The sequence below is a fragment of the Stenotrophomonas africana genome, from assembly GCF_013004645.1.
GTDB classification, from domain to species: domain Bacteria; phylum Pseudomonadota; class Gammaproteobacteria; order Xanthomonadales; family Xanthomonadaceae; genus Stenotrophomonas; species Stenotrophomonas africana.
This window is the reverse complement of sequence record NZ_JABEME010000001.1, coordinates 54,223-860,717: the sequence shown is the minus strand read 5'-3', so window position 1 is coordinate 860,717 and position 806,495 is coordinate 54,223. Positions and strand designations below refer to the sequence as shown.

Sequence of the window (806,495 nt, the reverse complement as noted above, 5' to 3'; positions counted from 1 at the left end):
GGTCCGGTTGCGGGAGTGTCCGCGGCATGGATGCCGCGGCCAAGCCCCCATGGATGGGTTTACGGCGTCTCCCGCAACCGGACCCACCCCGCCATCCCACGGAATGCCCGCTTCTGCCGTTGCTGTTGCTTCGGATTCTGGCAGGTGCAGGGCTGCAAGCCCTGCCGACCAACACCCTGCTTACGAACGGCTGACGTGACGCTCATGCGCCATGCGCGAGGCTGTCCACCTGGTGGTTCGACTGGAGGTGGCAACGGTGCACTGGCAGAGCGCACAGGCCTACGCATGGCCGTTGGGATTGGCCGTGGTGGTGGGCGGCATCGGCGCGTGGCTGATCCTGTGGATCTATCACCGGCTGAAAGGGCGTGATCGCCGGCGTGCGCGCATCGGGCGCGTGCTCGGGCTGCCGATGGCCACCGCGTGGCCGCTGCTGCTCTTGATTCCCGCCTTGCAGGCGACGCCACTGCAGGATCCGTTGCTGGGCCATCTGCAGCACGGACTACACATTGCATTGATGGCCTGCTTCGTCTGGCTGCTGGTACGCGCGGTGGCGGCGGGCGAGCGCGCGATCCTGCGCAGCCATCCCATTGATGTCTCCGACAACCTGGAAGCGCGCCGCATCCAGACCCAGACGCGGGTGCTCAGCCGTGTGCTGATGGGCGGCATCATCGTGCTGGGCGCATCGCTGGTGCTGCTGACCTTCCCGATGGTGCAGAAGATCGGCACGGCGCTGCTGGCGTCGGCGGGCCTGATCGGACTGGTGGCGGGCATCGCCGCCAAGCCGGTGTTCGGCAACCTCATCGCCGGCCTGCAGATCGCACTGACGCAGCCGATCCGCCTGGACGACGTGGTGATCGTCGAGGGCGAGTGGGGACGCATCGAGGAGATCGGCAGCAGCTACGTGGTGGTGCGGATCTGGGATGAGCGGCGGATGGTGGTGCCGCTGACGTGGTTCATCGAGAACCCGTTCCAGAACTGGACGCGGCGCAGCGCCGACCTGCTCGGTACCGCATTCTTCTGGCTGGACTACCGCGCGCCCATTGCGGCGATCCGCGCCGAGCTGGAGCGCATCTGCCGGGGCGAAGCGCTGTGGGATGGCCGGGTCTGCGTGACCCAGGTGACCGAGACCAGCGAGCGTGCGATCCAGGTGCGCCTGCTGGTCAGCGCGCGCAGCTCCGGTGATGCCTTCGACCTGCGTTGCCTGGTGCGCGAACGCATGCTCGATTTCCTCGCACGTGAGCATCCGCAGTCGTTGCCGCAGGTGCGTGCGCGGCTGCAACACGAAGACGAGCTGGATATGCCGCGTGGCCCGAGGGCGCGCACTGCGGATGTGCGTTCGCCGGGTGCTGAAGATGGTGAGGCGGCGATCGTATCGGTGGAGCCCGACCAGCCGCTGTAGAGCCGAGCCATGCTCGGCTGCTTTCGATTTTCCGTTGAAGCCGAGCGTGGGCTCGGCTCTACAGAAACACGATCACGGCTCGCCGGCGTCGATCAGTGCATCGGTATCAAAGTGCGGCGGGCGCCGTGCGCGCGTGCGCTGTTCGTAGGCGTAGGCCATTTCGATCAGCTTCGGTTCGCTCCAGGCGGTACCCATGAACAGCAGGCCGACCGGCAGGCCATCGATCTGGCCCATCGGCACGGTCAGGCTGGGATAACCGGCCACGGCGGCGGCGCTGTAGCTCTCGCCGGGGAAGTCGTCGCCTTCGCTGCGGATCGGCCATGCCACGCCGGTGGTTGGCGCCACCAGAGCGTCAAGCTGATGGGCGGCGAGGGCGGCGTCGATGCCTTCCGGGCCGGCCAGGCGGCGCGCATCGCTGCGCGCGCGGATGTAGGCGGGGTCGGCCAGGCCGGCGGTGGCATCGGCCTCCACCAGCAGCTCCTGGCCGAACAGGCCCAGTTCCTGCTTGCTGTGCGCCTGGTTGAAGGCGATCAGCTCGGCCAGGGTGCGCAGTGGCGCGCGGTGGGTGCTGAGGTAGCGCTCCAGCCCGGCCTTGAATTCGTACAGCAGCAGCGTGCGCTCGGCCTCGGCCCAGGCGCCCTGGTTGGGCAGCTCCACCGGCACCACCACGGCGCCCGCTCGACGCAGCTCGGTCGCCGCCTGTTCGATCAGTGGCGGCATGCCGCGGTACTTCAGCAGCGGTGTCTGCAGCAGGCCGATGCGCTTGCCGCGCAGGCCCTGCGGGTCCAGGCGCGCGGTGTAGTCGTAGACCGCACGGCCGGGCATGGTCGCGGTGGCGGGGTCGGCATCGTCGCGGCCCGCGATCGCGGTCAGTACAGCGGCGGCGTCGGCGACACTGCGCGCCATCGGTCCAGCGGTGTCCTGGCTGAAGGAGATCGGGATGATGCCGTCGCGGCTGACCAGGCCGACCGTCGGTTTCAGGCCGACCACACCGTTGATCGCCGCCGGGCAGACGATGCTGCCGTCGGTCTCGGTGCCGATCGCCACGCTGGCCAGGTTGGCGGCCACGGCCACCGCGCTGCCGCTGCTGGAGCCACAGGGCGAATGGCTCAGCCGATAGGGATTGCGGGTCTGGCCGCCACGCGCGCTCCAACCGGAGATCGAATCATTGCCGCGGAAATTGGCCCATTCGCTCAGATTGGTCTTGCCCAGCACCACCGCACCGGCTTCGCGCAGACGCCGTACCAGGTATGCATCGTCCGGACGGAATCCCTGCAGCGCCAGCGAGCCGGCACTGGTGGCCATCGGCGCGGCGTTGATGTTGTCCTTCAACAGCAGCGGGATGCCATGCAGTGGGCCACGCAGGCGACCATTACGGCGCTCGCGGTCGCGCGCGGCGGCTTCCTTCAGGGCATCGGGGTTGAGCTCGATCACCGCGCGCAGGCGCGGCCCGGTGCGGTCCAGGGCAGCGATGCGCTGCAGGTAGGCCTGGGTCAGGGTGGTGCTGTCCAGTTCACCGGCGGTCATCCGCGCCTGCAGGTCGGTGACATCGGTTTCGGCGTACGGGAACGGCACGTTGCGGCTCGCAGGTTCGGCCGCATGCGCGCTGGGCGTGGCCGGGCTGCAGCCAGCCGAAAGCAGCGCAGGCAGCGCGGCGAGCAGGCAGGTCAGCAGAGGCGGCAAGGACGGGCGCATGGGGCGGCTTGGTCGGCTCCAATCCCCAGTGTAGCCGGTGCTCAGCGGTGGCGCTTGCGCAGGTCGCGGGCGAGGACGTAGACCACGATCAGGTTGATCGCCAGGATCGTCCACGACGGCCAGCCGGGGTGGCGGATGATCGCGAAGATATCGAAGGGCAGGTACAGCGAGGCGGTCAGGCAGCCCAGCCAGGAGGCCCAGGCCTTGGCCCGCCAAAGGCCCCAGGCTTCGACCAGGTGCAGCAGGCCGTAGCCGATCATCCCCGCCGCGGCCAGGTGGACCGCGTCGGGGCTGATCATGTGCAGCAGCGAGGGCAGGGTGCCATGGTCCGGGTCCAGGCTGAAACGCCGGATCAGGACCATGATGCCGTGCCGCAGCGGCTGCGGTCCGAGCACTTCCAGCCCGGTGGCGGCCAACAGTGCCAGCATCGCCTTGCTCGCTTCGAGCAGGGCGATGACATGGAGACCCGGATGCCGGTGTGGATCCGGGTTGTAGCCGCTCTGGTTCACGGGGTGCTGGCTCAGCCGCCGCGCGAAGCCTTCTTGCGGTCGCTTTCGGTCAGGAACTTCTTGCGCAGACGGATCTCCTTCGGGGTGATCTCGACCAGCTCGTCGTCTTCGATGAAGTCCAGGGCCTGTTCCAGCGAGTACTTGATCGCCGGGGTCAGCTGGATCGCATCGTCCTTGCCCGAAGCGCGCATGTTGGTCAGCGGCTTGGTCTTGATCGCGTTGACGGTCAGGTCGTTGTCCTTGGAGTGGATGCCGACCAGCTGACCTTCATACACGTTGTCGCCTTCAGCAGCGAACAGCTTGCCGCGCTCCTGCAGCGGGCCCAGCGAGTAGGCCGGCGTGGTGCCCGGCGCATTGGCGATCATCACGCCGTTGATGCGCTTGGCGATCGCGCCCTGTTCCTTCGGACCGTAGTGGTCGAACACGTGGAACAGCAGGCCCGAACCCTGGGTGAGGGTCTTGAACTCGTTCTGGAAACCGATCAGGCCACGGGCCGGGATCTGGTACTCCAGGCGCACACGGCCCTTGCCATCCGGTTCCATGTTCTTCAGCTGGCCCTTGCGGGTGCCGAGCTTTTCCATCACGCCGCCCTGGTGGATTTCTTCGATGTCCACCACCAGCTGCTCGATCGGCTCCATCATCTGGCCGTCGATTTCCTTGATGATCACTTCCGGGCGCGACACGGCCAGCTCGTAGCCTTCGCGACGCATGTTCTCGATCAGCACCGACAGGTGCAGTTCGCCACGGCCGGAGACCAGGAACTTGTCGGCGTCTTCCAGCTGTTCGACCTTCAGGGCCACGTTGTGGACCTGCTCGCGGTCCAGGCGGTCCTTGATCTGGCGGCTGGTCAGGAACTTGCCACCGGACAGGTCCTTGTTGCCGGCGAACGGCGAGTTGTTGACCTGGAAGGTCATCGAGATGGTCGGCTCGTCGACGGTCAGCGCCGGCAGCGCCTCCGGGGTATCCGGGTGGCACAGGGTGTCGGAGATGGTCAGCTCCGGAATGCCGGAGATGGCCACGATGTCACCGGCTTCGGCGGTGTCCTGCTCGATGCGCTCCAGGCCCAGGAAGCCCAGCACCTGGGCAACCTTGCCGTTGCGCTTCTTGCCTTCACGGTCGATGACCGCAACCTGCATGTTCTTCTTCAGGGTGCCGCGCTGGATGCGGCCGATGCCGATCACGCCCACGAAGTTGTTGTAGTCCAGCTGGCTGATGCGCATCTGGAACGGGCCTTCCGGGTCCACTTCCGGACGTGGGGCGTGCTGCATGATCGCTTCGTACAGCGGGGTCATGTCGCCGTCGCGCACGGTGTCTTCCAGGCCGGCGTAGCCGTTCAGGGCCGAGGCGTAGACGATCGGGAAGTCCAGCTGCTCATTGGTGGCGCCGAGCTTGTCGAACAGGTCGAAGACCTGGTCGATCACCCATTCCGGACGCGCGCCCGGACGGTCGATCTTGTTGACCACGACGATCGGCTTGAAGCCCATCGCGAAGGCCTTCTGGGTCACGAAGCGGGTCTGCGGCATCGGGCCGTCCATCGCATCGACCAGGATCAGCACGGTGTCGACCATCGACAGCACGCGCTCGACCTCACCGCCGAAGTCGGCGTGGCCGGGGGTGTCGACGATGTTGATCCGGTTCTTGATGCCGGTCTTCTTGTCTTCCCAGGTGATGGCGGTGTTCTTGGCCAGGATGGTGATGCCGCGTTCCTTTTCCTGGTCGTTGCTGTCCATCACGCGCTCGGCGAGGACGGTGCGCTCGGACAGGGTGCCGGACTGCTTCAGCAGCTGGTCGACCAGGGTGGTCTTGCCATGGTCGACGTGAGCGACGATGGCGATGTTGCGAAGATTTTCGATGGACATACGAAAGGGGGCCAGTCGGCGCCGGATTTGGAAAAAGAAGTCCAACATTATACGTCGAACTTGACGATTCGCGAAAAGATGGATTTCACGCCGGTCCGGGGCGCCATTCAGGTGGCTGTCCAGCGCTCCGGCCCAGGCCGCCAGGAGGGACAGGCGGCGCTGCCCGTCCGGTGGCTGAAGCCGGCGTCTCCACCGATGGTCGAAGCCGCCGCCGCCGCGAGGCAGGTGTAAACTAGGTGGCTAGACGCGTTCCCCTCTGCATCAAGGATCTTCATGTCCCTCATCGCCACTTTCGACACCACCCAGGGCCCGATCAAGGTCGAGCTGTTCGCCGACAAGGCGCCGCTGACCGTGGCCAACTTCGTGAACCTGGTCAAGCACGGCTTCTATGACGGCCTGATCTTCCACCGCGTGATTGCCGACTTCATGATCCAGGGCGGCTGCCCGCAGGGTCGTGGCACCGGCGGCCCGGGCTACAAGTTCGAAGACGAGAAGAATGGCGTGAAGCACGAGGTCGGCTCGCTGTCGATGGCCAACGCCGGCCCGAACACCAACGGCAGCCAGTTCTTCATCACCCACATCAAGACCGACTGGCTGGACGGCCGCCACACCGTCTTCGGCAAGGTCCTGGAAGGCCAGGCCATCGTCGATTCGGTCAAGCAGGGCGACGTGATCCATTCGATCACCCTGGAAGGCGACGTCGACGCCGTGCTGGCCGCCCAGGCCGACCGCGTCGCCGAGTGGAACAAGCACCTCGCCGCCTGATTCCCCTTCGAAACGGCCACCCACGGGTGGCCGTTTCCCTGTTCCCCGCCGCCCGCCCGGCCTGCGTGGCCATGCCTGCGGCGTCCCATCAAACGCTTGCAAGCAAGAGGAAACCCCCATGAAAGCACCCGTTCGTGTTGCCGTGACCGGCGCCGCCGGCCAGATCGGTTATGCCCTGCTGTTCCGCATCGCCTCCGGCGAAATGCTGGGCAAGGACCAGCCGGTCATCCTGCAGCTGCTGGAACTGCCGGTCGACAAGGCCCAGGCCGCCCTGAAGGGCGTGATGATGGAACTGGAAGACTGCGCCTTCCCGTTGCTGGCCGGCATGGTCGGCACCGATGATGCTGAAGTGGCGTTCAAGGACGCCGACATCGCCCTGCTGGTCGGCGCGCGTCCGCGTGGCCCGGGCATGGAGCGCAAGGACCTGCTGCTGGAAAACGCCAAGATCTTCACCGCCCAGGGCGCAGCGCTGAACAAGGTCGCCAGCCGTGACGTGAAGGTGCTGGTGGTCGGCAACCCGGCCAACACCAATGCCTACATCGCAATGAAGTCGGCTCCGGATCTGAAGCCGGAAAACTTCACCGCCATGCTGCGCCTGGATCACAACCGTGCCCTGAGCCAGCTGTCGACCAAGCTCGGCAAGCCGGTTGGTGGCATGGAGAAGCTGGTCGTGTGGGGCAACCACAGCCCGACCATGTACCCGGACTACCGTTTCGCCACCGCCGATGGTGCGTCGATCGCCGATGCGATCAACGACCAGGAGTGGAACGCCAACACCTTCATCCCGACCGTCGGCAAGCGCGGCGCGGCGATCATCGAGGCCCGTGGCTCGTCCTCGGCCGCTTCGGCTGCCAATGCAGCGATCGACCACGTGCGTGACTGGGTGCTGGGCAGCAACGGCAAGTGGGTCACCATGGGCGTGCCGTCCGACGGTTCCTACGGCATTCCGGAAGGCGTGATCTTCGGCTTCGCGGTGACCACCGAGAACGGCAAGTACACCCTGGTCAAGGATCTGCCGATCGACGACTTCAGCCAGAAGTACATCGACAAGACCCTGGCCGAGCTGGAAGAAGAGCGCGCCGGCGTCGCCCACCTGCTGGGCTGATGCAGGCGGTACCGGCTCCGGCCGGTACGTCTTCCATCAAGGTAGGTACCGACCGCTGGTCGGTACGCAGAAAACGGGGAGGCTTCGGCTTCCCCGTTTTCATTTGGAATTCCTGGAACCGCATGATCCACCTGCACTACATCGATGACGCACTGCTGGTGGCCGAGAAGCCGGCCGGCCTGCTGTCCGTGCCCGGCCGCAGCGCCGAGAACCAGGATTGCATGGTCGCGCGCCTGCAGGCGCTGTACCCGGACGCGTTGACCGTGCATCGCCTGGACCAGGTGACCTCCGGGCTGCTGCTGCATGCGCGTGGCAAGGACCTGCAGGCGGCGTTGTCGATGCAGTTCGAGCAGCGCCAGGTTGGCAAGCGGTATGAAGCGGTGGTGCAGGGGCTGCTCGAGGGTGATGCCGGCGAAGTGGACCTGCCGTTGATCGTGGACTGGCCGAACCGGCCGAAGCAGATGGTCGATCACGAACGCGGCAAGCCGGCGTTGACCCGCTGGCGCGTACTGGCGCGTGATGTAGAAGCGCGGCGCACCCGCGTGGCGTTGGAACCGATCACCGGCCGCAGCCATCAGCTGCGTCTGCACATGGCCAGTCTTGGCCATCCCATCGTCGGTGACGTGCTGTATGACGCCGCGCCGGCGCAGCGCGTGCATCTGCATGCGCGCAGCCTGCAGTTCACCCACCCGGTGACGGGCGCGGCGATCGCGTTCGAGTCAGCGGCTCCGTTCTAGGGGTTCGGCAGGGCTTGCAGCCCTGCACCTGCAGAATCAACGTCAACGTCAACGTCAAAAGCGGGCTATCCGTGAGTTGGCGGGACGGTGTCGGAGTGCGGGGACGCCGCAAGTACGTCCCTGTAGGCTTGGCAGCCGCATCCATGCGGCTGACACCCCGCACTCCGACACCGCCCCACCTTCGACAGGTTCACTCGGCTGTTGGTAACGGTGGCCGTTGTTCCGCGCAGCTGTTGGTAGGTGTCGACCTTGGTCGACACGATATTTCTGTCAGATATCGAATGAATCATCCACGCATGGCGTGGATCTACCGTGTCGACCAAGGTCGACACCTACCAGAGCAGTCGACCAAGGTCGACACCCACCAAGGCAGAACGTCGTTCCGACAGATCGCGGAAGTCTGTCGAAGGCGGGGTGGGTCCGGTTGCGGGGGCGTGAGCCGCATGGATGCGGCGACCGAGCCTCCATGGACGGATTCACGGCGTCCCCCGCAACCGGACCCACCCCGCCATCCCCCAGTAAGCCAGCTTCTGCTGTTGCTTCGGCTTCTGCAGGTGCAGGGCGCAGCCCTGCATGAAAAACCCACCCCCCTACCAAGGTAGGGCGGCCCGCGCGGCAGCGCCGGACTATCCTCGAACCCATGACTTTGTCTGGGAGGGCTGCGTCATGAACTACGAGGAAACCTACCGTCGCTCGATCGACGAGCCGGAGGCCTTCTGGGGCGAGGAAGCCAAGCGCATCCATTGGCACAAACCACCGCAGCAGGTGCTCGACTACAGCAACCCACCGTTCCGGCGCTGGTTCGTCGGCGGTGAAACCAATCTCTGCTACAACGCCGTCGACCGCCACCTGGCCGAGCGCGCCGACCAGCTCGCGCTGGTTGCCATTTCCACCGAGACCAACAGCACCCGCGAGATCACCTATCGCCAGCTGTATCGCGAAGTGAACGACTTCGCCGCCGTGCTCAGGCACCTCGGTGTCGGTCACGGTGACCGCGTGGTGATCTACATGCCGAACATGGCCGAAGCCGTGTTCGCGATGCTGGCCTGCGCGCGCATCGGTGCGGTGCACTCGGTGGTGTTCGGGGGCTTTGCCGCGCATAACCTGGCGCTGCGCATCGACGATGCGAAGCCGAAGCTGCTGATCGCCGCCGATGCCGGCATGCGCGGTGGCAAGCTGATTCCGTACAAGCCGATGGTTGACGCCGCCTGCGCCGAAGCGGCTTCGCCGCCACCGCATGTGCTGATCGTGTCGCGCGGGCTGGATGCCGCCGAACCACGCGTGCCGGGCCGTGATGTGGACTACGCCACGCTGCGTGCACAGATCGGGGAAGTGGATGTGCCGGTGCAGTGGCTGGAAGCGAGTGAGCCGAGCTACCTGCTGTACACCTCCGGCACCACCGGCAAGCCGAAGGGCGTGCAGCGCGACGTGGGTGGCTATGCGGTGGCAATGGCCCAGTCGATGGAGACCGTGTTCGACTGCAAGCCGGGCCAGGTGATGTTCTCCACCTCCGATGTCGGCTGGGCGGTGGGCCATTCCTACAACGTGTACGGCCCGCTGATCGGTGGCTGCACCTCGCTGCTGTACGAAGGGCTGCCGACGAATCCGGATCCGGGCATCTGGTGGGCGCTGTGCGAGCAGTACAACGTGCGCACGATGTTCTCGTCGCCCACCGCCATCCGCGTGCTGAAGAAGCACGACGCGGACTTCATCCACCGCCACGATCTGCGCGCGCTGAAGTACCTGTTCCTGGCCGGCGAGCCGCTGGACGAGCCGACCGCGCACTGGATCAGCGAAGCGCTCGGCAAGCCGATCATCGACAACTACTGGCAGACCGAAACCGGCTGGCCGGCGCTGACCCTGCTGCCGGGCCTGGAGATGAAGCCGGTGCGTTTCGGCTCGCCCGGGTTCCCCAATCTCGGTTACCGGATGAAGGTGATCGACGAGAACACCGGCGAGGAAGTCGCACCGGGGCAGAAGGGCGTGCTGGTGGTGTCGCCGCCGCTGCCGCCGGGCTGCATGAGCACGGTGTGGAACGACGACAGCCGTTTCCTGCAGAGCTACTTCAGCCACTTCAAGGAACTGCTGTACAGCTCGCTGGACTGGGCGATCCGCGACGATGATGGTTACACCTTCATCCTCGGTCGCACCGATGATGTGATCAATGTGGCCGGGCACCGCCTGGGCACGCGCGAGATCGAGGAGGCCATTTCCAGCCATCCGCGCGTGGCCGAGGCCGCCGTGATCGGGGTCAAGGATGAACTGAAGGGGCAGGTGCCGCTGGTGTTCGTCACCCTCAAGCAGGGGCTCGATGGCGAGGATCCGGCGCCGGTGGTGGCCGAGATGATGGCGACGGTGACGACTTCGCTTGGCGCGGTTGCGCGCCCGGCGCATGTGCATGTGGTCAATGCACTGCCCAAGACCCGTTCGGGCAAGCTGCTCCGGCGCTCGTTGCAGGCGCTGGCCGAACAGCGCGACCCGGGTGACCTGTCGACGCTGGATGATCCCAGTGCGCTGGAGGAGATCCGCCGCGCGCTGGGCCGTTGACCTGGTAGTGCCGGCCGCTGGCCGGCACCTCCATCAATCCCGAGGTTGCCGGCCAGCGGCCGGCACTACCCTCCGCGTCCAGTACTTGCGCTAAGCTCGGCCTGTCATCGACCTGCAATACGCGGCGCGCGCCGGGGAAGGCGCGTGCCGTCGGGGGATGGCACACAGGGGAGCGTGCCCGCCAGGGCGCGCCGGCATTGCGCATCGAGGGAGGGGGAGGCAATGGCATTGCTGCACGCCAAGACGGCTGCTGGCCGTCAGGAAATCGAAGACCGCGGCCGGCGCCTGCCGGCGGCACTGCGTTCGATCCTGCTGATGGTCGACGGCCATCGCGATGACACCGAACTGCGCGGCCTGTTCGAAGGGCTGCGCGCACCACCCGATGCACTGGAGCAGCTGGCCGCACAGGGCCTGATCGAAGTGATCGGTGGAAGCGCAGAGGTGACACCGCTGCGTGGCATCAGCACCGGGCGCGAACAGGATCCGGCGCTGTACCAGCAGTTGTACGACGCGATGAGCGAGGCGGTGCGCCGCCACCTGGGCCTGAAGGGCTATTTCATGCAGTTGAAGATCGAACGCTGCACCGATGCGCTGGCGCTGGAGCGCTTGTGCCCGGAACTGCTGGCGGCGGTGGGCAAAGCGCGCAGCCCGGCATTGGCGCAGCGCTGGTGGCAGGAAACCCGGTCGGCCGTGCTGAACGCAGGCGATGAGGTCGTGCAGGCCTGAGCCACCGCGTAAAGTGATCGGTTCACTTTCCCACAAGGAGTCCCGCGTGCAGGACGACCACGACGACACCGATACCCCCGGCTGGGACGCGATCAATGCGGCGCTGGCGCCGCTGTATGCCGGGCAGGAACCGCGTCACTTCGGCACCGCGCTGCCGTACACGCTCGGTGGCCAGGATCCGCTCGATGGCATCAGCGTGTACTGGGCAGACGCGCCGGTACCGCATTGGCACTACATCACCTACGGCTTCTCCGAGCTGTACGCCAAGGAGAGCAGCGATGCCGATGTCAGCGGCTATGGTTTCGAGCTGACCTTCCGCCTTGCTGCTGAAGCCGGTGAGCACGCCGGCAGCACACCGCCAGTGTGGCCGATGAACCTGCTGCAGAACCTGGCGCGCTACGTGTTCAGCAGTGGCAATGTGTTCGAGGATGGCCACCACCTCAATGCCAACGGCCCGATCGCGCTGGAGACCGACACGCGGCTGTGCCATCTGGCTTTCGTTGCCGACCCGCAGTTGCCGGCACGCGACACCACCAATGGCCACCTGCAGTTCCTGCAGCTGGTCGGGCTGACCGATGAAGAGATGGAAGCGGTCAAGCGCTGGTCGACGCGTGGCGTGCTGCAGGCGCTGCAACCGGCGATGCCGCTGTGGATCAGCGACCTGCATCGCGGCAATCTGCTGGAGGATCCGGCACTGGCGGCTCAGATGCAGGCCGGCAGCGAGCGTGAGGGCTCCAGTACCGGCATGTTGTTCATCGAGACACTGGATTGGCGGCAGGAGGCAGGCGTCACCACCCTGGTGCTCGGCGCCGGCCAGGTGGCCAGCGTGTGCGAGCTGCTGCCATTGCGCCTGCGCCACGGCAAATCGCTGGAACTGGTCAGCCGCGAGCGGCAGTGGGAGTTCGTTCCGGCCGGGCGCGGTGAAGTGGGTGACGTCTCCGCCGACAGCGCGCGCTGGGCACTGGACGAGGCGGGACTGCAGGCCCTGGCGGGCGTGCGTGCCGAGCGCGGCATCTACCCGGCGGCGGTGGCGCTGCGCATCGAAGTGGTGCCGACCTACCTGCGAGATGCCAAGGGCGAAGTGATCCGCCAGATCGGTTGATCACGCTGTTGGAACCGAGGGGGCCAGATCCGTTCGCCACGCGAGCGGCTCTGGCCCCAGGGCAGGATCAGGCCAAGCCTTCGGCCTTCAGCGCGGCCTGCACGCCGGCATCAGCATCCATGCGCGCCTTGTAGGCGGCCAGGTTGTCCAGGCCGGACAGGTCGACCTTGGTGCCGGCGGCCCAGCGCAGGGTGATGTAGAAGTACGGATCGGCGAAGCTGCGGAAGCCGGCCAGCCACGGCTTGTCGGCCAGCTGCCTGTCGGCGGTCTCGAACAGGCCACGCAGGCGCTTGTGCGCGGCGGCGCGGATCGCGTCGAACTGGCTCTCATCGGCGATGAACTTGCCCGGAGCGAACAGCGGCGAGAAGGCCGGGTGCACGTCGGAGTTGACGAAGGCCAGCCAGCGGGTGGCTTCGGCACGCTGGCGCGGGCTGCCGTCACCGCCGAGGCCGGCCTGCGGGTAGGTGTCGGCGATATAGCCCATGATCGCGGCGTTCTGCAGCAGCACGAAGTCGCCATCGACCAGTGCGGGGACGGCGCCGGCCGGATTGATCTTGAGGAATTCCGGGCCCTTCAGGGTGTCCTTGTTCAGCAGTTCAACCTCGAACGGCTGGCCGGTCCACTGCAGGGCGATGTGGTCGGCGGTGGAACAGGCACCGGGCTTGCTGTACAGCTTCATGGGAACTCCAGGTGATGCGGGCGGGAAGCGCCCACTATCCCAGAGCCTGGCGGCGGGCGGCAACGCTGCCGCCAGCACGGATCGTTACGACTGGCGCGGCTTGAGGTTCTGCACCTTATAGAAGGTGTGATCGCCGATGGTGGCCACCTGGTAGGCGTTGCGCCAGTTCGGGCTGGCAATGGACAGCGCGGCGAAGTGGCTGGCACCGGGCACGATCTCGCGGCGCTCGCCGGCCGGCAGCGCCCAGTTGCGCTCGGCGTCGAAGGCCACGTTCATCGCCTCGCTCCAGGCCGCGTCATTGCCCAGCTGGGTGCCGGGGGAGACGATGGTCGGCGCGAACTGCTTGCGTGCGGTGACCACCTGGCACATCGAGTCGCCCCACAGGCCACTGTCGAGGCGACGCAGGGCGACCTCGGCGACGGCTTGCTGGCCGCGCAGGGTCTGGTCGCGGGCTTCCAGGTAAACGGTGGTGCTCAAACACAATGAATCAGCGGCCGGCTGCGGCAACAACTGCGACAGCCAGAGAATCCAGGCCAGTTTCATATAACTCCTTGCTCCGTGTGGGCCGCACCCTCCAGTTCCAGCCGCGGGGGCGACAGGAGGCGGGGTACGACTTGGCGTCATGGGGAGGCGGCCATCGGGGCCGCCCCGTGGGCAACCCCAAAAGAAACGATCAATACCGATCGAGGGGGCTGCGCCGGCTCACCGGAAACTGGCTGGTGAGCGGAAAGATGGCGCAAGGTAGGGGGGCATAGCCGAACGCATCGTGAACCGTCCGGCTTGACATTCAGGTTCTGCAGGGGTGACGGAAATCACATTCCGCCCCCCATTCAGGCGCCCATCAGAGCGCGGCGGCGACCCGGCTGCCCTGGTCGATGGCCCGCTTGGCGTCCAGCTCGGCCGCTACATCGGCACCGCCGATCAGCTGCGCGTTGATGCCGGCGGCCTGCAGTTCGGCCTGCAATGCACGGTTCGGTTCCTGCCCGGCGCAGATCACCACATGATCGACCGGCAGCAGCTGTTCGCTGCCTTCCACGCGGATGCGCAGGCCTTCGTCGTCCACGCCCAGGTACTCGACGCCACCGAGCATGCGCACGCCCTTGGCCTTCAGCGTGGCGCGGTGGATCCAGCCGGTGGTCTTGCCCAGTCGTGCGCCGGGCTTGCCCGGGCTGCGCTGCAGCAGCCACAGTCGCCGCGGGGATGCCTCGACCTCGGGCCGGGCCAACGCACCACGGGCCTCGAAGCTGCTGTCCACGCCCCATTCGGCCATCCAGCGCTGCGGGTCCAGCGAGGGCGACTCGCCGGCATGGCTGAGGAACTCGCCGACGTCGAAGCCGATGCCGCCGGCGCCGATGATCGCCGCATTGGCGCCCACCGTGACCCGGCCCAGCAGCACGTCCAGGTAGCTGACCACCTTGGCGTGGTCCGCCCCGGGGAAGTCGACCTTGCGCGGGGTGATGCCGGTAGCTAGCACCACCTCGTCGAAGCCGGCCAGGGTGGCGGCATCGGCACGGGTGCCCAAGCGCAGCTGCACACCGGTTTCGGCCAGCTTGTGGCGGAAGTAGCGCAGGGTCTCGTGGAACTCTTCCTTGCCGGGGATGCGCTTGGCCACGTTGAACTGGCCGCCGATCTCGTCGCCGGCGTCGAACAGGGTGACCTGGTGGCCGCGCTCGGCGGCGACGGTGGCGCAGGCCAGGCCGGCGGGGCCGGCGCCGACCACGGCGACCTTCTTCGGGGCCTGGGTGGGGCGATAGACCAGCTCGGTCTCGTGTGCGGCGCGCGGATTGACCAGGCAGCTGGCCAGCTTGTTCTCGAATACGTGGTCCAGGCAGGCCTGGTTGCAGGCGATGCAGGTGTTGATCGCCTCGGCGCGGCCGGCGCGTGCCTTGTTCGGCCACTGCGGGTCGGCCAGCAGCGGGCGCGCCAGCGACACCATGTCGGCGCCGCCATCGGCCAGGATGCGCTCGGCGACCTCTGGCATGTTGATGCGGTTGGTTGCCACCAGCGGTACCTTCACATGCGGCTTGAGCTTGGCGGTGACACCGGCAAAGGCGGCGCGCGGCACCGACGTGGCAATCGTCGGGATACGCGCTTCGTGCCAGCCGATACCGGAATTGATGATCGTCGCGCCGGCGGCCTCGATGGCCTTCGCCTGCTGCACGATCTCTTCCCAGTTGCTGCCGTCCTCCACCAGGTCCACCAGTGACAGCCGGTAGATGATGATGAAGTCCGGGCCACAGGCCTCGCGGATGCGGCGCACGATCTCCACCGCGAAGCGCATGCGCTGACTGGCATCACCGCCCCAACGGTCGATGCGCTTGTTGGTGCGCGGGGCGATGAACTCGTTGATGAGGTAGCCCTCCGAGCCCATGACTTCGACGCCGTCGTAGCCAGCCTCGCGGGCCAGCTTCGCGCTGCGTGCGTAGTCGGCGATATGGCGTTCGACGCCACCGGCCGAGAGCGCGCGCGGGGTGAACGGGTTGATCGGTGCCTTCAGCTTCGACGGTGCCACTGACAACGGGTGGTAGGCATAGCGGCCGGCATGCAGCAGCTGCAGGCAGATCTTCGCGCCGTGCTGGTGCGCGGCGGCGGTGAGCTGGCGGTGCGGGCGCACTTCCCAGGGCCAGGACAGCTTGCCGCCGAACGGCTTCAACCAGCCCACCACGTTCGGTGCGAAGCCACCGGTGACGATCAGGCCGACGCCGCCCTCGGCGCGTTCGGCGAAATAGGCCGCCAGCCGTGGGAAATCACGGGCGCGATCTTCCAGGCCGGTGTGCATCGAGCCCATCAATACGCGGTTGCGCAGCTGGGTGAAGCCCAGGTCCAGCGGGGCGAACAGGTGGGGATAGGCGCTTTCGTTGGCTGGCGACATGGTCGATACGCTTGCGTACGGAAGCGCGAAGCGTGCCGCGAAACGGCGGCCGGGGCAAGGGCCAGCCTGCTGAGCAGTGCCGGCCGCAGTCTGACGGTCTGGTAGTGCCGGCCGCTGGCCGGAATCCCGATCAACTCACGGTGATTGCGGTTGCCGGCCAGCGGCCGGCACTACCGGAGCAGGCCGGCCGATCCCGAACCAGCCCAGCGTCACCCCGCACAGCGGGCCGATCAGCAGGGCGAAGGCGAGGGTGCCGAGGCCGACGTTGCCGCCCAGCCACCAGCCGAGCAACAGCACGCTGCCCTCGATCAGGCTGCGCACCTTCCAGATCGGCCAGCCGGTGCGGGCGTGCAGACCGGTCATCAGGCCATCGCGCGGGCCGGGGCCCAGCTTGGCGCCGATGTACAGGCCGGTGGCCAGCGCGACCAGCAGCATGCCGGTGCAGAACATCGCCACCTGCCAGCCGAGGCCGACGGCTGGCGGCAGCAGCCACAGGCCGAACTGCGCGGATGGGCCGATCAGCATCACGTTGAGCACGGTGCCGACGCCCGGCTTCTGGCGCAACGGCCACCACAGCAGCAGCACCAGCGCACCGATGACGTTGGTGGCCAGGCCGAAGGACAGCGGGGTCTGTGCGGCGATGCCCTGCGACAGCACATCCCACGGCGCCACGCCGATGGCTGCACGGATCATCAGCGATGCGCCGAAGCCGTAGAGGAACAGGCCGGTGATCAGCTGCAGCAGGCGCAGGGGCAGGGCGGTGGGCATGGCACGCTCGGGGGAGGGGAGGATCTGTTTCCACCGTAATCCCGATTCATCCGTCGCCATAGATACAGATGCCGGCCAATACGCTGCCACAGGCGGGATCTGTAGAGCCGAGCCCATGCCCGGCTGGCGGTGTCAGGCAAAGCAGCCGAGCATGGGCTCGGCTCTACGTCGGCGTTCCAGCCTGGCTCAATCGTCCCAGCCCGCCAGTGCCAGCTTGCCAAGCGTGCGCCCGCTGGCCAGACGCTGATGCGCGATGTCCAGGTTGGCCGCATTGATCGTGCCCAGTACCTCGCTGAGAGTGCCCCGCAGCTGGCCGGCGTCGATCATGCTGGCCGCGCGGCTGAGGATGCGGTGCTGTTCGATGCGGTCGGCGGTGGCGAAGCGTGCGCGCGCGAACATGAATTCCCAGTGGATACCGATGCACTTGGCCTTGTACGGATCTCCGATGCGCAGCGCACCGCGCGGTTCGACGATCAGGCCGACATGGCCCTGCGGCGCCAGCAGCTGGCCCAGTTCATCCCAGTAGTGGTCGGTGTCGGCCAGATTGAGCGCGACATGTACCGCATCGATGCCCAGCGCCTGCAACTGCGCCAGCAGCGGTCGGTTGTGGTCCACCACATGCTGCGCACCCATCTGCCGGCACCAGTCGGCCGAGGACGCACGGGAGGCGGTGGCGATCACCTCGAAGCCCGCATGGCGGGCCAGCTGGATCGCCATCGATCCGACGCCGCCCGCACCGCCGATCACCAACAGGTGCTGGCCGGCATGACGGCGGTCATCCAACTGCAACGGCATGCGCTGGAACAGCAGTTCCCAGGCGGTGAGCGTGGTCAGCGGCAGGGCGGCCGCTTCAGCGAAATCCAGCGTGGTCGGCTTGCGTGCGACCAGGCGTTCATCCACCCATTGGTACTGCGCATTGCAGCCCGGGCGGGTGACATCGCCGGCGTAATAGACCTCGTCGCCGGAGGCGAACAGGCTGGCCTCTTCGCCGATTGCTTCGACCACGCCGGACGCGTCCCAACCGAGCACGCGGGGCGCCTCGAGCGAGGCCGGATCAGTGGCCGCGCGCTGCTTGCCATCGACGGGGTTGACCGAGACTGCTTCGACGCGGATCAGCAGGTCACGACCGCGTGGAGGCAGGGGTGGGGGCAGCTGGACATCGCGCAGTGCGGGGGCGGATTCACGACTCAGGGCGACAGCTTTCATCTCGGCTCCGGCTGGGTTCGTGGCCTCATCATAAGGTTCCTCACGTTTCCGCAAGCGCGCTGAACTGTCTGAAGCACGCCGTTGCGGAATATGTCGCTTTTCCCGCCTAAACACCGTTAAACCCTTGCAGCGCGAAGGTCTTGCGGATTTTCATCATCCTGTATAGGGTTTCAACGTCGGACCGGTGGAGGGTCGGGCACAACACTTCACATGTTACGGGACTGTTAACATGACCTTCACCCGCCTGAGCATAATGTTCGCGGCGGTGGCGTGCTGAATCGGCTGTCGAACATCGACGCAGTAGTGCTGGCCCATGCCTCTACCGGTTTCATACCCCCGAAATAGGAGCTGTACTCAATGAACAAGAAGATCCTTACTGCCGCGCTGCTGGGTGGTCTGGCTTTCGCCCAGGCTGCCTCCGCGCAGGAGTTCGATGACCGCTGGTACCTGACCGGTTCGGCCGGCTTCAACTTCCAGGACAGCGACCGTCTGACCAATGACGCTCCGTTCGTGACCCTGGGCCTGGGTAAGTTCATCAGCCCGAACTGGTCGCTGGACGGTGAGCTGAACTATCAGAACCCGAACTTCGATTCGAACAAGGACCTGAACTGGTCGCAGTACGGCGTCTCGCTGGACCTGCGTCGCCACTTCATCAAGGAAGGCCGCGGCTGGAATCCGTACATCCTGGGTGGCCTGGGCTACCAGAAGTCGGAAGAGTCCTACCCGTTCGATGCCACCGGCCCGCGCAAGCGTAAGGACGGCAACGCTGCCGCCAAGGTCGGCGTCGGTCTGCAGACCACCTTCGAGAAGCGCGTTGCCGTGCGTGCCGAAGTCGCCTACCGCGCTGACTTCGACGACCAGAGCATTGCTGCACGTGACGAAAGCTGGTTCGGCGACGTGCTGGCTTCGGTCGGCGTCGTGATCCCGCTGGGCCCGGCTCCGGTCGCGGCTGCTCCGGCTCCGGCTCCGGTTGCCCCGAGCTGCGCCGACCTGGATGACGACGGTGACGGCGTCAACAACTGCGACGACAAGTGCCCGAACTCGCAGCCGGGTCAGACCATCGGTCCGGACGGTTGCCCGGTGCCGGTCTCCATCGACCTGAAGGGCGTCAACTTCGACTTCGACAAGTCGAACCTGCGTCCGGACGCCGTGGCGATCCTGAGCGAAGCCACCGAGATCCTGAAGCGTTACCCGGATCTGCGCGTTGAAGTCGCCGGTCACACCGACTCGAAGGGTACCGACGCTTACAACCAGAAGCTGTCGGAGCGTCGTGCGACTGCCGTGTACAACTACCTGACCAAGAACGGCGTTGACGCCGGTCGCCTGGTCGGCCCGATCGGCTACGGCGAGAGCCGTCCGATTGCTCCGAACACCAACCCGGATGGTTCGGACAACCCGGAAGGTCGCGCCAAGAACCGTCGTACCGAGCTGAACGTCCAGAACTAAGTTCTGACGCTCTGCCAGTAAGACACAGCAGGACCCGGCTTCGGCCGGGTCTTGTTGTTTCTGCGGCCGGGAATATCGAATTTCATGCGTGAGGACAACCGTTCGTCGGGATTTTGTCCGCAAAACCAATGAGTTGCCGTATTCATTGAAAGTGGCGCTTGAAAGCTGACGCGGCATTGCTAAACTCGCCGCGTCACTTCCTTCCGTGGATGTCCCTCATGCTGCGCTCTGCATCGGCCGCCGTTCTGGCGCTGGCCCTGGTTCCCGCCGCCCACGCTGCGGTCGATTGCTCGGTCAACACCAGCGCATCGCCGCTGCCGTTGCCGGCCACGACCATCGCGCCGGTGGCCGACGAGCTGTACATCCGTGGCAATCAGCTGGGCATGCCGGCCGGCGTGCTGAGCGGCAATTACGATCCGTCGCAGTCGCTGGACCAGGTGCTGCAGCGCCTGCGCATCGATGGCTGCCAGAACATCGCCAAGGCCATCCCGAGCGCGCCGGCAGTGAAGCCGAACGACCCGGCGGCCTACAAGCCGCAGACCGAATTCGACAACACGCCCTGGCGCTTCGACATGAGCCAGAACGGCAAGCGCATGACCGCCGAAGAGTTCGACGCCTGGATGAAGGCGCGTGGCGTGCGTGTGGTCAAGGCGCGTCCGGCTCCGGCCGCCACTCCGGCCCCGGCCGAAGCACCGGCTGAGACCAAGCCGGTCGACAAGAAGTAAGCGCCGCGGGGAGCAGAGGCTTGCGCACGCGCCGCCCACCTGCCGCCCCCGCCGCCCGCTCCCACGCATCGCGTGGGCGTGCGACTCCGAATGTCTCCAGTGGCGTGCGCCATGGCCTGGCGCGCGTGCTGTCCAAGGCCGGCGTGTGCTCGCGCAGCGAGGCCGCGCGCTGGATCGCCGAAGGGCGCGTGCGTGTCTCCGGCCGCATCGTGCGTGATCCTGAGTTCCCGATTGGCCAGCCGGCGCCGCCGATCGAGGTCGATGGCCAGCCTATGGGCGCGCCGCAGCGCCTGTACCTGATGCTCAACAAGCCGCGCGGCGTGGTGACCACGGCGCAGGACGAGCGTGGCCGCGACACCGTCTACCGCTGCTTTGATGGTGCCGGTCTGCCATGGATCGCGCCGGTCGGGCGCCTGGACAAGGCCAGCGAAGGGCTGTTGCTGTTCAGCAACGATCCGCAGTGGGCTGCGCGCCTGACCGACCCCCAGACCGGCCCGGACAAGACCTACCACGTGCAGGTGGATGGCCTGCCCGATGACACCACTCTGGCGGCACTGCAGGCCGGCGTGGAGGACGAGGGCGAGTTCCTCGTTGCCCAGGCCGTGCGCGTGCTACGCAGTGGCGACAAGACCGCATGGCTGGAGGTGGTCCTCGACGAGGGCCGCAACCGCCATATCCGCCGCCTGTTGGCGGCCTTCGACCTGCAGGTGCTGCGCCTGGTCCGGGTCGCGATCGGTGGGCTGGCGCTCGGCGATCTCGGCAAGGGCCAGTGGCGGATGCTGGAGGTCAGTGACCAGCAGCGGCTGGGGGCCGCTGCACCGGGCTGATCATCGCCCGCGGCCGGCGGGTGCCGGCCACCGTTCCAGGCGTAGGGGGCGCCTGGTTGCTGAATTTCCCGAACGGAGCCTGCCATGTACCACCCGACCCTCAACCAAACCCTGCGCTGCGCAGGCCTGCTGCTGCCGATGGTGCTGCTGACCGCCTGTGGTGGCCACAAGAAGGTGGCCAAGGCGGAAACGCCGGCCGAAACCCCGGTGGTGGAAGTGAAGACCCCGGAGCTGGATGGCCGCGGCAGCTACCGCTTCCTGATGAGCAACGGCGACAAGAAGATGACCGCCGACGAGTTCGATGCCTGGATGAAGGCCAACGGCATCCGCGTTGCCAAGGGCAACGGCCAGGACGCTGCCGCCAAGCCGGTGGTGGTGGTGGCCAGCAAGGACGAGCCGAAGGGCAAGAAGAAAAAGAAGTGATGCCGGCAGGTGCCGACTTCGGTCGGCACGCCATCAGGCCCGGTAGGTGCCGACCCTGGTCGGCACGCTTTGTCCGTTGGGATCAGCCCTTGATCACGCCCAGCTCGACACCGATGCGGGTGAACGCATCAATCGCGCGGTCCAGATGCTCGCGGCTGTGCGCGGCGCTGATCTGGGTGCGGATGCGGGCCTGGCCCTTGGGCACCACCGGGAAGAAGAAACCGATCGCGTAGATGCCTTCTTCGAGCAGGCGCTCGGCGAACTTCTGCGCCAGCGGTGCGTCGTACAGCATCACCGGGCTGATCGGGTGCACACCCGGCTTCACGTCGAAACCGGCTGCGATCATCTTTTCGCGGAAGTAGCGGGTGTTTTCCACCAGGGTGTCGCGCAGGTCGTCAGCGGCGGCCAGCATCTCGAACGCTTTGATGCCGGCGGCCACCACATGCGGCGGCAGCGAGTTGGAGAACAGGTACGGCCGCGAACGCTGGCGCAGCAGTTCGATCACCTCGGCGCTGGCGCAGGTGAAGCCGCCCAGTGCGCCGCCCATGGCTTTGCCCAGGGTGCCGGTGATGATGTCGATCTTCTCCAGCACACCCTTCACTTCGGCCGAACCACGGCCGGTGGCACCCAGGAAGCCGGTGGCGTGGCACTCATCGATGTGCACCAGCGCGTTGTACTTCTTCGCCAGTGCGGTGATTTCGTCCAGCGGCGCGATGAAGCCGTCCATCGAGAACACGCCGTCGGTGGTGATCAGCTTGGTCTTGCAGCCGGCGGCATCGGCGGCCTGCAGCTGGGCTTCCAGGTCGGCCATGTCGCAGTTGGCGTAGCGGAAACGCTTGGCTTTGCACAGGCGCACGCCGTCGATGATCGAAGCATGGTTCAGTGCATCGGAAATGATCGCGTCGTTCTCGCCGAGCAGCGGTTCGAACAGGCCGCCGTTGGCGTCGAAGCAGGCGGCGTACAGGATGGTGTCCTGCTTGCCGAAGAAGTCGGCGATCTGCTTCTCCAGCTGCTTGTGCAGGTCCTGGGTACCGCAGATGAAGCGTACCGAGGCCATGCCGAAGCCGTGGGTATCCAGCGCATCCTTGGCGGCCTGGATCAGGTCCGGATGGTCGGCCAGGCCCAGGTAGTTGTTGGCACAGAAATTCAGCACCGTGCGGCCGTCCTCGAGGGTGATCTCGGCCGACTGCGGGCTGGTGATGATCCGCTCGGACTTGAACAGGCCCTGGGCGCGGATGGCGTCCAGTTCCTCGGCGTAGTGGCGGGTCAGGGCGGAGGAGGCGTCGGTCATGGCGTGGGCACGGCTCTGAACGGGGAAACCGCTGATTCTACCGGGCATCACCGCTTGCCGACCGGCCTGATCGGGGCACCGCCATGGCCGGCACATGTTGCATCGCAATAGCAAACGGGTTAAAAATTCGTGAACCGGGGCTGTCTGGCTCCGGTCGCTGCGCCCCCGCTGCAGATCCCGCCTTCCACGCCACCGACCCCACCGGAGACGCTCATGAAGCACGCCCGTGCCTGCCTCGCCATTGCCGCTGCCCTGACCCTGGCCGCCCCGTTCGCCGCCAGCGCCCAGGAAAACGAATCGCCGTACAGCTGGAATGTCACCGCCGTTTCCGATTACCTGTTCCGTGGTGTGTCGCAGACCGATGAGGATCCGACCCTGCAGGCCGGCTTCACCTACACCAGCCCGGTCGGCCTGTATGCCGGCGTATGGGGCTCAGGCGTCGACTTCGGTGCCGGCGATCCGAAGACCGAGATCGACTACCTGATCGGCTACGGCGTGGACGTGACCGAGCGCGTCAACTTCGACGTGCTGTTGAACCGTTACACCTACCTCAAGTCCAGCCACCAGAACTACAACGAGCTGATCACCACCACTACGCTGGATGACACCTACAAGCTGACGGTGGCCTACACCAACGATGTCTGGAACAGCAGCACCGATGGCTGGTACTTCGGCCTGGGCGGCAGCTGGGGCCTGCCGAAGGACTTCACCCTGAATGCCAACGTCGGTCGTAGCACCTTCGAGGACGGCATCGCCAAGGACTACACCGACTGGAACGTCGGCGTCGCGCGCCAGTTCGGCCTGTTCAACGTCGGCCTGGGCTACTACGGCACCGACGGCAACGGCCGCGACAACTCCGGCAAGCTGGCCCACAGCCGGGTGATGCTGAGCGTCGCCGTAGGCAAGTAACGCCGCAGGCGTTACGGTAGGTGCCAGGCTTGCCTGGCACGCTTTACGAGAAAGGCGCCCCATGGGCGCCTTTTTCAATTCCAAGGCGTGCGGCGACGCCGGGCATGGCCCGGCGCTACCGTGGGCCGGATCAGTTCCAGCTCAACACGACCTTGCCGGCCTTGCCTTCTTCCATCAGGTCGAAGCCCTTCTGGAAGTCGTCGATCGGCAGCTGGTGGGTCATCACCTTGCCCAGCGGGAAACCGGACAGCACCAGCTGGGTCATCTTGTACCAGGTCTCGTACATCTTGCGGCCGTAGATGCCCTGCACGGTCAGGCCCTTGAAGATGATCTTGTCCCAGTCGCAGCCGGCGCCCTTGGGCATGATGCCGAGCATGGCGATCTTGCCGCCGTGGTACATGCAGTCGAGCATGTCGTTGAACGCACGCGGGTTGCCGCTCATTTCCAGGCCCACGTCGAAGCCCTCCATGTGCAGTTCCTTCATCACGTCCTTCAACGAGGTGTTGGCGACGTTGACCACGCGGGTGGCGCCCATGTCGGCGGCCAGCTTCAGGCGGAAATCGTTGACGTCGGTGACCACCACGTTGCGCGCACCGATGTGCTTGCAGATGCCGGCGGCGATGATGCCGATCGGGCCGGCACCGGTGATCAGCACGTCCTCGCCGATCACGTTGAACTCCAGCGCACAGTGCGCGGCGTTGCCGTACGGGTCGAAGAACGCAGCCAGCTCCGACGGGATCTGGTCCGGGATCGGCCACAGGTTGCTGGCCGGCATCACCATGTATTCGGCGAAGGCGCCGTTGACGTTGACGCCGATGCCGACGGTGTTCGGGCACAGGTGCGGGCGGCCGCCACGGCAGTTGCGGCAGTGGCCGCAGACGATGTGGCCTTCGGCCGAGACGCGCTGGCCGATCTCATAGCCGGTCACGCCCGGGCCGATTTCGGCGACGCGACCGACGAATTCATGGCCGATGGTCAGGCCCGGCTTGATGGTGCGCTGGCTCCACTCGTCCCACAGGTAGATGTGCAGGTCGGTACCGCAGATCGCGGTCTTCTCCAGCTTGATCAGGACCTCGTTCGGGCCCGGGGTCGGCACCGGAACTTCTTCCAGCCAGATGCCCTTGGCCGCTTCGCGCTTGACCAGGGCCTTCATCGTTTGCTGCGCCATCGGGGTGGAACTCATCAGGGGGAAAGCGCGGATTATAGGGTGCCGCGCGGATTTCCCATGTTGCGCTGCGGGTGCATTGGCGGAACGAAAGGCGTGCGCCGGCGGGCGTTTCGAACGTACTGCAAACAGCAGCGCCTCCTTGATTCCGAGGGAGGGGGCGTGGTCACCCTGGCCGGGACACGCAAAAGCCCATCCATGGTGCTCGATGGCGCCTTGCTCGTGCGCGCTGTCCTGCGCACACGGCAAGACCGGGGTTGGGCGTCCTGCCCAACCCGCCAGTCGCATGCGCCCGGCCCATGGCGCCAACGGTCCCGGCCAGGGTGACCACGCCCCCTCTGGACGATTCCATGTGCGCGGCCGACGCGCGCATGGCAGAGCAAGAAGTAGGCCCATGACTTCCGGGGTTCGGGCCGGGGCAGGGCCGCGGGCTACAATCGAGGGTTCCACTACCAGGGGCCGCTCCATGCGCTCGAACCTGCTTGCATTTTCCATCGTCGCCAGCCTCGGGCTGGCCCAGGTCGCCCATGCCGCTGAAGGCATGTGGGTGCCGCAGCAGCTGCCGGAAATCGCCGGCCCGCTGCAGAAGGCCGGCCTGAAGCTGTCTCCGGAACAGCTGTCCAACCTGACCGGCGACCCGATGGGCGCGGTTGTCGCCCTTGGCGGCTGCACCGCCAGCTTCGTCTCGCCGCAGGGCCTGGTGGTCACCAACCACCACTGCGCTTATGGCGCCATCCAGCTGAATTCGACCGCGCAGAAGAACCTGATCAAGGACGGCTTCAACGCGCCGACCCTGAAGGACGAACTGAGCGCCGGCCCGAACGCCCGCGTGTTCGTGCTCGACCAGATCACCGACGTCACCGCCCAGGCCAAGGCCGCCATTGCCGGCGCCGGCAACGACCCGCTGGCCCGCAGCCGCGCGCTGGACGCCTTCGACAAGGCCCAGGTGGCCGCCTGTGAAGCCGATGCCGGCTTCCGCTGCCGCCTGTACAGCTTCTCCGGCGGCAACACCTACCGCCTGTTCCGCAACATGGAAATCAAGGACGTGCGCCTGGTCTACGCGCCCCCGGGCAGCGTCGGCAAGTTCGGCGGCGACGTCGACAACTGGATGTGGCCGCGCCACACCGGCGATTTCTCGTTCTACCGCGCCTACGTGGGCAAGGACGGCAAGCCGGCCGCCTTCGCCGCCGACAATGTGCCGTACCAGCCCAAGCACTTCCTGAAGTTCGCCGACCAGCCGCTGGGCGCCGACGACTTCGTGATGGTGGCCGGCTACCCGGGCCGTACCAACCGTTATGCCCTGGCTGGTGAGTTCAACGAAACCGCCAGCTTCACCTACCCGACCATCGCCAAGCACTACAACGCGGTGCTGAAGATGATCGCCGACGCCGGCAAGGCCGACGCCGACGTCAAGGTGAAGTACGCCGCCACCGCCGCCAGCATGAACAACGTGGCCAAGAACTACCTGGGCCAGCTGGAAGGCTTCAAGCGCATCGACGCCGCTGGCCAGAAGCAGGCCGAGGAAGCCGCCGTGCTGGCGTGGCTGAAGAAGCAGGGCGCTGCCGGCAAGCCGGCCCTGGCCGCACACGCGCAGCTGCTCAAGCATCTGGATAGCAGCAAGTCGACCCGCGAACGCGACCTGTTCGTCGGTCAGTTCAACAACACCTCGGCCGTTGGCGCAGCGATCAGCCTGTACCGCCTGTCGATCGAGCGCAGCAAGCCGGATGCCGAACGCGAAGCCGGTTACCAGGAACGCGACCTGACCACCATCGAAGGTGGCCTGAAGCAGATGGACCGTCGCTACGTGGCGAAGATGGACCAGCAGCTGCAGACCTACTGGCTGGACCAGTACGTGGCTCTGCCGGCCGCACAGCGCGACAACGAAGTGCTGAACAAGTGGCTGGCCGGTAGCGATGCCAACGCAGTCAAGGCGCTGGTGAGCAAGCTGTCGGGCACCGAGCTGGGCAGCCTGGACAACCGGCTGAAGTGGTTCAAGGCCGACCGTGCCGCGTTTGAAGCCAGCAGCGATCCGGCCATCCAGTACGCCGTGGCCGTCATGCCGGCACTGCTGAAGCAGGAAGAGCAGAAGAAGATCCGCGAAGGCGAATCGCTTACCGCACGTCCGCTGTACCTGCAGGCCGTGGCCGACTACAAGAAGAGCCAGGGTGAGTTCGTCTACCCGGACGCCAACCTGTCGCTGCGCATCACCTTCGGCAACGTCATGGGCTATGGCAAGGACGGCGTGACGTACACCCCGTTCACTACCCTGGAAGGCGTGGCGGCGAAGGAAACCGGCGAAGATCCGTTCGATTCGCCGAAGGCGCTGCTCGATGCGGTCAAGGCCAAGCGTTACGGTGGCCTGGAAGACAAGCGCATTGGTTCGGTGCCGGTGAACTTCCTGTCCAACCTGGACATCACCGGCGGCAACTCCGGCTCGCCGGTGCTGGACGCCAACGGCAAGCTGGTTGGCCTGGCCTTCGATGGCAACTGGGAATCGGTCAGCTCCAACTGGGTGTTCGACCCGGTGATGACCCGCATGATCGCCGTCGACAGCCGCTACATGCAGTGGATCATGCAGGAAGTGGCGCCGGCGCCGCAGCTGCTGAAGGAACTGAACCTGGCGAAATAAACCAGTTGCGGTAGTGCCGGCCGCTGGCCGGCAACCTCGACCAGACAGCCGGAGTTTCCAAAACCCCGCGACGCACGTCGCGGGGTTTTTTCATGCCCGGCCCGGCCGGGTGCGCCGAACAGGTATCATCCCTGTTCCGCGGACTTCACAGGATGTGAACGAAACGCGGAAACTTCCTCCCCCCAGGACCCCTTGCACGCATGCGCATCCTGCTTGCCCGCCACGGCGAAACGCCGTGGAACGCCGAAGGCCGCTACCAGGGCCAGATCGATATTCCGCTTTCGCCGATCGGTGAAGCCCAGGCCCAGGCACTGGGTGCCCGCCTGGCCTCGGTGGACATCACCCGTGCCGTCGCCTCGCCGCTGTCGCGCGCGCAGCGCACCGCGCAGCTGGCGCTCGGCGCCGCCCGCGCCGACATGCTGCTGACCGAGCCGGAGCTGCAGGAAATCGCCCACGGCGAATGGGAAGGACTGCTGGCCAGCGAAATCAACGAAAAGGATCCTTCGCGGCTGCAGGCCTGGCGCGAGGAGCCGGATACGGTGCTGATGCCCGGCGGCGAATCGCTGCGCCTGGTGCTGGAGCGCAGCTGGCGCGGCCTGGCCCGCGCCACCGAAGGCCTCGGCGAGCACGACACTCTGCTGGTGGTTGCGCACGATGCGGTCAACCGCGTGATCCTGTGCAAGGTGCTGGGCCTGCCGATTTCCCGCCTGTGGACCTTCCGTCAGGCACCGACCACGCTCAACCTGCTCGAAGGCGCCGATCTGGACAGCCTGGAAGTGGTGCGCCTGAACGACTGCGCCCACCACACGCCGTTCTTCGGCGAAGCCAAGCACCGCGCACTCTGACCCGCCACACCGAACCACCTGTACCTGCTGGAAGCACTGCCGTGACGAACACCCCGACCACCCTGGCCGATTGGCTGGATTACATTGAACGCCAGCACCCGGCGACCATCGACATGGGCCTGGAGCGCGTGCGCGCCGTGGCCACGGCGATGGGTCTTGGCGCGCCGGCCGGGCGCACCATCGTGGTCGGTGGCACCAACGGCAAGGGCTCCACTGTCGCCTTCATCGAGGCCATCGGTCGTGCTGCCGGTTGGAAGGTCGGCGCGTACACGTCGCCGCACCTGCTGCGCTACAACGAGCGCGTGCGCATCGACGGGCAGGACGTGGACGATGCGGCGCTGGTCGCCGCGTTCAACGCCATCGAGGCCGCGCGTGGCGAGATCACGCTGACCTATTTCGAGTACGGCACGCTGGCTGCGCTGCAGCTGTTCGCCGACGCCGGGCTGGACCTGGCGGTACTGGAAGTGGGCCTGGGCGGGCGCCTCGATGCGGTCAACATCGTCGACGCCGACGTGGCGGTGATCACCACCGTCGACATCGACCATGCCGAGTGGCTGGGCGAGGACCGCGAAGCGATCGGCGCCGAGAAGGCCGGCATCATCCGTGGCTGGAAGCCGGTGATCCTGGGCGAGACCGATCCGCCGTCCAGCGTGCTGGCGCGTGCCTATCTGGTGGGTGCCAACGCGATCCGCGGCGGCAGCGACTATTTCTATGAACCGATCGATGCCCAGCGCTGGCGCTGGCGGGATGTCGGCCTGCGCATGGAGCTGCCGACCCCGGCGCTGGCCGGCCCGATCCAGCTGGCCAATGCGGGCGCCGCCATCGCCGCTCTGCGCGCGCTGGACAAGCCGGTGCCGCGTGCGGCGTGGGCCGCCGGGATCGCGGCAGCGCGCATTTCCGGCCGCATGCAGGCATTCGAACGGGATGGCGTGCAGATCCGTGTGGACGTGGGCCACAACCCGCAGGCGGCGGGCCAGCTGGCGCGTGCGCTGAAGGCCGAGGTGTCGGCCGGCCGCACCCTGGCGGTGTACGCCGCGCTGCAGGACAAGGACGCGGTGGGCGTGGTGCAGGCGCTGCAGGATGTGGTGGGCGAGTGGACCCTGGCCGGGCTGGATGGCGCGCGTGGGCAGAGCGCCGCCCAGCTGCAGGCGCGCCTGACCGGCACGGCGGCGGCCAAGGCGCCGCTGGCCGACACCGTCGAACAGGCACTGGCGCAGCTGCTGGCCCAGGCCGAGCGCGGCGACCGCGTGCTGGTATTCGGCTCGTTCCATACCGCCGCTGCAGCCCTGCAATGGCTGCAGGGCGACGCCTGATCCGCGTTCAGCCAACGCCGACGCCGTCCGGTCCGGCACCCGTATAATCGTCAGCAACCTCCGGACAGTTGCCTGCCTCACGTGGATACGCCTCTGAAACAGCGTCTGATTGGTGCCATCGTGCTGGTGGCGCTGGCCGTGATTTTCCTGCCGATGCTGGTCAAGGGACCCGCACCCGACAGCGGTGTGGCCAATGTGCCGATCGCCGCGCCGGATGCGCCCGCCGATGGCCAGTTCGAAACCCGCGAATTGCCGCTGGTCGCCCCGGCAGGCGGTGCCACCGGCCTGCAGACCGGTCAGGCCAAGCCGCTGCAGGACGCGGCCACGCCGGCCACCCCGCCGACCGTGGATACTTCGCCGGCAGTCGCTGCCGGCAACTATGCGGTCACCTTCGGTGCCTACGGCAGCAAGGCCGATGCCGATGCCGTGATCGCCTACCTGAAGCGCTCGCAGCTGGCGGGCTTCACCGAGACCGCCACCATCAACGGCCGTCAGGCATGGCGTGTGCGGGTCGGGCCGTATGCCGACCGCGCCCAGGCCGAGGCGGCCCGCCTGCAGGCGGTGAAGATCCGTGCGGATGTGAAGGCCGAAGTGATCACCCTGGATGCCGCGGCTGGCAGCAGTGCTCCCGTCGCGGCCACCCCGGCACCGGTTGCGCCGAGCGCCAGTACCCCGTCCGCAGCGACTGCGCCCTCGGCCAGCAGCAACCCGGTGCGCAGCGAAAGCCTGCCGCCGAGTACGCCGGTCGCGACCGCTCCGGCAGCCAAGCCCGAGCCGCCGAAGCCGGCGCCGAAGCCCGAAACCCCGAAGCCCGAGCCGAAGCCGGAGACCGCCGCCAGCAAGCCGGCAACGGCCCCGGCCACGCCGGCAGCGCCGGCTGCCAGCGGCGTCGGCTTTGCTGTGCAGCTGGGCGCGTTCGGTCAGGCCAACGATGCCAATGCCCTGCGCGACAAGGTCCGCGCTGCCGGCTTCAGCGCTTTCGTCGAACAGGTGCGCACCGAAAAGGGCACCCTGCATCGCGTCCGCGTCGGGCCGGTGGCCAACCGCGGCGATGCCGAGCAGCTGAAGGCGCAGGTCGCCGCCAAGGTCGGCGTGGCCGGCATGGTGCGACCGCACCCATGACCCACGCGCAGCCTCGTTGCCAGCGCCGCCGAAGGAGCGGGGCGCCATGATCGACGTGGTGCTGCTGATCGTGATCGCCGCCTCCACCCTGCTGGGGATGCTGCGCGGCTTCGTGGGAATCGTCATCGGCACCCTGTCGTGGCTGCTGGCTGCGTGGGCGGCCTTCGCCTTCGGCAATGATGCCGCCCATTGGTGGGCCGCCCCGGCGGCCCCCGGTGGCGAACACTTCGTCGGTGGCTACCTGGGGGTCGGTATCGGCGTGATGATCGTGGTCGCGGTGATCGGCATGGTCATCAAGGCCCTGGTCCACCGCAGCATGTTGACCAGCCTGGACCGCCTGCTGGGCGGGGTACTGGGCGCCGTGCGGGGCGGCCTGATCGCCGCGATCCTGCTGCTGCTGGGCAGCTTCACCCCGTTGACCGCCGAGCCCTCGTGGCAGCGCTCTGCGGTGCGCCCGCTGCTGAACCCCACGGTGGCCTGGATGAACAGCAAACTGCCGCACTGGGAGGTTCCCGGGGCCGATCTGCTGCCCAAGGCCTTGCCGACCGACGCCCTGTCCCCATCTGCATTGATGGAGTTGGGCAAGAACGCAGGCGGCGGGTTGGGAAAGCCGGGCGCGGCAGGCGATAATGGCATCCTCAACCAGGTAGTGGCAGGCAGCGGATGGCTGCGGCCTGCGAAAGCGGAACAGGGCGATTCCTACGATCCGGCCGAAGTGCGCCCGGACGCTCCTGCACTGCCGGACAGTATCGAGCCGGGCGATCCGGCCAACGTCGACCGCAGGCGCGGCGACCACTAAAGGCCAGGCACGGCCACCTTCCTTGTAACTGGGCACCGCCCAGCGGAGACCTCGCACCATGTGTGGCATCGTCGGAATCGTCGGCAACCAGAACGTCGCCGGGCAGTTGTATGACGGCTTGACCGTCCTCCAGCATCGCGGCCAGGACGCGGCAGGCATCGCCACCGTCAACGGCAGCCGCCTGCGGGTGCAGAAGGCCACCGGCCTGGTCCGCGATGTGTTCGATGCCCGCACCATGTCCACCCTGGAAGGCAGCGTCGGCATCGCCCATGTGCGCTACCCGACCGCCGGTTCGGAAGGCATGGACGAGGCGCAACCGTTCTACGTCAATTCGCCGTACGGCATCGCGCTGGCCCACAACGGCAACCTGATCAATACCGAAGCCCTGCGCCAGCAGGTGTTCGAGCAGGACCGCCGCAACGTCAACACCGATTCGGACAGCGAAGTGCTGCTGAACGTGTTCGCCTACGAACTGGAACAGCAGCGCCAGCTGAGCCCGGAAGCCGCGATCCGCGCGGTGGCCGGCGTGCACCGCCGCTGCAAGGGTGGCTATGCGGTGGTCAGCGTGGTGCTGGGCCTGGGCCTGGTCGCCTTCCGCGACCCGCACGGCATCCGTCCGCTGGTGCTGGGCAAGCGCAGCCACGCCGAGGGCGATGAGTACATCGTGGCCTCCGAGTCGGCCGCGCTGGACGTGCTGGGCTTCCAGCGCGTGCGTGACGTGCAGCCGGGCGAAGCGCTGGTGATCACCGCGCGTGGCGAGCTGTTCTCGGAGATCTGCGCCGAGCCGGCCGAGCACACCCCGTGCATCTTCGAGTACGTGTACTTCGCACGCCCGGACTCGATGATCGACAACGTGTCGGTGCACAAGGCGCGCATGCGCATGGGCATCAAGCTGGGCGAGAAGATCCTGCGCCTGCGCCCGGACCACGACATCGACACCATCATCCCGATCCCGGATACCTCGCGCGACGCCGCGCTTGAGATCTCCAACGTGCTTGGGGTGAAGTACCGCGAGGGCTTCATCAAGAACCGCTACATCGGCCGCACCTTCATCATGCCGGGGCAGGGCGAGCGCGTGAAGTCTGTGCGCCGCAAGCTCAACCCGATCCATCTGGAGTTCCGCAACCGTGTGGTGCTGCTGGTGGACGACTCGATCGTGCGCGGCACCACCAGCCAGCAGATCGTGCAGATGGCCCGTGATGCAGGCGCGCGCAAGGTCTACCTGGCCAGCGCGGCGCCGCCGGTGCGCTACCCGAACATCTACGGCATCGACATGCCGGCGGCCGAAGAGCTGGTCGCGCACAACCGCACCGTGGAAGAGATCGAAGCCCACCTGGGCTGCGACTGGCTGATCTACCAGGATCTGGAAGACATGGAAGCGGCGGTGAGCGAGGGCAATCCGGCGCTGCGCAACTTCGATTCGTCCTGCTTCAACGGCCACTACCCGACCGGTATCGAGCCGGGCTACTTCGAGCGCATCCAGCAGCTGCGTTCGGACGATGCCAAGCACAAGCGCCGCGCCTGAGGTCCAGGCGTGGTTGACGTGCCCGACGTTGGTGGCGACCTGCTGCGCGCTGCGCAGCAGTGCCTGGCCGAAGCCGACCCGCTGCGCAAGGTGGTGCTGACCCAGGCCTATGCCGCCGCGTTCCGTGCCGGCCGCCTGAAGGTGGCGGCCGATGCACCGCCGCCAGAGCCGATCCGCATGCCCGGCCGGCCGGCGCAGCTGGTGCTGGTGCATCCGCGTGAAGTGCCGCGGCGCGGACTGGGCGGCGTGGAAGGCCGTGCTGCCTTCATCCACGCCATCGCCCATATCGAGCTCAATGCGATCGACCTGGCCTGGGATGCGGTGTACCGCTTCCGTGGCCTGCCGTCGGCGTTCCATGCCGACTGGGTCAGCTGTGCGGACGACGAATCGCGGCACTTCATGCTGCTGCGGGAGCGCCTGCAGGCGCATGGCCACGACTACGCCGACTTCCCCGCGCACAACGGCCTGTGGGAGATGTGCGAAAAGACGGCGCATGACGGCCTGGCGCGCATGGCGCTGGTGCCGCGCGTGCTTGAAGCGCGCGGCCTGGACGTGACGCCGGGCATGATCGAGAAGCTGCGCAATGTCGGCGATGGCGAGACCGCCGACGTGCTGGAAGTGATCCTGCGCGAAGAAGTGGCGCACGTTGCCGCCGGCTCGCGCTGGTACCGCTGGTACTGCGATCGCGCCGGCGTCGAGCCGCGCGCGCGGTTCAAGGAACTGCTGGTGGAGTACGCCGGCGGCTACCTGCATGGACCGTTCAACATCGAAGCGCGCCTGCTGGCCGGCTTTGATGCGGATGAGCTCGCCAACCTGGTTGAACAGGCCGGTTGAAGAAAAGGGGACGGAGGGGATTAAGTCGTTTGTGCCACAAACGACTTAATCCCCTCCGTCCCCTTTTTTCAGGCGTTCGGCAACACCACGCGCTTGCCATCCACCGTCGGCCGGTTGATGTAGAACAGTCCGGGCCCCGGTCGGTACGGCAGTTCGCTGACACCGGCATCGGCGGCGTAGGTCAGTGCAGTATCGCCCAGTGCATCGAAGTTCCAGTGCGCCGACTGCATCAGGTAGCGCCGCCGCAGCAGCGCCTCCTGTGTCTGCGTCAGCGGCTGTCCGGCCACCAGGCGCCGGGCGATCGGCTGCAGGGTGGATGGCAGCTCCCAGCCGGGCACTTCGGTTGCGTTGGCAGTCCATTGCACGCCGGCATCGATGGCCTGCTGCTGCATCACCCGCAGTGCGATCAGCTGGTAACGCCAGTCGATGCGCCGACGCAGCACCACCGCGGCGGTCACATACAGCACCGGTGACAACAGCACGCTGCGGCTGCCGGCGCGACGTTGCTGTTGCCATTGGTGCCAGACATCCACCCAGACTTCCTTTTGGTCGACGCCCAACTGCTGGCGCCAGCGTTCGGCATCGGCCTGCGTTTCGGCGTAGGCCGTGGTGGCCTTCAGCATCGCCAGCGGCGGGATCTGGTAGTCGGCAAGGGCGGGGCGGCGCAGCTGCTGGCGGCGTGGGCGGCTGAGCAGCTTGGGGCCTTCTTCCAACTGGTTGTAGCCGCCCCCGATGTTGGCGTGCACACCGGGCAGGGCGATCTCGGTGAATGGCGGCGCCACGCTCGTCAGCGGATAGTGCTGGCGATGTTCATCGCGCGCGGTGAGCTGCACTACGCGGGCGGCGATGCCACTGCGCAGAGCCAGTTGTGGCTGTTCATCAGCGCGGCCGCCATTGACCGCGACCACGGTGTCGAACAGACCCATGAAGCGAAGCACCGGCGTGGCAGGTGCGAAGTCGGTTGCACAGCCAAGGCCTGAGGCCTGCAGCAGCTGGCGCCAGTGCGCGCTGTCCCAGTCCTGCAGCTGGTTGGCGATGTCACGTGCCGCGGCAGCGCCTCGCGAAAACCCGAACAAATCCAGCTGCACGCCACGCAGCGGCTGCCGCCAGCGCGTGGACAGTTCCGCCAGCGCGGCCGGCAACAGCAGCTGCAGCGCGCGCTGCACTTTCGCCCGCACGCCGCTGGCACCGATACCGAAGGCCAGCCCGATCAGATCGTCGTCGGCGTCATCGCGGGTACCCACGCCTTCCACGTAGATCGACAGCGAAGGCGTGGCCATCGCATCGCGGCGGCTGTCCGGATACAGCTGCTGCAGGCGGGCGATGTTGGTCAGGCCGTTGTCGTAGCTGCTGGTCAGCCGGCTCTGGTAGGTCGAATCGTCATCCGCGCGCAGCTGCGCTGGGCGTGGTTGCGGCAGCTGGGGTCGACCACGCGCCAGGTTGTGTGCGTTGTTGCGGGTGCCATCGAAGAACAGGCCGATCCGCAGCAAGCCGACATCTTCGTCCATGTCCTGCGATGGTGCCATGTGCATGTCCCGTCGTGGCTGTGTCACGGTAGCGCGAAAGCGGTGTATTGGCGAAGTGTAGTGACGCTTTTGACCTTACTTAACGCAGATGCGGTCGATCACAGTTCCTGATTTTCATTCCCATCCTCTATTGAATTCACAGGACCCGCGCAGGCCATATGGCCAAACCCGGCAAACCCCGGGCGTGCTGCATCAACGCTGTTCACATCATTCAAGGAGCGACGCAATGTTGTCCAGATCGATTGGCAAAGCGGCAGGTGGCCTGGTGTTGGGTTTGTCGGTGGCGGCGGCCGCGCACGCGGCACCGTTGTTCGAGCCGGTGACGGTCATCAGCCGGGCATCGGCCAACAGTGAGCCCGCGCTGGGCAAGCTGCTGGCCACCCCGTCCACGGCGACGGTACAGGAAGTGCGTGTCGATGCTGCTGCCACCGCGCAGCCGCAGCTGGAGTTCGAACTGCTTGGCCAGCGCGTGCAGGCGGTGCGCAGCAAGGTTGAAGCACTGCCTGATGGCGGCAGCATCTGGTACGGCCAGTTCCGCTCACCCTCGGACAAGCTGACCGCCGCCACGTCCAATGGCCAGGACGATCCGGGCAATTCGCTGATCCTGGTGCGCTCGGGCAACACCATCACCGGTTCGATCCGCAAGGACGGCAAGCTGTATCGCCTGCGCCCGCTGGGCAACCGCCATGTACTGGTGGAAGTGGATGAATCGCGGATGCCGGCCGATCATCCGGCCGACTACAACCAGCTGCCGAAAATCCCGATGGGCAACAACGATCGCATCGGCATCGCGCAGGCCTCGTCCGGTAGCCCGGCTACCATCCGCGTGCTGGTGGTGGCGACCAATGCAGCGGTAACGGCTTATGGCGGCAACATGCAGTCGCTGGTGCAGCTGGCGGTGGCCGAATCCAACCAGGGTTATGTCAACAGCAACGTCGGCATCACCATGGAACTGGCCCGCTACGAGACCACCAACTACACCGAATCGGGCAGCTTCGATACTGATCTCGCGCGCTTCCGTGGCACCAGCGACGGCTACATGGACAGCATCCACACCAGTCGAAACACCTACACGGCAGACGTGGGCGTGCTGCTGATCAACAACACGGCGTACTGCGGCCTGGCGTCGGGGATCGGCTCGACGGCGTCGACGGCGTTCGCTGCGGTGTACTGGGATTGCGCAACCGGCTACTACTCATTCGCGCACGAGATCGGCCATCTGCAGAGCGCGCGGCATGACATCGCCACCGACTCGAGCACCTCGCCCTACGCCTATGGCCACGGCTATCGCTACGAGCCAGCCACCGGCACCGGTTGGCGCACGATCATGGCCTACAACTGCACCCGTAGCTGCCCGCGCCTGAACTACTGGTCCAACCCGAACATCAGCTACAACGGCATCCCGATGGGCAATGCCAGTACCGCCGACAACCAGCGCGTGCTGGTCAATACCAAGGCCACCATCGCGGCCTTCCGCTGAGGCCAAGTGCCGACCAGCGGCGGCGTCTACCCGGGTGTGTGCACCTGCCCGGGTAGACGCCAACCTTGGTCGGCACCCTGCGATCCATCATTGGCGCGCGAGCGTATCCAGCGACCAGCCGCCGGCATCCACGCGCAGCACCGATCCCTGCTCGTACCAGTCGCCCAGCACGATGCGGTTGCAGGTGCGGCCACCGGCCTGCAGCGTGTGCACCGCCGGGCGATGGGTGTGGCCGTGGATCATGGTGTCCACGCCATGGCGCACGAAGGTGGCATCGACTTCGGCCGGGGCCACATCGGTCACGGTCTCGAACTGCGCACGATCGCCCTGCTTCATTTCCGACTGGCGAGCCTGGCTGGCGTCGCGTGCCTTCTGCGCGAAGGCGATGCGCGCGGCCAGCGGCTGCGACAGGAACTGCGCCTGAAACACCGGGTCGCGCGTCTGTGCACGAAACTGCTGGTAGGGGATGTCGTCCGTGCACAGCAGGTCACCGTGCTGCAGCAGCACCGGGCGACCGTACAGCTCGATCACGCATGGGTCGGGCAGGATGCGCAGGCCGGCACGGCGCGCATAGTCTTCACCGAGCAGGAAGTCGCGGTTGCCGCGGATGAAGTACACCGGCACGCCGCTGTCGGATAGTACCTTCAGTGCGTCGGCCACCGCATCGGCGGCAGGCGAGGGCGTGTCGTCGCCGATCCAGGCTTCGAACAGGTCGCCGAGGATGTACAGCGCATCGGCGCCGGGCGCCTGTTCGCGCAGGAAGCGCAGGAACAGGTCGGTGATCTCCGGACGGCTGGGGTCCAGATGCAGGTCGGAAATGAACAACGTCGTCATACGGGCATTCTAGGGCATCCACCGCCGGGCATGGCCCGGCGCTACCGGAGGGATCTGACCCCGGGGGTCACACCGGCAGCGGCAACCAGGCCAGGCTGGCCGACGCCAGCAGCACCGCGATGCCCGTCGCGGCCAATACGTCGCTGGGATAATGCAGGCCCAGCACCACGCGCGACAGTGCGACGCCGGCGGTGAACGGCACCAGCAGCGGAGCCAGCCACGGGTAGTAGGCCAGTGCCACGATGGTGAACGACACCGCGTGCAGAGTGTGCCCGGATGGGAAGCTGAACTCGTCCAGCGGTGCCACCCACGCGCGGATGCGCAGGTCGGCCGCATACGGGCGCGGGCGCCGGGTCCAGCGCTTGAGGCCCTTGTACAGCAGCAACGCGGCCAGGCCGGTGGCGGCCATGTGCACCGACGCGCGCAGGCCGTCGAAGCCATCGAGCAGCACCAGCGCGCCCATCAGCACATACCAGAACACGCCATCACCGAGCCGGCTGATGACAGCGAACAGGCGACGTACGCGGCGGCGGCGACAGTAGTGGTTGGCCCGCCGGCACAGGCGTGCTTCGCGGTCGGCCAGCAGTTCAAGCGGCGTGGTGCGCATGGCCGCTCCTCCGCGACTGCGCCAGTTCGGCCAGCAGGGCATCGAATTCCGCCACCACCTGCTGCGGATGCAGGCGCTTCATCGCGCGTGCGGCATTGCTGCCCAGCGTCTGGCGCTGCGCGTCATCCGCGGCCAGCTGCACGGCCGCTTCGATGAACTGCTCATCGTTGTCCACTGCCGCGCCATTTTCGCCATTGCGCAGGTACTCGCGGGCAGCGCCATAGTCGAAGGCCACGGTTGCCACGCCACTGGCCATGCTTTCGAGAGTCACGTTGCCGAAGGTCTCGCTGCGGCTGGGGAACAGGAACAGGTCGCCGCTGGCGAAATGCCGGGCAAGCGCGTCACCCCGCTGGATACCGCAGAAGATGAAGTCGGGGTTTTCATGCGCCAGTTTTTCGCGCGCAGGGCCATCACCCACCCACACGAAGCGGGCCTTGGGACGGATCTGCTGCAGGCGGCGGAATGCTTTCACCGCCAGGCCAAGGTTCTTCTCCGCGGCGATGCGGCCGACATAGATCGCCACCAGGCCGTTGCCGTCCACACCCCATTCCTCGCGCAGCGCTGGGTCGCGCCGACCCGGATCGAACTGCTGGCTGTCGACCGCACGTGCCAGCAGGCGTACGCGTTCGAAACCCTGTTCACCGAGGAACTGCTGCAGTTCGCGGGTGGGCACCAGGGTTGCATCGGCCTGGTTGTGGAAGCGACGCATCCAGCGCATCGCGGCCGCCTGCAGCCAGGCCACACCGTAGTCGGGCAGGTATTCGTCGAAGCGGGTGTGGAAGCCACTGGCCACCGGAATGCCGAGGCGCCGTGCAGTGCGCACGGCCGACCAGCCCAGCGGGCCTTCGGTGGCGACATAGACGGCATCCGGGCGTTGCTGCTGCCAATGGCGGCCGAGCCGGATCGGGGCCGGCAGCCCGAAGCGCAGGCCGGGGTAACGCGGCAGGGCGGCGCCGGGAACCAACAGGGTACCCGCTGCAGAGTCCAGCGCTTCACTGGCCTGTCGCGGGCGGATCAGGTCGATCTCGTGGCCGGAGTTGCGCAGTCCCTGTTCCAGCCCCTGCACGGTCAGGGCAACGCCGTTCACTTCCGGCGGGTAGGTCTCGGTGACGATGGCATAGCGCATGGCGGGCCTCCGGGTTTCCGGCATGCTCGGTGCTGGCGATGTAGCCGATATGACCGCTTTGCGACCGCCGGATGACGCGCCCCCGGGCCATGCGCCACCACGGCCCCGGAGGGCCGTGATGGGCAATGCTGGCAGGGCGGTGGATCAGAAGCGCTGCTGGTATTTCATGTAGATGAAACGGCCGATGTCGAAGCCGCCGTAGTAGGAGAAGTTGGAGCTCGGCTGGCTGTACATGACCGGTCCCTGGCGACCGAACACGTTGTTGGCGCCGATCGAGACGGTCGCATCCCACGGCAGGCTGTAACGCGCCTGCACGTCGTGGAAGGTGACCGATCCGCGACGGTTGTAATCACGCGTGCCGCTGAACCACGGTGCGCGCTGGTCGGGGTGCGAACACTCGTTCGGATACTCATCAACGCCCAGGCAGCGCTCCTTGACCGCAGAGAAGTAACGCAGGCCCCAGGTCAGACCGAGGTTGCCATGTTCCCAGCCCAGCGATGCGTTGGAGCGCACGCGGAAGCCGATGCCATCGTCGGTGGCGATGCCATTGCTGGGAACCGGCGGCACATCCGCCTCGTTGGTGGTGCGCTCCACCGCGGCAACCACATAGGTGGTTTTCCAGTCTGCGCTCAGCGTGCCCCAAGGCGTTTCGACCTTGTGGCCGACCTCCAGGTCATAGCCTTCGGCCTGGCGGAAGCCACTGTTGCGACTGCCGTACCTGAGCTTGTTGACGATGCCCAGCTCCGGGTCACGGGTGAAGCTGCTGCAGCGCTCGGCAATGCCCAGTTCGTAGCAGTCGCGGAGGATGGCGTTGGGATGGTCGGAGACGATGGTGTTCTCGATGCGGATCTTCCACCAGTCCAGCGCAATGTGCAGCCCTTCAGCGAACGTCGGGCTCCAGACCAGGCCCAGGGTGCGGCTGGTCGAGGTTTCCGGCTTCAGGTCGGGATTGGAGCCGTTGGTGAAGGGCACCGGCGTCTGCCCGCTGCTGCCGGTGATCGGTTCGTTGCCCTGGCCGAGCTGGCGGTAACTTTCCGCGTTGGTGATGTCGGCAGCGCAGCGGGCACGCACCTCCGGGCTGCTGGCGGCCGCGCCGTACACGCTGTCGCAGGGATCGCGGAAGCCGGTGGTGAAGGTTTCCGAGCCGCCGCCGTAGAGGTTGGAGATGGTCGGTGCACGGAAGCCCTGCGCCCAGGTACCACGGACCAGCAGCTGATCGATCGGCTTCCAGCTGAAGCCGAACTTGCTGTTGAGGGTTCCGCCGAAGGTGGAGTAGTCCGAGAAGCGCGTCGCTGCATTGAGCGTCAGCTCACGCGCACCGGCAAGGTCGCGCAGCACCGGCACGCTCAGCTCCAGATAGGCCTCGTCGACGCGGTAGCCACCGCCGGTGGGGCCTGCGGCGAGGTTGGTGGTGGCCCCGGTCTGCGCCAGCGCGTCGGGAATGAAGCGACCGTCCTCGCGGCGGCTCTCGGCGCCCACGGCAAAGCCCAGTTCCCCCGCGGGCAGTGTGGCGAGGCTTCCACTGAGACTGGCGAACAGGCTGCGGGTGGTGGTGCGGCCACGAGTGAGTTCTTCGGGGAACAACCAGTCCTGCAGTTCCTTGTTGCCGGTCAGGCCATAGGGATCATCCTGGCCATACGGCACCAGCGGATTCCACGGCTTGCAGCCGGCAATCGGTGCTCCCGGGGTGCCGCATTCAACCTTGCCGGTTTCCGGGTTGAAGAACGAGGGGCCAGTGGCATCGGCCACGCGCTGCTTGTGCAGGTTGCCGGTGGCACGCTGGGTCAGCTCGCTGCGGTTGTACTGGTAGCCGGTTTCCCAGTCGAAATCCCGGCCGCCGAGTTCGAAGCTGCCTTCAAAGGCAGCAACGCCCTGCCAAGTGGTCAGTTCGCTGGTGCTGACCCGCGGAACCTCCCAGGTGCGGCGGTTCCAGTGCACATCGCCGGGGTTGCCATAGCCGTGGTGGCTGCCGAACGGGTTGAACCAGCTGTCGGCGGACATCGGCGTGATGCCGGCTGCGCCGGACTGGAACGGATAGCCGGCGACCTGGCGCGTAGTGGTGCGCCGGTTGTAGGACAGCTGGGTATTGAAGCGGACCTGGTCGTTCAGATCCACGCGCGCGTCGACGAAGATCGAGTCACGCTTGATCGGCGTCTGCAGGTGCATCTGCTCGTTGCTGTTGCTGACATCACCGGTGAACGGCGTGTTGTCACTGAGGTGGAAACTGTCCGGCCCGCCCGGCTGGCTGCCGCGATCGAGCGAATAGCTGCAGCCACGGGCGCTGCTGCAGCCCGGGCCCTTGAAGCCGACGATGCGCCCCCACTGGCCGACCGTGGTCCAGCCATCGTCCGGATGGCGGTCGGTATAGGTGTAGGCGCTGAAGCCGCGGTCCTTCGCCCACACACCCTTTTCTTCGACGTGCTCGGCCGCGACGCTGATCGAGGCGCGGTCATTCGACCAGCCGGCAACCACGTCGTACTGGGTACGGGCGCCATCGCCTTTGCTGTACTGGCCGTGGTAGACGCTGGCGGTGACACCTTCAACGTTGCGGCGGGTGATGATGTTGACCACGCCAGCCATCGCGTCGGCGCCGTAGATGGCCGAGGCGCCGTCCTTAAGCACTTCCATGCGCTCGACGGCGGCTGCGGGAATGCTGGAAATGTCCTGGTACCCGCTGGTGGTCATGCCCAGGCGCTTGCCGTTGACCAGCACCAGGGTGCGCTGTGCACCGAGGCCGCGCATGTTCACATAGCTGCCGCCCGCGGCTTCGCCCGCACTGAGCGGGCTGGCACGGCTCAAGGCCGGGCTGCCGGTTGCGGTCAGGTTCTGCAGGATGTCGGCAACGGAGTTGAAGCCCTGCCGCTCGATGTCGGCGCGGCTGATGGTCAGCACCGGCTGTGCGGTTTCCAGATCGACCTGGCGGATGCGCGAGCCGGTGATCTCGATGCGGTCCAGCGTGGTGGCTTCCGGTGCCTGCTGGGCGAGTGCCGGTGTGGCCAGTGCTGCGGTTGCCGTTATCGTCAGTGCACGACGGATCGCCAACCCCAGTTCGGGAATACGGATGGTCATGGGTCTCTCTCTCGGTCTTCGAAGTCTTCGGAACACAGCCAGGCGGGGCTGCGTCAATCCCACCGCGATGGTGGACGTTCGAACCTAGTGAAGACCGGTGCGGAGACGTATGGGGAAACGACGAAAGCACCACAGACAGTCGTGACGCTTCTGCACAAAGCAGAAGTAAATCAATCGATTGCTCCAAGCAGTGGCAGTGCAGCAAAAGCAGCGCAGAGGACCGTGCCCCTGATTGAACGCCTCAAGGTCAATGTGGAAAGCGACAGTCTGCGCGGGGCAGAAAAAAACCACGGCCCCGAAGGGCCGTGGTCGTCGAGATTCCGCAGTGCGGATGGATCAGAAGCGCTGCTGGTACTTCATGTACATGAAACGACCGATGTCGTAGCCACCGTAGTAGGAGAACGACGAGTTCGGCTTGCTGTACATCACCGGAGCTTCCTTGCCGAACACATTGTTCGCGCCCACCGAAACGGTGGCATCCCACGGCAGGTTGTAGCGGAACTGCACGTCGTGGAAGGTCACCGCACCGCGCTCGTTGTAAGCGGTCGGCGACTTCAGCCACGGCGCCAGGAAGGTCGGATCGGAGCACTCGTCCGCATACCGCGAGGCGTTGAGGCAGCGCTCCTTCACACCGGAGTAGTAGCGTGCCGTCCAGCTGACGCCGAAGTCACCCACGTCCCAGCCCAGCACCAGGTTCGAGCGCACGCGGAACGCAAGGCTGGTGGCGGTGCCGATGGTGTTGGCAACGCCGTTGATCGGCGTGATCGCATCACGGACATCATTGGTGGAGCGGTAGACGTTCTTGCTCACATAGGTGCTGGTCCAGCCCGCGCTCAGCTTGCCGTAGCTGGTGTCGACGCGGTAGCTGACATCCAGGTCGTAACCTTCGGTCTCGGCGAAGCCGGCGTTGCGGTTGCCGAACTTCAGGCCGGTGACGATGCCGTTGGACGGATCACGGCTGAAGCGGCTGCAGCGCGATTCGATGCCCTGCTCATAGCAATCCTTCAGGATCTGGTTCGGGCTGTCACCGACGATGGTGTTGTCGATGCGGATCTTCCACCAGTCCAGCGCCACGTTGAAGTTGCTGATGAAGGTCGGGCTCCACACCAGGCCCAGCGTCTTGCTGGTCGAGGTTTCCGGAACCAGCAGCGGGTTCGAGCCGGACACGAACGGCGTCGGGGTCGCATCCTGCGCCGTCGTTACCGGCGTGTTGCCCTGCTTCAGCTGGCGGAAGTTGGCGGCATCGGCGATGTCACGCGCGCAGCGCGAGCGGACTTCGGCACTGCCCTTGGCCGAGCCGAACACGGTGTCGCACGGATCGCTGAACTGCGCGAAGGTTTCCGAACCGCCACCGTACAGATCGTTGATGGTCGGTGCGCGGAAGCCTTCCGCCCAGGTACCACGGACCAGCAACTGGTCGATCGGCTTCCACTTGAAGCCGAACTTGCTGTTGAGCGTGTTGCCGAAGGTGTTGTACTTGGAATAGCGGGTGGCGGCATTGAAGCTCAGCTCGCGCGCGCCGGGCAGGTCGGCCAGCACCGGCACGTTGAGCTCCAGATAGGCTTCCTTCACGTTGTAGCTGCCACCGGTCGGGCCCGCGGCCAGGTTGGTGGTGGCGCCGGTCTGGGCCAGGGCATCGGGCGTGTAGCGGCCGTCTTCCTTGCGGCTTTCCACGCCGAAAGCGAAGCCCAGGTCGCCGGCTGGCAGGGTCATGATGCTGCCGGACAGGTTGGCGAACGCGTTCTTGGTGGTGGTGCGGCCGGTGGTGTGCTCCGCCGGGAACAGCCAGGCCATCAGCGCTTCATTGCCGGTCAGTCCGTTGGGATCGGTCTTGCCGTAAGGCACCAGCGGATTCCACGGCATGCAGCCGTCGATCACCGCACCCGGACGGCCGCACACCACTTTGCCGGTGGCCGGATCCAGGAACGACGGACCCACGGCGTCACGCACGCGCTTCTTGTGCAGGTTTCCGGTAGCGGTGGCGGTCAGCTCGTTGCGGTTGTACTGGTAGCCCACGTCCCAATCGAAGTAGCGCTGACCGATCTCGAACGTGCCATCCAGCGACACTACCGCGCGGTAGGTCTTCAGTTCGCTGGTGCTCACGCGCGGGATTTCCCAGGTGCGGCGGTTCCAGGCCACGTCGGTTGGCTTGGCATAGCCGTGCTGGTTGCCGAACGGATTGAAGTAGCTGTCCTTGGACATCAGGCCGGTGGCGGTCGGGTCACCCGAGATCGACACCGAGCTGGACTGCAGCGGGTAGCCTGCAATCTGGCGCTCTGCCGAACGCTTGTTGTAGCCGAATTCGGTGCGCAGGTTGACCTGGTCGGTGATCTTGAAGCGACCGTCGAAGTACACCGAATCACGCTTGAGCGGATACATGACGTGCATCTGTTCGTTGGCGTTGCTGACGTCGCCGGTGAACGGAGTCGCGTCGGTCAGGTGGTAGTTGGCCGGGTTGGTCGGGTCGGCGCCGCGGTTGAGCGAGTAGCCGCAACCCTGGCTGGTGTTGGTGCAGCCGGGGCCACCCTTCAGGCCGGTCACCTGGCCCCACTGGCTCAGCGTGGTCCAGTTGGAGGCATCGTCCGGGTGGCGGTCGCTCACGCCGTACTTGCTGAACCAGCGGTCCTTGGCCCAGACGCTCTTTTCTTCGGAATGTTCCAGTGCCAGGGTCAGCGAAACGCGGTCATTGCTCCAGCCGCCGACCACGTCGAAGCGGTCACGGGCGCCGTCGCCTTCGCTGTACTGGCCGTGGTAGACGTTGGCGGTCACGCCGTTGACGTTGGAACGGGTGATGATGTTGATCACGCCCGCCATCGCGTCGGAGCCGTAGATGGCCGACGCGCCGTCCTTCAGCACTTCGATGCGCTCCACCGCCGACACCGGCAGCGAGGACACGTCCTGCAGGCCCGAGGTGCTGATGCCCAGGCGCTTGCCGTTGACCAGCACCAGGGTGCGCTGCGCACCCAAGTTGCGCATGTCGATGTAGGTGCCGCCGGTGTTTTCGCCCGAGCTCAGTGCGTTGGCGCGGCTGATCGCCGGGCTGCCCATGGCGGTGACGTTCTGCAGGATGTCGGCCACCGAGCTGAAGCCCTGGCGCTCGATGTCGACGCGGGTCATTGCCAGCACCGGCTGGGAGGTCTCCACATCGACCTGGCGGATGCGCGAACCGGTGATTTCGATGCGATCCAGATTGGTCGGCGATGCGCTGCCGCTGTCCTGGGCGAAGGCCGGCAGCGCGGCCAGGGCGGTGGTCGTCACCAGGGCGTGGGCAATGGCCTTGCCCAACACGGTACGTGAAGTCATTACGTTCTCTCTCTCAAAGACGTAGGGAGATGCCCAAAAAAGCACCCAATTGCCCAGCGGAAATGCGCCGGCGACCCAATACTAGTCTCGGTAGTTAAGAGTTTGTAAATAGACTATGTCGAAATAATTCACCACGTATCGTTGAGGTGGTGAAAATGTGAAGGAAATCGCGGGCTTGCAGATAACCTGGGTCTATAACGACGACGGGTTGATGCTGCGGTGCAGCGCGGATTGCGCGCGGGCCGGGCGTCGTCCCGGTCCGGATCAGGCCACGAACGGCCGGAACTGGATGCCCAACCCTGCAATTCCGTCGGTCTCGCCGATCAGGTCCGCGCGCAGCAGAGGGCGGGCATCGATGAAGGCCTGCGGCACAATCAGCGACAGACGGTTGTCGTCGGCGGTCAGTTCCAGCGCCGGCAGCGGGGCGTCCTCATGGGCGCGATTGAGCAGCACCGCCAGCCGCAGCAGGGCGGCCAACCGGCGTGCGGTCAGCAGCAGGCGCTCGGGCAGGGCGTCGAAGGCGGTCTTGGTCACGCTGCGACGGTGGCTGCGCACCAGGGCGGCCAGCATCTGCTGTTCCTGCCGCGAGAAGCCGGCGATATCCGAGTGCTCCAGCACATAGCTGCCATGCACGTGGTAGCCGCTGTGGGCAATCATCAGGCCCAGTTCGTGCAGGCGCGCGGCCCAGCCGAGCATGCGCGCGTCGTCGGCATCGAGTTTCCAGCGCTCCTGCACCTGCTCCAGCAGTGACAGGGCGGTGTCCTGGACGCGATCGGCCTGCACGGTATCGATGCCGTAGCGCTGGCTGAGCGCCGCCACCGATTCATCGCGCAGGTCGTTCTCGCCAGCGCGGCCGACGATGTCGTACAGGATGCCTTCGCGCATCGCTGCCTTGCTGACCAGCAGCTTCTGCAGGCCCAGGGCCTGGAAGGCGGCTTCCAGCACCAGGATGCCGCCGGCGATGATCGGACGACGGTCGCTGGACAGGCCCGGCAGCTGGATGTCGTCGATCTTCTTTGCCTTCAGCAGTTCGTCGCGCAGTTGCGGCAGCGCCTCGGCGGTGATCGCGCCCTTGCTCAGCTTCATCGTCGCGCAGATCTCGCTGATCGCCTTGTGCGTGCCCGATGAGCCCAGGGCTTCCTGCCAGCCCAGCGCGCGGTACTTGCTGGCGAAGGGCTGGAACTCGCGGCCGATCTCGGCCAGCGCATCCTTCCAGCGCTTCTTGCTCAGCTTGCCGCCGGGGAAGAAGCGTCGGGTGCTGGCGATGCAGCCGGCCTGAAGGCTTTCGCGCTCCAGGGTCTGCATGCCCATGCCGATGATGAATTCGGTGGAACCGCCGCCGATGTCGATGACCAGCCGGCGCTGGCCGGGCTTGGGCGGTTGCGCGTGGGCCACGCCCAGGTAGATCAGGCGCGCTTCCTCGCGACCGCTGACCACTTCGATGGCATGCCCCAGTGCGGTTTCGGCTGGAACCAGGAACGACTGCGGCGAGCGCAGCTGGCGCACGGTGTTGGTGGCCAGTGCGCGCACCCGGTGCGGCGGCACGTTGCGGATGCGCTGGCCGAAGCGGGCCAGGCATTCCAGCGCGCGCTGTCGCGCGGCGGAGGAGAGCCCACCTTTGCCATCCAGGCCATCGGCCATGCGCACGGTCTCGCGCAGGCGGTCGATCACCCGCAGCTGGCCGAGCGTGTAGCGCGCGATGACCATGTGGAAACTATTGGAGCCAAGGTCGATGGCGGCCAGCAGGTCGCCATCCTGCAATGCGGGCGGAGTCGTGGTGGTATGCGGCATGGACGAATGTTAGCCGAAGGGGCGGTGTGCTCGTCACCGCGCGGCCTTCACATTTTGGAAGAGGGGAGTGCGGCAGGGCTGCGCCCTGCACCTGCCGAATCAATGGCAACAGCAACAGCAACAGCAGGCTATCCGTGGGATGGCGGGGTGGGTCCGATGGCAGGGAGCGCCGTGAACCCGTCCATGGGGGCTTGGTCGCCGCATCCATGCGGCTCACACCCCTGCCACCGGACCCACCCCGCCTTCGACAGTTCTCTGCGATCTGCCGGACGGCGTTCTGCGCTGCTGTTGGTGGGTGTCGACCTTGGTCGACACAGTGCATGAATCTAAACGTGCCGACCAAGGTCGGCACCTACCGGGTCAGAGTCCCTGCATCAATGCCATCTGCGCAGAATGCGGGGCTTCGTCGTGCGCCGGGGCACGCTTGTGGTAAATGCCGTCGGCATCCAGTTCCCAGGCGTTGAGGTTGTCGTCCAGGTAGTTCTGCAGGACTTCGCGGTAAACCCGCTTGGCCAGCTCCGGGTCGAGGATCGGGAAGCAGGTCTCGACCCGGCGCAGCAGGTTGCGCTCCAGCCAGTCGGCGCTGGCGCAGTACATCTCCGGTGCGCCGTCGTTGCCGAACCAGTAGACGCGGCTGTGCTCCAGGAAGCGGCCGACGATCGAGCGCACGCGGATGTTGTCCGAGATGCCCGGCACACCCGGGCGCAGGGTGCAGGCGCCGCGGATGATCAGGTCGATCTGCACGCCGGCCTGCGAGGCGGCGTACAGCGCGCGCACCACCTGCGGTTCGTTCAACGCGTTCATCTTGGCGATGATCCGCGCGGGGCGGCCGGCGGCGGCGATGCGCGTTTCGCGCTCGATGCGGCCGAGGATGCCGGTGTGCAGGGTGAAGGGCGACTGCAGCAGGCGCTTGAGCTTCATCTTCGAGGCCAGCCCGGACAGCTGCTGGAACAGCAGGTGCACGTCGTTGCCGATGTCCGCATCGGCGGTGATCAGGCTGATGTCGGTGTACGCGCGGGCGGTGCCGCTGTGGTAGTTGCCGGTGCCCAGGTGTACATAGCGGCGCAGCTTGCGGCCCTCGCGTCGCACGATCAGCAGCATCTTGGCGTGGGTCTTGTAGCCGACCACGCCGTACACCACCTGTACGCCGGCTTCCTGCAGGCGATCGGCCAGGCCGAGGTTGGCTTCTTCGTCGAAGCGGGCGCGCAGCTCGACTACCACGGTCACGTCCTTGCCGTTGCGCGCGGCCTGGATCAGCGCATCGACGATCAGCGAATCCTTGCCGGTGCGGTACAGGGTCTGCTTGATCGCCAGCACGTTGGGGTCGATCGCCGCCTGCCGGATCAGGTCCAGCACCGCGGTGAACGCATCGAACGGGTGGTGCAGCAGCAGGTCCTGGCGCGCCGCGGTCTCGAAGATGCCGTCGCTGTCGCGCAGCGTGCGCGGGGTCATCGGCGGATATTTCAGGTCCGGCTGCGCGATCAGGTCGTACAGCTGGATGATGCGGTTGAGGTTGACCGGGCCGTCGATGCGGTACACCGCGTTTTCGGTCAGGCCGAAGTTCTGCAGCAGGGTGCGCACGATGTCGCGTGGCATGTCCTGCGCGATTTCCAGGCGCACCGCCGGCCGGTAGCCGCGGTCGACCAGTTCGTCGCGCAGCGCCAGCGCCAGGTTTTCCACTTCCTCCTCGTCCACCACCAGCTCGGAGTTGCGGGTGACGCGGAACTGGTAGGCACCCTGGACTTCCATGCCCGGGAACAGCTCATCGACAAAGGTCGACAGCACCGAGGACAGGAACACGAAGTTCTGCGGGCCGCCGAGCTTCTCCGGCAGCTGGATGATGCGCGGCAGCGAGCGCGGTGCACGCACGATCGCCAGATGGCCGGCGCGGCCGAACGCGTCGGTGCCCTTCAACACCACCACGATGTTCAGCGATTTGTTGAGGATCTTCGGGAACGGGTGCACCGGGTCCAGGCCCAGCGGCGACAGCACCGGCATGATCTCGTTGCGGAAGTAGGCACGCAGCCAGCGCCTCTGGCGGTCGGTCCAGGAATGGCGACCGAGCACGCCGATGCCGGCCTCCATCAGCGCCGGGCGCAGCGTCTCGTTCCAGCAGCGGTACTGCTGGTCCACCAGTTCGGCGGCGCGGTCGTGGATGGCATTGAGGATGGCCTGCGGGCTCATCCCGTCCGGCGCCGGCGGCAGGCCGAACTCCTGCGCGTGGCGCACGGCCGCGGCGCGGATCTCGAAGAACTCGTCGAGGTTGGTGCAGGAGATGCACATGAAGCGCAGGCGCTCCAGCAGCGGCACCTGCGGGTCCATCGCCTGCGCCAGCACGCGGAAGTTGAAATCCAGCTGCGACAGTTCGCGGTTGATGTAGAGCGCCGGGTCGCGCAACGGATCGTTGTCCGGGCTCACGGGGAGGGGGAGGGATCCGAGGCTGCTCATGGCGTCAATCTTCGATGGAAGTCAGGGGGGCGGACTCGCGCGGGCGCACGTGGTCGGCATCGAAATGGCAGGAGAACACCGAGCCCTTGCCGACCTCGCTTTCAATCTCCAGCCGCGCGTGGTGCAGGCCGAGGATGTGCTTGACGATGGACAGGCCCAGGCCGGTACCGCCGCTTTCGCGGGAGCGGCTGCTGGAGACACGGTAGAAACGTTCGGTCAGGCGTGGCAGGTGGGTGGCCGGGATGCCGTAGCCGGAATCGCGCACCGCCAGCACCGCGCCGTCGCCTTCGCGGCGGAACTCGACCGCGATGCGGCCGCCGGCGGGCGTGTAGCGCACCGCATTGGTGACCAGGTTGGAGAAGGCGCTGTGCAGCTCCTTGGTCGATCCCTGCAGGTCGACGCCGGCCAGGTCGTCGATGCTGATCTGGTGGCGGCCCTGGCTGTGCGCTTCGGCTTCGCGGCGCAGGGTGGCCAGCATCGGCTGCATGGCCACGGTCTCTTCTTCGCTGTGTTCCTGCGATTCGAGGCGTGACAGCGTCAGCAGGTCCTCCACCAGCTGGGCCATGCGCTGGCTCTGCTTGCGCATTTCTTCCAGCATTGGTCCGGTGCCCGGGAAATCCTCCGGGTCCATCATGTCCAGGTAGCCGTGGACCACGGTGAGTGGCGTACGCAGCTCGTGTGAAACGTTGGCCACGAAATCGCGGCGCACCTGTTCCAGGCGCAGCAGCTTGCTGACGTCGCGGGCGATCAGCAGCCAGTAGTCCGACGAATAGGGAATCAGGCGCAGGTTCAGGCGGATCGCCGGATCGACCGGCGAAGGCACATCAAGGATCGGCTCGGCATTGCGGCCACCGGCCAGCCAGTGCGCCAGCGGCATCGGCTGCAGGCGCTCGACTAGGGCTTCGCCAAGGTCGCCCGGATGATGCAGGCCAAGCAGGGCGGTGGCCGCTTCGTTGAACCACTGCACGCGCTGGCTGTTGCGGTCCAGCACCACCACGGCATCGGGCAGCGCGGCGGCGGCAGCGCGGTAGCTGCGCAGCATGTCCAGCAGGCGGCGCTTGCGCACGCGCATTTCCACCTGGTTGCGGTACAGCAGGCGGTCCAGCTCGTTCCAGACGCCGGTGCCTTCCTCGGCAGTGTCCCAGCGCTGGCGCGCGGTCAGCCGGCGCAGCACGCTGCGCAGCCGCCAGTAGTGCCAGGCCAGGGTGGCCAGCGCGCCCAGTGCAATGCACAGCCACAGATGCCCCGAGAGCCACCCCACCAGTCCGGCGAACAGCAGTACCGCGGCAACGGTGGCCAGGGTCTTCAACCAGGCAGAGCGGATGTGGCGGGGCATTGCGATCTCGTCGTTGAGGTGCGGCGGTTCACTGGGGTGAACCGAGGGTTATAGCAGAGTTGCCGGCGCCGGCACCCGCGGGTGCGCGGCGTCGGCACGACGAGACTCAGGTCGCGGTGGAGAAGCGGTAGCCGGCGCCGCGCACGGTCTGCACCATGTTCTCGGCGTTGAACGGTTCCAGCGTCTTGCGCAGGCGGCGGATGTGCACGTCGATGGTGCGCTCCTCCACGTACACGCTGCCGCCCCACACATGGTCCAGCAGCTGGGCGCGGGTGTAGACGCGCTCGGGGTGGGTCATGAAGAAGTGCAGCAGGCGGTACTCGGTCGGGCCGATCGGCACCGGCTGGTCGTTGGCGAACACGCGATGCGCGGCGCCGTCGATGCGGACCGGGCCGACCGCCACGCTGCCGTCCTCGTCGTCCTCGCGGGCGCGGCGCATCACCGCACGGATGCGGGCCAGCAGTTCGCGCGCCGAGAACGGCTTGACCACGTAATCGTCTACACCGGCCTCGAGGCCGCCGACGCGGTCGTTTTCCTCGCCACGGGCGGTCAGCATGATGATCGGCACTTCGCGGGTCAGGGTTTCCTTGCGCCAGCGGCGGGCCAGGTCCAGGCCGCTGGTGCCGGGCAGCATCCAGTCCAGCAGGATCAGATCGGGAACCCGGTCGGCGATCGCGGTCTGGGCCTCACGGGCATCGCCGGCGTGGACCGGTTCGTAATCGCCCTTGCGAAGGGCGAAGGCGACCATTTCACGGATCGCGGGCTCGTCATCGACGATCAGGATGCGTTTCTGCACGAGGACACCGTAGGGCTCGGTTACTGGAGTGGTGCCAGTAGACTACGGTTTGATGACATGTTTGTGACTACCGGGCCGGAACCGGCCTGGATTGCCATCGACCGGTCATGCAACGCTCAGCGGCGGTCCAGATCCGGGTCCTGCACGCCCTGGCGGCGCAGTTCCAGCACGGTGGGCGTGATCGCTTCGATGCGCGCGTCCACACGGGCCCGGCCGACATAGTCCAGTGCCGGGTTGCGCTTGAGCGCCTGCAGCTGCATCAGCGATTGTTCCGGGCGGCCGCTGAGGAAGGCCGCCTCGGCATAGGCTTCGCTGGCGCGCACGCTGTCACCGGCCAGTTCGCTGGCGCGGGCGTACCGCTGCTGGAAGACCGGATCGTTACCACTTTGCGACAACAGCGGCCGCAGCATCGCCTGCGCACGCTGGCCGGCCTCGCGGGTGCCCTGTTCGTTCAGGATCTCGGCATAGGTCAGTGCCACCGGACGGCTGTTGGGGTGCTCGCGCAGCAACTGTTCGAAACGGCTGTTGGCCTGCGCGCCCAGTCCGGCACGCGATTCGGCCTCGCCCAGCCCCAGTGCCAGCCACAGGTTGTCCGGTCGGGTCTGCAGCAGGCTGGCCAGGGTCTGCCGGGCCTGCGTGGCACCGCTGCGGCCGCCGCGCATGATCGCCAGGGCCTGGCCGTAGCGCTGGGCGTCGTTCAGGCCATCCTTCTGCCGCTTGGCCAGATCGGCATACTCGCGTTCCAGTTCAGGGGTGGAATCAGCGCTGAGCACACGCAGGCGCTCGCGCGCCCAGTCGAAGTCACCGCTGGCGCCGCGGGCGAGCTGGCCCATCGGAATGCGCAGCACGCTGCTGGGCAGCAGCGGGTTGTTTCCGCGCAGCATCGGCTCGGCCAGGCTCGGGTCGGCCGGATCGACCCGCTCCCTGCGCTCGCCACTGGGGGTGCTGGTGGTCAGCAGCACCGTGTCCTTCTTCATCTGCTCGGCGCGGGCCTTGGCCTCGCTGATGCGGGTGATGTTGACCGGATGGGTGCGCAGGAACTCGGGCACGCTGTAGCCGCCCTCGTTGCCGCGCATTGCCGAGGCCATCCGCTCGAAGAAGCCGGCCATGGCATCCACGTCGTAGCCGCTGCGCGAGAGGGTGCGGATGCCGAGGCGGTCGGCCTCGGACTCGTTGGAGCGGGTGTAGTTGATCTGCCGCTGCTGCATCAGACCCATGCCGGAGCTGATCGCGGCCATCGTCGCGTTGCCGGAGGAGGTGCTGTTGCTGGCCTGCGCGGCCACCACCGCCGCCAGCATGCCGAGCAGGATCGGGATCTGGTCGCGTTGGGCACGCTCGACCCCGCGCAGCACGTGCTGCTGGGTGACGTGGGCGATTTCGTGGGACAGCACCGCAGCCACCTCGTCCTCGCGCTCGGCGGTCAGCACCAGGCCGGCATTGACCCCGATGTAGCCGCCCAGCGTGGCGAAGGCGTTGATCTGGCGGTCCTTCATCACGAAGAAGGTGTAGGGCTGGCGCGGCTGGTCGCTGTTGGAGCCGAGGCGGGTGCCCATGGTCTGCAGCCAGTCGTTGACCAGCGGATCGTCCAGCAGGTAGCCATAGTTGCGCAGCTCGCGCAGCATCATCGCGCCGTATTCGGCCTGCCGGGCCGGAGTCAGCAGCTCGCCGGCCGACGAGCCGATGTCGGGCAGCTTCTCCTGGGCCTGGGCCAGCGGCATGGCCATGGCCAGGGTGACGGCGGTAGTCAGCAGCAGGGCTCGCAAGCAGGAGGTCCTCGGGCGGGGCGCGCCAAGCGTGGCAGGGCAGGGGGCAACCATTCGTTAATCCACAGTGTTGCGGCCGTGGCGTGGAATTTCCAGCGCACCGGTACCATATGTAGACCGTCGATCCATCGTGGAGTTTCCCGTGACAGCCCAGACCGCCGGCGGTGCCCCCGCCATCACCCTCTATTCCACCGCCGTCTGCCCGTACTGCGTGGCCGCCAAGAACTTCCTGAAGAGCAAGGGCCAGCAGTGGACCGAGGTCCGCATCGACCTGGACCCGGCCGAGCGCGAGAAGATGATCGCGCTGACCCGCCGCACCAGCGTGCCGCAGATCTTCGTCGGCGACGTCCATGTGGGCGGCTACGACGACATGATGGCCCTGCACCGTGAAGGCAAGCTCGAGCCGCTGCTGGCCGGGCAGGGCCAGGCATGAGCGCGGCCGACGACGGCAGCAAGGATCGCATTGCCGAGTTCACCGATTTCCGCAAGCGCATGAACGAGCGCATCCTGGGCGAGCCGAACCAGGTGGTGCGCCGCTTCTTCGCGCTGGATACGCAGACCTACCAGGCCGGCGCGCTGGACGTGAAGACCAAGGAACTGCTGGGGCTGGTGGCCTCGATGGTGCTGCGCTGCGACGACTGCATCAGCTACCACGTGGCCCAGTGCAAGGACGCCGGCGTGACCCGCGAGGAGTTCTTCGAGACCTTCTCGGTCGGCCTGGTGGTCGGTGGCTCGATTGTGATCCCGCACCTGCGCCGCGCGGTCGACTTCCTCGACCAGCTCGAGGGCGGCGCCGCCGCCCCGGCAGCGCACGAGCACTGAGGTGGCGCCGGCCGCTGGCCGGCATCCCCTGAACCTGACACGGCCGAGGTTGCCGGCCAGCGGCCGACACTACCGCACCCACGAGGGGCCTCCCCACGATCCAACAGCCCAGGAGCCCCCTTGTTGTTCAAGGGGGCGCGCCGACAGGCGCGGGGATAAGGTGGGATGCGCGGGCAATTCTGCCTGAGCCGGGAAGCGGGCCCTTGCTTGCCTTCCTGGCATTACCCGACCTGCGGGGGCCTTCCCCGTGATCCAACAGCCCAGGAGCCCCTTCTTGTTGAAGGGGCGCGCCGACAGGCGGGGGTAGAGGAGAAATGCGCGGGCAATTATGTCTTGGCCGGGGCCGGGACCATCGTCTACTTGGGCAGCCGCCCCCGGCTAAGGCATAATTGCCGGTGAAACTTCCTTTGCGCCGGCGTTTCCGGGCACGTCCGGACGGCGTTTTTCCCCCTGTTCGGAACATCGATCAATGACGCAGAAAATTACGGTCATCCGCGGCGACGGCATTGGCCCGGAAATCATGGACGCCACCCTGTTCGTGCTCGACCAGCTCAAGACTGGCCTGGAGTACGAAGACGCCGACGCCGGCCTGGTGGCCCTGGAAAAGCACGGCGACCTGATGCCGGCGGTGACCCTGGAATCGATCGCGCGCAACAAGGTTGCGCTGAAGAGCCCGCTGACCACGCCGGTCGGTGGTGGCTTCACCTCGATCAACGTCAGCCTGCGCCGCCACTTCGACCTGTACGCCAACGTGCGTCCGGCCCACACCTTCCCGAACACCAAGTCGCGTTTCGACAACGTCGACCTGATCACCGTTCGTGAGAACACCGAAGGTGCGTACCTGGCCGAGGGCCAGGAAGTGTCGGCCGACGGCGAGACCGCCTTCTCCGGCACCCGCATCACCCGCAAGGGCTCCGAGCGCATCGTGCGCTACGCCTTCGAGCTGGCCAAGAGCACCGGCCGCAAGAAGGTCACTGCCGTGCACAAGGCCAACATCATCAAGTCGACCTCGGGCCTGTTCCTGAACGTCGCCCGTGAAGTGGCCGCGCAGTACCCGGACATCGAATTCCAGGAAATGATCGTCGACAACTGCTGCATGCAGCTGGTGATGCGTCCGGAACAGTTCGACGTGATCGTCACCACCAACCTCTTCGGCGACATCATCTCCGACCTGTGCGCCGGCCTCGTCGGCGGCCTGGGCCTGGCCCCGGGTGCCAACATCGGCAAGGACGCGGCGATCTTCGAAGCCGTGCACGGCACCGCGCCGGACATCGCCGGCCAGGGCAAGGCCAATCCGTGCGCGCTGCTGCTGGCCGCCGCGCAGATGCTGGACCATGTCGGCCAGCCGGAAAACGCCGAGCGCCTGCGCAAGGCCATCGTGGCGACCATGGAAGCCAAGGATTCGCTGACCGGCGACCTGGGCGGTACCGGCACCACCATGAGCTTTGCCCAGGCCATCGCCAGCCGCCTGTAAGCGGCCGGCGTTCCGGCTGGAGATCGTCTCAGGCGATGTCCGTCCGGGCCTGCAAGCGTTGAAGACGGGCCGTCCTTGTACGGCCCGTCTGCGTTTTGAGCTGCGCGTTTTTCACCGAGAGAGTTTTATGGATGCCTGAGACGGCGGTGTGGATCCTGGTGGCTGCTGCCGTTTACGTTCTGGGCGTAGCCATCTACTTCGTCTTCTACTGGCCATGGTCCCGTTCGCAGCGCGCGCTGCGCCGCCTGCGCAGGGAGGGGGTACCCGTTCGCAGCATGCGGCGGTCCGAGGAGCGCGTACTGCAGTTGATCGAGTTTCCGGCAGGGGCGCCGGTTCTCCTGCTGGAAGGGGCCTGCGCGGAATTCGTTATCAGGAGCGTCAATGCGCCTGCCCGCCATGTCCAGACCTTGGCTGGCGTTCCGGTGAAGTATCCGGCCGGCCTGCAGCATGCCGTGCGCGCCGGTAGCAATACCGCCGAAGTCGTGCTCGGGCGCGAGTACGCGATGATCGTACGGCTCAATGGGGCAAAGCTGACCCAGTAGCGTCGAGCCATGCTCGACTGCGCTTTCACGGCCCCGGACGAAAAGCAAAAGCAGTCGAGCATGGCTCGACTCTACAGGAGCGGTCTGTGCAGAAATCGCACAGATCATGTGCTACTGAACGGCTGGTTCGTGCGCTTGCCGCTCCTCATCCTGTGCCCACTTTCCACTGCACAGGCGTCGCTCCATGAATCTCACCACCTTCGGCCTGGCCGGCTTGATCGGCATGGCCACCACCGTGCCGGTCACTGCTGCCGAGCCGGCCCATCCCACCATCCGCCATATGGCGGGCGCGCCGGTCGCGGCCTCGCTGGATGCGGCGAAGACCGCTGTGCTGGTGATCGACTTCCAGAACGAGTACTTCGATGCCAAGGCCGCACAGGGCTATGCCGGTGGCCGCATGGTCATTCCCGATGGCGTGGCCGCACTGCGCCAGGCCAAGCGGGTGGTCGAGTTCGCCGATGCCCACGGCATCCGCGTGATCCATGTGCAGCACGTGTTGCCGGCCGGCGCACCGCTGTTCGCGCAGGGCAGCGTCAATGCCGCTTTCCATCGCGATCTGCAGCCGCGCAAGGGTGAGACCGTGGTGCAGAAGGACAACGTCAGCGTGTTCGCTGGGAACTCGGCCGCGGTGCTCGACACGGTGCTGAAGGATGCCGGTATCGACACGCTGATCGTCACCGGCCTGCAGTCCCATGCCTGTGTGGTCGGTGCTGCGCGCGACGCGGCGGCGGCTCCGCGCGGCTACCGGGTGATCGTATCGTCCGATGCCAGCGCCAGCCGCGACCTGGACCTGGCCGGTGGCCAGCGCATCGCTCATCGCGCGCTGCATGACGCCTCGCTGGCGCAGATCGAAGACGCCTTCGGTGATGTCATGAGCACCGACGCGATCCTGGCGCTGCCGGTGCGCAAGGCCAGCGACGGCGCTTGATAAGCTGGTGGGGCCCGCATGCCGTGGGCCCCGCCACGTGGAGCCACTTGCCGATGGATCACTTCGCCGCCCTGCGTGCGCTGCGCGCCATCGTCGACGCAGGCAGCTTCACTGCGGCTGCCGAGCGCCTGGGTACCACCCACTCGGCGATGTCACGGCAGCTGCGGCAGCTGGAAGAGCATCTGCAGGTGCGGTTGCTCGATCGCAACAGCCGCCGGCTGTCACTGACCGAAGCCGGTCGCGATTACTACCGCGAGGCGGCAGCGCTGCTGGATCGCCTGCAGGAAGCAGATGATCGCGTGCGTGCCGGGCAGGCGCAGCCCAGTGGCATCGTACGCATCAGCGTGCCGCAGGTCGTGGCCAGCCAGGAGTTGTCGCATTGGCTGCCGTCGTTCCTGCAGCGCTACCCGCAGGTCGCGCTTGACCTGTCGGCCGATGATCAACTGGTCGATGTCGTCGGTGGTGGCTTCGACCTGGCCCTGCGCATCGCGCCTTCCTTGCCGGACAGCCAGCTGGTCGCACGCGAGCTGGCCAGCTGCCCGCGCATCCTGGTCGCTGCACCGGCGTATCTGGCACAGCACGGTCTGCCCCGGCAGGCGTCGGACCTCGCGCAGCACACGCTGCTGGGGTTCAGTCCTACAGCGGCGATGTCACCCTGGCAGCTGCAAGGGCCGCGCGGTGCCACCGCGAGCATCGAAGCGGGGCAGCGCCTGCGCGTGGGCGCCACGCCGGCGCTGTACGCCGCCGCGCTGGCCGGGATGGGCATCAGCCTGTTCACTGCGCTGACCGTGCAGGAGGACCTGCGCGCCGGCCGCCTGATCCGTGTGCTGCCCGCCTGGCACGCAGGACAGCGGCGTTACTTCGCGCTGTATCCGCATGCGCGGGCGCTGGCACCGAAGGTGCGTGCGCTGGTCGAGCACCTCGCGGCGCACTACGCTGCGCAGGTGGGCGCGGCAGGGTAGTCGCGCGACAGCAACCGAGGTGGTGATGGAGTCGGTGTATCTGCTGGTCGCGCTGGGCGCGATCGTCGCCGGATTCGTGCAGGGCCTGTCCGGCTTCGCCTTTGGCATGGTGGCGATGTCGTTCTGGGCGTGGGGACTGGAGCCACGGTTGGCGGCGACGTTGTCAGTGTTTGGTGCGCTGGTCGGGCAGCTGGTCGCGGTGGTCACCGTGCGCCGCGGATTCAACCTGCGCCTGCTGCTGCCGTTCGTGCTGGGCGGGCTGGCCGGCATTCCGCTGGGCGTGATGGTGTTGCCGCAGCTGGACATGGACTGGTTCAAGGCGCTGCTGGGCGGCTTCCTGGCGCTGTGGTGCCCGGTGATGCTGATGGCACGCTCGTTGCCGCCGATCACCATCGGAGGGCGCGTGGGTGACGCCATTGCCGGTATGGCCGGTGGCGTGCTCAGTGGCATCGGTGGCTTCGCCGGGCCGGTGCCGACGTTGTGGAGCACGCTGCGCGGCTTCGGCAAGGACGAGCAGCGCGCGGTCATCCAGAACTTCAATCTGGCGATGCTGGCGGTGACCATGGCCACCTATGTCGGCAGCGGCCTGGTGAGTCGGCAGATGTTGCCGTACTTCGCCATCGTGGCACCGGCCATGCTGGTGCCGACCCTGCTGGGCGCGCGGGTCTATATCGGTATCAGCGAGGCGCGCTTCCGGCAGGTTGTACTGAGCCTGCTGACCGCATCCGGCATCGCGTTGCTCGCCTCGTCGCTGCCGGTGCTGCTGGCGCGCTGAGGGAGGAACGACAAAGGGCGCCACGTGAGGCGCCCTTTGTCGTCTATGGCATGTTGCGACTCAGCGCTGCTGGATCTTTGACAGCAGGCGCAGGAACTCCACGTACAGCCAGACCAGGGTCACCATCAGGCCGAATGCGCCATACCACTCCATGTACTTCGGTGCACGCTGGGCGACACCGGTCTCGATGAAGTCGAAGTCCAGCACCAGATTCAGCGCGGCCACGACCACCACGAACAGGCTGAAGGCGATGCCCAGCCAGCCGGAGTCATGGATCACCGGCACGTTGATGTTGAAGAAGCCCAGCACGAACGACGCCAGGTAGAGCAGGGCGATGCCGCCGGTGGCCGCGATCACGCCCAGCTTGAAGTTCTCGGTGGCCTTGATCAGGCCACTGCGGTACGCGAACAACAGCGCGAACAGGGTGCCGAAGGTCAGCAGGACGGCCTGGAACACGATGCCCGGGAACTTGGCGTTGAACACGGCCGAGATGGCGCCGAGGAACAGGCCTTCCACCAGCGCGTACATCGGCGCGGTGACCGGCGACCATTCCTTCTTGAAGACGGTGATCAGCGCCAGCACCAGGCCGCCGATGGCGCCGCCCATGGCATACAGCTTGGCCCCGGCCATGACCTGGCCGTAGTCGTCGATGGTCTGGTTCCAGGCGAACGCGGCCGTCAGCACGGTCAACAACAGCAGGAAACCGGTCTTGTTGACGGTGCCGTTGAGGGTCATTGCCTGGTCGGGGCTGGTCACCACCGAGCCGCTGGCGAGGTCGAGGAAGGTCGACTCGGAAAGAGCCGGGTTGCCGCTGCGCATGCGTGTTCTCCGTGCGAATAAGGGGCTGGACGGCCATCCGGCCGATGACCGGGAGCATAGCCGATGGTTGCGCGTGGTGCCGTGTCAGGCGTTGGGTGCGAGTCGCCCGCGTTGACAGTTCATGATGCGCTTGGCCACAATGACCAGCTCCCCGGGCCTGGCCCGAGGGGATTGCAAGACCGGGGTATAGCGCAGTCTGGTAGCGCGCCTGCTTTGGGAGCAGGATGTCGGGGGTTCGAATCCCTCTACCCCGACCAATCCCACATCACGTCGGATTGGACGCCGTTCCGGTTCGGGCGCCCGTAGCTCAACTGGATAGAGCACCGGCCTTCTAAGCCGGCGGTTACAGGTTCGATTCCTGTCGGGCGCGCCATCGGCGAGCACCGGGATCGCATCGGCGGATGTGAAGAAGTGCTTGCAAAAGGGTAAAGACTCCACCAGAATATCGGACTCGCTTCGGCGGACCGGAACTTCGGTGACAGTCTCCCCAGGCAAAGGTTTGAAGTTCCAGTGCCGGTGGTCTTGGCGGTGGAGCGAAAGTTTCAGTGGTGGCTGTAGCTCAGTTGGTTAGAGTACCGGATTGTGATTCCGGTGGTCGGGGGTTCGAATCCCCTCAGCCACCCCACTGATTCAACCGCATCGGCGCAGCCGAAACGGTATTGCAATAAACAGAAAGCACGCTACAATGTGCGTCTGAGTTTCACGGGCCGTTAGCTCAGTTGGTAGAGCAGTTGACTCTTAATCAATAGGTCCAAGGTTCGAATCCTTGACGGCCCACCAAGACAGAAGCCACCTGGTACGCCAGGTGGCTTTTTTCTTATAAGTGTGACCCTTTGGTTTCATTGGATCACCGACTGCAGAAATCCCGCCTGGCGTGGGTCTGCAGTGGCAGCGGGATCGCGGTACTGGTTTCAACGACGTTGAAGAAAGTGCTTGCACCCTCCGAGCGGATCGGGTCATAATTCGCGCCCCGATTTCGGGCTGTTAGCTCAGTTGGTAGAGCAGTTGACTCTTAATCAATAGGTCCAAGGTTCGAATCCTTGACAGCCCACCAGACGAAAGCCACTTGGTCAGCCAAGTGGCTTTTTTCTTGCTTGTTTGCCGGGTTGCGCTTCAACCACGCATGGCGTGGATCTACTGAAGCGGCGCATGGCGCGGATCTACTGAAGCGATGCTGAAATCAGGGGCATACGCGTCATCAGTGTTTTCAATGCTGTGCGCTGCTTCTCACCGTGTCGCGTCCTGTATCGCACCCAATGGACCTTCCGCGCCGATGGCGCATGCACGAAGGAAGAAATTGATGGCCGATATCAATCGACTGTGCCGGACGGTGTGGGTTCTTTCCGCGTTGGTGGCGCTGACGGCCTGCGCGCCTGACAGTGATCCGGCGAAGACCGTCGACCGCGATGCGGGCGTAGATGCCGTTCCGGCGCGCCCGATCGCCGGAGTCGCGCAGCCGGCGTCGCTGGTGGAGGGTGGGGCCGCTCCCGAGGCTGTGGAGCTGCGTAGCACCGACGAGGGTGGCGTGGACATCCGCAAGGTGGATGTGGCGGCCGGGCAGGGCGCTGACGCACCTGCGCCCCCTGCCGAAGCGAAACACTGAGTCGTTGCCGTCCCGAACGGTCGCGCGACCTTCGGGATGGCCTTTGGCGCGGACGATGTGCCCGCCTGTCATGTTCAGTTTTGTGCAGGCCTTCCGATTCCAGCCGGCGCCTGCGACAATGAACGCCTGAGCCGGCCACGCGAAAGTGGCGGAATTGGTAGACGCCCTGGATTTAGGTTCCAGTGCCGCAAGGCGTGGGGGTTCGAGTCCCCCCTTTCGCACCAGTGCCGGCCTGTCCCCGCCCTGATCGGGCCATCTGCGCCCCCTTGACCGGCACGCGCTGGCAGTGCAGGCCGAATTGGGCGAAACTAAAGGGCTGCGGCAAGCAGGCGCGTCCCAGACGTCGTGTCCTTACAACCGTTTCATCCCAATCATCGAGCCGGGGGCGTGGGCCGCCGGTGGCAGGAGTCAACATGCAAGCTTCGATCGAATCCACCGGCAACCTGGAACGCCGCCTGAGCTTCTCGCTGCCGGAAGAGCGTCTGCAGAGCCACATCGTCGGCCGCCTGGGCGAAATCGCCCGCACCACCCGCATCAAGGGTTTCCGTCCGGGCAAGGTGCCGGCCAAGGTGATCGAGCAGCGCTTCGGCGCGCAGGTCCGTGGTGAGGCGCTGGACGGCCTGCTGCGCGAAACCTTCGATGCCGCCGTGCGTGAGCACGACCTGCGCATCGTGGGCAGCCCGCGCATCGACAAGGGCGACGAGGGTGAGTTCTCCTTCGTGGCCACCGTGGAAGTGGTGCCGGACTTCGGCGATATCGACGTCAGCAAGCTGACCGTCGTGCGCCACAGCGCCGAGATCACCGACGCCGACATCGACCAGATGATCGAGAACCTGCAGAACCAGCGTCGTACCTGGGCCCCGGTCAGCCGCGGCGCACAGGACGGTGACCTGGTCGCGGTGGAAACCTGGTCGCAGGCCGGCGAAGAGCGCCTGCCGGCCGAGGGCACCGAGAAGGGTTCGATCGTGCTGGGCCAGGGCATGATGTTCGAAACCATCGAAAAGGGCCTGGTCGGCCTGGCCAAGGGCGAAGAGAAGACCCTGGACGTCGAGTTCCCGGCTGACTGGCGCGTGCCGGTGCTGGCCGGCAAGACCGTGCAGGTCACCGTCAAGGTTGCCGAAGTGTCCGAGCCGGTCGTGCCGGCGGTCGACGAAGCCTTCATCAAGAGCTTCGGCGTGAAGGGTGGCGATGTGGAGCAGTTCCGCAGCGACATCCGCGCCAACCTGGAGCGCGAGCTGAAGGGCGCCCTGATGAACCGCCTGCGCCGCGAAGTGGGCGAGCAGCTGATCGCTGCTTACTCCTCGGTGGAAATGCCGCCGCGTCTGGTCGAGAACGAAGCCCGCGCCATGCTGGCCCAGCAGGTCGAGCAGATCCGCCGCAACGGCCAGAATGTCGGTGAGATCCCGGCCGATGCCCACGAAGGCTTCAAGGACGCCGCCGCCAAGCGCGTGCTGGTCGGCCTGCTGGTCGGTGAAGTGGCCCGCATCAACGACCTGCGCCTGGAAGCCAAGCGCCTGAACGAAACGATGCGCCTGATCGCTTCCACCTACGAAGAGCCGGAACAGGTCATTGAGATGTACCGCAACGACCCCCAGCTGATGTCTGGTCTGCAGAACCGTGTGATGGAAGAGCAGGTGATCGACTGGATCGCCGAGCGCGCCCAGCACACCGAAGAGAAGCTGTCGTTCCAGGACGCGATCCGCCAGTAAGCCCGGGCGGATCACCGGATGCCCCGCGCCTTTGCCGGCGCGGGGTTGTAGCCCCCCAAGATAGGTACCTCACGTAATGGACAACCGAACCAAAGCCCTGAACCTGGTTCCGATGGTGGTCGAGCAGACCAGCCGCGGCGAGCGTGCCTACGACATCTATTCGCGCCTGTTGAAGGAGCGCCTGATCTTCCTCGTGGGCCCGATCGACGATCACATGGCCAACGTGGTGGTGGCGCAGTTGCTGTTCCTGGAATCGGAAAACCCGGAAAAGGACATCAACATCTACATCAACTCGCCGGGTGGCGTGGTCACCGCCGGCATGGCGATCTACGACACCATGCAGTACATCAAGCCGAATGTGAGCACCACCTGCATCGGCCAGGCCGCCTCGATGGGCGCCCTGCTGCTGGCCGCGGGCGAAGCCGGCAAGCGCTATGCGCTGCCGAACTCGCGCGTGATGATCCACCAGCCGTTGGGCGGCTACCAGGGCCAGGCCACCGATATCGACATCCACGCACGTGAGATCCTGACCCTGCGTTCGCGCCTGAACGAGGTGCTGGCCAAGCACACCGGCCAGTCGCTGGAGACCATCGCGCGCGATACCGAGCGCGACAACTTCAAGAGCGCCTTCGAGGCGCAGGCCTACGGTCTGGTCGACCAGGTCCTGGAGCGTCGCCCGGATGAGTCGATCCAGGCCGGTTGACCGGCCTTCACGGGGCCATGGAGGCCCCGTTCCTGCAGGGTCGGGCGGGACTGGTGTCCCCTCGGCCCTGTGCTATTCTCGAATCGAACCCCCGTTCAGCGGGTGGGGTAACTGGGTAAGCGAAGCATGAGCGAAGACCGCCAAGGTCGTTCCACGGACACCGGCAAGATCCTCTACTGCTCTTTCTGCGGCAAGAGCCAGCATGAAGTGCGCAAGCTGATTGCGGGTCCGAGCGTGTTCATCTGTGATGAATGCGTGGAGCTGTGCAACGACATCATCCGTGAGGAACTTGAGGAAAAGGCGCAGTCGGCGCGCAGTTCGCTGCCGAAGCCGCGCGAGATCCTCGAAGTCCTCGACCAGTACGTGATCGGCCAGAACCGCGCCAAGCGCACCCTGGCCGTGGCCGTGTACAACCACTACAAGCGCATCGAGAGCCGGCAGAAGAACGACGACGTCGAACTGGCGAAGTCGAACATCCTGCTGGTCGGCCCGACCGGTTCGGGCAAGACGCTGCTGGCCGAGACCCTGGCCCGCCTGCTCAACGTGCCGTTCACCATGGCCGACGCCACCACGCTGACCGAAGCCGGTTACGTGGGCGAGGACGTGGAGAACATCATCCAGAAGCTGCTGCAGAAGTGCGACTACGACGTCGAGAAGGCGCAGCAGGGCATCGTCTACATCGATGAAATCGACAAGATCTCGCGCAAGAGCGAGAACCCGTCGATCACCCGCGATGTGTCCGGCGAAGGCGTGCAGCAGGCCCTGCTGAAGCTGATCGAAGGCACCGTGGCCAGCGTTCCGCCGCAGGGCGGCCGCAAGCACCCGCAGCAGGAATTCCTGCAGGTGGACACCAAGAACATCCTGTTCATCTGCGGCGGCGCGTTCGCCGGGCTGGACAAGGTGATCCAGGCCCGTTCCACCGACGTCGGCAGCATTGGCTTCGGCGCCAAGGTGAAGAGCAGCGAGCGCAAGCAGGAAGTGGGCAAGGTGCTGGCTGAAGTCGAGCCGGAAGACCTGATCAAGTTCGGCCTGATCCCCGAGTTCGTCGGCCGCCTGCCGGTGGTGGCGACCCTGGAGGAGCTGGACGAGCCGGCCCTGATCAGGATCCTGACCGAGCCGAAGAACGCCATCACCAAGCAGTTCAAGAAGCTGTTCGAGATGGAGAACGTCGAGCTGGAGTTCCGCCCGGACGCGTTGTCGGCCATTGCCCGCAAGGCGCTCAAGCGCAAGACCGGTGCCCGTGGCCTGCGCACCATCGTCGAATCAGTCCTGCTGGACACCATGTACGACCTGCCGTCGCAGGAAAACGTCAGCAAGGTGGTGGTGGACGAGTCGGTGATCGAGCACAAGTCCGAGCCGTACCTGATCTACCAGACCCCGGCGGCTCCTGAACAGAAGGCCGCAGGCGCCGAGTGATCCTTCCAGGTTGTTGATTGGAAAGGATTTTCAAGGAATGCCTTGCATCTGAAAGCCGATGGCCCCATAACGGGGCCATCGGCTTTTTTTGTCTCCGGAAGATGCCCTCCCGGAGGCGGTTTTCCCCTTCCCTGGAGCCCCCATGGCCCGTTCCCCAAGTGAAACCCTCGACCTGCCGGTCCTGCCGCTGCGCGACGTAGTGGTGTTCCCGCACATGGTCATCCCGCTGTTCGTCGGCCGTGACAAGTCCATGCACGCGCTCGAACAGGCAATGGAATCGGACAAGCGCATCCTGCTGCTGGCGCAGAAGTCGGCCGAGACCGATGACCCGCATGCGGCCGACCTCTACCAGGTCGGTACGCTGGCGCAGGTGCTGCAGCTGCTGAAGCTGCCCGACGGCACCATCAAGGTGCTGGTCGAAGGCCTGTCGCGCGTACAGGTCACCCACGTCGACGAGCGTAACGGCTCGCTGCACGGCCAGGCCGTGGAGATCGACGCCACCGACGAGCGCGAAGCACGTGAGGTCGAGGCGATCGCCCGCTCGCTGATGTCGCTGTTCGAGCAGTACGTGAAGACCAACCGCAAGCTGCCGCCGGAGCTGCTGCAGACGCTGTCGGGCATCGATGAGCCGGCGCGCCTGGCCGACACCATCGCCGCGCACATCAGCGTGCGCCTGGCTGACAAGCAGCGCCTGCTGGAAACGCTGGCCGTGGGCGACCGCCTGGAGATGCTGGTCGGCCTGGTCGATGGCGAGATCGACGTGCAGCAGATGGAGAAGCGCATCCGCGGCCGCGTGAAGTCGCAGATGGAGAAGAGCCAGCGCGAGTACTACCTCAACGAACAGATGAAGGCCATCCAGAAGGAACTGGGTGACCTGGACGACGCGCCGGGCGAGCTGGAAGAGCTGGCCCGCAAGATCGCCGAAGCCGGCATGCCGAAGGCCGTTGAAGCCAAGGCGCGCAACGAACTGAACAAGCTCAAGCAGATGTCGCCGATGTCGGCCGAAGCGGCGGTCGTGCGCAACTACCTGGAGTGGTTGCTGGGCGTGCCGTGGAAGAAGCGCAGCAAGGTGCGCAAGGACCTGAAGGTCGCGCAGGACACCCTCGATGCCGATCACTACGGCCTGGAGAAGGTCAAGGAACGCATCCTTGAATACCTGGCGGTGCAGTCGCGCGTGAAGCAGATGAAGGGCCCGATCCTGTGCCTGGTCGGACCGCCGGGCGTGGGCAAGACTTCGCTGGGCCAGTCCATCGCCAAGGCCACCAACCGCAAGTTCGTGCGCATGTCGCTGGGCGGCGTGCGCGACGAGGCCGAGATCCGTGGCCACCGCCGTACCTATGTCGGTTCGATGCCGGGCCGCATCGTGCAGAACCTCAACAAGGTCGGCAGCAAGAACCCGCTGTTCGTGCTGGACGAGATCGACAAGATGTCGATGGACTTCCGTGGCGATCCGTCTTCGGCGCTGCTGGAAGTGCTCGATCCGGAGCAGAACAACGCGTTCAACGACCACTACCTGGAAGTGGACCTGGACCTGTCCGAAGTGATGTTCGTGGCCACCTCGAACTCGCTCAACATTCCGGGCCCGCTGCTGGACCGCATGGAAGTGATCCGCATCCCTGGCTACACCGAGGATGAGAAGCTCAACATCGCCACCCGTTACCTGGTGCCGAAGCAGATCAAGGCCAACGGCCTGCAGCCGGAAGAACTGGAGATCGGCAGTGATGCGATCCAGGACATCGTGCGCTACTACACGCGCGAATCGGGCGTGCGCAACCTGGAACGCGAGATCGCCAAGATCTGCCGCAAGGTGGTGAAGGAGATCGCGCTGGCCGGCCCGCAGCCGGCGGCGAAGGCGAAGAAGGGTGCGAAGAAGAAGGCGCTGGTGAGCGTGTCCAGCAAGAACCTGGACAAGTACCTGGGCGTGCGTCGTTTCGACTTCGGCCGTGCCGAGGAAGAGAACGAGATCGGTCTGGTTACCGGCCTGGCCTGGACCGAAGTCGGTGGCGACCTGTTGCAGATCGAATCGACGCTGGTGCCGGGCAAGGGCCAGCTGATCCTGACCGGCCAGCTCGGCAACGTGATGAAGGAATCGGCATCGGCGGCGCTGTCGGTGGTGCGTTCGCGCGCGGTCGGCTTCGGCATCGACAGCGACTTCCTGCAGAAGCACGACGTGCACCTGCACGTGCCCGATGGTGCCACCCCGAAGGATGGCCCGAGTGCCGGCGCGGCGATGGTCACTTCGCTGGTGTCGATGCTGACCAAGGTGCCGGTGCGTGCCGATGTGGCCATGACCGGCGAAATCACCCTGCGCGGTCGTGTCACCGCCATCGGTGGCTTGAAGGAGAAGCTGCTGGCCGCACTGCGCGGCGGCATCCGCACGGTCATCATCCCGGAAGAGAACCGCAAGGATCTCGCCGACATTCCGGCAAATGTCACCCGCGATCTGAAGATCGTGCCGGTGAAGTACATCGAAGAAGTCCTCGACCTGGCGCTGGAGCGTCCGCTGGCACCGAAGAAGGCGCGCAAGAGTGCGCAGCGCGTCACGGTGCGCAGCAAGGCAAAACCGAGTGGAAGCGCGCGCGTCAAGCATTGACGCGCGCTGTCCAATGGCCCGAAACCCGCGTCGTTGCTGGCTTTTCACCTTGCGTGGGGGTAGGGCCGCTGGTATAAAAGCAGCACTCGCGAATGAGTGATCGCTGTCAGCGATGACTGAATCGGCGAACCGTTTCCACATGGCGGCCGCATGCAGAAGGCATGCGGTTGCTTCCCTGTCGAATAAGCGGAACCCACCGCCAAAGGAGTTGTAGAGAATGAACAAGACCGAATTGATCGATGCCGTTGCTGAAGCTGCAGACCTGACCAAGGCCGAGTCCAGCCGCGCCGTCGATGCCGTCGTTGCTGCCGTCACCAAGGCGCTGAAGGACGGCGATGCGGTCACCCTGGTTGGCTTCGGTACCTTCCAGGTCCGCGACCGTGCTGCACGCACCGGCCGCAACCCGAAGACCGGCGACACCATCAAGATCGCTGCTTCGAAGAATCCGTCGTTCAAGGCTGGTAAGGCCCTGAAGGATGCTGTAAACTAAGCGGCTCGCTGGGGTGCTTAGCTCAGCGGTAGAGCGTCTCCTTTACACGGAGAGGGTCGGGGGTTCGAAACCCTCAGCACCCACCACAGCACCGCGGTAAAAGTTTGAGTGTGGAGCGGTAGTTCAGCTGGTTAGAATGCTGGCCTGTCACGCCGGAGGTCGCGGGTTCGAGTCCCGTCCGCTCCGCCATTCAACGAGGCCTCCGGCCAAAAGCTGGAGGCTTTGTTTTCTTCCCGGTCCAGGCCGGCTGAAAGCAAAAAGGTAACAATGCGGAGCGGTAGTTCAGCTGGTTAGAATGCTGGCCTGTCACGCCGGAGGTCGCGGGTTCGAGTCCCGTCCGCTCCGCCATTACATCGAGGCCCCCGGCCGAAAGCTGGGGGCCTTGTCTTCTCACCGACGGGTTCGGAAAGAAGACGAACAGGTTTTTGCAAGAACGGAGCGGTAGTTCAGCTGGTTAGAATGCTGGCCTGTCACGCCGGAGGTCGCGGGTTCGAGTCCCGTCCGCTCCGCCATTGCAGAATTCTTAAGTCCCTGTGAAAAAACTTTGAAAAAAGTGTTCATCGGGCTGGGTTTCCAGAGAGTCTTCGGATATACTGGGCGCCTGCAAAGTTCAAGCGCGGAGCGGTAGTTCAGCTGGTTAGAATGCTGGCCTGTCACGCCGGAGGTCGCGGGTTCGAGTCCCGTCCGCTCCGCCAACTCTAAAAGCCCTCGGCGCAAGCCGGGGGCTTTTTCTTTGTGCCGTGCCGCAGGCCTGCCGATGTGCTGATGGCGCAGGTCCGCGAAGATCGGCGCAGGCCGCGCCGGTGCTGCTTTTGGTCCCTGCGGCGAAGCGGGTTACACTGCCGGGCTCGCCAATCAGGCCTTGTGATTCTCACCATGCTGCAGAAACTCCGCGACAAGACCTCAGGCTGGATCGTCACCGTGATCCTGGGGCTGCTGATGATTCCGTTCCTGTTCGTGATCGACAACAGCTACCTCGGTGGCGTTGGCGCACAGAACGTGGCCAAGGTTTCCGCGCCGCCGACCTGGTGGCGTTCGGCGCCGTCGTGGTGGCCGGTGCGCATGCTGTGGCAGCACCACGAGATCAGCGCGCAGGATTTCCGCACCCGTTTCGAGCAGGAGCGCATGCGTGAGCGCCAGCAGCAGGGTGAGAACTTCGACCCGCGCGCGTTCGAAAGCACTGAAAACAAGCTGGCCGTGCTCGACCAGCTGATCGACGAACAGGTCGTGCGCCTGGTCGGCGAGCAGGCCGGTGTCGTGGTCGGCGATGGCGCGGTGCGTGAGTACATCGCCACCATCCCCGCCTTCCTCGATTCGAATGGCAAGTTCAACGAGAACAACTACCGCCTGGCCCTGGCCGGTGGCAATCCGCCGCGCACCCCGACCCAGTTCCAGGAGCTGGTGCGCGAGAGCCTGCAGCAGTCGGTGATCCCGTCGGGCCTGCAGAACTCCGGCTTTGTCACCCAGTCCGAGACCGAGCGTCTGCTGAAGCTGCTGGGCGAAACCCGTGACGTCGAACTGGCTGCGCTGCCGGAAGTGCCGGCTGATACCGCGCCGGTCACCGACGCGCAGATCAAGCAGTGGTACGACAGCCACAGCAAGGATTTCCGTCAGGCCGAGAGCGTGTCGCTGGAGTACGTCGAGATCAACGGCGCCAACCTGCCGGCACCGACCGCGGCTGACGAAGCGACCCTGCGCAAGCGCTATGAAGACGAGAAGGCGAAGTTCACCTCGCCGGAACAGCGCCAGGCTGCCCATATCCTGATCACCGGTGACGGCGCTGAAGCCAAGGCGAACAAGATCGCTGCCGAAGCCAAGGCGGCGGGTGCCGACTTCGCGGCGCTGGCCAAGGCCAACTCGGAAGACCCGGGTTCGAAGAACCAGGGCGGTGATCTGGGCTGGGTCGAGCGTGGCGCGATGGTCAAGCCGTTCGAGGACGCTCTGTTCGCCGCCAAGGCGGGTGACGTGATCGGTCCGGTGAAGACCGACTTCGGCTACCACATCATCAAGGTCGCCGCGGTGCGTGGTGGCGAAGGCAAGTCGTTCGAGGAAGTGCGTGACACGCTGGCCGCAGAGCAGCTGAAGGCCGACGGCGAGCGTGGCTTCAACGAGCTGGCCGGCCGTCTGGTCGATGCCATCAACAAGAGCCCGAGCGACCTGGCCGCTGCCGCCAAGGAAGTGAACCTGCCGCTGCAGACCCTGGGCCCGATCACCCGTGCCACCGCCAGCGGTATTGCCACTGACCCGGCCGTGCTGCGTGCGGCCTTCTCTGAAGTGCTGGTGCAGGACGGTACCGCCAGCGACCCGATCGCCCTGGGCGGTGCCACCAACCACAGCGTGGTCATCCGCGTGGCCGCGCATACCCCGGAGCAGGCGATGCCGCTGGACAAGGCGCGTGAGCAGGTGATCGCCGCGATCCGCGCCGACCGCCAGCGTCAGGCCAGCGACAAGGCCGCCGACGCCGTGCTGGCCAAGCTGAAGGCGGGTGCCACCCTGCAGTCGCTGGCCGCCAGCGAGAAGCTGCAGGTGAGCCCGATGCCGGGCCTGCCGCGCAGCCAGCCGGTGCCGACCCCGGAAATCAACCGCGCGATCTTCAGCGCACCGGTCCCGGCCGAGGGCAAGCCGAGCTACGGCAAGGTCGACGTCAACGGTCACGCGCTGCTGTTCGCGGTGAACAAGGTCAACCCGGGCGACATCAAGGAAGTGACCGCCGAGCAGCAGAAGCAGCTGAAGGACCAGCTGAGCCAGATCGACGGCATGGCTGCGGCCAAGGCCTACATCGACGCGATGCGCAAGAAGTTCGTGGTCCAGACCACCGAAGCGAACCTGTAAGCCCACCGGCTGCAGGTACGAAAAAGGCCCGGCAATGCCGGGCCTTTTTTTGTGCGTTCGCCTCGTTTGTGGCGCGCTTGAGCTTTGGTAGTGGTCGAGCTTGCTCGACCGCCTTTTGTAGAGTCGAGCCGTGCTCGACTGCATCTGCCGGGCGCAGACATGAAAAAGCCGAGCATGGGCTCGGCTCTACACGGGAGGCACTTGGCCTGCGCGTCAGTCTTCGACGCGCAGTACCGCGCCCGGCTTCAGCACGCTGCTGCCACTCAGACCGTTCAGCGATAGCAGCGCCTTTACCGGCATGCCGTAGCGGCGGGCAATGGTCCAGGCCGATTCGCCATCACGCACGGTGTGGCGGCGGCTGCGCGGACGGTCGGCGATCGCGGCCACGGTCTTGGCCACCTGTGGCGTCGGTGCCGCCGTGGCGACTGGCGCAGCGCTGGCGACCAGGGCAGATGCAGTGTCCGCCACCGTCGCATTGGCAGCCGAGACAGGGGCCAGCACACGGGTGGTGCCGGAGGCGCGGCCACCCGAGGCCAACGCCGGGTTCAGGCGGGCGATCTTCGCCGGGTCCAGGGCGCGCTGTGCGGCCCACTGCTGGACGCTGGTGCCCGCGGGCAGGGTGTGGTCCTTCAGCACCGGCACGGTGCGGTCCAGCGAGGCCATCACGCCCGGCTGGTCTTCCACGTCTTCCAGCACGCAGGCCAGGGCGTGCAGCTTCTCGACGTAGGCATGAGTGACCGGCGACAGGCCCGGCAATGCCGAGGGCTTGGCGTTCTGCGCGTTCATGCCGGCCTTGCGCATGGACTGCAGCACCCGGTACTCGCCGGCGTTGTAGGCCATGGTGGCCAGTCGCCAGTCGCCGCCGAACATGCCGTGCAGGGTCTTCAGGTAGCGCACCGCGGCCTGGGTCGAATCAACCGCCGACAGGCGGCCGTCGTAGCCGTTGGCCATCGGCACGCGATGGTTGCGTGCGGTGGTGGCGATGAACTGCCACAGGCCGGTCGGGCCGCTGCCGTTGCGGGCATTGGGCCGATAGCCGCTTTCCACGAAGGGAATGAGCGCGAATTCGGTGGGCAGGTTGGCCTTGCGCAGCTCTTCGACCACATAGCCGAACAGCACCAGCGCATCGTCATCCTGGTTGGCCAGGCGCGAGGGGGCGTGGGCGAACTGCTTCTGCCAGCGGGGGCTGGTGGCCTCGGCATCGCAGCTGGGCTCGGCCAGGCCGTCGCGGAAGCTGGTGAAGATCTCCTGGCCGTTGCGCACCGAAGCGGCGGGCAGCGCTGAAGCGTCCAGCGGCAGGGCCGCAGCGGCGGTCAGGTTCTGGCTGATCCCAGCGCCCAGCGACTGCGCGCCCGCGGTTCCGGCCAACCCCAGGACAAGGCCCAGGGCCAGCGGCAGACTTCGGCGCATCATGCGCGGAAGCCGTCTTTCCAGTGCCGGAGACCGGCCATCACGTCGACGTCGTCCACGACGTCACGGCCCAGGTGTGCCGACACCGACGCACGGATAGGCGCCGCGTGCACACGCAGGAAGGGATTGCAGTCGAATTCGTTGGCCAGGGTTACCGGCAGGGTGGAACGGTCATCGCGGCGCATGGCCAAAGCCTCCTCTTGGCGCTGCCACAAGGCAGCGTTGGCGGGGTCGACATGCCGCGCGAAGACGGCATTTGACACGGTGTACTCATGAGCGCAACAAAGCAGCAGTTGCGCGGGCAGGGCACCCAGCTTGCGCATCGATGCCAGCAGCTGGGACGGCGTACCTTCGAACAGGCGTCCACAGCCCAGGCTGAACAACGAATCTCCGCTGAAAAGATGTTCAGCAGTGTGAAACGCGATGTGGCTGCGGGTATGCCCGGGCACGGATAGTACGTGGAACGTCCGGCCCAGTGCCTGAACGCGTTCACCTTCGCCGACCCGCTCGGTTGCGGTGGGAATGCGTTCTTCGACCGGCGCGACAACCCGCACGCCGGGGAAACGTGCCTGCAATGCCGGCACGCCACCGATGTGGTCGTCGTGGTGATGGGTAAGCAGGATCGTGTCCACGTGCAGGCCCTGATCGGCCAGCGCGAGCACCGGCGCGGCGTCACCGGGGTCAACGACCACGGCGGCGCCATCGTTGTCGATCAGCGTCCAGATGTAGTTATCCGCAAATGCGGGCAGGGCGGTCAGTCGCATAGAATTGGACCATGCCCGCGCTGCAGAGCACCCGTCAAGCGAGCCAGACCCCGTGGTTCGACACTGAGCCGGCGGAGGCCTTGCGCGTGCTGGAGCGGCAATTGCTGCTGCCGCAGCTGTCGGTGCTGCCGGCGCAGCCCTGGCTGTGGATCGCACCAAGTGCGGCCTGGCTGGACGACGCACAGCTGGGCGGGCGCGGTCTGCGCCTGTTCCGGCAGGGGCAGGGCTATGCCGGCGACACCCGTTGTGCGCTGCCATTGCCGCTGGCCAATGAAAGCGTCAATGCGATCGTGCTGCAGCATGTCACCGCGACCGATGCTGACCGGCTCCTCGACGAGTGCGAACGCGTTCTGATGCCGGGCGGCCATCTGTGGCTGAGCAGCCTCAATCCGTTCAGCCCGTATCGCACGCGCTGGCGCCAGCATGGGCTGGTGGTGCGCACGCCGCAGCGGATCCGCCTGCTGCTCAGCCGTCATGGGCTGGAGTGCGACGATATGCGTTACCTGGGCCCGCTCTGGCGCGGCGAGGGCAGTCGCCGGCCCGCAGGCTGGGCGCCGCTGCGCGCGGCCTGCCTGTTCCATGCGGAAAAACGCACGCTGGCCCTGCCTGGGCCGAAACCGCTGCCGGTGCGCTGGCACGGCACCGTAGCTACCTGATTCTGGAGTTGTATTGAAAACCATCGAAATCCACACCGACGGTTCCTGCCTTGGCAATCCCGGCCCCGGCGGCTGGGCTGCGCTGCTGCGCTACAAGGGCCACGAGCGCGAACTGAGCGGTGGCGAGGCCCACACCACCAACAACCGGATGGAACTGATGGCGGCCATTTCCGGGCTGGAGTCGCTGACCGAGCCGTGCAACATCGTGCTCTATACCGATTCGCAGTACGTGCGGCAGGGCCTGACCCAGTGGATGCCGGGCTGGATCCGCAAGAACTGGAAGACCGCCGGCGGCGATCCGGTGAAGAACCGTGAGCTGTGGGAGCGCCTGCAGGCGGCCACGCTGCGGCATCAGATCGACTGGCGGTGGGTGAAAGGCCACTCCGGCGATCCGGACAATGAGCGGGTGGACACCCTGGCCCGCAACGCGGCGATCCAGATCCGCGACGCCAGCCCGGTAAACTGAGCCCATGCGTCAGATCATCCTCGATACCGAAACCACCGGCCTGGAGTGGAAGAAGGGCAACCGCATCGTCGAAATCGGCTGCGTGGAGCTGTTCAAGCGCCGCCCGACCGGCAACAACTATCACCAGTACATCAAGCCCGACTGTGAGTTCGAACAGGGCGCGCAGGAAGTCACCGGCCTGACCCTGGAATTCCTCGATGACAAGCCGGACTTCGCGCAGATCGCCGACGAGTTCCTGGCCTTCATCGATGGCGCCGAGCTGATCATCCACAACGCGGCGTTCGACCTCGGCTTCCTCGACAACGAGCTGTCGCTGCTCGGGCCGCAGTACGGGAAGATCACCGACCGCTGCACCGTGATCGATACCCTGGTGATGGCGCGCGAGCGCTTCCCGGGCCAGCGCAATTCGCTGGATGCGCTGTGCAAGCGGCTGGGCGTGGACAACTCGCACCGTGCACTGCATGGCGGCCTGCTCGATGCGCAGATCCTGGGCGATGTCTATATCGCGCTGACCTCGGGCCAGGAGGAAATCGGTTTCGGCCTGGGCGATGACGATGGCGGTGGCGCCGGTGCGGCGCTGCATGCCTTCGATACCAGCAAGCTGCTGCCGCGCCCACGCGTGGTGGCCACGCCGTCGGAACTGGAAGCGCATGCCGCCCGACTGGAGCGGCTGCGCAAGAAGGCTGGCCACGCGCTGTGGGATGGCCCGAAGGTGGAAGAACCCGCCAGCACGTAATGCCCGGGATGGGGTGGTGCGCGCCGCGGGCCGGCAGTGCCGTATCCACGCATGGCGTGGATCTACCGGTTAATGGCAGCGCACCAGGATCACGCTGATGTTGTCGCGCCCGCCGCCGTCGAGCGCGGCCGCGACCAACGTGTCCACGCATTCCTGTGCGCTGGCATCCTCGAAGGCGAGGGTGCGGGCGATGCCGCGGTCGTCCACTTCCTCGGTGAGGCCGTCACTGCATAGCAGCAGCTGCATGCCGGGGCGCAGCTCACCACTGGTGGTGGCCACGTTCAGATGCGCCGGATCGGTCACGCCCAGTGCCTGGGTGACCACGTTGCGATGCGGATGCGCGCGCGCCTGTTCGGCGGTCAGGTTGCCCTGCGCGACCAGTTCCTGCACCACGCTGTGGTCCTGGCTGAGCTGGGCCAGTTGGCCGTCGCGCCAAAGGTAGGCGCGGCTGTCGCCGACCCACGCCACTTCATAGCGGTTGCCCTGCACGCGCGCAGCGACCACGGTGGTGCCCATCGGCAGTGTGTCATTGCGACGGCGCGAGGCGCGGATGATCTCTTCGTCCGCGGTGCGGATGGCCTGCGCCAGCGGCGCGCCGCGGCGGATTTCGCGCACGATGGTTTCGCGCGCCAGCGCGCTGGCCACTTCGCCGCAGGCGTGCCCGCCCATGCCATCGGCCACCAGCCACAGGGCCAGCTCGCTGTCACCGTAGTAGGTGTCCTCGTTGAGCTCGCGGCGCATGCCGGGGTGGGTGAGGTGTCCGAATTCGATCATGGGGGCTGGGGCGGGGTGTTGCTGGGGAGACAGGCATCATCGGGTGGCTGCACGCATCCGGCAAGGCATGCGCTCAGGAAATTTTCACTTCGTTGGCCGGAATGACTTGTCGTCGGCCTCACTTCCTCGTATGATGCGCGTCCCCGGTCCGCCGGGGACCACCCGGAGAGGTGGCAGAGTGGTTGAATGTACCTGACTCGAAATCAGGCAGGCGTTTATAGCGCCTCGGGGGTTCGAATCCCCCCCTCTCCGCCAGATTGAACGAAGCGCCCGCCAGTCAATGACTTGCGGGCGTTTCTGTTTTGGGGCTCTTGGGCACTCGCTTGGACACTCATGCGATTGCCGAACTATCTCGTTGTTTCATCCACTGGCGTGTATCACTTCCGCTGGAAGGTCCCTAAGCGCTTCCAAGGCCCATTGGGCCTGAAGGTGGTGAAGCGCTCGCTCGGAACGCGCGACGCCCGTGTGGCGCATCTGCAAGCCCTTGTGCTCGCCTCCCGCTATGCTGTGGCTGCACAAGGGGGCGATATGGCAAAGAGCGTGGACGAATTGCTGCGCAGCGCGCAGAAGGGGCGGGCCGACTTTGAAGTCGTCGCTGGGCCCCATGGCTACTCGGTCAAAACGGACGGATCGGCGCAGGACAACGCAGCGGCCGTCGAGGCCGTCCGTCTTTTGAACGCCAATGGCGTGACTGCTGTCGGCGGTGCGCCTCTGGCTCCCAGCCAGCGTATTGCGCTGGAGATGGCTGTTGAAAAATGGGCCAAGACCCTGACCAGCGGGGCACGCAAAACTCCAGGCCAGAAACTAGAAGCGGTGCAGGCGTTTGTGGCGTGGAAGAACTCCACGCGCAAGCGCTCTCCCGCGCGCGTGGCGCTCGGTGACCTGTCCAAGACTGATTGCGCTGAGTGGGTTATCCACCTCAAACAGACACCCGCCGAGCGAACCGGTAAGCCGCTGGCGGACAGTTACATTGAGACCAAGACGCGGTGGCTGTCGTTGTTCTTTGACTGGGCCATGGCGGCGGGCTACTACCCTAAGGGCGACAACATTGCCCGAGGTCACATCAAAATCAGCAAGAAGGCCAAACGCTTGCAATCCAAAAAGACCGGCTGGCAGCCCTTCGACCTGCCACAACTGAAGTTGATTTTTAGTTACACGGCGCTTAAGGCCATGCGGCGGCAGTCGTCGCGCTGGGTGGCGGTGATTGCGTTGTACACCGGGGCGCGCAGCAATGAGATCGCGCAGTTGGAATTGGAGGATTTCAAAGTGGTGGATGGCGTCAAGTGCATCCACATCACCACCGAGGGCCAAGACAAGAGCCTAAAGACCGAAGCAAGCGAACGCGTCATTCCAATTCATCCGGACCTGTTGGGACTGGGCCTGTGGGCGCTTGTGGAGCGTTTGCGGGGAAGGGGCGAAAGCAAGTTGTTCCCCAATCTCACGTTTGACGCAAAGAACGGCCCGGCCAACGGACCGCAGAAGGCGTTCAGTCATCTTCTGAGCGAAACGCTGAAAATTTCCGCGCGTGGGGAAGGGCGCATTGGCTTGCACAGTTTCCGCAAGACCGTCATCCAGCGGATGCAAGACGCATTGGTGGGGAAGGAGTACCGCGTTGCCTACGTTGGGCATGAGGGCGGGCGGGAAACTGATGACGACCATTCCGCCGTGTACGGCAAGAAGATTTGTCCGGCTGTACTGTCCGCGCAATGTTTTCCGGCGTTGAACTGGGCAGAAGCCGGGGTGGTAAATATCGCCGCGCTGGCCCCGCTGTTTGCTCCTGAATAAGGCGCGGATGCGTGCGGGGCTCTGTCCCCGCGTGTGAATACTCCACAAAGACCCGACAGCCCCCAAGGGTGGGGGCGTCGTCGGAAGGGGGTTGGCTTTGAAGCCTCCTCGCGGGACGAGCGCCCCCCTACGGGCTGGCCGCATGCACGCTGTACCCCGTTGCTGAACCGCGCTGGCTTACTTGCCTGCCGTGACAAGCGGGGGAGGGGAGCGTTCCCCTCCCCCCGCGCCTGGCGGCGCTCCCCCACCGCCGACACTGCGGGCTGGCGCCGCCGTGTCACCTTCGCTTTGCTTCGGGCCTACCGGCCTTATGCACAACGTCGGTTTGCGGGCGCGCTGCGGGTAATAGGTGCCCCTAGGCAAACCCAAAAAGAAGTTTGACGTGCTTGAGATACTGTCCCGATGGACTTACATCGGCCTGACGTGTTTCCACGCCTGGGGTGTTCATGCCACCAGTCACCCCACACGACTACAGGCGCCGTGCTCTTCTCTTGGACCGCGCTCAGGCCCGTCTAGCGCGCGTTGCCATTGTCACCCTAGTGGGGTGAAAAATGGCGATACCTATGACCGTGTTCTCAGAATTCCAATTCTTAGACCTTGTGCTTCCTCACGTGGGTTTTTCACCACTCACTACAAGGCGGGACGTATGTTCGGTATCCGCAGGCCTTGCAGGTGATCGACATAGAGGCGGGTAAGGTAATTGACTTTTTGCAATGTTTCGCTAAGTTGAATTAACAGGAGCGAACGCTTGGGTATTGCAAATTGCGCTTTGCTTTACTCGCCTCAAGGTCGGTAAAACCTTGGGGCCATATATTCAAAATAATAAACCTCGCTTGTTTGTCAAGTGGGGTTTATTGTTTTTTCTTTGGCCCTCATCAAGGGGCGAAGTAGGCTCCAACCATCTTGATGGACCACTCTGCGTTTATCGTAGTATTCTTCGAGCCACTGGGTGGGCATGCTTTGTCGCTGTCTTAGCAAAGCCCTCGCAGCCTATGTCTTCCTCGATCTATGCGGCACGATTGCGCCAGGCCCGCTTGGCGGCTGGGCTGTCACAGATCAAGTTGGGCGAAATGATCGGACTGGATCAAAGCGTGGGCTCGCCTCGAATTAGCCGCTATGAGAAGGGGCATCACACCCCGGACATTGAAAGCGCCAAACAGATCGCTGACACGCTCGGCGTGCCGCTGCCGTTTTTCTTTGCCGAGGACGACCGCATGGCGCGACTGATCCTCATGTACGCAAAATTGGACGATCCCAGCAAGGATCGGCTTCTGCGCCGTTTGCGACGGCTGGTGGGCCCAACCCTGATTGACTGACGGCTGTCAGGAAATACCTGACACATCGGCTGTGCGCACAACTCTGCGTTTATCGTAGACTCGGGTCTCCACAACGGCCCGAGAGGGGGCAGAAGATGAAACGGACTTTGTTGGCGGTGTGCCTGTTGCCGCTCACTGCAAGCGTGTTTGCGCAGGCGGCTGCTGAACGTGATGGCCCCAAACCCGGTGGGATTGGAGCGTTCCTCAAGGGCGTGAAAGACAAGTTGGGTCTTCGTATCGAGTACCCCGACGGTGGCGGAAGCCTTGCAGGGGGTGGGGGCCTGTACACGCCGATCAGTGGCGGGCAGACGTTTGCGACGCTGTTCCGCAACGAAGACCACGACCAAGCCATTCAAGGGCGTTTGCAGTGGCCCCGGGCGGCGCTCACGTTCGTGGAATACGGGCGGAACCTGCCGTGCTGGACGGTCAAGGCCACGATCTGGACCAGTCCTACGGCATCCCGGGAGGAGACGTTCAAGACCTGCGCTGACGCCAAACTGACCAAGGCCAACGACCTGGGGGAGACCAGCACCTTTGGCCGGTCAATCGGGTTCGTCGGACTGTTGAACGCGCAGCCGCGCTTCGGTGCCGTTCCCACTACGGGCGGCAGTCGCACGCTCGGCCCCAATCCGCCTCGACTGCTGTTCCAAGTCGATGTGGATAAGCCCATGCGCGACAAAATGCGCGAAATCGTCATCAACGCGGCGTGGGTTTCGGGCTTCTACGGGCAGGGCAACGACCTGTCGCACGCGTCCATCTTCTATGACTACCGCATGTGGATCGCTGGCTTTGAGCCCAGCGGCAACCGTGGCTAATCGCACACCAAGGAGCAGGTATGGGCTACAAAATTACGGGTGAACTCACATTGTTGGGCGATGCGCAGTTCGGGCCGAACGGCGTTCGCCAGTACTCGGTGATCGAAATCGGTGGCAACGTCTATTCGAAATTCCGCGCGCCTGCTGGGATCAACACGTTTCTTGAAAAAGCGGTCTACACGAACGGCCCGACAACGCTCTACGTCGAAGGAAACTTCATCTACGGCGTTACAACGCCTGAGGGGAAGACCTATTGCTGGAAGAAGGAACCGTTTGGGTCACTGTTCCTGCTGGTGTTGGGCATCATCGGTCTGCCGTTCATGGGGATTGGGCTGATCTTCATCATTGGGGCGATGAAAGAATTGTCCATCAACGGGGGCAGCAACTTCCTGCTCAAACATGGGGCTATGCGCGTTTGATCTCGCTTGCCCCCGCCTATGAAGGCGGGGGCAATTGGAGGCTTAGGAGACTGCCATAACCAAATTTTGAGAACTCAGGTGTCGTCCTGAAACGATCTCCGGATTCTGGGTAAGATTGGATCGCCTGCGCACCAGGGCGGCAGCCGTCTCATGCGCCTTATTGAAGGTGAGGAACGGCTCGGAACTGCTCATCGCTGTTCTAAACAGAGCCTGTGTGTAGTAGCCGCCATCTTCATCCTCGGACGATACTTCATTGGAAGCGCAGCCATAAAGCTTAAGCTGCTGCTCTGCGGCGTTCATGATCATTCTGTCGTACGTCGCACGTGTGTCTTTATACGCCTCAGTGACCGAGTCAAACGCAAGCGATTCAAGTGCGGGAGTGTCGCCAACCCGGCAGCAATCAAAGATTGAAACCTGACGCTTCGCTAGGTTGAAAAGAATGGAGCTTGAAATAGTCTCTTCTTTAGGGTTGATCTCAAGAATAAGGCTGTTAACTGCTTGGCCGCCATGGCCGCTGAAGTGAACGATAACAAAATCATAGTTATCCACCTTCGCCATGGCCAGCTTTACAATGAGATCGTCTTTTGATGGATTGATTAGATAATCAATTTCATCTTGACGCCAATGGCCGCCACGAGGCGAGGTGAGGAATGATCGAACTAGTTCGACATCTAAAATGGTGCCCTTGAGGTCGCCGTTGTTGGCGATTAGAAACGCTTTTCGCTTCACCTTTTAATTCCTTAAATGTAAGAGTTTACGATTTCAACGAACTTGGGATCATACTCATCCTTTGTTCCGTATGGGTCGGTTGGGTCCTTCCAGTAAAGTTTGTGGCAGCGAATCCAGGTCTTTATCGCCACATATGATTCGATTTTTTTCTTATTATATTTGTGGTATTTGCATACTCGTGAAAAATAATTGAATAGTAGCGTGCAGTAATGCTCGTAGCGCTCATGCTTCTCATCGCCATCATGCTTGCTGTTCCAAGTGCTCGTGTATGAGTCGCTTTCCAAATAAGGGTACTGAATTGAAATCTTGAGAAGGCCGTCTAGTTGGTCATCTAGACTTTTCTTTGCATTGCTTTTTGCGATCAGTAGTGTCACAGACGCAGAGGTTGCTGCGGAAACAATAGTTGCGATGGCAGCGGAGGTCACGTCCACATCTAAGTCCTTTGGGTGTGGCTGGGCGTTGGTAGCGGGCGAATGGCTAGCGTATTCCAAATTCTCGCAACTGTGAATAGGTTGTGAGTGTCTGCGCTACTTTTACCTTTTGCCTCCAAAACTCTGACCGAGTTCTGTGGATTTTTGCGCTGTGCCATCGCCGGCCCCTTCTGCGGAAGGGGGCAGCGACGCGACAATTTGATCCATGAGTTCGTCGGGCCACATGCAGCCCGCGTGCATCATGTAGCGGTTTACAAAATGGGCATGGTTACGCTCGATGATGGATCTAATAATGCTCAACTGATAGGGAGTGAGAGAGTGGTCCTGAGAAAGGGGCTGGCTCATTTCTTGGCCCTCGCTGCTTCGCGGGCTTCGAAGTGTGAAACTCCAATTTCCTTTAGTGCAGGCAATCTGTCCGGCGTGAGGTTGCGCAGGGCTACCAAGAGAAGTCCGCACAATTCAGCCGGATCCATCTGATCGGCGCCCGCTGCGATCACGACACCCCCAAGTTCGATCTTGCGGTGGGCGTCCTTCTGGCGGGTCCAATTCACGGCCTGAGCCAATCGTACTCGTTTCTGGGCATTGGCCTCCCGCGTCCGCTCGCGCTTGTTCTTTAGGTTTAACTGAGCCTTGAGTTGCCTTGCGCGCTTGTCGGCGTCCGCTGCTCGCTCCTCCAACGATTTCTTTTTCATAAATTTTCCTGATTTGGATGTTCTCTCAGATAAACAGAAAAATTGGATTCGACAAGTCCCGATTTCCTGTTTAAATAAATAAAGGCCGCGCTTCTGAGTGCGGGTTCTTTGAAAAGGTCCGACAGGGCCTATTAAAAGCGCAGTTATGTTTTCCCCCTTCGGGTGAAAACCTGCGGTCAGGGGCTCCGCCCCCGACACCCCAAGGAGCCAAAAGCGGCTTTGTTGGGTTTTTTGGGAAAAAGCGTCATGGCCATTTATCACTGTTCGATCAAAAGCATCAGCCGGGGCCAAGGAAGCAGCGTCACCGCCGCCGCTGCCTACCGGGCCGGCATTCGGATCGAGGACGACACCACGGGGCTCGTACACGACTACACCCGGAAGAAGGGCGTGGTGTCGGTGGACATGCTGGCCCCGGTCGGTGCCCCGACCTGGGTTGCTGATCCCAGCATGCTGTGGAACGCGGCCGAGGCCACTGAAACGCGAAAGAACGCGCGGGTGGGCCGGGAGATGATTGTGGCGTTGCCACACGAAATGAGCGACGCGCAGCGGCGTGAACTGGCGGTTGGGATTGGGCAAATGCTGGTGGACCGCTATAACGTGGCCGCCCAAGTTGCATTGCACGCGCCGGATAAAGAGGGCGACCAGCGCAACCACCACGCCCATATTCTTTTCACGTCCCGTCAGGTTGGGGCAGAGGGCTTGGGCGCGTACGCGTCCAAGGTCCTCGACGATTTCAAGCAGGGCAGGAAGGAAGTTACCGCGCTGCGCGCAGCAGTCGCTCAGATCGTGAACCGGCATTTAGAGCGTGGAGGCTACTTCGAACGCGTGGACGCCCGTTCTCTGGTAGACCAGAACCTAGACGCCATAAAGCAAGGGGATTGGGCGAAAGCCCGAGAAACAGATCGCCTGCCCACGGTTAAAGAGGGGCACGCCCCGGGGCAGAGGCGCGCTCGGCGCGCCATCAATGCCCGCATTCGCAACAGCAACGCCGCCACGCAGCGCAAGTGGGACATGTGGGAGCAGAAAGCCCGCAACGAAGGACGTTTGATGCCCGCTGCCAACGACACCCAAACCGAAATCAGGAGTAATAATGGAAAAAGCCACCAATCCCGAACCCGACCAAACAAGCAACGCGCTTGCCCCCCTCTCACCCGAGATCACGTCGATACTTGTCGATTGCGATCTGACAGCGATGGCGCCGAGCCGGTGCTTCGAGTGCCAGTTGGCAACCGTCTTGCAACTCTCAAGCCTCGATGGGGGGAACAACGCAGTGGTGGTCCACTGCGGGGCAATGAACCGCGACATAGAAGTGCTGGTGCGTCGCTGCACGGCGTTCCAGCCGCACACCTAGCCGTTGGTGGCGGTTCCGGTGGTGGGCGCGTCCGGCTGACCATCGACGGAGATGCAACCTCCCGGCAAGCACTGGTGCTTGTGCAAGAGCGTTTGGATTTAGAGGAGGAGGCACGCCAATCGATTAGACGTCAAGAACGTGAAACGGAGACATTGCTGGCGGCGTTTTCGAGTGCTGATGCTATTCGCTTAAGAGAAGCGCAGAGACAAATTGCTCGATGCCAGGCTTGGTTGGCGGACAACGAGCACGAGGAGCAGCGGCGGTTCCGGGAGCGGGAGAGGCGCAAGCGCGAAGTTGAGACGGTTGAAGCCTCGCTGCGCCATTGGAAGGTGGCCAATCCTGAGCCATGGCGCTACTGGCCTGCGCACAAGCGTTGGGTTGCGGACTTGGAAGAGCAGCGGGCTCCGCTGCGCGCGGCTCGGAAGCGCTACGAGGAGGCGAGGGCAGCCGCTGATCTGCCAGCCTTGGAGGCGTTGCACCAAGAGCGAAGTAGAATGCAGAGAGCGCTGGCGCGAGCCGAAGTTGTTCGCAGTGACCTTTTAGTGCGTGGTGCGCCCGCTTCCCCACAGAACTCAAATGTGCCGGCAGTGCCTGTTCCGTTCCGTAAAGGTCGAGATCTGTCGGACAAGGACGCGACGCGGCGCGTGCCAAGGGTTCTGTAGGGCGAGAGATTTCATCCGACTGATTGGTAAGATACGCCCAAACGGGGGGTGCCAATGAGCGTGATAAAAAAGGTCTGGAAAGATCCTGTCGGAAGCGCGGTAATCGCGGGGGCAATTCTGGCAGTCGCCGGAGCGGGTATTGCAACAATTCAAGGCTGGTGGCCGAAGATCGGCGTGGGCGTCTTTGATGCGGCGAAATGGCTTGTGCGGTCATCTTCCCATCCCAATTGGCTACTTATTGTTCTGTGGCTGTCGACACTGAGTGCAGCCTTCGCATTGGTAGCAATGGCCATAGAGCGTTGGCGTGGAGTAGATGAGCCACCTATTACTTGGCGGAGTTACTGTCGTGACAACTTTCGAGGAGTTGCTTGGCAATGGACTTACACTGGGGGAAGTCACGCGAAGATTGAGCGTCTGACACCCCTGTGTCCATCATGCGAATGCATACTGATGCGCAAGGATCATGACTATTACTCCGGAAACTTTGCATATGGCTTGTATTGCACACATTGCGAAAAGAGTGTTGCGGATTTCAATGAGGACTATTATCAACTGACCCAAAGTGTTGAGATACTGATTGATCGTAACGTGCGTAGCGGAGACTGGAGGAGGGGGGTTAGCGCAGCGTCATCGGCTGGCTGACGGCTTCGTTCTCCCCGGCCTGCGGGCAGGGCGGGCTTTCCCATGATACGGGGGACTGCTATCGTGGACACTTCCTTGGACACCTTGCGCGGGTGCCTCGGGCGCCAAGTCAAGCGTGGCAAGGGTTTCGGGGGAGTGTGTGGCTGAGACTCCCCCCCTCTCCGCCAGATAAAGAAAAAGGGCTGCCGAAAGGCGGCCCTTTTTCTTTATCTGGCGCGGGACGCGACGCGCTTTGCGCGTCGCCCCAAACGTTGCCGTGCAACGTTCGGGCCCCTCCCTTTGCCGGCCTCTCCCCGCCCCTGTCGGGGCAGCCCCTCAACAGAGGGGCTTGTTTCTCCAGATGCATCCGTAGATCCACGTCATGCGTGGATGGACAGCGCGAGTTGCGCTGTAGTGACCATGTCCTGATCTGGCGCGTCGCCCCAAACGTTGCCGTGCAACGTTCGGGCCCCTCCCTTTGCCGGCCTCTCCCCGCCCCTGTCGGGGCAGCCCCTCAACAGAGGGGCTTGTTCCTCCAGATGCATCCGTAGATCCACGTCATGCGTGGATGCTGTTCCTGCCGAGCTGGACCATCCACGCATGGCGTGGATGTACCCATTTCATCGCGAGCTGCGGGTTAAACTGCCTGCATCACCTGCTGGAGCTTTTTCCCATGACCGCTGAAATCCTCGTCCCCGTTTCATTCGGCGAGCTGCTGGACAAGATCTCGATCCTGCAGATCAAGTCCGAGCGCATCAGCGACGAGAGCAAGCTGGCCAATGTGCGCAAGGAGCTGTCGGCGCTCGAGCAGACCTGGATGGCGCACCCGGCGGCGGTGAAAGACATCGCCAAGCTGCGTGCCGAGCTGAAGGCGGTCAACGAGCAGCTGTGGGACATCGAGGACGACATCCGGCTGAAGGAGAAGGCGCAGGCGTTCGACCAGGGTTTCATCGACCTGGCGCGCAGCGTCTACCTGCGCAACGACGAACGCGCGCGCATCAAGAAGGCGATCAACCTGGCGCTGGGTTCGGCGTACGTGGAAGAGAAGTCCTACCAGGATTACGCGCAGCGCGCGTAATCCCGGCCAAAGAGTGGATCCACGCCATCCGTGGATGGGGTCTGCCGCTCACCCCAGGTGGTCGGCGACGTAGCGTTCGAACGCGGCGATACCGTCGTCGACGGTGATCAGTTCCATCACATCGTCGAACTCGATCTTGGTGCCCCACTTCAGATCCGCGGCCTGCTTGGCCAGGTACTTGCGCGCGGCATCATCGTAGCGGTCCACGCAGTAGCGGCGGTCGGAATAGGGGCCGCTGCGGTTCGGATTGCTGGCCGCATGCAGGCCCAGTACCTTGGCGCCCATCGCGTTGGCGATGTGCATCGGGCCCGAGTCCGGAGTCATCACCAGATTGGCGCGGGCCAGCAGCGCCGGCAGCTGCTTCAAGGTGTCCTTGCCGACCAGGTCCAGCGCCGGTGTGTGCAGCTGCGCCTGGATGGCATCGGCCATGCTGCGCTCCAGTTCGCTGCGGCCACCGCACAGCACCACCCGCCAGCCGCGCTGTGCGGCATGGTTGGCCACGGCTGCATAGCGGTCTGCATACCAGTTGCGGCGCACGTGGCTGGAACAGGGTGAGATCATCAGTACCGGTCGGCCATCGTCCTGCCATTGCGCGGCGGCCCACTCATACGCGGACTGCGGTACGGCCAGGTCCCAGCTGACCTCGGTCTGGCGCAGGCCAAGGGGTTCACAGAAGCTGCCGATGGCGTCCAGCACATGGATGCCGGGGCGGTCCGGGATGCGCTCGTTGATGAACAGGCCATGCAGATCCTTTGATCGGCTGCGGTCGTAGCCGATGCGACGCTCTGCGGGAATGAAGGCCGACAGCAGGTTGGCGCGGAACGCCACCTGCATCTGCAGCAGCGCTTCGAAGCGCCCGGGCGGCAGCTGCCTGCGCAGTTCCTTGACCCCGGCCATGCCGCTTTTCTTGTCGTAGGCATGGAAGGTGACGCCGGGCAGGCCGTCGAGCAGCTTGTGGCCGGCCTTGTCGATGATCCAGTGGATCGGCGTGTCCGGGCGTGCGGCCTGCAGGGTGCGCACGAGGGGCACCACGTGGGTGACATCGCCAAGTGCGGACAAGCGCAGGAGGCACAAGGAGGAGGACGCTGATGCCATGTGTTGTTAGACTCAATGAAATGGTCGCATTCGACGCCAATGAAGCGCTGACGCCATGCCGCGAGGGTCGCGGCATCGGGGCCATTCTGTTCGACCGCGAGCGGCTGCGGCAAGCCGAGATCGGCCTGTTCTCGCCCCAGCACTGGGGCAGCAAGGCCCGGCCGGTGGACGAGGGCGGGCGCGGCAGCGCCTGGTTCGTCGATGCGCCGTTCGGTGCCAGCGTGCTGCGCCATTACCTGCGCGGCGGCATGGCGGCCCGTATCAGCCACGACCAGTACCTCTGGCGTGGCGCGGACCGGACCCGCAGCTTCGCTGAATTCCGCTTGATGCGCGCACTGCGCGAGAAAAAGCTGCCGGTGCCACGGCCGATCGCTGCGTTCTACATGCGCGAGGGCCTTCGCTATCGGGCCGCGATCCTGATGGAGCGGCTCGAGGGCGTGCGCTCGCTGGCCGACCGGGCATTGGTCACCGGCCGGGGCGCCCCCTGGGAGGAGACCGGACGGCTGATCGCCCGTTTCCACCGTGCCGGCCTGGACCATGCCGACCTCAACGCGCACAACATCCTGTTTGATGGCAGTGGCCATGGCTGGCTGATCGACTTCGACCGTGGGGTGATCCGCATCCCGGCCACCGGCTGGCGCGAACGCAACCTCAAGCGCCTGCTGCGCTCGCTGATCAAGCTGCGCGGCGAGCGCAGCATGGAAGACGTACAGAAGGACTACGCGCGACTGCGCCGCGCCTATGACATGGCCTGGAACCGGGGCACCTGATGGACTGGTCGTTGCGTTTCCTCGGCGTCGGCAATGCGTCGGCGGTCGAGCTGGGATCGCCCATGTCGGTGATCGAGCGGGACGGGCGTCCGTGGCTGACCATCGACTGTGGCGGTGAAGGCCTGACCGCATTCAAGGCGCACTACGGCCACATGCCGCAGGCGTTGTTCGTCACCCATGTGCACCTGGACCACGTGGCGGGCTTTGAGCGGCTGTTCGTCGACACCTTCTTCAATTCCCACCGGCGCGGCAAGGTGCGCCTGTACGTGCCCGCCACGGTGGTGCCGCTGCTGCACAAGCGTATCGGTGACTATCCGAACGTGCTGGCCGAGGGCGGGGCGAACTTCTGGGATGCCTTCCAGCTGGTCGTGGTGGGCGAGGCGTTCTGGCATGAGGGGGTGCGCCTGGAGGTGTTTCCGGTGCGCCACCACTGGCCGGAGACGGCCTATGGCCTGCGCCTGCAGGGCGCGTTGACCTGGAGCGGTGATACCCGGCCGGTTCCGGAGATGCTGGCCCGCTTCGCCAATGACAACGAACTGATCGCGCACGACTGCGGCCTGCACGGCAACCCGTCGCATACCGGCGTGGACGATCTGGAGCGCGAGTACAGCGCGGAACTGCAGGCGCGGATGATGCTCTACCACTATGCGAGCGTGGCCGATGGCCAGGTGCTGGCCGCGCGGGGGCATCGCGTGGCGCAGCCGGGGCAGTGCGTGCCGCTGGCCACCCCCACTGCACCGCACGTGCTGGCGCAGGATCCGCCGTGAGCGGTGCTGGCCAGCACGCCGACGTGGCGCTCGCCGCCGAACTGGAGGCGCTGGAACGCGCGCTGCATGCGCCGCAGGTGCGGGGTGATCGCGAGTCCCTTGCGGCCCTGCTGGACGAGGATTTCAGCGAGATCGGCAGTTCCGGGCAATGCTACGGCCGTGATGCGGCGTTGCAGGAGATCCCGTTGGAGCGCGCGCAGGTGCTGATCGAATCGGAACGGTACGCGGTGTGGTTGTTGGCCGACGGTCTGGCCCAGGTGCGCTACCGCAGCCGCCATCACGTCGATGGGCAGGCGCAGCGCTGGGTGCTGCGCAGCTCGCTGTGGCGCCGGCAGGGGCAACGGTGGCGCATGGTGTTCCATCAGGGCACGCCCGAGGCACCGTAGCAACGGACCATGCCCGGCAAGGGGCGCCAACCAAGCTTGGTATCTATCAGAGGCGGGGCGTCGCCGCAAAAAGGCGATGGCCCCGCCGGCTGACCTCGGCGCCCGCGTCGATCGATACCGTTGCTGCCTTCCGGCCCTGGCGGGATTTTCGACCTAGCGTCGCGAGGGGCCGACGGGGCCACCATAGAGACGTTGGCCGCCCAGCAGGCGGCCGGTTCACGGATCAGGGGAAGCAGCGCGCGATGCGCCGGAGACCACAGCCGGACTGCACATCGGCTGGCCGATGGCAGACCGCAACTATAGCGCAGGCAGGTACATCGGCGCCAGCTTCACGCACTGAATCGGCTGTAACCCGTTCCCGGCAACGGCGGCCGGGGCTGGCCGCCGTTGCTAGAATGCCGGCCAGGAGGAACGACCTCCCCCGCATCGGGAATCAATGACCAGGACGGCCTGGCCCTACCAAGAGGAGGGCCGTCATGGCCTGGATCTATCTGTTGTTTGCCGGCCTGCTGGAAATCGTCTGGGCCGTGTCCATGAAGCAGTCCGAAGGCTTCACCAGGCTTACCCCCACCGTGGTCACGATCATCGGCATGATCGCCAGCTTCTGGCTGCTGGCGGTGGCCATGCGCAGCCTGCCGTTGGGCACTGCCTACACGATCTGGACCGGCATCGGCGCGGTCGGCGCGTTCGTGGTCGGCATCGTGTTTCTGGGTGAGCAGGTCAGCCCGATGCGGATCGGGGCCGCAGCGCTGATCGTTTCCGGCCTGGTGCTGATGAAACTCTCCAGTAGCTGAATTTATTTACTCATGGCGGGGAATGGATTCTCCGCCGCATGCAGCGATATGCATTTTCGGCAAAACTATTTTGTCCGCCCGTTTTATTTGACGCACGTCATAAAAATAGCGAGCGTGATTCACATGCCGCTGGCGCTGTCGGTCGCACAGTGCCGCCATTCGTCGGGCGAAATCGGGGAGTTTTCGCCTTGAGGGACACGCTGTCGTACCTGTCCCCGGGTGCGATCGCGTGAAGATGTGAAGATTTTCAGGAGTTAATGCCTTCAAACCTTGTTCCCGTATTGGGAGCCGGGGTGGGTCGCATTGTCTCCAAACAACCTGCCAGCTGTGCCATCCGGTCTTTTCATGGAGATTTACCGATGAACCGCATTTACCGTCTGGTTTTCAATCGTGCCCTTGGGGTAATGCAGGTTGCTTCGGAGGTCGCCCAGAATCCTGGCGGAAGTGCGGTCTGCGCGGCCCGGATGCCGCGATTGCGGGCGCACCAGTTGACGGTTGCGCTGGCGGCCACACTGGCCAGTGGCTCGGCATTCGCAGCGTGCACAGGCACCACCACCGTCGACTGCGACGGTACCACCAACATCAACAACTACTCCAACGCGACCAACGGCCTCACGCTGAACATCGCCTCGGGTGCGTTGCTGCGTACGCCACCGATCGTAGGTGGCGGCAACGCAGCAACGCTGACCGGCGACAACGTGACGGTCAACAACAATGGCACGATCGATCCAAGCTCGATCATCCTCGCCTCTCCCGGCCTGGTCATCGGCAATGGTTCTGCCAACAACAGCGCGATCGTCGTCAACAACAACGCCAGCGGACAGATCAAGGGTGTCGTCAACATCGCAACGCTGCTGGGCTTCGGTGGACAGGCGCTGGTGGCACAGAATGTCAACGGCACCACCACCATCAACAACGCTGGCCTGATCAGCACGTCATTGATCGGTGCAGGTAGCGTTTCCGACGCGACCACGGTGGTGACCTATGGTGGCGCGGCAGCCAACGTGACCAACACAGGCACCATTGACGGGCGCGTCGGCCTGGGTGCTTCTGGAGGCAACGCGTTCCTCAATGCGGGGGCGGTCAGCGGCAGCGTTCACCTGGGTGATTCAACCGGCGGAAATACCTTCACCGCAGTGTCCGGTTCCAGCGTTGTGGCCGGCGGCGGCACCGCCCTTGCCGGTGTGATTACCGGTGTTACCGGGGTGAAGGTTGCGGCTGCGGGATCGGTCGATGCCGGTATCGGCAGCGGTGCCACCAACAACACACTTGTGCTGCAGAACAGCGCTTCCGGTACGGGATCCGGCACCGGTGGAGCGGTGACAACGCTGGGGTGGAACCAGTACCTCAACTTCCGGAAGCTGACCGTCAACAGTGGTACCTGGAACCTGCAGGGCGCATGGACCGGAACCGGACCCACGACACTCAATGACGGTCTGGTCAATTTCAACAATGCCGGTTCCTTCGGCACGGGGCTGTTCACGGCCAACGGCGGCGCCATTGCCGCCTCCACGGCGGGCCTGAGCCTGACCAACGCCTTCAACCTTGGCGGCAACCTTTCTCTCGGCGGGACCAATGGGTTCGGGCTGGGGGGCGTCCTTACGGGCGTCGGTGGGCTGACGGTCAACAACACCGGCATCGTCACTCTCGGCGGTGCCAACCTGTTCTCGGGCGGGGTCAATCTCAATGCCGGTGGCCTGTTGCTGGGCAATGCGGGTGCTCTCGGCTCCGGCGCCCTCACCGTGGGTGGCACGGCGTCGCTGGACACCACCGCCGCGTTCAACCTGAGCAACAACCTGATCGTCAGCGGGGGCGGCACGCTCAACCTGCTCGGCAACAACAGCCTTGGCCTCAACGGTTCCATTTCCGGCGCCGGCAACCTGGTCAAGGCCGGTCCGGGTACGCTCACCTTGAATGGTGCCAACCTGCTCACGGGCTCCTTCTCGGTCACCGGGGGGGCGCTGGCATTGGGCGCCGGTGGCAGCCTGTCGCCGACGGGCGCGATCTCGGTGGGCGCGGGCACCAACCTGGATCTTTCGCTTGCCACCAACCAGACCATTGGTTCGCTTGCCGGCGCCGGTACGCTCAACCTCGGCGCGCGCAGCCTCACGCTGGGTGGCCTGAACACCAGCACCAGCTTCTCCGGCGTCATCGGCGGTGTCGGTGGCGCGCTCGTCAAGGTCGGTACGGGTACCCAGACCCTGTCTGGTGCCAATACCATCACCGGTGGCGTCGCGCTCAACGGCGGTGGGCTGCTGCTGGGCAATGCCGGCGCGCTGGGCACCGGCGCACTCAGTGTCGGCGGCAACGTCACCCTCGATGGCACGGGGGCGCTCGCTCTCGCCAACGCGGTCAATCTGGGCGCGGGCAGCATCCTCAATCTGTCCGGAAACCAGGCGCTGACCTTCAACGGCGCGATCGGTGGTACCGGCGGCCTGGTCAAGAACGGCGCGGCCACCCTGACCCTCAACAACGCCAACACGTTTGGTGGAGGGCTGTCGCTCACCGCCGGTGGGCTGGTGCTCGGCAACGGCGGCGCGTTGGGAACCGGCGCATTGAACGTCGGTGGTGCAGTGACGCTTGATGCCAGCTCGGCATTGACCGTGGGCAATGGCATCAACCTGGGGTTGGGTGGTTCGCTCAATGTGCTGGGGGGCAACGCGCTGACGCTGGGCGGCGTGATCGGTGGTACCGGCAGCCTGGTCAAGAACGGTGCCTCCACGCTGACGCTGGGCGGGGCCAACGCGTTCACCGGCGGCCTGAACGTGAACGCAGGCAAGGTGGCGCTGGCCAGTGGCGGCAGCCTGGCGGCAACCGGGGCGGTGAGTCTGGCCGGCGCGGGCGCCGACCTCGACATCTCGCTGGGCGGCAACCAGACCATCGGTGCGCTGTCCGGCGTCGTCGGCAGCACGGTGACATTGGGCAGCAGTACGCTCACCTTCGGTGATGCCACCAACCAGACCTTCGGCGGTGTGATCGGCGGCACCGGCGGCCTGGTCAAGCAGGGCACCGGCGTGCAGACGCTGACCGGCGCCAATACCTTCAGCGGTGGAGTGAATCTTGCGGCCGGTGGCCTGGTGCTGGGCAACGCCGGTGCGCTGGGAAGCGGTGCGCTGACGGTCAGTGGCAACGGTTCGCTGGATACCACTGCTGCGCTCAACCTGGGCAATGCGATCAACCTCGGTGCAGCGCTGACCCTGCCGGGCAGCCAGAACCTGACCCTGGGTGGCAACATCACCGGTACCGGCAGCCTGGTCAAGAACGGCGCATCCACACTGACCTTGAACGGTACCAACACCTTCAGTGGTGGACTGAACGCAAACGCCGGCGGTCTGCTGCTGGGCAACAGTGGAGCGCTGGGTACGGGGGCGCTGAGCGTCGGCGGGATTGTTTCGCTGGACGGCAGTGGCCCGCTGAACCTGGCCAATGATGTCGTGCTCGGCGGCGGTGCCTTGCTGACACTGCCGGGCACGCAGGCCATCACCCTGGGCGGCGTGGTGTCCGGCGCGGGTGGCCTGGTGAAGAACGGCGCCACCACGTTGACCCTCAATGGCGGCAACACCTTCGGTGGCGGGCTGACCGTCAACGGCGGCGGCGTGCTGCTGGGCAACGCCGGCGCGCTGGGCACCGGTGCATTGTCGGTGGGGGCCAACACCACGCTGGACAGTTCGGTGGCGCTGAACCTGGCCAACAGCGTGAACCTCGGGACCAGTGCCGTACTGAACCTGCTGGGCAGCCAGAACGTGTCGCTGGATGGGGTCATCAGCGGCACTGGCGGCCTGGTCAAGAACGGCGCGGCGACACTGGCATTGAATGGGCCCAACACCTTCAGCGGAGGTGTCGGCCTCAACGCAGGCGTACTGCAGCTGGGCAATGCGCAGGCGCTGGGTACCGGGCAGCTGGATGTGGGTGGCAACGCTTCGCTGGATGCAGCATCGGCGCTTACCGTAGGCAACAACATCGGCCTCGCTGCCGGTGCCAACCTCTCCGTGCTGGGCAGCAATGACCTGACGCTGACCGGTCCGGTATTCGGTGCGGGTGGGTTGATCAAGGACGGCCCAGCGCGCCTCACGCTGTCCGGCGCCAACACCTTCGGCGGTGGTACCACCGTCAACGCCGGCACGCTGGCGCTGGGAGCCGGCGGTAGCCTTGCCGCGGCCGGTGCGGTGGATCTTGCTGGCGCCGGTGCGACGCTGGACATCTCCGCAGCCGCCACAGCGCAGACCATCGGCGCGCTCAACGGCGTCGCAGGCAGCCAGCTGGCGCTGGGCGCGCAGTCGCTGACCTTTGGCGGCGCCAGCAACGGCAGCTTTGCCGGTGTGATCGGAGGCACCGGCGGCCTGGTCAAGACCGGTACGGGCGTGCAGACGCTGTCCGGTGCAAACACCTTCAGTGGCGGCCTTGCGCTCAATGCGGGTGGCCTGATTCTCGGCAACACCAGCGCGCTGGGTACGGGTGCGCTGGCCATCGGCGGAACCACCACGCTCGACAGCACCGTGGCGCTGAACCTGGCCAACGCGGTGAACTTCGGTGCCGGCACCCAGCTTACCCTGGGCGGGACCAATGACGTTGCGTTCGGAGGCGTGCTGAGCGGCAACGGCAGCCTGGTCAAGAACGGCACCGGCCTGCTGACGCTCAACAACACCAATACGTTTGGTGGCGGCCTGACCTTGAACGGTGGTGGCCTGGTGGTCGGTGCGGATGGTGCGCTTGGTACCGGCGCGCTGGCGGTGAATGCCAGTACCACGCTGGATGCCGGCGCTGCAGTGACGCTCGGCAATGCGGTCACGCTGGGCTCGGGCGTTGCACTGACGTTGCCGGGCAGCAATGCGTTGACGCTGTCGGGTGTGGTCGGAGGCAACGGCAGCCTGATCAAGAACGGCGCTACCACGCTGACCCTGTCCGGTGCCAACACCTACACCGGTGGTACCGCCATCAATGCCGGCACGCTGGCGCTGGGCACGGGCGGCAGCCTGGCTGCGGCGGGTGACGTCACGCTGGGCGCAGGCGCTGGCTTCGATATCTCCGGCGCCGGCAGCAACCAGACCATCGGTGCACTCAACGGAGCGGGTGGAAGCACGCTGACGCTGGGCGGCAATTCGTTGACCTTCGGTACCGCCGGCAACGCCGCGTTCGATGGCGTGATCAGCGGCGGTGGCGGTCTGGTCAAGGTGGGCGCGGGCGTACAGACATTGTCCGGCGCCAACACCTTTGCCGGCGGTGTGACACTGAACGCAGGTGGACTGGTACTCGGCAATGACGCAGCGCTGGGCTCCGGTGCGTTGACGGTCGGCGGTGTCGCCACACTGGATACCACCGGCCTGGCAACGCTGGCCAACAACATCGCGCTCAACGCCGGGCTGACCGTAATCGGGACCAATGCACTGACGCTCAACGGCGTCCTTTCCGGTACCGGCAGCCTCACCAAGAATGGCAGCGCAACGCTGACCTTGAATGGCATCAATACCTATACCGGTGGCACCAACATCAACGCCGGCACGCTGGCGCTGGGGGCCGGTGCCAGCCTGTCAGCGAGCGGTACCGTGAACCTCGCCACCGGTGCCACGCTGGATCTATCTGCCGGCAGTGGCACGCAGCAGTTCGGAACCCTGATCGGCAACGGTACGGTGAATCTCGGCGCCAACTCGATCGAGGTCGGCGGTGCCACCGATGGCACCTTCAGTGGCTCGATCGCAGGGACCGGTGGCCTGACCAAGGTCGGTGCCGGCATCGAGACGCTGACCGGTGCCAACACCTATACCGGCGGCACTTTCATCAATGCCGGTACCCTGGCGATCGGCCCCGGCGGCAGTCTGGCCGCGACCGGTGCGGTGACGCTCAATGCGGCGGGCACAGGCTTCGATATCTCCACTGCCGGCGCCAACCAGACCATCGGGGCGTTGAACGGTGTGGCGGGCTCGACGGTGAGCCTGGGGGCGCAGACGCTGACCCTGGGCGGCGTTGGCAACAGCACTTTCGATGGCGCGATCTCCGGCACAGGCGGCCTGGTCAAGAATGGCGCCGGCATCCTCACGCTCGGCGGCGCCAACCTGTTCAACGGCGGCGTGGCATTGAACGGCGGTGGGCTGGTGGTCGGCAACAACGCGGCGCTGGGTAGCGGCGCGTTGAACATCGGTGCCGATGCGACGCTGGACAGCAGCCTAGCGGTGACGCTTGGCAATGCCGTCAACCTCACTGCTGGTGCCAACCTCAACCTGCTCGGCAGCAACGCGCTCACGCTGGGTGGCGTCATCAGTGGTGGCGGTGGCTTGATCAAGAATGGTGCGGCCACGGTGACCCTGACCGGTGCCAACACCTACACCGGCGGTACCACCATCAACAGCGGCACGCTGGCCATCGGTGCCGGCGGCAGCCTGGCCTCCACCGGCGCAGTGAATCTTGCCGGTGCCGGCACGTTCGACATTTCGGCGGGCAACCAGGCCATCGGTTCGCTGGCTGGCGTCGCCGGCAGTACGGTGGCGCTGGGCGGCAGCACGCTGACCCTGGGCGGTGCCGTTGACAGCACCTTCAACGGTGCGATCAGTGGCAATGGCGGCCTGGTCAAGAACGGCGCGGGCGTGCAGACGCTCAACGGCGCCAGCACCTTCAGCGGCGGCGTCGCACTCAACGCCGGTGGCCTGGTGGTCGGCAACAACGACGCGCTCGGTACCGGTGCGGTGACCGTGGGCGGCAACGCCACACTGGATTCGAACACCGCGATCACGCTTGCCAACAACTTCACGCTCAATGCCGGACTGACTGTGCTGGGCAGCAACAACCTCACCCTCAACGGTATCCTCAGTGGTACCGGCTCACTGACCAAGGAGGGTGCCGCGACGCTGACCTTGAATGGTGCCAACACCTATACCGGCGGTACCTTCATCAACGCTGGCACCCTGGCACTGGGTGCTGGCGCCAGCCTGGCCTCCACGGGCATCGTCAACCTGGCCACGGGCGCGACCTTCGATCTGTCAGCGGGCAGCGGCACGCAGCAGTTCGGTACCCTGATCGGCAGCGGTACGGTGAACCTGGGCGCCAACACATTGACGATCGGAGGCCCTACCGATGGCACCTTCAGTGGTTCGGTGGCCGGCTCCGGTGGCCTGATCAAGGAAGGTTCGGGCACCCAGACGTTGACCGGCACCAACACCTTCACCGGTGGCACCACCATCAACGCTGGCACGCTGGCGATCGGTGCCGGCGGCAGCCTGGCTGCCACGGGTGCGGTGAACCTGGCCAATGCCGGCACCGCCTTTGACATCAGCGCGGGTGGTGCGCAGGCGATCGGTTCGCTGGCAGGCGTGGCGGGTTCGACAGTGGCGCTGGGCGGCAGCACGCTGACCCTCAATGGCGTGGGCAATACCACGTTCGCCGGCACTATCGGAGGGGCCGGTGGCCTGGTAAAGAACGGCGCAGGCATCCAGGGCTTGACGGGCGTCAACGTCTTCACCGGCGGCGTGACCCTCAATGCCGGTGGCCTGCTGCTGGGCAACGACGGTTCGCTGGGCACCGGCGCGCTGACCGTAGGCGGCAACGCCAGCCTGGACGGCACCGGCGCGCTGACACTGGCCAACACCGTGCAGCTGGCCGGCGGCACGCTGACCCTGGCCGGCAGTAATGCGCTGACCTTGAATGGCCCGATCAGCGGTGCCGGTGGCCTGCTGAAGGATGGCGCGGCGACGGTGACCCTGGGCGGTGCCAGCAGCTATACCGGCACCACCACCATCAACAGCGGCACGCTGGCGGTAGCAGCCGGCGGCAGCCTGTCCGGTGCCAGCACGGTGAACCTGGCCGGTGCTGGAACGCTGGATATCAGCGCCGGTGGCAACCAGAGCATCGGCGGCCTGGCCGGTGTGGCCGGCAGCACGGTGGCGCTGGGAGGTGCAACGCTGACTACCGGCGGCAACAACGCCAGCACCTTGTTCGCTGGCGTCCTCAGTGGCACCGGCGGCCTGGTGCAGGGAGGTACCGGTACGCTGACCCTGAGCGGCGACAACACCTACACCGGCGGTACCACCATCAACGGTGGCAGCACCCTGCAGATCGGCAACGGTGGCAGCACCGGTTCGGTGCTGGGTGACATCACCAACAACGGCAGCCTGGTCTACAACCTCGGCACCACGGCAACCGTGGGTGCGGTGGTCAGTGGCAATGGCGGTCTGACCCAGGCCGGCAGCGGCACGCTGGTGCTGACGGGCAACAACACCTACACCGGCGGTACCACCATCAATGCCGGTGGCACATTGCAGATCGGCAACGGCGGTGCGACCGGTGCGATCGTCGGTGACATCACTAACAACGGCGCGCTGGTGTCCAACGTGGCAGGCAACACCACGCTGGGCGGCACCATCAGCGGCAGTGGCGGCCTGACCCAGGCCGGTGCCGGCACGCTGACCCTGACCGGCAACAACACCTATACCGGCGGCACCACCATCAATGCCGGTGGCACCCTGCAGGTGGGCAATGGCGGTGCGACCGGTGCGATCACCGGCAACGTTGCCAACAACGGCAGCCTGATATTCAACGTGGGCGGCAACACCACGGTCGGTGGCGCGATCAGCGGCAGCGGTGGCCTGACCCAGGCCGGTACCGGCGTGCTGACCCTGGTCGGCAACAACACCTACACCGGTGGCACTACCATCAATACCGGCGGTACGCTGCAGGTCGGCAACGGCGGGGCAACCGGCGCTATCGCCGGTGACATCACCAACAATGGTGCGTTGATTTCCAACGTGGCCGGCAACACCGCGCTGGGCGGCACCATCAGTGGAAGTGGCGGCCTGACCCAGGCCGGCAGCGGTACGCTGCTGCTGACTGGCACCAACACCTACACCGGCGGTACCACCATCAACGCCGGCGGCACGCTGCAGCTGGGCAATGGCGGTGCGACGGGGTCGATCGTCGGTGACATCACCAACAACGGTTCGCTGGTGTCCAACGTGGCCGGTAACACCACGCTGGGCGGCACCATCAGCGGCAGCGGCGGCCTGACCCAGGCCGGCAGCGGCACACTGACCGTGACCGGCAACAACACCTACACCGGGCCGACCACGATCAACGCGGGCGGTACCCTGCAGGTGGGCAATGGCGGCGCGACCGGTGCGATCGGTGGCAGCGTCACCAACAACGGCAATCTGGTGTTCAACGTGGCCGGCAATACCACGGTCGGTGGCGCCATCAGCGGCAGCGGTGGCCTGACCCAGGCCGGTAGCGGCACGTTGATCCTGGGCGGCAACAACACCTATACCGGTGGCACCACCATCAACACCGGCGGCACGTTGCAGGTTGGCGCTGGCGGCGCCAGCGGTGCGATCGCCGGCAACGTCAGCAACAACGGCAGCCTGGTGTTCAACGTGGGTGGCAACACCACCGTCGCCGGCACCATCAGTGGCAGCGGTGGCCTGACCCAGGCCGGCAACGGCACCCTCACGCTGACCGGCAACAACACCTACACCGGCGGCACCACCATCAATGCGGGTGGCACGGTGCAGGTCGGCAACGGCGGCGCCAGCGGCTCGATCACAGGCAACATCACCAACAACGGTGGCCTGGTGATCAACACCGGTGGCACCACCACTCTGGGCGGCTCCATCAGCGGCGGCGGCAGCATCGTGCAGGCCGGTCCGGGCAGCCTGAACCTCGGCGGCAACAGCGGTGGTTTCAGCGGTACCGGCCAGGTCACCGGCGGTGGCCTGAATGTCACCGGCAACATCGGCGGCCAGTGGACCATCGGCAGCGGCACCACGCTGTCCGGCACCGGCACCATCGGGGGCACTGGCGGTGGTGTGACGGTATCCAGCGGTGGTGTGCTGTCGCCGGGGAATGGCCCGGGCAACGGCAGCGGTGCGGGCAATGGCACCGGCACGATCACAGTGGGCGGCAACCTGACCCTGTCGCCGGGCAGCACGCTGGGCATCGATCTGGGCGCTACCGGCAGCGATACGGTACAGGTGGGCGGCAGCGCGAACGTGGGTGGCAGCACCGTAAAGGTGAACACCATCTCGCCGAGCACCAGCTACCAGCAGGGACAGCAGTACACCGTGATCAATGCGGGTGGTGGCGTGAGCGGGCAGTTCGCCTCGGCGACCACACCGTCGGCCTTCCTGACCATCACCCCGGTCTATACCGCGAACACGGCCAACCTGCAGATCGACGTGGCGCAGACCGCGGCGTTCACCACGGTGGCCAACACGCGCAACCAGTACAACACGGCCGCGGCGCTGGACAGCCTGCCGCAGAGTGGACCGGCGCTGGGCCTGTACAACACGGTGCTGATGTATGACGCCGGTACCGCGCGTAGCGCATTCGACCAGCTGTCCGGTGAAGTGCATGCGGCCAGCCGCGCGGTGCTGCTGTATGACAACTATCTGGAAGAAGGCATCCGCCAACGTCTCGGCAGCGAACTGCCGACCGTGCGTGGCGAGCGTGCCTCGGCCTGGCTGGCCGGCAGTGGCAAGGTGTTCAAGCAGGATGGCGACGGCAACGGCGACGACATCCGCTCCAACCGCAATGCGCTGATGGCGGGTGTGGACTGGCAGCTGGGGGAACATGTGGTGCTGGGTGCGGCCGCAGGCAACGAGCGGCTGGATACGCGCCTTTACGATCGCAGCTCGAGGGCCCGCCTGCGCGGCAATACGTTCGGCCTGTATGCGCAGGGCCAATGGAACAACGGCTTTGCGGTGGGTGGCAGCGTGTCGCGCGGTGATTACCGCACGCGCACCACGCGTGAAGTGCCGCTGCTGGGGCAGACCCTGTACAGCCGCCAGGATTCGGATGTGACCATCGCGCAGGTGGAGGGCAGCTGGACCTGGACCCATGGCAAGACCCAACTGCAGCCGTATGTGCAGTTCACCAAGCACTGGGTCGACAGCGATCGTGCGGTGGAGCAGGGCGGCACTGCAGCGCTGGTGCTGGAAGGCGGCAAGGACACGCTCAATGTCAGCACCGTGGGCGTGCGCGGCCGTTGGGACGTGGGCAGCGGCGAGCGCTTCCCGGCGCAGCTGACGGTTGGCCTGGGCTGGCAGCATGCATCGGGTGATACCGATGTGGCCAGCCGCAACCGCTTCGCGGTGGGTGGCAATGCCTTCGACGTCTACAGCGCGGTGATGGCACGCAATGCGCTGGTCAGCCAGGTGGGCGTGGCGGTGGGCCTCGGCCGCAACAGCCAGCTGTCGATGTTCGTGCAGGGCCAGCATGGCGATGGCCGCCGCGACGTGGGCGGGCAGATCAACCTGCGCGTGGGCTTCTGAGGAGAGTGGGGCGACGTTGGATCCACGCCTGCGGATCCAGGGCGGGGCGGAGGGCTAGAACCTCCGCTCCATCTCCACGGCATCGATCCCGGCGCCGTGGCCATCGGGCACGATCCGCGTCACCTGGAAGCCCAGGCCGGCATAGAAGCCCTGGGTGTGCTGGCTGGTGCTGAGCGCGATGCGCTTGATCGAGGGATCCGCTTCAGCCTGGCGCAGGCGTGCCAGCGCCAGTTCCCGGCCAAGTCCATGCCGGTGCAGCGCGCGCTGCACCATGCCCCAGCAGAAACCCGCACTGCCGTCGCCGCGTCGCGACAGGCCGCCACAGGCCACGATGCTGCCATCTCGCTCGATGACCTGGAATGCACAGTGCAAGGCCTGTTCTTGCAGAAAGTGCTCAAAGTCGCTGCGCTCTTCGGGCGCGAAGTAGGTGGGCACGTTGCTGTCGAAAATCGACAGGCAGGCGCTGGCATCGGCGGGGCGGTAGAGGCGGAGGTTCATGGGAAATGCCATGGCGTTGCCCGGGCGCAGTTCAACCGTCCAGACGTTGTCCTTCTCGAGTGGGTATCGCACGACGAGGCCGTAGGGGGCGCCGAAGTGTTCCAAGGTGCGTGGAGCGGAGTCGATCTTCTCACGGATGATTTCGCCCAACTCGAATGACTGTGCGGAACACAGGCGCCTGTACCAGGCGGGTGCGTCAGTGGCGAGGCGCATGCGGCCGCGATGGCGTGCAGCGGGGCGCGGCGGCTTCTGGGCTATGCTTTCGACACGTGGGACTGACCGCGCGGCAGGATCCGCCGGCCCCATTCGTCTTCCTGCCTGCAACGGAGCTGCCGAGCGATGCCCGACCCTTCTCTTTCCCGGACCGCCCAGGTCATGCGCAGTCTGCTGTTTGGCGCGGTGGGGCTGTTGATCCTTGCCGTGGCCGCCTTCGAAGTGACACATCGCCTTGAGTTCCTGCAGATCGCGCAGGCCGTCGATGGCCAGGTCGAGCGCCTGAACGCGGGCGGATCGCATCCGCAGATCGCGTTCACCACCGCGAGCGGCCAACGCGTCTCTTACCCGCAGGGCGGCATGATCTTCGGCTATGAGCCTGGACAGCCGGTACGCGTGCTGTACGATCCGGCGCAACCGCGCCTGGAGCCGGTCCTGGATACGTTCGGTGCGCTGTGGGGAATGACGGTCGTGTGGATGCTGCTGGGGCTGGCGTTCGTCGGCGTCTGCGTGCGGGGACTGCTCCGGCACAGGTGACTCGCAGCGGATCGCGCGCTGTCGCCGGGCGGACCGTTGGAGCTGCCCCGGCGGCAGGGCCTGTTCAGTTCGGTAGTACCGCCAGCCAAATAAAAAAGCCGCCCATTGGGCGGCTTCTTCATTTATCTGGCGGAGAGAGGGGGATTCGAACCCCCGAAGCGCGGTTTAGACGCTTACACACTTTCCAGGCGTGCTCCTTCAACCACTCGGACACCTCTCCGGATCCCTGCCATCGGCAAACGCCTCAGCAGGGGCGCAGATTCTAGCGGGCTGCGCGGCACTTCACAAGCACCCCGGCCAGGAACCTGCGAAAGCTGTGCCGAAGGCGAGGGGGCTGGACAGGCATGGCACAATGGAACATCCGATGGAAAACGGTGGCCTGATGTCCTATCTCGTCCTTGCCCGCAAGTGGCGTCCGAAGCGTTTTGCCGAGCTGGTGGGCCAGGAACACGTGGTCCGTGCGCTCAGCAATGCGCTGGACAGCGGCCGGGTCCACCACGCGTTCCTGTTCACCGGCACCCGCGGCGTGGGCAAGACCACCATCGCGCGTATCTTCGCCAAGTCGCTGAACTGCGAGCAGGGCACCAGCGCCGACCCGTGCGGCCAGTGCGCGGCCTGCCTGGACATCGACGCCGGCCGCTACATCGACCTGCTGGAAATCGACGCCGCGTCCAACACCGGTGTGGATGACGTGCGTGAAGTGATCGAGAACGCGCAGTACATGCCCTCGCGTGGCAAGTACAAGGTCTACCTGATCGACGAAGTGCACATGCTGTCCAAGGCGGCGTTCAACGCACTGCTGAAGACGCTGGAAGAACCGCCGGAGCACGTGAAGTTCCTGCTGGCCACCACCGATCCGCAGAAGCTGCCGGTCACCGTGCTCAGCCGCTGCCTGCAGTTCAATCTCAAGCGCCTGGACGAAGACCAGATCCAGGGCCAGATGACCCGCATCCTGGCGGCCGAGGAGATCGAAGCCGACGGCAGCGCCATCGTGCAGCTGGCCAAGGCCGCTGACGGTAGCCTGCGCGACGGCCTGTCGCTGCTGGACCAGGCGATTGCCTATGCCGGCGGCGCGCTGCGCGAGGACGTGGTGCGCACCATGCTGGGCACGGTCGATCGCACCCAGGTGGCGGCGATGCTCGATGCGCTGGCTGACGGCGATGGCCCGCGCCTGCTGCAGGTGGTGGCCGCGCTGGCCGAATTCTCGCCGGACTGGAGTGGCGTGCTGGAAGCGCTGGCCGAAGGCCTGCACCGCATCCAGGTGCAGCAGCTGGTACCGGGTGCCGCGGCGGTTGCCGAAGGCCTGGATGCCGCAGCATTCGCCGAACGCCTGCGCCCGGAAGTGGTGCAGCTCTGGTACCAGATGGCCTTGAACGGCCGCCGTGACCTGCCGTTGGCGCCGAGCCCGCGCGCGGGCTTTGAAATGGCCGTGCTGCGCATGCTGGCTTTCCGTCCGGCCACGGCGGTCCCGGCGGTGCCAAAGTCGGTGGAGGGTGCAGGCAATGTGCCGGGCGGCCATGCTGCCGGTGATGGCAGCGGTGCGGGTACCCACGAAGCGACGCCGGCGACTGCCGCCGCTTCGGCAAGCCCGGCTGTGGCGGCGCAGGTGGCCGCTCCGGTGCAGGCCGCGCCGCGCGAACCTGAACCCGAACCTGAGCCGGTCCCGCAACCCGATCCTGAGCCGACGCCGGAGCCCGAGCCGGTTCCGGTGGAAGAGCCGGTGTCACCGCCGCCGGTGAAGGCCGGAGTCGCAGCGCCGCCGTCCGTTGAAGCAGAAGCGGGCGACGACCTGCCGCCGTGGGCCACTGACGAAGCAGAGGCGCGTGACCAGGCTCTAGCAGCCGAGATGGCTGGGCCGGACGCCGCCATGGTGGCGCCCTGGCATGAACCGCCAGCTCCCGTCGCGGCTCCCAGCGAGCCTGCACCGTCCGAGCGCCCGTTCCGCACCGAAGGCATTGCCATCGCGCCGGCCGAGCCCGCGCCAGTGCAGGAGACTGCGCCGCTGGAAGGTGTCAGCGATCTGGCCAGTGCCGAGGACTGGCTGGATCTGGTCGCCAACAGTGGCCTGAGCGGCCCGTCGCGGCAGCTGGCGGCCAACGCTGCCTTCATCAGTTGCCAGCACGGGACCTTGAAACTGGGCCTTTCGCCCGGATTTGAATACCTGCGCTCGGAGCGCGCGCTGGCCGCCCTGGGGGAGATGCTGGAGAAGGCCCTCGGCCAGGCGCCGAAGATCGTGGTCGAGACCGTGGAGACCGAGCACGTTCCGGCCGAGACCCTGCACCAGCGTGCCGATCGCCAGCGTGGCGAGCGGCAGCAGGTGGCAGAGGCTGTTTTCATGGACGATCCGGAAGTGCAGGTGCTGATCCAACAGCACGGTGCCCGGGTTGTTTCCGATTCCATCCGTTCTTTTGACGAGTAAGACACCATGCGCGGAAACATCGCCCAACTGATGCAGCAGGCCCAGAAGATGCAGGAAAACCTGCAGAAGGCCCAGGAAGAAATCGCCAGGATCGAAGTGACCGGCAGCGCCGGTGGCGGCATGGTCAGCGTGACCCTGACCGGCGCCAAGGAATGCCGCAAGGTGCGCATCGACCCGTCGCTGGCCAGCGACCCGGAGATGCTGGAAGACCTGATCGCCGCCGCTTTCAACGACGCCTCGAACAAGATCGATGCCGAGTCGAAGTCGAAGATGGGTTCGGCCACCGCCGGCATGCAGCTGCCGCCGGGCATGAAGCTGCCGTTCTGATGTTCGGCGGGGCGCCTGTTGCTGCAGGCGCCCGCTGCAACCCTCAGTCGAGCATGGCTCGACTCTACACGTAGCCGTCGAGCCTGCTCGACGCCATCAAAGCATGCCGCCGTGTCCGCACCCCTGCTTGAACAATTGATCGATGCACTGCGGGTGCTGCCTGGCGTAGGCCAGAAGACGGCGCAGCGCATGGCCTATCACCTGCTCGAGCGCGAGCGCGAAGGTGGCCAGCGCCTGGCCGAGGTGCTGGCGTTGGCGGTGGAGCGAATCGGCCACTGCGCGCAGTGCCGCGATTTCAGCGAAACCGAGCTGTGCCCGACCTGTGCCAACAGCAGTCGCGAGCGCAGCCAGCTGTGCGTGGTCGAATCGCCGGCCGACCGCCTGGCCATCGAAAACGCCACCGGTTTCCGCGGTGTCTACTTCGTGCTACAGGGCCGCCTGTCGCCGCTCGATGGCATTGGCCCGCGCGAACTGGGCCTGGAGCAGCTGGAGCGGCGCCTGGCCGAAGGCGAGGTGCAGGAACTGATCATCGCCACCAGTGCCACCGTCGAAGGTGAAGCCACCGCACATTACCTGGCGCAGCTGGCGCGTGCACGCAAGGTGCAGCCCAGCCGCCTGGCGCAGGGCCTGCCGCTCGGTGGAGAGCTGGAGTACGTCGATCGCGGCACGCTGTCGCACGCGTTCGGGACGCGCAGCGAATTCCGCGATTGAGCAACGGCCGGCATGTCCGGGTGTGCGCGGCCTACAATGCGGGAGACATCCCCGCCGAGGCCGACCATGAGCAACGAAACCCTCTTCAGCAAGATCATCCGTCGCGAGATCCCGGCCACCATCGTCTACGAGGATGACGAGGTGCTCGGCTTCAAGGACATCGCACCGCAGGCGCCGGTGCACGTGCTGTTCATTCCGAAGAACGAGATCATCCCGACCCTGGACGACCTGCAGCCGTCGCAGGCGCACCTTATCGGCAAGCTGGCGCTGGCTGCCGCCGAGTACGCGCGCCGCGAGGGCTTCGCTCAGGACGGCTACCGCATCGTGATGAACTGCCGCGAGGATGCCGGGCAGACCGTGTTCCATATCCACATGCACCTGCTGGCTGGTGCGTCGCTGGGGCACTTCGGTACCCCGGGGCGTTGAGCCTGCGCACCGCATGGATCCACAGGATGCAAAAAGGCCGCCCGAGGGCGGCCTTTTCCGTCACGCCTGTGCGGCGGTGATCACCACCAGCCCCAACGGCCGTAGCCGCCCCAGTACGGGCCATACGGGCCCGGGCCCCACGGGCCATAGGGGTAGGGCACCACGTCGACCTGGCGTTGTTCCGGCCACAGGTAGATCACATCGGCCGACAGCTTCGGCAGGCGGTAGTCGTACTCGCCGATGCGGGTGTTCTGGTAGCCGTCGATCTTGCCGATGAAGGTTACGTCGCGGCCGGCCTCAAACACGGCCGGGTCATAGAAGCCGGCACGGCATGCGATGAAGCGGCCGTCGCTGGCGTCGGACGAGGTGGTGTTCGGACGGCCACTGCCATTGAGCGGGCGCGAGATGATCTGGAAGCAGGTCTCGCCCTGGCCGGGCTTGGTTTCGATGATGCGACCGCCCCAACGGACCGGCGTACCGACCTGCTGGGTGGCGACCGAGTCGCGCGGGGAGACCAGGCTGAACTGTCCCTGCAGCGGCTTTGGGGCCGTGGCGCAGGCCGACAGGGCCAGCGTGGCCACAGCGGTGAGGAGGAACTTGGTGTTCATGGGGAGGCTCCGGAAGTCGGGCGATGCCTGCGCAGGTCCCGCAATAATGAAGCGAGGTCGGTGCAAGTTCCAGCGTAACGCGCATCAGCGAAACGCTGGCTGAGTGCGAGCAGGGTCGGGTCAGGGCGCTGCCGGTGCACGCGCTGGGCCCAGTCCTGTGCGGTTTCGTGCGGTTCACGGGCCAGGCCGAGGCGGGCGTAGCGCCGGCCCAGCCCATGCCAGGCACGCAGCAGCGGATCACGTTCGCGCTCGCCACGGGCCAACAGCCAGGCCATCCACGCCAGTGCCAGCAACGCGGCGATCACAAAGCCGGCGACCAGCTGTCCGGGCCCGAGGTCATCCAGCCCGAACGGCTTGAGCAGCTGTTGCTGGCGGCGCGCGTCGAAGGACAGCACCAGATCGTTCCAGCCGCGGCGCAGCCAGTCGCCCATCTGCCCCAGCTGCAGCCAGCGCTGCTGCAACGGGCTGTTGGTGCCGGCCTGCAAGCGGTCGTCGAGTGTGTCGAGGATGCGTTCCGGTGCCACGGCGGCGGTCGGGTCGACCCGTACCCAGCCGCGCTGTGGCAGCCACACCTCGGCCCAGGCGTGGGCATCCATCCGCCGCACCACCCAGTAGTCGCCAATACGGTTGCGGGTACCGCCGGCGAAACCGGTTACCACCCGCGCCGGGACGCCGGCGTTGCGCATCAGCACCACGAAGGCCGAGCTGAAGTGTTCACAGAAGCCGGCCTTGTAGCCGAACAGGAACTCGTCAACCGGATCGCGCCCTGCCGGCGGCGTTTCCAGCGTGTAGGAGAAATCGGTGGTGATCCATTGCAGCGCGCGGCGGACGATGGCCTCGTCATCGCCGCCGGCATCCTGCCGCCATTGCTGGGCCAGGGTTGCCGTACGTGGATTGAAGCCGGCGGGCAGCTGCAGCGTGGCGCGGCGCAGGTAGGGCGACAGCGCGCTGTCGAAGCGCTGCGGCGGCGCCGAATGCAGTCGCCAGCGGCTGAGCGAGGCCAGCGAGCGTTCACTGCTCAGGCTCATGTCCGCGTCCAGCGTGCTGCCTGCCGGGGCACGGCTGGGCAGGTCCAGCGCCACCAGCTGGCGGCGGTCTGTGGGCTCGTAGTCGATCTGGTAGTCCCAGCCCTGCGCACCGGCGTCGACCACTGCGGCGGGACGTCGCGCGCTGGCCCGGTCGCGCGTCCAGCGCCGGCCATCGAAGGCGGTCAGCACCGGCCCGCGCCAGTAGCGCTGTGCCGGCTCGGGCACAGCACCAAAGAACTGCACGCGCAGCGCCGGGGTGTCATCGGCCATCAGGTCCAGCCATTGGCCGGGTTCCATGCTGTCGGACAGCCCCGGCGTGCCGACGGCGCGCTCGGGAACACCCCACAGCGGCGTTGCCAGGCGTGGGAACAGCCAGAAGCAGGCCAATGCCAGCGGCAGGCCGATCGCCAGCAGGCGGCCGACACCGCGCAGCTGCCCGCGCAGCGGCAGGCGGCCGGCGTGGCCTTCATCCTGGGCCAGGCGTTGCAGGGCGAGCAATGCGCTGACCCCGGCCAGTGCGGCCAGTGCTGTTGTCAGCGGCCCCTGGTCGAGCAGAAACGCCGCAAACGGCGAGAACAGGGCGAAGCCGAGCAGGCTGCGGGCATCACGCAGGCTGCGCAGCTCGCTGGACTTGATCGCCAGCATCGCCGCCAGCAGCGCGCAACCGGTATCGCGCCCTGGGCGCACCATGCCCATCTGCCAGACGATGGCGGCAAGCATGGCCAGTACCAGCAGCAGGCGCACCGGCATTGGCAACTGCCTTCGCCACGACAGGGCGGCGGTGATGATTGCCGCCAGCGCGATCACGCCAGCCAGCAGTGGTGGCAGCTGCAGCAGCAATGGCAACAGCGCCAGCGCCGCGCTGGCCAGGGTCCAGGTGCGGGCAGTGCGGTCGAGCAGGAGAGGGGACTCAGTCATGCGGCATCAACGCCAGCGCGCGCAGGCACAGGTGATGGTGGCTGGCACCCTGGCCGGGGCCGAAGGGGGGATGTGCCGGCAGCAGCAGGGTGTAGCGGCGGCCCTCGCGCTCGGCCATATCCACCCAGCGCGCCAACCGCGCGATGCGTGCTTCATGGCCCAACGGCGCCAGCGTGCGCCAGTCCAGGATGACTTCGATGCCGATCGGCTTTTCGTACTCGCGCACCAGCAGGCTGTCGCGGCGCGCCGAGTGCTTCCACGAAATGCTGCGCGGTGCATCGCCTGCGCGGTACGGCCGCAGCTGGTGCAGTTCCTCGCCGCTGGCATGGGCGCGTGTATGCAGCGGATCGTTGCCACTCTCCGGTAGCGCAGGGCTCAGTGTTTCGGCCAGTGGATAGACCAGCAGCGGTTGTTCCGGCCATACCCATGACCATGCCCGCACCAGCCCCAGCGGCTGCGTAGTGGACAGGCGGATGCGTGGCAGTTCCAGCCAGCCGCGACGCTCGCTGGGCACCTCCAGCTCTACTTCGCCACGGCCGTGTGCAGGCAGTGAGGTCCAGGCCTCGCTGCCGCCCAGCTGCAGGTGCAGGCCGTGACGTGCGCGGGGATCGCGCAGTGACAGGTCCACGCGCAGCCGCAGCGGTTGCCCGGCGGGAACCGGCTCGGCGGAGATGGCGTCGATCTGCACGCCGGACAGTTGCAGGTGCGCGGCGATGGCACTGGCGATCGCTGCGGCCGCCAGCAGCAGGGCCAGCAGCAGGGCCGGGTTGTTGTTGTAGTTCAACGCGCCCAGCAGCATCGCTGCCAGCAGGGTGGCGACGAACAGCCCGAAGCGGGTGGGCAGTACGTAGATGCGGTGGCGGTCCAGCCGCTGCGGCAGCGCTTCGGGCCTGCGAGGGCGAGCCATCAGCTGCAGTCGTGCCCAGCGCGTGGCCACGCTCAGTCGACCGCAACGGTCTGCAGGATCGCGCGTGCCAGTGCCGGCCCCGAGCTGGATTCGGCCTCGGCCACCAGGCGATGGCCCGCTACCGCCACGAACAGGGTCTGCACATCCTCGGGCACCACATGGCCGCGCCCCAACAGCAGCGCGTGCGCCTTGGCCGCGCGCAGCAGGGCCAGACCGGCACGCGGCGACAGGCCCACGCGCACGCCGGCGTGCTGGCGGCTGCGGGTCAGCAGCGCCTGCACGTAGTCGATCAGCGCGTCGCTGGCATGCACGTGGTTCACTGCGTCGCGCAGCGCGCGCACCTGGGTGTCATCCAGCTTCGGTACGGCACGCGCGATCAGATCGCGGCGATCGGTGCCGCGCAGCAGTTCGCGCTCGGCCTGTGCGCTGGGGTAGCCCATCGCCAGCCGCAGCAGGAAGCGGTCCAGCTGCGAATCCGGCAGCGGGAACGTGCCGGACAGATCCACCGGGTTCTGCGTGGCGATCACGAAGAAGGGATCGGGCAGGGGATGGGTCTGCCCATCCAGGGTCACCTGCTGCTCGGCCATCGCCTCCAGCAGCGCGCTCTGCGTGCGCGGCGGCGCACGGTTGATCTCGTCGGCCAGCAGCACGTGGGTGAACACCGGCCCTGGATGGAACTGGAACTGGCGGCTGCCGGCTTCGTATACCGAGACGCCCAGTACATCGGCAGGCAGCAGGTCGGAGGTGAACTGCACGCGCTGGAAGCTGAGGCCGAGGCTGCTGGCCAGTGCGTGCGCCAGCGTGGTCTTGCCCAGACCGGGCAGATCCTCGATCAGCAGATGGCCGCCGGAAAGCAGGGCGACGAAAGCCAGCCTGACTTCCGGCACCTTGCCCAGTACCAGTGCATTTACCTGATCCTGTGCCTCCCGCAGGGCCTGACGCAGTTGATCGGTTAGCATGCTGGGATTGGGGGGCGAGGCTGTCATGATCGTCTCAGATCTGGAATCCACTCGATTATCCATAGAGCAATGCAAGGCGAACAGCGCGCACGAACGATATTTCTCTGGTTATGGACGCTGGTCACAGCGGCCAAACTGGTGGTGGCTGCGCGCCTGCCGCTGTTCGTCGATGAGGCGTTCTATTGGCAGGAAGGTCAGCACCTGGCGGCTGCGTATTCGGATCTGCCCGGGCTGACTGCATGGCTGGCCCGGCTGGGCGTGGAGATTGGTGGCCATCATGTACTCGCCCTGCGCTTGCCGTTCCTGGCCATCGGCGCGCTGCTGCCGTTGCTGGTGGTGCGCACCGCAACCCGCTGGTTCGGGAATGTGGCGGGTTGGCAGGCGGGCAGCCTCACGCTGCTGATGCCGTTGTCGGCGACGCTGGGCCTGCTGGCAGTGCCGGATGTGCCGATGGCCCTGGCAGCTGCGATCTGTCTGCATGCAGGTGCGCGGCTGTTGCACAACGTCGACGCATCATCGGCCATGAAGCTTGCGCTGGGCCTGGCGATCGGTGCGCTCAGCCACTATCGCTTCATTGGTGTCATCGGCGTCGGTTTCATTGCGCTGCTGGCGCTGCCGCAGGGGCGGCGCATGCTGGGTGACCCACGCGTTTGGGTTGCACTGGCGGTGGGCGTGCTGGCATGGCTGCCACTGCTGGCATGGAATGCAGACAACCACGATGCCGGCCTGAAGTTCCAGGTGGTCGAGCGCCATCCCTGGACATTCGAGTGGGGTGGGCTGTGGTTCCTGGTGATCCAGCCGATGCTGGTCACCCCGATCCTGTGCATGGCGATGTGGAAGGTGGCGCTGGCCGGTACCCGCAGCGGCGGCGGCGCGCGCGTGCAGTGGCGCTACTTCGGGCTGGTGGGGGGCGTATCCACCCTGGGCATCTTCCTGCTGGGCTTCTTCACCGACGTCGAGCGCATCAGTTTCCACTGGCCGCTGCCGGGCTACCTGGCGCTGCTGGTGGCGGTGCCGGTGGTGCTCAACGGGTGGCCGCGCTGGCTGCGGCGCACCGGTTGGTGGCTGGCGGGCGCAGGCATGGTGCTCGCGTTCGGCTACTACCTGATGGCGTCCACTCCCTCGTTGCGTGAAGAGTTGGCCGGCAGCAAGTACTACCCGCGCAATTTCGCCGGTTGGCAACCACTGGCTGTCGCGGTCCACGAAGAGCTGCGGCAGATGCCGGAAGGGACGCGCGTGCTGGCCGGCAACTTCAAGGTCGGTGCCGAACTCGGTTTCCAGCTGGGCAATGGCAACATCGAGGTGCTGCCGCATCCGCTCAATGACAAGCATGGGCGCACCGCGCAGCTGGCGCAGTGGGGCCTGCTGCATGAGGGCGAGCGTTCGGCACCGATGCTGCTGGTGCTGTCACCCAGTGACCAGCGCTACCGCGATCTGCTGGCGCGCTATCACGCCATCTGCGAACAGGTGGGGCCGTTGCCGGCGCCGCGGGTGGTCAGCAGTGACCATGGCTTCCAGCGCTTCCTGCTGTTCCGGCTGCCGGTGCAGCGCGCTCCCGGGCCATGCGTGACCCCGGCGATGGCCTGGCTGGATGCACCCGGTGCTGGCGAGAAGGTGTCCGGCACGCTTGCCATCAAGGGCTGGGCGTTCAAGGACGGTGTCGGGCTGGCACGGGTTGAAGTGCTGGTCGATGGCCGCTCGATCGGTGATGCGCGCTATGGGCGCGCCTTCGATGTGCGCCAGACCTGGCCGGACAGCACCGATCCGCAGCATCCCGCCGTCGGCTTCGATGCCTCATTGGACACGACGACGCTGGCACCTGGGAGGCATTGGCTGGGCCTGCGCCTGTTCGGCCGCGATGGCAGCGTAGAGGTGTGGCAGGAGCAGCCGTTCGAGGTTCGTTGAGTCCTCTGGTCCTGTAGAGCCGAGCCGAGCCGATGCTCGGCTGCTTCTGATTCAGATGGCAGGCAGCCTCGAGAAAAGCAGCCGAGCATGGGCTCGGCTCTACAGTTCACGGCACCGCGTACCCGGCCTGCCGCAGCAATCCGCACACCGCGATCAACGGCAGGCCGATCAGCGCGGTCGGGTCGCGGTTGTCGATCGCCTCGAACAGGCTGATGCCCAGGCCCTCGCACTTGAAGCTGCCGGCGCAGTCCAGCGGCTGTTCGGTGGCGACGTAACGGGCAATCTCATCCCGTTCCAATACGCGGAACCGTACTTCGGTCAGGTCCAGGGCCGTGAATGAATCTCCATTCCTGCTGAGACAGACGGCGGTATGGAAGCGCACGGTCTGCCCGGACATCGCTGCCAGCTGTGCGCAGGCGGCCTCGACCGTGCCGGGCTTGCCCAGCGACTGGCCGTTCAGGTCCGCCACCTGATCCGAGCCGATCACCCAGGCGCCCGGATACCGGGCAGCCACCTCGGCGGCCTTGGCGGCGGCCAGTCGCGTGGCCAGGGCCAGCGGCGCTTCGCCGTTCAACGGGGTTTCATCCACCTCCGGGCTGGCGCACTCGAAAGGCAGGCCCAGCCGTTGCAGCAGTTCGCGCCGGTAGCGGGAGGTGGAGGCCAGGACCAGTGACATGCGAGAATTCCGGGGCAGGGCGCGGCAGTCTGGCCCGTGCGCGGCGCCAGCAGCAAGTCCTGTATGGCGGGCATTTGACAGCTGCCGCCCCGATCCTTAGTATTCAGCGGCTTATGTCCGCGAACGTGCCCGAAACGCTGGATGCCTGGCGGATGGTTGTAGCGCGAAGGCGCTTCGACGGTCAGGTCTCCCTGGCTGAATTGACCCGCCTGCAGGGCTTGGTCGCCGATACCGAAGGTGAGTGCAATTACTCGCTTGAATTCGGTCGCGACGACGTCTTGCGGGTATCCTATGTGGAACTGACCATCGATACCGCGTTGCCGCTGACCTGTCAGCGCAGCATGCAGCGATTCCTGTTGCCGGTGAAGATGACCCAGAGGCTTGGCCTGATCCGCGACGAGGACGAGGAATCGTCCCTGCCGGAGGAGTACGAGGCGTTGCTGGTGCCGGAAGACGGCCAGCTGCGTCCACTGGATCTGGTCGAGGACGAGTTGGTGCTGGCAGTGCCGGTTGTGCCGCTGTCGCCCGATGGCGAAGCAGTCGACAAGGACTGGGCGCCGAGCGAAGAAGAAACGAAGCAGGCCAACCCGTTTGCGGCGTTGGCAGCACTGAAGAAACAATAGCAGCCGGATTGTCGTCGGCGGCTGCGGCGAAAGCGAAAGTGTGCTGGGCGCTGGCGTCCTGCGCGACGATACGACGAAGCAAAACGAACCGAGTTTGGAGCAATCCCATGGCTGTGCAGAAATCCCGTGTCACCCCGTCCCGCCGCGGCATGCGTCGTGCCCATGACGCCCTGAGCGCCAAGCAGCTGTCGACCGACCCGACCACCGGCGAAGTGCACCTGCGTCACCACATCACTGCCGATGGTTTCTACCGCGGCAAGAAGGTCATCCAGACCAAGACCTCGGCCGTCGAAGAAGATTGATGTGCCGGGAAGGCCGCTGCCCCCGGGCAGCGGCCTTTGCCTTCTTTCCCGGGCGTGCCGGTGATCGGCGGCCCGCGCAACAGGAAACATGATGAGCAAGCGGATCTATTCGAGGATCGCGGGCACCGGTAGCTATTTGCCGGAAAAAGTCCTGACCAATGCCGACCTGGAAAAAATGGTCGAAACCTCGGATGAGTGGATCCAGTCGCGCACCGGAATTCGTGAACGGCACATCGCGGCCGAAGGCGAAACCACCAGCGACCTTGGCTACAACGCCGCCCTGCGGGCGCTTGAAGCCGCAGGCATCGATGCCTCGCAGCTCGACATGATCGTGGTCGGCACGACCACTCCTGATCTCATTTTCCCGTCCACCGCGTGCCTGATCCAGGCCAAGCTCGGTGTGGCCGGGTGCCCCGCCTTCGACGTCAACGCAGCCTGTTCCGGCTTCGTGTTCGCGCTGGGCGTGGCCGACAAATTCATCCGCTCCGGCGACTGCAAGCACGTGCTGGTGATCGGCACTGAAACGTTGACCCGCATGGTCGACTGGAACGATCGCACCACCTGCGTGCTGTTCGGCGATGGCGCCGGCGCTGTCGTGCTCAAGGCCGACGAAGACACCGGCATCCTCAGCACCCACCTGCATGCCGACGGCAGCAAGAAGGAGCTGTTGTGGAACCCGGTCGGCGTCTCGACCGGTTTCAAGGACGGCGCCAACGGTGGTGGCACCATCAACATGAAGGGCAACGACGTGTTCAAGTACGCCGTCAAGGCGCTGGACTCGGTCGTGGACGAGACCCTGGCCGCCAACGGCCTGGACAAGTCCGACCTGGACTGGCTGATTCCGCACCAGGCCAACCTGCGCATCATCGAAGCCACCGCCAAGCGTCTGGAGATGTCGATGGACCAGGTGGTGGTGACGGTCGACAAGCATGGCAACACCTCGTCCGGCTCGGTGCCGCTGGCGCTGGATGCGGCCGTGCGGTCCGGCAAGGTCGAGCGTGGCCAGCTGCTGCTGCTGGAGGCCTTCGGCGGTGGCTTCACGTGGGGTTCGGCCCTACTGCGCTATTGATAGTGCAAGTTACGACAACGTGAAGTCTGTCGTTGCGGCCCCTCTGGGGCCGTAACGCGTTTTAAGGAGGACCTGTCATGGTTGAGCCCATCGTCATCGAAGGGCAACGTGCCTGGCTGAAGCAGTACGGCAAGGGAAGCCGAGCACTGGCCCTGGGCCTGCTCAATTTTGTTGCCCGCCGTTTCCATCTCGATGCCCTGCGCCCGCCACCGCACCGCGGCGGTGATGCGGCACGCGAAACCGAAGCCCGTCGCCTGGGGGAGCTGCAGGCGCAGGGCGTGAACGTGCCCGACGTGCTGGGCACCGGCCATGCCGCGCTGGTGATCGGCGACAACGGCAATTCGTTCAATACCTGCCTGCGCCAGGCCGATGAGGCCGGTCGCGACCGGCTGGTGATGGCGGCGATGCAGGCCATCGCCGAGGCGCATGGACGCGGCGCGTATTTCGGCCAGCCGCTGCCGCGCAACCTCACCTGGGATGGGCAGCAGGTGGGCTTCATCGACTTCGAGGAAGATCCGCTGGAAGTGATGGATCTGTCCGAAGCGCAGGCCCGCGACTGGCTGATGTTCGGCTACGGCGTGGCCAAGTACTACGCCGACCGCCCGGAGCAGCTGCAGGCGATGATGGCCGAGGCGATGGGCGATGCCCAGGCGCCGGTGCGCGAGCACGTGCACGCAGTCAGTGGCCGCCTGCGCAGCCTGGCCCGGGTGTGCATGAAGCTGGGCCGCTCAGCGCGCGCGCTGGCCCATTCCATCTTCATTGCCCACGGCGCCAGCACCGCTGGCTTGCTGCTGCTGGTCGGCCTGTGCGTGGATTTCCTCGCCGACGGCGACCTGGACGTCCTGCAACTGTTCTGCTGATGGCAGGTTCGTGCTGCGGTGGAGCCGACTGTTGGTCGACATCCGCGCGCAGCGCGGGTTTTCAGGGGCAGATCGAGGGGCGGTCGACCAACAGTCGACGCTACCTGGGCGGGGACACCGCGCCGGATGCCGGGTTGTCCCGCGGCCGCGCTCCATACGCGTGCATACGCGCACGTACAGACGACACGGCATGTTCCCCCTTATCATGGGCCGCTTCGATTGCAACAAGCGGATGACCGCGTGACCGTATCCACCCTCGCTTTTGTCTTCCCCGGCCAGGGCTCGCAGTCTGTGGGCATGGTGGCCGAGCTGGCCGAACTGCACCCGCAGGTGCGGGACGCCTTCACCGAGGCATCCGATGGTGCCGGCGTCGACCTGTGGGCGCTGTCCCAGGGCGGCCCGGAGGAAATGCTCAACCGTACCGAATACACCCAGCCGGCCCTGCTGGCCGCAAGCATCGGCGTGTGGCGCGCCTGGAACGCCGTCGGCGGTCCGCGTCCGTCGGTGCTGGCCGGTCACAGCCTGGGCGAATACACCGCACTGGTTGCCGCTGGCGCGCTGAGCCTGCATGACGGTGCGCACCTGGTGCGCCTGCGCGGCCAGCTGATGCAGGAAGCCGCTCCGGCTGGCGTCGGCGCCATGGCTGCGGTGCTTGGCGCCGAGGACCAGCTGGTGCTGGACGTCTGCGCCGAAGCCGCAGGCAGCCAGGTGGTGGTGCCGGCCAACTTCAACTCGCCCGGCCAGATCGTGATCGGTGGCGACGCCGATGCAGTCGACCGCGCGCTGGCGCTGCTGGCCGGGAAGGGCGTGCGCAAGGCGGTCAAGCTGGCCGTCAGCGTGCCCTCGCATACCCCGCTGATGCGCGAAGCCGCCAACCGCCTGGCCGAAGTGATGGCCGGCCTGAACTGGCACGCGCCGCAGCTGCCGGTGGTGCAGAACGTCGATGCCCAGGTCCATGACGGCATTGACGCGATCCGCACCGCACTGGTGCAGCAGTTGTACCAGCCGGTGCAGTGGACCGGTTGCGTGCAGGCGCTGGCCGCCCGTGGCATCACCCAGGTTGCCGAGTGCGGCCCGGGCAAGGTGCTGACTGGCTTGGTCAAGCGCATCGACAAGGCCATCGATGGCCGTTCACTGGCCACGCCGGGCGACTTCGAAGGCGCCCGCGAGGCATGGTCGGCCTGATACCCCCTGTTCTGCCGACCGTACCGGTGGCCGCTGCAAGCGGCACGGGTGCGGCGGCCGCCCCAGCCTGAGGAAAACATCATGAGCAAGCCCCTGCAGGGTGAAATCGCACTGGTCACCGGCGCCAGCCGTGGCATTGGTGCCGCCATCGCCGATCTTCTGGCCGCCCAGGGCGCCACCGTGATCGGTACCGCCACCACCGAATCCGGTGCCGCTGCGATCGGTGAACGCCTGGCCGCCCACGGTGGCCACGGCCGCGCACTGAACGTGACCGACGCTGCCGCGCTGGACGGCGTGCTGGACGGCATCGCCAAGGAATTCGGCCCGATCTCGATCCTGGTCAACAACGCCGGCATCACCCGCGACAATCTGCTGATGCGCATGAAGGATGAGGACTGGGCGTCGATCATCGACACCAACCTGACCAGCGTGTTCCGCACCAGCAAGGCGGTGATGCGCGGCATGATGAAGGCGCGCAAGGGCCGCATCATCAACATCGCATCGGTGGTGGGCGTGACCGGCAATGCCGGCCAGGCCAACTACGCGGCCGCCAAGGCCGGCATCATCGGCTTCAGCAAGTCGCTGGCCAAGGAAATCGGTTCGCGCGGTGTCACCGTCAATGTGGTCGCTCCTGGCTTCATCGACACCGACATGACCAAGGCGTTGCCGGAAGAAGCGCGTACCGCGCTGATCAACGACATCGCCCTCGAACGCCTGGGTTCGCCGGAAGACATCGCCCATGCGGTGGCCTTCCTGGCCAGCCCGGCTGCCGGTTACATCACCGGCGAAACCCTCCATGTGAACGGCGGCATGTACATGCCGTAAGCAAGGGGCGCAGGGATTGCGCCGCAAGTGGTTGATCTGCTGAGGTTTTTGCTGCAATGCAAGGCCGCGCCGGTTTCCACTACACTATCCCACGGCCATCGCCTTTGATGGCGACCACTTTTGAACCACAACTCCATCTGGAGCGAGATCCCATGAGCACCATCGAAGAACGCGTCAAGAAAATCGTCGTCGAACAGCTTGGCGTCAAGGAAGAAGAAGTCACCAACAGCGCATCGTTCGTCGATGACCTGGGCGCTGACTCGCTGGACACCGTCGAGCTGGTGATGGCCCTGGAAGAAGAATTCGAGTGCGAGATCCCGGACGAAGAAGCCGAGAAGATCAGCACCGTGCAGGCCGCCATCGACTACGTCAAGGCCCACGTCAAGGCCTGATGTCAGACGGCAGTGCGCGCGCGGGTTGATCCTCGCCGCGCACCGCACCCCATGGGGCCGCTGTTGCGGCCCCGTGTGTTTGGGCATCACATCGAAGCAAACCGAGTTACCCGCAGAAATCATCCGGGTCAGGAGAAACAGCAATGAAGCGTCGCGTCGTCGTAACCGGCCTGGGTATCGTCTCGCCGTTGGGCAATGATCTGGCCAGCAGCTGGGAAGGCATCACCCACGGTCGTTCGGGCATCGGTCCGCTGACCAACGTTTCTGATGCCTACCTGGATCGGTTCACCACCAAGATTGCAGGTGAGGTCAAGGGATTCGACATCACCGCCGACAATGAACTGTTCGGCAAATTCCGGGTCAGCGGCAAGGATGCCAAGAAGATGGACCCGTTCATCCATTACGGCCTCGGTGCCTCGTTCATGGCCCTGCACGACTCGGGCCTGGAGATCACCGACGCCAATGCCGAGCGCATCGGCGCCATCGTCGGCGCCGGCATCGGCGGCCTGCTTGGCATCGAAGAGCAGACCATCGAGTTCCACGAGGGCAAGAAGATCTCGCCCTTCTACGTGCCCAAGACCATCATCAACATGCTGCCGGGCCAGCTGAGCATCATCACCGGCCTGAAGGGTCCGTCGTTCTCGGCGGTCTCGGCGTGCGCGACCTCGAACCATTCGATCGGTACCGCGATGCGCATGATCCAGTACGGCGATGCCGACGTGATGGTGGTCGGTGGTGCCGAGCGTGGCTCGTCGCCGACCGCCGTGGGCGGCTTCTGCGCGATGAAGGCCATGAGCACCCGCAACGATGCTCCGGAACAGGCCTCGCGCCCGTGGGACAAGGACCGCGACGGCTTCGTGCTGGGCGACGGCGCCGGCATCCTGATCCTGGAAGAGTACGAGCACGCCAAGGCCCGTGGTGCGAAGATCTATTGCGAACTGGCCGGCTTCGGCGCCAGCTCCGACGCTTACCACATGACCGCGCCGAGCGAGAACGGCGAAGGCGCCGCGCGCTGCATGGTCATGGCCATGAAGGACGCCGGCGTGAGCCCGGAGCAGGTGGGCTACCTCAACGCGCACGGCACCTCCACGCCGCTGGGCGACCTGGGCGAGACCATGGCGATGAAGACCGCCTTCGGCGACCACGCCTACAAGATGATGGTCAGCTCCACCAAGTCGATGACCGGCCACCTGCTGGGCGCTGCCGGCGGCGTGGAAGCGATCTTCTCGGTGATGGCGCTGCAGGACAACGTCATCCCGCCGACCATCAACCTGCAGCAGCCGGGCGAAGGCTGCGACCTGGACTACGTGCCCAACGAAGCACGCCAGGCCAAGGTGGACGTGGTGATGTCCAATGGCTTCGGCTTCGGCGGCACCAACGGCACGCTGATCTTCAAGCGCGTCTGACCGGTGTTGCGACGTCGCGCCATGCTCGACGTCGCATTGGTAGAGTCGACTGTTAGTCGACTGCCTTTCGATCCGCCGCGGTGATCGTTGATGGGAAAGCAGTCGACTGACAGTCGACTCTACCTATCGGCAATCCGACAAACGGATCAACGCCGTGCACCACGGAGCCGCCGCAAGGCGGCTTCCGTGCATCTGAATCCCCGAACTGGCCGCCATGACCCACGCCCCGCTGATCCACCCGCTGCCGCACCCGATCGACCTGCTGGCCCTGCAGCAGCACGACCCGGCGCGCTTCCCGCTGCTGATGGAGTCCACCGCCTCGGGTACCGTCCAGGGCCGCTGGAGCCTGCTGCTGGCCGCGCAGGGCGATTGTCTGCGGCTGGATGCCGATGGCCGGGTGCGCGACCAGCACGATGCGGTCCACGCCGGCAGCTTCCTGCAGGTGCTGGACCGTGCCTGGCAGCGCGAACGCCTGCCGCATGATGGCAGCCACAGCCTGCCGTTCCGCGGCGGCTGGGCATTGATGCTGGATTACGAAGTGGCCAGCCAGATCGAACCGGTGCTGCCGGCGCGTGCGCGCGCGGACGGCCGCCCGACCGCGTTGGCGCTGCGCTGCCCGGCGGCGGTGCTGCATGACCACCACAACGATGCCAGCTTCGTCATCGCCGAAGCCGACGAGCAGGCGTTGCTGGATGCGCTGGTGGCACTGGCCTCGGCCGCGCTGCCCGAAGCCGGGCAGGGCTGGCAGCCGCCGCAGTTGGTGGGCGAGGATGCGCCGCAGCGCTTCACCGACGGCGTACGCCGGGTGATCGAGTACCTGCGTGCCGGCGACGTGTTCCAGGTGAACCTGTCGCGGCGCTGGAGCGCGCAGTTCGCTGCGCCGGTCAGCCCGCAGGCGCTGTACGCGCAGCTGCGCCGTGCCAACCCGGCACCGTTCGCCGGCCTGTTCAGCGCCCATGGCCGCCACGTGGTCAGTTCCTCGCCGGAGCGGCTGGTGTCGGTGCATGCCGGCCACGCGCAGACCCGTCCGATTGCCGGCACGCGTCCGCGCTTCGAGGGGGACGATGATGCCGCGCGCATCCAGGAGCTGGTCGGCCACCCGAAGGAGCGTGCCGAGCACGTGATGCTGATCGACCTGGAGCGCAACGACCTGGGCCGTATCTGCCTGCCCGGTACCGTGGTGGTCGATGAGCTGATGACCGTGGAGAGCTACGCGCATGTGCACCACATCGTCAGCAACGTCAGCGGCCACCTGCGCCCCGAGGTCACCCCGGGCGAGGTGATCGCCGCCACCTTCCCCGGCGGCACCATCACCGGCTGCCCCAAGGTGCGCTGCATGCAGATCATCAGCGAACTGGAGCAGGTGCCGCGTGGCGCCTACACCGGCGCGTTCGGCTGGCTGAACCGCGATGGCGACCTGGACCTGAACATCCTGATCCGCACCGCCGAAGTGGATGGCCACGAGGTGAGCTTCCGCACTGGCGCCGGCATCGTGGTTGATTCGGACCCGGACAAGGAACTGGACGAGACCCGCGCCAAGGCCCGCGGCCTGCTGCGCGCGCTGGGCCAGCAGGGCTAGGCGTGTTCCGGTAGGCCGGTGGGGGCCATTGTTGCGGTGGGTGCCGACCGTTGGTCGGCACGGGTGTGTGGCCCCGGTCATGACCCCAATCCACCGGCACGGTATCCTGCACGACGGAATCGAGTTCAGAGGTAGTCCATGGCGGGAGCCAAGCGCGGGTGTCTGTTCGTGGTAACGCTGGTGGTGGTGCTGGCCGCCGTCGTGGCCGGCGCGGGCGCGTGGTTCTTCTACCAGCAGACCCGGTTCGCCGACGCCCCGATCACCCCGTCCGCCGAGAGCATGGTCATCGCCAGAGGCGATGGCATGAACACGGTACTGCGCAAGCTGCGCGAGGCCGGCGTGGACGAGGGCCAGGACGCGCAGTGGCAGCTGCTGGCGCGCCAGCTTGATGCCGCCGGCAAGCTGAAAGTGGGCGAGTACGCGCTCAGTGGCGAGCTGACCCCGCGCGAGCTGCTGCTGCGCATGCGCGCCGGCAAGGTGCTGCAGCACCGGGTCACCATCGTGGAGGGTTGGAACATCCGCCAGCTGCGTGCCGCGCTCAAGCGCGCCGAGCCGTTGCTGCACACCACCGACAGCCTCGATGACGCCGCGCTCATGCAGCGTCTCGGGTTTGGTGGCCAGCATCCGGAAGGCCGCTTCCTGCCGGAGACCTACGTCTACCAGCGTGGCGACAGCGATCTGGACGTGCTCAAGCGCGCCCACGCCGCAATGGAAAAGGCGCTGGATGAAGCCTGGGAAAGCCGTGCGCCGGACCTGCCGATCAACACGCCGTACGAACTGCTGACGATGGCGTCGATCATCGAGAAGGAAACCGCGCTGGCCAGTGAGCGTCCGCAGATTGCCGGCGTGTTCATGCGCCGCCTGAAGATCGGCATGCGCCTGCAGACCGACCCGACCGTGATCTACGGCATCGGTGCGGCGTATGACGGCAACATCCGCCGCCGCGACCTGACCACCGATACGCCCTACAACACCTATACCCGTGCGGGCCTGACCCCGACCCCGATCGCCATGCCCAGCCGCGATGCGCTGATGGCGGCCGCGCAACCCGCAGCGGGCGACGCGCTGTACTTCGTCGCCGTGGGCGATGGCAGTGGCGCGCACGTGTTCTCGCCCAGCCTGGACCAGCACAACGCCGCAGTGGCCCGCTACCTGCAGCAGCTGCGCCAGCAACGTACCCAGGAGACCCCGGCGCAATGAGTCCCGCGCTGCTTCGCCACCCGCGTTTCGTCAGCCTGGAAGGCGGCGAGGGCGCGGGCAAGACCACCGCCATCAATGCCATCCGTGACTGCCTGCGCAGCCACGGTCATGAGGTGGTACTCACCCGCGAACCGGGCGGTACGCCGCTGGCCGAGCGTATCCGCGGCCTGGTGCTGAAGCCCGATGCCGAGATCGCCGCCGAACCGCTCAGCGCCGAAGCCGAGCTGCTGCTGGTGTTCGCTGCACGCGCGCAGCATGTGCGCCAGGTGATCCAGCCGGCGCTGCAGCGCGGCGCCTATGTGCTGAGCGATCGCTTCACCGATTCCAGCTACGCCTACCAGGGGGGGGGGCGTGGCCTTGATCCGCAGTGGATTGCCGACCTGGAACGCCGCGCGGTGGGCCTGCTGCCGGGCCTGACCCTGCTGCTGGACGTGGACGTGGCAGTAGGCCGCGCACGCGCCAATGGCCGTGACCTGTGGCCGGACCGCATCGAGAGCGAGCAGGACGATTTCTTCCAGCGCGTGCGCGAAGTGTTCCGCGGCCGCGCACAGCAGGACCCGCAGCGGTTCGCCCTGATCGACGCTGGCCAGGTGCAGGAACGCGTCGCCGCTGATGTGGTCGCGCGTGTCGAGCACTGGCTGCAGGACGGGGAGAGCGCATGAGCCGTTTCTCGCCGTGGCAGCAGCGCGCGTTCGATCAGACGGTCGCCGCGCTCGATGCCGGTCGGCTCGGTCATGGCCTGCTGATCTGCGGCCCGTCCGGGCTGGGAAAGCGCGACGTGGCGTTGGCCTTGGCCGACCACGTACTGGCGCGCGGCGATGCCGCGCATGCCACGCGCACGCGCCAGCTGATCGCCGCCGGCACCCATCCGGACCTGCAGCTGGTCAGCTTCATTCCGAACAAGAGCGGCGACAAGCTGCGCACCGAGATCGTCATCGAGCAGGTGCGTGAGATCACCGACAAGCTGGCGCTGACCCCGCAGTACGGCGTGGCGCAGGTGGTGATCGTCGACCCGGCCGATGCGATCAACCGCTCGGCGGCCAACGCGCTGCTGAAGACGCTGGAAGAGCCGCAGCCAGGCCGTTATCTGTGGCTGATCAGCAGCGACCCGGCACGCCTGCCACAGACCGTGCGAAGCCGCTGCCAGCGCCTGGAATTCAAGCTGCCGCCGCGCGATGAAGCGATGGCCTGGCTGCAGCAGCAGGGCCACAGCGAAGCATCGGCGCGCGAAGCGCTGGACGCGGCGCGCGGCCATCCCGGCCAGGCCGACAACTGGCTGCGTGAAGATGGCCTGAGCCTGCGCCGCGAAGTAGGGCGCGAGCTGGAACAGCTGGCCGCCGGCAAGACCGGTGCGGTGGAGCTGGCGCAGAAGTGGTGCGGTGACGACAACGCGGCGCTGCGCCTGCGCTTTGCTGCCGACCTGGCGCTGGCCCAGGCCAGCACCGATGCCTTGACCACGCCGGAGCGATTGCACAAGCTTGCAGCCTGGTTCGATGCGGCCAACCGCACCCGCGACCTGCTGCGCACCACGGTGCGTGCAGACCTTGCCGTGGTCGAGTTGCTGCTGGCCTGGAACAAGGTGAACGAGCGGCCTGCCGCAAGGGGAAATCGATGAGTGCCAGCAACGCCCGCCAGGGCATCCTGTCCCTGGCCGTGAAGGACAAAGCCGCGCTGTACAGCGCGTACATGCCGTTCGTGAAGAACGGCGGCATCTTCGTGCCCACGCCCAAGCGCTACTTCCTGGGCGACGAGGTGTTCCTGCTGCTGACCCTGCCCGATTCCAGCGAGCGCCTGCCGGTGGCCGGCAAGGTGATCTGGGTGACGCCGGCCGGCGCGCAGGGCAACCGCACCGCCGGTATCGGCGTGCAGCTGGCCGATGGTGCCGAAGGCGAGGGCGTGCGCCACAAGATCGAGACCCTGCTGGCCGGCCTGACCGGCTCGGACAAGCCGACCCATACGATGTGAGGCAGCGCCTCGCGGTCCTGTAGAGCCGAGCCATGCTCGGCTGCCGTTGCCCGAAGACAGCCGTGAACGCGAATGTGAAAAACTGTTGACGGCCTCTGAAAAGCCCCTATAATGAGCGGCTCAGCAACACACCGGGCGGTTAGCTCAGCGGTAGAGCATTGCCTTCACACGGCAAGGGTCACAGGTTCGATCCCTGTACCGCCCACCATGTTGCAGAACGAAAAAAGCCTCCAGCAATGGGGGCTTTTTTGTTGCCTGCGATCCAGCAGGATCAGCCGAATGCGCCCTCCGTCTCAGCCGTGTTCTTCCAGCGGCGCGCTTGATCTTCGCCGTGCGTCAATCAGGCCGTGCCCGCATCAACGTGCCTTCAGTCACCCGACGCATCGGGCCGATCAACGACGGGACCGACGAAGTCAATGATTTCTTCGATCTCAATGCCTCGTTGATTAGGTTCATCGTCAGGCCCCAAGCCGCTCTCTGATAGTTCTTCCAGCAACGCATCAATCAGCGACTCGCGATCACGCTCAACGAGGTATCTGACGCCATTCTCGGGTAGGAGCAAATTGTGCTTCGCTGCGATTTCAACCAACAGCGAGCGCAGGCTGGGTGAGATATCCTTCTTCATCTTTACTTTACCTTCGGGTCTCTCAGTCCTTCGCTATTCTTCGGGAAGGCCGTTATGACCTTCCCTTCGCCGTTCAAAACTACTTTCGCATCCTTCCCTGTGTACGCCGTCTTGCCGCCGGCCTGCTCGGCAACCTTCGCGGGTTCTTTCACTGCCGATAGTATGGCCTTTGCAGAGACCCCCCTGCCTCCATCGCGGGAGATTGCCTGATTCAAGCCGTGCTTGGTGTAGCCGGTGATCTTTCCCACCACTGCGCCAGAAGTGCCCGTGACACCGGCGGCTCCTGCGCCAATCTCTGCCGCAGTGGCTACCGCTCCTGGATTTGCCATTGCGGCCAGACCACCCTCTGCGAGTACTGGAGCCGCCAGAATTGCGGTTAACGCGACACCAATTGCCGGTCCGAGGCTATCGCTTGGATTTCTCGGCGGAGGAGTAATCGGTTGCCCATTCGTGGCGTCGTTGACTACCTTAAAGGCTGCACCACTCTCCCGCCCATCAGGATCCGTGAACTTGTAAGGGTTTCCGTTGGCATATCGATACCGGTTGAACTGTTCAACTGGCTTCTGATAGGCCGTTACCGGGTCCACCGATAGGAAAATCCCCAACTGTGGATCCATGTACCGCTGCTGCATGTAGCTCAGCCCGGTGGCCGAGTCGCTCACATGTCCCGTGTATCCCGGTCCGTCTGTGGCCTGACCACCTACCAAGGCCCCATAGGGCTCATAGTCGTAGCGCTTGATCACTTTCCCATTGGCATCTGTTTCGGCGACGACGGAGCCAAGGGCGTCAGTGTGGATGTAAGTGACTGTTTCCTGGCCTGCGGCGATGGCAGATGGTAATAGGCCAAGGCCAAACGGCAGCGCAAAGCACAACCAGGTGCCTATGGCAGCCAACTGGCGGAACTGAGATTCAAATCTCCTGAAGCGCGAAATTACACCACCTGCGGCATCCCTGGATCTACGCATTCTTCGCATCCCCGAAAACGCCTTCGAGTAAGGCTTGACCGGATATTACGATCATGAAGCTTGTTGTTCGATGCGGGCCACGCAGGGGATGGGGCGGAAAGTCCTGCGCTACAGCCGTTCCAGCCATTCTCTGAGTTCACTGCTGGCCTTCATTTACACAGGGGTTTTCTTCTGTGAATGGGAACAGGCCTTGTCTCAGCCGTGTTCGTCCAATAGCTCGCGCGCGATCATCGCCGTGGCATCCAGCAGGTCATGGCCGCTGCCGGCCTGCATCACCACCGCCAGCAGGCTACGGCCCACCTCGGCACTACCGCTGGTCAGTTCCATCTCGCCTTCAAAGCACAGATCGGCCAACCATTCATGGGCCTGCTGCAGCCCGCGCTTGTGGACGCGGCGGAACTCCGCGAGCAGCTTCGCCTGGCCGGCCTCCTGCTCGCCCTCGGCCAGCAGGCCGATGGCACCGCCGTGCGCCGCGCGCCAGATGGCCGGCAGCGGGCGACCGTTCGCGTCCACCACGTCCGCCGAGAACTGCGCGCAGTACATTTCGTAGCGCTTGCCCGCTGTGCTGCGGGGCACGATGCCGGCCTCGGCCAGCAGGCGTTCGGCTTCATCCAGTGTGCTGAACTTCAAGCGCAGCAGTGCAGGGCGGCTCAGTTGTTGTGCCAGCGCCTGCTGGTTGGCGGCGAACCAGACGTTCCAGCCCACGCTTGCGCGGCCTTCCAGTGCGGCCTTGAAGTACTCCAGGTGTTCGGCGTCCATCGCTGTCTCCTGTGCTCCCTGCGGGATTGTAGCGGGAGCACATCCGGGCCGGTCAGGCATCGCCGCTGGAGAGGCAATGATGTGCCTCGCGCACCAACTGTCGTGCGGCCACGATCAGTCCGTCGATATGGAAGGCGCCCAACTGTTCGTCAGGGCCGCCTTCGTTGCGCGCATGGTCGGCGGCCTGCAGCAGATCGAGCAATGCGCCGAGCCCAGATAGCGAGCGGCGCAACGAAGCGTGATTGCTGGCGCCGAGGGTGAGGCTGATGCACGGCTGTCCGTCATCACCGTCGGCATGGTTGATCGCATAGAGACGGGCGAAGAAAGTGGGCAGCTGCGCGGACAATTTCTGCGCGTTCAGGGCGCACTCGATCTCGCGTGCGAGGTCTTCCGGCACATCGCCGCCCCTGCCGACCGTGCACGAGATGACTCCAGAGCGGCGCCGCCACGGCAATCGCGTCACCCCGCGCGGCGGAGGCGGGACCATGCCACGCATGGAGCCAGAAGGTTCCATCCCTGCGCTGTCCCACCGCCCCGGGCAGGCGTAGTCTCAGCCCGTTGCCGTGCCCATCCACTCTGGAGTGCCACCATGCCGCTCGCCCGCATCGATCTTCGCAAAGGTAAATCCGCCGACTACCTGCAACGCGTCGGCGAAACCATCTACCAGGCCATGCGCGCGGTGGGCGTGCCGGAAAATGATCGCTTCCAGATCTTCCAGGAACACGCGCCCGGTACGTTGATCTACGATCCCGGCTACCTGGGCGTGGACCGCACCGACGATTTCATCTGCATCCAGATCACCTGGAACGAAGGGCGCACGCTGGAGCAGAAGAAGGCGCTGTTCGCCGGCATCGCCGATGGCCTGCACGCGGCGGTGGGCATCCGCCGCGAGGATGTATTCATCAACCTGGTGGAAGTGAAGAAGGAAAACTGGTCGTTCGGGAACGGCCAGGCGCAGTACGTGATCTGATACCGTGCCTGGACGCATGGGCCAGGCAAGCCAGCAGGGAGTGTCACATGGGGAACAGCATCTTCCGGACGTTGGGCATTACCTTGGCCCTGTGGGGCGTGCTGGCGCCCTGCAGAGGCTCGGCAGCCAACCCCATGCGAACCGCGCCGCCCATCGTGACGTCACAGATGAAGGCAGAGCAGATGCTGGACAGCATTCACAGGATGCCGCCGCCGGAGGGTGCTCAGAAGCAGGACATCAGTGGCTTTGCGAAACAGCAGCTGCCGCCCCGAATGGGCCTGTTGAACGTCAAGGCAGCCTTCGAAGATATTCCCACCGTGCGGATATCCCGACCGGCTGACGGTGTGCTGGTGGTGCGCGACGAAAGAAGACGCTGGCTGTGGTCCCGCACCAATGTCGTGGTGATGACCTATCGCTTCACCTACATGCCTGAGCAAGCCAAAGTGCACGCAGTCCGATACACGGAGTAGCATCGGCAGGTCGTAGCAGTGTTACAGCAATTGGATCGGGAGTGCAGCATCCGCACCCTGCCTGGATCTACACCTCGCTGCCAACCTGCACACTTTCGGTAGCTGCCGCACTGCTGGCCGCCTTCACTGCATCGGCACTGTTGGTTTGTTCGCACTCGATGCTGGTCATGTAGCCGTCGTGGCTGATGGTGTGCTCGGCGCGCTTGACCAGCCACTGCCCATCCACGCCATCGCGGAAGCCCTGCATCACCACCGTGGCTTCGGCCATGAGGGTCTCGCGGCCGGGCAGGGTGTAGCTGAGCGTACGCGTCTGTCGGGCTTGTTCCTGATGCTTGGCGCGCGCTGCAGCTTCGGCGGCTTCGCGGTCGGCGTAGGCCATGCGCAGGCGCACGATCGGTTCACCGCTGCCCACCTTCACCTCCTGGCGCTTGGCAACGCGTACATCACGGTAATAGGCGATGGTGGTGCCGGTCTTCTCGCGCGAGACGATGCTCACTTTGTAGCCACTGCCATCGGCGGGGGTAAGGGTAACGTCGGGAATACGCTCACCGCTGGCACTGGTGGATTCGCCGCGTTTGACGAACATCAGGCGGCCGCCGCCCGGCTTGGCGATGGCATCATGCTGCTTGGCCAGGCGCAGCAGCAGGTTCATGTCCGACTCCTGCGACTGCACCGTCAGCGGCAGCACGATCGACGCCAGCGGTCCACTCACGGCGGCGCTCAGTCCGTGCTCGGCGGCCATGCGCTGCACCATGCCACCGATCGTCGTGCCCTTCTTCCAGGTGCGCGTCTTCTGCGTCTGCAGATCGTTCTTGCCGCCCTTGCTGGCCTCGAACGGTGCGGCGCGCGCGCGCAGGGTCATGCTGCCCGGGAAGCCGGAAATCTCCACCTCATCGCAGATGTACAGGCCCATGCGCCGTACTTCGCCGTCGTAGCCGATGAAGGCTTCCAGCTCCGCGCCTGCCGGCGGCAGCTGGATCGGATCGGACGGATCATGGTCGGCCAGCTGCAGCTCCAGCATGTCCGAGTTGTTGTCGGTCTCGTCGGTGATGCGCAGCGACTTGAAGCGCGACATGATCTTGTCAGTGATGTCCTGGCTGTTGGCCACCACGCGGAATGCCGGTGTGATGTTCAGTCCCACAGTGCTATCCCCTTGCGTTCGCCGGCGGGGCGCTGCACTTCGGGCAGGGTGATCGCCAGGCCTGCGGCCAGCACCGGGCCACGTGCGGCGAGGCCCGGATTGGCATCGAACACCGCGCGCAGAATGGCCGGTGATTGCTCGCCATAGTGCGCATACGCGATGCGGTCAACGACGTCGCCGTCGCGGGTGTTATACGTTCGTGCCATCACTGTGCTTCCGCAGGGAGAGGGTGAATTCGTGCCGCTGGATTCCCGCATCGACGGTGAAGCCGGAGGCAGTGGCGTCGATCTTGTCGATGACCCAAAGCCCCAGGTTCCCGCCCTTGCCGGTCAGCAGCCGCTGGGGCTTGCCTTGCGCTGCCAGCTTGCGCAGCTGCGAGAGCTCATCGCCGGCGCCCCGGAACTGATAGTGGATGATGCCGGGCAGCGTCATGCTGGCCTTGCCGGGGCCGGTGTACTGCAGGGCGGCCATCTGGCCGATGCGCTCCTGCGCAGCCCAGCCATATTCGTTGCTCTGCTGGATCTCCTGGAACACCGCGGTGTTGAGGCTGAACTTGAAGCCACCCAGCATCAGCAGCACCGGGGCGTTGCCGGAGTCGTTGCTCTGGAAACTGGACAACAGCTTGTCGATGGATGCGGTTACGAACTCGCGCTTCATGCTTAGTTCCTGTCTGCCAGGCCACCACGGGCAGCAACCGCGTTGCGACGCTGCAGTTCATCGGCCGTGCGACGTGCCACCGATTCGCTGGACTCACCGGGTTGCTGGTGGATGGTGATGTTGTTGGTCTGCTGTTGCTGCACGGTGGTGACGCCGCGCGAAGAGGGCGATGGCATGTCGGGCGCGGTGCGACCGCGAGCGGCCTCGCTGATGCCTCCCCATCGCTTGCGCGCCCCCGCCGCGTCCAACGTGGCGACGTCTCCGACCAGGCCCACGGCGTCATTCAGGCCACCCCGGCCGCCGGCCCGCATGTTGGTATACCCGACCATGCCGTTGCCGACCGCTTCCGCGCCACCGGCAAGCACTTCCTTCCCGAAGTCCAGGCCCTTGCCGACCAGTGCACTGACCTTGCCCATGCCCCCTTCGACGAACCCCATCAGCTTCTCGACGTAGGGCATGAGGAAATCCAGCTTCTGGACAAGCCAGTCGAACAGGGATTCGGCACCGGACTTGATCGCGGTCCACATCATGCTCATCCCGCTACCGATCGCGCTGGCGACGGTCGTGTATACATTGCCCATCCAGACCACGTACTGCACCAGGCCGCTGATGAGCTGGATGTTCATTCTCAGGCCTTCCATCAGAACGGTACCGAGGAAGCTGCCAATCTGGGCAACCCGAGACAGCTCGTTGCCGGTGTACTGCGCAGGTGCAAGCATCTTCGACAGCCAATCCCAGGCCTGGCCGATCAACCCACTCATGACTTCCCAGGCGGGGCGCAGCGGTTCAATCGCACGCATCAGTTCACCCATTGCCGCAGTGCCTGCACCGCTGAGACCTTCCCAGACGCCGCCCAGGAATGCCTTGACCGGTTCCCAGTATTTGCGCACCAGGATGGCACCTGCGGTGATCGCTGCGATGGCGATCGTGATCGGCCCGCCACCGATGGCGGCCACGGCAGTGGCGACGATGCGGAAGCCCGATGCCAGGCGCATGGCCATTGGCCCGAAGCGCCCCATCTGGGCCAACAGGCTGCCACCCCGGAACAGCTGCAAGGCCTTCTGCACGCCCAGGATCGGGCCCTGCAGGAAGGTCCAGGCATAGCGAGCGCCGAGTACCGCCGTGCGCATGCCCAGCATGCCGACCACGATCTGCGTGGTGTTGGCGATCAGCTTCGGGTTTTCCTGCACGAACGAGGTGACCCCGTTCAACAGCTCGGTCAGCTTGACTGCGGCTTCGCCCACCGCGGGCAGCAGTGCCGCACCGAAGACCTTGGACAGGTTGTCCACGGCGATCTTGGCGCCTTCGATCTTCTGCGGATCGGTCTGCATCGCATCGGCATAGGCTGCATCGGTGGCACCCGCCGATCCATTCAACGCCGTGTCGCGGATGCGGATGTAGGTATCCCAGTTCTCGATCATCGGCTGGACGAAGTTCTTCGCCTGTGCATCGCTGAACAGGGCGCCAATCTTCTTCTGGTCGCCCGCAGTCGCCTGGATGATCCCCTGCATCGCGGCATCGAAGGGATTGCCGCCGCTGGTTTGTGCATCGCCGATGATCTTGCGCAGATCCAGGTTCAGGCTCTTCTTGGCCTTCTCCTGAATGTCCGGCGAGAGCACCTCGGACATGAAGCTCTTCATGTTGCTGGCGGCCTTGTCGGCGCCGCCGGCCGATTCCAGCGTCGCCTGCAGGGCGGCGCCGACGGTGGCGGCCGCCGAGGTGCCCTGCAGCTTCATCGCTTCGAACGACGAACCCAAGGTAGGCAGCACTTCGGCCATGTCCTTCAGGCCCAGGCCGCCCTGCCGGCTGTTGACGACCAGCACATCCAGTGCGCTCTGCATGCGCGAGGGATCGATATCGAAAGACTGCTGCAGGGCGGCCGCGGCCTGGGCAACATCATCGATGCTGGCACCGGTGACGGTAGTGGTTCGCCCGACAGCACCCAGGCTGGCCTGGGCCGACTGCGCATCCATGCCGGCAGCGACCATCAGCTTGATCGAGCGCTGCAGCGCATCGGCGCCCTGGTTGGTCGCACGCGATTGTTCCAGGATCGCCTGGCCAAGTGCGCTGACCTGGGCGCGGCTGAGGTTGGCCGCTACGCCGATCTGCTGGTTCTGGCGGGCGAATCCGGAAGCGTTCTCAACCGGCGTGGCCAACGCGGTGACGGCGGTGCCGAGTGTGCCGCGTGCGGCCTTGAACGAGGCGCCGAGCTTCTCGCGCTTCTCCAGGTTGGCGGTGCGCTTTGCCTCGATGCTCTCCAGTCCCTCCTGCGAGGCACGCAACGCGTCGACCTGCGCACGCATACGGGCGTATTCCTTGCTGGTCGTACTCATGCGGGCAAGCCTGCGGTCCAGCAATGTCAACTCGGTGCCGATGTGCTTGATGCCATCGTTGGCGAAGGACAATGCGTCCTTCAGCGACTTGGACACCGAGCCGCCGATCGTGATCGTTGTCGTTTGAACGTTATTGGCCATGTACCGGCAATCCCTGAATCCACCAGATGAACTTCGACACCCGCAGTGTCATGATCTCGCGCAGGCCCCAGCCGGTATGACCGGCCAGGGCGAGCACTCCCTGCCTGATCTGCGGCAGGGTCAGGTGGTAAAAAGCGCGACGCCTGCCTGCAGTCGGGCGTAGTCGCGCAACGGCATCTTGCGCACGTCGTCCGGCGAGATCTCGCACAGGTTGGCGATCATCCGTACTTCGCGCTGTGCATCACTGCCCTTGTCGTCCTGGTAGCGCTCCATGTCTTCCACGGTCGGTTCGCGCATGCGCAGCACGGCGGTCTCCATGCCATTGACCTGGCGCGGGCGGGTGAGGGTGATCTCGGCAAAGCCATCGCGCTCGATGACGGTGTCGGTGGGGGTCTTGGTCTTGCTGGACATGGGTGCGTTCCTGGAATTCGATGCGGTGCGATGGATGCGGGGGCGCGAGGCGCCCCCGGTTTTCTCGGTGAGGTGCGGGCTTAGATACCCAGCGCGCCGCGGATGCCGGCCAGCACGTCCACGCCACCCTGGCGGGCGATCATGTTGACCACGTCGATCTCCTGCACGACCTGGGCGCCATGGGTCAGCTTGTAGTAGCTCAGTGCCAGGCTGACCTTGATCGTGCCTTTCTCGCCGACCTTGGTTTCGCCGCGGTCCAGCAGCTTCACCTTGCCGCGCATGTTGTGCACGACCTGGGTCACTTCGCCGTCATCGCCTTCCAGGGCCTCGCGGGCCGTGAAGCCGTATTCCTTGCTTTCAACGACGTGGAACTTGCTCATGATCTCCGCGTCGTCCGAGGCAAACTCGACATCGGCAGTGAGCTTTTCATGGCCGAGCACGATCTCGGTCGGGGCGAGCATGCCGCCGGCCTGGAAGTCCTCGGTCTTCAGCGACAGCTTCGGTGCGGTGAAGGACATCACGCTGCCGGCATAGCCCTTGCCGTCGACGTAGAAGTTGAAGTTTTTACGGATCTTGCGCGCCATGCTTAGAAGATCTCCGAGACGTAGTTGTTGTTCATGTGCATGCGGAAGGTCAGCTGCTCACCCGGGTAGGTCGGGGTGAAGTCGAAGTCCCAGAAGAAGCGGCCCTGGGCCACGCTGTCCGCTGCGTTCAGTTCCGGGTCGATCCAGCAGTTGCCGCCGAGGATCGCGCCCTGGGTCTTCAGGCCGCGCAGGAAGGCATTGACACCCTCACGCACGTCGTCGACGTAGGTCTTGCTGATGCCGCGATCGACGGCCCACAGATGGGCAGCTTCGAGGCTGTCGGCAATGATGTCGGCAGTACGTACCACGCACAGGAACTGCCACTTCTGGTCACTGCTGGCGGTGCGGTTGCCCCACAGGCGGAAGCCTCCTTCGCGGATGACCGTGGCCACGTTCGACTGGTTGAGCAGGTTGGCGCGGCTGGTCGCGTCGGACAGGCCGAAGTCGATCGCACGCGCGGTACCGACCACGCCGTTGAGTTCCAGGTTCGATGGCGAAGCCCACCAGCCGCGTTCGTTGTCGCTGCGGGCGATGGCACCGGCCACTGCACCGGAGGCGTAGCGCGTGACGATGGCATCACCGGACTGCACCAGCAGCGCCGGGTCGACCACGTAGACGCGCTTGGAGCCGGTCAGGGCGGTGGTGCTCCTGGCAGCGTCGTCGGTGCTGTTCGGGCCATCCTTGATGATCACCGCGCGCAGCTTGTCGGCGATGCCGAGCAGTTCGGCCACGACCGGGTTGGCCAGCAGTTCGGTGTCGCGCTTTTCGTGGGTGTGGGTGAAGCCCGGCACCGCCAGGATGCGTGGCTTGATGCCCACTACCGACTTTGCCGCCAGCAGTGCATGCACGCCGGTGTAGGCACCGGTCTGCGCGTTCACGCCGCCCAGCACGTTGGCCAGGGTGTCGTTCTCGGTGGCGCCCTTCTCGACGCGGACAACGACGACGACCGCGTTGGACTGGTCGAAGATGGCGTCGAGCTGGCCCGGCAGGGTGCCCTCATCGACTTCGGTGGCGGTGCCGTCGAGCAGTTTGGCAGCCTGCGAACGCGAGGTCACCAGGACCGGGGTGTTGTATGGGAAGGCGATCTTGTCGGCCCGGGGCGCGGTGCCCACGATGCCGATGACGCTGGTCGAGGCAACAGCGATCGAGCGGGAACCACCATCGATGTTGACGACCTGCACGCCATGCAGAAATTCGGCCATGCGTTGTTTTTTCCTTGGTTGGGTGGGTGCTGCGGTCGCGATCTGCGCCGCATGGGTACATCTTCGTATCTGGCCGCGGCTGGCTTAATTGCAGCCGTGGCCCGATGTCACAGCTGCTGCGGAGTCGCTGGTTCGTCCCCGGGCGCAATCACACTCACCCAGGCTGCGCTGGCTTCGTCATAGGTGACTGGACCTTTACGCTCTGCGGGCGGTGCCTGGTCGATGACGCTGGCTGGGAGTGCCTGGCCGCGGGCCAGCGGTGCGGCGAGGCTGCCATCGGCACGATTCCACAGTGGACGGTTGCTGTAGTCGGGCTTCAACTCCCATCGACCTGCGTCAGCGTTCCAGGCGTTGAAGTACGCATCGCCTCCCGTAAGCGGATAGGGAGCGGACAGGGTCACGCCCGGCGGCAGCTTCTCGCCCAGCGCCAGTCGATTGGGCACCACCGAAGAAGTGACCGTGTCCCAGAGCATCCGGTTACGGAAGTCATCGACCAGCTCCCAGTGGCTGCCATCCTGGCTCAGGCGTAGTGATTGGTAGTCGCCAGCGGCGCGTTGAGGTGCGGCCTCAACGGTGTAGTCCGGAAGATGCCACCGTCCGTCTGGCGATGGCTGCAGCTTCACCGTGCCCATATAGGCCCTGGTCTGCGGATCGTAGGAGTACGCAAATCGTGGTTCAGTGGTCAATCGTGTGTCCTCAGTAGGCGATGCAATAGATCATTCGGAGGCCGGCGGGCAGGTTGGCGTCGCCACCGGTAGGCTTCACGTTCACGGCATGGCTGTGTTCGCCGTCGTTGGAGAGAGAGGCGGGATGGCTGTGGTCTCCGACCGCCGCGATCGAGATCGAGTGGGTGTGCCCACCGGCGCCGTTCATGCCGATGTTGTGCCCGTGATTGCCTGCGTCGTTGAGCCAGATACCCGTGCCGTTGTGGCTGGTGCCGGTGGGATTGGGGCGTGCACCGGTTGCCGCGGCCCAGCCACCGCTGCCGCCGGACGCTGGACCGTTCCATGTGTGGGAATGGCCGGGATCGTTTACGCCGTGGTTGTGATTCCCTTGCGCATCGGTCCAGGCACCATGGGCATGGTCCCCGACAGCGCTGGCGCTTGCGCCATGGGCATGGCTGCCGGCATTGCCGATGCTTACCGCGTGACCGTGCAGCCCGGCGTTCTCTGTCGTGCCTGTATGCGCGTGCGCGATGACTGCGCCGGCCGTGAATGTGCCGACGGATTGCGGATCAGTGGTGTGCGCGACCACCGTGCCTTCGCGCATCAGCGGTAGATTGAACGTGGTTGTGCCATCGCCGGAGCCATAGCGGGTGCCGATGGCAGCAAAAAGTGCTGGATACGAAGCGCGTGGAACGGCCGCGCCATTGCACAGAAGCATGCCGTTGGGGGCCGTCGCGCCGGCGAACAGGATCACCTGACCGGGAACATGAACGCTGGAAGGAACGCCGGTCATGTTGCGCCAGTCCAGGTAATGGTTACCGTGGCGACCGTCGAGAAGATCGGCATCAAGGCCCTTGTCGGCACCCTCATCCTTCAATGCTGCGGATTTGAGGCCCAGCGCGGAGCGGAACGCCGTATCCGTAGCGATCGACAGCAGCGTGCGAACGAACGTCGTCGGCGCAGTGCTGCCGAAACGCTTGTCGATGAATGCACGAAGGCCGCGTGGCGTGATCGCGCGCTGGGTGTCGCTACCGTCTTCGGCTTCGCTGCTGGTGGCCAGCTCGACCACGCCCTGCACCTCAGTGGTGGCGGGAGGGTAGATGAACTCCGCATTGCCGAACTGAATCTGCGTGGTATCGATCTCGGAAAAGCGCGTGTCGGTGGCCAGCAGCAGCATTGACTCTGCCGTCTTTTCCATGATCGGATCGGCCTGGCCAAAGGTGGCAAACAATGTGCCGTCTGCCAGATAGAGGCCGAAGCCTCGCAGGCTGTAGGCGGACGTACTGTCGTCGCGGATGGTGAGGTGCAGAGTGTCGTCACCCACGGCTTGTCCACCGAAGGTTGCGATCCGCTTGATCTCGCCAGGAAGTGTGGTCATGCCTGCCGATGGCGTGAATGCAGTGGAAGTCAGGCCGATCTGGGTCACGAGCACCGCGTTGGTACCGGTGTTCGGCGGATTGACCAGCTTGGCAAAGCCGGCATCAGTGATTTTCAAACGCATGCGGGGGTTACTCTCCGGTCAGTTGGATGCGGCGGAACGCCGTGGCGTGGGCGCCTGCAAGTACGCCGACAGCGGTGTCGGCCTGCATGCCCTGGGTGAAGGTGAAGTGCGAGCGCACAGGCTTTGTTCGGTTGATCTCGCCTATGACGTCATCGACGAACTTGCCTGTTGCGGTTTCGCCACCCTGGTTGGCGATGGTCATCACGGCTTCGAAGGTGTAGGGCGTACCTCTCGGTTGGATCTCCCACCATTCGCGGATCAGGATCGATCCGCCGAACGCTGCGACGACGTCGCGCACACTGCCCCATGTGCCCTTGCGGCGCTGGATGGCAATGGCCGTGCGCACCCGGGCGCGCTTCACGGCTTCGGGCCAGTACGCTTTCCATTCGTCAACCGACAGCGCCCAGGCCAGCCAGGGCAGCAACGCGGTCGGGCAGCGGTCGGCGTCCCACAGTGCGGTGATGTCCACCGGAAGCGGACGGGCGACGATGGCGCGGGTCAGTCCACGTTCGGCGTGGGTGGCATTGGGTGGCAGCAGGCTGGAGGCATGCGGAACCACGATCTGCGCGTCACCCTCGATCAGCGTGCCGGGTGCCGGGGCGACCGACAGGGTGACCGTGGCGCCGCTGATGGCAACATCGCGCAACCGCTGCCGTCCTTGCTGGTCGGTACGGTACACCGCCTGCAAGGTCGCCAGTGCACCACCCGGATGACGGAAGGTACGGTTTCGCCCATCGATGGCACCGCGCAGACGCGCGCCGATCAGGCGGGTGGCAGCGTCACTCATCGTTGCCGCCATGGGTCAGCGTGACACTGGTGCAGTGCGTGGCCTGGGTACGATCGACCACGATGTCTTTCGCCGGGCTGCTGATCTCCACGCGCTGCACACCCTCGGCATGCAGTGCGGCGAACAGTCCCGAACGGGTGACGTCACGACCGAGCCGATGCGATTCGCTGATGTAGCGGTCAAGGCGGGTGCGCGCTTCGGCCAGCACAACTTGGGAATCCGGGCCTGCAAAGGTGAAAAGTGCAGCGTCAACCGAGTAGTTGACGATGGCAGCGGGTTTCACCACTACGTGATCGGTCAGCGGACGCACGTCATCCGCACTCAGCTTCGCCTCGACGATATCGAGCAGGCCCTGGGTGGCGGTTCCATCCGCCTCGCGCGACAGCACCGAGACCACGACCTCGCCCGGCGTGGGGCTGGTGGCGCTTGCGTCGAGTACCCGAGGATCGGCGCTTAGTGCATGGAAGACATACGCGCCCTCCGGTCCGGCCACGCTGAAACCTTCAGGCCCCAGCTGGATACGGCGTCGGAAATCCTCGTCACTTTCGTAGCGCGGTGGGACGCCCTGCTGTGGCTTGCCCGGGTCAAGCACTTGGCGGGCGATGCCGAAGATCGCGGCGAGATGATCCAGGTCGCTGCCGACCGCATATGCCAACATCACGCCACGTGCTGCGTCGTTGACGCGCTGGCGATCGAGCAGGCGCAGGTAGGTGCAGACCTCGAGGATCTTGAATGCCGGGTCCGACGGCAACAGCGCGTCGAAGGTGGGATCCAGGGCCTGGAGCGCAGTCAGCGACTCATCGAACATGGCTTCGAAATCGAGCACTTCGATGACCGCCGGTGCAGGCAGCTGGGAGAGATTGACACTGGTGAACGAGCCGGATGCCACGGTTAGCGAACCTCGATTCCTTCGATGGTGATGGCCTCGCCGTCGGGCAGATGGATTCCGGTCACTGCCAGGATCATCACGCCGGGGGCGGGGAGGGAGACGTCGACGTTCTCGACGTGGAGACGCGGTTCCCATCGCGCGAGCGCGTCGACGGTGGCCGCGATCAGGTCCATGCGCAACGAGCGGTTGGTCGGCGCATCGATCAGTTCGAACACGCGCGAGCCGTATTCGCGGCGCAGTACGCGGGAGCCAAGGGGCGTGGTGAGAATGTCACGCACGGACTGGTGCAGATGGGCGAGCCCATCCAATGATTTGCCGGTGTTGGCGTCGATTCCTCGCATGGCCTCTATCGTCGTGAAGTGCGGTTTTTCAGGGCATTGCAGGCGTGGCCGATCAGGCCTGCGCCGGCGTGGTCGGAGCGGTCGGCCCCTGCGCGGTGTGCTTGTGTGCCTTCAGCCCGATGGCACCTGCCTTGATCTCGGCGGGTGTGCTGATGTCCTTGCCCGCATTGATCGCGCCGCTGACGTCCAGGTTGCCGGTCGCCTTGATCGACGGTGTATCGAGCACGATCGATTCGCTGGCGATCACCTGTGCATTCGCGCAGGTGACGATGACCTTGCCGCTGCCGACATGGACGTTGAGGGTGGTGGTTTCCTGGTCGTATTCGATGGTGCTGCCGTCGGCGAATTCGGTGCGTTGCCGCAGGCGCGAGTCGGCCGGTGGCGGAAAGCGGTCCTGGTACAGGCTGCCGAGTACCAGCGCCTGGCCGGGGTCACCATAGGGGCACGCCAGTACGACCTGCTCGCCCGGCTCGGGCGCGCACCAGCTGCGCACGCCGGGTCCGGCCCGGCGTTCCAGCCAGGGAATCCAGTCGGTGAGCATGCCATCGGCATCTACGCGCACGCGGCCGCCTGCTTCGTCCAGCTCGCGCACGACACCGATCATCAGCAGATTGCCGATCAAACGTGCGTGTTCGGCGCTCATGGCGCGCGCTCCGGCAGGGGCTGGTAGCGCGTCGCATGGTCAAGGCCGATCTCTGGCGCGAAGCTATAGGATGCCTGCGGCACTGGGCCCCTTTCATCGTCCCAGGCGTTGTCGCCCAGCGCGACCGGCAGTGACCATTCGACGATCCAGCTGTGCAGGCCGGGCTGTGCGGTTGCGGTGTCTTCGGGCAGGGCAGCGATCACGTCGATCGCGCCGCTGGAGGCGCCGTGGAAGCGGCCTATCTGGTGCAGCCAGGTGGCCAGTGCAATCGCGGCATTGCGCAGGTGCAGCGCGCCTGCGGTGCTATCGGCCGCTACGACGACGCGTGCCTCGAAACGCAGCACCGCCTGCAGCAGTCCGCTGCCGTCATTGCCTTCCCGGCTGCGGTCACAGCGGGTCAGTGCCAGCAGGCAGGCCGGTGTGGGCATGCCTTCGGTGCTGGTCTCGCGATAGAACTCGACGGTTGCGAAGTCCGGAAAGCGTTCGCGGATGGCAGTTTCGATGGCGCCGTGCAGTGTGTCGAGCGTCGGGGAGGGGGAGTCAGTCGCCATATCAGCTCATGTAGTGAATGGTGGAAGCACGTGGCCTTGTGGCACGCGCGGTCTGCAGCCAGTGTTGCCATCACCTGAGCGGCACGGCATTGCAGGCGTGGCCGCCCGCGGCGGAATCAGAAGGCCGGCACAGCGCCGTGGTTGTGGCCGGCAGCGACGCCGCAGCCTGGAGGCGTTACCGGAACCGCGCCGTTGAGGGTGATGCCGCGCTGACTGCCGAGGCTGCACAGCAGCGCTCGTAGTTGATCGGCCAGCGCGTGGTACTGCCGCGCGACCGCAACGTGGTTGCGCAGCAGTGCATCATCGGTGGCAGCCTGCAGGTCCGGCAGCTCGTCCGGCGCACGCAACTGCGCCGGTGCGATGCTGAGATCAACGAGGCAGGGCGCGGCCGGCGTTGGCTTCGCGCCAGATGCGCACGAACTCAGCATCAGCGTCGCCGCGATCACGGCCAGGCGTCTTGGCATGGGTCTCGATGTCCTGTTGCAGGTTGGTGAATTGCCGGGTGCGTTCGGCCTGCGTGGCCAGGCGCCGTGATTCGGCCTGAGCGCTGGTACGGAGATTGGCGAGGTTCTGCTGGTGTGCGGCCTGCACCGAGTCAGCGCGCGATGCCTGCTGTGCGGCCTGGGCGCTGGCATCGGCGAGGTCTGCGCTGCGGTCCCGTAGCGTCCACCCCAGCCAGGCGCAGCCTGCGTGGCTTCCGGCAAGGACCAGCAGGCCGATTCGGAACCGCAGGGCGAGGGGTGTCACTGCAGGGCTCCACCGGCGGTGCGGTAGGCCACGCGCAGTGTTTCCAGCGCATGTTCCTTCTGCCCATAGCCGGCGCCGGGCAGCGACGCCCAGATGCGCCGGGCCGCGGTGACGGCGGCATCGAAACGTCCCAGTCGGATCAGCTCGTAGGCACCGCACTGCTTGAGCAGCGCAACCGCTGCGCGATCCTGCGAAACCGGGCCGAAGTCGGGCAGGTCCAGCCGTGCACGCAGGTCATCCCAGGTACTGCGCAGGAACTGGTAGCGACCGGCGGCGCTGGATTTGATGCCATAGCGCGGCAGCGACACCAGCACCCGGGGATGGTCGCGGTAGTCGCTGAACAGCTGGCCACCGACGATCACGTCGTAGCCACGGTCACGCGAGCGCTGGCCGGGAAAGTCGGTGCCTTCGGACACGGCCAGCATGTCCAGGAATGCGGCGACATTGGCGCCGCCGAGGGCGATGGCTGTGGCGGCGGTCATGCAGCGGCTCCCGGCTGTTTGCGCACCAGCGCCAGCAGCGCGTCTATCTGCACGCTCTGCTGGACGATCTGTGCGCGCAGGGCGCTGACCTCGCCGCGCAGCTGGCCGATCTCCTGCGCCATTGCCTCGCGTTCGTGCATCAGGCCGTCGGCGCGGGTGCGTTCGGCGGCCAGCTGCTCCTGCAGGGTGCGCAGCGTGTTGCTGGTGGCTTCGTCGGCGGTACGGTCGACTTTGGCTGACGACAACCATTGGCGCAGCCACAGCGATACCGCGATCAGCACGCCCGAGGTTCCCCCCAGGTACTTGGCCCAGTCCGGTACACCGGCCAGCAGGTCACTTTCGTTCATGCGCGCGCGTAACCCTTGAGCAGGGCCGGATGGACCGCCGGTGGTGGCGCGGAGCGGGCACCGCGCAGGGCGCGCTTGATGGTGGTCTGCGAGACACCGAACTCACGTGCCACATGTTCGCGCGGCATGCCGCTGGCGACCGCGCGGGCGATCTGCTCACGGCGTTCGTGCGCGCCGGCAGCGAAGCAGGACGCCAGGAACAACAGTTCGCCGCCGAAGTGCGCGACCAGCCGCCGGGCGACGTCGTGGCCAAGGATGTCGATCAGCCGATGCTGGTCGGGCAGGGTGGAGGGGACGTAGACGATGACGCGGTGACGGCCGGTGGTGCTGGAGGTGGTCGGCGGCCACGCACGCACCAGCGTGAGGGCTGCGGATTCGCCGATGACCTCGGCCAGGGTCTGGATGCTGTCGGGCAGGGCGTTCATGAAGGGTGTCGTCAGTGGCATTGATCTCCACTGTTGCCATCCCGTCACTTAGGTCAACACCTTTCATCTACTTGCGATTATTTGTGCTGAAGGCATTCATCGGCGCCGCGAGGACGGGTGAGGAGTGCAGCAGGCCGCGGTGTGATGCCTCGCGACTGCTGGCCGTCGCCACCGATGTTTCCCTGTCCTTTCGTACTCGTGGTCCTCACAGGGTGGAAGGAAGGGCAGATCAAGGAGATGCGGCAGGTACAGGGTGAGGACGACGCCCCGTTGGCCATCCTCATGCAGGCGAGCGGGCCCTGAAACGAAAAAGCCCCGGACGATGCCGGGGCTTCAGGACTGCAGGAGGCGCTGGATCAAAGATCGAATACCAGATTGCCGCCGGTCTTGCGCGGGATGTAACCCGCGTCGCGCAGCCAGCGGGCTGCGTTGACCTGGTCCATGCGCTTGACCGGGAAGCGGTTGGCGAACATCAGAAAGCGCGCCACGGTGATCGACTCGCCCTTGCCCTTCAAGGCAGCGAGGGTTTCGGTGAACCACGGTGCGGGCGGTTGTTGGTTGCCAGGGCGTGCGGCGGTCCGCACCTGCCTGGCACCGCCGGCGTCGGCCTGGACATTGGCCTGCGAGCACAGCGAGATGAAGATCGCGTCCAGGCTCACGGTGTCCTTGCTGCCCTTGGGCTGGGACTTGAACAACTCGATGGCCTTCAGGCGCATCGACGTGAACTGTTCGACCTCCATGGCGTTTCCTCTCTGCGAAATGGGTTGGGGATGCAGGGTGACGACAGGTGTCGTCGGTGATGGGGGACGACCTTACATCATTTTCGCCGATGATGGGCCGGAACCTGCGATCGAGTCAGTGGAAGAGACGGGGCAGCGCGGCCCTGAGACAGGCTCAGATCAAGCCGCGCGACAGCAGCTGGTCCAGCGTCCTGCGTACCAGATCGGCCTGGCTGCCGTTGTTGCTCACCTCGATGTCGACCAGTTCATCGGGCAGTGACTGCTCGCTGGCGCGGGTGTCATGGGCTCCATGGCCCGGGCGGTTGACGCGGATCACGACACCGCCGCGGCGGTGGATCGCATGGGCTTCATTGGCGAAGCGGACATCAGGTACCAGGCCGCCCGCCGGGAGGCGCGCGAACAGCGAACGGACCCACAGCTCGGGGTGAATGCGATCGCGCCCCCATTCGCTGCCGGCGGTCTGCATCAGGTGACGCGGCGTGAGCTCGGCCAGCCAGTCGATGGCGTCCTCCTTGCGGCTGTCCAGTTCACGCAGCGACAGCCCGAGGAGGGAGGCGACGAACTGCCGCAGCGGGGCGGCGAAGCTGTCGCAGGGCAGCGCCAGTGCCGAGGCCAGTCCGTTGGCGAGGGTGTCCTTGCCCGCCCGCCTGCTGCCGGCGATGCCGATATAGAGCGGAGGACGCGCTTGCGGCGCCGCCCGTAGCGCGATGCTGCCCAGAGCGGGGCCGGCACGGAACGCGGCCAGCGTGTCGGCAATCATGCGATGGCCGCTGTCGAGGGAGGCGGGAATCATGCGGAATCTACTCCTGGAGGAATTCGGCAGTGCGGGCGGGTCAGGAATCGCGGCCGGCGGTGTTGCGCGCGCGCAGGATGCGCTGGGTGATGCGGCCACCGCGAGCAGCCGCCGCGACCGGGTCGAAGCACAGCATGGCGGAACGTGTACGGCGGCCGGCAGCGAGGTGGTCGCGGATGGTGCGTTCTGAAAGCACCGGTACCCGCTGGTGGATCTGCTGCACGGTCAGCTGCTCACCTTCGAAGGCATGCAGTTGGGGACGAGGCATGGCGGAAGCGCTCCTGGAAGGTGGCGAAGCCGATACGGATATCTTGCCTCTGCAGACCTCTCAAGTCAACACCTTTCATCTACTATCATCCCGACGGGTTGGGGTGACACTCAGAGCTGTCGCCGCTGATCTGATGGCCATCATGGAGTCATGGCATCAGAACGGACCGGCTGCGTGCCCGGCGAGGCTGAGCTTTCGCGGTGGCATCAACCAGACCTTGGCCCGCTCCTTGCCGACCACCTTCGTACGCACATCATGGCGCTTGACCACATAGGCCGCGGCCTCGTTGACCTCGCGGCGGTTCGGCTTGTCGATGCCTACTGCGATGACGATCTCGGTGGCACGGTACTGTGCGCTCCACTGCGCGGCGGGGACGGACCAGTCGAAATGGCGGTCGATCAGCTCGGCGATCGGCGAGATCGGTTCGTGCTCACCGTTGGTGGCGTTCAGCGCATCCAGTTCCTCGCTGGACAGGTGCCAGGTCTCGCCGTCGCAGTAGAGCGCATGGGCTTCGGCCCACACCTGCTGCATGTCGATCCGTGCCGGTTCGCCCAGGCCCACGGCATGCACGGTCCACCAGCGGGTGTTGCCGGTGGCGTCGCGCAGGAAGCGCTCGTCATTCACGCTGGCGAACAGGATGGTGCGCCGCGCATAGCGGGATTCCGTGCGCGCATACGGGCGGCGGATCTCGTCGTGGCTGCGCGAGATGAACGACTTCAGCGCAGCGATGTCGGTGCGACGGAACGTGGCGTCGACTTCGCCCAGCTCCACGATCCACTTGGAGATGACCTGTTTGACGCTGTCCTTGTTGGCCGGATCGAGCACCACGCCATCGGCGATCAGCTGCAGCTCGGCCGGTGCCAGTTGCCGTGCCCAGCGTGTCTTGCCCAGGTTCTGCTTCGAAACGAAGGTCAGCACACCGCGCGCCACTACGCCGTCCGGTTCAAACGCAGCAGCCACACCGGAGATCAGCCATCGCCGCATCAGCACTTCCTTCAGGATGCGTCCGTCGCCCATGCGCGTGGGTTGGGCCTCCTGCACGGTGTCGAAGAACGCCTGCAGGCGGGACTGGCCATCCCAGGGCCGTGAGGTGATCCAGCTTGCGACGGGGTTGTACGGATTGGCCTCGGCTACCTGGCACAGGTTGGTCTCGAAGCTGGTGATGGCCATGCCGGCGCGGTGCATGCAGTCCATCACTTCGCCGGCGGCCACCTCCTTGGCGTTGTCGACCGTGCTCTGCAGCCCCGGGACCAGGATCTCCAGATCCTTGCGGATGACGTTGTAGCGCACGGTGACGCCGGTGCGCCGGCACAGCTCGGCCAGATTGCGCGCGGTCGGCAGCGGCCGTCCGCGTGCGCTGGTGTCTGGAAACGGAGTAAAGGCATCGAATGCGGACAGGTTGCCGGGCACCTGGTAGCGTGCGTTGGACGACGATGGCGCATCCTCTTCCGCAGTGTCTTCTTCGGCTATGGCAGGCGGCCGAGGGAGCAGCTGGGTGCGCACTGCCTCCAGTCCTTCGCGCAGGTGCAGATCGTTGAAGTCGGTCGGGCGGTCATCGTCGTCATGCAGCGCGGCGAACTCGGGCCACACCACACGTGCGTCGATCTCTGCGGCGGCGCGAGTGGCGTGGGTGACACCAGGATTGTCCAACGGTTGCCGGGTCCATTGGTCGTTGTCGGCACAGATGACGAAGGAGGCATCGGGAACCGCGCTGCGCCAGGTACGGGCGACCGCAGCGAGATTGCCTGCGTCCCAGGCCACCACCACGCACCCGCCCGTGGCCTGGTGGATTGACGCCGCCGTGGCGTAACCCTCCGCAATGGCAATCGGCTGTCCAGGCAGCGGCTTGCCGATGACGTGGAAGCAACCCTGTTTGCGGCCTCCGCTGAGAAAGTCCTTGTCGCGGCCGAGGGCTGGATCGGTGCGCGGAAAGATCGCCTGCAGCGAGACGATCCGGCCCGTGGCGTTCATCACCGGCACCAGCAGGGCATTGTCGATGTAGCGGAAGACCAGGCCGTCGCTGTTGCGCACGGGCCATGCCGCCACACGCAGCGCATGCGCGTGGATGCCCTTGCGTACCAGGTAGGGATGGTGCGCATCTGCGGGAAGGGCGCGGTTCCACAATACATTGGCGGCCTTGGCTGCGGCCTCCTCACGTTCGCGCTGCTGCCGTTCCCGTTCGGTACGGGCGACTTCCTGGCGTTGCCGGATCGTGCGCTGTTCGGCAGCACTCAGTGTGGTTTCCGGCTTCGCACACCAGGCATGGCGGCTGCCGGTGCGCCAGCTGCCGAACTCACCGGCCGGCACGTGGTCTCCGAACAATACGGCCCAGCCATTGCGCGTGCCACGACGGTCGCCTTCCACATGGAAGCGCACCAGCGCGCCATCGGCGTTGATCGCGTCGCGGCCGCGTGCATCCGGCACGATGCCGTGCGCGTGCATGGCCTGCAGGAACGCCGGAACGATGTCCTGCGCTGGGTGCGGTGCGTGCATTGGACAGGGCCCCTTTGAAACGTGGATCGGTCCACCGCAGCGGGTAGTGGCCAATGCGCGGTGCAATGCCTGCCGTATGCAGCCCACGCGACGGCGGACCGACGTGGCGTGGCCAGGGCAAGGTGGAGGGAGATGACGTGACCATGGTGTCGGAAATGGATGCTTTCTGCAACACCTTCCAGCACCTTGCATCCCTGATCCCGATGAAGGCGATCGGCAAGCGATGGATCTGCGATGACGTCCGCAGATCTCGCCTGCGCGACGTTGCGTCGCAGTTGGCGAGAACCGTTTTTCCGATCATGCGATCGCCGTCAGAGACGGCCCCTCGTTTCAGTTCATCGCCCCTCGGGGCACCCATGCACAAGGAGCCTGCATGCCTGAAGTCCATTGCAACTGCGAATGCCGATCCGATGCCGAGCCCGCGTTTTTCACTGACGTCGCGGCGTTCTCAATCGGTGCGATCAACCCCCGATAAAATACAGCTGGCATGACGGACACCATCGACGAGGCGCAGGAACTGGAAGCGCGCCATCTGCAACGCGCATTGGCCCGGCACGCAACGCGGGCCAGCAACGTTGCTCCACCCATTGGGGAATGCCACAACCCGGACTGCAGCGAAGACTTTGACAGCGATCCGGCCAGGCTGTTTTGTGGACCTGCCTGCGCCGAGCGTTTCGAAGCCATCCATCAACACCGCAACGCATAGGAACAGGGGACATGTCTCTGAACAGCAACGACGCTGGCTTCACCGAACGCATCGCCGGATTGTCGGCCGAGCTCGCCGTGCTGGTGAGCCTGGTGGAGAACCACATCCATCTGCAGTTGGCCGACCTGGCCGACTCGGGTGATGTGGATGCACAGGAGCGATTTGCGGTGGCCGATCCGGAGCGCTGGTTGGAGAACGCCCGCAACAGCCTGCAGGCGGGCGTCATGTTCCTGGAACGTGCGGTGCAGCAGCCCGCGCGGTTCTAGCAATGCGATGTGGGGACGGAAGGGGCTGTAAGGTCGCCTTCCGTCCCCTTTGGGGCCGTGGAGAGCGCCTGCGTCCGCGGCTGCGTCATAACGTCGCACCACCTTTCTGGAAACCCTGAACGCGGTCCAAGGTTGGCCATCGCCCCGTAGAATGGTGGCGTGCGTCGTTCTGTCCTCCACCGCCGGTTCCAGGTCCTGGCATGGCTTGCCATGCTGCTGGTGCTGCTCGCCCCGCTGGTGAGCCGCTGGCTGGCGCATGACCACGTTGCGGCCACCGCACCGGTGGCAGCCTTGAATCACGCGATGCACGCAGAGCATGCACAGCACGCGATGGAAGCGCACCATGACCATCACGCGATGGCAATGCAGAACGGGGAATCGACACCGAAGCCGGCTGCCGATCCACACGCCGACCATGAGATGGGTGTGGACTGCGATTACTGCCTGATCGCTGCGCGGCTGATCACCCTGCTGGTGGCGGCAGTGTTGCTGTTGGCGCCGATGGCACCGCTGTGCCGCGCACTGCGCGGTGCGGTGCAGACGTTGCCGCAACGGATCAGCGGCACATTGGGAGCGCGTGGGCCACCGGCCTTGATGGCCGTCTGAGCCGCACGCGCGTTGCACTGAACGTTCTTCCATGAGGTTGCCGGCCACGGCCGGTGCCCGCACGCGCGTGTTTGCCCCTTTCTGATTGCTGCCCTGCCATTGCGGGGTGGCCTTGCATGCCGTGAACAAATGAAAACCAACCCCAACTCCGCGCGCCTGCGCAGGGCGACACTGCCTGCGCTGTGCATGTCCCTGCTGTACGCCGTGCCCGCCCTTGCTGCCGATGCGGCACCTCCGACCACGCTGGATACCGTGCGCGTGGTCGACACCCGCAGCGGTGAACTGTCTTCCACCGCCAGCGCCGGGTCTGCGCTGGGACTGAGCGTGCTGCAGACACCGGCCAGCCTGACCGTCATCTCGCGCGAACAGCTGGAACAACGGGGGGACACCAACCTCAACGATGCGATCAGCCGCGCCGGTGCGATCAGTGCCATGCCGCATCCAGGCAACGGCCTGAGTGCACTGTCCAGCCGTGGCTTCACCGATGGCGCCTCGGTGATGCGGCTGTACGACGGGCTGCGCCAGTACGGTGGCGTGGGCATCACCTTCCCGTTCGATACCTGGTCGATCGAACGCATCGAAGTACTGCGTGGACCGGCCTCGGTGATCCATGGCGATGGTGCGATCGGCGGCGTGATCAACATCGTGCCGAAGAGGCCCACGCGTGGGGCGATCGAGAACGAGATCAGCGTGACCGTGGGCAGCGAGGACACTGCGCGCCTGGGCTTCGGCAGTGGTGGCGCGCTGACGCCCGAGCTGGCCTACCGGCTGGATGTGAGTGGCAACTACAGCGGTGGCTGGGTTGACCGTGGCCGAAACAGTGACGCGACCTTCTCCGGTGCGTTGCTGTGGCAGCCGCGTACGGACCTGCAGCTGACCCTCACCCATGCGCAGGGCTACCAGCAACCGATGCGCTACTTCGGCACGCCGCTAATAGATGGCCGCCAGCTGGAGGCGCTGCGCCATCGCAACTACAACGTGGAAGACAGCGAGATCCGCTACCGTGATCGCTGGACCCAGTTCGACGCGCAGTGGACACCCAATGCGAACGTGGAATGGCGAACCCGCGTCTACCAGATCGACAGCCAGCGCGATTGGCGCAACGCCGAGGCCTATGTCTACAACCGCGCTACCGGCTTGATCGATCGTTCGGGCAACACCCAGATCACCCACAACCAGGACCAGACCGGACTGACCTCGAGGCTGCGGGTACAAGGGAACATCGGGGGCCTGGCCAACAGCTTCGCCGTCGGGCTGGATGCCAACCGCGCGCACTTCAAGCATACCAACAACACCTATGCCGGCAGCTCGGGTCCGGTCGACCCGTTCGATCCGGTGCCAGGCCAGTTCGCCAGCGATGCACCGAACCTGCCGCGCTATCGCAACCGCGCTGAGCAGTACGCGCTGTTCGTGGAGGACAGGCTGGTGTTGAGTGAACGCTGGTCGGTACTGGGTGGGCTGCGTCACGACCGCGCGCGCATCGATCGCACCGATCTGATCAGTGGCCAGAACGCGTTCTCGAAGACCTACAGCAGCACCGGCTGGCGTGCAGGCACGGTATTCGCGCTGCAGCCGACGCTGAGCCTGTATGCGCAGTACTCGCAGGCGGCGGACCCGGTCAGTGGCCTGTTGATGATCAGCCCGGCCAACGGTGCCTTCGACCTGGCCAAGGGGCGGCAGATCGAGGTGGGCCTGAAGCAGGCCTTCGATGGCGGCGAGTGGACGCTGGCGGCGTATCGCATCCGCAAGACCGGGCTGCTCAGCCGCGACCCGCTGGTGCCGGATCGCAGGGTGCAGGTGGGGGCCCAGACCTCGCGTGGTATTGAAGCGTCGTTGAACTGGAACTTCGCGCCGCACTGGTCGCTGGATGCCAATGCGACGGTGCTGAAGGCCGAGTTCGAGGACTTCCTGGAAACCACCGGTTCGCCGGCGGTGCTGGTGTCGCGCGATGGCAACGTGCCGCCGAACGTGGCCGAGCGCCTGGCCAATGTGTGGCTGAGCTGGCGGTTTGCACCGGACTGGAGTGCGGCGGCTGGCGTGCGTTACGTCGGCAAGCGCTACGCCGACAACGCCAACACCTTGGAGCTGCCCGGCTACAGCACCACCGACCTGGCACTGACCTGGCAGGCGGCACCGCGCACGCGACTGTCCGCGCGGCTGTTCAACGTGTTCGACAAGGCGTACTACGCCACCGCGTACTACACCAGCACGCAGTGGCTGCTGGGTGCGGACCGGCGCGTCGAATTCTCCGTCGACCATCGCTTCTGAGGGCGCTGGCGATGACGCTGCGATCCACCGCCAAGCGCTGGACCTACCTGGTGCACCGCTGGCTGGGCATCGGTGGGTGCCTGCTGATGCTGCTGTGGTTTGTCAGCGGCATGGTGATGCTGTTCATCGGCTACCCGAAGCTGACCCCCGGTGAGCGGCTGGCGGCGTTGCCGGTGCTGGGTGAGGCCCGCGACCTGCAGGGACTGTCGGTACTGCCAGCCGCCGTGCAGGCCGAGCCGGAGGCCGTGGCGCTGACCACGCTGCGTGGCGAGCCAGCGTATGTGGTGCGAAGTGGCAGCAACGTGGGCGCCTGGTCTGCCGTGACCGGCCAGGCCCTGCTGCCGGTGTCGGCACAGCGCGCTGAAGCATCCGCTGCGCAGTTCGCCGGCGGCCAGGCCTTCGTGGGTGCGATGCGCGTGGATGAGGACCGCTGGACGCATTCGCGTGCACTGGACGCGCATCGACCGCTGTACCGGGTCGAGGTGGGCGGCGCGCAGCCGGGCGACCTGTATGTGTCCTCGCGTACCGGCGAAGTGGTGCTGGATGCCCCGCATGTGCAGCAACGATGGAACTATGTGGGCGCCTGGCTGCACTGGCTGTACTTCCTGCGCATGCACTCGGTGGACCCGGTGTGGACGTGGGTGGTGATCGTGTTGTCCGCGCTGTGCACGGTGGCGGCAGTCAGCGGCATCGTGGTCGGTGTGTGGCGCTGGCGCTTCCGTGGGCACTACCGTTCGGGAGCGAAGACGCCATACGTTGAACCATGGATGCGCTGGCACCACCTGATCGGGCTGGTGGCTGCCGCCTTCGTGTTTACCTGGATCTTCAGCGGGCTGATGTCGATGAACCCGTTGGGCGTCTTCGGCAGCATGCGCGAGGCGATCGACAGCGGACGCTATCGCGGTGGTCCGGCCGCGGTGGATGGCGCACTGGGCGAGCCGGCGGCGCTGCTGACGGCCGTCGACGCCGAGCGGTTCAAGCCGGTGGAGATCCAGTGGCGACGCATCGGTGGTGAGCTGTTTGCGGTGCTGCTGGACGGGCAGGGCGATACCCGCATTGTGTCCGGCAGTGATGGCCATCTGCAGGTTGCGCGGTTGCTGCCGGCCGCGTGGCTGCAGCAGAAGGTTCAGGCGCTGTCGGATGCGCCGATGCAGGGTTTCGTGGTGCAGCAGGCAGCGGATGCCTACTTCTATCCGCGTGCGCCCGAGGCCATGAACGGCGCAGCGGTACGCCGCTTCCCGGTGGCAGTGGTGGATTTCGGCGATGCCGAGGCGACGCGCGTCTACCTCGATCTGGCCACCGGCGATCCGTTGCTGACGATGGGGCATCGCGAGCGGGTGGGGCGCTGGCTGTTCTACTTCCTGCACAGCTGGGACCTGCCGGCGATGCTGCGTCAGGACACCACCCGGCTGGCTGTGTTGCTGCTGCTGAGCCTGGCGGGCACCGCGCTGTGCGCGACGGCCACGGTGATCGGCTACCGCCGGTTGCGGATGAAGCTGCGGCGCAGGCGGCGCTGATGCCCTGGACTACACCCGCAGCCAGCGCGTGGACACGGCCACCAGCAACAAGGCCGTGGCCACGCCGATGAATGCGGCGATCAGGCCGAAGTGGTTGGCAGCAAAACCGATCAGCGCCGGTCCGGCAAGGATGCCAGCAAAGCCCAGCGTGGAAACGGCGGTGATTGCCAGGGCCCCGGGCATGCGGGTCTGGTGGCCGGCCAGCGAGAACAGCGCGGGTGCGATGTTGGCGCAACCGAGGCCGACCAGCACATAGCCGATCAGCGACGCCTGCCACGGCGTGACCAGGGTCAGCACCAGCACGCCAGCGGCGGCAAGCAGAGCACCGAACACGATCGCGCGTTGGCGACCCACGCGTGCCACCAGTGCATCGCCGAACAGCCGCGCGACGGTCATGGTCAGGGTGAAGGTCACATAGCCGATACCGGCGAGGCTGGCGTCGACGCGACGCACATCGCTGAGAAACACCGCGCTCCAGTCCAGCATCGCGCCTTCGCCGAGGAAGGCAACGAAGGCCAGCACGCCGATGAACAGCACGATGCCATGTGGCAGGGCCAGCATCGGTGTGTCGTGCGGCATGCGTTCGCTGTGCCAGTACGTCGCCGACAACAGCATCACCAGCAGCATGGCGCCGACACCGATCAGCACCGATGCCAAGGGCGGCAACTGTGCGGACAGCAGCACGGTCATGGTGGCCGCACCGAGGAAGCCGCCGATGCTGAAGAAGGCATGGAAGCCGGACATCATCACGCGCCGTGCTTCGCGCTCGACGATGACGGCCTGCACGTTCATCGTGCAGTCCATCGCACCCACGGCCGCACCGAACACGAACAGCACCACGCCCAGCGTCCAGGCTGATCCGGCCAGTGCCAGGCCGGGCACGGTCAGGCAGATCAGCAGGCTGCTGGCCACCATCACCCGGCGGCAACCGAGGCGCGCGGCCAGCACGCCGGACAACGGCATCGCCAGCAGCGAACCGGCACCGAGGCAGAGCAGCACCAGCCCCAGCGTGGCGTCGTTGATGTCGGTGCGCGTCTTGGCGAATGGCACCAGGGTGGCCCACAGCGCGGTGGCGAAACCGGGGATGAAGAACGCAGCGCGGGTCGCGTGCTGTTCGGCACGCGCGCGGTTGGCAAGGGACATGAGCGGTACGGTCAGGGGGGCGTGGGGTGCACCGCGATACCGGCGGCGCGGAAGCGTGCTGCCAGGGCGGGCGGTGCGGTGGTGGTCAGCACCAGGTCGTCAATCTCGTCCAGGCTGGCGATCTGCCAGTTGCCGCGGGCACCGAGCTTTTCAGTGGTAGCGGCAACGATGACGCGGCTGCTGCACGCTACCATCGCGCGCTTCAGCGTGGCTTCTTCCGCATCCATCGCCCACACACCCGTATCGCTGTCCACCGCGCAGGGGCCGGGCAGGTACACATCGGCACGCAGGCGCTGCACCTGGGCCATCGCTTCGGCACCGACCGCACCGCCACCGCTGGCCAGGCGGCCGCCGATCAGCTGCACAGAGGTGCCTTCAAGCAGGCTGGCGGCGGTGGCGATCTGCGGGGCATTGGTGATCACCGTCAGCCCGAGTGCGGCCGGCAACTGCTGGGCGATCGCCAGATTGGTCGACCCGGCGTCGAGCAGTACGACCTGGCCGGGGTGCAGCAGCGCGCAGACGCGGGCGGCGAGCTCGGCCTTGTCGCCGCGGTCGCGGGTCAGGCGTTCGCGCAGCGGGCGTTCCTTGGGTGGCGGCAGCACAGCGCCGCCGTAGACACGCTGGCACAGGCCCTGCGCAGCCAGCTCGCGCAGGTCGCGGCGGATCGAATCTTCAGAGACGGCATAGCGGCGGGCCAGTTCGGCGGCGACCACGCGGCCCTGCTCGCGCAGTTCCTCCAGGATCTGCCGGGTGCGCTGGGCGGGAAGGGGGCTGGGATCGGAGCTCATGACGCAAGTCTGCACATCCGTGCATAAACATGCAAGAACGTGCATTGGGCCGAAGCGGGCACAGGGCGGCTGGACTGCCGGTGAACCCGCCAGCGCCCGGGGTCTATGGATCGCCCTCGCGGCCCGGCATCATGGCGGGGTACCTGGCATGGAATCCCTGATGTCCCCCACCGTTCACCGCAAGCTGCGCATCGGCGCGGACCAGTACACCGGCCAGAAGGTGGTCGATCAGCAGTTCCACGAGTGCGATTTCTCCGGCGCGGACCTGACCGCCACCGAGTTCATCAACTGCAGCTTCTACGATGCCGACAGCCGCGCCGGCTGTCGCTTCAACGGCGCCACGCTGAAGGAAGCCAGCTTCCGCAGCTGCGACATCAGCATGTGCCACTTCAATTTCATCAAGGCGCTGGGCCTGGAGATCAGCGAATGCCGTGCGCAGGGCGCGGATTTCAGCAACGCCAGCTTCATGAACCAGATCACCACGCGCAGCTGGTTCTGCAGTGCCTTCATCAAGAAGTCGAACCTGCGTTATGCCAATTTCTCGCGGGTGACGCTGGAAAAGTGCGAGCTATGGGAAAACCGCTGGGATGGCGCGAATGTGAGTGGCGCCAGCTTCGCCGGCTCGGACCTGTCCGGCGGCCAGTTCGAGGGCATCGACTGGAACAGCGCCAACTTCACCGACTGCGACCTGACCAACTCCGAGTTGGGCGAGCTGGACCTGCGCAGCACCAACCTGCGTGGCGCCACGCTGGATGTGCAGCAGGTGGCGCTGTTGATGCAGCGCATCGGCATCACCGTGGTGCCTTAGGCATCACCCGGCGTACGCCACCCAGCCCTTGAAGCTGAAGCCTGCGTAGAACAGCTCCACGCCGTCGAAGCCGGCCTCCTGCAGCAGCGCCACTTCCTGTTCGGGGGCCAGCAGCGGCAGCCGCTCGGCAATGGCCTCGATCGCTCGCTGTGCATCGGCGTGGGCAACGCCCGAGGCTTCGGCGAACGCTGCGTAGCGCTGCAACCAGCGCAGCTTGCCGGCCGGTTCCTGCGGCACGCTGTGGTGGGCCACAACCAGCGGCGCGCCGGGTTGCAGGCGCCGGTGCAGCTCGCGCAACGTGTGCCGCCGCTGCGCGGCGTCGAGGAAGTGCAGGGTCAGCAGGCAGCTGGCACCATCGAAGCGCAGATCGGGCGCATCGTCGATATAGCCTTCCAGCAGCTGCACGCGCGACATCAGCGGACCCAGTGTCTGCTCGGCCAGGGCCAGCATCGGCGCGGCCGGGTCCACGCCCAGCAACTGCCAGCCCGGCTGCGCCTCGGCAAAGGCCTTCAGCTCCAGCCCACCACCGGCACCCAGCACCAGCACGCGGCCCTGCGCGGGAACACGTTCGGCCAGCAGCAGCCGGCTCATCTGCTGCAGGGCGAGGAAACCCGGCACCTGGCGCAGCGGCGCTTCGGCATAGCGGGCCACGGCCTGCGGATCGGAGAACGTGGACATGCGCGGATTCCTGCGGCGGGGGACATACCACTGTAGCGCGGCGCGCAAGAGGCATTGCGCGCCGCTGCCGCGCGGGCAGGACAGGACTCAGGCCGCTGTGGCCTCAAGCACGTCTTCCAGCCGCACTTCGCCGAGGAAGCCACCGCTGCTGGTTGCCGGCTGCTGCGCTTCGATGGCGTGGGCGAACTGCACGCCGGCGTCGTCCTGCAGGCGCTCGAACAGCTGCTGCACCCTGGGGAACCCGCGACGATCGACCACCTGGTGATAGTCGTTCCAGCGCGCGATGCCTGCGAAGTAGGCATCGGCAAAGCTGCGCTGTTCGCCCAGCAGCCACGGACCCGTGCCGATCATCTGCTCCAGCGCCTGGTGGGCGTGGCGCACCTTGGTCGTGCCATAGGCACGCAGCGCCTCGCCTTCATCGCCTTCCGCATGCTCCAGTGCGTGCCAGAGCGGCGCGTAGGCACCGAAGAAACTGGTGTTGAGATAGGCCAGCCGATGGTTGAGGCGATCGAAGCTGGAGGTGCCCTGTGCGAAGCCCAGTCCCTGCGCGATACCCAGCGCGGCCAGGTGGTTGAGGATGGCCAGGCTCTCGCTGAGCAGCTCGCCCTGCGCGGTTCGCAGCGTCGGGGTTTCGCCTAGTGGATTGAGGCGGCGGTAGTCCTCGCCCTGCACCTGGCCGGGCATGTCGATGCGGCACAGGTGATACGGCTGGCGCAGCCATTCCAGGGCGACGATGGAGCCGAACGAGCAGCCCGAGGGCACGCCGTAGAAGAGGATCGGGGTCATGGCAGGTTTCCGGTTCAAGCCGCGATGCGGCGGGTGAGGAAAGCGTGCCTGCGTGGACATTGCCCCGGAAGCCGCTTGAATGGCATCCTGAAGTCCACATCTGTGGACGTTGCGCATGCTCAACCTCAACGATCTGGCCCTGTTCGTGACCGCGGTGGAGCAGGGCGGGTTCGCTGCAGGCGGGCGCCATCTGGGCCTGCCGCGCTCGACCCTGAGTAAGCGCGTGGCGCTGCTGGAAGAACAGCTCCAGGTGCGGCTGCTGCAGCGCAGTTCGCGCCGCTTCGCATTGACCGAGGTCGGTCAGGAGTTCTTCGAGCGCGCACGCGCAGCGTTGTCCGAGGTTGAGGCCGCCGAGGCCATTGTCCGCGACCGCCAGGCCGAACCCAGCGGCACCGTGCGGATCAGCGCTTCGATTCCGGTGGTGCAGGGGGAGCTCGCCGCGTGCCTGCCCGCGTTGGCCCGCCGCTATCCACGGCTGCGTATCGAAGTTGAAGTGAGTGATCGTTTCATCGACCTGGCGCAGGAAGGCATCGACATCGCCCTGCGCAGCCACTTCGGTCCGCTGCCGGATTCCGGGTTGGTGCAGCGCATGCTCGGTAGCGAACGCATCGTGCTGGTGGCGTCCCCTGGTTATCTGGCAGCCGCGCCGGCAGTGGACACGCCCGAACAGCTACGCGCGCATGCCGGCCTGCTGACCGCGCGCCATGCAACGCGCTGGACGCTGCACGGCGCCGACGCCCACACCGTGCAGGTGGAGCCGCAGGTGGCGCTGGTCGGCAATGAATCGCAGCTGCTGATCGCGGCGGCAGAAGCGGGTCTTGGCATCACCGTGCTGCCACACAGCCTGTGTGCTGCGGCCATCGCCGCCGGCCGCCTGCAGCAGGTGCTGCCGGCGTGGCATGCCGGCGAAGTCACCACCAGCGTGTTGCTGCCGCATCGTCGCGGCCAGTTGCCGGGCGTCCGCGTGGTGGTGGATGCGCTGGTCGCGCATTACCAACTCAACGCAGCGCGCGCGCCAGCACCTGCCAGATCCTCGGGTCCTGGCACTGCGAAACGTTGAAACGTGCATAGTCGGCCGCGCGCTGCGACTGGCTGAACGCGTTGCCCGGCGCCAGCACGATGCCCTCGCGCAGGCATTGCCGCGCCAGTGCGGCGGCGTCGCGGCCATCGGGCAGCTGGCACCACAGGAACAGGCCGGCTTCCGGCTGCAGCCACGGGGTGATGCCCAGCGTCTGCAGTTTCCGCAGTGTGTGCCGGCGTGCATCGGCCAGGCGCGAACGTATCGACTGCATGTGGCGGCGGTAACCGCTGTCGGTCAGCGCGATGTGCATCAACTGCGCGGCCAGATGGCCACCACCGAAGCTGGTCGCCAGCTTCAGGTCGGTCAATGCCTCTATCCAGTCGTGGCGTGCAGCGATATAGCCACAGCGCGAAGCCGCCGACAGCGTCTTGGAGAAGCTGCCGACGTGGATCACCCGCGACAGCCCATCGAGCGCGGCCAGCCGCGGTGCAGGCTGCAGTTCGAAGTCGGCGAAGATGTCGTCCTCGACGATGATCAGTTCATTGCGTTCGGCCAGGCCCAGCAGGCGGTGCGCGGTGCTGGCGGAAAGCACCGCGCCGGTCGGGTTTTGCAGGCCGGAGTTGGTGATGTACAGCCGCGGCGTATGCGCTTGCAGGGCTTGGGCGAATGCGTCCAGGTCGGGACCGGTATGTGTGTACGGCACGCCCACTGCCTGCACCTGGTGTGCCTTCAGCAACGCGTGGTAGTTGAAGTAACTGGGGTCATCCACCAGCACGCAGTCGCCGGGTTTGAGCAGGAAGCGGCAGATCAGGTCGACCGCGTGCGTCCCGGATTCGGTCAACAGGATCTGCTCCATCGGCGTATCGATGCCCAGCCCGGCAGCGCGTCGCTGCAGCAGCTGGCGCAGCGGCGGCAGGCCCAGCGGGCCGGCATAGTCGACCAGATGCGCTGCGCCGACGCGTGCCAGCCGACGCAGGCCACGGCGCATGCCGTCCTGGTACAGCCAGTCGCTGGGCATCCAGCCGCAGCCTGGCTTGAGATGGCCGGCCGGTGTTTCCAGCGATTGCCGCGACACCCACAGCGGGTCCACCGCGCGATCCAGCCGAGGTCCCATTTCGGCCAACGCGAGCGGTGCGACCGGCCCGCTGACGTAGAAGCCCGAGCCCGCGCGTGCGCTGATCACACCCTCGGCGGCCAGGCGCTCGTAGGCCTCGACCACGGTGGAGACTGAAACTCCCATCGTCGCCGCCTGCGCACGTACCGAAGGCAGGCGCGAGCCGGGGCCATCGACCCGCGCATTGATGCGGGTGTGTACCGCCTGGATGACGGATTCGATGCGGGTCAGGGGGCGTGGCATAGCGGACTGTAGTGGAAGTGTGGGCAGTACAGTTACTTATGACTGTACTGGATTGTAGCTGGGGTGGCGGGGGCTCAGGTGCTCTCATGGAAATCCCGCCGGGACCGCCCGGCATTGCAGGAGTGCAGGCGTGGAACGGTCGGCGAGTGGTTGGATCAATGGCTTCATCGGTGTGGTGATTTTCGCGGGCTCGTTACCGGCCACCCGACTGGCGGTGCTTGAACTGGATGCCGGGTTCGTCACCGCCGCACGCGCCACCATCGCCGCTGTGCTCGGCCTGGGGCTGTTGTTGCTGCTGCGCCAGCCGTGGCCGCGCCGCAGTGACCTGCCAGGCCTGGCAGTGGTCAGCCTCGGCGTGGTGGTCGGCTTTCCAATGCTGACCGCGCTCGCCCTGCGTCACGCCTCATCCGCGCACACCATCGTGTTTGTCGGCCTGCTGCCACTGAGCACCGCGGTATTCGGCGTGCTGCGCGGCGGCGAGCGGCCGCGTCCTGCCTTCTGGCTGTTCTCGTTGCTGGGCAGTGCCTGCGTGGTCGGCTATGCGGTGCGCAACGGCATCGAGGCCTCGCTGCAGGCCGACCTGCTGATGCTGGCGGCGATCGTGGTGTGCGGGCTGGGCTATGCCGAGGGCGGTCGGCTCGCCCGTCATCTGGGCGGCTGGCAGGTGATCAGCTGGGCGCTGCTGCTGGCGTTGCCGGTGATGCTGCCGCTGACAGTGCTGATGCGCCCGGCCTCGTTCACCGCCGTCGGTGCGTCGGCGTGGTGGGCACTGGGCTACGTGGCAGTGTTCAGCATGCTGGTCGGCTTCCTGTTCTGGTACCGCGGTCTGGCCCAGGGCGGTATCGCCGCCGTCGGACAGCTGCAGCTCCTGCAGCCCTTCTTCGGCCTGGCCCTGGCCGCGCTGCTGCTGCACGAATCGGTCAGCCTCAGCATGGTGCTGGTGACCGTGGTCGCGGTGATCTGCGTGGCAGGCGCCCGCCGCTTCAGCCGCTGAACGAAAAAGGGGACGGAGGGGATTAAGTCGTAATCGGCCCTACTGTGCCTGAAACGACTTAATCCCCTCCGTCCCCCTTTTCCGGGGCGCCCTGGAACAGATGCGCAACGGCATAGTCGATGAACACCCGCAGGCGTGCACTGGGATGGCGCCCACCGGGCCATAGCAGCGAGAACTGCCCCGGGTGCGTGGGCAGTGCAGGCAGCACCTGTTGCAGACGGCCATCGGCCAGCGCGTCGGCTGCGAGGAAGTCCGGCATCCACGCCAGGCCCATGCAACCGATCGCAGCGGCCAGCACGGCTTCCATGTTGTTGCAGGTCATCGCCGTGGGAAGGCGCGCTCCGGCATCGCCTTCGATGCCCGGCAGCTGCCACGGGTGCAGTTTTCCGGTGGTGGGGTAACGGAAGCGCAGCGCGGTATGCAGGCGCAGGTCGCCCACATCGCCGGGAGTACCGTGCGCCTGCAGGTAACCAGGCGCCGCACAGAGCACGAAACGAAACCCGCCCAGCCGCCGTGCGGTGAGGCTGGAATCGGCCAGTTCACCGCTGCGTATCACCGCATCCAGGCCTTCGCTGACCACATCAACGATGCGGTCGTTGAAGTCCAGTTCCAGCTGCACCTGCGGGTAGCGCTGCTGGAACCCCGGCAGTACCGGCAACAGGAAGCGGTAGCCGATGGTGGGCAGGCCGATACGCAGCAGTCCACTGGGTGCGTGCTGGCGCTGCGCCAGGTCGGCCTGAGCTTCGGAAAGCTCATCCAGCGCACGCCGGCAGCGCTGCAGCAGCAGTTCGCCTTCGTCGGTGAGGTGCACGCGGCGGGTGGTGCGCTGGAACAGGCGCGTGCCGAGTTCCTGTTCAAGGCGGGCGATGCGCTTGCCGACCGCCGACGCGGACAGGCCGAGTACACGTGCAGCACCAACGATGCTGCCGGCCTCCGCGGTGCGGACGAAGGCGAGCAGGGCAGAGATGGAGTCCATGTAGGCATGATTGCGGAACAACTGGCTGTAATCAACGTCCATCCAGCCTGTTTTTCAGGAATAGCGGCCTGCCCATCATCAATACCCCTGATGGATGGAGGCCCGCATGGCCCCGGTTTCGATGCTCCCCTTACCTGTCAAGACGCAGCAGCGCTGGACCCTGCTTGCCGTCTGCCTGGCCGCACTTGCGCTGCCGTTGTCCTTCTCGGCCGGTGCGGTCGCGGTGCCCGCGCTGGCCCGTTCCGCGGCGTCGTCGCCAACGGCGCTAGCCTGGGTGACCAACGCCTTCATGCTCACCTTCGGCAGCTTGTTGCTTGCTGCCGGTGGCCTGGCCGACCGCTATGGTCGACGACGATTGTTCCTGCTGGGCACGGCGGGTTTCACCATCGCCACGGTTGTCGTCTGCCTTGCTCCCACGCTGCTCTGGCTGGATCTGGCGCGCGGGTTGCAGGGCGTTGCCGCCGCAGCGGCGTTGGCATCCGGCACGGCGCTGCTGGCACAAGCCTGGCAGGGGCCGGCGCGTGCCCGGGTCTTTGCGCTGCTGGGCACGACGTTCGGCACAGGGCTGGCGCTGGGGCCGCTGCTCGCGGGCCTGCTGCTGCAGGCGTTGGGAGGGCGCAGTGTGTTCGCCGCGGGCGGCGTGCTGACGTTGGCCGCCTTCGCACTGGGCGCGCGCGCGTTGCCTGAAAGCCATGGCGAACGCGGGCGGCTGGATGTCGGCGGCATGCTGGGCTTCAGCCTGATGCTGGCGGCGTTGACCCTGGCTCTGCTGTGGCTGGGTGAATTTGGCCTGCATGCCATGCGCGTGCAACTGGCGCTGCTGGCGACGCTGTTGCTGGGCGGGGTGTTCGTCTGCATCGAACGACGGCACCGCTCACCGTTGCTGGACCTCTCGTTGTTCGCACAACAGGCGTTCCTGGGTGTCCAGCTGCTGCCGGTCGCGACTTGTTTCGGCTACGTGGTGCTGCTGGTGGTACTGCCTCTGCAGTTGCTGGGCGTGCATGGACAGAGCGCGACCCTGGTGGGACTTCAGATGCTGGCCCTGTCTGCGCCGATGCTGGCGCTGCCCTTGCTGGCCGCGCGCTGGGCGGAGCGCGTGGGAAGTGCGCGGATTTGCACGCTGGGACTGCTGGTCTGTGCCTCTGGCCTGTACCTGCTGTCGCGGCAGGCATCGCACCCGTCGCCGTCTCAGTGGGTACCGTTGCTGATGCTGGTCGGCGCCGGGACGGCGTTGCCGTGGGGGCTGATGGATGGGCTTTCGGTGAGCGTGGTACCGGTGCAGCGTGCGGGCATGGCCGCCGGCATCTTCGGAACCGTGCGGGTGGCGGGCGAGGGCATTGCACTGGCCGCGGTGACGGCCTTGCTTGCGCTGTTGATCGGTCATCAGCTGCAGGGAGCATCGCCGGCATCGCTGGCGCGTGCCGGTGCCTATCTGGCCACGGGGGCACGGGAACAGGCGCAGGCACTGCTACCGGCGATGAGCCGCATGCAGCTGCAGCACGCCAGTAGTGAGGCGCTGGCAACACTGCTGCGTGTACTGGCGCTGCTGACCGCCGCATGTGCTGTGTTGTTGCACCTGTTGCTGCGGAAACGTAAAGACGCGTTGGTCGGGCGTACTGCGTAGCAGGCTCATCGCCCGCCTTCGCCGTCATCCCGTTGTCGTGTCCCGCTCACGCAGCCTATGCCCACCCGGGTCTAGGCTTGGTCGTCCCCGTCCCCCACGGAGACCTGCCATGTGGCTGCTCGATCATCTCTGGCCTGGCCGTAGACCTCTGCCTCCCCCGGTCACGGTCCAGCCGCAGGCCACACCGCGCCGGCCGTGGCTGAAGCGGCCCGCGCGGGCTGGCCGCAGTGGCATGGCACCGTGGCAGAAGGTTGCCGCACCACCACGGCGCACGCGTCACTAGGCTAGTCGGTCGGCGGGGTGGTTGACCCCGTCGTTCACCGGAATGATGCCCAGTGCAAACGGGTCGATGCCTTCCAGGCAGGCCACGTTGTAGCCGTACTGGTCAGGGTTGGAGCGGCGCCGGTGGTGGGTGTAGATGCCACACACACCGCAGAAGTAGTGCTCGGCCACATGGGTGTTGAACTGGTACTTCTGCAGGTGATGCTGCCCGCGTACCACCTGCAGGCCCTGGCGGGTGACGCTGGCGGCAATGGCGCCACGGCGCCGGCACATCGAGCAGTCGCAGCGGCGGGGATCGACGATGCCGTCCGGCAGGTCCAGCAGCAGCTCGACCGTGCCGCAGTGGCAGGTCGCACGGTGCTGGGGTTGGACCGGAACGCCGGCCACGGAAGTGATGCCCATCGTTGCTCCTGTGAGGTGAACCTGGCCGCAGAGGCCGCCGCCGACGGTGCGCCGGCCTGCCTGAACGGGCCGTAGATGCCACGGTGAACCCGCTTGTGGCTAACTATGCGGCTTCAAGACCGCGACAGGATGCCAGTGAAAGCCGCAGGACGATGGGTGACAGGAAGTGTCATGGCGCTGCTGGCGCTGTGGGTGACCGGGCTGCTGGCCTATCAGTTGCCGGGGCCGGGCTGGCTGGCCACCGGCGTCGCCGGGCTGTGGCTGCTGGTTGCGCTGTGGGCGTCGTGGCGGGTCGCGCGGGGCCGTGCCTCGCGCCGCCTGGGTCTGGCGTTCGGGGCATCGCTGGCACTGGCCGGCTTGTGGTGGCTGCTGCTGACTCCGCGCCAGGACCGGTTGTGGGCCGATGACGTGGCCCAGCGCCTGCACGTGGTGTCCTTCGATGGCCGCCACGTCGTCCTGGACAACGTGCGTGACTTCAGCTGGCGGACCGAAACCGACTACGACGCACACTGGGTACGCCGCGAGTACGACCTGGACCAGCTGCGCTCGGCCGATCTGGTGCTGTCGTACTGGATGGGCCCGGCCATCGCCCACACCCTGATCTCGTTCGGCTTCGAGGACGGTCGCCACGTGGTGTTCTCGCTGGAAATCCGCAAGGAGCGCGGTGAGTCGTTCTCGGCGCTGGGTGGCTTCTTCCGCAAGTTCGAGATGACCCTGGTGGCTTCGGAGGAGACCGACATCATCCGCACCCGCACCAACGCGCGTGGCGAGGACGTCTACCTGTACCGTCTGCATGGCATGGACCGCGCGCAGCTGAAGGAGCTGTTTGCTGCGTACATCGCGCAGGCCCGCGAACTCGATGCGAAGCCCGGCTTCTACAACACGTTGACCAGCAACTGCACCACGATCGTCTTCGACCTGGCCCGCCACATCGCACCGCGCCTTCCGCTGGATTACCGCCTGCTGCTGTCCGGTTACCTGGCCGAGTACGCGCAGGAAGTCGGTGCGCTCACTCCGGGCGTGCCGTACACCGAACTGCATGCCAAGGGCCGCATCACACAGCGCGCGCTGGATCTCGCTGATGGCGCCAATTTCTCCACCGTGATCCGCCAGGGCGTGCCCGGCACCGAGCAGGACCCGCAGTAATGAACCAACTCTTTCTGACCCGCTGGCAGCGGCTGCTGCCGGTGTTGTTCGCCGCCTTCCTGCTGCTGGGCAGCAGCGGCTGTGCGATGGTTACCGTCAAGCAGGTCAAATCCAGCGATTCGCTGGTCAACAAGCGCGCGGATGTGCTCAACACCGGCAAGCTCAGCCCGGCCGCGCGCGAAACGCTCAGCGCAGCGGGCCTGGACGAATCACAGTGCGAGAAGGACTTCCTGGTCTGCCGCAGCACGCTGTTGATGACCGATGACCTCAATGTCGAACAGCGGTTGTCGGCGCTGTCCGAACTGTGGGTGAAGGCAGCGCTGGCGCTGACCCCGAAGAAGACCGCTGCCGGCGATCCGCCGATGAGTGATGCGGCATTGGATGCCTGGCTGGAAGCCGCGCGTTACGCCTATGCGTACCTGTTCTACAGCGGCCGCTCGCCGTCCGACCGTGCCTTCGAGGACCGCCAGACGCAGGTGCGCGACTACTACAACTACGCCGCCGAGAAGGCGGCGGTGGTGCTGTTCGTCCGCGCACGCGCGGCTGCGCTGGCCGGCGAGGACTACACGAAGCCGCTTACGGTCGGTAGCTGGTCGCTGGCCTCCAACTACCAGCAGCTGAACCTGAAGAGCATTCCCGCGCAGCTGGTGCCGGCGGGAACGGTCAGCTTTGTCGGCCTGCGCAGCACCTATCGCCGCGATGGCTTCGGTGCCGAACTGGTGATGGTGATGGACCCGCCGAAGCTGGTTGCGCCGGTGATCGCAGCGGATGGCCCGAAGGCCGAAACGGCATCGGACGATGGGGATGACGAGCGGCGCGGCCGTCGTCATCGCCATGACGATTCGGTGCCCGAGTTCAGTGAGATGTCCTCGATCAACGTCACCGCACTGCTGCGTTTCGAGGGCAGCAGCCTGGAAGACGTGATGCGCACGCGCCGGGTCGAGCTGGATGCCTATTCGCCGGAAGCCACCGAGCGCATCACCCTGCACGGCGAACAGGTGCCGCTGGCCGGCAACTTCACTGCCGCCTACGGCCTGTGGCTGGCACAGAGTGGCTTCGCCAGGCAGTCGCTGCGCACCCTGTTCGGCATGAGCGAGGGCATCGGCGAACCGCACATCTACCTGATGCAGCCGTGGGACCCCAACCGCCGCATCATCTTCATGCTGCACGGCCTGGCCAGCAGCCCGGAAGCCTGGGTGAACCTGGCCAACGAGATCATGGGCGACCCCGAGCTGCGCCAGCAGTTCCAGGTGTGGCAGGTCTATTACCCGACCAATGCACCGATCGCACTGAACCGCTACGAGATCGCCAATGCGTTCAACGACACGCTGAAGCACTTCGATCCCAACGGCAGTACGCCTGCATCGAAGGACATGGTCTACATCGGCCACAGCATGGGCGGCGTACTGGCCCGGCTGCTGGTGAGCGATTCGGGCGACGTACTGTGGAACGACCTGTTGGCCAACTACGATCTGAAGGGTGAACGGCTGAAGCGGGTGCAGAACAAGCTGGGGCCACTGCTGCATTTCAAGGCGCAGCCGAACGTGGAACGCGCGATCTTCATCGCCGCGCCGCACCAGGGCACGGATATCGCCGGCAACAAGGTCGGGCGCCTGATCGGGCGCCTGGTACGCCTGCCGCTGACCATCCTCGGCAAGTTCGAGGATGTATTCATGGCGCTGGCACAGGCCGAGCAGCAGGTCGACGGCACCGCCAAGCCGAAGATCCCGAACAGCATCGACAACCTCAAGGCCAGCGATCCGTTCGTGAAGGCCGCCGCACAGTTGCCGATCGAAGCCGGCCTGAAGTACCACTCGATCATCGCCCAGCGCAAACCGGAGCTGCCGGTGGAGAAGTCCGATGACGGGCTGGTGCCGTACTGGAGCGCGCACCTGCCGGGTGCGTTGTCGGAGAAGGTGATCATTTCCGGCCACAGTGTGCAGGAGACCCCGCAGGCAGTGCTGGAAGTGCGGCGCATCCTGCACCGGGACATTGATGATGTGGGAGCCGACAGAACACCCTGACCGCTGCGTTCGCCGGGCGTGGCCCGGCGGAATCCCTCCGGCGGCGCTACACCCGTCGCGCGATCACCGTGGCCAACACCGCCAGGCCGAAGGTGATGGCCAGGCACAGCAGGTAGCCGGTGTGCGGGGCGCTTTCCACGAACAATGCGAACAATGCACCGGAGACCGCCAGCGCGGTGGTCACCGACAGGGCCTCGCTCAACTGCAGTGCCGAGGTGTTGGCACCCTGCTCCTGCGGCGCCGACAGCGACAGCGTCAGCACCGACAGGCTTGCATAGATCATGCCCATGCCGAAGCCGGTCACGGCCCAGCCGAGCAGCGACACCGGCAGTGGCACCACGTTGAACAGCACTGCCAGCGTGGCGGCGATGCCGACTGTCATCATCGTCGTGCCGGCCTGCAGCAGTTGCTGGCGTGACCAGCCACGCTGCTGGTGGCCCTGCAGCCACGAGCCGGCGAACCAGCCCAGTGCGCCAAGACTGAGCACGGCACCGGCCCCACTGGGCGAAAGGCCACGTTCGCGCTGCAGCAGCAACGGCAGGTAGGCCTCGCAGGCAAAGAACGCGGCCGCCGCGATGCCACGCAGCGCGATCACGCTGGGCAGGCCACGACGCAGGACCAGTGTGCCGGCCGGCAGCAGTCGATGTACGCAGAACAGCAGCGCCAGCATCGCCACACCGATGCAGAGCAGGGCGGGCAGGCCCTGTTGCTGACCGCCGAAGTACAGCAGCAACGCGGCCAGCGAGGCGCCGCTGGCCCAGCGCACCACCTTGCCGCGTCCATCGTCGGCGGTGCTGGCGGGACTGCGCTGCATGCGCGCCAGCGCGGGGCGCAGCAGCAGGGCCGCCGGAACCGCCAGCAATGGCACCGCCAGGAACACCCAGCGCCAGCCCAGGTGCTGCACGATCAGGCCGCTCAACGCCGGGCCGACCATCGAGGGCACCACCCAGCCGGCCGAGAACGCGGCGAATACCTTCGGGCGCAGGTGTTCGGGATAGCTGCGCCCGACCATCACGTACAGCGAAACCGAGATCGCGCCCGCACCCAGGCCCTGCAGCAGGCGCCCGGCCACCAGCATGCCCATGCGCATCGCAAAGCCGGCCAGCAGCAGGCCCAGCACGAAGCAGGCCAGGCCGTACCATAGCGGCCTGGCGGGCCCATGGCGGTCGGCCCAGCGTCCGGCCAGGGTCATGCCGATCACGCTGGTGGCCAGGGTACCGCCGAACGCCAGCGCATACAGGCGCAGGCCGTCCAGCGCTTCGGCCACGGTGGGCATGGCGGCGGCCACCGCCAGGGCCTCGAAGGCATGCAGCGCGACCAGCGCCACCATGCCGATGGTGGTGGCGCGGTAGCGCGGGGACAGGATCGACGTATCGGACGGCGCGATGGCGTCGGCGGGCGAGAGGGTCGGGGTCATACGGGTCAGATGCGGGCCGCGCTTGTCAACTGGCGGCGAAGATAGCAGCATGACACCTCAACAGCAGTTGAGGTCAAGCAATGGTGTCCCAGGAACTGAGCGTGGGCGAAGTCGCCCAGCGCAGTGGCGTGGCGGTTTCCGCGCTGCATTTCTACGAGCGCAAGGGGCTGATCAGCAGCCTGCGCACCTCGGGCAACCAGCGCCGCTACAGCCGCGACGTGCTGCGCCGGCTGGCCGTGATCCGCGTCGCGCAGCGCGTGGGCATGCCGCTCGAAGCGGTCGGCCGTGCCTTCGAAAGCCTGCCCGAGGGCCGCGCACCGACCAAGGCCGATTGGGCCAGGCTGTCCGCGCGCTGGCGCACCGAGCTGGAAGAACGCATCCACATGCTGCAACTGCTGCGCGACGAGCTGACCGGCTGCATCGGCTGCGGCTGCCTGTCGCTGCAGCGCTGCCGCCTGGCCAACCCCGAAGACGTCCTCGGCGAACGCGGCGACGGTCCGATGCGCTGGGAATGACCCCCGAAAAGGGGACGGAGGGGATTAAGTCGTTAATGCACAAACGACTTAATCCCCTCCGTCCCCTTTTTTCTTACCAGACCGTGATCGTTTCGCCGCTCTGGATGCCTTCCACTGCGCGCTGGAAGGCCAGTGCGGCGCGTTGCGCGCTTACCGCTTCGAAGCCAGGGAAGTAGGGGCCGTAGGCGGCCATCGATTCGATCAGCACGTTCGGGCTGACCACGTTGATGCGCAGGCCGCGTGGCAGCAGCTCCAGTGCGGCGGCGCGCACGAAGCCTTCCAGCGCGGCATTCACTGCAGTGGCGTTGACGCCATCGCGGATCGGCTGTGCGCTGACGATGCCGCTGGTCAGGGTGATCGAACCGCCGGCGTTGAGGTGGTGCTGCGCGGCCAGTGCCAGCCGCACCTGGCCCAGCAGCTTGTCCTGCAGGCCGATGTTGAACTGCTCGGGCGTCATCTCCTGCAGCGGGCCGAAGTGCAGCTTGCCAGCGGTTGAGATCACCGCATCGACCGGGCCGGTACGCGCGAACAGTTCGGCGACGCTGGCGTCGTCGGTCAGGTCGACGCGCAGCTCACCGCTGTTGCGGCCGGCGGCGAGAATCTGATGCTGTTGGCCGAGCTGGTGGGCGACTGCCTGGCCGAGGGTGCCGCTGGCACCGACGAGGAGGATCTTCATGGCCGTTCCTTGCGTGAGGGAGTGAGCGCAGTCTGCGCCGTCATAGTGGGGTTAGGTAAGCGGCGTATGCTTCGCAGATTCCTAACTCTGGATTAGCAATGGATACTCTTCGCTGCATGCAGGCTTTCGTCGCCGTGGCCGAGCGTGGCAGCTTTGCAGCGGCCGCCGAACAGCTGCAGGTGTCGGCAGTGATGGTCGGCAAGTACATCCAGCAGCTGGAGGCGCACCTGGGCACTGCGTTGCTGCAACGGAACACCCGCCGCCAGCGCCTGACCGAAGCCGGCAGTGCCTACCTGGCCGGGTGCCGGCAGGTGCTGGAGCAGGTGCAGCAGGCCGAAGCCGACGTGGCCGGCCTGCAGGTTCAACCGCGCGGGCTGCTGCGGGTCAGCGCACCCACCACCTGGGGCAGCTGCGTGCTGGCGCCACAACTGGCCAGCCTGCTGCGCGCGCAGCCGCAGCTGAACGTCGAACTGGATCTGAGCAACCGCCGTGTGGATCTGATCGAGGACGGCTTCGACGTGGCGATCCGGGTCGGGCCACTGCCGTCGCAGGAGGTGGTGGCGCGGCCGCTGCCACCGTATGCGATGAGCCTGTGTGCGGCGCCGTCCTACCTGCGCCGGCGCGGCATGCCGCGTACGCCCGCGGATCTGCAGGGGCATGACTGCCTGAGCCATCTGGCCTGGCGTGGTGGCCATGGTTGGCAGCTGGCCAACGGCGAACAGGTGGATTGGGAGGCGCGCCTGACCTGCAACGATGGGTTGGCGCTACGCGAAGCGGCGGTGGCCGGAGCAGGGCTGGTGCTGCAGCCGACCGCGCTGCTGGCGGGGGAGATTGCAGCAGGGCGGTTGAAGCCGCTGCTGCGCGACTACCTGCCCGAACCGCGGCCGATGCACCTGATCTACCTGCCCGACCGCAGGCCGCGCCCGCGGTTGCAGTGCTTCGTCGATTTCGTCATGACCACATTGGGGCGATGAACATCTGCGCCATGCGTGGATGACGGTGTGTGCCGACCGTGGGTCGGCACACCTCGGGATCAATCATTCGCCGCAGACAACTCCTGTCCACGCACCTGCGCGGCGCGCAGTGCGGTATCCACCAGCGCCTCGAAGCCACCGGCCTGGAAGCTCTCGATCGCGGCCTGGGTGGTTCCGTTCGGCGAGGTCACGCGGCGACGCAGTTCCGCCGGGCTCTCACCAGCCTCATCGAGCATGCGCGAGGCGCCCAGCAGGGTCTGCACCACCAGCGTGCGCGCGGCGTCGGCCGGCAGGCCCTGGGCGATCCCCGCCGCTTCCATCGCTTCGGCCAGCAGGAACACATAGGCCGGGCCGCTGCCGGATACGGCGGTGACCGAATCCATCAGCGACTCGCTGTCGATCCACACCGTGCGCCCGGCACTGGCCAGCACCTGTTCGGCCTGCGCGTGCTGCTGCGCATCCACCGAGGGCGTGGCGTACAGGCCGGTCACGCCGGCGCCAAGCAGGGCGGGGGTGTTGGGCATCGCGCGCACCACCGGCAGGTTGCCGCCCAGCCAGCGTTCCAGCTGCGCGCTGGTGATGCCGGCGGCGATCGATACCACCAGCGGGCGCTTCGCCTGCGCCAGTGCCTGCAGCGACTGGCAGACCTCACGCAGCACCTGCGGCTTCACCGCCAGCAGCCAGGTGCGGCCCTGCGCGGCGGCATCGGCGGCGTTGTCATGCACCTGCACGCCGAAGTCGGCGGCCAGTGACTGGCGCAGTGCGGCCACCGGTTCGGCCACGTGGATGTGCGCCGCCGGCACGCCCTGGCGGATCAGGCCGGCGATCAGGCTGTGCGCCATGTTGCCGCCGCCGATGAAGGTGATGGAATCAGCTGCCATGGAAATCTCCTTGGTAAATCAGGCCGGGCGCGGTCGCGCGCCGAACAGGGCGGTGCCGATGCGCACCAGGGTGGCGCCCTCGGCGATGGCTTCGGCGTAGTCGCTGCTCATGCCCATCGACAGCGTGTCGATCTGCGCGTGCTGGGCAGCCAGCGATTGGAAAAGTGTGCGCATGCGCACGAATGCATCCCGACGGCGCTCGGCCTCGGGCCATGGCGCGGGAATCGCCATCAGTCCGCGCAGGCGCAGGGTGGGTTCGGCGGCAATTGCGGCGGCCAGTGCATCCACTTCTTCCGGTGCACAGCCATGCTTGCTGGATTCGTCGTCGATGTTGACCTGGACCAGTACGTTCAGTGGGCCGCGCGCGGTCGGGCGATGGCGTGCCAGCGCGGTCACCAGCTTGGGCCGGTCCACGCTCTGTACCCAGTCGAAGTGGCTGGCCACGGCCTCGGCCTTGTTCGACTGCAGGTGGCCGATCAGGTGCCACTCCAGCGCCAGGTGCTGCAGCGTCTGCATCTTGGCCAGCGCTTCCTGCACGTAGTTCTCGCCGAAGGCGTGCTGGCCCTGTGCGGCCAGCGCGGCCACGGCCTCGGCCGGCTGGGTCTTGGACACCGCCAGCAGGCGTGGATCGGGCCTGCCAGCGGCCTCGGCGGCGGCATGCAGGTTGCTCAGGATCTGGGGCAGGGGAGTGACCACGTAACGCGTTCCGTTGAATCAGGAGGCTATACTGCCGCCCGGGGAAAGATCCTTCCAGTCGAAGCCGTTATTGGGGAGTAGCCGCTCATGGATATCGCCGAACTGTTGGCGTTTTCCGTTAAGAACAAAGCGTCCGACCTGCATCTGTCCGCAGGCCTGCCGCCGATGATCCGCGTGGACGGCGACGTTCGCCGGATCAACATCCCGGCCCTGGACCACAAGCAGGTCCATGCGCTGGTGTACGACATCATGTCCGACAAGCAGCGCCGCGATTACGAGGAATTCCTCGAAGTGGACTTCTCCTTCGAGATTCCGTCGCTGGCGCGCTTCCGTGTGAACGCGTTCAACCAGAACCGCGGTGCCGGTGCGGTGTTCCGTACCATTCCGTCCGAGGTGCTCACCCTCGAGGACCTGGCCTGCCCGCCGCTGTTCCGCGAGGTGATCCAGCAGCCGCAGGGCCTGATCCTGGTGACCGGCCCGACCGGCTCGGGCAAGTCGACCACGCTGGCGGCGATGATCGACTACATCAACAAGAACGAATACGGCCACATCCTCACCGTCGAGGATCCGATCGAATTCGTGCACACCTCGCAGAAGTGCCTGATCAACCAGCGCGAAGTGCACCGCGATACGCATGGCTTCAATGAAGCACTGCGCTCGGCGCTGCGTGAGGACCCGGACATCATCCTGGTGGGCGAACTTCGTGACCTGGAAACGATCCGCCTGGCACTGACCGCCGCGGAAACCGGCCACCTGGTGTTCGGCACCCTGCACACCAGCTCGGCGGCCAAGACCATCGACCGCATCATCGACGTGTTCCCGGCCGGCGAAAAGCCGATGGTGCGCTCGATGCTGTCTGAATCGCTGCGTGCGGTGATCTCGCAGGCGCTGCTGAAGAAGGTCGGCGGCGGTCGTACCGCTGCGTGGGAAATCATGGTCGGCACCCCGGCCATCCGCAACCTGATCCGCGAAGACAAGGTGGCGCAGATGTATTCGGCCATCCAGACCGGCCAGCAGTACGGCATGATGACCCTGGACCAGCACCTGCAGGACCTGGTCAAGCGCAGCCTGATCACCCGCAACCAGGCCCGCGACTACGCCAAGGACAAGCGCCTGTTCGAGTAAGGCAGGGCCGCAACGGGGCGGCGTGCGCCAGTGCGCCGCCGTTCCCGCGCTGTTTCCTCCACCGACCGTTTCCTGGTACATGCCCCATTGGGAGCCCGCCGTGAACACCACCGCGACCACCATCGATTTCACTTCGTTCCTCAAACTGATGGCGCACCAGCGCGCCTCGGACCTGTTCATCACCGCCGGCATGCCGCCGGCGATGAAGGTCAACGGCAAGATCTCGCCGATCACCCAGACCCCGCTCACGCCGCAGCAGAGCCGCGACCTGGTCCTCAATGTGATGACCCCGGCGCAGCGCGAGGAATTCGAGAAGACCCACGAATGCAACTTCGCCATCGGCCTGTCCGGTGTCGGCCGCTTCCGCGTGAGCTGCTTCTACCAGCGCAACCAGGTCGGCATGGTGCTGCGTCGCATCGAGACGCGCATCCCGACCGTGGAAGAACTGAGCCTGCCGCCGATCATCAAGACGCTGGCGATGACCAAGCGCGGCATCATCCTGTTCGTCGGCGCCACCGGCACCGGTAAATCGACGTCGCTGGCGGCGATGATCGGTTACCGCAACCAGAACTCGACCGGCCACATCATCACCATCGAAGACCCGATTGAATTCGTGCACAAGCACGAGGGCTGCATCATCACCCAGCGCGAAGTCGGCATTGATACCGACAGCTGGGAAGCCGCGCTGAAGAACACCCTGCGCCAGGCGCCGGACGTGATCATGATCGGCGAGGTGCGTACCCGCGAAGGCATGGACCACGCCATCGCGTTCGCCGAAACCGGCCACCTGGTGCTGTGCACCCTGCATGCCAACAACGCGAACCAGGCGATGGACCGCATCGTCAACTTCTTCCCGGAAGACCGCCGCAACCAGCTGCTGATGGACCTTTCGCTGAATCTGAAGGGCGTGGTTGCGCAGCAGCTGATTCCTTCGCCCGATGGCCGCTCGCGCAAGGTGGCGATGGAGATCCTGCTGGGCACGCCGCTGGTGCAGGACTACATCCGCGACGGCGAGATTCACAAGCTGAAGGAAGTGATGAAGGACTCGGTCCAGCTGGGCATGAAGACCTTCGACCAGAGCCTGTTCGAGCTGTACCAGGCCGGTGAGATCAGTTACGAGGACGCGCTGCGCTACGCCGATTCGCAGAACGAGGTGCGCCTGCGCATCAAGCTCAGCCAGGGCGGCGACGCGCGCACCCTGTCGCAGGGGCTGGACGGCGTGGAGATCTCCGAGATCCGGTGACCTGCAGATCGGTAGAGTCGACTGTCAGTCGACTGCTCTTTCGAGGGTCAGGGAAATGCCGCGCTGCGCGCGATAGTCGACTGACAGTCGACTCTACCGCGCGCGCGGGCGATTGATGAATTCCAATCATGACCAACTGCAACGCTGCCCATTCAATCGGCAGCCCAAGCAGGCGTATCGTCAGTGCTCCCCCTCTGGAGCACGACGATGCAGACACGTGAACTCGGCCGCAGCGGCCTGAAGGTTTCCGCCCTGGGCCTGGGTTGCATGGGCCTGACCCATGCCTATGGCCAGCCGGTCGAGCGCAGCCAGGGCATCGCCCTGCTGCACGCGGCCGTTGAACGCGGCGTGACCTTCTTCGACACCGCCGAAGTGTACGGCCCGTACACCAATGAAGACCTGCTCGGCGAGGCCCTGGCGCCTTACCGCGACAAGCGGGTGATCGCCACCAAGTTCGGCTTCAAGGATGCGCGCACCGATGCCGGCCTGGACAGCCGCCCCGAGAACATCCGCGCCGTGGCCGAAGCCAGTCTCAAGCGCCTGCGCACCGACCATATCGACCTGTTCTACCAGCACCGCGTCGACCCGAACGTGCCGATCGAGGACGTGGCCGGCACCGTGCGCGACCTGATCGCCGAGGGCAAGGTCGGCCACTTCGGCCTGTCCGAGGCCAGTGCCGCCACCGTGCGCCGCGCGCATGCGGTGCAGCCGGTCACCGCCGTGCAGAGCGAGTACTCACTGTGGTGGCGCGAACCGGAGCGCGAGCTGCTGCCGACCCTGCAGGAGCTGGGCATCGGCTTCGTGCCGTTCAGCCCGCTCGGTCGCGGCTTCCTGACCGGCACGATCAATGCCGACACTACCTTCGACGCCAACGATTTCCGCAACAGCGTGCCGCGCTTCGAAGTGGAGGCACGCCGCGCCAACCAGGCGCTGGTGGATCGCATCAGTACGATTGCTGCAGCACGGGGTGCGACGCCGGCGCAGGTGGCGCTGGCCTGGCTGCTGGCGCAGGCGCCGTGGATCGTGCCGATTCCGGGCACCACCAAGGTCCATCGCCTGGAAGAAAACCTGGCCGCGGCCGACCTGCAGCTGGCACCGGAAGAGCTGCAGCGCATCGCGCAGGCGCTGGATGAAGTATCGATTGTTGGTGAGCGCTACAACGCCCAGCGTGCGGCGCAAGCCAAGGGCTGATCACCAAGTGGGTGCGGACCGTTGGTGGTGGGTGCGGACCGTTGGTCCGCACTCCTCAACCCTCACCCCTTCATCGGCCCGCGCAGCGCATCAAGCACCGTGCGCATCGCCACAGTGACGTGGCGGCGCGACGGGTAGTACGCGTAGTAGCCATCGAAATGCGGGCACCAGTCGTCCAGCACCGACTGCAGGCGGCCATCGCCCAGCATCGGCTGCACCTGGTCTTCCGGCAGCCAGGCCAATCCGCTGCCGGCCAGCGCAGCGGCGCGGGTCATGCCCATGGTGTTGAAGGTCCATTGGCCGGTGACGCGCACACTGAGTTCGTTGCCGTCCTGGCCGAAATCCCACGGCATCAGCCCGCCATGCGTGGGCAGGCGCAGGGTCACGCAGTTGTGGTCGGCCAGTTCGTCCGGATGCCGTGGCACCACGTGCTGGCGGAAGTAGCTGGGCGCGCCGACCACGCGCATGCGTAGCGGCGGGCTGATCGGCACCGCGACCATGTCGCGGGCCAAGCGCTCGCCGAGGCGAATGCCGATGTCGTAGCGCTCGGCCACGATGTCTGCCAGCCCGTAGTCGGCGGCCAGTTCCACCTTCAAATCCGGATACTGCTGCAGCAGCGGCGCCAGCCGTGGCCACGCGATGTACTCGGCGGCATGGCCGGTGGCATTGATGCGGATGGTCCCGGCCGGGCGTTCGCGGTATTCGGCCAATGCGGCCAGCCCGTCCTCGATCTCGGCCAAGCGCGGGCCCAGGGTGTCGAGCAGGCGGGCACCGGCTTCGGTGGTGGACACGCTGCGGGTGGTGCGCGTCAGCAGGCGCACGCCGAGGCGCTGTTCCAGCCCGCGCATGGCATGGCTGAGCGCGGACTGGGAGACACCCAGCTGGGCGGCGGCCTTGGTGAAGCTGCCCTCGCGGGCAACGTGGACGAAGGCCTGCAGGTCGTTGAGGTTTTCGCGGGGCATGAGGGGATGATACGGCCGGGCTGCGCCCGGCACCTGCCGAATCAACGTCAACGGCAACGTCAAAAGCTGGCTTCCCGTGGGAGGCGGGGTGGCTGAGGTTGCGGGGGACGGCGCAAGTACGTCCATGTAGGCTCGGTCGCCGCATCCATGCGGCTCACGCCCCCTCAACCGGACCCACCCCGCCTTCGACAGTTTCCCGTGAGCTGTTGGAACGGCATTCTGCTTTGGTGGGTGCCGACCGTTGGTCGGCACTGGGTCGGACGTGTGGGTATGTCGATTTCTGCGTCTGTGGTTCGTCGAATGAATGACTTCAACGGGAGCTGCACATGAGCACTGACACCAAACCCAAGGGCCCGGCCTCGTACTTCCCCTCCATCGAGAAGACCTATGGGCAGCCGGTCGCCCACTGGCTCGGGCTGCTGGCAGGGAAGAAGGGCCTGAAACACATGGAACTGGTCAGCTTCCTGAAGAGTGAGCATGGGCTGGGCCATGGCCATGCCAACGCGCTGGTGGCGCACCATCTGACCGGCAAGGGCTGATCAGCGGCGGGCCCGGGGCAGGGCGGGGCGCATTCAGCTGAACGATTTCATCTGCAACTGTCATGCAGATCGTGTCTAATACCGCTCCCCACCCGCTGTTGCCCACCCGTATGTCCCTTCCCTCCCATGGCCCCGCGCCGTGCGACGACGCTGACGGCCACCTGGTCACCGCCGGTCCGCTGACTCCGCCGCCCGACAGCGCCGGCACCACCGCCGACGAGAAAGCGCTGCGTCACTCGATCGCCGAGGATGTGCAGGGCATGGTGCTGGCCACGATGGTGGCCTCGCTGGGCCTGGCCATCTTCGCCAAGGGCGGGCTGATGATCGGCGGCATGGCCGGCATGGCCTTCCTGCTGCACTACGCGATGGGCTGGAACTTCGGCCTGGTGTTCGTGCTGGTCAACCTGCCGTTCTACTGGGTGGCGCTGCGCCGCATGGGCTGGGAATTCACCCTGAAGACCTTCGCTGCGGTCACCGCCTGTGGCGTGCTGACCGACCTGCTGCCGCGCTGGATCGACTTCTCGCACATCAACCCGCTGTATTCGGCGATCGTGGGTGGCGCGTTGTCCGGCCTGGGCATCCTGTTCTTCATCCGCCACCGTGCCAGCCTCGGCGGCATCGGCATCCTGGCGGTGTACCTGCAACGCACCCGTGGCTGGAGCGCGGGCAAGGTGCAGATGTCCTACGACGCCTGCCTGATGGTGGCAGCGTTCTTCGTGCTGTCGCCGTCGAAGGTGCTGTACTCGGCCATCGGTGCGGTGGTGCTCAGCCTGGTGCTGATGTTCAACCACCGCCCCGGTCGCTACATGGGCGTGTGACGACTCGACGGTAGTGCCGGCCGCTGGCCGGCAGCACCTGCGGCATTCCGAGGCTGCCGGCCAGCGGCCGGCACTACCTGGAGACCTGCAACCACGGCGGCGACAGCGTCAGCAGCCGCGCATGCACCGGGCAATCCTCGGCGTGCGCCCCCGGCAGGTAGCCCAGGCTCATCAGAAACTCGCCGGTGATCTCGCCGCCGGTGAAGCGGAAGGTCTTCTTGAACAGCTTCACCCAGTCGGCCTTGCTGCGCGGGTGATGCGCATCCAGCCACGCCGCGAAGCTGCCATGACTGGCCCGCAGCTGCTGGATCACCTGCGCGTTATGGATGGCCGCCAGTACCTTCAGCCGGTTGCGGATGATGCCCGCGTCCGAAAGCAGCCGCTCGATGTCCTGCTCGGCATACGCCGCCACCCGGTCCACATCGAAGCCGTCATAGGCCGCGCGGAAGCCCTCGCGCTTCTTCAGTATCGTTTCCCAGCTCAGGCCGGCCTGGTTGATTTCCAGCACCAGCCGCTCGAACAGCTCGCGCTCCTCACGCTGCGGAAAGCCGTACTCGTTGGCGTGGTAGTAGTCGTGCACCGGATGGCCCGGGGCGATGAGGCAGTAGCCGCTCATGGGGAAGACTCGTTGGATTCGGGTTCGGGATCGATGGCCACTGCGGGGTGCCCACCGATGGACAGCATCGGCCAGCGCGGCGGTTCGAGAGTGAGTTTGCCATCACGCAGGGCCTGGTTGATTGCCTCGGCCTGGCCGCTGACGGTGCCGAACAGCGAACCGGCCCGGCGCCACTGGGAATCCCTGCCACGTGCGTACAGCACGCAGTCCGGCCCACGGATGGTGTACAGCTCGCATAGCAGCACGTCGGTGTTGCCGTCGCCATCCAGGTCGCGATGCGCGATCAGGCAGTCGCGCTCGCTCTGAGCGCAGGATTCGCCATCGATCGCGCGCGTGGCCAGTGCCTGCCACCAGTCGTCCGGTGGCGAGCTGGATCCCTTGGCCAGCTTCAGCGCGCGCTGCAGGGCGGCGACGTCCTGTGGGCCCTTGTCCAGGCGCTGTCCGTCGTCCCAGCGTGACGTGCGTGCCAGCGCTGCCGCGATCACCTGTGGCGCGTTGGCATCGGCGGTGATGGCCGGATCACGCTGCAGGTCGCGCAGCGCCTGCACGCCACGGCGCCCAAGATCGAAGCGCAGCACATTGACGTCACTGCTGGTGATCGCCGGCGGGTCGGCACGCAGGCGCGCCAGCTGGCTGGGCAGGGTCAGCCGCACCGGGTCCAGCAGCGGCGAGTTGCCCAGCAATGCCAGTGCCAGCACCGCCCAGCACATCCAGCGGTTGACCGGTTCCAGTGTCTGCAACCAGCGGCTCTGCCGGCGCAGCACCGCCACTGCATAGCCCACGGCATAGCCGGCCACGGCCAGCGCGATCAGCACCGCCCAGAACCGGTCCACGGTCCAGCCGTACTGCGCCACGCGCAGGGCCAGTGCATACAGCGCCAACCCCGCGTAGACCGGCAGCGCCAGCAGGCTGGCTTCAACCAGACGGCGCAGCAGCAGGGGGTAGGGCGCGGTGTCGTCCCCCTGCTGGTAGACCGCATTGGTGAACGTCACCAGCAACAGCGACAGCACCAGCAGCAGGCTGGCGGCCGAGCGGGTCTTCCACAGCGGTTCCAGCCCGGTAAGGGGCAGGCTCAGTACGAACAGCACCGCGATGAACGACAGCAGCGGCAGCAGCCCGCGGCAGATCGCGAACAGCACCTGGCGGGTGATCTGGATCGCGCGGTGCTGGGTGCGCCCGATCAGCACACCGAACCCGACCAGGCTGCCGGTGGCCAGGGCGATGAAGGCATCCTGGCGGAACAGGTCGCGGAAGACCGTGACCTCCAGCAGCTGGAACAGGGCCGCCCACAGCCACAGCAGCAGCCAGGTCAGCCCGGTGAACAGTGCGGCGAGGGCCAGGGTCAATCCGTTCTGCCAGGCACGCTCGAACAGTTCCGGGTAGCTGGCGCGCCAATGCCCGTGCTGCAGCTGGAACTGCCACCAGGGCAGGGCCACGAATACCGCCACGGCCATGCCCAGGGTCAGCGGGATCTGCAGCGCGCCCGAGTCCAGTGCGGTCTCGCCATTGAGGTTCCAGCCGGTCCAGGCGGCCAGCGCCAGCACCACCGCCGAACCGAGCGCGGCCTGCAGCCACAGGCGGCGCTGGCCCAGCTCGACCAGGCTCAGCGCCACCGCGCTGGGAATGGCCAGCACCCAGGCGTACCAGCAGTAGCGCCAGCCGATATCGCGGAACGGCCACGCATCGGACAGTTCCTGCGCGGAATACAGCATCAGACCCTGCAGCAGGGCAATCAGGACGATGGCGCTGCGTGCCGGCAGGGTCAGGGGCGATGAAGACGGCATCGACGACCTTCCATGGCAAAGCGCCATCCTAGCCCATCGCTGTTCGCCGCCATCGCGCGACCATCCCGCCCCCAGCAGGTAGAATGGGACCATGCCTGTAACGCCGACCTCCCTTGCCGATCACCTGCTCGTCGCGCTGCCGTCGCTGCTCGACGCGACCTTTGCCCGCAGCGTCGCGCTGATCTGCCAGCACGACGAGAACGGGGCGATGGGCGTGCTGGTCAACCAGCCTTCCGAGTACACGCTGGGTGAAGTGCTTGCACAGATGGACATCACCACCGGTGATGGCGACCTGCAGGCGCGCATGGTGCTCAACGGCGGTCCGGTGCATCCCGAACGCGGCTTCGTCATCCATGACGACGCGCGGGCGTGGGATTCCAGCCTGATCGTGGGCGACGGCCTGTACCTGACCACCTCGCGCGACATCCTCGAAGCGATGGCGCGCGGCGAAGGTCCTGCCAACGCCGTGGTCACCCTCGGCTGTGCCGGTTGGGGCGCGGGGCAGCTGGAAAGCGAGCTGTCCGAGAACAGCTGGCTGACCGTGCCGGCCGATGCCGAACTGGTGTTCCAGGTGCCGCTTGAGCAGCGCTGGCAGGGTGCCGCCTCGCGCATCGGTGTGGACCTGTTCCGGCTGACCGACTACAGCGGCCATGTCTGAGCCCATCACGCCCGCGCCGGATTCTGCTGCCCCGGCGATTCGCCGTGATGGCACCGTTCTGGGTTTCGATGTCGGCTCGCGCCGTATTGGTGTAGCCATCGGCAGTGCCTTCGCCGCGCATGCGCGTGCGGTGGCCGTGGTCGATGTGCACGGCAACGGCCCGGACTGGACCGCGATCGAACGCCTGCTCAAGGAATGGAAGCCTGACGGCCTGGTGGTCGGCGACCCGCTGACCCTGGACGGCCAGGACCAGCCCAACCGCAAGCGTGCGCAGGGCTTCGCCCGCCAGCTGCGGGAACGTTTCAAGCTGCCGGTGGTGATGATCGACGAGCGTTCCAGCTCGGTCGAGGCCGCCCGCCGCTTCGCCGTCGAGCGCGCCGAAGGGCGCAAGCGCCGCCGTGATGCGGCTGCTCTCGATGCCGTGGCCGCGGCGGTGATCATCGACCGCTGGCTGTCGTCCCCCGACGACGCCACCCCCATTCCCTGACTGCCCGACTCCCGCCATGACTGCCCAGCAAATCGATGCCTCCGGACGCCTGCGCCACCTGCTGACCCTGGAGGGCCTGCCGCGCGAGACCCTGCTGCAGCTGCTTGACCGGGCAGGTCAGATCCGCGATGCCGCAGTCGGCCGCGTCGGCAACAAGCGCCACGTGCTGGCCGGTTCGGCGGTGTGCACACTGTTCTTCGAACCCTCCACGCGCACCCGCAGCTCGTTCCAGCTGGCCGCGCAGCGCCTGGGCGCCGATGTGCTCAACTTCGATGCCTCGACCTCGTCCACGCGCAAGGGCGAAACCGCCAGCGACACGCTGCGCAACCTGGAAGCGATGGGCGTGCGCGGCTTCGTGGTGCGCCACCCCGATGATGGCGCCGTGGCCGCACTGGCCGAAGCGGCGGGCGAGGGCACTGCACTGATCAACGCCGGTGACGGTCGCAGCGCGCACCCGACCCAGGGCCTGCTGGATATGCTGACCCTGCGCCAGGCCAAGGGCCCGGATTTCTCGAAGATGAAAGTGGTGATCGTCGGCGACGTGAAGCACTCGCGCGTGGCCCGTACCGACCTGCATGCGCTGCGCACGCTGGGCGTGGGCGAGATCCGCGTGTGTGGCCCGCAGTCGCTGCTGCCGGACGACGAGACCCTGAAGGGCTGCGTGGTCGGCGATGATTTCGACGCGATGCTGGAAGGCGTCGATGCGCTGATGATGCTGCGCCTGCAGCGCGAGCGCATGGAAGAAGGCCTGGTGCCGTCGCTGGAGCAGTACCATGCGCAGTACGGCCTGAATGCTGCACGCCTGGCGCGGGCCGGCAAGGATGCAGCGGTGCTGCACCCGGGCCCGATCAACCGCGGCGTGGAAGTGACCGACGAGGTGGCCGACGGCCCGCAGTCGTGGGTGCTGCGCCAGGTCGCCAACGGCGTCGCCGTGCGCCTGGCCGTGCTGGAAACCCTGCTGGGCTGATCGCTCTGGTGGGTACCAACCTTGGTTGGTATTGCTGGTGTGGTAGGTGCCAACCTGGTTGGTATTGCTGCTGTGGTGGGTGCCAACCTTGGTTGGCACTGGCCTACTCGGGCGAAGGTGATTTCCCTATGTTCAGGGAACATGCGCCCCCCCATGCTCTTCTGCATGAACAGCACCCGCCTCCTGCTAGGCCGTCATTCCAGTATCGGCCAGAGCTACATCCTCACGACGAACGTGCATGGCCGGGCGGCACTGTTCGCCAATGACACCGTTGCGGTTACCGCCATGCAGGAGTTCCAGCGTCTGGATCTGGGAGGTCTGACCCATTCGATCGCCTACGTGGTCATGCCGGATCACGTCCACTGGTTGATGCAACTGCGCGCGGCATCGCTCGATGTTGTCATGAAGCGCTTCAAGTCGCGTACGGCCGTGCACGCAAACCGGGTACTGGGCAGGGTGGGGCGCTTCTGGCAGTCCTGTTACCACGATCACGCGATCCGCTCTGATGAATCGCTGTTCCGGCACGCAATGTATGTGATGGCGAATCCGATCAGGGCAGGGCTGGCAACGCAGCTTGGCGAGTACCCGCATGCGTGGTGTGAGTGGGAACTCGAAGGTTCCTGTGACAAGGTGGAGTTCATGGGGGCGGATAGATAGTGCCAACCAAGGTTGGCACCCACCGAAAGCAGGCTCCAACCTTGGTGGTCAACTACCAGAAGCTGTGGCTCAGCGCTTCTGCGCGAACAGCCATTCCCACATTGCGGGGTCGGCGTAGGTGGCGTCCCAGGCGTTGTGGTTGCCTTCCGGGTATTCGGTGTAGCGCACGTCGCGTGCAGCGGCGCTCTGGAATGCGGCGTGCAGCCTGCGGTCGTCTTCCGGTGGTACCACGTCGTCCAGTGCGCCGTGGAAGATCCAGATCGGCGTGTGCTGCAGTCGCTTGGCGATCACTGTATACGGGTCGGCCTCCTGAGCGACCTGCTCGACGAACAGGGTCGGGCGCTTCGCGCGTGGTGCAAGTACCGCGCCGCACACGGGGACAATCGCGGCAAAGCGGTGCGGATCATCCAGCGCGATGTTCCAGCTGCCATAGCCGCCCATCGACATGCCGGTCAGGTACTGCCGTGCCGGATCGGCGCCGAATTCGGCGATGGTCGCGTCCAGCGCGGCTACTGCCGCACGGTTGTTGCGGCCGCTCCATTCCTCGTGGCCCGGCACCTGCGGGAACACCACCAGGGCGGGGAAATCGGGATGCGCGCGCAGGTAAGGCCCCAGCCCGGCGTGGGTCTGCTTGACGCCATCGGCGCCGCGTTCGCCGGAGCCGTGCAGGAACAGGATGACCGGGAGTTTGGTGGGAGCGGTGGCCTCAACGCCGGCCGGAATGAACACCTGGTAGTAGGCAGTCTCCCCCTCCACCTTCACCGCGCGGGCTTCGAAGCGCCCGCGCGCGCTGTCCGGCAGCGAGGTGCAACCGGTCATCATCAGAAAGGCCAGCAGCGGCAGCCAGCGCGACATCGAACGGACCATGGGATTTCCTGGGGCGGCAGGGTCACCTGCATCCTAGTCCGCCGCGGGTCAACACGGCATCATGCGCTGCGTCACTGCGGGCGCGGAAAACTGGCGATGATGTCCAACTGCTCCTGCGCCTCGGCGTTGCCTTCGGCCGCAGCTGCCTGCACCTGCGTCATGTCCGGATGCAGAACCACCAGCATCGGGTTCTCACAGACCGGGCAGTCGTACTCGGTGGCATCCTCGTCCAGCTCCATCACCATGGCGCGCGAGCAGCCCTTCCATTCGCAGGCCGGGCAGGTGTGCTGCTGGTCGCGCCAGCCGGGCTGGAAGTAGTTTTCGATCGTTGTTGCCATGGGATGTTCTAGGAATAAAGGTGGGTCGGAGCCCTGCGTCGCAGGAATCCGACCCCGCAGCAATCAGTGCAGCAGGACCAGGGTGGCCAGGCCGAGGAAAGTGAAGAAGCCCATCGAGTCGGTTACGGCGGTCAGGAAGATGCCACTGGCCAGTGCCGGGTCGAAGCCGAAGCGTTTCAGTGTGAGCGGCACCAGCACGCCGGCCAGTGCTGCGAACAGCAGATTGCAGGTCAGCGCGATGGCGATCACCGCCGACAGCCCGGGCGAGTGGAACCAGGCCAGCACGATCAGCCCCAGCACGGAACCGAGCATCACGCCGTTCAACAAGGCGACCCGAACTTCCTTCCACAGCAGCGTGCGCGCGTTGGACGCGCCCACCTGGCCCAGTGCCAGGCCGCGCACCATCAGCGCCAGCACCTGGGTGCCCGCATTGCCGCCGAGGCCGGCGACGATCGGCATCAGCACGGCCAGCGCGACCAGCTTGTCGATGGTGCCTTCGAAGTGGCCGACCACGCTGGAGGCCAGGAAGGCGGTGCACAGGTTCACCGACAGCCACATCAGGCGCCGGCGCATGGCGCGCCAGACCGGGCTGAACAGATCCTCGTCCTCGTCCAGGCCGGCGGCGCCCAGCGCCTGGTGCTCGGCCTGGCCGCGGATGATGTCCACCACGTCATCGATGGTGATGCGGCCGATCAGGATGTTGTTGTCGTCCACCACCGGCGCGGAGATCCAGTCGTGGTCGGAGAACTGCCGCGCCACTTCCTGGTCGCTCTCGCCCACGTCGATGGCCGGCTGCTCGTCGTCGATCAGGCGGTTGATCGGCGTGGTGTCTTCATGGGTGACCAGCGCGGCCAGCGAGACGCGGCCCAGGTACTGGTGGCGGCGGCTGACCACGAACAGGTGGTCGGTGTGGTCCGGAAGTTCGCCGCGCAGGCGCAGGTAGCGCAGCACCACGTCGACGTTGACGTCGGCGCGCACGGTCACCACGTCCGGGTTCATCAGGCGGCCGGCACTGTCCTCGGGATAGGACAGTACCTGTTCGAGGCGCTCGCGGTTCTCGCGGTCCATCGACTTGAGGACTTCGTCGATGACCGTATCCGGCAGGTCTTCGACCAGGTCGGCCAGATCGTCGATGTCCAGGTCTTCGACCGCGGCGATGATCTCGTCCGGGTCCATGTCGGCCAGCAGGCTTTCGCGCACTTCCTCGCCGACGTGGACCAGCACTTCGCCGTCGTCTTCCGGGTCGACCAAGCCCCACACGATGGCACGCTTGCCCGGCGGCAGCGATTCGAGCAGGTTGCCGATTTCGGCCGGCGCCAGGGTGTTGACCAGGCGACGCACCGGGCCCAGCCGACCGCTGTCCAGTGCATCGGACAGCATCCGCAGTTGGCGCGCAGTCTTGTCGTGGCGTACAGCTTCAGCCATCGCAGCTCCCGCGGGATAAGAAAAGCCGCGATCCCGGCAAGGATGCGGCAACAGGGGTGTTCAGCGCGTCATTATCGCAAGGGGATGTTTCAACGCATAGCCGCCGGGTGGCGGCCGGCACCACCCTTGGCGCTCAGGGCGTATCCGCCACCAGCGCCAGCCAGCGCTCGATGGCGCGGCGGTCGCGTGCGGCCAGCAGCTTCGGTGCGCGGGCGCGCAGGGCACCCAGGTCGGCGTCGCGGACGGCCCGGCGCACTTCCAGCAGCGTGCCCGGGTGCAGGCTGAACTCGGTCAGGCCCAGCGCCAGCAGCAGCGGGGTCATCCTTGCGTCACCCGCGATTTCGCCGCAGACCGCCACCGGGATGCGATGACGTGCGCCGGTCTCGATCACCATCTGCAGCAGGCGCAGCACGGCCGGGTGCAGTGGCGAATACAGTTCGCCCAGTGCTTCGTTGTTGCGATCGGCGGCCAGCAGGTACTGCACCAGGTCGTTGGTGCCGATCGACAGGAAGTCGACCAGGTCGATGAAGCTCTCCAGCGCCAGCGCGGCGGCCGGAACCTCGATCATCGCGCCCAGTGGCACGTGGTCGGACACCATGTGGCCTTCGCCGCGCAGCTGTTCGGTCAACTTGAGCATGCGCCGACGCACCGCCAGCAACTCTTCGCGGGTGCTGACCATCGGCACCAGCACGCGCAGTTTGCCGTAGGCCGAGGCACGCAGGATCGCGCGCAGCTGGGTGTCAGCCACTTTCGGCCGCGCCAGCGACAGGCGTACACCGCGCAGGCCCAGCGCCGGGTTCTCTTCGTTGCTCAGGGTCAGGCCGGTACGGTCGGCCTTGTCCGCGCCCAGATCGAGCGTGCGGATGGTGACCGGCCGCCCGCTCATGCCCAACGCGGCATCGCGGTAGGTCTGGAACTGTTCTTCTTCGTCCGGCAGCTCGTTGCGCTGCAGGAACAGGAATTCGGTGCGGTACAGGCCCAGTCCCTGCGCGCCCAGCGCATGCGCCTGGGTGACGTCCTCCAGCGATTCGGCATTGGCCAGCAGGGCGATGTCGACCTGGTCGCGGGTGCGGCTGGGTTTGCTGCGCAGGCGGCCGAGCTCGCGCTGCTCGCGCGCATGCTCTTTCAGGCGCGCGCGGTAGTCACGCAGGTTGTCAGCCTGCGGGTTGGCGGTGATGCTGCCGTCGGCGCCGTCGATGATCAGCACGTCGCCATCGGCGATGCGGCTGAGCAGCTGCGGCACGTTGACGATCAAGGGCAGGTGCAGGCTGCGCGCCAGGATCGCGCTGTGCGACAGCGCGCTGCCAGCAGCGGTGACGATGCCGACCACCCCCTGCGTCTGCAGTTGCGCCAGTTCGGAGGGCGCGATGTTGTCGCAGACCAGGATTTCGCCCGCCAGGCCTTTCACGGCTGGCGGCCGCTCGGGCTGCAGGAAGGCGTGGATGCGGCCGATCACATGATCGAGATCGTCCATGCGGCTCTTCAGATAGGCATCGTCCATGCCATCGAAGACCTTGGCCAGGCGGTCACGCTGCAGACGCAGTGCATAGCCGGCACTGTAGGGGCCACTGCGGATCAGCTCGTCCAGCCCGAACAGCAGTTCGGGATCGTCCAGCAGCAGCGCATGCAGGTCGAGGAACTCGCCCACTTCCTGGTTCAGTGCACCCTGCAGGCGTTGTCGCAGCTCGTGCATTTCCATGCGTGCGGCATCCACCGCTCGATGCAGGCGGGCCAGTTCGGCTTCGACCTGGTGCGCAGCGACGCGTTGTTCGGCGACTTCAAGCGCATGTGGCAGGCGTACGCGGGCCCGGCCCATCGCGGTGCCACGGGCCGCACCATGGCCGGCCAGCAGCTGTACCGGCCGTTGGCCGGAACTGACCTGGCCGGCGCGTGCGCGTGGCACGCTCAGTTGTCCTCGTCGAAGCGGCGCTCGAACAGGCCGACCACCGCCTCCATCGCGGCAGCTTCGTCCTCGCCGTTGATACGCACCGTGACCGGAGTACCCTGGCCCGCGGCCAGCAGCATCACGCCCATGATGCTCTTGGCGTTGATCTCACGGCCCTTGGCGGCCATGGTCACGTTGCAGCGGAACGGCGCCAGGGTCTGCACCAGCTTGGCGGTGGCCCGGGCATGCAGGCCCAGGCGGTTGCTGACGGTGAGTTCTCGTTCAAGCATCGTCGACTATCGCTCCATTACGGGTACCCGCCGCGGCTGTGGCGGGCAGTTGATCCAGTCCCTGTTCCGGATAATTCATCACCCGCAGCAACATCGGCAGGCTCAGCGCCGACACCCGGCGAACCGGGGTCCCCAGCCGGGCCAGCTGCCCGGCAAGGTTGGCGGGGCTGGCACCGTACAGGTCGGTCAGGATCAGCACGCCTTCCCCGCCATCGACCCGCCGCAGGGCGGCCGAGGCGAGCGGAAGCAGGGCGTCCAGGTCTGCGTCGAACGGTACTTCGAAAGCTTCTGTTTTCAGCGGCAACTGCCGCAGGAGCCGGGTCGCCACGTCAAGCAGGGCGGTCCCGACCCCAGGATGTGTTACGAGGAGAATGCCACAGGTCATTACTGCACGTTAACAGGTCAAGGTGAATTGGCGATAGCAGCAGATGAGGGGTACTGTGTCCCGTATTCAGTGTTGCTCGCGTGGGAGCCCTTTTCCGTTGGAGAAGAGATTCGACCCCATCCGTTTTTCGATGCCTGGCAGAGATTCATCCACGCATGGCGTGGATCGTGTCGACCAAGGTCGACACCCACCAACAGCACACGGAATCTGTCAGAGGCGGGGCGGTGTGGGTAGGCAGGACCGTTGGCGCCATGGATGGCGCCATCGAGCCCCCAGGGAGGGGTTCACGGCGTGTCCTGCCTGCCCACATCGCCCCGCCATCCCACGTAATGCCGCTTTTGCTGTTGCTGTTGCTGTTGCTGTTGCCGGCCAGCGGCCGGCACTACCGGCGGGTGCCGGGCGCAGCCCGGCGCCGACTCTCTCAATCCTGTTCGCGGTGATACGTCGCCACGTCTTCCCAGCCCATCTCGCGGGCATGCCGGGCCATGCGCTCGGCCAGGAACACCGAGCGATGCTTGCCGCCGGTGCAGCCAAAGGCCACGGTCACGTAGCTGCGGGTGCCATCACCCAGCTTCGGCAGCCAGGTATCGAGGAAATCCATCAGCTGGGCCAGGTAGCGCTGCACGTCCGGTTGCGCTTCCAGGTAATCGCGCACGCCGGGCTCACGGCCGCTCAGCGCGCGCAGGTCCGGGTCCCAGTGCGGATTGGGCAGCACGCGCGCATCGAACACGAAGTCCGCCTCGGCCGGCACGCCCCGCTTGTACGCGAACGATTCGAACAGCAGCGAAAGGCGCGTGGCGTGGTCCAACGCGAACTCGGTGATGATCCGTCGCCGCAACTGGTGCACGTTGAGGTTGCTGGTATCGATCACCGCATCGGCCTCGCGGCGCAGCGGAGCGGTCAGCTCGCGCTCGCGGGCGATCGCTTCGGGCAGTGACAGCCCCAGCTGGCTCAGCGGATGGCGGCGACGGGTATCGGCGTAGCGCTTGAGCACGGCCTCGTCGCTGGCTTCGAAGAACAGCACCTTCACTTCCACGCCGGCATCGGTGGCCAGCTGCCGCCAGTTGCCCAGCTGGCTCAGGTCGGACTGGCCGCGAACGTCGATGCCTACGGCCAGGCGGCGTGGTGCGCTGCCGTCATGGTTGGCCAGCAGGCTGCGCACGAAGTCGGGCAGCAGATTGATCGGCAGGTTGTCCGAGCAGTAGTAGTCCTGGTCCTCGAAGGTCTTCAGGGCGACGGATTTACCCGAGCCGGACAGGCCGCTGACGATGATCAGGGTCGGGGCGGAGGGGGTTGCGGTGCTCATGGACAGGCTCTTCGGGGGACAGGGGAATCAGGGCGTTCGCCGTTCCAGCAGGTTGCTGTGACGGGCGATGAACATCGCCGCCGGGTCGATCCCCTTGGTGCGCAGGATATGCAGGCGCGTGGCGGCTTCGGTCAGCACGGCCAGGTTGCGGCCAGGCATCACCGGCAGGGTGATCAGCGGAACATCCAGGTCCAGCACATGGCGGGTGCCCGAGTCGCCGGTCAGGCGCTCATAGCCATGCGGGGTGGGTTCGGTCATCGGCTTGGTCAGGTGGACGATCAGCCGAAGGTACTTGTTCTTCTTTACAGCCGTGTCGCCAAACATCTCGCGCACGTTCAGCACGCCCAGGCCGCGCACTTCCAGCAGGTCCTGCAGCAGCTCGGGGCAGGTGCCGTCGAGTACGTCGGGTGCGATCTGGGTGAATTCGGGGGCATCGTCTGCGACCAGGCGATGGCCGCGGCTGAGCAGCTCCAGCGCCAGTTCGCTCTTGCCCGATCCGGCCTCGCCGGTGATCAGCACGCCGATGGAATAGATCTCCATGAACACGCCATGCAGGATGACCCGCGGCGCCAGCGTACGGGCCAGGTGGTAGGACAGATGGTTGAGCAGTTCGTGGCCGCGCTTGGGTGACAGCCACAGCGGCGTGCCGGATTCATCCGCGGCGGCGCGCAGGTCTTCCGGGCAGGCCTGGTTGCGGGTCAGTACCAGCGCCAGCGGGTGCGACTGCATGATCTTTTCGATGGTCTCCCAACGCTGGCGTGGTTCCAGCGCATCCAGCCAGGACAGCTCTTCGGTGCCCAGGATCTGCACCTTGTTGGGATAGATCGCATTGAGATAGCCGGCCAGCGACGGACGCCGCGAGACTGTGTTGCCGGCCTCCAGTTCGCGCTTCTCGCCGGACTTGCCGGCAGCCCAGCGCAGCCCCAGCCGCTCGCGCTGCTGTTCGAACAGTTCACGGGCGGTGATGCTGGTATTCATGCGGCACTCGCAGGTGGGGTCATGTCCAGCGCCTCGCGCAGCGCCCGGGCATCGCCGGCTGCGCGCAGTGCCTGGCGGATGTCCGGCGCGGAAAACAGCTCGGCCAGTTCGGACAGCAGCATCAGGTGCTGGTGGGTGTAGTGGGCGGGGACGGCCATTGCGAACACCAGGTCCACCGGCTCGTCGCCACCGAAGTCGACCGGGGTGGCCAACCGCAGCAGGGCACCACGCGGGCGGTCCAGGGCTGGCGCGCGGCCGTGGGGAATGGCGATGCCGTGACCGATCGCGGTGCTGCCCAGCGCTTCGCGCTGGCACAGGTTCAGATAGATCTGTTCGGCGTTGGCCTGGCGGCAGGCCAGCAACCCGGCGGCGGCCTGCAGGACGCTGTCGCGGTCGGTGGCCGTGCAGAGCTGGGTCTGCACGGCCGCCAGGAGGTCAGTCAGGGGCATGTCTGCGGGGAACGGTGGCGATCAGCCACCATTGTCGCCCACCGGCAGCGGCGCGTGCTGCTGTTTTTTCTCCTTGTGCTTGATCACCAGGCGGTCAAGCTTGTCCGCAAGCAGGTCGATCGCGGCATACATGGTCTGGGCATTGGCCTCGGCGTGCAGGGTCTGGCCGGGGATGTTGAGGCTGGCGTCGACGTGGTGTTCGGTCTTCTGCAGCTTGAGGGTCACCCGCGCTTCGCAGTGCTGGTCGAAGTGCTTTCCGATCCGGGCCAGCTTCTCCTCTACATAGGACTGCAGGGCCGGGGTGACTTCGACATCTTTGCCAAACGTTTCGATGCGCATCGGGTTTCTCCTGTGTTCGGATGTGCCAATGAACCTCTCCGCCGGGCGCGGCGGCGCGTCAAGCGATTCTGACCCTTTCGTGCGAGGCGGAAATGTTCATGGCTTCACGATACTTCGCCACGGTGCGTCGCGCTACTGGAATTCCCGACGATTTGAGCAGGTCAGCCAGCTTGGCGTCAGAAAGCGGCTTGCGCGGGTTCTCGTCGTCGATCAGGCGCCGGATCATCGCCTGGATGGCGGTACTGGATGCCTCACCGCCGCCCTCGGTATCGATGCCCGAGGCAAAGAAGGCGCGCAGCGGCAGGGTGCCGCGTGGGGTACGCACGTGCTTGCGGGCGATCGCGCGCGAGACCGTGGATTCGTGCAGGCCGAGATCGGCGGCGATCTCGCGCAGGGTCAGTGGACGCAGCGCCTGCTCGCCGAATTCCAGGAAGCCGGCCTGCTGCAGGATCAGGCTGCGCACGACGCGCAGAAGGGTTTCGCCACGCTGCTGCAGCCCTTTCAGCAGCCAGCGCGCTTCCTGCAGCTGTGCACGCAGGTAGCCGGCATCGGCATCACCACAGCGTCGGATCAGCTGCTCGTAACCGCGGTGGATCACCACCTTCGGGCCAGCATGCGCGGCCAGCGCAGCGCGCCACACGCCGTTCTGCCGCCACACCACCACATCCGGCACCACATAGGTGTCCTGTGACAGCGGTGCGATCTGCGTGCCCGGGCGCGGGTCCAGTGAGCGCAGCAACGCGACAGCAGTCTCGACCGCGTCCAGCGGCTGCTTCAACTCATGGGCAAGCCCGGCGACGCCGCTGCGCGGCAAACGTTCCAAGGGTCCTGCGGCAATCTGTCGCGCCAGGATCAGGCCGGGCGTGTCGCCGGCCAGCACATCCAGCTGCAGCAGCAGGCATTCGCCCAGCGTGCGTGCAGCCACACCCACCGGATCGAAGCGCTGGATGCGATGCAGCACGGCGAGGATCTCGTCCTCGCCGGCGTGGATCGCCGGCAGCAGGGTTTCAGCGATGGTGGCCAGCGGCTCGCGCAGGTAACCGTCGTCGTCCAGTGCATCGATCAGTGCGGCACCGATGCTGCGATCACGCGAGGACAGATGCGACAGATGCAGCTGCCACAGCAGATGGTCGGCCAGTGTTTCGGTTTCGGCTACGCGCTCGGCGGCGCTGCCGTTGTCGTCGTCATCGTCGAAGCTGCCGCCGCTGCCGGCCGCGCTCCAGTCCAGTTCGGCCGGTGCCCAGTCGTCGCCGGCATCGGTGCGTTCTGCGGGGGCGTCACTGTCGTTGCCATCGCTGGTTTCGTTGGCGGCACTGCTGCTGTCACTGCTGTCGGCCCAGTCCAGCAGTGGATTGCTTTCCACCGCCTGGGCGATTTCCAGCTCCAGCTCGGTGGTGGACATCTGCAGCAGCTTGATCGCCTGCTGCAACTGGGGCGTGAGCACCAGTTGCTGTCCCAACGATGTCTGCAGCCGAGTCTTCATGCCTGTGCCGAAAGGAAGGAAAGGGACCCGGCGACTGCTTCACAGCTTGAAGGAATCCCCGAGGTAGACGCGACGTACATCGGCGTTGTCCAGGATCGCTTCCGGCGAACCCTGGGCCAGCACGCTGCCCTCGGCGAGGATATACGCGCGGTCGCAGATACCCAAGGTCTCCCGCACGTTGTGGTCGGTGATCAGCACGCCGATGCCACGCTGCTTGAGATGGGTGACGATGCGCTGGATCTCGCCGACCGAAATCGGGTCGACACCGGCGAAGGGTTCGTCGAGCAGGATCAGGCGCGGCTGCGCGGCCAGGGCACGGGCGATCTCGCAGCGGCGACGTTCGCCACCGGACAGGCTGGCGCCGAGCTGGTCGGCGACGTGGCCCAGCTGCAGTTCGTCGAGCAGGCTGTTCAATTCGCGCTCGCGGCCCTTCGAATCAAGGTCCTCGCGCAGTTCCAGCACCAGGCGGATGTTGTCGGCCACGGTCAGCTTGCGGAACACCGACGGTTCCTGCGGCAGGTAGCCCACGCCCTGCTTGGCGCGGGTGTACATCGGGTCGCCGGTGATGTCCTTGCCATCAAGCACGATGCTGCCGGCATCGGCAGCCACCAGGCCGACGATCATGTAGAAGCAGGTGGTCTTGCCGGCGCCGTTGGGGCCGAGCAGGCCGACCACTTCACCGGCGTCGAGGGTCAGCCCGAAGTCCTTGACGACTTCGCGTTGCTTGTACTTCTTGCGCAGGCCCTTGGCGACGAGCATTACTTCTTGCTCCCGGCCGGCTGTGCCGGCGTGGTGGCCTTGGGCTGTGCCGCAGGCGCGGCCGGGGTCTTGCTCTTCGGCGGGATGACGGTGCGCACGCGGCTGCCGTCGCCACCGGAGTTCATTTCGCCGGTACGGGTGTTGTAGACCATGCGCTGGCCAGCGTTGGTGCCGCGCGCGCTGGTGACCTTGTAGTTGCCGGTCAGGGTGATGATCTCGGTCTTGATGTCGTAGTCGATGCGGTCGGCCAGGGCATCCATCCAGGTGCCGTCATCGAGCTGCTGCTTCATCTTGGCCTGCTTGCCGGTGAACACCACACGCACCGCTTCGCCGTCCTTGAGGTAGATCTCGGCCTCGGACGAGCGCAGGTCCAGCGTACCCTGGGTGATGATCACGCCCTGCGACAGCACGGTCTTGCCGTCGCCGGTGAGCATGCCCGACTGGGCGCCGGAATCGATGTGCATGTCTTCGTTGCGGTCGGTGGACTTGGCGAAGGCGGCGCTGGGGACAAGAAGACCAAGCGCGAGTACGGCGGCAAAGGGAATCTTCATCGGGGTCCGTTCTACCGGTGGGGGCCTCCCGGCTGGACCGGGGGCGGGCGGGTGGAGCTGCCGGCCTTGCGCCTGTCCGGAGACGTCGCAGGCTGGCGGCGGAATCAGCGCTTGGGCGTGTAGCGGCCCTTGGACTGGCTGAGGAAATGATACGTGTTGTTCTTCGAATCCACTTCGAAGCCGACGCCGGACTGTTCCATGCCCGGGCGGGTCATGGTCACCAGGGCGTCGGTACGGGCGCGGTTTTCCTTTGGGAACACGTCCAGATGGTCGGTGCGGAAGGTGGTCGGCACGGTGCCCGGGCCGGCCGGGCTGTCGCCAGCGACATTGCCGCGCAGCTTCATCTCGTCGCCCTTGGCACTGAGCCAGCCGGTCTCGGCACGCAGGGTCCAGTGCTTGCCATCCTTGTCCGGCATCTCGAACAGCGGCGTGGCGATGTTGATGGTCTGGTCACCGCGCTGGCGCTCCAGCAGCGGCGCACGCAGCGTGGTCGATTCCTTGCCCTGCTCATCCAGGGCGACGATCTGGAAGTCGTGCAGGACGTAGTCCACGCCGACTTCCTGGCCACCCTTGGCTGGCCCCTTGTCGCGGTTGCGCAGCGCCGCCCAGCTGCTCAGCAGGGCGGCCAGCAGCAGGCCGATGCCGAGCGCGGTGCGCCAGTTGAGGGTGGGCAGGTTCATGCGCCGTACCTCGCCAGTACGGCGTCCACATGCCCCTGCGCGGCCAGCAGGATGTCGCACAGCTCGCGCGCGGCGCCACGCCCACCCTCGCTGCGGGTCTGCCAGTGCACGCGCTCGGCGATCCATGCATGGGCGTTGGCCGGGGCCACCGCCAGGCCGACCGCGCCGAGCGGCGCCAGGTCGGGCAGGTCATCGCCCATGAACGCCACCTGTTCCAGGCCGATGCCATGCTGCGCGCACAGCGCCTGCACGCTGGCCAGCTTGTCGCCCACGGCGATCTGGGTATCGATGCCGAGGTCGGCGCCGCGCTTGAGCGCGGACTGGCTGTTGCGCGCGGTGATCAGCACGGGGTGGATACCGCACTGCTGCAGCAGTTTCAGACCCAGACCATCCTGCACGAAGTACGCCTTGCTCTCGTTGCCGTCCTTGTCGTAGTACAGCCGACCGTCGGTGAGGGTGCCGTCCACGTCGAAGCAGGCCAGGCGGATTCGGGCCGCAGCGGCATGCAGGTGGGTGGGGAAGGCGGGCAGGGGGGACCAGGGCATCAGGGCGGCAGGCTCGTTGGGGGCAGGTGCGGCGTTACAGGATGAATGGGGTCGATGGACTGTCGGTTAAACCACCCGGGCCCGCAACAGGTCATGAATGTTCAGGGCACCGACCGCGCGTCCCTGGCCATCGACCACGATCAGGCCGGTGATCTTGTGGGTCTCCATCAGCCGGGCCGCCTCGACCGCCAGTTGGTCGGCGCCGATGGTGCGCGGGTTGCGCGTCATCACATCGGCGATCTTCGCGGTACGCACGTCCAGCGCGCTGTCCAGTGCACGGCGCAGGTCACCGTCGGTGAACAGGCCGATCAGCACACCGTCGGCATCGACCACGGCGGTCATGCCCAGCCGTTTGCGGCTCATCTCCACCAGCGCTTCGCTGAGGCTGGCGTCGGCGCCCACGCTGGGCAGGTCGTCGCCGGTGTGCATCACGTCGGTGATGTGCAGCAGCAGGCGGCGGCCGAGGCTGCCGGCCGGGTGTGAACGGGCGAAATCGTCGGCGGTGAAGCCGCGTGCGTCGAGCAGGGCCACGGCCAGCGCATCGCCCATCGCCAGCGAGGCGGTGGTGCTGGAGGTCGGCGCCAGCGCCAGCGGGCACGCCTCGGCCGGCACGCTGACGTCCAGATGGATGTCGGCAGCGGTGGCCAGGCTGGACTGTGGGCGCCCGGTCATGGAAATCAGCACGTTGCCCTGGCGCTTGAGCACCGGCAGCAGCATCAGCACCTCGTCGGACTCGCCCGAATAGGACAGGGCCAGCACCACGTCGTCCTCGGTGATCATGCCCAGGTCGCCGTGGCCGGCTTCACCGGGATGCACGTAGAACGCCGGCGTACCGGTGGACGCCAGGGTGGCGGCGATCTTGCGGGCGATATGCCCGGACTTGCCCATGCCGGTGGCGACCACCCGCCCGCGGCTGGCCAGGATCGCCTGGCAGGCCTGCTGGAAGGCCTCGCCAAGCCGGTCGGCCACGGCATCCAGCGCCTGCCGCTCGATCTCGAAGACGCGGCGGCCGCTGGCGACCAGGCCGGCAGGGTCGACGGAACGGGGGGGCAACAGGGATTCGGCCATGCGGACGCCACGCAGCGGAAGTAGAATGGAGGCACATTTTATTAGGAAAGCCCGTTGGACGCCGACACCATCCGCAATCTGATCGAAACCGGCCTGCCCGGCGCCCGCGCCGACGTGCAGGGCGACGATGGCGTGCATTTCGAAGCGACCGTGGTCTGCGAGGCCTTTGCCGGCAAGATGCCGCTGGCCCGCCACCGCATGGTGTATGCCACGCTGGGCGACCTGATGGGCGGCGCGATCCACGCGCTGGCGCTGAAAACCGTGACCCCGGCCGAAGCCGGCTGAACCGCAGAAGATCCCGAATACATGGCCAAGATCGTTGTGACCGGCGGCGCTGCGCTGCACGGTGAAGTGAGCATCTCCGGCGCCAAGAACGCCGTCCTCCCCATTCTCTGCGCGACCCTGCTGGCCGATGCGCCGGTGGAGATCACCAACGTGCCGCACCTGCACGACGTGGTCACTACGGTGAAGCTGCTGGGCGAGCTGGGCGCCAAGGTCACCATCGACCAGGGCACGCTGTCGCGCGGCAGCGCGATCGTGGTCGACCCGCGTCCGGTCAACCAGCACGTGGCACCCTACGAGCTGGTCAAGACCATGCGCGCCTCGATCCTGGTGCTGGGCCCGCTGCTGGCCCGCTTCGGCGCGGCGGAAGTATCGCTGCCGGGCGGCTGCGCGATCGGCTCGCGCCCGGTCGACCAGCACATCAAGGGCCTGCAGGCGCTGGGTGCCGAGATCGTGGTCGAGAACGGCTTCATCAAGGCCACCGCCAAGCGCCTGAAGGGGGGCCATTTCACCTTCGACATGGTCAGCGTCACCGGCACCGAGAACGTGCTGATGGGTGCGGTGCTGGCCGAAGGCACCACCATCCTCGACAACTGCGCGATGGAACCGGAAGTGACCGATCTGGCGCACTGCCTGATCGCACTGGGCGCAAAGATCGAAGGCCTGGGCACCGCCCGCCTGGTGATCGAAGGCGTCGAGCGCCTGTCCGGTGGCCGCCACGAAGTGCTGCCCGACCGCATCGAGACCGGTACCTTCCTGGTGGCTGCGGCGATGACCGGTGGCAAGGTCACGGTCAACCGTGCGCGCCCGAACACCATGGACGCGGTGCTGTCCAAGCTGGTCGAGGCTGGTGCGACGATCGAGACCACCGATGACACCATCACCCTGGACATGCAGGGCAAGCGGCCGAAGGCGGTCAACCTGACCACCGCGCCGTACCCGGCATTCCCGACCGACATGCAGGCGCAGTTCATGGCGCTCAACTGCGTGGCCGACGGCGTGGGCGTGATCAACGAAACGATCTTCGAGAACCGTTTCATGCACGTCAACGAACTGCTGCGCCTGGGTGCGGACATCCAGGTCGAAGGGCATACCGCCATCGTGCGTGGCAGCGAGCACCTGAGCGGTGCACCGGTGATGGCCACCGACCTGCGCGCCTCGGCCTCGCTGATCCTGGCCGGCCTGATGGCCAGCGGCGATACCACCATCGACCGCATCTACCACCTTGATCGTGGCTACGAGAACATCGAAGAGAAGCTGTCTTCGCTCGGCGCCACCATCCGGCGCGTGCCATGATCCTGCGCGGCAAGTTCAGCCCCCGTCGCAAGGCGCTGCTGGCCCTGGTGCTGATCGTGCTGGCATGGCTGGGCTATGCCTGGTACGCCAACATCGCCATCACCCAGGGCATCGAGCAGAAGGACATGGACTGGAACGGCGATGGCACGGTTTCGCGTGATGAAATCATCGAGTCGTTCTATGCGGTCGCGGTGAACGACAGCCAGGACGGCAACCGTCATTGCCGCACCTTCGTCTGGCGCAGCACCGGTGAGCAGATCCGCGTGGACTGCCGCACCGAGTTCAAGGCGGCCGAAGAGAAGCCGGCCGAAGCGAAGAAATAAGAAAACGCCCGCGAAAGCGGGCGTTTTTCTGGGTGCGCGGATCTCCGGTCAGTTCATCGCCCTGATGGTCAGGTCCAACGCATCGCGGCCGCTCTCACGCTGCAGCATGCGCGCCGGCACCGGGAACTCCGGCACGATCCAGGCGATCAGCTCCTTGTTGCCGTCGGCACGCGAGACCTTGGTGGCCTCGTAGCTCTTGCCGCCCACGGTGATCGACTCCTTGCCGATCACGCGGTAGGTCATGTTCTTGATGCGGCCTTCGTCGACCATGCGATAGGTCAGCGGCTTGCCGGCGGCGAGGTCACGGGCGATCGCCAGGTTGATCAGCAGCGCGTCCATGTCGCCCGCCTTCAGCGCGATGGGGCCCGCACGGTCCGGCTTGATGTCGCCGGTCCAGGTGGCCTGGTTGCTGGTCCAGTTGTAGTTGGCCTGCACGTTGCGCTTCTTCACCAGCAGCGCCGAACGGTCCTGGCTGCTGAGCGGGCGCAGCTGGCCACGTACTTCCTCGAACACCGTGCTCTGGCTGAGGTCGGCCAGCTGGTTCTTCACCTGCAGGCTGTAGCGCCACTTGTTGCTGCCTTCGCTGGCCAGGGTCATGGTGCCGTTGGCCTGCATGCCCATGTAGCTGGCCAGGTAATCCGCCTTGAACGGTTCCAGGGCCATGGCCGGCAGGCTGGCCACGGTCAGGGCAGCGGCTGCGATCCAGGTGAGGGGGCGGGTCAGGGTGTTCATGCTCAGACTCCTTGGTATTCGATCAGGCGCAGATCGACGCGGTCTTCGCCGTCTTCGCGTTGCAGGATGCGCACCGGGGTGGGGACACCGTTGGCGATCCAGAGAATGGTTTCGTTTCTGCCACCGTTGGTCCGGTAGACCCGCAGCGCGTTGTAGGACAGGTCGCCGACCTCGACGTTCTCGGTCTGCGGCGCGGCCTGGTAATCGTGTTCGCGGACCTTGCCCATGTCCACGTAGCGGTAATGCAGGGTGGCGCCCGGACGGGCATCGCGCATGATCGCCAGATTGATCAGCAGCGCACTCTGGTCGCCCGCCTGCAGCGGGATCGGCTGCGCGCGTTCCTTCTTGACGTCACCGGTCCATTGCGCGGTGCCAGCCTGCCAGTTGTAGGTGCCGACCGCCTTCTTGCCCAGGAACAGGCCCTTGCGGACCGTGCTCTGGCTGAGCGGCGCATACACGCCGCTGCGTTCCTCGAACACCGTGCTCTGTTCGATGTTCAGGCCCAGCACGCTGGCAAAGCCGCGGCGGCCGACCACCTGCATGTCCACCCGCCACTGGCTGCCGCCGGTGTGGGTGACCTGCATGCTGGCATCACCCGCTTCCTTGCCCTTGTAGAAGGCCTGGTAGGTGGCGCTGAACGGCTGCAGCGGCGGTGGCTCCCAGGCCAGTGCCGGCGGCATCGGTACGGCCGGCGCCTCGGCAGGCGGCTGCGCCGCAGGCACCAGTGCCGGCGAGGTGGCGGGCGCCTGTGCCTGGCCCCAGCCCACGCCGGGGAACACGACAAGCGACAGCAGCAATGAAGTGGGCAGCAGGGTCGTGGTCTTCATGAAGGACAGGAACCGCAGGAGGAGGGCAGGATGCCAGCCCCGCAGTCAGCGGGGCGTGTGCATGGGGACTACCGGTTCAGGTTCCCGGCGGAATCTAGGGCCAACGGGCTAAACAGGGGGTGACCGTCCAGTTGCGGCTGGCCTTCCCGTTCAGCCAGGCGGCCGGCGCACAACAGCTGCAGGGTGGCGATCAGCAGCGGATGCTCCACTGCCAGCACGCGCGCGGCCAGGGCCTGCGCGTCATCACCCGGTTGCACCGGTACACGCACCTGCGCCAGCACTGCGCCCGCATCCAGCTCGGGCACGACCAGATGCACGCTGGCACCGTGCTCGGCGTCGCCTGCCTGCAGCGCCCGGGCATGGGTGTCCAGGCCCTTGTGCAGCGGCAGCAGCGACGGATGGATGTTGACCAGGCGGCCATTGAAGCGCTGTACGAAGGCCGCGCCGAGGATGCGCATGTAGCCGGCGCAGACGATCCAGTCCGGCTGTACTGCGGCCAGCGCATCGCCGAGCGCCTGCTCGTAGCTGGCGCGGTCGCTGAAGGACTTCGGTGCGTGCGCCCAGCGCAGGTCCGGTGCGACGCGCTGCAGGGCCTCCGCGGCGGGGCGGTCGGAAAACACACCGACCACCTCGGCGGGCAGGCGGCCCGCTGCGATGGCATCGAGGATGGCCTGCAGGTTGCTGCCGCGCCCGGAAGCAAGCACGGCAATGCGGGTGGGCGCGGTCATTGCTGGACGCTCCGGCGGACCAACGGCCAGGTCAGCAGGCTGCCCACGGTGGCCATCAGCATGTCGGCATGCGCGTCCCACATGTCGCCCTGCTGCCCGTTGTAGGCTTCGGCGGCATCCGGCGACAGGGCCAGCGCGATGGCCCACTCGAACCATTCGTAGACCAGGCTGGCGCACATCACCGTCATCACCGCCAGGGTGAAGGCCTGGCCCAGGCGCAGCGCAGGCCACGCATGACGGGCCAGCTGCAGCAGCGCGGGAGTGAAGCAGACGCCGAACAGGAAGTGGATGAGACGGTCGAAATGGTTGCGCTGCCAGCCGAAGGCCGCATTCGGCGACCAGCCGGTCAGCGTCTGCGCCCAGGCGTCGTAGGGCACGTTGGAATACAGCCAGCGCGCGGCCACGCAGTGCAGGGCGATGAAGCCGCAGATGGCGATGAAGGCTCCGTTGTCCAACCAGCCACCGCGACGGTCGACCCACAGCAGCGCGGCCAGCCCGACCACGGTGAGGGTGCTGTGCAGGGCCTGCTCGGTAGGCCACAGCGGGTGGACCCAGCTGATTGCAAACACTGCCAGCACGGCAGCAAAGGCCAGCTTCTTGGGGCCCGAGAAACGGTGGGTGGTGGGCGAAGCGGACGTCGGGAGGGCAGGCGCGGACATGGAAAATCGATCAGAAAAGGAAGGGGCGTCTGCCGGCAGGTTCAGACACTGAGGTGGTCGCCGCGGTCGAACAGCGCGGCCATTTCAGGCTTGGACAGGAACACCCAGGCATAGGCGGCCAGGGCCATGCCCAGCGGGCCGGCCAGTACGCCCAGCCAGGCTGCGCGCTGGCACCAGGCCAGCCCGGTGCGATGTGACAGCTGGCGCGCGGTGTGCAGCTGCACGAAGCCCAGCACGGCCGCCAGTGCGGCGATCGACGCATAGACCGTGGTCAGCATCCAGGCATCGTCCAGCCCGCGTGACTCGGCCACCCAGCCGCTGAGGCCGAGGAACGCCACTGTGGCGACCCAATGGAAGCCGGCCAACGCGTAGAACAGCACTTTCAGGGTCTGCAGATGGCTGGTCAGCTGCAGCTGCGCCAGGGCCTGATGCGGCAGCGGCGGCGGATTGCCGGAAGCGGTCATGCGGTCGCGGCGGGAAGGTCGAAGGCGGCCTTGACCTGCGGGCGCAGCAGGGTGATCAGGCTGAACACCCCCAGCGCAGTGCCGATCGGCGCGAACAGGCAGGCCAGTCCGGCCACGATCAGGCACAGCAGGTAGCGGCGGCGACGGGTCAGGCAGCGGCCGGCGTAGGCCACGAACGCGCCCAGGGTCACGCCACCGAACACGATGACGCAGCCGACGATGGTGAACATCCAGCCGAACAGGCGCTGCTCGGCCGGCGACGACGGCTGGCCGCCGGAATTCATCGGCAGGTTGCCGGTGAGCGCGGTGATGCCCAGCACGATGTGGATGATGAAGATCAGCGAGAACAGCGCGATCAGCCCGCCGACCACGTAGTGCGCGATGGCCAGCATGCGCAGGTGGTCGGCATCCTGTGCGCTGAACACCGGTACCGTCGCCAGCGGCGGCGGCACGGGTGCGGGCGACAAGGGGGGCGTTGCGTCCATGCGGGCTCCTGGGTTGCCGGAATCAGCCGATGTGGACGCGTTCGGCGCCTTCGGCGGTGACCACCTGGCCGATGGTCCAGTGCTCCAGGCCCTGCGCCTTGACCGCGTCGGACACTGCGGCCACCTGGTCCGGCGCCACGATCAGCACGAAGCCGATGCCGCAGTTGAAGGTTCGCCACATCTCGCTGTCGGCCACCGCGCCTTCCTTCTGCAGCCACTGGAACACCGGCGGCAGGGTCCAGGACGAGGCCTGGATGTCCAGGCCGAGGCCTTCGGGCACCACGCGGATGATGTTCTCGGTCAGGCCGCCACCGGTGATGTGGGCCATGCCATGGATGGCGGCGCCGTGCGACTTCAGCAGCGACAGGATCGGCTTGACGTACAGGCGGGTCGGCGCCATCAGGGCATCGACCAGCTTCACGCCGCCTTCCAGCTCCAGATCGGCCGGGCGGCCTGCGCGGTCGTAGATGCGGCGCACCAGCGAGTAGCCGTTGGAGTGCGGGCCGGAGGAGGCGATGCCGATCAGCACGTCGCCGGCGGCCACGCTGGCGCCGTCCTTCAGCTCGCTCTTCTCGACTGCAGCCACCGTGAAGCCGGCCAGGTCGTACTCGCCGGGGGCATACATATCGGGCATTTCAGCGGTTTCACCGCCGATCAGCGCGCAGCCGGCCTCGGTGCAGCCGTTGGCGATGCCGCCCACGACCGCCGCGGCGGTGTCGATGTCCAGCTTGCCGGTGGCGAAGTAGTCCAGGAAGAACAGCGGCTCGGCCCCCTGCACCAGCACGTCGTTCACGCACATGGCGACCAGGTCGATACCGATCGTATCGTGGCGGTTCAGCTGGTGGGCCAGCTTCAGCTTGGTGCCCACGCCATCGGTACCCGACACCAGCACCGGCTCGCGGTACTTGTTGGACAGGTCGAACAGGGCGCCGAAGCCACCCAGGCCGCCCATCACTTCCGGGCGGAAGCTGCGCTTGACCAGGGGCTTGATCCGCTCGACCAGTTCGTTGCCGGCGTCGATGTCGACACCCGCGTCACGATAGGTGAGGGGGGAGGGGGCGGAAGACGGGGTGTTGGTCACGGGCGTCGGCGCTGGCAGGGGTTGAACGGCCGATTTTAACAGGCCGCATTGGCGCAAAGGCCGTATTCGGGCAACAATTCCCCCGGATACGTCGAGCCAATGGATGTCCTGATGCGCCGCAGCCTGATTCTGACCCTGCTCCTTGCGCTGAGCCTGCCGGTGGCCACGATGGCCCAGAGTGGCCTGCGCACCGAGGGTGATGTTGCCACCGCCACTGGCGCGTACGAGGCCGAAGTGCCCGTCAACAGCCAGGCCGAAGCCGACCGCAACGGCGCCCTGGCCCGCGCCTTGAGCGTGGTACTGGGCAAGTTGTCCGGCGATCGCAGCGTGATGTCGCGTCCTGGCGTGGCGCAGGCGCTGCGCAATGCCAAGGATTACGTGGCCAGCTACGACTACAAGCAGGACCAGAGCGTGAGCGCCAGTGGCGCCCCCAGCTTCCGTACCCTGCTGGTGGCCCGCTTCCGCGAGGACGATGTCGATTCGCTGGTGTCGGCGCTGGGCCTGCCGCTGTGGCCGCAGCCGCGACCGAAGCCGGTGCTGTGGCTGGCCGTCGACGACGGCAGCGGTCCGCGACTGGTCAGCGTGCAGCAGGCCAACGCCGCGCGCCCGTTGCTGAACCGCGCCATCGAACGTGGCTACAAGCTGGGCCTGCCCAGCGGTGGTGCCGCTGAACAGGCGCTGGCCGGTGCCATCTGGCGCCAGGACAGCGCCGCCGTGGCCCGCGCCTCTTCGCGCTACTCGCCACCGATGCAGCTGATCGGCAAGCTGTACCGCGCCAACGGCGGCTGGCAGGCGGACTGGGTGTTCGTCGACAACGGCCGTGAGCTGAACAAGTGGACCAGCAAGGACGCCAACGCCATGCGCGCGATGGCCGCCGGTGCCGATGGTGCCGCCGATGCGCTGGTCAAGCGCTATGCCAAGGCCGGCGCGGCCGTCGGCCAGGCCGGCACCTACCGGGTGGTGGTCACCGGCATCAACAGCGCCGATGACTACCTGCGCCTGGCTGCCGGCCTGCGCGAGGTGCCGGTGGTGCGCAACGTCACCCCGCTGCACGCTTCGGCTGGCCAGCTGGAGCTGAGCCTGGAGATGACCACCGGCCTGGCCGGCTTCAACCGCATGCTGGGCGACAACGGCGTACTGGTGCCTAGCGCCGCGCTGCCTGCCTTGCCGACGCCGATCGACGACACCACCGGTGCCCCGGTCGCTGCGCCGGTCAGCAACGAGTACCGCCTGCGATGAACCTGACCCCGGAAGCGGAAATCGCGCAGTTCCTGCGCCGCCTGAAGTACATCCTGTTCGCCGGCCTGATCGGCTGGGTGGTATGGCTGCTGGCGCCGATCCTGACCCCGTTCGTGCTGGCGCTGGCGCTGGCCTGGCTGGGCGATCCGCTGGTGGACCGCATCGAGGCCACCGGCCGTTCGCGCATGACCGGCGTGGTGCTGGTGTTCGCGGCGATGGTGCTGGTGATCGTGGCGCTGCTGCTGGTGCTGGTGCCGATGATCGAGCGCCAGATCACCACCTTGATCGCGGCGGCGCCGCAGGCACAGGCGTGGCTGATGGAAAAGGGCATTCCCTGGTTCGAGCAGAAGACCGGCCTGGAAGTGATGCAGTGGATGGACCCGGACCGCCTGATCGAATGGGTGCGCAGCCACTGGCAGCAGGCCGGCGGCTTCGCGACCACGTTCATGGGCTATGTCTCGCGCTCGGGCTTTGCGATGGTGACCTGGGTGGTCAACATCCTGCTGCTGCCGATCCTGGCGTTCTACTTCCTGCGTGACTGGGACAAGCTGGTCGAGCGGGTGGCGTCGGTGATTCCACGCAACCAGATCGGCACCATCAGCGCGTTGGCGCGTGAATCCAACGAGGTGCTGGGCGCGTTCATCCGCGGCCAGTTCCTGGTGATGCTGGCGCTGGGCGTGATCTATGCCGGCGGCCTGTCGCTGGTCGGCCTCAAGCTGGGCCTGCTGATCGGCCTGATTGCCGGCTTGATCAGCTTCATTCCCTACCTGGGCGCGACCACCGGCATCCTGATGGCGATCGTGGCCGCGCTGGTGCAGGCGCAGGGCTTCGACCTGAAGCTGCTGATCCTGGTCGGCGTGGTGTTCACCGTGGGCCAGCTGCTGGAAAGCTACGTGCTGACCCCGCGCATCGTCGGCGACAAGATCGGCCTGCACCCGGTGGCGGTGATCTTTGCGGTGATGGCCGGTGGCCAGCTGTTCGGCTTCCTCGGGATGCTGCTGGCGCTGCCGGTGGCAGCGGTGACCAACGTGCTGCTGCGCTACGCGCACCAGCGTTATCGCCAGAGCGAGCTGTACGTGGGTGAGAAGCCGGCGATTGTGCTTGATGGTGTTGTTGACCAGCCCCATATCATCATTCCGAATGACAAGGGCCCCGACCTGAAGTGATGGGTGTGCCGCAACTGCCGCTGGCCCTGCATTACCCGCGGGACCAGCGCCTGGAGACCTTCATCGGCGCGCCGGACGGCGCGCTGGCGCAGCTGCGCGCGATCGCGGTGGGCGCCAGCCACGACTGGGTCTACCTGGAGGGTGCGGCGGGCACCGGCAAGACCCATCAGGCGCTGGCGATGTGCTCCAGCGCAGAGCAGGCCGGGCGGCTGCCGACCTACGTGCCGCTGGCCAGCGCCGCGGGGCGCGTACGCGCGGCGCTGGATGGGCTGGAGGCGCGTGAGCTGGTGGCGCTGGACGGCCTGGACGAGGTCGCCGGCAACCGCGAGGACGAGATCGCGCTGTTTGATTTCCACAACCGCGCGCGCGCTGCAGGTGTGACCGTGCTGTACACGGCGCAGAAGGCGCCGGAAGAACTGGGCCTGGTACTGCCCGACCTGCGTTCGCGGCTGGGCCAGTGCGTGCGTGTGCTGCTGCAGCCGCTGGACGAGGAAGGTCGGGCAGCGGTGCTGCGCGAGCGCGCGCTGCGGCGTGGGCTGGCGATCGACGAGGCGTCCATCGAGTGGCTGCTGTCGCACACCGGGCGCGAGCTGGGTGGGTTGATCACGCTGCTGGATTGGCTGGATCGCGAATCGCTGGCGGCGAAGCGGCGGATCACCGTGCCGTTCCTGCGCCAGGTGCTGGAAGAAGGCCGGCCTCGTTACTGAAGGATGTTGTTCGGCAGGGCTGCGCCCTGCACCCGCCGAAGCCGAAGCAACGTCAACGTCAAAAGCGGGCTTCCTGAGGGGAGGCGGGGCGCTGTGGGTTTGCGGGGACGCCGTGAACCCGTCCATGGGGGCTTGGTCGCCGCATCCATGCGGCTCGCACCCCGCAAGCCCACAGCGCCCCGCCTTCGACAGGTTCCCGCGATCTGCCGGGACTGCGTACTGCACTGTTGACTGCTGTTGGTGGGTGTCGACCTTGGTCGACACAGTAGATCCACGCCATGCGTGGATGAGGGTTTCAGCCACGCGGGAATGATTTTTCCTGGAGAGCCGAGCCTATGCTCGGCTTTCTTGCATCGGGGCGGACGGCCAAAGGCAGCCGAGCGCGGGCTCGGCTCTACAGGAGCAAGTGAGCGCGCGAGCGAGCGCAGCGAAGCGAAGCGATCCGCTTTTGATTTTCTTTTTCTTTTCCGTGGCTGGACGCCCACGGAAACTGTCAGAGGCCGGGCGGGGTGGGTTGCGCAGGGGCGTGAGCCGCATGGATGCGGCGACCGAGCTTACAGGGACGTACTTGCAGCGTCCCCTGCGCAGCCCATCCCGCCCGGCCAAGCACGGCTTTGCAGTCGAGCAAGCTCGACTCTACCGACCCCGCATCCAGCCACGAGGGGCTCAGCCGTTCGCGGCCAACTCCACATCCAGCGCGCGCAGGCGATCCACGGTGCCGACATCGGTCCAGCGCCCGCGATGGTGCTGCCCCGTCATCAACCCCTGCGACATGAAATGCTTCTGCAGCGGCACCACCGAGAACTTCGGCGGCAGCCGCTCGCTGCCCGGGGCATCGCCGATCACCGTGCGCCAGTCGGCCACGATCGAAGGGCGATACACGCCGATGCCGGCATAGGTCAGGCACGGTCCTTCGCGGTCGTGGTGCAGCAGCCCCTGCGCATCCAGGCGGTAGTCACCGTCGGGATGCTGCACCGGATTGTCGACCAGCACCAGGTGCGCCTGGCCCTGCGGTTCGCGTGGCAGCGTGGCGAAATCGAAATCGGTCCAGATGTCGCCGTTAACCACCAGGAACGGGGCGTCGCCCAGCACCGGCAACGCGTTGAGGATGCCGCCGCCGGTTTCCAGCGGGGTCTGCCCTTCATACATGAAATGCAGGCGCAGGCCCCATTGGCTGCCATCACCCAGCGTCGCCGGGAACTGCTCGGCCAGCCATGCGGTGTTGACCACCACCTCGCGCACGCCGAGTGCGGCCAGGCGTTCCAGGTGCCAGACGATCAGCGGCTTGCCGGCCACTTCCAGCAGCGGCTTGGGCGTGCGCAGGGTCAGCGGGCGCATGCGCTCGCCGAGGCCGGCGGCAAAGACCAGCGCTTTCATCGGGCCACGCGCATCGGTGCGGCCAGCTCGGCCAGCGCCGGCTTGATGCGGTGCTCCAGCAGTTGCTGCAGCGGTGCCAGCTCGCGGTAGCGCGGCAGCACTTCATCCAGATAGGTGATGAAGCGCGGCGCGTCGTCGAGGTAATGGCCCTTGTTGTCGCGGTAGCGCAGGCGGCAGAACAGGCCAAGGATCTTCACGTGGCGCTGGATGCCCATCCAGTCGGCATCGCGCAGGAAGGTGGCGCGGTCGGGCACCGGCAGGCCGGCGTCGCGGGCACGCTCGTGGTACTGCGCCAGCCACTCGTCCACACGCTCCAGCGGCCAGCTCAGGAACGCGTCCTTGAACAGGCTCATCGCATCGTAGGCGATCGGGCCGCGCACCAGGTCCTGGAAATCCAGCACTGCGGGACCATTTTCGACCGGCATCAGATTGCGCGGCATGTAGTCGCGGTGGGTCATCAGCTGGGCCTGGCCCAGCGCGTTGTCCATCAAGCGGCGGTGTACCAGCTGCAGCCCCTCGATCTCGCCGCAGTCCAGCTCCAGGTTCAGGTGGCGCTGCAGGAACCATTCGTCGAACAGGCCGGCATCGCGCTGCAGCAGTGCTTCGCCGAACTGGCCGAAGTCGGCCGGCACCGGGATCGCCTGCAGACGCAGCAGCTGTTCGATCGAACGGCCGAACCAGTCGTCAGCGTTGCGCTCATCGAGGATCTTCGCCAGGGTCGGGCCACCGAGATCTTCCAGCAGCAGGAAACCGGCATCCAGATCCTGCGCGAGCAGGGCCGGCACACGCAGGCCGTGGTCGTGCAGCAGGCCGCGCATGCGCAGCCACGGCCGCGGATCTTCCAGTCCCGGCGGGGCATCCATCACGATGTGGCTGCCACCGGTGCTGGTGGTGCGCCAGTAGCTGCGCATGCCGGCATCGACCGAGGCGCGTTCGACCACCGCGCTGGCATCATCGAGCTGGGTACGGGCCCACTGCAGGCGCTGCGCGCTGCGCTGGGGGTCGGAGGCGGGTTCGGTCATGCAGGCATATCCGGGCGCGCCGGGCGCGCCTTCGTCGGGAACAGGAAGGGAAGGGGAGCGGGGTCAGCGGCGGCCGCTGAACAGGCGCAGGACGGCCAGCACGGCCACCGCACCCACTACCGCACCGAGGAAACCGGCCGGCTCACCGGGGGCGTACCAGCCCATGTACTGGCCGAACCAGCCTGCCACCAAGGCGCCAATGATGCCCAGCACGATGGTCAGCAGGCAGCCCATGCGGTTGTTGCCGGGCATGAAGAAACGCCCAAGCAGGCCAACGAAGAAGCCGACCAGGATGATGTAGAGCCAGCTGCTGCTGCCGAACAGACCATTCATGCGCGCGATTTCCACCAAGGGTGGACGCAGCCTAGCAAGGCCAGGCTGCGTCCGTCACGGTGTGCCGTAATCAGCAGCAGCCGTGGTCGCCGTGGCGAGTGCCACTGTCGGCAGCCACCGGCGAACCGCTGGTCTCGCCGCGCAGGCTGGCGGCGTAGTGTTCGCTGATCACCTTGGACACGCAGGCGGTGACCTTCTTGCCCATCGGGATGTGCAGGAACTCGTTCGGGCCGTGCGCATTGGAGTGCGGGCCGAGCACGCCGGTGATCATGAACTGGGCGCCCGGGAATTTCTCGCCGAGCATGCCCATGAACGGGATCGAGCCGCCTTCGCCCATGTACATCGCCGGCTTGCCGAAGAAGGCCTGGCTGGCGTCGTCGATGGCCTGGGTCAGCCATGGCGCCATGGCCGGAGCGTTCCAGCCGGTAGAGGCTTTTTCAAGGTCCAGGGTGACCTGCGCGCCGTTCGGCGGGTCGCGCAGCAGCGCTTCCTTCAGCAGCTCGCCGCAGGTCTTCCCATCGGCGGTCGGCGGCAGGCGCAGCGACAGCTTCACCGAGGTCTGCGGGCGCAGCACGTTGCCGGCCGATTCCAGCGGCGGCATGCCGCCGACGCCGGTGACCGACAGCGCCGGGCGCCAGGTGCGGTTGAGCACCAGCTCGGTCAGGTCCTCGTTCATCGGGCGCAGGCCGTCGACCATCGGGAACTTCTCGAAGATCTCGGTATCGACCACTTCTGCGGCGCGCTTGGCCTGTTCCTGGCGCTCGGCCGGGATCTCGACGTTCATGCCGTCGATCAGGATGCGGCCGGTCTCCTGGTCCTCGATGCGCGACAGCAGCTGGCGCAGCAGGCGGAAGCTGGACGGGATCACGCCGGAGGCATCGCCGGAATGCACGCCTTCGTTGAGCACCTTCACAGTGAAGTTGCCGCCGGTCAGGCCGCGCAGCGAGGTGGTGCACCACAACTGGTCGTAGTTCGCGCAGCCCGAATCCAGGCAGACCACCAGCGACGGCTTGCCGATGCGGTCGGCCAGGTGGTCGACGTAGGCCGGCAGGTCGTAGCTGCCCGACTCTTCACAGGCTTCGATCAGCACCACGCAGCGGGCGTGCGGCAGGCCCTGGGCCTGCAGCGCCAGCACCGCGGCCAGCGAGCCGAAGATGGCGTAGCCGTCGTCCGCACCGCCGCGGCCATACAGCTTGTCGCCGCGCAGGACCGGGGTCCACGGGCCGAGGTCGTCGTCCCAGCCGGTCATTTCCGGCTGCTTGTCCAGGTGGCCGTAGAGCAGGATGGTGTCGTCGCCGGTTTCGGCGCCGGTAGCCGGAATTTCCAGGAAGATCAGCGGGGTACGGCCTTCCAGGCGCACCACTTCAACCTTCAGGCCGGGCAGCTGCTGGGCCTTGGCCCAGTTCTCCATCAGCGTGACCGCCTGTTCCATGTAGCCGTTCTGCACCCAATTGGCGTCGAACATCGGCGACTTGTTGGGAATGCGGATGTAGTCGACCAACTGCGGGACGATTTCGCTGTCCCACTTGTCATTGACGAATTGGCCGAGCTTGGCGCTGTCCATCTGAAACTCCGGTTGCATGGGCTGATCCGGCCATTCTACGCCTGTGCCACGGGTAGGGTTTTTCCTACATCACGTCGGGTATTTGGCTGGCTTTTAGAAATCCAGGAAACCGATAGGCTGTGTGCATGTGGTGACGGACACTGTTCCTGCCGACGGGATTGCCGGTCGGGACAGCCAGAATCACAAGGAGATACACGTCGTGCCTTGGAGTGTCGTGTTGAGGGCACTGGTGCTGGTCGTGTGGATCGCTGGGGCGCATGCCGCCGAACCGATCGACATCAACCGCGCCGATGCCCAGGCGCTGCAGCAGGGATTGACGATGGTCGGAGCCGCCAAGGCCGAGGCGATCGTCGAGCACCGGCGCAGACACGGCCCGTTTCATCGCGTCGAGGACCTGACGCAGGTGAAGGGGATAGGGAAAGCAATCGTCGAACGGAATCGACAGCGGATCACCGTAGGCAACAGGTTGTTGCCGGCGGATCCGGTACCCGGATCGGTACCGGTGCGGACCGTACCCAGGCGCTGACAGCAGGAATCGTCGGAACCGGCAGGAGGCTGGTTCACCGGTCACGGACAGGACGGCCATGACCACCGACCGCCGCAGGATGCGGCACCAATCACCAGGATGGTGGCATCACAGACCTGTGGAAGGGGCTGAGATACAAACAGGACAGACGCGGCCGCGTGCAGGATGCAACGCTTCCCCCACAGCGCAGGATGCGAGGGGGCGGCAGCAGGCCGACAAGGACGTAACGATTGCCCGGTACGACACATGGCTGTGTCGCCGGGCAGTTTCATTTCCGGCGCCTGGTTTTGCCGCGGCCACCACGGGCCGATGGTGTACGGTGGCCGCTCCACATGGAAAGGACCCCCGCTGGATGCTTCTGCACCGTCCAACCACTCTGATGCTCGCTCTTGCACTGGCCCTGCCGCTGCTGGCCCACGCCGCTGCGCCGACGTCGGCTGCCAAGCCTGCAGCTGCCGCAGCCAGCACCGCCGAAGTACGCGGACCGACTGATCTCAAGCCGGGCGAATACCTGTGGCATCCGGAAATCTCGCCGACCGGCCCGATCGTGCTGGTGGTCAGCCTCGATGAGCAGCGCGCCTACGTGTACCGCAACGGCATTGCCATCGGCCTGACCACGATCAGCTCGGGCAAGGCCGGGCACGAGACGCCGACCGGTGTGTTCACCATCCTGCAGAAGGACAAGGACCACAAGTCCAACCTCTACAACAGCGCGCCGATGCCGTACATGCAGCGGCTGACCTGGGACGGCATCGCCCTGCATGGCGGCAGCCTGCCCGGGCATCCGGCCTCGCACGGCTGCGTGCGCCTGCCGCAGGCCTTCGCGCAGAAGTTGTTCAGTGAAACCCAGCGCGGCGATACGGTGGTCGTGGCAGATGCCAAGAGCTCGCCGATGACCCTGGCCTATCCGTCGGTGCTGGCGCCGGTCAACGCGCGTGGGCAGGCCTTGCCGGAGACCGAGGGCGGCGCGCCGGCGCAGGCCTGGTGGGATGACAGCGCGGCGCCGGCCGGGCAGGTCGGCATCCTGGTCAGCCTGCACGACCAGCGCCTCTACGTGCTGCGCGATGGCGTGATGATCGGCGAGTCGCCGCTGAAGGCCGACGCCCTGCCGGCGTTCCAGGGCACCACGCTGTTCGTGATGGGGCAGGGTTACAGCGACACCCCCAGCCCGCTGGACGTGAACCAGCGCCTGCACCAGTGGACGGCCTATCCGCTGCTGGGCCAGGACCGTGCCCGGGCCACGCCGGACCTGCTGGCCACGCCCTCGTTGCCGATGGCGCTGCCGGCCGATTTCGCCCGCCAGCTGTACCAGGTGCTGGTACCGGGCACGACCCTGCTGGTGACCTCGCTGCCGGCGGTCCGCCCAAGCCCGGCTGAATCCGGAATGCAGCCGGTCTTGGAATCCGAGCCGCAAGGGTCCACCCTCAAGGACAACTGAGTCCCCCTGTTGTGCCCATGACTGCATCCCGCCTGTGCCGGCTGGCCGCGTTCGGCCTGCTGGCGACCTCGGCCAGCGCCCCGGCGCTGGCACAGACGCCCGCCCTTGCCACCAGCGCCGATGATCTGGCTGCCCTGCTGTCGCGCAGTGCGCCCAAGGCCGACCGCCACGTGCTGCAGCTGGCGGCGCACGCCATGCGCTGTGCGTTGCAGCGTCCGGAGCTGGGCATCAATGGTGATCGCCTCAGCGTGATCGACTACTCGCGGCCGTCCACCGAGCCGCGCCTGTGGGTGTTCGACCTGGCCCACCAGCGCCTGCTGTTCGAGGAATGGGTGGCGCATGGCCGCAACAGCGGCGAGAACCGCACCGAGCACTTCTCCAACCGCGATGGCAGTTTCATGTCCAGTCTTGGCGCGTTCACCGCGCAGGAGACCTATATGGGCGGCAACGGTTACTCGCTGCGCCTGGCCGGGCTGGAACCGGGCTTCAATGACCGCGCGCGTGACCGAGCGATCGTCATCCATGGTGCGCCGTACGTGAACCCGGCCACCGCGCAGCTACAGGGGCGGCTGGGCCGCAGCCTGGGTTGCCCGGCGGTGCGGCTGTCTGTGGCCAAGCCGCTGATCGATGCGTTGCGTGGCGGCACGATGGTGTTTGCCTACTACCCCGACCAGGACTGGCTGAAGCACTCGCAGCTGCTGGCCGGCGGATGCGGTGGCCAGGGCACGCTCGCCACGCGGTGATGCACGACGGCGCGCGGCATGATGCAATGCGCGGATGAACATCGACTTCCTGCTGCACACTCCGAGCCAGGTCATTTCCAGCCTGGACTATCGTCGCGAACGCTGGCGGAATGGACTTGGCTGGACCCGCGAGATTCTGCGCCTTCCTGCGCAGGGTGATGACTGGGCGCTGCGCCTGTCGGTGGCCGAGATCGAGCAGGACGCCGCGTTTTCTGCGTTTCCCGGCGTTGAGCGCGAACTGGTGCTGCTGCAGGGCAATGGCGTGCGCCTGCGCTTCGAGGATGGCCGCGTGGCGGAAGTGCTGCCGCCGCATGGACGGATGCGGTTTGCCGGTGAAGAGGCGCTGCATGGCGAGCTGGTCGATGGCACCACCCACGACTTCAACCTGATGTGGAAGCGCGAACTGCTGCAGGCCGAACTGCTGCACCGGCCGCTGGTTGGGTCGATGTTCTTCTTCTGCGAACCGGGCGTAGCCTGGGCGCTGCACCTGCTGGCTGGCCAGGCCGAGTTCGGTGCCGACAGCGGCCTGCCGCCGCTGCAGGCCGGCGATACCGCGTGGTTGGCGGCGGGTGAGCGTCAGCGGCACGCGTTGCAGGGCGGGGGCGAGTTGCTGGCGATACGGGTGAGTCCGGCAATAGCGGCATGACCCTGTAGAGCCCGCCATGCTCGGCTGCGGTGTGGTCAGCCGAGCATGGGCTCGGCTCTACAGTAGATCCACGCCATGCGTGGATGCGGCGACCTCAATACACATCGCGCCGGTAACGACCGGCCAGCAGTAGTGCTTCCTTGCCCGCAACACCCAGCACCTGCTCGATCACCGCATCGACCGCCGGGGCCATGCCCTGCAGGCTGCCACAGACCAGGATCGTCGCGCCTTCATCCACCCACTGCCGCAGCGTTGCTGCTTCGGCCAGCAGCCGGTCCTGCACATAGCGCTGCGCGCCGCCGTCGCGGCTGAACACTGCATCCAACCGCGCCAGCGTCCCGTCGGCCAGCATTGCCTGCAGTTCTTCACCGAAGTGGAAGTCGTGCGCGGCGGTGCGCTCACCGAACAGCAGCCAGGTGCGGTGTGCGCTGCTGCGTACGCGGTCGTGCAGGTGCGCGCGCAGGCCGGCGATCCCGGTGCCGTTGCCGATCAGCAGCAGTGGCACATCGGCGGGCACGCCATGGAAATTGTCGTTGCGGCGTAGGCGCAGTTGTACCGGTTCGCCAATGGCCGCGTGGTCGCACAGCCAGCCGCTGCCGATACCGGGTGTACCATCGGCGCGCAGCTGGCGGCGCAGCAGCAGCTCGACCGCACCGTCGGCCATCACCGAGGCGATCGAGTACTCGCGATGCGGCAGCGGTTGCAGGGTCGCCAGCAATGCGGGCAGATCACCCGGAGGAACCAATGAGGGCAGGTGTGAGCGCGCAACGCGTGCCAGCAACGTCTGCCCGTCATCAAGCGCGATGTCCGCATCGAAGCCTTGTGCGTCCAGCCAGGCACGCACGGTGTGCGGTGCATGCTGCGGGCCGATTTCGGCGATGTCACCGGCCTGCCACTGCGCATTTGCGTCGGCCGGGGGCTGCAGGCGCAACCAGTACACCGGGCCGCCGGGGCTGCCTGGGTTCAGATGCTCGCGTTGCAGCAGCGTCCACGACTGATAGTCGGCCGGACTCCAGTCGGGCAGTTCGCTGGCGCCACCGCCGAGCTGACCCAGCAACTGCTGCCAATGACGCAGCGCAGCCGGATCGGCGTTGTCGACTTCGATCGCATCGAACAGCGGATGCGCGCCGTGCTGGCGCAGCCACTGGTCAAGCTGGTGGCCGAATCCGCAGAAGTGGCCATAGCTGCGGTCGCCCAGTGCGAGCACGCCGTAGTGCAGGTGCTGCAGCGAGGGCGGCGTGGCCATCACCCCGCGCAGGAAGGGCAGGGCATGGTCGGGCGGATCACCTTCGCCGGTGGTGCTGGCGATGAACAGCGCGCGCTGGCTGTCGGCCAGCAATGCGGCGTCGACCTCATGCAGCCCTCGCACGCGCACGGGCACGCCGGCACCGCGCAGGGCCTCGGCACTGCGTTCGGCCAGTTCGCGGGCAAAGCCGGTCTGGCTGGACCAGACCAGCAGGATGGGCGCGGTGTCTCCGCTTGCGGCATCGTCGCGCGGGCGCCCCCGCCACCACAGTGCAGCGCAGGCAAGCGCATACAGCACCGTGGCGAACACCGCGATCTGCGACTGCCGCGCAGGCGGCGTGCCGTGCCACCAGGCCTCGCCCAGATGCAGGCGGAGCAGCGCCCAGCCGATCAGCGCCAACAGAAGCAGGACCAGAGTGTTGCCAAGCCACGCACGCGACGAACGAGTGCTCATGCGCTCTGCTCGTCGAGCAGGCGCTGGAAGGCGCTGCTGAGACATTCCCGCGCGCCACCTGCTGCACGCTGCAGGTAGCGCGCGGCCAGTCCTTCGCGTTCGGCCAGCGCCATGCCCTGTTCGCGACCGAGTACGGTCAGTGCGGTAGCCCAGGCATCGGCATGCATGGCGTCGTCGGCCACCACCGTGACCGCCGCGGCGACCTGCCGCACCGGTCTGCCAGAGCGCGGGTCCAGGCTGTGACTGTAAACCTCGCCATCGGCCTGGTACTGGTGCCAGCGATCGCCGGATGTGGCCACGGCCTTGCCATCCAGTGCCAGCACCCGTGGCGGGGTATCGGTGTGCGCATCCTCTTCCGGTGCGGATTCCACCAGCACGCGCCACGGCTGGCCGTCCGGTTTTCTGCCGTAGCCGGCCAGTTCGCCACCCACTTCGATCAGCGCTGCAGCAATGCCTTGTCCACGCAACCAGGCGGCCACGTGATCGACGCCGAAGCCCTTGGCGATCGCAGAGAGATCCAGTTCCAGTCCACCCGGTTGCAGCAGCGCATCGTCCTGCCACTGCAGGCGCTGCCAACCGCAGCGGTCACGCGTGGCCTGCACGGTAGCGGCATCGGGCTGGCGGCGTTCACCGGCATGTGCACCGAAGCCCCACAGTGCAACCAGCGGACCGATGGTGGGATCGAAGGCGCCGTCACTGGCGGCGGCGATGGCCTGTGCGCAGGCCAGGACGTGGCGGGTTTCGAACGGCAGCGCGCACCATTGCCCAGCGCCGGCGCGGTTGTAGCGACTCAGGTCCGAACCGGGCTCCCAGGTACTCATCTGCGCGACCACCTCGTCCAGCCGCGCCTGGATGCCAGCATGCAGCGGGTGCAGGTCGCGCTGGCGCGGCGCGACCAGCGACACGCTCCAGGTGGTGCCCATGGTGGTGCCACCGAGGCGGGCGATGTCGAGCAGGGGATCGGTCATGGTGGTGTGCTGCAGATGCGATGCCGGGGCTGCCCGGCATCGCGGTCCACGTCATTACTGCGGCAGCACTTCCAGCGTGGCGACGTAGCTCAGGCGGCGCTTGGCGGCCTGCTTCACCGACGTCTTGTTGTCCTCGGTGCCGGTTTCCAGCCAGTACATCCCGGCTTCCGGCCAGGTCACCTTGATCTCGCCCTTGGCGTCACTGATGACCTTCAGCTCGTCCTGTGCGTTGCGGTAGCGGGTGGCACCACGCACGATCTCGAATTCCAGGCCGGCGGTGGGCTTGCCGTCGACCAGCACACGGAAGGTGGCTTCCTCGCCAGCGAACAGATCGTTCGGGTGGCCGACGGCGACCAGCTCGATGCCACGGTTGGTCGGCTTCAGCGCGGTGTCGTTCGGCGCACCGTTGGTGACGAAGGTCTCCACACGGCCGACCGACTGGCTCACTTCCAGCTTTTTCGCATCCTTCGGCAGTTCGCCGAAGGTGGCGACGCTGCCGCGCCAGCGCTTGCGCTCGCCGTTCTGCTCGTAGGTGGCGAACAGGCCGTCATTGACCGAGGCGATGCGGTAGGTGCCCGGCTGCTTCAATTCGATGTCGAACACGCTGCGGTACTTGCCGGTCGAGGCATTCTGCGGCTGCACGGTGCTGCCGTCCGGCGCGGTGATTACCAGCGATTCCAGGCGCAGCGGCACGTGGTTGAAGTAGAACAGATCGTTGGAGACCGCACCGTCGACGGTGATCCACGGCGCGTTGCCGGCGATCACGGTCTGCGAGGGCAGCAGCCAGGCCTTGTGGGCCAGGGCGGAGAAGGGAAGGGCAGCGGCCAGAGCGGCGGCGAGGACGAGCGTGCGCTTCATGCGGAAGACTCCAGTGGATGCGGGGTGATGCGACAAGGAGGAGGGAATTACGACTTAATCCCCTCCGTCCCCTTTTCAGGGTTTGACGGCGAGGGTGACCTGGCCCAGTTCGGTGGCGCCCTGCGCCTTACCGTTCTGCGCGGCGGTGGCCGGCCAGGTGAAGGGGATCTTCAGCAGTTCACGGCCGCCGACTTCGCGCACCGCTTCCACCACCAGGGTGTAGTTGCCCGGGGCCAGCTGCTTCAGTGCCGGCTGCTTGTCGTTGAACGACAGCGCGTGCTTGCCGGCCGGGCGGGTCGGGCCGGTCACGCCGTCCACCGGCACCTGCAGGGTGCGGCCGCTCTTGCGCCACCACTGGCGCAGGTCGGGCAGCCACTTGGTGCCGTGGCCTTCGCTGTTGCTGGTCTGCTGGTACCAGACCGACAGATTGGCCGCGACCTTCTGGTCGGCGCCTTCCAGCCACACTGCCACGTACGGGCGGTGGTACTCGGCCACGTTGAGCTTGGGCACTTCGACGTTGATGTCGAGGGTGGTGGCATAGGCCGGCGAGGTGGCCAGCAGGCCGCTGAGGGCGATGGTCAGGGTGACGCGCATGGGGCGGCTCCGGAAACGAAGGAAAGTCAGTGGATCAGCAGCAGGGCGATCAGCAGCGGGATCATCAGGCCGAGGCCGACCAGCGGCCAGGTCATGCGCCGCTGCCGCGCATGCAGGTGCAGCAGGAACAGGCCGGTGATGCAGAACACCAGGCAGGCCACGGCGAACAGGTCCAGGAACCAGCCCCACGCCGGGCCCGCGTTGCGGCCCTTGTGCAGGTCGTTGAGGTAGGACACTGCACCACGGGAGGTCGATTCGTACTCCACTGCGCCGGTCTCACGATCGATGCTCAGCCAGGCGTCGCCACCGGGGCGCGGCAGCGACAGGTAGATCTCTTCGGGCGACCATTCGGCCGGGCGCCCGCCGATGGCGATCCCCAGCTGCGTGTCCAGCCATTGCCGGGCCGGGCGCGGAATCGGCGCGTTGCCGTCCTCGCGCGTGCCCAGCTGGCCCAGCAGCGCGGCCGGCAGTTCCAGATGCTGGTTCTGCACCTCGGGTTTGGCTTCGATCTTCGCGGCGTGGTTGAGGGTCAGGCCGGTCACCGCGAACAGCAGCATGCCGATCAGGCACACCGCCGAGCTGATCCAGTGCCACTGGTGCAGCGTCCGCAGCCAGAAGCCACGGTTCTGTTGCTGCTGCACGGTGGAAGAAGCAGGACGGCTCACGGCACGGTTCGAGGCGGAAAGGGACTGCCCATTACATCATTGATGAGAATAGCTCGCAATTGCGTGTCGTTCTGTATCCCTGGAGCAGGTCTGGCGGGTTGCCGGCCAGCGGCCGGCGCTACCGATCGGTAGATCCACGCCATGCCTGGATGAAGCGGTGCCGACCAAGGTCGGCACCCACCAGGGCAGGGCAATGCCGGCCAGTGGCCGGCACTGCCGGTGCGCGGCGATCAGAACTTCGCGTTGAGCGAGATCCAGTAGCTGCGGCGCTGGTCTTTGGTTGCGTAGTCGTCCACGCAGCTGAACTCACTGGGATTGAGCAGCAGGCACGACTGCGAAACGAAGTCCTTGTCGAACAGGTTGTTGACCCGTGCGTTGACCGTCAGCCACGGCGTGGCCTTCCAGCTGCCGCCCAGGTGGAAGATCGTGTAGTCCTCGTAATAGCGCACGTGGCGGGTGCCGGCACTGTCGATGAGCGTGTCGCGATAGCGGTCGTAGCGGCCCTCGCCAATCAGCGACACGCTGAGCGCGTCATTGATCTGCCAGTTGAGGCTGGCGTTGGCCATGTGCTTTGCCGGCGTGGTGCCTGCGATCGGGCGCCCCTTGTCGGGGCCGCTGGTCTGCTCGCTCTTGGTCCAGGTGTAGTTGCCGCGCAGCTGCAGGGTGTCGAGCAGGTCGACATGACCGGCCAGCTCGGCACCGCGGGTCTCGGCCTTGTCGATGTTCACGCTCTGGGTGAAGGTGCTGTAGCCCAGCGCGGCCCAACCCGGACCGATGTCCACGCAGTAACCGCTGCCGGCCGGCGCCACTTCGCAGTTCGGGAACGTGCCGCCGCTGGCGATCTTGTCTTCGAACGTGTTGAAGAAGCCGGTGACATTGAAGCCCCAGCGCTGGCCTTCGTAGTAGGCGGCCAACTCGTAGTTGGTGCTGGTTTCAGGCTTGAGGTTCGGCGAGCCCACCAACGGCAGCACGCCCTGGCCACCGAAGCCGGTGATGCCCGGGAACAGCTGGTCCGGACGCGGGGTCTTGTAGCCGGTGCTGACGCCGCCCTTGAAGGTCCACGCGTCGCTGGCGTTCCACACCAGGTAGCCGCGCGGGCTGAGGTGGCTGCCGAATACGTTGTGGTCGTCATAACGCAGACCAACGGTAGCGGTGAGGGTATCGGTCAGCGCCCAGTTGTCCTCGGCGAACAGGGCCCACATGCGGTGCTTCTGCTTGGTGTTGCTGCGATAGCCGGCGCCATCCATGCCGAACACGCCGTCGATCATGTCGGTGTCGTTGTACTGGCCGCCAACGGTCAGTTTGTGCGCGCCGAAGTCCAGATCGAGCATCGTGTCGAGCACGTAGCCTTCCAGTTCCATGGTGCGCAGCGGACGCGGCAGGAACGCCTGCAGGCGCGCCATTTCACTCGGGTTGAGGGCGCCCAGTGCATTGCCACGGCCGGCCGCACAGTTGTTGGCGGAACCGGTGCGGCGGCAGACGTCATTCCACAGCGTCTGCAGGTTGGCGCGCTCGTCCAGGGTCAGCGGCAGCGAGCGGCCCAGGTTGCTGCTCTTGCTGTGGGTCAGCGAGGTCTGCCAGGTGCCGAAGCTGTAGCGGCCTTGGTGGGTCAGCGACAGCTGATCACGCTCGTAGCGCTGGTAGGCGGTGTAGCCCACGCGCGGCTGCACCACGCGGCGGGTGACGGTGCCGCTGCCGGTCGGGTTGGGGATGACGGCATTGCCGACGCGCCATAGGCTGGCCAGGCTGTCCAGCGTGCCGGTCTGGCCTTCGCTGTTGTCGTACTTCTGCCGCGACACGTCGTAGTCCAACCACATTTCGTGATCGTCGTTGACGCGGAAGTCCAGGCGTAGGCCGGTGTTCCAGTTGGTGTTGGCCACCGACTTGCCACCGCCACCGAAGCCGATGCTGCGCTCCCAGAGGCTGCCGTCGGGCAGGGTCAGTGCATCCCACTCCGGGTTCGATGCCTTGGCATCGTAGTAGCTGCCGCGCACTGCCAGGCTGAGGCGGTCCTTCAGCAGCGGGCCGCTCAAGTAAAGGTCGGTGGTGCGCGCATCACCGAACTGGTCGTCCTGCTGCACGGTGAAGCCCTGGGTGAGCGCACCCTGCCAGCGGTCCTGGTTGCGGCGGGTGATGATGTTGATGACGCCACCCATCGCATCCGAGCCGTACAGCGTGGACATCGGGCCGCGCACGACTTCGATGCGTTCGATCGCGTCCAGCGGCGGCAGGTAGGCGAACTGGCCGCCACCGAAGTTGTTCGGGTACAGCTGGCCGACATTGCTCTGGCGACGGCCATCGATCAGTACCAGGGTGTATTCGGACGGCAGGCCGCGCATGGAGATGGTGGCGCGACCGTTCTTGTCGGTGGCCTCCAGGCCGACGTCGATGCCTTCGACGTCGCGCAGCGCGTCGACCAGGTTGGTGTAGGGGCGCTTGCTGAGTTCCTCGCGGCTGACCACGCTGATGCTGGCCGGTGCATCGACCACCTTCTGCTCGAAGCCGGAGGCGGTGACCACGACCTTGTCCAGCGTCTGTGGCGCGCCGGAAGCGTCACCGTGGGCGAAGGCAGGGGCGATCATGGCGGCCAGCACGGCGCTGGTCAGCAGGGTACGGGACAGGGACGAACGGACACGATGGCGCTGGGCCATGGCAGTTACCTCGAAGGACGCAGGGCGCGATGCCACGCGCGAACGGCGCGGCATGCACGGGGAGGCCCGGTCAGGGGCGGCTGGGATGAAGCAGGCAGCGGGGCGCGGGCGCGACCGCGCAGGCGGTCACGTCGGGCCGTGGATCAGGCGAGCGGCGGCGCCTGGCCGCGTTGCTGGCGGCGCCCGGGCGCATCGGCCCAGGGCGTGTCCGGAGTGGCGAGCGGCCAGTCCGGGCGCACGCCGGGCATGGCCGGGGTGGCGGGTACGAGGTCGAGTTCAGTGCGCAGCCATTGGCTGGCCAGCAGCAGTGGCGGGCGTGCCTTCTCGGCCGACTTCACCGGAGCGGAGGCGCAGCGGCGCAGCTTGGCCGATGCCTCTTCCTGCAGGGGCGCTTCGCCACCGCGCTCTTCCAGCGGCATCTGCACGGCCATTCCGGCCTGCCCGTGTGGCAGCAGCGGCAGGGTGCCCAGCAGCAAGGCCAGCATCGCCACCCACGCCAGCAGGCTCGCCAGCGCAGGACGCTGGCCGCGCATGGCGGTGCCCATCTTGCGATGGATGAGTGGGCGAGGGCGAAGCGGGCGCAGCAAGCAAGGGTCCCCAGGGGTCTGCCGGCAGCGGCCGGCATCAACGGGGCGTGATTGTAATGAGAGCTGTTAGCTGTTGCAAATGAGAATGATTGCCAAAACGTCTCGGACTGGCCGAATGGGGCTCAGACTTCGCTCCAGCGCCGCAGCAGGTTGTGGTACACGCCGGTCAGCTGCAGCACCGCCTCGGCGTCGCCGCCGGTCTGCCGCAGGCGCTCGATCGAGCCGTCCATTTCCCACAGCAGGCGGCGCTGCACATCGTCGCGGATCATGCTCTGTACCCAGAAGAACGAGGCCACGCGCGCGCCTGCGGTGACGGGGCGCACCTGGTGCAGGCTGCTGGACGGGTAGACGATCAGGTCGCCGGCGGGCAGCTTCACTTCGTGCTCGCCGTAGGTGTCGCTGATGATCAGCTCGCCGCCTTCGTATTCGTCCGGCGCCGACAGGAACAGGGTGCAGGAAATGTCCGAACGCAGCTGTTCGCCGTTGGCCAGGTTCATCACCGCGCCATCGACATGGAAGCCATAGGTGCCGCCACCGCTGTAGCGGTTGAAGCGTGGCGGCAGGTATTTCAGTGGCAGCGCGGCGCTGAAGAACAGCGGGTGCCGGGCCAACGCGACGAGGATGATCTCGCCCAGTTCGCGGCGCAGCGGTGAGGCTTCGGGCAGCTGCTGGTTGTGCTTGGCCTGCGCGCCCAGATGGCCGACCGTTTCGCGGCCATCGGTCCAGTCGGCGGCATCGAGGCGGCGGCGAAAGTCGGCCACCTGGTCGGCGCTGAGAATATCGGGGATGTGCAGCAGCATGCGGGACTCCTCAGAGGGACGGCGGCGCGACCAGGGCGCGCACCTGTGGATGCGGCGATGCGGCCAGCTCCGGCACGATGTGTGCCATGAATGCCGGGCTGCCGTGGGCCAGTGCAAGCTGCAGCCAGTGCACGGCCTGGTCGATCTGACCGGCCTGCAGCAGGATCGAGGCGTAGTTGGCCTGGCCGCGGAAATCACCGGCTTCGGCCGCGCGCTGGTACCAGGCCAGCGCTGCCTGCGGATCGGGTGCGGTATCCAGGCCGTCTTCGAGGTGGCGGGCCAGCAGGTTCATCGATTTGGCATGGCCCAGGTGTGCGGCACGGGTGTACAGGGCCAGTGCCTGTGCGCGGTCCTGGGTCACGCCGCGGCCGGTGGCCAGCAGGTTGGCCAGGTTGTACAGGCCCCAGTCCAGCCCGGTGTCGGCCGCGCGCCGGTACCACACTGCGGCGAGTGTCGGGTCGGGCGCGGTGCCCTGGCCCAGTTCGTGGCAGCGGCCAAGCATGTTCATCGCCATCGGCGCGCCGTTGTTGGCGGCGGTTTCGTACCAGAGCAGTGCCGCCGAGGCGTCCTGTGCGGTGCCTTTGCCTTCCATGTACATCTGCGCGAGCAGCAGTTGTGCCTCGACCTGTCCGGCCTGCGCAGCGTCGCGCACGCGCGCGAAGGCAGCCTGCGGGTCGTGCTGCAGCAGCTCGGCCAGAGCGTCGCTGTCGATGGGGGTACGGGTTGCCATGGGGTGAGTATCGCCGGAAACAAAAACGGCGGCAGGAGAGCCTGCCGCCGCGGTGGAGCGGAGTTACATCAGAACTTCACGTTCAGTGCCAGGGTAGCCGAGCGACCCGGGGCGATGCTCGCGTAGTGCGAGGCATAGGCCTTGGTGAAGTAGGTCTTGTCGGTCAGGTTCTGCACGTTGAGCTGCAGGCTGATGTTGTCCTGGATCGCGTAGCTGGCCATCGCGTCGAAGCGGGTGTAGCTGGCGATCCACTTGGTGTTGGCGACGTCACCGTACTGCTTGTCGGAGTAGAACGCACCGGCGCCGAGGGTCAGGCCGATCGGGAAGCGGTAGGTGGTCCACAGGTTGGCGCTGTGCTTGGCGGTGTTCGGGAACACGTTGCCGTTGTTCGGCGACGGCACGTAGATACCGCTCGGGCAGGTGCGGCCGGAGACGGCGCAGACGAAACCGTTGTCCTTCAGTTCCGAATCCAGGTAGGTGTAGCCGCCGTACAGGCTCCAGGCATCGGTCAACTGGCCATTGAAGCCCAGTTCGAAGCCGTTGATTTCCTTCTTGCCGGCGTTCTGGCTGGTGCCGTTGTCGATGGTCACACGTGCGTTGTTCATCACGGTGTGGAAGATCGCCGCGGTCAGGTTCAGGCGGTTGTCCAGCAGGTCCCACTTGGTGCCGAGTTCGAGGTTCTTCGTATCCTGCGGCTTGAGGTCGGCCACGGCGGCGCTCAGGCCGTCCGAACCGTCGCCACCATCCATGCCCGGCGGGGTCGAGGAGGTACCCCACGACAGGTAGATGCTGCCGTTGGCCGCCGGCTTGAACACCACGCCGGCCTGGTAGTTCAGGAAGTCGTTGCTGTTGCGCACGCGGGTCGGTGCCGCACCTGCCACCGGGGTGGTCAGGGTGGTGCGGAAGTCGTCGTAACGCAGGCCAAGGTTGACCATCCACTGCTCATTGAGCTCGATGGTGTCGAACACATAAGCAGAGGTGGTCTTGGTGCGCTGCTCGACATCCAGTGCCTTGTCGCTGCGGTATACCGAATGGGTGGCCGCCCACGGATCGCGCGGGTTCGGATTGGCGAAATCGGTGCAGTTGTAGCCGGTGGCTGCGCCGGTGGTCGGGCACTTGCTGTTGCCGGTGAGCGGGTTGCTCGTGCCCGGGGTCATCAGGTAGCTGCCACGGGTCATCTTCTCGTCGCTGTACTCCACGCCCGCGCTGTAGCTGTGCTTGAGCGCACCGGTCTGGAAGGCACCGGTCAGGCCCAGCTGGTCGGCGAAGCTCTTGACGTCGACGGCGCGGCTGTTGGTGCGGCGCCACAAGGTGCCGTAATTGTTCGGGTTGCCCTGGCTGTCGTCCGGCTGGGTCCACAGGTAGTCGTTGCTGGTGTTGCCCAGGCGCGCGATGTTGCGCAGCTTGTGGCCGCCGAAATCGTAGCTGGCGTCCAGGGTGCTGATGTCGGCGCGGGTGCGCTGGAAGTCACGGTCGACCAGACCGTAGTAGTTGTTGCGGTCCGGCACCATCGGGCGGCCGTCGACCCATTTCGAGGCCGGCGCACCGTTCGGATTGCCGTACGGGAAACCACCCGCGTCCGGCAGGTCATCGCTCTGCATGTGGTAGTGGCTGGCGATCAGCTGCGCCGGGCCGTTCAGGCCGAACGCGATCGATGGCGCGATGCCCCAACGGCTGACATTGGCAGCGTCGCGGCCGGCGATGTCCGACTCGTGCTTCATCAGGTTCAGGCGGGCCGCGATGCCATCGCCCAGCACGTAGTTGGCGTCCACGGTGCCGCGCGCGTAGCTGTCGGTGCCGATGCCCATGCTGGCGCTGGTCTCGTTCTTCAGCTTCGGCGTCTTGCTCACCAGGTTCAGGCTGCCACCACCGGAGTCACGGCCACCGTAGGCCGAGCTCGGGCCCTTGACCACTTCCACCTGCTCCAGGTCGAAGATCTCGCGGGTCTGCGAGCCGACGTCGCGCAGACCGTCGACGAAGACGTTGCTCTGCGAATCGAAGCCACGGATGAACGGGCGGTCGCCGGTCGGGTTGCCGCCTTCGCCGGCACCGAAGGTGATACCCGGGACCATGCGCAGCGCATCCTGCAGGTTGGTCGCACCGGTTTCGGCGATCAGCTTTTCCGACACGATCGATACCGACTTCGGGGTGTCCAGCAGCTCGGCGGTGAACTTCGGCGAGGACGGATTGAACCAGCTGCCGCGCACCTGCACCTTGTCCAGCTCGGTGGCGTTGCGGGAGCCGGCGTCGGCGCTGTCGGCGGCCTGTGCGACCAGCGGTGCGAAACCGGCGGCCAGGGTGGCGGTAGCGAGCAGGGAAACGCGCGGGGCGTGCTTGCGGGACGTGATGTGGGTCATGGCGGTGGGTAGTGGCGTGGATCGGGAAAGGGCGAGGGCCGAAGCGCAGGCAGCGCGCCGACACGTGGAGGGCTTCTTCTGTAGAGCCGAGCCGATGCTCGGCTGGCAGGAAACGCAATCAGGCGCACGGCAACGGCCGCAGGGCGCCTCAGCTGGCGTGCGGTGCGGGCGGCGCGTGGCCGGGGTTCAACCGCAGTGCGGGATCGTGCAGCTGCCAGCGCAGAGCGTCGGAACGCCACAGTGGAACATGCGCGACCATGGGGGCGCGCGGGGGAGCCCGTCCGGTGCAGGGCGTGGTGCCCTCGCTATCCAGCGGCGGCTCTGGTGCGGGCGCGGCATGGTGCGGGCACTCGTCCGCCGGCGGCGCCGGCGTCGGCATGACCTGCTGCAGATCTTCAGCGTGTGCCTGCCAGCCGTGTGCGGCCGGATCGCTGGCACGCCCTTCGTGCAAGGCCGACCAGCCCAGCAGCAGCGTCAGCAGCGCGGCCACGAGCAGCGGCCACCCTTGACGGGCGAGCTGGCGCAGCGTGGCGGTGGGCGAAGCCATGGCGCGGAGGCGGAGTCGTTACGAAGATGTTACGTAGAATAACATCAACGATAATGATTCGCATATGCGCAATCCGGCGGGCGGTCCGGATGGTCCGGAAGGGCCCCGGCAGGCCCCTCAGTGCACTCCAGTAGATCCACCCCATGGGTGGATGCTCTCTCGCGGTGCGCCCCGTGGGTGATCCCTCCGGGCGGAGCGCCGCCTCAATCCCGGTCGTCGCGGGTCCAGACAGCGTCGTGCTCGCGCTTCACCGGAAACTTGGGCACAGGGCTGTAGGCCGGGGCACACAGGGCGCGGCCGTCTCGCACGTCGAAGCGCGCCCCATGCAGCACGCACTCCACGCTGCCTTCGGTCGTGTTGAACTCGCCCGAGGACAGCTCAAACTCCTCATGCGTGCACTGGTCTTCCAGGGCATACAGCTCGCCATCGAGGTTGAACACCACGATCGGTGTGCCGGTCACTTCGTCGAACACGCTCTTCATTTCACCCGGCAGCAGCTCGCTGCCGGCACAGACGAAGGTCCAGGCCTCGCTCACGCGGCGGCTCCGGCCAGCGGCTTTTCCAGGATCTCGAAGCGCAGGTCGTCGCGCTTGGGAATGCCGAAGCGTTCGTCGCCATACGGGAACGGCTTCTTGATGCCGGTGCGCTGGTAGCCGCGGCGTTCATAGAAGGCGATCAGCTCGTCGCGCACGTCGATCACCGTCATCTGCATCACCGGCACGCTCCATTCGCGCGCAGCATGCGCTTCGGCAGCCTCCATCATCTGCTTGCCGACACCGCCGCCCTGCTGGGCCGGATCGACCGAGAACATGCCGAAATAGCCCTTGCCGTCGACGTCGGCAACGTGGGCGCAGGCCACCAGCTGGTCCCCGCGCTCGGCCAGCAGGATGGTGGAGCGTGGGCGGTCCAGGTCAGCCTGGATGCCTTCGGCGTCGATGCGGGCGCCGTCCAGCAGGTCGGCTTCAGTGGTCCAGCCAACGCGGCTGGCGTCACCCCGGTAGGCCGAGGTAACGAGGGCAATGAGGGCGGGGATGTCGGCCGACGTGGCGGCCCGGTAGGTCAGGGTGGTCATGGGGACATTCTAGGTGGAGCGGGGATGGGCGCGGGAGGTCGCGGGATGGGGGGCTTTGCAGAGTGTGTCGACTACATCCTGTTGACGCCGCCTTCATGTTTCGTTCATAACTGCAGCCAGCACCCGCCCACCGTGATGCAACGCGTGGCTGTCTGCCGGAGTGGGTGCCGCCTGGTCGAAGGCCAACTGCCGTTCGGCGCGGGTGGGGCACACAGGGACGTCGATCCAGGGAGGATCTGCATGCAGTCTGGCCTCATTTCTCATCCGCGCGCCGCAATGGCCGCCAAGTGTCTGCTTCTGGGTGTCGTTGTCCTGTGCGTGCTGGCACCGGTCGGCGTTTCCGCGCAGATCGTTCCCACCTGGCGCCAGGAGTACGACAAGCGGCTGAAGTACGGGGACCTTGTCGAACCCCTGAAGGGCGAGATCTTCGGCGAGCAGGTCAATCTCTATGACGGCTCGATCAGTTTCAAGGCCACGGATATTTCGATTCCGGGCAACGGTGGGCTCGCGGTATCGCTCAGCCGCAGTTACGGGGATGTCAGCGGCAGTGCAAATGACAAGGAATATGGAAACTGGGATCTCGACATCCCATCGCTTTCAGGCATCTACGGAGACCAGCCCGAAACCGCGATCGGCGGACATTGGACGCAAGTGCCCGTTGCTCGACAGTTTCCGCACCCCCGTCGCTGGATGTCTGGAATTACAAGCAAACCCAGACCACCAGTTTTGCTCCGTACACCTATTGGGAGGGGGTGAGGCTTTCATTGCCGGGCGGAGGCGGTGAAACCGTCCTGGCGGGCAGCGGGGACGCGCGCCAGCCAACGCCCCAGGTTGGCACGCCAACGCCCTGGAACACAAAAGGGGGATGGTTCTTCTCCTGCCTCAGTGCACTCAAGAGCGGCCAGCCGGGCGAGGGTTTCCTGGGCCACGCGCCAGACGGAACCAAGTACTACTTCGACTGGATGGTGGCGCGCGAGAACGAGTCTGCCGTTCTCCAGCCCTACGACACCATCACCCATGCCACGCTGAAACGGAAAAAGGTCTTCCTTTATCCATCACAGGTTGTCGATCGATTCGGCAACTGGGTCCGCTACGAATGGAGCGGCGGGCGGCTGGATCGAATCGTTGCCAACGATGGGCGCAGCATCAGCCTTGCCTATGACTCCCTGGGCCGTATCGCAACGGCGACGGCAGCGGGTCGAACCTGGACCTATGGCTACACCCCGGCGGGTGCGTTGCAGTCGGTGACGCTGCCGGACGGGACGGCGTGGAGCTACAACCTGCCGCCTGTCAATGTGACGAAGAAGTACCAGGAGTACACCGGGCAGGACGTTTGGGCCTATATGGAGGTCCCGGCTCTTTGCGCGAAGACGAACAAGATTGTGCAGACCGAGGTTGCAGCCTCCATCACGCACCCATCAGGCGCGGTAGGAACCTTCGTGTTCCGACCCTTCCGGCATGGCCGCAAGAATGTTCCGTTCAACTGCCAGACTTCCGGCGACGACCAGTTGCTGGCCGACGGATGGAATCTCACGCCCATCTATCGGGACGCGATGTCGCTGGTGGCAAAGCGGATAAGTGGCCCGGGGATGCCCACGGCGGAGTGGAGCTATCAGTACACCAATCTGGGGTGGGAGTACGACAGGAGAGTCGACCAGGCTGGGTGGCCGGCGATCCCGGTGGGGCAGGCAGAGCCCAAGATAACGATTGAAACCCTGCCGGATGGCACGATCCGGACATACGAATTCGGAAAGGAAGTTGGCTATAACGACGGTCTGCTGCTGTCGACGACAACCAGCTCTGGTGGCGCGGTGGTTCGAACCGAGCGCAGTAACTACTACCCGGACGCGCAGCTTGCCAGCGCACCGTTCCCGCGCGAGGCGGGTCGGAATCTCAAGTACGGGTCCACGGAGCTGGGAGAGCATCTGAACCGCCCAGTGCAGAGCACGATCATCAATCAGGACGGCGTGCAGTTCACCCGTACGGTGCAGGCCTTTGATGCCTTCGTCCGCGAGGTTGCCGTCGTCGAAGCGAATTCCGCTGGACAGAGTCGCACCAGCAGTACCAGCTACTACGACAATCCCGCGCTATGGGTGAACGGCCAGACGGCGCGCAGTGTGCTCAACGGCATCGAGCAGTCCCGCACCGAATTCGATACGACCAAAGCGCTGCCGCTGCGCGCCTACGCATTTGGCCGCCTGGCCCAGCAGGTGACCTACGCAGCCGACGGCACGGTTGCATCGGTGGCCGATGGCCGTGGAAACACCAGCCATCTGTCGGGATGGAAGCGTGGTGTTCCGCAGCAGCTCCGCATGCCGGCCACGCCCGAAGCGCCCAATGGTGCAGTGCGCACGGTTGTCGTCGACGACAACGGTTGGATCACCTCGCTGACCGACGAAACCGGCGCAACCACCAGCTTCAGCTACGACAACATGGGCAGGCTGCGCAGCCAGCAGTTCCCTGGCGGCGACAGCGTGAACTGGAATGGCGTAACCATGGACCTGCAGCGACTGGGTGGCGCGCAGCTGGGGGTTCCCGCCGGTGCATGGAAGCACTCCCGCACGCAGGGCGGGCGGCGCACCGATACCTACCTGGATGCGATGTTCCGCCCGGTGCTGGTAACCGAAAACGCCAACAACGTGCTGGACAGTGCCGTGGTGACCCGCTACGACACCAGCGGCAAGACCGTGTTTGCCTCGTATCCCACGCGGCAGCTCTCCGATATCAATGCCGCCCTGGCCGGCACCACGACGCAGTACGACGCGTTGGGCCGCCCCACCGTGGTCAGTCAATCGTCCGAGCTGGGGGCACTGGTTACCCGCACCGAGTACGTGGGCAACCTGTCGGTGAAGGTGACCAACCCACGCGGCCAGGCGACGACGACACGTCACCTGGCCTACGACCAGCCCAGCTACGAGATGCCGCTGACGCTGCAGCACCCGGAAGGCGTGGTGACCGAGATCCAGCGAGACACGTTGGGCAAGCCGCTGGCGATCACCCGCCGCAGTGCAGACGGCAGCCAGTCGCTGACCCGCCGCTACGTCTATGACGGCTACCAGCAGCTGTGCAAGACCATCGAACCGGAAACCGGTGCGACCGTGCAGGACTACGACGCAGCAGGCAACGTGCTGTGGTCGGCGGCCGGCACGGGTTTGACCAGCGCCACCGACTGCAACCGCAGTGAGGCGCTGGCCAGTGGACGTGCGGTGAAGCGTAGTTACGACGCCGCCAACCGCTTGTCGACCCTGATCTTCCCGGATGGGCGTGGAAATCAGAACTGGTCCTACGCACCTGATGGTCTGCCTGCCGAGATCAGTACGCAGAACGACCCGGCCCGGCCGATGGTCGTCAACCGCTACCAGTACAACCGCCGTCGCCTGCTCAGCGGCGAAACCCTGCAGCATCCGGATCTGGGAAGCCTGAGCCTGGCCTATGGCTACGATGCCAACGGCATACTGGCCAGCAATACCTATCCGGGTGGGCGTGTCGTCAGCTACGCGCCGGATGCATTGGGGCGGGCGACGACCGTCGGCGGCTATGCAAAGGAGGCCAGTTACTTCGCCAACGGCGCGTTGGCCCGCTTCGTCTATGGCAACGGGATCGTGCACACGTTGACCCAGAATACCCGCGGCCTGCCCGACCGCAGCCGCGATGCCACCGCAGCGGCCGCAGTGCTGGATGACAGCTACGACTACGATGCCGGGGGCAACGTGATGGCCATTTCCGATGGCCTGCCCGGGGGCGCCCGGCAACCGGGACATGACCTATGACGGCCTGGACCGGTTGCGGGCGGTCACTGCGCCGGGCTTCGGCAACGCGTCGTATGAGTACGACGCGCTGGACAACCTGCGTCGTGCCAAGGTCGGCAGTCGCGATCGTACGCACTACTTCGATCCGACCAATCGGCTGGTCAACGTGATCGAAACCGGAACCGGGGCGACCGTGACCGGTCTTGGCTATGACGTGCAGGGCAATCTCTCGGTGCGCAATGGCCAGGCTTTCGCGTTTGACTACGGCAACCGGCTGCGTGCGGCGGGTACAGCGGAGAGCTACGAGTACGACGCCCACGGGCGCCGGGTGAAGGCCAGCGCCAGTGGCAAAGGGGCGATCTATTCGTTCTACGACAACGGCGGTGTGCTGCGATTCCAGCGCAACGAACGTAGCGGCAAGCAGACCGACTATCTCTACCTGTCAGGCAGTCTGGTTTCCCAGGTGCATGGTGAGGCCGCACCCAGCGTTCCCGCGCTGAGTGCGCCGGGATACATCACCCAGGGCAGCGTGAACCTGACCTGGAGCCCGGCCGGTGGTGCCAACCGCTATGAGTTGCAGCGTGCCCTTTCAGGCACCTGGAGCACGGTCTTCGATGGCGCGGCGCAAACGTTCACCAGCACCGGCCTGGTCACGGGGACCTATCAGTTCCGGGTGCGCGGCTGCAGGACGGTGTGCGGCGGATGGAGCAATGTCGCGTCAGTGGCCGTGGCATTGGCGCCATCCACCGTGCCGACCTTGAACCTGCCTTCCACGGCCTTCAATGGCAGTTACAGCGTGGCATGGTCTGCGGCCTCCGGTGCCGAGCGCTATGAGCTGGAGGAAAGCGCCAATGGCGGCGCATGGGCTCAGGTACACAACGCCATCGGTCAGTCCAAGGCCTTCAGCGGCAAGGCAGCGGGAAGCTACAACTACCGGGTTCGCGCATGTAACCCGGTGGGGTGCACGGGATACAGCGTCACGGCTGCGGTGACGGTGGTGTATCCGCCTGCCACTGCGCCAGGTCTCTCTGCACCGGCACGCTCTGCGCCGGGCAGTATCGGCATTGGCTGGAACGGGGTGGCTGGTGCCACGCGGTACACCTTGCAGGAGAGCAGTAATGGTGGCGGATGGGTCACGCTGTTCGACGGCAACGCGGGTTCCTATGCCACCGCTGCACGCGGTGTGGGCAACTATGGCTATCGGGTTGCCGCCTGCAATGGCGCGGGCTGCGGGCCGTGGTCGGCCACGGCGGCGGTAGCGGTGATCGGGCCGCCGACGATCGAGCCGGTGATCAGCGCGCCGGGCCTGGTGAACGTGCCGCAGTACAGCCTGAGCTGGTCGGTGCCAGCCAACAGCGAGAGCTTCGTGCTGGAGGAGAGCGCCAACGGTGGTGGCTGGACGGTGGTGCATAACGGCGGCGGAAACAGCTTTGGTGCCAGCCGTGGTAAAGGCAGCTACGCCTACCGTGTGAGGGCGTGCAACTTCGCTGGGTGCAGTCCGTACTCCGGAGTCGTGACTGTCGCGGTGGTGTTGCCGCCGGGGGCGACGAGCCTTTATCTGGCAGAGTGGCTGACGACACGCAGGCCGCCTTATCAGGTCCAGTGTTCTGCCGGGTGGAGCCCGGTGGCAGATGCAACGGAGTATCAGCTCGAAAGCGGTGGCGGTGGCCAGCGTTTGTACACGGGCCCCCAGACCTACGTGAACGACAGTGGCGGGACATACTGCGCGCATGAGTATCGCGTGCGTGCCTGCAACGCAGGTGGTTGCTCACCGTGGTCGGCCGAACGGCCGGTCACCCGCGGCGTACTGAGCTGGGACTAAGCCATGAATGGACTCTCTTTGCTGTTGATTCGGGCGGTACTCGCGGTGGGGGTGCTGGTGGCCTGCGTGGCTCCGGCAGTTGCACAGGAAGTCGTCGAGTACATCCACACTGATGCACTGGGTTCACCGGTGGCGATCACCGATGCTGGTGGAAATGTCATCGAGCGTACGGTGTATGAGCCGTATGGGGCAGTGGTCAACCGGCCGTTGAAGGATGGGCCGGGATATACGGGGCATGTGACGGACTCGGAGACTGGACTGAGCTACATGCAGCAGCGGTACATGGATCCGCAGTTGGGGATTTTTTTGTCAACTGATCCTGTCACGGCCTATCAGCAGTCAGCGGAACAGTTCAATCGATTCAGATATGCAAATGGTAGTCCTTACAGATTTAACGATCCCGATGGGCGATCAGCTGCATTGGCATTTGAGTTCATTGCCCCTGTCGTAATCCTCGCAACTGGCTACTACATACTAACTACTCCTGAGCAGCGCGCAGACATGGGGCGTCGCCTGGAGGCTGGGATTAGGGGGGCAGTTAAGCAGAATCAGTCGAGTTCAAATACTCCGTCTGATAAGCCTATTGTTGATGATCTTGTTAAAGGCAAAGGACCTGCGCCTGGCGAGGCGGGTAAGAGAGGCGAGTTTGGTGGCGAGCCAGAGGGCGGCGATGCGGACTGGAAAAAAATGAAGGAGACCCCAGGCGTTACCGGTGACGATAGCAACCTTCAACTGCCTGGAGGGGGGAGTGCAAACCGTCATGACAGCACGCGACCCTATCCTGATGGATTGGTTCCTAAGGGTACCGATACAATCAAGGTCTACGTTACGGGTAGTAAGATTCCGATCACTGTTAGATATCCGAAGAAGCCATGAACAATGCATGCTGCTGGCCTGACTTCATCGCGCTGTCCCTCTCCAATGTGACCCCTCCTGATGTCCCCCTGCTTAGGGAGGATTGGGCCGGGATGGCGTTTGATCGCAACCTGTATGAGGATTTTGCTCCGAATGATGTTTGGGTGGCGTGGCTGAGCGCACTTTCGGAGCACTTTGCAGATATCGCGATGTGCGCGGTTCGATGTTCAGAGTGCTCCGACAGGGGAAGCCCCGTGGAAATTGAGCGAGGTCTGGATGGCCTGCGCTCCTACTGGCTGGAAGATGGGAACTTCATGCGTGATCATTTTTTGTTCTCGCGTGATGGTCGCTGGGTTGTAAAGCTGGATCAGGACGTGACGTTGTTTGCGGGAGATGTCACTTTCCTTGCGGATGTTGTCGCGCGACTTGGTGGTGTAGAGCATGTCGAGAAGATGATGCGACGGGACCTGATTGGCACAGCTGAGGATGTAGTCGGCCTCGGTGGGTACGTCAAGGGGCTTCTTGCGCCCTTGAACGCATCGAATCCATAGCTGATTGCTGCGTAGAAGATTGGGTGTGCAGGTGCTATGTGATGGAGCAGCTTCAAAAGGAGGAGCTGAGTGCCAGGGTTTGTTGAAAGCTTCCCCATTTTGGCTTCCATTATTCTAGGCGCCATGTGGACAAACGCATTTTCGGCTCACAGGATGTTGCTGAAAATCGAGCGTGAACGGCCGGAAGTACTTGCTGCAGTCGGAATCATCAAGATTGATTGGTGGCTTAGGTGCTTGCGCGGTATTGCAGTGCTTGCCCTTACTTCCTAAGGGCAGATGATCCATCAGGGGGAACGGTGGGTGTTGAGGGGCGTCGTGATGATGTACGTCTTCTTGATTGCCTCCGGGTTATCCATGCTTGTTGGCATGTAGAAGACGGTGTCTCAAGGCCGTTGATGATGGATGGAATTGCCAGTTCCTGGCATCACTCAGCGTTTCCCGGTTACACCTCTGCTTTCTTGCGTCCAGCGCGCAAAAAAAACGCCGCAGTTTCCTGCGGCGTTCTTGTACTTCCCCGATTCTGACGAATCTTCAGCCCAACAGCTTCCGCACCTTCGTCAACGCAGTCATGAACCGCTCGATCTCGGCGTGCGTGTTGTAGAACGCCAGCGAGGCACGGCAGGTAGCGGCAACGCCAAAGTACTGCAGCAGCGGATGCGCACAGTGCTGGCCAGAGCGCACGGCCACGCCTTCCAGATCCAGAAGGGTGGCCAGATCGTGCGCGTGCGCGCCGTCGATCAGGAACGACACCACCGCTGCCTTTTCCGGTGCCTCGCCGATGATGCGCAGGCCATCCACCCGGCGCAGCTCTTCGGTGAAGTGCGCCAGCAGTTCGGCCTCGCGTGCTTCCACGTTCTCCTGGCCAAGCTGCTGCAGGTAGTCGGCGGCCACGCCCAGGCCGATGAAGCCGGCGATGTTCGGGGTGCCGGCTTCGAATTTGTGCGGGGCATCGTTGAACACGGTGCCCTCGAAGCTGACTTCCTTGATCATCTCGCCGCCACCGAGGAACGGCGGCATCGCGTCCAGGTGCTCGCGGCGCGCCCACAGCGCACCGGTACCGGTCGGGCCGCACATCTTGTGGCCGGTGATGGCGTAGAAATCGCAGCCGATCGCGGCGACGTCGACCTTGCGGTGCGGCGCGGCCTGCGAGCCATCGACCACGGTGATGATGCCGCGCTTGCGTGCTTCGCGGCAGATCTCGCGCACCGGGTTGATCGTACCCAGCACGTTCGAGACGTGGGTGACGGCCAGCAGCTTGACCTCCGGGGTCATCGCCGTGCGCAGCGCATCCAGGTCCAGTGCGCCATCGGGCGTGATCTCGGCCACGCGGATGGTGGCACCGGTCCGCTGCGCGACCAGCTGCCACGGCACGATGTTGGCGTGGTGCTCCATGCGCGTGATCAGGATCACGTCGCCGGCCTTCAGCCGCGGCAGCGCCCACGAGTAGGCCACCAGGTTGATGGCGAAGGTGGTGCCGCTGCACAGCACCAGGTCGCTGGGGCGCACGTTGAGGAAGCGTGCCAGCTTGTTGCGCGCGCCTTCGTAGGCATCGGTGGCTTCGCTGCCCAGTGCATGCACTGCGCGGCTGACGTTGGCGTTGTAGCGGCGGTAGAACTCGTCCACCGCGCCGATCACCTGCACCGGCTTCTGGCCGGTGTTGGCATTGTCGAAATAGACCAGCGGCTTGCCATGCACTTCACGCATCAGCAGCGGGAAGTCGAGGCGGACGCGGTCCCAGTCGGGGGCGCCTGTGCGTTCTTCGATCGGGCGCGGGGTGGACAGGTTCATGCCACACCCGCCTCGGTCAGGGCCTTGTCCAGGCGGCGTGCCAGCTGCTCGCGCAGGATATCCGGCAGGATTTTCAGGGGCTCATGGCAGAAAGCCGCACTCAGCAAGGCCTGCGCCTGTGCCTGCGGCAGGCCGCGCGAGCGCAGGTAGAACAGCGCGTTGGCATCGAGCTGGCCGACGGTCGCGCCGTGCGCAGCCTTCACTTCATCGGCGTCGATCACCAGCGTCGGCTGGGTGTCGATCTCGGCATCGGCCGACAGCAGCAGGTTCTTGTTGGACAGGTTCGCGTCGGTGCCGTCGGCGCCTTCGCGGATCTGGATGCCACCATGGAACACCACACGGCTGCGGTTGGCGGCGACGCCGCGCCACAGCAGTTCGCAGGCGGTATCGCGTGCGATGTGGTCGATGCCCAGGCGGGTTTCGACGTGGCGGCGGCCATTGCCGAGCAGCACGCCATTGGCGGTCAGCTGGGCATTATCGCCTTCCAGGCGCACGTTCAGTTCATGGCGGCTGAGCGCCGCGCCCAGTTCCAGGTCGACGCGGTGGTACTGCGCGTCGCGCGCCAGCACAGCGTCGGTGCGCAGGAAGCTGGTCTGGCGCGCGCTGCCGGCCTGCACGCGGGCGTGCTTGAGCACGGCATCACGGGCGACATGGGCATGCAGCACGGTGTTGTCCAGGTGGGCGGAGTCACCCACGCTGAAGCGATGCTCGACCACGCCCAGGCTGGCGCCGGCACGCAGTTCGATCAGGTGACGGTGGTGCCAGGCCAGGTCGGTATCGCCGGCGACGCTGGCAAACACCAGCTGCAGCGGCACGTCGACCTGTACGCCTTCATCCACGCGCAGCACCACGCCTTCATCGGCCAGCGCGGCATTCAGGCGGGCGAAGATCTCCTCGCTGCGCTCGTAGCGGCGGCCAAGGAAACGCACGGCGTCTTCGCCGGAGGCCAGTGCGGCCGACAGCGGCTGCAGCCGCACGCCGGCCGGCAGGGCCTGCACGTCGCTCAGCGCGGCGTCCAGGCGGCCATTGACGAACACCAGGCGCGGTGCCGGAATGTCCTCCAGCAGCGCGGCGTCCAGCGCCGGGCCCTGCAGCGGTGCCGCTGCGAACGCACGGCGTTCCAGCTGGCGCAGCGAGGTGTACTTCCAGGCTTCGTTGCGGGCGGCCGGCAGGCCGTCGCGCAGGGCCGCATCCAGCACTTCGCGGCGCGCATCGCTGCCGCAGAAGGCCTGGGCCATCGAGTCAAGCAGGGCGCTCATCAGACCGCCGCCTCGGGCACGACCCGGTCCTTCAGGAAATCATAGCCGTGCGCTTCCAGTTCCAGCGCCAGTTCCGGGCCACCGGTCTTGACGATGCGGCCATCGGCCAGCACGTGCACCACGTCCGGCTTGATGTAGTCCAGCAGGCGCTGGTAGTGGGTGATGACCAGGAACGAGCGGTCGGCGGCACGCAGTGCGTTGACGCCGTCGGCCACGCTCTTCAGCGCATCGATGTCCAGGCCCGAATCGGTCTCGTCCAGGATCGCCAGCTTCGGTTCCAGCACGGCCAGCTGGAAGATCTCGTTGCGCTTCTTCTCGCCGCCGGAGAAGCCTTCGTTGACGCCACGGTGCAGCAGCTCGTCCTTCAAGTGCAGCACGGCCAGCTTCTGGCGCACCAGCTTGAGGAACTGCATGGAATCGAGTTCTTCCTCACCGCGCGCCTTGCGCTGGGCGTTCAGTGCCGCGCGCAGGAAGTAGGTGTTGTTCACGCCCGGGATTTCCACCGGGTACTGGAAGGCCAGGAACAGGCCGGCAGCGGCGCGCGCTTCCGGGTCCTGCTCCAGCAGGTCGACCCCGTCGAACTGCACGCTGCCTTCGGTGACTTCATAGCCGTCGCGGCCTGCCAGGACATTGCCCAGGGTGGACTTGCCGGCGCCGTTCGGGCCCATGATGGCGTGCACCTGGCCGGGCTTAACATCCAGCGACAGGCCCTTGAGGATTTCCTTGTCGCCGATGCGGGCGTGGAGGTTTTCGATCTTCAGCATGGTGGGGGGTTCCGTTGGGCGGGCCGCGGCCCGCCGGTAAAGAGAATGCGTTTGCGAGGGGCGGGGGCGGGCGGTCAGCCCACCGAACCTTCCAGCGAGACTTCCAGCAGCTTCTTGGCTTCCACCGCGAACTCCATGGGCAGTTCGCGGAACACCTGCTTGCAGAAGCCGTCGACGATCATCGACACCGCGTCTTCCTGGCTGATGCCACGGGCGCGGCAGTAGAACAGCTGGTCGTCGGAGATCTTGGAGGTGGTGGCCTCGTGCTCGACGGTGGCGCCCGGGTTCTTCACCTCGATGTAGGGGAAGGTGTGCGCGCCGCACTGCTTGCCGATCAGCAGCGAATCGCACTGGGTGTAGTTGCGCGCGCCATCGGCGTTGCGGTCCACCCGCACCAGGCCGCGGTAGGTGTTCTGGCCGCGGCCGGCGCTGATGCCCTTGCTGACGATCTTGCTCTTGGTGCGCTTGCCGATGTGGATCATCTTGGTGCCGGTGTCGGCCTGCTGGCGGTGATGGGTCAGCGCCACGGAGTGGAACTCGCCCACCGAGTCGTCGCCCAGCAGCACGCAGGACGGGTACTTCCAGGTGATCGCCGAACCGGTCTCGACCTGGGTCCAGGTGACCTTGCTGCGCGCGCCACGGCATTCGGCACGCTTGGTGACGAAGTTGTAGATGCCGCCCACACCGTTCTCGTCGCCCGGGTACCAGTTCTGCACGGTGGAGTACTTGATCTCCGCGTCTTCCAGCGCGACCAGCTCGACCACGGCGGCGTGCAGCTGGTTCTCGTCGCGCATCGGCGCGGTGCAGCCTTCCAGGTAGGACACGTAGGCCTTGTCCTCGCACACGATCAGCGTGCGCTCGAACTGGCCGGTATGGCCGGCGTTGATGCGGAAGTAGGTGCTCAGCTCCATCGGGCAGCGCACGCCCTTGGGAATGAACACGAAGCTGCCATCGGAGAACACCGCCGAGTTGAGCGCGGCGAAGTAGTTGTCACCCACCGGCACCACGGTGCCCAGGTACTGGCGGACCAGTTCCGGATGTTCCTTGATGGCCTCGGACATCGAGCAGAAGATGATGCCCTTCTCGGCCAGTTCCTTGCGGAAGGTGGTACCGACGGACACCGAGTCGAACACCGCGTCCACCGCCACGCCGGCCAGCTTGGCGCGCTCGTGCAGCGGCACGCCCAGCTTGTCGTAGGTGTCCAGCAGCTCCTTGGGCACGTCATCCAGCGAGGCGTACTTCGGGCCCTTCGGCGCGGAGTAATAGCTGAGCGCCTGCAGGTCGATCGGGGCGATCTCCAGCTTGGCCCAGTCCGGCATCGGCATGGTCAGGAAGTGACGGTAGGCGTCCAGGCGCCACTGCGTCATCCACTCCGGCTCTTCCTTCTTGGCCGACAGGGCACGGATGGTGTCCTCGTCCAGGCCCGGCGGCAGGGAGTCCGATTCGATCTCGGTGATGAAGCCGGCCGAATACTTGCGACCGAGCTGCTCGTGGATCTCGCGGTTGGGGGTGTCGTCGTGGGCGACGTTTTCGATGGTTTCGGTGGCCATGGGGGCTGCCTGTGGATCAGGAGACGACGTCGACAGCGATGGTGCGGCGCTGTTCGTCATCGACAAGGGGAAGAGGGGGCAGGATCTGGGCGAGAGTGACATCGCGCAGGGCCTCGGAAACCACGTCGTTGATCAGCCGCCAGCTGCTGCGCGCGCCGCACTTGGGCGCCATGCCGCACTGGTGGTGGTCGTGGCTGCATTCGGTCAGGGCCAGCGGCCCTTCCATGGCTTCGACCACTTCGAACAGCGAGATCTCGATGGCCGGGCGGGTCAGGCGGTAGCCGCCACGGACGCCGCGCAGGCCTTCAACCAGGCCGGCCTGGGCCAGCGGCTTGAGCACCTTGCTGACGGTAGGCGGCTCCAGACTGGTGAATTCGGCCAGCTCGGTGGCGCTGAGCACCTCGCCCGGACGGGCGGCGAGCACGGTCAGCACGACGGTGGCGTAATCGGTGAGTTTGGTGACGCGCAACATGGGGATGCGAGTGGTTCTTAAAGCGGACTGAAATTGTACGCTTTTCTTCGCCGCCATCCAACCCGGGCATTCAGCCGGCGCTGGGGCCAGGCCGGGAGGACACACCGGGGCCGTTGCCAGGGCGCCATGCTGCGCCAACGGGGTGATTTTCGCAATCACCCGGAATGGGCGAGAATCAACGTTCCTTTCGCTGCAGACCTCCCTTGCCGATGCCCAAGAAGATCCAAGCCCGCAAGTCCGCCATCCACGGCAACGGTGTGTTTTCCGTGGCCCCGATCAAGCAGGGCGAGCGCGTGATCCAGTACAAGGGCCTGCTGCGCAGCCACGGCGACGTTGATGCCGATGACAGCGGCGACGTCGAAAGTGGCCACACCTTCCTGTTCACCCTCAACGACGATTGGGTGATCGATGCCAACTACAAGGGCAATGACGCGCGCTGGATCAACCACAGCTGCGACCCGAACTGCGAGGCGGTGATCGAGGAAGACGAAGACGGCGACAGCCGTGGCGACAAGGTGTTCATCGAGGCGCTGCGTGACATCAAGCCCGGTGAGGAACTGACCTACAACTACGGCATCACCCTGGCCGAACGCCACACCGCCAAGTTGAAGAAGATCTGGGAGTGCCGCTGCGGCTCGCCCAAGTGCACCGGCACCATGCTGCAGCCCAAGCGCTGACCGTTACCGGGGACTGCCGGCCCCTGGCCGGCACTACCCGGAGGCTCTCCACCTGCCGTGCACGGCAGGGTCACCGCCGTGCAAGGGCCGTTCTTCCATTCTGTCGGCTCCCCCAACCGGAGTGCATCCATGGCAGAGCGATTGAAGGGCAAGCAGATTGCCATCCTGGCCACCCACGGCTTCGAACAGTCAGAACTGACCGAGCCCAAGCGGCTGCTGGAAGCCGAGGGCGCGCGCGTCAGCGTGGTGTCGCCTGCAAAGGAGGCGACGATCAAGGGCTGGAAAGAGAAGAACTGGGGCGACGCCGTCGCGGTGGATATTCCGCTGGATGAAGCGGATCCGGCACGCTTCGATGCCGTGGTCCTGCCCGGAGGCGTCATCAATCCGGACACACTGCGCACCGATGATGCCGTACTGGCCTTCATCCGCGCGGTGGATGAAGCCGGCAAGCCTGTGGCGGCCATCTGCCACGGCCCGTGGTTGCTGATCAACAGCGGCCTTGCTGAGGGGCGCGACGTGACGTCCTGGCCGTCCCTGCAGCAGGATCTGGTCAACGCAGGTGCGAAATGGCGCGATACCGCCGTTGTGATCGATGACAACCTGATCACCAGCCGCAAGCCGGACGACATCCCCGCCTTCAGTGAGGCGGTGGTCAAGGCACTTGCCGCCTGATGCGCTACCGGTAGTGCCAGCCAGCAGCCGGCACTACCTCATTTGCCCAGTACGCCGGCCGGCACCAGGTTGCCCAGGTTCTGGTTGAACGTGACTACCAGCTTGCCGTTCTTCACCTGCGCCGACTGCACCTGCAGCGCACCGAGCAGGCCGGCCATGGCCGGGTCCAGCTTGTAGATCGGTTCGCGCTGGGCGTAGTCGCTCAGCCAGGCATTGAGCAGTCCGCGGGTGCGCGAATCGAGGCGCCCCCCCTGGTTGGCCGGGGTGAAATCATCCACGCTGGGCTGCTGCAGGTGGAAGCCCTGGGTCTGTGCGTCGTAGCGCAGGCCACTGCTGAGCTTCACCGTACCCAGTTTGGCCGGGCTGCCGCCGGCGGTGGCCAGTGCCACGTCCATGCCCAGGTTCAAGCGCTCGCCGGCCGGAAGGCTCAGCTGCGGGTGGCTCATGGTCAGGGCGATCAGGCCGCCGAGCGCGTCCTGGGTGCGCGGGAAGCTGCCATCAAGGTACTGCTGCACGTCGCTGGCCCCCACCGACAGTTCGCGGCCGGAGATGGACGGGGCGGCCTGCGCGCCGATCGCAGCAGCGATCAGCACGGTGGAGGCGGCGAGGCGGGTCATCAGGGAACGCAGGCGCATGGCGGTGACCGGTGGGTATGAATGGACGAATCAAAGAGTAGCCGTGCCGGCTGAATCGTGCGTGCATGCCGCTGCAACGGTTCAGTCCAGCGTTGGCCGCAGTTGCGCCGACTGGATCTGCCAGGCACGGCCGTCACTGCTGGGCTGCACGCGGTACCAGCCGCCGAAGCGGAAGGTGCCTTCAGTGGTCACCGCGCGGATCTGCACCGGAACTTCCAGCAACTGCGGCGGCTGATGACCGTCGCGCGCGACCGGTAGTTCGCTGGTCAGGCGCAGGCTGCGCACATCCGTGAGCTGGCGCAATGCGGCATCGTCTGCGCGCCGTGCATCGCTGGGTGGGAAGGTCCATGCGGCGTCGATGGCCTTGCGATCGCGATTGAGCAGGGCCATGACATACGCATTGAGCATTCCCGCCGGCAGCTCGGCCTCGGCCGCAACGGCGGCAAACAAGGGATCGACATCGGCGGCCTGCACGGCCGATGCATCGCCTTCTGCGTCGGTCTGTGGCGTCGTGCGGGAAGCCGCCTCGGTCGTGGCCGACGGTGCGGCATCTGCTGGATGGGGTTGCGATGGCGGCCGGGAACAGCCCAGCAGCACCAGCGGCGCAATCAACAACAGGACCCTGTGCATGCCTGCCTCCTCCCCGAGGCGAACGGAAGGAGGCAGTGTATCGGCTGCGCCGTGATCAGCGGGAGGAGGGCAGCTGTTCCAGTGCATCCAGCGCCGGCAGCACCTGCGCGGCGATGGCAGCCAGGGCGTGGCCTTCGGTTTCGGCGTGGCGTTGCACGATGTCGCGCAGCAGCTGGGTGGCGATCACCAGTGTCGCGCGCTCGTCGCCGCTGATGCCAGCGGTGCGCGGGGCAGCTTCCAGCAGGCGCATCAGGTCGCGGCTGGCGCGATGTTCCAGTTCGATGGTGCAGCGCCCGGTGCACTGCAAACCGTCCTTTTCGATGGGGGTCACCGAGATCCGGTAGCGGGTGGAGGGGCTGGACATGAGAGGGGGCTCGCCGTAGCTGTGGAGGATGTGCCCACCATAGGCAACGCCACGGCCGGCGGCGACGGCCGGCGCTGCACGCAGTGTTCCACCCGGTACGTTCCGGGGCCGGCACGTACCACGCCCAGCCAATGGCGACGGGCCTGTACGGGCATTCCCGGTGATGCGGCAACGCTGTGTTGCGGGCCGTGGTTGGGACAAAAAAAACGGGACGGCCAGAGCCGTCCCGTCGGAATCCGCGTTGGGGCGCGCGCTTACAGCGCGGCGTCCTTCAGCTTCTTCAGCGGACGCACCTTCAGCTTGGTGGTGGCCGGCTTGGCAGCGAACCACTGCTCTTCCTTGGTGAACGGGTTGATGCCCTTGCGCTTCGGCTTGGCCGGCACATTGACGGTGGTGATCTTCAGCAGGCCCGGCAGGGTGAACGAGCCAGCGCCCTTCTTGTGCACCGAGGAGGCGACGGCGCTTTCCAGCGAGGCCAGCACAGCGCGGACGTCCTTGGCGATGACGCCGGAGGCTTCAGCGATGTGTGCAACCAGGCCGGACTTGGTCAGCACTTCCTTGATCGGCTTCGGAGCGGCCGGCTTGGCGGCTGCCTTCGTCGCGACTTTCTTCACTGCCTTCTTCGGGGCAGCCTTCTTAGCGGTCTTTGCCATGGTTTCCTGTTCCGTGAACGGTTGGTTGTTTGGTCGGCGCCGAACCCCGTCGGCAAGCGCAATGTAGGGCAACTCTCGGGCGCCGCCAATAGCCCGAAGCGCGGAAAGTGCATGTTTTTTCATATCCAGGCCGATTCAGTACATGGCCCGCAGTGGGGGAAGGGGCGGTGGCAGCGCGCGCGATGGGTGGCGCCCGCCCATTGGCGGAGTGCGCGAAACCACTGAAAACAAGAGAAAAATGCGTTTCCGGTTGGCGAGGAAGTGTCCACGCGCCGGGTTCGGAAGACGACCTCCAGCGTGCGGCGGAGCGACGCAGGGCTAACGCCTCCCGTGCGAGGGTGACCGTTCATCACCGTCACGCAGGAGCAGCACATGGGAATCTCGCGACACGCCGCCGCGCACTGGGAAGGCGATCTGAAGTCGGGCAAGGGCCAGTTGAGCACGCCGCAGAGTGGCCTGCTGGACAAGACCCGCTACGGCTTCAACAGCCGTTTCGGCGACGAAAAAGGTACCAATCCGGAAGAGCTGATCGCTGCCGCGCACGCCGGCTGTTTCACCATGGCGCTGTCGGCCAAGCTCGGCGAAGCCGGCTTTACCCCGACCTCGCTGGATACCGAAGCCAAGGTCGATCTGTCTCTGGAAGGCGGCCCGCAGCTGTCGCAGATCCGGCTGAAGGTGAAGGCGGTGGTGCCGGGCATCGACGCGACGCAGTTCCGCGCGATTGCCGATGACGCCAAGCAGAACTGCCCGGTGTCCAAGGCGCTGAGCGCGGTGCCGATCAGCCTGGAAGCCGAGCTGGGCTGAGTCGGCGCATCTGTAGAGCCGAGCCCAGGCTCGGCTCCCCCGGCTGCCATGGTCTGGGCGGAGAGCAGCCGAGACTGAGGCCGGCTCTACAGCATTCCTTTACCAATCGATGGTGCCGGCAATCACCGTCTGCACCTGGCCACCCGACCAGACCTCACCGTCCTCGTCGACCAGCAGCGTCAGGCGCGCGTCGTGGCCGACTTCGCGGCCCTGGCTGACTTCAAACGGTGCACGGCCACGCGGCAGCGCGCCGCGCAGGTCCAGCCACGCGGCCAGCACCGCATTGGCGGCACCCGAGGCGGCGTCCTCGAAGCGGCGTCCATTGCCGACGAAGGCACGTACGGCCAGGTCGAAACCCTCGCTGCCATCGCTGAAGGCATAGGCGAACACGCCCATGCTGTCGGTGGATTCAGCCAGTGCGGCTACCGCATCCCAGTCCGGCTGCAGCGCGCGCAATGCCGCCTCGTCGGCCACCTGCACCACCCACCAGCTGCGCCCGCCCTGCATGCGCGCCGGTGGCAGCGTGCCTGGCGGCCAGCCCTTCAGTGCGGACTGCAGGCGTGGATCGGTCGCGTCGGCAGTTTCGGCCAGCTGCGCGCGCGGGGTACGGATGGCGATGCGCTGCCGCGCACCCTCACCGCTGACGCGCAGCGGCAGGGCGCCGGCAATGCCGTCCTGCACCAGCACGCCATCGATCGGCGTGGCCAGGCCCGCCTGCAGCACTGCATGCGCGGTGCCGACGCTGGGGTGGCCGGCGAACGGAACCTCCTTCTGCGGGCTGAACATGCGCAGCCGGTAACTGGCACCGGCGACCTGCGGCGGGAACACGAAGGTGGTCTCGGGCAGGCGTGTCCAGCGTGCGATGGCCTGCATGCTGGCATCGTCCAGGCCCTCGGCATCGAGTACCACGGCCAGCGGATTGCCAGCGCCGGCGCGCGGGGAGAACACATCCAGCTGCAGGAAACGGCGGGTGGTCATCGGGAAGAAACTCCAGGATCAGATGGCGCGCAGCTTAACGCGCCGTTGTAGCACCGAGCCCATGCTCGGCTGTGTTGGGGGGTGAGAAGAAGCAGCCGAGCGTGGGCTCGGCTCTACAGCCAACGGATGTGGCCGTCGATGACCGGCTGCACCTGTCCGCCGATCCATACCGTGCCCTGCGCATCAACCTCGACCTGTACGCGGCCATCACGGCCGACTTCGCGGCCCTGGCTGGCCACATAGCGGCCCTCGCGACCGGGTAGGGCGTCGCGCTGGCGCAGCCAGGCGCCGATCAGGGCATTGGCGCTGCCAGTGACAGGATCTTCCGGCACGCTGGCCGCATCGGCGGGGCAGAACGCACGTACCACGCGGGAGTGGCCGGTGCCGGCTTCGGCGGCGAACACCGCCACGCCGGTGGCATCGGTGGCCAGGCTCCAGTCGGCCAGCGCGGCCATGTCCGGTGCCAGCCCACGTACGGCGGCGGCATCGCGTAGCGGCAACAGCCACCAGCGTGCACCGTTGTCCCACAGTTCGGGTACGTGCCCGCTGGCAGCCAGCGCCAGCAGCTCCTTCGGCGCGGCGTCCGCGCTGGTGTCCAGTTGCCGCGCCGGCGGGCTGGCCAGCTGGATCTGCAGTGCCTCGGCCGGACCGCTCACCCGTACCGGCAGCAGCCCCGCCGCGCATTGCTGCAGCAGGGCGCCGTCGCGCGGTTGCGCCAGGCCGCAGGTCACCGCCGCCCAGGCGGCGCCGACGCTGGGGTGGCCGGCAAACGCCAGTTCGCGGGTCGGGGTGAAAATACGGATGTGGTAGTCGGCGCCCGGCGTGCTGGGGCGCAGGAAGAACACCGTCTCGGACAGGTTCAGCCAAGCGGCAAGGGCCTGCATCTGGCTACTTGAGAGCCCGTCGGCGTCCAGGATGACGCCCAGTGGGTTGCCGGTGCCGGGGCGGGGGGCGAAGACATCGAGCTGCAGGTAACGGAGGACGGCCATCTACGGTGATATTGCGCTTAGAATCAAAGGTTCCGCCCCCGAGGGCGGCTTCCCCACATTCTACATAGCCAATCCATGTCAGCTTCCCCCCTTGTCGATCGTTGGATCGTACTGAAGTTCGGCGGCACCTCGGTGTCGCGTCGTCATCGCTGGGACACGATCGGGAAGCTGGCGAAAAAACGTGCGGAAGAGACTGGCTCGCGCGTGCTGGTGGTGGTGTCGGCGCTGTCCGGGGTCACCAACGAACTGACCGCGATTGCCGACGGCGCACCGGACAGCCGTGATCGCGTGGCGGCGCTGGTCGAACGCCACGAGGGCTTCCTGGTTGAACTGGGCCTGGGCCGCGAGGTGCTGGCCGAACGCCTGGCGGCGCTGCAGGGCCTGCTGGACGATGCGCGCGCCGCGACCCGTCCGCTGGACTGGCAGGCTGAAGTGCTGGGTCAGGGCGAGCTGCTGTCCTCCACCCTGGGCGCAGCCTACCTGCACGCCTCGGGCCTGGACATGGGCTGGATGGATGCCCGCCAGTGGCTGGATGCGATGCCGCCGCAGCCGAACCAGAGCGACTGGTCGCAGCGCCTGTCGGTGAACTGCCAGTGGCGTGCCGATGCCGAGTGGATGCAGCGCTTCCGCGCGCAGCCGACCCGCCTGCTGATCACCCAGGGCTTCATTTCGCGGCATGCCGATGGCGGCACCGCCATCCTCGGCCGCGGTGGCTCGGATACCTCGGCGGCGTACTTTGGTGCGCTGCTCGGCGCCAGCCGCGTGGAGATCTGGACCGATGTGCCGGGTATGTTCAGCGCCAACCCGAAGGACGTGCCGGATGCGCGCCTGCTGACCCGCCTGGATTATTACGAGGCGCAGGAAATCGCCACCACCGGTGCCAAGGTGCTGCACCCGCGCTCGATCAAGCCGTGCCGCGATGCCGGCGTGCCGATGGCCATCCTCGATACCGAGCGCCCGGAACTGCCGGGTACCAGCATCGATGGCAGCGCCGCGCCGGTGCCGGGCGTGAAGGCGATCAGCCGCCGCAACGGCATCGTGCTGGTGTCGATGGAAGGCATCGGCATGTGGCAGCAGGTCGGCTTCCTGGCCGATGTGTTCAACCTGTTCAAGAAGCACGGCCTGTCGGTGGACCTGATCGGTTCGGCCGAAACCAACGTCACCGTGTCGCTGGACCCGTCCGAGAACCTGGTCAACACCGATGTGCTGGCCGCGCTGTCGGCCGACCTGTCGCAGATCTGCAAGGTGAAGGTGATCGTGCCGTGTGCGGCGATCACCCTGGTTGGCCGTGGCATGCGCTCGCTGCTGCACAAGCTGTCGGACGTGTGGGCCACCTTCGGCCGCGAGCGCGTGCACATGATCTCGCAGTCGTCCAACGACCTGAACCTGACCTTCGTCATCGACGAGGCCGATGCCGATGGCCTGCTGCCGATCCTGCATGCTGAGCTGATCGACAGCGGTGCGATGCCGGTGGAAGAGACCGAAGTGTTCGGCCCGCGCTGGCGCGAGATTGCCGGCACCGTGCGCCCGCGTGGCACGCCGTGGTGGCGGGGCCAGCGTGCGCACCTGCTGCAGCTGGCCGATGCGGGTACGCCGCGCTACGTCTACCACCTGCCGACGGTGCGTGCCCGCGCCCGTGCCCTGGCCGCGATCAAGCCGATCGACCAGCGCTACTACGCGATCAAGGCCAACAGCCACCCGGCCATCCTGCAGCTGTTGGAAGCCGAGGGCTTTGGCCTGGAGTGCGTGTCGCACGGCGAGCTGAAGCACGTGTTCCAGCACCTGCCGGAACTGTCGCCCAAGCGCGTGCTGTTCACCCCCAGCTTCTGCCCGCGCAGCGAGTATGAGGCGGCATTCGCGCTGGGCGTGACCGTGACGGTCGACAACGTCGAAGCACTGCAGCGCTGGCCGGACCTGTTCCGCAACCGCGAGCTGTGGCTGCGGGTCGACCTGGGCCGGGGCGAAGGCCACCATGCCAAGGTCCGTACCGGCGGCAAGGACTCCAAGTTCGGCCTGCCGATCGCCCGCGTCGACGAGTTCGTGCGCGCGGCCACCGATCTGGGCAGCCGCGTGGTCGGCCTGCATGCGCACCTCGGCAGCGGCGTTGAGACCGCGCAGCACTGGCGCCTGATGTGCGATGAGCTGGCCGGTTTCGCCCGCCGCATCGGCAGCGTAGAGACGATCGACATTGGCGGTGGCCTGCCGATTCCGTATTCCGCCGAGGACGAGCCGTTCGACCTGGACGCCTGGGCCGAGGGCCTGGCCGAGGTCAAGGCGCTGCATCCGGCGTTCCGTCTGGCGATCGAGCCGGGTCGCTACCTGGTGGCCGAGTCGGGCGTGCTGCTGACCCATGTCACCCAGGTGGTGGAAAAGGACGGCGTGCGCCGCGTCGGCCTGGATGCCGGCATGAATGCGCTGATGCGCCCGGCCCTGTACGACGCCTGGCACGATATCGAGAACCTCAGCCGCCAGGGCGGCTATGCCGAGGCGGCGTTCGATGTGGTCGGCCCGATCTGCGAATCCAGCGATGTGTTCGGCAAGCGCCGCAAGCTGCCGGTGTCGACCGCGCCGGACGACGTGATGCTGATCGCCGATGCCGGTGCCTACGGCTATGTGATGGCCAACACCTACAACCAGCGGATGCTGCCGCGCGAAGACGTGATCGAATGATCGCCGCCCTGCACCCGCCCACCGACACGCCCCGCGCCCTCGCGCGGGCCCGTGCCTGACCGGATACACCATGACTGCTTTCGACAAACACCAGGTTTCCCGCTTCCGCTTCGTCCGCTGCGAGTTCGCCGCGGAGACCGGCGTGGCCAAGCTGGTCTATGCCTTTGATGACGGCCCGGAGATGGTGGAGACCATCACCGTGCCGGGCGCCCCGTTCGTGCTGGACGAGGCGCGTACCGCCGCCGTGCAGCGCGCGCTGCAGCTGCTGCACCTGATCGCCGGTGTCAGCTACTACAAGGCGGGCGTGCCGGAGACGGTCAGCATCGACAGCTACGCCATCGATGCCGATACCGCAGCGCTGGTTGAGACGGTCTACCTCAACGGCCTGGGCGAATTTGCCTACCGCAACGGCCTGAACCTGCGCGGGCGCTTCCGCCTGCCGGTGCAGGGCGAAGCGGTGCAGGCCCCGGTGCTTGGCCTGCAGCCGCACGCGCTGGTGGCGATCGGCGGTGGCAAGGATTCGCTGGTCAGCATCGAAGCGCTGCGCCGTGCAGGCGTGGACGAGACGGTGACCTGGATCGGTGGTTCGCAGCTGATCCGCGCCTGTGCCGAGCGTACCGGCCTGCCGACGCTGAACCTGGGCCGCGCGCTGGCGCCGGAACTGTTCGAGCTCAACCGCCAGGGCGCCTGGAACGGCCATATCCCGGTCACCGCGGTGAACTCGGCGATCATGGTGCTGGCCGCGCTGCTGCAGGGCGTGGACCAGGTGGTATTCTCCAATGAGCGTTCGGCCAGCTACGGCAGCCAGATTCCGGGCACCGGCGAGGTGAACCACCAGTGGTCCAAGGGCTGGGCGTTCGAGCAGGCGTTCGGCAGCCATGTGCAGAAGCACGTCGCTGCGGATCTGCAGTACTACTCGCTGCTGCGCCCGATGTCCGAGCTGGCGGTGGCCCGCCAGTTCGCCAAGACCGATTTCTACGACGCGCACTTCTCCAGCTGCAACCGCAACTTCCACATCCTCGGCGAGCGCCCGGTGAACCGCTGGTGCGGCGTCTGCCCGAAGTGCCATTTCGTGTTCCTTGCGCTGGCCCCGTTCATGCCCAAGACGCGCCTGGTGCGCATCTTCGGCCGCAACCTGCTGGACGATGCCGAGCAGGCCGGTGGCTTCGACGCGCTGCTGGAATTCCAGGACCACAAGCCGTTCGAGTGCGTGGGCGAAGGCCGCGAATCGCGCGCAGCGATGGCGACCCTGGCGCAGCGTCCGGAGTGGAAGGAAGACGTGCTGGTGAAGCGCTTCTGCAATGAGATCCAGCCGCAGCTGGATGCCGTCGAACTGGAACTGGCACCGCTGCTGCAGCTGCAGGGCGAGCACCGCGTTCCGGCTGCGCTGTGGGAACGGGTGCGTGAAGATTTCGCAGCTTGAAGGAAAGCGCGTTGCGCTGTGGGGCTGGGGCCGTGAGGGCCGCGCCGCGTTTGCGGTGCTGCGTGAGCGCCTGCCATCGCAGCCGCTGAGCCTGTTCTGCCCGGCGGCCGAAGTCGAGGCTGCACGCGTGGAAACAACGGGCAACTTGGACGTGCGTGGCGAGCCTTCCGCTGAAGCGCTGGCTGCGTTCGACGTGGTGATCAAATCGCCCGGCATCAGTCCCTACCAGCCGATCGCGCTGGCGGCGGCGGGGCAGGGCGCCACCTTCATCGGTGGCACTGCGCTGTGGTTTGCCGAGCATGCGGGTGCCGATGGCATCGTGCACGACACCGTGTGCGTGACCGGCACCAAGGGCAAGAGCACCACCACCGCGCTGGTGGCGCACCTGCTGCGTGCCGCCGGCCACCGTACCGGTCTGGTCGGCAACATCGGCCTGCCGCTGCTGGAAGTGCTGGACCCGCAACCCGCGCCCGAGTACTGGGCGGTGGAACTGTCCAGCTACCAGACCGGCGAAGTGGCGCGCAGTGGCGCCCATCCGCAGGTGGCGGTGGTCCTGAACCTGTTCCCCGAGCACCTGGACTGGCACGGCAGCGAGCAGCGTTACATCGACGACAAGCTGCGGCTGGTGACTGAAGCCGCACCGCGCATCGCCGTGCTCAATGCCGCCGATCCGCACCTGGCCGCGCTGTCGCTGCCCGACAGCGAAGTGGTCTGGTTCAACCAGCCGCAGGGCTGGCACATGCGTGGTGACATCGTGCATCGCGGCGAACAGGCGGTGTTCGATACCCGCAACACGCCGCTGCCGGGCCGCCACAACCGCGGCAACCTGTGTGCGGTGCTGGCCGCGCTGGAAGCACTGGGGCTGGACGCGGTGGCGCTGGCACCGGCGGTGCAGGATTTCCGGCCCCTGCCGAACCGCCTGCAACGCATCGGCGCGGCCGATGGCCTGACCTACGTCAACGATTCGATCAGCACCACACCGCATGCCAGCCTGGCCGCGCTGGAGTGCTTCGCCGGGCAGCGCATCGCCTTGCTGGTGGGCGGGCACGACCGTGGCCTGGACTGGACCGATTTCATGCAGCACATGGCGCACGACGTGCCGCCGGTGGAGATCGTGACGATGGGCAGCAACGGCCCGCGCATCCACGCCATGCTGCAGCCGCTGGCCGATGCCGGTCGCTTCGGTCTGCACGCGGCGGCGGATCTGCCCGAGGCGATGGCGCTGGCACGTGCCGCGCTGGGTGTGCAGGGTGGGGTGGTGCTGCTGTCGCCGGGCGCGCCGAGTTTTGGTGCGTACCGAGATTACGTGGCGCGTGGCCGTCATTTCGCCGAACTGGCCGGGTTCGACCCGGACAGCATCAGCGCGATTCCGGGGTTGGGTATCGGTTGAAGGTAGTGCCGGCCGCTGGCCGGCAACTTCCGGAGAAGTTCATCCACGCGTGGCGTGGATCTACTGTTCCTCGTCGATGAACGCGTAGCCGCCGTCGATCAATTGCTGCAGATACGCATCGAAGCTGGGCGCGATCACCGCATAGCTGTCCGGATCGTGCAGGTAGCGCACCACCTGGCCGACCGTACCGCCCGGCGCGGGATCGAAATCCAGGTACAGCATCGAGGTGCCGCCGTTGTTCATGCAGTGCGAGAAGCACAGCCGGCGGTTCATCGGCAGTTCGCCATCGATGCCGTCGCCGAGGATCTCCGGCTCCTCGTCCAGCCATTCCTCGTAGATGGAACGAATGCTGTCGTCCCACTGCTGCTGGTCTTCGAAGATCTGCGCGACCGAGCGCAGGTAGTACGGATAGCCCCCGTCTTCCACGTCCGAGCCGAGCATCAGCACGCAGACCTCGCCGCCGGGGTACTCACGGAAGTGGGTGCCATCCACCCGGGACAACAGTTCCGCCAGGCTGTCCGGCACCTGCGGCCACTGCGCACGCAGGCGCTGCAGGTCTTCGGCGCTGGCGCCCTGCACATGGACCCACTGCGGGGCATCGTCGGCAGGCAGGCGTGGGATCAGGCCAGACAGAAAGCGATCAACAAGAGTCATGCGAAAAAAGGGACGGAGGGGATTAAGTCGTATCCAACCACACCTGCGTCACGTCGCCAATGCAGAATGCGACGCGGGAGGGGCTAATACGGCTTAATCCCCCCCGTCCCCTTTTTCTTGCGGAGCAGGCGCATGAATCGTTGGCGATGCGGTGTGGCGGTGATGCTGGGGCTGGCGGCGATGCCGGCGTGGGCGGCGATGAAGACGCAGCCGGTGGAGTGGAAACACCAGGGCACGACCTTCAGCGGCGTGCTGGTCTATGACGACGGCGACAACGACAAGCGCCCTGGCCTGGTGATGGTGCCGAACTGGAAGGGTGTGAACGAATCGGCCATCGAGAAGGCCAGGCAGCTGGCCGGCGATGATTACGTGGTGCTGGTGGCTGATGTGTACGGCAAGGGCGTGCGGCCGAAGACCGATGCCGAGGCGGGGCCGGTGGCGACCAAACTGCGCAACGACAGGCCGCTGCTGCGCGCGCGTGCGCTGGAGGCGGTGAACGTGCTCAAGGCGCAGGCCGGCAAGGTGCCGCTCGATGCCAGCCGGATCGGCGCGGTGGGCTTCTGCTTCGGCGGTACCACCGTGCTGGAGCTGGCCCGTGCCGGTGCGCCGTTGGCCGGTGTGGTCAGCCTGCACGGTGGGCTGGGCTCGCCACTGCCGGCGCAGGCCGGTGGCAGCCATCCTTCGGTGCTGGTGCTCAACGGTGCCGACGACAAGAGCGTGACCGCCGAGGACATCGCCGGTTTCCAGAAGGAAATGAACGCGGCCAAGGTCGACTGGGAGTTCACCAACTACAGCGGCGCGGTGCACTGCTTCGCCGAGCGCGATGCCAACAGCCCGCCGGGCTGCCAGTACAACGAACGGGCGGCCAAGCGCGCATGGAAGGCGCTGGATGAGTTCTTCGAGGAACGCTTCCGGTAAACAAACGCGTGCCGACCAACGGTCGGCACGCACCGGAATGCCGGTTTGGTGGGTGCCGACCGTTGGTCGGCACACCTCAACCCATCAATGCGAGCGCTGCACCGCGTAACGCGCCAGACCACGCAGGGCCGCCACGGCATCATTGTCGCCCAGGCCATCGAGCGCGCGCTCGGCGGCTTCGGCATATTCCTCGGCACGCGCGCGGCTGTACTCCAGGCCGCCGGTGGCGCGGATCGCGGCCAGCACTTCCGGCATCGCCGAGGCGTCGCCGTCCTGCACGATGGTGCGCAGGCGCTCGCGGGTGGCGTCGTCGGAGTGGGCCATCGCGTGGATCAGCGGCAGCGTGGCCTTGCCCTCGGCGAGGTCGTCGCCCAGGTTCTTGCCCAGTTCCTCGGCATTGGCCGAGTAGTCCAGCACGTCATCGGCGATCTGGAACGCGTAGCCCAGGTGCATGCCGTAGTCGAACAGGGCCTGCTGGGTGGCTTCGTCCACGCCGCTGGCCAGCGCGCCCAGGCGGGTACCGGCGGCGAACAGCACCGCGGTCTTGCGCTCGATCACGCGCAGGTAGGCGGCTTCGTCGGTGTCCGGGTTGTGCACGTGCAGCAGCTGCAGCACTTCACCTTCGGCGATGCGGTTGGTGGCGTCGGCCAGGATCTGCATCACCGACATGCGCTCCAGCTCGACCATCAGCTGGAAGCTGCGCGAGTACAGGAAGTCGCCGACCAGCACGCTGGGCGCGTTGCCCCACAGCGCGTTGGCGGTGCTGCGGCCACGGCGCAGGCTGGATTCGTCCACCACGTCGTCGTGCAGCAGGGTGGAGGTGTGGATGAACTCGATGATCGCCGCCAGCTGGTGGTGATCCGGGCCGGCCTGGCCGACCGCATGGCCGGCCAGCATCACCAGCATCGGGCGCAGGCGCTTGCCGCCGGCGGAAATGATGTGATCGGCGATCTGGTTGATCAGCACGACGTCCGAGGACAGGCGGCGCCGGATCAGGGCGTCGACGGCGGCCATGTCGGCCGCGGCAAGCGACTGGATCTGGGGCAGGCCCAGGGCGGGACGGGTGTCTTCGGTGATGGTCATGCGATCAGGCTTTCAGGCTCATCGCTGATTATAGGCGCTGCCTGTGAATTCGGGCGCAAACCGGGTGGGCCGACGTCCGCGGCCCGGCCACGGCTGCCGCCTGCGTGAATACGTATGCAGGTTGCGCCATGCCCGCGAGGCCGCCGCTAAGCTTGCCGGAACAGGATTTCGGCCCGCTTCCGGCGGGTCCCGCATGCCCGGAGGGGGGCTGTCGATGTCGCACTATCCATGGTGGCGCGGAGCCGTCATCTACCAGATCTACCCGCGCAGCTACCTCGATGCCAACGGCGATGGCGTGGGCGACCTGCCGGGCATCATCCAGCGCCTGGACCACATCGCCGCGCTGGGCGTCGACGCGATCTGGATCTCGCCATTCTTCAAGTCGCCGATGGCCGACTTCGGCTATGACATTGCCGACTACCGCGATGTCGACCCGCTGTTTGGCAACCTGGATGACTTCGACCGCCTGCTGGCCAAGGCCCACGGGCTGGGCCTGAAGGTGATGATCGACCAGGTGCTCAGCCACACTTCGATCGAGCATGCCTGGTTCCGCGAGAGCCGCCAGGACCGCAGCAATCCGAAGGCCGACTGGTACGTCTGGGCCGACCCGCGCGAGGACGGCACCCCGCCCAACAACTGGCTGTCGCTGTTCGGCGGCGGCGCGTGGCAGTGGGAACCGCGCCGTGAGCAGTACTACCTGCACAACTTCCTGGTCGACCAGCCGGACCTGAACTTCCACAACCCGGACGTGCAGCGGGCCACCCTGGACAATGTGCGGTTCTGGCTGGACCGCGGCGTGGACGGCTTCCGCCTGGATGCGATCAACTTCTGCTTCCACGACGCGCAGCTGCGCGATAACCCGCCCAAGCCGGCGGACAAGCGGGTGGGCCGCGGCTTCAGTCCGGACAACCCGTACGCCTACCAGTACCACTTCTACAACAACACCCAACCGGAGAACCTGCCATTCCTGGAGCAGCTGCGCGCGCTGCTGGACGAGTATCCGGGCGCGGTGAGCCTGGGCGAGATCTCGTCGGAAGACTCGCTGGCCACCACCGCCGAGTACACCCAGGACGGCCGCCTGCACATGGGCTACAGCTTCGAGCTGCTGGTGGACGACTACAGCGCGGTGTACATCCGCGACACGGTCTCCCGGCTGGAAGCGGCGATGACCGAAGGCTGGCCGTGCTGGGCGGTTTCGAATCACGATGTGGAACGCGCGGTCAGCCGCTGGGGCGGCTATCCGGCCGATCCGCGTCTGGCGCGGATGCTGGTGGCGCTGCTGTGCTCGCTGCGCGGCTCGGTGTGCCTGTACCAGGGCGAGGAGCTGGGCCTGGCCGAGGCCGAGGTGCCGTTCGAGGCGCTGCAGGACCCGTACGGCATCACCTTCTGGCCGAACTTCAAGGGCCGCGATGGCTGCCGCACCCCGCTGCCGTGGACCGACGCTCCGCTGGCTGGCTTTACCTCAGGCACGCCCTGGCTGCCGATCCCGGCCGAGCACCGGGCGGCGGCGGTGGCCGTGCAGGAGCGCGACCCGCACTCGGTCCTGGCGGCGTTCCGCGCCTTCCTGGCCTGGCGGCGTAGCCAGCCGGCGCTCCTGCATGGCAGCATCCGGTTCATCGAAAGCGCCGAGCCAGTACTGCTGTTCGAGCGTATGCTTGCAGATGAAACCCTCCTGCTGGCCTTCAACCTGTCGGCCGAGGCGGTGAGCCATCCGCTGCCGCCGGGCAACTGGCAGCAGGTGGCGGTGCCGGGCCCGGATGCGGGCAGGGTGCAGGGCAATGAACTCCAGCTGCCGCCGCGCGCGGTGTATTGCGCCCGACGCAGCTGACCGTTTTCTCCGGTGGCGGTACTTGCGGGGACGGGGCCGAAGCGCCCCGTCCCTTTTTTGTGGGTGGGCCTGGCCGACCATCGGCCGGCATCCGCGCAAAACCCGCTGCCTGCGCAGCGGGTTCCCGGTCCTGCTCCCTTTGGGTTGCCGGCCAGCGGCCGGCACTACGCGGCTGTGGTCAGAACTTGTAGTTCACGCCCAGCATGTAGGTGCGGCCCCACTCGATGTACTCCAGCGGGCGGTCCTTGCTGCCGGCGTAGGTGCGGTACGGCTCGTTGGTCAGGTTGCTGCCCTGCAGCAGCAGGGTCAGGCCTCGCAGGGCGCTGCTGTCGCTGAAGGTGTAGCTGAGCTGCGCATCGGTCACGTTCTCGCCCACCACGTAACGCAGTGTGCGGTTGCCGTTGAAGTTGCCGATCTCACCGATGAAGTCCGAGCGGCGACGCTGGCTCACGCGTGCTTCAAAGCCACTGCGCTCGTAGTAGGCGGTGAAGTTGTAGACACGCTTGGACAGGCCTGGAAGGCTGATCGGGTCACTGCCCACGCTGGAGGCGCTTTCCGGATCCAGGATGGTGATGTCGCTCTTGTTGAAGGTCGCGCTGGCCTGCACGCCGAAGCCGCGCAGGCTGTCGGTCAGCATCTCCAGCGGGAACGACCCGGTCAGCTCCAGCCCCTTCAACGTGCCGCCCTTGCCGTTCTGCGGCGTGGAGAAGGTGCCGGTGGTCAGCACCGGCGCGGTCATGCCCGGCGGCGGCACGTAGTTGCCCAGCAGGCCGCTGAAGTCGTAGTTGTCCACCGACTGCGTGTAGACGTAGCTCTTCAGGTCCTTGTAGAAGATGGCCGCAGCGACGTAGGCCTTCTCGCCGAAGTACTTCTCATAGGACAGGTCCAGCGCGGTTGCGCGCCACGGATCCAGCAGCGGATTGCCGCCGCTGCCACCGGGGCGGCCGTTGTTGGTATCCACACCGAATTCCAGGCCGGCACGCATCTGGTCCACGCGCGGGCGCGCGACCTGCTTGGCGGCAGCGAAGCGCAGCGTCTGCTGGTGCGGGAACATGAACACCAGGTTCAAGCTAGGCAGCCAATCCTTGTAGGTCTTGCCGGCAGAGAAGGGCTGGATGTTGCTGCCAGCCGGCTGCGAGCTGTCCCAGTAGCGTGAATCCGAGCTCTGGTCGGTGTGCTGCATCTGCACGCCGATGTTGCCGCGCACGCCGACCACGCCGATGTCGGTGTTGATGTTCAGGCGTGCCCACGCGGTGGTGATCTTCTCCTCGACCGTCCACGACTTGGGAATCAGATAGTCCAGGTTGTCGACCGGGTTGAAGGTCATGTAGCGACCCACGGCTGCCGGCACGTTCCACGAGGGGATGTAGCCGATGCCGGCGAAACCGAGGTTGACCGGGCGGTACTGCAGGTCCGGGGCAATGGTGGATTCGCCCTGGGCACCGAGCAGGATGTTGCCTTCGGCCTGGGCCTTCTGCTTGCGACGGTCGGCATAGTTCACGCCCACGTCCACATCCGAGAACCAGCTGGACATGGCCTCGGGAACCGGCAGCGTCGCCGCCAGCTTGGCGCCCTTCAAGCGGTCTTCGACCTCCGGCACCTTGCCGTAGCCGGAACCATAGATCGTATTGGTCAGGAACAGGCTGTCCGGATTGGAGTAGTCACGCCCCGGCGTGATCTGCGAGAAGCTGTTGTTGTTCACCACCAGGCCGATCGTGTCGAACTGCGGGCGCGGCACCAGCTGCAGGTTGTTTTCCAGGTTGATCTCACGGCGGGTCGCCTTGGAGTAGTTCAGGTCGGCGACGAGCTTCACGCCACCGACGTTGAACTCGTTGTTCCAGCCGAACGCATCGATCTTGTCCTTGCGCTTGTTGTACATGCCGCGCACCAGCGGGTACGCATTGCTGATCGTGCCACCGGTGAAGCTGCCATCGGCATTGCGGCCGACATTGCTGAACACCGGCAGGATCGCGTTGGGGTTATTGCCGTCTTCGCCGTTGCCGCTGAGGCTCAGCTCGAACTGGTTGGCGGTGTCGATCTGCTCGGCTTCGGTGTGGAACGCATCAAAGGTGCTGGTCCAGCTGTTGCTGGGGCGGAACTGGATCGTCGCCATCACGCCGTCGCGCTTGTTGTTGCCGGTACGGCGCAGCGCCTTGATGCCATCGGTGAAGTAGGTGCCTGGCGCGATTCCGCGACGCTCGCCCTTGTCGGTGTGTTCGGTGGTCCACGGCTCGTACAGGCCGACCTGGTTCTCCTGGATCGGCATGTCGCTGTGCGCGTAACCGATGGCGATGCCCAGGGTGTTGTCGAAGAACTGGTCGATGTAGCTGGCGCTGAAACGGTTGCCATACGGATCGACGTTGGCGGCGCGGCCCAGCGAACTCTTCTGGTAGCGGCCGCTGACCGCGATCACGCGCTCGCCGAAGCTGAGCGGGCGTGCGGTCTGCATGTCGATGGTGCCCGACAGGCCCTGGCCGACCAGCGCCGCATCCGGGGTCTTGTAGACGGTCACGCCGTTGACCAGTTCAGATGGATACTGGTCGAACTCGACGCCGCGGTTGTCGCCGGTGCTGACCACTTCACGGCCATTGAGCAGGGTGGTGGCGAAGTCCGGCGACAGGCCGCGCACGCTGATCACCTGCGCACGGCCCGCCACGCGCTGCGCGGCCAGGCCGGGCAGGCGCGAGATCGATTCGGCGATGCTGACGTCGGGCAGCTTGCCGATGTCTTCGGCGGAAATCGCCTCGACCACCGAAGTGGCGTCCTGCTTGATCGCGATCGCGTTCTCGATGCCGCGGCGGATGCCGGTGACCTGCACCGTATCCAGGTTGGTGGCGGCGGTGCCGGCCGGCGTGGTGGTGCTCTGCGTGGACTGTGCCGACGCCAGCGTCGGCGCCAGCACAACGGCCAGCGCGAGACTCAGCGCACTGCGCTTGTGGTTCAACATTTTCCCCTCCCAGGCAATGTTGCAGATCGATTTGTGAGCGTTCCGGCGGTGCCGTGAACGTGCGACGCGGTGGCCGCTGTCGTCGCCGCTATGGTAGGCAGCGCGTTCTTCGCGGGAATCACCCTGCATACGTATTCAATGGCGTTTGCAGGGATGTAATCGCTTTCAGATCCTGCTTGTGGTGGTGCCGGCCAGCGGCCGGAACTACCGGGGCATTCACAGCGGTGTGAAGCGAATGGCCTGCCCGCCACCCGGCGCAAGCACCAGCGTCAGTGCGTCGGTACTGGTCACCTCGCGGGGCTCGCGTGCGAACGCGAACGGGTTGCTGCGGAAATCAGCGCCTTCACCATCGCGGTAGATCTCGGCGCGATAGCGCACGCCAGGCTCCAGGAAGCCCAGCGACACCGGCAGTACGCGGCCGTGCTCATCGGTGATGCTGCCGAGGAACCAGTCGCGGCTGTTGCGGTCGCGGCGCACGATCGTCACGTAGTCGCCCACTTCGCCATCGAGCACGCGGCTCTGCTCCCAGTCCACCGCCACGTCCTCGATGAAGCGGAATGCCTCGCGGTGCTGCAGGTAGTGCTCGGGCAGGTCGGCGGCCATCTGGATCGGGCTGTACAGCACCACGTACAGGGCAAGCTGGCGGGCCAGCGTGCTGGGGATGGCCTGGCCGTGGCGGCCCTTCAGGCTGAGGATGCCGGGGGTGTAATCCATCGGCCCGGCCAGCATCCGGGTGAACACCAGGTTGACCTCGTGCTCCGGCGGATTCGGCGGCTGGCCCCAGGCGTTGTATTCCATGCCACGCGCGCCCTCGCGCGAGATCCAGTTGGGGTAGGTACGGCGCAGGCCGGTGTCCTTGATCGGCTCATGCGGGTTCACCGACAGATGCCGGCGCGCGGCCTCCTGCACCACCTTCAGGTGGTGGCGGGCCATGAACTGCCCGTCGTGCCACTCGCGCCAGAGCGGGCCGCCAGCCGGATCACGCCGGTCGACCTGGCCATCATCGCAGACGTAACCGGTCTTGAACTGGTCCACGCCCAGCCGTGCGTACAGGTCCAGCGCATCGCCCAGCTGATTCTCGTAGTGTTCGATGGCGCAGCCGGTTTCGTGGTGGCCGATCAGGTGCACACCTTTCTTCAGGCCATACGCTGAAAGCGCTTCGATATCGAAATCAGGCGTGGCACGGGTGAAATCGAAGTCGTAGCCATTGCCCACCCACATGCCGTCCCAGCCCGGATTCCAGCCTTCCACCAGCACGCCACGGAAGCCATGCGCGGCGGCGAAGTCGATCACCTTCTTCGTTTTGGCGGTGGTGGCCGCATGCTTCGGCCCGGTCGCCCAGCTTTCGTTGTCCAGGTGCATCGACCACCACACGCCCAGGTACTTGGCCGGCTTCACCCAGCTCACATCGCCCAGCGCATTGGGTTCGTTGAGGTTGAGGATCAGGTCCGATTCGACCAGGCCACCGGCACGGTCGGCGATCTGCAGCGTGCGCCACGGCGTGGCGAAGGGCAGGGTGCGGCGCACCTTCCAGCCTTCGGCCGAGGGTGACAGCTGTGCGCGCAGGCGTTGTCCTTTTGTGCGCCGCAGCCACATGCCGGCGTAGTCCACCAGTGCGGCCTCGTGGATCGCCACGTGCAGGCCATCGCGGCTGCGCAGGGTCATCGGCGTATGCACCAGCGGCACCTCGCGCAGTGGCGTGCGCTGGTACAGGTATTCGTAGTGGATCGGTTCGCCGGCGGGAATCCACCAGGCGGTGGAATCCTGCGCGATGGCGAACTCGGTCAGTTCGTCATCGATGATGGCTTCGCGCAGGTTCGGCTGCTCGGGGAACGCATAGCGGAAGCCAACGCCATCGTCGTAGACGCGGAACACCACATCCAGCCGGCGCCTGCTGCCGGTGGTCTCGGCCAGCTGCACGGTCAGCTCGTTGAAGTGGTTGCGGGTGAGCCGGCGCTCGCCCCACGGCTGCTCCCAACTGTCGTCGACGCTGCGCCGCTGCTGGCCAAGCAGGGCGAAATCGCGGTCCAGGCGGCCATCGCGCAGGGCGAAGCCGAGCTTCGAATCCTCCACCACGGGCTCGCCGAAACGCTCGACGCGGTAGCGGGCGGTGCCGCCGTCCAGCACGAGGCTGACCTTGAGCACCTTGCCCGGTGATTCGACGCTGGCGACCTGTGGCGCGGCCTGTGCCAGCGTGGCCCAGGCCAGCAGGGCCAGGCCGAGCAGGTGCGCGATTGCCGCGCGTACAGCAGTGGGTGACATCGGCAGTTCCCCTCCAAAGGCGCCGTTGGCAGACCCGGACCATAAGCCAGCGCAGCCGGCGCGCTACCGCGCAGCGCCATGAATACGTATGCAGATGGACGCAGCCGACAGCCCCGCGTCTACCATGGGGCCAAGGCACCTTGAGGGAGGGGCCGCGCCCGTCCACCGGCAATGGTGGTGCGGACCTACAACGCGTGCAGAGAGGGAGGGAGGCCGACGGGCGCAAGCCGGTCCGCCGCTTCGATGCTGAAGATCATTTGCCTGACCGCTGCCCTGGGGGCAGCGCTGGGATCGACCGCGCAGGCGGCCGACCTGCAATTCGACGGCCGCCATGCGCGCGCCGAAGCCGCTGCCAACGGCAGCTTCGTGCTGCATGCGCCGAAGGGCGCAGTGCAGATCGCAGCCGCACCGATGCGCAGCCAGACCGGCAGCGTGATGTTCGACGCGTTGTTCGCGCTGGCCCAGCAGGAGATGGACCAGGACCGCGTGGACGCGATTCGCGATCCCGCGTTCGACGAAGGCCGACCGGTGCCGTGCGAGTGCTTCCAGACCGGCGCGCGCTGGCCCTATGTGTGGACCCGCGATGTCAGCTTCGCCGCCGATCTGGCGCTGGCGCGGCTGGACCCGGAGCGCACCCGGCAGTCGCTGCAGTTCAAGCTGTCGGCGGCGCGCGACGGGCACACGCCCGGCCTGTTCGTGGCGCAGGACACCGGTTCCGGTGGCAGCTGGCCGATCAGCAGCGATCGCGTGGTGTGGTTCCTGGCGGCACGTCATCTGCTGGAGGATCGCGCGTTTGCCGACCAGGTCTGGCAGGCGCTGAAGGGCACGCTGGCGCAGGACCGCGCGATGGTGTTCGACGCGCAGGTGGGCCTGTACCGTGGCGAGACCTCGTTCCTGGACTGGCGCGAGCAGACCTATCCGGACTGGACCCGCGAGGACGTGCGCTTCATCGGTGATTCCTACGCACTATCCACCAACGTGCTGCACTATCAGGCACTGCGCCTGGCCGAACGCCTGGCAGGCCAGCGCGGCGATGCCCGCGTGGCCGACTACAAGGCATGGGCCGATGCGTTGGCACGGCAGATCGATGCGCGCTTCTGGCGCGAGGACATCGGTCAATACATGAGCTACATCGGCGAAGCGGCGCACCCGGTGCCGTATGCCAAGGTCGATCTGCTCGGCCTGTCGCTGGGCATCCTGGCCGAGGTGCTGCCCCCGGAACGCGCGCGCCGTGCGCTGGCCGCCTACCCGATGGGACCGGCCGGCAGCCCGGTGGTCTGGCCGCAGGAGGCGCAACAGCCGATCTACCACAATCGCGCGATCTGGCCGTTCGTCAGTGCGTACTCGCTGCGCGCGGCGCGGCAGCTGGATGATGCGCCGCGCATCGCCGCCGAAATCCGCTCGTTGATGCAGGGCGCCGCGCTGGCCGGCTCCAACATGGAGAACTACGAGCTGGTCAGCCAGGCCGTGCATGTCGAGGAGGGCGCACTGAGCGGCCCGGTGGTCAATTCCGAACGCCAGCTGTGGTCGGTGGCCGGCTATCTGTCGATGGTGGTCGAGGGCGTATTCGGCGTGCAGGACGATGGCCGCGTGCAGCCCAAGCTGCCGGCCGTGCTGGTGCCCGAACTGTTCGGCACGCGCCCCCGCATCACGTTGGAAGCCAACGGCAAGCGCTATGTGCTGGAGCGCCCGCAGAACCTGGGCGATGGCCTGCTGGTGGCAGGCAGAACCACCACGCGTGGCGCGACCACCACGGTGCAGCTGGTCGCGGCCCCGGCAGCAGCCGGTTTCGCTGCCACGACTGCGGATGCCAACGCGCGTGCGCCGGCAATACCGGCGGCGCCGCAGGCCCTGCGCAATGGCGCGGGCTGGAACGTTCCTGTGGCAGCCGACCAGGTACTGTGGATGGACGGCACGGTTGTCGCCGCCAGCAACGGCCAGGCGCACATCAGTGACGATGGCCTGCAGCATTGCCTCAGCCTGACCCGGCGCGATGGCGCGTTGGAATCGCTGCACAGCCCGATGGTCTGCGTCGGTCCGCAGCAGGTGCTGAAGGGCGAGGATCGCTGGCAGTTCACCTCGGCCAAGGCCGGGCAGGTGCGCCTGCGCCTGCAATACAGCAACCCGAATGGGCCGATCAACACCGGCGTCACCGCTGCGGTGAAGCAACTGGTGCTGCACTGCCCGGGCCAGTCGTTGCAACGGCACACCGTCACCCTGCCGCACAGCGTGGCCGTGCAGGACTCGACCTCGGCGGCATTCACTGTGCCCAAGGGCCGGTGCACGGTCGCGCTTGAAGAAGGCTTCAACATGAGCGCGCTGCAGCACTTCGCGCACTACACCGGGGGCAAGGGCGGGCGCGATGGCGTGCTCAACCAGGCCCAGGTGCAGGCGCTGACGGTAGCACCCGTGGCGATGGCAGAGGGCGCACGATGAATCGCACGGCAAAACCGCAGCTGTCGTTCTGGCAGATCTGGAACATGTGCTTCGGCTTCCTCGGCATCCAGTTCGGATTCGCCCTGCAGAACGCCAATGCCAGCCGCATCTTCGAGACACTGGGCGCGGACATCGACGCGGTACCAGGATTGTGGATCGCCGCGCCGCTGACCGGCCTGCTGGTGCAGCCGGTAATCGGCTACCTGTCCGACCGCACCTGGACGCGCTGGGGGCGCCGCCGTCCGTACTTCATGATCGGTGCGGTGCTGACCACGCTGGCCTTGCTGGTGATGCCGAACTCGCCGACGTTGTGGATCGCGGCCGGCACGTTGTGGGTGCTGGATGCCTCGATCAACGTATCGATGGAGCCGTTCCGCGCCTTCGTCGGCGACCAGCTGGCGCCACGCCAGCGCCCGACTGGCTATGCCATGCAGAGCTTCTTCATCGGCGTGGGTGCCATCGTCGCCAGCTTTCTGCCGTTCATCCTGGCCCACTTCGGGGTCGCCAATACGGCCGCTGCGGGTGAGGTGCCGGACACCGTGCGCTATGCGTTCTACTTCGGCGCGGTGGTGCTGCTGGCCGCGATCACCTGGACGGTGGTCAGCACCCGCGAGTACTCACCGGTGGAACTGGCCGGCTTCGATGATGCAGAGCCGCCGGCGCATCACGCGGCGGCCGCGATCAACGGCCCGGCACCGTGGGCGCAGGTGGCCGTATGGCTGGGGCTGGGCGTGCTGCTGGCGCTGCTGATCGCGTGGCGGCAGGGCGACCGGATGCTGTACGTGCTGGCCGGCCTGTGCGCCGGCTACGGCCTGCTGCTGGCGGCCGCGCGCGCGCTGCCGGCCACGCATATGCTGGCCGCCATCGTCGGCGACCTGCGCGCGATGCCGGTCACCATGCGCCGCCTGGCGTGGGTGCAGTTCTTCTCGTGGTTCGCGCTGTTCGCCATGTGGATCTACACCACCGCTGCGGTGGCAGGTACCCATTTCGGTTCGACCGATCCACAGTCGGCCGCCTACAACGAAGGTGCCAACTGGGTGGGCGTGCTGTTTGGCGCCTACAACGGCTTCGCTGCGCTGGCGGCGGTGCTGATTCCGCCGATGGTGCGTGCGATCGGCCTGCGCTGGAGCCACCTGGTCAACCTGTGGCTGGGCGGCGCCGGCCTGGTCTCGCTGATGTTCATCCGCGACCCGCACTGGCTGCTGCTGTCGATGGTTGGTGTGGGCTTTGCCTGGGCCTCGATCCTGTCGTTGCCGTATGCACTGCTGTCCGACAGCGTGCCGGCGTCGAAGATGGGTGTGTATATGGGCATCTTCAATTTCTTCATCGTGATCCCGCAGCTGGTGGCGGCTAGTGCGCTTGGCTTTGCCCTGCGCGCATGGCTGGGTGGTCAGCCGATGCATGTGCTGGTGCTGGGCGGCTGCAGCCTGTTCCTGGCCGGCCTGTGCGTGCTGCGGGTTCCGTCCCGTCCGGAGGTGGTGTGATGCGCGGTGTGCTGTCTGTTGCTGTTTTCCTGGTACTGCTGGCCGGCCATGCGGCGGCCGCGCCACGCCCGGACTATGTGGGCACCACCGAACCGTTCGCCAGCGATGCGGTGTACTTCGTGGTCACCGACCGCTTCGTCAACGGCGATCCGTCCAACGATCACCGCGACCAGGGCGGCAAGCACCGTACCTTCGACATCCCGGTGCCGTGCCCGGACAAGGTGGACGGCAACATCGGCTACCTCGGTGGTGATTTCCGCGGCGTGCTCGACAACGCGCAGTACATCCGCAACCTCGGTTTCGGCGCGGTATGGATCACGCCCATCGTGGACAATCCGGACGAGGCGTTCACCGGCAGCAAGCCGATCAGCTGCACCAGCACGCTGACCGACCGCGGCAAGACCGGCTACCACGGGTACTGGGGCATCAACTTCTACAAGCTCGATGAGCACCTGCCCAGCAAGAACCTGGATTTCGCCGGGCTGACCAAGGGCCTGCACGGTGCTGGCTTGAAGGTGGTGCTGGACATCGTGGGCAACCACGGCTCGCCGGCCTGGACCATGCCGACGCGACAGCCGCAGTTCGGGCAGATCTTCGACAAGGACGGAAAACTGATCGCCGACCACCAGAACCTGCCGCCGCAGAAACTGGATCCGAAGCACAACCCGCTGCACGCGTTCTACAACAGCATTGGACCGGTCGATAGCAAGGATGGCTCGATCTTCGATGGCAACCTGGCTGAGCTGTCCGACTTCAATCAGGACAATCCGGCGGTGATGGACTACCTGGTCGGTGCCTACCTGCAATGGACCGCGCAGGGCGTGGACGCGTTGCGCATCGACACCATCGGCTGGCTGCCGCACCCGTGGTGGCATGCCTTCGTCAAGCGCATCCGTGCCGAGCACCCGGGCATGTTCATGTTTGGCGAAGCCTTCGACTACAACGCGGCGACCATTGCCGAGCACACCTGGCCATCCAATGCCAACGTGAGCGTGCTCGATTTCCCATTGCGCGGCGCGCTGGAGCAGACCTTCGGCACCGCCGCCAAGGGCTTTGAGACACTGGCCGAGCCGCTGCACCTGAGCGGCGGACCGTACGCCAACCCGTACGAGCTGATGAGCTTCTACGACAACCACGACATGCCGCGCCTGCAGGCCAGCGACGATGGCTTCATCGATGCGCACAACTGGCTGTTCACCGCGCGCGGCATTCCGGTGGTCTATTACGGTTCGGAGACGGGCTTCATGCGTGGCCGTGCCGAGCATGCCGGCAATCGCGCGTACTTCGGCCAGCCACGTGTGGATGCTGCGCCGAAGAGTCCGATCTTCGCGCCGCTGCAGCGTATCGCCCGGTTGCGTGAAGCCACCCCGGCGCTGCAGCGGGGCCTGCAGGTGAACGAGCGCCTGCAGGGCGATGAGGCGGTGTTCTTCCGCGTGCTGCAGCATGGCGAGGTGGCGCAGACCGCGCTGGTGCTGCTGAACAAGGGCGATCAGGCCAGGACGCTCACCGTGGCGCGTTACGTCCAGGCGGGCCGCTGGCGCGATGCACTGGACGGCGGTTCGTTGCAGGTGGATGGCTCCCTGAAGGCCGAAGTGCCCGCGCACGGCGTGAAGGTGTATGTGCTGGATGCCGCCGTGCAGCAGCCGGCGCTGCAGGCCGAGCTGGACAAGGCGATGGCTGACCAGCGGTCGCGGGACCAGCGTCTGGGGCGCTGAGGGCGCCGCCGGGCATGGCCCGGCGCTTCCGCTCTGGTGGATGCCAACCTTGGTTGGCACTCCCGCTCTGGTAGGTGCCAACCTTGGTTGGCACGCTCTTCGAGCAGTCGAGCAAGCTCGACTCTACAATAGGCACCCCTCACGCCCTGCCGTACCCCCATGACCGACCTCGCCCCGCAGACCCCGATCGAAACCCTGCTGAAGGCGGCGATGGACGGGGCGGTGCCGATCCGCGCCTTCATGGAGGCCTTCGTCGCCTCCGAGGTGGTGCTGCTGACCGGCAGCCTGGTGACCCCCGATGGCAGCGGCTTCGACCCGCTGCTGTTCGACAAGCAGGGCACCCTGCACGTGGCCGTGTTCACCGATCCGTCGCGGGTGGGCATCTACAGCCAGCAGGCCGAACACCAGATCCGCTGGCTGATGCTGGACGTGCTGCGCCGCGTGCCGGGTGGCTACGGCGTGGTGATCAATCCGGGCACCCCGCTGGGCTTCGAGATCTCGCCCAGCGGCGTCGGCGAGATCCTGAAGGACTTTGCGCAGGGCTGAGTTGCCGCCTGCGGCTCCTGTAGAGTCGAGCCATGCTCGACTGCCTTTCGCGCATGGCCTGATGAGTCGAGCATGGCTCGACTCCACAGAGGGCTTCCCTTCAAGCGCCGTCCGTGATCCTCTTGGGTAATATCGGGATCAAGGCATTGCCATGGAATTCAAGGTATTACCCGCTGGCGCACCGGAACGGCAGCAACTGGCCGAGTGGTACCACGCACAATGGGGCCAGGACGCGGGCCTGTCGCTGGAACAGGAACTGCAGCGGCTCAATCCGCCGCAGGACGCCGGAGGTTTCCCGCACCTGATCGCCGCCTTCGATGGAGACCGGTTGGTTGGTGCCGTGCAGCTCAAGCGCAGGGAGATGCAGGCATTCCCGCAGTATGAGCACTGGCTGGGCAGCGTGTTCGTGGCCGACAGCCATCGGTGCCACGGACTGGCCAGTGGGCTGGTCGAGCAGGCAGCGGCGCAGGCGGTTCGGATGGGCGTTTCCGAGTTGTATCTACAGACCGAAGCGCTGGATGGCGGCCTGTACGCTCGGCTGGGCTGGAAGCCGCTGCAGGAAGCCGACAACCACAGCTATCGCGTGCTGGTGATGGTGCGCAGGTTGGCCGCATGAACGCATCTGCATCGCGTCATTCCCGCTCCGCACTGATCTTCCTGATCGCAGCCATCGTCGTCGCGCTGGTATCCATGCCCGTGCTGCGCGCGGTGGGCGTGGTGCTGTGGCCGGTCTTCGTCATTGCCTGGCTGATCAACCTGGGCGCGGCCTGGCATCTGGCCCAGTGGGCACGCCAGCAGGGCCGTTCGGCGTGGGCGTTCGGGTTACCGGCGGCGCTCGGCACCGTCGCCTCGATCGTGGTCTTCGTGCTGCTGGCGTTGCTGGGGCCGAAGGCCCCGGTGCGCTGAACCTTCGCGACTGTCGTGGACAATGTGCCGAGCATGGCTCGGCACTACAGTAGGGCGAGCCAAGCCAAGCCAAGCCCGCACGTGTTGCGTGGAGCGCCGGCGCATAGGCCGGCGCCCCGTTACCTCACATCGTCACCTTGCGCCGGTTGTCATCGCTCACCCGGTCGATCAGCTTGTTGTAGGGATCGAAGCCTGCTTCGTCCGGCTTTTCATTCACCGTCACCGTGATCTTCGGATCGGCGCTGGTGATGTGGTGGCGCTGCAGGTACAGCACCTTCTGGTCGCGCTCCTTGCCCGACGGCCCATTGGCGAACACGCCGACCTCGACCCAGTCATCCATCTTTCCGTCGCTCTCCTTGCCCTTGCCGTCGGCGTACTGCTTGGCGGCGTGCAGGTCCAGGGTCACGTCGTAGCGGCCGTCATCGCGCTTGCGGGCGCTGGCGGCCATCACGCGGTTGTCGTAGAAGCTGATCTTCTCGAACAGGTCGGTGACCAGCTGCTGGCGGTCGGCCGGGGTCTCGGCGCGGATGTAGTCCAGCAGCTCGCGTGAGGTGGTGTACGGCGGTTGCTGGTACCCCTTGTCCTGCAGGAAGCGCTTCAATGCGCGGTTAAGCGCCTGCTCGCCGATCTCCTCGCGCAGCCGGTAGAACACCAGCGAACCCTTCTGGTAGTGGATGTACTGCTGGTTTTCCACGCGCTCCAGCGGCTGTTCCTCGATGGCCTCGCCGCCGCGGCCGGACAGGTAGCCGTCCAGTTCGCGCTTGAGGAACTGACGCATGTGCTGGCGGCCGTACTCCTGCTCCATCACCATCAGTGCCGAATACTGCGACAACGATTCGGACAGCACCGTGGCGCCCTGCACGTTGGCACCGATCACCTGGTGCGCCCACCACTGGTGTGCGATTTCGTGCGCGGTCACGTAGAACACGTAGTCCACCTTGTCCGGGTCACGCAGGTCGGCGATGAAACCGATGGCCTCGGAGTAGGGGATGGTGTTGGCGAACGACTGCGCGAAGCGGGCATAACCCGGGAACTCGATGATGCGCACCTGGCGATGCTGGTACGGGGTGAAGTTCGCCTCGTAGTAGGCCAGCGATTTCTGCACCGCTTCGATCATCCGGTCCACGTTGTAGCCGTGCGCCGGGTCGAAGTAGACCTCGATCGGGATGTCCTTGTACTTTGCCTTGCGCACCTCCCAGCGCGCCGACAGATAGGCGTAGAAGTTCAGCATCGGTCGATCCATGGCATAGCTGAAGCAGCGCCGGCCATTGACCGTGCTCTCATGCTGCAGATAGCCCGGGGCCAGCGCCACCTGGTCGGGTGCCGTGCAGATCGTGGTGCGGAAGTCGAGCCAGTCGGCATCGTTGGCTATGTACGTGTTGGCACGCGCGGCTTCGTCTTCCAGCCTGGGCATGCGCCGCGGCTCACCCAGGTCGCGCTTGCGCCGCTCGTTGCGGTCGGTGATCTCCGCGCCCTCGTTGTAGCCGAACGACGGCAGTACGCGGCTGTTGAAGAACGTGCCGTTGCCCACGATGTTGCTCGGCGCCTGGCCGGCGGTGATGCCATTGGGTTTCTGCACCACCCGGAAATGGACACGTCGGCTTTCGCCCGGTTGCAGGGGCTTGTCCAGCCGGTAGATGCGATACCCCAGGTCCTTGTCATGGAAGGCCATCGTCTGTCCGCCAAGATCGGCGGCTACCAGCTGTTTGTCATCACCCATCGAGACATGCAGTTCCGGGATCGGCTGCGCGTGGAGATTGCGGATCGTCCAGTTCGCATCGATCACCATCGACTGCGATTCGGGGGACAGGTCCACGCGGTTGTCCACCGCCACGATGCGGGGCTGCGGCAGGTTGCGGTACTTCGACAGCTCGCGCTCGTAGCGGGCCTGCAGGTCCAGCTGCTGGTCGGGCGAGACGAACTCGTTGCGGATGTTGGTGCTCCAGTACAGCCAGCCGCCCACGGCGACAAAGGCCACGGCGGCCACTGCGGCGAAGGCACCGGTCGGGCCGCGCAGGCGACGGCCGGCCAGGGCCAGGCGCTGGCGCAGGTTCTGGCTGACACCTCGTACCCAGAGGGCCGACGCCAGGCACATCAAGGTCAGCAGGAACAGCGCCCAGTAGCCCTGGAACGCCAGCTGCCCGGTGAGGAAGTGGCCGTAGCCGTTCATGTCCGAATAGGGCGCGTTGGGCCAGCTGCCGAAGTTGTACAGGTTCTGCGTGTAGTCGAGCAGGCCGAGCACGCCCTGGCCGATCATCACCACGATCAGCAGCGCATAACCGACGAACTTGTTGTTGGTGAGCACCTGCAGCACCAGCGCCAGGCCGCCCATCAGGATGTAGACCACCGAATCCAGCGCCAGGCTGCGCAGGTAGAGCAGCGGCTCCAGATGCGTGTAGCCCTTGGCCAGCTGCACGCCCATTGCCGCCAGCGCGCCGGCCGCCTGGAAGCAGACGATCACCGCCAGCAGTGCGGTGAACTTGGCCAGCAGCGGCACCCAGTTCGGCACCGGCATGGCATCGGTCACTTCGTTGATGCGCGCACTGCGTTCCTTCCAGACCAGCTCACCGGCGAAGAACAGCACAATGATCACCAGCAGCCAGCTGAAGGCACCCTGCAGGCCCATGATCATCTGCGAGGTGACCGGCCAGATCGAGGTGCCGTACAGGGTCTGCCGGAACAGCGCGCTGGGCAGGAAGTTGGCCAGGCCCAGCACCAGCAGCACGATGAACGGCACGCTGCGCAGGACGCCGCGTGTATCGAAGCGGACCTGGCGCAGGAACTGCTGCCACGCGGTGGTGGCGGTGAATGCCGGTATCACGCGCGGCAGTGTCGCGCGGCTCGGGCGGACGCCGGCGGCATCGGCAACCGGTTGCACCTGCCTGCGGCCCCAGCGCCGACGGCCGCTGCCGCTGCCGCTGCGTTCGGTGCGGAACAGCGCGAACGTAGCGGCGAACAGTGCGGCGGCCACGCCCAACCACAGGGCGCGGTTGGCCAGCAGGTAACCGGCCAGCTCGGGAATCCCGTTGTTGCGTTCAGCGGTGGACCAGTAGCGGATCGTGCGGCCGAGTGCGCGCATGCCCAGCGGTTCGCTCAGCACCGCGATCCAGGTGTTGTCGATGTCGCGCAGCAGGGCCGCGCTGGCGCCGTACAGCACCAGGTAGGCCACCAGGCCGATGTAGACCCACAGGATCGAGCGGGTCAGCGCTGCCAGCAGCGACAGCAGTGCGGTGGTGAACAGCAGGTTCGGAATGACGATGACCGCGAACGTCCACGCATAGCCCTGCCAGCTGATCGGGCCCATGCGTTCGGGGTCGACCCACGGCATGAACGGCGCCAGCCATAGGCCAAACGCGATCAGCACGTAGACCAGCAGGCCGGCCGCCAGGGCGGCAGCGATGCGCCCGGCCAGGTAGTCGCGGCGCTTCACCGGGCTGGCGAAGATCAGTTCGGCGGTGCCGAGCTCGAAGTCACGCAGCAGCGCATTGCTGACGAACAGCGCGGTGACCAGCATGCCGAGCAGGGTGAAGATGCCCAGCATCTGCGCGATCACGGTGGGCGCGTTGCTGTGCACGTTGCCGGCGCCGCCACCGATCTGCACGGCGTCGCTGGAGGCGGCGGCGAAGGCAAGCAGGGCGAACAGCCCGGCCAGCAGCCACAGCAGTGGGGAACGCAGCTGCTCGCGCAGCTCGAATCGGAAGAAGTCGAGGATCATGGCGTGCTCCGCTCAGGCTGCCGCGCGGGCACGGGCCTGCAGGCGCAGGCGCTGGAAGTACACGTCCTCGAGGTCGGGCGCCACTGCCGCAAAGCCGTCGCCGGGGTCGTTGGCGCTGTGCACGTGGATCACCGGGCGGCCACCGACCAGGCGGGTGGACAGCACCACGTAGCGCGCTTCGTGGTCGGCCAGTTCCGAAGGATCGACCTGCTTGCGCCAGACCTGGTGCTGCAGGGCGTCGATGGCTTCGGCAGGGCGGCCGGTCAGCAGTACCTGGCCCTTGTTCATGATCGCCATCGTCGGGCACAGGTCGGTCACGTCCTCGACGATGTGGGTGGACAGGATCACCGCCACGTTCTCGCCGATGGCCGCCAGCAGGTTGAGGAAGCGGTTGCGTTCTTCCGGGTCGAGGCCGGCGGTGGGCTCATCGACGATCACCAGCCGCGGGTCTCCCAGCAGCGCCTGGGCGATGCCGAAGCGCTGGCGCATGCCGCCGGAGTAGGTGCCCAGCTTGCGTTTGCGGGCGTCCCACAGGTTCACCTGCTGCAGCAGCCCATCGACCACCTCGCGGCGCTGCGCGCGCTGGGTCAGGCCCTTGAGCACCGCGAAATGTTCCAGCAGGTCCAGCGCGCTGACTTTCGGATACACGCCGAAATCCTGCGGCAGGTAACCCAGCCGGCGGCGCACCGCATCCTTGTCGCGCAGTACGTCGATCGGCGCCTCGCCTGGAATGCTAAGGGTCGCCGTGCCGCTGTCGGCCTCCTGCAGGGTGGACAGCGTGCGCATCAGCGACGACTTGCCGGCGCCGTTGGGGCCGAGCAGGCCGAACATGCCGCGCGGGATGTCCAGGGTGACGTTGTTGAGCGCATGCACGCCGTTGGCGTACGTCTTGGACAGCGAATCGATCTTCAGCATGCGACGTACACCTTTCCATGGGCGATGTCTGCGCGTTATCCGCGCATCAGCCTCCGTGCGCATCCGCCGTTGGTCATGGGGGGAGAATTCCGCCGTCGCACGTTGGGGCGTGGCGGCAGGCCTGGCAGCGCTTACCGGCGCAGCGACGATTCCCGCACCACCAGCTTCACCGGGATGCTCTGGCTCTCCACCGGCTGCCGACCGATCAGCGCCAGCAGGCGTTCCACCAGCAGCTGGCCAGCCTGCTTGGTGTCCTGCTGCACCGTGGTCAGCGCCGGGGATACCGAGGCCGCCAGCGGGATGTCGTCGAAGCCGGTTACCGCCACGTCCTGCGGCACCCGCCGGCCGGCGTCGCGCAGGGCCCGCATCGCGCCGATGGCGATCAGATCGCTGGCGGCGCAGATCGCATCGATCGGTTCACCGCGCGCCAGCAGCGCCTGGCAGGCCTCCTGGCCCGACGCCTCGGTGGTGATCGCATCGTGCTGCAGCGCCGGTTCGGCGGCCAGGCCGTGGTCCTGCAGGGCCGCGACATGGCCGCGGTAGCGCTCCTGGAATTCGGGGTAATGGCTGGAGGCATGGCCGAGGAAGGCGATGCGGCGGCAGCCCTGCTGCAACAGGTGGGTGGTGATGTCATGCCCGCCCTGGAAGTTGTCGCTGCCGATCGAGACACCGGGTTGGCCGGGCAGGGCGGCGCCCCAGCGCACGAAGTGCGTGCCCTGTTCGACCAGCCGCTGCAGGCGGTCGCGCGATTCGTGGTAGTCGCCGTAGCCGAGCAGGATGATGCCGTCGGCCTTGTTGCTGTCCTCGTAATCGGCCTGCCAGTCGGTGGACAGTTGCTGGAACGAGACCAGCAGGTCCTGCCCATGCAGGGCGCAGGCACGGGTGATCGAGCCGAGCATCGAGTGGAAGAACGGGTTGATCAGCGAGTCGTCGTTGGTCGGGTCCTCGAAGAACAGCAGGGCCAGGGTGCCGGCGTTGCGCAGGCGCAGGCTGGAGGCGTTCTTGTCGACCTTGTAGTTCAGTTCGCGGGCGATGCGCAGGATGCGCTCGCGGGTCTCGGCGTTGACCATCGGGCTGCCACGCAGGGCCCGCGACACGGTCGGCTGGGATACCCCGGCCAGGTGGGCGATGTCCAGGGAGGTGGCTTTGCCTTTGATCGTCATGGGCACGCGGGAGGGGGCTGGGGGAAGGTGCTTGGGCATGATGCCATGGGTAGACGCGAATGCCCCTCTGGAGGTCCGCCGAAGCGAGGGTAAGTCATTGCCGGACAAGGAAATCAGTTCAATCCCCCTGCGCGGCCGGGGTCTTCTGACCGGGCGGATGGCGGCGGCAATGCTAAGATGCATCGTTCTCGCATTCCCCCAAATTTCAACAGGGGCGGCCCAGCCTACTGCACCCCCGCCCGGGGCTGTGCTATCACTGGCGGTCTGCCCTTGGACAACGGACGAAGGTACCTATGGCGCGCGGCATCAACAAAGTCATCCTGGTCGGCAATCTCGGCAACGACCCGGACGTGAAGTACACCCAGGGCGGCATGGCGATCACCCGCATCAGTCTGGCCACCACCAGCGTCCGCAAGGACAAGGATGGCAACCAGCAGGAACGTACCGAATGGCACCGTGTGGTGTTCTTCGGCAAGCTCGGCGAGATCGCCGGCGAGTACCTGCGCAAGGGCAGCTCGGTCTACGTCGAAGGCAGCCTGCGCTACGACAAGTACACCGGCCAGGACGGCGTGGAGAAGTACTCCACCGACATCATTGCCGATGAAATGCAGATGCTGGGCGGCCGTGGTGAAGGCGGCGGTGGCGGCGGTGGTGGCAACTACGGCGGCGATCGTCCGCAGCGCCAGCAGGCGCCGCGCCAGGAGTACGGCGGCGGTGGCGGTGGCCAGCGTGGCGGCCAGGGCGGCGGCTATGGCAACCAGGGCGGCAACCAGGGCGGCGGTTACGGCAACCAGGGTGGCAACCAGCGCCCGCAGCCGCAGCAGGCTCCGCCGATGGACGACTTCGCTGACGACGATATTCCGTTCTAAGCCACAATCCGGTTCTACCGGTGCATCTACCCGATGGCAGGGAATTCCGGTTCCCTGCCATTTTTGTGCCCGCACCGCGTCGTTGGGTCGCTGTTCGGCACCCGGGCGCAGCACATGACGGCTTTCAGCGAATTGCCCCATTTCGCTTCAACCGCCCCTTCAGCGATGGCGGGATTACGCCCTCCTGCCGACCCTTGACAAGGGAGTTGGCCCCCCCCAATCTCCCGCTCCGGGGATGCGCTCAACGGAAGCAGCGCACGGGAACGTTATGCCACAGGGAGACGCGGCACCTACGGTGCCGGGGGACGAGGGGGCGCACGGACACCAGGACCTGGCACTGCGGGGGCTGGTGCTGCTTGCTCAATTCCATGGCATCGCAGCTGACGCGAGTCAGCTGGCGCATGATGCTGGATTGGGCAATGCGGCCATGGACGAGACGACACTGGTACTGGCCGCCCGCAAGCTGGGCTTGAAGGCCAGGGTAAGTGCGACGGCGCTGGCTCGCCTGGCGATGACCAGCCTTCCTGTGCTGGCCCTGGGTGACGACGGCGACGCCTTCATCATTGCCCGCATCAGCGGCGATCAGGTACTGATCCATGATCTCGCCCAGCGGCGTCCGCGAAGCATCGACATGCCCACGCTGCAGCAACGCTATCGTGGACGTCTTCTTCAGGTTGCCTCGCGGGCGTCCGTACTTGGCGAGCTGGCGCGCTTTGATTTCAGCTGGTTCATTCCTGCGGTCATCAAGTACCGGAAGATGCTGCTGGAAGTCTTCGTCGTCTCCTTCTTCATCCAGCTGTTTGCCCTGGTGACGCCCCTGTTCTACCAGGTGGTGATGGACAAGGTGCTGGTGCATCAAGGCCTGACCACGCTGGACGTGATCGCGATCGGCCTGGTGTCGATCGCCGTCTTCGACGTAGTCCTGAGCGGACTGCGTACCTATGTATTCGCCCACACCACCAGCAAGATCGATGTCGAACTTGGTGCGCGCCTGTTCCGCCATGTCCTGGCATTGCCGCTGGCCTACTTCGAGTCCCGTCGCGTAGGCGACACCATCGCCCGCGTGCGCGAGTTGGAGAACATACGCAATTTTCTGACCGGGCAGGCCCTGACGTCGGTGCTAGACCTGTTCTTCACCGCGGTCTTCCTCGCTGTGATGTTCTACTACAGTGGCTGGCTGACGCTGATCGTGGTGATCTCGCTGCCGGTCTACGCGCTCATTTCGGCCGGCATCACCCCGGTGCTGCGCAAGCGGCTGGATGAGAAGTTCGCACGTAGCGCCGACAACCAGTCCTTCCTCGTCGAGACGATCAGCGGCATCGGAACGGTCAAGGCCAGCGCGGTTGATCCGCGGGTGACGCGTACCTGGGACAACCAGCTGGCCGGCTATGTGAATGCCGGCTTCGGGGTCACCAAGGTTGCCACCGTTGGCCAACAGAGCGTGCAGCTGGTGCAGAAGCTGGTCAGCGTCGCCATACTGTTCTGGGGCGCGAAACTGGTGATCGACGGGGGGCTGTCGCTGGGCCAGCTGATCGCGTTCAACATGCTGTCCGGCCAAGTGGCTGCACCGATCATCAGGCTGGCGCAGCTGTGGCAGGAGTTCCAGCAGGTCGGGATCTCGGTCCAACGTCTGGGCGACATTCTCAATACACGTACGGAACTGCCCGGCAGCCGCATGGCGCTGCCACCCATCCGTGGCGATATCACGTTCGAGCGGGTCGGATTCCGCTATCGAACTGATACGCCGGAGATCCTCGCCGGCATCGACCTGCACATCCCGGCCGGACAGGTCATCGGAATCGTTGGGCGCTCGGGATCCGGCAAGAGCACGCTGACCAAGCTGGTCCAGCGCCTGTATACGCCAGAGCGCGGCCGTGTGCTGGTGGATGGGCATGACCTGGCACTGGCCGACCCCGCCTGGCTGCGGCGGCAGCTGGGCGTTGTACTGCAGGAGAACTTTCTGTTCAACCGCAGCGTGCGCGACAACATCGCGCTGAGCGACCCCGGCATGCCGTTGGACCGGGTGATCCAAGCAGCCACCCTTGCGGGTGCGCATGAGTTCATCTCCGCACTGCCCGAAGGCTATGACACGCGGGTGGGAGAGCATGGTGCTGGTCTTTCCGGTGGTCAGCGGCAGCGCGTGGCGATCGCGCGTGCGCTCATCACCGATCCGCGCATCCTGATCCTGGACGAAGCGACCAGCGCGCTGGACTACGAATCCGAACATGCGGTGATGGCCAACATGCGCGAGATCTGCAAGGGGCGAACCGTCATCATCATCGCCCATCGCCTGTCCACCGTGCGCAGGGCCAACCGCATCGTCGTGGTCGATCGCGGCCTTATCGTGGAGAGTGGAACCCACGATGAGCTTCTGACCCAGTCCGATGGCCACTATGCCCAGCTGCACCGCCTGCAGCAGGGGGCCGCATGAAGCATGTCCGCGAAGGTCTGCGTGATTTCGCTGCACGCTATATCTCCGTGTTCAAAGCGGCCTGGCGGAATCGTCACGCGATGGATCCATTGCCGCGCGAGGCCGACGAGCGCGCGTTTCTTCCCGCTCACCTGGAGTTGGTCGAAACGCCGACCTCACCCGCCGCACGTTGGACCCTTCGCATCATCATTACGTTTTTCTGCGTGGCGTTGCTCTGGGCCACGATCGGCAAGCTCGACATCGTTGCGGTGGCGCCTGGAAGGACCGTCGTCGATTCGCGTACCAAGGTGGTGCAGCCGGTGGAAACCGGCGTGGTGCGGCGCATCCTGGTGCGCGACGGCCAGGTGGTGAAGGCTGGGCAGGTGCTGATCGAGCTTGACCCGACCGCAACCGCAGCCGATGTGGTCAAGTCCAGCGACGCCTTGTTGAATGCACGGATGACCTCGATGCGCCTGCTGGCACTGGACATGGCCGTGCAGGCGGGTGAAGTGCCAGTGATCCCGGTGGAGCCGGACCTGCCGGCCGACCGCGTCCTTGCCGAGCAGATGCTGGCGCGCAGCCAGTACGAGGCACTGCAGGCCAAACGGCATAATCTGCGGGCTGTGATCTCACAGCGTCGCGCCGAATGGGATACGGCCCAAGCTGCGGTGAAACCACTGGAGGAATCGGCGCGAATCTCAACGTTGCGCGCAGACGATTACCGCAGCCTTCTGGAAGGTAACTACGTCGGTCGCCATGACTATCTGCTCCGCGAGCAGGAGCGCATTGCCGGCGAGCGGGACCTCGTGACCCAGCGCAACCGACTGCAGGAAATCCGGTCCGCCCAGCGTGCCGCCGAGGAAGAGCTACGCGTACTGATGGCGGATTTCCGGCAGCAGACCCTGGATGGCCTGCGCGCGGCGCAGGAGCAGATAGGCCAGATGACACCCGAAGTCTCGCGCTCGGGGCAGCGTGACCAGCAGAAGATCCTGCGTGCGCCGGTCGATGGCACCGTGCAGCAGTTGGCCGTGCATACCGTGGGCGGCGTGGTCACCCCCGCACAGCCGCTGCTGGCCGTGGTGCCCAGTGAGGAAGCGCTGGAAGTAGAGGCCAGCATCCTCAACAAGGATGTCGGTTTTGTCCGCAGTGGCCAGCCGGTGACGGTGAAAGTCGAGAGCTTCCCGTACACGCGCTATGGGTACCTGACGGGCAGGGTAGTGAGCGTTTCGCATGACGCCTTGCAGGACGAAAAGCTTGGCCTGGTGTTTCCGGTGCGGATACGCCTGGACAGCGCAATGCTGGAGATTGATGGCGTTCGCGTGCGGATGACGGCTGGCATGAACCTGAATGCGGAGATCAAAACTGGCAAGCGGCGGGTGATCGACTACCTGTTGAGCCCGTTGCGCCAGCATGCGGGCGAAGCGATGCGTGAGCGCTGACGCACTGCTCCCAGGCAGCTTCCTCTTCTCCCTAAACTCCGTCCCGCTTTCCGGGAATAGCTCGTACAGGGCGGCAGGCCGTCGTACCGGAAGATCCGCCTGACAGCTTTCCACCAAAAGATCCTGGAGATGGACGTGACCGAGCTGAATCTGATCCGTGGTACGCAGGGAAAGGACGAACTGATTGGGACGGCGGCCGCCGATCTCATGGAGGGCCTGGCGGGAAACGACACCATCAACGGTGGCCTGGGCGATGACATTCTCGTAGGCGGCGCAGGCGACGACATACTCACTGGTGGCGCAGGAAGCGATACCTATCGATTCAGCGCAGGCTTCGGCAACGACTCCATCTACAACGACGGTGAAAGCTATCTGGATGTCGATGCCATCGAATTTGATGGGTCATTCACTCCGGACATGATCCGTGTTTCGCGGACGTGGAACGGTGATCTGGTTCTGATGGCGGGCGTCAATCAGACAATCACCGTCAACGGCCATTTCGATGTCTGGTCGGGAGCATGGAGATCCCGGATTCACGAGGTCAGGTTCGTCGATGGTACCGTGTGGGACCAGGCCGCACTGCAATTGTTGACACAGCGGCCCGACGAGACCGATCAGTACATGCGCGGTGGAAGCGGCGCGGATTACCTCTCCGGCGGTGGCGGAAATGACTACCTTGACGGCGCCGAAGGCGACGACGTGCTGGATGGCGGCGATGGTGATGATGAGCTTGTGGGGGGCGAGGGAGACAACGTGCTGATCGGAGGGGCGGGGAACGACCGGCTCCAAGGTGGGTATGGCAGCGATACCTACAGATTCGGCGCTGGCTTCGGGCAGGACACCATTTCAGATCGCTTTCATCAAGCCTACCCCGGCTCGATGAATGTGGTTGAGTTCGACGCCAGCATCCAGTCGTCGAACATCGTGGTTTACCGGTCCGGGAACGAGCTGATGATCGCGGATGCATCAGGATCGAATAATGTCATTTCGGTTGTCTCCCACTTTTCTGGAGACCGGGGCATCAATGCAATCCGCTTCTCCGATGGGACCTACTGGGATCGAACCCGCCTGGAAGAACTGGCGGTCATTCCGAGTCAGTTTGGCCAGTATCTCTATGGAACCAGCGGTGATGACGTCATTGACGGGCTCGGTGGTGATGACACGATCTGGGGTGAGGAAGGTAACGATCACCTGTTCGGCGGAGATGGCAATGACACAGTGGATGGGGGGCTGGGAAATGACATCGTCGATGGAGGTGCCGGAGACGATCAGCTTTATGGTGGAGAAGGCGACGACACGCTTTATGGCGGAGATGGCAATGACACCCTTTCCGCAGGCTCGGGTACGGATGTCCTCGTAGGCGGCCGCGGCAACGACAGGATTGACTGGGGTGAGGGTAGCTCCACGATAGTCTACGAGCGGGGGGACGGCTCTGACTACGCTTACAGCTGGTACTCGTCCAGTTCCCTGTCGCTGCAGTTTGGTGCAGGAATCGACGCGGCACAGGTGCTGTTCCTGCGTGAAGGCGACAATCTGTCCGTCCAGATCGGTGGCACGGTCTTTGATCGTGAGACGGAGGGAGGAGATGGCGTCTATCTGAGCTCGTTCTTCTCGCCTTCTGTGAATTTCGCCGGGGTGCACTTCGCGGATGGCAGTGAAATTACTGCCTTGCAGTTGCAGCAGGTAACGCTGAGTGCGATGTATGGAAGCTCGCTCGGAGATCATCTGGTTGGAACTTCCGGGGCAGACTATCTGGTTGGTTTCGCAGGTGCCGACACGCTGGAGGGCGGCGATGGCAATGACGTCCTTGAAGGTGGTGCCGGAAATGACCTGCTGATCGGCGGGCTGGGCAACGATCGTTATCTGTTCAACAAGGGATGGAGCAAGGATGTAATCCAAGGCTCCCTGTCTGCCGGGGGCGCCGACTTTGACAGCTTGGTGTTCGGCGAGGGAATCCAGCGCAGCGATATTGCAATCAGCAGCGATGGCTTCGATCTGCTGATTTCCAGGTCAGGAACCAGCGACAGCGTCCGCGTGCAGGGTTTCTTCCATGATCCTGGTGCTGGCACAGATCGTCTGATCGATGAGATGCGCTTCATCGATGGAACGTCGTACAGTGTCGACGATATCTATCTCGCACAACAAAAGCCCACGTCGGCGGAACAGACCATCCATGGTAGAGGCATCAGCGATGTCATCGACGGAGGCGGCGGAAACGATCGCATCTTCGGCTATGGGGGTGACGACATCCTGATTGGCGGATCCGGTCATGATCACCTTGTCGGCGGCAGCGGCAGTGATATCTATCGATTTGAGATGGGCTGGGGCCAGGATTCAATCGACAACAACGCCGACGATTTCGATGCTACCGACGCCGACACCATTGAGTTTGGGGCGGGAGTCGCCGCAGATGATATGCGTGTCTACAGTTCGCAGGGCAATCTGATTCTTCAGCATGCTGATGGCAACTGGGTATCGATCGAGAATTTCTTTGCAGGTCCCAATCCTGTCCAGGCAGTCAACTTCGCTGATGGGACACATTGGGGCCTGGAGGCGTTGATCGGAATGCAGATGCGAGGCGACGGCAGCGACCAGTATCTGCATGGCAGTTCGAGCAATGACCTGATGCGTGGTCTCGCTGGCAACGATGTGCTGCTGGGCCATGCCGGTGATGACAGTCTTGAAGGCGGAGACGGCGAAGACGTGCTTGATGGCGGTACCGGGAATGATGCCCTTGATGGTGGTGATGGCAATGACATGTTCCTGTTCGGTCGGGGAAGCGGCCATGATCAGGTCCTCTCCAGTGATCCGGACGGCATCTACTGGGATGTCGTACAGATGGGGCAAGGCGTCAGCGCAGCCGAGGTCTCGCTGTCTCTCGCCGGCCGGGATCTGGTTCTGAGTCTTGATCAGGGCGCGGATAGTCTGACGTTGAAGGACTACCTGCCCGAAGACATCAATGGGTGGCCCACCTCGATCGATGAAATCTGGTTCGCCGATGGGACTGTGTGGGACGCCGGGAGCGTGTTGGGTGCATTGGCGACCACGTCCTCCGGCCTCGCCGCTGTTGGGGATATTGCGCAGAGCCAACGCATGGTGGCAAGCATGGCCAGCTTCGCCGGGGGCGCGGCTTCGGTCGCCGCACACTGTGCGGTGGCGCCTTCGCAGCACTACGTTCAATTGCTGGCCTGATAGTCATGGCGGTTGGTGTCGAGGGGCCCGTTGCTGTTGTGCCCACAGAGTTCAGGATGAGCGGTGCGCATCTGGGAGATCTGCTGCTGGCCCTCCCGGCTATCGGTGCCGCTTTGCGCAGTGGTCCTGTGGTGGTCTCCGGCCTGGAACCTCGCCATTTCACTGCATTGCGCGGCCTGCCATGCGAATTCCGACACGTCCACGGCGGTGAGGGCAGGACACTGCGGCCTCGTTTCCAACCGGGCGAGCACCGCACGGTCGCCTGGCTGAGGGCACTCGGAGATGATGCACAGCCAGTCAGGGTGCCTGTTCCGGTGCATGGTCTGCAGCAGGCGCGCACGCTGCTGCAGACCGAAGGCTGGGCACTGCTCAGTGTATGGGCTGATCATGCCAGCAAGCGCTGGCCCTTGATTCACTGGGCCATGGTCGCCCGCGGACTGCAGGCCCGGGGCTATCAAGTCGCCCTGATCGGACCCGCTCAATCTCGGGGCCTGGAATCGGCGCAGTGGCCGCCAGGGGTGCGTGATCTGCGTGGCATGGATACGCCTCTGACCTGGCCGGCACTTCTCACCCGTGCTGCGCTCGTCGTCAGCCTGGACACCGGGTGCGTGCATATGGCCGACGCACTGGGGATACCGGTCGCTGGTCTCTATGGGGTCGCTGACCCGGCGGAATACGCGCCCTTTTGGCAGAGGCATGCCTGCATCCATGCGCCTTCCATGGAGGAGATTCTGCCCCGGCATGTGATGGCGCTGATCGACGCCAGGACGGAGCGATGAACCCACCCTCTGTCCCCTAAACTTGCTTCCCGGCCGCGGGATAGGTGGTGTATGGAGCGCTCAAGCAAGGCGCTCGTTCACCAGACAAGGGGCAGGGCATGGCCGCAGTTGTTTCCGGGAATGGGTTGGGTCTGTTCAACAGTTCATTGCAGAGCGGTCTCGCGGCAGGCGGGATCGATCGCTTGGGTGCACAGGCCAGCGACAGGCACTTTGTCAATGTCGCCAACGGCAACCTGGTGCTGAGCAGCAGGGACGAACAGCTTCTGTTCCGCGGGATGGTGCTCGGGCATGTGCGCACGTACAACAGCCAGGGGCTCGCCAGCCAGGTCGGCGACGACGGTTGGCTGACCGGATTCGAGCGCCGCGTGGAGCTTCTGTCCGGGATGGCGAACGCTGCCGGATCCATCGTGCGGCTGCACGTGGGGGATGGCTCGTTCCAGGACTTCACCTACGACGGAAACGGTGGCTATCGCGCGACGAGCGGCGAAGGGGCCCACGACACGCTCGTCTACTCATCGGCCACCCGCAGCTGGACCTATGTCGAAGGCACGAGCCGGCGGGAAGAGACCTATGCCGATCACGCAAATCCCAATCTGAAGGGGCGCCTTACGCGCATCCGCGATCTTCGTAGTGATGCCGCCATGCCCGTCACATGGGACGTGCTGTATGACGGCGCCGGCCGCATCTCGCAGATACGCAGCAAGGATACTTCCGCCGGAGCAACACCGGACGCGCTGGTATTCACCTATGACAGCAACGGACGCCTTTCTGGGCTTTCGACACGCGAGAACGGTGTGCTGCTGGGGCAGGTCAACTATGGCTATGACGCCGTTGGGCGTTTGACCAGCGTACTGGTCGACCTCACGCCACGTGATGGTGCCGGAGACCAGGATGCGTGGAACGCTGCACTGCCCTCTGCCAATGACGGCTACCTGTACCGCACGGTCTACACCTACGCCGACTCCAGCAGCCTCAGAATCAGCCAGGTGAAGCAGGGAGACGGCAGTACGGTCAGCTATACCTATGACACGCAGGGACGCGTCGCCACCGTGACTACGGGGGATGTCAATGGTGCGCACTCTACATTGACCTATACCTACGACCCGGCGAATGCCCGGACGGATGTGTCGGAGGATGGTGGACGGACCTGGTCGTACTTCCACAACGATCAGGGGCAGTTGACTGAGATCCAGTCGCCGGCTGTCGATGGACTTCGGAACGTCAGCCGTTACAACTACGACCAGGATGGGAATCTCACGCAGGCGGTCACCCTGCGCGGGAACCAGCGTCTATCGCAGGTGGACTACCAGTACGACAGCAATGGCAATCTGCTGTGGCAGTGGACCGCGGTGGATCCTGACAACTCCGCCGCATCCACCGCCGTTCAACGGACCTACACGGCGACCCATCAGATCGCCTCGGAAACCGCCTACAGTGGGCTGGACGCGGATGGTGCAGGTGCCGCGTCAACGGCGTCTGGCGGTGTGACAACGAGCTACGTGTACGACGCACAGAACCGCCTTCGCTTTCTCGTCGGCGCTGCCGGCGACGTGACCGAGCGCATCTATCATGCGTCGGGAACCGGTATTGGCCAGCTTGCCAGCGAACGGCGATATCTGGGCTCCGCCTTCAGTGGCACACCCACGTTGTCGTCATTGGAAGCTTGGGCCACTCCAGCGCAACGGAGCAGCAGCGGCCTGGTCGAGTACAGCTACGACCTGCGTGGCAGACTGAGCCAGACCCGCGCCTTCGACGCCGTGGACCAGGATGGTAGCGGGCTGATTGGCGATGGAACCGAGATCACCGACTTCGTGCATGATGCGCAAGGCCTGCTGAGGGAAAGGACAGTTGTCCGCCATGCAAATGGTGCTGCGGCAGCCGATGGGCATGTGAGCCAGTCCACCAGCTTTGCCTACGACGGGATGGGGCGGCTGCTTGCGGAAGTGGTACAGGAGCGATGGACATCGCCCGGCCAGACGCTACAGGTCAAGCAGCTGCGCAGCACAACCTGGACTTATCAGGACTCGGGAAGCGCGGTGCGCGCCAGCATCGAAGCTGGAAAGGCGGGCGATGGCAGCGGTAATGACCTTCTGCGCGTCGAACTGCGCAATGCTGCCGGGCTGCTGATTGCGGTTACCGAGTCCGTCATGGATGGCACTGGAAATCCCCACAGCACGCAGCACTACTATGATGCGTCGGGGCAGCTTCGAGCGAGCGAAGATGCCAATGGTAGCCGCATCTACTTCTTCTACGACGAGGCAGGACGCCTTGCCGGGAAGGTCAGCGCAACGGGCTCGGTCGAAGAGTATGTGCGTGATGGTCTGGGCCGCATCATCACCACCATTGGCTTCGCCAATCAGATTACGACAGCCGGATGGCTGGTGAATGGCGCCGTAGTTCTGGACCGACTGGGCGATATCCGTCCGGCCCAGGACGCGCAGGACCGTCGCACGACATCTTCATACGATGCGATCGGGCGAAAGCTGCAGGATGTGGATCCGGAAGGCACGATCACGACCTACAGCTACGACGGCGCTGGCCGGCTGCTGACGTTGACCAGGACTGATGCCGCTGCGACGACGAGTACTGCTCGAATTGAACGCCATCTCTACGATGGAGCCGGTCGCGAAGTTGGTCGGTTGGACGCTGCAGGCTACCTCACCGAGTTCCGCTACGACAGCGCTGGTCGACTGGTGGCGACCGTGGTCTATGCCGTGGCCACTGCAGAGCCGAACCGGGCAACAGGAAGCCTGGATGCACTGCGTCCCCAGTCCAGCGGTGCAGACGCGATCACGTACCGCTTCTACGATGGGCGCAGCAACCTGATCGGATCACTCGATGCCGAGGGTTACCTGACGGAATATGTATACGATCAGGCGCGGAACCAGCGTGGCACGATCGCGTATGCGACCCAGCTTTCGGACGTCAGCCTGCAGGGCGGCTTCTCCACACTTCTTGCAGCCGCGAAACAGGGCCCGGCGCGCACCGTTCTGCGCAGCTATGACGCGCTGGGTCAACTGGTGGTTGAGGTCTCACCGGAAGGGGCCGTCACCCGTTTCACTTATGACGCACAGGGTCATCTGGTCCAGACCCGCTCCGACGCCATGGGCAATGACGTGCGCGATGGCATCCGGCGCTACGACGCCTTTGGAAATCTGGTCGGTGAGCTCAACGGTGAGGGTGCTTCCCTGTATGACGCAGACCTGGAACCTGCGGAGATCGATGCCCTCTTTGCCAGCTACGGCGTGCGGCATACCTACGATGCAGTTGGCCAGCGCATAGAGAGTATCGACGCTGAGGGCAATCGGACCTGGTACTTCTACGATCGCTCGGGACGGCTTACCCAGACCATCTACGGCGTCACCGATGGCAACGGTGTGCGGAATGCGATGGGTGAGGTGGAAGAAACCCGGTACTCGGCGTTTGGTCAGGTGCTGGAAACGCTTCGCTATTCCGGCCGCATCGCGCTGCAGCCGCCATTCGGGCGCGAGCAGGCAGAGGTGGCGGCGCTGGCACTTCAGTTCGTGGCGACGGTCGATAGCCGCAGGCAGTACCAGTATGATCGCGCGGGAAGATTGATCGAGCAAAGCAGCGCGCTGGGGTTCAAAACCCGCTCCTCTTACAACGCATTCGGTGAACTGGTTCTTCGGGAGGAGCAGCGTTCAGCCTCCTCCTGGACGGTGGAGGCGCACGCATACGATCAGCGCGGTCTGGAGGTTTCATCCGCGCAGGATGTGGGTGGTCTGGAACGGACGAAAACGGCGGTGTACGACGCCTTTGGCCGTGTGCTGCACAGCGTTGATGGTCAAGGACTGCAATCAAATTTCAGTTATGACAGGGTAGGGCGCCAAGTCGCCGTAAGCCGGACCGTGGCTGGTCGACTCGAACAGGCACAAACGTTATACGACGCATATGGACGTACGTTGAAGACGGTCGATGCACTTGGGCGCGTGACCGAAATTGCATACGACGATACCGGCAGGATCATGACAGTAACCTCGCCTGAGGGATTGTCAGTGGTCACCCACTACAACGCTCACGGCGAGCGTATCGAGATACGCAGGCCGGACGGCTATGTGCGCCGCTTTGATTACGATAAGGAGGGGCGCCTGATCGGAGATGGCCTGCGCCGCGACGAATATCCCGAGTGGGAGTTCGAAGAGAAGGTCCACTACAGCTATGATGCCCGGGGAAACCTTATCGAAAAGGGTGATTTCACCGGTGCCAGAACGACCTACACGTATGATGCACGAGGTCGCGAGCTGACCCGTACGGATGATGGTTACACGAGGGACCAGTCCGGGGAGTCGCACTACGACGTCGGCGCCCACTGGAGCTATCGCTATGACGGCCAGGGGCGGCGGATATCGGTAACCGATGGCGCAGGCGTGCAGACAGTGATGGTGCATGACCTCGATGGACGCCTTCTTGAAAGCGTGGTTGATCCGGCTGGCCTGGCCATCACGACGCACTACGCCTGGGATGGGGTGGGCAACCAACTGAGCGTGACGGAGGCCGCGGGCACTGCTGCGGAAAGCACGACGCTGTACACCTACGATGGCCTCGGCCGCAGGATCAGTGAAACCCGCGCCTCCGGTAGTCTTGATCTGACCACACAATACACGTTCGATTCCCGCGATAACGTGGTGTCGCGTCGTGATGCCGCAGGCAACGTAACCCGATTTGCCTATGATGATGCCGGTCGCCTCCTGCTGGAGGTGGACGCATTGGGCGGGGTGGTCGAGTACCGCTACGATGTGGCTGGCCAGAAGACATCCAGCAGACAGTACGGCACGGTCATCGATCTGCAGGGGCTGGCGCTGCCCGCGGGTGAGCAGGAGATTCGCGCGCGAATCGTCGTTGATGCTGCACGCGACCGCGTGGTGTATCACCGCTACGACGCGGACGGCCGCCAGACAGTCAACGTGGATGCCGCTGGTGCGGTCACTCGGTACATCCGGGATTCCCAAGGTGGAGTGGCGCAGACCCGGACTTACGCGCAGGGGCTGACGCTGGGTGCTGCGCAGCGTGAGGCGCTGGAGAGCGGGGTACTTGATGCGGGCGGTATCCTGGCGGCCGTCGTGTCCGATGACACCCGTGACCGGATCGACTCCTATCTGCGCGACGGTTCCGGCCGCGAACAGATTCATGTCGATAGCGCCGGCGCCGTCTACCAGACTGCGTACGACAAGGCGGGCCGGGTCATCGGAACCTGGATCATGCAGTCGCGGGTCCCGCTCTCACTGCATGAGCAGATTGCAGGCGGGCAAGAGCCCGACCTCTCCGGGATCGATTGGTCGAAAGGAGCCAATCACGCTGTCGATTACATCTATGATGGGGCAGGACGCCTAGTTGCCAAGCTGACGTGGGCGGCCTCGGTCGATGGTCCGGAAAGCTACAGTGGGAAAGCGAATGTCGCTCGGGTGCAGCGCTACGTCTACGATGAGGCTGGGCGTGCGACCGCCACCATCGACTATGGCGTTGGCCCACAATGGTACTTCCCGTCGCTCATGGCGGCTGCACCATCCATAGGGGCGGCGTCGTTCCCGAGCGACGGTAGATACTGGAACACCCTCGCGGCGCTCCTTGAAGCGATTCCGCATGACACGAACGGTGACGTCCCGCAGCGCGTTACGCGGCACATCTACGATGATGCCGGTCGCGAGCGCTTCCGGATTGCTTCGGATGGCACTGTTCAGGAAATGCGCCCTGATGCCCTTGGGCGCAATGTTGAGGCGCTCAGCTACGGTGTCGCTGTCCAGGATCAGGAATGGACGGCCGATGCGCTGGAAGCACTGCTGGCTGGTGTTCAGGACGTTCGGCATTCGCGTCAGGAGTTTGATGCGGCGGGTCGCGTGACCGCGCGCTTCGATGCGTTCAATGCGGTCGAGCGCTATACGTACGATGGACTCGGCCAGGTACTTCAGTACACCGACAAAAATCTCGCCACCTGGACCTATGGGTACGACGCGGCGGGCCGACGGACGAGTGAGACAAGCCCACAGGTGGTGGTATCGACGGTTGCCGCCGACGGCAGTGTCGGCAGCGTCTCACGCTCGATCGTGACCCGCACCGAGTTCGACATTTTTGGAAACGTGGTGCGCCGCATCGAGGATGCTGGCACCAGCAGCGCTCGTGTGACGGAGTATGAGTACGACAGCCGGGGCTTGCAGACCCGGATCCGCTTCCCTGATGCAGGTGCACTGAATGGCAGCGGCCAAATTGCCGCCACTGGGGTACGCCCGACCATTGACGTGACCTATGACCTGCTCGGACGGGCAGTGATGCAGAAGGACGTGCTCGGAAACTTCAGTTTCAAGAGCTACGACAGCGCCGGTAACCTCCAGTATGAGGTTGATGCGGAAGGTTACGTCACCGGTTACACCTACAACACCGCAGGCGAGCAGATCGAACTTCGTCGCTACGCCAACGCGATAGCCACGTCTCCCGGTGTGGTCCTCGGTTCAGGGGATATTGCCGGTCGTCTTTCTCCGGAGCCAGGCCGCGACCGCATCCTGATCACACGCTACGACTCCGCCGGCAAGAAGTTACAGGTTTCCGAGCTCAACTATCGTCAGGGTGGTTGGCAGAACACCTGGAACTACTTCTATGGTTCAACGAAGCAGTTCGAGTACAACACCTATGGCGAGCTGGTCTACGAGGGCGACCTGCTGGTAGAGCCCGGCAGCTACGAGTACGATCCCGAGCAGTATGAATCTTTCACTTGGACGTACACCCAGTGGAATCAGAACGCCTACTTCTACGATAGCGCTGGTCGCAGGATCAAGCGCATCGATAGCGAGGGCTATGTCACCCTTTGGGAGTACAACGACCGAGGTGAGGTCGTTCGCGAGACACAGAAGGCGGAGGCTGAGGGTTACTGGCCATACGACGGCCGACAGGGGTCGAGCAAGGTTCCTACGTCGATCGGCCATGATCGGATCATCGAGTGGAGCTATGACGCGCTGGGCCGCCGCACAAGCGAGCGGCAAAGCCGCGGTGTGCCCGCCGATGGCCAGTTCGTCGAAACGACCACCGAGTACGACGCGGGTGGGCGCGCAGTCGCAGTTACCACTCAGGGTCAGCGCACCCAGACGTCCTATGACGCTCAGGGAAGGGTCATTGCGGTTCTGGAGAGTGAGCGGGACGTAGTCAACGGCAATGCCGACCAGCTTCTGGCGTCCACGTCGATTGGTCTGGCCAGCCAGGCGCTCTATCGACGTGCCTCGCCGTACAGCACGATGGCCTACGACGCCTTCGGAAACGTGGTGCAAGTGCGGCGCTATGCCGATGGAGCGCAGGCCGGGCAGACCCCGGTGGCTTCTTCGCGCGACCAGGTGCACACCACGCTGTACGACTGGCAGGGACGCAACGTGCTGGAGCGCGATGTGTCGGGTACGGTCTATGCCCGCCATTATGACGCCGCGGACCACCTGCTGAGCACGCGTTCCAGGCTCGATGGCAGCTCTGGTCGTTGGGTGGAGGTCGTCAATGAGGCTACCTACGATCGCACTGGACGGCAGCTGACCAGTCATGTCTATCGTGAACTGCACCAGGGCCAGGGAAGTGCTGTTGTCGGCGTTGAATCGGACGCGCGCTCGCAGGTTCGCTACAACGCATTCGGTGAGATCATCGCCAAGGACAGTCGTCTGGATACCGGTCTGGCGACGAGTGCCTTCTCTGCGCAGTATGTGTACGACGATAATGGCCGTCTGACCGCAAGTAACGCTGACGGCGGCATCTGGCGCTATTACAGTCATGACTTGGCAGGCAACGTGCTGTCCGAGCGGCACGCGGTTCGGGATGGAACGGGTGCGCTGATCGAGGTCGAGACGCGCATGGAGCTGGACCACCGAGGCAGGCTGCTGCGTCAGTACACGGCGGGCAACAACGACGAGGTGAATGACTACGCCCTTACCGAGCGAAGCTATGACGCCTGGGGGAACGTACTGACGTTGACCGACGCACTCGGCAACATGACGTACTACGAGTACAACCAGCTCAACCAGCTGACGCGGGAGGTCAAGCCGACTGTTCGTGTGCTCGCAGCGGATGGCAGTGTGTCCCAGGTTGCGCCCGAGTTGCAGTGGCAGTACGACCTGCTGGGCCGCCTGACAGCAACCCGTGACGCGAATGGAAACTGGAAGCGTAGTGCCTACGATGCAGCGGGCAGAGAGACATACGCGGAGGATGCATTCGGCAACCGAACACTGACTGCTTACGATGTTTTTGGCCAGAAGCGTTTCAAGCAGGACCCGTTGGGTTATCTGACATTCCTGGAGTACGACCAGGGTGGGCGCGTTTCGGCTCAAGGCGACTTCCTGCGTGAGCAGGATGGAGTTGCTCGTACCAAGGCAGTGCGGGAACGCTACGTGCTCAACCAGAACGGTGACCGCCTGCGCGTGACCGATGCGCTGGGCTACGCCAACACCTTCGATTATGACAGTCGCGGGCTGGTCATTCGCAGCAGAACGGCAGCGGGTGTCTCGATGTCCTATGCCTATGATGCGCAGGGCAACAGGACCCGCGAAACCAACGCATTGTCGGACCCGACGCTGGCCGCAGAAGGCCAAGTGGTCTTTGCAGGAGGAATGGTCGATTCGCATGCCATCGTGGTCGGTCAGCCATTCAACTACGCTTTGCCGGGCGCGGTATTCAGCGTGGCTGGTGGGGAGACTCCGGCAGTCAGCGCCCGTGTCGAGTTCTGGGATCCAGTCGCGCATGCCTATGTACCGGCGCAGGGGCTGATCTACGACCCGCAGACCCGCACGGTATCAGGTACACCCCTGCAGTTGGGTGCCTATCGCATTGTCTATACGGCTACAAGCAGCGTACATACAAGCGCCACTGCGACAGCGACGCTCAATGTCATGTCCCAGAGTGCCTTTGACAGCTACTATGCCGGTTCGCCGGGAGCCAGCGCCGGCCTGTTCAACCAGAAGGGTCAGGCCGGGCAGTCGTTCACCTATCAGATTCCGGCCGGCACCTTCATCGATACCCAAGGCCAGGGCCTCAGCTATGCAGCGTATGTCTACGCGCCCGTAGAGCAGTACGACCCCGAACTGCGGGAGCACACCACCAGCTATGAGTGGATCTCCGTGGGGCAGGGTGGTGATTCGAGCGGGCTGGGCTTCAATGCTGCAAACGGCGTCCTGTCCGGGACGCTCGCGGCTGGAACCTGGCAGATCCAGATCGTAGCGACTTCGCCGAATGGCCGCTCCCGTGCGCTCACCCTGGAGATCGAGGGGCAGTACAACAATGGGCGCCGCTCCAAGCTGGATGATGAAGGCGAGCTGGTCTACCTCGATGAGAAGACGTGGGACTTTGACTACTTCGGCCGCCTGGTGGATCACAACGATCTGGGTGGTGCCGATTACGACTACAACTACGACGCTCAAACCGGGCAGTTGCTGGGTGAGAACAGCAAGTGGACCGAGGACGCCCGGCAGTACTCGACGCCCATCAATGACTACTGGTACGAGCGCGACTGGAGGGAGCAGGGCCTGGACTCCGAGCTGGTTGGCCTGGACCTTCCTGATCCGGTGCTCATCAATGATCCGGCGCGCAGCTACAGCTACTACCGTTCGGGAGCGCTGAAGGAGCTCAAGGAAGGCAACAACTGGTTCCGCTATCAGTACGACGCAGCGGGCAACCGAGTGCAGGAAGAGGCCTATACGCACGACGCGGATGGCCAGATCCTGCACATCGTTACCAAGGTGAGCTATGACGCTCATGGCCGTATCGTCAAGGTGATCCAGCAGGATATCGGGGCGAATCGCCGCCTGTTGGAACTGAACTATGACTACGATGCCGCCGGCAACCGACGTCGGGTGCTGGCGCGTTCCGCGTATGACGCGACCTCGCCGGGCATCGACATCAATGGCCTCACCAACCCGGACTTCGAGAACGGCTCATTCGGCTGGAATCTGGGCGACGGATGGTCGGTTGTCGAGGGGGGGGAAGGCAGCAGCAAGCTGAGAGCGCAGTTCAATCTCACCGGTCAGAGCCGGATCCTCAACAAGCAGCGCGTGGAAGTACGGGAGGGAGAGACGCTTACCGCAGCGGTCAGGGTAGATCAGGGTGCCTCCAGCGCCGGCGAGGCGGGCGCGGCCGTCATCATCGAGTGGTATGACCTTGCCGGCAACCTGATCTCGACCTCTGAAGGCAATATGGTCGATTCGGCTTCCGGAGGGGCGGTCTACGAGTCCCGTGTAACCACCACGGTGCCGCCAGGGGCCATCTTCATGTCTATTGGCGCGCGCGCGTTCCGCACGGGCGGTGGTGATCCTCTGTTCATCGACAATTTCAGCTGGGGTGCAATGCCCTACAACGGCGAAATGCGCAACGTGGGTGGCTGGGATTATGGCGCTGGTTGGGACTACTCGTACGATTATGGTGGCTCGGCGGTCTTCAACCTTACTGGTGAGGGTCGAATGGTCAGCCGGGATCGGGTCAATGTGCGTCCGGGCAGCAGTGTCAGTGCCAGGGCGAATGTCCAGCAGGGCGCATCCAGCGCAGGTGAGGCGTGGGGGGCCGTGTTCCTTCGTTTCTACGATGCCAATGGCAACGTAATTTCGGACGTGGATGGCAATCGTGTCGATAGTGGCTCCGGCGGTGAATGGCATTCATCCATGCTGGTTGCGCGTGTCCCGCCGGGTGCGGTGAGTATGGCGGTCGGAGGCGTCGCTGCGCGCTATGGTGGTGGCGACCCGCTGTGGATGGACGATTTTAGCTGGAACTTCGAGCGTGAAGGAGACCTTGATCCGACCGGCAACTTTGTGGATCCGAACCTGAGCGATCCCTACAACATGCCAGAGCCGTTCAAGGTGTACTGGTATGACTACGATGCGGAGAATCGCGTCAAGGTCGCCAATGGCCGCATGGTGGACGGGCACATCGTCCTGGGCAATGCGGATGTCAGTTATGCATTGGACTACGATGAAGCTGGTCGCGCCGTCCGTCGGCGCTACCTTGCCGGCCTTACTGAAGTTTCAGAGACCACGCAGTATGACGAGCGCGGTCAACGTCTCCGTGTCTTCCAGTCCGTGCCGCTGAATGGAAGTGGGCCGCTGGCCTTGAAGGAAAGCTACAGCTACGACGCAGTCGGCCGTGTCATAGAGAAACGTGAGCACTTTGCCAACGGCAGCACACGCAACGGTGTGGATACCTCCGGCTGGCTCAAGCATGGCGAGGTCTACACGTACGATGCCGACGGACGCATTCTCAATCAGCAGGTATACGGACGCCAGCTGGGTTGGACGGCAAGCGCGCAGGCAGACGGTGGCGTCTGGCAGTCGAGCAATCTGGCTGCATTGCAGAACCTGGCCGCGGTGGACTATCAGGCCTTTGGCTATGACGAGGCCGGCCGCCTGCGCGGTTACAGCTATCGCTATTCGCAGCATGAAGAAGGCAGCGGTGCCCAGGCCTCTGACCCCAAGGGCTACACGCATCGGTACATCTATGCCTACGAAGCCCGCGACAGCTATCTGGAATCGCGCGTCTACGGCAGCAGCAGCAATCAGAACTTCCGCGCCTCCACCAGCTACAGCAGCTACGATGCCTGGGGCCGTCGTGTCGCGGTACGCGAGCAGACACCCCTGAGCAATGATCTTGGCAAGCTGGACGACCGTATCCGCTACTTCAGCTACGACGCCACAGGCAACATCCTACGCCGGCGAGAAGGTTCACTGAGCAACGGTGTGTTCACTCAGAGCGCGGCACAGCAGACCCAGACTCAGCTCTATGCGTACGTGGGTGGTCAACTGGTTGCGTCGGGCAAGCGCAATGGTGATGTGGATGTTGTTGGGCGCCTTACGGCTTACCAGAGCAACAGCGCGGCCGGCAGCTCACGCACGACCGTCCTGGCGGGTGAGACCCTGCGAGTCATCGCCCAGCGTGTATATGGTAATGCGAACCTCTGGTACGTACTGGCCGAGGCGAACGCTATCGCAGATGACAGTGGACTGACTGCGGGTACCACGCTGGTTGTGCCGGAGGTGCAGGTCACGTCCAACGATGCTGCAACGTTCAAACCGTTCAATCCCCAGGAGGCGATCGGCAATACATCACCGTCGCTGCCCTACATCGAGCCGCCGCCGAAGGAGCATTGCAACGGTATCGCAACGGTACTGATGGTGGTGGTGGCTGTGGTCGCTGCGGTGTTTACCGCAGGTGCTGCGCTGGCGGTCCTGGCGCCTTCGCTCATGGCCGCGGGCGGCGTAATGGCGACAGGCGCGGCTGTACTTACCGGAGGAATCGCGGTGAGTGGCGCAGCAATGGGCGCCGTTGCCGCAGGTGCTGCTGTCGCTGGCGCGGCGTTCGCGGGTGGCATGGCCGGCAGTATTGCCAGCCAGGCAGTCGGCAAGGCGATGGGCGTGGTCGACAGTTTCAGCTTGAGAAGTGCGGTCAGCAGCGGCTTGGGCGCTGCGGCCGGCGCCGGCATTGCCGGCTCCATCGGCGGAGGCGCCCAGGTGAGTGAGCTGATCCAGGCCGGAAGCTACGGCCGGGTTGCCGCGATTGGCGCAGCAAATGCAGCTGCCGGCTATGCAGCAGGCAAGATTGCTGGCGTCGCTGACACGCACTTTAGCTGGCGTGCCATCGCGGCGAATGCAGTGAGCTCGGTGGTGGGTGGAAAGATCAATCAGTCTTTTGGACTCAGCAGTCAGCCGTTCGTATCTGACGGGCTTGTCAACGACACTGTTGGGGGAATGGTGGGCGGCATTGTAAGTCTGCATACGCGCCGGACATTTGGACTCGGCGACAAGATTCACTATGGAGCGATAGCGGCAGACGCATTCGGTAATGCGTTGGGCTCATCTTTCGCATCTAATATCGACAAATATGTGTCTACTCTAGAGAGAGAGAGCAGTGCTTCCGTGGCCGGTGGCAGAAGCTTCTCAGAGCGATATCCGTATGCAACAGCCGAGCTAGGCGAACGTGGCTCAGCTCTTGGGGATGGCAGTCCGGAAATCCGCTCAACCGACAACATTACCAACTTCCCTGCGGTTCAAGTGAGAGTGTCTGACGCGGAGTGGATGGCTCACGGCCTCACCATGGAGCAGATCGCCCAGTTGAGATGGGCATTCGCCAGTCACGCAATAGCGCAGCAGGATAGCGGGCGCGGAAATGAGATCAATCTCAGTGCGTTTGATGTCGGCGCTACCGACGTCAATACGGCAGCACGGCGGCAGGTCGACCAGCTCCGCGCATACTCAAACAGTGTTTCTGCGCCAATAGGTCTCCCGGATCGCGCCATTGGCGACGTTGTTCGGGAGGCCGTTGATGGCTACTCCTTGCCGATTCGCTCAGTGTTTGCGCTGAACATGGCCGCCCAGGATTCAGCGTTGATAGCGATAAAGCAGGGGATGAACGCAATCCGGGACATGTCACGGCAGGCAGTTGAAGACTCGACCTCCGCGCCGGAGGCCATGATCGCCTCGGGCGTGTACGCGATCAACAGTGTGACTGACGCTGTGGTATCGGGTGCGGCGGACAGCCTGAGGTTCTTCACAAGTTCGAGTGAGCGTCAGAGAACGCTCTCTGGCATGGCTACTCTGGTGACCACCAATCCGGTGGTTACTGGTCAGGCCGCATGGACCCAATGGACGTCGCTGTCAACTGAAGATAGGCTGCGGTATGGGGGCGCAATTATCGTGACCTTGCCTCGGGGCGCGACTGCCTTGGCTGATGTTCTGCCCGTGGGATCAGCGGGCGGGTACCGCTCGCCTGTTTCGATGATTGGCGCTGTGGGGGATATTAGTAGGGGGCGTGCGGCATCGCCTAACAAGTTCGCGGAAATGAGTTCGGTTGAGCGCCGCGCGCTTCTAGTCGTAAAGGCTGAAGCAAATGCGCAACGCCGTCTCGAGGATATGGAGCGTCTAACCCCAGGCGCGCACTTTGTCGAAAAGCACGGCGCACAAACCTCCCTCCCCTCTCAGTTCAACAGGGCTGCCACTGGGGCCAACCCAACAACCGGTGTAATTCAGAACATTCCTTCTGCAGCTACGCGATTCATGAGTAGTAGGGATCAATTGAATGCAATTCTGAGGGCGGAGCACATATACGAGACAACGGGTGTAAAGGCGCTTGCTCAAAGGCCCATTCGATTTGATAGGATCATGGGCGAGGGATATGATAGGCATCTAAATTACGGGACCCAGCAGTCTGTTCAGGTTTGGGTTAATAATAACGGAAGGGCTGTTACGGCATTCCCAATATATGGTTATTGAGATGTATAAATTTCGCCCTGATGATTTAATGTCATTCCTCGGCTATTTGGATGTAAATATCCTTACTGATGTTGAGTGTAGATTGATAGAGGGTGTGGATATAAATGACGATGCTCAGCTTGAGCTGTTGATGCGCGGATGGATGCGTGAGCGCTTCATGGAGTGCGACGAAAAGAATCGGGAGGTGATGATTGAGATTCTTCGTCAATCAAAGAATTGGGGTGAGCGGCAGCTTGTTCCGATCTTCTCCAGGATCGCATTGCCATCGGGTCAGGTGATTGAAGATGTGGCGCGGTTTATGTCGGCTTTGCGGGGAGAATTTTTAAATGAGTGATTTTTTGTTTGTTAAGGTTTGTTTGGCTTGTTAATTGGATATTGTTGTGGGTGGTTGGAAGTGTGTCGCGCAATGAGGGTGGCTGTTCCTTTTCTTGTGAACTCCCGCGAACGTTGTGTGCAGCTGTCTCATCGCTAAAAGCTAGGCAAGGTGGGGCGATTACGTATGTCGTGAAAAAATCGCCTGCTAACTCTCAATGGCGCGCATAGTTCGTCATCAACGAATGTGTCTGACGGGACGTTCTGATGCGATTTCAAGCAATCGCTACGGCAAATTGTGTTATCTCCAGAGGGCCAATGGATTACCAAAAGCTGGACATCGAAGAACTTCTCCGCCTGTCGATCGATGCGATTGCGGGTAATCGCCAAGCCGATGCGCTGGTGCTGCTCAAAACCGCGCTCGAACGCGAACCGGAGCACGTCCACGCGACCTACCTGCTGGCAGCCCAGCACGCCCAGTTGGGCCTGGTGGACCGGGCCGAAACGGGTTTCCGCAGGGTGGTCGCTGCCGCCCCTGACCTGGCCATCGCGCGCTTCCAGTACGCGCAGTTGCTGATGGGGCAGGGCAGGGCCGAAGAGGCGCGACAGATGCTGGCGCCGGTGCTGGCCCAGGTCGACGCGCTAGGGGCGTATGCCCGCGCTCTCGATGCCGCGGCCGACCAGCGCATGGACGACGCCCTGCGTGAACTGGATGAGGGCCTGGCCCAGCCGCAGGCACTGCCGGCGCTGGCCATCGACATGCGCCGTCTGCGTGACCAGCTGGCGGGTTCGGTGCCTGCGTCGTTGACTGAGGTGGCAGCGCGCATCGATACGCCTGCACCGATCTTCCTGACCGGGTATGGTCGCACCAACTAGCTGCTGGCCGCGGGTGCTGCATGCCGATTGATCGGACCTCCCTATCAACGCCGTTGATCGCCATGATGCGCGCCGAGCTCAGCCGGCGCGGCGAGCGGGCGCGTGCGGGGAACTCCGGCGCCCCTGCATCGGCGCCCCCGCCGTCGTCGCCCCGCTCGCTGCGTGCCGAAGTGGCCGGCCTGGTGCGCGGCGTGGATACCCAGGACCCGGTGGCGATGCGCGCCGCACGCCGCCGGGTGATACGTGCGGTTCTGCTCGCCGAACTGGGTACGGAGCTGCGTGAGTACAGCCAATGGCAGCCGATGCTGGACACCCTGGTGGACAGCCTTGAGGCCAACGAGGAACACCGCGAAGCGTTCCAGACGCTCATCCGTTCTGTGACCTGATCTCAGGATTTCAACAATCCCTTGACGCCCTATTGACACCCGCGATTGCACAGCTGTAGTTTCACCCAGCGCTCACGGCTCGGGGGAAACGACCGGGGTGCAGAAGGGAATGTCGAGCAAAGGGGCTGGCGTACGTTCGTGCGCTGGAGATGCAATCAGACACGTCAGGAATCGTGCCACTCATGGAAGGCGACGGTGTGCGTGTGGCGCGCCTGCGAGGGTATCTCGCAGCGGATTCAGGTAACTCGGAACTTGCGTGTGAACTGCTGGATCTGCTGCTGGCCCAAGGCGCGGTCGGCGAAGCTGATGGCGTGCTTTCAGAGCTGCCCGCCAGCACGCTCGGGCAGCCGGCGGTAGCATTCCGGCAGGCACGCTGCGCACTGGCCAGTGGCCGTTACGCACAGGCTGCGCAGCAGTTGCAGGGCCTGATCGAAGCCGGGGCGGATGCGCCGGGTATCGCCCACGATCTCGCCTTCTGCCAGCTGTGCCTGCGCCAATCAGAGCGCGCCCAGGCGACCGTGTCGCAGGCGATCACCGCCCATGGCGCGTCGGCATCGTTGCTGATTCTTGCGGCCCGGATCGCCTTGATGCAGGCCGACCATGACCGGGCATTGGCCCACGCTGACGGTGCCTTGATCCTTGATCCCGAGGACGCGCAGGCGTTGGGGGTGCGGGCACTGGCACTGTTCGATGGCAACCATCTGGAGCAGGCTGCAGTGGCTGCCGATGCAGGCCTTCGCCGCAATCCGGACCAGCATGAGTCGCTGCTGGTGGCGGCCACGCTTGCGCTGTGGCGCCGCGACGCAGCTACTGCCGAGCGGATGTATGAGCGCGCACTGCAGCGCCACCCCAACTCCGGGCGTGCCCTGTCCGGTCAAGGCCAGTGCGCGATGATGGTCAACGATCTGCCGCGTGCTCGTAGCATCCTGGAGCATGCTGTGCAGGCCATGCCGGGGCATATCGGTACGTGGCATGCATTGGCCTGGACCCAGTTGCTGCAGGGCCAGCGCGAGGCCGCGCGGGGCAGCTACCAGCAGGCCTATGCGATCGACCGCAATTTCGGCGATACCCACGGTGGGCTGGCACTGGTCGCGGTGCTTGCAGGCGAGCATGACGAGGCGGAGCAGTCGATCCAGAAGGCATTGCGGCTTGCACCTGCCTCGATCACCGCGCGCTACGCGCGCAGCCTGCTGCTGGAGGCACAGGGCGATGCCAAGGGCGCGCAGGCATTGCTGTCGGAGCTGCTCGACGGCTCAGGCGTGACAACGCTGCCCGTCGCTGAGTTCTCCCGGCGGCTGCACCGCACACTCGTTCCCCACTGACCAGGGCGAAGCATTCAGATGGATTCTGATTTCGCCATGCGCCTGCTGATCGACACCCTTATCGCCGCACTGAAAATGTCGGCGCCCGTGCTGCTGTCCACGCTGGTCATCGGTTTGTTGATCTCGATCGTGCAGGTGGTCACCCAAGTGCAGGAAATGACCCTCACCTTCGTCCCGAAGATCATCGTCGTCGGCGTTGTATGCGTGGCCATGGGCGGCTGGATGCTGTCGATCGCGGTCGAACTTGCCAAGCGCATGTTCGAAGCGGCAGCGGGAATGTAGGCCATGGATGCCCTGCACCAGTTTGCCGGCAGCTTCCTGCTGGCCATGATCCGCTACCTGCCCGCTACAGCGATGACGTCACTGACGCCACTGCGCTGGGCCCCGCCGATGGTACGAATCGTGCTGGCGATGGTGCTGGCCTGGCTGACCGTGCAGGTGCAGCCGCTGCAGGCAACGTTGCCGCAGAGTGGGGCGCTCGGCTGGGTGGCGGCGGCGGTGGGTGAGTTGATGGTTGGCCTGGCTTTTGGGCTGGCGGTCATGTTGCCGCAGGCCGCGTTGCACATGGGCGGCTGGCTGATCGACATCCAGGCAGGTGCCAGCGCAGCGGTGTTGTTCAATCCTGCCGCACAGGGTGAGACCCAATCACTGTTGGGCACATTGCTGATGCTGGTCGGCACCGTGCTGTTCTTTACCCTGGACCTGCATCTGGACCTGTACCGGATGCTGGTATCCAGTACGCAGTTGCTCCCGCTGGGGCAGGGCGGGAGCCTGCATGCAGACGGGCTGTTCGGCATGCTGGGCAGCAGCTTCCTGCTGGGCCTGGTGATGGTGGCGCCGGTGGTGCTGGCATTGCTTGCCGTGGACATCGGTGCGGCGTATGCCACGCGCTCGATGCCACAGGCAAATGTGTACTTCCTGGTGCTGCCGGTGAAGATGATCGTGGCGCTGCTGATGCTGATGGCAACGCTGCCGTTCGTGCCGGCGCTGTTCGAACGCATGTACCGCGACGCGTTCCAGCGCATCCCGTCGTTGCTGGGGGGCGCATGAGCCAGCCCGATCAGGACAAGACCGAGCAGCCCACCCCGCACCACCTTGAGCAGGCGCGACAGCGTGGCGAGGTCGCCAAGAGCGCGGATGTGTCGGGCAGCCTGGTGCTGGTGGTATTCGCCGCAGCGCTGGCCATGACCGTGGGAGGCATCGCGATGGCATTGGCCGACGCGACCCGTCGTCTGCTGGCATTGGCGGGCAACGCGCCGGAGCTCAATGCAGCGTTTGCGCATTGGACCGTGCGTGCCTATGGCCCGGTCGGGCAAGCCGTGCTGCCACTGGTGTTGGCGCTGCTGGTCACCGGCGTGCTTGGCAACCTGCTGCAGACCGGCCCGATGTTCACCACCCAACCGTTGAAGCCCGATTTCAAGCGGATGAACCCGGCCAATGCGCTGCGGCGCATCTTCTCGATGCGGACCCTGTGGGAGCTCGGCAAGATGACGGCCAAGTTCCTGCTGCTGGGGGCCGTGTGTGCGGTATTTGCCTGGAAGGCCCGGGGCCTGGCCGAGGCCGTTGTCCAGGTGTTGCCGCAGCGTGTGGGCGCGTTGTTCGGGGACATGTTCGTACAGACATCGCTGTACGTGCTGCTGGTGCTGGGCCTGGTGGCGGTTGCCGACCTGCTGTTCACCCGGCGCGAGTACATGCGCAAGATGCGCATGAGCCGGCGCGAGGTGCGAGATGAAGTGCGCCGGCGCGACGGCGATCCCGCCGTCAAGTCCAAGCGCCGCCAGCAATCGCGGGAGTTGCTGCGCAAGACCCGTGCGCTCGCGCGCGTGCACGAGGCCGACGTGGTCCTGACCAACCCGACCCATGTGGCGGTGGCGCTGCGCTATCGCCCGGGCAAGATGCTGGGGCCGGTGGTGATCGCCAAGGGGGCCGGCTCGCTGGCAGCCATCATCCGCCGTCTGGCTGGCCGCCATCAGGTCCCGGTGATGCGCTTGCCCGTGTTGGCACGCGCACTCTACAAGGAGTGCGACATCGACCACACCGTGCCCGAGGCACTGTACGGCGAGCTGGCGCCGGTGTACCGGACGCTGTGGAAGCGAAAGGGAGCGTCCGCATGAAGCTGCTGCTCAGCCAGATGTGGGGCGGCCGCCGTGACCTGGCGCTGGTGGCGCTGGTGATCGGTGTGCTGGTGGTGCTGTTCGTGCCGATTCCCCCGGTGCTGCTGGACTTCCTGTTGGTGGTGAACATCAGCATGGCCATGCTGATTCTGCTGGTGACGTTCTTCACCGATACGCCCCTGAAGTTCTCTACCTTCCCGACCATCCTCCTGTTGTCCACGTTGTTTCGGCTGTCGCTGAACGTGTCGGCCACGCGACTGATCCTGGAGGGCGGCGATGCTGGGCGTGTGATCAACGCGATCGGCGAGTTCGTGATTGGCGGCAACTACATCGTCGGCATCGTGGTGTTCCTGATCCTGGTGGTCGTGCAGTACGTGGTGGTCACTTCAGGCGCACAGCGCGTGGCGGAGGTTGCCGCACGCTTCACTCTGGATTCGATGCCCGGCAAGCAGATGAGCATTGATGCCGACATGAACATGGGGCTGATCGATGAGCACGAGGCGCGTCTGCGCCGTGCTCAGATCGAGAAGGAGGCCAACTTCTATGGTGCGATGGACGGCGCCACCAAGTTCGTCAAGGGTGACGCGATCGCGGGCATTATCATCATCCTGACCAACATCATTGGTGGTCTGGCCATTGGCATCGCCCAGCTGGGATTGCCCTGGGGCGAGGCGGTGCAGCACTTCACGCTGATGACCATCGGCGATGGCATCGTCACCCAGATCCCGTCGCTGGTCATCGCGGTGGCCACCGGCATCATCATCACCCGCGCTGCCGCCGACGCGCAGCTGGGCACGGAGATTCCCAAGCAGGTGATGGCCAACCCAAAGGCGTTGGCGATCGTGGCCATGGTGCTTCTGCTGGTGCTGTTGTTGCCGGGTTTCCCGAAACTACCGGTAATCGCGGTCCTGCTGGTACTCGGCGGCCTGGGCTGGGCGGCGATGCGTGCCCGTGCTGGTGATGTGGCCGAGCTGGCGCAGGGCATCGCCGTAGCCAAGGCAGATGCCAAGGCTGGGGAAGGTGCCAGTGACTGGATGCGCATCGAGCCGATCGAGATCCAGTTGGGCGCCGAGCTCGCCGATGCCTTCCTTGGCGCCGATGGCGACCTGGCCGATCGCATCGCGCATGTGCGCCGGCAGTTTGCGCAGGACATGGGCTTCCTGGTGCCGCGCGTACACACCAGCCGGCGATCGGAGCTGCGCGGCAACGCCTATGAGATCCACTTCCAGGGCACGCGGGCGGGGCAGGGTGAGCTGACGATCGACCGCGTGCTGGCCATCAACCCGGGCGGCAGCCGTGCGCGCCTGGAGGGAACGGAGACCCGGGATCCGGCGTATGGGCTGCCCGCGCAGTGGATCAGCAAGGAGCAGCGCCAGCACGCGCGCAGCGCCGGCTACACCCTGGTGGATGCCGATACTGTAGTGATCACCCATCTGAGTGAGCTGATCAAGCGCCATTGCGCAGATCTGCTGACCCGCGCCGAGGCCGAACGCATGGTCAACCGCTTGCGCGAGCAGCAGGGCTCGCTGGTCGAGGAACTGGTGCCCGGCGTCCTGACCTATTCGGAGATCCAGAAGGTATTGCAGCACCTGCTGCGCGAGCAGGTCAGCATCCGCCATCTGGAGGCGATCCTGGAAGTGCTGGTTGATGCCGGCCGCACCACAAAGCAACCCGATGAACTGGCCGAGCGGGTGCGTGAACGGTTGGGCGCGGCGATCTGCCAGAGCCTGCGCGATGCGCAGGGCGACCTGCATGTGATGACCCTGTCGCCGGAACTCGAGCGCACCCTGCTGGCCAACCTGCGCCCCGTTGACGGTCGCGCCGGCTCGCTGTTCGGTGACATGGCACAGCTTGATGGCTTCATGAAGAACCTGGCCAGTCAGGCCGAATCGATGATGGGCCGCAGCCTGGTGCCGGTGCTGCTGTGTCCCTCGCCGGCGCGACGCTCGCTGCGGGCGTTGCTGGTGCGTTCGATGCCGTATCTGGCAGTGCTAGGCCTGAACGAAGTGCCGGCCACGCTGCCGGTCCGCTCCTTCGCTGCGATCCAGTCCCACTGAGGCCCGCATGACCGACACACTCGAAGCGATCAGCCGCAGCCTTGCGGCTGAAGTCAGGACCCTGGCCACCATCAGCCAGAACGTGGCCAACGCGCATACCCCCGGCTACCGCGCCTTGCGCACTGCTCCGGATTTCGCCGTCCAGGCCGGGCTGCGCACCGTGGCCGACCAGCGCGATGGTGGGCTTGCGCAGACCGGCCGGGCGCTTGACCTTGCCTTGCGCGGGGAGGGCTTTTTCGTGGTGGAGCGTGAAGGGCGGGCCATGCTGGCGCGCTCGGGTGCCCTGCGCATCGGCGAGGCCGGGCAGCTGATGACGGCCAACGGCGAAGCCGTGGTCGGCAGCGCGGGACCGATCGTGATTCCGGGGGGGCAGGCCGCCAGCGTTCGCGTGGACGGTGACGGGCGCCTGTGGGTGGAAGAGCAGGAAGTGGACCAGCTGCGCCTGGTGGCGACAGCCGATCCGGCCGCGGTGTCGCCGCTGGGGGCAGGAACCTATGACTACAGCGGCGAACTGCATCCGTGGGAAGGCAAGGTGGTGCAGGGGGCCCTTGAGCGTGCCAACGTCGAGGCGGCCGACGAAATGCTGCGCTTGATGGAAACCACCCGCCACATCGATTCCGTTCGCCGCGCCATCAGCACCTACGACCAGATGCTGGATCGGGGCATCAACAACCTTGGCAACAACTGAGTACGGAGCGACCCAGATGATCGATGCCCTCTACATCGCCGCCAGCGGCTTGCGCAGCGAGCAGAAACAGATCGACGTGATTTCCAACAACGTCGCCAACATGCAGACTCCGGGCTTCAAGCGCAGCCGGGTCAACTTTGCCGACGTGGCGGGTGCCGCAATGCAACCGGCCCTCGATGCCACGGTGCCGGCAGCACCCGCGCAGGCGATGCCGGGTGGCACCCGCATCAGTGCCACCCTGGCCGAATTCGAGACCGGCGATATCCGCGCGACCGGTAATCCGCTGGATCTGGCGATCAACGGCTCCGGGCTGTTCGAGCTGGAGCTGGACGACGGCAGCGTTGCCTACACCCGCGACGGCCAGTTCAGGCTTGACGCCGAAGGCAGCCTGCGCACCCTGCAGGGCGCCCGCCTGGCAAACGCCCCGCAGATCCCGCTCGATGCGACCAAGCTGGAGGTATCCAGCGCTGGCGAGGTCTCGGTGCTGATGCCGGGCGAGACCCAGCGCACCGTGCTGGGCGAGATCGAGCTGGCAGTGTTCGGTGCCACCGATGCCCTGCAGTCGGTGGGCGACAACCGCTTTACCGCCACCGTTGCCGCCGGCTCGCCCGGCTACGCGGTACCCGGTGAGGCCGGCAGCGGCAAGCTGCAGCAGGGCTATGTGGAAATGGCCAACGTCCAGATGATCGAAGAGATGTCCAGCCTGGTGATGGCACAACGCGCCTATCAGCTCAATGCGCGTGTGCTGCAGGCTGCAGATCAGGTCCTGGAAACCATCAACAACCTGCGTCGCTGATCATGCACTCCTTGATGCTGATGGTTGCCTTGGCGACGCCGGTGCCCGCCCACTCCACGCCTGCGCCGTTGCCAGGCCAGTACCTCGCTGCCCGCGTGGTGGAGACAGTTCAGGCTCGCCTGCAGGCACAGGGCAGTACCGCGATCGTGTCGGTGCTGGGCCGAGTGGCGGATGTCGCAGGTGTCGGTGCTGATCCCGAGGTCGAGGTCGGTACGGTTGCCGGGCGCTGGCCACGTGCGCGCGCCTCGGTCCCGGTGCGCCTAACCGATTCGAGGGGCACGCGCCGCCTTGTCACGGTATGGCTTGCAGCGAGCGACCTGCGCGAAGTGCTGGCCTACAGCAACGACTATCCGGCGATGGTTCCGGGGGAGAAGCTGCAGGCAACGCCCGTCCGCATCGACATGGCCTGTTGCGAAGGGCCCGCGATTGCCACACTGGCCGACCTGCGAGGCAAGCGACTGCGGCGCGCGGTGCATGCCGGTAGTCCGGTGCTGGCCGAGGATCTTGCGGCTGCACCCGAAGTTGCGGCACAGCAGCAGGTGACCCTGGCGGTGGAGCGCGGCGCCGTCCGCATCGTAGTGGCGGGAACGGCACTGGCCAGTGGACGGCTGGGTGAGCGCATCCAGGTCCGTCCGCAGGGATCGCAGCGGGCAGTGCAGGCACGGGTCAGCGCTCCGGCAGAGGTGGTGGTCGATGAATAAACAGGCTGCTGCCACCCTGCTGGGCGCTTTGCTGGCTACCCAGGCCGCTCAGGCACAGAGCCTGGTTGAACCCGAACGGTACCGCGCGCTGGCGGCGGACCATCGGGCCTATCGCCTGGGTGACGTCATTACTGTGTACGTCGCGGAAGCAACCCGGGCCAAATCGCAAGCCGCCACCGACGCGTCGAGCAGGCTCGATCTTGGTGCCGGGCTGCGCTCCCCCAGTACCGATTTCAACGCCGATGTTGGCCTGAGCGGCAGTAACTCAGGTGGCGCACAGACCACACGCGTTGGCGAGCTAAGGACGCAGGTTTCGGTGCAGGTCGTGGCGTTGGAGCCCGATGGCAGCCTGCGTATCGAGGGTGCTCAGACGCTCACCGTCAATGGCGAGAACCAGCGCATCCGCTTGAAAGGCCTCGTGCGCCCGCAGGACGTGTCTGCACAGAACACGGTGTGGTCCAACCGTATCGCGAACGCCGAACTGGAGCTGGATGGCGTGGGCATCGTCAGTGAGTCCCAGCGCCAGAGTGTGATCTACCGATTCTTCAAGTGGCTGAGGTTGATGTGAGGATCTCGATCGCGGTTCTACTCCTGGCCACACTTTTCCACGCCGGCGCGGCCCACGCCGGCGCAGTTAAGGTGAAGGACATCGCGCGAGTCGCGGGTGTCCGCGAGAACCAGCTGACAGGCTACGGTCTGGTGTTCGGGCTCTCCGGTTCCGGTGACTCCCAGCGCAACCGCGCCACCGTTCAGTCGGTGGCCAACACGCTGCGCAACTTCGGCGTCAACGTGGTCGAGGACGATATTGCCAGCCGCAATGTGGCGGCGGTGATCGTCACCGCCAAGTTGCCTGCGTTTGCCGAGCCGGGACAGATGGTGGATGTGCAGGTCGCCTCGTCGGGTGATGCCCGTAGCCTGACCGGTGGCACGTTGATGCTGACGCCGTTGATGGCTGCTGACGGTCGACTGTATGCAATGGCGCAGGGCGCCATCTCTGTGGGTGGTTACCAGTTTCAGGGGGTCACCGCATCGCTGCAGAAGAACCACCCCACGGTGGGCTGGATTCCGTCCGGAGCCAGCATCGAACGGGCATCACCATTGCCTGTTGCCGGAGACGGGCATGAGCTGAGCATCCTGCTCAACGAGCCCGACTTCACCAATGCCAGCCGCATCGCCAGCGTGATCCGCAGTGCAGAGCCGACATCGACGGTGCGTGCGACGCACGCAGGCAAGGTCACGGTGTCTTTCGCCGCGCCACCCGCAGACCTGGTGGAGCGCATCGCGCGCTTGGAGAATCTGTCGGTGGTTCAGGACAGGCCGGCGCGGGTAGTGGTCAATGAGCGTACCGGTACGGTCGTCGCCGGCGGCGATGTGCGGCTGGGCCAGGTGGGCATTTCCCATGCGGGCCTGCGCGTGGAGATCCGCACCGAGTACCAGGTATCACAGCCTGATGGGATCTATTACCGCCCTGGGCACAGCATTGCCACGGCGGTGGTGCCCAGCACCACGATCAAGGCCGAAGATCCAGAGGCGCCGCTCGTACGCATTCCTGAAGGCGCCACCGTCGCTGACCTGATCTCGGCGCTGCGCGCAGTGCATCTGAGCACGCGCGACGTCATTGCCGTACTTCAATCGATCAAGGCTGCCGGTTCGCTCGACGGCGAACTCGTCATCCAATGAATGCACACAGGAGCGCTGATGATGTCCAGCAGTGAGACCACCATCGACGCGATCCGGCTGGCGCTGGGCATGTACCAGAGCCGCGCCGAGATCGCCAATTCCAACATCGCCAATGCTTCGATGCCTGGTGCATTGGCGCTGCGTGCGGACTTCTCGCAGTATCAGGTGATGCTCGATGCGGCCGTGGAGGGCCGCAGTGATGGGCTGCGGCAGGCAATCGCCCACGTGCGTGAGCCGGATATCCGTCCGTTGGAAACGCCGCTGAACCTGGATGCGCAGGTCAGTGAACTGGTGGGGGTAGGCGTCGGCTTCCAGTCACTGACCGAAGCGCTGAACCGGCAGTTCGGCTTGATGCGTCTGGCCGTAGTCGGGAGGAACTGAGCATGCCGATCGATTCAGTACTGGATGTGGCGCGTGACGGCCTGAACTACGAGCGCCTGCGCCTGGATGCGGCCAGTCGCAATATCGCGGCCGCCAACCTCGCCGTGCCTGCCGGTCAGGAGGTGACGCTGTGGCAGGTCGGCAATGGCAGCTCGTTCGGCCACTGGTTGGGGCAGGGTGGCACGCTGCAGCAGACCCCGGCGGCTACCCGTGTGGTCCATGACCCGGGCAATCCGTTGGCCGACAGCAATGGCCAGGTACGTTTTCCCCAAGTCGACCTGGTGCAGGAAATGACCACCCTGATGACGGCCAGCCGTGGCTATGAGGCCAACGTACGTTCGTTCAACCTGCTGCGCAGCATGATGCTGCGTTCGCTTGAAATCGGGGCCAAGTGATGAGCATCGAGGCAATCAGCCCAATCGGGCTGGAACAGGGACAGAGTCTGGCCATATCGGCGCCGGCCACCCCTGCGGCGGACTTCTCCGGATGGCTTGCCAGTGGAGTTGGGCATGTCGAGCACAGCCTGGATGTAGCCGAGACCGGGGTCCGCGCACTCGCCGCCGGACGTGACGTGCCGGTGCACGAAGTGATGATCGCACTGGAACAGGCACGCCTGGATCTCAGCCTGGCTACCGAAGTGCGCAACCGCCTGGTAGAGGCCTATCAGGAACTGGCGCGGATCCAGCTGTAAGCCACTGCTCCCTCTCATCTATCAAGCCGAGTCCATGGATCCCAGGAATTTCTATCTTTCGTTGCAGCGCCCGGCGCGGATTGGCCTGATCATCGGCATCGTCGCGCTGCTGGCGCTGACCATTGCGACCCTGTGGTGGGTGATGACGCCCCGGCAGCAGCTGCTGTTCGGCAACATGAATGAACGCGATGCTGCCGAGGTGGTCGCGTCGCTCAACGAATGGAAGGTGCCACACACCATCACCGACGGCGGCGCCGGCATCACCGTAGCGGCCGATCAGGTGTATGACACCCGCATGCGGTTGGTTTCGGCCGGGGTGCCGCGTGGGGGACATGTCGGCTTCGAGCTGTTCGACGATTCGGACTTCGGTGTCACCGAGTTCGCGCAGCGGGTCAATTACCAACGCGCCCTGCAGGGCGAGATCGAACGTACCATCGCTGCGCTTCCCGGTGTCACCGGTGCGCGGGTGCACCTCACCATCCGCCGTCCTGGCCTGTTCGCCGATCAGCATGATGACTCGAAGGCATCTGTCGCACTGGCGCTGGAGCCGGGCCAGCGCCTGACCCGCAAGCAGATCAATGGCGTACGCAGCCTGGTGGCCGCATCTGTGGAGGGTCTGGCACCGACCCAGGTCTCGGTGCTGGATTCCGATGGTGGTCTGCTTGCAGCCGCGAGCACAGATGGTACCAACGATGCCGATCTGCAGGGACATGCCGAAGAAGACCAGCGGCTGGAGAACCGCCTGCAGGCGCGAATCGTGGATCTGCTTGGGCAGGTCCTGCATGACGGAGAATTCCGTGTGTCGGTGGAGGCCACCCTCAACTTCGACGCGGTTCGTGAAGTGAGCGAACGGCTGCTGGCGCAGGGGGGCGATGGCAACGGCCTGCTCGCCAACAAGCGAGTCAGTCACTCGGGAGGCAGCGAGGGTGGGCAGAACCAGAACGAGGAGGAGTCCACCTTCGTACACGGCACCGCCCGCCAGGAGATCGCCCGCGCCCCGGGCCGGATCGAGACGCTGTCCGTGGCGGTCATCCTGCCACCGAACCTGGACGACAGCGAGGTCGAGCGGATCCGCTCGCTGGTCGCAGCCGCGGCCGGCATCAACGAGGTGCGAGGAGACCGCCTGGCGGTGTCGCGGCTTGGCCGCGGCCAGCGCTGGGATGCCTCACCCGGCGCGGCCCGTACCGTCACTGCGCTGGGTGCAACGCAGGCCACTCCACCCTCCCAGCCGACATCACCGGTGAAGCAGACGGCGGCATCGGCCCCCTGGATCCGTTGGGCCCTGATCGCCGTTGCCGGTGCCTTGCTGGGCGGGATTGCGATCCTGGCTACGCAACGACGTCCGAAGCGATTGAGCCGCTCCGAGCGGGACGCCGTTCTGGCCAAGATGCGTGGCTGGTTGGCCGAGGGTGGGGCGCCATGAACAGTTCGCGCGGCGAACGCAAGTGCGCCCTGACGCTGGCCACGCTGGCGGCGTCCGACCGGCGCCAGCTGCTTGCCCAGCTGCCACCGGCCGCGGCATCCCGGATCAAGCGACTGGTGGATGAGCTGCAGGCTTTGCGCCTGCCCATCGCCGAGCTTGCCCAGGCGCTGCTGGCCGACGAGTTGGTTGGACTCACCAGCGAAACGTCGCTGGATGTAGAGCAGTTGATGGGATTGGCGGCGCACCTGCCGGATGCCTGGTACGCACGCGTACTGGCGGCCTGGGGGGAGCTGGATCGATCGTTCTGCGTGTCGCTGCTGGAGCCGTCACGCGGTGCGGTGGTGGCGCGCGAATTAGCCAGGGTGCCCGCACTGCCGCCGCGCCTGGCCCATGCACTCAAGGCAGAGGCGATGCAGTTGGCGGCGGTGGAGCGCGCCGCATGATCCAGCGACTGGCTGCTGATGAACCGAGGGTGGTAAGGCTGGGGACGTTGTTCGCGTCCGCCGAAGTGACGGCGCCGCCTGTGATCGGTATCGATCCGGAGCAGGAGCGCCTGCAGCGGTTGCAGGAAGCACGTGAAGCTGGCCATGCCGAAGGCATGCGCCAGGCCGATGCGCAGATCCGTGATGCGGTGGCTGCTGCGGAACTGGCTTGCCATCAGCGTCATGCCCAGGCCCTGGCGGAACTGCAGGATGAGCGCGCACGTCTGGCGCAGTGGTCGGTGCAGCTGCCCACGCAGCTCGCTGAACTGGAACGCGCCACGCTGGCAACGGCGGCACAACTGGCTTATGCCGCCATGCTTCGCGTGCTGGATACGCTGCCTGCCGAAGAGCGTATCGCGCAGGCCTGCCGGCAGGCGCTGGCCGAGCAGAAGCAGCGCCCGTTGCGGTTGCGGCTGCCTCCGCTGGACGTGCCGTACGCGCAGGCGTTGGCCAGCGCGGAGATCCTCATCGAAGCGGACGCGCGCCTGCAGCCGGGCCAGTGCCGGATCGAGAGTCCGCTGGGGATCGACGATGTGGGGCTGGATGTGCGTCTGGATGCATTGCGTACGGCCTTCCTGCAGGGGCTGGCCAGCGCAGGGGCTGCGCAATGACGGCTGCCTGCGATACCCTGCTTGAAGCCATTGCCGCGGCGCCGATGGTGCGTCGCCTCGGCCAGGTGGCGTCCTATAACGGCTTGGTGATCGAGGCGCTTGGCCCCGAGGTCGGTGTAGGCGAGTTGTGCCATATCGACCGCGACGGGCGTGCACCGATCCTGGCCGAGGTGGTCGGGTTTCGCCAGGGGCGCACCCAGCTGATGCCGTTCGGCGAGATCGACGGCCTGGCTCCGGGGCAGGAGATCCGTGCCTGCGAGCGTGCCCTGGAAGTGCCGGTCGGCGACGCCCTGCTTGGCCGCGTGGTGAATGCACTCTGCGAGCCGATCGACGGCCGTCCGCTGCAGTGCGCGCAACGCTACGCGTTGCGCCGGACGCCGATCAATCCCCTGCATCGTGCGCCGATCGACACGCCGTTGGCCACGGGCATCCGCGCGGTCGACACCCTGTTGACCCTGGGTGAAGGCCAGCGGATCGGCGTCTTCGCCGGCAGCGGTGTTGGCAAAAGTACGTTGCTGGGGGCACTTGCACGGGAGGTACAGGCCGACGTGACCGTGCTTGCCTTGATCGGCGAGCGTGGGCGCGAGGTGGGCGACTTCCTGCGCCACTCCCTGGGCGATACCGGACTGCGCCGGTCGGTGGTGATGGTGGCGACCGCCGATGAGACGGCCGTGACCCGCGTGCATGCGGCCCACGCCGCCCACGCAGTGGCCGAGTACTTCCGAGACAGCGGCCGTTCGGTGCTGCTGGTGGTCGATTCGATGACCCGCTTTGCGATGGCGCAGCGCGAAATCGGCCTGGCGGTCGGCGAGCCACCCACCTTCCGTGGCTACACGCCATCGGTGTTCGCGCAGCTGCCACGGATGCTCGAGCGCTGCGGAAAGCTGCAGGCGGGTGGCTCGATCACAGGCATCTACAGCGTGCTGGTGGAAGGCGATGACATGAATGAGCCGGTGACCGATCATATGCGCGCCATCCTCGACGGCCACGTCGTGCTGTCCCGCGAGCTGGCCGCGCGCGGACACCATCCGGCCATCGATGTCCTGCACAGTGCCAGCCGGGTGATGGATGCGGTGGCCAGCAGCGATGAGCTGGCACTGGCACGTGAAGCGCGACGCCATCTGGCGCTGTATGAAGCGTCGCGCGACCTGATCGAGCTGGGGGCACACCAGAAGGGCGCCAACCCGACACTGGACCGGATCATCGAGCAGCGGCCGCATCTTGAAGCCGTGCTGCAACAGCCGCCCAGCGAGGCGACCCCGCGCGAAGCGGCTTACCGCCGCCTGGCAGCCGCATTGCAGGGGGCGGCATGAGCGTCCCGCGCAGCAAGGGCTTGCATGCGCTGCAGCGCTGGCGCAGTTTCGGTGAAGACCGCGCTGCGGCGGCCCGCCAGATGGCGCTGCGCGCGGTTGCGGAGGCGACTGCTGCGGTCGCGGCCGTGCAGGACCGTGCGCAGGCGGCCAGCGAGCAGCGTCTGAGGCTGCTGCAGAGTCCTCTGCTGGATCTGGCGCGCTTGACCGCGAGTGCGGGCATGGAGGAAGCCGCATGGCGGGATGTGCAGGTGTGCCAACAGCGCTTGCAGCACGCCGAGGACGATGCCCTGGTCGCGCGCGAGCAGCACGAAACGGCGCACCGCATGGCCCGCGCGGTGGCGCACCGCGCAACGCGTGTGGTTGCGATCGAACGCGACACGGCCGAGAAGCATGTCTTTGATTCGCTGGTGGAGTTGCGTGGCCGCCTGCGCGGAGGCCCGCATGATTGACCGCATGCCAGCGGGCATGGGGGCACGCGAGCCCGATGCGGTGCCGCGCCCCGTCCGCCCCCCCGTGGCCGGCCCTGCGCGTGATTTCCGCGAGTCCGTGGGCGGCAGTCCATCGCGTCCACATCCTGAAACCACCGGGGACGCTGGGCCCATTGCGCGCGACATCGCGGCTTCCGATGAGCATGGCGCTGGTCAGGCCATGCTGTTGGCATGGCAGCTGCTGCCCAACAACGCCTTGTCGCAGATGCTCGCCGGCACACGAGCGGCTGCTGAAGCGATGCAGCCTTCGCGCACGCCTCTCGCGGCATACCCCGGTTCCTCTGTAGGCAGCCCGAGCATGGCCGCTGCCAGCGCCGCGCCGGCGGTGGCCGCCATGTCCGGAATGAGCGCGGCCGCTGCCGTCGCCCTCGCCGCTCCGAACGCGCGAGTCACCGCAGCCTCTACCGCTGCCGATGCAGTGGGCGCCAGCGCTGCACTGTCTGAACTGGGCGAGCGATGGCAGGCGCGCCTGCTGCGCTGGGGCAGGACCGCAGGCGAGGGGCTGAGCATTCGCATCCGCGATTACCGCCTGGATGCGCAGGATGCACAGACGCTTGCAGAGCGGTTGCTGGCGTTCGCCGGACAACACGGTCTGCAGCTGCAGCGGATCGTCATCAATGCGCGCGAGCTTTGGCGTGCAACCCACACCTATCCTCAACCGACCGGAGATATGCATGGCCGTTGATGCAATCGGAAGCTCACTGGGCACCCAGCAGAACTCCGCACTGGCACAGAGCAGTACGATCGACCAGGAAGATTTCATCCGCCTGTTCCTTGCTCAGCTGCAGTTCCAGGACCCGCTGGAGCCGGTCGACAACCGCGAGTTCCTGGCCCAGCTGGCGCAGTTCTCCGCACTGGAACAATCCCGTCAACTCAGCGAGAACACCGCGTCGATGCTGGCGATGAGTGCCTCCGACCAGGCCGTGGGCCTGCTCAATCGCCAGGTGGACCTGACCAATCTTGGCGTGACCCGCTCGGGCACGGTGGTGGCGGTGCAGTTTGGTAGCGCCGGTCCGGAGCTGAGCGTGCGCGACGCCACCGGATCAGTCAGCACAGGCATCCGCCTGTCGCAGATCTCCCTCGTCAAACCCTGACCCAGGCGGACCTCCATGTTCCAAGCCCTGTTCAACAGTCTTTCCGGCATGTTCAGCTTCTCGCGAAGCCTGGATACGGTGTCCAACAACGTATCCAACATGAATACACCTGGGTTTCGTGGCAGTGATGCGTTCTTCACCAACGTGGAAGGTGGCTATGGATCGCGCATCACCGGTGACGACATGCGAACCAACCCCGGCGACATCCGCCAGACGGAGAACGCCACCGACCTGGCGGTGAACGGCAACGGCTACTTCGTGCTGCGCGACCCCGCTGGCGACCTGCATTACACCCGCGCCGGCCAGTTCCGCTTCGACGAGCACAGCCTTCTGGTGGACAGCGTCAATGGCTACCAGGTGATGGGCCTGGATGGCAGCGGCAACATGGTCGCGATCGACCTGGACAGCTATCGCAACATTCCAGCTGTGGGGACCAGCCAGGTGCGCGTCACCGGCAACATCGCGCCGTCCTCGACCACCACCAACATCAATGCGGTGACTGTGTTCGACGCCTCCGGTGCGTCACGCGTGCTTTCGGTCAAGTTCACCAACAACACCGCCAACACGCCGGGCAGCTTCCTGGTGACCGTGACCGATTCCTCGGGAAAGGCCGTGGGCAGCGGCGAAGTGCGCTTCCGTACCGACGGCACGCCATTGACCGGGTACGCAGGGATGGACGTGGTACTGCAGGGGCCGGGCGGCGCGCAGGCGATCCGGCTGGATTTCGGTACCCCCGGAACGTTGACCGGCATGACCTCGCTGAGCGGAACCACCAGCAGCCTGTCGGCCAAGGTGACCGATGGCCACGGCATTCTGGCCGTCAACGGCATCACCTTCGATGACAAGGGCGTGATGCAGTTGACCTACTCCGAAACGGAAAAGCGCAGTGGTCCGCAGGTCGCACTGGCCTTGTTCCCGAATGAAAGCGCATTGCACCTGGAGGGCGGGCGCCTGATCGCAGGCGCCAGCGTGCAGGAACGCGATATCGGGCGCCCGGGCGACACTGGCTTTGGTCGCATCCGCGGCTTCAGCCTGGAGATGTCCAATGTGGACCTGACCCGGGAGTTCGCCGACATGATCGTGATCCAACGCGGCTACCAGGCCAGCTCGCGGGTGATGACGGTCAGCAACGAAATGATTGAGCAGCTGTACAACAGCACGCGGGGCGGGTGATGACGGTCCTTCCGTTCCGGCGGCATGGCGTGACGCGCGTTGCGCAGATCGAAGCAGCATTGCAGCAGCGGCTGGACCATTGGCGCACCCAGTGGGCCGCCGAGCCCGGCCATTGCGAAGTGGAGGTGGCGGACGTTGCGTTGCCATCATCACCGGGGCAGTGGTGGCACTGCACGGGAACCGGCGCCTTCGCGTACCTTGGCAACAATGGCCTGGAGCGGATTGCAGCCGCTCTGGCCGCAGTTCCTGGCGGGGAGTCCAGCCCCATTGCGGCAGGAATAGGCCGCCGCGCCTTTGCCGATCTGTTGCGTGAACTGGTGCCATCGGCTGCAGAGGTAATCGCCGGCGCTGCGCCGATGGCGGCCTTGTGCGACGCGCGTCATGGCGTGCTGTGCTTCAGCGTGTCGCTGCCAGGTGCCGAGGCCCTGCTGTATCTGCCACTGGCTGCCTGCGACGCACTCGTGCCGATTCCGGTCGGTGCCTCCGGGCCCGTGCTGGCGTCGCGTCGCAGCGCGTTGCTGGCATCCACCGTGAGTCTGTACGCCACCCTGGAGCTGGGCAGTGCCGACCTGGATGTTGCCAGCACCCTCAGGCCCGGCGAAACCCTGCGCACCTCGCGTATCGCCGATGCCGTGGTCAAGCTGCAGTCGGCCGACGGCCACACCGTGTTCAGCGCGAGCCTGCATTCGTCCGAGGGCCGCAAGGCACTTCGCTGCATCAATGACACAACCCAGCCAGGAATGAAGTAATGGAACGTACATCGGTGTTGGAAGCGGTGCGCGCCGAGCCGGCGCAGGCGGAACAGGGCGATGCGGCTGAGCGCAGCATCGCGCTGATCCGGCATGTGCAGGTGGCGCTGAGCGCGCAGATCGGCACGGTCGATATGAGCGTGGACCGGCTGTTCGGCCTGAAGGCAGGGGACGAGGTGGTGTTGAACGAGCAGCTGGAAGCACCGGTGACGCTGCTGCTCAATGGCAAGGCGGTCGCACGCGCGGAGCTGGTGGCAATTGATGACCACTTTGCCGTGCGGATCCTGGAGATCGCATGACCGCTGCGGTGTTCGTTCTGGCCGCGGCGCCCATCCGCTTCAAGAGCGAAGCGGGCAGCGTTGGCACGACGCTGGTGGGGCCCCTGTTCATCGCATGCCTGCTGCTTGCGCTCGCCATCGCGGCTCTTTACGTCGCGCGCCGGAAAGGCTGGTTGCGGCGTTGGAGCGTGGCGCCGGCCGCAGCGGCGGACATGCCACTGGGCCTGAGGGTGGAGCAGGTGCTGCGGCTCAGTCCGCGCACGCGGCTGTACCGGGTCAGCGACGGTGTAGCGGTCTTCACGGTGGTGGAGTCCACCGCGCATGCACAGATTGTGCCCGGCACCGGACGCGCTGAGCCGGAGGCCACCGATGCAGGCTGACCGCCGCTGGCGCGTACTACCGCTGGTCGCTGTCCTGATGCTGGTGGCCGGGCAGGCGTGGGCGGGCCCGACCGAGGACGCGGTGGCCGAGGCGCTGAAGCAGGATTACTCACCCGCGCTGCGCAACTTCGTGATCCTCACGATGTTGTCGCTGATTCCGGTGCTGATGATCGGCATGACTGCCTTCACCAGGATCATCATCGTGCTGTCCCTGCTGCGGCATGCGCTGGGCATTCCACAGACGCCGCCCAACAGCGTGGTGATCACCTTGGCGATCTGCATGACCTACTTCACCATGTCGCCGGTCCTCGATCGCATGAACCATGATGCGATCGCACCCTACATGAGTGAGCAGATCACCGCCCAGCAGGCCATCGAACTGGGCAGCCGGCCGCTGCGTGAGTTCATGGTCTCCCAGACACGCGAATCGGACCTGCGCACGGTGATCGAGATGGCCAAGGCGCCGGCGCCCAAGACCATGGACGATATCCGCTTCGGCCATCTGGTCACTGCGTTCCTGCTGAGCGAGCTGAAGACCGCCTTCCAGATCGGCTTCGTGATCTTCCTGCCTTTCGTGCTCATCGACCTGGTGGTCGCTGCGGCATTGATGGCGTTGGGCATGATCATGCTGCCACCGACCACCATCAGCCTGCCCTTGAAGATACTGCTGTTTGTACTGATCGATGGATGGGTGTTGCTGTCCAAGGCGTTGCTGGGCAGCTACTGGAACTGACGTGGATACGCATGCCATGGACGGCGAGGCGGCACTTTGGTCCCAGCTCAGGGAGCAACGCTGCTCGCAGGCGCGTGATGCCCTCTATCTGCGCTACAGGCCGTGGGCGACTGCGATCGCGCGGCGGGTACACCGCCGTTTCCCAAGACTGGGCGCGGATCGGGACGACTTCATCCAGAACGCCAGCATTGGATTGCTGGAGGCGATCGATCGTTTTGATCCGGCACGCGGCATTGCCTTCCAGGCCTACGCAATGACCCGGGTACGCGGCTCTGTTTTCAATGGCCTGCGCGTGATCCTTGGGGGCGCATCGAGCGAACGCTATCAGGAGCGACTGGGCACCCTGCAGGGCGGGTCCGATGACCCCTTCAATGAGCTGGTCGCTTCGATCGTCGGGTTGGGCCTGGGCTACATGCTGGACGATGCGGCCAATCCGCTGGCCATCGACAGTCACGACGCACTTCGCTTCGCCGAGGATCAGCAGGCCATCGGCCAGTTGCTGGCGGGAGTGGAGCAACTACCACCAAGATTGAAAGCGATCATCGTGCGGCACTACTTCGAGTTCACACCCTTCATCGAGCTTGCCCAGGAGTGGGGGCTGAGCAAGGGACGCATTTCGCAGCTGCACCGTGCGGCGCTCGATGCGCTGCGACTCAGCATGCAGGCAGTTGATTGAAACCCGTTTTCCCGTAGGGGGACATAGCCGGACCCTAGTGCCTTGTCTCTGAGCTGCTGGCCGTCTCCCCACACCACGAAAAGAAAGCCCCGCTTATGCGGGGCTTTCCTTTGTCCGCGATTCCTGCGGAGTTGTGCCCCGCAGCATCAGTTTTCGTGCACCGCGACTTGCAAACAGACAAATTTCTCCCCTATGGTGCAATCGATTGCATTGCTGTGAATCGTTGCGTTTGATACCGGTTGGGAGGCCGGAAGGTGGATGTCCATCCATTCGATCAGACCGGCCCCGGCGACGGGCCTCACGCGGCGCGATGCGCTGCGCCTCGCAGTTGCCGGCAGCATTGGCCTGGGGGCCGCGACAATCGCGGGCACGTTGCCCGCATTCGCCGCCACGGCGCCGCTGAAGGGCAACCTGAAGCACTCCGTCGCACGCTGGACCTTCCCGCAGCTGTCGGTCGCCCAGCTTTGCGCGACGGTGAAGGACATCGGTTTTGCCGCGATCGACCTGGTCGGCCCGGAGGACTGGCCCACGCTGAAGGCGAATGGCGTGTACAGCTCGATGTGCAACGGCGCGGAACTGGGCCTGACCAGGGGCTTTGCCGGCCGTGAGTTCCACGACCAACTGGTGGAGCGCTACACGCGGCACATCGATCTGGTGGCCGATGCCGGTTACCGCAATCTCATCTGCTTCTCCGGCAACCGCAACGGTATGGACCCGCAGGACGGCATGGCCAATGCCGAGGCCGGCCTCAAGCGCATCCTCGGGCATGCCGAGAAGCGTGGCGTCGTGCTGGTGATGGAGCTGCTGAACTCCAAGGTCGACCATCGCGACTACCTGTGCGACCACTCGGCCTGGGGCGTGGAGCTGTGCCAGCGGCTGGGCTCGGACAATTTCGGCCTGCTCTACGACATCTACCACATGCAGATCATGGAGGGCGACATCATCGCCACCATCGGCAAGCATCATGCCTGCTTCAAGCATTACCACACCGCAGGTGTGCCGGGCCGGAACGAGATCGGAGACCAGCAGGAGCTCCACTATCCGGCCATCTGTCGCGCGATCCGCGACACCGGTTTCAAGGGGTATCTGGCGCAGGAGTTCACGCCTGCAGCGCCCGATCCCGTTGCCTCATTGCGCGAGGCGATCCGCCTCTGCGACGTCTGAAACGATATCCACCCAGGTGAGAAACCCATGGCAGATAATCACTACGACGCCATTGTTGTTGGCTCGGGAATCAGTGGCGGTTGGGCAGCGAAGGAGCTGACCGAGAAGGGCCTGAAGGTCCTGATGCTGGAGCGGGGCCGCAACATCGAGCACGTCAAGGACTACGTCAACGCGATGAAGGAGGCGTGGGATTTCCCGCACCGAAACCGTCCGACGCAGGCGATGAAGGCCAAGTTCCCGGTGCTGATGCGCGACTACGGCCTCGCAGAGAACCTGGAAGGGATGTGGGCCGACGAGCAGGACTCGCCCTACATCGAGACCAAACGTTTCGACTGGTTCCGCGGCTACCACGTGGGCGGTCGCTCGTTGATGTGGGGCCGGCAGAGCTATCGCTTCTCCGATCTGGATTTCGAGGCGAACCTGAAGGACGGGATCGCTGCTGACTGGCCGATCCGCTACGCCGACATCGCGCCGTGGTACGACCACGTGGAGAAGTTCGCCGGCATCGCCGGCACGCGCGAAGGACTGGACGTGCTGCCGGACGGCGAGTTCCTGCCGCCGATTCCCCTGAACATCGTCGAGAAGGATGTGGCCGCGCGGATCAAGAAGGCCTTCGGCGGAACGCGCCATATGATCCACTCGCGCACTGCAAACATCACCCAACCGATGCCCGAACAGGGGCGCGTCAATTGCCAGTACCGCAACAAGTGCATCCTGGGCTGTCCTTTCGGTGCCTACTTCTCGACCCAGGCGGCGACGCTGCCAGCGGCGATGAAGACCGGCAACCTGACCTTGCGGCCGTTCTCGATCGTCAAGGAAGTGCTCTACGACAAGGACCGCAAGCGTGCGCGTGGCGTGGAGGTGATCGACGCCGAAACCGGCCAGACCTACCAGTACACCGCCAAGCTCATCTTCCTCAACGCGTCGTCGTTCAACTCGACGTGGCTGCTGATGAACTCGGCCACCGATGTCTGGGAAGGGGGGCTGGGCTCCTCGTCGGGAGAGTTGGGGCACAACGTGATGGACCATCATTTCGGTGCGGGTGCCTCGGGCCGGGTCGAGGGTTACGAAGACAAGTACTACTTCGGCCGTCGTCCGTGCGGTTTCTACATTCCGCGGTTCCGCAACGTCGCCTCGGACAAGCGTGACTACCTGCGCGGCTTCGGCTACCAGGGCGGTGCCAGCCGCACCGGCTGGTCGCGCGAGATCGCCGAGCTGAACATCGGAGCCGACCTGAAGGAGGCGCTGACCGTACCGGGCGACTGGCGCATCGGCATGACCGGGTTCGGTGAAATGCTGCCGCACCACGACAATACGATCCGCCTGGACCACGACCGGAAGGACAAGTGGGGGCTGCCGGTGCTGGCGATGGACGTTGCCATGCGTGCCAATGAACTTGCGATGCGCAAGGACATGGCCGCCGATGCCGCCGAGATGCTGGAAGCGGCCGGCGTCAAGGACGTGAAGATGCACGACAACGACTATGCCCCGGGCAAGGGCATTCACGAGATGGGGACCGCGCGCATGGGACGTGATCGGAAAAGCTCGGTATTGAATGCGCACAACCAGGTCTGGGATGCGCCCAACGTCTATGTGACCGACGGTGCCTGCATGACCTCCAGCGCCTGCGTGAATCCCTCGCTGACCTACATGGCGCTGACCGCGCGCGCGGCCGACCATGCGGTACGCGAACTGAAAGCGGGGAACCTCTGATGGATCGCCGCGAACTGTTGAAGATGATCGTTGCCGCCACCGGTGCGGCCATGGTTGGCCTGCCTGCGCTGGTGCAGGGGCAGGCGCCGGCGGGCGCCACGAAGATCCATTTCTCCGACGCCGATGTCGGCATGCTGGACGAGATCGCCGAGACCATCCTGCCGCGGACAAGGACACCCGGGGCCAAGGACGCGGGTGCCGGTGCGTTCATGGCGACGTTCGTCAGCGACTGCTACACGGCCCGGCAGCAGGCGGCGTTCCGCGCCGGCCTGGCCGACATCGACAAACGCGCCGGCGGCCGCTTCGTATCGCTCACGCCGGAAGCCCGCACCGGGTTGCTGCGAACGCTGGACGCCGAAGCCAAGGCACGAAATGCCGACGTGACCGAGACCGGTACGCCTGAAGAGGGCGAGGCGATGCCGCATTACTTCACGATGCTCAAGCAATTGGCCATCTTCGGCTTCTTCACCTCCAAGGTCGGTGCGACGGGGGTGCTGCAGTACGTCGCCGTGCCGGGTCGCTACGACGGCGACCTTGCCTATGTTCCCGGCACGCCTGCGTGGGGGACCAGCTGATGGACACCAGCCCGATGACCCGATCTCTGTTGATTGTCACCGGCCTGCTGGCCGCCACATCTGTATTCGCGCAGAACGGTGCCGACGCCGCGCGCGATCCGAAGAAGACCGAAGTGTGGACTCCCGTGCCCGAAGTCGTCGCCACGCCACCAGGCAAAGCCCCCTCCGACGCCATTGTGCTGTTCGATGGCAAGGATGTCTCCGCGTGGGAGGCAGAGCACGGCGGACGTGTGCCCTGGACGGTTGCCGATGGCGCCATGACCGTCGTTCCGGGCAGCAAGGGCATCCGCACCCGGCAGCGCTTCTGCGATGTCCAATTGCATGTCGAATGGCGCACGCCCACCGATACAAAGGGCTTCGACGGCCAGAACCGGGGCAACAGTGGCATCTTCCTGCAGGAACTGTATGAGCTGCAGGTGCTCGACAGTTACAACAACCCAACGTATGCCAACGGCCAGGCGGGTTCGATCTACAAGCAGGCCATGCCACGGGTGAACGCCTCGCGCGCACCGGGCCAGTGGCAGGTCTACGACATCATCTGGAAGGCGCCGCGCTTCTCGCAGGGCGGCGGCCTGGCGTCGCCCGCGCGCATCACGGTGCTGCACAACGGCGTGCTGGTGCAGGATGACACCGTGCTGGCGGGGAAGACGGAGTACATCGGTGCGCCGTCGTACGCGCCTCATGCGTGCGCGCCGCTGTATCTGCAGGAGCATGACTCCAAGGTCAGCTACCGCAATATATGGGTGCGCGAACTGTAGCCGCACACGGCCGGCGTGGTCGCCGGCCGCTTACTTCGCCAGGTAGCTGGCGATGTCATCGATTTCCTGTTGCGACAGCTGGGAGAAGGGCGGCATCAGTCCACCGCCCTTGCTGATCTTTTCCTTGATCTGCGCCGGTGCCATGCGCTTGCCGATGTCGGTGAGCGCCGGGAACGCGCCCGGCATGCCCGCACGATCGGCGCCGTGGCAGGCCACGCAGTTCGCGGTGTAGAGCTTTGCGCCCGCAGCCGGGTCGTCCTTGCACCAGGCTGCCGTCGCAACGCTCATGCCGCCCAGGCCGACAGCCATTGCCAGGATCATTCTCATGTGGGGCTCCTTGATGCGTCAGCGGCGCGCACGGGCGTGCACGCGGGTGGTCAGATGTTCACGCAGGTAGTCCGCACCGGTCTGGATGACCTTGGCCGGATCGCGTGGCTGGTCGTGCTCGATGATGTACCAGTGGACGCCTGCGGCTGCTGCAGCAGGCAGGATCGCATTCCAGTCCAGCACGCCCTGGCCCACCGCAGCGAATCCGCCTTCGTCCTGGGCCTGGCCCTTGGGCGCATTGTCCTTGGCGTGCACCGCGAATACGTGGCCGCGGAGCTTTGCCAGCATCACTGCAGGGTCCAGGCCCGCGCGCGCGACCCAGGCCAGGTCCAGCTCGGTCTGCAGGTCTGGACCGGCGGCGGCGAACAGCAGCTCCAGTCCGGTCCTGCCATCGAAGTCGACCAGTTCGAAGTCGTGGTTGTGATAGGTCAGGCGCATGTTCTTGCCGCGCACCTGCTTGGCGAGGCGGCCCAACTCCTGGCCCAGTGCCGTCCAGCCCGCCGCATCGGTCGGCCGGTCCTTCGCATCCAGGTAAGGCACCACCAGCGTGGTGTTGCCGATCGAGCGGTTGAAGGCCACCACCCCATCCAGATTGCCGCGCAGCTCGGCCAGCGGCACATGCGATGAAATCGCCTTGATCGAGTACCGGTCCAGCAGCTGCTTGAGTTCGGTGGCGCTGGTGTTCTGCGTACCGACCGTTTCCACCGCATGGACGCCCGCGTCGTGGACGATCTTCAATTGCTGCTCAAGCGAGCCTGCATCGCGCAGGGTATACATCTGCACCGCGATCGGCTTCTGCGTGCTGGCGGCTTCGCCTGCGAAGGCGGGCAGGGCAGCGAGCAGCAGGATGAGGCTTGTACTTCTACGGAAAAGGGCTTTCATCAACAGATCCTCCCGGCATTCAACCGATGGTGGTCCAGGCGCGTGACCTGGCCGATGCAATGACACGATCAACGATCTGCGCCGAGCGCAGGCCGTCTTCGAAGGTGGGCAGGCCCTGCGGCTGATCGCCTTCGATGGCGCGATAGGTGTCGGCGACAAACGCTTCGAAGCACTGGGCGTAGCCCTGTGCATGCCCGGCCGGCAGCGCGGACAGCCGGCGCTGTTCGGCACTGCCGGCGCCTGGCCCGCGTACGAAGATTTCCTCGCGCTGGTCGGGCAGGCCGATCCAGAGTCGTTCGGCGTCCTCCTGGTTGAAGGCCACGCTGGCCTTGGCGCCATCGATCTCGAACCAGAGGCGGTTGTGGCGCCCGGCCGAGACCTGGCTGACCGTCAATGACGCCAGCGTACCGGCGCCGGTCCTGAACATCGCCGCGGCAACGTCCTCGCTCATGACGGCCTGCATCGCGCTGGCTTCCATTGGCGTGCTGAAACTCTGCCCGCTGACGGCGCCGCGCTCGGCGATCACCGTGGCGAATGCCGCGTTCACTTCGGCGAAGCGCTCGCCACTGATCCATTCCACCAGGTCGCACCAGTGCGAACCGATGTCGGCGAACACGCGCGACGTGCCGCCCAGCGCCGGGTCAACACGCCAGTTGTTGCTGGCGGGGTCAAGAAGCCAGTCCTGCAGGTAACTGCCGTGGATGAGGTGCAACGGCCCCAGTTCACCGTGGGCGATACGGGCGCGCGCCTCGCGGACCACCGGGTGGTAGCGGTAGACGAAGGGGACCGTGGCAACCAATCCAGTCGAGGCGGCCAACGCCGCCAGCGCCTGCGCATCGTCCAGCGTCGTCGCCAGCGGTTTCTCGCAGATCACGTGCTTGCCGGCTTCCAGCGCGGCCTGTGCCATGGCGCGGTGCAGATGGTTGGGCGTGCACACATGCACGACCTGCACCTGGGGATCGGCGATCACGTCCTCGATATCCCGGTAGGCACGGGGGACATTCCAGGAGTGTGCTGCTACATGCGCGCGCTGCGGTGACGAGGCGGCCACGCCGCGTACCTCGGCACCTGCCAGCAGTGCCGCACGACGATGCACTGCACCGATCATGCCGGCGCCAACGATGGCGATTCCAAGCTTGGGCATCGACGGGGATCCTCAGGGTGTGGAGGGCGCGGCCGCAGCCGCCGGCCGATCGCGGAACAGCAGCAGGAAGGCGACCAGCACCACCAGCGCAACGCCGGCCGGGAACAGCCAGATCTGCTGCCAGTCGGGTCCGGCTTCGGTGGTGAAGTGCTCCACCACCGCGCCGGACAGGAAGGTGCCGATCAACATGCCCACGCCATAGGTGGCCAGGGTGATGAACCCCTGTGCGCTGCTGCGCGCGGCAGGGCCGGCATGGGCATCGGTGTAGATCTGGCCGGTGACGAAGAAGAAGTCGTAGCAGATGCCGTGCAGCACGATGCCGATCACCAGCAGGGAGAAACCGCTGCCCGCATCGCCGAAGGCGAACAAGGCGTAGCGCACCACCCAGGCGGCCATGCCGACCGCCAGCATGGTCTTCACCCCCAGCCGCACGAACAGGAACGGCATGGCCAGCATCAGCAGCACTTCGGAGACCTGGCCCAACGACTGCAGGCCTGCTGCACCCCGCACGCCCAGGTCGTTGAGATACGGATTGGTGAAGTTGTAGTAGAACGACAGCGGGATGCAGATGGCGATGGAAGCCAGGAAAAACACCAGATAGGCGCGCGACTTCAGCAGACGCAACGAATCCAGCCCCAGGATCTGTCCCAGTCCGGCGTCGCGCTGCTGCGCCAGCGGCGGCGTGTGCGGCAGAGTGAACGCATACAGGCCCAGCACCAGAGACGCGAGCGCCGCCATCCGGAACGTCAGTTCAAGCCGGTGCGCCTGTTCCCAGCCCAGCCAGCCGATCAGCACGCCGGCGATGATCCAGCCGATGCTGCCCGCCACCCTCACCAGCGGGAACTGTTTCTCGGGCGACTGCATGTGCCGCATCGCCACGCTGTTGGCCAGTGCCAGCGTCGGCATGAACAGCAACATGTAGCCCATCACGCAGGCAGAGAACATGCTGAAGCTGGTGGCCGTGGACGCCAGCCACATGAGCACCGCACCGGCCAGATGCAGTACCGCAAGGATGCGCTGCGCCGCAAAGTAGCGATCCGCGATCAGCCCGACCAGGAACGGCGCCACGATGGCGCCGATGGATTGGCTGAGGAAGGCCGTGGCCACCTGGCTGGCGCTGGCCTGCAGCGGGCCCTGCACCAGGTACGTCCCGAGGGTTACGAACCACGCTCCCCAGATGAAGAACTGCAGAAACATCATCGCGCCCAAGCGCGACATGGCGTGCGACATGGCTTGCCCTCCCGGGGCGGTAATGGCTCAGATTCCCAGCATGCGGTGCAGTGATGCGGCGTCCGTTCCGCTGTCGGCGAAGTCGTCGAAGGCGCGTTCGGTTACGCGGATGATGTGGTCGCGGATGAAGGCGGCACCCTCGCGTGCGCCGTCTTCCGGGTGCTTCAGGCAGCACTCCCATTCCAGTACCGCCCATCCGGGGAAGTCGTACTGGGCGAACTTGGAGAAGATTGCCTTGAAGTCGATCTGGCCGTCACCGGGTGAACGGAACCGCCCCGGGCGATCGATCCAGTTCTGGTAGCCGCCGTACACGCCGCCGCTGGCACTGGCGTGGTACTCCGCATCCTTGACATGGAACGCACCGATGCGCGCGTGGTAGCGGTCGATGAAACCCAGGTAGTCCATCTGCTGCAGCAGCAGATGGCTGGGGTCGTACAGGATCTTCGCGCGTGGGTGGTGATCGACCACATCGAGGAAGCGTTCGAAGGTCGCGCCGTCGTGCAGGTCCTCCCCGGGGTGGATCTCGAAGCACAGGTCCACGCCGCAGGCATCGAACGCATCGAGGATGGGGCGCCAGCGGCGACCGAGTTCGGTGAAGGCTTGCTCCACCAGTCCCGGTGGGCGCTGCGGCCAAGGGTAGAAGTACGGCCAGGCCAGTGCGCCGGAGAACGTGGCGTGTGCGGTCAGTCCCAGCCGCTGGCTGGCTTTGGCGGCCAATAGAAGCTGCTCCACGGCCCAGGCCTGGCGGGCGGCGGGATCGCCGCGTTTGTCCGCGGGTGCGAATCCGTCGAACAGGCTGTCGTAGGCCGGATGCACCGCGACCAGCTGCCCCTGCAGATGGGTGGACAGCTCGGTGATCTGCACGCCATGACCGGCCAGCATGCCGGCAATGTCGTCGCAGTACGCCTGGCTGCGCGCGGCCTCTGCCAGATCGAGCAGATGAGGCGCGCTGGTCGGCACTTGTACGCCAGAATAGCCCAGACCCGCGGCCCACCCGGCCAGCGTGTCCAGCCGATCAAAAGGAGCTGCGTCGCCGATGAACTGCGCCAGGAACAGCGCTGGACCCTTGAGCGTCTTCAACGTGATTCGCCCTCGATGCAATCGATTGCATTATCCTAGCAGGGGCTCACGCAGGACCTGTTGTGCAGTGCACAGCGGGCAGGAGGACTAACGCCATGGCCACCATCTACGACATCGCAAAGTACGTCGGCGTCTCCGCAGGCACGGTGTCGCGGGCGCTTTCGCGGCCGGACAAAGTCCTGCCGGCCACCCGTGCGCGCATCGAGCAGGCCGCCGCCGCGCTGGGCTATGTGCCCAACACGGTGGCCCGCACGCTCAAGACCCAGCGCAGCGGCAAGATCCTGGTCACCGTCCCGGACATCGCCAATCCGTTCTTCGCGCAGATCCTGCAGGGTGCGGAGGACGCGGCGCAGGCGGTCGGTTACGCGGTCCTGCTGGGGGATACCCAGCATCAACCGGATCGCGAGGAGCGCTATGCACAGATGCTCCGGCGCAATGAGGCCGACGGCATGATCGTGCTCGGGCATCGCCTGCCACCTACGGCGCGTGACATCGTCGAACAGCGGGGTGCCGCCGCGCCGGTGGTCAACGGCTGCGAGTTCGATCCCGCGCTGGGCATCCCCAGCGTCCACATCGACAATGCGGCCGCTGCGCGCGCGGTGATGGAACACCTGTATGGGCTGGGGCACGAACGCATCGCAGTGGTGGGCGGACCTCCCGACAATCCGCTGCACCAGCAACGGCTGGAAGGGGTCCGGGCAGCCGGCAAGGCGCGTGGACGCCTGCGCCAGCTGAACATCGTGCCGGGTGACTTTTCCGTGGAGTCGGGCCATGCAGCCGCGATGTCGATGTTGGCCGCCGCGCCGGTACCGACCGCGGTCTTCTGTTTCAGCGACCAGATGGCGCTGGGTACCCTGGCGGCCTGCCGGGAGCGGGGCATCCGCGTGCCGGAGGACCTGTCCATCGTCGGCTTTGACGACCTGGCCTCCTCGCGCTACCTCACGCCGCCGCTGACGACGATCAGGCAGCCGATGCGGGAGATTGGCGAGCGCGCGGTCAACCTGCTGCTCGCCATCATCGAGCACGTGGATGTGCCGCTGCAGCAGACGTTGGAGTTCAGCCTGATGCTGCGGGGCTCGACGGCTGCACCCAGGGCCGGGTGAAGGCAGGGCAGCGCTCGCTGCCTCATGATTGTCGCCAGACGGCTTCTGCAACCTTGATCCCGAATTGACGCAGAGCTGTCAGACTCACGGCAGGCAGCCCGGCAAGGGCCTTGGTGGCAGCTGCGATCGCTCAAGGGGGTCGGCAATGCCGTTCTTGACGGACTCGACCGAGGTCTCGGTCGAAGGCATCGGCGCGGCACGGCGCATCGGCTGGATGCGTTTCGTGGGCAACGGGTTGGGGGCGGTCCCCATTGCCTCGATCATGCTCGAACGCCACGACGGCGCGCTGGCGTGGGTCCTGCTGCTGCTCAATGCGCTGGCCTGGCCGGCGCTCGCGCTGGTACTGACCCGGCGCTCAAGGCAGCCTGCCGTGGTCCAGTTCCGCTGCATGGTGATTGATTCCTACTTTGGCGGTGGCTGGATCGCCTTCATGGGGCTCAGCGTCGTACCCAGTGCGTTGTTCGCCGCGCTGCTGGTCGCCGACAAGATCGCCGCCGGCGGGGTGAAGCTGGCGGTACGGGCCACACTGGCCCTGGTAGTGGGGTTCGCGCTCACCTGGTGGGTGCTTGGGTTTCCCTACCAGCCGGTGTCATCGCAGCGCACGATCGTGCTCAGTGTGCCGTTCCTGTTCGTCTACGGCATCGGCCTCAGCATCCTCAGCTGGCAGCTGGCGCGACGGGTGAAATCGCAGAACCGCCAGTTGAAGCGGCTGAGCCGGATGGACCCGCTGGTGGAGCTGGCCAACCGCGGCTTCCTGATCGTCCGCGCGCAGCAGGCGCTGGACAAGGCGCAGGGGCAGGGTGGTTTCGCCTGTCTGCTGATGCTTGATGTGGATGACTTCAAGCGCATCAATGACTCGTATGGTCACCGTGCAGGGGACGAAGTGCTGCGCCATATCGCGTCCACCTTGCGCGCCTTCGCCCGGCCCGGCGATACCCCCGCGCGGCTGGGAGGTGATGAGTTCGTCGTGCTGCTGCACGACTGTGCGCCCGGCGATGCGATGCATGTGGCAGAGCGGGTTCGCCTGCAACTTCTGGAAGCCGCACGGCAGGCAACGCCGGGCATCGAATTCAGTGTCAGCATCGGGATCGCAGCGACGCCGCGTGGCGGCAGCGTCGAGGACTGGCTGGCACTGGCCGACCGCGCGCTCTACCACGCCAAGCGCCAAGGCAAGAACAACGCCAGCTATGGCGAATGAGTCGGCGCGGGCTGCAGCAGCGCTGTCGCAGCACGAGGCCTGATGCCTGTTCATCCTGCACCCGGAATCGTTGCCGCCAATCCTCTACCATGGGCCACCCCGCCCGGACGCGCCGCCCATGCAAGACGCCCTCGTTGCCCAGCCCAAGCCCCCTGTCCCGAGGATCGCGGCCTGGCTGATGATGCTGCTGGGCATGTGGCTGGCGCTGAAGCTGGGCCTGGTGGTGACCCTGCTGTCGGGGCTGCTGGTGTTCCAGCTGACCCACGTGCTGGCGTCCACCGTGGAAGGCAGGCTGCCGCCGGGACGGGCGCGGGCAATTGCGGTGATCGTGCTGTCGGCGATCATCATCAGCGGGCTGGTGCTGGCGGGGATCGGCGTGGCGTCGTTCTTCCGCAACGAAACCGGCGGGCCGGACGCGCTGCTGGCGCGGCTGATGGATATCCTCAATTCGTCGCGCCACCAGGTACCGGCGCTGCTGCAGCCGTATATCCCGGAGGACATGCCGGCGCTGCGTGCGGCGCTCAATGACTGGGCCGCCGAGCACCAGCGCCAGCTGGGCGTGGCCGGCACGTCGGTGGTGCAGGTGGGCGTACGCGTGCTGATCGGCATGGTGCTGGGCGCGATGATCGCGCTGTACGACGAACTTCCGCTGCCGAAGATGGGGCCGCTGGCGCAGGAGCTGGTCGGGCGCACCAGCCGCCTGGCCACCGCGTTCCGCCAGGTGGTGTTCGCGCAGCTGAAGATCTCCCTGCTCAACACCGTGTTCACCGCGATATTCCTGCTGGGCGTGCTGCCGCTGTTCGGCGTGCACCTGCCACTGTCCAAGACGCTGGTATTGATCACCTTCATCGCCGGCCTGCTGCCAGTGGTGGGCAACATCATCTCCAACACGATCATCGCCATTGTCGCGCTGTCGGTCTCGTTCTACGTGGCAGTGGCCGCGCTGCTGTACCTGATCGTGATCCACAAACTGGAGTACTTCCTCAACGCGCGCATCGTCGGCGGTGAGATCCAGGCCCGCGCCTGGGAGCTGTTGCTGGCAATGCTGGTGATGGAAGCGGCGTTCGGCCTGCCCGGCCTGGTGGCGGCACCGGTGTTCTACGCCTACGTGAAGCGCGAACTGGTCGACCAGCGCTGGATCTGACCCGGCGTGACCTGTCGCATCTGACCGGCTGGACGGGGGGCGCCGGCGTTGTCGGCGCGTTCGCGCGCGCTGCGCTATATCCCCCACTGCGGATCGTACGGCGCTGGCTTGGCGCCGCCGGAGCCGCTCGCTACAGTGAGCCGCACTTCAGGGGAATTCTGCATGGCCGGCAAGGCATCGCCCATCAGGTTGCGGACCTGGGTCTGGATCCTGGCTGGGCTGTTCGTGGTGTGCACGTTGCCGTTGATGGCCATCGCCCTGGTCCAGGGCACGCTGCGCTACACCGCCGCCGAAGAGAACCTGGCCAGCCTGCGCCAGTTGCGGCAGACCTTCGATCTGGCAAACCTGGCTTCGGCCGAGCGCGGCCCGGCCAACAGCCTGCTGGGGGCTGACCCGGCCGACGCCGCCGAACAGGCACGGCTGGCCACGCAGCTGGCCGTCGCACGCAAGCGGGTCGACACCGCCCTGCTGCAGCTGGACACCGTGTTCAAGACCGATCCGGGCGTGGTCGACGAGCATGCACTGCTGGCCGACGCGCAACGTCGCCTGCAGTCGGCGCGCACTGCGGTGGATCGGGTGGTGGCGCAACCGCACGATGCGCGCCGGGTGGAGGATGTGGAGCGTGCGATCAGCGGCATGTTCGCCGTGGTTGATCGCCTGCACCTGCTGACTTCGGCGCAGATCAACGTGCTGGTCAGTGCCGACCGTGAAGCGGCGATTCCGGCGATGCAGGGCCAGGTACTGATGGATCTTCGCGAGCATGGCGGCCGCCTGGCGTCGAACGTGATGGCGCCGGTGGCGGTGCCGGGGGCATGGCGCGAGGAACAGGTGCGCGCTGCGCAGCAGACCGAGGGCCGCCTGCTGGAACTGTGGCGGTTGGCGGTCAGCCATGAGTCGGTGTTCCGCAGTGACGCGGCATTGTCATGGCACTGGGACATGGCACGTCGGCAGTTCTTCGGTGAATCGCTGCCGATGATCGAGCAGTTGATCGAGGATGGCCGCCGTGGCGTACCACCGCCGTGGACCGCGGCCGAGTTCACCACGCGCTACGTGCCCACCCTGCAGTCGCTTGAGGCGTTGCGCGATGGCTACCTGAGCGTGTCCATCGCCCGCTTCGAACGCACCCGCAATCGCGAGGCCACGCGCCTGGCGGTGCTGGTGGCGACCGCGCTGGGTACGCTGGTGGTGCTGGGTGTGGCCCTGCGCATCGCCCACCTGCAGATCCTGCAGCCACTGCTGCAGGCACAGAAGCAGGTGATCCAGCTCGCCTCGGATGCACCCGGCCCGGAGCAGCATGTCACCCATCCGCTGGCCGAGATGCAGCGCCTGTTCGACGCCATCGAAGTACTGCGTGAGAAATCGCGCGAGCGCTCGGCACTGACCAGCGAGCTGCGCCAGCTCGCTGGCACCGACGAGCTGACCGGATTGTTGAACCGGCGCGCGCTGGATGAAGTGGTGCAGCAGAGACACGCGGAGGGCGATGCAAACGCCGTGGTGATCCTGCTGGATGTGGATCGCTTCAAGGCGATCAACGACGGCCATGGCCATGAAGCCGGCGACGAAGTGCTGGTGCAGGTGGCGCAGTTGCTGCAGCACCACCTGCGCCGCAGCGACAGCATCGCCCGTTATGGCGGCGAGGAGTTCCTGGTGCTGCTGGCCGACGGCGATCTGGCCGGTGGCCGCCAGCTGGCCGAGTCATTGCGATTGGCCCTACAGCAGATGGACATCGCGCTGGCCGCCGGGACCGTGCTGCGGGTGACCGCCAGTTTCGGCGTTGCCGAGGGCGGCACCGACGCACTGGGCTGGCGCACCCTGCTGCGTGCCGCCGATGCGGCCATGTACCGGGCCAAGGCACAGGGGCGCGATCGGGTACGGGTGGCGGTTGGCGCTCGCATCACGCGTTGAGGGCACGCGTCAGCCGATGCGTGCATGCACGCGCCGCAGCGTCCGAGCAATCATCCGGCGCGCTATGGGACGGGGTACCGAGAAGCCACGCCACCGCAGCGCACCCACCCGGAAGGTGGCGGTGGCGGTGGCCAGTACCTTGCCTGCCGGGTCGGTCAGCCAGCCACGCGTGAAGGCGATGCTGCCTTTGCTGTGTTCGACTTCGCCCCAACCGATGATGCGCCCTGGTCGTGCCGGACTGACGAAACTGGTCTTGGATTCCACCGTGACCGCGATGCGGTTGGCGGGCAGTGTGGCGTAGATCGCCGGCCCCATGCAGTCGTCGAGCATCGCTGACAGGAAGCCGCCCTGCACGTTGCCCATCGGATTGGTCAGCACCTGGCCAGCCTCGAATTCGACCTGGATGCGGCGCAGTGCGTCGTCGTAGTCGACGAATCGCCAGCCGAGCAGAGTACCCGCCCGGGAGGGCGGCAGATCACCGTTGACCACGCTGTAGAAGATCGATTCGGGATTCATCGTGGAGCCTCGTGGGGGAGGGGAGAGAAAGGGAAGTCACAGCGGTAGCGACAACAGGGCCAGCACGAATCCGATGACCGACAGCAGTACCACCATGGCGCCGGCGGGCACCGGCGTACGCGCACCGGTACGCCGTCGCACGCCGGCGGCGACCAGGACCGGCGGCACGGTGGCGACCAGGCAGAACAGCTGGAACGCCAGCAGCTGCGGCAGTGCGAAGTGACCCCCGAAGAAGATCAGCCAGGCCAGCATCACGCCAGCGCCGGCCAGTGCGATCCAACCGGCGCCGACCACGCGGATGAGTGCCATCAGCAGCACCTGCAGGCGCGGCTCGATCTCGGTCCATGGCATGCCCACGGCCTGGCCGTGGTAGGGCATGAAGTCGGAGCGCTTCAGATAGGCGGCAGCAAACAGCGAGACAATGAAGAACGCCAACAGGTAACAGCCGAACGCGAGCCAGGCGAACAGGTCCATGTGGAGGCCATGCGGTTGCGGAGAAGTCGCAGCGTGCACGCCGGCAGCCATGCCGGTCATGCCACGGGGTTGCGCGATTCTCGGGCAGCCCCCCGTTAGAGGCGCGTCGCGGCGTGCAGGGCCATTCCTCCATCTGCTGTTAACGCCAGTGTGGTGGTGAGGAATGCGTCACGCACGCGCCATGCGCCCTATCTCGTTTTCTGTGAAGAGGCCGCAACTGCTCATCCACGCTTCGGTCACTGCTCCGCGCAGACGCTGGGATTCCATCCGAAGAAGGACGACGCCATGACCCAGCTCACCCTGCCCGAACTGGCCAAGAAAATGGCTGACATCGATTTCACCCTGCTGCAGACCCACGCCGATGGAGAGATCGCGGGTCGTCCAATGAGCAACAACGGTGACGTGGACTACGACGGTGACAGCTGGTTCTTCACCACGGAGGACACCGACATGGTGCGCGAGATTGAAGCTGACCCCGCCGTTGCGCTGGGTTTTTCCGGCAGCAAATCGCTGCTGGGCAAGCCGCCGCTGTTCGTGCACGTGCAGGGCAGGGCTGTGCTGGTGCGCGACCGGGCCACGATGAGCCAGCACTGGGTGAAGGACCTGGAGCGCTGGTTCGAACAGGGAGTGGATACACCGGGACTGGTGCTCATTCACGTGCGTGCCAGCCGCATCCACTACTGGGATGGCGAGGACGAAGGCGAAATAGCCGTCTGACCCGGCAGAGGGAGGCCGGCGGCCGTCGCGGCCATTGCGCGGCGCACCCGGGCTTTGCCATCCTCCCTGCTGTTTTCCGTAGCGTGGAATCCCAATGCGTCCTGCGTTCTGGCTGGCTTTGGCCCTCCTGCCCACCCTGGCGGTGGCGCAACCCGCGCGTACTCCCAAGGCCAAGGCTCCGGGGCAGGATCCCTTCAGCGAGCTGTTCGACACCGCCTGCATGCAGCACATCGGTGCCCCGGCGCGGTTGCAGTCGCTGATGGAATCCAATGGGCTGTCGCCGCTGCAGCCCGCCGAAGCCGCCACGCTGTTGCAGGGGCAACCGGGCGTGGCCTGGATGGTGCCTCTGGCCAGTGGCCGCTATGCGGTGAGCTGGGCTGACGATGGCACGTGTACGGTCTACGCCGAAAAGGCCGACGCGGCGGTCGTGCAGAAGGGATTCGCGCGGTTGGTGCAGGCCGCACCGAAGCCGTTGCAGGTGCGGTCGCTGCCAGGGCGTGGGCCACTGTCGGCCGATCAGGTGGCCATCCAGTACGGCTGGGCGACGCCGGGGCAGGGCAAGCTGCAGGTGCGCTTCCGCCTGGTCACGCGGCAGGCGGCTGAAGCCGGCGTGCAGGCGATGGCCTCGTCGGCCCCGGGCGAAGCGATGCTGGAACAGGGCGCGCCTGGGCCCTGACAGGGGCCACGTTCCAGATTCAGACTTTCACGCGGCGTGTGGTATATCGTTTATCGATAAATTCACCCCGGGGCGGCGATGCTGCCCCAACGCCGGAGGCCGCTTGACCGCTCGTCCCGCCCGCGCCAGACCCGCGCGAGGCTTGTTCACCCTGGCCCAGGCCGCCGTACAGGCCGTCCGGGCGATGTGCTGGCTGGGCATCCTGGCCGCACTGCTGGCCGTGCCACTGGTCGCCCACGACCGCCGCTGGCTGCTCGACAGCGTGCACGATGCCGCTGCCGCCGCCGCGCATGGCAACGATCTGTTCCTGCATTTCTGCCTGGGCCTGGGCGCGATCGTCGCGCTGCTGGTGCTGTGCCTGGTGTTCCTGCGCCATCTGCTGCGGCTGCTGAAGTCGGCGGCGCGCGAGCGGCCGTTCACCCATGCCAATGCACAGCGCCTGCAACGCATGGCGTGGCTGATGCTGTCGATGGAGCTGCTGTCGATCCTGATCGGCGCCTACGCCGCCTGGATGGGCCCGGACTTCACCTGGATGGAGGTGGGCGGCGGCATGTCGATCACCGGCCTGGTCGCGGTGCTGATGCTGTTCGTGCTGGCACGCGTGTTCGCCGTGGGTGCGGCGATGCGCGATGACCTCGATGGTGTCATCTGATGGCGATCGTCATCACCCTGGACCGCATGCTGCAGGAACGGGGCATGACCCTGTCCGAGCTGGCCGGGCGCATCGACATCACTCTGGCCAACCTGTCGATCCTGAAAACCGGCAAGGCGCGCGCCATCCGCTTTTCCACACTCGATGCGATCTGCCGTGAGCTGCAGTGCACGCCCGGTGAGCTGCTCGGGCATGACCCGACCCAGGCGCAGGACGCTGACTGAGTGCTTTCCCTTTTCCCTTACCTACTGACGAAACGGACCTGAAATGGAATGGTTGGCTGACCCCTCGATATGGATGGGCCTTGCAACCCTGGTCGTGCTGGAGATCGTTCTCGGCATCGACAACCTGGTGTTCATCGCGATCCTTGCCGACAAACTGCCGCCGCACCAGCGTGACCGCGCGCGGGTGATTGGCCTGGCGCTGGCCCTGCTGATGCGGCTGGTGCTGCTGGCCGCGCTGGCCTGGATCATGAAGCTGACCGAGCCACTGCTGACGCTGTTCGACCACAGCTTCTCCGGGCGTGACCTGATCCTGCTGGGCGGTGGCCTGTTCCTGCTGTTCAAGGGCACCATGGAGCTGCACGAACGGCTGGAAGGCCGCGAGCACCACGAGGATGGCAAGAAGGTCTATGCCAGCTTCGCGATGGTCGTGGCGCAGATCGTGGTGCTCGATGCGGTGTTCTCGCTGGACTCGGTGATCACCGCGGTGGGCATGGTCGACAACCTGGGCGTGATGTATGCCGCAGTGACCATTGCGATGGCGCTCATGCTGTTGGCCAGCAAGCCGCTGACCCGCTTCGTCAACAAGCATCCCACGGTGGTGGTGCTGTGCCTGGGCTTCCTGCTGATGATCGGTTTCAGCCTCGTGGCCGAAGGCCTGGGCTACAAGATTCCGAAGGGCTACCTGTACGCGGCGATCGCCTTCTCGATCCTGGTCGAAGCATTCAACCAGTGGGTGCGCTTCAACCGTGAGCGCAACGAGCGCCGCCAGCCGTTCCGGCAGCGCACGGCCGATGCCGTGCTGCGCATGCTGGGTGCGCGCCCGGCCAATGGCCACGACGACGAAGCCGCAGACGAACACGTCGATGCCGAGGAGCGCCTGCAGCCGGCGGAGCACGAGATGATCCGCAGTGTGCTGGGCCTGGCCGATCGCCCGGTGTCGAGCGTGATGACCGTGCGTGCCGACGTGCAGTGGATCGACCTGGCGCGCGGCGAGGAGGATGTGGTGGCACGCCTGGTGGCGTCACCGCATACCCGGCTGCTGGTGGGCGACGGTGATCTGGACAGCCTGCGTGGCGTGGTGCAGAGCCGCGACCTGCTGGCCGATCTCCTGCAGGGCAAGCCGCTGCAGCTGGAAGGCAATCTGCGCGAGCCGCAGTACGTGCTGTCCAGCGCCAGTGCGCTGCAGGCGCTGGAGCTGATCCGCCAGCATCCGGTGCCGTTGGCGGTGGCGGTGGACGAGTACGGCAGCGTGGAAGGCCTGGTGACCGCCAACGACCTGCTGGCGGCCATTGCCGGTGACCTGGTCGACACCCAGGACGAGCGCTATGGCGTGGTCGCCCAGGGTGAAGATTGCTGGGAGGCCGATGGCGCGCTGACCCTGGACGACCTGCAGCGCCTGGCGGGCATATCGCTGCCGCGCAGTGCCGACTACATGACCATCTCCGGTCTGGTGCTCGAGCGCCTGGGGCGCCTGCCGGACATTGGTGATGCGGTGGAGATTGCGGAAGTACGCATCACCGTACTGGCGATGGAGAAGCGGCGCATCGCCCGCCTGCGGGTTGAACGCCTGGGCCATCTGTAGCGTCGAGCCACGCTCGACTGGGGTTCTGTAGCGTCGAGCCCTGCTCGACTGCTTCCTGAGCAGCCGAGCACGGGCTCGGCTCTACACAACATCTCCCGCAACCGTCACCATGGCGGGCCCGCTTTCTTTCCCGGATGGTTGCAGTGCTGAGTACGATCGGTTTGTTGATGGGCCTCTATGTGGCCTGGCGCCTGTTCTGGCCACTGCGCATGCCCATCTGGATGAAGGTCGTGCTGTCGCTGCTGCTGGTGGGCGTTGCCGTGCAGTTGCGCATCGTCGCCACCTTCTGGGGCACGATGGCCTCGCCGGAGATACCGAAGCTGGCCATCGCCACGCTGGCCGCCGGCTCCACGGCGGTGTTGCTGTTGGCGTTGCTGATGCTGGCGCTGGATGTGGGCCTGCTCGCCTCCCGCCTGCTGCGCTGGCCACGCGCGGTAGCCGCGTTGCGCACGCGGAGTCTGCGACCGGCGGCCGCCCTGCTGGCCCTGTTGGTCAGTGGCTACGGCGTCAGCCAGGGAATGGCGGTACCCAAACCCCGGCAGATCGAGGTGAGCATTGCCGGCTTGCCTGCCGCGTTCGATGGCTATCGCGTGCTGCAGTTGACCGACATCCACGCCAGCCGCCTGCTGACCGGCGACTGGGTGCGCAGGGTAGTGGATGAGAGCAACGCACTGACGCCGGACCTGGTCGTGATCACCGGCGACCTGATCGACGGCAGTGTCGAGGCCCGCCGTGACGACGCGCGCCCACTCGCGGACCTGCGGGCGCCAGACGGTGTCGTCGCCATCACCGGCAACCACGAGTACTACGCGCAGTACCAGGCGTGGATGCAGGCGTTCCGCGCGCTGCACATGCAGGTGCTGGAGAACAGTCATCTGCAGGTGCGGCGCGGCGATGCGGCGCTGACCATCGCCGGTGTCACCGATCCGGTGGCCGCGCGCTACGGCCAGCCGCTGCCGGATCTGGAGGCCGCGTTGGCCGGTGCCGATCCGTCCGCGCCGGTGATCCTGCTTGATCATCGCCCGCGCAATGCGCGCGAGGCCGCTGCGCGCGGTGTGAAGCTGCAATTGTCCGGGCATACCCACGGCGGGCAGATCATCGGCATGGACCAGTTGGTGAAGCGGGCCAACCGTGGCTATGTCTCCGGGCGTTATGAAGTGGACGGCATGACCCTGTACGTGAGCAACGGTGCAGGGCTGTGGGCCGGTTTCCCGGCGCGCATCGGCGTGCCGTCGGAGATCACCCTGGTGACATTGCGCCGCGCGCCGTGATCTCTACTGGGATCAGATCCCTTTGCCACCGGCGAAGGGCTCTGACTCTGTCCCCAACTGCGCGGGTCGCGCATGCGCACTCCGGCGCAGCGCCTGCGCCCGCTTGGCGATCCAGCGCACCACGAAGGCGGTGAACAGCAGCGCCGACGGCACCGCATACCAGAAGTTGCCCGGCACGCGCTTGAAGTACGAGTAGGTAAAGACCGCCGCGATGATCCACATGCCGGTGACGTGCAGGCGACGCCAGGTGGTGGGTCCCATGCGCCGGGCGAGCCCCCGGTGCGAGGTGATGGCCAGCGCCAGGATGGCGATGTAGCCCACTGTGCCCGGGAGGTTTGCCAGCGCGGATCGTGCTGGCCAGAACGCCGGGTTTAGGATGCCGAAACTGGTGATGGCAATTGCATGCAGCAGGTGCGAGAACGCGAACGACAGGCCGATGATGCGCCGCTCGCGCAGCAGCAACCGCGTGAACGGGCCGGGCACAAGGCTGGCGAACGACGATGCCGTGAACGCTGCCAGGAACAGCAGGAACGATGTGCGCGCAGTGACCCGGATCGCCGCTCGGCTGCCCTCGGCCACATCGGCATGCAGGGCGAACGCGGCCAGCGCGAAGGCGATCAGTACCGCCGCAATGGCCACGAACAGGCGCCAGCCGTGCAGGAAGGAAGTGTTGGATGGAGCCATGATGAGACCTCGGAGTAGGGGGATGGTAGTGCCGGCCGCTGGCCGGCAACTTCAGAAAGCAGGCCACGCGACCAGCACGCCTGCCGTGCACAGCTCGTCCAGAACGGGCGCGCAGGCCATGCGCAGTGCATCCGTTGCCACGCCATGTGTTTCGGACAGCACCTGCAGTGCCTCATCCACAGGCGCGCCGTCGTCGCCGAACACCGATAGCAGCGCGTAGGCAAGCGCTGACAGTTCCTCGACCTGCAGGCTGGAATCGGCGAGGCGCTGGATCACCAGCAGCGTGGGAGCTGCGCTCGATACCGTCTCCAGCACCTCTTCCTCATGTACCGGCCACTGGTAGCCAAGCACCCGCACCCACGGCGAAACCGCCAGCACATCGCTGCCCGCGGGAACGCGGTGCAGCGGCGGCCCGGCGTCACGCGCTTCAATATGCAGCGACTGCTGCGTGCTCTCGTAGTGGGCCATTTCCGCTGCCCAGGCCGGCAGCGCCAGCGTGCCCTGCACCGCCAGCCAGCCCGCGAACTCGCCGGCGATTCGTGGGAACAACGGGGTGTGACAGGCGTGGCTGGCGTAGTAGTGCTCCACTGTGTCGCGCCAGCAGGCGTCGCCCAGCTGCGACTTCAACCGCGGCAGGCTGCCCGCCAGCAGGCTGTCCAGACTGTCAATGCACAGGCGGCGGTAGACCGCCATCCGCCGTGCCTCGACGCCATCGGGCGCAGGCATCGACGGGTCCCGCACATGATCGGCCCAGCGCCGTTGCAGGGTAGCCAGCGATTCAGCCATGGGCCACCTCGGGCAAACGTGCCTCGGCCTGCGCCTGGCGGATCTGCTCAACCTCGCCCAGCAGTTCTGCAAGCGGCGGGAAGTTGAAGTCGCGTTCGAGCAGCGTGGGGCGTACGCCCACCCGCGCATAGGCCTCGCGCAACAGCGCCCAGACCACACCTTTCACCGGCGCGCCGTGGGTGTCGATCTTGAAGCCATCGTCTTCATCGAAGTGGCCCGCTACATGCAGCGAGGCGACACGGTGGGACGGCACGCGGGCCAGGAATTCGAAGGCGTCGTAACCGTTGTTGCAGGCGTTGACGAAGACGTTGTTGACGTCCAGCAGCAGGTCGCAGTCGGCTTCGGCGAGCACGGCGTTGATGAAGTCGATCTCGCTCAAGTCCGCGCCGGCAACGGCGTAGTAGGAGATGTTCTCCACCGCGATGCGCCGGCCCAGCACGTCCTGTACCTGGGCGATGCGGCCGGCCACATGGTGTACGGCCTCGGCGGTGAACGGCAGTGGCAGCAGATCGTAGAGATGGCCACCGGCGGCGCAGTAGCTCAGGTGTTCGCTGTACAGCTGCACCTGGTGCACGTCGAGGAAGGCACGGGTCTGTGCCAGCAGGGTGCGGTCCAGTGGATCAGGACCGCCCAGCGACAGTGACAGTCCGTGGCAGGTCAAGGGGTGGCGCTCGCTGAGTTGGCGCAGCGCGGCGCCGTGTGCACCGCCGACGCCGATCCAGTTGTCGGGGGAGACTTCGAGGAAGTCGATGGCACCGGCCGGCATTGCCAGCAGTTCGTCGATCAGGCCACGGCGCAGGCCAAGACCGGCGGCATTGAAGGGCAGGGGCAGGGACATGGCGGATGCTCCAGAGGGAGGGCGCCGCCTCGAAGGCGGCGCCGGGTGAACGTCGATCAATCGGCAACGCGGGAGAACAGGCCCTTCGGCATTGGCTTGCCGTTGGCGGTGTAAACGCTGCGCAGGTAGTCGTGCGCTTCCTGCTCGCTGATGTAGCCGTCGTGGTTGGTGTCGATGCGGTCGAACTCGGCGGCACGCGTGGCGGCCACGGCGTTGAACTCAGCACGCGAGACCTTGCCGTCGTGGTCGCGGTCGGTGCGGGTAAACGAGGCGTCGCCGCACTTGCCTTCGCCACACTGGCCCTCGGCCACCTTGGCCTTGCCAGCGGGCTTGCCGGTGGTGGCCTTGTTGGCCCCGCACTTGCCTTCACCGCACTTGCCTTCGGCGGCGGCGCTCATGGCCACCGCGCTGATCGCCAGCGGTTGGATCGCGGCGGCCTGGCCGGCCAGCAGCAGGCCACCGGCCAGGGCGATGCCGATGGCACCGATGCGCGGCAGGCGGGAGGAGGGGGTGTTCTTGGTCGAGACGGACATGGTGGTGACTCCTTGGGAAAGCACGCGGGGCGTGCGGGATGGACGCCGCCGAAGAGGCGACGGAAAGCGAAACGCGCGGGAACAGGGGAATCGGCTCAGGCGGCGCGGCGACGGCGCAGCAGATGGCCCAGCAGCAGCACACCGCCGAGCAGGGCACCGCCGAAGCCGATGCCGGGCAACAGCGCGGCAAACGGCAGCAGCAGGGCGATCAGGCTGACGCCCCAGCCCAGGCCGTCATTGCCTGCCGTGGCGCGGCCGGGGCCGGCCAGCAGCCGGTCCACGCTGAGTGCGCCACCGCCGTTGAGGATCAACGGCAGCAGCATGGCCAGGAACAGCAGCGGCAGCTTGAAGTTGCCGTAGCCCTGATCGGTGATCGCATAGCCCTGCCAGAGTTCACCCAGGCCGTTCCATTGGTCGGGCCAGTGCACGGTGGCGATGGCGACCACGGTCAACACCCAGAAGATGTAGGCCACCGAGCGCGTCGCCAGGCCAAGCAGCAGCATCACCGCACCCACCAGTTCCAGCCAGGTGGCCAGCTGCCAGTTCAGCGACGCGGGCAGGGTGGAGAACGGGAACGGAAAGCGACCGTCCAGATCGGCGAACCAGTTCTGACCGCCCAGCTTCTCGCGGCCGGATTCAAAGAACTCCCAGGCCAGCAGGGTGCGCAGCGCCAATGGCGAGAGCCAGCGGCCAACGGCATCCAGGCGGGGGGTATACACGGAAGAGGCGGTGCTGATCATGGTGGTGTCCTGCGGGCCAGTGGTCGATGAAGGCCATTCCAGGCGGCGCAGGTATCGGCAACGTGTGCCGTTGCCTGGGGTTTTGTCAGCGACTGTGGTCGCGGCCGGGGTTTCGTACAGTCAGATACAAAGACGATGCGTTGATGCACATCGGGCGTTGCGCGCCCGCATGCGGGGAGCGATATCCGCCCGGCAGCGCCCGGCCAGGACCGGCGGCCGAATGTATCCCACTGTAGAAACCCGCCCGCGCTCTACAGTCCGGTACAACTCCGCGCTACGGAGAAACAGCGGCGATACACCGGCAGGCGGAAATGGCCACTCCCAACACCGGAGTGTCACCCATGATCCGTACCTCGCTGCTTGCCGCCGCGCTCGCCGTTGCCGGCGCCGCCGCCCCCGCCTTCGCTGCCCGGGCCGATACGGCTGCACCGCCCACCGTCATCCTGGTGCACGGCGCCTTCGCCGATGGCTCCAGCTGGAGCAAGGTCATCAGCACCCTGCACGACTGGAAGCTGCCGGCGGTGGCCGTACAGAATCCGCTCACCTCGTTGGCCGACGACGTCGCCGCCACCCGCCGCGCGATTGCCGCCGCGCCCGGCAAGGTGGTGCTGGTCGGCCATAGCTGGGGTGGCACGGTCATCACCGAAGCGGGCAATGACCCGAAAGTACAGGCGCTGGTGTACGTGGCCGCCTTCGCGCCGGATGCCGGGCAGTCTTCGGCGCAACAGGGCGAAGGTTTCCCGGTTGGTCCGGGCCTGGCCCGACTGCAGGAAAGGGATGGCTACCTGACCTTGCCGGCGGATGCCATCGCCCAGGACTTCGCGCCGGACGTGATGAAAAAGTCCGCCGCACTGCTGTACAGCACGCAGGTCCCGTTGAAGGCCAGCGCGCTCGGCGAGGTGGTGAACGTTGCGGCGTGGCGCAGCAAGCCGAGCTGGTACGTACTCAGCCGCGATGACCGCATGCTGTCGCCGCAGCTGCAGGCCGCGACCGCACGTCGCATTGGTGCACAACTGCAATCGGTCGGCAGCAGCCATGTGTCGCTGCTTTCGCATCCAGCGCAGGTGGCCGACAGCATCCTGGAAGCAGCGGGGGTGAAGCCGGCGGAACTGCCGCTGGCCGAGCAGGGCGGCTGAGCGATGGCCGGACTGCGAGGGTACGCATTGCCGCTGTTGCTGGGCCTGCTGGGCGGAGCGGCGTTGTTGCTGGCATGGCCCGGTGCGGATGCCGGCGCGCAGCCGCTCGATGCAGTACCGATGGCGGGGTTCAACGGTGGCGGGCCCTGGCACAACAGCCCACCGCTCACGCTGACGCAGTTGCGGGGGCGGGTGGTGCTGGTTGAGTTCTGGACCTACACCTGCAGCAACTGCCTCAACGTGGCGCCGTATGTCCACCAGTGGCATGCACGGTACGCGCCGCAGGGCCTGACGGTGATCGGCGTGCATACGCCGGAGTTCGCCTATGAAGGGCTGCCTGGCAACGTGCGCAAGGCCATCGCACGGTTGGATATCACCTGGCCGGTGGTGCAGGACAACCAGTACCGGATCTGGAACGCCTGGGGCAACCGCTTCTGGCCCGCGCTGTACCTGCTCGACCGGCAGGGGCGTGTGGTCTACCGCCATTACGGCGAGGGCGACTACGCACGTACCGAAAGCGAGATCCAGCGCCTGCTGGCCAACCCCTGAGCCGCGCTACCATGGCCGCGCCGCGCGGTGCTGTCCCCCTGCCTTCATCGAGAACGCAATGAACCACGTACCGCATATCCTGGTCGTCGACGATGACAGCGAGATCCGCCAGATGCTGGCTGACTACCTGCAACGCAACGGCCTGCGCGTGAGCCAGGCCGACGGTGGCCGGGCCATGCGCGCGCTGATGGATACCCATGCCGTGGATCTGGTGGTGCTGGACGTGATGATGCCGGGCGAGGATGGACTGAGCCTGTGCCGCAACCTGCGCGCCGGCAAGCATCGTGCGGTGCCGGTGGTGCTGCTGACTGCCCGCGACGACGAGACCGATCGCATCATCGGCCTGGAAATGGGTGCTGACGACTACGTGACCAAACCCTTCTCTTCGCGCGAACTGCTGGCACGCATCAATGCAGTGATCCGCCGCACCCGGATGCTGCCGCCGAACCTGCAGGTGAGCGAAGCAGGTCGCCAGCTGGCCTTCGGCGAGTGGCGCCTGGACACCACTGCACGCCATCTGCTGGATGCGCAGGACACCGCGTATCCGCTCAGTGGCGCCGAGTTCCGCCTGTTGCGCGTGTTCCTTGATCACGCCAATCGGGTGCTCAGCCGCGACCAGCTGCTCAGCCTCACCCAGGGCCGCGATGCCGAACTGTTCGATCGCTCGATCGACCTGCTGGTCAGCCGCGTGCGCCAGCGCCTGGGTGACGACGCACGCGAGCCGACCTACATCAAGACCGTGCGCAGCGAAGGTTATGTGTTCAGCGTGCCGGTGCAGTTGCTGGGGCCGGACGAATGAACACGGCCGCACGCCGTCCACGCTGGCCGCGCACGCTGTCGGCGCGGCTGCTGCTGGTGCTGCTGGGCGGACTGGCCTTGGCCCACGCACTGTCCTTCGGCCTGCTGTTCTTCGAACGTTACCAGTCCACCCGCAGCATGATGCTGCGCAACCTCGACGAGGATGTGGCGGTCAGTGTCGCGCTGCTGGAGCACCTGCCTGCGGCGCAACGCGATGCCTGGGTGCCTCGGCTGGAGCGGCGCACCTACCGTTACCTGCTGCGCCCGGCCGCGGCCGGACCAGGGCTGCAGACCGATCGTGCACGCCAGGTCACGGCGATCATCGACGACAGCCTGCAGCACCGCTATCCGTTGCAGACGCGCCAGGTAGCTCGCCTGCCGGAGCGGTTCGAGGTGGAACTGCGCCTGCACGACGGTACCCCCGTGACCATTGAAGTCACCCCGTCGGGCCTGCCGCTGGCGCGTTGGCTGCCCGCCGTGCTGCTGCTACAGCTGGCGCTGCTGCTGGTGTGCGCGTGGCTGGCGGTGCGCCTGGCCATGCGCCCGCTGCAGCAGCTGTCGCATGCGGTGGAGCATCTGCAGCCGGGCAAGGACGGGCCCGCACTGCCTGAAGATGGTCCTGCGGAAGTAGGCGGTGCGGCGGCCGCACTCAATGCACTGCAGGCACGCATTCGTGGCCATGTCAGTGAGCGCCTGCAGATCCTGGCCGCGATCTCGCATGACCTGCAGACTCCCATCACGCGCATGAAGCTCCGGGTGGAGACCCTGCCTGAAGACAGCACCCAGCAGCGGCTGCTGGCCGACCTCGACCACCTGGGTCAACTGGTGCGTGAGGGCGTGTCCTATGCGCGCAGCAGCCACGTCGCCAGTGGCGCGCCGGTGGCGATGGACCTGGGCGCATTCCTGGCCAGTGTGGTCGGCGATTACGAGGACATGGGCAAGCCGGTCAGTGGTGGTGCGCCGGCTGGACTGGTCGTGCAGACCTGGCCGCAGCCGCTGCGCCGGGTGGTCGGCAATCTGGTCGACAACGCGTTGCGTTACGCCGGTGCCGCCGAGATCGAGGCGGGTCGCGATGGGGCCGGAAGGGTGTGGATCAGCATTTCCGACCGTGGCCCGGGCATTCCCGAGGACCAGCTGCAGGCAGTGCTGGCGCCGTTCCACCGGCTGGAAAGCTCGCGCAATCGCGGTACCGGCGGGACTGGCCTGGGCCTGGCCATCGCGGTGCAGCTGGCGCAGTCGCTGGGCGGCTCGCTGCGGCTGCTCAACCGCGAGGGTGGCGGCCTGCGGGCGGAGCTGCAGCTGCCGGGGTAACGGACGGGGCCAGAGCGCCCACGCATTGCGTGGATCTACGGCATTCCTGCACGGCCTCGGGATCGGCGATCATCCAGCGGGTGTCGAAACCAGGAAACACGCAATGCAGGGAACGCATCATTCAATCAGGCGTGCGCGCCACGTCGTGCTGCTGGTCGGTCTACTCGCGCTGGCGGCATGCCAGCGCACACCGGATGCGCCGACCGGGGCACCCGTAGCGGGCACACCGCTTGCCGCCCCGGCCACCGCAACAGACCTCTCTCCGCTGCTCGACGCCTTGCCGACCTGCGCGCTGGACGGCTGGTACATCGATCAGCAGACCGCCCGCCCGGCTCATCCCTGGTTGGCCGCGAACGCGTCGAAGCCCTGCAAGGAGGATGAGGAGAACGAGATCGCCACCTTCTGCGTGCAGGGGCAATGGAAGGGGCTGCCGGTGGAGGAAGTGATCCTGCCGACGATGACCTTTGTCTCGTTCCGTGGCGCGAAGATCGGCTTGCCGCTGGAGAAGGCACGTCCCATCGTCCGCCAGCGCTTCGGGCAGGAATTCCCGGGTGGCGCGGCGTACGAGGCGGGCCGCGAGCCGAAGTTGATGGCCGATCCCGAGGATGCGCAGCGCTCGTGGCTGCTGTGCAGCACGCCGGAACCGGGAGACGATCTGGGCAGCCAGGCAGGCGTGAGCTATTCCGGCATGAACCTGCCCTACGACCACGACGGTTGCAGCTACCGCTACAGCCCGGTCGACTTCTGCGATGCGCCGCACCGGGCCGCCATCGAAGATGCGCTCCAGCACCAGGCGCCCAATTTCAACCAGCACTATCTGCTGGTGCAGGTCGATGATCGTCCCGAATACTTCCAGCGCACGCTGGTGCTGGTCGACACCCGCACCGGACGCGCCACGCCATTGCCGATCGATGCCTTCACCGGGCCGGCGGGGAAGGGCGGAGAGGCTAACGGCTACGGGACACTGGAAACGGGCGTGGACCAGCCGCAGTTCTGCCTTGATGGCGCCTTGCTGGTCTACCGCGTGTTCGAGGAAGGGCGGTTCTGCTTTGGCTTTGACGGTGAGCGCTTCACCGGCCATGAAACCCAGTACATGCAGGCGACGGATAGCTGATGACCGGTATTTCACCCCGGCCATGCCACCCTGCTTCGAACCTGCACATCCGGGATCGAGGCTGTTGAAGGCGAACACGCAATGACCGCGGCGCGGCAGCGCTCGATATGGGTGGCGGGCCTTTCCACTGTAGTGGAGTGGTACGACTTCACTCTCTACCTGTACTTCGCCACGGTGCTGTCGCGGGTGTTCTTCGGCGGCGGTAAAGAGGCGATGCTGGTCACTCTGGCCGGCTTCGCGGTGTCCTACCTGATGCGCCCGCTGGGCGCGCTGTGCTTCGGCCACCTGGGCGATCGCCTGGGCCGGCGCTGGATGCTGCTGGCTTCGATGGCGTTGATGGCAGCAGCAATGCTGGCCACTGCCCTGCTGCCGACAGCGGCCACGGCAGGTACGACGGCGGGCGTGCTGCTTCTGGTACTGCGCTGCGTGATGGCGTTTTCGGTGGGCGGTGAGTACACCGGGGTGGTGGCGTACCTGCTGGAAAGCGCGCCGGCGCGGCGGCGTGGCCTGGTGACCTCGCTGGCGTCGGCGGCCAGTGAAGTAGGCGCACTGCTGGCAGTGGCGATCTCCGCGGTTACCGTGGCGCTGCTCGCGCCCGTGCAGCTGGACAGCTGGGGCTGGCGTATTCCGTTCTTCGTCGGTGCCGCGTTGGCACTGGTGATCCTTGTCGCACGCTCGGGCATGCACGAATCGCCTGAGTTCGAGCGTCAGCGCCGTGAGGGCAGCATTCCGGCCACGCCGCTTCGCCACGTGCTGCGCAACCATCCCGGCGCAGTAGCGCGCACGTTCGCAATCTCGGCACTCGGTTCGATCACCTACTACGTTGGCATCACCTACGTGCCGGCCTTCCTGCATGCGCAGGGCCACGACGAAGGCGATGCGCTGTGGCTGTCTACGGTGGCTGCGGTGGCTGTGATCGCGATCACGCCGCTGTGCGGTGCACTCTCTGATCGCTACGGCCGGCGACCGCTGCTGCTGGGCCTGACCGTGCTGGCAGCGCTGCTGCCGCTGTCCCTGTTTGCGTGGATGGCGCAGGCGACGGCGGTGGGCATCGCACTGGCCGCGGTGCTGCTGGCTTGCGTAGCCGGTGGCGTAAGCGCGGTGGCTGCCCCGGCCACCGCCGAGCAGTTCCCCGGCGAAGGCCGCGTAAGCGGGTTGGCACTGGGTGTGACCATGGCCACTGCATTCTTTGGCGGTGCAACACCCTGGCTGGCGCAATGGTGGGTGGAACGCAGCGGCTGGGCGGCGGCGCCGGGCGCGATGATCGCGCTGGTGGCAGTGCTGGTGCTGCCGGTGCTGTGGACCCTGCCCGAGACGGTCCCGGGCAGGGCCAAGCGCTAGCGGGTCAGACCTTCAGGGTCTGCTCGATGTCGGCCAGTACGGCGGCCGCATCCACGCCGATGGCAATCGACTGCACCACGTGGCCATCCCACACGCTGGGGCCGAACGCCAGGCCTTCCGGCTTGGGAATGGTCATGCCGCGGGCGACGCCGTCGGTGGCCACGCGCACGCTGGCGCGCTCGAACCGGAACAGCTCCGGACGGGTCAGCGCGATGCAGGCGCAGCAGTCGTGCACGACCATGCCCTTGTGGCCGGCCTGCAGATAGAAGTCCACGTAATCCTGCGACAGCGCACGCACCAGTTCGGCATCGGCACCGCCGATGGCGGCCAGCTTGTCCAGACCGTCACGGTCCATTTCCACGCGGGTGGTCACGTCCAGGCCGATGGCGGTGACCGGCCAGCTGGCGGTGAACACCACGTCGGCCGCTTCGGCGTCGCCCCAGATGTTGGCCTCGGCGGCCGGGGTGATGTTGCCGTTGACGTGGAAGGCGCCGCCCATGATCACCACGCCGCGCACCAGGCCGGCGATGTCCGGCGCCTGCTGCAGGGCAAGGGCCAGGTTGGTCATGCGGCCGACCGCGACCAGGGTCACCTCGCCCGGATGGGCGCGGACCAGGTCGATGATCAGCTGGTGGGCGGGACGCGCGTCGGCGGCCACGTCCAGTTCGTCCGGCACCGGGTGGTTGCCCAGGCCGTTGTGGCCATGGATGTGCACCGGCCAGGCTTCCGGGGTGGCTTCCGGCTGCAGCGGGCCCGCGGCGCCGCGCGCGACCGGGGCGGCAAAGCCCCAGGCCTGTTTCAGGTACAGCGCATTGTGCGTGGTCGACTCCACCGAGGCGTTGCCGAAGGTGGTGGTGACGCCGATCAGGTCGATCTGGGCGTGCTTGTGCAGGTACAGCAGGGCCAGGGCGTCGTCGACGCCCGGGTCGGTATCGAAAATGACTTTCAGCATGTTGTTGTTCTTCTTCTTCCGTGTGGTGCGGGGGGCGCCGGCGGCCCGGAGGCAGGCCGGCGCGCCCTACATTGTCCCATCTTCATGACAGGCAGGGCCATTGCCGGGGTGTCTGGCCATAATGCCCCCAGTCCAGGCACGGAGTCGCCGAATGCTGATCGTTGCCCTTCTGTTGGTCCTGCTGGTGCTGGGCCTGAACGTGGTGGCTACCGTGGTGATCGTCAGGCGGGATGGCCTGTCGGCGGGCGGCCGGGCGGTGCAGTTGCTGCTGATCTGGCTGCTGCCGCTGGTCGGCGCCATCCTGTGCCTGGCAGTGGCCACGGCCGATGGCTCGGGCAGCCGGGGGGATGGCGGCGGAAGCTATGACACCTCCGTTGGCTATGCCAGTGACAACCACAGCCATCACAGCTACAGCAGCTCCGACTGCGGAAGCGACGGTGGCAGCAGTGACGGTGGCAGCAGTGACGGTGGCAGCTGCGGTGGTGGCGATTGACGAGATGTTCCAGGATGCCGGCCGGCGGCCGGCACTACCAAGGCGTGACGTCGGCTGGGTAGTGCCGGCCGCTGGCCGGCAACCTCATCGGCTCAACCGCCGCCTTCGGTCGGCAACGGTGCCGGCACGTTCAACAGCCCGCCTGCTGCCACATAGGCGGCCAGAGCCTGGCCCTGGCTCAGCAGATGGCGCTCCATGGTGCGTTCGGCAGCCTGCGCGTCGCGGCGTCGGAAGCACTCCATCAGCTCGCGATGTTCGGCCAGCGACTGCGCGGTGCGCCCCGGTGTCAGCAGCTGGCGGCCGCGATGCATCTTCAGGATGCGATGCAGATCGTGGGTGATGCGGATCAGCCACGGGTTGCCGGCGTAATGCTGCACGGTCTCGTGAATGAGGTAGTTGTTGCGGTAGTACTCGGCGATGTTGCCTTCGGCCGCTGCCGTCTCCATTGCTGCATGCAGGTCTTCCAGCTGCTGCACGCCGGCATCGTCGATGTGCTTCACCGCCTCGTGCGCGCAGCGGCCTTCCAGCATCGCCATTACCGGAAACAGCTGGTTGAGGTCTTCCAGCGTCAGTCGGGTGACCCTGCTGCCACGACCCGCGTCAATCTGCACCAGACCTTCGGCGGCCAGCAGCTTCAGCGCTTCGCGCAGTGGTGTGCGGCTGATGCCCAGTTCTTCGCACAGCGCGGGCTCGTCGATCCACTCACCCGGCGGCAGGCGGTAATCGTAGATGCGTTCGCGCACGTGTTCGGCCACCTCTTCATACAGAGGCGCGCGCTTCTTCGGTGACCGCGGGGCAGGGGCAATAGCCATGCGCAGAGTGTAACGCCAGGTCGTGCCGACCAGTGGCCGGCACGACCGTTCGGCGGTTACATCCAGCCCGGCACCACGAACACCAGCCAGGCCAACAACGGCCCCAGGGCCACCACCAGGCCGCTGTAGACCAGGAAGCGGCGGAACAGGGTTTCGCGCTCTTCCTTCGCGGCCGAAGCCACCACCAGCGCGCCATTGGTTGAGAACGGGCTGACATCGACGATGGTGGATGACACCGCCAGCGCACAGATCACGCCGGCCGCACTGAGGTGGCCCTGCATCAGGAACGGCACGGCCAGTGGAATCGTGGCGCCCAGCACTGCGGCCGACGAGGCGAATGCAGAGACGATGCCACCCACGTAGCAGACCAGCAGTGCACCCAGCAGCGGGATGCCGATGTCGGACACACCATTGCCGATGAAGTCCACCGCGCCGGCATGTTCCAGCACGCCGATGTAGGTCACCACACCGCAGATCAGCAGCACGGTGGACCAGCTGATGCCATCGACCGCACCCTTCTGGCTTTGTGGCGACAGCAGCGCCAGCGCCACCGCCACGGTGATCGAGACCAGACCGACATTGAGGTTGTAGATCAGCGCAGCCACGCCCAGGCCGAGCAGGCCGATCAGGGTGAACAGGCGCTCGCGGGTCAGGCCCACCGCATCCAGTGCCGCCGGATCATTGCTGAGCGTGCCGCCGCCTGCTGCGACCAGCGCGCCATGGCCTTCGATCGCGAACTGGCGTGACGACGCCTGCGGGCCACCGGCCATTGCCAGTTCGGCATTGCCGATCGTTCCTGCTGCGGTGATCGAGCCGCGACGCAGCAGGGCGATGCCACCGAAGGCGAAGAAGCAGATCGTCGCCATCATGAAGTTGAAGCCCAGGCTGGTCAGGAACACTGCCATCTCGGTCACTTCCAGCCCGGCCTTCTGCACCACGCCGTTGGTGATGCTGCCGTACACGCTGATCGGCGAGAAGCCGCCGGCCTGCGCACCATGGATGACCAGCAGGCCCATCATCAGCGGGTTGATGTTGTACTGCTTGGCAAAACGCAGCGCGACCGGGCCGATGATGGCCACCGCTGCCGGGCCGAGCGCGCCGAAGGCGGTCAGCACCGCGGTGATCACGAACATCACCCAAGGGATGGCCACGATATGGCCGCGCACGGCTTTTACTGCCCAGTGCACCAGCAGGTCGATGGTGCCGTTCTTCTGCGCGATGGCGAACAGGTAGGTGATGCCGACCAGGGTCAGGAACAGATCGCCGGGGAACCCGGCCAGGACCTCCTTGCCGCCCATGTCGACCCACAGCCCGCCGATGATGAAGGCCAGCGCGAAGGCGACGGCACCCATGTTGATTGGCATCGCGGTGGCGACGATGAACATGATCACCAGACCGATGATCGTTGCGATTTGTGGACTCATGCGCCCTCCCAGACACGTGACTCACGTACAGCGCGGATGGAGACCCGCCATCCCGGGGTAAGGCGACGTACGGCGTGATGCGTGATACGTACTGCTCGAACCCGTTACTGCAGCCGCTCCAGCGCACTGCGGACCCACGCCGCGGCGCCTTCAAGGCTCTGGAACTCTTCCACCGCGCGCACTTCGCAGCACGGATAGGCCGGTGCGACCATGCGCGCCAGCGCGTTGCCCGGGCCCAGCTGCAGGAAAACCCGCGCGCCGCGCTCGAAGGCCTGGCGCATCAGCTGCGCCCATTCGATGGTCTGTGCCAGCTGCGCCGACAGCGTGTGGACCGCCATTGCGCGATCCCGCACCGGTCGCGCATCGATGCCGGCCAGCAGCGGCAGGCGTGGAGCCTGCAGTGGCGAGGCATCGAGTGCGGCAGCAAACGGTGCTACCGCCGCCGCCAGCAACGGTGTGTGTGCAGGCACGTGCACCGGCAGCGGACGGATGTCCGCACCCTGCGCCTGCGCTGCATCGGCCAGCCGCAGCAACGAGGCGTGCGTGCCGCCCACGATGAAATGGTCCTGCCCGTTGGCGATGGCCACGTGCGCACCGTGCAGATCGCACAGCGGCTGCAGTACATGGCGTTCCAGGCCAAGCACGGCCTGCAGGCCTGCATCGGCGGGGCTGGCGCCGTCCATCAACTGCGCGCGCTGCGCCGCCAGGGCAAGGCAGGTGGTCGCATCGAAGCTGCCGGCGATGGCATGCGCGGCCAACTCGCCGATGCTGTAGCCCGCGATCAGCGTCGGCGTTGGCACGCTGTCGCGCAGCCCGTGCCACTGCGCCAGGCTGGCCGCGCACAGCAGCGGCTGCGCCTGCGCATTGTCGAAACGGCCGTCGGCCGCAGCGGCGGAAAGCACATCGCGGCCGAGCACCGTGCTGGCCGCATCAAGGGTGTGGCGTGCGGCCGGAAGATCGCGCACGCGGTCGAACATCGCTGCGTGCTGCGCGCCTTGGCCGGGGCAGAGCAGGGCCAGGCTCATGCACGCTCCTGCTGCAGCAGGAACCCGCTGCAGGCCAACAGGTCTGCGCTGCCGCCCGGGCTCAGCCGGCGCGCGACGAAGCCGTCACCGATGCGACGCAGATGTGCCTGCCAGTCCGGCGCGAAGGTGCCGCCCGCTTCCAGGAAGGTGCGGGCCTGTCGCTGGGCCCAGCGCAGGCCGTCGGCGCCGCCACGGTGCAGCAGGTTGAGGTCATCCACGCACGCGATCAGCTGCATCAGGGTCTGGCACATCGCGGCCTCGCGTGGCAGGCCGCTGGCCAGTGCGTGACGCAGGGTAGGCAGTGCCACGCCGCGCAGCAGCGGAAAGCCAGCGGCCGCTTGTTCGCGCACACCCTGCACGCCGTGCCGTGCACGCGCGCGCTGGCCAGGGCTGTTCGCATCCAGGGGTGCGTCGGCGAGCTCGACAGACCAGCGGCGCACGTCCTGGCAGACCTGCTCACCCGTGGCGGCATGGCCCAGGCGGGAGCGACAGGCCGCGGCGGCCGCCACCAGTAGGCCGAGACTGAAGACCGCGCCACGATGGGTATTGACGCCGGCGGTTGCGCGCAGCATCGCGATTTCGGCGGCGATGCCACACCGGCGCAAGGCGTCGAAGTCCGCCCCGGCTGCACCGAGGTGGGCCACGGCGGTGAAATAGTGGCGCAGCGCGAACAGGCTGCGCAGGAATGTGCCGGCGTCCATGTCGTGATGGCTGCCGCTGTCGAATGGTGTGACCAGTCCGGGCTTGGGTGCCAGCGCCAGCTCCGCATGCAGGCTGGCGACGGCGAGGCGCCCCAGACGCGCGCTGTCCACGGCAGCTGCCGGCGTGACTACCGATTGCACGACGGCGTTCATGCGCTCACCCCGGCGGAGGCGAACAACGCATCGCGTAGTTCCAGTGCGGCACCCTCGAGGCGCTTGACCAGTACCTCGCGGCTGCGTCCGGCGTACTCCCGCCAGTTCACGGCGGCGTCGTGGCCCAGGCACAGCTCGCCATCGACCCGCCGGTCGTGTTCGGCTTCCCATGCCTGTAGCCGTGCAGCCAGGGCATCGGCCTGCGCGGTGGTGTCGATCGGCCACAGCAGATCGACGTCCGAGCGCGCGTGCACATAGCGCAGGCCAGTAAGGTGCTGCCATGCGAAGGCACCAAATACGCGCGCCTCAGCGATGTTCTGCAGCACTTCAAGGGGCCGCCGCCAGTCCTGGGGAACGTCGCCTTTCAGCACCGTCTGAAGTGCCGGCGGCGGCGTGGTGCGCAGCACATCGTGTGCTGGCACGCGCAGGCCCAGGCGCAGTTTGCCCTCGGCGGGCGGCAGGGGCACGCCGAGACGCAGGCGTGGATCGGGATCGTCGGCGGCACGCCGCGCGACGATGGCCGGGCGGCCCTGCGCAAACCAGTCGGCCAGGCGCGACTCATGCGCGGCGATGTCCGCCTGCCAGCCGGCGTGCGCTGACAGCCAGACCAGCGTATGGCGGGGCAGCCGCTCAGGCATCGCCCTGGCTCACCGCTTCAGCCACGCGTGCGGCCAGCATGCGCCCGCCACGTTCGGCTCCGCGCACGGCGCGGCGGTCGCCATCGGCGGGCGTGCGCAGGGCCTGCAGAAGGTGCTGGGCAAGATCGCCCTCCCACAGCGATTCCACCGCACCCATCGCCACGTAGTTCTCCACGCCCGGTGCGAACACCGGTGAGGTCTGGCTCAGCGCCTGCAGTTTATCCAGCGGCTGCTTGGTCACCCGTGCCATTGCGCGCAGGTCCATCACCCGCACCTGTGCATCGGGCAGGGCGTGGATGTGGTCGGCCATCAGGCCGAATGAGAGGAAGCCGCCACTGACTGATTCACCGTAGACCAGGGTGATCAGGCGCGCACCACGGCGGCGTGCCAGATTGAGCGTCTGCGCGAGATGCGCAAAGTAACCATTGATGCCAAGCAGTTCGTCGCGCCGCGCCAGGCGCTGGCCGGCGGTATCCACCAGCATCACGATCGGCCGCTGTGGATGTGCGCCGGTGCTGGCCAGCACCGTTTCGGCCAGTACCAGTGCGTGGTCCACGCCCACCTCGAGCTTGTCGGCGGTGCCGATCACGGTCACGTCGCCGTCGTCGGTGGTGGCGCTGCCGGTCAGCACCGAATCGTTCACCGCAACGGCATGCCCATGCGGAAACAGGGCATCGAGCAGTGTCTGCAACGGCATGCTCATGGCAGGCTCCGGTCGGCGGTGGCGATGAGGAATTCATCGGTGTCGAGCAGTGGCAGGCGTTCGGGGAGGGCAATGCCCAGCCGCGCCCAGATCTCAAGGCCATCGCGGCAATCGCTCCAGGCCTGCACGCGCGCCTTCAATGCCAGATGGCGTTCCTGCAGCGCGGCCAGCGCAGTATCCGCATCGGTACTGCTGGTATCAGGCTGCAGCGCATTGAATGCCGCTTGCGCGAACGCCTCGATGGCATCGGGCACCAGCACCTGCGCCTGGTCGATCAGGTAGCGGTGCTTGCCTCCCGTTACGCGCCAGACCAGTGCGCGGTCGCGGGAATCGAACTCTTCCACGCCACGCACGGTTTCGATCACCTCTGGCCCGGACAGCGACAGCCGGCCTTCCTCGGACATGATCACCATGCTGCAGCAACGAGCAACGATGCCCATGCCACCGAATGCGCCGTTACCGCTGCCGATCAGCGCGATCACCGGCACGCCCGCTGCACGCGCGTCCAGAGTGGCGCGCATGATCTCGGAAATGGCGATGAGCCCAGCATTGGCTTCGTGCAGCCGCACACCGCCGGTATCGAGCAGGAGCAGCACGCCGTCAGGGCGGGTTTCCGCCGCACGACGCAGCAGCCCGGTCAGCTTGGCGCCGTGCACCTCGCCCACGCCGCCGCCCATGAATTCACCCTGCTGTGCGGCCAGCAGCACGCGTCGGCCGCGCAGTGTGGCTTCGCCAACAACAATGCCGTCGTCGAACGCCGCGGGCTGGTCGAGCTGTGCCAGGTGCGGGCTTATCATCCGCCGCGCCGGGCCGAGGAATTCACGGAACGAGCCGGCATCGACCAGGCCGGCGATACGCTCGCGCGCATCGGCCTCGTAGTAGCTGTGGCGCTGCGTCCGGTTCATCGTTCTTCTCCAGCAAGCAGGGTTTCCACGGCCTGGTCCAGGCGCAGGCTGACCACCGCCGGGGTGGCACCGGCATCGTTGATCGAGATGCGTACATCGCGCAGCGGATGACGCTGTGCGAAGTCGTTGATCACCGCTTGCCACACGCTGCCGAAGCCCTTCGCGGCGGTAATGATGCGCACCTTCATCGCGCCATCCAGCGCAGCGGGTTCCAGCAGGATTTCCAGGTTGCCCGAGGCCAGCACGCCGACCAGCACCGCGTCGCGCGGAAACTGCACCGCAGTGTGGCCTTCGAATCGATAGTCGAGGGTTTCCATGCTCAGCCCCTTACCAGTTGCGGAAGCGCTTGGGCGGGTCGTACAGGCCGCCGGACCAGCGCACCAGGTCCTTCACCGAACGCGCCGCCAGCAGGTCACGGCTGGCATCGCGCACGGAGATGCCAAGGTCATCGGGACGGCGGATCACGCCGCGGTCGCGCAGGTTTTCCACCATCGTGCGGTCGCGGCCCAGGCCCACGGCGGTATAGCCGGCCACGCCGCGGATCGCCTGTTCGCGCTCCTCAGGGGTGCGGCACAAAAGCAGGTTGGCGATGCCTTCTTCGGTCAGCACATGGCTGACGTCGTCGCCATAGATCATCACCGGCGGCAGCGGCATCTGTGCGCGCTCGGCCAGTTCCCAGGCATCGAGGCGGTCGACGAAGGCCGGCGCCATGTGTTCGCGGAAGGTTTCCACCATCTGCACCACCAGCTTGCGCCCGCGCGGCATCTCACCCGGGCGTGCGGCCTGCTGGCCGGCCTTGATCCAGGCCTCGCTGGCATGGCGCCGGCCACGTGCATCGGAACCCATGTTCGGTGCGCCACCGAAGCCGGCGATGCGGTCGCGGGTGGCGGTGGAGCTGTTGCCCTGCAGGTCGATCTGCAGTGTGGAACCGATGAACATGTCGCAGGCATACAGGCCGGCGGTCTGCGAGAACGCGCGGTTGGAACGCATCGAGCCATCGGCGCCGGTGAAGAACACATCGCCTCGCGCGGCGATGTACTTCTCCATGCCCAGTTCCGACCCGAACGAATGCACCGATTTGACGAAGCCCGATTCGATCGCCGGAATCAGTGCCGGGTGGGGGTTCAGCGCCCAGTGCTGGCAGATCTTGCCCTTCAGCCCCAGCGATTCGGCGTAGGTCGGCAGCAGCAGCTCGATGGCCGCAGTGTCGAAGCCGATGCCATGGTTGAGGCGGTTGACGCCGTACTCGGCGTAGATGCCTTTGATGGCCATCATCGCCATCAGCACCTGGATCTCGGAGATCTGCGCCGGGTCGCGGGTGAACAGCGGTTCGATATGGTTCGGCTTCGGCGCCTGCACCACGAAGTTGACCCAGTCAGCGGGGATGTCGACGCGGGGGAGGGTGTCGACGATCTCGTTGACCTGGGCGATGACGATGCCGCCACCGAAGGCGGTGGCCTCGACGATCACCGGCGTGTCTTCGGTGTTCGGGCCGGTATAGAGGTTGCCGTGCCGATCTGCGGCCTGCGCGGCCACCAGGGCGACGCGCGGGGTCAGGTCGATGAAGTAGCGGCCGAACAGTTCCAGGTAGGTGTGGATGGCACCGATCTGGATGCGCCCTTCAGCCACCAGGTTGGCCAACCGTACCGACTGCGGGCCGGAGAACGAGAAGTCCAGTTTCGAAGCGATACCACGCTCGAATACATCCAGGTGCGACGGCAGGGACAGCACCGACTGCACCATGTGCAGGTCATGCACGCGGGCGGGGTCGAGGTCGGCCAGGGCTTGGGCGAGGAAATCGGCCTGTTTCTGGTTGTTGCCTTCCAGGCAGACCTTGTCGCCCGGTTCCAGCAGTGCATGCAGCAGTTCACCCACATCGGTGGCGGCGACCTCGCGTCCCCGGGCCCACGGCGCGGCACGTTCCAGGCGCCCCTGGCGGCTGCGTTCCAACGTATCCCAGCTCAGGTTCATCGACCGGCTTCCGATGGGTGTTGATGTAATTACGGCATAATTACAAAAAAGGATGCAACCTGCAGTGCAGCAAAAAGAAGGGCCCGCGCGGAGGCGGGCCCATTCAGGTAGGCCACGACGGTGGGGCGTGGCGGAGGGCGTGCCGACCAACGGTCGGCACCCACCAGGCACCCACCGGTTCGCGAGTCGCTCAGAACTTCCAGCGCAGGCTGGCCGACACGAAGCGCGGCTCACCGAAGTTGTTGTAGTCCAGGTTGGCCCAGTAGGTCTTGTCCAGCGCGTTGCGCACGCTCAGCGTCGCGGTCCAGCTGTCGCTGATGCGGTAGTTGGCGTTGAACTGCACCAGCGAATACGCCGGCTGGTTCACCGTCACCGTGCCGCCCAGCGGGTAGGCGATGTTGTAGCCCTGCACCTTGCTCTGCCACTGCACGCCACCGCCAACGCTCAGGCGTTCCAGCGCACCGCGCAGCTGCAGCTGGGTGTTGAGCTGCAGCAGATCCTTCGGCGGGTTGGCGTACAGCAGGTCGGTGGCCGCGCGGGTGACCTTGACGTGGGTGTAGCCGGCATTGACCGTCCAGCCCGGCAGGATCTCGCCGTTGACGTCCATCTCCCAGCCGCGCGCCTTGGTGCCGTTGACGCCGATGTAGGCGGAAGTGCCATCGCTCAGCGAACCTTCCGGCACGCCCATGTCACGCACGGCGTAGTTGTCCTGCTTGGCCTCGAACACGGCAGCATTGGCGGTCAGGCGGCCGTCCAGCCACTGGGTCTTGATGCCCGCTTCCAGGTTCGAGCCCTGTACTGGTGCCAGCAGGTTCTCGTTGCGGTCCTTGAAGTTCTGCGGGTTGAAGATCTCGGTGTAGCTGGCATAGGCCGACACGTTCGGGGTGATGTCGTAGACCAGGCCCACGTAGGGGGTGACTTCATCGCTCACTTTGTACGCACCGCTGGTGCCGGTGTAGGCGCCTGCGGCGTTGTACGAGCGGCTGAGGGTTTCCCAGCGGCTCAGGCGTGCGCCGGCAATCAGCGACAGCGGATCGGCCAGACGCAGGCGGGTGGCCAGATAGACGCCGCTCTGCGTGGTCTTGGCCACGCGGCGAGCGCCGGTGCGGCGGTAGGTCACCTCGGAGATGTCGCCGTTCCAGTTGTACACGTTGGGAATGTAGTAGCAGCGCTCGCCGCCGCAGCGCGCCCAGTCGTTCGGGAAGTTCAGCGCCAGGGTGTTGGTGGTGCCTTCCAGGTCCGACCACTGTGCGCCGAGGGTCACGTCGTGATCACGGCCGAACAGATCGAAACTGCCGGTCAGGTAGGCATCGACATTGCGGCGGGTGTCTTTCGAATCACCGGCGGCGGCACGCAGGTAGATGCCCGAGCCGGTCACCGGGTCCGGGTTGCCGGTGCCGTACAGGCGCACGTTCTGCACGTTGCCGCGGGTGTAGGCGGTATTGATCTTCAACAGCCAGTTGTCGCCGAAACGCTGTTCCAGGTTGGCGAAGGCGGTATTGCTCTCGCGCTTCCAATAGCTCCACTTCGGCGACAGGTTGGTCGAGCGCGGCAGGTGCGCGAAATTGCCCTGGCTGTCGAAGAACGGCACGGTGCCCCAGGTTGAACCGGTGGGGTTGTTGTCCTGGCTCTGGTAACCCAGGGTGATTGTGGTGCTGTCGGTGATGTCGCCTTCCAGCACTGCCATGCCGGCCATCTTGTTCTCGTCGTAACGGTCGTAATACAGGCCACGATCGGTGTAGGCAGCGACCACGCGGCTGCGGAAGCGGCCGTCGGCGGTCAGCGGCGCGGTCACATCCGCCTCCATGCGACGGTAGTCCCAGCTGCCGGCGCTGACCGCGAACGACGCGTCGAACTCCTTGCCCGGGCGCTTGCGCAGCAGGTTGACCGTGGCCGAGGGCACGCCGGCGCCGCTGAGCAGGCCGTTGGCGCCGCGGATCACTTCGATGCGGTCGTAGAAGGCAGTGTCGTATTCCTGGTTGGTGGAGCCGCTGTAGGTGGGGATGCCATCAACCTGGAAGTCGGTGATGGCAAAGCCGCGCGCGTAGTACAGCGGGCGCTGGGTGTCATAGAAGGACACGCTGACGCCGGTGACGTTGCGCATCACATCGTTGATGCTGAACAGCGACTCGTCCTGCAGGCGCTGCAGGCTGATCGCAGTGGCCGACTGCGGGGTTTCCTGCAGGGTGATCGGCAGGCGGGTGGAGCTGGAGGGCGGAGCGGACTGCTCGGCACGCACGCTCACCCGGTCCAGGGTCTTGGCGTCGGCAGTGCCATCGGTGGCGGCGAACGCGCTGGGCGCGGCCAGCAGGGTCAACGACGAAAGCAGGGCAGCCGGCAGCAGCGCGCGGCGGGGCAGGCGGTTACGGAAGGTCAGGGGCATGGTGGGCTCGAGGCTCGGAAGCGGGGAAGGGCGGCAACAGTCGTCCAGCACCCGGGGCGGCGGCTTCGGGCACGGTCAGGTCCATCTGGAAAGGCGCGGTCACTGCGCAGGACGCAAATGTAAATAATTCTTAACAACATTACAATTCGCGTCATTGTGCGCAGGGTTCCCGGCACGGGGCATCGCTTTCCGTAGAGCCGAGCCATGCTCGGCTGCTTTTTGCCGGAGCCGAGCATGGGCTCGGCTCTACAGGCGATGGCCCGCCCAAACGCGGACGGCCACCCGAAGGTGGCCGTCCGTCTGCATCGAAAGCAAACTGCGGGCTTACAGCGCCTGCAGTTCCTCATTGGCGTTGCGCTTTTCCTTGGCCGCTGCCGGCACTGCAACCGGAGCGGGCGATGCCGCGTTCGCATCCACCGGCACCTCCAGATACGGCAGATGCAGGGTCTGGCTGGTCAGCGTACGGATCTCATTGACCAGCGCGGCGCTGTCGTTGAGCTTGCGCCCGTACGACGGCACGATCTCGCGCAGGCGGGTTTCCCAGCCGGCCTTCATCTGCTCCGGGAAGGCCTTGGCCATCAGGTCCAGCATGATCGGCGGCGAGGTCGACGCGCCCGGCGAGGCGCCGAGCAGGGCGGCGAGGGTGTGGTCCTTGTCGGTCACGATCTCGGTACCGAACTGCAGCACCGGGCCCTTCAGCGGATCGCGCTTGATGATCTGCACGCGCTGGCCGGCGGTGACCAGCTTCCAGTCACCCGGCTTGGCGTTGGGGAAGTACTTGACCAGTTCGGCCTGGCGGTCGGCATCGTTCAGGCGCGCCTGGCCCATCAGGTACTGCACCAGGTCCAGGTTGTCCTTGCCCACTTCCAGCATCGGGCCGACGTTGTTGTGGTTGACCGAGGAATACAGGTCCCACCACGAGCCGTGCTTGAGGAACTTGGTGCTGTACAGCGCGAACGGCCCGAACAGGACCACCGGCTTGCCGTCCAGCTTGCGTGCATCCAGGTGCGGCACCGACATCGGCGGCGAACCGGTCTCGGCCATGCCGTAGGCCTTCACGCCATGGCGGGAGGTCACGTCCTGGCCCTGGAAGGCGAGGAACTGGCCACCGACCGGGAAGCCGGCGTAGTCCTTCGATTCCGGAATGCCCGACATCTGCAGCAGCTTCAGTGCGGCGCCACCGGCACCGATGAACACGAAGCGGGCGTGGGTGGTGGACTCGGTACCGGCCTTGAGGTCCTTCACCGTCACGTTCCAGCTCTTGTCGGCGTTCTGTCGCAGCGCGCTCACTTCATGGTTGAGGTGCAGGCTGAAGTTCGGGCTGCGCTGCAGGCCAGTGGTCAGCTGGCGGGTGATCACACCGAAGTTGACGTCGGTGCCCAGCGGCATCCAGGTCGCGGCCACCTTCTGCTTCGGGTCACGGCCTTCCATCAGCAGCGGTGCCCACTGCTTGATCTGTGCCGGATCCTCGGAGTACTGCATGCCATAGAACAGCGGATTCTTCACCAGGGCCTGCTGGCGCTTGTGAAGGTAGGCAATGTTGTCATCGCCCCAGACGAAGCTCATGTGCGGGGTCGGGTTGATGAAGTCGCTGGGCTGGCTCAGCCGGCCTTCCTTCACCTGGTGCGACCAGAACTGGCGCGAGACCTCGAACGATTCGGCGATGCCGACCGCGCGCTTGGTCTCGATGCTGCCGTCGGGCAGTTCCGGGGTGTAGTTCAGTTCGGCGAACGCCGAGTGGCCGGTGCCGGCGTTGTTCCAGCCATCGGAGCTTTCACCGGCGACGCCGTCGAGGCGCTCGTAGACCTGGATGTTCCAGTCCGGCTGCAGTTCCTGCAGGTAGGTGGCCAGGGTGATGCTCATGATGCCGGCGCCGACCAGCACAACATCGACGGGCTTGTCGTTGCTGGCGGCGGGCACCGAGCGCTGGGTCAGCGGCCAGTACAGGAACAGCGCGGCGGCCAGCAACAGCAGCACGAGCAGGGCGAGAAGAGCCTTGCCAAATTTCTTCATGGGGGCGGGATCGTTGGCGGAGGGGAAGGGGTCAGGATGCGCGTGGGGCAGGGAAAGGGCGTGAAGAAACAACGCCTTGCAACATCCTGGCGCGATTCTAACTGGTTCCGGTCCTTTTTTGATGCAACGCAGCATCCGATGTTTCGCGGTCCCGTCACCAAGGCAGGCGGGGCCGCTCTGGCGATCGCATCCGTGGTAGCGCCAAGCCATACCTGGCGGCGACGCCTTCAATCAGACCAGCTCAAGAATCTCATCGCCGGCCTCATCAATCTCGCCGGTCGGGCGCCAGCCCAGGCGCCGGTAGAAGCCATGCGAGCGCGAACGCGGGTCGGCCGAACAGGCCAGGAACAGGCGGGTGTGGCCGGCATCGCGGGTCAGGCTCACCACTTCCTGCAGCAGTTGGCGGCCGATGCCGCGGCCTTCGTACTCTGGAAGCAGGGCCAGCACCAGCACCTCGCCGCTGTCGCGGTCGGCAAAGCAGTAGCCGGCCATGCGCTCGCCCTCCCAGGCGACGCGGCCAATCGAATCGCCCTGGGCGATGCCGGCCGCCCAGCTGTCCCCGGTGATGCCCAGCTGTGCCAGCTGCTCGGCACTGAAGGCGTTCTCGCGGGTGCGCGCACGCAGGTCGATGCAGGCGGCGGCATCTTCGGGGCGGGCATCGCGCAGGTACACGGGCATGCCGGACATCCTTGTAATGGTCGGCCCGCCAGTATCCGCATCGCGCATGGACCCGGTGTGTAGGCTCGATGGAGATCCGATGGAGCAGAAAAGGGGACGGAGGGGATTAAGTCGTCTTTGCCCCGTATGTCGTTTGGCCTTGAACGCCTTGATCCCCGTCCCCTTTTCAGCGCTTGCGCCGGATCAGTGCCGAGGAGGCATCCAGCACCGCGCGGGTCAGCAGCGCCATGGTCTGCACGTCGCCCTTCCAGTGCTGCCAGTACAGCGGCACGTCTTCCCACGCGCGCTGGCGTACGTAGACCAGCCGGCCGGCGTCCAGGTGCCGCTTGACCAGCGGCAAGGGGTTCATGGTCCAGCCCATGCCGCCGAGGTTGGCCTGCACGAAGGCGCGCGTGGACGGAATCCACCAGGTCGGCGCGGTGCTGGGCAGGTCGTCGCCGGCCATGCGCCGGGCGAAGCGTGACTGCATGTCGTCCTTGCGGTTGAACACCAGCACCGGGGCCTGCGCCAGCGCCTGCGCGGTCACGCCCTTGGCGAAATGACGCTCGCGGAACTCCGGCGTGCAGGTCGCCGCGTAGCGGATGCTGCCCAGCGCATGGATCTGGCAGCCCTGCACCGGCTCGTCCAGCGTGGTCACTGCACCCAGCACCGTGCCCTGGCGCAGCAGCTCCACGGTGTGGTCCTGGTCCTCCACGCGCAGGTCCAGGGTGGTGCCGGTGCTCTGTGCGAACTGCGAGGCGGCCTGCGGGAACCAGGTTTCCAGGCTGTCGTGGTTCACCGCTACCGGGATGCTGGCCTGTGGCAGATCCTCGTCGGCCAGACCCATCCGGTGCAACGCATCGTGTTCGAGCAGGGCGGTCTGCTCGGCCAGCTGCACCAGCAACTGGCCTTCGGCGGTGGCGGTGGCCGGGGTGCCACGCTTGACCAGCAGCCGACCGATCCGGTCCTCCAGCGCCTTGACCCGCTGCGAGATGGCCGACGGCGTGACATTGAGCGACTGCGCGGCGCGGTCGAAGCTGCCTTCGCGGATCACCGCGGCCAGGGCGCGCAGCTGGGCATGGTCGATACGCATCGAATTAAGTTCCGCTAATGTTGGTTTAGGAAGTTTAGCTCGTCTTTTTCATGTTGCGGCGCGACAATGGCGCCCGTTCCGGTGCTGTCCGCCTTCGCGAGGCACCGTCCCCCCAAGCAAGTAAAGGCAGTGAATCCCATGTTCTCGGTCATCTCCGCCAGCACCGGCCTCGGTGCCTGGTTCTCTGGTGCAGCTACCGGCATCGGCCTGTTCGCCGTGGTCGGCGCCCAGAGCGCCTTCATCCTGCGCCAGGGCATCCTGCGCAAGCACATCGTGCCAGTGGTCGCCACCTGTGCGGCCATCGATGCGATCTTCATCTTTGCCAGCGTGGCCGGCCTGCGCACGCTCACTTCGGCGCTGCCGTGGCTGACCACTGCCGTGCTGTGGACCGGCGTGGCGTTCCTGGCCTGGTACGCAATGAAGTCGGCGCGCCGCGCGATCGCCGGTGGCGGCGGCATGGGCGAGGCTGACAGCGACGACGGCAGCCGCCGCGCGGTGCTGATGGCGGCGGTCGGTTTCTCGCTGATCAACCCGCACTTCTGGCTGGATATGATGGTGATCGGTTCGATCGCCGAGAACTTCGGCAACGCCCGCATGGCCTTCGCCGCCGGTGTGGTCACCGCCAGCTGCCTGTGGCTGACCGCGCAGGGCCTGGGCGCACGCCTGCTGGCACCGCTGTTCACCAAGCCCAGTACCTGGCGCGTGCTCGACGGCACCATCGCGGTGATCCTCAGCATCCTGGCCCTCACGTTGGCGGTGCGCGGGGTCCACTGACCCGGCGCACGCCCCCCGAACCCACGTCCTGACTCTCTCTCCAAGGTAGTGGTAACGACGGCACCGGCAACGGTGCCGTCGTTTTTTGTGCCGATGTGGCGCGGCAAATGGTCACGTGCCTAGAATCGTGCATCCGGACAGGGTGTCCGGTTTTCCATGGGGGAAGGATGCGCAGGATTGTGCTGGCTGCACTGTTGGGAGCGGCTGTGGGTGGGGCATCGGCCGCAACGCTGGACCTGGATCGCTATCTGCGGCAGGAGTCGTTTACCGACATCAAGATTTCACCGGGGGGCGAGTACATCGCCGCGACGGTTCCGCTGGAGGCGGGAACCGCGCTGGCGATCTATCGCATTGCCGACATGAAGATGGTCGGCAGCTTCCGTCCGCCCCGCAACGATCACGCCCACACCTTCGACTGGGTCAGCAACGAGCGGCTGCTGGTGGGCATGGCACAGAAGTTCGGCGTGCTGGACCGGCCGACGCCGACCGGCGAACTGTTCGGTATCAATGCCAACGGCAAGGGCGGCGAGCTGCTGGTGGGGTACCGGGTTGCCGACCAGAGTCTGGGCACCAACATCAAGGTCAAGCCGGCAGGACTGGTGGCCGCGTACCTCAGTGATGAACTCAAGGACGATGATCGCAATGCACTGGTGACCGTGATCCCGCTGGTCGGCAATTCGCACGCACAGGTTGAGCGCATGGATGTGGTCACCGGTCGCCGCAACGCGGTGGCACGGGCTCCCATTCCCGATGCGGACTTCACGATCGATGAGCAGGGCGAAGTGCGTTTCGCACGTGCTGTCGTTACCGATGGCACGCAGAAGCTCTACTACCGCACAGGCAGCAACAGCGACTGGATCCTGCTCAACGATGAATCCCTGAGCAAGCACATCGAGCTGCCCCTGGGCTTCTCGGCCGACGGTCGCCTGGCGTACCTGCAGGTCGAGCAGGCAGACGGACCTGATGCCATTGTCAGCTGGGACCCCCAGAGCAATGAACGACGCACCCTGCTGCGCGATGAGAGCGCCGACCCGGCGCGCATCATCCGGCGCCCCGGCAGCCGCGTGCCGGTCGGGGCACTGTTCCTTGGCGGTGCGCCGCGAACGGCATTCTTCGATGACGCCTCGGACGAAGCTCGCCTTTACCGCAGCCTCGAAGCGGGCCTGGGCGGCGCGGCCTACGTCACGTCCAGTACGCGCGATGGCAAGACGGTGCTGGTGGAAACCTGGTCAGGCAGCAATCCGGGCGATTTCTATCTCTATGACACGGTTGGCAAGAGTGCACGGCACCTGATCAGCCGCAGCGACTGGATCGACCCCGCGCTGGCGGCGGAGGTGCGTCCGATCAGCCTGAAGGCGCGTGATGGGCGTCCGCTGCATGGCTTCCTTACCGTCCCGCATGGCCGCGAGGCCCGTGCGCTGCCGATGGTGGTGGTGCCGCACGGAGGTCCGATCGGTGTTGCCGACGATGGCGCCTATGACAGCGAGGCACAGATGCTGGCGGCGGCAGGTTACGCGGTACTGCAGGTGAATTTCCGCGGATCTTCCGGCTATGGCCGGGCCCACATGCAGGCCGCGCGCAAGCAATGGGGACTGTCGATGCAGGATGACGTCACCGATGCCACGCGCTGGGCGATCGAACAGGGCGTGGCCGACAGGAACCGCATCTGCATCTACGGGGCCAGTTACGGTGCCTACGCGGCAATGATGGGGGCGGTGCGCGAACCGGGCCTGTACCAGTGCGCGGCCGGCTACGTAGGCATCTACGACCTGCCGTTGATGTACGCGCGCGGAGACATCCAGAGCGATGAGTCAGGCCTGGCCTACCTGCGCAACTGGCTGGGATCGCCCAAGGATCTGGCAGAGCGTTCCCCGGTGAATCTGGCCGCGCAGGTGCGGGTGCCGGTATTCCTGGCCGCGGGTGGCCAGGACCAGCGTGCGCCGATCATGCACAGCGAACGCATGGAAGCTGCGTTGAAGAAGGCCGGTTCGCCGGTGGAAACCCTGTACGTCAAGAACGAAGGACATGGTTTCTATTCTCCCGCCAATCAACGAACGTACTACAGCAGGTTGCTGGCCTTCCTCTCGCGCAGCCTGGGCGGCAGCACCGCCAACGCCAGTCCATCCGCAGGTGCTGACAAGGCGCCGTGAAGCAGACCCGCCGCGATCAGCGGACCCGGTGCCGGGCAGGGGGAGCCCGGCTTCAAGGAGGACGTCATGAAGCATGCAAGGGTACTGGCCGCATTGATGGCCATATGCGGCTGGGCTGGGGTGGAGGCTGCGGAAGTTTCGCTGGACGGCTATGTGCGTCGTGCGGAGTTCAATGACATCCAGCTCTCGCCTACCGGCGAATACATTGCCATGACCTTGCCTCTGGAGGGCGCGACCGCCGTGGCGGTCCTGCGTACCGACACGATGGAACTGGTCGGCAATTTCCGGCCGCCACGCAACAATCATGCTGCCGAGGTCGACTGGGTGAGTGACACCCGTCTGCTGATCGGGCTGGCCGAAAAATGGGGACCGCTGGACCAACCGCAGCCGACGGGCGAACTGTACGCCATCGACGCCAATGGCAAGCGCGGTGATCTGCTGGTCGGTTACCGTGCGCGCCCGGACGAGCCCGGCTTCGTGACCGGACGGGTGGCCGAGCAGGTCGCTGCATTCCTGGCCGATCCGCTCGCTGCCGACGAGCGCAACGTGTTGATCTCGCTGTGGCCATTTGCCAACGACACCAATACGCGGTTGGAACGGATGGATGTCATCACCGGGCGCCGCGTCCTGGTCTCGCGCTCGCCGGTGCAGCGCGCAACGTTCACCACCGACAATCAAGGTGAACTGCGCTTCGCCCACGGTGCCGCCGCCGACAACGTCAACAAGCTCTACTATCGCCAGGACCGCGATCAGTGGACCCTGGTCAACGACGAAGGCAGCAGCCATCGCATCGAACGCCCGATTGGCTTCTCCGCCGATAATCGGCTGGCCTACCTGGTGGTGGAGCAGGCCCGCGGCCCCGATACGGTGGTCAGCTGGGATCCGGTCAGCGGAGAACGGCGTACGCTGCTGCAGGACGACACCGTCGACCCCACCCGCGTGGTCTACCAGCCCGGCACGCGCGTGCCGGTGGGTATCCAATTCGTCGGCGCCGTCACGCGCACCGCCTTCTTCGATGAGCAGTCGCCGACCGCCAGCATCCAGCGCAAACTTGAAAAGGCGTTTCCAGGGCAGGCGGTGAGCCTGGTCTCCGGCACCCGTGACAACACGCGGCTGCTGATCAGGGTGAGCTCGGCGACCAATCCAGGCGACTATTTCCTGTACACCACCGCCACCCGCAACGCCGCTTTTCTCACTAGCCGTCATCGCTGGTTTGATCGCGAGGGCGGTGCCAGCGTGCGTCCGGTCACCCTGGCTGCGCGCGATGGCCTGCGGCTGCATGGCTTCCTGACCCTGCCCAAGGGCAGTGATGGCCGCAACCTGCCGATGGTGGTGGTCCCGCATGGTGGCCCGATCGGCGTATTCGATGACGGTGGTTTCGAGCGCGAGAACCAATTGCTTGCCGACGCCGGTTATGCGGTGCTGCAGGTCAACTTCCGTGGCTCGGGCAACTACGGCCGTGCACATACCCAGGCGGCTGCCCAGCAATGGGGCCGCGCGATGCAGGACGATGTGACCGACGCCACCCGTTGGGCGATCAGCCAGGGCATCGCCGACAGCGGACGCATCTGCATCTACGGCGCCAGCTACGGTGCGTACTCAGCCATGATGGGCGTCGTGCGCGAGCCCGGGCTGTACCGGTGCGCGGCAGGCTACGTCGGCGTGTACGACCTGCCGTTGATGTTCAAGCGTGGCGATATCCAGGATCGTGCTTCGGGCGTGACTTACCTGCAGCAGTGGCTGGGCGACCCGGCCACGCTGGGGGCGGTGTCGCCAGTCAATCTGGCAGCGGGCATCAACGTACCGGTACTGCTGGCCGCCGGTCGCGAGGACCTGCGTGCGCCGGTTCAGCACACCGAGCGCATGGAAGCGGCGTTGAAGCAGGCCGGTGTGCCGGTGGAGGCGGTCTACTATCCGCGCGAAGGGCATGGCCTGTACAGCGAAGCGAACGAGCGCGATTACTACACCCGGTTGCTTGCCTTCCTGTCGCGTAGCCTCGGGGGTGGTACAGCAGCTGCGGCGACGGCTTCGAGCAAGGTCAAGGCACCCTGAAACACGCGCGGCGGCAACCATCGTGGTTACCGCCGCAGTGAGCGGGTGTCACTTCACCCCGTGCATCATCTTCTTCAGCAGCGGCGCGGCAATGAAGGCGGCCAGCGCACAGCCCAGGCCGATCCACATCAGCAGCCAGAACAGGTGCGCATAGGCACCGGCGGCGGCCACCATGTCCAGCGATTCGCCTTCGGGCACCTCGATCGCGGCCAGCTTGCCGAACAGCGCGGCCAGTGTTTCCGAGAACGCGGTGGCGAGGAACCAGGTGCCCATCATCAGGCTCATCACCCGCGGTACCGCCAGCTGGGTGACCGCCGACAGGCCGACCGGCGACAGGCACATCTCGCCACTGGCCAGCAGGAAGTAGGCCAGCACCAGCCACCACACGCTGGCCATCTCGCCGGTGGCGCCCACCTGCTGCGCGGCCAGTGCCAGCGGCACGAACGACAGCGCGCCGATCACCAGGCCCCAGGCTGATTTGACCGGCTTGCCCGGTTCCCAGCCGCGGCGGTCCATCCACGTCCACAGTGCGGCGAAGGCCGGTGCCAGCAGCACCAGGAACAGGCCGCCGAGGTAGGTCAGCGAGCCGGCGGTCTGCGGAATCACCAGGCAGTCGCGTATCAGCAGCACCAGCATCAGCACGACGATGGCGGCGAAGAACGTGCGTGGCGCAGATGAGCCCGGACGACGCTCGGACAGCCGCGCGCTGACCACGAAGCCCAGCGGTGCCAGCAGCAGCGAGATGATCGACCACGGCAGCGGCGTACCGCCGGTGATCACCAGCGAGGGCACGATGTCCTTGGTCAGCAGGCGGTCGGTGAAGGTCACCCACGAGCCGTAGGACTGCTCGTACATCGTGAAGAACACCAGCGCCATGAAGATCAGCACCATCAGCGCGATCATCTGCTGGCGCTGCACCGGCGTGCACTTGCTGCCGGTGAACCAGGCGAACCAGACCAGCACGCCGCCCAGCACCACCAGCATCAGCATCAGCGCCAGGCTGACTTCACCACCCAGCGCGAACGCGCCGTTGCCGGCCGCCCACATCAGCCACGCCACCGGCAGCACACCGAGCACCGCGCATAGATAGATGAGCCATTCGCGCGGCAGGCCCAGCACCTTCTGCTTCAGTGCAGCCGGCTGCGGTGGCTCGGCGTGGCCCTGCAGGTATTTCTGGCCCCACAGGAACATCGCCAGGCCGGCCAGCATGCCGATACCGGCCGCACCGAAACCGTACTTCCAGCCGTAGGCCTCGCCGAGGAAGCCGCACACCAGCGAAGAGAACAGCGCGCCGAGGTTGATGCCGGCGTAGAACAGCGAGAAGCCCGAGTCGCGGCGCGGGTCGTCCTTGGGGTAGAGCTTGCCGACGATGGTGGAGATGTTCGGTTTCAGGAAACCGACGCCCATGATGATCAGCGCCAGCGACAGGTAGGTCACCGCCAGTGCCGAGGTGTCGCGCACCACTTCGCCGTTGACCCGGTAGGCCGCGTGACCCTCGAACGCCATGCCGAGGTGGCCGAGTACCAGCAGGATGCCGCCGAACAGCACCGCCCGGCGCATGCCCAGCCAGCGGTCGGCCAGCATGCCGCCGAACACCGGGATGCAGTACACCAGGCCACCGTAGGCACCGAGCAGGTCCAGGCCGGCCTTGTCGCCGAACAGGTGGTACTTGGTCAGGTAGAGCAGCAGCAGCGCCTTCATGCCGTAGAAGGAGAAGCGCTCCCACATTTCGGTGAAGAAGCAGACGTAGACGCCCTTGGGATGGCCCAGGAAGTCGTCGGAAGCGGTAGCGGCAACGGTCATTGACGGCGGGGACTGCGGAAAGGGCGCGATTATAGAAGGGGAGGGGCCGGATCACGGTGCTTATGACAAATGCGACTTAATCCCCTCCGTCCCCTTTTTGCTGCAGGTGTGGCCTGGCCTTGCCGGATCGGCCGGTTGGCGTTGCCGGGCGGGTCGGGGAGGGCGTTTGGCCATGTCCGGCGGTGACCAAGCGCACTGGACTTGCCGCCCCCTGAACGCTAGCGTGATCGGGATTTTTTGCCAGCAGGGGCTTCCATGAACCACGACGCTGCGCCCAAGCAGCTCACCTTCCGCGCAGTGGCCCTGGCCATCGTGCTGGCGGTGGTGCTGTCGGCCGCAAACGCCTACCTCGGTCTGTTCGCAGGCCTGACCATCGCCACCGCCATTCCCGCCGCGGTGATATCCATGGGCGTGCTGCGCCTGCTGGGCGGTGGCTCCATCCTCGAAAACAACATCGTGCAGACCGGCGCTTCGGCCGGTTCGTCGATCGCCGCCGGTGTGATCTTCACCATCCCGGCGCTGGTGATCATGGGGTACTGGCCGGACTTCAAGTACTGGTGGGTGCTGGGCATCGCCGGTCTCGGCGGCCTGCTGGGCGTGCTGTTCTCGGTGCCGCTGCGCCGTTCGATGATCGTCGAAGACCCGCTTCCGTTCCCGGAAGGCAAGGCGGCGGCAGAAGTGCTCAAGGCCGGTGAAAACCCGGGCCCGGGCCTGAAGATCCTCGGCCTGTCGGCGGTGATCGGTGCCTTCGTCAAGCTGGCCGCGGAAAGCGGCATGCGCCTGATCCCCGATGCCTGGGCCACCTCGGCCTACGTCGGCAGTTCCAAGATCACCGCCTTCATCGGCACCAACCTGTCGCCGGCGCTGCTGGGCGTGGGTTACATCGTCGGCCTCAACGTCGGCATCGTGGTGGTGTCCGGTTCGATCCTGACCTGGCACATCGCCATTCCGATCTACCAGGCGTTCTTCATGAACACCGATCCCGCACTGGCCGCGTCGGTTGCCGCGGCTTCGTCCACCGAGGCGGCGTTCGCCATCTGGGGCGCGAAGATGCGCTACCTGGGTGTCGGCGCAATGCTGATCGGCGGCATCTGGACCCTGATCTCGCTGCGCAAGTCGCTGCTCAACGGCGTCAAGAGCGGCTTCGCCGCCGCCCGCAAGAGCGGTGGTCCGGTACTGGCGCACACCGAGCGCGACCTGCCGATGAAGTGGATGCTGGTCGCCCTGGTGGTGTTCGTGCTGCCGCTGCTGGCCCTGTACCAGGCCATTGTCGGCCAGTGGCACGTGTCGATCCCGATGACCCTCATCATGATCGTCGCCGGCTTCCTGTTCGTGTCGGTCTCGGCCTACCTGGCCGGCCTGATCGGTTCGTCCAACAACCCGGTCTCGGGCATCACCATCTCCACCATCCTGTTCGCCTCGGCCGTGCTGGTCGTGCTGCTGGGCAAGGATGGCCTGCAGCCGGTCGGCGCCTTCGGCGCGCCGCTGGGTGCGGTGGCCGCGATCATGATCGGCGCGGTGGTGTGCTGTGCCGCAGCGGTCGGCGGTGACAACCTGCAGGACCTCAAGGCCGGCTACATCGTTGGCGCCACCCCGTGGAAGCAGCAGCTGATGCTGGGCATCGGTGCGTTCTCGTGCGCGCTGATCATGGCGCCGGTGCTGAACCTGCTGGCCACCGCCTACGGCATCGGCGTGAAGTCCGAGCTGCACCCGAACGCACTGGCCGCACCGCAGGCCAACCTGATGGCCTCGGTGGCCAAGGGCCTGTTCGGTGGCGAACTGCCCTGGACCTTCATCGGCATCGGTGCCGTGGTCGGTGCCGCCATCATCGCGTTCGACAGCTGGCTGAAGTCGCGCAATGCCCGCTTCCGCGTGCCGGTGCTGGCTGCCGCCATCGGCATCTACCTGCCGCTGGAACTGATGGTGCCGATCTTCCTCGGCGGCCTGATCGCCTACCTGGTCGAGCGCTTCCACAAGGTGCGTGCCGATGACGAGGAAGGCCGCGACCGCGTGCACAAGCCGGGCGTGCTGTTCGCCGCCGGCCTGATCACCGGTGAGGCACTGATGGGCATCGCCATCGCGATTCCGATCGTGGTCAGCAGCCGCGCCGACGTGCTGGCCGTGCCGTTCCACCTGCCGGGCGCACAGTGGATCGGCCTGGCCGTGCTGTTCCTGGTTGGCTGGCTGATCTACCGCACCGGCAAGCGCGCCGTGGCGTAAGGGATGGGTAGTGCCGGCCAGCGGCCGGCACTATCGTCGCCCCCCCCCGACAGACCGCGCTACGGCGCGGTTTGCTTTTTCTGGCGGCGGGACCGCCCCCAACGGCAGCCATGACCGATGGCCTTGGCAGCCCCGGCCGCACGGGCCTACCATCGGTTTTTTGCCGTCCTGCGGAGACCCCGATGAAACTGCGTCATGCCCTGCTGCCACTGAGCCTGCTGGCCGCCCTGCCCAGCGTTGCTGCTGCCCGTGGCCTGGAAGTCCGCGACATGGTGGCCATGGACCGCGTCTCCGCACCGGTGCTGACCGCTGACGGCGGCACCGTGGTGTTCGCCAAGCGCAGCGTGGACGCCAACCTGAAGGCCTCCACCGCGCTGTTCGCGCGCAACCTGCGTACCCGCGATGCGGCCCCGCCGAAGCAGATCACCCCGGCCGGCTGGAACGTCAATTCTGCTTCGCTGTCGGCCGATGGCCAGACTGTGTACTTCCTCAGCGCCAAGAACGGCAGCCAGCAGCTGTACGCGCAGCCGATCAGCGGCGGCACCCCGCGCCAGCTGACCGATTTCCCGGTGGACGTGGACAGCTACCACGTGTCGCCGCAGGACGACCGTGTGCTGTTCAGTGCCGGCGTGTTCCAGGCCTGTGCCTCGGACCTGGCCTGCACCGAGAAGAAGCTGAAGGACGTTGCCGGCGCCAAGGCCAGCGGCAAGGTCTTCGATTCGCTGTTCGTGCGCCACTGGGATACCTGGAACGACGGCCGTCGCAACACCCTGTTCGTGGCACCGCTCCCGACGGCCAAGGCTGGTGCGGTCAAGGGCGCTTCGGCACTGAGCGCGACCATCGATGGCGATGCACCGTCCAAGCCGTTCGGCGGCAATGATGATTTCGCGTGGTCGCCGGATGGCGCCAGCGTGGTCGCCAGCATCCGCGTGGCCGGCAAGCAGGAGCCGTGGTCGACCAACTTCGACCTGTACCGCTTCGACGCTGCGGGCAAGCAGGCACCGGTCAACCTGACCGCCTCCAACCCGGCCTGGGATGCCGGCCCGGTGTTCAGCGCCGACGGCAAGACCCTGTTCTACCGCGCGATGAAGCGCCCGGGCTTCGAGGCTGACCGCTTCGGCCTGATGGCGATGGACCTGGCAAGCGGCAAGACCCGCGAGATCGCCCCGCAGTGGGATCGTTCGGCCGGCGGCATCACCCTGTCCGCCGACGGCGCCAGCATCTACACCACTGCAGATGACCTCGGCGAACACCCGCTGTTCCAGATCGACGTGGCCAGCGGCAAGGCCACCAAGCTGATCGGCGACGGCAGCGTGACCTCGGTGGACGTGGCCGGCAACAGCGTGGCCATCACCCGCAACAGCCTGAAGAGCAACGACCAGGTGCTGGTCGGCCTGCTGCCGGCTGCGGGCGAAGCCATCGGCGAACTGCGCGCGCTGACCCCGGCCGCCGGTGACGTGCTGAAGGACGTCAACTTCGGCGACTTCGAGCAGTTCGAGTTCAAGGGCTGGAACAACGACACCGTGCATGGCTACGTGGTCAAGCCGCACAACTACCAGGAAGGCAAGTCGTACCCGGTCGCGTTCCTGATCCACGGCGGCCCGCAGGGCAGCTTCGGCAATGGCTGGAGCTATCGCTGGAACCCGCAGACCTATGCGGGCCAGGGCTACGCCGTGGTGATGATCGACTTCCACGGCTCCACCGGCTACGGCCAGGCGTTCACCGATGCGATCAGCCAGCACTGGGGCGACCGCCCGCTGGAAGACCTGCAGAAGGGCTGGGACGCAGCGCTGAAGAAGTACTCCTTCCTTAACGGTGACAAGGCCTGTGCGCTGGGCGCCAGCTACGGCGGCTTCATGGTCAACTGGATCGCCGGCAACTGGAACAGCCCGTTCAAGTGCCTGGTCAACCATGACGGCGTGTTCGACCAGCGCATGATGGGCTACGCCACCGAAGAACTGTGGTTCACCGAGTGGGAGCAGGGCGGTACCCCGTACCAGAAGGCCGCGAACTACGAGAAGTTCAACCCGGTCAACCACGTGGCGGACTGGAAGAAGCCGATCCTGGTCATCCACGGCCAGCAGGACTTCCGCATTCCGGTCGAGCAGGGCCTGGCCGCCTTCACTGCCGCCCAGCGCCAGGGCATCGAATCGAAGTTCCTGTACTTCCCGGATGAAAACCACTGGGTGCTGAAGCCGAACAACAGCATCCTGTGGCATGACACCGTCAATGCCTGGCTGAAGCAGCACATCGGCAACTGATGACTGCAGCGCCGCCCTCCGGGGCGGCGCTTTTGTCTCCGCCGGTGGGTGCCGACCGTTGGTCGGCACACCTTCCACCAACAGCAGCCGAGCATGGCTCGGCTCTACACGAGCACCTGCATGATCCAGAACGACATCGTCGTCTTCGGTTTGATCGCCGCCACGCTTGGCGTCGTGTTCTGGACCGCCTCGCGCGAGCAGGGCCTGTGGAAGCGCTTCTACACCTTCGTCCCAGCGCTGCTGCTGTGCTACCTGATTCCCGGCATCTACAACACCGTCGGCCTCATCGACGGGCAGAACACCAAGCTCTACAACCCGATCGCGCGCGACATCCTGCTGCCGGCGGCGCTGATCCTGCTGACCCTGGCAGTGGACATCAAGGGCATCCTGCGGCTCGGCCCGAAGCTGGTGCTGATGTATCTGGGCGCTTCGGCCAGCATCATGCTCGGTGCGGTGGTGGCGTTCCTGGTGATGCGCGCGATCCATCCCGACACCGTGGCCGGTGACACCTGGGCCGGCATGGCCGCACTGGCCGGCAGCTGGATCGGGGGTGGCGCCAACATGCTGGCGATGCGCGAAGTGTTCGACGTCAATGCGACCACCTTCGGTCAGTTCGCGGTGGTCGATGTCGGCGTGGGCTATGTGTGGATGGCCGCGCTGATCTTCCTGGCAGGACGTGCGGCGAAGATCGATGCACGCAGTGGCGCTGATACCTCGGCCATTGATGAACTGAAGGAGCGCATCGCGCGATTCCAGGCCGAGCACGAGCGTATTCCCAGCCTGACCGACCTGATGCTGATTGTGGCGGTCGCCTTCGGCGGTGTTGGTCTGGCGCATGCGATCGGTGCACCGCTGGCAGCGTGGTTCAAGGCCAACGTCGGCTGGGCCTCGCAGTTCAGCCTGGATGCGCCGTTTGTGTGGGTGGTGGTGCTGTCGACCACGCTGGGCCTGAGCCTGAGCTTCACCCGTGCACGCAACCTCGAAGGCGCGGGCGCATCGCGGCTGGGCTCGCTGCTGCTGTATTTCCTGATTGCCTGCATCGGCATGCAGATGGATCTGCTGGCGTTGCTGGATCGCCCATGGCTGTTCCTGCTCGGCCTGATCTGGATCGCCGTGCACATCGTGCTGCTGTGGTGCCTGGGCAAGCTGCTGAAGGTGCCGTTCTTCTACTTCGCCATCGGTTCGCAGTCGAACATCGGCGGCCCGGCCTCGGCACCAGTGGTGGCCGCGGCGTTCCATCCGGCCCTGGCGCCGGTGGGCGTGCTGCTGGGCACGATGGGCTATGCCACCGGCACGTACCTGGCCTATATCGTCGGCATCACCCTGCGCGCGCTGGCCGGGCAGGGATGATCCTGTAGGGCCGAGCCCATGCTCGGCTGCTCTTCGTCGTCACCTGCACGAATAGAAAAGCAGCCGAGCATGGGCTCGGCTCTACAGTAGATCCACGCCACGCGTGTGTGCTTTACGCCACCGGCAATCCGCGTTCGATCAGCCACGCCTTCGCGTCTTCGGCGTCCTGTTCGAACCACGCCTGGGTAGACCCCAGCCGATACGTATACCCCCAGGCATCCATGTCGGCCATCAAACGCGCACTGCCGACACCAGGCAGCTGCCCGGCCAGCACGATCTGCAGGTAGCAGGTGGCATCTTCCTCGGCAACCGAGTCGGTGGCGTCGGTGTGCACCTGCGCACGTCGCTCCGGCGGCAGCACGATCAGGTGGCAGGCTTCGTGCAGCATCGAGTGCACCGGCGTGTCATCGCGCACGTAGACATTGCTGGCGATGATGCCGGCCTCGGGTTCGCCCCAGTAGCTGCCGGGAATCGGTTCACCGGCCGTCACGTGGTGCAGCCGCAGGCCATGCGCGGCGAGCAGGCACTGCGCATCGGCGAAGGCGATATCGCCCACGCAGGTGATGTCCACGGCGGTTGTCGTATCGGTCATGCGGGTCGGGCAGCCCCGCCCATGCAGGCACGGGCGGGGCAGGAGATCAGGGTTTGTCCGGGCCTTCAGGCAGCGCCACGGAGATGTCCAGCACATCGTGCTGGCCATCCTTCACCAGGTCGACCTTCACTGCATCGACGTCGATGTTCACGTACTTCTTGATCACTTCCAGCAGCTCGCGCTGCAGCAGCGGCAGGTAATCGGGGCCGCCGCGGTTGCTGCGTTCCTGCGCGATGATGATCTGCAGGCGGTTCTTGGCGGTTTCGGCGGTGGTCTTCTTCGCTTTGAGGAAATCAAACAGGCCCATGCTTACCCTCCGAACAGCTTGCTGAAGAAGCCCTTCTTCTCGACGTTGGTGAAGCGCATCGGGCGTTCTTCGCCGAGGATGCGCGCGACGGCGTCGTCGTAGGCCTGGCCGGCTGCAGACTCGACATCCAGGATGACCGGCTCGCCCTTGTTGGAGGCGTTGAGCACGTCACCCGACTCGGGGATCACGCCGATCGCCTTCAGGCCCAGCACTTCCTCGACATCGGCGATGCTGAGCATCTCGCCACTTTCCACGCGCAGCGGGGTGTAGCGGGTCAGCAGCAGGAAGGCCGGCACGTCCTGGCCGGACTCGGCCTTGTGGGTCTTCGAATCGAGCAGGCCGATGATGCGGTCCGAGTCGCGCACCGACGACACTTCCGGGTTCACCACCACCACGGCGCGGTCGGCGAAGTACATTGCCAGGAAGGCGCCCTTCTCGATGCCGGCCGGTGAGTCGCAGATGATGTAATCGAAGCCGTCGGCGGCCAGATCCTTCAGGACCTTGCCCACGCCTTCCTGGGTCAGTGCGTCCTTGTCGCGGGTCTGCGAGGCGGCCAGCACGTACAGGTTCTCGAAGCGCTTGTCCTTGATCAGGGCCTGCTTGAGGGTCGCTTCGCCGTGCACGACGTTGACGAAGTCGTACACCACACGGCGTTCGCAGCCCATGATCAGATCGAGGTTGCGCAGGCCGACGTCGAAGTCGATCACCGCCACCTTCTTGCCGCGCCGTGCCAGGCCGCAGGCCAGGCTCGCGCTGGAAGTGGTCTTGCCGACGCCGCCCTTGCCGGAGGTGACTACGATGATTTCAGCCAAAGGACTTCTCCTGATGATTCTGTTTGGGTGCTGCGTCAGTCCAGCGCAGCGATCTTGATCTGGTCCTGTTCCAGCCACACCTGAACGGCCTTGCCGCGCAGGGAGTCCGGGACATCGTCCAGTACCTTGTAGTGGCCAGCAATGGCGACCAGTTCCGCATGGAAATCACGGCAGAAGATGCGTGCCGCGGTGTTGCCCTGGGCCCCTGCCAGCGCGCGGCCGCGCAGAGTGCCGTAGATATGGATGCTGCCATCGGCGATGACCTCGGCGCCGGCGCCGACGGTGGCCATCACGGTCAGGTCGCAGTTCTCAGCGTACAGCTGCTGGCCCGAACGCACGTTGCCCAGCTGCATGCGGCCCGGCTGCGGTGCAGCGGCATCGGCCGCCTTGGCCACCGGCGTGGCGGGGGCCGGCTTCGGCTCGGCACGCACCGCGCGGCGCGGTTCCGGCGCGGGCGGCGGCGGGGCCGGTTCGGCCTCCGCACGCTCGTACTGCGCACGGAACTTGGCCAGCAAAGGCAGGCCGAGCTGCTGCGAGAGCAGGTCGACCGCACTGGTGCCGTAGGCCAGTGCCACCGGCAACACACCGGCGTTGCGCAGGCCATCAACCAGCGCCTGCGCGGTGGCCACGTCCGGCACCTGGCTCAGGCCGCCGAAGTCGAGGATCACCGCAGCGCGGCCGAACAGCTTCGGTGCACGGGTGACGCGCTCGCGCATTTCCTGCACGAGGCGCTCGACATCAAGGGTACGGATGCGCAGGTTGGCGATGCCCACCTGGCCGATCTTCAGTTCACCGGCCTGTTCGTAATCGAAATTCACCGCCACGCTCAGGTCCCCGTCGGCCGCTGTGCCTGCGCCGGCAGCTGCCGGGCACGTGTCCATGCCACATCCGGCAGCTTGCCGCCGTAGGTCTCCTGGACCCACGGGTAGCTGCACAGTTCCTTGGCCAGCATGCTGGCGCGCACATCGACCTGGGCCATGGTGTTCTGGCCCAGCTCGCGGAAGCCGAAGCTGCCGTGGAAGAGCAGGGCGGCATCGGCACCATGGTCGAGGAAGACCTCGCAGGTCATCTGCGGGTAGCGCAGCTCGGCGAAGCTCTGCGCGTCGGCATAGAACGCACGGCCGACGCCACCGCCGCGACGGCGACTGGCGACCACGATGCGGTCGATGTAGAAGAACGGGGTGTCCAGCTGCTGCTTGAACCAGGCGAAATTGCTGCTGTCGTGCTGGCTGTCGCTGCCGAAGCCGATCAGGAATCCGGCCAGGTTGCCGTCGCGCTCGGCGACGCGGAAATACTCAGCGGTTTCGTAGAACAGGCGCAGACGGGCCGCATCCAGGGGAAGGATGGCCAGGCCAGCGTTGTTGTTCAAAGCCAGGACGGAATCGAGCTCGTGCTCGCGCACGTCGCGGATGACAATCGACATTGTGACTCCGTGGGGTAACGCGGTTGGTCCATCAAGGGACCCTGCGCACGATTATTGCATGCCCGGGGTGGGCTGCGGCATGAACAGGCGACCGGGCAGGCATGACTTCCGTGGGGTGCGGTACGCAGGCGCGGCCCGTAGAGTGCTGGCATGTTGGGAGTCCTCAGCCATACCCGTGTCCTCCGCCTGGCCGGCCTGTTCACCTGGGTCATGGTCGGCCTGCCGTTGGCATACTCGCAGTTCGAGAACCTGCACAGCCGCAACGACATGGGCGGCTGGGCGATCCTGCTGTTCGTCGCCTACCTGTCCTTCGGCACCGCCTATTACTGGCTGACCCGCATCCTGCGCAGCGACAGCCACACCAGCTGGCTGGACCGTGGCCTGTTGCTGCTGCTGACGATCTCTGCGCTGGGGGTCAGTTTCCTGAGCGGCTCGGGCCTGGGCAGCATCCTGATGATGGTCGCCGCCGGGGTCATCCCGTGGATGCTGTCGGTACGGCTGGGCGTACTGTGGCTGCTGGTCAGCCAGCTGGCGGTGGCGCCGGTCTACTACATGCTGCTGCGCTTCCCGCTGTTCGAAGCGGTGATGCAGTCGCTGCTGTACGGCGGCTTCTCCATGTTCATCTTCGTGACCAGCCTGGTCGCCCGCCAGCAGACCGAGGCCCGCGATGAGCAGCGCCGGCTCAATTCGGAACTGCGCGCCACCCGCGCCCTGCTGGCCGAGAGCGCCCGGGTCAACGAGCGCACTCGTATCTCGCGCGAGCTGCATGATCTGCTGGGCCATCAGCTGACCGCGCTGACCCTGAACCTGGAAGTGGCCGGGCACCTGGCCGAGGGCCAGGCGCTGGAGCATGTGAAGCGATCCCACGCGTTGGCCAAGCTGCTGCTGGGCAATGTGCGCGAGGTCGTCAGCCAGCTGCGCGAGACCGGTGCCATCGATCTGGCCGCGGCCCTGCGCCCGTTGACCGAGAACGTGCCCTCGCTGGACATCCAGCTGGAGATCGAGGATCCGCTGAACGTGGAGGATCCGCAGCGGGCCCACGTGCTGCTGCGCTGCACCCAGGAAATCATCACCAACGCGGTACGCCACGCCGGTGCGCGCCACCTGTGGATCAAGGTGTACCGTGAAGCCCCCGACCGGGTGGTGGTCGAGGCCCGCGACGACGGCGTCGGCGCGGATATGGTCAATGTGGGCAATGGCTTGCGCGGCATGCGCGAGCGCCTGCAACAATGTGGTGGCCAGCTGCAGATCGAGACCCGTCCCGGCGAAGGCTTCCGGCTGCGGGCGACGGTGCCGGCAACGGTGCTGGTGGCCGCCCTTACCAAGGTTCCTGAAGGAGTGCGTTGATGATTCGCGTCTGCCTGGTCGACGACCAAACCCTGGTGCGGCAGGGAATCCGCTCCCTGCTGGCGCTCGACGACGGTATCGAGGTGGTTGCCGAGGCCGGCGATGGCCGGCAGGCGGTCGAGCTGATACCGCAGGTGCGTCCCGACGTGGTCCTGATGGACATGCGCATGCCGGTGATGTCCGGCCTGGAGGCGCTGCAGATGCTGTCGCGCCAGGAGCAGCTGCCGCCGACCATCATCCTCACCACCTTCGATGACGACCAGCTTGTGCTGGCCGGGCTCAAGGCCGGTGCCAAGGGCTATCTGCTCAAGGACGTGACCCTGGCGCAGCTGGTCGGTGCCATCCGCACCGTGGCCGACGGCGGCTCACTGGTGCAGCCGGCCGTGACCCAGCGCCTGCTGTCCGGCCTGGAGCACATGCGCAACGAGTTCGTCAGCCTGGACCGTCCGGACCCGCTGACCGACCGTGAGACCGAGATCCTGCGGCTGATGGCCAGTGGCTTCTCCAACAAGGAGATCGCCAATTCGCTGGGTGTCGCCGAAGGGACCATCAAGAACCACGTGTCCAACATCCTCTCCAAGCTGGGCGTGCGCGACCGTACGCGCGCCGTACTGAAGGCGTTCGAACTGCAGTTGGTCTGAGGAAAGTCGTTCTGGTACAAAGACTTGGGTGAGGGTCAGAGGTTGCGGCCAAGGTTGCCCCCTACTGGCCGCTAGCCGTATGCGTTACCCTTCGAACTCTTTGTCCATACAAATACGCAGCCGGCAGGGAAACCGGTGCGCCAATCCCGATAAACAATGCCCGCGAAGCCTGCTAGGATTGGCGCTTCGCTTCAATCAACCCGGCCGTGGGATCGGCCCCGGAGACTCTCTGAATGACCCGTATTATCGAGTTCCTGATCGCCTTGGGGATCGTGGCTGGCCTGTTCGTCATCATTGGCGTATGTCTGCCGGGCGAGCGTCACATCACCGAAAGCATCGAGACCAACCGCAAGATGACGATCGTGTACGACACGGTCAGCAGCCTGCGCCGCTTCAAGGACTGGAACCCGCTGGTACTGCGCGATCCCGCCGTTGAACTGAAGCTGTCCGGCCCGGCCTCCGGCGTCGGTGCCACCCTCGACTTCACTTCCAAGGACCTGGGCACCGGTTCCTGGAAGATCACCGAAGCCGAAGAGAACAAGCGTGTTGCCATCGCCATCGAAGACGCCACCAAGGGTCACGACAAGATCAGCACCTTCACCCTGGAGCCGACCGGCAAGGGTGGCCGCAACGTCAAGATCACCCAGGACTACTCGGTGAAGTACGGCTTCGACCTGTTCGGTCGTTACGCCGGCCTGTATGTCAGCCGCCAGATCGGCGACGACATCAAGATGGGTCTGTCGCGTATGGCCAACATGCTGGCCAGCGTCCCGAACGTCGACTACCGCACCCCGGAAGCCCCGCTGACCGACCTGGCTATCGTCGATGTGCCGGCTGAAGACCTGCTGGTCGTCAACGCCGGTAACGTGGACCGCGGTCAGGACACGATCACCAAGTCGATCAAGGACAACCAGGAGTGGATCAAGCGCGTGATGGAGGCCAATGGCCTTGAAGCCGCCGGTCCGTTCCGCATCATCACCACCGACTTCGGTCAGGAGAAGTACGCCTTCGACATCGCCCAGCCGGTGAAGAAGAAGGGTGCTGAAGGTGCCACCGCTGAAGAGCTGACCGTCAAGATCGATGGCGGCGCTCCGGTCAAGTACGTGCACGTGGCTCCGCACCGTTCGGCGCATGCGGCCTACACCGGCCACATGGCGGGTCTGGACGTGGCCCGCAACGGCCTGCGCGCCTGGGCCGTGACCTCGGGCAACGAAGTCATCGACCGTCCGTACGAGTCCTGGAAGGACGGCATCGACAAGTCGTTCACTCCGGAAGGTACCTACGACATCTACTGGGCCGTCAAGTAAGTCTCGGCTGACCCATGTAGTGTTGGACACGAAAACGCGCCGCTCATTGCGGCGCGTTTTTTTTGATCTGGCGCCCGGCAAGGGGCGCTGCGCAAGGAGCCCACATGTTCAATCTGGAACGTCGCGCACGTAAGCCTTCGCTGCTGGCCTGCCTGGGGGCATTGCTGGCCGCTGCCTCGATCGGCCTGTCTGCCTACGCCTCGCACGGTGTGACCGACCCGCTGGCGCAGCAGCATCTGAACATGGCGGCGCTGTACGCGTTCGCACACGGTGCGGTGCTGGTAGCGCTTGGCCCGCGCGCGCAGGGCGCGATCGCGCATCTGGCGCTGTATGTGCTGCTGCTGGGCGTGCTGTTGTTCTCTGGCAGCCTGGTGGGCGGCGCGCTGTGGCAGTGGCCGACGCGGATGGCACCGATCGGCGGCACCAGCATGATGGCCGGATGGGTGTTGCTGGCGATCAATGCGTTGAGGCGGTAACTGAGTCGACATTGTCGCTTCAATCCATGCTGATGCGATCTGCAGCGTTCAGGGGCGTTACTTTTCTTTTCGCGCGAAAAGAAAAGTAACCAAAAGAAACGCGCCGCCGGCCGCGAGCCGATGCTGCGCATCGGTACCCTGTGCTCCTCGGTCCGCCGAGGGACGGTGCGGGAACTCGCTGCGCTCAGACACCCGCACCTCTTCGCCCTCGCCGGACCTGCGGTGCTCGGCTCGCTTGAAGGCGGACCCAACAGCTGCACGCTGATTCGTTGTAGAGGCTTCGAGCGAAGCGACCTGCTTTTGTCTTTGCTCTCTTGTTCCATTCCGTGGCGGACGCACACGGAAACTGTCAGAGGCCGGGCGGGTGGGCTGGGCAGGGGTATCCGCGCCATGGATGGCGCGGCTAAGCCTCCAGGGACGGATTCACGGCGTCCCCTGCCCAGCCTACCCGCCCGGACAGCTCCATGAATTTCGCATTGCTTTCGCCACGAGGGGCTCAGCCGTTGGCCGGTTTCCAGCACCAGTGCCAGGGTTCGTAGACGATGCCGTGCGGATTGTCGCGCGGGTAGCTCAGCTGGAAGCCATGCCCGCCCGCATGTGCCTGCAGCCACGCGAACGCGTCGGTGGCTTCGAAGGTCTCTTCGGCGGGAGCATCGCCGGGGGTACCAATGTCCAGCGCATGGCCGCTGTGGTGTTCGCTGAAACCCGGGGCGGCATTGACCTTCAGGATCTCCGCCACGCTCAGGCCGCGCGCCAGTTTCCGTTCAAAGATGCCCAGCTGGTAGGCATGGCTGCGGAAGCCGGAGATCGCGTCCAGCGCAATGCCATCCCGTGCCGCGTGCAGTCGCATCCGTCGCCAGCCCTGCGCGGCGCCACGGCGCAGCCATAGCGGCCGGGCGAAGCGGTCGCGGCCGGCAAAATGCAGCAGGCACGGTTCGGGCTCCAGCGGCAGGCCGCTGTCGTCGGCGTAGCGCTGCGGGTCCAGGCCGAGCTGCTGCAGGCGCTGCTGCAGCCCGGCCAGCGGAAGCCATTGTTCTTCCAGCGCAGCGCCAACCGGGCGCGTCGCCGTGGCGTCGAGCAGTGCCAGTGCGTCCTCGACCCCGGGCTCTCGCGGCAGGCGCGGCACCATCGAATGCACGCCGTGCGGCAGTACGGCCGCCAGATAGCGGCCATCGCGCTTGCGCCGCAGCACCCATTGCGCCTGTGCCAACAGGCGTGCGTCGAGGTTGCTGCGTGCGCGCAGCAGGTGGGCAGGCCACAGTTCGATGGCCTCGGTATTGATCAGCAGGGGCAGGCGTCGTTGCATCGCCTCAGCTTACTGCCGTGGCGCCGGTGCGGCCACCTTGCGTAGTGCATCGAGCAGCGACTGCGGCCGGTCCAGGCTGAGCAGCAGCGTGCTGCCATCGCTGACCGGCAGGGCGAGAACGCGCGTGCGGTCGGTGACCAGCGCGAAACCCTTGCCGCCGCCCTGCAGGCGGAAGTGGCCGGAATAGAAACCCGGCATTGCATAACCGTTGGTCTTGAAGCGGATGCCATAGCGAGGGTCACGTTGCAGGTCGACCACCTCGGCCTGGTCCAGCCGCAGTTGCGCCACCGGCACGCGCCGTCGGTACATCGTCGAGCGCACGTCCAGCACGTCGCCGGCCAGTTCCACCCGACGGCGGAAGAAGGCTGTGCCCAGTCCGATGCCGAGCAGGGCGATCACCAGCAGGCTCCATGCCGCACTGCCGCCCATCCGGAACCAGGGCGGCGACAGCGTTACTTCGATCCAGGGTGCCGTGGCAGGCGCCTTGTACAGTTGTGCATACAGGCAAGCGACGAAGGCTGCCAGCAATGGCAGCACGACCCACAGCACGCGTAACGGCGAACTCTCGGCCACGTCGAACGGTTTCGGGTCACTGCCGCCCACGGCTCAGGCCTCCTTCTTGAACACCAGCATCGCCGGGCGCATCGGCGCCGGGATGATGATGTTGACCAGCTCCCAGCCCAGTTGGCCCTGGCGGCTGAGTTCGGCCTGGACATCCTCAGGCTTCAGCACGCCCATCATGGACGTCTTGACCTCGATCGTCTGGTAGCTCCAGCGCTTGCTCATTCCTTGTCCTCCGGAGATGGCTTGGGTTTTGGCAGGCGTCCTGCCTTGCGCAATGCGTCGCGCAGTACGTATTCGATCTGTGCGTTGAGGCTGCGCAGCTCGTCGTCAGCCCAGCGCTGTGCCGCGGCCAGGACCTCGGCATTGATGCGCAGCGGATAGGCTTTCTTCTCACTCATGAAAACTCCTGGCGGGGCGGTGGGGCGCCCCGTTGCGAGGGTGGTTCAGTACAGGGAGCCGGCGTTGACGATCGGCTGGGTGCCGCGGTCCGAGCACAGCACGGTCAGCAGGTTGCTGACCATGTGCGCCTTGCGTTCCTCGTCCAGCTGCACCACGCCGTTCTTCTGCAGTTCGGCCAGGGCCATCTCGACCATGCCCACCGCACCGGCAACGATGCGCGTGCGCGCGGCGATCACCGCGTTGGCCTGCTGCCGCTGCAGCATCGCCTGGGCGATCTCGGCGGCGTAGGCGAGGTGGCTGATGCGCGCGTCGATCACCTGCACGCCCGCATCGGCCAGGCGCTCGGCCAGTTCGTTCTTCAGGTGCTGGGAGATTTCACTGGCGTGGCTGCGCAGGGCCAGCTGGCCATCCTCGTGTTGGTCGTAGGGATAGCTGGTGGCCATCGCACGCAGCGCCGATTCGGACTGGATGTGCACGAAGCTCTCGTAATCGTCCACGTTGTAGACCGCCTCGGAGGCATCGACCACCTGCCAGACGATCACCGCTGCGATCTCGATCGGGCTGCCGTCCAGCTCGTTGACCTTCAGCTTGCCGCTCTCGAAGTTGCGCACGCGCTGGCTGACCCGGCGCTTGGCAAAGAAGGGGTTGTTCCAGCGCAGGCCGTTGTCCTTCACGGTGCCCACGTACTTGCCGAACAGGCTCAGCACCGCCGCCTGGTTGGGCTGGATGGTGTACAGGCCGGCCAGGATGAATACGCCCAGTGCCACCAGCAGGGCGCCCAGCAGCATCAGCAGCAGGTTGGGCGAGCCGGCGCTGGTCCTGGCTGCCGCGCCCAGTACGAACAGGGCGGCGCCAGCGAGGGCGACGAGCAGGGCGCCGGCCAGCGTGCCGAGGCCGTTGAGGGAAGACAGCGACTTCTCTTTCATGGCGGTACGTCCTTGAGGGTTCGGAATGAAGATATCAAAGTGATATCACTTTTCGACTACCGTTCGTCGGATGCCATGGCCAAGGGGCGTGGCCAGCTAGAATGCCCATCCGCCTTCACATCGCTGCTGGAACCGCCATGGCCAAGCTTGGAACTCCGTTGTCCCCCTCCGCCACCCGCGTGCTGCTGCTGGGCTCGGGCGAACTCGGCAAGGAGGTGGCCATCGAGCTGCAGCGGCTGGGCGTGGAGGTGATCGCCGCCGACCGCTATGCCGATGCCCCGGCCATGCAGGTCGCGCACCGCTCGCATGTGATCGACATGCTCGATGCAATGGCCCTGCGCGCGTTGATCGCGCAGGAGCAGCCGCACCTGGTGGTGCCGGAGATCGAGGCCATCCACACCGAAACCCTGGTCCAGCTGGAACAGGAGCAGGGCCTGCGGGTGATCCCGACCGCGCGCGCTGCGCGCCTGACCATGGACCGCGAAGGCATCCGCCGCCTGGCCGCCGAGACACTGGGCCTGCCGACCTCGCCGTACCGCTTCGTCGATACCGAGGCCGAATACCGTGCTGCCGTGGCCGCCATCGGCCTGCCGTGCGTGGTCAAGCCGGTGATGTCGTCCTCGGGCAAGGGCCAGAGCACCCTGCGCAGCGAAGCGGACATCGCCCCGGCGTGGGAGTACGCGCAGACCGGTGGCCGTGCCGGTGCCGGTCGCTGCATCGTCGAAGGCTTCATCGATTTCGATTACGAGATCACCCTGCTGACCGTGCGCCATGCCGGCGGCACCTCGTTCTGCGCGCCGATCGGGCATCTGCAGAAGGATGGCGATTACCGCGAAAGCTGGCAGCCGCAGCCGATGTCGAGTGCTGCGTTGGCGCGTGCCGAAGAGATCTCGCGTGCGATCACCGACGACCTCGGCGGCTGGGGCCTGTTCGGTGTGGAGCTGTTCGTGAAGGGCGACGAAGTATGGTTCAGCGAAGTGTCGCCGCGCCCGCACGACACCGGCCTGGTGACGCTGGTATCGCAGGAGCTGAGCGAGTTCGCGCTGCATGCGCGCGCCATCCTCGGCCTGCCGATCCCGGTGATCCGCCAGAGCGGCCCGTCGGCCTCGTGTGCGTTGCTGGCGCACGGCGAAGGCGTGCCGTACTTCAACAACGTGGCCGCCGCCCTGCAGGTGCCGGATACCGCCGTGCGCCTGTTCGGCAAGCCGAGCGTGCACGGCCATCGCCGCGTGGGCGTGACCCTGGCGCGCGCGGAAACCATCGACGAAGCACGCGCCACCGCGCGTGATGCCGCCGACGCCATCGGCGTCGAGCTGCGCCTGTAAAAAAGGAGCGACGACCAACGGTCGTCGCCTACCGAAACCCGGTGGGTACCGACCGTTGGTCGGTACGCTCACCGTGCAGTCGACTAACAGTCGACTCTACCGCACGTCCACCCACACCAGGTGGTGGTCGCTGCCGTCGGCGATCTTCGCTTCCGGGCTTTCATTGGCCGGCCAGAAGATACCGCTGCCGACGTATTCGAAACCGGTCGAGGGCAGTACGTAGTCCAGGCGCATGGTGCCGGACTTCGGGCCGAAATCGCCGGTGGCGTGGAACGGTGCGCCCTTGCGCTCGATGCCCTTGGTCGCATAGGCCAGGCTGGTCTGCTCGCCGCCGACGCTGCGCGGGGTGGGGTAGCGCAGCACGCGGGCGTTCTCGATCAGCTCGACGATCGCCTCATGGCGGCCGTCGCCGTCGACCGGGTCGTTGTTGAGGTCGCCGAGGATCACGAAGCGCGCGTCCTGCGCCAGGCCACCGCACTGGCCCTTGTCGTCGCACAGCCACGGCTTGTGACCCTTGGACAGGTACTCCTGCCACAGGCGCAGTTCGTCGTGGTTGCGTGCGGCGTTGCGCTTTTCCGGGCCGTCGAATACCGGCGGCGTCGGGTGCGAGACCAGCGCGTGGACCACGCCGCCCGGGGTCTTCACCGGCACGTCCCAATGCGACTTCGACGACAGGCGCAGCTGCGACCACACATGGTCGTTGTAGAAGCTCTTGCCGGTGCGCGGGTCAACCGGACGGATCGCGCCGGGCATCGCGCTCCACTTCAGCAGCTGGAAGCTGCGCACCTTGGCTTCATCGATCGGGTAGCGCGACAGCACCAGCATGCCGTACTGGCCCGGGTGCAGGCCGTAGCCCCAGGCATCGTTGCCGCGGCTGCGGCCTTCGCCGCCGACCACGCCGTTGTTGTCCAGGTCCAGTCCACTGGGCACGCCGGTATTGACCGGGGCCAGGTAGCGGTAGGCGAAGTGCAGCGGCTTGCCGCCACCGGGCTGGGCCACTTCCAGGTAGCGCTTCTGGAACAGGTCGGCGGCGCGATGGGCGTCGTCGAAGTCGAATTCGTTCAACAGCACCAGATCCGGACGCACCTGCTGCAGTACCGCGGCGATCTTGCGTGCGTGCTCGCTGTCACCTTCCAGTTCCTTGATCAGGCCACCGGCGTCGTCGGAATACAGCGAGGTGTTGTAGGTGGCCAGGCGCAGCGCAGCGGACGGCTTTTCGGTCATCGCGGGGGACGTGGCGAAGGCAGGGGCGCTGGCGCCGCAGAGCAGGGCCAGGGCGAGGATCAGGGGATGGCGGCGGGTCATGTTCATGGGCCGTATTGTGCACCCGGCCCGGTGTCAGCGGTTTGTCAGCGCCCGTCCAGATCGTTGTCGAAATCGTGCCAGCGGCGGCCATCGTAGGCTTCCAGCGGATGGAAGCGACGCTTGTAGTCCATCTTCTGGTGGCCACGGATCCAATAGCCCAGGTACACGTGCGGCAGCCCCTCGCGGCGTGCCCATTCGATCTGCTGCAGGATCGCGAAGGTGCCCAGCCCACGTGCGGCGTGGTCCGGGTCGAAGAAGGTGTAGACCGCTGAAAGGCCGTGCTCGGTGACGTCGGTCACCGCCACCCCCAGCAGTTGGCTGGGCTGACCGTCGTGGCCGGGCAGGCGCATTTCCATGAAGCGGGTGTGCGACCAGCTGCCGATCAGGAACTGCTCGAATTCGTGCGGGCCATGGTCGTCCATGCCGCCGTTGGCGTGGCGGTGGGTGAGATAACGGTGATACAGCGCGAACAGGTCGTCCCGGGCGGTGGCGGCGGTGATCCGCACCTCGAGGTCGTCATTGCGGGCGGCACAGCGGCGCTGGCTGCGGTCCGGGGCGAAGCGGGCCACCGGGATGCGCACCGCCACGCAGGCCTGGCAGTGCGCGCAGTGCGGCCGGTAGACCAGATCGCCACTGCGGCGGAAGCCCCAGCTCAGTGCCAGCGGGTACAAGCCACCAAGGCGACGATCGTGCGGATCCAGCACCAGGTCACGTGCCACCCGGTCCGACCAGTACCCGCAGGGGTGCTCGCCGGTCTGGAAAAGCCGCAGTTCGTCGTCTCTGTCGCCATGAATCGCCATGGGCACAGCATAGCCCCAGGTTGTCGCAGTGGCGGCGACTGTCCGCCGGATGAACGGAACCGGCAGCGGCGTCAACCGATCTCGAGCCCGGGCGTTGTTGTCTCCCGAGGGTGAAGTGATCACCCCGACGCTGTTCCCATCCCCAGGAGTGACCTCATGATCCGTACCCCCCTGCTGCTGGCCCTGCTGCTGGGCACCTCTGCTTCCGGAATCGCGCTTGCCGCCGACCCCTCGACCACGCCGGCGCAGCGTCCGGCAAAGCTGGACACCAACGGCGACGGCGTGATCGACCGCAGCGAGGCCGCTGCCCACCCGCGCCTGGCCGCGAAGTTCGACGAGCTGGACAAGAACAAGGATGGCAAGCTCTCGCGCGATGAACTGCCTCGCTGGCAGCATGGCCGCCGTGGCCACGGCGGTGAGCGCTGGGCCAAGCTGGACGTCAACAAGGACGGCCGCATCAGCCGCGAGGAAGCCAAGGCCGACCCGCGCCTGGCAGCTCGCTTCGACCAGCTTGATCTGAACAAGGACGGCTACCTGGACAAGGCTGACCGCGAGCTGCGCGTGAAGCAGCGTCGTGATGCCTGGTTCGCTGCCGCCGACACCAACAAGGACGGCCAGCTGAGCAAGGCCGAGTTCGACGCAGCCAAGGGCCCGATGCACGGTGGCCCGCGCCATGGCGGTCCGCGTGATGGCGCTGCGCCGAAGCCGCAGCGCTGAGGGTCAACGCGGTGAAATGACGACAACGCCGGCAGACTGCCGGCGTTGTCCGTTACACGTTTCCGTTGCGCATCAGCGCATATACCACCAGACCGATCACGAATACGTTCGCCCCGATGATGCCGGTGCGCCCGTACACGGATTCGTATTTCCAGTTGGTTCCGCTGCGGCCGCGCCGCGCTGAATCGCGCGCGATCATGGGTGCCATCAGGCGCTGCAGCGGCACCAGGCACTGGTAGTTCACCGTACCCAGGCCGATGACGAGAATCGCAAGTTGCAGCCAGAATGGCACCTGCAGCATCAGCGAGATCAGCAGGCTGGTGCAGACGACCATCGCGGTGAACGTATTGAGGTGCACGAAGCGCCGCACTGCTGTTCGTTCCTGCTGGGTGTCTGCGAAGCGCAGCAGGAAGCGGCCACCCAGATAGCTGCCGATGATGCCGCCGACGACGCCACCGGCAACGGTGGCCCAGTCGCTGGCGGGAATCAGGTGCAGCTGGCTGGCGGCGGCCGTCAGTGAACCCATGGCTGCCCCGCCTGCGGCACTGACGCCGCCCAGGCCCAGCTTGCTGCCGCCCACGCCGACACCGGTGCCGAGCAGGATCGCTGCGCTGGCAGTGCCGGGCGCGGCCACCAGTACCATCGAAACCACCGCCGTAGCGAACGCGGCACTGGGTGCGCTGCTGCGCGCGAACTCGCCGAAGCGCTGCAGCAGGCCGTCGCGCACCAGGGCGCGGGCACGCGACAGGCGCTTGCGCACGGCGGCGTCACTGAGCCCAAGCAGGTCGGCCACCTGCTGCGAGCGCTGGCCTTCGCGGTAGTACAGCAACAGCACCTCGCGGCTGTCGGCGGGCAAGGCGGAAATGATGTCCTCGGCGGCGATCTCTTCCTCCACCCGCTGCAGGCGGTCGGCCGCGCCCGGCGACGGGTCGGCGGCCATGCCCATCGCCACCTCGGCCGCCTCGCCGGTCAGCGGCCGGCCACGTTGTGCACGTAGCCAGTCGCGGGCCAGGTTGCGGGTGATCTGCCGAAGCCAGGGCAGGAAACTGGTCGAACTGCGCAGCTGGTGCAGCTGCTGCCAGCCCTTGACGAAGGCCTCCTGGGCGATGTCCTCGCTGGCCTGGCGGTCGCGGGTGATGGCCAGCGCGATGGCGGTGACCGTGTTCTGGCAGGCCAGCACGATACGGCCATAGGCGTGCTGGCACCCGCTGGCGGCGGCGGGCAGTTCGCGTTCCAGGGTCTGGTCGATCGATGCGGCGAACGTCGTCATGGCGGCGGCTCTCCTGCTGGGATTGTGTCCCATGACGGAGCCGCGCGCGAAGTGTGACCGGCCTTCTGCGCGGTAGTGCCGGCCGCTGGCCGGCAACCTCATGACAAAAAGGGGACGGAGGGGATTAAGTCGTTTGTGCCTCAAACGACTTAATCCCCTCCGTCCCCTTTTTGCGGCTGCCGGCCAGCGGCCGGCCCTACCCGTGCGTCACTTCGAGGGCTGGATGCGGACCCGGACTTCTTCCTCTTCCGGTGCGGCCTGCGGAGCCGGTTGCGTCTGCTGCGGCTGGGCCTGCGGGGCAGGGGCCGGTGCGACCGGCGCCGGGGCGCTGCGATGGCGCAGGCCGATCACCAGCGCCACGCCGGCGATCACCACCAGCAGGGCGATGCGGATGCGCCAGGCCCAGCTGCGGCCACCGCTGCCCTGTTCTGGCGCGTCGCGGAAGGCGAATTCGGCGGTCGGATGGTCGCGGCGGGTGGTGTCGAGCAGACGTGCCTCGCGCAGGATTTCACGCGCGCGCGGCTGGTCGTCGGCGCGCACGATCCACACCGCTGGGTAGGCGTTGGCGTTGCCCAGGTCGGTGTAGCTGAACTGGCCGCGGCGGCGGGTCTTGTACGAGCGTCCATTGGTCACTTTGACGTCGATGCCATGCCCGCGCAGGAGCTCGGCCACGCCTTCGACGGTTTCCACGCGCTGGCTGCTGAAGATCTGGCGCATGGGTTACTCCTTGGCTGGCACGGCGGCGGCCGCGGCCTGGTCGGGAACGACGCGGATCAGGCCTTCCTGCGCGGTGCTGGCCACCAGTACGCCATTGCGGGTGAAGAACTGGCCGCGTGCCAGGCCGCGCGAATCCTGCGCGCTGGGGCTGTCCAGCGAGTACAACAGCCAGTCGTCGGCACGGAACGGGCGGTGGAACCAGATTGCGTGGTCGAGCGAGGCCATCTGCACGTGCGGGTGGTAGTAGCTGATGCCGTGCGGGAAGGTCGCCGTGCCCAGCAGGTGGAAGTCGGAGGCGTAGGCCAGCAGCGCCTGGTGCAGCTCCGGCGCATCGCCCACCGGTTCGCTCAGGCGCAGCCACACCTGGTGGTAGGGCGGGCGCTTGGGCGGGTTCAGTTCGTCACGCGGGTAGACGTGGCGGAACTCGAACGGGCCGCCGCGCGACAGCCAGCGCTGCACCTTGATCGGCAGCCGCTCCAGCACTTCGGCCGGCAGCGGACGGTTCGGTTCGATGTCTTCCGGCTGTGGCACTTCGGGCATCTTGTGCTGGTGCTCGGCGCCGGTCTCGGCCTGCTGGAACGAGGCCGCGCAGAAGAAGATCACCTTGCCGTGCTGGATCGCGGTGACCCGGCGCACCGAGAAGCTGCCGCCATCGCGGGTGCGGTCCACGTCGTAGACGATCGGGTGGTCGATGTTGCCCGCGCGCAGGAAATAGGCGTGCAGCGAGTGCACGTGGCGGCCATTGTCGACCGTGGCCTGCGCCGCGGCCAGCGCCTGGCCCAGTACCTGCCCGCCGAACACGTACTTGGTGCCGATGTCGCGGCTCTGCCCGCGGAACAGGTTGTCCTCCAGCCGCTCCAGCGTGAGCAGGTCGATCAGCTCGGAGACGACGGGTTCGGGCGTGTCGTTCAAGGGGGGCGGCCACAGCAGTGAAGAGGCCCCGATTATACCGGTGCAGGCCAGCCCATCATCGGTAGTGCCGGCCGCTGGCCGGCAGCCCCATGAGCCAGTTGGGGCGCCTGCGGTGGCCGGCCAGCGGCCGGCCCTACAGTTCACTTGCCGAGGCGCGCCACCAGTGCCTGCAGCGCGTTCTGCGCATCCGGGGCGAACCATGCCTCGACAAAGCGGTCCAGCTGGATCAGGTCCGGGTGCAGCGCCTCATGCAGGTCGGCACGGGCAATCGCGCGGGTCAGCAGCATCGGCTGGCGCGGCTGCTTGAGCAGGTTCTGCAGCCAGGCAATGGCGCGTGCCACCACCAGGTCGCCCTCGGCCAGCTCATCCACCAGGCCGATCTGCAGCGCCTGTTCGGCCGGCACCAGCGAACCGGTGGTCAGCAGCACGCCGGCGCGGTGCACGCCCACCGCACGGCGCAGCAGGCGCTGGATGCCCTCCGGCGCGATCAGGCCGACCTGCACTTCGTTCAGGCCGATGGCATACGGCCGCGACGGATCGGCGCTGCGCGCCATCACCCGGTAATCGCAGCACAGGGCCAGCACACAGCCACCCGCCGGGGCGTGGCCGGTGATCGCCGCGACCACCGGAATGCGGCTCTCTGCCAGTGTGCGCACGGCGCCAAAGAAGGCGTTCCAGGTGTCCAACAACTTGTGCTTGTCATCGCCATGCGAAAGCAGGTGCGGCACGTCCATGCCGCCGGTGAAGACGCGCTCGCTGCCCGACAGCACGATGCCATGTGCGTCTTCGGCCATGGCCAGCTCGATGGCATGGATCAACTGCCGGCACAGTTCGGTGTCCAGTGCGTTGACCGGCGGCCGTGCCAGGCGCAGTTCGCGGATGGGGCCATGGTTGATCACCTCGATGAGCGTCGTCATGCTGCGGTCTCGTTGCGAAGAAGGAACCCGGGCGATGATAACCAAACCATTCGTTGGCGTACTGTTGGTTCTGTGTGCGGCCGCAGCATCGGCTTCGGTGGCCGAACCGGCCTGCGTCACGGTGGAGCAGGGCTGGGCGCGGTTGCCACCGAATCCGGCGATGCCGATGACCGCCGGCTATGGCGTGATCCACAACGGCTGCAGCAAGGCGGTAGTGATCACCGGTGCGGCCAGCAGCGGCTTCGGTGATGTGTCGCTGCACGAGACTACGATCGTCGACGGGGTCAGCCGGATGCGCGCCATTGAACGCCTGCCATTGGCACCCGGCGCGCGTGCCGAGCTCAAGCCCGGTGGCCTGCACCTGATGCTGATGCAGGGCAAGGGTGCGCTGAAGGAAGGCCAGGCGCTGCCGCTGCGGCTGCAGCTGGAAGGCGGTGGCGAAGCAGGCGCGACGTTGACCGTGCGTAAGTCCGCGCCGTAGCGGGATGGTCGTGCCGGCCAGCGGCTGGCACGACCACGGGGTCTTACGACCAGTCGTACGAGAACAGCACCGTGCGGCTGACCGGCTCGTACAGCATCACGATCGCGTCGGCACCGGTGGCGCACCAGTTGTAGCCGGCTACGCTGGCCACGGCAAAGAACTTGTTGCCATTGCGGGTGATGATCACCGTTTCGGCATCGTCCGCAGCGTTGGGGTCATCGGCTGCCTCGGTGAAGCCCAGTTCGAAGGCCGCGGGAATCTCCGCGGTCTCGGTCCAGTTGCCGAAACCGATCGGGCCACCCAGCGTATCCAGATAATCGCGCTCGCTGGCCTCACCCTTGCCATAGCGCGAGTAGCAGGCGAGGCGGCCATGCGTGGCATGGTAGTCGCGCGCCCTGGCGTAGCTCTCGCGCATCTGCGCGATGTGTTCCTGCGCGTGCTTGTCCTGCACCGCGTCGCCAATGAAATAGCCCTCGCTGCCGAGGAAACGCATCTCGTTGCCGGCGGTCAGTTCGAAGGCGATCCAGTTGGTGCCGGTGAACTCGTTGTGGTGTTCTTCGGTGGTCTCGCCGATGCAGCCGTCGTACGGCTCGATCGGGCACAGCATCGTCGCCACCTGGCCGGTCAGTTCCGGGCGCAGCACACCCAGATCGATCTTCAGCAGCGGCAGCAGGTGCTGGCCGAGCCAGGCCTGGTCGGCAGGGAAGACATCGGTGGGGAAGGGGACCATGCCGGGCAGCAGGTCGCGCAGTTCGGTGTGGTGGATCATCTCAGTCCTTTGAGCAGGGCGGGTAGAGTCGCAGGTTCGGGCATGCCGGCCAGCGGCCGGCACTACCGTCAGGTGGAAGCGTTGCGGATCGCATCCGGCAGCGGCGCGCTCCTGCCGGTCTGCGTATCCATCCACACCACCACTACGTTGCCATCCGAGTACAGCTTCGACTCGTCCTGCTGGTCGACGATGCGGTGGCCGATGGTCACGCTGCTGTTGCCCAGGCGCTCGACGAACAACTCGACCAGGATGTCGTTGGGCCACACGATCGGCAGCCGGTAGTTGACGTTGGTCGCGGCCACCACCGGTGCGATGCGGTCGGTCATCGACACGCCTTCAACGCCCAGCATCCAGCGCACGCGCGCTTCTTCCAGATAGGAAATGTACTTGGCGTTGTTGACGTGGCCCATGCTGTCCATGTCACGCCAGCGCACGCTGATCGGGATGCGGGCCAGGATCTTGTGTTCGCTGCTCATCAGGCGTCCTTTTTCTTCTTGCTGGCAGTTGCGGTCTTGCTGGCCTTGCCGGTGCTCTTGGCGGCGGCGACCTTCTTGGCGGGCTTCTCAGGCTTCACCTTGCGCGGCGGGCGTGCATCGGGCTTGTTGGCCACGGCGGCGGGCTGCTCCGGGCGCGCGCTGGTGGACGGCAGCATGCGCGCAAGGAACTGGCCGGTATACGACTGCGGGCAGGCCGCCACGTCTTCCGGCGTGCCGGTCACCAGGATGGTGCCGCCGCGATGGCCGCCTTCCGGGCCCAGATCGACGATCCAGTCGGCGGTCTTGATCACGTCCAGGTTGTGCTCGATCACCACCACCGTGTTGCCTTCGTCGCGCAGCTTGTGCAGCACGCCCAGCAGCGCTTCGATGTCGTGGAAGTGCAGGCCGGTGGTCGGCTCGTCGAGGATGTACAGGGTGCGGCCGGTATCGCGGCGCGACAGTTCCTTGGACAGCTTCACGCGCTGCGCTTCACCACCAGACAGCGTGGTCGCGCTCTGGCCCAGCTTGATGTAGCTCAGTCCGACGTCGACCAGCGTTTCCAGCTTGCGTGCGATCGACGGCACCGGCTCGAACAGCTTCAGTGCATCCTCGACGGTCATTTCCAGCACGTCGTTGATGTTGAAGCCCTTGTACAGGATCTCCAGCGTTTCGCGGTTGTAGCGCTTGCCATGGCAGACATCGCACGGCACGTACACGTCCGGCAGGAAGTGCATCTCGACCTTGATCAGGCCATCGCCCTGGCAGGCTTCGCAACGGCCGCCGCGCACGTTGAAGCTGAAGCGGCCCGGTGAATAGCCACGCGCACGCGCTTCGGGCACCTGTGCGAACAGTTCGCGCAGGGGGGTGAACAGGCCAGTGTAGGTGGCCGGGTTCGAACGCGGGGTGCGGCCGATCGGCGACTGGTCGATGTCCACCACCTTGTCGAACAGATCCAGGCCATCGATCTCCTTGTAGGGGGCGATCGGGTGCGAGGCGCCGTTGATCTCGTTGGCGGCCAGCGAGAACAGGGTGTCGTTGATCAGCGTCGACTTGCCCGAGCCGGATACACCGGTCACGCAGGTCAGCAGCCCCGACGGAATCGCCAGGTCCACGCCCTTCAGGTTGTTGCCGGTCGCCCCGCGCAGGTGCAGGGTCATCTTCGGGTTCGGCGTATGCCGGCGCGCCGGAATCTCGATCGCGCGCTTGCCCGACAGATACTGGCCGGTCAGCGAGCGCGGCGCCTCCAGGATGTCCTGCAGGGTGCCCTGGCCGACGATCTCGCCGCCATGCACGCCCGCGCCCGGGCCGATGTCCAGCACGTAGTCGGCCAGCCGGATCGCATCCTCGTCATGTTCGACCACGATCACCGTATTGCCCAGGTCACGCAGCCGGGTGAGGGTGCCAAGCAGGCGTTCGTTGTCGCGCTGGTGCAGGCCGATCGACGGCTCGTCGAGCACGTACATCACGCCGACCAGGCCGGCACCGATCTGGCTGGCCAGACGGATGCGCTGCGCTTCGCCACCGGACAGGGTGTCTGCCTTGCGCTCCAGGGTCAGGTAATCCAGGCCGACATCGACCAGGAAGCCGAGGCGTTCGCCGATCTCCTTGACGATCTTCGCGGCGATCTCGCCGCGCCAGCCCGGCAGGCTCAGTTCACTGAAGAACTTCAGTGCCTCATCGATCGGCAGCACCACCAGGTCCGGCAGCGGACGGTCGGCCACGAACACGTTGCGCGCAGCCTTGTTCAGGCGCGCGCCGTTGCATTCCGGGCACGGCTGTTCGCTGATGTACTTGGACAGCTCCTCGCGCACCGCCGGCGACTCGGTTTCCTTGTAGCGGCGTTCAAGGTTGGGAATGATGCCCTCGAAGCGATGCTTGCGCTGGGTGCGGCCACCGGCTTCGGTGAAGTAGGTGAAGGTGATCGTTTCGTCGCCGCTGCCGTACAGCACGGCCTGCTGCACCTTGGCCGACAGCGAGTTCCACGCGGCGTCCACGTCGAACTTGTAGTGCTTGGCCAGCGAGGCGATCAGCTGGAAGTAGTAGGCGTTGCGACGGTCCCAGCCGCGCACCGCACCAGCGGCCAGCGACAGCTCCGGATGCACCACCACGCGCGAAGGGTCGAAGAACTCGGCGATGCCCAGGCCATCGCAGCCGGGGCAGGCGCCCATCGGTGCGTTGAACGAGAACAGGCGCGGTTCCAGCTCCGGCAGCGAGTAGTCGCACACCGGGCAGGAGTACTTGGACGAGAACAGTGCCGGCGTGGCGTCGGCGCTGTCCAGGCTCTGCACCGAGGCCATGCCATCGCCCAGCTTCAGCGCGGTCTCGAAGCTCTCGGCCAGGCGCTGCTTGATGTCCTCGCGCGGGCGGAAGCGGTCGATCACCGCCTCGATGGTGTGCTTCTGGCGCAGCGCCAGCGGCGGCACCGCATCGATTTCATACAGCTCGCCGTCCACGCGTACACGCACGAAGCCCTGCGCGCGCAGCTGGTCGAAGACCTGTGCGTGTTCGCCCTTGCGGTCGCGGATGACCGGCGCCAGCAGCATGTAGCGCTGCTCCGGGTCCAGCGTCAGCACCTGATCGACCATCTGGCTGACCGTCTGCGCTTCCAGCGGATAGCCGTGGTCCGGGCAGCGCGGGGTGCCGACGCGGGCGTACAGCAGGCGCAGGTAGTCGTAGATCTCGGTGATGGTGCCGACCGTCGAACGGGGGTTGTGCGAGGTCGACTTCTGCTCGATCGAGATGGCCGGGGACAGGCCTTCGATGTGGTCCAGGTCCGGCTTTTCCATCACGCTCAGGAACTGGCGTGCGTAGGCCGACAGCGACTCGACGTAGCGGCGCTGGCCTTCTGCATAGATGGTGTCGAACGCCAGCGAGGACTTGCCCGAACCGGACAGGCCGGTGATCACGATCAGCTTGTCGCGGGGCAGGTCGAGGTCGAGGTTCTTCAGATTGTGCGTCCGCGCGCCGCGGATGCGGATGAAATCCATCGCCATGGGGGATCCGGTTGTGGGGGCGTTGGCTGGGTGCCGGGCCAGCAGGGAACGGCAATCGGTCAGCCTACCGAGGTGACCAGATGGGGGCAATGGGCCACAATGCCAGCCCGATGTCTCACCTGATGAGACAGGCCGACAGCTTTGTGTAGAGCCGAGCCATGCTCGGCTGCCTGGACCCCGAACCGTTCAGCCGGGCATGGTTCGGCCCTGCAGGGGCCGGCCGTCCAGGCCGTTCAGGGGTTGACTTGACCCACGGCCGTTGATCTGCGTACAATTCCGCTCCTGTCCGCCCTCGATGGCGGCAGCTCAGACCACAATAACTACAGAGGAAGGCCTGGTCATGTACGCAGTACTGGTCACCGGCGGTAAGCAATACCGCGTGGCGCAGGGCGAAAAGCTCCGCATTGAAAAGCTCGAAGTCGAAGTCGGCAGCGAGATCAAGTTTGACAATATCCTGATGCTGGGTGACAGCGACGGCGTGAAGCTGGGCGATGCGCTGAAGGGCGCTGCCGTCACCGCCAAGGTCCTGTCCCAGGGTCGTGCTGACAAGGTCCGGATCATCAAGTTCCGTCGCCGCAAGCACCACATGAAGCGTCAGGGTCACCGTCAGTACTACACCGAAATCGAGATCACCGGCATCGCCGGCTAAGCATCAGGAGAAGCAGTCATGGCACATAAAAAGGGCGTAGGCTCCTCGCGCAACGGTCGCGACTCCAACCCGAAGTACCTGGGCGTCAAGATCTTCGGCGGCCAGGCCATCGAAGCCGGCAACATCATCGTGCGTCAGCGCGGCACCCAGTTCCACCCGGGTTCGGGCGTTGGCCTGGGCCGTGACCACACCCTGTTCGCCCTCGTGGACGGCAAGGTGGAGTTCTCGGTCAAGGGCGCCAAGAAGCGTCGCACCGTCAGCATCGTCTCGGCCGACGCCTGATCCAGGCATCGCCGGCACCCATGCCTCGGCATGGCTGTGCTGGATGAAGAGTACGCTGCATGGAAAGCCCCGCTTCGGCGGGGCTTTTCGTTAGAGTTGAAGCAAGACCGGCCAGGCCGGGCTGCCGGCCATCGGCAGGCATAACATTCAAGGCGACGGCCGGCAGGCCGCGCCCATCGCAGGCATCGAAACAATGAAACTGGTAGACGAAGCAGAAATCGAAGTGTTCGCCGGCAACGGCGGCAACGGCTGCATTGGCTTCCGTCGCGAGAAGTTCATTCCGCTCGGCGGCCCGGACGGCGGCGACGGCGGTGCGGGCGGCAGCGTGTACATCCGCGCCGACGAAAACCTGAACACCCTGGTCGACTTCCGCCATGACCGCATCTTCAAGGCGCAGCGCGGCGAGAACGGCATGGGCCGCCAGGCCTATGGCAAGGGCGGCGAAGACCTGACCATCACCGTGCCGGTCGGCACCGTGGTCATCAACGTTGCCACCGATGAAGTCATCGGCGACCTGACACAGCATGGTGACCGTCTGCTGGTGGCCAAAGGCGGCCGCGGTGGCCTGGGCAACATGCACTTCAAGAGTTCGACCAACCGCTCGCCGCGCCAGGCGCTGCCGGGCGAGCCGGGCGAAGAGCGCACGCTGAAGCTGGAGCTGAAGCTGCTGGCCGACGTCGGCCTGCTGGGCTTCCCCAACGCCGGCAAGAGCACCCTGATCCGCGCCGTTTCGGCGGCGACGCCGAAGGTGGCCGATTACCCGTTCACCACGCTGTACCCGAACCTGGGTGTGGTGAAGGTGGAGAATTACCGCAGCTTCGTGATTGCCGACATTCCGGGCCTGATCGAGGGCGCCGCGGATGGCGCCGGCCTCGGTGCGCAGTTCCTGCGCCACCTGCAGCGCACCCGCCTGCTGCTGCACCTGGTGGACATCTCGCCGATGGAGGGTGGGGTGGAAGGCATTTCCCCGGTTGAGCAGGTGCGTGCGATCGAGCGCGAGCTGGAAAAGCACGACCCGGAGCTGCTGCAGAAGCCGCGCTGGCTGGTGCTGAACAAGGCTGACCTGATGTTCGAAGACGAAGCGAAGGCTGCGGCCGAGCAGATCGTCGCCGAACTGGGCTGGAAGGAGCCGTGGTTCCTGGTTTCCGCGCTGGGCCGCGAAGGTACCTTCCCGATCATGAGCCGGATCATGGCCTTCTTCGATCGCCAGAAGGAAGACGAGCTGGAAGCCCGTAACGCGCAGTAGAGTCGACTGTCAGTCGACCGGCGTTGGCAAAAACCCGGCTTCGGCCGGGTTTTTCGTTGGCCGGCACTACCGGATCGCAGGCAACAAAAAACCCGGCCAGGGCCGGGTTCTTGTCTGCTGCCCAACCCCGAAGGGAAGGGCGGCAACGCCGGATCAGGCGGCCTTGAGGGCCTTGATGCGGTCGTTCAGGCGGCTCTTATGACGAGCAGCCTTGTTCTTGTGGATCAGGCCACGCGCGCTGAAGCGATCCAGGATCGGCTGGGCAACGGCGAAGGCGGCTTCGGCGCCGGCGGCATCGTTGGCGTCCAGCGCCTTGATCACTTTCTTGACAGCGGTGCGCAGCATCGAGCGCTGAGCCACGTTGCGCGCGTTGCGCACGACGGTCTGCTTGGCGCGCTTCTTGGCGGACTTGATATTGGCCACGGTGGTGGTTTCCTGAAAAAATCGGTGTTATGGGAACAGCAAGCTAGCTAGTATGATGGCGTAAGAAATGCACGTCAAGTCGATTGTCAAGAGGGACGCTGAGTGAGTTCACCCAAGTTGTTGCGGGGCCTGCTGTCGTTCAGCAGCATGACCATGGTCTCGCGCGTTCTCGGACTTGTCCGGGACTTCGTGGTGACCACCACGTTCGGCACCAACGCCATCACTGATGCTTTCTGGGTCGCCTTCAGGGTACCCAATTTCCTGCGGCGGCTGTTCGCCGAGGGCTCTTTCGCCACCGCTTTCGTGCCCGTGTTCACGGAGGTGAAGGAGACCCGCAGCCATGCCGAGCTGCGCGAACTGATGGCCCGCACCGCCGGCACCCTGGGTGGGGTGCTGATGCTGGTCACTGCGCTGGCGCTGATCTTCGCGCCGCAGCTGGCCTCGGTCTTCTCCAGCGGCGTTGATACCGATCCGGTCAAGCAGGGCCTGTTGGTCGACCTGTTCCGTCTGACCTTCCCGTTCCTGCTGTTCGTCTCGCTCACCGCCCTGGCCGGTGGTGCGCTGAACAGCTTCCAGCGCTTCGCGATGCCGGCGCTGACCCCGGTCATCCTCAACCTGTGCATGATCGCCGGTGCGCTGTGGCTGGCGCCGCGGCTGGGCGGCACCCCGGAAAAGCAGATCCTGGCACTGGGCTGGGCGGTACTGGCCGCCGGCATCCTGCAGCTGCTGTTCCAGCTGCCGTCGCTGAAGGGCATCAACCTGCTGACCCTGCCGCGCTGGGGCTGGAGCCATCCGGGCGTGCGCAAGGTGATGACGCTGATGGTGCCGACCCTGTTCGGCTCCTCGGTGGCGCAGATCAACCTGCTGCTGGACACCGTCATCGCGGCCAAGCTGACCGACGGCTCGCAGTCCTGGCTGTCGCTGGCTGACCGCTTCCTGGAGCTGCCGCTGGGCGTGTTCGGCGTGGCGCTGGGCACGGTGATCCTGCCGGCGCTGGCCCGCCACCACGTGAGCACCGATCGCGAGGGTTTCTCGCGATCGCTGGACTGGGGGCTGCGCATGACCCTGCTGATTTCCGTGCCGGCCATGCTGGGCCTGCTGCTGCTGGCCGAGCCGTTGATCGCGACCATCTTCCAGCACGGCCAGTTCAGCGCCTTCGATACCCGCATGACCGCGCTGTCGGTGTACGGCCTGAGTTTCGGCCTGCCGGCGTTCGCCCTGCTGAAGGTGGTGCTGCCGGCCTTCTACGCCCGCCAGGACACCAGGACCCCGGTGCGTGCCGGTGTGGCCGCGCTGGTGGCCAACATGGTGTTCAACTTCGCGCTGCTGGCCGTGCTGTACCAGGTGATGGTGCCGGACGAGCTGAAGGCGCAGGGCGTGATGGCCGCCATCGGCAAGCAACCCGGCCTGCACCTGGCGCTGGGCATTGCCAGCGCGCTGTCCAGTTACCTGAACCTGGGCCTGCTCTGGTACTGGCTGGGCAAGACCGATGTCTACCAGCGCCGGCCGGGCTGGGGCGGCTATCTGCTGCGCCTGCTGCTGGCCTGCGCGGCCATGGTCGCTGCGCTGCTGGCCCTGCTGCACTGGCTGCCCGCGTTCTCGGCGATGGGCGTATGGGAGCGGATCGGTGCCCTGGCACTGCTGGTCGGTGGTGGTGGCGCTACCTATGCGGTGGCCATGGTGGCGATGGGCTTCCGCCCGCGCGACCTGCGCGGGCATTGATCGCCGCGTGTGGCGGCTATACTTCAGGGTTACACCATTGAAGCGGCGGCCCCGGTCGGGCCGGAACGAGAGTTGATGAGCAGGCTGTTCAGAAGCGTCGAGGGCGGGGAGCTGTTCCCCAACGGAAGCGTGGTCTGTATCGGTGCATTCGACGGCCTCCACCTGGGTCATCGTGCGCTGGTCCGCCACGCGGTTGCCCGTGCGCGCGCCTTGGGCGTGGCCGCGGTGGCCGTGGCGTTCGAGCCGCTGCCGCGTGAATTCTTCGCCCAGGGCACGCCGCCGCCGCGGCTGACACTGGCACGCAGCAAGGTCGAGATCCTGCGCGAGCTCGGTGTCGATGCGATCGGCCTGCTGCGCTTCGACGCGGCGATGGCGGCGATGCCGGCCGAGACCTTCGTGCGCCAGCTGCTGGTCAATCGCCTGAGTGCGCGTGAGGTCTGGATCGGGCCGGAGTTCTGCTTCGGCAACCGCCGTCGCGGCGACCTGGCCCTGTTGCAGCAGCTCGGTGCCGAGCTCGGCTTCAGCGCCGGCGAGATCGAAGCGGTCGACCTGCATGGCGAGCGCATTTCCAGTACCCGCATCCGCCAGCTGCTCCAGGAGGGCGACTTCGCCCGTGCCGGCGACCTGCTCGGGCGTCCGTATGCGATCAGCGGGCGGGTGGTGCGCGGGCGCCAGCTCGGCCGTACGCTGGGCTTCCCCACCGCCAACCTGCGCTTCCCGAAGACCCCGGCACTGTCGGGCATCTACGCGACCTGGGTGCACGGCGTGTTCGACCAGCCGTGGCCATCAGTGTCCAGCTTCGGCACGCGGCCGACGGTGGAGGGCGTGGAACCGCTGCTGGAAGCCCACCTGTTCGATTTCCAGGGCGACCTGTACGGTCGACACATCGAAGTCGAATTCGTCGCCAAGCTGCGCGACGAAGAGAAATTCAATGATCTGGCGGCCCTGACCGACCAGATGCACCGCGACGCCGAACAGGCGCGCGCCATCCTTTCCGAACATAGATTGCGAGCCACTGCGTGAGCCAGGACTACAAGACCACCCTGAACCTGCCAGCCACCGAATTCCCGATGCGCGGCGATCTGCCCAAGCGCGAGCCGGGCATTCTGGCGCGGTGGGAAGAGCAGGGGCTCTACCAGCAGCTGCGCGACAACGCCGCCGGCCGCCCGCTGTTCGTGCTGCACGATGGCCCGCCGTACGCCAACGGCCGCATCCATCTGGGCCACGCGGTCAACAAGATCCTGAAGGACATCATCGTCAAGTCGCGTTACCTGGCCGGCTTCGATGCGCCCTACGTTCCGGGCTGGGACTGCCATGGCCTGCCGATCGAGATCGCGGTCGAAAAGAAGTGGGGCAAGGTCGGCACCAAGCTCGACGCCGTTGAATTCCGCCAGAAGTGCCGCGAGTTCGCCGAAGAGCAGATCAACATCCAGCGCGTGGACTTCAAGCGCCTGGGCGTGACCGGTGACTGGGACAACCCGTACAAGACCCTGAGCTTCGATTTCGAAGCCAACGAGATCCGTGCGCTGGCCAAGGTCGTGGCCAATGGCCACCTGGTGCGTGGCGCCAAGCCGGTGTACTGGTGCTTCGACTGTGGCTCGGCGCTGGCCGAGGCCGAAATTGAATACCAGGAAAAGGAATCGCCGGCGATCGACGTGGCCTACGCCGCGCGCGACGCGCAGGCCATCGGCCAGGCGTTCGGCGTGAGTGTGCCGGCCGACGTCGAAGTGGCCGTACCGATCTGGACCACCACCCCGTGGACGCTGCCGGCCTCGCTGGCGGTGTCGCTGGGCGCGGAGATCCGCTACGTGCTGGCCGAGGGCCCGGCCCACAACGGCAAGCGCCGTTGGCTGGTGCTGGCCGCCGCCCTGGCCGAGCGCGCGCTGCAGCGCTACGGCGTGGAAGCGGTGGTGCTGCACGGTGAAACCACCGGCGCGGCACTGGAAAACCAGCTGCTGGCGCACCCGTTCTACCCGGAACGCGAGATCCTGGTGCTCAACGGCGACCACGTCTCCGACGAAGACGGTACCGGTGCGGTGCACACCGCCCCCGGCCATGGCCAGGAAGACTTCGTGGTCAGCCAGAAGTACGGCCTGCTGGACAAGTACAACGCCGGCCAGGTGACCCCGATCGACGGCCGTGGCGTGTACCTGGAATCGACCCCGCCGGCCGGTGACGTGGTGCTGGCTGGCCAGCACCTGTGGAAGGCGCAGGAGGCCATCGTCGGCGTGCTGCGCGACAACGGTTCGCTGCTGGCGTTCCACCCGATCCGCCACAGCTACCCGCACTGCTGGCGCCACAAGACGCCGGTGGTGTTCCGCGCCACCCCGCAGTGGTTCATCTCGATGGACAAGGCCAACCTGCGCAACGATGCGCTGGCCGCCATCGACACCGTCGGCTGGTTCCCGACCTGGGGCAAGGCGCGCATCCAGAGCATGGTCGACGGTCGTCCGGACTGGACCATCTCGCGCCAGCGCACCTGGGGCGTGCCGATCGCACTGTTCACCCATCGCCAGACCGGCGAGATCCACCCGCGTTCGGTGGAGCTGATGCAGCAGGTCGCCGACCGCGTCGAGGCCGAGGGCATCGACGTGTGGTATTCGCTGGATGCCACCGAACTGCTGGGCGCCGAAGCGGCCGATTACGAGAAGGTCACTGACATCCTCGACGTCTGGTTCGATTCGGGCGTGACCCATGAAGGCGTGCTCGCCGCGCGTGGCTTCGGCAAGCCGGCCGACCTGTACCTGGAAGGTTCCGACCAGCACCGCGGCTGGTTCCAGTCCTCGCTGCTGACCGGCGTGGCGATCGACAAGCGCGCCCCGTACAAGCAGTGCCTGACCCACGGCTTCACCGTGGACGAGCACGGCCGCAAGATGTCCAAGTCGCTGGGCAACGGCATCGAGCCGCAGGACATCATGAACAAGCTGGGCGCGGACATCCTGCGCCTGTGGATCGCCTCGGCCGACTACAGCAACGAGATGTCGCTGTCGCAGGAGATCCTCAAGCGCAACGCCGACGCCTACCGTCGCCTGCGCAACACCGCACGCTTCCTGCTGGGCAACCTGGACGGTTTCGATCCGGCCCAGCACCTGCAGCCGCTCGACCAGATGGTCGCGCTGGACCGCTGGATCGTGCACCGCGCGTGGGAGCTGCAGGAGAAGATCAAGGCAGCCTACGACGGCTACAACATGGCCGAGATCGTGCAGCTGCTGCTGAACTTCTGCAGCGTGGACCTGGGCTCGCTGTACCTGGACGTGACCAAGGACCGCCTGTACACGATGCCGACCGATTCGCACGGTCGCCGTTCGGCACAGAGTGCGATGTACCACATCGCCGAAGCGTTCACCCGCTGGGTCGCGCCGATCCTGACCTTCACCGCCGACGAGCTGTGGGGCTACCTGCCGGGCGAACGCGCCGGGCACGTGCTGTTCACCACCTGGTACGACGGCCTGGCGCCGCTGCCGGCCGATGCCCAGCTCAACGCCGCCGACTTCGACCAGCTGCTGGCCGTGCGCGAGCAGGTGGCCAAGGTGCTCGAACCGATGCGTGCCAACGGCGCCATCGGTGCCGCACTGGAGGCGGAGATCACCATCGCCGCCAGTGAAGAGCAGGCCACGCGCTGGCAGCCGCTGGCCGATGAACTGCGCTTCCTGTTCATCAGCGGCGACGTGCAGGTGCGCCCGGCGACCACCGACGAGGTGTTCGTCAGCGCCCAGCCGACCACCAAGGCCAAGTGCGTGCGCTGCTGGCACCACCGCGCCGACGTCGGCAGCAACGCCGATCATCCGGAACTGTGTGGCCGCTGCGTGAGCAACATCACCGGTGCCGGTGAAGTGCGGAGCTGGTTCTGATGGCCGCGCCCCGTCCGCATCCGAACGCCCTGGTCTGGCTGCTGCTGTCGGCGGCCATCATCGGCCTGGACCAGTGGTCCAAGGCCTGGGTTCTGTCGAGCCTGCCGGAGTTCCAGCCGGTGGTGGTCATCGACGGCTTCTGGAACTGGTACCGCACCTACAACACCGGTGCGGCGTTCAGTTTCCTGAGCGACGCCGGTGGCTGGCAGAAGCACTTCTTCACCGTGCTGGCGATCGTCATCAGCGGCCTGATGGCCTGGTGGCTGCGCGGTACAGCCCGTGGCAACTGGAAGGCGGCCGTGCCGTATGCGCTGATCATCGGCGGCGCGATCGGCAACGTGATCGACCGCCAGGTGCATGGCCATGTGGTCGATTTCATCCAGTGGTACGTGGGCAGCTACACCTGGCCCTCGTTCAACATCGCCGACTCGGCCATAGTGGTGGGTGCCATCGGCATCGCCCTGTTTGGCCTGTTCGACGGCAAGTCCGCCAAAAAGGCGGATAATGCCAATCCGAAACCGTAAGCCGGCCGCTGCCGGGAGATTGAACTGATGGATGTGCTGCTCGCCAACCCGCGTGGTTTCTGTGCCGGTGTCGATCGTGCGATCGAGATCGTCAAGCGCGCGATCGAAACGCTGGGCGCGCCCATCTACGTCCGCCATGAGGTGGTGCACAACCGCTTCGTGGTCGACGACCTGAAGCAGCGCGGCGCGATCTTCGTCGAAGAGCTCGACGAAGTGCCGGACAACAACACGGTGATCTTCAGCGCCCATGGCGTGTCCCAGGCGGTGCGCCAGGAAGCCGAACGCCGTGGCCTGAAGGTGTTCGACGCCACCTGCCCGCTGGTGACCAAGGTCCACTTCGAAGTCGCCCGCCACTGCCGTGCCGGCCGTGACGTGGTGCTGATCGGCCACGCCGGTCACCCGGAAGTGGAAGGCACCATGGGCCAGTGGAACCGCGAAGCCGGCACCGGCCAGATCTATCTGGTCGAGGACGTCGAGCAGGTTGCCACGCTGCACATCAACCAGCCGGAAAACTTCGCCTACACCACCCAGACCACGCTGTCGGTGGATGACACGCGCGGCATCATCGATGCGCTGCGCGAGCGTTTCCCGGCGATGCAGGGCCCGAAGAACGACGACATCTGCTACGCCACGCAGAACCGCCAGGACGCCGTACGCGACCTCGCCAAGCGCTGCGACCTGGTGCTGGTGGTCGGTTCGCCGAACAGTTCCAACTCCAACCGTCTGAGCGAGCTGGCCCGCCGTGAAGGCGTGGAGTCGTACCTGATCGACGGCGCGCACGAGATCGACCCGGCGTGGGTGGCAGGCAAGCAGCATATCGGCGTGACTGCCGGTGCCTCGGCGCCGCAGGTACTGGTCGATGGCGTGCTCGCACGCCTGACCGAGCTGGGCGCCAGCGGCGTAGGCGAGCTGGATGGCGAACCGGAATCGATGGTGTTCGCGCTGCCGAAGGAACTGCGCCTGCGTCTGGTCGACTGACCGGGAAAGGCCGCATCCACGCATGGCGTGGATCTACTGAAACCGCTTTGGTGGGTGCGAACTGCACACGGTGGGTGCGAACCTTGGTTCGCACGCTTTTGGGCATGCACCGATGGGCGCACCGCCCATGACCTTTGGCCATGGGGCAGGGCTCTCTACAGGCCTAGCATCGGAAGATTCTCCGTTGTTGGATGCTGCCGATGAAGACCCGTGCTCTGGTGATGTCCCTGCTGTTCGCGCTGGCGGCCACGCCTGCACTTGCGCAGACCTCGCCACCAGCAAACGTGCCGGCTCCCGGCCTGCTGCGCATCGATGTGGATGCACGTGACCTTGCCCGTCGCATCTTCAAGGTGACCGCCACCGTGCCGGTCAAGCCCGGTCCGGTCACCCTGCTGTACCCGCAGTGGATTCCCGGCAACCATTCGCCCACCGGCCCGATCGACAAGCTGGCCGGCCTGCGCGTGACCGCCAACGGCAAGCCGCTGGCCTGGCAGCGCGACCAGTACAACGTCTATGCGTTCAAGGTGGACGTGCCCGAGGGCGTCAGCGAGATCGTCGCCCACTTCGATTTCCTGTCCTCGCAGGGCGGCAGTCAGGGGCGGGTGGTGATGACCCCGGAAATGCTCAACCTGCAGTGGAACGCCAACTCGCTGTATCCGGCCGGCGTCGATGCGCGCAGCCTGCAGGCGCAGGCCAGCGTGACCCTGCCCAAGGGCTGGTCGTTTGCCACGGCGCTGGAGACCGCGCGCCGCGACGGCGATACCGTGGTGTTCAAGCCGATCTCGTATGACCATCTGGTCGATTCGCCGTTGTTCGCCGGTGAGCACTACCAGCGTATCGATCTCGACCCGGGCGCGAAGGTGCCGGTGCATCTCAACGTGTTTGCCGACGAAGCCAAGTCGCTGAAGCCGAGCGAGGCACAGATCACGATGCACCGCGCGCTGGTGCAGCAGGCCGACAAGCTCTATGGCGCACGCCACTACAACCACTATGAATTCCTGCTGGCGTTGACCGACCGCCTCGGTGGCATCGGCCTGGAGCATCACCGTTCCAGCGAGAACAGTGCCGACCCGGGCTACTTCACCGAGTGGGACAGCAACGCGTGGATGCGCGATCTGCTGCCGCACGAGTACACCCATTCCTGGAACGGCAAGTACCGTCGTGGCGCCGACCTGGCCACCGCCAATTTCAACGTGCCGATGGGCGACAGCCTGCTGTGGGTGTACGAGGGCCAGACCCAGTTCTGGGGCCAGGTGCTGGCGGCGCGCTCGGGGCTGTGGTCGACGGCGCAGGCGCGCGACATGCTGGCCAATGTGGCTGCGACCTATGACCGTGGCCGCCCGGGGCTGGCCTGGCGCCCACTGCAGGACACCACCAACGACCCGACCATCGCCCAGCGCCGCACGTTGCCCTACCGCAACTACCAGATGAGCGAGGACTACTACTCCGGCGGCCAGATGCTATGGCTGGAAGTGGAGGGCAAGCTGCGCGAACTGAGCGGCAACCGTCGCAGCCTGGATGACTTCGCACGTGCGTTCTTCGGGGTCGGCAATGGCGACTGGGACGTCAACCCGTACACCTTTGATGACGTGGTCGCGACTTTGAACGGCATCGCGCCGTATGACTGGGCCACGTTCCTGCGCGGGCGCCTGGACGGCCACGGTTCGTTGACCGGTGGCCTGGAGCTGGCGGGCTGGAAGCTGGTCTACCGCGATACGCCGAACGACGCCTACAAGGCACAGGAAAAACGTGCCAAGGCGGCGTTGCTGGCCTATTCGCTGGGTGCGACCGTGCTCGACAACGGCACGGTCGGGGACGTGATCTGGGACAGCCCGGCCTTCAACGCCGGTCTTGCACCCGGCATGAAGGTGATCGCGGTTGGTGGGCGCGAGTACAGCAGCCAGCGCCTGAAGGACGCGGTGGCTGCGGCAGCGAAGGACAAGGCGCCGATCGTGCTGCTGGTGAAGCAGTTCGATCGCATCGAAACGATGAACATCGCCTACCACGGTGGCCTGCAGTACCCGGTGCTGGAGCGCATCACCGGCAAGCCTGACCGCCTTGCGGATCTGTGGAAGGCACGATGAAGCCGCGCGTCCGCGATGGCGTGATCCTGCTGATGGCGATCCTCGCCATCGTGGGCGCATTCCTGCACGGCGATGGGCGTTGGCTGCACTGGCTGGCCAAGCCGGCCACCACGCTGCTGATCGCCGCCATCGTCTGGCGCGTGCATGATCCGGCGCCGCCGTTCTACCGCCGCGCAGTGCTGGCCGGCATGCTGCTGTCGTGCGTGGGTGACATTGCTTTGATGCTGCCGATGGATGCGTTCGTGCCAGGGCTGGTCGCATTCCTGTTGGCGCACGTCTGCTATATCGTCGCCTTCCGCGATGGCCTGCGTGCCGGGCGTGGGCTGTTGGCCGCCAGCGTCCTGCTGGCGGCCTTTGCCGTACTCAATGTGCTTGGCCTGTGGCCGCACCTGCCGGTGCCGATGCGTGTGCCGGTGCTGGCATACGTGGTGGTGCTGGCATCGATGGCAGTGCTGGCCCTGGCACGGCAGTGGCGCAGCCCGCAGCCCGATGCCGTGGAAGCCCGAAGCGCCCGCTGGGCCGCGGCAGGCGCATTGCTGTTCGTCGCCAGCGATTCCCTGCTGGCCTGGGACCGCTTCGCCGGTGGCCTGCCGTTGGCCAGCCTGCTGGTGTTGTCCACCTACTACGGCGCGCAGTACGCCATCGCTCGCTCGGTGAAATAGCAAAAAAGGGGACGGAGGCCTACTGACGGCTTACGCTGCGGGCGTTGCCCTGTGCGTCGAACTGCAGGCGCACCGATTCGCGATCACCGGCCACTTCGTCCGGCAGCCATACCAGTTTGCCGGCTTTGCGCACGATCACGTAGACATGGCCGACTTCGGATGCGGGGTTCTGCAGCGCATTGCGCTGTTCCTGCAGCGCTTTGGCCACGCGTGGCACGGCATCGAAATCAATGTTGGCCAGAGGCGTGCTGCTGCGCTGCAGGCTGATGGTGGGGGCGAACTGTTGTGGGTTCACTGGATTGCCCTTGCGCCATTGGCCACGCTCGAAGTGGTAGCTGTCGACGTGGGTTGGCTGCTGCGGATCGACCAGATCCAGGTTGATGCGGCCATCGTCGTAGAAGTGGATGCTGTGGAAGACCGTCAGCCTCTGGCCGGCCAGTGCCGGCAGCTGCTCCAGTGCCTGGCGCGCAGCCTGCAGGTAGTCCGCATCGAACAGGCGATTGTTGCGCTCGGGCGCCGCAGCGGTACTCGCCGCGGGGAAGGGGGCCGGGGACGGCACAAGCGATGCGGGTTGCTCGCGCGGCGACTGAGACCAGACGGAGGGGGGCAACCGGTCCGGCTGTACCGAATGCCCCAGCGTTTCGCTGATGGTCTGCACTGCACCGCCGGCAGCGGCCACGCCCGCCAGAACCAGCAGCAGTACCAGGAACACGGTGCGGGTTGAGGGCGGCTGTTTCATACTCCCTCCAGACGCACGTTGCTGCGGTCATCCGGGTCGTACAGCAGCGTCACGTGCTCGCGCGGGATGTTGGCCAGTTCAATCAGCGGGACGAAGCGGCGCACGCGGGCCTGCTGCACGTTGCCTTCGCGGTCGGTGTATTCCAGCTGGAACTCCACCTGCGGCTGTTCGTTGAGGTAGGTGCCGGTCTGGCGCACCTTCAGCACTTTGGCCTCCACGCCGATGCCGCGATACTTCAGCGCATCGCCGCGGGCATCGGCGTGCAGCAGGCGGCCGAGCAGGCGCAGGCCCAGCGCATAGCCACACAGCACCAGCGGGCACACCAGCAACGGGTGACCGAACGAGAGGAAGGTCCAGCCCAACCCCTCGCTCTGCAGCTGGTAGGCCCCCACATAGGCAGCGGCAACGGTGGCGATGCCGAGTGCCGCACCGATGCCCCGCCGCCACAGGCTGGCGACATTCAGTTCGGGCTGGGCACCGTCCAGCACGATGTTGGGAAATGCCCCGGCCGTCCGGCCCAGGCGCGCATCGATGTGCCTGCCCACCTCGAAGCGATGCAGCTGGGGTTTGCTGTCGACCACCACCATCTGTTCGTGGATCGGCGTACCGGACAGGTTCTTGAAGGACACCTGCAGTTTCCATTGCGCGAAGCCGCGTACCTGCACGCCGGTCTGTTCGGCCTGCTCGATCAGCGCACTTCGCGGTTCACCGTCGGCCAGGATCGACTGCACCCGGTGCAGTGCGCGCGGTGGCCCCAGCAACAGGTAGTGCAGGAAGGCGAACAGCAGGATCAGCCACAGCGCCAGCGACAACGCGAGCAGCAGCAGTGCCAGCCATGGCGTGCTGCGATCGGCCAGCGCCACCGGCCACGAGGTGCCGAGATAGAGGATGCAGGGGAAGGGCAACGCGAAGAACAGCAGGAACGCGCCCCAGAACCAGAGATAGGCTTTCATGGGGGAAGGGGACCGCGGTGGAACAGGGCGCGTAGATTACTACGCTTCAGCGGAACTGCAGGGTAAGCAGGTAATAGCGACCGAGCGGATCGTCCAGCCCGGGCATCTGCCCGCCGTTGCCGACCAGATAGTTCATCGGTTGTGCATCGAGCACATTGTGCACGTCCAGTGCCGCGACGACGCGTGGGCCGAGGCGGCGTGCCAGGTGCAGGTTCCAGCGCAGCTGGCGTGGGTTCATGCAGTGGTTCTGTTCGACCTGATCCTGCGGGCACTCGGCCCCCGGCAGCCAGGCACGGGTGCGACCGACCTGGTTGCCGCGCAGGGCGATGTCCCAGTTGCTGTTCTGCCATTGCACGTTCAACACCGCCGCCAGCTCGGGTGTCACATGGCCGCGCAGGTCCACGGCGGCCTCGTGGTCACGGCGGCGACGCAGTTCCTGCTGTTTCAGCGCATCGAGCGAAAACAACCATTGGCCGTCGCTGCCGCTGTCGATGCGGTACTCGCCACGCAGCACCCAGTTGCGGGACGTGGTGCGGCCGATGTTGTCAAACGACAGTCGCAGGCTGCTCAGGTGGCCGTCTTCATCCAGTTCCCAGGTGCTGCGGTTCCACACCGCATCGCTCGGCTGCAGGGCGAGGATCTCGTTGCGCAGTTCCACGATGTTGTGGGTCAGCGACAGCGAGAACGTGTCGCTGGGCGTCCACGTGGCTGCCAGTGAATGGCTGCGCGATCGCTCGGCCTTGAGTGCATCGTTCTCAACCACGTTGGCCGTGACGCTGCAGCCGCCACCGCGTGTGGCGATTGCACATTCCGGAAGCGCACTGGAAACCGGAAGCGTGATCGAGCCGAAGTAGCCGGGGGGCCGCCGTTGCTCGAACAGGCTCGGTGCACGGTAGCCGCGCCCGCTGGCCAGCAGGAACGACCAGTGGGGTGTCGGGCTCCAGCGCAGCCCGGCACGCGGCGAAAACGCCATGAAGCCGCCGTCGCGGTCCCAGCGTGCAGCCAGGTCCGCGCGCAGCGTGGGTGCCAGCGGCAGGCCCAGCTCGGTGTAGACGCCACTGCTTTGTCGCGACAGGCTGCGTTGCTGCTGTGGCAGGCCCAGCGCAAGGTCGCCCTGGCTCAGCAGCGCGTCCGGACGCGAGACCCAGCGTTCATGGCGCAGGTCGATGCCGGTGGCCAGCTGCGCATTGCCCCCGGGCATTGCCATCAGCTCACGCTGCAGGCCCCACCAGCCCTGCCATTGTGCGGTGCTGCCGCGGTTGCGGATGGATGGAAACAGCGCGTCCACATCTGCTGCCGGCGGCGCGTCGAAACCCGGAGTGAGCCTGCGTGCCTGTGTTGCTTCAAGCAGGCGCGTCGTGCGCACGGTACCCGCAGTGGACAAGGTGACTTCGCTGCGCTGCGCGCTGATGCCCGCCTCCCAGCTGCGCCGGCCCTGGTCACGGCCGATGCCGAAGGTGACGTCCGCATCGGTGGCGCGGACGCTGGGGCGCACGTTGCCGGCCTCGCGCAGCACAGTGTTGAAGGTGATTCCCCGCGAGACCACCGCAACGGCTGTCGGGCCCAGGTCGAAGCGCTGGCGGTTGTGACTGGCCCGTGCCTCGACATAGGCATAGCGTCCCTCACCACGTTCATGCCGGTAGCGCAGGTAGGCCGATGCAGTATCCGAGGCGGGCTGCAGCGAACGCGGCCGCGCGCTGTCAAACCAGCAGCCGTCCTCGCGCCGCTTCAGGGGCGGCTCGCAGCGCCGGGCGGGCACGTACCAGTTGCCGAATATCGCGCCGATCGGATACAGCGAGGTTTCCGCATGCCAGTCACGCTGGTCTCCGGCGACGTGCTCGACACGGTGCAGATCGAGGCCGGCGAACCAGCGGTCACCGTTGCCGCGCGCGCCGCCGGTGGCGGCCTGCAGGCGGTACTGGCCGGCATCACCGCGGCTGCTCAGGCCGGTCTGCAGCATGGCTTCGGGCCCATCGGCCTGGTCGCGCAGGATGATGTTGACCACGCCGGACATGGCATCGGCCCCATAGATGGCCGAGGCGCCGCCGCGTACCAGTTCGATGCGGTCGACGAAGCTCAGCGGAATGCCGCCGAGGTCGGTGAGCCCGCCTTGCTCCAGCGACACCATCGGATAGCGTGGCAGGCGCCGGCCATTGACCAGGAACAGGGTGGCACGCGGTCCCATGCCGTCGAAGCTGGTGGTGGCCGCAGCACCCACCGGCAGGTACTGCGAATCACCGCTGCGTGCGCTGCTCATTGCGGGCAGGCCATTCATGCCGGGCAGGTGCCGCAGCAGGTCGAACAGACTGCCGTAGCCACTGCGCAGGATGTCGGCGCGGTCGATCGTGGTGACCGGCAGCGTGGTCTGTACCGAGGTGCGTGGCAGGCGGCTGCCGGTGACGTGGATCGGTGCCAGTTCCACCTGGCGCGGCGATTCGGGGAGGCTGTGCAGAGGTGCCGGCGCCGCCACCGGGGCGGGTGCTGCAGCGATGGGCGCGGTGCGGACACGGCGAACCACGAAACCACCGGAAGGCGTGCGCAGGATGGTCACCGGCATGCCGGCAACCAGCTGTTTCAGGGCGCTGGCCGGATCGGTCTGGCCATGCGCGCCTTCGGTGTGAAGTCCTGCCAGCTCACGGCCATCAAACATCAGGGCGATACCGCTCTGCCGTGCCCATTGCTGCAATGCCGATGGCAAGGGGCCGGCGCCGATACGGTAATCGTGGGCGGCAGCGGGCTCACCGGCCATGGCCGCAGGCACTGCCGCCAGCAACAGCGCCACGCACAGCAGTGGCCGGAGCAGCCTCCACTGCAGCGCGCCCGGTCCTGCCATCACCACAGACCTCCTCAGTACGTGCGGCGCAGTTCCAGCGCGCCATCCGGGCGCGTCTGGCCAGCGACGGACCAGCCCAGTTCCAGCGCGGACAGCAACTCCTGTGCATCGCCTGCGCGGAACGTGCCACTGACCGCCAGATCGGTGATCTCCGGATCAGCGATCACCAGCGGTGTACGGCCATAGCGGTTCATGCGTTCGACCACGATCGACAGCGGCGTGGCATCGAATACCAGTTGCCCATGCAGCCAGCCCTCGGCCGCCGCCGTGGACGACAGCGCTGGGCCGGGCTGGATGCGCCCGGACGGCAGCACCTGCAGTTGCTGGCCGGGTGCGAGCGTGTGCTGGGCCGCACCGCTGCTGACCTCCACCGCACCTTCCAGCAGTGCGACTTCGACCAGACCATCCTGCAGGCGCTCGACCTGGAAGGTTGTGCCGATATCGCGGATCGTGCTGCTGCCGGCACGCAGCTGCAGCGCCTTGCGCGACGGCGCGACCTGCAGCTGCAGGCGGCCGCGTTCGAGGTCCAGCTCGCGATGGCGCCAGCCGAAGCGGGCACGCAGCGCGGTGCCGGCATCGAGCGTGACCACGCTGCCATCGGTCAGCGTCAGCTGTTGCGGTAGATGGCCGTCATTGGCATAGCGCTGGGGTGGGGGATTGCCATCCACGGCCACCATCCAGCCCATGCCGATGGCGAGGCAGACGCCGGCGGCGGTGGCGAGCGCAGGCAGCCAGCGGTGTCGGGGCGGTCGCGCCGCGCGTGCCGCTGCGGTGCGCAGCCAGGGATCAGCGGCCAGGCCCTTGCCCTGCTGGAACAGGTTCTCGGCCTGCACCCAGGCTTTGACGTGGGCAGGATCTTCGGCCAACCAGTCTTCGAACGACTCGCGCTCGGCCGGCGTGCAGTCCGGGGCTTCCAGCCGCGCCACCCAGGTGCTGGCACGCTCGAACAGCGAGGCGTCTTCCCTGTGCCGGTGGCTGTTCATTCCGCATCCCTGTCGTTGTGCAGTGGGTCCGGTCCCAACTCCTGGCGCAGCCCCTGCAGGGCGCGGGCGATGTGTTTTTCCACGGTCTTGGCTGTAATTCCACAGTGCAGCGCGATCTGTGTGTAGCTCATGCCGGTGATCCGGTTGAGCAGGTACACCTCGCGCGCGCGCTCGGGAAGTTTGAAAAGGGCCTGCCGCAGCAGGGAGAGCATCTGCCCGGACTCGGCCTGGCGCAATGGATCCGGTGACGAGCTGGTGGGCTCGTCGCTGCCATCGTGCTCGGCCAGTGACAGGTGCGGTCGCGATTGCGGCGAGCGGCCGCGATCCGCCAGGCGGTTGCGGGCGATACGATACAGCAGCAGGCGCAGTTCGTCGGGGGCATGCGCACGATAGCGGATCAGCCGCTCCATGCAGTCCTGCGCGATGTCCTCTGCATCCTCCGGCCCGACGCCCCGCGTGCGCAGGAACGCGCACAGCGGCGCACGTTCCTCACGTACGAACGCGATGAAGGCGTCCGCAGGCACGGGCGGTTCCGGCGCGTGATGGATCAGGGGGGACGGGGCGGACAGGGCTGGCCTCGACGGACATGGCGGATGCGTCATCGAGTTTTACGCGACGATGACCGGATGGGGAAGAGTGTGTAGTACTGCGCGCCCCATTGTGAATGTGTTCATGTTCACCGGCGGGGCATGCTGGGGGAGTTCGCTGTACTCCGACGTTTGACTCTGCACCCGCGTGTTGCGGGTGGAGAGAGAGAACGTATGAAGCATTCGAAGTTGAGCCTGGCCCTGGCCGGGCTGATCGGCGTTGGTGCCACCGCGGCGGTTGATGACGTCATGGCAATGAATTATCACGTGCAGGGCGATCGCATCTTCCTCAGTGGCGGCGTCACCTATGCCGACGTCGTGTCGCTGCCGGCGTTGCTGGCCAAGGCGCAGGCCGAGGGCCGGCCGATCCGTGAGGTGGTGCTGCGCACGTCCAATGGTGGCGCGTTGATCGCCGGCGAGTGGCTGCAGGGCATCATCCGTACCTCCGGACTGAACACCATCGTGTCCGGCAATTGCATTTCATCCTGCTCGATCATGCAGTCTGGTGGCGTCGAGCGCTATCTGGCCGGCGACCTTCCGATCATCGACTCGGTGCAGATCCACGCGGCCAGCAACGGCGGCAAGGTGATCTACACGCCGTCGCCGCGCATGACCCAGATCTATACCGGCAACTACGGTGGTGGCATGGATGCCGGCCTGCTGCACAAGGCCATGTACGAGGTGGTGCAGCCGAACGGCCTGCTGGTGTTCCGCGATCCGGCTCGCGGCACGGGCCCCTCGGTCACCTTCGATCCCGATGGCAGCGGCAGCAAGCTGGAGTCGTTCCCCGGCCAGGACATCTACAGCAACAGGATCATCACCGCGAGCGGGTACCGCGATCCGGGCGATACGTTGAATGTGAGCGCGAACGTGAGCGGCGACATCAATCCCGGCTATCTGCGCACCGGTCGCCAGCTGCAGACCTTCGTCGATGACGATTTCGCGCGCTGGAACACCAATTGGCAGTCCAGCTACATCAACCTGGCGCAGAGTATCTACAACGCCTCCAGCAATGGTCCGCAGGGAATCGGCGCGAACTCGGTACAGGACTACCAGAACGATCCCACCTACAAGGCCCTGCTGCTGTCCAAGCTGCGCCTGGGTGACCTGGATGTGTCCACGCTGGACAACGCCATGGGCGTGATCCGCGTGACCAATGGCGCCACCTGGCGGACCTCCGCGACCACCGGTGCCGACTTCATGCTGGTCGACAACGGCACCATCGCCCTGGAGGGCGGCGCCCTGCGTGCTTCGGAAGTACGCGTGATGAGCGCCGGCATGCTGGTTGGCCACGGTGACGTGGCAGGGACCGCGATGGATCTCAGTGCACTGGCCAGCGGCACGCGACCGTCCTGGCGCGAGGATGGCTTCAACCGCCTGCGTGTCTACGGCACGCTGATGCCGCGCGGTGGCGATCTGGTCACCCACGGCTACGTCAACATCATGCCGGGCGGCAAGGTGTTGTTCGACGTCACCGAAAACGGTGGCACCGGTGGTGGCCGCATCCGCGTGGGCAGCTTCTTCGACAGCAGGCAGACCGATGGGGCGCTGGTGATCTCCAAGGGCGCCTTCCTCGAACTGAACGTGGCGCAGGGCTACTACGGCCAGGATTTTCGTCGCGATCTCGTGCAGGGCCCGATCTACCAGGGCGGGTTCGAAGAGGCCGTGCGCCTGGGCGATACCGGCTACCGCGCCAGCATCACCGGCGGTGAGGTGTTCCGGCCGCGCCACAACTCGCTGCTGAGCTTCAACGTGAAGCAGACCGCCGATGGCCTGTGGCTGACCGCCAACCCCGGTTTCGATCAGCTGGGCCTGTTCGCCAACGGCACCTCGGGTGATGGCCTGGGCCGCGCGCTGGCCACGGCTTCCGACCGTCAGGACAGCAGCCTGAAGTCGCTGCTGGGCGCGCTGCAGTTCGCCGACCGTGATGTGATCGCGCAGCAGGCCGGTACCCTGCGCGGTGACGCGCACGCGAGCCTGCGCCTGGCCGACAACGCGCTGGTGGGCAGCATCGGCAACGTGGTGCAGCAGCACCAGACGGCGACGCGCAGCGGCGGTGATGCCGACGGCCTGGCCTCGCAGGTGGCGCAGTCGGTCTCCTCCCAGCCGGGCATGCGCCATGGCAGCCTGTTCAACCAGCTGGCGATGCACCTGGTCGAGCCGGCATCGGGCAGCGCTGCGGGCAGCGGTGATGCGGGACGCAGCCACGGCATCTGGGCGCGCGGTTTCGCCAGCCATGGCCGCATCGATGCCGATGGCGGCGTCGCTGGCCTGAGCCACAACATCGGTGGCATCGTGATCGGTGCAGACACCCGCGTGGCCGATGACCGCGTCACCCTGGGCGTCAGCGTGGCGGCGGCCGATATGTCGACCAAGGGCAGCGACGGCTCCGACTTCAGCGGTGACGTGCGCGCACTGGACGTGGGTGGCTATCTGGACGCGACCTATTCGCGGGGCTACCTGTCGGCAGCCGTGCGCTACACCGACCTGCGGCATGACACCCGCCGCAGTGTCAGCGGCATCGACGGCCTGCAGCAGCCGCTTCGCGCCAAGTACAGCAACGATGCGATCTCCGCACGAGTGGAGCATGCGTTCTCCTTCACGACCGGGAAGGGCCTGGTGATCCAGCCGTTGCTGCCGGTGGTGGACTACGCGCGTACCTCGGCCACCCGCTTCAACGAAGGGCAGGGCGCTGGCGCGCTGGTGGGACGCAGTGGCAGCCTGGAGAGCATCCGCGTAGGTGCCGGCCTGCAGCTGTTCAAGACCTTCGAGGGCAACAACGGCGAGCGCATCACCCCGCGTGCCCGCGTGGTCTGGCAGAAGGAGCTGGGCGATTCGCAGGCGCGCTACAGCACCGGCTTTGCCGCAGCCCCGGACCTGGTGTTTGGTGCCAGCAGCCAGGCCGTGGGCGAGCAGGTGCTGGCCTGGAACCTGGGTGTGACCAGTCGCGCCAGCGAGCGTCTGTCGATCATGGCCGACTACGTGGGTGAGCGCCGCGACGGGCAGATCCAGAACGGCGTGATGCTCGGCTTGGGCTACAGGTTCTGAGTGGCACCCGGCACCGGCGATGATGGCATCGCCGGTGCCATCCCAACGCGGGCGCTGCTGCGGTATGGTCGGCAGGGCATTCCACCCAGGCCCAACCATGCAGATCGCCGTCTTCAGTGCCCGCCCCTACGACCGCCGTTTCCTTGATGAGGCAAACCAGCGCGATGCGGCTGGGGACGGCTTTGCGTTCGTGTACTTCGATGTGGCGCTGGACGTGCACACGGCTGCGCTGGCACAGGACTGCGCAGCGGTCTGCGTGTTCGTCAACGACCGTCTGGATGCACCGGTGCTGCACGCGCTGCATGCGCTGGGCGTGCGGGCGGTGCTGCTGCGCTGCGCGGGTTTCAACAACGTGGATCTGGCGGTTGCGAAAGCGCTGGGCTTGTTCGTCGCACGCGTACCGGCCTATTCGCCGGAGGCGGTGGCTGAGCATGCGCTGGCGCTGGTGATGACCCTCAACCGCCAGACCCATCGCGCCTACAACCGCGTGCGCGAAGGCAACTTCATGCTTGATGGCCTGCTTGGGCGCACCCTGCATGGCCGCACGGTCGGCATTGTGGGTACCGGCAAGATCGGCCTGGCCACCGCACGCATCTTCAGGGGCATGGGCTGCATCGTGCTGGGGCACGACCCTTACCCGTCGCCGGCGTTCGATGGTATCGGCGATAGGGTCGGACTGGATGAATTGCTGGCGCGCGCCGACATCGTCTCGCTGCATTGCCCGCTGACGCCTGAGACCCACCACTTGATCAATGATGCGTCACTGGCCCGGATGAAACCGGGCGCGATGCTGGTCAACACCTCGCGCGGCGGGCTGGTCGATACCCATGCGGTGATCCGCGCGCTGAAGTCGCGGCGGCTCGGTCATCTGGCCATCGACGTGTACGAGCAGGAAAGCGCGCTGTTCTTCCAGGACCTGTCCGGCGAGATCATCGACGACGAGGCCTTCCAGCGCCTGATGACCTTCCCCAACGTGCTGGTGACCGGCCACCAGGGCTTCTTCACCGTGGAGGCGCTGCAGGAGATCTCGGCGATCACGCTGGGGAACCTGCAGGATTTCGCGGCTGGGCGGGTGTGCGCCAACCGGGTAGAAGCGAGCTGAGCCGGATGGATTGACCGCCGGGGCGCCCAGCCCGTAAAATCGCGGGCTCCGCCGGAATAGCTCAGTTGGTAGAGCGGCGCATTCGTAATGCGTAGGTCGCAGGTTCGACTCCTGTTTCCGGCACCAGTTGTAGTGAAAAGCCCCGGCCTCGGCCGGGGCTTTTTTGTGCTCTGATAGTGCCGTCCGCTGGCCGGCAACCAGTAGTGCTAGCCCATGGCTGGCAGCCCAGGATTTCCGAGTCTCGCGGTCTACTCGCCCCTCCGGCTTCCTTGGCGCTTAGCTCCTCGCACAGTTCCTAACCTGGCAGCCGCAGCCGCCCATTCCTGTGCTATGAATATCCAGCCTTGCTCCAAGGCTCTTTCAGGGATTGGAAGGATGCGCAGGTTCGGGGGAGTTGCAGGCGGTGTATTTACCCGCTTGAGGGGATTTGAAGATCGAATTCGGAAGCTGGGGGCATCAGGCGCCTGGCTGTGCTGCGTGCTGCTGATCGGCTTTGGCTTGTCGCCAGCCGCAATCGCCCAGGAGACGGTCACCTACATCCACACGGACGCTTTGGGCTCGGTCGTAGCTGAGAGCGATGCCAATGGCAACGTGATCAAGCGCTATGACTACGAGCCGTACGGCGCCGTGGTAGGCGGCCAGGTCACGGATGGGCCGGGGTATACCGGGCACGTAAGTGACTCGGCGACCGGACTGAGTTACATGCAGCAGCGGTACATGGATCCGCAGTTGGGTGTGTTCCTGTCGGTGGATCCGGTGACGGCGTATCAGAAACCGGTTGAGCAGTTCAATCGGTACCGGTATGCGAACGGCAATCCATACAAGTTCACGGATCCGGATGGGCGGAATGCCTTACTCGCTGCGCCGCTGGTGGTTGTGCCGATCGTTATTGGCGTGACCTACTATGCAACGACGACCGCCGAGCAGCGAACGGATATCGGTAACAAGCTGGACGGGGCAGTAAAAGGCCTGTTTCAGAAGTCTGAGGAAACACCGAGACTGCCTGCACTGCAAGGTGATGGGTCAATTGCCAGAGATAAACAGTCTCCGAAAAGTGAATCGAGCGCGGGAGAGCAGAAGGCAACTGGCACGATCTATGTCGATTCGAAGGGGAACGCGATTCCGACCCCGCCGGGTGGCAAAATTGAAGGATCACCCGATGGTCGATTTGTTCAGGCAAAAGGGCCTGACGGTCAACCCACTGGGGTTCGAATAGATGGCGGGCACAAGCCATCAACTCATCCTGATCCCCGCGCGCAGCAACCGCATGGTCATGTTCCCGGTGTAACCAATGCCGACGGAACCCCATGGCTTCCGATCAAACAATGAGTTGGAGTGACGTAAATTATGGAAACTGAGGCTGCGATCATTGAGATGACGAAGCTTGTGAGAGAGTTCGCGTTGGGTTCCGTTGATGCCCAAATTTTCATTGAGAAATACTCGAATTTCTACTACTACGAAGCACTGGACGGACATGAAGCTTCAAGTGCGCTGCATCCCGAGAGCAAAATGAAGCTCGGCCCCGCTATCGAGTTGCATCGCCGCGTTCAGGAAGATGTGGTGAACAAGATCTCGTTCGATGCGGGGCTGTCAGCTGAAGCGATGAGGATGGCTGGGCGACTCTCCCCGGCGGAGGCGCGGCAGCAGGCGCTGAGGATATGTGCAGATGTTGGGATTGAAGTCGTTCTGTCGGCGATCAATGCCACATGAAATCCTACACTACGATTGAACAGCTCTCCGACGGGGTACGCTATTTGCCGCTGCAACTGCAGGGTTCGGAGCTGGATGGATTGGCTGCTTTGCTCCGAGGGCGTCGGCTTCTTGCATGCAGAATTCCCAAAATGCAGACAGCGAGGTCGGCTTGGCAGATGATTTTGGATTTTGATCCGGATATGTCCCTTGAATTGACATCTTCCAGTACCGCTGCTCAGGGATGGGATGAATTTGGGACGATAAACGTCGAAGTTCTGTCGAGGGGTGCTGTTGAATCGACAAGCGAATGGGGCAATCTGGATTTTCCGGAAGAGTGTGATGTTGTCCACATCGAGATCGTCCGTTGGCAAGGTGACGGACTGATCGTTGACTCCGGCATTTGTTTGCATTTTGCCGATGGCCGGACCTTCTCGGCCGTGGCGTTAGGCGTGCCGGGAGCGTTTCTCTTGACCATGCCGGGCGAGGTTGCTCCAGCTTTTTGGCAGTTTCCTGCAGGTGAATACTCTTTCGTCGCGATTGAATGAGCAAGATTGCTTTGTTCTTCCGGGCACAGCTCCTTATTCCAGTCAGCCTCTTGGCAGTCGCTGGCGATCGGCAATGCGTAGGTCGCAGGTTCGACTCCTGTTTCCGGCACCAGTTGTAGTGAAAAGCCCCGGCCTTGGTCGGGGCTTTTTTGTTTGGGCTGTGCTGGCGCGGGCCCTGGGCCAGCGCCAGCGTCCGATGGAACTGCGGGCATGTACCTGCTCGGTCGGGGTCATTACCATTGCCGAGGTGGATTGCTTGCGGCGCTGGACTGAGCAAGTCAGTTTCAATCAACAGGGGATGTCATGAAGAAGATCGTGGTGAGTCTGATTGCGTGCGTCGTTCTCGCCGGCTGTGCAACCCGCCAGATCAGCTCCGAACAGGCGCAACCGGTGCCTGCCGAGCGGGTTTTCGCCTTCCATGGGACAGGTGACAGTGCTTCCGGACAGCTAATCGTCACGCGCGACGTCGGCGCGGTTGGTGGGGCGTGCCCACTTGCACTGTATATCGACGGCACCTTGGCAGCCCATCTGCAGCGGGGAGAGTCCGTCTCGCTGTCCATTCCCGCCGGGAATCGCATTGTAAGCGCAAGTTTCGCGGGCAAAGGTCTCTGTTTGTGGGGGGATGAATCGGCGCACAGGCGCGAGATTTCCCAAATGGTCACGGCGGGTGGCAGAACCAAGATCCGTCTCGCGTTGGCCCATGATGGCGTGATTCAAATCGGCCCGACGGCGTTCTAGGCACGCTCCACGCAAGACGAGCGGGTCCATCAACAGTACGCCCCGGCCCTTGCAGGGGCTTTCTGTTTCTGCCCAAGGAAAATGGTTGGTCGGCAACGTCATCGATGGAAACACGCCTTCATTCACGTCCCGCGATCACCGCATCCGATGCCAGCAACCACGCGAGCTGCCGGAGATAGCCACCTGCTGCTCCCACCAATGCGCCGATCAGCAGGCGTGCAAGCACCTTGGTCCCGCGTGCGGCCCGCTCCTGCACCCAAGGCAATACCGCCACCACCTGCGCACCCAGCAACAGCATCAGCACGTCCAGCCCCAGCGCGTCCACCACCGGAAGCAACGGCGACAGTGCCGGATTGCAGGCCAGCACGATCACCAGCGCGGCACCCAGCACGGCCATCAGGCGGCGCCCGGCTGGCAGGGTGGTCCAGTGCAGCAATCGGTTGATCAGGCGCATGGCATTCCCTGTGTCACGTGTGCGAGTCCTCATCAGGCCCGATCGGCCGCACCGGCTGCCGAAGCACAGTCTTCAACCGCGCTGCGTCGGTCCTGCGCGGATCGCTCAGGTAGATCTCGTGATGGGGGCCGGCGAAGGTGTATCCCAGAGAAGGCATCAGTTCGTCGTGCAGACGGGCCAGGGCCGGACCCTCGTCATCGTAGGCGCCTACATGCAGGGTCTGCAGGCAGAGGCCCTCTTCAAGAATTTCATGGCGAAAGCTGGCCGGAACGTCGCCCAGTTTCTTCGCCGCCTTGGCGATGGCAGCCTCCAGCTGTGCTGGACTGATCCCGTCCGGCGTACGGATCATCACCGTCCACCTCCACTCATCCTTGCAGCGTGCCACAAAGCTCGACGGATCCTCGGCGGTCCAAAGCGCTTCCAGCGGTGGCACCACGTAGTCCTGGCCCCCGGCCTTCAGCGCGAACTTCAGTGCATAGCTCACCGAGTACAGCCACTGCACCGCCTGCACATACGCGGGGGCGGTATTCGGATCGCCGCGACCGTCGACCATCAGGTAGGGCAGGGGCGGCACGTCCACCGTCACGAACCGGCCCGCCGGGGGCTGGTACAACGCGCGATCGCGCTTCTTGAAGTCGATCTTGTCCATGGGGCTTCCTCCGACGCCGAGCATCCCATGCATTGCCCGTGCGCGTGTGTCTGAACATGTTCAGGTCACTTTGCCGAACACGGGCGGAGCAGGCACCATCGCCCGATCCCAGGATGCCGCACCCGGGTGTTCTGCCCGCCGCGGTTGCGCGGTGCGACAACGTGTCGCAGCCAGAATCGCGCCTTTCCTGCGCTCGATCAATGTCAATGCCTTTCTTAAATGGTGGGTGACGGCCTAAAATTGAAAGGCTGACTCGATCCCACCTCCCTACCTGTCTTCCGGACCGGTGGGACCGGCTTTGGCCGGAACAGGCAGGACGGGGAACGGCATTCCCTCGCAATTGGATCGACCGATGATTCCGTTGAAAACCCTTGGGCGCTGGTTGCGCCCGGGCCTGCTGCTGTCGTTGCTGGTGATGCTCACCGGCTGCGATGCCGTGGCCATCCTCAGTCCGAAGGGCCAGATCGGCCAGGATGAGAAGACCCTGCTGATCACGGCCACCGTGCTCATGCTGCTGGTCGTCATCCCGGTCATCATCATGACCCTGACCTTCGCGTGGAAGTATCGCGCCTCCAACACCAAGGCCCGTTACGAGCCGAAGTGGTCCCACTCGACGGCGATCGAGGTGGTGGTGTGGTCCATTCCCTGCATGATCGTGCTGGTACTGGCGGTCCTGACCTGGCGCTCGTCGCACGCACTGGACCCGTACAAGCCGCTGGATTCGGACGTCAAGCCGGTCACCATCGAGGCGATCTCGCTGGACTGGAAGTGGCTGTTCATCTATCCGGAAGAGAAGGTGGCGGTCGTCAACGAAATCAAGTTCCCGGTCAACACGCCGCTGAACTTCAAGATCACGTCCGATTCGGTGATGAATGCCTTCTTCATCCCGCACCTGGGCAGCATGATCTACTCGATGGCTGCGATGGAGACCAAGCTCCACCTGATCGCCAACGAGACCGGTGAATTCCCGGGCATGTCCTCGCACTACAGCGGCGCGGGCTTCGCCAAGATGCACTTCACCGCCTACTCGGTCACCGATGCCGAATACCGCCAGTGGCTGGACCAGGTCCGCGCCGGCGAGCAGACCCTGGACAAGGCCTCGTTCAAGGCCCTGGGTGAAGCACGCAACGCCGAGTGGTATCCGGTCACCTACTTCGGCAAGACCGAAGAAGGCCTGTTCGACTGGGTCATCGCCAAGCACATGGGCGACAACAAGCACTACGGCATGAAGCACGAACACGCCGGTGCCGCCGCTGCCGATGCCGCCAGCCATGAAGCGCACGAGGGGCATGCCCCCAGTGACGCGCATGATTCCAAGGAATCGGGTGAAAACCTGGATGCCACCGAACACGAACACGCTGGCCATGCTGGCCACGCGGGTTCGGGAGAATGAACATGTTGGGAAAACTCTCTCTTGAGTCGATCCCCCACGATCCGATCGTGCTGACCACCCTGGTCGGCGCGGTGCTGGGTGGCCTGGGCGTCATGGCCCTGATCACCAAGTTCAAGCTGTGGGGCTATCTGTGGAAGGAGTGGTTCACCTCGGTGGATCACAAGAAGATCGGCGTGATGTACCTCATCGTCGCCTTCGTCATGCTGCTGCGCGGCTTCTCCGACGCAATCATGATGCGTACCCAGCAGGCGCTCGCCGTCGGCGGATCCGAGGGTTACCTGCCGCCGCACCACTACGACCAGATCTTCACCGCCCACGGCGTGATCATGATCTTCTTCGTGGCGATGCCGCTGATCACCGGCCTGATGAACCTGGCCGTGCCGCTGCAGATCGGTGCGCGCGACGTCGCGTTCCCGTTCGTCAACTCGCTCAGCTTCTGGCTGTTCGTGTCGGGCGCTGTGCTGATCATGCTGTCGCTGTGGATCGGTGAGTTCGCTGCCACCGGCTGGCTGGCGTTCCCACCGTTGTCGGGCATCGAATACAGTCCAAGCGTCGGCATGGACTACTACATCTGGGGTCTACAGGTCGCAGGCCTGGGTACCACGCTGAGCGGTATCAACTTCTTCATCACCATCCTGAAGATGCGTACCCCCAGCATGAAGCTGATGCAGATGCCGGTGTTCACCTGGACCGCCCTGGTGACCAACGTGCTGATCGTCGCTGCCTTCCCGGTGCTGACCATCACCCTGGTGCTGCTGACCCTGGACCGTTACCTGGGTACGCACTTCTTCACCAATGACGGTGGCGGCAACGCCATGCTGTACATCAACCTGATCTGGATCTGGGGTCACCCGGAGGTGTACATCCTGGTCCTGCCGGCGTTCGGTGTGTTCTCCGAAGTCATCGCGACCTTCTCGCGCAAGGCGCTGTTCGGCTACAAGGGCATGGTCTACGCCACCGCCTGCATCGGCGTGCTGTCGTTCATCGTGTGGCTGCACCACTTCTTCACCATGGGCTCGGGTGCCAACGTCAATGCCTTCTTCGGCATCACGACGATGATCATCTCGATCCCGACCGGCGTGAAGATCTTCAACTGGCTGTTCACCATGTTCCGCGGCCGCGTGCACTTCACCACCCCGGTGCTGTGGACCATCGGCTTCATGGTCACCTTCGTCATCGGCGGCATGACCGGCGTGATGCTGGCGATCCCGGCCATTGACTTCGTGCTGCACAACAGCCTGTTCCTGATTGCCCACTTCCACAACGTCATCATCGGCGGCGTGGTGTTCGGCATGTTCGCCGGCATCACCTACTGGTGGCCGAAGATGTTCGGCTTCCGCCTCAATGAGTTCTGGGGCAAGTGCGCGTTCTGGTGCTGGTTCATCGGCTTCTACGTGACCTTCATGCCGATGTACGTGCTGGGCTTCATGGGCATGACCCGTCGTCTGCAGAGCACCGTCAACCCGGCTTACGAGCCGCTGCTGTTGATCGCCGCTGCAGGTGCCTTCATCGTGGGTGCCGGCATCCTGTGCCAGATCATCCAGGTGGCCGTGTCGATCCGCGACCGCAAGAAGACCGTCGACCTGACCGGCGACCCGTGGGATGCCCGTACGCTGGAGTGGGAAACCTCTTCGCCGCCGGCCTTCTACAACTTCGGCACCCTGCCGGAAGTCACCGAGCTGGACGATTTCTGGGAGCGCAAGCAGCGCGGTGAAGCCTGGCCGAAGCCGGCCAAGTACACCGACATCCACATGCCGCGCAACACCGGCACGGGCGTTGTCATCGGTGCCTTCAGCCTGGTGTTCGGCTTCGCGATGATCTGGCACATCTGGTGGCTGGCCATCGTCGGCTTCGTCGGCATGATCGCCACGTTCATCTACCGCACCTTCGACCAGGACGTGGACTACTGGGTCCCGGCCGCCGAGGTGGAACGCATCGAGAACGAACACCGCAAGCACCTGGAAGCCCAGGGCCTGGTGAAGTCGGAGCTGAAGGCATGAGCACCAATACCTCGACCCTGAGCCACGGGCACGCCGCGCACGCGGCGGCCCATGGCCATGACGACCACGAGCACCACGACACCGGCGGCAACACCGTCTTCGGTTTCTGGGTGTACCTGATGAGCGACTGCCTCATCTTCGCCTCGCTGTTCGCCACCTACGTGGTGCTGGCAGGCGGTACCGATGGTGGCCCGACCGCGAAGGACCTGTTTGAACTGCCGTTCGTGGCGTGGGAAACCGCGCTGCTGCTGACCTCGTCGCTGACCTTCGGCCTGGGCATGATCGCCATGCACCGCAAGCAGATGGGCCAGATGTACCTGTGGCTGGGCATCACCTGGCTGCTGGGCTTCGGCTTCATGTGCATGGAAGTGTGGGAGTTCCAGCACCTGATCCACCAGGGCTACGGTCCGGACCGCAGTGCCTTCCTGTCGGCGTTCTTCGCCCTGGTCGGTACCCACGGCCTGCACGTCAGCGCCGGCCTGCTGTGGCTGCTGGTGATGTTCGTGCAGCTGAAGAAGTACGGCCTGACCCCGACCAACAAGACCCGCATGGCGTGCCTGAGCCTGTTCTGGCACTTCCTGGACCTGATCTGGATCGGCGTGTTCTCCGTCGTCTACCTCAATGGAGCGCTGTAATGGCACATGACAACCATGCACACGACCACGCAGCCGGCGGCGAGAGCCACGGCAGCGTCAAGTCCTACCTGATCGGCTTCGTGCTGGCGGTGGTGCTGACCGTCATCCCGTTCTGGATGGTGATGTCGGGCGACTTCTCGCGCACCGTCAACGGTGTGGTGATCGCGGTCACCGCGGTGCTGCAGATGCTGGTCCACCTGGTGTTCTTCCTGCACCTGGACCGCTCTTCGGAAAGCCGCTGGAACGTCAACGCTGCGGCCTTCACCGTGGTGGTGATCGGCATCATCGTGATCGGCACCCTGTGGGTCATGCACAACATGAACGTGCACATGATGCACTGACGTCCTGGCGACGTTGTCACGCAGAAAGGCCGCCCTCGGGCGGCCTTTTTGTTTGTCGCGCCCACCTGGCATGGCCGGCTCTACCAGGAGATCCACGCTGCACGGGGATGGGGTCAGAGCCCTTGCCTGCGGCCAGGGATCCGACCCCAAAGCCATCGGCCTCATCCCACCCGGCATGGCCGGCACAGCGTGGTAGTGCCGGCCGCTGGCCGGCAGTTGCGGGAAGCCGGCCAGCGGCCGGCTCTACCAGGAGATCCACGCCATGCGTGGATGGGGTCTCACCCCACCCGGCGCAGGAATTCCTCGGCGTCCATCGGTCGGCCCAGGTGGTAACCCTGCAATTGATCACACCCCAGTTCGCTCAGGTACTCGCGCTGTGCCTGCGTCTCCACACCCTCAGCCACCACCTGCAGCTGCAGGGTGCGCCCCAGCGCGATGATCGACGAGACGATGGCGGCATCCTCTTCATTGCATTCCAGATCGTGCACGAACGCGCGGTCGATCTTCAGTTCGGTGGCGGGCATTCGCTTCAGGTAGAGCAGGCTGGAATAGCCCGTGCCGAAGTCGTCGATGGCAATATGCACGCCCATCGCGGTCAGGTCGTTGAGAATCGCCAGGCTGGCGTCCACGTCCTTCATCGCCGTGGTCTCGGTGATCTCCAGGGTCAGGCACGCCGGCTCGATGCGGTGCCGTTGCAGCACCTCGCGCACACTGTCCAGCAGCGCCGGCGAGGCGAACTGCAACGGTGACAGGTTCACCGCCATCGACCATTCGGAATGTCCGGCATCGTGCCACGCGCGCAGCTGTGCACAGGCACGGTCCAGTACCCAGTCACCGATCGGCAGGATCAGACCGCTGCGTTCGGCGATGGGAATGAACACATCCGGCGCCAGCAGGCCCAGCTCGGGATGCTGCCAGCGCAGCAGCGCTTCGGCGCCGGTGGCCGGTGCGCCGGCGGCAGGGAACTTGGGCTGGTAGTGCAGCACCAGCTCGTCGCGGGCGATGGCCTTGCGCAGGTCCTGCAGCAGGCGCAGCTGGCGGTTGGCACTGAGCTGCATCGAGGGGGTGAAGAACGTATAGCCGTTCCGGCCGGTCTCCTTGGTGTGGTACATCGCCGCATCGGCGTGTGCCATCAGCTCGCGCTCGTTGCCGGCATCAGCCGGATACAGGGCGATGCCCAGGCTGGCGCTGACCTGCAGCTCGGCTGCGTCCAGCAGGAATGGTTCGCCCGCCGCCGCGATGATCCGCTCGGCGACCACCACTGCATCGTCGGGAACATCGATGGCCAGCACGATCACGAACTCGTCGCCGCCGAGGCGGGCGAAGGTGTCCTGCGGCCGCAGCAGGCCGCCGATGCGCTGCGCCACTGCCACCAGCAAACGGTCGCCGAGCTGGTGGCCATAGGCATCATTGACCGCCTTGAAGCCGTCCAGGTCGCAGAACATCACCGCCACCGCTTGGTTGCGCCGCCGCGCCTTCTCGATGGCCTGCTCGATGCGGTCCTGCAGCAGCATGCGGTTGGGCAGCTGGGTCAGCGGGTCGTGCAGGGCGGCCTGGATCAGCCTGTCGTTGGCGTGTGCCAGTGAATCGGCCAGCAGCCCGGTGCGCACGCGCATCTGCCGGTCGAACAGCGAGGCCACCAGGGCGATGCCCAGGGTCGCCACCGTGGTGACGATCACCAGCACCGCCAGCCAACGCGTGTCGATGCCGCCGCTGCCGACCGCGCCGCAGATGCTGCCCTCCGGGAAGCGCGCCGCGGCCATGCCGGTGTAGTGCATGCCGACGATGGCCAGGCCCATCACCAGTGAGGCGAGCAGGCGCAGGCGCGTGGTGTTGCGCTGCTCGGCACGCAGGCGGAAGGCAATCCACAGCGCCGCACCGGCGGCGCCGATGGCAACCGCGATGGAGGCAGCGAACCAGCCCGGGTGATAGTCGATGCCCGGCTGCATGCGCATCGCGGCCATGCCCAGGTAGTGCATGGTGGCAATGCCCAGGCCCATCAGCACGGCGCCGGCCAGCAGACGTCGCCAGGGCAGGCTGGACCGCGACACCAGCCACAGCGCATAGGCCGAGGCGCCGATCGACACGGCCAGCGAGTACAGGGTGATGCCGAGGTCGTAGCCCACCGGAATCGGCAGGTCGAAGGCCAGCATGCCGATGAAATGCATCGACCAGATACCCAGGCCCATCGCCGCCGCGCCGCCGGCCAGCCACCAGCGGGCCACGCGGCCCTCGGCGGTGGCCAGGCGGCCGGCCATGTCCAGCGCCGTGTACGAAGCAAGAATGGCCACCAGCAGGGAGATGGCGACCAGGCTCTGACTGTAACTGCCAGTCATGTTGAATCCAGAGGGGGAGGGAGGGGGCGCCCGCAAGGCGCACGCCCGCGACAGCTATCGGCGCGGGCAGGCGGGACTTGAGCGGTCGCAGCACCTGCGACCCGGCTCGGCTATCCTGCCACGCCTGTTCCCGTTGCTGGAAATCATCCGATGGCCAAAGCCCGCACCGCCTACGTCTGCAATGAATGCGGCGCCGAATTCAGCAAGTGGCAGGGCCAGTGCACCGAGTGCAACGCTTGGAACTCGCTGTCGGAAATCGTGCTGGAAAGTGCCGCGGCGGCCAAGGCGCCGGCGTCGCGCCGGGCGGGCTGGGCCGGCAAGATCGACCCGCCGAAGATCACCGCCCTCAAGGATGTGGAGCAGACCGAGCATCGTCGGGTCTCGACCGGCATCGGCGAGTTCGACCGCGTGCTCGGCGGTGGCCTGGTCGAGGGCGCGGTGGTGCTGGTCGGCGGCGACCCCGGCATCGGCAAGTCGACCCTGCTGCTGCAGGCAGTGGCGAAGATGGCGGCCGAACTGCCGGTGCTGTACGTCACCGGCGAGGAGTCGCTGGCCCAGGTGGCCGGCCGCGCGCACCGCCTGGAGCTGCCGCTGGATGGCGTCAATGCGCTGGCCGAGACCGGGGTCGAGTCGATCCTGCAGCATGCGTCCAAGGCCGGCCCGCGGCTGATCGTGGCCGACTCGGTGCAGACCCTGTGGACCGAGAGCCTGACCGCCGCGCCGGGTTCGGTCAGCCAGGTGCGCGAGAGTGCGGCGCGGCTGGTGCGTTTCGCCAAGGAGACCGGCACCGCCGTGTTCCTGGTCGGTCACGTGACCAAGGAGGGCGGCATCGCCGGCCCGCGCGTGCTGGAGCACATGGTCGATGCGGTGCTGTATTTCGAAGGCGAGAGCGGTAGCCGCTTCCGTCTGCTGCGCGCCTTCAAGAACCGCTTCGGTGCGGTCAACGAACTGGGTGTGTTCGCGATGGGCGACAAGGGCCTGAAGGAGGTCTCCAACCCCTCGGCGATCTTCCTGTCCGGCGGCAGCACCCATCAACCGGGAAGCTGTGTGATGGTCACCCGCGAGGGCACGCGGCCGCTGCTGGTGGAGGTACAGGCACTGGTCGATGCATCGCCGCTGTCGAACCCGCGCCGTGTCGCGGTCGGCCTGGAACAGAACCGCTTGGCCATGCTGCTGGCGGTGCTGCATCGCCACGGCGGCGTGCTGGTCGGCGACCAGGACGTGTTCGTCAACGTGGTCGGTGGCATCCGCGTGCAGGAAACCGCGGCCGATCTGCCGGTGCTGCTGGCGGTATTGTCCTCACTGCAGGATCGGCCGCTGGCGGAGAAGACCATCGCCTTCGGCGAAGTCGGTCTGTCCGGCGAGATCCGCCCGGTGCCCAATGGCGAAGACCGCCTGCGCGAGGCCGCCACCCACGGTTTCAAGCGTGCCATCGTGCCCAAGGCCAACGCGCCCAAGGGCGGATCGGTGAAGGGCATGGAAGTGATCGCGGTGGAGCGGCTGTCCGAGGCCATCGACGCGGCGTAACACCCGTCCTGTAGAGCCGAGCCCACGCTCGGCTGCTTTGTGTTGGGTCGAGCCATGCTCGAGTGGTGGTCGAACAGCAGTCGAGCATGGCTCGACTCTGCAAAGAGCGAGGAGCAGCCGAGCAATTGGTTCGGGTCTACACATGTCCAATGCAGTAACGGTCAGCTTCACTGTGCTAGTTTTTCCCGCTCGACGAAGGCGCCCTCTGGCGCCTTTCCGTGCCCAGGAGTAAACGATTACATGCAGGACACCGCGCCCACCGCCCCCAACGCCGAAATCCGTCGCGCCGGAGTTGATCTCAATGGACTGATGACGGTGCTGGGCAAGCACCTGTATTCCACCCCCGTGGTGGCGCTGCGTGAGCTGGTGCAGAACGCGCACGACTCGATCATCCGCCGCCGCATCGAACAACCGGGCATCGAAGTGCCCTCGCGCATTTCGGTGCAGGTCGATGCCGGTGCCGGCGTGCTGCGCATCACCGATACCGGTGCTGGCCTGACCCGCCAGGAGATCCACGATTACCTGGCTACCGTCGGCGTCGGCTATACCCGTGGCCTGCGCCAGGGCGGCGAGGACGACGAAGGCCTGATCGGCATGTTCGGCCTCGGTTTCCTGTCGGCCTTCGTGCTGGCGCGCCGGGTCAGCGTGCGTACCACCTCGTACCAGACACCGGACCTGGGCCATCTGTACGTGTCCAGCAACGCCGAACAGTACACCGTCAGCGAAATGCCGGCGCGCGCGGTTGGCACCGAGGTGGAGTTGGAGCTGCATCCGGATTTCCTGCCGCTGGCCAACGAAGCGCGCCTGCACGAGGTGCTGGGCCGCTACTGCGCGTTGTTGTCCGAGCCGATCTTCATCGGCGCTGCGGGCGCGGCGCTCAATCCCGAGCCGCCGCCGTGGCGCGGGCAGAGTGATGTTGCCCTGCATCCGGTGCAGGCGCGCCGGCAGGCACTGCAGTTCGCCGCGCGTTTCGAACATGATTTCGAGCCGATCGTCACCGTGCCACTGCGTGCCGATGGCAGCAGCGATGCGACCGGCCTGCTGTGGGTGCAGGATGGTGCCACCTACGGCACCAGTGACAACCGCAACCTGTCGGTGTTCGTGCGCGGCATGCTGCTGGATGACGACGCCCGCGACCTGCTGCCGCCATGGGCCGGTTTCATTGGCGGGGTGATCGAATCCTCCCGGCTCACGCCTACCGCCAGCCGCGAAGACCTGCAGCGCGACGACCAGTACCGCGCCGTGCAGCATGCCTTGTTGGAGGCGCTGATCGATGGCCTGGCTGACGTCGCGCGGCAGCAGCCGGAAGCCTGGCGGCGGGTATTGACCCGCCACAACGAGGCCCTGCTGGGTGCAGCGCTATGCGATGACCGCCTGTTCGACCTGCTGCTGGAACACGTGCGCGTGCCGACCTCGCAGGGCGACCTGCCTGCCAGTGCGCTGCCCGCACGCGGTGCCGTGCATGTGATCCTCGACAACGGCGGCGGCTTCGAGGAAATGCTGTTCCGCGCGATGGGCGTGCCGGTCGCGCATGGCCATCGCTATGCAGTGGTGCCGTTCCTGCGTCGCTGGGCCCAGGCCAAGGGCCTGCGTCTGGTTGAACTCGGTACCGAACAGGGCAACCGTGCGCTGTTCCGCAGCGACGACAGCCTCGACGAGGCGCAGCTGGCATGGCTGGGCGAGCAGCTGGGTGACGGCGAACAGCTGCTGCCGGCACGCTTCAGCCCCGAGTCGCTGCCGGTGGTGGTGGTGCCCGACCGCGAGGCCGAGCTGAAGCAGCGCCTGGAAGACGATGAGAACGACAAGCGCGTTTCGATGGCTGCGCTGCGCCTGGCGCGGCAGTTCACCGCACGCATCGAATCACGTGCACCCTCGCGGCTGTACCTCAACCTCGACAACCCGGCGGTGCAGGCGCTGCTGCGCGCCCAGCGCGAGGGCCATCCGCAGGCCGAAGCCGCCGCTCGTCTGCTGCGCTCGCTGAAGATCATCGTCGCCGCGCAGGGCCGTCCGCTGGCCCGCGCGACCGCCACGCCCGGCCCGGATCTCAACGGCGCCTTTACCGATATCGCCGGTGCCCTGCAGCAGATGCTGCGCTGAGCACCGCAATCTCTCATCCAGCCTTCGCTAGACAGGAGCACTTACCCCATGGACATCTGGAACTGGGTCGAAAAGCTGCAGGGTGACCTGCGCCAGGCCGGCCAGGCGCAGAACGCGCATCTGCTGAACCGCCTCGCTGACGAGGTGAGCGAATTGCGTGTCGACCGCGTCGACGCGCTGCTGCCCGAAGCGCGTGCGTTGGGCAAGGCGCTGGATAACCCGTGGGTCGACGTCTACGTCGGCCACTGGGCGCTGCGCAACCGCGTCGGCAACCGCGTCGAAGGCGAGAGCGCGCTGGGCGAAGCCGTGGCGCTGTTCGAGCGTGCGCATCGTGAGGATACGCTGGAGTGCCCGCAGTCGATCTGCGTGACCCAGGATCTGGCGGCCTGCTACGGCAACATCGATGGCCCGGGCTGGGTGCCCGAACGCATCGAGGTCTGCGACGAAACGCTGGGTCGCATCGATCCTAGCTGGGCCTGCTTCCAGTGCCTGAGCTGCGAGAAGGCAGATGCCCTGCTTGACGATGGCCGCGGCCAGGACGCGCTGGACTACCTGCAGGTGCAGTCGGATGCGATCGAGGCCTGCGGCAAGGAAGTGTTCGACAGCTTCCCGGAGATGCAGATCAAGATCCTGCTGGGCATGGGCCGCGCCGAAGAAGCGCTGGTGCTGATCGAGAAGCGCGAGGCCGAAGTGGCCGCGTCGGGCGAGTACGAGCCGGCCAACTGTACGGTGCCGCGCCGCCTGTCCAAGGCGTGGGCGCTGGCCCAGCTGGGCCGCGACGAAGAGGCCGTGCAGCAGCTGGTGCCGTGGAGCGAGCTGACGCCTACCTACTGGCGGCTGTGGGCGAACACCGCCGCAGCGCTGTGCCGGCGCGATCCAACGCGCAATACCTGGGATCTGGGCACGCGCTTCAACACCATCATCGAACACTTTGCCGAGGTTGGTTCGCACCGCCTGCTGATCGAAGTCGCTGCGCTGAGCCTGGAGCTGGCCCTGCAGCGTGGCGCACGCTGGGTGGCGCTGCGCCAGCTGGAACTGGCGCGTACCCATCTGGCGCAGCTGCGCCAGGACCGTGGTGCGGCAGCGCTGGTGGCCGGCCTGGCCGCGCGCATCGATGCCTTGCCCGATGTCGCACCGCTGCCGGTGCCGGCGTCGGAACTGCTGGCCTGGCTGGACGCGCAGGGCGAGCAGAACCAGTCGCGCGATCCGGAGCGTGAGGCGCAGTGGCTGCTGCAGGCGCACGAACAGCAACCCGATGACGAGGCGCTGGCCGAGATGGCTGCCTCCGCCTTGAGCGCCTGTGGCGCACAGGCCGAAGCGCGCGCATTGCTGTGGCGTTTCGTGCGCGCGCATACGCAGGAAGACGGTCCTGCGGCCTACACGCTGATGCGCTGGCTGACCGAGCAGGGCGACGACGAGGGCCTGCGCCAGCTGGCCGGGGTCTACCGTGGCAGCGTGCCGGTATTCGCGCATTGGTGCGAAGTGCAGCGTGCCCGTCGCGTGTCCGATTGGCCGGCCCTGGAGCAGGCGACCCGATCGCTTCTGGAGCTGTCTCCGGGCTCGCACGGCGCGCGTGGCACGCTGGCGCGCATGTACATGGAAACCGACCGCTTCAGGGAAGCACAGGCCTGCTATGCGCAGCTGGTGGAGCTGCTGGAAGAACCGAATGCCGCGCATTGGGACCACATGAGTGCGGCCAGCGCGGCACGCGACTGGGATGCGGTGCGCCGCTCGGCGGCCGCGATCGGCATGGAGCTGTCCAGCCAGGAGGGCGTGGTCGAGGAACCCTGGGGCTGGGTGATCATCCGCAGCGAAGAGAACGGCGAGCCGATGGAATACTACGCACGCCGCAGTGGCCCGGTCACCGCACGCGTCGTCGAAAACGCGCCGGCCAACCGTGCGCAGCAGGTGGGCGACTGGGTGGTGTTCGATGCTGCGTTGGTACATCCGGCGCCGGAAGAAGAGGAAGCGCGCGAGCATTTCATCCCGACCTATGCGCAGGTGCATGTACTGGAGCGCGGTGGCTTCGCCCGCAGCTGGCTGATCGACGGCGCGCACCCGGGCGAAGAGGCGTGGAATGCCTTCGTCGAAGCCGCCGAGGCGCAGGGCTGGAAGGTGTGGTCGCACAGCCGCCCGGACTACACGGTCACCGACCCAGACATGGAGGAGGGCACGCTGCCGGGCCTGCTGTTCACGGTTGCCCAGCCGCAGGACCATGCGCCGCTGGCGCTGCACCGCTTCCTGCAGCAGGAAACCGCAAAGTGGCCGCACCCACACTGCTGGCTGCGGCTGGCCGAAGCCTGCGACCAGGACCGCCAGCCACATCTGGACGTGATCGAGCGTTACGGGTTGTAAGCTCCAGGCTCGTGTAGAGCCGAGCCTGTGCTCGGCTCATGCGGATAATCAGCCGAGCATGGGCTCGGCTCTACAACGAATCATCATCACCAAGGAACGCGATATGCGCAGGACAGGGATGTTCGTGATCGCCGGGCTGCTGCTGGCCCCCATCGTGCAGGCCGCGCCGGCCTGCCAGGAGCCAGTGGCTGTAGCCCGTGCCTTCTACGAAGCGACGACCGGTAACGGTGATCTGCTGGAGCCGCCGGCCGCGCTGGTCAGCCCGGCCTTCGGCAAGGCACTGCGCGATGAGCGCGCCTGCCAGCAGCGCGAAGAGGGCATCTGCACGATCGATTCCGATCCCTGGCTGGATGCGCAGGACGGCGACATCGAAGCCCCGGTGCGTTACAGCTGGAAAGAGGCTTCGGCCACCGCCGGCCAGGTCGAGATGCGCTATTCGGTATGGAAGAAGGCCTACGTGACCCGCCTGCCGATGGTGCGCCAGGGCCAGGGCTGCTGGCAGATCGATGACATCCTCACCAACAGCGGCCGTTCGGTGCGGAAGATCCTGGCCCAGCCTTGACGGTAGCGCCGGTGGGTGCCGACCGTTGGTCGGCACGCTTCTATCGCGTGTGCCCGAACACCAGTTCGATCACGAACTGGCTGCCGAAGAAGGCCAGCAGCAGCAACAGCATCGCCGCCAGCGTCCAGTGCACCGCCTTCATGCCGCGCCAGCCGTAGCGGCGGCGGCCGATCAGCAGCACGCCGAACACGATCCACGACAGCACGCTCAGCACCGTCTTGTGCACCAGCTTCTGTGCCAGCAGATCGTCGACGAACAGCACGCCGGTGACCAGGGTCAGGGTCAGCAGCGCGAAGCCGACGGTGATCACCCGGAACAGCAGTGATTCCAGGTCGGCCAGCGGCGGCAGCGCCCGCAGCCATGGGCGGAACTCACGGCGGCGCAGTGCGCGTTCCTGCAGCCACAGCATGATCGCCAGCAGCGCGGCGATGCTCAGCGTGGCGTAGGCCAGCAGGGCCAGCCAGGCGTGGCTGGCCAGGCGCCAGCCCAGCACCTTGCTCGGTTCGTGGCCGTAGCCGTGGTAGGCCAGCAGCAGCACCGCGGCCAGCGGGAACACCACCACGCCCAACGCCGACATCCGCCCGCGTGCGCCGACCAGCGAGGTCAACCAGGCCATGCCCAGGCCGACCAGCGACAGCGCGGCGAAGAAGTGCATATCCGGCCCGCCGTTGGTGCGCATCGCCACCATCACGTGGTAGCCGCCATGCAGCAGCATCGCCGGCAGGGCCGGCCACAGCCAGGTGGGGGAGCCGGTGCTTTCATCGCGGCCGAGCGCGCGCACCAGCAGGGCACTGGCGGCCAGGTAGAGCAGGACGGCGATGAGAACGATTGTCATCGTTGCAGTTTCGCATACCCCTGCGGTGGTGGCGACGGCCCCGTGGTCGCAGTCCGGGGAGACAGCCGGACCCGTTATACTGTCGGCCTTATTGTCCCCCGCTTTCAGACAGGTTGCGCCGCATGTTCGAGTCCCTGACCCAGCGCCTTTCCGGCACCATCGAGCGCCTGCGTGGCCGTGGCCGCCTGACCGAGGAGAACATCCGCGAGGCGACCCGCGAAGTGCGCATCGCGCTGCTCGAAGCCGACGTTGCGCTGCCGGTGGTGCAGGCCCTGATCGAGCGCATCAAGGTGCGCGCGGTCGGCCAGGAAGTGCTGAAGTCGCTGACCCCGGGCCAGGCCCTGATCAAGGTCGTGCGCGACGAGCTGACCGCGGTGATGGGCGCCGAAGCCAACGACCTGAACCTCAACGTGCCCGCCCCGGCCATCATCCTGATGGCGGGCCTGCAGGGCGCCGGCAAGACCACCACGGTGGGCAAGCTGGCCAAGCACCTGAAGGAAAAGCGCAAGAAGAAGGTGATGGTGGTCTCGGCCGACGTCTACCGTCCGGCCGCGATCGAGCAGCTGAAGACCCTGGCCGAGCAGGTGGGCGTGCTGTTCTTCCCGTCCAGCGCCGACCAGAAGCCGGAAGCCATCGTCCGCGCCGCCATCGACGATGCCCGCAAGTCGTTCGTCGACGTACTGCTGGTCGATACCGCCGGCCGCCTGGCCATCGACGAAGCGATGATGGCCGAGATCAAGGCCCTGCACGCGGCGGTGAATCCGGCCGAAACCCTGTTCGTGGTCGACGCCATGACCGGCCAGGACGCGGCCAATACCGCCAAGGCCTTCGGCGACGCCCTGCCGCTGACTGGTGTGGTGCTGACCAAGACCGACGGTGACGCCCGTGGCGGTGCCGCACTGAGCGTGCGCTACATCACCGGCAAGCCGATCAAGTTCGTCGGCGTCAGCGAAAAGCCGGAAGGCCTGGACGTGTTCCACCCGGACCGTATCGCCAGCCGCATCCTCGACATGGGCGACGTGCTGTCGCTGGTCGAGCAGGTCGAGCAGCAGGTCGACAAGGACAAGGCTGCCAAGCTGGCCGAGAAGGTCGCCAAGGGCAAGAAGTTCGACCTGAACGACATGCGTGACCAGCTGGAGCAGATGCAGAACATGGGCGGCATCGGCGGCCTGATGGACAAGCTGCCGGGCTTGGGCAACATCCCCGATCATCTGAAGCAGCAGGTCAGCCAGGGCAAGGAAGTGCCGCGCATGATCGCGATCATCAACTCGATGACCAAGAAGGAACGGCGCAACCCGAACCTGCTCAACGGCTCGCGCCGCGCGCGCATTGCCAAGGGCTCGGGCGTGACTCCGGCTGACGTCAACAAGTTGATGAAGCAGTACATGCAGATGGAAAAGATGATGAGCAAGATGGCCGGCGGTGGCATGAAGGGCATGTTGCGCAGCATGAAGGGCATGATGGGCGCCATGGGCGGCCGCGGCATGCCGTTCCGTTGATCCTGGTCCGGTCCGCAATCTGATGTAGCGCCCGAGCCCATGCTCGGGCGACGGCGCAGAAGCGCCGCATCCAGCAATCGAGCAAGCTCGACGCCAACCCCGTCCTGCGCGCACCATGGGGGCCTGTCCGAAACGATGGGCCGTCATGCAGAGTTCCGCTGTATCTTCCCGCGTCGAGGCGTTCTGTCGGCGCTTTGGCGTTTCCGTTCCGATCCTGCTGGCACCGATGGCCGGCGCCTGTCCGGTGCCGTTGTCAGCGGCGCTGGCCAACGCCGGCAGTATGGGCGCGATGGGCGCGGTGCTGTCGTCTTCGGCCGATATCGGTCGCTGGATGGACGACTTCCGCGCGGCCTCCAGCGGTCCGGCGCAGGTGAATCTGTGGGTGCCGGATCCCGAACCGACCCGTGACGTTGCCGCCGAAGCGGCCAGTCGCGCCTTCCTCGCACAGTGGGGCCCGGACGTGCCGGCCAGCGCCGCCGACGCCACGCCCGCCGACTTCGAAGAACAGTTCGCCGCGCTGCTGGCCGCGCGCCCGGCGGTCGCCTCGACCATCATGGGCGTGCTGTTGCCGCGCCACGTGCAGCAACTGAAGGACGCCGGCATCGCCTGGATCGCGTGCGCGACCACGTTGTCTGAAGCACGCGCCGCCCAGGATGCCGGTGCCACTGCCGTGGTGGCGCAGGGTGTGGAAGCGGGCGGCCATCGTGGTTCATTCGATCCGGCGATGGCCGAGCGCCAGCTGGTCGGCCTGTTCGCGCTGTTGCCACGCCTGGCCGACCACCTGCAGATTCCGGTGATTGCCGCCGGTGGCATCGCCGATGGCCGTGGCATCGCTGCCGCACTCACCCTGGGGGCCAGCGCTGTGCAGATCGGCACCGCCTTCCTGCGCACGCCGGAAGCGGCGATTGCATCGGCATGGGCCGATGGGCTGGCCGCCAGCGAACCTGAAGACACCTGGCCGACCCGTGCCTTCAGTGGTCGTCTGGGGCGTGGACTGGCCACGCCGTATGTGCGTGCCGCCGCCGCGGAGGGTGCCCCAGCGCCGCGTCCGTATCCGGTTCAGCGCGGGCTGACCGCGCCGATGCGCAAACAGGCCGTGCAGGAAAACCGCCTGGCGGCGATGCAGGCCTGGGCCGGGCAGTCGGCGTGGATGGCACCGGCGCAGCCGGCCGCCGACGTGCTGCGCGACATGTGGAACCAGGCGCAGGCACTGCTGCGATGACGCTGACCTGCAACGGCCAACCGGCGCAGGTGGAGGATCTGCTGCCGGCGCTGGTCAACTATGGCCACTTCACCTCGCTGCAGGTGCGGGGAGGTGCCGTGCAGGGGCTGGAGCTGCACCTGGCGCGGCTGTCGCAGGCGACGCGCGTGCTGTTCGGCAGCGAACTGGATACGGCGCAGGTACGGGGCTGGATGGCGCAGGCGCTGCAGCAGGCCGGCCTCGCCGATGCCTCACTGCGGGTGACGGTGTACTCGCGCCGCTTCGATTTCCGCAATCCGCTGGTTGCCGTGCCGGTGGACGTGCTGGTGGCGGTGTCCGCGCCGGTGACGCTGACCGCCCCCAAGCGTGTGCGCAGCGTGGCCTGGCAGCGTGAACTGCCGCAGATCAAGCATGTGGGCACCTTCGGCCTGTTCGCCGAGCGTCGCGCGGCGATGGCGGAAGGATTCGACGATGTGCTGTTCGTAACCGCCGATGGCGACGTGAGTGAAGGGAGCACCTGGAACCTGGCCGTACACGATGGTGAACGGCTGCTCTGGCCGCAGGCGCCGGCCCTGCGCGGGACCGCCGAAACGTTGCTGAAGCAGCATTGGCCCGGCGCACAGGTGACGCGGCCGTTGGCGCTGGCTGAACTGGGCAGTGTGAAGGCCGCTTTTGCTTGCAACGCCAGCGGCCTGTGGGCGCTGGAGGCGATCGACGGGCATGCCCTGCCGGATTCCCTGGCCCTGGCTGAACAGGGCAGAGCGGTGCTGGCGGCGGTGGCTTGGCAGCCGCTTTCCTGAACGAGGCGCGTGGTTGGCGATCGCTGGGCATAGCCGGACGCTACCTTGAAGCGTTGCAGTCGGTAGCGCCGGGGCCATGCCCGGCGGATGCGTCCGCAGCGAACAACACTCAGGAGTTCCAATCAGATATGGGTACGGTCACCGAGCAGCATCGCGCGGTAGCGATGCACGCAATCCAGGTCATGGGCGCTGAGGGGCGGCCCAAGGTCCAGACCTTTCACGATGATCATCGCCTACGTTCGGTCGATATCCTCACGACGTTCAGCTCTCCGGAAGCAGGGCTGAAGTCCATCTCGTCCATCGGCCTATCGGATTCTGTGTTACGTCATGCGGAGGGGCACGAACTGGAAACGCGCGTCGAGCTGTGTGCGTGCGCAGAACAGGACGCGCTGCATTGGGACAACGTCGTCGCCTCGACGGCTTTCGCGATCATGCGCGATCGTGCGGCGGTGCAGCCTGGTAGCGTGATTCCCGAAATCCTGCAGGACTACTTCCCGTCGACCCGGATGCCGCACGTCTATCTGGTGCCGCCCTTCTTCTGGAATGACGCCAGGTTCCCGGGGCTGCAGTTCCCGCCGGTGGCCATCAACTGGCTGCAGTGCATCGCCATCCACGAATCCGAGCGGCAACTTGTCGAGCGGATTGGCGGCGATGCATTTGACGACCTGCTGCAGCGGCACGAGGTAGATGTGCTGGACATGCATCGGGCGCCGGTAGCTGGAGCGCTCTGACGCTATCGCCCCGGGAATTTTGGAGGGGCGGTCGGAGGTTGATCACTTTGCTGAACGAAAGTGGCGAGGCATAGCACTGCGCTACCGTGAAGATGGATACAGCCCGGGGTTGGCTCGGCCGGGCTCTGCCGCTATAATCGCCCGCTTACCTCGCCATCCTGGCGACTGGGCAATAGGAAAACACCATGGTCAAGATTCGACTGACCCGCGGCGGCGCCAAGAAGCGTCCGTTCTACCACATCATCGTGACCGACGTGCGCAGCGCGCGCGACGGCCGCAACATCGAGCGCGTTGGCTTCTACAACCCGGTCGCCCAGGGCGCCGAGAAGCGCATCGAGCTGGACCTGGCCCGCGTTGACCATTGGGTCAAGAACGGCGCCCAGCCGACCGACAAGGTCCGCAACCTGATCAAGGAAGCGACCAAGTCCCAGGCCGCTGCGGCCTGATCCTGACGGGCCACGCTTCGGCGTGGCCCTCTTGGTTGAAGCAGATGAAAGATATCGAGCGCCGCATCCTGCTGGGCAGGGTTGTCGGCGCTTTTGGTGTGCGCGGCGAGATCAAGCTCGAGTCCTGGACCGAGCCACGTTCCGCCATTTTCCGTTACCAGCCGTGGATCGTGCGCAGCCCGTCCGGCGTGGAAACCACGATTGAAGGTGTGCGTGGCCGCGACAGCGGCAAGCACTTGGTCGCCCGTTTCCCCGGCGTCGAGGACCGCGATACCGTCGAAGCGATGCACGGCACCGAGATCTACGTGGCCCGCAGCGCATTGCCGCCGCCGAAACCCGATGAATACTACTGGGTGGACCTGGAAGGCTTGGACGTGAAGACCACCGAGGGCGTTGCCCTGGGCCAGGTCTCGCATCTGTTCAGCACCGGCGCCAACGACGTGGTGGTGGTCCGTGGTGACCGCGAGCGGATGATTCCGTTCGTGCAGCCGGACTTCGTCAAGTCGGTCGACTTCGAGGCCAACCTGGTCGTGGTCGACTGGGATCCCGAGTTCTGAGTGTGAGCATGCGTTTCGACGTCATCACCCTATTCCCTGAGTTCCTCGCCCAGTCCGCTGGATTGGGCGTGGTCGGGCGCGCGCAGGAGAAGGGGCTGTTCAGCCTGCATGGCTGGAATCCCCGTGATTACGCCGAAGGCAACTACCGCCGGGTAGACGACCGTCCGTTCGGTGGTGGCCCGGGCATGGTGATGCTGATCGAGCCGCTGCAGGCCTGCCTGCAGGCGATCCGCGATGCTGATCCGACCCCGGCGCGGGTGATCTACCTCAGCCCGCAGGGGGCGCCGTTGACCCAGGCCAAGGTGCGGGAACTGGCGGCATTGCCGCGCATGGTCCTGCTCTGCGGCCGCTATGAGGGCATCGACGAGCGATTCCTGGAGGCCAATGTCGACGAGGAGATTTCCCTCGGCGACTACGTGCTGTCCGGTGGCGAGCTGGGCGCGGCGGTGATCATCGACGCCGTGGCCCGCCTGCAGGACGGGGCCCTGAATGACGCTGAATCAGCGGCCCAGGACAGCTTCGAGGGCGACCTCGGCCTGCTCGACTGCCCGCATTACAGCCAGCCGGCCCAGCACCCTCTGGGCGACGTGCCGGACGTGCTGCGCTCGGGCAACCATGCGGCCATCGCCGCCTGGCGCCGCCAGCAGTCGCTGGTCCGTACCGCCCAACGGCGCCCGGACCTGCTGGATGAACAGGCGCTGGGCAAGGCTGACCGCAAACTGCTGGAACAGGGCCGCGAGGCCCGGAAACAGAAGGCCAACCCCTAGCGCAGGGTCGGCTTTATCGGCTATCATGGCCAATTACCGCCAGCCCCGGCCGGCGCGCGCAGTACCCACAACAAACGTGCAGCACAGTCCGGTGACTGCATGAGCCTACGTTGTCGACACGACACGCCCACCCGAACAAGAATCGGTGTAACCCATGAGCAAGCTGAACAAGTCCATCGTCGCGGAATTCGAATCCGCCCAGATCACCCGTGAACTGCCGAAGTTCAGCCAGGGCGACACCGTTGTCGTCAACGTGAAGGTGAAGGAAGGCAGCCGCGAACGCGTGCAGGCCTACGAAGGCGTTGTCATCGCCACCAAGAACGCCGGCCTGAACTCCTCGTTCACCGTCCGCAAGATCTCGCACGGCTACGGCGTCGAGCGCGTTTTCCAGACCCACAGCGCCATCATCGACTCGGTCGAAGTGAAGCGTCGTGGTAAGGTCCGCGCCGGCAAGCTGTACTACCTGCGCGGCCTGGAAGGCAAGGCTGCCCGCATCAAGGAAGACCTGGCTGCCGCTGCTGCCGCCAAGGCTGCCCGTCTGGCCGACAAGGCCTGATAAACAACTTCGGTTGTTGCCGCGACGGCCACCTTGGGGTGGCCGTTTGCGTTTCCGGCATCGCATCGGCCACGATCAGGTGATGAACGACATCAACCCGCGCTATCCCGCCGTGATCCAGTCGGCGTTGCGCTTCCTCGACGGCAAGGGGCTGGCGCGTGTGCAGTCGGCACCGTTGCTGCACCGCCTGCTCTGGCGCATGGGCATCGCACTGCCGCCGCCGATCCTGGCCGGCTTCGGCACCAACGCGCTGGTGCAGGGCCTGCTGTTCGGGCTGTTCTGGACCGCGCTGATGTGGCTGATGCTGTGGCAGGGCAGCGAGCGCCCGCTGGCCCTTCTGCTGGTGGCCGGCCTGTTGGCTGGTGCGTTGTTCGGCGTGGTGATGGCGGCCCTGATGCGCTCGCTGCGTCGCCACCGCAAGCTGCCGGACTGGCAGCAGTTCCGGGCGCGGCAGGCGGACTGAGCCGATGGCGCACTGCGCCGTGACCGCCAGCTGCGGGCCGCGCTAGGCTGCAGTTGCGCATCCTCCAGGATGGCGGATGAGGCACCGTTCCTGGACTGGGTGCACCAAGCCGCGGCATTGCCCGGCGAGCGCATGTAAGCCCCCGCTGTTCCGATTTCCTTGCCGACGAGAGCACCCGATGGCCACACATGCGCCGAACCCTGCCGATGCCGGAACCCTGGCAGCTGAACTGATCGATGCCCGCATCGCCGAATTGGGCGACTGGCGTGGCCAGACACTGGCCCGCGTGCGTGCATTGATCCATGAGGCGTTGCCGGATGTGCAGGAAGCCTGGAAATGGCGCGGCACGCCGGTGTGGGAGCACAACGGCATCCTGTGTACCGGCGAGACCTACAAGCAGGCGGTGAAGCTGACCTTCGCCAATGGCGCGGCGCTGGCTGATCCGAAAGGTCTATTCAACGCCAGCCTGGAGGGCAACACGCGGCGTGCAATCGACATCCATGAAGGCGCGATGCCCAACGCCGCGGCATTGAAGGCATTGCTGCGCGAGGCGGCGGCGTTCAACGCGGCGAAGAAGAAGCGGTAGAGCCGGCCGCTGGCGGCTGTCGTGCGATGGTTCCGGAGAGGTTTGAAGTTGCCGGCCAGCGGCCGGCACTACCGGGGCGGCGCTGACTCCAGCGCGGCGTCCGGGTCGGCCACCGGCGACGGCGGGCAGGCCGGAATTTCCGAAGGCGTGGCCAGTTCTTCGGCGTGCGAGGGCTTGCCGATCATCTTCGCCTTGCGCCAGCCGCCCCAGCGGTAATACGCCAGCGACAGCAGCATCGACACAAACGAGCTGACCGGGAAGCTCCACCAGATGGCATCGGCGCCCCAGTAGGGCTGCAGCAGTTCGGCGAACGGCACGCGCACGCCCCACAGCGAGCCGGCCAGGATCAGCAGCGGTGGAATCACCGCGCCGGTGGAGCGCACCACGCCGGAGATCACGAAGCTGACGCCGAAGAACAGGAACGAGCCGATCACCACATGGTTGAGGTGGCGGGCAATGTCCAGCGCCTGACTGGCCGGCGGCAGGAACAGGGCCAGCAGCTGGCGATCGAACACCACCAACGGCAGGATCAGCGCGCCGGTCAGCAGGAAATTGAACAGCACGCCCTGGCGTGCGGTGCCGCGCACGCGGTCCCAGCGCTGCGCACCGACGTTCTGTGCGGCCATCGAAGAACACGCCGCACCGATCGCCATCGCCGGCATCTGCAGGTAGTTCCACAGCTGCAGGGAAGCGCCGTAACCGGCGGCGGTGTCGGTGCCGTACTGGTTGACCATGGTCATCAACAGGATCACCGACAGCGAGATCAGCACCATCTGCAGGCCCATCGGCACGCCCTTGACCACCAGCGCCTTGAGGATGGTCAGGTCGAGCTTGAACAGGCGCATGTCGGCGCGGCCCAGCCACAGGGTGTGGCGCTTGTGCCGCATGTACAGCAGCAGGCCGGCCAGCGACAGTGTCTGCGCGACCAGCGTGGCCCAGGCCGAGCCGGCGATGCCCAGCGCGGGGAGCGGCCCCATGCCGAAGATCAGCACCGGATTCAGCACGATGTCCAGCGCCACCGACACCAGCAGGAAACGGAACGGCGTGCGCGAATCACCGGCACCGCGCAGTGCGGCGGTGAGGAAGGCGAACGCGTACAGCGTCGGCATCGCCAGGAAGATGATCTGCAGGTAGGCCTCGGCCAACGGCAGCGAGGCAGCCGGCGTGCCCATCGCCGCCAGCAGCGGATGGGCCATGAACCAGCCGGCGATGGCGATGATCACCGACAGGCCGATGAAGAACGTCGCACTGGTGCCGACCACGCGCCGCGCCTGCGCGATGTCGCGCGCGCCGATCGCCTGGCCGATCAGGATGGTCGAGGCCATGCCGAAGCCGAACACCGAGCCGATCAGGAAGAACATGATGTTGTTGGCATTCGCGGTGGCGGTCAGCGCTGCCTCGCCGAGAAAGCGCCCGACCCAGACCGCATTCACCGAACCGTTCAGCGACTGCGCGATGTTGCCTGCCAGGATCGGCAGTGAAAACAGCAGAAGATTGCGGCCGATCGGGCCGGAGGTCAGGTCAAGCGGCGCTTTGGCCATGGAGTGGTGATCGAATCCCGGGAGGCGCACACTAGCACCAAGCCGGTTTGCAGGATGTGGCAATGCATCAACGACTGCGGGTGAAGTGGAGCGTGGCGCTGGCCTTGATCAGCGCTGCATTGGCCGCATGTTCGATGGACGACCGGCTGGGCGATACCCAGATCCGGCCGACCGACCGGCCCGAGTGCCTGGTCGGCAGCCAACGCCAGGACCTGGTCTCCGGCGTCAGGCCGCTGATCGGCGGTACCGGCTGCCGGGCCGATCCGGACAACCCGCGTCCTCTCAACAAGCCACCGGAGTAGTGCCGAACAATGCCTGAGCTTTCCCCGCTGTCGCCCAGTGTCCGCTTGGACATCTGGCTGTGGGCGGCCCGTTTCTTCAAGACCCGCAGCCTGGCCAAGCAGGCCATCGAAACCGGCAAGGTCAGCGTCGCCGGGCAGCGCCCGAAATCCTCGCGCGCGGTGCGCGTGGGCGAGCAGCTGCAGGTCGACCGCGGCGAGGAGCATTTCGAGATCCAGGTGCTGGGCCTGAGCGATCAGCGCGGGCCAGCGCCGACGGCACAGCAGCTGTATGCCGAGAGCGAGGCCTCCAAGGCCCGTCGTGCCGAACAGCGTGCGCTGCGCATCGCCGCACGCGATGGGTTCCAGCCGCCGGAGCACAAGCCGGACAAGCGCGCACGGAGGTTGATCCGCGCGCTGGGCGATATCGACGCGTTGTAAGTACCAGGGCGCCGGACCGGGTCCGGCGCCCGCAAACCTCAGCGCTTGCCGCCCAGCAGGCTGCCGCCGATCTTCAGCAGGTCGCCCACGCCGAGCTGGCCGTCACCGTCCTGGTCCAGCAGGCTGCCGAGCAGGCCACCGGCAAGGCCGCCCTGCTGCTGCACCTGCTGCTTCTCCTGGCCCAGGGCCTGGCTGAGCGAGCCGGCATCGGCCTGGCCGCCGCCGAGGCGCTGGGCGAGGAAGGCCATCACGATAGGGGCAAGGATCTGCAGCAGCTGGCTGGTGCGGCCGCTGTCGAGCTGGGTGGCCTGGGCCAGGCCGTTTTCCACCTTCTGCTGGCTGCCGCCGAAGATGTGGCCGAGGATGCCAGCACCGTCGCTGGCGGCACCGCCACCACCGCCGCCCAGCACCGAGCCGAGCACGCTGCCCAGGTCCAGGCCGCTGTGGTTGTTCTGCAGCGCGCCGAGCAGCGCCTGCGCGCCCTGCGGCTGAGAGGCGTTGTTGCCCAGCGCGCCCATCAGCACCGGCAGCGCGGCGCTGATCGCACCGGAGGCCTGGGTATCGCTGATGCCGAGCTGCTGCGACACCTGCTGCAGCGGGGCACCCTGCAGTTTGGCGAGAAGTTCGTCGGTCAGGCTCATCTGCGGAATCCTTGATTGGGGTTGGGCGTGCAGAAGGTACGACGCGGACCGTTAAAACGGCGACGCCGCCTCACGGGGAGGCGGCGTGCCGTACACGGGCCAGGGCGATCAGAGCTCGATGTCTTCGGCGCCCGGGGTCGCGGTGGGGAAGTCCGCTTCCGGCTGCGCCGGCTTGAACGGATCCGACGGCTGGCTGGCCAGGGCCTTCAGGGCCGCGGCAACGCCAGCGCCATAGGCCGGGTCGGCCTTGCTGCAGTTGTCGATGTGGCGCTGCTTGATGAAGTCCGGCGCATCGCCCAGGGCGCGGGCGGTGTTGGCGAACAGGCGATCCTTCTGTGCCTGGTTGTAGCTGCGGAACAGGGCACCGGGCTGGCTGAAGTAGTCGGCGTCGTCCTCGCGGAAGTTCCAGAAGTCGGCGTCACCGCGGATCTTCATCGGCGGCTCGCGGTACTGCGGCTGTTCCTGCCACTGGCCGTAGCTGTTCGGCTCGTAGTGCGGCAGGCCGCCGTAGTTGCCGTCCACGCGCATCGCACCGTCGCGGTGGTTGCTGTGCACCGGGCAGCGAGCGGCGTTCACCGGAATCTGGTGGTGGTTCACGCCCAGGCGGTAGCGCTGCGCATCGGAATAGGCGAACAGGCGGGCCTGCAGCATCTTGTCCGGCGACGGGCCGATGCCCGGCACCAGGTTGCTCGGTGCGAACGCGGACTGCTCAACGTCCTGGTACCAGTTGACCGGGTTGCGGTTCAGTTCGAACTGGCCCACTTCGATCAGCGGGTAGTCGCTCTTCGGCCACACCTTGGTCAGGTCGAACGGATGGATGCGGTAGGTTTCCGCCTCCAGCTCCGGCATGACCTGGATGAACAGTTTCCACTTCGGGAAGTCGCCCTTCTCGATCGCGGCGAACAGGTCGCGGCCGTGGCTTTCGCGGTCATGGCCGACCAGGATCTGCGCCTGCGCGTCGGTCAGCGATTCGATGCCCTGCTGGCTGACGAAGTGGAACTTCACCCAGAAGCGTTCGCTGTCGGCGTTGGTGAAGCTGTAGGTGTGCGAGCCGAAGCCGTGCATGTGGCGGAAGCTGCGCGGAATGCCGCGGTCGCTCATCACCACGGTCACCTGCAGCAGGGCTTCGGGCAGCAGCGTCCAGAAGTCCCAGTTGTTGCGCGCGCTGCGCAGGTTGGTATGCGGGTCGCGCTTCACGGCCTTGTTGAGGTCGGCGAACTTGCGCGGGTCGCGCAGGAAGAACACCGGCGTGTTGTTGCCGACCAGGTCCCAGTTGCCTTCTTCGGTGTAGAACTTCAGCGCGAAGCCGCGGATGTCACGCTCGGCGTCGGCGGCGCCGCGCTCGCCGGCCACCGTGGTGAAGCGCGCGAACATCTCGGTCTGCTTGCCGACCTTCTCGAACAGCTTGGCGCGGGTGTACTTGCTGATGTCGTGGGTGACGGTGAAAGTACCGAACGCGCCCGAGCCCTTGGCGTGCATGCGGCGCTCGGGAATGATCTCGCGGTTGAGGTTGGCCAGCTTTTCCAGCAGCCACACGTCTTCCATCAGCAGCGGGCCGCGCGGGCCGGCGGTCTTGCTGTTCTGGTTGTCCACCACCGGCGCGCCGAAGGCCGTGGTCATCGGGGTGACCGGGTCATCACCCTGCTTCTGCTTCGGCGTGGTGCTCAGCTCGCGCTGCTGCTGGGCGCCTTCCGCAGGCGACGGCGCGGTGTGATACGGGCATTTGGGGCTGTTGTTATCGGACTGGCTCATGGCTGGCTCCTGCGGGTGAAGATGGGGTGGAACATCTTCACTCGACTTTAGCTAGCGCCAGATGAAATGAATAATCGAATGATTCGTTCAGGTTGATAGATTCTGTCAATTGAAACGCAGAATCAGATTTGCGAAATCTTTCGATGGGCCTCCTGCCAGGCAGGAGGCCAAGCACGTGCGCTGCGGCTACAGCAGCGCTTTCAAGCGATACAACGCTTCCAGCGCCTGCTTCGGGGTCAGTTCGTCCGGATCGATGGCGGCCAGTGCTTCCTGTGCCTTGTTCGACGGCGCCGCGAACAGGCCGAACTGCTGCGGTGCATCCAATGCCTGGGGTGCCAGCTCGGCGGCATGGCTTTCACCACCGCGCTGTTCCAGCTCGGCCAGGCGACGGCGTGCCTGTGCCACGGTGGCGCGCGGCAGGCCGGCCAGTGCCGCCACCTGCAGGCCGAAGCTGCGGTTTGCCGGGCCATCCTTCACCGCGTGCATGAACACCAGCGCCTCACCGTGCTCGACGGCATCCAGGTGCACGTTGGCGATGCCGCTACGGCCGCCTTCGTGCTGCTCGTCGGCCAGCGCGGTCAGCTCGAAGTAGTGGGTGGCGAACAGCGTGTAGCAGCGGTTCTGGTAGGCCAGGTGGCGGGCCACGGCGTCGGCCAGCGCCAGGCCATCGTAAGTAGACGTGCCACGGCCGATCTCATCCATCAGCACCAGCGAATGGGCGGTGGCGTGATGCAGGATGTAGCTGGTCTCGGCCATTTCGACCATGAAGGTCGACTGCCCGCGCGCCAGGTCGTCGCCTGCGCCGATGCGGGTGAGGATGCGGTCGATCGGGCCGATCAGCGCACGGCTGGCCGGCACGAAGCTGCCGATGTGGGCCAGCAGCACGATCAGCGCGTTCTGCCGCATGTAGGTCGATTTACCGCCCATGTTCGGGCCGGTGATGACCAGCATGCGACGTTCCGGATGCAGGTCCAGATCATTGGGTTCGAACGGCTGCTCGCGTACCGCCTCGACCACCGGGTGGCGGCCACGCTCGATCTTCAGGCACGGCTCGGCCTGCAGTTCCGGGCGCGCCCAGTCCAGCGCCTGTGCGCGTTCGGCGAAGGCCGCCAGCACGTCCAGTTCGCTCAGTGCAGCGGCACACTGCTTCAGCGGTTCCAGCTGCCCGCCAAGGGTGTCCAGCAGCTGTTCGTACAGGTACTTCTCGCGCGACAGCGAACGGTCGCGCGCGGACAGTACCTTGTCCTCGAAGGCCTTCAGTTCTTCGGTGATGTAGCGCTCGGCGTTGGTCAGCGTCTGGCGGCGGGTGTAGTGCACCGGCGCGCGATCGGACTGGCCCTTGCTGATTTCGATGTAGTAGCCGTGCACGCGGTTGTAGCCCACCTTCAGGGTGGGAATGCCGCTGCTCTCGCGCTCGCGCAGTTCCAGGTCGACCAGGAACTGGTCGGCATGGGTGGACAGGCGGCGCAGTTCGTCCAGATCTTCATCGAAACCATCGGCCAGCACGCCGCCGTCGCTCAGCTTCAGCGGTGGCATTTCGGCGATGGCGCTGGCCAGCAGCTGCGCGCACTCATCGTGTTCGCCCAGCGCGGCATGCAGGGTCTGCAGGCGCGGCGAATCCAGCGGCGCCAGCACTTCGCGCACGGCTGGCAGCAGGCCCAGGCCATCGCGCAGGGTGGAGAAGTCGCGCGGGCGCGCCGAGCGCAGCGCCACGCGGGTGAGGATGCGTTCCAGGTCGCCGAGGCGGCGGAACTGCTCGCGGATGTCGGCGTCACTGCCGCGATCGATCAGGGTTTCCACCGCATGGTGGCGCTGTACCAGCACCTCGCGCAGGCGCAGCGGACGGTGCAGCCAGCGCCGCAGCAGGCGGCCGCCCATCGGCGTCACCGTGCTGTCGAGCACGCCCAGCAGCGTGTTGCGGGTATCGCCGTCGACGCGTGTGTCCAGTTCCAGGTGGCGGCGGGTGGCGGCGTTCATCGCGATCGCCTCGCCGGCGGTTTCCATCGCGATCGAGGTCAGGTGCGGCAGGCGCTGCTTCTGGGTTTCCTCGACATAGCCGAGCAGGGCGCCCGCGGCAGCGGTCGCACGCGGCTTGTCATCGATGCCGAAGCCGCTCAGGTCATGCAGCTTGAAGAAGTTCAGCAGCTGACGGCGGCCGCTGTCGGCGTCGAACAGCCACGGTGCGCGGCGACGCACGCCGGTACGCTGGCGCAGGAACTCCGGCCAGTTCTCCTCGTCGGGTACCAGCAGCTCGGCCGGCTCCAGGCGGGCCAGCTCGGCTTCCAGCGCGTCGTCGGTCTCCACTTCGTTGACCAGGAAGCGGCCACCGGCCAGGTCGGCCCAGGCCAGGCCGTAGCCCTGCTTGCTGCGCGACAGCGCCATCAGCAGGGTGTCGCGGCGTTCGTCCAGCAGTGCCTCGTCGGTGACCGTGCCGGGGGTGACGATGCGCACCACCTTGCGTTCGACCAGGCCCTTGGCCAGCGCCGGGTCGCCGATCTGCTCGCAGATCGCCACCGATTCGCCCAACGCCACCAGCCGTGCCAGGTAGCCTTCGTAGGCATGCACCGGCACGCCGGCCATCGGAATCGGTGCACCGCCGGAGCTGCCACGCTGGGTCAGGGTGATGTCGAGCAGGCGCGCGGCCTTGCGCGCGTCGTCGTAGAACAGCTCGTAGAAGTCGCCCATGCGGAAGAACAGCAGCAGGTCTGGATAATCGGACTTGGCTGCGAAGAACTGCTTCATCAGCGGGGTGTGTTCGGCGGACTTGTCTTTGGACATGGGACTCGTGGATCAGGGCGTCCGGCCGCGCCGGAGGGCGGCGGCAGCGAAGCTGGTACAGGGCCGTCCATGGTAACTGCTGGGGCGCAGGGCTGCCGCCACCGGAGTACGGCACAGCATCCGGGTCAGGCCGGGACCAGGGTGATCTGCCGGTGGCCGCCGAAGATCTCCATGACGATCTCGAAGTAGGTCGGACCTTCGCCCCGTTGCAGCGCGTCCAGTTGGCGGGCAATGGCCTGCGAATTGAAGCTGCCCGGTGTGTCCAGCTTGGCCTGCAGCCATTGGCGGGTGGTCTCGACGCCCAGAGCCGTGCGGCTGTGGGCGATATCGCGCCAGATCAGTGTGGCCTGCGCATGGCCGGCCAACGCGCCATAGCCGCCATGCAACAGGTCGTCCAGCGAATCCAGGCTCGGCCCGAGCTGCCAGTCCTCGCCGGCCATGAACACGCGGTTGATCTCCGCGTACAGGCCGGCAATGTCATCGATGGCGGTTCCTTCGATCTGCAGGGTGATGGTCATGTACGGACTGTAGCGTTGTTCCAGGTGCGGATGAGGGGGCGCGTGGCGCGCGATCTGCGGAGCACATCCGGGCAACACAGACTGCGCGCCGTATGGCCGTGTATAGCGCCCGCACCAGGAGTTACGTCAGTCTCAAGCGGAGTGCATGGAGCCTCAATAATGATGCGTTCCATGGCATGAGTCGTACGTTGGGCCACGCCCCGGCGATTGCAGGTCACCCCGCCATCGAGATGCATTTCAGATGATGTTACGCCGCTCGCAATACGCTCCGCTGCTCCTGCCGGTACTCCATGGGCGTACTTCGGAGAAAATGAATATGGAGATGCAGGGGCATGGTATGAACTCCTGTAACCATTCTGGCTGACTCCAGTGGGGCGTATAACCGCTGAATGTTGAAAGTCGTGGCTGCGTCGATACCCGTGATGGCGGCGCGGTATTGATCCGTGTGTGAGGGGGTGTCGATATTTTCGGGTATACCTCCTGGCTCCGTTCAATTTCACGACCGCCTGCACAGTTTCGTTGTTTTGGATCGATGCAATAATAACGGCCCATAAAGTTTCCCTTGCCTGCGCCGCAACCGATCGTACGGCCATGATCAAGGGAATTGAGATGCTCGCCTTACGCAACCTCCGAGTGGGATCCCGGCTGGGTGCCGGGTTTGGTCTGCTGCTGCTGTTCATCGTGGCCATCGTCGGCCTGGTGCTGTATGGAAATCACCTGAAGTCCGCCCAGTTCGAGAAAGTGGTGGGCGTCAACATGGTCAAGATGCGGCTGTTGAACGACATGCTGGATACCAATAATGCGGTGCTGATGCATCGGCGCCTGATGGTGATCAAGCGCGGCGAGGATTTTGACCAGGATTATCAGCGCGCACAGCAGCTGTCGCAGTCCTACGATGGTATCTGGGCCAAATACATCAAGATTCCGCGTGACGCCACCGGCGATACCCTGGTTGCGAAAATCGATGCGGCACGCAAGGCCACCGACGCCTCCACCCGGCATCTGCACGAGCGCTTGAAGGCGGGTGATTTCGACGGCGCGGCCAAGGAACTGCTCGCCGAGCATGGGCTGGCGACGGCGTGGAACGAGGCCATCTCGACGCTGCTGCGGCATCAGGAGACGCTGACCGAGCGCAGCCGCGAGGAATACCGTTCAACCGAATCCTGGACCGGCACCTTGTCGATCGTGTTCGGCGTGATGAGCCTGTTGCTCGGCGCGCTGGCCGCGTGGGCGACCACCCGCAGCCTGACCCGCCCTCTGGAAGGCGCGGTGAAGCTGGCCGACGGTATCGCCAATGGGCGGCTGGACAACGTCATCGATGCCTCGGGCAACGATGAAGTGACCCAGTTGCTCAGGTCGATGCAGCGCATGCAGGCACAGCTGCAGGCGGTGATGGCGGCGCAGGGTGAGCTGGCGCGCCAGCACGATGCGGGCAGCCTCAGCTACCGCATGGACGAGAGCGCCTTCCCCGGCGACTACGGGCGCATGGTGCATGAGACCAATGCGCTGGTCGGATCGCACGTGCAGGTGCAGAACCGCTTGATCGAGGTGATGAAGCACTACGCACGCGGCGATCTGTCGGTGGACATGGACCCGCTGCCCGGCGAGAAGGCGGCGATCACCCAGGCGATGGACGAAACCAAGACCAGCCTGTCGGCGATCAACAGCGAGATCCGCCGGTTGGCGACAGCGGCCGCGGCAGGCGACTTCAGCCTGCGTGGCGACGAAGGTCGCTTCGCCTACGATTTCCGCGACATGGTGGCAGGGCTCAACCGGCTGATGCAGACCACCGACGAGAACCTGGTGCAGGTCTCGACCCTGCTGCAGGCGATCTCGCGCGGTGACCTCACCGTACGCATGCAGGGGGACTTCCACGGCGTGTTTGCCCGCATGCGCGATGACTGCAATGCCACCGTCGATCAGCTCAAGCAGATTGTCGGCCGCATCCAGTCCAGCGCGTCCAGCATCAACCTGGCGGCAGGCGAGATTGCCTCGGGCAACACCGACCTGTCGCGGCGCACCGAACAGCAGGCGGCAAACCTGGAAGAGACGGCTGCGTCGATGGAGGAACTGACCTCCACCGTGAAACAGAATGCCGAGCACGCACGCCAGGCCAACCAGCTCGCCATCGGCGCGCACGGTGTCGCCTCGCAGGGCGGCGAAGTGGTCGGGCAGGTGGTCACCACGATGTCGGCCATCGAAGCCTCTTCGAAGAAGATCGCCGAGATCATCAGTGTCATCGACGGCATCGCCTTCCAGACCAACATCCTGGCCTTGAACGCGGCGGTGGAAGCCGCGCGTGCCGGCGAGCAGGGCAGGGGCTTTGCGGTAGTGGCCAGTGAGGTGCGCACGCTGGCACAGCGCTCGGCCGGTGCGGCCAAGGAGATCAAGGGCCTGATCGAGGATTCGGTCGGCAAGGTCGCCGATGGATCGGCCCTGGTCCGCCAGGCCGGCACCACGATGGGCGAGATCGTGGCCTCGGTGCAGCGAGTCACCGACATCATGGCCGACATCTCCGCTGCATCCCAGGAGCAGAGCTCGGGCATCGAACAGGTCAACCAGGCGGTGGTGCAGATGGACGAGACCACCCAGCAGAATGCCGCGCTGGTCGAAGAAGCCAGTGCCGCAGCGCGCTCGATGGAGGAGCAGGCAAACCTGTTGGCCGAGGCAGTGTCGGTGTTCCGCACGGGGGCAGTGACCGCCGCCGCAGTGGTGCGCCCGGCGCTGGCAGCGGTGGCGGCATCGGTTGCGCCGGTGCGCCGGCCGGCGGTGCTGTCGCCGCGGATGGAGCCGACGTTGGCCGCCAATGCGGGTGGTTGGGAGGAGTTCTAGCAGGGGGCAATGCCGGCAGGGAGACGGCGCCCATCGCGACGGCTGGTCGCGATGGGCGCGGATTTTCTTCCTGAACGCGCGATGGCCGATGAAATGGCGGGCACGCGCATTTCACTTCCGGTTGCCAACCGCGGGAGGACACTTGCGCCATACCGGAACTCAGGAGATGGCCATGAAGACCTCGACCCGATTGCTTGTGCTGGGCACCCTGCTGGCGGCTTCGTCCGTGGCTGGCGCGCAGACCTACGGGCCGCGCGATGAGGGACGCAGGTTCAACGACGGCAGCCGCGTGGTCTGTAAGAACGTTGAAGTGCAGCGCAACTCACGCGATCCCAACCGCATTGCCGGTACGGCCACCGGCGCGGTGATTGGCGGCCTGCTGGGCAACCAGGTGGGCGGCGGCAATGGCAAGAAGCTCGCTACCGTGGCCGGTGCCGTCGCCGGTGGTGCGGCCGGTCGCCAGATCCAGGGCAACAGCCAGCAGAAGAACGGCGACCGCGTGGTCGAGCGCCGCTGCGAACGCGTCTACCGCTGATCGATCGCTGACAGCCCCCGTTTCCCCTTCCACACCGCGGTAGTCGAACGCCGGCCTTGCGCCGGCGTTCGTCGTTACGGAAAAGGGGACGGAGGGGATTAAGTCGCAATCCCCCAAACCGGCCGTTTACGACTTAATCCCCTCCGTCCCCTTTTTTGCGAGGAGGCGCCAGGTGGCGAGGCTGCCGTAGAGCAGCAGCAGGACGGTGAGGGTGATCAGTTCGTGGCTGACGTCGGCCAGGCTGGCGTCCATCTGGTTCAGGCGCACCATCAGGTTGATACCGGAGGTGGTAGGCAGCAGCTGCGCCAGCCAGACCAGCGGTTGCGGCGTCATCACTGCCGGCCACGACAGGTTGGCCAGGAAGAACAGCGGGATCGAGGTGGCGATGATGAACTGGAAGGCGCGTTCGCGGGTGCGGAAGAAGCTGCCGACGAACAGGCCGAAAACCACGGTAGCGGCGATGAACAGGGTGCCGCCCAGCAGCTGGCCCAGTGGGTTCCCGCCGCGCGGATAGTCCTGCACCCAGGCGGTGAACCCGGCGTACCAGAACAGGCCGAACAGGCCGATCAGGCCGAAGCCCATCGCCATGCCGGCCAGGGTCGGCAGGTCGAAGCGCAGGCGCCGGCCGAGTGCAAGACGACGACCACCGAGCAGCACGCCGATGCCCATCAGCAGGGTCTGGTGCACGATCAGCTCGGCCACACCGGGCACGATGGCGCTGCCATAGCCTTCCTGGGTGTTGTACAGCGGGCGCTGCACCAGGGTGACCGGCGGCGCCTGTGGCGCGCCCATGAAGGCGGCCTGGCCGACCACGGCGTCACGCCCGAACGCGCCCAGTGCATCGGCCACGCTGCCCAGCACCCAGCTGGCACGGCCCAGGTAGGCGCCGTTGCCGAGCAGCACCAGCTTGGCCGGGTGGCCGCGCAGGATGTCGCGCTCCAGGTTGGCCGGGATCACGACGATGCCTTCGGCGTGGCCGGCTTCCAGTTGTTGGCGCGCACTGTCGATGTCCGCTGGTTGCCCGACCACGCGCGCGACCCGAAGTGCATCGAGTTTTCGCAGCAGTTCGCGGCTGGTGGCGCTGTGGTCTTCGTCCACCACCAGCACCGGGAGGTTGCCGGCCACCTGGTGGCGGTACGCGGCCGGGTAGAAGAACGAGTACAGGATCACCGCGCCGACCATCACCACGATCGCATAGCGGTCGCACAGCACCGCCATCAGGGTCTGCCGCAGGCTGCGCCAGAGTGGGCTCATGTGTCGGCTCCCGCCGGTTGCGCGGCCTCGGGCGTGCGCGCGAAGGCGATCAGGCGCAGGCCGCCGATGCCACCGGCCACGACCGCCATCAACAACAGCGTGGCCAGCGGCCATACCGAGACCTGCAGCGGCGAACCGATGAACTGCTGCTGGGTCTGCAGCTTGATGTAGGCGCTGAGCGGCAGCAGTTGGTGCCAGACGCGGGTGAACAGGGGGCCGTCCAGCACCGGGAAGGTGGCGCTGGAGAACGCCAGTGCGGTGCCGATGCTGAGCCCGACTGCGGACAGCGCAGTGCCCATGTCACGGGTGACGCCGACGAAGAACAACGCGTAGGCGGCGGTGGCCAGATAGAACAGTGGCTGCGCGAGCAGCAGCAGGAGCACGCTGCCCGCCACACCATCGCCGCGCAGCCAGGCCAGGTAACCGATGCCAAGCGCGCCGTACAGCGAGAACAGCAGGATGTACGGCGCGACCTTGCCGGCAATCGCCGACCATGGCGTGCGGCCCATCCAGGCGGGCAGAGTGCCGTCGCGGATCTCACGGCCGAGGCTGCCGGCCACCGCAAGTGCCAGCACCAGCGACATCACCGCCGGGAAGATCAGCGGCAGCAGGAACAATTCGTAGCTGCGTGCCGGGTTGTACAGGATGTCCGACTGCACCGCGATCGGCGCCGCACGCAGCTTGCCCGGGCCGACCTGCAGCCCGATGCGCTCGCGCAGCAAGCGTGCGTTCCAGGCCGAAACCGCGTCGCCGATATCGCGCGCCGCAGATTGGCCGGTCGTCATGTAGGTGGCGTTGTAATAGGCGAACACCGTGCCCTGACGGCCCCGCAGCGCCTGTCGGGTGACGTCGCGCGGCACCAGCACGATGGCGAACACGTCCAGGCTGCGCAGCTGCGAACGTGCGTCCTCCATGTCCGCAGGTTGGCTGGTGATGCGTACGCCGGGGCTGGCGTCGAGCATGCGCAGCAGCAGGCGGCTGTCACTGCTGTGGTCGAGGTCGACCACGGCGATCGGAATGTCGCGCATTACCGAGGGCGTGAACATCCACGCCATCACCAGCAGCATCAGCAGGGGCAGCACGGTGACCAGCATCAGATCGGCGCGGTTGCCGCGCAGCGACCGAAGCTCGCGTCGCCAAGAGGCGGCGAAGCCGCCTCGGTCGGGGCTCAGTGCTGGGGCCATGCGAACAGCACGCTCATGCCGGGGCGGAAGCCCTCGATGCGGCGTACCGGGCGCACCCGCACCTCGAAGCTGCGGACATCGTAGCCGGACGACTGGCGGGTGGTACGCCAGGTTGCATAGTCGCCCGCCGGGTTGATGAAGTAGACCTCGAATTCGCCGTCCAGGCCGAGCGCCGGCACGCTGCCCTGCAGCTTGCTGCCGACCTTCAGGCCCTGCATCTGCGATTCGCGCAGGTTCATCGCCACCCACATGCGGTCGATGTCGACCAGGGTGAACACCGGGTAGCCGGCCGGCACCAGTTCGCCCGGGTCGGCCATGCGCTTGTTGATTTCGCCGGCCACCGGCGCGCGCCCTTCCACTTCGACACGCGCGGCGTTGACTTCGGCCACTGCGCCCTGTGCCTGCTGCACCTGGCCCTGGGCGGCGCGCTTGTCCTGCTCGCGTGCGCCGGCCAATGCCATGTCGTACTGCGCGCGGGCGGCACGTGCCAGTTCGCGCGAACTGGTGGCCTGGGCATGCGCTTCATCGCGCTTCTGCCGGGTCATCACCCCTTCGTTGAACAGGTTCTGCACGCGCTGGTAGGTGGCTTCAGCCAGCGTCGCACCGGCTTCGGCCCGCTTCCAGTTCGCTTCGGCGGCGCGGATGTCTTCGCTGCGCGCACCTTCGTCGGCCTTGTCGGCCACGGCCTGTGCGGCGGCCAGGGCGCCGTGCGCCTGCTGTTCCTTGGCGGCCACTTCGGGGCTGTCGAGCAGGAACAGCACCTGCCCTGGCTGCACGCGGTCGCCCTCGCGCACCTTCAACTCGGCCACGCGTGCGGTGATCTTGGCGGCCACGTTGATGGTGTCCGCATCGGCCATGCCCTGGATCTGGTCGGCAGGGCTGCGCCAGGCCAGCCACAAGCCCAGTACCACCAGGACCAGCAGCACCATTATCAGGATCGGGCCCAGGCGGCGCTTGGCCGGGGGCGTCGTCGCGTCGTCGTGCAGCACATCACTCATGGTCGATCACCTCGTCCGCACGCCGCCGGAACTCTTCGAAACGGTCCATCTGTCCACTGACCTCCAGCAACTGTGCCAGCGCAATATCGTATTGGTAGGCGGCCTGCGCGCGCTCGACACGGGCGCCACCGAGGCCGAGCCGCGCGTCGATCACATCCAGCGAAGTCGCTTGGCCTTCGCGGAACGCCAGCTCCTGCAAGCGCAGGTTTTCCTGTGCCTGGGCGATGCTGCTGTCGAGCAGCACGTACTGTTGGCGCGCGGTCTCCAGCTCGTTCCAGGCCTTGCGCACGCCCAGCGCGACCTGGTTCTCGGCCTCGCGCAGGCCCGCTTCGGCCTGGTCCTGCTGCGCACGTGCGGCGCTGATCTGCGCCGGACGCGAGTTCGGCGACAGGAAGGTGTACTTCAGGCCGATGCCGAACGCCCAGTCCGGATCGGTCAGCATCTCGTCGCGGCGACGGAAGTCGTACTGGCCGAAGGCGAAGATCTGCGGCTTCAGTTTGGCCTGTTGCACGCGCACGCCCTGTTCGGCCTGTGCCACCATCGCCCGCAGGCGTGCGATCTGCGGCTGGCGCGCCTGCGCCGTGCGCTCGAAGCTGGCCACCGGTTCCAGCGGCACGCGCTGCACGAACAGCGGCGATACCGGCTGTACCTCGCCGCCACTGCGCAGCAGCGTGGCCAGCGCAGCCTTCAGCGTGGCCAGATCGTTCACCGTCTTCTGGTACTCGCGCTCGGCCTTGTCGCGGGCCACGGTGGCCTGCAGGCGCTGGGCGCGGGTGGCGAAGCCCTCGCGTTCCAGCTTCTCTGCATCGGACAGGTGGCGGTTGAGGCCATCGCGTACGTCGCGGCGCACGTCCACTGCCTGCTCGGCCAGGCGCTGGCCGAAATAGGCCTGGGCCAGCTGCACGGTCAGCGACTGGCGCTGTGCTTCGCGCTCGGCGCTGGCCTGTTCGTGGGCGGCGCTGGCGGCACGTTGCGCGGCCGGAATCACGCCGCCGGTGTACAGCGGCAGCACCGCGGTGACCACTGGGCGGGTGCGCCAGTCGCGTTCGGTGAACGACAGCGGCGAGTCGATGCCAAAGGCCTCGGCTACCGGCGCCAGCGAACCCAGTGGCAGGGTGAGGGTCTTCTGGAACTGCAGCCTGCGTACTTCGCCGGTGATTTCCGGCAGGCGCAGCAGTCGGGTGGCGTCCTGCAGGTCCTGCTTGTTGCGTACCGATGCGTCGGCGGCGGCCAGTGCATCGGAAACCTGCTCCAGACGCTGCCGCGCCTGTTCCCAGTCCAAGGCGGGTGCATCGGTGAGAGACTGCGCCGCCGCAGCCAGTGGCAGGCAGGTTGCCAGCGCCAGCGCGGCCTTCGCGCGGTGCATCCTTGTACGTCGGCCGATCACGCCCATGCCGTCCCTGTGATGAAGAAGTGCGCAAACGGTAGTGCGCGTGGCGTGAAGCCGGGGTCTGCGATCATTGGTTGGTCCTCAACGAAGGGTGCCGCTGGCTGCAGCGCGCAGCGCCTGGGTGATGTGCTGCAGCGTGCTTGAGCGCACGGCTGCATGCTGCCAGTACAGTGGCACATCGAGCCAGCGGCCGGGTTCCAGTACCACCACGCGGCCGGCGCGCACAGCCGGTGCGACCAGGCTTTCCGGGGCCATGCCCCAGCCGAGCCCGCATGCGGCGGCTTCGACGAAACCGGTGGAGGAGGGCAGGTAGTGTAGCGGCGGCTGCAGCCGCGCGCGGGTCAGGCGCCGCACGAAGCGCCACTGCAGTTCATCCTTGCGGTTGAACACCAGCATCGGCGCGCGTGCCAATGTTGCGGCCTGCATGCCGGTGCTGAAGTACTGGTGGGCGAAGCGGGGCGAGGCGATGGCGTGGTAGCGCATCGCGCCGAGCGGGTGCACGTTGCAGCCCTTCACAGGCTGGTTTTCGGCGGTGACCGCGCCGAGCACACTGCCATCGCGCAGCAGCTGCAGGGTGTGGTCCTGGTCGTCCATGCGCAGGTCGAACAGGTAACCATGACGTTGGTGCAGGTCGGCGATGGCCGGCACGAACCAGGTATCGAGCGAGTCGTCGTTGACTGCCAAGGGAATCGGCGTGCGCGCAGCGTCACTGCCGCGATCGGGCAGCAGTTCGGCCACCGCCTCGGCCTCCAGCGCCTGCATCGGCCGCACACGGCGCAGCAGCGCCTCACCGGCCGTGGTAGGGCGGCACGGTGCCTGACGTACCACCAGCACCTGCCCAAGCCGATCCTCCAGTGCCTTGATCCGTTGTGACAGCGCCGACGGGCTGATCGACAGGCGGCGTGCGGCGGCCTCGAAGCTGCCTTCCTCCAGCACCGCGGTAAACGCGGTCAGTTGCGGATGTACCAGGTCCACATGGAAGCCTCTTCAGTTTTTCTGCACAGCATAAAGAAAAAACAGATTGTCTTAACCGGACCCTTGGCCGCACCCTGCGCGTCCCCTCACTGCCTGGCCTGTCCTGATGTGGATTGCTGCTACCGCCGCCGGCCTGTTCGCAGGTGCCGGCCTGATCATCGCCATCGGCGCACAGAACGCTTTCGTGTTGCGCCAGGGCCTGCAGCAGCGTCACGTGGGGAGGGTGGTGCTGGCCTGCGCCGGCGCGGACATCGCGCTGATCCTGGCCGGCGTCGGCGGCATGGGCGCGCTGGTGCTGCAGTGGCCATTGCTGTTGCAGGTGCTGCGCTTCGGTGGTGCTGCCTTCCTGCTCTGGTACGGCCTGCAGGCCGGGCTGCGGGCCTGGCGAGGGGGCAGTGCACTGGCCGCCGCCGAATCGCAGGGTGGCAGCGGACGCCAGGTACTGCTGACCTGCCTGGCCTTCACCCTGCTCAATCCGCATGTCTATCTGGATACGGTGGTGCTGCTCGGCAGCCTGTCCACACGCTACCCGGGCGATCTGCGCTGGGCGTTCGCCGCCGGTGCCTGCGCGGCCAGCGTGGCCTGGTTCTGCACGCTGGGCTATGGCGCGCGCCTGTTGCAGCCGGTGTTCCGCAGGCCGAGCGCCTGGCGGATGCTGGACGCCGGCGTGGCGGTCTTCATGTTCTGCCTGGCGACACTGTTGCTGTTGCGCCCGCTCTAGGCCACGTCCACCGCGCACTGCGGGGTTTCGCCGGGACGCAGGGTCAGCACGCGCACGCCGCTGCGGGTGACCGCCAGGGTGTGCTCGAACTGCGCCGACAGCTTGCCGTCGCGCGTGTAGACCGGCCATTCGTCTGGCTGCTGGCGGATGGCCGGCTTGCCCTGGTTGAGCATCGGCTCGATGGTGAACACCATGCCTTCCTCCAGCACCATGCCGGTATTGGGATGGCCGTAGTGCAGGATCTGCGGTTCCTCGTGCATTTCCTGGCCAATGCCATGGCCGCAGTACTCCTTCACCACGCTGTAGCCGTGGCTGCGCGCGTGGCGGGCGATGGCGTGGCCGATATCGCCCAGGCGTGCGCCGGGGCGCACTGCGCCGATGCCTTTCCACATCGCCTGGTAGGTGGTTTGCACCAGCCTGCGCGCGGCGTAGTCGACCTCACCGACCAGGTAGGTGGTGCTGGAGTCGGCGATGTAGCCGTTCTTCTCCAGGGTGATGTCGAGGTTGACGATCTGGCCGTTGCGCAGCACGTCGGTGGTGCTGGGAACGCCGTGGCAGATGACGTTGTCGATCGAGGTGTTGAGCACGTACGGGAAGCCGTACTGCCCTTTGCTGGCCGGCCGCGCGTGCAGCTCATCGACGATCATGCGCTCGACGAACTCGTTGATCTCCATGGTGCTGCGGCCCTGCAGCGGCAGCTGGTCGAGCGCGGCGAACACCTGCGCCAGCAGGCGTCCGGATTCGGCCATCAGCGCGATTTCGTGCGGCTGCTTGATCATCGCCATGTCAGGCCCGCCCGGGGGCCAGCGCTTGCGGCTGCACGCCGGCCGCGCGCAGTTCGCTGGCGACGATGTCCTGGAAGCTCAGCGTGGGGTTCATCTCGCACAGCATGCCGACCCGGATCCAGAAGTTGGCCTGGGCGTTGATCGAACGGCTGGAGACGGTGCAGGCGCGGCGCAGCTGGTCGTGCAGGGTGTCATCGATGTTGACGATGCCCATGGGCGGTCCTGGAGGAGTGGATATACGAAGCATATATGCTTCGTATATTCGCCTCAAGTCCGTATCGTTCAGTCCACGTGGGTGGCAAAGCGCAGCCGGTTGCCGTCGGGGTCATGCAGCAGCATCTCGCGGCTGCCCCATTCGGTGTCATGCGGGGGCTGCTCGATCGGCACGCTGGCGGCACTGAAGGCGCGGTGCAGGGCGTCGACATCCTCGACGATGAAGTACACCGCGCCGCCGACCTCGCAGTCGCCGCTGTGTTCGGTGAGGAAGATCGTCTGGCCGTCGCGGGTGAGCTGGGCGAACAGTGGAAAACCGGGTTCGAAGCGGTGTTCCCAGTCGACCACGAAACCCAGCCCCTGCACGTAGGACGGCAGGGTGGTATCGGCGTGGCGCATGCGCAGCTGCGGGATGACGGTCTGGGGCATGGCGAGGGCTCCGGGGTGGGAGTCCAGTGTAGTGCCGGCCGCTGGCCGGCATTGGTCTGGTAGATGCCAACCTTGGTTGGCATTGCCGGCCAGCGGCCGGCACTACCGACGCGGTCAGCAGGCCGTCGGCACGGCGGCCATCGCGGCCAGCAGTTCGCGGTTCACCTGCTGGTGCCGCGCCTGCCAGACTGGCAGATCCTCGGCGCTGATGTCAGGCTGACCATCCAGCGACGACAGCCAGCGCTTGAAGCGGCTCTGGTAGTTGGCCAGCGACACTTCGCCGGTGATGTCACTGCCGACCAGGCCACCGGCGCGCAGTGCTTCGATCACCACCAGTGCGTGTTCCAGCTGCAAGCGGCCCTGGTCCCAGTTGCTGCGGGCGACGTCCTCGGCGAACACATCCTTGTCGATCGACAGGTAGGCCGGTTGCGGCGATTTGGCCTGCTCGGCGGCGAACGCGGCGACCAGTCCCTCCGGATGCTCGAAGCGTCGGAATGCACGGCCCATGCCGAGGCGGTGGCCCCAGCCCACGTCCACATCCATGCACCAGTAGGTCAGGCGCCCGCCTATCAGCGGGCGCCAATGGTTTTCCCAGGCGTGGCCAAGGCCGATGTCACTCGAGGTGATGCCCAGCACGTGGATGTGCGAGATCTGCGGCAGCTTGCTGGCGGCATTCACCCACGAACCGCAGTGCATGCCGAACGGGAAACGCATGTTGTCCGGATGGTTGTCCAGCACCACCAGCTGGAAGGGCTGCTGCGGGCGCATGCGCTGCAGCAGCGGCAGGCTGAGGTGGTGGAAGTCGCCGCTGCCGAGCATGACCGTGCCGAGCTGGGCCGGCAGCGGCGCCAGCACTTCCGCGGCGAAACGGTCGAGGGTGGCATTGCTGCAGGCGAAGCGCAGCGGGTCATGCCATTGCGGCAGGGCCAGCGTCTGCGCCTGTGGCAGCGGCAGCACGCCACCGTCCAGGTCCAGAATCAGCGGGGAACGCAACGGCATCGTTCAACCGCCTCCATCCGGTTCGCCCTGCAGATGCGGCGCCAGCTTGCGCAGGGCAGCGCGCAACAGCGGGGAGCGGGCGTGGATCGCGTGCCGGGTGGAGGTGAAGCGGGCGCCCAGCTCGGCCTTGATCCGCGAATCGGTCCAGCCGGCCACGTAGTGGCTCAGGCCGTGCTGCAGCGCGTACTCGAGGTTGTGCATCCAGCTGACCGCGTACAGGTTGTGCTCGCGCGACTGCGGATAAGCCAGGCCAATGTACTTGTCCACCAGCTTGCCGGCATGCACGTAGCACAGGTTCCAGCCGATCAGCTGGCGCTGGTGGCGGTATAGGAACATCCGTCCCTGGCCCTGGCCGTCGGCCAGCAGGTACTGGAAATAGGGCAGGTCGAGCTGGTCGAAATGCACCGCGCTCTGCGCATACACGCCCAGGTACAGTGCGTACAGTTCGGCCTGCAGCTGCGGGTCGGCGAGGGCCGGATCACCGGTGGCGATGCAGTCGATCTGCAGGTCATCACACGAACGGAGCTTGCGCCGGATGTTCTTGCGGCGCGAGGACGACAGGCGGCCGAGATAGCCATCGAGCGAATCGAAATCGATCGCCACCCAGGCCAGCGGCATGCCTTCCAGTTCGACGAAGCCGCGCGCCAGCAATGCCTGCAGGAAGGCGCCGCTGTGTGCGTTGGCGGCATCGTCCAGCAGCGGTGAATCGATGGCCAGGTCCTTGACCACCAGCAGGCGCGTATCACCGATCGCGTGACGCGCCACGTCCTCGGCCAGCGCCTCCGGCGCTACGTGCGCCGGCAACGGGGTGTACTCGGTGCTGGTGGCACCGACGAAGCGGGTCTTCCAGGTGATCCATGGCCGCCACAGGCGCGACAGCGGCAGGCCGAGCAGCCTGCCGCGCAGTTCGTCGTCCATCGTGGTGGTCAGGTCCAGCGGCGCACGGAAGGTCGGCAGGCCGCTGGGAAGGCGGCCTGCCTCGAATCCGAGCGGCGGGTGGGCCAGGAAGCCCTCCAGCAGCGCAGCCGGTTCCAGCGCGGTGCTGGATGCGCGTGACGTCATCTCCATCGGCACGGGAACCGGCAGCGCATCGACGTCAGCCCTTGGCCTTGGTCAGCGCCTGATCGAGCAGAGTGATCGCCAGGTCGATCTCTTCGTAGCTGATGTCCAGCGACGGCGCGAAGGTGATCACGTTCTTGTACCAGCCACCCACGTCGAGCACGAGGCCCATGCGCTTGCCGTCATGCAGCAGGTCACCGGCCAGGCCGATGTCGACCATGCGATCCAGCAGTTCCTTGTTCGGGGTGTAGCCGTCGGTCTGGCAGATCTCGGCGCGCAGGGCCAGGCCCAGGCCGTCGACGTCGCCGATTTCCGGGTGGCGCTTCTGCAGGCCACGCAGGCCGTCGAGGAAGTACGCGCCCTTTTCCGGCACGGTGCGCTCGTAATCCATTTCCTTGCCCAGCTTCAGCACTTCCAGGCCCAGGCGGGTGCCCAGCGGGTTGGAGTTGAAGGTGGAGTGGGTGGAGCCCGGCGGGAACACGGTCGGGTTGATCAGCTCTTCGCGCGCCCACAGGCCCGACAGCGGGTTCAGGCCGTTGGTCAGCGCCTTGCCGAACACCAGCACGTCCGGGGTCACGCCGAAGTGCTCGATCGACCACAGCTTGCCGGTGCGCCAGAAGCCCATCTGGATTTCATCGACCACCATCAGGATGCCGTACTTGTCCAGCACGCGCTTGAGGCCGGTGAAGAAGTTGCGCGGCGGAATGACGTAGCCGCCGGTGCCCTGGATCGGCTCGACGTAGAACGCGGCGTATTCGGCCTGGCCGACCTTGGGATCCCACACGCCGTTGTACTCGCTTTCGAACAGGCGCTCGAACTGCCACACGCAGTGGTCGGAGTACTCATCCGGGGTCATGCCCTTCGGGCGGCGGAACGGGTACGGGAACGGGATGAACATCGCGCGCTCGCCGAAGTGGCCGTAGCGGCGACGGTAGCGGTAGCTGGAGGTGATCGACGACGCGCCCAGGGTGCGGCCGTGGTAGCCGCCCTCGAAGGCGAACATCAGGCTCTTGCCGCCACGCGCGTTGCGCACGATTTTCAGCGAGTCTTCAATGGCCTGCGCGCCGCCGACGTTGAAATGCACGCGGCCGTCGAGGCCGAACTTCTCGTGCATGTCCACGGCAATGGTCTTGGCCAGCTGCACGCGGGTCGGGTGCAGGTACTGGCTGGCGACCTGCGGCAGGGTGTCGATCTGGTCCTTCAGCGCGTCGTTCAGGCGCTTGTTGCTGTAACCGAAGTTGCAGGCCGAGTACCACATCTGCAGATCGAGGTAGGGCACGCCCGCACCGTCGAACATGTAGCTGCCTTCGCCGCGCTGGAAGATCTTCGGCGGGTCGACGTAGTGGACGGTATCGCCGAAGGAGCTGTAGCGGGCTTCGTCGGCCAGCAGCTGCGCATCGGAGGCAGCGGCGTCGGCGTTCTTGTCAAAAATGTTCATGCAGTTCGGTTCCGTGAAGGACGTTCGAAAGGGGGCAACGGGGAGCGGGTCTGGAAGGGAGTGCTCAGGCGGTGGCCAGCAGGGGCAGTACGATGGGCTGCGGGCTGGCGTCGATGCGACGTGGCTGCAGCAGGCTGCCATCGAGCAGGCGCGGCAGCAGCGCGACTGCATCGTGGAAGGTGTCGATGGCGGCGTGTTCGATGCCGGCCTTCGTGCAATGGGTGATCAGGCGGCGCTTGGCGAACACGAAGTCGGCGTCTTCAGAGACGCAGAAGTCCGAGCTGCCATCGCCGATCATCAGCACGCGCGGTGCTTCGTTGGCGCGCGCCTGCGCAGCGCAGGTGCACTTGCAGGTGCCACTGCGGCAACCTTCGGCCTGGTAGGGCGATTCCAGTTCCCAGTGGTCCCCGCACCAGCGCAGGTGGTTGGCCACCACCGGCAGTCGCGACAGGCCGTGGTTGGCGAGGATGCGGTGGATCGCATAGTCCAGGCCATCACTGACGATGCGCAGCGGCACGCCCAGTTGTTCGGCGCGGCTGACAAAGTCGGCGAAGCCCGGATCGATCTGTACCTGGTCCAGGTGGGCGTCGAGCGTGGCCGGGTCCAGCTTCAGCAGCCTGACCTGGCCCTGCATGCATTCACGCGAGCCGATCTTTCCCGACTTCCACTGCTCTTCCAGTTCCTGCCAGCCCGGCTGGCCGTACTTCTCCAGCAGCGAGTCGATGACATCTTCGAGGCTGATGGTGCCGTCGAAGTCACACAGGATGCTCCAGCGCATGGGCAGGTCCGTCGATGAAAGAAACGTCCGGCGCGATGCCGGGGCAGGCTCAATGTAGGCAGGCAGCCTTTCTCGTTCCTTTCCTGTTGAAAGCCTTCATTTCCGGGCGGGGAAAGCGTTCAGGAATGATCTTTGTGAATGGGCCGATTGCCCGGGAATACCCGCTTTCAGAGCTGCGCGTCAGCCAATGCCTGCAGAATTTCTGCGGTCTCTTCACGGGTCTGCCAGGCGCTGTTGCCAAGGGTCAGCATGCGTGCGGCGAAGTCGCGCGCGTTGGGCACGTCGGCCTGCGGCACGATGCCTCGCAGATAGGCGTAGTCGGGCAGGGCATGGATGAACATGCGGCTGGCGCCGAGACCGCGTGGCCACAGGTTCTTCAGCGCAGCATCGCGCGCGCGCTGGCTGGGCAGCAGCAGCATCAGCATCGGCCAGGTGCCGCCGGTACCGGCCAGCCCGTCGACCACGTCCACCGCCGGCAGTTGTGCCAGCTGCACCCGCAGCTGCAATGCACGCAGGCGTCCGGCCTGCAAAAAGGCGGGCAGCCGCCGCGCGGCATGTGCGCCGATGTTCTGCCGCCACTGGCTGACCCGGTGCTGCGGGATGTCCAGCGGGAAAATGTCACCGACCGCTTCTTCCAGATCGCCGCGTTGCAGTGCACTGCGCAGTGGATTTCCGTACACCAGCGACAGCAGCGAGGGTCGATAGCAGGCTGCGAGCCCGAGCAGCTGCACACTGCGAAGCAGCTCCCAGCGCAGGCTGAAATGCACCTGTTCGGCGGCATGTTCGGCCAGCGCGGCGCGCAGTTCGTCGTCGCGGCTGACCAGCAGGCCGCCTTCGTGAAGGCTCAGTCCCTTGCCGGCGGCCAGGCTGAAGAAACCGATGTCGCCGCGCAGGCCGACACTGGTGTTGCCAACCCGTGCACCGAGTGCCTGTGCGGCATCTTCGATCACCCAGGCACCGGCGCCGCGTGCGACCTCGCAGGCCAGCTCGACGTCGGCGATGCGACCGCCCAGGTGGGTGGGCAGGATCGCCAGCGTGCGCGCATCGGCCAGACGCCTGAGCTGGCCGGGGTCGAAGTCGAAATGGTCGCGCCGGGTATCGCACAGCTGCACCCGCAGACCCAGGCTGTGCACCGCGATCGGCACCAGCGGGCACGTATAGGCCGGCATGATTACGGTGTCGCGCTTTGGTGCACGCTTGCGCAGCGTACGCAGCGCGATCAGCAGTGCGTGGGTACCGGAGCAGGTCAGCTGCAGAGGGGGTGTGCCGAGCTGGCTGGCCAGGATGTCGCGCAGGTTGCCGCCACCGGGAAGGAAATCGCTGGCCTGCATCGGCAGGCCCGCCGTCGGTGGGAGCTCGCGCGCGAACAGGCTCATCGTGGTGCGCTCACGTCGTGCTTTCGGCCGGGCTGTGCGGGTCGTCGGCCTCCGCGCGGCCGAGGCAGACGATGCCGGCCACGATCAGTACTGCACCGAGCAGATGGTGCAGGGTCAGCGGCTCGTTCAACAGCCACGCCGACAGCAGCAGCACGCTGATCACTTCCAGGTGCGAGGCGGCGAATGCGGGGCCGATCGGCGCATGCCGCAGCAGGCTCATCCAGGTGAAGAACGCACCCACGTAGCCGAGGATGGCGCCGTACACCCACGGCTGCGACAGCACGCGCAGCAGCCACGCGGTGTTGGCCTCGACCGGCAGCGCGGCATCACCGGCGTACTTGAAACACAGCTGGGCCAGCGTGTCGAAGGCCATCAGCAGCGGGAAGCCGATTACATACAGGCGCCTCATGAGCCAGCTCCCACCACCGCCACGCCTGCGGTGACCAGCAGCATGCCCGTCACCCGCAGCGGCGTGAGCTTCTCCCGGAACAGGAAGCGGCCAGCGATCATCAGTGCGACGATGTTGATCGAGCCCAGCAGCACGCCCTTGGACAGCGGCACCAGCGACAGGAACGCGATCCAGGCGACGAACTCAAGCACATAGCAGGCGATGCCGATCCACAGCCAGGGACGGCTGAGCATGTGTTTCCACCGTTGCAGTCCTTCGCCTTCCTGCGGATCGCTGGCGGCGGCCTTGAAGGCGAGCTGGCCACCGGTATCGAGTACCACATTGGCCAGCCACAGCAGCGTGGCGAGTGCCCCCATTTCAGGCCACCGCCTTGAGGACGCCACTGCGTTCACCGATCTCGGTGAAGAAGCGCGCGCTGCGGCGGATCACGTCGCGGCGTTCGCGGTCGATGGTGATCATGTGGTAGCTGTCTTCCAGCACCACCAGTTCCTTCGGGCCGCTGACCCGCGACATCACCAGTTCGGCATTGCCCATGCTGGCCACGTCGTCTTCGCGTGCGTGCATCACCAGGCACGGCGCGGTGACCTGGTGCAGGTGGCGGCGGGTCCAGTTGCTCAGGGCGCGCATCTCGGCCAGCGCGTGCCAGGGGTTGCCCGGAAGGCCGGCCGCCGCGCTGTCGCCGGACAGCATGGCGGCACTGACCTGCGCACGCAGTCGCTCGTCACGCAGGCCGTAGGGCGGTTCTTCCATGAACATGCGGTCGCGGCCGATGTTGAAGCGCTTGAACCACGGCAGCAGGAACGAGAGCCGGGCCACGGCGGGGATGTTCCAGCCGTCGTAGCGGAAAGTGGCGCCGTAGACGCCGACCCCGGAGACCCACTCCGGGCGACGTGCAGCCAAGGCCAGCGACAGCACCGCGCCCATCGACAGGCCACCGACGAACAGCTGGTCGACCTTGCCGCGCAGGGTTGCCGCCGCATCTTCCACGCCCAGGTACCACTGTTCCCAGGTGGTTGCCAGCAGATCATCCACGCTGCCGCAATGCCCGGGCAGCTGCACGCCGTGCACGGTGAAACCGGCGTTGTTCAGGCCCTTGCCCAGCATGCGCATTTCCGCGGGGGTGCCGGTCAGGCCATGGACCAGCAGCACGCCCTGTGGGCCACCGGGGAGGAAGAAGTCGTGCGATTCGGTCACCTGGCGGCTCCGTGACGGCAGTGGGGATGGCAGGATCGCAAGCGCGATTTTCGCCAGCCTTTCAGCGCCCCGGACCGGGTCAGGGCGCCTTCAGCAGCGGCAGCGTGATGGCGACCTTCAATCCGCCGCCGGGGCGGTTCAGGAAGCTCAGGCGGCCGCCGAAGTGCTCCACCGCCTCGTGCGCGATGGCCAGGCCGAGGCCGGTGCCGCTGGCAGCGGTGCCCGGTGCCCGGAAGAAGCGCTCGCCCAGCCGTGGCATCACGTCGTCGGGCACGCCGGGGCCGTTGTCTTCCACATACAGTTCGACATCATTGTCGTCCAGCGCGTGCACGCCCACCGTGACGGTCGCATTGCGGCCGGCATAACGCAGGGCGTTGTCGATCAGATTGTCCAGCGCTTCCTGCAGCATGGCGCCGTTGCCGAGTACACGCAGCGGATGGGGGCTGCCGCGGTAGCCGAGGTCGATGCCATCACGGATCGCCTCCGGAACGCGCGTGCCGACCCACTGCGGCACCAGCTCGCATAGATCCAGCGCCTCCACGGTATCGGGCACGGTCTGCGCCCGGCTCAGCGCCAGCAGCTGGGTGCTGACCCGGGCAGTGCGCTGGTTGAGCCGGCGGATGTGCTGCAGTGCCTCGCGCACCGTATCGGGGTCACCATGCGCCAGTGCCTGGTCCACGTGCAGGGCCATGCCCGCCAGCGGCGAACGCAGCTGGTGCGCGGCATCGGCGATGAAGCGGTTCTGCAACGTGATCATTTCCGCCTGGCGGGCAAACAGATCATCGATGGTGCTGATCAGGGGCTGGATCTCCTCCGGCACGTCGGCATCGGAGATCGGTGCCAGTTCGCCGCGGCGCTGCGCCAGGCGGGTCCTCAGCGGGGTCAGGATGCGCAGGCCGTAGGTCACGCCGAACCAGACCAGCGCCGCGGTACCCAGCGCCAGCATGGTCATCAGCGGGATGATGATCATCAGGATCTCGCGCGCGCGCTGTCGGCGGTCGGCCATGCTCTCGGCCACGGTCACCGCCAGCTGGTCCTGCGGATCGTTCATCGCCTGCGTGCAGACCGTGGCCATGCGCACCTGCTGGCCATTGAGGTTGCCGTCGTACAGCGCCGGATGCACACCGGTGCAGTCCTGCGAAGGGGCGTACGGACTGAAGTCGGCATTGCCGCTGAGCGTACCCATGCGGCTGCTGTCGACGTTGAAGTAGCGATGGCCGTCGGGGTCGTACTCGATCAGGAAGCGTGCCTGCGGCGACAGGTCGCTGGTCACCGGCATGGTGCTCAGCATCTGCGCGAACGAATGCGTGTCGTCGATCAGGTTGCGGTCGTGGATGCGGTTGGAATAGTCCAGCGCAACGTAATAGGCCAGGATCGTGTTGAAGGTGAGCAGGCCCAGCATCGGCAGCGCCAGGAAGGCGAGCAGGCGCCGGCGCAGGCTGGGCGGTCCACTGATCACGAGGCGTTTTCGTCCTGCGCGTCTTCCAGCATGTAGCCCAGCCCGCGCACGGTGCGGATGCCCATGCCGCCGGGTTGCAGCTTGCGGCGCAGGCGGTGCAGGGCGATGTCCAGGCCGTTGTCGGTGAGGTCCTGGCCCCAGTCGCACAGCGCTTCCACCAGTTGCGCGCGCGACACGATGCGCTCGGCGCGAACCGCCAGCGCGGACAGCAGGCCGAATTCCCGCGCGGTCAGTTCCAGTGACTGATCGTCGATCCACACCCGATGCCCGGCCAGGTCCAGGCGCAGGCGACCGATGCGCAGATCCGGGTTGCCGTTGCTGGTGACCCGCCGCAGCTGTGCGCGAACACGTGCTTCGAATTCGTCCAGTGCGAACGGCTTGACCAGGTAGTCGTCGGCGCCGAGGTCGAGCACACGCACGCGCTCGGCCAGGCCGTCACGGGCGGTGACCACCAGCACCGCCAGGCCATCGCCGCGCTGGCGCAGGCGCTGCAGCACGTCGCGGCCGTCCAGCTGCGGCAGGCCCAGGTCCAGTACCAGCAATGCGTACTGGGTCGAGCCCAGGGCAGCGTCGGCGTGCGCGCCGTTGTCGACGTGGTCGACCACATGGCCCTGCCGGCGCAGCGAGGCGCACAGGCCGGAGGCGATATCCGGGTCGTCTTCAGCAATCAGAACGCGCATGCGCGGGGCTCCTGTAACAGTCAGGCCCACCGGATGGACGGGGCGGGCCTCTCTCGGCTGCCGAGGGTAGCCGCAAACCGGGGGAAGGTGGAGCGCGCCGCCGCCACCGGGCGCGGCGGCGCTTTCCGTCCATTCAGTCCTGCAGGCCGGGCTCGCCCTCCGCCAGCGGCACCCGCGAACCGTCCAGCAGACCACGGCTGAGTTTGCCATCTTCGATGAACAGCAGTTCGCCGTTCTCGCCGTTCTTGATGCTGCTGTCGATGGCGATCACGCGGTCGCCGTGGAAGCTGCTGACGTGCGGCATCGAAGTGTGGCCGACCACGATGCGCGCGAGCTGCAGGCGATCGAGCACGGCCTGCACGCCTGCGGTGTCCAGTCGCCCATCGAAATAGCCGCGGTACCAGATCGGGCTGGTCTTGCCGTCATACAGCGGCGCGGTGGCCGGGTCGGCCTTCACTTCGGCCTTGGGCAGGCCGAGCGAGGCCTGGTAGGCCGCGTTGGTGCGCGCCGGGTCCAGTGCCAGCTGTACTGCTTCGGGCGAGATGCCGCCGTGCAGGAACAGGGTATCGCCGATCTTCAGCAGCACCGGGCGGGTGCGCAGCCACTGCCCGATCACCGAGTCGGCACCGTACAGCTGCGGGTAGCTGCGCCCCAGCAGCTGGGCGCTGCGCAGGTACTTCGGGTTGACGTAGCGCAGGTCGTCGTACAGCACCATGGTCTCGTGGTTGCCGAGCACGAAGTGCACTGCGCCACCGGCGGCGGCCGCCTGCTGCTGCAGGCCGTACAGCAGCCAGAAGGCCTCGGTCACCTGCGGGCCACGGTCGAACACATCGCCGGCGATGACCAGGGTGTCCTTGCCCAGCGCCCAGCGGTCCTGTGCGTCGATGACCTGGTGGGCACGCAGCAGGCGCACCAGCAGCCCGTACTGGCCATGGATGTCGGACAGCGCAACGATGCGCGGCACGGCCGGCAGCACCGAGACCGAAGGTGCATTCGGGGCAGCCACGTGCACCGTGTGCTCGTAGCCGCAGCGCGGGGCGATATCGGTACCCGCGGCCTGCGTAGCAAGCGTGTGCGACTCGACCTTGTCGTCGCAGATCCATGTGGCCTGCAGCCGGTCGCCCTGGCGGAACACATAGGGACCATCGGCCTGCACGTGATCGGCGGGCGCGGCAACCTCGCGGGCCTGCGTGGTTGCTGCGGCGCAGGCCAGCAGCGGCAACAGCAGGGCGGTCAGCAGGGAAGGGCGATCGCGCGACATCGGCGGCATCCAGCAGCGGAAAGACCCGATGCTAACCGGCGCGGGCGTTCGTCGGTGTGCGCGAATGGGCGGGTCAGGTGTCGCGCCCGTCATCCCTGAGCTTGCGTACGCGGGTGGCGATGGGCTGAAGCGGCTGGTCGTCGCGCCCGCGCGGCTGCATGTAGGGCAGCGGCCGCCGCGTCGCCAATTCGATCAGCTGTGAATGGGCTTCGCCTGCACCGAAGCAATGGCGCTCTCCCCACTGGCGCAGTGCGACCAGCAGCGGGAACAGTTCCTGGCCAGCGGCGGTCAGCACGTACTCCTGGTAGGCCGATCCATCGGAGGCCGGCTGCAGCTGCAGGATGCCGGCCTCGACCAGCCGGCGCAGGCGGTCGCTGAGGATGTTGCGCGCCGCGCCGAGGCTGCGCTGGAAATCTCCGAAGCGGGTGATGCCGTCGAACGCGTCGCGGATCACCAGCAATGCCCAGCGGTCACCGAGCAGGTCGGCACTGCGGGCTACTGGGCAGGGGCTGTCGGCGTGCATGCTGGTATCTCCGAATGTGGTTGCAGTTTAAAACCAATGGCGATAGCCTGCATCTGGTTTCGAATTGCAACTACAAATGAGTGCCGCATCTCTTCCACGCCCGCTGCTGGTCCTGCTTGCGATTGCCGCCGGTGCCAGCGTTGCCAATGTCTACTACGCGCAGCCGCTGCTGGACCCGCTTGCACGCGCCTTTGCGCTGGACCGGGCCGTGGCCGGCGCGGTACTGGCGGCCACCCAGGCCGGTAGCGTGCTGGCGCTGCTTGGGCTGCTGCCGCTGGCTGACCGCAGCGACCGGCAACGCCTGCTGCGGCTGCAGCTGATTGCACTGGTGCTGGCCCTGTTGTGGCTGGCGGCGTCACGCACGGCGAGCTGGCTGTTGTCGGGCATGCTGCTGGCCGGCTTGCTGGGTACCGCGCTGACCCAGGGCCTGATCGCCTATACCGCCATGCTGGCACCGCCCGAGCAGCGCGGTCGCATGGTCGCTGTGGTGCAGTGCGGCGTGTTCATCGGCCTGCTACTGGCGCGCGTGGTGTCCGGTACGGTGGCGGCGGCCTTTGGCTGGCAGAGGGTCTACCTGCTGTCAGCGGTGGTGATGGCGGTGTTGGCGGCGCTGCTGTGGCGGCGCCTGCCCGCAGTACCGGTGCCGTCGGTCCCTCCACGCTGGCGCGAGCTGCTGGGCTCGATGCTGGGCATGCTGCGCCGCGATCGAACGCTGCGCGAGCGCGGGCCGCTGGCATTGCTGCTGTTTGCAGGCCTCAATGTGTTCTGGGCGGCGGCACCCTTGCCGCTGTCCGCACCGCCGCTGCACTGGTCGACGGCGACCATCGGTGCGCTCGGCCTGGCCGGCGTGGTCGGTGCGCTGATGGCAGCGCGTGTCGGCCACTGGATGGACCGTGGTTTCACCCATCGGGTCAGCCTCGGTGCGCTGTTGTTGATGCTGGTCGCGTGGTGGCCGCTGCTGGGCCTGCCGCAGTCGCTGTCCTTGCTGCTGCTGGGTGTGGTCGTGCTCGACCTCGGCGGCCAGGCACTACATGTCTCGAACCAGGCACTGCTGCTGCGTGCACCGGCAGAACAGCATGGGCGCCTGGTGGCGTTGTACATGCTGTTCTATGCGGTGGGCAGTGGTGCAGGCGCGGCGGCGGGGCCCTGGATGCAGGTGCGGCATGGCTGGCCCGCCGTGTGCCTGCTGGGTGCAGGCATCGCGTTGCTGGCGCTGCTGTGGTGGGCAGCGTGGCGGGTGGTGGCGTTCAATGCATCGGCTGGCGCGCGAACCGGTAGAGTCGACTGTTAGTCGACTGCTCTTCCGTCAGCTTGCAAAAAAACCCGCGCTGCGCGCGATAGTCGACTGGCAGTCGACTCTACCCCTGGGTTGCCGTCCGCGTCGGGCTACCGCTGCAATGCCCGCCGTCCCGGTGCTTCCTGCAGTGCCTCGCTGGCCACCACCACGCGGTTGCGGCCGCTGCGCTTGGCCTCGTACATCGCGGCGTCGGCACGTGCCATCAGCCGCTCGTAGTCCGGATGACCATCGTGACCGGCCACGCCGATGCTGGCGGTCAGCTCCAGCACCTGACCATTGGCCAGCGCTACCGGCGACTGTGCGATCTGCCGGCGCAGGCTCTCGGCGATCACGGTCGCCTGCGATTCGCTGGCGGCCACCAGCACCACCACGAATTCTTCGCCGCCATAGCGGAACAGGTAGTCGCTGCCACGCGTGAGCTGGCCGAGCAGGCCGGCCACGTGCTGCAACGCGCGGTCGCCGGCATCGTGGCCATGGCCGTCGTTGATTGCCTTGAAATGATCCAGGTCGAGCAGCAGCAGCGAGAACGGTGTGCGGTTGCGGGTGGCCAGCTCGATTTCCCGACGCAGCACGGTAGGCAGGAAGCGACGGTTGAGCAGGTTGGTCAGCGCGTCGCTGCCGGCATCGAGTTCACCGATGCGCTCGAACAGCAGTGTCATCAGGGTGCGGATGGCGGCCAGGTCCTCGCGGATGGCCGGCAGCACCGCCAGTCGCTGTGCCGGGGCATCGCCGCTCGCGCGCTGCAGGTGGCCGTCAATGCGGGCCATCAACTTGCCCACCTGCTGCGTTTCGCTGCTCTCGCCGAAGCTCGGGATGCCCTTGTGGGTGAACCACAGGCCGAACTCCGAGGTGGCCAGGCTGGCGTTGTCGCTGGCCTGCACATGACCGGCGAGTGCGTACAGCAGGGCGTTTTCCCAGTCCAGCAGCAGTGCACGCTGGCGCTCTCGTTCGGTACCGACGTTCTGTACCAGCGAGAACAGCCGGTAGGCGGCGTCGGCACGGGTGGAGCGCTCGCGCGCATGGGTATAGGCCAGCGTCATGCCTTCCATGGCGATGTCCATGATCGCGCTGAGGCAGGCGATGGCAGCGAATGCGGTCGCGCTGTCGGGTGCCTCGTCGCGCAGGCGCACGAACAGCTCGTGCTTGAGTACGCGCGCACCGCGGGTGACCAGGTCGACCGGGATGCCGACCCGCGCATGTACGTCGCCGATCACCCGCTGCGAGGCGACGGTGGTGGCGATGCCGGAGGCGTCAGTGGTCAGCAGTTGCACCAGCCAGCGCTGCATGGCCGGCTGCAGACGCTGTTTGACCTGGTCGTGGGACAGGAAGCGGCGTGCACGCCCGTCCTGCAGCAGCACTTCATAGAAGCGCTGGGCCAGCGCGGGTGGGGCATCGGTGGCAGCGCACTTGAGCAGCGCGGTGGCGGCAGGGCCGGCCTGCAGCAGGCACTGCTGCCAAGCCTCGGCCAGCGGCTGGCTGGCATCGTCCAATTGGGGTGGTTCCACGTCGATCTCTGACTGCGTACGGCAAACCACGGGTATCGGCCGCGACGGCGTACGGTTGATGGCGGGTTAGCCGGCCAGTTTACGCGCGGTGCAGGGTTGCACGGTGCGCAAAGCACATCGCCATGGCTGCGGCAATGAGCGAACGCATTTGAGAATCAATCGCATTGGTGGGAGAATGCGCGCACGGATCGGGCCGCAGGCGACTGCAGCGATGCTCCGCCTCCCCCTCGTCGTTGCCTCAAGCCCTTTGCCAGAGGCCCCGTAGCCCTGCCAGAAGGTCCAGATCATGTCTCCTGCCGTTGTCCTTTCGCCGCGCCCGCTGGCGCTTGCCGTTGCCGCCCTGCTGGCGGGAAGCGCCCTGACCGCCCAGGCCGAAACCGAGGCCACCGATATCGACACGGTGCACGTCACCGCCTCGCAGATTGCGCGCCAGGCGTTGGGCACTTCGACCATCACCGCCGAGGACATCGCCAAGCGCCCGCCGGCCAACGACATCGCCGAGCTGCTGCGGACCATGCCGGGCGTCAACCTCACCGGCAACAGTGCCTCGGGCCAATACGGCAACAACCGCCAGATCGACCTGCGTGGCATGGGCCCGGAAAACACCCTGATCCTGGTCGACGGCAAGCGCATCGGCGCGCGTGATGCCGTGCGCATGGGCCGCAGCGGTGAGCGCAATACCCGCGGTGATACCAACTGGGTGCCGGCGGAAATGATCGAGCGCATCGAAGTGCTGCGCGGCCCGGCGGCGGCACGCTATGGCTCGGGTGCTTCCGGCGGCGTGGTCAACATCATCACCAAGCGCCCGACCGGCGATCTGACCGGTGCGGTCGACCTGTATGGCCTGGTGCCCGAGCACAGCGCCGAAGGCGGCAGCGAGCGCGTCGGCCTGCAGTTGAGCGGGCCGATGACCGACACCCTGTCGTTCCGCCTGTACGGCAATCTCAACAACACCGACGCCGATTCGCTGGAACTCAACCGTGACTTCGCGACGAATCCGAACGCGGTGCCGCCAGCCGGCCGTGAGGGCGTCAAGAACCGCGACATCAACGCGTTGCTGCGCTGGGACGTGACCGCCAACCAGGTGGTCGAGTTCGAAGCCGGCACCAGCCGCCAGGGCAACATCTATGCCGGCGACCGCGCGGTCAGCACCACCGGCACCTCGACACCGATCGATCTGGCGGCCCTGGCCGAGCAGCAGGCCGAGACCAACCGCATGTACCGCACCACCGGCGCGGTCACCCATCGCGGCCGGTGGGGTGATGTGACCTCGCGAGTAACGGCTGCAGTGGAAGCGGTGAACAATTCGCGTATCAACGAAGGCCTGGCCGGTGGCCCGGAAGGCAGCTTCAACGGCACCGACTGGTCGACCTCGCGCCTGCGCAACTACCAGCTGGACGGCGAAGTCAGCTTCCCGACCACGCTCGGTGGCGCCGAGAACATCTGGACGCTGGGCTTCGAGTACCTCGACAGCCGCCTGACCGACCCGTATTCGATGAGCCAGTCCAGCAGCAGTGGCGGCGGCATCCCGGGGCTGTCGGCCAATCGCGCGCGCGGCAAGGCCGATGCGCAGACCACGGCCGTGTTCGTGGAAGACAACATCTACCTGGGTGAGCGCTGGATCGTCACGCCGGGCCTGCGCTTCGACCACCACAGCCAGTTCGGCAACAACACCAGCCCCAGCCTCAATGCGCAGTTCCGCATCAACAGCGACTGGGTGGTGAAGGGCGGTATCGCCCGTGCATTCAAGGCACCGAACCTGTACCAGTCGAATCCGGACTATCTGTATTACACCCGTGGCAATGGCTGCCCGAATGCACTGCCGAGCCTGGGCGCCGGCTGCTACATGCGTGGCAATGCGGACCTGAAGGCGGAAACCAGCCTGAACAAGGAGCTGGGCATCGAGTGGGCGCCGCAGAGTGGCTGGCAGGCGTCCCTGACGTACTTCCACAACGACTACAAGGACAAGATCCAGGCCGGCTACACCCAGATCGGGCTGACTGCCGATACCAAGGGCCGCATCTTCCGCTGGGAGAACGCACCGAAGGCGATCGTGCAGGGGCTGGAAGGCAACCTGGTGATTCCGCTGCTCGGGGAGCAGGGCAACCGCCTGAAGTGGAGCAACAATTTCACCTACATGGTGGAGAACGAGAACAAGAGCACCGGCCAGCCGCTGTCGGTGATTCCGAAGTACACGATCAACACGATGCTGGACTGGCAGGCCACCGACAAGCTGTCGCTGCTGCTGACCGGCACGTTCTATGGCAAGCAGAAGCCGGCCACCACCAACATCAACAATGATCCGCGCTGCACCGGCACCTGCGACCCGTTGATCGCGCTGCAGGATCGCGGTGCGTACAACATCTGGGGCGTGAGCGCGCGCTACAAGGTGACCGAGACGGTCAGCTTCGGCTTCGGTGTCAACAACCTGGCCGACAAGCGCCTGTTCCGCGAGGCCAACAGCAGCGACGCTGGCGCGGCGACTTACAACGAGCCGGGCCGCGCCTACTGGGCCAGCCTGCGCTTCGGCTTCTGATCGCTGGCAGGCGTCGTTCCCCCGGGCTCGCCAGGCATGGCCTGGCGTTACCGGGACGGGCATGCCACACCGGTCGCGCCGGGCCATGCCCGGCGGCAACGGAGCTGCACGCCTGCAATGTTATAAACACCGTGATAGTTTCCCCACGGCCGCCAGCGTAGCCTGCCTCCATCGCAAAGGAGCTGTTGCCATGGGCCACGACCACGATCACCTGCCATCCGAGATCCGCCACGAGAAACCCTTGCGGTGGGCGCTCGGCCTGACCTCCACCTTCCTCATCGTCGAGGTGGTGGGCGCGTTCTGGACCAACAGCCTGGCGCTGCTGTCCGACGCGGCGCACATGGCCACCGATGCACTGGCACTGATGATCGCGCTGGTCGCGGTACGGCTGAGCCGTCGCCCGCCGGATGCGCGCCGCACCTACGGCTATGCGCGCCTGGAAGCGCTGGGCGCGATGATCAACGGTGCGATGCTGTTCGTGGTCGCCGGTTACATCCTGTGGGAGGCCATTGGGCGTTTCCGCGAGCCGCAGGAGATCGCCTCGTCGGGCATGCTGGTGATTGCCGCAGCGGGCCTGGTCATCAATCTGATCTCGATGCGCCTGCTGCAGGCCGGCAGCGGCGAGAGCCTCAACGTGAAGGGCGCCTACCTGGAAGTGTGGGCGGACATGCTCGGCTCGGTGGCGGTGATTGCGGGTGCGCTGTTGATCAAGTGGACCGGCTGGAAACCGATCGATCCGATCCTGGCGGTACTGATCGGCCTGTGGGTGCTGCCGCGCACCTACGTGCTGATGCGTGAGGCGATCAACGTGCTGCTGGAAGGCGTACCCAAGGGCATGGACGTGGCCAGGGTACGCGACAGCCTGTCCGGTCACACCGCAGTGCTGGACGTGCATGACCTGCATGTGTGGGCGCTGGCCTCCAGCACGCCGGCGCTGACCGCGCACATCGTGATGCGCGATGGCACCGATGCCGACGCGCTGCGCCGCGAGCTGGGCGCGCGCCTGCACGATGACTTCGGCATCGAGCACGTGACGCTGCAGATCGAAGCGGACCACTGCGGCGAAGCCTGTGGTGAACCGGCGCCGGCCAAGGGCGGCGAGCACAAGGGCCATGAGGGCCACGACCACGGCGAGGACGCGCAGGGCCATCGCGGCCACGTGCATCGTTGAGTGGGAAGTGCGGGCACGCCGGTTGGGCGAAACCGACCGGGCGAAACCGACGGGGCGAAATCGCCTTGGTAGAGTCGACTGTCAGTCGACTGCTCTCTGCGAGGCTGCGGCAAATCCCGCGCTGCGCGCGATAGTCGACGGGAAGTCGACTCTACCCAATCGTTCCGACGCGATCGCGCAGTCTGCATCCGTCCAGAGCAGCGAAGGTCATTCGTCCCGTCGGGACGCCAGCCGATCCGCCAGCCGGGTCGGCTCCGGCAGCCGGTAACCGCGCAGTGTGCGCTGCACCCAGTCCAGCGCGGTATCGGCACTGACCCGATGGCCGCCGGCCACGAACAGCGGCTTGCAGCGCACCTTGCTGCGCAACACCCAGCCCAATTGTTCATCGCCATCCAGCAGCGGCGTATGTGCACCGGCCTCGGCGCCCGGTTCGACGAACCGGCCCACCAGTTTCGACTTGGCCACGCCGATGCTCGGCAGGTCGGTGACCACGCCCAGATGCGCGGCCACGCCCAGTCTGCGCGGATGGCTGATGCCGTGGCCATCGACGAACACCAGATCCGGCGCCCGCGGCAGCAGCGCCAGCGCGGCCAGCAGTGCCGGCAGTTCGCGGAAGCTGAGCAGGCCGGGGATGTAGGGCATCACCGTAGGAATCCGTGCAATCTCCTGCGCCACGGGCTGCAGCGTCTTCACATCCAGCAGCACCGCCGCGGCACGGGTGATGGCGCCGTTGTCTTCAAAGCCGACATCCAGCCCGGCCAGCCAGCGCACGTTGCGTGGCAGGCGGTCCTGGCGTTCCACGCGGCCGGCCAGCTGGATCTGCTGCGCGCGGGCAGTGGCGACGCTGCCTTCCCAGCGCCCGGGGTCGATCACCGTATTCATTGGCCACAGCATCGCATGCGCGGTGCCACGGCCCGGTGAGCGGCGCCCGGGGCTACAATGGCGGCCTGCCTTTCCTCGCGTTGGAGACCCTGCAGTGACCCGTAAACTCGTACTGTTGCGCCATGGCCAGAGCCAGTGGAACCTGGACAACCGCTTCACCGGCTGGGTCGATGTCGACCTCACCGAGCAGGGGCGCCGGGAAGCGGCCGCCGCCGGTCGCCTGATGCGCGAGGAAGGCCTGCAGTTCGACGTCGCCCACACCTCCGTGCTCAAGCGCGCCATTCGCACGCTGCAGGGTGCGCTGGCCGAACTGGAGCAGGACTGGCTGCCGGTGAACAAGTCCTGGCGCCTCAACGAGCGCCACTACGGCGGCCTGCAGGGCCTGGACAAGGCCGAGACCGCCGCCAAGCACGGCGAGGACCAGGTCAAGGTGTGGCGTCGTTCGTACGACATCCCGCCACCGGCCATGGACCTGGAAGATCCGGGCCACCCGATCCATGACCGCCGCTACGCCGGCCTGGATCGCAACGCGCTGCCGGGCACCGAATCGCTGGCGACCACCCTGGACCGCGTGCTGCCGTACTGGCATGACGCCATCGCGCCGCAGCTGAAGGACGGCAAGACCGTGCTGGTCACCGCCCACGGCAACTCGCTGCGCGCCCTGTACAAGTACCTCAACAACGTCTCGCGCGAGGAAATCCTCGAGCTGAACATCCCGACCGGCATCCCGCTGCTGTTCGAACTGAACGATGATCTGACCGTGCAGTCGTTCCGCTACCTGGGCGACCCGGAAGCGGCGCGCAAGGCCGCTGAAGCCGTGGCCAACCAGGGCAAGGCGAAGTAAGAAGCAGAAGGCCGGCGCAAGCCGGCCTTCGCTTTTTGTAGCGTCGAGCCATGCTCGACTGCTGTTGGCCTCTTGCCGCACGCGCCATGAACCCGGAACGGAGAGCAGTCGAGCATGGCTCGACTCTACAGAAGGGCGTCCTGTGACCTTTGGCCGGTCCGTGCCGTGGGCTCCCCCGGCTACCCTGTGAAATTACCCGCAGGAGAGCCTCATGAACGTCCGCAACCTGGTCCCGCTGGGCCTGACCATCGCCATCGCTGCCTCGCTGGCGGCCTGTGGCAAGAATGAAACCGCGCCGGCGGCCAGCGCCGACGCCAAGCCGGCCTTCGACCTGTCGCAGATCAAGACGCCGCTGATCTCGCTCAACAGCGCAGACCTCGATCCGGCCATCTCGGCCTGTACCGACCTCAATGGCTTCGTCAACAGCAAGTGGCTGAAGGCCAACCCGGTGCCGGGCGACCAGACCACCTGGGGCAGCTTCGAGATCCTGCGCGAGCGCTCGCTGGAAGTGCAGCACGCGCTGGTGCAGCAGGCCGCCGCGAGCCAGGCCAAGGCCGGCTCGGTGGAGGCCAAGATCGGTGACATCTGGAAGACCGGCAACGATGAAGCGAAGATCGAAGCGGCCGGCCTGGCGCCGCTGCAGCCGCAGCTGGACAAGATCACCGCGCTGAACGACACCGCCGCCATCACCCAGTACCTGCGCGACAGCCAGGCCGAGGGCAAGGGCGTGCTGTTCTCGCTGTTCGCCAATGCCGACTACAAGGATTCGGCCAACGTCATCGCCTATGTCGGCCAGGGTGGCCTGGGCCTGCCGGAGAAGGGCTACTACTTCGACGACGCGCAGGCCAAGATCCGCGATGCCTACGTGGCCTATATCGCCCAGGTGCTGACCCTGTCCGGCGTGGACGCCGCGCAGGCCGCCGAGCAGGCCAAGGCCGTGATGGCCTTTGAAACCCGCCTGGCCAAGGCCTCGATGTCGCGCATCGAAATGCGTGACCCGGCCAAGCGCTACAACCCGCTCAGCGCCGCAGACGCCGACAAGCTGACCCCGAACTTCAGCTGGACCGCGCTGTTCGACACCCTGAAGGTGCCGGCCGCGCAGAAGTTCTCGCTGGCGCAGCCGGGCTTCTTCGGTGAAATGGACAAGATGCTCGCCGATGTGCCGGCCAGTACCTGGCAGGCCTACCTGCGCTTCCACACCATCGACGACGCCTCGCCGTACCTGAGCAGCCAGTTCGAGAAGGCCAACTTCGATTTCTATGGCACCACCCTGCGTGGCCAGAAGGAAATGCAGCCGCGCTGGAAGCGCGTGCTGGAGTCGGTCAACGGTGGCATGGGTGAAGCCCTGGGCCAGCTGTACGTCGATGCCGTGTTCCCGGCCGAGTCGAAGGTGGCCATGCAGCACCTGGTTGAAAACCTGTCGCAGGCGCTGAAGGCACGCCTGGAGCAGCTGCCGTGGATGGGCGAAGAAACCAGGAAGAAGGCACTGGAAAAGTGGGCCAGCTTCACCCCCAAGATCGGTTACCCGGACAAGTGGCGTGAGTGGACCGGCCTGCAGACCAACGGCGACAGCTACCTGGGCAACATGCAGGCGGCGCGTGCGTTCAACTACCGCTACATGCTGGACAAGATCGGCAAGCCGGTGGACAAGACCGAGTGGGGCATGACCCCGCAGACCGTCAATGCGTACTACAACGCGACCAAGAACGAGATCGTGTTCCCGGCGGCAATCCTGCAGGCGCCGTTCTTCGACGCCAAGGCCGACCCGGCGCTGAACTACGGCGGCATCGGTGCGGTCATCGGCCACGAAATGATGCACGGCTACGACGACTCGGGCAGCCAGTTCGCTGCCAACGGCAACTTCGACAACTGGTGGACCGACGCCGACCGCAAGGCCTTCACCGAACGTACCGATCAGCTGGTCGCACAGTTTGATGGCTATGAGTCGGTGCCGGGTGTGTTCGTGAAGGGCAAGCTGACCCTGGGCGAGAACATCGGCGACCTGGGCGGCCTGACCGTGGCCTACGACGCGCTGCAGATGGCGCTGAAGGAAGACCCGAAGGCGAATGTCGAAGTTGATGGCCACAGCCAGGACCAGCGCTTCTTCATGAACTGGGCCACCGTGTGGCGCCGCAACTTCACCGACGGTGAGCTGCGCGTGCGGCTGAACACCGACCCGCACGCCCCGGCCAACTTCCGTGCCAACGGTGCGCCGTCGAACATGCCGTCCTTCGCTGCGGCGTTCCAGTGCAAGGCTGGCGACGCGATGGTGCGTGCCGACGACAAGCGCGTGGTGATCTGGTAATCGATCGCACGTAACACGTGATGCGAAAGGCCCGGCGAACGCCGGGCCTTTTTTCTTTCTGGCCGGTCGCGAGGAGCGGACTGGTAGAGTCGACTGTTAGTCGACTGCTCTTCGTTCAGATCGAGAAAATCCCGCGCTGCGCGCGATAGTCGACTAACAGTCGACTCTACCGGCGGGTCGTTTCACCGTCGGGAAGATCTCAGGCCAGCTCCGGCTCCCGCGCCAGCATACGATGGAAGCGCTGCAGCACGTAGGGATCCACCAGCCCTCCAGACTGCGAATCGATGATCCGCAATGCGGTTTCGTGCTCCATCGCATCGCGATACGGGCGCACGCTGGTCATCGCATCGTAGGCATCGGCGATGGTGACGATGCGTGCGCCCAGCGGGATGGATTCGCCACGCAGGCCGTCGGGATAGCCACTGCCATCAAACGCCTCGTGATGGGCGCGGATCAGCCGTGCGACCGGTGCGGCGTCGCTGCGGCCGGTGGCGAGGAAGATGTGCTCGCCGCGCACCGGATGCTCGCGCATGATCGCGCGCTCCTCATCGGTATGCCGGCGCGGTGCCAGGAGCACATCGTCGGGAATGCCGATCTTGCCGACGTCGTGGAAGCGCGCGGCCAGGCCGATCTGCGCACAGGCATCGTCGTCGAGATCGCAGTGCGTGGCCAGGCGCTGCGCGAGCAGGCCAACGCGGTCGCAATGGTGGCGGGTGTAGGCGTCGCGCATCTGCAGCGACATCGAGAGGGCATCGATCAGGCAGGCCTGCGCGTGCAGCAGGTCGGGGGCGGGTACGGCGTCAGGGAACATGGTCATCCGCCCGCACCGGGTGGGGACCGGTGCGGGGTGTTCGGGGGGCGATCAACCCGGGGCGAGGGTGGTCAGAAGGGCGCGGGCCGCATTGAAGCGGTCTTCCGGCAACGGCAGCGGGTGCTTGATGCGCAGCTTGTCGGGCCCTTCCATGGCGTAGAGGTTCGGTTGTTTCTGGATCAGCTGGATCACCGCCATCGGATCGATGTTCGGCTTGGACTCGAACACGATGCGGCCACCGTTCTCGCCCAGGTCCAGCTTGCGGATGCCCAGCGTGTTGGCTTTCAGCTTCAGCTCGGCGATGGCGAACAGGTGCTTGGCCGCATCCGGAAGCAGGCCGAAGCGGTCGATCATCTCCACCTGCAGCTCGCGCAGCGCATCGCTGTCGCGCGCGCTGGAAATGCGTTTGTACAGGGTCAGCCGGGTGTGCACGTCCGGCAGGTAGTCTCCCGGAATCAGCGCCGGCACGTGCAGCTCGACCTCGGCACCGCGCACTTCCTCGCCGGCATCCAGGTCGGGCAGCTTGCCCTGCTTGATGCTGCGTACCGCGCGTTCCAGCAGCTCGGTATAGAGGCTGAAGCCGACCTCGGCCATCTGCCCGCTCTGGTCCTCGCCGAGCAGCTCACCGGCACCGCGGATCTCCAGATCGTGGGTGGCCAGGGTGAAGCCGGCGCCCAGTTCGTCCATCGAGGCGATGGCTTCCAGGCGCTTCTCGGCGTCGGGGGTGATCGCGCGGCGGTCGGGGGTGATCAGGTAGGCGTAGGCGCGGTGGTGCGAACGGCCCACGCGGCCACGCAGCTGGTGCAGCTGGGCCAGGCCGAAGCGGTCGGCGCGGTTGATGATGATGGTGTTGGCGTTGGGGATGTCGATACCCGATTCGATGATCGTGGTCGACAGCAGCACGTTGAAACGCTGCTTCTGGAAGTCCAGCATCACCTTTTCCAGCTCACGCTCGGGCATCTGCCCGTGGGCGATGCCGATGCGTGCTTCGGGCACCAGCTCGGACAGCTCGCGCTGCATGCGGCCGATGCTCTCCACGTCGTTGTGCAGGAAGTACAGCTGGCCACCGCGTGCCAGCTCGCGCTGGAAGGCTTCGCGCAGCAGCGCGTTGTCCCACTGGGTGATGAAGGTCTGCACCGCCAGCCGGTTCGGTGGCGGCGTAGCGATGATCGACAGGTCGCGCAGGCCGGCCATGGCCATGTTCAGCGTGCGCGGGATCGGCGTGGCGGTCAGGGTCAGCAGGTGCACGTTGGCGCGCAGCGCCTTCAGCGCCTCCTTCTGGCGCACGCCGAAACGCTGCTCCTCGTCGACGATGACCATGCCCAGGTCCTTGAACTTCACGTCAGGCTGCAGCAGGCGGTGGGTACCGACGATGACGTCGATGGTGCCTGCGGCGACCTTCTCCAGTTCGGCCTTGATTTCCTTGGTGGTCTTGAAGCGCGACAGCACCTCGACCTTCAGCGGGTAATCGGCGAAGCGGTCGCGGAAGTTGCGGTAATGCTGTTCGGCCAGCAGCGTGGTCGGCACCAGCACGGCCACCTGCTTGCCGGCGCTGGCGGCGGCGAACGCCGCGCGCACCGCGACCTCGGTCTTGCCGAAGCCGACGTCGCCGCAGACCACACGGTCCATCGGCTGGCTGCTGGCCAGGTCGCGCAGGGTGGCGTCGATGGCGGCCAGCTGATCGGGGGTTTCCTCGAACGGGAAGCCGGCCGCGAATGGTTCGTACATCGCGCGGTCCACCTGCAGGGCCAGGCCGGCACGCGCCTGGCGGCGGGCCTGGATCTCCAGCAGCTCGGCGGCGACGTCGCGAACCTTTTCGGCGGCCTTGCGCTTGGCCTTGCTCCACTGCTCGCCACCGAGCGAATGCAGCGGCGCGGTTTCCGCCGAAGCGCCGGAGTAGCGGCTGATCAGGTGCAGCTGGGCGACCGGCACATACAGGCGGTCGCCCTTGGCGTATTCGATTTCGAGGAACTCGCCGGGCATGCCGCCGACGTCCATCGCGATCAAGCCACGGTAGCGGCCGACGCCATGGTCCTCGTGCACGATCGGCGCGCCTTCGGTCAGCTCGCCGAGGTCGCGGATGATCGCTTCCGGCTCGCGGCCGGCACGGCGCGTGCGGCGGGTGCTGCCGGCGCGCTCGGGGAACAGTTGGCGCTCGGTCAGCACCGCGATGCGCGGATCGTCCAGCGCGAAGCCATCCTCCAGCGGCGCCACCGCGATCGCGAAGCGCGCATCGCCGGCGAGGAAGCTGGGCAGGTCGGCCACCACCGGCGGCTTCAGCTCGGCGGCCTGCAGCACTTCCAGCAGGGCCTCGCGACGCCCGGGTGAATCGGCGGCAATCAGTACCCGGCCGGGATAGTGGCCGAGGAAGGATTTCAGCGCATCGCCAGCGGGAGCCTCGCGTGCGGCCACCGGCAGCGGGGGCAGCGGCTGGTCACCCAACGCATGGGCATCGGCGATGCGCGCGTGGTCAGCCGACCACACCTCAATGCGCGGGGCATCGTTCAGACGCTCGCGCAGCAGCTCCGGCGACAGGTACAGCGCCGACGGCGGCAGCAGCGGGCGTTCCACATCGTGGCGGCGCTGCTCGTAGCGGTCACCGGTCTGCGCCCAGAACGCGACTGCCGCTTCGTACGCACCGGTGCAGACCACCGGCAGGCTGCCGTCGGGCAGGTAGTCGAACAGGGTCGCGGTGCGCTCGAAGAACAGCGGCAGGTAGTACTCGACGCCGGCCGGGGCCAGCCCGGATTTCAGGTCCTGATACAGCGAACTGCGCCGGGTATCGACATCGAAACGCTCGCGCAGCGTGGCCAGCACGCGGGCGATGCTGGCCTCGTCCATCGGCACTTCGCGGCCGGGCAGCATGTGCACCGCCTCGACCTTGTCCAGCGAACGCTGGCTTTCCGGATCGAAGGCACGGATGGAGTCGATGTCCTCGTCCAGCAGCTCCACCCGCAGCGGCTCGTCGGCGCCCATCGGGAACACGTCGAGCAGGCCGCCGCGTACGGCGAAATCACCCGGGTCCATCACCTGCGGCACGTTGCGGTAGCCGGCGCTTTCCAGGCGGCGCTTCTCGGCTTCAAGATCCAGGCGCTGGCCGACCTTCAGGTCGAAGCTGCCACCGATCACATAGCTGCGCGGGGCCAGCTGCTGCAGCAGGGTCTGCACCGGCACGATCACCAGGCCGCGCTTCAGCGCGGGCAGGCGATGCAGGGCGGACAAGCGTTGCGAGATGATGTCCGGATGCGGGCTGAAGCGGTCGTAGGGCAGGGTTTCCCAGTCCGGGAAAGCGACCACCGGCAGGGCCGGGTCGCCGCCGAGCAGGGTCTGCAGGTCGGCTTCAAGCTGGTTGGCGCCGTGGTTGTCACGGGCGATCACCAGCAGCGGCGCGTCGTGCGCACGCGCGGCCTGGGACAGGTACCAGGCCAGGGCGGTCGGCGAAGCGGGGGCGCGCCACCAGGCGCGGAGCTGGCCGGCGCGCGGCAGCGGCGGGGCGGGGTATGAGGTACGCGACATGGACCCCGGATTTTAGCAGAAGCCTGATCGAAGCCCGGTGAGTCGTGCCGGTCGTTTGCCGGTCGCCTCATGTGCCGTTGGGGTATCGGAATGCCGGCCAGCGGCCGGCACTACCGGGAGGCGTGGCCGGGCAAGCCCGGCGCATCCATCAGTTGTCCAGCTCCAGCACCATCCGCACCAGGCCTTCGGCACCGGTCGGGTGCGGCACCGGCTTGAAGCCCAGCGAGGCGGCCAACTGCTTCATCGGCTCGTTCTCGGCGGCAACGTCGCCGTACAGGCGGTCCAGGTACTTGCCGCGGCCCCACTTCACCAGCTTGCGCATCAGCTGCCGGCCCAGGCCCTGGCCAATGAGGAAGCGGCTGATCAGGATCGCGTACTCGGCTTCACGGGTACCGGGGATGATCGAGGCCCGGGCGACCGCGCCGACCACCGCTTCGCCCGCGGGCAGGGATTCGGCTGCGACCAGGGTGATCTCGGTCTTGGGATTGGGGTGGGTCAGGCGCTGGGTGGTTTCCGGCGAAAGCTCGGTCACTGCCTGCAGGAAACGATCACGGATTTCTTCCGGCCCGAACAGGCTGAACGCCGCTTGCAGCGGTGCGCCATCTTCCGGGCGGATGGGGCGGATCAGCAGCTCGTGGCCGCTGGGAGCCTTGAAGATCTCATGCCAGGGCGGCATGCGGTTGCGAGTGGCCATACCGGGTGATTCCTTGGTGGTCCATCGATTGTGGCATCACCGGGGCTGCATTCCGTGAACGAAAGGCTCACGGCGGTACAGCCTCGTGAAGGCCGTTATTCGGGGGCTTTGAGCCAATCCAGGCGGGTGCTGGCGCCGGGTTCGCCCAGGTGCTGGCGCAGCGCCGGCAGGGCCGGGCCGACCACCCGGTCGAACTGCCACGGCGGGTTGAGCAGCAGCATGCCGCTGCCGTTGAGGCGCAGCGGCGAGTCGTCCGGGCGCACCAGGAACTCGATCGTCATCGCCGACTTGACCGGAAGCGCGCTGGCCTTGCGTAGGAAATGCAGGATGGTGCGGCGCTGCTTGATCGGGAACCAGACGGCACACGTGGCCTGCGGCCAGCGCGCCAGGGTTTCGGCCAGGGCGGCCAGAACGGCCTGGTACTCGGCGTCCTGGGCCTCGTAGGGCGGGTCGATCAGCACCAGGCCACGGCCGATCTTGCTGCCGTTGAACTTCGGCGGCAGCAGCGAACGCAGCAGCGCATAGCCATCGCCGGCCCGCACGTCGACGCGGCTGTCATGGGCGAACAGGGCCTTCAGCGTGGCCGTTTCGGCTTCCTGCAGCTCGCACACCGCCATGCGGTCCTGCGCACGCATCGCCTGCGCGCTCAGCAGCGGCGAGCCCGGGTAGTTGGTCATCGCGCCGACCGGGTTGTCGGCCTGCACCGCCTTCAGGTAGCGCTCGACTACCTCCGGCAGCTTGGGCTGGGCCATCAGCCGCATGATCCCGGATTCGGCCTCGAGGGTCTTGCGGCTCTCTTCGCTGGCCAGCAGGTAGCGGCCGGCACCGCCGTGGGTGTCGAGCACGAAGAACGGGCTGTCCTTGCGCTTGAAGCTGTCGATCAGGGCCAGCTGCACGATGTGCTTGAGCACATCGGCGTGGTTGCCGGCATGGAAGGCGTGGCGATAGTTCATGGGCGGCAGTGTACGGGGCGGCGGCCGCAGCGGCTATGCTGCGCGCCATGACAGCTCCCGTTGCCCATGTCCTGGTGGTCGAGGACGAAGCCGCCATCGCCGAAACCGTGCTCTATGCGCTGCGCAGCGAAGGCTATGCCGCCAGCCACTGCCTGCTGGGCGGGGAGGCGCTGCAGCGGCTGCAGGCCGGGGATATCGACGTGGTGGTGCTGGACGTGGGATTGCCCGACCTGGGCGGCTTCGAGGTGTGCAGGCGGCTGCGCGCGCAGCCCGGGCCGGTGGCGCAGCTGCCGGTGATCTTCCTGACCGCCCGCAATGACGAAGTGGACCGGGTGCTCGGCCTGGAACTGGGCGCCGACGACTACATCACCAAGCCGTTCTCGCCGCGCGAGCTGGTGGCACGGGTGCGGGCACGCCTGCGCCGTGCGGCACCGGTCATCGCAGCGCCCGGCGCCGATGCAGGCTGGCAGGAACATGGCGCCTTCGCCATCGACCGCGAAGGCCGGCGCATCCGCTTCCGTGGCCAGGCACTGGACCTGACCCGCTACGAGTACGCGCTGCTGGAGGCGCTGCTGCAGCGCCCCGGAGCCATCCTCAGCCGTGCCCAGCTGATGGACCGTGGCTGGGACAGCAGCGCCGACAGTGCCGACCGCACCGTCGATACCCATGTAAAGACGCTGCGCGCCAAGCTGCGTGCAGCCGGTGCCAGCGACGACCCGATCCGCACCCACCGTGGCCTTGGCTACGCGCTGGAGGTCTAGCCGATGCGCCTGGTGCTGAAGCTGTTCCTGGGCTTCTTCCTGATCACCGGCATCGCGGCGTTCTTCGTGATGCGCGTGTTCGTCAACGAAGTGAAGCCGGGTGTGCGCCAGGCGATGGAATCGACCCTGGTCGATGCGGCCAACGTGCTGGCCGAGATGGCCGCCGCCGACGTCAAGAACGGCACCATCCGCAGCGGCAGCTTCACCCGCAACCTGGCCAAGGCACGTCAGCGCGACCTGAAGGCGATGGTCTGGCGTTTTCCCAAGCGCTCGCTCGATTATCGGGTGACGATCACCGACGCCAAGGGCATCGTCATCTACGACTCGCTGGGCCGCGACCTGGGGCGCGACAACTCGCGCTGGAATGATGTCTATCGCACCCTGCGTGGTGAGTACGGCGCGCGTTCCAGCCCCGAGATTGCCGGCGAAGAGGGCGATACGGTGATGCACGTGGCGGCGCCGGTATATGACCCGGCCGATGGGCGCACCCTGATTGGCGTGCTCAGCCTGGCGCAGCCCAACCGCAGCATCGATCCGTTCATCGCTGCCAGCCAGCGCGCCATCATCGAGCGCGGGGCCTGGCTGATCGGATTGTCGGCGCTGGTCGGCGTGCTGGTGACGATGTGGCTGACCACCGGCCTCGGCCAGCTCAGCCGCTATGCACGCGCGGTCAGCGCCGGAGAACCGGTGCCGCCGCCACGGCGTCGTCGTGACGAGATCGGCGATCTTGGGCAGGCGCTGGAAACGATGCGCCGCAAGCTGGAAGGCAAGGCCTACGTCGAGCAGTACGTGCAGTCGCTGACGCACGAGATGAAGAGCCCGCTGGCGGCCATCCGCGGCGCCGCCGAGCTGCTGCAGGAACCATTGCCGGAGGCCGATCGCGTGCATTTCGCGCGCAGCATCGTCGACCAGCAGGAGCGGCTGACCGAGACCATCGACAAGCTGCTGGCGCTGGCCGAAGTGGAGCAGCACGGTTGGCTGCAGACCCGCGACCCGATTGCATTGCCAGTGCTGCTGGCCGATGCGGCCGCTGCCGCGCAGGTGCGTGCACAGGCGGCGGGCGTGCAGGTCCGCATCGGCAGCGTACCCGACCTGCAGGTGCAGGGCGACGGCTATCTGCTGCGGCAGGCACTGCATAACCTGATCGACAACGCGATTGCCTTCTCGCCGTCCGGCGCGGAGATCGCGCTGCAGGCCGAGGTGGACGGGCAGGGCGTGCGCCTGCAGGTGGCCGATCGCGGTGCCGGCATCCCGGACTATGCGCGCGAACGGGTGTTCGAGCGCTTCTATTCGCTGGCGCGGCCCGGCAGCGGGCGGCGCAGTTCCGGCCTGGGCCTGCCGTTCGTGCAGGAGGTCGCGCGCCTGCACGATGGGCGCGCCAGTGTCGACGTCCGCGAGGGCGGCGGCACCGTGGCCAGCCTGTGGCTGCCGTTGGGCGCGCCGGGCCAGCGCCCTCGCCGCTGACTTCACACTCGCTTCAAATTCGCCACAAACCCTGCTCACCACCGCGGTCCATCCTGCAGCCCTCTCCAACGAGGATGGACCATGAAATCCCTGAAGATGCTGCTGAGGTTCGCCATTGTCGGCGGGCTGATCCTGCTGCTGCTGGTGCCGCTGACGATGATCCGCGGGGTCATCAACGAACGCAGCGCTTACCGCGACGAGGCCTTCTCGCGGGTGGCCGACAGCCGCGCCGGTGCACAGCAGCTGGTGGGCCCGGTACGGGTGGTGCCATGGGTGGAACGCAAGCAGGTTGAACTGGTTGATCCGCTGGGCGTCAAGAAGACCGAGATACAGGTCACCGAGGGGCACTGGCTGCAGATGCCGGCGTCGCTGGAGGTGGGCGGCGAGATGCTGCCGAGCCAGCGCGAAGTCGGACTGTTCAAGGTGCCGGTGTACAGCTGGAACGGCCAGATGAAGGCGACCTTCGCCGCAGACGACTACCCGGTGAAGGCCGGTCGCAGCTACGGCAAGCCGTATGTGGCGGTGGGCATTTCCGATGTGCGCGGCCTGGTCGGTACGCCGAACCTGCGCGTGGATGGCAAGCAGTTGCGGTTGCTGCCGGGCGTTGGCGCTGCCAGCGAGGTCGGACGCGGCCTGCATGCACCGGTGGCGGGTTTCGCTGCGGATCAGGGCGGCACGCTGGCTGCCAGCACCGTTGAACTGGAGCTGCGCCTGGATGGCAGCCGCATGCTGTCGGTGGTGCCGGTGGGCGATGACACCCACATCGCGCTGCGTTCGAGCTGGCCGCATCCGTCGTTCAGCGGCGCGTTCCTGCCCAACGAGCGACGCGTCGATGCGCAGGGCTTCGATGCACGCTGGGCGGTGTCCTCGCTGGCCTCCGATGCCCAGCGCCAGCTGCGCAATGACGGTTCGGTCGACTCGCAGGCGGTGACGGTGTCGCTGGTCGATCCGGTCGACACCTACACCCAGGCCGACCGCGCTTCGAAGTACGGCGTGCTGTTCGTGGTACTCACCTTCGTCGGCTTCATCCTGTTCGAGCTGATCAAGTCGCTGCGCATCCACCCACTGCAGTACCTGATGGTGGGCCTGGCGCTGGCGATCTTCTTCCTGCTGCTGATCAGCCTGTCCGAGCACATTGCGTTCTGGAAGGCCTACCTGGTCTCGGCCGTGGCCTGCATCGGGCTGCAGGCGGTGTACCTGGCCAATGTGCTGGGCCACTGGAAGCGCGGCCTCGGCTTCGCGGCGCTGCTGACCGTGCTGTACGGCGCGTTGTATGGCCTGCTGGTGTCGGAGAACAACGCGCTGCTGATGGGGTCGCTGCTGCTGTTCGTGATCCTGGCGCTGGCGATGTGGGTGACCCGCCGGGTCGACTGGTACGCGCTTGGCGCGGAACTGAAGTAAGGAGCACGCCATGAGCTGGCGCCAGGGATTGCGGCAACGGGCACGGCAGGGCATTCCGGCCCTGCTGGAAGTGGATGCACTGCTGCAGGCACATGGCGTGCTGGCGGCCCTGCCGGGGGCACGGATCGCCCCCGGCCTGGTCCGCTTCCAGCTGGCAGCAGTGACCTGCGAGGGATTGCGGGGACAGGGGCTGGATTGGCTGCAGGGCGCACGGCAAGGACGCGGCGCGGTGGCTGGGCGGGTGCCGCGCTACCGGTCATGGAAGGCCGGGGCGGAGGCGCTGGCCGAGATCGGCATCGGTGGCCTGCCCGAGGACTGGCCCACGCATGCGGCGGTGTACGGCTGCAGCAGCATCGATCGGCGGCACTGGTTGCTGCTGCTGCCGGAGCGGGCGCAGTTGTGGTTGGGCTGGAATGGGTGACTCGGCTTGGCAGGTGCGAACCAACTACTCTCCTGTGGGTGCGAACCTTGGTTCGCACGCCTCCGCGCCGCCCATGACCGATGGGACGGTATCGGCGCGCCCCTGCTGGCTAGACTCGATGGGTTGATGATCGAGCCGAAGGGCAGGGGTGCGATGTGTTGAAGTGGGGCATGCTGGCCGCAGCGCTGGCGATGGGTGGCAATGCAGGCGCGCAGCAGCGCGAGACGGTGGACCTGGACATGGTCAGCCGCATCCGCCAGGAGGCCTTCCACCGCTCGCAGGTGATGGACACCTTCAGCTATCTCACCGAGCGCATCGGACCGCGCCTGACCAACTCGCCGGCGATGGGCCGCGCCAACGCGTGGACGCGTGGCAAGTTCAACGAATGGAAGCTGGACAACGTCCACGACGAAGCCTTCGACGACTTCGGGCGTGGCTGGGAGTTCACCTCGGCCAGTGTGGAAATGCTGGGTGATCGCGTGCAGCCGCTGCATGCACTGCCCAAGGCCTGGACGCCGGGCACCAAGGGCCCGGTCGAAGGCGAACTCGTCCAGGTCGAGATCAAGAAGCCCGAAGACATCGAGAAGTACCGCGGCAAGCTGCGCGGCAAGATCCTGCTGCTGGGCGAGGCACGCGAGTACAAGCGCGGCACCGAGCCCGATTCGCATCGCCACGACGCCACCTCGCTGGAGGGCCTGCAGGAATTCACCCTGCCCAAGGACAAGGACGCCACCGCCGAGCGTGCCAAGCGGGTCAAGGAATACCAGGAGCGCCAGCAACTGGCGACCAGGGTCAATGCGTTCTTCGTCGAAGAAGGCGCGCTGGCCTCGATCAGCATCAGCAGCTGGGACAACGGCATCATCCGGGTTGCCGGTGGCGGTTCGCGCAAGGCCGGTGAATCGGTGGGCATTCCCGAGCTGGCGATGATCAGCGAGCACTTCAATCCACTGGTGCGCGCGCTGGAGGCCAAGCAGACCGTGCGCCTGCGCGTGGACGTGGCCGCGCGCTTCACCGACGAGGCCGACCAGCCCGGTTACAACACGCTCGCCGAGATCCGTGGCAGCAGCAAGCCCGATGAAGTGGTGATGATCGGCGCGCACCTGGATTCCTGGCACAGCGGTACCGGTGCGGCCGACAACGCGGCCGGCGTGGCGGTGATGATGGAGGCGATGCGCATCCTCAAGGCGACCGGCGCCAAGCCCAAGCGCACCATCCGCGTGGCGCTGTGGAGCGGCGAGGAGCAGGGCCTGATCGGCTCGCAGGCTTATGTGGCCAAGCACTTCGGTCGTTTCCCGGAACCCACCGACCCGGCGCAGAAGGCGCTGCCGGCTTCGCTGCGCGAGCCCACCGGCGCGCTGCAGAAGACCCGCGACTACGGCAAGTTCCAGGTCTACTTCAACATGGACAACGGCTCGGGCCGCTTCCGTGGCATCTACGCGCAGGAAAACCTGGCCGCCATGCCGATCTTCGAAGCCTGGCTTGCGCCGTTCCATGACGTGGGCGCCACCACCGTGGCCACCCGCAACACCGGCAGCACCGACCACATCAGCTTCGATCGCATCGGCCTGCCGGGCTTCCAGTTCATCCAGGACCGTCTGGACTACTTCACCAACGTCCACCACAGCCACCTGGACACCTGGGACCACGCCGAGCCGGAAGACCTGAAGCAGGCCGCGGCCATCGTCGCGTCGTTTGCCTACAACGCCGCAACGCGTGAGCAGCCCTTCCCGCGCAAAGTGGAACCGTAAAAGGGGACGGAGGGGATCAAGTCGTTTCTCCCCTCCGTTTCCCGGTCGCCACGCCCAGAGGCTGGGCAATCGCGACTTAATCCCCTCCGTCCCCTTTTTCCGTCGGGGGCGGAGGGCTGGTAAAATCGGGGGATTCCCGTTCCTCGAGCCGTCCATGACCTGCCGCACCCGCTTCGCCCCCAGTCCCACCGGCTACCTGCACATCGGTGGTGCCCGCACTGCGCTGTACTGCTGGCTGGAGGCCCGTCACCGTGGCGGCGAGTTCGTGCTGCGCATCGAGGACACCGACCGTGAGCGCAGCACCCAGGGCGCGATCGACGCCATCCTGGAGGCGATGGAGTGGCTGGGCCTGGATTACGACGAGGGCCCGATCTACCAGACCGACCGCGTCGCCCGTTACCTGGAAGTGGCCGAGCAGCTGGTGGCCGACGGCAAGGCGTATTACGCCTACGAGACCCGCGAAGAGCTGGACGCCATGCGCGAGGCCGCCATGGCCAAGCAGGAGAAGCCGCGCTACAACGGTGCCGCGCGTGACCTGGGCCTGCCGCGCAAGGATGACCCGAACCGCGTCATCCGCTTCAAGAACCCGCTGGAAGGCACGGTGGTGTTCGACGACCTGATCAAGGGCCGCATCGAGATCGCCAACAGCGAGCTGGATGACATGGTCATCTTCCGCCCGGACGGTTTCCCCACCTACAACTTCGCGGTGGTGGTGGACGACTGGGACATGGGCATCACCGAGGTCATCCGCGGCGACGACCACATCAACAACACCCCGCGCCAGATCAACCTGTACGAAGGCATCGGCGCACCGGTGCCGAAGTTCGGCCACATGCCGATGATCCTGGACGAGCAGGGCGCCAAGCTGTCCAAGCGCACCGGCGCGGCCGACGTGATGCAGTACAAGGACGCCGGCTACCTGCCGGACGCGCTGTTGAGCTACCTGGCCCGCCTGGGCTGGTCGCACGGTGACCAGGAGCTGTTCAGCCGCCAGGAACTGATCGACCTGTTCGACGTGAAGGACTGCAATTCCAAGGCCTCGCGCCTGGACATGGCCAAGCTGGGCTGGGTCAACCAGCACTTCCTGAAGACCGAGGACGTGGCCGCCATCGTGCCGCACCTGGTGTACCAGCTGCAGAAGCTGGGCCTGGACGTGGCCGCTGGCCCGGCCCCGGAGGACGTGGTGATGGCCCTGCGTGAACGCGTGCAGACCCTGAAGGAAATGGCCGAGAAGGCCGTCGTCTGGTACCAGCCGCTGACCGGGTACGACGAAGCGGCGGTGGCCAAGCACTTCAAGGCCGGTGCCGAGGTGGCGCTGGGCAAGGCCCGCGAGCTGCTGGCCGCCCTGCCGGAATGGACCGCCGAATCGGTAGGCGTGGCCCTGCACGATGCGGCGGCCGCGCTGGAAATCGGCATGGGCAAGGTCGCCCAGCCGCTGCGCGTGGCCATCACCGGCACCCAGGTCAGCCCTGACATTTCCCATACCGTTTACCTGGCCGGCCGCGAGCAGGCCTTGAAACGCATTGATGTGGCCATCACCAAGGTAGCAACGGCCTGAGGCATCCTTGCCAGGCCCGAACCGGAGAACACGCATGCCCGCCAAGACCGCCACCGCCTGTACCGCCCCGCACCACCACGTCCACGACGCATCGGATTTCGTGGCGGTGGTCGAGCGCGTCTCGCGCGAACGCGGGCTGCGCCTGACCCCGATCCGCGCCAATGTGCTGAAGCTGATCGCCGAGGCCGGCAAGCCGGTCAAGGCCTACGAGCTGCTGGAATGGGTGCGCAACGGCAAGGGCGTGGGTGCTGATGCCCCGCCCACCGTTTACCGCGCGCTGGACTTCCTGATGGCCAATGGCTTCGTGCACAAGCTGGAGTCGGTGAATGCCTTCGTGGCCTGCCACCATCCCAGCAGTGCAGCCCATTCAGTGCCGTTCCTGATCTGCAACAGCTGCCACAGCGCGGTGGAACTGGAAGACCGCGAGATCGTCACCCAGCTGGAGAAGCGCGCCAAGGAGCTGGGTTTCCAGCCGCAGGCGCAGACCCTGGAAGTGCACGGGCTCTGCGCGCGCTGCGCGGGGTAACGCAATGGTAGTGCCGGCCGCTGGCCGGCATTTTGGGATTGGGGTCAGATCCCTTTGCCATTGGCAAAGGGATCTGACCCCGTTTCATATCGGCGCGACAGGGCCTGCGTCCTAGTCCAACGGCTTGGACTGGGTATCCACACGCACGATCACCGACATGCCGGGACGCAGCTGCTTTGCCAGCTCCTGATTCCTATTGATTGAAATCCGAACCGGCAGCCGCTGCACCACCTTGGTGAAATTGCCACTGGCGTTGTCCGGGCGCAGCACGCTGAACTCCGACCCGGTAGCCGGCGCGATCTCCTGCACGCGGCCCCGCAGCACCTGCCCCTGGAACGCGTCCACCGAGAATGTGGCCGGCTGGCCGATCGCCATGCCCCAGGTCTGGCCTTCCTTGTAGTTGGCCACCACCCACAGCGTGTCAGGGACCAGGAACAGCAGCTGCGAACCGGCGGCGACGTACTGGCCCACGCGCACGCTGGCTTCGCTGATCTGGCCGTCGCGCGGCGCGTGGATCACCGTGTTGGCCAGATCGATGCGCGCCAGTTCCAGCTGCGCCTGCGCACTTTCCACCTGGGCCTCCAGGCTCTTGCGCGCCACCTGGGTCGACACCAGCGTTTCCTCGGCGATGCGGATCTGCGCCTGTGACTGCTGCACGCTGGCCTGTGCCGAGGCCTGGGTGGTGCGGAACTTGTCGCGGTCGTTGATCGATACCAGCTGCTGTGCGGCCAGCTCCTCGTAACGCTTGGTCTCGTTGCGCGAGCGCTGCAGTTCGGCTTGCCCGGCCGACAATGTGGCCCGTGCGGAAGCGATCTGCGCGCGGTTCTGCGCCTGCGACTGGTCCGAGTTGGCCAGTGCCGCGCGTGCGCTGTCCAGCGTGGCCTGCGCCTGGGCGACACGCTGCGCGTAGATGCGGTCATCGATGCGCAGCAGCGGCTCGCCCTGCGTCACATGCTGGAAATCCTTCACCAGCACTTCGGTCACGTAGCCGTTCACCTGCGGCGCCATCACCGTGATCTGGCCGCGCACGTAGGCGTTGTCGGTCACCATCACGCTGCTGGTGAACGGCCACAGGTGCCAGGCGCGCAGGATCAGCGCAATGCCCACCAGGGCCACCACCACCATCACCACCACGCTGCGCGCGCTGGGCTTGAGGTACTTCGGCGCGACCGCGGGTTCTACCGGCGTGGGGGCAGGCGCCGCGTCGGTCGGCGGCGGTGGGGTCACGTTGTCGGCGTCGTCGGGTCGGGGCGGGACGGGGGGCATGGTCGAGAACTCAGCGGGGCGCGGCTGGCGTGGCCGCAGTGGGGGGAGTGGGGTGGCGCTTGCGCCATTGCTTGAGCACGGCGGTGCGCAGCGACAGCAGCAGCAACCAGCACAGGAAGCCGATTGCCAGCCAACCGCTCAGGGTGAAGACATCATTGAAGCCGCGCACGTTGGCTTCGCGGCGCGTGGTCTGCGCCAGCTGTGCGCTGCCCTGGGCACTGCGCAGCACCGGGTCGGTGATCTGGGCGGCGTACAGCTGCTGCTGGATGCGCAGGCGCTGCGCCACCACCGGATCGGCTGGATCGAGCTGGCTGGTCAATGCGCTGGAGTACAACTGCTCGCGATGCAACTGGAAGGTGCCCAGCACCGCCGAACCGGCCAGCCCACCCAGCGTCTGCGTGATCGACAGCGTCACCAGGAAGGTGATCATGTGATCCACGCCCTGTTTCAGCGCGGCGGAAATGCCGAGCATGATCAACGGGCCCATGAACATGCCGGCACCGACCGAGGCCAGGAACTGGCTGGCGTAGAAGTCGTGCGGCCGATCCATGCTGGTGCGGTGCTGGTCGAAGAACGCGGCGGCGCCCAGCAGCAGGATCGCCATCAGCAGCTGGGCAATCAGCCGCTTCGGGCCGAAGGTCAGCGAGGCGCCGGCAATGCCCACGATCACGCCGGCCAGGATCACCACGAACAGCGGGCGCATCTGGTCAGGCCCCATGCCCAGCGTGCGCATCAGGTTGACCACGCCGTAGGACTGCTCAGTGGTGAGGAAGCGGATCAGGAACGCGCCGACGATGAAGTGCAGCACCGGCAGCTTCGACAGCCAGCGGATCTGCAGCAGCGGATTGCGCCGGTAGTGTTCGATGATGAAGGCGGTGGTGGACAGCACGATCGAGGCGACCAGCGCCCAGCCCAGCCACGGTGTGTTGAGCCACCAGCGGGTGTAGCCCTGCGCCAGTACGATCACCAGCAGCGCGACAGCCGGCGCAAGCAGGGCGAACGTGAGGAAGTCCAGTGGCTCGAAGGCTTTCACCTGGATGCCGGGTGGCAGCTTCAGCACCACCACTGCCGCGAACGCGCACAGTGCCAGCCCGGCTTCGAATGAGTAGAGCTGATGCCATTGGCCGGTATCCACCAGGCCTGGTGAAACGATCCAGGCGATCGGCACCGCCAGCTGCGAAAGGCCGACGCCGACCACCAGCAGATTGCCGGTAAAGCGGCGCGGCAGCGCCTGCAGCATGTACAGCGTGCCCAGTGTCGAACAGGCCGCACCCGCGAAGCCGCTGGCGGCGCGGGTCAGCATCGTGGTCTCGAAGCTGCCGACGAACAGGTGCAGCACCGCCAGTGCCGCGTACAGGCCCAGCCCGATCTCTGCGAACAGGCGGATGCCGTACTGCTGGCGGAACTTGAAGGCCAGCAGGTTGGCAGTGACATTCACCATGGCATAGGCGGCCACCAGCCAGCTGCCCTGGGTCGGGGTCAGTGCCAGCTGGCCCTGCAGGAACGGCAGGTTGGCGGTGACCAGCGCATTGCCGAGGCCACCGGTGATCGCCACCAGCAGCGATACCAGGGCATAGGCCAAGCGACGGTATGGTGGGTGCCAGGGCATCGATGCCGAACCGGGCATGGTCGGCTTCTCGTGCTCCTCCCAATCCGGAACCGGCTTCAGATACGGCTGGACCATCAGCGGGCCTCGCTGGTTGCTCCCTGGAGACCCCCGCGCAGCAGCTGCAGGGCGCGCCCGGCCAACTGGGCGCGCTCGTCGCGGGTCTTGCCGCGCAGGGCTGCGCCCAGCATGCCCGAGATCAGTGAAATATCCGTCTTCTCAAGGTCGGCACGGCACAGGCCGGCCGCCTTGGCGCGCGCGATCGGCTCCTCCAGCAGGTCGCGCACGGTCTCGCGTGCGGCACGCATGGCCGGCACGTCCGAGTCGACCGCACGCCAGTAATCGGCCAGCGCCGGTGAATCGATGATGCGCTGGGCCATACCCTCGAACACCTCGAACAGGGCGTCGTCACGGTCGCCGAGCTGTTCAACCTGGCGCCGGATGCGATCAACCGTACGTTGCAGCAGCGCCTGGATCAGCGCAGTGCGGTCGGGGAAGTTGCGGTACAGGGTGGCGCGGCCCACCTGGGCGCGTTCGACCACCAGGTCCAGCGGGGCGGTGACGCCATGTTGGCCGAACACATGATCGGCGGCATCGAGGATGAGGGCACGGCGGGCAGCAGCATCGGCACGTTGGGCAGTCATGGAATTATTTTCGGACAAAAGTGTCCGATTAGCGAGACGTTGAGTGACGGGATTGTCCGCTTGTTGTGGTACGCACATCTTTGTGACGAATGCGTGATGGAATCGGCCAGAACGAAAACGGGGGCCCTAAGGCCCCCGTGGGGTGGTGCGGGATCGGATCCCTTTACTGCGGAATGGAATCCGGCACCGGTGCGCGATCAGAAGAACGCGCGGATGCCGAATGCGACACCACGGCCCGGCAGCGGCGAGTAGTCGCGCAGCAGCGAGGTATGCGGGCGCACTTCGCGGTTGGTCAGGTTGCTGCCATCCAGGAACACCTCGTAGCTGTTGCTCGCGTTGCGGTCCCAGCGGTAGGCCAGGTGCGCGTCGACCAGGGTGTAGCCGTCGCTTGGTGCTTCGTTCTGGGCGACGTCCTTCTGGCGGCTGTAACGCACTGCACCGACCGAGGCGCGCCAGCCGTCCTTCGACCAGCGCAGGTCGGCGCCGACGCGGGCCGGGGCGATGCGCGGCAGGTAGCCGGTATTGGCCAGCTCCACGCTGTAGTTGTGGTTGTGGTCGCCATGCGGCACGGCGATGTCCAGGTTACGGCTGCCGCTGCCATCCAGCTTGGCCTTCACGTAGTCGCCGAACAGGCGCAGATCCCAGTCACCGGCGCCGCCTTCGAACAGGTGCACCAGCGCTTCGGCTTCGGCGCCGCGGAACACCGCGTCCTGCTGCGTCCAGGTGCGCACCGGAAGGCCCTCGGTGATGCCGGTGTCGGCCAGGTAGATGAAGTCCTTGAACTTGGTCTGGTAGACCGACGCGGAGAAGTCCAGGCGCTCGCTGTGGGTGTGGATACCCAGTTCCACGCGCTGGCCGCGCTCGGTCTTCAGGTTGGCGTCGCCGATTTCCAGCGAGCGGGTAGCGATGTGCGCGCCGGCGGCATACAGCTCTTCGTTGGTCGGTGCACGCTCTGAGCTGTCAACGCCGATGCGCAGGTCAACGGCATCGTTGAGCTTCCAGATGCCGGCAGCAGACAGGTTGGTGGCACCAAACGTGCGGCGGCGATAGTCACCGGTCGGGTCCAGCTTGACCTGGTCGTGGCGGCCGCCCAGTTCCAGCTTGAACGGACCGAACTGCTTTTCCTGCAGCACGAACAGGCCGATGTTCCTGGTGCCGGTATCCGGAACGAACGCCTCTTCGCCCTTGGCTCCGAAATCACTGTTGCCGAACTGCAGGCCGAACGCGCCGTCCCAGCCGCCGATCTGCTGCTGCACCGCTTCCAGGCGTGCCTCGATGCCGCGGTTGGTGAAACGGGTGGACGGTGTGCCTGCTTCCAGCTCCACGTGTTCGTAGTCGGTGTAGGCCACGCGCGCGTTGACGTTCTTCAGGAACGAGACCGGGTCGTAGATGCCGGCCTTGGTCTCGAAGCGGTTCTGCACCATGTCGATGCGCACGTCATGCTCGTCGCCGCCTTCTTCTTCATCGCCATGGTCGTGCCCGTGGTCATGGCCATGATCATCACCATCGGCGTGCACGTGCGCGCCATTGGGAATGCCGTAGTTGGTGCGGTAGGTGCTGGCCGATACGCCGAAGTAGCCGCCGTCGCCCAGCCAGGTTGCGCCTACGCCGCCGGCGCGGGTGCGGATCGAGCTGTTGTCCAGGCGACCGCGGCGCGGTTCTTCGCCCTCGGCCGCATCATGGTCGTGATCGTGGTCATGATGATCTTCAAGGCTGTCGATCACTGCATAGCCGGGGATGCGGTAGTCATCGCCATTGCGGACCAGGCCATCCACGTGCAGCACGACATTGCCGCTGACGCCGTCGAGGCGGAACATGCCGCTGCGTTCGTTGTTCACCGAGTTGCCGCGCAGTTCGGCGCGGCCGCTGAGCGGACGCTCCGGCAGTTCGCGGGCGATGCGGCCATCCACCACGTTGACCGCGCCACCGATGGCGCCGCTGCCGAACAGCAGCGTGGCCGGGCCCTTCAGCACTTCGATCTGGTCGGCCAGGAACGGCTCGATGCTGGTGGCGTGGTCGGCGCTGACCGTGGAGGCATCCATGTTGCCCATGCCGTTGGACAGCACGGCCACGCGTGGGCCTTCCTGGCCGCGGATGATCGGGCGGCCGACGCCGGGACCGAAGAAGGTGCTCTGCACGCCGGGCAGCTTGGCCACGGTATCGCCGAGGGTGCCGGCCTTCTGCTCGTCCAGGCGTTCACCGGCCAGAACCTCCACCGGGCGTGCCAGCGATTCGGCATCACCCTGCAGCGGCGACGCGGTGACCTGCACCGACGACAGCTCGGTCAGGTGGCGGTCACGATGGGAGGTGTCCTGGCCGGCTGCAAAGGCGACGGACGGCAGCAGGGCAGCGAGGGCCAGGGCCAGGGAATGCGGCTTGAGCCGTGGGGTGTGGGCGGGCATGGACGGGTCCTTTGTTACAATGTATCAATCACGGGGCGCACGAATCCCGTCGATGGGACAGGGGGAGGGGAAACCGTGCGGGTCGGAGAGGGATGTTATATTATTCCATAACGATTCGCCGACCCTGCTGGAAGTCATGTCCCTGTCCTCACGCCTGCGCCACCTGCTCGACCGTTTCGGCGCTACTGGTTCGATGCTGTGCGCGGTGCACTGCGCGGTGATCCCGGTACTGCTGGCCGCAGCGCCTTCGTTGGGGCTGTCGTTCTGGCTGAGCGATGGGGTGGAACAGGCGTTGGTGGTGTTCGTCACCCTGCTGGGGCTGTTCAGCCTGGTCTGGGGCTACCGCCGGCACGGTGCGCTGCGTGCGCTGGGCTTCCTGATTCCCGGCCTGGTCGCATTGTGGGCCGGCGTGCTGTACGACCCGTTGCACCATAATGCGGTGCCGCACGCGGTGGTGATGACCGTCGGCGGCCTGCTGGTGGGGGTGGCCCACCTGGTCAACCTGCGCCTCAACCACGGTCACGTGCACGACGCCAGCTGCGCGCACTAGGCGCTCCGTGATAGGATTTTCGATCGTGCGCGGGGGCGCCCAGCAAGGCGGCCCCGTCGAACCCGTGTCAGTACGGGGTAACCAGATTTCACATTTGAGGAGTTGAAGACATGGGTAAGGGTGACCGCAAGACCGCCAAGGGCAAGCGCTACAACGCCAGCTACGGCAACGCCCGTTCGCACACCGCCAGCAAGGTCGCCGTAGGCGCCGCCGCTCCGGTTGCCAAGAAGACCGTGGCCAAGGCTCCGGCGAAGAAGGCTGTGGCGAAGAAGGCTGTCGCCAAGGCCTGATCCGGCCCAGACCGGTTCAACGAAAAACGCGGCACCTGGCGCCGCGTTTTTTTATGCACGTTGTTGTAGAGCCGAGCCCATGCTCGGCTGGCGCAATGCAGCCGAGCATGGGCTCGGCTCTACAGGGAAGTCAGCGCAGGGTCTTCTTCAGCGTTTCCGGATTGCCGTCGTTCGGCGCGGCCGGCACCTGCAGCAGGTGCGCCAGCAGCGGGTAGACGTCGACATTGTCGAAGCCATCGATCACCAGGCCCTGGCGGAACGACGGGCCGCCGGCCACAAACACCGCGCGCATGGAGGGCAGGGCATTGTCGTAGCCATGCGAGCCGCGGTCCTGATGGTCGCGTTTGGCGATTTTCTCCTGATGCAGGGCATCCCAGCCTTCGTCCATGGCGCAGACGATGGCCGGAACCCGCGGATGCGTGCCGTAGTGCCAGCGCGCCGGCAGGTTCTCCTTCTTCCAGCACTCGTAGTGCCCGTGGCGTCCGAGCAGGGCGCGTTCGGCTTCCGCCTCGCGGCCGGCGACCGGCGCAAAACCCACCGACTGGCCCTGGCTGACATTGCGCGCGATGGCCGGATCGGCCATCGATTCAGTGGAGATCACTTGGCCGACCGGGACGCTGGCCATGCCATGGTCAGAGACCACGATCACGTTGGTGGTCGCGGCCAGGCCGCGCTGCTGCAGCCCATCGAGCACCTGGCCGACGATCTGGTCGGCGCGCACGATGGCGTCGGCATACTGCTTCGACTCGGGCCCGTAGTTGTGGCCGGCCTTGTCCACGTGTTCCATGTACAGGGTGGTGAGACGCGGTGCATCGGCGTCGGTCTGTGCAAGCCAGTCGAGCACGATGCCGGCGCGCTGCTCCAGCGGCTCCTTGCCGTCGTAAACGCGCCACTGGCTGGGGCGTACGCCGCGGATCTCCGATTCACTACCCGGCCATGACGTGGTAGCCGAACGCACGCCGGCGTTCTCGGCGCCGACCCAGATCGGTTCGCCGCCCCACCAGCCGCTGGTAGTGACCGCGTCGCGGTTGCTCAGCTCGAACCGGCCCAGTGCTTCGTCGTCCATGCTGTTGTTGACGATGCCGTGGTGGTCCGGGCGCAGGCCGGTGACGATGGTGTAATGGTTGGGGAAGGTCAGTGATGGATAGGACGGGGTCATCCAGCGCGCACGCACGCCGCCGTCGATCAGTCGCTGCAGGTTCGGGGTCAGGCCGCGGTCCAGCGCGTCGGCACGCAGGCCGTCGATGGAGATCAGCAGCAGCTTCTGCGGCGTGGCCGCAGCGACGGGTGTGGGAACGGAGGCGGAAGGGGCGGGCGCGGTGGTGCAGGCGGCCAATGGCAGCAGCAGCGCCAGCGCGCAGGTCAGGCGTACAGAAGTCATCCACGCATGATAAGCCCGTGCAATGACGCGCCCAAGACACGGCGCGCTATCGCGCGCCGAGTCCGCGCATTTTTCCTTGTCCCCGCACCTGTCGGTGCGCGCCCTTCAACAAGACGGGGGCTTTTCATGTCCCTGCTGCTTCCATCCACGCATGGCGTGGATCTACCGTGTCGACCAAGGTCGACACCTCCAACAGTTGCGCAGAATGACGTTCGGACAGATCGCCGGAACCTGTCGAAGGCGGGGTGGGTCCGGTTGCAGGGGCGTGAGCGCCATGGATGGCGCGACCGAGCTTACAGGGACGTACTTGCAGCGTCCCCTGCAACTGGACCCACCCTGCCTCCCCGCAGGAAGCCCGCTGTTGCTGTTGCTCTAGCCTCTGCGGGTGCCGGGCGCAGCCCGGCCAGCCCTCTCAAGCGAACAGCGGGGCCTGGCGTTGTTCCAGTCGCAGCAGCGCAGCCTTGGTTTCCAGCCCACCGCCGAATCCGGTCAGCGCTCCATTGCTGCCGATCACGCGATGGCAGGGCAGGATGATCGGCAGCGGGTTGCGGCCGTTCGCGGCACCGACCGCGCGGGTCGCACTGGGCTGGCCGAGGTGCTGCGCCAGCTGCAGGTAACTCCAGGTCTGGCCGAACGGAATCAGTGCCAGCGCCCGCCACACCCGCAGCTGGAACGGCGTGCCGCGTGGCGTCAGTTCAAGGTCGAAGCTGCTGCGTTCGCCGTGCAGGAACTGCAGCAGCTGTTCGCGCGCTTCCGGCAGCGCATCCGGTGCGTAGTGCCAGTCATCGCGTCCGCGTGCCGGATGGCGGTTTTCGGGGAAAAGCACGTGTGACAGGCCACGTTCGTCACCGGCAATGGTCAGTACGCCGATCGGGCTGTCGAAACGATCAAACAACAGGGTCATGTCGGTTCTCCAACGAAAGTGCCGGACAAGTGCCACAGGTGCAGCACGGCATACGCGCGCCACGGCCGCCAGGGCTGCGAGCGTGCTTCGGTCGCGCGTTCGCTCAGGCGCTGGCCTTGCGCGTGGCCGAGCACCTGCTGCAGCACAAGATCGCCGGCGGGGAATGCATCGGGCTGGCCGAGTCCGCGCAGGGCGATGTACTGCGCGGTCCACGGGCCGATGCCGGGCAGTGCCACGCAGCGCGCTACGAATTCTTCCAGCGCCTGGCCGGGACCGAAGTCGAGCTCGCCACTGGCACAGGCAGCGGCCAGCGCACGCACGGTGGCGGCGCGGCTGCGCGGCAGGCCGATCGATTCCAGCGGCGCCTCAGCCAGCACCTCGGGCGCGGGGAACTGGCGATCGAATTCCGATGGCATGCCCGGCAAGTGTGCGCCATAGGCATCGACCAGGCGCCGCGCGAAGGTGGTGGCCGCGGCCACGCTGACCTGCTGTCCGAGCACGGCGCGTACGCCGACCTCGAAACCATCCCAGCCGCCAGGCACGCGCAGCCCGGGGCGTTCGGCGATGCCACGCGCCAGCAAGGGTTCTTCGCCCAGCGCGGCGTGCACCTGCTGCAGGTCGGCGTCCAGATCGAATACGCGACGCACGCGGCGCACGATGTCCGGAATCAGGCGCGGATCCACCGCGCCCAGCTGCAGGCGCAGCTCTGGGCGCTTCGGGTCGGCGGTGACGCGCAGCAGGGTGGGGCGCTCCGGCGTGCCGAGCACGCGCTGGTAGCTGTCTTCGCCGATCAGTTCGATGCCGGGCAGGCTGCGCTTGCGCAGGAAGGCCAGCATGCGCGGGAAATCCAACGGTGGGCGGTACACCAGACGCAGTACCAGGCAGCCGTCATCGGCGGCCAGCGGCTGGTGCTGGCGACGCAGCGCGGTTGGTGCCATGCCGCAGCCCTGCAGGAACGCGGTATTGAAACGACGCAGGCTGTTGTAGCCGGCGGCCAGCGCAACATCGGTCACCGGCAGCGTGGTCTCGGTCAGCAGCTGCTTGGCCAGCAGCAGGCGATGGGTGGCATGGATCTGTCCCGGCGTCGCGCCCAGATGTTCAACGAACAGGCGCTGCAGTTGGCGCGCGCTGAGGCCGATCTTCTCTGCGAGATCGGCTACCGGCTGGTCCTGCAGGAAACCGCCATGGATCAGCGCGAGGGCGCGCTGCACGGTCTGCCCGGCCAGTGCCTGCTGGGCCTGCGGTGCCAGTTCGGGACGGCAGCGCAGGCACGGGCGGTAGCCGGCGGCGGCGGCCGCAGCGGCGGTCGGGTAGTAGGTGATGTTGCGCGGCTTCGGTGGCGGTGCCGGGCACACCGGGCGGCAATAGATGCCGGTGCTGCGCACGGCGGTGAAGAACACGCCGTCGAAGCGTGCGTCGCGGGCGAGGCGGGCGCGGTCGCAGGCGGCGGTGTCGAGGGCGAGGGCGGTGTCCATGGCGCCAGTCTAGGCCTCTGGCGACGGCGATACTCGCCACATTCGGACATGGATACTGAAGGGGGTTGGGCAGGTCTGCGCCCTGCACCCGCCGAGGCCAGAGCAACAACAGCGGGCTTCCTGGGGGAGGGCGGGGTGGGTCCGGTTGCAGGGGACGCTGCAAGTCCCCCTCCGGGGCCCGGCCCAGCCGCTGGCGGCTGGGCGTTCGGGCGCTTGCGAAGCAGTGCTTCGCAAACAAAGCGCCCTCACCCTTGTAAGCTCGGTCGCCGCTTGCTCGTGTGCGCTGTCCTGCGCACACGGCAAGACCGGGGTTGGGCGTCCTGCCCAACCCGCCCGAGGCATGCCTCGGGCCCATGGCGCTCACGCCCCTGCAACCGGACCCATCCCGCCTTCGAGAGGTTCCTGCGACCTGTCTTGCGGGCGTTCTGCGCTGCTGTTGGTGGGTGTCGACCTTGGTCGACACGCTTTTCCCAAGGGTCAGAAGGGGTTCAGTGCCACGCGCTGAATGCGTGCCCCGGACGGGTAGACTGTGGTTCTTGCTCACGTGAAGACTGGTTGCCCGATGTCCGCCAAACTCCGCTGGTTGCCCTTGTTGTGCCTGGCCCTGGCGGGCTGCAGTCAGCTGGAGAATCCGGGCAATGTGACGGCTGCCGACAAGGCGGCGCGGGCGCCGGCCAGCGATGGCGAGAACATGGTGTCGATCAATGCCGCCGACGCACCGCCACCACCGGTGCCGCCGCGCAGCCGGGCGGATCGGCCGTGGCCGCAGGCGCAGCTGGAGAATGGCCGCGCCTGGGTCAGCTGCAGCACGGAATATGCGGGCGATGCCGGCGACGGTGTCGAACTGGAAGGCCTGCAGCGCGAGCAGATCACCCAGGCGCTGGCGCCGTGTGCCGAGCGCGGCCTGATGCGCGTGCGCTACGCCGGCAAGATCAATCCGGGCTTCGCCGAGATGATGTGGCGGTTGGCGGTGGTCGCCGACCAGCAGAAGATCCACAAGCGCATCCTCGATCTGGATTCCAGCGGCGGCCAGGTGGAATCGGCGATCGTCGCCGGTGACAGCATCGGTGAGTCCGGCTGGACCATCTGGGTGCGCGAAGGCTCGATCTGCCACAGCGCCTGCGTGTTCGTGCTGGCCGCCGGTGACAACCGCCTGCTGTCGGGCAAGGTCGGCATCCACCGCATGATGCGCATCAGCTCCAAGGCCACCTCACGCGCGGAACTCAACCGCGAGCTGCACGAGGTCTACGACAACGTGAAGGACTATCTGCAGCGCAACGGCGTGGCGGTGGGCGTGGCCGACCTGATGATGACCGTGCCCAACCGCAGCCTGCGCCTGCTCACCCCGGACGAGCTGCGCCAGTACGGCCTGGATGGCACCAATGCGGTGCAGGACGATCTGGAACGGATCAAGCAGATGCGCGCCTGTGGCGATGACTTCGTGCAGCGCAAGGACGCGTTCCTGATCGCCTTCGACCAGCAGTGCAAGCGCGAAGGCGCCGACATGGAATCGATCAACAGCTGCGGCCAGGCACTGAAGCAGCGCTTCGGCTTCCCGGATGCGGTATGCCCGGAAGAAAGCCCGCTTTCGGAGATCGATGTGGCAACGCTGCCACCGGCACCGTCGGAGCCGCCGCCGGTGGCCGAGCAGGCGCCAGTGAACACCGCCGCGCCCGCCGCGCAGGCCGATGCGGCAGCGGTGGAGGGCAACGCTCTGGCACGCTGACAGCGTAGTCACCGTGCTGGCGTAGACTGCAGTTCTCTCCAGAAGACCGGTGGTGTCCATGAAGCGCGTGCTCCTGCTGCTGTCCCTGCTGCCCCTGACCGCATTGGCGCAGGCACCTGCGCCGGCCACGCCCGCCCCGGCACCCGCGCGCCCGGCCCCGGCCTCGCCGGCGGCTGCGAAACCGGCCACGGCCGGCGCTCCGGCGTTGACCGCCGCGCAGCAGGCGCAGGTGCAGAAACAGGATGCGGAAATGGGCGCGGCTGCAGTGAAGGCGGCGCAGCTGGTTGATGCCAACCGCGCCGGCGAATTGTGGGATGGCGCTTCGGCCGTGGCGCGCCGCGCAGTACCAAAGGCCGCCTTCGTCAGCCAGTTGACCACCGAGCGCACGCGCCTGGGTGCGCTGGCCGGCCGCGGCCAGCCGACCATCACCCGGGTCAAGTACAGCGCCGGTGCCGCGGTGCCGGAAGGGCTGTACATCAACGTCAGTTTCCCGACCCGTTTCGCCAACAGCGCACAGCCGGTGCGCGAGCTGGTCTCGTTCCGATTCGACGAGGACAAGGTGTGGCGCCTGGCCGGCTACAGCCTGCGTGCGTCGGCACCCTGAGGAGATGAACGATGGCAACTGAACTGACGATGCTGGCCTGGTCGGTATTGCTGGGCTTCGTCTACATCTTCGCCACCTCGACCGTGGTCACCCGCGAGCGCGGGATGAAGTGGAATGCCTCGGCACGCGATGGCGATGCAAAGCCGGTCAGCGCGCTGGCCGGTCGCCTGCAGCGTGCGCAGGCCAACTTCCTGGAGACGTTCCCGTTCTTCGCCGCCGCCGCCATCGCGGTGGTCGTGGCCGGTCGCGGCAACGACACCACTGCACTGGCGACGCAGGCCTACTTCTGGGCGCGTGTGGTCTATCTGCCCCTGTACGCCGCAGGCGTGCCCTACGTGCGCAGCCTGGTGTGGCTGGTGTCGCTGCTGTCGATCCTGGCGATGGTGTTCGCGCTGTTGTGACCCGGGCCTGATCCAGATCAAGGCCGGTCAGGTGCGCGGCGCTATGCTGGCCCGGACTGAATCAACGGCGGGAGGCGCGCATGCGCAGGATGGACGTGGTGGTGGTCGGCGCCGGACCGGCGGGTCTGTGCTTCGCGCGCGCGCTGGCCGGCAGCGGCCTGCAGGTCGGGCTGGTGGAAGTGCAGCCGCGCCAGGCCTTGGCCGAAGCCGCCTTCGATGGCCGCGAGATCGCGCTGACCCATGCCTCGCGGCAGAGCATGGAGCAACTGGGGTTGTGGCAGCGCCTGCCGCAGGCCGAAGTCGCTGAGCTGCGCGATGCCAAGGTGATGAACGGCGGCTCGCCGTTCGCGCTGACCTTCGCCAGCAGCCAGGTCGATGGCCAGCCGCTGGGCTGGCTGGTACCCAACCATCTGATCCGCCGTGCTGCATGGGATGCCGTGCAGGACCAGGACGGCCTGGAACTGTTCGACGGGCGCAAGGTGCAGGGCGTGCAGGCCGATGCGCAGGGCCACGTGGTCAAACTTGATGACGGCAGCCAACTTCATGCGCGGCTGCTGGTGGCCGCTGACAGTCGCTTCTCCGCCACCCGCCGCATGCTTGGCATCGGTGCGCAGATGCGTGACTTCGGCAAGTCCATGCTGGTGTGCCGCATGCAGGTCGAGCGCGACCATCACCACACTGCCTGGGAATGGTTCGGCTACGGCCGCACCATGGCGTTGCTGCCGCTCAACGAGGGCCAGGCATCAGCAGTGATCACGCTGCCGCCGCGGCAGATTGAAGAACTGCTGGCGATGGATGAGGTGGCCTTCGGTGAAGCCATCAGCGGTTGCTTCGAACACCGCTTGGGCCGCATGCAGCCAGTGGCCACGCCACAGGCGTATCCGCTGGTGGGTGTGTATGCGCACCGTTTTGTCGGCGAGCGTTCGGCGCTGATCGGCGATGCCGCCGTCGGCATGCACCCGGTCACCGCGCATGGCTTCAACCTGGGACTGGCCAGCGCACAGCGGCTGGCGCAGGGCATCGTCGAGCAGCAGCGCCGCGGTGCCGACATCGCCGCGGCCGGCATGCTGGCCAGCTATCAGCGCGGTCATCGGCTGGCATCGCGTCCTTTGTACGAAGCCACCAATGCGATCGCCAGCCTGTACACCGACGATCGCGGTCTGGCGCGGCTGCTGCGGGCGGCCGGCCTGCGCCTGGCGCAGGGCGTGGCACCGTTCAGGCAGCTGATTGCCTCGCACCTGACCCAGCGCGTGGCCTGAACAGATTCAGATCAGCCGGCGGCCAGCACGCGGATCTGGCTGTCGGCGAATTCGACTACCTGGCCTGCGCGGATCTTGCAGGCCTTGCGCAGTTCGACTTCGCCGTCGACCCGCACCTGGCCGTCACTGATGACCATCTTGGCTTCGCCGCCACTGGTGACCAGGTCAGCCAGCTTGAGCAGCTGCTTGAGTTCGACGTAGTCGCCGTCGAGGTCGAATTCGAGAATCTGCATGGAGCGGGGTTCCTGGGAGAGGGGGCGCAGGCCAATGGCCGTGCCGGAAGAGGCCGCGTATTGTGCGCCAGCGCGGGGCCTGACAGCACGCGTCCGGAAAGCTGTATGCCTCGTTCAGGATCAATGCGGTATGATTCCGCTCTGAGCGAGTGAAATCTCCTCCGACCGAGCAGCGCCAGGGCACGCGATAAGAAGGGCGCCCAAAGCGCGGACCATCACCTTTTTTTATCGCACTGCCAGGAAGACGGCAGTGTCTTTGGAGTTCCCCATGTCCCAAGAATCCCAAGCGCCGCTGCAGTTCGCGCAGCTCGGCCTGTCCGAGCCTGTCATGCAGGCAGTCACCGCCATCGGCTACGAAACTCCGTCGCCGATCCAGGCCGCCACCATCCCGGCGATGCTGGAAGGCCGCGATGTGCTGGGCCAGGCCCAGACCGGCACCGGCAAGACCGCAGCGTTCGCGCTGCCGGTACTGTCCAACATCGACCTGCAGCAGATCAAGCCGCAGGCCCTGATCCTGGCACCGACCCGCGAGCTGGCCATCCAGGTCGCCGAGGCGTTCCAGTCCTATTCGTCGAAGATCCCGGGCTTCCGTGTGCTGCCGGTGTACGGCGGCCAGCCGTACGGCCAGCAGCTGTCGGCCCTGCGCCGTGGCGTGCACATCGTGGTCGGTACCCCCGGCCGCGTGATCGATCACCTGGACCGCAGCACCCTGGACCTGTCCGAGCTGAAGACGCTGGTGCTGGACGAAGCCGATGAAATGCTGCGCATGGGCTTCATCGACGACGTCGAAGCCGTGCTGAAGAAGCTGCCGGAGCAGCGCCAGGTGGCCCTGTTCTCGGCCACCATGCCGCCGCAGATCCGTCGCATCGCGCAGACCTACCTGCAGGATCCGGTCGAGGTCACCATCCAGGCCAAGACCACCACTTCGGCCAACATCCGCCAGCGCTACTGGTGGGTGAGCGGCATGCACAAGCTGGACGCGCTGACCCGCATCCTGGAAGTCGAGCCGTTCGACGCGATGATCATCTTCGCGCGTACCAAGGCCGGCACCGAAGAACTGGCCAGCAAGCTGCAGGCCCGTGGCCTGGCCGCTGCCGCCATCAACGGTGACATGCAGCAGGCCCAGCGTGAGCGCACCATCGCCATGCTGAAGGAAGGCAAGCTGGACATCCTGGTCGCCACCGACGTGGCTGCCCGCGGCCTGGACGTGGAGCGCATCAGCCACGTGCTGAACTACGACATTCCGTATGACACTGAAAGCTACGTGCACCGCATCGGCCGTACCGGCCGTGCTGGCCGCAGCGGCGAGGCGATCCTGTTCGCCACCCCGCGCGAGAAGGGCATGCTGCGCCAGATCGAACGCGCCACCCGCCAGCCGATCGAAGAGATGCAGCTGCCGAGCGTGGAAGCGGTCAACGACAACCGCATCAACAAGTTCACCACGCGCATCACCGAGACGCTCGGCGCCGGTGGACTGGACTTCTACCGCCAGCTGCTGGAGCGCTTCGAGAGCGAGCAGAACGTGCCGGCCATCGAAGTGGCCGCCGCGCTGGCCAAGATGCTGCAGGGTGATACCCCGTTCCTGCTGCAGCCGCCGGTGCGTGCCCCGCGTGAAGAGCGCGCGCCGCGCGAACGCTTCGACCGTGGTGACCGTCCGGAGCGTGGTGATCGCTTCGACCGCAACGAGCGTGGTCCGCGCTTCGAGCGTGGCCCGCGTCGCGATGACGCCGAAGGTGGTTTCGAGCAGCGTCCGCGCCGTGAGGTTCCGCCGCGCGGTGCGCCGGAGCAGGGCATGGAGACCTACCGTATTTCGGTAGGCCACCAGCATGGCGTGAAGCCGGCCAACATCGTCGGCGCCATCGCCAACGAAGCCGGCCTGGAAAGCCGCTTCATCGGCCGCATCGACATCCACGACGACTTCTCGCTGCTGGACCTGCCGGCGCAGATGCCGTCGGACGTGCTGTCGCACCTGCAGAAGGTCTGGGTGTCGGGCCAGCAGCTGCAGATGCGCGCGCTGGCCCCGGGTGAAGACACCAACCCGGCCCCGCGTCCGTTCAAGCCGCGCTTTGACAAGCGCGGTCCGGGTGGTCCGAGTGGCCCGCGTCGTGGCGGCCCGGGTGGTCCGGGTGGCCATGGTGGCGACCGCGGCGGTGACCGCGACAGCCGCCCGCCGCGTCGTGACGGCTTCAAGCCGCGCGGCCCGCGTAGCTTCTAAGCCGCACCCTCAGCCGTCTGCAACAACGCCAGCCTCCGGGCTGGCGTACAGATAAAGGGGACGGAGGGGATTAAGTCGTAAATGGCAGGCCACGCGCTTATGCCGAAAACGACTTAATCCCCTCCGTCCCCTTTTTCGCATGGCCCACACATGGCCGGTCCTAGGCTGGCCGGGTTCCAAGGTAGGTTGTCACCGCAGCACATTCGGGGGGATCCGGGATGGGTAGAAGTGGCACGGACCAGCAGGGCCGGCGGGTACCGATGACCCGTGGGCTGGGACTGCGATTCGCGTTGTTGACGGGCATGGCGATCGGACTGGTCGCACTGTCCGCCCTGATCCAGGAACTGCAGGCGGCCTCCACCGCCTGGATCGCCGGCCAGGGCTACTGGTCGCGTGGTCAGCAGGAAGCCACCGCTGCGCTCAGCCGCTACCTGGCGCGGCGGGATGCCCAGGACCTGGACGACGCACGCCAGGCCCTGCAGGTGCCATTGGGCGATCTGCAGGCGCGGTTGGCGCTGGAACAGGCCGAGCCGGATGAAGCCAAAGCCAGGCAGGGTTTCCTGCAGGGCGGCAACGCACGCGCCGACATTCCACGGCTGGTGTTCTCCTTCCGCCATGCACGTGACATCGGTGCGTTCCGCGAGGCGACCGCCTTGTGGCGGCAGACCGATGGTGACCTGATGGCGGTGCAGCGCCTGGTCGACGAGCTGCAGCTGCGGCATGGCGAAGGCGCTTTGCCTGCGCCTGTCCGTGATCGCTACCTGCAACAGCTGCGTGATCTGGACCGGCGGCTGCAGGTGCAGGCGCAGGCATTTTCGCAAGCGTTGCTGCGCATGGCCACGATGGTGCGGATCGCGACGCTGATGGTCGGTGGCCTGTCGGTGTTGGCGATCAGCCTGATGGCGGTGGCCCTTGCGCGTCGCGTCGGCAAGGATCTGACCGAGCACGAAAGCCGCTTCCGCGCCGCCTTCTACCAGGCCAACGTCGGCATGCTCAAGCTCGACACCGAAGGCAAGGTGATCGAAGCCAACCAGGCGATGGCCGATATCCTCGACTACCGACGCGACGTGCTGCTGCAGATGTCGCTCGGCGATCTTTTGATGGAAGGCGAACTGGTCATCGATGGCGTCGGCCGCATCGACTGGGACCGGCAGCTGCGGCCGAGTGAACTGCGCTTCTGCCGCCGCGATGGCAGCCTGGTGTGGGGGCGCTGGAGTGGCACCGGCGTGCGCAGCGCGGGAGGTGGCCTGTCGGTGTTTGCGATCATCGAGGATGTCAGCCAGAACCATGCATTGGCACGTGAGATCGAGCATCACGCCAGCCACGATCCGCTGACCGGCCTGATCAACCGTCGCGAGATCGAGCGGCTGCTGGAACGTTCGCTGCTGCAGGTGCGCAGCGAGGGCGGCACGCATTCGCTGTGCTACATCAACCTGGACCACTTCAAGCTGGTCAACGACAGCTTCGGCCACGCCGCCGGTGATCAGATGCTGCGCAGTTTCGCCGACTATCTGGTGGCTGCGGTACGTGACGGCGACTGGGTCGGCCGGCTTGGCGCCGACGAGTTCGCGGTGTTTCTCGCCCATGCCGGGCAGGACGAGGCCAAGCGCGTGCTGCAGCGGGTGATCCGCAACCTGGGCCAGGCCACCTTCCCGATCAGCGAGGGCAGTCCGCAGCTGAGCTGCAGCATCGGCGTGGTGGAAGTCAGTGCCGATGCGCCGGACGTGAACTGGTTGATGAGTGCCGCCGACAGCGCCTGTTATGCAGCCAAGCAGGCCGGGCGCAACCGCGTGCACTGCTTCAACGAAAACCGCATGGCGCTGGAAGAACGGCGGCAGGAGGCCGAGCGCCTGCAGGGCGTCAGCCTGGCGATGGCCGAGAACCGCATGGTGCTGTATGCACAGCGCATCGCCCGCGTGGGTGATCCGTCCTACCTGCATTACGAGGTGCTGGTGCGCATGCGTGGTACCGATGGCAGCCTGCATCTGCCCGGCCAGTTCATGCCCGCGGTGGAGCGCTATGGCATGGCGGTGGCGCTGGATCGTCATGTGCTCGGGCTGCTGTTCCGCCACCTGCAGGTGTGTCCGGCACACGTGCGGCAGCTGGGCCTGTGCAACGTCAACGTGTCCGCGCAGTCGATCGCCGAGCCGGGATTCCTCGCCTTCGTCTGCGACCTTCTCGAGCGCAACCGCGCGCTGGCCTCCAAGTTGTGCTTCGAGATCACCGAGACCGCGGCGATCAGCAACCTCAGCCAGGCCCGCGCTTTCATCGATGCGGTGAAGGCACGGGGGTGCCGGATGGCGCTGGATGACTTCGGCTCTGGTCTGTCTTCCTTCGGCTACCTGCGCCAGCTGCCGGCGGACATCCTGAAGATCGACGGTGCCTTCGTGCGCGACATGGATACCGACCCTGTCAGCCACGCCACGGTGCGTGCGATCAGCGAGCTCGGGCGCGAGCTGCAGATGGAAGTGGTGGCCGAGTGGGTGGAGACCACGGAGGTGGCCGGGGCACTGACCCGCCTCGGCGTACAGGGCCTGCAGGGCTATGCGATCGAGCGCCCGCAGCCGCTGGAGCGGATGACCCTGGCCGATCTGCGCCCGGTGCGGCTGGTCGCGGTGAAGGGGCCGCCGGCGGCGGGCTGAACGGCGCGGCGGCGACTTTGGTCTACACCTGCGGCGCACGTCCGGCTGCGATAATGCGCGCCAGGGGCGACGTGCAGTGGGCGCGGGCGTAAGCGACAACAGGATGTGGCGTGGGCGGCAGGCAGTGGCAGTACGGAACAGGGGCGGTGCTGGTCGTACTGCTGGCGTGGTTGGCGATGCCGTGGCCGCTTCAGGGCGCCGTGGCCGTGTCGGGCCGCGATTATCTGCTGGTGGGAGGCGCCACCGACGAACCAACGCCACATCGGGCATGCACGCCGCAGATGCTGTCCGGCTCCCGCCAGCACGTGCTGGTACCGGCTCCGCCGGAAGGCTGGTCGGGCCAGCCACAGGCGCTGGACGTGTTCAACGTGTTTGCCGGTGAAGTCCGGGTGCAGCACGGTGACCGCGAGATCTGCGGCAACATGCACGACGCGCGCACCCGCGATTCACGTTTCCGGGCCGGCATCGGCCTGGTGGCGGTACCACCGGCCGGCAGCCATGAGCCGTTCCTGGTCTCTTGGCAGACACCGCTGAAGGCACGTTGGGTACCGACCCTGCGGCTGGGCGCGCCCAGCCCGGTGCAGCAGAACGACACCGCCCGACTGCTGATGCGTGCCGCCTGCATCGCCGTGGCGATCGCACTGGCGCTGTCGGCGTTGATGGCCTTCCTGACCACGCGCGATCGCAGCTTCCTGGTCTATGTCGCCGGCACCACAGTGATGGTGCTGTGGCAGGCCATCCTCGGTGGGCTCAGTGGTTACCCGGAACCCTGGCTGCCGGTGGGGGAACATGGCGCGAGGTGGCTGCTGTCGTTGACCGCGGCCTCGCAGGCGCTGGTGCTACCGGCGCTGTGGCGGCTGAACGGAGGCGACCGCGTGCTGCCCCGATCGCGCCCGGCCCAGCTGCTGGTGTTGTGGACCCTGATGGCGCTGGCCGCGCTGGTGCCGTGGCTGCGCTGGGAGCATCTGGCCTGGGTCGCACAGGGCCTGCAGGTGTCCTATCTGTCCGGGTGCGGCCTGGCGCTGCTGGTCGGCATATGGGCACGCTGGCGCGGCGACCGTTGGTCGCAGGCGGGTCTGGCCGCGCTGGCACCGATGCTGGCACTGATCATCGCCGATGCCTGCGGTGCGCAGTGGCTGTTGGAGTACCGGGTGGAGGCGCTGCAGCTGGCGGTGACCTGGTTGTTGATGATGGCGGCCTACGCCCTGAACCAGCGGCTTGGCCGCCTGCGCCAGCAACGTGACGAGTTGCGCCAGCTGGCCGAGACCGATGGCCTGACCGGCCTGCCCAACCGTCGTGCCGGCCTGCAGCAGCTGGGGCGGCATCTGGAGCGTGTCAACCGCGAGGGAGGGCCGCTGGTGATCGGCTTCCTCGACATCGACTTGTTCAAGGACATCAACGACCGCCATGGGCACGCGGTCGGCGACCAGGTGCTGGTGGCCGTCGCGCGGGCTCTGCGCACGGCGGTGCGCAGCCAGGACGAGGTGGTGCGGATGGGCGGCGAGGAGTTCCTGCTGCTGATGCCGGGCATGCCGCGTGAGGCGGCATCGGCGCGGCTGGACCGCCTTCGCCAGCGCATCACCGAGGCCGGCCTGGCGCTGCAGGTAGCGGGGCTGGAGGTGACCGCCAGCATCGGCCTGGCACAGTGGCGGCCGGGCGAGGATGACCTGGCGGCACTGCTGCGGCGGGCCGACCACGCCATGTACGTGGCCAAGCGCGCGGGTCGCAACCGTGTGTTCGACGGTGAAGAGCTCGATCCGCCCGGCCCGGCATGAGGCGCAGCGGGCGGCGATGCCGGATAATAGGGTGATGACCACCCGACTCAACAAACACATCGCCGACACCGGCTTCTGCTCCCGCCGCGAGGCCGATCGCCTGATCGCCGCCCGCCGCGTCACCGTCAACGGTCACCCGGCCGGCACCGGTGCGGTGGTGGGCGAGGAAGACCAGGTGCTGGTTGACGGCCAACCGCTGCGCGCGCGCGTGGCACGCAAGCCCGGCGCCCGCCGCCACGTCTACATCGCGCTGAACAAGCCGGTGGGCGTCACCTGCACGACCGAAACCTCGGTCAAGGGCAACATCGTCGACTTCGTTGGCCACGAACAGCGCATCTTTCCGATCGGGCGCCTGGACAAGGAATCCGAAGGCCTGATCCTGATGACCAGCAACGGCGACATCGTCAACCAGATCCTGCGTGCCGAGAACGGCCACCAGAAGGAGTACCTGGTGGCGGTGAACAAGCCGGTGACCGATGAGTTCCTGCGTGGCATGGCGCGCGGCGTGCGCATCCACGACCAGATGACGCTGCCGTGCAAGACTTCGCGCATCGCCAAGTTCGGTTTCCGCATCATCCTGCAGCAGGGCCTGAACCGGCAGATCCGCCTGATGGCCGCCGAATTCGGCTATCGCGTAACCCAGCTGCGCCGCGTGCGCATCGACAACATCAAGATCGGCGCGCTGAAGCCGGGCCAGTGGCGCAACCTGACCGAGCAGGAACTGCAGGGCCTGCTGCCGAAGCAGCTGGACTGGTAAACGGCATCTGTAGCGCCGAGCCCATGCTCGGCTGCCCTTTTGTCCGGGTGCAGCCGAGCATGGGCTCGGCGCTACATCGGCTAGACTCCGCAGTGACCTGCCGGAATGTGACGCTGCATGATCAAGCCCGACAAGCCTGCCAACGAAGCCCTTCGGCTCGAGGCGCTGTACCGCTACCGGATCCTTGATTCGCAGCGCGAGAAGTCATTCGACGACCTGGTGGCGATCGCCAAGGCGGTCTGCGGTACCTCGATGGCGGCGGTGACCCTGATCGATGTCGAACGGCAGTGGTTCAAGTCGATTCAGGGCATCGACGCGGCAGAGAACCTGCGCAGCGAATCGATGTGTGGCCACGCCATCCTGCAGCCGCAGGAAATCATGGTGGTCGAGGATGCGCTGCAGGACATCCGCTTCCACGACAACCCGGTGGTGACCGGTGACCCGCACATCCGTTTCTACGCCGGTGCGCCACTGATCAGTTCCGATGGCCTGCCACTGGGTACGTTGTGCGTGTTCGATGCACATCCGCAGCAGCTGCCCAGCGACAAGGCCGAGGCACTGGCCGCTCTGTCACGGCAGGTGATGCTGGTGATGGAGCTGCGCCGTTTCGCGCTCGACATCCAGAAGCACATGCTGGAACGCGATGACTACGAGCGCCTGCTGTCGGAGTACCAGGACGTGCTGCTGGCGCAGAATGCCGACCTGGCCGAGCAGAGCCGCACCGATGCGCTGACCGGTCTGCCGAACCGCCGCGCGATGGCGGTGGCACTGGAAGAGGCGGTGGCGGAGATCGATGGGCAACCGGGAGTGGCCTGCGTGGCCCTGCTGGACATCGATCACTTCAAGCACATCAACGATTTCCAGGGACACGCCACCGGCGACCGGGTGCTGGCCGAGCTGGGCGTGCTGCTGCGCTCGCACTTCGCTGGCCGCGGCATGGCGGCGCGCTATGGCGGCGAAGAGTTCGTGGCGGTGATGCCGGGCACTGATCTGCGCACGGCCGAACTGCAATGCGAGTTCCTGCGCCTGGCCGTGGCAGACCTTCCGCTGGGATTCCCGATCACGATCAGTATTGGTGTGGCCCAGTACCAGCCCGGTGAAAGCGTGGATGACACGCTGGCACGCGCCGACAAGGCGCTGTACCGGGCCAAGGGCAACGGCCGCAACCGGGTGGAGCTGGCGGGCTGAAACATCCCGCCCGGTAGATCCACGCCACGCGTGGACGCTGTGGCCGATTCAATACCGTCGCGTCGCACCCCCTGCGACCTTGGCCAGCCAGCATGGCGCATCTGTTCCCACGGATGCCGACCATGCTGGAGACCCTGGCCATCGCCCACTATCGCTCGCTGCACGGGCTGGTACTGCCGCTGCAGCCGTTGAATGTGGTGACCGGTGACAATGGCAGTGGCAAGTCCAGCCTGTACCGTGCGCTGCGGCTGCTGGCGGAGACCGCGCAGGGCGGCGTCGCGGCGGTGCTGGCCCGCGAAGGGGGGCTCGGTTCGGCGCTGTGGGCCGGCCCCGAATCCATCGATCGCCGGGCTGCGGCCGGTGAGATCCCGCTGCAGGGCGGGCCCCGGCAGGCGTCGGTGGGGCTGAAGCTGGGCTTCACCACCGACGAGTTCGGCTATGCCATCGACCTGGGGTACCCACCCCCCAGCCGTTCCGCGTTTGCGCTGGATCCGCAGATCAAGGCCGAGGCGATCTGGGCCGGGCCGTTCCTGCGCAGCGCCAACCTGCTGGTTGATCGTCGTGGGGCGATGGTGCGGCAGCGCCATTCGCGCGGCTGGGATCTGGTCGATGACCGGTTGTCGCTGTTCGACAGTCTGTTCACCCAGGTCGGCGATCCGCAGCGCATGCCGGAAACCATCGCCTTGCGCGAGTACATCCGTCGCTGGCGCTTCTACGACCATTTCCGCAGCGACGCCCATGCCCCGGCGCGACAACCGGCGATGGCCACGCGCACGCCGGTGCTGCATCACGACGGCCGGGATCTGGCGGCGGCCTGGGTGACCATTCTCGAGATCGGGGATCCGGTCGCGTTGGCTCGCAGCGTCGATGATGCGTTCCCCGGCGCCACGGTCGGCTTCGAAGAGCTGGACGGTCGACTGGCCCTGCGCTTCCACCAGCCGGGGTTGCTGCGGCCGTTGTCGATGGCCGAACTGTCCGACGGCACGCTGCGCTTCCTGCTGCTGGCCGCGGCACTGCACACGCCACGCCCGCCGCCGCTGCTGGTGCTCAACGAGCCGGAGACCAGCCTGCATCCGGACCTGCTGCCGGCGCTGGCGCGGCTGATCATCGCGGCCAGTGCGCGCAGCCAGGTGTGGGTGGTCTCACACGCCAGCCGCCTGATCGCAGCACTTGAGCAGGCGCCCGGCTGTCATTCGCTGCACCTGCACAAGGAACAGGGCCGCACGCTGTTGAGTGGGCAGGGCCTGCTGGATGCCCCGGCATGGCACTGGCCGCGGCGTTGATACAGCCATCCACGCCCGGCGTGGACGCGCTCAATCGGCGATGTTGCGCGCCTCGGCCGTGCCAAGGATTTCCGGATGCTGCACCGGCCTGCGGCGATTGAGCAGCGGATGCAGGAACACTGCGCCGACGATGATCGCCACGCCCAGGTAGAACCATGGGGTGACCTCGTGCTGCTCGCGCAGCAGCACCACCGCCAGCACCACCGCGTAGACCGGTTCCAGGTTGGTCACCAGCTGCACCGTGTAGGCGCTCAGGTGGCGCAGCGCAACCAGGGCCAGGGCGAACGGCAACAGCGTGCAGAACCCGGCCAGCACCAGCAGCAGGATGCCGTCGTGCAGGTCCGGGACCACCCACAATGGGCTGGCCAGCGCAGGCAGCAGGTAGGGCATCAGCGGTGCCAGCAGGGTCAGGGTGAGGGTGCCGGCACCGAGCTCCAGCGCAGTGACCGTAAGGGGATCGGCGTGGCTGACCATGCGCTTGTTGAGCGAGCCGAACACCGCCACCAGCAGCGCCGATATCGCGCCGATCAGTACACCCAGGCGCATGCCATCGGGCACGCCACCGACTACCAGTGCAACACCGGGCAGCACCGCCAGGCCGAACGCCAGTTCACGCAGCTGGAACGGCCGCTTGGCCACCCACGGCTCGATGATTGACGTGAACACCGGCGCCAGCGCGATGCAGGTGGCGGCCACCGAGGCGTTGGCCAGCTTCACCGCGCCGTAGAACGTCAGCCAGTGCAGGGCGACCAGCGCGCCGATGCCGGCGTAGCCTGCCACCAGGCGCAAGGGCAGCGTGCGCAACCCGCGCCAGACCCGCGGCAACAGCGCCAGCATCGCCGTCACCAGCAGCATGCGCCACCACACCAGCGGCAGCGCGGGCAGGGTGATCAGCTTGCCGAGGATGGCGGTGACGCCCCACAGCAGGACACAGAAGTGGATCTGCCACAGCGCTTTGCGGGTGTCGGGTGTGCTCATCCGCCTATTGTGAGGCAAGTCGATGACCGCAGCGCTATCTGCGTGGGGAACTACCCGGGGGCGTCCGCCCGCCGCTGCAGGGCCATCGCCGCCGCCGGGTTGCGTGCCTTGCCCGCGCCGATGCACAGCAGGTACACCTCGCGCGGCTCTGACGGTGCCGGCCCGGCCAGGCAGGGCAGATCGTCCACCGGTTCGCCGTGCGCCCAACGCTGCGCGCGTTCGGCCCAGCGCTGCTGCACGGGTGCCGGCAGGCCCTCGTTCAAGCGGGCCTGGCTGCGCTTGATCCGCGCATAGACGAAGCCGGCACTGACATCGCCATGCAATGGCGCCTCGTCACTGTCTTCGATCACCAGCGCCACGCCGTGGCGGCGCGCGGCGTCGACCAGTGCCGGGCCATGTGCCTCCGCGTTGCGGACCTCCAGCGCATGCTGCAGCGGCACTCCTTGCAGCTGCTTCGGCAGCTGCGCCATCAGGGCGCCCAGTGCATCGGCGTCGGCCGGGTGGCGTGGATCGAACTGCCACAGCAACGGGCCAAGCCGGTCACCAAGCGCAGTCGCCGCCTGCAGGAAGGGCGCGGCTGCCTCTACGGTGCTGGACAGGTCGCGGCGCTGCACCAGGTAGCGTGGCGCCTTCATCGAAAACCGAAAGCCTTCCGGCGTCTGTGCGGCCCACTGCGCGCACTGCGCCGCGGTGGGCGTGCGGTAGAAGGTGCCGTTGATTTCAATGCAACGCAGGGCACGGCTGGCATGGGCCAGTTCTTCACGCTGCGGCAGGCCCACGGGGTAGAAAACGCCGCCGCGCCATTCGGGAAACACCCAGCCACCGATGCCGCAGCGGATCGCGGCCTGTCGGGAGGCCGTGGTCACTGGCCGTGGTCCGCGCGCCACGGGTCGTAGCTGCCGAACCACCACAGATAGCCTTCCGGGTCGGCGCAGGCGTAGCCGCGCCCGCCATAGTCCTGGTCGGCGATGTCGATGACGATGCGGGCACCGGCGGCCTTCGCCCGCGCATAGTGGGCATCGGCATCGGTGACGATCACACAGGCGCTCTGGGTCTGGCGGCCGTCGACCTCATCGGGCATCGCCGCGTGTTCGCTCCATGCGCTCTGATTGCTGGCCGAGCCGAGCATGATCATGCCGCTGCCGAAGGTCAGCTGCGCGTGGAATACCGTATCGCCGTCGGCATACACGGCCTGGGCATGGAAGCCGAAGGCGCGTTGCAGCCAGTCGATGGCGGCCTGCGCGTCGCGATAGCGCAGGCACGGAATGATGGTGGAGCCGTTGCTCGGTTGGCCGTTCCCGCCCATGACACCCCTCCTATGGCACAGGGCAGGGTGCGCCGCAGACCGTTACCATCCCGCGAAACCCCGGTGACGGCCTGCACATGGCCGCCACCCCTGTTCGGAGATCGTGCTGGATGAAACCCTGGATTGGAGGAGCCGTGCTGCTGGCGTGCACGACCATGGCGAGCGCTGCCACCCCGGCGCAGCTGCAGGAGCTGGATGCGACTGTCGAGCGCGTGCGCGCGCAGTTCGACGTGCCCGGCATTGCCGTGGCGGTAGTCAAGGATGGCGAGGTGGTGCTGGAGCGTGGCTGGGGCGTGCGTGAGCAGGGCAAACCGGAGCCGGTGCAGGCCGATACGCTGTTTGCCATCGCTTCCAACACCAAGGCCTTCACCGCCACTTCGCTGAACCTGCTGGCCGAGGATGGCAAGCTGAAGATGGACGACAAGGTGATCGACCACCTGCCGTCGTTCCGCATGTCCGACCCGTTCGTGACCGGCCAGATGACGATCCGCGACCTGCTGTCGCATCGCAGCGGGCTGAGCCTGGGCGCCGGTGACCTGCTGTTCTGGCCGACCACCTCCTACAGCAACGCCGAAGTGGTGGAGCGGCTGGGCAAGGTGCCGCTGAAGGGCGGTTTCCGCGAGAGCTATGCGTACGACAACATCCTGTACGCAGTCGCCCAGCAGGTGATCGAGCATGTCTCCGGCATGAGCTACCAGCAGTTCCTGCAGACCCGCATCTTCGACAAGGTGGGCATGGCCGGCACACGCTACAACGCCGATCATCTGAAGCCGGGCGACAAGGCTGCGGTCGGCCACGCCAAATACGATTTCAAGGACCTGCGCACCGTTTCACCACTGACCTGGTCGAACAATGCCGGCGCCGGTGGCATCTATTCCAGTGCGCACGACATGGCGCGCTGGATGCAGGTGCAGCTGGCTGAGGGCAAGCTGGCCGATGGCACCGCGCTGTTCAGCGAGAAGAGCCAGCAGCAGATGTGGCGGACGATCACGCCGCAGTCGATCCCGGCGCCAAGCGTGCCGGAGCTGGCGCCGGCGCGGGCCAACTTTGCCGGCTACGGCGAAGGCTGGAGCCTGAGCGATTTCCGCGGGCAGAAGCTGGTCTGGCACACCGGTGGCTGGCCGGGCATGGTTTCGCGGCTGACCCTGGTGCCGGGCGAGAAGCTGGGCGTGGTGGTACTGACCAACCAGGAAGTGGGCGCGGCGTTCAACGCGATTACCCTGAGCGTGCTGGATGCCTATCTGGGCGGCGAGAAGCACGACTGGGTGGACGCCTATGCCAAGGCCGTGGCCAAGGGACAGGACAAGGCCGACGAGGCCTGGGCCAAGCACCAGAGCGCGCGCGACAAGGGCAGCAAGCCGTCGCTGGCACTGGCCGGCTACGCCGGCACCTTCCGTGACCGCTGGTATGGCGACATGCAGATCAGTGCCGAGGGCAAGGGCCTGCGCCTGCGCTTCATGAAGACCGCGCAGCTGAGCGGACGCCTGGAGCACTGGCAGCACGACACCTTCATCGTGCGCTGGGACGACCGTTCGCTCAATGCCGACGCGTTCGTGAACTTCAGCCTGGACCCGGACGGCAAGGTACGCGAGGTGCGCATGCAGTCGATCTCCGACCTGACCGATTTCAGCTTCGATTTCCAGGACCTGTTGTTCACCCCGACTGAACGGTAGATGCCGACCTTGGTCGGCATGCGGTACGGCGCCCACCAAGGTGGGCGACTACCAGGGGCGGAGCGGCGATCATCGGCTGGCGTACACATCCGGCGTGGGATACTTCGCCGCTTGCAAGAGGCGAGGGAGTGCAATGTTCCGTTGGTTTGAATCCCTGATTCCGGTGTTCCCGCCCGTGGACGGGCGCATGCCGCCGCGCAAGGTGCTGCCCTTCTACCTGCACTACCTGCGCCCGGTGTGGCCGGTGCTGCTGGCCACGCTCATCGCCGGCCTGCTGCTGGCGCTGGTGGAAGTGGCGATGTTCGATTACCTGGGCCGCATCGTCGACATGGTCGCCGAGCAGCCCGGTGCGGATTTCTTCAAGCGCCACGCCAATGAACTGGGCTGGATGCTGTTCATCACGGTCGTCGCGCGGCCGATCCTGGTCGGCCTGCACAACCTGCTGGTCAACCAGGCCATCGTGCCCGGCCTGAGCAACCGCTCGCGCTGGTTGATGCACAACTACGTGGTGCGGCAGAGCCTGAGCTTCTTCCAGAACGACTTCGCCGGCAGTGTCGCCAACCGGGTGATGCAGACCGGTACTTCGCTGCGCGAATCGGCGGTGCAGATGGTCGATTCGCTCTGGTACATCGTGGTCTACACCGGCACCGCGCTGTACCTGTTCGCGCAGGCCGACTGGCGGCTGATGGTGCCGCTGATCCTGTGGCTGCTGGCCTACGCGGTGATCCTGGCCTACTTCGTGCCGCGCGCGAAGGAACGGGCCTGGATTGCGTCCGAAGCGCGTTCCAAGGCGATGGGTCGCATCGTCGATGGCTACACCAACATTCCCACGTTGAAGCTGTTCGCCCATGGTGGCCGCGAGCAGGCGTACGTGGCCGAGTCGATCCAGGAACTGGCGGTCAAGCACCGCGCGCAGACCCGCATCACCACCGGCATGGACCTGACCATCGCCATCGTCAACGGCTTCCTGATCGCCGGCACCTGCGGGCTGGCACTGTGGCTGTGGAATGGCGGCCACATCACCGTCGGTGCGATCACGCTGGCTACCGGCCTGGTGATCCGCATTCACAACATGTCCGGCTGGATCATGTGGACCATCAACGGCATCTTCGAGGACATCGGCACGGTGCAGGACGGCATCACCACCATCGCCCAGCCGCTGACCGTGCAGGACCGCGAGGATGCGGTGCCGTTGCAGGTGACCCGTGGCGGCGTGCACTTCCAGGACATCCACTTCCACTACGGCAAGAAGGGCGGTGTGATCGCCGGCCTCGACCTGGTGGTGAAGCCGGGCGAGAAGATCGGCCTGGTCGGTCCCTCCGGTGCCGGCAAGTCGACCCTGGTCAACGTGCTGCTGCGCCTGTACGACCTGGAAAGCGGCCGCATCCTGATCGACGACCAGGACATTGCGTACGTCACCCAGGAAAGCCTGCGCCAGCAGATCGGCGTGGTCACCCAGGACACCTCGCTGCTGCATCGCTCGATCCGCGACAACCTGCTGTACGGCCGTCCTGACGCAACCGATGAGCAGCTGCGCGCAGCCGTTGCCAAGGCGCGTGCCGAAGCCTTCATCGATACGCTGGTGGACGGGCAGGGGCGTCGTGGCTACGACGCGCACGTGGGCGAGCGCGGCGTGAAGCTGTCCGGTGGCCAGCGCCAGCGCATCGCCATTGCCCGCGTGCTGCTGAAGGATGCGCCGATCCTGGTACTGGATGAAGCGACCTCGGCGCTGGACTCGGAGGTGGAAGCGGCGATCCAGGACAGCCTGGATCAGCTGATGGGCGGCAAGACGGTGATCGCGATCGCGCACCGGCTGTCGACCATCGCACGCATGGACCGGCTGGTGGTAATGGATCAGGGCCGCATTGTCGAGACCGGCACCCATGCCGAGCTGATTGCGGCCGGTGGCCTGTACGCGCGGTTGTGGGCGCGGCAGACCGGGGGTTTCGTGGCTGCCGATCAATGATTGCTCTGCTGCTGGCCCTCAGTCTGGCGACCACGGCCGCAGCCACCGCACCGGCACCCGTGGAAGGCGACCAGCTCGAGCAGGTGGTCCTGCTCAGCCGCCATAACCTGCGTGCGCCGGTGGTGGCGTCGGGTGCCTTGGCCAACGCCACTCCGGAACGCTGGCCAGGCTGGGAAGTGGCGGCAGGCGAGCTGACCACCAAGGGCGGCGTGCTGGAGGTCTACATGGGCCGCTACATGGGCCAGTGGCTGCGTCAGGCGCAGCTGTTGCCGGGCTCGGATTGCCCACAGCCGTCTGACTTCCACGCCCATGCCAACAGCTTGCAGCGTACCCAGGCCACCGCACAGTTCTTCGTTGCCGGTGCCTTCCCGGGCTGCCATGTTGCGGTCGAGCAACGCATGCCACTGGGTACGATGGACCCGCTGTTCAATCCGGTGATCCACCGCGATGACGCGGCGTTCCGCGCACGTGCGGTGTCGGCGATGCAGCAGGCGTTGTCTACATCCGATCTGGCACCGGCACTGTCCGTGGTGGAGGAGATCACCCGCTATCCGCAGTCGGCGGCCTGTGCGGGGCGCAGGGATTGCCATCTGATGCCGGCCGACACGACCTTCAGTGCGGAGTCGGGCAGGGAGCCACGCGCTTCCGGCTCACTGGCCCTGGCCAGCGGGCTGGTCGATGCCTTGTTGATGGAGCACTACCAGGGCAGTGGCATCCCGCGCGAAGGTTGGGGTCGGCTGACCACCGAGGCGCAATGGCAGGCGCTTGCGCAGATCCGCAACCGCTACCAGGACATCCTGTTCGGAACGCCCGAGGTGGCGCGGGATGTGGCCGGACCGCTGCTGGAACGATTGGGCGCGCTGTTCGAAGACCCGGCAACGCCGAGGGTGACCCTGCTGGTCGGCCATGACTCCAACATCGGGTCCGTGCTCGCCGCGCTGGGAATCAGCGACTACACCCTGCCAGGGCAGTACGAGAAGACGCCGATCGGCGGCCTGCTGCAGTTCGAGCGTTGGCGTGATCGCCGAAGCGGTGGCGGGCGTTTCCGCCTGGCCTACGTCTACCCGACCACTGCGCAGTTGCGCGATGCGCTGCCGTTGACGGAAGCGCAGCCGCCGGGCCGTGTCGTGCTGCCATTGCCAGGCTGCGATCCAGTGGGTTGCAGCAGCGTACAGTTCCAGCAGCTCCTGCAGCGCGCCCATCGCTGAAAACAACGGTCTATCGCAGCGGTGTGCGTACGATGCCATGGGTGGCCATCAACGTAAGGTCGCCACCCAGCCGTGGGGAATGGAACGGTCCGCGTGCATGCGCGGCATCGAACAGCCCGCCATCGGGTGAGCGCAACCGGTAGAACTCGACCCAGCCGCTGGCATGCAGTGGCAGCTGTGCCACACCGGTGTGTTGGTTGAACCACACCGGGTCGTTGCTGCCCTCGATGACCCTGCGGGCAAGCCGGTCAATGGCATGGCCCTTGCTGGCATACCAGTCCTGGCCGCGCAGTCGTGCCAGCTCGGCCATCATCACCAGCGGCGCCAATGCGTAGTCGTGGTAGTGCAGGGCACGTTGCCCGCGGGCCATCTCCAGCGGCAGGCTGCCATCGTCCTGGATGTCATCGATGCCTTTCTGGAATGCCGCGTGGCCGGCCTGCCACAGAGCATCGTCGTCGGTGGCCAGGCCGGTGGCCAGTACGCCCAGGCCGCCCCAGTAGTAGTGGTTGTTGCGGCGCCGTTTCGGGCTGTCCCAGTACGCCAGGTTGGCCCGTGCCAGCTTCTGCAGCCATGGGTCGATGCGTGCTCGCTGCCGGGCATCGGCCTGGTCGTGCACTTTCAGGTAGGCCATGGCCACTGCATCGAGCATCCATTGCCGCATGTAGAACGACTGGTCGTTGTTGACCCGGATCATCTGCCCGAGCATGGCGCCATCGTCGGCCCATGCACCCAGCCACGCCAGCGTGCATTTCGCCGCCGCCGGGTCGCCGTTGCGCAGGTAGTCATCGCTCATGCGCGCCACGTCGGCGGCATAGCGGTCCAGTGGCGCGGTGGCATCCTTGTTCTGCTGCTGCAGTGCCGGGTCGATGACCGAGCCCACCTTGTCGGTGTAGTAGCCAAGAGCGCGGATGTCCGGCTGGCCGGGCGGCGGCGGGGGGCAGGCGGCGAAGGCAGGAGCGGCCGCCAAGGCAGCGGAGAGGAGACCAAGGCGTAGCACCGGGGAGGGCATGGGAACCTGCAGGGACGGGGAGGCGATGCGAACGATGCGCCCGGAGTCGTTTGCCAGCTGTGAGGCCGCACAGGCCCGGTTTGCAAATATTCAGGGCCGGAGCGGCGCCTGAAGCTCAAGAGTTGGCTAGTCTGTCGTCATCAATTCAGCGGGATGGAGTGGCGATGAGAATCACGGATTTTCTCGTGATGGACGGCGAGGGTGACGAGATCCCTGCTGATCCGCATGGTAACCATGTGGCTTTCAACTGTTTCGAGTGCGGATACCCGGTAGTGGCTGGCTCATTGGAAAACGAGCGTGGCAGTGATGAGGATTGTCCTGCCGCCTGTCGTGGCTGTGGTGCCGAGTACTTCGTAGATCTGCGGCTGAGCTTAAAGAAAATGTACATCCATCTGCTCTGACCCGGCAGTAGCCCAAGCAGGGGCGAACAAAAAAAGCGGCCCGGGTTTCCCCGGGCCGCTCCGCTTCATCTCACACCGTCCCGATCACTCGATCGGCTGGTCCAGCATCAGCTGGCGTGCGAAGCGCACCGGCGGCGCGCCGTAGGACAGCATCTGGTCGTGGTAGGCCTTCAGGTTGAACTTGTCGCCCAGCTTGTCCTGCATCGCCTTGCGGGTGTCGAAGTGCTCCTGCGCACCGACGAAGTAGGTCGGCAGCTGCGCCGAAGTCAGCTGCGCGCGCACCCACTTGCCCGAGGCTTCGCTTTCCTGCTGGAACGCGTCGTGGGTCATCAGGTGCATCGCCTTCTCGCGATCCCAGTTGTCCACGTGCACGCCCTGGTCAAGGATCGCGTTGGAGATCGTGCGCAGGTAGAACTTCAGCTGCACCAGGTGGAACAGCGGGTCGTTGTTGAGGTAGCCCTGCTCCTGCATCATGCGCTCGGTATAGACCGCCCAGCCTTCGGCGAACAGGCCCGAACGCAGCACCGCACGCAGGGTGGAGGGGAACTTGGCCGAGTGCCAGCCTTCCAGGTAGTGGCCCGGGGTGCCTTCGTGGATGCTCAGCAGGTGGATCATGCGCGAGTTGTACTCACGCAGGAACGAGTCGACCTGCTTGTCGTTCCAGTCGTCCGGAATCGGCGACACGGCGTAGAAGGTCTTCAGGTTCTTGTCCAGCGGGCCCGGCGAATCGCAGTAGGCCACGGCCACGCCGCGCTGGAATTCCGGCATCAGGATGATGTCCACCGGTGCGTCGGGCAGGGTCATCAGGTCGTGCTCGCGCACGAACGCGGTGGACTGCTCCAGCGCGGCCTTGGCATCGTCGACCACCTTGTCGCGTGCCGGCTTGTCGGCGTAGGCCAGTTCCAGTGCGGCCTCGATCGCCTTCTGCTGCTGCTCGTCGGTCGGCTGGGCCGGCATCTCCGGCGCGCCCGGCTTGTCCTTCAGCACGGTCTGCGCGATGCCGTACATGTCTTCGCGCACGCGCTTGAGTTCGGCGCGTGCACGCTCACCGATTTCCTGGCGCGACAGCGAGGAACTCAGTGCGAACTTCAGCTTCTGGTCGTACTTTTCCGCACCGATGCGGAAGTCGCCCTTGGCATTCGGCACCAGGGTCTTGTCCAGCCAGGTCTGCTGCTCGTCCACGGCCTTCTTCAGGCCGTCGATGGCGGCCTGCAGGCGCTGCTGGTCAGCCTGCGGCAGTTCGCCGATGTGCGGGGTGATGAAGGTATCGACGATGCTGAGGATGCCCTTGTTCTGCTTGGCCACGGTCTCGGCATGGATCTTCGGCACGCGCGCCGGATCCAGGTTCTCGCGGGCCTGGGCGAAGATCGCCGGCAGCTTTTCCATGCGCGCGGTGGCCGACTTCAGGCGTTCCGGCAGCGGCGCGAACTCGCGGGCCATCAGGCCGTAGATCGCGCTGCCGGCGATGCCGTTGTACAGCTGCGGGTCCCACTTGCCAGACTGCAGCACTTCGGCGTTCCAGATTTCCGACTGCAGCTGGTTGCGCAGGATCGCCGCGTCCACCTGGTTCTCGCGGCCCAGCTTGGCCACGTCGATCTTGTCCAGCTCGCCCAGCAGCGCCTTGTACGCGGCCACGGTCTTCTGCTGGCCGGCGGCACTGAGGTCGTCCAGCTCGCTGTCGTAGCGGTGGTCACCAATCTGGGTGGCGCTGACCGGCGACAGCTGCATCCAGGTGTCCAGGGCGCGCTTGGACAGATCGGCGAAGGCGGCATCGACCGCCGCGTCACTGGCCTGCTGGCTGGCGGCCGGAGTGGAAGCGTTGGTCGGGGCGTCGGCCGGCTGGCAACCGGCCAGGGCGGCGACCAGGGCGAGGGCAAGAAGATGCGGGCGCATCGGCGTTCCTGTACAGGGGCAAACCCCGAGCATAGGGCCCCGGGGCTGCTTTGTCCCCGTGCCATAGGATTACCATGGGCGCAGACAAGGACCCTCCAGCGGAGCGCAGGACATGCAATACCAGGGAAGCTGCCATTGCGGCAGGATCGCATTCACCGTACAGGCCGAGGCGCCGATCAGCGACGTCATCGACTGCAACTGCTCGATGTGCCGCCGCCGGGGCGGCCTGCTGTGGTTCGCCCCGCGCGCGGCGTTCCAGCTGAGCACCGACCCGGCGGACGTGGCGACCTATCACTTCAACAAGGCGCACATCAATCATCACCATTGCCGCGAGTGCGGCATTGCCCCCTACAGCGAGGCGGTGGATCCGCGCAGCGGTACGCCGATGGTGGCGGTGAACGTGCGCTGCGTGCCTGCAGTGAATCTGGCCACGCTGGCAGTGACCTCCTACGACGGAGCCGCACTGTGAGGCCGGTGCGTACGTGGGCGCGCGTGGCAGCGATGCCGGTATTGCTGCTGGCGCTGGCAGCCTGTGCAAAAAATGGTGAGCGCGCGGCCGATGCGGGCGCCACTGCCGCCGAAGCTGCTGTTGCTTCACCGGAAGGCGCATTCCTCGCCTACGAACACGACGTGCAGGTGCAGCTGGAAGCGGGAGAGATCGCACCGCGCATCCAGCAGGTGGCACAGGCCTGCCAGAGCGCGAAGTTCGGTGACTGTGCGGTGCTGCAGGTCGACCAGCGCAGTGGCGAGCAGCCCAGTGGCGAGGTCAAGGTGCGGATTGCACCGAAGGGCACCGAGCCGTTGATCGCGTTGGCCGGTGAAGGGGGCAAGCTGCAGTCACGCAATACGCGCGCCGAGGACCTCGCTCAGGCGGTGGCCGATACGGCACTGACCAAGGCACGGCTGGAGAAGGAGCACGCGCGGCTGCTGTCCTACCAGGATCGCAAGGACCTGAAGATCGAGGACCTGATGGCGATCACCACGCGCCTGTCCGAGATCGAAGCCGGCGTCGAACAGGCCAACAAGGATTCAGCGCAGCAACGTCGACGCATCGATACCCAGCTGGTGACGATCCATTTCGACACCACCTCGGGCCAACGCAGCCGCAGCGAAATCGGTGAGGCGCTGAGCGAGTCGGGCAGCATCCTCAGCACCAGCGTGGCGTTCCTGATCCGCGCGGTTGCCGCGCTGCTGCCGGTGGCGGTGCTGGCTTTGATCGCGGCCTGGGGTGTGCGGGCGTGGTGGCGTCGCCGTCGTCGCAAGCTACCCCCCAACCTCTGAGGTGAAGGCTGATGCCGGTAGCCTGCCGGCATCAGCCCTCGTCGGTCTCGTACTCGACGAACACATCCAGCTCCAGCGCGAGTTCCTGCACCGCGTCGCGCACCTTCTGCGCGGTGCTTTCATTGCCCACTTCCACTTCCAGCTCATGGATGCCCGGGCCGATGTCGTCGGACAGCCCGGCCGAACTGGAATCGTCGTCGTCCATATGCGGCATCAGGTCGTCGGTTTCCTCGACATGCTCGATGCCCTCCAGGCCGAGCAGCAGGTCGCTGATGGCACGGGCGTCGTCTTCAGTTCCGGTGATGCGCAGTCGCAGCATGGCCATGGCGTAGGTACGTTGTGGAGTTGCCTTCAGCCTAGCCAGCGCCGGGCAAAGAACGGGTGAGGGTGCAGTCAGGCGCGTGTGGCCGGGCGCCCGAGCAGGCTGTCCGGCAATGCGGGAATCGGCGTGCGTTCGTCCTGCGCCTGCTCCAGCAGCCAGTCGATGAACAGGCGTGCGGGGGGGCTGGGCGGTTGTCCTTCGGCATGCACCACGTGATACGCATAGCGCGCCTTCAGCGCCGGGCCGGGCAGGCGCACCACTTCGTAGCGTTGCATATAGGGCTGGGCGATGTGGGTGCGCGCCAGCACCGCGCCCATGCCATACACCGCTGCACGCATCGCATCGGTGCTGTCGGCGAAGGTGTGCATCGGTGGCAGCGGCGACGGCGGGCGCACGCCCGCGTGGCGGAACCAGTCGCGCCAGCCCTGCGGTGACAGATCGGTCAGCAGCGGCAGGTCGGCGATGCGCGCCGGATCGACCAGCGTTTCGACCCCGGCCAGTGCCGGCGAGGCGACCGGGAACAGGTAGTCATCCATCAGGTGCTGCGCACGCAGGCCGGGCCATTGGCCAAGGCCATAGCGGATTCCCACTTCCGGGCCGTTGTCGTCATAGCGATCCAGCCCGCTGCCGGTATGCAGCTCGATGCGGATGTGCGGGTAGGCCTGGGTGAAGCGCGGCAGCCGTGGCAGCAGCCAGCAGTATGAGAGCGAGCGTAGCGTAGTGATCCGCAACGGCACGCTGTCGGCATCAGGCTGCAGGTGATGAGCGACGGCCGCGACATCGGTGAAGGCAGCGCTGGCGGCGTCGGCCAGCTGCCGGCCCTCGGCGGTCAGGCGTACGCCACGGGCGTGGCGCAGGAACAGGCGAACTTCCAGCACTTCTTCCAGACGGCGCACATGGTGGCTGACCGCGCTGGCGGTCAGGTGCAGCTCCTGCGCGGCCTGGGCGAAATTCTGGTGGCGCGCCGCGACCGCGAACACGGCCAGTGCGGGTAGCAGGGAAGGGCGTAGCAGCATGTCGAGCCTCAAACCATATTTGTGGCTGGCAGCGATACTACGCGCTTGTGCGGCGGGCGTCTGCGCCTGATCCTATCCGTCTTGGCGAGGAATTGACGATGTACGGAGGCAAGGCATGAATGCGGTCCCACAGGCGGCCGAGCGCGACTGGCGCACACCGCTGGAATTGACCCTCCTGGGCGCCATCTGGGGCTGCTCGTTCCTGTTCATGCGGGTGGCGGTGCCGTCGTTCGGCCCGTTCGCGCTGGTCGAGGTGCGACTGGTGCTGGGCGCGCTGGTGTTGCTGCCGTTTCTGTGGCGCGCCCGCGCGCAGTTCCCGCCGCGGCGCTGGCTGTGGCTGGCACCGATCGGCCTGATCAACTCGGCGTTGCCGTTCGTGCTGTTTGCTTATGCCGCCGAACAGGCGCCGGCCGCGATCGGTGCGATCTGCAATGCGATGACCGTGCTGTTCGCCGCGCTGATCGCGTTCCTGTTCTTCGGTGAAAAGATCGGCATGCGCCGAGCCGGTGCGCTGCTGGTCGGCTTTGCCGGCGTGGTGGTGCTGGCCACGGCCAAGGTCTCCGGCCTGAGCATCGGCACCGCGGTGCTGGCTGGTGCGGCGGCTTCGCTGCTGTACGGCCTGGGCGTGAACCTGGTGAAGCGGCACATGACCGGCCTGCCGTCGGCGGCCGCGGCTGCGGCAACGCTGTCGTGCGCCTCGCTGTGGATGCTGCCGATGGCGGTGAGTCACTGGCCGCAGGCGGCGATTCCGGGCAAGGCGTGGGGCGCGGCGATTGCCCTGGGCGTGGCCTGCACTGGGTTGGCGTTCCTGATGTTCTACCGCCTGATCGGCCGCATCGGCCCGTCACGTGCGTCGACGGTGACCTACCTGATTCCGCTGTTCGGCGCGGCATTTGCGTGGTTGTTCCTGGGGGAGGCGGTGACGGTGCAGATGCTGATTGCGGGTGCGTTGATCCTGGGTAGCGTGGCGGTGAGCCAGAAGAGCTGAGGCGTTTAGCGCGTGGCACGTGCTGAAGGTGCTTCACTGTTCATGGGTGTCACTTTTCTTTTCGCGCGAAAAGAAAAGTAACCAAAAGAAACGCGCCGCCAGGTCGCGAGCCGCCGTGCTTCGCACGTCGGTCCCCTGCGCTTCTCGGTGAATCAGGGGACGGTGCCGAACTCGCTGCGCTCAGACATCGGCACCTCTTCGCCCCTGATTCCCCTGCGATGCTCGGCTCGCTCAAGGCGGACCCAAGGTCAAGAGCCACAGCTGCACGACGATGCTTGGTAGTGCCGGGCCGGGCCCGGCGAGCGAAGCGACCGCTTCTGCCTTTGATCTTGGGTCCGCCTTGAGCGAGCCGAGCACCGCAGGTCCGGCGAGGGCGAAGAGGCGCGGGTGTCTGAGCGCAGCGAGTTCCCGCGCCGTCCCTCGACGGGCCGAGGAGCGCAGGGCACCGGTGCGCAGCACCGGCTCGCGGCCGGCGGAACGTTTCTTTTGGTTACTTTTCTTTGCGTACAAAGAAAAGTAACGCCCATGAACAGTGAAGCACCTTCAGCACGCGCCACGCGCAGGAAGCCAGGCTCCTACCGCACCGGCACCGGGATATTGCACAGGTCAATATGCCCCGCCGGGCGCTTGTAGAAATCATCCACGCGATTGCGACGCGCCTCCACCGTATCGGCAAAGGTCTTCGAGTCGGTACGCAGTACCTGGATCGGCGTGCGCTCGGCCGCCGGCACATCACTGACACGGCGGATCGACACGATCGGCGTACGCAGCTTCGGGTCGGTGTAGAAGCCCATCGGCGCCGGGCCGCGCGGGATCGCGCTGAGCAGTTCCATGCCCTTCAGTACGCGGCCGACCAGGGTGATGTTGCGGTCCAGCTGGCGCGGCGACTGGCCGGTTACCACATAGAGTTCGGCACCGATGCTGCTGTCTTCCTCGTTGCTGCGGCCGGCACCGAGCATGCCGTAACAGTGTGCCAGCCAGGCCTTGCCGGCCTGCGGGTCCTGGCCGACCGGGAAGCCGTCGACGAAACCGGTCTGCGGAGCCCAGCCATCGCGGTCCGGCAGCACGCTCACCTTCAGTCCGGCGCTGGCGCGCTCGAACTCGGCCGGCAGCTTGCGCGCGGCACTGCCGAACGGCTTGGCCTTGGCGGCGTCATCGGCGTCGGCATCACCGAACTGCACCACGAAATTGTCCTGCGAGCGGTAGATGCTGGTGCTGTCCCAGAAGTGCTCGTGGGCGAAGGTCTGGATGTTGGCGACATGGCGCGGGGCGAACTGCGGCGCCAGCTCGATGATCACCCGTCCGGCCGGCAGGTCCATGTACAGCAGGTTGGCCGGGTCCGGCGTGCGCCAGTCGCTGGCGGCCGAAGCGTCCAGGATCTGCTGCGGGCTGCGGTAAGGCGAGGCCGCGCTGGCCATGGCGGGCAACAGGCAGGCCAGGGCGAGGGCGGTCAGGGCAAGGCGACGACGGTGCGGCATGGGAACCCCGGAACATGAACGAGGCTTTGATTCTGCGCGACTAGAGACCACATCGCCAAGCGATATGTAGGGCAATCGCGTCAGCCTGCGCGCCGCCTCTTGGACGATTCAATCGGCCTGGCATCAACGTCTATCTTTCTTCTGCAATTAGACCGGAGTAATGGCCGAAGACAGGAACAGGCTCGTAGTTGCCTATTGGGTCGTGCGTAGTTGAACACTCTTCCACATGATGGGGCGAGAATTTCTCTATGAAGAGCCGACCATCTTCGTTGAAGATATAGCAGGTTCCTTCAGCAACGTTGTCGCTCTTTCCAGCGAATTCCGTGTAAACCACCATGCTCAGGAACAGCTTGTCCGGTGCCACCTGCTGGAACTGATACGACAGGCGCTTCCTTAGGTGTTCATCCAGAAAGTCGACGCCAATCATTTCTTTGTCCAACAGCACATCGATAATCGCTGATGGCGTGGTGGGGGAGCCAACGAGAACCGTATAGCGAGCCAGGCTCTCATGTCTCGATTGGGCTTCGGATTCACTGATTATGTTTCGGGCGGACTTCTTTGCGCCAAACCAGAAGTCGCAATAATAAAACTCAGTCATAAGTGGATATTCCCGGGATCGTCGTGCTCGCAGGAGCTGGATCAGCCGCTGCGCTGTTGGAAGACGACGGTATGCCGCGGCTCGCAGAGGGACAAGCAAGCCAATGGGCCTGCCGGCCAGGTGGTCATCCGGCCCTCGCCAACCGGCAGAGTGACTAACGACACATTCGCTATACCGAACTTCGCACTACTGTGGACTTCAACGTAGTGGAGGGCCGGTCATGTCCGAGGACGATGTCCACCTGAAGAAGTTCCAGAAGGAGCTCAGCGCCGGAACGGTGTCGCTGGCCCTGCTGGCGGTGCTGGCCCGGGCCGGGGAGCCGCTGTACGGCTACCTCATTGCCAAGGAGCTGGAGCGGGTGGGCGAGGGCGTGCTGAGCGGCAAGCAGAGCGCGCTGTACCCGGTGCTGCGCAACCTGGAAGGCGCCGGTCTGCTGGAAAGCCATGTGGAGCCGTCCAGCAGCGGACCGCCGCGGCGCTACTACCGCATCAATGAACGTGGCCGCGAGGTGCTGGCGCAGTGGCGCCAGGCCTGGCAGGCCACCCGCGATTCCGTCGATTCCGTGTTGGAGGGGGTACCGCAATGAACGACCCGAGCCTGGCAGGCCGAGCCCTGCCCACGACCATCCCGCAGTACCTGGCGCAGCTGCGCGCGGCACTGGAAGGTGCCGACCCGGCGATGGTGCAGGACGCGCTGTACGACGCCGAGGAGTACCTGCGTTCGGAGCTGGCGGCGCAGCTCGGCCGCAGCGAGGCCGAGGTGATCGCGGACGTTGCCGGCAGCTATGGCGCGCCGGACGAAGTGGCCGAGATCTACCGCGAGACCGAAGTGACGGTGAACCGCGCGCTGCGTACGCCGCGTGCGGATACCGCACCGGTGCTGCGTGCGGCGGCCGAAGCCAGTGGCGTCGAGCCAGCTGCACCGCTGCCGGTGCCGGTGCAGCGCTCGCTGCTGGCGCGCTTCTTCGGCGTGGTGACCGATCCGCACACCTATGGCGCGCTGTTCTACATGCTGCTGTCGCTGGCCACCGGCATCTTCTTCTTCACCTGGGTGGTCACCGGCCTGTCGCTGTCACTGGGCCTGCTGATCCTGATCGTCGGCATTCCGTTGACCGTGCTGTTCTTCGGCTCGGTGCGCGGGCTGGCGCTGCTGGAAGGACGGCTGGTGGAAGCGCTGCTGGGCGAACGCATGCCGCGCCGCCCGCGTTACACCGACCGCAGCCGCACGTGGCTGCAGCGCATCGGCGACATGTTCACCGATGGCCGCACCTGGCTGACCCTGCTGTACTTCGTGCTGATGCTGCCGCTGGGCGTCATCTACTTCACCCTCGCGGTGACGTTGCTGTCGCTGTCGCTGAGCCTGATCTGGGCACCGGTTGCGGCCATCTTCAGTGGCGACATCCCCGGCATCTACATCAACGATGTGAACGTGCTGCCGATGGCGGCCTCGCCGCTGGTGGCGATCGTGGTTGCTGCTGTCGGCGCGTTGTTGCTGCTGCTGACGATGCATCTGGCACGCGGCATCGGCAAGCTGCATGGGCTGATCGCCAAGAACCTGCTGGTGCGGTTGTAAGCGGAAATCCACGCTTTGGTGGGCTTCGCTTTGGCAGGTGCCAACCTTGGTTGGCGCCATCCATCAGATACTGGGATTCATGGTAGAGCGCCAACCAAGGTTGGCATCTACCAGAGGCGAGCTATCCCGCCTTTCGGCGCAACGGGGTGACGTTGCTCTTCTTCTTCGCGGCCTTCGCCGCCGGTGCTTCGGCATGCGCGGCGAAGAAGTCGCGCACCTTCGGGTACACCACTTCGCGCCAGCGACGGCCGCTGAAGATGCCGTAGTGGCCCGCGCCTTCGACGATGAAATGCTCGCGGCGGTCAGCGTCGATGCCGGTGCACAGCGCCTGCGCGGCTTCGGTCTGGCCGAGGCCGGCGATATCGTCCAGCTCGCCTTCGATGCTCAGCAGCGCGGTATCGCGGATCGCCGACGGATCGACCTTCTCGCCGTTGACCACCCACTCGCCACGCGGCAGCAGGAAGTCCTGGAACACCACGGAAATCGTATCCAGGTAGTACTTGGCCGGCATGTCCAGCACCGCGTTGTACTCGTCGTAGAAACGACGGTGCGCGTCGGCGTCTTCCAGGTCGCCCTTGACCAGGTCGGTGTAGAAATCCCAGTGCGAGCTGAAGTGGCGGCTCGGGTTCATCGACAGGAAGCCGGCGTGCTGCAGGAAGCCCGGGTACACGCGGCGGCCGGCACCCGGATAACTTGCCGGCACGGTGTGGATGACGTTGTTCTCGAACCACGACAGCGGGTTCTGCGTGGCCAGGTTGTTCACTGCGGTCGGGCTGCAGCGCGCATCGATCGGGCCACCCATCATCACCAGCGTGCGCGGCGTCGGTTCGCCACGGCTGGCCATCAGCGAAACCGCGGCCAGCACCGGTACGGTCGGCTGGCACACGCTTACCACGTGCAGGCGCTCCACGCCGAGGTGGCGGATGAATTCCTGGATGTAGGCGATGTAGTCGTCCAGGCCGAATTCGCCTTCGCTGGCCGGCACCATGCGCGCATCCACCCAGTCGGTGACGTACACGCGGTGGTCGCGCAGCAGCGTGCGCACGGTATCGCGCAGCAGCGTGGCGTGGTGGCCGGACAGCGGCGCCACCACCAGCACGAACGGCTGGTTGAGCATGGTGTGCAGCTGGTCGGCTTCATTACTGTGGCGCTTGAAGCGCAGCAGCTTGCAGAACGGCTTGCTTACTTCCTCGTGCACGACGATCGGCACGCGTTCGCCATCGACGTCGATTTCGTTGATGCCCCACTCGGGCTTCTCGTAATCCTTGCCGATGCGGTGGAAGAGTTCATTGACCGCCGCCAGGCGATCAGCGCCGGGCATCTGCGACCACCAGTGGCCCTGGTTGGCGAAGAACCTGGCGTTGGCCTGGGCCTGGTGCACCCAGGGGGCGAGCAGGTTGCGGGTCAGTTCGTGCAGTTGATAGAGCATGACGACCGAATATGTATGGTCATATGTTGCCGCGCAGCATATCCCATCCGGGTGTCCCGCAGGTTAAGTTCGCTGAAAATAATGAATCCGGATTCACATCCGTTCCAGAGCCGCCGTATCGCCTGCCAGGGCGGGGCCGAGCCAGCAGTGCGACCCTACCGGCTGCAGGCCGTGCCGGGCCAGCGTGCGGCGGTACCAGCGCGCCGGGCGGGCCTGGAAGCCGTCGTGGTCGCCCTCGAACGCATCCTCGGCGGCGAAGGTCTCCAGGAAGGCCACGCCGCCGGTCAGCTCGGCCACGCCGGCCAGTCCTGCACGCAGCTCGCGGTCGGGCACGTAGTGCATCACGTCCGAGCAGATCAGCAGGTCGACCGGGGCACAGGGCCGCAGCCAGGCGAAATCGCCGAAGCGGGCCATGTGCAGGTTGCGGGTCCTGCCGTAGCGGCGCACAGCGTACTCGCTGCTGTCGAAGCCGAGGTATTCGACCTTCGGACGCAGCTTCAGCAGGGGCGCACGCCAGGCGCCTTCACCGCAGCCGATGTCCAGCACACTGCGGATCGGCCGCTCCAGGTAGTACTCGGCACTGGCCACGGCCAAGGCGACCTTGCGCGCCAGGCGGGCGCTGCCGCCGATGTCGGCACGGCGGTACCAGCGTTGGAAGTAGGCGGCGTCGTAGGTCTTGTCCATGGGCGGTGCGCGATCGGGAAAACGGCGCCTATCGTACGGTGTTGCGACGCGCCATGCGTCGATGTGTCGCGGCGTGCGTGCCTGCAGCGGCTTCGCCACGGCATGCGAGAATGGCCGCCCACCTACGCCAGCCGCCGGAGCGAGCGCATGCAGAGCTACTACTGGGTCAAGACCTTCCACATCGTGTTTGTGGTGGCGTGGATGGCCACGGTGTTCTACCTGCCGCGCATCCTGGTGAACCTGGCCGAGACCGCAGGCCAGCCGGCGGTGACCGAGCGCCTGCAGCTGATGGGCCTGCGCCTGTACCGTTTCGGCCACTCGATGTTCGGCCTGGCATTCCTGCTCGGTCTGGTGCTGTGGCTGGGCTACAGGGTCATCCCCGATTTCCCGACCATGGTCGCGCCCGGCGGCGCCGGCTGGCTGCACGCCAAGCTGGGGCTGGTGGTGCTGCTGTTGGTGTACTTCGGCTGGATCGGCCGCCTGCTCAAGGGCGTGGCCAAGGGCAGGGCGCTGCCGTCGTCGCGCGCGCTGCGCTGGATCAACGAGATCCCGCTGCTGGCCTTCATTCCGATCGTGTGGCTGGTGCTGGCCAAGCCGTTCTGAGGCGAGGTCATCTGCACCCGGTAGATCCACGCCATGCGTGGATGCCGTCAGGGCACAAACGAAAGAGCCGGGCAAAATGCCCGGCTCTTTCGTTTCTGCAATCTCCTCCGTGTTTGCCGGCCAGCGGCCGGCACTACCAGGCTTACCTGCATGCCGGCCAGCGGCCGGAACTACCTCAGGCTGCTTCGTACGTGCCGTAGCTGCGCAGGCGCGCGTAGCGCTGTTCCAGCAGCTGTTCGGTGGACAGCTTGTCCAGCGCGTCCAGTTCGTTCAGCAGCACCGCTTTCAGGCGCTTGGCCATCTGCGTCGGGTTGCGGTGGGCGCCGCCGGTCGGCTCGCGCACGACCTTGTCGACCAGGCCCAGGCTCTTCAGGCGCGGGGCGGTCAGGCCCAGCTGTTCGGCGGCGTCCTTGGCCTTGCCGGCGTCCTTCCACAGGATCGAGGCGCAGCCTTCCGGGGTGATGGTCGAATACACCGAGTACTCCAGCATCACGGTGCGGTCGCCCACGCCCAGCGCCAACGCACCGCCGGAGCCGCCCTCACCGATCACGGTGCAGATGATCGGCACCTTCAGCTCGGCCATCTCGATCAGGTTGCGCGCGATCGCTTCGGACTGGCCGCGCGATTCAGCGTCGATGCCCGGCCAGGCGCCGGCGGTGTCGATCAGGGTCAGCACCGGCAGGCCGAAGCGCTCGGCCATCTTCATCAGGCGCAGCGCCTTGCGGTAGCCCTCCGGCTTGGGCATGCCGAAGTTGCGCTTGATCTTTTCCTTGGTGTCGCGGCCCTTCTGGTGGCCGATCACCATCACTGCACGGCCGTTGATGCGGGCCAGGCCACCCATGATCGCCTTGTCGTCGGCGAAGGCACGGTCGCCGGCCAGCTCCTGGAACTCATCGAACATGACGCGGAGGTAGTCGGCGGTGTACGGACGCGACGGGTGACGGGCCAGCTGCAGCACCTGCCACGAGGTCAGGTTGCGGAAGATCTGCGCGGTGCGCATGCGCAGCTTGTCCTGCAGCGCGTGCACTTCCGCCTCGACATTGACCGCCGGCCCGGCACTGGCGTTGCGCAGTTCCTGGATCTTGGCTTCCAGGTCGGCGATGGGTTGCTCGAAGTCGAGGTAGTTCGGATTCATCGGAAGCCGTCGTGTAAAGAAGAGGGGAATTCTAGCCGAATGCGTGCGAACCACCCGTACGCCCTCGTCTGGAAGGCGACGGTAGCGCAGCCGGGCGGGGCGTGCCAGTCAGCTCAGGGCACCACCAGCGCGCTGCGGCCCATCAGCTGGCTGCGCTGGGAAACGAAGTCGTTGTAGGCCTCGTTGGCTTCACGTCCCAGCCCGCTGCCCAGGGTGGCGGTGGCCGAGGTGAAGGCCATCTGCGCGGCGAAGTCCTGCTTGCGCAGAGCCTTCTGTTCATCGGCGGTGGTCGCCTTCAGCCAGCGCGCATAGACCTCGCGCAGCGGCGCGGCGTGGGCCTCGAAGGCGGGCACCAGCGCCGGCAGGCTGGCCGGGGCCGGTTCCAGGCTGAACGCCGGGGCCACGTAGCCGGCCGGCTGCTCGCGCTTGAACGCGCCGGGCTCGCCCATGCCTTCTTCCACGTAAGCGATGAAGTCCGGCGCGGTGAACACCTTGGCCACGATCTGGCCACCACTGGCGTCGACGTGGGCCACCACTTTTTCCTTCGGGAAGGGTTCGCGCACGCCGTAGGTCCAGGTCTTGTCGATGAACAGTTCGTGGCTCTTCTCGAACGGGCCTTCGAAGTCGACACCGCCCAGCTCGATGCCGGCCTTGCCGGTGCCGAAGTTCTTCAGCTTGCTCTCGTCGGTGACATAGATCTCGCGGGCGATCACGTACTCGCTCAGGGTCGGGTTGATCAGGCCGCCGCGACCGTCCACGTAGACGATGAAGCGCACGTCGCCGAGCTTGTCGGTGTGCAGGCGATGCTCGCCCACGGCCAGCGAGATCGGGCGCGAGCCCTGTGCGGCGACCGGCAGGTCCTTGCCATCAATGCTCAGGGCCAGCGGCGCATCGGTCGGGTTGTCGATCTGGAACTCGACCTTCGAGGGCGAACAGGCGGCCAGGGCCAGCGCGGCGGCGAACGGGAACAGCAGGGTCTTCATTGGCAATCGTCCTTGATGACTGGAACGGGAAAAACAGGAATACGGAGGAGCCGACCTCAGCTGGCCCACGGCGGGCTGTAGCGCACCTTCAGTGTGCGCACGGCGGGATCGGCGCGCAGTGCCTCCATCAGCTTGGAATCGATGCGCACCGCGCTCTGCCCGGACACATCGAGCATGCCGGCGACGCCGCCGTGCGGACCCTTCAGCAGCAGGTCCAGGCGCAGCGGCGTGCGCCCCGGGCGATGGCGGTCGAGCAGCGCATCGATGCGCTCCCAGACCGGGCGCTGCTGGCGCAGGTCCAGGCGCAGCGACAGCCGCGTGGCGTAGTTGGCGCAGACCTCATCGAAGTCCCAGCACTGGCGGATGCGCAGCGCGAAGCCGCCGTTGAACTCGTCCTCGCGCAGGCCGCCCTTGACCACCAGGATGCGGTCCTTGGTCATCAGGTGGCCGAACTCGGCCATCGCGTCGGAGAACGCGCTGCACTCGACGCGGCCGCGGCCATCCTCGAGCTGGATGAAGATCTGGCTTTCGCCCTTGCGGCGCACGCCGACCACCTGGCCGGCCAGCACGGTCGGCACTTCCGGGCGCCAGCGCTTCTCGCCACCACCACCGCCGCCACCGCTGTTGGCGCTCCAGATCTTCTCCACCGAGCCCAGGTCGTTGCCGACCAGATCGCGCACATCGTCGCGCCAGGGATCGAACGGGTGGCCACTGAGGTAGAAGCCCAGTGTGTCGCGCTCGCCGTTCAGGCGCTGCAGCAGCGGCCATTCCTCGGCTTCGGGCAGGTCCAGCTGGATCGAAACGGTGCTCGGATCGGGGCCACCGAACAGCGAGTTCTGCCCCGAAGCGCGCTCGCGTGCCATCTGGTCGGTAGCCTTGATCACCTCCGGCAGCTGCAGCATCAGCGAGGCACGGTTGCGGCCGAGCTCGTCCAGCGCACCACAGTTGATCATCGCTTCCAGCGTGCGCCGGTTCAGCTTGGCCGAGCCGACGCGGGTGCAGAAGTCGAGCAGGTCCTTGAACGGGCCGCCCTTCAGCCGCTCTTCGACCACCGCCTCGCAGGCCCCCTGGCCAACGCCCTTGATCGCACCTAGGCCGTACTGGATGGTGTCCGGCGTCACCGCTTCGAACATGAAGGCGGAGTGGTTCACCTTGGGCGGCAGCACGGTCAGGCCGAGGTTGCGCACCTCATCCAGGAAGCCGACCACCTTCTCGGTGTTGTCCAGGTCCGAGGACAGCGTGGCCGCCATGAACTCGGCCGGGTAATGGCGCTTCAACCACGCGGTCTGGTAGCTGACCAGCGCGTAGGCGGCGGCGTGCGACTTGTTGAAGCCGTAGCCGGCGAACTTCTCCATCAGGTCGAAGATCGCGTCGGCCTTGGCCTCGTCCACGCCGTCCTTGGCCGCGCCTTCGCGGAAGATCTCGCGGTGCTTGGCCATTTCGGCCGGCACCTTCTTGCCCATCGCGCGGCGCAGCAGGTCGGCGCCGCCCAGCGAGTAGCCGCCGACGATCTGCGCCATCTGCATCACCTGCTCCTGGTACACCATGATGCCGTAGGTGTCCTTCAGGATGGCTTCGGTGCGCGGATCGGGATAGATGATTTCTTCCTGGCCGTGCTTACGCGCGTTGAACGAAGGAATCAGGTCCATCGGGCCGGGGCGGTACAGCGACACCAGTGCGATCAGGTCTTCGAAACGGTCGGGGCGCGCGTCCTTCAGCAGGCGGCGCATGCCCGAGGATTCGAACTGGAACACCGCGCCGGTATTGCCGTTGGCGAAGATGTCCTTGTAGGTGGGCGTGTCGTCCAGCGGAATCGCGGCGATGTCCACCGGCGGAATGCCGGCGCGCTCATGGCGCTTGTTGATCGCCTTCACCGCCCAGTCGATGATGGTCAGCGTGCGCAGGCCGAGGAAGTCGAACTTCACCAGGCCCACTTCTTCCACGTCGTTCTTGTCGAACTGGGTGACCGGGTTCTTGCCCAGGCCGTTCTCGTCGTGTTCGGCGTAGAGCGGGCAGAACTCGCTCAGCGGCTCGGGCCCGATCACCACGCCACCGGCGTGCTTGCCGGCGTTGCGGGTCAGGTCTTCCAGCTGCAGCGCCAGGTCGATCAGGTCGCGGACATCGTCCTCGGTCTCGTAACGCTGGATCAGTTCGGCCGAGGCCATTTCCGAGCTCGGGCCTTCCTTGCCCTTGCCCAGCGCATCCTTCAGGTGGATGCCGAGGATGTTCGGGATCAGCTTGGAAACACCGTCGACCAGGCCGTACGGGAAGCCGAGCACGCGGCCGGAGTCGCGCACCACCGCCTTGGCGGCCATGGTGCCGTAGGTGATGATCTGGCTGACGCGCTCGCGCCCGTACTTGCGCGCGACGTAGTCGATCACCTCGTCGCGGCGGTCCATGCAGAAGTCGATGTCAAAGTCTGGCATCGACACGCGTTCCGGGTTCAGGAAGCGCTCGAACAGCAGGTTGTACGGCAGCGGGTCCAGGTCGGTGATCTTCAGCGCCCACGCCACCAGCGAACCGGCACCCGAACCACGGCCGGGACCGATCGGAATGCCCTGGTTCTTGCCCCACTGGATGAAGTCGGCAACGATCAGGAAGTAGCCCGGGAAGCCCATCTTGATGATGGTGTTGAGCTCGAACTCCAGGCGTTCGAAGTACTCCTCGCGGGTCTTGCCCGGCGCCAGCGGATTCTTCTCCAGGCGCTCTTCCAGGCCGTCACGCGACATCTTCTGGATCCAGGTGTCCAGGGTCTCGTCGTCGGGCACCGGGTAGTTGGGCAGGAAGTAGGTGCCCAGCCGCATCTCGATGTTGCAGCGCTCGGCCAGCGCCAGCGTGTTGTCGATCGCATCGGGGATGTCGGCGAACAGCGCGCACATCTCCTCGGCCGACTTCAGGTACTGCTGGTCGCTGTACTCGCGCGGGCGCTTGGGGTCGTCCAGCACGCGGCCGGTGGAAATGCACACGCGCGCTTCATGCGCGTCGAAATCCGACGGCGACAGGAAGCGCACGTCATTGCTGGCCACCACCGGCAGGCCGCGTTGGCCAGCAGCCATCAGCGCGAACTGGTTGAAGGTTTCCTCGCCCTCGCGGCCGGTGCGGGTCAGCTCCAGGTGCAGGCCATCGCCGAACACGCGCTGCCAGTCGGCCAGCTGCTGCTCGGCCAGTTCATGCTTGCCGTCCAGCGCCAGGCGCCCGGCCAGGCTCTGCCGCCCGGCCAATGCGAACAGGTTGGCGTTGCCGGCCTTCAGCCAGTCCGGGTGCACGGCCACGCCGCCCTCGGGGCGATGGCCCTCCATCCAGGCGCGGGTCAGCAGCCGCGACAGGCTCAGGTAGCCCTCGCGGTCGCGGCACAGCAGCGTCATCCGCCACGGGTCCTGGCCCTCTTCGGCGATCAGCACGTCGGCGCCGGCGATCGGCTTGATGCCTACGCCTTCGGCGGCCTTGTAGAACTTGACCAGCGCGAACAGGTTGTTGAGGTCGGTCACCGCCAGCGCGGGCAGCCCGAGCTCGACCGAGCGCGACAGCAGGTTGGCCTGCTTGGCCTTCTTCGGGTCCGCCTGGTCCGGTTTGGCCGGCACACGGATGGTGGAGTCCGCCAGCGAGAACTCGGTGTGGACGTGGAGATGTACGAAGCGGGAGTTGGACATGCCGGACCAGGTTGGAGCGCGCGGGCCCCGGGTGCCGACGGGGAAATCGTCGCCGGGGTCGGGAAGCGCTGGAGTGCCCGGTCAGGGTAGCGAGGGCAGGGGGTTGCGACAAGGCTTGACAGGGGCACGGCGTGGCGCCGGATTCAGGCGTGCGGGAGGCCGCCTTCTGTAGCGCCGAGCCCATGCTCGGCTGCTGTGGACAGCCGAGCATGGGCTCGGCTCTACAACTCCAGCAGGCTCAGGCGATGGCCGCCACAACCTGTGGCACTTCCAGGCACTCGCGTACCGGGGCGAAGCTGCGCCGGTGCTCCATGCAGGGGCCGTGCTCGCGCAGGGCGGCCAGGTGGGCCGGGGTGCCATAGCCCTTGTGCTGTTCGAAACCGTACTGCGGGTGGCGGGCATGCACGTCCTGCATGTAACGGTCGCGCGAGACCTTGGCCAGGATCGAGGCGGCCATGATCGCGCGATCGATGCCATCGCCGCCGACCAGCGCCTGCGCCGGCAGTACCAGGCCCTTGGGCACCACGTTGCCATCGATGCGGGCGAAGCCAGCCACGTGGGCCACCGCCGCAACGACATCGCGCATGCCCTGCAGGGTGGCCTGGTAGATGTTCAGGCGGTCGATGGTGTCCACGTCCACCAGCACCACGTGCCAGGCCAGGGCCCGTTCGATGATGCGGTCGTGCAGCTGCTCGCGGCGGGCCGCGGTGAGCTGCTTGGAATCGTCCAGGCCATTGATGCGCGGCCGGGATGGATCGAACACCACGGCGGCCACCGCCACCGGCCCGGCCAGCGGACCCCGGCCGGCTTCGTCGACGCCGGCGACCAGGCGTTCCGGTTCGACCACGGCTGCGCCGTCGAACAGGGCAAGGCTGGCCGCTGCGGCGTGGCGGCGGCTCATGCCTGGGCCTGGTTGCGCATCAGCAGCTCGCCGACGGCATCGGCGGCGCGGGCCGAGGCGTTGCGACGCAGGCGCTCATGCAGGCGCGCGTAGGTGTCCTGCAGGTCGGTTACCCGTTGTGGGTGGTCGAACCACTGCTGGATGGCGGTGGCCAGCTTGTCCGGCGTGCATTCGTGCTGCATCAGTTCCGGAGCCAGGTCCTGGCCGGCCAGGATGTTGGGCAGGGCGAAGCGGTCGACCTTGATCAGGCCGAATGCCTTGACCAGACGGTAGGTCAGCTCGTTGACACGGTAGCCGACCACCATCGGTCGCTTCACCAGCATTGCCTCCAGCGTCGCGGTACCGGACGCCAGCACTACCACGTCGGCGGCGATCATCGCGTTGCGTGCCTGGCCGTCGAGCACATGCGAGTACGCAACCGGCAGTGCAGAGCGCGACAGCTGCTCTTCGATCAGGCGCTTGCAGGCGGGGTTGGCGGCAGGCACCACCACGTGCAGGCCCGGGATGCGTTCGGAGACCTGCCAGGCCGCCTCGAAGAACGGTTCACCGAGGCGCGAGATTTCGCCCAGGCGGCTGCCGGGCAACACCGCCAGCACCTTGGCCGAGGTCGGTAGACCGAGCGCGGCGCGCGCTTCCTCGCGGTTGCCCTGCAGCGGGATGTCATCGGCCATCGGATGGCCGACGAAGCGCGCGTCGATGCCGTGCTTGGCATAGATCGGTGGTTCCATCGGGAACAGGCACAGCACCAGGTCGGCGCTGCTGCCGATCTTCTCGGCGCGCTTCTCGCGCCAGGCCCAGACCGAGGGGCTGACGTAATGCACGGTGCGTACGCCGCGCTGCTTCAGCCAACGCTCGATGCCCAGGTTGAAGTCGGGCGCGTCGATGCCGATGAACACATCCGGCTGCCAGTCCAGCGCACGCTGCCGGAACGCCGAGCGCAGCTTGAGCAGGCGCGGCAGGTGGCGCAGTACTTCGGTCAGGCCCATCACCGCCAGCTCGCTGGCATCGTGCCAGGTCTGGCAGCCAGCGCTGCGCATGGCATCGCCACCGATGCCGGCGAACTCGGCATTCGGAAAGCGCGCTTTCAGTTCGCGTACCAGGCCCGCACCGAGCAGATCGCCGGAGGCTTCGCCGGCCACCAGCGCTATGCGCAACGGACGCTCGCTGAGCACCCGCTGCGCGGGGACGCTGCCGGCCATCGAGGCCAGCGGAATCACGGCGGCGCCGGCCGGCGCCTGGCCGGTCATGCTGCTCATCGCAGCAAGGGCCTCTCGGCGTGCTCGATGAAGTCCAGCATCGCCTTCACGTCATCGCTGTCACGCGCCTGTTCGGTCAGCTGCACCTTGGCTTCGGCCAGCGGCAGGCCCGCCACGTACAGCGTCCGATAGGCACGCTTGATGGCGGAGATGCGCTCGGCATCGAAGCCGCGGCGCTTCAGGCCTTCGCTGTTGATGCCGCGCGGGCGGCCCAGCGAATCGGTGCCGACCATGGTGAAGGGCGGCACGTCGCCATTGGTCAGCGCACCCATGCCGAGGAAGGCGTGGGCACCGATGCGACAGAACTGGTGGGCGCCGGCGAAGCCGCTGATGATCACGTAGTCGCCTACGGTCACGTGGCCGGCCAGCGTGGTGTTGTTGGAGAACACACAGAAGTTGCCGACGTGGCAGTCGTGCGCCACATGTGTGTAGGCCAGCATCCAGTTGTCGTTGCCGATGGTGGTGATGCCGCCGCCGCCGCCGGTGCCGCGGTTCAGCGTGACGAACTCGCGGAACACGTTGCGGTCGCCGATCACCAGTTCGGTGCGCTCGCCGCCGAACTTCTTGTCCTGCGGTTCGCCACCGATCGCGGCATGGCCGATGAAGCGGTTGTCGCGGCCGATCCGGGTCGGGCCGTGGATGCTGCAGTGGGGGCCGACCACCGTGCCGGCACCGATTTCCACATCGGCCCCGATCAGGGTGAAGGCGCCCACCTGCACGTCATCGGCCAGGCGCGCGGCCGGGTCGATGACGGCGGTCGGGTGGATCCGCGGTGCGTTGTCAGTCATTCCTGCCTCCAGTGGATCAGCCCTTGGCGCCGGCGCACATGACTTCGGCCGAGGCAACGACTTCACCGTTGACCTTGGCTTCGCCGTAGTACCAGCCCATGTTGCGGATCAGACGCTTCATCTGCACATCGAGCATCAGCACGTCGCCGGGCACGACCTGCTTGTTGAAGCGGGCGTTTTCCACCTTGACCATGTAGAACAGCTTGGACTGCGCATCGCGGCCAAGCGTGAGCTGGGTCATCACGCCACCGGCCTGGGCCAGCGCTTCGATGATCAGCACGCCGGGCATGATCGGGCGGCCGGGGAAGTGGCCCTGGAAGAACGGCTCGTTGATGCTGACGTTCTTCTGCGCCAGGATGCGCTTGGCCTCGATGTCGAGTTCAAGCACCCGGTCCACCAGCAGGAACGGGTAACGGTGCGGGAGCAGTTCCTGGATCTCGCAGACGTCGATAGGAAGCTGCAGCGTGTCGTTCATTCTTTCTCCTTGCCAGCGGCCAGGACGCGGCGAGCCAATGCGTCCAGCTGCTTGAAGCGCGCGGCGTTCTTGCGCCACGTGCGGTTGTCGGTCAACGGGGTGCCGGACGAGTACTCGCCCGGCTCATGGATGGAGTTGCGGACCACCGACTTGCCGGTGATCACGACCTTGTCGCAGATCTCAAGGTGGCCGACCACGCCGACGTGGCCGCCGAGCAGGCAGTAGCGGCCGATCTTGGCGCTGCCGGCGATGCCGGTGCAGCCGGCGATGGCCGAGTGCGCGCCGATCTGCACGTTGTGCGCGATCTGCACCAGGTTGTCCAGGCGCACGTCCTCGTCCAGCACGGTGTCTTCCAGCGCGCCGCGGTCGACACAGGTGTTCGCGCCGATCTCACAGTCGTCGCCGATGCGGACGCCGCCGAGCTGCGGCACCTTGATCCACTTGCCCGCGTCCATCGCCAGGCCGAAGCCATCGGCGCCGAGCACGGCGCCGGGGTGCACGCGGACGCGCTTGCCGAGCTTGACCCGGGTGACCAGGGTGACCCGCGCGATCAGCTCGCAGCCGTTGTCCAGGCTGCAGTCTTCGCCGATCACGCTGCCGGTGCCGATGATGCAGTTCTCGCCGACCACGCTGCGTGCGCCGACGGAGACGAACGGGCCGATATGCGCGCTGGCGGCAACCTGGGCGCTGGGATCGATGACGGCGCTGGGGTGGACGCCCGGCGGCCGCGTCGGCGCGATGTCGAACAGCGCGGCGATCTTGGCGAAGGTGGTGTAGGGGTCCTTGGCCACGAGCGCGGCGCCGGGGGCGGCCTCGGCGTCGTCGGCACGCAGGACCACCAGCGAGGCCTGGCTGTCGGCCAGCTGGGCGCGGTAGCGTGGATTGGCGAGGAAGGTCAGCTGGCCAGGACCGGCATGGGCGAGGGTGGCCACGCCATGGATGGCGGTGGCGGGGTCGCCATGGACCTGCAGGCCGAACTGCTCGGCGAGTTGCTGGGCGGTGTAGGTGGGAGTATTCACGGCGGGAGTTTAACGTGTGACGCCATTGCGGTCATGCGGGGGGGCAGGGCTTGGCGCCTGCCTGATACGGGCGGGAGGCGGCGGGTGGCCCTGGCCAGGACACGCAAAAGCCCCTCCATGGTGCTCGATGGCGCCATCCATGGCGCCAACGGTCCTGTCCAGGGCCACCCGCCGCCTCTGGACAATTTCCCGCGAGCGCGACCAAAAGCCCGTGCCATGCAGTGTCATCTGCAACAACGAAAACGCCGGGCAGAGCCCGGCGCTTCGCGCCCCGTCTGGTGGAGAGCCCCCCTTTGTTAAGGGGGGCGCGCCAGCGGCGCGGGGGATAGGTGAAATGCGCGGGCAATTCACCGGAGGTGGATCAGTTCTGGGGAACGACGTTCCTCAGAACTGGCCACCGAACGTGAATTGCAGACGTTCGACCTTGTCATCGTCTTCCTTCTTGAGCGGGAAGGCGTAGCTGATCGAGATCGGGCCGACCGGGGCGCGCCACAGCAGGGCCACACCGGTAGACACGCGCAGTTCGTTGGCCTTGAAGTTCTTGGTGCCGTTGTACACGTTGCCGAAGTCGACGAAGGCCGACACGCGTGCCGACGGGCTGTCGAACAGGCGCGGGAAGTAGGCTTCGACCGAACCGACGGTCTTCAGCGAACCACCCAGCGGCTGGCCTTCCGGATAGCCGTTGGTGACTTCACGCGGGCCGAGGGTGTTGTCCTCGAAACCGCGCACCGAATTGGTACCACCCGCATAGAAGTTCTCGTAGAACGGCAGGCCCGATGCGGTGACCGGACGCAGGTTGCCGTCCTTGTCCGGCACCATCGCGGTCTTGTCCTTGCCGTAGCTGTCGCCGTAACCGACTTCAGCGCGGGTGTTGATGACCAGCGACGGCATGATCGGCCAGTACTTGCTGATCTGGTAATTCAGCTTGTAGTACTCGATGGTCGAGCCCGGCAGCGTCGTCTCCAGGCCAACGCGCTGGTAGGTACCGCGGGTCGGCATGAAGTAGTCGTTGCGCGAGTCGCGTGCCCAGCCCAGCTCCGTGCGCCACGCGTGGAAGGTCTTGCTGCCCAGCACGTTGATGTAGTCGATGATCGACTGCGGGGTGGAGCCCGGGTAGGTGGTGATCTGATTGCTGTCGATGCCGAACATCAGCGAGACAGTATCGGTCTCGGTGATCGGTACGCCGAACACCACCTGCGCCGAACCATTGGTGCTGTTGTACTGCGCGGTGTTGAAGTCGGAGTAGTCCAGTTCGCGCCAGGACAGGTTGTAGCCCAGCGACACGCCGTCATCGGTGAAGTACGGGTTGGTGTAGCTGAAACCATAGCGCTGCAGGTAGCTGCTGCGCGAGGCTTCGACCGACACGCGGTTGCCGCCGCCGAGGAAGTTGTTCTGCGACAGCTGTACCGACGTGGTCATGCCATAGGACTGCGAATAGCCCAGGCCGAACACGAAGCTGCCGGAGGTGGTTTCCTTGACGTTGTAGACGACGTCGACCTGGTCGTTGCTGCCGCTGACGGCCGGAGTCTCGACGTCAACGGACTCGAAGTAGCCCAGGCGCTGCAGGCGGATCTTGGAACGGTCGATCGCGGCCTGCGAGTACCAGCTGTTCTCGAACTGGCGCATTTCGCGACGCATCACTTCGTCGGAGGTGCGCGTGTTGCCACGGAACAGAATGCGACGCACCGACACGCGCGGGCCGGGGACGACCTGCATGTTGATCGCCACGGTCTGGTCGGGGCGGTTGGTGGTCGGGATCGGGTTCACCTTGGCGAACGCGTAGCCGATGTTGGACAGCGAATTGGTGATGGTGTCCGAGCTGAACTCCAGCAGCGCACGCGAGAACGTGTCGCCCGGCTTCTGGATCACCATGCGCTCGACGTCCTCCTGCGGGAGGATGGTGTCGCCGCTGACCTTGATCTCGGAGATCTTGTACTGCGCACCCTCGGTCACGCCGGCGGTGAGGAACATGTCGCGCTTGTCGGGGCTGATCGAGACCTGGGTGGAATCGATGCTGAAGTCGACATAGCCGCGGTCCAGGTACCAGGAGTTGAGCTTTTCCAGGTCGCCGGACAGCTTTTCCTTGGAGTACTGGTCGTCACGGCGGTACCACGACGCCCAGTTGTGCTCCTTGGACTCCCAGGTCTCCAGGATGTCCTTGCTCTCGAACTTCTCGGTGCCGACCAGGTTGACGTGGCGGATCTTGGCCGCCTTGCCTTCCTTGATCGCGATCGCGATGTCCACGCGGTTGCGGTCCAGCGGGCTCACGGTCGGGGTGATCTCGACGGTGTACTTGCCGCGGTCGTTGTACTGGCGGCGAAGCTCCTGCGTCACGCGGTCCAGGCTCAGGCGGTCGAAGGTGCCGCCTTCGGTCAGGCCGATGTCGGACAGGCCCTTGAGCAGCTGCTCGGACTTGATGTCCTTGTTGCCGGTGACGGTCAGCTTGTTGATTGCCGGGCGTTCCTTGACGGTCACCACCAGGATGCTGCCCTGGCGGTCCAGCTGCACGTCTTCGAAGAAGCCGGTCTTGTACAGGGCGCGGATGGTCTCGCCGACCTTGTTGTCGGTGATGGTCTCGCCACGTTCCACCGGCAGGTAGGTGAACACCGTGCCCGAGCTGATGCGCTGCAGGCCATCCACGCGGATGTCGCTGACAGTGAAGGGCTCGGCTGCCTGGGCCAGGGCGGGAGCGCCGGTGACGGCGGCGAGGGCGAGGGCCAGCAGGCGGCGATTGGGGAGTCGCGTCATGTCACGTCCGGTAGGAAGGTCGATTTCATTGGTGCGGGATGCCGACGCTGTAGACGGCAACAACGTGGAAAAGTTCATCGCGGGACCAGGCCGAGGATGTCGTTGTAGAACGCCAACCCCATCAGCCCGGCCAGCAACGCCAGGCCGATGTATTGGCCGGCGGCGATGGCACGCTCGCTCAGCGGGCTGCCCTTGACCAACTCGATAAGGTAATACAGCAGGTGGCCGCCGTCCAAGATCGGGATCGGCAACAGGTTGATGATGCACAGGCTGAGTGACAGCAGGGCAAGGAACTGCAGGAACCAATCGAGGCCTCGCTTGGCCGAAACATTGGCCACGCGGGCGATGGTGACCGGCCCGGAAACGTTCTGCAGCGAGGCCTTGCCGGTGACGATGCGGCCCATCATGCCCAGCGAATCTGCGGCCAGGCGGCCGGTTTCGCGTACGGCCACGGTCACCGCATCGAGCGGCCCGTAGCGCAGCAGGGTGTCGTAGGCGGGGCTGTAGCTGGTGGGGAATCCGACGCCGATCTGCCAGACCGGGTTGCCCTTGCCATCCTTGCCCTGACGGGGGGTCACTTCCAGCGCCAGGCGTTCACCGCCGCGCAGGACCTCGATCATCCCCGGTCCACCGGCACGGCCGAGGGCCTGGATCTCGCCGATCACCTGGTCGACGCTGTCGATGCGCTGGCCATCGATGGCCACGATCAGGTCGCCCGGCTGCAGTTGCCCGCTGACGACCGAATCCGGGGTCAGCGAGTCGACCAGCGCCGGCTGCAGCCACGACTGCCAGTACAGACCCGCCAGGATCGGCACGCGACGTTCATCGAAGCCGGCCGGCAGCTGCGACAGCGGCAGGGTGCGCACCCGTACCTGGTCGGCGCGGTCGAGCACCTCCAGCTTCACATCGCGGCGGTCCATCGCGGCAGCGGTCAGCGCCATGCTGGCTTCACCGAGGGTGGCCACTTGGCGCTCATCCACGCGCAGTACGCGGTCGCCACTGGCCAGGCCGGCGCTGGCGGCGATGCCATCGGCACGGCCGATGGTCGGCGAATAGTCCTGCTTGCCGATCACGAACATCGCCCACAGCAGCAGGATGCACAGCAGCAGATTGGCGATCGGTCCGGCGGCGACGATGGCGATGCGCTGCCAGACGGTCTTGTGGTTGAAGGCCTGGCCGCGCTCGTGCGGATGGACTTCGACCTCGCGCTCGTCGAGGAATTTCACGTAGCCACCCAGCGGGATGGCGGCGATCGCGAACTCGGTGCCGTGCCGGTCCCGGCGCGACCACAGCGGGCGGCCGAAGCCAACCGAGAAGCGCAGGATCTTGACCCCGCACAGGCGACCGACCCAGTAGTGACCGAATTCGTGGAACGTGACCAGCAGCCCGAGGCTGACAATCATCCACCAGACCGATCCGATGAAGTCAGTCATGCAGGCTCACAGTGGCGGGCGGGGGCGGCGTCGTCATGCTGGGCGAGGCGGTCGTTCAGGCGGCGGCGATGGCGTTCAGGGTCAGCTGGCGGGCCCGCTGGTCGGCGGACAACAGGACCTCCAGTGTATCGGCTGCTTGCGTCGGCAGTGTTGAAAGAGCGTTAGCAACCAGCTCCGGGATCGTCAGGAAACCGATCCGGCCCTGAAGAAACGCTGAAACGGCCTCTTCATTGGCAGCGTTCAGCACCGCCGGCGCGGTGCCACCGGCCTGCATCGCCTGCCAGGCCAGGGCCAGGCAGGGGAAGGCGTCGGTGTCGGGCGCCTCGAAATCCAGCCGGCCCTGGGCCAGCAGATCCAGCCCGGCCACGCCCGATTCGATGCGCTGCGGCCAACCGAGGCCGACCGCCAGGGTGGTGCGCATGTCCGGAAGGCCCATCTGCGCCAGGGTGGAACCGTCAACGAACTCGACCAGTGAATGCACCAGGCTCTGCGGGTGCACCAGCACCTCGATGCGCTCGCCCGGCACCGCAAACAGGTGATGAGCCTCGATCACTTCGAGGCCCTTGTTCATCAACGTCGCCGAATCAACCGAGATCTTCGGGCCCATCGACCATTTCGGATGGGCCACGGCCTGCGCCGGTGTCACCTGGGCCAGCTCGGCCCGGCTGCGGCCGCGGAACGGGCCACCCGAGGCGGTCAGCAGGATCCGGCGCACACCAGCGCCGTCAATGCTGGCGTCGCGCGAGCGCAGGCACTGGAAGATCGCGCTGTGTTCGCTGTCGATCGGGATGATTTCGGCGCCGGCACCTTCGGCAGTGCGGGTCAGCAGCTCGCCGGCCAGCACCAGCGATTCCTTGTTGGCCAGCAGGATGCGCTTGCCGGCGGCCGCGGCCGCCAGGGTCGAAGACAGCCCGGCGGCGCCGACGATGGCGGCGACGACGGTGTCACAGGCATCGCTGGCGGCCAGCTGGTCCAGCGCGGCATGGCCGGCATGGGCCTCGGTCGCCAGGCCGGCATCGCGCAGGCCGTCACGCAGTTCGCCGAACAGCGTTTCGTCGGCGATCACCGCGTGCGCCGGCCTGTGCTGGCGGCACAGTGCCAGCAGCGCCTGCACCTGGCGGCCGGCGGCGAGCACCGTGGCCTGATAGCGCTGCGGGTGGCGGGCGATCACGTCCAGCGTGGAGGCACCGATTGAACCGGTGGCGCCGAATACGGCGACCCGGCGCAGGTCTGCGACAGCATTCATGGTCAGAACCCGAAGATTTCCTTGCCGAGTGCGAACACCGGCACTGCGGCCAGGACACCGTCGACACGGTCGAGCACGCCGCCATGGCCTGGAATCAGGTGACCCGAGTCCTTGGCACCGGCGTGACGCTTGATCAGGCTTTCGAACAGATCACCCAGGACCGAGGCAAATACCGCCACCACCGAGGTGATCAGCAGGCCCGGCAGGTGGCCCGCATCGATGCCCGCCAGCCAGCCCAGGCCAAGGGCCACGGCGACACCGGCCAGCAGGCCGCCGAACAGGCCTTCCCAGGTCTTGTTGGGGCTGATGCGCGGGGCGAGCTTGTGCTTGCCGAAGTGACGACCGGCGAAATAGGCGCCCGAATCGGCCGCCCAGACCAGTGCCAGCGCCGCCAGCAGCCACAGGTGGCCCTGCTTGCCCGGCGGATCGCCGCCGGCGTGGATCAGCACCAGCGCGGCCCAGGCCGGAACGATGGCCAGGGTGCCGGCCAGCATCTTCACGATGCGCGAGGGGGCCGACGGTTGCGCGCCGAAGTTGAAGAAACGCAGCCAGACCAGCGCCGCCAACCACCAGGCAACACCGGCCAACGTGGTGATCTGGAACAGCACCAGCGTGCTGCCATCGGCCCACACCAGCAGCACCATCAGCAGCAGGTTCAGCACCAGCAGCACGGTGCGCGCCAGCGTGTCTTCGATGCCGGCCAGCTTCAGCCACTCCCACAGGCCGATCAGCAGCACGGCGGCGGCGGCGGCGGCCAGCCATTGCGTCGGCAACAGCAGGATCGCGGCAATGGCGACCGGCGCCATGATCAGCGCGGCGAGGACTCGGATCTTGGTCATGGGCTGGAGGTCTCGGTGGCCAGTGCGGCGATCTGGGCGCTGGTCAGACCGAAACGACGTTCGCGGCCGCCATAGGCGTCCAGTGCCTGCTGCAGCAGCGCGGCATCGAAGTCCGGCCACAGGGCCTCGGTGAACCACAGCTCGGTGTACGCCAGCTGCCACAGCAGGAAGTTGCTGATGCGGGTATCGCCACCGGTGCGGATGAACAGGTCCGGTGGCGGCAGGTCAGCCAGGGCAACCTGGCGGCCCAGCAGTGATTCGTCGATCTGTTCGGGCAGCAGGCGGCCGGCAGCGACTTCAGCTGCCAGGGCGCGCGCGGCGCGGGCGATGTCCTGGCGGCCACCGTAGCTGGCGGCAATCGACAGGGTCAGGGTGGTGTTGTCGGCGGTGCGCTGTTCGGCCAGCTGCATGCGGCTGACCAGACCGGCGCCGAAGCGCTCGCGTTCGCCGATGAAGCGCACGCGCACGCCACGCCGATGCAACTCGTCCACTTCGCGGTCGAGCGCGCCGAGGAACAGCTTCATCAACGCATCGACTTCTTCCTGCGGCCGGCCCCAGTTTTCGCTGGAGAACGCGAACAGGGTCAGTGCCGGAATGCCCAGTTCAAGGCAGCGCTCGATGGTGCGGTTGACCGCACGCGCGCCGGCCCGGTGGCCGATCACGCGCGGACGACGGCGCTGCTGTGCCCAGCGCCCATTGCCATCCATGATGATGGCAATGTGGCGGGGCAGGGCGGCCGGCAACGGAGGCGGGACTGAAGGCATCGACTTCAGACCGACAGCAGTTCTTTTTCCTTGTCGGCAACGACCTTGTCGACGTCCTTGATGTTGGTGTCGGTCAACTTCTGGATGTCGTCTTCACCGCGCTTCTTCTCGTCTTCGCTGATCGCCTTGTCCTTGACCAGCTTGGCGATTTCCTTGTTCGCGTCCTGACGGATGTTGCGGATCGCGATCTTGGCGCCTTCGCCTTCCTTCTGCACCTGCTTGGCCAGCTCCTTGCGGCGCTCTTCGGTCGGCGGCGGCATGTTGATGCGGATCGCGGTGCCCAGGGTGTTCGGAGTGAACTCGGCGTTGTAGAGACCCTTTTCGATCTCCTTGATCATGCTCTTGTCGAACGGCGTGACCAGCAGCGAGTGGGCGTCGGCGTTGGAGATCGAGGCGACCTGGTTCAGCGGGGTGCTGGCGTTGCCATAGGCGCTGACCGTGACGCGGTCCAGCAGGGCCGGGGTGGCGCGGCCGGTGCGGATCGAGGTGAGGGTGTGCTTCAGAGCGTCGATGCTCTTGGCCATGCGCGTCTGCGCGTTGTTCTTGATGTCGTTGAGCATCGCCCGGTCCTGGGTGTAACTGGAATCGGGCGATTATAGGCGAATACGGGACGCTGCCGGGCCTGAATCGGCCCGGAGCTCGCCTGGCACTCAGGCTCAGGCCGGGTCGCGGCCCTGGACCAGGGTGCCGATGTTCTCGCCGCTGAGGATCTTCAGCAGCTCGCCCGGCTGGCCCATGTCGAACACGCGCATCGGCAGATCGCTGTCGCGGGCCAGTGCGAAGGCGGCGGTATCCATCACCTCCAGGCCACGGCGGATCACTTCGTCGTAGCTCAGGCTGTCGAAGCGGACCGCGTCGCTGTGCTTGTTCGGGTCCTTGTCGTACACGCCGTCAACCTTGGTGGCTTTCAGCAGCAGGTCGGCGCCGATCTCGATCGCGCGCAGGGCAGCACCGGAGTCGGTGGTGAAGAACGGGCTGCCGACGCCGGCGGCGAAGATCACCAGGCGGCCCTTTTCCAGGTGGCGGATGGCGCGGCGGCGGATGTAGTCCTCGCACACGTCGTTGATCTTGATCGCGCTCATCACGCGGGCCTTGGCGCCCAGCTTTTCCAGGGCATCCTGCATGGCCAGGGCGTTGATGACCGTGGCCAGCATGCCCATCTGGTCGCCGGTGACCCGGTCCATGCCGCCCGCGGCCAGGCCGGCGCCGCGGAAGATGTTGCCGCCGCCGATCACCAGCGCGACTTCGGCGCCTGCCTGCTGGGCTTCGATGACCTCACGGGCCAGGCGGTTGATGATCTTCGGGTCGATGCCGTAGTCCTCATCTCCCATCAGCGCCTCCCCGGACAGTTTCAGAAGGATGCGGCGATAGGCGAGCTTGGACATGGGGACCTCGGGTGCGTGGAAATCGCGGGCGATTCTACGCGCATGCGGCGTCGGGCCAAAGTGTTTTGTGCACTGCGGCGCAAAATCCTGGCGTTCGCCCCGGTCATGCTGGGCTTCCGGTTCAGCCCAGCTCGGCGCTGGCGGTGGCCGAAAGCTCGTCGTGGCCCAGGGCGCCGGGGGAGCGGGCGATCACCCGGTTGCGGCCCAGGTTCTTCGAGCGGTACAGCACATCGTCGGCCGCACGCAGCAGGTCCTGCACGTCGGCGAAGCGCTCGTAGCCGCCCTGGGTGGCTACGCCGGCGGAGAAGGTGACGAACAGCGGGCCGCCCTCCAGCTCGGCCATCGGCGTGGCGACGATGTTGGCCAATACCCGGCGGATCACGTCCAGCGCCACCGATTCGCTGGTGTTGGGCAGTAGTGCGACGAACTCCTCGCCACCGAAGCGGGCCACAGTGTCGCTGTTGCGCAGCTGGCCCTGCAGCTTGCCGGCAAAAGCGCGCAGCACTTCGTCGCCGGTCAGATGGCCGTGGGCATCGTTGATCTTCTTGAAGTCGTCCAGGTCGATGAAGGCCACCGACAGCGGCCAGCCCTGGCGCCCGGCGCGCAGGAACTCCTGCTCCAGCACCGCCTCCAGCTGGCGGCGGTTGAGCACGCCGGTCAGAGCGTCGCGGTGGGCCTGGTCGGCCAGGCGCTTGGCCCGCGCCTCGAATTCGTCGGCGCGGCGGCGCGCCTGGTCGGCATCCTGCAGCTCGCGCAGGTTGCGCAGGGTGGCCAGCTCCTGCGCGTGGTCGATCAGTTCGCGCACCCGCAATGGCGAGTTCAGGCCGGCCTCGAACAGGCTGGCGATGTCCGGCAGGGCCTCGCTGATGCGGGTCAGCACCTGGTCGAATCGGGCGCTGTCCAGTTCCAGGCGGTCGTGCACCTGGTGCAGGGCGCGCTCGCGGGCGGCATCGGCGTCGTCGTCCAGCCAGATGTCGGCGACCGCGCCGGACAGCTGCACGCAGGCCTGGAACGGCGACTCGGCAGCGTCCTCGTCCTCGCTGTGGCTGATGCTTTCCACCAGATAGCGCGGCAGGCCCCACTGCTCGGCCACCCAGGCGCCGACATCGGCATGGCTGCAGCCCAGTTCCTCGCGCTCGCGGGCGACCAGATCCGTGTTGTCGCGGGCTTCGCGCAGCAGCGGCAGGTAGCGCTCCGACTCGGCCTGGGCCAGGCACAGCACGCCGAGGTCCTGCAGCAGCCCGGCCAGCATCAGTTCCTCCAGCCGGCGCAGGCCGCGGGCCTGGCCCAGCTGGCTGGCGGCCAGGGCGCTGAGGATGCTGCGTTTCCACGCGCGCTGGCGCAGGTCGTGGTCGGCACCGACACCGCCGGTCAGGCCCTGGGTGACGGTGAAGCCCAGAGCAAGGCTGATCGTGGCATTCAGGCCCAGCATGGTCAGCGCCTGGCCGAGGTTCTCGATGCGGCGACGGCTGGCGTACAGCGGTGAATTGGCGATGCGCAGCATGCGAGCGCTCAGCGCCATGTCGATGGCGATGATGTCGGCGGCGGTGGCGATGTCCGCTTCCGGGTCCTGTGCCAGTTCGATGATGCGCAGGGCAATACCGGGTGGCGAAGGCAGGTTGCGGCAGAGCGCCAGGGCAGCTGTCAGCTCGGGAGGCATGTCGGGTCGTTCAATTCCATTGGGACAAGAATACCTAGGAATGCATCACAGTCCGCGATTTTCGTTCCTGCTATGTGACTGTGGATTCCCTGCGCCTGAGTATCGGCTTGAATCGCGCACAACGCAAAGGTGCCGGTGTGCGCACCAACGGTGCGTACCCGACGGTCGGGCATGGGTTCATCCCTTGGGCCATGCATAAAAAAAGAGCCGCGGTTTCCCGCGGCTCCTTCTGGTCGCTTCACAGCCGGAAGGCTGGAATCAGACCTGCATCGCCTTGGCAACTTCGGCGGCGTAGTCTTCCACCACCTTCTCGATGCCTTCGCCGACGATCAGCAGCTTGAAGCCAGCCACGTCGGCGCCTGCGGCCTTGACCACCTGCTCGACGGTGGTATCGCCCAGCACGTAGGTCTGGCCGTACAGGGTCACGTCGCTGACGATCTTGTTGATCTTGCCGCTGATGATCTTTTCCAGGATCTCGGCCGGCTTGGCCTTGTCCTTTTCGGACATCTTGGCCAGCTCGATTTCCTTTTCCTTCTCGACGAAGTCGGCCGGAACGTCCGAAGCCTTGTTGTGCGGCGGCTTCAGGGCAGCCACGTGCATGGCCAGACCACGGGCCAGCTCGACGTCGCCGCCGACCAGGTCGACCAGCACGCCAACCTTGCCGTTGGTGTGGACGTAGGCGCCGACGGTGTTGTTGCCATCAACCTTCACCATGCGACGGATCTGGATGTTCTCACCCAGGGTCTGCACGGCGGTGGCGCGGGCTTCTTCAACGGTGCGGCCATCGGCCAGCTTGGCAGCCTTCACGGCTTCGACGTCGGTGGCGCCCGATGCCAGGGCGGCAGCGGCAACGGCATTGACGAAGGACTTGAAATTGTCATCGTTGGCGACGAAGTCGGTTTCCGAGTTGACTTCGACCAGCACGGCCTTGCCGCCATCCTGGGCCAGGCCCAGACGGCCTTCGGCGGCCACGCGGTCAGCCTTCTTGTCGGCCTTGGCAGCGCCGGACTTGCGCATGGCTTCAGCAGCAGCGTCGATGTCGCCGTTGGCTTCGGTAAGCGCCTTCTTGCATTCCATCATGCCGGCGCCGGTGCGCTCGCGCAGTTCCTTGACCAGGGAAGCAGTGATTTCCACGGGATTACCTCACGAAAGAAAGGGGTTGGGCCGGCATGGTGGCCGGCCCGTGTGACACGGTCCTGTCACGCGCCAAAGGCTGCGTGCAGGGAGGGTAGACGCCGGGCGTCCACCCCGGGGCCTGGATCAGGCCTGGGCGTCGTCGCCCTTCTTGGCAGCCTTCTTGGCCGGAGCGCGGCGGGCCGGCTTCTCTTCGCCTTCAGCAGCGGCTTCAGCGAACTCTTCCTCACGCACCGAAGCAGCGTGCGGAGCAGCAGCCTTGCCTTCCAGCACGGCGTCGGCAGCGGCGCGGGCGTACAGCTGCACAGCGCGGATGGCGTCGTCGTTGCCCGGGATGGCGTAGTCCACCAGTTCCGGGTTGTAGTTGGTGTCGACCACGGCGATGACCGGGATGCCCAGCTTCTTGGCTTCCTTGATCGCGATGTCTTCGTGGCCGATGTCGATCACGAAGATGGCGTCAGGCAGACGGTTCATGTCCTTGATGCCGCCCAGCGAGGCTTCCAGCTTGTCGCGCTCGCGACGCAGGCCCAGCACTTCGTGCTTGACCAGCTTCTCGAAGGTGCCGTCGGTTTCACCGGCTTCCAGTTCCTTCAGGCGGGCAACCGACTGCTTGACGGTACGGAAGTTGGTCAGGGTGCCGCCCAGCCAACGCTGGTTCATGAACGGCATGCCGCAACGCTCGGCTTCTTCCTTGATGGTTTCGCGGGCGCTGCGCTTGGTGCCCAGGAACAGGACGGTGCCGCGCTTCTGGGCAACCGACGAGATGAAGTTCATCGCGTCGTTGAACAGCGGGACGGTCTTTTCCAGGTTGATGATGTGGATCTTGCCGCGGGCGCCGAAGATGTACGGAGCCATCTTCGGGTTCCAGTAGCGGGTCTGGTGGCCGAAGTGGACGCCGGCTTCCAGCATCTGACGCATGGTGACCTGGGGCATTGCAATACTCCTGATATGGAACCAGCGATTCCGCCCGCGGGATAGGTATGCGGGACGCGTGGAAGCGCGATCGGTTCCGGGGTTGGGCTTCCCTGTTGCCTCCGTGGCCGAACTCCTTGCGGAGCACCCCGGCACGGATGGGGGCAGCAGGTGTGGATTCACCGGTGACGTCCGGTGTGGACGGCTTCCCGCGCACGCAGGCAGCAGGGATCCGGTCGATTATAGCCCGCTGGGAGCGCTCGCTGCAATGTCCGGGTCCGGTGCGGTCAAATCGACCACGCGGCCGTCCTGCAGCCGGGCCTGGAAATGGCCGTCGGCGTAGCCATCGGCGCGGGCGGGCAGGGCCCAGCGGCGCTCATGGCCGGCCAGCAGATACCCGGCCAGACCCGGCAGCAGCAGGGTGCGCTGGCCGTCGCTGGTGATGTAGGCGAGATCGTTCAGGCGGGCGTGCAGGGTACCGGTGTTGCTCAATCGCAACGATGGATGCGACGGATGGGGCTCGATTCCGGCATGCAGTCGTGGCTGTGCCAGTGGCCCGGAATTCCCCCGGAACAGTGGCAGCGAGTAGCGCGCCAGGCCGGGGGCGCCGGGGGCGAGCACGACCCGGTAAGCCCGTTCGGTGGCAACGGGGGCAGGCTGGCGCGGCAGCAACCAGATGCGCTGTCGGATGCCGGGCGGGATGTCGAGCCGGGTGGGGCTGGCCAGGATCTGGTCGCTGGGCCGCAGCGTCTCCGCGTCGGCCTGCTGTTCCCAGGCCAGGATCCGTACTTCTCCCTGCCAGTGGCCGGGGCCGGGGTTGTACAGCCACAGCTCGCCATGCCCCCCTTCGGCGGGCAGCTGCAGTGTGGTCGGCAACAGGTCCAATGCCGCGGCAGGCAACGCCAGCAGCATCGCCAGCAGGGTCAGAAGTGCACGCATCAGTAGATGACGGTCACGGCGGACGTCGTGTCTTCGTTGTCAGCGGGAGGCGCGAGCTCGCGGACCTGGGGCGGAAGTTGCGGTGTGTCGCTGCGCTGGTGGGGTGCGGGGCAGTGGTTGCTGCCGGCATCACCGCTGCAGCCCTCGACCACAATCAGCCGGATCTGCAGGGCATTGCTGCTGGGATCGGCCCACGCGGGCGTACTGGCGACCAGCATCGCCCCGATCAGAAATGCGCGAACCACCTGCCATCCACCGTGCTGTAGGACCCGTTGCGCGGTATCGGCTGGATCGGCCGAATCTGTAGAGTCGACTGTCAGTCGACTGCGCCTGGCGCAGGAGTGATGCCAGCATCCACCCATGGCGTGGGTCCACCAGGAGACGGCCAGCATCCACCTGCCAGGAGGCGCCTGGTGGGTGCCGGCCGTTGGTCGGCACGCCGGTCAATAGGTGATGGTCACCTGCACCAGATCGTTGTAGGTGCCGGCCGGGGGCTGGCCGGTGACCGGCGGCACCCGGCCATAGATGGTCAGCTGCTGCGCGCTGCCACTTCCGGTGCCGCCAACGGTATCGACGTTGAGGGTATTGCCCCAGCGCAGGCTGCGCGCGGCATTGCGGTACAGCTCGTAGGTGAGGTAGTAGGTGCTGCCGCCGATGGTGGTGGCCATGCGCCGCGTGCTGGTGGCGGAGGGGTTGTTCTGGCCGTTGTTGAGGCTGACCTGGTAGGCCGTGTTCTTCAGGCAGGTCAGGGTCAAGGTGGCGGTCCGGTCGATGTTGGCGGGAATGCCGCCGGTGACGTTGCCGAAGTCCATGTTGGTGGTGACGTAGCTGCCGCACTGCGGCAGCACGTTGGCGGTGGCGGTGAAGCTGAAGGCGTTGCTGATGCTGTTGGTGCCGGTGGCGCCGCCGTTGCAGTTGGCGGGCACCGTGGCATTGCCGAGCAGGACCTCGTTCCAGGCCCAGGTCAGCACCACGTTGGCGCCGTTGAAGGCGCTGCTGTAGGCGCCTGACGCCAGGATCTGATTGGCGGGGATCTGCGCGGACAGCTGCGTGGTCTGCGTGCCGCTGCCACCGGTCACGGGCACGTTGTAGGTCAAGGTCAACTCCTGCGCCGGCGGCGAGCCGCGCGGGGTCAACCCCGTCACCTGGCTGAAGTTGGAGGTGTTGTAGAGCTGGAAGTTCATGCTGTCGCTGGTGCTGGTCTTCATCGTCCGCCAGCTGGAGCTGCTGCCGCCGCCGCTGCCGGCGCCGATGCCCACGCAGACCCGCACGCCGGTAGTGGCCAGCACGCTCAGCGCGGCAGTGGTGCAGGTCACCGAGATGTTGAGCGTGCCGGTGGTCGCACCGGGGGCATTGCTGTTGACGTTGCCGAACGGCAGCGTCGGATCCGCGATGGCGGCGCACACCGCGACGGCGCGGGCCGGTGCTGCCGCCAGAAGGCCTGCGACCAGCAGCAGGCCGAGCAGCAACGTCCTCATGGCGCTACCTCCGGGATGCACGCCAGCGGTGCCGGCTTCGGTCGCGCGCCGGCTGCCACAACCTTCGGCAGGTCGGGCACCTTCACCCGGCACTGGCCACGACTGGTGGTGATGTACAGCACGCCGCCGGCAGCGACGTCCTCCAGGTACAGCAGGCCGTCATAGCCGACAGTGGCCTGGCGGCCATCGGGCAGCTGCACCTCGCTGCCGACTTCCAGTGGTTTTCCGTCCATGTCCTGCAGCGTCAGGCTCAACGACGGACGCGAGCGCAGCTGGAACGTCAATCGCGTGCCGGCACGCTGGCGCGGCGTCACCCAGTCCTCGATGCGATCGGCACGCATGTCCTCGGGCAGATCCAGCGTGTCGATCGAGACCCGGTTGCGCTGCCAGGACAGCAGCGGACTGACCAGCAGCAGGCCGCGATCATCGGTGACGCCGATCAGGCGGTTCTCCAGCCGCACCGGCACGCCGCCGACGCCGTTGGTGCTGATCACCGCGAACGCGTCCGAGACCTCGCGGGTGGCGAACGCGTGCCCGCCCATCCAGACCAGGCTGCCACTGGCGCTGCCGTAGGCATAGTTGAGCCCGCCCTGGCGCGAGGCGCCGAACGAGTAGCGGCCGATGTCATTGAGAATGCCGACCTCGGCCAGGCCACCATTGCCGTCCTCGCCATGGCGTACCTGTGCACGCCAGCCGACGCCGCCAGCGCTGCCGTCACCGGGCACCGGCTGGGTGACGTCGGCCACCCAGCTCTGGCTGTCGCCGTTGCGCTGGCTGGACAGGCTGGCCTGGCGGTTGTTGCCCAGGCTGGCGGTCAGTGACAGATAGATGCTGCGGTCGTTGCTCTGGTCCAGGTTCTGGTTCACCGACAGGTAGGCCGACCAGCGCTGGCTCCAGCTGCGCGACCAGAACAGGCTGGCGTAGCGGTTGTCGTCGCCATCCGGATAGCGCAGGCGCAGGTAGCTGGCGCTGAGCGTGCCCAGCCGCAGCAGATCCAGCCCGACCGTGGCCTGTTCGCTGATGCTTGGCGGCAGGTTGCCCTGCAGCGCGCCGAGGTCGCGGTAGTCGCCGTGGCTGCGCACGCTGCGCAGGTTGAAGTTGAGACGGCGGTTGTTCCAGCTGTAGCCCAGTGCCCACTGCCCGCCCTGCAGGCCGTGGTAATTGCTGTGTGCATAGGCCGCGTTGAACACGCCGGCACCGCCCAGCAGCCACCAGCCGCCGATCCCGGCCTGGGCCAGGCCGCCGCCGCCTTCGGCATGGGCTTCGCCGGTGAAGGTATCGCTGATGCCACCGCGCCAGCTGGCGTTGGCCACGGTACGGTCGTCGTAGGCGAAGGAGCGCTCGCCGAAGTCCTCGCGCAGGTGGCCGACGCCGACCGACCAGTCCGACAGCCCCTTGGCCAGCAGCTGCTGGGTGCCGTAGAAGCTGAAGTCCAGCGTCTGCATGCGGCCGAACGCATCGGTGACCACCACCTGGGCGCTGCCGGTGCCGCTGATGCCGGGCTGCGCGGCCAGCTGGAACGGCCCGACCGGCACCTGGCCGCTGTACTGGCGCAGGCCATCGACGTACAGCTCGACCGTGGACGGCACCACCGCCTGGCCGAGGAAGCTGGGCGTGGGGGTCAGGACGCGATAGGGCTGCAGCCCGTAGTTGCGGCCGATCTGCAGGCCGCCCAGACGCACCGGGCGGGTCCAGTCGACGAAGCCGCTGTAGAAATCGCCCACCTCCAGGGTCATCGCCTTGTCGGGGAAATCCAGGCGCCAGCGCGTATCCAGTCGCACGCTTTCGCCGCGCCAGCGACGGTCGCCGGGTTGCTGGTAGCGACGGCTGATCGCGGTGTTCTCGAAGGTGCCGTCGCCGATGCCGAACAGGCGCAGCTCCGAGCCCAGGCTGAGGTTGCCGAGCGTGTCCACCCGGCTGCCGTAGAGGTCGTAGTTGAGCAGCACGCCGGGCGTGGCGCTGCCGGCGGGTGCGCGCGTCTGCGGGCTGCTGAGCACGGTGGTCGGCAGGGTCAGCTGGTCCAGTGGCACGTCCAGCGCCAGGGTCTGCAGGTGCGCGTCGTAGCGCACCACCGCGCCGCTGATCTGGTCCAGGTAGACCGGTGCATCGCCACTGGCGTTGAAGCCGAGCTGGCGCAGGACCTCGGGGCTGGCCTGCAGGCGGCCGCGGTTCTCGATGAAGGGAAGCAGCCCGCGTGGGGTGCTGTTGAGCGACACGTCCAGGTACAGCGTCTGGCTGGCGGCCAGCGGGGTGGGGGGCGGCAGGATCGCATCGGCGGAGATGCCGGATACGTCGGCGGCCCCGGTGGCCGTTGCGCCGGACACATCGGCGGCTTCGGTCGCCGCAGGAGCCAGGGCAGCAAGCAGCGCGCCCATCAACGCCTCAGCGAGCCGATGGGGGCGACAGTGGCGTCTGTTCCGACTCGCCATTGAGCTTGGCCGTGATCTGGTCGTTGTCGCGGTCGATCGCCGTGCGCTCGATCGGCCAGCGCATCACCTGCCCGGGCAGCACGTAGCCCAGCAGGCCCGGATGCACGATGCGCGGACGCGTGGCGCTGCCGAGTGCGAGATCGGCAATCTGTGCATAGCTGTTGCCCGAATTAGCCACCTCGACGCCGTTGCGGCCATCATCCAGCGTCACCAGGCGCGCCTGCAGCTGCGGGGCGAGTTTGACGGACGCGGGTTGTACGAACACCGGTATCGAGTAGCGCAGGACGAACTGCATGCCTTCGGCACGGGTGGCCAGGTCCGGCACCTCGTCCACGATCAGGCGGTAATGCTGTTGCGCGTCCGGTGGCTCGCGGGTCGGACGCATCACCCGCACCAGCTGCTGCTGGCCGGCCGCCAGCTCCTGCATCGGCGGGGAGGCCATCAGTTCGTCGGTGGGCAGCAGCTGCTCCTGGCCGCCCTGCTGCACCCAGCGGAAGACCCGTACCTGCAGCTTCACCGGCGAGGTGCCGCTGTTGGTCAGCCACAGCTCGCCGGCACGCTGGCGGGCTTCCAGCTGCAGGCTGGTGGGGGCGACCTGCAGGCTGGTGGCACCTGCCGTAGCGGTCGCCAGCAGGCACAGGGCGAGCAGCGCCACGCCGGTGGCGCGCCACGGGCGGGGTCCGGCCATGCGGGCGTGCTCCATCAATAAGTGATCGTGGCGGTGACCGTATCCAGGTAGTTGCCGGTGGCCGGGTTGTTGGTACTCAGGTTCAGGATCTGGCCGTAGACGATGTACGGCACGGCCAGGCCGGTGCCGATGCCCGCCTGGGTGTTGGTGCCCGTTGTGGCGCCCCAGACCAGGGTATGGGCGGCATCCTGGTAGAGCTGGTAGCCGACATAGTTGTTGGCAGTCACCGCAGCATTGGTGTTCTTCATCCGCCGGGTGGTGACGTCATTGGCGGTACCGGCATTGGCGCCCGCATTCAGCGCAATCGTGTACGGGGTCAGTGCCGAGCACTGCGCGGTCACCGTGCCCTGGCCGAGGGTTGGCGTGGCGGTGGTCGAGGCCGCCGTGCCGAAATCGACGTTCGTGGCCGCTGCCGCGGTGATGGTGCAGGCCTTGGTGACCACCAGGGTGACGTTGAAGGTGGTGGTGTCTGCGGCCAGGGCCGGGCTGGACAGGAGGATCCCGGCCAAGGTCCAGGCAAGCGGGGAACGAAGCGGGAATCGCATGGACAACCTCCCTGACCCGAAGGTCCGTTGAACAAGGCGAAGACGGCACGCTCGGCGCCGCTTTGATGACTGCAAGGCCAGCTTAGGAGGCGCAAGTGTCTGTATTCCGTGATAAATAGGCAGTCGAAAGAGCGGATGCCATCACGCTTTCACTTTCCTTGCCGGAACTGTGCATGGCCCGGATCGCCAGTTGGGTGGCGTTCGTTCAGATTGCGGCCGGATCGGCGATAATGGGGGCCATGAGCGTGAATCTGAAAACCCCGCAGGAAATCGAGATGATGCGAATCGCCGGCCGCCTAGCCAGCGAAGTGCTCGACATCGTCACCCCACACGTCAAGCCCGGTGTCACCACGGAGGAACTGGACCGCATCTGCCACGACCACATCGTGAACGTGCAGGGCGCCATTCCGGCCAACGTCGGCTACCGCGGCTTCCCGAAGACCGTGTGCACCTCGGTCAACAACGTCATCTGCCATGGCATCCCCAGCGAAGGGAAGGTGCTCAAGGATGGCGACATCATCAACATCGACGTCACCGTCATCAAGGATGGCTGGCACGGCGACACCAGCCGCATGTACTTCGTCGGCACCCCGTCGGTGATGGCGCGCCGCCTGGTGGAAACCACCTACGAAGCCATGTGGCGCGGCATCCGTGCGGTGCGTCCGGGCGCGACCCTGGGCGACATCGGCCATGCCATCCAGAGCTACGCCGAAGGCGAGCGTTTCAGCGTGGTGCGCGAGTACTGCGGCCATGGCATCGGCAAGGTCTACCACGATGAGCCGCAGGTGGTGCATTACGGCCGCCCGGGACAGGGCCTGGTACTGCAGCCGGGCATGACCTTCACCATCGAGCCGATGATCAACGAGGGCACCCGTTACAACAAGGTGCTGCCGGATGGCTGGACGGTGGTGACCAAGGACCGCAAGCTGTCGGCACAGTGGGAGCACATGATCGCGGTCACCGAGACCGGCGTGGACGTGCTGACCCTGTCGCCGGGCGAGTCGCAGGTCTCCTGAAGATGCTGCCGGCGAGTTCGCTGCTGGACACGCCGGCCGCGTCGCTCAACGACCCGGACTGGGCTGCTGCCGCGCGCCAGGCGCTGCAGCAGGCCGACGCGCGCCTGTACCGCCGCTTCGACCAGGGCGACAACATCGAGCGCCTGCTGGCGCTGCGCGCGCGTGCCGCCGACCATCTGATCCGCCTGGCGTGGCAGCGTTGCCTGCCGGCCGATAGTGGTCTGTCGTTGTTCGCGGTGGGTGGCTACGGCCGTGGTGAACTGTTCCCGCGATCGGACATCGACCTGCTGGTGTTCGGCGATCCGCCGGCACAGTTGGCGCACGAATCCGCCCTGGCACGCCTGTTTGCACTGCTGTGGGACTGCGGGCTGGCGGTCAGCCATGCGGTGCGTTCGGCGCCGCAGTGCCGCGAGGCGGCGGCGGACCAGACCGTGCTGACCGCGTTGATCGAGGCGCGCCCGATCCTGGCCGATGATGCGGCGCGCCGCGCGCTGCGCGAGGCCATCGACGATCGGGAACTGTGGCCGGCACGCGCGTTCTTCCTGGCCAAGCTGGAAGAGCTGCGTAACCGCCACCAGCGTTTCGGCGACACCGCCGACAACCTGGAGCCTGACCTGAAGGATGGCCCGGGTGGCCTGCGCGATCTGAACACGCTGGGCTGGATGGCACTGCGTGCCTTCGGCGTGCGTGACCTGGAGGCGCTGGTCGGGCTCGGCCATCTGGGCGCCGACGAAGCGGCCGCACTGAAGCGCGAACGTGCGGTGCTGGCGCGGCTGCGCTTCGGCCTGCATCTGGTCGCGCGCCGCCCGGAAGAGCGCCTGCGTTTCGATTACCAGAAGACCCTGGCCGCGCGCCTGGGCTTCGAAGACGATGCCGAGAACCTCGGTGTCGAGAAGATGATGCAGGGCTTCTACCGCGCCGCGCTGGTGGTGCGCCGGATCAGCGACCGCCTGCTGCAGCGCTTCGAGGAGCAGTTCGACGGCGAGGCGCAGCCCGAGCCGTTGACCGTGGGCTTCTCCCTGCGCCGTGGCTACCTGGCCGCCAACGAGGCCGACTGGCCGCGCGGTGATATCGGCCAGGTGTTCGCGCTGTTTGCCAGCTGGGCCAACAATCCGCAGGTGCGTGGACTGCATTCGCTGACCGCGCGCGCACTGGCTGAAGCGCTACCGCTGCTGCCGGCCTACGACCAGGCCGATGCCGATGCGCGCGAACAGTTCCTGGCGCTGCTGCGCGGCCAGCGGCCTGTCGATACGCTCTCGCGCATGGCGCGGTTGGGCGTGCTTGGCCAGTGGATTCCCGCCTTCGCCCAGGTCAGCGGGCGCATGCAGTTCGATCTGTTCCATGTCTACACCGTCGACCAGCACACGCTGATGGTCCTGCGCAACATCGGCCTGTTTGCCAGCAGCCGTGCCGACGAGCGCTTCTCGATCGCGCACGAAGTGTGGCCGCGCCTGCGCAAGCCGGAACTGCTGCTGCTGGCCGGCCTGTTCCATGACATCGCCAAGGGCCGTGGTGGCGACCACTCGGAACTGGGGGCGGTGGACGCGCGTGCGTTCTGCCATGCGCATGCGCTGAGTGGCACCGATACCGAGCTGGTGGCATGGCTGGTCGAACAGCACCTGCGCATGTCGGTGACCGCGCAGAAGCAGGACATCGCCGACCCGGAGGTGATCCATCGCTTCGCCACCCTGGTCGGCAGCCGTGACCGCCTCGACTATCTGTACCTGCTGACCTGCGCCGACATCGCCGGCACCAGCCCCAAGCTGTGGAATGCATGGAAGGACCGCCTGCTGGCCGACCTGTACTTCGCCACCCGGCGCGCATTGCGCGAGGGGCTTGAACATCCGGTGCCGGCGGCCGAGCGTGTGGCCGAGGCGCGCGACAGCGTGCGCGCGCTGGTGCGCGAACGGGGTTACGACGATGCCACCATCGACCGCCAGTTCGCGGTGATGCCGGATGAGGGCTTCATCCGCCTGCGCCCTGAGCAGCTGGCCTGGCAGGCCGCCGCGCTGGTGCCGGTGAAGCAGGGCCAGGCGCTGGTGAAGGTTCGCCGGATCAGCGTCGATGATCCGGCGCTGGAAGTGTTCGTGCATTCGCCGGACCGCGACGGCCTGTTCGCCGCGATCGTGATGACGCTGGACCGCAAGGGCTACGGCATCCACCGCGCACGCGTGCTGGATGGTCCGGCCGATACCATCTTCGATACCTTCGAAGTGAACCCGGCCGATACCTTCGCCGATGGCAGCAGTGCCAACCTGGAAGCGGCGCTGCGCGAGGCACTCAGCGGTGACCTGTCGCGCCTGCGGCCGTCACGCCGGGTGGTGCCACGGCAGCTGCGGCACTTCCGCTTCGCCCCGCGCATCGAGTTCCGCGATGAGCCCGGCGCAACCCGTTTTGCCCTGGTCGCCCCCGACCGCCCCGGTCTGCTGGCCGATGTGGCGTTCGTTCTGCGCAACCAGGGCCTGCGCGTGCATGATGCGCGCATTGCCACGTTCGGCGAACGCGCCGAAGACACCTTCGTGATCAGTGACGAACACGACCTCCCCCTGACTGAACCTGCCCGGCAGCAGCTGCATGACGCGATGCTGGCCTGCCTGGACCCTGATCGAAACGCCGGAGACCCCGCCTGATGGCCACCAAGCCCGCCAAGAAGACCGCCGCGACCCCCAAGAGCGCAGCGGCCCGGAAACCTGCTGCCGCCGCACCGGCCGCGAAGAAGACCACCGCGCCGAAGAAGTCTGCTGCGGTGAAGGCCCCGGCGAAGAAAACGGCTGCGGTGAAGCGTGCTGTGAAGAAGCCGGCGCCGGCCAGGAGCGCCGAAGCTGTCCGCGCCGAAACCATCGCCCGCAAGTCGCTGCGCAAGCCGTCGGCCCCAGGCGTGGAAGAACTGAAGTTCGGCATCGAGAGTGCCTTCGAGCGCCGCGCCACCTTGACCCTGCATGAGCTGGAAGGCTCGACCAGGCCGCTGGTCAACCGCGTGATCGATGGCCTGGAAAGCGGTGAGTTCCGCGTCGCCGAGCCGGACGGCCAGGGCGGCTGGAAGGTCAACGAGTGGCTGAAGAAAGCCGTGCTGCTGTATTTCCGCGTCAACGACATGGCCGTGGTCGACGCCCGCCCGGCGCCGTTCTGGGACAAGGTCGAATCGCGCTTCGCCGGCTATGACGAGGCGAAGTTCCGCCGTAGCGGCGTTCGCGTGGTGCCGGGCGCGATCGCCCGCCGCGGTACCTACTTCGGCAAGGACGTGGTGCTGATGCCGAGCTTCACCAACATCGGCGCCTACGTCGGCGAAGGCACCATGGTCGATACCTGGGCCACCGTCGGTTCCTGTGCGCAGATCGGTCAGCACTGCCACCTGTCCGGTGGCGCTGGCATTGGTGGCGTGCTGGAGCCGCTGCAGGCCAGCCCGACCATCATCGAGGACCACTGCTTCATCGGTGCGCGTTCGGAAGTGGTGGAAGGCGTGGTGGTCGGTCACCACAGCGTGATCGGCATGGGCGTGTTCCTCAGCCAGAGCACCCGCATCTACAACCGTGCCACCGGCGAGATCACCTACGGCTACATCCCGCCGTACAGCGTGGTGGTGTCCGGCTCGCTGCCGAGCAAGGACGGTACCCATTCGCTGTACTGCGCGGTGATCGTCAAGCAGGTTGATGCCAGGACCCGTAGCAAGACCAGCGTCAACGACCTGCTGCGCGGCCTGGCCGACTGAAGGTGACTGCGCCGGAGGATCTGGCGCAGTCCGCGATCTACCAGCATCCGTCCGACACCCTGTTCGGGCGGATGCTGCCGCGCCTGCTGCACGCCCCGCGCTGGACCTGGCTGCGCCGCGCACTGTCGCGGCGCTGGCCGATGCCGACGCTGGCCAGTGATGTGCGCGACGTGGTCTACGTGAGCTGGTGGGTCGACGTGCGCCACGCACCAACGCCTCCGTCGGGTCATCATTACGTGGTCCATGCCGGATGTACGCCTTACACCATCCTCAGTTACCGTCACGGCCACTTCGGGCCGGCGCTGGCCGGGCCACTGCGTTCCTTGATGCCGTCCCCATGGCAGAGCAACTGGCGCTGGTACCTGCGCCGTGACGACGATCCGGACGGGACACCGGTGGTGTTGTTCGACCGCAACGTGATGGACCAGCTGGCCTTCGTCGCCGGCGCGCGCGCCTTCAGCGATGCCATGCAGCCGCATCTGTCCACACGCTTCGAGCATGTGGTGGGCGCCGATGGCGGCGGGCACACCCGGATCGAAGGCAGGCAGGGCAGTGCGCCTGGGCTGCACCTGAAGTGGCAGGCTGCAGCGGGCTGGGAGGACGCGGCGTGGACGGCTGCCTTCGGTGGCCATCAGGCCCTGCTGCGCTTCCTGACCTGCCAGGACGAAGCCATCGCCCGCACCTGTGATCGCCGCTGGGCCAGCACGCGTATCGCGCTGCCGGTGGGCGTCGACAGCCTGCAGCCGCTGCGCCTGGAAGGTGAACTGGATTGCCCGCGCCTGCAGGCGATGGGCGTGGCGCTTGAATCGGGCCTGGCCTTCCGTTTGCCGAGGGTCCCGTTCCGGGTCGTGTCCGAGCGCCTGTTGTGAGATTCTGACCCTCTGTTTTCCAGCATCACAGATGGCCATGAGCACCACTGTCTACGGTTTGAAGAACTGCGATACCTGCAAGAAGGCGACCAAGTGGCTGGACCGCTTCGGCGTGCCGTACACCTTCGTCGACTACCGCGACAACAAGCCCAGCCCGGAAACACTGGTGGCGTGGGCTGAGCAGCTGGGTGGCCTGGCCGCGATGGTCAACAAGTCCTCGACCACCTGGCGGCAGCTGCCGGACAACCGCAAGGGCGCCGATTCCGAAGCCGAATGGAAGCTGCTGCTGCGCGAGTACCCGCAACTGATCAAGCGTCCGCTGGTGGTCACTGCCGATGGCACGGTCAGCCAGGGTTTCAGTGACAACGGCTTCAAGGCCCGCTTCGGTGTGGGTGACGCATGAGCGCGGTCCTCGACCTGACCTGCGAACTGATCGCACGGCCCTCGGTGACGCCCGATGATGCTGGCTGCCAGGCACTGTTGGCGGCACGCCTGAAGCAGGCCGGGTTCCAGTGCGATCACCTTCGCCTGGGCGAGGTCGACAACCTGTGGGCGACCCACGGCCAAGGCGCACCGGTGTTGGTACTGCTGGGCCATACCGACGTGGTGCCGACGGGTCCGCGCGAGGCCTGGACCAGCGACCCGTTCACGCCGCAGATCCGCGATGGGGTGCTGTATGGCCGTGGCGCCGCCGACATGAAGGGCAGCGTGGCCGCGTTCGTGGTCGCCGCCGAGCAGTTCGTCGCCGCGCATCCCGATCACCCCGGTACGCTGGCGGTGCTGCTGACCAGCGACGAGGAAGGCGACGCCATTGATGGCGTGCGCCACGTCGCACGGCTGTTCGCCGAGCGCGGCCAGCGCATCGACTGGTGCATCACCGGCGAGCCGTCGTCAACCGCGACGCTGGGTGACCTGCTGCGCGTGGGGCGTCGTGGCAGCTTGTCGGCCAAGCTGCGCGTGCAGGGCGTGCAGGGTCACGTGGCGTATCCGGAAAAGGCACGCAACCCGATTCATCAGGCCGCTCCGGCCCTGGCCGAACTGAGCGCGCGGCGCTGGGACGAAGGCTACGAGAGTTTCCCGCCGACCAGCCTGCAGGTCTCCAACATCCGCGCCGGCACCGGTGCCAACAACGTGATTCCCGGCGAGCTGGAGGTGGATTTCAACATCCGCTACAACCCGCACTGGGACGCGCCGAAGCTGGAGGCGGAGATCACCGCACTGCTGGACCGGCACGGCCTGCACTACACGCTGAAGTGGCATCGCAGCGGCGAGCCGTTCTACACCCCGGAAGGCACCCTGCGCGCCACCGCGCGTGCGGTGCTGGCCGAGCACATCGGCCGTGCCCCGGAAGAAAGCACCGGCGGCGGCACGTCCGATGCCCGCTTCATCGCGCCGCTGGGTGCGCAGTGCATCGAAGTGGGGCCGGTCAACGCCAGCATCCACCAGGTGGACGAGAACGTGCGCGTGGACGATCTTGAGGCGTTGCCGGGTCTGTACCAGCGCCTGGTGGAACGGCTGCTGGCGTAACCTGCGACGTGGGTGCCGACCGTTGGTCGGCACGCCTTTCGCCGGCACCGCTTTCCTGTAGAGCCGAGCCATGCTCGGCTGGGTTATCCCGGCAGGAGCGGCCGAGCATGGCCCGGCTCCACTATTCCGAAAAAAGGAAGAACGGCGGCTCGACCGCCTTCTTCCAGTAACCCGGCGCGGCCATGTAGAAGTGCTGCGCCTCGGCCTTGGCAAACCAGCGCGCCGCCGCCTCGGTGTCCTTCTCCACCCCTGGCGCACTGCGGCCCAGCAGCAGCCCGGCGAAGTACTGGCCGAACACATTGCCCTTCTCACCGGCACGCTGGTACAGCTGCAGCGCACGCGCCGGATCGCGCGGCAGTCCCATGCCTTTCTCAAGCAGCGCGCCCAGGTCCACCTGCGCTTCGGCATCGCCACGCTCGGCGCGACGCTGGATCTGCGCAACCAGCGGATGCACGGTGTCACCCTGTGCGGCCACCGCATCCGGTAGCCGTGACGATGAACTGGGGTAGCGCTCGTAGATCATTCCGCGCAGGTCCCAGCGCAGCGCCTGTTGCGCGTCGCCACGCTGACGATAGGCCTTGGCGAGCCCGAAGAACGCGTAGGGATTGCCGTGGTTGGCAGCTGCCAGATAGGCGCGTTCGCCACGTCGCCAGGATGCGTGCAGCACCGGTGCCGGGTTGATGTGGGGGCTGTCGGCATGGCGCAGCGTGCCGGAGATCCAGATCCGGCCCAGTGCTTCTTCCGCCTTGGTGTTGTGGAAGGTCCAGGGGGTGATCGCTGCGGCACGCTCGTAGTAGGCGATGGCGCGTGGATCGTTGAAGCGCTCGAAGGTTTCCGCGATATCAAAGGCACCTTCGAAGCTGCCGTCGGTTCCGCGTTGTTCCAATGTCTGCTGCTGGGATTGCGGCAGCGTAGAAGGCGGGGGGAGGGTCCGGCAGGCCGCCAGGCCCAGGCAGAGCAGGGCGGCCAGTGCCCCGGTGCGTCCATTGCGCTGTTGCATTCCTGTTACACGGTTCAGGGCGCGCCATTATGCGCTTCAGGCGTGGTTGCTGACGCAACTGTTGCACGGCGCCGGAAACCGGGGTAGGGTCGATGCCATGTCGATCCGCCTGGCCACCGCCGTCAATAACAACAACCGCAATAATCTGCGCGCGAATAATCGTGCGCGGCCGATGCGGGACTGCGCCCTGGGTAGATAGACAGCAACACACGCCCGGACACCAGAAAACCCGCATCAGCCGATGCGGGTTTTTTTGTGCCCGGGCGCAGCCCCACCCGGGCCAGGATGGCCGGTCGAACACCTTCCCACCCGTGAAATTCCCCAACAGGAGCTCCCCCATGTGTTCGATCTTCGGAATCTTCGGCCTGCAGGCCGGTGACGATCTTCCGGCCCTGCGCCGCCATGCGCTGGAACTGTCGCAGCGCCAGCGCCATCGTGGTCCGGACTGGAGCGGCGTGTACCTCGACGAAGGTGCGCTGCTGGTCCACGAGCGGCTGGCCATCGTCGACCCGGCCGGTGGGGCGCAGCCGCTGCTGTCGGCCGATGGCCAGCTGGCGCTGGCAGTGAACGGCGAGATCTACAACCATCAGGCATTGAAGGCGGCGCTGACCACCGCCTATGACTTCCAGACCGGCTCGGACTGCGAGGTGATCAACGCGCTGTACCGCCAGGGCGGCTCGCCGGCGCAGTGGCTGGAACAGCTCAACGGCATCTTCGCCTTCGCGTTGTGGGACCGTGACAGTGGACGCGTGCTGGTGGCGCGCGACCCGGTCGGTGTGGTGCCGCTGTACTGGGGCCACGATGCCCAGGGGCGCCTGCGCGTGGCCTCGGAAATGAAAGCACTGGTCGATACCTGTGCCGACGTCGCGCAGTTCCCGCCGGGCCACTATTTCGACAGTGCCAGCGATGAGCTGGTGCGCTACTACCAGCAACCGTGGCGCGACTATGCCGACGTACAGGGCCGCCAGGCCGATCTGGTCGAGCTGCGCCAGGCCTTCGAGCACGCGGTGGAACGCCAGCTGATGAGCGATGTGCCGTACGGCGTGCTGCTGTCCGGTGGCCTCGATTCATCGCTGGTGGCGGCAGTTGCCGCACGCTACGCGCGTCGCCGCATCGAGGATGGTGGGCAGACCGAAGCCTGGTGGCCGCGCCTGCACTCGTTCGCGATCGGCCTGAAGGGCTCGCCCGATCTGGCGGCCGCGGCGATCGCGGCCGAGGCGCTCGGCACCGTGCATCACGGCTTCGAATACACCTTCGAGGAAGGCCTCGACGCGTTGCCGGAAGTGATCCGCCACATCGAGACCTACGACGTCACCACCATCCGCGCATCGACGCCGATGTTCCTGCTGGCAAGGCGGATCAAGGCCATGGGGGTGAAGATGGTGCTGTCCGGCGAGGGCAGCGACGAGATCTTCGGTGGCTACCTGTACTTCCACAAGGCGCCGGATGCGCGTGAATTCCACGACGAGCTGGTGCGCAAGCTCGACGCGCTGCACAACTACGACTGCCTGCGTGCCAACAAGTCGATGATGGCCTGGGGCGTGGAGCCGCGCGTACCGTTCCTGGACCGTGAGTTCCTCGATGTGGCGATGCGCTTCGATGCTGCGCACAAGATGGTCGGTGCCGGCTTTGGTGGCCGCCGCATCGAGAAGGCGGTGCTGCGCGAGGCGTTCGATGGCTACCTGCCGGACAGCATCCTGTGGCGGCAGAAGGAGCAGTTCAGCGACGGCGTCGGCTATGGCTGGATCGACGGGCTGAAGGCGCACGCCGAGGCGCAGGTCAGTGATCGCGTGCTGGCGGCCGCCGACAAGCGCTTCCCGCACAACCCGCCGCAGACCAAGGAGGCGTACTACTACCGCCATCTGTTCGAGCAGTTCTTCCCGAGCCGCGCGGCGGCCGAGACCGTACCGGGCGGCAAGTCGATCGCCTGTTCGTCGCCAGCGGCCATTGCCTGGGATGCCAGCTTTGCTGCGGCTGCAGATCCTTCTGGCCGCGCGATTGCCGGCGTGCACGAACAGGCGCTGGCCTAGCGCCGGCCGCTGGCCGGCAATGGCCGGGGTCAGATCCCTTTTCCTTTGGAAAGGGGGTCTGACCGCAATCGTCAACGTGCAGGCACCAGCGTCATCGAGTGCTGCGCCGTGCCGGGCAGGAACGGCGTCGGCCGCCCATGCACCCAGTCCTCGTGGCCGGCACCCCAGTATGGCGAGAGCGGATGCCCGCTCTGGCCACCGGGCATATGCACGATGCCGTCGGCCTCGTGGCCGGGTGAAACCACCATGCGCTCGGAGGCCCCGAAGTTGGGGGTCTGCACGCGCGGCATGTCGCGGTCGCCGGGCAGGCGGTCGGCGGGCATGCACAGCCAGCGCTTGGCGATGTCGGGCAACGCTCGGGCGATGGGATGGCAGATCGCCGCAGTATTGCGTTCGCCCCAGCTGCGCTTGGCCAGAGGGCCCTGCTTGGACAGCTCGCTCTCGGTACGGCGGGCGGCATCGATCAGCAACGCGTCCCAGCTGTCGAAGGCGGGCGGCAGCAGATTGGCCGGACGCTCTTGCAGCATGGGCCAGGCCACGCCTTCCAGCTGCGCCAGACGTGGGTCCAGATAGTCATGGCCCAGTGCCGCGTTGGCCGGTGCCAGCAGCGCATCGGACAACGTCTCCATCACCTGCGTGCGGAATTCACGCACCACCCGGTAGCTGACCGAACTGGCCGAAGCGCGGCCGCCCCATTGATGGCTGACCGCCTTCAAACGCTTCAGCGCAGGGTCGTCACTACGTTCGATGACGTCGTGCAGCAGCGCCCACCAGCGCTGCACGAACACCGCACGATCATCGAGCTGGATCGCCAGCAGATCATGCTCGTCGAAGCGCTCCTGGATTGCCAGCAGGTCGCGGATCTGCCGCGCCCGGGCACCAAGGTCATAGCCGCCATTGCCGACGCTGGCAAGTGCTTCGCCGTCGAGGACGCGACCGTTGGCGGTCCACAGGCGGTGGTTGGGGGGATCGATCAGTGCCGGCGAGGCGTCGCTGCGGATCGGCCACGGCGCGCAATCCTGGTTGTTGGCGGCCGTGAAGCCGGCCGGTGCACAGCCGGGGCCTCGGTCGGGGCGGGCGCCGATCAGGCGCCAGGCGATGCGTCCGCTGCGGTCGCCGACCACCAGGTTCTGTGCGGGAATGCCAGCACGGTCGGCGAAGCGCAGGGCGCCATCCAGATCGCCGGCGCGGGCCAGGTCACCGAAGTCCAGGCGCACCGCGCCGGGCAGGTGTGCGACCCAGCGCAGGGCATCGCCGCTGCCATCAGCATGGGTATGCAGGATCGGACCCCAGTCGGTTTCGCGCACCGGGAACAGCACGTCGGCCTGGCCGGCCACGGCGATGCGCTCTTCATGCACCGTGACTGCGGCGTTGGCCGGTTCAGCGCGGTAATCGGCGGTGTCGATGTAACTGTTGGTGAAGCCCCAGGCCACGTGCCCGTTGCTGCCGACGATCACCGCCGGAAGGCCGGGCAGCGAGAAGCCGGTGACGTCAACCTGGCCCACCGCGGCCTGCGGGTCGGGGTAGCGCAGGCGCACGCGGAACCACAGACCCGGCGCGCGCAGGCCGAGATGCATGTCGTCGGCGACGATCGCGCGACCGTCGGCGGTGAGCGCGCCGGCCACGGCGAAGTTGTTGCTGCCGATGACATCGGCCTCTTCCTGCTCGGTGCCCGGTTTCGCCTTCAATGTGCGCAGATCCAGCTGGCTGGCATCGGGCAGGGCGGCGTTGCCGGTCGGTTCGCCGAACAGTGGCGCATCCCATTCGGTGCCGTCGTGGGCGATCAGCGCGTACAGCGCCGGCGGCACCACTGCGCGGATGCGGCTGAGCGCAAGCTCGGTCTGGTTGTTCGGGTCCTGCAGGTCGGCGTACATGGCCAGACCGGTCAGCACGCTGTCGCTGGCCTGCCAGGGCTGCGGCGATTGCCGCAGCAGCAGGTACGCCCAGGGCCGTACGGAAAGGCCGGCTAGACCTTCGTTGACACCCTCGATGTAGGCACGCACGGCCGCGCCGTTGTCGCCCAGCGCGGCCTGCAGATTCGCCTCGGTGCGTGCGCGCAGGCGATGCACGCGCATGCGTTTGTCGGCGTCGATGGCCTTGGGTCCGAACAGCGCCGACAGCTCACCGGCGGCACTGCGGCGCATCAGATCCATCTCGAAATAGCGTTCCTGCGCATGCACGCGGCCGAGTGCGCGCATCGCGTCGGCCTGGCTGCCGGCGGTGATGGTGACCACGCCCAGCGCATCGCGCTCGATGGTGACTGGCTTGGCCAGCCCCGGCAGCGCATGCTCGCCGTCCAGGTCGGCCAGGCTGCCGCGCAGCAGCAGCCACAGGACCAGTGCAGTGACCAGCACGATGGCGATCAACACGCCCAGCACCCAACGCCATGTACGTCGCATCGCACGTCCTTTCCGAACTCGTGGGCCGATTGTAGCCGCAGGCGCAACTGCGACTGATTCCGATTAGATCACCGTATTTTGAGATGCGGCACCCTATGTCACATCGATTCACAGGAGCCCCCCATGAAAGGCAACCCGGACGTCATCGCCTGCCTGAAGGAACTGCTGCGCGGCGAGCTTGCTGCCCGTGACCAGTACTTCATCCATTCCCGCCGCTACGAGGACCAGGGCCTGTTCGCGCTGTACGAACGCCTGAACCACGAGATGGAAGAGGAAACCCAGCACGCCGATGCGCTGCTGCGCCGGATCCTGTTCCTGGGCGGCGACCCGGACATGCGCCCGCATGCTACTGAGCCGGGCAAGACCGTGGAAGAGATGCTGCAGAAGGATCTCGACACTGAATACGCGGTTCGGAACAATCTCGCCGCCGGCATGAAGCTGTGCGAAGAGAAGGGCGACTACGTGAGCCGCGACATCCTGCTGGCGCAGCTCAAGGACACCGAGGAAGACCACGCCTGGTGGCTGGAGCAGCAGCTGGGCCTGATCAAGCGCATCGGCCTGGAGCTGTACCAGCTGAGCAAGATCGACGGCAGCGGCGCCCCGGCGCACTGAGCCGGCACCCCGAGCCGGTAGGGTCGACTGTTAGCCGGCCGCTCTCCAAACGGCAGCCGACTAACAGTCGGCTCTACCAGACGAAGCACAGCGTTGTGTCGCCCGCCAGCACCGGAGCACCGCCAGCCAGCCTACGCCAGCCGTTCCGCCGCCCGCCAGCCGACAACGAAAAAGCCGGGGAATGCCCCGGCTTTTTCGTGCCTGATCTCCGGCAAGGCGTGTCAACAAAGGTTGACACCCGCAGGGGCAGGGCCCCAGCCCTTACTCCACCGACAACCCTTCCACCTTCTGCCAGCCGCGCGGCAGCAGGTGGCCGCGGGTGGCACGGGCGCCGAGGTAAGCGTCGAGCTCGTTGAACTTCAGGCCCATCGTGCGCTGGCCGCTGCGTACCTGCAGGGTCTGTCCCGGGCTGATCGCCACGATGGCGACCACGCGTTCGGTGGCGAGCTTGGCCTTCGGGATCTCGATGATCTTGTTGCCCTTGCCCTTGTCCAGTTCCGGCAGGTCGTTGGCGGCGATCGCCAGCAGGTTGCCGGAACTGGTCACCGCCACGATGCGGTCGGTGGCGACGTTGACCACCACCGACGGGGTCAGCACCGTGGAGCCGGCCGACAGGTTCAGCATCGCCTTGCCGGCCTTGTTGCGGCCGATCAGGTTCTCGAAGCGGGTGACGAAGCCGTAGCCGTGGGTGGAGGCCAGCACGAAGCGGGTGTCCGGCTCGGCGCTGGCCAGGGTCACGAAGCTGGTGCCCGCTGCCGGCGAGAAGCGGCCGGTCAGCGGTTCGCCGTTGCCACGCGCGGAGGGCAGGGTGTGCACCGGCGTCGAGTAGGCGCGGCCCTCGCTGTCGAGGAATGCGACCTGCTGCGTGCTGCGCGCACGCACCGCGCCCTGCAGGGCGTCACCATCACGGTAGGACAGGGCGGATGCATCGACGTCGTGGCCCTTGGCGGCACGGATCCAGCCCTTCTCCGACAGCACCACGGTCATCGGCTCGCTCGGTACCAGCTCGGTCTCGTCGATGGCCTGCGCGGCCTGGCGCTGCACCAGCGGCGAACGGCGCGCGTCGCCGAACTTCTTGGCATCTGCGGTCAGTTCGTCGCGGATCAGCTTCTTCAGCTTGGCCTTGCTGTCGAGGATGCCAAGGATCTTCTCGCGCTCCTTGGCCAGCTCGTCCTGCTCGCCGCGGATCTTCATCTCTTCCAGGCGCGCCAGCTGCTTCAGCTTGGTTTCCAGGATGTACTCGGCCTGGTCGTCGGACAGGCCGAAGCGCGCGATCAGCGCTGCCTTCGGTTCGTCTTCGGTACGGATGATGTGGATCACCTCGTCCAGGTTGAGGAAGGCCACCAGCAGGCCTTCCAACAGGTGCAGGCGGCGCTCGACCTTCTGCAGGCGGTGCTGCAGGCGGCGGGTGACGGTGTTGCTGCGGAAGGTCAGCCATTCGCTGAGCAGCATCTTCAGGTTCTTCACCTGCGGACGGCCGTCCAGCCCGATCACGTTGAGGTTGACGCGGTAGCTGCGCTCCATGTCCGTGGTGGCGAACAGGTGACCCATCAGCTGCTCGGCGTCGACGCGGTTGGAGCGCGGCACCAGCACCACGCGCACCGGGTTGGCGTGGTCGGACTCATCGCGGATGTCCTCCAGCCACGGCAGCTTCTTGGCGCGCATCTGTGCGGCGATCTGCTCGATCACCTTCGACGGCGACACCTGGAACGGCAGCGCGGTGACCACGATGTTGTTGGCTTCCTTGGCGAACGTCGCACGCGCACGCACGCTGCCGTTGCCGGTCTCGTACATCGTGCGCAGGTCGTTGGCCGCGGTGATGATCTCGGCGCTGGACGGATAGTCCGGGCCCTGCACGTGCTCGCACAGGTCGCGCACGCTGGCCTCGGGGTTGTCCAGCAGGTGCAGCAGCGCGCTGACGATCTCGTTGAGATTGTGCGGCGGCACGTCGGTGGCCATGCCCACGGCGATGCCGGTGGTGCCGTTGAGCAGCAGATGCGGCAGGCGTGCCGGCATCCAGGTCGGTTCCTGCAGGGTGCCGTCGAAGTTCGGTGCCCAGTCGGTGGTGCCCTGGCCCAGTTCGCCCAGCAGCACTTCGGCGATCGGGGTCAGCTTGGATTCGGTGTAACGCATCGCCGCGAACGACTTCGGGTCGTCGCTGGAGCCGAAGTTGCCCTGGCCCTCGATCAGCGGGTAGCGGTACGAGAACGGCTGGGCCATCAGCACCAGCGCCTCGTAGCACGCGCTGTCGCCGTGCGGGTGGTACTTACCGATGACGTCACCGACGGTACGCGCGGACTTCTTCGGCTTGGACGCGGCATTCAGGCCCAGCTCGCTCATCGAATAGATGATGCGGCGCTGCACCGGCTTCAGGCCGTCGCCGATGAACGGCAGGGCGCGGTCCAGGACCACGTACATCGAGTAGTCGAGGTAGGCGCGTTCGGCGTACTCGCGCAGCGGCAGTTGTTCGAATCCGTGGAACACGGGGCGGGCAAGTTCGGTCATGCGGCGTTGTTACCTGTTGTCGGGAGGCGGCGACGGCGGTCGCCGCTCGCAATCCTGTGATTATCCGGATGCGGCGGGGGATGCCAAGCCACGTGCAGGGTCCAGCCCGGTTTCCAGGCCATGCCCGGCCCGTGCCAGGTAGCGTCCCGGCGGCAGCCCGAAGTGGCGGCGGAACACGGTGACGAAGGCGCTGGCGCTGCTGAAACCCAGTGCATGGGCGATATCGGCCACGCTGCGGCCTTCGGTCAGCTGGCGCAGGGCCTCGGACAGGCGGGCCTGCTGCCGCCACTGCGCGAAGCTGAGGGTGGTCTCGTCGCGGAAGTGACGGGTCAGGCTGCGCGGTGACAGACCAGCCCAATGCGCCCATTCGGCCAGGCTGCGCTCGTCGGACGGGTCGGCCAGCAGCTGTGAGGCGATCTTCAGCAGGCGCCGGTCGTGCGGCATCGGCAGGTGCATGCGCTGGCGCGGCGCGATGCGGATCTCGTCCAGCAGCACGCTGATGATGTGCTGGCGCTCGGGCGTGGTGTCGTAGCCCTGGGGCCACTCGCAGATGCGGTCGGCCAACGCCTGTGCCAGCTTGGACAGGCCCAGCACGCACGGGTCGGAAGGCAGGGTGGCGCAGTCCGGTGCGGCCAGTGCCATGCCCCAGCCACGCAGTGGTCCGTCGAGAGTGACCGTATGCGGCTCCAGTGGCGGCATCCAGCCGGCCGAGCCCGGTGCCAGTGACCAGGTGCCGTGCGAGGTGCGGGTGGTCAACAGGCCGCGCTCCACGCAGATCAGCTGCGCGCGCTGGTGATGATGCCAGTCCACTTCTCGAACCAGTCCCTGCGGGCTGTCAAAGCGGAAGGCGACAATCGGTGGGCCGTCATTGCGCTCGAACCAGTCCAGTGCGTCATCCCTGAGCAGGCGCTTGGAAGGGGGGATTTCTGCCTTGTTCATCATATCCGCTGGCTGAAATGTGACATCCATTGGCTGAATTGTACTACCGGGCCACCTGACCAGATCATTAAGGTAGGCGCCTTCACTGATCCAGCCCGCTGCTGCAACACAGCATTCGATGCCAGATCGAATATTTCCATTGAGAAATATTTTTTTTGGAAGAGAATGCTCCCCCATGATCTGTCCTGCAACCACTCCCCCCAGCTTCGGCCTGCTGCTGCGCCAGGTGCGCGACGGCCTGGTCCGGCAACTGGACGCGTCCATGGCCGAAGAAGACCTGGGTATCGGCTTCACCCACTACATCGGGTTGAAGGTGCTCTCGCACATGGCCCCGTGCACGGCCAACGAACTGGCCCAGGCCATCGACCAGGTGCCCAGCGCAGTCACCCGCCTGCTGGACAAGCTCGAGGCACTGGGCTGCGTCCGCCGCGAACCGCATGCGCAGGACCGGCGTGCGCTGCAGATCGTGCTGACCGATGAAGGCCGCGCGCTGTGGGCGCGGTTGAAGCTGCGCGGCGACGCGGTGATGGATTACGCCCTGCGTGATCTTTCCGCCGACGAACGCACGCTGCTGCTGTCCCTCCTTACCCGAATCCGCGATTCCCTGACGACCCCATGAACCCGATCCCGCATTCCACTCTCCGCCGGTCCGGGCGCGCGCTGCTGGTGTCAGCGCTGGCCCTGGCCCTGGCCGCCTGCGCCAGCAGCCGTGGCCTCAACCCGCAGGGCCACGTGCTTGATGTGGACAGCCTGCACAGCGAACGCACCCTGGCCGATACCGACCTGAGCGCCACCGGCTTCCCGGCGCAGGACTGGTGGAAGGCGCTGGGCGATGCGCAGCTGGACGCGCTGATTGCCGAGGGCCTGGCGGGCCACCCGAGCCTGGATGCCGCCGATGCGCGCCTGCGCCAGGCACAGGCCCAGGTCGGCACCGCACGCGCCGATGAGCTGCCCAGCCTGTCGGTGTCCGGTGGCTACACCGGCCTGCGCCTGCCCGAGTCGATGGTCGGCAGTGAAATGGGGGGTCGCTATGGCGGCAGCAGCCAGGTCGCCTTTGATTTCAGCTACGGCGTCGATCTATGGGGCGGCAAGCGCGCTGCCTGGGAAGCTGCGGTGGATGGCGCGCATGCCGCCACCGTTGAAGCCCAGGCCGCGCGCCTGAACCTGTCCACCGGTATTGCCCAGGCCTATGCCGACCTGGCTTACGCATGGCAGCTCAACGACGTGGCCGAGGAAGAACTGAGCCGCTCGCAGAAGTCGCTGCAGCTGACCCGCCAGCGCCGCGGCGCCGGGATCGACAGCGATCTGCAGGTGCGCCAGGCCGAGGCCCGCGTGCCGGCCGCGCAGCAGCAGGTGCTGGCCGCGCAGCAGCGCATCGACGCCGCCCGCACCGCGCTGGCCGCACTGGTTGGCAAAGGCCCGGACCGTGGCCTGTCGATCCAGCGCCCGCAGCCGTTGAACCCGATGGCGCTGCAGCTGCCGGGCGTGCTGCCCAGCGAACTGCTGGGCCGTCGCCCGGATATTGTCGCCGCACGCTGGCGCGTGGAAGCGGCCAACAAGCAGATCAAGGTCGCCAAGACCAAGTTCTACCCCAGCTTCAACCTGACCGCACTGGCCGGCGTGGTTGCCCCGAACGTGGGCGATCTGTTGAAGAGCAGTTCCACCTTCGCCTACATCGGCCCGGCATTGAGCCTGCCGATCTTCGAAGGCGGCAAGTTGCGCGCCAACCTGGCCAACACCGATGCGCAGTACGACCTGGCGGTGGCCAACTACAACCAGACCGTGCTCGACGCACTGCGCGATGTCGCTGACCAGGTCAACGCGGTGCGTTCGCTGGCACAGCAGGCGCACTCGCAGCAGCAGGCGGTGGACACCGCACGCTCGGCCTTCGACCTGGCCCAGCAGCGCTACCGCGCCGGCATCGGCAGCTACCTGGACGTGCTGACCGCGCAGTCCACCCTGCTGCAGTCGCAGCAGCAGCTGGCCGGCCTGCAATCGCAGCAGGTGCAGACCTCGGTGCGCCTGAGCAAGGCGCTGGGTGGTGGTTTCCAGCCCGCTGACGCCGACCGCGCACCGATCGCCTCCCATTCCGATTCCTCGCATTCCTGAAGACCTCCGCCATGAGCCAGACCCAAGACACCGCGGCCCCGGCCGCCTCCAACCGCCGCGGCAACCTGCTGCGCGGCCTGTTCGTGATCGTCGTGCTGCTGCTTGCCGCACTGGCACTGTGGTACTTCATGTTCGGCCGTTGGTTCGAAGAAACCGACGACGCCTACGTGCAGGGCAACCAGGTGCAGATCACCCCGCTGGTGGCCGGTACCGTGGTTGCCATCAACGCCGATGACGGCATGCGCGTGGAGCGCGGCCAGCTGCTGGTGCAGCTGGACCCGTCCGACACCGCAGTGGCGCTGCAGCAGGCCGAAGCCAACCTGGCCAAGACCGTGCGCCAGACTCGAGGCCTGTACCGCAGCGTGGAAGGCGCGCAGGCAGACTTGAACGCCCGCCAGGTGACCCTGAAGCGCGTGCGCGACGACTTCGCCCGCCGCAAGGACCTGGCCGCCACCGGCGCCATCTCCAACGAAGAACTGGCCCACGCGCGTGACGAGCTGGCTGCTGCCGAAGCGGCCGTGGCCGGTTCGCGCGAGACCGTCGAGCGCAACCGCGCGCTGGTCGACGACACCGTGATCGCCACCCAGCCGGACGTGCAGGCGGCCGCCGCACAGCTGCGCCAGGCCTTCCTCAACAACGCCCGCGCCGGCATCGTCGCGCCGGTCACCGGGTATGTCGCCCGTCGTTCGGTGCAGGTCGGCCAGCGCGTGCAGCCGGGCAATGCGCTGATGGCCGTGGTGCCGACCGAGCAGATGTGGGTCGAGGCCAACTTCAAGGAAACCCAGCTGCGCCACATGCGCCTGGGCCAGGAAGTGGAGCTGAAGTCGGACCTTTACGCCGGCGACGTGAAGTACAAGGGCCGCATCCAGAGCCTGGGCCTGGGTACCGGCTCGGCGTTCTCGCTGCTGCCGGCGCAGAACGCCAGCGGCAACTGGATCAAGATCGTGCAGCGCGTGCCGGTGCGCATCGCCATCGATGCCAAGCAGCTGGCCGAACACCCGCTGCGCATCGGCCTGTCGATGAAGGCCGAAGTGAGCCTGCGCGACCAGAAGGGTGAAGTGCTGCCGAGCGCCCCGGCCAAGGGTACGGTGTTCGACACCGACGTGTATGCCAAGCAGCTGCATGATGCCGACGAGGTGATCCACACGATCATCCAGGGCAACCTGCCGCAGCAGGCGAAGGTGGGCTGAGGTCGCCATGTCCGCACAAGCTCCAGCCGCGCCCGGCGCTCCGGCGGCGCCGGGTGCGGCCTCCGGGTTCCTCCCGCCCAGCGTCGCCCTGTGCACCGTGGGCCTGGCCATGGCGTCGTTCATGCAGGTGCTCGACACCACCATCGCCAACGTCTCGCTGCCGACCATCGCCGGTAACCTCGGCGCCAGTTCACAGCAGGCAACCTGGGTCATCACCTCGTTCGCGGTCAGCACGGCCATCGCGCTGCCGCTGACCGGCTGGCTCAGCCGCCGTTTCGGCGAACGCAAGCTGTTCGTCTGGGCCACGCTGGCCTTCGTGATCACCTCGCTGCTGTGCGGCCTGGCGCAGAGCATGGGCATGCTGGTGCTGTCGCGTGCATTGCAGGGTTTCGTGGCCGGCCCGATGTATCCGATCACGCAGTCGCTGCTGGTCTCGATCTATCCACGTGAGAAACGCGGACAGGCATTGGCGCTGCTGGCGATGATCACGGTGGTGGCACCGATCTGTGGCCCGATCCTCGGTGGCTGGATCACCGACAACTACAGCTGGGAATGGATCTTCCTGATCAACGTGCCGCTGGGCATCTTCGCTGCGCTCGTGGTGGGCAACCAGCTGAAGGGGCGCCCGGAGCAGATCGAGAAGCCGAAGATGGACTACGTCGGCCTGATCACTCTGGTGATTGGTGTCGGTGCGCTGCAGCTGGTGCTTGATCTTGGCAACGACGAGGACTGGTTCTCGTCGATGAAGATCGTGGTGCTGGCCTGCGTGGCGGTGGTGACGCTGACGGTGTTCCTGATCTGGGAACTGACCGACAAGGATCCGATCGTCGACCTGAAGCTGTTCCGCCATCGCAACTTCCGTGCCGGTACGCTGGCGATGGTGGTGGCCTACGCGGCGTTCTTCAGCGTGGCCCTGCTGATTCCGCAGTGGTTGCAGCGTGACATGGGCTACACCGCGATCTGGGCGGGCCTGGCGACGGCGCCGATCGGCGTCCTGCCGGTGATCATGACGCCGTTCGTGGGCAAGTATGCGTCGCGCTTCGACATGCGCATGCTGGCGACCATCGCCTTCGTGTTCCTGTCGATGACCAGCTTCCTGCGTTCCGGCTTCAACCTGCAGGTGGACTTCCAGCATGTGGCCGGCGTGCAGTTGATCATGGGCATCGGCGTCGCGCTGTTCTTCATGCCGGTGCTGCAGATCCTGCTGTCGGACCTGGATGGGCGCGAGATCGCGGCGGGCTCCGGCCTGGCCACGTTCCTGCGTACGCTGGGCGGCAGCTTCGCGGCGTCGTTGACGACGTGGCTGTGGGCGCGGCGCACCCAGGTGCACCATGCCGACCTGACCGAGCACATCTCGGCCTATCAGCCGGGCATGCAGGACCAGGTTGCCGCGATGGGGCAGGGCGACCTTCAACACGGTGCAGCGGTACTGAACAACATGATCAACCACCAGGCATCGCAGATGGGCTTCAACGACATCTTCTTCCTGCTGGGCTGGATCTTCCTGGCGATCATCACCTTCCTGTGGCTGGCCAAGCCGCCGTTCGGCGCGGGCGCGGGTGCGGCCTCTGCGGGCGGTGGGCACTGATCGATCGTTATTGATGAAAAACACAACCCCGCCGGAAGGCGGGGTTTCTGTTTGAGGGATGTCGTGGCGGCCGTCACACCTGAAATGCAGGCTACGGGCTATCGGTTTTGGCTCGCGCTGGCCGATGATTGCGACTGAAGGCTCAGTACGACCCGTTCCAGCAGTTCCGCCAGTCGTGAGAGTCTGGCAGCGAAGTAGGTTTGCAGGATCGCGCCCAGCATGAATCCGATGGCCAGCGCCACAGTGTAGGAGGGGACCTCGATCGGCACTTTTATCTGCATGAGCTTTTGCGCCGTATCCGAACCGGTGATGATCAAGCTCGCCATTGCGCCCAGTAGACCTCCAGTATTGGCACGTGCCAAGCGGACGCGGCATTCCGACTGCAGGTGGCGGATCAATAGCTGCAAACGCGCGCATGCTTCGGCGGGCTCCATGGACGTGGAAGCCTTGCCATCCGTTGTTTGCTTCCGCGCGCTGTATATCCGCTCCTGAAGTGCGGCAGCGACCCAATCGTCGCGGCGGAGTGCTTGATCGATACTTGTCAGCCGTGTGCGATACATCGTCAATGCCGAGTGAACGGCATCCAGTGTGAACCAGGCTGCCCAGAGCAGTGCGAGAACCACGAGGAAAATCATGAATCCCAGACCCATGGGATTCCAGAAGGCTTGATCGCCTTCATACGCGAATTGCTTGGTGATCGCGGCCATTGCGATGACGGTCAGCAGGACGGCGAGCGCGATACCGAGGGCGACCAGTACCGTATCGCTGAGGACCGGGGCGGAGTGTGCCTTGCGCGCTTTCACATAAGAGTCGTCAAACTCCTTCATCTCGTTGAAGAGCGAGGCAACATCCAGTGTGATCGGGTCTTTTTTTGCCTTGTCCATAAGCGCAGATGTTCACAGTCCTGCCTTCCATATCGGTACCGGATGGGCGTACTTGAATCTGCTGCAGGTGCACAGGATGGGCGCGCTGTAAATCCGGGTCGACGCGGACTGTAGAAATGAAAAAACCCGCTTTCGCGGGTTTGATCATTTGCTGAGTCATGGTGCCCAGGAGAGGACTCGAACCTCCACGAAGTTGCCCCCGCTAGCACCTGAAGCTAGTGCGTCTACCAATTCCGCCACCTGGGCGACTCAGGAGACGAATTATGGGGAACGACAGAGGATGTGTCAACAACATTTCACACTTTTTTCTGCGGCTGCACGCCCAGGTGATGCAGCAGGCTGCGCATCGCCGGTGACAGCTGCGCCCACTCGGCAAAACACGCACACAGGCGACGTTGTGCCCACGCATCGGAGAGCGGCACGGCGACGGTGTGCGTACTGCGTCGATGCTGATGGGCGATGGTCCGCGGCGCGATGCCGACACCGATACCGTGGCCGACCATGATGCACACGCCTTCGAAGGTCTTCATGCGGATGCGCACATCCAGGCGTCGCCCGATGTCGCGCGCCTGGTCCTCGATGTAGGTCTGCAGTGCATTGCCATCCGCGAGGGCGACGAAGGTCTCGCCGGCAACATCGGCGAAGGCCAGGCTGCGCTTCGATGCAAAGCGGTGGTTGACCGGCAGCAGCATCACCAGCGGATCTTCGGCCACCACATGCTGCTGCAGGCCGGCAGCGTCGACCGCATCACTGATGATGCCGGCTTCGGCCTGGCCAGCGCTGATCGCACGAACGACTTCGGGGCTGGTGCGCTCCAGCAGTTCCACGTGCAGGCGTGGGCGTTCGGCCAGCCACGGTGCCAACCGCGAGGGCAGGTAGTTGGTCAGTGCTGCGGTATTGGCATACAGATGCAGGGTGCCGCGAGCGCCATGCGCGAATGCCTGCAGTTCGCTGCGCAGCTGCGTCTGCTGCTGCAGGATCAGGCGTGCATGGTGGGCGAGGGCGGCGCCGGCTTCGGTCAGGCTGACGCCACGTGGATGACGGTTCAACAGCGGGGTGCCGGCATCGGCTTCGATCGTGCGCAGGCGTTCGCTGGCCGACGCCAGTGCCAGGTTTGCCTGCGCTGCGCCGGCCGTGATGCTGCCCGCCTCGGCAATCGCCAGGAACAGGCGCAGGTCGGCGATATCCATCCGCATGTGATGCCCTCATCGCAATGCCCGAGCCTTCGGATCAGCCGAAGGGTGGGCCGGGAAGACCGCATTGTGCGCCGTGCGACGGCCCGATCCAATGAAGGCATGAATGAATCGATGTACTTCTACGTGCTGCTGGTGGGGGTGTTCGTGCTGGCCGGTGTGGTCAAGGGCGTGACCGGCATGGGCCTGCCGACCGTGGCGATGGGGCTGCTCGGCAGTACGTTGTCGCCGGTGGCGGCGGCGTCGATGCTGTTCATTCCCACCTTCGTCACCAATGCGTGGCAGCTGTTGTCCGGGCCGTCGCTGGGCCACATCGTTCGGCGGCTGTGGCCGATGATGCTGGCGGTGGTGGCGGTGACGCTGGGTTCGGCAGCGCTGCTGGTGCGGGTTGATCGCACCGGGTCGCGCGTTGCACTGGGTGTAGCGCTGGTGGTCTATGCGGCCTATGCCCTGCTTGCGCCGGTGTTCCGCGTGCCGCAGCGGCGCGAGCGTTGGCTGGGACCATTGGTGGGGGCGTTGTCGGGCGTGGTGACCGGCGCCACCGGCGTGTTCGTGATGCCGGCCGTGCCGTACCTGCAGTCACTGGGGTTGCAGCGCGAAGAGCTGGTGCAGGCGCTCGGGCTGGCGTTCACCGTATCGACGATCTCGCTGACCACCGGCCTGGTGCTGCACGGCGCATTCGGCATCCAGCAGCTGGGGCTGAGTGCGCTGGCGGTGCTGCCGGCATTGCTGGGCATGTGGCTGGGGCAGGTGATCCGGCAGCGGATCAGTGCGCGGGTGTTTCGCGCCTGTTTCCTGGGGTTCCTGCTGCTGCTCGGCCTGGAGCTGGTGCTGCGGCCGTTGTTCTGATGCCGGGTTCCGGACATGAAAAAACCCGCTTTCGCGGGTTTTTCTCATTCTCGACGTGGTGCCCAGGAGAGGACTCGAACCTCCACGGTTTTACCCGCTAGTACCTGAAACTAGTGCGTCTACCAATTCCGCCACCTGGGCGTCGAGGAGCGAGATTATGGGGTGTTGTTACGGGGGTGTCAACACTTTTGCAGATCCGGGGGGCGGATCCCGTTTCGTCTGCGAAACGGACTCTGGCCCCAGGAGGCTCACGTTGGGTCAGAGCCTTTTCCTGTGGAAAGGGAACCGACCCAGGGCCGGCCCCATTGCCGGATTACAGGCAAAAAAAATCCCCGCCGAAGCGAGGAGTTTTTTCGTTGGTGCCCAGGAGAGGACTCGAACCTCCACGGTTTTACCCGCTAGTACCTGAAACTAGTGCGTCTACCAATTCCGCCACCTGGGCGTTCCAGAGGCGCAATTGTGAAGATGAACCCGCAGGCTGTCAACGACTTCCTGAATATTTTTCACGCAAGGCCTTGAAGACGGTCACTGACCCGTTCTGCACGCCGTCAGCGGCTACCATGTAGGGCGATGACTACCAAAAAACCAAGCAAGGGCGGGAGCACCTCCCGCAGCCAGGCCCCGAACAAGGGCGCCAAGGCGGGCGCAGCCCGCACCACCAAGCCGGGCAAGCCGTTGCCGGGCTGGTTCCCTGAATTGAATGAAGGCGGCGCGCCACCGCGAGGCCGCAAGGTCCGCAGTGCCGACGCCCCGGGCCCGGCCCCGGGCCGCAAGCTGCCGCCGACCGGCAAGGTGATCGACGATCCCTATGCCGCCCGCGAAGCCGAGAAATACGAACAGCCCATCGCCAGCCGCGAGGCCATCCTGGCCCTGCTGGAGCGTTGCGAAGGGCCGCAGACCGCTGAAGAACTGGGCGCGCGCCTGGGCCTGACCGCACCCGACCGGGCCGAGGCGCTGTCGCGCCGGCTCGGCGCCATGGTCCGTGATGGCCAGCTGGTACAGAACCGCCGCGGTGGCTTTGCCCCGATCCAGACCCTGAACCTGATCACCGGCGTGGTGATCGCCAACCCGGAAGGGTTCGGCTTCCTGCGCCCGGTCGAGGGCGGTGACGACCTGTTCCTGCCGCCGTATGAAATGCGCAAGGTCATGCACGGCGACAAGGTGCTGGCCCGCGTGACGGGCATCGATCACCGTGGCCGCCGCGAAGGCAGCATCGCACGCGTGCTTGAGCGCGGCATGACCCGTCTGATCGGTCGCTTCAGCATCGAGATGGGCATCAACTACGTGGTGCCCGACGACAAGCGCGTGCAGCGCAACGTGCAGGTGCCGCCAGACCAGACTGGTGGCGCGCGCGACGGTCAGCTGGTGGTCTGCGAGCTGACCCAGGCGCCGGACAGCCGCCGTCCGCCGATCGGTCGCATCATCGCCGTGCTCGGCGACAAGCTGACCGCCTCGCTGGTGGTGGAAACCGCCATCCACGGCCATGAACTGCCGTTCGAGTTCCCGCAGGAAGTGCTGGACGAAGCGGCCTCGGTGCCGCTGGTGGTCGAGCCGGCGATGATCGGCGGCCGCGTCGATCTGCGCAGCACGCCGCTGGTCACCATCGACGGTGAAGATGCCAAGGACTTCGACGACGCGGTGTACTGCGAGCCGAATGCCGATGGCTTCCGCTTGGTGGTGGCGATTGCCGATGTCTCGAACTACGTTCGCCCCGGTACGCCGCTGGACGAAGAGGCGCAGAAGCGCGCCACCTCGGTGTACTTCCCGGGCTTCGTGGTACCGATGCTGCCGGAGACACTGTCCAACGGCATCTGCTCGCTGATGCCGAAGGTCGACCGCATGTGCTTCGTCTGCGACATGCAGATCGACCGCGACGGCCTGGTCACGCATTCGCGCTTCTACGAGGCGGTGATGAACTCGCACGCGCGCCTGACCTACACCCAGGTGTGGAAGGCGGTGGGCGAGGACGATGCTGATACCAAGGCCTGGATGGGCGATCTGCTGCCGCAGGTGCAGCGCCTGCACCAACTGTACAAGGTGCTGTCGAAGGCACGTGCCAAGCGTGGCGCGATCGAGTTCGAAAGCAGCGAAGTGCGCTTCGTGCTGGACAACCGCGGTGAAGTGACCCAGGCCGGCATGCTGGTGCGCAACGACGCGCACAAGCTGATCGAGGAATGCATGATCGCGGCCAACGTCGAGGCGGCGAAGTACCTGCTGTCACGCCACGTGCCGGCTCCGTACCGCATCCACGAGAAACCGCCGGAAACCAAGTACGCCGACCTGCTGGAATTCCTCAAGGAGTTCAAGCTGAGCCTGCCGCCGTGGTCGAAGGTGCGCCCGGGCGATTACACCAAGCTGCTGAAAAAGATCCGCGACCGCCCCGATGCCACGCTGCTGGAATCGGTGCTGCTGCGCAGCCAGAGCCTGGCGATCTACAGCCCGGAAAATCACGGTCACTTCGGCCTGGCACTGGAGGCGTACGCGCACTTCACTTCGCCGATCCGTCGCTATCCCGACCTGCTGGTGCACCGTGCGATCAAGCACGCGCTGTCCGGCAAGCCGCTGGACAAGTTCACCTACAACGCGCGCGAGATGGCCGCGCTGGCACTGCAGTGTTCCGAGCGCGAGCGCCGTGCCGATGAAGCCGAGCGCGAGGTCGACGAGCGTTATCGCGCGGCGTGGATGGAAAAGCACGTGGGTGGCCAGTTCGATGGCGTGATCAGCGGCGTGACCAGCTTCGGCCTGTTCGTGGAGCTGGATGAGTCGAAGGTGCAGGGCCTGGTCCACGTCACCCAGCTGCCGCAGGACTATTACAAGTTTGACGCGACCCGCAAGACGCTGACCGGCGAGCGCCGCGGCAGCAGCTACCGGCTGGGCGACCGCGTGCGGATCCTGGTGCTGAAGGCCAGCATGGAAGAGCGCAAGATCGACTTCCGCCTGGTCGAGCACAAGGGCGAGGACGAGGGTGATGGCCTGCCGCCGCTGCCCGAGCGTGGCAAGCCGGCCAAGCGCACCAAGAAGCAATATTGAAAGGTACCGACCCACGGTCGGCACCCACCTCACCCGGTTGGCACCCACCGCTCGTCAGGTGGGTGTCGACCTTGGTCGGCACGATCTTCTGGAGGAACCCACCATGCAGGGCAAACCCGAATACAGTGGCGGCTGCCAGTGCGGCGCGATCCGCTTCCAGGCGCGTGGCGAGCTGACCGACAGCTCGATCTGCCATTGCCGGATGTGCCAGAAGGCCTTCGGTGCCTACTACGCGCCGCTGGTGTCGGTGCGCGGCGTGCAGTTCAGCTGGACCCGGGGCCAGCCCCGCTATTTCCAGTCGTCCAACGTGGTGCGGCGCGGCTTCTGCGCCGACTGTGGTACGCCATTGACCTACGAGGCGCCCGATGGCGTGGCGGTGGCTGCCGGCGCGTTTGACGAGCCCGAACGCCTGCCGCCGACGATCCAGTACGGGACCGAACGCAAGCTGCCCTTCGTCGACAGCCTGGCCAGCCTCCCGGCGCGACGTACCGAGGATGACATCGCTGCGCTGGATTTCCTGGCCACGATCGTGTCCCACCAGCACCCCGACCACGACACGCCGCACTGGCCGCCGCGCAGCCGTTGAGGTTTGTGTAGAGCCGAGCCCATGCTCGGCTGCCTTGAAGCGCGGCCGCCGCCGATGCTCTACCATAGCCACCCCCTTTCCGGTCCCCGCCCGCATGAGCAAGAACAGCCAGTGGATTGTCGGCGTCAACGCCGTCGCCTCCTCCATCGAGAACGACGCCGAGAACGTCCGCGAAGTGCTGGTCGAGGCCGGTGCGAAGAACCCGCGCCTGACCGAGATCGAGGAAAACGCCCGCCGCAAGGGCATCGACGTGCGCAAGGTGAACAGCCAGGCGCTGGACGGTGTTGGCGGTTCGGTGCGCCACCAGGGCGTGGCCGCGCGCTATGCCGCCGCCCGCACCTACAGCGAGAACGAGCTGGAAGGCCTGGTCACTGCAGCCGAGGGCAAGGCCCTGCTGCTGGTGCTGGACGAGGTGCAGGACCCGCACAACCTGGGCGCCTGCCTGCGCTCGGCCGCCGCGGCCGGCGCCACTGCAGTGATCATCCCGAAGGACAAGTCGGCCACGGTCAATGCCACTGTGCGCAAGACTTCGGCCGGTGCCGCCGATCTCATCCCGGTGGTGGCGGTGACCAACCTGTCGCGCTGCCTGAAGGACCTGCAGAAGCAGGGCGTGTGGATCTATGGCCTGGCCGGCGAAGCCACCGCCTCGCTGTACCAGCTGGACCTGAAGGGCAACATCGCCCTGGTGCTGGGGGGCGAGGCCGATGGCCTGCGCCGCCTGACCCGCGAGAACTGCGATGGCCTGGTCAAGATCCCGATGCCGGGCGAGATCGAGAGCCTGAACGTGTCCGTCGCCGCCGGCGTCAGCCTGTTCGAGGCCGTGCGCCAGCGCGGTTGATCGGCCGGCGTGATCTGAGCCCTTTTTTGATCGGAAGGATCGTGTCGACCAAGGTCGACACCTACCAAAGCGTGCATGACGGCTTTCCGACAACGCGCGGGAATCAGTCGAGTTCACGGCGTCCCCTGCCACCGGACCCACCCCGCCATTCAACGGAATGCCCCGTTGTTGACGTTGACGTTGTTTCGGCGGGTGCGGGGCGCAGCCCCGCATCGCCTCACCCAGCGCTGCCGCCCAGTGCCTTGAACAGGGTCACGTCGTTGTTCAGCTGGCCCTGGCGCACGCGCGCCAGCGACAGCTCGGCATCACGCCGGGTCTGCTGCGCTTCCAGCCACGTGCGCAGGTCGGTGGCACCCACGCGGTAGCGCACTTCCTGCGCGCGCTCCACTTCCACCGCTTCGTCATACGACGCCTGCGAGGCCGCCACCTGGCGCGCCAGCTGCTCGCGTGCCGACAGCGCGTTGTCCACTTCCGAGAGCGCGGTGTACAGCGTCTTGCGGAAGTTGGTCGCGGCGATCTGGTAGGTGGTGCCGGCGATGTCGGTATCCAGCTGCGCGCGCTGCAGGTTGAGGAACGGCAGCGACAGGCCGGCGCCCAGCGTGGCCACCGGGTTGCGCAGCACGTCACCCAGCGACGTTGCACTGGAGCCTAGGCTGCCGGTCAGGCTCAGCGCCGGGTAGTACTGGGTAGCGGTCACCTTGATGGTCTTCAGGCTGTTGCGCAGGCGCAGTTCGGCCGCGCGCAGGTCGGGACGGCGGCCGAGCAGGTCGGCCGGCAGTCCTTCGTTGATGCCGGGGCTGCGTGCGGCCAGCAGGTCCTGCGGTTCGTCCTGCTGCGGCCAGGGCGTGCCGTCCAGCAGCACTGCCAGTGCATTGCGCACTTCCACCCGCTGCTGTTCCAGTGCGCTCTGCGAGGCACGCTGCGATTGCAGGTTCTGCAGTGCCTGGCGCACTTCCAGGCGCGATACCGCACCAGCGTCGAAGCGGGCCTGCACCAGTTCGCGGGTGCGCTCCAGCCGTTCCAGGTTGGCCTGGCCGGTGGCGATGGACTGGTTGAGATAGGCCAGGTTCCAGTACTGGGTGATGGTGTCGCCGATCACCAGCAACGCGGTGTTCTGCCGGTCTTCCTCGCTGGCTTCGGCTTCCCAGCGGGCGATGTCGCGCTGGGTGCGCAGGCGGCCCCACAGATCGACCTCCCAGCCCAGCGAGACGCCGGTGGAATAGCTGCGTCGCCAGTCATCCGCCTGGTCGGTGGCGCGGCTGGCGCTGCCACTTACCCCGGAGGATGAAGGCTGCGGCCACAGCGCGTTGCTGGCCAGGCCGGCCTGCAGGCGCGAACGCTGCACGGCCAGGCCAGCGGCGGCCAGATCGCTGTTGGCGGCCAGCGCCTGCGCCACCAGGCGATCGAGACGTTCATCGCCGAAACCGGTCCACCAGGTGTCCTGGCGGATGTCGCGGCCTGGTGTATCCAGGCTGCTGCGCGGGTCGTCGGCCGGTGCGTTGAGGGTGGCATCGCCACGGCCGTAGCTGGCCGCTACGTCCGGGGCCTGCACCGGGTAGCGGCCCACCGAGGCACAGCCTGAGAGGGCGAGCAGAACAGCGCCCGCCAGCAGCAGGCGCGAGGGAGCGGACAAGGGCAGTCGGGTCATCATCATCTTCATTCGCGGGCCAGGGCCTCCACCGGGTCGAGCTGCGCGGCATTGCGCGCGGGCAGGAAACCGAACGCCACTCCGATCAGGGTGGAGCAGGCAAACGCGGCAACGATCGAGGCGGTGGAGAACAGCACCTGGAAGTCACTGGCGAAGCGGCCGATCATCGAGCCCAGCAGCAGGGCCAAGCCGATGCCGAGCACGCCGCCGAGCAGGCACACCAGCACCGCTTCGATCAGGAACTGTTGGCGGATGTCGCTCTGCCGTGCACCCACGGCCATGCGCACCCCGATCTCACGGGTGCGCTCGGTCACCGACACCAGCATGATGTTCATCACGCCGATGCCGCCCACCAGCAGCGCGATGGCGGCGATGGCGCCGATCAACAGGGTCATCGTGCGCGTGGTCTGCTCGATGGTCTCGCGGATCTCGGCGCTGTTGCTGAGGAAGAAGTCCTCGGTGCCATGGCGCATCGTCAACAGTCGGGTGATCGCTTCCTGTGCGGCATCCATCGGCGTGTCGTCGTCCACGCGCACGGTGATGCTGGAGACGTGGCTCTGACCGAGCATGCGTGACATCACCGTGGTGTACGGCACCCACACGCTGAGGCTGGTGCTGCCGCCGAAGCCGAAACTCTGACGCTTGGCCACACCGACCACGCGCGCCGGCACGTTGCCGAGCAGGATCACCTGGCCGACCGGATCGACATCGGGGAAGAACTGGGTCTGGGTGTTCTCGTCGATCACCGCCACCTGGCCCAGGCCCTTCACCGCATCGCTATCGAAGAAGCTGCCGCTGAGCAGGGTCACGCCCTTGACCCGGAAGAACTGCTCGCCAACGCCGCTGACCTGGGCGGTGGAGGACTGGTTGCGGTAGCGGGCGGTGACCGAGGTCGACACGCTGGGGGTGGCACTGTCAACGTAGCTCTGCTTTGCCAGTGCATCGGCATCGCTGGCCTTGAGCGTCTGAACCCGCGCCGAGCGCATGTCGCCGAAACCACGGCCGGGATAGACGTCGATGGTGTTGGTGCCGAGCGCGCTGATGTTCTGCAGGATCTGCTGCTGCGAGCCATTGCCCAGCGCCACCACCGAGACCACCGAGGCGATGCCGATGATGATGCCGAGCATGGTCAGGAAGGTACGCAGCCGATGTGCGTTCATCGCCAGCAAGGCCATGCGGAACGCTTCGGTGAAACGGTCGCGCGCCGCCCGCCAGCTGTTGCCGTGGGCAACACCGGTGCTGGCCTCGCGCTGCGCGCGGTAGCTCGGTGCGTTCGGGTTGGCGCGGTCGGCGATGATCTCGCCATCGCGGATCTCGATGATGCGCTGCGCATGTTCGGCAACGCTCATGTCGTGGGTGACGATGATGATGGTGTGGCCTTCGGCGTGCAGCTCGCCGAGGATCGCCATCACTTCCTCGCCGGATTTCGTGTCGAGCGCGCCGGTCGGTTCGTCGGCCAGGATCACCTCGCCGCCGTTCATCAGGGCACGTGCGATCGACACGCGCTGCTGCTGGCCACCGGACAGCTGGCCCGGCTTGTGATGCATGCGGTCGCTCAGGCCCAGCCGTTGCAGCAGCTGCTCGGCACGCGCGTTGCGCACGGGCCCGGGGCTGCCCGCATACACCGCCGGTACTTCCACGTTGCCGCGCGCATCCAGGTCGCCCAGCAGGTGGTAGCGCTGGAAGATGAAGCCGAAATGCTCGCGGCGCAGTTCGGCCAGCTCGTCCGGTTCCATCTTCCCGGTTTCGCGGCCGGCTACCTGGTAGCTGCCACGGGTGGGACGATCGAGGCAGCCGAGGATGTTCATCAGCGTCGACTTGCCCGAGCCGGACTGGCCGACGATGGCCACCATCTCACCGGCGTGGATGTCGAGATTGACGTCACGCAGCACGGCGATCACATCATCGCCGGCCGGGAATTCGCGTCGCAGGTCGCGCAGGCGCAGCAGCGGCGCCGTCGTGCTCATCGGCGCCCCATGCCCGGGCCGCCGACCCGCATCTGCATGCCGCCGCGGTTGCCGCCGCCGGCGCTTGCACCGGCCGCACCGGCTTCGCCCACCACCACGCGCTCGCCTTCCTTCAGCCCGGACAGGATCTCGGCCGAGGCGCCGTTGTTGATGCCCACGGTGACCTTGCGCGGCTGCGGCTGGCCCTTGTCGTCCAGCACCCGCACCATGCGCTCGTCGCCACGGCGCTTCGGCCCCAGCGCTACCGCCGGCACCATCAGCACGCCCTTGGCCTGCTTGAGCAGCACCGAGACCTGCGCGGTCATGTCGATGCGCAGCGTGCCGTCCGGGTTCTCCACATCGAACAGCGCGTTGTAGTACACCGCGCTGCTGGAACTGGAGCTGGACGAACTGCTGGAACTGGAGGAGTTCTCGTTGGCGATCGAGGCCGGCGCCGGATTGATCTGGCGCAGCGTGGCGTGGTACTTGCGGTCCGGCTCGCCCAGCGTGGTGAAGTACACCGGCATGCCGGCCTTGATCTTGACCACGTCGGCCTCGGAGATCTCGGCGTTGACCGTGACCACGTCCAGCCGCGCCAGCATCACGATGGTGGGCGCGGTCTGGTTGGCGTTCACGGTGCGGCCTTCCTCGGCCACCACCGCGACCACGGTGCCATCCATCGGCGCGGTGATGCGGGTGTAGGCGAGGTTGGCGCGTGCGGTGCCCAGCTCGGTTTCGCGGCCCTTGATCTGCGCCTCGTAGGACTGCAGCTGGGCGCGGGCAGTCTTCAACTGTGCTTCGGCGGCATCGTATTCCTGGCGCGAGGTGGCCTCGGCGGCCAGCATCTGCTTCTGGCGCGCGAACTCCAGTTCGGCCTGGCGCAGGGTGGCCTGCTGCACGGCGCGCTGGGCGGTGACCTGGTCCAGCGAGGCCTGCGCGTTGAGCACCTGGTTCTGCTGGGTGGTGGCATCGATCTCGGCGATCAGGTCGCCTTCCTTCACGGTATCGCCCAGCTGCACCTTCAGCGACTTGATCTGGCCCGAGGCCTGCGCACCGACGCTGACCAGCTTGTAGGCGTCGATCACGCCGGTGGCCTCCACGGTCTGCTCGATGTCGCCGCGGCTGACCGGGGTGGTCGCTACGGCCGGGGCGGCGGGCTTGCGCAGCAGCCACCAGGCACCTGCGGCGACGGCGAGGGCAAACAGGGCGATCAGTATCAGGCGACCTCGGCGGGTCGCGGGCAGCAGGCGGAACGTCACGTCGTGGCTTCACTCTCGGGGCCGCGGTGGCGGCGTTGGTGGGCATTGTGAAGATCGACCGACGGGGGGCCAATCCTCGGGGTATGTCTGTATGTAACACTGTCGGTGAATACGCGTAACCACAGGTATCCCGCCCATGGCTGGATACACTGGTACGCATTGCCCCGGATGCGGTTCAGCTGCCGACACGGGATGATCGCGACATGGAGACTGAAAACACGATGCATCGACTGCTGATCGTCGACGACGACAACGACATCCGCACCCTGCTGGCAGAACAGCTGGGCCGTGCCGGCTACCAGGTGAGCACGGCCGCCGACGGCACCGCCATGCGCCAGCTGCTGGACCGTGAGCACGTGGACCTGATCGTGCTCGACCTCAACCTGCCGCGTGAGGATGGCCTGACCCTGTGCCGCGACCTGCGCGCGCGCTCGAACACGCCGGTGATCATGCTGACCGCACGCGCCGAGCCGATCGACCGTGTGCTGGGCCTGGAAATGGGTGCCGACGACTACCTGGCCAAGCCGTTCGAACCGCGCGAGCTGCTGGCGCGCATCCGCAACGTGCTGCGCCGGACCGAGGCGCTGCCGGCCAATCTCGAACCCCTGGCGGTGCGGCGCGCACGTTTCTCGCGCTGGGTGTTCGACCTGGAACATCGCCACCTGGTGGATCCGGACGACCGCGTAGTGGTGCTGTCCGGCGCCGAGTTCCGCCTGTTGCGGGTGTTCATCGCCCATGCCAACAAGGTGCTGTCGCGCGAACAGCTGGTGGCGCTCAGCAGTGGCCGCAACTACGAAGCGCAGGACCGCGCCATCGACCTGCAGGTCAGCCGGCTGCGCAACAAGCTGGGTGACGACGGTGGCCCGGACGGCCTGATCAAGACCGTGCGCAACGAAGGCTATGTACTGGCCTCGTCGGTGAACCTGGAATAAGCCTGGATGAAGCGCCTGCGCCATTTCCTGTCCTCGATGGTCGGGCGGTTGTTCGTGATCCTGCTGCTGGGCATGAGCGTGGCCGCGATCGGCGCGACCATGCTGGCCACCTCCAAGCGTCAGCAGGAGTTCGAACGGCAGAATCTGAACCGCATCGCCGACCGCCTGCAGGGCTACGTCAACCTGCTCGATGGCAATCCGGAGCTGCGCGAGCGCCTGCTCGAGATCGGCGGGCCGAGCGTGCGTGCGCTGCAGCCGGGTGCTCGCCTGGGACGCGCCGACACCGCGCTGATGGAGGTACTGGAAGACCGTCCGGGGCCGGTGTCCCGCGCCCACGTGCACTTTGCTTCGTTCCGCTCGTGCATTCCCAAGCTGCAGGATCTGCTGCCGCCACCGCCGCCCGGGCACCGCCGGCATCCGCGCGAACGCGATCCGGCGTTCATCCCACCCAAGTGCCGTGCGGTGGACGTGACCCTCAACGACGGTACGCTGCTCAAGCTGGCACTGGATTCACCGGCCGTGGCGCACAACGGCATCCTTGCCGTGGACCCATGGTTCCTGACCCTGCTGGTGCTGGCGATTGCGGTGCTGGCGTACATCGTCGCGCGCATGGCCAGCGCGCCGCTGCAGGAACTGGCCGCTGCCGCCGAGGACCTCGGCGATGACCTGCAGCGTGATCCCTTGCCCCTGCGCGGGCCGCGCGAGGTGCAGCGTGCCGCCGAAGCCTTCAACGCCATGCAGCACCGCCTGCAGCGGCATCTGGCTGAGCGCACGCAGATGCTGGCGGCGATCACCCATGACCTGCAGACGCCGCTGACCCGCCTGCGCCTGCGCCTGGAAAACGTCGGCGATGAAGTGCTGCGCGAGCGCCTGATCGGTGATCTGGCGGCAATGCAGGCACTGGTGCGCGAAGGCCTTGAGCTGGCCCGCAGTGCCGAAAGCGCCGAACAGCGTGCCGCGCTGGACCTGGATTCGCTGCTGGAGAGCATTGTTGAAGACACGGCCGAGGGCGGCGGTGATGTCGTCTTCGAAGGCGGCAGCGGAGCGGTGTTGATGTTGCGTCCGCTGGCCATGCACCGCCTGTTTTCCAACCTGGTGGATAACGCGGTGATGTATGCCTACCGGGTGCGTGTACGGGTCGAGCGCAGTGGCGGTGCGATCACCGTAGTGGTGGCCGATGACGGTCCCGGCCTCGCCGAGGATCAGCTGGAGGCGGTGTTCGACCCGTTCGTGCGGGTGGAAACCTCCCGTTCGCGGGAAACCGGCGGTGCCGGGCTGGGCCTGACCATCGCCCGCGCACTGGCCGAGAAGGACGGCGCTCGCCTGTGGCTGCGCAACCGCGCCGAAGGTGGGTTGGAGGCGGTGGTGCAGTGGCCGGCCAGCGCGCAGGTGGTTCCTCCGGGCCGGGCCGGCTGAGTCCGCGCGCCGGCCAACGGTGACGCCAGGGCCGGGGTTTGGCCTATCATCTGCGCAACTCCCAAGTTTCCCGTCGATGAGCCAGCCTGTTCCCGCCGGCATGCCGTTCCGCGCTGCCCGGCCGTTCCCGCGCCCTGCCTGCTCCGGCGGCTGCATCTGGCCACCGCCGCTGCACTGATGGGCGGACAGGGGGGCAACGGGCGCTGGGTGGAGTGCCACGTATCGGGATTCAGGCGGGCGCTGCGGCAGGGGCTGCTGTGGCTGCTGCTGGCCCTTGCACTGCCGTTGGCAGCGCAGGAGGGGGCTCCGCCGCTGCGCGACTACGCTATCGATGTATGGACGTCGCGCAACGGCCTGCCGCACAACTCGCTGCGCGACATCGCGCAGACCCCCGAAGGCCACCTGTGGTTCGCCACCTGGGAAGGCCTGGTGCGTTACAACGGCCTCGATTTCACCGTGTTCGACCGCAGCACCCGCCCGGGCCTGCGCGACAACGGCATCGGCGCGCTGCTGGTCGACCGCCAGGGTGGTTTGTGGATCAGTGATTCGCGCGGCAACGTCAGCCACCGCGGCAACGATGGGCAGTGGCGTGTCTGGGAGCATCGGGCCGATACCCCGCAGGTGCTGATCCAGTCCATGCAGATGGACAGCCAGGGCCGTCTGTGGTTGCTGTATGAAGGCAAGGGCATCGGCTATCTGACACCGGACACCGGCATCGTCTACCAGGCGCCGGCGGCCGACCTGCCGATGGCGATGAGCTTCACCAAGCTGGTGGTTGATGCGCAGGACCGGGTCTGGGCCGGCACGCTGGACGGGCTGGTGCTGCGCGACAACGACGGCGTGCTCAAGCGGGCCCCTGCAGCCTGGGGGCTGGGCGCCGGCAGTGGGCTGTCGTGGCCGTACCGCGCTCCGGATGGCGCGCTGTGGATCGTCGCCGGCGAGCGCCTGTACCGGGTGGAGGATGACCAGCTGGTGTTGATGCACCGTCTGCCGGGCCAGCTGCACATGACCTCGATGCTGCAGGACCGCCACGGTGACCTGTGGCTGGGCACCGAGAACCAGGGCCTGCTGCGGATCTCCGCACATGGCCTGGAGCGGCTGCCGGCGGGCCTGAACCTGCCGGGTGGGCGCGTGGTCAGCCTGCGCGAGGACGCCGAAGGCAGCATCTGGGTGGGTGCCAATGGTGGCCTGTACCGCCTGCGCGAAACACTGTTCAGCAGCTACACCGAGCGCGATGGCCTCAGTGGCGACTATGTGCGCACCGTGTTCGAGGACCGCGACCGCCAGCTGTGGGTCGGCAGTGCCAGCGGCCTCGACCTGCAGACCACCGATGGCCGCTTCCGCGCGATGCCGCTGCACAACCGCGGCGGCAAGGCACCTTCGGTGCTCAGCCTGGCGCAGGGCCCGGACGGTGACCTGTGGGTCGGAACGTTCGGCGATGGCGTCTACCGTCTTGGCCGTGATGGCCGGCTGCGGCACAACTATGCCGCAGCCGATGGCATGCCGGGCGGCAACATCCGCGCGATCAGCGTGGACCCGCAGGGCGTGGTCTGGGCCGGCACGCAGAAGGGCGTGGTGCGCATCGATGGCGACCGCGTGCAGGTATCAGACATTGCGGGGATGCCCGGTGGCCTGATCACCGCGCTTGAGCACGATCATCAGGGCAACCTGTGGATCGGCACCATCGAGGGAATCCGCGTGCTGCGCGGTGACCACGTGCAGTCGATCGATCTGGCGCCGCTGGGCGGGGGCCGCAGTGTGTTCGGTTTCCACCAGCTGGGCGACGCGATGTGGATCAGCAGTGACCGTGGCCTGTACCGCTGGCGGAACGGCACGCTGGCGCGGGTGGGGCTGGAGCAGGGCATGCCGGTGGATGCGGTGTTCCAGCTGGTGCCGGATCGTCTTGGCAACGTGTGGATCAGCAGCAACCGCGGCGTGCTGCGCACCGACATGGCGACCCTCAATGCCGTGGCCGATGGCCGCGCACCGCGGGTGGTGGTGGAGCGCTACAACGAGATCGACGGGATGGCCAACGCGCAGGCCAACGGCAGCTCCGGGCCATCGGCCATCCTGCGCCAGGACGGCACGTTCTGGGTGGTCACCGCCGGAGGCCTGAGCACCGTCGACCCGCAACGCCTGCAACGCTTCCGCGAGCGCCTTTCACCGCCGGCAGCGATTGAAAGCGTGCAGGTGGATGGTGCACCGGTGCATTGGGAAGGTCCGGACCGGAACTACATTCCCGGCGGCCGCCGCTTGACGGTGAGCTACGTCGGCTTGAGCTACCTGATGTCTGACCGGATCCGCTACCGCACGCGGCTGGACGGCCTGGATGCGGGATGGGTCGAACGCGGCCCGCAGCGCAGCGTGGAGTTCGTCGGCCTGCCGCCGGGCGACTACACCCTGCACGTGGCCGCTGCCCATCCGGGTGGCAGCTGGGGCCAGCAGGAGGCGGTATGGAGCTTCACCGTGGAGCCGTTCTGGTGGCAGCGACGCAGCGTGCAGGTGCTGGGTGGCCTGTTGCTGCTGGCCGGGCTGGTGGCGCTGTACCGCCTGCTGCTGCAGCAGTTGAAGGCCAGCAACCTGCGCCTGGCGCGGCGGGTGGATGAAGCCACCTTCGACCTGCAGGCCAAGACCGTGCACCTGCAGGCGCTGAACCAGGAAAAGACCGAACTGGCCGAGCGTCTGGCACGCCAGGCCGAGGCCTTCGAACGGCAGGCCCGCGAGGATGCGCTGACCGGCCTGGCCAACCGCCGTGCCTTCGATGAAACCCTGGCCCGCGACTTCGCGCGTGCGCAGCGCAGTGGTCATCCGCTGTGCCTGGTGGTGCTGGACATCGACCACTTCAAGGACGTCAACGATCGCCACAGCCACAGCATCGGCGATGCGGTGCTGGTGCAGGTGGCGAGGCTGATCGCCGCCGCCAGCCGCGATTCGGACCTGCCGGCGCGGACCGGTGGCGAAGAGTTCGCGCTGCTGCTCAACGACACCCGCCTGGAGGAAGCCGCACAGCTGTGCGCGCGCCTGCGCGGCCTGTTCCATGACCATCCCGACTGGGCCGGCGTGGCCGGCCTGCGCGTGACCTTCAGCGCCGGCCTGGTGGAACTGGATGCCGATGACCGCACCCCGGCGCTGCTGTACCAGCGTGCCGACCGCGCGCTGTACCGCGCCAAGAGCGACGGCCGGGATCGTACGAGCATTGGTTGATTGCATCCACGCATGGCGTGAATCCACCGTTCGGTGAGTGGTGGGTGCGGACCGTTGGTCCGCACTGCGTGGATGCGGTTGCGCCGTTGGCTGGCTTACCGCGGCCAGGCGTTGGCGATGGTGCAGAACAACCGAGCAGTCTGCTCGGTGTCATACACCGCGCTGTGCGCCTCGTTGGCATCCCAACCCAGCCCGGCGGCCGTGGCTGCACGCGCCAGCACGGTCTGCCCATAGGCGATGCCGGCCAGGGTCACCGTGTCGAACACGCTGAACGGATGGAACGGATTGCGCTTGTGACCGGTACGTGCAACCGCCGCGTTGACGAAACCGAGGTCGAAATGTGCGTTGTGGCCGACCAGGATCGCGCGCTGGCAGCCGTATTTCTTCATCGCCGCACGCACCGGGGTGAAGATGTGGTCCAGCGCGGCTTTCTCTTCCTTGGCCAGCCGGAACGGGTGGTCGAGGATGATGCCGGTCACTTCCAGCGACTTCGGGTCGATCTCCAGGCCTTCGGCCGGTATCACGTGGGCGCTGGCGGTCTGGCCGGGGTAGAGCAGGCCGTTCTCGTCCATCTCGATCGGCACGGCAGCGATTTCCAGCAGCGCGTTGCGCTGGCTGTCGAAGCCGCCGGTTTCCACATCCACCACCACCGGCAGGAAGCCGCGGAAGCGTTGTGACATCGCGCGCTGCGCCTGGGGTACTACGGAATCGGGAGCGGCGGCAGGTGCGGGAGTGGGGTCAGTCATGCGTGAATTCTAGCAGAGCGACCCTGAGTGCCCGGCCAGCCTTCTGTGCATGGGTTCCCGGCGTGGGCGTGTGTCGACCAAGGTCGACACCTACCGAACCGCTGGCCGCGCAGGTGTGGCCGAGGGAGACCACCGCGCCAACCATGCATCCACGCTCAGTCTGCCGGCGCCGGTGAAGATCAGTGGCAGCAGCATCGCCATGAACAGCACCGGCAGCTTGAAGTTGCCGAAGCCCTGGTCAGTGATCGCATAGCCCATGGCGAGGTCGGCCAGCGAGTTCCACTCCATCGGCCAATGCACTGCATAGGTCGCCACAATGGTCAGCACCAGCAGGCTGGCTGCGGCAAACCGGGTGCCGAAGCCAACCAGCAGGCAGGCCGCGCCGATCAGTTCGAACCAGGTGGCGAGCTGCCAGTTCAGGGCGGCCGGCAGCTGGTCGAACGGGAACGGGAAGGCGTCCTGCAGATCGGCGAACCAGTTCTGGCCGTGCAGTTTCTCGCGGCCGGATTCGAAGAATTCCCAGGCCAGCAGCAGGCGCAGGCCGAGCGGGGCCAACCAGGGGGCGAGACGGTCCAGCTGGCCGCGCGCGGTGGCCAGGGTCGGGAGGTTCATAGGTGGTTCTCCGGGGGAAGGGGCGTCAGCTGGGGACTGCGAGCGGGCCGATCACGCTGGCCTGCAGGAACTGTTGCAGCAGCGCAGCACCGGGTAGGGCCAGCGCGTCATCGGCCAGGCCGTGCGCAGCAGCTAGCTGCTGCAGGTAGGCATGGCCATCGAGGCCGGGGTGTTCGCCGATGCTGGACAGCAGGTACACCGCCAGTCGGCTGAGTACGGCAAAGCGCACCTCGCCATCGGCCTCGCGACGGACCAGCAGGCCGGTCGGTTCGGCCGGCGGTTGTGACGGTGCGTCCTCGGCACCAAGCCGGTGCACGGGCCACCGGTACAGCAGCGGCCACGCCAGCGGCGAGCGCTGCAGCGGCACCCGCAGCGGGTCGATGTCACCTGGCACCGGCAGCGGCTCGGCAGGAAGCTGGTACAGCGCGGTTTCCACCCATTCGTAATGAGCAAGTTCGGCCAACGCCGGGTGCGGCAGCTGTGGCTGCGCCTGCAGCCACTCCACGAATTCGGCGGCCAGTTCGGTGAACAGCGGCGTCTGGCAGCGATGGGTCGCGAAGTACTGGCGCACCAGTCCGCTCCAGGCCGGTTCGCCGAGCAGGCGCATGCAGACCGGGAAGCCGTTGCTCAACAGGCCGAGCAGATTGTTGAACAGCAGCCGTTGGTACACCGCCACCCTGCGTGGCTCCAGGCCGGCCGGTGGCGGCACGCTCTCCGGATCGCGCAGATGGGCAGTGAACGCGTGCTGCTGCGCGCGCAGGGTGTCGGTGGCGTCAGCCATGTGCAGCCCCGGCGTGTGCGGTCTGCAGGCGGCGGATGGTCTGCAGTTCGCCCTGCAGTTCTGCATAGGGCGGGAAATTGAAATCGCGTTCGAGCAGGGTGGGGCGTGGGCCGATGCGCGCGTAGGTACGCGCCAACAGGTCCCAGACGGGATCGATCACCGCGCTGCCATGGGTATCGATCTTCAGGTCCGGTGCCTCGTCCAGGTGCCCGGCCACGTGCAGGCAGACGATGCGCTCAGCGGGCAGCCCGGCAATGAAAGTGTCGGCGTCGTAGCCATGGTTGCAGGCGTTGACGTAGACGTTGTTGACGTCCAGCAACAGGTCACAGTCGGCCTCGGCGAGCACGGCAAGGGTGAAGGCCAGTTCGTCCATCGCCGGTTCCGGTGCCAGGTAGTAGGACACGTTTTCCACCGCGATGCGGCGACCCAGCAGGTCCTGCACGCGGGCGATGCGTGCGGCGGTATGGCGCACTGCTTCGTCGGTGAACGGAATCGGCAGCAGGTCGTACAGGTGTCCGTCGTCGCTGCAGTAGCTCAGGTGCTCGCTATACAGCGGCACGCGGTGCTTCTCCAGGAACTGGCCGATCTGTTCCAGCAGACGGGTGTCCAGCGGCGCGCTGCCGCCCAGCGACAACGACAGGCCGTGGCAGCTCAACGGATGGCGCTGCGCCAGTTCGGCCAGTGCATCACCGGCGGGACCGCCGACGTGAATCCAGTTCTCCGGTGCGCATTCGAGGAAATCGAAGTCGCCGGCCGGTGCATCACGCAGCTCCTGCAACAGCGCCCGGCGCAGCCCCAACCCTGCGGCCGCCGCACGAAGCGGCGACCGCGGGCTGACGACGCTGGCGCGGACGTCAGTGCTTGGCACCGCACTTGCCTTCGCCACACTTGCCTTCGGCCGCCTTCTTGTCGCCGGTCTTGGCCTTGGCGCCAGCTGCCGCACCGGCAGCCTTGCCCTTGTCGGCGCCACACTTGCCTTCGGCAGTCTTGCCGTCGGCGCCACACTTGCCTTCGGCATGCTTGGTCGCGTCAGCGGCCATCTTGGTGTCGGCGGCCTTGGCGTCGGTACTGGCCTTGGCTGCCTGTCCGGCCACCAGGTAGCCCTGGGCGAGGTCGCTCATGCTCAGGGCCGAGGCACTGGCGGTCATGCCCAGGCCGGCGGCCAGGGCGGTAGCAGTCAGCAGGGACAGGGTCTTGTTGGAACTGCTCATCGGTCGTGCTCCTGGGTGGTGTGGGCGGGTGCCCGGGTGGCCGGCAGGGATGCCGGTGGAAACGATGGTGCAGCGATCCTACTCAACGAATCCTCGCCAAGAACTCAAATTTTCGTGAGGTTTGTTACAGAAGCATCCGGCAGGTTCGCACCGGGCAAGTCCGGCGCCCACAATGCGGGGGAACACCCCAAAAAATAAGGCCGCCGTCACAAGGACAGCGGCCACCCTGGATCCAACTCTGGTGTTGCAGTGCAGCGTCAGATCTGCCCGGTGCTGGAGGTCTCGTCGCGCTTCTCGCGCGGCGGCAGCGGCTGCTCGCCGTGCACCAGGAACCAGACGTTCTCGGCGATGTTGGTGGCGTGGTCGCCCACGCGCTCCAGGTTCTTGGCCATGAACAGCAGGTGCGTGCACGGGGTGATGTTGCGCGGGTCTTCCATCATGTAGGTCAGCAGCTCACGGAACAGCGCGGTGTACTGCGCGTCCAGGCGGGCATCGTCCTCGCGCAGTTCCAGCGCGGCATCGGCGTCGTTGTCGCGGTAGGCGGCAATGGCGCGGCGCACCTGCTGCGCGGCCAGGCGGCCCAGCGCACGCAGGCCCTGGATCTGCGGAAGCGGGGGCACCTTGCCCAGCGCGATCGAACGCTTGGCCACGTTCGCTGCATAGTCACCGATGCGTTCGATGTCGGCCGGGATGCGCAGGCCCGCCAGGATCTCGCGCAGGTCGCGCGCCATCGGGCCACGCAGCGCCAGGCGCATCACGTCGTGGCTGATCTGCTGCTCAAGCGCATCGATCGCTTCGTCGTTGGCGATGATGCGATGGGCAGCGTTCTCGTCGCGCTTCTCGATCACGTCCATCGCCGCTTCGAGCTGGGCGACGGCCATCTCGCCCATGCGCACGATTTCGGCCACCAGGCGCTGCTGCTCTTCGTCGTAGCTCTTGACGATGTGGTCGTTGGGAAGGTTCATGGTTGTTCCACTCTGTAGAGTCGAGCCATGCTCGACTGGCGTTGTCTGTAGAGCCGAGCCACGCTCGACTGGCGTTTCAGCCGAAGCGACCGGTAATGTAGTCTTCGGTCTGCCGCTGCGACGGCTGCGAGAAGATCACTTCGGTGCGGTCATGCTCGATCAGGTCGCCCAGGTACATGAAGGCGGTGTAGTCGGACACGCGCGCGGCCTGCTGCATGTTGTGGGTGACGATGACGATGGTGTACTCGTGCTTGAGCTCTTCCACCAACTGCTCGATGCGGCTGGTCGAGATCGGGTCCAGCGCCGAGGTCGGCTCGTCCAGCAGCAGCACCGACGGGCGCAGCGCCACGGCACGGGCGATGCACAGACGCTGCTGCTGGCCACCGGACAGGCCCAGCGCGCTCTGCCCCAGCTTGTCCTTCACTTCGTCCCACAGCGCGCCCTGGCGCAGCGCCTGCTCGACGCGGTCGGCCATGTCGGCCTTGCTCAGCTTCTCGTGGTGGCGGATGCCGTAGGCGACGTTCTCGAAGATGGTCATCGGGAACGGCACCGGCTTCTGGAACACCATGCCGACCTTGCTGCGCAGGCGGTTCATCGGGTACTTCGGCGACAGGATGTTCTCGCCGTCCAGCAGCACTTCACCGCGCGCTTCCAGCTTCGGGTACAGCGCGTAGATGCGGTTGAAGATGCGCAGCAGGGTCGACTTGCCGCAACCGGAGGGGCCGATCAGCGCGGTCACGCGCTTTTCCGGAATCTCCAGGTTGATGCCCTTCAGGGCGTGGAACTTGTCGTAGTAGAAGTCCAGTCCACGCGCAGCCAGCTTCACCGGCGACGGCGTGTGCAGGCTCTCGTGCGAGGACGGCACGGCGATGCGCTGCATCGGCACGGCGTTGGAAAGGTCGTTCATGGCGTTATCCACGGAAAGGTCAGTCATGGGAGATACGGTTGCGCAGCAGGATGCCGCGGGCGGCAAGGCTGACCAGCAACACGAAGACAGTCAGCACCAGGGCACCGGCCCAGGCCAGGACCTGCCAGGATTCATACGGGCTGCCGGCGAACTGGTTCATCACCACCGGCACCGAGGCCATCGGCTGGAAGATGTTGTTGTTCCAGTACTGGTTGCCGAAGGCGGTGAACAGCAGCGGCGCGGTCTCGCCGGAGATGCGGGCCAGCGCCAGCAGGATGCCGGTGATGATGCCGGCCGAGGCACTGCGGTACAGCACCTGCACGATCACCTTCCACTGCGGGATGCCCAGCGACAGGGCCGCTTCACGCATCTGCGAGGGCACCAGGCGCAGCATCTCGTCGGTGGTGCGCACCACCACCGGCAGCACGATGAAGGCCAGCGACAGGGCACCGGCGAACGCCGAGAAGTTGCCGCCGGTCTGCATCACGTACAGGGTGTAGACGAACAGGCCGAGCACGATGGACGGGGCCGACAGCAGGATGTCGTTGACGAAGCGGACCACGGTGCCGGCCTTGCGGGCGTTGCCGTACTCGGCCAGCCAGGTACCGGCCAGCACGCCCAGCGGGGTGCCGATGCCGATCGCCAGCGCACACATCACTGCACTGCCGAAGAAGGCGTTGGCAAGGCCGCCTTCCTGCATCGGCGGCGGCGTCATCTTGGTGAACAGATCCCAGTTGATGCCGGCCAGGCCTTTCGAGGCCAGGGTGAACAGGATCCAGCCAAGGAAGAACAGGCCGAACAGCGCGGTGGCGCAGGAAGCGGTGATCGCAACGACGTTGCCGATGCGGCGGCGAAGGTACAGCGAATCAGCGGTGGTGGACATCAGTTGCCCTCCTTGCGGGACAGGCGCATCAGCATCAGGCGGGCGATGGCCAGCACCACGAAGGTGACGATGAAGAGGACGAAGCCGAGCAGCAGCAGCGCCGAGCGGTAGGTTTCAGTGGCTTCGCCGAAATCGTTGGCGATCAGCGCGGCGATGGTGGTGCCCGGTTCCAGCAGCGACGGCGACAGGCGCACGCTGTTGCCGATCACGAAGGCCACCGCCATCGTTTCGCCCAGGGCGCGGCCGAGGCCGAGGAAGATGCCGCCGATCACCGCCGAGCGGGTGTAGGGCAGGACGATGTCCCAGCTCACTTCCCACTTGGTGGAGCCCAGCGCGTAGGCCGATTCCTTCAGGCGCGTCGGCACGGTCAGGAACACTTCGCGCATCACCGAGGAGATGAACGGAATGACCATGATGGCCAGCACGAAACCGGCGGTGAGCATGCCGATGCCGAGCGGCGGGCCCTGGAACATCGGGCCGATGATCGGCCATTCGCCCAGGGTCTCGTTGAGGAACGGGGTGACGTACTCGGTCATCACCGGTACCAGCACGAACAGGCCCCACATGCCGTAGATGATCGAGGGAATGCCGGCCAGCAGTTCGATGGCGGTACCGACCGGGCCACGCAGCCAGCGCGGCGCGACTTCGGTGAGAAAGAAGGCGATGCCGAAGCTGACCGGCACGGCGATGACCATCGCGATGAGCGCGGTGACCAGGGTGCCGTAGATCGGGGCGAGGGCGCCGAACTTGTTTTCGACCGGATTCCAGTCGGCAGAGAAGAAGAAGCTCAGGCCCTGCATCTGCAGGGCATGGCGGCCGCCCCACAGCATCGACAGCGCGGCGCAGGCAAGGGCGATCAGGACGAAGATGACGGTGCCGACCAGCACCCATCGGAACAGTTTGTCGTTGCGGGCATCACGCGTATCACGCGTGGACGGGGCTGCTACAGGCTGGGCGATGGCATTCATGGGGACGGCAGGGCCAGGAAGGGGCGGGGCGGCACGGCGTGGAAGAGGCGGTGCCCGCGCGGGGCGGGCACCGTCGTGTCCATCACTTCAGGTCGGTCGCCCAGTAGGCCTCGATCTGCTTGACCAGTTCGGCCGGCAGCGGCACGTAGTGCAGCTCGTTGGCCTGGGCCTGGCCGTTTTCGAAGGCCCACTTGAAGAAGGCCAGGGTGTCCTGGTTGCGCTTGGCGTCCTTCGGCTGCTTCTGCATCAGCATGAAGTTGGTGGCGGTGATCGGCCACGCCTGCTCGCCCGGGGCGTTGGTGATGACCAGGTTGAAGTCCTTGGCGCTGGCCCAGTCGGCGCTGGCGGCCGCGGCGGCGAAGGTTTCCGCGCTCGGCTCGACCCAGTTGCCGGCCGCGTTCTGCATGGCGGTGTACGGCATGCCGTTCTGCAGCGCGTAGGCCAGTTCGACGTAGCCGATGGAGCCCTTGATCTGCTTCACGTAGGAAGCAACGCCTTCGTTGCCCTTGCCACCAACACCGTCCGGCCACTGCACCGAGGTGCCTTCGCCGACCTTGCTCTTCCACTCCGGGCTGACCTTGGACAGGTAGTTGGAGAAGTTGAAGGTGGTGCCCGAACCGTCCGAACGGTGAACCAGGGTGATCTTGCCTTCCGGCAGCTTCACGCCCGGGTTGGCGGCGACGATGGCCGGGTCGTTCCAGGTCTTGACCTTGCCCAGGAAGATGTCGGCCAGCAGGGCGCCGCTCAGGCGCAGCTTGCCGGCTTCCAGGCCTTCGATGTTGACCACCGGCACCACGCCGCCGATGGCGGACGGGAACTGGGCCAGGCCGGCCTGGGCCAGCTCTTCGCTGCTCAGCGGCTTGTCGGAGGAACCGAAGTCGACGGTGCCGGCCTTGATCTGGGCGATACCGCCGCCCGAGCCGATCGACTGGTAGTTGATCTTGGCGCCAGTGCTGGCGTTGTAGTCAGCCGACCACTTGGAGACCAGCGGGAAGATGAAGGAAGCGCCGGCACCGGACACTTCGGCGGTCACCTTGGCACCGGCAGCGGCCGGAGCGGCGGCACCGTCGGCAGCCGGCTGCTGCGCTGCCTGCTTGTCGCCACCGCAGGCCGACAGGCCCAGGGCGATGGCCAGGGAAAGGGCGGCAAGGCCGGCCGAGTGCAGTTTCATGGTCACTCCATAGCGGGGTAGAGCCGACGGCGTCGGCGGATGCGGCTATGAAATGATGTTTTTGTTACAGCCGTATTACGACCATGACAGAGGTGCCCTGGATCACGTTCTGACAAGGGTTTCACAGCGTTGGCACCAATCGGGCAGGTGCCCGGAAACCCCCAATCTGCGCACCGATATGACGGCCGGTTGGCCCTTGTAGAGTCGAGCCATGCTCGACTGCTCCCTGCCCCCGGTAGGTGCGGACCGTTGGTCCGCACGCTCCAGCACCCAGCCGAGCATGGGCTCGGCTCTACAAACGCTCCTGCCTTTGCTCCTGCCTTCCATGACCCCACCGCGCCCCGATGAACCGTCCAGAGTCGGTGCAGGGCCCAGCCCGGGACCGTTCGCGCCATGGATGGCGCGATCGAGCCCCCATGGACGGGTTTACGGCGTGTCCCGGGCTGGGCCCTGCGCCGAATCCGGGCAGTAGATTGGAAGCGCAGCGCTCTTCACGACCAATCCCCCAAAAACAAGATGAGCGCGAGATCTCGAGGATCTCGCGCCCTGGGCGGGATCGGCGGGGGAGAGAGGACCCGCCGATCCCGTTCCTGCGGGGGAACGCTTACTTCAGGTTCTGCGACCAGTAGGTCTCGATCTGGCGGACCAGGCTGTCCGGCAGCGGCACGTAGTCCAGCTGGCGGGCCTGGGCGTCGCCGCTCTTGTAGACCCAACGGAAGAACTCCTGGGTGGCCTTGCCGTTGGCAGCGTTCTTCGGCTTCTTGTGCACCAGGATGAAGTTGGTGGCGGTGATCGGCCAGGACTCGGCGCCCGGGGCGTTGGTCATCACCAGGTAGAAGTCCTTGGCGCTGGCCCAGTCGGCGCTGGCAGCGGCGGCGGCGAACGAGGTGTCGCTCGGCTGCACGAAGCGGCCGGCGGCATTCTTCATCGCGGTGTACGACAGCTTGTTCTGCAGCGCATAGGACAGTTCGACGTAGCCGATGCCGCCCTTGATCTGCTTCACGTAGGCAGCAACGCCTTCGTTGCCCTTGCCGCCGATGCCGGCCGGCCACTGGACCGAGGTGCCTTCACCGACCGAGCTCTTCCACTCCGGGCTGACCTTGGACAGGTAGTTGACGAAGTTGAAGGTGGTGCCCGAGCCGTCCGAACGGTGCACGACGGTGATCTTGGCGCTCGGCAGCGTCACGCCCGGGTTCAGCGCGGCGATGGCCGGGTCGTTCCAGGTCTTGATCTTGCCCAGAAAGATGTTGGCCAGCACGGTGCCGTCCAGCTTCAGCGCGCCCGGGGCGATGCCGGCCACGTTGACCACCGGCACCACGCCGCCGATCACCGAGGGGAACTGCGCCAGGCCCGACGCCGCCAGTTCTTCCGGCTTCAGCGGGGCGTCGGACGAGCCGAAATCAACGGTCTTGGCCTTGATCTGCGCAATGCCGCCGCCGGAACCGATCGACTGGTAGTTGACCTTGTTGCTGGTGGCGGCGTTGTAGTCGGCCGACCACTTCGACATCACCGGGTAGATGAACGAGGCGCCCGCGCCGGTGATTTCAGCGGCGTTGGCGGCGAACACGGACGACGCTGCGAAGACGGCAACGGCAACGCGCGACTTGAAGGCGTGGATCACGGGGTGGCTCCTGGGTTGATTGGGATGCGGGGTTACCCGCCCGGCGCACATTCCATAACGGTTCGATGACAACGCAGGGACCGTTGTATGACGCAGCCGTTACAGCGCTGCCCGGCGCCCGTACAGCAGGGGCGTGAAGGTTCTGCGTACCGCGGGCAACGTGATGACCATTGCGCCGGACACGGACGTAAGCCGGTTGCGATCACGTTCTATATGTCGCTGATGACCTGTCCGCTGTGGTCGTCATGCCGTCCCGGCCCGGCATTCCGCAGTGATGCCGCGTCATCCACACGAAACCATCGATGCAGGTCAGGGCTGCGCGGCGATCGGCCCGGGCCGGGACGCTGATACGTGACGCCCTGTGCCACAAGGCATCGACACGCATGTGGCCACAAATGAGTCGTACGCATGACCGCACGAAGAAATCTGTGGTTTGTGCTCAATCTGTCATTCGGCTGTCATGGTTTTAACGGAACGTTCGCAAAACGCTTGACCGGCCTGCCGGCGTGGCGTTCTGCCCAAGCCATTCCAACCCTCTGGAGAAATCCAAAATGCGTTCCCATTTGCTCGCCGCCGCGGTCGTTGCAAGCCTCGGTCTGGTTTCCGCCGACGCCTTCGCAGCCCCCGCCAGCTCGGGCGTATCCCAGGCACAGCTGCAGCAGCTGCAGGCACAGATCGCTGCGCTGCAGGCCCAGGTCCAGCAGTTGCAGAACGATTCGCAGGCGCTGCAGGCGCAGTCCGACGCGCAGTCCGAAGTGAACATCACCCAGGCCCAGGCCCTGGAAGGTGCGCAGAAGACCCAGACCAGCGTCGACAAGCTGGCCAAGCTGGTCAATGACAACAAGATTGGCGGTCGCATGTTCTTCGACCTGACCAACATCGACAAGACCAGCAACGGCAAGGACACCGCCGCCAGCGGCACCGGTCTGGACGTCAAGCGCTTCTACCTGACCGTCGACCACAAGTTCAACGACATCTGGTCGGCCAACCTGACCACCGACTTCCAGTACAGCTCGGCCATCGGCAACACCGAACTGTTCGTCAAGAAGGCCTACGTGCAGGGCAGCTTCGACCCGGCCTTCAACCTGCGCGTCGGTGCCGCCGACATGCCGTGGATCCCGTACGTCGAGAAGTTCTACGGCATGCGCTATGTCGAGAACACCCTGACCGACCGCCTGAAGTACGGCAACTCGTCCGACTGGGGCCTGCATGGCTTCGGCAACCTGGGCAACAACTTCAACTACGCCGTGTCGGTCGTGTCCGGCGCCGGCTACAAGAACCCGACCCGCAGCAAGGGCATGGACGTGGAAGGCCGCGTGGCCTACACCCCGAACGAGAACTTCGTGGTCGCCGTCGGCGGCTACAGCGGCAAGCTGGGCAAGGAAACCGACATCCAGAGCGCCGAGAACACCTACACCCGCGCCAACGCGATGGTGGCCTACGCCGACAGCAACTTCCGCGTCGGTGGCGAGTACTTCCAGGCCAAGAACCTCAACAACGTGCTGACCGTTGCCACCGACAAGACCAGCGGCTGGTCGGTGTGGGGCAGCGTGCGCGTCACCGACGGCGGCATCAACGTGTTCGGTCGTTACGATGACACCGACGTCAGCAAGACCTTGGACCCGACCCTGAGCGACAAGTACTGGAACGTCGGCGTCGAGTTCCCGGTCATGAAGAACCTCAAGCTGTCGACCGTGTACAAGTACACGCACCTGGCCAACGCCGGCGACAAGAAGAACGACAAGACCAAGGAATTCGGCGTCTGGGGCGACCTGTCGTTCTGATCTCCTGAAGCACCCTTGTCTACAAGCAAAGACGGCGGGCCTTGTGCCCGCCGTCTTTGTTCTGTCACACCATGAACGCAGTCACGCCTCTGCCGTGGTCTTTTCCTTGAACCGGCACAGGTCGGCGATCACGCAGCCCGGGCAATCCGGCTTGCGCGCCTTGCACACATAACGCCCATGCAGGATCAGCCAGTGATGCGCGTCGAGCAGGAACTCGGCCGGAATCACCTTCACCAGCTTGTCTTCCACGTCGCGCACGTTCTTGCCTGGTGCCAGACCGGTGCGGTTGGAGACGCGGAAGATGTGCGTGTCCACCGCCATCACCGGCTCACCGAATGCAGTGTTGAGCACCACGTTGGCGGTCTTGCGGCCCACGCCCGGCAGCGCTTCCAGTTCATCCCGATCGCGCGGCACTTCACCGCCGTGCTTCTCCAGCAGGATCGCGCAGGTGGCGATCACGTTCTTCGCCTTGGCGTTGAACAGACCGATGGTGGCGATGTACTGCTTCAGGCCGTCTTCGCCCAGGGCGAGGATCTTCGCCGGCGTGTTGGCCACCGGGAACAAACGGCGCGTGGCCTTGTTGACGCCGACATCGGTGGCCTGTGCCGACAACGCTACCGCTACCAGCAGCTCGAACGGCGAGCTGTATTCCAGTTCGGTCTTCGGGTGCGGGTTGAGTTCGCGCAGGCGGGTGAACATCTCCACCACGTCGGCGCGCGGCATCGTGCCGCCACGCCGCGCCGGGGCGCGTGCAGTCTTCTTCGTGGTGGCCATTACTGCTCCTTGCCGCTGGCGCGGGCCTTGGCCCGGGCGAGGATGGCGGCCGCTGCGGCGGGCAGGGTAGGCTTCACGTCCGGCGCCGGGGCCGGCGTGCGCCGCGCGTCGCGTTCGGCTTCGCGGCGGGCCAGTCGCACCGCGCGGGCGCGGTAGCGTTCGCGGGCCGCCCAGGCGGCCTGAAGCTGCCGCTGGGCCTGCTGCAACCGCTGCGGGAGTTCCGGGTGACCGGGCAGCAACTGTGCGTCGTCGGCGCGGGCGACATAGTCCATCAGCCCGGCCTGCAGGGCGCCATCGAGATCGTCTGCCTGGACCCGGGCAAACAGCTGCGCGGGGTTGGGTCGGGATGCCATGGCGTCAGCGGTTCTGGAAGGCCGGCGGACGGCGCTGCAGGAACGCGCTGGTGCCTTCGCGCATGTCCTCGGTGGCGAACAGCAGGCCGAACTGCGCGCTTTCGTACTCCAGCCCTGCCTCCAGGCTGCATTCGCCACCCACGTGCACGGCATCAAGCAGGCCACGCAGGGCCAGCGGCGCAGAGCGTGCCAGCTGGCGGGCGACGTCCTGCACACGGTTGTCCAGCGCGTCGGCCGGCACCACCTCGTTGACGATGCCCAGTTCCAGCGCACGCGCGGCGTTGATCGGTGCACCCAGCAGGCACAGCTCCAGGGTGGCGGCGCGGCCGCACAGGCGCAGCAGGCGCTGGCTGCCGCCGAAGCCGGGAATCAGGCCGAGATTGATCTCCGGCTGCCCGACCTTGGCCGTATCGGCCGCGATGCGCAGGTGGCAGGCCATCGCCAGCTCCAGGCCGCCGCCCAGGGCGAAGCCGTTCACGCGCGCGATCACCGGCTTGGGCATGCGCTCGATCTGGCGCATCAGCGCTTGGCCGAGCAGGGAGAAATCACGTCCCTGAACCGCACTGAGTGTGTTCATCTCGGCGATGTCGGCCCCGGCCACGAACGCCTTCGGGCCGGCACCGGTTAGCACCACCACGCGCACGTCCGGGTCGGCCGCGGCCTCGCCGAAGGCATCGGCCAGGGCCTGCAGGGTCGCGGCATTGAGGGCGTTGAGCTTGTCCGGGCGCTGGACGGTCACGGTGCGGATGGCGCCGTCGTCGGTGACAGCGATCAGGGCATCGGCCACGGGGAAACTCCTGGAACGTTAAAAAAAAGTGATATTGAACTCCGCGAACGCAGACGGGTCATAGCCTGCATCGTGAGTAGCGGTTACACGTTGTGCCCGTTATCCTAACCCGTCGCCTCAGGGCGGCGCAGAACGTCCCTGAGTTACCACCCCTGGAGAACTGTTTGATGAAGTTGCGTTCTATCGCGGTCGCCGTCGCGGCCCTGGCCCTGACGGGCAATGCCTTCGCCCAGGACATCGCGTCCGAAAAGGGCAAGCTGAGCTACTACTTCGGTTACGACTACGGCAACAACCTGGCGGAGCTGACCGGTCGTGGTGAGCAGCTGGACATCAACTCGGTGGTGAAGGGCCTGCAGGATGCCTACGCCAAGAAGCAGCCGGCGATCACCGCCGAGCAGCTGAAGCCGGCCGTTGAAGCGTTCCAGAAGCGCGAGCAGGGCCGTGCCCAGGCTGCCAAGGCCGAGTACGAAAAGGCTGCTGCCGAAAACAAGACCAAGAGCGATCAGTTCATCGCGGCGAACAAGGCCAAGGCCGGCGTGCAGTCGCTGCCGAGCGGCGTCCAGTACCGCGTGATCGAAGCCGGCAAGGGTGCCAAGCCGACCCAGGCCAGCACCGTGCAGCTGGAAGTGGCCGGTCCGTTCCCGTACGGCCAGCGCCCGACCGAAGCCCGCCCGGCCCAGCAGATTCCGTCGATCAAGGTCAGCGAAGTCGAAATGAAGGCCATGCGCGAGACCCTGCTGCAGATGCCGGCAGGCTCGAAGTGGGAAGTCACCCTGCCGCCGGACCAGGCCTACGGTGCCGACCCGCGCACCCCGTTCCCGCCGAACGTGGCTGTGCAGTTCGAGATCAAGCTGGTCAGCGTCAAGTAAATCGAAGCCGTAAACGAAACGCGCCGGTGATTCCACCGGCGCGTTTTTGTTTGTGCAGTTCCTGACGGTAGAGTCGACTGTCAGTCGACTGCTCTTGGGTCACATCGGGGAAACGCCCGCGCTCCGCGCGCGAGTCGACTGACAGTCGACGCTGCCGTCCGTCCGGGCACCCCGCGCAAATTCCGCCCGATCGCGCTACTGTTGCCGGGTGCAAACAATGGAAGAAACGGCGCGTGTTGTCGCAAGTCCCTGCATCGGAGTGTGCACGCTGGATCCGGACCGGCAATGCGCCGGCTGCGGGCGGCACATCGATGAAATCGCACGGTGGTCGTCGATGAGCAACGAGGAACGCAGCCGCGTCCTGCATCGCGTGCAACCCCTGCGTGAACAGCTGCAGCAATCACTGCGCGGCTCGCTGGCCGATCACGAACGCTTGATGCGCGCGCTGCATCCGTTGGCCGAGCCGCCGGCCGGCGACGGCTGGAACCGCAGCGAACTGAGTGACCTGCTGCCGCCGGGGCCACCTGTGGAAGCCGCCGTACTGGCCGGCATCGTGCCGCGCGCCAACGGCGCACAGGTCATCCTCACCCGTCGCACCGAAACCCTGCGCACCCATGGTGGCCAGGTCGGCTTCCCTGGTGGCCGCACCGAACCCAGCGACCGTGATGCACTGGCGGCGGCGCTGCGCGAGAGCCAGGAAGAAATCGCACTGGCGCCCGGCCAGGTGCAGGCGCTGGGCTATCTCGATCCTTTTGTGACGATCACTGGCTACCGGGTCACGCCGGTGGTGGCCGTCGTCGATCCGGACTTCGTACCGGTGCCGCAGCCCAGCGAAGTGGCCGAGGTGTTCGAGGTGCCGCTGGATTACCTGATGGCCGCAGACAACCTGCGCCAGGTCGAAATCAATCACCGCGGCCGCATCCGCCACGTTCTCGAATATGGCTGGCCTGGCCAGCGCATCTGGGGCGCGACCGCCGCCATTCTCTACAACCTGCGTCGCCGCCTGGAGCAAGTGCAATGAAGCCGATCGATCCGCCGTGGACCACCCTGGTCGATGTCGCCACCCTGGCCGCCGCGTTGGGCGAGGGCGTCCGCGTGGTCGACGCGCGCGCTACCGCCAGCACCGCGGTGCGCGTGGTCGATGCGCGGTCCTCACTGGCTGATCCGCAGGCGGGAAGCGGCCAGTATCTGGCGGGGCATGTTCCGGGCGCGGTGTATGCCGATCTGAATCGGGACCTGTCGGATCTGACCCGCAGCGGCCACGGCCGTCATCCGCTGCCGGACAGCGATGCCTTTGCCGCAAGGCTGGGGCAGTGGGGCATCGGCCCCGATACCCAGGTGGTGGTCTACGACGGCAGCGACGGCAGCATGGCCGCCTCGCGCCTGTGGTGGCTGCTGCGCCTGATCGGGCACCGCAAGGTGGCCGTGCTTGATGGTGGCATCGCCGCGTGGCAGGCCGCAGGACATCCTTTGGCGACGGGGCAGGGTGAGGTGACCGCGCTGCCGGCTTACCCGGGCCGTTTCGACACCACCCAGATTGCCAATGCCGATGAAATCAGCGCACGCCTGAAGCACGCGCCGGGTTGGCTGGTCGACGCACGCGCGGGCGAGCGCTTCCGCGGCGAAGTCGAGCCGCTGGACCCGGTCGCCGGCCACGTACCCGGCGCGGTCAACCGCCCGTTTGCGTTGAACGTCGCCGACGGCCGCCTGCGTGATGCACAGGAACTGCGCGCCGAACTGCAGGGCGTGATCGGCAACCGTGATCCGCAGCAGGTGGTGCTGATGTGCGGCTCCGGCGTGACCGCCTGCCACCTGCTGCTGGCGATGGAAGCGGCGGGCCTGTCCGGCGCACGCATCTATGCCGATTCGTGGAGCGGATGGGTGAGCGACAGCAGCCGCCCGGTGGCAACCGGCGCCTGAGCGATCCGAGCAAAAAGCAGTCGAGCATGGCTCGACGCGACAAAGGCACCCTCCGATCGATTCGACCCCGTGCCGACCAACGGTCGGCACCCACCAACAGCGGCAGAAATCTGTCGAAGGCGGGGTGGGTCCGGTTGCGGGGGTGTCCGCGGCATGGATGCCGCGGCCAAGCCCCCATGGACGGGTTTACGGCGTCCCCCGCAACCGGCCCCACCCCGCCATCCCTCGGAATGCGAGCTCTTGACGTTGACGTTGCTTCTGCGGGGCAGGGCGCAGCCCTGCCGCTTACCCAACCGGCTGCAGTGGCACCTTCGCCAGCACCCGCGCCCACGGGAACAACGGCCCCGGATCACGCTTGCGCGCCACCATCAGCGTCGGGTCATCGCTGGCCGGCACCTGCTCCCGATCCAGCTGGTCATGCCCGGCAATTCGCTGCAGCGACGGATAGCGTGCCACCAGCGCCTGCAGCAGCTGCTCCAGCGCCTGCAACTGTGCTTCGGTGTACGGCTCGTCCATCGCCTGGTGGCGGCTGTCGAACCAGTGCGGGTAGCGCCCGGTATTGACCAGTTCGATGCCCAGCGTATGTGCGTTCATGCCGCGCACGTGGTGGGCCACCCGTTCCGGCGCCACGTACTGCACCACGCTGCCATCGCGGTCGATGTAGAAATGCCCGCTGTTGCCGGCACCACTGTCGTACAGCACACGCTCGCCGTACTCGCGGGCCATCGCCAGATCCGGCAGCTCGGTGCAGTGGATCACCACCATCTCCAGCGTGGCCGGGTCGCGCAGCGGCAGGCGGTCTTCGTAGGGCAGGGGCTGCAGCTGCAGGCCGGGCAGGAGCGGGTTGGACATCCGGCGATGCTAGCATTGCGGCATGAACCTGCCTTCCCTTTCCTCGCCGACCCGCTCCCACGGAGCGCGCGCATGAGCCGCGGCCACTGCATCCTGTCCCACGGTTTCGAGAGCGGCCCGGAGGCGACCAAGGTCACCGCGCTGGCCGATGTGGCGCAGCGCCTGGGCTGGACCCATGAGCGCCCGGACTACACCGACCTGGACGCGATGAGCGAGGTCAGCCGGGTAGGCGACGTGCGCACCCGGCTGCAGCGCCTGGTGGAACGCACCGCCATCGCCGCCCAACAGGGCCCGGTGGTGCTGGCCGGCTCCAGCCTGGGCGCTTACATCTCCGCCATCGCCTCGCTGCAGGTGCCGGTGGCCGGCCTGTTCCTGATGGTGCCGCCGACCACCATGGGCCCGATGCCGGCGCTGGATGCCGCTGCCGTGCCAACCACCGTGGTGCAGGCCTGGCATGATGATGTGGTCCCGGCCGCCGGGGTGATCGCCTGGGCGCAGGCGCGTTCGGCGCAGCTGCTGCTGGTCGACGACGGCCACCGCCTGGAACGCCACGTGGAGGCCTCCGCGCAGGCCTTCGAGCGCCTGCTGCGGCAACTGTGAAGCCCGGGCGCACGGCGCGCCCGCCCGCATTGACTACAATGGCAGCCCCGCCGCCCCCGGCGCGGGCCTGCCGGCCGTGCTTGCGGCCCTCCTTTCCGACCGGCCCGGCCCCAGTGCCGCGCCCGACCACCTGCGAACCGATCCCGTGAAATTCTTCGTCTCCTGCGCCAAGGGCCTGGAATACCTGCTTGCCGATGAACTGTCGGCCCTGGGCCTTGGCAAGGCCACTGCCACCATTGCCGGCGTCAACGCCGAGGGCGAACTGGAGCAGGCGCTGCGGATCGTGATGTGGTCGCGCCTGGCCAGCCGTGTGCTGTGGCCGATCGATGAGTTCGAGTGCCCGGACGAGCAGGCCCTGTACGACGGCGTGCGTGCGCTGCCGTGGCATGAGCACATCAAGCCGGAGATGACCCTGGCGGTGGACGCACATGTGTCCGGCGACAAGATCACCCACGCCCGCTTTGCCGCCCAGCGGATCAAGGACGCCATCGTCGACCGAATGCGCGATGAGGGACTGGAACGCCCCTCGGTCAACACCGATCTGCCCGATGTGCGCGTCAACCTGTCGCTGCGCAAGGGCCGTGCCTCGCTGTCGATCGATCTCGGCGGCGGCCCGCTGCATCGCCGTGGCTGGCGTGGTGCCGCCCACGAGGCACCGCTGAAGGAAAACCTGGCCGCCGCGCTGCTGCTGCGCGCGCAGTGGCCGCGCCTGCACGCTGCCGGTGGTGGCCTGCTGGACCCGATGTGCGGCAGCGGCACCCTGCTGATCGAAGGCGCGCTGATGGCTGCCGACGTTGCCCCTGGCCTGATGCGCCATGGCAGCCTGCCGCCGAGCCGCTGGCTGGGCTTCGACAAGGCCGCCTGGAAGGCCATCCAGAGCGAAGCGCGTGATCGTGAGGCCGCAGGCCTGGCCGCGCTGAAGCCGGTCATCCACGGCAGCGACATCGACCCGACCGCGATCCAGGCGGCACGCGAGAATGCCGAGGTCGCGGGCGTCGCCCACGCGATCCGCTTCACCCGCGCCGATGTGGCCGACCTGGCCGCGCCGGAACAGGAGATCGGTGCGGTGGTCTGCAACCCGCCGTACGACGAACGCCTGGCCGCCGATCCGGCGCTGTACCGTGCACTGGGCAATGCCCTGCAGAAGGCGGTGCCGCAGTGGCGCGCCAGCCTGCTGTGCGGCAACGACGAACTGGCCTTCGCCACCGGCCTGCGTGCCGGCAAGAAGTACCAGATGTTCAACGGTGCCTTGGAATGTGCGCTGATCGTCTGCGACCCGATCGCCGTGCCGGGCCGTGACCCGGCGCAGCCGCGCGAGTTGAGCGAAGGTGCGCAGATGGTGGCCAACCGCCTGCGCAAGAACCTGAAGAAGTTCAAGAGCTGGCGTGCCCGCGAGGACATCACCTGCTTCCGCGCCTATGACGCCGATCTGCCGGAGTACGCGGCCGCCATCGACGTCTACGAGGAAGACGGTGGCAAGCGCCGTACCTTCCTGCACGTGCAGGAATACGCTGCACCGGCTGCAATTCCCGAGAACGACGTGCGCCGTCGCCGCAACGAACTGCTGGCGGCCGCGCGTGAGGTGTTCGGCGTGCCGCCGGAGCAGGTCTCGATGAAGTCGCGCGAGCGCGGCAAGGGCGGCAGCAAGTACGGACGCTTCGAGCAGCGCGATGAGTTCATCGTGGTGCGCGAGAACAACGCGCTGCTGCAGGTGAATCTGTTCGACTACCTGGACACCGGCCTGTTCCTCGACCACCGCCCGCTGCGCCGGATGATGGCCGAGCAGGCGCGTGGCAAGCGTTTCCTCAACCTGTTCTGCTACACCGGCGTGGCCAGCGTGCAGGCGGCCGTGGCTGGCGCCGCCAGCACCACCAGCGTCGACCTGTCGGCCACCTATCTGCAGTGGTGCTACGACAACCTGGCGTTGAACGGGCAGGGCGGTAACCAGCACCTTCTGGTGCAGGCCGATGCGATGGCCTGGCTGGAGGGTGACCGTGGCCAGTACGACGTGATCTTCTGCGATCCGCCGACGTTCTCCAACTCGGCGCGCGCCGATGACTTCGACGTGCAGCGCGAGCAGATCAAGCTGCTGCGTGCAGCCGTGGCGCGGCTGGCGCCCGGCGGCGTGCTGTACTTCTCCAACAACTTCCGCCGCTTCAAGCTGGAAGAAAACGCCATCGCCGAATTCGCCCAGTGCCGCGAGATCACCGCGCGCACCATCGGCCCGGACTTCGAGCGCAACGCGCGCATCCACCGCGCGTGGGAATTGAAGCGGTTGGGGTAAGTCGACGTCCGGCGTCGGATCTCCTGCGCGAATCGCAGGGGATCCGACCCCGATGGCTCTGCTACACCAACGCCACCAGCAGCCCGGCCACCGGCAGCGCGATCGCCAGTGGCGCGATCCATTTCGGTCGGTACGGGTACAGCCCGAACGACAGCACCACGCCGCCCACGGTCATCGCGCCCAGCCACAGCACCGGGCCCATCGCCCAGCCGTGGTCGGCCACGCACAGCGCGAACGCCACCGTCAGCAGGGCCCAGCCCAGCGCCCGCCACTGCGTGCGCCGTGCCGCGGGGGCTGCCGCCTTGCCGTACAGGTCGTGCTGGTGCTTTTCCATCGCCATCGACAGCGCGGTGAACGCGGAGAACGACAGGGTCAACGCCAGCAGCATCATGCGCTGGCCTCCGCTTCGGCAGCGTCCGCCGCTTCGACCGGTGCCTTGGGCGCCGCCGCAGCCGCCGCACGCTTCTTCTTCTCGGCAGCAGACAGTGGTGGCGTCCAGTGCTGCATGCGCCAGCCGCACAACGCCAGCATCGCACCGAAGGCGATCATCGACAGATCGACACCAGCCAACACCCAGTCACCACTGCGCAGGGTGATGCCCAGATGCGCGTGCGTGGTCAGGGCATTGACCACCGGCACCAGTGCGAACGCGGCTGCGCCCAGGTACAGCTGCCACGCCCACATCATCCGCTTGGGCCAGATGAAGGCGGCCAGCAGGGCCGCGCCCCAGGCATAGAAGAACACGTTGGCTTCCGCACTCGCGCGCTCGGCGATGTCCAGTGGCAGCAGGCGGTTGCCCCAGAAGTAGGCGGCAAAGGCAATCGGCAGGCCGGCCACGGTGCCGATGTTCAGCGCATCGACCAGGCGCAGGCCGAAGCCGGTGCGGCCGCTCTTGGCATGCTTCGGGCGTTCCTTCACCGCCCACAGCACCACACCGCTGGCGACCATCAGGCAGCCGACCAGGCCGGACAGGAAGAACAGTGCACGCAGGCCCCAGTCGGCGAAGCGGGCCAGGTGCAGGCCATACAGCACGCCACGGGTCGCGGTAGCTCCGCCCGACGGTGGCGTCTCTTCCAGCAGCGCACCGCTGACCATGTCGTAGCGCACGGCCGGGGTGTCGGTGGACAGGCGCTTGCCGTCGCGCTGGCGGATGTCGATCACCGCATTGGCCGCACCCGGGTTGGACACGGTGAAGCCGGCCACTTCCACGCCGTGCCAATGCGCGCGTGCGCTGTCCAGCAGCTGTGCGATCGGCAGCGGGGTCGCGCGGCCTTCGGCCGGTGCGGTCACCTCCGGCATGCCACCGAAGGCCTCGAAGAAGAACTGGTCCTCGTCCTGTGGGTAGGCGACTTTCACGCCCCAGGGCAGGTACATGACCATCAGGGTGACGATGCCGGTGTAGGTGATCATCGCGTGGTAGGGCAGGGCCATCACTGCGCTGACGTTGTGGAAATCGAGCCAGGAGCGCAGGCCCTTGTCCTTGCGGAAGGTGAAGAAGTCCTTGAAGATTTTCTTGTGGGTGATGACGCCGGTGATGATCGCCACCAGCATGAACATCGCGCAGAAGCCAACCAGGTAGCGCGCCCACAGCACCGGGATGTAGTGCAGGTCGAAATGCAGGCGGTAGAAGAAATCACCGCCCCGCGTTTCGCGCGCCTTCAGTGCCTGGCCGGTATTCGGGTCCAGCGTGGCATCGCCGAAGCCACCACGACGGCCACGGCTGGGGTCGGCCAGCTCCGGGGGCAGCCGCCAGAACATCTGCATCGCCGGGTTGCGCGGCTGCGGCAGGGTGACGAACCAGTTCTCGGCCTGCGCCGCATTGGCCTGCAGGTAATCCACGGCGCGCTGCGCGGCCACGTCGATGCTGACGTTGCTGGATGGCAGCTCGGGACGCATCCAGCGGCTGATTTCCTCGCGGTAGTAGCTGGCGGTGCCGGCCATGAAAATCAGCAGCAGCAACCAGCCGACCAGCAGTCCGGTCCAGGTGTGCAGCCAGGCCATCGACTGGCGGAATCCGTTCTTCATGCCCAGGCCCCCATCAGGCGCGCGATGGCCACCATCAGCAGGGTGGGGGCGAGGATGCCGACCCAGGCGCGCAGCGCGCTGCGGGTGGCGAACGCCCACAACGCCGCGCAGGCGGCAACCAGAATGGCCAGCAGCATGCCGGTCAGCACGGTCTGCCCGCGTGCGCCAGGCAGCGCCACTGCGCAGAACACGCTGGTGGCCGAAGCCAGTGCATAGCCACCAAAGATCGCAGCCAACGAGCGTGACAGCACGCCCCAGCGCGGGTTGGAGAAGTAGGTGCGGGGGCTGGCGGTTGCGGGCGAGCGGTCCACGGAGGTCCTGCAGGTTGGAGAAGGGATGGAACGCGTCCGCGGCCCCTTGCGCCCTGCGCATGTTGCCCAGCGTGTCCCACCGACGAGGCACGGCCCGCGCGGACGGGCGGCCCAGAGGTCGGGGATGTACACGGGCGATGGGCACGTCTCCGTACCCTTTGGCTAAGCGCACAACCGATCAGTAAATGATAGGCATTCGCATTTTATGAATCAAGCGTGACGATCCTGATGGCGCAGCTGGGCCTAGAACCTGAACACCACGGTCGCCGCGTGCAGCAGCAGGCCGATCAGGCCACCCACCAGGGTGCCGTTGAAGCGGATGAACTGCAGGTCGCGACCCACGCTCAGTTCCAGCTGCTCGACCAGGTGACGTTCGTCCCAGCTCTTCACGGTCTGCGCGATATGCGTGGTCACGCCCTCGCGCAGGCGGCCGGTCAGGCGCTGGGCGCCCTCCAGCAGATGCTGGTTCAGCGCATCGCGCAGGGCCGGGTCGGCCTGCAGGCTGCTACCCAGCGAGGCCAGGCTGCGCTGCACGTGGCCGACCAGCGCCGAATCCTCACGCTGCAGATCGGCGCGCAGGCTGGCATGGATGCGCGCCCACAGCCCCTGCACGTAGTCCTGCAAGGCCGGGTGGTCGATCATTTCCTGCTTGAGCTGTTCGATGCGTTCGGCCAGGGCCGGGTCCTCGCGCAGGCGCTGCACGTAGTTCTGCAGCCAGCTCTCGTAATCCTGGCGCAGCGGATGCTGCGGCTCGGCCAGCACCTGCTGCAGTTCTTCCAGCACCGCCCGCGCCAGGCGCTCGGCCAGGCTGTCACCGATCTCGTCGATCGGCTTGACCCAGTTCACCGTGCTCGACAGCGTCGGCCACTCGCGCTGGATGTAACGCACGATCAGCTGCGAGGCGCGTTCCTTCACCTCCGGCTGCTCCAGCCAGCGCCCCAGCCGCTGCAGGCCTTCGTCCAGCACGCGCTGGTGGCGTCCGTCGGCGGTCAGCAGGGCCAGCAGCTCACCGGCGGTGGCGGCGGCATTCCACTGCCTCAGCTGCTGCACCACGAAGGCGTGCAGCTGCCGGCGTACGGCAGTTTCGTCGAAGAAATCCAGCGCCTGCAGCGCCCAGCCGCGGGCCATGTCGGCCAGCATCCGTGAGCGCGCCGGGTCGGCCAGCCAGCTGCCGAGGCGGCTGGCCGGATCGAACACCTGCAGCTTTGCCAGCAGCACCTGTGGTTCCAGGAACTGGTCGCGCACGAACAGGGCGAGGCTGTCGCCGATGCGTTCCTTGCTGCGCGGGATGATTGCCGTATGCGGGATCGGCAGCCCCATCGGCCGCCGGAACAGCGCGACGACTGCGAACCAGTCGGCCAGTGCGCCCACGGCCGCTGCTTCGCAGAAGGCCGAGACCCAGGCCCAGATGCCGCGTTCGCCCTGCCAGTGGCTGACCGCGAAACCGGCCAGCATCAACAGCAACAGGCCCAGCGCGAGGGCTTTCAGGCGCCGCAGCTGAGCGCGGCGCGGATCGTGGGCAGGCGTCATGGCACGAGTCTAACCGGAGCCCGGTGACGCCCGTCTGTAGAGCCGAGCCCGCGCTCGGCTGCCTCGCGCGCGGCAGGAGCAGCCGAGCATGGGCTCGGCTCTACAGCGGCGTGGCGCGAGCTGTTACATCGCTTCCAGCTGTTTGCGCAACGCCGCCAGCTGCGCGCGCAGGGTGTCGTTCTCGCGGGTCAGCGCGACCACGCGGCGGCGCAGCGCCGGGGCATCCTCGCCCAGCTGCTCCAGTGCCGACAGCACCTCGGCGTCGCGGCTGGCGATCTGCTCTTCGTCCGCTTCCTCGAAGTCCATCTCGGCTGCTTCCGGCTTCGGTGCGCGCGGCTTGCGCTTGGACTCGCGCACGCGCTTGGCGGCCTGCTTCAGCTCATCCTTGCCACCGGCGGCAGCGGCGCGCTGCTCGTCTTCCGGCAGGTCGGCCACGGCAGCGGCAGCGCTGATCGAGATCACGCCGGCCTTCACCGCTTCCACCACCTCGGCCGCGGCCTGGGCGTGGATGCGTTCGATCATGCCGACCTGGCTGGTGCTCAGCTTGGCCTCGCGGGCCAGCTCGGCGCGGCTGATCTTCGGTGCCGGCTCCCACGGCGGGCTGTCTTCACCCGCGTCCTCGACGGCTTCGGCGGTGCCGTCGCTCTCGCGCTGCAGCTGGGCCTGTTCGACCTGCTTACGGGCGGCCAGGATGTCGCGCTTGCGCAGCGCCAGTACGCCTCGTTGGAAGTCGGACACGCTGCGGCGGCCAAGGTGCTGCTCGATCATCCACAGGTGCACATCTTCCATGCTCTGGAAGCGGGTGTTCTGCACGGTATTGAACGGCAAGCCATGCTTCTGGCAGATACCGAAACGGTTGTGGCCATCGACCAGCACATCACCCCACAGCACCAGCGCATCGCGGCAGCCTTCGGCCAGGATGCTGCGCTCCAGCGCGTCATGTTCGTCCGCGGTGAGCGGGTCGATGTAGGCCTTGAGTTCTTCTTTGACGACGATATCCATGGGCACGGCAGCGAGCAGGAGCGGAACCGCCCATTGTACCCGCTCGCCACCGCCGGCCCGGGCTCAGGCGGTGGCCCGGATCATCTCGCCCAAGGTGCCGGTGATCTGATCGATCTGTGCCTTGTCCACGATCAGCGGCGGCGACAGCGCGATGATGTCGCCGGTGCAGCGCACCAGCAGCCGGCCGTCGTGGAAGCAGCGCCGGAACACTTCGTAGCCGCGGCTGCCGGGGGCGTCGCGGCGCGGTGCCAGCTCGACCGCGCCGACCAGCCCGAAGTTGCGGATGTCGATCACGTTGGGCAGGCCCTGCAGCGCATGCAGCCGTTCCTGCCAGTATTCGCCCAGCTCGATGGCACGCTCGAACAGGCGCTCCTCGGCATAGACCTCCAGCGTGGCCAGCGCCGCTGCACAGGCCAGCGGATGCCCCGAACAGGTATAGCCATGGAACAGCTCGATGGCCTGTGGCGGTGCCTGCATCAGGGTTGCATGCACGGCGTCGCTGGCTAGTACCCCACCCAGCGGTACCGCGCCGTTGCTGACCGCCTTGGCGAAGGTCAGCAGATCCGGGGTGACCCCGAAGCGCTGCGCGGCGAACGGCATGCCGACGCGGCCGAAGCCGGTGATGACCTCGTCGAACACCAGCAGGATGCCGTGCTGGTCGCACAGCTCGCGCAGTCGCTGCAGATAACCCGGTGCGGGCAGGATCACCCCGGCGGAGCCGGCAATGGGTTCGACGAATACGGCGGCGATTGTCGAAGCGTCGTGCAGCGCAATCAGCCGCTCAAGGTCGTCGGCCAGTTCCGCACCCTGGCGCGGCAGACCCTTGCTGAATGCATTGCGTGGCAGGTCCAGGGTGTGCCGAAGGTAGTCCACGCCGCCCAGCTGCAGGCCGAACGACTTGCGGTTGTTGGGCAGCCCACCCAGCGCCATGCCGCCGAAGCCGACCCCGTGGTAAGCCTTCTCGCGGCTGATGAAGCGCGTGCGCTGGCCCTCGCCACGCTGGCGGTGGTAGGCCAGCACGATCTTCATCGTGGTATCCACCGCCTCGGAGCCGGAGCTGGTGAAGAACACATGGTTGAGCGGGCCCGGAGCCAGTGCGGCCAGTCGCTGCGCCAGCGCGAAGGCCGGCGGCGAGCCCATCTGGAAGGCCGGCGAGTAGTCGAGCGTGCGTGCCTGCTCGACGATGGCCTCGACGATACGTGGGCGCGCGTGGCCGGCGTTGCAGCACCACAGGCCGGCGGTGCCGTCGAGGATCTGGCGACCGTCGACATCCTCGTAGTGCATGCCCTCGGCACGCACCAGCACACGCGGCGCAGCCTTGAACTGGCGGTTGGCGGTGAACGGCATCCAGTACGCGTCCAGTGACTCGGGGCGCTGGGTGGCCAGGTCGTGCAGGTCGCTTTCGGGACGCTTCATGCCAGCTCCATCGGGTCCGATGCGATGAATGTAGCGCAGCTGCGTCACGGCGGAGTCGCGGCGGCCCCGGTATAACCAGGACTCGTTGAATGTTGGAGCTTCCCATGGCCGATTTCCCCGACCGCAGCCACTGGCAGGCGCTGGCCCTCCAGCTGTCGATGCCGGGCCAGGCCTTCATCGACGGCCGCTATGTCGATGCCGCCAGCGGCGCCCGCTTCGACTGCATCAGCCCGATCGACGGTCGCGTGCTGGGGGCGGTTGCCGACTGCGACGCGCAGGATGTCGAGCGCGCGGTACTGGCAGCGCGGCGCAGCTTCGAGGCGGGCCACTGGTCGCAGGCAAGCCCGGCCCATCGCAAGCGCGTGTTGCTGGCGCTGGCGGCATTGGTGGACGCGCACGCCGATGAGCTGGCCCTGCTGGAAACCCTGGACATGGGCAAGCCGGTGCGTGACGCGCGCCGTATCGACCTGCCCGGCGTGGTGCGCTGCCTGAGCTGGACCGCCGAAGCGGTGGACAAGCTGTACGGTGAGGTCGCACCCACCGGCCCGCACGAGCTGGGGCTGGTCACGCGCGAGGCCGCTGGGGTAGTGGCGGCCATCGTGCCGTGGAATTTCCCGCTGTTGATGGCGTGCTGGAAGATCGCGCCTGCATTGGCGATGGGCAACTCGGTGGTGCTCAAGCCTTCTGAGCGGTCACCGCTGAGTGCGCTGCGGTTGGCGGCGCTGGCCGCCGAGGCGGGCCTGCCGGAGGGCGTACTGAACGTGCTGCCGGGCCATGGCGCGCGCGTCGGCGAACCGCTGGCGCTGCACATGGATGTGGACGTGCTGGCCTTCACCGGTTCCACTGCCACCGGCGCGAAGCTGCTGGAGTATTCCGGGCGATCCAACCTCAAGCGGGTCTGGCTGGAATGCGGTGGCAAGAGCCCGCACGTAGTGTTCGCCGATGCTCCCGATCTGGACGCCGCCGCCAAGGCCGTGGCACAGGGCATCTTCTTCAACCAGGGTGAAGTCTGTACCGCTGGCTCGCGACTGCTTGTGCAACGCTCGATCCGCGAGGACTTCGTGCACCAGGTAATTGCCTACGGCCAGCGCATGCAACCGCGGCACCCTTTGGAGGCGGATGCACCGATGGGCGCACTGGTGGATGCCGCGCACGTGGACAAGGTGCTGGCCGATATCGCGCGGGCCGAAGGTGAGGGCGCCCGCCTGTTGCTGGGCGGCCATCGTGCCGAGGTGGAGGCCGGCGGTTGCTACGTGCAACCCACCGTGTTCGACCGGGTGCGCCCGGAGCAGGCCTTGGCACGTGAGGAGGTATTCGGGCCGGTGCTGGCTGTACTCGGCTTCGACGACGAGGCCGAAGCCGTGCGCCTGGCCAATGACAGCCGCTACGGACTGGCCGCGGGCCTGTGGACACGTGACCTGGGCCGCGCCCATCGGGTCGCGCGACAGTTGCGCGCGGGCAGCGTATGGGTGAATGGCTGGGATGGCGGTGACATGACCGCGCCGTTTGGTGGTTACAAGCAGTCCGGCAATGGGCGGGACAAGTCACTGCATGCGTTCGACAAGTACAGCGAGATCAAGGCTACCTGGATCCAGTTGTAACCACGTGGCTGCTTGACCGCTGTTCGCTCTTTGCAGAGCCGAGCCATGCTCGGCTGCATCTGGCGAAGCGCAGTCGAGCATGGCTCGATTCTACAAAGGCGTGCCCGCTACCGGCAGCGGGCACTCACCTGCAGCACTGCCGCACGCAGCACGTCGCGATCGGCTTCTTCGACCGCGTTCTGGAAATAGTCCATGTCCTGCTTGCCCAGCTCGCACGGGTCGACGGTGTATCCGGGTGGCCACAAGCCCAGCAGCTGCGCCACGCCATGCACGATCTGCTCGGGGCTCATCTGCCGACGGATCCGGAAGTAATTGCGGCGCGGCCCGAACGCGGGATGGACCTCGCGCCGACCGATCAGGCGCGGGGCCACGCCCGCTGCGCTGATGCCGTCACCGCCATCGATGCTGCCCGCAGGCAGGCCCAGCAACAGTGGCGCCGTTGCAGGCGGTTCCTCTGACGCGGGCGCGATGGCATCCGTGGGTGCGGCCGGGGCCGGACGTGGCGCTGTCGATGCGGCTGGTCGCGCCGCCGATGCGGAGGGCAGCGCCGGGTGTGGTTGTACCGCCGCGGGTTGCTCCGGCGGTAACCAGCGCAATGAAATCCTGGCAGCTTCGTCGCTGTGCAGCGTCATCCTGCCACTGCCCAGCAGCCACACTGCCATCAACCCATGCACCAGCAGCACCACCAGCCATGCCGCCATGCGCGGCAGCTTCGGCGAATCGGACCACGACAGCGCGACTGCAGTCATCGGCAAAGCATCCATGCAGGGACCGGTGGCGCAGCCTAGCGGGCGGCCCGAAAAATTTCGTTGGCATCGGTGTCGGCTGAAACCATCGCCCCGTGCGGCCGTCGGCCCGTGGCAGAATCGGGCGATCCGCCGTTACCCGTGTTGCCGATGTCGACGATCACCGCTGCCGCGCCGCCCGTGAATTCCCCCAGTCGAGTCCTGCTGGCCAGCCTGATCGGCACCACCATTGAATTCTTCGATTTCTACATCTACGCCACGGCGGCGGTGCTGGTGTTCCCGCACCTGTTCTTCCCGGACAGCAGCGAACAGGCGGCGCTGCTGCAGTCACTGGCAACGTTTGCGGTCGCGTTCATCGCGCGCCCGGTGGGCTCGGCAGTGTTCGGCCACTTCGGTGACCGTATCGGCCGCAAGGCCACGCTGGTGGCCGCGCTGCTGACCATGGGCCTGTCCACGGTGCTGATCGGCCTGCTGCCCACCCATGCCCAGATCGGGCTGTGGGCCCCCGCGTTGCTGGCGCTGTGCCGCTTCGGCCAGGGCCTGGGGCTGGGCGGCGAGTGGGGCGGGGCGGTGTTGCTGGCCACTGAGAACGCGCCGCCGGGCAAGCGGGCCTGGTACGGCATGTTCCCGCAGCTGGGCGCACCGCTCGGCTTCCTGCTGTCGGCCGGCATCTTCCTCGTGCTCGGCCGCTGCCTGAGCCAGGACGACTTTCTGCAGTGGGGCTGGCGCATTCCGTTCGTGGCCAGCGCGCTGCTGGTCGGCCTTGGCCTGTGGGTGCGCCTGAACATCCACGAGACGCCCGATTTCAGGAAGGCGCTGGAGCGCAAGGCGCCGGTGCGGCTGCCGATGTGGACGGTGCTGCGTGACCATCCGGTGCCGATGCTGCTGGGCACCCTCGGTGCCTTCGCCACCTTTGTGCTGTTCTACCTGATGACGGTGTTCAGCCTGGGCCACGGAACTGCGGTGCTGGGCTACAGCCGCGAGCAGTTCCTGCTGATGCAGATGGCCGGCATGCTGTTCTTCGCGCTGGGTATTCCGCTGTCGGCGCGCTATGGCGACCGTTGGGGCACGCGGCGCACGATGATCGTCGCCAGCGTACTGATCGTCGGCTTCGGCGTGCTGTTCGCACCGCTGTTCCAGCCGCACAGCCCGTGGCTGGTCACTGGCTTCCTGTGCCTGGGCCTGTTCCTGATGGGCCTGACCTACGGCCCCTGCGGCACCTTCCTGGCCGAGATCTACCCGGTGGAGGTGCGCTACACCGGCGCCTCGCTGTCATTCAACCTGGCCGGCATCCTCGGCGCGGCACCGGCGCCGTACCTGGCCACCTGGCTGGCTGAACGCTTCGGCCTGGTCGCGGTGGGCTACTACCTGTGCCTGACCGCGGTGGCGACCCTGTGCGCGCTGGTGGCACTACACCGGCGCGCACTGAGGCTCAACCAAAGAAGCGCTTGAGCGTGCGCCCCAGCCAACCGCCGCCCTGGTGTTCGCGGGCGAACTGGTTCAAGTGCGCCTTGACCTGTTCGGCATAGGCCTGGTCATCACCGCGGATGTGGTTGAACAGCCAGCGCGAGAGCATGGTGCGCAGCTCGTCGCTGATGTCCTCGCCGGCCTGGAAGCGCATGCGGTATTCCGAAACCCGCTTGATGAAGACCTCATGCACGCGCTTGTGCGCGGCACAGAACGGGTAGCCCGCTTCCTCCATCAGCTCCTCTTCGAACGCGAAGTGCGACATGGTGTAGTCCACCACCTCGTCGATCACTTCACCCACTGCCGCACGCTGCATGCTGGCCTGGGCCACGTGCAGGTGGTTGAGCATCTCGATGATGCGGCGGTGTTGTTGGTCGATCACATCGATGCCGATGTTCAGATCGTCCTGCCAGACCAGTAGTGCCATCCCCGGCTCCCCTTCATGCGTATGTCGGGGCCGACTGTAGAGCCGCCGCGCGGGTGCGGCGTTGATCTGGATCAAAGCGGGCCGGTCAGGGCAGGGCAGGCTCGCGCGGGCGCAGCGGGCTGGCCACCGTGGTGCAGCTGACCCGGTTGCGGCCACCGGCCTTGGCCAGGTACAGCTGGCGGTCGGCCTCGGAGATCAACCGGTGCAGTGCATCGCGCTGCGGGCGCAGGCAGCACAGGCCGATGCTCACGGTCATGCGCAGGGTAGCGCTGCCGATGTCCACTTCCAATGCGGCGATGCGCTGGCGCAGTTCCTCGAAGTACAGCAGCGCCTCGTCCTGTTCCATGTCCGGCACCAGCAGGCAGAACTCCTCGCCACCGAAGCGTGCGATCAGGTCCTGGCTGCGTGCATGTGCAGCCACCGCGCCGGCCACTGCCCGCAGTGCATCGTCGCCGGCTTCATGGCCGTGGGTGTCATTGATGTGCTTGAAGTGGTCGATGTCGATCATCGCCACCGCCACGCACTGGCCATGCAGCTGCAGCTGCGGCAGCTGGCGCTGGCTCTGCTCCAGGAAACAGCGGCGGTTGGGCAGGCCGGTCAGGAAGTCGCGGGTGGCCAGATCCTGCAGGGTGCCAATCAGTTCCAGCTGGTCCACGTTCTGCGAGACACGGCAGAAGAATTCCTCGCGCGAGAACGGCTTTCGCAGGAAGTCGTTGGCGCCGTTCTTCAGGAAGCGTGGGATCAGCGAGGCATCGGTATTGCCGGAGATGCCGATCACCGCCACCTTGTCGCGCGAGCGCAGGGTACGCAGGCGGCGGGTGAACTCCACGCCCTGCATGCCGGGCATTTCCTGGTCGACCACCGCCAGGCGGATTGCCGGATGCGCCTCGATGGCAGCCAGGCCCTCGTTGCCGTCGGCGGCTTCATGCACCTCATGGCCGTACATGCGCAGCAGGGCCGCAGCGTAGCCACGCGCGGATGGCGAATCGTCCACCACCAGCGCGGCGATGCGGCGGTTGCGTTCCAGCCGCTGCACCAGCCACACCAGGTAGTCGATGCTGCCGGGGGTGTTCTTCAGCACATAGTCGATGATCTGCTGCTGCAGCACGCGCTTGCGCAGGTCCTCGTCGTACACGCCGCTGACCACCACCGTTGGCAGGTCGCGCTTGAGGAAGAACTCGACCACCGCATCGCGGTCGCCGTCGGCCAGCACCAACCCGGTCAGCACCAGGAACCAGCCGCCGCCTTCGTTGAGCAGGCGGTCGGCCTCGGCGAGGGTAGAGGCGATCACCACCGGCAGTTCCAGGCGCTGCTCGATGGCTTCGCGCAGCATGCCGGTGAACGCACGGGAATTTTCGACCAGCAGGATCCGCTGTGGCAACGGATCGGCCAGGTCGCCATCGACGGCGGCCTGCGGCAGGACGGGCATGATGCGGTGGCTCACGAAGGAGGGCTCGGCACGGATAGCGGCGGTTTCGGGTGTAACTTTAGCGGCGAACGTTGCGCGCCGCGCCAGATTCCGTGTCAGGCCGCCGCGGGCGCCGCGTGGGTGATCGATTCATGCAGGGCCAGTCGCAGCCGGTTGCCCCGGCAGTGAACTGTACCGCCGTAGGCAAGCATTCGACCGGCCAGGCGCTCGACGGCCTGGTCGGTGGTGCGTGCCGACAGCGTGCAACCACGGTCGAGCAGGCTCACGACAGCAACGATGCCGCGACGTCCGCCCGCTCGGCCACTTCGGGCACGCACGCAGACCTGCCCGGTCTCCAGCTCCAGCAGCAGTGACACCGCCTCGATCAAGGAGCGGTAGATGGCCAGTTGCAGATCCACGGACAGCAGGCAGGGGTTCCCCGCCAGCCTGGGCGGAATGACGCGATGCGTGTTGTTCCAGATCTCGCATGCGCCGCCTGCGCGCAGGGCGATGTACAACCCGACCTGCTCCAGTCCGGTGGGGTAGACCATGCTGGCCTGCTCGCGGAACAGGCGTGAGTGCACGGATGACGCGTGTTGCAGGCTGTTCGCCACGGCATGATGGCCCTGAGCCTTCAGCCAGCTGACCATCTCGCTGAGCGAACTGTCCATGCCCTCGCCCAGATGCTTCAGATGGGCGGCCCGTTCACGCAGCTCGCGCTCGCTGGTCTGGTGGGAGCTGCGTGCCAGGCGCAGGGCGTTCCGTTCAGCCTGCCAACGGGCCCGCGCGCGTTGATGGTGATAGCTGATGCTGGATCCGAGTGCGAGCAACGCGACGCTGATCACAGCCATGTTCTGTTGGGTGGCGAACGTACCGAGGTCGAAAGAGGAGGGCAGGCCGGTGCTGGGCGTAGCGCCGTGGAGTGGGAGATTCAACAGCGGAATTGCGATGGCCGCGCCGCGCCAGCCATGCATGAAGGTCAGGGCGATGGCAGGCAGGGCCGACAGAAGGACAAGATGTGTGCGGGTGGTATGGGCGCTGCTGTCCGTCAGTTGCATGCCCAACCCCAATATCAGCATCGCCAGGATCGCCGCAGCTGTAGGCGCGACAAAGCGAGTGCTCCAACTGGGATCCACGTGCCGCTGCGCCCAAAGGAAGGCCAGTGGGAGCAGGGTAATGATGGCCGCGAAGTGACCAAAGATCGTTCGGTCGACCGCGTCCAGCAGGTTGCTCGGCGGAGGATTCGACCAGAGGACATATGAAATGCTCAGGTTGAGAGCCGGGACGAACAGTGCCGTGCAGATCGACAACGACAGCAGCCAGAGGCCGGTGGCTGCGTCGGACGGCATTCTCCTGAGGTGAAGGTGGACTACCAGCATCGCCATCGGCATCAGAAGCGTCGAGGCCAGAATGACCCAGGCCAAGCCATAGCTGTCGATCATGGGGATGCGCAGTGTTGCGAAGTATGCGTACTCCCCCAGCAAAAGGTAGGGCCACAAGCGGGGCGGGACGATCAGCAGTGCTGCTGCCCGGATGCCTGCGGGCAGGAAGAACTGATCAAGCGAGAATTGGCGCGAGGCGAGGCAGCTCAAGGCATAGGCGGCCGCGAGTGTGATCCCGACCGGCCGGATCCGGAAGCTCAGTTCAATTGCCTTCTTGAATCGGTCCAAAAAACAAGCCTCCCTTGCTCGCGCTCAGCTACCGCTGGCCCGCTACTGGACACTATCCACTAGATCGTCGCAGGCGCAATCAGCATCCTCCTTCTTCTGCAGATGACATGGTGCGGGCAGGGGGGAAGGGGAGAGGGGTGCACGAATGAAACTAAATCGTCCGGATTATCCGTCAATCACTTTGTTGTGGCGGGAAGACGCTACTATCGTTTCGAGGTTGTCTGCTCTTATCCCGACCAGGAGGTCATTGTGCGATCCATACTTGTTGGTGTTGTAGCCGGGGCAACATTGTTCGCCGCAGCTCCGGTATTCGCGGGTGATAAAGGGGGCGGTGACTACCACGGCAGTCCCTTGGCAAGTGCCGCAGTTTCGAAGGCAGGCCTTGGTGAAACCAACCCTGCTGCCGCAGACATCAGCGCCGATCCCGCTTGGCAGGTGTATGCCTTCCAACGCGATGGCATGGTCTACCTGCAAGTCAACGATCTGACCGGTCAGGTGAAGCTGATCATCGGCAATGCCGCGGGTGCGTACTTTGCATTGCCTGCCGGCAAGTCCGCAGCACTTGTTTCGCTTCCCGGTCAGCGACTCACTGTCCCATCCAGTGCAAAGCGTTCCGAGGTGTATCGTGCGCAGGACGTGGTACTGGTGCGGTATGCCACCGCGGATGGCGACATCTGGTCTGTCGAAACACCGTAGCGCCCGGACCGGAGGGCTTGAGGCGTGCGAGCGATCAAAACCGCTTGCACGTTTCTGCGGTCACGCTCAGGGGGGGAATGCCCGCTATCGAAACAGAAGTCAGTAGACCTTGTCGTTCAAGCCTGAGCGCGTGAGGGACCCGCTTCGAGTCCCGAAAGGCTGTTCCGGGCATGTGATGAAAAAGCATCCAGAGGAGCGGCTGCACCCGTTTCCTTCATTGCCAGCACGATGCGATTTCGGTTGCATTTCAGTGTGCCGCCGTAGGCAAGCGTCCTGCCGGCCAGTCTTTCCATCGCGGCGGCGACGGTCGTGTCCGAAAGGCGTTGATGTTGATCCAGCATTGACACCGCTATCAGGATTCCACGATGCGAACCCATCCGTCCGCAACGCGCCCGCACGTGGATCTGTCCCGTTTCACCCTGGATCAGCAGTGACACCGCATCTATCACAGTGCGGTAGGCAGCAAGCTGCAGTCCGACACTGAGTTGACAGGGGTCGCCAAGCAACGACGGATTGGCTACGCGAGCCGTTTTTTCCCATGCTTCGCGAACGCCACCTGCTCGGAGGGCAACATAAAGGCCGAGCTGCTCCAGGGCGGTCGGATAAATCATGCTTGTCTGCTCGCGGAACTGGCGCGAATGAATCGACGCCACATGTACAAGGCTCTCCGCAATCGCATGATGGCCTTGTGCAGTAAGCCAGTTGATCACCTCGTCAAGCGCATGATCTATGCCATCCCCAAGCTTCCGCAGATGCAACGCGCGTTCGCGGAGATCCAGCTCACTGGCGACATGGGAGCTCCGAGCAAGTCTGATGGCATTTTTCTCGCCGACCTCCCGCAGTCGATAACGGTGATAGTAGTGAGTGATCCGGGAGCCCAGTATGAGCAGTGCTGCGCCCGTGACGGCCATGATCTGCTGGGTCGCGAACGATGCAGGATCGAATGACTCAGGGTGAGATGAGGGTGTTGTCAGACCGATAATCATGTTCAGGGTCGGCACGCCGATAGCGGCGCCCCGCCACCCGTACACGCATGTGAGAAGAACGGCGGGAAGCGCCATGAGGAGTTGCAGGGATACTTTTGTCGTCACTGCATCAGCAGGTACGTCCGCAGCCCAAAGGCCGAACACGACCATCAGCGCAAGTGCTCCTGCCATCTGTGCGATATCCCGTTTTCGGACCTGCACTTCAGCCTTGCCTCGCGACCACAGCAGCACAAGCGGCGCAAACGTGAGTATGCCGATGAAGTCACCTACTACCAGGCGGACGATTCCGGTCAGCAGCGGAAAAGCGGGAGGTGTTGGCCAGAGGGAGTTCGCCAGAAGCAGGTTGATCAGTGTGACGGAAACTGCAGCGAAGGCAGCAATCGAGATGAGCCAAGCGTTCTTTACTGCCGAGATTACATTGCGATGGAGATAGACGATCGTCATTACAACCGGCATCTGGAAGACCGAGCCGAGAATGACCCATGTCAGCCCGTACCGTTCGATCATCGGCACTCGCATCTGTGCGAAATAGGCGTACTCGCCCAGCAGGAGATAGGGCCAAAGCCGAGGAGGACAGAGCAGTACCGCAGCCACGCGTACACCAGCGGGCAGATAGAACTGATCAAGGGACAACTGGCGGGTGGCCCAACAGGCAATGGCATACAGCACAGCCAGGGCAAGTCCTGCCGGATGGATGCGCAACTTCAGCTGCAGGCCTTCATTCCACCAGTTCAATCGCACTACCCCTTCACAGTACGTTCCCTGTCAGCATCCATTCGCCGCGGGACCCGGTTCTTACCGACGGTATCGACACGCGTTCGATTATGCAATCACCTCAGCGCAGCGCCGGGCAAGTGAGAAAATCATCACATGATTTCCCGTGGCGACGGGTTTCACAGTTTCCGAGGGAGCTGACTTGGTGTGATCCCTGATCAGCTCACCACAACGCATCCCGCAGCTTGTACCACGACATTGCCGCCACCAGCAGCGGCATCCGCAGCAGCCGACCGCCGGGGAAGGGGGCATGCCGCAGGCGCTGGAACACGTCCAGGCGCTCGCTCTGGCCTGCAATGGCGGCGGCGATCACCTCCCCGGCCAGCCCGGCGGCGGCCACCCCATGGCCGGAGAACCCTTGTGCGAAGTACAGGTTGCCGTCCAGCCGGCCCCAATGCGGGGCGCGGTTACGGGTGATGTCCACATAACCGCCCCAGACCTGCTCCAGTGCCACGTCGGCCAGCTGCGGGAAGACTTCGTGCATACGTCGCTGCATCACGCCGCGCAGGCCGGGCGGGGGCAGTGCCGAGTAGCTGGCGCGGCCACCAAACAGCAGGCGGTGGTCGTGGCTGAGACGGAAGTAGTCCAGTGCCCAGGCGGTGTCGGCCACGGCCATGTTGTTGCCGATCAGGGCGCGGGCGCGCTCGGCACCCAGCGGCGCGCTGGCGCCGATATAGGTGCCGACCGGCATGATCCGCCGTTCCAGCTCGGGTAGCAGGCCCTGCAGCCAGGCGTTGCCAGCCACCACAAGATGCGCGGCGCGCACGCTTCCCTGCGCGGTATGCAGGGTGGGCTGCGTTCCGCGCTGCACGCGGGTCACTGCGGAGTTCTCGTGGATCACCACGCCGGCCGCACGCGCGGCATCGGCCAGCCCGCGGGCATAGGCCAGGGGCTGCAGGTGCGCGCTGAGCGGATCGAACATCGCGGCGCGGTAGCGTGGGCTGTCCAGCTGTGCGCGCAGGGCATCACGATCCCACCACTGCATGGGGTAGTCGTAGTGGCGTTGCAGATGCTCGCAGTTGGCCCGCAGGTCGCGCTCATGGCGTTCGCGGATCGCGACGCTGGCGTGGCCTTCCACCCAATGGCAGTCGATGCCGTGGCGATCGATACGTGTGCGCATTGCCTGCACCGCGTCGCGTGACCAGTCGAACAGGTGGCGCGCATCATCACGACCGAGCTGACGCTCCAGTTCGTCCACCTCGCAGCCATAGCCGACCAGCGCCTGGCCACCATTGCGACCGGACGCGCCCCAACCGATCCGCTGCGCGTCCAGTACCACCACGCGCTGGCCACGCGTAGCCAGTTCAAGTGCGGCGGTCAGGCCGGCATAACCCGCGCCGAGCACTGCGACATCGGCCTGAACCTCACCCTGCAGCGAGGGCAGTGCGGGCGGTTCGGGCAGGCTGTAGGCATACCAGCTGGGCGGGAAGGCGGCACTCACTGCAGGCCTCGCGGGCGCAGTGCGGGAGGGGGGAGCGGGGGAGAACGATCAGCATTCACCCGCGTAGTCTCGCCGATGCGTGACAGCCGTGGCGTGATGGCGAAGACTTGCCGCCTTCGTTGGCCGGCGGGTAACGTGTTCGCACGCCAAGGAGTTTTCCCATGCGCCGCCTGCCCTGGGTGGGCCTGCCCACCGACAGTACCGTGCTCGGCCACCACCGTTTCGCGGTGGCTGGCGAGAAGTACGTGCGCGCGCTGGCCGAGGCCGCCGAAGTGACCCCGGTGGTACTGCCGAGCCTGCAGCCTCCCTTGCCGGCTGGCGACTGGCTGCAGGGGCTTGATGGCCTGCTGTTGACCGGCGCGGTCAGCAACATCGAACCGCAGCATTACGAGGGCGGCCGCAGCTGGCCGGGCAATCCGCATGACCCGGCCCGTGATGCCAATGCGTTCGCGCTGCTGCGCGAGGCGCTGGCGCTGGACCTGCCGGTACTGGCGATCTGCCGCGGCTTCCAGGAACTGAACGTCGCGCTGGGGGGCAGCCTGCATCCGCAGGTACACGCGGTGCCTGGCCTGACTGACCATCGCGAAGACCCACAGGCGCCGGTGGAGGTGCAGTACGGGCCGGCCCACGCGGTCACCCTGGTCGCCGATGGCTGGCTGGCGCAGTGGCACGACAGTGACCGCGCACAGGTCAATTCGGTGCACGGGCAGGGCATTGCCCGCCTCGCGCAGGGCCTGCAGGTCGAGGCCGTGGCAGATGATGGGCTGGTCGAGGCGGCGCGCAGCCTGCACCATGGTTTCGTGCTCGGCGTACAGTGGCACCCGGAGTGGCGTGTCATGCAGGCGCCGTTCTATCACGCTATTTTCCGTGCGTTCGGCCAAGCTTGCCGGCAGCACCAACAGAACCGACTGGATTCCCGATGAGTTCCCGAACGCGCCCGCGAAAGACGGCCACGCCCCCCGCACCGCAGGAAAGCAGCCTGCTGCGCTGGCTGAAGGAACGGCGCATCACCGAGGTCGAGTGCCTGGTGCCGGACATCACCGGCAACGCGCGTGGCAAGATCATTCCCGCCGACAAGTTCTCGCATGATTACGGTACGCGGCTGCCCGAAGGCATCTTCGCCACCACCGTCACCGGCGAGTTCCCTGACGATTACTACGACCTCACCTCGCCGTCGGACTCGGACATGATGCTGCGCCCCGATCCGGACACGGTGCGCATGGTGCCGTGGGCGGCCGATGCCACCGCGCAGATCATCCACGATTGCTACACCAAGAACGGTGAGCCGCACGAACTGGCGCCGCGCAATGTGTTGCGCCGCGTGCTGGCGGCCTACGCCGAGCTGGGCCTGCGCCCGGTGGTGGCGCCGGAGCTGGAGTTCTTCCTGGTACAGAAGAATACCGACCCGGACTTCCCGCTGCTGCCACCGGCCGGCCGCTCCGGGCGGCCGGAAACCGCGCGGCAGTCGTACTCGATCGACGCGGTCAACGAATTCGACCCGATCCTCGACCTGATGTACGACTACGCCGATGCGATGAAACTGGACGTGGACACGCTGATCCACGAATCCGGCGCAGCGCAGCTGGAGGTCAACTTCACCCATGCCGATGCGATGGACCTGGCCGACCAGGTGTTCCTGTTCAAGCGCACCATGCGCGAGGCGGCGATGCGCCACGGGGTGTATGCCACGTTCCTGGCCAAGCCGATGGAGAACGAGCCGGGCAGCGCCATGCACATCCACCAGAGCCTGGTGCGGGTGAGCGATGGCAGCAATGTGTTCGCCGGTGAGACCGATGCCGAGGGCGAGTTCAGCCCGGTGTTCGGCCACTACCTGGGCGGCCTGCAGAAGTACGTGCCGCAGGCGATGGCCTTCTTCGCGCCGAACGTGAATTCCTATCGGCGGCTGGTGTTCGGCGAGGTCTCGCCGAGCAACGTGCACTGGGGCTATGACAATCGCACCTGCGGGCTGCGCGTGCCGCTGGACACGCCGGAGAACATGCGCGTGGAAAGCCGTTTCGCCGGTTCCGACGCCAATCCCTACCTGGCGATGGCGGCGACCCTGGCCTGCGGCCTGCTGGGCATCCGCGAGCGCTTGGCACCGGACGCGCCGGTGACCGGCAGTGCCAAGGAACTGGGCTACAACCTGCCGCGCTCGCTGGGCGAGGCGCTGGACGGACTGGAGCAGTGCAGCGAGCTGCAGGCGCTGCTGGGCGAGCGCTTCTGCCGCGCCTACATTTCGGTCAAGCGCAAGGAATACGAGACCTTCTTCCGCGTCATCAGCTCGTGGGAGCGCGAGTTCCTGCTGCTGAACGTCTGAGCATCTGGAATAGAAAAATCCGCCGCCGGGGGGTAGGCTGGCACCCGTTGCCGGCCCCGCTGGCCCCCCTTTCCGCATTCTGGAGCACCCGATGAAGCTGCGTATCCTCACGCTCAGCCTGGCCTCTGCCATGCTCGCCGCCTGCAGCGGTGGCAACGGCGGCGCGCAGGACAGCCAGGTCCTGAACGTCTACAACTACAGCGATTACATCGCCGAGGACACCATCCCGACCTTCGAGAAGGAGAGCGGCATCAAGGTGACCTACGATGTGTTCGACAGTGATGAGATGGTCGAGACCAAGCTGCTGGCCGGCAACAGCGGCTACGACGTGGTGGTGCCGACCCTGAACTTCTTCGGCCGCCAGATCCAGGCCGGCGTGTTCCTGCCGCTGGACAAGAGCAAGATCCCGAACCTGGCCAATCTCGATCCGGCGGTGATGAAGCGCATCGCCACCCAGGACCCGGGCAACCAGTACGGCGTGCCGTACATGATCGGCACCACCGGCATCGGCTACAACGTGAAGATGCTGAAGCAGCGCTTTGGCGGCAGCACCGACATCGCCAACAGCTGGGACCTGGTGTTCAAGCCGGAGAACATCAGCAAGATGAAGGACTGCGGCGTGACCATCCTGGACACACCGGCCGACATGATCCCGATCGCGCTGCATTACCTGGGCCTGGACCCGCACAGCGGTGACCCGGCCGAGCTGCAGAAGGCGGCCGACCTGCTGAAGTCGATCCGCCCTTACGTGCAGAATTTCCACTCCTCGCAGTACGTGGGGTCGCTGGCCAACGGTGGTACCTGCCTGGTGGTCGGCTGGTCGGGTGACATCATCCAGGCCCGCGACCGCGCCGAGGAAGCCAGTAATGGCGTGCACGTGGCCTATTCGATCCCGAAGGAAGGCGCTCCGCAGTGGTTCGACATGCTGGCGATCCCGAAGGATGCCAAGCATCCGGAAGCCGCTTACGCGTTCATCAACTACCTGCTGCAGCCGAAGGTTGCCGCGGCCAACACCAACTTCATCCACTACGCCAACCCGGTGCCGACCGCGACCCCGCTGGTGGACGAGGCGATCCGGACCGATCCGACCATCTACCCGCCGGCCGACGTGGCCGAGAAGATGTTCACCTATTCGATCAACACGCCGGAGACCGACAAGCTCTACACCCGGCTGTGGACCGAGGTGAAGACCGGCCGCTGAGCCGGTCTGGCGCCGTCGGGCCTTGCCCGGCGGCTCCCTTACCCTGCGCCGGAGCCGGTACTCCCGCTTCGGCCCAGGTGCTGCAGGATGGCCGGCAGCAGGTCGCGTGCATCGCGGCCGCCGTTGCACAGGAACGATGAACTCATCCGCTGCAGGTTGTGCATGCCGATGAAGAACAACCCTGGCTGCGGTGAAACGCCGAACTCTCCGAGCGGATAACCGTGTGCATCCAGCGCGCCCTGCACGTCCAGCCACGGCCATTCGGCGACGAAGCCGGTGGCCAGCACCACCGAGCGGATGCCTGCGGCCTGCAGATCCAGCTCGCACGGCGACGGTTCCGGCTCCCAGTGCAGGTAGACCTCTTCGGGAATGTAGCGGGCATCGTCGGTGCGCGGTTCGGGCCGCGTTGCGTAGTACGCGCTGGCCAGCGAATCGAGATAGGCATATTCGGTCCGTGTCGCCTCGATCGCGGTGCGCAGCTGCGGACGGACATCGGCGAAGCGGGCGATGTTTCCACTGAATTCCTGCAACCGGCCCAGCAACCTGATGCCAGCGCGGTGCATCGCCAGCAGGCTGATCGAGCTGCCCAGGCCAGCACGTCCTTTGCCGGAAATCAGCGGGAACTCCGCGGTGCGGGCCTTGCGCAGCGCATCCGGTTCTCCGGCCAGTACGGCGGCCGCTTCACTCACATGCTGGTGGATGCGCCCGGCCATGTCCCACCAGGTCATCGAGTCCTTGCCGCGCAGCCGGCGGGTATGCGAATGACGCTGGGCCAGTGACCAGTACACGCTGCGACCGCTGTCGCGCAGATCCTGGGCGATCTGCGCGCCGGACTGCCCACCGCCGATGACCAGCACGGCGCCATCGGGCAGCTGGCGGGCACTGCGGTAGTCCCCAGAGTGCAGCACGGTGAGGCCTGACGCGGGCGCGAAGGGCACCCGGGGCATCCGCGCGCGGCGATATTCACCGGTGGCGACCACCACCGCGCGGGCGTGGACCAGCCCCTGGCTGCTGTCGATGGCATAGCCGCCGGACTCAGGCGCGACCTGGCGCACCACGCACCCCTCGCTGATCGGCAACGCGCGCTCGTCGGCATAGTCGCGGAGCCGCCGGATCACCTCCGGGGCCCCCATGAAGCCTTCCGGATCATCGCCGGCATAGGCATGACCGTGCAGGGCCATCGTCGCGTTGGCAGTGTTGGTCTGGAAAGACTCCCAGCGCCGCTGCCAGCTGGCGCCCACGGTTTCGGCCTCCAGCACGCGATGCTCGACGCCGGCCTCCTGCAGGAGCGCACTGAGGGACAACCCGGCCTGGCCGGCGCCGATGATGACCAGCGGCAGCCTTGCAGGCAGGGCGCCCGGCAGGCGGGGCGGGAAGGGGGAGGAGCTGTCCGGAGAAATCACCAGTGTGGGTCCATGCAAGGCTTTGATCCGGGCCATTGCGCGGGCAATGGCCCAGGCCTTCAACAGATCCGGTTCTGAAAAACGTTGCAGATCGGGCCGTCGCCCGTGGTGTCTGGCCGGGACGGGCGCAGGATGGTCCAGGGGAGCCGGGGCCTTCGAGCGCACAGGCCACCATGGCGGGGGAAAACCGACACCCCTAGGGGCCCCGGGGCCCCCCTCCGGCCGCTTCCACCTGCTCCCGTCATATCCCCTGCGGCCCCCGGCCGTTAGAATGGCGGCCGCTGTCCACCGCCCGCTCCCGGAGCCCCCATGCCCGTTGAAGCCCAGCCGGTAGCCGCCGTCGTCGACACGACCGGTGCGCCCGGCTATCTCTCCATTCGTGACCTGCGCAAGGAATTCGACGGTTTCGTCGCCGTCGACGACGTCAACCTGGACGTGCGCAAGGGCGAGATCTTTGCCCTGCTCGGTGGCTCCGGCAGTGGCAAGTCGACCCTGCTGCGCTGCCTGGGCGGCTTCGAGACGCCCACCAAGGGCAGCATCACCCTCGATGGCCAGCGCCTGGACGCACTGCCGCCGTACCAGCGGCCGGTCAACATGATGTTCCAGTCCTACGCCCTGTTCCCGCACATGACGGTCGAGCAGAACATTGCCTTCGGCCTGAAGCAGGACGGACTGGGCAAGGACGCGATCAGCAAGCGCGTCGGCGAAATGCTGGACCTGGTGCAGATGGGCCACCTCGGCAAGCGCAAGCCGCACCAGCTGTCCGGCGGCCAGCAGCAGCGCGTGGCGCTGGCGCGGTCGCTGGCCAAGGGGCCGAAGCTGCTGCTTTTGGATGAACCGATGGGTGCGCTGGACAAGAAGCTGCGCTCGCAGATGCAGCTGGAACTGGTCAGCATCATCGAATCGTCGGGCGTGACCTGCGTCATGGTCACCCACGACCAGGAAGAAGCGATGACCATGGCCACCCGCATCGCGGTGATGGATGCCGGCTGGATCCAGCAGGTCGGCAAGCCGGACGAGGTCTACGAGCAGCCGGCCAACCGCTTCGTCGCCGAGTTCATCGGTTCGGTCAACCTGTTTGACGGGGTGATCGACGAGGACCTGCCCGAATACGTGACCGTGCGCTCGCCGCTGTTCCCGGCACCGATCTACATCGCCCATGGCATCACCTGTTACGAAGGGCAGCCGGTCGCGTTCGCGCTGCGCCCCGAGAAGGTGATGATCGGCAAGGACGAGCCGGAAGGGCATACCAACAAGGCGCAGGGCGTGATCGAGGACATCGCCTACTTCGGCAGCCATTCGGTCTACCACGTGCGCCTGCCCAGCGGCGCCAAAGTGCTGGCCAACTTCGCCAACTCGCAGCGCTGGGCCAGCGATGGCCTGACCTGGGGCGACGAGGTGTGGGTGCACTGGCGTGACAACGACGGCGTGGTGCTGACCTCATGAGCACGGCCGGCCTGAAGCGCTGGCTGCCGGGGCTGCGTGCCACGGTGATCGGCATTCCGTATCTGTGGCTGCTGCTGTTCTTCGCGGTGCCGTTCCTGATCGTGCTGATGATCAGCTTCTCGCTCAGCCGGGTCGGCTCGCCGCCGTACACCTGGCTGCTGCAGTACGCCGACGGCGGCTTCTCGCTGAAGCTGAACCTGGAAAACTACCTGGCGCTGTTCCGCGATTCGATCTATGCGCAGGCGTTCCTGAGCTCGATCAGGATCGCGGCCATCTCCACCTTCTTCACGCTGCTGATCGGCTACCCGATGGCCTATGCCATCGCCCGCCTGTCACCGGCCGCGCGCAACGTGGCGATGATGCTGGTGGTGCTGCCGTCGTGGACCTCGTTCCTGATCCGCGTGTATGCGTGGAAGGCGATCCTGGACCGCAACGGCCTGCTCGACCAGTTCCTGCAGTTCACCGGCCTGCAGACGCTGATGACGTCGATGGGCCTGCCCAAGCTGCAGCTGATCGACACGCCCACCGCGGCCTACATCGGCATCGTCTACTGCTACCTGCCGTTCATGGTGCTGCCGCTGTACGCCAACCTGGTCAAGCATGACCACCGGCTGCTGGAAGCCGCCTACGACCTTGGTGCGAAGCCGTGGCAGGCGTTCCTGCGCATTACCCTGCCGCTGTCGAAGGCCGGCATCATCGCCGGCTGCATGCTGGTGATGATTCCGGCGATCGGCGAATTCGTGATCCCGGAAATGCTGGGTGGCTCGGAAACGCTGATGGTGGGCCGCCAGCTGTGGAACGAGTTCTTCAACAACCGCAACTGGCCGGGCGCCTCGGCGATGGCGGTGGCGATGATCCTGTTGCTGCTGGTGCCGATCCTGCTGTTCAACCGTTCCCAGCAGCGCCTGCTGGAGGGGAAACAAGCATGAGCCCGCGTAGCGCAAAGGGCCTGGGGCTGGGTGTGCTGCTGCTCGGCTTCGCCTTCCTGTACCTGCCGATCCTGCTGCTGATGTTCTACTCGTTCAACAGCTCGCGGCTGGCGATGGTCTGGGCCGGGTTCTCCACCCGTGCCTACAGTGACCTGTTCGCCGACCGCGCGCTGATGGATGCGATGTGGACCAGCCTGGTGGTGGCGTTCTGGACTGCCTGCACGGCCACCGTGCTGGGCACGTTGGCGGCGATGGTGATGACCCGCTTCAAGCGCTTCCGCGGTAAGCCGCTGTTCGGCGCGCTCGTGACCGCGCCGCTGGTGATGCCGGATGTGATCCTGGGCTTCTCGCTGATGGCGCTGCTGGCTTCGATGGGCGCGATTCCCGGGTTCCCGGCGCGCGGCCTGGCCACCATCTGGATCGCCCACGTCACCTTCACCCTGTGCTTTGTCACCGTGGTGGTGTCTTCGCGCCTGCAGGAAATGGACCTGTCCCTGGAGGAAGCGGCGATGGATCTGGGTGCCAGTCGGTTGACCGTGTTCGGCCGCATCACCCTGCCGATCATTGCGCCGGCGCTGGTGGCGGGCTGGCTGCTGGCGTTCACTCTGTCGCTGGATGACGTGGTGGTGGCCAGCTTCGTCGCCACGCCGGGCTCGACCACGCTGCCGATGAAGGTGTTCGCTTCGGTGCGCATGGGCATCAGTCCGAAGATCAACGCGTTGGCCACGTTGCTGGTGTCGGCGGTGTCGATCGCTGCGGTGATCGGCTGGTACATCAACGCCCGCGCCGAGAAGCGGCGCCAGCGCGACCTGCAGCTGGCGCGGCAGGACAACGGCTGAGTACACGGCCTGTCGACAGCGCCGGCAACACCCGGCTCACGGACAGCGGCGCACAATGGGGGTCTTCCAGATGGAGATCCCCCATGACCGTCGAGATCATCGACCCGGCCACCGGCCAGGTGACCTACCGCCATGAACTGATGGGCGCTGCTGACATCGAGCAGCGCCTGCAGGCCGCCGCCGATGCCTTCCCCGGCTGGGCCGATCGCTCGCTGCAGGATCGCGGCGCCGTCCTTCGCCAGATCGCCGCGCAGCTGCGCACGCGTCGCGACGACCTGCAGCAGGCGATGACGCACGAGATGGGCAAGCTCAAGGCCGAGGCGCTGGCCGAGGTCGACAAGTGCGCTGCCGCCTGCGAGTACTACGCCGACCACGCGGCCGACTATCTCAAGCCGCAGCTGATCGATACCGAAGCCCAGCGCAGTTACGTGCGCTATGAACCGATCGGCTGCGTGTTCGCGGTGATGCCGTGGAATTTCCCGATCTGGCAGGTGTTCCGTTTCCTCGCCCCGGCGTTCATGGCTGGCAACGTCGCCCTGCTCAAGCACGCCAGCAACGTGCCGCAGTGCGCTGACCTGATCCTTGCGGTGTGTCGTGACGGAGGCCTGCCTGATGGCGTGTTCGACGTGCTGCACATCGACAACGACCAGGCGGCCGAGGTGCTGCGCGACGCACGGGTGAAGGCGGTGACACTGACCGGCAGCGAGCGGGCAGGGCGCTCGATCGCCTCCAATGCCGGCAGCCAGCTGAAGAAGTCGGTGATGGAGCTGGGTGGCAGCGATGCCTTCGTGGTGCTCGATGACGCCGATCTCGACAAGACCGTGGCGGCGGCGGTGAAGTCGCGCTTCGACAACAGCGGGCAGACCTGCATTGCGGCCAAGCGCTTCATCGTGGTCGATGCGGTGGCCGATGAATTCACCCGCCGCTTCGTTGAAGCCGCGGCCGAGCGCCAGTACGGTGATCCCGACGAGCGCGGTACCACGCTGGCGCCGATGGCCCGTGCCGACCTGCGCGACGAACTGCACAAGCAGGTGCAGGCCAGCGTGGCCAAGGGCGCACGGGTGCTGGTGGGTGGTGAGCCGATTGCGGGCACGCATGCCGGCTATCCGGCCACGGTGCTCGATCAGGTCGGTCCGGGCATGCCGGCGTATGACGAGGAATTGTTTGGCCCGGTGGCTGCGGTGATCCGGGTTGCTGATGAGGCCGAGGCACTGCGCGTGTCCAACGACACCCGCTTCGGCCTGGGCGGCAGCGTGTGGACGCGCGACCCGGTTCGCGGTGAGCGTTTCGCCCAGCGCATGGAATGCGGCGCCGCGTTCGTCAACGCCATCGTCAAGAGCGATGCGCGGCTGCCCTTCGGCGGCAGCAAGCAGTCCGGTTTCGGCCGGGAGCTGGCCGACCATGGCATCCATGAGTTCATGAACATCAAGACCGTCTACGTGGCTTGATCCCGAACGGTAGTGCCGGCCGCTGGCCGGCATTACCGGGTTGCCGGCCAGCGGCCGGCGCTACCAGATGCGGGTCATGCGCCACGATACCGGTGTGGTGGGTATCGACCGTTGGTCGATACGCGCTACAACCACTTCGCGCGCTTGAACAACCGGTACAGGCCCACGCACACGCCACCCACGCCAACAATCATCAGCGGGTAGGCCCAGGGTTGGTTCAACTCCGGCATGTGGCTGAAGTTCATGCCGTACCAGCTGGTGATCAGCGTCGGCGCCGCCAGTAGCGCCGCCCATGCACCCAGGCGCTTGACCGTCTCGCCCTGCGCCAGCGTCACCAGCGACAGGTTGACGCTCAGTGCGGTGCCCAGCATCTCGCGCAGGGTGTCGATCACATCGCTGATGCGTACCGCATGGTCGTGCACGTCGCGGATGTACAGCTTCACTTCGTCGGGGATCAGTTCGCCCTGGTAGCGGCGCAGCTGCGCCAGTACATCCTGCAGTGGCGCCACCGCCATCCGCATCTTGTTCAGTTCGCGCTTGAGTTCGTACAGCCGCACCACGGTGCTGCGCTTGTAGTTGTCCGCAAAGATGTCCTTTTCCAGCAGGTCCAGGGTGTCGCGGAAGCGGTGCACGATCGGCAGGTAGTTGTCGACCACGAAGTCAGCCACCGCGTACAGGCAGTACGAGGGGCCCATCTTCAGCAGCTGCGGCTCTCGTTCGACACGCGCACGCACCGGTGCGTAGGACAGCGAGGCGCCATGGCGCACCGTCACCAGGAAGCGCGGGCCGAGGAAGGCATGGGTTTCGCCGTACTGGATGCGCTCGTCGACCATCTGCGCGGTGGTCACCACCACGAACATCGAATTGCCGTAGGTCTCGACCTTGGGCCGCTGGTGCGCGTTGCGCGCATCTTCGATGGCCAGGTCGTGCAGGCAGAATTCCTCCTGCAGTTTCAGCAGTACATCGTCGTTGGGGTCGTACAGGCCAACCCAGACGAAACCATTGCCACTGGCAATGACATCGCTGATGGCGTCCAGGCTGATGTCGTGGCGTTTGCCTTCGTCATCGTAGTGGACGCAGTTGATGACGCAGGCGGGGTTGGCCGAAGCAGGGGCGGAAGCGGAGGCGGGCAATGACATGCCCGCCATCGTGCGTCAGGGCTGTGTTTCGGACAAGTGAGGACGGCGCCCGAGCACCCAGGCCAGCGCCACGTGCACCGGCAACAGCAGCACGATCCACTGCACGTTGTACTGTGCCTGCAGGCTCAGCCAGTGCAGCACCAGCGCGGCCACTGCCTGTACCGCCAGCAGCCACAGCACGATCCTGAACATGCGGCCCGGCACGCGCCGGCGCAGCAGGGCGATCGCACCCGGCAGCAGCAGCACCGCCAGCGGCGAGAGCAGCAGCAGGTTGCGGTTGGCCCAGGCGGCGTAGTGGATGCTGAAGCCCCACAGGAACACCAGCACGCCACCCAACAGGGCGCACAGCAGCCAGAACGGCAGTGCCAGCCCCGCCAGCAGGCGCGGGCGGTTGCGCAGCGCCAGCACGCCAGCGGCGATCACCAGGCCGCACAGCAGCCACGGCCACCAGCGGCGTGCGAACTCCTTCGGCTCCGGATCGATACGGTGCGGCAGCAGCTCCTGTTCGGACTGCACCAGCGGACGCCCGTCGCTGTTGCGTGCCTGGCGCAGCGCATCGGCCAGGCGCATCGGCACGAAGGCTTCCTGCCAGCGCGACAGCGGCTGGTCGGCGAACGGTCCGAGGCCTACATCGAAGCCCAGCCACATCCACGGTGCCGGCGACGCCAGGCGGACCGATTCACTGCGGTAGGTATTGCCACGCGAGCGCCCGGCCAGCTGCGACTGCAGGCCGCCACCCAGTGCTTTGTCGAGGGTGTCGCGCACCATCGTGGCGCAGTTGGCGGTGTAGTAGTCGTAGTGGTAGCGCGCGTTTTCCGGCCTGGCCCGCTCGGCCAGATCTGCAGCCAGCGCACGTGCCTGGTCGGGGCGCAGGTCCAGCCACTGCACGCTGGCGCCGCGGCCGGTCTCGTCGTAGTACGACAGATCCTGCTGCAGCGGCAGCGCCACCAGGTAATACATCATGTCGCCGCGTGCGAAGCGGCTGATGAAATCGTCCTCGGACGGGTCGAAGTAGCCGAAGTTGTACGAAGTTGCCTCGCCGCTGACCGGATCAAGCACCACGATGGCGTCATGGCCGAAGCGTTCGAAGAACACCGTGCCCGGCTGCATGGTCACCACGCCGATGCGCGGGGCAGGAACCTCGGTGCTGGCGCTGGGTGCAGTTGGTGCAGGCGTGGCTGCCGCCGGCTGCGCGAAGGCGGCCAACGGCAGGGCCATGGCCAGCACGCACAGTGCCAGCCACACCATGAGGATCAGGCCGCGGCGCTTCAAGCGTCGTCCTGCGCGTCCGGCGGCAGCACGGTCACGTGGAAGGCCTGTACCCGGCGCGCATCGGCGCGGGCCACGCGGAACATGAAACGGTCCAGCGCCAGCTCGTCACCGACTTCCGGCAGATGGCCCACGGCCTCGGTGACCAGGCCGCCGATGGTGTCGTAGTCCTCGTCGGAGAACGTCGCGCCGAAACGCTCGTTGAAGTCGCCGATCGGGGTCAGCGCGTCGACCACGTACTGGCCGTCGGACTGGATGGCGATCTGCGCCGAGGGATCTTCAGCCTCGTCATGCTCGTCGTCGATTTCGCCGACGATCTGTTCCAGCACGTCCTCGATGGTGACCAGGCCGGCGACACCGCCGTACTCGTCCACCACGATGGCCATGTGGTTGCGCGACAGGCGGAACTCCTTCAGCAGCACGTTGAGCTTCTTCGCCTCCGGAATCAGCACCGCCGGGCGCAGCAGCTCGCGCACGTTGGCCGGACCGTTGTCGGCAACCACACCGCGCAGCAGATCCTTGGCCAGCAGGATGCCAAGGATGTCGTCCTTGTTCTCGCCGTGCACCGGGAAGCGTGAATGGCCGGATTCGACCACCTGCTTCATCAGTTCCAGGAAGGGCGCTTCAACCGGCAGCGAGACCATCTGCGAGCGCGAAATCATCACGTCGCCCACGGTCAGCTCGGCCACCGAAATGGCGCCTTCCATCATCTTCAGGGTATCGGCGGCGATCAGACCCTCTTCCTGCGCGGTGTGCAGGACAGCGACCAGCTCGTCGCGGGTATGGGGTTCGCCGGAGAAGGCGGAGGTCAGGCGTTCAAGCCAGCCGCGCTTCTTTTCACTGTGCTCCGCAGGGGAGCTACTACTGTCGTCTTCTGACATCTCTGGAAAAAAGGCACCCGGCAGGCCGGGCGTTGGCCCAAGTCTAGCAGGATGTGACGGCCTGTCAGTGACTGCCGGTGGCCGGGGCAGGGGCGGTAGGGGCCGGCTCCTCCTCGGGCAGGTCCAGGCTGTAGGTGCAGCCGGCCAGAGTCTTGCCAGGGTGGGAGGCCACGGTGGAGACGCTGAGGATGATCGACTCGATCTGGGCCTCGCCGGTCTTCGGGTCGGTCACGTCGCGGCTGACCAGCTCGCGGCCGGCCATGAACTTGCCGTCCTGGTCGTAGGCGGTCTCCAGTGCCAGGCGCTTTGCCAGCGGGCGTGGGTCAGCCTGGTCGAGGACGGCCATGATGCTGGCGCCGGCCACCGCCACCCGCTCGGTCTGTTGCCCGAAGACGGTGATCGGGCTGGCCAGCCGGTACTCGCTCATGAACTGGTTGCCCTGCGGCAGCGGCTGCAGGCCCTGGGCCACGGCTTTCAGCGGATCGGCCAGCAGCGGCGCCAGCGCGGCCTGCTCGGCCACCCCCTGGCGGCATTCGATCAGGGCCGGCAGGTCAAGACTGGAGGCGAGGGCCGAAGGCACCGCAAAGGCACACAGCAGGGGCAGGCAGCAACGCAGGGACACGGGCAGGTTCCGCAGGCGGGCCGGACATCATAACGGTGACGGGGGCGGGTTCTCAGCCTTGCTGCTGCGGCTGCCGCGGGTCAGCAGGGCGCGTAGCCCCATCACCGGCAGGGTGAGCAGCACCGCCTGCATCGAAGCGTGGAGGACCGTGACCAATCCGCGGGCCGCCAACGGCAGCAGGCCCGATTGTTCGAACCAGGGCATCAGTGCCGGTTCGGCGGCCTTCGCCAGTGGCATGTACATCGCGCAGAGCGCGTACAACAGCCAGAGTGAGGCGGTTGACGCATGGAAGAACGGCAGGGTCGCCGCTGAGCGCCGCAGGCGCTGCTGGACCACCACGCGCCAGGCCACCGGCGCGGTGAGCGCGCCCATCAGCATCAGCAGCAGCGCGCTCGTCACCAGGCCCATCGTGGTGCTCATCCCGTGCCGCTGCAGCAGCAGGTGAGGCCCGATCACGCCGACCGCCAGACTGGCAATGACGCACGCCGGTGACAGCAGTGCCAGCGTGCGCAGCAGCCAGTGCCGCCCGCTGGGGTCGCGTGCACTGACACGGCGCACGGCATGCGCGCCCAGCACCAAGAGAGTGGCGAAAAGACCGGCAGCCACCATGATCGTCGTGAAACCGTACCCTGGGTTCATCCTTTTTCCTTCCGCGTCCTGGCCGGTGTTGAACAATAGCGCAGCGCATGGGCGGGCGTTCCAGCCCGGGCGCAGTCAAGGCGGATTCCAGCGCGTGGTCGCTGGGTACCAGCGCAGCCTGACCGGGTAGCCCAGCTGCACCTGCAGGTGGTCGCGTACGCCCGCCGCCGTCGCGCGGTTGGCTGGGGTATCCCGCAGCTCAACCTCCAGCTCTCCGGCCTTGACGTCCAGGCTATAGCCGAACAGGTCGGGCAGCTGGGCCAGCAGCCAGTCCCGCTGTGCGTGCAGGCGGCGCTGCATCTCCGCTTCGGTCATCGCGGCGCCGGTGATGTAGCGCACGCGTTGCGGGCCATCCGCCCCTGGATGTGTCTCATCGGCCTCGGCTGCGGCGCCTGTCAGTCGCACCACAACGGTCCAGCCCCTCGCATTGTCCACCCAGATGCCGGCCAGACGTGCCGCGTGCCGCGCTTCCAGGCGCTCGATCAGCGCCCGTTGCTGGGCAGTGGCGACGATATTGCGGGTGTCGCGCTCGCTGCTGCCGAAGAACGCCCGTAGTTCGGCGATCTTTGCGGCGATGTCGGCCTCGCTGTCGCTGGTGGGGAACGGTGAGGGACGGTCAGGATCGGGCATCCGGCCTGCCGCGGACTGCAGTAGCGCGGCAAGCACAAGTGCGGCCAGGGTCATGCTGCGCTCCTCTTCCGTGAGTGCGTGGGTTCGGAACAGAACCCGGTGTCAGCGCTCGCCCGCGTAGGGATCGGCGATGCCGAGCTCGGCCAGGATGTCGCGCTCGAGCTGCTCCATCGCCTCGGCTTCCTTGTCATCCTCGTGGTCCCAGCCGAGCAGGTGCAGTACGCCGTGCACGGTCAAGTGCGCGTAGTGGGCGTTGAGCGCCTTGCCCTGCTCGTCGGCCTCCCGTGCCACCACCGGTGCGCAGATCACCAGGTCACCCAGCAGCGGGAACTTGACGCCCTTGGGCAGGCCTTCGGGCACTTCGGCCGGGAAGCTGAGCACGTTGGTCGCGTAGTCCTTGCCGCGGTAATGGCGGTTCAGCGACTGTCCTTCCTTGGTATCGACCACGCGGATGGCCAGATCGGCCTCGCGGATGCGGCCCTTCAGCGCGGCGGCCACCCACTTGCGGAAGCTCACTGCCGCCGGCAGGCCGGCACGTGGCAGGGCATAACTGACGGCGACGTCCAGTCGCACGGGGCCACGGGTCATGGAGTTGCTCCTGGTTGGATCTGATGCAGGTCGCGGCGGTCGTAGGCGCTCACGATGCGCGCGACCAGCGGGTGGCGGACCACGTCACGGGATTCGAAGAAGGTGAAGCTGACGCCCTCGACTTCACGCAGCACGTCGATGGCGTCGCGCAGGCCGGACTTCACGTGCTTGGGCAGGTCGGTCTGGGTCAGGTCACCGGTGACCACCGCAGTGGAGCCGTAACCCAGGCGGGTCAGGAACATCTTCATCTGCTCGATGGTGGTGTTCTGTGCTTCGTCCAGGATCACGAACGCATCGTTGAGCGTGCGGCCGCGCATGTAGGCCAGCGGCGCGATCTCGATGACGTTCTTCTCCAGCAGCTTGACCACTTTCTCCACGCCCATCATCTCGTACAGGGCGTCGTACAGCGGTCGCAGGTAGGGATCGACCTTCTGGCTCAGGTCGCCGGGCAGGAAGCCCAGCTTCTCGCCGGCCTCCACCGCCGGACGCACCAGGATCAGGCGCTGCACCCGCGATTCGTTCAGTGCTTCGACCGCGCTGGCCACGGCCAGGAAGGTCTTGCCGGTACCGGCCGGGCCGATGCCGAAGTTGATGTCGTGGGTGGCGATCTGGTGCAGGTAGCGGCCCTGGTTGGCGCCGCGGCCGCGCACCGTGCCGCGCTTGACCTTGATCGCCACGTCCTGCGCTTCATAGGAGCGCTCGGCGATCTGATCGACATTGGCCTGCGCCAGGCGCAGATGGATGGCGTGGTTGTCGAAGGTGGTTTCGGCGGCTTCGGCGTACAGCGCTTCAACCAGCTTCTGCGCCTCGACGATGGCCTCGTTGGGCCCGCTGATGCGGAATACGAAGCCACGATTGGCGATCTCCACGCCGAGCTTCAGCTCTATCTGGCGCAGATGGCCATCGAAGGGGCCGCACAGGTTGGCCAGCCGCTCGTTGTCTTCCGGCGACAGGGTGAAGTCTCGATGATCGATGCTTTTCATTGCTTGGGGTGGGGCGGACGCCTACCACCGCAGTGTATTCAGGGAGGACAAGGGTAGCGCGCGTGCGGGGCACACGGCCAGCAGACGGTCGATACAGCGTTTTCCACACCCGGTGTGGACGGGGCGCGCGGAAACCTGTGGATAGACCTTCGCAATGCTTGTGCCACAAGGCCCATGAGGTCCTGGTGAAAAAAGCGTCATGGTCGCTCGTCGCTGCCGCAGCACGGCCGCGGGTGGCCTGCACGGGAGCATTCATCGTGATGGCAGTGCAGGTTTCGTTGCCGGGCGAGCAACAACGCCACGTCCTGCCGGATTTCCACAACGGTTGTGGAATGATGCCGAATCAACCTGTGGATAGGTGGTGCGGAGCCTTGCAGCAAAAGGCTTGCCCGCACGTGGTGAAAAAACCGTCAGGGCTGATCGGAATCATTGAGGGTGCACGGGGCACATGGCACCGTGTCGCCGTCGCTGGAGGGGATGGCATGGGCATCGGCAACGGGATGCGTGGAATCGGACTGGTGGGCATCGGCCTGCTGGCGGGGTGTGGGCAGTCAACGCCGACTGCGCTGGGAACGCTGGAGTGGGACCGGATCACGGTGCCGGCACCGGCGGCCGAAGTGATCGCTGCAGTGGAGGTGCGCGAAGGTCAGCCGGTCAAGGCGGGCACCGTGTTGATGCAGCTTGATCCCGCCCGTGGCGACGCACAGTTCGCTGCCGCACAGGCCGATACGCTGCGCGCGCAGGCACAGCTGGAAGCGCTGGAGATCGGCCCGCGCGACGAACAGATTGCCCAGGCCCAGGCCCAGCTCGCCGCGCTTCGCGCCCAGGCCGTCGAAGCCAGCGCCTACTATCGCCGGGTGCAGCCGCTGGCACGCCAGCAGCTGGTCGCTGCTGCTGAACTGGACCGTGCGCGGGCCGCCGCCGGCAACGCCGAGGCCAGTGCGCGCGCGGCCGAGCAGGCTTGGCTGGAGCGGGTGCACGGCAGCCGTGCACAGGACATCACCCAGGGCAAGGCCGCGGCCGATGCCGCGCGCGCGCAGCAGGTGGTGCAGGGCGTGAACCTGCAGAAGCTGCGGCTGCGTGCACCGCGCGATGGTGTGGTCGATGCCTTGCCCTACCGGCAGGGCGACCAGGCGCCGATCGGTGCGCCGTTGGCGGTGATGCTGGTCGGTGAGCGTCCCTATGCGCGCGTCTACCTGCCGCAGCCGCTGCGCCTGCAGGTAAAGGTCGGTCAGGCCGCGCAGATACAGCTGGAGGGTCGGAGCACGGTGCTGAAAGGGCGCGTGCGATCGATCCGCAGCGAACCGACGTTCACCCCGTACTACGCGCTGACCGGCGACGACGTCGAGCGCCTGAGCTACCTGGCTGAAATCGAAGTGACCGAAGCCACCGACATGCAGAAGCTGCCGGCCGGGCTGCCGGTGCAGGTGCGCTTCTGAACACCGGTGCGGACATCGCGGTGCATGCGCAGGGCCTGACCCGCCGCTTCGGCGATCTGCTGGCCGTGGACAATGTCGACCTGACCGTGCCGCGTGGGCAGGTCTATGGCTTCCTGGGCCCGAACGGGTCGGGCAAGTCGACCACCATCCGCATGCTGTGCGGCCTGCTGGAACCGAGCGCCGGGCAGATCGAGGTGCTGGGCTTGGCGGTTCCCGAGCAGGCCGAAGCGCTGCGCCGGCGCATCGGCTACATGACCCAGCGCTTTTCGCTGTACGAAGACCTGTCGGTACGCGAGAACCTGGAGTTCCTCGCCGCCATCCAGGACCTGCCACGCGCGCAGGCCCGGCAGCGGGTCGATAGTTTGCTGCAGCAGTACCGGTTGCAGGACCGCCAACCACAACTGGCCGGCACGCTCAGTGGTGGGCAGAAGCAGCGCCTCGCCCTGGCGGGGGCCGTGGTGCATTCGCCCGAACTGCTGTTCCTGGACGAGCCGACCAGCGCGGTCGATCCTGAATCGCGCCGCGATTTCTGGGAGGCCCTGTTTGAACTTGCCGACGCCGGTACCACCGTGTTGGTATCGACCCACTACATGGACGAGGCCGAGCGCTGCCACCGGCTGGCGATCCTGGATCGTGGTGCGCTGGTCGCCGATGGCACGCCGGCCGAGCTGTGTGCACGGCTGGACGGCCGCACGTTGCAGGTCACGTCGGCGCAGCCGCGCCAGGCCAGCCGCGCACTGTCCGAGCTGCCCGGCGTGCTGAGCGTGGCGCAGATCGGTACCCAGCTGCGCGTGTTGTGCAGCGAGGGGGCCGCCGATACGCCAGCGGTGCGGCGCGCGCTGGTCAGCGCCGATCCGCAGGCTCACATCGAGGCGGTGGCGCCGAATCTGGAAGACGTGTTCGTCGCTGCTACCCGCGGGCGAGGCCGGGAGCCGGCGGCATGAACCTGCGCCGGCTGTGGGCGATCATGCTCAAGGAGCTGCGGCAGCTGCGCCGCGACCGCATCACGCTGGCGATGATCGTCGGCATTCCGGTGATGCAGCTGCTGCTGTTCGGCTATGCGATCAATCTCAACCTGCGCCACCTCGACGCCGGTGTCGCCGACCAGGCCAACAGTGCCGCCTCGCGCGCGGTGGTGCAGGACATGGTCGCCACCGGCGTGATCACGCCGCGCAGCGAAGCCTATACGCCCGACCAGCTGATGCAGGCGCTGCGCCGTGGCGAGATCAGTGTCGGCATCGTGGTGCCAGCCGACTTCGAACGTCGCCGCTTCGACGGTCGCGAAGCGGTGCAGGTACTGGTCGATGGCAGCGACACCGTGGTGCAGAGCGCAGCGATCCAGCTGGCGCAGGTGCCGCTGGATATGCGCCCGACCAGCAACACCCGTCCCCTGCGCGAAGGCAGCATCGCCAGTGGTCCTGTCAGCGTGACCAGCTTCTACAACCCGCAGCGGCGCTCGGCGGTGAACATCGTGCCGGGCTTGATCGGGGTGATCCTGACCATGACCCTGGTGATGTTCACGGCGGTGGCGGTGGTGCGCGAACGCGAGCGCGGCAACATGGAACTGCTGATCGCCACGCCGGTGTCGCGCAGCGAACTGATGGTCGGCAAGGTGCTGCCCTATGCAGCCATCGGCCTGCTGCAGACCACCCTGGTGCTGGTGCTGGGCACCTGGCTGTTCCAGGTGCCGATCCGCGGCAGCCTGCTGGACATCTATCTGGCCGCGGTGCTGCTGGTATTGGCCAACCTGGCGCTGGGGCTGCTGATCTCCACGCGCGCACGCTCGCAGTTCCAGGCGATGCAGATGACGCTGTTCCTGTTTCTGCCGTCGATCCTGCTGTCGGGCTTCATGTTCCCGTTCGCGGGCATGCCGCGGCCGGTGCAATGGCTGGCCGAAGTGCTGCCGCTGACCCACTTCCTGCGCCTGGTGCGCGGCATCATGCTGCGCGGCGCCTCGCTGTGGGAGCTGTGGCACGACGCGCTGGCGCTGCTGGCCTTCATCGTGGTGATGATGACGTTGGCGATCCTGCGTTTCCGCAAACGATTGGATTAATGCATGCCGACCAACGGTCGGCATGCACAACTACCCCGGCAGGTGCCGACCGTTGGTCGGCATCAATTCCGGTGGGTGCCGACCGTTGGTCGGCACACCTTATTCCGCCACCACCCGCGCGCGCAGCGAATTGGTCAGCGCTTCGGTGATCACCACGTCCACGAACTGGCCGATCAGGCGTGCCGGCGCCGGGAAGTTCACCGAACGCATGTTCTCGGTCTTGCCGGTCAGCTCGTTCGGGTTCTTGCGCGAGGGCCCTTCCACCAGCACGGTCTGCACGGTGCCGACCATCTTCTCGGAAATGCCGGCGGCATGCGCATTGATGCGCTCCTGCAGGCGCGACAGGCGCGCGTGCTTCTCGGCATCGCTGATGGTGTCCTCCAGGTCCGCAGCCGGGGTGCCCGGGCGACGCGAATAGATGAAGGAGAAGCTGTGGTCGAAGCCGATGTCCTCGATCAGCTTCATGGTCTTCTCGAAGTCGGCATCGGTCTCGCCGGGGAAGCCGACGATGAAGTCCGAGCTGATCGAGATGTCCGGGCGCACCGCGCGCAGCTTGCGGATCTTCGACTTGAATTCCAGCGCGGTGTAACCACGCTTCATCGCCGACAGCACGCGGTCGCTGCCGGCCTGCACCGGCAGATGCAGGAAGTTGGCCAGCTGCGGGACGTCGCGGAACGCGTCGATCAGCGAGTCGCTGAATTCCAGCGGGTGCGAGGTGGTGAAGCGGATGCGGCCGACCCCATCGATCTCGGCGATGGTACGGATCAGCAGGCCGAGGTCGGCGAACTCGCCGTCGCCATAGGGACCACGATAGGCGTTGACGTTCTGGCCGAGCAGGTTGATCTCGCGCACGCCCTGTGCAGCCAACTGCGCCACCTCCACCACCACGTCCTCGAACGGGCGGCTGACTTCGGTGCCGCGGGTGTAGGGCACCACGCAGAACGAGCAGTACTTGGAACAGCCTTCCATGATCGACACGAACGCCGAAGCGCCTTCGGCGCGCGGTTCCGGCAGGCGGTCGAACTTCTCGATCTCGGGGAAGCTGATGTCTACCTGCGGACGCTTCTGCTCACGCCGGGCGCGGATCAGCTCCGGCAGGCGGTGCAGGGTCTGCGGGCCGAACACCAGGTCGACGAACGGCGCGCGCTTGATGATCGCTTCGCCTTCCTGCGAGGCAACGCAGCCGCCCACGCCGATGATGACCTCGCGGCCCTTGTTCTTCAGGCCCTTCCACACGCCCAGCTGGCTGAACACCTTCTCCTGCGCTTTTTCGCGGATGGAGCAGGTGTTGACCAGGATGACGTCGGCGTCGTCCGGGCTGTCGGTCAGTTCCAGGCCATCGCTGGCGGCAAGCACGTCGGCCATCTTGGCCGAGTCGTACTCGTTCATCTGGCAACCGTGGGTCTTGATGTACAGCTTGCCCTTGACCTGGTCGGGCTTGCGCGGACCGGCGGGCAGGGCAACGAGCGGGGTACCGCCCGGCGTGGCGGGCGGAAAGACGTCTGGCGTCCCGGTCATGGCGCTTAATCCATTCGGGTGGCGGGAAAGCCGGCAATTCTACCCGCATCCCGCGCCACCCGCCGCGCCCTTTGTAGAGTCGAGCCCACGCTCGGCTGCTCTTCCCGCTTCCCATGGGGCAGCCAGGCATGGCCTGGCTCTACTGAAACCAGCCGAGCGTGGGCTCGGCGCTACAAAGGAAGCCCAGCCGGCGCCTTACGCCGCCACCAGCTCCGCATCGATCTGCCGCGAACGGTCGAACGCGGTCATCGCGCTCATCCGTGCGATGTAGTCAGCCGTGGCTGCTGCAGGCTGTACCAGGCCAAAGGCCGTGGTCCAGCCCAGCGCATTGCCCCACAGCACATCGGCGGCGCTCATGACCTCGCCGAGCAGGTACGGGCCCTGCGCCAGCTGGGCCTCGACCACCTGCAGCACGGTCTCCGCATCGTTGTACGGCGACATCAGGCGCGGCGGCGGCTCGCGATGCATCGCCTTGTCGATCATCGCCGGCTCGAAACAGGCGCCGTAGAAGGCCATCCAGCGCAGGTAGGGGCCGCGCAGGGCATCGCCGATCGGCGGGGCCAGCCCGGCTTCCGGGTACAGGTCGGCCAGGTACAGGTAGATCGCCACCTGCTCGGTCACCAGCGCGCCGTTGTGGACGATGGCCGGCACCTTGCCCATCGGGTTGATGGCCAGGTAGGCCGGGGCCAGGTTGGCGCCGGCCTTCAGGTCCAGCACCTGCATGTGGTAGTCGGCACCCAGCGCTTCGAGCAGGGCCACCGCGCCGCTCGAGCGGGAACGGGCGGCGTGGTACAGGGTGATCCGGCGTGAATTCATGGCATTGCTCCTTGCGGTGGGTGGTGAACTGGAGGTCATCCTGAGGCACTATTGCGGACGACTTCTGTCCTCGATCCTTCATGCGCCATACCGCCCATCGACTGCTGCGCCTGATCGCCCTGCTGCAGGCCCGCCGCCAGTGGTCCGGGGCCGAGCTCGCCGAGCGCATGGGCGTGGACCGGCGCAGCATCCGCCGTGATGTCGAGCGACTGCGTGAACTGGGCTATCCGGTCCAGGCCTCGTCCGGGGTCGGTGGCGGCTACCAGCTGGGGGCGGGGGCACCGGTACTGCCGATGCTGCTGGATGAGGAGGAGGCGACCACCCTGGCGATCGCCCTGCGTGCCGCGTCCGCGACCGTCGCTGGCCTCGACGACACCGCGCGCGGTCTGTTGTCCAAGCTCGACCCGCTGGTACCGACCCGTCGCCGGCAGCAGGCTGGCGAAGTGCATGCAGCGACGGCCACCTTGTCCGACCTTCCGTCCACCGACGCACGCCTGCTCGGACGGCTGGCCCAGCACTGCCGGCAGGCGTCCCGGCTGGCCTTCGAGTACCGCAGCGCGCAGGAGGCGGTGACCCAGCGCGAGGTCGAGGCCCAGCACCTGGTCAATTACGGGCGGCGCTGGTACCTGCTGGCCTGGGACCTCGGCCGGCAGGACTGGCGCACCCTGCGCGTGGACCGGATGGGGGCGGTGCGCGAATGTTCCGAGCCGGGTATGCACCGGCGCACGCCGGCGCCGCCGGATGTGATGGTGCGGCAGGCGGTCAGCCAGGCGCCGTTCGCGCTGCAGGCCATCCTCCGCCTGGCCGGCAGTCATTCCGAGCTGGAAGGCCGCATCCCGCCATGGTGTGGAGTACTGGAAGCGGATGGCCCCGATCACTGCCTGCTGCGCATGGGCGCCGAGAGCCGCGGCATGATGCTGGCGCAGATTCTCAGCCTGGACCGCATACCTGTGGCGCTGTGGACCACCCCGCCGGGTCTGCGCGACGAACTGGCCCAGCGCCTGGCCGGGCTGGGCCAGGTGCTGGCTGTGCCGCCGGTCACAGGCTGAGCCACATCGCTTGGCAAGCCCCGGCGAAGCTGGGACACTCGCCGCCATGAAGGGGATACTGGGGACAACGGCGATCATCATCGCTGCGCTGACCGCTGCGCCGGCCAGCGCTGGAACCCTGTACAAGTGCCAGGGCGCTGACGGCGTCACCAGCTATGTGAGCAAGCGGGTGGCTGGCGCGCGCTGCAGCACCATCAGCTACAGCCGGGACACCCGCCCGGCACCGCGTCCGGTAGTGGCCGCACCCAGGCCAGCGCCGACCACGGTTGCCAGCATCGAACGCAACCCGGTTGCCGTTGCCGCCAGCGCCGCAACGCCGGCAACGGTTGCGCCTGCACCCGCGCCCGTAGCTGCTCCGGCACAGCCGGCCGCCTCGCGCGCCGGGCGCATGGTCAGCGGCCAGGTCTATTCCTTCATGAAGGACGGCGTGCGGCACTACACCAGTGCGCGCCCGACCCAGGTCGCCAACCTCGGCCCGGTGCGGACCATCCGCTACAGCTTCATGGAGCGCTGCTACGCGTGCGGGGTCAATCCACGCGTGGACTTCGGCACCGTGCGCCTGAACACCTCGGCCTTCCAGACCGAGATCACCTCGGCCGCGCGCGAGTTCGGCGTGGAAGAGGCGGTGGTGCGGGCCATCATCCACGCCGAGTCGGCCTACAACCCGACCGCGCTCAGTCGCGCTGGTGCGCAGGGGCTGATGCAGCTGATGCCGCCAACCGCCGCGCGCTTCGGGGTCAGTGACTCCTACGATGCCGGGCAGAACATCCGCGGCGGCGTACAGTATCTTGCGTGGTTGTTGAAGCGCTTCAATGGCGATCTGACCCTTGCCGCAGCCGGCTACAACGCTGGCGAAGGCGCGGTCGACCGCCACGGTGGCGTGCCGCCCTACAGCGAGACCCAGTACTACGTGCGGCGGGTCGGCCAGCTGGCCGAGCGTTACCGCACCGCCCTGAGTCACCAGTAGGTGCCGACCTTTGGTCGGCGCACCCTTGAATGTCAGGTGCCGACTGTTGGTCGGCACGCCCTTGGACTGGTAGGCGCCGACTGTCAGTCGGCACTCCTTGCAAAGAGCGTTGTGTGGCGCGCGACGGTTCCGCTACACTCGACCGTGATTCAATGCGGCTCTGGCCCCCACCGGATCCGCTGGCAGCCTTAAAGCTACCTAATCAATATCGGAGTGCCGGATGGCCAACGATGGGGTACACGATCCAGTCAACACCGGACGTCGGCGTTTTCTTTCTGCCACCACAGCCGTGGTGGGCGCCGTCGGCGTCGGATTCACCGCAGTTCCTTTCATCAAATCCTGGAACCCCAGTGCCCGCGCCAAGCTTGCCGGCGCACCGGTGGTGGCCGACATCAGCGCCCTGCAGGAAGGCCAACGCCTGATCGTGGAATGGCGTGGCCAGCCTATCTGGATCGTCAAACGGTCCAAGGCGATCCTCGATGCGCTGCACGGGCTGGACGGCCGTCTCAAGGACCCCGAGTCCGGCGAGAAGGACCAGCAGCCGGAGTACGTGCTGAAGCAGAACCCCGAGCTGCGCTCGATCAAGCCGGATATCTCCGTGCTGGTCGGCCTGTGCACGCACCTGGGCTGCTCGCCGGAAATGGTCGCCGAGATCCGGCCTGAGCCCTACGACCCGCAGTGGAAGGGCGGCTACTTCTGCCCCTGCCACAAGTCGCGCTTCGACATGTCCGGTCGTGTCTTCAAGGACGTGCCGGCACCGATCAACCTGAAGGTGCCCGCGCACCACTACCAGGACGACAACACCATCATCATCGGTGTCGATCCGCAGGGGGCTGCCTGATGGCCAATATCCTCAGCCGTACCGCCAGCGGCGTGGCCGACTGGGTCAACGCGCGCGCGCCCGGCCTGATGCCGGTCTACCGCAAGCACGTCAGCGAATACTACGCGCCGAAGAACTTCAACATCTGGTACTACTTCGGTTCGCTGGCGCTGCTGGTGCTGGTCAATCAGATCGTCACCGGCATCTTCCTGACGATGCACTACAAGACCAACGCCGCCGAGGCGTTCGGCTCCATCGAATACATCATGCGTGATGTGGAGTGGGGCTGGCTGATCCGCTACATGCACTCCACCGGTGCCTCGCTGTTCTTCATCGTGGTCTACCTGCACATGTTCCGTGGCCTGCTGTACGGCAGCTACCAGAAGCCGCGCGAGCTGGTGTGGATCCTGGGCATGCTGATCTACCTGGTGTTGATGGCCGAAGCCTTCATGGGCTACGTGCTGCCGTGGGGCCAGATGTCGTTCTGGGGCGCCAAGGTGATCATCTCGCTGTTCGGCGCGATACCGGTGATCGGCAACGGCCTGACCGAATGGATCATGGGCGACTACCTGCCCAGTGATGCCACGCTCAACCGCTTCTTCGCACTGCACGTCATCGCCCTGCCGCTGGTGCTGCTGTTGCTGGTGGTGCTGCACCTGGGTGCGCTGCATGAAGTGGGGTCGAACAACCCGGACGGCGTGGAGATCAAGAAGGGGCCCAAGGGCAACCGCTGGTCGCCGAACGCACCGGCCGACGGCATTCCGTTCCACCCGTACTACACGCTCAAGGATGGTGTCGGCGCCGGCTTCCTGCTGATCATCGCCGCCTTCATCATCTTCTTCGCGCCGGGTTTCGGCGGCCTGTTCCTGGAGCACGACAACTTCACCGAGGCCAACCGTCTGGTGACCCCGGAACACATCAAGCCGGTCTGGTACTACACGCCGTACTACGCGATGTTGCGCGTGGTACCGAACAAGCTGGGCGGCGTGCTGGTGATGTTCTCGGCCATCGCGATCCTGTTCCTGGTGCCGTGGCTGGACAAGGCGAAGGTGAAATCGGTGCGCTACCGCGGCTGGATCTCGAAGGTGATGCTGGGCGTGCTGGCGGTGTGCTTCGTGTGGCTGGGCGTGATCGGTTCCGGCCCCGGCACCGACGTGCACGAGACCTACATCGGGCGGGTGCTGACCTTCCTGTACTTCGCGTTCTTCATCACCATGCCGCTATGGACACGATTGGACAGGACCAAGCCGGTACCGGAAAGGGTGACCACCCATGACTGAACGCTGGATGGTCCGGCTGGCCCTGACGGCCGCCCTGATGCTGGGCAGTTTCCTGGCCTCCGCCGCCGAGGGCGGCACCAAGCTGCTGCAGGCCGGCAACGACCTCGGCGACCGCGCTTCGCTGCAGCGCGGCGCGCAGCTGTACATGAACTACTGCTCCGGCTGCCACGCGCTGAAATACCTGCGCTATTCGCGTATGGCGCAGGATCTGGGCCTGACCGAAGAGGAGGTGATGAACAACCTCAACTTCACCGGCTCGGCGATCGGCGATCCGATCCCGGTGGCGATGCCCAAGGAGAACGCAGAGAAGTGGTTCGGCAAGATGCCGCCGGACCTCAGCCTGATTGCGCGTGTGCGCGGCAGTGACTGGGTCTACACCTACCTCAAGTCGTTCTACCTGGACAGCAGCCGGCCGCTGGGCTGGAACAACGCGCTGTTCGCCAACGCGTCCATGCCCAACCCGCTGTGGGAAATGCAGGGCCTGCAGCATGCCGTGCATGGCAAGCCGGAGGCGCCGGGCATGGATCCGCCGGTGACCGGCCTGCGCCTGGAAACGCCAGGCAACGTCGATGCCGGACAGTACGACCAGGCAGTGCGTGACATCACCAACTTCCTCGAATATGCAGGCGAACCGGCCGCGCTCAAGCGCCAGCAACTGGGCGTGTGGGTGATCCTGTTCCTGGCCCTGCTGACCTTCCTGCTGTATCTGTTGAAGAAGGAATACTGGAAGGACGTTCACTGAATCTGCCGCCGGCCATCGCACGGGCCTATTGGCTTTTGTGATGGTCGGTTGCACACTCGGGGAGGAGTCGATCGCCGGCACGGTGCCGGCGGCGCCGATGCGGCAGGCGGTCTCCTGTCGTGGGAGAGCCTTTGATGGCGGCGAGCGTACGCATGCGCAATACACTGACGCTGTTTTCCTCGAACGACGATGTACTGTGCCACCGTGTACGCCTGGTCCTGGCGGCCAAGGGTGTGACCTTCGACTTCGTTCCGGTCGATCCACAGAACCCGCCTGAAGACCTGATCGACCTCAATCCGTACCACTCGGTGCCGACCCTGGTCGAACGCGAACTGGTGCTTTACGCCGCGTCGGTGGTCAGCGAATACCTCGACGAGCGCTACCCGCATCCGCCGCTGATGCCGGTCGATCCGCTCTCGCGTGCGCGCATCCGCCTGGCCATGCTGCGCATCGAGCACGACTGGGTGCCGCAGGTGCAGGCCATCCAGCTGGGCAACAAGACCCAGGCCGAGGCCGGCCGCAAGCGCCTGAAGGAACTGCTGACCGCCTCGCTGCCGCTGTTCAAGGCCAGCAAGTTCTTCCTCAACCCGGAAATGAGCCTGGCCGACTGCGCGATGGCGCCGATCATCTGGCGCCTGCAGTCACTGGATGTGCCGCTGCCGAAGGACGGCAAGGCCATTGAAGACTACGGCAACCGCATCTTCCGCCATCCGGGCTTTGTCCGCAGCCTGACCGACCAGGAAAAGAAGCTGCGCGATCTGCCGGGCTGATCCTGCCTCACCTTACCCGTCTGCACGCCGACCGGCGTGCCGGCGATCCGCCCCGGCAGGGCGCCGGGCGCGTACACTTCACGCATGACCGAAGACTTCTTCCACATGACCAGCCACCGCCCGTACCTGCTGCGGGCGCTGGTGGAATGGATCAACGACAACCAGCTGACCCCGCACATCCTGGTCGACGCCGGCGTTCCCGGCGTGCAGGTGCCGCCTTCGGCGATCAAGGATGGCCGGGTTGTGCTCAACATCGCCGAACGTGCTGTCGTGCGGCTGATGATCGACAACGAGATGGTGAGCTTCTCGGCGCGCTTCTCCGGTACCAGCTATCCGGTGCAGGTGCCGATCAGCGCCGTGCTGGCCGTCTACGCCCGCGAGACCGGGCAGGGCATGGCGCTGCCGGATGACATTCCGGGCAGCGAAACCGCTCCGACCAGCGACGAGCTGCTGCACGAGGAAGGCACGCCGCCGGACGATACGCCGCCGGCCAGTCCGCCGCCGAAGGGGCGCCCGAACCTGCGCGTGGTCAAGTAATGTCTCCGACGCCGCCCCGCTGGGCGGCGTTTTCCTTTGCAGGATTCACCGGTGGGTGCCGGAATTGTGTGGGTGCCGACCGTTGGTCGGCACACCTTCAGTCCTTACACATCCTCGGCATCGTCCACGTCCGCGCGGATCTGGCTGATCCGCGCTGCGCCCGGGCCGGTAAATGAGATCAGCTGGTCGCCGCGCAGCACCATGCGGCCCACGTGGCGATCGATGCCATCGTAGGAATACTCGAACTTGAAGGTGCGCTCGAAACCGAGCTGGCCATCCTCGCCGCGCGACAGGCGCAGGCCGGTGGCGTGCACCGCCTGGTCCAGCCATTGCACGTCGGCTGCGCGGCAGGCATTGCGCCCCAGCTCGACCGCGCGCTCGGCGGCTGAACGCGCCGCGTTCCAGAAGAAATAGATGATTCCGCCGGCAATCAGCAACAGCAGCAGGGTGGGCATGGCGTCAGCCGTCAGAGGTCGATCCCGCAAAGATGGCGGCGAACGCGCGCTGGATCAAGCGCTGCATTCACCGCCGCGGCTGCGGTTCGCTGGACACCGGTTGCGCGGGCACGACCACCGGTTGCGGCGCAGGCGCGGGCTGCATTGGCGTCGCAGTGGGGGAGGGCATCACCAGCGGTGATGTGGCGGTCAGTTGCAGCAGCGCTGCCCAGTCCTGGCGGTTGAAGCTGCATTCGTCCTCGCGGCCTGGCGTGCAGCTGGGGTCGATGCCGGTGCTGTTGCGTTCGCGCGCCGGAGGCAGCTTGATCAGCCCCGTACGATCCAGCTGCAGCAACCGCATCGCCACCGTGTTCATCACATTGCCGCCCACCAGGTACAGGGTCTGGTCGCCCCCGAGATTTGCGGCCACCACCACTTCGCAATGTGACTTCCAGTGGCCCACCGAGCCGTTGCCCAGCGCCTGCACCAACCCGCTGTAGCTGAGCGTGCTGCTGCGGTCGCGCAGGAAGCACAGCAGATCACCCGGTGCGGGCTTTGTGGTCGCAGGATCGACCAGCCGGTACGGTACGCCCGAGGGGCCGCCCTGGTACGCGGCACGGATGTAGTCGATGTGGCGTGGCGAGGTATTGAAGCCGGGCACACCGGCGCGCACCATGACCCAGGAAATGAAGGCGGCCGACCACGGGTTGTCGACCAGGAACGCGCGGCAGTCACTGTCGGTATAGCGCGTGCCCAGCGGTGCCAGGCAGCTGCTGGCGCCGGCGATGCTGCCCATGGCGTTGAGCGTGCCGCTGTTGCGCCAGTAGCCGGCCACGCGCTGCCAGGCGATCAGCCCGTTGTCGGCCAGGTGATCGCTTTCGGCCTCGGTGAGACTGAGGCTGGCGGCGCGGCCATCACGATCAATGAAGGGCCGGAACCACAGCCGGTGCTCGTTGCAGGCGGTATTGCGGATGGCCACCGCCAATGGGCTCAGGCCGAAACGTGGTGGCACATCGCAGGCTTCGGCCGCCGCTGCGGACAAGGGGGCCGCGGCCAGCAGCAGGCAGGCAGGCAAGAGCATCCGGCGCATGCGCGGCTCCTGTGGGGGGTGCCCGCAGCGTCGCAGAGGCGGCCGTAGCCGAGCCGTGAAGGCGTGTAGAGCCGGGCCCATGCCCGGCTCATCGCGCGAAGCGCGTGCAGGGCGCGCCGCACATCGATAAGCAGCCGAGCGGAGGCTCGGCTCTACAAGTCCTGCCGGCCTCAACCCGGCGGCGGGCCCAGTTTCAGCGACAGATCGATGGCCTGCACATGCTTGGTCAGGCCGCCGATGGAGATGCAGTCGACGCCATCCTCGGCGATCGAGCGCAGGCCGCCCAGGCCCACGCTGCCGGAGACTTCCAGGGGAATGCGGCCCGCCGTGATACGCACCGCCTCACGGCGCAGGTCCGGGCTGAAGTCATCCAGCAGAATGCGTTCGCAACCGGCTTCCAGCGCCTGGCGCAGCTGCGCCAGGTCCTCCACCTCGACCACCAGCGGCAGCGCGGGCCATTGCCGACGCGCGGCAGCCACCGCCGCAGCCAGCGAACCGGCGGCACGGATGTGGTTTTCCTTCAGCATCACCGTGTCGTACAGGCCGAAGCGGTGGTTCTCGCCGCCGCCGCAGCGCACGGCGTACTTCTGCGCCAGGCGCAGGCCGGGCAGGGTCTTGCGGGTATCGAGGATGCGCGTGCCGGTGCCGGCCACAGCAGCCACGTAGCGGGCCGTGGTGGTGGCAGTGCCGGACAGCGTCTGCAGGAAGTTCAGCGAAGTGCGCTCGGCGCTGACCAGGCTGCGGCTGCGCCCGTGCAGCAGGGCCAGCACGGTGCCTGCGGTGACGGCGTCGCCTTCGGAAACCTGCCATTCGATACGCACGTCCGGGTCGAGTGCGCGGTGGGTGGCATCGAACCAGGGGCGGCCGGCAATCACCCCGTCCTGCTTGCACAGCAGGTAAGCGCTGTCGGCCTGGTCGGGCAACAGAGCGGCGGTGACGTCACCGCTGCCCAGGTCCTCGGCCAGCGCACGCGCGACATCGGCGGCGACAACGGCCGCATCCGGCGTCGGCAGCGTGCTCATGCGGCCGGGAAGTCGGCGATCTGAGCGGTGGGGATGGCTTCTTCGGCCAGCAGCACCGGGATGCCGTCGTCAACCCGGAACACCTGCTTGCGGTCGCGGGTGACCAGCGCTTCGCGCAGCGGCTGCGCCAGCGGGTTGCCATCGGCCTTGTTCACCGCGCCGGCGGAGATGGCCTTGTTGAGGGCTTCCAGGCCCTTGCCATCCAGCAGGGACAGGGGCTGGCGGGTGTCCGGTGACACCAGCAGGTCGAGCAGCTTGCGATCCATGGTTCTTCGTCTTGCGTGGAAGATGGCTAGAATACGTCTTTAAGGCAGGTGACGGCCAATGACCCCCAACCCGATCGCGCCGCTTGTCGGCATCGTCATGGGTTCCCGTTCCGACTGGGAAACCATGCAGCACGCCGCCCAGAAGCTTGAAGCCCTGGGTGTTCCGTTCGAAGTGAAGGTGGTGTCCGCGCATCGGACGCCGGATGTGTTGTTCAGTTACGCCGAGCAGGCGGGCCCGCGTGGCCTGCGCGCGATCATCGCCGGTGCGGGCGGAGCCGCGCATCTGCCGGGCATGATCGCCGCCAAGACCGCCGTGCCGGTGCTGGGCGTGCCGGTGCAGTCCAAGGCGCTCAACGGCATGGATTCGCTGCTGTCGATCGTGCAGATGCCGGCCGGCATTCCGGTTGCCACCTTCGCCATCGGCAATGCCGGCGCCTCCAACGCCGCGCTGTTCGCCGCTGCGATGCTGGCCAGCGACCAGCCGGCGATCGGCCAGGCGCTCGACGCTTTCCGTGCGCGCCAGACCGAAGACGTGATGGCCCACGACGATCCGCGCCAATGAGCCTGACCGTCGGCATCCTGGGCGGCGGCCAGCTCGCCCGCATGATGGTTCTGGCCGGTGCGCCGCTGGGATTGCGCTTCGAACTGTACGACCCGGCAGCCGACGCCTGCAGCGGCCCGCTGGCGCCGCTCACCGTCGGTGCCTTCGATGACCGCCAGGCGCTGGCGGATTTCGCCGCCAAGGTCGACGTGGTCACCTTCGATTTCGAGAACGTGCCCGCCGACAGTGCCCAGTTCCTGGCCGACCGCGTGCCGGTCTACCCGCCGCCGGCCGCGCTGGCGGTGGCCCAGGACCGGTTGAGCGAGAAGGCCCTGTTCCAGCAGCTGGGCATCCCGCTGCCGGCCTTCGCTGACATCCGCAGCCGTGACGAGCTGGCTGCGAAGGCTGTCGAGTTCGGCCTGCCGTGCATCCTCAAGACCCGCCGCCTTGGCTACGACGGCAAGGGCCAGTTCCGCCTGCGCAGCGAGGCCGACATCGACGCCGCGTGGGATGCGCTGGGTGCGCAGGTCGAGCGTACCGGGCTGATCCTGGAGGGCTTCGTTGCCTTCCAGCGCGAGGTCAGCGTGGTCGCCGTGCGCGGCCGCGATGGCAGTTTCGAGGCCTGGCCGGTCACAGGCAACTGGCATGTCGACGGCGTGCTGTCTGCCAGCGTGGCACCGGCGGTGCTGTCCGACGCCGAGCAGCAGGCCGCGATCGGCTATGCCCGTCGCATCGCCGAGCATCTGCAGTACGTCGGCGTGTTCGCGCTGGAGCTGTTCTGCCGCGATGGCGAACTGCTGGCCAACGAGATGGCGCCGCGGGTGCACAACTCCGGCCACTGGACCATCGAAGGCAGCGAGACCTCGCAGTTCGAGAACCATCTGCGTGCCGTGCTGGGCCTGCCGCTGGGCAGCACCCGCATGCTCGGTCATGCCTGCATGCTGAACTGGCTGGGCGCGATGCCCGACCCGGCACCGGTACTGGCCCAGGCCAGCGGCCACTGGCATGACTACGGCAAGGAAGCGCGCGCGGGCCGCAAGGTCGGCCATGCCACCCTGCGTGACGATGATGCCGCTGCACTGGCCGATGCGCTGGACCAGGTTGGCCTGGAGCTGGACCGCCAGGCCCAGGTGGCGCCGGCCGTACACGCGCTGCGCAACCGCTGAGCCGGTAGTGCCGGCCGCTGGCCGGCAATGCAACGATGTGGCGCGCCGGTGCAGGCATTGGCGCAACATTTCCGGTGGTAGCGTGGAGCTCCTTTCACAGGAGTCACCCCCATGCTCGACTGGAATGCCTATCGCAAGGAACTGAAGGGCCGCATCGGCGAGATCGGCAAGCTCTCGCCCGACACAGTCAAGGGCTACGCCACCCTGGCCAACGCCGGCGCCCAGACCAACCACCTGGATGCCAAGACCCGTGAACTGATCGCGTTGGCGGTGGCAGTCACGACCCGCTGTGACGGCTGCATCACCGTGCACGTGGACGCGGCGCTGAAGCAGGGCGCCAGCCGCGAGGAAATCGCCGAGGCGCTCGGTGTAGCGGTGTCGCTCAATGCCGGCGCTGCGCTGGTGTATTCAGCGCGGGTGATGGACGCGGTGGCCGCGCACGAGGGCGCGTGAAGCTTCATCTGTAGAGCCGAGCCCATGCTCGGCTGGCCGGACAGCAACCGAGCATGGGCTCGGCTCTACAGGGGGTCAGCGCAGCTGGCTCTCGGCGAATTCCCAGTTGACCATCTGCCAGAACGCGTCCAGGTAACGTGCGCGGTCATTCTGGTAGTCGGTGTAGTACGCGTGCTCCCAGACGTCGCAGCACAGCAGCGGGATGCTTTCACCGGTCATCGGCGTGCCGGCATTGCGGGTGGCCTGCAGGCCCAGCTGGCCGCCGGGGTGCTGCACCAGCCATACCCAGCCGGAGCCGAACAGGCCCAGCGCGGTGCGGTTGAACTCCTCGCGCAGGCGCTGCACGTCGCCGAACTGCCGCTTCACCTGCTCGCCCAACCGCCCTTGGGGCTCACCGCCACCGCGCGGGCGCAGGCACTGCCAGTAGAAGCCGTGGTTCCAGGCCTGGGCGGCGGCATCGAACAGCGTGCCCTGGGCATGGCGGACGATCTCCTCCAGCGACGCGTCCTCCCACTCGGTGCCGAGGATGCCAGCGTTGACGGCATCCACATAGGCGCGATGGTGGCGGCCGTGATGCAGTTCCACGGTCTGTGCGGACAGGTGCGGCTGCAGGGAGCCGGGAAGATAGGGCAAGGCAGGCAATTCGACAGGCATGGACAGGTTCGTGGCCAGGGGGCGGCGGCAGCCGGTTCCATCCGCTTACAATGGCGGCTACCGTGGGCAGTCTAGCCGACCATCACGGTCGGTTTGTCCGGCGAAGCAAGGAGTGAGGTTGTGGCGGTAATGCAGCAAATCCAGGCCGAGGTCGATCGTTACCCGCTCGTGCTGTTCATGAAGGGTACCCCGCAATACCCGATGTGCGGCTTCTCCAGCCGCGCCGTACAGGCGTTGATGGCCGCCGGCGCCGTCACCCTGCGCACCGTCAACGTGCTGGAAGAACCCGAGATCCGCGCCAACCTGCCGCGATTCTCCAACCTGCCGACGTTCCCGCAGCTGTTCATCAACGGTGAGTTGATCGGCGGCTGCGACATCGTGCTGGAGCTGTTCGAAGCCGGCGAGCTCAAGCGCATCGTCGAAGAGGCGACCCAGGGATGAGTGCCTGGCCATCGACGTCACCGACCAACGGGGCGCTCGATGGCCGCCCGTTGCAGGATCGCGTGGTGCTGGTTGCCGGCGCCGGTGGCGGATTGGGCAGTGCAGCGGCGGTTGCCTCTGCGGCCGCCGGGGCCACCGTGGTCCTGCTGGGCCGCAAGCCGCGCCGCCTGGACCGTGTCTACGCCCAGGTCCAGGCTGTCGGCCCGGAACCCCTGCTGTACCCGTTGGACCTGGAAGGCGCAGGCCCCGATGACTATGCCGAGCTGGCCCAGGCCCTGCAGCGCGAGCTGGGGCGGCTGGACGGCCTGCTGGTCTGTGCCGCTCACTTCCCGGGCCTGACCCCGTTCGAACTGGCCGACCCGGCCAGCTTCGCCCGTGCCATCCATGTCACCCTGACTGCGCCCGCCTGGTTGGCCCAGGCCTGCCTGCCGCTGCTGCGGCAGCGCGAAGACGCGGCGCTGGTGTTTGCAGTGGATGCCCCCGAACGGGTCGGGCAGGCCTATTGGGGTGGGTATGGCGTCGCCCAGCATGGTCTGCGCGGGCTGATCACCAGCCTGCACGACGAACTCGGCCGCAGCCCGGTACGGGTCAGTGGCCTGTACCCCGGCCCGCTGCGCACGGCGCTGCGCGCCCGTGCCTATTCCGTCGACCAGGACCCGGCCGCCCAAGGCCCGGAGGCCGCCGCTGCTGCGGCCGTGACTCTGCTGTCCAGCGCGGGGCATGCCTGGCGGGGCCGGATTCTCAACGCCAGTGAGGCGCCCCTGCCGGAATGAGGTCGGGGGAAAGGCAGAGTGAAGAACCCGTCACGATTGCGTTGCGATCCGGTGCCGTTTGTCGCACAACCGTCACATTGATGGCGTAGCGTGTTAATCTAGTGTTAACCGTTGTGGCTGCCTTCAGCCAAGCGGTAGGGAACCCCAGATAACTCTCCGACCAGCCACCCGCAGGGCTGTTTGGATGCGCTTTTTTTCCGCCATCGCCAACTCGCATCGAGGCTACCGAAAAATGACCCACCCACTCCGGATGTCCAAGCTTACCCTTGGTCTCGTGGCCGCACTCGCCGCCGCTCCCGCCTTCGCTCAGAGCAGCACCTCCGCCGGTGTCGGCGGCCAGGTGATGTCCGCCGCAGGCCAGCCTGTTGCCGGCGCTGAAGTCACCATCACCCACACCGAGTCGGGCACTGTTTCGCGTGCCACCACCGATGCGTCGGGTCGCTACAACGCGCGCGGCCTGCGCGTGGGTGGTCCGTACACCATCACCATCAACAAGCCCGGTGAAGGCACCAAGACCGAAGAAGGTGTCTACCTGAACCTGAACCAGGTCAACACCGTCAATGCCAACCTGGGCGGTGATCTGGCTGCGACCAACCTGGACGCGGTGAACGTTGTCGCCACTGCCGGCGGCCTGGACCTGTTCAGCGCCAACAAGATGGGCACCGGCACCAACGTGACCCGCGAAACGATGGATGCACTGCCGTCGGCCAGCCGCAACATCCAGGACTACGTCCGCCTGGATCCGCGCATCTCGCAGGTCAGCAAAGCTGACGGCGCGATCTCGGCCGGTGGCCAGAACACCCGTTACAACGCCATCCGCATCGACGGTATCAGCGCCTCGGATCCGTTCGGCCTGGGCTCCAACAACCTGCCGACCGAGCGTCAGCCGGTGTCGATGGACGCCATCCAGGAAATCAACATCGACCTGGCCAACTACGACACCACCATCGCCGGTGGTACCGGTGCGGTGATCAACGCCGTGACCAAGTCGGGCACCAATGAATTCCACGGCACCGTGTACGGTTCGTACCGCGACAAGGACATGGTCCGTTCGCGCCTGGAAGGTGACAAGCAGGACTTCAACGGCTTCGAGGACGAGAAGACCTACGGCATGACCTTCGGCGGCCCGATCGTCAAGGACAAGCTGTTCTTCTTCACCAACTATGAAAAGTACGAGCGTGCGGCTGCCGGCGTTTCCCTGAGCGACACGCCGATCGGCCGTGGCACCATCACCCAGCAGCAGATCACCGATGTCCAGAACTTCCTGGGCAAGCTGGGCTACGACCCGGGCAGCCTGTCGGCGCCGAACAGCAAGACCGAGATCGAAGAGTACGCGGTCAAGCTGGACTGGAACATCAACGAGAACCACCGTGCGGCCCTGCGCTACAACAAGATGGAGCAGAACGTCGTCCGCTTCCCGCAGGTCAGCAGCAGCGCCATCTCGCTGAGCAACTTCTGGTACCAGCAGCCGACCGAATACGAAACCTGGATGGGTGAACTGTTCAGTGACTGGTCCGAGAACTTCTCGACCGAGTTCAAGGTCTCGCACAAGGATTACTCGGCCAACCGCGTTCCGCTGGTCGACATGCCGCAGATCCGCATCAAGTCGGGCAATGACTCGCTGTACGTCGGTACCGAGCAGAACACCCACGTCAACATCGTCGAGTCGAAGGAACTGAGCGCCTTCGGTGCCGGTACCTGGTACATCGGTGATCACACCGTCAAGTTCGGTTTCGATTACTCGAAGAACGAGCTGATGAACTTCTACGGCCGCAATCTCAACGGCGTGTACGAGTTCAACAGCGTCAACGACTTCCTGGCAGGCAAGGCGTCGCGCTACCAGCTGCGTGCGCCGCGCGCTGATGGCAGCCGCAGCGACATCCCGGCCGACTTCACCCTGAAGAACACCGGTGTGTTCATCCAGGACACCTGGGCGATCAACTACAACCTGAACCTGATGTTCGGCGTGCGCATCGACATGCCTGACTTCAGCACCCAGCGTCTGTACAACCCGCGCATCGAGCAGCTGTACGGCTTCAACAACACCAAGCTGGTGGACAAGAACCTGGTGCAGCCGCGCGTCGGCTTCAACTACACCTTCGACAGCGAGCGCCCGACCCAGCTGCGCGGTGGCGTGGGCCTGTTCGGTGGCGCTGCCCCGAACGTGTGGCTGGCAGGTGCCTACCAGAACACCGGCCTGAACTACATCGAGTACGACGAGCGCAGCATCCCGGCCGGTGCTTTCACCCCGGATGGCAAGAACCCGTACATCCCGGCCGGTGGCCCGGCTTCGGCCCGTCAGAACGTCGACATCATCGCGCCGGGCACCCGCCTGCCGTCGGTGTGGAAGGCCAACCTGGCGTTCGACCATGAGCTGCCGTGGTACGGCATCGTGGCGTCGGCCGAAGTGCTGTTCACCAAGGTCAAGGACGGCATCTACTTCGACCGTCTGGACGTGTCGGCTCCGACCGCCACCGGTCAGGACGGCCGTGCGATCTACTGGAATGCTGCGGGCCAGAACCAGGCCAATACCCGTATCGACAAGGGTGTCGACTACGGCATCTCCACCGGCACCAAGAATGCGGTCGACCGTGCCAACCGTCCGTCCGACATCGGCGATGTGCTGGTTCTGCGCAACACCGACAAGGGCCGCGGCACCCAGGCTACCTTCTCGCTGGCCAAGCCGCTGACCGAGAACTGGGGCTGGTCGCTGGGTTACACCTACACCAAGTCGACCGAAGTCAGCCCGCTGTCCAGCTCGCAGAACACCTCGAACTGGAACAACACGCTGATCTTCAATGCCAACGAGAACGTCGCCTACAATTCGCGCTACGCGATGAAGGACCGTATCACCGGCACCCTGGAGTGGAAGCACAACTTCTTCGGTGACAACGCCACCCGCGTCGGCCTGTTCTACGAAGGCCGTTCGGGCCGTCCGTACAGCTACATCTTCTACAACGATGCCAACGGCGACGGTGCGACCACCAACGACCTGTTCTACGTGCCGAAGGGCCCGGGCGACGTGAAGTTCACCGGCGGCGCCACGATGGAGAAGGCGTTCTTCGACTGGCTGGCGCAGAACCCGGAGCTCGATGCCTACCGTGGCAGCGTGGTCCCGGCCAACTCGCACCGCGCCTCGTGGGTCAACAGCTTCGACGTCCGCGTCAGCCAGGAATTCCCGGGCTTCATGAAGGGTCACAAGGGTGAAGTTGCCCTGGACATCATGAATGTCGGCAACCTGCTGAACAAGAAGTGGGGCCTGATCGACGACTACGGCTTCTACTCGACCCGTCGCGTTGCCAACTACGCGGGTATCGATCCGGCCACCGGCAAGTACGTGTACTCGTTCACGGGTTCGACCGACAACGCGCAGGTGCAGGAAAACAACAACGACAAGGGCAACACCGCAGTGTCGCGCTGGTCGATGCAGCTGACCCTGAAGTACAAGTTCTGATCCGTCAGAACCTGAAGCAGTAAGTGAAAACGGCCGGGGAAACCCGGCCGTTTTCCTTTCATGCGAAAGTCCTTGCAGGTCCCCCGGCATCGGCGTAGCATCCGGAAATGTGCGCGGTGCCAATGCCGCCGATGCGGTCCCGGAAAGGCGAACGCGGGAAGCACACATCCAACGGTCGGGCTTCCCGGCCGTTTTGCTTTTTAAGGGGGCGGCAGTACAGTCGGAAACCTTGAAGGAAGCAAAAAATTGGACATGACCACGAACGAAAAATCAGCCCGTGCACTGCCGGTGCAGGATGCGCGGATCTACCCGCGCGGTGGGCTGGATGTGCTGTCGCGGGCCGAAGTGGCCCGCCTGCGCGATGCCTCCGCCGGCGGCATGCATGAACTGCTGCGCCGCTGCGCGCTGGCGGTGCTGACCAGCGGCAGCGCATCTGACGATCCGCGTGCGGCGCGCGATCTGTATCCCGATTTCGACATCCAGGTGGCGCAGCAGGATCGCGGCGTGCGCATCGACCTGGTCAACGCACCGGCGATGGCCTTCGTCGATGGCGAGATCATCCGCGGTGTCGCCGAACTGCTGTTCGCAGTGGTGCGCGACCTGGCCTACATGGCCATCGAGATGGGCCCGGCCTACGCGGCCGAGCTGGAATCGTCCGAAGGCATCACCAACGCGGTGTTCGGCCTGCTGCGCAATGCGCGCATCCTCAACCCGGGCGACCCGAACCTGGTGGTGTGCTGGGGCGGCCACTCGATCTCGCGCGACGAATACCTGTACACCAAGCAGGTGGGCTATGAACTGGGCCTGCGCGGCCTGGACATCTGCACCGGCTGCGGCCCGGGTGCAATGAAGGGCCCGATGAAGGGTGCCACCATCGCCCATGCCAAGCAGCGCCGTACCGTGACGCGCTACATCGGCCTGACCGAGCCGGGCATCATCGCCGCCGAGTCGCCGAACCCGATCGTCAACCACCTGGTGATCATGCCGGACATCGAGAAGCGCCTTGAGGCCTTCGTCCGCATCGGTCACGGCATCATCGTGTTCGCCGGTGGCGTCGGTACCGCCGAGGAAATCCTGTACCTGCTCGGCATCCTGCTGCGCGAGGAAAACAAGGACCTGCCGTTCCCGCTGATCCTGACCGGCCCGACGGTGGCAGCGCCGTACTTCGAGCAGATCGACCGCTTCATCCGCCTGACCCTGGGTGATGAGGCTGCCGAGCGCTACGAGATCATCATCGGTGACCCGGTGGCGGTGGCCAAGAAGATGGCCAACGGCATCAAGCGCGTGCGCGAACACCGCCTGGCGCAGAAGGACTCGTTCTTCTTCAACTGGTCGATCGAGATTCCGTGGGAGTACCAGCAGCCGTTCGTGCCGACCCACGAAGCGATGGCCGCGCTGGACCTGCACCACGGGCGTGCACCGCATGCGCTGGCGGCCGACCTGCGCCGGGCGTTCTCGGGCATCGTGGCCGGCAACGTGAAGGAAGACGGCATGCGCCGCATCGAGCAGTTCGGGCCGTTCCAGATCCATGGCGACACCGACATGATGCAGGCCCTGGACGCGCTGCTGCGCGCCTTCGTCGAGCAGCGCCGCATGAAGATCTCCGGCGAATACCAGCCCTGCTACCAGGTGCTGGCCTGAGCCTGCGCCGGCGCGATGGGGATCGCGCCGGCACGGGCAGGGGAGGGCGGGTCGTCAAGCCTTTGACGCCCGTCGCCCCGGATTGACCGTTCATCCTGCCGCCGCTTGCCGGTGGCGGGGCGATGGCCCATCGTGGCCACCAACACGCTGGGGAGCGTCCAATGTCTTTGCGCCGGCAAAACGGCTTCACGCTGGTTGAGTTGATGGTCACGGTTGCCGTGCTGGCGATCCTGAGCACCATCGCCTATCCCAGCTTCCAGAGTACGATCCGCTCAAATCGTGTGGCCACGACGACCAACGAACTGATCGCGTCGCTGGCGCTTGCCCGTTCCGAGGCGATAAAAAACACGCGTGGTGGGGCTGTATGCGCATCCACAGCGGGCAAAGAGTGTGATGGCAGCAGCTGGGCCGACGGCTGGATGGTCTGGGAGGATCGCAACGGCAACGGGGCGCTTGATTCCGGTGAGAACGTGCTGCGCTACAGCGAAGGTCGCCCGACCATGAAGTCCGCAACCGAAGCGTTGACCATCGGCTTCGATGGCCGTGGCCGCAATCGCGCCAACGCGGAAGTCGATGTGACACTGCGCCCTGAAAAGTGTGGCGAGCAGCCCCTGCAGCGAACGCTGCGCATATCGCCTACGGGACAGGTGCGGCTGTTGAAGGAGAGTTGCTCATGAGAAAGATCGGCTTCCAACCGCACCGTGCGGCGCAGGGAGGTTTCACCCTGATCGAGGTCATGATCGCGATCCTGGTGATGGGTATCGGCCTGCTGGGCTTCGCGCTGCTGCAGACGATGAATGTACGGTTCGTGCAGAGCGCGAACTATCGCACCCAGGCCACCAACCTGGGGTACGAACTGCTTGATCAGATCCGTGCCAACCGGATCAACGCGCTCAGCTATGCCGGTACCTATGCTGCAACCACCGGCAAGGGGGACTGCGCGCCGTCCATCGGCAAGGATATCGGCAAGGATGACTTCACCCGCGACTGGCGCTGTCGCCTCGGCCGCGCACTGGGTGACTCGGCGTCCGGAACGGTGACTGTCAATGACGGCCGGGTACGGGTATCGGTCAGCTGGGGCGATGAGCGTTGGAATCCCGATTCGAAGGCTGACACCACCTTTGCTGCCGAGAGCCTGCTGTGATGACCAGAATGCGCTCCCGCCAAACGATGAGTGGCCTGTCGTTGATCGAGCTGATGATCGCCCTGACCATCGGCCTGATCATCATGCTGGGCGTGGTCCAGGTGTTCGCCGCTTCACGCACGGCCTACCAGCTGTCTGAAGGGCTTGCGCGGGTCCAAGAGAACAGTCGTTTCGCGATGGACTCCCTGCAACGCGAACTGCGCATGGCGGGGCACTTCGGTTGCGTGAACGATCAGGCGCATGATCCGCAGGGCACCTTGGCAACCACCTTTGCTGCGGGAGGACACCCCGCGCTGGACTTCGCGCGGTCGATTCAGGGCTACGAAGCAACGAATACCAAGCCGGGCGACGCAGTGACGTTGGCGGCAACTCCGTCAACGGGGGGCACCAAGTACTCCCCGGCGTTGCCGAGTGAGTTCGCCGCGGCCATCAAGAACCGGGTCGATGGCAGCGATATCGTCGCTCTGCGCTATCTGGTGCCGACCGGTGTGCCGGTCACCGCGGTAGCCGGAACGGTTGCCCAGCCGGTTTTCAGTTTTGATCCAAAACGTCTTGCCGTGCTTGATAGCGGAGTTACCGACCCGGGGCTGTTCGGTGTGGCCGACTGCATTTCCGCCACGGTCTTCCAAGCTCGTGCGATCGACGCAAAGGCCGGTACCGTGACAGTGGGCACTGCACCCAACAACGACGTGGCCATCGCCCGCAACTACCAGCCCGGCCAGGCGGTGCTGTATCGCGCCGAGACGTCCATCCTGTACGTGGGCTACGACGCTACGACCAAGCAATCGTCGCTGTATCGCCTTCGATTCACCGCCAAGCCCGGTGCTGCCCTGGTCGCGGGACCAGCAGAGGCGCTGGTCGAGGGCGTGGAGAACATGCAATTGCTGTATGGCCAGGATCACGGTCTGAGCACGGTGTCGCCGACCGGCTACATTGATCGCCAGGGTACCGCGACCGATGTTCAGGCCTCCATCGTGCCGGCCTCGCGTGGCTGGCAGCGCGTGGGCACGGTGCAACTGGGGCTGGTGGTGTCCAGTCCAGACCCGGCCGCATCTGTCCAGGCCAGTTCAAGCACGCCGCTGACCGCGCTCGGCGTGACCTACACCGCGCCTTCTGACGGCCGCATGCGCGCCGCCTACCAGAGCACGATCGCTCTGCGCAATCGCCTGTATGGCAACTGAGGCCACCATGCGTACCCATCCCGCCCGCCGCCATTCTCTGCATTCACCGCGTTCCCAGCGCGGCGCGGTGCTGTACGTCGTGCTGATCATGCTGGTGCTGATGGCCCTGCTGGGCATCGCCGGCATGCAGGTCACAAGCATGCAGGAACGGATGGCTGCCAACTATCTGCGCAGCAACGTTGCCTTCCAGAATGCTGAGGCCGACGCCCGGCAGACCGAGAAATCCATCGAGAAGGCGCTGGCTGACGGGGGCATCTTCAAGGCCAGCCAGGAGGAATGCAGTCCCTCCTACGATCCGCAGACCTGGGCCGATGGTCTCAGCGAGACCAAGTCCACTTATACGCGTCGCATCGACAAGTGCTTTGCAGCGTCCAGCCGGCGCACCGGCGGCCGACAGAACGAAGAAACCGGGAACATCTATCAGGTCACGGCGCTTGCCAGTGACGATCCCTCCAATGCGTCCGCCAGTGCGGTCATCGATACGATCTTCATCCCATGAACAGCGAGCGCCGTTTCCTTCGACTTCGTTCCTCCACCTGGCTGCGGGCCGGTGTGGGTATTGCTGCGCTTGCCGGCCTTGCCGCGTTGATCATTCCTCTGCAGGCCGCGCTTGGTGACTACGACATCGCGCAGGAGCCGCTGTACAGCAAGCAGAGCCAGCCGCCATTGATGATGATGGTGATGTCGCGTGACGAGCAGCTGTTCAACAAGGCCTACAGCGATTACAGCGACCTGGACGGGGACGGGGTGCTGGACACCACCTACCAGGACAAGTTCGATTACTCAGGCTACTTCGATTACAACCTCTGTTACTCGTACAACAGCGGTGTCTTCAAGGCCAGTGCAGAGGCAAAGGGCGCCAACAAGCACAGCTGCAGCGGCGCGTGGTCGGGCAACTTCCTCAACTGGGTGACGATGAGTCGCCTGGATGTGATGCGCTACGTGCTGTACGGCGGCCAGCGCTTCACCGATACGAAGGAAAAGACGGTGTTGGAACGGGCGCCGATCCCCAGCGATCTGCATGCGTGGGTCAAGGTCTACAGTGGATCGAATCTTCGCGAGTTCGCCAACCTTGCTGGAAGCGGGACAACCTTCAGCTTCTGCAGTGTGACCCGTTCTGCAACCGGGGCGCCGCTGATGCGCGTGGCCGAAGGTGCACTGGGCGAGTGGGCCTCGACGGCCAGCAACCAGTGCGATACCGGACGTGCCAGCACCGCCGATGGCTACGCGGACATTCCCCGCTCGGCCACGGACTACACCGTGCGCGTGGAGGTGTGTGATGCCAGCTCAACGGTGCGTGAGAGTTTCTGCCGCAAATACAACGATGGCATCACCGACCGTTTCAAGCCGGCCGGGCTGCTGCAGACCTACGGTGAGAGCGGGCGACTGCGCTTTGGGCTCGTGACGGGAACCTACGCCAACCCGCGGGATGGCGGTGTCCTGCGGCGGAACATCGGCAAGATCGCGGGCAACGGTACGAAGTTCTGCGGTGTGGGTGATGAAATCGACCTGTCTACGGGGCAGTTCTGCTACCTGAACCTGACGGGAAGCGCCAAAGCCGACGATGAGGGCGTGATCAATGCGATTTCAAGCTTCCGTCTGGACAACTGGAACTGGTCCAACAACTGGAATGACTGCAACACCTACGGCATCCTCAACCGCCAGGACCAGAAGGGAAATGGCAATCTGACCGATCCGGGAACCGGAGGCCAGAAGTGCAGTGCCTGGGGCAATCCGTTGGCGGAAATGTATGCGGAGGCGCTGCGCTACATCACTGCGGGTTCCAAGGTCTATAGTGACAGCGGAGATCTCAGCGGCCTGCCAACCAATATCAGCTGGAAGGATCCCTACCGCCTGCCCGCAGAAGGTGGCAACTCTTATTGTGCGACCTGCAACATCCTGGTGCTGTCTTCGGGCCTGCCGTCCTTCGACAGTGACAACGTCGGTTCCGTGACCGGCCTTGCGTCTGCGGTGTCCGCGACCGATGCAGTCGGCACGGCCGAAGGAATCGCTGGCAAGAGCTACATGATCGGTCGCGTGGGTGATACGCCGCGCTACACCTCACTTGATACCCACAGCGATATCTGCCAAGGGCAGACAATCAGCGGCCTCAGCAAGGCGCGTGGTATCTGCCCCGACATTCCTTCGATGGAAGGCAGCTTCCTGATGGCGGGACTGGCCAAGGCCGCAGCTGAGACCGATCTGCGTCCCAACGTGCAGAACAAACCAAGCACGTACAAGGTCACTGCCACCACCTATGCCGTTGCCATGGCGGAGAACCTCCCGCAGTTCGAGATCGCGGTGGGCAACAGCAAGATCGGATTGGCCCCACTCTGCCAGGCCAACAACACCCCAGGCGCAACGGCAGCGAGCACGGGCTGGCGCAGCTGTTTCCTGGGTTCGGTCGGCATTGGCACCAAGCAGGCCAACGACACTGGCGGGAAGCTGGTCTATGGCCGTCCCTACCGGACAGATGCGAAGTCCGGCAGCTTCTCGCTGGTGTGGGAAGACTCGCTGTGGGGCAATGACCATGACAACGACGTCGTTGCCATGCTGAGCTACTGCGTGGGCGCCGCGTGCAACGATACCGGCACCTTCAACAACATCTGCTGGCGTGCTGATGCGAAAGTGAGCAACAGTGCCGCGGGCAATACGCGACTGTGCGACTACACAACTGCAAACAAAGGGGTGGATTGGATTGGCACGACTTTGGCCGGCAAGGTCGAGGAGGATGAAGTGCTCATCCGGATCGAGAACCTGTCGGCGTACGCTGGCAACGCAATGCTGACGGGCTACACGATCACAGGCTCAAATGCCTCCAGCACCGTGCAGCGTCTGGCACTGCGTCCGGGCAACAGCAATGGCTCCGTGCTGACCAGCACAAACAACTTCCCGAGCAACTGGCAGAGGCCGGTAGTCATCAAGTACAAGGCCTCTACCACTGCGGCGGGCCAGTTGCAGAGCCCGCTGTGGTATGCCGCCAAGTACGGTGTCCCGGCCGGTAAGAAGTGGGACAGCAAGAAGCCAGGGGTGCCGGATAACTACTTCCTGGCACGCAATCCGACCAAACTGAAGGAGGCGCTGGAGGCGATCTTCAACAGCGCAGCGGAAGGTGATGCGCCGGTCGGTGGCAGCGGCAGTGGCGCGCGCATTTCGACCAACTCGTTCACCGTATCGTCCCACTACAGCGTGCCCTCTGGCACTGTGGACTGGACCGGTGATGTCATTGCCACCCAGGTCGATGGCCAGGGTGCGGATGGAGCCGTGCTGTGGAAGGCGTCCAGCAGCATCGGCAGTGCCACGCGCCGCATCTACATGGCAACGTCCCCGACCAAGACCGCGTCCGATGGCACGGTGACCCCGGTCAATGCGAACGAGTTCCTGGCCACCAATCTGCCGGGCAACGATGAGCGGGCGAAGCTGTCGGCATTGGGATTCAGTGACTCGATTCCTGCATGGTTCGCGAATCAGACCTCGACCACCCTGGTCAACTATCTGCGCGGCGCGGCGGTGAGCGGACTCCGTTCGCGTACTTCGCCGTTGGGTGACATCGTCAATTCCACCACCGAGATCGTCTCCAAAACGGATGACTTCGGCTATGCAGGCTGGGCGAGGCAGTCGACAGTCAAGTGGAAGGCGACGCTGGGCACGTCTTATGACACCTTCCTGAAAGCGAAGCGCGCGACCTCGGGGCCGCCGACGATGATCTATGTTGGCGCCAATGACGGGATGGTGCATGGTTTCAACGGTTCGAATGGAGCATCCGGAGGTACCGAAGAACTGGCCTTCATTCCGTCAGCTGCCATGCAGCACATTGCCGAGCTGGCCAATCCCAAGTATGGGCATCGCTACTACGTGGATGGCCCACTGACGTCGTCCGACGTCTACTACGGGGATGCCTGGAACACGGTGCTGGTGGGCACCACGGGTGGTGGTGGCTCCAGCAAGGCGCCCAATGCGACGAGCGTAGGCAATGGCTCCGTGTTCGCGCTGAATGTCAGCGATCCGACCGCGTTCGGTGCATCGAGTGTGTTGTGGGAAGTCTCGGGGAAGACAGAGTCGGATCTCGGGTTCGTGCTGGGCAAGCCGGCTGTGGTGGCGGTAAAGGGCGCCGATGCCAACGCTGCGCCGCGCTTCGTTGCGATCTTCGGCAATGGCGTCAACTCCACCAGCGGCAAGGCAGCGCTGTTCGTGGTTGATATCCAGACCGGCAAGGTACTCAAGCGGCTTTCGCCGGTAGGTGCCAAGTACGCCGCACGCAATGGCCTGATCAACATCGCCACGGTGGCGTTGAAGAACAATGACGGCATCACCGACACTGTGTATGGCGGTGACATGCAGGGCAATATCTGGAAGTTCGATCTTTCCAGCACCGATCCGACCGATTGGAACATTGCCCTGTCTGGAACGCCGCTGTTCACCGCTACGCGCAACAACAGCCCGCAGCCGATCATGAGCGGCATCGAGATCAGCACGGGTCCGGGCGGCGGTATCAGTCTGTTCTTCGGTACCGGCCAGTATTTCGCCGCCGATGACAATGCGGTCAGCAGCACCTCGCCAGTGCAGTCGCTGTATGGCATCTGGGATAACCTCGCCAGTGCGGTTGGCACGCGCGACAATCTGGTACAGCAGGTGATCACTACCGGCACATCGGCCAGCGGCTATCAATTGCGTGATGTCACCCGCAATGCGGTGAACTACGGTTCGGCCCGCGGCTGGTATGTGGACCTGCAGGCCGGATCGGCAGTCGAAGGCGAACGCTTCGTCGGCAACCCCCGTGTGCAGAACGGCATCGTGTTCTTCACGTCCTATGTGCCAGGTACCGCCATCTGCGGCAGCGGCGGTGGCGTGAACTGGCTGTACGGTCTGAATCTGCTGACCGGTGGTGGCCAGATGTCCGGCTTGAGCCCAACCATCGGCGGAGAAGCGCTGTGCACCGGCAACTGCGGTGGTGTCGCCCTGACCAAGAAGGGTGATCTCAGCCAAGGGCCGCCAGTGAAGGACACCAACATCTTTGTGCCCAAGCTTACGCCCTGCAAACCTGGCGACACCGGGTGCACGGTCGACAAGATGCTGCAGGCCAGCCAGTGTACGTTCGTGCTGCGTGCGGCCGGCGCCGATCCGCTTTACATGCCACGGCCCTGTGGGCGGCAATCGTGGCGGCAGATCCGTTGATGAATCCGATATCGAGGTTGCCCATGCATGTGTACAGCAGGCGTCGAACCGCCACCGGCTTCACCCTGATCGAGCTGATGATCACTGTGGCCGTGGTCGCCATTCTTGCTGCAATCGCGTTGCCTTCGTACCAGGCCTATGTGCGCAAGGCCAATCGTGCCCAGGCCAAGGCCGATCTGGTCGAGCTGGCGCAGATGCTGGAGCGGCGGCATACCGTGGAGAACACCTATGCGGGCATGACGCTGCCGTTCTCGCAATCGCCGCGGGACGGTACCGCCAGATACACGCTTTCCTACGTGGGAACGCCGAATGGCACCTCCTTTACCCTCCAGGCGGCACCGACCGAGATCCAGAAGAAGGACGACTGCGGCACACTGACCCTGGACCAGGCCGGACGAAAGACGCCGAATGCCAGCAAGGGGCCCGGATGCTGGTGAAGGGCGGGCCGTTTCGCCACATTGCATAAAAGGCTTGCACTCCCCGGCGAACGCTGGCTAAAATGCGCACCCCGCCCGAATAGCTCAGCCGGTTAGAGCACTTGACTGTTAATCAGGGGGTCGTTGGTTCGAGTCCAACTTCGGGCGCCAGATTCGAAAAAGCCGCGAGAGATCGCGGCTTTTTTCGTTTTCACGATGGCGTCGCAGGTTTCAGCAGGCGGTGGGCCTTTGCGGGCGCTGGCTCCTGACCCGTCCCGGGACGCTGATGATGACGCGGCTGTGCTCCTGCCCGTCCACGCACAGTGCGATGGACTGGTTGGTGCCGGCATTGCGGCCGTCGGGCCGGAACCGCACGTCGGGCCGATGATCGCTGGTACGCAGGTCGACATGACGCTGGCGTGTCCTGTGCACGCGCAGTTCCCTTCCGGCGCCGGTTGCGCTGTTGGCCGGTTCGACCTGTACCCGCCAGCCCTGGCGCCATGCCTGGTCGCAGGTCATGCCATCCGACGAGCCACAGACCGTCACGCGGCGGCGTTCGGTGATGGCGGCACTGCGTGCCATCGACAGGCTGGTCACCAGTTCGGCGCGCAGCGTTTCCGCCTGGAAGTGCCGCAACATGCGTTGCCAAGGGCCCCACGCCAACGCCAGCAGGACCGCCAACACCATGACGGCGATCAGGAACTCGATCAGATGGAGCCCGCGGTGGAGGCGGGCAGGGCGATGGCGAAGGGACATGCCTACAGCCTCGCCGTACGCCGGGGCATTCACCATCAGGCACCGCCGCGCTCGCCTGCCCGGAAACCCCTCAGCAGGCCGTCACTCCATGCCCCGTATACTCACCATTCCCGGGAACTGGCACCACCATGAGCGACCGTTTTGAACTCGTCTCGCCGTACTCGCCGGCAGGCGACCAGCCTGATGCCATCGCGAAGCTGACCAGCAACTTCGAAGCGGGCATCGCCAAGCAGACGCTGCTGGGCGTGACCGGCTCGGGCAAGACCTACACCATCGCCAACGTCATCCAGAACGTGCAGAAGCCGACGCTGATCATGGCGCCGAACAAGACGCTGGCCGCGCAGCTGTATGGCGAGTTCAAGGCGTTCTTCCCGCACAATGCGGTGGAGTACTTCGTCAGCTACTACGATTACTACCAGCCGGAAGCCTACGTGCCGTCGTCGGACACCTTCATCGAGAAGGACAGTTCGATCAACGAGCACATCGAGCAGATGCGGCTGGCGGCGACCAAGACCCTGCTGTCGCGCCCGGATGCGATCGTGGTGGCGACGGTGTCGGCGATCTACGGCCTGGGCGCACCGGAAGACTACCTGTCGCTGCGCCTGATCCTGTCCAAGGGCGAGCGCATCGACCAGCGCGACCTGATCAATCACCTTACCCAGCTGCAGTACACGCGCAACGAGTACGAGCTGCAGCGCGGTACGTTCCGCGTGCGTGGCGAAGTGATCGACGTGTTCCCGGCCGAGTCGGACAGCGAAGCGCTGCGCCTGGAGCTGTTCGATGGCGAGGTCGAGAAGATCACCCTGTTCGACCCGCTCACCGGCGAGACACTGCGCAACATGCAGCGCTTCACGGTCTACCCGAAGACCCACTACGCGACCACGCGCGAGCGTGTGCTGGCGGCGATCGAGACGATCAAGGTCGAGCTGAAGGAGCGGCTGGAGCAGCTGTACGCGCAGAACAAGCTGGTCGAAGCGCAACGCTTGGCGCAGCGCACCCAGTTCGATCTGGAAATGATGGCCGAGGTCGGCTTCTGCAACGGTATCGAGAACTACTCCCGGCACCTGACCGGCAAGAACGCCGGCGAACCGCCGCCGACCCTGTTCGACTACCTGCCGGCCGACGCGCTGCTGGTGATCGACGAATCGCACGTGACCATTCCGCAGATCGGTGCCATGTTCAAGGGTGACCGCTCGCGCAAGGAGACCCTGGTCGAGTTCGGGTTCCGGCTGCCCTCGGCGCTGGACAACCGGCCGCTGCGTTTCGAGGAGTGGGAAGAGCGCTGCCCGCGCAGCATCTACGTGTCGGCCACGCCGGGCCCCTATGAGTACCGCGAGGCCGGCGACGAGATCACCGAGCTGGTCGTACGTCCCACCGGGCTGATCGACCCGGTGGTGGAGATCCGCCCGGTGGGCACCCAGGTCGACGACCTGATGAGCGAGGCCAACGCGCGCATCAAGGCCGGTGACCGGGTGCTGGTCACCACGCTGACAAAGCGCATGGCCGAGAACCTCACCGAATACCTGACCGAACACGGTATCCGCGTGCGTTACCTGCACTCGGACGTGGATACGGTCGAGCGCGTGGAGATCATCCGCGACCTGCGCCTGGGCAAGTTCGATGTGCTGGTGGGCATCAACCTGCTGCGCGAAGGCCTGGACATGCCCGAGGTATCACTGGTGGCAATCCTGGATGCCGACAAGGAGGGCTTCCTGCGCTCCACCGGTTCGCTGATCCAGACCATCGGCCGTGCCGCGCGCAACGTGCGTGGCAAGGCGATCCTGTATGCGGACAAGATCACCCGTTCGATGCAGGCCGCGATCGATGAGACCGACCGCCGTCGTGCCAAGCAGGTCGAGTACAACGAGGAGCACGGCATCGTGCCGCGATCGGTGGCGCGTCCGATCGTCGACGTGCTGGAAGGCGCCCGTTCGGACGCCGCCGAGAAGGAGGCCAAGAAGGGCAAGGGCAAGGGCCGGGCGGGAGTGGCCGAAGAGGGGGCCGACTACCGTTCACTCAATCCGGCCCAGCTGGCGTCCCGTCTCAAGGCGCTGGAACAGCAGATGTACCAGCACGCCAAGAACCTGGAATTCGAGGATGCCGCCCGCGTGCGCGACCAGATCCGGCAGCTGAAGGAAGCGAGTCTGGGCTGAACGCGGCAGTGCAGCATCTTCTTCACAAAAGTGTTGCGCTTCACGGCCGGCATCCGTAATATACGCGGCCTGCACCGACGCAATCGCGGACGTTCAGAAGCAAAAACGGGCGGTTAGCTCAGCGGTAGAGCACTACCTTGACATGGTAGGGGTCACAGGTTCGAACCCTGTACCGCCCACCACGAAGTCTTCGGAAGGAGGCTGTCGTGAACTGCAAAGCCCGGCCCTGGCGCCGGGTTTTTACGTAGCAAGGCCAGCTTTCGGGCGGCAAGAACAAGATGGGCGGTTAGCTCAGCGGTAGAGCACTACCTTGACATGGTAGGGGTCACAGGTTCGAACCCTGTACCGCCCACCACCTGGCTCCCGGCATTGCCGGTGCAGCGGTGGATCACGATGGAAGCCGGCCTTGGGCCGGCTTTTTTCGTTTGCGCCGGTGGCCTGCAACCCGCGGTCAGCGTTGGGCCACCCATTCGTCAAGGCTGATCATGCGCTGCAGCCGCCAGTGCCCGTCCACGCGTTCCCAGACCTGCGCAAAGCGCGCCGAGCCGGCGTGCCGCTGCGGGGCGTCGGCCTGCAGCGGCTGATTGCCCACGCGCAGTACGCGATCCTGGCGCAGCCGGTACAGCTGCAGGGTTGCTGGATCCGCTTTCCGATCCGGCATCGATGATGCTTCTGCCTGCCCGGCGTCGGCCTGCAGGATCTGGCTGCGCAGGGAGGCATCCCCGGCGTCGGTATCGCGGCCGAACAGGCCGGCGCACAACAGCAGCAGGGCAAGCATCGGCATGGCACGGTGCTCCGGAGAAGGGAGTCCAGCGTGGCATTGCCCCCTGCGGTGTGAAACCGGTATGCGACGAAAGCCGGTAAAGCGCGCGCCAAGGCGCCCGGGGAAGGATGAATCCGGGGCCGGAAGTGCCGGGCCGCCCCTGGAGGCGACCCGGCGCGGTGCCCAATGTGCGGGTGGGCACCAATCATCGCCGCAGGCCTGGCTCAGCGCTGCGGCACCTGCAGCAGATCAGCGGGGCCGACCTGCGGCGCGGCTTCGATTACAGCGGATCGCAGCACAGCACCTGGCCAGGCTTGCCCGAGTTGCCGAACGGGCAGCTCGGATGCGGCTCGCAACCGGGCGCATAGCCGGTCTTGGGGGCGACGGCGAAGGCCTGGCTGGCACCGAAGGCCATGGCCGCAACAACGACGATACTGGCGACGGACGAAAGCACTTTCTTCCCGATCATGTGTATCTCCTTGGTTGGCGTAGTGGTGTTGCAGTTGCCGAAGGCACTGGGGTGCCGGTTGTGGCGCGTATGCGGTAAACGATGACGCGCGCGCTGATGCGGCGCGCGGTATCTCAGGGCAGTGCGGCGACTGGCGTCAGCGAGTTCATGGCGGCGCGCACCACCTGCTCATCAAGCTGGCCCACATGCTTGTAGATCACGCTGCCATCGGTGGCCAGCACCATCAGCATCGGCGTGACCGTGGCGCGGTAGCGATTGGACGCATCGCCCTCGCTGTCGATGGCGATCGGGAACTGCAACGCATGCTGTCCGGCGTAGTCGGCCAGTTGGTCGTAAGGAGGCAGTCCCACACCGATCAGCTCACTGCGGCCGCGCGCTGCTGCGATCTGTTGCAGCTGCGGCATCGAGGCCAGGCAGTAGCGGCAGGTGGTGGAAAAGAAGTACAGGATCTGAGGTGCGTCGCGCGCGCCGCCGATATCGACGTGGGTGTGCTGGGTCGTGCGCAGTGCCAGTGCATCCGGGCGGCTGCCCAGGCCGGGACCATGTGCTTCCAGCCGCATGTTCTGCAGTTGGGCAGCCATCTGCGCGTTGATCTGCCGGAGCTGGTGGTTCTGCCATCCCAGCGCAACGATCAGCGCGGACAGCAGCAGGGCGACAACGGGGAACAGGACGCGCTTCAGCATCGATCATCCTTGACACAGCGTTGGACCGAACATACCCGAACGGGCGCGTGGGATGTTAAGGCGATGTTCCCCGCACATCCGTAGAGGCGCCGCCTGGACTAGAGTGGTGCCTGCGCGGTCAGACACGCGCACCCCGCCACCACCACCAGGATCAAACACCGATGAGCGATCACGTACCGGTTTCCAGACCCAATCCGTTCTTCGAACTGCTGTTCGGCGGCAACATGCTGGAAGGCACCTTCAAGGCGGTGATCTGGGTGGCCTTGCTGGCGGCGGTGCTGGCCTGGACCACATTCCGCTGAGCGCGGTCGCTCAGGCGCTGAAGGCCTGGCGCAGGCTGCGCAGGGTGGCCTGGCGATGTTCCTTTGCGGTTGCTTCGCCCATCTCAAGTTCCTGCAGGCGCAATCCCACCAGCGTCATCGACAACGCATAGCCGCGCGCTGCATCGGCAGCGCGCGAAAGGCCCAGTGCGCGGCGCGTCAGTGCGTTCACGTGTTCCAGGTCGGGCAGCAGCCCCAGGTAGGCGCGCTCGGCGCTGTCCAGGTCCGGGGCACGCAGGATCGCGTGCGCTTCAGCAGCAGGGGAGACGGAGGCCATGGGGGGTCCTTTTCCGTTACGGGCGCTCGATCAGAACGAGCGCATCAGGGAAACGAAGGCCGACGTCTGGGTACCGCGACGGGCCATCGGGCTGTCCTTTACGGCATCGCCGAACCACTGGTTGGCGACGACGCCGGTCGCGCGCCACTTCGTGCCCAGGGGCGTGCTGACGGCGATCTGCAGGCTCGGTGATGTCGCGCTGCCCGGGGTGTAGGCGGCAAGTCCCGAGCGCAGCGCTTCTTCGTCGGTGATGCCGTAGTAGTAGTCGAGCAGGCGCGCACTGGAGTGCACCACGCCGACCTTGGGCACCCAGGTGAAGCGACCGGCCTGGATCGGATAGCTGTAGTGCAGGCGCGTCTCCATGCCACCTCCGTGCCCGGTGACCTCGCGCATCACGCTGGCCTCGACGATGCCCCAGTCGGCGCTGTATTCACCATTGATGCCGGCCATGGCGGACATCTGCCGGCTGTGCAGGCGACGCAGCTGAGGATCGTTCACGTCGTCGGTCTTGAAGCGCAGCGTGTAGGGCGTGACTGCCGCCGACAGGCGCAGGCCCTCGCGCTTGTACAGGTACATGCCCAGCGAGCCCGGGCTGGCGAAGAAGCGCTCGCCCTGCCAGGCAATGGACGGTACGACCAGCGGCTTGACGTCGTAGTGGGCGTACGCCCCTGAGGTCGCGCCGGCACTGATGCCGGCCTGCACCCCCGTGTTGCGGTCGGCGGCGTGGGCGATCAACGGAAGGCCGATGGCAGCGGAGAACAGCAACGGGGGCAGCAGGGTCGGGGACAGCGACGGCATCGATCAGCCACTTTGCGGGGGATGGCTGCGCATGGTGGGGGCACAACATTGTCAGAACATTGCGCCTTGGCAATCGGCACGCGAACGCGCCCAAACCCGGCGCCAGGCACTATGATCGGCACCGTTTCCGGTAGCCGAGCCCCTGATGCGCATCCTCCTGGTCGAAGACGATCCCGATCTGTCCCGTGCCCTGCAGTCGGGCCTGGAGCGGCAGGGCGTGGTCGCCGACGTGGTCGGCAGCCTGGCCGAAGCCGCGCTCGCGCTGCGCGAGCCGGTGCACCAGCTGATGCTGCTCGACCGCCAGCTGCCCGATGGCGATGGCGTGGCGTTCGTCGCGACCGCGCGCGCGCTGCGCCCGAACCTGGCGGTGATCATGCTGACCGCCAAGGGCACGCTGTCGGACAAGGTCGAGGGGCTGGACGTCGGTGCCGATGACTATCTGGTGAAGCCGGTGGCGATCGAAGAACTGATGGCGCGCATCCGTGCAGTCTCGCGGCGGCCCTCGGCAATGGTGACGCCGAGCCTGCGGCTGGGCCGGCTGGAATTCGACTTCGAATCGCTGCAGGCACAGGTGGAGGGACAGGCACTGGCGCTGCCACGCCGGCAGGTACTGGTCCTGCAGGCGCTGGCGATGCGCCAGGGGCGCACGGTCACCCGCAGCGCACTGGAGGCGGCGGTGTACGGTTTTGATGATGAGATCCAGTCCAATGCGCTTGATGCGCACATTTCCAAGCTGCGCAAGGCGCTGCAGCAGGCCGGGGCCGGCGTGGAGATCCATGTGATCCGAGGCGTCGGCTACCTGCTGGCGGAGGCCTGAGATGGCCCGTCCGATCCGCTCCATCACGCTTGGCCTGGCCTGGCGGCTGTTCCTGGCGCAGGCCTTCACCGTGCTGTTCGCGGTAGTCGCGCTGATCCTGACCTGGGGCGACAAAGACTCCTGGGGCATGGACATGTTCACCGCCGAGGCAGTGGCCAAAGCCGTGCACAGCGAAGGTGGCAGGTTGGTGCTGGACCAGGCGCGCTGGGAAAAGCTCAACGCCGGGGCCGGCGGCAATCTCTGGTTCGCGGCGGTCGACGACAAGGGCATGTGGCTGGAACGCGGCACGATTCCGGCGATCCACGCGCCGTTGCTGGCACGCTTGCCGACAGTGGGTGCAACCGAACTGGGTTCACTGGTGCCGCCCTATCTGGACGTGGCGCGGGTGATGATCCGCAACGAAGATGGGCGGCGCATCACGGTGATGGTGGGCGGGGCACCGAAGGGCGGGTTGCTGGATGGCGCGCTGATGGTGCTGCGCCTGATCGGCCTGTGGTTCTTCCTGCCGTTGATCGTGGTCACGCTGTTGGTGATGCCGACCGTGATCCACCGTGCGATGCGTGGCGTGCGCCGGTCCGCACAGCAGGCCAAGGAGCTGGACATCGGCCAGGCCGGCGCGCGGCTGGATGCACAGCTGGTGTCGACCGAGGTTGCGCCGCTGGTGGAGGCCTTCAACGATGCCATCGACAAGGTGCAGCAGGGCTATGCGGCGCGTGACAAGTTCCTTGCCGACGCCGCGCACGAACTGCGGGTGCCGATCGCGGTGGTGCAGGCGCGCCTGTCGCAGCTGCCGCAGGGCGAGCTCAAGTCGCAGCTGCTGACCGATGTTGCGCGGCTGGGCAACGTTGCCGAGCATCTGCTGGATCTGCAGCGGCTCGATCGCAACGTCGGCGCGCTGCAGCGGCTGGACCTGGCGCTGCTGGTGCGTGAGGCAGCCGCTGATCTGGCGCCACTGGTGGTCGGTGCCGGCTATGGCTTCGAAGTGGATGCACCGGAGGCTCCGGTGTGGATCCACGGCGACAGCCTGGCGCTGGGCCGGGTGATCGCCAACCTGGTGCACAACGCCATCGTCCACGGCGGCGGACGCGGCACCATCTGCGTGCGCCTGGACACGCGCGGCCTGCTGGAAGTCAGCGACCAGGGCGCCGGTATTCCAGTGAGCGACCGCGAGGCGATCTTCGAACCCTTCCATCGCCTCCGCGCGGCGGGCAGCGGCAGTGGCCTGGGCCTGCACCTGGTGAAGGAGATCGTGCAGCACCACGGCGGCTCGGTCAGTGTGGGTGAGGCCGCCGGCGGCGGTGCCAGCTTCCGGGTCAACTTCCACCGCGGCACCGTCCGGCGCTGACAGCCACGCGGGGAAAACCCCGATAGGCAGCCTGTTACGCCTGGCGGCAGGCTGGTGGAATGGTCTCCGAACGTTCCGTGCCGGCCCTGTTCGGCCCCGGCTGCGCCTCCGGCCTGGTGCTGGGTGCGTTGGCCTGCGTGCAGATGCCGGTGCTGCTGCCGCTGTGGCTGAGCGTGCCGATGGCGGTTGCCGGCGGCGCGGGCTGGCTGTTGTGCTGGCGCGGCCGCGCCTGGGCTGCAATCGCGCTCGGCCTGGCATGGGCCACATTGCACGGGCAGTGGGCCCTGCACGGCCAGCTACCACCGGGCGCGCCGCCGCAGGATGTGCAGGTGCGCGGGCGGGTGGCTGATCTTCCAAAGCGCGGGCCCGGCTACACGCGCTTCGTATTGCGCGTGGATGAGGCCGATACGCTGCCAGCACTGCGTGGCAAGCGCCTGCAGGTCACCTGGAACGACCCGTGGCGCAGATCGTCAGCGCACGAGGCCGAGGGCGGACGCCATGCAGTTCGTGCGGGATCGCATTGGCAGTTGTCGTTGCGCGTGCGTGCGCCACGCTCGCGGATCAATCCGGGCGGCTTCGATGGCGAACGCCATGCATTGCTGCGCGGCATTTCCGGCAATGGCACGGTGCGCGATCCGGGCGCTGCGCATGAGCGCACGCCCGCGCAGGGCCTGCCGGCCTGGCGCGAGCGCAGTAGTGACGCCATCGCCACGCAGGTGGCACATCCTGCCGCACGGTTCGTGCAGGCCTTGGCCCTGGGCGACACCCGCGGACTATCCGATGCCGACTGGGAGCACCTGCGCGCGCTGGGCCTGACCCATCTGGTCGCCATTTCCGGGTTTCACGTGGGCGTGGTGGCTGGTTTCGGCGTACTGCTGTGCCGCTTGTCGTGGTGGCTGTGTCCGCTGCTGGGACGGTACTGGCCACGGCCGCAGGCGGCGGCGTGGGGCGCGGCGCTGGCCGCAGCCGCTTACGCCGTGGCAGCCGGCGGCGCGCTGCCAACGGTGCGCGCGGCGCTGATGATCGCGCTGGTGGCACTGGCCCGTGCCGGACGTCGCCCGGTGGGTGCGGGGCAGGGGCTGGCCCTGGCCGCGATGGTGATGCTGCTGCCGGCGCCGCTGTCGGTGCTGTCGGCCGGGTTCTGGCTCAGCTTTGGCGGCGTGCTGTGGCTGCTGTGGTGCCTGCCGCGGACCGGGCCGGAGGGCGTCGGCGGCGGCCTGCGCGGCTTCCTGGCCGCGCAGGGCGTGGCCAGCCTCGGCCTGCTGCCGCTATGCGTGGCCTTGTTCGGTGGCACCGCGCGCTTGGGCCCGCTGGTCAATCTGCCGATCATCCCGTGGTGGACGTTGCTGGTGGTGCCGTTGTCGCTGCTGGGTACCGGCCTGCACGCGCTGCATGACGGCGCCGGGCGTTGGGCATGGCGCGCCGCCGCCTGGCTGTTCGAGTTCAGTTGGCAGGCGCTGCAGCCGTTGGCTCTGCACCCGCAGGCGATGTGGTGGTTGGCCGAGGCGCCGCGCTGGGCAGTACCGGCGGCGCTGCTGGGGGTGTTCTGGTGGCTGCTGCCGCGCGGCGGCGGCGGTGGCCTGGCGGGCCTGCTGCTGTGCCTGCCACTGCTGTGGCCCGCCCGGCATGCACCGGCCGAAGGGGAACTGGAGCTGCTGGTGCACGATGTCGGCCAGGGCACCGCGGTGTTGCTGCGCACGGCGCGGCACGCACTCTGGTACGACGTGGGGCCGCCGACCGGAGGCGATGGCAATGAACGGATCCTGGTGCCGGTGTTGCGTGCGCTGGGGCAGGGGCCGCCGCAGCGGGCGATGCTCAGCCATGACCATCTGGACCACACCGGCAGCCTGCCGAGCCTGCGCCGGCAATTGCCCGGGTTGCAGCTGATGGCGCCGCCCGGCAGCGCCATCGCCGGAGCCACGCCCTGCCAGCAGGGGATGCGCTGGCAGTGGGACGGTGTCGACTTCCAGGTGCTGCACCCGGCACCGGGCAGCCGGCAGGCTGAGAATGAAGACAGTTGCGTGCTGCGCGTCGCCAGCCGTCATGGCGTGGTCCTGCTGCCGGGCGATATCGGCCGCCCGGCCGAGCAGGTGCTGTTGCAGGCGTCTCCGGCGGCATTGAAGGCGGATGTGGTGCTGGTGCCGCACCATGGCAGCGGTGGCAGCTCCAGCGCGCCGTGGGTGGCCGCCGTGGCGCCACGGTTGGCGGTGGTCTCGGCCGGGCACCGCAACCGCTTCGGTCATCCACGCCGGGACGTGGTCGAGCGCTGGCAGGCGCAGGGGGCGGAAGTGCTGGCCACGGCCGACTCCGGGGCGATCCGCGTATGGCTTGGTGCACAAGGGCTGCAGCTGCGTGAACAGCGTATCCACGCATCCCGGTGGTGGGATGCCGCTGGGCGGGCGCGGTCGGCTGCTATCCTATCGCCGATCGAACAAGCGGCCATTGGGCCGGAGGGTTGAAACGTGTGGGAACTGGTCAAGGCCGGTGGCTGGCCGATGGTGCCGCTGCTGCTGTTGGGCGTACTGGCTTTGGCGATCATCCTGGAGCGTTTCTGGTCCCTGCGGCGAACTGAGGTGCTGCCGCCCGGCCTCGGCCAGGAAGTGCGCAACTGGGCCGCGCGCGGCAAGCTCGACCCGGCCCACCTGCAGACCCTGCGTAGCAACTCGCCGCTGGGCGCGCTGCTGGCCGCCGCACTGGAAGCGCGCAACCGCCCGCGCGACCAGATCCGCGAACGCATCGAAGACACCGGCCGTCACCTGGTGCACCGCATGGAGCGTTTCCTGAACGCGCTGGGCACCATCGCCTCGGCCGGCCCGCTGCTGGGCCTGCTTGGCACGGTCATCGGCATGATCCAGATGTTCCTGGGCATCCTCGACCACGGCGTGGGCGACGTGAACCAGCTGGCCGGCGGTATCGGCAAGGCGCTGGTGTGCACCGCCACCGGCATGATCGTGGCCATCCCGGCGCTGATGTTCCATCGCTACTTCAAGGGCCGCATCCACGGTTACGTGGTGGAAATGGAACAGGAAGCGAGCGCCCTGCTGGATACGCTCGACGGCCGTCCCGGGGTGATGAACCCGGCCCCGGCCGCGCGTCCGGCCGGCGCCGCCACGGCGAAGGCCTGATCGATGCGTATCGGCAACGACCGATCCCAGGATGAGCCGCATATCGATCTGGTGCCGCTGATCGACGTCATCCTGGTGCTGATCATCTTCTTCGTGGTCACCACCACCTTCGATGCGCGTTCGACGCTGCAGGTGCAGCTGCCTACGGCCAGCCAGCAGCAGACCAACGAACCGCCGCGCTCGCTCAGCGTGCTGATCAACGCCGAAGGCCGCTACTTCATCAATGACCAGGAAGTGCTGCGCAGCGACGTCGAGTCGGTCAAGCAGACCATCGCCGCCGTGGCCGGCAGCGATCGCGAGCAGACCGTGCTGCTGCGTGCCGACGCACGCACTCCCTACCAGGCCGTGGTGACCGCGCAGGATGCGCTGGGTCAGCTCGGCTTCCGCCGTATTGCCATTGCAACAGCACCCGAGGTGCGTCCATGAGTTCCAATCACGCGCCGGTGTGGCCGATCTACAAACGTCTGCTGGGGTACACCCGCGCCTACTGGGCGTTCATGGTGGCCGCGGTCATCGCCATGGTGGTCGAAGCCCTGGCGGGCTATCACTTCACCAAGTTGATGGAGCCGCTGGTCAACCGTGGTTTCGTCAATCCGGAACCGCGCATGGCGGTGATCCTGCCGCTGACGATCCTCGGCCTGTTCCTGATGCGCAGCATTGCCACCTGGGTGAGCGACTATGCGCTGGCCAAGACCGGCCGCAGCGTGGTGCGCGACCTGCGCGAACAGGTGCTGGCCAAGTACCTGCACCTGCCATCCTCGCATTTCGATACCGAAGCGACGCCGGTGATGGTCAGCCGCCTGAACTTCGACACCGAGCAGGTCACCCAGGCCAGCGCCGATGCACTCAAGACCGTGGTCGCCGATACCCTGACCATCATCGCCATGCTGGCGGTGATGCTGCAGATGAGCGTCAAGGTCACCGTGGCGATGCTGGTGGTGGTGCCGCTGATCGGCGTGATCGTGTCCTTCGTGGGCAAGCGCTACCGCCGCATCAGCCGTGGCATCCAGGACGGCATGGGCTCGATGGCGCAGACCGCCGAGCAGTCGCTGGCCGCGCAGCAGGAAGTGAAGGTGCATGGCACCCAGCAGCACGAGATCACACGCTATTCGCGCCTGGCCAACCGCATGCTGTCGCTGAACATGAAGGTGGAAGTCACCCGTGCCGCGGCGTCCAGCGTGGTCCAGTTCCTGGCCGCCCTGGCACTGGCGGTGATCGTCTGGGTATCTACGCGCGAAGCGCTTGCCGGTCGTCTCAATGCGGGCCAGTTCATGGGCCTGATGACCTCGATGATGGCGATCATTCCTTCGCTGCGTCGTCTGACCAGCGTGCAGACCTCGATCTCGCGGGGCGTGGCAGCTGCCGAGCGTCTGTTCAGCATTCTCGACATGCCGGTGGAGCGCGACGAGGGCCGCAAGACAGTGCAGCGCGTGCGTGGCGAACTGGCCTTCGACCACGTCATGCTGCGTTACCGCGAGGACAGTGGCATTGCGCTGGACGACATCAGCTTTGTTGCCAAGCCCGGAACGGTCACCGCCATCGTCGGCCGCTCAGGCAGCGGCAAGACCAGCCTGATCCGGCTGGTGCCGCGTTTCTATGAACCCAGCGGCGGACGCATCACCCTTGATGGCGTGGCGCTGGATGATTATCCGCTGGCCGACCTGCGTCGCCAGGTGGCGATGGTGGGGCAGAAGGTCATGCTGTTCGATGACACCATCGCTGCCAACATCGCTTACGGCATGGAGGCCAGCGACGAGCAGATCCGCGCGGCGGCCGAAGCGGCCAATGCGTGGGAATTCATCGCACGCATGCCGCAGCAGCTGCAGACCCCGGTAGGCGAGAACGGCGCGTTGCTGTCAGGCGGCCAGCGCCAGCGCCTGGCGATCGCCCGCGCGATCCTGCGGGATGCGCCTATCCTGATCCTTGATGAAGCCACCGCCGCGCTGGACAACGAATCCGAGCGGCTGGTGCAGGATGCGCTGCAGCGCCTGATGCCGGAGCGCACCACGCTGGTCATCGCGCACCGCCTGTCGACCATCGAGCACGCCGACCTGGTGCTGGTGATGGACCACGGGCGCATCGTCGAACGTGGCACCCACAAGGAGCTGCTTGCCATGGGCGGCCTGTACCAGCATCTGCACAGCATGCAGTTCCGCGAAAGGCAGGACTGATGGCCGGCAAGGGTACCCAGACCCCGCCGTACTGGTACGACGGCAGCCCGGTTCCGTGGGCGATGCGTCTGCTGGCGCCGCTGTATGCCGGCGTCACCGCGCTGCGCCGCCGGGCCTATCGGCGTGGCTGGCGCAAGCGCTACACGCTGCCGGTACCGGTCATCGTGGTTGGCAACATCACCGCCGGGGGCACCGGCAAGACGCCGCTGACCATCGCCCTGGTCGAGCGCCTGCGTGCCGCCGGCTGGAAGCCGGGCGTGGCCAGTCGTGGCTACGGCCGCGAAGATGCGGACAAACCGCTTTGGGTGAAGGCTGATACGCCGACCGCCAAGGGCGGTGACGAACCAGTGCTGATCGCCTGGAAGACCGGCGTGCCGGTGCGCGTGGACAGTGACCGCGTTGCTGCCGGCAAGGCGCTGATCGAGGCCGGCTGCGATGTGATCGTCTGCGACGACGGTCTGCAGCACTACCGGCTGGCGCGCGACATCGAAATCGAGGTGGTTGATGCGCAGCGCCGCTACGGTAATGGCCGGATGATTCCGGCCGGACCACTGCGCGAGCCGGTCAGCCGCGCCAGCGAGTGCGATTTCCGCGTGGTCAATCTCGGCCAGGCCGATGAGGAATCTGCGGCCCAGGCCTGTGGCTTCGGCCAGTGGCCGATGGCACTGCACATCGCCAGCGCACAACCGCTGGCCGGAGGCCGTGCCCGTCCGCTGTCGTACTTCAAGGGCCAGCGCGTGCACGCCGTGGCCGGCATCGCGCATCCGCAGCGGTTTTTCGACATGCTGCGCGCACGTGGTATCGGCGTCGTACCGCACGCCTTCGCCGACCATCAGGCCTATCAGCCGCAGGACCTGTCCTTCGGCAGCCAGCTGCCGGTGCTGATGACCGAAAAGGATGCGGTGAAATGCCGCGCGTTCGGCAATGACTGGCATTACGCGGTCCCACTGCGTGCCGAGCTGCCTGCCGCATTCTGGGTGGCGCTGACCGACCGCCTGGACAAGCTGCGACCGAACTGAATGGCGCGGCGGCGCTTGCATTCATGCGCCGCCGGCCGCATTCCCGTTGTAACGAGCCTGCCGAGTACCGCCCCATGACCGAATTCGTCGTCGCCATTCCGGCCCGCTATGCCGCCTCGCGGTTGCCGGGCAAGCCGCTGCGCCTGCTGGGCGGTGAGCCGCTGGTGCTGCACGTGGCGCGCCGCGCGCTGCAGGCCGGTGCCGGAGAGGTCTGGGTCGCTACCGACGACCAGCGCATTGCCGACGCACTGTCCGGGCTGGCCGAAGTGAAGGTGGCAATGACCGCCACCTCGCATGCTTCCGGTACCGACCGCCTGGCCGAGTGCGCGCGCATCGCTGGCTGGGCCGACGACACCGTGGTGGTCAATCTGCAGGGCGATGAACCGTTCGCGCCCGCGGCGGGTATTCGTGCGGTGGCCGAGGCGCTGGTTGAAGGCAATGCGCCGATGTCGACCCTGGCCACGACCGTCGAGGACGCGCACACCCTGTTCGACCCGAACGTGGTGAAGCTGGTGCGCAACGTGCGCAACGAGGCGATGTACTTCAGCCGCGCGCCGATCGCGTGGCACCGCGATGGCTTTGCGCGCAGCCGCGACACGTTGCCGGCCGGTCACAACTGGCTGCGCCATATCGGCATCTACGGCTACCGGGCCGGTTTCCTGCAGCAGTTCGCGACGATGCCGCCGGGCCAGCTGGAGCAGGTCGAATCGCTGGAACAGCTGCGCGTGCTGGAAGCGGGCTTCCCGATCAGCGTGGCGATCTCGCCGGAGCCGTTCCCTGCCGGCATCGACACCCCGGAGGACCTGGAGCGCGCCGAAGCGTTGTTGCAGGCAATGGCCGCGCGATGAAGCTGCTGGTCGTCTGCCTCGGCAACATCTGCCGTTCGCCGATGGCCGAAGGTGCGCTGCGCGCCCGCCTGGAGGCCTCGCCGCTGGCTGGGCGGGTGCAGGTGGATTCGGCTGGCACCGGCGACTGGCACGTGGGCGAGCCACCGGACCGGCGCGCCATCGCCTGCGCGGCCGGGCACGGTGTGGACATCGGCGGCCTGCGTGCGCGCCAGCTGCAGGCCGCGGATTTCGACCGCTTCGACTGGATCCTGTGCGCCGACGAAGCCAACCTGCGTGATGCCGGTCGCTTGGCCACCTCTGCCCAGCGCGAACGCCTGGCACTGTACCTGCCATGGTCGGGCGGAGAGGGCCGGATGGCGATCCCGGATCCCTACACCGGCGGTAGTGATCATTTCGAACAGGTCTGGTCGCTGGTCGACAATGCTGCAAAACGTGCCGTGGCACGACTGTTGCATGACGCCGACTCCGGCATAATCGGGTCATGAACGTCCAGCCCGTCCCGGACCTGCCCGAGTTCGCCACCTGGCTCAATGCCACCCCCTGCACCCTGACCGAACTGCGCGGTCGGCCGGTGGCGCTGTTGTTCGTCAACGCCGCCTCCGCCTGGAGCGCGCAACGCCTGGCCGAATTCGGCCAATGGCTGTCGCGCCACCCCGGCAAGCTGCAACCGCTGGTGCTGCAAGTGCCGCGCTTCGACTTCGAACGCGACGCCGGTGCCGCACTGAAGCTGCTGCGCCGCCAGGGCCTGTCGATGCCGGTGCTGCTAGATGCCGACTGGGATGGCTGGCGTCGCTTCGGCATCACCGCCTGGCCGACCCTGGTGCTGCTGGATGCGCAGGGCCGCGAACAGCAGCGGCTGGTCGGCCAGGGCGCGCCCGGCGAACTGGAGCGTGCCTTGAACGCACTGTGCGAAGGCGCACCGTCGGCGCCGCCGCGCGGCGGCAGCGAACTGCATCCGGAACCGCGCCAGTCCCTGCGCTTCCCGCAGGGACTGGCGGTCAGCACCGAACGCCTGTACATCGCCGACAGCGGCCATCACCGCATCCTCGAATGCAGCCATGGTGGCCGCATCCTGCGCCAGTTCGGCCTCGGCACCGCCGATTTCATGGACGGCAACCTCGCCGAAGCGGCGTTCCATCGCCCGCAGGCGCTGGTGCTGGAGCGCGATTCGCTGTACGTCGCCGACACCGGCAACCACGCGGTGCGCCGTATCAACCTGCTGACCGGCATCGTCGATACGCTGTGTGGCAACGGTCGTCCCGGGGCGCCGGTGGAAGGTCCGGTCGCGCAGGCGCGGCAGGTCCCGCTGGACCATCCGGTTGGCCTGGCCATCGCCGACAACCAGCTGTACATCGCCATGGCCGGCGACAACCGCATCTGGAGCTACCACCTGGGCCAGCGCAGCCTGCAATGGCGCGCGGGCAGTGGTTCCATCGACGAGCGGGATGGCAGCGGCCATCTGGCTGCCTTTGCCCAGCCAACCGCGCTGGCCGTGGTGCAGCAGGTGCTGTACGTGGCCGATGCGCTGGGTTCCTCGATCCGCGCGCTGCAACTGCGCGGCGACCTGGTGCAGACGCTGGTCGGGCAGGGGCCGTGGCGCTTCGGCAGTGAAGACGGCCCGCGTGCGCAGGCCAGCCTGCAGTTCCCCCAGGCGATTGCATTGAGCGCGGACGCCCCGCTGCTGTGGATTGCCGATACCGGCAACGGCCGCCTGCGCACGCTGCGCCTGGGCGGTGGCGAACTGACCACCCAGCCCCTGCCGCGTCGCCTGCATGGCCCGGCCGGATTGGCGGTGGGCGCCGGGGCGGTGTGGATCGCCGAGACCGACGCCCACGCCGTGCTGCGATTCGACCCCGACAGCGGCGTGCTCAGCGAAGTGCCGATCAGCGAATGACCGACGTTCCTGCTCCGGTCTTCGACGGCAAGGCCTTCGCGGCCCAGCTCAGCACCGCCCCCGGCGTATACCGCATGTACGCGGCCGACGACACTCTGCTGTACGTGGGCAAGGCGCGCGCGCTGCGCAATCGCGTCGGCAGCTATTTCAACGGCAGCCCGAAGAACGCGCGGATCATGTCGATGATCTCGCAGATCACGCGCATGGACGTGACCGTGACGCGCTCGGAAGCCGAGGCGCTGCTGCTGGAAAACCAGCTGATCAAGTCGCTGTCGCCGCGCTACAACGTCTCGCTGCGCGACGACAAGACCTACCCGCATGTGCTGCTGACCCGCGAGGACTGGCCGCGCATCGCGCTGCATCGTGGTCCGCGCGCCATTCCCGGTCGCTATTTCGGGCCGTATCCCGGCGTGACCGCAGTGCGCGAAACGCTGAACCTGATGCACAAGCTGTTCAAGCTGCGCAGCTGCGAGGACAGCGTGTTCCGCAACCGCTCGCGGCCCTGCCTGCAGTACCAGATCGGACGCTGCAGCGCGCCCTGCGTGGAGCTGGTGCCGGCAGCGGAGTATGCCGAGTCGGTACGCCGCGCCGCGCTGTTCCTCGAAGGCAAGAGCGACGAGCTCACCCGCGAGCTGGGCGAGCAGATGCAGGCTGCCAGCGAGGCACTGGAATTCGAGCAGGCTGCGCGTCTGCGCGACCTGATTTCCTCGCTGCGCAGCATGCAGACCCGGCAGTACGTGGATGGCCGCGCCGCCGACCTGGACGTGCTGGCGGTGGCCATGCAGGGCTCGCAGGCCTGCGTGCTGCTGCTGGCGTTCCGTGATGGCCGCAACCTTGGTACCCGTCCGTTCTTCCCGCGCACCAACGGTGAAGAAAGCCCGGAAGAGGTGCTGGCCGCGTTCGTCTCGCAGTACTACATCGAATTCGAGCCGCCGCGCGAGATCCTGCTGGACCGCGAGATTCCCGACGCCGACCTGCTGGTTGCCGCGCTGTCGGCCTCCGCCGAGCGCAAGGTGCAGCTGAAGTGGAACGTGCGCGGCGAGCGCGCCGGCTACGTGGAACTGGCCAGCCGCAACGCGCAGCTGACCCTGGCCACCGAACTCAACAGCCGCAACGCGCAGCACGCGCGCAGCGATGCGCTGCGCGAGATGCTGGGCCTGGCCGAGCCGGTCAAGCGGGTCGAGTGTTTCGATATCAGCCACACCCTGGGCGAGGCTACCGTGGCCTCGTGCGTGGTGTTCGACGCCGCCGGTCCGGTGCGCGCGCAGTACCGCCGCTTCAACATCAGCGGCATCGAGCCGGGCGATGACTACGCCGCCATGCGCCAGGCCATCGACCGCCGCTTCCGCCGTGCGGTGGAAGAGCAGGGCGTGCTGCCGGACGTGCTGCTGATCGACGGCGGCGCCGGGCAGCTGGCGCAGGCCCAGGCCGCACTGGCCGATCTGGGCGTGGAAGGCGTGTTGCTGGTGGGCGTGGCCAAAGGCGTGGAGCGCCGCGCCGGCCACGAAGCGCTGGTGATGCCCGATGGCCGCGAGCTGCGCCCGGGCGCGGCCAACCCGGCGCTGCAGTTCATCCAGCAGGTGCGCGACGAGGCGCACCGCTTCGCCATCACCGGCCATCGCGGCCGCCGCCAGAAGGCGCGGATGACCAGCAAGCTTGAGGATATACCCGGCATCGGGCCGCGCCGCCGCGCCAGCCTGCTCAAGCATTTCGGTGGCCTGGTGGGCCTGAAAGCGGCCGGTGAAGCGGAAATCGCCAAGGTGGAAGGCATCAATGACGCCCTTGCGGCACGCATCTACGCTAACCTGCACGGGTTGGCCACGCCTGATGCGGCCGAGTAGAGAGAGAAGCACGCAAGCATGAAGTTGACCCTGCCCACCTGGCTGACGTTGTTGCGGATCGTGATGATCCCGGTGCTGGTGCTGGTGTTCTACCTGCCCTACACCTGGACCAACTTCGCTTCGGCGGCGATCTTCGGCCTGGCCGCGATCACCGACTGGCTCGACGGCTGGATCGCACGCCGTTACCAGCTGGAGTCGGCCTTTGGCGCCTTCCTAGACCCGGTCGCGGACAAGCTGATGGTGGCAGTGGCACTGTTCCTGATCGTGCAGGGCCACCCGACGCCGTGGATGGCCTTCTGGGCAGCGGTCATCGTCGGCCGTGAGATTGCGGTATCGGCGCTGCGCGAGTGGATGGCCGAGCTGGGCCAGCGCGCCAAGGTGCGCGTGGCGATGATCGGCAAAGTGAAGACCACCGCGCAGATGGTCGCACTGCTGTGCCTGCTGTATTCAGTGGCCCCGAACGTGCCGGTAGAAGACATCTGGATGGGCTGGCCGGTGTTCCACATCGGTGACTGGACCCTGGCCATTGCCGCGGTGCTGACCCTGTGGTCGGGCCTGCAGTACCTGCACGCTGCCTGGCCGAGCCTGCGCGATGACGAGCGCGCGGCACGCGAGCGTGCGCGGCAGAAGAAGCTGGGCAACTGAGCCCGGGGTCGGATCCCTTTCCGAAGGAAAGGGCTCTGACCCCATCGACGCGCCTATCCCCGCGTGGCGCGGATGCACGATGCAATGTGCCTTGCACACCCTGAAAAAAGCGCTTGACGCCATTCCCAGAACAGGTAGAATTTCGCCTCCCAAGCGGGAATAGCTCAGTTGGTAGAGCGCAACCTTGCCAAGGTTGAGGTCGCGAGTTCGAGTCTCGTTTCCCGCTCCAGATTCAAGAAGAACGCTCCCGCAAGGGGGCGTTTTTCGTTATGGGCCGTCAACGTGCCCCGAGGTGATTTCGAGCAGAGTATGGGAGTGGCTTGATGTGGTGGGCATCACCATCTGCTTGCGAGGCTAGGTGCATTGCAGGCAGAGGGCCTAGAACGGCAACCCTCCGGAGACGATCGCCAGTTTTCCGTGCTTGTCGAATGTCATATGGATTCGATAGTTGCCGCATATCCAGCGCATGCGGCTGTTCTCCGGGTTCTTCCATTCTGGTTCGCCAAACATTGACAGGATTTCGTCCCTGCCTTGGCCGAAAGTGAGGTCGTGGGGCAAGGCACCTTGGTAAATGGAAAAGTCCCCAATCTGCCGTCCGTAGTAGCGGAAGTTGGATAGCACCAGCGCATTGGTCGGATAGTCGCGGGCAGGGGAGACCAAAGACTCAGAATCCGAGAGGGTCAGCTCGATACCTAGTGACTCATTTGATAGGTAGGCATCTGTCCATTCGGATTCCAACACGGGAACATCGACTATGCCAAGCTCCATCAGAAGGTGCTGGATTTCTTCTTCGCCGTAGTAGTAACCAAGATGGTCAAAGTGATCCATGTGCGTTCTCGAATGTTCTGATCCGGGCTGGTCGCTCGTCCCTGATTTCCATTGGGAGAAGACGTTGCGTGGAGTGCTCAGTTCCCCGCCGGCCGATTGACAACGTTCAATCGCTTCTGCCAATGCTCACCTGCAGCTTGCCGTTCTCATGTGACGGGTATCGGTTTGATTGGCAATCCCCAAGACTGGCTTGGTGATTCACTGACCGCAAAATATCGACGGTCATCCTGACTCAGTCCATACAAGTTTTCTGAATTGCTGGCTGATCGGAAGAGGTGGCTTCATCCCCACTTCACCCACACCCCATCGCCCTACCATCCGCGCTGGCGAACCTGCATCTCCGATTCTCCAAGGCGATGCAGCCATGCCCCAAACTTCTTCCGCCTACGACCACGATGTGGTCATCGTCGGCGCCAGTTTCGCCGGTGCCGCCTGTGCATTGGCCGCTGTCCAATACGGCCTGCGCGTCTGCGTGCTGGAACGCAAGGCCGACCCCGGCGAGCGCCTGCACACCACTGGCATCGTGGTGAAGGAAGCGATGGAGCAGACCTGGCTGGGGCGCATGCCCGAGCATCTCGTGCTGCGGGTCGCGAACGTGCGCCTGTATTCGCCCAACCTGCGCAGCGTATTGCTGGCCGCATCGGGCTATTACTTCCTCACCACCGATACGCCGAACCTGATGCGCTGGCTGGCCAGCGAGCTGCGCGCGAATGGTGTCGACCTGCGCCTGCAACGGTCCTTCACCGACGCACGTCGCTGTGGTGACGGCTGGCAGGTGGAAGGGGCAGGGCGCTGCGCCTATCTGGTCGGCGCCGACGGTGCACGCTCACGCGTTGCCCAGCGCACCGGGCTCGGCCAGGTGCGCGACAATCTCTACGGCGTCGAACGTGAGTTCGCCGGCCTGCAGGTGACGCAGGGCGATGCGCTGCATTGCTTTGTCAGCAAGCGCTACGCGCCGGGCTACATCGGCTGGGTCGCGCAGAATCCAACCGGCCTGCAGGTCGGGTTGGCGCTGCGTCATGATCCGCAACAGGTACGGCCGCCGGATATCGATGGCTTCCTCGACCACGTGCGCGATGGGGTCGGCATTCCGCCTTCGGCGCGTCCCTCGGGCACCCGCGCAGGGCTGGTGCCCTGCGGCCGGCCGGATGGGCCGATCGCCGGCCAGCGCGTGATCCTGACCGGCGACGCGGCGGGCATCGTCTCGCCGCTGTCCGCCGGGGGCATCCACTCTTCGTGGCGGCATGGCTGGGCAGTCGGTGAGGCGATTGCCCGCCATCTGCGTGGGCAAGGGCCGGAAGCGGAACGGGTGGCGCGGCAGGCGGCGCCGGCATTCCATGGCAAGCGGCTGCTGCGCTGGGCGATGGATCATCTGCAGGTCGACTGGCCGCTCAACGCGCTGCTGCACACGGCGGCCACGCGGCGCATCGCCGAGCAGGTCTACTTTCACCGCCGTGGCCTGCGCACGTGACAGAGAGCAGGCGGAGGCGCCTGAACGCTGCCCTTCACTTCACGTGAAAACTCCTGTTGACGCCGTGCAGCAATATCGACACAATAGCGCTCCTTCGACGCAGGTCGAACGGAATCTGCGGGAATAGCTCAGTTGGTAGAGCGCAACCTTGCCAAGGTTGAGGTCGCGAGTTCGAGTCTCGTTTCCCGCTCCAGATTCAAGAAGAACGCTCCCGCAAGGGGGCGTTTTTCGTTTGTCACACCGGTTGCACCACTGCCGCGCTAGCGTGGCTTGCCGGGCAGGGCGCTGCACCAGGTCCGGGCATCCTGCCGGTCGAAACCGGGGCAGCGGTTGTCCTGCGGGATGTAGACGTAGGGAACGTCATCTTCGTAGGTGAAGTGGTAGTAGTAGGTGTGATCCTTCCCGTACAGCCAGTAGTTCGACGAGCCCTGGTTGATGGCATATGGCTCGAAGGTGAAGATCGAAGATTCACCCGGGATGAAATTGCTGCGCTCCATCAGTAGCAGCATGGCGTTCGAGACCAGTGGGGTGGTCAGGACGAGTACGATCGCACCGACAGTCGCTGTCGTGACCGAGCCAATCAAGAGCCAGCGGTGGGGACGTTTCATGGTCGGGCAGCATCAAGCAAGGCAATGCCGCAATGTGCAATGCGCCGGAAATGCCGTCCAGTGTTCCGTGCCAGGAACGCATTGAAAGCGTAGTGAAAGGCTGGGTCGGCGTTGCCTGAACCGCACGCGTGCTGTGACCTTTTTCGGACGATTTCTCCATGTTCGCTCCACAATCGCACGGTAGCCTTCATGCTCCTTCTACACGTTGGCGGGCTGGTGGTCAGGCGTATCACTTCAGTGGCAGTGCCCAGGACCGGGCGCGGACTCTCCCTGCATGCAGTCCTGCGCCCTGGTGCGTTGTTGGCAAGCCTAGCCTTGGCCGGTTGCATGTCGGTGCCGGTGCCAGACCTGCCTGACCGCACGCCCAGCACCTGGACCCAGGTGCCGCAGGGGCAAGGCGTAGCGGTGGACGCCAGGCAATGGTGGAAAGTGCTGTCCGACCCGGCGCTGGATGGCCTGGTCGATCAGGCGGTCGCCGGCAATCTCGACCTGCAGCAGGCCACCTTGCGCCTGCAGGCCGTTCGGATCGTCGCTGGCACGTCCGACTCGCGTTTCCTGCCGGAAATCTCCGCCAGCGCCAAGCAGGTGCAGGACGCCGCCGCTGTCGATACCTACTTCCATGCCGGCATTGAAGCGATCTGGGACCTGGGCCTGTTCGGCGCCGCCGAGAGTGCGCAGCTGAGCGCGCAGGCCTCGGCCGGCAATGCCGAGGCGCTGCGCAATGCCGCGCAGGTAGCGGTGATTGCCGACGTGGTGCGCAGCTATCTGGACCTGACCGTGGCGCAGGCCCAGCAGGATCTGCTGGCCAGACAGCAGGCCGTGGATGATCGCGGCGAACAGCTGGCGCTGGTCCGCCAGCGCCTGCGCCTGGACGAGCCGGGCGAACTGGATCGCCTGCGTGCACGCCAGGCCGCCACCCGCGCCGCCACGGCACAGGCCCGGGAAAACGCGGACAACGCGGCCCGCGCGCTGGCAGTGTTGCTGGGCCGAGATGGCCCGGATCCGGCCTGGCGCGCCTATCGCACGCCGCCGAAGCTGGGCGCGTTCTCGCTGCAGCAGGTCCCGGCAGACCTGTTGCGCCACCGTCCACAGATCCTGCTGGCCGAATCGGAGGTGATGCAGGCCGCCGCCAGCAAGGGCTCGGCGCGCGCCGCGATGTACCCGCGGATCAGCCTCGGCGGCTCCATTCTGTATGCCTACAACCTTACCCAGAACGCGCGCTCCAATTCCGACTCCAGCCCGTCGATCGGTCCATACGTCGATATTCCGCTGTGGGACTGGGGCCAACGCCGTGCGCGTTTCCATGCCGATGAGAAGCAACTGGACGCCGCGCTGCTCGGGTATCGCAAGGCCGTGCTGGAAGGCGTGAGCGAAGTGGAAGGCGCGCTGGGCAGCCTGGCGCGCCAGGACAGCAGCATCCAGTCGCTGCGTGCGGCCAATGATGCCGCCAACCAGCAGCTCAGGCGCCAGGCGCGGCAGGTGCAGCTGGGCCTGTCCAGCGAGTTCGATGGGCTGGATACGCAGCGTGCCGCGCTCGCTTCGCAGGCGGATCTGATCGGTGCGCAGGGCGCACGCGTGCTGGCGTTTGCTTCGCTGTACCGCGCCCTTGGCGGCGCACCGCTGCCGGTCGAGGCTGAGGGCGAACAGCAATGATCGCGCTGGCCCGCAAGACCCTGGCCTATGAGTGGCGCCGGTTCCTGCCGGTGGTGCTGGCGATGTGTTTCGCCGGCGTGCTGTTGATCGTGCAGGCCGCACTGGTGCTGGGCATCTTCGGCACCGCCGCGATCTATGTGAAGGCATCCTCGGCCGACATCTGGGCCGGTTTCCCCGGCACCCAGAGCGTCAACTACGGCCACGCGATCAGCGCCGATGTGGAAAGCCACCTGCGCATGGATCCGGATGTCACCCGCGTCGAACCCTACGAGTGGGTGGATGGCGAATGGCGCTCCAGCGCGCAGGGTACCGGCAACGTGTCGGTGTATCTGTCCGGCATCTCCACCCGCGACGATGCAATGATGTTCGCGCGCATCCTGCCGGCCGACCTGCGTGCACAGCTGCGCGAACCGGGGGCCGTGATCGTGGACAGCGCCGACCTGGATACGCTGGGCGTGGACCTGCAGAACAACCGTGCCTGGATCAACGGCAAGGCCGTGCGCGTGGTCGCTGCACAACCGGGACTGCGTGGCCTTGGCGGCGTCAACGTGCTGGCCTCGCTGGATACCGCGCGCGCCATCGCCGGCACCGACCCACACGAGGGCAGCACTTACTTCGTGGCGGGCCTGCGCTCGCCGGACCTGGCCGATCGGGTGCGCGACCGCTTGTCCGCGTCGATGGGCCAGGCCACGCCGGTCGAGTTCTGGACCGCGCCGCAGTTCGCCAGCCGCTCGCAGCAGTATTGGCTGTTCGATACCGGTGCCGGCATCGCGGTATTGTTCATGGCCGTCATCGTCTGCTTCGTCGGCGCGGTGATCACCAACCAGTCGTTCGCCTCGGTAGTGGCCGGTTCGGTACGCGAGTACGCCACGCTCAATGCGCTCGGCGCCGGTCGCTATGCGCTGGCGCGGGTGGTGTTCGAGCAGGCGTTGCTGATCGGCGGCGTGGGCATGTTGCTGGCGGCGGCCTTCAGTACCGTGGTGCTGCTGATCGCGCAGACCCAGCGCGTGCCGGTGCAGCTGACGCCAATGGTGATCCTCGGCTGTGTGGCGCTGGTTGCGGTGATGGCCATGCTCTCCAGCATCATGGCGGTGCGCAGTGTCGTCCGCTCCGATCCATCGTTGCTGCTGCGTTGAGGACCGGCCGATGACTTCCACACGCGCCGTCGCCCCGACCCTGCGGGCCGATGCACTTGAAAAGGGCTTCATGTCCGGCGACGTGCAGGTGCCGGTGCTGCGCGGCCTGTCGCTGGACATCTATCCTGGCGAGCTGACCCTGGTATCGGGCCCGTCGGGTTGCGGGAAGAGCACGCTGTTGTCGCTGCTGTCCGGCCTGTCCGCGCCCGATGGTGGCCGCGTGCACGCACTCGGCCAGGATGTGGGGCACATGACCCGCAGCGAGGTCGAGCGCTTCCGCCTGCACCATGTCGGTTTCGTGTTCCAGGGCTTCAATCTGTTCCCGGCACTGACTGCGCTGGAGCAGGTGCAGCTGCCGCTGGGCTACCGCGGCATGCGCAATCGCGAAAGCGAACCGCTGGCGCGCAAAGCGCTGGAAGAAGTGGGCCTCAGCCACCGCAGTCACATGCGCCCGGCGCAGCTGTCCGGCGGCGAGAAGCAGCGTGTGGCCGTTGCCCGCGCCTTCGCCAAGTCGCCGACGCTGATCTTCGCAGACGAACCCACCAGCGCGCTGGACGCCGAGAACGGCCAGCGCGTGATCGACATCCTGCATCGCTACGCACGTGCGCATGGCGCCACCGTGCTGTGCGTGAGCCACGATCCGCGTCTGATCCGGCATGCCGATCGGGTGATCGCCATGGAAGACGGCATGGTCCGTGATGACCGCCGCCAGAACGAAACTGTAGAGTCCGCCCCATGACCAAGACGTCGCACCTGCTTCCCCTCAGCCTGGCCCTGTCCGCGGCACTGCTGCTCGGCGCCTGTTCCAGGGACACGCCTGCGCCTGCACAGTCGCCTTCGGGCAAGGCCGGTGCAACCGCCGTCGGCAAGGTCGCGGTGGCGCGCGGCATCATCGACGTCGAGGGTGGCCTGATCGCGCTGGCACCGCCGGTGGATGGCTCGATCACCGCCGCACCGGTGAAGGAGGGCGCCACGGTGAAGAAGGGGCAGCTGCTGCTGTCGCTGGATGGTGCCTTGCTGCAGCAGGAGGTGGCGATGGCCAGCGCCGATCTCGCCTTGGCCAATGACCGCCTGAAGGGCAGTCAGGCGCAGCTGCGCGAACTGGAGCGCAACGCTACTCGCCTGTCCACGGGGGCCAGCGAAGGCGTGTCGTCCAATCAGCAGGCCGATGCGGCCAAGCAGCAGCTGGCGGGTGTGCGCGCCGATGTCGACGTGGCCAGTGCGCAGGTCGACCTGGCCCAGCACAAGCTGGAACACGCCAGGCTGAAACTGCAGCAGATGTCGCTGAGCGCGCCGGAAGCCGGCACCGTGGTCGGCCAGGTGCCTGGCCTTGGCGCATTCGTGCAGGCCGGCAAGCCGGCAATCTCCCTGCTGCCCGCGCGCCCGCTGCAGGTACGTGCCGAACTCAGCGCCGCCTATGCCGATGCCGTGCAGGTGGGCATGAAGGCTACCGTGGTGCCGGACAGCGATGGTGCCGAGAACACCGGCACGCTGCCGTCCGCACGCGTGGTGCGCATCAGCCCTGTGTTCGCGCAGGCACGCCTGCCTGAAGATGCAGGGCGTGGCGTGGCCAAGGTAGTGGAGTGTGTACTGGAGTTCGATGGCGAGGCCAAGGCGCGCTTCGGCCAGCATGTGCGGGTGGAGTTCCGGAAGTAGGTCTGGCGTCGTGGAGGGGCCGCTACGGGACCTCTCGGCGCCGGAACGCCCGCCACGCGCTCACCGCCGACACCATGCACAGCGCCAGCAGCAGTCCCACGTCCAGCAGGAGCAACCACAGCAGATGCATGCCATGCACCGGTGGCTGGTGCATGGCCGACAGCATCCACGGCACCGACCACGCCAGCAGCAGGGCGAAGGCGATCAGCAGGCGCAGCCACAGTCGTTTCAGTCGCCACGGACGCACGATCAAGGCGGCTACCACCAGTTCAACCGTACCCAGCAACGCGAACACGATGACGGTGCTGGTCGGGTAGGGCAGTTCGGCGCCCTCCAAGTGATGCAGCAGCCAATAGTCCGGGGTGAAGCCGGCATTGACCAGTGCAGCGATCAGCGCCAGCCAGGTCAGCGCGACCAGCAACCAGAACAGGCGGACGTAGCGTCTAGGCATCGGCGGTGTCCGTGGTGGCAGGCAGGCGGTTGTGCGATGCATGCCACGCGGATATGGCAATCGCGGCCAGTGCCAGCAGGCCGGGGCCGACGGTGAAGTACATCAGGCGCAGCGGGTGGTTGTGCATCAGCGTCCAGCTGGCGAACGCCAAAGGAATCGTCAGGACCAGCAGCTTGGCAAACAGTGGCCGCAGCACCGCGATCAGCGGCTGGGCGCCAATGAACATCCAGAACAGATAAAACTGGGCGATGCCCAGGCCGATGTCGCGATGGGAGGTGAAGCCGAAATGGTCGCGATACCAGTTCATTCCCAGCGGAATCAGTGCCCAGTACAGCAGCGCTACCAGCAGATGCAGCGCCAGGGCGATCAACAGGGGCTTGCCGCGAAGGAACATGGGCGCACGGGGCTGGGCGGGGCAGCGTACCGCAGTGCGGACGCCCGTGACCGCATGATGTGAAGACTGTTGACGGCGTGAAGGAATTTGGACACAATAGCGCTCCTTCGACGCAGGTCGAACGGAATCTGCGGGAATAGCTCAGTTGGTAGAGCGCAACCTTGCCAAGGTTGAGGTCGCGAGTTCGAGTCTCGTTTCCCGCTCCAGATTCTACAGGGCCCCGCTAGGGGCCTTGTTTTTCTCCCGCCGCGGCAAGGCGGGGCACGTTGGGCCACAAGGCTCTACGCGCAGTCAGAAAAGTGAAATCGCTGGTGTGTGTTCCGGATTTCCGGTACCATGTCGGCTTACGCGGGAATAGCTCAGTTGGTAGAGCGCAACCTTGCCAAGGTTGAGGTCGCGAGTTCGAGTCTCGTTTCCCGCTCCATGTTCCGACAGGCCCCATCATGGGGTTTTGTCTTGTCAGGGCTCCGTTCCTGGCGCGCAGTACGTTGGCCTCATGGCAGAGTGGCTATGCACCGGATTGCAAATCCGTTTACAGCGGTTCGATTCCGCTTGAGGCCTCCAAATAAACCCCTGATTCATCAGGGGTTTTTCTTTGTCTGGCGTTTGGCGACGGTCCGCAAAATCCCCTGATTCGGCCATGAAATCATCGGTCTGCCACCCGTTTTCGGGTGGCAAACTCGCGTTAACATGTGCCGAGTGCGTTTACGTGAGTTTGAGCAGGGATGGCAACGAAGCGTCGCCGGGGCGACTCCTGGCAGTACACGATCAAGCGGGCGGGGCTGCTGCCCCAGCCTGTCTATCTGAGCTTCGCCTCGGAGGCAGAGGGCGACGAGTACGTGCGCCGCCTCGAGGCGCTGCTCGACCGTGGGGTGGTGCCGGAGGAGCTGGCCAACACCAAGGCAGCCGCGAAGGATCTACGCAGCCAGGTCAGCGAGTATCGGAGCGCGCAGCACATCTCGGTCGATGACGAGCAGCTGCTGCCCGTCCTGCTCTCTCGGCTGCCAATCGGCATCACCTTGCCGCAGCTGACTTTTACGTGGGCGACCGAGTGGGTCACCACCATGAAGCGTGAGCAGAACCTCGCGCCTTCGACCATCCGGCACTACGTGGGTGCCCTGTCGCGCGCCCTGGACTGGCTGGCTGCGCACGGCGCGCTGCCAATGAATCCACTGCGGCTTCTGCCACGGGGCTATTCGACGTACACGGCCGACGACAAAGTAGCTGTGAAGCGCATCGACGGTGAGGCGAAAACTGACCAGGAGCGTGATCGCCGTCTGGAGCCTGGTGAGGAAGAACGCATCCGCGAGATCCTAGCCGGCGCAAAGCCGCCGGGGCGGCAGCGTCCGCTCGATCTGCCGCAGCGGGAGGCTTTGATTCTGATGTTCGACATGGCGCTGGAAACGGCCATGCGCATGCGGGAGATCTACACGCTAGAGCGCAGTCAGCTCGATGTGGCGCGGCGCACGATCTTCTTGGACAAGACAAAGAATGGGAGCAAGCGCCAGGTACCCATGACCTCGGTACTGCTGGCTAAGCTCGCCGCGTATGAGGGTGATTACGAAGGCCGGCTGTTCCCGTTCTGGGCTGGCGAGCGTACCCCGCTGGCCCTGCGGCGTGTATCGAGCAAGCTGTCGCGCCAGTTCGAGCGCATCTTCGTCGCGGCCGGATGCGCGGATCTAGGCTTCCACGATCTACGTCACGAAGCGACGAGCCGGCTGTACGAAAAGACCACGCTGACAGACATCAAGATCGCGAGCATCACTGGGCATCGCGATCCGCGCCAGCTAAAGCGGTACGCCAACCTCCGCGCTTCCGATTTGGCCGATCAGCTCTGGTGATCGGCCTGCTCGTAGGCGCGCAGATCGGGCAGCTTTGTGCGACGCGACTGGCTTGCACGTCTTGTCGACCCTGACTCAGGCGTGTTGGCTGCAGGTCGGTTTCCGATCATCGATTTCTTTCGCTCGGCGGCCTGCCTGCGCCCTTCCGAGCGTAGGAACTCGATCAGGTCCTCGCGCAGCATGACCGTGTGCTTCTGATTCAAGCGCACTGCCGGCACTTCGCCCTTGTCCACCAGGTCTTTCATTGCCTCTAGCCCGAGCCGTAGCATTCTGGCGGCATCCTCTAAACCAAGGGTGTCATCTGGCTTGTCCAGAATGTGCGTTCTAGATGGTTGACCCACAGATCGCCTCCAGAACGCACATGGGCGTGGCAGAATGCCGCTCAATCAAAAGGGGAGGGAGTGAATGAGTGTTTGGGACGGTTTGATTCGGTGTTCGCCTCTGAGCTCCACATGCTTTGTAGATTGGGCGGCGGTAACAACAGGGCTTGCTGCTGTGGTAGCTCTTGGTGTTGGGGTGGCGCCAGTAATTCGAGATCGCTGTCATCGTAAGCGGCATGCCAAGATGGTCGCGAAAATTTCGGCGGGTGAGCTGGCGCTTATGGAGCACCGGCTCCTTGTTGCTGCCAAGGTCATCGAGTTGTCCAATGACCTCGTTGACCATTGGCAGCACAAAGAAGTTAGGAAACTGATAGCTCAGATATCGGCAGACAGTGTTAGTCCTCTGATTCCACACGTGCACAGCATTACTAGCGAACTGGAGAAGCGACTGGCGAAGTGCGTTGCTCTTCTGAGAGCGTTCGAGCGATCTCTTTGGAAAGTCGAGAAAACGCGTCCATCCGAGATGGTTCGCATGGAAGGCGATCGCGTGTACTACGTCAGCTGCGCAAAGGAGCTCAATGAATTCAGGAAGGACCTTTGCACGTGGTCTGAGACGGATTTCGAGGATCTGACGAACTTCGTTGACGTCGGAGTCAAAGATGCAAATGTGCGTGCATCCGATGAATCGATCAGATTCCGAATGCACAATCCGCCCAGCCTTGATCACACGATAGAGCCCTCCTAGGGGTGATTCGTTCGCGTCATTGCACATCAGCAACACTCCCGCGCATCTTGTCGCCGGATTTCGATCCGGCCTTGCTGGCAGTCTTTCCGCATCTCTCCTGGCCGTCTACGAGAATGGGGGTTGCGGTCGAACAGATATTTGCGTTCAGAATTGCGCAAAGCGGCGGCGGGCTCACGCTGTTGCCAACCATGGCAACGGCGCGGCTGTTGCTGACCTGTCGACCATCCTGCGTGCGATCGATGATGTAGCTGGCCGGGAAACCCTGCGCGCGGAACAGCTCGTGTGGCTTGAGCATGCGTAGCCCGATATCCACGATCACATACGGCACGCCGCTCAGATGCACCGTGACCAGCGCCAACCGGTCCTTCGTGGTGATGGTCGCGAGCGGCTCGTCTAGTGCTCCATGCTGTCCGCCTGTGCCGTAGTAGCGCATCAGGAACGCGGCCACGCGCAGTGCGCCGGCTTCCTGATCAGGGCTCAGGACGCACTCGATCACCCCGTGGTGAGTTGCACCAGCGCAAATGGTGCTGAGCGGATCGGCCGTTGTCTGGCCGTCCAGGTTCCTGCGGAGCGTAACCAGGTGCGCGGTCGTGAGGCGCTGGTGGCTTCCGTTGGCGCAGATGGTCGGCATGGGCTCATCGGCTGCACTGCCGGCGCCCTGGTAGAACCCGCCGTTGGCCTGTTCCAGAAACGCCGCCATGACGCCCATGGCATGGGCGGCACCGGCCGGCCGCGCCGCGCCAGCGCCGCTGGTGATGGTCGGCATCGGCTGACCTGCGTCCGCTCCATCGCTAGTACCCCGGAACTTGACCAGGGAGGCTGCGGCGAGCGCATAGCCACCGCTGCCGCTGGCGGTAATTGTGCCCGCAGGTTCATCGGCGGGTCGAACCCCAGCGCCCCACCGCTTGACGCCTCCGGGCTTGCCTTCGCCATGTGCGGCCTGCACCAGCATCGGCGCCACGACAGCGTGTGAGCCGCCACGCGGCCAAGCCGTGATGGTGCCCAGCGGATCGCCTCCGGAAGCGACCCCGTTGGCGGACGCGTTCGCGCACTGCACGATGGTGGGCGACACGATCATCATCTCGCCACGGTTGGCGGCAGTGATCGTCGGCATCGGCTCACCGATCCCGTGCGGCCTGCGTTCCCCGCCGTGGGTGGCGTGGACGATGAACGGCTCGGCGGTGTCCAGCACAAAGCGCTTGATGCCTCGACAGATGCGCGCCTCAGTCGCGGCGGCGAGCGGCTTCTTGCGGCCAAAGATGCTTGGGCATGGAATGGACCAGTCGATACTGGATGCCGCCGACACGTGCGGCTGTGCGCGGTCAGGACCGTGGCTCGGTTCGGGCCAGACGATCGCCTCACCATCGCAGCGGGCGACCATGTAAAGCCGCTCCCTCGTCGTACCTGCGCCGTAATCGCAAGCCCGCAGCACACGCCACTCCACCTGATACCCGAGCGCCCGCAGCACAGCCACGAAGCGACGCCAGGTGCTGCCCTCGCGCTTCTTGTCTGGGATCAGGAACTGCCGGTCCAGCGGGACGCGCTCGCCGACAGCTGCGACTGTGCCGTCCAGCTTGATCACGCGGCCGGTCGCCTTGTCGCGCTTGGCGATCAGCGGGCCCCACTTCAGGATCTGCTTGACGTTCTCCAGCGTGATGATGCGCGGACGCACGGTGCCGGCCCAGCGGGGCACAACCCACGAAAGCGAGCGGGTTGCTCGGCTGCGCGGCTGACCGCCCTTGGCCTGGCTGAAGTGCGTGCAGTCCGGGCTGGCATGTAGTGCGCCCACAGGGCGACCGCCGCACTCGACGCGCGGGTCTGCTTCCCACACGTCCTGGCACAGGTGGCGGGTAAACGGGTGGTTGGCGGAGTGCAGCCCCACAGCCCAGGGGTTGTGGTTGATCGCAATGTCGACCGCCCGAGCCAGCGCGGTCTCCATCGCGTGGCTGGCGCCGCCTCCTCCTGCGAACAGATCAACTACGATCTCGTCCGAGCGCAGCCGTGATTTGCGGTCGTGCAACGGGAAGCGGAAACCGCCGGAGCCGTCAGCCATGTGCTGCCTCCCAGGCGACAAGCGCCTCAGCTGCAAGCGGCCGCACGAACCATGCCGCTGGGCCATCTTCGGTATCACCCAGCCAGACCAAGCGCCAATCTGCGCCGGGGCCAGTGGGCTGCCACGCGCGCATTTCATCCCAGTAGCGATGGTCCCCGGTCTCCACGGCTTCTTCGGTGAAGTCGCCAAACGTAATCTGCAGGTCGAAACCCTGCGCAAGCAACAACGGTCGCAGCGATACCTCGCGACCGTCCGCCCACGCCGGCACGTCCGGATGGCACGGGATCTCGCCGTCGGCATTGCGCGCCGGGAGTCGACTCGGGTGATACAGGCCGCGCCATGGGTCCGCCGGATCGACGACGGTCCTGGTCTGATTCCTGACCAGCTCCAGCAGCTCGGTCGCCTGCGCCAGCCGGGCGCGGGTGGTGTCGCAGAGTGGCGTGTCGCCGTCCTGCATGCTGCTGCGCAGAGTCGAAACGTAGGCGGTTACAGCGGCTTCGAATACGCGCAGATCCTGCAAGCGCGGCAGGCGGTTGTGCAGATCCCGCAGCGCGGTCTGGGCCTGCGCGAGGGTGATTGCCTTCGCCTGGTTGGGCAGCCACACAGCCTCGACAGCGATCGCACTGATCGTTTCGAATGCGTCGCGCAGAACGGGGCAGTTCGTTGGAAGAACCGTGAGATTCGCGGTCATTGGGTGGCCTGATCGAATTGAGTGAAGGTGTTCACGAAAGCGCCAGCGAGCGGCGCATCGCATTTGGCGGGTGCGTTCTCGGTCGGGCGATGCGGAAACGGCGGCATGCGGCGGTAGCGGCAGTTGGGATCGGCGGCGTACCGCCCATCTCTGAGTAGGACAGCCTGGTACTGTGGGAAAGCCTCATCAGGCAATGCCTGGCGCGCCTCTTGGATCAGCGCGACAAAACGCGCTTGCCAATCCAAGGGCATGGATTGCAAGGTGCGGCGCGGCAGCACCAGGTAGGCGGCGCGACTGAGGCCGAAGGCATGCCATGCTGGGCCATCGGAATAGGTGCTACCCGGCCTGCCGGGTTCAGTGGCGGCCGCTGTGTGCGATTCGATGCTCATGGCGGCCTCATTCGATGTCATGGGCTGCCGTGCGCTCTGCATAGCTGCCGTGGTTGGCTACGTGACGGTTCATCAACGGGCGAAGCGGGGTGTGCCCCAGCACCTCGATCAGCCCGCCCGCTGCGAGGAAAGCGTCCAGGTCGTCGGCCAACTGCTGCCGGTCGAGTTCCCGGTGTCGGATCGTGGTCGCCGCGTCACTGACACCTGTAAGCGGGCCTGGCGTGCAGGTCGGCTGCACCCGGGTAGGTGCAGCGCGCAGCGGAGCGATCGCATGTTGCGTGTGGCTGGAGAGGCGCCAGATGCCACGCACGCCGGAGCGGTGGCAGATGGCCTGGCCGCTGCGCGCCAGCCCCTTCAGCGTGTAGCCGATGGCCTGGTGGGTGCTGTTGATGCGGCCAGCGGTCTTGATCTGCTCGACCGTGGCGCCTTGCGGGAACATAGACAGGACCCTGCGCACTTCGGCAGCGCGGCCGGTCTGCTGTGGACGGGCGCTCATGCCTGCGCTCCCGTGCACATGTCGCGCATAGCGCAGCCGTGATCGAGGACGCGCGACGAATGGTGCGCGATCGCGTGCGGATTGTTGGTCAGGACGAGCGTGTCCTCCAACGGATACGCAGTGTGTCCGTCCCAGTCGTCCAGGACCTTCTGCAGGCCGAAGTGTGCGCGCAGATCCTGCGCGTTGGTGGTCTTGCCGCAGCGCTGCGGCCCGTAAATGACAACAGAACGGCTCATGCCGAGATTCCTCGCGTGCGGCGCGTAGCGCGGTTGATGGGGGTGGTCGACCGAACCCGCACGCCCTGGCGGTCGAGCCAGCGGTGCGCGGCCTGCGCGGCCAGTCGGTTGAGGGAAAACGTGACGCCGCCGAGGGTGAGCGCGTGGTGCGATACCCCCACGCTCCGGCTGGCGCTGGCGGCGACCTTCAGGAGCGACGCGCGGGGCGCGGCGGTGTAAAGGCCGGCCCATAGCCAGCCCTGGCAGACCATCAATACGAGTGACTCGCCCTGATGGCCGGTGGCGAATTGCTGCTCCACTGGCAGCGTGGTCTGCACGCTCATGCCGTCAGTGCCAAGTCGCGGGCCTTGGCGATTTCTGCCTCGGCGGCGGCGATGCCGGTGGTGGTCAAGGTCGCCTTGCGCGGCAGCTGCGGATCGTCGTACCTGATCAGTACGCGCTCATCCAGCCAATTCATGACGCGGCGCGTGAACAGCTTCTCGGGGCGGTTGCGGGGCGCGAATCCGTTGGCGGTACGGTGGAGGGTGAGGTCGGAAGCGCCATGCGCTGCGAGCAACGCGGCTTTTTCCTTCGGCTTCAGTGGAGCGGCCATGGGCAGTTCTCCTGGTTAGGCAGCGATAGGCGTGGAAGGGGAGGCGGCCGCGATCTCGGCCAGCACCTCGCCGCGATGGCGGGCGAGCAGCGAGATCGGGATGCGGAGGTGTGCAAGGCTCGAATCGGTCCAGCGCAGCTCGGCCAGCGCGGCCTTTTCCATCGGTACCGGACGCGTGGCGAGGCCACATCGATAGCATTCGATGTGCAGCAGCGGCGGGCAGGGCGCGCCCAGGCGATGGCCGGTAGGGGCGCCTTCGGTCACGACGAGTTGCGGTCGATGGCCGGACGCGCACAGGGGCACTGAGTCGGGAAGCGGGCGAGCGGTCTGGCGCATGGTCAGCCCCTCACCGAAGTGCTGAGCGTCCAGCGCGCCTTGGCCGCATCACGGTCGGCGTTCGCCTGGTTGATCTCGGCGATGCGTAGCGGTACGACAACCGCGGCCAACAGCGCGACAGCTGCCCAGGCGAGGCGGAGACGTCGGCTCATGCTGCACCTCCGCCAATCTCTTGCCGCATTGCCCGCAGGCTTTTGACAGGAAGCGCTTCATCCAGGAGTTCCGCGCAGTCGGCGCATGCGTACTGCGCTCCGCCGCCGCCGTCGATGTCGATCCCAAGCACCCAGCCCTCGCGCCCGGCGAGATCCTCGCAGTCGTCAGCGCTCTTAGCGCCCGGGCTGTTCTCATCACAGTTGAAGCACCACAGGCAGTGGTTCTTCGATGCAAGCGCGCTCATGCCCGCACCTCCGCAGACATGTCGCGTGAGCAGGCTTCCAGGCGAAGGCTGGCAACGCCCATGCGCCGGGAGCGGCGCAGCTGGTTGCGGCTGTGTTCGCCCTTGCTACGAACCCACAGGGTCCGGGCGGTGCTGTGATCGCGTGCTGCCACGGCCCGCAGGGCCTTTACGGCCAGCAGCGGCAGCAGGCAGGGGCTTGGATCGGCGTAGCGATGAGACATGGCGCGCTCCTGTTCGAAGGAGGGCGCCGGCGGGTCAATGGCCGAGGGGGCGGCTACTGCCGGTCAGGGGAGGGGCCGGCAGGGTGGCGACCCGCCGGTCGCCCGCCAGCTGCACAGCTGGCAGGGCGGACTCTACAAACAAACTTGCGCGCCCGTCAACAAGAAAACTTGCGTAATCGCGGTTGGAGCGAATTTGTGCCGGCCAGGAGGGCTGTCCTTGCCGCAGCTGAATGCGCGCTCGAATGCTAACCTCCAGGCCTTCTATGGAGGGAGGAGAGGTGTATGGAAGTCTTCTTCAGCACACTGGGCGCTCTGGGCGTCTGGCTGGTTGCCTTAGCCGTGCTGGCATTGGTGGTTATGGGGTTGCTCATGCCTTTTGCCGTGTTCGGCATCAAGCCGCTACTGCGGGTGCTTATCGAGGAGCAACGCAGGAACAATCGGCTGCTGGCTAGGCAAGGGTTGCGGGACCAGGGAATTGAGGCAGGGGACGTGGCAGGCGTGGCCACGTCCAAAGATGACCGTGAGCCACAGACGCTGCAGGACTTCATCCGGGAACGTGGCGGGCATAGTCCGTAACTGTCCTCGTCAAGGGTTCGGCAGCACTTCAGCCATGTTCTTGATGAGCCCAGTCTGCTCAAGCGGGAAGCCCTCCATGATGGCTTCCCTTGCTTCTTCCATCTCGCAGAGCAACGCACCAAGCTCTTGCGCTGTAAGGTCGGTTAGGCGTTGCCTCAGAATCAGGTGCTGGTCGACTAGCCAGCTCAGCTGGAAGGCTTCACATAGCAGGCGAATCCTGCGGATGTACGCGAAGGCGATGGCGTCATTTGACGCTGTCGCGTGGCACTGTCGTGGGCACCTTACGTCGGGCGGCCGTGCCTGCTGCCGAACTTTGCTAGCGAGTGCCTGCGCGAGAGCTTCCAGTGCTGCCGCTTCCTTCATGATCAACCCCCTTTGAAATCTGGCGCTTCCGCAGGTGTGCGGTGAAGTCGACCACGTTGTCTGGCGTAACTGCCTTCTCCTGACGGGCGGCCAGGTAGTTGTGAGCCAAGATGACAATCGAGGCGTCACTCGCGTCTTCTGGATCGAATGAAGACCCGAGCGCAAGGCAGGCTAGGCGGACAAGTTGGTACGACGCGGCAAGCGTAGGGGCGTCGAGTTGCACTGGTTGAGATTGTGCAGAACGGGGTGCTGAGAGGGCACTGAGCGGCTCGCCCTTGTCCCAAGTCAGGAACTGCTCAACAGACATGCCGAACGCGCGCGCCAACTCCGGGATGTACCGGGGACGGCGGGTTGGAGTGTCCAACAGTTGCTGGATGTGCTGGTACTTCACGTTGGGTGCACCCGCTGCGCGGACACGGGCTGCAAGAGCCTCCACACCAAGCCCGTGGGCCTCCATCAGGCCCCGTGTGATTTCACCTATCAACATGCAAGCAATCTTGCACTGTTGATTCGCAAGAAAGATTGCGCTAATTTACCGCAAGAATTCTTGTGACCGGGCATTCCATGACCCCTCTGCAACGGGCTATTGCGATCTGTGGCACCCAAAGTGAGCTGGCTCGTCGGGTTACCGGCAAGCCCGCCACGGGCTACGTCTATCACTGGCGCAAGAATGGTGTGACCGAGGAGGTGGCGATCGCCATTGAGCGGGCGGTTGCGTCGGCGATGGCCGAGAACCAGGACGCAGCGCTGCGCGCCGATACCCTCGGAGGAAAGGTTACCGCCGAAGAACTGATCCCGGGTGTCCGCTGGGAGCGTGATGCTGCCGGCGCAATCGTGGGCTATTTCAAGAGAGTCCTCGGATCGGTGGGGGGCGTTAATGCCAGCCCGTGATCCTGCCCTAAGCATCGCCATAGCTCGCTTCGGTTGGGCTCGCGGCCACCAACACTACCGTCTGCGCTTCATTCGGCAGCAGCTCCGCAAGGGCGGGGTGATTGTGATGCTGCTTGCGATTACTTTCCTTCGGGTGATCGAAGTTCAGGGGCGCCCACAGGACCGCAACAACGCCGCCAGTCCCGGTCCGAACGTCGAAGGATCGAATGGCCTGAAAGCGCATGCGCCGAGGGAAGCTGATGATCTCTGGCATAGGCGGAATTTTGCGGGCGGCACTGGCCGGCATGGAACGATGAAATGCTCGACATTTCAGGGGGAGGGCGCATGACCTGCCTCCGCTCTGACCTGTACTGGCGGGATGCCCTGCACAACGCAGTGGCCCGCGCCCCAGGTGGTCTGCAGGATGCGGCCGCACACATCAGCAAGCGTAGGGGCAAGTCGATCTCGGCAGAGACGCTGCGCAAAAAACTGCGAGGCATCGATGGTGAGTCCATCTCCATGGAGATGGCCGAGATCCTGACGGACTACCTGCAGCAGTTCGTGGTCACGCAGGAGATTGCCACCGACTGGGTGTGCTCCCTCGCAGGTCAGTACGACCTGATGGTGGATTACGTACCGCCGCCACCCGAGGGTGGTTGGCCGAACGAGCTGGCCGCGATACAGGCAAAGCTGCTGGAGCTGCACAAGCTGACCGGCGCGCTGGCTGGCGCCGGTATCGACGCTATGGCCGACCAGCGCTTGACCGTCCCCGAGGCGGATCGAATCCAGGACCTATCGCGCGACGTGCGCAGGCTCTGCTACCGACTGGAGCGCAATGCCTGCCGTGCTGCTGGTAAGCAGGGGATGGAGGACTGACGTGGCAACCCACCACGCCCATCGATCCCGATATCGACGGCGTGGCATAGCCAGCGCATCTGCGCGGCAAGCAATGGAACTGGCCGCCTTGGCGCTGACTGACGCGGTGCCCGGGTTGGTAGGTGAAGAAGCATTGGCGGAGCGCGAGCGCATCCGCCAGCGACAAGAGCAGCAAGACAACCGGCAGCACTGCCTGCCTTTGGGGAATCCAGATGTACCAAGCAAGCACTGATTCGGCCCCATCCCCCCGGGTGGCTTGTGAAAGGCCGCGTGCTGCCCGCGCTACTGAATCTGCCCTGGCATTGCGAGCCATTCGCGATACCAGCGATGGGTCCTCCCTGGGCCTGACGGACGCGGGTATTCGGACGCGCATTTCCTGGGTAGATAGCGGCTCGGGAAACTACTGAATGTCTGAGAACTATGGGGATGTGCTGCAGCAGCTGCAGTCTGCCGGCCTGCTGGTCACCGAACTGGACACCACCGGGCGCATGGTCCGGTGCCGCGTCGAAGGTTCACGCGAGCGCCGGGGCTGGTACGCGCTCCACGAACTGAACACCTCGGCCGGCGAAGTGCTAGTCGTCGGCACCTACGGCGTCTGGCACGGAAACGAGAACGGCGCGACCAAGGTTGATCTGCGCAAGCGCGATAAGACCTTCTCCGATGAACAGCGCGAAGCGCTGCGCAACCGGCTGGCCGAGGATCGTCGCAGGGCCGAGTCTGCTCGCCAGTCCCAGGCGAAGCGGGCGGCCGAGCGTGCATCGTCGGCCTGGGCAAAGGCGAATGCAGTCGGCGAGGCTGACTACCTGGTCAGCAAGGGCGTGCAAGGGTTCGGTCTGCGCTACGGCACCACCGGTGCCGCACTTGTGCCGTTGCTCGATGTGAACGGCCAGGTGCATGGCCTGCAGGTGCTACGCAGCGCGAAGCTGGCCGCCGCAGGACGCAAGCCGGCCAAGGAGTACTGGCCGGCAGGCATGGTCAAGAAGGGCCACTTCCACCTGATCGGCGGAAGCCCGCAGTGGATCTTGCTGGTGGCCGAGGGCTATGCCACTGCGGCCACGCTGCACATGGCGACGGGTTATCCGGTAGCCGTGGCATTCGATGCTGGCAACATGCTGGCCGTCGCCTCGGCTCTGGCGAAACGCTATCGCAGCATCAAGATGCTGCTGTGCGCCGACGACGATGTGCTGCAGAAGTGCCGGCACTGCAAGAGCCGCCTGGTGCTAGCCGACCATCCGCAGTTCTGCCCATCGTGCGCGCAGCCGCATAGCGCGTCGAATGCCGGCCTGCTCGGTGCCGAGGCCGCAGCACTGGACGTGGGCGGAGCGGTGCTGCACCCAGTATTTGCCGATGAGTCTGCCAGGCGTGAGCGCTTCATCGACAGCGGACGTAAGGTCAGCGACTTCAATGATTTGCACGCCCAAGAGGGCCTTCACGTCGTGCGGGCGCAGGTCGAGGCTCGCCTCACGGAGCTTTCATGGCGGGTGCCTGCAGAAAAACGCGCGCCTTCCATCACCAGCGATGGGGGCGCGGGGAATGATCGCCTGGCACCGATCCACTCGTTGAGCGAGTTGCTTGAGCGCTTCGCGCTTGTTTATGGTCAGGGCGGCACGGTGTTCGATCACAAAGAGCACATGCTGGTTGCCTTGGGCGACATGCGCGATGCCTGCGTGCGCAAGGAACTGCATCGGGCGTGGATGGAGCACTCGGATCGGTCCATCGTGCGTGTGCGGGAAGTGGACTTTGACCCGTCGTGCGAGAAACCCGGGGTGACGTGCAATCTCTTCGCCGGGTGGCCGACCGTACCGCAGGAGGGCAACTGCGACCGGCTGTTGCAGCTGCTCTGGCACATGTGCGGAAACGAGGCCAACCAGAAGGCGCTGTACGACTGGGTGGTCAAGTGGCTCGCGTACCCGCTGCAGCATCCTGGCGCCAAGATGAAATCGACCATCGTCATTCATGGTCCGCAGGGCACCGGCAAGAACATGTTCTTCGATGAGTACATGAAGCTCTACGGTGACTACGGTCGCGTGCTTGACCAGGCGGCGCTGGAAGACAAATTCAACGACTGGGCAAGCCGTAAGCTGTTCCTGCTGGCCGATGAAGTGGTTGCACGCACCGAGGTGTACCACCTCAAGAACAAGCTCAAGGCGCTGATCACGGGCGACCGCATCCGCATCAACCCGAAGAACATCCAGGCCTACGAGGAGGACAATCACGCGAACCTGGTGTTCCTCTCGAATGAAGCGATGCCGGTCGTTCTGGAAGAGGACGACCGGCGCCACGCGGTGATCTGGACGCCGGAGAAGCTGAGCCTGGAGTTCTACACCGAGGTGCTGGCCGATATCCGCAACGGCGCAACGGCAGCGTTGCACCACTACCTGCTGCAGGTTGACCTGACCGGGTTCACCAACGGCACCCATCCGCCGATGACCCATGCGAAGGAAGAGCTGATCGGCTTGAGCCAGGACAGCCCGCAGCGCTTCCTGGACGAGCTCTACGGCGATGACATTCCCGGGCTGAAGCCCATGCCGGCGCTCTCGAAAGAGTGGTACGAGGTCTACAAGGCCTGGTGCGCGCGTGAGGGCTTGCCGCGCCCGGCACCGTCACCAAAGTTCATCAACGCACTGGTGCGCAAGCGCCAGATCATCCACCCCGATCGGGCCCGGAAGCGCTACCAGATCGAGCAGACCGTGAACGGGCCACATGGCTTCCTGATGCTCGGCGATTGCACGGTGCCTGACGGGAAGACAGAGGCAGCATGGCTGGGCGACCAGGTCGTGTCCTTCCGCCGCATGTACTCCGACTACAAGGGGCGTGCGTGATCACTATGCCCATTGACGTGCGGGGAGTGCGGGACGTGCGGGCAGATGTGCGGGCATTGAATTGCCGTGAATCGCTTGCGGCAGTAGGAGTGTGCGGGACGTGCGGGCATCGGCCTACATGGGCGGGCGCGGGTGCGAACGGGTATCGCGCTGCAAAACCGCAATGCGTCTCGCGTGCGTATGTGGGTGACCGCACATCCCGCACACACAGCACACGCCTTGTGCCACGTCGATTCGGCGGCTATCGCATCCCGCACACGCCACCGCACAGCCCGCACATGCTCACGCGCGCGCGTTTTTCCGCTTTAACGATCTTCGAAGGAAATGGAGTAGGGGGAATCAATGGCTGAGGAAGACGTGACGATCACTGGCAAAGAGCTGGCCTCGCTGATCGGCTGTAAGCCGTCCTACGTGGTAGAACTGAGGAAGAAGGGCAGGGTGGTGGTCGGTGAGGGCGGCAAGGGATTCCTGAAGGCCGCCTCCCTGGAGCTCTACGCTCGCACCGCAGACCCGGTCTATGCCGGTGTCGCCCAGCGCCACGCAGATGAGCGCGGTAGCGCGCTGGTGGGGAGCGGGGAGGGGGGCGATGCTGTAGACGCCGACGTCGATGACGACGAAGAGGATGGCGACGACGACGATGCCAAGCCTTCACGGGTAGGTCGGCCCCAGACCCCAGACTCCGCGCGCAAGGCCAAGGCGCTGGCCGACAAGGCAGAGACCGACGCGCACATGGCCCACATCGCGCTGCAGAAGGAGCTAGGGCTACTGCTGCCGCGTGCGGACGTGGAGGCATTCCTCGCTGAGCATGCAACGACGTTCCGGGGTGCGATGGAGCGCCTGGCCGACACGCTGGCGCCGCAGCTCGCCGCAACGCTGGATGAGGCCGGTTGCCGGCGGCTGGTCTGGGATGAGGTGAGCCACGCCCTGGAAGAACTCAGCCAGGGCTTCCGCACGTTGGCGGCCAAGGCAGCGGAGGCTGCGGAATGATGGAGGCACAGAGCTGCCTGGCGTCGGTGCTGGCGCGCTCGCTGCAGCCGCGGCGGCCCATGAGCGTTTCGCAGTGGTGCGACGAACACATGCGCCTGTCCACCAAGAGCGGCAGCAAGCCCGGGCGCTGGGTGACGGACCGCAACCCGCCACTGCGTGAGCCGATGGACAACATGTCCGCCCGTAGCCCGGTGCATGACCAGGTCTGCATGTTCCCGATCCAGTTCGGCAAGAGCCAGCTGGCGACCAATTCCATGGCCTACTGGATGGACTATGCGCCGGGCCCGATGATGTATGCGCTGCCGGGTGAGGTGTCCATGAACAAGTGGATCGCCCAGAAGCTGAACCCGATGATCGAGGTCTGCGCAGCAGTCAAGAAGGCGCTGACCAGCACCGCCAGCCGCGACAGCGCGAACCAGCGCACGTTCAAGGACTTCGCTGGCGGCCAGCTGTTCGTGGAGCACATGGGTAGCCCGCAGCGCCTGAAGTCCTCGACGGTGAAGTACCTGCAGGTGGATGAGATCGATGAGGCGCCGCAGCAGCTCTCCACCGGCGACGATCCGGTGAAGATGCTGGACGGCCGCACGTCGTCCTTCCCGACCACCTACAAGCGCCAGTACATCAGCACGCCTGGCATCGCCGGACTCAGCCGGATCACGAAGCTGTACGACAAGAGCGACCAGCGCCGCTATCACGTGCCGTGCCCCCACTGCGGCCATTACCAGGCGCTGCAGTGGAGTGGCCTGGTGTGGTCGCCCGATAAGACCCACGCGTGGTACGCCTGTTGCGAGTGCGGTGTCGCCATCGAGGAACACTTCAAGACCGAGATGATCGCCAACGGGCGCTGGGTCGCGGCCAACCCTGACTCGCCCATTCGCGGCTACACCATCAACTGCCTCTACTACCAGTTCGGCCTGGGGCCGCGCTGGTTGGACCTGGTGAAGGAATGGCTGGAGGCGCAGGGCGATCCCGCTTCCCTAAAGACCTTCGTCAATGATCGCCTGGCCGAGACGTGGGAAGACCCGGCAATGCGGGCAGTGAAGCACAACGTCATCAAAGATCGTGCCGAGCCCTATGCGCTGCGTTCGGCTCCGCAAGGTGTGCTGGCTATCACCGTAGGTGTGGATACGCAGGACAACCGTCTTGCTGTTCATGTCGTCGGCTGGGGACGGGGTATGACCGCATGGACGCTGGACTATGTGGAGCTGCAGGGCGATCCGGCCGAGGAAGCGGTTTGGGTAGCCCTGACCGATTTGCTCAACCGCGCAATCGAGCGCGAAGATGGCGCGCTGCTCCGGCCGATGGCAGTGGCCATCGACGCTGGTGGCCACCGCACCGAGGCCGTCAAAAACTACGTCCGTCAGCGGCGCATCACCCGACCAATGTGCATCTTTGGTGCTGTACCCAACAATGCTCCCGTGCTGTCCAAGGGCAAGCTGGCTGACGTCACCTGGAAGGGCAAGACTGACAAGCGCGGCATCACCATCAACCACGTGGGTACCGTTGCAGCCAAGCACTACCTCTACAGCCGTCTGTCGGCTGACGCCGAGCGTAAGCCCGAGAATCGCATGGTCCACCTCAGTGACCAGCTGCCGGATGAGTTCTTCCCAGGCCTGGTGTCGGAGGTCTACAACCCTGTCAAGAATCGCTTTGAGAAGAAGGTGACCCGAAACGAGCCGTTGGACACATGGGTGTATGCCTACGCGGCGACCCATCACCCAGAGGTCCGCATCAACCGCTTCACGCGTTCCGATTGGGACCTTTTGGAACAAAGGCTGGCTGCGCCGCCAAGCGTGAACGTTTCACGCGAAACGCAAGGTGCTGCGTCGGAGGCCGACACGTCCACTGATTCCCGTGAAACATCGAGTGTGCCTCGCCGGCAACGTCCCGCGCAGCCTCGCAGCACGGGGAGGCAGTGGTGAGCAGGAACACAGTCCGAAACAAAGTACGAATCAGTGAGCTGACGGAGGAGCTCGCGGTCGGCGCCGCGCTGCGCCTGCGATGTGATAGCGACGATATACGCAGCGTTGTGGAGGCAGTTGTGGCCTACCTTGTCGAAGAGTACCCAGCACAGGATCTGTACATCCCCGCCAGCATGCAAATCAGTGCCTACCCTGTGGATGAGATCCGAAAAGGGATGCAGGAACAGGAGTCTGTACGGTCGCTGTGCAGGAGGTTCAGGATTGACAGACGGACGCTGTACCGCTTGCTTGATGAGCCTTGCGCCAATGAGTAGGGGGTGCGGGTGAGTTCCCCGAGACTCACCCGCACTTGATCAGGAAACTTGCATCCATGATCTCGCGGATGCCTCACTGATGAGCTGGACCACAGACGATGTGCAGAGGCTGAAGGCCGCCATCGCCAGCGGCCAGTTGTCCGTTCGGCATGGTGATCGTCAGATCACGTATCAGTCCGTCGAAGCCATGTTGACGGCTTTGGACCGCATGGAAGCTGAGGTTGCCGCCACGACGGCTGGCCGACGGAAGTCGGCCACACGCCGCTACCGCTTCACGACGCTGAGGGGCTTCTGACATGGCGGCCTCGCTGCTGGACAGGGTCATCGGCGCCATTTCTCCGCAGGCAGCCCTGAAGCGTCACCGCGCCAGGGCAACGCTGGATGCGGTACGTGCCTACGAGGGCGCTTCGCGCACTGACGGTTGGCGTGTTCGTAGGGCGGGGGCCAGCGCGAACACCGATCACCTGGCAGACGCCCGCGAGCTGCGCAATCGAGCTCGGGCGCTGGTGCAGAACGTTCCGTACTGCGCGCGGTCCCTCCAGGTGCTGGTGAGCGCAACGATCGGGACCGGCATTACTCCCAAGGCCGAAGGCCCAAACGCTTCCGCGCTGGACGTCCTGTGGGGTCGCTGGGCCGATGTGGCGGATGCTGATGGAAAGTCGGACATCTACGGCCTGATGGCTACCGCGTATCGCGCGATGGAGCAGGACGGTGAGGTCATGATTCGCCGCCGCACCAGGCATCAGTCGGACGGTCTCGCAGTCCCGCTGCAGCTTCAGGTACTGGAGATCGACTGGCTGGACGGGAACAAGAACGGGTCTGCGTCGGGCGGTGGTCAGATCATCAACGGCATTGAGTACGACGCGATCGGTCGGATTCGCGGCTACTGGTTATTCGGAGCGCATCCCGGTGAGGCTGTGCGTGGCTCCGTACGCTTGAGCAGTTCGTTGGTGCCGGCATCCGACATCATCCACCTGTACAACCCCGTCCGCCCCGGGCAGGGACGCGGCATTACGCGCTTCGCCCCGGTGATCGCGCGAGTGCGCGACCTGATGCTGTACGAAGACGCCGAGCTGGCGCGGAAGAACCTGGAAGCGCGGCTTGGTGTGATCGTCAGTGGCGACATCGACTCGATGTCCAACGCGGACGATGACGGCCCTTCGCAGCTCGGCTCAGATCGCAACCAGGTCACCGACCTTGGGCCACTGCCCAGCGGTGGCGTCACCCACATCACTGGTGCCACAGCCTTCCAGACTGTCGAGCCAAAGCCGGCAGGGGGCTACGTCGAGTATTGCAAGTTTAACGCGCACATCATTACTGCTGGCATCGGTGTCCCGTACGAGTCGGCCACCGGTGATATGCGTGAGGTGAACTTCTCTAGTGCCCGCATCCGGCAGATGGAGTTCCGTCGTGATTGCGAGCAGATGCAGTGGCTGGTGCTAGTCCCGCAGATGTGTAAGCCGATCTGGCGCTGGTTTGACGAAGCAGCTGCGCTCGGCGGTGGGGTGCGTTCCACGGGAAGCACTGCCGACTGGAGCACGCCGCGCTGGGACTACGTCAACCCCAAGCAGGACATCGAATCGGAAATCGCAGCGATGGGCGCCGGTCTCAACTCGCCCAGTGAAGCGCTGCGTCGGCGTGGCTACGACCCGGATGCGGTCTACGTCGAGATGGGCAAGGACTTCAAGCGGATGAAAGAGACCGGCGCCCTCGGTCTGATGACTTTCCTTCAATCCAGTGGCGCCCGGACCGGCCTGGTCGACGCCTCAACAACCAACGAGGAATGACCATGCCCCAGCCAATCCAGGCTCCGACGCAGGACGGTACGACACGTCTCATGCCCCCGCAGTTGCGTGAGGCCGAGCTGCAGCCGACCAGCTTCGATAGCGAGGCACGCACGATCGAACTCCAGTGGACCGCCGGTACCCGGGTGCGCCGCTACGACTGGTGGAATGACACGTACTACTGGGAGGAGCTGGTCGTTGATGAGGCTGCCTGCAACATGGAGCGTCTGTCGTCTGGCGCTGCGCCGGTCCTGGACAGCCATAACACCTGGGGTATCGGCTCACAGATGGGAGTGGTTGATCGCGCCTGGCTCTCCAATGGTGAAGGCCACGCCCTTATCCGTCTCTCCGGTCGCGAGGAGCTGGCCGGCGTAGTCGCCGATATCGGTGCCGGAATCATTCGCAATATCTCGGTTGGCTACACCGTGCAGCGCTATGAGATCGAGCGCGCCGTCAACCCCGGCGATTTGCCGATCTACCGCGCGGTCGAGTGGACGCCGAGCGAGATCAGCTTCGTCACTGTGCCGGCCGACCCGGCAGCAGGTACCCGCAGCAATCAACCCGCACAGGGGACCCCCTGTGTATTCACCCGTAGCGCATCGTCGCAGGAGCACACCATGCCTCAGCCCGCCGCCCGCGCCGCCGAATCGGCGGTCCAGCAGGAACCCATCAACAATACCCCGGCTCCGGCAGCGCCGGCCGCAGCTCAGGCTCCGGAAGGTGACACGCGCGCAGCCGACATCGTGGAGCTGGCAACCCGCCACGGCCAGACCGAGCATGCAGCTGGCTGGATTCGCGCTGGTCACTCGGTCGACCACGTGCGTGGCCTGATCTTGACCACGCTGGAGCAGCGCGACGCCGCTGCTGGCGGCAACATCAACCGCATCAGCGTCACCGAGGACGAGCAGGATCTGCAGCGCTCCGCTGTGACGCATGCGCTGCTGCACCGAGCCCAGGTGATCGATCCCGCAACCAAGCGGATCTTCGCGCTCACCGGTGACAATCCAGTGCGCGGCCTGACCCTGATGGACCTGGCCCGTCGTAGCCTGGAGCGCTGCGGCGTACGCACCGATGGCATGGCGAAGCTGGAGCTGGTCGGCCGCGCGTTCACGCAGAGCGGCAGTGACTTCCCGGTGCTGCTCGAAAGCACGATGCACAAGGCGCTGCAGGCGGCCTACGCCGTTGCGCCGGACACCTGGTCCCGCTGGTGCGTCACCGGCACCGTCAGTGACTTCCGCGAGCATTCGCGCTACCGCGTGGGCAGCATTGGCAACCTGGACAAGCTGACCGAGGCTGGCGAGTTCAAGAACAAGAAGATCCCGGACGGCGAGAAGGCAACCATCACCGCTGGCACCAAGGGCAACACCATCAACCTGACGCGTCAGGCGATCATCAACGACGACCTGGGCGCGTTCCTCGGCTTGGCGACCGCCTTCGGTCGTGCCGCAAAGCGGACCATTGAGGCCGACGCGTATGCGTTCCTCGCCAGCAATCCGAAGCTGGATTCCAACAAGGCGCTGTTCCACGCCGACCACGGCAACATCCTGGCGGCAGCAGTGCCGAGCGTCACCTCGGTCGACGCGATGCGCGTCCAGCTGGCCCAGCAGAAGGACGTCGGCGGGAATGATGTGCTGGATCTGTCGCCGGCACTCTGGCTCGGTCCGACCAAATACGGCAGTGCCGCGCGTGTCACCAACAAGGCCGAGTACGACCCGGACGCTGAAGGAAAGCTGCAGCGCCCGAACGCGGTGCAGGGTCTCTTCCGCGACATCGTCGACACCGCGCGCATCAAGGACGACAAGTGGTACCTGTTCGCCGATCCGAACGACTGTCCGGCCATCGAGGTCGCATTCCTTGATGGGATCACCGAACCCTTCCTGGACTACGAGGAAGGCTTCACCGTCGACGGTGTGCGCTGGAAGGCCCGCCTCGATTTCGGCATTGCCGCCCTCGACTATCGCGGCGTGCAGCGCTGCGGCTGATCCCCAACTGGAGCACTGAGACATGGCACAGAACTTCGTATCCGATGGGGACGTGATCCCCTGGACTAACACCACCGAACAGCAGGTTGCATCGGGTCAGGCGGTTGTCGTCGGTCATCAGCTGGGGGTTGCCCTGGTCAACATCGCCGCCGGCGCGACGGGCAGCGTAGCGCTGGGCGGCGTGTTCACGCTGCCGAAGGTGCCGACGGCGGTCTTCGAGCAGGGTGAAAAGCTCGTGTGGAGCGCAAGCGCCAAGGCAGTCGATGGTAGTTCCGCGACTGTCGTGGCCGGCGACATCACCGGCGCAGCGTTCGCCTGGGCCGCCGGCTCCAGCGGCCAGACGACCGCCGAGGTCCGGCTTTCGCCCGGCAACGCCACCAAGGCGTAACCAAACTGGCCGGCACCGCTCACAGAAGCCCGGGTGGCGTGAGCGGTGCCGGTTCTTCCACAGCGACAACGGGGGATCGCATGGGCACCACCAGCACGCCGCGCGGCGTACGCAACAACAATCCTGGCAACATCGACCGCACCAGCACGCCTTGGCAGGGCGAAGATCGGTCGGCAGCTGCCATCGCCCGCGAGGCTCGCTTCTGCGTCTTCCTGACCCCGCAGGCGGGTTTCAGGGCGCTGGGCAAGACACTGCTCACCTATCAGCGCAAGCACGGCCTCCGCACCGTGAAGGAGATCATCGGACGCTGGGCACCACCGGTGGAGAACGATACGGGCGCCTACGTCCGGCAGGTTGCGGCGGCGGTGGGCGTCGCACCTTCCGAAGTCATCCGGTTGGATAACCCGGTGACGCTGGGGCGTCTCGCGACGGCCATCGCAAAGCACGAGAACGGTGGCGTGTACTGGAATGCCGATGTGGTCAGTGCTGGTGTCGCCGAGGCGCTCAGCTGATGGTCGGCGGCGGTGTCACCGCCACGGCTCCCTGGTGGGCTGCGGGCAGCGTCGTAGCCGTGTGGATTCTGCGCGAGACCTGGGCTGCACTTCTGTCGCGCAAGAAGGAGCGCACCGAGACTGATGCGAACGTGGATCTCATCAAGGGTCTTTCCGAGCGTATCGGGTCGCTGGAACAGAGGGTCTCGGTCCAGGACGAGCGGCTGCAGCAAGAGATGATGATGCGGCTCAAGGCACAGGAGGAGGCCAGCGCATTGCGGATGCGAGTCCGGCAGCTTGAATCCACGCTGCGTAGGCTCGGTGCAGTCATTCCGCCTGAAGACCCGGCGGTGTCCGCATGATCCGTGCCCTCATCCTCGCCACTCTTCTGCTGCTGGGCGTGGTTGTCTGGCAGCGAGGGTCGGTTTCTATCGCGCACCGCGCGACCGACCAGGCAGCTGCCGCCCGTGACGTGATGGAGCGCGAACGTGATGCGGCCCGCGCCGAGGCGAATGCAACGGCCGCCACGCTGGCGGCCGAACGTGACAGCGCAGCCGCTGCGAACGCTTTGGCCGCTACATATGAAAAGGAAAAGGACGATGCACAGAAAGCCTCTGATCGCCTTATCGCTGATCTTCGCGCTGGCAACCAGCGCCTGCACCAGCGCTGGCAAGCGACCGTCGCAACCGCCGAGCTGTCCGCAGCCGCCGCTGCCGCCAGCCAGCCTGATGGTCGAGCCGACGACCGAATTGAGAGTGCGGGCCGAGCTGTTGGCGCCGCAGCCCAGTGCGATGCACAGGTGAGGGGGCTGCAATCCTTTGCCCTGCTATGCGCCGGAGGTGGGAAGTGAGCGAGGTGGACTTCCTCCGCGATCTGGACGGCACTTTGCACGCCGCCTTTGCGCTGGCGGGCATGGCGTCGCGAGGTCGGTACACGGCCAAGGATGGTCCGGCCACCGAGGACGTGCGTGCCTACGTGGAGCGCGACGTTGAGACCATCGGAGAACTGCGCCAGTTCAGGGCGGGCCGTGTGGAGATCGCGTACCTGCGATCGGATGTAGCGCCTGACCAGGGCGATCGCTTCGAGGTGGTTTCGAGCGCGTTCGGCACTGAGGTCTTCGTCAACAGCAAGAAGATCAGCGATGACGGCTCGCAGAGCCGCTGGCTGGTGAGCCGTGGATGACCTGGCAGAGCCGCTGTCGTGGCAGCTGGTGGAGTTCCTGGCTGCTCGCGTCCGCCTGATCTCGCGCAGCAGTGGCTTCCGCACCGACATCGGTGCGGGCGCCGTGATCATCGATGAAACCGAGATCAGCGAGGACAGCACCGAGCCGGCAACGATCATCTCTGTCCGCCAGCTTTCGCGCAGTGGCGGCGGTGTTGCCCAGTCCAGCTCCGATGCGGCCATCACCATCGAGTTCGAAGTCCCGCGTGGCAGCGATGAAGCGAATCCTAGGCTGCTCGTTCATCGCGCGCGCCATGACCTGATCCGCGCCCTGACGTTCAAAGAGAAGTCGCTGCCGCTGGGGGTGACCAGCTTCGAGCTGATCGAAACCCAGCTTGCGACCCTGGAGGACGATGCCGGGCATACCGCCGTAGTCGCTCAGATCACCGCGCGGGCTGGTCTGACCGAGACCTTTGAGCCCGTGTCCAACCCGTAAAGGAACCAGAACCATGGCACAGCCAAAAGTCCGCAAATTCGCAGGTGACCTGCGCTTCTGGGAGCACGGCGCCGAGGGCGTTCGCGTCCCCGTCATTCCCGAGCCCGCCGACAAGTTCGGTAACCAGCCCCTGGAGCAGTCCTCGCTGACCTTCAGCTACGAAGCCGGCGATTCGGTGGAGATCAAGAGCAAGCGCCGCGATGCTCGTTATCAGCAGATCATCCACAAGGATTCGAATCCGGGCGTCACCAACGTTTCGATTACCGCGCTGGAGGTGCCGACGGCCTTCCTGGCTCGCATGCTGTACGGCACCTTGGTCAACACCACTGTGGCAGCCGGCTCGGCCAGCGCTGTGTCGGTCACTGTTGGCAGCGTGGATACTCCCGTGAAGCTGCCGCATAACTTCATCGAAGCAACGCCGGCGCCGGCCTTCAAGAAGGGCGCAGTGGACCTGGTGAAGGGCACCGACTATGACCTCGAGCCCCGTCATGGTCTGCTGATCCCCAAGAAGGGTGGCGCGCTGCAGGCTGGTGATGTTGTGACGGCCGATTACAGCTTCGATGCCTACCTGGAAACCGCAATCAGCGGCGGCACCACGCCGAGCAAGTCGTTCCAGGTCCTGGGCGACATGCAGGACCGCATCAGTGGCGACGAGGGCCTGCTGTCGATCCCCAATGTCGACCTGACGGTCGATGGCGACGTTGACTGGTTCAGCGACGAACCGATCCAGGTGACTTTGACTGGCCCGGTCATCTTCCAGGCCGGCGAGGCCGATCTCTACACCTTCAAGATCGCAGCGCAGTCGGCGGGCTGAGCGTGCCGGTGACCCCGGCGAGGGGAGGGCGCCGCGAGGGCGCCCTCCCGGTTTGAAACAGGAAGGGCATTGTGGCGTCCAATCGCAACAACAACTTGCTCAAGTACTACGTCAGCGGCCGGCGGGCAAAGGGCTTCCATGGTCTGACCGACCTGGCTGGCGAGGTGCTGAATCGATACGACCTGTCGGTGCAGCGGGCGTTTATTGGTCTGCAGCGTCGGGCTGGGCCGGCTACTGCGCAAGAAGTACGTGGCTCCTACAACATTCGCGCTTCTGCTCTGCGGGGGAAGTATCGCGTGGAGACGGGCGAGCGCGGCTACAGCACCGGCAAGCGTGGCAGGGACGACTTCCTTTCGATTTGGGCCAGCACGCGGCAGATCTCGCTGATCGAGTTCGGTGGTCGCTGGGCCGGTCGCAAATCCCGAGGTGCCACGGCCGGCATTGGCCTGGGCGAGTCGAAGACCTACGACGGCGCCTTCATCGCGACGATCAAGGGCCGCAGGGCCATCCGTGTGCGCGGCTGGGATCGGGCACAGCAGAAACGCCACGGTCGAGGCCCGGTTCGCATCCTGCGAGGGCCCAGCCCGTTCGAGATGCTCTCGGGTGCTGATGGCAACAGCCGCGCCCTGGAGGCCCGGCGCCGGCTGATCGAGCGCTTCCACACCACCTATCTGACAGAACTGCGCCGCCAGTGGCGCGTCAACGGAAGCTCCAATGGCTGATCGGCTGGAAGAAGCAATTCGGGTCGTCATCGAAACGCAGGGCCGCGAAGGTGTGGACGAACTGCGCGCGGCGTTCGGCGATCTGGGGGATGTGTCGGTCGAGACCGCTGGCAAGGCGACGAAGCTGCTCGACTCGCTCACTGGGCTGAACGAGGCGGCGGCGAAAGCGGATGCCTTTGACGGCATGCTGACCGAGCTCGCGCAGCTGGAGCAGCAGTTTGACGACAACCAGAAGGCCGCACTGGCGCTCAGCCTCAGCATCGGCGAGATGGACAAGCCCTCCCGCGAGGTGCTGGCAACCCAGCGGGATCTGCGTAAGGAAGGCGAGCGCCTGAAGAAGGCGCTCAACGAGCAATGGGAAGCCGTCGGCAAGGCCGACGACGAGCTATCTTCGCTCGGCGTCAACACCGCGAACCTGGCCGACCACCAGCAGCGCCTGCGCGTCGAGGTCGCCCGTAGTGCAGCAGCGCTCACCGAACAAGCCAGGGCCGCAGCGGCAGAGGCCGAGGCGGGCCGTCGTCGCAAGCAGCAGATCGATGAGGCAGAGACGGCCTTCCGCAAGCAGGCCAACACCAGCAGGGCTGCGGCAAAGTCGTTGGCGGAGTATCGCGAGCGTGCCGACGACGCCACCGCCGGCAGTGCCGACCTGGCGTCGGCCACCGAGAGCACTGTCAGCTGGTTCGGTAAGCTGAAGGCTGTGGCGGCTGGCGCGCTCGCGTTTGTCGGCCTGAACCGGGTGGTCGATGGCATCAAGGCCATCGTGAAGGAAGGCAGTGACGCTGAGCAAGAGCTGTCGCAACTGGAGGCCGCTCTGCAGGCGACCGGCCGAAGCGGTGAGTTCACCGCGCAAAGCCTGGCCGCAATGCGCAAGCAGCTCCAGAGCGGGCTCTTCGACGATGGACAGATCAGCGCGGCCCAGGTACGCCTGCTGTCATACACCAATATCGTCGGAGAGCAGTTCCCGGCAGCAATGCAGATCACCATCGATCAGGCTCAGCGGCTGGGCATGTCGCTGGAGGGGTCTGCCGAGGTCGTTGGCAAGGCACTGCAGACGCCGTCGAAAGCGATGGAAAGCCTGAGCAAGCAGGGCTTCACACTGGATGACAGCCAGAAGGCGCTGATCAAGAGCCTGGAAGCCACCGGCCAGGTGGCAAAGGCGCAGGCCATCATCCTCGATCTGCTGGCCGAATCCTATGGTGGCGCAGCCGCCGCCGCAAAGGTTGGCACCATCGCCGGCCTGTGGAAGACGGCCACCGATCGCTTTAAGGACTGGAAACAGGAAGTCGCCGACCAAGGCGTGCTGACCTACTTCAAGGAACAACTCACCACCCTGCTGACCACGCTGGATCGACTGGCCGCCGATGGCAGCCTGTCCCGCTGGGCCAAGCAGACCGCCCAGGCCATCATCACCATGGCCGAGGCGGTTAAAGGCACGACGCAGTGGGTTGTGGACCATGCCCGCGTGATCGGCCTGATGGCTGCCGCATATGCGCAGTTCAAGATCGTGGGGGCCCTGCTCCAGCTGAACGCATGGCGCGCAGCACTGATCGCGACCACGAATGCGCAGCTTGCCAACAATGCAGCGGTCGCAAGCGGCAGCCGGGGTATCGGTCGGTTCGGCGCGTTGCTGCGCGGGTTGCCGAAGGCAGTCCCCATCACGGTGGCCGTGCTGGGATTGGAAGCGGCGATGGGCGGTCTGGATGTCCTCAAGACCGTGGCGCAGGACATCTGGAAGCAGCACGATCCGGCGCTGAAGCGTGCCGGTGAAGCGCAGCGGGCCTACATCAGCCAGGTACGCGATTCGGCGCTGCAGCTGCGTGAACAGGCAGTGTCCTTCGTTGCGTACCGTGACGTAGTCATCAAGTCGGCCGAGGAAGTCGCCAAGCTGGGCGAGGCGGAGCGGCAGGCATACGAGAAGCGTCTGTCCGGCTTGGAGCAGTACCTTACAGCGCAGGAAGGCTTCCTGCTGATGCAGCAGAAGGCCGGCGTCGCGACGGCGGAGCAGCTGCAGCAGCTGGGCCTGGTCACACAGAAGTTGCTGGAGGTGTCGACGGGCTTTGCGTCGCTCCGGGGTGGCGTCCAGACGGCTGCGGACGCGCTCATGAATGGAATCGGCCCGGCTGCCCAGCTGGTGGTGCAGCAGTTGGCTGGGATCGACGGGAACGCAAAGCTCGCGAAGGAATCGATCGGCAAGGTGTTTGAGGGGCTCAACTTCGCAGACACGGCGAGCCTGGAGGCGGTCGGAGCGGCGTTGGGCTACATCGCCTCCCAGGGCGCCGCCGCAGAGCGCAATGTGCGTGATGGTTTGCTGGAGACGCTGAAGAAGCTGTCCGGTGACGAGCTGCTCCGCTTCCAGGCGTCGGCCCAATCCGCGTTTGAGGCTATGCCGCAAGGCGCAACCAATGCCGCCGCCGTGCTGCAGACCACGCTTGTCGCAGCAATGGAGCGGCTTGGTGTTTCCGCGTCGCGCATGGGCGTCGGCTTCAGTGCTGGTGGCAAGGATGCGATCGCCGCGTTCGGTGCGGTGGCCGAAAGCGCGATCGCGACCGGTGTCCAGATCGAGACCGCATTCAAGGCAGCGCTTGGCAAGGTCGCGACGCTGGACGAAGCGCGCACGCTGGGCGCGCTGCTGGAATCGGCAGGGCGGCAGGGTAAGGTCGGCTTCGATGCGGCCGCGCGGTCAGCCGCAGCGCTGAACGCTCGAATCCGCGAGATTCAGGTCGCCATCGATCCGCTGGCCGACGAATTTGCCAGGCTTGGCATCCAGTCGCAGGCGTCGCTCAATGCGACGCGCGACGCCGCCAAGAGCGCTTTCGATGCGATCCGTGACGGCGCGGCCAGGGGCAAGGCATCCGTGGAGGACGTGCGTCGAGCCTTCCGGGCATATGCCGACGCAACGCGAGCCGCAGCCGCAGACAGTGATCAGTGGCGCCGGGACAACGTCGATAGCCAGCTCGCAGTGCAGGAATCGATCTACGACACCGAGCGCAGCATGCAGCGGCTGGGCGATGTGAGCGACGTGGCAATGCGCCAGCTGCAGGACGGTGCCAGCCGCAGCCGCGAGCGGCTGGAGGAGGTGCGTGAGAGCGCGGGTGGTGCGGCGGACCAGGTTGACCGGGTAGGGAGTAGCTCCGAACGAATGGGCAAGCAGATGGGGCAGGCCGGGGCCGCTGCGCAAGGAATGGCGTTCAGCATTGGCGAGGTCTCCGAATCGGCGTTGCAGGCGATGCGCAAGCTCAGCGGCCCCAACCCGCTTGTGCAGTTTGCCAACGCGCTGAACCGGGTCACTGACCAGCGCAAGCAGCTGGCTGAATACAAGGCAGAGCTCCAAGCGACCGCAGAGGCGGAGGACGAGCTTTCCAAAGCAGCGAAGGAGCGACTGGCCGGGCAGTTCGACTACGTGGGCAAGGGCGAAATCGCAGAGGTTGCGCAGCTGGAGGCCCAGGTCATGCGGCAGCGGCAGCAGCGAGACCAGGAGGCCGCCGCCGCGCTCGCCGAGCGCCGCAAGCAGGCTGAAGCTGAGGCAGAGGCGCAGGCGAGGGCGGATGCCGCCCGTATCGGCAGCAACGGCAGCAATGAGCAGGTCATCGTCATTGACTGGAAGCTGCCTTCGAAGGAAGTGGTGGCTGGCGCCACCGCAGCCGAAGTGCAGCAAGCGCAGCGCCTCGCGGGTCTCGTCGCTCCGTTGGTCCTGCGGCAGGTTCAGCAAAGCAGGGCCGTTTCCGTTCGGGGGCGTAGCTGATGACCCGCATCGTTCTTGCTGGAATCGAACTGCCGGCTGACCTCCAGTGGACCGATGAGTTCACGGCCTGGAAGGTTGGGCAGCAGGCGCGTACAAGCCTGACGGGTGCCTTGATCGTCCAGGAGTCTGCGCGACAGGCCGGGCGGCCGATCACGCTTCAGACAACCCGGGACGGTACTGCCTACGTCGGCGTCGTCAGTCTTCCTGTTCTACGGGCGCTGCAGGCCAGTGAGAGCGAGGCTCGCCTGGCGCCGCTGGATCTGGTCATGCCGGCCCACAACAGCGGCGAGCGGTCATTCCAGGTCCGGTGGCGCCGCACGGATGGGCCGGCCATCGAAGTCGATCCCACCCGCTTTGCTGTCCCCGCGCTTGATGCGGACCTTTTCTCCATCACCCTTCGCCTCATGACGGTGTAATCCATGACGATTCTTGCTACCGATATCAAGCTGCGACAGTCGCAGCGCTTGACAGATAACCCTGACGGCGGTGGCCGCATGGTTCAGACCGAAATCATTGATGGGGCGATGAACAACCTCTTTCCGGATATCGGCGATGAGGAGCGGACCACTGGCCGAACCACCCTCCGCAAGATGTTTGTGCATGTGGATACACCGGCGCCTGACGTGCTGAAGGACGCGATCGCGGTACTGATCGATCCTCCGGCAGACCCGCGCGTGACCGTCACGATGTTTGCCACGGGCTCTTACAGTGACGTGCGCCTCGACGCCAAGAACCGCGTCGAGAGCTACATAACGCGAGGCACAGAGTCCCGCTTTGTCCTACTGGGGAACCACTTCAGCGGCCAGATGACTATCCAGGTCTACGCGATGAAGGACGCGCCGAGCCCCGACATCAATGACAACTTCTCGCTGCTGACCCTCGCCAGCTCCGGGCACGATCCGGCAGAACAGTACGTGCGGGTCAAAGGCGTGCTGTCCCGTACGACACGGACGTTTACCGATGACCAAGGGGCATTTGAACGGGATGTCTTGGTGATCGAGCTGGTGAACGCGTTGCTGCGCGATTTCTACGGCCAGGAGGTGGTGCGGTACTCGGCCACCAAGCCCGCGACCAGGATCTACGAAACCAACGTGGTGGAGGCCACGAGCTATCACAGCGTCAAACGCCTCACCGCCGCTGGGAAGCCTGGCGATCTGGCTGTGCAAGTCGATACCCCGTACGTGTCCATCGTTCCTACCTCCACGGCTGAAACCCCGGTCAGTGACGTTCTGGCCGGCATGGGCACCATCAGCCAGGTCCCATCCGGCCCTGCCGGCAGCCTCGGCCAGAACTTCAGTGCCAGCTTTGCTGCTGGCGTGCCGGTCAGCCGATACCTCGGTACTGGGTTGGTGGTGGGCGCAGTAAGGGTTGTCGCAGGCAGCGTCGAACTCACCGACGACGGTGCTGGCGGGCTCGCTTCCGCCGTGGCGACGCCTTGGAGCGGTACGGTCGACTATCAGGGTGGGGTCGTAGCCTTGACGCATGCGACTGGCGTCGGCAGTACCAGTATCAGCATCACCGCGTCCCCGGCTGGCTCCATCCCCATGCAGGGCTTCACCGACGAGATTGAGGTGACGCAGAACAACCAGGGCATGGTCTGGCTGTTCCAGCTGACCCCGTTGCCGGCCCCAGGAACGGTGGTGGTCGACTACCGCGCCCTTGGGCGCTGGATCAGGTTGACCGACAACGGCCGCGGCCGTCTGATAGGCAAGCCGGGCCAAGGCACCGGGACGATCAACTACCAGACCGGCTCCGTCGTGGTGACCGCTGGCGCGCTGCCGGATCTGAAGAGCAGCATCATCTCCAACTGGGGCACTCCCATCATCGCGGAGGCCCGGGTTGGTGATACCGCCATCCTGCCGCCGGCGCTCCGCTTTGTGCTGGGCGAGGGCTCGGCGGTACCGGCGACGGTGCAACTGACGCTGCGTGTTGGCGGCTCCAATGTGGCGGTCACAGATAACGGGAACGGCGGCTTGCTGATTGGCGGGCAGGTTCGTGGACAGATCAGCTACTCGACCGGTGAGATCTCGCTCCGGCCGCTGAGTCTGCCTGATGCGGACAGTCAGCTCTCGATCGCCTACGACTGGGGGCAGCCGCTACACGCAGCGCCGCAGCCTGTTCCGGACGCGGCCGGGATCGTCTCGTTCACCCTGCCGCAGGGACCGGTGAGGCAGGGCACAGTGCTTCTCGACTGGCTTGTGAGTGTGCGGCGCGATCGCGATGACCTGTCGTCGGCCCCTCAGGCGATGCGGGTCATCGCCAAGGATGATGGCGCAGGCAACCTGGTCGGCGTGTCGGTGGGGGACACGGCCTTCAGTACGGTGCTGGGGTCGGTGAACTACAGCACGGGCGCGGTCTCGCTGCAGGTCGGAAAGTTCATGGTCCGCCAGGTCTCCTATCCAGTGTACGAGATCCGCTCTGGTCGTCTGAAGGTGGTTGGGTACGAGCGTCTGGACGTGCTGGCGCAGTTCTCCGCCGGCAGTATCGTTTCAGCCGGTTGGATGCTCGCTGGCGAGGCCGCCCAGTCTGCGCAGGAGGTCATGCCGCTGCCGGCGGTCCAGCTGCAGCTCACCCCGACGATCAGCGACAGCATCGTTCCGGGCAGCGTCCGCTTTGCATTCCGTGGGCGCACCTACGTTGACCGTAGCGGCGGGCTGTATCACTCCATCGATCCGACCACTGGCTCGGGCATCTACGCAGGGACGATCGACTACGCGGCCGGTGTGGTGAACCTGGTGCAGTGGCTGGCAGGCGGCGAGAACACTGTCCAGATCCAATCCCTCCTGACACGGATCGCCGATCCGGGTGTGGCGGTCAGTTTCTTCCGTGCGCCTGGTTCACCGCTGCGGCCAGGCATGTTCACGCTGCGCGCGACCCGCATCGATGGTGAGCTGCTCACGGTGACTGCGGATATCAATGGTGTGCTGTCAGCTTCGGAAATTCGTGGCAAGGTCGATTGGGAAAGTGGTGTCGTCAAGGTTCAGTTCGGCCAGCTGGTGCCCGTGGCCGGGAATGAGGGCAAGCCCTGGTTTGACCCCGATCAGGTTGAGGGGGATCAGGTATGGAGGCCGACGCTCGTGCTGCCGGGCACAATCTACATGGGCGCGGTCGTGTATCGATCGATTCCGCTGTCGGAGGTAGTGATCGGCTTGTCGTCGGTGCGACTGCCCAGCGACGGACGTGCGCCAGCGTTCAAACCGGGGCAGACCGTGCTGATCCACCACACGGCCAAGCACGTGGTGCCCTCGCCACAAGCGGGACAGCTGGTCACCTTTGGTCGCGGCAGGATTGCAGGCATCGAAGTACGTGACGCGGCCGGGCGTCCGGTCGACGCCGCATGGTTCACGGCGGATCTGGACGTTGGCAATCTGCGCTTCAGTGACCCGCTGAACCTGGCCGCGTACACGCTGCCACTGACGATCAGCCAGCGCGTCGAGGACCGGCGCTTGGTGGTTCAGCCTCAGATCACCGGTGAGATCGAGATCAACACCTCCCTGACGCACGACTATCCGGTGGGGGAGTCGATGATCAGCACCGCACTGCGGTTGGGCGAAGCCAATGGATCGCTGGACCTGCAGGCGCGTGTGGTGAGTCTGTTCGACCAGGCCGCATGGACCAACGTATGGGCCGATTCCCCGAGCGGCAGTGTCGCGCCCGGTACCTACAACGACACGGACTATCCGCTCGCCGTGACGAACAAGGACGCGATCACTGAGCGTTGGGCGGTGCGGTTTACCAGTGCAACGCAGTTTGAGGTGATCGGCGAGACGGTCGGCACGATCTCTGCCGGAAACACGACCACGGATCTCGCGCCCATCAACCCACGCACTGGGCAGCCGTACTTTGTGATGAAGAAAGAGGGGTGGGGAACCGGCTGGTCAACCAACAACGCAGTGCGATTCAACACGATCGGCGGGTTGGCTCCAGTTTGGCTGATGCGGACAACGCTGCCGGGCACGCCGGAAGGCGCGTCCGATTCAACTCGCTTCCAGGTCATCGGTAACATTGCAGGGGAGGGCGCATGAGCCTCAAGCCAACGGTTTACCAGAGCACCGATCCTGGCGCTCCAGCGCTCACTGGACAGGCCGATTCGCTCATCGCGCTGTTGGACGCGATACTCGTGAACGGCTACGGTTCGGGCGCGCAAGCAAAGGCGCCATTGGGCTGGGTTCGTGAGTTCCAAGGGGTAAGCAAGCGCGTCTATCGAAACAACGTCGTGACCGGCTCGGGCTACAGGCTGCGTGTGGATGACAGCAATGCTCAGTACGCATTGATGCGTGGTTTCGAAGTTATGGATTCCTTGGACACTGGTACGGGGCCGATACCCACGATCGCGCAGTGGGCGAATGGTCTGCTGTGGCCGAAATCGGCTGCGGCCAACAGTACGGCCCGGGCGTGGTTTGCTGTTGGCACCGAGCGATGCTTCTACTTGTTCATCAACCACACTGGCGTAGCAAATCAGTTCTCCCCGCATTTTGCTGGCGACATTGTCAGCTACGTGCCGGATGATCAGCACGGCTTCGCAGTGTCGAGCTCCGGGCAATCAACCTACTCATCGGGCTTCGGGTTGAACCGGAACTTTGTCACGTTCAGCTCGGACCTTACCGATACCGTCCCAAGTTCGGCTTCGGCAGCGATGTACGTAGGGCGGAAATCCGATGGATCGCTGGGCGCGGTGCCACTCATCTCATTCGTACCTCTCTATCGCGGTTTCTCCTACTTCGTTTGGGGGGGGATGGGTAGCAGCACCGGGAGAGAATGGCCTGTACCTGCAAATGGCGGTGTCTTTGGCTTCCCGGGATTTGTCATGGAAGGTGCCCGTAGCTTCCGTGGCGAGTATCCAGGCTTGATCGCCCCTTGCGCGGATTTGGCCTACGGTGACGCAAGCGTGATCTCAGGGCAGGCCATGGTGAGCAAGCGGTTCAGTGCAGTTCCGACGACCGCAAATAGCACCCCTTTCGCTGGCGAGGTGCTTTTCGATCTTGGCCGAGAGTGGCATTGATATGGTCAGCGCGAAGCGTGTTGAGTTCATCAGGTGTAACCCAATCCATTTGACTGGTTTCGGTTTCTTGGCCGGATCGCTGCCTGAAACTGGCGAACCCGACTCCCCTGATGGCCGATTCCGAGTGATGAACTCACCGGCTCGGGGGCGCGTTGTCGCGCTCGAACGAGGAACGCTGCGGATCGCCGGCTCCGCCATCAGTAAAGCGGACGGAACCTGGCGTATCGAAGGCCTGCCCGTAAATGTCTACTTCCTTGTGGTCGGCTTTGATGACCAGGGCAACTACAACGCTGCTGCCCAGGACTGGGTGCTACCTGCGGCTATGGACGGCTGATGTCGCCCCCGGGAGGTTTTGTTCGACTCAATCTCGGGCCGCGATTTGGCGGTGTTGGTTCATTCGTCGCGCTGAATCTTGGCGTCAACTGGGACGACAACGCGCCGGAGCCCGTCATAAGGGGAGTGAGGGGGCAAGTCAGCCTCGCTTGGGCAGGTAGTGTGACGGTGCGGCGGGTGACGTCGGCGCAGTGGGCGGAAGCGCAGTTGCTTGCCGTCGCAGCAGCGGACACGTGGAACGCTGCCCTCTCGATTGGAGCCTCCGATTCGTTGCATTGGGGATTGGCGCCTCAGGTTCATGGGGGCATCGGCTTCACCTGGTGCCAAAGCATGGGGTGGATCGCCAGCGATAGGAGGACGGGCTGGGGAGAATTGCCTGTCGCCCGTCGCGGGCTCACGCTTGCCTGGCACCCAGCTCTCTCAGCTATTGGCCGCGCATCTGAGGTGCGCTGGCAGCGGCAGGGTCGTGCGCTTGCATCCCGACACGTTCGATGGCAAGGACAGACTCCGCGCGTCGGTCCTGGGGCGGATCTGAGCTGGTCGAACCCGGTTGGTGCCCGCGTCGCCGCTCTGCTGCCTTGGGAGCCTGCGCGACGGGTTCCATGGGGTGTGCGCCCGGGGCCCGGCCCGGGCCCAGATCCCGACCCCGATCCCACCTTCCCACCTGGGAACCGGGTCGGTCTCAACCTCGGTTGTGCCGTGATTGGCGTGCCCGGTCTGGCTCCCCTGAATCTTGGTATCTCGGCGTGCTATGTGGTGCGCCCCCAACGTAGGACCTACGTCGTGATCAATGAGGTTTCATTTGTGCGGCTTCCTGATCGGACGCCGATCGAACTGGCCCGCGTCTCGCTCAGCGCCGGCCGTTCGGCTTGGGGCTGGACCTTTGACATCGAGCTGGCCGATGCCGATCAGCTGGGACTGCTCAAGCCCACGGCCTCGGGCCCGCGACAGTTCGAGCTGGTGCTGAACGGCTACGTCTGGACGGGCATCATCGAGAGCTTCCAGAAACAGCGCGAGTTTGCTGGGGGCGGTGTGCGTCTGAGTGGGCGATCAAGGACAGCGCTGCTGGCACCGCCTTACGCCCCGGCTCGCGTCAAGGCCACGACGGAAGAGCGCAGCATGGCCCAGCTTGTCGCCGAGGAGTTGGCGGACACGGGCTTTGTCAGTCGGTACGACACGGTTGATTGGTTGGTTCCGCCCGGCGCATGGTTCTATGACGCAAGCACGCCACTGGATGCCATCAGTGCGCTCGCTGGTGCGAGTGGCGGGGTGGTGCAGTCCCATCCCTCCGACCTGGCGCTGGTTGTCCGCGCCAGCTACCCGGCCAGTCCGTGGCTGTGGCGGGAGACAACGCCGGATCACGTGTTGCAGGAAGACATTGTGTTAACCGAAAGCCTGCAGATGCGCAGCGCGCCGCTGTATGACGCGGTGGTGGTCACGGGAGAGCTGGCCGGGAAGGGCGTCACCTGCAAGGTACGCAAGGCCGGGGAAGCGGGCCAGCTCTTCGCGCAACAGGTAAGTAGCCCCTTGATCAGCGTTGCCGCCGCCGCTGCCGAGCGCGGACGCAACATCCTGTGCGATCGCGGTGAACAGGCCGCAGTGGATCTGACCGTGCCTCTTTTCCCGAAGCCGCTGAAGGCAGGGGAGATTGGGGTGATTCTGCCGCTCGACCTGGTGCAGGTGCTGAGTTCTGAAGGGACCTGGCACGGCCAATGCGAGTCGATCCGCATTGAGGTCGTCGTGGATCAACAGGCTGTCGTGATCGAGCAGACAGCGACTCTGGAGAGGCATTTCACCGATGCGGACTGATCTGTGGGATCAATTCGGCGAACTGGTCAGCGGCCGGCCGCGATTGCTGGCAACGGTCACTGCACACAATGCAGATGGCACCAGTAGCCTGACAACCTATGACGGGGCGCAGATGCGTGCCTTTGGTCAGCTGCAGCAGCCCATTCCGTACAACGTCTGGGTCAGTGGCGGTCGACTGCTGGAAGCCGCGCCCAATCTCCCATTGGTAGAAGTAGTCGTCTGAAGAAGCAGGGCGCTGCCCGGATGCCGGCAAGCATCCAGGCAGCGCCGCAACACAGGTGATCTCAGCACCTGGCATTGGCCGTGGCCCTGCCGCCCTCGCGAGAGCGGCGGGATTGTCGGCTCCCCCTATCGCAAATACTGAGAACCCATGCCCAAGCCCATCATCTCCTGGCCGGGCGGCAAGCGCCGCCTACTGAAGCACCTCTATCCGCACTTCCCAATCCATGACTGCTACGTCGAGGCGTTCGCCGGTGGCGCCGCGTCGCTGCTTATGCGGCCGTACCCAGCACAGATGGAAGTGCTCAACGACATCAACGGCGAGCTGGTGTCCCTGTACCGGTGTGTTCGCCACCACCTGGACGAGTTCGTGCGCATGTTCCGCTGGTCGCTGGTGTCGCGCCAGATGTTCGAGTGGGCGCAGATGGAGCGGCCGGAGACCCTGACCGACATCCAGCGCGCCGCCCGCTTCTATTACCTGCAGAAGCTCGCGTTTGGTGGCAAGGTGCAGGGGCAGTCGTTTGGTGTCGTGACTGCCGGCGGTCCACGATTGAATCTGCTGCGCATCGAGGAGGAGCTGAGCGCTGTGCATCTCCGCCTGGCGAATACAGTGATCGAGTGCCTGCCCTGGCAGGAGTGCGTACGGCGCTACGATCGGCCGGGAACGCTGTTCTATCTGGACCCGCCGTATTGGGAGACTGAGGGCTACGGCGTCGACTTCCCCTTCAGCGAGTACGAGGCGATGGCGGAGCTGATGCGCAGTGCTGCTGGCCGGTTCGTCGTGTCGATCAACGATCACCCGCAGATCCGCGAGGTGTTCGCTGGGTTCGATCTGGTGCCGCTGCAGCTCGACTACTCGATCGGCGGCGGGCAGGGCCGGAGGCGTAAGTTCGGTGAGCTGATCATCAAGAGCTGGGATGATCGCCAAGCCGCGCTGCTCTAGGGTTCAGGCAACAGGTTCCAACAGCCCCTCGGCGTTGTTGCGAGGGGTGTTGACCGCTATGTTGATGCGACAAGACTCCAGGCCAGGCGCCTGGCTATATGGCAGCGGAGCCATGGTGTCGTTTCAAACGGATGCTATCCAGTCTCCCTGGCGCGCCTAGGACCCGCATTGTTGGTAGCGTCAATTGGGGCGGGCAGCAACTGCGTTGTTCCGATCAATGGCGGCGGTAGGTGCTGCTATCATCTCTCATATACATAACAGCAGGGATGCAGAAGTGCCTATTACAAGCATACATGTACAGGGGGAGCGCGCAGCGGCGCTTGGATTGCCAGAGCAGAACTTAGTCCGCTTGGGTTCGTACGTTGTATTCGCTGGCAGAAACGGTAGCGGCAAATCGAGATTGCTGCGTTATGTTTTTGAGATCATTAATTTTTCCCGGGATAGTAATGCGGCGGCTTGGCGGAATCAGCTTGCTTCTTTGAACCTGCAGTCGGCGGAATATCGATCTCAAGACGCAGTGCGTTCCAATATTGCGCAGCTAAAGTCATTTTTGGCAGATGTAGATGCTGTGGTTTCGGATGGTGTCTATGGTCGTGCCATAAGGTTTTTACCGTCATCGGGTCATCTGGCGAATCCCGACGATATGGCTAAAAATGCGCTGGAATCCAATGCCTCTTTGCTTGAGAGAACTGACGCAGAATCTTGGGGTTCGAGTGTTTTAGCCTATATCGCTAAGATCCAGGGAGAGTGGAGGGAGGCAACTCACCAACATTCGATGCATGATCAGGTGGCTATTGATCGAGCGGTTGAGCGCTACACCTCCCTGAATGAAGCCGTTGAGCAGTTCTTCGGTGAGTCTTTAGGCAGAGCTCTTGATGGTGGTCTCACAATTTTCGGCAAAAATATTGCGATGGCTGAGTTGTCCTCTGGCCAGAAAGTCGCGCTTCAGCTGATAGCGGCGCTTCATGCTCAAGCTGACTCTCTTGGCCCATCCGTGCTTATCTTGGACGAGCCTGAAAATCATCTTCATCCGGCCGCGCTTGTGCATTTGCTGTCGCGCATTCGAAATACTGCTCCTGACGTCCAAATATGGATAGCAACTCACTCGATACCGCTATTAGCTTATATTAATTCAATTCAACCTAGTGCCATCTGGGGTGTGGTTAACGGGAAGGCTGATTTCGCAGGGAGTAGGGTGGAGGGCGTAATTCGGGAGCTTCTTGGTGATGATGAAAATATTTCTCACCTGACTTCATTTATGAGCCTGCCTTATCATTTGGCGTCCAATAATTACGCATTCCAGTGCTTGCTTCCACCCACTGTCGTGTTTACTGGTGAGGGCGACCCGCAGCTGAAGCAAATCCGTTCATCGCTGAATGACATTAAAGGTAGCGGTGCCCTGCGAATTGTCGATTTTGGGGCGGGGAAAGGACGCTTGGTAGAGGCGCTGAGCTCTGGCATTGAGCAGGATGTGGTTTTCGATTACGTGGCGTTCGACCCTTGTCTTGACGATGAAACTGCGTGTCGGACCGCAATTGAGCGGCTCTACGGGTCGTCGGATAGCCGTTATTTCAATGACGCGGAGGGGCTTGTTACGTCAAAGGGTGAGCGCTGGGCGGATTGCGTTGTAATGACGAATGTGTTGCATGAAATACCTGTTGAGGACTGGTTGAGAGTCTTTTCTCCTAATGGGCTGCTGTCAAGAATAATTAAGGAGGACGGATTCCTGCTGATTGTGGAAGATCAGCAGATTCCAGTTGGAGAAATGGCGCATCAGAATGGTTTCATCATTCTCAACACGAATGAGCTTGCTAGACTCTTTGCTATAACCGAAAGTGATCGCCAGGCCGGGCAATTTCGTGCTGGCTATGAGCGGAATGGGCGACTTACCGCTCACCTAGTTTCCCGTCGATTGTTTGACAGGGTTTCGACGCAGAGTAGACGTTCTGCTCTTGAGGCCGTTAAGGCTCTGGCCGGAGACAGAATTGTTCAGCTGAGGAGCTCGGAAAAGTCGTATCGCAATGGCTTGCTGCATGGTCTTTGGACGCAGCAGCTTGCAAATGCAACCCTGGCTTTGCAGCAGCTGTAATCGTCTTGCGAAGTTAGGTAAACATTTAATACATGTCTGAAAGGGCATTGCACGGCCGGTTGCACCGTGCGCCGGTCAGCATCTAGCCACAGGGATTGCCTGCAAGCTAGTTGTGTAATTCGGCGATAGCATGTGCTGCCGCATCCCCCACGCTGGCCGCGCCTGCCAACCCGATGCACCAAGGCCGGCCGTGCCGCGCCCGAACTTTTGGTTGATCCGGTCCATGGTGGCCATAAGCTTCTCGTTGCCAACGACCGTTGGCCCGAACAGATCCGCCTGAAGCTCATCCGGCCGGGCCAGGTCGAGCAGCGCCACGCCGGCCTTCTTGTATCCAATGCCGTCGCGGAGCAGGCCGCGCAGCAGCTTGCGCACGACGCCCAGCACCACGGTGGTGTCTGCGGTCGACGCGGGCAGGTTCACGGTCCTGCTCGCGTTGTGCTGCCGCAGTTCCGGCCGGAACACGTCGGACTGTGCAAACACCCACACGCCCGCGGTGACCAGGCCCCGGGCGCGCAGCTTCTCGCAGGCGCGTACGGCGAAGGTGGCCAGGGCTTGGGCAACGGCTTCGTGGTCCTCGACTCGATCAGCGAACGATCGGCTGACCATGATCTGCTGTCGGTCCGGCTCCACCTCTTCCAGCTCCATACAGGGGTGCGCCTGTAGCTCGCGCTGGGTGCGCGCCAGGGTCACCCCGAAGGTGGCCAGGATGTCGTCCGCCGGCGCGTCGCGCAGAGCAGCTGCGGTGCTGATTCCCATGGCTTCCAGCCGCGGCGCCAGCCGGCGGCCAACGCCCCACAGATCACCGACGGGGAAGGTCTGCAGCACCGAGGACCTGTAGGTCGCGTCCCCGAGGTCGATCACGCCATCGGCGCTCTTGGCCACCTTATTGGCCAGCTTGGCCAGCGTCTTTGTCGGCCCGATGCCGATGCAGTTGGGTATGCCGGTCCATCGGTGCACGCGCTGCCGCAGATCCCGGGCGAACCGCTGGCGGTCCCGCACACCCTCCAGGTCGATGAAGCTCTCATCGATGCTGTATACCTCCACCCCCGGCGCGGCGTCTCGCAAGATGGTCACGACGCGGGCACTCATGTCGCCGTACAGGCCAAAGTTGGCCGAGCGCATCTGCAAGCCGTGGCGACGCACCAGGTGCTTCAGCTCGTGGGCCGGCTGGCCCATCTTGATGCCCAGGGCCTTGGCCTCGGCCGATCTCGCGATCGCACAGCCATCGTTGTTGCTCAGCACCACCAGCGGCACGCCGCGCAGTGCCGGCTGAAACACGCGCTCGCAGCTGGCGTAGAAGTTGTTCCCGTCAACGAGCCCGAACATAGGGGCCTCGGCGCTTCACCTGACGAACCACGCCCACAACGGCGAACACCTCAACCTCGGTGGGCTGCTCGAGCACGATGGGCGGGAAGTCTGGGTTGGCCGAGTGCAGCTCCATGTGGCTCTCGAACAGCTGCAGCACCTTGCAGGTGGGCTGGTTCCCATCCCAGATGGCGATGACCAGATCACCGGCCAGCGGCGTCACCGACCGGTCCACTACCAGGATGTCCCCATCGCTGACGCCTGCGCCGCTCATGGACCAGCCATCGGCCCGGTACAGGAACGTGGCGGCCGGGTTGCGCACCAGCAGGCGGTGCAGGTCGATCGCTTCATCCATGAAGTCGTCGGCCGGCGAGGGGAAGCCCAGCCGCGCGCGTACTGCGGCCATTGGCACGAACTGCACGGGGCCGTCGATCATTGCCGGACCGAGAGGCAGGGCAAGGGTGGTGGGGTAGGGAAGGGACTGCATGGCGCGTACTCTGAGATTGGCGGGTCTCACCCGCCGCGACGGCGCGGATGTTAGTACAAATACTAACTAGCGGACAGGTAAGGAACCTTCGCGAAAGTGAACTGCTTCCTAGTCGGGTGGCTGAGTGGGTGTCAATTCGATGTAAGATGCAGAAAAATAAGGATATGCGTAGGATTGCAAATCCGTTTACAGCGGTTCGATTCCGCTTGAGGCCTCCAATTGAAAAGCCCTGACTCCGGTCAGGGCTTTTTCTTTTTCTGCTGCCTTGCATGCACGCCACATCAGGCGACCCCGCGCTAGGCTGGGCACCTGTGCATCAGCAACCTCACGGGTGTGGCGCATGCTTATCCGGCAACTCAGCACTGACGACGCCGATGTTCTCTGGCAGGCACGGTTGCAGGCGCTTCACGAGTCACCCGCTGCGTTCCTGTCCACGCTGGCCGAGGCACAGAATGACTCGGCGGACGTGATGCGCGCCCAGCTTGCGGATCCTGGTACGCGCTACTTCGGCACTTTCGTTGACGGCATGCTGGTGGGCTTCCTGCGTTATTTACGCCCGGTGCGGATGGCGCGACGGCATACGGCCGAAGTGCACAGTGTCCACGTCGATGCTGGCCATCGTGGCCAGGGTATCGCCCGCCAGCTTTTTCTCGCGGCGTTCGCGGCTGCGCGCGCGGAAGGCATTGAATCGCTGACCCTCACGGTGCTGGCAGACAACGCTGCCGCGCGCGGGCTGTACGAATCGCTGGGCTTCAGTGCATTTGGCACGGAGCCACGGGCCGTCAAACGCGCGGGCTGCTACACGGATATCGTCTCGTACTGGATCACCCTGCAGTGACGGTGAAACATTGCCGCAGGCGCGGTCATGTTTCCGTGGCAGGATGGGCCTGGACACATGACTATTCCACGAAGACTGGGCAATGCACGTTCAGGTATCCCGCTGGCAAAGCGTAGCGCCGGATCACCGTCAGCAGGCGGTGGATCTGCTGCGCCAGGCATTCCCGGACATGCAGGGCGACGGTTACGCTGTTCCGGCGCCGGTCGCTCTGGTCCTGGCGTTGCAAGGCGATCACGTGGTCGCTCACCTTGCACTGTACGAGCGCGACGTCTTGCTGGACGGCGAGCCGGAACGCATAGGCTTGATCGGCGGGGTGGTGGTGCATGCTGACGTTCGCAGGAAGGGCGTCGCGTCACGCTTGATCGAAGCTGCGCACGCCGAGCTGCGCCAGCGCGGGATCGATTTCGCTGTGTTGTTCGCCCTGGATCAGCGGCACTACGCCTCGGCCGGATATTCACCGATGCAGAACGCGACCTGCTTCATCGAAGACGGTCACGCGCGCCGTTTCGTCTATCGAGGTGGCATGGTGGCCGCGCTGGGAGAGCGCGGCTGGACCACCGCCGTGCTCGATCTGCAGGGCGAAACGGTCTAGGCCGCCAGGCAGAAGCGCCCGTGGGCGTCTCCGCGCGGAAGTTGCGCCCGACCGGCTGGCTCACGCCCAGGTAGTGGCGGAACAGGTAGATCAGCGGTTTCCAGTGCGAAGACAATGACCTGATGTTGCTGCTGCCATCGTCGTTCAGCGTGGTCATCAGCCGCACCGGCGTGCCCGGGTACAGGACCGAGGGAGGATGCGGCGGCGGTGGATAGGAGCGGTTTTCATGTCAGGTCTTGCGCTGTCGGGCTCCGCAACGCTGGTCGGCGAGGCGACGCTGGACAGCTTCGGGAAGAACGATTGGCTTCGGCGGAATCAGGGCCGCCGCGAACTGCGGCTGACGCCGCTGGGCACGGCGTTGTGGGAGCGGTTCGGGCGGGTGGCCTGAGGGTTCGACCAGTCTCATTCGCCCACGACATGGCAAGGCGCTATGGTCGAGTTCCAAGTCTTAGGGAGCTGCAATGGCGAGCAAGGACATGAACGATCGCGGCACGCTGGCGGTACGCCAGCAATGAACAAATCTTCTGTGGAAGTACGCTGGCTGACGTTCCGGCTGATGAACGGCCAATCGATCGGACCGGATCGACTGAAGGACGGATGGGTGATTGCTTCGGAAACCCGCCACTGCGGCGTGCGCCGTGAGTCCATCGAAGGTGCAGGGACGGTCTACGCGCTGTATGGTCCGGCCAACCTGGCCTCACCGCGGCGCGCGGAGATGCGCATGCGCGAATTCCTGATGAGCTCCGGCTACACCTTCACCATGGGCACGCTGGGCGGCTGACGCCGCCCTTTGGGGTTACCGGCGCAAGGTCAGCGCATGGGGAAGGCAGCAGATGCTGCGCGGGTTCCTGCATCGTAAGCGTTGGCAGCGTGGCGGACGCCCCACGGTACGCGATGGACTCAACGTTGCACTGTCTTCAAGGCGGCTATTACCTGCGCTCCGGAGAAGCCACAGTGTCCTTCGCCCACCGGCGGCAGTACGCGTGGTTGCGGGCGCGCGCCGGCTCGTGCAGCCATCTGCGGATATACCGCCTGCATGTGCGGCACGATGGTCGGGTCGTTGTGATTGAACTGGATCACCAGCGGTCGCTTCAGTGCACCGGTGATTGCCAGCGAGTTGCGGACATGCGCCTGCGCCGCAGGAACAGCGCTGACACGCTGCACGCCGGCATTGAACGCGGTGTCATCGCCAAAGCCGCTGTAGACCACGCCGATGTTGCCCATCGGCATGCCGCCGCTCCGTGCAGCCAGTTCATGCAGGACCAGCGCGTGCAGGCTGATCGTGCCGGCCAGTGCATCAGCGGAGACCTGCAGCCGCCGTGCCAGCACTGCGGCGTGCGACGGATCACGTTGCAGTGCATTGGCGATGCCCTGGTACAACTCGCCCTGCGGCAGCGCCGCCGCTTCGCGCGATAGCAGGCCGGTGGGCGGCAGCCCATCGGCCTTGGGGAAGAAGTAATCGAACGCGACCAGCGTGGTCAGCAGATCGGTCGCGATCTGTTCGCCACTGAGATTGGCGCCGCACAGCGATACACCGCCGGTGTAGTGCTGCGGGAAGCGTTCGAGGCTGCCGATGGTCACGGCACCGCCCATCGAGAATCCCAGCATCCAGGTGTGGCGGACATGCTTGAGTTCACCCACTGCCTGCTGGCGCAGGCGTTCCGTATCGGTGATCGCATCGGCCACCGCCCAGCCCTGGCTGGCATAGGCGCTCTGGGCGACGGCGTAACCTGCTGCCAGCAGTGGTGCGGTGCTGTCATTGGCCGCCATGGGGGCGGTGCGCGGCACGCCGACCGGTTCATAGCCATGGGCCAGCATTACCAGGTCGCCGTTCCAGTCGGCAGGCACATCCAGCCGCCACGGTGCGCCCTGCAGCTCGCCGCTGAGCGTACGCACTGCTGGCGGCGGTGCAGCCAGCGATGTCATCCAGGGCAGCAGGCAGAGGGCAAGTGCGCATCGAAGCAAGGGTCGCATCGGGGTCATTCCATGCGGGAATGGCGCCGAGCATAGATCTCTGCACCACCTTGCGCGCGCTGCACTGCCGCAGGGCATTGCCGGTCGGCAGTGCCGCGCTCTACGCTGGCGGAATGGCCATGCACAGCAGCGCGTCGATTATCCGTATTCCCCACGGGAAGGCGGGGTAGCGCGCGGTCATCACGGCCAAGCAACCCGCCCGGGAAGGCGGGTTGCATACAGCGCTCTCCCGGGTAATGGAATCCACCAAGGAGAACGCAGATGCACAACCTTTCATCGAACGACCCTGCGCCGACCCTGCACCTGGTGTGCGGCAAGATCGGTGCCGGAAAATCCACCCTGTCGCAGCAGTTGGCGTTGAAGCCTCGCCACGTACTGATCAGCGAAGATGCCTGGTTGGCGGCACTGTATCCGGGCGAGATCCATTCCATTGCCGACTATCTGCAGCGTGCAGCCACGTTGCGCAATGTGCTGGCCGATCATCTGCGTGCATTGCTGCAGGCGGGTGTTTCGGTGGTGCTCGATTTTCCATTCAATACGCCAGCCAGCCGCGCGTGGGCACGTGAAGTGTTCTCGCCGGCTGGCGCTGCACATCAACTGCATTTCCTCGATGTTGCCGACGAGGTTTGCAAGGCGCGGCTGCGCGCGCGCAATGCACTTGGCGAGCATCCGTTCCAGGCCAGCGACGAGGAGTTCGCACAGATCACCCGCCACTTCGTTGCACCGGCCGCGGAAGAGGGTTTCGTGGTGATGCGCTACACCGAGGCAGGCCCGGCATAGCGCGGTCAGTTCAGTCGACGAAGGCCGGCTTGCCCTCGGTTGCGGTCTGCACCAGCGTCCTGCGGAAGGTCTCGACCAGCGGGCGCAGGTTGACGCGGTGCCAGGCCGCCCACAGCGGTGTGCGGTAGCTGAACCACGGCAGCTCGCGCAGCACCACACCCTCTGGTGCCTGGTGGTCCAGGCTGCGCTGGAGGGTGGTCAGTCCCAGCCCCGCGGCGACCAGACCGAGCGCGGCCAGCGGCTCGGTCGCCTCCATGGCGATGGTCGGGGTGAAACCGGCCTTCGCACAGGCGGCGATGAAGGTGTCATGGCGCAGCGCGCTTTCCTTGTGCATCACGCCGATCCACTGCTGGCTGGCCAGATCCTCGGGCGTGATGGTCTCTGCAGTGGCCAATGGGTGGCCGGCCGGCAGCGCCAGCAGCATCGGATCGTTCAGCACCTGCGTGGCTTCCAGGTCTGGATCGTCGAACGCGGGTGGTTCGCAGACCAGGGCGATGTCCAGGCTGCGTTGGCGCAGGCCTTCCAGCTGCACGTCCGACTGCTGGTTGTACAGCGCGATGTGTACGGCAGGACGGTCGCCGCGCAGTTCGCGCAGGGCGGTCGGCAATACGCCGGAGTGCATCGCGTACTCCAGATAGCCGATGCACAGGCCACCTTCATCGCCGCGGCCGAGCCGGCGTGCCAGCGATTCCAGCCGGTTGGCGTGGGTCAGCAGGGCGCGCGCCTCGGCCAGGAAGGTGCGGCCATCGGCGGTCAGCCGGATGCGCTGCTGCGAGCGTTCGAACAACTGCAGTTCCAGCCGTTCCTCCAGCTGGGCGATCTGCCGGCTGAGCGGGGATTGGGAGATGTGAAGGCGTTCGGCGGCGCGGCCAACGTGCTCATCTTCGGCGACGGCCACGAAATAGCGCAGTTGGCGGAGATCGAGCATAAGACCGTACGGGACTCAAGATTGAGAAATTATGTCTTGGACAGTCTTATCGGGCAAGCCTAGCCTGTGTCCCAACCTCAACAACCTCCGCAAGGGGAACCCCATGAGCATCAACACACTGCTGGCTGGCAAGACCCTGGGCTTCGGTACCGCGCCGCTGGGCAACATGTTCCGTGACATCCCGGAAACCGAGGCCCAGGCCACGGTGGACGCGGCCTGGGAACAGGGCACCCGCTACTTCGATACCGCCCCGTTCTACGGCGCCGGCCTGGCCGAGATCCGGCTCGGAGAAGCACTGGCCAAGCGCAACCGCGACGACTTCGTGCTCAGCACCAAGGTCGGCCGCCTGATCCTGGACGAAGTGGAAGACACCAGCGCCCGCGATCTTGGCGAGAAGGGCGGCCTGTTCGTCGCCGGCCGCCCCAACAAGCTGGTCAACGACTACTCGGCCGATGCCACCCTGCGCTCGATCGATGACAGCCTCAAGCGCCTGAAGACCGATCGTCTCGATATCGTCTGGGTGCACGACATCGCCCAGGACTTCTACGGCGATGAGTGGCTGTCGTACTTCGAGACCGCACGCCGCGGCGCCTTCAAGGTGCTGGCCCGCCTGCGCGAGGAAGGCGTGATCAAGGCCTGGGGCCTGGGCGTCAACCGTGTCGAGCCGATCGAGCTGACCCTGGATCTGGACGAAGCCCGTCCGGACGGCTTCCTGCTGGCCGGCCGCTACTCGCTGCTCGACCACGAGCGTGCGCTGCAGCGGGTGATGCCGAAGGCGGCCGAACGCAACACCGGCATCGTGGTCGGCGGTCCGTACAGCTCCGGCGTGCTGGCCGGTGGCAGCCACTTCGAGTACCAGAAGGCGTCGCCGGAGATCCTGGCCAAGGTCGAGCGCATCAAGGCCATCGCGGCCGAGTACGGCATCAGCATCAAGGCGGCCGCCCTGCAGTTCTCGCTGGCCAACCCGGCAGTGGCTGCGGTCATTCCGGGCGCCAGCCGTCCCGAGCGCATCGCCGAAGACTACGCCGCACTGAAGGAAATCATCCCGGCCGGGTTCTGGCAGGAACTGCGCGCCCAGCGCCTGGTCGCGGCCAACGCCCCGCTGCCGATCGACAACATCTGAGTCACGAAGGAGACATTCCCATGGCAACTGCTTCTGTATCCATCACCGTGCCGACCCCGGCCGACCAGGTCTGGGACCTCATCGGCGGCTTCGATTCACTGCCCGACTGGCTTCCGTACATTCCCCAGAGCACGCTCAGCGATGGCGGTCGCGTGCGCCATCTGGCCAATCCCGACGGCGATGCCATCGTCGAGCGCCTGGAAGCCTTCGACCAGGCCAATCGCAGCTACACCTACTCGATCCTGCAGGCGCCGTTCCCGGTTACCGGCTATCGCTCCACGCTGCGTGTGGTCGAGCAGGGCGGCGGTTCGCGGATCGACTGGTCCGGTGAGTTCACTCCGATGGGCATCAGCAACGAAGAAGCGTCCGCGCTGTTCGAGGGCATCTACCGCGATGGCCTGAAGGCATTGGAAACCACGCTGGCCGGGTGAATACCCGCGTGGCGTTGGCCGCATGCAGACGCCCCGGCCGGTCCGGGGCGTTTGCGTGTCAGTGTGCGGGCGTCGGCCCACCGCAGGCGACGCGATGCATGGGAAAGTCCATTGCCTGCTTCGGATTGTCCTGCGCGATCTCGATGCGTGCATGCGCGCGCTGATCGTCGAGGCGCCGATAGTGGATACGCTGTGGGAAGTCGTTGGCGGGATTCTCGAACACGGCTTCATTGCCATCGACCCGGGTGGCGTTGAAGTCCGTGGCGTTCTCGCCAGAGGGCAGGGCGGTCAGCACCAGGCGGCCGTCGTCATGCTGGCGCAGCTGCATGAACTCGAAGCCCACGGTACGGCCGTCACGCAGGCTGCGGCTGCTGCCGAACAGGGTGTTTCCAGCCAGGCTGGACCATTGCTCGCCGGCTCCGGTCGGCTGGCCATCAAGCTGCCAGCAACCGGCCAGCCAGGCCAGGTGTTCGATCTTTGATGGTGAGGCGGACAGTGCGTGCGGGGCCGCGAGCAGCAGCGGCAACAGGGCCAGAGCGATGCGGAGCGACATCGGTGCCTCCATGCGTGGAAATGTGCGGCCTGTATAGCGCCCGGGCGATCACGCGGCCAGTGCCGTCCTTTCCAGTGTTGATTCCGATACGATCTGTCGCATTGAGCTTGTCTCGCTTGACCCGGAGTTCCGTCATGGTCGACCGCCTCGCCATCCTGCTTGAACGTTTTGCGGTCACCGCCTCGGTATTCCATGCGGGTGCGCTATGCGGCATCAACACGCTGGACGGCGAGGACGAGGCCGGCCAGCTGCATCTGGTGCGGCGCGGGCCGTTGCAGGTCAGCCACGGGCAACAGACCGTGCAGGTCCAAGTACCGAGTCTGCTGCTGTATCCGCGGCCGATGCCGCATCGCTTCAGTACCGACCCGCAGCAGGGCGCCGACATGGCCTGCGCCAATCTGCATTTCGAGGGCGGCCGGCTCAATCCGATCAGCGCTGCACTGCCTGATTTCATCTGCCTGCCGCTGGCCGATCTGTATGGCGGCAACGCGGCGCTGGAACTGCTGTTCGAAGAGGCGTTCGAGCAGCGCTGCGGGCGGGCGGCGATGGTCAACCGGCTGTTCGAGGTGGTGATGATCCAGGTGCTGCGCCAGCTGATGGAAGGCGGCGAGATGCGTGGCGGCCTGTTCGCCGGGCTGGGTCATCCGAGGTTGCGGCTGGCATTGGTGGCGATGCATGAAGCGCCCGCACGGTCCTGGACCCTGGAAGACCTGGCCGAGGTTGCCGGCATGTCACGCAGCGTGTTCGCCGCCAGCTTCCGCGAGGCGATGGGCACCACGCCGGGCCAGTACCTGCAGGGTTGGCGGGTCGGGCTCGCGCAGCAGGCCCTGCGACAGGGACGGCCGCTGAAGCGGATCGCCGATGATGTGGGCTATGGCAGCGAAGCGGCGCTGTCGCGTGCGTTCAAGTCGCACACCGGGCAGTCGCCGCGGGAATGGCGCGGGCAGGTACGGGTCAGCGCCGCCTGACCGGTCAGCCCAGCACCAGCCGGGCCAGCTTCATGCCACCGAACAGACCGGCCAGGCCCAGCGCCACCGAGCCACCGGCATACAGTGCCGCCAGCCCATGCTGGCCACGCTGCAGCAGCAGGCCGATCTCCAGCGCGTAGGTGGAAAACGTGGTGTAGCCGCCGAGGATGCCGGTGGCCAGCAACAGGCGCAGCTGCGGCGAGGCGCCATTGCGCATGGCGAAGACCTCGACCACCACGCCCATCAGCAGCGTACCGCTGATGTTGATCAGGAAGGTCGACCAGGGCCAGGGACTGCCGACCGCCACCCGCGCGCCGATCAGGTTGCAGGCGTGGCGCAGGCAGGCGCCGATGCCGCCGCCGACGAAGACCAGGAAATAATTGTTCAATGCTTGCATGGCGTGCCTCGAATGCGGGTTCGCAGGGTCAATGGCGAACGCCGAGGGCAGGCACGACCTGCCGTCGACGAACACCGGGTTCGTCCTGGCAGGAGCCATCAGCCTTCTCAGGCGGTTATCGGGGGAGCCCCATCCCCATCGCGGTCCATGCTACCAGCGGCGGTGCATTCACGTCATCGAGGTCGTCAGAACGCGAGCCACCTTGCTGCGGCTGAAGCCGTCCATCAGCAGTTCGAACGCGAGCAGATCCAGCGCCGCATGGCGGCGATGGTCGATCTCCAGCCCGTTCTCGGCCACCAGATGGCTGACCAGCTCGTAGGCGTCCTGCCAGACATCCAGATGGGCCTGGCTGGGGATGTAGGCGCTGCCAGGTTCGCCGACGCCGAGCCCGCTCACTCCGTACAGAAGTTCGCGCGCGTCCATCTTGGCCGCATCGGCGATACGGAACAGCTGTTCGGCCTTCACATGCGAAGCGCTCACATGGTCGTTGAGCCAGTTGCTGATGGTTGCCGTCGTTGATTTGGCGGCGCGGGCCAGAGCGGCCGGGCGTGGGTGCCCGGCTTTCTTCATGGCGATAGCGAGTCGTTGGCCGAGAGTATTCATCTATGCAAGCCAGCTTAACGCGTGGAATGCGAAGAAGCCTTGTCACAAGAATAAGGTTGGTTAACAGATGGACCGACCGTGACCGAATTCTGGAGCAAACGGCAGGTGCGCACCCGGCTGGGATTCCGCACCGACGCCGAACTGGCCCGCTTCTTTGGCATCAGCCGTTCTGCAGTGTCGCAATGGCCGAGGGACTTTCCGATTCCGGCCCTGCGGCAGTACATCCTGCATCAGCGCTATCCGAACCTGTTCCCCACGACAGAGGCGTCGACGGGCGAATCCATCTGACTTGCGCCGCCTTTTGTCGCATCTAGCACGCTAAGCGTATTTTGCTAAGTATGCTTAGCAAAATAGGCAAAATCGATCGATCTGAAGGGCGCAATCGGTGCCATCTACTGGGCGAGTCGGTCCATGGTTCCCGCTACCTGTCGGCTTCACCCCATCCGGGGGAACCAGGTCCCCGTATGTAGTTTCGTGAACGATTAATAATTTCAATCACGAAAGTCGCTGCATGTAATTGACCTGTCGTGAAATCTATGACTAATTGGCATCAACCGGGTGTGAAGCCTGGGAGTCTTTCAGTAGCACGCAAGTGAGTCGGTAGACCGTCAACGATGCAGAACAAGTCCAACGGAGGTCGTATGGAATACGGCATGCATGGCTTGGCTGAACGGGTACGCCGCGAACTGGAAGCCAGTTATCACAAACACGGATGCGGTCCGGCGTTCTGGGATACCTACCAGCAGGTGCTGGACCGCCTGGTCCCGCAGGGGACCGAGCGTACCGAAGTCACCAATGAAATGGCGCTGATCATCGAGCAGTTGGGCATCGTGCGACGTGCGCAGCTGGTTCCGCCGCACGCCAGCGGGTCGCGTTGATTCAGAGCAGGCGCCAGAGGCCGCAGGCAAGCAGCGCCAACAGCATCGACAACAGGGCCAGGGTTCGTGGTCGCCACCAGCGCCGCGGTTGTCCGGCCATCGCCTGCGGACTGCAGTAACGCACCAGCCCCGGACCGAAGCCGGCCCGGTGCTGTTGTTGTGCGCAGGCTTCCAGGCAGGCGCCGCAGGCAAGGCAATCGGCCTGCGGCCCCTGGCGGATGTCCAGCTGCATTGGGCAGGCGCTGACACACGCAGCGCAGTCGGTGCAGTCACCGAGACGATCGGCGCTGAAGGTCGGCGTCGGTCCGGCCAGCAGCGGATGCGCAGCGCGGAACACGTAGTCCTGCGCAGTTGTTGGATCGAGCAGGCCACGACCGCGACCGAGCACGCCGCCCAGACCGGACGGACGCGGTCCGCGTGGCTCGCCGCGGCGGGCGTCATACAGCATGCGTGGCGTATGCGGATCGGTCAGCAATGGCTGCACGCGTGCGAACGGGCACAACGAACGGCAGACCTGCTCGCGCAGGAACCCGGCGTTTCCCCAGGTGGCAGCGGCGTAGAACAGCACCCAGAAGGTCTCCCAGCCGCTCCAGCCAGCGTTGGGCGCAGCGACCACCAGTTCGGCGATGGGGCTGAACAGACCGACGAAGGTGATCCCGGTCCATAGCGACAACAGCCCCCAGGCCAGCTGGGTGGCCGGGCGCGCAGCCGAGGCGGGAAGCCACCGGGACGCGGCACGGGCGACCCCGTCGAAGGCCCGGCGCCACAGGGTCTGCGGGCAGGCGTGGCCGCACCAGATGCGCCCGGCGACGTGGGTGAGCAGCGCAAGGCCCACCGCAAGCGCCGCCAGCAGTCCGATCAGCACACCGACGTCGCTGGGCCACAACGTCCAGCCGAACAGGTCGAAGCGCCGGGCATTGATGTCCAGCAGCAACGCCTGGCGCCCGTCCCAGCGTAACCACGGCAGCGCGTAGAACAGGGCCAGCAGAACAGCGTGGAAGGTGCCGCGCCAATGCAAGGGGCGCGGTGTCGTTGTGCAGGGTGTGCTCATCCCAGCGGCAGCTCCTCGTCGTCGTCGCTCGGCATCGGTCGTTGCAGGTACCAGGTGACCGCGCTGGACAGCGCCGTTACCGTCCAGAACATGAAGAAGCCTGCGGTATAGCCCAGCTCACGGCTGATGGTGGTGTCCGGGAAGCTGATCGCCTGCAGGCGCAACGGATCGACGAAGGCGAAGAACACCACGCTGGCCACGCCGGCGGCGATGAAGCTGGGCCAGAGGATGGCGCCCCACTGCTGGATCAGCCGCTGGCGGCGGTTGGAAAAAGGTCTGTTCATGCTGTCCCGGATCGAAAAGTGGGCGGCGCGTATACTCCGCCAGGGCTGGCGCAGCATCCGCAGGGCATGCTTCCTGCAAGCGTGCCAGCCTAGGTGCAGCGGACTGCACCGACATTGATCTGGATCAACGGCGCTGCCGCCTGGGTGCGGCACATTGCCGGCACGCTTTGGATACCCCGATGAACGCACTACCGCCGCCCGTCCCCCCTGTCGCCTCGCCCGAGCTGTGCACCGAGCAGGAAGTGACCCGCCTGGTCCACGATTTCTATGCCCGTGTGCGTGAGGAAGAGCGGCTGGGACCGGTGTTCGAGGCACACGTGCATGACTGGCCGGACCACCTGGCGCAGCTGGTCGACTTCTGGTCGGCGATGCTGCGCGGCACCCGCCGTTTCAAGGGCTCGCCGATGTCCAAGCACATGGCCATCGAACTGGACAAAGACCTGTTCGATCGCTGGCTGGTGCTGTTCCGGATCACCACCGCCGAATGCAACAACCCACCGATGCAGGAGCTGGCCAACGACGTGGCCGCGCGCATCGGTGACACGTTCTGGAAACGCTACCAGATGCTGCGCTGGCCGCAGGTCGGCCTGCCGGTGCTGGGGATCCCCGGCAAGGATTGATCTGGGTCAAGGCGGCGCGGGCCGCCCGGCGCGATGCTGGCGGCATGGACACGTTCTCTCCCGCCGCCGGTGGCCTGGCCTGGACCTTCGACCCCGACCTTCTGCGCCGGCACGACCGACCGGGCCCACGCTACACCTCGTACCCGACCGCGCCGCATTTCCATGATGGCTTCGACGCGCCGGCACTGCGCCAGGCGATCGCCGACAGCAACCAGCTGGCCCGCGCGCTGTCGCTGTACGTGCATGTGCCGTTCTGCTCCAGCCCGTGCTTCTACTGCGGCTGCAACCGGGTGATCACCCGCGATCGCGGTCGTGGCCACAGCTACGTCTCGCGCGTGCTGGCCGAGGCCGATCTGCTGGCGCCGCAGTTCGAGGATGGTCGCGAGGTGATCCAGCTGCATCTGGGCGGTGGTACGCCGAACTTTCTTGATGCCGAGGCGATGACCACGCTGGTGGAAGGGCTGCGCCGGCGTTTCGATTTCAGCGATTCGCCACAGCGCGATTTCTCGATCGAACTCGATCCGCGCTTCATCGATACCCGCGACGTTGCCATGCTGGCGCGACTGGGCTTCAACCGGGCCAGCCTGGGCGTGCAGGATTTCGACCCGCAGGTGCAGGAATCGATCAACCGCGTACAGGGCGTGCAGCAGACGCTGGACATCCTGCGCGCCTGCCGCGACAGCGGCATGCGTTCAGTCAACGTCGACCTGATCTATGGCCTGCCGGGACAGAGCCTGGAAGGATTCGGCCGCACCCTCGAACGGGTGCTGGCGCTGCGCCCGGATCGCCTGGCGGTGTATGGCTATGCGCATCTGCCGCACCTGTTCCGCGCGCAGAAACAGATCGACGAAAGCCGTTTGCCTTCGCCCGAAGAAAAGCTGGCATTGCTGGGTCTGGCGGTGGAGAAGCTCTCTGCCGCAGGCTATCAGTACATCGGCATGGATCACTTTGCACTGCCGGAAGAGGATCTGTCGCGCGCACAGCGCGCCGGCCAGCTGCATCGCAACTTCATGGGCTATACCACCCACGCCGATACCGATCTGCTTGGCCTGGGCGTGAGTGCGATCAGCCACATCGGTGCCACCTACAGCCAGAATCCGCGCGACCTGCCGGCGTGGGAGGATGCGGTGGACCAGGGCCAGCTGCCGGTCTGGCGCGGCGTGGCGCTGAGTGCCGACGACCAGCTGCGCGCGGAACTGATCCAGCAGTTGATGTGCCAGGGCGAGGTGGATGGCGCCCTGTTGGGGCGGCGCCATGGCATCGATTTCGCGCAGTACTTCGCCGAGGACCTGCATTCGGTACAGCGGCTGCAGGAAGACGGACTGGCCGAGTACCGCGATGGCGTGGTGCGTGCCAGCGAACCTGGACGACCGTTGCTGCGGTTGCTGGCGATGTGCTTCGACCCGTATCTGCGTGCCGCGCACGAGCAACCGCGTTACTCGCGGGCGATCTGAGAGGGGTGCTGCGTGCGTATGGTGCCCGGAGCCGGAATCGAACCGGCATGGGGTTGCCCCCGGCGGATTTTAAGTCCGCACAGAATTCATTGTGCCACAAGGGTTTCAGGGTGATTTCCGCTCCGCAATGCACGTAATCCTGATGGCTTGAAAGCCTTGGCGCACAAGCGCCCCAATTCCATTGCGGAGCGGAATTTCAGCGCGTCGGCGTGGACTTGTGACCGCGGCGCTTGCGGGTGTAATGCTCGGTCATCGACACCGTCGTGTGCCCCAACTGCTGCTGCGCCTTGCGAATGTCGCCCGAAGATTCGGCCTTGTCTGTCGCGGCCTTCGCACGCAGATCGCGGAACTGCACACCCTCGATGCCGGCGGCCGCGCAGGCCTTCGCCCAGCGCCTGGACATGCCGTCCACGCTCACGGCATCGCCGCGCTCGCTGACGATCAGCAGGGTGTTGCGCACGGCATGGCCAGCCTTGCGCGCGCGTAGGCGCTCCAGCAGCGCCGCCAGCTCGCCCTCGACGGCGATGCGCAGCTTGGCCTTGGTCTTCCCCTGGCGGATGTTGATCACCCCGTCTCGCACGTCCATTTCTGTCAGCGACAGCACGTCTGCCGGCCGCTGGCCGATCAGGTAGGCCAGGTCCATGGCGTCCTGCACCACCACGTCGGCAGCGTCGCGGATTGCCTTGTACTGGTCATCCTCGATGTAGACGTCCCGGCCGGTCTCCTTGAACCCCTTGATGCCGGCGCATGGGTTGGGCAGGGCGGTGTAGCCCTTGTCGCGCGCGAAGTTCCATAGGTGGGACAGCAGCGCCTTCTCGCGGTTGGCGCGCACCATGCCCTTGCCGCTGGCCGTGCGCCAGGTGAGGTACTGGCGGACCGTGATGGGCTTGATCGAGTCGAGCGGCGCCGGCGGGTCGTCGAAGTACTCCAGCAGCTTGGCCAGTTCGTGCCCGTTGTCCAGCTGTGTGCGCGGCGCCTTGTGGATGATGACCTCCTTTCGGTAGGCATCGCTCACCTGCCGGAAGGTGATGACGGCCACGGCCTGCGCCTCGCGCGTGCCTTCCAGCTCGGCCCACTTCTTCACCGCCAGCGCATAATTGCTGCCCAGCGGGATCTCGACACGCGGCTTGCCGCCCTTGTCGTAGTAGTAGAACACCATGCCCGACTTCTGCTTGCGCTGGCGCAGCCGGGGGATTGCCCCCGGCTTCTTCGGCTTCCTACCCATCGTCATGCCACCTTGTTCGATCGCCACTCGGCGACAGCGACGGCCTTCTCGGTTGCCGCATCCGCGCCGCCTTCCAGGGTGGCCCACAGCACACGCGGCCAACCATCCAGCCCCTTGTAGTGGGGAATCCCGTTCAGCACCAGAAACTCCTGCTGGCGGTCCTTGTACGGCGTGCCGCACAGTTCCCGCATCGACTCCCGGGACAGGCACAGTGCGCCTGCACTCGGGTTGGCCTGCTTCTTCGTGGCCATGTTGTCCTCCTTCAGTTCGTGGCCAGCGCAGCGCGGAGCTGCTCGTCTGGATCCGGGTAGCAGTCCATGTAGGCGCCGATCACTTCCGCGGCGACTTGCGGGACGATGGCGTTGCCGTAGGCGCGCAGGCGTCCCACTCGGGCCGGAACCCCATGAGCCAGCAGACGAATGCAGGGTTCAAAGCGCCGGGCTTTTCCGTCGTGGCCGATGAGCCAGTGGGCGCCAGCCCAAGCGTGGTTGCTGCCATCAGCGATAGCGCTGTTCCGCCCTGCGCATACGGTTTCGTGCGCATCCCGGTGTCGTCGGCTACCGGTGTATTCCAGAGGTGCAACAAGTGCGCCCGGATCGACACCAACCCCGCCGAGTTGCCGGCCTCGTTGTTCCCGTTCTTCGCTGGCGCCAGCGACGTCGGCGTGGCCCACAGTGCCGCTGCTGTCACCGCTGCCAGGTCGGGGCCATGATTCCGCGCCGCCTCCCTGATCGCACCCTCCGTTGATCGCACGCCTTTGTCGGCGAGCGAGGCGGTCGGCGTCGGCCACAGGCCCGCAATGCGGGGATCGTCCAGCGGTGCCGACACATTCACCACTACCGTGGTCAGCGACTCCTGCGAACCCTTCGTGTCCCCGCGCCGGCGCTGATAGCCCAGCCGTGCTTCGTGCGCCATCGGCGTGGGCCACAAACCAGAGTCGATCCCGGCGATGGGGCGCGTCGACGGCACAAGCTGGGACAACGACCGCCCCGCAGGCGTAGCCTTCTGCTTCCAGGTCAGCAGACACTCCGTCGAGCCAGTTCTTGCCAACCGCCGCCGCAACCTGTTCTCCCATGACGACAGCGGGCCGTCGGGCACGGATGAGGCGAAGGAAGTGGGGCCACAGGTGCCGATCGTCATCCTGGGCTTTTCCTTTACCCGCGACGGAGAACGGCTGGCACGGGGCGCTGCCGGTCCAGAGCTCGCGGTCGTCGGGCCACCCAGCAAGTCGAGCTGCAAGGGACCAACCGGCGATGCCGGCGAAGAAGTGGCATTGCCGGTATCCGGCGAGGTCTGAGGGTTGAACATCGGTGATGCTCCTGGTGTCGACGTGGCCAGGCGGTATGAGCCCGGCATCGATGAGGTTGCGGATCCACTGCGCTGCGTAGGGATCCCATTCGCTGTAGTAGTTCATCGGGCACCACCCGTGGCATGTGCCATCACCCGCTGCGCCTCGGCCATGTCGCCGCGCGCCAGCGCCTGCAGGGCCAGGCCACGGGCCTCCCATGCGCGCACGGTTGCCGGTCGAGCCTCGGACAGATCCACGCCGGACATGCTGGCCAGCTGCCGCCCGACCTCGCGGTGGTCGATTGCCTCAGCCATGAGCGCACCTCCGCCAGCACCAGCGAAGCCCCTTGCGCGCGGCGCGGCATGCGCGGCTGATCGCCCACAGGGTGGCGATGCCGGCAGCAAACCCGGCCAGGGCGAACACGTGGACCATTGCAGCGGTGAGCAGCTGGTCAGCCATGGCGACCGCCTCGCAGCGCCCTGCGCGCCTTCTTGCCGTAAGGGAGGGGGTCACGAACTCGACACGTCCAATTCGGGACGTCCACGTTGTGCGTGACACGCTCGGCTTTTTGGACGCGCGCGGCGTCCCGTGCCAGCGCGGCAGCCATCGATGCGGCGACCAGCACCATTACGCGGCGGCTCATTTGCCCACCGCCTCGCTGTCTACCGGGCGCGCATAGTTCGGTGCGAAGTGCTTGGTAACGCGCCAGTCGATAGCCTCCACCGGCCCGCCTTCTCCTTCACGTGCCAGGCGCTTGGCTTCGGCAGCGCTACGTGCTTCGACGTGGAAGAACTGCACAGCTTGGAACGGCATTTCCACGAGGTACTTAGCCATTGCCCACCGCCTTGCTGTCGATCAGGGCCAGCAGGCGGCGTGCCTGTGCATAGATCACACGGGACTGCGGCTGCTTCTCGGCACTGAACGCAAACTCCTCGCCAAACTCGGCGAGCGCCCGGAACTGCCCCAGGTCCACGGTCTGCGCGGGCGGGGCGGCGTAGAGCGGGCCGATGGATTCGAGGGTGGCCTTCATCTGACCCAGCGCTTCATCGAAGCCGCATTGCGCGGCGTCTATGAGGAAATGCACGCCCCGATCTTCAAGGACGCAGCCCATGCCTACAGCGTTGAACTTGGGGTAGTCGAACGCTACCGGCTGAGGGGTGTTCACGGCCTGCGCGGGCTGGGCGTAGAGCGGTACGATTTCGTACTCGTCGGCGCGGTCGCGGAAATACTGCATGTTCTTCGGCCATTCCAAGCCGAAACCGCCTGCGGTCTTCCAGCGGACCATGTACGCCACCGGCTCCCCCGCCGGCTGGCGGGCGGCGAGGGCGGCACCCAGCTTCACGTTTGCCAACTGAGCCTGCGATGCAAAGGGGCCGATCTTGACCTGATAGGTCGCGTAGATTTCCGCCAGTACGCGTCGTGCAAACTCAGCAGCTTCGCGCAGCGCATCCTGACCACCCGGGGAGGGCTGGGCGGAGAGGGCGGCGACGTGCACAAGAACTGGAACCTCGCCGTTCGGGCCTTTGGATGCCACCTTTGCGGCGACCTTCATTGCATCCGTGAGGTTGCGTTCCTTCTCGATGGTAACGCCCTCGGCCATACGTACACCATTGACGAACCGGGCGAAGACGAAGGGAGTTTGATCCAACAGCCTCACCCTCCCACCGGGCTGCACGTCCGCCAGGGTCTTGTTGTCGGTGGTCATGCGGATGCTCCCTTCTTCGTGCGGCTGTTGTGGCCACCCTCGACCACCTGGCGGCGGCTGATGGGGGATCGGTCGATGGGGCTGTTGCCGAGCTTCTGGACTTTGCCGCCGGCTGCCTGCCAGCGAGCTACGTCGTCGGCGATCTCAGCCCGCTGGCGGTTCTTCTCGGCCTGCGTGGCCAGGTCGAAGGTCGGCTGTACGTGGATGCTGGTCATGGCGCGCGCTCCAGTGCAGCCAGCAGAGAATCGGCCCATTCGACAGCCTGGATAGCCAGTTCTGCCGTGGTGCCGCCTGCGCTCGAATCGGCAGCGAATCCCTGCAGCACCATCGCAGCGATCAGTTCGCGCTTGGTAAGGCCTGGTACGTCAGGGGATGTGAATGTACCTGCGCTGATCTGCCCAGCATGACCAATGGCTGGCATATCTCCGTTCTTCATGGAATGCTCCTGAGCAGCACTGACCCGACCGGGTGGTGCCACAAGTTGAAGGTGTTGTTAAGGCGCACCTGCAGCGGGTCGCGGCGCAGGGGGCGCAGCGGGTCGTGCAGGCGGCGCTCGGTGTTCCGGCAGGGCGCGCACGCGGCGGTGGCCTTGCCGTTGATCAGGGGGAAGAACCGCAGCGGCAGACGGGCCGCGCACTTCGTGCAGGTCTTCACGGCAGCCGAGCCTTCATCAGGTTGGCCCAGGTGAGCGGGTAGGGGCCGCGCTTGATCCGGTCGTAGGCCGTGCTGCGCGAAACGTCCAGAATCTCGGCAACCTGTCGGGTGGTGTAGCGCTTGCCCTCGATCACATGGGCGAACAGCTGGGCGCGGGCCTGGCCGGCACGGCGCAGGCTCTTGGCGTGGCAGGGGTACAGAGCGACGTCCATCAGGCGGCCACCTGCTGGTGATCCCCAGCGCGCAGGCTCTGCTCGAACCCGACGACCATCTGCCGGAATGGCTCCAGGTCCGCGCGGAGCTTGGCGATGAACGCCTCGTCGCGGTCGAAGCGGCGCCACCACAGCTGCTTGCCCACAGCGGCCAGCGCCGGGCAGTACAGGCCGATGTGCCACCACTGCCGGCCGGTCAGCCACATGCATCCCTGGGCCTGCTCGAACACCTCGCTGGCATCGTTGTCGATGTGGAAGGCGCGCAGTTTCTCGGGGTTGATGAAGCACTTGTATTCGCTGCCGCCGTCTTCGCCGATGAAGCCGTCGGCCGAACAGCCGTAGTCGCCGCACTCGCTCAGCACGAACCCGGCGCGCTTCACCAGCAGCCCGGACTGCACCTCATGCTCGGCGCGGGCCTGCGGCTCCAACTCGTGGCCGCGGCGCATGGCGAACGTCTCGAAACCTTCGTCCAGCGGCTCGCCGCTGATGCGCTCGATGGCCAGCCGGAAGGCGTAGTTCTTCGACGCCTCGCTGAAATCGCCGATGGGCTCGCCGGCTATGGCCTTCTCGATCACCGCCGACTTCGGCACGGCCTTGTAGCTGGCCGCCTCCGCAGCAGCCTTTGGAGCCATACCGGCCAGAACCGCATCCACATAAGCGCGCTGCTGGTCCGTCAGCTCGCCCACGCGCGAGCGCGCAGTGGCGAACATGCTGGCGGTGATCACCCCCGCGCGGGCGTTGTGCCAGGCGTCGCTGCCCTGGTCGCAGTGGATCAGCCTCATTCGACCACCTCGGCGTCTGCCTTCTCGGCCTCAGCCTTCAGCGCCTCCAGACCAGCCTGACCGATCATCGTGCGCTGCGCCTTCGTCAACTTCGACCACGCTTCACCGAGCGCCTCGACACCGGCGGTCGCGATGTCCTGCAGGCTGGCGTAGAGCTCGATGCGTTCCTCGGTGTCCTCCGGGGGCGGCAGCGCGGTGCGGTTCTGCGCCTGCTGCTCGATCACCGCCAGCCCTTCGCCGCCATCGGTGTTCAGGTGGTGAATCGCGGTTTCCAGGCGCTCGGTCTTCGGCCAATACTTGTAGGCGCGCTTCACCACCGTCTTCTTCGCCATCTCGCCCCAGTCGGTGACCCACGGGCAGGACTTCTTCTTCGATACCCACGCCTTCCATGCCGACGAACGGTCGCGGATGTCGTTGATTTCATCCACAGACATTGCGGTGGTCAGGTAATCACCTTCGGGCGTCTTCACCACCACGTAGGCGCCGACAATCTCTCCGCGGTTTCGGCTGAACGGGGCCCGCTTGTGGATTGGTTCCTTGTCCACCCCGACCAGCTCGAACAGGTCGCTCTCGTAGACCAGCTCGGCCTGGCCCCAGCGGACCGACCCGGAGTCGATGGCCAGATCCATCAGGCCCATGTAGCTGATGTCGAGGCAGATCTTGCCGTCGCGCGGCACCAGGTAGGCCTGCTTCTTCGCCGGGTTCAAGCTGATGCCGATGGCCGCGATGTTGACCACGGCAGCGATGACCGACGCCCGGTTCTGCATCGCGATTTTCATCGCGTAGTCGTTGCCGTACAGCGTCTGCAGGGCGAACTCGGCCTCACGGTCGAAGTTGATGGACCGATCAGTCAGCACCGAGGCGAAAGAGTCCTTGGTGCCGTAGACCGAATCCTCGATGGTGACGATCTGGTTCATGGCTGCTCTGCTGGTAGGTGGAATAGGTGCCCGGCTCTCGGAGCCGCCGCCGGGCGGGCGGGTGCGTCCTTGCGGGGTCAGTTGGCGCTGGAGATGCGGAAGGCTTCTTCCAGCACCAGGAACAGGCGGCGGATCTCGGCGCTCTGCAGGGCGAAACGGGCATCGAACTCGGCACGGCGGCCGTCCTGGTCCGCGTGTTCCAGCTTGTCCAGTGCGCCGTCGAGGAAGCGCAGCTTGCGGACGATCAGGTCTTCGCCAAGTACGAAGGACAGGCTGTCCTCGAACACAAGCGCCAGCTTGGTTACCTGCTTGCCCGCGTCCAGGTGCTTGTCGATCTCATCGCTTTTCAGCTCCTGATAGCTGCACTTCACGACAGCTCCGCCCTGCACGGGGTCGCGCAATTCCGCTTCCTCGCCCAGCGACAGGCCGACTGGCATCGGTTCGCCAGCAATCCAGCCGGTGAGGACCGAGCGCGGAGCGACTTCGGCGTTCAGCGGCATCGCTGGGAAGCTACCGAGGAGGCCACGGATATCGGAGATGACGTACTCGCCGGTCTTGCGGCTGGAGGTATCGACCGCGACGTAGCCGTGCTGCAAATCGATGAAGGCATCGTTGCGCGAGGACTTCACGAAGGCGCGCGGCAGCAGCTCATGCAGCAGGTCGTCCTTCATGCGCTTGCGCTCGCGGCCGCCTGGCCTGCGGCCCTCGGTTTCCTCGATGTGCGCCAGCTTCTTTTCGAGTTCGCCGTTCACCACCGACGTCGGCAGAATCTTGTCCTCGCCGCCAACTGCCAGCCACAGGAAGTCGCCGCAACGGTGGGAGAGCAGTTCCTTCTCCTCGCGGCCGAACGGCGAGATGAAGCCGCGCGAATTCATTTCCAGTGCGCCGACCGGCTTCAGCAGTGCGTGCGGCAGCAAAGTGTCGACTTCGGAAAAGTCGGTGGTGGTCGGGAAGCGGAAGAACGTCAGGTTGCGGAAGAACATGTCATCTCCTCAGGAATAGATGCCGGCGTCGTGGAATCCCGGCCGGCGCGGGGCCCGTGAGGGCGGGGGAATTCAGCCACGCACGCTGCTGGTTGCAGCCCATCGGGCTTTGGCAGCGTCACGGTCGGTGTGGGCCTGGTGGATCTCGGCGATGCGCAGCGGCACGACGACGGCGGCGAACAGCGCGACTGCGGCCCAGGCGATGCGGAGGCGGAGGCTCATTGCTCACCGCCTTTGGCCTTGGCGATGGCGGGCTCTGCTGCGGTTAGCCACCAATGGACAGTCGCTTTCCAGTACTCGTCGGATGACGAATAGTCGGCATCAGATGGAAAGTTGCTAAGCGCTTCCAGCAGATCAGGCGCGGCGGCGATCAGGCGGGCGTTGGCTTCCGCGTTCTGATAGCACATGGTGTGCGAAAGCGCGTACTGCATCTCCTTGTCGTCCATAATCACGCCGACGCCAAACACGTCCACATTCGTCATTGGATGCGGGGTTACGACCCACGGCCCCGGGGTGTGCTTACTCATCGTCGTTTTCCTCCACGCACAGGCCGTCCACGGCCTCGCGGTTGCGTTGTTCCCGGGCTTCCGCCAGCGACATCGGCGGGGTGATGGGCGGCAGCGCGCCAAACTGCGCGGCGAACGCTGCGTCGAGGTGGTCAAACGGGTTCATGCGGCGTCTCCGGCTCGCAGGCGGCCAGCGCCTCGCGCAGGCACTCCTCGGCGTGGAGCAGGTCGGTGAAGTCGCTGGCACTCAGCACGGCGCGGGCTGCGTCGAAGACGACCGAAACGCGGGCATGCACCTGCTCTACCTCTTTGATCGCTTCCTCGGCCTTGGATCGCAGGTGCTCAGGAAGGATCGGGAGCGCGTTTCGGCTGCTTGCGATCTGCTCGGCCAGAACCGCCAGAACATTCACGGCCCGGCTCACGACAGCACCGCCTGCACCACCACGGCGAAAGCGACGCCCATGCAGAAGGCCAGCAGGTAGCCCGAAGCCAGCTTCAGCGCCTGGAAGTGCAGGGCTCGGTCGGCGGCGGTCATGTGGCACCGCCAGCGCGCATCGAGCGCTCGACCTGCCGGACGACCCGGGCCTGCAGGTCCATCAGCTCGCGCAGGTCATGGAGCAGGTGCGCCGGAACCTCGACCTCGGAAATCAGGAAGTCCAAGGCGCGCTCGGAGGTCACCAACACCGAGATCAGCTCGGCGGTGCTGCCCTCACGGTCGTAGGTGCGTGCCAGGGAGTTGCAGGCGTCCTGGAACGCCTCTTCGGTATCCGGCGGCAGCAGGCCATCAAGGCTCCGCTGGGCGTTCCGGGCGATGTCGGTTGCAGTGTGCAGACCCATCTTCGTCTCCAAGCCGCTCCCGGGAGTGGGCGTGTCGCGGCGTTGGAGTAAGTAAAGCGCCGCTTTAGTTCAAAGTCAAGCGGCGCTTTAGAAAAAGTTGAGAATTTTTTCGATGCCCTTGGGCCGGGCACAAAAAAGCCCGCTCAGGGCGGGCTCTTATTGGCGCGGCGAAGGCTTTAGGGCGTGGGTTCGACCGGCAGGAGATAGGCGGCGAGGACAAGCTGGTTGGCCAGCGGGTACTGGTAGTCCCTGTAGGCCTTGATCCCGGCGTCCATCGTTGTCTTGTACCCGTCGCGGGCTGCGCGCTGGCAAATCGCTTCCATCTGGGCGTCCCAGGTGAAGGCGGAGGCAACAGAGCGGGCCTCCTCATCGGGTAGCCCCAACTGTACCCAGATCGACTGTAGCCGCTGGACTGCCTTCACCTGAAGCTCTGCAGCATCGGCCTCTTGCCGAGCGCGTATCGCGTCTTGGCGCGCGCCCTCCAGAAGGACGCGTCGCTCGTACTCGCGGTCATATGCCTCTTGGCTGGTCCCGAAGATTGCCTGCCCAAGAGCGGTGCCAGCTCGTCTATACCCATCCTGGGCCCAAGCTACTGCCGGCGCAGCCAGCGCCAGCAGGATCAGTCCTCCCAGCTTCCGATCCATCGCACTCTCCCTATGATGGTGATGGGGTGGCGCGGGTCGTCCATCTTCCGCGGCTTGCGCCAGTTGTGGTCGCCCTTTTCGTTCAGGGCATCGAAATAGATGTCATCGCCAAATGTCCGGCAGCGCTTCACGCTGTACTCGCTGCCTGCGATACCCGCAGCCATGATGACGAACAGCTTGTCGTCGGCTGGGCGCGTGTCGCTGGTATCGAAAAGGATCGCGTCCCCTGACTGGATGCGGGGGAGCATTGAGTCGCCCTTGCCATAGAAGACGGCAAGCCGCGTTGGGATTAGGCGCTTACGGGCCAGGGACGACGCTCGAAACTTGAGGCGATGAGTCTCGGCGTATTCGATCGCCTCCATGCCATCGCCAAGGCCGGCAGCCTGGCTGTAGCCAAGGATGTCTACGGTGTCGTCGTCATTCGCAGCCTGTGCGACGTCGGCCCCTGATTCTTCATCCGTCACAGTGGAGTCCAAGAAGTAGTCCACGCGGCGGCCAGTGAGACGGGCCAGGGCCGGTAGGTTCGACTTCTCAATCTTCCCCGTTTTCACCCAGCCAGTTACCGCCTGTGCGCTTATGCCAAGTTCGCGCGCAACGGCGGCCTGTGTGCCTCGGCCGGCATTGTCGAACGCGTAGCGGACGCGCCGCGCCATTTCATCGTTATCAAGCATGGGTTGATGGTAGCGGCGGGCTACCGGCGTCCGTAATAAGGCAACGCTTGACTTTGAACTAAAGCGGTGCTTTAGTTTATCCATGAGCGCAATCCAGACAGCCATCGACCGATACGAGATGCCTCAGGCCGCCGTTGCGCGCCACCTGCAGGTGACCCCCCAGGCAGTCAACCAGTGGGTCAAGGGGCTGCGCCCGGTCCCACCCAGGCACGTCCTCGTGATCGAGGCCGATACCGGCGTCACCCGCCACGAACTGAGGCCCGACGTGTTTGGTGCTTCGGCTCCCAAGTCGCGCCGTAAGCGCTCCCCCTGACATGACCACCTCACCGACCCCGGGCAGGGAAGGGCACCACGGTGCCGCTGCCGGGAACGGGCGGGTTCTTTCGCTCCACCTGGGTGATTCGCACCCGATCGCCGTAACGCCTCAGCACGAACAGCCGGCCTGCAACTGGCACCAGTTCAACGACACCGCTCGACCGCGTCACCTCTGAATTCACTTGGCTCAATCCGTTGTGGGTTGGGCCTTTATTCCGCCCGAGAGGGCTTGGCAACGATAGGCAACGCATGGCAACCCCTGGCAACCAAAAGGCTCTACCGCTCGCATTTGGCGTACACCACGCCCCGAAGGATGCGCCCTCCCAGATCGTCCGGCAGATCGAATCGGCGGCGCGCGCGCTGGCCGTGATGATCCGCGCCGGCCACCACAAGCTGGAGTACGTGGCGGCCTGCATCGGCAAGTCGAAGTCCTACGTCTCGCGGATGCAGAACGGCGCCCGCCCGATCCCCGAGAAGCTGGTCGGCCCGCTGTGTGCCGCGACCGGCTCCAACCTTCTCCGCCAGTTCCTCAGCCTGCAGGCCGCCCTCGACGGCATCTGCGAGGTCGAGCGCCTGGCCGACCTGATGAGGTCCGCCAATGAAGAACCGCGAGCTGCTGCAGCGACTGGACGAGTGCATACGGGTTATCGAGTCCAGCCCGCCCATGACGCGCGAGGAGATCGTCGCGCACCTGTCCCGATGCGCGGCCGAGCAGGCCAGGGCGGAAGCCCGGCGCACGGCTACGCCGCAGCCTGACCTGTTGGGAGCGGCGTAATGCGCGACTACGGAAAGATCCACACCGGGTTCTGGGCCAGCGAGACGATGCTGGGGCTGGAGTCCGATGCGCGCCTGCTGGCGATCTACCTGATGACGAGCCAGCACACGACGATGCTGGGTGCATTCCGGCTGCCCGATGCCTATGCCTGTGAGGATCTTGGCTGGGATTCGGAACGGTTCCAGAACGGTTTGGAAACCCTTTCTGAAGCGGGGTTCGTGAAGTACGACCGCGCGACCAAGGTCGTCTGGATCGTCAAGTTCGTGAAGTGGAACCGCCCGGACAATCCGAACCAGCAGAAGTCCATCGCCAAGCTGGCCCAGGCTCTGCCTGACTCGCTCGCTTTCAAGGATGAAATCCTCGCATCGATCGGAGTTTCCGAAACGGTTTCCAAACCGTTAGGAAACTCTCCTGTTCCTGCTCCTGTTCCTGTTTCTACTCCGGAGGGGATGCAAGGGGAGGTTCTGGCCATCCCGCTGGCCGACGGTTCCGAGTACGCCGTGACCGACGCCGAGGTGGCCGAGCTGCGCGCTGCCTTCCCCCGTGTCGACGTGGTGGGCGAGATCCGCAAGGCCAGGGCGTGGGCATTGGCGAATCCGCCGAAGCGCAAGACGCGGCGCGGCACGCCGAAGTTCCTGAACAGCTGGATGGGCGGGGCGACTGAGCGGGCGCCAGCGCAGGTCGTGCAGATCCAGCAGCCGGTCGCCGCTGGCGGCGGGAGGAGGCCGCTGTGAGCAACGTGACCCCATCCTTCGCCGAGGAAGCCGTGATCGGCGGCTTGCTGCAGGACAATCAGCGCTTCCACGACGTGGCACCGCTGATCGGCGCGGACCACTTCACCAGCCCGCAGCGCGCACGGGTGTTCGGCCTGATCCGCGACCGCGTGCTGGCCGGCGAGCCCGCCGACGCGGTGACCATCGGCGAGGCATCGCCGGACGACTTCGACTACGTGGTGCACCTGGCCGCGAACGTCCCTGGCTCCTCGGCGGTTATCGCCTACGCCGATCTGGTGCGCGAGAACTGGCGTCGCCGCGAGGCTGTGGCGGTCGGACTGCAGCTGGTGGCGGCGGCGCGCGCCGGCGAGGAGGACGCGGTGGACGTGGCCGCTGGCCGGCTGCTGGCGCTCAATGCCGTGGTTACCTCCTGCGAATACACCGGAAAGCAGGCGATGCAGGAAGCGTGGCGAGAAGTGGCGCGGAATCACGCATCGGGCGGTGCGCTACCTGGTATCCCGACAGGGTTGAATGCGCTAAACGACATTCTGGGCGGGTGGCACCCTGGCGATCTAACGATCATCGGCGGCCGCCCTGCGATGGGCAAGACTGCGTTTCTCGGTGGACTGATCGAAGCTGCCGCAGACGCGAAGTGGCGGCCCGGTGTGATCAGTGCCGAGCAACCCGCAGTACAGCTGGCGTTACGCCGACTCTCCGCGGTGTCCCAGGTCTCAGCAACCCAGCTTCGTACTGGCAACTTGGAGGACGAGGATTGGTCGCTCCTGCAGGCGGGTATGGCCAAGGCGCTAGATCGCGACATGTGGATCTACGACCGCTCGGCCGTGACGCTGGACGAGTTGGTAGGGATCGCTCGTAAGTGGAAGCACACCCACGGCATCGGCTGCCTGTTTATCGATTACGCCCAGCGCATCACGGTGCCGCGTGCGGACCGAACCACGGAAGTCTCCCAAGTGGCACGCGGGATGAAGAACCTAGCCCGCGACTTGGACATCCCGGTCATCTCTCTTGCCCAGGTTGTGAAGGCAGTTGACCAGCGCCAAGGCGACAAGCGCCCGAATGCCGGCGACCTCGCCAACAGCGACGAGCTTACCCGCGAGGCCGACCAGATCCTGATGCTGTACCGGGATGAGGTCTACAACCGCGAGACGCAGGACCGGGGCATCGCCGAGATCCTGATCGAGAAGAACCGCCACGGGCCGACCGGATTCAAGAAGGTCGCCTTCCTCAGCGAAACCATGCGCTTCGCCGACTTGGGGAGGGAGTTCTGATGGTCCCGCAATACGAACTGGAACGCGCCCGCCAGACTGGCCGGTGGATGCGCGACGCGCACAAGGACAGGAATTCGGTCCCGCTCTACGCCATGGGCGAGGACGGGCTGGCGCTGCGCCGGGCTTGGCTGGCCGGCTACGACGAACGAGACGAGCAGATCAGGAGGAAGCGGGGATGAGCAAGCCGAATTGGAAAGACGCTCCCGAATGGGCGCAGTGGCTGTCGATGGACGGCGACGGTCTGTGGTCGTGGTGGGAGATCAAACCGGAGTGGGATGAGCAGGCCAAGGACTGGTTCATCTCAATCGATGCGCCCGGGGCGGAGCATGCCGAAGCCGAGTACGCCACCGGCATCCCCGATGAATCAGGCATCGATTGGGACTTTGCGTTCGACACGCTGGAGGAAAGGCCGTGAGCAAGATCGAATTGAAGGCGCGGATCATCAGCATCCTGTCCGGTCACACCCGTGAGATGGAGGGCTACGCCTACTTCAGCTCAAACCCCGGGATTCCAGAGGACGAGTACGAGGAGATCGCTGACGAGGTTATCGCCGCGCTCGCACCGCAGTGGCGGCCGATTGAGTCGGCGCCGAAGGATGGTACTGCTGTACTCGCCACATCTGCGCACATGACCGGTCCGAATGGCGAGCCGGTGGCATGGGCTGCTGTTTTCGATCACGAGCGCGAGCGATGGGAGGCCACGTGGGATGGTGAGCCTCTCAATGATGCCACTGACTGGCAGCCGCTGCCCGCTCCGCCGGAGGAAAGGCCATGAGCGAGAAAGAGAACTTCGCGGCCATGGGGGAGATTTCGCAAGAGAAATTCAGCGAAATGTTCCCGGAGGTCGTTGAATGCCCCACGTGTCACGGACATGGTGGCGACCGTTGGCACAACCCTGACGGCAGTGAATGGGGGGAGCGCTGCGACCGCTGTGAGGGGTTCGGCTACATCGGGAAGAAGGAGAGCCGAGCATGAAGCGCACCTTCCTGATCGATCCGCCGAACAACCGTAACTGGCCGCAGGTGATCTCCAGCGTCGTGCGCGCCATCAACGAATGGCTCAAGGGCGGCCCGGTGCAGATCACCCTGGACGAGCCGAAGCGGACGCTGGACCAGAACGCGGCAATGTGGCCGGCGCTCAGCGACATCGCCAAGCAGGTGCCGCTGGTGATCACCCGCCGCGACGGCAGTACCAGGCAGGCCACGCCCTACGACTGGAAGGACGTGCTGACCGCCGCGTTCGAGGAGGAGACCGAGTGGGCCCCCGGCCTGCGCGGCGGCGTGGTGATGCTCGGCGCCCGGACCAGCAAGTACGGCCGCCGGAAGATGGGCGACTTCCTCACCTTCATCCACGCCGAGTTCTCGGACCGGGTGCGCTGGTCGGACAGCTCAGTAGAGAAACTGGCGCAGTTCGCGCCGCCAAGCAGGAGGGTTGCGTGAGGACGAAGAACTCCAAGGAGATCACCGCCGCAGAGCGCGCGCACCTGCAGGCGGTCAAGGATCTGCCCTGCAGCGTGTGTGGCCTGCCGGGCCCGAGCGACGCCCACCACATCAACCAGGGGCAGCACTACACCACTGTGGCCCTATGCAAGGACTGCCATCAGGGCAGCTTCAACGGGATCCATGGGGAGCGGCGCATGTGGCTCGTCATGAAGATGGACGAGTTGGCCGCCTTGAACGTGACCCTGCAGCGGCTGGGCCAGAGGAGCGCGGCATGAAGGAGCTGATCCTGCCGTGGCCGCACAAGGACCTGTCGCCGAATGGGCGCGTGCACTGGGCGCGCAAGGCGAAGGCGGCAAAGCGGGCTCGATCTGACGCGGCTTGCTTGGCGTTCCACGCTGGGTGGCGTCAGACGGTATTCCCGGAGCTGAGGATCCACCTGCACGTCACGTTCTACCCGCCGACCAAGCTGCTGCCCGACGACGACAACATGCTCGCCCGGTTCAAGCCGTACCGGGATGGCATCGCCGACGCGCTCGGCATCGATGACAAGCGGTTCATCAGCCACCCGCTGGTCAGCACCGAGGTCCGCAAGGGTGGCCAGGTGGTGGTGCGGATCACGGGAGGGCCCGAGGCATGAGCCGCACTGGAGAAATCCGCGCTTGGTTCGAGCGCCACGGCGGTGAGCACCGCTTGTCCGATGTGTTGCAGGGAATGCGCGCGCACGGCAGGGAGAAGACGCTCGTGGCGGCCACGGTCTGCGGCTTGGCTCGCGACGGCGTCCTGACGGCGACCGGGCAGAGGGGGCAGCGGCTGTATTCGCTGAGGCCCGGACACACCTTCGAACCGAGCCGAGCCAAGCGCATCCGACTGTGGCTGGACGGCAATCCGGGCTGGCATTTCGCCGCTGACATCTGCGATGGGATGCAAGTCGAGGACCCCGCCGAGAGAGCGAGGTACGCCCGCAGCCTCAGCAACATGGTTGGCATCGGCCTGCTCCAAGCAACTGGCCGCGCCACCCTCATGAAGTACCGCAAGGCTCGAAACGCCTACTACCGCCCAACTGAGGGCAGCGCATGAAACAGGTCAGCCCACCCAGCAGGGGAGGTCGAAACATGGCCGCATCCGTTGAAGCTCCGCGCCGCACCGGTACAACTGAGGGTGTTCCGTTCCGGCAGGTCTGGAAGCCGCGCGTGGTCTGCGTGGTTGACCCGACCAACCCGGCAGATGCCCTGAACGCCATCCTTCCACGAATCGCAGAGAACCAGCGCGGATGCACGGTAGCCAGCTTCCTACTGATCAACCCGGAGACCTCGCAGGCGTTCGTCCTGGCCGAGGACAAGCCGGTGGCCGTGGAGATGGCCCGCAAGGGCGAGAAGTCTCCGTACTGGCCGTGGTTGGTGGGCAAGTACAGCTTCCCCCGTGTGACCGCCGAGGCCGCAGCGAACGTGCTGGAGGACATGCTGGAGCATCTGGGCATCGCCACGCCGGCGCCACGGAAGCGGCCCATGCCTGTGCAGCTCGACCTGTTCGACCTGTCTGGGCGCGCCGCTTGACCGCGTACATGCGGCCCTCTACCGAGGCAGGTATCGGTAGCCCCAGCTGGCAGGTGGGTAACAGCCAGCACCGAGGGAGCAGGGAGCCGCGTTGCGGCGGCGGAACCGGACGCCACGCCGGGCCCGTGACCACTTTCCCCTGCGGGACCGAGGAGGCCCTGTCGTGAGCCTGGACCCGATCACGCAGGGCCTGCAGCACCTGGCTGGCCAGTTCAGCCTGACGCGGCAGGAGTGGCGCGACCACCACCGCGGCGGCGACTCTCTGCTCGACTCGCTGGTGAGCCACGGCTACGCGCAGGAGCAGGGCGAGCGCTTCGGCATCACCCGGCAGGGGCAGGTGCGGCTACAGGCACTCAAGGAGCGCGCATGAGCATTCAGGAGACGAACTGGGATACCGTCGCCACTCTACTGGACCGGCAGCTGGAAGATTCCATGCTGCGGACAGGGGAATATCCGGTGGAACTGGTCATCACAAACCTGCAGGGGAGGCAGCTGTGCCTTGAGATGGCGCATCTGACTGTGCCCTACGCCCTCGATGAGATGCCTGCTGATGGCATCTACTGGCGCGGCGTCCCTGTGCGTGTCATCCATGTGTGGGAGAACCATGGCAGCGCAGCGTAAGTCTACTGCCAGCACGGCCAAGAAGCCGGGCAAGCCTATCGGCCGCCCCAGCAAGTACACGCAGGACCTGGCCGAGCGGGTGTGCGTCCTGATCGCCCAAGGGGACAGCATCGCCAAGATCGGCGAGACCGAGGGCATGCCTGACGCCCGGACCATCTTCCGCTGGCTGGCTTCCAACGCTGGTGGGGATGAGGATGATCCCGCCTCCTTCCGACAGCAGTACATGCGCGCGCGCGCGAGTCGGGCTGATGCCCGGTTCGAGCGGCTGGACGAGATCATGCAGAAGGTCGAGGACGGCCGGCTGGACCCGGCCGCTGCCCGCGTGATGATGGACGCCATCAAGTGGCAGTCTGGCAAGGAGAACGCCAAGCGCTACGGCGAGAAGGTCCAGCTGGCCGATGCTGATGGCGAGAAGCTGCCGGCCCCCCCGCCGTTCTACGTCATGGGCGTGGTCCCCGCCAAGCAGGGCGAGTGAGCGTGTCGGCCCAGCCGAACCCACTGGCACCGCACACTCCGGTGCACATCCCGGCCAAGCTGCTGCCAGTGCTGAAGCCGAAGCAGTTCAAGGTGCTGTACGGCGGCCGCGGCTCGGCGAAGTCGCACACCGTGGCGCAGATCCTGGTGATGTTGTCGATGCAGGCCAAGCACCGCATCCTGTGCGTGCGCGAGATCCAGAAGTCGATCGCCCAGTCCTCCAAGCGGGTCATCGAGGACTACATAAACCGGATGGGCCTGTCGGCCTACTTCAAGATCAACAAGCAGGGCGAGGACCAGATCACCTGCATCCTGACCGGGTCTACGTTCAGCTTCACGGGCCTGCAGGACCACACCGCCGACAGCATCAAGTCGTTCGAAGGAGCGACCATCGTATGGGTGGAGGAGGCGTCCAACGTCTCGGCCAACAGCTGGAACAAGCTGATCCCGACCATTGTCCGCACCACTGGCGCCGAGATCTGGGTGACCTTCAACCCGGACCAGCAGGACGACTACGCCTACAAGCGCTGGGTGCTGGGCGATGACCCGGACGCGATCGTCATCCAGATCAACTGGCTGGATAACCCGTGGTGGAACCCCGCCATGGAGACGGAGCGGCTGAAGACGTTGGCTGTGTCGCAGGACCTGCACGACCACATCTTCGGCGGCCAGCCCCGGGCCAAGGCCGGCATCCTGTTCAAGCGGCACTGGTTCAAGCGCTTCAACCTGGGCGATGAGCCGAAGGGCCTACGCAAGTACCTGGCCAGCGACTACGCCGGCGCGCCGGACCCGGACGACCCCGAGGCCGATCCCGACTGGACCGAGCATGGCTGTGCTGGCCTCGACCACATCGGCGACATGTGGTTCGTGGACTGGTGGAGCGGCCAGGAAGACCCGTCCGTTTGGATCGCGGCCCTGATGCAAATGGGCAGGCGCAACAAGCCGGTGATGGCGTTCGAGGAGATGGGCGTCATCCTGCGCACCACCGACGGCGCCATCCGCCGAGCGGCCAAGGCCACGCAGACGTTCGTGCACCGCGTGCCGCTGGCCAGTGCCGGCAGCAAGGCAGACCGCGCTCTGGGCTTCGCTGCCCGCGCGGCCACCGGGTCAGTGCACATCCCGAACACCGAATGGGGCGACAGGCTAATCGACCAGCTGTGCGCCTTCACGGGCGAGGACGGCCGCCGGGACGATATGGTCGACGTGTGCAGCCTGTTCGGCCGTGGCATCGACCTCATGGCTGACGGCAGCCTCCCGCCCGAGGCCAAGCCGGCGCCGCCGGAGCCGTTCACTGAGAAGTGGTTCAAGCAGCGCGACGCCGCCGACCGCGACGAGGACGAGAAGACAGCGCGCTACTACCGTTGATGCCTCCGGCAGCTCGGGCACCTTGGGGCCAGTTCGCACACCGGCCCGACCATGGCAGACCAACCCATCGCAGCACTCGAAACCGGGATCGCGGCCGCCGCTGATCCCGATCCGGCGCGCGCCCAGCAGTTGAGCCGCATGCAGGCTGACGTGAAGCGCTGGATGGCTCGCTTCGATGAGGCCCGCGAGTTCGACAAGGACGCCAGACAGCAGTACGTGAAGGACCGGCGCCAAGCGCGCGGCGATTCCGGCTTCCTGGTCGACGCCAACCTGATCGGCACCTACATCGACATCCAAGAGGCGTTCCTGTACGCCCGCAACCCGGACTTCGACGTGTCACCCGGACCGGCGCACCGCATGCCGACGCCTGAGCAGCTGCGGGACATCATCGAGTCCGACGAGCAGGTGATGGCCGGTATCCAGCAGCAGGCCGAGCAGGACGCGATGGAGGTCGGCCGGCAGGTGGCCACGCAGCTGACTGCTGACGGCGTGCCCGAGCAACAGGCGCTGATGCAGAGTATGCAGGCGCAGGAGGGCTACCTGGCCACCGGTGCTGTGGAGAAGCTGGTCGCCGACGAGGTCCTGAAGCTGCGCAAGCAGTACGCCAAGCGCTCGCGGGAGATGAAGCAGTTTGCCGAGACGCTGGAGGCTGTCGGCACCCAGATGTGGAAGGACGCGCAGCTGAAGCGCCGCGGCCGTCCGTGGGTTCGCTCCTCGCTGACCATTGGCCCCGGCGTGCTGAAGGCGACATGGCAGGAGCGCACCGAGATCTCGCCCGAGAAGCAGACGGCCATCAATGACCTGCAGCAGAACATCGCCCGGGCCAAGGCGCTGCAGAAGGAGCTGGAGGAAGGCACCGCCGGATATGGCGCGCGCGCATGGGACACGGTCAAGGGCGTGTTCGGCAACAACGAGGAGGCCAAGGTCGCGGACCTGGAGCGCCAGCTGGCCGCCATCCAGAACGGTGCCGAGCGCGTCGTCGCCCGTGGCTACGCGATCGACAACGTGGCCGGCGAGAACTTCCAGGTGGCACCGGGTTTCACCATCGCCAACCACGTCGATGCGCCCTGGAACGCCGAGATCTCCTATCCGTCCTACGAGGACGCGCTGGCCGAGCATGGCCCGTATCTGGCGCAGTTCGACAAGGACGGCAACGCCGAGAACATCCTGCGCAAGGCTGCGCGTTACGCCCCGCGCAAGCCGTGCATGGGCAAGAACGAGAGCGTCGGCTTGACCGGAAACACGGCCACGCCCGAGGAGGCCGACGCCTACACCGCGAACGCAGACGGCGGCGCCAACGGGTGCTACGTGCGCCGCGTCGAGATCTGGGATGCGGAGAGCAACACCGTCCTGACCGCGATCACCGGCGTGCCGTTCTGGGTAAAGCCCGCCTTCAACCCGCCGGCTACGACCCGGTTCTACCCGTATTTCGTGATCTGCACGTCCGAGGTGGACGGCCAGCGCCACCCGCAGAGTCTGGTCAGTCGGTCGACCAAGCTCATGGACGAGTACAACCGCATTGGCTCGGCCGAGACCGAGCATCGCCGCCGCATCAAGCCCAAGACGGCGTTCCACGCGGGCGCGATGGAGGCAGAAGAGGCGACCAAGCTCGCCAAGGCTGACACTGGCGAGATGGTCGCCCTCAACGTGACGCAGCCGAACGCAGACCTGCGCACGCTGCTGGTACCGATCACCTACCCACAGATGGACCCGGCGGTTTACGACCGCACGCGCATCCTGGCCGAGCTGGAACGAATCTGGGGCGTGCAGGAGGCGCTGACGGGCTCCATCAACACCGCCAAGACTGCCACCGAGGCGGACATCCAGCAGCAGGGCTTCCAGGCGCGAAGCAGCAGCCGGCGCGACAACATGGAATCGGTCCTGAGCGAACTGGCCGAATACACTTGCCAGATCGCCCGCGTCTACCTGACCGACGAGGACGTGCGCTTCATCGCTGGCCCAACGGCATTCTGGCCGCCCTACATGGGGCCGGACGACCTTGCCGAGTTCGTGCGCATCGAGATCCGCGCTGGATCGTCGGGCAAGCCGAACACCGCGATGGAGCGCCAGTCGTGGGCCAACCTGCTACCGCTGCTGCAGACCGGCATCACCCAGATTGGCCAGCTGCGCGGAGCATCGCCTGACGCGATCGCCGATTCGCTGGAGCAGCTGATGCGCCTGACCGCCGAACGCAGCGGCGAGCGCTTCGACATCGACCAGCTCATCCCCCAGAACGACGGCACGCAGCCGGCGCTGCCCGCTCAGGCCGTGCCGGGGAGCGCGCCGCCTCCGCAGGGTGGGAACGCCGGCCAGCAGCCGCCAGTTCCGCCCGCACCTCCCGGTGGCTCTCCGGCCGCCGATCCCCTCGAAGCAGCCTGATAGGAGCACGAAATGACGCAGTTCCGAAAGAAGCCCGTAGTGATCGAGGCGTGGCCTGCCCATGAGTTGATCCATGCGGCAAGTCGCGACTGGCAGGCTCTGCCCAAGGCGGTGGCCGATGCCTATGAGAAGGGTGGATGGGTGTTCCAGTTCGATGGGATTTACATCCCGACCCTTGAAGGGTCGATGCGTGCGGAGCGCACCGACATGGTTATTCGCGGCGTGCAGGGAGAGTTCTACCCGTGCAAGCCGGAGATCTTCGCAGAGACCTACGACCGCGTGGAGGCGACCGCGTGGAGGCGTAACGATGCGCTACCACCCACTGACGCTCGCCATCTGGCGGGTATTCGCAACCTGGAGCAAGTGATGAACGAGAAAGTCACCCCGCCGTCTCCCGCTGAATTCACCTTCGGCCTTGGCTTCGGCAGCGCACTGGATCACCTGAAGGAGGGCCGTCGCGTGGCCCGCGATGGCTGGAACGGCAAGGGCATGTTCGTCTACCTCGTGCCGCCGGCCAGCTATGCCGTGCAGACCGGCGCAGCTAAAGCCCATTTCGGCGAAGGCTCGATGGTGCCGTACAACGCCTACTTCGCCATCAAGAACGTCAACGACACCGTCAGCACGTGGGTTCCCAGCGTCAACGACTGCCTGGCCGACGACTGGTATGTGCTGCAGGAGGAGGGCTAAGCCATGCACGTCGAAGGCGACACCCCGGCCACTGCGCCGGACACCACCCCGACCGACCAGCCGGCTGACGTGATGGCGGCGCTGGACGCTGGCATCGCCGCTGCTGATGCTGAAACGGCGCCTGCCGCTGAGACTGCGCCGGTCGAAACCCCTCCGGCCGATGCCACCACGCCGCCGGCAGACGATCCGAATGCTGCTCCGCCCACTGACGGCCAGCCTCCGGCCCAGCCGCAGGAGGGCGCACCGCCGGCGGATGATCAGCCGGCCGCTGCCGCTGAGGGTGAGCCGCAACCTGACGCCGACACCGAGGCGGAGATCGCGTCGCTGGGCCTGAAGGAGAAGTCCGC

Annotated in this window: 770 protein-coding genes, 26 tRNA genes, 1 other RNA gene, 3 pseudogenes and 1 riboswitch (1 of these 801 running past the window's edge); of the genes and pseudogenes, 422 read left to right on the top strand and 378 right to left on the bottom strand. The window is 66.1% G+C overall.

The window, feature by feature from the left end; all coding sequences use genetic code 11:
- The first annotated feature begins 211 nt into the window (after positions 1–211).
- Positions 212–1,399 (top strand): mechanosensitive ion channel family protein, encoded by a 1,188-nt coding sequence (locus HLA98_RS04295; protein ID WP_212757416.1) that lies wholly within the window; start codon positions 212–214, stop codon positions 1,397–1,399.
- Positions 1,400–1,471: 72 nt separating this feature from the next.
- Here HLA98_RS04295 and HLA98_RS04290 read toward each other — a convergent pair whose 3' ends face one another.
- The 3 genes from HLA98_RS04290 to typA are packed head-to-tail and all read right to left on the bottom strand — an operon-like array spanning position 1,472 to position 5,462.
- Positions 1,472–3,094, bottom strand: a complete 1,623-nt coding sequence (locus tag HLA98_RS04290; protein WP_057499706.1) for an amidase — start codon at positions 3,092–3,094, stop codon at positions 1,472–1,474.
- A 41-nt stretch (positions 3,095–3,135) separates the two neighbouring features.
- Positions 3,136–3,603, bottom strand: a complete 468-nt coding sequence (locus HLA98_RS04285; protein WP_005415426.1) for a DUF2127 domain-containing protein — start codon at positions 3,601–3,603, stop codon at positions 3,136–3,138.
- Between the two features lie 11 nt (positions 3,604–3,614).
- Positions 3,615–5,462 carry a translational GTPase TypA gene (gene typA, locus HLA98_RS04280; RefSeq protein ID WP_049444226.1) on the bottom strand — a complete coding sequence of 616 codons (1,848 nt, stop codon included), beginning with the start codon at positions 5,460–5,462 and terminating at the stop codon, positions 3,615–3,617.
- Between the two features lie 273 nt (positions 5,463–5,735).
- On the opposite strand from typA, the gene HLA98_RS04275 reads away from it, so the two are divergent.
- From HLA98_RS04275 to HLA98_RS04250, 6 genes are all read left to right on the top strand, one after another.
- Complete coding sequence (locus tag HLA98_RS04275; RefSeq protein WP_005408225.1) at positions 5,736–6,227, top strand: peptidylprolyl isomerase; 492 nt, start codon at positions 5,736–5,738, stop codon at positions 6,225–6,227.
- Positions 6,228–6,345: 118 nt separating this feature from the next.
- Positions 6,346–7,332, top strand: a complete 987-nt coding sequence (locus HLA98_RS04270) for a malate dehydrogenase (protein ID WP_004153634.1) — start codon at positions 6,346–6,348, stop codon at positions 7,330–7,332.
- A gap of 122 nt (positions 7,333–7,454) precedes the next feature.
- Complete coding sequence (locus HLA98_RS04265; RefSeq protein WP_057499705.1) at positions 7,455–8,069, top strand: RluA family pseudouridine synthase; 615 nt, start codon at positions 7,455–7,457, stop codon at positions 8,067–8,069.
- Between the two features lie 666 nt (positions 8,070–8,735).
- The gene (gene prpE, locus HLA98_RS04260; RefSeq protein WP_049451480.1) at positions 8,736–10,616 is read left to right on the top strand and encodes a propionate--CoA ligase; all 1,881 of its coding nucleotides are present in this window, start codon (positions 8,736–8,738) and stop codon (positions 10,614–10,616) included.
- Between the two features lie 222 nt (positions 10,617–10,838).
- A complete protein-coding gene (locus HLA98_RS04255; RefSeq protein WP_057499506.1) occupies positions 10,839–11,342 on the top strand; it encodes a hypothetical protein in 504 nt (167 codons plus the stop codon).
- 46 nt (positions 11,343–11,388) lie between these two features.
- Positions 11,389–12,444 carry a suppressor of fused domain protein gene (locus tag HLA98_RS04250; RefSeq protein WP_057499505.1) on the top strand — a complete coding sequence of 352 codons (1,056 nt, stop codon included), beginning with the start codon at positions 11,389–11,391 and terminating at the stop codon, positions 12,442–12,444.
- A gap of 67 nt (positions 12,445–12,511) precedes the next feature.
- Here the strand turns inward: HLA98_RS04250 and HLA98_RS04245 are convergent, their stop codons facing one another.
- From HLA98_RS04245 to HLA98_RS04225, 5 genes are all read right to left on the bottom strand, one after another.
- Positions 12,512–13,123, bottom strand: coding sequence for a glutathione S-transferase N-terminal domain-containing protein (locus HLA98_RS04245; RefSeq protein ID WP_049448767.1), 612 nt, complete (start codon positions 13,121–13,123; stop codon positions 12,512–12,514).
- An 84-nt stretch (positions 13,124–13,207) separates the two neighbouring features.
- Positions 13,208–13,666, bottom strand: coding sequence for a cell wall hydrolase (locus tag HLA98_RS04240; protein ID WP_004154513.1), 459 nt, complete (start codon positions 13,664–13,666; stop codon positions 13,208–13,210).
- A 298-nt stretch (positions 13,667–13,964) separates the two neighbouring features.
- On the bottom strand, positions 13,965–15,995 hold the full coding sequence (locus HLA98_RS04235) for an NADPH-dependent 2,4-dienoyl-CoA reductase (RefSeq protein ID WP_057499504.1): 2,031 nt from the start codon (positions 15,993–15,995) through the stop codon (positions 13,965–13,967).
- A gap of 135 nt (positions 15,996–16,130) precedes the next feature.
- Positions 16,131–16,763: a membrane protein YczE gene (gene yczE, locus HLA98_RS04230; RefSeq protein WP_057499503.1), complete on the bottom strand. Its 633-nt coding sequence runs from the start codon at positions 16,761–16,763 to the stop codon at positions 16,131–16,133.
- Between the two features lie 186 nt (positions 16,764–16,949).
- On the bottom strand, positions 16,950–17,969 hold the full coding sequence (locus HLA98_RS04225; protein ID WP_057499502.1) for a zinc-binding alcohol dehydrogenase family protein: 1,020 nt from the start codon (positions 17,967–17,969) through the stop codon (positions 16,950–16,952).
- Positions 17,970–18,326: 357 nt separating this feature from the next.
- On the opposite strand from HLA98_RS04225, the gene HLA98_RS04220 reads away from it, so the two are divergent.
- The 4 genes from HLA98_RS04220 (at position 18,327) to HLA98_RS04205 (ending at position 21,390) form a co-directional block, all read left to right on the top strand.
- Complete coding sequence (locus HLA98_RS04220) at positions 18,327–19,415, top strand: OmpA family protein (protein ID WP_049448777.1); 1,089 nt, start codon at positions 18,327–18,329, stop codon at positions 19,413–19,415.
- A gap of 218 nt (positions 19,416–19,633) precedes the next feature.
- Complete coding sequence (locus HLA98_RS04215; RefSeq protein WP_012510168.1) at positions 19,634–20,140, top strand: hypothetical protein; 507 nt, start codon at positions 19,634–19,636, stop codon at positions 20,138–20,140.
- 20 nt (positions 20,141–20,160) lie between these two features.
- Positions 20,161–20,967 (top strand): pseudouridine synthase, encoded by an 807-nt coding sequence (locus HLA98_RS04210; RefSeq protein WP_165284678.1) that lies wholly within the window; start codon positions 20,161–20,163, stop codon positions 20,965–20,967.
- A gap of 84 nt (positions 20,968–21,051) precedes the next feature.
- Positions 21,052–21,390, top strand: coding sequence for a hypothetical protein (locus HLA98_RS04205; protein ID WP_057499955.1), 339 nt, complete (start codon positions 21,052–21,054; stop codon positions 21,388–21,390).
- Positions 21,391–21,472: 82 nt separating this feature from the next.
- Here the strand turns inward: HLA98_RS04205 and kbl are convergent, their stop codons facing one another.
- Positions 21,473–22,681: a glycine C-acetyltransferase gene (kbl, locus tag HLA98_RS04200; RefSeq protein ID WP_057499956.1), complete on the bottom strand. Its 1,209-nt coding sequence runs from the start codon at positions 22,679–22,681 to the stop codon at positions 21,473–21,475.
- Positions 22,682–22,894: 213 nt separating this feature from the next.
- Here kbl and HLA98_RS04195 point away from each other — a divergent pair, with 213 nt between their 5' ends.
- Positions 22,895–23,590 (top strand): TorF family putative porin, encoded by a 696-nt coding sequence (locus tag HLA98_RS04195; RefSeq protein ID WP_057499957.1) that lies wholly within the window; start codon positions 22,895–22,897, stop codon positions 23,588–23,590.
- 130 nt (positions 23,591–23,720) lie between these two features.
- On the opposite strand, the gene tdh is transcribed toward HLA98_RS04195, so the two are convergent.
- On the bottom strand, positions 23,721–24,743 hold the full coding sequence (tdh, locus tag HLA98_RS04190) for an L-threonine 3-dehydrogenase (RefSeq protein WP_049447308.1): 1,023 nt from the start codon (positions 24,741–24,743) through the stop codon (positions 23,721–23,723).
- A gap of 478 nt (positions 24,744–25,221) precedes the next feature.
- Here tdh and HLA98_RS04185 point away from each other — a divergent pair, with 478 nt between their 5' ends.
- The 7 genes and pseudogenes from HLA98_RS04185 to HLA98_RS04155 all read left to right on the top strand — a co-directional run bounded on the left by HLA98_RS04185 (position 25,222) and on the right by HLA98_RS04155 (position 33,822).
- Positions 25,222–27,384 (top strand): S46 family peptidase, encoded by a 2,163-nt coding sequence (locus HLA98_RS04185; RefSeq protein ID WP_057499958.1) that lies wholly within the window; start codon positions 25,222–25,224, stop codon positions 27,382–27,384.
- Between the two features lie 200 nt (positions 27,385–27,584).
- On the top strand, positions 27,585–28,229 hold the full coding sequence (locus HLA98_RS04180; RefSeq protein ID WP_010483945.1) for a histidine phosphatase family protein: 645 nt from the start codon (positions 27,585–27,587) through the stop codon (positions 28,227–28,229).
- 41 nt (positions 28,230–28,270) lie between these two features.
- Positions 28,271–29,542: a bifunctional tetrahydrofolate synthase/dihydrofolate synthase gene (folC, locus tag HLA98_RS04175; RefSeq protein ID WP_057499959.1), complete on the top strand. Its 1,272-nt coding sequence runs from the start codon at positions 28,271–28,273 to the stop codon at positions 29,540–29,542.
- Between the two features lie 81 nt (positions 29,543–29,623).
- Positions 29,624–30,664 carry an SPOR domain-containing protein gene (locus tag HLA98_RS04170; protein WP_057499960.1) on the top strand — a complete coding sequence of 347 codons (1,041 nt, stop codon included), beginning with the start codon at positions 29,624–29,626 and terminating at the stop codon, positions 30,662–30,664.
- A gap of 46 nt (positions 30,665–30,710) precedes the next feature.
- A pseudogene (locus tag HLA98_RS04165) lies at positions 30,711–31,491 on the top strand (CvpA family protein).
- 30 nt (positions 31,492–31,521) lie between these two features.
- Entirely contained in the window at positions 31,522–32,988 is a 1,467-nt protein-coding gene (gene purF / locus HLA98_RS04160; protein WP_012510177.1) for an amidophosphoribosyltransferase, read from the top strand.
- A gap of 9 nt (positions 32,989–32,997) precedes the next feature.
- Positions 32,998–33,822, top strand: a complete 825-nt coding sequence (locus HLA98_RS04155; RefSeq protein ID WP_057499961.1) for a ferritin-like domain-containing protein — start codon at positions 32,998–33,000, stop codon at positions 33,820–33,822.
- Between the two features lie 68 nt (positions 33,823–33,890).
- Here the strand turns inward: HLA98_RS04155 and HLA98_RS04150 are convergent, their stop codons facing one another.
- Positions 33,891–35,348 (bottom strand): T6SS phospholipase effector Tle1-like catalytic domain-containing protein, encoded by a 1,458-nt coding sequence (locus HLA98_RS04150; RefSeq protein ID WP_057499986.1) that lies wholly within the window; start codon positions 35,346–35,348, stop codon positions 33,891–33,893.
- 226 nt (positions 35,349–35,574) lie between these two features.
- Here HLA98_RS04150 and HLA98_RS04145 point away from each other — a divergent pair, with 226 nt between their 5' ends.
- The gene (locus HLA98_RS04145) at positions 35,575–36,828 is read left to right on the top strand and encodes a zinc-dependent metalloprotease (RefSeq protein ID WP_057499962.1); all 1,254 of its coding nucleotides are present in this window, start codon (positions 35,575–35,577) and stop codon (positions 36,826–36,828) included.
- A gap of 87 nt (positions 36,829–36,915) precedes the next feature.
- On the opposite strand, the gene lpxH is transcribed toward HLA98_RS04145, so the two are convergent.
- The 10 genes from lpxH to HLA98_RS04095 form a co-directional block, all read right to left on the bottom strand.
- A complete protein-coding gene (gene lpxH, locus HLA98_RS04140; protein WP_057499963.1) occupies positions 36,916–37,662 on the bottom strand; it encodes a UDP-2,3-diacylglucosamine diphosphatase in 747 nt (248 codons plus the stop codon).
- 67 nt (positions 37,663–37,729) lie between these two features.
- The gene (locus HLA98_RS04135) at positions 37,730–38,269 is read right to left on the bottom strand and encodes a phosphatase PAP2 family protein (protein ID WP_049447227.1); all 540 of its coding nucleotides are present in this window, start codon (positions 38,267–38,269) and stop codon (positions 37,730–37,732) included.
- Complete coding sequence (locus tag HLA98_RS04130; protein ID WP_057499964.1) at positions 38,250–39,395, bottom strand: glycosyltransferase family 4 protein; 1,146 nt, start codon at positions 39,393–39,395, stop codon at positions 38,250–38,252. The genes HLA98_RS04135 and HLA98_RS04130 overlap by 20 nt, the downstream gene beginning before the upstream one ends.
- A 144-nt stretch (positions 39,396–39,539) precedes the next feature.
- On the bottom strand, positions 39,540–42,464 hold the full coding sequence (locus HLA98_RS04125) for a TonB-dependent receptor domain-containing protein (protein WP_057499965.1): 2,925 nt from the start codon (positions 42,462–42,464) through the stop codon (positions 39,540–39,542).
- A 336-nt stretch (positions 42,465–42,800) separates the two neighbouring features.
- Entirely contained in the window at positions 42,801–45,767 is a 2,967-nt protein-coding gene (locus HLA98_RS04120) for a TonB-dependent receptor domain-containing protein (protein WP_057499966.1), read from the bottom strand.
- A gap of 264 nt (positions 45,768–46,031) precedes the next feature.
- Entirely contained in the window at positions 46,032–47,558 is a 1,527-nt protein-coding gene (gene ppx, locus HLA98_RS04115) for an exopolyphosphatase (RefSeq protein ID WP_057499967.1), read from the bottom strand.
- Positions 47,559–47,918: 360 nt separating this feature from the next.
- Positions 47,919–50,006: a polyphosphate kinase 1 gene (gene ppk1 / locus HLA98_RS04110; RefSeq protein ID WP_057499968.1), complete on the bottom strand. Its 2,088-nt coding sequence runs from the start codon at positions 50,004–50,006 to the stop codon at positions 47,919–47,921.
- A 4-nt stretch (positions 50,007–50,010) separates the two neighbouring features.
- A complete protein-coding gene (gene phoR / locus HLA98_RS04105; RefSeq protein ID WP_049395717.1) occupies positions 50,011–51,342 on the bottom strand; it encodes a phosphate regulon sensor histidine kinase PhoR in 1,332 nt (443 codons plus the stop codon).
- Positions 51,343–51,448: 106 nt separating this feature from the next.
- Positions 51,449–52,138 carry a phosphate regulon transcriptional regulator PhoB gene (gene phoB / locus HLA98_RS04100; RefSeq protein WP_057499969.1) on the bottom strand — a complete coding sequence of 230 codons (690 nt, stop codon included), beginning with the start codon at positions 52,136–52,138 and terminating at the stop codon, positions 51,449–51,451.
- Positions 52,139–52,254: 116 nt separating this feature from the next.
- On the bottom strand, positions 52,255–53,901 hold the full coding sequence (locus HLA98_RS04095; RefSeq protein WP_049395719.1) for a M48 family metalloprotease: 1,647 nt from the start codon (positions 53,899–53,901) through the stop codon (positions 52,255–52,257).
- Positions 53,902–54,043: 142 nt separating this feature from the next.
- On the opposite strand from HLA98_RS04095, the gene grxC reads away from it, so the two are divergent.
- The 7 genes from grxC to HLA98_RS04060 all read left to right on the top strand — a co-directional run bounded on the left by grxC (position 54,044) and on the right by HLA98_RS04060 (position 59,404).
- Positions 54,044–54,334: a glutaredoxin 3 gene (grxC, locus tag HLA98_RS04090; RefSeq protein ID WP_049447194.1), complete on the top strand. Its 291-nt coding sequence runs from the start codon at positions 54,044–54,046 to the stop codon at positions 54,332–54,334.
- Positions 54,331–54,723 (top strand): carboxymuconolactone decarboxylase family protein, encoded by a 393-nt coding sequence (locus HLA98_RS04085; protein ID WP_005408260.1) that lies wholly within the window; start codon positions 54,331–54,333, stop codon positions 54,721–54,723. The genes grxC and HLA98_RS04085 overlap by 4 nt, the downstream gene beginning before the upstream one ends.
- Positions 54,724–55,192: 469 nt before the next feature.
- Positions 55,193–56,197 (top strand): isocitrate dehydrogenase, encoded by a 1,005-nt coding sequence (locus HLA98_RS04080; protein ID WP_032129081.1) that lies wholly within the window; start codon positions 55,193–55,195, stop codon positions 56,195–56,197.
- Between the two features lie 131 nt (positions 56,198–56,328).
- On the top strand, positions 56,329–56,739 hold the full coding sequence (locus HLA98_RS04075) for a hypothetical protein (protein ID WP_129550570.1): 411 nt from the start codon (positions 56,329–56,331) through the stop codon (positions 56,737–56,739).
- Positions 56,740–56,923: 184 nt separating this feature from the next.
- Positions 56,924–57,667: a cysteine hydrolase family protein gene (locus tag HLA98_RS04070; RefSeq protein WP_057499970.1), complete on the top strand. Its 744-nt coding sequence runs from the start codon at positions 56,924–56,926 to the stop codon at positions 57,665–57,667.
- A 53-nt stretch (positions 57,668–57,720) separates the two neighbouring features.
- On the top strand, positions 57,721–58,629 hold the full coding sequence (locus tag HLA98_RS04065) for a LysR family transcriptional regulator (protein ID WP_057499971.1): 909 nt from the start codon (positions 57,721–57,723) through the stop codon (positions 58,627–58,629).
- A 25-nt stretch (positions 58,630–58,654) separates the two neighbouring features.
- The gene (locus HLA98_RS04060; RefSeq protein ID WP_057499972.1) at positions 58,655–59,404 is read left to right on the top strand and encodes a sulfite exporter TauE/SafE family protein; all 750 of its coding nucleotides are present in this window, start codon (positions 58,655–58,657) and stop codon (positions 59,402–59,404) included.
- A 60-nt stretch (positions 59,405–59,464) separates the two neighbouring features.
- Here the strand turns inward: HLA98_RS04060 and HLA98_RS04055 are convergent, their stop codons facing one another.
- Positions 59,465–60,223, bottom strand: coding sequence for a Bax inhibitor-1/YccA family protein (locus HLA98_RS04055; RefSeq protein ID WP_021202979.1), 759 nt, complete (start codon positions 60,221–60,223; stop codon positions 59,465–59,467).
- A gap of 180 nt (positions 60,224–60,403) precedes the next feature.
- Here HLA98_RS04055 and HLA98_RS04050 point away from each other — a divergent pair.
- From HLA98_RS04050 to HLA98_RS03965, 18 genes are all read left to right on the top strand, one after another.
- Positions 60,404–60,480, top strand: a tRNA-Pro gene (locus HLA98_RS04050).
- Positions 60,481–60,519: 39 nt separating this feature from the next.
- A tRNA-Arg gene (locus tag HLA98_RS04045) sits at positions 60,520–60,596 on the top strand.
- A 175-nt stretch (positions 60,597–60,771) separates the two neighbouring features.
- Positions 60,772–60,848 (top strand) — tRNA-His (locus HLA98_RS04040).
- Between the two features lie 79 nt (positions 60,849–60,927).
- Positions 60,928–61,003 (top strand) — tRNA-Lys (locus HLA98_RS04035).
- A gap of 198 nt (positions 61,004–61,201) precedes the next feature.
- Positions 61,202–61,277 (top strand) — tRNA-Lys (locus tag HLA98_RS04030).
- 246 nt (positions 61,278–61,523) lie between these two features.
- Positions 61,524–61,826, top strand: coding sequence for a hypothetical protein (locus HLA98_RS04025; protein ID WP_057499973.1), 303 nt, complete (start codon positions 61,524–61,526; stop codon positions 61,824–61,826).
- Positions 61,827–61,965: 139 nt separating this feature from the next.
- A tRNA-Leu gene (locus tag HLA98_RS04020) sits at positions 61,966–62,050 on the top strand.
- 189 nt (positions 62,051–62,239) lie between these two features.
- Positions 62,240–63,535, top strand: coding sequence for a trigger factor (gene tig, locus HLA98_RS04015; protein WP_049448004.1), 1,296 nt, complete (start codon positions 62,240–62,242; stop codon positions 63,533–63,535).
- Positions 63,536–63,611: 76 nt separating this feature from the next.
- Positions 63,612–64,238: an ATP-dependent Clp endopeptidase proteolytic subunit ClpP gene (clpP, locus tag HLA98_RS04010; RefSeq protein ID WP_004146318.1), complete on the top strand. Its 627-nt coding sequence runs from the start codon at positions 63,612–63,614 to the stop codon at positions 64,236–64,238.
- A gap of 126 nt (positions 64,239–64,364) precedes the next feature.
- Positions 64,365–65,654: an ATP-dependent Clp protease ATP-binding subunit ClpX gene (gene clpX, locus HLA98_RS04005; RefSeq protein WP_032129320.1), complete on the top strand. Its 1,290-nt coding sequence runs from the start codon at positions 64,365–64,367 to the stop codon at positions 65,652–65,654.
- A 142-nt stretch (positions 65,655–65,796) separates the two neighbouring features.
- Positions 65,797–68,247 carry an endopeptidase La gene (gene lon / locus HLA98_RS04000; RefSeq protein ID WP_049448003.1) on the top strand — a complete coding sequence of 817 codons (2,451 nt, stop codon included), beginning with the start codon at positions 65,797–65,799 and terminating at the stop codon, positions 68,245–68,247.
- Positions 68,248–68,464: 217 nt separating this feature from the next.
- A complete protein-coding gene (locus HLA98_RS03995) occupies positions 68,465–68,737 on the top strand; it encodes a non-specific DNA-binding protein Hbs (protein WP_004146343.1) in 273 nt (90 codons plus the stop codon).
- 11 nt (positions 68,738–68,748) lie between these two features.
- Positions 68,749–68,823: transfer RNA gene (locus tag HLA98_RS03990), tRNA-Val, on the top strand.
- Positions 68,824–68,849: 26 nt separating this feature from the next.
- Positions 68,850–68,926 (top strand) — tRNA-Asp (locus HLA98_RS03985).
- 82 nt (positions 68,927–69,008) lie between these two features.
- Positions 69,009–69,085, top strand: a tRNA-Asp gene (locus HLA98_RS03980).
- Positions 69,086–69,172: 87 nt separating this feature from the next.
- Positions 69,173–69,249, top strand: a tRNA-Asp gene (locus tag HLA98_RS03975).
- Positions 69,250–69,355: 106 nt separating this feature from the next.
- Positions 69,356–69,432, top strand: a tRNA-Asp gene (locus HLA98_RS03970).
- 181 nt (positions 69,433–69,613) lie between these two features.
- On the top strand, positions 69,614–71,569 hold the full coding sequence (locus tag HLA98_RS03965) for a peptidyl-prolyl cis-trans isomerase (RefSeq protein WP_057499974.1): 1,956 nt from the start codon (positions 69,614–69,616) through the stop codon (positions 71,567–71,569).
- A gap of 213 nt (positions 71,570–71,782) precedes the next feature.
- On the opposite strand, the gene HLA98_RS03960 is transcribed toward HLA98_RS03965, so the two are convergent.
- Positions 71,783–72,982 carry a lytic transglycosylase domain-containing protein gene (locus tag HLA98_RS03960; protein ID WP_057499975.1) on the bottom strand — a complete coding sequence of 400 codons (1,200 nt, stop codon included), beginning with the start codon at positions 72,980–72,982 and terminating at the stop codon, positions 71,783–71,785.
- Positions 72,979–73,743 (bottom strand): hydroxyacylglutathione hydrolase, encoded by a 765-nt coding sequence (gene gloB, locus HLA98_RS03955; RefSeq protein ID WP_057499976.1) that lies wholly within the window; start codon positions 73,741–73,743, stop codon positions 72,979–72,981. The genes HLA98_RS03960 and gloB overlap by 4 nt, the downstream gene beginning before the upstream one ends.
- 11 nt (positions 73,744–73,754) lie before the next feature.
- On the opposite strand from gloB, the gene HLA98_RS03950 reads away from it, so the two are divergent.
- Genes HLA98_RS03950 through dnaQ form a run of 3 tightly spaced genes read left to right on the top strand, consistent with a single transcriptional unit; the run spans position 73,755 to position 75,601 of the window.
- Complete coding sequence (locus HLA98_RS03950) at positions 73,755–74,399, top strand: methyltransferase domain-containing protein (RefSeq protein ID WP_057499977.1); 645 nt, start codon at positions 73,755–73,757, stop codon at positions 74,397–74,399.
- A 13-nt stretch (positions 74,400–74,412) separates the two neighbouring features.
- Positions 74,413–74,865: a ribonuclease HI gene (gene rnhA, locus HLA98_RS03945; protein ID WP_032129326.1), complete on the top strand. Its 453-nt coding sequence runs from the start codon at positions 74,413–74,415 to the stop codon at positions 74,863–74,865.
- 4 nt (positions 74,866–74,869) lie between these two features.
- Positions 74,870–75,601 carry a DNA polymerase III subunit epsilon gene (dnaQ, locus tag HLA98_RS03940; RefSeq protein ID WP_057499978.1) on the top strand — a complete coding sequence of 244 codons (732 nt, stop codon included), beginning with the start codon at positions 74,870–74,872 and terminating at the stop codon, positions 75,599–75,601.
- A gap of 69 nt (positions 75,602–75,670) precedes the next feature.
- Here dnaQ and HLA98_RS03935 read toward each other — a convergent pair whose 3' ends face one another.
- Positions 75,671–76,375, bottom strand: coding sequence for a PP2C family protein-serine/threonine phosphatase (locus HLA98_RS03935; RefSeq protein ID WP_005408277.1), 705 nt, complete (start codon positions 76,373–76,375; stop codon positions 75,671–75,673).
- Between the two features lie 164 nt (positions 76,376–76,539).
- Here HLA98_RS03935 and HLA98_RS03930 point away from each other — a divergent pair.
- From HLA98_RS03930 to HLA98_RS03910, 5 genes are all read left to right on the top strand, one after another.
- Positions 76,540–76,630: transfer RNA gene (locus HLA98_RS03930), tRNA-Ser, on the top strand.
- Positions 76,631–76,708: 78 nt separating this feature from the next.
- Entirely contained in the window at positions 76,709–78,160 is a 1,452-nt protein-coding gene (locus tag HLA98_RS03925) for a site-specific integrase (protein ID WP_129550569.1), read from the top strand.
- Between the two features lie 992 nt (positions 78,161–79,152).
- Positions 79,153–79,476 (top strand): helix-turn-helix domain-containing protein, encoded by a 324-nt coding sequence (locus HLA98_RS03920; protein ID WP_032969282.1) that lies wholly within the window; start codon positions 79,153–79,155, stop codon positions 79,474–79,476.
- Between the two features lie 95 nt (positions 79,477–79,571).
- The gene (locus tag HLA98_RS03915; protein WP_080392855.1) at positions 79,572–80,291 is read left to right on the top strand and encodes a hypothetical protein; all 720 of its coding nucleotides are present in this window, start codon (positions 79,572–79,574) and stop codon (positions 80,289–80,291) included.
- Between the two features lie 20 nt (positions 80,292–80,311).
- On the top strand, positions 80,312–80,710 hold the full coding sequence (locus HLA98_RS03910) for a hypothetical protein (protein WP_057499981.1): 399 nt from the start codon (positions 80,312–80,314) through the stop codon (positions 80,708–80,710).
- Between the two features lie 42 nt (positions 80,711–80,752).
- Here HLA98_RS03910 and HLA98_RS03905 read toward each other — a convergent pair whose 3' ends face one another.
- The 4 genes from HLA98_RS03905 to HLA98_RS03890 form a co-directional block, all read right to left on the bottom strand.
- The gene (locus HLA98_RS03905; RefSeq protein ID WP_057499982.1) at positions 80,753–81,439 is read right to left on the bottom strand and encodes a caspase family protein; all 687 of its coding nucleotides are present in this window, start codon (positions 81,437–81,439) and stop codon (positions 80,753–80,755) included.
- A gap of 11 nt (positions 81,440–81,450) precedes the next feature.
- Complete coding sequence (locus HLA98_RS03900; RefSeq protein ID WP_129550568.1) at positions 81,451–81,870, bottom strand: hypothetical protein; 420 nt, start codon at positions 81,868–81,870, stop codon at positions 81,451–81,453.
- A gap of 102 nt (positions 81,871–81,972) precedes the next feature.
- Complete coding sequence (locus HLA98_RS03895; RefSeq protein WP_057499983.1) at positions 81,973–82,215, bottom strand: hypothetical protein; 243 nt, start codon at positions 82,213–82,215, stop codon at positions 81,973–81,975.
- Entirely contained in the window at positions 82,212–82,562 is a 351-nt protein-coding gene (locus tag HLA98_RS03890) for a conjugal transfer protein TraD (RefSeq protein ID WP_057499984.1), read from the bottom strand. The genes HLA98_RS03895 and HLA98_RS03890 overlap by 4 nt, the downstream gene beginning before the upstream one ends.
- Positions 82,563–82,808: 246 nt before the next feature.
- Between HLA98_RS03890 and mobQ the strand changes: the two genes are divergently transcribed.
- Together mobQ and HLA98_RS03880 are read left to right on the top strand one after the other, a co-directional pair.
- Entirely contained in the window at positions 82,809–84,575 is a 1,767-nt protein-coding gene (gene mobQ / locus HLA98_RS03885) for a MobQ family relaxase (protein WP_170272454.1), read from the top strand.
- Between the two features lie 1,294 nt (positions 84,576–85,869).
- Positions 85,870–86,274 carry a DUF6165 family protein gene (locus HLA98_RS03880; RefSeq protein ID WP_057501955.1) on the top strand — a complete coding sequence of 135 codons (405 nt, stop codon included), beginning with the start codon at positions 85,870–85,872 and terminating at the stop codon, positions 86,272–86,274.
- Between the two features lie 48 nt (positions 86,275–86,322).
- Here HLA98_RS03880 and HLA98_RS03875 read toward each other — a convergent pair whose 3' ends face one another.
- The gene (locus tag HLA98_RS03875; RefSeq protein WP_049444043.1) at positions 86,323–87,369 is read right to left on the bottom strand and encodes a glycosyltransferase family 9 protein; all 1,047 of its coding nucleotides are present in this window, start codon (positions 87,367–87,369) and stop codon (positions 86,323–86,325) included.
- A gap of 20 nt (positions 87,370–87,389) precedes the next feature.
- Here HLA98_RS03875 and HLA98_RS03870 point away from each other — a divergent pair, with 20 nt between their 5' ends.
- From HLA98_RS03870 to HLA98_RS03860, 3 genes are read left to right on the top strand one after another with little or no spacing between them, the layout of a single operon-like run.
- Entirely contained in the window at positions 87,390–88,139 is a 750-nt protein-coding gene (locus HLA98_RS03870) for a 3-deoxy-D-manno-octulosonic acid kinase (RefSeq protein ID WP_049444045.1), read from the top strand.
- Positions 88,139–88,906 carry an MBL fold metallo-hydrolase gene (locus HLA98_RS03865; protein ID WP_057501954.1) on the top strand — a complete coding sequence of 256 codons (768 nt, stop codon included), beginning with the start codon at positions 88,139–88,141 and terminating at the stop codon, positions 88,904–88,906. The genes HLA98_RS03870 and HLA98_RS03865 overlap by 1 nt, the downstream gene beginning before the upstream one ends.
- Entirely contained in the window at positions 88,903–89,292 is a 390-nt protein-coding gene (locus HLA98_RS03860; RefSeq protein ID WP_057501953.1) for a nuclear transport factor 2 family protein, read from the top strand. Before HLA98_RS03865 ends, HLA98_RS03860 begins: the two co-directional genes overlap by 4 nt.
- A gap of 79 nt (positions 89,293–89,371) precedes the next feature.
- On the opposite strand, the gene ffs is transcribed toward HLA98_RS03860, so the two are convergent.
- Positions 89,372–89,468: signal recognition particle sRNA small type (gene ffs, locus HLA98_RS03855), an RNA gene on the bottom strand.
- A 300-nt stretch (positions 89,469–89,768) separates the two neighbouring features.
- Between ffs and sugE the strand changes: the two genes are divergently transcribed.
- Positions 89,769–90,086 carry a quaternary ammonium compound efflux SMR transporter SugE gene (gene sugE / locus HLA98_RS03850; RefSeq protein WP_049444051.1) on the top strand — a complete coding sequence of 106 codons (318 nt, stop codon included), beginning with the start codon at positions 89,769–89,771 and terminating at the stop codon, positions 90,084–90,086.
- 359 nt (positions 90,087–90,445) lie between these two features.
- The gene (locus HLA98_RS03845) at positions 90,446–101,335 is read left to right on the top strand and encodes an autotransporter-associated beta strand repeat-containing protein (RefSeq protein ID WP_057501952.1); all 10,890 of its coding nucleotides are present in this window, start codon (positions 90,446–90,448) and stop codon (positions 101,333–101,335) included.
- 54 nt (positions 101,336–101,389) lie between these two features.
- On the opposite strand, the gene HLA98_RS03840 is transcribed toward HLA98_RS03845, so the two are convergent.
- A complete protein-coding gene (locus HLA98_RS03840) occupies positions 101,390–101,833 on the bottom strand; it encodes a GNAT family N-acetyltransferase (RefSeq protein ID WP_057501960.1) in 444 nt (147 codons plus the stop codon).
- A gap of 375 nt (positions 101,834–102,208) precedes the next feature.
- On the opposite strand from HLA98_RS03840, the gene HLA98_RS03835 reads away from it, so the two are divergent.
- Positions 102,209–102,583, top strand: a complete 375-nt coding sequence (locus tag HLA98_RS03835) for a DUF3592 domain-containing protein (RefSeq protein ID WP_057501951.1) — start codon at positions 102,209–102,211, stop codon at positions 102,581–102,583.
- Positions 102,584–102,710: 127 nt separating this feature from the next.
- Here HLA98_RS03835 and HLA98_RS03830 read toward each other — a convergent pair.
- A tRNA-Ser gene (locus HLA98_RS03830) sits at positions 102,711–102,803 on the bottom strand.
- A gap of 144 nt (positions 102,804–102,947) precedes the next feature.
- On the opposite strand from HLA98_RS03830, the gene dnaX reads away from it, so the two are divergent.
- The 4 genes from dnaX (at position 102,948) to HLA98_RS03810 (ending at position 106,466) form a co-directional block, all read left to right on the top strand.
- Entirely contained in the window at positions 102,948–105,002 is a 2,055-nt protein-coding gene (dnaX, locus tag HLA98_RS03825) for a DNA polymerase III subunit gamma/tau (protein ID WP_057501950.1), read from the top strand.
- 6 nt (positions 105,003–105,008) lie between these two features.
- Complete coding sequence (locus HLA98_RS03820; RefSeq protein ID WP_010483846.1) at positions 105,009–105,329, top strand: YbaB/EbfC family nucleoid-associated protein; 321 nt, start codon at positions 105,009–105,011, stop codon at positions 105,327–105,329.
- Positions 105,330–105,440: 111 nt separating this feature from the next.
- Positions 105,441–106,040 carry a recombination mediator RecR gene (gene recR, locus HLA98_RS03815; protein ID WP_057501949.1) on the top strand — a complete coding sequence of 200 codons (600 nt, stop codon included), beginning with the start codon at positions 105,441–105,443 and terminating at the stop codon, positions 106,038–106,040.
- A 66-nt stretch (positions 106,041–106,106) separates the two neighbouring features.
- Complete coding sequence (locus tag HLA98_RS03810; RefSeq protein WP_010483842.1) at positions 106,107–106,466, top strand: histidine triad nucleotide-binding protein; 360 nt, start codon at positions 106,107–106,109, stop codon at positions 106,464–106,466.
- A gap of 80 nt (positions 106,467–106,546) precedes the next feature.
- Here HLA98_RS03810 and HLA98_RS03805 read toward each other — a convergent pair whose 3' ends face one another.
- The 4 genes from HLA98_RS03805 to HLA98_RS03790 are packed head-to-tail and all read right to left on the bottom strand — an operon-like array spanning position 106,547 to position 110,913.
- Positions 106,547–107,074, bottom strand: a complete 528-nt coding sequence (locus HLA98_RS03805; RefSeq protein WP_005408301.1) for a Slp family lipoprotein — start codon at positions 107,072–107,074, stop codon at positions 106,547–106,549.
- A complete protein-coding gene (locus tag HLA98_RS03800; protein WP_057501948.1) occupies positions 107,071–109,020 on the bottom strand; it encodes a transglutaminase TgpA family protein in 1,950 nt (649 codons plus the stop codon). The genes HLA98_RS03805 and HLA98_RS03800 overlap by 4 nt, the downstream gene beginning before the upstream one ends.
- On the bottom strand, positions 109,013–109,927 hold the full coding sequence (locus HLA98_RS03795) for a DUF58 domain-containing protein (RefSeq protein WP_057501959.1): 915 nt from the start codon (positions 109,925–109,927) through the stop codon (positions 109,013–109,015). Before HLA98_RS03795 ends, HLA98_RS03800 begins: the two co-directional genes overlap by 8 nt.
- A gap of 32 nt (positions 109,928–109,959) precedes the next feature.
- Positions 109,960–110,913 carry an AAA family ATPase gene (locus tag HLA98_RS03790; protein WP_049444061.1) on the bottom strand — a complete coding sequence of 318 codons (954 nt, stop codon included), beginning with the start codon at positions 110,911–110,913 and terminating at the stop codon, positions 109,960–109,962.
- A 42-nt stretch (positions 110,914–110,955) separates the two neighbouring features.
- Here HLA98_RS03790 and HLA98_RS03785 point away from each other — a divergent pair, with 42 nt between their 5' ends.
- Entirely contained in the window at positions 110,956–112,791 is a 1,836-nt protein-coding gene (locus HLA98_RS03785; RefSeq protein ID WP_057501947.1) for a glycosyltransferase family 39 protein, read from the top strand.
- Between the two features lie 106 nt (positions 112,792–112,897).
- Here the strand turns inward: HLA98_RS03785 and HLA98_RS03780 are convergent, their stop codons facing one another.
- Positions 112,898–113,467: a Maf family protein gene (locus HLA98_RS03780; RefSeq protein ID WP_057501946.1), complete on the bottom strand. Its 570-nt coding sequence runs from the start codon at positions 113,465–113,467 to the stop codon at positions 112,898–112,900.
- A 113-nt stretch (positions 113,468–113,580) separates the two neighbouring features.
- On the opposite strand from HLA98_RS03780, the gene HLA98_RS03775 reads away from it, so the two are divergent.
- The 14 genes from HLA98_RS03775 (at position 113,581) to HLA98_RS03710 (ending at position 125,081) form a co-directional block, all read left to right on the top strand.
- Complete coding sequence (locus HLA98_RS03775) at positions 113,581–114,090, top strand: YceD family protein (protein ID WP_049444067.1); 510 nt, start codon at positions 113,581–113,583, stop codon at positions 114,088–114,090.
- A 107-nt stretch (positions 114,091–114,197) separates the two neighbouring features.
- The gene (gene rpmF, locus HLA98_RS03770) at positions 114,198–114,392 is read left to right on the top strand and encodes a 50S ribosomal protein L32 (RefSeq protein WP_004154640.1); all 195 of its coding nucleotides are present in this window, start codon (positions 114,198–114,200) and stop codon (positions 114,390–114,392) included.
- Between the two features lie 91 nt (positions 114,393–114,483).
- On the top strand, positions 114,484–115,461 hold the full coding sequence (locus HLA98_RS03765) for a beta-ketoacyl-ACP synthase III (protein ID WP_014646186.1): 978 nt from the start codon (positions 114,484–114,486) through the stop codon (positions 115,459–115,461).
- Between the two features lie 77 nt (positions 115,462–115,538).
- On the top strand, positions 115,539–116,321 hold the full coding sequence (locus tag HLA98_RS03760) for a BUD32 family EKC/KEOPS complex subunit (protein ID WP_057501945.1): 783 nt from the start codon (positions 115,539–115,541) through the stop codon (positions 116,319–116,321).
- A gap of 240 nt (positions 116,322–116,561) precedes the next feature.
- Entirely contained in the window at positions 116,562–117,506 is a 945-nt protein-coding gene (fabD, locus tag HLA98_RS03755; protein ID WP_049444071.1) for an ACP S-malonyltransferase, read from the top strand.
- Between the two features lie 81 nt (positions 117,507–117,587).
- Positions 117,588–118,331, top strand: coding sequence for a 3-oxoacyl-ACP reductase FabG (gene fabG, locus HLA98_RS03750; protein ID WP_057501944.1), 744 nt, complete (start codon positions 117,588–117,590; stop codon positions 118,329–118,331).
- 152 nt (positions 118,332–118,483) lie between these two features.
- Positions 118,484–118,723, top strand: a complete 240-nt coding sequence (acpP, locus tag HLA98_RS03745) for an acyl carrier protein (protein WP_005408313.1) — start codon at positions 118,484–118,486, stop codon at positions 118,721–118,723.
- 143 nt (positions 118,724–118,866) lie between these two features.
- Positions 118,867–120,129 carry a beta-ketoacyl-ACP synthase II gene (fabF, locus tag HLA98_RS03740; protein WP_049444073.1) on the top strand — a complete coding sequence of 421 codons (1,263 nt, stop codon included), beginning with the start codon at positions 118,867–118,869 and terminating at the stop codon, positions 120,127–120,129.
- A gap of 214 nt (positions 120,130–120,343) precedes the next feature.
- Complete coding sequence (locus tag HLA98_RS03735) at positions 120,344–121,708, top strand: aminodeoxychorismate synthase component I (RefSeq protein ID WP_057501943.1); 1,365 nt, start codon at positions 120,344–120,346, stop codon at positions 121,706–121,708.
- Between the two features lie 138 nt (positions 121,709–121,846).
- On the top strand, positions 121,847–122,908 hold the full coding sequence (mltG, locus tag HLA98_RS03730; RefSeq protein WP_057501942.1) for an endolytic transglycosylase MltG: 1,062 nt from the start codon (positions 121,847–121,849) through the stop codon (positions 122,906–122,908).
- Positions 122,905–123,570, top strand: coding sequence for a dTMP kinase (tmk, locus tag HLA98_RS03725; RefSeq protein WP_049444079.1), 666 nt, complete (start codon positions 122,905–122,907; stop codon positions 123,568–123,570). The genes mltG and tmk overlap by 4 nt, the downstream gene beginning before the upstream one ends.
- The gene (locus HLA98_RS03720; RefSeq protein ID WP_057501941.1) at positions 123,567–124,523 is read left to right on the top strand and encodes a DNA polymerase III subunit delta'; all 957 of its coding nucleotides are present in this window, start codon (positions 123,567–123,569) and stop codon (positions 124,521–124,523) included. Before tmk ends, HLA98_RS03720 begins: the two co-directional genes overlap by 4 nt.
- On the top strand, positions 124,520–124,873 hold the full coding sequence (locus HLA98_RS03715; RefSeq protein WP_005412452.1) for a PilZ domain-containing protein: 354 nt from the start codon (positions 124,520–124,522) through the stop codon (positions 124,871–124,873). Before HLA98_RS03720 ends, HLA98_RS03715 begins: the two co-directional genes overlap by 4 nt.
- Before the next feature lie 133 nt (positions 124,874–125,006).
- Positions 125,007–125,081: transfer RNA gene (locus tag HLA98_RS03710), tRNA-Val, on the top strand.
- Between the two features lie 159 nt (positions 125,082–125,240).
- Here HLA98_RS03710 and HLA98_RS03705 read toward each other — a convergent pair.
- The 4 genes from HLA98_RS03705 to HLA98_RS03690 form a co-directional block, all read right to left on the bottom strand.
- Positions 125,241–125,498, bottom strand: coding sequence for a hypothetical protein (locus HLA98_RS03705; RefSeq protein WP_021202623.1), 258 nt, complete (start codon positions 125,496–125,498; stop codon positions 125,241–125,243).
- Positions 125,499–125,500: 2 nt separating this feature from the next.
- A complete protein-coding gene (locus tag HLA98_RS21090; protein WP_197718328.1) occupies positions 125,501–126,463 on the bottom strand; it encodes an RHS repeat domain-containing protein in 963 nt (320 codons plus the stop codon).
- Between the two features lie 195 nt (positions 126,464–126,658).
- The gene (locus tag HLA98_RS03695) at positions 126,659–127,222 is read right to left on the bottom strand and encodes a hypothetical protein (RefSeq protein ID WP_057501939.1); all 564 of its coding nucleotides are present in this window, start codon (positions 127,220–127,222) and stop codon (positions 126,659–126,661) included.
- A 52-nt stretch (positions 127,223–127,274) separates the two neighbouring features.
- Positions 127,275–127,718 carry a hypothetical protein gene (locus HLA98_RS03690; RefSeq protein ID WP_232015475.1) on the bottom strand — a complete coding sequence of 148 codons (444 nt, stop codon included), beginning with the start codon at positions 127,716–127,718 and terminating at the stop codon, positions 127,275–127,277.
- A 93-nt stretch (positions 127,719–127,811) separates the two neighbouring features.
- On the opposite strand from HLA98_RS03690, the gene HLA98_RS03685 reads away from it, so the two are divergent.
- Both HLA98_RS03685 and HLA98_RS03680 read left to right on the top strand, forming a co-directional pair.
- Complete coding sequence (locus HLA98_RS03685; protein WP_049444086.1) at positions 127,812–128,192, top strand: tautomerase family protein; 381 nt, start codon at positions 127,812–127,814, stop codon at positions 128,190–128,192.
- Positions 128,193–128,239: 47 nt separating this feature from the next.
- Positions 128,240–128,662, top strand: a complete 423-nt coding sequence (locus HLA98_RS03680; RefSeq protein ID WP_057501938.1) for a hypothetical protein — start codon at positions 128,240–128,242, stop codon at positions 128,660–128,662.
- A 67-nt stretch (positions 128,663–128,729) separates the two neighbouring features.
- Here HLA98_RS03680 and HLA98_RS03675 read toward each other — a convergent pair whose 3' ends face one another.
- The 23 genes from HLA98_RS03675 to HLA98_RS03565 form a co-directional block, all read right to left on the bottom strand.
- The gene (locus HLA98_RS03675) at positions 128,730–129,803 is read right to left on the bottom strand and encodes a phage late control D family protein (protein WP_057501937.1); all 1,074 of its coding nucleotides are present in this window, start codon (positions 129,801–129,803) and stop codon (positions 128,730–128,732) included.
- Positions 129,794–130,009, bottom strand: coding sequence for a tail protein X (locus tag HLA98_RS03670; RefSeq protein ID WP_049444089.1), 216 nt, complete (start codon positions 130,007–130,009; stop codon positions 129,794–129,796). The genes HLA98_RS03675 and HLA98_RS03670 overlap by 10 nt, the downstream gene beginning before the upstream one ends.
- Positions 129,993–130,460: a phage tail protein gene (locus tag HLA98_RS03665; RefSeq protein ID WP_057501936.1), complete on the bottom strand. Its 468-nt coding sequence runs from the start codon at positions 130,458–130,460 to the stop codon at positions 129,993–129,995. The genes HLA98_RS03670 and HLA98_RS03665 overlap by 17 nt, the downstream gene beginning before the upstream one ends.
- A 2-nt stretch (positions 130,461–130,462) precedes the next feature.
- The gene (locus HLA98_RS03660; RefSeq protein WP_057501935.1) at positions 130,463–132,934 is read right to left on the bottom strand and encodes a phage tail tape measure protein; all 2,472 of its coding nucleotides are present in this window, start codon (positions 132,932–132,934) and stop codon (positions 130,463–130,465) included.
- A 120-nt stretch (positions 132,935–133,054) separates the two neighbouring features.
- Positions 133,055–133,345, bottom strand: a complete 291-nt coding sequence (locus HLA98_RS03655; RefSeq protein WP_005412456.1) for a phage tail assembly protein — start codon at positions 133,343–133,345, stop codon at positions 133,055–133,057.
- A gap of 80 nt (positions 133,346–133,425) precedes the next feature.
- Entirely contained in the window at positions 133,426–133,929 is a 504-nt protein-coding gene (locus HLA98_RS03650; RefSeq protein ID WP_057501934.1) for a phage major tail tube protein, read from the bottom strand.
- 2 nt (positions 133,930–133,931) lie between these two features.
- Positions 133,932–135,131, bottom strand: coding sequence for a phage tail sheath C-terminal domain-containing protein (locus tag HLA98_RS03645; protein WP_057501933.1), 1,200 nt, complete (start codon positions 135,129–135,131; stop codon positions 133,932–133,934).
- A 107-nt stretch (positions 135,132–135,238) separates the two neighbouring features.
- Positions 135,239–135,817 (bottom strand): hypothetical protein, encoded by a 579-nt coding sequence (locus HLA98_RS03640; protein WP_232015474.1) that lies wholly within the window; start codon positions 135,815–135,817, stop codon positions 135,239–135,241.
- A gap of 10 nt (positions 135,818–135,827) precedes the next feature.
- Positions 135,828–137,297 (bottom strand): tail fiber protein, encoded by a 1,470-nt coding sequence (locus tag HLA98_RS03635; protein WP_057501931.1) that lies wholly within the window; start codon positions 137,295–137,297, stop codon positions 135,828–135,830.
- Positions 137,298–137,304: 7 nt separating this feature from the next.
- A complete protein-coding gene (locus HLA98_RS03630) occupies positions 137,305–138,084 on the bottom strand; it encodes a phage tail protein I (RefSeq protein ID WP_057501930.1) in 780 nt (259 codons plus the stop codon).
- Entirely contained in the window at positions 138,077–138,973 is an 897-nt protein-coding gene (locus tag HLA98_RS03625) for a baseplate assembly protein (protein ID WP_057501929.1), read from the bottom strand. Before HLA98_RS03625 ends, HLA98_RS03630 begins: the two co-directional genes overlap by 8 nt.
- A 2-nt stretch (positions 138,974–138,975) precedes the next feature.
- Positions 138,976–139,314: a GPW/gp25 family protein gene (locus tag HLA98_RS03620; protein WP_005408332.1), complete on the bottom strand. Its 339-nt coding sequence runs from the start codon at positions 139,312–139,314 to the stop codon at positions 138,976–138,978.
- A 52-nt stretch (positions 139,315–139,366) separates the two neighbouring features.
- Positions 139,367–139,957, bottom strand: coding sequence for a phage baseplate assembly protein V (locus HLA98_RS03615; RefSeq protein WP_057501928.1), 591 nt, complete (start codon positions 139,955–139,957; stop codon positions 139,367–139,369).
- Positions 139,954–140,508, bottom strand: a complete 555-nt coding sequence (locus HLA98_RS03610) for a hypothetical protein (protein ID WP_057501927.1) — start codon at positions 140,506–140,508, stop codon at positions 139,954–139,956. Before HLA98_RS03610 ends, HLA98_RS03615 begins: the two co-directional genes overlap by 4 nt.
- A gap of 116 nt (positions 140,509–140,624) precedes the next feature.
- The gene (locus tag HLA98_RS03605; protein WP_057501926.1) at positions 140,625–140,855 is read right to left on the bottom strand and encodes a hypothetical protein; all 231 of its coding nucleotides are present in this window, start codon (positions 140,853–140,855) and stop codon (positions 140,625–140,627) included.
- Between the two features lie 22 nt (positions 140,856–140,877).
- Entirely contained in the window at positions 140,878–141,255 is a 378-nt protein-coding gene (locus HLA98_RS03600) for a hypothetical protein (protein ID WP_057501925.1), read from the bottom strand.
- Positions 141,252–141,737, bottom strand: coding sequence for a glycoside hydrolase family 24 protein (locus HLA98_RS03595; RefSeq protein ID WP_057501924.1), 486 nt, complete (start codon positions 141,735–141,737; stop codon positions 141,252–141,254). Before HLA98_RS03595 ends, HLA98_RS03600 begins: the two co-directional genes overlap by 4 nt.
- Positions 141,734–142,084, bottom strand: coding sequence for a hypothetical protein (locus HLA98_RS03590; protein ID WP_057501923.1), 351 nt, complete (start codon positions 142,082–142,084; stop codon positions 141,734–141,736). Before HLA98_RS03590 ends, HLA98_RS03595 begins: the two co-directional genes overlap by 4 nt.
- Entirely contained in the window at positions 142,081–142,509 is a 429-nt protein-coding gene (locus HLA98_RS03585) for a Mor transcription activator family protein (RefSeq protein WP_232015473.1), read from the bottom strand. Before HLA98_RS03585 ends, HLA98_RS03590 begins: the two co-directional genes overlap by 4 nt.
- A gap of 356 nt (positions 142,510–142,865) precedes the next feature.
- Entirely contained in the window at positions 142,866–143,249 is a 384-nt protein-coding gene (locus HLA98_RS03580) for a hypothetical protein (RefSeq protein WP_057501921.1), read from the bottom strand.
- Between the two features lie 154 nt (positions 143,250–143,403).
- Positions 143,404–144,042 carry a deoxynucleotide monophosphate kinase family protein gene (locus HLA98_RS03575; protein WP_057501920.1) on the bottom strand — a complete coding sequence of 213 codons (639 nt, stop codon included), beginning with the start codon at positions 144,040–144,042 and terminating at the stop codon, positions 143,404–143,406.
- A gap of 40 nt (positions 144,043–144,082) precedes the next feature.
- Positions 144,083–144,310, bottom strand: coding sequence for a hypothetical protein (locus HLA98_RS03570; protein ID WP_057501919.1), 228 nt, complete (start codon positions 144,308–144,310; stop codon positions 144,083–144,085).
- 156 nt (positions 144,311–144,466) lie between these two features.
- Positions 144,467–146,803 carry a VapE domain-containing protein gene (locus tag HLA98_RS03565; RefSeq protein ID WP_057501918.1) on the bottom strand — a complete coding sequence of 779 codons (2,337 nt, stop codon included), beginning with the start codon at positions 146,801–146,803 and terminating at the stop codon, positions 144,467–144,469.
- Positions 146,804–146,940: 137 nt separating this feature from the next.
- Between HLA98_RS03565 and HLA98_RS03560 the strand changes: the two genes are divergently transcribed.
- The 6 genes from HLA98_RS03560 (at position 146,941) to HLA98_RS03535 (ending at position 152,166) form a co-directional block, all read left to right on the top strand.
- Positions 146,941–147,294: a hypothetical protein gene (locus tag HLA98_RS03560; RefSeq protein ID WP_129550567.1), complete on the top strand. Its 354-nt coding sequence runs from the start codon at positions 146,941–146,943 to the stop codon at positions 147,292–147,294.
- On the top strand, positions 147,291–147,509 hold the full coding sequence (locus HLA98_RS03555) for a hypothetical protein (RefSeq protein WP_080392957.1): 219 nt from the start codon (positions 147,291–147,293) through the stop codon (positions 147,507–147,509). Before HLA98_RS03560 ends, HLA98_RS03555 begins: the two co-directional genes overlap by 4 nt.
- An 11-nt stretch (positions 147,510–147,520) precedes the next feature.
- The gene (locus HLA98_RS03550; RefSeq protein WP_005408345.1) at positions 147,521–147,775 is read left to right on the top strand and encodes a hypothetical protein; all 255 of its coding nucleotides are present in this window, start codon (positions 147,521–147,523) and stop codon (positions 147,773–147,775) included.
- Positions 147,776–147,985: 210 nt separating this feature from the next.
- Positions 147,986–148,381: a DUF2946 family protein gene (locus tag HLA98_RS03545; RefSeq protein WP_057501917.1), complete on the top strand. Its 396-nt coding sequence runs from the start codon at positions 147,986–147,988 to the stop codon at positions 148,379–148,381.
- Positions 148,382–148,510: 129 nt separating this feature from the next.
- Complete coding sequence (locus HLA98_RS03540) at positions 148,511–150,649, top strand: TonB-dependent receptor (protein WP_057501916.1); 2,139 nt, start codon at positions 148,511–148,513, stop codon at positions 150,647–150,649.
- 11 nt (positions 150,650–150,660) lie between these two features.
- Positions 150,661–152,166 (top strand): PepSY domain-containing protein, encoded by a 1,506-nt coding sequence (locus tag HLA98_RS03535; protein ID WP_057501915.1) that lies wholly within the window; start codon positions 150,661–150,663, stop codon positions 152,164–152,166.
- Positions 152,167–152,175: 9 nt separating this feature from the next.
- Here the strand turns inward: HLA98_RS03535 and HLA98_RS03530 are convergent, their stop codons facing one another.
- A complete protein-coding gene (locus HLA98_RS03530) occupies positions 152,176–153,309 on the bottom strand; it encodes an MFS transporter (protein WP_057501914.1) in 1,134 nt (377 codons plus the stop codon).
- 11 nt (positions 153,310–153,320) lie between these two features.
- On the bottom strand, positions 153,321–154,097 hold the full coding sequence (locus HLA98_RS03525) for a DeoR/GlpR family DNA-binding transcription regulator (RefSeq protein ID WP_057501913.1): 777 nt from the start codon (positions 154,095–154,097) through the stop codon (positions 153,321–153,323).
- Positions 154,098–154,257: 160 nt separating this feature from the next.
- Here HLA98_RS03525 and smqnr point away from each other — a divergent pair, with 160 nt between their 5' ends.
- On the top strand, positions 154,258–154,905 hold the full coding sequence (gene smqnr, locus HLA98_RS03520) for a SmQnr family pentapeptide repeat protein (protein WP_057501912.1): 648 nt from the start codon (positions 154,258–154,260) through the stop codon (positions 154,903–154,905).
- A gap of 3 nt (positions 154,906–154,908) precedes the next feature.
- Here the strand turns inward: smqnr and HLA98_RS03515 are convergent, their stop codons facing one another.
- Both HLA98_RS03515 and HLA98_RS03510 read right to left on the bottom strand, forming a co-directional pair.
- Positions 154,909–155,583, bottom strand: coding sequence for a class I SAM-dependent methyltransferase (locus HLA98_RS03515; RefSeq protein WP_057501911.1), 675 nt, complete (start codon positions 155,581–155,583; stop codon positions 154,909–154,911).
- Between the two features lie 87 nt (positions 155,584–155,670).
- Positions 155,671–156,369, bottom strand: a complete 699-nt coding sequence (locus tag HLA98_RS03510; RefSeq protein WP_057501910.1) for a glutathione S-transferase family protein — start codon at positions 156,367–156,369, stop codon at positions 155,671–155,673.
- Positions 156,370–156,484: 115 nt separating this feature from the next.
- On the opposite strand from HLA98_RS03510, the gene HLA98_RS03505 reads away from it, so the two are divergent.
- Positions 156,485–157,429 (top strand): LysR substrate-binding domain-containing protein, encoded by a 945-nt coding sequence (locus tag HLA98_RS03505; protein WP_057501909.1) that lies wholly within the window; start codon positions 156,485–156,487, stop codon positions 157,427–157,429.
- On the opposite strand, the gene HLA98_RS03500 is transcribed toward HLA98_RS03505, so the two are convergent.
- On the bottom strand, positions 157,368–158,747 hold the full coding sequence (locus HLA98_RS03500) for an aminotransferase-like domain-containing protein (protein WP_057501908.1): 1,380 nt from the start codon (positions 158,745–158,747) through the stop codon (positions 157,368–157,370). The two genes, HLA98_RS03505 and HLA98_RS03500, sit on opposite strands and share 62 nt — an antisense overlap.
- A 130-nt stretch (positions 158,748–158,877) precedes the next feature.
- Between HLA98_RS03500 and HLA98_RS03495 the strand changes: the two genes are divergently transcribed.
- Positions 158,878–159,741, top strand: a complete 864-nt coding sequence (locus tag HLA98_RS03495; RefSeq protein ID WP_057501907.1) for a DMT family transporter — start codon at positions 158,878–158,880, stop codon at positions 159,739–159,741.
- A gap of 58 nt (positions 159,742–159,799) precedes the next feature.
- Here the strand turns inward: HLA98_RS03495 and HLA98_RS03490 are convergent, their stop codons facing one another.
- Entirely contained in the window at positions 159,800–160,717 is a 918-nt protein-coding gene (locus HLA98_RS03490) for a LysR family transcriptional regulator (RefSeq protein ID WP_057501957.1), read from the bottom strand.
- A gap of 106 nt (positions 160,718–160,823) precedes the next feature.
- Here HLA98_RS03490 and HLA98_RS03485 point away from each other — a divergent pair, with 106 nt between their 5' ends.
- On the top strand, positions 160,824–162,341 hold the full coding sequence (locus HLA98_RS03485) for an MFS transporter (protein ID WP_057501956.1): 1,518 nt from the start codon (positions 160,824–160,826) through the stop codon (positions 162,339–162,341).
- Positions 162,342–162,620: 279 nt separating this feature from the next.
- On the opposite strand, the gene HLA98_RS03480 is transcribed toward HLA98_RS03485, so the two are convergent.
- Positions 162,621–163,025 (bottom strand): GFA family protein, encoded by a 405-nt coding sequence (locus tag HLA98_RS03480; RefSeq protein WP_057501906.1) that lies wholly within the window; start codon positions 163,023–163,025, stop codon positions 162,621–162,623.
- 171 nt (positions 163,026–163,196) lie between these two features.
- On the opposite strand from HLA98_RS03480, the gene HLA98_RS03475 reads away from it, so the two are divergent.
- Positions 163,197–164,171: an Lnb N-terminal periplasmic domain-containing protein gene (locus HLA98_RS03475; protein WP_080392956.1), complete on the top strand. Its 975-nt coding sequence runs from the start codon at positions 163,197–163,199 to the stop codon at positions 164,169–164,171.
- Positions 164,171–166,195 (top strand): esterase/lipase family protein, encoded by a 2,025-nt coding sequence (locus HLA98_RS03470; protein WP_057501904.1) that lies wholly within the window; start codon positions 164,171–164,173, stop codon positions 166,193–166,195. The genes HLA98_RS03475 and HLA98_RS03470 overlap by 1 nt, the downstream gene beginning before the upstream one ends.
- A gap of 46 nt (positions 166,196–166,241) precedes the next feature.
- Here HLA98_RS03470 and HLA98_RS03465 read toward each other — a convergent pair whose 3' ends face one another.
- Positions 166,242–167,663: an MFS transporter gene (locus HLA98_RS03465; protein WP_057501903.1), complete on the bottom strand. Its 1,422-nt coding sequence runs from the start codon at positions 167,661–167,663 to the stop codon at positions 166,242–166,244.
- A gap of 29 nt (positions 167,664–167,692) precedes the next feature.
- Here HLA98_RS03465 and soxR point away from each other — a divergent pair, with 29 nt between their 5' ends.
- Positions 167,693–168,127: a redox-sensitive transcriptional activator SoxR gene (soxR, locus tag HLA98_RS03460; protein ID WP_057501902.1), complete on the top strand. Its 435-nt coding sequence runs from the start codon at positions 167,693–167,695 to the stop codon at positions 168,125–168,127.
- A 73-nt stretch (positions 168,128–168,200) separates the two neighbouring features.
- On the opposite strand, the pseudogene HLA98_RS03455 reads toward soxR, so the two are convergent.
- Positions 168,201–168,830: pseudogene (locus HLA98_RS03455) on the bottom strand (short chain dehydrogenase); the annotation flags it as partial.
- A 71-nt stretch (positions 168,831–168,901) separates the two neighbouring features.
- On the opposite strand from HLA98_RS03455, the gene HLA98_RS03450 reads away from it, so the two are divergent.
- Positions 168,902–169,777 carry a LysR family transcriptional regulator gene (locus tag HLA98_RS03450; RefSeq protein WP_057501901.1) on the top strand — a complete coding sequence of 292 codons (876 nt, stop codon included), beginning with the start codon at positions 168,902–168,904 and terminating at the stop codon, positions 169,775–169,777.
- Between the two features lie 59 nt (positions 169,778–169,836).
- On the opposite strand, the gene proC is transcribed toward HLA98_RS03450, so the two are convergent.
- The gene (proC, locus tag HLA98_RS03445) at positions 169,837–170,658 is read right to left on the bottom strand and encodes a pyrroline-5-carboxylate reductase (protein WP_057501900.1); all 822 of its coding nucleotides are present in this window, start codon (positions 170,656–170,658) and stop codon (positions 169,837–169,839) included.
- Between the two features lie 18 nt (positions 170,659–170,676).
- Positions 170,677–171,354, bottom strand: coding sequence for a YggS family pyridoxal phosphate-dependent enzyme (locus tag HLA98_RS03440; protein WP_057501899.1), 678 nt, complete (start codon positions 171,352–171,354; stop codon positions 170,677–170,679).
- 87 nt (positions 171,355–171,441) lie between these two features.
- On the opposite strand from HLA98_RS03440, the gene HLA98_RS03435 reads away from it, so the two are divergent.
- From HLA98_RS03435 to HLA98_RS03425, 3 genes are all read left to right on the top strand, one after another.
- Positions 171,442–172,479 (top strand): type IV pilus twitching motility protein PilT, encoded by a 1,038-nt coding sequence (locus HLA98_RS03435; protein WP_006422551.1) that lies wholly within the window; start codon positions 171,442–171,444, stop codon positions 172,477–172,479.
- Between the two features lie 100 nt (positions 172,480–172,579).
- Complete coding sequence (locus HLA98_RS03430) at positions 172,580–173,722, top strand: PilT/PilU family type 4a pilus ATPase (RefSeq protein ID WP_006422552.1); 1,143 nt, start codon at positions 172,580–172,582, stop codon at positions 173,720–173,722.
- Positions 173,723–173,929: 207 nt separating this feature from the next.
- Complete coding sequence (locus HLA98_RS03425) at positions 173,930–174,913, top strand: aldo/keto reductase (protein WP_057501898.1); 984 nt, start codon at positions 173,930–173,932, stop codon at positions 174,911–174,913.
- Between the two features lie 62 nt (positions 174,914–174,975).
- Here the strand turns inward: HLA98_RS03425 and HLA98_RS03420 are convergent, their stop codons facing one another.
- Positions 174,976–175,875: a LysR family transcriptional regulator gene (locus HLA98_RS03420; protein ID WP_057501897.1), complete on the bottom strand. Its 900-nt coding sequence runs from the start codon at positions 175,873–175,875 to the stop codon at positions 174,976–174,978.
- 326 nt (positions 175,876–176,201) lie between these two features.
- On the opposite strand from HLA98_RS03420, the gene HLA98_RS03415 reads away from it, so the two are divergent.
- Together HLA98_RS03415 and HLA98_RS03410 are read left to right on the top strand one after the other, a co-directional pair.
- Complete coding sequence (locus HLA98_RS03415) at positions 176,202–176,414, top strand: DUF4287 domain-containing protein (protein ID WP_129550566.1); 213 nt, start codon at positions 176,202–176,204, stop codon at positions 176,412–176,414.
- Positions 176,415–176,524: 110 nt separating this feature from the next.
- Positions 176,525–177,232, top strand: coding sequence for a YitT family protein (locus HLA98_RS03410; RefSeq protein ID WP_014036228.1), 708 nt, complete (start codon positions 176,525–176,527; stop codon positions 177,230–177,232).
- A gap of 73 nt (positions 177,233–177,305) precedes the next feature.
- Here the strand turns inward: HLA98_RS03410 and HLA98_RS03405 are convergent, their stop codons facing one another.
- Together HLA98_RS03405 and HLA98_RS03400 are read right to left on the bottom strand one after the other, a co-directional pair.
- Entirely contained in the window at positions 177,306–177,848 is a 543-nt protein-coding gene (locus HLA98_RS03405) for a DNA-3-methyladenine glycosylase I (protein ID WP_057499392.1), read from the bottom strand.
- Complete coding sequence (locus tag HLA98_RS03400) at positions 177,845–179,632, bottom strand: DUF4153 domain-containing protein (protein WP_057499391.1); 1,788 nt, start codon at positions 179,630–179,632, stop codon at positions 177,845–177,847. The genes HLA98_RS03405 and HLA98_RS03400 overlap by 4 nt, the downstream gene beginning before the upstream one ends.
- 91 nt (positions 179,633–179,723) lie before the next feature.
- On the opposite strand from HLA98_RS03400, the gene HLA98_RS03395 reads away from it, so the two are divergent.
- The 4 genes from HLA98_RS03395 (at position 179,724) to HLA98_RS03380 (ending at position 182,401) form a co-directional block, all read left to right on the top strand.
- Complete coding sequence (locus HLA98_RS03395; protein ID WP_057499390.1) at positions 179,724–180,290, top strand: YqgE/AlgH family protein; 567 nt, start codon at positions 179,724–179,726, stop codon at positions 180,288–180,290.
- The gene (gene ruvX, locus HLA98_RS03390; RefSeq protein ID WP_005408378.1) at positions 180,283–180,777 is read left to right on the top strand and encodes a Holliday junction resolvase RuvX; all 495 of its coding nucleotides are present in this window, start codon (positions 180,283–180,285) and stop codon (positions 180,775–180,777) included. The genes HLA98_RS03395 and ruvX overlap by 8 nt, the downstream gene beginning before the upstream one ends.
- Before the next feature lie 16 nt (positions 180,778–180,793).
- Positions 180,794–181,744, top strand: a complete 951-nt coding sequence (locus tag HLA98_RS03385) for an aspartate carbamoyltransferase catalytic subunit (RefSeq protein WP_057499389.1) — start codon at positions 180,794–180,796, stop codon at positions 181,742–181,744.
- A gap of 165 nt (positions 181,745–181,909) precedes the next feature.
- Complete coding sequence (locus tag HLA98_RS03380; protein ID WP_057499394.1) at positions 181,910–182,401, top strand: REP-associated tyrosine transposase; 492 nt, start codon at positions 181,910–181,912, stop codon at positions 182,399–182,401.
- A 69-nt stretch (positions 182,402–182,470) separates the two neighbouring features.
- On the opposite strand, the gene HLA98_RS03375 is transcribed toward HLA98_RS03380, so the two are convergent.
- From HLA98_RS03375 to HLA98_RS03300, 16 genes are all read right to left on the bottom strand, one after another.
- A complete protein-coding gene (locus HLA98_RS03375; RefSeq protein ID WP_080392816.1) occupies positions 182,471–183,268 on the bottom strand; it encodes a carboxylesterase family protein in 798 nt (265 codons plus the stop codon).
- A 71-nt stretch (positions 183,269–183,339) separates the two neighbouring features.
- Positions 183,340–183,606, bottom strand: coding sequence for a hypothetical protein (locus tag HLA98_RS03370; protein ID WP_057499388.1), 267 nt, complete (start codon positions 183,604–183,606; stop codon positions 183,340–183,342).
- Between the two features lie 63 nt (positions 183,607–183,669).
- Complete coding sequence (mgtE, locus tag HLA98_RS03365; RefSeq protein ID WP_049444183.1) at positions 183,670–185,031, bottom strand: magnesium transporter; 1,362 nt, start codon at positions 185,029–185,031, stop codon at positions 183,670–183,672.
- Between the two features lie 133 nt (positions 185,032–185,164).
- Positions 185,165–186,934, bottom strand: a complete 1,770-nt coding sequence (gene ptsP, locus HLA98_RS03360) for a phosphoenolpyruvate--protein phosphotransferase (RefSeq protein ID WP_057499387.1) — start codon at positions 186,932–186,934, stop codon at positions 185,165–185,167.
- Between the two features lie 2 nt (positions 186,935–186,936).
- The gene (locus HLA98_RS03355) at positions 186,937–187,206 is read right to left on the bottom strand and encodes an HPr family phosphocarrier protein (protein ID WP_046983647.1); all 270 of its coding nucleotides are present in this window, start codon (positions 187,204–187,206) and stop codon (positions 186,937–186,939) included.
- Positions 187,199–187,591 (bottom strand): PTS sugar transporter subunit IIA, encoded by a 393-nt coding sequence (locus tag HLA98_RS03350; protein WP_010483657.1) that lies wholly within the window; start codon positions 187,589–187,591, stop codon positions 187,199–187,201. Before HLA98_RS03350 ends, HLA98_RS03355 begins: the two co-directional genes overlap by 8 nt.
- 421 nt (positions 187,592–188,012) lie before the next feature.
- Positions 188,013–188,897, bottom strand: coding sequence for an RNase adapter RapZ (gene rapZ / locus HLA98_RS03345; RefSeq protein WP_049445847.1), 885 nt, complete (start codon positions 188,895–188,897; stop codon positions 188,013–188,015).
- Positions 188,898–188,924: 27 nt separating this feature from the next.
- Entirely contained in the window at positions 188,925–189,875 is a 951-nt protein-coding gene (gene hprK, locus HLA98_RS03340; RefSeq protein WP_005408388.1) for an HPr(Ser) kinase/phosphatase, read from the bottom strand.
- Positions 189,872–190,324 carry a PTS sugar transporter subunit IIA gene (locus tag HLA98_RS03335; protein WP_049445845.1) on the bottom strand — a complete coding sequence of 151 codons (453 nt, stop codon included), beginning with the start codon at positions 190,322–190,324 and terminating at the stop codon, positions 189,872–189,874. The genes hprK and HLA98_RS03335 overlap by 4 nt, the downstream gene beginning before the upstream one ends.
- Positions 190,325–190,345: 21 nt before the next feature.
- Positions 190,346–190,663, bottom strand: a complete 318-nt coding sequence (gene hpf, locus HLA98_RS03330; RefSeq protein WP_004147311.1) for a ribosome hibernation-promoting factor, HPF/YfiA family — start codon at positions 190,661–190,663, stop codon at positions 190,346–190,348.
- Positions 190,664–190,721: 58 nt separating this feature from the next.
- Complete coding sequence (locus HLA98_RS03325; protein WP_057501303.1) at positions 190,722–192,146, bottom strand: RNA polymerase factor sigma-54; 1,425 nt, start codon at positions 192,144–192,146, stop codon at positions 190,722–190,724.
- Between the two features lie 39 nt (positions 192,147–192,185).
- Entirely contained in the window at positions 192,186–192,905 is a 720-nt protein-coding gene (gene lptB, locus HLA98_RS03320; RefSeq protein WP_010483646.1) for an LPS export ABC transporter ATP-binding protein, read from the bottom strand.
- Positions 192,905–193,456: a lipopolysaccharide transport periplasmic protein LptA gene (gene lptA / locus HLA98_RS03315; RefSeq protein ID WP_049445841.1), complete on the bottom strand. Its 552-nt coding sequence runs from the start codon at positions 193,454–193,456 to the stop codon at positions 192,905–192,907. Before lptA ends, lptB begins: the two co-directional genes overlap by 1 nt.
- A 104-nt stretch (positions 193,457–193,560) precedes the next feature.
- A complete protein-coding gene (gene lptC, locus HLA98_RS03310; RefSeq protein WP_049445839.1) occupies positions 193,561–194,136 on the bottom strand; it encodes an LPS export ABC transporter periplasmic protein LptC in 576 nt (191 codons plus the stop codon).
- Positions 194,133–194,681, bottom strand: a complete 549-nt coding sequence (locus HLA98_RS03305; protein WP_129550564.1) for a KdsC family phosphatase — start codon at positions 194,679–194,681, stop codon at positions 194,133–194,135. Before HLA98_RS03305 ends, lptC begins: the two co-directional genes overlap by 4 nt.
- A 66-nt stretch (positions 194,682–194,747) precedes the next feature.
- Positions 194,748–195,749, bottom strand: coding sequence for a KpsF/GutQ family sugar-phosphate isomerase (locus HLA98_RS03300; protein WP_049445836.1), 1,002 nt, complete (start codon positions 195,747–195,749; stop codon positions 194,748–194,750).
- Positions 195,750–195,803: 54 nt separating this feature from the next.
- On the opposite strand from HLA98_RS03300, the gene HLA98_RS03295 reads away from it, so the two are divergent.
- From HLA98_RS03295 to HLA98_RS03285, 3 genes are read left to right on the top strand one after another with little or no spacing between them, the layout of a single operon-like run.
- Positions 195,804–196,034 carry a BolA family protein gene (locus HLA98_RS03295; protein ID WP_005408396.1) on the top strand — a complete coding sequence of 77 codons (231 nt, stop codon included), beginning with the start codon at positions 195,804–195,806 and terminating at the stop codon, positions 196,032–196,034.
- 21 nt (positions 196,035–196,055) lie between these two features.
- Entirely contained in the window at positions 196,056–197,327 is a 1,272-nt protein-coding gene (gene murA / locus HLA98_RS03290; protein ID WP_049445833.1) for a UDP-N-acetylglucosamine 1-carboxyvinyltransferase, read from the top strand.
- Positions 197,324–197,650 (top strand): hypothetical protein, encoded by a 327-nt coding sequence (locus HLA98_RS03285; protein WP_049459898.1) that lies wholly within the window; start codon positions 197,324–197,326, stop codon positions 197,648–197,650. The genes murA and HLA98_RS03285 overlap by 4 nt, the downstream gene beginning before the upstream one ends.
- A gap of 48 nt (positions 197,651–197,698) precedes the next feature.
- On the opposite strand, the gene HLA98_RS03280 is transcribed toward HLA98_RS03285, so the two are convergent.
- The 7 genes from HLA98_RS03280 to purM form a co-directional block, all read right to left on the bottom strand.
- Positions 197,699–198,382, bottom strand: a complete 684-nt coding sequence (locus tag HLA98_RS03280; RefSeq protein WP_049445829.1) for a DUF3108 domain-containing protein — start codon at positions 198,380–198,382, stop codon at positions 197,699–197,701.
- A 2-nt stretch (positions 198,383–198,384) separates the two neighbouring features.
- A complete protein-coding gene (locus tag HLA98_RS03275) occupies positions 198,385–199,209 on the bottom strand; it encodes a DUF3108 domain-containing protein (protein WP_057501276.1) in 825 nt (274 codons plus the stop codon).
- 68 nt (positions 199,210–199,277) lie between these two features.
- Positions 199,278–199,937: a phosphoribosylglycinamide formyltransferase gene (purN, locus tag HLA98_RS03270; protein ID WP_057501277.1), complete on the bottom strand. Its 660-nt coding sequence runs from the start codon at positions 199,935–199,937 to the stop codon at positions 199,278–199,280.
- On the bottom strand, positions 199,934–200,596 hold the full coding sequence (locus HLA98_RS03265) for a DUF2238 domain-containing protein (RefSeq protein ID WP_057501278.1): 663 nt from the start codon (positions 200,594–200,596) through the stop codon (positions 199,934–199,936). The genes purN and HLA98_RS03265 overlap by 4 nt, the downstream gene beginning before the upstream one ends.
- Positions 200,597–200,637: 41 nt before the next feature.
- Positions 200,638–201,060 carry a hypothetical protein gene (locus HLA98_RS03260; RefSeq protein WP_057501279.1) on the bottom strand — a complete coding sequence of 141 codons (423 nt, stop codon included), beginning with the start codon at positions 201,058–201,060 and terminating at the stop codon, positions 200,638–200,640.
- Positions 201,057–201,545: a hypothetical protein gene (locus HLA98_RS03255; RefSeq protein ID WP_057501280.1), complete on the bottom strand. Its 489-nt coding sequence runs from the start codon at positions 201,543–201,545 to the stop codon at positions 201,057–201,059. Before HLA98_RS03255 ends, HLA98_RS03260 begins: the two co-directional genes overlap by 4 nt.
- A 22-nt stretch (positions 201,546–201,567) precedes the next feature.
- Positions 201,568–202,626: a phosphoribosylformylglycinamidine cyclo-ligase gene (gene purM, locus HLA98_RS03250; RefSeq protein ID WP_057501281.1), complete on the bottom strand. Its 1,059-nt coding sequence runs from the start codon at positions 202,624–202,626 to the stop codon at positions 201,568–201,570.
- 99 nt (positions 202,627–202,725) lie between these two features.
- On the opposite strand from purM, the gene HLA98_RS03245 reads away from it, so the two are divergent.
- Genes HLA98_RS03245 through hda form a run of 3 tightly spaced genes read left to right on the top strand, consistent with a single transcriptional unit; the run spans position 202,726 to position 205,738 of the window.
- Positions 202,726–203,865 carry a DUF2066 domain-containing protein gene (locus HLA98_RS03245; RefSeq protein WP_049445815.1) on the top strand — a complete coding sequence of 380 codons (1,140 nt, stop codon included), beginning with the start codon at positions 202,726–202,728 and terminating at the stop codon, positions 203,863–203,865.
- A complete protein-coding gene (locus HLA98_RS03240; protein WP_049445813.1) occupies positions 203,862–205,031 on the top strand; it encodes an AI-2E family transporter in 1,170 nt (389 codons plus the stop codon). The genes HLA98_RS03245 and HLA98_RS03240 overlap by 4 nt, the downstream gene beginning before the upstream one ends.
- Positions 205,031–205,738, top strand: a complete 708-nt coding sequence (gene hda / locus HLA98_RS03235) for a DnaA regulatory inactivator Hda (RefSeq protein ID WP_032130359.1) — start codon at positions 205,031–205,033, stop codon at positions 205,736–205,738. The genes HLA98_RS03240 and hda overlap by 1 nt, the downstream gene beginning before the upstream one ends.
- A gap of 666 nt (positions 205,739–206,404) precedes the next feature.
- On the opposite strand, the gene murU is transcribed toward hda, so the two are convergent.
- From murU to HLA98_RS03215, 4 genes are all read right to left on the bottom strand, one after another.
- Positions 206,405–207,115, bottom strand: coding sequence for an N-acetylmuramate alpha-1-phosphate uridylyltransferase MurU (murU, locus tag HLA98_RS03230; protein WP_057501282.1), 711 nt, complete (start codon positions 207,113–207,115; stop codon positions 206,405–206,407).
- Positions 207,112–208,137, bottom strand: coding sequence for an aminoglycoside phosphotransferase family protein (locus HLA98_RS03225; protein ID WP_057501283.1), 1,026 nt, complete (start codon positions 208,135–208,137; stop codon positions 207,112–207,114). Before HLA98_RS03225 ends, murU begins: the two co-directional genes overlap by 4 nt.
- A gap of 63 nt (positions 208,138–208,200) precedes the next feature.
- Positions 208,201–208,470 (bottom strand): GlsB/YeaQ/YmgE family stress response membrane protein, encoded by a 270-nt coding sequence (locus HLA98_RS03220; RefSeq protein ID WP_049434469.1) that lies wholly within the window; start codon positions 208,468–208,470, stop codon positions 208,201–208,203.
- 70 nt (positions 208,471–208,540) lie between these two features.
- On the bottom strand, positions 208,541–210,034 hold the full coding sequence (locus HLA98_RS03215) for a M20 family metallopeptidase (RefSeq protein WP_057501284.1): 1,494 nt from the start codon (positions 210,032–210,034) through the stop codon (positions 208,541–208,543).
- 199 nt (positions 210,035–210,233) lie between these two features.
- Between HLA98_RS03215 and HLA98_RS03210 the strand changes: the two genes are divergently transcribed.
- The 4 genes from HLA98_RS03210 (at position 210,234) to HLA98_RS03195 (ending at position 213,387) form a co-directional block, all read left to right on the top strand.
- Positions 210,234–210,560 carry a ComEA family DNA-binding protein gene (locus HLA98_RS03210; RefSeq protein ID WP_012510302.1) on the top strand — a complete coding sequence of 109 codons (327 nt, stop codon included), beginning with the start codon at positions 210,234–210,236 and terminating at the stop codon, positions 210,558–210,560.
- A 352-nt stretch (positions 210,561–210,912) separates the two neighbouring features.
- A complete protein-coding gene (locus HLA98_RS03205; protein WP_057501285.1) occupies positions 210,913–211,998 on the top strand; it encodes a L,D-transpeptidase in 1,086 nt (361 codons plus the stop codon).
- Positions 211,999–212,015: 17 nt separating this feature from the next.
- Positions 212,016–212,741 (top strand): murein L,D-transpeptidase catalytic domain family protein, encoded by a 726-nt coding sequence (locus tag HLA98_RS03200; protein WP_010483599.1) that lies wholly within the window; start codon positions 212,016–212,018, stop codon positions 212,739–212,741.
- Positions 212,742–212,775: 34 nt separating this feature from the next.
- Positions 212,776–213,387 (top strand): HutD/Ves family protein, encoded by a 612-nt coding sequence (locus HLA98_RS03195; RefSeq protein ID WP_057501286.1) that lies wholly within the window; start codon positions 212,776–212,778, stop codon positions 213,385–213,387.
- A gap of 94 nt (positions 213,388–213,481) precedes the next feature.
- On the opposite strand, the gene HLA98_RS03190 is transcribed toward HLA98_RS03195, so the two are convergent.
- From HLA98_RS03190 to HLA98_RS03130, 13 genes are all read right to left on the bottom strand, one after another.
- Positions 213,482–215,086 carry a sulfite reductase subunit alpha gene (locus HLA98_RS03190; protein ID WP_057501287.1) on the bottom strand — a complete coding sequence of 535 codons (1,605 nt, stop codon included), beginning with the start codon at positions 215,084–215,086 and terminating at the stop codon, positions 213,482–213,484.
- Positions 215,083–216,054, bottom strand: a complete 972-nt coding sequence (locus tag HLA98_RS03185) for an FAD:protein FMN transferase (protein WP_057501288.1) — start codon at positions 216,052–216,054, stop codon at positions 215,083–215,085. Before HLA98_RS03185 ends, HLA98_RS03190 begins: the two co-directional genes overlap by 4 nt.
- A gap of 54 nt (positions 216,055–216,108) precedes the next feature.
- Positions 216,109–216,912, bottom strand: a complete 804-nt coding sequence (locus HLA98_RS03180; RefSeq protein WP_057501289.1) for a DUF4198 domain-containing protein — start codon at positions 216,910–216,912, stop codon at positions 216,109–216,111.
- A 75-nt stretch (positions 216,913–216,987) separates the two neighbouring features.
- Positions 216,988–217,506, bottom strand: coding sequence for a DUF2271 domain-containing protein (locus HLA98_RS03175; RefSeq protein WP_004147429.1), 519 nt, complete (start codon positions 217,504–217,506; stop codon positions 216,988–216,990).
- A 26-nt stretch (positions 217,507–217,532) separates the two neighbouring features.
- Positions 217,533–218,171, bottom strand: a complete 639-nt coding sequence (locus HLA98_RS03170; RefSeq protein WP_005408421.1) for a PepSY-associated TM helix domain-containing protein — start codon at positions 218,169–218,171, stop codon at positions 217,533–217,535.
- A 230-nt stretch (positions 218,172–218,401) separates the two neighbouring features.
- The gene (locus tag HLA98_RS03165; protein WP_057501301.1) at positions 218,402–220,822 is read right to left on the bottom strand and encodes a TonB-dependent receptor domain-containing protein; all 2,421 of its coding nucleotides are present in this window, start codon (positions 220,820–220,822) and stop codon (positions 218,402–218,404) included.
- A gap of 143 nt (positions 220,823–220,965) precedes the next feature.
- A complete protein-coding gene (locus HLA98_RS03160) occupies positions 220,966–221,367 on the bottom strand; it encodes a hypothetical protein (protein ID WP_057501290.1) in 402 nt (133 codons plus the stop codon).
- Between the two features lie 164 nt (positions 221,368–221,531).
- Complete coding sequence (locus HLA98_RS03155) at positions 221,532–222,209, bottom strand: Fe2+-dependent dioxygenase (protein WP_057501291.1); 678 nt, start codon at positions 222,207–222,209, stop codon at positions 221,532–221,534.
- Positions 222,210–222,219: 10 nt separating this feature from the next.
- Entirely contained in the window at positions 222,220–222,939 is a 720-nt protein-coding gene (locus tag HLA98_RS03150; RefSeq protein ID WP_057501292.1) for a tetratricopeptide repeat protein, read from the bottom strand.
- 68 nt (positions 222,940–223,007) lie between these two features.
- Positions 223,008–225,296: a TonB-dependent receptor gene (locus HLA98_RS03145; protein WP_057501293.1), complete on the bottom strand. Its 2,289-nt coding sequence runs from the start codon at positions 225,294–225,296 to the stop codon at positions 223,008–223,010.
- Positions 225,297–225,444: 148 nt separating this feature from the next.
- Positions 225,445–225,843 (bottom strand): hypothetical protein, encoded by a 399-nt coding sequence (locus tag HLA98_RS03140; protein WP_057501294.1) that lies wholly within the window; start codon positions 225,841–225,843, stop codon positions 225,445–225,447.
- Between the two features lie 203 nt (positions 225,844–226,046).
- Positions 226,047–226,379 carry a non-heme iron oxygenase ferredoxin subunit gene (locus tag HLA98_RS03135; RefSeq protein WP_057501295.1) on the bottom strand — a complete coding sequence of 111 codons (333 nt, stop codon included), beginning with the start codon at positions 226,377–226,379 and terminating at the stop codon, positions 226,047–226,049.
- The gene (locus tag HLA98_RS03130) at positions 226,376–226,915 is read right to left on the bottom strand and encodes a GNAT family N-acetyltransferase (RefSeq protein WP_057501296.1); all 540 of its coding nucleotides are present in this window, start codon (positions 226,913–226,915) and stop codon (positions 226,376–226,378) included. The genes HLA98_RS03135 and HLA98_RS03130 overlap by 4 nt, the downstream gene beginning before the upstream one ends.
- Before the next feature lie 240 nt (positions 226,916–227,155).
- Between HLA98_RS03130 and HLA98_RS21180 the strand changes: the two genes are divergently transcribed.
- Genes HLA98_RS21180 through HLA98_RS03115 form a run of 5 tightly spaced genes read left to right on the top strand, consistent with a single transcriptional unit; the run spans position 227,156 to position 233,892 of the window.
- Positions 227,156–227,671, top strand: coding sequence for a hypothetical protein (locus HLA98_RS21180; RefSeq protein ID WP_232015471.1), 516 nt, complete (start codon positions 227,156–227,158; stop codon positions 227,669–227,671).
- Positions 227,557–230,685: an RHS repeat domain-containing protein gene (locus HLA98_RS21175; protein ID WP_232015470.1), complete on the top strand. Its 3,129-nt coding sequence runs from the start codon at positions 227,557–227,559 to the stop codon at positions 230,683–230,685. The genes HLA98_RS21180 and HLA98_RS21175 overlap by 115 nt, the downstream gene beginning before the upstream one ends.
- Entirely contained in the window at positions 230,675–232,486 is a 1,812-nt protein-coding gene (locus HLA98_RS21170) for a fibronectin type III domain-containing protein (RefSeq protein WP_232015469.1), read from the top strand. The genes HLA98_RS21175 and HLA98_RS21170 overlap by 11 nt, the downstream gene beginning before the upstream one ends.
- A 3-nt stretch (positions 232,487–232,489) precedes the next feature.
- Positions 232,490–233,362, top strand: coding sequence for an RHS repeat domain-containing protein (locus HLA98_RS03120; protein ID WP_080392912.1), 873 nt, complete (start codon positions 232,490–232,492; stop codon positions 233,360–233,362).
- The gene (locus HLA98_RS03115; protein ID WP_232015468.1) at positions 233,359–233,892 is read left to right on the top strand and encodes a hypothetical protein; all 534 of its coding nucleotides are present in this window, start codon (positions 233,359–233,361) and stop codon (positions 233,890–233,892) included. Before HLA98_RS03120 ends, HLA98_RS03115 begins: the two co-directional genes overlap by 4 nt.
- Before the next feature lie 531 nt (positions 233,893–234,423).
- Here HLA98_RS03115 and HLA98_RS03110 read toward each other — a convergent pair.
- From HLA98_RS03110 to HLA98_RS03090, 5 genes are all read right to left on the bottom strand, one after another.
- The gene (locus HLA98_RS03110) at positions 234,424–235,680 is read right to left on the bottom strand and encodes a cysteine desulfurase (RefSeq protein ID WP_057501299.1); all 1,257 of its coding nucleotides are present in this window, start codon (positions 235,678–235,680) and stop codon (positions 234,424–234,426) included.
- Positions 235,677–236,939 carry a Fe-S cluster assembly protein SufD gene (gene sufD, locus HLA98_RS03105; protein WP_057501300.1) on the bottom strand — a complete coding sequence of 421 codons (1,263 nt, stop codon included), beginning with the start codon at positions 236,937–236,939 and terminating at the stop codon, positions 235,677–235,679. Before sufD ends, HLA98_RS03110 begins: the two co-directional genes overlap by 4 nt.
- On the bottom strand, positions 236,939–237,703 hold the full coding sequence (gene sufC / locus HLA98_RS03100) for a Fe-S cluster assembly ATPase SufC (RefSeq protein ID WP_005412528.1): 765 nt from the start codon (positions 237,701–237,703) through the stop codon (positions 236,939–236,941). The genes sufD and sufC overlap by 1 nt, the downstream gene beginning before the upstream one ends.
- A gap of 74 nt (positions 237,704–237,777) precedes the next feature.
- Complete coding sequence (gene sufB / locus HLA98_RS03095; protein WP_010483551.1) at positions 237,778–239,253, bottom strand: Fe-S cluster assembly protein SufB; 1,476 nt, start codon at positions 239,251–239,253, stop codon at positions 237,778–237,780.
- Positions 239,254–239,269: 16 nt separating this feature from the next.
- On the bottom strand, positions 239,270–239,725 hold the full coding sequence (locus tag HLA98_RS03090; RefSeq protein WP_057501855.1) for an SUF system Fe-S cluster assembly regulator: 456 nt from the start codon (positions 239,723–239,725) through the stop codon (positions 239,270–239,272).
- Between the two features lie 209 nt (positions 239,726–239,934).
- Between HLA98_RS03090 and HLA98_RS03085 the strand changes: the two genes are divergently transcribed.
- Together HLA98_RS03085 and HLA98_RS03080 are read left to right on the top strand one after the other, a co-directional pair.
- Positions 239,935–240,402 carry an SET domain-containing protein gene (locus HLA98_RS03085; RefSeq protein ID WP_029550719.1) on the top strand — a complete coding sequence of 156 codons (468 nt, stop codon included), beginning with the start codon at positions 239,935–239,937 and terminating at the stop codon, positions 240,400–240,402.
- A gap of 129 nt (positions 240,403–240,531) precedes the next feature.
- Positions 240,532–241,074 carry a type 1 glutamine amidotransferase domain-containing protein gene (locus tag HLA98_RS03080; protein WP_005412532.1) on the top strand — a complete coding sequence of 181 codons (543 nt, stop codon included), beginning with the start codon at positions 240,532–240,534 and terminating at the stop codon, positions 241,072–241,074.
- Positions 241,075–241,112: 38 nt separating this feature from the next.
- On the opposite strand, the gene HLA98_RS03075 is transcribed toward HLA98_RS03080, so the two are convergent.
- From HLA98_RS03075 to HLA98_RS03060, 4 genes are all read right to left on the bottom strand, one after another.
- Positions 241,113–241,709, bottom strand: a complete 597-nt coding sequence (locus HLA98_RS03075; protein ID WP_057501856.1) for a YceB family lipoprotein — start codon at positions 241,707–241,709, stop codon at positions 241,113–241,115.
- 81 nt (positions 241,710–241,790) lie between these two features.
- Positions 241,791–242,339: a hypothetical protein gene (locus HLA98_RS03070; protein WP_057501857.1), complete on the bottom strand. Its 549-nt coding sequence runs from the start codon at positions 242,337–242,339 to the stop codon at positions 241,791–241,793.
- Positions 242,340–242,394: 55 nt separating this feature from the next.
- Complete coding sequence (locus HLA98_RS03065; RefSeq protein ID WP_049447529.1) at positions 242,395–242,703, bottom strand: DUF3861 family protein; 309 nt, start codon at positions 242,701–242,703, stop codon at positions 242,395–242,397.
- 254 nt (positions 242,704–242,957) lie between these two features.
- Entirely contained in the window at positions 242,958–243,356 is a 399-nt protein-coding gene (locus HLA98_RS03060; RefSeq protein WP_010483539.1) for an HU family DNA-binding protein, read from the bottom strand.
- Positions 243,357–243,728: 372 nt separating this feature from the next.
- On the opposite strand from HLA98_RS03060, the gene HLA98_RS03055 reads away from it, so the two are divergent.
- Positions 243,729–244,160: an OsmC family protein gene (locus HLA98_RS03055; RefSeq protein ID WP_057501858.1), complete on the top strand. Its 432-nt coding sequence runs from the start codon at positions 243,729–243,731 to the stop codon at positions 244,158–244,160.
- A gap of 99 nt (positions 244,161–244,259) precedes the next feature.
- On the opposite strand, the gene HLA98_RS03050 is transcribed toward HLA98_RS03055, so the two are convergent.
- The gene (locus HLA98_RS03050) at positions 244,260–245,138 is read right to left on the bottom strand and encodes a PhzF family protein (RefSeq protein WP_057501859.1); all 879 of its coding nucleotides are present in this window, start codon (positions 245,136–245,138) and stop codon (positions 244,260–244,262) included.
- 113 nt (positions 245,139–245,251) lie between these two features.
- Positions 245,252–246,127 (bottom strand): PhzF family protein, encoded by an 876-nt coding sequence (locus HLA98_RS03045; RefSeq protein ID WP_057501860.1) that lies wholly within the window; start codon positions 246,125–246,127, stop codon positions 245,252–245,254.
- Between the two features lie 75 nt (positions 246,128–246,202).
- Between HLA98_RS03045 and HLA98_RS03040 the strand changes: the two genes are divergently transcribed.
- From HLA98_RS03040 to murD, 3 genes are all read left to right on the top strand, one after another.
- Positions 246,203–248,797 carry a bifunctional aspartate kinase/diaminopimelate decarboxylase gene (locus tag HLA98_RS03040; RefSeq protein ID WP_057501861.1) on the top strand — a complete coding sequence of 865 codons (2,595 nt, stop codon included), beginning with the start codon at positions 246,203–246,205 and terminating at the stop codon, positions 248,795–248,797.
- A gap of 70 nt (positions 248,798–248,867) precedes the next feature.
- On the top strand, positions 248,868–250,220 hold the full coding sequence (gene murL / locus HLA98_RS03035; RefSeq protein WP_129550563.1) for a UDP-N-acetyl-alpha-D-muramoyl-L-alanyl-L-glutamate epimerase: 1,353 nt from the start codon (positions 248,868–248,870) through the stop codon (positions 250,218–250,220).
- Positions 250,201–251,610: a UDP-N-acetylmuramoyl-L-alanine--D-glutamate ligase gene (gene murD, locus HLA98_RS03030; RefSeq protein WP_057499796.1), complete on the top strand. Its 1,410-nt coding sequence runs from the start codon at positions 250,201–250,203 to the stop codon at positions 251,608–251,610. The genes murL and murD overlap by 20 nt, the downstream gene beginning before the upstream one ends.
- A gap of 60 nt (positions 251,611–251,670) precedes the next feature.
- Here the strand turns inward: murD and HLA98_RS03025 are convergent, their stop codons facing one another.
- Complete coding sequence (locus HLA98_RS03025) at positions 251,671–252,264, bottom strand: SMI1/KNR4 family protein (RefSeq protein WP_057499795.1); 594 nt, start codon at positions 252,262–252,264, stop codon at positions 251,671–251,673.
- A 132-nt stretch (positions 252,265–252,396) separates the two neighbouring features.
- Between HLA98_RS03025 and HLA98_RS03020 the strand changes: the two genes are divergently transcribed.
- A complete protein-coding gene (locus HLA98_RS03020) occupies positions 252,397–253,182 on the top strand; it encodes a dienelactone hydrolase family protein (protein WP_057499794.1) in 786 nt (261 codons plus the stop codon).
- 84 nt (positions 253,183–253,266) lie between these two features.
- Here the strand turns inward: HLA98_RS03020 and HLA98_RS03015 are convergent, their stop codons facing one another.
- A complete protein-coding gene (locus HLA98_RS03015; RefSeq protein WP_004147673.1) occupies positions 253,267–254,265 on the bottom strand; it encodes a polyprenyl synthetase family protein in 999 nt (332 codons plus the stop codon).
- 214 nt (positions 254,266–254,479) lie between these two features.
- Between HLA98_RS03015 and HLA98_RS03010 the strand changes: the two genes are divergently transcribed.
- Complete coding sequence (locus HLA98_RS03010; RefSeq protein WP_057499793.1) at positions 254,480–256,093, top strand: alpha-glucosidase; 1,614 nt, start codon at positions 254,480–254,482, stop codon at positions 256,091–256,093.
- Positions 256,094–256,271: 178 nt separating this feature from the next.
- Here the strand turns inward: HLA98_RS03010 and HLA98_RS03005 are convergent, their stop codons facing one another.
- Positions 256,272–259,040 (bottom strand): TonB-dependent receptor, encoded by a 2,769-nt coding sequence (locus tag HLA98_RS03005; protein ID WP_057499803.1) that lies wholly within the window; start codon positions 259,038–259,040, stop codon positions 256,272–256,274.
- A gap of 216 nt (positions 259,041–259,256) precedes the next feature.
- On the bottom strand, positions 259,257–261,308 hold the full coding sequence (locus tag HLA98_RS03000) for a glycoside hydrolase family 97 protein (protein ID WP_057499792.1): 2,052 nt from the start codon (positions 261,306–261,308) through the stop codon (positions 259,257–259,259).
- Positions 261,309–261,545: 237 nt separating this feature from the next.
- Here HLA98_RS03000 and HLA98_RS02995 point away from each other — a divergent pair, with 237 nt between their 5' ends.
- The 6 genes from HLA98_RS02995 to HLA98_RS02970 all read left to right on the top strand — a co-directional run bounded on the left by HLA98_RS02995 (position 261,546) and on the right by HLA98_RS02970 (position 268,389).
- Positions 261,546–263,738 carry a glucosidase family protein gene (locus HLA98_RS02995; protein WP_057499791.1) on the top strand — a complete coding sequence of 731 codons (2,193 nt, stop codon included), beginning with the start codon at positions 261,546–261,548 and terminating at the stop codon, positions 263,736–263,738.
- Positions 263,735–265,222 (top strand): MFS transporter, encoded by a 1,488-nt coding sequence (locus HLA98_RS02990; RefSeq protein ID WP_057499790.1) that lies wholly within the window; start codon positions 263,735–263,737, stop codon positions 265,220–265,222. Before HLA98_RS02995 ends, HLA98_RS02990 begins: the two co-directional genes overlap by 4 nt.
- Entirely contained in the window at positions 265,222–266,937 is a 1,716-nt protein-coding gene (locus tag HLA98_RS02985; protein ID WP_057499789.1) for an alpha-amylase family glycosyl hydrolase, read from the top strand. The genes HLA98_RS02990 and HLA98_RS02985 overlap by 1 nt, the downstream gene beginning before the upstream one ends.
- Positions 266,938–267,096: 159 nt before the next feature.
- Positions 267,097–267,483: an SseB family protein gene (locus HLA98_RS02980; protein ID WP_057499788.1), complete on the top strand. Its 387-nt coding sequence runs from the start codon at positions 267,097–267,099 to the stop codon at positions 267,481–267,483.
- 151 nt (positions 267,484–267,634) lie between these two features.
- Complete coding sequence (locus HLA98_RS02975) at positions 267,635–268,099, top strand: GNAT family N-acetyltransferase (RefSeq protein ID WP_057499787.1); 465 nt, start codon at positions 267,635–267,637, stop codon at positions 268,097–268,099.
- Positions 268,096–268,389 carry a hypothetical protein gene (locus HLA98_RS02970; RefSeq protein WP_057499786.1) on the top strand — a complete coding sequence of 98 codons (294 nt, stop codon included), beginning with the start codon at positions 268,096–268,098 and terminating at the stop codon, positions 268,387–268,389. The genes HLA98_RS02975 and HLA98_RS02970 overlap by 4 nt, the downstream gene beginning before the upstream one ends.
- Positions 268,390–268,513: 124 nt before the next feature.
- Here the strand turns inward: HLA98_RS02970 and HLA98_RS02965 are convergent, their stop codons facing one another.
- The 3 genes from HLA98_RS02965 to HLA98_RS02955 form a co-directional block, all read right to left on the bottom strand.
- Entirely contained in the window at positions 268,514–272,104 is a 3,591-nt protein-coding gene (locus HLA98_RS02965) for an ABC transporter permease/M1 family aminopeptidase (RefSeq protein WP_057499785.1), read from the bottom strand.
- A 12-nt stretch (positions 272,105–272,116) separates the two neighbouring features.
- A complete protein-coding gene (locus tag HLA98_RS02960; RefSeq protein WP_057499784.1) occupies positions 272,117–273,019 on the bottom strand; it encodes an ABC transporter ATP-binding protein in 903 nt (300 codons plus the stop codon).
- A 131-nt stretch (positions 273,020–273,150) separates the two neighbouring features.
- Positions 273,151–274,182: a LacI family DNA-binding transcriptional regulator gene (locus tag HLA98_RS02955; RefSeq protein ID WP_057499783.1), complete on the bottom strand. Its 1,032-nt coding sequence runs from the start codon at positions 274,180–274,182 to the stop codon at positions 273,151–273,153.
- A 293-nt stretch (positions 274,183–274,475) separates the two neighbouring features.
- Between HLA98_RS02955 and HLA98_RS02950 the strand changes: the two genes are divergently transcribed.
- From HLA98_RS02950 to HLA98_RS02760, 39 genes are all read left to right on the top strand, one after another.
- On the top strand, positions 274,476–275,051 hold the full coding sequence (locus tag HLA98_RS02950) for a single-stranded DNA-binding protein (RefSeq protein ID WP_006423759.1): 576 nt from the start codon (positions 274,476–274,478) through the stop codon (positions 275,049–275,051).
- Positions 275,052–275,319: 268 nt separating this feature from the next.
- Positions 275,320–277,482 carry a type I secretion system permease/ATPase gene (locus tag HLA98_RS02945; RefSeq protein WP_057499782.1) on the top strand — a complete coding sequence of 721 codons (2,163 nt, stop codon included), beginning with the start codon at positions 275,320–275,322 and terminating at the stop codon, positions 277,480–277,482.
- Positions 277,479–278,900, top strand: coding sequence for an HlyD family type I secretion periplasmic adaptor subunit (locus tag HLA98_RS02940; protein ID WP_057499781.1), 1,422 nt, complete (start codon positions 277,479–277,481; stop codon positions 278,898–278,900). Before HLA98_RS02945 ends, HLA98_RS02940 begins: the two co-directional genes overlap by 4 nt.
- A gap of 135 nt (positions 278,901–279,035) precedes the next feature.
- Positions 279,036–282,092: a calcium-binding protein gene (locus HLA98_RS02935; protein WP_160320746.1), complete on the top strand. Its 3,057-nt coding sequence runs from the start codon at positions 279,036–279,038 to the stop codon at positions 282,090–282,092.
- 56 nt (positions 282,093–282,148) lie between these two features.
- Positions 282,149–282,871 carry a glycosyltransferase family 9 protein gene (locus HLA98_RS02930; RefSeq protein ID WP_160320745.1) on the top strand — a complete coding sequence of 241 codons (723 nt, stop codon included), beginning with the start codon at positions 282,149–282,151 and terminating at the stop codon, positions 282,869–282,871.
- A gap of 98 nt (positions 282,872–282,969) precedes the next feature.
- Positions 282,970–297,099 (top strand): DUF4595 domain-containing protein, encoded by a 14,130-nt coding sequence (locus HLA98_RS02925; RefSeq protein WP_057499777.1) that lies wholly within the window; start codon positions 282,970–282,972, stop codon positions 297,097–297,099.
- A gap of 1 nt (position 297,100) precedes the next feature.
- Positions 297,101–297,433 (top strand): hypothetical protein, encoded by a 333-nt coding sequence (locus HLA98_RS02920; protein ID WP_129550562.1) that lies wholly within the window; start codon positions 297,101–297,103, stop codon positions 297,431–297,433.
- Between the two features lie 296 nt (positions 297,434–297,729).
- Positions 297,730–298,287 (top strand): tetratricopeptide repeat protein, encoded by a 558-nt coding sequence (locus HLA98_RS02915; RefSeq protein WP_057499775.1) that lies wholly within the window; start codon positions 297,730–297,732, stop codon positions 298,285–298,287.
- Positions 298,288–298,352: 65 nt separating this feature from the next.
- On the top strand, positions 298,353–298,673 hold the full coding sequence (locus HLA98_RS02910) for a hypothetical protein (protein ID WP_129550561.1): 321 nt from the start codon (positions 298,353–298,355) through the stop codon (positions 298,671–298,673).
- A gap of 182 nt (positions 298,674–298,855) precedes the next feature.
- The gene (locus tag HLA98_RS02905; RefSeq protein ID WP_057499773.1) at positions 298,856–299,995 is read left to right on the top strand and encodes a tetratricopeptide repeat protein; all 1,140 of its coding nucleotides are present in this window, start codon (positions 298,856–298,858) and stop codon (positions 299,993–299,995) included.
- A 36-nt stretch (positions 299,996–300,031) separates the two neighbouring features.
- Positions 300,032–300,277, top strand: coding sequence for a flagellar biosynthetic protein FliQ (locus HLA98_RS02900; protein WP_223224811.1), 246 nt, complete (start codon positions 300,032–300,034; stop codon positions 300,275–300,277).
- A gap of 3 nt (positions 300,278–300,280) precedes the next feature.
- Complete coding sequence (locus tag HLA98_RS02895) at positions 300,281–301,045, top strand: flagellar biosynthetic protein FliR (RefSeq protein ID WP_057499771.1); 765 nt, start codon at positions 300,281–300,283, stop codon at positions 301,043–301,045.
- Positions 301,042–302,109, top strand: coding sequence for an EscU/YscU/HrcU family type III secretion system export apparatus switch protein (locus HLA98_RS02890; RefSeq protein ID WP_057499770.1), 1,068 nt, complete (start codon positions 301,042–301,044; stop codon positions 302,107–302,109). Before HLA98_RS02895 ends, HLA98_RS02890 begins: the two co-directional genes overlap by 4 nt.
- On the top strand, positions 302,106–304,166 hold the full coding sequence (gene flhA, locus HLA98_RS02885; RefSeq protein WP_057499769.1) for a flagellar biosynthesis protein FlhA: 2,061 nt from the start codon (positions 302,106–302,108) through the stop codon (positions 304,164–304,166). Before HLA98_RS02890 ends, flhA begins: the two co-directional genes overlap by 4 nt.
- A 7-nt stretch (positions 304,167–304,173) precedes the next feature.
- Entirely contained in the window at positions 304,174–304,854 is a 681-nt protein-coding gene (locus HLA98_RS21335; protein ID WP_057499768.1) for a flagellar hook-basal body protein, read from the top strand.
- Positions 304,855–304,870: 16 nt separating this feature from the next.
- Positions 304,871–305,650 carry a flagellar hook-basal body protein gene (locus HLA98_RS02875; protein WP_057499767.1) on the top strand — a complete coding sequence of 260 codons (780 nt, stop codon included), beginning with the start codon at positions 304,871–304,873 and terminating at the stop codon, positions 305,648–305,650.
- Positions 305,651–305,664: 14 nt separating this feature from the next.
- Positions 305,665–306,351 carry a flagellar basal body P-ring formation chaperone FlgA gene (gene flgA, locus HLA98_RS02870; protein WP_160320744.1) on the top strand — a complete coding sequence of 229 codons (687 nt, stop codon included), beginning with the start codon at positions 305,665–305,667 and terminating at the stop codon, positions 306,349–306,351.
- Entirely contained in the window at positions 306,344–306,919 is a 576-nt protein-coding gene (locus tag HLA98_RS02865; RefSeq protein ID WP_229301965.1) for a flagellar basal body L-ring protein FlgH, read from the top strand. Before flgA ends, HLA98_RS02865 begins: the two co-directional genes overlap by 8 nt.
- Complete coding sequence (locus HLA98_RS02860; RefSeq protein ID WP_232015467.1) at positions 306,901–308,031, top strand: flagellar basal body P-ring protein FlgI; 1,131 nt, start codon at positions 306,901–306,903, stop codon at positions 308,029–308,031. The genes HLA98_RS02865 and HLA98_RS02860 overlap by 19 nt, the downstream gene beginning before the upstream one ends.
- 21 nt (positions 308,032–308,052) lie before the next feature.
- Positions 308,053–308,412, top strand: a complete 360-nt coding sequence (locus HLA98_RS02855; protein WP_129550560.1) for a hypothetical protein — start codon at positions 308,053–308,055, stop codon at positions 308,410–308,412.
- A gap of 2 nt (positions 308,413–308,414) precedes the next feature.
- On the top strand, positions 308,415–308,807 hold the full coding sequence (locus tag HLA98_RS02850; protein ID WP_057499764.1) for a flagellar basal body rod protein FlgC: 393 nt from the start codon (positions 308,415–308,417) through the stop codon (positions 308,805–308,807).
- Positions 308,807–309,103 carry a flagellar hook-basal body complex protein FliE gene (gene fliE, locus HLA98_RS02845; protein ID WP_057499763.1) on the top strand — a complete coding sequence of 99 codons (297 nt, stop codon included), beginning with the start codon at positions 308,807–308,809 and terminating at the stop codon, positions 309,101–309,103. The genes HLA98_RS02850 and fliE overlap by 1 nt, the downstream gene beginning before the upstream one ends.
- 34 nt (positions 309,104–309,137) lie before the next feature.
- Positions 309,138–310,526, top strand: a complete 1,389-nt coding sequence (gene fliF / locus HLA98_RS02840) for a flagellar basal-body MS-ring/collar protein FliF (protein ID WP_080392835.1) — start codon at positions 309,138–309,140, stop codon at positions 310,524–310,526.
- Positions 310,523–310,969 carry a hypothetical protein gene (locus HLA98_RS02835; RefSeq protein ID WP_057499761.1) on the top strand — a complete coding sequence of 149 codons (447 nt, stop codon included), beginning with the start codon at positions 310,523–310,525 and terminating at the stop codon, positions 310,967–310,969. The genes fliF and HLA98_RS02835 overlap by 4 nt, the downstream gene beginning before the upstream one ends.
- Positions 310,966–311,619 carry a FliH/SctL family protein gene (locus HLA98_RS02830; RefSeq protein ID WP_080392834.1) on the top strand — a complete coding sequence of 218 codons (654 nt, stop codon included), beginning with the start codon at positions 310,966–310,968 and terminating at the stop codon, positions 311,617–311,619. Before HLA98_RS02835 ends, HLA98_RS02830 begins: the two co-directional genes overlap by 4 nt.
- Entirely contained in the window at positions 311,616–312,932 is a 1,317-nt protein-coding gene (locus HLA98_RS02825; protein WP_057499759.1) for a FliI/YscN family ATPase, read from the top strand. Before HLA98_RS02830 ends, HLA98_RS02825 begins: the two co-directional genes overlap by 4 nt.
- Entirely contained in the window at positions 312,929–313,381 is a 453-nt protein-coding gene (locus tag HLA98_RS02820) for a hypothetical protein (protein ID WP_057499758.1), read from the top strand. The genes HLA98_RS02825 and HLA98_RS02820 overlap by 4 nt, the downstream gene beginning before the upstream one ends.
- The gene (locus HLA98_RS02815; protein ID WP_160320743.1) at positions 313,350–314,105 is read left to right on the top strand and encodes a hypothetical protein; all 756 of its coding nucleotides are present in this window, start codon (positions 313,350–313,352) and stop codon (positions 314,103–314,105) included. The genes HLA98_RS02820 and HLA98_RS02815 overlap by 32 nt, the downstream gene beginning before the upstream one ends.
- On the top strand, positions 314,095–314,514 hold the full coding sequence (locus HLA98_RS02810; RefSeq protein ID WP_057499756.1) for a flagellar hook assembly protein FlgD: 420 nt from the start codon (positions 314,095–314,097) through the stop codon (positions 314,512–314,514). The genes HLA98_RS02815 and HLA98_RS02810 overlap by 11 nt, the downstream gene beginning before the upstream one ends.
- 15 nt (positions 314,515–314,529) lie before the next feature.
- The gene (gene flgF / locus HLA98_RS02805; protein ID WP_057499755.1) at positions 314,530–315,687 is read left to right on the top strand and encodes a flagellar basal-body rod protein FlgF; all 1,158 of its coding nucleotides are present in this window, start codon (positions 314,530–314,532) and stop codon (positions 315,685–315,687) included.
- A 29-nt stretch (positions 315,688–315,716) separates the two neighbouring features.
- Positions 315,717–316,436: a hypothetical protein gene (locus tag HLA98_RS02800; RefSeq protein WP_129550558.1), complete on the top strand. Its 720-nt coding sequence runs from the start codon at positions 315,717–315,719 to the stop codon at positions 316,434–316,436.
- Entirely contained in the window at positions 316,436–316,735 is a 300-nt protein-coding gene (locus HLA98_RS02795) for a FliM/FliN family flagellar motor switch protein (RefSeq protein WP_080392833.1), read from the top strand. The genes HLA98_RS02800 and HLA98_RS02795 overlap by 1 nt, the downstream gene beginning before the upstream one ends.
- Positions 316,732–317,094 (top strand): hypothetical protein, encoded by a 363-nt coding sequence (locus HLA98_RS02790; protein WP_057499753.1) that lies wholly within the window; start codon positions 316,732–316,734, stop codon positions 317,092–317,094. The genes HLA98_RS02795 and HLA98_RS02790 overlap by 4 nt, the downstream gene beginning before the upstream one ends.
- Positions 317,084–317,827: a flagellar type III secretion system pore protein FliP gene (gene fliP, locus HLA98_RS02785; RefSeq protein WP_057499752.1), complete on the top strand. Its 744-nt coding sequence runs from the start codon at positions 317,084–317,086 to the stop codon at positions 317,825–317,827. Before HLA98_RS02790 ends, fliP begins: the two co-directional genes overlap by 11 nt.
- Before the next feature lies 1 nt (position 317,828).
- Complete coding sequence (locus HLA98_RS02780) at positions 317,829–318,503, top strand: sigma-70 family RNA polymerase sigma factor (protein WP_057499751.1); 675 nt, start codon at positions 317,829–317,831, stop codon at positions 318,501–318,503.
- A 258-nt stretch (positions 318,504–318,761) separates the two neighbouring features.
- On the top strand, positions 318,762–319,667 hold the full coding sequence (locus HLA98_RS02775) for a hydroxypyruvate isomerase family protein (RefSeq protein ID WP_057499750.1): 906 nt from the start codon (positions 318,762–318,764) through the stop codon (positions 319,665–319,667).
- Positions 319,668–319,694: 27 nt separating this feature from the next.
- Positions 319,695–321,380, top strand: a complete 1,686-nt coding sequence (locus HLA98_RS02770; protein ID WP_057499749.1) for a GMC oxidoreductase — start codon at positions 319,695–319,697, stop codon at positions 321,378–321,380.
- On the top strand, positions 321,380–321,955 hold the full coding sequence (locus tag HLA98_RS02765; RefSeq protein ID WP_057499748.1) for a gluconate 2-dehydrogenase subunit 3 family protein: 576 nt from the start codon (positions 321,380–321,382) through the stop codon (positions 321,953–321,955). The genes HLA98_RS02770 and HLA98_RS02765 overlap by 1 nt, the downstream gene beginning before the upstream one ends.
- A gap of 14 nt (positions 321,956–321,969) precedes the next feature.
- Positions 321,970–322,713, top strand: coding sequence for a 3-keto-disaccharide hydrolase (locus tag HLA98_RS02760; protein ID WP_049446071.1), 744 nt, complete (start codon positions 321,970–321,972; stop codon positions 322,711–322,713).
- Positions 322,714–322,743: 30 nt separating this feature from the next.
- Here HLA98_RS02760 and HLA98_RS02755 read toward each other — a convergent pair whose 3' ends face one another.
- Genes HLA98_RS02755 through HLA98_RS02735 form a run of 5 tightly spaced genes read right to left on the bottom strand, consistent with a single transcriptional unit; the run spans position 322,744 to position 327,376 of the window.
- The gene (locus HLA98_RS02755; RefSeq protein ID WP_049446035.1) at positions 322,744–323,040 is read right to left on the bottom strand and encodes a c-type cytochrome; all 297 of its coding nucleotides are present in this window, start codon (positions 323,038–323,040) and stop codon (positions 322,744–322,746) included.
- Between the two features lie 18 nt (positions 323,041–323,058).
- A complete protein-coding gene (locus HLA98_RS02750) occupies positions 323,059–323,922 on the bottom strand; it encodes a sugar phosphate isomerase/epimerase family protein (protein WP_057499747.1) in 864 nt (287 codons plus the stop codon).
- A gap of 19 nt (positions 323,923–323,941) precedes the next feature.
- Positions 323,942–325,066, bottom strand: a complete 1,125-nt coding sequence (locus HLA98_RS02745; RefSeq protein WP_057499746.1) for a Gfo/Idh/MocA family protein — start codon at positions 325,064–325,066, stop codon at positions 323,942–323,944.
- Between the two features lie 12 nt (positions 325,067–325,078).
- Positions 325,079–326,296: a nucleoside permease gene (locus tag HLA98_RS02740; RefSeq protein WP_049446029.1), complete on the bottom strand. Its 1,218-nt coding sequence runs from the start codon at positions 326,294–326,296 to the stop codon at positions 325,079–325,081.
- A gap of 27 nt (positions 326,297–326,323) precedes the next feature.
- Entirely contained in the window at positions 326,324–327,376 is a 1,053-nt protein-coding gene (locus HLA98_RS02735; protein WP_057499745.1) for a sugar phosphate isomerase/epimerase family protein, read from the bottom strand.
- Between the two features lie 95 nt (positions 327,377–327,471).
- Here HLA98_RS02735 and HLA98_RS02730 point away from each other — a divergent pair, with 95 nt between their 5' ends.
- The 3 genes from HLA98_RS02730 (at position 327,472) to HLA98_RS02720 (ending at position 330,821) form a co-directional block, all read left to right on the top strand.
- Positions 327,472–328,479: a LacI family DNA-binding transcriptional regulator gene (locus HLA98_RS02730; RefSeq protein ID WP_057499744.1), complete on the top strand. Its 1,008-nt coding sequence runs from the start codon at positions 327,472–327,474 to the stop codon at positions 328,477–328,479.
- A gap of 145 nt (positions 328,480–328,624) precedes the next feature.
- Complete coding sequence (locus tag HLA98_RS02725) at positions 328,625–329,677, top strand: sensor domain-containing diguanylate cyclase (RefSeq protein ID WP_057499743.1); 1,053 nt, start codon at positions 328,625–328,627, stop codon at positions 329,675–329,677.
- A gap of 118 nt (positions 329,678–329,795) precedes the next feature.
- Positions 329,796–330,821 (top strand): AI-2E family transporter, encoded by a 1,026-nt coding sequence (locus tag HLA98_RS02720; RefSeq protein WP_057499742.1) that lies wholly within the window; start codon positions 329,796–329,798, stop codon positions 330,819–330,821.
- A gap of 74 nt (positions 330,822–330,895) precedes the next feature.
- Here the strand turns inward: HLA98_RS02720 and HLA98_RS21155 are convergent, their stop codons facing one another.
- A complete protein-coding gene (locus tag HLA98_RS21155; protein ID WP_232015466.1) occupies positions 330,896–331,075 on the bottom strand; it encodes a hypothetical protein in 180 nt (59 codons plus the stop codon).
- Here HLA98_RS21155 and HLA98_RS02715 point away from each other — a divergent pair.
- Complete coding sequence (locus tag HLA98_RS02715) at positions 331,068–332,726, top strand: GGDEF domain-containing protein (protein WP_232015465.1); 1,659 nt, start codon at positions 331,068–331,070, stop codon at positions 332,724–332,726. The two genes, HLA98_RS21155 and HLA98_RS02715, sit on opposite strands and share 8 nt — an antisense overlap.
- 9 nt (positions 332,727–332,735) lie before the next feature.
- Here HLA98_RS02715 and HLA98_RS02710 read toward each other — a convergent pair whose 3' ends face one another.
- Together HLA98_RS02710 and HLA98_RS02705 are read right to left on the bottom strand one after the other, a co-directional pair.
- Positions 332,736–333,242, bottom strand: a complete 507-nt coding sequence (locus HLA98_RS02710) for a PaaI family thioesterase (protein ID WP_057499740.1) — start codon at positions 333,240–333,242, stop codon at positions 332,736–332,738.
- 36 nt (positions 333,243–333,278) lie between these two features.
- Positions 333,279–333,716, bottom strand: a complete 438-nt coding sequence (locus tag HLA98_RS02705; protein ID WP_057499739.1) for a hypothetical protein — start codon at positions 333,714–333,716, stop codon at positions 333,279–333,281.
- A 285-nt stretch (positions 333,717–334,001) separates the two neighbouring features.
- Between HLA98_RS02705 and HLA98_RS02700 the strand changes: the two genes are divergently transcribed.
- From HLA98_RS02700 to HLA98_RS02675, 6 genes are all read left to right on the top strand, one after another.
- A complete protein-coding gene (locus HLA98_RS02700; protein WP_057499738.1) occupies positions 334,002–334,433 on the top strand; it encodes a pyridoxamine 5'-phosphate oxidase family protein in 432 nt (143 codons plus the stop codon).
- Between the two features lie 94 nt (positions 334,434–334,527).
- Positions 334,528–335,109, top strand: coding sequence for an NMCC_0638 family (lipo)protein (locus HLA98_RS02695; protein WP_057499737.1), 582 nt, complete (start codon positions 334,528–334,530; stop codon positions 335,107–335,109).
- 184 nt (positions 335,110–335,293) lie between these two features.
- Positions 335,294–335,761 carry a DUF2975 domain-containing protein gene (locus HLA98_RS02690; RefSeq protein ID WP_057499799.1) on the top strand — a complete coding sequence of 156 codons (468 nt, stop codon included), beginning with the start codon at positions 335,294–335,296 and terminating at the stop codon, positions 335,759–335,761.
- Complete coding sequence (locus HLA98_RS02685; protein WP_057499736.1) at positions 335,761–335,985, top strand: helix-turn-helix domain-containing protein; 225 nt, start codon at positions 335,761–335,763, stop codon at positions 335,983–335,985. Before HLA98_RS02690 ends, HLA98_RS02685 begins: the two co-directional genes overlap by 1 nt.
- A 43-nt stretch (positions 335,986–336,028) precedes the next feature.
- The gene (locus tag HLA98_RS02680; RefSeq protein WP_057499735.1) at positions 336,029–337,567 is read left to right on the top strand and encodes a TerC family protein; all 1,539 of its coding nucleotides are present in this window, start codon (positions 336,029–336,031) and stop codon (positions 337,565–337,567) included.
- Between the two features lie 134 nt (positions 337,568–337,701).
- Positions 337,702–338,838 (top strand): metallophosphoesterase, encoded by a 1,137-nt coding sequence (locus tag HLA98_RS02675; protein WP_057499734.1) that lies wholly within the window; start codon positions 337,702–337,704, stop codon positions 338,836–338,838.
- A gap of 12 nt (positions 338,839–338,850) precedes the next feature.
- Here the strand turns inward: HLA98_RS02675 and HLA98_RS02670 are convergent, their stop codons facing one another.
- The 5 genes from HLA98_RS02670 to HLA98_RS02650 all read right to left on the bottom strand — a co-directional run bounded on the left by HLA98_RS02670 (position 338,851) and on the right by HLA98_RS02650 (position 342,419).
- On the bottom strand, positions 338,851–339,522 hold the full coding sequence (locus HLA98_RS02670) for a ferric reductase-like transmembrane domain-containing protein (protein ID WP_057499733.1): 672 nt from the start codon (positions 339,520–339,522) through the stop codon (positions 338,851–338,853).
- Between the two features lie 51 nt (positions 339,523–339,573).
- Complete coding sequence (locus tag HLA98_RS02665; protein ID WP_057499732.1) at positions 339,574–340,308, bottom strand: HvfC family RiPP maturation protein; 735 nt, start codon at positions 340,306–340,308, stop codon at positions 339,574–339,576.
- Complete coding sequence (locus HLA98_RS02660) at positions 340,301–341,146, bottom strand: HvfB family MNIO-type RiPP peptide maturase (RefSeq protein WP_057499731.1); 846 nt, start codon at positions 341,144–341,146, stop codon at positions 340,301–340,303. The genes HLA98_RS02665 and HLA98_RS02660 overlap by 8 nt, the downstream gene beginning before the upstream one ends.
- Positions 341,147–341,202: 56 nt before the next feature.
- A complete protein-coding gene (locus tag HLA98_RS02655) occupies positions 341,203–341,679 on the bottom strand; it encodes an HvfA family oxazolone/thioamide-modified RiPP metallophore (protein ID WP_057499730.1) in 477 nt (158 codons plus the stop codon).
- 95 nt (positions 341,680–341,774) lie between these two features.
- On the bottom strand, positions 341,775–342,419 hold the full coding sequence (locus HLA98_RS02650) for an HvfX family Cu-binding RiPP maturation protein (protein WP_057499729.1): 645 nt from the start codon (positions 342,417–342,419) through the stop codon (positions 341,775–341,777).
- A gap of 341 nt (positions 342,420–342,760) precedes the next feature.
- On the opposite strand from HLA98_RS02650, the gene HLA98_RS02645 reads away from it, so the two are divergent.
- From HLA98_RS02645 to HLA98_RS02620, 6 genes are all read left to right on the top strand, one after another.
- Complete coding sequence (locus tag HLA98_RS02645; protein ID WP_057499728.1) at positions 342,761–343,555, top strand: alpha/beta fold hydrolase; 795 nt, start codon at positions 342,761–342,763, stop codon at positions 343,553–343,555.
- A gap of 3 nt (positions 343,556–343,558) precedes the next feature.
- Entirely contained in the window at positions 343,559–344,104 is a 546-nt protein-coding gene (locus HLA98_RS02640; RefSeq protein ID WP_057499727.1) for a redoxin family protein, read from the top strand.
- Positions 344,105–344,162: 58 nt separating this feature from the next.
- Complete coding sequence (locus HLA98_RS02635; RefSeq protein WP_032960784.1) at positions 344,163–344,903, top strand: response regulator; 741 nt, start codon at positions 344,163–344,165, stop codon at positions 344,901–344,903.
- Positions 344,900–346,213: an ATP-binding protein gene (locus HLA98_RS02630; protein WP_057499726.1), complete on the top strand. Its 1,314-nt coding sequence runs from the start codon at positions 344,900–344,902 to the stop codon at positions 346,211–346,213. The genes HLA98_RS02635 and HLA98_RS02630 overlap by 4 nt, the downstream gene beginning before the upstream one ends.
- A 103-nt stretch (positions 346,214–346,316) precedes the next feature.
- Positions 346,317–347,327, top strand: coding sequence for a hypothetical protein (locus HLA98_RS02625; protein ID WP_057499725.1), 1,011 nt, complete (start codon positions 346,317–346,319; stop codon positions 347,325–347,327).
- An 81-nt stretch (positions 347,328–347,408) separates the two neighbouring features.
- A complete protein-coding gene (locus HLA98_RS02620; RefSeq protein ID WP_057499724.1) occupies positions 347,409–348,668 on the top strand; it encodes an MFS transporter in 1,260 nt (419 codons plus the stop codon).
- 4 nt (positions 348,669–348,672) lie between these two features.
- On the opposite strand, the gene HLA98_RS02615 is transcribed toward HLA98_RS02620, so the two are convergent.
- On the bottom strand, positions 348,673–349,620 hold the full coding sequence (locus tag HLA98_RS02615; RefSeq protein WP_057499723.1) for a nucleoside hydrolase: 948 nt from the start codon (positions 349,618–349,620) through the stop codon (positions 348,673–348,675).
- 151 nt (positions 349,621–349,771) lie between these two features.
- On the opposite strand from HLA98_RS02615, the gene HLA98_RS02610 reads away from it, so the two are divergent.
- Complete coding sequence (locus HLA98_RS02610) at positions 349,772–350,113, top strand: hypothetical protein (protein WP_057499722.1); 342 nt, start codon at positions 349,772–349,774, stop codon at positions 350,111–350,113.
- A gap of 92 nt (positions 350,114–350,205) precedes the next feature.
- On the opposite strand, the gene HLA98_RS02605 is transcribed toward HLA98_RS02610, so the two are convergent.
- The 13 genes from HLA98_RS02605 to HLA98_RS02545 form a co-directional block, all read right to left on the bottom strand.
- Positions 350,206–350,925 (bottom strand): GntR family transcriptional regulator, encoded by a 720-nt coding sequence (locus HLA98_RS02605; RefSeq protein WP_057499721.1) that lies wholly within the window; start codon positions 350,923–350,925, stop codon positions 350,206–350,208.
- Between the two features lie 56 nt (positions 350,926–350,981).
- Positions 350,982–352,349 (bottom strand): SLC13 family permease, encoded by a 1,368-nt coding sequence (locus HLA98_RS02600; RefSeq protein WP_049445977.1) that lies wholly within the window; start codon positions 352,347–352,349, stop codon positions 350,982–350,984.
- A 104-nt stretch (positions 352,350–352,453) separates the two neighbouring features.
- Positions 352,454–353,374, bottom strand: coding sequence for a malonate decarboxylase subunit epsilon (mdcH, locus tag HLA98_RS02595; RefSeq protein WP_057499720.1), 921 nt, complete (start codon positions 353,372–353,374; stop codon positions 352,454–352,456).
- Positions 353,371–354,228: a triphosphoribosyl-dephospho-CoA synthase MdcB gene (mdcB, locus tag HLA98_RS02590; RefSeq protein ID WP_057499719.1), complete on the bottom strand. Its 858-nt coding sequence runs from the start codon at positions 354,226–354,228 to the stop codon at positions 353,371–353,373. Before mdcB ends, mdcH begins: the two co-directional genes overlap by 4 nt.
- Positions 354,225–354,866 carry a malonate decarboxylase holo-[acyl-carrier-protein] synthase gene (mdcG, locus tag HLA98_RS02585; protein WP_057499718.1) on the bottom strand — a complete coding sequence of 214 codons (642 nt, stop codon included), beginning with the start codon at positions 354,864–354,866 and terminating at the stop codon, positions 354,225–354,227. Before mdcG ends, mdcB begins: the two co-directional genes overlap by 4 nt.
- Positions 354,859–355,563, bottom strand: coding sequence for a biotin-independent malonate decarboxylase subunit gamma (gene mdcE / locus HLA98_RS02580; RefSeq protein WP_057499798.1), 705 nt, complete (start codon positions 355,561–355,563; stop codon positions 354,859–354,861). Before mdcE ends, mdcG begins: the two co-directional genes overlap by 8 nt.
- A 2-nt stretch (positions 355,564–355,565) precedes the next feature.
- Complete coding sequence (locus HLA98_RS02575; protein WP_057499717.1) at positions 355,566–356,474, bottom strand: biotin-independent malonate decarboxylase subunit beta; 909 nt, start codon at positions 356,472–356,474, stop codon at positions 355,566–355,568.
- Positions 356,471–356,791: a malonate decarboxylase acyl carrier protein gene (gene mdcC, locus HLA98_RS02570; protein WP_057499716.1), complete on the bottom strand. Its 321-nt coding sequence runs from the start codon at positions 356,789–356,791 to the stop codon at positions 356,471–356,473. The genes HLA98_RS02575 and mdcC overlap by 4 nt, the downstream gene beginning before the upstream one ends.
- Positions 356,792–356,801: 10 nt before the next feature.
- A complete protein-coding gene (gene mdcA, locus HLA98_RS02565) occupies positions 356,802–358,445 on the bottom strand; it encodes a malonate decarboxylase subunit alpha (protein ID WP_057499715.1) in 1,644 nt (547 codons plus the stop codon).
- 190 nt (positions 358,446–358,635) lie between these two features.
- Entirely contained in the window at positions 358,636–360,828 is a 2,193-nt protein-coding gene (locus HLA98_RS02560; protein ID WP_057499714.1) for a TonB-dependent siderophore receptor, read from the bottom strand.
- 324 nt (positions 360,829–361,152) lie between these two features.
- On the bottom strand, positions 361,153–362,841 hold the full coding sequence (gene mqo, locus HLA98_RS02555) for a malate dehydrogenase (quinone) (protein WP_057499713.1): 1,689 nt from the start codon (positions 362,839–362,841) through the stop codon (positions 361,153–361,155).
- Between the two features lie 231 nt (positions 362,842–363,072).
- Positions 363,073–363,519, bottom strand: coding sequence for a GNAT family N-acetyltransferase (locus tag HLA98_RS02550; RefSeq protein ID WP_129550556.1), 447 nt, complete (start codon positions 363,517–363,519; stop codon positions 363,073–363,075).
- 166 nt (positions 363,520–363,685) lie between these two features.
- On the bottom strand, positions 363,686–364,591 hold the full coding sequence (locus HLA98_RS02545) for a LysR family transcriptional regulator ArgP (protein ID WP_049445957.1): 906 nt from the start codon (positions 364,589–364,591) through the stop codon (positions 363,686–363,688).
- Between the two features lie 138 nt (positions 364,592–364,729).
- Between HLA98_RS02545 and HLA98_RS02540 the strand changes: the two genes are divergently transcribed.
- The 3 genes from HLA98_RS02540 to HLA98_RS02530 all read left to right on the top strand — a co-directional run bounded on the left by HLA98_RS02540 (position 364,730) and on the right by HLA98_RS02530 (position 369,567).
- Positions 364,730–365,365, top strand: a complete 636-nt coding sequence (locus HLA98_RS02540; RefSeq protein WP_005408523.1) for a LysE/ArgO family amino acid transporter — start codon at positions 364,730–364,732, stop codon at positions 365,363–365,365.
- 167 nt (positions 365,366–365,532) lie between these two features.
- Entirely contained in the window at positions 365,533–367,515 is a 1,983-nt protein-coding gene (locus tag HLA98_RS02535; RefSeq protein WP_057500135.1) for an alpha/beta hydrolase family protein, read from the top strand.
- Between the two features lie 66 nt (positions 367,516–367,581).
- Positions 367,582–369,567, top strand: coding sequence for an alpha/beta hydrolase family protein (locus HLA98_RS02530; protein WP_057500136.1), 1,986 nt, complete (start codon positions 367,582–367,584; stop codon positions 369,565–369,567).
- A gap of 48 nt (positions 369,568–369,615) precedes the next feature.
- Here HLA98_RS02530 and HLA98_RS02525 read toward each other — a convergent pair whose 3' ends face one another.
- The gene (locus HLA98_RS02525) at positions 369,616–371,370 is read right to left on the bottom strand and encodes a peptide MFS transporter (RefSeq protein ID WP_057500137.1); all 1,755 of its coding nucleotides are present in this window, start codon (positions 371,368–371,370) and stop codon (positions 369,616–369,618) included.
- Positions 371,371–371,625: 255 nt separating this feature from the next.
- Here HLA98_RS02525 and HLA98_RS02520 point away from each other — a divergent pair, with 255 nt between their 5' ends.
- The 3 genes from HLA98_RS02520 to HLA98_RS02510 all read left to right on the top strand — a co-directional run bounded on the left by HLA98_RS02520 (position 371,626) and on the right by HLA98_RS02510 (position 377,201).
- A complete protein-coding gene (locus HLA98_RS02520) occupies positions 371,626–373,590 on the top strand; it encodes an OPT family oligopeptide transporter (protein WP_057500138.1) in 1,965 nt (654 codons plus the stop codon).
- 182 nt (positions 373,591–373,772) lie between these two features.
- Positions 373,773–375,851: an alpha/beta hydrolase family protein gene (locus HLA98_RS02515; protein ID WP_057500139.1), complete on the top strand. Its 2,079-nt coding sequence runs from the start codon at positions 373,773–373,775 to the stop codon at positions 375,849–375,851.
- A 93-nt stretch (positions 375,852–375,944) separates the two neighbouring features.
- Positions 375,945–377,201, top strand: a complete 1,257-nt coding sequence (locus tag HLA98_RS02510) for a DUF819 family protein (protein ID WP_057500140.1) — start codon at positions 375,945–375,947, stop codon at positions 377,199–377,201.
- Positions 377,202–377,313: 112 nt separating this feature from the next.
- Here HLA98_RS02510 and HLA98_RS02505 read toward each other — a convergent pair whose 3' ends face one another.
- The 5 genes from HLA98_RS02505 to HLA98_RS02485 are packed head-to-tail and all read right to left on the bottom strand — an operon-like array spanning position 377,314 to position 380,335.
- The gene (locus HLA98_RS02505; protein WP_057500141.1) at positions 377,314–377,793 is read right to left on the bottom strand and encodes a hypothetical protein; all 480 of its coding nucleotides are present in this window, start codon (positions 377,791–377,793) and stop codon (positions 377,314–377,316) included.
- A gap of 46 nt (positions 377,794–377,839) precedes the next feature.
- On the bottom strand, positions 377,840–378,100 hold the full coding sequence (gene minE / locus HLA98_RS02500; RefSeq protein WP_004148073.1) for a cell division topological specificity factor MinE: 261 nt from the start codon (positions 378,098–378,100) through the stop codon (positions 377,840–377,842).
- Positions 378,101–378,102: 2 nt separating this feature from the next.
- On the bottom strand, positions 378,103–378,912 hold the full coding sequence (gene minD / locus HLA98_RS02495; RefSeq protein ID WP_010483375.1) for a septum site-determining protein MinD: 810 nt from the start codon (positions 378,910–378,912) through the stop codon (positions 378,103–378,105).
- 35 nt (positions 378,913–378,947) lie between these two features.
- The gene (gene minC, locus HLA98_RS02490; protein ID WP_049445946.1) at positions 378,948–379,793 is read right to left on the bottom strand and encodes a septum site-determining protein MinC; all 846 of its coding nucleotides are present in this window, start codon (positions 379,791–379,793) and stop codon (positions 378,948–378,950) included.
- Positions 379,739–380,335 (bottom strand): GNAT family N-acetyltransferase, encoded by a 597-nt coding sequence (locus tag HLA98_RS02485; RefSeq protein ID WP_005408535.1) that lies wholly within the window; start codon positions 380,333–380,335, stop codon positions 379,739–379,741. Before HLA98_RS02485 ends, minC begins: the two co-directional genes overlap by 55 nt.
- Before the next feature lie 150 nt (positions 380,336–380,485).
- Here HLA98_RS02485 and HLA98_RS02480 point away from each other — a divergent pair, with 150 nt between their 5' ends.
- The 4 genes from HLA98_RS02480 (at position 380,486) to HLA98_RS02465 (ending at position 384,106) form a co-directional block, all read left to right on the top strand.
- Positions 380,486–381,682 (top strand): sensor histidine kinase, encoded by a 1,197-nt coding sequence (locus tag HLA98_RS02480; RefSeq protein ID WP_049445944.1) that lies wholly within the window; start codon positions 380,486–380,488, stop codon positions 381,680–381,682.
- Positions 381,682–382,323, top strand: coding sequence for a response regulator (locus HLA98_RS02475; protein WP_049445942.1), 642 nt, complete (start codon positions 381,682–381,684; stop codon positions 382,321–382,323). Before HLA98_RS02480 ends, HLA98_RS02475 begins: the two co-directional genes overlap by 1 nt.
- 233 nt (positions 382,324–382,556) lie before the next feature.
- On the top strand, positions 382,557–383,630 hold the full coding sequence (locus tag HLA98_RS02470) for a polyketide cyclase (RefSeq protein WP_049445941.1): 1,074 nt from the start codon (positions 382,557–382,559) through the stop codon (positions 383,628–383,630).
- Between the two features lie 104 nt (positions 383,631–383,734).
- Complete coding sequence (locus HLA98_RS02465) at positions 383,735–384,106, top strand: DUF423 domain-containing protein (protein WP_049445939.1); 372 nt, start codon at positions 383,735–383,737, stop codon at positions 384,104–384,106.
- Between the two features lie 496 nt (positions 384,107–384,602).
- Here HLA98_RS02465 and HLA98_RS02460 read toward each other — a convergent pair whose 3' ends face one another.
- The 5 genes from HLA98_RS02460 to HLA98_RS02440 are packed head-to-tail and all read right to left on the bottom strand — an operon-like array spanning position 384,603 to position 387,301.
- Positions 384,603–385,412 (bottom strand): M15 family metallopeptidase, encoded by an 810-nt coding sequence (locus HLA98_RS02460; protein WP_057500066.1) that lies wholly within the window; start codon positions 385,410–385,412, stop codon positions 384,603–384,605.
- 9 nt (positions 385,413–385,421) lie between these two features.
- Complete coding sequence (locus tag HLA98_RS02455) at positions 385,422–386,015, bottom strand: PH domain-containing protein (RefSeq protein ID WP_057500067.1); 594 nt, start codon at positions 386,013–386,015, stop codon at positions 385,422–385,424.
- A gap of 3 nt (positions 386,016–386,018) precedes the next feature.
- Entirely contained in the window at positions 386,019–386,198 is a 180-nt protein-coding gene (locus HLA98_RS02450; RefSeq protein WP_005408542.1) for a DUF4177 domain-containing protein, read from the bottom strand.
- On the bottom strand, positions 386,195–386,374 hold the full coding sequence (locus tag HLA98_RS02445) for a type II toxin-antitoxin system antitoxin (protein ID WP_005412615.1): 180 nt from the start codon (positions 386,372–386,374) through the stop codon (positions 386,195–386,197). The genes HLA98_RS02450 and HLA98_RS02445 overlap by 4 nt, the downstream gene beginning before the upstream one ends.
- A gap of 45 nt (positions 386,375–386,419) precedes the next feature.
- Positions 386,420–387,301 carry an SPFH domain-containing protein gene (locus HLA98_RS02440; RefSeq protein ID WP_057500068.1) on the bottom strand — a complete coding sequence of 294 codons (882 nt, stop codon included), beginning with the start codon at positions 387,299–387,301 and terminating at the stop codon, positions 386,420–386,422.
- Positions 387,302–387,438: 137 nt separating this feature from the next.
- On the opposite strand from HLA98_RS02440, the gene purT reads away from it, so the two are divergent.
- Positions 387,439–388,626: a formate-dependent phosphoribosylglycinamide formyltransferase gene (gene purT / locus HLA98_RS02435; protein WP_057500069.1), complete on the top strand. Its 1,188-nt coding sequence runs from the start codon at positions 387,439–387,441 to the stop codon at positions 388,624–388,626.
- A 96-nt stretch (positions 388,627–388,722) separates the two neighbouring features.
- On the opposite strand, the gene HLA98_RS02430 is transcribed toward purT, so the two are convergent.
- Both HLA98_RS02430 and HLA98_RS02425 read right to left on the bottom strand, forming a co-directional pair.
- Positions 388,723–389,937: an endonuclease/exonuclease/phosphatase family protein gene (locus HLA98_RS02430; protein WP_057500070.1), complete on the bottom strand. Its 1,215-nt coding sequence runs from the start codon at positions 389,935–389,937 to the stop codon at positions 388,723–388,725.
- Positions 389,938–389,975: 38 nt separating this feature from the next.
- Entirely contained in the window at positions 389,976–390,731 is a 756-nt protein-coding gene (locus HLA98_RS02425; RefSeq protein WP_049447050.1) for an arginyltransferase, read from the bottom strand.
- A gap of 156 nt (positions 390,732–390,887) precedes the next feature.
- Between HLA98_RS02425 and HLA98_RS02420 the strand changes: the two genes are divergently transcribed.
- A complete protein-coding gene (locus HLA98_RS02420; protein ID WP_057500071.1) occupies positions 390,888–391,448 on the top strand; it encodes an EF-hand domain-containing protein in 561 nt (186 codons plus the stop codon).
- A 52-nt stretch (positions 391,449–391,500) separates the two neighbouring features.
- On the opposite strand, the gene HLA98_RS02415 is transcribed toward HLA98_RS02420, so the two are convergent.
- From HLA98_RS02415 to HLA98_RS02400, 4 genes are all read right to left on the bottom strand, one after another.
- A complete protein-coding gene (locus tag HLA98_RS02415) occupies positions 391,501–392,718 on the bottom strand; it encodes an RNA polymerase sigma factor (RefSeq protein WP_057500072.1) in 1,218 nt (405 codons plus the stop codon).
- A gap of 207 nt (positions 392,719–392,925) precedes the next feature.
- Entirely contained in the window at positions 392,926–393,435 is a 510-nt protein-coding gene (locus tag HLA98_RS02410; protein ID WP_057500073.1) for a hypothetical protein, read from the bottom strand.
- 3 nt (positions 393,436–393,438) lie between these two features.
- Positions 393,439–394,347 carry an acyl-CoA thioesterase II gene (gene tesB, locus HLA98_RS02405; RefSeq protein ID WP_005412623.1) on the bottom strand — a complete coding sequence of 303 codons (909 nt, stop codon included), beginning with the start codon at positions 394,345–394,347 and terminating at the stop codon, positions 393,439–393,441.
- Between the two features lie 140 nt (positions 394,348–394,487).
- A complete protein-coding gene (locus HLA98_RS02400; RefSeq protein ID WP_012479449.1) occupies positions 394,488–395,264 on the bottom strand; it encodes an enoyl-CoA hydratase/isomerase family protein in 777 nt (258 codons plus the stop codon).
- Between the two features lie 34 nt (positions 395,265–395,298).
- On the opposite strand from HLA98_RS02400, the gene HLA98_RS02395 reads away from it, so the two are divergent.
- Positions 395,299–395,745, top strand: a complete 447-nt coding sequence (locus HLA98_RS02395) for a copper chaperone PCu(A)C (protein WP_057500074.1) — start codon at positions 395,299–395,301, stop codon at positions 395,743–395,745.
- A gap of 43 nt (positions 395,746–395,788) precedes the next feature.
- Here the strand turns inward: HLA98_RS02395 and HLA98_RS02390 are convergent, their stop codons facing one another.
- The 3 genes from HLA98_RS02390 to uvrA all read right to left on the bottom strand — a co-directional run bounded on the left by HLA98_RS02390 (position 395,789) and on the right by uvrA (position 399,983).
- Entirely contained in the window at positions 395,789–396,514 is a 726-nt protein-coding gene (locus HLA98_RS02390) for a hypothetical protein (protein ID WP_057500075.1), read from the bottom strand.
- 68 nt (positions 396,515–396,582) lie between these two features.
- A complete protein-coding gene (locus tag HLA98_RS02385; protein ID WP_057500076.1) occupies positions 396,583–396,990 on the bottom strand; it encodes an acyl-CoA thioesterase in 408 nt (135 codons plus the stop codon).
- Positions 396,990–399,983, bottom strand: coding sequence for an excinuclease ABC subunit UvrA (uvrA, locus tag HLA98_RS02380; protein ID WP_049447041.1), 2,994 nt, complete (start codon positions 399,981–399,983; stop codon positions 396,990–396,992). Before uvrA ends, HLA98_RS02385 begins: the two co-directional genes overlap by 1 nt.
- Positions 399,984–400,323: 340 nt before the next feature.
- Here uvrA and rplU point away from each other — a divergent pair, with 340 nt between their 5' ends.
- From rplU to cgtA, 3 genes are all read left to right on the top strand, one after another.
- A complete protein-coding gene (gene rplU / locus HLA98_RS02375; RefSeq protein WP_005408557.1) occupies positions 400,324–400,632 on the top strand; it encodes a 50S ribosomal protein L21 in 309 nt (102 codons plus the stop codon).
- 18 nt (positions 400,633–400,650) lie between these two features.
- Positions 400,651–400,914, top strand: a complete 264-nt coding sequence (rpmA, locus tag HLA98_RS02370; protein ID WP_005415704.1) for a 50S ribosomal protein L27 — start codon at positions 400,651–400,653, stop codon at positions 400,912–400,914.
- A 193-nt stretch (positions 400,915–401,107) separates the two neighbouring features.
- Positions 401,108–402,160, top strand: coding sequence for an Obg family GTPase CgtA (gene cgtA / locus HLA98_RS02365; protein WP_010483324.1), 1,053 nt, complete (start codon positions 401,108–401,110; stop codon positions 402,158–402,160).
- 153 nt (positions 402,161–402,313) lie between these two features.
- On the opposite strand, the gene rpsT is transcribed toward cgtA, so the two are convergent.
- On the bottom strand, positions 402,314–402,583 hold the full coding sequence (gene rpsT, locus HLA98_RS02360) for a 30S ribosomal protein S20 (protein ID WP_005408560.1): 270 nt from the start codon (positions 402,581–402,583) through the stop codon (positions 402,314–402,316).
- 117 nt (positions 402,584–402,700) lie between these two features.
- Between rpsT and murJ the strand changes: the two genes are divergently transcribed.
- The 7 genes from murJ (at position 402,701) to HLA98_RS02325 (ending at position 412,404) form a co-directional block, all read left to right on the top strand.
- Positions 402,701–404,305: a murein biosynthesis integral membrane protein MurJ gene (murJ, locus tag HLA98_RS02355; RefSeq protein ID WP_129550655.1), complete on the top strand. Its 1,605-nt coding sequence runs from the start codon at positions 402,701–402,703 to the stop codon at positions 404,303–404,305.
- A gap of 75 nt (positions 404,306–404,380) precedes the next feature.
- On the top strand, positions 404,381–405,328 hold the full coding sequence (locus HLA98_RS02350) for a bifunctional riboflavin kinase/FAD synthetase (protein WP_049447038.1): 948 nt from the start codon (positions 404,381–404,383) through the stop codon (positions 405,326–405,328).
- Positions 405,325–408,156, top strand: coding sequence for an isoleucine--tRNA ligase (gene ileS / locus HLA98_RS02345; protein WP_057500078.1), 2,832 nt, complete (start codon positions 405,325–405,327; stop codon positions 408,154–408,156). Before HLA98_RS02350 ends, ileS begins: the two co-directional genes overlap by 4 nt.
- Positions 408,156–408,680 carry a signal peptidase II gene (gene lspA / locus HLA98_RS02340; protein WP_010483311.1) on the top strand — a complete coding sequence of 175 codons (525 nt, stop codon included), beginning with the start codon at positions 408,156–408,158 and terminating at the stop codon, positions 408,678–408,680. Before ileS ends, lspA begins: the two co-directional genes overlap by 1 nt.
- A gap of 27 nt (positions 408,681–408,707) precedes the next feature.
- On the top strand, positions 408,708–409,658 hold the full coding sequence (gene ispH, locus HLA98_RS02335; protein ID WP_049447034.1) for a 4-hydroxy-3-methylbut-2-enyl diphosphate reductase: 951 nt from the start codon (positions 408,708–408,710) through the stop codon (positions 409,656–409,658).
- Positions 409,659–409,858: 200 nt separating this feature from the next.
- On the top strand, positions 409,859–411,742 hold the full coding sequence (locus HLA98_RS02330; RefSeq protein WP_057500079.1) for a M61 family metallopeptidase: 1,884 nt from the start codon (positions 409,859–409,861) through the stop codon (positions 411,740–411,742).
- Positions 411,739–412,404 carry a lysoplasmalogenase gene (locus HLA98_RS02325; protein ID WP_057500080.1) on the top strand — a complete coding sequence of 222 codons (666 nt, stop codon included), beginning with the start codon at positions 411,739–411,741 and terminating at the stop codon, positions 412,402–412,404. The genes HLA98_RS02330 and HLA98_RS02325 overlap by 4 nt, the downstream gene beginning before the upstream one ends.
- Positions 412,405–412,423: 19 nt before the next feature.
- Here HLA98_RS02325 and HLA98_RS02320 read toward each other — a convergent pair whose 3' ends face one another.
- From HLA98_RS02320 to HLA98_RS02300, 5 genes are read right to left on the bottom strand one after another with little or no spacing between them, the layout of a single operon-like run.
- Entirely contained in the window at positions 412,424–413,143 is a 720-nt protein-coding gene (locus HLA98_RS02320) for a hypothetical protein (RefSeq protein WP_057500081.1), read from the bottom strand.
- The gene (locus tag HLA98_RS02315; RefSeq protein WP_057500082.1) at positions 413,140–414,096 is read right to left on the bottom strand and encodes a hypothetical protein; all 957 of its coding nucleotides are present in this window, start codon (positions 414,094–414,096) and stop codon (positions 413,140–413,142) included. The genes HLA98_RS02320 and HLA98_RS02315 overlap by 4 nt, the downstream gene beginning before the upstream one ends.
- 46 nt (positions 414,097–414,142) lie before the next feature.
- The gene (locus tag HLA98_RS02310) at positions 414,143–416,929 is read right to left on the bottom strand and encodes a TonB-dependent receptor plug domain-containing protein (protein ID WP_057500083.1); all 2,787 of its coding nucleotides are present in this window, start codon (positions 416,927–416,929) and stop codon (positions 414,143–414,145) included.
- A 14-nt stretch (positions 416,930–416,943) separates the two neighbouring features.
- The gene (locus tag HLA98_RS02305; protein WP_057500084.1) at positions 416,944–417,912 is read right to left on the bottom strand and encodes a FecR family protein; all 969 of its coding nucleotides are present in this window, start codon (positions 417,910–417,912) and stop codon (positions 416,944–416,946) included.
- On the bottom strand, positions 417,909–418,436 hold the full coding sequence (locus tag HLA98_RS02300; protein ID WP_080392861.1) for an RNA polymerase sigma factor: 528 nt from the start codon (positions 418,434–418,436) through the stop codon (positions 417,909–417,911). The genes HLA98_RS02305 and HLA98_RS02300 overlap by 4 nt, the downstream gene beginning before the upstream one ends.
- A gap of 237 nt (positions 418,437–418,673) precedes the next feature.
- Here HLA98_RS02300 and HLA98_RS02295 point away from each other — a divergent pair, with 237 nt between their 5' ends.
- From HLA98_RS02295 to HLA98_RS02260, 7 genes are all read left to right on the top strand, one after another.
- On the top strand, positions 418,674–421,547 hold the full coding sequence (locus HLA98_RS02295; RefSeq protein ID WP_057500085.1) for an autotransporter outer membrane beta-barrel domain-containing protein: 2,874 nt from the start codon (positions 418,674–418,676) through the stop codon (positions 421,545–421,547).
- A 97-nt stretch (positions 421,548–421,644) separates the two neighbouring features.
- Entirely contained in the window at positions 421,645–422,649 is a 1,005-nt protein-coding gene (locus tag HLA98_RS02290; protein WP_057500086.1) for a 2-hydroxyacid dehydrogenase, read from the top strand.
- 50 nt (positions 422,650–422,699) lie between these two features.
- A tRNA-Thr gene (locus HLA98_RS02285) sits at positions 422,700–422,775 on the top strand.
- A gap of 351 nt (positions 422,776–423,126) precedes the next feature.
- The gene (locus HLA98_RS21330; protein WP_057500087.1) at positions 423,127–423,978 is read left to right on the top strand and encodes an RHS repeat-associated core domain-containing protein; all 852 of its coding nucleotides are present in this window, start codon (positions 423,127–423,129) and stop codon (positions 423,976–423,978) included.
- A gap of 18 nt (positions 423,979–423,996) precedes the next feature.
- The gene (locus HLA98_RS02270) at positions 423,997–424,359 is read left to right on the top strand and encodes a hypothetical protein (RefSeq protein WP_057500088.1); all 363 of its coding nucleotides are present in this window, start codon (positions 423,997–423,999) and stop codon (positions 424,357–424,359) included.
- Positions 424,356–424,886, top strand: coding sequence for a hypothetical protein (locus HLA98_RS02265; protein WP_057500089.1), 531 nt, complete (start codon positions 424,356–424,358; stop codon positions 424,884–424,886). Before HLA98_RS02270 ends, HLA98_RS02265 begins: the two co-directional genes overlap by 4 nt.
- 303 nt (positions 424,887–425,189) lie before the next feature.
- On the top strand, positions 425,190–425,624 hold the full coding sequence (locus HLA98_RS02260; RefSeq protein WP_057500090.1) for a putative periplasmic lipoprotein: 435 nt from the start codon (positions 425,190–425,192) through the stop codon (positions 425,622–425,624).
- A 118-nt stretch (positions 425,625–425,742) separates the two neighbouring features.
- On the opposite strand, the gene HLA98_RS02255 is transcribed toward HLA98_RS02260, so the two are convergent.
- Together HLA98_RS02255 and HLA98_RS02250 are read right to left on the bottom strand one after the other, a co-directional pair.
- Positions 425,743–426,078 carry a hypothetical protein gene (locus tag HLA98_RS02255; protein ID WP_057500091.1) on the bottom strand — a complete coding sequence of 112 codons (336 nt, stop codon included), beginning with the start codon at positions 426,076–426,078 and terminating at the stop codon, positions 425,743–425,745.
- A gap of 13 nt (positions 426,079–426,091) precedes the next feature.
- Positions 426,092–426,727: a GyrI-like domain-containing protein gene (locus HLA98_RS02250; RefSeq protein WP_057500092.1), complete on the bottom strand. Its 636-nt coding sequence runs from the start codon at positions 426,725–426,727 to the stop codon at positions 426,092–426,094.
- Positions 426,728–427,079: 352 nt separating this feature from the next.
- On the opposite strand from HLA98_RS02250, the gene cyoA reads away from it, so the two are divergent.
- From cyoA to cyoD, 4 genes are read left to right on the top strand one after another with little or no spacing between them, the layout of a single operon-like run.
- Positions 427,080–428,120 carry a ubiquinol oxidase subunit II gene (gene cyoA / locus HLA98_RS02245; protein WP_057500093.1) on the top strand — a complete coding sequence of 347 codons (1,041 nt, stop codon included), beginning with the start codon at positions 427,080–427,082 and terminating at the stop codon, positions 428,118–428,120.
- Between the two features lie 2 nt (positions 428,121–428,122).
- Positions 428,123–430,120: a cytochrome o ubiquinol oxidase subunit I gene (gene cyoB, locus HLA98_RS02240; RefSeq protein ID WP_005408582.1), complete on the top strand. Its 1,998-nt coding sequence runs from the start codon at positions 428,123–428,125 to the stop codon at positions 430,118–430,120.
- Complete coding sequence (gene cyoC, locus HLA98_RS02235; protein ID WP_005408583.1) at positions 430,117–430,755, top strand: cytochrome o ubiquinol oxidase subunit III; 639 nt, start codon at positions 430,117–430,119, stop codon at positions 430,753–430,755. Before cyoB ends, cyoC begins: the two co-directional genes overlap by 4 nt.
- A complete protein-coding gene (gene cyoD, locus HLA98_RS02230) occupies positions 430,755–431,096 on the top strand; it encodes a cytochrome o ubiquinol oxidase subunit IV (RefSeq protein WP_014036396.1) in 342 nt (113 codons plus the stop codon). Before cyoC ends, cyoD begins: the two co-directional genes overlap by 1 nt.
- 278 nt (positions 431,097–431,374) lie before the next feature.
- Here the strand turns inward: cyoD and HLA98_RS02225 are convergent, their stop codons facing one another.
- The gene (locus HLA98_RS02225; protein ID WP_005412645.1) at positions 431,375–433,432 is read right to left on the bottom strand and encodes a putative bifunctional diguanylate cyclase/phosphodiesterase; all 2,058 of its coding nucleotides are present in this window, start codon (positions 433,430–433,432) and stop codon (positions 431,375–431,377) included.
- A 150-nt stretch (positions 433,433–433,582) separates the two neighbouring features.
- Here HLA98_RS02225 and radA point away from each other — a divergent pair, with 150 nt between their 5' ends.
- The 4 genes from radA (at position 433,583) to HLA98_RS02205 (ending at position 439,973) form a co-directional block, all read left to right on the top strand.
- Complete coding sequence (gene radA / locus HLA98_RS02220; RefSeq protein ID WP_014646395.1) at positions 433,583–434,959, top strand: DNA repair protein RadA; 1,377 nt, start codon at positions 433,583–433,585, stop codon at positions 434,957–434,959.
- 240 nt (positions 434,960–435,199) lie between these two features.
- Entirely contained in the window at positions 435,200–437,056 is a 1,857-nt protein-coding gene (locus tag HLA98_RS02215) for an ATP-binding protein (RefSeq protein WP_057500094.1), read from the top strand.
- Positions 437,057–437,104: 48 nt separating this feature from the next.
- A complete protein-coding gene (locus HLA98_RS02210) occupies positions 437,105–439,411 on the top strand; it encodes a hypothetical protein (protein ID WP_057500095.1) in 2,307 nt (768 codons plus the stop codon).
- 103 nt (positions 439,412–439,514) lie between these two features.
- Positions 439,515–439,973 (top strand): YqhG/Tai3 family protein, encoded by a 459-nt coding sequence (locus HLA98_RS02205; RefSeq protein ID WP_057500096.1) that lies wholly within the window; start codon positions 439,515–439,517, stop codon positions 439,971–439,973.
- Positions 439,974–440,013: 40 nt separating this feature from the next.
- On the opposite strand, the gene HLA98_RS02200 is transcribed toward HLA98_RS02205, so the two are convergent.
- On the bottom strand, positions 440,014–440,808 hold the full coding sequence (locus HLA98_RS02200) for a cytochrome C assembly family protein (RefSeq protein WP_049446996.1): 795 nt from the start codon (positions 440,806–440,808) through the stop codon (positions 440,014–440,016).
- Between the two features lie 122 nt (positions 440,809–440,930).
- Between HLA98_RS02200 and ffh the strand changes: the two genes are divergently transcribed.
- The 10 genes from ffh (at position 440,931) to HLA98_RS02150 (ending at position 448,414) form a co-directional block, all read left to right on the top strand.
- Positions 440,931–442,307 (top strand): signal recognition particle protein, encoded by a 1,377-nt coding sequence (gene ffh, locus HLA98_RS02195; protein ID WP_057500097.1) that lies wholly within the window; start codon positions 440,931–440,933, stop codon positions 442,305–442,307.
- 145 nt (positions 442,308–442,452) lie between these two features.
- Positions 442,453–443,529, top strand: coding sequence for an NAD(P)H-dependent flavin oxidoreductase (locus HLA98_RS02190; protein WP_057500098.1), 1,077 nt, complete (start codon positions 442,453–442,455; stop codon positions 443,527–443,529).
- Positions 443,526–444,308, top strand: coding sequence for an aminotransferase class IV family protein (locus tag HLA98_RS02185; RefSeq protein WP_057500099.1), 783 nt, complete (start codon positions 443,526–443,528; stop codon positions 444,306–444,308). Before HLA98_RS02190 ends, HLA98_RS02185 begins: the two co-directional genes overlap by 4 nt.
- A gap of 128 nt (positions 444,309–444,436) precedes the next feature.
- The gene (locus HLA98_RS02180; RefSeq protein ID WP_057500100.1) at positions 444,437–445,039 is read left to right on the top strand and encodes a suppressor of fused domain protein; all 603 of its coding nucleotides are present in this window, start codon (positions 444,437–444,439) and stop codon (positions 445,037–445,039) included.
- 185 nt (positions 445,040–445,224) lie between these two features.
- The gene (gene rpsP / locus HLA98_RS02175) at positions 445,225–445,485 is read left to right on the top strand and encodes a 30S ribosomal protein S16 (RefSeq protein WP_005415733.1); all 261 of its coding nucleotides are present in this window, start codon (positions 445,225–445,227) and stop codon (positions 445,483–445,485) included.
- A gap of 44 nt (positions 445,486–445,529) precedes the next feature.
- A complete protein-coding gene (rimM, locus tag HLA98_RS02170; protein ID WP_010483256.1) occupies positions 445,530–446,042 on the top strand; it encodes a ribosome maturation factor RimM in 513 nt (170 codons plus the stop codon).
- Positions 446,043–446,050: 8 nt separating this feature from the next.
- Positions 446,051–446,809 (top strand): tRNA (guanosine(37)-N1)-methyltransferase TrmD, encoded by a 759-nt coding sequence (gene trmD, locus HLA98_RS02165; RefSeq protein ID WP_057500101.1) that lies wholly within the window; start codon positions 446,051–446,053, stop codon positions 446,807–446,809.
- Positions 446,810–446,963: 154 nt separating this feature from the next.
- Positions 446,964–447,365 (top strand): 50S ribosomal protein L19, encoded by a 402-nt coding sequence (gene rplS, locus HLA98_RS02160; protein WP_005415736.1) that lies wholly within the window; start codon positions 446,964–446,966, stop codon positions 447,363–447,365.
- A gap of 82 nt (positions 447,366–447,447) precedes the next feature.
- The gene (locus tag HLA98_RS02155) at positions 447,448–447,828 is read left to right on the top strand and encodes a DUF6404 family protein (RefSeq protein ID WP_057500102.1); all 381 of its coding nucleotides are present in this window, start codon (positions 447,448–447,450) and stop codon (positions 447,826–447,828) included.
- A gap of 178 nt (positions 447,829–448,006) precedes the next feature.
- The gene (locus tag HLA98_RS02150) at positions 448,007–448,414 is read left to right on the top strand and encodes a DUF1801 domain-containing protein (RefSeq protein ID WP_057500103.1); all 408 of its coding nucleotides are present in this window, start codon (positions 448,007–448,009) and stop codon (positions 448,412–448,414) included.
- A 68-nt stretch (positions 448,415–448,482) separates the two neighbouring features.
- Here HLA98_RS02150 and HLA98_RS02145 read toward each other — a convergent pair whose 3' ends face one another.
- Positions 448,483–449,955 carry an MATE family efflux transporter gene (locus HLA98_RS02145; RefSeq protein ID WP_057500104.1) on the bottom strand — a complete coding sequence of 491 codons (1,473 nt, stop codon included), beginning with the start codon at positions 449,953–449,955 and terminating at the stop codon, positions 448,483–448,485.
- A gap of 62 nt (positions 449,956–450,017) precedes the next feature.
- On the opposite strand from HLA98_RS02145, the gene HLA98_RS02140 reads away from it, so the two are divergent.
- Positions 450,018–450,257: a hypothetical protein gene (locus HLA98_RS02140; protein WP_057500105.1), complete on the top strand. Its 240-nt coding sequence runs from the start codon at positions 450,018–450,020 to the stop codon at positions 450,255–450,257.
- Between the two features lie 9 nt (positions 450,258–450,266).
- Positions 450,267–450,674, top strand: a complete 408-nt coding sequence (locus HLA98_RS02135; protein WP_004149153.1) for an Hsp15 family ribosome-associated heat shock protein — start codon at positions 450,267–450,269, stop codon at positions 450,672–450,674.
- 38 nt (positions 450,675–450,712) lie between these two features.
- Here the strand turns inward: HLA98_RS02135 and HLA98_RS02130 are convergent, their stop codons facing one another.
- The 4 genes from HLA98_RS02130 to HLA98_RS02115 form a co-directional block, all read right to left on the bottom strand.
- A complete protein-coding gene (locus HLA98_RS02130; RefSeq protein ID WP_057500106.1) occupies positions 450,713–451,315 on the bottom strand; it encodes a DUF937 domain-containing protein in 603 nt (200 codons plus the stop codon).
- Positions 451,316–451,423: 108 nt separating this feature from the next.
- Positions 451,424–453,067: a catalase gene (locus HLA98_RS02125; RefSeq protein WP_057500107.1), complete on the bottom strand. Its 1,644-nt coding sequence runs from the start codon at positions 453,065–453,067 to the stop codon at positions 451,424–451,426.
- A 186-nt stretch (positions 453,068–453,253) separates the two neighbouring features.
- Positions 453,254–455,845, bottom strand: a complete 2,592-nt coding sequence (gene mutS, locus HLA98_RS02120; protein WP_057500108.1) for a DNA mismatch repair protein MutS — start codon at positions 455,843–455,845, stop codon at positions 453,254–453,256.
- A gap of 125 nt (positions 455,846–455,970) precedes the next feature.
- Positions 455,971–456,363 (bottom strand): barstar family protein, encoded by a 393-nt coding sequence (locus HLA98_RS02115; RefSeq protein ID WP_057500109.1) that lies wholly within the window; start codon positions 456,361–456,363, stop codon positions 455,971–455,973.
- A gap of 609 nt (positions 456,364–456,972) precedes the next feature.
- Between HLA98_RS02115 and HLA98_RS02110 the strand changes: the two genes are divergently transcribed.
- Together HLA98_RS02110 and HLA98_RS02105 are read left to right on the top strand one after the other, a co-directional pair.
- Positions 456,973–459,195 (top strand): methyl-accepting chemotaxis protein, encoded by a 2,223-nt coding sequence (locus tag HLA98_RS02110; protein WP_057500110.1) that lies wholly within the window; start codon positions 456,973–456,975, stop codon positions 459,193–459,195.
- 166 nt (positions 459,196–459,361) lie between these two features.
- The gene (locus HLA98_RS02105; RefSeq protein ID WP_014646414.1) at positions 459,362–459,730 is read left to right on the top strand and encodes a glycine zipper 2TM domain-containing protein; all 369 of its coding nucleotides are present in this window, start codon (positions 459,362–459,364) and stop codon (positions 459,728–459,730) included.
- Positions 459,731–459,856: 126 nt separating this feature from the next.
- On the opposite strand, the gene HLA98_RS02100 is transcribed toward HLA98_RS02105, so the two are convergent.
- The 5 genes from HLA98_RS02100 to HLA98_RS02080 form a co-directional block, all read right to left on the bottom strand.
- On the bottom strand, positions 459,857–460,984 hold the full coding sequence (locus HLA98_RS02100) for an ABC transporter permease (protein WP_057500111.1): 1,128 nt from the start codon (positions 460,982–460,984) through the stop codon (positions 459,857–459,859).
- Entirely contained in the window at positions 460,981–462,168 is a 1,188-nt protein-coding gene (locus HLA98_RS02095; RefSeq protein WP_057500112.1) for an ABC transporter permease, read from the bottom strand. The genes HLA98_RS02100 and HLA98_RS02095 overlap by 4 nt, the downstream gene beginning before the upstream one ends.
- Positions 462,153–463,166 (bottom strand): HlyD family secretion protein, encoded by a 1,014-nt coding sequence (locus tag HLA98_RS02090; protein WP_057500113.1) that lies wholly within the window; start codon positions 463,164–463,166, stop codon positions 462,153–462,155. The genes HLA98_RS02095 and HLA98_RS02090 overlap by 16 nt, the downstream gene beginning before the upstream one ends.
- On the bottom strand, positions 463,159–464,559 hold the full coding sequence (locus tag HLA98_RS02085) for a TolC family protein (protein WP_057500114.1): 1,401 nt from the start codon (positions 464,557–464,559) through the stop codon (positions 463,159–463,161). Before HLA98_RS02085 ends, HLA98_RS02090 begins: the two co-directional genes overlap by 8 nt.
- Before the next feature lie 78 nt (positions 464,560–464,637).
- Positions 464,638–465,531: a LysR family transcriptional regulator ArgP gene (locus tag HLA98_RS02080; RefSeq protein ID WP_057500115.1), complete on the bottom strand. Its 894-nt coding sequence runs from the start codon at positions 465,529–465,531 to the stop codon at positions 464,638–464,640.
- Positions 465,532–465,637: 106 nt separating this feature from the next.
- Here HLA98_RS02080 and HLA98_RS02075 point away from each other — a divergent pair, with 106 nt between their 5' ends.
- Positions 465,638–466,252: a LysE/ArgO family amino acid transporter gene (locus HLA98_RS02075; protein ID WP_057500116.1), complete on the top strand. Its 615-nt coding sequence runs from the start codon at positions 465,638–465,640 to the stop codon at positions 466,250–466,252.
- Here HLA98_RS02075 and map (HLA98_RS02070) read toward each other — a convergent pair.
- The 15 genes from map (HLA98_RS02070) to HLA98_RS02000 form a co-directional block, all read right to left on the bottom strand.
- Positions 466,249–467,031 (bottom strand): type I methionyl aminopeptidase, encoded by a 783-nt coding sequence (gene map, locus HLA98_RS02070; protein ID WP_057500133.1) that lies wholly within the window; start codon positions 467,029–467,031, stop codon positions 466,249–466,251. The two genes, HLA98_RS02075 and map (HLA98_RS02070), sit on opposite strands and share 4 nt — an antisense overlap.
- Positions 467,032–467,038: 7 nt before the next feature.
- Entirely contained in the window at positions 467,039–467,251 is a 213-nt protein-coding gene (locus HLA98_RS02065) for a ParD-like family protein (protein WP_006425741.1), read from the bottom strand.
- Positions 467,252–467,319: 68 nt separating this feature from the next.
- Entirely contained in the window at positions 467,320–467,679 is a 360-nt protein-coding gene (locus HLA98_RS02060; RefSeq protein ID WP_057500117.1) for a bleomycin resistance protein, read from the bottom strand.
- 114 nt (positions 467,680–467,793) lie between these two features.
- Positions 467,794–468,678: an arginase family protein gene (locus HLA98_RS02055; RefSeq protein ID WP_057500118.1), complete on the bottom strand. Its 885-nt coding sequence runs from the start codon at positions 468,676–468,678 to the stop codon at positions 467,794–467,796.
- A gap of 3 nt (positions 468,679–468,681) precedes the next feature.
- Positions 468,682–469,746 carry a GNAT family N-acetyltransferase gene (locus tag HLA98_RS02050; protein WP_057500119.1) on the bottom strand — a complete coding sequence of 355 codons (1,065 nt, stop codon included), beginning with the start codon at positions 469,744–469,746 and terminating at the stop codon, positions 468,682–468,684.
- A gap of 28 nt (positions 469,747–469,774) precedes the next feature.
- On the bottom strand, positions 469,775–471,175 hold the full coding sequence (locus HLA98_RS02045) for an aspartate aminotransferase family protein (RefSeq protein WP_006425764.1): 1,401 nt from the start codon (positions 471,173–471,175) through the stop codon (positions 469,775–469,777).
- 64 nt (positions 471,176–471,239) lie between these two features.
- Complete coding sequence (locus HLA98_RS02040; protein WP_057500120.1) at positions 471,240–471,953, bottom strand: MtnX-like HAD-IB family phosphatase; 714 nt, start codon at positions 471,951–471,953, stop codon at positions 471,240–471,242.
- Between the two features lie 167 nt (positions 471,954–472,120).
- A complete protein-coding gene (locus HLA98_RS02035) occupies positions 472,121–473,329 on the bottom strand; it encodes a DegT/DnrJ/EryC1/StrS family aminotransferase (protein WP_057500121.1) in 1,209 nt (402 codons plus the stop codon).
- A 10-nt stretch (positions 473,330–473,339) separates the two neighbouring features.
- Positions 473,340–473,738, bottom strand: coding sequence for a DMT family transporter (locus HLA98_RS02030; protein WP_057500122.1), 399 nt, complete (start codon positions 473,736–473,738; stop codon positions 473,340–473,342).
- The gene (locus tag HLA98_RS02025) at positions 473,735–474,094 is read right to left on the bottom strand and encodes an EamA family transporter (RefSeq protein ID WP_012479558.1); all 360 of its coding nucleotides are present in this window, start codon (positions 474,092–474,094) and stop codon (positions 473,735–473,737) included. The genes HLA98_RS02030 and HLA98_RS02025 overlap by 4 nt, the downstream gene beginning before the upstream one ends.
- Position 474,095: 1 nt before the next feature.
- Entirely contained in the window at positions 474,096–474,932 is an 837-nt protein-coding gene (locus HLA98_RS02020; protein ID WP_057500123.1) for an alpha/beta hydrolase, read from the bottom strand.
- A gap of 79 nt (positions 474,933–475,011) precedes the next feature.
- Complete coding sequence (locus HLA98_RS02015; RefSeq protein ID WP_049446810.1) at positions 475,012–476,391, bottom strand: sensor histidine kinase; 1,380 nt, start codon at positions 476,389–476,391, stop codon at positions 475,012–475,014.
- A complete protein-coding gene (locus HLA98_RS02010) occupies positions 476,388–477,071 on the bottom strand; it encodes a response regulator (RefSeq protein WP_049446809.1) in 684 nt (227 codons plus the stop codon). The genes HLA98_RS02015 and HLA98_RS02010 overlap by 4 nt, the downstream gene beginning before the upstream one ends.
- Positions 477,072–477,204: 133 nt before the next feature.
- Complete coding sequence (locus tag HLA98_RS02005; RefSeq protein ID WP_049446807.1) at positions 477,205–478,332, bottom strand: metallophosphoesterase; 1,128 nt, start codon at positions 478,330–478,332, stop codon at positions 477,205–477,207.
- A gap of 73 nt (positions 478,333–478,405) precedes the next feature.
- Positions 478,406–478,855: a winged helix-turn-helix transcriptional regulator gene (locus tag HLA98_RS02000; RefSeq protein WP_057500124.1), complete on the bottom strand. Its 450-nt coding sequence runs from the start codon at positions 478,853–478,855 to the stop codon at positions 478,406–478,408.
- A gap of 76 nt (positions 478,856–478,931) precedes the next feature.
- Here HLA98_RS02000 and HLA98_RS01995 point away from each other — a divergent pair, with 76 nt between their 5' ends.
- A complete protein-coding gene (locus HLA98_RS01995; RefSeq protein ID WP_057500125.1) occupies positions 478,932–480,146 on the top strand; it encodes an MFS transporter in 1,215 nt (404 codons plus the stop codon).
- 95 nt (positions 480,147–480,241) lie between these two features.
- On the opposite strand, the gene HLA98_RS01990 is transcribed toward HLA98_RS01995, so the two are convergent.
- Positions 480,242–481,657: a GGDEF domain-containing protein gene (locus HLA98_RS01990; RefSeq protein WP_049447011.1), complete on the bottom strand. Its 1,416-nt coding sequence runs from the start codon at positions 481,655–481,657 to the stop codon at positions 480,242–480,244.
- 286 nt (positions 481,658–481,943) lie between these two features.
- Between HLA98_RS01990 and HLA98_RS01985 the strand changes: the two genes are divergently transcribed.
- Both HLA98_RS01985 and HLA98_RS01980 read left to right on the top strand, forming a co-directional pair.
- Positions 481,944–484,193 (top strand): TonB-dependent siderophore receptor, encoded by a 2,250-nt coding sequence (locus HLA98_RS01985; protein WP_057500126.1) that lies wholly within the window; start codon positions 481,944–481,946, stop codon positions 484,191–484,193.
- 190 nt (positions 484,194–484,383) lie between these two features.
- Positions 484,384–485,364, top strand: coding sequence for a cation diffusion facilitator family transporter (locus tag HLA98_RS01980; RefSeq protein WP_057500127.1), 981 nt, complete (start codon positions 484,384–484,386; stop codon positions 485,362–485,364).
- A gap of 207 nt (positions 485,365–485,571) precedes the next feature.
- Here HLA98_RS01980 and nfi read toward each other — a convergent pair whose 3' ends face one another.
- Positions 485,572–486,246 carry a deoxyribonuclease V gene (gene nfi / locus HLA98_RS01975; protein ID WP_057500128.1) on the bottom strand — a complete coding sequence of 225 codons (675 nt, stop codon included), beginning with the start codon at positions 486,244–486,246 and terminating at the stop codon, positions 485,572–485,574.
- A 94-nt stretch (positions 486,247–486,340) separates the two neighbouring features.
- Between nfi and gpmA the strand changes: the two genes are divergently transcribed.
- Complete coding sequence (gene gpmA / locus HLA98_RS01970; protein ID WP_057500129.1) at positions 486,341–487,090, top strand: 2,3-diphosphoglycerate-dependent phosphoglycerate mutase; 750 nt, start codon at positions 486,341–486,343, stop codon at positions 487,088–487,090.
- A 211-nt stretch (positions 487,091–487,301) separates the two neighbouring features.
- Entirely contained in the window at positions 487,302–489,395 is a 2,094-nt protein-coding gene (locus HLA98_RS01965; protein ID WP_057500130.1) for a M13 family metallopeptidase, read from the top strand.
- A gap of 199 nt (positions 489,396–489,594) precedes the next feature.
- On the opposite strand, the gene HLA98_RS01960 is transcribed toward HLA98_RS01965, so the two are convergent.
- The 4 genes from HLA98_RS01960 to HLA98_RS01945 form a co-directional block, all read right to left on the bottom strand.
- Positions 489,595–490,212: an HD-GYP domain-containing protein gene (locus tag HLA98_RS01960; RefSeq protein WP_057500131.1), complete on the bottom strand. Its 618-nt coding sequence runs from the start codon at positions 490,210–490,212 to the stop codon at positions 489,595–489,597.
- Between the two features lie 45 nt (positions 490,213–490,257).
- A complete protein-coding gene (gene mfd, locus HLA98_RS01955; RefSeq protein WP_129550555.1) occupies positions 490,258–493,722 on the bottom strand; it encodes a transcription-repair coupling factor in 3,465 nt (1,154 codons plus the stop codon).
- Between the two features lie 148 nt (positions 493,723–493,870).
- Positions 493,871–494,416 (bottom strand): GNAT family N-acetyltransferase, encoded by a 546-nt coding sequence (locus HLA98_RS01950; RefSeq protein WP_004150340.1) that lies wholly within the window; start codon positions 494,414–494,416, stop codon positions 493,871–493,873.
- Between the two features lie 95 nt (positions 494,417–494,511).
- Positions 494,512–495,369: a 23S rRNA (adenine(2030)-N(6))-methyltransferase RlmJ gene (locus HLA98_RS01945; protein ID WP_049446789.1), complete on the bottom strand. Its 858-nt coding sequence runs from the start codon at positions 495,367–495,369 to the stop codon at positions 494,512–494,514.
- 35 nt (positions 495,370–495,404) lie between these two features.
- Between HLA98_RS01945 and creB the strand changes: the two genes are divergently transcribed.
- From creB to HLA98_RS01910, 7 genes are all read left to right on the top strand, one after another.
- Positions 495,405–496,130 carry a two-component system response regulator CreB gene (creB, locus tag HLA98_RS01940; protein WP_129550554.1) on the top strand — a complete coding sequence of 242 codons (726 nt, stop codon included), beginning with the start codon at positions 495,405–495,407 and terminating at the stop codon, positions 496,128–496,130.
- A gap of 3 nt (positions 496,131–496,133) precedes the next feature.
- Positions 496,134–497,594: a two-component system sensor histidine kinase CreC gene (creC, locus tag HLA98_RS01935; protein WP_129550553.1), complete on the top strand. Its 1,461-nt coding sequence runs from the start codon at positions 496,134–496,136 to the stop codon at positions 497,592–497,594.
- An 81-nt stretch (positions 497,595–497,675) separates the two neighbouring features.
- Positions 497,676–498,995, top strand: coding sequence for a cell envelope integrity protein CreD (gene creD / locus HLA98_RS01930; RefSeq protein WP_129550552.1), 1,320 nt, complete (start codon positions 497,676–497,678; stop codon positions 498,993–498,995).
- A 10-nt stretch (positions 498,996–499,005) separates the two neighbouring features.
- Positions 499,006–499,416, top strand: a complete 411-nt coding sequence (locus HLA98_RS01925) for a hypothetical protein (RefSeq protein WP_049446784.1) — start codon at positions 499,006–499,008, stop codon at positions 499,414–499,416.
- Positions 499,417–499,586: 170 nt separating this feature from the next.
- Positions 499,587–501,164, top strand: coding sequence for a M20/M25/M40 family metallo-hydrolase (locus tag HLA98_RS01920; protein ID WP_099589826.1), 1,578 nt, complete (start codon positions 499,587–499,589; stop codon positions 501,162–501,164).
- Positions 501,165–501,318: 154 nt separating this feature from the next.
- Positions 501,319–502,722 carry a glutamate--tRNA ligase gene (gltX, locus tag HLA98_RS01915; RefSeq protein ID WP_129550551.1) on the top strand — a complete coding sequence of 468 codons (1,404 nt, stop codon included), beginning with the start codon at positions 501,319–501,321 and terminating at the stop codon, positions 502,720–502,722.
- Positions 502,723–502,756: 34 nt separating this feature from the next.
- Positions 502,757–503,248: a Fur family transcriptional regulator gene (locus tag HLA98_RS01910; RefSeq protein WP_004150412.1), complete on the top strand. Its 492-nt coding sequence runs from the start codon at positions 502,757–502,759 to the stop codon at positions 503,246–503,248.
- Positions 503,249–503,359: 111 nt separating this feature from the next.
- Here HLA98_RS01910 and HLA98_RS01905 read toward each other — a convergent pair whose 3' ends face one another.
- The 4 genes from HLA98_RS01905 to HLA98_RS01890 form a co-directional block, all read right to left on the bottom strand.
- A complete protein-coding gene (locus tag HLA98_RS01905) occupies positions 503,360–504,514 on the bottom strand; it encodes an HlyD family secretion protein (RefSeq protein WP_129550550.1) in 1,155 nt (384 codons plus the stop codon).
- 10 nt (positions 504,515–504,524) lie between these two features.
- The gene (locus HLA98_RS01900; protein ID WP_049446776.1) at positions 504,525–506,198 is read right to left on the bottom strand and encodes an MFS transporter; all 1,674 of its coding nucleotides are present in this window, start codon (positions 506,196–506,198) and stop codon (positions 504,525–504,527) included.
- Positions 506,198–506,764 (bottom strand): TetR/AcrR family transcriptional regulator, encoded by a 567-nt coding sequence (locus HLA98_RS01895; protein WP_049446774.1) that lies wholly within the window; start codon positions 506,762–506,764, stop codon positions 506,198–506,200. The genes HLA98_RS01900 and HLA98_RS01895 overlap by 1 nt, the downstream gene beginning before the upstream one ends.
- Positions 506,765–506,961: 197 nt before the next feature.
- Complete coding sequence (locus HLA98_RS01890; protein WP_057502055.1) at positions 506,962–509,166, bottom strand: TonB-dependent receptor; 2,205 nt, start codon at positions 509,164–509,166, stop codon at positions 506,962–506,964.
- Positions 509,167–509,302: 136 nt separating this feature from the next.
- On the opposite strand from HLA98_RS01890, the gene HLA98_RS01885 reads away from it, so the two are divergent.
- The gene (locus tag HLA98_RS01885) at positions 509,303–509,716 is read left to right on the top strand and encodes a MerC domain-containing protein (RefSeq protein ID WP_019338435.1); all 414 of its coding nucleotides are present in this window, start codon (positions 509,303–509,305) and stop codon (positions 509,714–509,716) included.
- Between the two features lie 110 nt (positions 509,717–509,826).
- Positions 509,827–510,006 (top strand): 30S ribosomal protein THX, encoded by a 180-nt coding sequence (locus HLA98_RS01880; RefSeq protein ID WP_004150462.1) that lies wholly within the window; start codon positions 509,827–509,829, stop codon positions 510,004–510,006.
- 130 nt (positions 510,007–510,136) lie between these two features.
- Here the strand turns inward: HLA98_RS01880 and HLA98_RS01875 are convergent, their stop codons facing one another.
- From HLA98_RS01875 to HLA98_RS01865, 3 genes are all read right to left on the bottom strand, one after another.
- Positions 510,137–511,387: an alkaline phosphatase family protein gene (locus HLA98_RS01875; RefSeq protein WP_057502056.1), complete on the bottom strand. Its 1,251-nt coding sequence runs from the start codon at positions 511,385–511,387 to the stop codon at positions 510,137–510,139.
- Positions 511,388–511,799: 412 nt separating this feature from the next.
- The gene (locus tag HLA98_RS01870; RefSeq protein WP_057502057.1) at positions 511,800–512,291 is read right to left on the bottom strand and encodes a methylated-DNA--[protein]-cysteine S-methyltransferase; all 492 of its coding nucleotides are present in this window, start codon (positions 512,289–512,291) and stop codon (positions 511,800–511,802) included.
- The gene (locus HLA98_RS01865) at positions 512,288–513,766 is read right to left on the bottom strand and encodes a DNA-3-methyladenine glycosylase 2 family protein (protein ID WP_057502058.1); all 1,479 of its coding nucleotides are present in this window, start codon (positions 513,764–513,766) and stop codon (positions 512,288–512,290) included. The genes HLA98_RS01870 and HLA98_RS01865 overlap by 4 nt, the downstream gene beginning before the upstream one ends.
- A 562-nt stretch (positions 513,767–514,328) precedes the next feature.
- Here HLA98_RS01865 and HLA98_RS01860 point away from each other — a divergent pair.
- The 4 genes from HLA98_RS01860 (at position 514,329) to ubiM (ending at position 517,756) form a co-directional block, all read left to right on the top strand.
- Positions 514,329–515,492 (top strand): COG3904 family protein, encoded by a 1,164-nt coding sequence (locus HLA98_RS01860; RefSeq protein WP_057500166.1) that lies wholly within the window; start codon positions 514,329–514,331, stop codon positions 515,490–515,492.
- A 58-nt stretch (positions 515,493–515,550) separates the two neighbouring features.
- A complete protein-coding gene (locus tag HLA98_RS01855; RefSeq protein ID WP_049445024.1) occupies positions 515,551–516,096 on the top strand; it encodes a DUF4019 domain-containing protein in 546 nt (181 codons plus the stop codon).
- Positions 516,097–516,107: 11 nt separating this feature from the next.
- Complete coding sequence (locus HLA98_RS01850) at positions 516,108–516,497, top strand: MAPEG family protein (protein WP_057500165.1); 390 nt, start codon at positions 516,108–516,110, stop codon at positions 516,495–516,497.
- Positions 516,498–516,577: 80 nt separating this feature from the next.
- On the top strand, positions 516,578–517,756 hold the full coding sequence (gene ubiM, locus HLA98_RS01845) for a 5-demethoxyubiquinol-8 5-hydroxylase UbiM (protein ID WP_057500164.1): 1,179 nt from the start codon (positions 516,578–516,580) through the stop codon (positions 517,754–517,756).
- Positions 517,757–517,767: 11 nt separating this feature from the next.
- Here ubiM and HLA98_RS01840 read toward each other — a convergent pair whose 3' ends face one another.
- Entirely contained in the window at positions 517,768–517,989 is a 222-nt protein-coding gene (locus tag HLA98_RS01840; protein ID WP_012479588.1) for an RNA-binding S4 domain-containing protein, read from the bottom strand.
- Between the two features lie 268 nt (positions 517,990–518,257).
- On the opposite strand from HLA98_RS01840, the gene HLA98_RS01835 reads away from it, so the two are divergent.
- The 6 genes from HLA98_RS01835 to HLA98_RS01810 all read left to right on the top strand — a co-directional run bounded on the left by HLA98_RS01835 (position 518,258) and on the right by HLA98_RS01810 (position 527,849).
- Entirely contained in the window at positions 518,258–520,204 is a 1,947-nt protein-coding gene (locus tag HLA98_RS01835) for a DEAD/DEAH box helicase (protein WP_057500163.1), read from the top strand.
- A gap of 218 nt (positions 520,205–520,422) precedes the next feature.
- Positions 520,423–522,846: a putative bifunctional diguanylate cyclase/phosphodiesterase gene (locus HLA98_RS01830; RefSeq protein WP_057500162.1), complete on the top strand. Its 2,424-nt coding sequence runs from the start codon at positions 520,423–520,425 to the stop codon at positions 522,844–522,846.
- 110 nt (positions 522,847–522,956) lie between these two features.
- On the top strand, positions 522,957–524,621 hold the full coding sequence (locus HLA98_RS01825) for a sensor domain-containing diguanylate cyclase (RefSeq protein WP_049445036.1): 1,665 nt from the start codon (positions 522,957–522,959) through the stop codon (positions 524,619–524,621).
- A 34-nt stretch (positions 524,622–524,655) separates the two neighbouring features.
- Positions 524,656–525,378, top strand: coding sequence for a pseudouridine synthase (locus HLA98_RS01820; RefSeq protein ID WP_049445038.1), 723 nt, complete (start codon positions 524,656–524,658; stop codon positions 525,376–525,378).
- 117 nt (positions 525,379–525,495) lie between these two features.
- Positions 525,496–526,566 (top strand): sensor domain-containing diguanylate cyclase, encoded by a 1,071-nt coding sequence (locus HLA98_RS01815; protein WP_057500161.1) that lies wholly within the window; start codon positions 525,496–525,498, stop codon positions 526,564–526,566.
- Between the two features lie 122 nt (positions 526,567–526,688).
- On the top strand, positions 526,689–527,849 hold the full coding sequence (locus HLA98_RS01810; RefSeq protein WP_057500160.1) for an AAA family ATPase: 1,161 nt from the start codon (positions 526,689–526,691) through the stop codon (positions 527,847–527,849).
- Between the two features lie 30 nt (positions 527,850–527,879).
- On the opposite strand, the gene HLA98_RS01805 is transcribed toward HLA98_RS01810, so the two are convergent.
- From HLA98_RS01805 to HLA98_RS01795, 3 genes are read right to left on the bottom strand one after another with little or no spacing between them, the layout of a single operon-like run.
- Positions 527,880–528,827 carry a DMT family transporter gene (locus HLA98_RS01805; RefSeq protein ID WP_057500159.1) on the bottom strand — a complete coding sequence of 316 codons (948 nt, stop codon included), beginning with the start codon at positions 528,825–528,827 and terminating at the stop codon, positions 527,880–527,882.
- A 50-nt stretch (positions 528,828–528,877) separates the two neighbouring features.
- Positions 528,878–529,693 carry a DUF72 domain-containing protein gene (locus HLA98_RS01800; protein ID WP_057500158.1) on the bottom strand — a complete coding sequence of 272 codons (816 nt, stop codon included), beginning with the start codon at positions 529,691–529,693 and terminating at the stop codon, positions 528,878–528,880.
- A complete protein-coding gene (locus HLA98_RS01795; RefSeq protein WP_057500157.1) occupies positions 529,690–530,133 on the bottom strand; it encodes a VOC family protein in 444 nt (147 codons plus the stop codon). Before HLA98_RS01795 ends, HLA98_RS01800 begins: the two co-directional genes overlap by 4 nt.
- 110 nt (positions 530,134–530,243) lie before the next feature.
- On the opposite strand from HLA98_RS01795, the gene HLA98_RS01790 reads away from it, so the two are divergent.
- The 3 genes from HLA98_RS01790 to agp all read left to right on the top strand — a co-directional run bounded on the left by HLA98_RS01790 (position 530,244) and on the right by agp (position 534,980).
- Complete coding sequence (locus HLA98_RS01790) at positions 530,244–531,806, top strand: serine hydrolase (RefSeq protein WP_057500156.1); 1,563 nt, start codon at positions 530,244–530,246, stop codon at positions 531,804–531,806.
- 133 nt (positions 531,807–531,939) lie between these two features.
- On the top strand, positions 531,940–533,772 hold the full coding sequence (gene smrA / locus HLA98_RS01785) for a multidrug efflux ABC transporter SmrA (protein ID WP_057500155.1): 1,833 nt from the start codon (positions 531,940–531,942) through the stop codon (positions 533,770–533,772).
- Entirely contained in the window at positions 533,769–534,980 is a 1,212-nt protein-coding gene (agp, locus tag HLA98_RS01780; RefSeq protein WP_057500154.1) for a bifunctional glucose-1-phosphatase/inositol phosphatase, read from the top strand. Before smrA ends, agp begins: the two co-directional genes overlap by 4 nt.
- A gap of 10 nt (positions 534,981–534,990) precedes the next feature.
- On the opposite strand, the gene HLA98_RS01775 is transcribed toward agp, so the two are convergent.
- The gene (locus HLA98_RS01775) at positions 534,991–535,989 is read right to left on the bottom strand and encodes a polysaccharide lyase (protein WP_057500153.1); all 999 of its coding nucleotides are present in this window, start codon (positions 535,987–535,989) and stop codon (positions 534,991–534,993) included.
- 164 nt (positions 535,990–536,153) lie between these two features.
- Here HLA98_RS01775 and HLA98_RS01770 point away from each other — a divergent pair, with 164 nt between their 5' ends.
- Positions 536,154–536,390: a hypothetical protein gene (locus HLA98_RS01770; RefSeq protein WP_049446642.1), complete on the top strand. Its 237-nt coding sequence runs from the start codon at positions 536,154–536,156 to the stop codon at positions 536,388–536,390.
- 84 nt (positions 536,391–536,474) lie between these two features.
- Here the strand turns inward: HLA98_RS01770 and HLA98_RS01765 are convergent, their stop codons facing one another.
- Complete coding sequence (locus HLA98_RS01765; protein ID WP_057500152.1) at positions 536,475–538,283, bottom strand: DUF885 domain-containing protein; 1,809 nt, start codon at positions 538,281–538,283, stop codon at positions 536,475–536,477.
- Between the two features lie 112 nt (positions 538,284–538,395).
- Between HLA98_RS01765 and HLA98_RS01760 the strand changes: the two genes are divergently transcribed.
- Positions 538,396–538,752: a GFA family protein gene (locus HLA98_RS01760; RefSeq protein WP_049446638.1), complete on the top strand. Its 357-nt coding sequence runs from the start codon at positions 538,396–538,398 to the stop codon at positions 538,750–538,752.
- A 32-nt stretch (positions 538,753–538,784) separates the two neighbouring features.
- On the top strand, positions 538,785–539,564 hold the full coding sequence (locus HLA98_RS01755; RefSeq protein WP_170272456.1) for a DUF4349 domain-containing protein: 780 nt from the start codon (positions 538,785–538,787) through the stop codon (positions 539,562–539,564).
- 31 nt (positions 539,565–539,595) lie between these two features.
- Here HLA98_RS01755 and HLA98_RS01750 read toward each other — a convergent pair whose 3' ends face one another.
- Both HLA98_RS01750 and HLA98_RS01745 read right to left on the bottom strand, forming a co-directional pair.
- A complete protein-coding gene (locus tag HLA98_RS01750; protein WP_005408721.1) occupies positions 539,596–539,889 on the bottom strand; it encodes a hypothetical protein in 294 nt (97 codons plus the stop codon).
- 68 nt (positions 539,890–539,957) lie between these two features.
- Complete coding sequence (locus HLA98_RS01745; RefSeq protein ID WP_057500151.1) at positions 539,958–540,902, bottom strand: LysR substrate-binding domain-containing protein; 945 nt, start codon at positions 540,900–540,902, stop codon at positions 539,958–539,960.
- A 115-nt stretch (positions 540,903–541,017) separates the two neighbouring features.
- On the opposite strand from HLA98_RS01745, the gene HLA98_RS01740 reads away from it, so the two are divergent.
- On the top strand, positions 541,018–541,890 hold the full coding sequence (locus tag HLA98_RS01740) for a DMT family transporter (protein ID WP_057500150.1): 873 nt from the start codon (positions 541,018–541,020) through the stop codon (positions 541,888–541,890).
- Between the two features lie 575 nt (positions 541,891–542,465).
- On the opposite strand, the gene HLA98_RS01735 is transcribed toward HLA98_RS01740, so the two are convergent.
- Positions 542,466–543,368, bottom strand: a complete 903-nt coding sequence (locus tag HLA98_RS01735) for a peptidylprolyl isomerase (RefSeq protein WP_057499599.1) — start codon at positions 543,366–543,368, stop codon at positions 542,466–542,468.
- Positions 543,369–543,498: 130 nt separating this feature from the next.
- Positions 543,499–543,966, bottom strand: coding sequence for a hypothetical protein (locus tag HLA98_RS01730; RefSeq protein WP_057499598.1), 468 nt, complete (start codon positions 543,964–543,966; stop codon positions 543,499–543,501).
- A gap of 220 nt (positions 543,967–544,186) precedes the next feature.
- Between HLA98_RS01730 and HLA98_RS01725 the strand changes: the two genes are divergently transcribed.
- Both HLA98_RS01725 and HLA98_RS01720 read left to right on the top strand, forming a co-directional pair.
- A complete protein-coding gene (locus HLA98_RS01725; protein ID WP_004150914.1) occupies positions 544,187–544,552 on the top strand; it encodes a PadR family transcriptional regulator in 366 nt (121 codons plus the stop codon).
- Positions 544,549–545,538, top strand: a complete 990-nt coding sequence (locus HLA98_RS01720) for a sensor domain-containing protein (protein WP_057499597.1) — start codon at positions 544,549–544,551, stop codon at positions 545,536–545,538. Before HLA98_RS01725 ends, HLA98_RS01720 begins: the two co-directional genes overlap by 4 nt.
- 121 nt (positions 545,539–545,659) lie before the next feature.
- Here HLA98_RS01720 and HLA98_RS01715 read toward each other — a convergent pair whose 3' ends face one another.
- Positions 545,660–546,967, bottom strand: coding sequence for a polyhydroxyalkanoate depolymerase (locus HLA98_RS01715; RefSeq protein ID WP_049445361.1), 1,308 nt, complete (start codon positions 546,965–546,967; stop codon positions 545,660–545,662).
- Positions 546,968–547,060: 93 nt separating this feature from the next.
- The gene (locus tag HLA98_RS01710) at positions 547,061–547,651 is read right to left on the bottom strand and encodes a class I SAM-dependent DNA methyltransferase (RefSeq protein ID WP_057499596.1); all 591 of its coding nucleotides are present in this window, start codon (positions 547,649–547,651) and stop codon (positions 547,061–547,063) included.
- 147 nt (positions 547,652–547,798) lie between these two features.
- Here HLA98_RS01710 and HLA98_RS01705 point away from each other — a divergent pair, with 147 nt between their 5' ends.
- Positions 547,799–548,254 (top strand): CopD family protein, encoded by a 456-nt coding sequence (locus tag HLA98_RS01705; protein WP_057497713.1) that lies wholly within the window; start codon positions 547,799–547,801, stop codon positions 548,252–548,254.
- Positions 548,255–548,429: 175 nt separating this feature from the next.
- Here HLA98_RS01705 and HLA98_RS01700 read toward each other — a convergent pair whose 3' ends face one another.
- The 24 genes from HLA98_RS01700 to HLA98_RS01585 all read right to left on the bottom strand — a co-directional run bounded on the left by HLA98_RS01700 (position 548,430) and on the right by HLA98_RS01585 (position 576,661).
- The gene (locus tag HLA98_RS01700; protein WP_032128332.1) at positions 548,430–549,389 is read right to left on the bottom strand and encodes an acetyl-CoA carboxylase carboxyltransferase subunit alpha; all 960 of its coding nucleotides are present in this window, start codon (positions 549,387–549,389) and stop codon (positions 548,430–548,432) included.
- A 113-nt stretch (positions 549,390–549,502) separates the two neighbouring features.
- Positions 549,503–550,372 carry a hypothetical protein gene (locus HLA98_RS01695; protein ID WP_049445357.1) on the bottom strand — a complete coding sequence of 290 codons (870 nt, stop codon included), beginning with the start codon at positions 550,370–550,372 and terminating at the stop codon, positions 549,503–549,505.
- Positions 550,373–550,428: 56 nt separating this feature from the next.
- Positions 550,429–554,022 (bottom strand): DNA polymerase III subunit alpha, encoded by a 3,594-nt coding sequence (gene dnaE / locus HLA98_RS01690; RefSeq protein ID WP_057499595.1) that lies wholly within the window; start codon positions 554,020–554,022, stop codon positions 550,429–550,431.
- Between the two features lie 238 nt (positions 554,023–554,260).
- Complete coding sequence (gene rnhB / locus HLA98_RS01685; protein ID WP_057499594.1) at positions 554,261–554,923, bottom strand: ribonuclease HII; 663 nt, start codon at positions 554,921–554,923, stop codon at positions 554,261–554,263.
- On the bottom strand, positions 554,920–556,122 hold the full coding sequence (gene lpxB, locus HLA98_RS01680; RefSeq protein WP_129550654.1) for a lipid-A-disaccharide synthase: 1,203 nt from the start codon (positions 556,120–556,122) through the stop codon (positions 554,920–554,922). Before lpxB ends, rnhB begins: the two co-directional genes overlap by 4 nt.
- A gap of 53 nt (positions 556,123–556,175) precedes the next feature.
- Complete coding sequence (gene lpxA / locus HLA98_RS01675) at positions 556,176–556,967, bottom strand: acyl-ACP--UDP-N-acetylglucosamine O-acyltransferase (protein WP_057499592.1); 792 nt, start codon at positions 556,965–556,967, stop codon at positions 556,176–556,178.
- A gap of 16 nt (positions 556,968–556,983) precedes the next feature.
- Positions 556,984–557,442: a 3-hydroxyacyl-ACP dehydratase FabZ gene (gene fabZ, locus HLA98_RS01670; protein ID WP_049445343.1), complete on the bottom strand. Its 459-nt coding sequence runs from the start codon at positions 557,440–557,442 to the stop codon at positions 556,984–556,986.
- Positions 557,439–558,461: a UDP-3-O-(3-hydroxymyristoyl)glucosamine N-acyltransferase gene (lpxD, locus tag HLA98_RS01665; RefSeq protein WP_057499591.1), complete on the bottom strand. Its 1,023-nt coding sequence runs from the start codon at positions 558,459–558,461 to the stop codon at positions 557,439–557,441. The genes fabZ and lpxD overlap by 4 nt, the downstream gene beginning before the upstream one ends.
- A gap of 384 nt (positions 558,462–558,845) precedes the next feature.
- A complete protein-coding gene (gene bamA, locus HLA98_RS01660; RefSeq protein WP_049445340.1) occupies positions 558,846–561,209 on the bottom strand; it encodes an outer membrane protein assembly factor BamA in 2,364 nt (787 codons plus the stop codon).
- A gap of 74 nt (positions 561,210–561,283) precedes the next feature.
- Positions 561,284–562,642: an RIP metalloprotease RseP gene (rseP, locus tag HLA98_RS01655; RefSeq protein ID WP_057501980.1), complete on the bottom strand. Its 1,359-nt coding sequence runs from the start codon at positions 562,640–562,642 to the stop codon at positions 561,284–561,286.
- 55 nt (positions 562,643–562,697) lie between these two features.
- Positions 562,698–563,888 carry a 1-deoxy-D-xylulose-5-phosphate reductoisomerase gene (locus tag HLA98_RS01650; RefSeq protein WP_049445334.1) on the bottom strand — a complete coding sequence of 397 codons (1,191 nt, stop codon included), beginning with the start codon at positions 563,886–563,888 and terminating at the stop codon, positions 562,698–562,700.
- A gap of 2 nt (positions 563,889–563,890) precedes the next feature.
- Positions 563,891–564,727 (bottom strand): phosphatidate cytidylyltransferase, encoded by an 837-nt coding sequence (locus HLA98_RS01645; RefSeq protein ID WP_049445331.1) that lies wholly within the window; start codon positions 564,725–564,727, stop codon positions 563,891–563,893.
- The gene (gene uppS / locus HLA98_RS01640; protein ID WP_049445328.1) at positions 564,724–565,491 is read right to left on the bottom strand and encodes a polyprenyl diphosphate synthase; all 768 of its coding nucleotides are present in this window, start codon (positions 565,489–565,491) and stop codon (positions 564,724–564,726) included. The genes HLA98_RS01645 and uppS overlap by 4 nt, the downstream gene beginning before the upstream one ends.
- Before the next feature lie 5 nt (positions 565,492–565,496).
- Positions 565,497–566,051, bottom strand: a complete 555-nt coding sequence (gene frr / locus HLA98_RS01635) for a ribosome recycling factor (RefSeq protein WP_032127942.1) — start codon at positions 566,049–566,051, stop codon at positions 565,497–565,499.
- Between the two features lie 96 nt (positions 566,052–566,147).
- Positions 566,148–566,876, bottom strand: coding sequence for a UMP kinase (gene pyrH / locus HLA98_RS01630; RefSeq protein ID WP_010486325.1), 729 nt, complete (start codon positions 566,874–566,876; stop codon positions 566,148–566,150).
- Positions 566,877–566,997: 121 nt separating this feature from the next.
- Positions 566,998–568,536, bottom strand: coding sequence for a GGDEF domain-containing protein (locus tag HLA98_RS01625; protein ID WP_057501981.1), 1,539 nt, complete (start codon positions 568,534–568,536; stop codon positions 566,998–567,000).
- A 258-nt stretch (positions 568,537–568,794) separates the two neighbouring features.
- On the bottom strand, positions 568,795–569,670 hold the full coding sequence (gene tsf / locus HLA98_RS01620) for a translation elongation factor Ts (RefSeq protein WP_049436477.1): 876 nt from the start codon (positions 569,668–569,670) through the stop codon (positions 568,795–568,797).
- Positions 569,671–569,796: 126 nt separating this feature from the next.
- A complete protein-coding gene (gene rpsB, locus HLA98_RS01615; protein ID WP_005408748.1) occupies positions 569,797–570,603 on the bottom strand; it encodes a 30S ribosomal protein S2 in 807 nt (268 codons plus the stop codon).
- A 219-nt stretch (positions 570,604–570,822) separates the two neighbouring features.
- The gene (locus tag HLA98_RS01610; RefSeq protein WP_057501982.1) at positions 570,823–571,521 is read right to left on the bottom strand and encodes a fimbrial biogenesis chaperone; all 699 of its coding nucleotides are present in this window, start codon (positions 571,519–571,521) and stop codon (positions 570,823–570,825) included.
- Positions 571,521–571,739, bottom strand: a complete 219-nt coding sequence (locus tag HLA98_RS01605; protein WP_057501983.1) for a hypothetical protein — start codon at positions 571,737–571,739, stop codon at positions 571,521–571,523. Before HLA98_RS01605 ends, HLA98_RS01610 begins: the two co-directional genes overlap by 1 nt.
- Positions 571,740–571,964: 225 nt before the next feature.
- Positions 571,965–572,999, bottom strand: coding sequence for a Csu type fimbrial protein (locus HLA98_RS01600; protein WP_057501984.1), 1,035 nt, complete (start codon positions 572,997–572,999; stop codon positions 571,965–571,967).
- Positions 572,996–575,374, bottom strand: a complete 2,379-nt coding sequence (locus tag HLA98_RS01595; protein ID WP_057501985.1) for a fimbria/pilus outer membrane usher protein — start codon at positions 575,372–575,374, stop codon at positions 572,996–572,998. The genes HLA98_RS01600 and HLA98_RS01595 overlap by 4 nt, the downstream gene beginning before the upstream one ends.
- Positions 575,375–575,381: 7 nt before the next feature.
- Entirely contained in the window at positions 575,382–576,131 is a 750-nt protein-coding gene (locus tag HLA98_RS01590) for a fimbrial biogenesis chaperone (RefSeq protein ID WP_057501986.1), read from the bottom strand.
- The gene (locus HLA98_RS01585) at positions 576,131–576,661 is read right to left on the bottom strand and encodes a Csu type fimbrial protein (RefSeq protein ID WP_049447776.1); all 531 of its coding nucleotides are present in this window, start codon (positions 576,659–576,661) and stop codon (positions 576,131–576,133) included. The genes HLA98_RS01590 and HLA98_RS01585 overlap by 1 nt, the downstream gene beginning before the upstream one ends.
- A gap of 173 nt (positions 576,662–576,834) precedes the next feature.
- Between HLA98_RS01585 and map (HLA98_RS01580) the strand changes: the two genes are divergently transcribed.
- Genes map (HLA98_RS01580) through dapE form a run of 6 tightly spaced genes read left to right on the top strand, consistent with a single transcriptional unit; the run spans position 576,835 to position 583,782 of the window.
- On the top strand, positions 576,835–577,677 hold the full coding sequence (gene map, locus HLA98_RS01580; RefSeq protein WP_014036515.1) for a type I methionyl aminopeptidase: 843 nt from the start codon (positions 576,835–576,837) through the stop codon (positions 577,675–577,677).
- Positions 577,678–577,697: 20 nt separating this feature from the next.
- The gene (locus HLA98_RS01575; protein ID WP_473163729.1) at positions 577,698–580,307 is read left to right on the top strand and encodes a [protein-PII] uridylyltransferase; all 2,610 of its coding nucleotides are present in this window, start codon (positions 577,698–577,700) and stop codon (positions 580,305–580,307) included.
- Complete coding sequence (gene dapD, locus HLA98_RS01570; protein ID WP_057501988.1) at positions 580,307–581,386, top strand: 2,3,4,5-tetrahydropyridine-2,6-dicarboxylate N-succinyltransferase; 1,080 nt, start codon at positions 580,307–580,309, stop codon at positions 581,384–581,386. The genes HLA98_RS01575 and dapD overlap by 1 nt, the downstream gene beginning before the upstream one ends.
- Before the next feature lie 2 nt (positions 581,387–581,388).
- Entirely contained in the window at positions 581,389–582,255 is an 867-nt protein-coding gene (locus tag HLA98_RS01565) for a hypothetical protein (RefSeq protein WP_057501989.1), read from the top strand.
- A 31-nt stretch (positions 582,256–582,286) separates the two neighbouring features.
- The gene (locus HLA98_RS01560; RefSeq protein WP_170272453.1) at positions 582,287–582,658 is read left to right on the top strand and encodes a Spx/MgsR family RNA polymerase-binding regulatory protein; all 372 of its coding nucleotides are present in this window, start codon (positions 582,287–582,289) and stop codon (positions 582,656–582,658) included.
- Positions 582,655–583,782, top strand: a complete 1,128-nt coding sequence (gene dapE, locus HLA98_RS01555) for a succinyl-diaminopimelate desuccinylase (RefSeq protein WP_057501990.1) — start codon at positions 582,655–582,657, stop codon at positions 583,780–583,782. Before HLA98_RS01560 ends, dapE begins: the two co-directional genes overlap by 4 nt.
- A gap of 121 nt (positions 583,783–583,903) precedes the next feature.
- On the opposite strand, the gene HLA98_RS01550 is transcribed toward dapE, so the two are convergent.
- Entirely contained in the window at positions 583,904–584,782 is an 879-nt protein-coding gene (locus tag HLA98_RS01550) for a tetratricopeptide repeat protein (RefSeq protein WP_057501991.1), read from the bottom strand.
- A 338-nt stretch (positions 584,783–585,120) separates the two neighbouring features.
- On the opposite strand from HLA98_RS01550, the gene asnB reads away from it, so the two are divergent.
- On the top strand, positions 585,121–586,812 hold the full coding sequence (asnB, locus tag HLA98_RS01545; RefSeq protein ID WP_057501992.1) for an asparagine synthase B: 1,692 nt from the start codon (positions 585,121–585,123) through the stop codon (positions 586,810–586,812).
- Positions 586,813–586,883: 71 nt separating this feature from the next.
- Here asnB and HLA98_RS01540 read toward each other — a convergent pair whose 3' ends face one another.
- A complete protein-coding gene (locus HLA98_RS01540) occupies positions 586,884–589,211 on the bottom strand; it encodes a penicillin acylase family protein (protein WP_057501993.1) in 2,328 nt (775 codons plus the stop codon).
- 123 nt (positions 589,212–589,334) lie between these two features.
- Here HLA98_RS01540 and bfr point away from each other — a divergent pair, with 123 nt between their 5' ends.
- Complete coding sequence (bfr, locus tag HLA98_RS01535; RefSeq protein ID WP_005415872.1) at positions 589,335–589,823, top strand: bacterioferritin; 489 nt, start codon at positions 589,335–589,337, stop codon at positions 589,821–589,823.
- 261 nt (positions 589,824–590,084) lie between these two features.
- On the opposite strand, the gene parC is transcribed toward bfr, so the two are convergent.
- Both parC and HLA98_RS01525 read right to left on the bottom strand, forming a co-directional pair.
- A complete protein-coding gene (gene parC / locus HLA98_RS01530) occupies positions 590,085–592,328 on the bottom strand; it encodes a DNA topoisomerase IV subunit A (RefSeq protein ID WP_057501994.1) in 2,244 nt (747 codons plus the stop codon).
- Between the two features lie 60 nt (positions 592,329–592,388).
- The gene (locus HLA98_RS01525; protein WP_170272452.1) at positions 592,389–593,270 is read right to left on the bottom strand and encodes a helix-turn-helix domain-containing protein; all 882 of its coding nucleotides are present in this window, start codon (positions 593,268–593,270) and stop codon (positions 592,389–592,391) included.
- Positions 593,271–593,442: 172 nt separating this feature from the next.
- On the opposite strand from HLA98_RS01525, the gene emrR reads away from it, so the two are divergent.
- Genes emrR through emrB form a run of 4 tightly spaced genes read left to right on the top strand, consistent with a single transcriptional unit; the run spans position 593,443 to position 598,154 of the window.
- The gene (gene emrR / locus HLA98_RS01520) at positions 593,443–593,886 is read left to right on the top strand and encodes a multidrug efflux system transcriptional regulator EmrR (protein WP_005408766.1); all 444 of its coding nucleotides are present in this window, start codon (positions 593,443–593,445) and stop codon (positions 593,884–593,886) included.
- Positions 593,883–595,376 carry a multidrug efflux transporter outer membrane subunit EmrC gene (emrC, locus tag HLA98_RS01515; protein ID WP_049447785.1) on the top strand — a complete coding sequence of 498 codons (1,494 nt, stop codon included), beginning with the start codon at positions 593,883–593,885 and terminating at the stop codon, positions 595,374–595,376. Before emrR ends, emrC begins: the two co-directional genes overlap by 4 nt.
- Positions 595,377–595,387: 11 nt before the next feature.
- Positions 595,388–596,566: a multidrug efflux MFS transporter periplasmic adaptor subunit EmrA gene (emrA, locus tag HLA98_RS01510; protein WP_049447786.1), complete on the top strand. Its 1,179-nt coding sequence runs from the start codon at positions 595,388–595,390 to the stop codon at positions 596,564–596,566.
- Between the two features lie 7 nt (positions 596,567–596,573).
- The gene (gene emrB / locus HLA98_RS01505; protein WP_049447787.1) at positions 596,574–598,154 is read left to right on the top strand and encodes a multidrug efflux MFS transporter permease subunit EmrB; all 1,581 of its coding nucleotides are present in this window, start codon (positions 596,574–596,576) and stop codon (positions 598,152–598,154) included.
- 98 nt (positions 598,155–598,252) lie between these two features.
- On the opposite strand, the gene HLA98_RS01500 is transcribed toward emrB, so the two are convergent.
- From HLA98_RS01500 to HLA98_RS01490, 3 genes are all read right to left on the bottom strand, one after another.
- The gene (locus tag HLA98_RS01500; RefSeq protein WP_057501996.1) at positions 598,253–599,038 is read right to left on the bottom strand and encodes a hypothetical protein; all 786 of its coding nucleotides are present in this window, start codon (positions 599,036–599,038) and stop codon (positions 598,253–598,255) included.
- A gap of 159 nt (positions 599,039–599,197) precedes the next feature.
- Positions 599,198–599,284: transfer RNA gene (locus HLA98_RS01495), tRNA-Leu, on the bottom strand.
- Positions 599,285–599,334: 50 nt separating this feature from the next.
- Positions 599,335–600,234, bottom strand: a complete 900-nt coding sequence (locus HLA98_RS01490; RefSeq protein WP_057501997.1) for a LysR family transcriptional regulator — start codon at positions 600,232–600,234, stop codon at positions 599,335–599,337.
- Positions 600,235–600,333: 99 nt separating this feature from the next.
- Between HLA98_RS01490 and HLA98_RS01485 the strand changes: the two genes are divergently transcribed.
- Positions 600,334–601,080, top strand: coding sequence for a sulfite exporter TauE/SafE family protein (locus HLA98_RS01485; RefSeq protein ID WP_057501998.1), 747 nt, complete (start codon positions 600,334–600,336; stop codon positions 601,078–601,080).
- Positions 601,081–601,136: 56 nt separating this feature from the next.
- On the opposite strand, the gene HLA98_RS01480 is transcribed toward HLA98_RS01485, so the two are convergent.
- Together HLA98_RS01480 and HLA98_RS01475 are read right to left on the bottom strand one after the other, a co-directional pair.
- Positions 601,137–601,221 (bottom strand) — tRNA-Leu (locus HLA98_RS01480).
- Positions 601,222–601,437: 216 nt separating this feature from the next.
- A tRNA-Leu gene (locus tag HLA98_RS01475) sits at positions 601,438–601,522 on the bottom strand.
- Between the two features lie 128 nt (positions 601,523–601,650).
- Here HLA98_RS01475 and rnr point away from each other — a divergent pair.
- The 3 genes from rnr to rlmB all read left to right on the top strand — a co-directional run bounded on the left by rnr (position 601,651) and on the right by rlmB (position 605,534).
- Complete coding sequence (gene rnr / locus HLA98_RS01470; RefSeq protein ID WP_057501764.1) at positions 601,651–604,110, top strand: ribonuclease R; 2,460 nt, start codon at positions 601,651–601,653, stop codon at positions 604,108–604,110.
- A gap of 103 nt (positions 604,111–604,213) precedes the next feature.
- Positions 604,214–604,696: a GFA family protein gene (locus tag HLA98_RS01465; protein ID WP_057501765.1), complete on the top strand. Its 483-nt coding sequence runs from the start codon at positions 604,214–604,216 to the stop codon at positions 604,694–604,696.
- 94 nt (positions 604,697–604,790) lie between these two features.
- A complete protein-coding gene (gene rlmB, locus HLA98_RS01460; protein ID WP_005408775.1) occupies positions 604,791–605,534 on the top strand; it encodes a 23S rRNA (guanosine(2251)-2'-O)-methyltransferase RlmB in 744 nt (247 codons plus the stop codon).
- A gap of 217 nt (positions 605,535–605,751) precedes the next feature.
- Here rlmB and HLA98_RS01455 read toward each other — a convergent pair whose 3' ends face one another.
- From HLA98_RS01455 to HLA98_RS01445, 3 genes are read right to left on the bottom strand one after another with little or no spacing between them, the layout of a single operon-like run.
- Positions 605,752–607,185, bottom strand: coding sequence for an efflux transporter outer membrane subunit (locus HLA98_RS01455; protein ID WP_375516118.1), 1,434 nt, complete (start codon positions 607,183–607,185; stop codon positions 605,752–605,754).
- A gap of 5 nt (positions 607,186–607,190) precedes the next feature.
- Positions 607,191–609,149 (bottom strand): MacB family efflux pump subunit, encoded by a 1,959-nt coding sequence (locus tag HLA98_RS01450; protein ID WP_057501767.1) that lies wholly within the window; start codon positions 609,147–609,149, stop codon positions 607,191–607,193.
- Entirely contained in the window at positions 609,146–610,387 is a 1,242-nt protein-coding gene (locus HLA98_RS01445) for an efflux RND transporter periplasmic adaptor subunit (protein ID WP_057501768.1), read from the bottom strand. The genes HLA98_RS01450 and HLA98_RS01445 overlap by 4 nt, the downstream gene beginning before the upstream one ends.
- 203 nt (positions 610,388–610,590) lie before the next feature.
- On the opposite strand from HLA98_RS01445, the gene HLA98_RS01440 reads away from it, so the two are divergent.
- The 3 genes from HLA98_RS01440 to HLA98_RS01430 all read left to right on the top strand — a co-directional run bounded on the left by HLA98_RS01440 (position 610,591) and on the right by HLA98_RS01430 (position 615,939).
- Entirely contained in the window at positions 610,591–611,319 is a 729-nt protein-coding gene (locus HLA98_RS01440; protein WP_005408779.1) for a response regulator, read from the top strand.
- Between the two features lie 6 nt (positions 611,320–611,325).
- Positions 611,326–612,735: an ATP-binding protein gene (locus tag HLA98_RS01435; RefSeq protein WP_057501769.1), complete on the top strand. Its 1,410-nt coding sequence runs from the start codon at positions 611,326–611,328 to the stop codon at positions 612,733–612,735.
- 177 nt (positions 612,736–612,912) lie between these two features.
- Positions 612,913–615,939 (top strand): ligand-binding sensor domain-containing diguanylate cyclase, encoded by a 3,027-nt coding sequence (locus HLA98_RS01430; protein ID WP_057501770.1) that lies wholly within the window; start codon positions 612,913–612,915, stop codon positions 615,937–615,939.
- A 95-nt stretch (positions 615,940–616,034) separates the two neighbouring features.
- On the opposite strand, the gene rnt is transcribed toward HLA98_RS01430, so the two are convergent.
- The 11 genes from rnt to pstS (HLA98_RS01375) all read right to left on the bottom strand — a co-directional run bounded on the left by rnt (position 616,035) and on the right by pstS (HLA98_RS01375) (position 625,804).
- Positions 616,035–616,685: a ribonuclease T gene (gene rnt, locus HLA98_RS01425; RefSeq protein WP_373695565.1), complete on the bottom strand. Its 651-nt coding sequence runs from the start codon at positions 616,683–616,685 to the stop codon at positions 616,035–616,037.
- Positions 616,686–616,775: 90 nt separating this feature from the next.
- The gene (locus HLA98_RS01420) at positions 616,776–617,297 is read right to left on the bottom strand and encodes an HvfX family Cu-binding RiPP maturation protein (protein ID WP_057501771.1); all 522 of its coding nucleotides are present in this window, start codon (positions 617,295–617,297) and stop codon (positions 616,776–616,778) included.
- A gap of 25 nt (positions 617,298–617,322) precedes the next feature.
- The gene (locus HLA98_RS01415; RefSeq protein WP_057501772.1) at positions 617,323–618,078 is read right to left on the bottom strand and encodes an HvfC family RiPP maturation protein; all 756 of its coding nucleotides are present in this window, start codon (positions 618,076–618,078) and stop codon (positions 617,323–617,325) included.
- Positions 618,071–618,946 carry an HvfB family MNIO-type RiPP peptide maturase gene (locus HLA98_RS01410; protein WP_057501773.1) on the bottom strand — a complete coding sequence of 292 codons (876 nt, stop codon included), beginning with the start codon at positions 618,944–618,946 and terminating at the stop codon, positions 618,071–618,073. The genes HLA98_RS01415 and HLA98_RS01410 overlap by 8 nt, the downstream gene beginning before the upstream one ends.
- Positions 618,933–619,289, bottom strand: a complete 357-nt coding sequence (locus HLA98_RS01405; protein WP_057501774.1) for an HvfA family oxazolone/thioamide-modified RiPP metallophore — start codon at positions 619,287–619,289, stop codon at positions 618,933–618,935. The genes HLA98_RS01410 and HLA98_RS01405 overlap by 14 nt, the downstream gene beginning before the upstream one ends.
- A gap of 257 nt (positions 619,290–619,546) precedes the next feature.
- Positions 619,547–620,254, bottom strand: coding sequence for a phosphate signaling complex protein PhoU (gene phoU / locus HLA98_RS01400; protein WP_049444209.1), 708 nt, complete (start codon positions 620,252–620,254; stop codon positions 619,547–619,549).
- A 76-nt stretch (positions 620,255–620,330) separates the two neighbouring features.
- The gene (gene pstB, locus HLA98_RS01395) at positions 620,331–621,161 is read right to left on the bottom strand and encodes a phosphate ABC transporter ATP-binding protein PstB (RefSeq protein ID WP_005408788.1); all 831 of its coding nucleotides are present in this window, start codon (positions 621,159–621,161) and stop codon (positions 620,331–620,333) included.
- A 19-nt stretch (positions 621,162–621,180) separates the two neighbouring features.
- Positions 621,181–622,044, bottom strand: coding sequence for a phosphate ABC transporter permease PstA (pstA, locus tag HLA98_RS01390; protein WP_032127902.1), 864 nt, complete (start codon positions 622,042–622,044; stop codon positions 621,181–621,183).
- Entirely contained in the window at positions 622,044–623,012 is a 969-nt protein-coding gene (gene pstC, locus HLA98_RS01385; protein ID WP_049444211.1) for a phosphate ABC transporter permease subunit PstC, read from the bottom strand. Before pstC ends, pstA begins: the two co-directional genes overlap by 1 nt.
- Positions 623,013–623,094: 82 nt before the next feature.
- Positions 623,095–624,183: a phosphate ABC transporter substrate-binding protein PstS gene (gene pstS / locus HLA98_RS01380; RefSeq protein WP_057501775.1), complete on the bottom strand. Its 1,089-nt coding sequence runs from the start codon at positions 624,181–624,183 to the stop codon at positions 623,095–623,097.
- 604 nt (positions 624,184–624,787) lie between these two features.
- On the bottom strand, positions 624,788–625,804 hold the full coding sequence (gene pstS / locus HLA98_RS01375; protein ID WP_049444582.1) for a phosphate ABC transporter substrate-binding protein PstS: 1,017 nt from the start codon (positions 625,802–625,804) through the stop codon (positions 624,788–624,790).
- Between the two features lie 551 nt (positions 625,805–626,355).
- Here pstS (HLA98_RS01375) and HLA98_RS01370 point away from each other — a divergent pair.
- Positions 626,356–627,588, top strand: a complete 1,233-nt coding sequence (locus tag HLA98_RS01370) for a porin (protein WP_014036551.1) — start codon at positions 626,356–626,358, stop codon at positions 627,586–627,588.
- An 81-nt stretch (positions 627,589–627,669) separates the two neighbouring features.
- On the opposite strand, the gene nth is transcribed toward HLA98_RS01370, so the two are convergent.
- From nth to HLA98_RS01355, 3 genes are read right to left on the bottom strand one after another with little or no spacing between them, the layout of a single operon-like run.
- Positions 627,670–628,362 carry an endonuclease III gene (gene nth, locus HLA98_RS01365; RefSeq protein WP_057499821.1) on the bottom strand — a complete coding sequence of 231 codons (693 nt, stop codon included), beginning with the start codon at positions 628,360–628,362 and terminating at the stop codon, positions 627,670–627,672.
- Positions 628,362–628,715, bottom strand: a complete 354-nt coding sequence (locus HLA98_RS01360) for a hypothetical protein (protein WP_057499822.1) — start codon at positions 628,713–628,715, stop codon at positions 628,362–628,364. Before HLA98_RS01360 ends, nth begins: the two co-directional genes overlap by 1 nt.
- A 4-nt stretch (positions 628,716–628,719) precedes the next feature.
- Positions 628,720–629,502 carry an enoyl-CoA hydratase/isomerase family protein gene (locus HLA98_RS01355; RefSeq protein ID WP_057499823.1) on the bottom strand — a complete coding sequence of 261 codons (783 nt, stop codon included), beginning with the start codon at positions 629,500–629,502 and terminating at the stop codon, positions 628,720–628,722.
- A 167-nt stretch (positions 629,503–629,669) separates the two neighbouring features.
- Between HLA98_RS01355 and HLA98_RS01350 the strand changes: the two genes are divergently transcribed.
- The 3 genes from HLA98_RS01350 to HLA98_RS01340 all read left to right on the top strand — a co-directional run bounded on the left by HLA98_RS01350 (position 629,670) and on the right by HLA98_RS01340 (position 632,291).
- Entirely contained in the window at positions 629,670–630,371 is a 702-nt protein-coding gene (locus tag HLA98_RS01350) for an FKBP-type peptidyl-prolyl cis-trans isomerase (RefSeq protein WP_014646545.1), read from the top strand.
- A gap of 217 nt (positions 630,372–630,588) precedes the next feature.
- The gene (locus tag HLA98_RS01345; protein WP_057499824.1) at positions 630,589–631,392 is read left to right on the top strand and encodes a CoA pyrophosphatase; all 804 of its coding nucleotides are present in this window, start codon (positions 630,589–630,591) and stop codon (positions 631,390–631,392) included.
- A complete protein-coding gene (locus HLA98_RS01340) occupies positions 631,389–632,291 on the top strand; it encodes a sulfurtransferase (protein ID WP_049446412.1) in 903 nt (300 codons plus the stop codon). The genes HLA98_RS01345 and HLA98_RS01340 overlap by 4 nt, the downstream gene beginning before the upstream one ends.
- Positions 632,292–632,576: 285 nt before the next feature.
- Here HLA98_RS01340 and HLA98_RS01335 read toward each other — a convergent pair whose 3' ends face one another.
- Positions 632,577–633,143 (bottom strand): N-acetylmuramoyl-L-alanine amidase, encoded by a 567-nt coding sequence (locus HLA98_RS01335; protein ID WP_049451315.1) that lies wholly within the window; start codon positions 633,141–633,143, stop codon positions 632,577–632,579.
- Positions 633,144–633,215: 72 nt separating this feature from the next.
- Between HLA98_RS01335 and HLA98_RS01330 the strand changes: the two genes are divergently transcribed.
- Positions 633,216–633,743, top strand: a complete 528-nt coding sequence (locus tag HLA98_RS01330) for an alpha/beta hydrolase (protein WP_049446415.1) — start codon at positions 633,216–633,218, stop codon at positions 633,741–633,743.
- 145 nt (positions 633,744–633,888) lie between these two features.
- Positions 633,889–636,027 carry a bifunctional 23S rRNA (guanine(2069)-N(7))-methyltransferase RlmK/23S rRNA (guanine(2445)-N(2))-methyltransferase RlmL gene (gene rlmKL, locus HLA98_RS01325; protein WP_057500221.1) on the top strand — a complete coding sequence of 713 codons (2,139 nt, stop codon included), beginning with the start codon at positions 633,889–633,891 and terminating at the stop codon, positions 636,025–636,027.
- Positions 636,028–636,088: 61 nt separating this feature from the next.
- On the opposite strand, the gene HLA98_RS01320 is transcribed toward rlmKL, so the two are convergent.
- The 6 genes from HLA98_RS01320 to aptA form a co-directional block, all read right to left on the bottom strand.
- The gene (locus tag HLA98_RS01320) at positions 636,089–636,418 is read right to left on the bottom strand and encodes a DUF3325 domain-containing protein (RefSeq protein ID WP_057500222.1); all 330 of its coding nucleotides are present in this window, start codon (positions 636,416–636,418) and stop codon (positions 636,089–636,091) included.
- Positions 636,415–638,052 carry a PepSY-associated TM helix domain-containing protein gene (locus HLA98_RS01315; protein WP_057500223.1) on the bottom strand — a complete coding sequence of 546 codons (1,638 nt, stop codon included), beginning with the start codon at positions 638,050–638,052 and terminating at the stop codon, positions 636,415–636,417. Before HLA98_RS01315 ends, HLA98_RS01320 begins: the two co-directional genes overlap by 4 nt.
- Positions 638,049–638,363: a DUF3649 domain-containing protein gene (locus HLA98_RS01310; protein WP_057500224.1), complete on the bottom strand. Its 315-nt coding sequence runs from the start codon at positions 638,361–638,363 to the stop codon at positions 638,049–638,051. The genes HLA98_RS01315 and HLA98_RS01310 overlap by 4 nt, the downstream gene beginning before the upstream one ends.
- A gap of 243 nt (positions 638,364–638,606) precedes the next feature.
- Positions 638,607–639,893, bottom strand: coding sequence for a DUF445 domain-containing protein (locus tag HLA98_RS01305; protein ID WP_057500225.1), 1,287 nt, complete (start codon positions 639,891–639,893; stop codon positions 638,607–638,609).
- A gap of 123 nt (positions 639,894–640,016) precedes the next feature.
- Positions 640,017–640,895 (bottom strand): ParB N-terminal domain-containing protein, encoded by an 879-nt coding sequence (locus HLA98_RS01300; RefSeq protein WP_057500226.1) that lies wholly within the window; start codon positions 640,893–640,895, stop codon positions 640,017–640,019.
- Positions 640,896–640,958: 63 nt separating this feature from the next.
- Entirely contained in the window at positions 640,959–642,311 is a 1,353-nt protein-coding gene (aptA, locus tag HLA98_RS01295; protein ID WP_057500227.1) for an omega-aminotransferase AptA, read from the bottom strand.
- Positions 642,312–642,415: 104 nt separating this feature from the next.
- Between aptA and HLA98_RS01290 the strand changes: the two genes are divergently transcribed.
- A complete protein-coding gene (locus tag HLA98_RS01290) occupies positions 642,416–643,912 on the top strand; it encodes an aldehyde dehydrogenase (RefSeq protein WP_057500228.1) in 1,497 nt (498 codons plus the stop codon).
- Positions 643,913–644,019: 107 nt separating this feature from the next.
- On the opposite strand, the gene HLA98_RS01285 is transcribed toward HLA98_RS01290, so the two are convergent.
- Positions 644,020–644,661 carry a hypothetical protein gene (locus HLA98_RS01285; RefSeq protein WP_057500229.1) on the bottom strand — a complete coding sequence of 214 codons (642 nt, stop codon included), beginning with the start codon at positions 644,659–644,661 and terminating at the stop codon, positions 644,020–644,022.
- A 147-nt stretch (positions 644,662–644,808) separates the two neighbouring features.
- Between HLA98_RS01285 and HLA98_RS01280 the strand changes: the two genes are divergently transcribed.
- Entirely contained in the window at positions 644,809–646,110 is a 1,302-nt protein-coding gene (locus HLA98_RS01280) for an MFS transporter (protein WP_057500230.1), read from the top strand.
- Here the strand turns inward: HLA98_RS01280 and HLA98_RS01275 are convergent.
- The 3 genes from HLA98_RS01275 to HLA98_RS01265 form a co-directional block, all read right to left on the bottom strand.
- Positions 646,091–646,552, bottom strand: coding sequence for a bacteriohemerythrin (locus tag HLA98_RS01275; RefSeq protein WP_004151683.1), 462 nt, complete (start codon positions 646,550–646,552; stop codon positions 646,091–646,093). The two genes, HLA98_RS01280 and HLA98_RS01275, sit on opposite strands and share 20 nt — an antisense overlap.
- An 85-nt stretch (positions 646,553–646,637) precedes the next feature.
- Positions 646,638–647,981 (bottom strand): diguanylate cyclase, encoded by a 1,344-nt coding sequence (locus tag HLA98_RS01270; RefSeq protein WP_057500231.1) that lies wholly within the window; start codon positions 647,979–647,981, stop codon positions 646,638–646,640.
- A 95-nt stretch (positions 647,982–648,076) separates the two neighbouring features.
- Positions 648,077–649,630 (bottom strand): MASE1 domain-containing protein, encoded by a 1,554-nt coding sequence (locus tag HLA98_RS01265; RefSeq protein WP_057500232.1) that lies wholly within the window; start codon positions 649,628–649,630, stop codon positions 648,077–648,079.
- A 249-nt stretch (positions 649,631–649,879) separates the two neighbouring features.
- On the opposite strand from HLA98_RS01265, the gene HLA98_RS01260 reads away from it, so the two are divergent.
- Positions 649,880–650,326 carry a hypothetical protein gene (locus HLA98_RS01260; RefSeq protein ID WP_129550549.1) on the top strand — a complete coding sequence of 149 codons (447 nt, stop codon included), beginning with the start codon at positions 649,880–649,882 and terminating at the stop codon, positions 650,324–650,326.
- Positions 650,327–650,442: 116 nt separating this feature from the next.
- Here the strand turns inward: HLA98_RS01260 and HLA98_RS01255 are convergent, their stop codons facing one another.
- Positions 650,443–652,053 carry an MASE1 domain-containing protein gene (locus tag HLA98_RS01255; RefSeq protein ID WP_080392865.1) on the bottom strand — a complete coding sequence of 537 codons (1,611 nt, stop codon included), beginning with the start codon at positions 652,051–652,053 and terminating at the stop codon, positions 650,443–650,445.
- Between the two features lie 196 nt (positions 652,054–652,249).
- Positions 652,250–653,527 carry an NAD(P)/FAD-dependent oxidoreductase gene (locus HLA98_RS01250; protein ID WP_057500233.1) on the bottom strand — a complete coding sequence of 426 codons (1,278 nt, stop codon included), beginning with the start codon at positions 653,525–653,527 and terminating at the stop codon, positions 652,250–652,252.
- A 161-nt stretch (positions 653,528–653,688) separates the two neighbouring features.
- Between HLA98_RS01250 and HLA98_RS01245 the strand changes: the two genes are divergently transcribed.
- The 3 genes from HLA98_RS01245 (at position 653,689) to HLA98_RS01235 (ending at position 657,045) form a co-directional block, all read left to right on the top strand.
- The gene (locus HLA98_RS01245; protein ID WP_057500234.1) at positions 653,689–654,450 is read left to right on the top strand and encodes a gamma-glutamyl-gamma-aminobutyrate hydrolase family protein; all 762 of its coding nucleotides are present in this window, start codon (positions 653,689–653,691) and stop codon (positions 654,448–654,450) included.
- On the top strand, positions 654,447–655,844 hold the full coding sequence (locus HLA98_RS01240) for a glutamine synthetase family protein (RefSeq protein ID WP_057500235.1): 1,398 nt from the start codon (positions 654,447–654,449) through the stop codon (positions 655,842–655,844). The genes HLA98_RS01245 and HLA98_RS01240 overlap by 4 nt, the downstream gene beginning before the upstream one ends.
- Positions 655,845–655,935: 91 nt before the next feature.
- The gene (locus HLA98_RS01235) at positions 655,936–657,045 is read left to right on the top strand and encodes a polyamine ABC transporter substrate-binding protein (protein ID WP_057500236.1); all 1,110 of its coding nucleotides are present in this window, start codon (positions 655,936–655,938) and stop codon (positions 657,043–657,045) included.
- A gap of 38 nt (positions 657,046–657,083) precedes the next feature.
- On the opposite strand, the gene HLA98_RS01230 is transcribed toward HLA98_RS01235, so the two are convergent.
- A complete protein-coding gene (locus tag HLA98_RS01230) occupies positions 657,084–658,484 on the bottom strand; it encodes a flavin-containing monooxygenase (RefSeq protein ID WP_057500237.1) in 1,401 nt (466 codons plus the stop codon).
- A gap of 273 nt (positions 658,485–658,757) precedes the next feature.
- Here HLA98_RS01230 and HLA98_RS01225 point away from each other — a divergent pair, with 273 nt between their 5' ends.
- The 4 genes from HLA98_RS01225 to HLA98_RS01210 all read left to right on the top strand — a co-directional run bounded on the left by HLA98_RS01225 (position 658,758) and on the right by HLA98_RS01210 (position 663,110).
- The gene (locus HLA98_RS01225) at positions 658,758–659,894 is read left to right on the top strand and encodes an ABC transporter ATP-binding protein (RefSeq protein WP_057500238.1); all 1,137 of its coding nucleotides are present in this window, start codon (positions 658,758–658,760) and stop codon (positions 659,892–659,894) included.
- Positions 659,891–660,823, top strand: a complete 933-nt coding sequence (locus tag HLA98_RS01220) for an ABC transporter permease subunit (protein ID WP_049446448.1) — start codon at positions 659,891–659,893, stop codon at positions 660,821–660,823. The genes HLA98_RS01225 and HLA98_RS01220 overlap by 4 nt, the downstream gene beginning before the upstream one ends.
- Positions 660,820–661,662: an ABC transporter permease subunit gene (locus tag HLA98_RS01215; RefSeq protein ID WP_005408823.1), complete on the top strand. Its 843-nt coding sequence runs from the start codon at positions 660,820–660,822 to the stop codon at positions 661,660–661,662. Before HLA98_RS01220 ends, HLA98_RS01215 begins: the two co-directional genes overlap by 4 nt.
- A gap of 83 nt (positions 661,663–661,745) precedes the next feature.
- Entirely contained in the window at positions 661,746–663,110 is a 1,365-nt protein-coding gene (locus tag HLA98_RS01210) for an NAD-dependent succinate-semialdehyde dehydrogenase (protein ID WP_057500239.1), read from the top strand.
- A gap of 125 nt (positions 663,111–663,235) precedes the next feature.
- Here the strand turns inward: HLA98_RS01210 and HLA98_RS01205 are convergent, their stop codons facing one another.
- The 8 genes from HLA98_RS01205 to HLA98_RS01170 all read right to left on the bottom strand — a co-directional run bounded on the left by HLA98_RS01205 (position 663,236) and on the right by HLA98_RS01170 (position 669,861).
- Positions 663,236–664,258: a magnesium and cobalt transport protein CorA gene (locus tag HLA98_RS01205; protein ID WP_049446453.1), complete on the bottom strand. Its 1,023-nt coding sequence runs from the start codon at positions 664,256–664,258 to the stop codon at positions 663,236–663,238.
- 6 nt (positions 664,259–664,264) lie between these two features.
- Complete coding sequence (locus HLA98_RS01200) at positions 664,265–665,521, bottom strand: lipoprotein N-acyltransferase Lnb domain-containing protein (protein WP_057500240.1); 1,257 nt, start codon at positions 665,519–665,521, stop codon at positions 664,265–664,267.
- Positions 665,518–666,399: a CorC family transporter gene (locus HLA98_RS01195; protein WP_005408827.1), complete on the bottom strand. Its 882-nt coding sequence runs from the start codon at positions 666,397–666,399 to the stop codon at positions 665,518–665,520. The genes HLA98_RS01200 and HLA98_RS01195 overlap by 4 nt, the downstream gene beginning before the upstream one ends.
- Positions 666,400–666,463: 64 nt before the next feature.
- Positions 666,464–667,021 (bottom strand): hypothetical protein, encoded by a 558-nt coding sequence (locus HLA98_RS01190; RefSeq protein ID WP_049446457.1) that lies wholly within the window; start codon positions 667,019–667,021, stop codon positions 666,464–666,466.
- 27 nt (positions 667,022–667,048) lie between these two features.
- Complete coding sequence (locus HLA98_RS01185; protein WP_232015564.1) at positions 667,049–667,696, bottom strand: hypothetical protein; 648 nt, start codon at positions 667,694–667,696, stop codon at positions 667,049–667,051.
- 39 nt (positions 667,697–667,735) lie between these two features.
- Positions 667,736–668,344: a hypothetical protein gene (locus HLA98_RS01180; protein ID WP_057500242.1), complete on the bottom strand. Its 609-nt coding sequence runs from the start codon at positions 668,342–668,344 to the stop codon at positions 667,736–667,738.
- Positions 668,345–668,392: 48 nt separating this feature from the next.
- Entirely contained in the window at positions 668,393–668,878 is a 486-nt protein-coding gene (ybeY, locus tag HLA98_RS01175) for an rRNA maturation RNase YbeY (RefSeq protein WP_057500243.1), read from the bottom strand.
- On the bottom strand, positions 668,875–669,861 hold the full coding sequence (locus tag HLA98_RS01170; protein ID WP_057500244.1) for a PhoH family protein: 987 nt from the start codon (positions 669,859–669,861) through the stop codon (positions 668,875–668,877). The genes ybeY and HLA98_RS01170 overlap by 4 nt, the downstream gene beginning before the upstream one ends.
- 482 nt (positions 669,862–670,343) lie before the next feature.
- Here HLA98_RS01170 and HLA98_RS01165 point away from each other — a divergent pair, with 482 nt between their 5' ends.
- Genes HLA98_RS01165 through HLA98_RS01155 form a run of 3 tightly spaced genes read left to right on the top strand, consistent with a single transcriptional unit; the run spans position 670,344 to position 673,353 of the window.
- Entirely contained in the window at positions 670,344–671,300 is a 957-nt protein-coding gene (locus tag HLA98_RS01165) for an HlyD family secretion protein (protein ID WP_057500245.1), read from the top strand.
- 20 nt (positions 671,301–671,320) lie between these two features.
- Positions 671,321–672,244, top strand: a complete 924-nt coding sequence (locus HLA98_RS01160; protein WP_057500246.1) for an ABC transporter ATP-binding protein — start codon at positions 671,321–671,323, stop codon at positions 672,242–672,244.
- Positions 672,241–673,353 carry an ABC transporter permease gene (locus HLA98_RS01155; RefSeq protein ID WP_057500247.1) on the top strand — a complete coding sequence of 371 codons (1,113 nt, stop codon included), beginning with the start codon at positions 672,241–672,243 and terminating at the stop codon, positions 673,351–673,353. Before HLA98_RS01160 ends, HLA98_RS01155 begins: the two co-directional genes overlap by 4 nt.
- 99 nt (positions 673,354–673,452) lie before the next feature.
- Here the strand turns inward: HLA98_RS01155 and miaB are convergent, their stop codons facing one another.
- Positions 673,453–674,871 (bottom strand): tRNA (N6-isopentenyl adenosine(37)-C2)-methylthiotransferase MiaB, encoded by a 1,419-nt coding sequence (miaB, locus tag HLA98_RS01150; RefSeq protein WP_049399909.1) that lies wholly within the window; start codon positions 674,869–674,871, stop codon positions 673,453–673,455.
- 195 nt (positions 674,872–675,066) lie between these two features.
- Positions 675,067–675,687, bottom strand: coding sequence for a glutathione S-transferase family protein (locus HLA98_RS01145; protein WP_057500248.1), 621 nt, complete (start codon positions 675,685–675,687; stop codon positions 675,067–675,069).
- An 80-nt stretch (positions 675,688–675,767) separates the two neighbouring features.
- On the opposite strand from HLA98_RS01145, the gene HLA98_RS01140 reads away from it, so the two are divergent.
- From HLA98_RS01140 to HLA98_RS01110, 7 genes are all read left to right on the top strand, one after another.
- A complete protein-coding gene (locus tag HLA98_RS01140) occupies positions 675,768–676,736 on the top strand; it encodes a helix-turn-helix transcriptional regulator (protein ID WP_057500249.1) in 969 nt (322 codons plus the stop codon).
- A 46-nt stretch (positions 676,737–676,782) separates the two neighbouring features.
- Complete coding sequence (locus tag HLA98_RS01135; protein WP_057500250.1) at positions 676,783–677,703, top strand: lytic transglycosylase domain-containing protein; 921 nt, start codon at positions 676,783–676,785, stop codon at positions 677,701–677,703.
- Positions 677,704–677,923: 220 nt separating this feature from the next.
- Positions 677,924–678,544: a ubiquinol-cytochrome c reductase iron-sulfur subunit gene (petA, locus tag HLA98_RS01130; RefSeq protein WP_010486121.1), complete on the top strand. Its 621-nt coding sequence runs from the start codon at positions 677,924–677,926 to the stop codon at positions 678,542–678,544.
- Positions 678,544–679,803: a cytochrome b gene (locus HLA98_RS01125; protein ID WP_032128877.1), complete on the top strand. Its 1,260-nt coding sequence runs from the start codon at positions 678,544–678,546 to the stop codon at positions 679,801–679,803. The genes petA and HLA98_RS01125 overlap by 1 nt, the downstream gene beginning before the upstream one ends.
- Positions 679,796–680,545, top strand: coding sequence for a cytochrome c1 (locus HLA98_RS01120; protein WP_032128878.1), 750 nt, complete (start codon positions 679,796–679,798; stop codon positions 680,543–680,545). The genes HLA98_RS01125 and HLA98_RS01120 overlap by 8 nt, the downstream gene beginning before the upstream one ends.
- Before the next feature lie 134 nt (positions 680,546–680,679).
- Positions 680,680–681,315, top strand: a complete 636-nt coding sequence (locus HLA98_RS01115) for a glutathione S-transferase N-terminal domain-containing protein (protein WP_032128879.1) — start codon at positions 680,680–680,682, stop codon at positions 681,313–681,315.
- 84 nt (positions 681,316–681,399) lie between these two features.
- Complete coding sequence (locus HLA98_RS01110) at positions 681,400–681,852, top strand: ClpXP protease specificity-enhancing factor (protein ID WP_049446475.1); 453 nt, start codon at positions 681,400–681,402, stop codon at positions 681,850–681,852.
- 104 nt (positions 681,853–681,956) lie between these two features.
- On the opposite strand, the gene HLA98_RS01105 is transcribed toward HLA98_RS01110, so the two are convergent.
- The 4 genes from HLA98_RS01105 to HLA98_RS01090 all read right to left on the bottom strand — a co-directional run bounded on the left by HLA98_RS01105 (position 681,957) and on the right by HLA98_RS01090 (position 684,664).
- Positions 681,957–682,307, bottom strand: coding sequence for a DUF3301 domain-containing protein (locus HLA98_RS01105; RefSeq protein WP_057500251.1), 351 nt, complete (start codon positions 682,305–682,307; stop codon positions 681,957–681,959).
- 67 nt (positions 682,308–682,374) lie between these two features.
- On the bottom strand, positions 682,375–683,376 hold the full coding sequence (locus HLA98_RS01100; protein WP_057500252.1) for a DUF2272 domain-containing protein: 1,002 nt from the start codon (positions 683,374–683,376) through the stop codon (positions 682,375–682,377).
- 170 nt (positions 683,377–683,546) lie between these two features.
- Complete coding sequence (gene nadC, locus HLA98_RS01095) at positions 683,547–684,398, bottom strand: carboxylating nicotinate-nucleotide diphosphorylase (RefSeq protein WP_057500253.1); 852 nt, start codon at positions 684,396–684,398, stop codon at positions 683,547–683,549.
- Positions 684,395–684,664 (bottom strand): Trm112 family protein, encoded by a 270-nt coding sequence (locus tag HLA98_RS01090; RefSeq protein ID WP_005408847.1) that lies wholly within the window; start codon positions 684,662–684,664, stop codon positions 684,395–684,397. Before HLA98_RS01090 ends, nadC begins: the two co-directional genes overlap by 4 nt.
- A 58-nt stretch (positions 684,665–684,722) precedes the next feature.
- Here HLA98_RS01090 and purE point away from each other — a divergent pair, with 58 nt between their 5' ends.
- The 3 genes from purE to HLA98_RS01075 all read left to right on the top strand — a co-directional run bounded on the left by purE (position 684,723) and on the right by HLA98_RS01075 (position 686,824).
- A complete protein-coding gene (gene purE, locus HLA98_RS01085; protein ID WP_005412808.1) occupies positions 684,723–685,226 on the top strand; it encodes a 5-(carboxyamino)imidazole ribonucleotide mutase in 504 nt (167 codons plus the stop codon).
- Positions 685,223–686,371: a 5-(carboxyamino)imidazole ribonucleotide synthase gene (locus HLA98_RS01080; RefSeq protein WP_057500254.1), complete on the top strand. Its 1,149-nt coding sequence runs from the start codon at positions 685,223–685,225 to the stop codon at positions 686,369–686,371. The genes purE and HLA98_RS01080 overlap by 4 nt, the downstream gene beginning before the upstream one ends.
- Positions 686,372–686,482: 111 nt before the next feature.
- Positions 686,483–686,824: a carboxymuconolactone decarboxylase family protein gene (locus tag HLA98_RS01075; RefSeq protein WP_057500255.1), complete on the top strand. Its 342-nt coding sequence runs from the start codon at positions 686,483–686,485 to the stop codon at positions 686,822–686,824.
- Positions 686,825–686,899: 75 nt separating this feature from the next.
- Here the strand turns inward: HLA98_RS01075 and HLA98_RS01070 are convergent, their stop codons facing one another.
- Positions 686,900–687,478 (bottom strand): superoxide dismutase, encoded by a 579-nt coding sequence (locus HLA98_RS01070; RefSeq protein ID WP_057500256.1) that lies wholly within the window; start codon positions 687,476–687,478, stop codon positions 686,900–686,902.
- A 120-nt stretch (positions 687,479–687,598) separates the two neighbouring features.
- On the opposite strand from HLA98_RS01070, the gene grxD reads away from it, so the two are divergent.
- The 11 genes from grxD to HLA98_RS01015 all read left to right on the top strand — a co-directional run bounded on the left by grxD (position 687,599) and on the right by HLA98_RS01015 (position 701,874).
- Entirely contained in the window at positions 687,599–687,919 is a 321-nt protein-coding gene (gene grxD / locus HLA98_RS01065) for a Grx4 family monothiol glutaredoxin (protein ID WP_005408852.1), read from the top strand.
- Positions 687,916–688,692 carry an SDR family NAD(P)-dependent oxidoreductase gene (locus HLA98_RS01060; protein WP_057500257.1) on the top strand — a complete coding sequence of 259 codons (777 nt, stop codon included), beginning with the start codon at positions 687,916–687,918 and terminating at the stop codon, positions 688,690–688,692. Before grxD ends, HLA98_RS01060 begins: the two co-directional genes overlap by 4 nt.
- Positions 688,693–688,924: 232 nt before the next feature.
- Positions 688,925–692,146: a TonB-dependent receptor gene (locus HLA98_RS01055; RefSeq protein ID WP_049446486.1), complete on the top strand. Its 3,222-nt coding sequence runs from the start codon at positions 688,925–688,927 to the stop codon at positions 692,144–692,146.
- Between the two features lie 252 nt (positions 692,147–692,398).
- Entirely contained in the window at positions 692,399–693,787 is a 1,389-nt protein-coding gene (gene ppnN, locus HLA98_RS01050; protein WP_049446487.1) for a nucleotide 5'-monophosphate nucleosidase PpnN, read from the top strand.
- Between the two features lie 161 nt (positions 693,788–693,948).
- Positions 693,949–694,464 (top strand): GspH/FimT family pseudopilin, encoded by a 516-nt coding sequence (locus HLA98_RS01045; protein WP_049446489.1) that lies wholly within the window; start codon positions 693,949–693,951, stop codon positions 694,462–694,464.
- A complete protein-coding gene (gene pilV / locus HLA98_RS01040) occupies positions 694,461–694,931 on the top strand; it encodes a type IV pilus modification protein PilV (protein ID WP_049446490.1) in 471 nt (156 codons plus the stop codon). The genes HLA98_RS01045 and pilV overlap by 4 nt, the downstream gene beginning before the upstream one ends.
- A complete protein-coding gene (locus HLA98_RS01035) occupies positions 694,931–696,112 on the top strand; it encodes a PilW family protein (protein WP_049446492.1) in 1,182 nt (393 codons plus the stop codon). Before pilV ends, HLA98_RS01035 begins: the two co-directional genes overlap by 1 nt.
- A complete protein-coding gene (locus HLA98_RS01030; protein WP_307741273.1) occupies positions 696,102–696,611 on the top strand; it encodes a pilus assembly PilX family protein in 510 nt (169 codons plus the stop codon). The genes HLA98_RS01035 and HLA98_RS01030 overlap by 11 nt, the downstream gene beginning before the upstream one ends.
- Positions 696,608–701,287, top strand: a complete 4,680-nt coding sequence (locus HLA98_RS01025) for a pilus assembly protein (protein ID WP_080392866.1) — start codon at positions 696,608–696,610, stop codon at positions 701,285–701,287. Before HLA98_RS01030 ends, HLA98_RS01025 begins: the two co-directional genes overlap by 4 nt.
- Before the next feature lie 23 nt (positions 701,288–701,310).
- A complete protein-coding gene (locus tag HLA98_RS01020) occupies positions 701,311–701,724 on the top strand; it encodes a type IV pilin protein (protein ID WP_049446493.1) in 414 nt (137 codons plus the stop codon).
- A 73-nt stretch (positions 701,725–701,797) separates the two neighbouring features.
- Positions 701,798–701,874 (top strand) — tRNA-Asn (locus tag HLA98_RS01015).
- A 60-nt stretch (positions 701,875–701,934) separates the two neighbouring features.
- On the opposite strand, the gene HLA98_RS01010 is transcribed toward HLA98_RS01015, so the two are convergent.
- Positions 701,935–702,495, bottom strand: coding sequence for a GspH/FimT family pseudopilin (locus HLA98_RS01010; protein ID WP_232015563.1), 561 nt, complete (start codon positions 702,493–702,495; stop codon positions 701,935–701,937).
- A gap of 92 nt (positions 702,496–702,587) precedes the next feature.
- On the opposite strand from HLA98_RS01010, the gene uvrB reads away from it, so the two are divergent.
- The 3 genes from uvrB to HLA98_RS00995 all read left to right on the top strand — a co-directional run bounded on the left by uvrB (position 702,588) and on the right by HLA98_RS00995 (position 704,967).
- Positions 702,588–704,612, top strand: coding sequence for an excinuclease ABC subunit UvrB (gene uvrB / locus HLA98_RS01005; RefSeq protein ID WP_057500258.1), 2,025 nt, complete (start codon positions 702,588–702,590; stop codon positions 704,610–704,612).
- A gap of 107 nt (positions 704,613–704,719) precedes the next feature.
- Positions 704,720–704,794: transfer RNA gene (locus tag HLA98_RS01000), tRNA-Val, on the top strand.
- A gap of 98 nt (positions 704,795–704,892) precedes the next feature.
- Positions 704,893–704,967: transfer RNA gene (locus tag HLA98_RS00995), tRNA-Val, on the top strand.
- Positions 704,968–705,063: 96 nt separating this feature from the next.
- Here the strand turns inward: HLA98_RS00995 and HLA98_RS00990 are convergent.
- The 3 genes from HLA98_RS00990 to HLA98_RS00980 form a co-directional block, all read right to left on the bottom strand.
- Complete coding sequence (locus HLA98_RS00990) at positions 705,064–705,396, bottom strand: hypothetical protein (protein ID WP_057500259.1); 333 nt, start codon at positions 705,394–705,396, stop codon at positions 705,064–705,066.
- Between the two features lie 259 nt (positions 705,397–705,655).
- Positions 705,656–705,844: a hypothetical protein gene (locus HLA98_RS00985; RefSeq protein WP_057500260.1), complete on the bottom strand. Its 189-nt coding sequence runs from the start codon at positions 705,842–705,844 to the stop codon at positions 705,656–705,658.
- Positions 705,845–705,957: 113 nt separating this feature from the next.
- The gene (locus tag HLA98_RS00980) at positions 705,958–706,527 is read right to left on the bottom strand and encodes a TlpA family protein disulfide reductase (RefSeq protein ID WP_049444509.1); all 570 of its coding nucleotides are present in this window, start codon (positions 706,525–706,527) and stop codon (positions 705,958–705,960) included.
- A gap of 161 nt (positions 706,528–706,688) precedes the next feature.
- Here HLA98_RS00980 and HLA98_RS00975 point away from each other — a divergent pair, with 161 nt between their 5' ends.
- Complete coding sequence (locus HLA98_RS00975) at positions 706,689–706,829, top strand: hypothetical protein (RefSeq protein WP_162838403.1); 141 nt, start codon at positions 706,689–706,691, stop codon at positions 706,827–706,829.
- Positions 706,830–706,839: 10 nt separating this feature from the next.
- Here HLA98_RS00975 and HLA98_RS00970 read toward each other — a convergent pair whose 3' ends face one another.
- Positions 706,840–707,124, bottom strand: a complete 285-nt coding sequence (locus HLA98_RS00970; RefSeq protein WP_019337170.1) for a hypothetical protein — start codon at positions 707,122–707,124, stop codon at positions 706,840–706,842.
- Between the two features lie 30 nt (positions 707,125–707,154).
- Positions 707,155–707,922, bottom strand: a complete 768-nt coding sequence (locus HLA98_RS00965; protein WP_057500261.1) for a MipA/OmpV family protein — start codon at positions 707,920–707,922, stop codon at positions 707,155–707,157.
- A gap of 145 nt (positions 707,923–708,067) precedes the next feature.
- Between HLA98_RS00965 and HLA98_RS00960 the strand changes: the two genes are divergently transcribed.
- The 13 genes from HLA98_RS00960 (at position 708,068) to HLA98_RS00900 (ending at position 721,856) form a co-directional block, all read left to right on the top strand.
- Positions 708,068–708,739 carry a response regulator transcription factor gene (locus HLA98_RS00960; RefSeq protein ID WP_057500262.1) on the top strand — a complete coding sequence of 224 codons (672 nt, stop codon included), beginning with the start codon at positions 708,068–708,070 and terminating at the stop codon, positions 708,737–708,739.
- A gap of 1 nt (position 708,740) precedes the next feature.
- A complete protein-coding gene (locus HLA98_RS00955; protein WP_049444515.1) occupies positions 708,741–710,084 on the top strand; it encodes a sensor histidine kinase in 1,344 nt (447 codons plus the stop codon).
- 59 nt (positions 710,085–710,143) lie between these two features.
- Entirely contained in the window at positions 710,144–712,543 is a 2,400-nt protein-coding gene (locus HLA98_RS00950) for a DNA internalization-related competence protein ComEC/Rec2 (RefSeq protein ID WP_057500263.1), read from the top strand.
- Positions 712,544–712,546: 3 nt separating this feature from the next.
- The gene (locus tag HLA98_RS00945) at positions 712,547–713,209 is read left to right on the top strand and encodes a MotA/TolQ/ExbB proton channel family protein (protein WP_049444519.1); all 663 of its coding nucleotides are present in this window, start codon (positions 712,547–712,549) and stop codon (positions 713,207–713,209) included.
- A gap of 3 nt (positions 713,210–713,212) precedes the next feature.
- Positions 713,213–713,635: an ExbD/TolR family protein gene (locus tag HLA98_RS00940; RefSeq protein WP_004152323.1), complete on the top strand. Its 423-nt coding sequence runs from the start codon at positions 713,213–713,215 to the stop codon at positions 713,633–713,635.
- Positions 713,632–715,380, top strand: coding sequence for a lipid A export permease/ATP-binding protein MsbA (gene msbA / locus HLA98_RS00935; RefSeq protein WP_057500264.1), 1,749 nt, complete (start codon positions 713,632–713,634; stop codon positions 715,378–715,380). Before HLA98_RS00940 ends, msbA begins: the two co-directional genes overlap by 4 nt.
- The gene (gene lpxK, locus HLA98_RS00930; RefSeq protein ID WP_057500265.1) at positions 715,380–716,399 is read left to right on the top strand and encodes a tetraacyldisaccharide 4'-kinase; all 1,020 of its coding nucleotides are present in this window, start codon (positions 715,380–715,382) and stop codon (positions 716,397–716,399) included. Before msbA ends, lpxK begins: the two co-directional genes overlap by 1 nt.
- A 74-nt stretch (positions 716,400–716,473) precedes the next feature.
- A complete protein-coding gene (gene kdsB, locus HLA98_RS00925; RefSeq protein WP_057500266.1) occupies positions 716,474–717,247 on the top strand; it encodes a 3-deoxy-manno-octulosonate cytidylyltransferase in 774 nt (257 codons plus the stop codon).
- Positions 717,244–717,732: a low molecular weight protein-tyrosine-phosphatase gene (locus tag HLA98_RS00920; RefSeq protein ID WP_057500267.1), complete on the top strand. Its 489-nt coding sequence runs from the start codon at positions 717,244–717,246 to the stop codon at positions 717,730–717,732. Before kdsB ends, HLA98_RS00920 begins: the two co-directional genes overlap by 4 nt.
- The gene (locus HLA98_RS00915; RefSeq protein WP_057500268.1) at positions 717,729–719,141 is read left to right on the top strand and encodes a hypothetical protein; all 1,413 of its coding nucleotides are present in this window, start codon (positions 717,729–717,731) and stop codon (positions 719,139–719,141) included. Before HLA98_RS00920 ends, HLA98_RS00915 begins: the two co-directional genes overlap by 4 nt.
- Positions 719,138–720,982: an excinuclease ABC subunit UvrC gene (gene uvrC / locus HLA98_RS00910; RefSeq protein WP_057500269.1), complete on the top strand. Its 1,845-nt coding sequence runs from the start codon at positions 719,138–719,140 to the stop codon at positions 720,980–720,982. Before HLA98_RS00915 ends, uvrC begins: the two co-directional genes overlap by 4 nt.
- Before the next feature lie 18 nt (positions 720,983–721,000).
- Complete coding sequence (pgsA, locus tag HLA98_RS00905) at positions 721,001–721,627, top strand: CDP-diacylglycerol--glycerol-3-phosphate 3-phosphatidyltransferase (RefSeq protein ID WP_012510614.1); 627 nt, start codon at positions 721,001–721,003, stop codon at positions 721,625–721,627.
- Between the two features lie 153 nt (positions 721,628–721,780).
- A tRNA-Gly gene (locus HLA98_RS00900) sits at positions 721,781–721,856 on the top strand.
- Between the two features lie 149 nt (positions 721,857–722,005).
- Here HLA98_RS00900 and HLA98_RS00895 read toward each other — a convergent pair.
- Positions 722,006–722,455, bottom strand: a complete 450-nt coding sequence (locus tag HLA98_RS00895) for a hypothetical protein (protein ID WP_057500270.1) — start codon at positions 722,453–722,455, stop codon at positions 722,006–722,008.
- 364 nt (positions 722,456–722,819) lie between these two features.
- Between HLA98_RS00895 and HLA98_RS00890 the strand changes: the two genes are divergently transcribed.
- Positions 722,820–723,926 (top strand): NAD(P)/FAD-dependent oxidoreductase, encoded by a 1,107-nt coding sequence (locus tag HLA98_RS00890; protein ID WP_057500271.1) that lies wholly within the window; start codon positions 722,820–722,822, stop codon positions 723,924–723,926.
- A 117-nt stretch (positions 723,927–724,043) separates the two neighbouring features.
- Positions 724,044–724,119, top strand: a tRNA-Gly gene (locus HLA98_RS00885).
- Between the two features lie 67 nt (positions 724,120–724,186).
- Here the strand turns inward: HLA98_RS00885 and HLA98_RS00880 are convergent.
- The gene (locus tag HLA98_RS00880; RefSeq protein ID WP_057500272.1) at positions 724,187–724,534 is read right to left on the bottom strand and encodes a hypothetical protein; all 348 of its coding nucleotides are present in this window, start codon (positions 724,532–724,534) and stop codon (positions 724,187–724,189) included.
- Between the two features lie 189 nt (positions 724,535–724,723).
- On the opposite strand from HLA98_RS00880, the gene HLA98_RS00875 reads away from it, so the two are divergent.
- Genes HLA98_RS00875 through HLA98_RS00860 form a run of 4 tightly spaced genes read left to right on the top strand, consistent with a single transcriptional unit; the run spans position 724,724 to position 728,979 of the window.
- Positions 724,724–726,187 (top strand): efflux transporter outer membrane subunit, encoded by a 1,464-nt coding sequence (locus HLA98_RS00875; RefSeq protein ID WP_057500273.1) that lies wholly within the window; start codon positions 724,724–724,726, stop codon positions 726,185–726,187.
- Positions 726,184–727,323 (top strand): ABC transporter permease, encoded by a 1,140-nt coding sequence (locus tag HLA98_RS00870; RefSeq protein ID WP_057500274.1) that lies wholly within the window; start codon positions 726,184–726,186, stop codon positions 727,321–727,323. Before HLA98_RS00875 ends, HLA98_RS00870 begins: the two co-directional genes overlap by 4 nt.
- 10 nt (positions 727,324–727,333) lie before the next feature.
- Entirely contained in the window at positions 727,334–728,062 is a 729-nt protein-coding gene (locus HLA98_RS00865) for an ABC transporter ATP-binding protein (RefSeq protein ID WP_012479691.1), read from the top strand.
- Entirely contained in the window at positions 728,059–728,979 is a 921-nt protein-coding gene (locus HLA98_RS00860) for an HlyD family secretion protein (RefSeq protein WP_057500275.1), read from the top strand. The genes HLA98_RS00865 and HLA98_RS00860 overlap by 4 nt, the downstream gene beginning before the upstream one ends.
- A gap of 22 nt (positions 728,980–729,001) precedes the next feature.
- On the opposite strand, the gene HLA98_RS00855 is transcribed toward HLA98_RS00860, so the two are convergent.
- On the bottom strand, positions 729,002–729,430 hold the full coding sequence (locus HLA98_RS00855) for a hypothetical protein (protein WP_049444656.1): 429 nt from the start codon (positions 729,428–729,430) through the stop codon (positions 729,002–729,004).
- Positions 729,423–729,824, bottom strand: coding sequence for a hypothetical protein (locus HLA98_RS00850; RefSeq protein WP_057500276.1), 402 nt, complete (start codon positions 729,822–729,824; stop codon positions 729,423–729,425). Before HLA98_RS00850 ends, HLA98_RS00855 begins: the two co-directional genes overlap by 8 nt.
- Positions 729,825–729,954: 130 nt before the next feature.
- Between HLA98_RS00850 and HLA98_RS00845 the strand changes: the two genes are divergently transcribed.
- From HLA98_RS00845 to HLA98_RS00830, 4 genes are all read left to right on the top strand, one after another.
- Positions 729,955–730,030 (top strand) — tRNA-Gly (locus HLA98_RS00845).
- A gap of 142 nt (positions 730,031–730,172) precedes the next feature.
- Positions 730,173–730,248 (top strand) — tRNA-Gly (locus tag HLA98_RS00840).
- Positions 730,249–730,314: 66 nt separating this feature from the next.
- Positions 730,315–730,388, top strand: a tRNA-Cys gene (locus HLA98_RS00835).
- Between the two features lie 161 nt (positions 730,389–730,549).
- Positions 730,550–731,665, top strand: coding sequence for a site-specific integrase (locus HLA98_RS00830; protein ID WP_057500277.1), 1,116 nt, complete (start codon positions 730,550–730,552; stop codon positions 731,663–731,665).
- Here HLA98_RS00830 and HLA98_RS00825 read toward each other — a convergent pair.
- The gene (locus tag HLA98_RS00825; RefSeq protein WP_331852470.1) at positions 731,653–732,006 is read right to left on the bottom strand and encodes a helix-turn-helix domain-containing protein; all 354 of its coding nucleotides are present in this window, start codon (positions 732,004–732,006) and stop codon (positions 731,653–731,655) included. The two genes, HLA98_RS00830 and HLA98_RS00825, sit on opposite strands and share 13 nt — an antisense overlap.
- A 64-nt stretch (positions 732,007–732,070) precedes the next feature.
- Between HLA98_RS00825 and HLA98_RS00820 the strand changes: the two genes are divergently transcribed.
- Positions 732,071–732,730 (top strand): hypothetical protein, encoded by a 660-nt coding sequence (locus HLA98_RS00820; RefSeq protein ID WP_129550547.1) that lies wholly within the window; start codon positions 732,071–732,073, stop codon positions 732,728–732,730.
- A 16-nt stretch (positions 732,731–732,746) separates the two neighbouring features.
- Here the strand turns inward: HLA98_RS00820 and HLA98_RS00815 are convergent, their stop codons facing one another.
- From HLA98_RS00815 to HLA98_RS00765, 11 genes are all read right to left on the bottom strand, one after another.
- A complete protein-coding gene (locus HLA98_RS00815) occupies positions 732,747–734,783 on the bottom strand; it encodes a DNA cytosine methyltransferase (protein ID WP_080392867.1) in 2,037 nt (678 codons plus the stop codon).
- Positions 734,776–735,474, bottom strand: a complete 699-nt coding sequence (locus HLA98_RS00810) for a hypothetical protein (protein ID WP_057500280.1) — start codon at positions 735,472–735,474, stop codon at positions 734,776–734,778. Before HLA98_RS00810 ends, HLA98_RS00815 begins: the two co-directional genes overlap by 8 nt.
- Positions 735,471–735,863 (bottom strand): hypothetical protein, encoded by a 393-nt coding sequence (locus HLA98_RS00805; protein ID WP_057500281.1) that lies wholly within the window; start codon positions 735,861–735,863, stop codon positions 735,471–735,473. The genes HLA98_RS00810 and HLA98_RS00805 overlap by 4 nt, the downstream gene beginning before the upstream one ends.
- A gap of 7 nt (positions 735,864–735,870) precedes the next feature.
- On the bottom strand, positions 735,871–736,359 hold the full coding sequence (locus HLA98_RS00800) for a hypothetical protein (RefSeq protein ID WP_057500282.1): 489 nt from the start codon (positions 736,357–736,359) through the stop codon (positions 735,871–735,873).
- On the bottom strand, positions 736,356–736,595 hold the full coding sequence (locus tag HLA98_RS00795) for a hypothetical protein (protein WP_057500283.1): 240 nt from the start codon (positions 736,593–736,595) through the stop codon (positions 736,356–736,358). Before HLA98_RS00795 ends, HLA98_RS00800 begins: the two co-directional genes overlap by 4 nt.
- A complete protein-coding gene (locus HLA98_RS00790) occupies positions 736,592–736,918 on the bottom strand; it encodes a hypothetical protein (RefSeq protein ID WP_057500284.1) in 327 nt (108 codons plus the stop codon). Before HLA98_RS00790 ends, HLA98_RS00795 begins: the two co-directional genes overlap by 4 nt.
- Positions 736,915–737,187, bottom strand: a complete 273-nt coding sequence (locus tag HLA98_RS00785) for a hypothetical protein (protein WP_057500285.1) — start codon at positions 737,185–737,187, stop codon at positions 736,915–736,917. Before HLA98_RS00785 ends, HLA98_RS00790 begins: the two co-directional genes overlap by 4 nt.
- Before the next feature lie 15 nt (positions 737,188–737,202).
- Positions 737,203–737,451 (bottom strand): hypothetical protein, encoded by a 249-nt coding sequence (locus tag HLA98_RS00780; RefSeq protein WP_232015562.1) that lies wholly within the window; start codon positions 737,449–737,451, stop codon positions 737,203–737,205.
- 74 nt (positions 737,452–737,525) lie between these two features.
- Positions 737,526–737,675, bottom strand: a complete 150-nt coding sequence (locus HLA98_RS00775) for a hypothetical protein (RefSeq protein ID WP_153856539.1) — start codon at positions 737,673–737,675, stop codon at positions 737,526–737,528.
- Positions 737,672–737,920, bottom strand: a complete 249-nt coding sequence (locus HLA98_RS00770) for a hypothetical protein (protein ID WP_057500287.1) — start codon at positions 737,918–737,920, stop codon at positions 737,672–737,674. The genes HLA98_RS00775 and HLA98_RS00770 overlap by 4 nt, the downstream gene beginning before the upstream one ends.
- Positions 737,917–738,141, bottom strand: coding sequence for a hypothetical protein (locus tag HLA98_RS00765; RefSeq protein ID WP_049400533.1), 225 nt, complete (start codon positions 738,139–738,141; stop codon positions 737,917–737,919). Before HLA98_RS00765 ends, HLA98_RS00770 begins: the two co-directional genes overlap by 4 nt.
- Before the next feature lie 282 nt (positions 738,142–738,423).
- On the opposite strand from HLA98_RS00765, the gene HLA98_RS00760 reads away from it, so the two are divergent.
- The gene (locus HLA98_RS00760; protein ID WP_057500288.1) at positions 738,424–738,717 is read left to right on the top strand and encodes a hypothetical protein; all 294 of its coding nucleotides are present in this window, start codon (positions 738,424–738,426) and stop codon (positions 738,715–738,717) included.
- Positions 738,718–738,726: 9 nt separating this feature from the next.
- On the opposite strand, the gene HLA98_RS00755 is transcribed toward HLA98_RS00760, so the two are convergent.
- A complete protein-coding gene (locus tag HLA98_RS00755; protein ID WP_057500289.1) occupies positions 738,727–739,080 on the bottom strand; it encodes a hypothetical protein in 354 nt (117 codons plus the stop codon).
- A gap of 564 nt (positions 739,081–739,644) precedes the next feature.
- Between HLA98_RS00755 and HLA98_RS00750 the strand changes: the two genes are divergently transcribed.
- Complete coding sequence (locus HLA98_RS00750) at positions 739,645–739,971, top strand: helix-turn-helix domain-containing protein (RefSeq protein WP_057500291.1); 327 nt, start codon at positions 739,645–739,647, stop codon at positions 739,969–739,971.
- A 7-nt stretch (positions 739,972–739,978) separates the two neighbouring features.
- Here the strand turns inward: HLA98_RS00750 and HLA98_RS00745 are convergent, their stop codons facing one another.
- The gene (locus tag HLA98_RS00745; RefSeq protein WP_129550546.1) at positions 739,979–740,224 is read right to left on the bottom strand and encodes a hypothetical protein; all 246 of its coding nucleotides are present in this window, start codon (positions 740,222–740,224) and stop codon (positions 739,979–739,981) included.
- Between the two features lie 44 nt (positions 740,225–740,268).
- On the opposite strand from HLA98_RS00745, the gene HLA98_RS00740 reads away from it, so the two are divergent.
- From HLA98_RS00740 to HLA98_RS00625, 24 genes are all read left to right on the top strand, one after another.
- Positions 740,269–740,826: a hypothetical protein gene (locus HLA98_RS00740; protein WP_232015561.1), complete on the top strand. Its 558-nt coding sequence runs from the start codon at positions 740,269–740,271 to the stop codon at positions 740,824–740,826.
- Between the two features lie 407 nt (positions 740,827–741,233).
- The gene (locus HLA98_RS00735) at positions 741,234–743,648 is read left to right on the top strand and encodes a DUF5906 domain-containing protein (protein WP_057500293.1); all 2,415 of its coding nucleotides are present in this window, start codon (positions 741,234–741,236) and stop codon (positions 743,646–743,648) included.
- Positions 743,649–743,990: 342 nt separating this feature from the next.
- The gene (locus HLA98_RS00730; protein ID WP_057500294.1) at positions 743,991–744,635 is read left to right on the top strand and encodes a hypothetical protein; all 645 of its coding nucleotides are present in this window, start codon (positions 743,991–743,993) and stop codon (positions 744,633–744,635) included.
- Entirely contained in the window at positions 744,632–746,557 is a 1,926-nt protein-coding gene (locus tag HLA98_RS00725) for a phage terminase large subunit family protein (protein ID WP_057500295.1), read from the top strand. The genes HLA98_RS00730 and HLA98_RS00725 overlap by 4 nt, the downstream gene beginning before the upstream one ends.
- Before the next feature lie 393 nt (positions 746,558–746,950).
- Positions 746,951–747,166: a phage head-tail joining protein gene (locus HLA98_RS00720; RefSeq protein ID WP_057500296.1), complete on the top strand. Its 216-nt coding sequence runs from the start codon at positions 746,951–746,953 to the stop codon at positions 747,164–747,166.
- Position 747,167: 1 nt separating this feature from the next.
- Positions 747,168–748,658, top strand: a complete 1,491-nt coding sequence (locus tag HLA98_RS00715; protein WP_057500297.1) for a phage portal protein — start codon at positions 747,168–747,170, stop codon at positions 748,656–748,658.
- Positions 748,659–748,708: 50 nt separating this feature from the next.
- Complete coding sequence (locus tag HLA98_RS00710; RefSeq protein ID WP_232015560.1) at positions 748,709–750,637, top strand: prohead protease/major capsid protein fusion protein; 1,929 nt, start codon at positions 748,709–748,711, stop codon at positions 750,635–750,637.
- A gap of 22 nt (positions 750,638–750,659) precedes the next feature.
- On the top strand, positions 750,660–751,025 hold the full coding sequence (locus HLA98_RS00705) for a DUF2190 family protein (RefSeq protein WP_057500299.1): 366 nt from the start codon (positions 750,660–750,662) through the stop codon (positions 751,023–751,025).
- Positions 751,026–751,105: 80 nt separating this feature from the next.
- Entirely contained in the window at positions 751,106–751,537 is a 432-nt protein-coding gene (locus tag HLA98_RS00700) for a structural protein P5 (protein ID WP_057500300.1), read from the top strand.
- Positions 751,537–751,878: a hypothetical protein gene (locus HLA98_RS00695; protein ID WP_057500301.1), complete on the top strand. Its 342-nt coding sequence runs from the start codon at positions 751,537–751,539 to the stop codon at positions 751,876–751,878. Before HLA98_RS00700 ends, HLA98_RS00695 begins: the two co-directional genes overlap by 1 nt.
- Positions 751,875–752,366 carry a lysis system spanin subunit gene (locus HLA98_RS00690; protein WP_057500302.1) on the top strand — a complete coding sequence of 164 codons (492 nt, stop codon included), beginning with the start codon at positions 751,875–751,877 and terminating at the stop codon, positions 752,364–752,366. The genes HLA98_RS00695 and HLA98_RS00690 overlap by 4 nt, the downstream gene beginning before the upstream one ends.
- Positions 752,363–752,698, top strand: a complete 336-nt coding sequence (locus HLA98_RS00685; RefSeq protein WP_057500303.1) for a hypothetical protein — start codon at positions 752,363–752,365, stop codon at positions 752,696–752,698. Before HLA98_RS00690 ends, HLA98_RS00685 begins: the two co-directional genes overlap by 4 nt.
- On the top strand, positions 752,691–753,173 hold the full coding sequence (locus tag HLA98_RS00680) for a hypothetical protein (RefSeq protein WP_057500304.1): 483 nt from the start codon (positions 752,691–752,693) through the stop codon (positions 753,171–753,173). Before HLA98_RS00685 ends, HLA98_RS00680 begins: the two co-directional genes overlap by 8 nt.
- Before the next feature lie 13 nt (positions 753,174–753,186).
- Positions 753,187–753,987 carry a phage tail tube protein gene (locus HLA98_RS00675; protein WP_057500305.1) on the top strand — a complete coding sequence of 267 codons (801 nt, stop codon included), beginning with the start codon at positions 753,187–753,189 and terminating at the stop codon, positions 753,985–753,987.
- A gap of 71 nt (positions 753,988–754,058) precedes the next feature.
- Positions 754,059–754,709, top strand: coding sequence for a hypothetical protein (locus tag HLA98_RS00670; RefSeq protein ID WP_057500306.1), 651 nt, complete (start codon positions 754,059–754,061; stop codon positions 754,707–754,709).
- Positions 754,702–758,451 (top strand): phage tail length tape measure family protein, encoded by a 3,750-nt coding sequence (locus HLA98_RS00665; RefSeq protein WP_057500307.1) that lies wholly within the window; start codon positions 754,702–754,704, stop codon positions 758,449–758,451. Before HLA98_RS00670 ends, HLA98_RS00665 begins: the two co-directional genes overlap by 8 nt.
- Complete coding sequence (locus tag HLA98_RS00660; RefSeq protein ID WP_043402241.1) at positions 758,451–758,867, top strand: hypothetical protein; 417 nt, start codon at positions 758,451–758,453, stop codon at positions 758,865–758,867. Before HLA98_RS00665 ends, HLA98_RS00660 begins: the two co-directional genes overlap by 1 nt.
- A 3-nt stretch (positions 758,868–758,870) precedes the next feature.
- A complete protein-coding gene (locus HLA98_RS00655) occupies positions 758,871–762,476 on the top strand; it encodes a hypothetical protein (RefSeq protein ID WP_057500308.1) in 3,606 nt (1,201 codons plus the stop codon).
- Positions 762,473–763,453 (top strand): hypothetical protein, encoded by a 981-nt coding sequence (locus HLA98_RS00650; RefSeq protein WP_057500309.1) that lies wholly within the window; start codon positions 762,473–762,475, stop codon positions 763,451–763,453. The genes HLA98_RS00655 and HLA98_RS00650 overlap by 4 nt, the downstream gene beginning before the upstream one ends.
- Before the next feature lies 1 nt (position 763,454).
- Positions 763,455–763,787 (top strand): hypothetical protein, encoded by a 333-nt coding sequence (locus HLA98_RS00645; RefSeq protein ID WP_057500310.1) that lies wholly within the window; start codon positions 763,455–763,457, stop codon positions 763,785–763,787.
- 782 nt (positions 763,788–764,569) lie between these two features.
- On the top strand, positions 764,570–765,595 hold the full coding sequence (locus tag HLA98_RS21150; protein WP_232015559.1) for a hypothetical protein: 1,026 nt from the start codon (positions 764,570–764,572) through the stop codon (positions 765,593–765,595).
- Entirely contained in the window at positions 765,585–765,818 is a 234-nt protein-coding gene (locus HLA98_RS00635) for a hypothetical protein (RefSeq protein WP_043402219.1), read from the top strand. The genes HLA98_RS21150 and HLA98_RS00635 overlap by 11 nt, the downstream gene beginning before the upstream one ends.
- Before the next feature lie 147 nt (positions 765,819–765,965).
- Complete coding sequence (locus HLA98_RS00630) at positions 765,966–766,757, top strand: DNA adenine methylase (protein ID WP_057500312.1); 792 nt, start codon at positions 765,966–765,968, stop codon at positions 766,755–766,757.
- Positions 766,758–766,974: 217 nt separating this feature from the next.
- Positions 766,975–768,846 carry an AAA family ATPase gene (locus HLA98_RS00625; protein ID WP_080392870.1) on the top strand — a complete coding sequence of 624 codons (1,872 nt, stop codon included), beginning with the start codon at positions 766,975–766,977 and terminating at the stop codon, positions 768,844–768,846.
- A 75-nt stretch (positions 768,847–768,921) separates the two neighbouring features.
- On the opposite strand, the gene HLA98_RS00620 is transcribed toward HLA98_RS00625, so the two are convergent.
- Both HLA98_RS00620 and HLA98_RS00615 read right to left on the bottom strand, forming a co-directional pair.
- Positions 768,922–770,172, bottom strand: coding sequence for a Y-family DNA polymerase (locus HLA98_RS00620; RefSeq protein ID WP_057500315.1), 1,251 nt, complete (start codon positions 770,170–770,172; stop codon positions 768,922–768,924).
- Complete coding sequence (locus tag HLA98_RS00615) at positions 770,156–770,587, bottom strand: LexA family protein (protein WP_232015558.1); 432 nt, start codon at positions 770,585–770,587, stop codon at positions 770,156–770,158. Before HLA98_RS00615 ends, HLA98_RS00620 begins: the two co-directional genes overlap by 17 nt.
- A gap of 391 nt (positions 770,588–770,978) precedes the next feature.
- Here HLA98_RS00615 and HLA98_RS00610 point away from each other — a divergent pair, with 391 nt between their 5' ends.
- From HLA98_RS00610 to HLA98_RS00595, 4 genes are all read left to right on the top strand, one after another.
- The gene (locus tag HLA98_RS00610) at positions 770,979–771,476 is read left to right on the top strand and encodes a GNAT family N-acetyltransferase (RefSeq protein WP_057499586.1); all 498 of its coding nucleotides are present in this window, start codon (positions 770,979–770,981) and stop codon (positions 771,474–771,476) included.
- An 82-nt stretch (positions 771,477–771,558) separates the two neighbouring features.
- Positions 771,559–772,068 carry a GNAT family N-acetyltransferase gene (locus HLA98_RS00605; RefSeq protein WP_057499515.1) on the top strand — a complete coding sequence of 170 codons (510 nt, stop codon included), beginning with the start codon at positions 771,559–771,561 and terminating at the stop codon, positions 772,066–772,068.
- Between the two features lie 226 nt (positions 772,069–772,294).
- A complete protein-coding gene (locus HLA98_RS00600; protein ID WP_232015557.1) occupies positions 772,295–772,456 on the top strand; it encodes a hypothetical protein in 162 nt (53 codons plus the stop codon).
- Between the two features lie 123 nt (positions 772,457–772,579).
- Positions 772,580–772,849: a hypothetical protein gene (locus HLA98_RS00595; RefSeq protein WP_049447515.1), complete on the top strand. Its 270-nt coding sequence runs from the start codon at positions 772,580–772,582 to the stop codon at positions 772,847–772,849.
- A 119-nt stretch (positions 772,850–772,968) separates the two neighbouring features.
- Here the strand turns inward: HLA98_RS00595 and HLA98_RS00590 are convergent, their stop codons facing one another.
- Entirely contained in the window at positions 772,969–774,042 is a 1,074-nt protein-coding gene (locus HLA98_RS00590) for an alpha/beta hydrolase family protein (RefSeq protein WP_057499517.1), read from the bottom strand.
- 261 nt (positions 774,043–774,303) lie between these two features.
- Here HLA98_RS00590 and HLA98_RS00585 point away from each other — a divergent pair, with 261 nt between their 5' ends.
- Positions 774,304–774,822 (top strand): P-loop nucleotide/nucleoside kinase family protein, encoded by a 519-nt coding sequence (locus HLA98_RS00585; protein WP_057499518.1) that lies wholly within the window; start codon positions 774,304–774,306, stop codon positions 774,820–774,822.
- Between the two features lie 10 nt (positions 774,823–774,832).
- Here the strand turns inward: HLA98_RS00585 and HLA98_RS00580 are convergent, their stop codons facing one another.
- The gene (locus HLA98_RS00580) at positions 774,833–775,750 is read right to left on the bottom strand and encodes a LysR family transcriptional regulator (protein ID WP_057499519.1); all 918 of its coding nucleotides are present in this window, start codon (positions 775,748–775,750) and stop codon (positions 774,833–774,835) included.
- A gap of 103 nt (positions 775,751–775,853) precedes the next feature.
- Between HLA98_RS00580 and HLA98_RS00575 the strand changes: the two genes are divergently transcribed.
- Together HLA98_RS00575 and HLA98_RS00570 are read left to right on the top strand one after the other, a co-directional pair.
- Positions 775,854–776,873 carry an aldo/keto reductase gene (locus tag HLA98_RS00575; protein WP_057499520.1) on the top strand — a complete coding sequence of 340 codons (1,020 nt, stop codon included), beginning with the start codon at positions 775,854–775,856 and terminating at the stop codon, positions 776,871–776,873.
- 20 nt (positions 776,874–776,893) lie between these two features.
- Complete coding sequence (locus HLA98_RS00570; RefSeq protein WP_057499521.1) at positions 776,894–777,304, top strand: SRPBCC family protein; 411 nt, start codon at positions 776,894–776,896, stop codon at positions 777,302–777,304.
- A 58-nt stretch (positions 777,305–777,362) separates the two neighbouring features.
- Here the strand turns inward: HLA98_RS00570 and HLA98_RS00565 are convergent, their stop codons facing one another.
- Positions 777,363–777,857 (bottom strand): DUF6265 family protein, encoded by a 495-nt coding sequence (locus tag HLA98_RS00565; RefSeq protein ID WP_057499522.1) that lies wholly within the window; start codon positions 777,855–777,857, stop codon positions 777,363–777,365.
- 134 nt (positions 777,858–777,991) lie between these two features.
- Here HLA98_RS00565 and HLA98_RS00560 point away from each other — a divergent pair, with 134 nt between their 5' ends.
- On the top strand, positions 777,992–778,825 hold the full coding sequence (locus HLA98_RS00560) for an AraC family transcriptional regulator (RefSeq protein ID WP_049447509.1): 834 nt from the start codon (positions 777,992–777,994) through the stop codon (positions 778,823–778,825).
- Between the two features lie 4 nt (positions 778,826–778,829).
- Here the strand turns inward: HLA98_RS00560 and crcB are convergent, their stop codons facing one another.
- Together crcB and HLA98_RS00550 are read right to left on the bottom strand one after the other, a co-directional pair.
- Positions 778,830–779,222, bottom strand: coding sequence for a fluoride efflux transporter CrcB (gene crcB / locus HLA98_RS00555; RefSeq protein ID WP_057499523.1), 393 nt, complete (start codon positions 779,220–779,222; stop codon positions 778,830–778,832).
- A gap of 82 nt (positions 779,223–779,304) precedes the next feature.
- A riboswitch (Fluoride riboswitch) is annotated at positions 779,305–779,368 on the bottom strand.
- A gap of 22 nt (positions 779,369–779,390) precedes the next feature.
- Positions 779,391–779,792, bottom strand: a complete 402-nt coding sequence (locus tag HLA98_RS00550; protein ID WP_049447507.1) for an XRE family transcriptional regulator — start codon at positions 779,790–779,792, stop codon at positions 779,391–779,393.
- Between the two features lie 111 nt (positions 779,793–779,903).
- Here HLA98_RS00550 and HLA98_RS00545 point away from each other — a divergent pair, with 111 nt between their 5' ends.
- Together HLA98_RS00545 and HLA98_RS00540 are read left to right on the top strand one after the other, a co-directional pair.
- Positions 779,904–780,113 carry a helix-turn-helix domain-containing protein gene (locus HLA98_RS00545; RefSeq protein ID WP_049447506.1) on the top strand — a complete coding sequence of 70 codons (210 nt, stop codon included), beginning with the start codon at positions 779,904–779,906 and terminating at the stop codon, positions 780,111–780,113.
- A gap of 353 nt (positions 780,114–780,466) precedes the next feature.
- Positions 780,467–780,703, top strand: coding sequence for a hypothetical protein (locus tag HLA98_RS00540; protein WP_032128931.1), 237 nt, complete (start codon positions 780,467–780,469; stop codon positions 780,701–780,703).
- A gap of 1 nt (position 780,704) precedes the next feature.
- Here the strand turns inward: HLA98_RS00540 and HLA98_RS00535 are convergent, their stop codons facing one another.
- Together HLA98_RS00535 and HLA98_RS00530 are read right to left on the bottom strand one after the other, a co-directional pair.
- Complete coding sequence (locus HLA98_RS00535; protein ID WP_057499524.1) at positions 780,705–781,754, bottom strand: 4Fe-4S dicluster domain-containing protein; 1,050 nt, start codon at positions 781,752–781,754, stop codon at positions 780,705–780,707.
- Complete coding sequence (locus HLA98_RS00530) at positions 781,751–782,038, bottom strand: hypothetical protein (protein WP_057499587.1); 288 nt, start codon at positions 782,036–782,038, stop codon at positions 781,751–781,753. Before HLA98_RS00530 ends, HLA98_RS00535 begins: the two co-directional genes overlap by 4 nt.
- A gap of 179 nt (positions 782,039–782,217) precedes the next feature.
- Between HLA98_RS00530 and HLA98_RS00525 the strand changes: the two genes are divergently transcribed.
- Both HLA98_RS00525 and hemN read left to right on the top strand, forming a co-directional pair.
- Complete coding sequence (locus HLA98_RS00525; RefSeq protein WP_057499525.1) at positions 782,218–782,658, top strand: group III truncated hemoglobin; 441 nt, start codon at positions 782,218–782,220, stop codon at positions 782,656–782,658.
- 44 nt (positions 782,659–782,702) lie between these two features.
- Positions 782,703–784,112, top strand: coding sequence for an oxygen-independent coproporphyrinogen III oxidase (gene hemN / locus HLA98_RS00520; RefSeq protein WP_057499588.1), 1,410 nt, complete (start codon positions 782,703–782,705; stop codon positions 784,110–784,112).
- 196 nt (positions 784,113–784,308) lie between these two features.
- Here the strand turns inward: hemN and HLA98_RS00515 are convergent, their stop codons facing one another.
- The 22 genes and pseudogenes from HLA98_RS00515 to HLA98_RS00415 form a co-directional block, all read right to left on the bottom strand.
- A complete protein-coding gene (locus HLA98_RS00515) occupies positions 784,309–785,337 on the bottom strand; it encodes a tyrosine-type recombinase/integrase (protein WP_057499526.1) in 1,029 nt (342 codons plus the stop codon).
- 2 nt (positions 785,338–785,339) lie between these two features.
- Complete coding sequence (locus tag HLA98_RS00510; RefSeq protein WP_057499527.1) at positions 785,340–785,588, bottom strand: DUF4224 domain-containing protein; 249 nt, start codon at positions 785,586–785,588, stop codon at positions 785,340–785,342.
- Between the two features lie 79 nt (positions 785,589–785,667).
- Positions 785,668–786,252, bottom strand: coding sequence for a hypothetical protein (locus tag HLA98_RS21145; protein WP_232015556.1), 585 nt, complete (start codon positions 786,250–786,252; stop codon positions 785,668–785,670).
- Between the two features lie 58 nt (positions 786,253–786,310).
- Positions 786,311–786,751 (bottom strand): annotated as a pseudogene (locus tag HLA98_RS21425) (DNA cytosine methyltransferase); the annotation flags it as partial.
- Positions 786,748–786,939: a hypothetical protein gene (locus tag HLA98_RS00500; RefSeq protein WP_057499530.1), complete on the bottom strand. Its 192-nt coding sequence runs from the start codon at positions 786,937–786,939 to the stop codon at positions 786,748–786,750. The pseudogene HLA98_RS21425 and the gene HLA98_RS00500, both read right to left, overlap by 4 nt.
- Positions 786,932–787,084, bottom strand: a complete 153-nt coding sequence (locus HLA98_RS00495) for a hypothetical protein (RefSeq protein WP_165284677.1) — start codon at positions 787,082–787,084, stop codon at positions 786,932–786,934. The genes HLA98_RS00500 and HLA98_RS00495 overlap by 8 nt, the downstream gene beginning before the upstream one ends.
- Positions 787,085–787,264: 180 nt before the next feature.
- Positions 787,265–787,459 carry a hypothetical protein gene (locus HLA98_RS00490; RefSeq protein WP_057499531.1) on the bottom strand — a complete coding sequence of 65 codons (195 nt, stop codon included), beginning with the start codon at positions 787,457–787,459 and terminating at the stop codon, positions 787,265–787,267.
- Complete coding sequence (locus HLA98_RS00485; RefSeq protein WP_057499532.1) at positions 787,452–788,330, bottom strand: hypothetical protein; 879 nt, start codon at positions 788,328–788,330, stop codon at positions 787,452–787,454. Before HLA98_RS00485 ends, HLA98_RS00490 begins: the two co-directional genes overlap by 8 nt.
- Complete coding sequence (locus HLA98_RS00480; protein WP_057499533.1) at positions 788,327–788,545, bottom strand: hypothetical protein; 219 nt, start codon at positions 788,543–788,545, stop codon at positions 788,327–788,329. Before HLA98_RS00480 ends, HLA98_RS00485 begins: the two co-directional genes overlap by 4 nt.
- The gene (locus HLA98_RS00475) at positions 788,542–788,766 is read right to left on the bottom strand and encodes a hypothetical protein (protein WP_057499534.1); all 225 of its coding nucleotides are present in this window, start codon (positions 788,764–788,766) and stop codon (positions 788,542–788,544) included. Before HLA98_RS00475 ends, HLA98_RS00480 begins: the two co-directional genes overlap by 4 nt.
- Positions 788,763–788,984 (bottom strand): hypothetical protein, encoded by a 222-nt coding sequence (locus HLA98_RS00470; RefSeq protein WP_057499535.1) that lies wholly within the window; start codon positions 788,982–788,984, stop codon positions 788,763–788,765. Before HLA98_RS00470 ends, HLA98_RS00475 begins: the two co-directional genes overlap by 4 nt.
- Positions 788,981–789,196 (bottom strand): helix-turn-helix domain-containing protein, encoded by a 216-nt coding sequence (locus HLA98_RS00465; RefSeq protein ID WP_057499536.1) that lies wholly within the window; start codon positions 789,194–789,196, stop codon positions 788,981–788,983. Before HLA98_RS00465 ends, HLA98_RS00470 begins: the two co-directional genes overlap by 4 nt.
- On the bottom strand, positions 789,196–789,978 hold the full coding sequence (locus tag HLA98_RS00460; RefSeq protein ID WP_057499537.1) for a lambda exonuclease family protein: 783 nt from the start codon (positions 789,976–789,978) through the stop codon (positions 789,196–789,198). Before HLA98_RS00460 ends, HLA98_RS00465 begins: the two co-directional genes overlap by 1 nt.
- Positions 789,975–790,895, bottom strand: a complete 921-nt coding sequence (locus HLA98_RS00455) for a phage-derived integrase/recombinase RecT (RefSeq protein WP_057499538.1) — start codon at positions 790,893–790,895, stop codon at positions 789,975–789,977. The genes HLA98_RS00460 and HLA98_RS00455 overlap by 4 nt, the downstream gene beginning before the upstream one ends.
- Before the next feature lie 77 nt (positions 790,896–790,972).
- Positions 790,973–791,878: a recombination-associated protein RdgC gene (locus HLA98_RS00450; RefSeq protein WP_057499539.1), complete on the bottom strand. Its 906-nt coding sequence runs from the start codon at positions 791,876–791,878 to the stop codon at positions 790,973–790,975.
- A 72-nt stretch (positions 791,879–791,950) separates the two neighbouring features.
- Positions 791,951–792,100, bottom strand: a complete 150-nt coding sequence (locus tag HLA98_RS00445) for a hypothetical protein (RefSeq protein WP_165284676.1) — start codon at positions 792,098–792,100, stop codon at positions 791,951–791,953.
- Positions 792,097–792,405, bottom strand: coding sequence for an XkdD/Y8K6 family phage-associated protein (locus HLA98_RS00440; protein ID WP_057499540.1), 309 nt, complete (start codon positions 792,403–792,405; stop codon positions 792,097–792,099). Before HLA98_RS00440 ends, HLA98_RS00445 begins: the two co-directional genes overlap by 4 nt.
- A complete protein-coding gene (locus tag HLA98_RS00435) occupies positions 792,398–792,550 on the bottom strand; it encodes a hypothetical protein (protein ID WP_160320741.1) in 153 nt (50 codons plus the stop codon). Before HLA98_RS00435 ends, HLA98_RS00440 begins: the two co-directional genes overlap by 8 nt.
- Positions 792,537–792,794, bottom strand: coding sequence for a hypothetical protein (locus HLA98_RS00430; RefSeq protein WP_129550545.1), 258 nt, complete (start codon positions 792,792–792,794; stop codon positions 792,537–792,539). Before HLA98_RS00430 ends, HLA98_RS00435 begins: the two co-directional genes overlap by 14 nt.
- Positions 792,795–792,915: 121 nt before the next feature.
- On the bottom strand, positions 792,916–793,221 hold the full coding sequence (locus tag HLA98_RS00425; RefSeq protein ID WP_057499542.1) for a hypothetical protein: 306 nt from the start codon (positions 793,219–793,221) through the stop codon (positions 792,916–792,918).
- A gap of 176 nt (positions 793,222–793,397) precedes the next feature.
- A complete protein-coding gene (locus HLA98_RS00420) occupies positions 793,398–793,865 on the bottom strand; it encodes a hypothetical protein (RefSeq protein WP_057499543.1) in 468 nt (155 codons plus the stop codon).
- Positions 793,841–794,620, bottom strand: a complete 780-nt coding sequence (locus tag HLA98_RS00415) for a LexA family transcriptional regulator (RefSeq protein ID WP_232015555.1) — start codon at positions 794,618–794,620, stop codon at positions 793,841–793,843. Before HLA98_RS00415 ends, HLA98_RS00420 begins: the two co-directional genes overlap by 25 nt.
- Here HLA98_RS00415 and HLA98_RS00410 point away from each other — a divergent pair.
- The 20 genes from HLA98_RS00410 to HLA98_RS00310 all read left to right on the top strand — a co-directional run.
- Positions 794,619–794,849 (top strand): YdaS family helix-turn-helix protein, encoded by a 231-nt coding sequence (locus tag HLA98_RS00410; protein ID WP_057499545.1) that lies wholly within the window; start codon positions 794,619–794,621, stop codon positions 794,847–794,849. The two genes, HLA98_RS00415 and HLA98_RS00410, sit on opposite strands and share 2 nt — an antisense overlap.
- 251 nt (positions 794,850–795,100) lie before the next feature.
- Positions 795,101–795,607 (top strand): hypothetical protein, encoded by a 507-nt coding sequence (locus HLA98_RS00405; protein WP_057499546.1) that lies wholly within the window; start codon positions 795,101–795,103, stop codon positions 795,605–795,607.
- An 18-nt stretch (positions 795,608–795,625) separates the two neighbouring features.
- On the top strand, positions 795,626–796,360 hold the full coding sequence (locus HLA98_RS00400; RefSeq protein ID WP_057499547.1) for a hypothetical protein: 735 nt from the start codon (positions 795,626–795,628) through the stop codon (positions 796,358–796,360).
- Positions 796,357–797,628: a replicative DNA helicase gene (locus HLA98_RS00395; RefSeq protein ID WP_057499548.1), complete on the top strand. Its 1,272-nt coding sequence runs from the start codon at positions 796,357–796,359 to the stop codon at positions 797,626–797,628. Before HLA98_RS00400 ends, HLA98_RS00395 begins: the two co-directional genes overlap by 4 nt.
- Positions 797,628–797,807 carry a hypothetical protein gene (locus HLA98_RS00390; RefSeq protein WP_057499549.1) on the top strand — a complete coding sequence of 60 codons (180 nt, stop codon included), beginning with the start codon at positions 797,628–797,630 and terminating at the stop codon, positions 797,805–797,807. Before HLA98_RS00395 ends, HLA98_RS00390 begins: the two co-directional genes overlap by 1 nt.
- Complete coding sequence (locus HLA98_RS00385; RefSeq protein WP_057499550.1) at positions 797,804–798,043, top strand: hypothetical protein; 240 nt, start codon at positions 797,804–797,806, stop codon at positions 798,041–798,043. The genes HLA98_RS00390 and HLA98_RS00385 overlap by 4 nt, the downstream gene beginning before the upstream one ends.
- Positions 798,040–798,402, top strand: a complete 363-nt coding sequence (locus HLA98_RS21320; protein WP_057499551.1) for a DUF551 domain-containing protein — start codon at positions 798,040–798,042, stop codon at positions 798,400–798,402. Before HLA98_RS00385 ends, HLA98_RS21320 begins: the two co-directional genes overlap by 4 nt.
- On the top strand, positions 798,399–798,602 hold the full coding sequence (locus tag HLA98_RS00375) for a hypothetical protein (protein WP_057499552.1): 204 nt from the start codon (positions 798,399–798,401) through the stop codon (positions 798,600–798,602). Before HLA98_RS21320 ends, HLA98_RS00375 begins: the two co-directional genes overlap by 4 nt.
- Positions 798,599–799,066, top strand: a complete 468-nt coding sequence (locus HLA98_RS00370; RefSeq protein WP_057499553.1) for a recombination protein NinB — start codon at positions 798,599–798,601, stop codon at positions 799,064–799,066. Before HLA98_RS00375 ends, HLA98_RS00370 begins: the two co-directional genes overlap by 4 nt.
- Complete coding sequence (locus tag HLA98_RS00365) at positions 799,063–799,344, top strand: hypothetical protein (RefSeq protein ID WP_057499554.1); 282 nt, start codon at positions 799,063–799,065, stop codon at positions 799,342–799,344. The genes HLA98_RS00370 and HLA98_RS00365 overlap by 4 nt, the downstream gene beginning before the upstream one ends.
- Positions 799,341–799,706, top strand: coding sequence for a hypothetical protein (locus HLA98_RS00360; RefSeq protein WP_057499555.1), 366 nt, complete (start codon positions 799,341–799,343; stop codon positions 799,704–799,706). The genes HLA98_RS00365 and HLA98_RS00360 overlap by 4 nt, the downstream gene beginning before the upstream one ends.
- Positions 799,703–800,146, top strand: a complete 444-nt coding sequence (locus tag HLA98_RS00355; protein WP_057499556.1) for a hypothetical protein — start codon at positions 799,703–799,705, stop codon at positions 800,144–800,146. The genes HLA98_RS00360 and HLA98_RS00355 overlap by 4 nt, the downstream gene beginning before the upstream one ends.
- Positions 800,147–800,181: 35 nt before the next feature.
- The gene (locus HLA98_RS00350) at positions 800,182–800,622 is read left to right on the top strand and encodes a hypothetical protein (RefSeq protein WP_057499557.1); all 441 of its coding nucleotides are present in this window, start codon (positions 800,182–800,184) and stop codon (positions 800,620–800,622) included.
- Positions 800,623–800,785: 163 nt separating this feature from the next.
- A complete protein-coding gene (locus HLA98_RS00345; protein ID WP_057499558.1) occupies positions 800,786–800,992 on the top strand; it encodes a hypothetical protein in 207 nt (68 codons plus the stop codon).
- Positions 800,989–801,243 (top strand): hypothetical protein, encoded by a 255-nt coding sequence (locus HLA98_RS00340; RefSeq protein WP_057499559.1) that lies wholly within the window; start codon positions 800,989–800,991, stop codon positions 801,241–801,243. Before HLA98_RS00345 ends, HLA98_RS00340 begins: the two co-directional genes overlap by 4 nt.
- Complete coding sequence (locus tag HLA98_RS00335) at positions 801,227–801,718, top strand: terminase small subunit-like protein (RefSeq protein WP_057499560.1); 492 nt, start codon at positions 801,227–801,229, stop codon at positions 801,716–801,718. Before HLA98_RS00340 ends, HLA98_RS00335 begins: the two co-directional genes overlap by 17 nt.
- Positions 801,715–803,082, top strand: a complete 1,368-nt coding sequence (locus tag HLA98_RS00330; RefSeq protein WP_057499561.1) for a PBSX family phage terminase large subunit — start codon at positions 801,715–801,717, stop codon at positions 803,080–803,082. The genes HLA98_RS00335 and HLA98_RS00330 overlap by 4 nt, the downstream gene beginning before the upstream one ends.
- Before the next feature lie 51 nt (positions 803,083–803,133).
- Positions 803,134–805,461 (top strand): hypothetical protein, encoded by a 2,328-nt coding sequence (locus HLA98_RS00325; RefSeq protein ID WP_057499562.1) that lies wholly within the window; start codon positions 803,134–803,136, stop codon positions 805,459–805,461.
- A 12-nt stretch (positions 805,462–805,473) separates the two neighbouring features.
- Positions 805,474–806,148 carry a DUF2829 domain-containing protein gene (locus HLA98_RS21085; RefSeq protein ID WP_197718343.1) on the top strand — a complete coding sequence of 225 codons (675 nt, stop codon included), beginning with the start codon at positions 805,474–805,476 and terminating at the stop codon, positions 806,146–806,148.
- Positions 806,149–806,220: 72 nt separating this feature from the next.
- A protein-coding gene (locus HLA98_RS00310) for a hypothetical protein (protein ID WP_232015554.1) crosses the window boundary here: on the top strand, positions 806,221–806,495 show its 5' portion. Its footprint extends 817 nt past the window's final position; only the first 275 of its 1,092 coding nucleotides appear in the window; the start codon lies at positions 806,221–806,223; its stop codon lies off the right edge, out of view.

Coding starts and splice junctions, on each gene's coding strand:
- HLA98_RS04295 (WP_212757416.1), top strand. CDS start 212: ATGCGCGAGGCTGTCCACCTGGTGGTTCGACTGGAGGTGGCAACGGTG.
- HLA98_RS04290 (WP_057499706.1), bottom strand. CDS start 3,094: ATGCGCCCGTCCTTGCCGCCTCTGCTGACCTGCCTGCTCGCCGCGCTG.
- typA (WP_049444226.1), bottom strand. CDS start 5,462: ATGTCCATCGAAAATCTTCGCAACATCGCCATCGTCGCTCACGTCGAC.
- HLA98_RS04275 (WP_005408225.1), top strand. CDS start 5,736: ATGTCCCTCATCGCCACTTTCGACACCACCCAGGGCCCGATCAAGGTC.
- HLA98_RS04270 (WP_004153634.1), top strand. CDS start 6,346: ATGAAAGCACCCGTTCGTGTTGCCGTGACCGGCGCCGCCGGCCAGATC.
- HLA98_RS04265 (WP_057499705.1), top strand. CDS start 7,455: ATGATCCACCTGCACTACATCGATGACGCACTGCTGGTGGCCGAGAAG.
- prpE (WP_049451480.1), top strand. CDS start 8,736: ATGAACTACGAGGAAACCTACCGTCGCTCGATCGACGAGCCGGAGGCC.
- HLA98_RS04255 (WP_057499506.1), top strand. CDS start 10,839: ATGGCATTGCTGCACGCCAAGACGGCTGCTGGCCGTCAGGAAATCGAA.
- HLA98_RS04245 (WP_049448767.1), bottom strand. CDS start 13,123: ATGAAGCTGTACAGCAAGCCCGGTGCCTGTTCCACCGCCGACCACATC.
- HLA98_RS04240 (WP_004154513.1), bottom strand. CDS start 13,666: ATGAAACTGGCCTGGATTCTCTGGCTGTCGCAGTTGTTGCCGCAGCCG.
- HLA98_RS04235 (WP_057499504.1), bottom strand. CDS start 15,995: ATGTCGCCAGCCAACGAAAGCGCCTATCCCCACCTGTTCGCCCCGCTG.
- yczE (WP_057499503.1), bottom strand. CDS start 16,763: ATGCCCACCGCCCTGCCCCTGCGCCTGCTGCAGCTGATCACCGGCCTG.
- HLA98_RS04225 (WP_057499502.1), bottom strand. CDS start 17,969: ATGAAAGCTGTCGCCCTGAGTCGTGAATCCGCCCCCGCACTGCGCGAT.
- HLA98_RS04220 (WP_049448777.1), top strand. CDS start 18,327: ATGAACAAGAAGATCCTTACTGCCGCGCTGCTGGGTGGTCTGGCTTTC.
- HLA98_RS04215 (WP_012510168.1), top strand. CDS start 19,634: ATGCTGCGCTCTGCATCGGCCGCCGTTCTGGCGCTGGCCCTGGTTCCC.
- HLA98_RS04205 (WP_057499955.1), top strand. CDS start 21,052: ATGTACCACCCGACCCTCAACCAAACCCTGCGCTGCGCAGGCCTGCTG.
- kbl (WP_057499956.1), bottom strand. CDS start 22,681: ATGACCGACGCCTCCTCCGCCCTGACCCGCCACTACGCCGAGGAACTG.
- HLA98_RS04195 (WP_057499957.1), top strand. CDS start 22,895: ATGAAGCACGCCCGTGCCTGCCTCGCCATTGCCGCTGCCCTGACCCTG.
- tdh (WP_049447308.1), bottom strand. CDS start 24,743: ATGAAGGCCCTGGTCAAGCGCGAAGCGGCCAAGGGCATCTGGCTGGAA.
- HLA98_RS04185 (WP_057499958.1), top strand. CDS start 25,222: ATGCGCTCGAACCTGCTTGCATTTTCCATCGTCGCCAGCCTCGGGCTG.
- HLA98_RS04180 (WP_010483945.1), top strand. CDS start 27,585: ATGCGCATCCTGCTTGCCCGCCACGGCGAAACGCCGTGGAACGCCGAA.
- purF (WP_012510177.1), top strand. CDS start 31,522: ATGTGTGGCATCGTCGGAATCGTCGGCAACCAGAACGTCGCCGGGCAG.
- HLA98_RS04150 (WP_057499986.1), bottom strand. CDS start 35,348: ATGGCACCATCGCAGGACATGGACGAAGATGTCGGCTTGCTGCGGATC.
- HLA98_RS04145 (WP_057499962.1), top strand. CDS start 35,575: ATGTTGTCCAGATCGATTGGCAAAGCGGCAGGTGGCCTGGTGTTGGGT.
- lpxH (WP_057499963.1), bottom strand. CDS start 37,662: ATGACGACGTTGTTCATTTCCGACCTGCATCTGGACCCCAGCCGTCCG.
- HLA98_RS04135 (WP_049447227.1), bottom strand. CDS start 38,269: ATGCGCACCACGCCGCTTGAACTGCTGGCCGACCGCGAAGCACGCCTG.
- HLA98_RS04130 (WP_057499964.1), bottom strand. CDS start 39,395: ATGCGCTATGCCATCGTCACCGAGACCTACCCGCCGGAAGTGAACGGC.
- HLA98_RS04125 (WP_057499965.1), bottom strand. CDS start 42,464: ATGACCATCCGTATTCCCGAACTGGGGTTGGCGATCCGTCGTGCACTG.
- HLA98_RS04120 (WP_057499966.1), bottom strand. CDS start 45,767: ATGACTTCACGTACCGTGTTGGGCAAGGCCATTGCCCACGCCCTGGTG.
- ppx (WP_057499967.1), bottom strand. CDS start 47,558: ATGCCGCATACCACCACGACTCCGCCCGCATTGCAGGATGGCGACCTG.
- ppk1 (WP_057499968.1), bottom strand. CDS start 50,006: ATGAGCAGCCTCGGATCCCTCCCCCTCCCCGTGAGCCCGGACAACGAT.
- phoR (WP_049395717.1), bottom strand. CDS start 51,342: ATGCCCCGCCACATCCGCTCTGCCTGGTTGAAGACCCTGGCCACCGTT.
- HLA98_RS04085 (WP_005408260.1), top strand. CDS start 54,331: ATGAGCGCGGCCGACGACGGCAGCAAGGATCGCATTGCCGAGTTCACC.
- HLA98_RS04080 (WP_032129081.1), top strand. CDS start 55,193: ATGACGCAGAAAATTACGGTCATCCGCGGCGACGGCATTGGCCCGGAA.
- HLA98_RS04075 (WP_129550570.1), top strand. CDS start 56,329: ATGCCTGAGACGGCGGTGTGGATCCTGGTGGCTGCTGCCGTTTACGTT.
- HLA98_RS04070 (WP_057499970.1), top strand. CDS start 56,924: ATGAATCTCACCACCTTCGGCCTGGCCGGCTTGATCGGCATGGCCACC.
- HLA98_RS04065 (WP_057499971.1), top strand. CDS start 57,721: ATGGATCACTTCGCCGCCCTGCGTGCGCTGCGCGCCATCGTCGACGCA.
- HLA98_RS04060 (WP_057499972.1), top strand. CDS start 58,655: ATGGAGTCGGTGTATCTGCTGGTCGCGCTGGGCGCGATCGTCGCCGGA.
- HLA98_RS04055 (WP_021202979.1), bottom strand. CDS start 60,223: ATGCGCAGCGGCAACCCGGCTCTTTCCGAGTCGACCTTCCTCGACCTC.
- HLA98_RS04025 (WP_057499973.1), top strand. CDS start 61,524: ATGGCCGATATCAATCGACTGTGCCGGACGGTGTGGGTTCTTTCCGCG.
- tig (WP_049448004.1), top strand. CDS start 62,240: ATGCAAGCTTCGATCGAATCCACCGGCAACCTGGAACGCCGCCTGAGC.
- clpP (WP_004146318.1), top strand. CDS start 63,612: ATGGACAACCGAACCAAAGCCCTGAACCTGGTTCCGATGGTGGTCGAG.
- clpX (WP_032129320.1), top strand. CDS start 64,365: ATGAGCGAAGACCGCCAAGGTCGTTCCACGGACACCGGCAAGATCCTC.
- lon (WP_049448003.1), top strand. CDS start 65,797: ATGGCCCGTTCCCCAAGTGAAACCCTCGACCTGCCGGTCCTGCCGCTG.
- HLA98_RS03995 (WP_004146343.1), top strand. CDS start 68,465: ATGAACAAGACCGAATTGATCGATGCCGTTGCTGAAGCTGCAGACCTG.
- HLA98_RS03965 (WP_057499974.1), top strand. CDS start 69,614: ATGCTGCAGAAACTCCGCGACAAGACCTCAGGCTGGATCGTCACCGTG.
- HLA98_RS03960 (WP_057499975.1), bottom strand. CDS start 72,982: ATGATGCGCCGAAGTCTGCCGCTGGCCCTGGGCCTTGTCCTGGGGTTG.
- gloB (WP_057499976.1), bottom strand. CDS start 73,743: ATGCGACTGACCGCCCTGCCCGCATTTGCGGATAACTACATCTGGACG.
- HLA98_RS03950 (WP_057499977.1), top strand. CDS start 73,755: ATGCCCGCGCTGCAGAGCACCCGTCAAGCGAGCCAGACCCCGTGGTTC.
- dnaQ (WP_057499978.1), top strand. CDS start 74,870: ATGCGTCAGATCATCCTCGATACCGAAACCACCGGCCTGGAGTGGAAG.
- HLA98_RS03935 (WP_005408277.1), bottom strand. CDS start 76,375: ATGATCGAATTCGGACACCTCACCCACCCCGGCATGCGCCGCGAGCTC.
- HLA98_RS03925 (WP_129550569.1), top strand. CDS start 76,709: ATGCGATTGCCGAACTATCTCGTTGTTTCATCCACTGGCGTGTATCAC.
- HLA98_RS03920 (WP_032969282.1), top strand. CDS start 79,153: ATGTCTTCCTCGATCTATGCGGCACGATTGCGCCAGGCCCGCTTGGCG.
- HLA98_RS03915 (WP_080392855.1), top strand. CDS start 79,572: ATGAAACGGACTTTGTTGGCGGTGTGCCTGTTGCCGCTCACTGCAAGC.
- HLA98_RS03910 (WP_057499981.1), top strand. CDS start 80,312: ATGGGCTACAAAATTACGGGTGAACTCACATTGTTGGGCGATGCGCAG.
- HLA98_RS03895 (WP_057499983.1), bottom strand. CDS start 82,215: ATGAGCCAGCCCCTTTCTCAGGACCACTCTCTCACTCCCTATCAGTTG.
- HLA98_RS03890 (WP_057499984.1), bottom strand. CDS start 82,562: ATGAAAAAGAAATCGTTGGAGGAGCGAGCAGCGGACGCCGACAAGCGC.
- mobQ (WP_170272454.1), top strand. CDS start 82,809: ATGGCCATTTATCACTGTTCGATCAAAAGCATCAGCCGGGGCCAAGGA.
- HLA98_RS03880 (WP_057501955.1), top strand. CDS start 85,870: ATGACCGCTGAAATCCTCGTCCCCGTTTCATTCGGCGAGCTGCTGGAC.
- HLA98_RS03875 (WP_049444043.1), bottom strand. CDS start 87,369: ATGGCATCAGCGTCCTCCTCCTTGTGCCTCCTGCGCTTGTCCGCACTT.
- HLA98_RS03870 (WP_049444045.1), top strand. CDS start 87,390: ATGGTCGCATTCGACGCCAATGAAGCGCTGACGCCATGCCGCGAGGGT.
- HLA98_RS03865 (WP_057501954.1), top strand. CDS start 88,139: ATGGACTGGTCGTTGCGTTTCCTCGGCGTCGGCAATGCGTCGGCGGTC.
- sugE (WP_049444051.1), top strand. CDS start 89,769: ATGGCCTGGATCTATCTGTTGTTTGCCGGCCTGCTGGAAATCGTCTGG.
- HLA98_RS03845 (WP_057501952.1), top strand. CDS start 90,446: ATGAACCGCATTTACCGTCTGGTTTTCAATCGTGCCCTTGGGGTAATG.
- HLA98_RS03840 (WP_057501960.1), bottom strand. CDS start 101,833: ATGAACCTCCGCCTCTACCGCCCCGCCGATGCCAGCGCCTGCCTGTCG.
- HLA98_RS03835 (WP_057501951.1), top strand. CDS start 102,209: ATGCGCAGTCTGCTGTTTGGCGCGGTGGGGCTGTTGATCCTTGCCGTG.
- dnaX (WP_057501950.1), top strand. CDS start 102,948: ATGGAAAACGGTGGCCTGATGTCCTATCTCGTCCTTGCCCGCAAGTGG.
- HLA98_RS03820 (WP_010483846.1), top strand. CDS start 105,009: ATGCGCGGAAACATCGCCCAACTGATGCAGCAGGCCCAGAAGATGCAG.
- HLA98_RS03810 (WP_010483842.1), top strand. CDS start 106,107: ATGAGCAACGAAACCCTCTTCAGCAAGATCATCCGTCGCGAGATCCCG.
- HLA98_RS03805 (WP_005408301.1), bottom strand. CDS start 107,074: ATGAACACCAAGTTCCTCCTCACCGCTGTGGCCACGCTGGCCCTGTCG.
- HLA98_RS03800 (WP_057501948.1), bottom strand. CDS start 109,020: ATGACTGAGTCCCCTCTCCTGCTCGACCGCACTGCCCGCACCTGGACC.
- HLA98_RS03795 (WP_057501959.1), bottom strand. CDS start 109,927: ATGGCTCGCCCTCGCAGGCCCGAAGCGCTGCCGCAGCGGCTGGACCGC.
- HLA98_RS03790 (WP_049444061.1), bottom strand. CDS start 110,913: ATGACAGCCTCGCCCCCCAATCCCAGCATGCTAACCGATCAACTGCGT.
- HLA98_RS03785 (WP_057501947.1), top strand. CDS start 110,956: ATGCAAGGCGAACAGCGCGCACGAACGATATTTCTCTGGTTATGGACG.
- HLA98_RS03780 (WP_057501946.1), bottom strand. CDS start 113,467: ATGTCACTGGTCCTGGCCTCCACCTCCCGCTACCGGCGCGAACTGCTG.
- HLA98_RS03775 (WP_049444067.1), top strand. CDS start 113,581: ATGTCCGCGAACGTGCCCGAAACGCTGGATGCCTGGCGGATGGTTGTA.
- rpmF (WP_004154640.1), top strand. CDS start 114,198: ATGGCTGTGCAGAAATCCCGTGTCACCCCGTCCCGCCGCGGCATGCGT.
- HLA98_RS03765 (WP_014646186.1), top strand. CDS start 114,484: ATGAGCAAGCGGATCTATTCGAGGATCGCGGGCACCGGTAGCTATTTG.
- HLA98_RS03760 (WP_057501945.1), top strand. CDS start 115,539: ATGGTTGAGCCCATCGTCATCGAAGGGCAACGTGCCTGGCTGAAGCAG.
- fabG (WP_057501944.1), top strand. CDS start 117,588: ATGAGCAAGCCCCTGCAGGGTGAAATCGCACTGGTCACCGGCGCCAGC.
- acpP (WP_005408313.1), top strand. CDS start 118,484: ATGAGCACCATCGAAGAACGCGTCAAGAAAATCGTCGTCGAACAGCTT.
- fabF (WP_049444073.1), top strand. CDS start 118,867: ATGAAGCGTCGCGTCGTCGTAACCGGCCTGGGTATCGTCTCGCCGTTG.
- HLA98_RS03735 (WP_057501943.1), top strand. CDS start 120,344: ATGACCCACGCCCCGCTGATCCACCCGCTGCCGCACCCGATCGACCTG.
- mltG (WP_057501942.1), top strand. CDS start 121,847: ATGGCGGGAGCCAAGCGCGGGTGTCTGTTCGTGGTAACGCTGGTGGTG.
- tmk (WP_049444079.1), top strand. CDS start 122,905: ATGAGTCCCGCGCTGCTTCGCCACCCGCGTTTCGTCAGCCTGGAAGGC.
- HLA98_RS03720 (WP_057501941.1), top strand. CDS start 123,567: ATGAGCCGTTTCTCGCCGTGGCAGCAGCGCGCGTTCGATCAGACGGTC.
- HLA98_RS03715 (WP_005412452.1), top strand. CDS start 124,520: ATGAGTGCCAGCAACGCCCGCCAGGGCATCCTGTCCCTGGCCGTGAAG.
- HLA98_RS03705 (WP_021202623.1), bottom strand. CDS start 125,498: ATGAAGAAGGATATCTCACCCAGCCTGCGCTCGCTGTTGGTTGAAATC.
- HLA98_RS21090 (WP_197718328.1), bottom strand. CDS start 126,463: ATGCGTAGATCCAGGGATGCCGCAGGTGGTGTAATTTCGCGCTTCAGG.
- HLA98_RS03695 (WP_057501939.1), bottom strand. CDS start 127,222: ATGGACGCCGAACACCTGGAGTACTTCAAGGCCGCACTGGAAGGCCGC.
- HLA98_RS03690 (WP_232015475.1), bottom strand. CDS start 127,718: ATGCGTGGCATGGTCCCGCCTCCGCCGCGCGGGGTGACGCGATTGCCG.
- HLA98_RS03685 (WP_049444086.1), top strand. CDS start 127,812: ATGCCGCTCGCCCGCATCGATCTTCGCAAAGGTAAATCCGCCGACTAC.
- HLA98_RS03680 (WP_057501938.1), top strand. CDS start 128,240: ATGGGGAACAGCATCTTCCGGACGTTGGGCATTACCTTGGCCCTGTGG.
- HLA98_RS03670 (WP_049444089.1), bottom strand. CDS start 130,009: ATGGCACGAACGTATAACACCCGCGACGGCGACGTCGTTGACCGCATC.
- HLA98_RS03665 (WP_057501936.1), bottom strand. CDS start 130,460: ATGAAGCGCGAGTTCGTAACCGCATCCATCGACAAGCTGTTGTCCAGT.
- HLA98_RS03660 (WP_057501935.1), bottom strand. CDS start 132,934: ATGGCCAATAACGTTCAAACGACAACGATCACGATCGGCGGCTCGGTG.
- HLA98_RS03655 (WP_005412456.1), bottom strand. CDS start 133,345: ATGTCCAGCAAGACCAAGACCCCCACCGACACCGTCATCGAGCGCGAT.
- HLA98_RS03650 (WP_057501934.1), bottom strand. CDS start 133,929: ATGGCGCGCAAGATCCGTAAAAACTTCAACTTCTACGTCGACGGCAAG.
- HLA98_RS03645 (WP_057501933.1), bottom strand. CDS start 135,131: ATGGCCGAATTTCTGCATGGCGTGCAGGTCGTCAACATCGATGGTGGT.
- HLA98_RS03635 (WP_057501931.1), bottom strand. CDS start 137,297: ATGCGTTTGAAAATCACTGATGCCGGCTTTGCCAAGCTGGTCAATCCG.
- HLA98_RS03630 (WP_057501930.1), bottom strand. CDS start 138,084: ATGAGTGACGCTGCCACCCGCCTGATCGGCGCGCGTCTGCGCGGTGCC.
- HLA98_RS03620 (WP_005408332.1), bottom strand. CDS start 139,314: ATGCGAGGAATCGACGCCAACACCGGCAAATCATTGGATGGGCTCGCC.
- HLA98_RS03615 (WP_057501928.1), bottom strand. CDS start 139,957: ATGAGCGCCGAACACGCACGTTTGATCGGCAATCTGCTGATGATCGGT.
- HLA98_RS03610 (WP_057501927.1), bottom strand. CDS start 140,508: ATGGCGACTGACTCCCCCTCCCCGACGCTCGACACACTGCACGGCGCC.
- HLA98_RS03595 (WP_057501924.1), bottom strand. CDS start 141,737: ATGACCGCCGCCACAGCCATCGCCCTCGGCGGCGCCAATGTCGCCGCA.
- HLA98_RS03590 (WP_057501923.1), bottom strand. CDS start 142,084: ATGAACGAAAGTGACCTGCTGGCCGGTGTACCGGACTGGGCCAAGTAC.
- HLA98_RS03585 (WP_232015473.1), bottom strand. CDS start 142,509: ATGAACGCCCTGCCCGACAGCATCCAGACCCTGGCCGAGGTCATCGGC.
- HLA98_RS03580 (WP_057501921.1), bottom strand. CDS start 143,249: ATGGAGGTCGAACAGTTCACGTCGATGCGCCTGAAGGCCATCGAGTTG.
- HLA98_RS03575 (WP_057501920.1), bottom strand. CDS start 144,042: ATGATTCCCGCCTCCCTCGACAGCGGCCATCGCATGATTGCCGACACG.
- HLA98_RS03570 (WP_057501919.1), bottom strand. CDS start 144,310: ATGCCTCGTCCCCAACTGCATGCCTTCGAAGGTGAGCAGCTGACCGTG.
- HLA98_RS03565 (WP_057501918.1), bottom strand. CDS start 146,803: ATGCACGCACCGCACCCAGCGCAGGACATCGTTCCGGCGTTCCTGCAG.
- HLA98_RS03555 (WP_080392957.1), top strand. CDS start 147,291: ATGACGGACACCATCGACGAGGCGCAGGAACTGGAAGCGCGCCATCTG.
- HLA98_RS03550 (WP_005408345.1), top strand. CDS start 147,521: ATGTCTCTGAACAGCAACGACGCTGGCTTCACCGAACGCATCGCCGGA.
- HLA98_RS03545 (WP_057501917.1), top strand. CDS start 147,986: ATGCTGCTGGTGCTGCTCGCCCCGCTGGTGAGCCGCTGGCTGGCGCAT.
- HLA98_RS03540 (WP_057501916.1), top strand. CDS start 148,511: ATGAAAACCAACCCCAACTCCGCGCGCCTGCGCAGGGCGACACTGCCT.
- HLA98_RS03535 (WP_057501915.1), top strand. CDS start 150,661: ATGACGCTGCGATCCACCGCCAAGCGCTGGACCTACCTGGTGCACCGC.
- HLA98_RS03530 (WP_057501914.1), bottom strand. CDS start 153,309: ATGTCCCTTGCCAACCGCGCGCGTGCCGAACAGCACGCGACCCGCGCT.
- HLA98_RS03525 (WP_057501913.1), bottom strand. CDS start 154,097: ATGAGCTCCGATCCCAGCCCCCTTCCCGCCCAGCGCACCCGGCAGATC.
- smqnr (WP_057501912.1), top strand. CDS start 154,258: ATGTCCCCCACCGTTCACCGCAAGCTGCGCATCGGCGCGGACCAGTAC.
- HLA98_RS03515 (WP_057501911.1), bottom strand. CDS start 155,583: ATGTCCACGTTCTCCGATCCGCAGGCCGTGGCCCGCTATGCCGAAGCG.
- HLA98_RS03510 (WP_057501910.1), bottom strand. CDS start 156,369: ATGACCCCGATCCTCTTCTACGGCGTGCCCTCGGGCTGCTCGTTCGGC.
- HLA98_RS03505 (WP_057501909.1), top strand. CDS start 156,485: ATGCTCAACCTCAACGATCTGGCCCTGTTCGTGACCGCGGTGGAGCAG.
- HLA98_RS03500 (WP_057501908.1), bottom strand. CDS start 158,747: ATGCCACGCCCCCTGACCCGCATCGAATCCGTCATCCAGGCGGTACAC.
- HLA98_RS03490 (WP_057501957.1), bottom strand. CDS start 160,717: ATGGACTCCATCTCTGCCCTGCTCGCCTTCGTCCGCACCGCGGAGGCC.
- HLA98_RS03485 (WP_057501956.1), top strand. CDS start 160,824: ATGGCCCCGGTTTCGATGCTCCCCTTACCTGTCAAGACGCAGCAGCGC.
- HLA98_RS03480 (WP_057501906.1), bottom strand. CDS start 163,025: ATGGGCATCACTTCCGTGGCCGGCGTTCCGGTCCAACCCCAGCACCGT.
- HLA98_RS03475 (WP_080392956.1), top strand. CDS start 163,197: ATGGCGCTGCTGGCGCTGTGGGTGACCGGGCTGCTGGCCTATCAGTTG.
- HLA98_RS03470 (WP_057501904.1), top strand. CDS start 164,171: ATGAACCAACTCTTTCTGACCCGCTGGCAGCGGCTGCTGCCGGTGTTG.
- HLA98_RS03465 (WP_057501903.1), bottom strand. CDS start 167,663: ATGCTGCTATCTTCGCCGCCAGTTGACAAGCGCGGCCCGCATCTGACC.
- soxR (WP_057501902.1), top strand. CDS start 167,693: ATGGTGTCCCAGGAACTGAGCGTGGGCGAAGTCGCCCAGCGCAGTGGC.
- HLA98_RS03450 (WP_057501901.1), top strand. CDS start 168,902: ATGGATACTCTTCGCTGCATGCAGGCTTTCGTCGCCGTGGCCGAGCGT.
- proC (WP_057501900.1), bottom strand. CDS start 170,658: ATGGCAGCTGATTCCATCACCTTCATCGGCGGCGGCAACATGGCGCAC.
- HLA98_RS03435 (WP_006422551.1), top strand. CDS start 171,442: ATGGATATCGCCGAACTGTTGGCGTTTTCCGTTAAGAACAAAGCGTCC.
- HLA98_RS03425 (WP_057501898.1), top strand. CDS start 173,930: ATGCAGACACGTGAACTCGGCCGCAGCGGCCTGAAGGTTTCCGCCCTG.
- HLA98_RS03420 (WP_057501897.1), bottom strand. CDS start 175,875: ATGCCCCGCGAAAACCTCAACGACCTGCAGGCCTTCGTCCACGTTGCC.
- HLA98_RS03415 (WP_129550566.1), top strand. CDS start 176,202: ATGAGCACTGACACCAAACCCAAGGGCCCGGCCTCGTACTTCCCCTCC.
- HLA98_RS03410 (WP_014036228.1), top strand. CDS start 176,525: ATGTCCCTTCCCTCCCATGGCCCCGCGCCGTGCGACGACGCTGACGGC.
- HLA98_RS03405 (WP_057499392.1), bottom strand. CDS start 177,848: ATGAGCGGCTACTGCCTCATCGCCCCGGGCCATCCGGTGCACGACTAC.
- HLA98_RS03400 (WP_057499391.1), bottom strand. CDS start 179,632: ATGCCGTCTTCATCGCCCCTGACCCTGCCGGCACGCAGCGCCATCGTC.
- HLA98_RS03395 (WP_057499390.1), top strand. CDS start 179,724: ATGCCTGTAACGCCGACCTCCCTTGCCGATCACCTGCTCGTCGCGCTG.
- ruvX (WP_005408378.1), top strand. CDS start 180,283: ATGTCTGAGCCCATCACGCCCGCGCCGGATTCTGCTGCCCCGGCGATT.
- HLA98_RS03385 (WP_057499389.1), top strand. CDS start 180,794: ATGACTGCCCAGCAAATCGATGCCTCCGGACGCCTGCGCCACCTGCTG.
- HLA98_RS03380 (WP_057499394.1), top strand. CDS start 181,910: ATGAACAGCACCCGCCTCCTGCTAGGCCGTCATTCCAGTATCGGCCAG.
- HLA98_RS03375 (WP_080392816.1), bottom strand. CDS start 183,268: ATGGTCCGTTCGATGTCGCGCTGGCTGCCGCTGCTGGCCTTTCTGATG.
- HLA98_RS03370 (WP_057499388.1), bottom strand. CDS start 183,606: ATGGCAACAACGATCGAAAACTACTTCCAGCCCGGCTGGCGCGACCAG.
- mgtE (WP_049444183.1), bottom strand. CDS start 185,031: ATGGCTGAAGCTGTACGCCACGACAAGACTGCGCGCCAACTGCGGATG.
- HLA98_RS03355 (WP_046983647.1), bottom strand. CDS start 187,206: ATGCTTGAACGAGAACTCACCGTCAGCAACCGCCTGGGCCTGCATGCC.
- HLA98_RS03350 (WP_010483657.1), bottom strand. CDS start 187,591: ATGACCTGTGGCATTCTCCTCGTAACACATCCTGGGGTCGGGACCGCC.
- rapZ (WP_049445847.1), bottom strand. CDS start 188,897: ATGAGCACCGCAACCCCCTCCGCCCCGACCCTGATCATCGTCAGCGGC.
- hprK (WP_005408388.1), bottom strand. CDS start 189,875: ATGAATACCAGCATCACCGCCCGTGAACTGTTCGAACAGCAGCGCGAG.
- HLA98_RS03335 (WP_049445845.1), bottom strand. CDS start 190,324: ATGCCCCTGACTGACCTCCTGGCGGCCGTGCAGACCCAGCTCTGCACG.
- hpf (WP_004147311.1), bottom strand. CDS start 190,663: ATGCGCATCGAAACGTTTGGCAAAGATGTCGAAGTCACCCCGGCCCTG.
- HLA98_RS03325 (WP_057501303.1), bottom strand. CDS start 192,146: ATGAAGACTCGGCTGCAGACATCGTTGGGACAGCAACTGGTGCTCACG.
- lptB (WP_010483646.1), bottom strand. CDS start 192,905: ATGCTCGTCGCCAAGGGCCTGCGCAAGAAGTACAAGCAACGCGAAGTC.
- lptA (WP_049445841.1), bottom strand. CDS start 193,456: ATGAAGATTCCCTTTGCCGCCGTACTCGCGCTTGGTCTTCTTGTCCCC.
- lptC (WP_049445839.1), bottom strand. CDS start 194,136: ATGAACCTGCCCACCCTCAACTGGCGCACCGCGCTCGGCATCGGCCTG.
- HLA98_RS03305 (WP_129550564.1), bottom strand. CDS start 194,681: ATGCCCTGGTCCCCCCTGCCCGCCTTCCCCACCCACCTGCATGCCGCT.
- HLA98_RS03300 (WP_049445836.1), bottom strand. CDS start 195,749: ATGGCCGAATCCCTGTTGCCCCCCCGTTCCGTCGACCCTGCCGGCCTG.
- murA (WP_049445833.1), top strand. CDS start 196,056: ATGGCCAAGATCGTTGTGACCGGCGGCGCTGCGCTGCACGGTGAAGTG.
- HLA98_RS03285 (WP_049459898.1), top strand. CDS start 197,324: ATGATCCTGCGCGGCAAGTTCAGCCCCCGTCGCAAGGCGCTGCTGGCC.
- HLA98_RS03280 (WP_049445829.1), bottom strand. CDS start 198,382: ATGAACACCCTGACCCGCCCCCTCACCTGGATCGCAGCCGCTGCCCTG.
- HLA98_RS03275 (WP_057501276.1), bottom strand. CDS start 199,209: ATGAAGACCACGACCCTGCTGCCCACTTCATTGCTGCTGTCGCTTGTC.
- purN (WP_057501277.1), bottom strand. CDS start 199,937: ATGACCGCGCCCACCCGCATTGCCGTGCTTGCTTCCGGGCGCGGCAGC.
- HLA98_RS03265 (WP_057501278.1), bottom strand. CDS start 200,596: ATGTCCGCGCCTGCCCTCCCGACGTCCGCTTCGCCCACCACCCACCGT.
- HLA98_RS03260 (WP_057501279.1), bottom strand. CDS start 201,060: ATGACCGCTTCCGGCAATCCGCCGCCGCTGCCGCATCAGGCCCTGGCG.
- HLA98_RS03255 (WP_057501280.1), bottom strand. CDS start 201,545: ATGGACGCAACGCCCCCCTTGTCGCCCGCACCCGTGCCGCCGCCGCTG.
- HLA98_RS03245 (WP_049445815.1), top strand. CDS start 202,726: ATGGATGTCCTGATGCGCCGCAGCCTGATTCTGACCCTGCTCCTTGCG.
- HLA98_RS03240 (WP_049445813.1), top strand. CDS start 203,862: ATGAACCTGACCCCGGAAGCGGAAATCGCGCAGTTCCTGCGCCGCCTG.
- hda (WP_032130359.1), top strand. CDS start 205,031: ATGGGTGTGCCGCAACTGCCGCTGGCCCTGCATTACCCGCGGGACCAG.
- murU (WP_057501282.1), bottom strand. CDS start 207,115: ATGAAAGCGCTGGTCTTTGCCGCCGGCCTCGGCGAGCGCATGCGCCCG.
- HLA98_RS03225 (WP_057501283.1), bottom strand. CDS start 208,137: ATGACCGAACCCGCCTCCGACCCCCAGCGCAGCGCGCAGCGCCTGCAG.
- HLA98_RS03220 (WP_049434469.1), bottom strand. CDS start 208,470: ATGAATGGTCTGTTCGGCAGCAGCAGCTGGCTCTACATCATCCTGGTC.
- HLA98_RS03215 (WP_057501284.1), bottom strand. CDS start 210,034: ATGGACAGCGCCAAGCTCGGCCAATTCGTCAATGACAAGTGGGACAGC.
- HLA98_RS03205 (WP_057501285.1), top strand. CDS start 210,913: ATGCTTCTGCACCGTCCAACCACTCTGATGCTCGCTCTTGCACTGGCC.
- HLA98_RS03200 (WP_010483599.1), top strand. CDS start 212,016: ATGACTGCATCCCGCCTGTGCCGGCTGGCCGCGTTCGGCCTGCTGGCG.
- HLA98_RS03195 (WP_057501286.1), top strand. CDS start 212,776: ATGAACATCGACTTCCTGCTGCACACTCCGAGCCAGGTCATTTCCAGC.
- HLA98_RS03190 (WP_057501287.1), bottom strand. CDS start 215,086: ATGAGCACTCGTTCGTCGCGTGCGTGGCTTGGCAACACTCTGGTCCTG.
- HLA98_RS03185 (WP_057501288.1), bottom strand. CDS start 216,054: ATGACCGATCCCCTGCTCGACATCGCCCGCCTCGGTGGCACCACCATG.
- HLA98_RS03180 (WP_057501289.1), bottom strand. CDS start 216,912: ATGAAGCGCACGCTCGTCCTCGCCGCCGCTCTGGCCGCTGCCCTTCCC.
- HLA98_RS03175 (WP_004147429.1), bottom strand. CDS start 217,506: ATGCGCGTCACCCTGACCATCGCCCTCAGCGGCCTGCTGGCCACCTCG.
- HLA98_RS03165 (WP_057501301.1), bottom strand. CDS start 220,822: ATGGCCCAGCGCCATCGTGTCCGTTCGTCCCTGTCCCGTACCCTGCTG.
- HLA98_RS03160 (WP_057501290.1), bottom strand. CDS start 221,367: ATGGGCACCGCCATGCGCGGCCAGCGTCCTGCGCTGGCGAGCCTGCTG.
- HLA98_RS03155 (WP_057501291.1), bottom strand. CDS start 222,209: ATGCTGCTGCACATCCCCGATATTCTCAGCGCCGACCAGGTGGCCGAC.
- HLA98_RS03150 (WP_057501292.1), bottom strand. CDS start 222,939: ATGGCAACCCGTACCCCCATCGACAGCGACGCTCTGGCCGAGCTGCTG.
- HLA98_RS03145 (WP_057501293.1), bottom strand. CDS start 225,296: ATGACCCACATCACGTCCCGCAAGCACGCCCCGCGCGTTTCCCTGCTC.
- HLA98_RS03140 (WP_057501294.1), bottom strand. CDS start 225,843: ATGGCTTCGCCCACCGCCACGCTGCGCCAGCTCGCCCGTCAAGGGTGG.
- HLA98_RS03130 (WP_057501296.1), bottom strand. CDS start 226,915: ATGACCACCCTGACCTACCGGGCCGCCACGTCGGCCGACATCCCCGCC.
- HLA98_RS21180 (WP_232015471.1), top strand. CDS start 227,156: ATGCAGTCTGGCCTCATTTCTCATCCGCGCGCCGCAATGGCCGCCAAG.
- HLA98_RS21170 (WP_232015469.1), top strand. CDS start 230,675: ATGACCTATGACGGCCTGGACCGGTTGCGGGCGGTCACTGCGCCGGGC.
- HLA98_RS03120 (WP_080392912.1), top strand. CDS start 232,490: ATGAATGGACTCTCTTTGCTGTTGATTCGGGCGGTACTCGCGGTGGGG.
- HLA98_RS03115 (WP_232015468.1), top strand. CDS start 233,359: ATGAACAATGCATGCTGCTGGCCTGACTTCATCGCGCTGTCCCTCTCC.
- HLA98_RS03110 (WP_057501299.1), bottom strand. CDS start 235,680: ATGAACCTGTCCACCCCGCGCCCGATCGAAGAACGCACAGGCGCCCCC.
- sufD (WP_057501300.1), bottom strand. CDS start 236,939: ATGAGCGCCCTGCTTGACTCGATGGCCCAGGCCTTCTGCGGCAGCGAT.
- sufC (WP_005412528.1), bottom strand. CDS start 237,703: ATGCTGAAGATCGAAAACCTCCACGCCCGCATCGGCGACAAGGAAATC.
- sufB (WP_010483551.1), bottom strand. CDS start 239,253: ATGGCCACCGAAACCATCGAAAACGTCGCCCACGACGACACCCCCAAC.
- HLA98_RS03090 (WP_057501855.1), bottom strand. CDS start 239,725: ATGTTGCGCGTCACCAAACTCACCGATTACGCCACCGTCGTGCTGACC.
- HLA98_RS03085 (WP_029550719.1), top strand. CDS start 239,935: ATGCCCAAGAAGATCCAAGCCCGCAAGTCCGCCATCCACGGCAACGGT.
- HLA98_RS03080 (WP_005412532.1), top strand. CDS start 240,532: ATGGCAGAGCGATTGAAGGGCAAGCAGATTGCCATCCTGGCCACCCAC.
- HLA98_RS03075 (WP_057501856.1), bottom strand. CDS start 241,709: ATGCGCCTGCGTTCCCTGATGACCCGCCTCGCCGCCTCCACCGTGCTG.
- HLA98_RS03070 (WP_057501857.1), bottom strand. CDS start 242,339: ATGCACAGGGTCCTGTTGTTGATTGCGCCGCTGGTGCTGCTGGGCTGT.
- HLA98_RS03065 (WP_049447529.1), bottom strand. CDS start 242,703: ATGTCCAGCCCCTCCACCCGCTACCGGATCTCGGTGACCCCCATCGAA.
- HLA98_RS03060 (WP_010483539.1), bottom strand. CDS start 243,356: ATGGCAAAGACCGCTAAGAAGGCTGCCCCGAAGAAGGCAGTGAAGAAA.
- HLA98_RS03055 (WP_057501858.1), top strand. CDS start 243,729: ATGGGAATCTCGCGACACGCCGCCGCGCACTGGGAAGGCGATCTGAAG.
- HLA98_RS03050 (WP_057501859.1), bottom strand. CDS start 245,138: ATGACCACCCGCCGTTTCCTGCAGCTGGATGTGTTCTCCCCGCGCGCC.
- HLA98_RS03045 (WP_057501860.1), bottom strand. CDS start 246,127: ATGGCCGTCCTCCGTTACCTGCAGCTCGATGTCTTCGCCCCCCGCCCC.
- HLA98_RS03040 (WP_057501861.1), top strand. CDS start 246,203: ATGTCAGCTTCCCCCCTTGTCGATCGTTGGATCGTACTGAAGTTCGGC.
- murL (WP_129550563.1), top strand. CDS start 248,868: ATGACTGCTTTCGACAAACACCAGGTTTCCCGCTTCCGCTTCGTCCGC.
- HLA98_RS03025 (WP_057499795.1), bottom strand. CDS start 252,264: ATGACTCTTGTTGATCGCTTTCTGTCTGGCCTGATCCCACGCCTGCCT.
- HLA98_RS03020 (WP_057499794.1), top strand. CDS start 252,397: ATGAATCGTTGGCGATGCGGTGTGGCGGTGATGCTGGGGCTGGCGGCG.
- HLA98_RS03015 (WP_004147673.1), bottom strand. CDS start 254,265: ATGACCATCACCGAAGACACCCGTCCCGCCCTGGGCCTGCCCCAGATC.
- HLA98_RS03010 (WP_057499793.1), top strand. CDS start 254,480: ATGTCGCACTATCCATGGTGGCGCGGAGCCGTCATCTACCAGATCTAC.
- HLA98_RS03005 (WP_057499803.1), bottom strand. CDS start 259,040: ATGTTGAACCACAAGCGCAGTGCGCTGAGTCTCGCGCTGGCCGTTGTG.
- HLA98_RS02995 (WP_057499791.1), top strand. CDS start 261,546: ATGCTGAAGATCATTTGCCTGACCGCTGCCCTGGGGGCAGCGCTGGGA.
- HLA98_RS02990 (WP_057499790.1), top strand. CDS start 263,735: ATGAATCGCACGGCAAAACCGCAGCTGTCGTTCTGGCAGATCTGGAAC.
- HLA98_RS02985 (WP_057499789.1), top strand. CDS start 265,222: ATGCGCGGTGTGCTGTCTGTTGCTGTTTTCCTGGTACTGCTGGCCGGC.
- HLA98_RS02980 (WP_057499788.1), top strand. CDS start 267,097: ATGACCGACCTCGCCCCGCAGACCCCGATCGAAACCCTGCTGAAGGCG.
- HLA98_RS02975 (WP_057499787.1), top strand. CDS start 267,635: ATGGAATTCAAGGTATTACCCGCTGGCGCACCGGAACGGCAGCAACTG.
- HLA98_RS02970 (WP_057499786.1), top strand. CDS start 268,096: ATGAACGCATCTGCATCGCGTCATTCCCGCTCCGCACTGATCTTCCTG.
- HLA98_RS02965 (WP_057499785.1), bottom strand. CDS start 272,104: ATGATCCTCGACTTCTTCCGATTCGAGCTGCGCGAGCAGCTGCGTTCC.
- HLA98_RS02960 (WP_057499784.1), bottom strand. CDS start 273,019: ATGCTGAAGATCGATTCGCTGTCCAAGACGTACGCCAACGGCGTGCAT.
- HLA98_RS02955 (WP_057499783.1), bottom strand. CDS start 274,182: ATGACGATCAAAGGCAAAGCCACCTCCCTGGACATCGCCCACCTGGCC.
- HLA98_RS02950 (WP_006423759.1), top strand. CDS start 274,476: ATGGCGCGCGGCATCAACAAAGTCATCCTGGTCGGCAATCTCGGCAAC.
- HLA98_RS02945 (WP_057499782.1), top strand. CDS start 275,320: ATGCCACAGGGAGACGCGGCACCTACGGTGCCGGGGGACGAGGGGGCG.
- HLA98_RS02940 (WP_057499781.1), top strand. CDS start 277,479: ATGAAGCATGTCCGCGAAGGTCTGCGTGATTTCGCTGCACGCTATATC.
- HLA98_RS02930 (WP_160320745.1), top strand. CDS start 282,149: ATGAGCGGTGCGCATCTGGGAGATCTGCTGCTGGCCCTCCCGGCTATC.
- HLA98_RS02925 (WP_057499777.1), top strand. CDS start 282,970: ATGGCCGCAGTTGTTTCCGGGAATGGGTTGGGTCTGTTCAACAGTTCA.
- HLA98_RS02920 (WP_129550562.1), top strand. CDS start 297,101: ATGTATAAATTTCGCCCTGATGATTTAATGTCATTCCTCGGCTATTTG.
- HLA98_RS02915 (WP_057499775.1), top strand. CDS start 297,730: ATGGATTACCAAAAGCTGGACATCGAAGAACTTCTCCGCCTGTCGATC.
- HLA98_RS02910 (WP_129550561.1), top strand. CDS start 298,353: ATGCGCGCCGAGCTCAGCCGGCGCGGCGAGCGGGCGCGTGCGGGGAAC.
- HLA98_RS02905 (WP_057499773.1), top strand. CDS start 298,856: ATGGAAGGCGACGGTGTGCGTGTGGCGCGCCTGCGAGGGTATCTCGCA.
- HLA98_RS02900 (WP_223224811.1), top strand. CDS start 300,032: ATGCGCCTGCTGATCGACACCCTTATCGCCGCACTGAAAATGTCGGCG.
- HLA98_RS02895 (WP_057499771.1), top strand. CDS start 300,281: ATGGATGCCCTGCACCAGTTTGCCGGCAGCTTCCTGCTGGCCATGATC.
- HLA98_RS02890 (WP_057499770.1), top strand. CDS start 301,042: ATGAGCCAGCCCGATCAGGACAAGACCGAGCAGCCCACCCCGCACCAC.
- flhA (WP_057499769.1), top strand. CDS start 302,106: ATGAAGCTGCTGCTCAGCCAGATGTGGGGCGGCCGCCGTGACCTGGCG.
- HLA98_RS21335 (WP_057499768.1), top strand. CDS start 304,174: ATGACCGACACACTCGAAGCGATCAGCCGCAGCCTTGCGGCTGAAGTC.
- HLA98_RS02875 (WP_057499767.1), top strand. CDS start 304,871: ATGATCGATGCCCTCTACATCGCCGCCAGCGGCTTGCGCAGCGAGCAG.
- flgA (WP_160320744.1), top strand. CDS start 305,665: ATGCTGATGGTTGCCTTGGCGACGCCGGTGCCCGCCCACTCCACGCCT.
- HLA98_RS02865 (WP_229301965.1), top strand. CDS start 306,344: ATGAATAAACAGGCTGCTGCCACCCTGCTGGGCGCTTTGCTGGCTACC.
- HLA98_RS02855 (WP_129550560.1), top strand. CDS start 308,053: ATGTCCAGCAGTGAGACCACCATCGACGCGATCCGGCTGGCGCTGGGC.
- HLA98_RS02850 (WP_057499764.1), top strand. CDS start 308,415: ATGCCGATCGATTCAGTACTGGATGTGGCGCGTGACGGCCTGAACTAC.
- fliE (WP_057499763.1), top strand. CDS start 308,807: ATGAGCATCGAGGCAATCAGCCCAATCGGGCTGGAACAGGGACAGAGT.
- fliF (WP_080392835.1), top strand. CDS start 309,138: ATGGATCCCAGGAATTTCTATCTTTCGTTGCAGCGCCCGGCGCGGATT.
- HLA98_RS02835 (WP_057499761.1), top strand. CDS start 310,523: ATGAACAGTTCGCGCGGCGAACGCAAGTGCGCCCTGACGCTGGCCACG.
- HLA98_RS02830 (WP_080392834.1), top strand. CDS start 310,966: ATGATCCAGCGACTGGCTGCTGATGAACCGAGGGTGGTAAGGCTGGGG.
- HLA98_RS02825 (WP_057499759.1), top strand. CDS start 311,616: ATGACGGCTGCCTGCGATACCCTGCTTGAAGCCATTGCCGCGGCGCCG.
- HLA98_RS02820 (WP_057499758.1), top strand. CDS start 312,929: ATGAGCGTCCCGCGCAGCAAGGGCTTGCATGCGCTGCAGCGCTGGCGC.
- HLA98_RS02810 (WP_057499756.1), top strand. CDS start 314,095: ATGGCCGTTGATGCAATCGGAAGCTCACTGGGCACCCAGCAGAACTCC.
- flgF (WP_057499755.1), top strand. CDS start 314,530: ATGTTCCAAGCCCTGTTCAACAGTCTTTCCGGCATGTTCAGCTTCTCG.
- HLA98_RS02795 (WP_080392833.1), top strand. CDS start 316,436: ATGGAACGTACATCGGTGTTGGAAGCGGTGCGCGCCGAGCCGGCGCAG.
- HLA98_RS02790 (WP_057499753.1), top strand. CDS start 316,732: ATGACCGCTGCGGTGTTCGTTCTGGCCGCGGCGCCCATCCGCTTCAAG.
- fliP (WP_057499752.1), top strand. CDS start 317,084: ATGCAGGCTGACCGCCGCTGGCGCGTACTACCGCTGGTCGCTGTCCTG.
- HLA98_RS02775 (WP_057499750.1), top strand. CDS start 318,762: ATGTCCATCCATTCGATCAGACCGGCCCCGGCGACGGGCCTCACGCGG.
- HLA98_RS02770 (WP_057499749.1), top strand. CDS start 319,695: ATGGCAGATAATCACTACGACGCCATTGTTGTTGGCTCGGGAATCAGT.
- HLA98_RS02765 (WP_057499748.1), top strand. CDS start 321,380: ATGGATCGCCGCGAACTGTTGAAGATGATCGTTGCCGCCACCGGTGCG.
- HLA98_RS02760 (WP_049446071.1), top strand. CDS start 321,970: ATGACCCGATCTCTGTTGATTGTCACCGGCCTGCTGGCCGCCACATCT.
- HLA98_RS02755 (WP_049446035.1), bottom strand. CDS start 323,040: ATGAGAATGATCCTGGCAATGGCTGTCGGCCTGGGCGGCATGAGCGTT.
- HLA98_RS02750 (WP_057499747.1), bottom strand. CDS start 323,922: ATGAAAGCCCTTTTCCGTAGAAGTACAAGCCTCATCCTGCTGCTCGCT.
- HLA98_RS02745 (WP_057499746.1), bottom strand. CDS start 325,066: ATGCCCAAGCTTGGAATCGCCATCGTTGGCGCCGGCATGATCGGTGCA.
- HLA98_RS02740 (WP_049446029.1), bottom strand. CDS start 326,296: ATGTCGCACGCCATGTCGCGCTTGGGCGCGATGATGTTTCTGCAGTTC.
- HLA98_RS02730 (WP_057499744.1), top strand. CDS start 327,472: ATGGCCACCATCTACGACATCGCAAAGTACGTCGGCGTCTCCGCAGGC.
- HLA98_RS02725 (WP_057499743.1), top strand. CDS start 328,625: ATGCCGTTCTTGACGGACTCGACCGAGGTCTCGGTCGAAGGCATCGGC.
- HLA98_RS02720 (WP_057499742.1), top strand. CDS start 329,796: ATGCAAGACGCCCTCGTTGCCCAGCCCAAGCCCCCTGTCCCGAGGATC.
- HLA98_RS02715 (WP_232015465.1), top strand. CDS start 331,068: ATGGCCATCGCCCTGGTCCAGGGCACGCTGCGCTACACCGCCGCCGAA.
- HLA98_RS21155 (WP_232015466.1), bottom strand. CDS start 331,075: ATGGCCATCAACGGCAACGTGCACACCACGAACAGCCCAGCCAGGATC.
- HLA98_RS02710 (WP_057499740.1), bottom strand. CDS start 333,242: ATGAATCCCGAATCGATCTTCTACAGCGTGGTCAACGGTGATCTGCCG.
- HLA98_RS02705 (WP_057499739.1), bottom strand. CDS start 333,716: ATGGACCTGTTCGCCTGGCTCGCGTTCGGCTGTTACCTGTTGGCGTTC.
- HLA98_RS02700 (WP_057499738.1), top strand. CDS start 334,002: ATGACCCAGCTCACCCTGCCCGAACTGGCCAAGAAAATGGCTGACATC.
- HLA98_RS02695 (WP_057499737.1), top strand. CDS start 334,528: ATGCGTCCTGCGTTCTGGCTGGCTTTGGCCCTCCTGCCCACCCTGGCG.
- HLA98_RS02690 (WP_057499799.1), top strand. CDS start 335,294: ATGTGCTGGCTGGGCATCCTGGCCGCACTGCTGGCCGTGCCACTGGTC.
- HLA98_RS02685 (WP_057499736.1), top strand. CDS start 335,761: ATGGCGATCGTCATCACCCTGGACCGCATGCTGCAGGAACGGGGCATG.
- HLA98_RS02680 (WP_057499735.1), top strand. CDS start 336,029: ATGGAATGGTTGGCTGACCCCTCGATATGGATGGGCCTTGCAACCCTG.
- HLA98_RS02675 (WP_057499734.1), top strand. CDS start 337,702: ATGGTTGCAGTGCTGAGTACGATCGGTTTGTTGATGGGCCTCTATGTG.
- HLA98_RS02670 (WP_057499733.1), bottom strand. CDS start 339,522: ATGGCTCCATCCAACACTTCCTTCCTGCACGGCTGGCGCCTGTTCGTG.
- HLA98_RS02665 (WP_057499732.1), bottom strand. CDS start 340,308: ATGGCTGAATCGCTGGCTACCCTGCAACGGCGCTGGGCCGATCATGTG.
- HLA98_RS02660 (WP_057499731.1), bottom strand. CDS start 341,146: ATGTCCCTGCCCCTGCCCTTCAATGCCGCCGGTCTTGGCCTGCGCCGT.
- HLA98_RS02655 (WP_057499730.1), bottom strand. CDS start 341,679: ATGTCCGTCTCGACCAAGAACACCCCCTCCTCCCGCCTGCCGCGCATC.
- HLA98_RS02650 (WP_057499729.1), bottom strand. CDS start 342,419: ATGATCAGCACCGCCTCTTCCGTGTATACCCCCCGCCTGGATGCCGTT.
- HLA98_RS02645 (WP_057499728.1), top strand. CDS start 342,761: ATGATCCGTACCTCGCTGCTTGCCGCCGCGCTCGCCGTTGCCGGCGCC.
- HLA98_RS02640 (WP_057499727.1), top strand. CDS start 343,559: ATGGCCGGACTGCGAGGGTACGCATTGCCGCTGTTGCTGGGCCTGCTG.
- HLA98_RS02635 (WP_032960784.1), top strand. CDS start 344,163: ATGAACCACGTACCGCATATCCTGGTCGTCGACGATGACAGCGAGATC.
- HLA98_RS02630 (WP_057499726.1), top strand. CDS start 344,900: ATGAACACGGCCGCACGCCGTCCACGCTGGCCGCGCACGCTGTCGGCG.
- HLA98_RS02625 (WP_057499725.1), top strand. CDS start 346,317: ATGCAGGGAACGCATCATTCAATCAGGCGTGCGCGCCACGTCGTGCTG.
- HLA98_RS02620 (WP_057499724.1), top strand. CDS start 347,409: ATGACCGCGGCGCGGCAGCGCTCGATATGGGTGGCGGGCCTTTCCACT.
- HLA98_RS02615 (WP_057499723.1), bottom strand. CDS start 349,620: ATGCTGAAAGTCATTTTCGATACCGACCCGGGCGTCGACGACGCCCTG.
- HLA98_RS02610 (WP_057499722.1), top strand. CDS start 349,772: ATGCTGATCGTTGCCCTTCTGTTGGTCCTGCTGGTGCTGGGCCTGAAC.
- HLA98_RS02605 (WP_057499721.1), bottom strand. CDS start 350,925: ATGGCTATTGCCCCTGCCCCGCGGTCACCGAAGAAGCGCGCGCCTCTG.
- HLA98_RS02600 (WP_049445977.1), bottom strand. CDS start 352,349: ATGAGTCCACAAATCGCAACGATCATCGGTCTGGTGATCATGTTCATC.
- mdcH (WP_057499720.1), bottom strand. CDS start 353,374: ATGAGCCTGGCCCTGCTCTGCCCCGGCCAAGGCGCGCAGCACGCAGCG.
- mdcB (WP_057499719.1), bottom strand. CDS start 354,228: ATGAACGCCGTCGTGCAATCGGTAGTCACGCCGGCAGCTGCCGTGGAC.
- mdcG (WP_057499718.1), bottom strand. CDS start 354,866: ATGCCTGAGCGGCTGCCCCGCCATACGCTGGTCTGGCTGTCAGCGCAC.
- mdcE (WP_057499798.1), bottom strand. CDS start 355,563: ATGCCGTTGCAGACACTGCTCGATGCCCTGTTTCCGCATGGGCATGCC.
- HLA98_RS02575 (WP_057499717.1), bottom strand. CDS start 356,474: ATGAACCGGACGCAGCGCCACAGCTACTACGAGGCCGATGCGCGCGAG.
- mdcC (WP_057499716.1), bottom strand. CDS start 356,791: ATGGAAACCCTCGACTATCGATTCGAAGGCCACACTGCGGTGCAGTTT.
- mdcA (WP_057499715.1), bottom strand. CDS start 358,445: ATGAACCTGAGCTGGGATACGTTGGAACGCAGCCGCCAGGGGCGCCTG.
- HLA98_RS02560 (WP_057499714.1), bottom strand. CDS start 360,828: ATGCCCCTGACCTTCCGTAACCGCCTGCCCCGCCGCGCGCTGCTGCCG.
- mqo (WP_057499713.1), bottom strand. CDS start 362,841: ATGAAGAAATTTGGCAAGGCTCTTCTCGCCCTGCTCGTGCTGCTGTTG.
- HLA98_RS02550 (WP_129550556.1), bottom strand. CDS start 363,519: ATGCCCGTGTACCTGCGCGATGCCCGCCCCGAAGATGCCGCCGCCTGC.
- HLA98_RS02545 (WP_049445957.1), bottom strand. CDS start 364,591: ATGCGTATCGACCATGCCCAGCTGCGCGCCCTGGCCGCGGTGATCCGC.
- HLA98_RS02540 (WP_005408523.1), top strand. CDS start 364,730: ATGTTCTCGGTCATCTCCGCCAGCACCGGCCTCGGTGCCTGGTTCTCT.
- HLA98_RS02535 (WP_057500135.1), top strand. CDS start 365,533: ATGCGCAGGATTGTGCTGGCTGCACTGTTGGGAGCGGCTGTGGGTGGG.
- HLA98_RS02530 (WP_057500136.1), top strand. CDS start 367,582: ATGAAGCATGCAAGGGTACTGGCCGCATTGATGGCCATATGCGGCTGG.
- HLA98_RS02525 (WP_057500137.1), bottom strand. CDS start 371,370: ATGACCGTTGCCGCTACCGCTTCCGACGACTTCCTGGGCCATCCCAAG.
- HLA98_RS02520 (WP_057500138.1), top strand. CDS start 371,626: ATGAACCACGACGCTGCGCCCAAGCAGCTCACCTTCCGCGCAGTGGCC.
- HLA98_RS02515 (WP_057500139.1), top strand. CDS start 373,773: ATGAAACTGCGTCATGCCCTGCTGCCACTGAGCCTGCTGGCCGCCCTG.
- HLA98_RS02510 (WP_057500140.1), top strand. CDS start 375,945: ATGGCTCGGCTCTACACGAGCACCTGCATGATCCAGAACGACATCGTC.
- HLA98_RS02505 (WP_057500141.1), bottom strand. CDS start 377,793: ATGACCGATACGACAACCGCCGTGGACATCACCTGCGTGGGCGATATC.
- minE (WP_004148073.1), bottom strand. CDS start 378,100: ATGGGCCTGTTTGATTTCCTCAAAGCGAAGAAGACCACCGCCGAAACC.
- minC (WP_049445946.1), bottom strand. CDS start 379,793: ATGGACACGTGCCCGGCAGCTGCCGGCGCAGGCACAGCGGCCGACGGG.
- HLA98_RS02485 (WP_005408535.1), bottom strand. CDS start 380,335: ATGTCGATTGTCATCCGCGACGTGCGCGAGCACGAGCTCGATTCCGTC.
- HLA98_RS02480 (WP_049445944.1), top strand. CDS start 380,486: ATGTTGGGAGTCCTCAGCCATACCCGTGTCCTCCGCCTGGCCGGCCTG.
- HLA98_RS02475 (WP_049445942.1), top strand. CDS start 381,682: ATGATTCGCGTCTGCCTGGTCGACGACCAAACCCTGGTGCGGCAGGGA.
- HLA98_RS02470 (WP_049445941.1), top strand. CDS start 382,557: ATGACCCGTATTATCGAGTTCCTGATCGCCTTGGGGATCGTGGCTGGC.
- HLA98_RS02465 (WP_049445939.1), top strand. CDS start 383,735: ATGTTCAATCTGGAACGTCGCGCACGTAAGCCTTCGCTGCTGGCCTGC.
- HLA98_RS02460 (WP_057500066.1), bottom strand. CDS start 385,412: ATGCAACGACGCCTGCCCCTGCTGATCAATACCGAGGCCATCGAACTG.
- HLA98_RS02450 (WP_005408542.1), bottom strand. CDS start 386,198: ATGAGCAAGCGCTGGAGCTACCAGACGATCGAGGTCAAGACGTCCATG.
- HLA98_RS02445 (WP_005412615.1), bottom strand. CDS start 386,374: ATGAGTGAGAAGAAAGCCTATCCGCTGCGCATCAATGCCGAGGTCCTG.
- HLA98_RS02440 (WP_057500068.1), bottom strand. CDS start 387,301: ATGAAAGAGAAGTCGCTGTCTTCCCTCAACGGCCTCGGCACGCTGGCC.
- purT (WP_057500069.1), top strand. CDS start 387,439: ATGGCCAAGCTTGGAACTCCGTTGTCCCCCTCCGCCACCCGCGTGCTG.
- HLA98_RS02430 (WP_057500070.1), bottom strand. CDS start 389,937: ATGAACATGACCCGCCGCCATCCCCTGATCCTCGCCCTGGCCCTGCTC.
- HLA98_RS02425 (WP_049447050.1), bottom strand. CDS start 390,731: ATGGCGATTCATGGCGACAGAGACGACGAACTGCGGCTTTTCCAGACC.
- HLA98_RS02420 (WP_057500071.1), top strand. CDS start 390,888: ATGATCCGTACCCCCCTGCTGCTGGCCCTGCTGCTGGGCACCTCTGCT.
- HLA98_RS02415 (WP_057500072.1), bottom strand. CDS start 392,718: ATGACGACGTTCGCCGCATCGATCGACCAGACCCTGGAACGCGAACTG.
- HLA98_RS02410 (WP_057500073.1), bottom strand. CDS start 393,435: ATGCGCCAGATCTTCAGCAGCCAGCGCGTGGAAACCGTCGAAGGCGTG.
- HLA98_RS02400 (WP_012479449.1), bottom strand. CDS start 395,264: ATGACGACGCTCATCGAGGTGATCAACCATGGCCCCATCCGCGAACTG.
- HLA98_RS02395 (WP_057500074.1), top strand. CDS start 395,299: ATGATAACCAAACCATTCGTTGGCGTACTGTTGGTTCTGTGTGCGGCC.
- HLA98_RS02390 (WP_057500075.1), bottom strand. CDS start 396,514: ATGATCCACCACACCGAACTGCGCGACCTGCTGCCCGGCATGGTCCCC.
- HLA98_RS02385 (WP_057500076.1), bottom strand. CDS start 396,990: ATGAGCAGCGAACACAAGATCCTGGCCCGCATCCCGATCAGCGTGCGC.
- uvrA (WP_049447041.1), bottom strand. CDS start 399,983: ATGGCGATGGATTTCATCCGCATCCGCGGCGCGCGGACGCACAATCTG.
- rplU (WP_005408557.1), top strand. CDS start 400,324: ATGTACGCAGTACTGGTCACCGGCGGTAAGCAATACCGCGTGGCGCAG.
- rpmA (WP_005415704.1), top strand. CDS start 400,651: ATGGCACATAAAAAGGGCGTAGGCTCCTCGCGCAACGGTCGCGACTCC.
- cgtA (WP_010483324.1), top strand. CDS start 401,108: ATGAAACTGGTAGACGAAGCAGAAATCGAAGTGTTCGCCGGCAACGGC.
- HLA98_RS02350 (WP_049447038.1), top strand. CDS start 404,381: ATGAGCAGGCTGTTCAGAAGCGTCGAGGGCGGGGAGCTGTTCCCCAAC.
- lspA (WP_010483311.1), top strand. CDS start 408,156: ATGGCCGCGCCCCGTCCGCATCCGAACGCCCTGGTCTGGCTGCTGCTG.
- ispH (WP_049447034.1), top strand. CDS start 408,708: ATGGATGTGCTGCTCGCCAACCCGCGTGGTTTCTGTGCCGGTGTCGAT.
- HLA98_RS02330 (WP_057500079.1), top strand. CDS start 409,859: ATGAAGACCCGTGCTCTGGTGATGTCCCTGCTGTTCGCGCTGGCGGCC.
- HLA98_RS02325 (WP_057500080.1), top strand. CDS start 411,739: ATGAAGCCGCGCGTCCGCGATGGCGTGATCCTGCTGATGGCGATCCTC.
- HLA98_RS02320 (WP_057500081.1), bottom strand. CDS start 413,143: ATGAAACAGCCGCCCTCAACCCGCACCGTGTTCCTGGTACTGCTGCTG.
- HLA98_RS02315 (WP_057500082.1), bottom strand. CDS start 414,096: ATGAAAGCCTATCTCTGGTTCTGGGGCGCGTTCCTGCTGTTCTTCGCG.
- HLA98_RS02310 (WP_057500083.1), bottom strand. CDS start 416,929: ATGGCAGGACCGGGCGCGCTGCAGTGGAGGCTGCTCCGGCCACTGCTG.
- HLA98_RS02305 (WP_057500084.1), bottom strand. CDS start 417,912: ATGAACAGCCACCGGCACAGGGAAGACGCCTCGCTGTTCGAGCGTGCC.
- HLA98_RS02295 (WP_057500085.1), top strand. CDS start 418,674: ATGAAGCATTCGAAGTTGAGCCTGGCCCTGGCCGGGCTGATCGGCGTT.
- HLA98_RS02290 (WP_057500086.1), top strand. CDS start 421,645: ATGCAGATCGCCGTCTTCAGTGCCCGCCCCTACGACCGCCGTTTCCTT.
- HLA98_RS02270 (WP_057500088.1), top strand. CDS start 423,997: ATGGAAACTGAGGCTGCGATCATTGAGATGACGAAGCTTGTGAGAGAG.
- HLA98_RS02265 (WP_057500089.1), top strand. CDS start 424,356: ATGAAATCCTACACTACGATTGAACAGCTCTCCGACGGGGTACGCTAT.
- HLA98_RS02260 (WP_057500090.1), top strand. CDS start 425,190: ATGAAGAAGATCGTGGTGAGTCTGATTGCGTGCGTCGTTCTCGCCGGC.
- HLA98_RS02255 (WP_057500091.1), bottom strand. CDS start 426,078: ATGCGCCTGATCAACCGATTGCTGCACTGGACCACCCTGCCAGCCGGG.
- HLA98_RS02250 (WP_057500092.1), bottom strand. CDS start 426,727: ATGGACAAGATCGACTTCAAGAAGCGCGATCGCGCGTTGTACCAGCCC.
- cyoA (WP_057500093.1), top strand. CDS start 427,080: ATGATTCCGTTGAAAACCCTTGGGCGCTGGTTGCGCCCGGGCCTGCTG.
- cyoB (WP_005408582.1), top strand. CDS start 428,123: ATGTTGGGAAAACTCTCTCTTGAGTCGATCCCCCACGATCCGATCGTG.
- cyoC (WP_005408583.1), top strand. CDS start 430,117: ATGAGCACCAATACCTCGACCCTGAGCCACGGGCACGCCGCGCACGCG.
- cyoD (WP_014036396.1), top strand. CDS start 430,755: ATGGCACATGACAACCATGCACACGACCACGCAGCCGGCGGCGAGAGC.
- HLA98_RS02225 (WP_005412645.1), bottom strand. CDS start 433,432: ATGACTGGCAGTTACAGTCAGAGCCTGGTCGCCATCTCCCTGCTGGTG.
- radA (WP_014646395.1), top strand. CDS start 433,583: ATGGCCAAAGCCCGCACCGCCTACGTCTGCAATGAATGCGGCGCCGAA.
- HLA98_RS02215 (WP_057500094.1), top strand. CDS start 435,200: ATGCAGGACACCGCGCCCACCGCCCCCAACGCCGAAATCCGTCGCGCC.
- HLA98_RS02210 (WP_057500095.1), top strand. CDS start 437,105: ATGGACATCTGGAACTGGGTCGAAAAGCTGCAGGGTGACCTGCGCCAG.
- HLA98_RS02205 (WP_057500096.1), top strand. CDS start 439,515: ATGCGCAGGACAGGGATGTTCGTGATCGCCGGGCTGCTGCTGGCCCCC.
- HLA98_RS02200 (WP_049446996.1), bottom strand. CDS start 440,808: ATGACAATCGTTCTCATCGCCGTCCTGCTCTACCTGGCCGCCAGTGCC.
- ffh (WP_057500097.1), top strand. CDS start 440,931: ATGTTCGAGTCCCTGACCCAGCGCCTTTCCGGCACCATCGAGCGCCTG.
- HLA98_RS02190 (WP_057500098.1), top strand. CDS start 442,453: ATGCAGAGTTCCGCTGTATCTTCCCGCGTCGAGGCGTTCTGTCGGCGC.
- HLA98_RS02185 (WP_057500099.1), top strand. CDS start 443,526: ATGACGCTGACCTGCAACGGCCAACCGGCGCAGGTGGAGGATCTGCTG.
- HLA98_RS02180 (WP_057500100.1), top strand. CDS start 444,437: ATGGGTACGGTCACCGAGCAGCATCGCGCGGTAGCGATGCACGCAATC.
- rpsP (WP_005415733.1), top strand. CDS start 445,225: ATGGTCAAGATTCGACTGACCCGCGGCGGCGCCAAGAAGCGTCCGTTC.
- rimM (WP_010483256.1), top strand. CDS start 445,530: ATGAAAGATATCGAGCGCCGCATCCTGCTGGGCAGGGTTGTCGGCGCT.
- trmD (WP_057500101.1), top strand. CDS start 446,051: ATGCGTTTCGACGTCATCACCCTATTCCCTGAGTTCCTCGCCCAGTCC.
- rplS (WP_005415736.1), top strand. CDS start 446,964: ATGAGCAAGCTGAACAAGTCCATCGTCGCGGAATTCGAATCCGCCCAG.
- HLA98_RS02155 (WP_057500102.1), top strand. CDS start 447,448: ATGAACGACATCAACCCGCGCTATCCCGCCGTGATCCAGTCGGCGTTG.
- HLA98_RS02150 (WP_057500103.1), top strand. CDS start 448,007: ATGGCCACACATGCGCCGAACCCTGCCGATGCCGGAACCCTGGCAGCT.
- HLA98_RS02145 (WP_057500104.1), bottom strand. CDS start 449,955: ATGGCCAAAGCGCCGCTTGACCTGACCTCCGGCCCGATCGGCCGCAAT.
- HLA98_RS02140 (WP_057500105.1), top strand. CDS start 450,018: ATGCATCAACGACTGCGGGTGAAGTGGAGCGTGGCGCTGGCCTTGATC.
- HLA98_RS02135 (WP_004149153.1), top strand. CDS start 450,267: ATGCCTGAGCTTTCCCCGCTGTCGCCCAGTGTCCGCTTGGACATCTGG.
- HLA98_RS02130 (WP_057500106.1), bottom strand. CDS start 451,315: ATGAGCCTGACCGACGAACTTCTCGCCAAACTGCAGGGTGCCCCGCTG.
- HLA98_RS02125 (WP_057500107.1), bottom strand. CDS start 453,067: ATGAGCCAGTCCGATAACAACAGCCCCAAATGCCCGTATCACACCGCG.
- mutS (WP_057500108.1), bottom strand. CDS start 455,845: ATGTCCAAAGACAAGTCCGCCGAACACACCCCGCTGATGAAGCAGTTC.
- HLA98_RS02115 (WP_057500109.1), bottom strand. CDS start 456,363: ATGACCATCACCCTGCAGATCGAAGGAACCGCCATCGATGACATTGCC.
- HLA98_RS02110 (WP_057500110.1), top strand. CDS start 456,973: ATGCTCGCCTTACGCAACCTCCGAGTGGGATCCCGGCTGGGTGCCGGG.
- HLA98_RS02105 (WP_014646414.1), top strand. CDS start 459,362: ATGGCCATGAAGACCTCGACCCGATTGCTTGTGCTGGGCACCCTGCTG.
- HLA98_RS02100 (WP_057500111.1), bottom strand. CDS start 460,984: ATGAGCCCACTCTGGCGCAGCCTGCGGCAGACCCTGATGGCGGTGCTG.
- HLA98_RS02095 (WP_057500112.1), bottom strand. CDS start 462,168: ATGGCCCCAGCACTGAGCCCCGACCGAGGCGGCTTCGCCGCCTCTTGG.
- HLA98_RS02090 (WP_057500113.1), bottom strand. CDS start 463,166: ATGAGTGATGTGCTGCACGACGACGCGACGACGCCCCCGGCCAAGCGC.
- HLA98_RS02085 (WP_057500114.1), bottom strand. CDS start 464,559: ATGGGCGTGATCGGCCGACGTACAAGGATGCACCGCGCGAAGGCCGCG.
- HLA98_RS02075 (WP_057500116.1), top strand. CDS start 465,638: ATGTGGATTGCTGCTACCGCCGCCGGCCTGTTCGCAGGTGCCGGCCTG.
- map (WP_057500133.1), bottom strand. CDS start 467,031: ATGATCAAGCAGCCGCACGAAATCGCGCTGATGGCCGAATCCGGACGC.
- HLA98_RS02065 (WP_006425741.1), bottom strand. CDS start 467,251: ATGGGCATCGTCAACATCGATGACACCCTGCACGACCAGCTGCGCCGC.
- HLA98_RS02060 (WP_057500117.1), bottom strand. CDS start 467,679: ATGCCCCAGACCGTCATCCCGCAGCTGCGCATGCGCCACGCCGATACC.
- HLA98_RS02055 (WP_057500118.1), bottom strand. CDS start 468,678: ATGCCGTTGCGTTCCCCGCTGATTCTGGACCTGGACGGTGGCGTGCTG.
- HLA98_RS02050 (WP_057500119.1), bottom strand. CDS start 469,746: ATGGAGATGACGTCACGCGCATCCAGCACCGCGCTGGAACCGGCTGCG.
- HLA98_RS02045 (WP_006425764.1), bottom strand. CDS start 471,175: ATGAACATTTTTGACAAGAACGCCGACGCCGCTGCCTCCGATGCGCAG.
- HLA98_RS02040 (WP_057500120.1), bottom strand. CDS start 471,953: ATGCGCTGGAGCATCCTGTGTGACTTCGACGGCACCATCAGCCTCGAA.
- HLA98_RS02035 (WP_057500121.1), bottom strand. CDS start 473,329: ATGAGCCTGTTCGCGCGCGAGCTCCCACCGACGGCGGGCCTGCCGATG.
- HLA98_RS02030 (WP_057500122.1), bottom strand. CDS start 473,738: ATGAGGCGCCTGTATGTAATCGGCTTCCCGCTGCTGATGGCCTTCGAC.
- HLA98_RS02025 (WP_012479558.1), bottom strand. CDS start 474,094: ATGGGGGCACTCGCCACGCTGCTGTGGCTGGCCAATGTGGTACTCGAT.
- HLA98_RS02010 (WP_049446809.1), bottom strand. CDS start 477,071: ATGCGCGTTCTGATTGCTGAAGACGACCCGGATATCGCCTCCGGCCTG.
- HLA98_RS02005 (WP_049446807.1), bottom strand. CDS start 478,332: ATGTCGCGCGATCGCCCTTCCCTGCTGACCGCCCTGCTGTTGCCGCTG.
- HLA98_RS02000 (WP_057500124.1), bottom strand. CDS start 478,855: ATGCACGCCGACAGCCCCTGCCCAGTAGCCCGCAGTGCCGACCTGCTC.
- HLA98_RS01995 (WP_057500125.1), top strand. CDS start 478,932: ATGAGTGCCGCATCTCTTCCACGCCCGCTGCTGGTCCTGCTTGCGATT.
- HLA98_RS01985 (WP_057500126.1), top strand. CDS start 481,944: ATGTCTCCTGCCGTTGTCCTTTCGCCGCGCCCGCTGGCGCTTGCCGTT.
- HLA98_RS01980 (WP_057500127.1), top strand. CDS start 484,384: ATGGGCCACGACCACGATCACCTGCCATCCGAGATCCGCCACGAGAAA.
- nfi (WP_057500128.1), bottom strand. CDS start 486,246: ATGAATACGGTGATCGACCCCGGGCGCTGGGAAGGCAGCGTCGCCACT.
- HLA98_RS01965 (WP_057500130.1), top strand. CDS start 487,302: ATGAACGTCCGCAACCTGGTCCCGCTGGGCCTGACCATCGCCATCGCT.
- HLA98_RS01960 (WP_057500131.1), bottom strand. CDS start 490,212: ATGACCATGTTCCCTGACGCCGTACCCGCCCCCGACCTGCTGCACGCG.
- mfd (WP_129550555.1), bottom strand. CDS start 493,722: ATGTCGCGTACCTCATACCCCGCCCCGCCGCTGCCGCGCGCCGGCCAG.
- HLA98_RS01950 (WP_004150340.1), bottom strand. CDS start 494,416: ATGGCCACTCGCAACCGCATGCCGCCCTGGCATGAGATCTTCAAGGCT.
- HLA98_RS01945 (WP_049446789.1), bottom strand. CDS start 495,369: ATGAACTATCGCCACGCCTTCCATGCCGGCAACCACGCCGATGTGCTC.
- creB (WP_129550554.1), top strand. CDS start 495,405: ATGCTGCGCGCCATGACAGCTCCCGTTGCCCATGTCCTGGTGGTCGAG.
- creC (WP_129550553.1), top strand. CDS start 496,134: ATGCGCCTGGTGCTGAAGCTGTTCCTGGGCTTCTTCCTGATCACCGGC.
- creD (WP_129550552.1), top strand. CDS start 497,676: ATGAAATCCCTGAAGATGCTGCTGAGGTTCGCCATTGTCGGCGGGCTG.
- HLA98_RS01925 (WP_049446784.1), top strand. CDS start 499,006: ATGAGCTGGCGCCAGGGATTGCGGCAACGGGCACGGCAGGGCATTCCG.
- HLA98_RS01920 (WP_099589826.1), top strand. CDS start 499,587: ATGCTGGCCGCAGCGCTGGCGATGGGTGGCAATGCAGGCGCGCAGCAG.
- gltX (WP_129550551.1), top strand. CDS start 501,319: ATGACCTGCCGCACCCGCTTCGCCCCCAGTCCCACCGGCTACCTGCAC.
- HLA98_RS01910 (WP_004150412.1), top strand. CDS start 502,757: ATGCCCGCCAAGACCGCCACCGCCTGTACCGCCCCGCACCACCACGTC.
- HLA98_RS01905 (WP_129550550.1), bottom strand. CDS start 504,514: ATGCCCCCCGTCCCGCCCCGACCCGACGACGCCGACAACGTGACCCCA.
- HLA98_RS01900 (WP_049446776.1), bottom strand. CDS start 506,198: ATGGTCCAGCCGTATCTGAAGCCGGTTCCGGATTGGGAGGAGCACGAG.
- HLA98_RS01895 (WP_049446774.1), bottom strand. CDS start 506,764: ATGACTGCCCAACGTGCCGATGCTGCTGCCCGCCGTGCCCTCATCCTC.
- HLA98_RS01890 (WP_057502055.1), bottom strand. CDS start 509,166: ATGCCCGCCCACACCCCACGGCTCAAGCCGCATTCCCTGGCCCTGGCC.
- HLA98_RS01885 (WP_019338435.1), top strand. CDS start 509,303: ATGTCCCTGTCCTCACGCCTGCGCCACCTGCTCGACCGTTTCGGCGCT.
- HLA98_RS01880 (WP_004150462.1), top strand. CDS start 509,827: ATGGGTAAGGGTGACCGCAAGACCGCCAAGGGCAAGCGCTACAACGCC.
- HLA98_RS01875 (WP_057502056.1), bottom strand. CDS start 511,387: ATGACTTCTGTACGCCTGACCTGCGCGCTGGCGCTGCTGCTGCCATTG.
- HLA98_RS01870 (WP_057502057.1), bottom strand. CDS start 512,291: ATGACCCTGTTGTTTGATCGTTTCGACAGCCCGATCGGCGTACTGACC.
- HLA98_RS01865 (WP_057502058.1), bottom strand. CDS start 513,766: ATGGACACCGCCCTCGCCCTCGACACCGCCGCCTGCGACCGCGCCCGC.
- HLA98_RS01860 (WP_057500166.1), top strand. CDS start 514,329: ATGTCCGCCAAACTCCGCTGGTTGCCCTTGTTGTGCCTGGCCCTGGCG.
- HLA98_RS01855 (WP_049445024.1), top strand. CDS start 515,551: ATGAAGCGCGTGCTCCTGCTGCTGTCCCTGCTGCCCCTGACCGCATTG.
- HLA98_RS01850 (WP_057500165.1), top strand. CDS start 516,108: ATGGCAACTGAACTGACGATGCTGGCCTGGTCGGTATTGCTGGGCTTC.
- ubiM (WP_057500164.1), top strand. CDS start 516,578: ATGCGCAGGATGGACGTGGTGGTGGTCGGCGCCGGACCGGCGGGTCTG.
- HLA98_RS01840 (WP_012479588.1), bottom strand. CDS start 517,989: ATGCAGATTCTCGAATTCGACCTCGACGGCGACTACGTCGAACTCAAG.
- HLA98_RS01835 (WP_057500163.1), top strand. CDS start 518,258: ATGTCCCAAGAATCCCAAGCGCCGCTGCAGTTCGCGCAGCTCGGCCTG.
- HLA98_RS01830 (WP_057500162.1), top strand. CDS start 520,423: ATGGGTAGAAGTGGCACGGACCAGCAGGGCCGGCGGGTACCGATGACC.
- HLA98_RS01820 (WP_049445038.1), top strand. CDS start 524,656: ATGACCACCCGACTCAACAAACACATCGCCGACACCGGCTTCTGCTCC.
- HLA98_RS01815 (WP_057500161.1), top strand. CDS start 525,496: ATGATCAAGCCCGACAAGCCTGCCAACGAAGCCCTTCGGCTCGAGGCG.
- HLA98_RS01810 (WP_057500160.1), top strand. CDS start 526,689: ATGCTGGAGACCCTGGCCATCGCCCACTATCGCTCGCTGCACGGGCTG.
- HLA98_RS01805 (WP_057500159.1), bottom strand. CDS start 528,827: ATGAGCACACCCGACACCCGCAAAGCGCTGTGGCAGATCCACTTCTGT.
- HLA98_RS01795 (WP_057500157.1), bottom strand. CDS start 530,133: ATGGGCGGGAACGGCCAACCGAGCAACGGCTCCACCATCATTCCGTGC.
- HLA98_RS01790 (WP_057500156.1), top strand. CDS start 530,244: ATGAAACCCTGGATTGGAGGAGCCGTGCTGCTGGCGTGCACGACCATG.
- smrA (WP_057500155.1), top strand. CDS start 531,940: ATGTTCCGTTGGTTTGAATCCCTGATTCCGGTGTTCCCGCCCGTGGAC.
- agp (WP_057500154.1), top strand. CDS start 533,769: ATGATTGCTCTGCTGCTGGCCCTCAGTCTGGCGACCACGGCCGCAGCC.
- HLA98_RS01775 (WP_057500153.1), bottom strand. CDS start 535,989: ATGCCCTCCCCGGTGCTACGCCTTGGTCTCCTCTCCGCTGCCTTGGCG.
- HLA98_RS01770 (WP_049446642.1), top strand. CDS start 536,154: ATGAGAATCACGGATTTTCTCGTGATGGACGGCGAGGGTGACGAGATC.
- HLA98_RS01765 (WP_057500152.1), bottom strand. CDS start 538,283: ATGCGCCCGCATCTTCTTGCCCTCGCCCTGGTCGCCGCCCTGGCCGGT.
- HLA98_RS01760 (WP_049446638.1), top strand. CDS start 538,396: ATGCAATACCAGGGAAGCTGCCATTGCGGCAGGATCGCATTCACCGTA.
- HLA98_RS01755 (WP_170272456.1), top strand. CDS start 538,785: ATGCCGGTATTGCTGCTGGCGCTGGCAGCCTGTGCAAAAAATGGTGAG.
- HLA98_RS01750 (WP_005408721.1), bottom strand. CDS start 539,889: ATGGCCATGCTGCGACTGCGCATCACCGGAACTGAAGACGACGCCCGT.
- HLA98_RS01745 (WP_057500151.1), bottom strand. CDS start 540,902: ATGCTGCTACGCCCTTCCCTGCTACCCGCACTGGCCGTGTTCGCGGTC.
- HLA98_RS01740 (WP_057500150.1), top strand. CDS start 541,018: ATGAATGCGGTCCCACAGGCGGCCGAGCGCGACTGGCGCACACCGCTG.
- HLA98_RS01735 (WP_057499599.1), bottom strand. CDS start 543,368: ATGCCGCACCGTCGTCGCCTTGCCCTGACCGCCCTCGCCCTGGCCTGC.
- HLA98_RS01730 (WP_057499598.1), bottom strand. CDS start 543,966: ATGACTGAGTTTTATTATTGCGACTTCTGGTTTGGCGCAAAGAAGTCC.
- HLA98_RS01725 (WP_004150914.1), top strand. CDS start 544,187: ATGTCCGAGGACGATGTCCACCTGAAGAAGTTCCAGAAGGAGCTCAGC.
- HLA98_RS01720 (WP_057499597.1), top strand. CDS start 544,549: ATGAACGACCCGAGCCTGGCAGGCCGAGCCCTGCCCACGACCATCCCG.
- HLA98_RS01715 (WP_049445361.1), bottom strand. CDS start 546,967: ATGCTCTATCAACTGCACGAACTGACCCGCAACCTGCTCGCCCCCTGG.
- HLA98_RS01710 (WP_057499596.1), bottom strand. CDS start 547,651: ATGGACAAGACCTACGACGCCGCCTACTTCCAACGCTGGTACCGCCGT.
- HLA98_RS01705 (WP_057497713.1), top strand. CDS start 547,799: ATGCAGAGCTACTACTGGGTCAAGACCTTCCACATCGTGTTTGTGGTG.
- HLA98_RS01700 (WP_032128332.1), bottom strand. CDS start 549,389: ATGAATCCGAACTACCTCGACTTCGAGCAACCCATCGCCGACCTGGAA.
- HLA98_RS01695 (WP_049445357.1), bottom strand. CDS start 550,372: ATGAAGACCCTGCTGTTCCCGTTCGCCGCCGCGCTGGCCCTGGCCGCC.
- dnaE (WP_057499595.1), bottom strand. CDS start 554,022: ATGTCCAACTCCCGCTTCGTACATCTCCACGTCCACACCGAGTTCTCG.
- rnhB (WP_057499594.1), bottom strand. CDS start 554,923: ATGAGCCGCCGCCACGCCGCAGCGGCCAGCCTTGCCCTGTTCGACGGC.
- lpxB (WP_129550654.1), bottom strand. CDS start 556,122: ATGGCCGGCAGCGTCCCCGCGCAGCGGGTGCTCAGCGAGCGTCCGTTG.
- lpxA (WP_057499592.1), bottom strand. CDS start 556,967: ATGACTGACAACGCACCGCGGATCCACCCGACCGCCGTCATCGACCCG.
- fabZ (WP_049445343.1), bottom strand. CDS start 557,442: ATGAACGACACGCTGCAGCTTCCTATCGACGTCTGCGAGATCCAGGAA.
- bamA (WP_049445340.1), bottom strand. CDS start 561,209: ATGACGCGACTCCCCAATCGCCGCCTGCTGGCCCTCGCCCTCGCCGCC.
- rseP (WP_057501980.1), bottom strand. CDS start 562,642: ATGACTGACTTCATCGGATCGGTCTGGTGGATGATTGTCAGCCTCGGG.
- HLA98_RS01650 (WP_049445334.1), bottom strand. CDS start 563,888: ATGAATGCTGTCGCAGACCTGCGCCGGGTCGCCGTATTCGGCGCCACC.
- HLA98_RS01645 (WP_049445331.1), bottom strand. CDS start 564,727: ATGACCAAGATCCGAGTCCTCGCCGCGCTGATCATGGCGCCGGTCGCC.
- uppS (WP_049445328.1), bottom strand. CDS start 565,491: ATGCCTTCAGTCCCGCCTCCGTTGCCGGCCGCCCTGCCCCGCCACATT.
- frr (WP_032127942.1), bottom strand. CDS start 566,051: ATGCTCAACGACATCAAGAACAACGCGCAGACGCGCATGGCCAAGAGC.
- pyrH (WP_010486325.1), bottom strand. CDS start 566,876: ATGTCCAAGCTCGCCTATCGCCGCATCCTTCTGAAACTGTCCGGGGAG.
- HLA98_RS01625 (WP_057501981.1), bottom strand. CDS start 568,536: ATGCCTCCCGAGCTGACAGCTGCCCTGGCGCTCTGCCGCAACCTGCCT.
- rpsB (WP_005408748.1), bottom strand. CDS start 570,603: ATGCCCCAGGTCACCATGCGTCAGATGCTGGAAGCCGGCGTCCACTTC.
- HLA98_RS01610 (WP_057501982.1), bottom strand. CDS start 571,521: ATGCGTGCACTTCTGACCCTGCTGGCGATGCTGCTGGCGTTGCCTGCC.
- HLA98_RS01605 (WP_057501983.1), bottom strand. CDS start 571,739: ATGCTGGTCGCCAGTACGCCCGCGTGGGCCGATCCCAGCAGCAATGCC.
- HLA98_RS01600 (WP_057501984.1), bottom strand. CDS start 572,999: ATGAGGACGTTGCTGCTCGGCCTGCTGCTGGTCGCAGGCCTTCTGGCG.
- HLA98_RS01595 (WP_057501985.1), bottom strand. CDS start 575,374: ATGGGCGCGCTGCTTGCTGCCCTGGCTCCTGCGGCGACCGAAGCCGCC.
- HLA98_RS01590 (WP_057501986.1), bottom strand. CDS start 576,131: ATGGAGCACGCCCGCATGGCCGGACCCCGCCCGTGGCGCGCCACCGGC.
- HLA98_RS01585 (WP_049447776.1), bottom strand. CDS start 576,661: ATGCGATTCCCGCTTCGTTCCCCGCTTGCCTGGACCTTGGCCGGGATC.
- map (WP_014036515.1), top strand. CDS start 576,835: ATGGCCCGGATCGCCAGTTGGGTGGCGTTCGTTCAGATTGCGGCCGGA.
- dapD (WP_057501988.1), top strand. CDS start 580,307: ATGGCCACCAAGCCCGCCAAGAAGACCGCCGCGACCCCCAAGAGCGCA.
- HLA98_RS01560 (WP_170272453.1), top strand. CDS start 582,287: ATGGCCATGAGCACCACTGTCTACGGTTTGAAGAACTGCGATACCTGC.
- dapE (WP_057501990.1), top strand. CDS start 582,655: ATGAGCGCGGTCCTCGACCTGACCTGCGAACTGATCGCACGGCCCTCG.
- HLA98_RS01550 (WP_057501991.1), bottom strand. CDS start 584,782: ATGCAACAGCGCAATGGACGCACCGGGGCACTGGCCGCCCTGCTCTGC.
- asnB (WP_057501992.1), top strand. CDS start 585,121: ATGTGTTCGATCTTCGGAATCTTCGGCCTGCAGGCCGGTGACGATCTT.
- HLA98_RS01540 (WP_057501993.1), bottom strand. CDS start 589,211: ATGCGACGTACATGGCGTTGGGTGCTGGGCGTGTTGATCGCCATCGTG.
- bfr (WP_005415872.1), top strand. CDS start 589,335: ATGAAAGGCAACCCGGACGTCATCGCCTGCCTGAAGGAACTGCTGCGC.
- parC (WP_057501994.1), bottom strand. CDS start 592,328: ATGACCGAACTTGCCCGCCCCGTGTTCCACGGATTCGAACAACTGCCG.
- HLA98_RS01525 (WP_170272452.1), bottom strand. CDS start 593,270: ATGATGAACAAGGCAGAAATCCCCCCTTCCAAGCGCCTGCTCAGGGAT.
- emrR (WP_005408766.1), top strand. CDS start 593,443: ATGATCTGTCCTGCAACCACTCCCCCCAGCTTCGGCCTGCTGCTGCGC.
- emrC (WP_049447785.1), top strand. CDS start 593,883: ATGAACCCGATCCCGCATTCCACTCTCCGCCGGTCCGGGCGCGCGCTG.
- emrA (WP_049447786.1), top strand. CDS start 595,388: ATGAGCCAGACCCAAGACACCGCGGCCCCGGCCGCCTCCAACCGCCGC.
- emrB (WP_049447787.1), top strand. CDS start 596,574: ATGTCCGCACAAGCTCCAGCCGCGCCCGGCGCTCCGGCGGCGCCGGGT.
- HLA98_RS01500 (WP_057501996.1), bottom strand. CDS start 599,038: ATGGACAAGGCAAAAAAAGACCCGATCACACTGGATGTTGCCTCGCTC.
- HLA98_RS01490 (WP_057501997.1), bottom strand. CDS start 600,234: ATGCGGATGGATATCGCCGACCTGCGCCTGTTCCTGGCGATTGCCGAG.
- HLA98_RS01485 (WP_057501998.1), top strand. CDS start 600,334: ATGAATGAATCGATGTACTTCTACGTGCTGCTGGTGGGGGTGTTCGTG.
- rnr (WP_057501764.1), top strand. CDS start 601,651: ATGACTACCAAAAAACCAAGCAAGGGCGGGAGCACCTCCCGCAGCCAG.
- HLA98_RS01465 (WP_057501765.1), top strand. CDS start 604,214: ATGCAGGGCAAACCCGAATACAGTGGCGGCTGCCAGTGCGGCGCGATC.
- rlmB (WP_005408775.1), top strand. CDS start 604,791: ATGAGCAAGAACAGCCAGTGGATTGTCGGCGTCAACGCCGTCGCCTCC.
- HLA98_RS01455 (WP_375516118.1), bottom strand. CDS start 607,185: ATGATGACCCGACTGCCCTTGTCCGCTCCCTCGCGCCTGCTGCTGGCG.
- HLA98_RS01450 (WP_057501767.1), bottom strand. CDS start 609,149: ATGAGCACGACGGCGCCGCTGCTGCGCCTGCGCGACCTGCGACGCGAA.
- HLA98_RS01440 (WP_005408779.1), top strand. CDS start 610,591: ATGGAGACTGAAAACACGATGCATCGACTGCTGATCGTCGACGACGAC.
- HLA98_RS01435 (WP_057501769.1), top strand. CDS start 611,326: ATGAAGCGCCTGCGCCATTTCCTGTCCTCGATGGTCGGGCGGTTGTTC.
- HLA98_RS01430 (WP_057501770.1), top strand. CDS start 612,913: ATGGGCGGACAGGGGGGCAACGGGCGCTGGGTGGAGTGCCACGTATCG.
- rnt (WP_373695565.1), bottom strand. CDS start 616,685: ATGACTGACCCCACTCCCGCACCTGCCGCCGCTCCCGATTCCGTAGTA.
- HLA98_RS01420 (WP_057501771.1), bottom strand. CDS start 617,297: ATGAACCTCCCGACCCTGGCCACCGCGCGCGGCCAGCTGGACCGTCTC.
- HLA98_RS01415 (WP_057501772.1), bottom strand. CDS start 618,078: ATGGCTGACGCCACCGACACCCTGCGCGCGCAGCAGCACGCGTTCACT.
- HLA98_RS01405 (WP_057501774.1), bottom strand. CDS start 619,289: ATGAGCAGTTCCAACAAGACCCTGTCCCTGCTGACTGCTACCGCCCTG.
- phoU (WP_049444209.1), bottom strand. CDS start 620,254: ATGAACCTTCCCAACGACCACATCGTCAAGAGCTACGACGAAGAGCAG.
- pstB (WP_005408788.1), bottom strand. CDS start 621,161: ATGAACGACCTTTCCAACGCCGTGCCGATGCAGCGCATCGCCGTGCCG.
- pstA (WP_032127902.1), bottom strand. CDS start 622,044: ATGTCCACCACCGCTGATTCGCTGTACCTTCGCCGCCGCATCGGCAAC.
- pstC (WP_049444211.1), bottom strand. CDS start 623,012: ATGAATGCCATCGCCCAGCCTGTAGCAGCCCCGTCCACGCGTGATACG.
- pstS (WP_057501775.1), bottom strand. CDS start 624,183: ATGAAACTGCACTCGGCCGGCCTTGCCGCCCTTTCCCTGGCCATCGCC.
- HLA98_RS01370 (WP_014036551.1), top strand. CDS start 626,356: ATGCGTTCCCATTTGCTCGCCGCCGCGGTCGTTGCAAGCCTCGGTCTG.
- nth (WP_057499821.1), bottom strand. CDS start 628,362: ATGGCCACCACGAAGAAGACTGCACGCGCCCCGGCGCGGCGTGGCGGC.
- HLA98_RS01360 (WP_057499822.1), bottom strand. CDS start 628,715: ATGGCATCCCGACCCAACCCCGCGCAGCTGTTTGCCCGGGTCCAGGCA.
- HLA98_RS01350 (WP_014646545.1), top strand. CDS start 629,670: ATGAAGTTGCGTTCTATCGCGGTCGCCGTCGCGGCCCTGGCCCTGACG.
- HLA98_RS01345 (WP_057499824.1), top strand. CDS start 630,589: ATGGAAGAAACGGCGCGTGTTGTCGCAAGTCCCTGCATCGGAGTGTGC.
- HLA98_RS01340 (WP_049446412.1), top strand. CDS start 631,389: ATGAAGCCGATCGATCCGCCGTGGACCACCCTGGTCGATGTCGCCACC.
- HLA98_RS01335 (WP_049451315.1), bottom strand. CDS start 633,143: ATGTCCAACCCGCTCCTGCCCGGCCTGCAGCTGCAGCCCCTGCCCTAC.
- HLA98_RS01330 (WP_049446415.1), top strand. CDS start 633,216: ATGAGCCGCGGCCACTGCATCCTGTCCCACGGTTTCGAGAGCGGCCCG.
- HLA98_RS01320 (WP_057500222.1), bottom strand. CDS start 636,418: ATGATGCTGCTGGCGTTGACCCTGTCGTTCTCCGCGTTCACCGCGCTG.
- HLA98_RS01315 (WP_057500223.1), bottom strand. CDS start 638,052: ATGAAGAACGGATTCCGCCAGTCGATGGCCTGGCTGCACACCTGGACC.
- HLA98_RS01305 (WP_057500225.1), bottom strand. CDS start 639,893: ATGACGCCTGCCCACGATCCGCGCCGCGCTCAGCTGCGGCGCCTGAAA.
- HLA98_RS01300 (WP_057500226.1), bottom strand. CDS start 640,895: ATGGATATCGTCGTCAAAGAAGAACTCAAGGCCTACATCGACCCGCTC.
- aptA (WP_057500227.1), bottom strand. CDS start 642,311: ATGAAGCGTCCCGAAAGCGACCTGCACGACCTGGCCACCCAGCGCCCC.
- HLA98_RS01290 (WP_057500228.1), top strand. CDS start 642,416: ATGGCCGATTTCCCCGACCGCAGCCACTGGCAGGCGCTGGCCCTCCAG.
- HLA98_RS01285 (WP_057500229.1), bottom strand. CDS start 644,661: ATGACTGCAGTCGCGCTGTCGTGGTCCGATTCGCCGAAGCTGCCGCGC.
- HLA98_RS01280 (WP_057500230.1), top strand. CDS start 644,809: ATGTCGACGATCACCGCTGCCGCGCCGCCCGTGAATTCCCCCAGTCGA.
- HLA98_RS01275 (WP_004151683.1), bottom strand. CDS start 646,552: ATGGCACTACTGGTCTGGCAGGACGATCTGAACATCGGCATCGATGTG.
- HLA98_RS01270 (WP_057500231.1), bottom strand. CDS start 647,981: ATGCCCGTCCTGCCGCAGGCCGCCGTCGATGGCGACCTGGCCGATCCG.
- HLA98_RS01245 (WP_057500234.1), top strand. CDS start 653,689: ATGCGCCGCCTGCCCTGGGTGGGCCTGCCCACCGACAGTACCGTGCTC.
- HLA98_RS01240 (WP_057500235.1), top strand. CDS start 654,447: ATGAGTTCCCGAACGCGCCCGCGAAAGACGGCCACGCCCCCCGCACCG.
- HLA98_RS01235 (WP_057500236.1), top strand. CDS start 655,936: ATGAAGCTGCGTATCCTCACGCTCAGCCTGGCCTCTGCCATGCTCGCC.
- HLA98_RS01230 (WP_057500237.1), bottom strand. CDS start 658,484: ATGGCCCGGATCAAAGCCTTGCATGGACCCACACTGGTGATTTCTCCG.
- HLA98_RS01225 (WP_057500238.1), top strand. CDS start 658,758: ATGCCCGTTGAAGCCCAGCCGGTAGCCGCCGTCGTCGACACGACCGGT.
- HLA98_RS01220 (WP_049446448.1), top strand. CDS start 659,891: ATGAGCACGGCCGGCCTGAAGCGCTGGCTGCCGGGGCTGCGTGCCACG.
- HLA98_RS01215 (WP_005408823.1), top strand. CDS start 660,820: ATGAGCCCGCGTAGCGCAAAGGGCCTGGGGCTGGGTGTGCTGCTGCTC.
- HLA98_RS01210 (WP_057500239.1), top strand. CDS start 661,746: ATGACCGTCGAGATCATCGACCCGGCCACCGGCCAGGTGACCTACCGC.
- HLA98_RS01205 (WP_049446453.1), bottom strand. CDS start 664,258: ATGGCGGGCATGTCATTGCCCGCCTCCGCTTCCGCCCCTGCTTCGGCC.
- HLA98_RS01195 (WP_005408827.1), bottom strand. CDS start 666,399: ATGTCAGAAGACGACAGTAGTAGCTCCCCTGCGGAGCACAGTGAAAAG.
- HLA98_RS01180 (WP_057500242.1), bottom strand. CDS start 668,344: ATGACCCTGGCCGCACTTGTGCTTGCCGCGCTACTGCAGTCCGCGGCA.
- ybeY (WP_057500243.1), bottom strand. CDS start 668,878: ATGACCCGTGGCCCCGTGCGACTGGACGTCGCCGTCAGTTATGCCCTG.
- HLA98_RS01170 (WP_057500244.1), bottom strand. CDS start 669,861: ATGAAAAGCATCGATCATCGAGACTTCACCCTGTCGCCGGAAGACAAC.
- HLA98_RS01165 (WP_057500245.1), top strand. CDS start 670,344: ATGGGCATCGGCAACGGGATGCGTGGAATCGGACTGGTGGGCATCGGC.
- HLA98_RS01155 (WP_057500247.1), top strand. CDS start 672,241: ATGAACCTGCGCCGGCTGTGGGCGATCATGCTCAAGGAGCTGCGGCAG.
- miaB (WP_049399909.1), bottom strand. CDS start 674,871: ATGACCGGGACGCCAGACGTCTTTCCGCCCGCCACGCCGGGCGGTACC.
- HLA98_RS01145 (WP_057500248.1), bottom strand. CDS start 675,687: ATGAATTCACGCCGGATCACCCTGTACCACGCCGCCCGTTCCCGCTCG.
- HLA98_RS01140 (WP_057500249.1), top strand. CDS start 675,768: ATGCGCCATACCGCCCATCGACTGCTGCGCCTGATCGCCCTGCTGCAG.
- HLA98_RS01135 (WP_057500250.1), top strand. CDS start 676,783: ATGAAGGGGATACTGGGGACAACGGCGATCATCATCGCTGCGCTGACC.
- petA (WP_010486121.1), top strand. CDS start 677,924: ATGGCCAACGATGGGGTACACGATCCAGTCAACACCGGACGTCGGCGT.
- HLA98_RS01125 (WP_032128877.1), top strand. CDS start 678,544: ATGGCCAATATCCTCAGCCGTACCGCCAGCGGCGTGGCCGACTGGGTC.
- HLA98_RS01120 (WP_032128878.1), top strand. CDS start 679,796: ATGACTGAACGCTGGATGGTCCGGCTGGCCCTGACGGCCGCCCTGATG.
- HLA98_RS01115 (WP_032128879.1), top strand. CDS start 680,680: ATGGCGGCGAGCGTACGCATGCGCAATACACTGACGCTGTTTTCCTCG.
- HLA98_RS01110 (WP_049446475.1), top strand. CDS start 681,400: ATGACCGAAGACTTCTTCCACATGACCAGCCACCGCCCGTACCTGCTG.
- HLA98_RS01105 (WP_057500251.1), bottom strand. CDS start 682,307: ATGCCCACCCTGCTGCTGTTGCTGATTGCCGGCGGAATCATCTATTTC.
- HLA98_RS01100 (WP_057500252.1), bottom strand. CDS start 683,376: ATGCGCCGGATGCTCTTGCCTGCCTGCCTGCTGCTGGCCGCGGCCCCC.
- nadC (WP_057500253.1), bottom strand. CDS start 684,398: ATGAGCACGCTGCCGACGCCGGATGCGGCCGTTGTCGCCGCCGATGTC.
- HLA98_RS01090 (WP_005408847.1), bottom strand. CDS start 684,664: ATGGATCGCAAGCTGCTCGACCTGCTGGTGTCACCGGACACCCGCCAG.
- purE (WP_005412808.1), top strand. CDS start 684,723: ATGACCCCCAACCCGATCGCGCCGCTTGTCGGCATCGTCATGGGTTCC.
- HLA98_RS01080 (WP_057500254.1), top strand. CDS start 685,223: ATGAGCCTGACCGTCGGCATCCTGGGCGGCGGCCAGCTCGCCCGCATG.
- HLA98_RS01075 (WP_057500255.1), top strand. CDS start 686,483: ATGCTCGACTGGAATGCCTATCGCAAGGAACTGAAGGGCCGCATCGGC.
- HLA98_RS01070 (WP_057500256.1), bottom strand. CDS start 687,478: ATGCCTGTCGAATTGCCTGCCTTGCCCTATCTTCCCGGCTCCCTGCAG.
- HLA98_RS01060 (WP_057500257.1), top strand. CDS start 687,916: ATGAGTGCCTGGCCATCGACGTCACCGACCAACGGGGCGCTCGATGGC.
- HLA98_RS01055 (WP_049446486.1), top strand. CDS start 688,925: ATGACCCACCCACTCCGGATGTCCAAGCTTACCCTTGGTCTCGTGGCC.
- ppnN (WP_049446487.1), top strand. CDS start 692,399: ATGACCACGAACGAAAAATCAGCCCGTGCACTGCCGGTGCAGGATGCG.
- HLA98_RS01045 (WP_049446489.1), top strand. CDS start 693,949: ATGTCTTTGCGCCGGCAAAACGGCTTCACGCTGGTTGAGTTGATGGTC.
- pilV (WP_049446490.1), top strand. CDS start 694,461: ATGAGAAAGATCGGCTTCCAACCGCACCGTGCGGCGCAGGGAGGTTTC.
- HLA98_RS01035 (WP_049446492.1), top strand. CDS start 694,931: ATGACCAGAATGCGCTCCCGCCAAACGATGAGTGGCCTGTCGTTGATC.
- HLA98_RS01030 (WP_307741273.1), top strand. CDS start 696,102: ATGGCAACTGAGGCCACCATGCGTACCCATCCCGCCCGCCGCCATTCT.
- HLA98_RS01025 (WP_080392866.1), top strand. CDS start 696,608: ATGAACAGCGAGCGCCGTTTCCTTCGACTTCGTTCCTCCACCTGGCTG.
- HLA98_RS01020 (WP_049446493.1), top strand. CDS start 701,311: ATGCATGTGTACAGCAGGCGTCGAACCGCCACCGGCTTCACCCTGATC.
- HLA98_RS01010 (WP_232015563.1), bottom strand. CDS start 702,495: ATGGTGAATGCCCCGGCGTACGGCGAGGCTGTAGGCATGTCCCTTCGC.
- uvrB (WP_057500258.1), top strand. CDS start 702,588: ATGAGCGACCGTTTTGAACTCGTCTCGCCGTACTCGCCGGCAGGCGAC.
- HLA98_RS00990 (WP_057500259.1), bottom strand. CDS start 705,396: ATGCCGATGCTTGCCCTGCTGCTGTTGTGCGCCGGCCTGTTCGGCCGC.
- HLA98_RS00985 (WP_057500260.1), bottom strand. CDS start 705,844: ATGATCGGGAAGAAAGTGCTTTCGTCCGTCGCCAGTATCGTCGTTGTT.
- HLA98_RS00980 (WP_049444509.1), bottom strand. CDS start 706,527: ATGCTGAAGCGCGTCCTGTTCCCCGTTGTCGCCCTGCTGCTGTCCGCG.
- HLA98_RS00975 (WP_162838403.1), top strand. CDS start 706,689: ATGAGCGATCACGTACCGGTTTCCAGACCCAATCCGTTCTTCGAACTG.
- HLA98_RS00970 (WP_019337170.1), bottom strand. CDS start 707,124: ATGGCCTCCGTCTCCCCTGCTGCTGAAGCGCACGCGATCCTGCGTGCC.
- HLA98_RS00965 (WP_057500261.1), bottom strand. CDS start 707,922: ATGCCGTCGCTGTCCCCGACCCTGCTGCCCCCGTTGCTGTTCTCCGCT.
- HLA98_RS00960 (WP_057500262.1), top strand. CDS start 708,068: ATGCGCATCCTCCTGGTCGAAGACGATCCCGATCTGTCCCGTGCCCTG.
- HLA98_RS00955 (WP_049444515.1), top strand. CDS start 708,741: ATGGCCCGTCCGATCCGCTCCATCACGCTTGGCCTGGCCTGGCGGCTG.
- HLA98_RS00950 (WP_057500263.1), top strand. CDS start 710,144: ATGGTCTCCGAACGTTCCGTGCCGGCCCTGTTCGGCCCCGGCTGCGCC.
- HLA98_RS00940 (WP_004152323.1), top strand. CDS start 713,213: ATGCGTATCGGCAACGACCGATCCCAGGATGAGCCGCATATCGATCTG.
- msbA (WP_057500264.1), top strand. CDS start 713,632: ATGAGTTCCAATCACGCGCCGGTGTGGCCGATCTACAAACGTCTGCTG.
- lpxK (WP_057500265.1), top strand. CDS start 715,380: ATGGCCGGCAAGGGTACCCAGACCCCGCCGTACTGGTACGACGGCAGC.
- kdsB (WP_057500266.1), top strand. CDS start 716,474: ATGACCGAATTCGTCGTCGCCATTCCGGCCCGCTATGCCGCCTCGCGG.
- HLA98_RS00920 (WP_057500267.1), top strand. CDS start 717,244: ATGAAGCTGCTGGTCGTCTGCCTCGGCAACATCTGCCGTTCGCCGATG.
- HLA98_RS00915 (WP_057500268.1), top strand. CDS start 717,729: ATGAACGTCCAGCCCGTCCCGGACCTGCCCGAGTTCGCCACCTGGCTC.
- uvrC (WP_057500269.1), top strand. CDS start 719,138: ATGACCGACGTTCCTGCTCCGGTCTTCGACGGCAAGGCCTTCGCGGCC.
- pgsA (WP_012510614.1), top strand. CDS start 721,001: ATGAAGTTGACCCTGCCCACCTGGCTGACGTTGTTGCGGATCGTGATG.
- HLA98_RS00895 (WP_057500270.1), bottom strand. CDS start 722,455: ATGGATCACTTTGACCATCTTGGTTACTACTACGGCGAAGAAGAAATC.
- HLA98_RS00890 (WP_057500271.1), top strand. CDS start 722,820: ATGCCCCAAACTTCTTCCGCCTACGACCACGATGTGGTCATCGTCGGC.
- HLA98_RS00880 (WP_057500272.1), bottom strand. CDS start 724,534: ATGAAACGTCCCCACCGCTGGCTCTTGATTGGCTCGGTCACGACAGCG.
- HLA98_RS00875 (WP_057500273.1), top strand. CDS start 724,724: ATGCTCCTTCTACACGTTGGCGGGCTGGTGGTCAGGCGTATCACTTCA.
- HLA98_RS00870 (WP_057500274.1), top strand. CDS start 726,184: ATGATCGCGCTGGCCCGCAAGACCCTGGCCTATGAGTGGCGCCGGTTC.
- HLA98_RS00865 (WP_012479691.1), top strand. CDS start 727,334: ATGACTTCCACACGCGCCGTCGCCCCGACCCTGCGGGCCGATGCACTT.
- HLA98_RS00860 (WP_057500275.1), top strand. CDS start 728,059: ATGACCAAGACGTCGCACCTGCTTCCCCTCAGCCTGGCCCTGTCCGCG.
- HLA98_RS00855 (WP_049444656.1), bottom strand. CDS start 729,430: ATGCCTAGACGCTACGTCCGCCTGTTCTGGTTGCTGGTCGCGCTGACC.
- HLA98_RS00850 (WP_057500276.1), bottom strand. CDS start 729,824: ATGTTCCTTCGCGGCAAGCCCCTGTTGATCGCCCTGGCGCTGCATCTG.
- HLA98_RS00830 (WP_057500277.1), top strand. CDS start 730,550: ATGGCAACGAAGCGTCGCCGGGGCGACTCCTGGCAGTACACGATCAAG.
- HLA98_RS00820 (WP_129550547.1), top strand. CDS start 732,071: ATGAGTGTTTGGGACGGTTTGATTCGGTGTTCGCCTCTGAGCTCCACA.
- HLA98_RS00815 (WP_080392867.1), bottom strand. CDS start 734,783: ATGGCTGACGGCTCCGGCGGTTTCCGCTTCCCGTTGCACGACCGCAAA.
- HLA98_RS00810 (WP_057500280.1), bottom strand. CDS start 735,474: ATGACCGCGAATCTCACGGTTCTTCCAACGAACTGCCCCGTTCTGCGC.
- HLA98_RS00805 (WP_057500281.1), bottom strand. CDS start 735,863: ATGAGCATCGAATCGCACACAGCGGCCGCCACTGAACCCGGCAGGCCG.
- HLA98_RS00800 (WP_057500282.1), bottom strand. CDS start 736,359: ATGAGCGCCCGTCCACAGCAGACCGGCCGCGCTGCCGAAGTGCGCAGG.
- HLA98_RS00795 (WP_057500283.1), bottom strand. CDS start 736,595: ATGAGCCGTTCTGTTGTCATTTACGGGCCGCAGCGCTGCGGCAAGACC.
- HLA98_RS00790 (WP_057500284.1), bottom strand. CDS start 736,918: ATGAGCGTGCAGACCACGCTGCCAGTGGAGCAGCAATTCGCCACCGGC.
- HLA98_RS00785 (WP_057500285.1), bottom strand. CDS start 737,187: ATGGCCGCTCCACTGAAGCCGAAGGAAAAAGCCGCGTTGCTCGCAGCG.
- HLA98_RS00775 (WP_153856539.1), bottom strand. CDS start 737,675: ATGAGCCGACGTCTCCGCCTCGCCTGGGCAGCTGTCGCGCTGTTGGCC.
- HLA98_RS00770 (WP_057500287.1), bottom strand. CDS start 737,920: ATGAGCGCGCTTGCATCGAAGAACCACTGCCTGTGGTGCTTCAACTGT.
- HLA98_RS00765 (WP_049400533.1), bottom strand. CDS start 738,141: ATGTCTCATCGCTACGCCGATCCAAGCCCCTGCCTGCTGCCGCTGCTG.
- HLA98_RS00760 (WP_057500288.1), top strand. CDS start 738,424: ATGGAAGTCTTCTTCAGCACACTGGGCGCTCTGGGCGTCTGGCTGGTT.
- HLA98_RS00755 (WP_057500289.1), bottom strand. CDS start 739,080: ATGAAGGAAGCGGCAGCACTGGAAGCTCTCGCGCAGGCACTCGCTAGC.
- HLA98_RS00750 (WP_057500291.1), top strand. CDS start 739,645: ATGACCCCTCTGCAACGGGCTATTGCGATCTGTGGCACCCAAAGTGAG.
- HLA98_RS00745 (WP_129550546.1), bottom strand. CDS start 740,224: ATGCCAGAGATCATCAGCTTCCCTCGGCGCATGCGCTTTCAGGCCATT.
- HLA98_RS00740 (WP_232015561.1), top strand. CDS start 740,269: ATGCTCGACATTTCAGGGGGAGGGCGCATGACCTGCCTCCGCTCTGAC.
- HLA98_RS00735 (WP_057500293.1), top strand. CDS start 741,234: ATGTCTGAGAACTATGGGGATGTGCTGCAGCAGCTGCAGTCTGCCGGC.
- HLA98_RS00730 (WP_057500294.1), top strand. CDS start 743,991: ATGGCTGAGGAAGACGTGACGATCACTGGCAAAGAGCTGGCCTCGCTG.
- HLA98_RS00725 (WP_057500295.1), top strand. CDS start 744,632: ATGATGGAGGCACAGAGCTGCCTGGCGTCGGTGCTGGCGCGCTCGCTG.
- HLA98_RS00720 (WP_057500296.1), top strand. CDS start 746,951: ATGAGCTGGACCACAGACGATGTGCAGAGGCTGAAGGCCGCCATCGCC.
- HLA98_RS00715 (WP_057500297.1), top strand. CDS start 747,168: ATGGCGGCCTCGCTGCTGGACAGGGTCATCGGCGCCATTTCTCCGCAG.
- HLA98_RS00710 (WP_232015560.1), top strand. CDS start 748,709: ATGCCCCCGCAGTTGCGTGAGGCCGAGCTGCAGCCGACCAGCTTCGAT.
- HLA98_RS00705 (WP_057500299.1), top strand. CDS start 750,660: ATGGCACAGAACTTCGTATCCGATGGGGACGTGATCCCCTGGACTAAC.
- HLA98_RS00700 (WP_057500300.1), top strand. CDS start 751,106: ATGGGCACCACCAGCACGCCGCGCGGCGTACGCAACAACAATCCTGGC.
- HLA98_RS00695 (WP_057500301.1), top strand. CDS start 751,537: ATGGTCGGCGGCGGTGTCACCGCCACGGCTCCCTGGTGGGCTGCGGGC.
- HLA98_RS00690 (WP_057500302.1), top strand. CDS start 751,875: ATGATCCGTGCCCTCATCCTCGCCACTCTTCTGCTGCTGGGCGTGGTT.
- HLA98_RS00675 (WP_057500305.1), top strand. CDS start 753,187: ATGGCACAGCCAAAAGTCCGCAAATTCGCAGGTGACCTGCGCTTCTGG.
- HLA98_RS00665 (WP_057500307.1), top strand. CDS start 754,702: ATGGCTGATCGGCTGGAAGAAGCAATTCGGGTCGTCATCGAAACGCAG.
- HLA98_RS00660 (WP_043402241.1), top strand. CDS start 758,451: ATGACCCGCATCGTTCTTGCTGGAATCGAACTGCCGGCTGACCTCCAG.
- HLA98_RS00655 (WP_057500308.1), top strand. CDS start 758,871: ATGACGATTCTTGCTACCGATATCAAGCTGCGACAGTCGCAGCGCTTG.
- HLA98_RS00650 (WP_057500309.1), top strand. CDS start 762,473: ATGAGCCTCAAGCCAACGGTTTACCAGAGCACCGATCCTGGCGCTCCA.
- HLA98_RS00645 (WP_057500310.1), top strand. CDS start 763,455: ATGGTCAGCGCGAAGCGTGTTGAGTTCATCAGGTGTAACCCAATCCAT.
- HLA98_RS00635 (WP_043402219.1), top strand. CDS start 765,585: ATGCGGACTGATCTGTGGGATCAATTCGGCGAACTGGTCAGCGGCCGG.
- HLA98_RS00630 (WP_057500312.1), top strand. CDS start 765,966: ATGCCCAAGCCCATCATCTCCTGGCCGGGCGGCAAGCGCCGCCTACTG.
- HLA98_RS00625 (WP_080392870.1), top strand. CDS start 766,975: ATGGCGGCGGTAGGTGCTGCTATCATCTCTCATATACATAACAGCAGG.
- HLA98_RS00620 (WP_057500315.1), bottom strand. CDS start 770,172: ATGTTCGGGCTCGTTGACGGGAACAACTTCTACGCCAGCTGCGAGCGC.
- HLA98_RS00615 (WP_232015558.1), bottom strand. CDS start 770,587: ATGATCGACGGCCCCGTGCAGTTCGTGCCAATGGCCGCAGTACGCGCG.
- HLA98_RS00610 (WP_057499586.1), top strand. CDS start 770,979: ATGCTTATCCGGCAACTCAGCACTGACGACGCCGATGTTCTCTGGCAG.
- HLA98_RS00605 (WP_057499515.1), top strand. CDS start 771,559: ATGCACGTTCAGGTATCCCGCTGGCAAAGCGTAGCGCCGGATCACCGT.
- HLA98_RS00600 (WP_232015557.1), top strand. CDS start 772,295: ATGTCAGGTCTTGCGCTGTCGGGCTCCGCAACGCTGGTCGGCGAGGCG.
- HLA98_RS00595 (WP_049447515.1), top strand. CDS start 772,580: ATGAACAAATCTTCTGTGGAAGTACGCTGGCTGACGTTCCGGCTGATG.
- HLA98_RS00590 (WP_057499517.1), bottom strand. CDS start 774,042: ATGCGACCCTTGCTTCGATGCGCACTTGCCCTCTGCCTGCTGCCCTGG.
- HLA98_RS00585 (WP_057499518.1), top strand. CDS start 774,304: ATGCACAACCTTTCATCGAACGACCCTGCGCCGACCCTGCACCTGGTG.
- HLA98_RS00580 (WP_057499519.1), bottom strand. CDS start 775,750: ATGCTCGATCTCCGCCAACTGCGCTATTTCGTGGCCGTCGCCGAAGAT.
- HLA98_RS00575 (WP_057499520.1), top strand. CDS start 775,854: ATGAGCATCAACACACTGCTGGCTGGCAAGACCCTGGGCTTCGGTACC.
- HLA98_RS00570 (WP_057499521.1), top strand. CDS start 776,894: ATGGCAACTGCTTCTGTATCCATCACCGTGCCGACCCCGGCCGACCAG.
- HLA98_RS00565 (WP_057499522.1), bottom strand. CDS start 777,857: ATGTCGCTCCGCATCGCTCTGGCCCTGTTGCCGCTGCTGCTCGCGGCC.
- HLA98_RS00560 (WP_049447509.1), top strand. CDS start 777,992: ATGGTCGACCGCCTCGCCATCCTGCTTGAACGTTTTGCGGTCACCGCC.
- crcB (WP_057499523.1), bottom strand. CDS start 779,222: ATGCAAGCATTGAACAATTATTTCCTGGTCTTCGTCGGCGGCGGCATC.
- HLA98_RS00550 (WP_049447507.1), bottom strand. CDS start 779,792: ATGAAGAAAGCCGGGCACCCACGCCCGGCCGCTCTGGCCCGCGCCGCC.
- HLA98_RS00540 (WP_032128931.1), top strand. CDS start 780,467: ATGGAATACGGCATGCATGGCTTGGCTGAACGGGTACGCCGCGAACTG.
- HLA98_RS00535 (WP_057499524.1), bottom strand. CDS start 781,754: ATGAGCACACCCTGCACAACGACACCGCGCCCCTTGCATTGGCGCGGC.
- HLA98_RS00530 (WP_057499587.1), bottom strand. CDS start 782,038: ATGAACAGACCTTTTTCCAACCGCCGCCAGCGGCTGATCCAGCAGTGG.
- HLA98_RS00525 (WP_057499525.1), top strand. CDS start 782,218: ATGAACGCACTACCGCCGCCCGTCCCCCCTGTCGCCTCGCCCGAGCTG.
- hemN (WP_057499588.1), top strand. CDS start 782,703: ATGGACACGTTCTCTCCCGCCGCCGGTGGCCTGGCCTGGACCTTCGAC.
- HLA98_RS00515 (WP_057499526.1), bottom strand. CDS start 785,337: ATGGGTAGGAAGCCGAAGAAGCCGGGGGCAATCCCCCGGCTGCGCCAG.
- HLA98_RS00510 (WP_057499527.1), bottom strand. CDS start 785,588: ATGGCCACGAAGAAGCAGGCCAACCCGAGTGCAGGCGCACTGTGCCTG.
- HLA98_RS21145 (WP_232015556.1), bottom strand. CDS start 786,252: ATGGCGCACGAAGCACGGCTGGGCTATCAGCGCCGGCGCGGGGACACG.
- HLA98_RS00500 (WP_057499530.1), bottom strand. CDS start 786,939: ATGGCTGAGGCAATCGACCACCGCGAGGTCGGGCGGCAGCTGGCCAGC.
- HLA98_RS00495 (WP_165284677.1), bottom strand. CDS start 787,084: ATGGCTGACCAGCTGCTCACCGCTGCAATGGTCCACGTGTTCGCCCTG.
- HLA98_RS00490 (WP_057499531.1), bottom strand. CDS start 787,459: ATGGCTAAGTACCTCGTGGAAATGCCGTTCCAAGCTGTGCAGTTCTTC.
- HLA98_RS00485 (WP_057499532.1), bottom strand. CDS start 788,330: ATGACCACCGACAACAAGACCCTGGCGGACGTGCAGCCCGGTGGGAGG.
- HLA98_RS00480 (WP_057499533.1), bottom strand. CDS start 788,545: ATGACCAGCATCCACGTACAGCCGACCTTCGACCTGGCCACGCAGGCC.
- HLA98_RS00475 (WP_057499534.1), bottom strand. CDS start 788,766: ATGAAGAACGGAGATATGCCAGCCATTGGTCATGCTGGGCAGATCAGC.
- HLA98_RS00465 (WP_057499536.1), bottom strand. CDS start 789,196: ATGGACGTCGCTCTGTACCCCTGCCACGCCAAGAGCCTGCGCCGTGCC.
- HLA98_RS00460 (WP_057499537.1), bottom strand. CDS start 789,978: ATGAGGCTGATCCACTGCGACCAGGGCAGCGACGCCTGGCACAACGCC.
- HLA98_RS00455 (WP_057499538.1), bottom strand. CDS start 790,895: ATGAACCAGATCGTCACCATCGAGGATTCGGTCTACGGCACCAAGGAC.
- HLA98_RS00450 (WP_057499539.1), bottom strand. CDS start 791,878: ATGTTCTTCCGCAACCTGACGTTCTTCCGCTTCCCGACCACCACCGAC.
- HLA98_RS00445 (WP_165284676.1), bottom strand. CDS start 792,100: ATGAGCCTCCGCCTCCGCATCGCCTGGGCCGCAGTCGCGCTGTTCGCC.
- HLA98_RS00440 (WP_057499540.1), bottom strand. CDS start 792,405: ATGAGTAAGCACACCCCGGGGCCGTGGGTCGTAACCCCGCATCCAATG.
- HLA98_RS00435 (WP_160320741.1), bottom strand. CDS start 792,550: ATGAACCCGTTTGACCACCTCGACGCAGCGTTCGCCGCGCAGTTTGGC.
- HLA98_RS00425 (WP_057499542.1), bottom strand. CDS start 793,221: ATGGGTCTGCACACTGCAACCGACATCGCCCGGAACGCCCAGCGGAGC.
- HLA98_RS00420 (WP_057499543.1), bottom strand. CDS start 793,865: ATGGATCGGAAGCTGGGAGGACTGATCCTGCTGGCGCTGGCTGCGCCG.
- HLA98_RS00410 (WP_057499545.1), top strand. CDS start 794,619: ATGAGCGCAATCCAGACAGCCATCGACCGATACGAGATGCCTCAGGCC.
- HLA98_RS00415 (WP_232015555.1), bottom strand. CDS start 794,620: ATGGATAAACTAAAGCACCGCTTTAGTTCAAAGTCAAGCGTTGCCTTA.
- HLA98_RS00405 (WP_057499546.1), top strand. CDS start 795,101: ATGGCAACCCCTGGCAACCAAAAGGCTCTACCGCTCGCATTTGGCGTA.
- HLA98_RS00400 (WP_057499547.1), top strand. CDS start 795,626: ATGCGCGACTACGGAAAGATCCACACCGGGTTCTGGGCCAGCGAGACG.
- HLA98_RS00390 (WP_057499549.1), top strand. CDS start 797,628: ATGGTCCCGCAATACGAACTGGAACGCGCCCGCCAGACTGGCCGGTGG.
- HLA98_RS00385 (WP_057499550.1), top strand. CDS start 797,804: ATGAGCAAGCCGAATTGGAAAGACGCTCCCGAATGGGCGCAGTGGCTG.
- HLA98_RS00375 (WP_057499552.1), top strand. CDS start 798,399: ATGAGCGAGAAAGAGAACTTCGCGGCCATGGGGGAGATTTCGCAAGAG.
- HLA98_RS00370 (WP_057499553.1), top strand. CDS start 798,599: ATGAAGCGCACCTTCCTGATCGATCCGCCGAACAACCGTAACTGGCCG.
- HLA98_RS00360 (WP_057499555.1), top strand. CDS start 799,341: ATGAAGGAGCTGATCCTGCCGTGGCCGCACAAGGACCTGTCGCCGAAT.
- HLA98_RS00355 (WP_057499556.1), top strand. CDS start 799,703: ATGAGCCGCACTGGAGAAATCCGCGCTTGGTTCGAGCGCCACGGCGGT.
- HLA98_RS00350 (WP_057499557.1), top strand. CDS start 800,182: ATGGCCGCATCCGTTGAAGCTCCGCGCCGCACCGGTACAACTGAGGGT.
- HLA98_RS00340 (WP_057499559.1), top strand. CDS start 800,989: ATGAGCATTCAGGAGACGAACTGGGATACCGTCGCCACTCTACTGGAC.
- HLA98_RS00335 (WP_057499560.1), top strand. CDS start 801,227: ATGGCAGCGCAGCGTAAGTCTACTGCCAGCACGGCCAAGAAGCCGGGC.
- HLA98_RS00325 (WP_057499562.1), top strand. CDS start 803,134: ATGGCAGACCAACCCATCGCAGCACTCGAAACCGGGATCGCGGCCGCC.
- HLA98_RS21085 (WP_197718343.1), top strand. CDS start 805,474: ATGACGCAGTTCCGAAAGAAGCCCGTAGTGATCGAGGCGTGGCCTGCC.